The sequence below is a fragment of the Pseudomonas sp. F2 genome (assembly GCF_057174385.1).
In genome coordinates this window covers 1-922,746 of the sequence record NZ_CM169904.1, presented here as the reverse complement: position 1 = coordinate 922,746, position 922,746 = coordinate 1, and the positions used below count along the sequence as shown (strand labels likewise).

Below are 922,746 nucleotides of genomic sequence, written 5' to 3'. Positions count from 1 at the left end.
CAATGCGGTGGCAACGCTGACCGGGCAACGGGTGCGCAGCCTGCCCATGAGCCGCCACACCTTCACTTGATCAGCGCCGGAGCGTCCATGAACAACAGCCGATTCGCAAGAACCGCAGGCTGGCTGGCAGTGCCGTGCCTGGTCGCGGCAGGCCTGCTGGCCTGGTATATCACCCGCGAGCCTGTCTCGCGCCTTGAAAACAACCACATCGCCGTGGCCGATATCGACCCGGCGCTGGTGGCTCGTGGCGAATACGTCGCCCGGCTCAGCGATTGCGTGGCATGCCACAGCGTGCCGGGCGGTGCGCCGTTCGCTGGCGGCCTGGAAATGGCCACACCACTGGGCGCGATCCACGCGACCAACATCACCCCGGAGCCGGAAACCGGCATCGGCCGCTACAGCCTCGCGGACTTTGACCGTGCGGTGCGCCACGGCGTGGCACCCGACAGCCGCCGTCTGTACCCGGCGATGCCCTACCCGTCCTACGCCAAGCTCAGTGACGACGACGTGCGCGCGCTGTACGCGTTTTTCATGAAAGGCGTGGCACCGGTCAAGCAGGCGAATATCCCGAGTGCGATTCCTTTCCCGTTGAACCTGCGCTGGCCGATTGCGTTGTGGAACGGTGTGTTTGCCGAAACCGAGCCTTACGTGGCCAAACCGGCGCAGGATGCCGTGTGGAATCGCGGCGCTTATCTCGTGCAAGGCGCCGGGCACTGCGGCAGTTGCCATACGCCGCGCGGTCTGGCGTTCAACGAGAAGGCTCTGGATGAATCCGCCACGCCGTACCTCGCTGGCGCCTTGCTCGATGGCTGGTACGCGCCAAGTCTGCGTGATGATCACAACACCGGCCTGGGCCGTTGGAGCGAGCCGGAGATCGTGCAGTTCCTCAAGACCGGGCGCAACAAACACGCGGTGGTTTACGGCTCGATGACCGAGGCGTTCAACAACTCCACGCAGTTCATGAGCGATGACGATCTGACCGCGATCGCCCGCTATCTCAAGTCATTGCCGGGGGATCGTCAGCGCGACGGCCAGCCGTGGCAGTACCAAGCGGCTTCGGCGACGGAACGTCTGGACGCGCCCGGTGCTCATACTTACGTCACGCGCTGTGCTTCGTGCCACGGCCTCGACGGCAAGGGCCAGTCGGAATGGATGCCGCCGCTGGCCGGCGCCACCTCGGCACTGGCCAAGGAAAGTGCTTCGGCGATCAACATCACCCTCAACGGTTCGCAGCGGGTGGTGGCGGCCGGAGTGCCGGACGCCTATCGCATGCCGGCCTTCCGTGAGCAGTTGTCGGATCAAGAGATCGCCGAAGTGCTGACCTTCATGCGCAGCACCTGGGGCAATCAGGGCGGTGCCATTGAAGCGCAGGCCGTCAACAAGCTGCGTGAACGTACCGATCCGGCCAGCAGCAGCCCGATCATCCTGCAAATGCGTTAGAGGAACGTTTGATGGAAAGCATCGACTTGCTGGTCCTGCGCACCGCGCGGGACTGGCTCGCCGCCGGCGAGCAGGTGTTGCTCGCCACGGTGGCGCGCACATGGGGCTCTTCGCCGCGCCCGACAGGGTCGATGATGGCTTTGCGTAACGACGGGCGCGTGGTGGGCAGCGTGTCCGGTGGCTGCATTGAGGACGATCTGATCCAGCGTTACACCACCGCGCAGGGCGGCAGCGGACTCAAGGACAGTGCACCCGAGGTGGTGCGCTACGGCGTCAGCGCCGACGAGGCGCATCGTTTCGGTTTGCCCTGTGGCGGCACGCTTGAGCTGATTCTTGAGTTCAATCCCTCATGGCAGGTGCTGGACCAACTGCTGCTGCAACTGGATGCCGGGCAACTGGTACGCCGCTGCCTGGCACTGGATGGCGGTCAGGTCACGCTGCAAACCACGGCCACCCCAGAGCAATTCAGTTTCGACGGCCAACGGATGCTCAATACCCTCGGGCCGGGGTATCGCCTGCTGATGATCGGTGCCGGCGCACTGGCCGAGTATCTGGCGACCATGGCCCTGTTCAACGGCTTCAAGGTCGCGGTGTGCGACCCGCGTGCCGAATACATCGACACCTGGGCGGTGGACGGTGTGGAGCGGATCATTGGCATGCCGGACGACGTGGTACGCGACTTCGCGGTCGATCTGCGCACCTGCATCGTCGCCTTGAGTCATGATCCGCGACTCGACGACCTGGCATTGCTCGAAGCCCTGCACAGCCCGGCGTTTTACATCGGCGCCATCGGTTCGCGGCGCAACAGTCAGCTGCGCCGCGAACGGCTGATCGAGCATTTTGGTGAGACCCAGACATCACTCGAACGGCTGCACGGGCCAATCGGCATTTACATTGGCAGCAAGACACCGGCGGAAATCGCCGTCAGCGTGATGGCCGAGATCCTGGCCGCGAAGAATGGCGCCAGTCTGCCGAAGGCGTTTTCGATTGCCAGCGCCAAGGCGCAGGAAGCCTGACTGGCGGACACATACAGCGCCTGGGTGATGACACTGATACAACCGTCACCGTGAGGCGGCTGTTCGGGTGAACTGCTGTTCCGTCACCACTCTGCCCCACTGGCTGCCCTGCTCTTCCATGGTCAGTTCGAACCCGGCCGCTTCGTACAGTCGGCGCGCGGCGTCGAGGCCTTTGAAGGTCCACAGCTGAATCGCGTCAAAGCCGTGCTGATCGCAAAACTCCACCGCCGCCCTCAGCAGTTGCCGGCCGACGCCACTGCCGCGGCAGCCGTCGTCGAGGATGAACCAGCGCAAATGCGCCTGATTGTTACCCAGGTCCTGCCCGTCGATTGCGATCGAGCCGACAATGCGCTCATCAAGCATCGCCACCCAGATCTGGTTGCAGGGCTGATCGAGACGCCCGACAAACTCCGCCGTTTCACTGGCAACACGCCCTTCGAAAACCGCGCCGAAACCGGAATGCCGCGAATAATAATCCGCATGCATTTGCGCCACGCGGCCAATAAGGCCGGGGCGATAGCCGGCGCTGATGTGCAGGTTCGGCGTGAGTGGCCGGTCAGCGCCCAGACGGATGCTTTTGAGCGCATGGGCGTAGGTTGCAAGGCCCTGCGCCACGCTCTGTTGTTGCGACGGATTGAGCGTGTTCAGTGCGTTGCTGACCTGCGCCCGGCCGTAGGCATGAATATCGTTGACGGTATGCCGGCCCTGCGCAGTCAGCTGCAACAGCTTGACCCGGGCGTCCTCGGCGGCACGCTCCTCGATCTCCCCGGCCTTGATCAGTTTGCCGACCATGCGGCTGACACTGGATTTTTCCAGGCCAAGGCTTTGCGCCAGTTGTGCAGCGCTGACGCCGTCCCCGGCCTCAATTTCCAGCAATGCGTGCACGCCGGAGGCTGAATAGTCGGTCGCCGCCAGGGTGGCGCGCAGGAAACCGAACTCACGCACCATCGTGCGCGACGCTGTACGGATTTCTTCGATCAAGGCTGTAGGGATACTCATGACACATCACCACTGAAATTTAGTTGTACCATACAACCATATTCCCCTTTGCCGACGCAAGCAGCCGACCACGCCGGGCAAGCGTCAGCGTGCCGACATCAAAACCGCAGCAAACGTCAGGCAAAAAAAGCCCCGCAACCGAATGAGGTGCGGGGCAAAGTATTGGTTGGTTGCGGCCAACCAAAGGAGCTCGGTCAGAACGGTGAGCGCGGCCGGGTCAGATGCAATCCTGGGCAGCGCGTTCAAAACTGGAAGGCAGGAAATTGGAAGCCAGCAAATGGCGCTCGTAGATGAACACCTTGCCGCCGTTGCCGGCCTTGTAGGCTTCCAGCACGTTGTCTGCCGACACCTTGCTCGGCACCACGATCCGGTAGCTGCGCTGGGTCTGCGAGACGGTCGGGTTCAGCGCACTGCTCTGCAGCTTGGGCACCACGCAATCGGCGTATTGCGCCGGGGTCTTGCGGGTCTGCAAGGTCAGCGTCGGGTCGTTCGGTGCGGAGGCGCAGCCGGCGAGCAGCAAGGAGGCAACCGCCAGGGTCGGGGCAAAAAAAGTACGCATCGGTGTAATCCTGAAAATAAAAGTCCGGTTCATCCGGCAACGGTTCAGCGTCACGGCGGCGCCGCTGCCCTTTTGGTTTTGAGTGTTCAGCTGGAAGCCACCAGCGCCTTGAGCGAGGCATCGAACTGCTTCAAGGCATTGAGTTGCAGATCACGTTGTTGCTCGATCTGTGCGGCAATCTCCTGCACCGCTTTGTCGTGTACCCAGACCGACGGAATCTGTTTCTCCACCGAGCCCTCGGCCTTGCCGATGTATTGCAGGTCGGCATCGTAGAAACGCGCGATGAAATGCGCCTCGTACAGGCTGTTTTGCTGGGTCAGCAAGCGGTTGAAGGTGTCGAGTTTCACCACAATGTCCGGGTGTGCCTGAATCAGCGCATCAAGGCTGTCGTAAACCGTCACCGACGAAAAATGACGCTGCAGCGAGCTGAGCAACCAATCAATGGCCAGCTCCGGGTCGGAACTGCTGACAAAGGCTGCACGAATTCGCGAATCCAGCGCATCCTTGGCGCCGTGCAACGCCATGTCGTGGTAGCGCGACAGGTATTGCAGGTTCTCCCGGGTGTTTTCGCTGTACAGCACACCCACGGTCTGTGAATGTTGCAATGTCGCGCTGCTGCCGGCGATTGGCTGAAGATGACACGCACAGGCGTCGTCGGCGTAAGACGGTGCCGTGGCTACCATACCGCTCATCAGCAGAGCGGTCAGTGCCAGTCGGGTCAGTGTCTTCATCGCGCAATTTCCTTGAGCTGCGTTTTCAATGAAGGCAATTTTCCGCCTATTGCTTGCAAAGCTGAACTTGCGTTTCGTGATGGTCACTATTACTTCTAGCGATAGTTACCGACGATAAGTTTGATCCATGCTCATCTCTAATGACTAAAACAACAGTGAGGACGCCGCTTTGAGAACCTTTGACCTGATCCGCGACGCGGTTTTGCCCGACTTTCGCGAGCGGGTGGCGGAATACCTGGTGCAGTACGAAAACGTGTTGCTGGACAAGGACATCACCGATGTGCAGCTCAAACGCGATACGGCCAATCAGTTGCGTGGCTATCTGCGCGGGCTGAACACCACGCGGGTGCTGGGCATGGCTTATTGGGAAGAACTGGATCGGCGGGTCGTCGACACCTGGCTCGCGCCACAGTCATGACGGCGAACGCCCGGCCATGACATCAGCGTGCGGAGCCTGCCAAAACGGCCCCGAACGCTTACAATCGCCGGCCCTACCGACCTTCTGACAGGCTCCCCCGGAAATGCCGCTCGACCCACTGACGATGCTGACCATTTCGATCGCTCTCGCAGCCGCCGCCGCGCTGTATCTGGCGGTCGAGTGGCGCAGCATTCGTGAGCCTTCGCTGCTGTTCTGGAGCGCCGGTTTCGCCACCATCACCATCGGTTCCACCCTGGCCCTGCTGCGCAGTAATGGTTTTCTGCTGATCGGCATCTGGTTCGCCAACGGCTTGCTGGTGACCGCGCACTTTCTGTTTTTGCTGGGGGTGGCGCGCTTCACGCAGATCCGTCTGTCCCCGGCCTGGTACCTGATTTTCGTCAGCTGGCTGGTCATGCTGTTATTGCCGGACGGGCCGCTGTGGTCGAAAGTCATGCTGGCCGCCAACTCGCTGCTGGTGGCCGCCTCGACGCTCAAGGCCAGTCTGCTGCTGCGCCCGCATGGCAGCTCGCTGAGCGTCGGCGCGGTGCAACTGCGCTACGTGTTGCTCGGTCACGGGTTGTTCTATGTGGCCAAGGCCTTGACCGTGATGATCCCGGGCACGCTGATCGATCTGGCGGCGTTCCGCGGTGAAATCATTCAGATTTCGCTGGTCGAAGGCGCAATGGCGATCATGCTGATTGCGCTGTCGATGACCGGCACCGAACGCTACCGGCGCGAGGAACAGATCGCCCGACTGGCCGCCCGTGATCCGCTGACCGCTCTCTACAACCGCCGCGCTCTCGATGTGCGCGCGCCGCGCTTGCTGCAGGACGTCTCCCCGGCGCATCCGGGCGCCTTGCTGCTGATCGATATCGACAACTTCAAATCAGTCAACGATCAGTACGGTCACAGCGCCGGCGACCGTTTGCTGGTGGCCTTGAGTGAAATGATCCGCGCCGAGACTTCCGATGAGACGCTCGCCGCCCGTTTGGGCGGCGACGAGTTCGTGATTTTGCTAAGCAACGCGCCCAGTGATCACGTCGTCAGACTGGGCGACGCCCTGCGCGATCAGTTTCACCGCAGCGCCGCCCAGGCATTCCCGACACCAGAGCCGGTGACGTTGAGCATCGGCGCCACCCTGTTCAACCAGCCGCCGGCCAGTCTCGCGGCATTGATCGAACAAGGCGACGCCGCGCTTTATGAATCCAAGCGCGGTGGGCGCAACCGCCTGCGCCTGACCGGAATCACCCCTTCAGGATGACCAGCCCCATGACCCGTTCCGAAACTCCCCTGCAAGACCTCGCCGCCCCCGCTGGCATCTGCTATGGCTGCGGCGGTCGCAACCCGCATGGGCTGCACGTCAAAAGCTTCTGGCACGAGGACGGCGTGCATGTGATGGCCGAACACCTGCCGGACGACAAATACTGCGGCTGGCCGGATCTGGTGTACGGCGGGTTGCTGGCGATGCTGGTCGACTGCCATTCCAACTGGACCGCGATGGCTTACCACTACCGCGCCGAACAGCGTGCCCCGGGCAGCCTGCCGCGCATCGACTGCGTCACCGGCAACCTCGGCCTCAAGTTCATCAAACCCACACCGATGGGCGTCACCCTGACCTTGCGCGCCAGGGTCGAAGGCGATGTCGGGCGCAAAACCCGGGTGATCTGCGAGGTGTACGCCGGGGAAGTACTGACGGCGGTGGGTGATTCGGTGTTCGTGCGGGTCGATACCGGGCAACTGGCGGACGCGGCGCACGGGCGCTGACTTCCCCCGCTCCCCTGTAGGAGCTGCCGCAGGCTGCGATCTTTTGACTTTAAAGATCAACATCAAAAGATCGCAGCCTGCGGCAGCTCCTACAGGGCATGATGCTCGAATTAACCCGCGCGCTGACCCGAAAGACTGCATGACCGATTTGCGGCCCACAGCAGCGATGGCAGACAGACGTCTAATCGCCTCGGCAATCGTAAGACTCACCTACATGTTTTTCCGCTTGTGGAGCGCACTGCCAACCCCTTATAAGAGCGGCTCTCACTCGCGAATTGAAGGATGCACCCATGAGCAATGCCTGGAACGAAGGGTATTTCACCGACGAGGGCTACACCTACTCGTATAGCCGGGAAATCAATCCGGTGTTCCAGCGTTTTTGCCTGTTGTTGCGCGGCTTTGCCACGCTGGAGAGTGCCGCTGGCTACCACTGCGAACTGGGCTTCGGCCAGGGTGTGTCGATCAACATCCATGCCGCCGCCAACCCGGGAAACTACATCGGCACCGATTTCATGCCATCCCAGGCCGCGCATGCCATTGCATTGGCGAGCGACTGGAACAGCCAGGCGCGCCTGTATGACGACAGTTTCGAGCAACTGCTGGCCCGGGATGACCTGCCGGCCTTCGACAGTATCAGCCTGCATGGCATCTGGACCTGGGTCAGCCGCGACAATCAGCAACTGATCGTCGAATTCGCCCGCCGCCACCTCAAACCCGGCGGGATGTTGTATGTCAGCTACAACTGTTTCCCGGGTTGGTCGCCTTCGGCGCCCTTGCGCAATCTGTTCAGTCTGCACAACCGCTTTGCCAGCCACGCCTCCACCAGCCCGGCCAAACGTATCGATGCCGCGATGCAATTTTCCGAAGCGCTGCTGGCGGCCAATCCGAAGTACGCCAGAACAGCGCCGGCTCTAGGTGCCCAGTTGCAGAGCATCAAGGGCCAGAATCGTCAGTACGTGGCCCATGAGTACTTCAATCGCGACTGGAACTGTATGTATTTCACCGATGTGGTCGACGCCATGGCGGCGGCCAAACTGGATTACGCCGCGACCGCCGTGCCATTGGATACCGTTGCAGCGCTGAATCTGAGTGCAGAAGGCATGGACTTTTTGCAGGGGATCGAGCATCCGGTCATGCGCGAACAGGCGCGCGACTACTTCATCAATCAGAACTTCCGCCGGGATCTGTACGTGCGCGGTGCCAATCGGCTGTCTGCCGCCGAACAGCGGGATGCCCTGCTGAGAAGCCGGTTTGTCCTGTTGCAAGCCATTGAAAACATTCCCGACACCGTCACCGGTCCCGCCGGCGCGGCTTCGCTGCAAGCGGAGATTTACAGCCCGGTGCTCGTAGCGCTCGCAGCCAATGCCTATGCAGCGAAGACCCTGCAGCAGTTATCGATGGCTGTGGGCTCCGTGTCTTACGACGACCTGGTGCAGGCTGTCACCGTGCTGATCGGCATGGGCGTCGCCGCCCCGTGCCAGAGCGAAGCCGCTGAAAGACAGGTGCAGGAACGTTGCGACACCCTCAACCTGCAACTGTGCAAGCGGGCGCTGTTCAACAGCGATATTCAGGTGCTGGCCAGCCCGGTCACCGGCGGTGGCGTGGCAGTCAGCCGCGTCCAGCAGTTGTTCCTGATTTCGCTCAAACAAGGCATGGCTGACCCGCAAGACTGGGCGCAACTGGCGTGGGCCGTCATCGGTGATCAGGGCGAAGTGCTGCTCAGGGATGACCAGCCGCTGCTCACCGCCGAAGAAAACCTTGCCGAGATGACTGAGCAGGCCCGGGCATTTGCCCAGACACCGCTGGACATTCTCATGGCGTTGAAGATTGCCTGATCCCTCCCCATGCCGAACGACTGGCCGCGATCACCTGCGGCCGGTCGTCTGCGTTTGCGGCCATGAATGCCGCCTCCGGAATTAACCTCCAGTAGTTCCACCCCTGATTCCCCGGCAAAAAAGCAAAATTGCCATGTGTTTCCATCGTTCCTTCTGGCGTCGCACTGTTCACTGCCCGTCCCTGTCTGTCTGGAGTTTCTCGATGCCGTCGCCCAAATCCCTGCCCTCTGCCCTGCTGGGCCTGGCCCTCGCCTGCCCGGTCATGGCCGAGGAACCCAAAGGCATGGAGCTGGGCCAGGTGCTGATTTCCGCTGACGAGACAAGTGGCACCAATGCCTCCGTGGCCGAGGCCGAAGCGCGTCTGGCGCAAGTGCCCGGCGGCAGCAATGTGGTCGACATGCGTCAGCCGTTGCAGGGCCGGGTGGCGAGCAATCAGGACGTACTGGCGTATCAGCCGGGGGTCTACGCGCAGTCGGCGGGCAACGAAGGGGTGAAGATTTCGATCCGTGGTTCGGGGATCAACCGCGCACCGGGCGCGCATGCCTCGGGGTTGTACACGATGCTCGACGGCCTGCCGCTGACCGGCCCCGGCGGCACGCCCTACGAATTGCTTGAGCCGCTGTGGCTCGACCGTGTGGAGGTGCTGCGCGGCGCCAACGGCTTTGATCGCGGCGCACTGGCGCTGGGTGGCGCCATCGATTACGTCAGCCACACCGGCTATGACGCGCCGAAACTGCAAGTGCGCTATGCCACCGGCAGCCACGGCTATCAGCAGCGTCAGATCAGTTCCGGGCAAGTGCTGGGCGACTTCGATTACTACGTGTCGCTGACCGACGCGAACGCCAACGGCTATCAGGATCACACCGCCAGCGAGAGCCAGGGCGTGATCGCCAACTTCGGCTATCGCTTCAATCCGAACCTGGAGACCCGCTTCTATTTCCGTTACCGCGAGACCGACAACGACCTCGCCGGCCGTGTGACCAAGCATTCGATCGAGCACACGCCACGGGCGGCCAACCCGGCTTACGTGGCGCGCGACGACAGTCGCAAACAACCGGGCAGCACCTTCATCGGCAACAAGACCACCTACTACATCGACGACGATTCGAGCATTCAGACCGGCCTGGTCTATCACGACTACCCGATGGACCTGCGCGAAGGCCCGAACCGTCTGAAAGTGGCCTACACCGACGTCAGCGGCACGTTCGACTACAAGCGCCGCGACACCCTGTTCGGCATGGAAAGCCGCAGCACCATCGGCCTGCGCACCACCAAACATTTGCCCAACGACGGCGCCAGTGAATTCGTGCGCATCCCGTCCGGCAACACCGCCGCGTATGCGCCGGGCACGCGCATGCGCAACTTCACCTATCAGGGTTCGGACACCGTTCTGCACGTCGGCAACGACCTGGAAATCGCCGACGACCTGTGGCTGACCACCGGCCTCGCCGCCCTCTACACCCGCCGCGAAAGCGCTGTCACCTACCCGCAAAACGGCGGCAAAACCAGCATGAGCGACTGGGACTATGCGCCGCGTCTGGGCCTGCGCTATCAGGTCACGCCGGACCTGCAACTGTTCGGCAACCTCAGCCGTTCGGTCGAAGCACCGCACCCGTGGTCGCTGATCTACAGCTCGAACATTCGCTTCCCGGCCGGCAACGGCGCGGCGACCGGCACCCAGAGCGACCCGATCAAACTGCAGAACCAGACTGCGACGACCCTCGAACTCGGCGGTCGCGGCGACAGCACGCTCGGCCAGTGGAGCCTGGCGTGGTACTACGCGCAGGTGCGCCACGAATTGCTGTCGGTGCTGCCGGACGCCAACGCCGTCACCCCGTACGAACTCAACGCCAGCCCCACCGTGCACCAAGGCGTGGAAGCCAGTCTGCAAAGCACGCTGTGGTCAGCCGCCGACGGACGTAAATTGAGCCTGCGTCAGGCCTACACGTTCAGCGATTTCCACTACCGCGACGACCCGCGTTTCGGCGACAACCGCCTGCCCGGCCTGCCGATGCACTACTACCAGGGCGAACTGCGCCACGACTGGCCGCAAGGCTTCTTCGCGGCGGTCAACACGCAACTGGTGTCCAAGGTCGCGGTGGATTACGCCAACAGCTACTACGCCGATCCCTACGCACTGTTCGGCGCCAGCGTCGGCTACAACGCGCCGAACAACGACTGGCAAACCTGGCTCGACCTGCGCAACCTGACCAACAAGCACTACTCCGCCACCGTTACGCCGGGGTATGACGACAAAGGTCTGGATGCGGCGCGGTCTACGCCGGGTGAAGGGTTGGGGGTCTATGTCGGGGTGTCGTGGAGTTTGCTTTAAGGGTTTACCGATTCGGTCATCCGTTGAAAGCCAGCGCGATCAAACAGGAGGCATCAGGAAATGGGACCGAAGACGCAAAAGCTGCTCATCGTTCTTGATCAATTGATCGAGATACTTGAATACGATGGAGACATGCACTGGAGCCAGTGGATGCGCAACACAAGAGCGCGTCTTCTTGCCTCTGATTATTCCGGGATCACCTACTTGTTATCGGCCTACGGTGGTATGGGCTCGTTCAATGATGTGGTTTTAGGGCAAAGTCGCGTCGATGGGGTATTTGCCTGGAAACCCGGCTACATCGAGTTGAACGAACAATTCGACACGTTGCGTGCCGAGGCAGCACAACTGGCCAAGGCAATCAGGGACTCGCAAAACTGACATTCCCTCGCCCCTCTCACTCATAAAACTTGCCGGCCAGCAAAATGCTCGCGCAGCGCTGCCATACGTTGGCTGAAGCGACTTCCGCCGCCACCTGCCTGGAACTGTCAATCGCCCAGGCACCTGCGGCTTCGAGAAACGCATCCACAGATCCATTTTCCCAACCCAAGGCGCTCCGCCCATAGGGGGACAGCGGTTCGTTCATCGTCTGCTCACGGGCGAAATCGGCACCCAGTGCCTGAATAAACGCAATGAACGATTGCTCGTCGGTCACACGCTCCAGCAATTCATCAAGATCATCAGAGCCAGACATCGTGGCAAATTCCTGTTGGTGAATGGGTTTGCCCGGGATGCTGCTATGCATCGACCAAAGGGTCAATCAGTCCGTCAAAACGGCCCCTGCGTCATCACCCGCGTCTCGATGATGTTGCGCAGCGCGTCAACCCGCTTCTGATACAGCTCAGTCAAGCAACCGACCTTGGCGCCACAGGCCTTGCGGCTTTTCAGAAAAGCCTGCTGTTCGCCGATCAGCGCGTCGCGCCCGCCCATCGGCAGCAGGCGTTTATCGAGGCTGAAGAGCTCGCCCATGGTGACGTCCAGATCGTTCAGCGTGCGGTTGGCGCAGACGGCTTTTTCGTCTGACGCTTTGGCCTTGGCACAGTCGAAACTGGCGGCGTGTGCTGAGTTGGCAGCGATTAGCAGCGCACAGCCGAGGGCCGCGACAGTCACCCGTGAAATTTCTCGAACTCGTGTCATGTCGTCGTATCCAACGTTGTAAGCCAATGGAGGTATGAAAATGAAAAATACTGACGACCGCAAGCCCGCAACCCCTCATAACGCGCCTCCGCTCGACGCTGCCGGCAAACCGGTGGATGTGGTTCGCCGGGATCTGCAGGACAGCGACGACGATACCAAAGCTGTGGACGAGGTGCTGACGCCGACCTCGATCCGCACCAAGGAACAGGAAGCGGAGGAACTCAAGCGCAAGACCGATGCGATCGAACGCAAGGTCGCCGACGGCAATTGACTTCCCAGCCTCAGGGCAGCGCTGACGTGATATGTCGGGCGGAAGGATTGCTTATTGCCAATCAATCCATCCGGCCGTGCGCTGGCCTTGGCCCTTTCTGCCCTTGGAAATACCTTCGTCCGCTCAACGGTTTGCAGCCCTTGAGCGGATACGTCCCGCGAGCCGTCAATCTCCCGCCCACGACCGTTCGGCGCTTTCTCTGGCAAGGCCGCAAATTCGCATCTAGGGTTGCATCGCTGGCGATATGCCAGCCACCCAGCGAATGTCGAATCGGCACTCGCCCGTAGCGGCACTGGAAAAGCAATCAGGGATGGTTTTTGTGCTTGCGGTTCTCCTGCGCTCTTGCCGAGCGCGTCACTGATCCCTGCGTTTCGTTGTGTTCTATCAAGGACAGAAAGATGAACAACGTACCGGTCAATTCTCTGCATCTGCCACTCAGGCAGGCCACACGCGACGCTCCCGAAGTCCCGCCCGGCGGGTTCGGCTGAGAACGCCGGCGCCAGCCCGGACGCGCTGACGTCTGCGCTGCGCGCACTGAAACCCGCACTCGATCAGATCCCGACGGATCAGGTAACCCGCTCGTGGAGAACAGCGCCTGCCGCTGTTCTTGCAGGTCGCGGCTGCCTGTCTGTCAGGTAAGGCGCCCCTTCTCGTCAGGGGGCGGTTTTGCAGCACCAATGAGGAAACCCTCGCTATGTCCCGTTCAACGGCCAACATCCCGCCTTACGGCGTCGCCATTCAAAGTGCGATCAAGCAAGGCGATGTGCAACACATGAAGACGCTGTTGCAGCAACGCGACACCAGCAAGCCTGAAGCGCAAGACCTGAAAGACGCGTACGAAAAACTGGCCAGGGAAGTTTCCAGGCACGAAAAGTCCTGAAGCCATCAATCACATTGCAATGGAGGCAAACAACATGTCCGGTTCTACTGAAAATGTCGGCCTGTTCCCGGTGAGCTATCGCATCGGCACCGGCGCGCCCGGTGCGCAGTCGCTGGCCCTGCATCTGCTGGTCTCAACACCCGATACGAAAGTCAGCGGCACCGCCGCGATCACCCAGGCGACCAATCCGCCACTCGACGTGCATTCCGACGTCTGGGGCGAGTACACCTACCTCACCGTGATGTCCCCCGGCGTCAGCAAAATCCTCGTGACCGCCCAGGGCAATCACGGCGGCCCAGGCGCCAACTCCATCGTGAATTTCAAAGTAAGACTGGTGGTCGGTACCGACTGGCGTGAAGGCGTTGCCAATTACAGTTACTTCGATGGTCAACGCTGGCATGAGGTCAACAACGCCCCGGCGCATCTGGTGGAATCGATCCCCTCACCGTTCAATCCCGGCCCGGTGATCAACCCGCACCCACCAATCCTGCCGCTGTATGCCGCACCGATTCAGAGCGCCATCGCCAGCGGTGATCTGGCACAGATGAAGAACCTGGCCAGGCTCGCCGAACAGCAACTGGAGCAACTGCCGAAATTGCGCGACGCACTGGACACCGCGAAGAAAGAGGTCAGCCGGCTGCAGAGCCACTGAGTCAGGCCACTTGATCCGCCATTCACTTAGGGAGTAGCACCATGTCGATTGGACTTTTTCACACCCGTCTCAGCATCAGCAATGCATTGCACGGCGCACCGGCTCTGACCCTTGATCTGCTGGTCGATACCGTGAACAAGCGTGTCAGCGGGATTGCCAGCGTGTTTCAGGCCACCTGGCCGACGGTCAATTTCCGCACTCAGGTCTGGGGCAGTTTTTCCGAAACCAAACTGACTGCAAACGTCGAGAACCACATCATCCTCACCCTTGACGGCGGTCCGAGCGGCCCGCTCAGCCAGATCGCCCAGACCTTCCACCTCAGAGGCATTCTGGGCGGCGACTGGGCCAGCGGTTTTGTCGATTATCGCTATGAAGAAAAGGGCCAGTGGCACGAAGTGAAGCACGTCGCGGTGCATCAGGCGCCCAGCGAGCAACCACACCCCACGCCACATCCGCAGCCACTGTACGCCGTGGCCGTGCAGCAGGCGCAGGCCGGCGGAGATCTGGCGCAGCTCAAATCCGTGGTGCAACAGGCCGAGCAACAAGTGGCGCATGAGGGCGCCTTGCGCAGTGCGCTTGAGCATCTGAAAGCGGAAATCACGCGTCTGGAAAAACGCTAACCGACAGGCCCCGGGCGCGATTGCACAGGATCGCGCCCGGGGCTAGTTCAACGGCGGTCAATGCCTTCGTAGCGCGCACAGGATGGTGCGCAAGGATTTCCCATGTCAGACGTGCGCCCTGCCCGTTATCTCAGCGACACCGATCTCAAACGCTACGTGCCAGTGCACGTGGTCTGGGAGATCACCCTGGCCTGCGACTTGAAATGCCTGCATTGCGGCTCCCGCGCGGGGCATCGCCGGCCTGATGAACTCAACACCCGCGAATGCCTGGACGTCATCGATTCACTGGCCGCGCTTGGCACCCGCGAGATCACCCTGATCGGCGGCGAAGCTTATCTGCGCAAGGACTGGACACAACTGATCAAGGCCATTCACGACCACGGCATGTACTGCGCGATCCAGACCGGCGGGCGCAACCTGACCCCGGCGAAGATGCAGGCGGCGGTCGATGCCGGGCTCGACGGCGTGGGCATTTCCCTCGATGGACTTGCGCCGTTGCACGATGCGGTGCGCAACGTTCCCGGTTCGTTCGACAAGGCCGTAGACACCCTGCGCCGGGCCAAAGCCGCGGGGCTGGCGGTGAGCGTCAACACCCAGATCGGCGCCGCGACCCTGCCCGACTTGCCAGCGCTGATGGACACCATCATCGAACTCGGCGCCACCCACTGGCAGATCCAGATCACCGTCGCCATGGGCAACGCGGTGGATCATCCGGAGTTGCTGCTGCAACCCTATCAATTGCTCGAAGTGATGCCGCTGCTTGCGCGGCTGTATCGCGAAGGTGTCGACCGTGGCTTGCTGATGAATGTCGGCAACAACATCGGCTATTACGGCCCGTATGAACACCTGTGGCGCGGCTTCGGCGACGAGCGCGTGCACTGGAGCGGTTGCGCCGCCGGCCAGACCGTTCTGGCACTGGAGGCCGACGGCACGGTCAAGGGCTGCCCGTCACTGGCCACCGTGGGTTTCTCCGGCGGCAATGTGCGCAGCATGAGCCTGCACGACATCTGGCACTACAGCGAAGGCATGCATTTCGGGCGCTTGCGCTCGGTGGATGACATGTGGGGTTACTGCCGTGGCTGTTATTACAACGACGTCTGTCGCGGCGGTTGCACTTGGACTTCGCACTCGCTGCTCGGCAAACCCGGCAACAACCCTTACTGCCATTACCGCACCCTGGAGCTGCACAAGCGCGGGCTGCGCGAGCGCATCGTCAAGGTCGAGGACGCGGCGCAGAAATCATTTGCGGTCGGCCGCTTCGACCTGATCACCGAACGCATCGACACCGGCGAGAAAGTCAGCAGCGTCAGCGACAGCGGTCAGGTGATCAAACTGGCATGGATCAATCAGGGCCAGCAATCGCCGGAGCAAGGCCGGATCGCCCCGCAACTGAGCCTGTGCCGCAGCTGCTTGCAGTACATCTATCCGCACGAGGTGATCTGTCCGCATTGCGCCGCCGATGTCGCCGCCGCCGAAGCCGAGCACCAGGCCAATCGCGCGCGGCAGCAGGCAATCATGAATACGCTGACCGGGCTGCTGGGTATCTCGCCCAGTCACTTGAACTGAGCGCTTGCTGCCCCTGCAGTCGATATTTTCCAACTCTGTCCCGGGTTTTCCTGCCCGGGGCAACTCTCCTCCTACCCTGCAAGCCGCGGTTTTACTGGCTTAATCCCTTCTGCTTCAGCAATTTGTATTCACATCCCAGCTTAATAATATTTTACCGATACCCCCCTCCTGCCTAGTCTGACCGCAAGCAAAACGGACAAGCCTGAAGCGATCCGAATCCACTTGCCTTGCCAGGAAGGATGTACAAATGAGCACTGAAACAATAAAAACAGACACGCTTGTCGTGGGCGCCGGACAGGCGGGGGTGGCGATGAGCGAGCACCTGAGCAAACTCGGTGTACCGCACCTGGTGCTGGAGCGCAGCCGCATTGCCGAACGCTGGCGCAGCGGGCGCTGGGACTCGTTGGTGGCCAACGGTCCGGCGTGGCACGACCGCTTTCCGGGGCTGGAATTCGATGACGTCGATCCCGATGGTTTCGCCCCCAAGGAGCGCGTCGCGGACTATTTCGAAGCCTATGCGAAGAAATTCAACGCGCCGATCCGCACCGGCGTCGAGGTCAAAAGCGTGGTGCGCAATGTCGGACGTCCGGGCTTCACTGTCGAGACCTCCGAGGGCGTGATCGAGGCCAGCCGGGTGGTCGCGGCGACCGGTCCTTTCCAGCGTCCGGTGATCCCGCCAATCGCACCGCAAGACCCGCGTCTGTTGCAGATCCACTCCGCCGACTATCGCAACCCGCAGCAACTGCCCGACGGCGCAGTGCTGGTGGTCGGTGCCGGTTCGTCCGGCGTGCAGATCGCCGATGAACTGCAGCGTTCCGGCAAACAGGTTTACCTTTCGGTCGGCGCTCACGACCGTCCGCCGCGTGCCTATCGCAACCGTGATTTCTGCTGGTGGCTGGGGGTGCTCGGCGAGTGGGATCAGGCGGCGATGAAACCCGGTCGCGAACACGTGACCATCGCCGTCAGCGGCGCCCATGGTGGACGCACCATCGATTTCCGGGGCCTGGCCCATCGCGGCATGACTCTGGTTGGCGTGACCGAGTCGTTCAACAACGGCGTGGTGACTTTCAAGCAGGACCTGGTGGACAACCTCAAGCGTGGCGATGACAACTACCTCGCCTTGCTGGATGCCGCCGATGCCTACATCGAACGCAACGGCCTCGACCTGCCGCAAGAACCTGAAGCGCGAGAGACCTATCCAGATCCGGAGTGCGTGAAAAATCCGCTGCTCGATCTGAATCTGGCGGAAGCCGGGATCACCTCGATCATCTGGGCCACCGGCTTCGCCGTGGATTATTCCTGGCTGCAAGTCGCGGCATTTGATGACAAGGGCAAACCGCAGCACCAGCGCGGCGTGTCCAGCGAGCCGGGGGTGTATTTCCTCGGCTTGCCATGGCAGTCGCGACGCGGTTCGTCGTTTATCTGGGGCGTCTGGCATGACGCCAAACACGTGGCCGACCACATCGCCACCCAGCGCAAATACCTTGATTACAAAGATGCCGAGCAGCGTGAAGCCGCCCTGCATTCGACCGCTCACACGAAAGCCGCCGACACCGTCGACGCTTGATTGCCTACTTTCGCGGCGGTGCTTCTGCGCCGCTGAATACCCAGTCTGGAGCTGTACATGAGCAAGCCAACTCACACCCGCATCCGTATGTTCAACACCAAGGACACTTACCCAAACCAGACCCTGGACAACGACCTGTGCCAGGCCGTGCGTGCCGGCAACACCGTGTATGTCCGGGGTCAGGTCGGCACTGATTTCGACGGCAATCTGGTGGGCCTCGGTGATCCGCGCGCGCAGGCCGAACAGGCGATGCGCAACGTCAAACAGTTGCTGGAGGAAGCCGGCAGCGACATGAGCCACATCGTCAAGACCACGACTTACCTGATCGACCCGCGCTACCGCGAGCCGGTGTACCAGGAAGTCGGCAAGTGGCTCAAAGGCGTGTTCCCGATTTCCACCGGGCTGGTGGTGTCGGCACTCGGGCAGCCGCAGTGGCTGATGGAGATTGATGTGGTGGCGGTGATTCCCGAGTAAGTCGGCAGACCGAGTCGCGGCTATCGCTGGCAAGCCAGCTCCCACAGGTTTTGAGGTGCTTACAGATTTTGTGACCAACCCAATAACTGTGGGAGCTGGCTTGCCAGCGATGAGGCCCGCAAGGACAACAAATTCCTCGAAAGGAGTTAGACCATGACCTTTTCAATCGCAGCCCGTTGCCCCGAAACCGGCCAGTTCGGTGTCGCCATCAGTTCCTCCAGCATCGCCGTCGGCGCGCGTTGCCCGTGGCTGCTGCCGGGGGTGGGTGCAGTATCGAGCCAGAACATCACCCTGCCGTCCCTCGGCCCGGAAGTCCTCGCGCTGATGGAACAAGGTCACGCGCCCGATGCGGCGCTGGACCAGGTGCTGACCCGCAACGGCTATAGCCAGTACCGGCAGATCACCGCGATCAACCACCTCGGCCAGACCGCGCATTTCAGTGGGGCGCAAACCCTCGGCGTGCACAACGCCGTGTCCGGCGAACAATGCGTGGCCGCCGGCAACATGCTCGCCGGGCGCGCGGTGATCGAAGCAATGGTCAGCGCCTTTGAAGACGGCGAAGGCCAATTGGCCGACCGCTTGATCAAGGCCCTGCACGCCGCCCAGGCCCTCGGTGGCGAAGCCGGGCCAGTGCATTCGGCGGCCGTGATGGTGGTCGGCGAACAGACCTGGCCGATCGTCAATCTGCGGGTCGACTGGGCCGACGAGAATCCGATCGGCGAGTTGCAAAAACTCTGGGACGCCTATCAGCCGCAGCTGCAGGACTACATCGATCGCGCGCTCGACCCGGCCAAGGCACCGGGCTATGGCGTTGCCGGAGATGATCGATGAGCAACAGCGCCGCGTTGCTCAAGACGCTGGTGGGGTTCGACACCACCAGCCGCGAATCCAATCTGCAACTGATCGAGTTCGTGCGTGATTACCTCGCTGGCTTCGACGTACCGTGCGAGCTGATCTACAACGCCGAGCGCAGCAAGGCCAATCTGTTCGCGACGATGGGCCCGGCCGGGCAACCGGGCATCGTGCTCTCGGGGCACACCGATGTGGTACCGGTCGACGGCCAGCCGTGGACCGTAGCGCCGTTCGAACTCAGCGAGCACGACGGCAAGCTGTTCGGGCGCGGCACCGCAGACATGAAGGGTTACATTGCCTGCGTGCTGGCCTTGGTGCCGGCGCTGGTGCAAGCAACACTGCGCATGCCGGTGCACATTGCCCTGTCTTACGATGAAGAAGTCGGTTGCCTCGGCGTGCGCTCGTTGCTCGCCGAACTGGAACAACGTCCAGTCAAACCTTTGCTGTGCATCATTGGTGAACCCACCGAACTGAAACCAGTGCTCGGCCACAAAGGCAAACTGGCGATGCGCTGCGACGTACACGGGCATCCGTGCCATTCGGCCTACGCGCCGCTAGGGGTCAACGCCATCGAGTATGCCGCCGAGCTGATCGGCGAACTGGGGCGCATCGGCCAACAACTGAAGGCACCCGAGCAGCACGACAGCCGTTTCGATCCGCCCTACAGCACGGTGCAGACCGGCGTGATCAGCGGCGGCAAGGCCTTGAACATCGTCCCCGCCGATTGCCGCTTCGACTTCGAAATCCGCGCCCTGCCCTCGCAGGATCCGAGCCTGGTCGCGCAGCAGTTGCAGTCCTACGCCGAGCAGCACGTGCTGCCGCGCATGCGGGCGGTCAGCGAGCACAGCGCGATTCATTTCAGTGAGCTGTCGGCTTATCCCGGCCTGGCCACCGATGCGCAGAGTCAGGCGGCGGAGCTGATCGCGGCGTTCTGCGGTTCAGGGGAATTCGGCACCGTGGCGTTCGGCACCGAGGGCGGGCTGTTCGATGCGGCGGGTATCCCAACGGTGGTCTGTGGTCCCGGCAGCATGGATCAGGGGCACAAACCGGACGAGTTTGTCAGTCGCGCGCAACTCGATGCCTGTGATGCGATGCTGCAACGGATGCTGGCTTTTATCCGCGCTTGAAACACGGTTCGACGTACGCTCAGGCGTACAGTCGAGCCAATTCCTCCCGGCAATGATCGACGAACAACTGCACCGGTTTGGTCAGTTGCACCCGGCGCAGCCAGGCCGCCGACAAGCCAGAACCGGTCACCGTTTCCGCCAGCGGCACACACACCACTTTCTGTCCGTCGTAGGTGTACTCGCCGAACGGCCGGGTCACCAGAATCGAAAAGCCGAAACCGCGCCCGACCATGCCGCGCACCATCTCGATCGACGGTGAGCTGAAAACGATGTGCGGAGTCAGTCCGCGCTCTTCGAAGATGCTCACGAAGTAGGTACGGCTCGGCACCACGTCGAGCAGGATCATCGGCTCCAGTACCAGATCGTGCAGCGAGACTTTCCCCTGTTGCGCAAAGCGGTGGTCGGCCGGCAGCAAGGCGTAAGGCTGCTGCGGGGGCATCAGCGAGGAGGTGTCGATGGTGCTGTCGAGGTCGTGCTCGAACAGCATCGCGACATCGATGCTGCCGGCGGTCAGTGCCTGCACCAGTTCCTGCTGTTCGCCGTCGCGAATACGGATTTCCACCCCCGGCCAGCGCTGCTTGAACCCGGCGATCAGGCGCGGCAGGTACAACGGCGCGACGGTTTCGAAACAGCCGATATCGATCTGCCCGGAGACCACGTCGTTGTCCGCCAGCGCGTTCTGCTCGAACTCATGCGCCACCCGCAGCAACTCCAGCGCCTTGCGATAAAACCGCGAGCCACTGGGCGTCAGCGACACGCCTTGGGCGTGATGGCGGATGAACAGCTGCACACCGAAGCTTTCTTCCAGATGCTTGATCGCGGTCGATACCGACGGCTGGGCGATATAGAGCTTGCGCGAGGCTTCGGCAACGCTGCCGCAATCGGCGGTGGTGACGAAGTACTTGAGCTGGCGCAGGTTGTAGGCGGCCATATAAAACCTCTGCACGTGAGACAACGCTTTTGTGGTGAGGGGATTTATCTGTTGTCAGGACATTTATCTGTAGTCAGGGGGTTCTGTGGTGAGGGGATTTATCCCCGATGGGGCGCGAAGCGGCCCCTGTTTCTAAAGTCAAAAGAGGGGCCGCTTCGCAGCCCATCGGGGATAAATCCCCTCACCACAAAACTGTGTAAATCCAGAAAAGAGTGAAGCCTGAACATACCGGAGCTACGCATTACACGCGGCATATATTTTTTAAGGTCTGAAGCAACAAACTTACTAATTTATCTATCCCGGGCCTTTGCACATGATCGCTTCAACAAGAAATGCGCCGTTCGTGTCGGCGCTTATCGAAGTACGTCCACGTACTCATCCTTGCCTTGGAGTTCGTCATGTCCACCTCTGCAACAACGTCCGCCCCGCTCATTGAAAAACACACGATAGGATACGTGCCCCCCGAAGATCGCCACGGAAAGGTCAGGGATCTGTTCACGCTGTGGTTCGGCGGCAACATCGCGCCGTTGCCCATCGTCACCGGCGCGCTGGGCGTGCAGTTGTTCCACTTGAACCTGGTCTGGGGCATCGTCGCGATTCTGGTCGGTCACCTGGTCGGCGGCGTGCTGATGGCACTGCACTCGGCGCAAGGCCCGCAGATGGGCATTCCGCAGATGATCCAGAGCCGCGCGCAGTTCGGCTCGCTCGGCGCGCTGCTGGTGGTGCTGATTGCCGGGGTCATGTACATCGGCTTCTTCGCCTCCAACATCGTGCTGGCCGGCAAGTCGCTGCACGGCGTGGTCGATAGCGTGCCGGTGCCGGTCGGCATCGTCATCGGCGCCCTCGGTTCGGGAATCATCGGCATCATCGGTTACCGCTTCATCCACGTGCTCAACCGCATCGGTACCTGGGTGCTGGGGATCGGCATCGTCGTCGGTTTCGGCTACATCTTCACCCATATCCAGACCGATGACTTCCTCACCCGCGGCAGCTTCAACCTCTCCGGCTGGCTTGCCACCGTGTCGCTCGCCGCGCTGTGGCAGATCGCGTTTGCCCCGTACGTGTCCGACTACTCGCGTTACTTGCCGGCGGACGTGAAAGTCTCGTCGACATTCTGGACCACCTATCTGGGTTCGGCGCTCGGCTCGAGCCTGGCGTTCATCTTCGGTGCCGTTGCCGTGCTGGCAACGCCCGTGGGCATGGACACCATGGATGCGGTCAAACTTGCCACCGGCTCGATTGGTCCGCTGATGCTGGTGCTGTTCCTGCTCAGCGTGATCAGCCACAACGCCCTCAACCTGTACGGCGCCGTGCTGTCGCTGATTACCCTGGTGCAGACCTTCGCCTACCGCTGGATTCCGACCGCCAAGAGCCGTGCGGTGATCTCGATCATCGTGCTGCTGGCCTGCTGCTTCGCCGCCGTCGGCGCCTCGAAGGACTTCATCGGGCACTTCGTCGACATGGTGCTGGTGCTGCTGGTGGTCCTGGTGCCGTGGACCGCGATCAACCTGATCGACTTCTACGCCATCCACAAGGGCCAGTACGACATCCAGTCGATCTTTCAGGTCGACGGCGGTATCTACGGACGCTACAACCCGCAAGCGTTGCTGGCCTACGCGATCGGCATCGCGGTGCAGATCCCGTTCATGAACACCCCGCTGTACGTCGGCCCGGTGTCGGCGCATATCAACGGCGCGGATCTGTCGTGGCTGGTGGGGCTGCTGGTGACCTCGCCGCTGTACTTCTGGCTGGCCAATCGTGACAGCGCCTACCGGCGGCGGATGATGGGCGGCAAACTGGCAGGCAGTCTCTGAATTTGATTCGCGGCAAAAAGAAGGCCCGCTGCTGTGCGGGCCTTCTGCGTTGTGGTGTGGTATTTGTTGAGCGTCTCCAGGTAACCACGAGAAAGGGAAAACTCATGCTGCGAATTCTGGGCAAGGCGTCATCGATCAACGTGCGCAAAGTGCTGTGGACCTGTGCCGAACTGCAGATCCCGTTCGAACGTGAGGATTGGGGCTCGGGCTTCAAATCCACCGACACGCCGGAATTTCTCGCCCTCAACCCCTGCGCCATGGTGCCGGTGATTGAGGACGGCGATTTCACGTTGTGGGAATCGAACACCATCATTCGTTATCTGGCCAACACCTATGGCGGTGCAGGCCTCTACCCCACCGCGCCGCGAACTCGCGCGCGGGTCGATCAGTGGATCGACTGGCAGGCGTCGGAGCTGAACCGTTCGTGGTCGTATGCGTTCCTGTCGCTGGTGCGTAAGTCAGTGGATCACCAGGACCGCAGCGCGTTGGCCAACGGCGTCGAGCAGTGGTCGAAGACCATGGGCATCCTCGATCAGCAATTACAGAAGACTGGCGCCTATGTCAGTGGGGAACAGTTTTCCCTTGCCGATATCCCCATTGGGCTGTCGGTCAACCGCTGGTTCGAAACGCCGCTCGCACATCCGGACTATGCCGCCGTCAGGGCGTATTACGAGCGTCTGAGCCAACGCGAAGGCTTTCGCCTGTATGGCAGGAACGGTACGCCGTGACGATCAAATCAGCAGATCTTCATAAAACGCGCCGAACGGCCGCTGCGGGTGGGCGATCTGGATTTCCAGAATCCACACCCCGGGATTCGGTGCCTGCTCGAAATCACCGAGATTGCCGCCTTTGTAAATCGCGTGAGGGAAATCGCTGACGCGGTGGCCCTTGATATCGAGGTGAAGTACCCAACCCATGGCGTTGGCCTGATCGGTGGCGTAGCGGTACAACTCGACCCCGGACACGCCTTGGCGCCAGAACGCTTCGACCCGGTGGAACAGCTCCTTGGCCGCCGCCGCGCAAGCCATCATTTCCGGATCGGAACCGGTGGTGAACGTCGCCCCGGCATCGCCTTCGTGCCCCTGCCAGACCACGCCCATGTCGATGAAGAAAATATCGTTTTCACCCAGCACCGGATCGCCATCGGAGCGTTGCTTGAAGGTCTTCAGGGTGTTGGCGCCAAAGCGGATCAGCAGCGGATGCCAGATGCGGTCCATGCCCAGTCCGGCGAGGAGCTGCTTGCCCTGCTCCTGGGCTGCGGATTCGCGCATGCCAGGCTTGATCACCTGGGCGATGGCATCGACGGCCTGCCAGGTCAGATTCTGCGCGTGACGCATGGTTTCCAGCACAAACCGCTCACCGACTGCTTCTTTACCGCTCAGGGCTGCACTCATTTGCTCGTTCCTCATGGCTACGCTGTATAGTTTTTTATATTGCGAAACACCGATCAAGATACAGCCATGACACAACGTGTCAATTACTCTTCTGCACGCACCACGCCGCGCTCCTCCAGCAAACGTACAAACATGCTCAAACTGCGCGACACCGTACCCCGGCGCCACACCAGCCAAGTGGTCAAGTAGCGAAAATCCGCCGCCAGCGGCCAGACGCTGACCGTCGCGCTGCCGGGCATGCTCTGCAACATTTTGCGCGGCATCAGCGCCAACCCGGCACCGGCGCTGACGCAGGCGAGCATGCCGTGATACGACTCCATCTCGAAGATCTTGCCCGGCACAGCGGCGTCGGTGCTGAACCATTTTTCGAAGTGGTGCCGGTAGGAACAGTTGGAGCGGAACGCGTAAATGTTTTCGCCATTCACATCCGCCGCACGCTGCACCGGGGCGTGATTGAGCGGTGCGATGATGACCATTTCTTCTTCGAACGCCGGCACGCCTTCCAGCGCCGGGTGCAGCACCGGGCCATCGACGAACGCCGCCGCCAAGCGCCCGGCCAGCACGCCATCGATCATCGTTCCGGACGGGCCGGTGGACAGGTCCAGATCGACCTTGGGATGCAACTGGTTGTACGCCGCGAGCAGTTCAGGAATCCGCACTGCGGCGGTGCTTTCCAGCGAACCGAGGGGGAATGCACCCTGCGGCTCTTCACCGGCGACCGTGGCCCGTGCTTCCTGCACCAGATCGAGAATGCGCCGGGCGTATTCGAGGAAACTCCAGCCAGCCGGCGACAGGCGCAGACGGCTTTTCTCGCGAATGAACAGGTCGACACCCAGGTCTTGCTCCAGCTGTTTGATCCGCGTGGTCAGGTTCGACGGCACGCGATGTATCTGCGCCGCCGCAGCACTGATGCTGCCGTGCTCGGCAACGGCCTTGAAGATTTCCAGCTGCACCAGATCCACAGTCATTCTCCAATCGTGAAAGAATCGATCTTTATTATTCAGTTTCCAGAAAACAAACGCCACCCTACTCTAGGCCCATCCACTGAACTCGCAGGAGCCAGCCATGAGCCAGATTTCCAGCCAGACCCACGCCATCTCGATCAACCCCGCCACCGGCGAACAGATCGGTCACTACGCCTTTGAATCCGCTGAGGCCCTCGACGCTGCGCTGACCCGCGCCGCATTCGGTTTCTCGAAGTGGAAACGCAAGCCGCTGCAGGATCGCTCCCGCGCCCTGACTGCCCTGGCCGGCGCCCTGCGCGACAGCGCCGAAGCCATGGCAACCATGATTACCCAGGAAATGGGCAAGCCCATCGCCCAGGCCCGTGGCGAAATCGAAAAGTGCGCCAAGCTCTGCGAGTGGTACGCCGAAAACGGTCCGGCCATGCTCAGCGCCGAACCGACTCAGGTCGAGGGTGGCAAAGCGCGGATCGAGTACCGTCCGCTGGGCCCGATCCTCGCGGTGATGCCGTGGAACTTCCCGATCTGGCAAGTGCTGCGCGGCGCAGTACCGGCGCTGATCGCCGGCAATACTTACGTGCTCAAACATGCGCCGAACGTGATGGGCAGCGCCTACCTGCTGCGCGATGCCTTCAAGAGCGCCGGCTTTACGGACGGCGTGTTTGAAGTGATCAACGTCACTCCCGAAGGCGTTTCGACCGCCATCGCCGACCCGCGCATCGCCGCCGTGACCCTGACCGGCAGCGTGCGCGCCGGCATGGCCATCGGCGCTCAGGCCGGTGCCGCACTGAAAAAATGCGTGCTGGAACTGGGCGGTTCCGACCCGTTCATCGTGCTCAATGATGCTGATCTGGATGAGGCCGTGCAGGCTGCCGTCATCGGTCGCTACCAGAACTCCGGTCAGGTTTGCGCAGCGGCCAAGCGCCTGATCATCGAAGAAGGCGTGGTCGAAGAGTTCACCCGCAAATTCGTCGAGGCCACGCGTCAATTGAAAGTCGGCGATCCGCTGTCCGCTGACACCTATATCGGCCCGATGGCACGTTTCGATCTGCGTGACGAACTCGACCAGCAAGTGCGCGACACCCTCGAAGAAGGCGCGACCCTGCTGCTCGGCGGTGGCAAGGCCCAAGGCCCGGGCAACTACTACGAGCCGACCGTATTGGCCGATGTCACCGACCGCATGACCTCGTTCAAACAGGAGCTGTTCGGCCCGGTCGCTTCGATCATCACCGCCCGCGATTGCGCCCACGCCGTGGCCCTGGCCAACGACAGCGACTTCGGCCTGACCGCCACGATCTACACCGCCAACGTGCAACTGGCCCAGCAACTGACCAGCGAACTGGACACCGGCGGCGTGTTCATCAACGGTTACTCCGCCAGCGACCCGCGCGTGACCTTCGGCGGCGTGAAGAAAAGCGGTTTCGGTCGCGAGCTCTCGCACTTCGGCGTGCGTGAGTTCTGCAACGCGCAGACGGTGTGGCTGGATCGAAAATAAGCCATGAAAAAGCCCGCAAGCGTTTGTCGCGCTTGCGGGCTTTTTTGTGCGTGCTTAATTATTAAAGATACTTCAGCCAGGCGATATCACGGCGCCGCGATTTCAACGCGGAAAACCAATGCACCGCGGGGTACAGAGCCACCGCCAACAGCACCGACACCAGCCAGATTGCCGGCACCGAGTCGAATCCGAAATGGCTGCCCTGATTCAGTCCGAACAGCGCCAGCGCCATCAGGTAAAGCACCTTCAGCACGTACAGGTGCAGCAGATAGAAGAACATCGGCGCCGAACCGAAGACCGTCAGCCAGCGAATCCAGCGGCGCGTCTGCTGCCGTTCGAACACCCGCAATAACAGCAATCCGATGCTCACCGTCAGGGTGATGAACAGCAGCGATGGCGGGTACTTGGTGATGTTGAAAAACGCCATCAGCGTTTGCACGGTCGTGTCTTCAACCGTCCAAGGCTTTTCGCCATAAGCGTTGATCAGCCGCAGCCCGAAGAAGCCCAGCAGACCGGCGATACCGCCCAGTAACAGAGCCTGCTGACGGCTCCAGGCATCAGCCCCGCGGGCGAACCACGGGCCCAGCGCATAACCCAGACCGATCACGCCGATCCACGGCAACAGCGGATACGAAGTGCGCAAGCGCAGACTGTCCCCGACCTCGATCCAGCCCCGGTCATGCAGGATCGCCCATGGCACATGCAGTGCCGACTCCCGCGCGAAATGCACACCGTCGAGCAGGTTATGCCCGGCAATGATCGCCAGGCTCAGCGTCAGCAACAGCCAGCGCGGCAACCAGACCAGCAGCGACAGCGCGATCATGCTCAGGCCAATCGCCCAGATCACCTGCAGATAGATCACGCTCGGCGGTAACTGAAACGTCCACGCGAAGTTCACCAAGGTGAATTCCAGCAGCACCAGAAACAGCCCCCGCTTGAACAGGAAGGCACTGACATCGGCCTTGCCCGCGTACTTTTCACCGAACAGCCACGCAGACAACCCGGTCAGCAACACGAACACCGGTGCGCACAGATGCGCCAGGGTGCGACTGAAAAACAACGCCGGCTCAGTGCTGGCGATATCCATCGGATCGGACACCTGGCGATGCAACAGGAACGTCTCACGCACGTGATCCAGCAACATGAACAGGATCACCAGACCTCTCAAGGCATCAATGGACAGCAAGCGACCGGTCGGCGGCGGGTTGGAGCGAGCACAGGTAATCGTCATGGACATTTCGCCATCGAGTCAGTAAATCGAAGCGCGTTACTCTATAACACAAAAAGTCGATTCCCAAGCCAATCGACATTTGCCCAATCACGTCAGGCTTCTATAGTGATCAGGCGCCCCCTGCCCTTTGCGCCAGCTGTCGAGCGTTGCCCATGACTTCAACCGAACACCTGATCATCTGCGAGCATTGCGATTGCGTGTATGAAAAAGTCGTGCTCGGCAAACACCAGAAAACCCTCTGCGTGCGTTGTGGCGGCGTGCTGCAGCGTTATAACGGCTTGACCGTCGAACAGCGGCTGGCCTTGACGTTCACCGCCGCCATGCTGTGGCTGTTCGCCAATTTCTACCCGGTGATGAGCATCAGCATGAAGGGCCTGAAGAACAGCGCGACGCTGTGGGATTCGGTGCTGGCGTTGAGTCAGGGGCCGATCACGTTCATGGCGATGGTCGCGGCAATTGCGATCATCATCGCCCCGGCCTTTCAACTGGTGCTGTTGATCTGGGTGCTGAGTTACGCACTGTCTTCACGGCGAGCACCGGGATTCAAGCTGTGCATGCGCTGGCTGGAAACCTTGCGCCCGTGGAGCATGCTCGAAGTGTGTCTGCTGGGGGCGATGGTGGCGGTGTTCAAACTCGCCGGACTGCTGGATGTGTTGCCGGGCATCGGCCTGTTCGCCCTGGCGGTGCTGAGTCTGATGATGATCCGCATTGCCGGCCGCGACATTCGTGATCTGTGGGACATTTTATGAAGCGACCGGCGACCGCCAGCGAATTGAATCTGTGCCTGTGCCACAGCTGCGGGCTGGCCTGCGACATGACCGATGAACCGCACGAATGCCCGCGCTGCGATGCACCGCTGCATCGGCGCAAGACCAATTCCCTGACGCGCACCTGGGCCTATCTGTTTGCCGCGCTGGCGTTTTACGTGCCGGCCAACCTGCTGCCGGTGATGAACACGGTGATGCTCGGCAACGGTGCCGACAGCACGATCATGAGCGGCGTGCTGGAGTTCTGGGAGGGTGGCGCGTGGGACATCGCGCTGATCATTTTCATCGCCAGCATCGCGGTGCCGGGGATCAAGTTTGTTGCCCTGTCGCTGCTGCTGATCACCGTGCAGCGCAACAGCGACTGGGCGCGCCGCGAACGCTCCAAGCTGTACCGATTCGTCGAGCTGATCGGCTACTGGTCAATGCTCGACGTGCTGGTGGTCGCACTGGTCGCGGCGCTGGTGAAGTTCCAGGCGCTGGGCGATATCGAACCCCGCCCGGGCATCCTGTTTTTCGGCATGGTGGTGGTGTTCACCATGTTTTCGGCGATGAGCTTCGACCCGCGGCTGATCTGGGACAACGCCCCGGACGACGAACCACTCAGCGACGTACCACCTCAAGCAACACCTGCAACGGATGGCGCAGCGCCCGATCCGACTGGCGCTTGACCTGACTGCGGCAGGAATAACCAGTGGCCAGTGCCTCGCCCTGCTCCGCCGGAGCCTCGACCTGCCGCGCCCAGGATTGCTCGTAGATCACTGCCGAGGTTTCACGGTTGCGTGCTTCATGGCCATAGGTGCCGGACATGCCGCAGCAACCGGTGGCCTGCGTCGCCAGTTTCAACCCGGCCCGTTCGAAGACCTGTTCCCACTGGCGAGTGGCGGCCGGCGCGTTGGTTTTCTCGGTGCAGTGCGCCAGCAGCCGGAATGACTGCGGCACGTCGCCACCAGCCTGCTCCGGCATCACTTTGAGCAACCACTCCTGCACCAGTGCAACTTCCGGGCACTCCAGCATGCCGGGCACTTTCTGGTATTCCTGGCGATAGACCAGCGTCATGGCCGGATCCAGCCCCAACAACGGCACGCCGATATCGGCCAGCTCACGCAGTTGTCGGGCATTGCGCAATGCTGCACGGTTGAACGCTGACAGGAAGCCTTGCACATGCAGCGGCTTGCCGTTGGCACTGAACGGCGCCAGATACACCTGATAGCCCAGCCGCGAAATCAGTTCCAGCAGATCCGCCAGCAGCGGCGCCTCGAAGTAACGAGTGAAGGCATCCTGCACCAACACCACGCTGCGCTCGCGCTGGGCCGGGGTCAGCGCCGACAGTGTCGATACCGTCGCTGGCTGCACCTTCCAGCGACGCAGCGCAGCGTGAAAATCAAAGCGGCTGAGCAACGGCACATCGACCATGCCACCAAGACGCTCCAACTGTTGGCGCACGAACGCAGCGCCCATCACACCGTTGTACAGCGCCGGAATCCGCGCCATGTATGGAATGCTGTACTCCAGCGAAGCAATAAGATAGTCCCGCGCCGGGCGCAGATAACGGCTGTGATACAGCTCCAGAAACCGCGAACGAAACTCCGGCACATTGACCTTGACCGGGCACTGCCCCGCGCAGGATTTGCACGCCAGGCAGCCGGCCATGGCGTCATACACTTCATGGGAAAAGTCTGCACTCTGCCCACGACTGTTGCGCCAACGGGTCCACAGGTTGCGGAAAAACGCCGGACGACGAATCGCATCGGACAGCACATCCACCCCCGCCTCGCCCTGCAAGCGCAGCCATTCGCGGATCAACGATGCGCGGCCCTTGGGCGATTGCGCACGCTCGCGGGTAGCCTTCCACGACGGGCACATGGCGTCGTCGGGATCGAAGTTGTAGCAGGCGCCGTTGCCGTTGCAATGCATGGCTGCGCCGTAGCTTTGCCAGACCTTTTCGTCGATCTGCCGGTCGAGTTCGCCGCGCAGGGTCACTTCGTCGATCTTCAACAGCTGCGCGTGGGTGTTGGCCGGCGTGGCGATCTTGCCCGGGTTGAACTGGTTGAATGGGTCGAACGCGGCTTTGAGTGCCTGCAACGCCGGGTACAGCTCACCGAAAAATGCCGGCGCGTATTCCGAGCGCAGGCCTTTGCCGTGTTCACCCCACAACAGGCCGCCGTAGCGCTGGGTCAGTGCCGCGACACCGTCGGACACCGGACGCACCAACGCCGCTTGCTGCGGATCCTTCATGTCGAGAATCGGCCGCACATGCAGCACGCCGGCATCGACATGGCCGAACATACCGTACTGCAAACCGTGGCTGTCGAGCAGTTCGCGCAGTTCAGCGATGTATTCGGCCAGATGCTGCGGTGGCACTGCGGTGTCCTCGACAAACGGCTGCGGCCGCGCTTCGCCGGCAACGTTGCCGAGCAGGCCGACGGCGCGCTTGCGCATGCCATAGACCTTGTTCACCGCCGCCTGGCCGACCGCCAGGGTATGGCCGAGGCGTTCGACGGTGGTGTCGCTGCTCAAGTGTTCGAGGAAGGCTTCGACCCGGCGTTGCAGATCTTCAGGATCGTCACCGCAGAACTCCACCAGGTTGATCCCCAGTGTCGGCCGCTCGGCGCTTTCCGGGAAATATTCGGCGACGCCGTGCCAGACGATGTCCTGCATCGCCAGCAGCAACACCTTGGAATCCACGGTTTCAATCGACAGCGGCTTGAGCGCCATCAGCGCCCGGGCATCGCGCAACGCATCCATGAAGCCGGCGTAGCGAATGTTCACCAGCATCGTGTGTTTGGGGATCGGCAGAACGTTGAGCTTCGCCTCGACCACAAACCCCAGCGAGCCTTCGGCGCCGCACAGCACGCTGTTGAGGTTGAAACGATTGTCGGCCTCGCGCAGGTGCGCCAGGTCGTAGCCGGTCAGGCAGCGGTTGAGATCAGGGAAGCGTTGCTTGATCAACTCGCCTTGCTCATCAATGATCTGCCGCGCACAGCGATAGACTTCACCGACCCGGTCTTGACGGGCACACAACGCTGTCAGGTCGCCTTCCGCCAGCGCTGCACCGTGCAGGCGTTCACCGCCGCGCAGAATCATGTCGAGTTCCAGTACGTGGTCGCGGGTCTTGCCGTAGGTGCAACTGCCCTGGCCGCTGGCGTCGGTGTTGATCATGCCACCAACAGTGGCGCGGTTGGAGGTCGACAGCTCCGGGGCGAAAAACAGCCCGGCGGATTTCAGTGCGGCGTTGAGCTGATCCTTGACCACCCCGGCCTGCACCCGCACCCAGCGCTGCTCGACGTTGATTTCCAAGATGCGGTTCATGTGCCGCGACAGGTCGACGACGATGCCATCGGTCAGCGACTGACCGTTGGTGCCAGTGCCACCGCCGCGCGGGGTGATCACCACTTGCTGATAGACCGGCTCGGCGATCAGCCGAGCGACCCGTGCCACATCCTCGGCATCCATCGGAAACACCGCCGCTTGCGGCAGGCGCTGATAGATCGAATTGTCAGTGGCGAGCACTACGCGGCTGGCGTAATCGGCACTGATCTCACCACGAAAGCCACTGGCTTTCAGGGCTTTGAGAAACTGTTGGTAATCAGTGGTCAATGCGGTGGCGGGCGCCAGCTGGGCAATCATCGGTCGGGAAATCTCGGTCAAAATCGGGCCGTGTGGCGGTGAACAGTTGTGCGCAATGAATGATTACGTCACGCTCCCGCCATCTCATGGTGCTTATGTTCATTGCTTGGTGCCTTCGGGACAAACGTAAAATCGACCCGTAATCCATGACTAAAACGAATGAATCCGCGAACCCTCACCCCTTCCATGTCGTTATTGCTGGCCTTCGAGGCCGCTGCACGCCATGAAAGCTACACCCGCGCCGCCCACGAACTGTCGCTGACGCAAAGCGCGGTCAGCCGTCAGGTGCAGATTCTGGAAAAGATGCTCGGCATGCGCCTGTTCAGCCGCGAAGGCCGACAAGTGGTTTTGACCGATGTCGGGCGCATGTATCAGCGCGAACTGGCCGAAGCCCTCGGGCAGATCCGCAGCGCGACATTGCAGGCCATGGCGTTCGGTTCGGGCATTCACAGTTTGCGTCTGGCGACGCTGCCGACCTTCGGCTCGAAATGGCTGCTGCCGCGACTCAAGGACTTCTACACCACGCACCCGGGCATGACCGTGCACTTGCATTCGCGCATTGAAGCAATCGACTTCGACACCAGCGAAATCGACGCCGCGATCTGTGTCGGCGGCGGTGAATGGCCGGGGCTCAGCGCCCTGCCACTGCACACTGAGGAACTGGTGGTGATCGCCAGCGCGCAGTTGTCGCCGGCCGAACGCGACGACGCTGAACAGCACATCGCCGGGCAGTTGCTGCTCAATGTCAGCAGCAATGCCCAGGCGTGGGCGGAATGGTTCACCCATCATGGTTTGCCACACCGCAGCATGCGCATCGGCCCGAGCTTTGAAATGACCTCGCACTTGATTCAGGCGGTACGGGCGAATATCGGCGTGGGGCTGGTGCCACGGATTCTGGTGGAGGATGAATTGCTCAACGGCGAGCTGCTGCAACTGGGGGAGCCGATCACCAGCCGGCGCAGCTATTACCTGGTGTATCCACCGCGCAATGAGGCGTTACCGTCACTGAAAGCGTTCAGGGACTGGTTGGTGGATACGCTCTGACCGGAAATTAATGCCAAACATAACGAAACGCCGCTCAATGAGCGGCGCTTGGTCAATCCCGGTACTGGCGTTTTAGCGGTGGCGGCGCACTCGGCCCTTTGACGAGGGGCTTGGCCAGCAGCTTGCCGTCCGGGCCATAAAAGAGGCGCCTGACGCCAGGCGGCATGGGAGTAGGCTCTTTTGCGCTCATGATGAAACCTCTTCGACAGCACTGAATTCGACCCACTGAACTTTCGAGGAATCTATCACTAATAATTCGGCGCCAAAAGGCAACGCCACGCCATCCTCACCCAGCCAGCCTGGATTCAGCATGATGAACTGCCCCTCCAATGGGCCGGAAGGCCACTCGACGGGCCAGCCGAACAATCGCCTTTCATCGGTCAAATGCAGCGTTACCAGCCTATTGTGACGCGCAAAGGTGCTGTACCACTCGCTCGGGTAAGAGTTTTTATTCGTTACATTTTTACTTCGTAACCATTTGTGCAATTTGTCATTCGAAGCCAAAGCACACGACAACAAGCCGAGCCCCATTGAAACCATAAACGCCCACAAAGCTTGGGCTTTGCCATCCCATTTCCCTACAGAAAAGCCTTTCGAGCCTACCCATAGCCCAATAGCGCCGATCCCCAACACCACTCCATGAATCACAAACGTAAAAATCAACGCCTGCACAATCTGCCCAAACGTATCAGGCCGCTTGAATGAAGTGAGCGTGTAGAAAATCCAGGTCGAGACAAATCCGGGAATCAGATACTGCAACAACGGAATAACTTCTTTGACCAGATCATCCATGATCCGTGGCTCCTTGAAAGGCATGCCCCACTGGTTACCGGGCGGCACTCAAAAGCCTAGCGCACACCGGCAAATGCCTCGTGCCGATCTGTCACAACGCGTTTCGCAAATTCACAAAGCAAAAAAGCAGAAACCGTTGCTCCGGTTTCTGCTTTTCTGGCGGCGTTTTTTGCAGCTGAGGCCGTGTTTTACAGGCAGTCACGCACCGATTTGCGCAACGACCCGGACTTGGCCCAGGGCGGTCCCTGATACAGGGAAACCCGGCTGCCGTCCTTGTACTTGATGATGTCAAGAATCTCGTCGGCGGTGACGATGCTCGGTGCCGTGATCCGGTAACCATTGGAAATCGCGGTCTGTGTGGTTTTCGGAATGTCCTGCTGCCACAACGGCAACAAGCACGCGGCATAGTCTTTAGGCGCCTTGGTGGTGGTCTTGCTGAGATTCGGCTCGCCCGGAACCAGCGATGCTGGCAATGAGCAACCCGCCAGCAATGCCAACGCCAGACTCCCGATCCATATCCGCATGGTGTTTCCCTGTTTTGAAAAAAAAGCGAATGTAACGTGTAACCGGATGTACATCCAGCGCGGCGCCTCGCCCACAAGGGAGATTGGACAAATATTTACATGCATCCAGCCCGGTGGCAGACGAGCTGCGCATCATCGCTGAAAAATGCGGCTACTCTGTTTTACCGAGAATGTTCCGGAGGTGATCATGCGGCTCAATGAATACGAACACGAACTTCAACGCGACCTGCAAGCCGTTGCATCGGATCTGAGATGGTCGGCAGTCGACCTCAAGCGTATCGCCGAACAGCTGCGCAAGAGCGGCAACGAAGCGGATGCCCAAGCGGTGCTGAGGTCTTGTGAGGTGCTGCAAAGTGATGAAGAACGCTTGCAGTCCTATGCCAAGGAAGTGAAAACGCGCTCCATCAGCCGGATCAAGGTTCACTGATCCCCCTGCCCTCGACAAAAGCCCCGGTCATCACCGGGGCTGTTTCGTTACATCTGCTTCAATTTGCAGTGTGACTTCGCGCTCGCGCCGAGCGTTGTCTGTAACCCGGCAACGCAGCGGCATAGGCCAGCGCTTCCTCTCTGCTACCAAACGATGCCAGCCGGTCGCCTTGGGTACAAACCCGCCATGGACCGTTGTTCACGCTGAGTACGTCGTAGCCGTTCATGTGCATTTTGTTCAGAACAGGAATGCTCATGGGTACCTCCTTTTTGCTGACGGTGGTTTCAGCTCTGCGTTTTTACCTTACACCCTGTTGCCACAGATGTGCCGACCGGGTGTCGCGACAGTCATGTGCCAAGGCTCTGGCACTTTCCGCCTCGCCACACGCTCAAAACCTTGACGGAACCTTTGAATCCCGGCCCGGCTCGAATATTGCAGTTTTATTTCATTTATGTGACACGCAACAAACAGGTAACAGATGAAAGTACGCGCAACCGTCATTTGCGAGCAGGATCGACACGTTCTCCTGGTCCGCAAACCCCGCTGTCGCTGGACATTGCCCGGCGGCAAAGTCGAGCCTGGGGAAACCAGAGCCGGGGCGGCGACGCGCGAGCTGCAGGAAGAAACGGCACTGGATGCCGAGCAGATGTTGTATCTGATGGAACTGCACAGCGGCAGCACCCAGCATCATGTCTACGAGGCTTCGGTGCTCGACCTTGAACAGTTGCGCCCGCAAAACGAGATCGTCGAATGCATCTGGCATCCGCTGGACGCCGTGCAGAATCTGCCCACCAGCGACGCGACCTTGCGCATCGTGCAGGCAGTTCAACGACGCTTGTGAGGTTTCAACCGGCAAACGCCCGGCGCCCGGCGCTGATTTCCGTGCGCAATTCGCCGATGAAGTTGGAAAGATCGCGGATTGTCACCAGATGCTCCGGCGAAACCCCATTGAGCAACAACTCGACTCGCCCGGAGTCAGGCTCATAAACCTTGATCCGCAGCAGTCCCTGCTCCACTTGTGTGCATTCGCATTCAAGCGACGGAAAGCCGGACTCGACAATCCGGCAGATGTCGGCAATGGCTAACATGGGTACACGCCTCGCAGGCGTTGAGTCGGTCGACCCGTTGAGCATAGATGAGCCATCAGCAACCTGCCGCCCCGGCAATTGCCAACCCGCTCACATATTTGACCCCGCCTCAATGCGCGTCGTGATCCCAGATCCAGTTCCAGAGGCCCGGCAACTGCACCGGCTGCGAACTCTGCTGAACGGTGCGCGCCAGCGCCGCTTTCTGCAGCGCCGCGTGATCGTCGTAGAACGCTTTGTCCGCCAGCCTTACGCCCGTGGCAGCGGCGCTGTCGAGGAGGATCTGCAGGTATTCGCGAGTATGTCGCGCGGTGTAACGGTTGAGGTCATGAAAGGTCACCACCACCGGAATGACGCCGTCCACGGTTGGTAATTCGCCGCGGGCAATGCGCTCGCGGACTTCCGATAGCTGGCGCAGCATATTCGCCCGACGTCGGGGGCTGGCGTTGAAGCCCCAGATCTTGCCGTCGTTGGCGCTCAAATCGGTCAGCAACACATGCAGTCCGTGTTGCTGATAGGCAGCGAAGGTGCGCTTGTCATAATTCCAGAAGGGCGGACGCAGCAGGATCGGCGCAGCGCCGGTGATCGCGGCGATATCCGCGGTGCCGTTGCTCAACGACTGCTCCAGCTCTTGCGGATCAAGCGAGCGATGGTTGGTGTGCCAATGGGTGGCGGTGTGGAATCCGAGGATGTGCCCTTCGGCGTATTCGCGTCGCATGATGCCGCGGCCAATCTCACTGTTGCCGGCGCGGGGCGCGCGGGTCTGGACGAAGAACACCGCTTTGATGTCCGGTTGCACCGGGTTGTCCTTGAGGCTGTCGAGCACCGTCGCCGACGGGTTCCACAAGCTTGAAGCGCTGGGGCCGTCATCGAACGTCAGCAGAAACCGTACCGGCGCCTGGGCCTTGAGCCGGGTTTCGGTCTGCGCGGTCATCTCGATCGGCGCGGCAATGCAGCCGGCCAGCCCGAACGCGATGGCCGCTGCACAGAGGAGATTGAACGCGTATTTCATGTTTTGCCTTGCGCCTGACCGTTGCGGTCCTGTTGTCGTCCGGCAAAACTCCCTCGCCCTGATCCATCCCTGTGCCCGGCTATTCGAGCCAGCGTTGGATAGGGTACACAGGCTTTGGTTCCGGCGCTCGCTCAGTCCGCCAATGCCTGTTCAAACGAGGTGTCGATGATCCCGGCAGTAGCCAGCGGCGCCGGCAAGGCCTTGACCTTGAACAGAAAGTCGGCAGTGCTTTGCAGGTCGGCGGCGGCCTGTCGATCCACCGGCCCGACGCTCATGTGCGCCTGGCGCAACCAGTGCCGCGACACCTGCTGATCGAGATTGGCCTTCTTCGCCCACAGATCCGCATATTCATCGGTGTGGCTGTCGACCCAGGCCCGCGCCCGTTTCAAACGCCCGAGAAAATCAGCAATCGCGGCACGTTTGCTATCGATCGACGGCGCCGACGCGGCAATCGCGCTGAGGCCCGGCATCAGGTTTTTCGCGGTGAGTATCGGCCGCGCACCGGAGAACACGATTTGCTGGGAGATGTACGGTTCCCACACCGGGAACGCGTCGATGCTGCCCTGTGGCAATGCCGCTGCCGCATCAATCGGCATCAACTTGACGAAGTCGACGTAATTTTCCGGCAGACCGCCCTGCTCCAGGGCGCGCAAGGTCAGCTGCTGGCTCCACGCGCCGGGCCAGTAGGCGACTTTTTTACCCTTCAGATCAGCAATGGTTTTCACCGGCGAATCTTTCGGCACCAGCAAGGCGATGGTGTCCGGGTTCTGCCGCGATACCCCGATCAGCTTCACCGGCGCCTGTTTGGCAGCGAGAAACAGAAAACCCGAATCACCGAGAAAGCCCAGATCCAGTGAGCCGGTCTGCAACGCCTCGGCCAGTGGTGCAGCGGCCTGGAAATGTTTCCAGTCGACGCTGTACGGCGCGTCTTTCAACACGCCGGAGGCCTCGATGGAGGCGCGGATGTTGTAGTAGTTCTGATCACCGACGTGCAGGACCAACGACTCGGCGGCGTAGGAAAGCGGTGCGCTGAACAGTCCAGCAATCAGTGTGATACGCAAGAATTTGGAGAGCTTCATGGCGGGTCCTGCAATGGGATTTTGCATAGACGATAACGCTCTTGATCGGCGCTTCTTAAATTCGATTAATGCATAAGCTCAGCACACCGAATGCTCACTGTTCGCTGCGCAACAGTGCGATACCAGCGTGTTGTCCCAGCAACAGTTGAAAGCCGTCAAACCCGGCGAAAACCCCGTAAACATGGGCTGATACGCACATGGCACAGAGCCTGCAATATTCCATTCATGCAGGAAGCAGCCACTAAAAATATATTTTTGGACATAAAAACAGTGCCTTTGCCGGAGCGCCGCCATGACATCCTTCTTCCCGTTTTTCCGCCTCAAAACGCTGCTGGTTGCCAGCGCCATGGCGCTAAGCCTGCAGCCGCTGGCTCACGCCACCGAAACGGCGCCCGCCGAAGTTCATCTGGACTACGCCTACTACTCACCGGTCAGCCTGGTGCTCAAACATTTCGGCTTCCTCGAAAAAGCCCTGCCGCAGACCAAAGTCAGTTGGGTGCTCAGCCAGGGCAGTAACCGTTCGCTGGAGTATCTGAATAGCGGCGGCGTCGATTTCGCCTCCAGCGCCAGCCTTGCTGCAGTGCTGAGCCGCGCCAACGGCAGCCCGATCAAATCGGTGTACGTCTACAGCCGCGCCGAATGGACTGCGCTGGTGGTGCGCAAGGATTCGCCGTACCAGAGCGTCGCCGACCTCAAAGGCAAGAAAATCGCCGCCACCAAGGGCACCGATCCTTACCTGTTCACCCTGCGCAGCCTGCAACAGGCCGGGCTGAAAAAAGACGACGTGGAACTGGTGCACCTGCAACATCCGGATGGTCGCACCGCGCTGGAAAAAGGCGATGTGGACGCCTGGGCCGGACTCGATCCGCACATGGCCGCCAGTCAGGTGCAGGCCGGTTCGCGTCTGCTGTACCGCAACCCGGCGTTCAACAGTTATGGCGTGGTCAGCGTCACCGAGCAGTACGCCAAGGAGCATCCGCATACCATCGACACGGTGATCAAAGCCTACGAGCAGGCGCGCGAATGGGCGCTGAAAAATCCCGAGGAGTTTGCCGCGTTGCTGGCCAAAGAGTCCGGCCTGCCGCTGGACGTGGCCAAACTGCAGTTGTCGCGCACCGACTTGAGCAGCCCGCAACTGACCGCCAACGACGTGCAGGCGTCCAAGGCGGCGGCACCGATTCTGGTGTCCGAGGAACTGGTGCGGCGCGGGGTGAATGTCGATCAAGTCATCGATCAGTTGCTCGACAGTGGTGTGCAGCAAGCCGTCGCCCGCCAGTAACCGACCAGACTCACAGCCCATCCGCGTCCGCTGCGGATTCGCTGTGAGCGGAGCCCACGTATGACCACTCGCAGTAACGAACTGCCCGCTCCTCCTCGGCGCTTGTCGAGGCCGCGAGCGTCATCCCTCAACCCGACATGGCGACGGCGCCTGAAAGGTCTGGCCCTGCCGCTGCTGATCGTAGTCGTCCTGGAGTTCATCGTGCGTCTCGGCTGGCTGCCGTCCTACCAAATGCCGGCCCCCAGCGAGATCGCCCTGACCCTCACCGACCTCGCCGAAGGCGCGCTGTGGAAACACATCGGCGCCAGCCTGATCCGCGTGTTGCTCGGGTTTGCAATTGGCGCCAGCCTGGCACTGGTGTTCGCCGCCTGGGTCGGCCTCAGTCGTGAGGCCGAGGCGTATCTGGAACCGACGTTCGCCGCGCTGCGTTCGATTCCGAGTCTGGCCTGGGTGCCGCTGTTGCTGCTGTGGCTGGGCATCGATGAAACCTCGAAGATCGTGCTGATCGCCATCGGCGCGTTCTTTCCGGTGTACGTCAACGTGGTCGCGGCGATTCGCAACATCGATCGCAAACTGGTCGAGGTCGGGCGCATCTATGGCTTCAGCCGCCTGCAACTGGTACGGCGGATTCTGTTGCCGGCCGCCCTGCCCGGCCTGTTCACCGGGCTGCGCAGCGGCATGAGTCTGGCGTGGATGTTTCTGGTGGCCGCCGAGCTGATCGCCGCGACCAAAGGCCTCGGTTATCTGCTCAGCGACGGCCGCGAGACCTCGCGACCGGACATCGTGCTGGCAGCGATCATCGTGCTCGCCGTGCTTGGCAAACTCAGCGATGGTGTGCTCGCGCTGCTGGAGCGTCGCTGGCTGGTCTGGCGCGACACGTTCACCGGTCAGGCGGCGCAGGATTGATTGGCCAGAGCCAACTAAGCTGAAAGCGTGCAACCGGAGATTCAGCGCATGTGCGGAAGACTCTCGCAGTACCGTGGCATTCACGACTTTGTCGCGGTGCTGAGCATTCCCGATGCGCTGATCAATCACGTCGGCGACGCCGCGCTGGAACACTACAACGCGGCGCCGACCACGTCTCTTGCCATTCTTCATCAATATGATCAACGCCTGTATGCCGACAACCTGCGCTGGGGCTGGCGTCCGCACTGGGCCAGGGACCGCGCGGCGCCGATCAACGCCCGCGTAGAAAAAGTCGCCCATGGCCCCTTCTTCCGGGCGATCTGGCGTCATCGGTTGATCGTGCCGGTCGACAACTGGTTCGAATGGGTCGACGGCCCGGATAATACCCGACAGCCGTGGCTGATCCGGCGTGCCGATCACGGGCCGGTGTTCTGTGCGGCCATCGGCCAGTTTCCGACACCCGGCAACGACGCCCGGGACGACGATGGTTTCGTGATCATCACCGCCGACAGTGTCGGCGGCCTGCTCGATATCCATGATCGCCGACCAGTGGTGTTCCGCCCGGAGCTGGCTGCCGAGTGGCTCGACCCGGCAACACCGGCGGAACGTGCCGAACAGATGCTGCTGTTCGAAGGTGAAGCCAGCGAGGCCTTTGCCTGGCACAAAGTCGGCAAAGCGGTCGGCAATTCGCGCAATCAGGGCGCCGGGCTGATTGAAGAAGTGGCTTAAAGATCCGTGATCTCACGCGTTTACCCTGTAGGGGCTGCCGCAGGTGATTACAGGTGACACTCGATCTTTACAGCTGGTGTTTCATTGCTGAAACAGCCTCAAAAAAACAGTCGTTTGAGCGATTTAACCGCTTGTCTGACATTTCAACCGTCATACATACATTTAGATGCACTACGGATAGCATGCGCGCCGCATTTCCAATTGGCATACCAGTTGACCAAAGAGTCAACAAACCAGGAATCCCCTACAACTTTTACCAAGCCTTGCAGAGAACTAAGTTGCGCGACGATTTTGCAATCAAACAGGCCAACGGCCTGGAGTGTATTTATCTGTCCATGACAGAACGCTTTCAACTCGACTGTTTTATCGGCCACTACATCAAGACCCGAAACCTGCGTTCAGTGCCGGACATCGAACGTATTCTGCGCACCACGCTCGAAGGCTATCCCGGCCACCCACCGGTGATGGTCAATGAGCTCAATGCGTGGATCGACAAGACGCTGGGCTATCGGGCTTCACATCCGGACTTCCCGCACCTGGAAGACCTGTGAAACAACAGAAAGCCCCGCTGCTGCGGGGCTTTTTGCATGGGGCTGTCAGAATTTCACGTCGGGCCCGGTGAGTTCCTTGTCATCGTCGTGCTTCCACGTCTGTTCCTTGCGTTTCTCGCGCTCGATTTCCTCTTCGCTCGGTTCGTCCACTTCGTCGTCTACTGCCTGGTTTTCATCCGGACGCTTCTGCTCGGTCGTCATGTGAACTTCGCCTCGTCGACAATAATCATCCAATAAGCGTAGAACAGTTTTTCCCCGTCAACTTACAACCACCAGCGCAACAAAAAGAAAAACGCCATGCTTAAAAGCATGCTGAGCAACGTATTGCGGGTGTACAGCACCAAGCCGATCGCAACCAGCGAACTCAGCAAATACGGATTATCCCACTGCACATTCAACTGTTTGTCCGGCATGAACACGATTGGTCCGCAGATCGCCGTCAACATTCCCGGTACGGCAAACCCGAGAAACTGCCGCGCGTTGCTGCTCAAACGCAATGGCAGGCGCGGCTCGAGAAACACGTAGCGGTTGAGGAACACCAGAATCCCCATGCCGACTATCACTGCCCAGACCATCATGTGCGCCCCCGATACAACTTGTTGCAGACAAATCCTGCGGTCATCCCGGCCAGCCCCGACAGCACCAGTGCCGAGCCCCATTGCCAATAGCTGAACAGCACCGAGCAGAACAGCGACACCGCCACGCAAACCACGGTCGGCACGTTACGCACCACCGGGGTGATCAATGCGATGAAAGTGGCGGCAATCGAGAAGTCCAGGCCCAGATGCTCAAGTCCCGGAATACTGCTGCCCAGGACGATGCCGGCCAGGGTGAACAGGTTCCATGCAATGTAGAACGTCAGGCCGACGCCCAAGGCATACCAGCGATTGAATTGCTGGCGGTCATGCTGGCTGGTCAGGGCAAACAGTTCATCGGTGAGCAAAAAGCCCAGACCGATGCGCCAGCGCCCGGGCAGCGGCGAGATCACCGAGCGCATGCTCATTCCGTACAACAGGTGCTGCGAGGTCAGCAGCAGTGTGGTCAGCAGAATCGAGAAAATCCCGGCACCGCCCTTGAGCATGCCGATCGCCACCAGTTGCGCGGCGCCCGCGAACACAATGCTCGACAGGCCCTGCCCCTGCAGCGGTGTGAGATTGGCTTCGATCGCCATGGAGCCGGCGAGCAGCCCCCATGGCGCCGTCGCCAACGATAACGGCATGATCGCCGCAGCGCCGCGAAGAAACGCACCGCCCGGCATAAGTGAGTCAGACATAACACTCTTCAACCGAGGAAACGGTCGCAGACTCTGCCAGCAAATGCCCTTTCGTGGCTTGAACAATCTTGCGCACTTGCGCTGAATCGCCACGCCCGGGCGCCGCTGTCGGCGTACCATGGAGGCCTTCACAACCGTGTCAGGGAGACGACATGCTGTACCGAATCGCAGCCGACGGGCTGGTGCTGTTCCATCTGTCATTCATTCTGTTCGTGCTGTTCGGCGGGCTGCTGGTGCTCAAATGGCCACGCCTGATGTGGCTGCATCTGCCGGCGGCGGCGTGGGGCGTGGCAGTCGAGGTGTTGCACCTGACCTGTCCGCTGACCTACTGGGAAAACCTGATGCGCCACGCCGCCGGGCAGACCGAATACGCCGGCGGCTTCATCGAGCACTACGTGTGGCCGATCATCTACCCCGCAGGTCTGACGCCACAGATCCAGTTGGCACTGGGCAGCGTGGTGCTGGTGATCAACCTGCTGGTCTACGGGCGTCTGGCCCGTGTGTGGAAACTGCGCCGCGCCAGCCGCATCCCGTTTTAACGCGTGGCGGGTTTCAAGGCTTGCAGCCAGGCCGGATCCAGGCGCTTCTGGTCGATCTCCAGACCCAGCGCCTGCATCCGCTCCTGGTGCGCTGCGACCTCCCGCTGCAACTGCGCGTGATCGCTGGAGTTACCGTCCAGTTCGTGCATCTGGGTCAAACCCAGATGATAGAAACGCAGCACCTTCATCGCCGTCGGATCGTTTTGTTCAACGGCCGCTGTCACCTGATGCATCACGTTGGTCACACTCATCAGGCTGCGCTTGAGCCGCCAGCTATAGACCGCCGGGGCCATCCACGGCTGCTGCCAGAACTGCCCGCGCATCAGCGCCGCCGTCAACAGAAACGCGACGAACACTCCGCCGACATTGAAACGCAGATTATCGCCGCCGGGTTCACCGAACAGCGCCACCGCCGCCGTCGAAAGCGCCATCGCCAACACCAGGAACAGCACGGCAATGATCAGCGTGCTGCGACGGGTCTGCTGGCGAAACGTTGCTGGGTCCATCGGCTGGATCTCGAACATCAGGCATGACTTCCTTGAACGATAAAAAGGGCAACGGAAAAAACTCGTTGCGCATTATCGCCTCTGTGCACGATTTAGCTATGCTGGGGGCCCTTTTCATCTTTTCAGCGTCCAACGGGGACATGGCGGTACAGCGCAGATCGTGCCATCTTCATTCATGGATACACACTATTCGGATGCCATTTGCCTGCCATTGGAATGACATCGTTTTAAGGATCATTGCATGACCCAACGACACGTAATCAACGCCTCGGTCAGCCCGAAAGGCAGCCTGGAAACCCTTTCTCAACGTGAAGTGCAGCAACTGAGCGAAGCCGGATCCGGCAGCACCTACACCCTCTTCCGCCAGTGCGCCCTGGCCATCCTCAACACCGGCGCGCATGTTGACAACGCCAAGACCATCCTCGAAGCCTACAAGGACTTCGAAATTCGCATTCACCAGCAGGATCGCGGCGTGCGCCTCGAACTGCTGAACGCCCCGGCCGACGCGTTCGTCGACGGAGAAATGATTGCCAGCACCCGCGAGATGCTGTTCAGCGCCCTGCGTGACATCGTCTACACCGAAAACGAACTCGACAGCCAACGCATCGACCTCAGCACCTCACAAGGCATCAGCGACTACGTGTTCCACCTGCTGCGCAACGCGCGCACCTTGCGCCCGGGTGTCGAGCCGAAAATCGTCGTGTGCTGGGGCGGTCACTCGATCAACACCGAGGAATACAAATACACCAAGAAAGTCGGCCACGAACTGGGCCTGCGCAGCCTCGACATCTGCACCGGTTGCGGCCCCGGTGTAATGAAAGGCCCGATGAAGGGCGCGACCATCGCCCACGCCAAGCAGCGCATCCACGGTGGGCGCTACCTTGGCCTGACCGAGCCGGGGATCATCGCCGCTGAAGCGCCGAACCCGATCGTCAATGAGCTGGTGATCCTGCCGGACATCGAAAAACGTCTGGAAGCGTTCGTGCGTGTCGGCCACGGCATCATCATCTTCCCGGGCGGCGCCGGCACCGCCGAAGAGTTCCTGTACCTGCTGGGTATCCTGATGCATCCGGACAATCAGGGCCTGCCGTTCCCGGTAATCCTGACCGGGCCGAAACATGCCGCGCCGTACCTCGAACAACTCGATGCCTTCGTCACCGCCACCCTGGGCGATGCGGCCAAGCAGCACTATGAGATCATCATCGACGACCCGGCCGAAGTCGCCCGGCAGATGACGGCCGGCCTCAAAGCGGTGAAACAGTTCCGCCGCGAGCGCAACGACGCCTTCCACTTCAACTGGCTGCTGAAGATCGACGAAAGCTTCCAGCGTCCATTCGATCCGACCCACGAGAACATGGCCAACCTCAAGCTGCACCGCGACCAGCCGCCCCACGAACTGGCCGCCAACCTGCGCCGCGCGTTCTCCGGGATCGTCGCCGGCAACGTCAAGGACAAGGGCATCCGCTTGATCGAAGAACACGGGCCGTACCAGATCCGTGGTGACGCAGCGATCATGCAACCGCTCGACGCGCTGCTCAAAGCCTTCGTCGCCCAGCACCGGATGAAACTGCCGGGCGGCGCGGCGTATGTACCGTGCTATCGCGTGGTGGCGTAACTCTTCCGGCCACCCAATGTGTGAGCGGGCTTGCCCGCGAAAGCGGTGTGTCAGGCAACATGGATGTTGACTGGCACGGCCTCTTCGCGAGCAAGCTCGCTCCCACAGGATCTGTTGTGTGGCGCACAGGTCTTTCCAGGCAGAGTCCCCCATGGGAGCGAGCTTGCTCGCGAAAGACCAGCATCACCTTATCCCGCCAATCGCGCCGCCAATGCCTTGGCCTGCAACGCCACATCCGTCACTGCCGTGCTTTCCCACCACATTCCGCGTAGCGGTGGGCCCATGGCGAACAAACGGCTGGCGACTTGCCCCTCGGCGTTCAGCACCGCGCCGTCCACCGCTGCCGTAATCCCCAACGCCAACGGCCCCGGACGCACCAGCCCACGCGCCAGCAACTGCTGCGGCAACGGTCGCGCCACGCGCCGCCAGTCATACTCGATGCCACTGGAATTGATCAGCGCTGCGCCGTGTACCACGCGAGTCTCAGACTCACCGCGTGGCCGAATGCGAATGCTGACACCCTGCTGCGTACTCGGCTCAAGCCCCTTGAACGACGCTGCCTGAATCCGCAACCGTCCCTCGTTGTGCAAGCGTTCAACCAACGCCGCACTCAGCGGTGGCGAACGATGATGATGACTCTCCCACCATGGCCGCACATGGCGTACGAATTGTCTTCGCTGCACGTCAGTCGCCTGACTCCACAGCCGGCCGATATTAGCTCGCACGGTGTCCAGCGGCGCCTGCCAGTCGATGCCTTGGGCAATGGCTGCACGGCAATGCCTGCGCAGTTCGTGCAGCAACTGTCGCGGCGTGCGAATGCCCGGATCTTGCGCAAGGAAATCCACCCACGCCGGCGGTTGCCGACGTACATGGGGCAACAGTCCATGGCGGGAAAACACGTCGATCGGCCCGCGATGCCCGGCCTGCTCCAGAGAGACGACCGCATCGACCATGGTCAGCCCGGAGCCGATGATCAGCACGGGTGACTGCGGATCGAGCTGGCGCATGGCCGCGACGTCCCATGGATCAAGCGCAGCGGCATTCAGGCCGCTGGAATCCTTCTGCGGCGTGCGCGCGGCGGGGAACATGCCCGTGGCGAGCACAGCAAAGGCGCCGTTCAGGTGCTGCCCATCGTTCAGGGTCAGTTGCACCGAATCAGCATCGGTTTGCAGATCGACGACTTCGGCGCGAACGTGCTCGACGGTCGAACCGTGCCGCGCACCAACGACTCGCGCCTCGGCCAGGCGCTGCTGCACATACACGCCAAACAGCCCGCGCGGCGGGAACAGTTCACTGACCGGCACGTTCTGCTCGGCGGACTCCGGCCAGCCGCCGGCGGCAATGTGCGCAGTCAGCCATTGGGTCAAGTCATCAGGGTTGTCCGGGTCGACACTCATGCGCGCCGCATTGCCGTTGAGCGTGTGGCCCAGTTCGACGGCGCTGTAGGCTTCGCCACGGCCGAGTTCGGCGCGCGGTTCGATGATCAGGATCCGCCGCTGGCCGGGCAGTCGCAGCAATTGTACGGCCAGCATCGTGCCGCTGAGGCCACCGCCGATGATCAGGATGTCTGCACGCTGATTCATTCAAATCACCACATTGCGCACAAAGCGCACCGCCACCGGCCCGTCATTGCGATAGCCGTGCGGCTGGTTGCTGGCAAACATGAAAAACTCGCCAGTCGCAATGGTATTGGTCACTTCACCCACCGTTAACGTCAGGCAACCTTCGAACACATAGATCTGCTCACTCCAGCCATCGGCGTCCGGTTGCGACGGGTAGACCTCGCCCGGTTGCAGACACCATTCCCATTGTTCGACTTCACGGGTGGCGGTGGCCTTGGACAGCAGCACCGCTTTGCTCCCGGGAATCACCCCGGCCCACGCCACTTCGTTGATGCGACTGGTATCGCGTGCGTCTGGGGCCTGGATCAGGTCGCTGAAGGCTACATCGAGCGCTTCGGCGACGCGGTCGAGGGTGGTCAGGCTGACATTCTTTTCCCCGGCCTCGATCGCCACCAGCATGCGCCGACTGACGCCGGACTTTTCGGCCAGCGCGGTCTGGCTCATGTCAGCAGCGTGGCGCAGGCGCCGAACATTGTGGCTGACGTGTTGCAGGACGGACGCCCGTTGGCTGGAATCTTTGTGCACTATATTGCTCACTCGGTGGGGTTGGGCAGTATACTGCGCAACGTTGGGCGCATTGTGCGTCCTGCCTTTTATAGTGCGCAAGGTCATGACGTCAGTGAACAGCTCCCCCACCCCTCTTCGCTTCTCCCGCTTCAGCAAGGCCGAGTGCGTGCTGGTGCTGATCACCATGGTCTGGGGCGGTACATTTCTGCTGGTGCAACACGCCATGACCGTCAGTGGCCCGATGTTCTTCGTCGGCCTGCGCTTTGCCGCTGCGGCCGCCATTGTCGCGCTGTTTTCCTGGCGCCACTTGCGCAACCTGACCCTGTTCGAACTCAAGGCCGGGACCTTCATCGGCGTGGCGATCATGCTCGGTTACGGCCTGCAAACCGTTGGCCTGCAAACGATCCCGAGCAGCCAGTCGGCATTCATCACCGCGTTGTACGTGCCCTTCGTGCCATTGCTGCAATGGCTGGTGCTGGGCCGTCGGCCGGGGCTGATGCCGAGCATTGGCATCATGCTGGCGTTTACCGGGTTGATGCTGTTGTCCGGGCCGTCCGGGGCTGCGCTGAATTTCAGCCCCGGCGAAATCGCCACGCTGATCAGCGCCATCGCGATTGCCGCCGAGATCATTCTGATCAGCACCTATGCCGGCCAAGTCGATGTACGCCGGGTGACCGTGGTGCAACTGGCAGCGACCTCGGTGCTGTCATTCCTGCTGGTGGTGCCGACCGGTGAGGCACTTCCGGATTTTTCCTGGACGCTGCTGGTGACCGCACTGGGACTCGGCGCGGCGAGTGCGGCAATTCAGGTGGCGATGAACTGGGCGCAGAAAAGCGTTTCGCCGACCCGGGCAACGTTGATCTATGCCGGTGAGCCCGTGTGGGCCGGGATCGTCGGGCGGATCGCCGGGGAGCGCTTGCCGGCGATTGCCTTGGTGGGTGCAGGGTTGATTGTCGCGGCGGTGATTGTCAGTGAGTTGAAGACCAAGGGTAAGGTTGACGTCGAAGTTGATGGTGCCTTGGAGAATGACAGCGGCAATTGAGCGCGAAGATCAAAAGATCGCAGCCTGCGGCAGCTCCTACAGGGACATGCATTCCAATGTAGGAGCTGCCGCAGGCTGCGATCTTTTCGCCCCTGAAACAAAGCCAAACCAATTTTTTCAGACTACTTTGTAGGATTCTGAGACATCCTGGCGTTTGGTAATCAGGGAGCTGGCACGTATGATGCTTCACAAACTTCCGCAGATTAGAAGCCTATGTCCCTGATAGTTCTACTGCTTCTGCCATTCATTGGCAGCTGTCTGGCAGCGGTGCTGCCACACAATGCGCGTAATACCGAATCCCTGTTGGCAGGTCTGGTCGCTCTGATCGGCACCGTGCAGGTCGCGCTGTTGTACCCGCAAATCGCCCACGGCGGCGTGATCCGTGAAGAATTCATGTGGCTGCCCAGCCTCGGTTTGAACTTCGTCCTGCGTATGGATGGTTTCGCCTGGCTGTTCTCGCTGCTGGTGCTGGGCATCGGCGCCCTCGTCTCTTTATATGCGCGTTATTACATGTCGCCGGACGACCCGGTGCCACGCTTCTTCGCCTTCTTCCTGGCGTTCATGGGCGCCATGCTCGGCCTGGTGATCTCCGGCAACCTGATCCAGATCGTGTTCTTCTGGGAGCTGACCAGCCTCTTCTCGTTCCTGCTGATCGGCTACTGGCACCACCGCTCCGATGCCCGGCGTGGCGCCTATATGGCGCTGATGGTCACCGGCGCCGGGGGACTATGCCTGCTGGCGGGGGTCATGATCCTCGGCCATGTCGTCGGCAGCTATGACCTGGACAAGGTCCTGGCCGCCGGCGATCAGATTCGCGCACATGCCCTCTACCCCATCCTGCTTCCCCTCATCCTTATCGGCGCCCTCAGCAAAAGCGCTCAGTTCCCTTTCCACTTCTGGCTGCCGCACGCCATGGCGGCGCCCACTCCGGTTTCGGCTTATCTGCACTCGGCGACCATGGTCAAGGCCGGGGTATTTCTGCTCGCACGCCTGTGGCCGTCGCTGTCCGGCAGTGAAGAATGGTTCTACATCGTCAGCGGCGCCGGCGCGTGTACGCTGTTGCTCGGCGCCTACTGCGCGATGTTCCAGAACGACCTCAAGGGTCTGCTGGCCTACTCGACCATCAGTCATCTGGGCCTGATCACCTTGCTGCTGGGCCTCAACAGCCCGCTGGCGGCGGTCGCCGCGGTGTTCCACATTCTCAACCACGCGACCTTCAAGGCCTCGCTGTTCATGGCCGCCGGGATCATCGACCACGAAAGCGGCACCCGAGACATTCGCAAGCTCAGCGGCCTGATCAAACTGATTCCGTTCACCGCGACCCTGGCGATGGTTGCCAGCGCGTCGATGGCCGGCGTACCGCTGCTCAACGGCTTCCTGTCGAAAGAAATGTTCTTCGCCGAAACCGTGTTCATCAATGCCACCGCGTGGGTCGAAGCGGCCCTGCCGATCGTCGCAACCATCGCCGGCACCTTCAGCGTCGCCTACTCGCTGCGCTTTACCGTCGACGTGTTCTTCGGCCCGACGGCCACCGACCTGCCGCACACCCCGCACGAACCGCCGCGCTGGATGCGAGCGCCGGTCGAGCTGCTGGTGTTCACCTGCCTGATCGTCGGGATTTTCCCGGCGCAAGTGGTCGGTCCGCTGCTCGCGGCCGCCGCACTGCCGGTAGTGGGTGGAACGCTGCCCGAGTACAGCCTGGCCATCTGGCACGGTCTGAATGCGCCGATGATCATGAGCCTGATCGCCATGTCCGGCGGCATCGTGGTCTATCTGCTGCTGCGCAATCAGCTCAAGCGTGGCCGCTTCAAATACCCGCCGCTGGTAGGTCGCTTCAACGGCAAGCGGCTGTTCGAGCGCAGTCTGGTGCTGATGATGCGCATGGCCCGCCGGGTAGAACGTCGACTCGGCACCCGCCGCCTGCAGATGCAACTGTTCCTGATGGTATTGGCGGCAGTGCTCGCCGGCCTGATCCCGATGCTGCACAGCCAGCTGAGCTGGGGCGACCGGCCGAAGATTCCGGGCTCCATCGTGTTCGTGACCCTGTGGCTGCTGGCGATTGCCTGCGCCCTCGGCGCCGCATGGCAGGCCAAGTATCACCGTCTCGCCGCCCTGACCATGGTCAGCGTCTGCGGGCTGATGACCTGCGTGACCTTCGTCTGGTTCTCGGCGCCGGATCTGGCCCTGACGCAACTGGCGGTGGAAGTGGTGACCACGGTGCTGATCCTGCTCGGCCTGCGCTGGTTGCCGCGACGCATCGAAGAAGTCTCGCCACTGCCGTCGAGCCTGCGCAAGGCCCGGGTGCGGCGCCTGCGCGACTTGCTGTTGTCGATTGCGGTCGGCGCCGGCATGGCGCTGCTGTCCTACGCGATGCTGACGCGGCAGACGCCCAACGATATTTCCTCGTTCTACCTCAGCCGGGCCATGCCCGAGGGCGGTGGCAGCAACGTGGTCAACGTGATGCTGGTGGACTTCCGTGGCTTCGATACCCTGGGTGAAATCACCGTGCTGGTGGCCGTGGCGTTGACCGTGTTCGCCCTGCTCCGGCGTTTCCGCCCGCCGAAAGAAAGCCTGCAACTACCGGCCCAGCAACGCCTGCTCGCGCCGGACGTGGTCACCGATCTGGTCAACCCGCGCAGCGCCAGCGATACCGCGCTCGGCTTCATGATGGTGCCGGCGGTGCTGGTGCGCCTGTTGCTGCCGATTGCGCTGGTGGTGTCGTGCTATCTGTTCATGCGCGGCCACAACCAGCCGGGCGGCGGTTTCGTTGCCGGGCTGGTGATGTCGGTGGCGTTCATCCTGCAATACATGGTCGCCGGGACGCAGTGGGTCGAGGCGCAAATGAGCCTGCGACCGCTGCGCTGGATGGGCACCGGGCTGCTGTTCGCCACCGCCACCGGTCTCGGCGCGATGGCGGTCGGTTATCCGTTCCTGACCACCCACACCTGGCATTTCGCCTTGCCGCTGCTGGGCGACATCCATATTGCCAGCGCGCTGTTCTTTGACATCGGCGTGTACGCCGTGGTCGTGGGCTCGACGCTGCTGATCCTCACCGCTCTCGCCCACCAATCGGTGCGTGGTCACAAGACCGCGTCGCTGCCCAAGTCCGTCGCCAGCAAAGGAGCCGTCTGATGGAAGAAGTCATCGCAATCGCCATCGGCGTCCTCGCCGCGTCCGGCGTGTGGCTGGTGCTACGACCACGGACGTTCCAGGTGGTCATGGGCCTGTGCCTGTTGTCCTACGCGGTCAACCTGTTCATCTTCAGCATGGGCAGCCTGTTCATCGGTAAAGAACCGGTGATCAAGGACGGCGTGACCCAGGACCTGCTGCACTACACCGATCCGCTGCCACAGGCACTGGTGCTGACTGCAATCGTCATCAGCTTTGCCATGACCGCGCTGTTCCTGGTGGTGTTGCTGGCATCGCGGGGCCTGACCGGCACTGACCACGTCGACGGCCGGGAGCCCAAGGAATGATGGCGATGACTCACCTGATCGCCGCACCGATCCTGCTGCCGCTGCTGACCGCCGCCGTGATGCTGATGCTGGGCGAAAAACACCGGCCGCTGAAGGCGAAAATCAACCTGTTCTCCAGCCTCGTCGGCCTGTTCATTTCGGTGATGCTGCTGCAATGGACGCAAACCACCGGCGTGCCCGGCTCCATCGGCGTGTACCTGCCGGGCAACTGGCAGGCGCCGTTCGGCATCGTGCTGGTGGTCGATCGCCTGTCGGCATTGATGCTGGTGCTGACCGGGATCATCGGCGTCAGCGCCCTGCTGTTCGCCATGGCGCGCTGGGACGGCGCGGGCTCGAGCTTCCACGCGTTGTTCCAGATTCAACTGATGGGCCTGTACGGCGCGTTCCTCACCGCCGACCTGTTCAACCTGTTCGTGTTCTTCGAAGTGCTGCTCGCGGCCTCTTATGGCCTGTTGCTGCATGGCTCGGGTCGGGCGCGGGTATCGTCGGGCCTGCATTACATCTCGATCAACCTGCTGGCCTCGTCGCTGTTCCTGATTGGCGCGGCGCTGATCTACGGCGTCACCGGCACCCTGAACATGGCCGATCTGGCGCTGAAGATCCCGCTGGTGCCGGAAGCCGACCGTGGCTTGCTGCATGCTGGCGCGGGAATTCTTGCAGTTGCATTCCTGGCCAAGGCCGGCATGTGGCCACTGAACTTCTGGCTGGTGCCGGCCTACTCCTCGGCCAGCGCACCGGTCGCGGCGATGTTCGCGATCATGACCAAGGTCGGCGTCTACACCCTGCTGCGCCTGTGGACGCTGCTGTTCTCCGGCCAGGCCGGGGCATCGGCGTTCTTCGGTGGCGACTGGCTGATCTACGGCGGCATGGCGACCATCGCCTGCGCCGCGCTGGCGATTCTGGCTGCGCAACGCCTGGAGCGCATGGCCAGCCTGAGCATTCTGGTGTCGGCGGGGATTCTGCTGTCGGCGGTGGGTTTCGCCCAGCCGAACCTGATCGGCGCGGCGCTGTTCTATCTGGTCAGCTCGACCCTGGCCCTGAGTGCGCTGTTCCTGCTGGCGGAGTTGATCGAGCGTTCGCGTTCGGCCAACGAAATCCCGCTGGAGGATGAAAGCGAGTTGCTGCCGCGTCCGCAGGAATCCCTGCAACCGCCCAAGGGCATCAACCTCGACGACGAGCAGAAAGCCGTGGTCGGCCAGGTCATTCCGTGGACCATGGCGTTTCTCGGCCTGAGCTTCATTGCCTGCGCCCTGCTGATCATCGGCATGCCGCCGCTGTCCGGGTTCATCGGTAAGCTCAGTCTGATCGGTGCGCTGCTCAATCCACTGGGGCTGGGCGATGAAGCGCCGATTTCCAACGCGTCCTGGGCGTTGCTGGCGCTGCTGATCCTCTCCGGGCTGGCCTCTCTCATGGCGTTCGCGCGCATGGGTGTCCAGCGCTTCTGGACGCCGGAAGAGCGCCCTTCACCGCTGCTGCGCAAACTTGAATGTGCGCCGGTTTTCCTGTTGCTGGGGCTGAGCATCGCCCTGACCTTCAAAGCCGAACCGCTGCTGCGCTATACCCAGGCCACCGCCGAAGCGCTGAACAACCCGCAGCAATACGTGATGGCCGTGCTCGGCACCCGCGCCGTACCAAGTCCGGAAGCCAAAGCCGCGATGCTGGAGGTGCAGCCATGAAGCGCGTGTTCCCGGCTCCGCTGCTGTCACTGGCTTTATGGGTTTTGTGGCTGACACTCAATCTCTCCGTCAGCCCGGGCAACCTGCTGCTCGGCGCGATACTCGGGTTCGCCGCACCGTTGATGATGCGCAAGCTGCGCCCGAAACAGGTGCGTATTCGCCGCCCGCTGACAATTCTGCGCCTGTTCGTGATGGTCGGCCGTGACGTGATCCTCTCCAACCTGATCGTCGCCTGGGGCGTGCTCAACGCCGGTCGCCGACCGCCACGCTCACGCTTCGTCAAAGTGCCGCTGGACCTGCGCGACGCCAACGGTCTGGCCGCGCTGGCGATGATCTGCACCGTGGTGCCGGGCACCGTTTGGTCGGAGCTGGCGCTGGATCGCAGCATTCTGCTGCTACACGTCTGGGATCTGGATGACGAGGCGCACTTCATCCACCACTTCAAGACTGCCTACGAGCAGCCGTTGATGGAGATTTTCGAATGAGCCCGTTGCTGTCGAACGCGATTCTGCTGACGCTGTTCCTGTTCTCGCTGGCGATGGTCCTGACCCTGATCCGCCTGTTCAAGGGGCCGTCGGCGCAGGATCGAGTCCTGGCACTGGATTATCTGTACATCGTCGCCATGCTGATGATGCTGACGCTGGGCATTCGTTATTCCAGTGACACTTACTTCGAGGCAGCGCTGCTGATCGCGCTGTTCGGCTTCGTCGGTTCATTTGCCCTGGCGAAATTCCTGCTGCGTGGCGAGGTGATCGAATGACTGCGCAATTGTCGTTGTGGGTCGAGATTCCGGTGGCGATTCTACTGGTGCTCAGCGGGGTGTTTGCGCTGCTTGGCGCAGCCGGCTTGCTGCGCATGAAGGATTACTTCCAGCGCATGCATCCACCGGCGCTGGCCTCGACGTTGGGCGCGTGGTGCGTGGCGCTGGCGTCGATCATCTGCTTCTCGGCACTCAAGTCCGGGCCGGTGATGCATGCCTGGCTGATTCCGATCCTGCTGGCGATTACGGTGCCGGTGACCACGTTGCTGCTGGCGCGGGCGGCGTTGTTCCGCAAGCGCATGGCCGGGGATGATGTGCCGGCTGAGGTGAGTAGCCGCAGGACCGAGAGTGGTAAATAATTCGGCGGTGTCTGGGGCAAGCCTCTTCGCGGGCAAGCCCGCTCCCACAGTGATTGTGGGTGTTCACAAGTAATGGATTCCATCCAAAACCCTGTGGGAGCGGGCTTGCCCGCGAAGAGGCCGGTACTGCCAACACATGAACCGGGTCAGACCCAAGCCACCGCCAACAACCCCGCCCCCAGCAACAGACACAGCGGTGAATACACCCAGGTATCCAGCCGCGCAAATCGCGACCCCTTCACTTCCTTGAAAAAACCCACCAGATGCGAATCGCCGATCGCCCGGGCAAACATCAGTAACGCAATCGCACTGATCACCCACTGCAGCGCCTTGTGATGCACCGGCGGCATGCCCCAGCCGACCCGCATGCACACTAGCGCGGCGATCACCAATAAGGCTGCCGCCACCAACAGGGTGATCCAGCCAGACGGTTTGAATGCCGGTCGCACCGTCGCCACCAGTCCTTGCACCGGGACTTGCGGTACCGCCGCCACCGCCGCCCATTGCCCACCCAGCGCCCAGTACACGTGTACCAGGGCGATTGCCGCAAATATCGTCACCAGCCATTGAGCCAACACAAAGGTCATGGTCGAGAATCCTTTCTGGGGATTTGAACAAAACATCCTAGTCGGCATTTTTTGAAGTGCACGACCGATCGGCGGTACGGTAAAGTGCCGCCCCATGAAATTCACCCGTTCCGATCGCTCACTGCTGGCCTGGATGCTTTATTGCTGCGTCCTGTTCAACGTGTTCGCCTGCAGCATCGGTCACGGGCAAATGGTCGGGATGCAGCTCAACGGCATCGGCGGGCAATTCTGTACGGTCGACCCGGCCACCCAAGCGCCGCTGAGCAGCAATCCCAGCGAAGAACCATTGCCGACCCTGTCCAAGGCGTTCGGCTGTCCGCTGTGCTCGGTCGGCGGCGGCATGGGCCCGGCATTCAACTCCAGCCTGACCCTCGCGATGCTGCCCGAGCTCCACAGCCCGCCGCTGGCGCCCATCGTCAGCGCCGACCTCCCTGCCCGCTTCACCTGGCCCTCGGCCAACCCTCGCGCCCCGCCGCTCGCCTGAGTGTCTTTGCCTTTTTGATTTTTCAGCTCACTGCGCCAACGCGCGGCGTTCGCCTGTGCGCTGACTCCTAGACAAGCATTCAGGATTCAACGATGAAACATATTCCTCTGCTGGCGAGCCTGTGCGGCTGCCTGTCCCTTAACGCCTGGGCGCAATCCTCCGTGGATCTGGCGCCGATCACCATCGACGGCGAATCCACCAGCGAACCGGGCCTGAGCCTAGAGCAATCCAGCGGCATGGCTTCGCGCCTCGGCCTCAGCGTGCGCGACACACCGGCTTCGGTGGCCATCGCCAATCGCAACGACATCGAACGCCACGGCGCGCAGAACTTCCAGGACGCCGCCAACACCCTGCCGGGGGTAAATGCCAGCGCACCACCAGGCTTTGGCGGATTCGTCTCCTATCGCGGCTTCACCAGCAGCCAGATCACCCAGATGTTCAACGGCATCAACGTCTCCGGCGGCCTCGCCCGGCCGGTGGATGCGTGGATCTATGATCGGGTCGAACTGGTGGGCGGCCCGTCGTCGCTGATCAACGGCGCAGGCTCGGTCGGCGGCTCGCTGAACTACGTGACCAAACTGGCAACCCGCGAAGAACAAGCCGCTGAAGGGCGCGTCAGCTACGGCAGCTATGACACCACCGAAACCGCGTTCGGCCTCAACCATGCGCTGACCGACCCGAGCGCCGACGTGCAGCACTATGCGCGCCTCGATGTCAGCCACAACACCAGCAACGGCTACATTGACCGCCAGGAACGCGATGCCTGGAGCGTGGCGTTCTCGTTGCTCAGCGACCTTACGCCGGACCTGTCGCACACGCTGGCCCTGGAATATCAGGACGAACACGAAGACAGCCCGTACTGGGGCACGCCGGTGCTCAACCCCAAGGCTGGCGAGTTGAAGATCGACAACCACAACCGCTTCAACAACTACAACGTCGAGGACGGGCGCTACGAACAGCGCACGATCTGGGTGCGCTCGATCATCGATTACCGGATCAACGACAGCACCACCCTGCGCAACACGCTGTATCACCTTGACAGCCAGCGCGACTATCGCAACCTCGAAACCTATCAGTACAACGCCGACAACACCGCGGTGAACCGCTCCACCGCGTATCAAGTGCGGCATCAGGGTGAGCAGAACGGCAACCAATTCGAACTGCGCCACGACAACACGCTTTTCGGTCTCGACACGACGTGGTCCGGTGGTTTCGAGTACAAGGTCAACCAGACCACCAACTCGCCGCTGAATATCAAAGGCGCGAGCACGGTCGACCCGAACAACTACCGCCCGGGGCATTTCTACGATATTCCCGGCACCAACCCGGCGCTGATCAGCGACAAGACCAACGAAGTCACGACCAAAGCGCTATTCGCGGAAAACCGTCTGGCCCTGACCGACAAACTGGCGCTGCTCACCGGCCTGCGCTACGACGACATCGACCTCGACGTGACCAACCATCGCACGGTGACGGCCGCCAATCCCAAGCACCTCAAACGCAGCTGGGAGCCGGTCACCGGGCGCGTTGGCCTGACCTATCAGTTCATCCCGTCGGCCAACGTCTACGTGCAATACAGCACCGCCGCCGAACAACCGAACGGCACGCAGGACTTCGATGTTTCAACCGGTAAACAGTGGGAAATCGGCAGCAAGTTCGACTACCTCAATGGCCGTGGCGCGGCGACGGTTGCCGCGTACACCATCGAACGCAAAGACTTCGCTGTAACTGATCCGCTGGACCCAACCAGCAGCATCCCGGTCGGTCAGCAAACCTCGAAGGGCATCGAGATCGCCAGCTCCCTGCGGATCACCGACAAGCTGTTGGCCGAAGGCAACTTCGCCTGGGTCGATGCGCAATACGACGACTTCACCGAAAAGAACGCCGCCGGCGTGGTGGTTTCACGCAAGGGCAACACACCGACCAACGTCCCGGATCGGGTCGGCAATCTATGGCTGACTTATGATTTTTCGCCGCAATGGCAAGGAGGGGTCGATGCGCGGTATGTGGCGTCGGTGTATGCGGACACGGCGAACACCATGACCGTGCCGTCGTACACACTGTTCGGCAGCTTCCTCAGCTACAAGGTCGATTCGCACACCACCGTTACCGGCCGGGTGCGCAACCTGACCAACGAGGTGTACGCCGAGTTTGCGCATGTATCACCGGCTTACTACCTGGGTACGCCGCGCACCTTTGAATTGGCGGTGCAAACCAGGTTCTGAACTTAACCGGATCCCTTGTAGGAGCTGCCGAAGGCTGCGATCTTTTGACTTTGATTTTTTAAGATCAAGATCAAAAGATCGCAGCCTGCGGCAGCTCCTACAGAGAGCGATTACAAACTGGCGGAGACCTTCTCCGCCACATCCTTCGGCACCCACGCCTGCCACACCTCCGGATGCGCCTTCATGAACGCTTCTGCCGCCTGGCGCGGCGCAGTGTGCTTCTCGCTCATCTCGGCCAACGCCTTGTTCAATGGTTCGATCGGGAAATCCACCTTACTGAAGAATGCCGCGATCTGCGGATACTGCTTCTGGAACGGCGTAGACACGCCAATCGACAACTTCGACGCCAGCGAACGGGTCGGTTTCGGATTGGGGTTATCGGCATCGGTCAGGGTCTTCCACGCTTCGGCATCAAACGGTGGTTCTTCCAGCTGCACCAGTTTGAATTTCCCCAGCAACGGTGTCGGCGACCAGTAATAGAACAGCACCGGTTTGCCCCGGCGGATCGAAGAGCTGATTTCGGCATCAAGCGCCGCACCCGACCCACTGCGGAAGTTGGTGTAGTCATCCTGCAGGCCATAAGCGCTCAGCTTCTGCTTGTTCACCACTTCCGAGGTCCAGCCGATCGGGCTGTTGAGAAAACGGCCCTTGCTCGGGTTTTCCGGGTCCTTGAACACGTCCTTGTATTGCTTCAGGTCACTGACGCTGCGCAGATTTGGCGCCAGCGGCTTGATACCCTTGGCCGGGTCACCCTTGATCACGTACTCCGGCACCCACCAGCCTTCGGTAGCACCCTTGACCGTATCACCGAGACTGGCGACCTTGCCCTCCGCCTCGGCCTTGACCCACACCGGACTGCGCCCGGCCCACTCCTCGCCAATGACCTGAATGTCATTGTTGGCCAGCGCCGTTTCCAGGGTGATGGTGGTGCCCGGCAACGTATCCGTCGGCAAGCCATAACCTTTCTCGACGATGATCCGCAGAACATCGGTGATCAGGCTGCCGCTTTCCCAGTTCAGGTCGGCAAAATGGATGGGCGTTTGCGCCGCCGTCACCGGTTGCGCCGATGTCAGCACACCAAACGTGACCATGCTGGCGGCCAGTAGCCGTCGAAATCCTTTCATGCTTTTGCACCTCGTGCTGTTCACAGCAGTAGCAGGATGGCCTGGCAGAAGACCGCAAGCCTCTGAATACTCAGTCAACTGACTGTAGCCGAGGTTCCTGCTTTTTCCGGGACCCTATCCCGACGAGGTTACGTTTCAGACTTTTCCTGCAAGCTTTGCAGCTCGCGTCTGACCATGCTGGCGTATTCCGCAGGCCGCAACGTGTAGATCTGTGCAGCCACCCAGTTCAACCACGCGCCTTGCATCCCGGCTTTGGCGTTGAACAACCGCAAAGCCTCTTCACGTGCTCGCTCGAGGTGCCGGGAATGGAAGTCAGCGCGACTCAAATCGCCAGTCACTCGCTGGCCTTGAACGTGACCAACTCGCCCTTGCGCCACTTCGCGGCTTTGCCGGTGACCGCTTTCAGGGTTTTGGTCAGGCCTTCCTGCAATTGCTGATGCGCGGCAAACACCGTCACCACGCTGTGGCCTTCCTTGAACAGGATCGCGTGACCCTCCGCTGTATCGACAAAAGCGTAATCGCCCAGGCCGTACACCGTCAGTTTGATTTCACGAAAGCGGATGTCCATCTTGCCGCCTTCACGGCTGGGCAGCACGGCCGCGCTGAAATGATCGCCGACCTTGAGCTTGAGCCCCGGTTTGTCATCGACCACCAATGCACTTTCGGTGTCGATCTCGGCCACGTAAATACCTTCGGCGTTCTGTTCGGTGATGTAAACAAAACGCGATTGAAACAGCTTGACCAGCTTTGCACGCAAATCACCCAACACGAACAAAGCATGCATATCGAGATTACTGACTGCCAAGGAAACATCCCCACATCTGAAAAGTACCTGCGCAAAACGCGCACGGCAAAAAAACGGCCAGGCCGATGCTGTTACCGATTGACTTCAGTACACCTGAAACAAGCGGAGCGCCCATACATCACAAGTTCGCAAGACTACTGGAAAGTCAGGCGAGAAACTTGCCTCGACGTTCGCCAGGCTTTGAAGGAAAAATCTTCATTGAAGCGCAACGAAGACGGACTACAAACCTTAGGGAAAAAGCTGACGAAAAAAAGCCCTTTTCCGACATATCGCCGGTAAAAAATTGCTTTAGATAGGCACCTGTCGCCAACAGACACTGGCGATTCTAGAGCAGCGATGCTCCTTCCGACTACCCGAACCGACCTGTAACCGTCGGCTATCTCATGAAAAGGACTTCATATGTGCACTCTGACTCACTTTGCCCAGCCTTCCAACCCGGGTATCGATACGCCATTCGTACTGCAAGGCACCGATTTGGCTGAACTGGCGGAACACGGACCAGGCAATCACAGACCTCGATTTCAGGTAGTTCCGGCGGGCAACGCGTTCTTTCATATCAAAGAATCATCCACCGGTCGTGTAAGAGGTTTCCGCGAAGATCATAACGAAGCGTGCGCTCTTGCCCGCTCGCTTGAATCACGAATCGAACTCTTGTCCAACGGCCGCCTCATATAAAGAGCGAGCGACAGCGCCATTCCGGCCTACGCAAAAGGAGTAAACGATGGAACTGCCAGCCTATGATCTGAAAACCTTGTTCGACCAACTGGGCCTGCCTTCGGAAAACGAGGCAATCGACGATTTCATCGAAGCGCATCCGCTGGACGCCAACACCAAGTTGATTGATGCCGAGTTCTGGACGCCGCAACAGGCGCAACTTCTGAAAGAGTGGTTGCGCGCCGACGGCGAAGAAGCGGTGCTGGTCGATGAGTTGAACGTACGCCTGCACGACGGACGTTAATAAATGTCAGTGCAGGCTGTCGCCAGGCTCGGCCATCAGTTGCGCGAGCCAGGCAGCCTTGCACTCCTCCGCCTCGTCGCGACTGGCGAACGCAGTGCCGCGCCGCTCACCGTTGAGCAGCACCACCCAGCAGACACTCTGGCCCATCGCGCGCAATCCGGCGGGCACACCACTGCCAATCATCACCGCGACATCGACTCTGCACATACTGACCTCTCGACTTCATTAGCTACCTAACTAACGGCCATGTTAATGACTTCGTCGCGGAGGAAACAGCAATGCCCGTGCACAGATTCATTGCGCGAGCGGTAACAATCGATCAGCGCGGACTCTCCGGTTTATAACCCAGGCGCAGACCGCCCCAATGCCGGCCCTTGACCATGATCGGTACCGACAGGTCATGCATCAGCTCGCCGGTATCGCGGGTGTACGTCTGCAGTAGCACCGCTTGCTGATGACTGCCGCAGCGAATCCCGGTGCGGTCAGCGAACTTGCGCTTGGTGCGGTTGCCCACCGCGTCGACCTGCTCGTCACCGGTCAACGGCTGACTGAATGCCAGGTTGTGCGTCGGCACATAGCCCTGTTGCGTGCAGGCGATGGCGAACACCAACCCCTCATGACGCGGCAGCAACGGCTCCTGAATCGCCGGCAGCACCTGATCGGTGTAACGGTCGAAACGGGTCTGAAACTTCGGCGGTTGCGTCCCGGGAATCGGCTGATATTGACGGTCGAACAAATCCTCAAGGCTGATCCGCCCCTGCTCGACATCCGCTTCGAACCGCGCAGCAATCTGACTCGCGCCCTCACGCGCCAGGTCATAGACGCGCTGGTGATAGTCATCCAGACCAACTTCGGCCAGGCGCTCGCTGATGGTTTCCGCCTGGCCTTCCATCTGCACGGCGGCCTCGGCCAGGCGCCGGGTCTGTTGATCGCTGATCGCCAGATCGCTGCGCATCTGTTCGATGGCCTTGAACAGGCTGTCGAGCTGCTCGCGATTGGTTTCCGCACCCCGGGCGATTTCGCCGACCTGACCTTCCACGCCGGCGGCCAACCGGGCGATGTTGTCCAGATGCTGGCCGGTGTTCTCGACCTGCTCGACGCCGGTCTGCAGATCGCTGGACAGCTCGCGAATCTGCTCCACCACTTGCGCCGTGCGCTGCTGGATGTCGGCGACCATCTCCCCGACTTCGCCCGTCGCCGACGCCGTGCGCGCCGCCAGACCGCGCACCTCATCCGCCACCACCGCAAAACCCCGGCCATGCTCGCCGGCCCGCGCCGCTTCAATCGCCGCGTTCAAGGCCAGCAGATTGGTCTGGCTGGCGATGGACTGAATCACCAGCGTCACCCGTTGAATGTCATCGCTGCGCAGGCTCAGGGCTTCGATCAACTCTCGGCTGGCGTTGGCGCGTTGACTGAGTTGATGCATGCGCGCAATCGAATCCACCAGTTCGGTGCGCCCCGCCGCGCTGCTGTGATGCGCTTCGCTGGCGGCGTCCAGCGCTTCACGGCTGAGCTGCGAGGTGGCGTGTTCGGTGGCGATCATCACTTCGGCGTTGCTGACAATCTGCGCCGCCGCGTCGAGTTGCGATTCCAGTTTGCTCGCCAGTTGCTTGACGGAAAACGCCACACCGGCGGCTGACAGCGCGTTATGACTGGTGGTGTAGGAAAGGTCACGAGTGAGTTCGGAAATCGCGTTACCGGCATCGACAGGCGCAACATCGGGGATGGCCCGCGAGCGCAGGCGCGGCAGCCAGACAATCAGCACCGCCAGCGGCAGGCCGATGTACAGCGAGCCTCCACCCAGCGTCATGCCGGCAAGCAACAGCATCAGGGCGATGCTTTGCAGGGTCGGAGCGATCCAGCGGTTTTTCGGCAACAGCACTGGTGCGGGCAAAGCCCCAACCAGAGATCCATCTCTCGTCATTTCAACACCCCACGCATGTTCTCATTGTTGTGACTGCATTAAACGCCACTAGAACGCCATTATCCATGGTCCGTTAGTCGTGGAGCCTGCAGCAGGTCAATGGAACGGTGCGCAAGATATCGCAGACGAGTAAAAGCAAAGATCGCAGCCCCGTCAGCTCGTGTAGGAGCTGCCGAAGGCTGCGATCTTTTGCAGGCGCCCCCGATTCAGGGGGCAACCATGGAATCAGGCCTGACGCTGGTGCTTGTCGATCTGCTCGTGACGCTCTTGAGCTTCGATGCAGTATTTGGTGGTCGGGCTGATCAGCAGGCGTTTCAGGCCGATGGCCTCGCCGCTGTCGTCGCACCAGCCAAAACTGTCTTCCTTGATGCGCTCAAGGGCTTGTTCCAGTTGCGGCAGCATGCGCTGGTCGCGATCGATCGCGTTCACCAGCCAGGTGCGCTCTTCTTCAACCGAAGCCGCGTCCGCCGGGTCGGCCGGAGTGTCCAGGCTTTCGATGGCGATACGGTTTTGCTCAATGCGCTCATGGGTTTCGACTTTCATGTTCTGCAACAGCTCAGTGAAGAAAGCGTGTTGCTCGGCATTCATGTAGTCATCTGCCGGCATGGCCAGCAACTTGTCCTTTGTCATTGATATCTCTATAAAAAAACGTGCATTAAGGCGAAATAGGGAGCGTTCCGGCGAACCGTGTCCGGTCGACGAAAAGGCATCGTTTATTGCAAACGCCACCCGGCACTCAATTTACGAAGGGGCGGCAGTCTAAGGCCCGTTTGAGGCCTCAGCAACTGTAAATACCGGGAATTTGTCCGACAAGCCCTGTAAACAGCTCTGACACAGGCGTCATGGCGGTCATCGGAGTGCGTTTATAGCAAGAAATTCAGTCCAACGGCTGTATATAGAAGACAAACGGCTAACCGAGCGGCAGTTGGTCGCATTTTTTCAGCCATGCCGCCCGCGCAGTGCATCGTTTCAGCTGCGCAGACGCCGGAAATCTCCCCTGCCAACTCCCCGCACCCCGCCTATCATCAGGCACACCGTAAATAACTGTGGCGAGGGAGCTTGCTCCCGCTGGGTCGCGAAGCGGCCCCCAACTTTGGGCCTGCTGCGCAGTCCAGCGGGAGCGAGCTCCCTCGCCACAGTGTGATTTGATCAGCCTGAAGGAAGACTTATGCCCCGCCCCGATCTGCCGGCCAACGACGAGCCTGCCCTCGCCAGCCCCCCGATCAATGCCGAGCGTCTGCTGCAACTGATCACCGACGAATACGACACCCTGCCGCGCCAACTCAAACGCATCGCCAGCTACATGAGTCAGCAAAGCGAGCGGATCATGGTCGATCGCATCAGCGACATCGCCCGCGAATGCGAGGTGCATCCGTCCGCCATCGTGCGTTTCTCGCAGCGCTTCGGCTTCAGTGGCTTCAGCGAAATGCAGGCGCTGTTCCGCGCCGCCTACACCCACAAAGCCTCGCCGGTGCACAACTACCAGCAACGCATCCGCAGCATGATCGCCAACCAGTCGCAACAAGCCAGCGACGGCGACCTCGCCCGCGAATGCATCGACGCCACCCGCTCCGGCATCGAACGCCTGGGCCGCGAACTCGACGACGTCGCATTCGAGAAAGCCGTCGACCTGATCGTCAACGCCGACAACATCTATGTGGTCGGCGTGCGTCGCTCCTTCGCCGTCGCCGACTACCTCGTTTACAACTTGCAACACACTCACAAGCGCATTCACCTGGTTTCCGGGCTGGGCGGCAGTTATCGCGAGCAGATGCGCAGCGTGCGTAGCGGTGATTTGGTGATCGCCATCAGCTTCACCCCGTACGCCAAGGAAACCCAACACTGCCTGCGCTACGCCCGCCAGCAACAGGCCAACACCCTGATCCTCACCGACAGCCACCTCTCGCCCTTGGCTAAAAACGCCAACAGCCTGCTGCTGGTGAATGAGGGCAGCGCATTGGCCTTTCGTTCCCTGAGTGCGACGTTGTGTTTGTGTCAGGCGTTGTTCGTGGCGGTGGCGTATCGGCTGGAATTGAATGTGGATGAGATTCACGAGCAGGCCGGTTTTGACGACTGACATTTGCCTCAGGCTCGGCTAGGTTATGCCTTCCCACCGGTTCGACTTGAAGGAACGCGTCATGAAACTGATCGGCATGCTGGACTCCCCCTACGTGCGCCGCGTGGCGATCTCCGCCAAACGCCTCGGCATCGACCTCGAACATGAATCGGTCTCGGTGTTCCGCCACTTCGAGCAATTCCAGCAGATCAATCCGGTGGTCAAGGCACCCACGCTGATCCTCGATGACGGCGTGGTCCTGATGGACTCCACCCTCATCCTCGACTACCTCGAAGCCGCCAGCGGCAAAAGCCTGCTGCCGAGCGACCTCAAACAACGCGCCCACGCCCTGCGCCTGATCGGCCTCAGCCTCGCCGCCTGCGAAAAAGCCGTGCAGCTCTATTACGAACGCAACCTGCGCCCGGCCGACATTCAATACCAACCGTGGGTCGAACGCGTCGAAGGCCAACTTGCCGCCGCCTTCACCGTCCTCGAACAGGAACTGGAAAAAACCGGCCTGCCCACCGACGGCACCCTGACCCAGGCCGGCATCAGCCTCGCCGTCGCCTGGAGCTTCACCGGCCTCGTCGTCCCCGACCAGATCGACGCTCGCCGCTACCCGCACATCGCCCAATACACCGCGTACGCCGAAACCCTCGAAGCGTTCGTCAGCACCCCGATGACCTGACCATGAGCGCCACCGACACCGCCGCCCCGGCGTTAAAGGAAATCTTCAACGCCGAACGCCTGCAACACATCGCCTGCGAAATGAGCGCCGTGTACCCGGCGTTCAAGGCCAAGGCGTTTCTCAAGCACGCCAACCAAGGGCTGGCGGAATTGTCGGTGATGCAACGCATGGCCCGCGTCAGCGAAAGCCTGCACGCCGTGCTGCCGCTGGACTACGAAGATTCCCTCGAAGTCCTGCGCGAACTCGCCCCCCGCCTCAACAGCGGATTCGTCAGCATGTGCCTGCCGCACTACGTCGCCAGCTACGGCAGCCACGCCTTCGATACCTCCATGCAGGCACTGAAATACTTCACCACCTTCGGCTCCTCGGAATTCGCCATCCGCCACTTCCTGCGTAGCGACCTCGAACGCTCGCTGGAACTCATGCACGACTGGACCCAAGACCAAAACCACCACGTCCGCCGCCTCGCCAGCGAAGGCACCCGCCCCCGCCTGCCCTGGTCATTCCGCCTGGAAGCCGTGCAAGCCAATCCGCAACTGACCGCCGGCATCCTCGATCGGTTAAAGGCCGACGAGAGTCTGTACGTACGCAAGTCCGTGGCGAACCATCTGAATGACGTGACCAAAGAGCATCCGGAATGGGTGCTGGACACGATTGAAGGCTGGCCACTGGAAAACAAACACACGGCGTGGATTGCCAAGCATGCGTTGCGCAGTTTGATCAAACAGGGAGATTTGCGCGCGCTGACGGTGATTGGTGCGGGGGCCAAGGCTGAGGTTGAGTTGCTGGATGTGCGGGTTGAGCCGGCGGTGGTGAGGTTGGGTGAGGCGATTACGTTGTCGTTTACGGTGAAGTCGACGGTGGCGCATGAACAGCGGTTGGTGATTGATTATGCGATTGACTATGTGAAGGCGAATGGCGGGGTTTCGGGGAAGGTTTTCAAGTTGAAGACGGTGGAGTTGGCGGGGTTTGGGGAAGTGGTTGTGGCGAGGCGGCAGGTGATTCGGGATTTTACGACGCGGAGGCATTTTGTGGGGCGGCATGGGGTTAGGGTTTTGGTGAATGGGGAGGTTTTGGGGAGTGCTGCGTTTGAGATCGTTGCTGATTGATACCGGTAATAGATTCCGTTGATCTGGCAGTTATCGGACTCATAGGGAATTAGGGATGGAGCTGCTTTCGGCCAGAAGCAGTCATTCGAGCATTCTCTGGAACTACCTCTATTCACAGCCAACGGATTAATCATAGTGACCGGCGTCAGAAAGCACACCGGTCACTTCCATGCTCCTATTTTCTGATGGACACAATGGTGGCTCTGCCACCCTCTACCCGAAACGAAAACGAAACGCGGTCGCCGGCTTTCAGGCCCTTGAGTTGGTCCTCGGTAACGGAAAAAGCCATGGTCATCGGCGGCCATTGCACGGCTGGAACAGCCCCATGAGCGATGGTCACCGTATGCTTCGCAGTATCCATCGCCTTGATCGCTCCCTCGGCACTGGCAACTGGAGTCTGCTTTGTTTCCTGTTCCATCTGCATGCCCTCCATTCCGTTCATTTTCATGCCAGACATGTCTTCCGCGCGGGCAGAAAGTGAAAGCGTAAAGGCGATGCTTGCAACTGCAATCAGGGTCAGTTTCATACGATTGTTCCTTCTGGTTTGATGGGGTTAACGATGAGGTGCCGGCGACGCATCAGGCGATAGGCCGCCGGAATGACAAACAGGGAAAGCAAGGGAGCCGTGACCATGCCGCCGACCATGGGCGCAGCAATGCGGCTCATCACCTCGCTACCGGTGCCACTGCCCAACAGGATCGGCAACAAACCGGCAATGATGACGGCCACGGTCATGGCCTTGGGTCGAACGCGCTGCACGGCGCCTTCACGAATTGCCGCCACCAGCCCGCGCTCAGTGCTGTCGCCGAGGTCTTCCCGTTCTGCCCAGGCATTCTTCAGGTAGAGCAGCATTATCACGCCAAACTCGGCGGACACACCGGCCAGGGCGATAAAGCCGACACCTGTCGCAACCGACAGGTTGAAGCCCAACAAATAGAGGAACCATGCTCCGCCCGTGAGAGCGAATGGCAGCGTGGCCATGATCAGCAAAGCCTCATCGAAGCGGGCAAATGTCAGATAGAGCAGCACGAAGATGATCAACAGCGTGGCAGGCACTACCAGCTTTAGTCGTGCGTTGGCCCTTTCGAGAAATTCAAACTGTCCTGAATAGCTCAGGCTCATACCAGGCTGCAACTTGACCTGTTCACTGACGACTCGGCGCAGATCGGCTACCACTGAGGCAATGTCCCGACCACGCACATCGATGTACACCCAGCCCGAAGGTCGTGCGTTCTCGCTCTTAAGCATGGGCGGGCCATCCGTGACCTTGACCTTCGCCACTGTACCGAGGGTGATCTGGTTCCCTAGCGGGGTATAAATCGGCAATTGCTCCAGGGCGCCGACCGAATCACGCCACTCCCGTGGGTAGCGCACGTTAATCGGAAAACGGGCGAGCCCTTCAATGGTTTCCCCAACGTTTTCACCGCCGATAGCACCGGCCACGATGGATTGCACATCGGCGATATTCAGTCCGTAACGGGCGGCGACTTTGCGGTCGATGTCTACATCGATATAGCGACCACCGGTCAGTCGCTCGGCCAAAGCCGAACTGACACCGGGTACGCCCTTGGCCGCACGCTCGATAGCCTGAGTTGCGGCATCGATCTCCGTCAGGTTAGTCCCGGCAACTTTCACACCGATGGGACTTTTGATACCTGTTGCCAGCATGTCGATACGGTTGCGAATCGGCGGTATCCAGATATTGGTAAGCCCCGGGACTCGTACCACTCGATCCAGTTCCTCCACCAGTTTTTCCTGGGTCATACCGGCACGCCATTGCTCATGTGGCTTAAACTGGATGGTGGTTTCGAACATTTCCAGTGGCGCCGGGTCGGTGGCGGTTTCAGCACGACCGGCTTTACCGAAGACGTGTTCGACCTCCGGAACTGTCTTGATCAAGCGGTCGGTCTGTTGCAGCAATTGCGCTGCTTTCTGTGCCGACAAGCCCGGCAAAGCCGAAGGCATGTAGAGCAGATCACCCTCGTCCAGCGGCGGAAGAAACTCACCACCCAAACGAGACATTGGCCACAACGCACTGACAAAAACCAGCAACGCTACAAGCAGCGTGGTTTTGGGTCGACGCAAGACGGCGTCCAGGGCAGGCTGATAGATCCGGATCAACCACCGGTTCAACGGATTCTGTTGTTCACTAGGTATTCGCCCCCGAATCCAGTAGCCCATCAACACTGGCACCAAGGTCACCGACAATCCCGCCGCTGCGGCCATGGCGTAGGTCTTGGTGAAAGCCAACGGGCCGAACAACCGTCCTTCCTGAGCTTCCAGCGTGAATACCGGAATGAACGACAAAGTGATGATCAACAAACAGAAGAACAGTGCCGGACCTACCTCTGCCGCCGCTTCGGTCATTACATGCCAATGACGCTCACCCTTCAGTTCTTCCCCCGGATTGGCCGCGTGCCAAGCCTCTATCTTCTTGTGGGCATTCTCGATCATCACCACGGCAGCATCGACCATGGCGCCAATGGCGATGGCTATTCCCCCCAAGGACATGATGTTGGCGTTGATGCCCTGGTAACGCATGACGATAAAGGCAATCAACACACCAACCGGCAAGGAGATAATCGCCACCAGGGATGAGCGCAGGTGCCATAGGAAGATCCCACACACCAACGCGACGACGATGAACTCTTCGATTAGCTTGTGGCTGAGATTTTCCACAGCGCGGTCGATCAGCTTGCTGCGGTCATAGGTGGTGACGATATCCACACCAGCCGGCAGACTGCTTTTCAGTTCGTCGAGCTTGGTCTTGACCGCTGCAATGGTCTCGCGAGCATTCTTGCCGCTGCGCAAAATCACCACGCCGCCGACGGTCTCGCCTTCGCCGTCGAGTTCGGTGATGCCACGCCGCATTTCCGGTCCCAACTGAATGGTGGCGACATCGCCAAGGGTTACCGGCACTCCTCCCGAAGCCAGCTTGAGAGGGATCGCTCGAAAGTCATTGAGCGTCTTCAGGTAGCCGGAAGCCCGCACGATGAACTCGGTCTCTGCCATCTCCAGCACGGCACCACCAGTTTCCTGGTTGGCCTTGCCGATAGCCTCGGTTACCTCAGCCTGAGTGATACCTAGGCTGGCCAGTTTGAGCGGATCAAGCTGCACCTGATATTGTTTGACCATGCCCCCCACCGTGGCCACCTCCGCCACGTTGGGCAGGGTTTTGAGTTCGAACTTGAGGAACCAGTCCTGAAGAGCGCGTAGCTGCGCCAGATCATGCCCGCCACTGCGATCTACCAGTGCGTACTGATAGATCCAGCCCACGCCCGTCGCATCTGGCCCTAGCGCCGGCTTGGCACTGGCCGGCAAGCGACTTTGTATTTGGCTCAGGTACTCCAAAACCCTCGAGCGAGCCCAGTACAAGTCAGTGCCGTCTTCGAACAGCACGTAAACGAAGCTGTCACCGAAGAAGGAATAGCCACGCACCGTCTTGGCGCCCGGTACTGAGAGCATGGTGGTGGCCAAAGGATAGGTCACCTGGTTCTCGACAATCTGCGGCGCTTGTCCTGGATAAGGGGTACGGATGATCACCTGAACATCAGAGAGATCTGGTAACGCATCGATAGGCGTGCTCTGCACCGACCAGATGCCCCAAGCCGTGACGAACAGCGTCGTCAGTAGCACCAGGAATCGGTTGGCTACTGACCAACGAATCAGGGCAGCAATCATGGCTGGCTCCCCGATTTATCCAGGCGCTCAACACGCAGGCCATCGTCAGTCTGGCTCACCGCGACCCGGACCTTGTCACCCGCTTTAAGGCCCTGCATCAGCGCCGGTTTGGCGAGTGGGAATGTCATCGTCATGCCAGGCATGCCGAGTGTCTTGAAGGGACCATGAGCCAGCGTGACTTCTTTGTCGGTGATCTCAACGATCCGTCCATCCGCTTCATGAAAGCTGGAGGCTGCCGTGCTGGATGGTGACTCCTCCTCTGAGCTTGCAATGATGCCCTTGAGGCTGGCCTCTGAGTCGAGCAGGAACTGGCCAGACGTAACGACCTTCTGGCCTTCCTCCAGACCTTTCAATATCGCCGTTTTTCCATCGCTTTCCTGCCCGAGTTGCACCTCCACGGGACGATAGCGACCGGCGTTTTCTGTGAGCATCACCAAGGCACGTCGACCTGTGCGAATGATGGCTTCGCTGGGTACCCACAACACACTCTGCTCGGTCGAACGATTCAGGCGTACCTGTGCCGTCAAACCCGGCCTGAGGCGACCGTCCGGATTGGACAACTCAACACGTACGCGAAGAGTGCGGCTGTCCGGATTGGTCTCGGGCAAAATTGCGCTGACCTTGCCGTTGAGTATTGTTCCTGGGTAGGCGGGCAAACGCGCTTCGACTGCCTGTCCCACGGTGACCGATCCGGCATCCGACTCTGGAACGGCCACAGCTAGCCAGACACTGCTCAAGCCATTAACGCGCGCCAAAGTGTCACCCGACGCCACCGTCATACCCGCGCGTACGTTCAACTCTTGCAGCACGCCACCAATAGGGCTGGTGAGCGTCAGGTAGGGTTGGACTTTGCCACTTCGCTCTACCTGAGTAATCAGTGTTGCCGGCATCCCCGTGAGCAGCAGTCGTTGTTGGGCCGCAGCCAACAATTCAGCATCTCCATTGCGCTTCAGCGCAAGAAACTCTGTCTGGGCAGCAGCCCATTCCGGCACCAGAATATCCGCTAATGCCGCATTGGCTTTGAGCACATCGCCGGGTGCATGGGCATAGACCCGTTCCACAAAGCCCGAGGTGCGTGCCTGAATAACCGCGACATCCCGCTCGTTGAACCCCAAAGCACCTGACACATCGAGGCTGGAATCAAAGATTCCACGGGTGACGGTCGCAAAACGCAGCCCGATATTCTGGGTTAGACTCGGGTCGATGTTGACGCTCGTACGGCCCCCTGGGCCGCTGGCGTATTGAGGAACCAGTTGCATGTCCATGAAGGGGGATTTACCCGGCTTATCGAATTTTTGCTGTGGGTACATGGGGTCGTACCAATACAGTGCCTTGCGTCCGTCCGATGAATTGAGGCTCTGCTCCTGTGTGGTACTGGGTACTCCGCTCATACGCTGATGTGCCAACCAGTAACCACCGGCAACACCCAATCCCAGCGAGATGCCTACCAGCAATGCCCCATTCCATTTTTTAAGGATCATTGGCTCGACTCCCCATAAGCAAAATACAGCCGCGCGCTGGTCAGTGCTCGCTGCTCTTCCACGTCGATCTGTTTGAGGCGGGCCTCCATGAGTTCACGTCGAGCCGCAACAACGGCGTTTAAATCGCCTTTGCCGGCACGGTAGCTGGCCATGCTGAGATCGACCTTTTCCTTGGCCAGCGGTAACAGGCTTTCCTGGTTTCGGCGTACGGCACGATTCAGGCGCTCATAGTCAGCCAGTTCGTTCTCCAGTTGCTGTGTGTGCTCGCGTGACAGGGCTTCCCGCTCGGCCTCAAGCTGGCTGAGTTCAGCCTGTTTGGCTGCGATTCTGGGATTTTGGCGAGAGTCAGGAAACAACGGTAAATCCCAGGAAAACTGCACGCTGACCATGTCGCCAAACTCGCGGCCGCGATGCTGGTAATCCACTTCCCAGCTCCAGTCCGACTGTTTCTCCGACACGGCTTCATTAACTTTGGCTTGCGCTTCGCGGGCCATCGGCGCAAACGCTGCCAGTTCTGGATGGTGTTGCAGTTTATGGGCGTAACTGGAGGTATCGACAGGCCATTCAGGCAGGCTGCCTACAGGCTTGTCATTGGCGGCGGGACCAATCCAGCGCTTGAGGGCTGCTCGGGCCTGTGCTCTCTGGAGAACCAGATCGTCCTGCTGCTCCGCCAGTTGAGCCGCTTCCTGCTTGGGCGTCACCGCATCGGCGGGTTGAGCGCGACCACCAGCAATCTGGGCTCGGACCGTATCCGTCAGAAGGCGGTTTTCTTTGTAGAAATCCTGGAACAGCGCATCTTTGCGTTCAACCGAGTAGCTGCTGATCCAGGCCAGCGCCGTGGACTGGCGCACCTTCAGACGTTCGACTCGACGCTCCGCTGCGGCACGATCAACGGCTGCGTCGGCGACCTCAATGCGCGCTTTGCGCTTGTCGCTGTTGGGCATCTCTTGCCTGACCCCAACCATTTGCATGGTCATGAAGTCCTGGTCGATGCTCCAGCGATCCGGACCTCCAACGGGGTAATTCTGCACACCCAATAGCAGTTTGGGGTCAGGTAGTTCACCGGCTGGAATAGCTGCGCTGCTGGCAGCGTGAATTTTGGCGTCTTGTGCGGTCAGCGACGGTGCATTGTTTTCGGCCAGCCGCAACGCTTCATCGAGTGTCAAAGCAGCAGCGGAGCTCGGCAATGCCAGTACGCTTGCCGCCAGACCGGCCACAAGGGGCCAGCCTGTGCAATAGCACTTGGAGTTCATGTTTACGATTCCTGTGATCATCCACTGCACGCGTCAAAAGACATGCGCACAGCTAGTCCATCCCGCTAACGCGGAATGAGGCTCAATGTGGGACAGAAATCAAACGCGGGGTGGTCGCCATACCCCGGACGGGGTCTGAACAGGCAGGGAATCGCTGATGAGGGAAAGCACTACGGGGCTGAACACTGTGACAGGCGGCTTGAAGATCGAGACTTGCAACATGCCGCCCGACTTGCACTCCTGGCCAGGCTTGCATGGTTTGCCATGCTCGACTGGGCTTTTCATGTCGTTGCAGCAGTCCATCCCCATGTCGTCCATCATCACCATGCCCATCGTCTTCATTGGGCACGGTTCTGTCGGTGCCTGAACGCCCGCCATCCCGCTGAGGGGAAGCGCCAGGCTGATCATGAAGATGAGGCAAAACCGCAGATAGCGTTTCATGGGCTGGAGTGTAGTCGCTGAAAGTTGCACATACAATTGGGGACGAATGGAATAAATGACCTGCCTGGGAACCTTACCCAGGCGATAACAACGTAGCTAAATTAAGCCAGCATTACAGGCGTTAAATCGAAGCCTACCTCTGCTTTGAAACTGCGTTGTGAATTTCAGCAATAGCCGACTGAGCGTCTGCTTTGGGCCGAAAGGAGCCACTTTCAAACGTCTGCTTTTGGCCGAAAGCTATCCTTCGTTGAGTTCAGCATTGACGCGGTAGCTGTCAAAAAGGTGACTCACTCAAGACAACGCCACTGAAAGACAGGCAAGAGAAGTGTCGCCTACCAACTCCCATATGGAATGCCGTACTTTTCAACATACCGCTTAGCCTTCTCACTTACCGGATAGGCATAACGACCACCGTTCTTCCATTGTTCCGGCCCCAGAGGCTCTATCTCCCCTTGACCGCGAGAAATCTCAACCGGATTTCGACATGAATCTCTAACCCATGTTTTGAGCACGCCGCCCGGAGCGAGCCCCACGTAAAGTGACGCCATAAAGCGAGCAGTTTTCTCCGGTGTTTCCGGGCAACGCTGGTGTGTTGACTTCACCATCAGTTGCCTGCCCTCTTCCGGAATTTCAATGAAGCCTTTGTAGGTTTTTTGCTCTGTTATGGATTGCCAGCGGACAAAGATCAATTTTGGAAGATCGGCGCCCGTCACAGGTCTCCCGCTCCCCGACACGGTTCCCCAACCACGAGCAGATTCCGTGCTGATATCGGGCTCTCCGCTGGCTGCAGTGCTCTTGCCAGCTCTAAGAAGACTCTGTTATTGATGTCTTGGACGGAGCTGTCCTCTACCCATACCTTCATGTAATTCGGCTGAACGAACACTAATTCCCACCATGGATATTTAGGGTCATTTTCGCCTGTTTCTGGGCCACTGCTTTGGCAGCCGGACAACAATAAAGCGCCCAGCAGTGCAATCGTTGCTTTCATTACAAATGATCCATTCAAGTAGTTGTCACGACTACCAACTTCCATATGGAATGCCGTACTTGTCGATATACCGCTTAGCCTTTTCACTCACAGGATAGGCGTACCGCCCTTCGTTCTTACCTTGACTCGGCCCCAGTGGCTCAATTTCCGCCTGTGCTCGCGCTACCTTGACTGGGTGATGACATGAGTCTCTTACCCAAACCTGCACGACACCACCGGGAGCCAAGCCGAGATAAACCGATGCCATGAATCTTGCTTGTCGATCGGGAGTTCGCGGGCAGCGCTGATTGACGGACGTCACCATCAACTGCCTGGCCTCTTCCGGAATATCTACCCATGCTTGCCAGGTTTTCTGTTCGACGATTGATTGCCAACGGACCCAGATTCGAACGGGCAGGTCTGCTCCTATCACCCTCCTCCCGCTGCCGCCCACTCCGCCTGCCCACCCCCGGGCTGACTCTGTGCCATCTTCAGGTTCTCCCCCAGCAGCGGTGCCGCCGCCGGTTTTGTAGAAAATCCTGCCGTTAATGTCTTGAACAGAGCTGTTTTCAACCCAGACCTTCATATAGTCCGGCTCAGTAAACGCCAGCTCCCACCATTCGGACTTCGGGTCATTTTTGGCTGAGAGTGGATCAGTTTCTTGGCACCCTGAGATCAGCAAAACGCAAAGTATCGTTATGAGTTGTTTCATTGGCTTAAGGATTACCAACTCCCGTACGGAATGCCGAATTTCTCGATATACCGCTTAGACTTTTCGCTGACGGGATACGCATAGCGCCCTTGATTTTTACCTTGACTAGGCCCCAACGGTTCGACCTCTGCTTGTGCTCTGGCGACTTTGACAGGATGGTGGCATGAGTCTCGAACCCAGACTTGCACGACACCACCGGGCGCCAGACCCAAGTAGAGAGACGCGTTATAGCGCCCCTCTTGTTCGGGTGTTTTGGCGCAGCGCTGATTGACGGACTCGAGCATGAGTTGTCTGGCTTCCTCTGGGATATCTACCCAGGCCTTGTACGTTTGGGGTTCAACAATTGATTGCCAACGGACATAGATCCGTTTGGGAAGATCCGCACCAACAACACTTTTTCCGGTGCTTCCCACGCCGTGCCAACCACGAGCAGAGTCGGTGCCGTCTTCCGGTTGGCCGCCTGATGCGGATCCTCCGCCAGTGTGCAAGAACGTCTCGCCCTTGATGTCTTCTACGGCGGTGTCCTCTACCCAAACCTTCATGTAATGAGGCTCGGTGAACGCAAGCTCCCACCATGGAGACTTCGGATCATTTTTTGTTGAAAGCGTATCGGCATGACAACCGGTCATGAGGACTGCACAGAGCAGGCTTGTTAGAAGTCTCATCAAAAAAGCGTCCAGTCGGGTACGTGGGGATGTTGTACGCGTATGCCGTCAGGGGTGGGGGCGTTGATGTACACCGCTCTCACACCGCTTCCATCTCTTCGGCCTAGTGGATGGTTCCAGTTTGCGGACGTGTGAATGTACTTGAGTTTGAGCATTCGCTCTTCTTCTGGCGTAGTTCTGTAGTCACCAGAGACAAATCGATCACACATAGCTTGAAGTTCTGACGGTAGCGCCAGATCAGGCGTATCTGAAATGTCGTTGAACCGAACGCCTTTGTCCTTCGCCATTTTATGCATCACGCGCAGATAGACTCGAGATAGCAAGCCACTGACCGGACGCTTGAGCTGTACGGCGGCATATACGTGTTTGACACGTGGGCTCATACGGTCTTGCGGACTGTTCGGCATCAGCAGCGCAGGTGGCGTGACGATTTTCAGCATCTCGGACGGCCAGCCGTCCGCGATCCACTGATTTTTTATTGTCACCGCATCGCGGTAAATCGAAGTGGTGAGAACATCGGTTTGGAGAGGGACTTCTAGTACCTGCATAGGGCTGACAAGCACACATTCCTGCGCTTCGTCGAGGTAACTACCTCCGATATCGGAGTGAACACCGGGCAAAGTGATCTCCGGATGAGCAGGCTTTACACGGCTGAGGGCAAAGTTGCCTCGGCATTCATCACGCGCAACCAAATGGACGACGTCGGTGAAAAAACGACGATCCAGGTAAAGCTTGATGCCTGTTGCAATGGGGCTTTTCACGTTGCCGAAATTGGACCAGCCAGCTATAGACGGAACTGTATCGAACAGCCCGATAAAGCCCATTCTGATATCGGCATTGTATTGATCAATAAAGGTCTTGCTGAACGCTTCAGGATTGCTACGTAGCACTTCACCTAAGGGACCTTGCTTGCCACGCACGACTTCATTGCAAAAGTGCCGGGCAGCAGCTGCACCACGGCTGAATCCAAATGTGTCGAAGGTCAGCGAAGTCACTTCGCTACCCGGGTTATCGTTCAAGAGTTCTTTGATACGTAATTTGATCGATGTAAACGAAGACTGAACCCTACTTGCAACTCCGGTCTCACCTCGCCCGGTGCCACCCCCAAAGGTACTATCTTGCTTACCCGCTTGGGTACCAATGCCCTCTACATAAATCATGCGGAAAGCTTGCTTTCGGAGCCCCTCACCTTCGGCTCCCTCTGGGGCGTCGTAAAGCTCACTCAGTTTTTTAATATTGGTAGGGCCAGCACCATAGCTGCTGTCCGGATCCCCCATATAGGGCTGACAGCTAGCAGGAATATCCTGCGGCGCAATCGGATGCTGCGCACCACACAGCAACCCTGCTGCTGTGTTGTTCGCATTGTTACCAGTACCATCAAAGAAAACCCCAATCCTCAACGCGATGCCGACTTTCTCAGGCTCGCGCGCAGGTTCTTTCCCATGCTTCTCATACTCCGCCCAACGCTGGGCATGAATATCGACGGGTTTGGCTTCTTCGTAGCGGTAGTTTTTCGGGGGGTTGGGAACGTAGCCACTCAATCCTTGATTCCTTGTTCTGATCCTTGAAGAACGGGCCGAAGGGTGACAGCCGAGGCTTGGGGGCGCAAGGCGTGGCTCTGTGCCAGCTCGCTTGAAATTGCTGGGTGCGACAAGGGTTTGGCTCGTCGCACCGGGGTGGTCAGTGGGCTATTTCGACGTTGTCGAGGGCCTGGTTTACGGCGAGTTCGCCGAGCATGACGACCTGGGCGATGCCCAGTGCGGTTTTGCGGTGGGAGGTGTCGAGTGTGGCGGCGAAGTTGTTGAGCATTTCGCTGGCGGAGCCGAGGGTTTCGCTGGCGTTGGCGAGCAGGGATTCGGTGTTGCACTTCGGGTTGGCGAGGTACATGGGTTCGGGGCTTTGGTGGCTGGCCATGATTTGGCTGGCCGGAGTGAGGTAGTGGTCGAGGGCGCGTTCGGCGGCTTCGTGGAGTTTTTTGGAATCGAGGGATTCGTAGGGGGATGCGAGGTCGGTTTCTGGTGGGTTGGGTGTTGGTTTGATCATGGTGAAACTCCTGATTGTTCATTAGGAGCTACCAGCATCACTTGCAGATGATGGGTGGCAGCTGTGCGCGGGTCTGCAAGACCGGGAAACCAGGAACCCGGCAGACCCGAAGGTCTCCCGCACAAAGCTGCCATTTTATGGACGCGAACGTGCGTCCATTTGGCATGGCTATGCGACTGGTTTTCCGGCGGGCTTGCAGACCCGATCACTGATGAGCAGTGACAGGAATCAAGTTACGGAGAGCGTGCCAGACGCACAAGCCGGCGGATTCTGGCGTACTCGTAGGCGATGGCGCAAGGCGTTGTAGGGCTTCGGTGGTAACGGCAGGCTTCACATAAACATCCCGATTGTTTCCTGTTTATCCGCCGATTAAACGGGCTACCGATCCAGCATCAACCCCGCAATGATCGGAATGCACTGTTCCGTCCAAAAAAGTCATTTCCGCACCTACCTCGCCATCGCCCGACTCGCTAGAGTGCAGCGCTCTTTTCAACGGGCTGACGTACTGATGAATCTGTGGTTTCGATTGCTCTGCATGCTTTTTCGCCGACCGTGGCGCAAGCCGGTCAATGCGCTGGACTCCACCGTGATCCGCATGCGCGTGTGGCCACTGGATCTCGATTTGAATCGGCATGTCACCAATGGTCGCTACTTCACCATGGCTGACGTCGGGCGCATGGATTTTGTGTTGCGCAGCGGCGCGTTTCGGGTGGCGTTGCGCGCTAAAGCGTTGCCGATTGTTGGCGATACCTGGGGCAAATTTCGGCGTGAGCTGAAGCTGTTTGAAGCGTTTGAAATTCACAGCCGGATGCTTGGCTGGGACGATAAATGGAGCTTCATGGAGCATCGTTTTGTGAGCAAGGGCCGGGTGATCGGCGTGGTGGTCATGCGTGGGCTGTTTCGTTCGGCGAAAGGCACGATGGCGCCGGGTGAGTTTGTCAGGGCGTTGGGGTTGCCTGAACAGTCGCCGGAGATGCCGGCGTGGCTGACGTCGTGGTCGGCGAGTTGTGATCTGATGAGCCGTCAGCTCAGGGGTGAGGAGGTTTGAGTCATCGGTTGCCTGGATGATCGTGTTTATGGATGCAGCACGGTGTCGTTTGGGCTGGCGTCTTCGCGAGCAAGCTCGCTCCCACAGGTTCGCGGTCAGGCTGGGGAACTCGTTTTGACTGGGCTGGCGTCTTCGCGAGCAGGCTCGCTCCCACAGGTTTCGGATCAGACTTGCGAAGGCGTTTGGCCGGGCTGGCGCCATCGCGGGCGAGCCCGGCTCCCACAGGGATTGGGGGATGGCTATTGTCGGTGGCGGGTCATGTTGATCAGGGCTGCGCGTCTGCCGCCAGGTGCCGGGCGCTCTTCGATGGAGAACGGCACGAAGCCGAGTTTCGGGTAGAGCAGCAACCCTGCGGTGTTTTCGTTGAAGCAGGACAGCTGCACTTCTCTGGCCTGATACTTTTCAAAGCCGACTGCAGTCATGGTTTCGACGATGTAGCGCGCGACGCCCTGGCCACGGGCGTAAGGCGCGACGATGACGTTGCCGATGCAGCAGACGCCGCCGTGTTCGGCACGGTAGAAATTGGCGAAACCGACGAACTCACCGTTGGCCAGAAACGCTGTGGAGTCGAAGCGTTGGCTGATCGCGGTGTGCATTTGTTCTTCCGTCAGCGGGTACTGCGCTTTCGGGAACATGAAGTACAACTCTTGAACGCCCTGCGGAAAGCCGCACAGGGTTTTGACGTCGTCGGCCGTCACTGGCCGGTGGGTAAAGTTCATGGCTGCCCTGCCCCTTATTGTCGGTGTTGCCAAGGTGATGCGCGCCCGGCGCGTTGGCATGCCATAGCGTGGACGCGAAGTACGATTGCGGCAACTTTCCCGTCCTGCCAGACGCCACAAAAACCTGTGGGAGCGAGCTTGCTCGCGAAGGCAGTGTGTCAGTCAGCGATGATGCCGGCTGACACGGCGCCTTCGCGAGCAAGCTCGCTCCCACAGGGATTGGGGGTTGAAGGAGGTCTGGGTTATTCGGTGCGACCCGGCAACATCCGCACCAGCGTGTTATCCCGCACCCAGTAGTGGTGAAACAGCCCCGCCGCCGCGTGCAAGCCGATCAGCCAGTAGCCGGCGCTGCCCAGCGTTTCATGCCAGTACTTGAGTTGTTTGGCGAAGTCCGGGTCGATGGCGACCGGTGCCGGGACATGGAAGCCGAAGTACGGGAACGGTTTGTCGGCGGCGGCGAGCATCAGCCAGGCGAGGATCGGTGTGGCGATCATCAGCACGTACAGCGCCAGGTGCATCAGGTGCGAGAGGCCGGTCTGCCACGCTGGCGGCTTAGGAGTGATCGGCGGGCGTGGCGTCAGGCGGCCGAGCAGGCGCACCCAGACGAGGATGAAGATGCTCGTGCCGAACAGGCCGTGGAAGCCCATCAGCAGGCCGCGCGCTTCGCTGCCCTTGGGCATGAAGCCCTTGATTTCGACACAGGCATAGACGCCGACGAACAGCGCCAGCATCAGCCAGTGCAACGTAATTGACAGTTTTCCATAACGGGTGACGGCGGTGTCGCGGGTCATAAGAAGCGCCTCGTGATTGTCGTGAGCGACGGTCGATTCGTTCGACAGTCTCGATCCGGTTGCAGGGCGAACCGACGGTGCCACCCTGCCCTTGCAGTCTTAAGACAATCTGAAGATTGCCCGTTGATTAACCTTTTTTCACCTTCAGACTTCGTTAAGAAATGCCTCCGATACTGCGCTCAAACCATTGAGGGAGGCGCTTTGCCCATGCCCGATTACCACTGGAACATTCCCCTGCCCCTGCGCTTCGGTCAAGCCGAAACGCCGCAGATGACGTTGACCGGCGCCTTGCCCGACGACGCGCTGCGAGAGACTTTCGAAGCCTTCATCCAGCAGCGTTTTCGCAAAGCCCACGGTGCCGACATTCGGCACTTTATGCCCGAGCTGTTCGGCATGCACAACGGCGACGGTGCGCTGTGTGCGGTGGCCGGGGTGCGCCGAGCGCATGTGGAACCGCTGTTCCTTGAGCGCTATCTGGATGAACCGATCGAACCCTTGATCAGTGCGGCGGCGGATCGTCCGGTTGAGCGTAGCGCCATCGTCGAAGTCGGCAACCTCGCTGCCAGCGACACCGGCAGCGCACGCTTGAGCATCATCGCCATCACCTATCTGTTGGCCATGGGCGGCCTGGAATGGGTGACCTTCACCGGCAACATCGGGCTGGTCAACAGCTTCCATCGGCTCGGTCTGAAGCCAGTGACATTATGCGCCGCCGACCCGGAACGCCTGGGTGACGAGCGTCAACACTGGGGCAGTTATTACGAAAGCAAGCCGTGGGTGCACGTCGGCAACATCCGCGCCGGCTTCATCCATTTGCGTAATAGCGGCCTGTTCACCCGATTGGGCCTGCCGACTTCGATTGAAGGAGCTTGCCATGTCGCTTGAACTGCAACGCTTCCAGGAAACCCTGCGCGAACATGCGCGGCGCAATGACAACAGCACCGCAATGTGGGGCGATACGCTGAAACTTGATTACGCCACGGTGTATGCCGAGGTGCTGTATCGCCAGGAGCGCCTGCGCGATGAACCGGCGCAAGTCGTCGCCCTGGCGCTGGATAACGGCGTCGACGCGATGCTGTGGGATCTGGCCGTGCTGTTCGAGGGCTTGACCTGCGTGACGCTGCCGCCGTTTTTCAGTCCTGCGCAACGGGCGCATTGTCTGGAACAGAGCCAGGCCGAACGGGTGATTGCCGAACCGGAGCTGGCGGCCGAGCTGCTCGCCGCCGGCTATGAACAGCGCGGCGAGTTCTGGTGCCGCACCTTCAGCGGCCCGAGCCGGATGCCGGCCGGCACCGCCAAACTGACCTTCACCTCCGGCACCACCGGCACACCGAAAGGCGTGTGCCTGAGCGCCGACAGCTTGCTGCGGGTGGCGCGGGAGCTGGATCACGCGAGCAAACCCACCGATCCACAGCATCATCTGGCGTTGCTGCCACTGGCGATTCTGCTGGAAAACCTCGGCTGCTACGCCGCGCTGTATGCCGGTGCGACGCTGAGCCTGCCAAGCCAGAAAACCCTGGGCATTCAGGGCGCCAGCGGCGTCGATGTACCGCACCTGTTGGGCTACCTGGCCGGTCGTGCGCCGGAGAGTCTGATTCTGGTGCCGCAACTGTTGCTGATGCTGGTCAGTGCTGCCGAACAGAAAGCCTTCGATCCGCAAAAACTGCGCTTCGCCGCCGTCGGCGGTGCCCGGGTCTCGGAGGATCTGCTGCACCGCGCGCAGCGTGTCGGCCTGCCGGTGTTCGAGGGCTACGGCTTGTCCGAATGCGCCTCGGTGGTGTGCCTCAATCGCCCCGGCGCACGGCGTCCGGGCAGCGTCGGTCAGCCGCTGCCGCACGTTCAAGTGCGCCTGGCCGAGGACGGCGAAGTGCTGATCAAGGGCTCGACCCTGCTCGGTTATCTGGGCGATGCGCCGTACGTCGATGAGTGGTGGCCCAGTGGCGATCTGGGTGAGTTCGACCCCGAAGGTTTCCTCTACCTCAAGGGTCGCAAGAAGCACCAGTTCGTCACCAGTTTCGGGCGCAACGTCAACCCGGAATGGGTCGAGTCGGAACTGACCCAGCGCCGCCATATTGCCCAGGCCTTCGTCTATGGCGAGGCCTTGCCGCGCAACCACGCCCTGCTCTGGCCGCACCGTGCCGATTGCAGCAACGCGGAGCTGGCCGCCGCAGTCGCCGAAGCCAACCAAGCCTTGCCCGATTACGCCCAGGTGCACCGCTGGACGCGCCTGGCGCAACCGTTCACCGCCGCCAATGGCTTGCTCACCGCCAACGGTCGGCCACGCCGCGAGGCGATTGCCGCGCTGTACCACGCCCAATTGACTGAATCCGCTGTTTCCGAGGAGTCCGCATCATGAGTTTTTTCGACACCCTGCAAGAAGCCACGCATCAGGAACGCCACGAGCTGTTCAATCTGCCGATCATTCTTGACGCCCTGCAAGGCAAGGTCAGCCTGGAAAGCTATCGGGCGTTTCTCGCGCAGGCGTACTACCACGTGCGTCACACCGTGCCGTTGATGATGGCTTGCGGTGCGCGCCTGCCGACACGCCTGGAATGGCTGCGCAAAGCGGTGGCCGAGTACATCGAAGACGAATACGGCCATGAACACTGGGTCCTCAACGACATCGCCGCGTGTGGCGGTGACCGCGATGCGGTCCGCGACGGCCAGCCCTCGCTGCCGATTGAGCTGATGGTGAGTTTTCTCTACGACCTGATCGCCCGGGGCAATCCGGTGGGTCTGTTCGGCATGGTCAATGTGCTCGAAGGCACCAGCATTGCGCTGGCCACGCATGCGGCGGGGAGCATTCGCGAGCGTCTGGCACTGCCGGACACCGCGTTCAGCTACCTCAGCTCGCACGGTTCGCTGGACATCGAGCACATGCAGACTTATCGCCGCTTGATGAATCAACTGGAAGATCCCGAAGACCAAGCGGCCGTGATTCACGCCTCGAAAGTCGTCTATCGCCTGTACACCGACATGTTCCGTGGCCTGCCGCGTGACGCGGAGACTCAACATGCAGCTGCGTGACGCGCGGGTGGTGTTGACCGGTGCCAGTGGCGGCATCGGCGTGGCGATTACAGAGGCCTTGTGCGCCGCCGGTGCCCAGGTACTGGCGGTGGCGCGGCATGAGCAGGCGTTGGCGCCGTTGCTTGAGCGCTATCCAAATTCGCTGTGCTGGGTCGCCGCCGACCTGACCTTCCTCAGTGACCGGCGCAAGGTGCTGGCCGCTGCCGAAGCGATCGGCGGCATCAACCTGCTGATCAACGCGGCCGGGGTCAATCACTTCGCCATGCTCGAACAGCTCGACGACAGCGACATCAACGCGATGCTCGCGGTAAACATCAGCGCGCCGATGTGCCTGACCAAATTGCTGCTGCCGCTGCTCAAACAGGCCGACAGCGCGATGGTGGTCAACGTCGGTTCCACTTACGGCTCGATCGGCTACCCGGGCTACGCCAGTTATTGCGCGACCAAGTTCGCCCTGCGCGGATTTTCCGAAGCGCTGCGCCGCGAACTGGCCGACACTCGGGTCAACGTGCTGTATGTCGCGCCCCGGGCCACGCGCACGTCGATGAACAGTGCGGCGGCGCAAGCCTTGAACGATGCCCTCAAGTCCAGCGTCGATGACCCGCAAACCGTCGCCTCGGCGGTGATCCACGCGATTGCCGGCGACCGCCGCGACTTGTACCTGGGCTGGCCGGAGCGCTTCTTCGTACGCCTCAACAACCTGCTGCCGCACCTGGTGGATCGAGGCTTGCGCAAGCAACTGCCGCTGATCCGCCGCCTCAGTGAAAAAACCGACAACGAGTCCCTGAAGCCATGAAAAAACTTAGCGCATGCCTGTTGTTCGCCGTCCTCAGCCAAAGCGTCTGGGCACTGGAACCGGCCGATCAGCAGCGTCTGAACGGCATCCAGCAGAGTTGGGCGCACATCCAGTATGAAGTGGCGGAAAAGCAACGCGCCGCCGCGTTCGAGCAGTTGTCGTCCGAAGCCACTGCCTTCACTGCACAGCGCCCGGCGGTGGCCGAAGCGTGGATCTGGAAAGGCATCGTCACCAGCAGTTGGGCCGGCGCTCAGGGCGGGCTCGGTGCCTTGGGCAAGGCCAAAGACGCCAAGGCCGATCTGGAAAAAGCCCTGACGCTCGACCCCAAGGCCCTGCAAGGTTCGGCCTATACCAGCCTGGCGGCGCTGTATGATCGCGTCCCGGGCTGGCCGATCGGTTTCGGCGACAGCGACAAGGCCGAGCAACTGCTCAAGCAAGCGCTGCAACTGAATCCGGATGGCATCGACAGTCTGTACTTCTGGGGCGATCACCTCTACCGTCAGAAGCGCTACGCTGAAGCCAAAGCTGCGCTGCTCAGAGCTCAGCAGGCTGCACCGCGCCCGGGCCGGGAAACCGCTGACGCCGGGCGTCGCAAAGAGATCGCTGCGCTGCTGGTGGACGTGAACAAGAAACTCGACTGACAGGAGTCCGCGTGCGTTTATTACTGATTGAGGATGACGTGGCCCTCGGTGAAGGCATTCATCAGGCCTTGGGCCGTGAGGGCTACACCGTCGACTGGTTGAAGGATGGCAGCAGCGCGTTGCATGCGCTGCTCAGTGAAACCTTTGACGTGGCGGTGCTCGATCTGGGCCTGCCGCGCATGGACGGCCTCGAAGTGCTGCGCCGCCTGCGCGACAGCGGTTCGAACCTGCCGGTGCTGATACTCACCGCCCGCGATGCCACCGAAGACCGCATCGCCGGGCTGGACGCCGGCGCTGACGACTATCTGGTCAAACCGTTCGACCTCGCCGAACTCAAGGCACGCCTGCGCGCTCTGTTGCGGCGCAGTGCGGGCCGCGCTCAAGCGCTGATCGAGCACGCCGGGATCAGCCTCAACCCCGGCACCCAGCAGGTCAGCTATCAGGGCCAACCCGTGGCGCTGACGCCCAAGGAATATCAGTTGCTGCATGAATTGCTCTCGCCGCCGGGCCGGGTGATGACCCGCGATCAACTGATCCAGCTGCTTTACGGCTGGAACGAGGAAGCGGAAAGCAACACCCTGGAAGTGCACATCCATCACCTGCGCAAAAAATTCTCCACCGACCTGATCCGCACCATTCGCGGTGTGGGGTATCTGGTGGAGGAGCGTCGATGACCTCGATTCGTCGCCGCACGCTGACGCTGATCATCGGGCTGTTGCTCGCGGGTCTTGCGGTGCTCAGCGTGTTCAACCTGCACGACAGCAACCATGAAATCGCCGAAGTCTACGACGCACAACTGGCGCAAAACGCTCGGCTGCTGCAGGGCGTGATGCGCATGCCGCTGGCGAGCCAGGAACACTCGCAGTTGTATCAGGCGTTCAATCAGGCGCTCGGCGAAGCCAAGCCGCGGGTCGACGGTCACCCTTACGAAAGCAAGATCGCCTTCCAGGTCTGGAACCCGAAAAACGAAGTCCTGGTGCACACCGCCAGTGCGCCGTCGTTCACCGCGCCGCCGACGCGACCGGGTTTCAGTGATGTGGTGGACTTGAACGGTCGCCACTGGCGCGCCTTCATGCTCGAAGACCCGCAAAACGGGCTGCGCATCTGGGTTGGCGAACGCGACGATGTGCGGGCCGATCTGGTCGACCGCATCGTACGCCATACGCTGTGGCCGAACGTGCTGGGCAGTCTGATCCTCGCGGCGATGGTCTGGCTGGCCATCGGCTGGGGCCTCAAGCCGCTGGCGAACATGGCCGCGACCCTGCGCGCCCGTCACAGCGGCTCTTTGGAACCGTTGCAACTGACGCCCCTGCCCAGCGAGCTGGAACCGATGCAGGCGGCGCTCAACCGCATGCTTGCGCAGATCCAGGAAGTGCTTGGCCGCGAACGGCGCTTCATCGCCGACGCCGCTCACGAGATGCGTACGCCGCTGGCGGTGCTGCGGGTGCATGCGCAAAACCTGCTGGAGGCCGGTACCGAACAGGAGCGCCGCGAGTCGTTGCAGTTCCTGATTTCCGGGGTTGATCGCGCCAGTCGCCTGGTCAATCAATTACTGACCATGGCGCGCCTGGAACCGAAATCCAACCCGCCGCCGCTGCAACGCATCGACGTCAGCGAAACCGTGCGCAACAGCCTGGTACAACTCACGCCGTGGCTGCTCAGCAAGCATCTCGAACTGGCCTTCGAAGACAGCGCACAAGCGTTGCACGTCATGGCCAGCACCGCCGCCATCGACATCGCCCTGAGCAACCTGATCACCAACGCCGCCAACTTCTCCCCGGAGAACGGGGTGATCACCGTCAAGCTGAGCGAGGCCGATGGCTGGTGCCTTTTGAGCGTCGAAGATCAGGGCCCGGGCATCGACGAAGCCGATCGGGCACGGTTGTTCGAACGCTTTTACAGTCGCGGCAACGCCAACGGTGCAGGCCTGGGGCTGACCATCGTCAACACCATCGCATTGCGCCTGGGCGGACGGATTACCCTGGTCAACCGGGCCGAGGGCGGCTTGTGCGCAACGTTGTCAGTGCCGATCAGCTCAGGCGTGTAGCAACGCAGCGGCGGATGAGACGACCAGCAGCACCGCCAGAATCCGGTTCAGCCACTGCAACTGCGCCGGATTACTCAGCCAACGCGCTGCACCGCGACCGAGCAACGCCCACAGCGCCAGACACGGCAACGACACCAGAAAGAACGCCAGGCACAACGCGTTCAAGCCCTGCCCTTGTGCGGTAAACACGCTGATCACGGCAATCGCCATCATCCACGACTTGGGGTTGACCCATTGCAACAGCGCGGCGCCGACCAGCCCCAGTTCGGGTTTCTCTTCGCCGGCGGCGGGGTCGATGGCGGTGGCCGGCGCGCTGAAGATCTGCCACGCCAGCCAGAGCATCCAGCCCATTCCCAGCGCACTGATCACCGGGCGCACGCCGGGCAGCATCAAAGTGCTGGCACCCGCACCCGCACCGGCCACCCACACCAGCGACGCAGCACCCGCTCCCGCGCCGAGGATGATCGGCAGGCACGGCCGCCAGCCACGTCGGGCACTGGTGCTGAGCACGATCAGATTGGTCGGCCCCGGAGTAACCGAGGCCACGAAGGCAAAGAGAATGAACGCAAGCATGGCACGGCCCTGTAGAAAGTCAGGGCCTACTCTGACGGCTGCGCAGGGCTACGGTCTTGAACGTTTGTTCAGCGCCGAGAGGTGCCGATGGCGCGTTGCTGATAGGCGCCCGGCGTGATGCCGTAAGCGCGTACGAACCAGCGGCCCAGATGGCTTTGGTCGGCGAACCCGAGGCGACTGGCGACGTCCACAGGCTGTATGCCGGCGGCGAGCATCTGCCGGCCGCGGCTGAGGCGCAACTGGATCAGCCACGCGTGCGGCGCGAGCCCATAGGCTGCCTTGAAGGCGCGGGTCAGGCGAAAGCGGTCGGTGCCGCAGACCTCGGCCAGGGTTTGCAGGCTGATGTCCTGTTCGTGAAAGGCCACCAGATAATCGCGTGCCTGACGGGCGATCAAGGGCGCGCGGTTGGCAGCGGTCGGTTGCGGTCGGCGATACAGATGAATCGCCAATCGTTCGAGCAAGGCGTCCAGCGCCACCTCGCGCACCATGCGCACGTCCTGTTGATGCAACGCATTGAACGCAAACAAGGTGGCGCGGGCCAGCTCGGGATCATCGTTGAGCACACTGCCGATGCCCGGCAAGCCGCTGCCATAACTGCCCAGATGCAAACCGTCCAGCGCCTGTTCCAGCCATGCCGGTTGCAGGTACAGCATGCGATAAGTGAAGCCGTCCGGGCTCGGCGCATCGCCGTCATGAATGTCCCCGGGTTCGAGCATGAAGACTTTGCCCGGGGTACTGTCGTGCCGCGCCCGACGACTGTTGAAGCGCTGCACGCCTTGCTCGGTGAAACCGATCAGGTAGGTCTCATGCCAGTGCGGATCGTAGGCGTGCGCATGCCCGGCGAAATGCGCGTGCAGGGTTTCGATGCCGGTTTCCCGGTCGTGGGCAAGGTCGATCCAGTTACTCATGGCTTGAATACGCTAATGGGCTGGCGCCAGTAATCCACAAATGCCCCGGAACGGCTAGAACGTTTGTGCACTGCCCGACCGATGAAGGCGTGTCGCGGCGCTTCAGATCGAGCGCTGATTGACCCGGGCCATCAGTTGCTCGGCGCTTTCCTTGCGTTCGGAATAGCGATCCACCAGAAAATCCTGGCGCTCGCGCAGCAGCACGGTGAACTTCACCAGTTCCTCCATCACATCGACCACGCGATCATAGAACGGCGAAGGTTTCATCCGCCCCGCCTCGTCGAATTCGGTAAAAGCCTTGGGCACCGAAGACTGATTGGGGATGGTGAACATACGCATCCAGCGCCCCAGCACACGCAGCTGATTGACCACGTTGAACGACTGCGAACCGCCGCAGACCTGCATCACCGCGAGGGTTTTGCCCTGGGTCGGACGCACCGCGCCAAGCTCCAGCGGGATCCAGTCGATCTGCGCCTTGAACACCGCCGACATCGCGCCGTGGCGTTCCGGCGAACACCACACCTGGCCTTCCGACCAGAGCACCAGTTCGCGCAGTTCCTGCACTTTGGGATGATCGACCGGAGCATCGTCCGGCAACGGCAAACCGGACGGATTGAAGATGCGCGTTTCAGCACCGAAGTGCTCCAGCAAGCGTGCGGCCTCCTCCACCAGCAGACGGCTGAAGGAGCGTTCGCGGGTCGAGCCGTAGAGCAGCAGGATGCGCGGTTTGTGTTCGTGCGAAGGTGGCGTGTTGCGGCCTTCGAACAGCGTGTGATCAAGATTGGGCAGGTGCTTTGACATATGTCCTCCGGCTCAAAGGGAACCGATGCGATCCAGTTCACGCTGAAGCTCAACGCGGCTGAGTGTTTGGAAAGGAAGACCGAGGAAGGTTTTGCAGCGGCGCTCGATGATCGCCAGCGTGGCACGAAACGCCGCATCCACGGCCGCCTCATCACCGGTCACCTCGGAGGGATCCTCCAGCCCCCAATGGCATTTGATTGCCGGGCCGAAGAACACCGGGCAGGTTTCGCCGGCCGCCTTGTCGCAAACGGTGATGACGATGTCCGGCGGGTTGTCGGCAAACGCGTCGTTGCCCTTGCTGTACAAACCATCGATAGCGATACCGGCCTGTTGCAGCGTCGTCAGGCTGCGCGGCAGCACCTGGCCCTTGGGAAAACTGCCGGCACTCACCGCCTCGAAGCCCTCCCGCGCCAGATGATTGAACATGGCTTCGGAAAGGATGCTGCGGCAACTGTTGGCCGTGCACATGAACAGGACACGCATGGGTAGCTCCCGGGGATAGTTGAAGTTCAGCAGCACGCAGTTTCGCGGGCAGGACGGCCATCCATGTTGTGCAGGCGACAGGCGTTGTCCTTGAGCCAATCGGTGTTGGCCTTGGCCGTGACGTTGAGGACCTGCCGGACCCAGTCCGGCAGGTCCGGGTTGAGCCGGTAATAGACCCATTGGCCCTGACGCCGATCAAGCAACAACCCATTGCTGCGCAATTGCGCGAGATGGCGGCTGATTTTCGGCTGGCTGTCGTCGAGGGCGCACATCAGCTCGCAGACACACAGCTCACCCTGCTCGGCAATCAGCAAGGTGGCGCGCACGCGGGTTTCGTCGGCCAGGCTTTTGAACAGTTCGGTGGGGGTGAGCATGGGGCGGACTCGAACATATGGAAAACCGAATATACGGATATCCATATATTATTCAACCGCGAATTTCAGCAACAACGATGAGCCCTGCGAGAGAGTGCGTGGACGCAGAAAGCAAAAAGCCGCTTTCACCGTGAAGTGAAAGCGGCTGAGGCAAAGGCCTCAATAGAGCAACAGGATCAGTGCACGAACAGAGCGATCAGGATAATGATCGGGATTGGCACACCGAGGAAAAACAGTAATAGAGAGCGCATGGTGATTCTCCTTGTTAACGGACTGGCGGCAGCGTGGTGGTGGCGGTGTAAGTCTCGACTTCAACGTACTCGACTGCATCCCGACGACGGCCGCCGAAGGTGGCTGCCAGGCTGGCGAAGAACGCACCGGCCAACAGCGCAATGAACATCCACAGCGACGTCCAGGCAGCAACCTTGGCAGCGGTGTCAGCCGCCTGTTGGGCTTTGACCTTGGCATCGGCTATGGCTTTTTGAGTGCGCGCATAAACCTCGTCGACCCGCTTCTCGGCGTCGGCCTGACTCAGGTTGGTCCGCTGTGCGACCAGTTGCGCGAGGTAGGTGCGGTCTTCAGGGCTGAGTTGGCCGTTAGCCAAGCTCTGGGCGAAGATCCGGGTCACCGCACCATGCGCGGCGTCATCGCTGACGGACGCAGGACGGTCATCGCGAAACAGGCTGTCGACAAAGTAACCGTATTGATCGCTGCTGGTGTTTGCTGCAGCGGTACCGGCCGCCTGAGTCGCGGCAGCAGCTGCGCCACCGGCGACACTGGCACCGGCCTGCACGCCGCCGCTGATGACACTGCTCACCGAGCCGACGACCAGCACAGCGGTGACCAGCGTCGCCACACACCAGGCGAGGAAGCCATGGGCGGTATCACGGAAATACACTTCATCTCCGTGCATGTTGGCCCACTTAACCCGCAGGCGGCCGGCGATATAGCCACCCAGGCCGGAGGCAATAATCTGCGTCGCCGCCAGCCAGACAATCGTGGAAATCCCCAGGCTCTTGGCGCTGACGCCCTCCCCGGCCCAAGGTGAAACGGCAGAGAATCCCAGACCGAAGCCAAGCAGCACCAGAATCATCGACAGTGCTGCAGCCGCCGCCGCGCCCGCGAAGATCGCGCCCCAGGACACGCCTGACACGTTGCTCGACTCTCCTTCGAAGGCCGGATAAAACCCATCAGAGGATCTATTCATTGTTGTAGTGCTCCAGGCATGAAAAATGGTGTTACAACTCGTCAGCAGATGAATTGCAGCGACCGTGCCAGTCGACAACTTTAAATAAACCTTTATTTTTCAACGACTTAAAAAGACTGAACTTCTCTGTTCATTGCAATTTGCAACAATGCACGCAAAGCGGCGGGTTTTCTGCATTGACGGCAAAACAGCCGGGCACCCGAATCTGCGTTTGTGACAGGCTATACATGAAAGTTAATTTAAAGCGCGACGGAAAATACTTGGCAAAATGCTGCCATCCCGTTTGAACCGATCAAGGCCTGCTCTATGACTCGTATTTTGACCATCGAAGACGACGCCGTGACTGCCCGTGAAATCGTTGCCGAACTCAGCAGCCACGGCCTGGAAGTGGATTGGGTCGACAATGGCCGCGAAGGTCTGGACCGTGCGGTCAGTGGTAACTACGACCTGATTACCCTCGACCGCATGCTGCCGGAACTCGATGGCCTGGCCATCGTCACCACCCTGCGTACCATGGGCGTGGCCACGCCGATTCTGATGATCAGCGCGCTCTCCGATGTCGACGAGCGTGTGCGCGGCTTGCGGGCTGGCGGCGATGATTACCTGACCAAGCCGTTCGCCACCGACGAAATGGCCGCGCGCGTGGAAGTGCTGCTGCGCCGCCAGAACAGTGTCGCCACCCAGGCCACCACATTGCAGGTGGCCGACCTCGAACTGGATCTGATCAGCCACGAAGCACGCCGCGCCGATCAGGTGCTGACGCTGCTGCCGACCGAATACAAGTTGCTGGAATTCCTCATGCGCAACAGCGGCCAGATCCTGTCGCGGATGATGATTTTCGAAGAAGTCTGGGGTTATCACTTCGACCCGGGCACCAACCTGATCGACGTGCACATCGGTCGTCTGCGCAAGAAGATCGACGCGGCGGGCAATGTTCCGCTGATTCGCACGGTACGGGGCTCGGGTTATGTCATTGCCGAACCCGTCTGACGGCTGGCGCTCCTCCAGCAGCCGTCTGCTGGCGCTGTACAGTTCGCTGTTCGTGGCCTGGAGCGCGATCCTTATGGGGGTCATGTACTTCGAAGTCTCCAGCTACCTCGATAACCTTGCCAAGCATTCGCTGATGCAACGTCAGCATCTGTTTTCGCACTTTCGCGGTGAACAACTGGAAGAAGCGCTCGCCGCCAGCATGACCTTCGACATCCGCGGCATCGACGCCTACGGCCTGTTCGACGCCCAGGGCGTGTACCTCGGAGGTGCCTTGCAGCAACTGCCCGAAGGCCTGCCGCTGGACGGCAAGATTCATACGCTGGATGACTGCGCCGATTCCGATGACCCGACCCTGCCCGCCGACAGCTGCGACGCGGTGGCGACCCAGACCCGCGATGGCCGCTGGCTGGTGTTGCTGCGCGATAACGGTTCGTTGTTCGCCGTGACACGGATCATTCTGCATGCCTTGTTCTGGGGTGTGTCACTGACGATCCTGCCGGGGATTGCCGGCTGGCATTTGTTGCGCCGTCGGCCGCTGCGGCGCATCCGCGCGATTCAGGACAGCGCCCAGGCCATTGTCGCCGGCGACCTGACTCACCGTTTGCCGCTGTCCAACCGCCGCGACGAATTGGACATGCTCGCCGCCATCGTCAACGCCATGCTCGATCGCATCGAACGGCTGATGCACGAAGTCAAAGGCGTGTGCGACAACATCGCCCATGACTTGCGCACGCCACTGACGCGCCTGCGCGCGCAGTTGTATCGCATGCAGCAACAGGCCGGCGAAGGTTCGCCCGCAGCGGCGCAACTGGATCTGGTGCTGGCTGAGGCCGATACGTTGATGGCGCGGTTTCGCGGCTTGCTGCGGATTTCCGAACTGGAAGATCGTCAACGGCGCTCAGGATTTGTCGAGCTCGATCCAGTGCAGTTGCTGGAAGAACTGCATGAGTTTTACCTGCCACTGGCCGAAGAAGGCGAACTGCTGTTCGTGCTGAACATGCCGGAAACCCTGCCGCCCCTCAATGGCGACCGCGCGTTGTTGTTCGAGGCGCTGGCCAATCTGTTGAGCAACTCGATCAAGTTCACCCCGGCGGGCGGCACGGTGATGTTGCGTGGCGTGAATGACGGCGGGCATACGCGGATCGAAGTCCACGATTCCGGACCGGGGATTCCCGAAGCCGAGCGTGAGGCGGTGTTCCAGCGTTTCTATCGGGCCGAAGGCGGGCAACCGCAGAGCGGCTTTGGCCTGGGCCTGTCGATTGTCGCGGCGATTGTCAGCCTGCATGGCTTCAATCTTGAGGTGGGCAGCAGTGAACTGGGGGGCGCGAAGCTGGTGCTGGATTGCCGGCAGAGTTTGATCGCCAACTCCTGATGTCACAGGGTTCCCCTGTGGGAGCGAGCTTGCTCGCGAATGCGGTGTAACCGTCAATGAAGATGTTGACTGATCCGACGCCTTCGCGAGCAAGCTCGCTCCCACAGTTTTTGCGTTTTGTCTGTCAAGCCGGGTAATTGGCCCGCAGCGCCTCAAGGCCACCCTGATAGAGGCCGTTGAACTCAGATCGCCATACTGTCGACTACACCGCCATCCACGCGCAATGCCGCGCCCGTGGTGGCGGAGGAAAACGGCGAGGCAATGTACGTGACCAGATGCGCCACCTCGGCAACGTCAGCCACCCGCTGGATGATCGAGGTCGGCCGCGCCCGGCGGACGAAAGCGTCGGCTTCATCGCGCAGGTTGCGACCGGACTCGGCCGCAGCGTCCTTGAGCATGTGCTCCACGCCGCCGGTAAAGGTCGGCCCCGGCAGGATCGCATTGACCGTCACGCCTGTGCCGGCCAGACGCTTGGCCAAGCCATGGGACACCGCGAGGTTGGCGCTTTTGGTTACGCCATAATTGAGCATGTCGGCCGGGGTGGCCACACCGGATTCCGAAGACAGGAAAATGATCCGCCCCCAACCCTGCTCGACCATCGCCGGCGCGTAATGGCGCGCCAGGCGCACGCCGGAAATCACGTTGACCTCATAGAAGCGCGTCCACTCGCTGTCCGGGGTGTCGAAGAAATCCACGGCGTCGAAGATCCCCAGGTTGTTCACCAGAATGTCTGTACGCGGTTCAGCGGCGAAGAGTTTTTCCGCGCCTTCGGCGGTGCCCAGATCCGCCGTCAGACCCCGCAATTGCGCACCCGGCACCTGCTGCCGAATGCTCGCCAGCGCTTGCTCGACCTTGGCCGCTTCACGCCCGATGACCACCACCGTGGCGCCGGCTTCGGCCAGCGACTGACTGATGCCCAGACCAATGCCACCCGTGCTGCCGCTGACGATGGCCAGTTTTCCACTCAAGTCGATTTTCATGGGTTCACCTCTTCGATAGGCAATACACGGACGAATAGAAGGAATGGATCAGCGTAGACGCGATGTCGGCCGTATGAAGACGTGGCCGACCAAAGACCGGTCGCGAACGATCCGACGCTTTCGCGGGTTGAGCGGCGTTCTACACTGAAAGGGTCAGCTGCTTTTTAGAGAACACCATGAAAATGTCTGCGCAAATGACCGTGGTCGCGGTGCTGGCCACCCTTGCCTATCTCGGGCTAGCGGTGTGGGGCATCGGCGGGCCGGCGGTGTTCTTCTCGCAGGGGGCGCTGGTGCTGGTGGCGCTGGCCACGGTATTGATGGTGCTGGCGTCGCTGTTCACCGATGTGAACATGAGCTCGGGCGAGCGCGAGGACCGGGCCAACCGCTGGGTGATTCCGGCGTTCGGCGTCATCGGTCTGCTCAGCGGTTTTCTGCCGGCGTACTGCGATCGCATCGACTTCTGGACCTTCGGCGCTGAAGGCGTGCGCTGGCTCGGCGCGTTGCTGTTTATCGTCGGTGGCGCGCTGCGACTGTGGCCGGTGTTTGTGCTGGGCCGACGGTTCAGCGGTCTGGTGGCGATTCAGCCGGGGCATCGGTTGGTCACCGACGGCATTTACACGCGCCTGCGCAACCCGAGCTACCTGGGGTTGGTGATCAATGCCGTGGGCTGGGCGCTGGCGTTTCGTTCCAGTGTCGGGTTGATTCTGGCGGCGCTGACATTGATTCCGTTGATCGCGCGTATCCACTCGGAAGAAGCCTTGCTGCGCGGGCAGTTTGGTGCGGAGTACGAGGCTTATTGCGCACGTAGCTGGCGGTTGTTACCGGGCGTCTACTGACCCTGTAGGAGCTGCCGCAGGCTGCGATCTTTTGACCTTGCTTTTGAAAATCAAAGGCAAAAGATCGCAGCCTGCGGCAGCTCCTACAGAGATTGTGTTGTGTCAGGTCTTCTGCAGGTGCAGTTGGCCTTGGCTGTTGGCGGTGACGCTCAGCGACTCATAACTGTCGATCGTCGCGTGGCGGGTGTCGAGCGGATGCTGGTGCGTTGTGGTGATGATCATCAGCGCCGCTCCGGCCGCTTCAGCAGCCTGGATGCCGACGGTGGCGTCTTCGAAAATCAGGCAATCGGCGGGATCAAGCCCCAGACGCTGCGCGGCCAGGCGATAACCGGCCGGATCGGGCTTGCCAGCCGTCACATCCTCAGCGGTAATCATTACCGCAGGCTCGGCAATCCCCGCCGCCGCCATGCGGCGCAACGCCAGATCCCGAGGCGCCGAGGTCACCATGGCCCAACGCTGCGCAGGCAGGCTGTCGAGAAACGCCGCGGCCCCGGGAATCTGCACAATCCCTTCGACATCATCGATTTCCGCCTGCGCGATGAACGCCGCTTGCGCCTCGGCATCAACCCCCGGCAGGTTCAGCCGGCGGATGGTGTCGATGGCGCGGGCGCCATGGATGGTCGGCAGGAAACTCTCGACATCAACCCCGTGGCGCTCGGCCCACGCCGCCCAGACGCGCTCGGCAGCGGCAATGGAATTGAGGACGGTGCCGTCCATGTCGAACAGGAACGCGCCGAACGCGCGATCGAAGACGTTATCGTGAGCAGACAAAAGGTCGCATCCTTTGACAGAACCGGGCGGATTGGCCGGGCAATGTAGCATTTTTGCCCGGCAGTTCGACCCGAAGACTCAGTGCAGACGCGCGGCCTTGGACTTGAACGCGCTGTCGACACAATCGAGCAACTGGCCGATGGCCCAGGGCTTTTTGATGAACGCCACCGGGTGCTTGACCCCGGAGGTCTCCGGCGTTTCATAACCGGACATGACCATCACCGGTTTGTCCGGCCAGCGTTCGCCGACCAGATTGGCCAGCCCCGCGCCGTTGATTTCACCGGGCATGGTGATGTCGGTCAGCAGTAGCGCGACTTCCGGCGCGTGCGCTTCCAGATACAGCTTGGCGGCATCCGCACTGGTTTGCGGCTCGACCTTGAAACCTTCCTCCTGAAGAATTTCGCAGAGAAATTCCAGAATCAACGGGTCGTCCTCAACCACCAGAATCAACCCGCCAGGAAGGTGCGCGCTCGGCGTCGGTGTTGGACTCATGAACTGGCACTCCCTGAATTGCATTAACGACTTAGCGGCTCAAATCCGCTGCTTATCAGGTATGAGCAGCGCGCCCTGCATAAATTCATTTTTGATACAGGTCTTTTCTTAACAGTGGTCAATGGCCTTGGCTGTCGGGCGTTCGTCAGGCGGCTTTTGTGGTTAAAATGCCGGCCCTTTTGCTTGCCGACCGTGACTGATGAACCCTGAAGCCCTCGCCACCCTCCGCGCCCACTTGTTGCCTGCACTGGCGGCCGCACCGAGCGAAACCCGTCGCCTGTTCCATGGTCGTGGACGTTGCTGGCCGGGGCTGGAGCAACTGACAGTGGACTGGCTGCAAGGCGTGGTGCTGGTCTCGCTGTTCAAGGAACCGGCACCGGAACAGCTCGAAGCGCTCAAGCACGTGCTGCTCGACCTCAGCACCTCGGCCGAGTGGCTGCAGTCCGGCGCCCACACCCTGCTGCTGCAACATCGCTATTTGCCGCAAAGCACCGCCGAATGGTTGCTGGGGGATGCCATCGACGAGATGAGCATCGTCGAGGGCGGCTTGCAATACCGCGTCGATCTGGGCCGCAAGCAGAACGCCGGGCTGTTTCTCGACATGCGTTACGGGCGCAACTGGGTGCGTGAACAAGCGGCGGGCAAACGCGTGCTGAACCTGTTCGCCTACACCTGCGGGTTTTCCGTGGCGGCCATCGAAGGTGGCGCCCGCCATGTGGTCAACCTCGACATGTCCCGCGCCGCGCTGAGCCGTGGTCGCGACAATCACCGCTTGAACGGGCATGACCTGAGCAAGGTGAGCTTCCTCGGCCACGACCTGTTCAAGTCCTGGGGCAAGGTGATCAACAGCGGCCCGTACGACCTGGTGATCATCGACCCGCCATCATTCCAGAAAGGCAGTTTCCTGCTGACCAAGGATTACCAGCGGGTGCTGCGTCGTTTGCCGGAATTGCTCACGGCAGACGGCACGGTGCTGGCGTGCATGAATGATCCGTCGTTGGGTTCGGGCTTTTTGATTGATGGCGTGACTCAGGAGGCGCCGAGTCTGCGCTTTGAGCAGCGGCTGGAGAATCCGCCGGAGTTTCCGGATGTCGATCCCGAGAGCGGCCTGAAGGCGCTGGTGTTCAAACGTTTCGATTGACCTGACACCCCGCCAACACCGCTGATCCCTGTGGGAGCTGGCTTGCCAGCGATGGCGGTGTTTCTGGTAACGAGGATGTCAGCTGTGCCGCCCTCATCGCTGGCAAGCCAGCTCCCCAGGGGTTTGGTGGGTCAGGAAGTGGGTGGACGCAACACCAGCGCAAACAGTTCACCATGCCCGTTCACGTTGAGCTTGTGATAGAGATTGCGCCGATGAACCTTCACCGTCTCCGGCGAAATCCCCATCTGCTGGGCGATGGCCTTGCTGGAGAACCCTTGCAGAATCAGCCGCGCGGTGTCGACTTCGCGCAGGGTCAGACGCGCGTCGAAGCGATCAAGCAGCGTCGCCAGATCCCCCGCCACCGGCTCGGTGCCGGTCCCTTGCGGCGGCAATAGCTGCACGTGACGGCGCATCGCCGCCAGCACCCAGTCGCGCACGCACAACAGACGGCCCTGCTCGACCAGATCGAAAGCCGTCGAGCGCCCCAGCGACAGGCCCAGTACACCGCCCTCGACGTTGATCATGAACTGCAACTCGTCCTCACCGACCACCGAGCGAAAGTAGCTCTGGTAATACTCGCTGTGCAGAAACTGATCCGGCGCCACCGAAGCCAGACTGTGCAGGCCATCGGCGATGCCGGTCGAGGCGGTTTGGTAGAACGGATCAAGCAGGTACATCCCGGCGCTGTAGCTGGCCAGCTCTTCCTGCTCGTCGGCGCGGCCCTTGCTGTCGAAGTCGATCAGCAACTGCGGCGCCTGCCCCGCCTTCATCAGCGCCACTAGCGCGTTGTCCAGCGGCACCAGCAGCCGCAGCGTGTCCACCAGCGCACGCCAGAAAGCGTCCTGGCCGACGGCGGCAAACACCCGCGCCAGACTTTGATGCACCGGCAACTCCTGCAACAACCCGTCCACGCACTACCCCTTTTGTGTAACCCATGATGGGAATGGGTCAGGCGCGCCTGCCCCGATAGGCTGAGCACTCCTGTCAATCACCGGCCTGCCGCAGGCCAGGAGTGCCGCATCATGCGTTGTCGTCGTGGCTATATCAACCGGGGCATCAACCTTGGCCTGCTCGCCTGTCTGGGCGTCACATTCGCTGCCAGTGCCGCCGACGCACCGAGCGTGCACGTCTACAACTGGTACGACTACATCGGCCCCACGACCCTGGCTGATTTCAAGCGCGACAGCGGTATTCAGCCGGTTTACGACACCTTCGACAGTGCCGAAGTGCTCGAAGGCAAACTGTTGACCAGCCGCAGCGGTTACGACGTGGTGGTGGCGAGCAACTTCAGCCTGCCGACGCTAATCAAGGCCGGCGCCCTCGCCCCGCTGCCGCGCGATCAACTGCCGGGCTGGAAGAATCTGGACAGCGATCTGCTGAGCAAACTGGCCAACAACGACCCCGGCAATCAATACGCCGTACCTTATCTGTGGGGCACCAACGGCATCGGCTACAACGTCGACAAGGTGCGCGCCGCGCTCGGCGACAAGGCGCCACTGGATTCCTGGGATCTGGTATTCAAGGAAGAGAACCTCGCCAAGCTTGGACAGTGCGGGGTGGCGATGCTCGATTCGCCGTCGGAAATGCTCCCGGTGGCCCTGCACTACCTCGGGTTGCCGCCCAACAGCACCAACCCCGAGGATTATCAGAAAGCCGAAGCGCTGCTGCTCAAGTTGCGCCCGCACATTGCCTACTTCAACTCGTCGAAATTCATCAGTGACCTGTCCAACGGCAACATCTGCGTGGCGGTGGGCTGGTCCGGGGCAATGCTCGAAGCCAAGACCAACGCCGAGCAGGCCAACAACGGTGTGAAGATCGCCTACAGCCTGCCCAAGGAAGGCGCGCCGGTGTGGTTCGACACGCTGGTGCTGCTCAAGGATGCGCCGAACCGCACTCAGGGCCTGGCGTTCATCGACTACCTGTTGCGCCCGGAAGTGATCGCGCCGGTCAGTGATCACCTGTCGTACCCCAACGGCAACCGCGCCGCGACTCCGCTGGTGGCCGCAGCCACGCGGGATAACCCGGCGGTGTATCCGTCAGCGGCGGCGATGGCAACGTTGTACACCCTGGAACCGCTGCCCAAAGCCACCGAACGCGTGCGCACGCGGGTGTGGAGCAAGGTCAAGAACGGCCAGTAACCCCACCCATTTCCCCTGTGGGAGCGAGCTTGCTCGCGAATGCGTCGGGTCAGTCAACATCTCCTTTGAATGACACACCGCCTTCGCGGGCAAGCCACGCTCCCACAGGGTTTTGTGTTCAGCCCCACTCATTCATTTCTGCCTTGTTATAGAGAGACAACCCATGAAACCCCGTGCCCGTGACCTCAACATCCGCATCGGCCAACTGCAACCCGGCCCGCTCAACGCCATCACCGATGTCCCCGGCGTGCGCGTCGGCCACAGTAACGTGCGTGGCCGCAGCGACAGCGGACGCGACATCTGCACCGGCGTCACCGTGATCGAACCGCGCCGTGGCTCAAGCAACCAGCAACCGTGTTTTGCCGGAGTGCATGTGCTCAACGGCAACGGCGATGCCACCGGCCTTGAGTGGATTCGCGAGGCCGGGCTGTTGACCAGTCCCATCGCCTTCACCAACACCCATAGCCTCGGCGTGGTACGCGATGCACTGATTGCGCTGGACCGCCAACAGCAACCGGACGACGGGCGCCTTTACTGGAACATGCCGGTGGTGCTGGAAACCTTCGATGGCTTGCTCAACGACATCAACGGTTTTCACGTCAAACCCGAACATGTCGCCGAGGCGCTGAATTGCGCGCATGCCGGTGCCGTTGAGGAAGGCGCTGTCGGTGGCGGCAGCGGCATGATCTGCCATGAATTCAAGGGTGGGATCGGCAGCGCCTCACGGCGTTTGAGCAGCGAACAGGGCGGCTGGACGGTGGGGGCGATCGTGCAGGCCAACCACGGCATTCGCAGCGAGTTGCGGGTCGACGGTTATCCGGTGGGCCGTTATATGGAACAGGTGGACTCGCCGTTCCTGCGTGCCTCGCTGCCGCATCCGGGCATGGGTTCGATCGTGGTCTGCCTGGCCACTGACGCACCGCTGCTGCCGCATCAATGCACGCGTCTGGCACAGCGCGCCAGCCTTGGTCTGGCGCGCAGCGGCGGTGGCAACGAGGACCACAGCGGCGACATCTTCATCGCCTTCGCCACCGGCAACGAACAGGTGCCGCCCGCTGCCTACGAGGGCAAAGGCGCGCCGACCTGCGACGGCTTGCGCATGGTCAACAACGACCACATCAGCGAGCTGTTCCTCGCCGCCACCGAAGCGGTCGAAGAAGCGATCATCAACGCCCTGCTCGCCAGCGAGAGCACCGAGGGCAACGGGCATGCGGTGCCGGGGCTGGACAAGGAAACACTGCTCGCCGCACTGGCCAAGGCCGGCTGGCCCGGATCACGCTAACGCTACAAAAACCTGTAGGAGCTGCGGCACGCTGCGATCTTTTGATTTTTTGAAAGCAAGGTCAAAAGATCGCAGCGTGCCGCAGCTCCTGCAGAGGGAGTCAGCGGTGCTCAACGACCACGTCATCATCCGCTCCGCGCTATATCAGGATTTCGACACGCGGTACTTGAGTCAGCCTCTGCGCGTTCCCATGATGAAGGTACACAGGCGCTTCACTCCTGAGCGCCTGTGTAGGGATCGGGTGTTCTGAACCCCAAATCAAGCCTGTTCCCTGTTTCATGCGCAGCTTGAGCCTCATGGGCTCTACTTCTCCCCATCAAAGAGCCTTGAGGCTCTTTTTTTGTCCGTTTTTTGCCGCTGACTCAGTGCAACGTCAGCCGCTGGCGCACGAATTCTTCAGTGTGCCGGGTGACCTGATCGAGATGCCGGTCGCGCTGCTTCTCGGCATCGAGCATCGCGCGCTTGCCGTTCTTCTGCAGCAGGTAGGTGTGGATCTGCTGCACCTCCAGCGAGCGGTAGATCGGTGTGGTGTCGATAAAACCGCGCAGGCCGTTGCTGCGGTAATGCCGGGTGCTCATCAGCACCTGGGTTTCGCGAGCGCCGATCACCTCGAACCCCAGCGCTTCGAAATACGGCACCTTGCCGACACTGCAGGTCAGTTCGGCATGCGGGTAACGGCTGACCATCTCGCCGATCATCGCCCGCGCCACGCCTTGGCGCCGATAGCCTTCACGCACGGCCATGTAGGCAACGCTGCACGCTTCCCAGTCGCCCTGCACCGGCAAGTACAAAAGGAAACCGGTGACCTGCTCCGGATCATCCTCAGCCGTCGCCACCAGCAACTCCACCTCGGTGCCCTTCTCGCCATTCAGCGCCTCCAGATACAGATGCACCTCATAACCGACCGCGTACTGATAGACGTTGTACAGCAGGTTGCTCGGGCCAAGACCGACCGCGCTGATGTCGGTGAGGTAATCGACCACCAGTTGCAGAATCTGGCTGTTGACGCTTTCGGGGCATGGGGTTTTGTAGTGGGTGATGCGTGGCATGACGGGTGAACTCCGGCGAAAAACCGCGCCATCATACCCTGTCCCGACGCCTGCTCTGTGTAGGAGCTGCCAAGGGCTGCGATCTTTTGGCTTTATAGAAGCAAGATCAAAAGATCGCAGCCTGCGGCAGCTCCTACAGGAAAGTGGTGGTTGAGCTGAAGAAAATTTCATCTGCCGCACAGCGGATCTTTTGCCGATTTGGCGTCCAATTCTTCAACTGCGTTCTCTTTTTACGCAGGCCTTGAGGAGTTGTCATGAGCGTGTTGCGTTCACTGTTCAAATGGCGAAAGACCCTGCTGCTGGTGCCGATGACGCTGGCGGCGCTGGCCAGTGCGCCAGCGTTTGCCCAGCAGGTGGTGATCGTCCAGCAAGCCCCACCGCCGATGCGCATGGAAGTGATGCCCGGCGCGCGTCCCGGGTATGTCTGGGATCAGGGCCACTGGCGCTGGGAAGGACGTGGTTACGTGTGGATGCCCGGCCATTGGCAACCGGTGCGTCATGGTGCGCACTGGCGACCGGGGCACTGGCAGGCACGCGGGCCGAACTGGTTCTGGGTTGAAGGGCGCTGGGTGCGCTGATTGGCCGTCGACCTGCACACTTCTTCTATAAGGAACAGCCCATGTCCAGAAGCATTAAAGCCTTGCTCGCCACCGCACTGGTGGCGATCACCCTGTCCGGTTGCGTCGTCGAACCGGTACGTCCGCACCGGCCACCGCCGCCAGTGGAAGTGGTGCCGGTGATGCCTGCGCCGGGCTATCACTGGGTCGCCGGTCATTACCGCTGGGGTGGCCATGAATGGCGCTGGGTGCCGGGACACTGGCGCGCCTATTAACCGCAACGGCTGGCGTCACTGCTGTGGCGCCACCACCTTGAAGGAAATGGCAATGTCATTGGACACGACGGTATCCGCCCACTCCCCCGCTCCGAGCCCGAATTCGCTGCGTTTGAGCACCAGCTCGCCGTCGAAAATGCCGATCGTGCTGTCCGGCTTCAGCTCGACCGGCACTTGCACCTCGCGGGTAATGCCTTTGACGGTAAGCAGACCGGCGACCAGATAGCGGTTGTTCGCCACGCGGGTAAAACGGCTGGATACGAACACCGCCTCAGGAAAGCGCTGGGTGTCGAACCACGCCGGTTTCACCAGCTCGTTATTGGCGTCGTCGCTGCCGGCATTGATACTGGCCAGGTCGATGTGCAGCGTAGTGTGGGCGTTGGCGAGGTTGTCGCTGTCGAACTGCAGCGTCGCGTCGAACTTGCCGAAGGTGCCATAGACCTGGTCGCCGAATTGCTTGTAAATGAAGCTGATCTTGCTGGCGGTAGTGTTGACGCGATTGTATTCAGCGGCCTGCGCGCAGGTCATGACGCACAGGCCGGTAAACAGTGCCACAGCGGTGAATCGGGCACGCATGGGATTCTCCGGACAGGGCAAACTTTCGAGGCCTCGATTGACTTAAGCAAACAACCGGCAGTTGTGCCATGTCATCTGTCCGCCGGTGTGGCTCAGGCTCAGACCAGCCGCTCGATCTTCTGATGCTGCCAGACCAGTTTGTAATACAGGGTCTGCAACACCAGCATGCCCAGATACGCCACCGGAAACGCCATCCACACCCCTTGCAAACCGTACTGCCCGTCCAGCCAGTAAGCCGCCGGCAGCTGCACGCCGACCACGCAGACAATGGCGATTGCCACCGGCACCAGCACCGTGCCGCTGGCACGCATGATGCCGCCGATGATCGCCTGGAAACCGAACACCAGCAGGCTCCACAACATGATATGCAGCAAGTGCTCGGCCATGGCCCGGGTCGAGTCTTCGGTCAGGAACAACCCCAGCAGCCAGTGCGACAACAGGTAGCCGAGCACAATCAGGCCACCGGTCAGGCACACGTTGATCAGCAGCCCGGTGCGCAGGATCGCGGCCAGGCGCTGCAGGTGCCCGGCGCCGATGGCCTGGGCGCCAAGGATCGAGGCGGTGATGGCAATCGACAGCGCCGGGAACTGCACGTAGTTGACGATCTGCGTCACCGCGCCATAGGCCGCCGTCGCCTGCGAGCCGTGCTGGTTGACCAGCGTCAGAATCACCAGCTCCGACAACGACAGCACGATCATCTGCACCCCGGTCGGCAGGCCGATGCGCAGCACTTTGCCCAGAATCGCCCCGTCCAGCCGCAGTGCGCCGAAGAACTCGCGGTCCGGTGCCAGCGGGTGTCCCTTGCGAATCAGACTCCAGGCCAGCCACACCATCGCCGTCAGCGTACCGGCCAGACCGGCGAACGCCGCACTCTGAATCCCCAGTTGCGGCAGACCCAACCACCCGCGAATGAACGCCGGAGTCAGTGCCAGACCGACGACGGTTGACAGCAACAGCGCCAGCATCGGCGACAACGTGTCGCTCACCCCGCGCAACAACTGAGTGAACAGCACGTACACCAGCACAAAAGGCAAGGTCCACATCATCACTCGGGCATACGCCACCGCGTCGTCCAGCACATCCGCCGGGGTCCCCAGCCCCTGCAAGGCCTGACGTGCGAACACACTGCCCAGCACCGCCGCCAGCAAACCGATCAACACGCCCAGCAACAAGGTTGCCCCGGCGATCGCCTTGACCATGTGCGCCTCACGCGCGCCCCACGCCTGCCCGATCAACACCCCGGCACCGGCACCCAACCCGATCACCAGTGCGATGAAGAAAAAGACGATCGGAAACATCCCCGAGACCGCCGCCAGCGCCTGCGTACCGAGCATCTGCCCGATGTAGATGCTGTTGACCGTGCCCGACATCGATTGCAAAAAGTTGGACAACACCATCGGTGCGAGGAACAGCAGGTAGGTTTGCCAGAGGGGTTTGCTGGTGGCGGGGGTTTGCATTGAGGGTCCGTCTCGGGGTGGGAGATGCGGTGGATATTACGCTAGATGCGCGGGTTAAAGTCGGTCGACATCGGGTCGGCTCAAGGCTTAAATGGCGGCACACTCATTCTGGATCACGCCCTGCCATGCCCCTCCTGCGAAATGCTCTGACCTGCTCATTGCTGGCCCTTGTCAGCCACTCCGTCGCTGCCGCCCAGGCCCCTGCTCCGCTGGATTCGTTGCGCCCGTTGCTGACAACCCTGAACGAACGCCTGAACATCGGCGACCTCGTGGCCCTGACAAAATGGGACAGCGGCAAGCCGATTCAGGACAGCCCGCGCGAAGCCCAGGTCATTGCCAGTGCCCGCACGCTGGCCAGCGAACACAAGCTCGATCCCGAGGACGTGGCCCAGTTGATCGCCGCACAAATGGAAGCCAACAAACTGGTGCAATACGGTTTGCTGGCGCAATGGCAAGCGACAGGCCGCGCACCGGACACGCCACGACCGGATCTGGCAAAACAGATTCGCCCGCAACTGGACGAACTGCAAACCCGCCTGCTGCGCCAGTACGCCAACTTCGCGCCGCACCGCCGCGAGCCGAATTGCCAGGCGTTGCTGGCCAAGGCTCGGCAGGATCTAACCCACGACGCACTGCATGAACTGGCCCTGACCCGTGCCACCGGAGAGCTGTGCATTCGGGCGCCGAAGCTTTAAATCAGGGGTTCCGGCATACATCGCTGGCGTCGATAGTCACCATCACGTCAATGAAGTTCTCATAAAAAATCCGCGGCGTAACATCAGCTCCATACCAACCCAATACACCCCGGAGCACACGATCATGAAACGCCAAACCATCCTCGGCATCGCTTTCTCGGTTCTTGCAGTGAACGCTTTTGCAGCAACACCCGCTCACACCCTGGTCGCTGAAGGCGGCTCGGACAAGTTGATTGAAAGCCGTCTGGCTGAAGGTGGCTCTGATCGTTTGCTGGAACGTCGTGTCGCTGAAGGTGGCGCGGATCGCCTGATCGAGCGTCGCGTTGCAGAAGGTGGTTCGGATCGTTTGCTGGAACGTCGCGTTGCCGAAGGTGGCGCGGATCGCCTGATCGAGCGTCGCGTTGCAGAAGGTGGTTCGGATCGCTTGCTGGAACGTCGCGTTGCCGAAGGTGGCGCGGATCGCTTGCTGGAACGTCGTGTTGCCGAAGGTGGCGCGGATCGCCTGATCGAGCGTCGCGTTGCTTGAGTTGATGTCTCTTCGCACAAGCCATGAAAAAGCCCGGCCTGATCAGCCGGGCTTTTGCGTTCAACCGCTGCTTATTGAGCAGTTTTCAGCTTGACCACATCACCGGAAATTCTGGTGGTGTAACCGGTCAGCACCCACGCCCAGAACCAGTTTTCCTGAACCTGGGTGTTGATCATGGCGTCACCGACCTTGGCCTTGATCGCCGCTGTCTGCGCACGAACGAAGCGGCTGTTCTGTTGAATCGGGATCACGCCGAACAGCAGCAGGCCGGTGGCCGTGGCTTTGCTGTGACCAATCACGGTGTATTGGCTGCTGTCGTATTGTTTGATGTTCATCGGGGTGCCCGTGCAACCCGCCAGAACCCGACATGACCCTGGCGGCAGAGTCGATCGAGCGCGGGCTGCTGATCGTTCCATTCGGCGAGCCAGAGGGCTGCCGCAGGCTGAGATCTTTTGCTTTGGGAAATCCAGGCCTGCCATTCGTCGCAAACCCGCCCTCACCTGTCAGATCTGACAGTAGGCAGCCAGCCCCCGCCAGCGCTTTAATCCCTCGGGCCACTCCCTCAGCACCCAGCCATATTGAACAGGTGACGCGCCCATGACCAGCCAATTGACGAGCAATGCTTCCAGTCAGCAGATCACTGTCTTTCCACCGGATCGCGGTATCGGCGTTCTGGCCGTGTACCCGCCGTATCCGGTGGGTTTCAAGCCGCAGAAGGACGGGGCGCTGGGGATCAACATCCACATGGTGCAGGGCGACCGCGACGGTCTGCTGGTGTATATCCTGGCCTATATCGAGATGGCCGTAGGCGACGATATCAGAGTGTTTATCGAAAACACGCGATCACCGGTCGCGCAATTTTCGGTTACCGCTGCGCACTTCGATGACCAGGGCAACGCCAAGAACATCCCGTTCCACATTTCGGCTGCCGACATGCAGTCCCGCTTTCTGCCGCTGCAAATCCAGAGCAAGGACTTGTGGTTCGAAGTCAAGCGCTTCAGCAAAAATACCGAAGAGTCCCCGCACATACCGCTGCTCTACAAATACCCCGCGCCAGGCGAGGCCGATACCGATGGTGGCAAACCCTTCAACCAGGGCCTGAAATTGCCCGTGGCTTCCGAGGGTTTCGTCGATCAGACGGTGATCGATGACGGAATGTTCGTAACCGTCATGCAGTATTTCAACCAGCACATCGGTGATGTAGTGGTCCTGGCCTTCGGCTCGCTGCTGCTGGAAACCACGGTTACCGCGTTGGGCGATCTGATGTTCGAACTGACCCCGGATCAACTGGCCACCCTCGCTCCCACCAACACTCTGATGGTGCGCTGGGAAGTGTTCGATGTGGTGGAAAATGCCAGCGGCTGGTCGGACTCGCTGGTGCTGCCGTTCAAACCGGGCATTGTGCTGTTGGCCGCACCAATCTTCGAACAGGCGGACATCGACAACATCCTGCATCACGATCAACTGGACGGTGGCACTGCCGGTATCCTCGTCACCGGCGTATTTGCCGCCAATGACCGCATCGAACTGACCCTGCAAGGCGTCACTCAGGGCGGCGAAACCGTAAACCACACCTACAACCGGACCCTGAGCGCCGCCACGCGCACCGTCGATTTTCCGGTCGAGAATGAAAAAATCCGCAACCTGATCGGCGGGGCCCTGCACGCGTCCTATCAGTTGATTCGGGCCGGCAAGAGCCAATTTTCCAAACCGGCGGACGTCACCGTCAGCGGCGTGACCCAACCGCTTGGCCTGCCGCTCGTCGCACCGCTGGTGGACGGCAAACTGCCGGTGGACACCGCCGAAGCCACCGTACAGCTCGCCGAATATTGGCCGCTGCAGACCGGGGCCACCGTCGAAGCCCATTGGCAGACCACCGACAAGGACGGCGTCGCAGCGCTGTACGTTTTCCGCCTGATCGTCAGCGACCCGTCCCAACCGGTCATCTTCAAGGTGCCGGCCAAATACATCGCCCCCTTCCCGGACACCCCGCTGGTGGTGCAATGCACCGTGGCCAATCCCGGGCAGACGCGGGTGTTTTCCGAGTTGCTGCAATTGCGCATCAGCGAACAGGCCGTGGTGCCGCTGGACCCGCCGACACTGGTCAAACCGGCGCTCACGCCGATTGATGTGCTGGCTTATCCGGACGGGGTGACAGTACGTATCGAATACGTCGGTGCAATCAAGGATGACCGGGCGCGATTGGTAGAGGTCAAGCCGCCTGCAGGATCACCCGCCTTTCCTCTGACGGAGTTCAACAGCAACAAGCGGGTAAATACGGTGTTGACCCAGGCTTTTCTCGCGGTGCGCCAGGGCAGAACATTCGAGATGCGCTGGAACCTCAACCGTAATGGAGGACAAGCGGGCAAGTCGTTGCCGCTGGCATTGAAAATTCAAGCGATCCCCCCGCAAGACTCACGGCTGCCGACACCACAAATTCGCCAGGGTGCGGAGCTCGACATCAATAAGTTACAGACCAGTGATCGCCTGACCGTCACTACCTGGCCCGGCGAGGCAAATGGACAGCGCCTGTGGCTTCGCTATGACGGAGTAACCAGGACGGGTCCCGCCGAACCCTACAATGATCTGGTGAATGAGCCTCATACTGGTACTTCCGGCCTGAACCGAGCACTCCCGCTGGAGTGGCTCAAATCCCTGAAGCACGACAGTGAACTGAAAATCAGCTTTTGGGTGAATCTGGCCGGCGACGCAGACTTTGCCACAGCAATATTGTTCCCGGTGCGAACATACCTGATCAAATCACTCTCTCTGACCGCACCAAAATTGCTCGACTTACCCGGTGCAACCCTCAATTTCGATGATATTGCCGATAGCGGTGCACGTATCGAAGTTCCGATCTATACCGGAATGTCCCCCGGGCAGTCCGTCAAGGTCGAGTTGGCCGGTGCGGGAGGTCATTACACGACTGCATCCACGAATGTCGATACCATCAAGCCTCTGATTTTTCTGGTTCCCCGATCAACATTCATTGCCAATGCCGCCCGGACAGTGGCAATCACCTATCTGGTCTCGTCCTCCAGTGAGCAGAATCAGCCACTGCGGTCGCCAAGCCTTGATCTGAATATTCTTGCCGACACCTGGCGCGACTCCATCACCGATTTCAATGGTAATGCCGGGAACTGGGCATTAGGACCGGCCTCAAGAACTGCAAGAATTCTCAGTGATCACTACGAAAACCTGACCTATGACGCTGGGGGAAACTCAGGAGTCATGCTAAGCCAGACATTTCAATTCAAGGCCGCGAGAACCTACCAGTTCAGCTACTACGTAGCCAATGTCAGTCCGCAACCTGACAACGTTCCACCGGTGATCAGCGTCAGCACCTCCAGCGGAATGCCGATTCTTGGCGCATTCACGGTACCGAGAACGGGCACCTTTTTTCAGCAGGTGGCCAATTTTCGAGTACCCGTCAGTGGTGCCTACACGATTTACATGCTTAATCACGAGGATCGCGGAGGCTACGGCGGAGCCCGAGGCGGCAATGACTTTATCCTGGATGCCATCCACGTACGACGGCTGTGAACAGTTCGCCAGAGTCATAAGGGGACGGGCTTATTATTTTGGCGCCTGGTTCGGACACTAAAAGATCGCCGCCTGCGGCAGCTCCTGCAGGGGGATACCGATACCTCTGCAGGAGATGCCGCAGGCGGCGATTTTTTGCTTTTGGGGATTCATCGTTTATATGTGTTTAACGTTCATTCCTGCAGCCCGTAACACCTTGCACTGGTGGAACTGGCGCTGGGCAGGCTTGAACTGCTCGGCGCCACAACTTCCTGACCTGAACCCGCACCCATGAAGCTCATCGGCCGTGCGCCCGGGGCAGGCCGACGGGCTCTATTGTTTTTCTGCTGAAAAGCTTTGCAGGTACGCCAGCAGATTATCGATCTTCTCTTCGTCGCTCAGGCCCCAGAAAATCATCCGCGTCCCGGGCACCACGCCTTTTGGATCTTTCAGATACGCGGTCAGCGTGTCGCGATCCCAGGTCTTGCCGGAGTTTTTCATCGCCTCGGAATACACGTAATTGGCCGACGTCCCTGCCGGTCGGCCAATGATGCCGTTGAGTTGCGGGCCGAAGCCGGGGCGCGCGTCCGGGCCAACCTGATGGCAGCCGCCGCACAGGCGCGGGAAGATCTTTTCGCCGGCGGCGGGATCGCCTGCGGCGTGGGTGGTCGAGCTGAACAAAACGGCGGTCGTGGTCAATACAACAAGCAATGCAGCGATGTTTTTCATCGGGTGATCCAGAACGGTCTGATGCAATTGAGGCAAGGCTATCACTTTGTGCCGAGGAAGCTTTTTACAGATAAGCGCCGATGACCTTTCTGACGGTGATCAATGCCTGGCGCAAGACGTCCATCGGCACCGACCCCAACGCCAGCCGAATCGCATGCGGCACATGCGCCGACACGGCGAAGGGTTCGGCCGTGGTGACCGAAATCTGCTGGTGCACCAACTCCACCACAATCTGATCGGCACGCACGTCTTCCGGCAACGGCAACCACAAAAAGTAAGAGGACGGATGACCGATGCACGTCAGCCCTTGCAACAACTCGGCGGCCAGCGCTTGCCGGGCCTTGGCATCGTCGCGTTTTTGTTGCTCCAGCAGGGTGACGGTGCCGTCGTCGAGCCAGCCGCAAGCCATCGCGGTCATCACGCCGGGGGTGTTCCAGGTGGTGGCGCGGATGATGCGTTCCAGCGCCGGCACGTTGCGCAGGGGGGCGGCAATAAAACCGACGCGCAGGCCGGTGGCGATATTCTTGGAAAGTCCCGAGACGTACACCGTGCGCTCCGGCGCCAGATCAATCAGGGTACGCGGTGGGTTATCCACCAGAAAGGCGTAGGCCGCGTCTTCGATGAGAATCAGATCATGCCGCCGGGCAAGTGCGACCAATTGCTCGCGCTGCTCGATCGGCGTCACCCAACCCAACGGATTGTGCAGCGTCGGCATGCTGTACACGGCGCGTACCGAACGGCTGCGACACAGCTTGTCGAGCGCCGTCAGGTCCGGTCCGTGGTCACCGGCCGGGATGGCCACCACTTCCAGATGCAACGCTTCGGCCAGCACCTTGAAGCCGGAATAGGTCAGCGCATCCGCCGCAATCACATCACCGGGTTTGAGCAAGGCCATCAGTGTCACTGCCAACCCTTGCTGGGCGCCGTTGACGATCAGCACTTGCCCGGCATCGGCCTGCACCCCGCGATCCTGCAGATGCCGCGCCACCGAGGCACGCTCATGCTGTCGTCCGGCGTGGGGTTGATAGCGCAGCAAGGCTTCCAGATCGCCCGACAGCGCCAATTGACGTAACGCCGTGCGCAACAGATCGGCCTGACCGGGCAGAGACGGGTAATTGAAGTTGAGATCGATCATGCCGACTGCCACGTCCTTCTGATCGATCCCCTGCCCCGGCGACAAGGAGGTTTCACGGACAAACGTCCCGCGCCCGGTCTCGCCGCTGACCAGCCCCATGGCCTCAAGTTCGGCGTACACCCGCGATGCGGTGACCAGTGCCAGGCCTTCACGGGCTGCCAGTTCGCGGTGGGTCGGCAGGCGCGTTCCCGGTGCCAGATGCCCGCAGCGAATATCCGCTGCGTAAGCGTCAACGAGGGTCTTGTAGCGTGAGCGCGGCATAGCGGATGTATCCATGACAATTATTTGATTGTGCTGATTCTTGGCTTCAGGATCACTCGAAAGCAACCCTACCTTTGAGCGTGACCCTGTATGGAACGGACTTCGAACCCGGTTAACCCGGCCCTGGAAAAAACCAGCGGCTGGATCAACGGTTTTATCGGCGTGGTGATCTTCAGCGGATCGTTACCGGCCACGCGCCTGGCGGTACTGGAATTTGATCCGGTGTTTCTTACCGTGGCCCGCGCGGCCATTGCCGGCGTGTTGGCAGCAGCGCTGTTGTGGCTGTTTCGCGAACGGCGTCCGGCACGGGATCAGTGGTGGCCGTTGTTGATTGTGGCGTTGGGCGTGGTGCTGGGTTTCCCCTTGCTGACGGCATTGGCGCTGCAACACGTGACGTCGGCGCATTCGATTGTGTTTGTGGGATTGCTGCCCCTGGCGACGGCGATTTTTGGCGTGCTGCGTGGCGGCGAGCATCCACGACCGGTGTTCTGGGTGTTCTCGATTCTCGGCAGCGGGTTGGTCGTGGGCTTCGCCCTGTCACAGGGGCTGACCGCCTCGCCCACCGGTGATCTGCTGATGCTCGCGGCGATTCTGGCCTGTGGTCTGGGTTACGCCGAAGGCGCCAAACTGTCGCGCGTGCTCGGCGGCTGGCAGGTGATCTGCTGGGCGTTGGTGTTGTCGCTACCGGTGATGGCGTTGCTCAGCCTGTGGCTGGCCCCCGCCTCGTTCAGTCACATCAGCCTGTCGGCCTGGCTGTGCCTGGCGTATGTGGCGCTGTTCAGCATGCTGATCGGGTTCGTGTTCTGGTATCGCGGCCTGGCCCAGGGCGGGATTGCGGCAGTGGGACAACTGCAATTGCTGCAGCCGTTTTTCGGTCTGGCGCTGGCGGCGACGTTGCTGCATGAACAGGTCAGCCTGGGGATGCTGGCGGTGACGCTGGGAGTGATTCTGTGTGTGGCCGGGGCAAAGAAATTCGCCCGATAATATTCAGACGCCAGCCTTCCACTCCCGCGGGCTGAGCCCGGTCTTGCGGCGAAACGCTCGAGCCAGTGCCGAAGGACTTTCATAACCGACCTCTTGCGCGATCAGCGCAATCGGCCGTCCCTCGCGCAGACGCTTCTGCGCCAGACTGATCCGCCAGCTCAGCAGATAGTCAGCTGGCGACTGCCCGACAACGCGGTGGAACTGCTCGGCGAATCCGGCTCTGGACAGATGGGCGGCAGTCGCCAGGTCCGCCACACGCCAGGGTCTGGCCGGTTGCTCATGCATCAGGGTCAAGGCGCGAGACAAGCGCGGATCGGCGAGCCCGGCCATCAGGCCGGGTGGCTGGACACGGCTGCTGATGAGGTGGCGCAACAGCAGGATCACCAGCAATTCAAACAAACGATCCATCACCGCCACGCGCCCGCAATGACCTTCAAAGGCTTCTCTGAACAGCCATTCCAGGGTGTTGCCCAACTCCGGGATTTCGCTGAGTTTGAGCAGCAGATAATCCGGCAGTGCCGCCGCCAGCGCATTGCCGGAACCTCCGTCAAACGTCAGCGTGGCGCAGACCAGCTGTGCGCCCATGGCCTCATCGGCGGACATCCGATGAGTGCAGGGTCGCGGGAAGAAAATCAGTGAAGGTTCGACAATACGAACCTCACGTTGATTGCCCGCTTTCAGCAACAACTCGCCGGCCTGTAATAGATGCACATGCCCGGCCGGTTCGCCCTCATGCAGGCCGACGCCGCAAAACGTGCCACTGTGAAAGGTGCCGGCACTCACACCGAAATGGCTGAGCAGCGTTGAAAGACGATCCATGTGCGACTCCCGATGCATATCTGGACGATCTGTTGCATATCCTCGACGATCTGCGGCCAAAGCGCCAGCCGTGCGCCATAACATGACCTCCATCCCCGGCGCACTTCGCACCGGACTTCTGGAGAATCACCATGAGCCGCATCCCTGCAATCAGCCTTGAAAACGCCACCGACGCCAGCCGCCCGACCCTGGAAGGCGTGAAGAAAAAAATCGGCTTCCTGCCCAATGTCTTTACCACGCTGGCCAAAGCCCCGGTGGCCCTGGAAGCCTACGTGCAAGCTTCGGCGATCCTCGGCAAGACTTCGTTGAGCGCCAAGGAAAAAGAAGCGGTGTATCTCGCCACATCACAGGTCAACGGCTGCGATTATTGCCTGGCCGCGCACAGCCTGTTTGCCAGCAAAGCCGGGCTTTCGGCGCAGGACATCGGTGCCGCGCGTCACGGTGAATTGAATGCCTATGCCGCTCTCGCCCAACAGTTGACGCAAAGCCGCGGCCACTTGAGCGACGAGCAGATCGCCGCCGCCCGCGCTGCCGGCATTGACGACAGCAAGATTATCGAAGTGATTGCCTTGGTGGCTGTGCAGTCGCTGACCAACTACCTGAACAACGCGGCCTTGACCGATATCGACTTCCCGGCCATTGATTGAACGCGAAAAAAATGAGAGCGGGCTTGCTCGCGAAAGCGCTGAATCAATCAACCAGTGTGTTGAATGACACTGCGCCTTCGCGAGCAAGCCCGCTCTCACAATTGATCAATGATGTTCGACGCCCGCGCGTTTGAGCAGTTTCTTGCAGCGCTCGGACAGATGAAACACCTGCAATTCCTTGCCGGCCTTGGCGTAACGCTCGCGCAAGGTCTTCAGCGCGGCAATCGCCGAATAGTCAACGAAGCTCAAATGCCGGCAATCCAGCGTCACCCGGGCCGGGTCATTGGCCGGGTCGAACTGGTTGAGAAACGGCGTGGTCGAGGCGAAAAACAGTGTGCCGTGCAGGCGATAAAGTTTGCTGCCGTCGGCTTCCAGGTGTTCATCGGCGTACAACTCGCGGGCCTGCTGCCAGGCGAAATTCAGCGCGGCGATGATGATCCCGCAGAGCACGGCAGTGGCCAGATCGGTGAACACGGTGATGCTGGTCACGGCGATGATCACCAGCACATCGTTGAGCGGCACTTTGTTCAACACCCGCAACGAGGCCCAGGCGAAAGTCTGCTGTGACACCACGAACATCACGCCCACCAGCGCCGCCAGCGGAATACGCTCGATCAGCGGCGACAGAAACAGGATGAACAGCAGAATCAACACACCCGCGACCACCCCGGACAAACGCCCACGGCCGCCGGAGCTGAGGTTGATCACGGTCTGGCCGATCATCGCGCAACCGCCCATGCCACCGAACGCGCCCGAGACCATATTCGCCGCGCCCAGCGCGACACATTCGCGATCCGGGTAGCCTCGGCTTTCGGTGATTTCGTCAGTGAGGTTGAGGGTCAGCAGGGTTTCCAGCAGACCGACCAGTGCCATCAGAATCGCGTACGGAGCGATGATGCGCAGGGTCTCCAGGCTCCATGGGATGTCCGGCAAGGCGAAAGTCGGCAGACTGCCGGCGATGTGCGCCATGTCGCCGAGGGTGCGCGTCGGCAGGCCGAACAGGTAGACCAGCAGGCCCACGCCGAGGATCGCCACCAATGCCGGCGGCACCGCGCGGGTCAGGCGCGGCAGTATGTAGACGATGGCCATGGTCAGCAGCACCAGCCCGGTCATCAGGTACAGCGGCGTGCCGCTGAGCCAGTGTTCACCGCTCTTGAAGTGCTCCAGTTGCGCCAGGGCAATGATGATCGCCAGGCCATTGACGAAACCGAGCATCACCGGATGCGGCACCATGCGCACCAGTTTGCCCAGGCGCAACAAGCCGAACGCCATCATGATCAGGCCACCGAGCAACACGGTCGCCAACAGGTATTGCACGCCGTGCTGCACCACCAGCGCGACGATCACCACCGCCATCGAACCCGCCGCACCGGAGACCATTCCCGGCCGCCCGCCGAACAACGCGGTCAGCGTACAAATGATGAAGGCGCCGTACAGGCCCATCAGCGGGTTGAGATGAGCCACCAGTGCGAACGCAATGCATTCGGGCAACAGGGCAAACGAGGTGGTGAGTCCGGCCAGGACATCGGCGCGCAGACGTTTTGGTTTCATGGCTTACCTGACTGAGCGGCCAGCGAGCGTGGCCGCGGATGTTCGCGAAAAGGAGGGTTGCGGATGTTACGGAAATGTCCGGGCTCGGGCCAGTGATCGCTGACACCCGACGAAGCGACCTTTATGCTGGCGCGTCCTGCATCCACCGAGTACGACCATGACTGCATTGCTGACCGCCCGCGACGTTTGCCAGCGCTTGCGCGAGGCTGCGCTGGGACGTCTATCGCTGACTCATATCGACGGGCCACTCACTGCCAATCACATATGGCTGGATCTTGAAGGCTGGAAGCTACAGGTCGAATTTGATGGTCAGCGTCTGCATCATTGCAAACAGTGCCGCTGTCCGGATGGCAAAGAATGGGTGTTCGGCAGCTCGCAGTTTTTCGGTACCGACCCGATCAGCCTGTTAAGTACTTGGGAGCTGGCTCAAATCGAAGTTCGTTTGGCGACCAGTGCCCAATAAACAATACGCTGACGTTCTACTCTTTTCGATGGCCGTCGCCGCTGCATTTTTTCCTGGCAATGACACTGGCATAATGCCAACTCGCCATCATTCATGAATCTGAAAATGTCTACTCAGGAACAATGGTATCCACCTAAAGCAAATTGGCTGGGCAACGCTTTTGGCTGCCCACCGTTCGACGTTGTCAATCAGATGCTTTACCAAGCGGTTAAGGACAATCCAGACAATGACGAGCCGGCGCAAATCATCGGAAAACTGATGCTGATCGGTCGAACTTATTCGGCGTCGGTCGAGCGCCGGAAAACCAATGGCACTGCAAAAGACGAACGCCAGGCGCTGGATGTGATTATCGAGGCGGCCCATGCCATCGCTCAGTCCGATGTTCATGACCTGCTGGCGAAAATTCCTCGACCGGCTGTGCTTTCCTTGCGCAACATCGACCAGGCGACAGCGATCCATGCCCAATTGTGCAAAGCATTGAGCGCTGCCAATAAACGGGAAAACAGCAGCCTGGCGTCCAAATACTTGCACTTCCACCGCCCGAATTTTTTTCCGATAGTCGATTCACTCGCCCGATTGAGCTGGTCATGGGTCATGGACGCTCGGGGGGAAAGCTATCGGGGTTATACGACGTTCGGCAAAGTTGCGCGTTATGGCGAGTGGTGCAAGAAAGTGCTCAATCTACAGAATGATATGAAAGCGCAATTCGCGCATGACGTGTCTCTGCGCCAAGTCGACAACTACCTGCTTTCCATCATGTCGCTGGACGGAAAAGGAGGCTGGGGATTACCGGTTTTGATCAATCAGGTACGGGCTGATTGACGCCGGGCAGCGCCTGTCGTTATCCGACCGTGACTCTCCAGGTATCAACCTGTCGCGCTTTTTCTTTTAGAGGTGATCAATTGCCAACCATCATGACCTGTGGCCATGCGTCCAGACGAACCGAATTCAGCTACAGAGGCAATGCCCGCACAGGTATTACCCTGGAGTTTGAATCAGGCGAGGTAACTATCAGCAGTGCAGTCATCAATGCCATAACACTGAACTTTCACGGTCAGCGAGTTCGCGGTGGTTTCGACATGACCAATGCTCCTCCCCACAGTGTGGGATCGTTTCTGGAGAGTAACTGGCCGGCCCTTACACCGCGTCATGCGTCATTTCTTTGCGCTGTGCTGGATCACGAAGGGGTGGCGCGTTGCCATCTGGTGGGCAACGCAGTATGGGTGGATTTCATCTAGCAGATGAACGCAAACGGCGGCCCTTTTGATGTTGATCAATGATGGCACTCTGCCCATAATCCGCCCCCCTTATTCCTCACGCAAGGAAACGCCGTGAAAAAATCTCTGTTGTTGATCCCGATGCTGGCCGTGCTGCTGCAAGGTTGTGGCATGACCATGACCCGCTATGAGCCGAACTTCGAAAACGTTCAAAAGCTCAAGCAGACCCCGCCGCTGCAGGCGATCAGCAATCCTCAGGTAACTGCCGAGTCCGGTGAAGGTTCGCTTACAGTGCGGGCCAATCCGGTGCGCTCGCCGTCCGGCAGCATCCCGGCGCATATCCAGGACGCGATCACCGAAGAACTGCGCAAGGCCGGCCTGCTTGATCCACAGGCTCAGCGTCAGTTGAAAGTGCTGGTGGTGAAGAACAACCTGTCGGCCGGCATGGGCACAGGCGAAGGTCAAATCGCGGCACGCTTCACTCTGCTCAATGGCCAGAATGTGGTCTACGACGCAACCAAGAATGTCAGCAGCCAGTGGAGCAGCAGCTTCTTCGGTTTCATTGCGATTCCGAATGCGGTCAACGCCTATAACCCGATGCTGCGTGATCTGTTGAAGGAACTGTACAGCGATCCTCAGTTCATCCAGGCCCTGAAGTAAGGGCAAAAAAAAGAGCCGCAATTGCGGCTCTTTTTTTGGCATCAGGCCCGCGGAGTGCGGGTCTCGAGTGCCGAGTATTTCAGGTTGTTATTGTCGATCATCTGCTTGAGCAGCGCGTTGACCTGACGGGCGAACGTGTCGTTGACCGCGGCCTTCGGGGTGTTGCCCATCAGCGGAATGAACCAGATACCGATCCAGGTACCGACCGCATCATGGTTGCTCGCGGTGGTCAGGGCCTGGCCTGTTCCGTCCACGGCTTCGAGGCTCATGGTGTACTGATCGGTGCCGTACGCGGGGATTACCCCGAGGCTGAAACCACTGATGAAGCCCAACACCATCGAACCGGCATTCGGCGGATGGTTGTACATTTTCAGACGCAGGCTGTAGTCACCCGGTTGCTTCTGGAACTCGTCCAGGGTGACGCGGCCGAACAGGCCCGAATCGCTCAGAATTTTTTGCAGCTCAGGTTTGAGCTGATCTCGCGCTTGCGGCACTTCTACGGCCGAAGTGCTTTTCGGCTCGCCCTGATAGAAGTCGAAGTCCACATACACGTTCGGTTTATTCGCGTAGCTGGCCATCGATGGCAGCTTGACCGGCGCGACTTCGTCTTTGGTGAAACTGGCACAACCACCGAGCGCAAGCACCAGGCCCAGCGCCAGGATTTTCCCGAATTGCATGTTGTCTTCCCTATGTGAACCGAGCCAAATGATAGCAATGAGCCTCCATTGCGGAGGCGGGGCGGATTCTAGAGAGAGTGCTCGCTTGAGGAAAGGCCGCTTCGGGAAATTTACACATAAATATTCGCTCAGCTCTGCCGCAAATCGAGCAGTCAGCTGGCCTCATCGCTATATAGTTTTGTATATTGCGAAGCCGAATTTTTCAGTACCTGCCCATGCCAGCCATTTACATCGTGTTCCCATGAGTGCCATCCGCGTACGCAACGAACAATTGATCCTCGCCGCCGCCAGCGAAGAGTTCGCCGCCAACGGCTTCGACGCCACCCAGACCCGTGATATCGCCGCCCGCGCCGGCGTGCCCAAGGCCAACCTGTATTACTACTTTCAGACCAAGGAAAACCTCTATTCCAAGGTTTTGCTGGGGTTCGTCGAACCGCTGCTGGAAGCCTCGGCGGCACTGCGCGAAAGCGACGACCCCATGATTGGCCTGCGCGCCTACGTCGCCGCGCGTATCCGAATCGCCCGCGAACACCCGGCCATCGCCAAGGTCTTCAGCGGCGAGCTGCTGCTCGGTGGCCGTCAGCTACCGGACGAATGCCGCGACCTGCTGCACGCCGAAGCCCGGCGCAATGTCGACTGCCTGCGCAGCTGGATCGAACGCGGCCTGCTGGCGCCGGTAGACCCGGAACATCTGATGCTGTTCATCTGGTCGGCGACCCGCACCTACACCAACCTGGGTTGGCAAATGGGCTGCATCACCGGGCGCCCGGTGCCGCAGGATGAGGATTATCAGACGGCGGCGGAGACGATTACGCGGATGGTGCTGGAGGGCGTCGTGGCACCGCGGGCTGGGGAGATTCGTGGGGCTTTGTTTGCGACGTGAGGTGAGGGCTGCTACGCAGCCCGGCGCGAGCAAGCTCGCTCGCCACAGGGGATTTGGGCTGAGTATGGGAATCTGTTCACACCACCGGCCATTGTGGGAGCCAGCCTGCTGGCGATTGGGTTGGCACAGCTGGCATCTTCATTGACCGATCCACCGCCATCGCTGGCAAGCCACCTCCCACAATGATCTGTGTTGTTCAAAGACCTTGTGATCCATGCCAAACCCTGTGGGAGCTGGCTTGCCAGCGATAAGGCCAGTAAGAACAACAGAAGTATTTGCGGGCTTCAGAAAATGATCGCGGCGGCAGGTTTGACGTCGACCCGGGCCATGGCCCCCGTCAGGTGCGCCAGGTCCTTGTTGTGTTCGGCGATGATGTCTTCGGCGCTCATGTTGCCGTTGTCGAGGGTGGAATGAGCGTCTGCCACGAGGACGACGTCGTACCCCAGCTGATGGGCCTGGCGCACGGTGGCGTTGACGCAATAGTCGGTTTGCAGGCCGCAGATGATCAGGCGCTCGAAGTCTTCGCCGGGCAGCAGTTTGCCCAGCTCGGTCTGGTAGAACGAATCCGGGGTGGTTTTGTGTACGCGCAGGTCTTCGACGGCAGTCAGCAGGCCATCGGCGAGTTGCCAGCCTTCGCCACCATGCGCCAGCGGGCTGTCCTTTTCTTCATGCTGAATCAGCACCACCGGCACGCTGGCCTTGCGCGCGCGAGTGCTGAGCTGGTTGATGGTGTCGATGACGCGGCGAATGTCGAAGCACTGATATTGGCCCGAGCAGAGAGCCTGTTGGACGTCGATGATCAGCAATGCGCTAGACATGATGGGCCTTCCTTGAGCGAACGTTGAAACCGGGGCGGAGCAGCGCCCGCCCCCTTTTTACCCCTGTCAGTAGCCTAGTGACAATCCAGTATTGCGTCGTGGATCGTTGGCCCCGTAGAAGCGGTTTTTGCCCACTGGCTTACCGCCCAGCGACGGTGCGCCGACCAGGATCGCGGCGATGTGGTTGGCGTCCTGCGGCCCGGCGAACTTGTGGCCCCAGCTCTCGAGGAGCTTCTTCGTATCGGGGCTGGCCGCGAAGTCTTCGAGGTTGGTTTCCTCAGGCATCCATTGCTGGTGGAAACGCGGCGCGTCCACCGCTTCCTGCAGGCCCATGCCATAGTCGATGACGTTGAGCATGGTCAGCAAGGTCGCAGTGATGATGCGGCTGCCACCCGGCGTACCGACCACCATCACCACTTTGCCGTCCTTGGTGACGATGGTCGGGCTCATCGACGACAGCGGAGTTTTGCCCGGAGCGATGGCATTGGCCTCGCCTTGCACCAGACCGTACATGTTCGGCACGCCGACCTTGGAGGTGAAGTCGTCCATTTCGTCGTTGAGGATCACCCCGGTCTTGCTCGCCATCACCCCGGCGCCGAACCAGTCGTTGAGGGTGTAGGTGACCGACACCGCGTTGCCCCACTTGTCGACGATCGAATAGTGCGTGGTGTTGTTGCCTTCATGGGGCGCGACGCCGGGTTTCAGTTCGGCGGAGATTCCGGCCTTCTGCGGCTGGATCGCGTTGCGCAGCTTGGTCGCGTAGTTCTTGTCCAGCAGATGCTCGATCGGATTCTTCACAAAATCCGGGTCGCCCAGATAGCTGTTGCGGTCCACGTAAGCGTGGCGCATCGCTTCGATCTGGTAGTGCATGCCCTGGGCCGAATGGAAGCCCAGGTCCTTCATCGGATAGCCTTCGAGAATGTTCATGATCTCGCAGATCACCACCCCGCCGGAGCTTGGCGGTGGCGCCGAAACCACGTGGTAGCCGCGGTAATCGCACTCCACCGGGGCCAGTTCGCGGGTCTTGTATTTGTCGAGGTCGGCCTGGGTGATGATGCCCTTGTTGGCCTGACTGGAAGTGACAATGGCGTCGGCCACCCAGCCCTTATAGAAACCGTCAGCGCCTTTTTCCGAAATGGTGCGCAGGGTTTTCGCCAGATCCTTCTGCACCAGTTTCTGCCCGACCTGCATCGGTTCGCCGTTGTGCAGGAAGATCGAGCCGGAATCACGCAGGTCCTTCTTGAATACATCGGTGGCGTAGTCCAGCAAATCGACGTCGCCCTGCTCCAGTTCGAAACCGTCTTCCGCCAGTTTGATCGCCGGGGCGATCATGTCCTTGCGCGGCTTGGTCCCGTACTTGCTCAGCGCCAGCTCCATGCCCGACACGGTGCCGGGCACCGCCACGGCGAGGTGACCGCGGGTGCTCAGGTCCGGGACGACGTTGCCGTCCTTGTCCAGGTACATGTTGGCGGTCGCCGCCAGCGGGGCTTTTTCGCGGAAGTCGAGGAAGGTCTTGCGCCCGTCCGCCAGTTGAATGGTCATGAAACCGCCACCGCCGAGGTTGCCTGCCGCGGGATACACCACCGCCAGCGCATAGCCCACAGCGACTGCCGCATCCACCGCGTTACCGCCACTTTTCAACACATCGACGCCGACATGGGAGGCCAGGTGTTGGGCAGTGACCACCATGCCGTTCTCGGCGGCAACCGGGGCCACGGAAGCGGCGTGAGCCATCAGGCAGCTCAGTGCCAGTGAAGTCGCGATCAGCGTTTTGGCCAAAGGTTCGTACTTCATGAGTCGATCTCTTTTTTGTTTTTGGGTTCTGTGCAGAGCAGAAGGGAACGCTGCAAAAGCACCAAGCAGTATGGTCGCTATTGCGATTTGCGCCTCCCCGATCAGCCAGTATGCTGGACGCCTTCGCCACGCAGATCCGGAGTTCTGCCCATGCCCTACACGTTCATCACCCTGCCCTCACCGGTCGGCGAACTGAAGCTGGTTGCGAACGGCGCACGACTGGCGGCCATCCTCTGGGAAAACGACAAACCGGGCCGGGTGCGCCTTGGTCCGATGAGCGCAGCACCGGATAATCCGCTGTTGCAACGAACCGCACAGCAGCTTGAAGAATACTTTGCCGGCAAGCGTGATCGCTTCGACCTGGAGCTGGACTTTGTCGGCACCGATTTTCAGAAAAAGGTCTGGGCAGCGTTGCTGACCATTCCGTTTGGCGAAACCCGTACCTACAGCCAGATCGCCGAGCAGATCGGTCACCCGACAGCCGTGCGTGCGGTGGGAGCGGCGAATGGGCGCAATCCCATTTCGATTGTGGCGCCGTGCCATCGGGTGATTGGCGCATCGGGGAAGTTGACCGGATTTGCGGGTGGGCTTGAGGCCAAAGAGCGGTTGCTCGTGCTGGAGGGTGGTAACTGGTCGGCGGTGGGCAGGACTGGGGATTTGTTTTAGCAGATCAAAAGATCGCAGCCTGCGGCAGCTCCTACACAGGTGGAGCAATGTCGGAGCTGCAGCAGGCTGCGATCTTTGCTTTCTCAGGCAAATAGGTTATTCATCGCCGCGTACTGCAACAGCATGATGGTCTTGGCATCGCAGATCTCACCACGGTGGAACGCCGCCAAGGCCTCATCGAAGCGCCATTCCAGCACGTCCAGTTCTTCGGTTTCTTCTTCCAGGCCGCCGCCCTCACTGACCTTCGATTTCGCGTCGTACTCGGCGATGAAGAAGTGCAGTTTCTCGGTCACCGAACCGGGGCTCATGTAAGCCTCGAACACCTTCTTCACGTCGTGAACACGGTAACCGGTCTCCTCTTCGGCTTCGTCACGGATTCGCTGCTCGGGTGACGCACCTTCCAGCAGACCTGCCGCCACTTCGATCAACAAGCCGTCGTGGCCGTTGACGAATACCGGCAAACGGAATTGGCGTGTCAGCACCACGGTGCGCTGTTCGCGGTTGAACAACAGGATCGCCGCACCATTGCCCCGGTCGTAGACCTCGCGCGTCTGCCGCTGCCAGTCGCCGTTGTTGCGCAGGTAGTCAAAGGTGATCTTCTGCAACAGGTACCAGTCGTGGGACAACACCTGAGTGTCGACGATGTTGACCCGCTCGGCTGTCTTGATCATGACGCCTGATCCTTTGTCATCGGAAAACGCCCATAGTCGATTAATCGCGCCCACAAAAAAAGCCCGGCAGCGCTACCGGGCTTCTTTACCTGCGATTAACGGGCGATGCGCGACAACGCATCATCCGTTTCCTGCGCCGCTGTTCGAGCGCTGTGAATCAGCGGTCCATAACGCCGGCTGAACTCCCAGTTGTACGGCAGGCGATCCTTGCTGACGCCGTTGTCCCAGTTCACCGACCAGGTCATCAGGCCCTTGATCGGCAGCCCCTTGATCGCCAGACGCTTGAGCGCATTGCCCACGGCGGTGCTGTCGATCACATAACCGGTGGCAGCGGCATCGACGTTGGCCGGCAGGCCGATGACGAACTTGTCCGCCGGGATTCTGGTGAAGCCCCGGGTACCGGTCACCAAACTTTCGGTCAGGTAATAGAGGAAATCCTCTTTCAGCGCGTCGTTGTTCTGCGCGATCCACGCGCCATTGCCATTATTGGCTTCCGGTACCCAGACCCCGTCGCCGCCCTGGTTGTAGAACTGCGGCGCGATGAAGTCGTAATAGCCTTCCAGCGCCTGCAGGTAACCGACGTATTTGCCGTTGGTGGTCAGGTACGGAAACTCCGGGGCCATGCTGATGATGAAATGCTTGCCCTGGCCTGCGTAGTGATCCTTGACCAGCTTCAGCGCGGCCGGCAACACGGTCTTGTTGGCAGCGAAATCAATCGCGCTCTGTTCAAGATCGATGTCCAGCCCGTCAAAGCCATAGGTTTCCACCAGACGGATGATTTCATTGGCCAACGGCTGTTCCTGGCCGCTGCGCAATTCGATGTGTGCATCGGCGCCGCCCAGGGAGATCAGTACCGCCCGCCCCTGGCTGTTGAGTACGCCGACCTGGCGCCGGAACTCGGCATCGGAGACGTTGTACGGTTTGAAGGTCGGAATCCCGCTGCCCTTCATGAACGCCACCGCGACCACGTTGTACTCCTTGGGCACCGCCTCCAGAGCGATCTCGGCAAAGCGGCCCTGGCGGTAGCCGTCACTCGGGCCGGCCGGCCAGTTGTGCCAGAAACCCATGAGAATTTTCCTGCCGGCGATGCTCGGCATCAGTGAAGCCGCGTCGGCGGCCTGACTGTGCATTAACGAAAAGTCGATATTTGACATGTTCTAATCCTTCAGAACCTGTGGGTTGAGCGTTTCGCCGTTATTTGAAGTCGACGTCGAACGCCTGATAGAACGCGTTACCGGTGTTGGCGACAATCCACATCAACACGATGACGTGACGACCCTTTTTGCTGGCCGGCAACTTCACCGAATGATTGACCTTGGCCTTCAATTCCCCCGGATAGCTGTAATACGGCACTTGAGTGTAGAAGTCTTCGGCGAAAGGCTGCGCCTCGAGTTGTGCACGGGAAATACGCTGTTTCGGATCCCAGCCATCCTTGGTGATCATCCAGCGATAGCCACGGGTAGTGTGTGGCGCGGTGTATTCCCACTTCACTTCCAGGGTCTGGCCCGGGGTGACGCTGAGCAGCGGCCAGTTGAACGGACGGTTGAGCTTTTTGCTCATTTCCTCGTCGGTGAAGTTCACACAGTCACGGGCATCGGTCTTGCCACCGCTGAGAATGTAACCGTCGGCGGGTGGTGTGACGCTGTCGCTGTCACTGCCATAGGGCGCAGGAAAAGGTCCTGCGGTCAGCGCCGGGAAGTTCTTGCCACCTTCCATTTCGTTGACCTGCCAGGCACCGAGCAATCCTTGCTCGATGGCGACCGCACCGCGGCTGGCTGGAGAGGTAACGCGACCGTGTCGCAGCTGGGTTTGAGCTTGTGGTTGATTCATGTTTTTCACTCCGTTGATTTAAGAACTCTCCTGTCCGAGGAGAGGCCTTCAAGCTAACGGAGGTGGTTTTTTTGTCCATCGGCGGTTTTGTCGCAGGCAATCGGCGTCTCCAGTGGAAAACGCCGCAAATACTGGATGAATATACAGTCAATTGCGACAACGCCCACCTGACGCATGGCTAAAGACCTACACGCCGACACAGCAAAAACCCGCATTCATCACTCACTCCAGTTGTGCCTGGTATTCCTTTTCGTATTGCCCGGCGAGCTGTTCCTTTTGCTTGTCGTCGAGCAACTTGCCGGCCATCTGGAAGAATTTCTGCTCCTCCTCCTTGAGATGGTGATGAACCTTGTCGGAAAGTTTTTTTGCAGTGGCCAGCCACGCCGGGCTGGACATCTCGGTCTCATCCAGTTCTTCCATCATCTCGTCCATTTCATGGTGTTCCGAGATCGCGTGACGACTGAGATCGACGCCGTTGTCGAACTCCATCAGCGGAATGTAGAAGTGGCGTTCTTCGGCGGTCTCATGCGCCTGCAGTTCGGCCTTGAGCTGTTTGTAGGCTTCAACACGCTCCGGAGTATCACCGCTGGTTTCGACCAGAGCTTTGGCGTAATTGCGCTGACGGTCGTGGCTTTCGCGAAGGGCTTCGAAAATATTCATGGGGGGTCCTCATCAACCGCGTTCGAAATGACGCTGTAGAAGCTAGACCCCGACGCAACAGCGGCGGTTCCAAAGGGATGAGCAAGGACTTGGAAAGCGCCCGCCGGGCAGGATAGGCTGCGCGTTCACCTCACAAGGAAGTTGCGCATGACGTTGCGAATCGAGCTGTCGCAGAACCCTACGGAAGAACAGCGCAAGGCTATCCTCGAGCCGTTGATTGCGTACAACGACGCCCGGACCGGGGGCTCCACGTCGGAACCGTTCGCCCTGCTGGTGCGCGATGAACAGGACGCGATACTCGGCGGTTTGTATGGCCGGGTGATTTTCCAGTGGATGTACATCGAGTTGCTTTGCGTCCCGGAACAGGGTCGCGGACAGCGCATCGGCTCGGAACTGATGGCCATGGCGGAAAATCTGGCCAAGGAAAAGAACTGCCTGGGCATCTGGCTGGACACCTTCGATTTTCAGGCGCCGGCGTTCTACAAGAAGCTGGGATTCAGCCAGTTTGGCGAGATCGTTGATTACCCGCCGGGGCATAGCCGGCATTATTTCCAGAAGCGCTTGAAGGATTGAACCTCAAGGGCCCTTCGCGAGCAGGCTCGCTTCCACAATGGAATCAGTGGGAGCGAGCCTGCTCGCGAAGACGGCAGTCGCGTCAACACACGATCAAAGACAGGTCGCCAACCCCGCCAAACGCCGCTTGGCGACAAAATCATCCTTCTGCACGTAGTAATTGAGCACCGTCCCCGACGCATCGCTGGTCACGTCGACAAACGATTCCGCCGAACGGGTATACACCGTCGAGCCGCCCTTCTTGCCCGGTTGCAGATACGCGCCGGCGTCCACGCCAAACACCGCCTCGTCCTGCCAGGCGAATTGCACGCACTGGGCCACGACTTTCTCGGGCTTGTCCGAGGTCAGAACCTTGTAAGGGGCTTTGGTGCGAGAATCGTCCATCACCGAGCCCGCGCAGCCCGCCAGCACGGTCGCAGCCAGCGCTACCATCAGAATTCGCATTGCATTCGCTCATTCAGAAAAAAGCGGACTGTATCATCGCAACCGGCAAAATCGTTCTGCTTTACTGCATTTATAGCGCGACACACGCCGGCCGCTCCGGCACCCTAGGGTCATCAGCCTGACAAGGAATACACATGGCGCCCACCGACCAGCGACATGAACAAGCCCTGAAACTGTTTCTCGACGCGCGCCCCGAATTGCGCGAAACCCTCGATCACCTCAACCCGCTGCAGGCCCAGGCCAAGGGTGAAACCTTGGCGCAGTATCGTGAAGAACGCCTGCACGAAGCCTTCGAGGCTGAGGCGGAGAATCAAGGCCTGTTCGCTTGGGAGCTGACCTTGCAGCTCACGGCGCAAACGCCCGGGGAGTACCAGGCTCAGCGCATGGAGGTGCATCGCGAAGTGGCGGAAATGGCTCACATGAGCTGGGCCGATTACTGCGATCTGTACGGGTTGGAACCTTAACCGCCACTCAAGGATATCGTCACCGATGCTACCCTCCACTTCGACTCACCGCGCCACGTCCGGGCATTTGCATCGGCAGAAATGGCGTGGGCGTATCGGTCTGGCACTGGTGGCCAGTCTGTCCGTGCTGGCAGGCATGACCGATGCTATCGGCTTCATGGCCAGCGGCGATTTCGTTTCCTTCATGAGCGGCAACACCACGCGGCTGGCGGTGGCGATCAGTGACGGCGACCTCGGCCTGACGCTGCGCCTGGTCATTCTCGTCGTCACGTTCGTGATCGGTAACGCCTTGGGCATCGTGATCGGTCGCCTCAGTGGTCGGCGCACACTGCCCTTGCTGCTGTGCATCGCCACCCTGCTGTGCTTCGCGGCCGCGTGGCCGTATGACGCGCAACTGCCGGCGCTGCTGGCGGCGATCATCGCGATGGGCATGCTTAACGCGGCGGTCGAGGAAGTGAATGGTCTGCCGGTCGGCCTGACCTATGTGACCGGCGCGCTATCGCGGTTCGGCCGTGGACTCGGCCGCTGGATGCTCGGCGAACGCCGTAACGGCTGGCGGGTGCAACTGGTGCCATGGAGCGGGATGTTCATCGGCGCGATTCTCGGCGCAGTGCTGGAACATCATTTCGGGCTTCGGGCGCTGTTCGCCAGCGGCTTGCTGGCGGCGGCGCTCGGTGTGCTGTCGCTGAGCATTCCGCGGCGCTGGCAACTGGGCTATATGCCGCGCTGATCGAGGCCTCACTCCCCCCTGTAGGAGCTGTCGAGTGAAACGAGGCTGCGATCTCTTGATCTTGCTTGTAAAGATCAAGAGATCGCAGCGTGCCGCAGCTCCTACATGGATTCGCACTATGACCGATAGCAGCAGGCGGACAGTTATTCCCGCGCAATCGGTGTGTGCAACTTGGGTTTCGCGGCTGCCTTCATAAAGCTTTATCATGGCCGCAGTTTTGCTGATCGAGTCCGTCATGAAGTTCGCCATTGCGCTGTTTTCCGCCGCCCATGCGCCCTCCTCGCGCCGTGCCCTGCTGTTTGCTCAAGCGGCGCTGGCTGGTGGGCATGAGATTGTCCGGTTGTTTTTCTATCAGGACGGCGTCTACAACGCCTCCGACGCAGTGGTCACCCCGCAGGACGAACTGGACCTGCCCAAACAGTGGCGTGCGTTCATCACCGAGCAACAACTGGACGGCGTGGTATGCATTGCCGCCGCCCTGCGTCGTGGCGTACTGAATGACGAAGAGGCCAGGCGTTATCAGCGTGATGCCGTTGCGGTCAGTGCGCCGTGGGAGTTGTCCGGCCTCGGCCAGTTGCACGATGCGGTGCAGGACGTCGATCGACTGATCTGTTTCGGAGGTGCGTGAGATGGCCAAATCCCTGTTGATCATCAGCCGCCAGTCGCCATGGTCCGGCCCCGGCGCCCGCGAGGCGCTGGACATCGTGCTGGCCGGCGGCGCGTTCGATCTGCCGATCGGCCTGCTGTTTCTCGATGACGGCGTACTGCAACTGGCCGCCGGACAGAACGCCAAGGCCCTGCAACAGAAAGACCTGAGCGCCAACCTGCAGGCGCTGCCGATGTTCGGTGTCGAAGAACTGTTCTACTGCACTGACAGCGCCAGCGCCCGTGGCCTGAGCACGCTGTCGCTGGACGAAGCGCAGCCGCTCGGCGCCAGCGAAATCACCGCCCTTATTGACCGTTACGACCAGGTGATCACCCTCTGATGTCGACTTTGCATGTGTTGTCTCATTCCCCGTTCGGCGACGAACGCCTGAACAGTTGCCTGCGCGTGATCGGCGCTGCCGACGCCTTGCTGTTGTCCGGTGACGCGGTGTATGCCCTGCAACCCGGCACCGCGCCATTCGCCACGCTGAACGAGCGCCGGGTCAAGCTGTTCGCCCTCGCCGAAGACCTGCAGGCCCGCGCCATCGTTGCTCCCGACTGGGCCGAGGCCATCGACTATCCAGCGTTCGTCGAACTGTCGATCCGCCACGACAAGGTCAACAGCTGGCTATGAACTCGATGAATGTCGGCGCCCGCGCCATCGATCTGGACAAGGACGGCTTTCTGGTCGACCTCGACGACTGGTCCCATGACGTCGCCAGCGCCCTTGCCGCTGCCGAGGACATCGAACTGACTGCCGAACACTGGGAAATCCTCGAACTGCTGCGCAACTTCTACGCGGAATTTCAGCTATCGCCAGCCACCCGTCCATTGATCAAATACACCGCACTCAAACTCGGCCCGGACAAAGGCAACAGCCTGCACCTGAACCGATTGTTCAAAGGCACCCCTGCCAAACTCGCCGCGAAACTGGCGGGCCTGCCCAAACCGACGAATTGCCTATGACCGACTTTCCAGCGCTGACCCTCGAAACGCCCGCCGAGCACCCGTTCGCGCAGTTCGTGCGAATCCTTGGCAAGGGCAAACGCGGCGCACGCGACCTGACCCGTGAAGAGGCCCGGGAAGCCATGGGCATGGTGCTCGACGACAAGGTCGAAGACACCCAGCTCGGAGCCTTTCTGATGCTGCTGCGGCACAAGGAAGAAAGCGCCGAGGAAATGGCCGGTTTCACCGAGGCCCTGCGCGAGCGCCTGGCAGCGCCAACGCTGAATGTCGATCTGGACTGGCCGACCTATGCCGGCAAGAAGCGCCACCTGCCGTGGTACCTGCTGGCGGCCAAGTGCCTGGCGCAGAACGGCGTGCGCATCTTCATGCACGGCGGCGGCGCGCATACCGCCGGGCGTCTGTATACCGAACAACTGCTTGGCGTGCTGGACATCCCGCTGTGCCGCACGTGGCAGCAGGTCGGCAACGCGCTGGACAACGGCGGCCTGGCGTTCATGCCGCTGATGGACTGGGCGCCGCAGTTGCAGAAGATGATCGACCTGCGCAACACCATGGGCCTGCGCTCGCCGATCCATTCGCTGGCACGGATCCTCAATCCACTACGCGCCCGTTGTGGCCTGCAAAGTATTTTTCATCCGGGCTATCAAGCGGTGCATCGCGAGGCCAGCGGTCTGCTTGGCGACACGGCAATCGTGGTCAAGGGCGATGGCGGCGAGATCGAGATCAACCCAGATGCCGACAGCCATCTGTACGGCACCAAGGGCGGCGAGAGCTGGGACGAAGAATGGCCGCAACTGTCGAGCCAGCGCCACGTCAAACCGGCCTCGCTGGACGTTGAACATCTCAAAGCGGTGTGGCGTGGCGACGTGGTCGACAGCTATCCACACATGGCCCTGATCTCGACCATGGCCCTGGCCCTGCGTGGTCTCGGTCAAAGCCGCGAGCAAGCCTTTGAAACCGCCGAGCAATACTGGGCCGCGCGCAACAAATCGATTTAACCGATCATAGACGCCCGATCTTTGCGCTTTTTGTTCGAACTCATCGGAATAGACTCGGCTCCAACACTTATTGGATTCAGGAGTCTTGATCATGGGTTTACTCGTCGATGGCCACTGGCAGGACAAGTGGTATGAAAGCAGCAAGGACGGCGCCTTCCAGCGCGAACAGGCGCAACGTCGCCACTGGGTCACCGCTGACGGCCAGCCCGGGCCGAGCGGTGAAGGCGGTTTCGCCGCCGAAGCCGGGCGCTATCACCTCTATGTATCGCTCGCCTGCCCGTGGGCGCACCGCACGTTGATCCTGCGCAAGCTCAAAGGTCTGGAAAGCCTGATCGACGTGTCCGTGGTCAGCTGGCTGATGCTGGAAAACGGCTGGACCTTCGACAAGACGCTTGGCTCGACCGGCGACAAGCTCGATCATTTTGACTTCATGCACCAGCGCTACACCGCCGACACCCCGGATTACACCGGGCGCGTCACCGTGCCGGTGTTGTGGGACAAGAAACTCAAGCGCATTGTCAGCAACGAGTCGGCGGAAATCATCCGCATGTTCAACAGCGCCTTCGATGGCCTGACCGGTAACGAGCTGGACTTCTACCCGGCACCGTTACGTGGCGAGATCGATGCACTGAACGAGCGGATTTATCCGGCGGTGAACAACGGCGTGTATCGCGCCGGGTTCGCCACCTCGCAACACGCCTACGAAGAGGCGTTCGATGAAGTGTTTGCCGAACTGGATCATCTGGAGCGAGTGCTGGGCGCCAATCGTTACCTGACTGGCGAATACCTGACTGAAGCAGACGTGCGTCTTTTCACCACGATGATTCGCTTCGATGCGGTGTACCACGGGCACTTCAAGTGCAATCTGCGGCGGATTGCCGATTACCCGAACCTGTCGAACTGGCTGCGTGAGCTGTATCAGTGGCCGGGGATTGGCGAGACCGTGGATTTTCAGCACATCAAGAACCACTACTACGGCAGCCACAAGACCATCAATCCCACGGGGATTGTGCCGAAGGGGCCAGAGCAGGACTTCAGCGTGGCGCATGATCGGGAGCGTTTGGCTGGCAAAGGGGTCTGGCGCAGGGGCTGAGATTTTTATTGCTTTTGAGAGCCCCATCGCTGGCAAGCCAGCTCCCACAGGGATTTTGGTGATGCTGAAGATTGCAGTTTCAACTCAAAAACCTGTGGGAGCTGGCTTGCCAGCGATGGGGTCAATTCGATTTTAGACCTGCGCCTGAGCCCCTTCGAACCACGCCAGCTTCTCGCGCAGCTGCACCACTTCACCGACGATCACCAGCGTCGGCGCATGCACTTCATGCTCCGCCACCAGGCGCGGCAGGTCCGCCAGCGTCCCGGTAAAGACCCGCTGATTGACCGTGGTGCCCTGCTGGATCAACGCTGCAGGGGTGTCCGCGCGGCGACCGTGTTTGATCAACTGCTCGCAGATCACCGGCAAGCCCACCAGGCCCATGTAGAACACCAGCGTCTGCGCCGGGGCGACGAGGTCGGCCCATGGCAGGTCGGTGGAGCCGTCTTTCAGGTGACCGGTGACGAAGCGCACTGACTGCGCGTAATCGCGATGGGTCAACGGAATCCCGGCATAGGCCGCGCAACCGCTGGCTGCCGTGATCCCCGGCACCACCTGGAACGGAATGCCGTGGGCCGCCAGCTCTTCGATCTCTTCACCGCCGCGACCGAAGATGAACGGGTCACCGCCCTTCAAGCGCACCACCCGCTTACCGGCCTTGGCCAGGTCCACCAGTTGCTGGTTGATCTGGTCCTGCGGAACCGCATGGTCGGAGCGACGCTTGCCGACGTAGACACGCTCGGCATCGCGACGGCACAGCTCAAGAATCGCCGGTGCGACCAAGCGGTCGTACAGCACCACGTCGGCTTGCTGCATCAAGCGCAAGGCACGGAAGGTCAGCAGGTCCGGATCGCCCGGTCCGGCGCCCACCAGATACACCTCACCGGTGGTGATGTCCGCCTCGCCATCAATCTTGGCCTGCAACAGACGCTCGGCCTCGGCGCCCTGCCCGGCCAGTTGCCGGTCGGCAATCGGGCCCTGGAACACGTCTTCCCAGAACCCGCGACGCTGCTGCACATCCGGCAACAGGTTTTTCACCTGATTGCGGAAACGTGCGGCAAGGCCGGCCAACTGGCCGTAAGTCGAAGGAATCCAGGTTTCGATCTTGGCGCGAATCAGCCGCGCCAGCACTGGCGCATCGCCGCCGCTGGACACCGCGATGATCAGCGGCGAGCGATCGACGATCGCCGGGAAGATCACGCTGCACAACTGCGGCGCGTCAACCACATTGACCGGCACGCAACGTCGATGGGCATCGCTGGAGACCTGGGCGTTGAGCGTTTCATCGTCGGTGGCGGCGATGATCAGGCCGCAGCCGTCCAGATCCGCTTCCACATAACCACGCAACAGGCATTCACCACCGCTGGCAGTGACCAGTTCGCGCAGTTGCGCTTCGATTTCAGGTGCGACCACCCGCAGCAGCGCACCGGCATCGGCCAGCAGGCGGGATTTGCGCAAGGCAATTTCCCCCCCACCGACCACCAACACACGACTGCCGCGCAGGTTGTGAAACAGCGGCAGATATTTCATTTAGCCGATGACCTCAAGGCCACCCATGTACGGTTTCAGTACGTCCGGCACGCGGATCGAACCGTCGGCCTGCTGGTAGTTTTCCAGCACGGCAACCAGTGTACGACCGACCGCCAGGCCGGAACCGTTCAGGGTGTGTACCAGTTCAGGCTTGCCGGTTTCCGGGTTACGGAAACGCGCTTGCATACGGCGGGCCTGGAAGTCGCCGCAGTTGGAACACGAGGAAATTTCGCGGTACTTGTCCTGGCTCGGAATCCACACTTCCAGGTCGTAGGTCTTCACGGCGCTGAAGCCCATGTCGCCGGTGCACAGCGCCAGGGTGCGATAAGGCAGACCCAGCAGCTGCAGGACTTTTTCGGCGTTGGCGGTCAGGCCTTCCAGCGCTTCCATCGAGGTCGACGGCTCGACGATCTGGACCATCTCGACTTTGTCGAACTGGTGCTGACGGATCATCCCGCGAGTGTCACGACCCGATGCGCCGGCTTCGCTGCGGAAGCACGGAGTGTGGGCGACGAACTTGATCGGCAGCAGTTTCGAATCGACGATTTCACCGGCCACGATGTTGGTCAGCGACACTTCAGCAGTCGGGATCAGGTACAGATCGGCTTCGCCTTCGCGAGCGATCTTGAACAGGTCTTCTTCGAACTTCGGCAACTGACCGGTGCCTTGCAGCGCCGGAGCCTGAACCAGATAAGGCGTGTAGGCCTCTTCGTAGCCATGCTCGTTGACATGCAGGTTGATCATGAACTGCGCCAGGGCGCGATGCAGGCGAGCAATCGGACCACGCAGCAAGGCGAAACGGGCGCCGGAGAGCTTGGCGGCGGTCTCGAAGTCCAGCCAGCCGAACTTCTCGCCCAGCGCAACGTGGTCTTTCACTTCGAAATCGAACTGCGTCGGCGTGCCCCAGCGGCGCACTTCGACGTTGTCGTCTTCGTCTTTGCCGACCGGTACCGATTCGTGCGGCAGGTTGGGGATACCCAGCAGGATCGAGTCCAGTTCGGTCTGGATCGCGTCCAGCTCGACTTTACCGGCACTCAGCTCGCCCGCCATGCGCTCGACGTCCGCCATCAGCGGCGCGATGTCTTCGCCGCGCTGCTTGGCCTGTCCGATGGATTTGGAACGCGCGTTACGCTCAGCCTGCAGTGCTTCGGTGCGGGTCTGGACGGTCTTGCGCTGTTCTTCCAGCGCTTCGATGCGCGCGGTATCCAGGGCAAAGCCACGGGAAGCCAGGCGGTCCGCTACGTCCTGAAGGTTGCTACGTAACAGTTTGGAATCGAGCATGTCGGTTTCTCGTTATCAAAGTTTGGTCAAGGACAGGCCGGCCCATGTCGCGAGCAGCCCGCCGAATACGCTGATCGCCGCATAGCCCAGGGCCAGCGGCACTTGCCCGCTTTCCAGCAGGCGCACCGTATCCAGTGAAAAGGATGAAAAAGTCGTCAGCCCCCCGAGGAAGCCGACCATCAACCCGGCGCGCACCTCGATCGGCACCTCCGGGCGTATCAAAAACAGGCCGTACAACACGCCAATCAGCAGACAGCCCACGATATTAACGGCCAGCGTCGCGGTATAGAAGTGCCGCGGCCAATTGGCGTTGACCCAATTAGCGGTGGCGAAGCGCAACAGCGTGCCGGCGATTCCGCCGACGGAGACCGCAACAATCAATGGAAGCACTATTTTCTCCGCTGTCTTGGGCTTAAACGGTCGAGTTGGGCGAGGTGGTTGAGCTTCTCGCCGATCTTCAATTCCAGGCCACGGGGCACCGGTTGATAGAACGGGATCGGCTCAAGCTCTTCCGGGAAATAGTCTTCACCGGCAGCGTAGGCATCGGGCTCGTCGTGGGCGTAGCGGTATTCGTCGCCATAGCCCAATTGCTTCATCAGTTTGGTCGGCGCATTGCGCAAATGCAGCGGCACTTCCAGCGAACCGTACTCGGCAGCCGCGCGCAGCGCGGTCTTGAAGCCCATGTACACCGCGTTGCTTTTCGGCGCACAGGCGAGATAGGTGATGGCCTGGGCCACCGCCAGTTCGCCTTCCGGGCTACCAAGACGCTCCTGCACTTCCCACGCCGCCAGGCACAGGCTCAGCGCGCGCGGATCGGCGTTGCCGATGTCTTCGCTGGCCATGCGCACCACGCGTCGCGCCAGGTACAACGGATCGCAACCGCCATCGATCATCCGCGCGAACCAGTACAGCGCGCCATCAGGGTTGGAACCGCGTACCGATTTGTGCAGCGCGGAGATCTGGTCGTAGAACGCTTCGCCGCCCTTGTCGAAGCGCCGTCGGGTGTCGCCGAGCAGGCTTTGCAGCAACTCGGTGCCCATTTCGCTGTTGTCTTCGGCCAGGTCCGAAGCGTTCTCCAGCAGATTGAGCAGGCGCCGGCCATCGCCATCGGCGGCCGACAGCAGCATCTGGAAGCCCTCATCGCTGAGGGTCAGGTTGCGCTTGCCCAGGCCACGCTCTTCGGTGAGTGCGCGGTGCACCAGTTTGCGCAGTGCTGTCTCGTCGAGGCTTTTCAGCACATAGACGCGAGCCCGCGACAACAGCGCGTTGTTTAATTCAAACGAAGGGTTTTCAGTGGTGGCGCCGATGAAAATCAGCGTGCCGTCTTCAACGTAGGGCAGGAAGGCATCCTGCTGCGATTTGTTGAAGCGGTGCACTTCATCGACGAACAGAATCGTGCGCTTGCCGTACTGGCCGGCCTGCTGCTTGGCGATTTCCACCGCCTGACGGATTTCCTTGACCCCGGCGAGCACTGCCGAGACCGTTTCGAAATGCGCGTCCGAGACTTCCGCGAGCAAGCGCGCCAGGGTGGTCTTGCCCACACCCGGCGGCCCCCAGAAGATCATCGAATGCAGGGCACCCTGCTCCAGCGCCTCACGCAGAGGCTTGCCGCGAGCGAGCACGTGCTCCTGACCGACGTACTCATCCAGATTGGTCGCGCGCAAACGCGCGGCCAGCGGCTGGGCAATCGGTGCACTGCGAAACAGATCCATCACGTAGCGTTGAAACCTCTGATTGTCTGAAACCGGTTGGAATACCTGTGGACACCTGTTGGTGACCCTGTGTTGAGGGGGTTTATCCCCGATGGACTACGCAGCAGTCACCTTTTTTGGGGCTGCTTTGCAGCCCATCGGGGATAAATCCCCTCGCCACAAAGGCTCCAAGCCACAAGAACCCGACCCGGGGTCCGGGGTTTATTCCTGGATAACGTCAGCACCCTTCGGGATGTCGAACTTGAACTTCGACGCCGGCACCGCTTCGTTGGCCTTGACCCCGGTGAACAGAATGTTGGTGCGCTGGCCGACGCTGTCGATCAGTTGCATGTCATTCACCAGGCCGTTGCGGAACGACAGACGCAGACTGTCGAACAGAGTGTCCTTGGTCTTCGGCTTGAGGGTGAAGTCGATCACGCCGCCCGCCTCTTTGGCACTGATCTCAAAGCTCTGGCTGATCTTCGACACGTCACCGGAGAGCAGCAGCGCCGGGGTCTGAGTCAGACGCTCGTCGAGTTTCTTGATGGTCGCCTGCTCCAGATCCGGGTCCCACAGGGTGACCTTCTTGCCGTCGGAAACCATGGTCTGCTCGTTTGGCGCTTCGGTGTGCCAGTAGAACAGGCCCGGACGCTGCAGGACCATATCACCGCGAGTTTCCTGCAACTGGGTGCCGCTGCCGTCGAGGGTCAGCTGGGAGAAGTTCGCGGTCAGGGTTTTCGATGTTTCCAGCAATTGAGTCAGACGCGCCACGTCCTTGTCATCGGCGTGGGCCGTGAGCGTGGTCAGCGCCAGTACTGGCAACAGCATGCGGATAAGACGCATGGGAGTCCTCTTGAATACTCGTTGGGAGAGCGGCGGCACATCATTGTCCCGCCTCTTGCTTGGCAATCAGTCGCGCACCGGGCCGGGGGCCAGAACTTCACGCGAACCGTTGGTGTTCATTGAGGTGACGACCCCGGCCATTTCCATGGCTTCGATCATGCGCGCGGCGCGGTTGTAACCGATCTTCAGCTTGCGCTGTACCGCAGAAATCGACGCCCGGCGGCTTTCCAGCACGAACTGCACGGCTTCGTCGTAGAGCGCGTCGGTCTCGGCATCATCACCGTCGCCACCACCGCTGCTGCCTTCAAAGCCGCTGCCCGCCTCTTCGACACCGTTGAGGATGTCATCGTTGTATTCCGGTGCGCCACGCAGTTTCCACGCTTCCACCACGCGGTGTACTTCATCGTCGGAAACGAACGCGCCGTGTACCCGGATCGGCAGGCTGGTGCCCGGCGGCATGTAGAGCATGTCGCCGTGACCGAGCAGTTGCTCGGCACCGCCCTGATCGATGATGGTCCGCGAGTCGATCTTGCTCGACACCTGGAACGCCATACGGGTCGGAATGTTGGCTTTGATCAGACCGGTGATCACGTCCACAGAAGGACGCTGGGTCGCGAGGATCAAGTGGATACCGGCGGCACGTGCCTTCTGCGCGATACGGGCGATCAGTTCTTCGACCTTCTTGCCGACGATCATCATCATGTCGGCGAATTCGTCGACCACCACAACGATGGTCGGCAGCTTCTGCAGCAATGGCGCTTCGTCGTGAATGCTTTCGCGCTTGTACAGCGGGTCGCTCAACGGCTCGCCGGCGTCCTGGGCTTCCTTGACCTTGGCATTGAAGCCCGAAAGGTTACGCACGCCCATCTTCGCCATCAGCTTGTATCGGCGCTCCATCTCGGCAACGCTCCAGCGCAGGGCGTTGGCGGCGTCCTTCATGTCGGTCACTACCGGGCACAGCAGGTGCGGAATGCCTTCGTAGATCGACAGCTCGAGCATTTTCGGGTCGATCATGATCAGTTTGGCGTCGTCCGGGCCGGACTTGAACAGGATCGACAGGATCATCGCGTTCACGCCCACCGACTTACCGGAACCGGTGGTACCGGCCACCAGCAGGTGCGGCATCTTGGCCAGGTCGGTGATGACCGGTTTGCCGCCAATGTCGTGGCCCAGGGCCAGAGTGACCGGCGACTTGAAGTTGTCGTACTCGGGGGTCGACAGCACTTCGGAGAAACGCACGATCTGCCGGTCCTCGTTGGGAATCTCGATACCGACCGTGGTCTTGCCCGGAATCACCTCGACCACGCGCACGCTGGTCACCGCCAGCGAACGTGCGAGGTCTTTGGCCAGGTTGGCGATGCGGCTGACCTTGACGCCAGCGGCAGGCTGAATTTCGTAACGGGTAATCACCGGTCCAGGATGGATCGAATCCACGGTGACTTCGACGCCGAACTCCTTGAGCTTGATCTCCAGCAAGTGGCCGACGGCAGCCAGGGATTCCGGCGAATAATTGAGTTGTTTCTTTTCCGCCGGATCGAGAATCGAGATCGGCGGCAAAGTACCTTCCACGGCGCTGTCGACGAACAACGGCACCTGCTTCTCTTTCTGCACGCGCTTGCTTGGCTCCGGTGCTTTGACCGGCGCCGGGGCGATGACCGGGGGCACCTGCTTCTCGCGATCCGACATGTGCTTGCTCAAGGCCTGCTCGCGCTCGATCAGGCGCTCCTTGACCTTGGCCTGTTCACGTTTGTCGGTGACGGTCGGCGCCACGACGTCGTGGACGCGGTCATCAACCTCACGCAACTGCGCGACCAGTTGCTTGCGCTCGGTACGGGCCGACCACCAGCGGTTGATCGCGCCCTGAAACAGTTCGAACAGGTCGAGGGTGATCTTGCCGGTGACGTCCATCACCTTGAACCACGACAGGTCGGTGAACACCGTCAGGCCAAACAGGAACAACGCGATGAACAGCAGCGTGCTGCCCTGGATATTCAGCGCGTTGCGCGCCAGATCACCGAGACTTTCGCCCAGCGCCCCGCCCGCACCCGCCGGCAGACCGGTGGCAGCATGGAAATGGATATGCGCCAGCGCAGCGCCGGACAGTACCAGGAACACCAGACCGATCAGGCGCCAGGAGAACAGCCAGCCGCTCCACTGCCACGGCTCGTGACGCTGACGGAAGATCTGGTAGGCCTTGACCGCGAGCAGCAGCGGGAAAATATATGCGAAATAACCCAGCACCATGAACAGGATATCGGCGCTGTAGGAGCCGGCCGGGCCGCCGAAGTTCTGCACGTCGTCGATCTTGCTGTTGTGGCTCCAGCCCGGATCGTCCTTGCCGTAGGTCAGCAGGGCCATCATCAGGAACAGGCACAAGGCACCGATGGCGATCAATGCACCTTCCTTGAGCCGGTAGTGCAATTGCTGGCGCCAGAGCGGAACGACTGTTTTTGGTGCTGCGGTGGATTTCTTCAAAACGCTTCTTTTCCTGCGCCCAAGGCGCGTCCATCTATTGAATGACGATAAAAAACTGCCCAATCCAGGCAGGTAAAAAAGTGAACCGGCGCATCTGAGACTACTTTTAACACTGTGCCGCAGCTTTTATAAACACAGCTATAAACACAGCGCTCTACAAATATTCTGTAACAGCCCGGCATTGTACGGGTTTGCGCGGCTGATGCCATGCTTCAAACCCCTTAGCTGAGCATAGCCAACCGCACAAATCCTGCGGTTCAATTTGAGCATGCATTGTCTTTTGTGACAAAGGCTTATGAGGTGTATTTGATGAACGCAGCGAAGCATTCACGCCTGATCATTCCTGGCTCCGGCCCTGCCGGCTACAGCGCCGCCGTATACGCCGCCCGCGCCAACCTCAAACCGGTGGTCATTACCGGCTTGCAGGCGGGTGGTCAGCTCACCACCGTCGAAGGCGACAATTGGCCCGGCGACGTCGAAGGCCTCACCGGCCCGGTACTGATGGAGCGCATGCAGAGACACGCCGAACGCTTTGCCACCGAGATCGTTTACGACCACATCCACACCGCCAAGTTGCAGCAGCGCCCGTTCGAACTCATCGGCGACAGCGGCACTTATACCTGCGACGCCCTGATCATCGCCACCGGCGCTTCGGCGCAGTATCCGGGACTGCCCTCGGAAGAAACCGTCGCGAGCAAAGGGGGTCGGCTCGTGCGACCTGTGACGGCTTTTTCTACCGCAATCAGGTGGCCGCCGTAGCGGACGGCGGCAACACTGCCGTCGAGGAAGCCGTGTACCTGTCGAACATTGCGAAGTATCTGGACGACATTCCTGTCATTTAACGGCACACTTTATCGCGGGCCTCGGGCCCGCACCGCCCTCCCCTTCTGCAAGCCTGGACGCCATGCTGACTTGGTTACAACGCAACTCCCTGACTTTCCCGCCTTTGGAAAAGGCCATGCGCGATCCCAATGGATTGCTGGCCGCCGGTGGCGACCTGTCCGCCGACCGCCTGGTGCAGGCTTACCGACACGGCTGTTTTCCATGGTTTTCCGAGGGCCAGCCAATCCTCTGGTGGTCGCCGGATCCGCGCACCGTTCTGTTTCCCGACGAACTGCATGTCTCGCGCAGCCTCGGCAAGCTGCTGCGCAAGCAACGCTACCAGGTGACCTTCGATCGGGATTTCGCAGCCGTGATTCGCGCCTGCGCCGCGCCCCGGGACTACGCCGACGGCACCTGGATCACCGAAGCCATGCAAGACGCCTACCTCGAACTGCACCGCCGCGGCTTCGCCCACTCGGTCGAGGTCTGGGATGAGGGACAACTGGTCGGTGGCCTGTATGGCCTGGCGATGGGTCAGCTGTTTTTTGGTGAATCGATGTTCAGCCGCGCCGACAACGCCTCCAAATATGGCTTTGCCACGCTGGTGCAGCATCTGAAAGAGGCGGGATTCGTTCTGATTGATTGCCAGATGCCGACCGATCATCTGCACAGCCTCGGCGCCCGGGCGATCCCCCGCCACGAATTCGCCAACTACCTGGCCCGCCACCTGGATCAATCCAGTCGCGCCACCTGGGTTTGCTGAGCGACTTTTGCGCGCGTGGCTTACACTTAATTCACCAGCTTATCCCGAGGGTTGATCATGACCGAGTTGGCGCGCTTGAAGTTCTATGCCACTCAGCCTCATTCCTGCAGTTATCTGCCCGAGGAGCAGGCGACGACGCTGTTTCTCGACCCGAGTCAGCCCATGGATGTGCACGTCTACGCAGACCTGTCGGAAATGGGCTTTCGCCGCAGCGGCGATCATCTGTATCGACCCCATTGCCAGAACTGCAATGCGTGCGTGCCTGCACGCATCCCGGTATCGCAGTTCAACCCCAACCGCCAGCAGAAACGCATTTTCAAACGCAATGCCGATCTGCAGGTGCGCCCGGTGAAACCGCATTTCAGCGAAGAATATTTCGACCTGTACCAGCGCTATATCGAACAGCGACACGCCGACGGCGACATGTACCCGCCAAGCCGCGACCAGTTCTCGACCTTTCTGGTGCGCGACCTGCCTTTCTCGCGCTTCTATGAATTTCGACTCGACGGACGGTTACTCGCCGTTGCTGTGACCGATCTGCTGCCCAACGGCTTGTCGGCGGTCTACACCTTTTACGAACCTGACGTGGAGCGCCGCAGCCTGGGGCGCTTCGCGATCCTGTGGCAAATCGCCGAAAGCCAGCGCCTGGGGCTGGAAGCGGTGTATCTCGGATACTGGATCAAGAACTGCAAAAAGATGAACTACAAGACCCAATATCGCCCCATCGAATTGCTGATCAATCAGCGCTGGGTAATCCTGAACTAATCGCAAGCCCTAAACCCCTTGGCTTGAACCCCCTTTTTCGGGCACAATGCACGCCGCTTTTGCCTGGCGCAGTTGCACCGGGCCATTCATTGGACACCGAGGGCTTTACTGCATGTCGAAAGAAGACAGCTTCGAAATGGAAGGCACTGTCGTCGACACCCTGCCCAACACCATGTTTCGTGTGGAGTTGGAAAATGGGCACGTCGTAACCGCGCATATCTCCGGCAAGATGCGCAAGAACTACATTCGTATTCTTACCGGTGACAAAGTGCGCGTCGAGCTGACGCCCTATGACTTGAGCAAAGGGCGCATCACTTACCGCGCTCGCTAATCAAGTCAATACAAGACGCCCGGTTTATGCCGGGCGTTTTTGTTTGTCTGGGATTTGGTTTTTTGTTTTGCGGGCATATCCGTTGCTGCGGTGATGGCTTCTGGCGGTTTCGCTCTTACAGCGAGTCACCTTTTCCAAACGCCGAAAAGGTAACCCAAAAGGCTTTGCCCCGGCGTACGGCACTTCGCTGAGGCTCAGTGTTCCCTCGCTACGGTGCCCATCCGGGGGCATCGCCTACGGTTTGCTTCGCTGCACCTCCTCTCGATGTATGCGGCTTCGCCGCATGGCGCTGCGCGCCTACCCCCCGGATGGACACCTACGCTCGGCCTGCCGAAGGGGCTGAAGATCAAAAGCCAGGTCAAGAGCCAAAGCCAAAGCCAAAGCCAAAGCCAGAGCCAGAGCCAGAGCCAGAGCCAGATCAAAAGATCGCAGCCTTCGGCAGCTCCTACAGGGGATTGGGTGTATTCAGTTAGAAATTTGGTCGGCTGTCAGGCCGCCATCGCTGGCAAGCCAGCTCCCACAGTGGGATCGGGTGTCATCAGTTAGAAATTGGTCGGCTGTCAGGCCGCCTTCGCTGGCAAGCCAGCTCCCACAGTGGGATCGGGTGTCATCAGTTAGAAATTGGTCGGCTGTCAGGCCGCCATCGCTGGCAAGCCAGCTCCCACAAAAGTCACAGCAGACCGCACCCGCTTTTCACCACTCAACACGATGAGCGTTAGCTCGAGTACCGCTCTTGATCTGAGGGCCCGTCGGCAGGCTGAGTGGAGGGGTTTATCCGGGGGTGGGAGCGCAGCGACCGTTTGGCGCAGCCAAACACAGCGAGAGGAGGTGCAGCGAAGCAAACCGTAGGCGCTGCCCCCCCGGATGAATCCCGGAGCGAAGGAACCCGAGCCTAAGCGAGGGCCGAACGTCAGGGTAAAGCCTTTTTGGTTACTTTTGAGGCGTTTGTCAAAAGTGACCCGCCGTCAGGGCGGAACCCTAAGCAGCCGCTACCGCAGCAACGGATATACACCCAAAAACATCAGACAACAAAAAGGCGCCCGAAGGCGCCTTTCGCTTTACAACAGACCAACAACCGTCAGGCCATCTCAGCCGTGGTTTCGAAGTCAAACGTCAACTCACCATCCTTGATGTCGATGTGCACCACACCGCCATGCTCGGCCAGCTCGCCAAACAGAATCTCCTCCGCCAGCGGACGCTTGATCTTGTCCTGGATCAGACGCGCCATCGGACGTGCGCCCATCGCCGAGTCATAACCACCCGCCGCCAGCCAGCTACGCGCGGCATCAGTGACCTCAAGCAGCACACGCTTGTCTTCCAGCTGCGCCTGCAGTTCGGTAAGGAACTTGTCCACCACACTTTTGATGACCTCATGGCTGAGGCGACCAAACTGGATAATGGTGTCCAGACGGTTACGGAATTCCGGCGTGAAGCTCTTCTTGATCACTTCCATCGCATCAGACGAATGATCCTGATGAGTGAAACCGATCGAAGCACGCGCCGCAGTTTCGGCACCGGCGTTGGTGGTCATGATCACGATCACATTGCGGAAATCCGCCTTGCGCCCGTTGTTGTCGGTGAGCGTGCCGTGGTCCATCACCTGCAGCAGCAGGTTGAAGACTTCCGGATGCGCCTTCTCGATTTCATCGAGCAGCAATACGCAGTGCGGTTGCTTGGTGATCGCTTCGGTCAACAGACCGCCCTGATCAAAGCCGACATAGCCCGGAGGCGCACCGATCAGACGCGATACGGTGTGACGCTCCATGTACTCGGACATGTCGAAGCGCACCAGTTCGATGCCCAGCGCCTTGGCCAGTTGCCGCGCGGCCTCGGTTTTACCGACACCGGTGGGCCCTGCGAACAGGAACGAACCGACAGGCTTGTCAGGCGACTTGAGCCCGGCACGAGACAGCTTGATCGCGGTCGACAGCGAATCGATCGCCGCGTCCTGACCAAATACCGTCAGTTTCAGGTCACGCTCCAGATTGCGCAGCAATTCCTTGTCGGAGCTGGTGACATGCTTCGGCGGAATCCGCGCGATTTTCGCCACGATGTCTTCAACCTGTGGCACGTCAATGCGCTTCACGCGCTTGTCGGCCGGCTGCAGACGCTGGTAGGCACCCGCTTCGTCGATCACGTCGATGGCCTTGTCCGGCATGTGCCGGTCATTGATATAACGCGATGCCAGTTCAGCAGCCGCGCGCAACGACTCATCGCTGTATTCGATGTTGTGGTGCTGCTCGAAACGCCCCTTCAGGCCGCGCAGGATACCGATGGTGTCCTCCACCGACGGCTCGACGACATCGACTTTCTGGAAGCGTCGTGCCAACGCACGATCCTTCTCGAAGATGCCGCGAAATTCCTGGAACGTGGTCGAGCCGATGCAGCGGATGTCGCCAGACGATAGCAGCGGCTTGAGCAGGTTCGAGGCATCCATCACGCCACCGGACGCGGCACCCGCACCGATGATGGTGTGGATCTCGTCGATGAACAGGATCGCCTGCGGACGTTTTTTCAGTTCATTGAGCAGCGCCTTGAAGCGCTTCTCGAAATCACCGCGATACTTGGTGCCTGCAAGCAGAGCGCCGAGGTCGAGCGAATAGACGACGCTGTTGGCCAGCAGATCCGGCACCTGGTTGTCGACAATGCGCTTGGCCAGGCCTTCGGCAATCGCGGTTTTACCCACGCCCGCCTCGCCCACCAGCAGCGGATTGTTCTTGCGTCGACGCGCAAGGATCTGCGCGACACGCTCGACTTCCGTCTCACGACCGACCAGCGGATCGATCCGACCCTGGCGCGCAAGTTCGTTGAGATTGCTGGCATAAGCGTCCAGCGGATTGCCTGAAGAAGAAGACTCACCGCCCTCGTCGTCCTGCATATCTTGTTCACCTTCAGAGTGATCGCCATGCCCCGGCACCTTGGAGATGCCATGGGCGATATAGTTGACGACATCAATGCGCGCAACGCTCTGCTGTTTCAGCAGGAACACGGCCTGACTCTCTTGCTCACTGAAGATTGCAACCAGCACGTTGGCGCCAGTCACTTCGCGTTTGCCCGAGCTCTGTACATGAAAAACAGCACGTTGCAGTACACGCTGGAAGCCCAGGGTTGGCTGGGTTTCGCGATCTTCGTCGTGGACGGGGATCAATGGCGTGGTTGAGTCGATGAACTCCTGCAGGTCGTGCTTGAGTTTGTCGAGGTTTGCGCCGCAGGCACGCAATACGGTGGCGGCAGCCTCATTGTCCAATAGGGCCAGCAGCAGGTGTTCGACGGTCATGAATTCATGACGCTTCGAACGAGCCTCCTTGAAGGCAAGATTGAGGGTGACTTCGAGCTCGCGGTTTAACATAGCTTCACCTCATACCCAAGTGGTCGGCGATTAACCGTCCTTCTCGATTTCACAGAGTAGCGGATGCTGGCTTTCCCTGGCGTACTGGTTGACCTGCATGGCCTTTGTCTCGGCGATGTCGCGGGTAAACACTCCACATACTGCCCGTCCTTCTGTGTGAACGGCCAGCATGACCTTGGTCGCCAGCTCGCGATTCAGGTTAAAAAACACCTCGAGCACTTCGACGACGAAATCCATCGGTGTGTAGTCATCGTTGAACAAAACCACCTTGTACATCGGCGGCGCCTGTAACGCAGGCTTTGCTTCCTGAACAGCAACGCCTGCCGAATCGTCGTCGTGCTCCTGTGGAAGATCCTTCTGGAGAAGCGGGCGATCCTGATTGAATGTTAGTCGAATCTGGCTGATTGCATGCATGGAAAGAAAGGTTCGTCAGTTGTGCAAATACAGTGGTGGGGGCGGCTGTACACCTTTTCAACTCCGACTGCCCGGTCACCTTGACTATCGGGAAAACGGTGTTACAACCAATAGAGCCCACAGTGGGTAAAAAAGATCCGCGGAGTCAATCTTTTTAACGGATTCGATTGCGGATGAATTGGATGATACTCCAGCGATGGAGACTGTTGCAGAGGGATTTGAGCATGGCTGTCGGCAAGGTGAAATGGTTCAACAATGCCAAGGGGTTCGGTTTCATTAACACCGACTCCCGCGAGGGGAAGGACGAGGATGGCAAGGACATCGATTTCTTTGCCCATTACTCCGCCATTGAAATGGACGGGTACAAAACCCTTAAAGCCGGGCAAGAAGTCAAATTCGAGATCGTGCAAGGGCCCAAAGGCCTGCACGCCACAAAAATTCAGAATGTCGAGGCCGCAAAAGATAGTGCCTCGACAGCCGCTCATCACCAATCCGTGACCAGCTGAAGCCAACCGGACACCTGCCAGAAAACAAACCGCCCGGCTCGATCACTCGAGCCGGGCTGTTTTGTTGCAACTGCCTTTCTTACATGTGCTTGACGATCGCTTCACCGAAGCCCGAAGAAGACACCAGCGTGGCGCCTTCCATCAGACGTTCGAAGTCGTAAGTCACGGTCTTGGCCTTGATGGCGCCATTGGTGCCCTTGATGATCAGGTCAGCCGCTTCGGTCCAGCCCAGATGACGCAACATCATCTCGGCCGACAGAATCACCGAGCCCGGGTTGACCTGGTCCTTGCCGGCGTACTTCGGCGCGGTACCGTGGGTCGCCTCGAACATGGCCACGGTGTCGGACAGGTTGGCGCCCGGCGCAATACCGATACCGCCCACTTCAGCCGCCAGGGCATCGGAGAGGTAGTCACCGTTGAGGTTCAGCGTGGCGATCACATCGTATTCGGCCGGACGCAGCAGGATCTGCTGGAGCATGGCGTCGGCGATGGCATCCTTGACGATGACCTCACGGCCGGTTTTCGGGTTCTTGAATTTCATCCATGGGCCGCCATCGAGCAGTTCGGCGCCGAATTCTTCCTTCGCCACCTCGTAACCCCAGTCCTTGAAGGCACCTTCGGTGAATTTCATGATGTTGCCCTTGTGCACGATGGTCAGCGACTTGCGGTCGTTGTCCACCACGTATTGCAGGGCCTTGCGCACCAGTCGTTTGGTGCCTTCCTTGGAAACAGGCTTGATGCCGATACCGCAATCCTGGTCAAAACGGATCTTGGTGACGCCCATTTCTTCTTTCAGAAACTTGATGACCTTGGTGGCCTCAGGGGAGCCGGCCTTCCACTCGATGCCGGCATAGATGTCTTCGGAGTTCTCGCGAAAGATCACCATGTCGACGTCGCCAGGCTTTTTCACCGGGCTCGGCACGCCTTCGAACCACACCACAGGGCGCAGGCAGACATAGAGGTCGAGCTGCTGGCGCAGGGCCACGTTGAGGGAGCGGATGCCGCCACCGACCGGGGTGGTCAGCGGGCCCTTGATGGAGACCACGTAATCCTTGACGGCGTCCAGGGTTTCCTGGGGCAGCCAGGTATCCTGGTCATAGACCTGAGTCGCTTTTTCGCCAGCATAAACCTCCATCCAGGAAATCTTGCGCTTGCCCCCGTAGGCCTTGGCCACGGCAGCATCAACCACTTTGATCATCACCGGGCTGACGTCGACGCCAATGCCGTCACCTTCAATGAAGGGGATGATCGGGTTATCAGGAACATTGAGAGAATGGTCTGCATTGACGGTGATTTTGTCGCCGACGGCTGGAACCTGAATCTTCTTGTAACCCATGCTGAACTCCATTGTTTGGATTGAACATCTGGCTTGGTTCGAGCGTAACCCAGTTAAATCAACACGCAAACCCTCTGTTCACGACGCGGGCACATCTGGTTTCGTACAAGCCTGAAAGCAAAGGGAAAAGCGCCAAACTCAAGCATTCCCGGCGACTCTACGCCCCACCCCGCCCTGCGACCTTTAGACCAATGGACGAGACCGGTTGCATATGAACCATCGGCAGATTGCCAGCTACCTATGTATAATGCCGCCCGCTGACCAAAGGGTCACGACGGCTGGCCTCTCTAGCACGAGACTTTCCGCCTGATTGGTCGGGTTGTTACCGCAGCCTGACTGCTTGACGCTCAACGATGCACCCAACATCACCGCGAAGATTCTCGACATTCGGTTCATGGATGACTTTGAACGAACGCGCTTACCCGGCGCCCCTCGAGTTTCTGCGCACGCTTTAGCAAAGAAGAGAGAGTTAATCCGAATATGCCCACCCGCTCGAAGATCATCTATACCTTCACCGACGAAGCTCCAGCCCTCGCCACCTATTCCCTGCTGCCGATCATCGAGGCTTACACCGCCTCGGCCGATATCGCCGTGGAAACCCGCGATATCTCTCTTGCAGCACGCATCCTGGCCAGCTTCCCCGAGCAACTGGGCGACAAAGCCGTAGCCGACCACCTCGCCGAACTGGGCGCCCTGGCCGTTACGCCTGAAGCCAACATCATCAAGCTGCCGAACATCAGTGCTTCGGTACCTCAGCTGCAAGCGGCAATCAAAGAGCTGCAAGCCCAGGGTTACAACCTGCCGGACTACCCGGAAACCGTGACCAACGACGCCGAAAAAGAAGCCAAGGCGCGTTACGACAAGGTCAAGGGCAGCGCCGTGAACCCGGTTCTGCGTGAAGGTAACTCCGACCGCCGCGCTCCGCTGTCGGTCAAGAACTATGCGCGCAAGCACCCGCACAAGATGGGCGCCTGGGCCAAAGACTCCAAGTCCCACGTCGCTCACATGAGCACCGGCGATTTCTACGGCAGCGAAAAAGCTGCCCTGATCGACGCCGCTGACGCTGTGAAGATCGAGCTGATCGCCAAAGACGGCACCGCCACCGTCCTGAAAGAAAAAACCAGCGTTCAGGCCGGCGAGATCCTCGACTGCGCCGTGATGAGCAAAAACGCCCTGCGCGCGTTCATCGCCGCTGAAATCGACAGCGCCAAGGCGCAAGGCGTACTGCTCTCAGTGCACCTGAAAGCGACCATGATGAAGGTTTCCGACCCGATCATGTTCGGCCAGATCGTTGCCGAGTTCTATAAAGACGCCCTGACCAAGCACGCTGACGTGCTGGCCCAGATCGGCTTCAACCTGAACAACGGCATTGGCGATCTGTACGCGCGCATCAAGGCCCTGCCGGCCGAGCAGCAAGCGCAGATCGAAGCCGATATCGCCGCGGTCTACGCCGCGCGTCCGTCGCTGGCGATGGTCAACTCCGACAAGGGCATCACCAACCTGCACGTGCCGAGCGACGTCATCGTCGACGCCTCGATGCCGGCGATGATCCGTGACTCCGGCAAGATGTGGGGCACCGACGGTCAGCTGCACGACACCAAGGCAGTGATCCCGGATCGTTGCTACGCCACCATCTACCAGGCCGTGATCGAAGATTGCAAAGCCAATGGCGCGTTCGATCCGACCACCATGGGCAGCGTGCCAAACGTTGGCCTGATGGCGAAGAAAGCCGAAGAGTACGGCTCGCACGACAAGACGTTCCAGATCAAGGCTGACGGCGTGGTTCGCGTCACCGACAGCAAGGGCAACCTGCTGATGGAACAGGCTGTTGAAGCCGGCGACATCTTCCGCATGTGCCAGACCAAAGACGCGCCGATTCAGGACTGGGTCAAACTGGCCGTCAACCGCGCTCGCGCCAGCAGCACCCCGGCGATCTTCTGGCTGGACCCGATGCGCGCCCACGACGGCGTGGTCATCGAGAAGGTTCAGGCGTACCTGAAGGATCACGACACCAGCGGCCTGGACATCCAGATCATGACGCCGGTCGATGCCATGAAGTACACCCTGCAGCGCACCCGCGAAGGCAAGGACACCATTTCGGTGACCGGCAACGTCCTGCGCGACTACCTGACCGACCTGTTCCCGATCATGGAACTGGGCACCAGCGCCAAGATGCTGTCGATCGTGCCGCTGATGAACGGCGGTGGCCTGTTCGAAACCGGCGCTGGCGGTTCGGCACCGAAGCACGTGCAGCAACTGGTCGAAGAAAACTTCCTGCGCTGGGATTCGCTGGGCGAATTCCTCGCGCTGGCAGCGTCCCTCGAGCATTTGGGTGTGAATTACAACAACCCGAAAGCACTGGTTCTGTCCAAGACCCTGGATCAGGCCACTGGCCAGTTCCTCGACAACAACAAGTCGCCATCGCGCAAAGTCGGCAACATCGACAACCGCGGCAGCCACTTCTACCTGGCGCTGTACTGGGCTCAGGCCCTGGCCGCCCAGACCGAAGACGCGGCACTGCAAGCGCAGTTCGCGACGCTGGCCAAAACCCTGACCGAGAACGAGGCGACCATCGTTGCCGAACTCAACGCCGTGCAGGGCAAGCCAGTGGACATCGGTGGTTACTACCACGCCGACGCCGAGCTGATCAGCAAGGCCATGCGCCCAAGCGCAACCTTCAACGCGGCGATTGCTGCGCTGGTTTAAGGTTGTAAGGGAACATCACAAACCCCGGCCCTGTGCCGGGGTTTGTGTTTCCAAACACAACACGAAACCCTGTGGGAGCTGGCTTGCCAGCGATAGCGGTGGATCAGGCACCTTCAATGGTGAATGATAAGCCGCCATCGCTGGCAAGCCAGCTCCCACAGTGAATCGGTTAAACCTGGATATTGAGGAAGGTTTTATGGAATGGCTCCCCCACATCACCGTCGCCACCATCGTCGAAGACAATGGCCGCTTCCTGATGGTCGAAGAGCACAAGGCCGGGCGTAACGTGCTGAACCAGCCCGCCGGCCATCTCGACCCGGACGAAACCCTGATTGACGCCGCCATCCGCGAAACCCTTGAGGAAACCGGCTGGGACGTCGAACCCACCGGCGTGATCGGGATTTACCTGTACACCGCGCCGAGCAACGGCGTGACGTATCAACGCGTGTGCTTCAGCGCCAAAGCGGTGAAACACCACCCGGACTATCAACTCGACGACGGCATCGTCGGCGCCAAGTGGTTGACCCGCAGCGAATTAATCGCCCAGCGCGACAATTGGCGCAGCGAGCTGATCATCCGCTGCATCGACGACTATCTGGCCGGCCATCACTTCAGTCTGGAACTGATCCGCCCTTCTCTTTAGCCTTGAGGCCGTGAGCCTGCTAGAATCGCGTCCTTTTTCAAGACACTCATTGAATCCCTATGCGTGATCCAGCCCCTTCTGACACATCCAAGAAGCGCGTCATTGTCGGCATGTCCGGCGGCGTGGACTCTTCCGTTTCCGCTCTCCTGCTGATCGAGCAGGGTTACGAGGTGGAAGGCCTGTTCATGAAGAACTGGGAAGAAGACGACGGAACGGAATACTGCACCGCCATGGATGACCTGGCGGATGCCCAGGCCGTGTGCGACAAGATCGGCATCAAGCTGCACACCGCCAACTTTGCCGCCGAGTACTGGGACAACGTGTTCGAGCACTTCCTCGCCGAATACAAGGCCGGTCGCACGCCGAACCCGGACATCCTGTGCAACCGCGAGATCAAGTTCAAGGCGTTCCTCGACTACGCCATGATGCTTGGTGCCGACCTGATTGCCACCGGCCACTACGTGCGCCGTCGTGACATCGATGGCCGCACCGAACTGCTCAAGGGCCTCGATCCGAACAAGGACCAGAGCTATTTCCTGCACGCCGTCGGCGGCGAACAGATCGCCAAGACCCTGTTCCCGGTCGGTGAACTGGAAAAGCCCGAAGTGCGCGCCATTGCCGAGAAATACGAGCTGGCGACCGCCAAGAAGAAGGATTCCACCGGAATCTGCTTCATCGGTGAACGACGCTTCAGTGATTTCCTCAAGCAATACCTGCCGGCGCAACCGGGCGAGATCAAGACCACCGAAGGCGAAGTCATCGGCCGTCACCACGGCTTGATGTACCACACCATCGGTCAGCGTCAGGGCCTGGGTATCGGCGGTCTGAAAGATGCTGGCGACGAGCCGTGGTACGTGTTGCGCAAGGATCTGGACACCAACGAGCTGATCGTCGGTCAGGGCAACAACCATCCGTGGCTGTTCTCCAGCGCCCTGCTCGCCTCGGAAATCTATTGGGTCAACCCGATCGACCTGAGCCAGCCACTGCGCCTCACCGCCAAAGTGCGTTATCGCCAGAGCGACCAGGCTTGCACCCTGGAAAAAACCGCCAGCGGCTATCGCGCGGTGTTCGACGAGCCGCAGCGCGCTGTCACCCCGGGCCAGTCCGTGGTGTTCTACGACGGTGAAATCTGCCTCGGCGGCGGCGTGATCGAAGTTGCCGAGCCGTGGAGCGGCCAGGCATGAGCCCGACTCAGGAGCAACTGACGGCGCTGGGCGGCGTGTTTCTCGCCGCCGTGCTGGTCGACCGGATCGCCAAGACCGGGCAGACCAGCGAGGCCGGCCTGAGCTGCATGCTTGGCAGCCTGCTGGTACGCGACCCGAAGGACACACTGGATGTGTACGGCGGCGACGACCTCAATCTGCGCGAAGGCTACCGTGCATTGATCGGCGCTCTTGAGCGCGACCCCAGCACCCTGCAGCGCGAGCCGCTGCGCTACGCCCTGTCGATGCTCGGCCTTGAGCGGCAATTGGCCAAACGAGACGACATGCTCGACACCATCGGCAAGCGCTTGCCGCAGATCCAGTCACAGGTCGAACATTTCGGCCCGGCCCACGAAAACGTGATCGCCGCTTGCGGTGCGCTGTATCAGGACACCTTGAGCACACTGCGCCAGCGGATTCAGGTGCATGGCGACATGCGCAACCTGCAACAACCGAGCAATGCCTCGAAAATCCGCGCTCTGCTGCTGGCCGGCATCCGTTCGGCGCGCCTGTGGCGACAGCTCGGCGGCCACCGCTGGCAGTTGGTGATCAGCCGGCGCAAGCTGCTCAAAGAGCTGTATCCGTTGATGCGCAGCGAGTAAATCGTCGCGCGATAAAAGTTTTGTAGTCTGTAGCGCGTAATACGCCGGTCAGTTGGCAACGGACCGGCGGATTTTTTCATGTATGATACGCGCCCCATTTCGTTGCCCGACTGTCCGAGAACACCCCATGCAGCTCTCTTCGCTCACTGCGGTTTCCCCTGTTGACGGCCGCTACGCCGGCAAAACCCAGGCCCTGCGCCCGATTTTCAGCGAGTACGGCCTGATCCGTGCCCGCGTCCTGGTTGAAGTGCGCTGGCTCCAGCGCCTGGCCGCCCACGCCGGTATCCCGGAAGTGCCCGCCTTCTCCGCCGAGGCCAACGCCGTTCTGAATGAACTGGCTGAAAACTTCTCGCTGGAGCACGCCGAGCGCGTCAAAGAGATCGAGCGCACCACCAACCACGACGTCAAGGCGATCGAATACCTGCTCAAGGAGCAGGCGGCCAAACTGCCGGAGCTGGCCAAGGTCAGCGAGTTCATTCACTTTGCCTGCACCAGTGAAGACATCAACAACCTGTCCCACGCCCTGATGCTGCGCGAAGGCCGTGACGACGTGATGCTGCCGCTGATGCGCCAGACTGCCAACGCCATCCGCGAACTGGCGATCCGTTTCGCCGACGTGCCGATGCTGTCGCGCACTCACGGCCAGCCGGCCTCCCCGACCACGCTGGGCAAAGAGCTGGCGAACGTGGTTTACCGCCTCGAGCGTCAGATCGCTCAAGTCGCTGCCGTGCCGCTGCTGGGCAAGATCAACGGTGCCGTGGGCAACTACAATGCGCACCTGTCGGCCTACCCGCAGATCGACTGGGAAGCCAACGCCCGCGCGTTCATCGAAGACGAGCTGGGCCTGGGCTTCAACCCGTACACCACACAGATCGAACCGCACGACTACATCGCCGAGCTGTTTGACGCCATTGCGCGCTTCAACACCATCCTGATCGACTTTGACCGTGACATCTGGGGCTACATCTCCTTGGGTTACTTCAAGCAGCGCACCATCGCTGGCGAAATCGGTTCGTCGACCATGCCGCACAAGGTCAACCCGATCGACTTCGAAAACTCCGAAGGCAACCTGGGCATCGCCAACGCACTGTTCCAGCACCTGGCGAGCAAGCTGCCGATCTCCCGCTGGCAGCGCGACCTGACCGACTCCACCGTACTGCGCAACCTCGGCGTGGGCTTCGCTCACAGCGTGATCGCCTACGAAGCCAGCCTCAAAGGCATCAGCAAACTCGAGCTCAACGCCGACAAGATTGCTGCCGATCTGGACGCTTGCTGGGAAGTATTGGCCGAGCCGATTCAGACCGTAATGCGCCGCTACAACATCGAAAACCCGTACGAGAAGCTGAAAGAACTGACCCGCGGCAAGGGCATCAGCCCTGAAGCGCTGCAGACTTTCATCGACGGCCTGGACATGCCAGCCGAAGCGAAAGCCGAGCTGAAACAGCTGACCCCGGCCAACTACATCGGTAACGCTGTAGCGCAAGCCAGACGCATCTGATTCACCGCTTGACCCGTTTGAGACGCCCGGCCGCGCCGGGCGTTTTTATTCCCGTCTGAAAAATGCTTTTTTTCAATAGGTTACACATGAATCCTGATACTCCTCTTCAACTTCTGGGCGGTCTTACGGCGCGCGAATTCATGCGCGATTACTGGCAGAAAAAGCCGCTGCTGATCCGTCAGGCCATTCCTGACTTCGAAAGCCCGATCGACGCCGACGAACTGGCCGGCCTGGCCCTGGAAGAAGAGGTCGAGTCGCGCCTGGTGATCGAGCACGGCGAGCGCCCGTGGGAGCTGCGTCGCGGCCCGTTCGCCGAAGACGAATTCAGCAAACTGCCGGAAAAAGAGTGGACTTTGCTCGTTCAGGCCGTTGATCAATTCGTCCCGGAAGTCAGCGAACTGCTGGAAAACTTCCGCTTCCTGCCGAGCTGGCGCGTCGATGACGTGATGATCAGCTTCGCCGCTCCGGGTGGCAGCGTCGGTCCGCACTTCGACAACTACGACGTATTCCTGCTGCAAGGCCACGGCAAGCGCAACTGGAAGATCGGCCAGATGTGCGACTCCGAGAGCCCGCTGCTGCAACACGCGGATCTGCGCATCCTCGCCGAATTCCACGAAACCGAAGAGTGGGTGCTGGAACCGGGCGACATGCTCTACCTGCCACCGCGCCTGGCCCACTGCGGTGTCGCGGTCGACAACTGCATGACCTACTCGGTCGGTTTCCGCGCGCCGAGCGCCTCTGAAGTGTTGACCCATTTCACTGACTTCCTCAGCCAGTTCCTGACTGACGAAGAACGCTACACCGACGCCGATGCGAAACCGGTCAGCGATGATCCGCATCAGATCCAGCACGACGCACTCGGCCGCCTGAAAAGCCTGCTCGCCGAACACATGAGCGACGAACGCCTGCTGCTGACCTGGTTCGGCCAGTACATGACCGAGCCGCGCTACCCGGAACTGGTGGTCGGCCCGGAAGACGTTGAAGAAGATGACTTCCTCAATGCCCTGCAGGACGGTGCGGTGCTGATCCGCAACCCGAGCGCGCGCCTGGCCTGGTCGGAAGTCGATGACGATCTGCTGCTGTTCGCCAGCGGTCAGAGCCGTTACCTGCCGGGCAAGCTGCGCGAGTTGTTGAAGATGATCTGCGCCGCCGATGCGCTGCACGTCGACAACCTCGGCGAGTGGCTGAACGACGAAGACGGTCGGGGCCTGCTGTGTGAGCTGGTCAAACAGGGCAGCCTGGGATTTGCCGATGAATAAGATTCGCGTACGTGTCGCAGACTGGCAAAAGGACAACGCCGAGATCCGGCGCATTCGTGAAACGGTGTTCATCGCCGAACAATCAGTGCCACCCGAGCTTGAATGGGACGCCGATGACGCGACCGCCGTGCATTTTCTGGCGTTCGAAGGCGACTTTCCGATCGGCACCGCCCGCCTGCTGCCCGACGGGCACATTGGCCGGGTGTCGGTACTGAAGGACTGGCGCGGGATGAAGGTGGGCGATGCGCTGATGCAAGCGGTCATCGCCGAAGCCGAAGCCCGCGGCCTGCAGCAGCAGATGCTCAGCGCGCAGGTACAGGCCACAGCGTTCTATGAGCGCCTGGGCTTCAGCCTGGTCAGTGAGGAATTCCTTGAAGCCGGGATTCCGCATGTCGATATGGTTCGGCATTCGGCTTGATCAGTAGAGCTCCTGAGACCTCCATTGATTTTGTGATCTCTGGAGATCCTGTGGTGAGGGGATTTATCCCCGATGGGTCGCGGAGCGGCCCCAAAATTTCAGGTCTGCTTCGCAGCCATCGGGGATAAATCCCCTCACCACAAAGGCCCTTGAGCGCCCACTCAAAACGCCCCGCCATTTTCGGATGCCGGGGCGTTTTGCTGTCTACGATTCAACTTGCCCCACCCCGGGCCGACAAACTGGCAATATCAAGCCTTTCGAAAGCGGAGATAACGGACATGTCCCTACGCACCCTGCTCACCACCCTGCTGCTCGGCTGCAGTTTTTCGGTGATGGCAGCCACAGAAATCGTGCCCCTCAATTACCGCACCAGTGCCGATATGCTGCCGATGGCGCAGGACTTCATCGGCAAGGACGGTCAGGTCAGCGCCTATGGCAATCAACTGATCATCAAGGCCGAGCCGGACAAGATCCAGGAACTCAAGGCGCTGATCAGTCAACTCGACACTGCGCCCAAACGCCTGCTGATCACGGTCGATACCAATGAAAACAACGACCGTGGCGATGAAGGCTACTCGGTCAACGGCGCCCAGCCGAACCAGACCCGCATCATCAGCCGCAGCACCGCCAGCCGTGATGGCGGCGTGCAGCAGGTGCAAGCCACCGACGGCATGCCGGCGCTGATTCAAGTCGGTCAAAGTGTGCCGATCACCAGCAGCCAGACCAACTCCTACGGCGATTACAGCAGCCAGACGCAATACCGCAACGTCACCCAGGGTTTCTACGTGACCGCGAGCGTTACCGGCGACATCGTTCACCTGGCAATCAGTACCAACCGTGACCGCATGAGCCAGGAACGTCCCGATGTAGTGAACGTGCAAAGTACCGACACAACAGTCAGCGGACGCCTGGGCGAATGGATCACTCTCGCCGGGGTGAATCGCCAGACTCAGGCCGACAAACAGGGGCTGACCCGCAGCTACTCGACTCAAGGCCGGGATGACATGACCTTGCGGGTCAAAGTCGACTCTCTGGACTAAAGCACCGAAAACTGACTGATTAGTCGTATTAGACGAAAGATGTAGTGCTTGAAAAAAAGCACTACAAAACGTTTGACGAGCCAAAAAAGCGAAGGCATGATGGCCTCGCTCCCGCTAATCAGAGGCCCTGGCAAGGGCCTTCGAAGTGACGTCCGCACCTACCCCGCGAACCGCTTCGTGTCTGTACCGCCCACAAGGTGTGTTTGACGAGGTTGCCGACTGGAACGAAGTTGTCCCGAGGGACGGAAGCGTAATTAGGTAACCCGGCTTCACGCTGTAGAACGTATAAAGGCCCACGACGCCCGAATGCGCACGCAGTCCGCCACTACCTGCTCACTTCCCCTCGAGCCCATCGTTCATCCCGTCGCCTACCCCGCCGAACCCGACCTGACCGCCTAAGCTTCTGGTCAGCGAGCGCAGGAATTTTCCACCGCAGAACAACTTTTCATAAAGACGCGACGAGGTTTATCTCCATGGCACTGACACGCGAACAGCAAATTGCAGCCCTTGAAAAAGACTGGGCTGAAAACCCGCGCTGGAAAGGCGTGACTCGCACTTACTCCGCTGCTGACGTCGTCCGTCTGCGTGGCTCGGTTCAACCTGAGCACACCTTTGCAAAAATGGGCGCCGAGAAGCTGTGGAACCTGGTGACCCAGGGTGCCAAGCCGTCCTTCCGCCCAGAGAAAGATTTCGTCAACTGCATGGGCGCCCTCACCGGCGGCCAGGCTGTTCAGCAGGTCAAGGCCGGCATCCAGGCGATCTACCTGTCGGGCTGGCAGGTGGCTGCGGACAACAACTCCGCAGAATCGATGTACCCGGACCAGTCGCTGTACCCGGTGGACTCGGTGCCAACCGTGGTCAAGCGCATCAACAACTCGTTCCGTCGTGCCGACCAGATCCAATGGAAAGCCGGCAAGAACCCGGGTGACGAAGGCTACATCGACTACTTCGCGCCAATCGTGGCTGACGCCGAAGCCGGTTTCGGCGGCGTACTGAACGCCTACGAACTGATGAAGAGCATGATCGAAGCAGGCGCCGCCGGCGTGCACTTCGAAGACCAGCTGGCTTCCGTGAAGAAGTGCGGCCACATGGGCGGCAAGGTGCTGGTTCCGACCCAGGAAGCCGTACAGAAGCTGACCGCTGCTCGTCTGGCTGCCGACGTTGCTGGTGTACCGACCATCATCCTGGCCCGTACCGACGCCAACGCTGCCGACCTGCTGACTTCCGACTGCGACCCGTACGACCAGCCGTTCGTGACTGGCACCCGTACCCAGGAAGGTTTCTACAAGGTTCGCGCCGGTCTGGACCAGGCCATCGCCCGTGGCCTGGCCTACGCACCGTACGCCGACCTGATCTGGTGCGAAACCGCCAAGCCGGACCTGGAAGAAGCCCGTCGCTTCGCCGAAGCGATCAAAAAGGAATACCCGGACCAGATCCTGTCGTACAACTGCTCGCCTTCCTTCAACTGGAAGAAAAACCTGGACGACGCAACCATCGCCAAGTTCCAGCGCGAACTGTCCGCGATGGGCTACAAGCACCAGTTCATCACCCTGGCCGGCATTCACAACATGTGGCACAGCATGTTCAACCTGGCGCACGACTACGCCCGCAACGACATGACTGCCTACGTGAAGCTGCAGGAGCAGGAATTCGCTGACGCCGCCAAGGGTTACACCTTCGTGGCTCACCAGCAGGAAGTGGGCACCGGCTACTTCGACGACATGACCACCGTAATCCAGGGCGGCACGTCCTCGGTCACCGCGCTGACCGGTTCGACCGAAGAAGAACAGTTCCACTGATTCGGCTTCGCTGAGCAAACGGCCTTTGCGGATCGTATAAAAAGCTAACCGCAAAGCCGCAAGACTGACGCCCCGACTGGTTCGGGGCGTTTTTTTGCCCGCAGAATTCCACCGCCCTGCAGGAACTGCCGCAGGCTGCGATCTTTTGATCTTGTCTTTAAAAAGCAAAGCCAAAAGATCGCAGCCTTCGGCAGCTCCTACAAAGGGTAGATCCTGCAACGACCCTTGTGGGAGCGAGCCTGCTCGCGAAAGCGTAGTGTCGCCTGCACATGCGGCGACTGACCCACCGCATTCGCGAGCAGGCTCACTCCCACAGGTTTCGTCTTCAGCCCCCGAGACAAAACATTGACCCAGAGCGGTATAGACGACACAAAAATCAGCTAAAACGCTCGCCACCGCTACTTGCAGTAACAGGCATATAAGACAACTTTCTGTTTACTGCACCGCTAAACAGTTACAAAACCAGTGCAAACGATATCAATTATCATTTAGCAGCAACTATGTTCGTTACATTTCCCACAAAACATAATTCGCCAAAACCTGGCTAATGCCCGCACTGCAAGGGCTACAGGGCACCGGAGGTACGCTATGTCCTTATTCCAATAAATAATTTCGCTATAGGAATTTTACTTGCCGGGTGTTTAGCCATAAAATCAGCGCGATTGATTGCTGCGACATATCGTCACTGCCTATTTCTTTATCAAGCTCAGAGACCTTTGCTCTCTGTTAAGGATTACCAGCATGCCCGAAGCGACAGGACTCATGGCCCACAACTGGGGCTTTGCCATTTTCCTTCTGGGTGTCGTCGGCCTGTGCGCCTTCATGCTTGGCGTCTCCAGCCTCCTCGGGTCAAAAGCCTGGGGCCGCAGCAAAAACGAACCGTTCGAGTCCGGCATGCTACCTACAGGTGGCGCCCGCTTGCGGCTCTCAGCCAAATTCTATCTGGTCGCGATGCTGTTCGTGATCTTCGATATCGAAGCCCTCTTTCTCTTTGCATGGTCTGTGTCCGTCCGCGAAAGCGGCTGGACCGGATTCGTCGAAGCTCTCGTTTTCATAGCAATTCTGTTGGCAGGTCTTGTCTACCTGTTCCGAGTGGGCGCCCTTGACTGGGCTCCGGAAGCTCGTCGCAAGCGGCAGGCGAAGCTGAAACAATGAGGCTTTGGCAATGCAATACAATCTCACCAGAATCGACCCCGATGCTCCTAACGAGCAGTATCCGATCGGCGAACGGGAAACCGTTTCCGATCCGTTAGAGGATCAAGTCCACAAAAACATTTTCATGGGCAAGCTCGAAGACGTGCTGAGTGGCGCGGTCAACTGGGGGCGTAAAAACTCCCTGTGGCCGTACAACTTCGGCCTTTCGTGCTGCTACGTGGAAATGACCACCGCCTTCACGGCGCCCCACGACATCGCGCGCTTTGGCGCCGAAGTTATCCGGGCATCACCGCGTCAGGCCGACTTCATGGTTATCGCCGGTACCTGCTTCATCAAGATGGCGCCGATCATTCAGCGTCTCTACGAGCAGATGCTCGAACCGAAGTGGGTGATCTCCATGGGTTCGTGCGCCAACTCCGGTGGCATGTACGACATCTACTCCGTGGTTCAAGGGGTGGACAAGTTCCTGCCCGTGGACGTCTACGTACCTGGCTGCCCGCCTCGTCCGGAAGCATTCCTTCAAGGCTTGATGCTGTTGCAGGAATCGATCGGACAGGAGCGTCGTCCGCTTTCCTGGGTCGTTGGCGACCAAGGCGTCTATCGCGCCGACATGCCTTCGCAGAAGGAACAGCGCCGCGAACAGCGAATCGCAGTCACCAACCTGCGCAGCCCTGACGAAGTCTGATCCAGTCTGTTTCAAAGAAACGAGAAGCTGGCTTCATTCTTTACGTTGACCGAAAGCGAAAAAATAACCATGACTACAGGCAGCGCTCTGTACATCCCGCCTTATAAGGCAGACGACCAGGATGTGGTCGTCGAATTGAACAACCGTTTTGGCGCCGAAGCGTTCACCGCTCAGTCGACCCGCACCGGCATGCCGGTGCTGTGGGTGGCGCGCGCCAGACTCGTCGAAGTCCTGACCTTCCTGCGCAACCTGCCCAAGCCGTACGTCATGCTCTATGACCTGCACGGCGTGGACGAGCGTCTGCGCACCAAGCGTCAGGGGCTGCCATCGGGCGCCGACTTCACCGTGTTCTATCACCTCATGTCGCTTGAGCGTAATAGTGACGTGATGATCAAAGTCGCCTTGTCCGAAAGCGACCTGAGCTTGCCGACCGTCACCAGCATCTGGCCGAACGCCAACTGGTACGAGCGTGAAGTCTGGGACATGTACGGCATCGACTTCAAAGGCCACCCGCACCTGTCGCGCATCATGATGCCGCCGACCTGGGAAGGTCACCCGCTGCGCAAGGACTTCCCGGCGCGCGCCACCGAATTCGATCCGTTCAGCCTCAACCTCGCCAAGCAGCAGCTTGAGGAAGAAGCCGCGCGCTTCCGTCCTGAAGACTGGGGCATGAAGCGTTCCGGGGCCAACGAGGACTACATGTTCCTCAACCTGGGTCCGAACCACCCTTCGGCGCACGGTGCGTTCCGCATCATTCTGCAGCTGGACGGTGAAGAGATCGTCGACTGCGTGCCGGACATCGGTTACCACCACCGTGGCGCCGAGAAGATGGCCGAGCGTCAGTCCTGGCACAGCTTCATTCCGTACACCGACCGTATCGACTACCTCGGCGGCGTGATGAACAACCTGCCGTACGTGCTCTCGGTCGAGAAGCTGGCCGGCATCAAGGTGCCAGAGAAGGTCGACGTCATCCGCATCATGATGGCCGAGTTCTTCCGGATCACCAGCCACCTGCTGTTCCTCGGTACCTACATCCAGGACGTCGGCGCCATGACTCCGGTGTTCTTCACCTTCACCGACCGCCAGAAGGCGTACACGGTGATCGAAGCCATCACCGGTTTCCGTCTGCACCCGGCCTGGTACCGCATCGGCGGCGTCGCCCACGACCTGCCACGCGGCTGGGAAAAACTGGTGAAAGACTTCGTTGAATGGCTGCCGAAGCGCCTCGACGAATACACCAAGGCCGCCCTGCAGAACAGCATTCTCAAGGGTCGTACCATCGGCGTTGCCCAGTACAACACCAAAGAGGCGCTGGAATGGGGCGTCACCGGTGCCGGCCTGCGTTCCACCGGTTGCGACTTCGACCTGCGTAAAGCACGTCCATACTCCGGCTACGAGAACTTCGAGTTCGAAGTGCCGCTGGCTGCCAACGGCGATGCCTACGACCGCTGCATGGTGCGCGTCGAAGAGATGCGCCAGAGCGTCAAGATCATCGATCAGTGCCTGCGCAACATGCCGGAAGGCCCGTACAAGGCGGATCACCCGCTGACCACGCCGCCGCCGAAAGAGCGCACGCTGCAGCACATCGAAACCCTGATCACGCACTTCCTGCAGGTTTCGTGGGGCCCGGTCATGCCGGCCAACGAATCCTTCCAGATGATCGAAGCGACCAAGGGCATCAACAGTTATTACCTGACGAGCGACGGCGGCACCATGAGCTACCGTACCCGGATCCGTACTCCGAGCTTCGCGCATCTGCAACAGATCCCTTCGGTGATCAAAGGCAGCATGGTCGCGGACTTGATTGCGTACCTGGGTAGTATCGACTTCGTTATGGCCGACGTGGACCGCTAAGCATGAACAGCACGCTTATCCAGACAGACCGTTTCACCTTGAGTGAAACCGAGCGCTCGGCCATCGAGCACGAGCTGCATCACTACGAAGACCCGCGCGCGGCGTCGATCGAAGCCCTGAAGATCGTTCAGAAGGAACGCGGCTGGGTGCCGGATGGCGCCCTGTACGCGATCGGCGAGATCCTCGGCATCCCGGCCAGCGACGTTGAAGGCGTGGCGACGTTCTACAGCCAGATCTTCCGTCAGCCGGTCGGCCGCCACATCATTCGCGTCTGCGACAGCATGGTCTGCTACATCGGCGGCCACGAGTCGGTGGTCAGCGAGATCCAGAACAATCTGGGCATCGGCCTGGGTCAGACCACCGCCGACGGTCGTTTCACCCTGCTGCCGGTCTGCTGCCTCGGCAACTGCGACAAGGCACCGGCGCTGATGATCGACGACGACACCTTTGGCGACGTGCAGCCTGCCGGCGTGGCCAAACTGCTCGAGGGCTACGTATGACCCTGACATCTTTCGGTCCTGCCAACCGCATCAAGCGTTCGGCCGAGACTCACCCGCTGACCTGGCGCCTGCGTGACGACGGCGAAGCCGTATGGCTCGACGAATACCAGGCCAAGAACGGCTACGCCGCCGCGCGCAAAGCCTTCGCCGACATGGCCCAGGACGACATCGTCCAGACCGTGAAAGACGCCGGCCTCAAAGGTCGCGGCGGTGCGGGCTTCCCCACTGGCGTGAAGTGGGGCCTGATGCCCAAGGACGAATCCATCAACATCCGCTACCTGCTGTGCAACGCGGACGAGATGGAGCCGAACACCTGGAAAGACCGCATGCTGATGGAGCAACTGCCCCATCTGCTGATCGAAGGCATGCTGATCAGTGCCCGCGCACTGAAAACCTACCGTGGCTACATCTTCCTGCGTGGCGAGTACACCACCGCCGCCAAGCACCTCAACCGTGCCGTGGAAGAAGCCAAGGCTGCAGGCCTGCTGGGCAAGAACATTCTGGGCAGCGGCTTCGATTTCGAACTGTTCGTCCACACCGGCGCCGGGCGTTACATCTGCGGTGAAGAAACCGCACTGATCAACTCCCTCGAAGGCCGCCGCGCCAACCCGCGCTCCAAGCCGCCCTTCCCTGCCGCTGTCGGCGTGTGGGGCAAGCCGACCTGCGTGAACAACGTCGAAACCCTGTGCAACGTGCCGGCAATCATTGCCGACGGCGTTGACTGGTACAAATCGTTGGCCCGCGAAGGCAGCGAAGACATGGGCACCAAGCTCATGGGTTTCTCCGGCAAGGTGAAGAATCCGGGCCTGTGGGAACTGCCGTTCGGCGTTACCGGCCGCGAACTGTTCGAAGACTACGCCGGGGGCATGCGCGACGGTTACAAGCTCAAGGCCTGGCAGCCAGGTGGCGCCGGTACCGGTTTCCTGTTGCCAGAACACCTCGACGCACAAATGTACGCCGGCGGCATCGCCAAAGTGGGCACCCGGATGGGTACCGGCCTGGCGATGGCGGTGGACGACAGCGTCAACATGGTCTCCCTGCTGCGCAACATGGAGCAGTTCTTCGCTCGCGAATCCTGCGGTTTCTGCACCCCGTGCCGTGATGGCTTGCCATGGAGCGTCAAGCTCTTGATGGCCATCGAAGAAGGTCGCGGTCAGCCAGGCGACATCGAGACCCTGCTGGGTCTGGTCGGCTTCCTCGGCCCAGGCAAGACCTTCTGTGCTCACGCACCGGGTGCCGTGGAGCCGTTGGGCAGTGCCATCAAATACTTCCGTCCAGAGTTCGAAGCCGGTATTGCGCCTGCAAGCGCCGCCGTCCCGCCTCTGGCAAGGCCGATCGTAGTCGGCGCGTAAACGCTTAAAAAGGCGAAGGGTTCGTGCCCTTCGCCTTTCGTCCGATGACGCCTTTCGGGGCTGACTGGATTCGGACGGATAACAAGATTCCATTAGCCACGCCCGCTGACACCGGGCCAACGAAGACCTTTGAACCATGGCCACTATCCACGTAGACGGCAAAGCGCTCGAAGTCGACGGGGCAGACAACCTGTTACAGGCATGTCTGTCGCTGGGCCTCGACATCCCTTATTTCTGCTGGCACCCCGCGCTTGGTAGCGTCGGGGCCTGCCGCCAGTGCGCAGTCAAGCAGTACACCGACGAGAACGACACCCGTGGTCGCATCGTTATGTCCTGCATGACCCCTGCCACCGACAACACCTGGATCTCCATCGACGATGAAGAATCCAAGGCGTTCCGCGCCAGTGTTGTCGAATGGCTGATGACCAACCACCCGCACGACTGCCCAGTGTGCGAGGAAGGCGGTCACTGCCACCTGCAAGACATGACGGTGATGACCGGCCACAACGAGCGCCGTTACCGCTTCACCAAACGCACCCACCAGAACCAGCAACTGGGCCCGTTCATTTCCCACGAAATGAACCGCTGCATCGCTTGCTACCGCTGCGTGCGTTTCTACAAGGATTACGCCGGCGGCACCGACCTCGGTGTATTCGGCGCCCACGACAACGTGTACTTCGGTCGCGTTGAAGACGGCACCCTCGAAAGCGAGTTCTCCGGCAACCTCACCGAGGTCTGCCCGACCGGTGTGTTCACCGACAAGACGCACTCCGAGCGCTACAACCGTAAATGGGACATGCAGTTCTCGCCGAGCATCTGCCATGGCTGCTCCAGCGGGTGCAACATCTCCCCGGGCGAGCGTTACGGCGAACTGCGTCGCATCGAAAACCGTTTCAACGGTTCGGTGAACCAGTATTTCCTGTGCGACCGTGGCCGTTTCGGTTATGGCTACGTCAACCGCACTGATCGTCCACGTCAGCCGCTGCTGGCCGACGGCACCAAGCTGAGCGTCGACGCTGCGCTGGATAAAGCCGCTGACCTGCTGCGCGGGCGCAACATCGTCGGTATCGGTTCGCCGCGTGCCAGCCTCGAAAGCAACTACGCGCTGCGTGAGCTGGTCGGTGCCGAGCACTTCTACTCCGGTATCGAAGCCTCCGAACTGGAACGCATCCGCCTGGTCCTGCAAGTGCTCAAAGACAGCCCGTTGCCCGTGCCGAACATGCGTGACATCGAAGACCACGACGCCGTGTTCGTCCTTGGTGAAGACCTGACCCAGACCGCCGCCCGTATGGCGCTGGCCCTGCGTCAGTCGGTCAAAGGCAAGGCCGAAGACATGGCCGAAGCCATGCGCGTGCAGCCATGGCTCGACGCTGCGGTGAAGAACATCGGTCAGCACGAACTGAACCCGCTGTTCATCGCCAGCCTGGCCGAAACCAAGCTCGACGACATCGCCGAAGAATGCGTTCACGCCGCTCCGGATGACCTGGCACGCCTCGGTTTCGCCGTGGCTCACGTGCTGGACGCCAGCGCCCCGGCCGTTGAAGGTCTGGACGCCGAAGCCCTTGAACTGGCCAAGCGCATCGCCGACGCCCTGCTCGCCGCCAAGCGTCCGCTGATCATCGCCGGTACTTCGCTGGGTTCCAAAGCCTTGATCGAAGCCGCGGCGAACATCGCCAAAGCCCTGAAGCTGCGCGAGAAGAATGGTTCGATCAGCCTGATCGTGCCGGAAGCCAACAGCCTCGGCCTGGCCATGCTCGGTGGCGAATCGGTCGACGCGGCGCTGCAAGCCGTGATCGATGGCAAGGCCGACGCCATCGTCGTGCTGGAAAACGATCTGTACACCCGCACCTCGAAAGCCAAGGTCGATGCCGCGCTGAACGCTGCGAAAGTAGTGATCGTTGCCGACCACCAGAAAACCGCCACCACCGATCGCGCGCAACTGGTCCTGCCAGCCGCTAGCTTCGCTGAAGGCGACGGTACGCTGGTCAGCCAGGAAGGCCGCGCCCAGCGCTTCTTCCAGGTTTTCGATCCGCAATACATGGATGCGAGCATCCTGGTTCACGAAGGCTGGCGCTGGCTGCACGCCCTGCGCTCGACCCTGCTGAACCAGCCGATCGACTGGACGCAACTCGACCACGTCACCGCTGCCGTGGCGTCGAGCACCGAGCAACTGGCGCGTATCGTCGATGCCGCGCCGTCTGCCGCGTTCCGCATCAAGGGTCTGAAACTGGCGCGTGAGCCGCTGCGTTATTCCGGTCGCACCGCGATGCGCGCCGACATCAGCGTTCACGAACCGCGCACCCCGCAAGACAAAGACACCGCGTTCGCCTTCTCCATGGAAGGCTACTCGGGCTCGGCCGAACCGCGTCAGCAGGTGCCATTCGCCTGGTCGCCGGGCTGGAACTCGCCGCAAGCCTGGAACAAGTTCCAGGACGAAGTCGGTGGTCACCTGCGTGCTGGCGACCCGGGCACCCGCCTGATCGAAAGCACCGGTGATTCGCTGAACTGGTTCGCTGCTGCTCCGCGCGCATTCAACCCGGCGCCGGGCACCTGGCAGGCCGTGCCGTTCTACCACCTGTTCGGCAGCGACGAAAACTCGTCGAAAGCCGCACCGGTACAGGAACGCATCCCGGCTCCATACGTGGCGCTGGCCAAATCCGAAGCGGACCGCCTGGGCGTCAACGACGGTGCCCTGCTGAGCCTGAACGTGGCCGGCCAGACCCTGCGTCTGCCGCTGCGCATCAATGAAGAACTGGGCGCTGGTCTGGTGGCCTTGCCTGCGGGCATCGCCGGCATTCCACCGGCATTCGCCGGCCTGTCCGTCGACGGTCTGCAGGAGGCAGCGCAATGACCTGGTTCACCCCTGAAGTGATCGATGTGATCCTGACGGTCGTCAAAGCCATCGTGATTCTGCTGGCCGTTGTGGTCGCCGGCGCGTTGCTCAGCTTTGTCGAACGTCGCCTGCTGGGCTGGTGGCAGGACCGTTACGGTCCGAACCGCGTTGGCCCGTTCGGCATGTTCCAGATCGCCGCCGACATGCTGAAGATGTTCTTCAAGGAAGACTGGACCCCGCCGTTTGCCGACAAGGTGATCTTTACCCTGGCACCGGTGGTGGCCATGTCCGCCCTGCTGATCGCCTTCGCGATCATCCCGATCACCCCGACCTGGGGCGTCGCGGATCTGAACATCGGCCTGCTGTTCTTCTTCGCCATGGCCGGTCTGTCGGTCTACGCGGTGCTGTTCGCCGGCTGGTCGAGCAACAACAAGTTCGCCCTGCTCGGCAGCTTGCGTGCCTCGGCGCAGACCGTGTCCTACGAAGTGTTCATGGGCCTGGCCCTGATGGGCATCGTGGTGCAGGTCGGCTCGTTCAACATGCGCGACATCGTCGAGTACCAGGCGCAGAACCTGTGGTTCATCATTCCGCAGTTCTTCGGCTTCTGTACTTTCTTCATCGCTGGCGTCGCCGTGACTCACCGTCACCCGTTCGACCAGCCGGAAGCGGAACAGGAACTGGCCGACGGTTACCACATTGAATACGCCGGTATGAAATGGGGCATGTTCTTCGTCGGTGAATACATCGGCATCATCCTGATCTCGGCGCTGCTGGTCACCCTGTTCTTCGGTGGCTGGCACGGTCCGTTCGGCATCCTGCCGCAACTGTCCTTCGTCTGGTTCGCACTGAAGACCGCGTTCTTCATCATGCTGTTCATCCTGCTGCGCGCATCCATCCCGCGTCCGCGTTATGACCAGGTGATGGATTTCAGCTGGAAATTCTGCCTGCCACTGACCCTGATCAATTTGCTGATAACCGCTGCGGTTGTGTTGTGGAACACACCTGCGGTTGCGGTTCAGTGAGGATTTGACCCATGTTCAAATATATTGGCGACATCGTTAAGGGTACCGGTACCCAGTTGCGCAGCCTGGTCATGGTCTTCGGCCATGGCTTTCGCAAGCGCGACACCCTGCAATACCCGGAAGAGCCGGTCTACCTGCCACCACGCTACCGTGGTCGCATCGTCCTGACCCGCGACCCCGATGGCGAAGAACGTTGCGTAGCCTGCAACCTGTGCGCCGTGGCTTGCCCGGTTGGTTGCATCTCGCTGCAGAAAGCTGAAACCGAAGACGGTCGCTGGTACCCGGACTTCTTCCGTATCAACTTCTCGCGCTGCATTTTCTGCGGTCTCTGCGAGGAAGCCTGTCCGACCACCGCGATCCAGCTGACCCCGGATTTCGAGATGGCCGAGTTCAAACGTCAGGACCTGGTGTACGAGAAAGAAGATCTTTTGATCTCCGGCCCCGGCAAAAACCCTGATTACAACTTCTATCGTGTTGCAGGTATGGCAATCGCTGGCAAGCCGAAAGGCTCCGCGCAGAACGAAGCTGAACCGATCAACGTGAAGAGCTTGCTGCCTTAAGGAAGAACGATGGAATTCGCTTTCTATTTCGCATCGGGTATCGCGGTTGTGTCCACGCTACGTGTGGTCACCAACACCAACCCTGTGCACGCCCTGCTCTACCTGATCATCTCGTTGATCGCCGTGGCCATGACCTTCTTTGCACTCGGCGCACCGTTCGCCGGCGTGCTGGAAGTGATCGCCTACGCCGGCGCCATCATGGTGCTGTTCGTGTTCGTGGTGATGATGCTGAACCTGGGCCCCGCCTCGGTTCAGCAGGAACGTAGCTGGCTCAAGCCCGGCATCTGGGCAGGACCGGTGATTCTCGCCGCCCTGCTGCTGGCCGAACTGCTGTATGTGCTGTTCGCTCACCAGAGCGGTCAGGCCATCGGCCACACCACCGTCGATGCAAAAGCCGTGGGCGTCAGCCTGTTCGGCCCGTATCTGCTGGTGGTCGAACTCGCCTCGATGCTGCTGCTCGCCGCAGCCGTCACGGCGTTCCATTTGGGCCGTAACGAGGCGAAGGAGTAAGACATGCCTGCTATCCCTCTCGAGCATGGATTGGCCGTTGCCGGCATCCTGTTCTGCCTTGGTCTGGTCGGCCTGATGGTCCGCCGCAACATTTTGTTCGTGTTGATGAGTCTGGAAGTGATGATGAACGCCTCTGCCCTGGCCTTCATCGTCGCTGGCGCCCGCTGGGCGCAACCGGATGGACAGATCATGTTCATCCTGGTGATCAGCCTGGCAGCCGCCGAAGCCAGTATTGGCCTGGCGATCCTGCTGCAACTGTATCGCCGCTTCCACACGCTCGATATCGACGCTGCCAGTGAGATGCGCGGATGAACCTAATCTTTCTGACTTTTGTATTCCCTCTGATCGGTTTCCTGCTGCTGTCGTTCTCCCGTGGACGCTGGTCGGAAAACCTCTCGGCGCTGATCGGCGTGGGCTCCATTGGCTTGTCGGCGATTGTTGCCGCCTACGTCATCTGGCAATTCAACGTCGCGCCACCCGAGGGCGGTCACTACACGCTGGTGCTGTGGAAGTGGATGGCGGTCGAAGGTTTCAAGCCTGACTTCGCCCTCTACATCGACGGCCTGTCGATCACCATGCTCGGCGTGGTGGTGGGCGTGGGTTTCCTGATCCACCTGTTCGCGTCCTGGTACATGCGCGGTGAAGCGGGTTACTCGCGCTTCTTCTCGTACACCAACCTGTTTATCGCCAGCATGCTGTTCCTGGTGCTCGGCGATAACCTGTTGTTCCTGTACTTCGGCTGGGAAGGCGTGGGCCTGTGCTCGTACCTGTTGATCGGTTTCTACTACAGCAACCGCAACAACGGTAACGCCGCACTCAAGGCCTTCATCGTGACCCGGATCGGCGACGTGTTCATGGCCATCGGCCTGTTCATCCTGTTCCAGCAAGTGGGCACGTTGAACATTCAGGAACTGCTGGTGCTGGCACCGCAGAAATTCCAGGCCGGCGACTTCTGGATCACCCTGGCGACCCTGATGCTGCTGGGTGGTGCGGTCGGTAAATCGGCGCAACTGCCGCTGCAAACCTGGCTCGCGGACGCGATGGCCGGCCCGACCCCGGTGTCGGCACTGATCCACGCCGCGACCATGGTGACAGCGGGTGTCTACCTGATCGCCCGTACCCACGGCCTGTTCACCCTGGCGCCGGAAATCCTGCACCTGGTCGGCATCGTCGGTGGTGTGACCCTGGTTCTCGCAGGTTTCGCCGCACTGGTACAAACCGACATCAAACGTATCCTCGCCTACTCGACCATGAGCCAGATCGGCTACATGTTCCTGGCGCTGGGCGTGGGTGCCTGGGATGGCGCGATTTTCCACCTGATGACCCACGCCTTCTTCAAGGCCCTGCTGTTCCTTGCTTCCGGTGCGGTGATCGTTGCCTGCCACCACGAGCAGAACATCTTCAAGATGGGCGGTCTGTGGAAAAAACTGCCACTGGCCTACGCCAGCTTCATCGTCGGTGGTGCTGCACTGGCCGCCCTGCCACTGGTCACCGCCGGCTTCTACTCCAAGGACGAAATCCTTTGGGAAGCGTTCGCCAGCGGTAACCACGGTCTGCTCTACGCCGGTCTGGTCGGCGCGTTCATGACGTCGCTGTACACCTTCCGCCTGATCTTCATCACGTTCCACGGTGAAGCCAAGACCGAGGCCCACGCCGGTCACGGCATCGCTCACTGGCTGCCGCTGTCGGTACTGATCGTGCTGTCGACTTTCGTCGGCGCGATGATCGTACCGCCGCTGCACGGCGTACTGCCGGAAAGCGTCGGCCATGCCGGTGGCGAAGCCAAGCACAGTCTGGAAATCGCCTCGGGCGCCATCGCTCTGGCCGGTATCCTGCTGGCGGCCCTGCTGTTCCTCGGCAAGCGTCGCTTCGTGACGGCGATCGCCAACAGCGGCATCGGCCGTTTCCTTTCGGCCTGGTGGTTCGCTGCCTGGGGCTTCGACTGGATCTACGACAAACTGTTCGTCAAGCCGTACCTTGCGATCAGCCATGTACTGCGCAGAGACCCGCTCGACCAGACCATCGGTCTGATCCCGCGTATGGCCAAAGGCGGTCACACCGCCCTGAGCCGCACCGAGACCGGTCAACTGCGTTGGTATGCCGCCTCGATGGCTGCTGGTGCCGTGCTGGTGATCGGCGCCATCGTGCTGGTAGCGGTCTGATATGAACCTTGCGAATTTGCGAAAGGAAACGAGCCCGTCATGATTCTGCCTTGGCTAATCCTGATCCCCTTCATCGGCGGCCTGCTGTGCTGGATGGGTGAGCGCTTCGGCGCTACCCTCCCCCGCTGGATTGCGCTGTTGACCATGACCCTGGAACTCGCCCTCGGCCTCTGGCTGTGGGCCCACGGTGACTATTCATTTGCGCCGGCGCCTGGCGCCGATCCGACCTGGGCACTTGAGTTCAAGCACGTCTGGATCCAGCGCTTTGGCATCAACGTGCACCTGGCCCTCGACGGCCTGTCGCTGTTGATGATCCTGCTGACCGGTCTGCTGGGTATCCTCTCGGTACTCTGCTCGTGGAAAGAGATTCAACGTCACGTTGGCTTCTTCCACCTGAACCTGATGTGGATCCTGGGCGGCGTTGTCGGCGTGTTCCTCGCCCTCGACCTGTTCATGTTCTTCTTCTTCTGGGAAATGATGCTGGTGCCGATGTACTTCCTCATCGCGCTCTGGGGTCACAGTTCTTCGGACGGCAAGAAAACCCGGATCTACGCGGCGACCAAGTTCTTCATCTTCACTCAGGCTTCCGGCCTGATCATGCTGGTGGCGATCCTCGGTCTGGTACTGGTCAACTTCAACAACACCGGCGTGATTACCTTCAACTACGCCGACCTGTTGAAGACCAAGATGTCGATGACCACCGAGTACATCCTGATGCTCGGCTTCTTCATCGCCTTCGCGGTCAAGCTGCCAGTCGTACCGTTCCACTCGTGGCTGCCTGATGCCCACGCCCAGGCGCCGACTGCCGGTTCCGTCGACCTCGCCGGTATCCTGCTGAAAACCGCGGCCTACGGCCTGCTGCGTTTTGCCCTGCCGCTGTTCCCGAATGCCTCGGCCGAGTTCGCGCCGATCGCCATGACCCTCGGTCTGATCGGGATCTTCTACGGTGCGTTCCTCGCGTTCGCGCAAACCGACATCAAGCGTCTGATCGCCTTCTCTTCCGTTTCCCACATGGGCTTCGTGTTGATCGGCATCTACTCCGGCAGCCAACTGGCGCTGCAAGGTGCAGTGATCCAGATGCTGGCGCACGGTCTGTCGGCGGCAGCACTGTTTATCCTCAGCGGTCAACTGTACGAGCGTCTGCACACTCGGGACATGCGTGAGATGGGCGGTCTGTGGTCGCGTATCGCTTATCTGCCGGCGATCAGCCTGTTCTTTGCAGCCGCCTCTCTGGGTCTGCCGGGTACCGGTAACTTCGTCGGCGAGTTCCTGATCCTGATCGGTACGTTCGCCAGTGCGCCATGGATCACCGCGATTGCCACCTCCGGTCTGGTGTTCGGTTCGGTCTACTCGCTGATCATGATCCACCGTGCCTACTTCGGTCCGTCGAAATCGGATTCGATCCTGCACGGCATGGACGGTCGCGAACTGACCATGGTGCTGGGCCTTGCGGCGCTGCTGATTTACCTCGGCGTCTACCCGCAACCGTTCCTCGACACTTCCGCCGCCACGATGCATGGCGTGCAGCAGTGGCTCGGCACCGCCTTCACTCAACTCGCTTCGGCCCGGTAAGAGCGCTATGGAATTCACGATTCAACACTTTATTGCGCTTGCGCCACTGTTGATCACCAGCCTCACCATTATCGTGGTGATGCTGGCAATCGCCTGGCGCCGCAACCACTCGCAGACCTTCCTGATCTCGGTCGCCGGTCTGAACCTGGCCCTGCTGTCGATCCTGCCAGCCCTGAAAGTCGCGCCTCTGGCCGTGACGCCATTGCTGCAAGTCGACACCTTCGCCTGTCTGTACATGGCGCTGATCCTGGTCGCCACCCTCGCCTGTGTAACCCTCGCCCACGCCTACCTCGGCGATGGCGGCTCGGGTTACCCGGGCAACCGTGAAGAACTGTACCTGCTGATCCTGATGGCCGCCGCCGGTGGTCTGGTTCTGGTCAGCGCGCAGCATCTGGCCGGGTTGTTCATCGGTCTGGAACTGCTGTCGGTACCGGTCTACGGTCTGGTGGCTTACGCCTTCTTCAACAAGCGTTCGCTGGAAGCCGGCATCAAGTACATGGTGCTGTCGGCTGCGGGTTCCGCGTTCCTGCTGTTCGGTATGGCCCTGCTCTACGCTGACGCCGGCACCCTGAGCTTCAACGGTATCGGTCAGGCCCTGGCTACCACCAACCTGCCGAGTTCGCTGGCTCAACTGGGTCTGGGCATGATGCTGATCGGTCTGGCGTTCAAGCTGTCGCTGGTACCGTTCCACCTGTGGACGCCGGACGTGTACGAAGGTGCTCCGGCGCCGGTGGCCGCGTTCCTCGCCACGGCGTCGAAGGTTGCCGTATTCGCGGTGATGGTGCGTCTGTTCCAGATCTCCCCTGCCGCGAGCAGTGGCGTGCTGAGCGATGTACTGACCGTCATCGCTATCGCCTCGATCCTGTTCGGTAACCTGCTGGCCCTGACCCAAAGCAACCTCAAGCGTCTGCTCGGTTACTCGTCCATCGCACACTTCGGCTACCTGCTGATCGCGCTGGTGGCGAGCAAGGGTCTGGCGGTGGAAGCCATCGGCGTGTATCTGGTGACTTATGTGATCACCAGCCTCGGCGCGTTCGGCGTGATCACCCTGATGTCCTCGCCGTACAACGGCCGTGACGCCGACGCGCTGTACGAATACCGCGGCCTGTTCTGGCGCCGTCCGTACCTGACCGCCGTCCTGACCGTGATGATGCTGTCCCTGGCCGGTATCCCGCTGACCGCTGGCTTCATCGGCAAGTTCTACATCATCGCCACCGGTGTCGAATCGCACCAATGGTGGCTGGTCGGTTCCCTGGTACTGGGCAGCGCCATCGGCGTGTTCTACTACCTGCGCGTGATGGTCACCCTGTACCTGATCGAACCGAACCTGCGCCGCCACGACGCCCAGCTGCACTGGGAACAGAAGGCAGGCGGCGTGATGCTGCTGGCCATCGCCGTGGTTGCGTTCTTCCTCGGTGTGTACCCGCAGCCATTGCTGACGCTGGTTCAGCAGGCGGGTCTGGCGGGCTGATTGCTCGGCTGGCTGGAAACGGAAACGGCACCTTCGGGTGCCGTTTTTGTTTTTGCGGGAATCAACATCAAAAGATCGCAGCCTTCGGCAGCTCCTACATTGGGATGGTATGCGGTCTGTAGGAGCTGCCGAAGGCTGCGATCTTTTGACTTATAACGCTCTCCCCTTTCTAGGAATTTGCCTGCAAAGCGGTGAGCAATGGCTGACATTCTGCAGAAGGTAATTGCGGTTAAATTTGAGGATCACCTATCAAGTGGAGATCTACGAACCATGAAGCGGGATATTTTTTCAGAGTTGATGGATGGCCTTGATGCGATAGCCGAAGAACGCCAAGGCAAAATTACCTTGAAGAAGACGCGTGTAAAACGGATCGGCGACACGAAGGGCAAACTCATACTTCCCGCCGAAACTGATGCCTCTCTATCACACGGTTTGCTGGATACCTTCGAACGATACAAAGCTACATCTGCTCTCATGTGATCTATCAGACTCACTCAACCCACTGTGGGAGCGAGCCTGATCCGGGCGGCGTTCCGACGAAGGCGTCGGCACATCCCCATCTTCAGTGCCTGACACTCCGCTTTCGCGAGCAGGCTCGCTCCCACAGGTTTATGTGGCGTTCACTCAATCCATATAACCACATGACGAAATTGTAATCCCCCCATCACCTTGGTGTTATCCGCAGCCTGCAACGATGTGACCCGGCGACCAATGCCGGCGGGCCCTGCCCCGCTGAACAATAAAACCACGCCGACGCACGTTCCCGTTCTGCCGAACCCAAGGAGTGTTTGATGGTTAACCCTACAAAAATATCGATGGCCGCTTTAGCGGTGGTGGTCGGCTCAGGGCCGTCCATGGTGTTTGCAGAAGACAAGCCCGAGGGTTTTGTCGAAGGCAGCAGCCTGACCGTGCTCAACCGCAACTTCTACTTCAATCGTGATCATCGCAATGGCCAGTCCAGCCCCACCGGCAACGGTTATTCCGAGGCTTGGGCGCATGCGGTGATCAGCAAGTTCGAATCCGGTTTTACCCAAGGCACCGTCGGGGTCGGGGTCGATGCGTTTGCCATGATCGGCTTGAAACTCGACACCGGTGATGGGCGCAACGGCGGGCGCAGTTCGTTCGATGTGCTGCCAGTCAACCGTGACGGCCAGGCGCGGGATGAATACACCAAGTTCGGTGGCGCCGCGAAAGTACGGGCGTTCGACACGGTGATCAAGGTCGGGGATGTGTTTCCGGCCAACCCGGTGGTGGCGGCCGGTGACTCACGCTTGCTGCCGGAAAGCTTTCGCGGCGTGACGGCGACCAACACCAGCATCGACGGTCTGTCGATTCAGGGTGGTCGTCTGCATGCGATGAGCCAACCGGTGTCCAGCGACATGCGCGAAAATTTCGCCACGTTTTACGCCGGTCCGGTCAACTCGCCGTGGATCGCTTATGGCGGTGGTGATTATGTGCTGAACAAGAACCTCAGTTTCAGCCTGTACTCCAGCCGCCTCAAGGACGCCTGGAACCAGTATTACGCCGGCACCGCCTGGACCTATCCGCTGGCGGACGACCTGTCGCTGTTCGGGGGTCTGAACTATTACAAGGCAGTCGACGAAGGCAAACAACTGCTCGGCCAGTTCGACAACAACATCTGGAGCGGCCGCATCGGCGTCAAACTCGGCGCCCATTCCGTCGCCCTCTCCCACCAGCGCAACAACGGCAACGACGACTTCGACTACCTGCGCCAGTCCGACTCGATCTTCCTCGACAACTCGATCCAGTACAGCGACTTCAACTCGCCGAAGGAACGTTCATGGATGGTGCGCTACGACCTCGACATGACCGCTTACGGCGTACCCGGTCTGTCGTTCATGACCCGTTACGCCCGCGGCACCGACGCCGATTATTCCAACGCCAACGCCGTGTACATGCGCCGCGATGCCGACGGCAATCCGCTGACCGACCAGAAACGCTGGGAGCGTGACGTGGAAGTCAAATACGTGGTGCAGAGCGGTTCAATGAAAGACCTGTCGCTGCGTCTGCGCCAGGCCACCACTCGCGCCACGGCATTCGAGTCGGACCTGGATGAAGTGCGCGTGATCGTCGAATACCCGCTGGCGATTCTCTGAGTTTCCCGAGCAACATCATTCACCTTTAGAAGCTCCTTGCTCCTTTGGTCAGAGGTGAATTTTTTGGCGTCCTACGGGGCGCCTTTTTTTCGTCTTCAAACACAATCCTGTAGGAGCTGCCGAAGGCTGCGATCTTTGGACTTTGATTTTAAAGATCAAGAGATCGCAGACTTCGGCAGCTCCTACAGAAGCTATTTTTTATGCAGTGGGTTCGACGTTATCCAGTGCCTTGTTCACCGCCAGTTCACCAAGCATGACCACCTGCGCAATCCCCAGCAGAGTCTTGCGATGCGTGCCCTCCAGCAGCGCGGCGAAGTCACCGAGCATCACCGTGGCCGAGGCCAGGGATTCGCAAGCGTTGGCCAGCAGGGATTCGGTGTCGGCGTTGGGGTTGACCAGGAACAGCGCGTTGGCGGTGTAAGGTGTGGCCATGATGGGCGGTGCGGGCTTGAGGTAGTAGTCGAGGGCGCGGTCGGCGGCTTCGTGGAGTTTGTGGGTGTCGATGGCGGCGTAGGGGGATGTTGGATCGGGGTCTGCAGGCGTGTCTGTTTCGGGCGGATTCGGTGTTGGCTTTTTCATAATGTTTTACTCAGCTTGACGGTGGAGCTGACCCTTTCGGTTCCACGCGAAAGGGTGGCAGCTGTACGCAGGTTGGAACCCGGGCAACTGAGCAAAACCCGACAGACTCGAAGTCTCCCGCGCACAGCCGCCATAACGGAGTGCACACATGAAAGTGCGCAAGCATACGTCATGAACGGTGCGATTTGCTTCAGTTAAGCCGAGGGGTTCCAATCCCGATCGCTGATTTGGCAGCGACCCACACAGGCTAGAGAGCGGACGTCCGAGGGACAACCTGAAAACATTGTGGGAAGGTTCTGCTTTTCCCACACAACCTTTAAACATTCCGAATCTAAATACAGATCGTGATACTGAAAATGTGCCCCGTGCAGGAGCTGCCGAAGGCTGCGATCTTTTGACTTTGAAGACCAAGATCAACAGATCGCAGCCTTCGGCAGCTCCTACAGGGATAGGGATTAATTAGCCACCGCTGTTGCGGCACACGCCGGCCACGCTGTACTTGAGGGTGTTGAGCTGTCCTTGCGAGTCCTCGTAGGTCATGGCCGTCGGCACCACCGAGCAAGCCGGCTGCGGCTTCACCACGCTGACGATTTTCACCACGTCGAGCTTCATCCCGTATTCGTATTCCTTGACCACCGGCGGCGCTTTGCCCTGCTCGGCGGCGTATTGCTCCATGGCTTTGGCGTTGGCGCTGAAGGCACGCTCGAAAGTGCGGTCACCGCCGCCTTCGGCCATGACCAGAGAAGACATCGCCATGACGCTGGCGAACGCGATCAACTTGCGTATTTTCATATCCATTTCCTTCCCATCCAGGCATAAAAAAGCCCAGCATCGATGCGCGATGACGGGCTTGATCAAGTGCTGTCGCTTACAGGCTCTTGCGGTTGTCGACGGCTTTTTCATTGACCACCACCGGGTTGCCGGCGGCTTTTTCCTTGGCCACGAACAGCTCCATGGAACGGTCGTTATTGGTCATCATCCGGTCGAACGTGCGGTCGCCGCCACCTTCAGCCATGACCAGGGAAGACATCGCCAACGCCACCACAAAAGCACCCATTTGTACCATTTTCATTTTTGATTCCTCGTTTAAGTAACTGACGGGATCAAGGTAACAAGGCGTACCTTTCGTGACGGTGGCGGGGGAATTACAGATTCGTAATGTGGCAAGTACGGCAGCCACACAGAAAATCTCAGGCCTGAGAAATACCTTGTGGCGAGGGGATTTATCCCCGATGGGCCGCGCAGCGGCCCCGCTCTTTATCCAAAAAAGCGGGCTTGCTGCGCAGCCCCATCGGGGATAAATCCCCTCGCCACAAAGGTAGTGCTGTTCTACCGAATGGGCACTACGTCCTCATCCCGGCGATGGGCGATCTGGTACAGCGCCGGCAAGATCAGCAGCGTGAGAATGGTCGAGGACAGAATCCCGCCGATCACCACCGTCGCCAGCGGCCGCTGCACTTCAGCGCCGGTGCCGGTTGCCAGCGCCATCGGAATGAAACCCAGCGACGCCACCAGCGCCGTCATCAACACCGGCCGTAACCGCGTCAGCGCACCGACATTGATCGCCTCGGCCAGCGACCGTCCTTCCTCACGCAAATTGCGAATGAACGCGATCATCACCAGCCCGTTGAGCACCGCCACCCCGGACAACGCGATAAACCCCACGCCTGCCGAAATCGACAACGGAATATCCCGCAGCCACAACGCCATGACCCCACCGGTCAACGCAAACGGAATCCCGGTAAACACCAGCAAGCCGTCCTTCAGATTGTTGAACATCATGAACAACAGCCCGAATACCAGCAGCAGCGCCACCGGCACCACAATCTGCAAGCGCTTGGCCGCCGATTGCAGTTGCTCGAACTGCCCGCCCCAACGGGTCCAGTAACCGACCGGGACCTGCACCTCGCGCTCGATCACCGCACTCGCTTCGCTGACGAACGAGCCGATATCGCGCCCGCGCACGTTGGCGCTGACGATCACCAGGCGCTTGCCGTTTTCGCGGCTGACCTGGTTCGGCCCGAGCACCAGATCGAGGCTGGCGACGTCCTTCAGCGCGATAAACCCGATCTGGTTCGGCGCACCGCTCAGCGCCGGCACCGGAATCAGCAGCGCCGACAAGCCGTCGATGTCCTTGCGCATGGCATCGGACAAGCGCACCACCATGTCGAAACGCCGATCGCCCTCGTACAAGGTGCCAGCCTGCCGTCCGCCGACGGCCACGGCGATGGTGTCCTGCACATCGCCAACGTTGAGCCCGTAACGTGCCGCCTTGTCGCGGTCGATGTTGATGGTCAGCACTGGCAACCCGGTGGTCTGCTCGACCTTCACTTCAGACGCGCCGTTAACCTTCTGCATTGCCGCCGCGATCTTCGCTGCCGTGTCGTTGAGCACGTCCATGTCATCGCCGAACACCTTGACCGCAACATCGCTGCGCACGCCGGAAATCAGTTCGTTGAAGCGCAACTGGATCGGCTGCGACAGTTCATAGTTACTGCCCGGCAGTGTCGCGGCTGCAGCTTGCAGTTCGGCCATCAGGGTTTCGCGGGACTTGTTCGGGTCTGGCCATTGCTCCTTGGGTTTGAGCATCACGTAGCTGTCGGAGATGTTCGGCGGCATCGGGTCGGAAGCGATTTCCGCCGTGCCGGTGCGGGCAAACACCCGTTCAACCTCCGGCACTTTGGCCAGGATCAGGGTTTCCAGGCGCTGCTGCATGTCCACCGATTGCGTCAGGCTGGTGCCCGGCACGCGCAGTGCTTGCAGAGCAAAATCCCCTTCACTGAGGCTCGGCACAAACTCGCTGCCCATGCGGCTGGTGAGCACGCCGCTGAGCACGATCACGCCCAACGCCGCGCCCACCGCAACCGTGCGATGGGCCATGACCCAGGCCAGCGCCGGCGCATACACCCGACGTGCGCCGCGCATGACCGCGCCCTCTTCTTCCTTGACCTTGCCGGTGACAAACAGCGCAATCGCCGCCGGGACGAAGGTCACCGACAGCAGCATCGCACCGAGCAGCGCGATGACCACGGTGAGCGCCATCGGGTGGAACATTTTCCCTTCGACGCCACTCAGGGCGAAGATCGGCAGGTACACCACCATGATGATCAACTGACCGAAAATCAGTGGGCGCCGCGCCTCTTTCGCGGCGGCGAACACTTCCTTGAAACGCTCGGCACGGCTTAACAAACGCCCGTGATGTTGCTGCGCATGTGCCAACCGGCGCAGGGTGTTTTCGACGATCACCACCGTGCCGTCGACGATAATGCCGAAGTCCAGCGCGCCGAGGCTCATCAGGTTGGCGCTGACCTTGTTGCTGAACATGCCGATGAAGGTGAACAGCATCGACAGCGGAATCACCATCGCGGTAATCAGCGCAGCGCGAATGTTGCCGAGGAACAGGAACAGAATCGCGATCACCAGAATCGCGCCTTCGATCAGGTTCTTTTTCACCGTGGCGATGGCTTTGTCGACCAGGTGCGTGCGGTCGTACACCGGCACGGCGATCACGCCTTGCGGCAGGGATTTATTGATCTGTTCGAGCTTGCTGGCCACCGCTTGCGAGACGGTGCGGCTGTTCTCGCCGATCAACATGAACACGGTGCCGAGCACCACTTCTCGACCGTTTTCCGTGGCTGCGCCGCTGCGCAATTCGCGGCCGATTTCTACGGTGGCGACATTCTTGACCCGGATCGGCGTGCCATCGACATTGGCCATGACGATGTTGGCGATGTCTTCGGTGCTCGCCACTTGCCCTGGTGCGCGGATCAGCAACTGCTCGCCGCTGCGCTCGATGTAACCGGCGCCAACGTTGGCGTTGTTGCGCTCAAGCGCAGTGATCAGATCGGTGAGGGTGAGCTTGTACGCAGCAAGGCGTTTCGGATCCGGCGCGATCTGATATTCCTTGGCAAACCCACCGATGGTGTTGATCTCCGCCACCCCCGGTACGTTGCGCAATTGCGGTTTGATGATCCAGTCCTGAATCACCCGCAGATCGGTCGGCGTGTAGGCTGTGCCGTCGTCCTTCAACGCGCCTTCCTGCGCCTCCACCGTCCACAGAAAAATCTCGCCGAGACCCGTGGAAATCGGCCCCATCAGCGCTTCCGCGCCTTCGGGCAATTGCTCCCTGGCGATCTGCAGGCGCTCGTTGACCAGTTGGCGAGCGAAGAACAGGTCGGTGCCGTCCTTGAAGATCACCGTGACCTGCGACAGCCCGGAGCGCGACAGCGAGCGGGTCTGCTCCAGCGCCGGTAGACCGGCCATCGCGGTTTCAATCGGGAAAGTGATGCGCTGCTCGGTTTCCAGCGGCGAGAATCCGGCGGCGCCGGTGTTGATCTGCACCTGGACATTGGTGATGTCGGGCACGGCATCAATCGGCAGTTTCTGATAACTGGCGATGCCGAGGCCGGCCATGAGCAGAACGGCGAGCAGCACGATGATGCGCTGCTCGATGGCAAACTGGATCAGGCGTTCGAACATGGGAACCTTCCAGAATTAATGATTGTGCTCGGCCGAGGCTTTGCCCAGCTCCGACTTGAGAACGAAGCTGCCGGCACTGGCGACTTGCACGCCCGGTTCCAGCCCTTGGGTGACTTCCACGTGGCCGGCGGCGCGGCTGCCCAGTTCCACCGCCTGCGCCTTGAAGCCGTCGTCGGTACGCACGAACACCGTGGGTTTGTCCTCGACGGTCTGGATCGCGGTTTCCGGCACGGCCACTTTCGCTTCGCGGCTGTCAGTGGCGACCCGTGCGCTGACGAACAGCCCCGGTCGCCACGAGCCTTGCGGGTTTTCCAGGGTCACGCGCACGGTCGCGGTGCGGGTCTGTTCGCCGAGCAGACTGCCGACATAAGCCACACTGCCAGTCACTTCAGCTTTCAATTCCGGCGCACTGACGGTCACCGCTTTGCCGACCTGCACCTGGGTCAGGTCCTTGGGCGAAACGCCGAAGGTCACCCACACGCGGGACAAGTCCGAAAGGGTGAACGCGGCGGTGGTTTCATCGACCACCTCGCCCGGCGTCAGGTGTTTTTCCACCACCACGCCGTCGAACGGCGCGCGCAGTTCGTAGCGATTGCCGCCGGTGGCGACCACACTGCCGCTGAGCACGCTGATTTTTTGCCGGGCGTTGTTCATGGCGATTTCCGCCTCTTCCAACGCTTGCCTGGCCTGGAGGAAATCCTGCTCGGCGGAGATCTTGTCCTGCCAAAGCTTTTTCTCGCGCTCGTAGGTGGTACGCGCCAACGCCAGGCGACGTTGCGCGGCAGCCTGCTCGCTGCGCTGATCGGAGATCTGTTGACTGGCGATCACCGCCAGCAACTGGCCCTTCTTCACCGCTTGCCCGAGGTTGACCGCCACCGACTCGACCACCCCCGGCACGCGCGGCACGACGTGCGCCGTGCGGTCCTCGTCGAAGCGCACTTCGCCGGGGAACGACAGGCCGAGACTGATGCGCTGCGCCCGCGCCTCGACCAGTTGAATGCCTGCGGCAGCGATCTGCTCGGCGCTCAATTCGATGTGGCCTTCTTCGGCCTGTTCGCCTTCGGCGGCAGCGCCCTCCTCGGCGTGGTCAGCATGTTCGGAAGCCTCATCGGCATGCGCGTCGATGTTGCTCGTGGCCGGCCACATCGAACCGATGCCAATGCCCAGCGCCAGGGTCGCCACCGCGACCACCATCAGTTTTTTATCCATGGAAACTCCTCTGCGCCATGCCATCGCGCAGTTGTCTGAACAGTGAAATTCAAGGGCTGACGCTGAGGTCGCCGAAGATCCGTTCGAGGCGCACGCGGGCGTCGGTCGCCTCGCTGACGGCCTGGATGTACTGGCTGCGCGCGGCAATCAGGGTGCGCTGGGCGTCGAGCACGTCGAGGAAACCGAACTTGCCCATTTCGAAACCACGGGTGGCGCTGTCCACTGCACTTTGTGCGGCGGGCAGGATGGTCTGATTGAACGCGTTGACTTCGCCGTTGGCGGTCTGCCATTGCTCAAGGCTGGTCTGGACTTCAGTGCGCAAACGCAGCTCGGTGGCGTTGCGCAGATCCCGCGCCTGATCGCTACGGCGGGCGGCGGCGAGCACGTTGCCCTGATTGCGGTTGAACAGCGGGATCGGCATCGACAGCCCGACCACGTTGACCCGTTCGCGCTCGGTTTCGCTGTACTGGCTGCCGATGCTCACGGTCAGGTCGGGAATGCGCTGGGACTTTTCCAGGCCCAATGAGGCTTCGCGCTGATCGATCTGCAGTTTCGCCAGACGCAGCTCGGCAGTCTGGTTCAGACGCTCAAGCAAGCGGCCGGGCGGCGGCAGCGTGGCGAGGTTTTGCGTAGCAGCTTGCACATTGGTCGAAGTCGGCAACGGTGCGCCCATGACCTGCGCCAACTGTTGATAGGCGTTGGCCTGATCGCGCTCGGCGCGGCTCAGTTCCAGGCGCACTTCCGAGAGTTGCACCTGTGCCCGCGTGCCTTCGACCGGCGACGATTTACCCGCCTCGATCCGGCCCTGCGCCACGCGCAAGCCGTGCTCGGCCAGTTGCAGCGACTGGCGCGCCAACTGCAAGCGTTGCTGCGCGGTTTGCGCACTGTTGAACGCCTGAATCACATCGGCGCGCAAGGCATTGCGCTTGCGCTCCAGCTCGATGCCGGCGGCGTCCTGCGCGCGGCTGGCAACATCGATCCGCGCTGCGCGTTTGCCGCCCAGCTCAATCGGCTGACTGAGCATCAGCGTGGTGGTGCGCGAGTCGCGCCGCGTGTCTTCGGCCTCCCACGACACTTCGGGATTGGGGATCAGCCCGGCCTGCTGGCGATCGCCCTCGGCGATGCCGATTTCCCACTGCGCGGCGGCGAGGTCGGGGTTGCCGGCGAAGGCACTTTGCAGCGCCTGATCCAGAGTCAGGGTCGAGGCGCTGGCAAGGCTGTTGCACGCCAACCACAAGAGGCCGCTGGCGGTTATGTTCAGGCGTGTTCGCGCCGTCAGTTTGATTAAACCGGGCAATTGGAAGACTTCCTTTATTCAAGAATCTTTGATGCCGCCACGGTAGGGTTTTGAACTTATCGTCAAGGTGACTGGAACATTACAAATCCGTCATCAACGGTTAGCGAAAGTTGTTTTGCTCTAGGATGCGAAGTGCAAACGGCGTTGTCGTAATACATCGAAACACATACGCACGGATTATCTGCCAAACAGCACTTGCCGAAATCGAAGTCTCGGAAATTAGTCGTACAAGCTGCGACAGGGTGTCGCGCAACGCCGGTTTAAAGGCTCCGCTCGTTGACCCTGTAGCCACTTCAGCCTTTACCGTGCCTGGCATCAAGTTATTGAAACGTGCGCAAGGCCCTACAAAAACAACAACTTTCCTGACCGCCTTAATTAAACATCCATTAAATGAAAGTGGTGAAAGATCATGCGAATCCTTGTCGTCGAGGACGAGCTTAAAGCTGCCGAATACTTGCATCAGGGTTTGACCGAAAGTGGTTATATCGTTGACCACGCCGCCACCGGTGCCGATGGCTTGCATCTCGCGCAACAGCAGACGTACGACCTGATCATTCTCGACGTGAACTTGCCGGAACTGGACGGCTGGGGCGTCCTGGAACAACTGCGCCGCACCCACTCCACGCGGGTGATGATGCTTACCGCGCGCGGGCGGCTGGCGGACAAGATTCGCGGTCTGGACCTGGGCGCCGACGACTATCTGGTCAAGCCGTTCGAGTTTCCCGAATTGCTCGCGCGGGTCCGCACCCTGATGCGCCGCAGTGAAAACATCCCAGTGCCACAGGTGTTGAAAGTCGCCGATCTGGAACTCGATCCAGGCCGCCATCGGGCATTTCGTGGCGCGCAGCGCATCGACCTGACCACCAAGGAGTTCGCCCTGCTGCACTTGCTGATGCGCCAATCCGGCGAAGTGCTGACCCGTACGCAGATCATCTCGCTGGTGTGGGACATGAATTTCGACTGCGACACCAACGTGGTCGAAGTGTCGATCCGCCGCTTGCGGGCGAAAATCGACGACCCGTTCGACAACAAGCTGATCCACACCCTGCGCGGTGTCGGCTACGTGCTGGAGGCGCGGGAATGAAGCCGGCCAGCCTGTCGATGCGCCTCGGTCTGACGGTAAGTATTCTCGGCGCGCTGTTGGTGGTGTTCCTGGCGATCCTCGCCTATTTCGCCTTGACCCATGAGCTCAATGCCCTGTCCCGCGACAGCCTGCAAAAGAAGATGGCGCAGGTGGAGCACAGCCTGTCGCTGTACGTCGACGCCAATGAAGTCAGCGGCAAACCGCACATTCTGCTCGATCAGGTCATGGGCCATGACAACCTGACGCTGACGATTTATGACCATTCGAACCTGCGTTCGCCGCTGCTCAAATCCGGCTCGGGACTCACCGACCCACGGGTGGAACTCAGAGCGGTTCGCGGAACCACCGATCAACTGACCTACAGCGACAGCAGCGATGCCGAAGGCGCGCGGTTCCTCACCGCATCGAAGCTGATTCGCCTCAAGGACGGCAGCAGCGTGCCGGTACTGCTGTCGATGGACAACGCGCATGATCAAGCGCTGCTCAGTGCCTATCTGCGCTCGACGCTGATCGCGTTGCCGTTGCTGCTGATGTTCATCGGCCTCACAGCCTGGGGCGCGGTGCAGCGCGGACTGGCGCCACTGCGCGAGTTTCGCAAAGTGGCGGCGATGGTTTCGACTCAGGATCTGGATCATCGGCTGTCGGTGGTCAACATGCCGCAGGAGCTGAGCGAGCTGGCGCAGGGCATCAACTTCATGCTGCACCGCCTCGATGCCGGAGTGCAGCAGTTGTCGCAGTTCTCCGATGACCTGGCGCATGAGCTGCGTACGCCGATCAACAACCTGATGGGCAAGGCCCAGGTGACGCTGTCCCGCGAGCGTACGACCGAAGAGTACAAGGATGTGCTGGTGTCCAGCATCGAGGAACTGGAGCGCGTGGCGCGGATTGTCTCGGACATGCTGTTTCTGGCGCAGGTCAGTCATCCGTCGGCGCTGGCGCCGTTTGAATCGGTGGCGCTGGAGGTTGAGGCGGCGAAGGTCGCGGAGATGTTTTCGCTGTCGGCGCAGGACAAGCAGATTCACTTGAATGTTGTCGGCAGCGCCTCGGTGTTGGGCGATCGGCTGATGATTCAGCGGGCGATTTCCAACCTGCTGTCCAATGCGCTGCGTCATTGCCCGCACGGTAAAACCATCACCTTGCTGATCGAGCAAGGCGCGACGCAGACGTCACTGCTGGTCAGCAATCCCGGCGTCGGCATTGAGGCGCGACACCTGCCGCACTTGTTCGACCGCTTCTACCGCGTCGACAGCGCCCGCTCGCGCTCGCAGGGCAGCACCGGGCTGGGCCTGGCAATCGTGCGCTCGATCATGAGCCTGCATCAGGGGGTGGCGGAGGTGAAGAGCTTGCCCGGCGTCATGACCGTGTTCCGCCTCGGTTTTCCTGCGGCGGCACCCATGGCCCCATCGCTTGCAGGCAAGCTCCCACAGTGATCTGCGGTGTACCCGGGCCTGACGCCATGCTTGATACCAAGCATGAAGCTGGCATTGACCGATGTCCTGCGGCAGCTCCTACAGGGATCGGGGTGTTTTTGAGTTTTTTGGACGACACGCAAACTTGTGGGAGCTGGCTTGCCAGCGATGACGGCGGGTCGGTCACATCCTTATTTTTTTGACACACCGCTATCGCTGGCAAGCCAGCTCCCACAGTGAATCGCGGTGTACCCGGGCCTGACGCTATGCTTGATACCTTTGAAGAAACTCAAGCATGAAGCTGGCATTGACCGATGTCCTGTAGGAGCTGCCGCAGGCTGCGATCTTTTGCCTTGGCCTTTGAAGATCAGGATCAAAAGATCGCAGCCTGCGGCAGCTCCTACAGGGATCGGGGTGTTTTTGAGTTTTGTGGACGACACGCAGACTTGTGGGAGCTGGCTTGCCAGCGATGACGGCGGGTCAGTCACATCCTTATTTTTTTGACACACCGCTATCGCTGGCAAGCCAGCTCCCACAGTGAATCGCGGTGTACTCGGGCCTGACGCCACGCTTGATACCTTTGAAGAAATTCAAGCATGAAGCTGGCATTGACCGATGTCCTGTAGGAGCTGCCGCAGGCTGCGATCTTTTGCCTTGGCCTTTGAAGATCAGAATCAAAAGATCGCAGCCTGCGGCAGCTCCTACAGGGATCCGGGTGTTTTTGAGTTTTTTGGACGACACGCAAACTTGTGGGAGCTGGCTTGCCAGCGATGACGGCGGGTCAGTCACATCCTTATTTTTTTGACACACCGCTATCGCTGGCAAGCCAGCTCCCACAGTGAATCGCGGTGTACCCGGGCCTGACGCTATGCTTGATACCTTTGAAGAAACTCAAGCATGAAGCTGGCATTGACCGATGTCCTGTAGGAGCTGCCGCAGGCTGCGATCTTTTGCCTTGGCCTTTGAAGATCAGAATCAAAAGATCGCAGCCTGCGGCAGCTCCTACAGGGATCGGGGTGTTTTTGAGTTTTTTGGACGACACGCAAACTTGTGGGAGCTGGCTTGCCAGCGATGACGGCGGGTCAGTCACATCCTTGTTGTTTGACACACCGCTATCGCTGGCAAGCCAGCTCCCACAGTGAATCGCGGTGTACCCGGGCCTGACGCCATGCTTGATACCTTTGAAGAAATTCAAGCATGAAGCTGGCATTGACCGATGTCCTGTAGGAGCTGCCGCAGGCTGCGATCTTTTGCCTTGGCCTTTGAAGATCAGGAGCAAAAGATCGCAGCCTGCGGCAGCTCCTACAGGGATCGGGGTGTTTTTGAGTTTTGTGGACACCACGAAAACCTGTGAGAGCTTGCCTGCAAGCGATGGCGGCGGGTCAGTCACTTCCTTGTTGTTTGACACACCGCTATCGCTGGCAAGCCAGCTCCCACAAGAGTTTGTGGTGTGCCCAGATTGTGTAAGCAACACAGAAACCTGTGGGAGCGTGGCTTGCCCGCGATGGCGGTAGATCAGGCAACAAAAAAAACGGCACCTTTCGGTGCCGTTCGCTTTTCACATTTCAGCCGTTACTTACGCGCATCCGCCCACGATTTCAGCAGTTCGTTGTAGCTCACGGTCTCGCCCTTCGGCTTCTCGTTGGCCAGTTTCGGTTTTGGTGCGCCCGGCTGGTCGAACCAGTATTGCGCGTCGCGTTCCGGGTTCATTTTAGGTGCGCACGTGGCTTGCGCCTTGGAGCGTTCGAGGCGGGTCATGATTGCGTCCTGATCCTTGGCCAGGCCATCCAGCGCCTGCTGCGGAGTCTTCTCGCCGCTGGCCGCTTCGGCGATGTGGCTCCACCACAATTGCGCCAGACGCGGATAGTCAGGCACGTTGGTCCCGGTCGGGGTCCATTGCACGCGGGCCGGGCTGCGGTAGAACTCGACCAGGCCACCGAGTTTTGGCGCCAGATCGGTCATCGCCTGCGAGTTGATGTCCGACTCGCGAATCGGCGTCAGGCCGACGATGGTTTTCTTCAGCGATACGGTTTTCGAGGTGACGAACTGCGCGTACAACCACGCCGCCAGCTTCTGTTTCTCAGGCGTGGATTTCATGAACGTCCACGAACCCACGTCCTGATAGCCGAGCTTCATGCCCTCTTCCCAATACGGCCCGCGCGGCGACGGCGCCATGCGCCATTTCGGCGTGCCGTCGGCGTTGACCACCGGCAGGCCCGGTTTGGTCATGTCGGCGGTGAACGCGGTGTACCAGAAGATCTGCTGGGCGATATTGCCTTGTGACGGCACCGGGCCGGACTCGGAGAACGTCATGCCCGCCGCTTCCGGTGGCGCGTAGGCCTTGAGCCAGTCGACGTATTTCTGCGTGGCGAACACTGCCGCCGGGCCGTTGGTGTCGCCGCCGCGGGTCACGCTGGAACCGACCGGATGGCAGTCCTCGACGCGAATTCCCCATTCGTCCACCGGCAGACCGTTGGGCAAGCCTTTGTCGCCGCCACCGGCCATGGAGAACCAGGCATCGGTAAAGCGCCAGCCCAGCGACGGGTCTTTCTTGCCGTAATCCATGTGGCCGTAGACACGCTTGCCGTCGATTTCCTTGACGTCTTCGCTGAAGAATTTGGCGATGTCTTCATAGGCCGACCAGTTCACCGGCACGCCCAATTCGTAACCGTACTTTTCCTTGAACTTGGCTTTCAGGTCGGCGCGTTCGAACCAGTCGGCGCGGAACCAGTACAGGTTGGCGAACTGCTGGTCGGGCAGTTGATAGATCTTGCCGTCCGGCGCGGTGGTGAACGAGATACCGATGAAGTCCTTGATGTCGAGGGTCGGTGAGGTGAAGTTCTTGCCTTCGTTGGCCATCAGGTCAGTGATCGACTCGGTCTTGCCGTAGCGAAAGTGCGTGCCGATCAAGTCCGAGTCGTTGACCCAGCCGTCGTAGATATTCTTGTCCGACTGCATCACCGTCTGCATTTTTTCCACCACGTCGCCTTCTTGCAGCAGGTCGTGGGTGAGCTTGATCCCGGTGATTTCGCTGAACGCCTTGGCCAGCACCTTGGACTCGTATTCGTGGGTGGTCAGGGTCTCGGAAACCACTTTGATTTCCATGCCGCGGAACGGCTCGGCGGCCTTGATGAACCACTTCAATTCTTCGAGCTGCTGATCCGCCGTCAGGGTCGACGGTTTGAATTCGCTGCCGATCCACTTTTTCGCAGCGTCTTCGTAGGCATCGGCCCAGGCCGAAGCGCTCAAACCGCTGAGTGCGAGCATGGCTGCCAATGAAATGCTATGTCGCAGCTTATTGTTTTTATCGAACATAGAGACCTCCAGTTAGAGTTTCGGAGCACGATTGCCGAGCGACTCGACTAGCCCCAGCGCATCACAACCAACAGCCACACCAGAGACAGCGCGGACGCCACCCAGATGCTCCAGTCGGTGACGCCGATTACCAGCAGGTGCAGGTAGGCGCTGCCGAGAAGACCGATGAACAAGCGATCGCCACGGGTGGTGGCAATCGGCAGAAAACCGCGGCGCAGGATGCTCGGCGAGCGCAGTTCCCAGGTGGTCATGCCCACCAGCAACAGGCCGATGGCAATAAAGAACCCCGCCGTGGGGGTGGTCCAGCTCATCCATTCCATCATGCGTTCCTCAGACCCGACCCAGGGCAAAGCCCTTGGCCACGTGGTTGCGAACAAACCAGATCACCAGCATGCCCGGCAGGATGGTCAACACCCCCGCCGCTGCCAGCACGCCCCAGTCGATGCCCGAGGCCGACACGGTGCGGGTCATCACCGCCGCGATCGGCTTGGCGTTTACCGACGTCAGCGTGCGCGCCAGCAGCAGTTCGACCCAAGAGAACATGAAGCAGAAAAACGCCGTGACACCGATCCCGGAGCCGATCAGCGGGATGAAAATCTTCACGAAGAACTTGGGGAAGCTGTAGCCGTCGATGTACGCGGTTTCATCGATTTCCTTGGGCACCCCGGACATGAACCCCTCAAGAATCCACACCGCCAGCGGCACGTTGAACAGACAGTGCGCGAGTGCCACGGCAATGTGCGTATCGAACAGCCCGATCGACGAATAGAGCTGGAAGAACGGCAACAGAAACACCGCCGGCGGCGCCATGCGGTTGGTCAGCAGCCAGAAGAACAGGTGCTTGTCACCGAGGAAGCGATAGCGCGAAAACGCGTACGCCGCCGGCAACGCCACACTCAGCGAGATCACCGTGTTGAGGCTGACGTAATACAGCGAATTGAGATAACCGGTGTACCAGCTCGGATCGGTGAAAATCACCTTGTAGTTGTGCCAGGTGAAATCCTGCGGAAACAGGGTCAACCCGCCGAGGATTTCGGTGTTGCTCTTGAACGACATGTTCAGCAGCCAGTAGATCGGCACCAGCAGGAACAGGATGTACACCAGCAACGGAATCAGCTTTCTTTTGTGCATGGCCGGGCCCTCAGCGATTGGCGTCGGAATGGGTCATGGCGGTGTAGAACAGCCACGAGACCAGCAGGATGATCAGGAAATACACCAGCGAAAATGCCGCTGCCGGGCCCAGATCGAATTGGCCGACCGCCATCTGCGTCAAGGTCTGACTGAGGAAGGTCGTGGCATTACCCGGCCCGCCACCGGTGAGCACGAACGGCTCGGTGTAGATCATGAAACTGTCCATGAAGCGCAGCATTACTGCGATCAGCAGCACGCTTTTCAGCTTGGGCAACTGGATGTGCCTGAACACCGCCCAGGCCGAGGCGCGGTCGATGCGCGCCGCCTGGTAATACACGTCAGGAATCGCCCGCAACCCGGAAAAACACAGCAGCGCTACCAGCGAAGTCCAGTGCCAGACGTCCATCACCAACACCGTGACCCAGGCGTCCATGGTGTTGGCCGCGTAGTTGTAGCTGATGCCCAGCGCATTCAGGCTCGAGCCGAGCAGACCGATGTCGGCGCGACCGAAGATCTGCCAGATGGTGCCAACCACGTTCCACGGGATCAGCAGCGGAATCGCCAGGATGATCAGCACCACTGACGACCAGCGACCCTTGGTCGGCATGGTCAGGGCGACGGCAATACCCAGCGGGATTTCGATCAACAGCACGCAGGCCGAGTAAATGAACTGGCGCAGCAGCGAGTCATGCAGACGCGGATCGAGCAGCACCTGCTTGTACCAGTCGGCGCCGACGAAGTAGCGGCTGGACTGGTCGAAGATGTCCTGCACCGAGTAGTTGACCACGGTCATCATCGGGATCACCGCACTGAACGCCACCAGCAGGAACACCGGCAACACCAGCCACCAGGCCCTGTTGTTCTGCACCTTGTTCATGGCTGCACCTCGGTAGAGTCGGTGTCATCAAGAAGAAACTCGTCGGCGTAGACCATCAGCCACTGCGCCGGAAAACTGATGTACGCGGTGCCTTGCGGCACCGGTTTGTCTTCGGCCAGACGCACCTTCAACGGCGCGCCGTCGAGGTCGAGGGTGAGGATCTTGTAGGTGCCCAGGTCTTCGACGTGGACCACCCGCGCCTGCATCGCCTCGTCAAACGGTTCATCCCAGACATGGATGAACTCGGGGCGGATGCCGACCTTCAGATTTTTCCACTGGCCGTGTTCGATATGCCGCTGCAAGGCGTCGGACAACGGCAGGTGCGTGGAGGCGAAACCGACCCCGCCCGGCTGCGGCTGCACATCGATCAGGTTCATCCCCGGGCTGCCGATGAAGTAGCCGACAAAGGTGTGGCTCGGCCGCTCGAACAATTCCCGCGGGGTGCCGAACTGCACGATCTGCCCGCCGTACATCACCGCGATCTTGTCAGCGAAGGTCGAGGCCTCCAGTTGATCGTGGGTGACGTAGACCATGGTGATGTTGAACTGCTCGTGGATCTGCTTGAGCTTGCGTCGCAGCTTCCACTTCAGGTGCGGGTCGATCACCGTCAGCGGCTCGTCGAAGAGGATCGCCGAGACGTCGTCGCGCACCAGGCCGCGGCCCATGGAGACTTTCTGTTTTTCGTCGGCGGTGAGGTTGCGGGCCTTCTTGCTCAGCAGGTTTTGCAGGTCGAGGACTTCGGCGATTTCCTGCACTTTGCTGTGCACTTTCGCCTCGGCCATGCCCTGATTTCTCAGGGGAAAGGCCAGGTTGTCGAACACGGTCATGGTGTCGTAGACCACCGGGAACTGGAACACCTGGGCGATGTTGCGCTTCTCCGGGGTCAGGTCATTGACCGCTTTGCCATCGAACAACACATGCCCTTGCGAGGGGCTGAGCAGGCCGGAAATGATGTTGAGCAAGGTCGACTTGCCGCAACCCGAAGGGCCGAGCAAGGCATAGGCGCCGCCCTGCTCCCAAATATGGTCCATTTCGCGGATTGCGTAATCGTCAGGCCCGCTCGGCTGCTTGCTGTAGCTGTGGGCCAGGTGCTGCAAACGGATTTCGGCCATCAGGCAACCCTCGCGACACGCCGGCCCGGTGCCTGCACCAGACGGCCCTGCGCATCGAACACGAACAGTTTGTGGGTCGGGATGTAAATGCGGATCGGCGCATCGACGTCGTATTCGTGCACCCCGGGCAGGTGCAGTACCAGCAGGAAATGTTCGTTGCGCACGTGTAGGAAGGTTTCCGAACCGCTGATCTCCGCCACCTCGACGGTAACCGCCAGTTCCAGATCGTCATCGTTGCTCGGCACCAGCGAAATATGGCTGGGGCGCACGCCGAAGCGGAATTCGCCCTCGCCCACCGGGCGCAGATCGACGTTCAGCGGGAAGTGCACGAAGTTGGCAAAGCTGACTTCGTTGCCGGCAATGCGCCCGGGCATCAGGTTGATCGGCGGTTCGGAGAACAACTCCGCTGCCAGCACGGTTTGCGGCTGGTGATACACCGAAGTCGACGGGCCGCTCTGGATCACCCGGCCTTCGTGAAGAATGGTCGTGGTGCCGCCCAAGGCCAACGCTTCGTTGGGCTCGGTGGTGGCGTAAATCGCGATGGTGTGGCGGGCCTTGAACAGCTCGCGCATCTCTTGGCGCAGTTCTTCGCGCAGCTTGTAGTCGAGATTGACCAGCGGCTCGTCGAACAGGATCAGTTCAGCATCCTTGACCAGCGCCCGGGCCATCGCCGTGCGCTGCTGCTGACCGCCGGACAGCTCCAGCGGATAGCGCTGCAGGAACTTCTCGATGCGCAGCATCCGTGCGGTTTCCTGCACCTTGCTGTGGATGATGTCCTTGGCGACACCGGCCTGACGCAGCGGCGAGGCGATGTTCTCGAACACGGTCATGGTCGGGTAATTGATGAACTGCTGATAGACCATCGACACGTTGCGCAGGCGCACCGGGCGCTGGGTGACGTCGACGCCGTTCATCAGGACGCGGCCGCTGTCGGGCTTGTCCAGACCGGCCATCAAACGCATCAGGCTGGTCTTGCCGGACAGCGTGCGGCCGAGCAGAACGTTGAAGGATCCGGGTTCGAAGGTCAGGCAGGCATCGTCGATCCAGGTCTGGCCCTCGACGGTACGGCTGACATGCTCCAGGGTGAGTGACATGGCTCGGCCTTTTTTATTATTGGAGTCAAGCGACCTGTGCAGCAGAGCGACATTCGTGCCAGAAATGGCAAGTGGTTGATTTGTCGTGAAAAGTGTCGAAAACGTGGGGAACGGGGGTTCATTGCTGAACACATTTGAACAGTTGGGCGATTGACAATGAACAATTGTGAACAACACTCTATGAACTGTTCACACACCCCTGTAGGAGCTGCCGAAGGGCTGCGATCTTTTGACTTTTGTTTTCAAGAATAAGATCAAAAGATCGCAGCCTGCGGCAGCTCCTACAGGGGAATTGTGTGGGTCATAACAATAATAAAAACGCTGCATCAGAGGCCCACCGCCATGGCCGCACCTGCCCCGCCGCTGTCCCACGACGCGATCGTCCAGACCTCCTGGCAGCGTTGCCGCGCCTTCGGCCTCGACCATCAAAGTGCCCCGGCCTTCGACCAACTGCCTGCCGCCGGCATTGCGCAATTGCTCGACCGTCACCACTCACTGGTGCAAACCACGCATCAGGAAGTCCTGCCGTACTACGAGAACATCCTGAGCAACTCCAACTGCCTGATCATGCTCGCTGACCACCACGGCCAGGTGCTGACATCTTGGGGCACTCAGCGCTTTATCGAGCCGAACCTGGCCCGGGGTTTTCGCGCCGGAGCGAGCTGGATGGAACGCTGCAGCGGCACCAATGCCATCGGCACCGCGCTGGCCTGCGAGCAAGCGGTGCACATCGAGCACGATGAACACTTTCTGAAAGCCAACCGCTTCATGACCGGTTCTGCCGCGCCGATATTCGATGCCGAGCGCAAGATCATCGCCGTGCTCGACGTGTCCAGCGACAGTTACCTGCCCCCCTCGCACACGCTGGGCATGGTCAAGATGATGAGCCAGACCGTGGAGAACCGGTTGATCCTCAACCTGTTCCATGGCCAGCACTTTCAGCTGACCTTCAACACCGGGTTGAACAACCTCGACAGTCAATGGGCCGGTTTGCTGATTTTCGATGAGAGCGGTCAAGTGCTGTCGGCCAATCGCCGCGCGGACAATCTGCTTGGCGTGCGCCTGTCGCGGGTCAGCGTCGAAAGCCTGTTCAACGTGTCGCTGCTGGAGCTGCTGAATCAGCCCGACGGCTTGCCGTTTGCCTTGCAGACCTCGGGGCGCAACCGTTTCCAGTGCCTGTTGAAGCGACCGCAACAGGCGCCTGTTCAGCCTCGGGTATTTGCCGAACCGAAAACCGCGCCGATCAAAGCGCCGGGCGTGATCAGCCTCAACTCTCTGCATTTTGGCGACAGCCGCGTGGAAAAAGCCGTGCGTCAGGCCGAACGCCTGCTGGAAAAAGACATCCCGCTGCTGATCCACGGTGAAACCGGGGTCGGCAAGGAAGTCTTCGTCAAAGCGCTGCACCAAGCCAGCTCCCGCAGCAAACAGGCATTCATCGCCGTCAACTGCGCGGCGATCCCCGCCGAACTGGTGGAGTCGGAACTGTTCGGCTACGAAAAAGGCGCGTTCACCGGCGCCAACCAGAAAGGCAGCATCGGCCTGATCCGCAAAGCTGATAAGGGCACGCTGTTCCTCGACGAGATCGGTGACATGCCGCTGCCGACTCAGGCGCGGTTGCTGCGGGTGTTGCAGGAGCGCTGTGTGCAACCGGTGGGCAGCAGCGAGTTGTTCCCGGTGGATCTGCGGATCATCTCGGCGACCAACCGCTCTTTGCGCGAACAAGTGCAACTGGGGCGGTTTCGTGAGGACTTGTACTACCGAATTGGCGGTTTGACACTGGAACTGCCGCCGCTCAGAGAGCGCGGTGATAAAGAGGCGCTGTTCAAACGCCTGTGGGAGCAGCATCGCGAACCGACACAATGGGCCGGGCTCAGCCGCGAAGTGCTGGAGTTGTTCAGCCGACATCCATGGCCGGGCAATCTGCGTCAGGTCAGCAGCGTGATGCAGGTGGCGCTGGCGATGGCCGAGGAGCAACCGGTACGGCCGGAGCATTTGCCGGATGATTTTTTTGTCGATCTGGAGATGGAGCCGGTGGAGGTGGCCGAGCCGTTGGGCATCGACCTGAGCGATGCCGAGGCGTTGAACCGGGAGTTGAAAGCCTCCGGGGGCAATATTTCGCATCTGGCGCGCAGGCTTGGGGTGAGCCGAAATACCCTCTACAAGCGTTTGCGGCAGGCTGAATGACTGGTTGCCTGGGCGGACCCCATCGCTGGCAAGCCAGCTCCCACAGGGTTTCGGGTTATACGCAACACTCGTGAACAACAAAAAACTTGTGGGAGCTGGCTTGCCAGCGATGGCGTCAGCCCGGTAACCACAAGACCCAAAGCCCAAAAAACAAAAACCCGCACAAGGCGGGTTTTGTTTTAACGCGGATCAGGCAATCAGTCAGCCAGACGCCAGGTCGTGCCGCCCTTGCCGTCTTCCAGCACCACGCCCATGGCGGTGAGCTGGTCGCGGATGCGGTCGGATTCGGCCCAGTCCTTGCCGGCGCGTGCCGCCAGACGTGCAGCAATCAGCGCGTCGACTTCAGCGGCATCGACACGCCCTTCGGCACCCGCCTGCAGGAAGTCATCGGCTTCCAGCTGCAACACCCCCAGCACGCTCGCCAGTTCTTTCAGACGTGCCGCCAGTCCGGCCGCCGCGTCGAGATCGCTCTCGCGCAGACGGTTGATCTCGCGCACCATCTCGAACAGCACCGCGCAGGCTTCCGGCGTGCCGAAGTCGTCGTTCATCACCGTGGTGAAACGCTCGACGAAGGCTTCGCCGCCGGCCGGAGCAACGCTCGGCAGGCCTTTCAACGCGTGGTAGAAACGCTCGAGTGCGCCCTTGGCGTCCTTGAGGTTGTCTTCCGAGTAGTTGATCGCGCTGCGGTAGTGGCTCGACACCAGCAGGTAACGCACGACTTCCGGGTGGTACTTGTCGAGCACGTCGCGAATGGTGAAGAAGTTGTTCAAGGACTTGGACATCTTCTCGCCATTGATGCGGATCATGCCGCAGTGCATCCACGCGTTGGCGTAGGTCTTGCCGGTGGCTGCTTCGCTCTGGGCGATTTCGTTTTCATGGTGCGGGAACTCCAGGTCGCTGCCGCCGCCATGAATGTCGAAGGTCTCACCGAGGCAGCAGGTGGACATTACCGAGCACTCGATGTGCCAGCCCGGACGCCCGGCGCCCCACGGCGATTCCCAGCTCGGCTCGCCCGGCTTGGCGGCCTTCCACAGCACGAAGTCCAGCGGGTCTTCTTTCGACTCGTCGACTTCGATCCGTGCACCGATGCGCAGGTCTTCGATCTTCTTGCGCGACAGCTTGCCGTAGCCCATGAATTTGGCGACACGGTAATACACGTCGCCATTGCCCGGGGCGTAAGCGAAGCCTTTGTCGATCAGAGTCTGGATCATCGCGTGCATGCCCGGAATGTGATCCGTGGCGCGCGGCTCCATGTCCGGTTTCTTGATGTTCAGGCGTGCTTCGTCTTCGTGCATCGCGGCGATCATGCGTTCGGTCAGCGCTTCGAACGACTCACCGTTCTCGCGGGCACGATTGATGATCTTGTCGTCGATGTCGGTGATGTTGCGCACGTAGGTCAGGTCGTAACCGCTGAACCGCAGCCAGCGGGTCACCAGGTCGAACGCGACCATGCTGCGGCCGTGGCCGAGGTGGCAGTAGTCGTACACGGTCATGCCGCACACGTACATGCGCACCTTGTTGCCATCCAGCGGCTTGAACACTTCTTTGCTCTTGGTGAGCGTGTTGTAGATCGTCAGCACTTTATATTTCCTTGACGCGAATCACTGGCCCCACGAATCACGCAGGGTCACGGTACGGTTGAATACCGGCTGACCTGGTTTCGAGTCCTTGATGTCGGCAACGAAGTAGCCTTCGCGCTCGAACTGGAAACGGTCCTCCGGCTGTGCGTTGCCAAGCGATGGCTCAGCACGACAACCGGTCAGCACTTGCAGTGAGTCAGGGTTGATGTTGTCGAGGAAACTCGCGCTGTCTTCGGCCTTCTCCGGGTTCGGAGAACGGAACAGGCGATCGTACAGGCGCACTTCGCACTCGATGCTGGCAGCCGCCGGCACCCAGTGGATCACGCCCTTGACCTTGCGGCCTTCAGGGTTCTTGCCGAGGGTGTCCGGGTCGTACGAGCAACGCAGTTCGACGATGTTGCCGTCGGCGTCCTTGATCGCTTCGTCGGCACGAATCACGTAGCTGCCGCGCAGACGCACTTCGCCGTTCGGCTCTAGGCGCTTGTAGCCCTTTGGCGGTTCTTCCATGAAGTCATCGCGGTCGATGTAGATTTCACGGGCGAACGGCAGCTGGCGCACGCCGAGTTCTTCTTTCTGCGGATGACGCGGCAGTTCGAGGTTTTCGACCTGACCTTCCGGGTAGTTGGTGATCACGACTTTCAGCGGGCGCAGCACGCACATGGCGCGCGGGGCGTTCGCGTCCAGGTCCTGACGGATGCTGAACTCGAGCATGCCGAAGTCGACCACGCCGTCGGAACGGTTGGTGCCGATCATGTCGCAGAAGTTGCGGATCGACGCGGGCGTGTAGCCACGGCGACGGAAGCCCGACAAGGTCGACATGCGCGGGTCGTCCCAGCCATTGACGTGTTTCTCATCGACCAGTTGCTTGAGCTTGCGCTTGCTGGTGATGGTGTAGTTCAGGTTCAGGCGGCTGAACTCGTACTGGCGCGGGTTGGCCGGCACCGGCAGGTTCTCCAGGAACCACTCGTACAGCGGACGATGGCTTTCGAATTCCAGGGTGCAGATCGAGTGGGTGATGCCTTCGATGGCGTCCGACTGACCGTGGGTGAAGTCATAGTTCGGGTAGATGCACCACTTGTCACCGGTCTGATGGTGATGGGCGTGACGAATGCGGTACATGATCGGGTCGCGCAGGTTCATGTTCGGCGAGGCCATGTCGATCTTCGCGCGCAACACGCGGGCGCCGTCCGGGAACTCACCGGCGCGCATGCGGGCGAACCAGTCGAGGTTCTCTTCCACCGATCGGTCGCGGAACGGGCTGTTCTTGCCCGGCTCGGTCAGGCTGCCGCGGTATTCCTTGGCCTGCTCCGGCGTCAGGTCGTCGACGTAGGCCTTGCCGGCCTTGATCAGCTCCACCGCCCAGTCGTGCAACTGGTCGAAATACTGCGAGGCGTAGCGCACTTCGCCGGACCACTCGAAGCCCAGCCACTTGACATCGGATTCGATCGCGTCGATGTATTCCTGGTCTTCCTTGGCCGGGTTGGTGTCGTCGAAACGCAGGTGCGTGACGCCGCCGAACTCCTGGGCCAGGCCGAAGTTCACGCAGATCGACTTGGCGTGGCCGATGTGCAGGTAGCCGTTGGGCTCAGGCGGAAAACGGGTGACGATCTGGGTGTGCTTGCCCGAGTCCAGGTCTGCCTGGATGATCGGCCGCAGGAAATTGACCGGCACGGCAGGGCCGGACTTGGCATTCGAGGTAGGGTCGACAGTGGGCTTGCTCATAGGATCCTTGACTTACATGTGCGCGGCCACAAAGGGGGCCAGACAAAACAAAGCCGCTATCATAGCCGATGCTGTCAAGGGGCTGACAGAGCGCGGCCTATAAAGGCGTGCATTTAATCGACGGGTTTTGGAAAAACAGCCTCGAAATTCGCGCCTGTCACGCTAAACTGCGCACCTTGGCCCATGGGCTGAACCGGTAACGGGCCGAAATGTCCCATTACCCACGAATTCCTTATAAAGAGTAGCGATCATGACTCAAGTCAAACTGACCACCAACTACGGCGACATCGTCATCGAACTGGACGCGGAAAAAGCGCCGATCACCGCTGCCAACTTCATCGAATACGTTAAGAAAGGTCACTACGAGAACGTGGTGTTCCACCGCGTGATCAAGGGCTTCATGATCCAGGGCGGCGGTTTCGAGCCTGGCATGCAGGAAAAGAAAGACAAGAGCCCAAGCATTCAGAACGAAGCTGACAACGGTCTGAAGAACGAGAAGTACACCGTTGCCATGGCCCGCACCATGGACCCGCATTCGGCCTCGGCGCAGTTCTTCATCAACGCCACCAACAACAGCTTCCTCAACCACACCGCCAAGACCGCTCAGGGCTGGGGTTATGCCGTATTCGGTAAAGTGGTTGCCGGTACCGACGTCGTCGACAAGATCGAAGGCGTTGCCACCACTTCCAAGGCCGGTCACCAGGACGTGCCGAAAGACGACGTGATCATCGAGAAAGCCGAGATCATCGAAGCGTGATATTGCTGATTTCAGATTTGCATCTGGAAGAGGAGCGCCCGGACATCACCCGGGCGTTTCTGGATTTGCTCGCCGGACGCGCCCGCTCGGCGAGTGCGTTGTACATTCTCGGCGACTTCTTCGAAGCGTGGATTGGCGACGACGCCATGACGCCCTTCCAGCGTTCCATCTGCCAGGCCCTGCGCCAATTGAGCGACAGCGGCACGGCGATCTTTCTGATGCACGGCAATCGCGACTTCCTGCTCGGCAAGGCCTTCTGCAAAGCAGCCGGCTGCACGCTGTTGAAGGATCCGAGTGTCGTGCAGTTCTACGGCGAGCCGGTGTTGCTGATGCACGGTGACAGCCTGTGCACCCGCGACGAAGCCTACATGAAGCTGCGGCGCTACCTGCGTAACCCGATCACCCTGTTCATCCTGCGCCACCTGCCACTGAGCACCCGCCACAAACTGGCGCGCAAGCTGCGCAGCGAAAGCCGTGCGCAGACGCGGATGAAGGCCAACGACATTGTCGATGTCACGCCGGACGAAGTTCCGCGGATCATGCAGGAATATGGAGTGAAAACCCTGATTCACGGCCATACCCATCGCCCGGCAATCCACAAGCTGCAGCTCGGCGAGCAGGCGGCGAAGCGGATTGTACTGGGGGATTGGGATCGTCAGGGTTGGGCGTTGCAGGTGGATGAGAGCGGGTTTGCCCTGGCGCCGTTCGACTTTGCCCCGCCGCCTGCCCTGCCTGCTCCCGCAATCTAACAGCCAAGATCAAAAGATCGCAGCCTGCGGCAGCTCCTACATTGGAATGCGTTTCCCTGTAGGAGCTGCCGCAGGCTGCGATCTTTTAGCAATCACCGCACAATCAATGTCCGGACGCGGCCGGGCCTGCTTTTGCGGCAAACGGCGGCTTCGCCAGCCACACAATCAGAATCAGCCCCATGAACCCCCAGCCCAGCAACGTGAAGTAATCCACGGTGGAGAGCATGTACGCCTGGCTGGTGAGGATCTGATCCATCTGCGCGTACGCCGATTGGCTCGCGCCACCTAAATGATTCAACGTCTCGCGGGTCGCCGGTTCGAAGGTACTGATGCTTTCGCTCATGTACGCATGATGCTGATCGGCACGGCGGATCCAGATCCACGTGGTCAACGATGCCGCAAAGCTGCCGCCCAAGGTGCGCAGGAACGTCGCCAGACCGGCGCCGTCGGCGATCTGGCTCGGCGGCAGGTCGGACATCAGGATGCTCAGGGTCGGCATGAAGAACAGCGCCACGCCAATCCCCATGAACAGCTGCACCAGGGCGATGTGCTGGAAGTCCACCTCATTGGTGAACTCGGCGCGCATGAAGCAGCTCAAGCCAATCGCGAGGAACGCCAGACCGGCCAGCAGGCGCAGGTCGAACTTGTTCGCGTACTTGCCGACAAACGGCGACAACAGCACCGGCAGAATGCCGATCGGCGCCACGGCCAGACCGGCCCAGGTCGCGGTGTAACCCATCTGGGTTTGCAGCCACTGTGGCAGGATCAGGTTGATGCCGAAGAACCCGGCGTAACCCAGCACCAGCACCAGCGTACCGATGCGGAAGTTGCGATGGGCGAACAGGCGCAGGTTGACCACCGGGTGCTGGTCGGTCATTTCCCAGATGACGAACACCGCCAGGGCGATCAGCGAAATCGCCGCACCGATGATGATGAAGTTCGATTCGAACCAGTCCAGGTCATTGCCCTTGTCGAGGATGACCTGCAACGCGCCGACGCCGATGATCAGCGTGATCAGACCGACGTAGTCCATCGGCTGCCGACTGGTTTCCACCGGACGCTTGGCCAGCTGCGAACGCACCACCATCACCGCAAAGATGCCGATCGGTACGTTGATGAAGAAGATCCACGGCCAGCTGTAGCTGTCCGTGATCCAGCCACCGAGAATAGGCCCGGCAATCGGCGCGACCACCGTGACCATCGCCAGCAATGCCAGGGCCATGCCGCGCCTCGCGGGCGGATACACGGCAATCAACAGCGTCTGCGTCATCGGGTACAGCGGGCCGGCCACCAGGCCTTGCAGCACGCGAAAGCCGATCAGTTCCGGCATCGAGGTTGAGATACCGCAGAGAAACGAGGCCAGCACGAACAGAATGGTGGCCCACAAAAACAGCTTCACCTCGCCAAAACGCCGACTGAGCCAGCCGGTCAGCGGCAGCGCGATGGCGTTGCTTACGGCAAACGAGGTGATCACCCAGGTGCCCTGCTCCGAACTCACCCCTAGGTTGCCGGAGATCGTCGGCAGCGCCACGTTGGCGATGGTGGTGTCGAGCACTTGCATGAACGTCGCCAGCGACAGGCCGATGGTGCTGAGCAACAGGCTGGGCGGCGTGAAAGAGGCGTTATTGCTCATTGTGAATCCTATGAGACCGGGTTGACGCTGCGTCTGTTAAAGAAGCAGTTGCCCATAAGGAACAGGCTCTTGTGATGAAGAAGTTCCTCTGTGGTGAGGGGATTTATCCCCGATGGGTCGCCAAGCGGCCCGTCCTTAGATTCAGAAAAGCCGGGCCTGCTGCGCAGTCCATCGGGGATAAATCCCCTCACCACAGTAAATCTCATCACCTTGAGAACCTGTTCCCACAGGGGAAAGATTCAGCGTTGCGCGGTTTTGCTGACCGCAGCACTGTTGTCGTGGATCAGCTGCGCAATCATCGCGTCGGCCTCAGCCAGTTGGCGGTCGTAGACGTTGGTGCTGAACGAGGCCTTCTGCGGCGGTTGCTGGGCCAGCACCGGGCCGCTCTGGTCGTGCAGGTTCACTTCAACGTTGGTCGACAGACCGACGCGCAATGGATGCCTGGCCAGTTCTTCGGCGTTGATATGAATCCGCACCGGCACACGCTGCACGATCTTGATCCAGTTACCAGTGGCGTTCTGCGCCGGCAACAGAGCGAACGCGCTGCCGGTACCGGCGCCGAGGCTGTCGACGGTGCCGCTGTACTTCACGCTGCTGCCGTAGATGTCGGACTCGATGTCCACCGGTTGGCCGATGCGCATGTCACGCAGTTGGGTTTCCTTGAAGTTGGCGTCGATCCACAGTTGATCCAGCGGAATCACCGCCATCAGCGCGGTGCCTGGCTGTACGCGCTGACCGAGCTGCACAGTGCGCTTGGCGACGTAACCGGTAACCGGCGCGATCAGGGTGCTGCGGGCGTTGGTCAGGTACGCCTGACGCAGTTCAGCAGCGGCCTGCATCACGTCCGGATGCGACGAGACCACGGTGTCATCGACCAGCGCGCTGGTGGTTTTCAATTGCTGTCTGGCGTTGGCCAGGGCGTTTTGCGCCGAGGTCAGATCGTCGCGGGCGTGGGACAGTTCTTCCTGGGAAATCGCCCCGCCGGCGGCGAGGTTTTTCCGGCGGTTGTAGTTGTCCTGAGCTTTCTGTACTTCGGCCTGTTGCGCGTTGACCTGGGCTTTCATGCCGTCAACGTTGCTGTACAGGCCGCGCACCTGACGCACGGTGCGCGCGAGTTTTGCCTGGGCACTTTGCAGGCCGACTTCGGCGTCGTTCGGGTCGAAGTTGACCAGCACCTGACCTTCGTGAACCAGATCACCGTCGTCGGCGCCGATGCTGACCACGGTGCCGGTGACCAGCGGCGTGATCTCGACGACGTTGCCGTTGACGTAGGCGTCGTCGGTGCTTTCGTTGAAGCGCCCGATGAATTCGTGATACGCCCAGACGCCGGCCCCGGCGAGCAGGACCACGACGGCCAGCACCAGCAGCATGAATTTGCGCTTGCGTGGATTGCCAGTGTCGGGCGTGTTGGCTTGAGTTTGGGTGTTTTCGGCAGTGGCCATGACAAATACCTGAATTAGTTGTGCGACGTGGCTGGGGTGGCGTTGGCTGCGGTCAGGGTCTCACCCTGAAAGCCGCCGCCCAGCGCTTGCATCAGTTGAATCGACAGGTCGATCTGCTCGGCATTGAGGTCGGCCAGCTGACGCTGGGCCTGCAGCAATTGCTGCTCGATGCTGAGCACGTCCAGGTAGTTGCCGATGCCGGAACCGTAACGCTGGACGACGGTGTTGTAAGAATCCTGAGCAATCTCGGTAGCGTGTTGTTGCGCGCCGATCTGCCGGCCGATGTCACGCAACTGGTTGATCGTGTCGCTGACATCACCCAGGGCTTTCACCAGGCTTTTGTTGTACTGCGCCACCGCCAGATCGTAATCGGCGTCACGCGCATCGAGGTTGGCGCGCAGGCGCCCGCCGTCGAAGATCGGCACCGAAATGGTCGGGGCGATGCTGAAGAAACGACTGGCCGACCCGAACATCGCGTCACCCAACAAAGATTCGGCACCGGCCGAGGCCGTGAGGTTCAAGTTGGGATAGAAGCGGGTTTTCGCCGAGTCGATGTCCTTGCTCGCCGCTTCTACGCGCCAGCGCGCAGCGACCAGATCCGGACGCCGACCCAGCAGCTCCGCCGGCAGCACCGACGGCACCGCCACGGCGCTGGCTTGCAGGACTTTCGGCCGAGCAATCTCATTGCCGCGATCCGGGCCTTTGCCGAGCAACACGGCCAGGGCGATTTTCGCGCTGTTCAGACGCTTTTCGGCGTCGATCAGGCTGGCTTCGGAGCTGGCCTCAAGGCTTTGGGTTTGCTGGAACTGGTACTGGCTGTCGATACCGGCACTCAAGCGACGCTGACTCAAATCGAGCATTTGTTTGGTGCGCTTGAGATCGTCGATGGCCAGGTCGTAGACAATGTGCGCCTGACCCAGATCGCTGTAAGCCCGGGCCACGTCGGCGGCGAGGGTCAACTGCGCTGCCTGACGATCGACTTCGGCGGCGCGGGCCTGACCGAGTGCGGCTTCCCAGGCATCACGCTGGCCGCCCCACAGGTCGAAGTTGTAGTTGAAGCCGGCGCTGACGTTACGCACCGTCGCGTAGGCATCGCCCTGCCCTCGCGGGTCCTGATCCTTGGCCAGGCGCGAACGGCTGATGCCGGCACTGGCGTCGAGGGTCGGATAGCGTTCGGCATCGGCGGCATACGCGGCGGCGCTGGCCTGATGGGCGCGGGCTTCGGCGATCTGCATGTCCGGGCTGTCGTGCAGGGCTTCGCGGATCAGACCGTCGAGTTGCGGGTCGCCAAGGCTGGTCCACCAGTCGCTTTTCGGCCACGCGGCCGGCGACAGGGTCACGCCGTTGAGCGACTGGCCGACTTTCAGGCTTTTCGCGTCGAGATTTTTGCCCTGAGTGTCGAGGCCGCTGTAGTTGGCGCAACCGGCGAGGATCATCGCCGACAGCAGCAGGGTCAGGCTGCTGCGCAAGGTTTTACCGCTCATTATGTTCACCTAAGCGCTGGATAGTGATCGGGTCACCGGCTGCCAGCAGGATTTTCTTGAGGATGTATTCCAGGGTTTTCAGCTCTTCGCGAGAGATGGCGCCGGCCAGTTCATTCATCGCATCGGCGCCGATATAGGGCAGGCGATCGGCCAGTTGCTGGCCCTGCTCGGTGAGCTTGAGCTGCACCTGACGGCGATCACCTTCGCTGCGTTGGCGAACCAGGAAGCCTTTCTGCTCCAGACGATCGAGCATGCGCGTCATCGAACCGCTGTCCAGCGACAGGTGCCGGCACAGCTCGGCCGGGGTGTCGACGCCGTACTGGGCCATGATGATCAACACCTTGAACTGCGCGGCGGTGATGCCGTGGGGTTCCATGTGGGTGTCGATGATCCGGTCCTTGAGCAACGCGGCGCGGCCCAGCAACAGGCCGAGATGGCAATGTTTGAATTCGTCCGGGGTGAAATGCTTCATGTGCTCACCTAATAACTGCCTAGGCAGTGAATGTATGTCGAGATGTTACTGCCTAGGCAGCGAATGTCAACGCAATAGTTAGGTTGCTTTGTAATTAGTTGACCAACGGACTGGGTTTTTGTGTTGCACAGGCGCACGCCTTCGCGAGCAGGCTCGCTCCCACAGGATCTCCGCGCGACGCAAATTTTGCGTCTGATGGAAATCCCCTGTGGGAGCGAGCCTGCTCGCGAAGGCCGCGCCTCGGTTCAAATAAACAGGTGCGCTCTAGAAATCGCGCTTGTAGAAAATATCCAGCGAACTCGCCACGCCACTGGCCGCTTCGACATAGACCTTCTTGCTCAGCTTGTAGCGCAGCGCAATGGTGTTGGCCGGCTCGAACACGCCAACGCCATAACGCAGACTGAGTTTCTCGGAGATATTGCCGCTGGCGACCACACTGGTGGTGTTGCCGCTGCCCTGGGTATCGAGCTGGAAGTCCTGAATCCCCAGGTCCTTGGCCAGACTGCTGGTGACCCCGGAACTGCCCATCAAGCCCAGACCCAACGCCGCTTGCGCGAGCATGTTGTTGTCTTCGCCGTTGGTGCTCAACGGCCGCCCGAGCACCAGATACGACAACGCCTGTTCCTGGCTCATCGCCGGTTCGGAGAAGATCTGCGTGGTCGGTTGCTCGGCACTGCCGCTCAGGCGAATACCGGCGATCACGTCGTCGGTCTGGCGGATCGCTTCGATGTCCAGATACGGCTGATCGATCGGGCCGGCGAACAGCAGCCGCGCACGACGCACGTTCAGGCGCTGGCCGTAGGCGCGGTAACGGCCGTCGTTGAGCCACAGCTCGCCACGGGTGTCCATGTTGTCGCCGATGTGCACGTGACCTTGCAGGTTGGCGGTCAGGCCGAACCCGGCGAAGCTCAGTTTGTCTTCGCCGACCACCACGTCGATGTCCATCTTCATGGCCAGCGGCGGTTTGCCCTCTTCGGTCTGTGCCCCGACGATGATCGTGTCATCGGAGACTTTCACCGTCGATGGCGGCAGTTCGCGCACAGTGATTTCGCCTCTGGGCACCTGCACCTTGCCGGCAATTTTCAGCTCGTCGCCGGCCATGGAAATCTTCAGGTCTGGCGCCACTTCCAGTTTGGCGTAAGGCTCGACGGTCACCGGCAGTTGCGTGCCCTTGAGCGCGACATCGACCATCAGCGCCTGCCCCCAGGCGACGTTACCGTTCAGGTTGCCCTGCCCGCTTTTGCCGCTTTTCCAGCCACCATCGAGGCGCACCGATTCGCCGGCAATCACCGCTTGCAGCTGCAGGTCCTTGAGTTCCATCGGCAGCTCGGCACCGGACACTTCGCCGTCGCTGAGTTTGACGGTGCCGTTGACCAGCGGCGCCAGCAGCCCGCCGGAAATCGTGCCGCTGCCGTTGAGGCGTCCGGTGAGTTTTTCGACCATCGGCACAAACGGCCGCGCCACCGACAGGTCCAGTCCGCTCAGGCGGAAAGAGCCGCTCAACGGTTTGTTTTTCGGCAGCGGATTGAGCTGCGCCTGCACCATCAACTCGCCGAGTTTGCCGCCGACGAAGTTGAGTTCGGTGTCCACGCGCTTGGGTGTGAGTTTGCTGGTGAGCTTCAGGGTCTGGTACGGGAAGTCCAGCCACTGATCCTTTTCTTTCATGCGCAAAGTGCCGCCGCTGGCGTCGATGCTGACCACGCCATTGGGGCCGCTGGCCGGCAGATCCAGTTGCAGATCGGCGTTGAGCCTGCCTTGCCAGGCAAAGTCTTTCGGCAACCACTGCGCGAGGCTTTCGATCGGGAACTGCTTGAGGTGGTAACGCAGTTTCGGCTCCGGCAGCAGGCGCTGATCTTCGCCGCACAGGCTGGCATTGCCGGACATCCAGCAATGCGCGCCGAAGTTGATCCTGCCGTCAGCGAAGCGTTCGAGTCTGGCCGGGTTCTGCAGTTTCCAATCCTGACCGCCGGCCTGAATGTCGCCGCTGGCCAGACGTCCGCGCCAATTGCCCTGGTCCAGATTGCCATCCAGACCGAGGGCCAGTTTCAGCTTCGGCCCGAGCAGATCGAGGTTGAGTTTCTGCTGCTTGATGTCGCCTTGGGCGCTGGCGGTCAACACACCGAGGTTGGTGTCACCGGCTTGAATACCGCTGCCTTTCAGATCGATCTTCGCCCGCTGCGCACTGTCGAGCGTGGCATCGAGATTGAGGCTTTGCAGACGATTGTCCTGAAACGCCAGTTGCGAACCCTGCAAGCCGAGCTTGCCTTGCGGTGCTTTCAGCGTACCGGCGACGTTGACCTGCCCCGTGACCTGCCCGCGCAACTGCGGCCAGAGCTGGGCCAGGCGCGTCAGCTTGATGTCGATCTGCCCGGTGAGTTTCTGTTGCAGGCTGCCCTTGCCGCTGATGCTGTTATCGCCGAGGCGGATTTGCAGGGCGTTGAGGTTCCACTGCTCGCCGGCGCCGTCCGCCTTGGCCTGGAGGATCGCCGGTTGCCCGCGCAATTTGCCTTTGAGGTCGAGGTCGGCGGAGAGGCTAAGGCGTTCGTTCTTCATCTCGCCTTGGCTTTTCAGCGGCCCGGCCAAGGTGCCAGGCAGTTCCGCGACCCAGTACGCCGGGTTCAGCGCCGAAAGATCCAGCGCAGTGTCCCAGGCGATGCCGTCGGCGAACCGCACGTTCACATGCCCTTCAGCCTTGCCCTGCCCGGCTTCCATCTTCAGTTGCGGCAAGGCGATCTGTTTCAGGCTGCCGCTGAACGGACTGCTCAGGCTGAACGCCCCCGCCGGGCCATCGAGGTCGGCGGCGAAGTTACCGAGGTACTGACCGTCGGTGTAGGAAACTTCGCCAGTGAAGGTGCGCAAGGCGACTTGGGGTTCATCGATTTCGTTATAGAGCCGATGCCACGGAAAGTCCTGCCAGTTGATGTTGGCTTGGGCGCTGAGACCTTTGCTCCAGTCAACACTGCCGGTGAGTTTGAGGCTTTGTTTGTCGTTAGCCGTCAGGTCGAGGCCGGCGATCTGCGCGCCACGGGCGTCAACCTTGCCTTTAAGCAGCAGCGCCACCGGGCCCTTATCGGCGGGCAGCGTGGCGTTGCCATTGAGCTGGTAACCGTTTTTCAGATCACCTTCGCCGGTCAAGAGCAGTTGATTCAATTGCAGGGTGTCCGGCAGGTCAGCGCTGGGTTTGAACGCATCGCTGGTGATCCGCACCTTGGCCGGCAGGTTTTCCGCCAATGGCTGCAGCTCGCCGCTCAACTGGCCGTCGAGGTAGCCATGACTGTCGGCGTGCAGGTTGAGGGTTTTCAGCAGATCGCCGTCCACCTTCAGCGCCAGCGTCCAGGGGCTGGTGCCCACCGACGGCAGGGTCAGGTCACCGGCAATGTTCAGCGGCCAGTTGCCGGTCGGTTGCAGCAGGCCGGAAAGGTTCAGGCTGAGGTCGTCGCGCTGCAATTTCACGCTGTCGATCTGCAGGCCCTGGGCAGTCCAGTGCGCCGCCAGTTGCAGGCCCTTGAGTTGCTCGCTGCCGTTGAACAGCAGGCTGCCGACCTGTACGTCACCGAGTTCGATGGCCACCGGCAATTGCAGATCCGGCAGTTGGATCGGGCCGCTGTCGGTGGTTTCCTCACTCGGCGGGAATTGCAGAATCACCTGATCAGCCTTGAGCTGTTCGATGCACAGGGTCATGCGCGTCAGGCACAGCGGCGACCAGGCGAAAATCGGCTTGCTCAGTTCGACCCGGCTGCTGCCCTGTTGCCACAACAGATGATCGGCGCTCCATTGCCCGCCGAGGCGACCCTGGAAATTCTCCACGCTCAAACCCGGCACCAGACTCAGCGCCCAACGGCTGCCTGCTTGCGTTCCGAGTAGAGTGGCGATGCTCAATACAACCAACAGCACCAGCGCCAACAATGCCAGTGCCGCTATTTTCAAACCACGCTTCACAGCTCAGGCCCCATGGAAAAGTGCAGCCGGATGCCGCCGTCGTCGTCCAGCGCGTGGGCGAGGTCGAGGCGGATTGGCCCCACCGGCGAGACCCAGCGCACACCGATACCTACCCCGGTCTTGAGGTTCGGCAGTTCGAGTTTGTTAAAGGAGTTGCCCTGGTCGACGAAGGTCGCGACCCGCCATTTCTCGGCAATCGAATATTGATACTCGACGCTGCCAGCGACCATGTAACGCCCGCCGATGCGGTCGCCCTTGGCGTTTTCCGGGGACAGACTCTGGTAGTCGTAACCGCGCACGCTCTGATCGCCACCGGCGAAGAAACGTAGTGATGGCGGTACAGAGTTGTAACCGTTGGTGGCGCTGCCACCGACCTGCACCCGACCGAGAAAGCGGTGGTTGTCGAACACCGTGGTCAGGCCTTTGATCAACGCCGTGCCATATAAAAGGTTGTTGTCCGAACCGAGGCCTTCCTTCGCCACTTTGCTTTCGAAGGTCAGGCGATAGCCGTTATGCGGGTCGATGCGGTTGTCGCTTTTCAGGTACGAGTAGCTGATGCCGGGCATCAACAGGGTGCTGAGGCCGGAGTCGTCGCCGAGTTCATATTCTTCGCGCTGCCATTTCAGCGAAATCACTCGCTGCCAGCCGCTGGGCAACTTGCTGTGCCATTCCGGGCCGAAGGTCAGCAGCTTGCTCAGGGTGTCGGAGCCGTCGATGTTTTCATATTGATAACCACCGGCCCAGCGCAGTTTGTCGGTCAGCGGCGGGTCGAGCGGGATGTCGTAGAACAGACCAACGTTTTGCCGTGGCGCCGACAGTTCGGCTTCCCAGCCGTAGCTGTCGCCCTGCGGGTTGACCCAGTGGCGGGTCCAGTTGGCTTTGATCCGTGGGCCGACGTCAGTCGAGTATCCGAGGCCCAGGCCCATGGTGCGTGGCTTGCGCGTGTCGAGTTTGACGTCCACTGGAATCACGTCGTTCTTCGCCGCGGTCGGCGCCGCATCGACGCGCACGCCTTCGAAATAGCCGCTCGATTGCAGGTCGCGGTTGAGTTCAGCGATCAACTCGGAGTCATACGGGTCGCCGGCCTTGAACGGCACCATGCGTTGCAGCAGGTCTTCGTCGAACGGCGTGTCGCCCTCGAAACTGACGCTGCCCAGCGCATAACGCGGGCCGCTGTCGTAGATCAATTCAACGTCGGCCACCCCGGCACGCGGGTCGACCAGGAGTTTCTGGCTGGTGAAATGGCCGCTGAAGAAACCGAAGCGCGAGGCCTGGTTCTGGATCAGACGTTTGGCGTCTTCATAACGCCCATGGTTGAGCACGGCGCCGGACTTGAGCGTGTCACTGCTCGGCACACGAAAGGATTTGAGCAAGGCCGCGGGCCCGTCGACGCGGATAGTCACGTTGCGCAGACGAATCGGCTCGCCAGGATCGATGTTCAGCACCAGGCGCGGTTTATCACCGCCCTTCACATCGCTGTCGATCTGCGGCTGGTAATAGCCCAAGGCTTGCGCGGCTTTGCGCGCCTGCTCCTCGGCCCCGCGACTGAAGCGCAGCAAGGCTTGTTCGTCACGATCGCCGAGGCTGCCGATATAGCCTTCTATATTGGCCTTGAGTTCGTCGTTGGACGGTTTGATCCGCACGTCCAATTCACTTTGCGCCAGCGCCGCGCAGCTGGTTAACAGCAGGAGCACGCCACTGGTAAATCTTCCTGGAAACTTCATAGGCGCGGATGCTATCACGGGCTTGGGAGCGTGATAGAACAGGAAATTTCCGAAGAAGTTCGATTGCTATGCTGTTGCAGTTTGTAACACCTGCGGATTGGCGTGGAAAAACACGTGTTCACGCACCGGGCCGACGGCCACTTCGCCAATCTCCTCATAACCCTGACGTTTGTAGAATTCCAGGTAACGCGGGTTCCCGGTATCGAGTACGACGCCTTGCGAGGTTTCGTCCACCGCGCACCAGTTGTGCACGGCCGTCAACAGCTGCTCGCCAAAGTGTTTGCCTTGAAACTGCGGGTGGATTCCCAGCAGCGGCAACATGTGCACCGAATCGCTGGGCACGCACGCCGCCACCGCATCGTGATAGGCCAGATAACGCCGGGTGCAACGGAAGCCGGTGCTGAGCACCATGCGCAGGCGCCACGCCCAGCTCTCGGTGATCCCCAGACGCCGTTGCGGCGGCGCAATCAGGGCAATGCCGATCAGGCGGTCGTTGACCAGCAGGCCGATGGCTGGCAGGTCCTGCAGGAAATGCTGCTTGACCAGCTCTCGCACCGTGGCCCGTACGCGCTGCTCGTAGCCCGGCCGCTCGGCCTCGAACAAGTAACCGAAGGTCGGTTCGTGGCGGTAGGCCTGATACAGCAGCGATCGGGCTTCGCGCGAGTAACCGCGGTCGAGCATGTGGATGTCGGCGATGGCAATCTGGGTTTCAGGCATGACGGTGATTCTCCCCCGGGGCGCAGCGCAAATGACTGCGCTCTTGTTGGTACGAACCTGTTGCAGGTGGCGCAGTTCCCCACAGGTATAGACCAACTCGGGATCTTCATCGACCGGGCGGTCCTCTTCGCTGGCAAGCCAGCTCCCACAGTGCCTGCGTCGCACACAAAATATGTGAACACCATTGAACCTGTGGGAGCTGGCTTGCCAGCGATGGGGCCCCTACAGACAGCACACATCTGACAGAACACAGGGAATCTGCTTACCCCACACTGGCCCCCATCCCACATGTCAGCTAGCATCGCCCTTTTGCCAGGACTGCCGACCATGAAGATTGTTTCCTTCAACATCAACGGACTGCGCGCCCGTCCGCATCAGCTGGCAGCGCTGATCGAAAAGCATCAGCCGGACGTGATCGGCCTGCAGGAAACCAAGGTCCACGACGACCAGTTCCCGCTGGAAGAAGTGCGTGCGCTGGGTTATCACGTTTATTTCCACGGCCAGAAAGGCCATTACGGCGTTGCCCTGCTTTCGCGCAGTGAGCCGATCGCGATTCACAAAGGCTTCGCCAGCGATGAAGAAGACGCCCAGCGGCGCTTTATCTGGGGCACTTTCGCCGACGCCAATGGCGTGCCGGTGACCATCATGAACGGCTACTTCCCGCAGGGCGAAAGCCGCGACCACCCGACCAAATTCCCGGCCAAGCAACGCTTCTACAGTGACCTGCAAACCCTGCTGGAAAGCCAGTTCCACAACGAACAGCCGCTGGTGGTGATGGGCGATGTGAACATTTCCCCGGAAGATAGCGACATCGGCATCGGCCCGGACAACATGAAGCGCTGGCTGAAAACCGGCAAATGCAGCTTCCTGCCGGAAGAACGTGAATGGATGGCCCGCCTGAAAAACTGGGGCCTGACTGACAGCTTCCGCCACCTCAACCCGGACGTGACCGACATGTTCAGCTGGTTCGACTACCGCAGCCGCGGGTTTGAAGATGAACCGAAACGTGGCCTGCGCATCGACGTGATCCTCGCCTCCCATGGCTTGCTGCCACGGGTCAAGGATGCGGGCGTGGACTACGAACTGCGCGGCATGGAGAAGCCGTCGGACCATGCGCCGATCTGGCTGGAACTGGCCTGACCTTCGAATCGCCTGGAATCCCCTGTGGGAGCGAGCTTGCTCGCGAATGCGGAGTGTCAGTCACCCGATGTGTTTCTGATGAACCGCATTCGCGAGCAAGCTCGCTCCCACAGTTTCATCGGTGTCATGTTTTGGTCATGCGCCTGACTTAATCTCCCCGGCAATCCCCTTGGCCTGATTCGGTGCCGGCATGACCCTGCGTGTTCTGTTCGCTTTTCTGTCGAGTGCATGGCTGACGGTCAGTGCCGCCACCCTGCCCGTCCCCGAAAACGGCCCGGCATTGCGCATTCAGGGTTCCAACACCATCGGCGCCGATCTCGGCCCGGCGCTGGTCGAAGGTTTTCTGCAAGAGCAGGGTCTACTGAAGATTCACCGCGAAAACCCCGACAACGCCAACGAACAACACATCGTCGCTCAGACTGCGCAAGGCCAACGGGTGGTGATTGAAGTCGCCGCCCACGGTTCCAGCACCGGGTTCACCGCACTGAAAACCGCCAGCGCCGACCTCGCCGCCTCCTCACGCCCGATCAAGGACAGCGAACTGCTCAACCTGGAAGCGCTCGGCGACCTGAAAAGCGCTGAGGCCGAGCAAGTGATTGCCATCGATGGTCTGGCGATCATCCTTCACCCCGGCAACCCCCTGCAGCAACTGGACACCGAGCAACTGGCGCGGATCTTCAGCGGTGAGGTGAAAACCTGGGAAGACCTCGGCGGGCACGGCGGATCGATTCATTTATATGCGCGGGATGATCAGTCCGGCACTTACGACACGTTCAAGGAACTGGTGCTGGCTCGTCGCGGGAAACACCTGAGCTCCAGTGCGAAACGCTTCGAATCCAGCGAGCAATTGTCCGATGCGGTGAGCAACGATCCGCAAGGCATCGGTTTCATCGGCCTGCCGTATGTACGCCAGGCCAAAGCCGTGGCCATCGCTGACGGCGCATCGCAATCGATGTTGCCACTTAACAGCCTGATTGCCACCGAGGACTATCCGCTGTCGCGGCGCCTGTTCTTTTATTTGCCACCCAGCAACCAGAATCCGTGGGCATCGGCATTGGTAGCGTTTGCGCAAAGCCCACAGGGCCAGAAGATTGTCGCGGCCACCGGTTTCATCAGCCAGACCGTGCACGCGATGACCGTCACCCCGAATGCGCTGATGCCCGAGGGCTATCAATCCCTCAGCCGTCACGCCCAGCGTCTGACGGTGAACTTCCGCTTCGAGGAAGGCAGCGCCAGCCTCGACAACAAGGCGCGGCAGGATCTGGCGCGGGTGCTCGACTATATAAAGCGCCACGCCAAGACCGAGCGCGCGGTGACGCTGGTGGGGTTTGGCGACGAGAAAGATGACCCGGCACGGGCCGACCTGCTGTCGAAACTGCGGGCAATGGCGGTGCGTCGCGAACTGGTGAAGAACGGCGTGGTGATGCGCGAAGTTCGTGGGTTTGGCGCGCTGATGCCGGTGGCGGCGAACAGTGCGGATGAAGGCAGGATCAAGAATCGGCGGGTTGAGGTTTGGGTGTACTGAATCTGATATTGATGTGTTGAACCTGCTTACGTCATCGCTGGCAAGCCAGCTCCCACAGAGATTTCCAGTGAACACAAAGTTTGTGAACACCAAACAAACCTGTGGGAGCTGGCTTGCCAGCGATGAACGATGACGCGGTACTGGATCAGCGCTCGCTACGCAACATTTCCTTCGGCACGTACTTGCCGATCTCGAACTTGCCAATCGCCGCGCGGTGCACTTCGTCCGGGCCGTCGGCCAGGCGCAGGGTGCGTTGCATGGCGTACATGTAGGCCAGCGGGAAATCGTTCGAGACCCCCGCCCCGCCATGGATCTGGATCGCCCGGTCGATCACCCGCAGCGCGACGTTTGGCGCGACAACCTTGATCTGCGCGATCTCGCTTCTGGCAACCTTGTTACCCACGGTGTCCATCATGTACGCCGCTTTCAGGGTCAGCAGGCGCGCCATGTCGATTTCCATCCGCGAATCGGCGATCTTGTCGACGTTACCGCCCAGACGCGCCAGCGGTTTGCCGAATGCAGTGCGGCTCACCGAACGTTTGCACATCAATTCCAGTGCGCGCTCGGCCATGCCGATCGAACGCATGCAGTGGTGAATGCGGCCCGGGCCAAGGCGACCCTGAGCGATTTCGAAGCCTCTTCCCTCACCGAGCAGGACGTTTTCGTACGGCACGCGCACGTTGTCGAACAGCACCTCGGCGTGGCCGTGCGGTGCATCGTCGTAACCGAACACCGGCAGCGGACGGACGATTTTCACCCCGGGGGTGTCGACCGGTACGAGAATCATCGAGTGCTGGGCATGGCGCGGTGCGTCGGGGTTACTCAGGCCCATGAAGATCAGGATCTTGCAACGTGGATCGCAAGCGCCGGAGGTCCACCACTTCTTGCCGTTGATCACCCACTCGTCACCATCACGCACAGCGCGGGCGGCCATGTTGGTGGCGTCGGACGAGGCCACGTCCGGTTCGGTCATGGCGAACGCCGAGCGGATTTCGCCGCGCAGCAGCGGTTCGAGCCAGCGCTGTTTCTGTTCTTCGTTGGCGTAGCGCACCAGTACTTCCATGTTGCCGGTGTCCGGTGCCGAGCAGTTGAACGGCTCTGGCCCGAGCAGCGAACGGCCCATGATTTCGGCCAGCGGTGCGTATTCCAGGTTGGTCAGCCCGGCGCCGAATTCCGACTCCGGCAGAAACAGGTTCCACAGACCTTCGGCTTTAGCCTTGGCTTTGAGTTCTTCCATGATCGCGGTCGGCTGCCAGCGATCGCCCTCGGCAACCTGGCGTTCGAACACGGCTTCGGCCGGGTAAACGTAAGTGTCCATGAACGCGGTCACGCGCTCACGCAGTTCTTGCACCTTGGGCGAATAAGCGAAATCCATGAGCAATTACCTTCTATGGGCAGAGGTTGTTCAGATCATGCAATCGATGCTAGAACAGCGTTGATAATTTACCTAGCCTATTCTCGGCGTGTATAAACATTCATCACCGATATATGATCCGCTGATCGTCAGCCCCTAGAACAAGAGAAGCCGCGTTATGAATCTGAGTAAGGTCGACCTCAACCTTTTCATCGTCTTCGACGCGATCTACACCGAAGCCAATCTGACCCGCGCCGGGCAGATTGTCGGCATCACCCAGCCGGCGGTGTCCAACGCACTGGCGCGGTTGCGCGAAACCTTCAATGACCCGCTGTTCGTGCGCACCGCGCAGGGCATGGTGCCGACGCCGATGGCGCAGAACATCATCGGCCCGGTGCGCAACGCGCTGTCGCTGCTGCGGGTGTCGGTGCAGGAGAGCCGGATTTTCAACCCGGCGCAGGCGGTGAAGACTTACCGCATCAGCATGACCGACCTCACTGAGGCGGTGATTCTGCCGCCGCTGTTCCAGCGTTTGCGGCGTCTGGCGCCGACGGTGATCATCGAGAGCTTCCTGTCCAAACGCCGTGAGACCACCAAGGAACTGGCGGCCGGACGCCTGGATTTTGCCGTCGATGCGCCACTCAATACCGATCCGCAAGTGCGCCACGTCAAGCTGATGGAAGACCGTTACGTCTGTGCGATGCGCAAGGGCCATCCGCTGGCGGGCAAGGAAAAACTCAGCCTCGACGACTACCTGTCGCTGACGCATATCCACATCTCCAGCCGCCGCAGCGGTCTGGGCTATGTCGATCTGTCCCTGGGGAAAATGGGCATTCAGCGCAAGATCGCCCTGCGCTCGCAGCATTATTTGATGGCATCGCAGGTCATGCAGCAGACCGATATGGTCATGACCGTGCCCGAGCGTTTTGCCCGGCGCAACGATTTGCATGCGTTCAACCTTCCAGTCAACGACGTGCCGCCGGTGGAGACTCACCTTTACTGGCATGAGAGCACCGACCAGGATCCGGCCAACCGTTGGATGCGCGAGCAGATCATCGAGTTGTGCCAGCAGGTGGCGGCGCAGGAGAAGAAGCTCGATAAGGTGTAAGGCTGACTACCGCGTTTTCGTTCTTCGCGAGCAGGCTCGCTCCCACAGTTGATCGCGTTCCATCTGAAGAAACACGACCGAATGTGGGAGCGAGCCTGCTCGCGAAGAGGCCAGCACTGGCGCCACACATTTTGAACCTTGACGTAAACGTCAACTCGCCATTAGCTTAGCGCCAAGACCTTCTTTCGAGCGCTTTCATGAGCAGCCAGACCTACAGCATTTCCGACCTCGCCCGCGAGCTGGACATCACCACCCGGGCGATCCGCTTTTATGAAGAGCAAGGCCTGCTCAGCCCTGAGCGCCGTGGCCAGGAACGCATCTATTCACCGCGCGACAAGGTCAGTCTGAAGCTGATCCTGCGCGGCAAGCGCATTGGTTTCTCGCTCGCCGAATGCCGCGAATTGATCGAGCTCTACGACCCGTCCAGCGGTAACACCAAACAGCTCAACAGCATGCTGGCGAAAATCAGCGAGCGCCGGGCACAGCTCGAGCAGCAGCTGCTCGACATCGAACAGATGAAGCTGGAACTCGACACCGCGGAAGAACGCTGCGTGCAGGCGTTGGAGCAGACGCTCAAGGGCCAGCAATCAGTTCAGTAATCCAAATAAATCCCTTGTGGGAGCGAGCCTGCTCGCGAATGCACCAGGTCAATCACCAAAGATGTTGAATGACAGATCGCTCGCGAGCAGGCTCGCTCCCACAGGGGCATCTTCGAAGACTTCAGACAATTACAACAGGTCAATCCCATGTCCCTCCCCTCCCAAGTACGCCTGATCGAAGTCGGCCCGCGCGATGGTCTGCAGAACGAAGCCCAACCGATCAGCGTGGCTGACAAGGTACAACTGGTCGACGCCCTGAGCGCCGCCGGCCTCGGCTATATAGAAGTCGGCAGTTTTGTCTCGCCGAAATGGGTGCCGCAAATGGCCGGTTCGGCCGAGGTGTTCGCGCAGATCCAGCGCAAGCCCGGCGTCATCTACGGTGCACTGGCGCCCAATCTGCGCGGTTTTGAAGATGCGCTGGCGGCGGGTGTGAAAGAGGTTGCGGTATTCGCCGCCGCATCCGAGGCGTTCTCGCAGCGCAACATCAATTGCTCGATCAGCGAAAGCCTGGCGCGCTTTGCACCGATCATGGAAGCCGCGAAACAGCATGGCGTTACCGTGCGCGGTTACGTGTCCTGCGTGCTGGGTTGCCCTTATGAAGGCGAGGTCGCGCCGGAACAAGTGGCGATGGTTGCGCGTGAACTGTACGCGATGGGCTGCTACGAAGTGTCCCTCGGCGACACCATTGGCACCGGCACTGCCGGTGCAACCCGTCGTTTATTCGAAGTGGTCTCGGCACAAGTCCCACGGGAAAAACTGGCTGGGCACTTCCACGACACCTATGGCCAGGCGATGGCCAACATCTATGCCAGCCTGCTGGAAGGCATTGCCGTGTTCGACAGCTCTATTGCCGGTCTCGGCGGCTGCCCGTACGCCAAAGGCGCGAGCGGTAACGTCGCCACCGAAGACGTGGTGTACATGCTCAACGGCCTGGGTATCAAGACCGGTATCGACCTCGACGCCCTGATTGCAGCGGGTCAGCAGATCAGCGCGGTGCTCGGTCGCCCGAGCGGTTCGCGTGTGGCCAAGGCCCGTAACGCCCAGTGAGGGCGAAGGTGTTACCGCGGTGTCTGAAACGTGGGCATAGTCGAGTAACACGGAAACAAATTGTCTGGTTTTGCCTGAAGGAAAAATCCTTCAAAAATCTCAAGCCATTGATTTAAAAGGGTTTTAAAAAGTTGGCACGGCTTCTGCTATCTCTATGGCATAACAAGAATAAAAAGCAGCAAACCAATAAAAATAAGACGTACCGACTCTGACATAACAAAAACAACACGGCAGAGACGCAGCTAACAGATTTTTTTGGAGAAGGTGTGCTTTTCAGGGTGTTCCTCGGAATGACCCGCAACCGGGCAGAGAACAATAAAACTACCTTCAGGTAGCGCCCGAATCGGTTGGATCGTTTAACGAGAAAGCAGATCAGCGCTCAAAAAAATACGTTTGCTCTTGACCCCGGATGGGGGTCGCCAAAAACAGCGGTAAAGGGCCACGGTTGCCAAAAACAACAACAGACCGCCCCTCAATAATAAAAAAGAGCACGCGACGACAAAATTAAAGGGGAGCTTCGGCTCCCCTTTGTGCTTTCTGCAATTCCCGAATTCCCGAACATCCCTGTGGGAGCTGGCTTGCCAGCGATAGCGTCAGGTCAGCCAGCATCAATGTTGAATGATCTACCGCAATCGCTGGCAAGCCAGCTCCCACAGGGGTGGTGGTTACCGTTCGATTGTTTTTAACTCCTCGATACTGATCTCACGCATCCGGAATTTCTGGATCTTGCCCGTCACCGTCATCGGAAACTCCTCCACAAACTTGAAATGACGCGGCGTCTTGAAGTGCGCGATGCGCTCCTTGCACCAGGTTTGCAGTTCCAGTTCGGAGGCATGGTGGCCGGGGTGGAATTTGATCCAGGCAACGATCTCCTCACCGTAACGCGAGCACGGGATGCCGATCACCTGTACGTCTGCCACCGCCGGGTGAGTGAAGAAAAACTCTTCCAGCTCACGCGGGTAAATGTTCTCGCCCCCGCGAATAATCATGTCTTTGTTACGCCCCGCGATATTCACGTAACCCTCATCGTTCATGCTCGCCAGGTCGCCGGTGTGCATCCAGCCCGCCTCATCGATGGCTTCGGCGGTGGCTTGCGGGTTGCTCCAGTAACCGAGCATCACGCTGTAACCACGGGTGCAGAGTTCGCCGATGGTGCCGCGCGGAACCAGGTTACCGGCCTCGTCGATGATTTTGCTTTCGAGTTGCGGCTGGGTGCGGCCGACGGTGGTCACGCGCAGTTCCAGTTCGTCCGATGGACCGGTCTGCAGGGAGACAGGGCTGGTTTCGGTCATGCCATAGGCGATCTGCACCTCGCTCATGTGCATTTCACTGATGACCCGGCGCATCACCTCGATCGGGCAAGTGGCGCCGGCCATGATCCCGGTGCGCAGGGTCGACAGATCGAACTCGGCGCGCTGCGGCTGATCAAGCATGGCGATGAACATGGTCGGCACGCCGTACAGCCCGGTGGCCTTTTCTTCGGCGACGGTTTGCAGGGTCAGTAGCGGATCGAACGCGTCATTGGGGTAAATCATCGTACTGGCGTGAGTGATGCAGCCGAGGTTGCCCATGACCATGCCGAAGCAGTGATACAGCGGCACCGGGATCACCAAGCGATCGGCGGCGGTCAGACCGATGCTCTCGCCGACCATGTAACCGTTGTTGAGGATGTTGTAGTGACTGAGGGTCGCGCCCTTGGGGAAACCGGTGGTGCCGGATGTGTACTGGATGTTGACGGGTTGGTCGAAGTGCAGGCTGTCGCTGCGTTCACGCAATTGTTCGGCAGAGACACTGGCGGCCAGATCTGCCAGTTGCGACCACGGGAGAAAACCCGAAGGCGGCTGTGCATCAAGGCTGATCAACCCGCGCAATTCCGGCAGGCGCTCGCTGCGCAGTTCGCCGATGGATTGCTCGGCCAGTTCCGGCAGCAAGCCTTGCAACATGCCGTGATAGTTGGAGCTCTTGAACGCTCCCGCACAGACCAGCCACTGACAACCGGATTGCTTGAGTACGTATTCGAGTTCGGAACTGCGATAAGCCGGATTGATGTTGACCAGGATCACGCCGATCTTCGCGGTGGCGAACTGAGTGATGCACCACTGCGCGCCATTCGGCGCCCAGATGCCGAGCCGGTCACCGGCCTGCAAACCCAACGCCAGCAGCGCTCTGGCATGCACGTTCACCGCGTCGGCCAGTTGCCGCCAGGTGTAACGCAGCTGCTGGTGGCGCACCACCAGCGCCTCGCCGTCCGGGTACTGCGCGACGGTTTCGTCGAACTTCTGCCCGATGGTCATCGCCAGCAAGGCTTTGCTCTGGGAACCACGGGTGTAGCTGCGCTGCGGGTTTGCACTGGGTTGATCCATGACGACCCCTATTGTCTTTATTAGTGGGTTTACTGGAGCTCACTTTTTTGCGGGTGGCCTTTGTGGCGAGGGGATTTATCACCGACGGTGTGCGAAACGCACCCTCAGCTTTTCCTGTCGAACCGCATTCACAGGTTTTGGGTCGGCTTCGCCAACCATCGGGGATAAATCCCCTCGCCACACAAGCTCTCGCCCATAAAAAAGCAGTCCGCTTTCAATCCTGAGGTGCCCCTACTCTCGCTCAAGTTGACGTTAACGTAAAGGGTGATTGACAGCCAACCAGCGCAGGCTTACGTTAACGTAAAGGTGAGAGCCGTTCGACTGCCCTCCCCACCCTACAAAAAAGCCAAAAGGTGACCTATGAGCTACCCATCCCTGAACTTCGCCCTCGGTGAAACCATCGACATGCTGCGCGATCAGGTTCAGTCCTTCGTCGCCGATCAGATCGCCCCACGTGCCGCGCAGATCGACCACGACAACCTGTTCCCGGCCGACCTGTGGCGCAAGTTCGGCGACATGGGCCTGCTGGGTATCACCGTGCCGGAAGAGTACGGCGGCGCAGGTTTGGGTTACCTGGCGCACGTGGTGGCGATGGAAGAAATCAGCCGCGGTTCGGCCTCGGTGGCGCTGTCCTACGGCGCGCATTCCAACCTTTGCGTCAACCAGATCAACCGCAACGGCAACCACGAACAGAAAAGCAAATACCTGCCCAAGCTGATCAGCGGCGAACATGTCGGCGCCCTCGCCATGAGCGAGCCGAACGCCGGTTCCGACGTGGTTTCAATGAAATTGCGCGCCGACAAGCGCGGCGACCGCTTCGTGCTCAACGGCAGCAAGACCTGGATCACCAACGGCCCTGACGCCAACACCTACGTGATCTACGCCAAGACCGACCTGGAAAAAGGCCCGCACGGCATCACTGCGTTCATCGTCGAACGCGACTGGAAAGGCTTCAGCCGCAGCAACAAGTTCGACAAGCTCGGCATGCGCGGCTCCAACACTTGCGAGCTGTTTTTCGATGACGTCGAAGTGCCGGAAGAAAACATCCTCGGCGTGCTCAACGGCGGCGTGAAAGTGCTGATGAGTGGCCTCGATTACGAGCGCGTCGTGCTGTCCGGCGGCCCGACCGGGATCATGCAGTCGTGCATGGACCTGATCGTGCCGTACATCCACGACCGCAAGCAGTTCGGTCAGAGCATCGGCGAATTCCAGCTGATCCAGGGCAAAGTCGCCGACATGTACACCCAGCTCAACGCCAGCCGCGCCTACCTCTACGCCGTGGCCCAGGCCTGCGAGCGCAACGAAACCACGCGCAAGGACGCCGCCGGGGTGATCCTCTACACCGCCGAACGCGCGACGCAAATGGCCCTCGACGCGATCCAGATTCTCGGCGGCAACGGCTACATCAACGAATTCCCGGCCGGGCGCCTGCTGCGTGACGCCAAACTCTACGAAATCGGCGCTGGCACCAGTGAGATTCGGCGCATGCTGATCGGCCGCGAACTGTTCAACGAAACCCGCTAAACGGAGCTGTCCATGGCTATCCTGCATACCCAGCTCAACCCCCGTTCAGCGGAGTTCGCCGCCAACAGCGCAGCAATGCTCGAACAGGTCGACGCCCTGCGCACCCTGCTCGCCCACGTGGCGCAGGGTGGCGGCGCGAAAGCCCAGGAACGCCACACCTCGCGCGGTAAATTGCTGCCGCGTGAGCGGATCAATCGCCTGCTGGACCCGGGCTCGCCGTTTCTGGAAATCAGCCAGCTCGCCGCGCACGCGGTGTATGGCGAAGACGTTCCCGCCGCCGGCGTGATTGCCGGGATCGGCCGGGTCGAAGGCGTCGAGTGCATGATCGTCGCCAACGACGCGACGGTGAAAGGTGGCTCGTACTACCCGCTGACCGTGAAAAAACACCTGCGCGCGCAGACCATCGCCCAACAGAACCGCTTGCCGTGCATCTATCTGGTGGACTCGGGCGGCGCCAACCTGCCGCGTCAGGACGAGGTGTTCCCGGATCGCGAACACTTCGGCCGGATCTTCTTCAACCAGGCCAACATGAGCGCGATGGGCATTCCGCAGATCGCCGTGGTCATGGGCTCGTGCACCGCTGGCGGCGCTTATGTGCCGGCGATGGCGGATGAAGCGATCATGGTGCGCAATCAGGCAACGATCTTCCTCGCCGGCCCGCCGCTGGTGAAAGCCGCGACCGGTGAAGTGGTCAGCGCTGAAGACCTCGGCGGTGCCGATGTGCACTGCAAGATTTCCGGGGTTGCCGACCATTACGCCGAGAGCGACGAACACGCCCTCGCCCTCGCTCGCCGCAGCGTCGCCAACCTCAACTGGCGCAAGCTCGGTGAAGTGCAGCAGCGCACGCCGATTGCGCCGCTGTACCCCAGCGATGAGTTGTACGGTGTGGTTTCCGCCGACGCCAAACAGCCGTTCGACGTGCGCGAAGTGATTGCGCGGCTGGTCGACGGCTCGGTGTTCGATGAATTCAAAGCCTTGTTCGGTACCACGCTGGTGTGCGGCTTCGCTCACCTGCACGGCTACCCGATCGCGATCCTCGCCAACAACGGCATTCTCTTTGCCGAAGCCGCGCAGAAAGGCGCGCACTTTATCGAACTGGCCTGCCAGCGCGGCATTCCGCTGCTGTTCCTGCAGAACATTACCGGCTTCATGGTCGGGCAGAAATACGAGGCCGGCGGCATCGCCAAGCACGGCGCGAAGCTGGTGACGGCGGTGGCCTGCGCCAACGTGCCGAAATTCACCGTGATCATCGGCGGCAGTTTCGGTGCCGGTAACTACGGCATGTGCGGGCGCGCTTACGATCCGCGTTTCCTGTGGATGTGGCCGAATGCGCGCATCGGCGTGATGGGTGCCGAGCAGGCCGCGGGCGTGCTGGTGCAGGTCAAACGCGAGCAGGCCGAACGCAGCGGCCAGGCCTTCAGTACGGAACAGGAAGCCGAGATCAAGCAACCGATTCTCGACCAGTACGAAGAGCAGGGTCACCCCTACTATTCCAGCGCACGGCTGTGGGACGACGGCGTCATCGACCCGGCGCAGACTCGTGACGTGCTGGCTCTGGCCTTGTCTGCGTCGCTGAACGCGCCTATCGAACCGAGCCGCTTCGGCGTGTTCCGGATGTGATGCTTTTTTTGTGGGAGCGAGCCTGCTCGCGAAGACGGTCTGTCAGCTCCGGATACTTCGACTGATACACCGCTTTCGCGAGCAGGCTCGCTCCCACAAGAACCGTGGAGACGGAAGAATATGAGCGACTTCAACACCCTCGAATTGCAGAGCGATCCACGGGGTTTCGCGACCCTGTGGCTGAGCCGCGAAGAAAAGAACAACGCGTTCAACGCAGAGATGATCCGCGAACTGATTCTGGCGCTGGACAAGGTCGCCAGCGATGCCAGCCTGCGTTTCCTGCTAGTGCGCGGGCGTGGCAGGCACTTCAGCGCCGGCGCCGATCTGGCGTGGATGCAGCAATCAGCCGAACTCGATTACCACACCAATCTGGACGACGCCCGCGAGCTGGCGGAACTGATGTACAACCTCGCCAAGCTGAAAATCCCGACCCTGGCCGTGGTGCAAGGGGCGGCGTTCGGCGGCGCCCTGGGTCTGATCAGTTGCTGCGACATGGCGATTGGCAGCGATGACGCGCAGTTCTGTCTGTCGGAAGTGCGCATCGGCCTGGCCCCGGCGGTGATCAGTCCGTTCGTGGTGCAGGCCATCGGCGAACGGGCTGCGCGTCGCTACGCCCTGACCGCTGAACGTTTCGGCGGACAGCGTGCGCGGGAAATCGGTTTGTTGTCCGAGAGCTACCCGGCCGCCGAGCTTGATCAAGCGGTCGAACAATGGATCGACAACCTGCTGCTCAACAGTCCCGCCGCGATGCGCGCCAGCAAGGATCTGCTGCGCGAAGTCGGTAACGGTGCGCTGACCCCGGCGTTGCGCCGTTACACCGAAAACGCCATCGCACGTATCCGCGTCAGCCCTGAAGGCCAGGAAGGCTTGCGCGCCTTTCTGCAAAAACGTCCGCCAAGCTGGCAGGCTGCAACCAACCCCAAGGAGCCGCGTTGATGAGCGCACCTGTTCTCACCACCCTGTTGGTGGCCAACCGTGGCGAAATCGCTTGCCGGGTCATGCGTACCGCCAAGGCGCTGGGCCTGACCACCGTCGCCGTGCATAGCGCCACCGACCGCGAAGCGCGGCACACCCGGGAAGCAGATATCCGCGTTGATCTCGGCGGCAGCAAAGCCGCTGACAGCTATCTGCAAATCGACAAACTGATCGCAGCAGCCAAAGCCAGCGGCGCGCAGGCGATTCATCCGGGTTATGGCTTTCTGTCGGAGAACGCTGGTTTCGCCCGTGCCATTGAACAGGCCGGGCTGATCTTCCTTGGCCCACCCGCCTCAGCCATCGACGCGATGGGCAGCAAATCGGCGGCCAAGGCGTTGATGGAAACCGCCGGTGTGCCGCTGGTGCCGGGCTATCACGGCGAGGCGCAGGATCTCGATACCTTCCGCGATGCCTGCGCACGTATTGGCTATCCGGTGCTGCTCAAGGCCACGGCCGGTGGCGGTGGCAAAGGCATGAAAGTGGTCGAGGACGTCAGCCAATTGGCCGAAGCCCTGGCCTCGGCGCAGCGTGAGGCGCAGTCGTCATTCGGCGATTCGCGAATGCTGGTGGAGAAATACCTGCTCAAACCACGCCATGTGGAAATTCAGGTGTTCGCCGATCAGCATGGCAACTGCCTGTACCTCAACGAGCGTGATTGCTCGATTCAGCGCCGGCACCAGAAAGTCGTCGAAGAAGCCCCGGCTCCGGGCCTGACCCCGGAGCTGCGCCGCGCCATGGGCGAAGCGGCGGTGCGTTCGGCGCAGGCGATTGGTTACGTCGGCGCGGGGACCGTGGAGTTCCTGCTGGATGCGCGCGGCGAATTCTTCTTCATGGAGATGAACACGCGTTTGCAGGTCGAGCACCCGGTCACCGAAGCGATCACCGGACTCGATCTGGTGGCGTGGCAGATTCGTGTGGCGCGCGGCGAAGCGTTGCCGATCACCCAGGATCAGGTGCCGCTCAATGGCCATGCGATTGAAGTGCGCCTGTATGCCGAAGACCCGTCGAATGATTTCCTGCCCGCCACCGGTCGCCTGGATTTGTATCGTGAATCGGCTGCGGGACCAGGGCGTCGGGTCGATAGCGGTGTTGAGCAAGGCGATGAAATTTCGCCGTTCTACGACCCGATGCTCGGCAAGCTGATCGCCTGGGGCGAAGATCGCGAGCAGGCGCGGTTGCGGCTGTTGAGCATGCTCGACGAGTTCGCGATCGGCGGTTTGAAGACCAACATCAACTTCCTGCGGCGGATCATCGCGCATCCGGCATTTGCTGCTGCGGAGCTGGATACCGGGTTTATTCCGCGGTATCAGGAAACGCTGCTGCCTGCTGCGGGTGAACTGAGCGATGAATTCTGGCAGACCGCAGCACAGGCTTTTGCACAGGGTTTACCGAGCGCTGTTCGGGCCGATGATCCGGGGTCGCCGTGGGCCTTGAACCGAGGTTTGCGTGCGGGTCTGCCGGCGGAAATCACTCTGCACTTGAGCTGCGAGGGTCAGGATCGGGCACTGACGCTGAATAGCGCCAGCAACGCTACGCTGTCCGATGAAGCGCTGGTGGTCGAGCGCGACGGCGTGCGCCGCACCTTGCGTGCCATTCGCCAGGGCAATTCGCTGTACCTGCAATGGGACGGCGAGTTACGGCGTATTCAGACGTATGACCCGATCAGCGCCGTCGACGCCAGCCACAGCCATCAGGGCGGTCTGACTGCGCCCATGAACGGCAGCATCGTGCGGGTGTTGGTGGAGGCCGGGCAATCGGTCGAGGCCGGCGCGCAACTGGTGGTGCTGGAGGCGATGAAGATGGAGCACAGCATTCGCGCGCCCCATGCTGGCGTGATCAAAGCGCTGTATTGCCAGGAAGGCGAAATGGTCAGTGAAGGCAGCGCTTTGGTTGAACTGGAAGCCGTGTAGCCAGAGGATCGATCCTGCGCCGAGCGAGGATCGATCTGGCTAGAAACGCGCTGTGGCCTGAACCACTACGCCAATGATTCGACACTCATCGGTGAACAAGGCTTTGGGCCAGGTCGGATTGAGCGGTACCAGATAACGCTGGCCGCCCTCTTCGTCCAGCTTGCGAAAGATCGCTTCAGCGCAGCCTTGCCACTGGGCGATCACCAGTTTGCCTGGCAGCGCTTCCACCTCCGGATCAACCAGAATCAGCATGCCCTCGGCAATGCTCTGGCCGGTCGGTGCGGTCATGGAATCCCCCGCCACCGTCAGCCAGAACGCCGCACCACGGGCGTGATAATCCGTCAGTTCGAAGCGCTGCTTGTCCTGCGTCGGAGCATAGGTTGTGGCTGCACTCTCGCGGATTTCGCACGAGGTGGACCAGTCACTGACCGGGTAGCGGAAGTACGGGTTGTACTTCTGTGCCAATGGCATTTCGTCATCCGCCGCTTCCTGCGGTTCACGGATCACCAGCACGACTTCGAGGAAGTCCATGCCCAGCGCCTGCAACACGCGGTTCATTTGGGTGATGCCCGGTTCGCGGCGTTTGTTCAGCCAATGGCCGATGCCGCCCTGGGACATGCCGACGCGCTCTCCGAGCTCTGTTTGAGTGATTTTGAGTTCACTCATCTTGGCCTTGACCAACTCAATCCATTTATCCATGTGCGGCACCTTACTTGCCCCGCCTTCGGCCGGCAAAACACATATTGTAGTATTTAAATTCTGGTCACAACTACGCATCGTACTATCCTGAAAGCACGGACTTTCAATCGAACAAGGAGTGACCCTTCACCATGAATATCAGCAGCAAAGACTTGCCCGATCTGCAAATGGACACCACGTTCACCTCCCCTCAAGGCAACGCGGCAGCGCAGCGAGCGCTGGACTATTACTTGAAACCAGCTGTGTCAGAACCCGAGGTCGATGAGCGTTTTTTTGACGTGAAACGCCATCTCAGCGGTGAAGAAGCCTTGGTGCATGCGTCGGATCTGCTGCGTTGCGCAGCGGCCACCGCCTTCAAGGCAGCCGAAAACCTGCAGGGCGCGAGCCGTGACCTGGCCTTTTCGGTGGTGCATATGGTGGATATGGCGCGAGCGATGGTCGACCATTCGATTGATGGCGAGCAGCTCTGACGAACACGGGAAGTGAGCGGACAGGAAAGAATTTTCCAATCGCGCAGATAAAAACGTTTGACTTGCAAATGATAATGATTATTATTGCAAGCAGCTGATCGCGAGATCAGTCGATGGACCAGAGACCTTAGGTCGGTCTTCTGGACTATCTCCTCATCAGGCTAATCACGGTTTTTGACCCGGCTTTTTGCCGGGTCTTTTTTTGCCCGTTTTTCGGGCTTATGGCTTCAGGCTAATGAAGTCTGTGGGTGCTGCAAATTCGATGGCGCGGATAATATCAAAAGAATATCGCTTGGCAAGCTTGGCCCGGCCAGATTGGCGCAAACCAATGACAATTAGCACTTGAGAATCAATCGCACAGTCTCTAAGCTGCTTGCGCGTCACGGAAGACGCCCCCCTACCGCAAGCCGCAATTTCCCTCGGTCTCAGCTCAGTCTTGCGTGTAAAGTAGCCGCCATAAAAATCATATTCAGGAATCGATTATGACCGTGGCCAAATCTTCGTTCGACATCAGCGCCAACTTCGACAGCGGCAACATCCAAGTCATCGACATCTCCAATCCGCTCAACCCGGTTCTGGCCATCCGCCCGGATACCCGCAGCGCGCATTTTCAGTGGTTCCACTTCAAGGCCAGCGGCCTGCATGTTCATCAAGAGCACTGGTTTCGCCTGGTCAACGCCAGCCAATCCTCCTACAACAAGGCCTGGACCGGCTATCAGGCTGTCGCTTCCTACGACCACGTCAACTGGTTCCGCATTCCCACCAGCTTCGAAGGTGACAGCCTGCGTTTTTGCCTTGAAGCCGAACAAACCCACGCCTGGTTCGCCTACTTCGAACCCTACAGCCGCGGTCGTCATGACTGGTTGATCGAGCAGGCGCTGACCAAGGCCGGCACCGAACTGCTGGCCACCGGCAAGAGCGTCGAAGGGCGTGACATTCAGTTACTGCGCAAGGGCAGCGGTGCCGAGAGCCAGCGCAAAATCTGGATCATCGCGCAACAGCACCCGGGCGAGCACATGGCCGAATGGTTCATGGAAGGCGTGATCGAGCGCCTGGAACGCCACGACGATCCGGTGCTGAACAGATTGCTGGCCAGCGCCGATTTGTATCTGGTGCCGAACATGAACCCGGACGGAGCCTTCCACGGTCACCTGCGCACCAACGCCATGGGCCAGGATTTAAATCGCGCCTGGCAGAGCGCCAGTCAGGACGTCAGCCCTGAGGTACTTTTCGTACAACAGCAGATGGAAAAGTATGGCGTCGATCTGTTCCTGGACGTACACGGTGACGAGGAAATCCCCCACGTGTTCACTGCCGGTTGTGAAGGCAACCCGGGTTACACACCGCGCATCGAGAAGCTCGAAGAGCATTTCCGCACGCACCTCAAGCACACCACCAAGGACTTCCAGACCCAGTACGGCTACACCCGCGACGAACCGGGCCAGGCCAACATGACGCTGGCCTGCAACGCGGTCGGTCAGAAATACGACTGCCTGTCGCTGACCCTGGAAATGCCGTTCAAGGATCACGACGATCATCCGAACAAAGAAACGGGCTGGTCGGGCAAGCGCTCGAAACAATTGGGCAAAGACGTGCTGACCACCATCGCCGATATGGTCGACACCCTGCGCTGATCCCTCCCCGCTCCACCCAAAGATCGCAGCATTGTCTGCGATCTTTTTTTTGCGCGATCAAATGCCATGGCCGGCAAGGTTGCAAATTAAAACAAGAATGCTTACTTTGATTCTGGTTTTAATTTGAAACCCAAAAAGGAATCAGGGCATGCAACCTCAACCGCTCAAATGCAGCGTGGTGCTGCTGTTTGCCAGTGCCTGTGGTCTGGCCGTGGGCAACGTGTATTACGCGCAACCGCTACTGGACGCCATGGCCGAGGCCTTCGCCATGTCACCGGCAAGCATCGGCATCGTCATTACCCTGACGCAGATCGGTTACGGCATCGGTCTGGTATTGCTGGTTCCCCTCGGCGATCTGCTCAACCGTCGGCGGCTGATCGTCACCCAGACCCTGCTCTCGGCAGTCGCCCTGCTGATGATTGCGCTGGCACCCAACAGTCTGTGGTTGCTGCTCGGCATGACGTTGACCGGTTTGCTCGCCGTGGTGACGCAAGTGCTGGTGGCCTACGCCGCGACATTGGCCATCCCGGCGCAACGCGGTCGCGTGGTCGGCGTGGTCACCAGCGGCATCGTCGTCGGTATTCTGCTCGCCCGTACCGTGGCCGGTGCCATGGCCGATCTGGCCGGTTGGCGGGCGATTTATCTGTTGTCGGCGGGGCTGACGCTGCTGATGGCCATTCTACTGTTACGCGTCCTGCCCAGGCATGAGTCCGCGCGACCGTCCAGCGCTTACGGGGCGCTGATCGTCTCGGTGTTCCGCCTGTTCAAACAAGAGCCGGTGCTGCGACAACGGGCAATCCTCGCCCTGCTGACCTTCGCCAGCGCCATGGTCCTGTGGACGCCGATGGTACTGCCGCTGGCCGCCCCGCCGCTGTCGTTGTCCCACAGCGAAATCGGCCTGTTCGGACTGGCCGGCGCCGCCGGGGCACTGGCTGCAGCACGCGCCGGACATCTCGCCGATCGCGGTCTGGGCCAATGGGTCAGTGGTGTGTCGCTGCTGCTGATGCTCGCCTCGTGGCTGCCAATCGCCCTCACCCAGTCCTCGTTATGGGCGCTGTTGCTGGGGGTGATCACTCTGGATCTGGGCTTGCAGGCCGTACACGTCACCAGCCAGAGCATGATCTACAGCGTGCGCCCCGAAGCGCAAAGCCGCCTCACTGCCGGCTACATGCTGTTCTACTCGATTGGCAGCGCCGTGGGTTCAATCCTTTCCACGGCGACATACGCGTGGGCCGGCTGGAGCGGCGTGTGCCTGCTCGGCGCCGCCATCAATGCGCTGGCGCTGGGTTACTGGTGGCTGACCCTGAAAAGTGGCGCGCCGCAGCGGTGCGCCACACAGGCCGGTTAATCGCGCTCGCGACCACGCAACATGCTGTCGAGCACCTCGTCGCGGCGCACCCAACCGTGGAACAGCGCCGCCGCCAGGTGTAACAGCACGGTCAGGAACAACAGGTACGCCAGATAACCATGCGCCTTGCGCAACATGGCAAACACCTGCGCATCGGCCGGCAGAATCGACGGCAATTGCAAGGTATTGCTGAGCATCACCGGCTCCCCCGACGCACTGATCATCGCCCAACCGAGCACCGGTAGCGCCAGCATCAAAGCGTACAACAACACATGCGACGCCTTGGCCGCCATCACTTGCCAACCGGGCAGATCCGCTGGCAGCGGGGGCTGTCGGGTGGAAAAACGCACCAACAGGCGCACCACTACCAGCAGCAGAATCGCAATCCCCAGCGGTTTATGCAGGTGAATCAGCCATTCATGCCGCTGTGAGACCGAAGTGACCATGCCGGCGCCAATGAACAACATGGCAATGATCATGACCGCCATCAGCCAGTGCAGGAGCCGCGCCAACAGCGCGAAATGAGTCGGTTGCGTGCTCATGGGCGAGCCTCCTGTTTGGCGGCGGGCAGTTGGCCGACTTCACTGGTACGCCGCAGGTAGGAATCGGCGTAACCGGCGGAACGCGCAGCGAGCAATGGGTCGTCGGAGCCTTCGATACCGGCGGGCAGCACCAGCGGATCGTAATTGATGTCACGGCATTCACCGCTGAGCTGCGGCTGGGTCTTCTCCAGTACCAGCGTGCCGGCGTTGACGACTTTGCGGCCGTCGGGCCAGGTTTTGCTTGCATCGTTCACTGGGTCACCGGGGTTGGCCAAGGTGATGTTCAACTGCCAGCGCAACGGCCCTTCGGCCAGTCGCTGCACCAAATCCTTTTCCAGAAAATCCGCGCCCTCCGGCGCTGTTGCTCCGGCGGCATCGCGCGCCAGTGGCGTGACGCTCCAGCGCACCGCCTGCTTCTGCCCACTGGCGCTGACCAGATAGAACGCATTCACGCTGTTGTAGGTTTCGGTGGCATAGCTGGCCGAGGGTTTGGCGGTCTTCACCCACGTCAGGAACGGCACGGCTTCCGGGTGCGCGGCGAAGAATGCCGGCACCTTCGACGGGTCCGGTTTGCCCGTGACCGGATCCGGCGACTGCGCCTGCTGCAATTGATAAAACGCCTCAGGCGTGCCGACCGGGAACACCGGCATGCTGTTCATCCCGGTACGCCATTGCTGGCCGTTGGCCTGGCTGAAACGCAGCGCCAGACTGCGGATCGGCACGCTGCTGTCCGGGGCGTAGGGATTGCCCGCCGGCAATGCGAAGCGCCCGACCACCGGAGTCCGCGCCTCGTTGAACACCTGCGCGGCAGAAAACGCCCGCGCCTCGCCGCTGCTCTCGAAATGCCCGATCACGCACACGCCTTTGGCGTGGTTGCGACGGAACCCGGGATGCACGCCGTTGTTTTTCTCCAGCACATCGACCAGCGCCTTGGGCGTCAGACGTTGTGGGTCAAGGTTACCGTGGACGTAGGCAAACGCCCCGGCGACAGCCGCGACAACTATCGCGATGCCGCCAAGACGCAGTACCAGGCTTGCGCCACTCAAGGGCGGACGCTGCGGCCCGCCCGGGGGTGAGGTGCGATCAACCATGAAAGACTCCAGGGCCATCGGCCATAGGGAAAGGTGCTATGAGACGTTCGTCTCGCAGGGTTATTCCCTTTGAACTGTAGTTTCTTTCATCTGATCGCGAGCGACGTATTCAAACCACTAGCGGTCCAGCTCAAATCGAGGCGCACGCTTCTCCAGAAATGCCCGCATGCCTTCCCGTTGCCCCGGCGTCGCGAACAAGCCATGGAAGGAACGGCGCTCGAACACAATGCCCTCGCGCAAGCCCGATTCATCAACGCGGTCTACGGCCTCCCGTGCCGCACGCACCGCCGTGCGCGGAAAACCACTGATCTGTTGCGCGACGGCCAATGCTTGCGTCAACACCTCGGCGGAATCGGTCACCCGCGATACCAGACCGGCCTGCTCAGCTTGCGCGGCGCCAAGCGAGCGTCCGGTCAGAATCATGTCCATGGCTTTGGCACGACCAATCAAGCGGGTCAAACGCTGGGTGCCGCCCATTCCAGGCATGACCCCGAGCCTGATTTCCGGCAACCCGAACTGCGCGGTGTCCGCCGCAATGATCACATCACACATCATGGCAAGCTCGCAGCCACCGCCGAATGCGTAACCGCTAACCGCTGCGACTTTCGGTGTGCGTAGCCGCGAAAAGGCCTCCCAATCGGCGAAATAGTCTTCGCGGATCATGTCAGCACAACTCTTGTCGTACATTTCACGAATATCCGCGCCCGCAGCGAAGTAGTCCTTCGTCCCAGTGATGACGAAACAGCCGACCTGCGGATCGCTGTCCAGCGACTGCAACGTCGACAGCAACTCCTGCATCAGTGACGTGCTCAGCGCATTTCGGGTTTGGGGGCGGTTCAGTCGAATCAGGGCAACTCGCCCATGTCGTTCAATCAACAGGTTCATGACAATCTCTTCAAACAAGGGAAAATTTCAGTACGTCACAGGCGCGGTTGTCAGGAGTCCCAGAGGGCGCCGTAGGCCGCAATGCCTCGCGCCTCCATTTCCTCGACAACACGTTCAGTCAGCGTCTGATTGGAAATGCAGATCACCGCCTCGGCACCGGTTGCCTGGACGGCCGCGTAGGCCAACGCCACCAGATCCGGCTTACCCGATAGGTCGGTATCCCAGATATGCGCACCGGGTTGCGCCCGAAGAATTTCGTCCACCAGTTCATCGCCATAGGTCTTGCGCGGGCTGCGGGTTGACCAGATCAGGTGGATCGGCACTTGTTGTGCCAGCAGGTGCGGCAACACCGGACCGATGCCACTGCCGGTCGCGACATACACCACCGACTTGAACAGCGTTTCAATGTGGGCAACACCTGCGGTAGCGATGCCCTTGACCCAGACATGAGTCGATGGCTGATCAATCAAACGCCCCGTCCAGTCGCCCGCGCGGGAAATGATCAAGCGAAAACCAGGCTGGCCCGGCGCAGGAATATTGGCAAATGAATGCCATTCCCACAGCGGATTGAGGCTGATGGCCGTGGACGATCCGGCGAACGGCGTCAGATGCTCGAACCCTGCAATCAGCACATGCGACGACGGCTTTACCTGTGTCACCGGCACCCTGCGCAGGCGCAGCCACGGCAGGACGATGCTGAACGTCAGTAATAGCAGCATCCAGAACGAGGTCGAGTCGCCAAGCATCTGCAGCAGGCTCGCCTTCGGGTTCTGATCACGGGCGGCGATCAGTGTCATCACCCAGAACAGCCCGAGTGCCGTCCAGCCGCCAAAACGATGGGTTCGTTCAAAAGCGTTATGGAACGTCGAGCGAATGCGCGGCAGTGCCATGATCGCCATCAACAACAGCACGCCGAGCAGGCTGCCACTGACAGCCAACAGCGTCATCGAGACGGTACCCGGCCCCGCGAATCGATCCTGGAGCATCACCGCCAACAACAGCGCAAACCAGACGATCGCGGCAACCGCACCACCGCTGTGCAGACCACCAAAATGATAAACCTTGGCCAGCGAGCGCCGAATTGCCAGCGGCCAGCTAGTGGGGACGCGGGTTGCGAGCCAGAACAGCAGATTGATCAGGTACTGCTGGCGAACCAGAATCGCCAATGACAGATTCGCCGTGACCCAGCCAGACAGCGTCGGCAATGCGAGACTGTCGCCTGTCCACCATTGCCCAGCGGTCAGGCCATGGCCCAACGCTGCGACATTGACGATCAGCACCAGCGCAAACAAACGGTTGTAGTGGGAAAACACCGGCAGCGAGCCCAACCGCCGCCAAAGTGCCCGCCGGGGGGGCAAGACCAGGCCCGCATCCAGCCGACTCATTGCCCCGCCTCCTGAGCGTTGCTCTGCTGCAGTTGATGCGCCATGGCCCATTCGAGTAACAGACGCTTGTCGACTTTGCCTCGGGAAGTGAGCGGAATGTTGTCCACCGCCAGAATGAGAGTCGGCACGCAGTAATAGGCCAAACGCTGTTCGCAGCAATGGCGGGCAGCGACGACGTCCGTGGTGCGCGGATAGACAAACGCCACCAGGTTGCGATTGTCGAGTTTCAACGTAACCGCCCGCTCGCAGCTCGGGGATGCCTCAAGCGCAGTGGAAACCGAGTCAAGTTCCACACGGAAACCGCGAATCTTGACCTGGTCATCGATCCGTCCCAGGTGCTCCAACTCACCGTCCTGCGTCCAGCGGCCCAGGTCTCGGGTGCGGAACATCATGCGGCCTTCACCGAGAAAGGGGTCAGCGCGATAGCGTTCAGCGGTCAATTGCGGATTGCCCAGATAACCTGCCGTCACACAATCCCCGCCCGCCCACATTTCGCCCGGCTCACCGGGCGCGCATAACTGCCCTGCCTCATCCAGCACATACACGGTGTTGTTCGGCGTCGGCTTGCCAATGGTCAAGGTGCCTGGTTGCCGGTAGCGCTGCATGGTGTTGACGATGGTGGTTTCGGTCGGCCCGCAGGCGTTATAGAACTGGCAAAAAGATGCCCAGCGATCTGCCAGGGGTTGCGGACAAGGCTCACCCGCCAGCGCCACCACCCTCACGCGGGTGCAACGTTCCGGCTCCAGCGTGGCAAGAATCGACGGCGTGGCGATCAGCACATCACACTGCTCGGCTGTCGCGGCGATGTTCTTGCCGCGAATCAGCAACGTTGCGCCATGGGCCAGACACCCGAAAATCTCCCAAGCCGCCATGTCGAAGGCAATGTTGAGGATTTGTCCGACCTTGCATCCCGGCTCTATACCGAGGTTGCCCGGGGCGGTCAGCAGAATATTGCAGACATTACGTTGCGTGACACGTACGCCATTAGGTACGCCGGTCGTGCCCGAGGTGAACAGCACGAAGCACAGCGAATCGGCCGAAATCTGTTGACCGGCGGGGTTGTGCTCATCAGCTTGCGATGACGGCGTCTTGATAAAGGTATCGAGGGGTATGCAGTGCTGCAGTGCCGTCAGCGGGATTGCGCACGCCAGCTCCGAGAGCGTCAGTACGATGCGCGTGCGGGCGACCTTCATGATGTGCTGCAACTGGTGCGTCGGTGTGATCCCCACATGCTGAGGAATGTAGGCAGCGCCGATTTTCAGTGTTGCCAGCATCCCCACCAGCATAGGAATCGAGCGCTCGACAAACAGCGCGACATGATCGCCAGCGGCCACCCCTTGCTCAAGCAGATGCCTGGCGAGGCGATTGGCCTGCCGGTTCAATTCGCCATAGGTGATTGTCTCGCCCCGACAGTGAGCCGCGATGCCCTCGGGCATGCGCACCGCTTGCGCCTCAATGGCGTGGTGAATCAGAGCAAATGCCGGTGTGGCTTTCGGGCCACACCCAAAACGTCGCCATGAACTATCAATTCCCGCACGGGATTGCGGCTGGTTGGAAATTGCGAAAGCTTGCATAAAAAAGGTCCCCCTTGATCTCATCGGGCGACAAAGCGCATTCGGCGAGGTTGCCTGCCTGCGCATGTCGAACCCGTTGAGCCGGGACATGCAACATTATTACGCTGACTACAAAACGCGACGAACTTTCCTACTCAATTAAGAAAAAAAACTTTCACGCAGATTCATGGAATAACCTGCAGCAAGCGGCGTCTTGCTAATCAATACCGCCGTTTCTACCCCAGGCATGCCGCTTTCCATGAACACACTCGACGAACACCTGCGTGAGTTGATTCCCCGTCTGAGGCGCTTCGCCCTGTCTCTGACGCACAATGGCGCCAGCGCCGACGATCTGGTGCAGGCCAGCCTTGAACGGGCCTTGTCCGGCTGGAGCAGCAAACGCGCCGAGGGTGACGTGCGTGCATGGCTGTTCGCAATCCTCTATCGGCAGTTTCTCGACGCCCATCGGCGCTCCCGTCGTTATGCGCGGATGCTCGAATTCTTCACCGGTCGCGATGACGCCGAGCCCTCGACCGAGCGCACGGTGATCGCCCAATCGACCCTGCAAGCCTTCGATCGCCTGCCTGCTGAACAGCGAGCCCTGCTGTTGATGGTTTCGGTGGAAGGCTTGAGCTACAAGGAAGTCGCGCAAATCCTTAACGTCCCCAGCGGCACAGTGATGTCGCGTCTGTCCCGCGCTCGTCAGGCCTTGCGCCAGCTCAGCGAAGGCGAAATCAGCAGCCCTTCCTTGCGGATACTCAAATGATCAGCATGCCCCCCAGCGAACGCGACCTGCACGCGTACGTCGACCATCAACTCAGCGAGGCCGATCGGCGCATCCTCGACACCTGGCTGGCCAATCATCCGGACACCGCCGCACAGGTTCGCGCCTGGCAGCAGGATGCCCAACAATTGCGCGCTGCGCTGGGCGGTGCGTTGCAGCAACCGACGAATCCGCAGTTGGATCCGGCGCAGATTCGCCAGCGTCTCAAGCGTCAATCACGGCGTCATCTGGCCAGCGCGGCAGTGTTGCTGATCGCGGTCGGCCTCGGTGGTTTCAGTGGCTGGCAGGCGCGGGAAATGACCCTCGCGCGCGCCTCTGTGCTGCCAATGACCGATGCCTTGCAGGCCTATCGACTGATTGCACAGCAGGGAATATTGCCGGCGGACTATAAAGTCGACAGTGACGGCGACATGCAGCATTGGCTCGATCGGTATTTCACTCAGGCCAGTCGCTTGCCGGATCTGAAATCCGCCGGCTTCGAACCGGTCAGCGGCCGTCTGCTCAGCACCGACGAAGGTCCGGCGGCGATGGTGATGTATGAGGATCGCAGCGGTCACAAGGTCAGTTTCTACGTGCGGCCACCGGGGCCGAAAAACACCTTCCTGCCACGCGGCAGCCGCAGTGACGGCGATCTGCAGGCCGATTACTGGTCCGGCGGCGGGTACAACTATGCGATGGTCAGCCCGACAGACTCGCCGGCGGCGCAGCAATTGAGACAATCACTGCAATTCTGAGAGCCCACAAATCCCCTGTGGGAGCGAGCTTGCTCGCGAATACGATGTGCCATTCAACAATCATGGTGGCTGATCTACCGCTTTCGCGAGCAAGCTCGCTCCCACAGGGGGTCATCGCATGGGTCAGAAACCCACGTCCAGCACCACATTGTCCAGATACGTCCCCGCCGGCGGCGTGGTCTGGTCGGTGTAGATTTTCGCGTTGTAATTGAAGATCTGGCTCCCGGTGCCCAGACCATTTCCTGGATTGACCTCGGCGTCAGTGCTCGACCGGCGCGCACTGCCGACACTGCCCCAACGAGTAGTCCCGGCGCTTTTGAAGATGTCGTAGGCCAGATAATTGCTCCCGGAAATCATCCGCCGTCGACCGCCGACACTGACCGGGTTCTGCCCGTCGCTCAAACCGACGGTGTAGGCGCTGCCCTTGGTGCAGGCCAGATTGATCGTCTGCCCGGTCACCGGAGTAAAGGCGCTGATCACCGGCGCGCTGCCAAAGGCAATGTTTGGCGCGGTAATCGTGCAGTCGTTGGACACGGTCAGGTTCACCGTCAACGTCGCCGTACCGCTGTTGATGTCGCGCCCCAGGCAAATACTGCCGGCACCGATCCCGGAGCAGTAATTCCAGTTCCAGAAAATACTCAGGGTTTCCGTGTAGACCCCGGCGGCAACGTTGCTGCCAATGGTCGTGCTCAGGTACAGCGGCACGGTTTTCGGGGTGGTGCCGTTGAGCAGCCCCAAGGCGTCGATGATGCCGTTGCGGGCGAAGTCGAAGGCGGTGCCACGGGTCACCGGGTAGCTGGTGCTGTTATTGGCGTAGATCGTGTAGCCGATGACGTCGCCGGTCGGCCCGAGCAAGCCGCTCTGGGTCGAGGTAATGGTGGCGTAAAAGTGATCATTGCTGGTCAGCAGGGTCAGCAGCGAACCCGTACAACTCAACCCGGCGTTGAGCGTGGAACTGGGCTGCGTCGTGGTGCGCACGGCAATCGAACTGATCGAACCAAACGCCGCCGCAGTGGTACTGACCACCGAACACAAGGCCTGTGCCGCCCCAGGCAGCAACAGCGCCAGACACAGGCAAATCCGCGCCGCGCTCATTGACACACCAACGGGCCGATCAGCGGCACCTGGCTTTGCTGCATATCCACGTCGAATCGCGTCTTGCAGGTCTTGCCGTCCGCCAGCGTCACCAACAACGAGTTCTGTGCCTGCAGGTTTTCCAGGTAGACCAGGCCATCCCAGCCAACCACCGTGCGCGCCCCGCTTTGCTCGTGCAACACGCCCGCGCCCAATGGCAGTTCACGTTGCTGCGCGTCCACCAGCACGATACTCGCAGCGATCACCCGACTCAGTGGAAACTCCAGCAAATAACCGCTGCCCCGGCGCACGGCGATGCGCTGCTCGACGTTGGGGCTGCGCACGTTGGCCGGTAGGTTCAGCGGATCGATTTCATATTTGCCGCGGTAATAGGCGCTGCTCCAAGGCACCAGCAGATGGCCGTTCTTGTCGGTTTGACCGACCTGCTGGTTTTCGTAGCGCACTGGAATGTCGGCAAAGCCGTCGGTACTGACCACCACAAACGCATCGTCGATACGATTGGCCGCGAACACCTGGCGATCCATCCACACCAGCGAGCCACTGGCATCGGCCCAACGGGTTTCGGCGTCTGAAGTGCCATAGACCCCGGCCTGCAATTGCACCGATTGCAGGCGCCAGGTCAGGTCGGCCTGACGATAATCGGGGCCATCACCCTCGGCGTAGCCCAGATTGAAACCGACCCCGCCCTCGGTCGGCACCGAACGACTGTAATTGACCCGCTGCTGACTCTGCCCGGTCTTGCTGCGCTCGCTGCTGATTGCCAGGCTGCCGCGCAGATCGAACGGAATCACCAGTTGCGCCTGCACCGCCCAGTGGCTGTCGCCGATCTCGCGGTTGGCCGAAAGGTAGAAACTGCTGTTGCGCCACAACGGCTTGCTCCAGCTCAGGTTGAGCAGGCGCGTGCGCGAATCGTCCGCCGCGCGCACGTCGAAATAGCCGGCACCGAGGCTGCCCCAACGGTCGAGGTTGACACTCAGGGTCGCCTGCTCGCTGCGCCGGCTGAGGCTGATGTAGGGCGTGTCGATCACGCTCAGGTCGGCGTATTGGTCGCGGCGTTGCAAGCGTTGCCAGGAAAAACTGTAGCGCTGGCTGCTGTACTGATAACCGAGGCTGAACTGGTTGCCCCCCTCACCTTCGAAACGGCTCTGACTGATGGCGCTGTTGAGCACGCCGAAATTGCCCAGGCGCAGGTTGCCGCCGATGCCGCCGAGGGTCAGCGAATCCGCCGCTTCGGCATGGCTTTCCAGGGTAAAGCTGTCACTGACGCCGTAGCGCAGGCTGCCGGAGGTGACACCGGTGCCGTAGCTGAAGTCCTTCAAACCATAATCGCGGCGCAACGTACCGGCAGCCACGGAAAAATCGCTCAGGCCTTTTTGCAGCAAACTGCTGGTGACATAGAACGGCACCGTCGTCGAGACCTGCCGCCCCAGCGCATCGGTGGTCACCACCACCGCCTCGCCGGCGCCGTTGATGAACGGAATGTTGGTCAGGGTATACGGCCCCGGTTGCAGGTCGTTGCTGCTGGACTTGTAGCCGTTGATAAACAGATCTACCGAGGACGGCACCGCCGCTTCCCCAGCGAACTGCGGCAACGGATAGGTGACCAGATCCGGACGCACGGCAAAGTCCCGCGAGAACTGCACACCGCCCAGACGCACGGAGTTGCTCCAGGGCAAGGCGCCGCTGATCACGTCGCCGCCTTCGTAGGTGAGCATTCGCTCGTCATCCGAGTATCGCCAGGTGGTGTCGTAGCGCAGGTAGCCGTTGTCCAGCGTACTGAGCGAATCGCCGGACAAGGTGCGCCGGTACTGCCCGGTGTTGGACAGGGTGCCCCAGCCGTCGAACAGCCGCAGCTCGTTCCAGGCCGCCAGATAGGTGCCGGCGTCGTCGGTGTCATTGAGGTACAGGTCATAATTGAACAGCGCACCGAAGCTGCTCAGCGCCGGAGTGCGCGGATAGTTCTCGCGATTGCCGATGAACTGGTCCGGCAGCCACTGCGGCGGAACATCCAGCAGCAGGCGCTGACCGACACTGTCGTACTCGCTGTGCAGTCCCGGCAAGCCGTCAAGATCGACTTCGTCAGCACTACCGTCAGGCAGTTTCATCCCGGCTTCGCGTAATGCGCTGGCCGGCAGAAACAGATGCCCGTCACGCTGCTGTACCGCCACCACCCGCCCGGTGTTCATCTGATTGACCACCAACTCCAGAAACAACTGTGCATCACTGACGGCCTCCATGCCGCTGGGAGGCGGCGGCAATTCGCCGGCCCCGGAGGGTTGCACGACCATCAGGCACCACGCGCCAGTCATCAGCCACAACGGACGCTGAATACGACGAGCCCATCCTGAGCTCATACACGCTTTACGTCCGTCAATGGACTGAATCCTCCTGATGCCACTATTGCCAAAGCCAGTTATCTTTTTCTGGAATTTTGACGACACGATGTAATCATTGTGGCGAGGGAGCTTGCTCCCGCTCGACGGCGCAGCCGTCGTCAGAACTGTTTGAGCGGACTACCTGACACGGCTTGGGGCTGCTTCGCAACAGCGGGAGCAAGCTCCCTCGCCACAAAAGTCCACTCGGCATGGCTCCTTTTTCAGCGCTCCGGCGCAATGCTCTGCACCTGCGCCCCGCCATTGACCCGCACCTGCAGCGCCGACTCGCTCGCCAAGGGGCCCGGTGCCGGCCAGCGCATCACCGCCCCCGGCAGCACGTATCCCAACAGGCCCTCGGCCAACGGCTTGCTTTGCCCGCCCTGTTTGATCGCCACGTCAGTCAGCCGCGCATGCACCGCGCCCTGATTGCGCACTTCGACATACGGCCGGCCGTCGACCGCTACCGTGCGCCAGCTCAATTGCGGCAGCCCCACGCCTTTGGGATCGCGCGGGCGCGTGCTGTCCTCCTTGCTCCACAGCCCCGCGCCGTAGGCAAACAACGGCACCGAATAACGCATCTGGAAGCGAATCGCCGCCGCCGTTTTGCCGCCCTCGGCAGCCGGTGGCTGAGCGCCAGGTATTTCGTCGATGATGATCCGGTAAGCCAGTTCCTGTCCCGGCGGCACATCCTTGGTTCGGGTCAGGCGCACCAGCTGTTTCTGGCCCGGTTCGATCTTCGCCACCGGCGGGCTGCCGATCACGTCGCGCTGGTTCTGGTATTGCTCTTCAAAGCCGCTCTGGCTCCAGCCGAATACACGGATCTGCAGGTTGGCGGTTTCCGTGCCGCGGTTCTCCAGCCACAACGCACTGGCCTGTTGATCGGCCTCCAGCACCGGGTCGATCGGCCAGATCAGCACCGAACTGGCGGCCTGCGCATTGCCAGCCCCAAGCATCACCAGCGCCAGCATCACGCACTGCGCAATCGAATGCCGTGAAGTCACTGCCCCCATGAACCTGCTCCTTGTCGGCCATTCAAACGTCGCCTCACCACGACAGTTGCACCTGCAACACGTCGCTGTACGTCCCCCCAGGCTGATTGCCCGGCAACTGCACCTGCCCGTAAATCGGCAGGCTGATGTTGTTCGCGTCGCTGTAAGCCACCGCCACGCTCTGACTGATGCCCAGGCTCTGGCTGTAAGCCGCATCGCGAAACAGCGTGTAAGCCACCCGCGCACTGCCGCTGTTGAGCTGCATATGCCGACCGCTGCTGTTGTACTGGCCGCCATCGACGCTCATGTTCAGCGTCACGCCCGGTGTGCATTGCAACTGCACGCCACCGGTCAGCGCCACTTGCACCGTGCCGGTACCCAGAGCCGAACTGGTACCGAAATTCAGCCCACCGTAATTCGAGACACCGCCCACCACCAGGCACCCCGGGGTGATGGTGGCGCTGACCTGAAAGCTCTGGCTGGTGGCGGCCCCCAGCGGCAGCGGCACACTGCCCGCACAGAGCAGGAGCAGCGCAGCACAGCCCTGACGGCGCATGGCATCAGAACGTCAGTTCGACAGCGACGGTGTCGGTGTACGTCCCCGCCGGCAACCCGGCCTTGCCCACCGCCTGACCATAAATATTCACCGTCTGCGCCACGCCGGTGCTGGTCGCCAGGTTGATCGTGCCGTCAATCGGCAGCAGCTGCGAATGCCCGGCATCGGTATAGAAATCGTACGGCACGTAGTTGGCGACACCGTCGTACAACGCACGTGCACCGCCCGGCGATTGACCATCGTGGGCACCGGCGCGCACCTTGACCACCGGCGTGGTGCCGCTCGAGCAAAGAATCGACAGCGCCCCGCCACCACCGCCCAACACCTGCCCGCTGGCGGTGGTAAACAGGCTGTTGGCAGTGCCGAAGTTCAGCGCACCGAAGTTCAGCCCGGTGGAGCCGCCGGCGCCATTGACCTGACAACTGCTGATCAGGGTCAGGCTGGCGGTGATCTGGCCGGTGACCGTGGTGGCGGCGTGGGCACTGGGAACCAGCGTCAGGCCGAGCAACGACAAACCTATCCTTGATGCAAACGTGCGCATGGTGTCCGTCCTCTACGGGTTACCAGTCGAGCGTCACCGTCAGCGTGTCGGTATAGACACCTGCCGGTACCGCGCGGGTATTCGCCACCACCGTGCCAAAGACCGGAATCGGTATCTGCGCACCGCTGGTGACAGCGAAATTGTGTTGTTGGCCGATGCTGTAGCGTTGGCTGCCGGAGGCATCCAGGAACAGTTGATAAGGCAGGGTCTGGCGTCCGTTGCTCAGGCGGCGGGTGGTGCCGTCGCCGTGGGTACCGCCATCGATGGTGACCGTGAAACCGGTGACCGAGGGATTGCAGGCCACATTCAGCTTGCCGCTGCTGTCGCCGTCGAGACTGGCCTTGATGGGCGAAGTCCAGGTCGGCCCCTGCTGACCGAAATCAAGGGTGCCCAGATTGCTCACCGGGATCGCCGGCGTGGCGCTGTTGGTGACTTCGCACCCGGCGATCAGGATCAGTCGCGCGTTGATCTGCCCACTGATCGCCGCCTGTGCGTCGTCAGCGAGCAACAGCAGCGTACCCGTGGCGATGACCATCCAATGCTTGCCTGTCATTGCGTCCGTCCCTACTCCTTCAGGATGCTTGCGTCTCCCGCGTTCAGCATTGAACGCCCCTTCCCTGCGCAGCCCGCCTCCAGCGGATTGCCTGAAATCCTGCACTCACCAGGTCACGGTGACCTTCACCAGATCCGAATAACGCCCGACCTGTGGTACTTGGGCCAGACGCTCGATCCGCGCATACAGCGGCAGCTCCACGGTGCCGCTGTCCGGCACCCGACCGCTGACCGGTACGTCCACCACCAACGGCACACGGCGCGCCGCGTCCTGATACAGGTGGTACGGAATAGGCTTGCTCCCGGCCGCTCCCGCCATGTAGCGAACCTCACCGACGCCGCCGTGCAGGCCACCGTCGACACGCAGCTGATAGGGTGTGTCGGGGTTGCACTCCAGGCGTGGCAACCGGTGGTTGGTCAGCGCCGCACCCAAGGGCCCGGCCGGATCATCAAGGCGCGCGGTGCTGCCGAAATCCAGCACGCCCAGTTGTTCCATACCCGCCTCGCGCTGCTGCCCGATCAATTGGCAACCACGCATCACGTCAACGCGGACTTCAACCTGCAGATCCGCCGCATATACCGCGCTCCCAAGCACCCCGAGCAGGCCCACCACCACACGTGCAATCACGGTCCCATTCCTTGGCAGGGAACATTCGGATGACGTTACTGTGTTTCAGGTTAGCAACAGTCGACGAATCCGCCAGTCGATTGGATCCATGGATCTTCCGGGATATGTTTCGAAAGGTTGGCAATACGACGAATTACATCGCTGCAAATAGCTGTACGTTCCACACAATGTTGTTCAGTAATCGCCCATTGTCGACAAGCCGCCATGGAGCCTGACGCCGCCTCTGGTTACACTACGGCGCCGCGCTCCCGGGCGCCGGCCTGATGACTACGGAGTGACTGCACTGTGCCCTCTCGAGCGCCCAAACGATCGCCACTGACCCAACGCTGGTCGGCGCTGCGCCGCTGGTTCGCCAAGGGCCGGCCAGCCAGTGCCGGGCATGACGCCACTGCCCGCTCGATCCACGAATACTTCCGGCTCAAGGCTCACAGCCAGGGTTACACCCTCAGCCACAGCCAGCAGCGGGTGATCGATTGCATGGCACAACAGGCCAGCCTGTTGTTCGGTGCCAGGCCGCAAACGCCGCCGAGTCTGTACCTGCATGGTGCGGTCGGACGCGGCAAGAGCTGGCTGCTCGAAGGCTTTTTTCAGGCCCTGCCCACCGCGCAGAAACAGCGCGTGCATTTCCATGAATTCTTCGCCCGATTGCATCAGGGCATGTTCGAGCATCGCGAACAGGACGATGCCCTCGGCGTCACCCTCGATGAACTGTTACACGACTGCCGGGTGCTGTGTTTCGACGAATTTCATGTGCATGACATCGGCGATGCCATGCTCATCACCCGGCTGTTCAAGGCCTTGTTTCAGCGCGGCATTGTGTTGCTGGTGACCTCCAATTATCCGCCGGAGGGCTTGCTGCCTAACCCGCTCTATCACGCGCGTTTCAAACCAGTGATCGACTTGATCAACGCACGCATGCACGTGATGGAGGTCGGCGGCCCCCACGATTACCGCAGTCAGGCGAGCAATCATGCGCACCAGATCTTCACTCAAGGCCATTATGTGTGGCCGGCCACAGCGACCCAGCGCCTGGCGCTGAATCTGCCGCCCGAAGATGCGCCAGCCATGGCTCTGCCGGTGGGCAGCCGCCACATTCAGGCGCGCCTGTGCGAGGCTCGCCGGGTGGCTTTCAGTTTCAACGATTTGTGCGAGCAACCGACGGCGGTGATGGATTACCTGGAACTGTGTCGGCGTTTCGACCAGTAGATCATCGACGACCTGCCGGAACTGGACGAACGCTCGATCGCCGCGCAACAGCGCTTCATCAACCTGATCGACGTGCTCTACGACCAGGACAAACACCTGACCCTGCTCAGCCGCCTGCCGCTGCGCGAGACCCTGAGCGGCGACGCCATCGATCTGGCCCGCACCCGCAGCCGTCTGGGGCAGTTGCAGGAAATCCACTGATCCCATTAATCACCACCGATTACCACTGTGGGAGCGAGCTTGCTCGCGAAAGCGGAGTGTCAGTGACGAATCACTGACTGACAGGACGCCTTCGCGAGCAAGCTCGCTCCCACAGTGGATCAGAGTGTTCTTCAGTGCAAATCCCGGCTTTGCCGTTATCATGTCGCCCATTCCGAGCGCCCGGCGCTTCTTCATTTGATAGTGAACCTCCCCATGCACACCCTTGCTCAATTGCGCGCCGGCGAGTTGTCGGGCATTACCCGGCTGGACCTGTCCTGCGGCCTGACCGAGTTCCCCCGGGAAATTTTCGAGCTGGCCGATACGCTGGAGGTGCTCAACCTCAGCGGCAATGCCTTGAGCAGCCTGCCGGACGACCTGCATCGGCTGACCCGCATGCGCATTCTGTTCTGCTCGGACAACCACTTTACCGAGGTGCCGGAGTGCGTCGGCCAGTGTGCAGCGCTGACGATGATCGGCTTCAAGGCCAATCGCATCCGCCACGTGTCGGGCGCTGCATTGCCGCCGCTGCTGCGCTGGTTGATCCTGACCGACAACTGCATCGACACCCTGCCCAGCGAACTGGGCGAGCGCCCGTACCTGCAAAAATTGCTGCTGGCCGGCAATCGCCTGCAAGCGCTGCCGACGTCGATGAGCCAGTGCCACCGTCTGGAGCTGATCCGCATCGCGGCCAACCAGTTGCGTGAACTGCCGCAGTGGCTGCTGACCCTGCCGAGCCTGACCTGGCTGGCGTATGCCGGCAATCCGCTGGAAACCGAAGCCGACGCCGCCGCGCTGGAGGCCACGCCGCTGATCGACTGGTCGACGCTGCGTCTGCAACAGCGTTTGGGCGAAGGCGCTTCCGGGGTTATTTCCCGGGCACAGTGGCAACGTAGCGCAGACTCGTCGGTGCCGGTCGCGGTGAAGCTATACAAAGGCGAGATGACCAGCGACGGTTCGCCGCTGCACGAGATGAACGCCTGCATCACCGCCGGCCTGCACCCGAACCTGATCCGCGTGGAAGGCCGTATTCACGGTCATCCTGACGGGCAACACGGGTTGGTGATGCAACTGATCGACCCGAGCTTTTGCAATCTGGCGGCATTGCCGAGCCTGGTGAGCTGCTCGCGGGATGTGTATGCCGACGATTGCCGCTTCAGTGCCGAAGTGGCGCTGAACATTGCCAAGGGCATCGCTTCGGCAGCCGAACACTTGCATCAACAGGGCATCACCCACGGCGACCTCTACGGCCACAACATTCTGTTGAACGATCAGGGCGATTGCTTGCTGGGGGATTTTGGCGCGGCATCGTTCCATGCCACCACGGACAATCTGGAAACCCGGGCGCTGCAACGCATCGAAGTGCGGGCGTTCGGGGTTTTGCTGGGGGAATTGCTGGCGCGCATCGACTCAGGGCTGAGTGCCGAGCGGCGCGAGGTGCTGCAAGCGCTGGAACAGCGTTGCTGTCAGCCGGATGTGCTGACGCGGCCGGGGTTTGGCGAAGTGATCGAGGTGCTGGAAAAGCTGTGACTGACACAAATCCTGTGGCGAGGGAGCTTGCTCCCGCTGGACGGCAAAGCCGTCCCAAAAACAACGACTGCTGCGCAGCCGAGCGGGAGCAAGCTCCCTCGCCACAGCTTATCTTTGTAACAAATCAGCCCGCCAGACCGACAAACATGTCCTGCACGTCATCGTGGTTGTCGAGACCTTCCAGGAACGCTTCAACTTCGGCCATCTGCTCGGCGCTCAGGCCGCTGACCGGGTTCTTCGGCTGGTAGCCGAGTTTCGCCGACAACACCGTGAAACCTTGCTCAGGCAGGGCTTTCTGGACGGCATCGAGGTCAGTCGGATCGGTCAGGAACAGGGTCGCGCCCTCTTCACCCGGCTCGAAGTCCTGGGCACCGGCCTCGATCGCGGCCATTTCCGGGTCGGCGTCCGGGGTGTCCGGCGAAGCTTCGATCATGCCGACGTGGTTGAAGTCCCAGGCCACCGAACCGGATGCGCCCAGTTGGCCCTTGCGGAACGCCACGCGGATTTCCGCGACGGTGCGGTTGATGTTGTCGGTCACGCACTCGACGATCAACGGAACCTGATGCGGTGCGAAACCTTCGTACGTCACACGGTGGTATTGCACGGTTTCGCCCAGCAAGCCAGCGCCTTTCTTGATGGCGCGGTCCAGGGTTTCCTTGGGCATCGAGGCTTTCTTGGCCTGTTCGACCACCAGACGCAGGTGTGCGTTGGTGGCGGTGTCGGCACCGTTGCGGGCAGCAATGGTGATTTCTTTCACCAGTTTGCCGAAGATCTTGCCCTTGGCGTTGGCTGCCGCTTCTTTGTGTTTAACCTTCCACTGTGCGCCCATTACTCACTCTCTTGATCTGTGGCGCCGAGACATCTATTGGCCGACGCGTGGCGCCAAGTTTATACGGCCTAAAGTCGGCAATCGACCAAAAAAATTCATTGTTGAATCGACATCTTCACCACGACTTGTAGGGCGATTCTGAAAAGCCCACCAGCCACGACCATTAATGCTCGCGTTTTCGTACCCTCTGCCGTCCGTATTGCCCGACAGAGCCCGTATGAATGCTCAATGACCAGCAAAGCCCGTTCACCCTGACCCTGACCGACGGCCCACTGTGCCTGCCGGTCCTGCGTTTCAGTGGCAAGGAAGCACTCAATCAGCCGTTTCGTTTCGAGATTGAAGTGATCGCCCTGGCCCCGGCCTTGGCGCCGGGCAGCCTGCTGCAGCAACCGGCGTTCCTGCGCCTGGGCGACGCTCACGGCATTCACGGCCTGATCCACAGTGTCAGTTGTGAGCATCGCGCCAGCCACCGCATTGGCTACCGATTGACGCTGGTGCCGCACCTGCAACGGCTGGCGCTGTCGCTACAGCGTCGGGTCTTCGTGCAAGCGAGCGTGCCGGCGATCCTTGCGCAACTGCTCGAAGAGCATGAACTGCCAGCCGACAGTTACCGGATCGAAATGAGCGTCGGCCACTACCCACCACGGGAATTTTGCCTGCAATACGAGGAGAGCGACCTGGCCTTCCTTCACCGTCTGTGTGAGCAGGAAGGCATTCACTATCACTTCGAACATCGCCCGGACGGGCATGTGGTGGTATTTGCCGATGACAACCTGAGCCTGCCGCAAGAACCGCTGGCAGTGCCGTTTGCCGTGACCGACGACACGCCATCACCGCGCATCAGCACGCTGTTACAGCGCCATGACGCAACACCGGTCATGGCCGCGCCCGGCATTCGAAACCGGGGCCAGGCAGTCATCAGCGCCGACGCGGCCAACCACCCCGTACCTGCGCTCACACCGCTGAACCTGTCGAGCGAGCAGCGTCACACCGAACAACGCAGCCGGCGCCATCTGCAGCGTCAGCGCTGCCAGTCGCGCACGATTCGCGGGCGCAGCGATTGCAGCGCACTGCGCAGCGGACATTTGCTGCAGATCAGCGAGCATCCGATCAACGCGTTCAACGAGCAATGGCTGATCACCGAATTGCAGCATCAAGGCCAGCACCCCTCGATCCTCGATCCGACAACGGACGCGCATCGCTATCACAACGATTTCACCGCCCTGCCCTGGTCGACCGATTTTCGCCCGCCCTTGGCGCAGCCGCGCCTGAACATCGGCGGCTATCACCTGGCACGAGTGCTGGGTTCGCCTGGCCAGCCAGCGCCACTGGATGATCGCGGGCGCATCGGCGTCAGCCTGTGGCCGACGCAGACAGCCGAGTCTGCATGCCTGTGGCTGCCGATCGCGCTGACCGGCGCCGGCCGCCTCGCCCCCCACCAACTGCCCCGCGGCGGCAGTGAGGTGTGGGTGAGCTTCCTCGACAGCGACCCGGATCGACCGATCCTCTGCCTCGCCCATCCACGCCCGGCGCCACCGAACGAAACGCCACCACCGCGCGACGACAGCCTGTTGCTCGACTGGCTGCTCCACGGGGCCGATCCGTAAGCACCGCAGACATTGGAATTGAGTACAGCTACCGGAAAGTGGTTGGCCGGGAGGTTGCTATCACGAGCAGGCTAACTCCTGCAGTTGGATTGGGTGTGAGCAGTGGGAGGTTGGTCGGCTGTCAGGCCGCCATCGCTGGCAAGCCAGCTCCCACAGGTGGATTGGGTGTGTTCAGTTGGAGATTTGGTCGCTGTCAGGCCGTCTTCGCGAGCAGGCTCGCTCCCACAGTGGGAATGGGGTGTTGGTAGCTGGAGACTGGTTGGCTGTCGGGCCGCCATCGCTGGCAAGCCAGCTCCCACATTGGGAATGGGTGTTGGCAGCTGGAGACTGGTTGGCTGTCGGGCCGCCATCGCTGGCAAGCCAGCTCCCACATTGGGAATGGGTGTTGGCAGCTGGAGACTGGTCGGCTGTCAGGCCGCCATCGCTGGCAAGCCAGCTCCCACAGGTGGATTGGGTGTGTCCAGTTGGAGATTTGGTCGGCTGTCAGGCCGCCATCGCTGGCAAGCCAGCTCCCACAGGTGGATTGGGTGCGGTCTGTTGGAAATTGGTCGGCCCATAGGCCGCCTTCGCTGACAGGCTCGTTTCCACAGAAAAGCAAAGCAGTCCAGGCTGACCGCATGCTTTTCACCACTCAACAGGATAAGCGTTAGCTCGGCTGCAGCGCTTGATCTTGCCGTGCCGGCCCCATCGGCAGGCTGAGTGGAGGGGTTTATCCGGGGGTGGGAGCGCAGCGACCGTTTGGCGTAGCCAAACGCATCGAGAGGAGGTGCAGCGAAGCAAACCGGAGGCGATGCCCCCGGATGAACCCCGTAACGAAGGAACCCGAGCCTAAGCGAGGGCCGCACGCCGGGGCCAAGCCTTTTGCTTACTTTTCGGCGTCTGGAAAAATGAGTCGCTGTAAGAGCGAAACCATAAGAAGCCGTTACCGCAGAAACGGATATGTACTCGGTAACCCAAAAGAACGCAGCGCTCGCCAGCCCCCAATCACCCCTTGTCAGCCTTCCCCGCCGCCGCCGCAAACTTCGCCAACCGCACATCCAGATGCCGCGGCCGCCGCCCATGGTCCTCAGCCCGCTCCTTGCGCCGAATCGCATTACGCACCATCAACGACCCCAGATACCGAATCGGCTCCGGCGGAAAATACCCCAACGGCCCGTTCACCAAGGGCGAACGGGTCCACGGGTTATCGAGCCCCTGCACCAACGAGGCAAGAATCTGCCCGCCCATGTGACACGGCCCGACGCCACTGCCGGAATAACCAAAGCCATAGAACACATTGCCACTAGCGCTCATCTGCCCAAAAAACGGCAACCCGGTCACCGAACGATCCGATGGCCCGTTCCAGGTCGCTTCCACCTTGACCTCGGCAAACGTCGGAAAAAACGCCCCAAGGCTGCGCCTGAGCAAATCCGCATAGGGCGATGGCTGATCGAACACCGGCAGCATCCGCCCGCCAAACGCAAACGTGTTGCCACCCTTGCCAAGCATGATCCGGCCATCCGGGGTGTTGTGGTAGTAGTGCACGAAAATCCGCGAGTCGAGCACAGTGACGCCACTGGTCAAACCGATTTCCTGCAACAGATCCGGGCGCGGTTCGGTGATCAGCATGTCGCTGGAAACGATCGCCACGCTGCGTTCGAATTGTGGGAACGCGCGGGCCATCCATGCGTTCATCGCCAGCACCACGCGGTCGGTAATCACGCGCCCATGGGCGGTGTGGATTCGCGCCGGGCGGCCCTCTTCCAGACCGGTCATCGCGGTGTTTTCATGGATCTTCACGCCCAGTTGCAACGCCACCCGGCGCAAGCCGCGCACCAGTTTGCCCGGTTGCACACTGGCAGCTGCCGGCGAGAACCAGCCTTCCAGATGTTGGCTGGAACCGGCCATGCGCTGTACGTCGGCCACGGGACGCTGGGTGAACGAGTTGATGCCGTTACGCTCCAGCGCCGCGATCACGGCGTCGGTCGAACCGACCTGCGCCTTGTTGGTGGCGGTGTACAACGTGCCGTCGAGGCGGTAATCGGCATCGACGCCGTACTGTTCGCAGAATTCGCCGATGGCGTGGATGCTGCGCTCGGATTCCTTGACCAGGCGCACCGCCTCCTCGACACCGAACAGGCGCTCGAGGGTGAAATACTTGGCCGACCACGACAACGCGCAACCACCGTTGCGCCCACTGGCACCGGCGCCGCAGATGTCGGCTTCGATCATCAACACGTCGAGCTCAGGGTTCTGCTGCTTGAGCATGATCGCCGTCCACAACCCGGTGTAGCCACCGCCAACGATGCACACGTCAGTGCGCACTTCGCCTTGCAGCGGCGGGCACGTCGGGGATGGGTCGGCCTGCAAGGCTTGCTCGAGCCAAAAAGGTCGCATGGGATTCTCCAGTCAGATGGCCACGACACAGCCTGCCGCGAGCACCGCAGCAGGCCGCGAGGCAAGGGTTTTCAGTTACGCAGGGGTTTGATGGTCAGCGGGCAATTGGGCACAGCCGCGCGCGGTTCCATCACTCCGACCGGGCGGCTGTTCCAGTGCGGGATCAGCACCAGCGCCGAAAACAAGGCGCAGCCGGCGAAGACGATGAACACCGTCACCGAATCGAAGTAACCCGGCAGCAATCCGCCGAGCACCGCGCCAACCGAGCCACAACCGTTGACGAAACCGGCCGCCGTGGCGCCGGCCTTGGCCTTGCCGAAGTCAATCGCCGCCGCGCCGCTGATCATCGAGTCCGGTCCGTACAGGGTAAGTCCCATGACAAACAGCAGCGCCACCACCAGCATCACGCTGCCGGTGTGCAACGCGCCCATGAACAGCGCCAGGGTCACGGTCAGCGCCAGCAGGCTGAGGACACAGGCCGGCATGCGCCGGGCGCCGAACAGCTTGTCCGAGGCCAGGCCGATCATGATCGGCCCGAGCAGACCGGCCAGTTCAAACGAGGTGGGAATGATCGCCGCGCCGACCTTGCCGACACTCGGCATCTGCTCGAAGACAATCACTGGCCCCCACAACAGAATCGCGTAACGCGCCGGTTTCAACATGAAGTACGCCAGACCCAGCACCAGCACCGTGCGGTTGCGCAGGATTTCCTTCAACGGCTCCCAGACGCTGAGCTTGCTGTTGGCCTCGGTTTCTTCAGCGCTCAGTTCCGGCTCCGGCTCCACGGCCGGCAGGCCGACGTCTTCCGGTTTGTTGCGCTGAAAAATGAAGAACAGCAGCGCCACCGCCGCGACTACCGCGGCGCTGGATATGAACGCCGCGTGCCAGGTGCCGATCAGCGTATACGCCCACCAGCCGGCAAACGGCGAGGCCACCAGACCGCCAAACGCATAGCAGGAGCTCCACAATCCGAGCACCCGCCCGCGCTGCTGCGCCGGGAAGAAACTGCCGAGGTTCTTGCACAATCCCGACCAGCCGGTGGACTGCGCCAGGCCCTGAATCAGCATGCAAGTGGCGAAGATCGGTAGCGTGGCAAAACTGCCCATCACTAACGCCGCCGCAGCGGAAATCAACAGCCCGCCGAGCACCACGACCCTTGGGCCGAAGCGGTCGGCGAGCATGCCCCAGGTGAATTGGCCGATGGCGTAGGCCGCCAGATAGATCGCATCAAGGTTGGCCATGGCCATCTTGTCGAGCATGAAGGTCGGGTCTTCCGCGATGCCCAGTTTGGCCACGGAAAACGCTTTGCGGGTGAAGTAGAAAGCGGCGTACGCGAGCCAGGTGATAGCGAAAATCTGCATGCGCCAACGCGCAAGGGTGCCGATGTGCTTGTTCATTGTGGTTCTGACCTCAGGGTGTGAGTGTGCCGGCAGAATCGTTAAGTAAACGCCTGTGTTTTTTATTGTTGAGCACTGCGCCAGCGCCCCGTCCCTATGGCGATAGCGGTCAGATGAGTCCTGTTATTGCACGCACAGGCTCATCGCCAGCGTTGCTGCCCGAGCGGGCAGTCAGCGCTGGCGTGAGCGGATCAAAGCAATTACTGTTTAATAAATAAAATCGATTTATCGTATTTCACACATAAGCTCAGCTTGTTGATGGAGGCTATATGTCGGTGTCCCACGCCCAGCTCAAAGCCTTTCACGCCGTGGCTATACACGGAAGCTTCACTAAAGCGGCCGAACGGCTTTTTCTGACGCAACCGGCGATTTCCGACCAAGTGCGCAAACTGGAAGAGCGCTTCGGTGTGTTGCTGTTTCATCGCAACAAGCGTTCGGTGCGCCTGACCGATCTGGGCGAGCGCCTGCTGGCGATCACCCAGCGGCTGTTCGTGATTGAGGCTGAAGCCCAGGAATTGCTACAGGAATCCCAGGCGTTGCAGACCGGCAGCTTGATTCTGGCGGTGGATGCCCCGGTACACGTGCTGCCGCTGATTGCGCGGTTCTGCGAGCGCTACCCGGGGATCAGCGTGAAGATCGAGACCGGCAACACCGATGAATCGCTGTTTCGCCTGTTCAATTATCAGGCCGATCTGGCGCTGCTTGGGCGTGATGTCAGCGATGAACGTCTGCTGTGCGTGCCGCTGCGCAATGATCCAATGGTGGCGTTCGTTTCGCGCCATCATCCGTGGGCCGAGCGTGAGTCGATCTGCCTGGCGGATCTGGATGACACGCCGCTGGTGCTGCGCGAGCACGGCTCGGTGACCCGGCAGACCCTGGAAGAAGAAATGGCCGGCGCCGGGTTTCGCATCCGTCCGGCGATTCAGGTCGAAGGCCGGGAAGCGGCGCGCGAGGCGGTGGTGGTGGGAATTGGTGTGGGGGTTGTTTCGGCGGCGGAGTTCGGCGCGGATTCGCGGGTGTGTGCGTTGCCGATTACCGACTGCACCCGGCGATTGACCGAGACCCTGGTGTGCTTGCGCGAGCAGAGTTCGCGGCGGGTGGTGGCAACGTTTCTTGATATGGTGCGCGAGAGCCTGACCTGACCCACCTCCTGTAGGAGCTGCCGCAGGCTGCGATCTTTTGATTTTGCTTTTAAAAACAAGATCAAAAGATCGCAGCCTGCGGCAGCTCCTACAGGGAGTTATGGGCATGGCGCAATACCTGCTCGCGAAGGGCCATAACGCGGTGTATCAGGCCGGCGCCAGAGCGAAGAACGCCTGAATCAGGCGCAACTCCCGCCGCCGCTCCATGCAGCCGATCATGTGCCGGTTCACCAGACCGTCCCCGACAATCGGCAGCGCTACCACCCGCGGGTCATGACTGACCTCCACCGACGACACCACGCCCACCCCCAGTTCCGCCGCCACCGCTTCAGTTACCGCCTCACGGCTGTCGAGTTCCAGCAGCACCCTTGGATTGACCGCCGCCTGCGCACACGCCTGATCGAAGGTGCGCCGGGTGATCGAACTCGGCTCGCGCAACACCATGATCACCTGATCCAGCTCCTTGAGCCGCACCTCGCCGCTACGCTGCGCCCACGCATGCCCGGCGGGCACCAGCGCGCAGATCCGCGATTCGCTCAAGGCTTGCAGATGCAGGCCCTTGCGCGGTTCGACCTCGGTCAGCACCGCCACGTCCGCGTGTTCCGATAACAGCGCGGCGAGGGTTTCCTGGGCATTGCCCAGACGCAGATTCACCGTGATCCCCGGATACCGCGCGCGCAGGCTGGCAAGCATCGGCATGACCATGTGCGGACCGTCCGCCGCCACTTCCAGACGCCCGGTGAGCAACTGACGGTTGGCCTCGAGCAGGGTCTGCGCTTCTTCGGCCAGGCCGAACATGGCGCGGGTGATCGCCGCCAGTTTGGTGCCCTCCTCGGTCAGCTCGACCCGGCGCGCGGTACGGCGCAACAAGGTGATCTGGTAATGCTCCTCCAGCGCCTTGATGTGCCCGGTCACCGCTGGCTGGCTGATGAACAGGCGCACGGCGGCGCGGGTGAAGCTGCCTTCCCGGGCCACAGCGTCGAAAGCGCGCAGCTGGAACAGATTCATGAATAACCCTCACTGATGGCTGGCATAACAACAAACAATTTGATTGATGACTCGGCGAATTGCAACGTATGCCCCGTACCTTCATCCCACAGCGCTATCGCGAGGACACACGAATGAGTACTGCCGCACCCATCCTGCTCACTCCCGGCCCGTTGACCACCTCGGCCCGCACCCGCCAGGCAATGCTGGTCGACTGGGGGTCATGGGATGACCGCTTCAATCAACTGACCGCCAGCCTCTGCGAGCAATTGCTGGCGATCCTCAACGGCGCCGCCACTCACCATTGCGTGCCATTGCAGGGCAGCGGCACCTTTGCCGTCGAAGCCGCCATCGGCACCCTGGTGCCACGTGACGGCAAGGTACTGGTGCTGATCAACGGCGCCTACGGCAAGCGTCTGGCGAAAATCTGCGAAGTGCTCGGCCGCTCGTTCAGCACCTTCGAAACCGCCGAAGACGAACCGACCACCGCAGCCGACGTCGACCGCCTGCTGCGTGCCGATGGCGACATCACCCATGTCGCGCTGATCCACTGCGAAACCAGCACCGGCATCCTCAACCCGCTGCCGGAAATCGCTGACGTCGTGCAGCAGCACGGCAAGCGCCTGATCATCGATGCCATGAGCTCGTTCGGTGCGCTGCCGGTGGACGCGCAAAACGTCCCGTTCGATGCGTTGATCGCCGCTTCTGGCAAGTGCCTGGAAGGCGTGCCGGGGATGGGTTTTGTCTTCGCTCGCAAGGAATCGCTGGCCGCAGCCGCTGGCAACTCGCACTCGCTGGCGATGGACCTGTATGACCAGCACACCTATATGCAGAAGACTGGTCAGTGGCGTTTCACCCCGCCGACCCACGTGGTCGCGGCGCTGCACGAAGCGTTGCTGCAATACAACGAAGAAGGTGGCCTGCCCGCTCGCCATGCGCGCTACGCCGCCAACTGTCAGGCACTGATGGACGAGATGGGCAAACTCGGCCTGCGCAGCTTCCTGCCGGCGGCGATCCAGGCCCCGATCATCGCCACCTTCCATGCCCCGCAAGACCCGCGCTACCAGTTCAAGGACTTCTACGAACGGGTCAAGGCCAAGGGCTACATCCTCTACCCCGGCAAACTGACCCAAGTGGAAACCTTCCGCGTCGGCTGCATCGGCCACGTCAGCCCGGATGAAATGCGCCAGGCCGTGGCGGCGGTGGGTGAAGTGCTGCGCGAAATGGAAGTGCTGGAGATCTGAATCACCACGATACCTGTGGGAGCGGGCTTGCCCGCGATAGGTCTGACCATCAGCATAGATGTCGACTGAAAGGGCCCCATCGCGGGCAAGCCCGCTCCCACAGGATCGCCGAACCTTTTGAATTGCATTGCCAACACAGGATTCTTATTGCCATGAACTACGTAAACCCAAGCAAGCTGCAAGCCGCGATCCTCGACTGGGCCGGCACCGTGGTCGATTTCGGCTCGTTCGCGCCAACGCAGATCTTCGTCGAAGCCTTCGCCGAGTTCGACGTTCAGGTGTCCATCGACGAAGCCCGTGGCCCGATGGGCATGGGCAAATGGGACCACATCCGCACCCTGTGCGATCAGCCGCAGGTCGCCGAGCGCTATCGCAAAGCATTCGGCCGCACCCCGACCGACGATGACGTGACCGCCATCTACAACCGCTTCATGCCGCTGCAGATCGAAAAGATCGCCGAACACTCGGCGCTGATTCCCGGCGCACTGGAAACTATCGCCCACCTGCGTCAGCAAGGGATCAAGATCGGTTCCTGCTCCGGTTACCCGAAACAGGTGATGGACAAGGTCGTGGCGCTGGCCGCCACCAACGGCTACGTTGCCGACCATGTGGTCGCCACCGACGAAGTGCCAAATGGCCGTCCATGGCCGGCTCAGGCGCTGGCCAACGTGATTGCGCTGGGTATCGATGACGTCGCGGCCTGCGTGAAGATCGACGACACCGTGCCGGGCATTCTCGAAGGTCGTCGCGCCGGGATGTGGACTGTCGCGCTGATCTGTTCGGGCAACGCGCTGGGCCTGGACTACGCCGGCTACCGTGCGCTGGGCAGCGACGAACTGGCCAGCGAACGCAAACGCATACACGCATTGTTCGCCGGTTCCCGTCCGCACTACATGATCGACACTATCAGCGACCTGCCGGAAGTGATTGCCGACATCAACAAGCGCCTGGCCAACGGCGAGATGCCGCAATCGAGCTGATTACGTCTTTTGTCAAAACAACAAAAAACGCCAGGGTCTTCGCGACACTGGCGTTTTTTTTTATGGCTGCAGCCTTGAGTCAGCGCTTTGAAACTCCGATCAGCCTCAGGCAAATCCGCCAAAGCGGATTACAGTTAAAGCATGCCGTCGCACAAGAACGGCACGTGGCGACCCTGATCTGTGAGGAAACACCGTATGCCGTGGACAAGTTCCGAATCGCGCTACAGCACCGTGTCCGTGCTGCTGCACTGGCTGATGCTGATCCTGTTGATCCTGGTCTATGCCAGCATGGAATTGCGCGGGATCTTTCCCAAAGGCAGTGGCGGCCGCGCGCTGATTCGCGAAGTGCATTACATGCTTGGCCTGACCGTGTTCGTGCTGGTGTGGTTTCGCCTGGTCGCCCGCAGCATCGGCCCGGCACCGAAAATCTTCCCGGCCTCGCCGCAGTGGCAAACCCTGCTGGCGCGGGTGATGCACTGGCTGTTGTACCTGTTCATGATCAGCATGCCGATCCTCGGCTGGCTGATCACCAGCGCCGAGGGGCACCAGGTGATGTTCTACGGCTTCGATCTGCCGCTGCTGGTCCACGAAGACAAGGCATTGGCCAAACAGGTGGAGCACTGGCACGTACTGATCGGCAACATCGGCTATTGGCTGATCGGCCTGCACGCGCTGGCGGGGCTGTATCACCATTATGTGGTGGGTGATAACACCTTGTTGCGGATGATGCCCAAGCGCGCGCCACGCTGAGGCCCGATTTTGACCATTGTAGTGAGGGGATTCATCCCCGATGGGCTGCGAAGCGGCCCCAGAACCTGTGCACGCGGTGGATCAGACTCAATGCGTGCTCAATGAGGGGCCGCTGCGCAGCCCATCGGGGATAAATCCCCTCACCACAGGGTTACTCATTCATCCTGTGGTGAATCCTCGCCGCCCTTGCAACCCACCCGTGTGCACGAAGATCAACCGTGTACCTGACGCGAATCCGCCCGCCTCGATCCGCTCCTTGAGAGCCAGCAACGCCTTGCCGGTGTACAGCGGCTCCAGCGCAACGCCGCTACAGCGTTCAATGCTCTCGATGAATGCAAGTAGCTGCGCGTCAACCTTGGCGAAGCCACCGCGACTGGCGTCGAGCAGCTCGTAGTCGGCAGCAGCGACACCTGCCTCCTGCATAATCGCCGCCACCTGCGGCGCCACGCCATGATCCTCGGGCACCGCCAGTGCGCCATACACAGGATGCGCACCGGCCTCGGCGAGCACCAGCCCTGCCAGCGTCGTCCCGGTGCCGCAGGCCAGCCACCAGCCGTGATAATTGCTCCAGCCCAGGTTGCCCAGTTGCGCGATCACCTGCTCCTTCAACACCTTGCAGCCCAATGCGCCCGCCAATCCGCCACCGCCCTCCGGCACCGCCTGAAAATCTGAATACTGCCCCCGCCACGGCTCCCAGAACCCCGGCTCATGCCGCGCCCGATAACCGCCGTAACCAAGCCAGTGCAGTTGCATGCCGAACGCTTGCAGATCGCTGACCGTCGGCGTTTGCTGTGGATGGCCGCGCAACAGGCCAACCGTTTCGAAGCCAAGACGCTTGCCCGCCGCCGCGAGCGCATGCAGATGATTGGAATGCGCACCACCGAGGCTGATGACGCCCTGCGCGCCGGCGCGGTCGGCGGCCTTGAGATGCTCGACGAGTTTGAACCATTTGTTGCCGCTGATCAGCGGGTCGATCTGGTCCAGACGCAGGATCGCGACCTCGATTCCGGCGCGGGTGAGCCAGTCGAGTTCAAGCAATTCGAGGGAGGCTTGGGGCAGCCAGTGGGCGGGAGGAAGAAGCATGGGCGACTGATCGTTCTGGGCTGAGGCCCGCATTCTAGTCGCTCATAAGCAGCCATCGCGAGCAGGCTCACGCCTGCATGGGTTCGATGGTGCTCACCGAATCAGTGAACAACACAAACACTGTGGGAGCGAGCTTGCTCGCGAAAGCGGAGTGTCAGCCAATATATATGTCGACTGACACCACGCCTTCGCGAGCAAGCTCGCTCCCACAGGTTAAGCGGCGTAGCTTAGAGCTCAGCGGCCAGACGCGACCCCTGATTGATCGCGCGCTTGGCATCCAGCTCCACTGCCACATCGGCACCACCGATCAAGTGCACGTTCTGCCCCGCCGCGACCAGACCTTCCTGCAGATCGCGCAGTGGATCCTGGCCGGCGCAGATCACGATGTTGTCCACCGCCAGCACTTGCGGCTCGCCGGTTTCGCCGATGCGGATGTGCAGGCCTTCGTCGTCGATCTTCAGGTATTCGACGCTGTTGAGCATCTGCACCTGCTTGTTCTTCAGACCGGTGCGGTGGATCCAGCCGGTGGTTTTACCCAGACCATCACCGACCTTGGATTTCTTACGCTGCAACAGGAACACTTCACGAGCCGGAGCGTGCGGCGCGGCCTTGATCCCGGCCACGCCACCGCGCGCTTGCAGGTTCGTGTCGATGCCCCACTCTTTCCAGAACGCGGTGCGATCCAGACTGGTGGCCACGCCCTGGTGCACAAGGAATTCCGAGACATCGAAACCGATGCCGCCCGCGCCGATCACCGCCACGCGCTTGCCCACCGGTTTGCGCTCAAGAATCACGTCCAGGTAACTCAGCACCTTGGCGTTGTCGACGCCAGGAATTGCCGGCACTCGCGGCGCGATGCCGGTGGCGAGGATGATTTCGTCGTAACCGCCTTCAACCAGTTTCGCCACGTCGACGCGGGTGTTCAGGCACACCTCGACATTCGTCGTCTGCAACTTGCGCTTGAAGTAACGCAGGGTTTCGAAGAACTCTTCCTTGCCCGGCACCCGTTTGGCGATGTTGAACTGGCCGCCAATTTCGCTGGCCGAATCGAACAACGTCACCTGATGTCCGCGCTCGGCGGCCACGGTTGCAGCGGACAGACCGGCAGGGCCGGCACCGACCACAGCGATCTTCTTGATCTGCTGTACCGGCAGATAGTTGAGCTCGGTTTCATGGCAGGCACGCGGGTTGACCAGGCAACTGGTGAGCTTGCCGCCGAAGGTGTGGTCGAGGCACGCCTGGTTGCAACCGATGCAGGTGTTGATTTCGTCGGCGCGGCCTTCTGCAGCCTTGTTGACGAAGTCAGGATCGGCGAGGAACGGCCGCGCCATCGAGACCATGTCGGCATCGCCTTCAGCGAGGATCTGCTCGGCGATTTCCGGGGTGTTGATGCGGTTGGTGGTGATCAGCGGAATGTTCACCGACCCGCGCAGTTTGGCGGTGACCTTGCTGAACGCCGCGCGCGGCACCTTGGTGGCGATGGTCGGGATCCGCGCTTCGTGCCAGCCGATGCCGGTGTTGATGAGGGTTGCGCCAGCCTGCTCGATGGCTTTGGCCAGGGTCACGATCTCATCCCAGGTGCTGCCGCCCTCGACCAGATCGAGCATCGACAAACGGAAGATGATGATGAAGTTCGGGCCGACCGCTTCACGCACCCGACGGACGATTTCCACCGGCAGGCGCATACGGTTTTCGTAGCTGCCGCCCCAGCGGTCGGTGCGGTGGTTGGTGTGCGCGGCGAGGAACTGGTTAATGAAGTAACCTTCCGAGCCCATGATTTCCACGCCGTCGTACTCGGCGGTTTGCGCCAGTACCGAGCAGGTGACGAAATCGCTGATCTGTTTCTCGATGCCGTCCTCGTCCAGCTCTTTGGGCTTGAACGGGTTGATCGGCGCCTGAATCGCGCTTGGTGCAACCTGTTTCGGACTGTAGGCATAGCGCCCGGCGTGGAGGATCTGCATGCAGATCTTGCCGCCAGCCTCGTGCACCGCGCGTGTGACGATGCGGTGCTTGAGCGCTTCTTCCTCGGTGGTCAGCTTGGCTGCGCCGGAGTACACGCCACCCTCGTCGTTCGGGCCGATACCGCCGGTGACCATCAGGCCGACGCCGCCACGAGCACGTTCGGCGAAGTACGCCGCCATGCGTTCGAAGCCACCCGGTTTCTCTTCAAGGCCAGTGTGCATCGAGCCCATCAGGGTGCGGTTGCGCAGCGTGGTGAATCCCAGGTCCAACGGGGCCAACAGGTGCGGGTAATGAGCGGCGGTCATCGGTAACTCCACAACGAGCGATCACGGAAATTGCGGGAGCTCTGCGTCCCCCGTCAGTCATGTTCGACAGACTAAGAGTCGCACTGCTGTCACTCAATGACCGAAACTGACAACTTATTGATCCAAATGCGCAGCGCCCCTTGGCAAGCGCAGGCATGCGCCCTACCCTAGTCGCCACACCCTGTATCCGGTTGTTGTTGGTTTTCATGCGCAAACTTCTGTACCTGTTTTTCTCCATGGCCATCGTTGCCGCCCTGACCACCTACGCCATGTGGGCGGCGGACCGGCCGGCGGGACATTACCTGTCGGACCTGCGCATCAAACTGGCGGTCGATGAGGGCACGCCCGGCGACCGTGGCAACTTGCTGGGTATCCAGCCGGAACTGTTCCCCACCGACTATCAAAGCCCGGAGCGCCTGCACCGCAAACTCGCGGCCTATCTGCAGCAAGCGCAGGATCAGGGCCTGCTGAATGAAAAAACCGTGGTGGTGCTGCCTGAGCATGTCGGTACCTGGCTGATGATCAGCGGCGAGAAAGACGAGCTGTACCAGGCGCCGACCCTGGTCGAAGCGATGAACTGGCTGGCGGCGAGCAATCCGTTGCTGTTCGCCCGCGCCTGGCTTACTGCCAAGGGCGACAATCGCCTCGACGACGCGCACTTGCGGATGAAGTCCAAAGTCATGGCCAAGGATTACCAGGCACTGTTTGGTGGGCTGGCCAAGGAATTCCACGTGACGCTGGTGGCCGGCTCCATCGTCCTGCCCGAACCCAGCATTCGTGATGGCCAGCTCAAGCCCGGTAGCGGCGCGCTGTTCAACAGCAGTGTGGTGTTTGGCCGTGATGGTGTACCGCTGGGCCAGCCCCAGCGGCAAATGCACCCGATCTTCGAACAGCGCGATGTGATCGAGGGCGAAGACGCCCACGCGATCAACGTGGTCGACACGCCGGCCGGACGCCTGGGCGTGCTGATCGGCAGCGACAGCTGGTACCCGGACAACTATCGCCAACTCGACGAGCAAGGCGCGCAACTGGTAGCGGTGCCGGCCTTCGTCGTGGGTCACGGTGCGTGGAATCAGCCGTGGGCCGGTTATAAGGGCTCAAGTACACCGGGTTCGGTCAGCCTCAAGCCCGGGGAAATCAGTGAAGGTCAGGCCTGGCATCGCCTGACGCTCACCGCACAGCCGCCGAGCAGCCGTGCGATCGCCGGCATGAGCGTGTTCCTGCGTGGGCAGTTCTGGGACAAGCCCGGCTCGGGGCAAAGTTTCCTCAGCAGCAACGGCCAGCAATTCGCCGATGGCGAAGCCCGCGGCGCACGTCTGCTGAACATCTGGTTGTAAGCCATGAAACCGCTGCCGATGCGCCTTGGGGATCTGTCGGTGGGTTTCGTGCACAGCCTGGCCGATGCCGTGCGCAGCCATGGCGTCGATCCGCAACCGCTGCTCGAACAATACGGCCTGGACGCGGCGCGACTGGCCGAAGCCGGTGCGCGGCTGTCGATCCCGCGCTACATGCGGCTGGGGAACAGCGCGATTCAGTTGACTGGCGATCCGGCGTTGGGTCTGCGCATGGGCCAGCTCAGCCGCTTGAGTCAGGCCGGGCTCGCCGGGGTCACCGCCGCACAGGCACCGACCGTGCGCGAAGCGGCCCGTTGCCTGATCCGCTTCGAGCCGCTGTACGGTTCCAACTATCGCGGACAGTCGAGCTTTCACGAGGATGCCCATGGCGCGTGGCTGCGCTTCTACTCGATCAGCCCGTACAACGCCTATAACCGCTTTGTGGTGGATTCGATCATCGCCGGCTGGCTGCATCAGCTGTCCAGCGTCAGCCGCGAGCCGTTGCGCGCCGAGCGCATCGACATCGAATTTGACGAGCCGGACTATCGCGACGCCTATAGCGTGCTGGGCGATTGCCCGATCCAGTTTGGCGCCGAACGCAATCAACTGCGCTTGAGCCTCGCCAGCCTCGCTCTGCGCAACCCGGAACACTGCCCAAGCACCTGGAAACACTTGCTTGCGTTGTGTGAACGGGAACTGGAGCAATTGACCCGCACCCGCAGCCTGCGCGAACGCATCACTCAGCTGTTGGGGCCATTGCTCAATGGTGGCCGGGAACCCGACCTGGAAGAAGTGGCGGCGCGTCTGAAGCTGCCGACCTGGACCTTGCGGCGCAAACTGGCCGAGGAAGGCACACAGTTTCGCGCCATACTCAACGACACCCGCCGCGACCTGGCAATGACCTACATCCGCGACACCGAACTGGCGTTCGGCGAGATCGCCTATCTGCTGGGCTTTGCTTCAGCCGAGGCGTTTCAACGCGCCTTCAAACGCTGGAGCGGCCAGACCCCGGGCGAGTTTCGCCGCAGTCACCGCAAAACCGCCTGACGCCTTACAACTCGGTGGCGTCTTCGGCCGGTTCTGGCTGATCGAGTTCATACGCCTGATATTCGAGCAGTTCTTCTTGATAATCGTCCATCGTCTCATCCCCCTACTGCCCGCTAAAAAAACAGCCCGGTCAAGTGACCAGTGCCTCGAGCGTATCGTGCCCGTATGAAGGGAACGTGACATCCCGCCTTCATGAATAGAACGTAGCAGGTGGTCAGGAATTTATCGCTGGAATTTTGTCCGGGGAATGTAACGGGATTTGAGTGCGCCACAAAACAAATGTGGGAGCGAGCCCCCCGCTCCCACAGCAGAGCCCCGCGCGGCTCACTGCATCGCCGGAATCGGCTCCGATGGCGGCGGGATATTGGTCGGATTGGCCGGCGGCGTGATCGTTTCGGCAGCCGGTGCAGGATCTGCACTCGGTGCCGGGGTGATCGGCGCGGATTCCGCAGGCGGCACCACGGGTTCGGAACCCGCTGGCGTCGGTGCAACCGTGGCCGGCGCAGGCGTCACCGCCGGAGTGGCCGGCGTCATGGTCTGGGCTGGCTCGACAATGCCGGGTGGCGGTGGCGCTGGCGCTGTCTCGACTGCCGGGGCAGGTGTTGTCGGCGCTACAGCCGCAGGCTTCGGCTCCGGAACACCCAGATCAGTCTTGGGTTTTTCTTCGATGTGCGCGGCTTTCTTCGCATCGGCTGGCAGGAACAGCTCAACCAGGGTGAAGAAACGCTCGTAGAACTTCTGCGACGTCACAGTCTCACTGGCCACCTTGACCATCGAATCATCGGACGAGCCGATCGGCATCGACACCGAACCCAACACGCCGACCCCGAGGCTGGCGGAGTTGTTGGTCTTCTTCAACGCGTAGCGATCCTGCAAGGCATTGGCGAACACCGTGGCATGGTGTTTGGAACTGCCGTCTTCGGTACACACCACGTTGAAGCTGATCTCCATGTGGGTTTCACCGGTTTGCTGGAAGCTTTTGTGGCCACTGATCAGTTTCGGGTCACTGCTGGTGATGATATAGCCCTGGCTGAGCAACGCACGACGGGCCGCCTCGCAGCTCGCGGTGTCAGCCACCGGATAATTGCGCGAGAACGTGCCGGAATCATCGAAGTTCTCATGCTCATAGATCGGCTTGTCCTTCGAACAGCCAGCAACAGCGGTCAACAACAGCGCCAACCCAACGACACGCATGGGAGTTGAAATCAACATTGAACATCCTGAGGGAAAACAGTCCGGGGCGTATTGTGCAACAGAACTTGGCCCTGCGGCGCATGGATTGTGTCTTAAAGCCGTTACAACCTTATTGACCATGGTTTGCCGGAAAAAGTCGCAGCCACTCGCCGCAAGGGCAAAACGGCCAGCCGCCACACCCGAAGCAACGGAACCAGCCAAATCCCAAGCATAAAAAAGCCCCGACCATCAGATCGGGGCTTTCCTGTTACCACTCAGTCAAACATCAATAGCGCTTGATATCCGCCTGACTTTCCAACTGCTTGCGGAACGCCGCGAAATCCTGCTGACCTTCACGCGAAGCAAGGAAGCGACGATACTGCGCCTTCTCTTCATCAGTCGGCGCCACTGCTTCATTCACACCGTCCAGGCGCACGATCATCAGGCTACCGTCCTGCAAGGTCACGCTGCTGAACGTCGGCTTGCCCTTGGCCGCCGGTTTCGGCATACGGAACAACGCCTGCAGCACAGTCGGATCAACCCCTTCCTGAGCGCGAGTGGCCGCCGTGACAACCTTCCAGTTCTGACCCTCGACAGCCTTGTCCAGCGGAGTCTTGCCATCGCGCAGACTGGCGATCAGCTGGTCGGCCTTGGTCTTGGCCGCAGCACTGGCATGCTCTTTGGTCAACTGCGCGCGGATCGCCGTGTTGACGGCTTCCAGAGGCAACTGCTCAGGCTTCAGGTGTTCCTTGGCACGCAGCACGACCACGGTTTCCGGGTCCAGCTCGATGCCGGTGCTGTTGGCGTTTTCTTCCAGCACTTCCTGGCTGAATGCAGCGCTCACCACAGCACGGTTGGCCGCAATGCCTTCGCCACCTTCACGGCCGAACGGCTTGGAAGTGTGCACAGTCAGTTTCAGATCTGCCGCTGGCTGGGCCAGGTCAGACGCTTCGAACGCCGAGTCTTCCAGTTGCTTGGTCGCCTCGACAAAACGCTGCTCGACCTGTTGAGTCTTCAGCTCGCGGGTCAGCTTGTCTTTCAGGCTGGCCAGGGTCGGAACTTCTGGCGCTTCAACACCCAGCAGCTTGATCAGGTGGTAACCGAAGTCGGTACGCACCGGCTCGGACACCTGGTCCTTGTTCAACGCGTACAGGGCTTTTTCGAAGGCTGGGTCATAGACGCCAGGACCGGCGAAACCGAGATCACCGCCATTGTTGGCCGAGCCCGGATCCTGCGAGAACTCCTTGGCCAGTGCTTCGAATTTCTCGCCCTTGGCCAGACGCGCCTGGACTTCTTCGATCTTGGCCTTGGCCTGAGCGTCGGTGGTCTTGTCGTTGACTTCGATCAGGATATGCGCGGCGCGGCGCTGTTCCGACAGGTTGGCGATCTCTTTCTGATACGCCGCCTGCAGGTCTTCGTCCTTGACCGCAACCTGGTCGAAGAACGAAGACTTCTTCAGCTCGACGTAATCGACAACCACCTGCTCAGGGGTCATGAACTCCTTGGCGTGCTCGTCGTAGTAAGCCTTGACCTCATCGTCGGTCAGTTTGACCGCGGCCGGATCGGCCTTGACGTTCAGCGAAGCGAAATCGCGGGTCTGCTTTTCCAGACGGGCGAATGCCAGCACTTCAGCGTCGGTGACGAAACCGCTGCCGGCAACACCGGCACGCAACTGACCGATCAGCATTTCCTGAGCCAGCATCTGGCGGAATTGCATGCGGGTATAGCCCAGTTGACGGATCACCTGATCAAAGCGCTCGGAGCTGAACTTGCCGTCCACCTGGAATTCAGGGGTCTGCAGGATCACCTGATCCAGTGCACCTTCGGAGAAAGCGAATTTCGATTGTTCTGCGCCTTGCAACAGCAGCTTGCGATCGATCAGCCCTTTGAGGGCCGACTCGCGGAGCATTTTTTCGTCAAGCAAGGAAGCATCGAAATCCTTGCCCAGCTGTTGCATCAGCTGACGGCGTTGCATGTCAACGGCCTGGCTCAGCTCGTTCTGGCTGATTTCTTCACCATTGACCTTGGCCGCATCGTTGGTGTGCGTCGTGGCCTTGAAAATAGCGTCGAAACCGGTCAGAGCCATCAGTGCAACGATGACCCCGATAATGGTCTTGGCAATCCAGCCTTGTGAATTGTCCCTGATATTCTGCAGCATGCGTCCCCCAGAAACGGTTGAACTTCAAAAATTTGGCAACCGTGGAGCGTGGGTAGAATCCGGATAGAAGAAAGGCGCATCCGAGGATGCGCCTTCTCGTAACTGGCGGAGCGGACAGGGCTCGAACCCTCGATCCCGGCGTTACAGGCAGCTGTTCCAGCGACCTGCTCTACCGCTCCGCTGCCAAGTCAGGCATGACCCCGACCCGGATGGGTAAAAACCTGAAACAAACTAACTTAGTTAACAGCTTCTTTCAGTGCTTTACCGGCTTTGAAACCTGGCTTTTTAGCAGCCGCGATTTGCAGCGTCTTGCCGGTCTGTGGGTTACGACCAACGCGAGCTGGACGATCAGTCACGGAGAAAGTGCCGAAACCAACCAGAACAACGGAGTCGCCGGCCTTCAGAGCGCCAGTGACGGATTCGATAACAGCGTCCAGCGCACGGCCAGCAGCAGCTTTCGGGATATCAGCGGATGCAGCGATAGCATCAATCAGTTCCGACTTGTTCACTCTAAGTCCCCTTATATCTATTTTGAGATGATTCTAAGTTTTTTGGTGAAAGCAAAAACGAGTGCTGAATGGCCTACAGACACTTAAGAGCCGCTTTATAACAAGGGCTCTAAAAAGCTGTCAAGGAAGCCCCCCAGGCAAAAACGTATTAATGCGTGCTAATTCTTTCCTTTGAATCAGACTCACGTTTTTCGTCCTTGGAAACTATCTCCGGAGCCACATCCGGCAAGGGCTCCGGCGCGTATTGCAGCGCAATTTGCAGGACCTCGTCAATCCATTTAACCGGTTTAATCTGCAGATCCTGCTTGATATTGTCAGGAATCTCCTTCAGATCGCGCACGTTCTCTTCCGGAATAATCACGATCTTGATTCCACCGCGGTGAGCGGCAAGCAGTTTTTCCTTCAGACCACCGATTGCCAGCACTTGACCACGCAGGGTGATTTCGCCAGTCATGGCGACATCGGCGCGCACCGGAATCCCGGTCAATGCCGATACCAATGCCGTGCACATGCCTACACCCGCGCTTGGACCGTCTTTCGGCGTCGCGCCTTCCGGCATGTGAATGTGGGTATCGCGCTTCTCGTGGAAGTCCAGCGGAATGCCCAGGCTCTTGGCACGGCTGCGCACAACGGTCAGGGCTGCAGTGATCGATTCGACCATTACATCACCCAACGAACCGGTCTTGATCAGTTGACCTTTGCCCGGAACCACAGCCGCTTCGATGGTCAGCAATTCGCCGCCCACCTGCGTCCACGCCAGGCCAGTTACCTGTCCGATCTGATCCTGCTGCTCGGCCAGACCGTAGCGGAATTTACGCACACCCAGGAAATGCTCCAGCAGATCAGCTGTCACTTTTACCGAGAAGCGTTTTTCCAGCGCATGCTCTTTCACAGCCTTGCGGCAGACCTTGGCGATCTGACGTTCGAGGCCACGCACACCGGCTTCCCGGGTGTAGTAACGGATGATGTCGCGGATCGCTTCCGCGTCGAATTCCAGCTCACCCTTCTTCAGACCGTTGGCGGCGATCTGCTTCGGTGACAGGTACTTGACGGCGATGTTGATCTTTTCGTCTTCGGTGTAACCCGGCAGACGAATGACTTCCATTCGATCCAGCAGTGCTGGCGGGATGTTCATCGAGTTCGAGGTGCACAGGAACATCACATCCGACAGGTCGTAATCGACTTCCAGGTAGTGATCGTTGAAGTTGTGGTTCTGCTCCGGATCGAGCACTTCCAGCAATGCCGACGCCGGGTCGCCGCGCATGTCGCTGCCCATCTTGTCGATTTCATCGAGCAGGAACAGCGGGTTGCGCACGCCCACTTTTGTCATCTTTTGAATCAATCTTCCTGGCATCGAACCGATGTAGGTTCGACGGTGACCACGAATTTCCGCCTCGTCACGCACGCCACCCAAGGCCATGCGCACGAATTTGCGGTTGGTGGCGTGAGCAATCGACTCTGCCAGCGAGGTTTTACCCACGCCAGGCGGACCGACCAGGCACAACACCGGGCCACGGATCTTCTTCACACGTTTTTGCACGGCGAGGTATTCAAGGATGCGTTCCTTGACCTCTTCAAGGCCGTAATGATCGGCATCGAGAATGTCTTCCGCACGCGCCAGGTCGAGGCGTACCTTGCTCTGCGCCTTCCACGGCACCTGCACCAGCCAGTCGATGTAGGAGCGCACCACGGTAGCTTCAGCGGACATCGGCGACATCTGCTTGAGCTTGTTCAGCTCGGCAGTGGCCTTGGCCAGGGCATCCTTCGGCAGGCCGGCCGCATCGATGCGCTTTTTCAGCTCTTCGATTTCGTTGTGACCTTCGTCACCGTCACCCAGCTCTTTCTGAATGGCCTTCATCTGCTCATTCAGGTAGTACTCGCGCTGGCTGCGCTCCATTTGTTTTTTGACGCGGCCGCGAATGCGTTTTTCGACTTGCAGCAGATCGATTTCGGCATCCAGCAAGGCGAGCACGTGCTCGACACGGGCCGACAGATCGATGATTTCGAGGATTTCCTGCTTCTGCTCGATTTTCAGCGCCATGTGCGCGGCCATGGTGTCAACCAGGCGGCCAGGCTCATCAATGCTGTTGAGCGACGACAGGACTTCAGCCGGGACTTTCTTGCCCAACTGCACATATTGCTCGAACTGCGACAGCAGGCTGCGCACGAACACTTCGGATTCGCGCTCGGCGGCGTCGACTTCGTCGATCAGCGAAACTTCGGCGCGGCAATGCCCGTCGACTTCGCTGAAGCGCTCTACAGCGCCGCGCTGCTCACCTTCGACCAGAACCTTGACGGTGCCGTCTGGCAGCTTCAGCAGCTGCAGCACCGTTGCAATCGTACCTACGCGATAGAGAGCGTCTTCACCGGGATCATCGTCAGCCGGGTTTCTCTGGGCCAGCAGCAGGATCTGCTTGTCGCCCGTCATCGCGGCCTCGAGGGCTTCGATGGATTTCTCGCGCCCCACGAACAGCGGGATAACCATGTGCGGATAAACCACGACATCACGCAATGGCAGGAGAGGCAATTCGATGGTTGTCTTCATGATTTCGCCTCTACGGCGGCCATATGGCCGTAATCAGATGGAATTAAGCTTGAAACCAAGATGGGGGCTGCCTTGAAAAAAAACAAGCGCAAAGCGGATGTAAAAAACGCCATAAAAAAAAAGAGGCCCGAAGGCCCCTTCTTTGTTCCGGCAGTGTGGACGCTTACGCGTCCGGCGCTGCCTTGGCCGTCGGCTCACTGTTTTCGTAGATATACAGTGGCTTGGACTTGCCTTCAATCACGCTTTCATCGATGACGACTTTGCTCACTTCGGACTGCGAAGGGATTTCGTACATCGTGTCGAGCAGCACACCCTCAAGAATCGACCGCAGGCCACGGGCACCGGTTTTACGCTCCAGAGCTCGCTTGGCAACCGATTTCAGTGCGTCGGTCCGGAACTCCAGATCCACGCCCTCCATCTCGAACAGCTTGGCATACTGCTTGGTCAGAGCATTTTTCGGCTCGGTGAGGATCTGCATCAGCGCAGCCTCGTCGAGCTCGTCCAGCGTCGCAAGAACCGGCAGACGACCGACGAATTCCGGGATCAGACCGAACTTGACCAGATCGTCAGGCTCGACTTCACGCAGGGATTCACCGACTTTCTTGCCTTCTTCCTTGCTGCGCACTTCTGCGTTGAACCCGATGCCGCCCTTGGTGGAACGGTTTTGAATAACCTTTTCCAGACCGGAGAACGCACCACCGCAGATGAACAGGATGTTACGGGTGTCGACCTGCAGGAATTCCTGCTGCGGATGCTTGCGGCCACCTTGCGGCGGGACGGAAGCGACCGTGCCTTCGATCAACTTGAGCAAGGCCTGTTGTACGCCTTCACCGGAAACATCGCGGGTGATCGACGGATTGTCGGACTTGCGGGAAATCTTGTCGATTTCGTCGATGTAGACAATGCCCATCTGGGCCTTTTCCACGTCGTAATCGCACTTTTGCAGCAGTTTCTGAATGATGTTCTCGACATCTTCACCTACGTAGCCAGCCTCGGTGAGGGTGGTGGCGTCGGCGATGGTGAATGGAACGTTCAGCAAGCGGGCCAGTGTTTCGGCCAGCAGGGTTTTACCGGAGCCTGTCGGGCCGATCAGCAGGATGTTGCTCTTGCCGAGTTCGACGTCGTCAGCCTTCTTGTCACGCTGGTTCAGACGCTTGTAGTGGTTGTACACCGCTACGGCCAGAACCTTTTTCGCACGCTCCTGACCGATTACATACTGGTCAAGGATGCCGCTGATTTCTTTAGGCGAAGGCAATTTATGCGCGCTGCTTTCGGCCTGTGCTTCCTGCACCTCCTCGCGGATGATGTCATTGCACAAGTCGACGCACTCGTCGCAGATAAAGACCGAGGGGCCGGCAATCAATTTGCGTACTTCATGCTGGCTTTTGCCACAGAAGGAGCAATAGAGCAGCTTGCCGTTGTCCTCGCCGTTGCGGGTGTCAGTCATTCGTTCGATCCAAATCCGATAGGCTTGCAACACAAGATGAAGGCTATTGCGGGCTTTTTCAAGCCCGCTGGTGGTCGGACCTGCCGACCCACCTTATTTTGAGCTGCTTATTTTACGCAGGACGCTGGTTGATGACTTCGTCGATCAGACCGTATTCCTTCGCAGCTTCTGCACTCATGAAGTTGTCGCGGTTGGTATCGCGCTCGATTTCTTCAAGCGTACGACCGCTGTGCTTGGCCATCAGCGTGTTCAAACGCTCGCGGATGAAGAGGATTTCCTTGGCATGGATTTCGATATCCGAGGCCTGACCCTGGAAACCGCCCAGCGGCTGGTGAATCATCACACGCGAGTTCGGCAGGCAGAAACGCTTGCCTGGAGCACCGGCCGTCAGCAGGAATGCACCCATGCTGCACGCCTGACCAATGCACGTCGTCGATACGTTTGGCTTGATGAACTGCATGGTGTCGTAGATCGACATGCCCGCTGTCACCGAACCGCCCGGGGAGTTGATATAGAGATGGATGTCCTTGTCCGGGTTTTCCGCTTCAAGGAACAGCAATTGCGCACAGATCAGGTTGGCCATGTAGTCCTCTACAGGACCCACCAGAAAGATTACGCGCTCCTTCAGAAGGCGCGAGTAGATGTCATAGGCGCGCTCGCCACGAGCAGATTGCTCGACAACCATCGGGACCAGGCCGCCGGCGGCCTGGATATCAGAGTTCTGCTGAATATACGAATTACGGAACATGCTCTGCAGTCACTCCCAAATAGTTATGTCTTGAATACGCATAAGCCAGCTCGAAGGCTGGCTTATGTGTGTACTTCCTAACGCAAAAACAATCAGTCGGCTTTTGGAGCTTCTACCGGCTTGACCGCTTCTTCGTAAGAGACCGATTTGTCGGTCACGCTAGCTTTCTGCAGAACAGTATCCACAACTTGTTCTTCCAGCACAACCGAACGGACTTCGTTCAGTTGCTGCTCGTTCTTGTAGTACCAGGACACGACCTGCTCAGGTTCCTGGTAAGCCGAAGCCATTTCCTGAATCATTTCACGAACGCGGGCTTCGTCAGGCTTCAGGTCGAACTGCTTGACCACTTCAGCCACGATCAGACCCAGCACTACACGGCGCTTGGCTTGCTCTTCGAACAGCTCGGCCGGCAGTTGATCAGGCTTGATGTTGCCGCCGAACTGCTGAACAGCCTGCACGCGCAGACGGTCAACTTCGTTGGACAGCAGAGCCTTTGGCACTTCGATCGGGTTGGTGGCCAGCAGACCGTCCATTACCTGATTTTTCACCTTGGACTTGATGGCCTGACGCAGCTCACGCTCCATGTTCTTGCGAACTTCGGTGCGGAAGCCTTCCAGACCGGTTTCCTTGATGCCGAATTGAGCGAAGAATTCTTCGTTCAGCTCTGGCAGTTTCGGCTCGGAAACGGTGTTGACAGTCACGGTGAACTCGGCGGTTTTGCCAGCCAGGTCCAGGTTCTGATAGTCCTCAGGGAAGGTCAGGTTCAGAACGCGCTCTTCGCCTGCCTTGGCGCCAACCAGGCCTTCTTCGAAGCCCGGAATCATGCGACCGGAACCCAGCACCAGCTGAGTACCTTTGGCGGAGCCGCCGGCGAATGCTTCGCCGTCAACCTTGCCAACGAAATCGATGTTCAGCTGGTCTTCGTTCTGGGCAGCGCGGTCGGCCACTTCAAAACGGGTGTTCTGCTTGCGCAGGATGTCCAGCATCTTGTCCAGATCGGCGTCAGCCACGTCAGCGCTCAGGCGCTCGACAGTGATGCCGTCGAAACCGGCAACAGTGAACTCAGGGAACACTTCGAATACGGCAACGTATTCCAGGTCCTTGCCAGCTTCCAGCGACTTCGGCTCGATCGAAGGCGAACCGGCAGGGTTCAGCTTCTGCTCAACCACGGCTTCATAGAAGGAGGACTGGATGACATCACCAACAGCTTCCTGACGAGCGTCAGCACCGAAACGGCGCTTGATTTCGCTCATTGGCACTTTGCCTGGACGGAAGCCAGCAATCTTGGCCTTTTGGGCAGTCTGCTGCAGACGCTTGTTGACCTGGCTCTCAATGCGCTCAGCCGGCACGGTGACGCTCATGCGGCGCTCAAGAGCAGTAGTATTTTCAACAGAAACTTGCATGGATATTCCTCGTTGCACAGACGTTAGCCGGCCGTTTCCGACCCCAGAATCAAGGGCATGCATTCTAGTGGGTCAAACTCAAGAAGTCACCCTACTGAAAACGGGTAAAAAAACAGCAGGCCATTTATAGGTGTGAATGCAGCAATGCATTCCACCTCGAAGACGAATAAAGACCATCACGCCAGGGCTCTGCTTCAACCGCTTCTATATATAGAAGAGACTGCGAGCCATCTCCCTGGCGGCCGATCCGGCGAACATGGCCGGTGGTCGACACGCAGGCTGCAAGCCCGTAAACACGACGAAACGCCCTGCCCGTCGACCCGAAACCCGGCGCAATAAACCACAAACCGTAAAACAAAAAAGGCGCCAGACTGTTAAATCTGGCGCCTTTTCGAAATATGGGGTGGACGATGGGGATCGAACCCACGACAACGGGAGTCACAATCCCGTGCTCTACCAACTGAGCTACGCCCACCATATTGCGTCACAAAAAAGCCATTCAACTTCTTTGCTGAACTTCATCAGGCCTGCGGCAAGAATGAAGCTTTAATTGGTGCGGATGAAGAGACTCGAACTCTTACGCCTCGCGGCGCTGGAACCTAAATCCAGTGTGTCTACCAATTCCACCACATCCGCAGATGAAGCTTTTAAAGCAAAGGCGCCAGACTGTTACATCTGGCGCCTTTCGAAATATGGGGTGGACGATGGGGATCGAACCCACGACAACGGGAGTCACAATCCCGTGCTCTACCAACTGAGCTACGCCCACCATATCGCGCTACTTGTGCCAAAGCTGCCTAATGGCGCACCCGGCAGGACTCGAACCTGCGACCATCCGCTTAGAAGGCGGATGCTCTATCCAGCTGAGCTACGGGCGCCTTATTAATCTGTAACCTTGGAGGACTACAAACTAAATGCTTTCCAGCTTCGCAGAACGCTAATTCCGCTCAACCTTCTTAACCAGTGCTAGGCTGTGCCCGACAAGTGCGACGAATAGTATAGAGCGCTCCCAAGGTCGTCAAATCCTTTTTGAAAAAAATTCATTTAATTAAAGGAGTTAGGGGAATTTGCTGACCAAGCGCCTTTGCCCTCACCGTCTGACATGCGAGAATGCGTTCTCTTTTTTTCCCCTCTCGATGGTTAATCACGCGCAATGACTGCACAACTAATCGACGGCAAATCGATCGCCGCCAGCCTGCGCCAGCAGATCGCCCAACGAGTTGCCGAGCGTCGCCAGCAAGGTCTGCGCACTCCCGGCCTCGCGGTGATCCTGGTCGGCAGCGATCCTGCCTCTCAGGTTTATGTCTCGCACAAGCGTAAAGACTGTGAAGAGGTAGGCTTCCTCTCTCAAGCCTACGACCTGCCCTCCGACACCACTCAAGAAGCGCTGACCGATCTGATCGATCGCCTCAACGACGACCCGGCCATTGACGGCGTGCTGCTGCAACTGCCCCTGCCCGAGCATCTGGACGCGTCCAAATTGCTGGAGCGCATCCGCCCGGACAAAGACGTCGATGGCTTTCATCCTTATAACGTCGGTCGCCTGGCACAGCGCATCCCGCTGCTGCGTCCATGCACGCCAAAAGGCATCATGACCTTGCTGGAAAGCACGGGTGTGGACCTTTATGGCCTGGACGCGGTAGTGGTGGGTGCATCCAACATCGTCGGTCGCCCGATGGCGATGGAACTGCTGCTGGCCGGTTGCACCGTGACCGTCACCCACCGCTTTACCAAGGATCTGGCCGGCCACGTCGGTCGCGCCGATCTGGTGGTGGTGGCCGCCGGCAAGCCGGGCCTGGTCAAGGGCGAGTGGATCAAGGAAGGCGCGATCGTGATCGACGTCGGCATCAACCGTCAGGACGATGGCAAGCTGGTCGGTGACGTGGTGTACGAAACCGCTCTGCCCCGCGCTGGCTGGATCACTCCGGTGCCGGGCGGTGTTGGCCCGATGACCCGCGCCTGCCTGCTGGAAAACACCCTCTACGCGGCAGAAACCCTGCACGCCTGAGAGGTTTTTCCGCAATAAAAGAACCCCGCTTTGTGCGGGGTTTTTTGTATCTGAGAAAAAACACTAACCGTTCGCCGGAAACCCCTCTTTTTACAGGCCTTTTCACGAGATTTTCAGGTCATTCAAACAACCATCGACAGATCTTCAGCCATACTCCTAGAATGCGACGCTTTGAAGAAATAACCCGTTACAAACTAACGGAATATCCAACCTTTATGAGTTCGCCCGCGTGAAAATTCGTCTTTCGATCCTGAGCCTGGTTTTTGCTTTTTCAGGCACATTCGTCACGCCAACCGTCAACGCCGCTGAAACCACTGCTGCGCCACGCGATGCTTCGCAACTGAAGATCGCCTCCGGCAGCGCGCTGCTCATGGATTTGCAGACCAATAAAGTCATCTACTCGAGCAACCCGGACGTAATCGTACCCATCGCGTCGGTCAGCAAGCTGATGACCGGGCTGGTGGTCGTTGAAGCGCACCAGAACATGGACGAATGGATTGACGTCGACATCAGCCACACGCCAGAAATGAAAGGCGTGTTTTCCAGAGTCAAACTGAAGAGCGAACTGCCGCGCCGGGAAATGTTGCTGATTGCCCTGATGTCCTCGGAAAACCGTGCAGCCGCCAGCCTTGCGCATCACTACCCGGGCGGTTATGCAGCATTCATCGCGGCGATGAATGCCAAGGCCAAGGCACTGGGCATGACCAACACCCACTATGTCGAACCGACCGGCTTGTCGGAACGTAACGTTTCCACCGCCCGCGATCTGAGCAAACTGTTGGTGGCCGCGAGCAAGCACCCGATCCTCACTGAACTGACGACCACCAAGGAAAAAACGGTGTCGTTCCGTAAACCCAACTACACCTTGGGCTTCCGCAACACCGATCACTTGGTGAACAAGGCCGACTGGGACATCAAAATCACTAAAACCGGCTTCACCAACCCGGCGGGGCATTGCCTGGTGCTGGTGACACGAATGAGCAACCGCCCGGTTGCCCTGGTAATTCTCGATGCGTTCGGCAAGTACACACACTTCGCCGATGCCAGCCGTATCCGCAGCTGGATGGAAACCGGTCGCAGCACCAACGTTCCGGCAGTGGCCCAACAATACAAGGCCGAGAAAAACCTCAAGGCGCGCCAGAGCGGCGTGGTCGAAGCGTCCAAGTAACCGGAAAGACCAACTGTGGCGAGGGAGCTTGCTCCCGCTGGGGCGCGTAGCGGACCTTCTTTTTTAATAAGAAAAGGCCTGCTGCGCAGTCCAGCGGGAGCAAGCTCCCTCGCCACAGAGTTATTCAGCCAGTGGTTAAATACCCGTTATTCAATCATTGGGTAACGGCATTTTGTCGTCGTCCGGAATGCCATCGCCAGCGCTCGGATCTGGCGTCAGCACATTAGGCCGGGCCAATGGATCACGCAGCGGGCTGTCCGGATCCAGCACGGGATCCACGTCATCCTCAGGCGTGGTCGGCACGCTGTCCGGTTTTTTATCGTCAAAGCTGGAATCGGTACTCATACGCACCTCACTTAGGGTTTCAGGTCAGCCAACGGATCGTAAGGCTTGGCCGGACGCTTGCTGTCTTCGCCGGTTTCCACGTCCTTCGGCGCCTTGGCAGGGCCGACCGGATCAACCTGCGGGTCGTCGAGATCCGGGGAATCCGGATCGAAACCCAGATCATGACCGGACGAATGCTCGCTTGAGTGTGGGCCTTTCGGGGATGGGGAATCTGCCATGCTCGCCTCCTGATTCACCCGCACATTCGGGCTCTATCGTTAAGAGGCGTGCCGGGCGTGAGGGTGCCCGGCAAATGACGAACGGAGGCTTAATGTGCAGCCAGTGCCTTTTTGGCTTGCTCCGCTTCACGTTCCTGCCCGGCCTGCGCCAACTCATCGGCGGCCTTCAGCCAGCGCTGACGATCAACCTCGGCAGGAATCTGCGACGGCTTCTGGATCAGCACGGCCCAACCACCCGACTTTTCGAACGCCGACTCGAAGGAACTGAAACTCATGAGTTCGCGGCGATTCATTCCGACGCGCAACAGTACTTTCTGTTTCAAGCGGTCGTAACCGGAAAGAATGGCGTAACGCGGTTCAGCCCAGAACGCCGAGCCTTCACTGAAACGCACCATTACCGGATAACCGGCCGCCACCTGGGTCAACAAGGCTGGCAGGTTCTTGTCCAGCGGATAGACCACCATGCCGTAATCGCGGGCCAGGTTCTGCAGATTCTGCTGCAACTGATCCTGTGCCCCCGGCAGCTGCAACGGTTTTTCCAGCAGCCCCGGCGTGATCATGATGCCCTGCTGCGACAACAGACTGGCCAGCACTTGCGGACCACTCTGATTGGCTTCACCGCGATAGAATGTACCGCTGAGTTCGACCCGCTCCGGCAGGCGCTTGACCTGCGGCGCGACAGTGCCCGCACACCCCGCCAATACAGCCGCGCAACCGGCCACCAGCAACGCCCCTCGCAATCGAGTCAATACCTGCACCATTGTCACTCTCTGATCAGACGCCGGTCATCGTGTTCCGGCAACGCCTGTGATCATAGGGCGACGCACGGCTGCGGTATAGCCTTAACCCGCAGACCGATCGATTGCATAGAGCGAACTGATTGGTCATCACCGACCTTTGGTCAATAGTCTGAAACACCCCATTGTCTAGACTGTCACTGAAACAGAGCGAATTGAAAAAGTGTGTGCCCGATGCAGGGCAAAGAGGAGGCACTGATGAGCCTGACCATGACCATCGTAATGTTGATAGCCGGCTGGCTGGCCGTTGCCAGCGCCATGTTGTGGGGCGTGCTGCGCATTGCGCGGCGGCATCACCACCCGGTCGAATCCGCCTCGGCTCACAAGCCTGAAAAGCACCGTACCCGCCACGCGACCGCGCACTGACCGGTCAGTTGATGTAAGACCTCTGTAGGAGCTGCCGAAGGCTGCGATCTTTTGACTTTGAAGATCAAAAGATCGCAGCCTTCGGCAGCTCCTACATAAGGCACAAGCCGTACGGCATGAGGCATAAGCAAAAAGGCCGGCTGAACTCGACGAGTCCAGCCGGCCTTTTGGTTTGCTGCAGGTTAAGCCTGCTGAGCCAGCTTCTTCTGCTTCGCCCGGCGCGACAGCATGTTCAGCACTTCAATCGCTGCCGAGAAGGCCATGGCCGCGTATACATAACCTTTCGGTACATGGGCACCGAACCCTTCGGCGATCAGCGTCATGCCGATCATGATCAGGAAGCCCAGGGCCAGCATCACCACCGTCGGGTTGTCGTTGATGAACTTGGCCAGCGGCTCAGCTGCGAACAGCATCACCATCACCGAGACCACCACCGCGATCACCATGATCGGCAAGTGTTCAGTCATGCCCACCGCAGTAATGATGCTGTCGATGGAGAACACCATGTCCAGCATCAGGATCTGACCGATTGCGGCAGCGAAGCCCAGGGTCACGGTCGAAGTCGCAGTTTTCGGGTCTTCCGGGGCCGGGTCCATGCTGTGATGGATCTCGGTCGTGGCTTTCCACACCAGGAACAGACCACCGGCAATCAGGATCATGTCTTTCCAGGAGAACGCCTGGCCCATGATTTCGATTACAGGTTCGGTCAACTGCACGATGAAGGCGATAGTGCTCAACAGGGCCAGACGCAGGATCAGCGCCATGCCGATACCGATGCGGCGCGCCTTCTGCCGATGCTGCACAGGCAACTTGTTGGTCAGGATCGAAATAAAGATCAGGTTATCGATGCCGAGCACGATTTCCATCACCACCAGTGTGGCCAAAGCAACCCAGGCGGCGGGGCTGGCGGCGAGTTCTAACAGATATTCCATGGGTCAGTCCTGACTCTTGTATGACGGTTTAGAGGGTCTTGGAGGAAGATTCGGATTGTTCCGCATCTTTTTCCGGCGCTTCTTTTTTCTCGATCAAGCCGCCGGTGGCGTCGCTGAGCGCTTGTTCAGCAGCTTTGTGCGTATCGTCGATCGCCTGTTTGGCGCTTTCGGCCGCCTTGCCCATCAACTGCTGGGCACTTTTCTCGGCCTGATCGCAACCGGCCATGAGCAGTAAAGACGTAAACATCAATGCAGGGATTGTGTATTTCATGAGACTTCCTTCGAATGAACAAACAGGGTCACAGACCACCCGTCGATGGCTGGGCATTCTAGGGAGACAAACACTTCAGGAAAATTCGTATTTTTAGCGGCTATACTTCGGCTTTAACGAACTATGACAATCAGTACAGGAGCTGCCGAAGGCTGCGATCTTTTGATTTTTTAAAGCAAGATCAAAAAATCGCAGCCTGCGGCAGCGACTATAGGAGGGGGGACCTTAGAGTGCTCAATTACCGACAACTGCATTACTTCTGGGTGGTCGCCAAGACCGGCAGCATCGTGCGTGCCTGCGAGCAACTCAACCTCACTCCGCAAACCATCAGCGGGCAGATTTCGCTGCTCGAACAAACCTACGGTATCGAACTGTTTCAACGGGTCGGCCGCCAACTGGAACTGACCGAGGCCGGACGCCAGGCCCTGCCCTACGCTGAGCAGATGTTCCAGTTGGGCGGCGAACTGGAGTTGATGCTGCGTGCCCAGCCCAACGAACAGCAGATCCTGTTTCGCGTCGGCGTGGCCGACGTGGTGCCCAAGTCCATCGTCTATCGGCTGATCGCGCCGACCATGGAGTTGCACGAGCCGCTGCGCATCACCTGCCGCGAAGACAAACTCGAACGCCTGTTGGCGGACCTGGCGATCCAGCGTCTGGACCTGGTGATTTCCGACAGCCCGATGCCGTCGCACCTCGACATCAAGGGCTACAGCCAGAAACTCGGCGAATGCGGGATCAGTTTTTTCGCCACCGCACATTTGGCGGCGCAATACGGGCAAGACTTTCCGCGCAGCCTCAACGGCGCACCGCTGCTGATTCCCGGCGCGGAAACCGTGGTGCGCAACCGTCTGCAGCGCTGGTTTGCCGAGCAGCAGATCCAGCCACAAATCGTTGGGGAATTCGATGACAGCGCCCTGATGCAAGCCTTCGGCCAATCGGGCAGCGGGATTTTCATCGGTCCGAGCGTGATTGCCGATGAAGTCAAACGCCAGTACGGCGTTGAGGTGATTGGCCAGACCGACGCGGTGACCGAGTCGTTCTATGCCATTTCCGTGGAACGCAAGGTCAAGCACCCCGGCATCGTGGCGATTACCGAAGGTGCCCGACGCGAGCTGTTTACCGCGTTATGACGCCTGGGCGCACTCTTCGCGCGGCTTGAGCGTCATCAAGACCATGGCGAGGAATACCGACAACAGAATGAACCCGGCAGCGGCGAAGCCGAGAAAGCTCAGGCCAGCACTGTCGATCACCCGCCCGCCGATCATCGCGCCCAGGCCGATACCGAGGTTGGCGCCGGCGATGTTCAGCGACGCGGCAAACGCGGGCGCTTGCGGCGCGGCTTTCATCAGGCGCACATGGCTGACCAGAAACAGCGCCGCCTGGGTGATTCCCCAGATGCCCATGGCCACCGCCAGGCCCAGCGTCGAGTGGATATTCGGCACCAGCGAGACCATGCCGGCAATCATGAACGCGCAGAACAGCACGGACGCCCCCAACGGATGACGATCCACTGCACGCCCGCCCAGCGAATTGCCGATCAGCCCGACCGCACCGAAGCCCATCAGGCACCAGCCAACCACGGTGCCGTTAAAACCCGCCAGACGCTCGAGAATGTCGGCCAGATAGGTGTAGGCGGTGAACATGCCGCTGAACACCAGGATCGACAACAGCACATGGCCGAGCATCAGCGGGCTGCGCAGGATCTTGAACTGCGAGCTGAAGCTGACCTGGTGCTGATGCAGGCTGGTTTTCGGCAGATAAACAAACAGCAGCAAAGCCTTGGCAAAAGCGATCACCGCCAGAATCGCGAATGCACTGCGCCAGCCGAACGCATCGGAAATCAACGTGCCCACCGGGATGCCGAATACCGTGGCGCAGACGATGCCGAAGCCGATCTTGGCAATCGCACGGCCGGCGTGATCCGGGCCGACGATGTCCACCGCTGTCTCGCTGGCCAAGGCCCAGAACACCGGCAGGCCGAGGGCCGGGATCAAGCGCGCTATGGCCATGACCCAGATGTTCGGCGCCAGCGCGGCAACGGTGTTGGCCAGGCCGAACATGATCAAAATGGTGATGAATAACTTGCGTCGCTCGAAGCGGGCGAAATAGGCGGTCAAAAACGGGCCGAACATCGCCACCGTGAAAGCGAACAGCGTCACCAGCAGACCCGCCTGCGGAATGGTTACCGCCAGGTCTCGGGCAATGGCCGGCAACAGGCCGACGATGACGAATTCCGTGGTCAGCACCGTGAATCCGGCAGCAGACAACAGAAGAATGGGCAACAGCATGAGCAACTCCAGCAAAACGACGACACCAGCGATGACCGGAAGGCCCGCTGGCAACGATTAAAATGAGGATGGCGAATCTTAACAGAGTGTTTCAGCAGTGACTTGCATAAACCTGCCGACTTGGCGATCAATCCGGTGGCAGATCGTCACAGGCCTGAAGGATAACGCCTACGCTGTGATAAAGTCCGCGCCCTGAAAAACGTACACCCTGTTCAGCGCCCGTTTAACAGCGTTGATCGCGCGTCAGCCCTTTCGGTTCGTGCCGGTGACCTGCCCCCTTGATGTATCACCGGTTTCACGCAACCTTGCACCCTATAAAAAATCAGAGATGCCGTTATGACCGCTTCATCCCCTCCTCTATTGCAACGCCTGAAAAACCTCAGTCTGGTCACGCAGATCCTGATCGGCCTGATCGCCGGTATCGCTCTGGCGTTGTTCGCCCCGGAAGCGGCAAAAGGCTCGGCGTTCATCGGCAAAGTATTTGTCTCGGCGCTGAAAGCCGTGGCACCGATTCTGGTGTTCGTGCTGGTAATGGCGTCGATTGCCAACCACAAGCACGGTCAGGAAACCCACATCAGGCCCATCCTGTTCCTGTACCTGCTCGGTACTTTCGCCGCAGCCGTGGTCGCGGTGATTGCCAGCATGGCGTTTCCCTCGCATCTGGTGCTGTCCACCGACAACGTGTCGGTCACCGCGCCGGGCGGCATTGCCGAAGTGCTGCAAAGCCTGTTGTTGAGCGTGGTCGACAACCCGGTCAGCGCGCTGATGAATGCCAACTTCATCGGTATTCTGGCCTGGGCGATCGGCATGGGCGTCGCGATTCGCCATGCCGGCGACACCACACGCGAGGTGCTGGGCGACCTGTCCAATGGCGTGACCGTGATCGTGCGTGTAGTGATTCGTTTCGCCCCGCTGGGCATTTTTGGTCTGGTGGCGTCTACCCTCGCCACCTCGGGCTTCGGCGCGTTGATCGGTTATGCGCACCTGCTGGCCGTGCTGCTGGGCTGCATGCTGTTTGTGGCGCTGGTAATGAACCCGCTGATTGTGTTCTGGAAGCTGCGCCGCAACCCGTACCCGCTGACCCTCAAGTGCCTGCGCGAAAGCGGCATCACTGCCTTCTTCACCCGCAGCTCGGCAGCGAACATTCCGGTCAACCTGGAACTGAGCAAGCGCCTGGGCCTGCATGAAGACACCTACTCGGTATCGATCCCGCTGGGCGCCACCATCAACATGGCCGGCGCAGCGATCACCATCACCGTGCTGAGCCTGGCTGCCGTGCACACGCTGGGGATTGCCGTGGACATTCCGACCGCGATCCTGCTCAGCGTCGTCGCGGCGATCTGTGCCTGTGGCGCCTCGGGCGTGGCCGGTGGCTCGCTGCTGCTGATTCCGCTGGCGTGCAGCCTGTTCGGCATTCCCAGCGAGATTGCCATGCAGGTGGTAGCGGTGGGTTTCATCATTGGTGTGCTGCAGGACTCGGCGGAAACAGCGCTGAATTCGTCCACCGATGTGCTGTTCACCGCGGCGGCTTGCCTCGGTGAAGAGGCGAAAATTCAGCGTTCAGTCTGAAGATCAAAAGATCGCAGCCTGCGGCAGCTCCTACATTAGGAATGCATTTCCCTGTAGGAGCTGCCGCAGGCTGCGATCTTTTGCGTTATCCAATAAAAAGCCCGCCAAGGCGTGAACCTTGGCGGGCTTTTTTGTTACGGGGTGTTTTAGTACGCGCCCATGTAATCGCGCTTACCCACTTCAACACCGTTGTGGCGCAGCAGCGCATAGGCAGTGGTGACGTGGAAGAAGAACTGCGGCAGACCGTAGCTCAGCAGGTAAGCCTGACCGCTGAAGCGCTTCTCTTTCGGCGTGCCCGGACGGGTCACGATCTCGATGCCTTCCTTGCCGTTGATCTGCTCCGGCTTGATCTCGCCGATGTAGGCCAGCACCTTGGCGATCAGCGCTTGCAGTTCGGCGAACGTGGTTTCAGTGTCGTCATACTTCGGAATTTCGACTTCGGCCAGACGCGAGGAAACGCCCTTGGCGAAGTCGACGGCGATCTGCACCTGACGCACCAGCGGGAACATGTCCGGGTACAGGCGCGCTTGCAGGAAGGCGTTCGGGTCGATGTTTTTCTCGGTGGCGTGGGCTTCAGCCTTTTTCAGGACATCGCTCAGAGCGTTGAGCATTTGTTGAAAAACCGGGACGGATGCGGCGTACAGGGAAATGGTCATGGCAGTCTCGTGTGGTGGCTGGGTGGAACGTGGAGGCGATTATAGCCATGCTTGATGACCACACGGCTTGCCTTTTGTTAGCCAAGGATTAGGCTAGGCGCCTTCGACTGCTGAGGGAACGCGCGATGACCACCGAACTTGCAACCACCACCGACGAACCACGGCTCAACGCCACGGAAATCCGCATTCTGGGTTCGTTGATCGAAAAACAGGCCACCAGCCCGGAAACCTATCCGTTGACCCTCAATGCATTGGTGCTGGCCTGCAATCAGAAGACCAGTCGCGAGCCGGTGATGAACCTGACTCAAGGCCAGGTCGGCCAGAGCCTGCGGGCGCTGGAAAGCCACGGTTACACCAAACTGGTCATGGGCAGTCGCGCTGATCGTTGGGAGCATAAGCTGGACAAGGCGCTGGAACTGGTGCCGGCCCAGGTGATTCTCACCGGTCTGATGTTCTTGCGTGGCCCGCAGACAGTGAATGAGTTGCTGACCCGCAGCGGCCGCATGCACGATTTCGAAGATGCCGAGCAAGTGGTGCATCAGCTTGAGCGCCTGATCGCCCGTGGGCTGGCGGTGTTGATACCGCGTCAGGCCGGACAACGCGAAGACCGCTACACCCATGCGCTGGGCGATCCGGCGGACATCGAGGCGATCCTGGCGGCGCGGCAGAATCCTGGGGAGCGCGCGACCAGCGGAGTTTCGGTCGAGCGCATCGAAGAGCTGGAAGCACGGATTGCCGCGCTGGAAGAGCGCCTGGCGCGCCTCGAATAACCCCGGAAATCCTACTGTGGGAGCGAGCTTGCTCGCGAATGCAGTGTGTCATTTAACAATGATGTGAATGACACATTGCATTCGCGAGCAAGCTCGCTCCCACTGGGGCTGCACCACGCCGAGGGTCTCTATTTACTCACCATCCCAGTAATCCACCCCGTCCGCCTGCCGCGCCACGGCGACAAAACCTGACGCATTGCCCTCGGCATCAACCTTGAAGTTGTCCATCACCGCGTATTTGTTGGAGTCCGGGTATTCGCAGATATCCGGTTGCTGCTGGGTGCTGACCGCCAGGTAACGCAGTTCCGCGTCGCTGGTATTGATGATCTGATGCGCCGTTTCCGGGCCGCCCGGCGGGCAGGCGATCACGTCGCCCGCGCGGATCGGAAAGCGTTCGGCACCCAAGCGCACTTCGCCCTCCCCGGCCACCACATAGAACATCTCTTCATTGACCCGGTGGCTGTGAAACGGACTGCCGCGCATGCCCGGCGGCAAGGCGTACAACCGATAGCCAAGTTTCTGCGCACCGAGTTGCTGGCCTACCCGCGCCATGCGCTGCTGATAACGCCCGGCGGTTTCGCCTTCCGGGGCCAGGGCTTCGGGCAAGGGTTCGAGTTCGACCTGGTGCAGGTTGAGGATGGGCGGATGCATGGGGTGCCTCGATCAGGTTTTTATGAGGGACAAGTCTTGGCTTGCTGAGGCCGCAGTATAGGCAACCCGATAAACCGAGTTGAATTCATCGCTGGCAAGCCAGCTTCCACAGGATTTGTGGTTGCTCACCTGGTTGTGTTGCAACCTGACACCTGTGGGAGCTGGCTTGCCAGCGATGGGGCCAACTCATCCGACACATAATCCAGAACATCAGCTGCGGGCGAAATTTACCGCCGCCGCAAACTGCTCTTCACTCGGCCGCACGCCCGTGTACAGCACAAACTGCTCCAGCGCCTGGATCGCTATCACCTCCAGTCCGGTAATCACTTTTTTGCCCTCGGCCCGGCCGCGCTCGATCAGCGGTGTTTCCGACGGAATCGCTACCACATCGAATACGATCCCGGCTGCCTGGATCACTTCAGGCTCGAACGCCAGTTGCCCCGCCTCCGGCCCGCCGTCCATGCCCACCGGGGTGACGTTGATCAGCATCTGCGGACGTTCTTCACCCAACTCGGCCCGCCAGCGGTAACCCAGCGAGTCCGCCAGTGCCTGCCCGGCGCGCTCGTTACGCGCAACGATCAAGCCATTTTTGTAGCCACCATCGCGCAAGGCGCTGGCCACCGCTTTGGCCATGCCGCCGCTGCCGCGCAGGGCGAACGTCGAATCTTTCGGCACTGCGTGGGTTTCCAGCAATTGCGCGATGGCGATGTAGTCGGTGTTGTAGGCCTTGAGGTGGCCGTGGGTATTGACGATGGTGTTGATCGACTGGATCGCCGCCGCCGACGCATCCAGCTCATCGACCAGTGCAATGCACGCTTCCTTGAACGGCATCGACACGCCGCAACCGCGAATCCCCAGCGCACGAATCCCGCCGACAGCCCCCGGCAGATCCTGACTGCTGAACGCCTTGTAATAGAAGTTCAGGCCCAACTGCTCGTACAAATGGTTATGAAAACGCAGACCGAAATTCCCCGGGCGCCCGGACAGGGACATGCACAGCTGGGTGTCTTTGTTGGGATTCATCTGCATGAAACTTCTCCTTCAAACGGACTTTCGGATGGACGGAGTTAGCCATTCCATCGGGTTCTGAACGATCATAAGCGCCTGTCTGCAACGGGCCGCGTGCCCCTTTGACCCACCGGTAAAGAAGCCGGTACAGACCTTACACAAAATTTACCCAGCGGCTGTGCTGATTTTCAGAATTTCGCTGTCATAGAAGTATCCCCGCGACAACGTTGGGCCTGGTGCAGGCCCGGACGCCGGGTCGAAGAACCGAGGAATTATCATGATTCGTAAACTCCCCATCGTGGCCTTGTTGATTGGTGCATTCGCGATCACAGGTCAGGCAGAAGCCCACGGCGGTGGCTGGCAGGGTCCGGCCGTGTTTGGTGCGATCGTCGGCTCGGCCATCATCGGCTCGGCGCTGATCAACCAGGACCGGCCAGTCTACGTACAACAGCCTGTTTACGCTCAACCGGCACCGGTTTATGTGCAACAACCGCCGCCACCGGTCTATTACCAGCCGGCCCCGGTTTACGTGCAACAACCGGTCTACGTGCCTGGCCCGGTCTACTACGGCCCACCACGCGGCTATTACGGCCGGCCACACGGCTACTACGGTGGCCCGCGCTGGTAATCGCCAACAATCAGCCCTGCTTTATAGCGGGGCTTTTTTATGACCGTCGGTCGGGCAACGTCTGAAAAAATCTTGCCAAGGTCGCTGTGAGGACAGTTCCAGCGGCTAAAGTCGGCATGATGGACTTGACCGTTGGGGGCAAAACACAGAACGGTCATCGATTTGTCATGACGGAACCGCAATCTGAATCCGTCCGTAAACAACAGGTTGATAACAACAAGGACGACCCATGCCTACTCAGAATCCGCACCGCATCGTCGGCCTGTGCACTTCAAGCAAGGTGTACAGCGCGCTGACCGAACTCAAACACCTGGAGGGCCACCGCTGCGCCAAGTTCCTTTCGCTGCTGGCGGAGAACCTGGTGCACAAGGGCTTGCTCAACGAGCGCGAAGTGGTGCACATGCTCGACCAGGTTGTCGACTGAACCCGTCCTCACTGTTATCAATGACCACTATCGAGAGCGTTGATTGTCCCTGAGCACAGCGAATCCCTAAGGTAGCTCCACAGATTGATGGAGGTACTGGTCATGGCTCAAGTTCAAATCATGTCGGTCATCGGCAGCGCTGTTCCCGCATCGCTCAGAGCGTCGGGATTGCTCGCCTGCTGGTATCTGGTGCGCGACGGTGAGCCCATCAGCGGCCCGCTGACTTCGCTCCCGGCAGCGCAGGCACTGTCGCAGAAAATCGTCAGCGCGCCGTTCCACGCTTAAGGCAACTGGACTTTCGGTTTGGTCTCGATAAACAGCGCCCAGCTCGACATGAACAGCGCCGCGATCAGCGGCCCGATCACGAAACCGTTGAGGCCGAACACTGCGAGGCCGCCGAGGGTCGAGATCAGGATCATGTAGTCGGGCATGCGCGTGTCTTTGCCGACCAGAATCGGGCGCAGCACGTTGTCCACCAGACCGATCACAAATACCCCGAACAGCGCCAACACCACGCCCTGCCAGATCATCCCGCTGAGCAGGAAGTACACCGCCACCGGCGCCCAGACGATTCCCGCGCCTACCGCCGGCAACAGCGACAGAAAGCCCATCAGCACCGCCCAGAGCAACGCGCTGGGGATGTCGAGAAACCAGAAAATCGCCCCGCCCAATGCGCCCTGAGTGACCGCCACCACCAGGTTGCCCTTCACCGTCGCCCGCACCACCCGGTTGAACTTCAACTGCAGACGACGTTTGTGGGTCTCTTCCAGCGGCACTGCGGTGCGTACCTTGCGTACCAGTTCGGCGCCATCGCGCAGAAAGAAAAACAGCAGGTACAGCATGATGCCGAAGCTGACCACAAACTCGAATGTGCCCTGGCCGAAACTGAAGGCCTGACTGGCCAGCACCTGACTGCCCTGCATCGACGCCTTGACGATTTTCTCGCGCAGACCGTTGAGTTCGCCCATGCCGAAGCGATCGAGCAAATGCTGAAAGTAAGGGGGCAAGCTGTGTTTGAACTGTGCCAGGTAGGCACCGATGTCCAGTTGACCGCTTTCGATGTTGTTGTACACCGTCGCGCCTTCCTGCACCAACAGGATGCTGAGAATGATCACCGGGAGAATCGCGATCACCAGGCAAATGCCCAGCGTGCAAAGCGCTGTCAGGTTGCGCTGCCAGCCGAATTTGAGCTGTAACTTGCGCTGCATCGGCGCAAACAGAATGCCGAGAATCACCGCCCAGAACACCGCACCGTAGAACGGCAGCAGAATCCAGATGAAGGCGACCGTCACCAACAGCAACAGCACGGTGAGGGATTTGAATTGCAGCGTTTTTTCGTTCATGTCCGATCCATGTCAGTCAGGCGTCACGCACGCCTCGAACCTTAGTCCACCGGGGCACGCACGAGTGCCATCTTTGTTCATGGAGCATAGATCGCCTGGTAGAAGCAGCTCGCTGCACCTGATGCAGCGGGACCTTTTCATGGTGCCGGCGCGGCACAGATCAGTGGCACCCGCGCAAAGATAGATCCAGATCAATAAACCGCAGTTGCCGCTGCACTACCCTGCCGCGCTTTTGCGACCGATGCCGCCATGATCCCTGACCTCCCCCTCGCCGCCCCGGAGCTGCTGGCCCCCGCCGGCACCTTGAAGAACATGCGTTATGCCTTCGCCTACGGCGCCGATGCGGTCTACGCCGGCCAGCCGCGTTACAGCCTGCGGGTGCGCAACAACGAGTTCGACCACGCCAACCTCGCCCTCGGTATTCGCGAAGCACAGGCCCAGGGCAAGCGCTTCTACGTGGTGGTCAACATCGCCCCGCACAATGCCAAGCTGAAGACCTTCCTCAAGGACCTGGCGCCGGTGATCGAGATGGCGCCGGATGCCCTGATCATGTCTGACCCGGGCCTGATCATGCTGGTGCGCCGGCATTTTGCGCAGATGCCGATCCACCTTTCGGTGCAGGCCAACACGGTGAACTGGGCGAGCGTCGAGTTCTGGCAGCAACAAGGCCTGAGCCGGATCATCCTGTCGCGGGAATTGTCACTGGAGGAAATCGCTGAAATCCGCGAACAGGTGCCGGGCATGGAACTGGAAGTGTTCGTCCACGGCGCGCTGTGCATGGCTTACTCCGGGCGCTGCCTGTTGTCGGGCTATATGAACAAGCGCGACGCCAACCAAGGCACCTGCACCAACGCCTGCCGCTGGAAATATTCGGCACAGGAGGCCACGGAAAACCAGCTCGGCGAGATCGTGCAGAGCTTCCAGCCCGAGCCGACCCTGGGCATCGGCACGCCGACCGATCAGGTGTTCCTGCTGCAGGAAGCCAATCGTCCCGATGAGTTGATGCCGGCGTTTGAAGACGAGCACGGCACCTACATCATGAACGCCAAGGATCTGCGCGCGGTGCAGCACGTCGAACGGCTGACGCGCATGGGCGTGCATTCGCTGAAGATCGAGGGTCGCACCAAGTCGCACTTCTATTGCGCACGTACTACCCAGGTTTATCGCCGGGCAATCGACGATGCCGTAGCCGGACGCGAGTTCGATCGCAGCCTGATGACCGACCTCGAATCACTGGCCCAGCGCGGCTACACCGAAGGTTTCCTGCGCCGGCATGTGCATGACGAATACCAGAATTATCAGAACGGCAGCTCGGTGTCGGAACGTCAGCAATTCGTCGGCGAACTCACCGGTGAGCGCCGTGACCGGTTGGCCGAGGTCAAGGTGAAAAACCGGTTTGCACTGGGCGACCACCTGGAACTGATGACGCCCAAGGGTAATTTCCACTTTGATCTTCACCAGTTGCAGAGTGCCAAGGGTGAAGCGATCGAGGTGGCGCCTGGGGATGGGCACACGGTGTACCTGCCGATTCCGGATGCGGTGGATTTGCGCTTTGGGTTGCTGATGCGTGATCTAGCTGCCAATCCGGTATGAGGACACGCAACACCTTGCAGGCGTCACTGATCTTCAGCGACATTGCGGCCGCCATCGCTGGCAAGCCAGCTCCCACAGGGGTTGTGTTGAACACAAAATCCCATGCCACCAACAATCACTGTGGGAGCAGGCTTGCCCGCGAAGAGGCCGGCATGAGCAAAACACCCCGCCACTGACCGACCCAAAAAAACCCGGCACCAGAGCCGGGTTTTTCACTACCTGCGATCATCCGACAACGGCGTCGGCTCATCTGCCGGCGGCACATCATCGTCCGCCGCCGGGTCTTTCCAGTCTTCCGGCCGATCGGCATCACTCAACGGATCGTGCCCGGGACTCATGCCCGGTGGCGCATCGTGATCGGCCAGTGTCGGCTCATCCGTGCCGGGCACCGGACGGGTCGGATCGGTCGGCAGCACACCACCTTGAAACAGCAAATCATTAGCCATGACACACCTCACCAAGGAGGTCCGGAAAACCCGGGCCATACCGCTTGGAAGCAGGCCTGCGCAGGCCGTGCCATCGAGCAGACTAACGGCAATCAGCCCTGCGCACCGAAGCGGTCGCGGCTGTTGGTCAGGTGCAACCACATTGCCGCGCGCGCTGCGTCCGGGTCCTGGCGCTTGATCGCATTCAGGATCGCTTCGTGCTCCAGATGCGCCAACTGCCCCAGCTTGCTCAGATCCGCCGCCCCACGCTCGGCCGCGTTGAGCCGCTGACGCGGAATCATCGCGCTGCCCAGATGCTGCATGATTTCGCTGAAGCAGACGTTGCCGGTGGCTTCGGCGATCAGCAGATGAAAACGCCGATCCGCCTCGACGCAACTGTCGTTGCTGTCCAGCAGACGCTGATAGTCATCCAGCGCCTGGCGCATCTGCAGCAATTGTTGTTCGCTGCGCCGTTGTGCGGCCAATGCGGCGGCCTGAGTTTCCAGGCCCATGCGCAATTCAAGAATGCTGCGCACGCCGAGCGCGGTGTCGACATTCAGGCGCAAACCCTGCTCGGCAGCGCGTTCGATGACAAAAGTGCCAATGCCGTGCCGCGTCTCCACCAACCCTGATGCCTGCAACTTGGAAATCGCCTCGCGCACCACCGTGCGACTGACGCCGTGCTCCTGAACGATGGCGTTCTCCGACGGCAGCTTGTCGCCGGGCGACATCTGACCAAGCAGGATGCTCTGGGTGAGTTTCTCCACCAGATCATGGGCGAGGTTATGCGCACGTTTGGGCGCGGGAGCGTCAAGATTTTCTTGCATGATCGATTCCGGTCAACGGGGCTTGCGGATCGTAGCACTGCGCGGTGGCTGACGAGATTGATTTTAGTCCTGAAAAAGGCGCCAGCTTGTATGACAACACTCAAGAAAACAGGAAATACGGGATTCGCGACAGACCCAGGAACAAAGGCGAATAGCAGTTTCCTTAACACCGACAACCAGCTAAACCTCCATAAAATCCCAATAAAAAGGGATGAATTGACAAAAAAGCAATAAAAAACCAGCCCGCCAGAAAAAATTAATCACCGCACCCCACTTGTAGGACAAAAAATCTAAGTTGTATGATGTCTATCAACAACGCAGCACCAGCCCTACCCCCGCATAAAAATAATCAGTGGGAGAAAACCAAGTGAAAACCTCCGTCTCCGGGATCAACGAGGGCGTCGATTCGACACTCGCGTCCGCCATCTCGAAAGTGAAACGCCACGTCCTGCCGCTCTTCGTGATCATGTTCATCGTCAATTACATTGACCGGGTGAACATCGGTTTCGTCCGCACTCACATGGAACATGACCTGGGCATCGGGGCGGCCGCCTACGGCTTCGGCGCCGGTCTGTTCTTCATCGGGTACGCGCTATTCGAAGTGCCGTCCAACATGCTCCTGCAGAAAGTCGGCGCGCGCATTTGGCTGACCCGCATCATGCTCACCTGGGGCCTGGTCGCCGCCGGCATGGCATTCATCCAGAACGAAACGCACTTTTACATCCTGCGCTTTCTGCTTGGCGTGGCCGAGGCCGGATTCTTTCCCGGGGTGATCTACTACTTCACTCGCTGGCTACCCGGCGCCGAACGCGGCAAGGCCATCGCGATTTTCCTCAGTGGTTCGGCGGTGGCCTCGCTGATCTCCGGCCCATTGTCCGGCCTGCTGTTGCAGATCAACGGCCTGGGCATGCACGGCTGGCAATGGATGTACTTCATCGAGGGGATGTTCTCGGTCGGGCTGTGCGTGTTCGTCTGGTTCTGGCTCGACGCCAAACCTCACGACGCGAAATGGCTGACCCGCGCCGAACAGGACGCACTGGTCAGCGCCATCGATGACGAACAGAAGGCCCGCGAAGCCGCGACGCCGATCCGACCTTCAATGGCCAAATTGCTCAAGGACCGGCAGATCATCCTGTTCTGCCTGATCTACTTTTTTATCCAGCTGACCATCTACGCCGCGACGTTCTGGTTGCCAAGCATCATCAAGAAAATGGGCGAGATGAGCGATTTCCAGGTCGGGCTGTTCAACTCGATTCCGTGGCTGCTGTCGATCATCGGCATGTACGCCTTCGCTGCCTTCTCGGCCAAGTGGAAGCATCAGCAAGCCTGGGTCGCCACCGCGTTGTTGATCGCCGCGGCGGGGATGTTCATGTCCACCACTGGCGGGCCGATTTTTGCCTTTGTCGCGATCTGTTTTGCCGCGCTCGGCTTCAAGTCCGCCTCCTCGTTGTTCTGGCCGATTCCGCAGGCGTATCTGGATGCGCGAATCGCCGCAGCGGTGATTGCGCTGATCAACTCGGTGGGCAACCTCGGCGGCTTCGTCGCGCCCACCACCTTCGGCCTGCTGGAACAACACACCGGCTCGATTCAGGGCGGCCTCTACGGTCTGGCCGCGACCTCGATCATCGCCGCGATCATCGTCTTCGCGGCCCGCACCACACCGAAACCGGCTGCTGACCTTGCCGTGGCCGAAGCCGCGCCGAAGCACGCCTGAACTCTGTCTGATTAGGATCAAAACCATGACTGCACACGACACCGCCAAAGCGCCGATCATCACCGCCATGCAAGTGATTCCAGTGGCCGGCCACGATGGCATGTTGCTCAACTTGAGTGGCGCCCACGGGCCGTTTTTTACCCGCAACATCGTTATTCTCAAGGACAACGCCGGGCACACCGGCGTCGGTGAAGTGCCCGGTGGCGAGCGCATCCGCCAGACGCTGGAGGATGCTCGCAGCCTGGTGCTCGGCAACCCGATCGGCAACTATCAGAAAATCCTCAATCAGGTGCGCCAGACCTTCGCCGAGCGTGATGCCGGCGGCCGTGGCCTGCAGACGTTCGACCTGCGTATCACCATACATGCGGTGACCGGACTCGAAGCCGCCCTGCTCGACTTGCTCGGCCAACACCTCGACGTACCGGTCGCGGCGCTGCTCGGCGAAGGCCAGCAGCGCGACCAAGTGAAGATGCTCGGCTATCTGTTTTACGTCGGTGACCAGCGCGAAACCAGCCTCGCCTACCGCAGCGAACCGGACGCCGATAACGACTGGTTCCGCGTCCGTCACGAGAAGGCCATGAGCGCCGAAGCGGTGGTGCGTCTGGCCGAAGCGGCCCACGCAAAATACGGTTTCAAGGATTTCAAACTCAAGGGCGGCGTGCTCAGCGGTGATGCGGAAATCGAAGCCGTGACGGCACTGGCCGAACGCTTTCCCGAGGCGCGTATCACGCTTGATCCGAACGGTGCGTGGTCACTGAAGGAAGCGATCCGCCTGTGCCGCGATCAGCATCACGTGCTGGCTTATGCCGAAGACCCTTGCGGTGCGGAAAACGGTTACTCCGGGCGTGAAGTCATGGCCGAATTTCGCCGCGCCACCGGATTAAAGACGGCGACCAACATGATCGCCACCGACTGGCGTGAAATGGGCCACGCCATTCAGTTGCAGTCGGTGGACATCCCGCTGGCCGACCCGCACTTCTGGACCATGCAAGGCTCGGTGCGTGTCGCGCAACTGTGCCACGAGTGGGGCCTGACCTGGGGCTCGCACTCCAACAACCACTTCGATATCTCTTTGGCGATGTTCACCCATGTCGCGGCCGCAGCACCGGGTGACATCACCGCCATCGACACGCACTGGATCTGGCAGGACGGCCAGCGCCTGACCCAGGCGCCGCTGCAAATTGTCGACGGTTGCGTGCAAGTGCCGCAGAAACCGGGGCTGGGCGTGGAGCTGGACATGGACCAAGTGGCCAAGGCTCATGAGCTGTATAAAGGCATGGGCCTCGGTGCGCGGGATGACAGCGTGGCGATGCAGTTTTTGCTTCCGGGGTGGACGTTCGATAACAAGCGGCCGTGCCTGGTGCGCTGATGCCTTCCCCCTTGTAGGAGCTGCCGCAGGCTGCGATCTTTTGGTCTTGATCTTCAAAAATCAAAGTCAAACGATCGCAGCCTGCGGCAGCTCCTGCAAAGGATTTGTGTCAGGCAGAGATTTGCAGCAACCAGTTTTTGAACGCACTCATCGCCACCGTCTCCGGCCGCGACTGCAAACGCGTCAGCCAATAACTGCCGGTGGTGATTTCAATCGCAAACGGCTGACGAATCACATCCGCTGCCAATTGCCGGGCGAACATCAGCGGCGGTGCCAGCGCTACGCCGCTACCCTGCAGCGCGGCCTCCATCATCGCCAGCGACGAGTCGAACACGATGCTCTGCGGCGGCGCGGCGTGGGTCGCCAGACCGGCGGCGTGAAACCACTGCGGCCATTCATCGGTGCGATACGAGCGCAGCAAACGCTGCTGCAACAGGTCACCCGGGGATTGCAACTGCCGGGCAATTTCCGGCACGCACAACACCGACAGTGGCGCATCGAGCAAGCGCGTGGCCTCGATGCCATGCCACGCCCCGGCACCGAAACGAATCGCGTAATCCAGTCCTTCGGCGGCGACATCGACCCGGTTGTTGTGAGTCGACAGTCGCAAATCTATGAGCGGATGTTTCGCCTGGAAGTCTGCCAGCCGTGGCAGCAGCCAACCGACCGCAAAGGTTCCCACGGCACCCACGGTCAACATTTCCCGATACTGACCGCCCGCCAGCCGCTCAAGCATCTGCGCGATGTGATCGAACGACGTGGTCAGCACGGGCAACAGGGTCTCGCCTTCACTGGTCAGCATCAGCCCACGGGGCAGGCGTTTGAACAGGGTGACGTTGAGTTGCGCTTCGAGGCTTTTGACCTGATGGCTCACCGCCGCCTGGGTCACGCATAACTCCACCGCGGCGCGGGTGAAGCTCAAATGACGCGCAGAAGCTTCGAAAGCGCGCAGTGCATTGAGCGGCAATTGAGGTCGAATCATGCCAATTCCCAAATTTTTCTAATGGCTCATGCGAGATTTCATCGTTTGTCGATCGCCGCCGGACTGCCTAAATTGACGGCGCTGATCAGTCGCCCAACAAGAAGATCGCCCGCAGTGTAGCGGGATATCACCCTCAACACTCATGGAGAGTGGGTCACACATGTCCTTCATCAACCCGAGAAAAGTCAATATCTGCAGCGCATTTGGCGTGATTTTCGCTGCTACCACGTGCATGGCCGCCCCCCCCAGCGACGAGCAATTGCAAGCCTTGGTAAATAAAGCCGTCACCCCGGTGATGCAGCAACAACAGGTTCCGGGCCTGGCCGTGGCTGTCACCGTCCACGGCCAACCGCATTACTTTAATTACGGCGTCGCCGCCAAGGATACCGGACAGAAAGTCAGCGAAAACACCCTGTTCGAAATCGGCTCGGTGAGTAAAACCTTTGCCGCGACCCTGGCGGGCTACGCGCAGGCCACCGGCAAACTGGACCTGTCGACCAAAGCCAGCCAGCTCTGGCCGGAACTGAAAGGCAGCGCTTTCGACAACATCAGCGTACTGCAACTGGGCACCTACAGCGCTGGTGGCCTGCCGCTGCAATTCCCTGACCCGTGGGATTCGGCAGACAAGATGCTCGGCTATTACCAACAGTGGAAACCGAGCTTCCCGGCCGGTAGCCAGCGTCTGTACTCTAACCCGAGCCTGGGCCTGTTCGGCTATCTGGCCGCCAAGACCCTTGGCCAGCCCTATGATCAGGCGATGAGTGAAACCCTGCTGCCGAAACTCGGCCTGCAACACACTTACCTACAAGTGCCGAAAGCGCAAACGAGCCTGTACGCGCAGGGCTACGACAAGAACAACCAACCGGTGCGCGTCACCCCGGGCGCGATGGATGCGCAAGCCTATGGCGTGAAAACCAGCGCCGCCGACCTGCTGCGTTACGTTCAGGCCAACCTGAAACCGACAAGCCTGGAAGCCCCACTGCAACAAGCCATCGCCAACACCCACACCGGTTACTACACCGTCGGCGACATGACCCAAGGCCTGGGTTGGGAAATGTACCGTTACCCGATCAGCCTCGACCGCTTGCTGGCCGGTAACAGTACAGAAATGGCCATGCAGCCGCACAAGGTGAAGTGGCTCAACCCGCCGCAACCGCAGGCGGATAATGTGCTGCTGAACAAAACCGGGTCTACGGGTGGCTTTGGCAGTTACGTGGCGTTTGTGCCGTCGAAGGATGTCGGCGTGGTGATTCTGGCGAACAAGAACTTTCCGATTCCGGAGCGGGTGAAGATTGCTCACACGATCCTCAGCGCTTTGACCGACTGAAAATCAAATGATCGCCGCCTGCGATCTTTTTGGCGGGCAATAAAAATGGGCGACCTGTAGAGGTCGCCCATTTTTTGATTCAGGCCATGCCGTCAATCATCCGGCATTTCCGGTGGCTTGCTCGGTTTCGCCGGTTTGCCCGCCTTGGCGCCCTTCTCGCCTTTCTTGGCTGCCGGTTCGGCGGCGGTGGCCTTGGTTTCAGCGACCGTCGGTGCGCTGATTTCCTTTTCGCTGGCCGGCAGCGCATCAACGGTGTCGAAGATTTTTTTCAGGTCCACCGACTTCGCTTCATCGCCCGAGGCCGAGAGTTTGGTCTCGCCGTCCTTGCCCAGCAGGAACACTTTCGGGTACGCCCCGGCGCCCAGCTTCAGCGAGCGCAACAGGGCCATGGTGTCCTGCTGGCCGAGATCCTTGCCGTCGAGCTGACCGGCCATATTGAGGATGGTGTAGACCTTGATGTTGCGGTCAGTCACACCTTTCTTGTTCGCCGGATCTTCCAGCGACTTTTTCAACCCCACCCACACGGGGTCGACGGTGCTTTGTGCGATCACGATCAACGGTCGGGCCCGTCCCATATCCCCGGCTATGGGCGAATCGTTGTCAGCGGCGAACAAGGGGCCGGCAATCGCCAGCAAGAGTGTCAGGGTCAGTGACCTGATGAGCATGCGCATCTCCTTTTGATATCCACGCTCTAATGATTGCGCATCGCGGCGATTGTTCCGAACCTGTGCCCGGCAAATATGTTTCGCCTTGTCAGAAGCTTAGGTCAGCCGCGTCATTGCGCAACCGCATCGGCGTAATCGTGACGCGGATTTGATTACGTTTTGTGAGCGCATTAGGCTGGCTGTTCCGCCCATGAAAAGGAGTTCAGCCCATGCACATCGACTACCTGTGCGATCACCCGCATTTGATTGAGGAACTGGCCGAACTCAATTTCAAGGAATGGGGCGAATTCCGCGACGGCGATACCCTTGAGGCTCGTACCGAACGGATGCGCGCCGCCTGCGGCAAGGGTGCGGTTCCCAGCGTGGTGGTGGCCATTGAAGACGGCCGATTGCTCGGTGGCGCGCTGCTGATCGACAGCGACATGAAGATCCGCCCGCAACTGACGCCGTGGCTGGCGGGGGTTTATGTGAAGGCCGAGGAGCGTGGACGCGGGATTGCTTCGCAACTGGTCAACAGGATCGTCGCCGAGGCGGCGACGCTGGGAGTGACTGAGTTGTATCTGTACACCGACGCTGCGCAATCGCTGTATGCGGGGTTGGGTTGGGAGGTGGTCGAGGATCTGGTCTACGAGGATTTGCCGGTGACCGTCATGAAATTCAACATCCTTCATACCCCAGTGTAGGAGCTGCCGCAGGCTGCGATCTTTTGATCTTGATCGTAAAAACGAAGATCAAAAGATCGCAGCCTGCGGCAGCTCCTACATCAGAACGCCAGTTTATAGCCGATCAACAGCAACATGGTCGCCAGACACGGGCGCAGCAATTCATCGGAAATGCGCCCGGTCAGGTGGCTGCCCAGCCAGATGCCCGGCAGCGAACCCATCAGCAGGAAACCCAGCACGCCCCAATCCATGTTGCCCATGCTCGCGTGGCCAAGACCCGCAACCAGGGTCAGCGGTACGGCATGGGCAATTTCGGTGCCGACCAGACGGCGGGTTGGCAGCAGCGGATAAAGAATGAACAACGCGACCGTGCCGAGGGCGCCGGCGCCGATCGAGGTCAGGGCGACCATGGTGCCGAGGATCAGACCGGTGACCACGGTCATTACGTTCAGGCGCGCGCCGCTCGGGTTGTAGTTGCCGCCCGCGCGGTTATGGGCGAATTCGAGCAGGCGCTTCTTGAACAGAATCGCCAGCGCGGTGGCGAACAACACCCAGCCCAAGGCTTGCTTGATGATCGCGTTCATCGCCTCGGGCGCGGTGTGCAGACTGCTGAGAAACCACAAGGTCAGGGCGACTGCCGGCACGCTGCCAAGGGTCAGCCAACCGGTGATCGCCCAATCGATGTTGTTGTTCTTCTTGTGAACTAGTACGCCACTGGATTTGGTGATGGCCGCGTACAACAGGTCAGTGCCCACCGCGGTTGCCGGGTTGATACCGAACCACAGCAGGATCGGCGTCATCAACGAACCGCCGCCGACACCGGTCATGCCGACAATAAAACCCACCACCAGCCCGGCAATGACCAGGCCGAAATTTGCCAATTCCATTAAGACGTCCAGAAAAACGACAGGAAAAATCTGGCCCGCAGCATAGCGATTTTTCATATAACCACATATATCAATGCGGTCTATCGTTATGCCCGATTCCTACATCTAACACTGTAGGAGCTGCCGGAGTCTGCGATCTTTTGATCTTGATTAAAAGACAAAATCAAAAGATCGCAGACTCCGGCAGCTCCTACAGTGGAGGTGTGGTTCAGTGCACGCGGCGGCCCGGCTTGAAACTGTGATGCCGGTTGATCCACACCGTCGCCAGTGCAATCAGCGACAGGATCAACAGCGCCCACGGAAACGACATCGCCCCCGCCTGATCCAGCAGCAACCCGCCAAACAGGCCGCCGCCGGCAATCGCCACGTTCCAAGAGGTGGTGAGCATCGCCTGCACCACGTCCACATGCTCGCCAGCCGAATCCGCCGCAGCCGTCAGCAGCAACGTCGCCGAGCCGCCGAATGACAGGCCCCACACCGCCATACAGGTGTAGATCAGCCACGGCGACGCAGACATCAACGCCAGCACCAGTGCAGTCACGGCAAATACCGCGAGGCTGATCAGGGTCAGCCAGCGCAGCCAGCGATCCACCAGCACGCCGATGATCCAGATTCCGACCAGCGAACACAGACCAAACACCAGCAGCACCAGATCGACGCGCTCGGCCAATCCGGCTTGCATCAGGAAAGGCGCAATGTAGGTGTAGAGAATGTTGTGCCCGAGCATCCAGGTCAGCACCACGAACAGCACCGGCCGCACGCCCGGCAGGCGCAATGACTGCAGCAACGGCAGGCGCTCGGCGCTGGCCTGGCCCGGACGATCAGGCACCGCCAGCACAATCCACGCCGCCAGCACCAATGCCAGCGCCGACATGATCCCGAACGACGCGCGCCAGCCGATCAGATTACCCAGCCACGTCCCCGCCGGGGTACCCAGCGACAGCGCCACCGGGGTGCCCAGCATCGCGATTGCCAACGCCCGTCCTTGCTGATGCACCGGCACGATCCCGCGGGCGTACCCGGCCATGATGCCCCACGACAGTCCTGCGGCCATCCCGGCGAGAAAGCGCGACGCGAGGGTCAGGCCGTAATGGCTGGAGAACGTGGTCACGGTGTTGAACAGCAGGAAACCGCCGACCGTCATCAGCAGCACCCGGCGCCGTGGCCAGCCCCGGGTGGCCACGGTCAACGGAATCGCCGCGACAATCGAACCCAGGGCATACAGCGTCACCAGTTGCCCGGCGAGCACTTCACTGACGCCGAGCCCGGCGCCGATCTGCGGCAGCAGCCCGGCCGGCAACGTCTCGGTGAGGATGGCAATGAAGCCGGTCATGGCGAACGCCAGCAACGCGGCGTACGGCAGTTTTTCTGTACGGGCGGCGCGGTCGATGCGGTTGAAGTCGGTGCTTGCGGAGTCGGTCATGACAGGTGCAGCTCCCTTTTGAGCTAATTTTTATTTGAAACTGTATACAACTTACACCACCAACCCCTGTAGGAGCTGCCACAGGCTGCGATCTTTTGACTTTGTTTTTTAAGATCCAGGTCAAAAGATCGCAGCCTGCGGCAGCTCCTACAGGGTTCACTGCACCGGGAGGAAATTCAGGAACAGCAGGCTCTGCGCGTAATTCAGGCCAATACGCCGGTAACGCTCATCGAGCATCTGCGTCAGCAAGTCGAGCCGCGCGACGATCTTGCCGAATTCGGTGGCGAAGCTCAGGTTGCTGCCCTCCTCCGAGATTTCATTGGAGAACAGCAGCGGCTGGCCTTCCTTGTTCTGGCGCTGGGCCAGGATCCACGTGGCTTTCTCGATGTTGCGCGCGGCGTTGTGGACGAAGGTCGGGTTGATTGCGTCGGTCATGTAGAACTCGACGCGGTTGCCATGAGCGGTGACCAGCATGCTGCCGATGGCATAGATGAAGGCGCCGACCCGATCCCCGAGAAACTCCGGACTCATCGCATAGCTGAGCGCCGCCAGATCCTTGCGCCCGCCCAAAACCGGCAACGGTTGCTGCTGCTCGACCGCCAGGCGCACCTGTTTCACCGCCGTGTTGATGTCGAGGAACCCCGACTTGCGCAGTTCTTCCGGGTTGCGCAAATACAGCTTGCCCATCAATCGATAAAGACTGTTGAGGTTGTCGCGCATCGCCAATGTGGCCATGCGGTCGACGCTGGTCTGCAGGAATTCCTGCGGTTGACCGTCACGCATCTGAGCGATGAAGCCGTTGCCGGTCTGGTGCGTGCAACCGCTGACAAACAGCGATGACAAACAAGCCAGCAGCAGACACGGGCGGCGAACAAATCGGATGATCGGGTGAAAAGCTCTCGGCATGAATTCTCGAACGGGCACATTCCTGCGCGGCGGGCGTCGCCGCATCCTGGCCATGGATAGAGCCGGCAATTGCAAAAAAGTGCAGTGGCGGATCTGCCCGGTTGATCGGCGGCGAATGAGCGCCAAGCCAATTAGTCAGTCTTTATTGTTGAAATACACGATCAATCAGCTATAAATCTTCTTCAACAACCAAAATAGATTGACTAGTTACCTGTAGGAGCTGCCGAAGGCTGCGATCTTTTAACCTTCGTTTTTAGAATCAAGATCAAAAGATCGTCCGAACGCGGCCCGAGCCTGCGGCAGCTCCTACAGGGGAATTGTGGTGTTTTCAAAACAACAACAAAAAGGAAGGTCAACCATGCTTCAATCCCGTCACCTGCTTTCCGGCCTCGGACTGTCCCTGATGATCGCCACCCTCTCCGCCAACGCAGCCGGCCTGAGCGCCGAACACAAAGCCTTTGGCAAAACCAATGACGGCACGCCCGTCGAGCAATACATCCTGCGCAACAGCCACGGCATGCAGGCGACCGTCATCACCTACGGCGCCACCTTGCAATCGCTGCTAGTACCGGACAAACACGGCAAAGCCGCTGACGTGGTGCTCGGTTTCGACGATGTTCAGGGTTACCAGAAAGGCACGGCGTATTTCGGCGCGACCATCGGCCGTTTCGGCAATCGCCTGGCCGAGGGTGCATTTGAACTCGACGGCAAGCGCTATCAAGTGCCGCAGAACGACAAGTCCAACGCCTTGCATGGCGGCACCCAGGGTTTCGACAAGAAAGTCTGGAAAGCGCAGGAAACCAAGGACAAGGATTCCGTCGGCGTGACCCTCACCTATCTGTCGGCGGACGGTGAAATGGGCTTCCCCGGCAATCTCACCACCGAAGTGACCTACCGCCTGACCGACAACAACGAGTTGCGCATCGACTACAAGGCCAGCACCGATAAACCGACGGTGCTCAACCTGACCAACCACAGCTACTTCAACCTCGCCGGTGCCGGCAATGGCGACATCCTCAAGCAGGTGGCCACCTTGCACGCCAGCCATTACACCCCGGTCACCGGCAAACTGATCCCGACCGGCGAACTGGCGCCCGTGGCCGGCACGCCGATGGACTTCACCCAGCCCACTGCCATCGGCACCCACATCAAGGCTGAACACCCGCAGCTGAAATTCGCCGAACCGAAACAGGGCGGCTTTGATTTCAACTGGGTGCTGGATACCAAAGGTGATGTGAGCAAAGTCGCCGCCGAGGTCAGCGATCCGCAATCCGGACGGCATCTGCAGCTGTTCACCAGCGAGCCGGGCGTGCAGTTCTACACCAGCAACTTCCTCGACGGCACGGTCAAAGGCAAGGGCGGCAAGGTCTATCCGCACTGGGGCGCGTTTACCCTGGAAACGCAGCACTATCCGGATGCGCCGAATCAGCCGGACTTCCCGAGCACGCGGCTGGATCCGGGGCAGACTTACAGCCATAGCGTGGTGTTGAAGTTCTCCGCGAAATAGCACCGGCCTTGTGGTGAGGGGATTTATCCCCGATGGGTTGCGCAGCAACCCTGCTTCTTGGGGGCGCTACGCGCCCATCGGGGATAAATCCCCTCGCCACAGGTTCATCGCCCTCCATTGGAACCCCTGCGCTATCCTGCTGCCCACTAAGGTATGACCATCAGCACAGGAGGTTTGAATGCGTACCCTTGAACTGGCAGGCGTGCAGGTTCCAGTGATCGGCCAAGGCACTTGGCGCATGGGCGAAGACCGCTCGGCGCACTCGCGTGAAGTGTCCGCGCTGCGCCAAGGCATCGAACTGGGCATGACCCTCATCGATACCGCAGAAATGTACGCCGAAGGCGGTGCCGAAACTGTCGTCGGCGAAGCCATCGCGGGCCTGCGCGATCAGGTGTTTCTGGTGAGCAAGGTCTATCCGCACAACGCCAGCCGCAAAGGTATCCCGCAAGCCTGCGAACGCAGTCTGCGCCGGCTCGGCACCGATTACATCGACCTCTATCTGCTGCATTGGCGCGGCCAGTATCCGCTGGAGGAAACCGTCGAAGCCTTCGAACGCCTGCGCGAGGACGGCAAGATTGGCCGTTGGGGCGTGTCGAATTTTGATGTCGATGATCTCGAAGAATTGTCTTCCCCGGCCTGTGCGACCAATCAGGTGCTGTACAACCTGGAAGAGCGCGGCGTCGAATTCGATCTGCTGCCATGGTGCCAGCAGCAACGCATGCCATTGATGGCGTACTGCCCGATCGGTCAGGGCGGTGCGATGCTGGCTGAACCGGTGCTGAACACGATTGCCACTCGTCACAAGGTAACCCCGGCACAGGTTTCACTGGCGTGGATTCTGCGTCAGGATGGTGTGATTGCGATTCCCAAGGCTGTGCGACCGGAACACGTGCAACTCAATGCACAAGCGGCGCAGTTGCAACTGGATGCCGGGGATCTGGCGGCGCTGGATCAGGTATTCAAAGCGCCACAACGCAAGCAACGGCTGGCGATGGTCTGAGTCGCTGGCCGTTGGCGAGGGCTTCGTCATGAGAAGCACTGATCAGTACGATCCGTTCAATCTGCAGCGTTTCGTCCAGGCGCAGGACCCGGTGTTCGAACGGGTTCAGCGCGAACTCGATGAGGGGCGCAAACGCAGTCACTGGATGTGGTTTGTGTTCCCGCAGTTCGCCGGGCTGGGCGGCAGCGAAATGTCCCGGCGTTACGCCATTCAATCCGCCGAAGAGGCGCAGGCCTATCTGGCCCACGATCTGCTTGGCGCACGGCTGCGCACCTGCACGCAACTGGTGCTGAACATCCGTCAGCGCTCGATAGCCGAAATTTTCGGCCACCCCGACGACCTGAAATTCCACTCCTCGATGACCCTGTTTGCGCAGTTCAGCGCCGACGACTGCCCGTTCGCTCAGGCGCTGGAGCGCTACTTCCATGGCATCCTTGACGAATGGACGTTGCAGCTACTGGACTCAAAACAGGCCCAGTTGCCCCCCGATCAGGGTTGAAAAATCGTCATCGACGAACGGCAGAATCGCATCCGCCACCGGTTGCAGCTGGCGAGTGATGTAGTGGTCGTAGTCGATGGCGGCGCGGCGCACTTCCAGCGGTTCCGGCCCGGCGAGGGTGATGACGTAACTGATCCAGCCGCCATTCTGGTACTGCCGTGGGCGACCCTGTTGCGCGTTGTAATCATCGGCCAGCCGCGCCGCCCGCACATGCGGCGGCACGTTGCGTTCGTAGTCGTCGAGGGTGCGGCGCAGGCGCTTGCGGTAGACCAGTCGTTCATCGAACTCGCCAGCCAGAGTCTTGCGCACGTAATCACGCACGTAATCCTGATACGGCCTGCGCTGGAAGATCCGTTCGTAGAGCTCCTGCTGAAATTGCCGGGCCAGCAGCGACCAGTCGGTGCGCACGGTTTCCAGGCCTTTGTAGACCATTTCTTCACTGCCGTCGGCGCGGGTCACCAGTCCGGCGTAGCGCTTCTTGCTGCCCTCCTCGGCGCCGCGAATGGTCGGCATCAGAAAGCGTTTGTAGTGAGTTTCGTACTGCAATTCGAGGGCGCTTTGCAGACCGTATGCTTCCCGCACGTGCTCGCGCCACCAGTCGTTGACGTGCTTGACCAGCGCTTGGCCGATCTGCGCCGCCTCCTCCTGACCGTGCGGCCGGCGCAGCCAGACGAAGGTCGAATCGGTGTCGCCGTAGATCACCGCATGGCCCTGCGCTTCGATGAGCTGGCGCGTGCGCAGCATGATCTCGTGGCCGCGCAGAGTAATCGACGACGCCAGACGCGTATCGAAAAACCGGCAGCCGCTGGAACCGAGCACGCCGTAGAACGCGTTCATGATGATCTTCAGCGCCTGTGACAGTGGCGCGTTGTGCTCGCGTTTGGCGGTCTCGCGACCTTCGGCGACCCGCGCGACAATCGACGGCAGGCAATGCCGGGTGCGCGAGAAACGCGCGCCGCGAAAACCCGGAACCGAATCGGCATCATCCGGGTGCTGCAAACCTTCGATCAGCCCCACCGGGTCGATCAGAAAGGTGCGGATGATCGACGGATACAGGCTCTTGTAATCGAGCACCAGCACCGACTCGTACAGCCCCGGCTGTGAATCCATGACGAAGCCGCCCGGGCTGGCCTGTGGCGGATTGGTGCCCAGGTTCGGCGCTACGAAACCCTGACGGTGCATCAGCGGCATGTACAAATGGGTAAACGCCGCCACCGAGCCGCCGCTGCGGTCCGCCGGCAGGCCAGTGACGCTGGCGCGTTCGAGCAAAAACGTCAGCAGTTCGGTTTTGGCGAAGATCCGCGTGACCAGTTCGCAGTCCTTGAGGTTGTACCTGGCCAGCGCCGGTTTGTCCTCGGCGAACATGCGGTTGATTTCGTCCATGCGCTGGTACGGGTTGTCGATCGCCTTGCCCTCGCCAAGCAAGGTCTGGGCGACGTTTTCCAGGCTGAACGAAGGGAAACTCCAGGTCGCCGAACGCAGCGATTCGATGCCGTCGATGATCAGCCGCCCCGCCGCCGAAGCAAAGAAATGCGTGCGACTGCCGTGTTCGCGCCATTGCATCTCTTCACCGCCACGGCCGATTTTCAGCGGCACGCCGAGGCGCCGCGCGTGTTCGTGGAGGACGCGCAGGTCGAACTGCACGACGTTCCAGCCGATGATCGCGTCGGGGTCGTGGAGGGCGAACCAGTCGTTGAGCTTTTTGAGAAGGACGGTGCGCGAATCGCAGTATTCGAGATCGAAGTCGACAATGCTCGCATCACCGTTCGGTGCGCCGAGCATGTACACCTGACGCTGGCCGCAGCCTTCCAGGGCAATGGAATACAGCTCGCCGGTTTCGGTAGTTTCGATGTCCAGCGATACCAGACGCAGTTGCGGTCGGTAGTTGGGGTCGGGTTTCAGTTGGGCATTGAGCAAGACGCCGCCGTCATCGGCACTGCCACTGAACAGCACCGGCGCGGTGATGAAGCGCTCCATCAGGTAGCGTTCCGGCGGGCGCACGTCGGCTTCAAAGACGTCGACCCCGGCGCGGTTGAGCGCGGTTTCCAGGCGCATCAATTGACCGTGTTGCAGGCAATACAGGCCCAGCACCGGACGATGCTCGAAATCCTGCAGGGCCAGCGGGCGCAGCTCGACATTCTTTTCATCGTGCAGCAGACGTTCGGCTGCTTCGCGTTGTGCAGCGGGGATAAACGCCACTGACGTCTGCGGCGCCAGACGCACACGGCGCGGTCCGGCGTCAGTCGCCAGCCAGAACTCGACTTCGGTGCCGGCCGGGGTGTCGCGCCAATGCCGGGTCAGGACGAAGCCCTGCTGTAAATCCACCACTGCAACCTCAGGAATTGAATCAGAGGGGCATTCTACGCTGCCATTCAGGGGATAACCCCATACCCTGTGGCGAGGGGATTCATCCCCGATGGCCTGCGTAGCGGGCCCAAAACCATCCAGTGATATGTGTCAGAAAAATCCGGCTTCATGAGTTTGGGGCTACTTCGCAGCCCATCGGGGATAAATCCCCTCACCACAAGGTTTCCCTTCGCGCAGGCTCAGGGGTAGGTATTTTCGGCAAATGACGTTTTTTGCGTGCTATCTGCCGCTTTGCCACCTTGCCCTGCGCGCCAGCGTCTACGATGCTTGGAGAACAACGACAACACCTGAGTAACCACCATGAAGACCGTCGCCCAACTGCTCAAGCTCAAAGATCAGAAAAATCAGGAAGTGCACCATATCGATCCCGGTCACATGGTGCTCGAAGCGCTGATGAAAATGGCCGAGAAAAACGTCGGGGCCTTGGTGGTGATGGAAGATGACAAAGTGGTCGGCATCATCAGTGAGCGTGATTACGCGCGCAAACTGGTGCTGCACGGGCGCTCGTCAGTGGGCACACCGGTGCGCGACATCATGGTCAAGGACGTCATCACCGTGGACACCCACCAGACCGTCGACACCTGCCTGGGCATCATGTCCGACAAACGCCTGCGCCACTTGCCGGTGGTGGAGAACGGCAAGCTGATCGGCCTGCTGTCGATCGGCGACCTGGTGAAAGAGGCGATTGCCGAACAGGCCGAGCTGATCAAGCAGCTGGAGCAGTACATTCGCGGGGAATAATCCCTCCCTCCTTTAGGAGTGAGCCCTGTGGTGAGGGGATTTATCCCCGATGGACTGCGTAGCGGTCCCAGCTTTTTTGGGGGTGCTTCGTGCCACATCGGGGATAAATCCCCTCACTACAGGATCTTGTGGTGGTCAAACCGGCCAATGCCGGGCGAAGACAGGCGCCAGCACCGGGTGCCGGTCAATGCGCTGCAACCATGCGTAGAATCCGGGGCGGGTCTGGCGCAGGTGCTCGCGACTCCCCGACCAGCGCGTCACCACCGCTGCCAGCACGTCCAGGGCGCCGGGCGTCTCATCGTCCAGGTACAACTCGGCGGAAAACTGGTCGGCAAATACTTCCCAACTCCAGTGCAAGCGCTCGCGGGCACCGGCCATCAGATTCTGTCGTGAGGCTTCGTCCGGCATCACCAGCCAGCGTTCGGGGTAATCGATGACGCCGATGGCCGCGTAGCAATTGCTCGCGATGTAGACCATGCCGCGAATCGCCTGATCGCGATCAGTGGCCTCGGCCGGCAACAGGCCGAATCCGGGAAAGCGCAGGCCCAGGTGAATCAGAATCGCCACACTCTCGGTGATCGCACTGCCATCGGGCAACTGCAGGGTCGGCACCTGTTTCAGTGGATTGAGGCGCGCCAGGGCTTCGGCCGCCTCGCTCGAAGCTTCGATATCGATGAAGCGATAGGCGATCTGGCATAACTCCAGCGCTGCTTCGATGGCTGCAGCACCCGAATTGCGATGTCCGTACAGTTGATACATGCCCCCTCCTCGATCTCGACGGATCTGTGTAGCCCTATTTATAGCGGGTGTATCGGCTTTGGCACGTTTTTCCCATGCATTCGCGACTTGCGAATTCAAACCCCGCAAAACTGCGCTGGCGGTGCCCATCCCGCACCAAGAGCAATCATCGAACGCTATCCGCGTTCTTGTAAGGTGCGATACCGGACCAAAAGTTCGCGTATCCGAACTGGCAACAAGGAGGTCACTGCGTGAATCTTCAATCGTTCTGCCGTTTCACGGCCTGTTTATACCCATCCGCGCAATGTCGAGTTCACCTGAACAGCACCGGCCACCCGCGCATTTACGTCATTACCTGAACCTGATAACCGACCACTCTGCTGGCGCTGAATAATGCGCCGACGGCAGCGTGGTATTTGTTTTTTAAATAAGACCCATGAAGTTGTTGAGCCAGCACTGAGTTAATCAGCGACTGCCAAATTGTCGAACAATAACTTCAATTGATTTTTTAATTGCACCAAAAGCGTTCCTGCACACGCAACTAACGCAGATCCGGAATACTGATTTCATTTAAACAAAAACAAGGAACATGCGCCGTGACCCGCTAAAACATTGACCCGCACCAAATCAGTCCGTCGCGCACCATCAAGCGCCCTGGAGGACCCGAGCTCAGCGGCTCTATCTGGCTAATCCGGCCGATACGGCGCCCGGTCTGACTCGCCTGCAAAAAAGCCCCGGCGTTCGGGGCCGCGGACAGTCATGCACTAAATAAAATGGGGACTGTCTGTAAAATTTATATAAATGCGACATGGGTAACAGCCATGAAATAACCGCGCTACATTTCAGCAATATTTGGCACAGCGGTTGCAAAATGAATCACGACCATTGAAACAATCCATACCGATACAGAACAACACCAGGGAATGGCGAATGAACAAACGAAGTCATTGGCGTTAAGCCAGTAAGCCTGCACAAGCCTATTCAATAGATAGTTCAACTATCGGCTTGCGTACACCCAAAAGAAAGTTACACCCACCCACTCGAACATCAACGAAATGTTCGGACGGCACCTTATTGCCCTTCATCAACCCGAGGGAGCTTTAATGAACGATGCGGTAAAGCACAGAACCCTGCCGGGGCCGTTACGGGACGCGCCAGTCCCGCCACCACCGGGCAGACCGGCCTTCACGGCCAACACTTCGCAGCCCGGCGGGTTGAACAAGCAGCAGATGCTGTTGCTGGTCGCGGTATCGGCACTGATACACGGCGGTGCCTGGTGGTTTTTCCAGCAGACCCGGCCCGAGCCCCTGCCGACGCCGCCGCAGATTCCGGAAATGACCGTCGAACTGACCAGCCCGACGCCACCGGCACCGCCCACACCGGAACCACCACCGCCACCGCCGCCCCCTCCACCTCCGGAGCCGGAACAACCGGTGGAGGACGAAGACGCGGTCAAGCCACCGCCCAAACCGGTGGAGAAACCCAAGCCGATCGAAAAACCGAAACCGCTCGAGAAGCCCAAACCGGTGAAGAAGGTCGAGCCGCCAAAAGCCCCGCCCACCCCGGCACAACCCGCCGCCCCGGCAGCGCCAACCACGCCGAGCGCGCCACCGGCCCCGGCCGCCGCGCCGGGCCCGGTCAAGGAATCGGCCGCGATTTCCGGCCTTGCCAGCCTTGGCAACCCGCCGCCGGAGTACCCGTCACTGGCGCTGCGGCGCAACTGGGAAGGCAGCGTGGTGCTGCGCATTCAGGTGTTGGCCAACGGACGTGCTGGTTCGGTGACAGTGACCAAGTCCAGCGGCAAACCGCAACTGGATGACGCCGCCGTCGCGGCGGTAAAGAACTGGAAGTTCATTCCGGCCAAACGCGGTGACACGCCGATTGACGGCTTTGCCACCCAGACCATCGATTTCAAATTGCCGCAATAACGGCAAACCCAACTCACAACCGACTTAATGCAAGCGAGGTGTAGCGATGAACAATTCACTGTCTTCGATGATTGTCCCCGGTGTGCTCTGGGGCCTGGTGCTGTTTTCCGTGGTCAGCTGGGCGATCCTGCTGGTCAAGTCGGCGCAATACCTGCGCCAGAAAGCCCAGAACAAACAGTTCAGCAAAGCCTTCTGGGGCGCGCCGGATCTGCTCACCGCGGCCGAGCACGCCAGCCAGTATCCGGGCTCGCTGGCGCGCATCGCCAGCAGCGGTTTCGAAGCCTTGCTGGTGGAAGAATCGCCGCGTACCACGCAACAACTGGCGCACACCATCAACCGTTCCGATCGCCTGGAGCGCAACCTGCGCCAGCAGATTCAGAAGGAACGCCGCTCGCTGGAAAACGGCCAGGCAATCCTCGCCAGTATCGGCAGCACCGCGCCGTTCATTGGCCTGTTCGGTACCGTGTGGGGGATCATGGAAGCCCTGCAAAGCATCGGCGAAACCGGTTCGGCGAGCCTTGAAGCGGTCGCCGGCCCGATCGGTCACGCGCTGATCGCCACCGGCGTCGGGATCGCCGTCGCGGTCCCGGCGGTGCTGATTTACAACTTCTTCCTGCGCCGCCTGAAACTGGCCTCTGCAGACATGGATGACTTCGCCCACGACTTCGATGCCCTCGCCTCGCGCAGCGCGTTCTCCATCAGCCGCCAGGCCATCGCCAGCAAAACCACTGCCGCCGTGCGGGAGGCCAGCTGATGTCCTTTTCCACCCAAGACAGCGATGAAGTGCTCAGCGAAATGAACGTCACGCCGCTGGTGGACGTGATGCTCGTGCTGCTGGTGGTGTTCATCGTCACCGCACCGCTGATGACCAACGCGATCAAGGTCAACCTGCCGAAAACCGACGCCGTCGCCCCCGCCGAGAAGAAAGACCCGGTGGTGGTCAGCGTCGATCAGGACGGCAAGTTCTACCTGGCGAAAACCGAACTGGCACCGGAATCGCTGGAGGCCAGCCTCAAGGAGGTCAAGGCCAAGGACGCCGAAGTGCGGGTGCAGCTGCAGGCCGACGCCAACGTCAATTACGGCCAGGTGGCCAAGGCCATGGCGTCCATCGAACGCTCGGGCATCAGCAAGATTTCGGTGATGACCACCCACTGAGTGCGGTGTCGGGCGTGCGTTGAGAAACGCGCCCGACACCGCGAACCGCTTCCCGTCGCAATCAGCCGACCGAAAAACGCCAGACGTCTTCGGAGGGGATCGGCTTGCTTGAAGAAAGTGGCTTTCCGCATGCGGTATCACCGAAAGCGGAGCAATGAGGGGCTCACAAGGCCAATTCGATAACGTCTGATCAAGTCGGAAACAACCATGCTGATGAACACTCCACGCTTCACGCTCAAACCTTTGGTGGCAACGATTTCTCGTCACCGTTTTGTTCCGTTGTACCTGGTGGCCATGGGGATGGGCGCCGGGACCGTGCAAGCCGCCGAGGACGACAACGTCGCCGTTCCCGCTGCAGCCGCAGTGGTGGCACCGACCACACAATTGCAACGGGTGGAAGTGACCGGCTCGGCGATTCGCCGGGTCGATGCGGAAACGGCCGTGCCGATCACCATTCTGAAAGCCGATGAGCTGCGCAAACAGGGCGTGACTACCACCGCCGAACTGGTGCAGCGGATCACCGGCAGCCAGTCGATCAACAACAGCGCAGGCTCGGTCGGCGCCGCCACCGGTGGCGCTTCGTTTGCCGACATGCGCGGCATCGGCGCAAACAAGACGCTGGTGCTGCTCAACGGTCGGCGCCTGGCCAACAACGCCTTGTCCGGCACCAACTCGGCCGGCGGCGCGGTGGATCTGAACATGATCCCGTTTGCCGCCATCGAGCGCGTGGAGGTTCTGCGCGACGGCGCATCAGCCCTGTACGGCACCGACGCCATCGGCGGCGTGATCAACTTCATCACCAAAAAATCCCTGACCGACGGCCAGCTCACCCTCGGTGGCGAAACCCCGACCCACAGCGGCGGCGGTGCCACCAAAGACATGAGCGCCAGTTGGGGCTATGGCGATCTGGAAGAAGACCGCTTCAACGTGCTCGGCGTGTTCAACTACAACAAGCAACAGAACCTCGACGCCAACGACCGCTCCTTCGCCCGCGACTACGACCCTGGTCGTGGCCTGGACCAGACCTCCGGCACCGCGTTCCCCGGCAACTACAGCCAGAACGGCAACGCCACCAACCCGTTGGCCAACAGCAATTGCAATGGTCCGAACCTGGTCGCGCGCGATGGGCTGTGCCGCTTCAGCACCCGCGAATACATCGACCTGATTCCGCAAACCGAGAAGACCTCGTTCTTCGGCAAGACCACCGGCAAACTCGGCGACGATCACAACGTCAACCTCGAATACTTCTGGTCACGCAACAACAACGCCACCGCGGTCGGCCCGGCCCCGCTCACCGGCCTGAGCCTGGATTCCTCGTCGCCGTACTACCCCGGCAATGGCATCACCCCCGCCCCGACCGGTTTCGCTCTCGACCCGACGCAACCGGTCGATGTGAACTGGCGCGAAACCGCCGCCGGCCCACGGGAATCGAAAGACCAAAACACCAGCCAGCGCTTTCTGTTGAGCTTCGACGGTCTGGTCGGCGGCTGGGATTACAACGTCGGCGCCTCGTACAACCAGAACAAAATCGTCTCCAGCGTCACCAGCGGCTATGTCAGCGATCAGGCGATGATCAACGGTCTGGCCAGTGGTCTGCTCAACCCGTTCGGCCCGCAATCCGCCGCCGGTCAGCAGTACATCGACGCCGCGATGTACCACGGCGCCTACTCCACCGCCGTTGGCCGCGTGGCCGGTTTTGACGGACGGGTCAGTCGCGAGATCGGTGACTGGTTCGGTGCCGGGCCGGCCGGTCTGGCGCTGGGTGGCGAGTACCGCAAAGAGAAATTCCATCAGGATTTCGAGCAGTTTGCCGGCGACATCCAGAGCCTCGGTATCGACCCGGCCGGCAGCGTCGAGGGCGACCGCAGCGTGAAAGCCGCGTACGCCGAAATCAATGTGCCGGTGCTCGACAGCCTCGAACTGTCCGCCGCTGTGCGTCACGACAAATACAGCGACTTCGGCAGCACCACCAACCCGAAATACTCGTTCCGTTATCAGCCGCTCAAAGAGCTGGTGGTGCGTGGCGCGTACAGCGAAGGCTTCCGGGCGCCGTCGCTCTACGAGCTGTATTCGCCACGCAGCATCACCTACACCCAGGGCTACTACAACGATCCGGTGCTGTGTACCGGCGGCGTGGTGCAACCGGGCGGCAACGGCGGGCGCGATTGCGGTCAGCAGTTCCTCAATCAGATCGGCGGCAATGAAGATCTGGCTCCGGAGAAGGCGCGCAACGTGACGCTGGGCTTCGTCTATCAACCGGTCAGCAACCTTTCCGTGGGCCTGGATTTCTGGTGGATTCATATTTCCAACCAGATCCAGCCGTTCCCCGAGTCCACCGTGTTCGATCAGGCCGGCAGCTACCCGGATCGCTTCGTGCGCAACGCCGACGGCACGCTTAACTACATCGTCACCGGCAATGCCAACCTCGGCATCGTCGAGACCAACGGCGTCGATGTGTCGCTGGACTATCGTTTCCCCAACACCCCGTACGGTCAGTTCGGTCTGGGCCTGCAAGGCACCTATGTTGACGAGTACGACTTCCAGAGCACCATCAAAGGCCCGTTCACCGACAAGGTCGGCGACTTCGAAGGGGACGGCGTGATCGCGCGCTGGAAACACAACCTCACCGGCAGCTGGACCTTCGGCGCCGCAAGGGCGTCGCTGACCAACCGCTTCACCACCGGTTACAACGACTACGACCGCGATACCCACGCACGCGTGGCGTCGTATTCGGTGTGGGACCTGTCGGCCGGCTACACCTTCAACAAGGTGCTGGATGTCGATGCCGGGATGAAGAACATGTTCGACCGCAACCCACCGTTCTCCAACCAGGCCTACAACTTCCAGAGCGGCTATGACCCGCGCTACACCGACCCGCTGGGCCGCACGCTGTTTGCGCGCATGACGTATCACTTCTAAAGAACGAGCGCCAAAAAACCCTGTGGGAGCTGGCTTGCCAGCGATAGCGTCGTATCAGTCGACATGTACTTCACTGACATACCGCTATCGCTGGCAAGCCAGCTCCCACATGGGAACCGGGTTTCTTCAGGGATTTTCAGGGTGACCTCATGAGTTTTTTGCGCAACATGGCTGGCCTGCTGCTCGGCAGTGCGCTGCTGTGCACTGGCACTTCGGCGCTGGCCGGCGGCGGTTATGCGTTGACGGTGTACGGCGAGGCGCCGAAGTATCCGGCGGGCTTCCAGCATTTCGATTTCGTCGATCCCGACGCGCCCAAGGGCGGCTCGCTCAGCCGGGCGTCGATGGAAATCGGCCAGTACAACTACATCACCCCGTATGCCGATCAGGGCATTTCCGTGGTGCAGGTCAACGACTGGGTGTATGCGCCGCTGGCGTTCCGTTCGCTGGACGAGCCCTACACCGTTTACGCACTGGTCGCGCAACAAATGGAACGCGATCCCGAGGGGCTCTGGGTGCGCTTCACCCTGAACCCCAAGGCCCGCTTCGCCGACGGTACGCCGATCACCGCCGAAGACGTGCGCTACACCTTCAACCTGCTGATGACCAAGGGCAGCCTCAGTTATCGCCAGCAGTACGCCGATGTGCAGGACGTGCTGATCGAAGGTCCACGGCAGGTGCGTTTCACCTTCAAGAACAACCTCAACCGCACCCTGGCGCTGGACCTGGCGACGCTGCGCGTGGTGCCCGAACACTGGTGGAAGACGCGCGATTTCGCCAACGGCGGCGGCTTCGAACCGCCGCTGGGCAGCGGCCCGTATCGCGTGAGCAAGGTCGACGCCGGGCGCAGCATCAGTTTCCAGCGCGACCCGGACTGGTGGGGCAAGGACCTGCCGGTCAGTCGCGGGATGTACAACTTCGACACGCTCACGGTGAATTTCTACGGCGACACCGACGTCGCTCGCCAACTGCTGCAGGCCGGTGCGTTCGATTACAACCGCGAGTTTTCTTCGTCCGGTTACGTGGTCGGCTACGACAGCCCGGCATTGCGTGACGGGCGTTTGCAACAGGCGATTCTCGCCCCGGAAAAACCCACGGCGGCGCAAGGCTTCGTGTTCAACCTGCAAAACCCGATTTTTCAGGATCGCCGCGTGCGTCAGGCGATCAGTCTGCTGTGGGATTTCGAGTGGACCAACAAGCAGATGATGCGCGGCTTCTACGTGCGTCAGAACAGCTTCTGGCCGAAGAGTGAAATGGCCGCCACCGCCCTGCCCGACGCCGAGGAATTGAAGATCCTCGAACCGTTGCGCGGGCAGATCCCGGACGAGGTGTTCACCGAGGTCTATCAGGCGCCGAAAACCGACGGCAGCGGCTACATACGCGACAAGCAGTTGCAGGCGCTGAAGCTGCTCGCCGAGGCGGGCTGGACGCCGCAACACAGCCGATTGGTCAACGCCGCTGGCGAGCCGCTGGCGTTCACCTTCCTCGACGGTCAGGGCGGCTTCGACCGCATGCTGTTGCCATTCAAACGCACCCTCGCGCAGATCGGCATCACCCTGAATCTACGGCGGATCGATTCGGCGCAATACGTCAATCGGCTCAACGCCCGCGACTACGACATGATCGTCACCAGTTTCCCGCGCAGTGGCGATCCGATCGTCTCCCCCGGCCGCGAACTGTACAGCCTGTACGCCTCGCAAAGTGCCACGCAGGTCGGCAGTTCCAACTCAATGGTGCTGGCCAACCCGGCGGTCGATCAACTGATCGACGGGCTGGTCAAGGCCGACACCCGCGACGCCATGGTGCATTACGCCCGCGCCCTCGACCGGGTGCTGCAATGGGGTTACTACATGATTCCCAACTACTACTCCAAAGGCACGCCGACGGTGTATCAGAACCGCTTCGGCATGCCGCCGGTGCAACCGGCTTACGACGAAGGCCTCAACACCTGGTGGGAGGTCTCGGCCAAGCCGTTGACCACGCAACAGATGCACGCCCAGCTTGCGGGGGGCCAGTGACATGCTGCGTTATCTGAGTCGACGTTTACTGCTGATCATCCCTACGCTGCTGTGCATTCTGGTGGTCAATTTCCTCATCGTGCAGGCCGCGCCGGGCGGCCCGGTGGAACAAGCCATCGCGCGTCTGCAAGGTTTCGGCGGGCACAGCATGGGCGGTGGTGGCGAAGTCGCTGCGACGGGCGGTGCCGGGCGCAGCAGCCGTGGCCTCGACCCGGCGCTGATCGAGGAAATCAAACACCACTACGGTTTCGACAAGCCGATGCACGAACGCCTGTGGCTGATGCTGAAAAATTACGCGCAGCTGGATCTGGGCAGCAGTTTCTTTCGCGGTGCCAAGGTCACCGATCTGATCCTGCAGAAACTGCCGGTGTCGTTGTCGCTCGGCGTGTGGGCGACGCTGATCACCTACCTGATTTCGATCCCGCTGGGCATTCGCAAAGCGATCAGGAACGGCAGCGCATTCGATGTCTGGAGCAGCACCGCGATCATCATCGGCTACGCGATGCCGGCGTTTCTGTTTGCGATTCTGCTGATCGTGGTGTTCGCCGGCGGCAGCTACGTCAACTGGTTCCCGGTGCAAGGGCTGGTGTCGGATAACTTCGACAGCCTCAGCACCTTGGGCAAGGTCGGCGACTACCTCTGGCACCTGGTGTTGCCGGTCACGGCGCTGGTCATCGGTGGCTTCGCCACCCTGACCATCCTCACCAAAAACAGCTTCCTCAACGAGATCAGCCGCCAGTACGTGATTACCGCACGGGCCAAGGGGCTGACCGAACGCCGCGTGCTTTACGGCCACGTGTTTCGCAACGCCATGCTGCTGGTGGTGGCGGGTGTGCCGTCGGCGCTGATCGAAGTGTTTTTCGCTGGCTCCTTGCTGATCGAAACCCTTTTCAACCTCGATGGCCTCGGGCGCATGAGTTACGAAGCGGCGGTGTCGCGGGACTATCCGGTGGTGTTCGGCGCGCTGTTCCTGTTCACCTTGTTCGGCCTGTTGATCAAGCTGATCGGCGACCTCAGCTACACCCTGCTCGACCCGCGCATCGACTTCTCGGCGAGGACTGCCTGATGTTCACACTCTCTCCTCTGGGTCAGCGCCGGGTCGCGCAGTTCAAGGCCAACCGTCGTGGACGCTGGTCGCTGTGGCTGTTCATTGGCCTGTGCCTGATCTGCCTTGGCGGCGAACTGATTGCCAACGACAAACCGTTGGTGATCCGCTACCACGGCGCTTTGTACTTCCCGATCCTCAGCGATTACCTGGAAACCGATTTCGGCGGCGAGCTGCCGTTCCAGCCGGATTACGCCAGCGCTTACGTGCACTCGCTGATCGAGGATCAGGGCGGCTGGATGCTGTTTCCGCCGATTCCGTTCAGCTACGACACCGTCAACTACGACCTCACCGAACCGGCGCCAAGCCCGCCCTCGGCGAGCAACTGGCTGGGCACCGACGATCAGGCGCGGGACGTGTTGGCGCGAGTGATTTTCGGCACACGAATTTCGATCCTGTTTGCGCTGATCCTCACCGGCATCAGTGCGTTGGTCGGTATCGTTGCCGGCGCGTTGCAGGGTTATTACGGCGGTTGGGTGGATTTGCTCGGGCAACGGCTGCTGGAGATCTGGTCGGGACTGCCGGTGCTGTACCTGCTGATTATTCTGTCCGGGTTTGTCTCGCCGAGTTTCTGGTGGCTGCTGGGGATCATGGCGCTGTTTTCCTGGCTGGCGCTGGTGGATGTGGTGCGCGCCGAGTTCCTCCGTGGACGCAATCTGGAATACGTCAAAGCCGCGCGGGCGCTGGGGCTGACCGACAGTGAGCTGATGTGGCGGCACATCCTGCCCAACGCAATGACCTCTACCCTGACCTATTTGCCATTCATTCTGACCGGCGCCATCGCCACCCTCACCGCGCTGGATTTTCTTGGCTTCGGCATGCCGGCGGGCACCGCCTCACTGGGCGAACTGATTGGCCAGGCCAAACGCAATCTGCAGGCGCCGTGGCTGGGCCTGACGGCATTTTTTGCCTTGGCGCTGATTCTGTCGTTGTTGGTGTTCATCGGTGAGGCTTGCCGAGACGCGTTTGATCCGAGGAGCTGACATGCAAAACCATTTGATCGAGATTCGCGACCTGCGTGTAGCCTTTGGCGAGCAGGCCGTGGTGCACGGTTTGAACCTCGACATTCGCCGTGGTGAATGTCTGGCGCTGGTCGGTGAGTCCGGCTCGGGCAAGTCGGTCACGGCGCATTCGATCCTGCGTTTATTGCCAGGTAAAAGCGTCAGCAGCAGCGGTTCGATAACTTACAGCGGAGTGAACTTGCTGCAGGCCAGTGAGCAACACCTGCGCGGTTTACGCGGCAACCGGATTGCGATGATTTTCCAGGAGCCGATGACCTCGCTGAACCCGTTGCACACGGTGGAAAAGCAAGTCAGTGAAGTGCTGGAGATTCATAAAGGCCTGAAGGGTCGCGCGGCACGTGAGCGGACGCTGGAGCTGCTGGAACTGGTCGGTATTCGCCAGCCTTTGCAGCGCTTGAAAGCCTATCCGCATCAGCTGTCGGGCGGACAACGGCAACGGGTGATGATCGCCATGGCGCTGGCCAACGAGCCGGAACTGCTGATCGCCGATGAACCGACCACCGCGCTGGACGTGACCGTGCAGCAGAAGATTCTTGAGCTGTTGATCGAACTGCAACAACGCCTGGGCATGTCACTGTTGCTGATCAGTCACGATCTGAATCTGGTGCGACGCATCGCGCAACGGGTGTGCGTGATGCGCCACGGCGAAATCGTCGAACAGGCCGACTGCGAGACACTGTTTCGCACCCCGCAACATCCTTACAGTCGCTTGTTGATCGAAGCCGAACCCAGCGGTGCTCCGGTGCCAAGTGCGTATCAACACAATCTGCTGGAAGTCGATGATCTGAAGGTCTGGTTTCCACTGCCCAAGGCACTGTTCAGTCGTTCGCAGGCGTACATCAAAGCGGTGGACGGCGTCAGCTTCCGCCTGCAACGCGGCAAAACGTTGGGGATTGTCGGCGAATCCGGTTCGGGCAAATCCACGCTGGGCCAGGCGATCCTGCGGCTGGTGGAATCCGAGGGCGAGATCCGCTTCGGCAACAAGCAACTGAGCCTGCTCAATCAGCGTTTGATGCGCCCGTTGCGGCGGCAGATTCAAGTGGTGTTCCAGGACCCGTTCGGCAGCCTGAGCCCGCGCATGTCGGTGCAGCAGATCATTGCCGAAGGTCTGCTGACTCACGGCATCGGCACCGAGGCCGAGCGCGAGGCGGCGGTGATTCGCGTACTGGAGGAAGTCGGCCTCGACCCGAAGAGTCGCCATCGCTACCCCCACGAATTTTCCGGCGGCCAGCGCCAGCGCATCTCCATCGCCCGCGCACTGGTGCTGGAGCCGGCGCTAATCCTGCTCGACGAACCGACCTCGGCGCTGGATCGCACGGTGCAGAAACAAGTGGTGGAGCTGTTGCGACAATTGCAGATCAAGCATGGGCTGACCTATCTGTTCATCAGCCATGACCTGGCGATGGTGCAGGCACTGGCTCATGACTTGCTGGTGATCAAGGACGGCCAGGTGGTCGAGCAAGGGGCGTCGCGGGAGATATTTGCTGCGCCGCAGCATCCCTACACCCAGGAACTGCTGAAAGCCTCCGGCCTGAGCGTCCCGCGTAAAACTGCCGAGCTTGTGTAGGAGCTGACGCAGGCTGCGATCTTTTGATGTTGTTTTTTCAAGAGCGAAAGATCGCAGCCTGCGGCAGCTCCTACAGGGGATTGGTGGGGCCTGGAGAATATTTTTCGGGCACTGCATCCAAACGCCTCCGTCACGGGTAGTTCCAGTAGCAGCCCTCTTCGGCTGTCAGCGGTTTACCCCTTTCGGAGATAACACAGATGAACATCACTCAACTGATTGGCCTCACCGGTTTGCTCGCCCTGTCCTCGACAACCTTCGCCCAGAGCAGCTATCCCGACGCGATCAAAGTCCCGGAAGGCCACAAGATCGCCATGGAAACCACCGGCGTCGGCGAGATCACCTATGAATGCCGCGACAAGCCCAACGCGGTCGGACAAACCGAGTGGACCTTCGTCGGCCCGAAAGCGGTGCTCAATGATCGCAGCGGCCAGCAAGTCGGCACCTACTTCGGCCCGCCCGCCACCTGGCAGGCCAAGGACGGTTCGAAAGTCACCGGTACGCAATTGGCCGTCGCCCCGTCGAGCCCGGGCAACCTGCCCTATCAACTGGTCAAGGCCAACCCCGCCGAAGGCAAAGGCGCGATGAGTGGCGTGAGTTACATCCAGCGTGTCGCGCTCAAGGGCGGCGTGGCCCCGGGCAGCGAATGCACGGTGGCGAACAAGGGCAAACAGGAAGTGGTGAAATATCAGGCCGACTACATTTTCTGGGCGGCGAACTAGCTCCTTGATGCTTCTATGGGAGCGAACTGGTGGCGAGGGGATTCATCCCCGATGGGGCGCGAAGCGCCCCAAAATCCGGCAACTGCGGAAGCAGGAATTCATCGCAACCAACGGTTACGGCTGCTGTGCAGCCGGTCGGGGATGAATCCCCTCACCACAAAGGCTCGCTCCCACAGTAGAAGACTGTTGGCTGGATGTTTGAAGAATGTGAGCTAGATTGCACCCCATGTCTTTGCCTGAACCGCTGTTCGATTACGAAGCCCGTCTCACGGCCTGCGCCCGCGGCGAGCACTCGGCCCTGCGCGATTTATATGTGCAGGAAGGCCCGCGCCTGCTCGGCGTGGCCAAGCGGCTGCTACGTGACACGGCGCTGGCCGAAGACATCGTGCATGAAGCATTCATCAAGATCTGGAACGGTGCGGCGCAGTTCGATCCGGCGCGCGGCTCGGCGCGGGGCTGGATGTTCAGCGTGACCCGGCATCTGGCGCTGAATCTGCTGCGCAATCAGGCTCGGGAGACGCCGTTCAGCGAAGATCATGAAATGCCTGCCGAAGAAGATGACGGCTTCTATGCCCAGGCGCATTCGGGGCGCATCCATCGCTGCCTGGAACAACTCGACCCACAACGCCGAAGCTGCATCCTCCACGCCTATGTCGATGGCTACAGCCACGCGCAGATTTCCCAACGATTGGGCACGCCGCTGGGCACGGTCAAAGCCTGGATCAAACGCAGCCTCAACGCTTTGCGGGAGTGCATGGGATGACCACTGAAGCGGCGCAGGAACGCGATGAACTGGCCAGTGAATACGTGCTCGGCACCCTGTCGGCGCCGGAGCGTGAAGCGGTGCAACGACGCTTGCCCCACGAGCCCGAACTGCAAGCGGCGGTGGACGCGTGGGAGCGGCGCTTGCTCGACCTGACCGATCTCGCCGGGACGCAGCAGCCATCGCCGCACTTGTGGCCGCGTATCGAGCGCAGTGTCGAGCAACGCTCACGAAAAACACCGGCTCCGGCGCCCACCTCATGGTGGAATCTGCTGCCGCTGTGGCGTGGGCTGAGTGCGTTCGGACTGGCTGCGACGCTGATCCTGGGCTCGATTCTGCTGACCCAGACCACGCCGAAACCCAGTTATCTGGTGGTGCTGGTCGCGCCGCAGGACAAGGCGCCGGGCTGGGTGATTCAGGCCAGCAACGCCCGGGAAATTCAGCTGATCCCGCTGGGCGTGGTCGAAGTGCCGGCGGACAAGGCGCTGGAGTTCTGGACCAAGGCTGACGGCTGGCAAGGGCCGGTGTCGCTGGGGCTGGTCAAGCCGGGCCAGGCGCTGTCGGTGCCGCTGGACAAGCTGCCGCCGCTGCAACCGAATCAGCTGTTCGAGCTGACGCTGGAAGGCGCCAATGGCTCGCCGATCGGTAAACCGACCGGGCCGATTCAGGCGATCGGCCGCGCCGTCAAAGTGCTTTGAACCCGCGTTAACCGGCCTTGGCCATGCAGCGCTTGTAGCGCTCATCCACGCGTTTGGCGAACCACGCCGTGGTCAGTTTGCGGGTGATTTTCGGGCTCTGCAGGACGATCCCTGGCAATACCGCGCGCGGCAAGGACTTGCCTTCCGCCTTCTCGGCCAGTTCAAACACGCGCTGGTAGAGTTGAGTCTCGTCGAACTCCAGGGTCTTGCCTTTCTCCAGTTGATCGCGAATCGTCGGGTTACGCAGGCCCAGCGCTTTGCCGAGGGTGCGCACCGCCAGTTCGGTGCTGCCGGGCATGATCGAGTCGTAGCGGATCAAGTCGCCATCCAGCGCCAGCGGGATGCCCGAGGCTCGGCTGACGGCGTTCTGGAACGCGGCATTGCGGCTGGCGTACCAGCCGGCGTTGAAGTCGGCGAAGCGATACAGCGGCTCGCGGTAACTCACCGGGTAGCCAAGCAAATGCGCGATGCCGAAGTACATTCCGCCTCGGCGGGTGAACACTTCGTGGCGGATCGTGCCGTCTACCGGGTATGGATAGTCCTTGGCGTGCTGCTCAGCGAATTCGATACTGACCTGCATCGGTCCGGCGGTGTGTACCGGGTTGAAGCCACCGAACAAGGTGCGGCCCATCGGCACCCTGCCGATGAAGTCATCAAAAATGGCGCTGAGTTCTTTTTCACTGCGCGCCGCGTTCAAGCGTTCGCTGTAGGTCTTGCCGTTGGTGGAGCGCACTTGCAGTGCGCCGCTGACCAACAGGCCGGGGATATGCACTTTGGCGGCACGACGGTCGATTTCGTCGCGAGCGATCTTGCCCAGCCCCGGCACCGTCGGGTCGACCTGATAGGTCGATTCCTGCTCGGCCACGGCCAGCACTGAACAGAGATTCTGTGTGGTCGGGCTGATGTGCTGAGCGGCGAACGCGGCGTAGATGTCGGTGGCCCAGCCCTCGCGGTCGGGCACTTTGGCCGGCATCAGCCGCACTATTTCGGCCTTCACTTCGGCGGGCGCACGCGGCGCCGGCTCCTGACTGCGCTGGCCGGCACAACCGGCGAGCGCCAGCAGCGCAGCGAGGGTAATGAGTAATCGCATGTTGCTCCATCCAGTCCAATAAGCCAGAAACACCATACACAATCCGTGTAGGAGCTGCCGCAGGCTGCGATCTTTTGCCTTGGTTTCTAAAAGACAAGATCAAAAGATCGCAGCCTGCGGCAGCTCCTACAGGTGAATGTGTTTTCCGGATTGATGACAAACTGATTGCAAAACGTTACTGCGAACTCCTATCATTTGCGCCTGGAGTCGTATTTGCGCAAGGAGTTCCCCGCGCAGTTCTAATTTTCTCACCGGCCGTACGCCTCCAGGTATCGACATGCCCGCTTCAACTCGACTCGCTGTCCCGTTCCGCCCGACGCTTCTCGCCCTGCTGTGCTCCCTGACCGTCACCGCCCACGCTGCCGATGAAAACGGCAAGGCGCTGGTGCTCGACAATGTCAACGTCAACGCCCAGGCACCGACGCCCAACGCCCTGCCCCCGGTCTACTCCGGCGGTCAGGTCGCCCGTGGTGGTCAACTCGGCGTGCTCGGCAATCAGGACATGATGGACGTGCCGTTCAGCGCCGCGTCGTACACCGAACAGCTGATTCAGGACCAACAGGCGGAAAACGTCGCCGACGTCCTGCTTAACGATGCCTCCGTGCGTCAGGCTTCGGGCTTCTCCAACCAGGCGCAGGTGTTCATGATTCGCGGCCTGCCGCTGAACGGTGACGACATTTCCTATAACGGTCTCTACGGCGTGCTGCCCCGGCAGATCATTTCCAGCGACGCCCTGGAGCGCGTGGAAGTGTTCAAAGGCCCGAACGCCTTCATCAATGGCGTGACCCCGACCGGCTCCGGCATCGGCGGTGGCGTCAACCTGCAGCCCAAGCGTGCCGGCGACGAGCCGCTGCGCCGCTACACCACCGACATCAACAGTGAAGGCCGGATCGGTCAGCACCTCGATATCGGCCAGCGTTTCGGCGAAGACAACCGCTTTGGCGCGCGGGTCAACCTGTCCCAGCGCGAAGGCGACACCGGCATCGATCACGAAAACCAGCGCTCGAAACTGTTCGCCATCGGCCTCGATTATCGCGGTGACGCGCTGCGTATTTCCGGTGACTTCGCCTACCAGAAAGAACGCGTCAACGGTGGCCGCAACTCGGTCAACCTCGGCACCGCCACGCACATTCCGGACGCGCCGTCGGCCGACACCAACTACGCGCCAAAGTGGGGCTACACCGACATCGAAGACACTTTCGGCATGCTCCGCGCCGAATACGACCTGAACGACAACTGGACCGCGTACGTTGCCGGCGGCGCCAAGCACACCCGCGAAGTCGGCCGCTACAACTCAACCACGCTGGTGGGCAACAACGGCGCCTCGTACACCACCGGCTCGTTCATCCCCCACGACGAGGACAACACCAGCCTGATGGCCGGCCTCAACGGCAAATTCAACACCGGCGCGGTCAGCCACAAGCTCAATTTCGGTTTGAGCGGCCTGTGGGCCGAACAGCGCAGCGCCTATGATTTCGACCTGACCCAGTACGCCAACAATATCTACCACCCGGTGGAAACGCCGTCGCCGGTCGGTAATTTTTCCGGCGGCGACCTCAGCGATCCGGGCATCGTCGGCAAGACCTTCAACCGCAGCCTCGCGCTCTCCGACACCCTCGGTTTCTTCGATGACCGCCTGCTGATCACCGCCGGCCTGCGTCGTCAGCAACTGGTGGTGCAAGGCTACAACTACGCCAGTTACGGCAGCGGCAGCCGCAAGTCGAGCTACGACGAATCGATCACCACGCCGGTCTACGGCATTGTCTTCAAACCGTGGGAGCACGTGTCGTTCTACGCCAACCACATCGAAGGTCTGGCGCAAGGCCCGACTTCGCCGACCAGCACCGGCGGTTTGCGCGTGACCAACGGCAACGAAGTCTACGCACCGGCGCGCTCCAAGCAGACCGAGGCCGGGGTCAAGGTCGACATGGGCACTTACGGCGCGAGCCTTGGCGTGTATCGCATCGAACAGCCGAGCGACGGTTACTGCGAAATCAACAGCGCCACCACCTGCACCTACGTGCGTGAAGGCGAGCAGATCAACAAAGGCGTAGAGATGAACGTGTTCGGCGAGCCGATCAACGGCCTGCGCCTGATCAGCGGCCTGACGCTGATGGACACCGAACTGCGCAACACCCAGAACGGTGCCAACGACGGCAACCGCGCCATCGGCGTGCCGAGCTTCCAGTTCAACGCCGGCGCCGACTGGGATGTACCGGGCCTGCAAGGCGTGGCGCTGAATGCACGGATGCTGCGCACCGGCGGCCAATATGCCGATGCGGCCAACAACCTCAGCCTGCCAACCTGGAACCGCTTCGATGCCGGTGCGCGTTACGCCTTCAAGGTCGCGCAGAAAGACGTGACCCTGCGTCTGGGCGTCGAAAACCTGGCCAACAAGAAGTACTGGGAATCGGCGCAGGGCGGCTATCTGACCCAGGGTGAGCCACGGGTGGCGAAATTGTCGGGCACCATCGACTTCTAAGCGTCATCCCGTCGTAACAAAGGCCCCGCAGCTTGACCGTTGCGGGGCCTTTTTTTGTTTTTGTGGCGGGAGGCAAGCCCCCTTCGCGAGCAAGCTCGCTCCCACATTGGAATGCGTTCGACTGTGGGAGCGAGCCTGCTCGCGAAGAGGCCCGCACTGGCTAGCCTTTCCATCTGATCCATACTTGCTCCACAGCCAACGGAGGACAGGCTCATGCACCGCAGCGACGTTCTGATCATCGGCGCCGGCCCGACCGGTCTGGTGCTGGCTCTGTGGCTGAGCAAACTGGGCGTGCGCGTGCGCATCATCGACAAGACCTCCGCGCCCGGCACCACCTCGCGGGCGCTGGCGGTGCAGGCGCGCACGCTGGAGTTGTATCGTCAGCTGGATCTGGCCGACACCGTGGTGCGCAACGGGCACAAGGTCGCGGCGGCGCACTTCTGGGTCAAGGGCAAACCGGTTGCGCAGTTGCCGCTGCAGCGCATCGGCGAAGGCCTGACGCCCTACTCGTTCATCGAAATCTTTCCCCAGGACCAGCACGAACGGCTGCTGCTCGAACGCCTCGAAGACTATGACGTGGTGGTTGAGCGCAACACCGAACTCGAAAGTTTTGAAGAACTCAGCGACGGCCTCACCGCGCATCTGCGCTTGCCCGACGGGCAGCAGGAAATCTGTCAGGCATGCTTTCTCGCGGGCTGCGATGGCGCGCGTTCGGTGGTGCGCAAAACCCTCGACACCGGTTTCCCGGGCGGCACCTATCAGCAGATTTTTTACGTCGCGGATGTGCAGGCCAGCGGCCCGGCGCTTAACGGTGATTTGCACCTGGATCTGGACGAAGCGGATTTTCTCGCCGTCTTCCCGTTGGCCGGCGAAGGCCGTGCGCGATTGATCGGCACGGTGCGCGATGAGCGTGCCGACCGCGCCGAAACCCTGCAATTCGCCGACGTCAGCCGCCGCGCCATCGAACACCTGAACGTACACATCGACGAGGTCAACTGGTTCTCCACCTACCGTGTGCATCACCGCGTGGCCGAGCATTTTCGCAGCGGTCGGGCGTTTCTGCTCGGTGACGCGGCGCACGTGCACAGCCCCGCCGGCGGCCAGGGCATGAACACCGGGATTGGCGATGCAATCAACCTGGCGTGGAAACTCGCCGCCGTGCTCAACGGCAGCGCCACGGCGCAACTGCTCGACACTTACGAAACCGAGCGCATCGCGTTCGCCCGCCGATTGGTGTCGACCACCGACAAAGTATTCACGTTCGTCACCGCCGAGGGGCGCATCGCCGATCTGCTGCGCACGCGCCTGGCACCGTTTCTGATCCCGAAAATGGCCACGTTCGACGCCAGCCGCGAATTCCTCTTTCGCACCGTCTCGCAAGTCACCCTCAACTACCGCGGCATGCCGCTGAGCCAGGGCAGCGCCGGCCACGTCCACGGCGGCGACCGCTTGCCGTGGGCGCATGATGGTGAGGGCGATAATTACGAGCCGCTACGCCAGCCCTGCTGGCAGGTGCATGTGTACGGCGACACCAGCGACGAGATGATCGCCTGGTGCCACGAACATCATTTGCCGCTGCACGTGTTCGATTGGCGTCCGGCGTTTGACACGGCGGGGTTGGGGCGTAACGGGTTTTATTTGCTGCGCCCGGATACCTATGTGGCGATTGCCGATAACAGCGCGGATCCGAAGGTGATCGAGCGGTATTTCCGGGATCACGGCATCCGCCCCTACTTCAACGGCCCCTGACCCAAGAACACCCTGAATACCTGTGGGAGCTGGCTTGCCAGCGATAGCGATGGATCAGCCAACATTGATTTTGACTGTGCCGACGCAATCGCTGGCAAGCCAGCTCCCACAAGGGTTCTGCGGTATTCTTCAGATCCCGGCCAGCGCCAGATCCATCGCAAAGTAAGTGAAGATCAGGTCCGCACCCGCGCGCTTGATTGCGCCCAGGCTCTCGCGCACCACGCGATCCTCGTCAATTGCACCGGCCTGTGCGCCGAACTTGATCATCGCGTACTCACCGCTGACCTGATACGCCGACAGTGGCAGGTTCGAGGCTTCACGGATGTCGCGGATGATGTCGAGGTACGCTCCGGCCGGTTTGACCATCAGCGCATCGGCGCCTTCCTGCTCGTCGAGCAGCGATTCGCGCAGGGCTTCACGGCGGTTCATCGGGTTCATCTGATAGCTTTTGCGGTCACCCTTCAGCGCGCTGCCGCCGGCTTCGCGGAACGGGCCATACAGTGCCGAGGCGAATTTGGTCGAGTAGGCCATGATCGGAATCTGGGTGAACCCGGCGGCGTCCAGCGCCTGGCGGATCGCCCGCACCTGACCGTCCATCGCTGCCGACGGCGCGATCACGTCAGCACCGGCATGCGCCGCCGCCACGGCTTGCTTGCCAAGGTTGATCAGGGTCTGGTCGTTGTCGACTTCGTGGTTGTGCATCACGCCGCAGTGGCCGTGATCGGTGTATTCACAGAAGCAGGTGTCGGACATCACGATCATTTCCGGCACCGCGTCCTTGGCAATTCGCGACATGCGCGAGACCAGGCCGTCTTCACGCCAGGTGTCGCTGCCATTGGCATCCAGATGATGGGACACGCCAAACGTCATCACCGACTTGATCCCGGCACGGGCATAACGCTCGATTTCGCCGGCCAGCTTGCGTTCGGGAATGCGCATCACCCCGGGCATGCTCTTGATCGGCACAAAGTCATCGATTTCTTCTTCGACGAAAATCGGCAGCACCAGATCATTCAGGCTGAACTCGGTTTCCTGGAACAGGCTGCGCAGGCTCGCATTGCGGCGCAGACGGCGGGGACGTGCTTCGGGGAACTGGCTGGACATGAGGCTTTCCTGAAATCGGAAGATGAGACGAAAGTCGTAGGGGGCGAAGCTTATGCCTTCGCTGTGCGCAGGTACAAACCTGGATCAATCAAGACAGCATTACCGGCGGTGCAATAATCCTCGGAACAATCCGATTACCTGTGGGAGCTGGCTTGCCAGCGATAGCGGTGGGTCAGGCAACATAGATATTGACTGTGCCGGCTTCATCGCTGGCAAGCCAGCTCCCACAGGGTCGGGTTGAAGGTCAGGAAGGTATGGTCAGCCCGCGAACAACCGCCGGCCGCGCCAGAAACCGCTCCAGCACCCGGGTCACATTCGGGAAATTGCTGATTCCGACCAGATCGCCCGCCTCATAGAAGCCGATCAGGTTGCGCACCCACGGGAACGTGGCGATGTCGGCGATGGTGTAGCGCTCGCCCATGATCCAGTCGCGACCTTGCAGACGTTTGTCGAGCACGTTGAGCAGGCGTCTGCTCTCCTCGACATAACGGTCACGCGGACGCTTGTCCTCGTAGTCCTTGCCGGCGAATTTGTTGAAGAAACCGAGCTGGCCGAACATCGGGCCGATACCGCCCATCTGGAACATCAGCCACTGAATCGTCTCGTAACGCAGCGCGCCCTCCTGGGCCAGCAACTGGCCGCTCTTGTCGGCGAGGTAGATCAGGATCGCCCCGGACTCGAACAGCGCCAGCGGTTGGTCCTCGGGGCCGTGCGGATCGAGGATCGCCGGGATCTTGTTGTTGGGGTTCAGCGAGAGGAATTCCGGTGACATCTGATCCTGCGTGTCGAAGCCCACACGGTGCGGCTCGTACGGCAGGCCGATCTCTTCGAGCATGATCGAGACCTTGACGCCGTTGGGGGTCGGCAGGGAATAGAGCTGAATCCAGTCGGGGTACTGCGCCGGCCATTTCTGGGTGATCGGGAACGCGGACAGATCGGTCATGGGAAACATCCAGTCACATGGAAAGCACTGATCATAATGTAGGAGCTACTCGAACCGTAACATCCTGCGGGTAATGTGCATGAACCAAACCGGTCTCAGAGGACTCTGAGCTATGCCCTTCGTAACGGAAGCGCGACACACGACATGGACAACACCCGGTGCAAGGAGCCCGTGGTGCAAGGGTTGGTCAGCCCCAACCGAATTTGCTGAAGAATCCTGTACTCAATGACGAACCTCATGAGTTTCGCCAAACGCTTCAAACATCGCGCCTGCGTGGCCCTGCCCTCACTGCTGGCGGTCAGTGCGCTGACCTTGTCGCTCGAATCGAGCCAGATTCGCGCCCAGCCGGTGGACGGTACGCAGACCTTGATTTTCCTGCGCCACGCGGAAAAACCCGAGGGCGGTCTCGGCCAGCTCAACTGTCAGGGTCTGAACCGGGCGATCGAGCTGTCGACCCTGCTGCCGGAAAAATTCGGCAAGGCCGATTACGTGTTCGCTGCCGACCCGACACGCAATGTCGAGGAAGGCGAGCTGGACAACTCCTACAGCTACATTCGCCCGCTGATGACCATCAGCCCCGCCGCGATCAAGCTCGGCCTGCCGGTGAACATCGAATTCTCTGCCAACGATACCAGCGACCTGGCGCGGGAACTGACCGAAGACAAGTACCACAACGCGACGATCTACACCGCGTGGTCCCACGGTTATCTGCCGGAGCTGATCAACAAGGTCGCGGGCAACGCGGTCGGCGAAAAGCAGACGATCACCGATGACTGGGCCTCAGGCGATTTCGATTCGCTGTATGTGCTGACCCTGACCTGGCACAACGGCAAGGCCAGCCTGCAGAGTCACAGCTACAAGCAGGGGCTGGATAACGGCAAGGCGACCTGTCCGACTTGAGGGATTGGCTGTCTGTCGGTTCCTCATCGCTGGCAAGCCAGCTCCCACAGGGTTTGGGTGATGCTTACATTTACAGCATCCCTAAAACACTGTGGGAGCTGGCTTGCCAGCGATTGGGCCAGCCAAGCGACCCTCACACCCGCTGGTTCACTCGCTCGCGCAAATACTCCAGCACCGCCCCGCGCTCCCCGGCAAACTCGATCCGCCCGCCCTTCTTCTCCCGCTGGAACGCATACATCGGGTCGTAGTATTCGCGCAACAATCCTTCAATCCAGCTACGGTGCAAATCCACCGACCCGCTGCGTGCCTGTTCGGCCAGTGCGTCTTCCATCAGCAGCAACATCCGCCGATGACGCTCACCACCCAGCCGCTTCTGAACTTTGTTCAGGCTCTCCAGCAAGCGCTCGGAGAACAAAGCAAAACCTTCCTCGCCATGCACTGCGCAAAACTCGGCCGACAGATCCACCACGTAGTCGCGCAGGATCCGCTCGACCCGATCTTCGAAACTGTCTTCCAGCCAGACCATCGGGTACTGCTGCATGCCCTGATACAGCGGTAGCGGCAACGCACAACTGCCAACTACCCGACTCTCGTCTTCCAGAACAAACTGTTCGATACCGGCATCGCGCTTCTTGAGGATATCGATGGCCAGACGGTTCTCGAAATCAATGTTCGACGGTTGACCGGTAGCACGCTTGCCAAAGCTCGAGCCACGGTGATTGGCGTGCCCCTCCAGATCCACACCGTTGCGCAACTGCACCAGGACCTCGGTCTTGCCGGTTCCGGTCATGCCACCCAGCAACACGAAATCACACTGGCTGATCGCCTGCTCAAGTGTATCGAGCAGAAAGCTGCGCATAGCCTTATAGCCGCCGCCAACGCGCGGATAGTCGATACCGGCCTCGTCACGCAGCCACTGCTGCGTGATCTGCGAACGCAGGCCACCACGAAAACAATAGAGATAACCATCAGGATGGGCCCGGGCGAAATCAGCCCAGGCCTGAATGCGTTCGGCCTTGATCGCGCCGGACACCAGCTGATGACCCAGTTCGATGGCGGCTTGCTGACCGTGCTGTTTGTAACAGGTACCGATCTTCTGCCGTTCGATGTCGTTCATCAGCGGCAGGTTGACCACACCGGGAAACGCACCTTTGTGAAACTCGACCGGCGCGCGGGCGTCCATCAGCGGCCGGTCGTTGAGGAAAATGTCGCGGTAATCGGTGCAGTCGCGGTACATCAGATCACCTCGACTGCGTGGGTCTGTCGCTCAACCAGTTCGCCAATCGGCGCCAGGTCCAGGCCCAGTTCGGCGGCCACGGCGAGGAACTCGTCGTTGCCTTCAGGGGTGACCGCAATCAGCAGACCACCGCTGGTCTGCGGGTCGCACAGCACGCGCTTGTGCAGTTCCTGCAGACGGCCAAGCTTGCTCGAATAGCTGTCAAAGTTACGCAGGGTGCCACCAGGCACGCAGCCTTGTTCGAGGTAGTACTCGACGCTGTCCAGACGCGGCACGTGGTTGTAGCCGATACGTGCGGTCAGGTGGCTGCCATCGGCCATTTCCACCAGATGCCCGAGCAGGCCGAAACCGGTGACGTCGGTCATTGCGGTGACGCCGGCCAGTTTGCCGAAGCGGCTGCCCGGCTTGTTCAGGGTGCACATCCAGTCACGGGCCACACCAATGTCGCCGGGGCGCAATTTGCCCTTTTTCTCGGCGGTGGTAAGGATGCCGATACCCAGCGGCTTGGTCAGGTACAGCAGGCAACCGGCGGTGGCGGTGTCGTTGCGTTTCATGTGGCGCTTTTCTACCAGACCGGTCACCGCCAGGCCGAAGATCGGCTCGGGCGCATCGATCGAATGCCCGCCGGCCAGCGGAATGCCGGCGGCGTCGCACACCGCACGCCCGCCGCGAATCACTTCCCGCGCCACTTCCGGCGCCAGCACATTGACCGGCCAGCCGAGGATCGCAATCGCCATCAGCGGATCGCCGCCCATCGCATAGATGTCGCTGATCGCATTGGTCGCAGCGATCCGGCCGAAGTCGAACGGATCGTCGACAATCGGCATGAAGAAGTCGGTAGTCGACACCACACCACGCTCGGCATCGATCTCGTACACCGCCGCGTCATCACGCGAGGCATTGCCGACCCACAGTTTCGGGTCAAGGTTCTGCGCACCGCTGCCGGCCAGAATCACTTCCAGCACCTGCGGGGAAATCTTGCAGCCACAACCGGCACCGTGGCTGTATTGGGTCAGGCGAATCGGCTCGCTCATGGGAGAGTCTCTGGCAGTTGATGGGGCGGATTCTAGCAGAGCGCGGGCCGGCAGATTTTTGCGCTGAATGTCCGGCCCCCTTCGCGAGCAAGCTCGCTCCCACAGGGGATCGCTGTCATCCACAAATCCTGTGTTCACTGAAGATCCGTGTGGGAGCGAGCTTGCTCGCGAAAGCTATCGACGGGTCTCCACGGTTTCACGGCCGGGCACAAAGGGTGCCCTGATGAAAAACCATCTGCCATTGCTCCCCCTGCCGCCGCCACACCGAACTGCGCAGACTGTCCGCCGGCACCCGCTGGCCGCCAGCGACGGTATGGCAGTGATATGTCACCAGCGCCGAATCTTCCGACAATTGCTTGAGCGTGAACTGACTGACGTTACGTTGTGCGAAAGCTTGCTGCGGCAGCGCTTCCAGCACATCAGATTTGTTCCAGATGCCGCCGCTGGCGCCGAATTCGACAAAGTCGTCCGCGATCAATCTCTCCAGTTCTGCGGCATCCTCGCGCACGGCGCGCGACAGCAGGCGGTTTTCCAGATGTAACAAATGCTTCGACAGATCCATCTCGTTCCTACCTCAATGCAGAAATCACTCGCCACAAAGACTTTCGATTGTGCAAAAAAAACCGCCCTTTCGGGCGGCTAAAGTACTTCGACCATGATTCAGAAGCTTTGACTGAAGCTGATGTTGAACGCGCTGTCGTTGTTGTCGCTCGACACCTGGCCTGAATAGCCGATGCCCAGTTTGCCGGTCGGGGTGACCTGGAAGTCGATGCCGGCTTCGAGCAGTGCGCTGTCCTTGGCGATCGGTACGCCCTGGGTGCTGAACGAGGCGCCGCCGTCGATGAAGGTCAGGTCGGCGTCAGGTTTGGTGTCGCCGTAGGCGTGCCGCCAGCCGACGGCCGCGCGTGGCGTCAGTTGACTGCCGTTGGCCAGGGTCACCAACTTGCCGATGCGCACGCCGAGGGTTGAGTAAGTGATGTCCTGATCGGCGTCGGCCTTCAGGCGCCCCACTCCCCCTTTTTCCTTGCCGGTGTCGCTGTCGTAGTTAACGTAGGCCAGCCCGGCAAACGGTTCGATGGCGACGCCTGCCGCGTTGATCGCGTAACCCACTTCACCGAACACCTGCGCACTGCGTGCGTCGTAATCGGCCTTCAGGCGATCGTTGTAGCTGCCGACGCTGACGTCGCGTTTGGTCTCGATGCTGTGCCAGCTGTAGGCCGCGCCGAGGCGCACCGCCAGTGCATCGAATTGCGAGTTCAGATAACCGGCCAAGTGGTAGCTGTCGACCTTGGCGTCCGAGTTGCGATCATGCGCGTTGAGGTTGCTGCGGGTGTAGCCGGCCGCCATCCCGGCACGCCAGGTGTCATCCAGCGCCTTGTCGGTGCCAAGCATGAAACCGCCGAGGTTGCGATCGACTTTGGCTGTGTTGCTGTCGCCGCCCATGTCGCCCCAGGCACCAATGGCCCGGATCCAGCCGACCATTTCCCCGTGGCAACCGTTGCTGCTCAGTTGCGTGTCGCTCGGTGCCAGGGTACGACGCGGATCATCCGCAGCGCTGCACGATGGCTGGCGCATGCGGTCGTTGACCGCCTCGCGAATGAAGCGCGAGTCTTCAAGCATGGCGCTGGCGGTGCTGGCGTGGATTTCCCCTGAGAGGCTGTCGAACGCATTGCGCGCACCGGCCACGCTGAGGTTGACGATCTGGTTCTGCAACGCCGCGCCAGCCGCACCGTTGTTGGACAGTGCCGTGGCGGTGCCGCGCTGGTTGCCCGTGACGGCGACGTCGGCGAACGAGTTGCCGTTGCGGCTGACGGCCAGGGTGACTGAATCGGCGCCGTAGACCAGCGAGCTGTCGAGGAACGCGTACTGCGGCAGATCGGCTGCACTGAAAGTGCCAGTCACGCCGCCACCGGCGGTGATCAGCGAGTAAGTGGTATTGCCGGTGAATGGCGCGAGGCTGTTGACCACCAGACCGCCGCCCAATGCCGCCGTACCGCCCACCGCCAACGGTGTCGCGGTTGGCGAGCTGACCGTCAGCGCCAGCACACCATCACTGCTGTTGGTCAGGTTGCCGGCCACGCTCAAGGTGCCGTCAGCACCACCGGAAGCGACCACACCGTGGTTGACCACCGAACCGACGCTGCCGTTACCGCTCAGGCCTGCGCCATTGGCGACCGTGACTTGGGCGCCCAACGAAGCCCGGGCCGCACGGCTGCCGACTTGCAGCACGCCCTGATCAACCGAGACGGTGCCACTGAACGGCTGATTGCCGGTCAGCAGCAGCGTGCCGGCGCCGCGTTTGGCCATCGCCCCGAGTCCGCTGAGGACGCCGTTGAACTGGCCATTGGCATTCTGCTGGAACACCAGTGTGGCGTTGTCGGTGATGTTGCCTTGCAGGCTGGTGGTGTTACCCATCAGCGTACCGCCACTGACGGTGGTGCCGCCGCTATAGGTGTTGGCGCCACTGAGCACCAGCGTGCCGGAGTCAAGTTTCTCGATCCCCCCCGTCCCCACCAGCGGTACGGAAATTTCCGCACTCGCCCCGGCATTGACCCGCACCGGCGCCAGACTGCCGTCGGCACCGTTGATCGGCGTCAGCGTGCCGCCACCCCCTGGAACCAGGCTGTAACCCCCGGTGAGGAACTGCAGACCGGTGAAGTTCTGATTGCCCTGCACAGTGACAGTACCGGCCTGGCCACCAAACACCGCGAACTGACCATTGGCCGCCAGCGCCTGCGTGCCGCTCGGATCGGTCCAGTTGGTGCCCGGGCCCCACACGCCACTGCCGCCACCGATGCTGCCGTCAGGGTTGGTGGTGCCGCCGTTCCAGAACTGTACTTCACCCGGCGTGCCCTGCACCAGCAGGTTGACCTGATTGGCGATCGCGGTTTGCAGAGTCAGGTTGGCCGCCGACACCGGCAGGCTGCCGTAGACCAGACCATTGTCGGTCAGGCTGCCGCCGTAGCGGAACAGTTGATAGACGCCGGTGCCGAAGCCGCCGGCGTTGCTGATATTCAGCGTACCGTCGAGGGTCAGGTTGCCGGCAACGTTGACCACCGTGGTTGAACTGGCGGCCGAGCCGAGGCTGAAGTCCAGGTTGGTCCCCGAGGACAGCGCCAGCGCACCGACCGACAACGGCGTGGCCGAGCCGCCACCGCTCAGCGTTGCACCGCTGGCCAGTTGCACGTTGCCACCCAGTTGCCCGCTGCCGCCGATTTGCGCACCGCTGGCGATGTTGACGTTGGCGCTGTTGAGCACGCCGTTGACGATCAGATTGCCGGCCTGCACCGAGGTGTTGCCGGTAAAGGTATTGTTGCCGGTCAGGAGCAACTGGCCGGTGCCGGTTTTGTTCAGCGTACCGCTGCCGGTGAGGTTGCCGGTGTAGCTGCCGTCGGCGTTTTGCGCGAAGGTCAGCGCCGCGTTGTTGACGATCGCGCCTTGCAGGCTGCTGGTGTCGCCAGTGGTCGTGCCAGCGTTCAGCGTGGTGCCGCCGCTGTAGGTGTTGGCGCCGCTGAGCAGCAGATCGCCGTTGCCGTTTTTCACCAGACTGCCGGTGCCGGTGATGGCGCCGAGCAGCGTAGTGTTCTGGTTGCCGGCCAGGGTCAGTTGCGACCCCAGATTGATCGCGTTGGCCAGTTGCAGCGCCGAGCTGCTGTCGAGAGTGCCGTTGCCGGTCACGCTCAGTGCACCGCTACTGATCGCGCTGTTGTTGCCCAGCACCAGTGTGCCGCCAGCGAGCTGAGTGCCGCCGCTGTAGGTGTTGCTGCCATTGAGGGTCAGGCTCGAAGCGCCGGACTTGATCAGGTTGCCCGCCCCACTGACTACACCGTCGAGGGTCAAGGCGTTGCTGCCAGCGACAGTCAGGCCACCGTTCACCACCACATCGTTGCCCAGCGTGACGGCCGCGTTGCTGTCCAGTGCGGTGCCGTCAGCGGCAGTCAAGACGCCAGTGCCCAGCGCCGTGTTATTACCGACGACAATCTTGCCGCCGTTGAGCGCGGTGCCACCGGTGTAGCCGTTGGCGGCATTGAGCACCAGCGTACCGCTGTCATATTTGCCGAGGGTGCCGCTGCCGTTGAGCGCGACGCCAAGGGTCGCGGTGGCGTTCGGATCGACTCGCACGGTGGCGTTACCCAGCGAACCGTTGACCAGGTTCAGCGCACCGGCCGTGCCGTTCTGCAGGTTGTAGCCATCAGTGACGAACTGCAGGCCGGTGATGGTTTGTGCGCCGTTGACGGTGACCGTGCCGGCTGTGCCCTGGAACACCGCGAAGCTGTTGGTCCAGGCCTGATTGGTGGTGCCGTTGACGTCGGTCCAGTTGGTGGTGCCGGTGCCCCAAGTGCCGCTGCCGCCATCGACCGAACCGTTGGCGACGAGTTGGTTGCCGTCCCAGAACTGCACGGTGACGCCCGGTGCGGTGACCAGCAGATTGATCTGGTTGGCCAGCGCGGTTTGCAGGGTCAGATCCCCCGGGGTGACGCTGCCCGGCACTGTACCGATCAGCATGCCGTTGTCGGTCAGGCCGCCGGTGTAGTTGATCAACCGGTACACGCCGCTGCCAAAACCGCCGATGTCGCTGACGTTGAGGGTGCCGTCGAGGGTCAGGTTGCCACCGACGTTGACCAGCGCATTGCCGCCACCGGAAACCGGCACTCCGAGGCCGACATCGAAGTTGGAATTGGCGTTGAACACCAGCGAGTTTACCGACAGGGTGCTGCCGGTGGCGCCGGCCAGATGACCGCCGTCGGCCACGGTCACGGCACCGCCCAGTGAGCCGCCGCCAGTCAGGGTGCCGCCGCTGTTGACCAGCACACTGGCGCTGTCCAGCGAGCCGCTGACGTTCAAGGTGCCGGCGTTGACCGTGGTGTTGCCGGTCAGGCTGTTGAGGCCGGCCAGGGTCAGCGTGCCGGTTCCGAGTTTGCTCAATTCGCCAGTGCCGGTGAGTACACCGGCGAAAAGGCTGCTGGCGTTGCTGCCGCCGATGCTCAAGGTGTTGCCGCCGCCGATCAGTGCGGTGCCGCTGCCGGTCAGGCTGGCGAGGCTACCGGAGCCGCCGAGATTCAGCGTCGCCGCAGCGCCGAGATTGACCCCGGCGTTGCTGCCCAGTGCCGAGTTGCCCAGCGTGGTCAGGCTGCCGGACTGCACATCAAAGGTGCCGCTGAAGGTGTTGTTGCCGGTCAGCGTCAGGTCGGCCAGGCCATTCTTGGTCAGGGTGCCCGCCCCGGCAATCACACCACCGAGGGTCAGGTTGTTGTTGCCGGCCACGCTCAGGTTGGCATTGACGTTGACGTTGTTCGCCAGCACCAGCGGCGCGGTGGTGTCGAGGGTCGACGCACCCGCCACGGTGACCGCGCCGGAGCCCAGGCCCGCCGAGGTGCCCAGGGTCACGGTGCCGGCGTTCAGCGTGGTGCCGCCGCTGTAAGTGTTAATGCCGTTGAGGGTCAGGTTGGACGCGCCGTTCTTGATCAGACCGCCGGTACCGCTGACCACGCCGCTGAGGGCCACGTCGCTGTTGCCGGTGTTGGTCAGATTGGCGTTGAGCACCACGTTGTTGCCCAGCGACACCGAGGTGTTGCTGTCCAGCGCCGAGGCACCGGCCACGGTCAGGTTGCCCAGACCGAGAGCGCCGTTGCTGCCGGTGGTCAGGGTGCCGGCGTTGAGGGTGACGCCACCGAGGAAGTTGTTGGCCCCGCTCAGGATCAGGTTGGCCGCGCCGTTCTTGGTCAGGCTGCCGGCGCCGTTGATCGCGCCGCTCAGCGTCAGATCGTTGCTGCCGACGATGCCGAGGTTGCCCGCCAGGTTGATCGCGTTACCTGCCGTGAAGGCGCCGCTGGCATCCAGGGTGGTGCCGTTCGCCGCGTTCAGGGTCGCCGAGCCCAGCGCGCTGTTCGACGCCAGAATCAGACCGCCCGCATTCAGCGCCACCGGCCCGAGGAAAGCGTTGTTGCCACCGAGGGTCAGGCTGGCCGAACCGTTCTTGATCAAGCCGCCGGTGCCGGAAATGACACCGTTGAGGGTCAGGGCATTACTGCCCAGCAGGGTGAGATTGCCATTGAGCGTGGCGGCGTTGGCCAGGGTTACGGCGGTGTTGCTGTCGAGTTGCGTGCCGGCATTGGCAATTAACGCGCCGCTGCCCAGGGCGGTGTTGCTGCCGACCACCAGAGTGCCGCCGTCCAGTTGCGTGCCGCCGGTGTAGCTGTTGGCGCCGTTGAGTACCAGGGTGCCGGCATCGAGTTTGTTGAGGATGCCGCTGCCGTTGATGTTCACGCCGACCGTGGCGGTCACGCCCGGGTCGACCCGCACCGCCGTGGTGCCACCGCTGCCATTGACGGCGGTCAACAGGCCCGACGCGCCGTTGATCACGTTGTAGCCATCGGTGAGGAATTGCATCCCGGTGAACAGTTGCGTGCCGTTGACCGACACTGTACCGGCCGTGCCCTGGAACACCGCAAAGTCGCCGGCCCAGGTCTGGTTCAGCGTACCGTTGGAATTGGTCCAGTTGGTGCCGCCGGCAGTCCATGTGCCGGTGCCGCCGTCCACATTACCGTTCGGGATGGTCTGGCTGCCGTCCCAGAAGCGCAGGTTGGTGTTAGGCGCCGACACCACCAGATTCACCTGATTGCCAAGGGTCTGCACAAGGATGTCGCCGAGGCCGTAACCCACCGGTACACCGGCCACGGTCAGGCCGTTGTCGGTCAGTGCGCCGACGTAGTTGAACAGGCGATAGACACCGACGCCGAAGCCGCCGGCATCGGTGACGTTGAGGTTACCGTCGAGGGTCAGGTTGCCGCCGACGTTCATCAGCGAAGTGGTCGATGGCGTGGCGAGGTTCGCATCGATATTGCTGTTGGCGGCCAGCACCAGTGACGCGGCAGACAGGGTGGTACCCGAGGACAACGCCAGGTGGCCGCCGTTGTTGATGTTGAGAGTGCCGAGCAGCGAACCGCTGCCGGTTACGCTCGCGCCGGAATTGACATTGACCTGGGTACTGGCCAGCGACCCGCTGAGGTTCAGGGTGCCGCCGTCGACGGCGGTGTTACCAACAATGCCGTTGATCCCGGTCAGGTTCAGGGTGCCGGTGCCGACCTTGGTCAGGCCGCCGTTGCCACTGAGGTCGCCGTCGAAGGTGCTGGTGCTGCTGACGCCGCCCACAGTCAATGTGTTGCCGCCGGCGATCTGCACGCTACCGCTGCCGCTCAAGCCGTCGAGGCTGGCGTCGCTGCCGAGGTTGAGGCTGGCGCCGGCGCTGATAGTCGCGCCGGAGGTGTTGCCCAGGGCTCCGCTACTCAGGGTGGTGACGCTGCCGGCGGCAATGTTCAGCGCGCCGGTGAAGGTGTTGGTGCCGCTGAGAGCCAGGTCATCCAGGCCGGTTTTGGTCAGGCTGCCCGCACCGTCGATCACACCGCTGAGGGTCAGCCCGTTGTTGCCGGCCAGGGTCAGCCCGGCATCGAGGGTGATGTTGTTGCCGAGGGTGAAAGCGCTGCTGTTGTCCAGCGTCGCGGCGCCACCAACGGTCAGGGTGCCACTGCCCAAGGCGCCGGGCGCACCGACGGTGAGGGTGCCGGCGTTGAGGGTGCTGCCGCCGCTGTAGGTGTTGGTGCCGTTGAGGGTCAGGTTGGCCGCGCCGTTCTTGATCAACTGGCCGGTGCCGCTGACCACCCCGCCCAAGGTCAGGTCCTGGGTGCCGCCGACGCTCAGGGCCGCATTGAGCACGACCGCGTTGGCCAGGCTGACCAGCGGCGAACTGCTGTCGAGGGTTGTCGCACCACCGACCGTCAACACACCGGTACCGAGCGCCGAACTGTTACCGACGGTCAGGGTGCCGGCATTCAGGGTGGTACCGCCGGCGTAGGTGTTGGTGCCGTTGAGGCTCAGGTTGGCCGCGCCGTCTTTCACCAGGCTACCGGCGCCAGCGACGGTTCCGGTAAGGCTCAGATCCGCACTGCCGCCCACATTGAGCGCCCCGGCCAGGTTGACCTGATTGCCCAGCGTAACGGCAGTGTTGGTATCCAGCGTGGTGCCCGCCGCGGCGTTCAATGCGCCGCTGCCCAGCGCGGTGTTGCTGCCGACAATCAGCTTGCCGACGTTGAGTGCGGTGTTGCCGAAGTAGGTGTTGGCGCCGTTGAGAATCAGGTCGGCAGGGCCGCTTTTGGTCAACCCACCGACGCCGGAAACCACGCCCGCGAGGGTCAACGCATTGCTGCCGCCGAGGGTCACGTTGCCACCGAGGTTGACGTTGTTCGCCAGGCTCGCCGCGGTGCTGGCGTCCAGCGTGGTGTTGTTGCCAGCGTTGAGCACGCCGGTGCCGAGGGCAGTGTTAGAGCCGACGACCAGTGTCCCGGCGTTCAGCGACGTAGAGCCGGTGTAGGTGTTGTTGCCGGTGAGGGTCAGGGTCGAAGAGCCAGTCTTGATCAGATTGCTGCCGCCGCTGATCACGCCACCGAGGGTCAGCGGGTTGGCGCCGCCGGCAGTCAGGTTGGCGTTTAGGGCAATCGCGTTGTTCAGCGTCACGTTGGCGCTGCTGTTGAGCGTTGCGCCCGCACCGCCCACGGTAAGCGTGCCGGTGCCGAGTGCCGCGCCGTTGCCGACGGTCAGACTGCCGGCGTTGAGCGCGGTGCCACCGGTGAAGGTGTTGGCGCCGTTGAGGGTCAGGTTGGCGGTGCCGTTCTTGATCAACTGGCTGGCGCCACTGATCACGCCACCGAGGGTCAGCGCGTTGCTGCCGCCGATCCCCAGATTGTTGTTGAGAATGACGTTGTTGTTCAGCGTCACCGCTGTATTGCTGTCGAGAGTCGCAGCGCCGCCGACGGTGATATCGCCGCTGCCGAGCGCAGCATTGGCACCCGCGGTGATGGTGCCTGCGTTCAACGCAACAGCACCGAGGAAAGTATTGGCGCCGTTGAGAATCAGGTTGGCCGCGCCGTTCTTGGTCAGCCCGCCGCTGCCGCTGACCACACCACCGAGGGTCAGGTTGGCGTTGCCGGCGATGTTCAGGTTGCCGCCGAGGGCGACGGCGTTGCTTAGCGCCACGGTGGTGCTGGCGTCGAGGGTAGTGCCCGCCGCCGTGGTCAGTGCGCCGGTGCCGAGCGCGGTGTTGCTGCCGACGATCAGCGTACCGGCATTGAGCGCCGTGCCGCCGGAGAAGGTGTTGTTGCCGCTGAGGGTCAGGTTCGCGGTGCCATTCTTGATCAGGTTGCCGGCACCGCTGATGACGCCGCTCAGGCCCAGCGCCTGGGTGCCGCCGAGGGTCAGATCCGCCGCCAGCGCGACAGCGTTGGCCAGGGTCACCGCGGTGGTCGCATCCAGCGTGGTGCCGGCCGCCGCGTTCAAGGCGCCCGTGCCGAGGGCGGTGTTGCTGCCGACGAACAAGGTGCCGCCGTTGAGCGCGGTGGTGCCGCTGTTGGTGTTGTTGCCGGTCAAAGTCAGGCTGGCAGTGCCGCTCTTGGTAATCGCACCAGTGCCGGAGACGATGCCGCCCAGGGCCAGCGCATTGCTGCCGAGCACGTTCAGCGCACCGGTGATGCCGACGTTGTTGCCCAGGGTCACGTTGCCGGTGCTGTCGAGGCTGGTGCCGTTGCTGGTGTTGAGCACCCCGGTACCCAGTGCGTTGTTGTTGCCGACGCGCAAGGTCCCGGCACTGAGACTGGTGATCCCGGTGTAGGTGTTGCTGCCGTTGAGGGTCAGGCTGCCGCTGCCGGTTTTGGTCAGGTTGGCGGCGCCGCTGATCACCCCGCCCAGGGTCAGCGCACCGGTGCCGGTTGCGGTCAGGGTGCTGTTGAGCGTGATCGCGTTCGCCAGCGAAATGGGCGTCGTTGCCGAGATACTCGAAGAGCCGCCAACCGTGATGCCACCGGTACTGAACGACTGGTTGTTGCCCACCAGCACCACACCGCCATTGAGCACGGTGTTGCCGGTGTAAGTGTTGATGCCGTTGAGATTGAGCTGGCCGCTGCCGATCTTGGTCAGGCCGCCCGTGCCGGAAATCACACCGTTGAGGGTCGTGCCGTTGATGCCCTGCAGGGTCAGGCCGCCGGCGCCCAGGTTGATCTGGTTGGCCAGCGTCAAACCGGCATTGCTGGCCTGCAGGATCCCGCCGTTGGACGTCAGCACGCCACTGCCGAACGCCGCGTTGTCGTTGAACTGCGCGACACCGCCATTAAGCGTGGTCGCGCCGCTGACCAACGGCCCTTGCAAGGTCCAGGTGCCGCTGTTGAGGGTCAGGTTGTTGAAGTTGACGTAGGTCGCGCTGGACGCCGTGCCGGTCCCGGTGGTGCCGCCGCCGAGGCCGATGGGGTTTTGCAGGATCAGCGTGTTGGTGCCGGCCGCGCCGCCATCGATCGTCCCGGTCGGGGCAAACGTCAGGTTGATGCCGATCAGGCCCCCGAGGCCGACGGAGACTTGTACACCGTCGCCGACGTTCACGCTGGAACCGGTGATCGCGTAGAAGGTGTTAGTGCTGCCCGCCCCCATCGACACACCGCCGGTGATGTTGCCGGCGTTGGTGAAGGTGTTGCCCGCAACCGACGTCTCGAACGCAATCCGACCGTTGATCGTGCCGCTGGCGCTGTTGGTCATGTTGACTTGCGAACCGCCATACACCCCGACCACCGGGGTATCGGCCAGGGTGATGCCGCCGACCGACAGCCCGGTGGAAGTGATGGTGCCGTCGTTGGTGATGGTCGTGGTGCCCGACACCGAGTTGTTCACGCCAATCCCCAGCCCGTCGATGCTGGTCAGGTTGAGCCCGAGCAGCATGCCGGTACCGCGAATGATCCCGGTGGCGTTGTTGACGATGCTCACCGTGCTGGTCGCGCCGGTACCGATGAACGCACCGCCACTGAGGATCGACACCAGGCCCAGCAAGGCCGGGTCGAGGGTGCCGGAGTTGTTCAGGTTGATGTTGGCCCCGGTCAGGTTGATGACCTTGCCACCCAGGGTCGCGTTCATCTGCGCACCGGAGTTGACGTTGACCGTCAAGCCGCTGGTGGCGCTGCTGTAGTCATTGAGAAACAGCGGCAGCGTCGGGACGCCCGAACAGGTAATCGTCGAACCTGCCGCCGAGCAAGTCGCGAGCGCCTGCTCGCTGACCCCACCGAACAAAAGTCCGGCAACGCTCAGGTGCACGGCAAGGGAAAGAGGGGAAAAACGCGAAACGAGGGCGACACCAAACCTTGCTTCCACGGGCTACTCCTTGTCGTGGCCAAATTCTTCCTTGAAGGCGTGCACGTCGGGCTTATTCCACACGCGAATCAAGACTGCGACGGTCATCACAAAACCGCGTCATGGCTGACAAGCTAGTAGACGCCCCGCAATGGGGCACTGATTAAATGGTGTTAATACTTTAATACTACGACTGTCTAGAACGCGGGTTTCGGCCCGTAAACACTGGCCTGTGCCTAAACGACATCCGTCTGTAGGAGCTGCGGCACGCTGCGATCTTTTGATCTTGATCCAAAAAAAAAATCAAAAGATTGCAGCGTACCGCAGCTCCTACAAGGGCAATCGGAGCGACTTGGTACGTGTTGTGCAAACGTTTGCGACCTGCCTATATCGGCTTTTTCGTAACAAAACCGTACAGACCCGCAGAACCCGGGCCTTGATCCGCAAAAAAAGGACTTTGAATGCACGCTGCTTCCCTTCTTCGCGCCCCGTTTGCGCGCACGTTTGCTGTTTCCCTGCTACTGACCGGCGTTACCGGAGTTCTCAGCCACAGCGCATTGGCGCAACCGGCGCTGCCCGACGAATCGGCCCAGGGCGAAGCCCTCAGCCCGGAAGCTGCCCCGGCGAAAAAAGGCGCGTATCTGTCGGACTGGTACAACCAGGACCTGACGTTGATCGGCAGCAAGGACATCAGCTTCGGCCCGCAACCGGCCGATGACATCTATCTGGAATACGAGTACTTCGGGCGCAAGGGGCCGTTCGAGCTGTACGGCTACATCGACATTCCGAAGATCTTCAACATCGGCAACAGCCACGACAAAGGCGTGTGGGACCATGGCTCACCGGTGTTCATGGAGCACGAGCCGCGCATCTCCATCGACTACCTGGCCGGCCGCAGCCTGGCCATCGGCCCGTTCAAGGAATGGTACGTGGCGTTCGACTGGATCTACGATCACGGCAGCCGTAAAGAGAACCGCGCCAACACCCTGTACAGCGGCTTCGGCACCGACATCGACACCCATTCGCGGGTCAACCTGTCGGCCAACCTGTACGGTCGCTACCAGTGGGAAAACTACGGCGCGAGCAATGAATATTCGTGGGACGGCTACCGCGCGCAGCTCAAGTACATCGTGCCCATCGACAAATTCAGCAATGGCGCGTCGCTGACCTACATCGGCTTCACCAACTTCGACTTCGGCTCCGACATCCACAAGGACAACCCGGCGCGCACCGCCAACGCCACGGTGGCGACCAACGTGCTGTTGTACTCGTTCACCCACTTGCGTTTCACCCTGGTCGGCCGTTATTTCCACAACGGCGGCAACTGGGAGGACGGCAGCGAGCTGAACTTCGGCGACGGCAATTTCCGCGCACGTTCCAACGGTTGGGGTTACTACGCCGGCATCGGCTACCAGTTCTGAATTCAGGAGATTTTCATGCAAGCAATGACGCGTCTGACTTTGGCCGCTGCGGCCCTGCTCTCTTCCACGGCGTGGGCGGCGCAAGCGCCGATCCAGCCGAAAGTGGTGCTGATCACCATGTTCGCCCCCGAGGCGCAGCACTGGATCGAGCGCCTCGATCTGCAACAGGAAATCCGCGTGCCGGGCCTGTCCGCCGAGTACCCGACCGTGCGCTGCAACGCACAACAGGTGTGCCTGCTGACCACCGGCATGGGTCAGACCAACGCCGCTGCTTCAACCCTGGCACTGGCCCTGTCGCCGAAATTCGACCTGCGCAAAAGCTACTTTCTGATCGCCGGGATCGCCGGCATCAGCCCGAAACACGGGACCATCGGCACCGCCGCGTGGGCGCATTACCTGGTGGAGTTCGGTACGCAATGGGAGCTGGATTCGCGCGATGCGCCGGCGAGCTGGCCGACCGGCTACCTGGGCATCAACACCAAGGGACCGAACGAAAAACCGCCGCTGGACTACAAGACCGAAGTCTTCGAACTCAACCCGAAACTGCAAGCCAAAGCCTTCGCCCTGAGCCACAAGGTCGAGCTGAGTGAAAGCAAAGAGTCGGCGGCCTGGCGCCTGAAATACCCGTCGTCCCCGGCCAACCAGCCGCCAGTGGTTACGCGCTGCGACACGCTGGCAGGCAACACCTGGTTTTCCGGTACGCGCCTGAGCGAACGCGCGGAGGTCTGGACCCAATTGCTGACCGACAACAAGGGTGAGTACTGCACCACGCAACAGGAAGACAACTCCACTTACGAAGCCCTGTTGCGTGCCAGTCGCGAAGGCCTGGTGGATGTGCAGCGTCTGGCCGTGGTGCGCGCCGGTTCCGACTTCGACCGCCCGGCGCCGGGCGGCAGTGAAGTGGACAACCTGCTGAAGTACGCCGATCAGGGCGGGTTCGTGCCGGCGCTGGAAAACCTCTATCGCGCGGGTAATCCGCTGGTGCAGGACATTCTGAAAAACTGGTCGGCGTGGGAAAACGGCGTTCCACAATCCTGAGCACAAAACGAGCCCTGTGGGAGCTGGCTTGCCAGCGATGGCGCCAGTTCAGTCAATATCTTGATCGACTGTTCTACCGCTATCGCTGGCAAGCCAGCTCCCACAGGCTATGCGGTGTCTGGAAGATCAGGGAATCAGGATGACCTTGTCCCCACTCCCATGATTCACCTCTGCATAGCTCTGCACTCCCTGCGCCAAAGGCACTTCCACCCACACCTGCGGCAACGGCAACAGCCCCTCATCGAAGAACCGCCCAAACTGCTCCAGCATCACCGCACAGGCTTGCACGCCGTATAGCAGCGAGTTGATCCCGACCACCGAACCGCCCTTGCGATACAACGCCAACGCCGGCAACTGCACATGGCCGTCGACCGGTGCGGCGATGATCGCGATGCGGCCGAACGCTGCCAGTGCCGCCACCGAGGCGGGCAGCCAGAAGCCGGTGGTGTCGAAGATCACGTCAGCGCCGCCGCCGTACACCGCGTTGACCTGCGCGCCGAGGTCTTCGGGCTTATCCAGCTGAATCGTCGCATAGCCCTGTGCCTGCAACGCCTTGACCTGCTCCGGTCGCCGCGCTGCCGCGAGGATCTGCGCACCGCGCACCTTGGCCAATGCCAACGCCGCGGTCGCCACCGCACCACCGCCGATCACCAGCAAACGGGTTTCAGCGCTCACCAGGCTGCGCTCCAGTGCATCCCAAGCGGTGGTGTAAGGCACGCCGAGGCTGGCTGCCTGAGCGAAGCTCAAGTGCGACGGTTTGTGCGCCACGCCGTTGGCCGGCAATTTGACGAATTGCGCGTGCGAACCATCGGCAAAAAAGCCCAGTTCGCGCCCGGTGCCCCAGACTTCCTGACCGAGCAACGCCTGCGGGCCTTCGACCACGACACCGGCAAAATCGCGCCCGGGAATCCTCGGCAACGTGGTGTAGGGAAAACGCCCGAGCACGTTCTTCACATCGCTGGGGTTCAGGCCGGCGGCCTTGATCTCGACCAGCACGTCATCAGCGCCGGGCATTGGGGTCGGTACGTCGACGAAACGCAGGGAGGACAGATCGCCGGTTTTATCGAATTGCAGTGCTTTCATGAGGACATCCACCAAAGGGAAAAAAAAGACATTCAGGACAACCAACCGGCGACCAGTTGCCGGCCCAGCGGCCACAGCTGCTCACCCGCGAGCATGCCCAGCAGCCCCACCAGCGCGATGGCCGGTGGCGCCGGGGAACGGAAATCCAGCGCGCCATAGAGCAGGCCGACACCCAGACCGATGGCCAGCGAAATCAGGTAGTTCATGGAAAACTCCGCCGCGTGAAAGGAATGGGCAGAGTCTAGGGAAGGATCGGCAGAGGTGTCGGCCAAGGACTTCTGAATTTCGGCCAAAAGACCGACATCCCCCTGTAGGAGCTGCCGCAGGCTGCGATCTTTTGACTTTGATTTTGAAAACAAGAACAAAAGATCGCAGCCTGCGGCAGCTCCTACAGGGATCGGGTTCAGGCCGTGGAGAATTGCGAAGGCGCCACACCCAACTCACGCCGGAACATGTCACTGAAACTGCTCGGCGAATACCCCAGTTCCCGAGCAATCGCGCTCACCGGCACGCCCTGAATCAACTCGGCCACCGCCGTCGCCAGTTGCACCTGCCGCCGCCATTCGGCGAAGCCCATGCCAAGGCTGTCCTTGAACAACCGCGCCAGCGTGCGCACGCTGGCCCCGGCGTTTTCCGCGTGCTGCTCGAACGGAATGTCCAGCGACGGCGCCGCCATCACCGCCTGACACAGGTTCATCAGGCGCCGGTCGGAATCGTCGGGCAGCGGGATCTTCAATGCCGAGCGCCGGGCACGCTTGAGCTCCAGCAGCGCCAGCCCGACCAAGGCGTCGTAATAAGCCGGCTCGCCGCTGTCACCCTGCGCCACCAAACCGACGATCAACTCGCGCAACAAACCACCGACCTCGATCACCTGCACGGTCGCATCCAGCGTCGCCGCCAGCGCCGGGCGCAGGTAGATGTTGCGCATCTGCAAGTCCGAGACCACGCGAATTCCGTGCGGCACTCCGGGCGGCAACCACACCGCGCGCTGCGGCGGCACCACCAGCGCCTCATGCGGGGTCTCGACCCACATCACCCCGCTCATCGCATACAGCAACTGCCCCCAGACATGCTCATGCGGCTCAATAAACAAACCACGCGGATAGGTACGCGCCAGCGGTTGCACCGGCACATCGGTATCCGTCAGATCGGGGGGTGCGGCGAGGGCCATGGCGAGTATTCATTGGGGTTGGCGAAAGGCGCATGGTAACCAGTCGGTCACAGCGTCGCCAACGATAGATACCGTCGGACAATCCGAGTGAATTTTCCCGACGCGCCGCGATCCTTCTAATACCACAGGGAGGAATACGGGCTTTATGAACAACGCAAAACTGTTTGTCATCGATTACACCCTTCACGGCACGCCCAAATCGTTCATTATCCGCTCGGACAAAATGGACAACGCCGAGGCGTGGCACTGGGCAAGCTGTGATGCCGGCGTGGGTCGCATCCCGCGTTTCGGCCGGGAAAAAGTGCAAAAGACCAGCAAACCGATGGCGGAGAAATTCGGCGTGGAAAACGTCACATGGCGACCGGCGAGCTAGACTCTCGCCAGGCAATGGGGACTCTTCGGGGGCGTACACAATGACCAGCATCTTCAGCCCGGCGCATCTGGATTATGGCCTGGACACCCTTTTTGGACGTATCACCAGAAGCGTGGACTGTCAGGTGGGTCTTGAGGCTGTCGAAGACGACCCCTATCGCTTCGCCCTGCGCGTACCGGCGCCGTTACCGGAGGACCTCGACCAGGCGAAAACCGTGGTGGTCAGGGTCGAAGGCCGGCGTCTGCAAGGCACGGTTCGCCAAACCGAACGGCTGAATGATGAAAGCCTGAAACTGCAAGTGGAGCCTGATTAGGCTCCACTTTTTTTGCGCGCGGTTATTTGGGGTGGGCGCAATGACAGCCTTTGCTTGAACACTCTTCACCGCCCTTGTGGTGGTGCGCGCAAGCCTCGCAGCAATAGTGTTTGCCGTGCACGGCGTAGGCGTGTTCGCCTTCCTTGATGGTGCATTTGCAGTTGGGGCAGTCGCATTTTCTATCGGGCATGGGGGCAGACTCCTTTTTGGATGGTTGTCTGGGCTTGTGGGATAAGCCGTAAATAGCAGTGTAGGAGCTGCCGAAGGCTGCGATCTTTTGATCTGGTGTTTTTTGCGGGATTGGGGTGTATATCCGTTTCTTCGGGTGCTGGCGATATCGGGTGAATATCCGTTTCTTCGGGTGCTGGCGATATTGGGTGAATATCCGTTTCTTCGGGTGCTGGCGATATTGGGTGAATATCCGTTTCTTCGGGTGCTGGCGATATTGGGTGAATATCCGTTTCTTCGGGTGCTGGCGATATTGGGTGAATATCCGTTTCTTCGGGTGCTGGCGATATTGGGTGAATATCCGTTTCTTCGGGTGCTGGCGATATTGGGTGAATATCCGTTTCTTCGGGTGCTGCCGCTGGCGGTTTCGCTCTTACAGCGAGTCACCTTTTCCAAACGCCGAAAAGGTAACCCAAAAGGCTTTGCCCCGGCGTACGGCACTTCGCCGAGGCTCAGTGTTCCCTCGCTACGGTGCCCATCCGGGGGCATCGCCTACGGTTTGCTTCGCTGCACCTCCTCTCGATGTATGCGGCTTCGCCGCACGGCGCTGCGCGCCTACCCCCGGATGAACACCTTCGCTCGGCCTGCCGAAGGGGCTGAAGATCAAAAGCCAGATCAAGAGCCAAAGCCAAAGCCAAAGCCAAAGCCAAAGCCAAAGCAGATCAAAAGATCGCAGCCTTCGGCAGCTCCTACATGGGATCGGGTGTTTTCAGTTAGAGATTGGTCGGCTGTCAGGCCGCCATCGCTGGCAAGCCAGCTCCCACAATTTTATTCGTGCACACCCCATGCGGCGAAGCCGCCCCACTCAACACGATGAGCGTTAGCTCGAGTACCGCTCTTGATCTGAGGGCCCGTCGGCAGGCTGAGTGGAGGGATTTATCCGGGGGTGGGAGCGCAGCGACCGTTTGGCGCAGCCAAACACAGCGAGAGGAGGTGCAGCGAAGCAAACCGTAGGCGCTGCCCCCCGGATGAATCCCGCAGCGAAGGAACCCGAGCCTGAGCGAGGGCCGAACGTCAGGGTAAAGCCCTTTGGTTACTTTGGGGCGTTTGCCAAAGTGACCCGCCGTCAGGGCGGAACCCTAGGTGGCCGTTACCGCAGCAACGGATATTCACCCAAATCTCAATCAGAACGACGAACACTGCTGCGATACATAAAAACCAAAGCCAACCCCAGACAAACCATCGCCAACACCCGTGAAGACGAAAGCTCGATCGCCGGGTTCCCCAGCCAGCCAAAATTATCGATCAACATCCCCATCCCCAATTGCCCGACGATCACCGCAACAGTCGCCACCGCCGTACCCACGACAGGCACAGCACCGACCATGACCATCATGTAAACCACACCAAACAGCGCCCCGCAGACCTGCCACTTCGGTACATCGAGCAAACTCACCGCATGCGCCGGTTCAAAAAACACAATCAACAACCCGGTGATCACCGCCCCGACAAAAAACGTCAGCAAACTACTGCGCAACACCCCGACGCTTTCACCGAGGCGTCCATTGATCGCCGCCTGCACACTCAACACCGCGCCAGCCAACACCACCACTGCCAACAAAATAACCAGACTCATCTCTTCAACCCCGCGCAATCAGAACCAATGCCACCACAATCAACGCCAACGCCAGCCAGCGCTCGGCGTTGACCTTCTTGCGCGTCGCGCCGAACCAGCCGAAATGGTCGATCAGTACACTCTTGCCGACCTGCCCCGAGAGAATCGCGATCATCGTCATCGCAATCCCGATATGCGGCGTCGCCAGGGTCAGCACCACCACGTACATCGGCCCCAGAAATCCTCCGATCAACTGCCAGCGCGGCAGCTCGGTCAGCGCTGGGCCTTTCTGGGGGCCGGCGAACAACAGCAGCAAAAACAGAATCGCCGAGCCCACACCGAAGATGCTCAAGGTCGCCCACAGATGCCCGACTTGCTCACCCAATGGCCCAAGCAATCCGGCCTCCACCGACAGGCCCATGCCGGCCAGAATCACCAGCGGCAGCAACAACAGGCGCAACCACGACCGGGTAGCCGGTGCCGCCCCACTTACTTCATCCAGCGTTTGCATATTCAAATTCCCCTGCAAGTAAACGATGGCGCGGATTATCGGCTGGCGCCGCTGTGCGATAAATGGGAGCATCCAGACAACACTTTTGCGCAACTCGCACAACAGGACAGATTCATGCACGGGCTGAACGAACTGGGGTTCAAGACGTTGAGGCTGTTTGTGGCGGTGCTCGACCACGGCAGTTTCTCTGAGGTCGCCCGTCGCGAGGGCGTGGCGCCCTCTTCAATCTCGCGGCAGATCCAGTTGATGGAGCAGGCGCTGAACCAGCAACTGCTCTACCGCCATACCCGTGCCGTGACGCCGACCGAGGCCGGGCGCATGCTCGGCCACCATGCGCGGCTGGTGCTGGTGCAACTGGAAGAAGCCGAACAGGCGCTGCAGGAGCAGCAAAGCGAACCCACCGGGCTGGTGCGCATCAATGCGCCGGTGGTGTTCGGCCAGCGTCACCTGACGCCGTGGCTGGGGAAATTGTGCGCGCGCTATCCGAAGCTGCAACTGGACATCCAGCAGACCGACCATTACGTCGACCCGCTGCAGGAAGGTGCCGACCTGCTGTTTCGCATCGGCCCGCTGCACGATTCAAGCATGCAGGCGCGGATTCTGGCACCGCACAGTTTTCAGGTCGCCGCCAGTCCGGCCTATCTGCAGCGCCACGGCACCCCGCAACACCCGGAAGATCTGGCGCAGCACCAGTGTCTTGCCTACAAAGGCGCAACCGGTCAGCAGCGCTGGTTCTTTCGTCAAGGTCAGGGCGACTGGACGCCGTACTCGGTCAAAGGCCCGATCACCGGCAACCACGCCGACACTCTCACCCAGGCCGCCGAACAAGGCCTGGGCCTGGTGATGTTTCCGTCATGGCTGATTGGTGAGGCGGTGCGTGAAGGCACGCTGGTGCCGGTGTTGCGCGAATATCAGGTGTCCAACAGTCTGGAGCCGCAGCAGATTGCGGTGCTGTGGCCGGGTAGCCGAAGGTTGTCGGTGAAGGTGCGGACGGTGATTGATTTCTTTGTCGAGTGCTTTGGTGAAGTGCCGTACTGGGACAGACCTTGATAGATCAATTGTCACAGTCTCTGTGGGAGCTGGCTTTCCAGCGATGAGGCCGGCACATCCGACATTGATGTCGACTGACAGGACGCCATCGCTGGCAAGCCAGCTCCCACAGGATTTTGAGTCGAACTCTCGATTGCGTCAGATGCGGAACTGGCCCACCAGCTTGCCCAACCGCTGCCCCAGCTCCGCCAGACTGCGCGAAGTCTGCGCGCCCAACTGGGTCTCATCCGCCACGCTGTCCACCGCCACGGCGATCTGATGCACGCTGCGGTTGATCTCTTCGGCCACCGCCGTCTGCTCTTCCGCCGCACTGGCGATCTGCGCGTTCATCGAATTGATGGTCGCAATCAGCTCGGCCATCGCATCCAGCGACGCGCCAGCCTGATTGGCTTGCGCCGAGGTGCCATCGCCCGCCTCGCTGGAGCGGCGCATCGCCTCGACCGCCGACTGCGTGCCCGCCTGCAAACGATCGATCATGCCCTGAATTTCCTGGGTGCTGATCTGCGTGCGGCTGGCCAGTGCCCGCACTTCGTCCGCCACCACCGCAAAGCCACGCCCGGCCTCCCCGGCCCGCGCCGCCTCAATTGCCGCGTTAAGTGCCAGCAGGTTGGTCTGTTCGGCAATCGAGCGGATCACTCCGAGCACGCCGACAATCGACGACACGTCTTGCTGCAGGCTGTCGAGCGATACGCCGCTGCTGCGAATGTCATCCACCAGCGCATGAATCTGTTTGATGCTGCCGGCCACCACGCGCTTGGCGCTCTGGCCCTCCTCGTCGGTCTGCTGCGCGGCCACCGCGGCGTTCTGCGCGCTTTTGGCGACTTCCTGGGCGGCGGCGGACATTTCGTTGATCGCCGTGGCAACCTGATCGGTCTCGTGACGCTGACGCTCCATCGCCTGATCGGAACGCTGGGCCTGATCCGACACTTGGGTCACCAGGCCGGTCAGTTGCGTGGTCATCTCGGTGATCTGTCGCACCAGGCCGTGGATCTTGTCGACGAAGCGGTTGAACGAGCCGGCCAGTTCGCCGAGTTCATCCTGGCTGGTGATGTTCAGCCGGCGGGTCAGATCGCCCTCGCCTGCGGCGATGTCGTCGAGGTTGGCTTTCATCAGGTTCAGCGGCCGCAAAATGGTGTTGGCCAACAGCATGCCCGCTGCGGCGATCACCAGCAGCACCAGCACAGCCACGCCGACGATGCTGAGGATCACGCCTTGCATACGCTCCTGCACTTGCGCCTCGACCACCGCCACTTGCGCCTCGATGCCGTCGAGGTTGACCGACGTGCCCACCGCCATGTCCCACTTTGCCAGGTATTCGGTGTAGCCGAGTTTCGGCACCAGCACGTTGGCATTGCCCGGCAGTGGCGAGCTGTATTGCAGATAGTGGGTGCCGTCCTTGGCTACGCTCACCAGGCCGCGATTGACGTAAACCCCGTTGGGGTCGCGGTTGTCCTTGAAGCTTTTGCCCACACCTTCCGGGTCGTTGGCCTTGAACAGGCGCACGGTCTCGGAGTCGTAGCCGAAGAAGTAGCCGTCCTTGCCGTAGCGGATGCCCGACAGCAATTTGATCGCCTGCGCCCGCGCCGCGTTATCACCGGGGGCGGCCGCGTCGTACAGCGGTTTGATCGTGGTCATCGCCACGGCGACGTAACTTTGCAGCGTGGCCTTGGCGTCGGCGAGCAGGCGTTCGCGGGTCTGCTCGACCTCGGTGTGCGCCTGCTGCTGGAGGATGAACAGCGTGGTCAGACTGATGACCAGCGCAAAGAGCAGCACCGGCAGGACAGCAAGGGACAGGACTTTGGCCTTGAGACTCAAGCGCATTGGGGGGCTCACTCTTTTGGTTTTATTGGCGTGGTTAAAGGCGTTAACGGCACGCAATAGCAAAAGTTGAGTCTGCAGACACTGTATCTCCCTGTGGGAGCGGGCTTGCCCGCGATGGCGGTGTGTCAGCCACATAAATATTGAATGTGCCGACGCCATCGCTGGCAAGCCAGCTCCCACAGTTTTCAGGGTGTCAGAGGACCATCGCCGCCACCCAGCCGAACGCCAGCAACGGCAGGTTGTAGTGCAGGAAGGTCGGGACCACGGTGTCCCAGATGTGGTGATGCTGGCCGTCGATGTTCAGGCCGGAGGTCGGACCGAGTGTCGAGTCCGAGGCGGGCGAACCGGCGTCGCCCAAGGCCCCGGCGGTGCCGACGATGCAGACAATCGCCAGCGGGCTGAAACCCAGTTGCACGCACAGCGGCACGAAAATCGCCGCCAGAATCGGCACGGTGGAGAACGACGAACCGATGCCCATGGTCACCAGCAGCCCCACCAGCAACATCAACAGCGCGCCGATGCCCTTGCTGTGATTGATCCACGACGCCGACGATTCGACCAGGGTCTGCACTTGCCCGGTGGCCTTCATCACTTCGGCGAACCCGGACGCGGCAATCATGATGAAACCGATCATCGCCATCATCTTCATGCCTTCGGTGAACAGGTCATCGGTCTCACGCCACTTGACGATGCCGGACACCGAGAAAATCAGGAAACCGACCAGCGCCCCGATAATCATCGAGTCCAACAGCAGTTGCACAATGAACGCCGCCGCAATCGCCACACCGGCGATCATCAGGCTCAGCGGGTTGTACTGCACGGCCACTTGCTCGACCTGCTCGATTTTCTGCAGATCATAGACGCGTTTCTTGCGGTAGCTGATGAACGCCATGGCCAGGCCGAACAGCATGCCCAGCGCCGGAATGCCCATGGCGTGGGTGACGTTGATGCCACTGATGTCGACGCCGCTGCGCGCGACGTTGGCCAGCAGGATTTCATTGAGGAAGATGTTGCCGAAGCCCACCGGCAGGAACATGTACGGAGTGATCAGGCCAAACGTCATGACGCAGGCGATCAACCGGCGATCGAGTTGCAGCTTGGTCAACACATATAACAGTGGCGGCACCAGCAGCGGAATGAACGCAATGTGGATCGGCAGAATGTTCTGCGAGGCAATCGCCACCACCCAGAGCAGGCCGATCAGCAGCCATTTGACGCTGCCGCCCCCGGTCGCGTGTTGCCGATCGACCATCGCCAGCGCCTTGTCGGCCAGCGCATGGGCCAGGCCGGACTTGGCAATCGCCACGGCGAACGCACCCAGCAATGCGTAGGACAAGGCCACGGTTGCGCCGCCACCCAGACCGCTGTTGAACGCCTTGAGCGTGGCATCGATGCCCAAACCACCGGTCAGGCCACCGACCAGCGCACCGACGATCAGGGCGATCACCACGTGCACACGGGACAGGCTGAGGATCAGCATGATGCCGACCGCAGCAATCACTGCATTCATTTCATTACCTCAAAAACACGGCGATGACATCACCACCGCCAGACAGGATGAGTCCGCCAACGGTTAACCGGCGGATTGGCAAAGAGGGTCTTATTAGAAGGGCGCGCACTGTGCCGCAGAGTGGCGATGGTGTCAAAGCAACCGAATGCAACAACCGATGAACCACCCTGTAGGAGCTGCCGAAGGCTGCGATCTTTTGATCTTGTTTTTAAAAATCAAAATCAAAAGATCGCAGCCTTCGGCAGCTCCTACAGGGGATTGGTTGCATGCGGCAATCGGTCATATTGCGCTTGAACAATAAAGAAAGCCGAAACGCGGCCGTTACAGTGCAAAGTCTCAGATATTTATCGAATAAGGACGTCTCCATGTCGCTCAGACAACTTTCCATTCAATGGAAAATCACCCTGCTCGCCGGCCTGTGCCTGGCGGGCATCGTGACCCTGCTGGTGGGTCTTTCGCTGTATCGCATGGAGCACAGCTCCGAGCTGGTGAAGGCTTCGAGCATGGAGATGCTGACCGAGTCGGCCCAGGCGCGCATTGAATCGCAAGGCGAAGTGCAGGCTGCCGGGATTCGCCAGCAGTTCATGGACGCCTATCAGTACGGTCACGGTTTTTCGCGTCAGGTGCTGTTCCTGCGCGAGCAGGCCGAGAAGCGCTTTCTCGACGCCTTCGACCTGCGCGAAGACATGACCCGTCAGGTCAAGTCCGCGCTGCAGGCCAACCCGGAGCTGCTCGGTCTGTCGCTGGTGTTCGAAGCCAACGCCTTGGATGGCAAGGATGAACTGTTCGCCGGTCAGGCTGAACTCGGCAGCAACGACAAGGGCCGCTTCGCCTTGTACTGGTCGCAGCCGACTCCCGGCAAAGTCACCTCGATGGCCCTGCCGGAAAGCGACATGACCGACACCAGCACCGGGCCCAGCGGTCAGGCGGCCAATGCCTGGTTCACCTGCCCGCGCACCACGCTCAAACCGTGCGTGATCGAACCGTACTTTTATGTGATCGACGGCCAGAACGTGCTGATGACCAGCATCGTCTTTCCGCTGATGGTCAACGGCAAAGTCATCGCCTCGCTGTCGGTGGACATCAATCTCAACAGCCTGCAGGCGATCAGTCAGGGCGCGAGCAAAAAACTCTACGACGGCCAGACCGCCGTGAGCATCATCAGCCCCACCGGCCTGCTCGCCGGTTACAGCCCGGACGCCAGCAAGCTGAGCAAACGTCTGGATGCCGTGGACACCGTCAGTGGCGCCGAACTGCTGCGTCAACTCGGCGCCAGCAGCAGCGTCAGCAGCCTGCACAGCAACGGCCAGTTGAAAGTGCTGTCGCCGTTCCAGCCGATCCCCGGCGGCCCGTCGTGGGGCGTGTTGCTCGACGTGCCGGAAAAGGTGCTGGTCAGCCGCGCCGAAGCACTCAAGCAGCAACTGGATGCGAGCAACCACTCCGGCACCCTGATCGAACTGAGCCTCGGCGTGCTTGCGGCGCTGATCGGCCTGTTGCTGGTGTGGCTGATGGCACGCAGTGTGACCAGACCGATCCTCGGCGTGGCCAACATGCTTGAAGACATTGCCAGTGGCGAAGGCGATCTGACCCGCCGCCTGGCCTACGACAAAAAAGATGAACTCGGCCAATTGGCCGGCTGGTTCAACAAATTCCTCGACAAGTTGCAACCGATCATCGCCGAAGTGAAACGCTCGGTGCAGGACGCGCGCAACACCGCCGACCAGTCCTCGGCCATCGCGACTCAGACCAGCGCCGGCATGGAGCAGCAATACCGTCAGGTCGATCAGGTCGCCACCGCATCCCACGAAATGAGCGCCACCGCGCAGGATGTTGCGCGCAGTGCTGCGCAAGCCGCCGAAGCGGCCAAAGACGCCGACCGCGCCACCCGTCAGGGTCTGACCGTGATCGACCGCACCACCGCGAGCATCGACACCCTCGCCGCCGACATGAGCGCAGCGATGGTGCAGGTCGAAGGCCTGGCCGCCAACAGCGAGAAGATCGGTACCGTGCTGGAGACCATCCGCGCCATCGCCGAACAGACCAACCTGCTGGCGCTCAACGCGGCAATCGAAGCGGCGCGTGCCGGTGAAGCCGGGCGCGGTTTTGCCGTGGTCGCCGACGAAGTGCGCAACCTCGCCCGCCGCACGCAAGAGTCGGTGGAAGAAACCCGTCAGGTGATTGAACAACTGCAGACCGGCACCCAGGATGTGGTCGGTTCGATGGGCAACAGCCATCGTCAGGCGCAGGGCAGTGTCGAGCAGGTCGGTCAAGCGGTGACCGCACTGCGCCAGATCGGTGATGCGGTGACGGTGATCAGCGACATGAATCTGCAGATCGCCAGCGCGGCGGAAGAACAGAGCGCGGTGGCCGAGGAGATCAACAACAACGTGGCGACCATTCGCGACGTCACCGAGTCGCTGTCCGGACAGGCCAACGAGTCGGCGCGGGTCAGCCAGTCGCTGAACAGCCTGGCGAATCAGCAGCAGAGTCTGATGGATCAGTTCCGGGTCTGACTGCATCACCCTCGCCTGTAGGAGCTGCCGCAGGCTGCGATCTTTTGACTTTGATTTTTTAAAAACCAAGATCAAAAGATCGCAGCCTTCGGCAGCTCCTACAGGGGGTTTGTGGGGAACCGGGGTTAGCGTTTGGGCAACTCGATCACCACCTTCAACCCGCCCCACTCGCTCTCGCCCAGCACCAGCAACCCGCCCCACGTCTCGACAATATCCCGGACAATCCCCAGCCCCAGACCATGCCCGTCAGTCTGCTCGTCGAGCCGCGTGCCACGGCTGAACACCTGAGTGCGCTGTTCTTCGGGAATCCCCGGGCCATCGTCTTCCACGCTCAGGGCGAAGCCGTCCGTTCGTTCGATCACGCTCAGCCGCACCTCGGCATCCGCCCATTTGCAGGCGTTGTCCAACAGGTTGCCGAGCAGCTCCAGCAAGTCCTCGCGATCCCACGGCAATTGCAGCCCCGGCGGCGCGACGTAGCTCAACGCCAGATGCTCGCCGTGGATCATGTTCAGCGTCGCCAGCAGCCCCGGCAGTTCCGCATCACAATCAAACAGCGCGCCGGGCAGTGCATCACCGGATAAACGCGCCCGATTGAGTTCACGATTGAGCCGCTGCTGAACTTGCTCCAGTTGCTCCTTGAGGATCTTGCGCAGCTCCGGATGGGCGTCGAGTTTTTCGTTCGAGGCCAGACTCAGCAGCACCGCCAGCGGGGTCTTCAGCGCATGTCCCAGATTGCCCAATGCATTGCGCGAGCGCTTGAGACTGTCTTCGGTGTGCGCCAGCAAATGGTTGATCTGCGCCACCAGCGGCTCGAGCTCGACCGGCACCTGATCGTCCAGTTGCGAGCGCTGGCCCTGTTGCAACTGGGCGATCTGCTCGCGCGCGCGTTCCAGCGGCTTGAGCGCGCGACGCACCGTCAACCGTTGCAGCAGCAGAATCAGCAGCAAGCCGGCCAGGCCCAGCCCGAGGCCGATCTGGCGCATGCGCTGGAAACTCTCGCGCACCGGGGTGTAGTCCTGGGCGACGCTGATGGAGATTGACTGCCCCAAACGCCGATAATCCGAACGCAACACCAGCAACTGCTGACCGTCCGGCCCCAGTTGCAAATTGCTGTGCAAACCCGGGTGCTCCAGCAGTGGCAGATCCTGATCCCACAGCGAACGCGAGCGCCAGTGGCTGTCGGCAAAATCGATGCGGAAGTAATGCCCGGAAAACGGTCGCTGATAGGCCGGCGACAGGTGCCGCTCATCCAGTTGCAAACCTTGCGGGCCACGCACCAGCGCCACCAGCAGGCTTTCGCTGTCGTTGCGCAGGCCGGCTTCGAGATAACGCTGCAAACCGACTTCGAACAACCACAGGCTGGTTTGCGCCAGTACCAGGCCGACGATCACCATCACGCTGATCAAACCCAGGCTCAAACGGCGCTGGATCGACCTCACGAAGCCTGCCCGCCGAACAGGTAACCCTGGCCGCGACGGGTTTCGATCACCGATTTGCCGAGCTTGCGCCGCAGGTGGTTGACGTGGACTTCGAGGACGTTGGAGTCACGCTCGGTCTCGCCGTCGTAGAGGTGCTCGGCGAGGTGGGTTTTCGACAGGATCTGTTCCGGGTGCAGCATGAAATAACGCAGCAGGCGGAATTCGGCGGCGGTCAGCTGAATCTCGCTGCCGTCACGAATCACGCACTGGCGACCTTCGTCCAGATGCAGGCCGGCGGCCTTGAGCGTCGGCTGGTTGGCCTGGCCCTTGGAACGGCGCAGCAACGACTGCACGCGCAGGTGCAGCTCTTCAGGGTGAAACGGTTTGGTCAGGTAATCATCGGCGCCGGCCTTCAGGCCTTCGATGCGCTCGGCCCAGGAATCGCGGGCGGTAAGGATCAACACCGGGGTCGACAGGCCACCGGCGCGCCATTGCGCCAGCACCTCCAGCCCGGGAACGCCAGGCAGACCAAGGTCGAGAATGATCAGGTCATACGGCTCGCTGCTGCCCTGATACACCGCATCGCGTCCGTCCGCCAGCCAGTCCACCGCGTAGCCTTGGCGCTGCAGGCCGGCGATCAATTCGTCAGCCAGCGGCACGTGGTCTTCCACCAGAAGCAAACGCATCGGTCAATCTTCCTTGTCTTTAACTAATTCGCCAGTATCGGCCTTCAGGTGCAGCTCGCGCGCCACGCCCTCGACGGTCAGCAGCTCGACTTCATACACGTAGACGTCGTGCTTTTCCTCCAGCTCGACTTCCAGCAGTTTCGCGCCGGGGTAGCGATCCAGCGCCTGTTGCAGCACCTGCTCCAGCGGCAGGATCACCCCCTGCTGCCGCAGCCGCAGCGCCTCGTCCTGATCGAGATCGCGGGCCATCGCCGCCGAGCAAACAATCACAAGCGCCAACGCCGTGCGGCTGGTGGCGCGAACATTAACCTTCATTACGTATCCTGATGATCCTTGAGAACCTGCCCAGTCACCGCGTCTAATTCCAGATCCCACTCCAGCCCTTGTGGATCACGCATTTCGACCTGGTAGACGTACTTGCCGTACTGCTCTTCCAGCTCGGTATCGGTGATGGTCGACCCCGGATGTCTGGTCAGCGCCGTGGCGTTGAGCTTCTCGAAGGAGACGATAGTACCAGCGTCGCGAAGGCGCAGGGCTTCGTCGGGGCCAAGATCGCGGGCATGGGCGAGGTTGGCGGTCAGGCCGATGATCGCGGCAATGGACAGGGCAGTCAGGGTTTTCATGGATGTCTCCGTATTTTTATGTGCAGCTACGGTGGGCACCTTAGCGGGATCAACTTAACTGAAACTGAATTGCCATCATTGCCCTGCAGGAGCTGCCGCAGGCTGCGATCTTTTGATCTTGCCTTTAAAAATCAAAAGATCGCAGCCTGCGGCAGCTCCTACAGAGATCGGTAACATGTGCTTATAATTGTTCGCTTGCTAACGATCGAGACCGGTATGACTGCCATTCACATCAAGTTCCCCGCCCTCACCCTCAAGGCCGGCCCTCGGGCCATGGCGCGCATTCGTGCCGAAGGCCTGAACGCCGCCGACGTCGGCACCCTGCCCGGTGCGGCCGGAGGGCCGAAGGCGCTGGGGATTCAGGGGCTGGACCTGGCGTTGTTCGGCGAATGGCTGCCGAGCGCGCCGCGTGAGCGCTCGCTGATCGGTGCCTCGGTCGGTTCCTGGCGCTTCGCCAGCGCCTGCCTGCCGGACGCCGCTGAAGGCATCCGCCGCCTCGGCCAGTTGTACGCCGAGCAGAATTTCAACAAAGGCGTGACCATGGCCGAGATCAGCGCGAGCTCGCAGCGCATGCTCAATGACCTGCTCGACGGCCGCGACGCCAGCATCCTCAACAACGCCGACTACCGCCTGAACATCATGGTCGTGAAAAGCCACGGACGCCTGGCCGACGATCATCGCGGTCGCCTCGGCCTGGCGCTGGGCTCGGTGATCGCCGATAACCTGCGCGGTCGCGCACGGCTGTCGCGGCACTTCGAACGCCTGATCGTTCACGATCCGCGCCTCGCCCCACCGGTGAATGCGTTGAATGACTTTCCGTCACGCTTTGTCGCCCTCAATGCGGGCAACCTGCGCCAGGCGCTGCTGGCGTCCGGTTCGATCCCGATGGTCATGGAAGGCGTGCGCGACCTGCCGGGTGCCGGTGCCGGCACCTTCCGCGATGGCGGTCTGCTCGATTATCACCTCGACCTGCCCTACAGCGGCGATGGCATCGTGCTCTATCCACACTTCACCGACCGGGTGATCCCGGGTTGGTTTGACAAGACCCTGCCTTGGCGCCGCGCCTCGGTCGAGCGCTTGCAGGACGTGCTGTTACTGGCGCCTTCGAAGGACTATCTGGCGCGCCTGCCCTACGGCAAACTGCCGGATCGTAACGACTTCAAGCGCTTCATGGGCGATGCGCCGAGCCGGCAGAAATACTGGCACGCGGCGATGGACGAAAGCCGCCGCCTGGGCGACGAGTTTCTCGAATTGACCGCCAGCGGTCGCCTCGCCGAGCGCTTGCTGACCCTTTAGTCAGTGTTTTCCCGCATCGCCAAACACAAGCTGGTAAACTCGCCGCCTGCCCGAATCGCTGCGGCGAACGCCACCTGAACAGAGCCGAAATCACTGTGGAAATCTTCAAAGAGTTTACTTTCGAATCCGCCCACCGCCTGCCGCACGTCCCGGACGGCCACAAGTGCGGACGCCTGCACGGCCACTCGTTCAAGGTGGCGATTCACCTGAGCGGCGACCTCGATCCGCACACCGGCTGGATCCGCGATTTCTCCGAGATCAAGGCGATCTTCAAGCCGCTGTACGAACGTCTGGATCACAACTACCTGAACGACATTCCTGGCCTGGAAAACCCGACCAGCGAAGTGCTGGCCAAATTCATCTGGAATGAAATGAAGCCTCTGCTGCCGGAACTCAGCGCGATCCGCATTCACGAGACCTGCACCAGCGGTTGCATCTATCGCGGTGAATGATTGAACACAAATCCCCCTGTAGGAGCTGCCGCAGGCTGCGATCTTTTGATCTTGATCTTTAAAAACAAGATCAAAAGATCGCAGCCTGCGGCAGCTCCTACAGGGAAGAGTGTGTTGTCAGGGAAATAGAAAACAGCCTTCGCGGCTGTTTTTTTATGCCTATGCTTTTTGGCTCAAACCCGCCAAGAGGACAGGCCGATGACGGATTGGCAACTGGATCAGGTCTTCGATTTCAATGGGCATCCGGTGCGCCACGCCGTGCGCGGTGAAGGCCCGCCGCTGGTGTTCGTGCATGGCACGCCGTTTTCATCGTACGTGTGGCATCGCATCGCGCCGCATTTCTTTGCCAGTCACCGGGTGCATTATTTCGACCTGCTGGGTTACGGACGCTCCGCACAACCGGACGCCGACGTTTCCCTCGGCGTACAGAATCAACTTCTCGCGCAGTTGCTCGATCACTGGAACATCCAGCGCCCGGACGTAGTCGCCCATGACTTCGGCGGCGCCACCGCGTTGCGCACGCATTTGCTCAATGGCAAGGACTACCGCAGCCTGACGCTGATCGATCCGGTGGCGCTGACGCCATGGGGATCGCCGTTCGTGCAGCATGTGCGCAAGCATGAAGCGGCGTTCAGCGGCCTGCCGGATTACATTCAGCGCGCGATCGTCCCGACTTACATTCGCGGGGCGATTCACCGCGACATCCCGGACGCTGAACTGACGCCCTACGTGCAACCGTGGCTCGGCGATCCCGGGCAAGCGGCGTTCTATCGGCAGATTGCGCAGATGGACGAACGCTACACCTGCGAGGCCGAACCGCTGTACCCGAGCATCCGCTGCCCGGTGCAGATTCTCTGGGGTGAAGTCGATCAGTGGATTCCCATCGAACGGGGTCGGGCGTTATACCAGATGATCCCGGGATCACAATTTCACCCGATCCCCAACGCCGGCCACCTCGTTCAGGAGGACGCCCCGGAAGCGATCGTCGCTGCATTGCTCAGATTCCTCTGACCCAACACCCAGCCCTTGTGGGAGCGAGCCTGCTCGCGAAAGCGGAATATCAGCCATTGCAGATGTCGCCTGACTCGCCGCCTTCGCGAGCAGGCTCGCTCCCACTTTGGGCTCGGGTGCATTCGGTTGCACCGCTTTCGCGCCAATCCACGTGTCTCGTCTATACATAATCCGCGCCAACCGGATTTGGCACGACCACTGCAACCTGCTTCGCGTCCCCCCCTCTTCAGCAAGGAACGCCCCATGACGCAGAACGATCCCGGCAACGACTACCCCCTCAGCGAAGTCCCGATGCATGCGCGAAAAGGCCTGGCCTCGACCGCCATGGTGTTACTGGGATTCACATTTTTCACCGCAACCATGTTTGCCGGCGGCAAGCTCGGCGTGGCCTTCAATTTTGGCGAGATGATGGCGGTGATCATCGTCGGTAACCTGCTGCTCGGGCTGTACGCGGCAGGTCTGGGTTACATCGCCTTCAGAAGCGGCCTTAATTCGGTGCTGATGGGGCGTTTCTGTTTTGGTGAGGTCGGCAGCAAACTCAGTGACCTGATCCTGGGATTTACCCAGATCGGCTGGTACGCCTGGGGCACTGCAACCGCCGCGGTGGTGATTGGCAAATACTTCGCGCTGGAGCAAGGCACGGTGCTGGGCCTGATGGTGCTGTTCGGCCTGGGGTTCTGCGCCACGGCGTATGTCGGTTATCGCGGCCTGGAGATCCTCTCGTACATCGCGGTGCCGGCAATGATGTTGCTGCTGATGCTGTCGATGTGGGTGGCGACCGTGAAAGTCGGTGGCCTCGATGGGTTGCTGGCGGTGGTGCCGAGCGGTTCGCTGGACTGGTCGACCGCGATCACGCTGGTGTTCGGCACCTTCGTCAGCGGCGCGACGCAGGCCACCAACTGGACACGTTTCTCGCGCTCGGCACGGGTTGCCGTGCTGGCGAGCCTGATCGGTTTTTTCATCGGCAATGGCCTGATGGTGCTGATCGGTGCCTACGGCGCAATCGTCTATCAGCAGCCCGACGTGGTTGAAGTGTTGTTGCTGCAAGGCTTCGCCATGGCCGCGATGGCCATGCTGTTGCTGAATATCTGGAGCACCCAGGACAACACCATCTATAACTTCGCCGTCGCCGGTTGCAACCTGCTGCGCACCGGGCGGCGCAAGACCGTGACCCTGGCCGGCGCGGTGATCGGCACCCTGCTCGCGCTGCTGGGCATGTATGACATGCTGGTGCCGTACCTGATCCTGCTGGGCACGGTGATTCCACCGATTGGCGGGGTGATCATGGCCGACTTTTTCTTCCGCTGGCGCGGGCGCTATCCGCGTCTGGCCGACACACGGCTGCCGGCGTTCAACTGGCCGGGGCTGGGGGCTTACGCGGTCGGTACGCTCGCCGCGTTCCACTCGCCGTGGGTCGCGCCGCTGGTAGGGATTGCCGCCGCCGCGCTAACGTATGTCATCGTCACCGGCCTGCTCGGCGCCCGTCGCGCCAGTGCGCCACTACCAGACTTATAAGAAGGATTTGCCTGATGCACATCATCAACGCCCGACTGCGCAACCAGGAAGGTTTGCACGAATTGCACCTGGAAGACGGCCTGATCCGCAGCATCGGCCGCCAGACCGAAGCTCCGAGCCTCAACCCCGGCGACCTCGACGCCGGCGGCAATCTGGTGGTGCCGCCCTTTGTCGAGCCACACATCCACCTCGACGCCACGCTGACTGCTGGCGAACCGCGCTGGAACATGAGCGGCACGCTGTTCGAGGGCATCGAGTGCTGGGGCGAACGCAAGGTCACCATCACCGAAGAAGACACCAAAACCCGCGCCAGGAAGACCATTCAAGCCTTGGCCGCTCACGGCATTCAGCACGTGCGCACCCACGTCGACGTCACCGACCCGCAGCTCACCGCGCTGAAGGCGATGCTTGAAGTCCGTGAAGAAACCCGGCATCTGATCGACCTGCAAATCGTCGCGTTCCCACAGGAAGGCATCGAGTCGTACCGCAACGGTCGCGAGCTGATGGAAGAAGCGATTCGCATGGGCGCCGATGTGGTTGGCGGCATTCCGCATTTCGAGTACACCCGCGATCAGGGCGTCAGTTCGGTGAAGTTTCTGATGGACCTGGCCGAACGCACCGGTTGCCTGGTCGATGTGCATTGCGACGAAACCGATGACCCCCATTCGCGCTTTCTTGAGGTACTCGCCGAAGAGGCCCGCAGCCGCGACATGGGCGCGCGGGTCACGGCCAGCCACACCACGGCGATGGGCTCTTACGACAACGCTTACTGCGCGAAATTGTTCCGTTTGCTCGGTCATTCCGGGATCAGTTTCGTCTCGTGCCCGACCGAAAGCATTCACTTGCAGGGGCGTTTCGACAACTTCCCGAAACGCCGGGGCGTGACCCGGGTCAACGAGCTGCTGGAGGCCGGGATGAACGTGTGTTTTGGCCAGGATTCAATCGTCGATCCGTGGTACCCGCTGGGCAATGGCAACATCCTGCGCGTACTCGAAGCCGGGTTGCACATCTGCCATATGCTCGGCTACCGGAATCTGCAGAATGCGCTGGACCTGGTCACCGACAACAGCGCCAAAGCCATGCATCTGGGCGAACGTTATGGACTGGAACAGGGGCGCCCGGCCAACCTGCTGATTCTGTCGGCGGACAGCGATTACGAAGTGATCCGCAGCCAGGGGCTGCCGCTGTATTCGATTCGTGACGGAAAAGTGCTGATGCAGCGGAAAATGCCGGTGGTGGAGTTCAGCAGCCCTCTTGATTGACCGCCATTTCCTGTAGGAGCTGCCGCAGGCTGCGATCTTTATTTTTGATTCTAAAAACAAGATCAAAAGATCGCAGCCTGCGGCAGCTCCTACAGAATGCTCGCGATCCTGCATGGCTATGCATTGCCCTGTGGGAGCTGGCTTGCCAGCGAAGGCAATCACCGCTTCAACCGATCAAGCGAGCCGTGCCAAACAACCTGACCCGCATCAATTCGCCCCGCTCTTCTTCAAGCAACACCGGCGCCGTCCCGCCCGGCATGACGACGTGCACCTCCCCGCTCGCCACCCAACCCACTGCCCATGCGGCACAGGCCACTGCACTGGCGCTGGTACCGGAAGACGCCGTCGGTCCTTCACCACGCTCGAACACTCGGGCGACGATGCGCTGCGCTGACTCAAGCGCGGCCCATTGCAGATTGACGCCCGCCGGGCATGGCTGGCCGGCGCCCGTCGGCATCGCGTAGGCGATTCGGGTCAGGCCTTCGGCCCATGGCGATTGGCGCATTTGAGAGTTGCTCGGCAATTCGGCGATGTCGGTCAACAACGTTACGCAATGCGGATTGCCGATGCGCACGAACTGACTGTGCTGCCACGCGGAATCGAGTTGTGCCAATGGTGCTACGTGGCTCACCTCATGACCATTGAACACGCACTTTTCAACCTGCTGCGCACCCACCGCTGAAGGCCCGAAGCCCGGTTGACCAAGGTCCAGCCAGAAACCGTTCACGCCTTCGACTACGGCCGGTTTCACCGAGGTTTCCACGGCAACACCCTTGTCGTGATGCACTCGCAGCGACGACCCTTCCGGCGGCATCAGCCCTTGCTCCAGCAACGACTGGGAAAAAATTGTCAGGCCATTGCCACTGCGCTCGGCCAAGGTGCCGTCAGTGTTGACGATCAGCACGTCGAACGGCGGCGCTGACTGGAACGGGCCGATCAACAGACCGTCGCTGCGGTGCGCCTTGCTCCCCGCCGGACGCTGGCCCTCGGGCCAGTCGCAACACAGGGCAATGGCCGCCTGACTCCAGGACGGTCTCGACACCGCACACTGCGCGGCTCCCATCGGCAAATCGATCCCCGACTCACGAAGTGCCTGCGGCGAAATCACCCCGTATATATTGCCCCGCGCATCGTAGAACTGCGTCATCACCGCCCCTGTTCGTCTTGTGGAAGCACTCACTTTAAACCGCGATCCCCTGTCGGCGTGAGCCTGCTCGCGATAACGGGCTGTCAGGCGCCCTGTTCATTGCCTGATCCACCGCTATCGCGAACAGTCTCATGCCTACAGGTTAGGATGTCGGCTGCCCCGCCCCGAGACCTGCGATCGAACCTCGCCGCGCGATGACTGTCATTCGGGGGACGCGACGTTTTTTGCCAAGGATCGATATGACCAGCCTCAACCCCAAAGACACTTTCGTCCCCGGACGCCTGCAGCAGATGTCGACGCGCATCGCTTTCTTCATCGCCGGCCTGGGCATTGCCGCGTGGGCGCCATTGGTGCCGTACGCCAAGGCCCGCGCCGGGCTCGACGAAGGTACGTTGGGCCTGCTGCTGTTATGCCTCGGCGTCGGCTCGATTCTCGCAATGCCGCTGGCGGGGATTCTCGCCACGCGCTTCGGCTGCCGCAAAGTCGCCACCGGCGGCACCCTGCTGATCTGCGCGGCGCTGCCGTTGCTGGCGACGGTATCGTCGGTTCCGGCGCTGATCGCCACGCTGTTCATGTTCGGTGCCGGTCTGGGCACGGTGGATTCGACCGTCAACCTGCAAGCGGTGATCGTCGAAAGGGCCAGCGGCAAGCACATGATGTCGGGCTTTCATGGCCTGTTCAGCCTTGGCGGGATTGTCGGCGCAGCGGGGGTCAGTGCCCTGCTCGGCCTCGGTCTGACGCCGCTGGCAGCGATGCTGGTAGTGGTAGCGGTGTTGGCCGGCGCGCTGTTCAAGTGTGTACCGCACATGTTGCCGTACGGCAGTGAAAGCTCGGGACCCGCCTTCGCCATTCCCCACGGCATTGTGCTGTTCATCGGCGGCATGTGCTTCATCGTGTTCCTCACCGAAGGCGCGGCGCTGGACTGGAGTGCGGTGTTTCTTGCGCAGGAGCGCGGGATCGACACGGCGTACGCGGGATTGGGTTATGCGGCGTTTGCATTGACCATGACGGCCGGACGTTTGATGGGTGACCGGATCGTGCGGACTGTCGGTGCAACGCGGATCATTCTGTTTGGTGGCCTGTTGGCAGCTGCAGGTCTGTTTCTGGCGACATTCGCGCCGAACTGGGAAGCGGCATTGGTCGGTTACGCACTGGTGGGTGCGGGTTGTTCGAACATCGTGCCCGTGCTGTACACGGCGGTGGGCAAGCAGACGGTGATGCCGGAGAGCATCGCGGTGCCAGCCATTACCACCCTGGGCTACGCAGGGATTCTGGCGGGACCGGCGGTGATCGGCTTTGTCGCGCATGCCAGCAGTCTGAGTTTTGCCTTCGGGTTGATGGCGCTGCTGTTGGTGGCCGTCGCCATCGGCGGCAAAGTCCTCAAGGTCTGAACCCCATCATTGTGGCGAGGGAGCTTGCTCCCGCCGGGTTGCGGAGCGCCCCCAAAAAATCGGGCCTGCTGCGCAGTCCAGCGGCAGCAAGCTCCCTCGCCAGAGGGTCAGGCGTTATCAGAAACCGACACTGGCCTGTACAAAGAATGTCCGTGGCGCACCGACATACATCCCCGAGTTGTTGTCGCTGGAACGGGTGAAATACTGCTTGTCGAAGACGTTTTTCACCCCGGCGCCGAGCTTCAGGTTCGACACCTGCGGCCCGAAGTCATACCCGCCGCGCACGTTCCACGTCATGTAGCCGGGAATATCGCCGTACTGCCCGTCTGCCGAGCCTTCGGTGATGTAATTGCCGTTGAAGCTGCCGTCGGCGTTCATGCCGGTGCCAGGGGCGCGCTGTTTGGACTGGGCGAAACCGTCGATGTTGTAGGTCCAGCGGTTGATGTCGTAACGCAGCCCCACGGTCGCCACCTGCCGCGAATAGAAAGGCAGATCACGGCCCTTGAAGCCCGGAATCTCACCCTCGTAGGTCGCGCGGGTGTAAGTGAAACCGGCGTTGGCGGTCAGCCCGTCAAGGCGTGGATCGAGCGCGGCCATGTCGTAATGCACCGACGCTTCGATGCCCTGATGCTTGGTCGCGCCGAGGTTGGTCCAGCCGACATCGTTGCTGATGTATTGCAGTTCGTCATCGAAGTCGATGTAGAACAGCGTCACTTCCCCGCCCCACACGTCATCGTTGTAGCGTGTGCCGATCTCGTAGGTCTTGGCCTTTTCCGGCTCCAGGCCGTTGGCGGTCTGGTCACCCGAGCCGCCCTGGCCGAGCTGGAAATACTGCAGGCTGCCAAACGAGGTTTCGTAGTTGGCGAACAGTTTCCATGCATCCGACAGGTGATACATCACGCTCAGTGCCGGCAACGGTTCGTTGCTTTCGATGCTGCGGTTTTTCTCCGGCACGCGCTTGCCTGCGGTGTCGAGCACGGCGCGGTCATGCCAGTCGGTGCTGATATGTTCGAAGCGAATGCCCGGGGTGATGGTCCAGTTGCCGACGTCGATCTTGTTGTCGACGTACACCGAGTTGGCTTCGGTGCCACCGGTGCGGTCCTGGAACACATGGCCATCGGAGGTCGGGGTGACCACCGGCTGATTGTTGACCAGCGCCAGACGGCTCGACTGCTCGTGCATCGCCTCTTTCAGGTAGCGATAACCGACGCTGACTTCCTGAGTGGTCGGGCCGACATCAAACACCCGCGACACACGCGGTTCGACACCGAGGGTGTAGTAGGAACGCGGGTACGAGCTGAGGGTTCTCTGGTCGCGGGCGGCGATGGTGCTGCCGCGAAAGCTGTCGGTGTAATAGGTCAGGATTTCTGCCTGGGTACGCTCGTCGATCTGGCGAATCCACTTGAACGATACGTCCTTGCGCCGACCGCTGAAGTTGTCGTAATCGCGCACCGAGTCGTACGGCTTGTCGTCGTACTGTTTCTGCGTCAGACCGCCGGGCATGTCGGCGCTGGCGTCGTAGTAATGGAAGTTGAGGCTGAAATCGTCCTGATCGGTCGGCGCCCAGTGCGTCTTGAGCAGCACATCGTCGATGTCGTTACCGTTGTTGCGCTCGCGGTAACCGTTGCCGTTGACCCCGGAATACAACAACGCCACACCCATGCCATTGTCGGCGGTGCCGCCGAGGAACGCCGTGTCGATGTGTTTCCAGCCGCCGTAACGGGAGGTTTCCAGGGTGGTGCCGATTTCCCCGGTGGCTTTTTCCGGGATGGCGCGGGTGACGAAGTTGATCACGCCGCCGACGTTCTGCGGCCCATAACGCACGGAACCGGCGCCACGCACCACATCGATGCTGTCGAGATTGCCGGAAGAGATCGGTGCCATCGACAGTTGCGGCTGGCCATACGGTGCGAACGCGGCCGGCACGCCGTCGATCAACACCGTGGAGCGTGGCGACAGTCTTGAAGTCAGACCACGCACGCCAACGTTCAGCGCGATGTCGCTGCCGCCGGTGCCGTTGGAGTCCTGCACCTGCACCCCGGGCACGCGCTTGAGCACATCACTGACGTTCATCGCGCCCTGCTCGACCATGGCTTCGCGGCGGATCACCGTACGCGCACCCGGGTGGTTCTGCACCACCGCAGCGTCGGCGTCACCGAGCCAGTCGCCGACCACTTTGATGTCGGTCACGCCCAGTTCCAGCGGGCCATTGCTGGCAGCGGTCGCGGCCGGTGCAAGGGTCACCGAGCCCTCATTGATCTGATACTCCAGGCCGCTGCCCTGCAACAACTGACGCAGCGCCTGCTCGGGAGAAAGGTTGCCGTCGACCGCTGGTGCCTGTTTGCCAGCAACCAGCTCCGGGCTGAAGAAAACCTGCAGCGAAGTTTGCTGGCCGAGTTCGCTCAGGGCCTGGCCCAGCGGCTGGGCGCGGATGTGAATGGCTTCAGCGGCGAAGGCCAGCGGTACGGCGGCATTGACCGCCAGCGCGAGAGCCAGCGGCAGCCAAGGGGATTTTTTGTTGTGGGCTGAGGTGTTTTTCACGTCGAACGTAGTCCTGTGGATCGCAAGAGTGTGCGTCTGTTAATGCAAACCAGTTGCAGTTGAACAGGAAGACGATGAACTCGAAAAAAACCTGAATGTTATTTGGAAATTATTTCCTGACTGCCATCGGCCAGGGTGCGTACGGCCACCGGCAGGATGTTTGGCAAGGCCTTGAGCAAGGCGTCGGTATTGTCGGATTTGAACACGCTGGTCAGGCGCAGGTTGGCCACCGTCGTGTTGGCGACCTTCAGCGGTTTGTCGCGATAACGCGAAACCTCCGCCACCACTTCGCTGAGGCTGGCGTTGTTGAACACCAGTCTGCCGCTGCGCCATGCCGTCAGTTCGACGGGGTTGACCGCATAGGCCGCAGCGACTTTGCCCTCGGCGTCGACATGGGTGCCGAAGCCTGCGGTCAGGTTGATGAAAGCATTGTCCGGTGCATTGCGCCCCTGCACCTTGACCGTGCCCTGCTCCACCGCAACCCGGGTTTGCGTGGCATCGCGGCGCACATCGAAACGGGTCCCGGTGACCGTGACCTTGCCACTACCGGTCTCGACCACGAACGGTCGCGCGGTGTCGTGCTGAACGCTGAACATCGCTTCACCTTCACTCAATTCGATGAGGCGCCGATCCTGCTCAAAACGCACCTGCAGACGGCTGCGGCTGTTCAGATCAATCACTGAACCGTCCGGCAACGCCACATGCTTGCGTTCGCCCAGCGCCGTGGCGAACTCGGCGTGATAGCCGCCCGGATGATTCAAACCACTGAACAGACCGAGCCCGAGCGCCACCGCCAACACGCTGGCGGCCACGGCATAACGCAGTAAAGGACGTCGTTCGCGGCGGGTTGACGGTGTTTCAACAAGCGCTTTGAGGCGTGGCGCCGGTAACAGATCGGCGGCGGTCCACAGGCCTTGCAGCAACTGGAATTCATCACGGTGCTGCGGATGCTGGTTCAGCCAGGCGTCGAAGCGCTGCTGCTCGTCGGCACTGATCAGCGGTTCCTGCAAACGCACAAACCAGCGTGCCGCCTCATCGCGCACCGTTGTTTGCCCGCACGCGCAATCACGGGTATCCATCATGGAATGTCCTGTCGGGCTGGGGATGAAAAGCGGCGGCCGCTCATGACTGCATGCCATCGAGACGGTCGCGCAGGTGCCGCAGGGTGCGAATCATATATTTTTCGACCATGTTCCTGGACAGTCCCAGGCGTTCGGCGATTTCGGCCTGAGTCAGCCCTTCGATCTTCTGCCAGACGAAAATCCTCCGGCAATTGAGCGGCAGTTCCTGCAGCGCCCGTTCGATGGAGTCGGCCAACTGGATCGCCTGCATGTAATGCTCCGGGTCGCCGGTTGACGACACACTGTGATCGATCGCCTGCGACTCCATGGCTTCCCGCCGATCCTCACGCCGATAACCGTCGACCGCGATATTGCGTGCGGTCTGGTGCAGATACGCCCGTGGCTGCTGCACCGCTGCCGAATCGGATTCGAGCACCCGCACAAAGGTGTCGTGCGCCAGATCCTCGGCCTGCGCGCGATTGCGCAGGCGCCGGGTCCAGGTGCCGATCAACTCTTCGTAATGCTCGAAAAAGCCGGGTCTGCGGGGCAGCATGGGGTTCATGACAGCGTGCTGGGGGAAAGAGGCGTGAATAGTAATGCTTCCTATTAAGCCCGGCAATTCATTCCTTGGAGACGCTCGATTCAAGGGTAATCGTCAGTAAAAACGCGCCTTCCCCCACCTATTGTGTAAAATGCCGCCCGGGTGCCACCGCAACAACGCGGCAGGGCAGGTTTAATTCAGCGCAGGTCGGGCCGCCGCGCGGAGTTCCCGTGCCTATGAGCCACGATCCGTCACGCCTGCAGGCTGCCCCTGCCCGTCAGCAGTCGCCGTCTGCTTTGGCCTTTCTTTCCCGATTTTTCGCCGCCGAGTCCGCCGGTGGCCTGATCCTGATGGCCGCCGCCCTCGCCGCGCTGCTGGTCGCCAATTCGCCTTGGGCGGCCACCTACTTCTCGACCCTGCACATCAAAGTCGCTGGTCTGTCGATCGAGCATTGGGTGAATGATGGCCTGATGGCGATCTTCTTCATGCTGGTGGGCCTGGAGATCAAGCGCGAAATGCTCGCCGGTCAGTTGTCGACCTGGGGGCAGCGCGCGCTGCCGGGCTTTGCCGCGCTGGGCGGGATGCTGGTGCCCGCCCTGATCTACGTCGCGATCAACTGGGGCAATCCGCAGACCCTCAGCGGTTGGGCGATCCCCGCAGCCACCGACATTGCTTTCGCTCTGGGCGTACTGTCGCTGCTGGGCAAACGGGTGCCAGTGTCGCTGAAAATTTTCCTCTCCGCGCTGGCCATTCTTGATGATCTGGGTGCAGTGGTGATCATCGCGATTTTCTACACCAGCGGCCTGTCGATAAGCATGCTGTTGGCCTCGTTGGCGGTGATCGCATTGCTGGTGATCCTCAACCGCTGCGGCGTCAGAAAGCTGTGGCCGTACCTGATCGCTGGCGCCCTGCTGTGGTTCTTCATGCTGCAATCGGGGATCCACGCGACTCTCGCCGGGGTGATTCTGGCCCTGTGCATTCCGCTGGGTAACCCGGAAGACGAGCACAACTCGCCGCTGCTCTACCTCGAAGAAAAAATGCATCCGTGGGTGGCGTTCGCCGTGGTGCCGATCTTCGGCTTCGCCAACGCGGGCGTGTCATTGAGCGGCATTTCCCCGAGCAACCTGCTTGAGCCGGTGCCGCTGGGCGTCGCGTTGGGCCTGTTGTTCGGCAAGCAGATCGGCATCCTCGGCCTCGGCGCCCTGGCGATTCGCAGTGGTCTGGCGCAACTGCCGCAAGGCGCGAGCTGGCTGCAACTGTACGGCGTCGCCCTGCTCTGCGGGATCGGCTTCACCATGAGCCTGTTCATTGGCGCACTGGCCTTTCCGGGCGCGCCGCATCTGGTTGATTCGGTGAAGGTCGGTGTGTTGCTGGGTTCGATCCTGTCGGCGCTGCTGGCGGTGGTCGTGCTGATGAATGCGGGTAAGGCGAAGGCGTCGAACTGACCTCAAGGTCTCATCGAAATAAATAACAATGTGGGAGCGAGCCTGCTCGCGAAGGCGCTGGTTCAGTCAACAGTTTCGCTGACTGAACTGACGCTATCGCGAGCAGGCTCACTCCCACAGTTTTTATAGCAGTGCTGCTCAGCCTTTTTCGTCAATCCCGGCCTGCAGGGTCTGGCTGTCCAGATTGCCACTCAGGGTCACCGGACCGACTTTCAGGTGGCCGTTATCGAACGACACCTTCGGTGCGTTCTCCTCGGCTTTCTGCGGCAGGTCCAGTCCGGCTTTCACGCCGTATTCACGGTTGACCAAGTCACGGCTACCGACCTTTGAACCGCCCAGATCGACCTTGCCTTCAGCCGATGAAATCCGCGCGCCGGTCAGCTGTGTCGCGCCGTCCACCGCAAGGTTCACACCCTGATTGCCACTGATGCCGGACGCCTGCGCCACGCTGTCCTTGTGCGCGTATTCGCCCTGCGCCTTCAGCGTTGGTTTGTAGTCGGTGCCGGCGAGTTTTTCTTTGTCACTCGGCGGATTCTTCTTCGCGGTCAGGCCCAGATCGACATCGACCCTGGCTTGCGTCTTCGAGTCCTGACGGCTGTCGACGGTCAGGTCACCGGCAACCTTGCCACTGACAGTGTTCGCGTCGATCCGCGCGCCCGACAGTTGTGCATCGCCTGCGCTGTTGAGGACCACGCTGTCAGCCTTGATCTGGCTGTTCTGCTGAGTGGTGCCTTGCAGGTAATCGACGCCGACCTTGGCCCCGGCGTTGAAGCCGTGGTCGCTGCTGGCCTTCTCATCGGCAGCGGTCGGAGTCTTGCTGCTCAGGTTGCCACCGGCATTCAGCGCGACGTTCCAGTTGTTGCGCGTCTCGGTGGATTGCGCCGACTCCTGAACCAAACCGCCCTTCTGCGCATTGATGCTGACGTTCGGCGCGCTGACTTGCGTGCCTTGCAAGTGCACCGCATCACCGCTCAACACGACGTTACTCTGGCTGTTGAGCTGACCACCGGTCAGGGTTTGCGAGTGTTCGTTGACCCGACCGATGTTGAAGTTGCCGCTCAGATTAGCGCCCTGATCGCGACTCTTCTCGCTGCTGGATTTGCTGCCGCCGCCCTTCAAACCGCCGCCGAGATTGCTGCCGGTCGCGGTGTGCGTATCGGTGGCCGCTTGCAGATCAAGCTTGCCGTCAGCGTGCAGATCGATGCCGCCGGCACTGTCGATCTTCGTGCCTTGCTGAACCTGATTGCCGCCGCTGCTCAGTTGCACCGGGCCAATGCCGCTGATGCTCGCGACGTGAGCCTGAGTGTCAGTGGTCTGCTTGCCGGTATGGTCTAGCTGGAAGCCAGCGCCGAGATCGACGTTGGTGGCGTCGGTGCCCGGCAAGGTGCCGACCGTCAGCGAGCCGTTGCCGCGCAGGCTGGAGTCGCTGCTGCTCTGGCGGTCACTGGCCTGATTCAGCGCCAGATCGCCGCCGGTCTTGATGCTCACACCGCCCTGCCCGCCGTCGAAACGGCTGCCAGCGAACTGCGCATCTGCGCCAACGTTGATGTTCACGCCCTGATTGCCGGCATACCCGCCGACCACCGCCGTACTGCTGTCCTTGCTGCTGTAGCTGTTGCCGCCCGCACCGCTGCCGGCGACGTTCACGTCTTCGCCGGTCTTGGTGTAAACGCGCACGTCGACCTTGGCATCGACTGAGTTATCGGTGCTGCCGTGAGTGTTGCTCGCGGCATCGGCAACCAGTTTGTCGACGCTGATGTTGACCTTGCCGTTGCTCGCGCTGTACTGAGTGCCCTGGTCGTGCAGGGTGCCGGCGGTTTTCACCTCGACGCTGCTTCCGTCGAAACGACTGACCACGGCGTTGCTGCTCTGCTCGGTCTTGTCAGCGCTGCCGTGACCGATCGCCACGTCGAGGCCGACGTTTGGCTGGCCGAGATTGCTCAGGGCTTCCTTGTCCGGCACCTTGCCGTTGAGCACATCCTTGACCGCACCGGCAATCGGGCGGGCGATGTCCTTGTACTCGACATTGGCGCCGATGTCCGCCGACCAGTTGCTCTGGTTATGGCTGCTGCTTTCGGTGTTGCTGGCGGCGCGGTTGTCGATTTCGTTGGCCGCGACGTTCAGACCGTTGCCAGCCTTGACCTGCGCGCCTTCGGTCACCAGCCTGTCGGCGTTGAGGGTCAAGCCGCCGCTGCTCTGCACGCTGGTGGTTTGCGCGGTGGTTTTGCTGCTGCTGTCTTGCGTGGTGCTGTGGGCAAAATCGACACCACTGCCGGCGCGGTCGAGACCACCGGTGTAGTAGAAACCACCGCCGGTGCTGGAGGTATCGGTCGAAGTTTTGTGGCTGTCCTGTTCGGCCAGCAACGACACATTATTGCCGCTCAGTGTGGTGTCGCCGGCCGTGGATTTGACTTCACCGCCCTTGATGGTCAGATCGCCGCCGGCCTTTACCTGCACGCTGGCGCCGCTGAGGCTGGAGCCTTGCTGGTTGACGTCGTTGCGGGTGACGGTCTGCTGCTTGTCTTCGTAGTGCACCCCGGCGCGGTATTGCTCCGGCGTTTGCTCTTTGGCGTAGGCATCGAAGCCACGGGTCTCGGTGGTAGAGCTGCTGTCGTGGCTGTTCTGCGTGGAATGCACGTTCACATCACCCGCTGCGTCCGCCGTCAGCGCGCCGCCAGCCTTGACCGTGGAGCCGGCCACTTCGATGTCCTTGGCGCTTTTGAGCTTGAGGTTGCTGTCGGAAACCAGCTCGCTGCGCACCGTGGTGTTGTCCCTGGCGTTCTGCCGCGATTCGTCCTTGGTGATGCCGAAGAACTTGCTGTCCTTGTCGTGGTTGTTGCTGTGCGAGGTGTCCTGCACGCCGTCGATCACCAGCGAACCCTGATCACTGATCACGCTGGCCTCGGTGCCGCCACGGACCTGGCTGCCGCTGATGCGCACATCATCAGCCTTGACGATCAGTTTGCCGGCCGCATCGATTTTGCTGCCCTGATGTCGGGTCTGGCCCTTGTCGGCGTCTCCGGTCTTGCCGAAGAATCCGCCACCAACCAGGTCGCCTGAGTAGCTGTTGTTATTACTGCGACTGCTGCGCGTGGCGGTGGTGACGTCCACTTGCTTGCCCGCCAGTTTCACATCGCCGGCGCTGTTCAGTTCGGCGCCTTCGGAACGCAACAACGCGGCGGTTTGCAGCGCGATATTGCCACCCTTCAACTGGCTGCCAAGGCTGCGCTGTTCTTCGCTGCTGTTGTTCCAGTCGGCCTTCCACAGATGCTTGCGATGGTTGCCCTGATCGGTCTGAGTGTGGCGTTCGGTGGCCGCAGTCAGGCGCAGATCACCGCCGCTGTGCACATCGAGATTTTTCGCCGCTTCAACCTTGGCGGCTTTGAGTTCGGTGTCTTTGCCGGAAGACAATTTCGCATCGCGGCTGGCGACGATCTGGCTGCCGTGCTGGCGAGTTTCACTGTCGGTCTGGGTGCGGTCGTAGGTTTCCCAGGTGATGCCGATGGTGCTGTTGCTCCAGTTTTCGCGCTTTTCCTGAAGCTTGTGGCTTTCGACGGTACTCAAGGTCAGGTTGCGCTTGGCATTGACGCTGACATCGCGACCACTGACGTCGGTGGCGGCCAATGTCAGATCGTTGCCGCTGTGCAGGCCGACATCGCCCTGACTGCTGCGAATGCCGGCACGGGTCACGTCGAGGCTGTTGGGGATCGCTTCACCGCTGACGCTGAGGTCGCCAGCCGAACGGATCTGCACGCCGTCACGCCCGGCCACTTGTACCGCGCCCACACGCACGCCCGCGCCTTCGGCGGTGCTGACGATATTGATGCGCCCGGCCTGCATCGCACCGAACAGGCTGGCGTCGATGCGTTGATCGGTGGTGTTGCCCACCGGGTCCACGGTTTTTACCTGACCGCTGGCGTAATCCACCTGATTGCGTCCGACCGTGAGGTTCAGTTGATCGCGGGCGTCGATGCGGCCCTGGCTGTCGATACGCGGGGCAATCAGGTTGACCGAACCCTCGGCATTACGCAGGCCGCCACTCTGAATCTGCAACTGACCGCTGGCGTTGCGGGTGTTCAGCGCTTGCAGTTTGCCGTCGTTTAATTCAGGACGACCGACCAGCAGACTGGCGTTCGGCGTGTTGATGAAACTGCCGCCGTTCACCGAGATGCCGTTGGGGTTGGCCAGCACGTAATCGGCGGCGCGGCCGAAGATTTCCTGGGCGCCATTGATCGCCGAAGGGTTACGGCTGATCACCTCGTTGAGGATCACGCTCGCCGCCTGCCCCTGCAGTTGCGGGTTGGCCGCCAGTTGCCCGGCGAGCTGCGATTGCCCGGCCTGCAAGGCGTTATTCAGCACCAGACCCTGACGGTCGACGTTGTAGTCGAGGAACTGGTTATGCGACAGACCCGAGCCGTTGGGCGCGACGATATTGACGATGGGCACGCCGCCCTGGGTCTGCAATTGCGCGGTGCCGCCGGGGCCGGGTGCGACCACCACACCGCCGGCGATAGCGGTCGGCAGGTGCACGGCGAAGAACAGGCTGGCGATCGCCCAGCGCAGTTTGCCCCGAGGAGAAAGATGAAATGCAAAGGTGTGTGCTGGCATAAAAACGTCTCCATGTAAGTACGGCATCACGGCGCGCGATTGAGTGTTGGCCGTGGCTGTCGCGCTCAGATCCGACGGCTGTTTGTTCACTGCTTGATGAGTCTCGGTGGTGCTCATATCTGCAACCCCACGCGCATCAGCCAGGTCTCTGGCTCGTGCTGCAATCCGTTGGGGGTGTTGAGGGCGCGCTGGTAGTCGACGTCCACTTGCAGATTCTTCCAGCCCAGATTCAGCCCGACGCTGGCGCCGCTCAGGCGTTGGCCCTGGGCACCGTGATCGGCCTTGAGCCAGCCGTTGTCCAGCGCCACGCGCGGGGTGATCTGCAGCGGCCAGTCGTTGCGCAGGGGCAGACGCAAGGTGTTGCGCCAGATCGCGCCGCTGGCAGCGGATGCGCTGTTGACCCGATAGCCGCGCACTGCCGAATCGTCGGTGCCGAGCAACTGTTCGATGGCCGGCAACGGGTCGGGGCTGTATTGCAGATTGAGCTGACTCTGCCACTGCCACGCTTGCGCGCCGAACTGGCCGTTGCGCCATTGGCTGAGGCCAGCGCGGTACTTGCGAAATTGCGCTTTGGGCAGGTTGTTGACCGCGTGATGGGCGTCGTCATCGGCGCCCAGCCAGCGCAGGCCTTGCGAGTAGGTGAAGTCGAGGTTCCACACCGCACGGTCGAGCCAGAACAGATTGAGTCCGGCTTCGGCCACGGTCAGAGTCGGGCTTTGAATGCCCAGACGGACATTTTCCAGATAGCTGTCGACGTCCTTGTGCGCCAGTTGCAGGTTGGCGCTGAGCTGGCGGCTCTGGTCGCGCCACAACACGCGGTCGGCGCGCAGGCTCAGTTGATCGTTGATGCCGGTGCTGTACAAGGTCGCGCTGGGCAGTTTGAACGGCGCACGATACTCGGCGTGGCTGGCGAACGCGCTGTAGGTCCAGTAGCCGTAGGGAATCGCGTAATACAGGCTGGCGTTGCGACTGTAGCGGTCGCCCTGATTCAACGTGTCGCTGGCGCTGAGGCTCAGCAGGTCGTTGAGTTGCAACGGACTGTCGAAGCTCAGGCTGACGCTGTTGCGATCCCGCCCGGTGCTGGCGCTGCCGAGGTTGTCCATGCCCAGCCCCAACGCCCAGCGCGACTGTCCGGAAGTGCGCGAGCGCAGGATGATTCGCGACGCGCCAGGCTGGCTGCCGGGGGCGATGTCGGCGGTCAGGTCAAGCGAGCGCAAGCGGTTCAACTGATCGAGGCCTTGCTCCAGATCGCGCAGGTTCAGCGGCTGGCCGAGCATGTGCGGGAACGCGCCGCCCAGCGAAACGGGCAGGCTCTGATCGGCCAGTTCGATCGACTCGATGTAGCCTTCGTCCACCATGATGTCCAGCGACTGCCCCGCCGCCGGCGCACTCAGCAGGTACGGGCGACTGGCGATGTAGCCCTGCTCGACATAGATCGCGGTGATGGTCGCCAGCAAATGATTGATCTGGCCGACGCCCATGCACGGCGCCAGCAGCGGTTTGATCCGGGCGTTGAGCTTGTCGCCGTCGAGCAGCGTAACGCCGCCGATGCGCGTGCCGCTTAGTGGCCAGCAGCGTTCATCGGGGGTGACGGTTTGCGGGATGGCCGGCGTGGCCGGTGCCGGACCGAACGCACCGCGCTCCAGTTGGCGCTTGCGTTGTTCCATCTGCAGTTGTTGCAGATCGCGCTGTTGCTGTTGCTGCTGGCGCAGCGCTTCCTGGCCCGGCGCAACAGGGTCAGCCGCTTGAATCGAGGAGGCACACACACTCAACACAAAGGCCGACAACAGCGGGCAAAGCGTGAAGCGACGACGAGAAACAGCGCAAAGCAAATACGGCACGCAACATCCTTGCAAGCATGAAATGGCGTAATGCCACTTCATCAATGCGAGTGATAGTCAGAGCCTTCCTACACAAATGCAAGACGCTTCCTACAGCGCTTACATTTCTTAAACATTTGATTTTGCTGCGTTCAACGCTAGGCCATCAGGGTTTCCCCGAGGGCTCTCATCGAGTTCTCAAAGACCTGCCCCGCATTACCGGGACTGACATTTCTCGAAACCGCTCCAAACCCCGAGGCCGGGTAAGCAACTGACGATCGGCACAAAAACATAATTGCCACAAAATATTACTTGCGTCATATTACGACTGTAATAACCAATCGTTCCCGCAGGTATTACGCTATGACCGCCATGTCCACCCTCGAGCCCGACCTGTCATCCCCGGTCACCCCCGCCAAACCGCCTTTGCGCAAGCGCCTGCTGCTGACCGGCTCTGGCCTGATCGCGCTGGTCATGGTCGGCGTGTACGCCAGTCATTGGTGGAGCACCGGGCGTTTTCTCGAGGAGACTGACGATGCCTACATCGGTGGCGACGTCACGGTGATCGGGCCGAAGGTTGCCGGCTACATCGAAGAAGTGCTGGTCAGCGACAACCAGTCGGTCAAGACCGGCGATGTGTTGATCCGACTTGATGCGCGCGACTATCGCGCCAACCTCGCCAAAGCCGAAGGCGCAGTAGCCGCCGAAGAGGCGCTGCTGGCCAACCTCGATGCCACTGAACAACTGCAGCACGCCGTGATCGGCCAAGCCCGCGCCGGCATCGATGCCGCTGGTGCCGAAACCGCCCGTTCGCGGGACGACAACGCGCGCTACAAACGCCTGGTCAGCAGCAATGCCGTGTCGGTGGAAAGCGCCCAACGCGCCGACGCCAGCTTCAAGACCGCCCAGGCCCTGAGTGCCCGCGCCCAGGCCGAACTGCTCGCCGCCCAGCGCCAACTGGCGGTGATCGACACCCAAAAACAACAGGCCCGTGCCGCCCTGCAACAAGCCCGGGCCGAGCGTGATCTGGCGCAGTTGAACCTCGGCTACACCGAACTGCGCGCGCCGGTTGACGGCGTGATCGGCAATCGCCGCGCACGGGTCGGCGCCTATGCCCAGGCCGGCTCGCAACAGCTGTCGGTGGTGCCGGCCAGCGGTCTGTGGGTGGATGCCAATTTCAAGGAGGACCAACTGGCGCGGATGAAACCCGGGCAACGGGTGAGCATCCGCGCCGACGTGCTTTCCGGCCAGGAGTTCCACGGCCGCCTCGACAGCCTCGCCCCCGCCACCGGCTCGCAATTCAGCGTGCTGCCGCCAGAGAACGCCACCGGCAACTTCACCAAAATCGTCCAGCGGGTGCCGGTGCGAATTCTGCTCGATCCGGCGGACGGCGTGCTCGGGCATCTGCGGCCAGGCTTGTCGGTCACCGCTGAAGTCGACACCCGCGCGCCCGCTGAATCCAGCGCCGTGGCCGTCGCACCATGAGCACCACCCTCACCGCCCCGGCGCAACCGTTCAACGCCGCCGACATGGCTACCGCGACCAAAGTATTCGCCTTCGCCACGATGTGCATCGGCATGTTCATTGCGCTGCTGGACATCCAGATCGTCTCGGCCTCGCTGCGCGACATCGGCGGCGGACTCTCGGCCGGCACCGACGAAACCGCGTGGGTGCAGACCAGTTACCTGATCGCCGAAATCATCGTGATCCCGCTGTCGGGCTGGCTGTCGCGGGTGTTCTCCACCCGCTGGCTGTTCTGTGCTTCGGCGGTCGGCTTCACCCTGGCCAGTTTGCTTTGCGGTGTGGCGTGGAACATCCAGAGCATGATCGCCTTTCGGGCGCTGCAGGGCTTTCTCGGCGGCTCGATGATCCCGCTGGTATTCACCACCGCGTTCTTTTTCTTCACCGGCAAACAACGGGTGATTGCCGCCGCAACCATCGGCGCCGTGGCGTCACTGGCGCCGACCCTGGGTCCGGTAATCGGTGGCTGGATTACCGACATTTCCTCATGGCACTGGCTGTTCTACATCAACCTGGTGCCGGGAATTTTCGTCGCCGTGGCCGTGCCGATGCTGGTAAAGATCGACCAGCCGGAACTGGCGCTGCTCAAGGGCGCGGACTACTTGAGCATGGTATTTCTCGCGCTGTTTCTCGGCTGCCTGGAATACACCCTCGAAGAAGGCCCGCGCTGGAACTGGTTCAGCGATCAAACGATTCTGACCACGGCATGGATCAGCGGTCTGGCGGGTCTGGCCTTTATCGGGCGCACCTTGCACGTGGCCAATCCGATCGTTGATTTGCGCGCCCTCAAGGATCGCAATTTCACCCTCGGCTGCTTCTTTTCCTTCGTCACCGGGATTGGTCTGTTCGCGACGATTTACTTGACGCCGCTGTTTCTCGGCCGGGTGCGTGGCTACAGCGCACTGGATATTGGTCTGGCGGTTTTTCCACCGGGGTGTTCCAGATCATGGCGATTCCGTTGTACGCCTTTCTCGCCAATCGCATGGATTTGCGTTGGATCATGATGCTTGGGTTGGGCTTGTTTGCCGTATCGATGTGGGAGTTCAGTCCAATCACCCACGACTGGGGCGCCGGCCAATTGATGTTGCCGCAAGCGCTGCGCGGGATCGCCCAGCAACTGGCGGTGCCGCCGGCAGTGACATTGACTTTGGGAGGCTTGGCACCGGCACGCTTGAAGCACGCTTCGGGGCTGTTCAACCTGATGCGCAATCTGGGCGGAGCCATCGGCATTGCCGCGTGCGCGACCATTCTCAATGACCGCACCAACCTGCACTTCACCCGCTTGGCCGAGCATTTGAACAGCAGCAACGAGGCGCTGAATCAGTGGCTGGCGCAGGTCGGTGGCAACCTGGCGACACTGGGTCAGAGTGGTGACGTCGGGACCACCGCCGGCCTGCGTCAACTGTGGTTGCTGACTTACCGCGAGGCGCAGACCCAGACCTACGGCGATACCTTTTTGATGATCATGCTGTGCTTCATCATCGCCACGGCGATGGTGCCCTTGATGCGCAAGGTGCAACCACCGGCTGCGCCGAGTGCAGATGCGCATTAATGCCTCGCCCGTGTAGGAGCTGCCGCAGGCTGCGATCTTTTGATCTTGTCTTTAAAAGATCGCAGCCTCGTTTCACTCGACAGCTCCTACAGGGTTATGGGTTGCGGCTTAGAGCTGCGGAGTTTTGCGGAAACCCACGGCCAGGCGGTTCCAGCTGTTGATGGTGTTGATCGCCACGCTCAGGTCGACCATTTCCTTGGGCGTGAATTGCGCGGCGACGATGTCGTAGTCTTCGTCCGGGGCGTGGGTCAGGCTCAGTTGGGTCAACGACTCGGTCCACAGCAGTGCAGCACGTTCGCGCTCGGTGAAGAATGGTGCTTCACGCCAGGCGGTCACCGCGAACAGCCGGCGCGGGGTTTCGCCGCCCTTGATCGCGTCAGCGGTGTGCATGTCGATGCAGAATGCGCAGCCGTTGATCTGCGATGCACGCAGCTTGACCAGCTCGATCAGGGTCTTTTCCAGCGGCAGTTTCGAGACCGCAGTTTCCAGGGCCATCATCGCTTTCAGGGCGTCTGGGGAAGCAGTGTAGAAATCGGTACGAGCTTTCATGGTGGAGTTTCCGGGGGCCAGTGAATGTGTGACTAAGGTAGTCCCGCCACTGCCCCGGACAAATAGCCAATCTCCCGGAAGACGAGTAGACCACCGCGTCACACGCGCTGGCGCAACCAGTGCAGGAACCCGGTTTTCGCCACCACGGTCGGCACGTCCTGGGTCAGGGTCTGAGCCTTGTGCAGGCGATAATCGAGCAAGGCTTTCATCGCCTCGTTGATGTCGTGGCGGGCATCCAGGCACGGCTTCAGGTAGGTCTTCTCGATGCGATACAGCGCGCAGAAGGTTTTCGCCGCGAAGGTCGCCGGTACTGAAGAATCGGACAGAATACCGGCCTCGCCAATCACTTCGCCCGGCCCCATGCGCCCGGATTCGAACGGGCTACCATGGCGGGTCAGGGTCACGCTGACCACGCCGGATTCGATGATGAACAAATGATCGCTGACCTCCCCGGCTTCGAGGATCGTCTCGCCGGCACGGAAGGTTTGCAGGGTCATGTTCTGGCTGAAGGTGTCTTTTTCTTCCTGGCGCAGGGTGGAGAAAATCGGTGAGCTGTCGAGCAGCGCCCGCGGCCGCGAAAGGTTACCGGCAACGATTGGCTCGACACTCGACAACAGATTGACCCCGGACGCCTGCAGATGCCGGTAAGCCAGATCGAACAGCTGATTGCGCACCGGACGTTTCTGGTCCATCGACGACACAAAGCCGCTGATTTCATATTCGACACCGGTGCTGCTGGCGCTTTTCAGTGCGACGCTCGGCGCGGGATTGTCCAGCAGCGGACGGCAGCCCTGCATCGCCCGCTCCAGCGCATCGATCACCGTATTGGGCCGGGCATGCGGGCTGACCTGGACACTGACGGCCAGGCCGAACATGTTGCTCGGCCGGCTAAAGTTGATGATCTTGGCCTTGGCCGCCAGCGAGTTGGGAATCACCGCCATGCTGCCCTGGCTGGTCTGCAGACGCGTAGCGCGCCAATCGATGTCGATGACCCGGCCTTCGGTGCCGTCGATGGAGATCCAGTCATCGATCTGATACGGCTTGGTAGTGTTGAGCACGATCCCGGAAAACACATCACTGAGGGTGCTCTGCAACGCCAGACCGACAATGATCGCCAAGGCCCCGGACGTCGCCAGCACACCTTTGACCGGCAGATCGAGCACGTAGGCCAGAGCGGCGATAATGGCGATCAGGAAAATCACCGCCCCGAGCAGATCCTGCAACAGCCGCCCGGTGTGCCCGACCCGCTGCATCATCACCGCGCCGATCAACACGGTCAGGGTGCGCGCGCCGAACAGCCACCAGCCGATCTGCAACCCGGTCGCCGCCAGATGCAACGGCACATTGTCCGCCCACGGCGCCGGCTCCATCGGGTTGAGGCCTTCGTTGAACAGCACCGCGCTGAACAGGCTGAAAATCAGCACCCGCACCAGCAGCTTCCACTCGCTGCCACGGGCACTGATCAGGCGCCACAGGCCCAGATCGAGCAGGATCAGAATCAACGCGCAAAACAACGGATGTTCGGTCAAAAAAGACAACATCAAAGCACTCCGACAGGGCCCAGTCGCGAGAAGATCGCACAGATTGGGCAAGTGTAGGAGTAATTGATTTCAGAGGCAGAACACCCGCGCAAAAACACCAAAAACCAATGGGGAGCGGGCTTGCTCGCGAAGGCGGTGGATCAGTCAGACACGCATCGACTGTAAGTCCGCTTTCGCGGGCAAGCCCGCTCCCACAGGGATGAAATTTACCCGTGCATTTGGCCAAAACGCCCGGACTGGAAGTCGGCGAATGCCTGATGAATTTCCTGCTCGGTGTTCATCACGAACGGGCCATGGCCGACAATCGGTTCGTCGATCGGCTCGCCGCTGAGCAGCAGCACCACCGCGTCTTCACCGGCCTCAAGGGTCAACTGACGCCCCTCACGTTCAAACAGCACCAATTGCCCGACACCCGCCGTTTGCGCACCGTTGATCTGCACCGACCCTTTCAACAGCACCAGCGCAGTGTTGCGCCCTTCGTGCAGATCCAGGCTCAGCAACTTGCCGGCATTGAGCCGCAGGTCCCAGACGTCGATCGGCGTGAACGTGCGCGATGGGCCTGTATGCCCCTCGAACTCACCAGCGATCAGCCGCAGGCTGCCGGCGTCGTCCTTCAGCGCGATATTCGGAATATCGCCGTCGAGTATGGTCTGGTAGCCGGGCGCGGCCATTTTGTCCTTGGCCGGCAGGTTGACCCACAGCTGCACCATTTCCAGATTGCCGCCGGTTCTGGCGAAATCATCCGAGTGAAACTCTTCATGCAGGATCCCGGACGCAGCCGTCATCCACTGCACGTCGCCCGGGCCGATGGTGCCGCCGCTGCCGGAGGAGTCACGGTGCTGCACCTCGCCGTCGTAGACGATGGTCACGGTTTCAAAACCACGATGCGGATGCTGGCCAACACCGCGGCGCTCGGTGGTCGGGGTGAATTGCGCGGGTCCTGCGTGATCGAGCAGCAGGAACGGGCTGATGTGCTTGCCCAGGTTGTCGTAGGAAAACAGGGTGCGCACCGGGAAACCATCGCCGACCCAATGGCCGCGAGGGCTGGTGTAGATACCGATGATGTTTTTCATGGTTGCCTCCAGAAAAGTGGGTGACGCAATGGATTAAGCTTAAATCCATGACGGTCGGAGGACTAGACGGCAAAAATCAGCTTAAGTGTTCCATCTGCAGGACAGTAGTGCACCTTTCGCGAGCCATTCACAACCCCCTGTAGGAGCTGCGGCACGCTGCGATCTTTTGATCTTGTTGTTTAAAATCAAAAGATCGCAGCGTGCCGCAGCGCCTGCAAGATTCGTGACTTCTGCTCAACAGTGCTTTGCCCCACCAGCGGTTTTTCTCAAGGACGCAGACGCGGATACTCCCGCCCATTCTCACTGCAACCCTGGAGTCATCAATGTCTGTTCCCGCTTTTGGTCTGGGTACGTTTCGCCTGCAAGGCCAGGTGGTCATCGATTCGGTGCGCAATGCGCTGGATCTCGGTTACCGCGTCATCGACACCGCGCAGATCTACGAGAACGAAGCCGAGGTCGGTCAGGCCATCGCCGCCAGCGGCATTGCTCGCCAGGATCTGTTCATCACCAGCAAGATCTGGATCGCCAACTTCGCCAGGGATCGCTTGATCGACAGCCTCAAGGAAAGCCTGCGCAAGCTGCAGACCGACTACCTCGACCTGACGCTGATCCACTGGCCATCGCCGGAAGATCAAGTGCCGGTCGCCGAGTTCATGGGCGCACTGCTCGAAGCCAAACGTCTGGGCCTGACCCGGCAGATCGGCGTTTCCAACTTCACCATCGAGCTGATGCAACAGGCGATTGCAGCGGTCGGCGCAGACAACATCGCCACCAACCAGATCGAACTGCACCCGTACCTGCAAAACCGCAAAGTGGTCGAGTTCGCGCAAAGCCAAGGCATCCAGATCACCTCGTACATGACCCTGGCCTATGGCGAAGTGCTCAAGGACCCGCTGATCCAGCAGATCGCCACACGCCTGCAAGCGACCCCAGCGCAAGTCACTCTGGCCTGGGCGATGCAACAGGGCTACGCGGTGATTCCATCGTCGACCCGACGCGCCAATCTGCAAAGTAACCTCGGTGCTACGACGCTGACCCTGAGCGACGCCGACATGGCGTTGATCTCCACGCTGGAGCGTGGCCAGCGCCTGACCAACCCGAAAGGCATTGCCCCGCAGTGGGACTGATCGTTCAAGTCTGAAGGCGCTGCGCGAGACTGAGCATGGCCTCGCGCAGCATCTCGACCGAGCGCTCGACCACCTGAGTTTCGGCGTCTCGGCAGGCCTGCTCGAGATCCGCACAGGCTGCCGCCACTCGCGCGGCACCGACCATCTGCGCACCGCCCTTGATGTGATGAGCAAGCGTACGCAATTCGCTCAGATTGAGGGGCCGGCATGCGACGTCCAGCCGTTGCAGGTCGTCCAGCAGACTGCACAAGACTTGCTCTCGCAATCGTTGCATCAGCGCATGATCGTTACCGGCCATTTGCTCCAGCGCGCTCAGGTCGAGCTCGGTCAAGGGCAGTGGCGGCTTTGGCTCGCCTGCATTTTCGCTGTGTCCGGCGCCCTGCAATGCCAGCGCCAGATCAGCCAGGCGGATCGGTTTGAACAGGCAGTCATCCATACCGGCCTCAAGACACTGCGCCTTTTCCTCGATCTGCGCATTGGCGGTAAAGCCGATAATCAGACACCGTGCCCGGCCGCTCGCCGCCTCTTCGCCACGGATGGCCCGCGCGAGTTCGTAGCCGTTGCGCCGGGGCATGTTGCAGTCGGTGATCAGCACGTCAAACGCTTGTGCCCGCCAGCGTTGCAGCCCCTGTTCACCGTCTTCGATATCGACGGTGCGGTGGCCGAGTTCACTCAACTGCCAACAGAGCAGCAGCCGGTTGACCGGATGATCATCAACCACCAGCACGCTCAGCGAGCGCGCCGGCGTGTCCGCCACCGCGGTGCTTGCAGCCTCGGCGGCAAGCGCGGCCAACGATTGCAATTGCAGACTGATCTCGACCTGTGTTCCATGCCCCGGCTCGCTGGCAAGGCGCAGCGTACCGCCCATCATTTCGCAGAGCTCACGGCTGATCACCAAGCCCAGCCCCGAACCACTGCGCGCGGACTGCCCGGGGTTGCCGGCCTGCACAAACGGGCTGAACAGGCGCTGGCGGTCATGCTCGCTGATGCCGATGCCACTGTCTTCGATCACCACCGTCACGCCCACGCTTGCGAGCGGCATCGCGTGCACTGACAGCCGCACGCTGACCTCGCCTTGCTCGGTGAACTTGATCGCATTGCTCAACAGGTTCGACAGCACTTGCTTGAAGCGCACCGGATCAATCAACACGTCAACGTCGCTGCCCGCCCCCAGCTCGATGTGCCATAAGAGGCACTTTTGTCGCGCCAGCCCTTCGAATACCCGGCACACCGAAGCCACCAGTTCGCGCAGGTTGGCCCGCTGCGGCGCGAGGGACAACTGCCCGGATTCGATGCGCGCGATATCGAGAATGTCGCCGATCAGCGCGAGCAGTTGCTGACCGGCGCCCGACGCAACCTGAATCGCCAACCGGTCAGTGACACCCTCCTCGGCACGTTTGAGCGCCAATTCGAGCATGCCGATCAACGCGTTCATCGGCGTGCGGATTTCATGGCTCATGGTCGCCAGGAAAGTCGTCTTGGCGCGGTTGGCATCGTCAGCCGCCTCCTTGGCTTGCTGCAACTGATGCAACCATTGCTGACGCTGACGTAACTGCCGGCGCTGAAAACCGATCCAGGCCAATGCCAGCACCAGCAACCCCGCCGCGGTGACAAACCCCAGAACAATCTCGCGGCGGTGGCGCACCCAATAGCTCTCCTCCACCACCACATCATGGCTCCAGCGCTCGACCAACTCGTCCATCTGCTGAGGTGCGATGCTCAGCAGTGCCTTGTTCAGCAATGTGTGCAGCGCCGTGGCCTGCGGTGCGGTCGCCAACGCGATGCGTGCCGGTTGATCGCCAACGGTGTTGGTGATGCGCAAACGCTCGCGGTACTGGCGGGCAAGCAGAAAGCGCGCCACCAGCAGGGAACTGACCGTTGCATCGGCCTGGCCCTTGACGATCAGTTCCATGCCCTCAGCGGGACTGCGCACCTCCACCAGAGTTAATCGTGGCACGCGCCGCACCAGGTACTCGCGCAACGGATGCCCGCGATAAATGGCCAGTCGTTTACCCTGTAAATCGTCGCGGCTGCGCGGGCTGCCGGCCGTTGTCGCACTGATCAGCACAAACGGGTTGTTCAGATACGCGCGGGTGAACTGCAGCTCGGCTTCACGCTCGCTGCTCGGCGTCACCACCGGCAACACGTCGAGTTCACCGGCCCGGAGCTGTTCGATCTGGCGGTCCAGCGAACGTCCCCGAACCACGTCGAATTGCAAACCGGTGCGCTGGCTGATCAGGTTGAGCAGCTGTGCCGACAGACCACTGAAACGGCCCTCGGCATCAAAAAACTCAGCGGCGCAAAGTCCTCGATCACCCCCAAGCGCACCACCGGGTGCTGCGCCAACCAATCCTGCTCACTGGCACTCAGACGTACCCGCGACTGCGCGGCCATCTGCGCGCGCCCTGCGCTCCAGCGTTGCTCGATAAGCTGACGACGTTCCATGGGAATCGCCGCCAGTGCCTTGTCGATGATGCGTTTGAGGCGTACTTCACTGCGCCGCAGGGCGAAACCGAAGGCGTTGGCATCCAGCCCCGACGGCCCGGCCAATTGCAGGTCATTGCGATAATTGGTGTTGATCAGGTAATTGGTGCTGATCAGATCGCCTAGGTAGCCATCATCGACACCGAAAGCCACTGCCCCCAGTGCGTCCATCGCCGAGGGATAGCGCAGCACCTGCGCCTTGGGATAGAACGCCTGCACACTGGCCAGCGGCAGATAGTCCTCGACCATGGCGATGCGTTTGCCGGCCAGATCCGCCGGCAACGTTTCGTCTAACCGGGTCACCAGCATCGGCTGATCGTCGGCGTAAGTTCGCGACAGCACAAAGTCGGGGTCGGCGAGTTCAAAGCTGTTGGAGGTGCCCAGCAGGTCGAGTTCGCCCTGTTTGAGCGCAGCCATGACTTGCTCGCGATTGGCGAAACGCTGCACATCGATGCGCACCCCGAGCAGTTGCGCCAGCAGGTCGGCGTAATCGGCGGTGAGCCCTTCCAGCTCGTGTTGATTGCGGGTGATTTCGAACGGCGGATAGTCCGCACCGGAAATGCCCATGCGCAAGACCGGATGCTGGCGTAACCACTGACGGTCACGCTCATCGAGCGCGACAGGGATATTGTCCAGTTCGGCCTGGGCCAACAGTTCCAGGTGCTGCGCCGGCTCACTGGCCCAAGAGGTGGCCGTGATGCTCAACCACAGGACACAGCACCAGCCTTGCAGATTCATCAGGTCACTCAGAGCAGATGATTGCGTTTGGCGAGTTCACGCAAGTGCACCGTCGAGGTGATCCCGAGTTTTTTCATCAAACGGGTTTTGTAGGTGCTGACGGTTTTATGGCTCAGGTGCGTGTCTGCGGCGATCATTTTGTTGGCTTTGCCATGCGCCAATTGCACAAGGATATTCAACTCACGATTGGACAGGCCGTCGATCATCTGTTTTTCGCTGCGGTGCAAAGGGGTCGACGTATAGTCCTTGTCAGACGACGCCGCAAAATAGGCATAACCTGACATCAACGCCTGAATTGCCTTGTGCAATTGCAGCAACTGGTTGGTTTTGGCCACGAAGCCCAAGGCACCGGCACGCAAGCAGCGGTCCTGATAATACTGCGGGTCTTGAGAGGTGAAGATCAGCACCTTGCATTTGGGGTCGATGGCCTTCAGCCGTTCCAGCAGCTCCAGGCCACCGATCCCCGGCAACTTGAGGTCGAGCACCACCAGGTTGGGTTTGTGCTCACGATTCAGGGCCAGGGCCTCGCTGGCGCTCGCGGCCTCGTGAATCTCCTTGAATCGCTCGGTCTGGAGTACGAGTCTCACGGCTGCGCGCACCACCGGATGATCGTCGACGATCAGCGCTGACTTCATGACGGCTCCCCGTGCAACTACCTGACAAAGGCGCCACAGCGTCGGATGCTGCGGACGCCGTTGCTGTGCAAAGACTGTTACACGGGAATCACGCGGGATCTACCTGTCAGATCTGACAGTTGCAGCAAACGCCAAACCGTGCTCAACCCCGGCGCTGCAGGGCCGATGCCGGGTTCCAGGCATTCGCTGCGCACCCCGGCGAACCATCGGCCCGACCCATCAGGTGCTTGATCGCCGCCAGGTCGGGCAGTGCGACATGGCTGATCTGCATGTTCTCCTGAGCAAAACCTGCCGGCGTCTGCACCGGGGCCGAAGGTTCGTTGTAGATCAGCACATGACGGACATGCGGGTTGTTCAGGAAAAAGCCCGACAGATCCAGCGACCCGGCCGCCAGTTCGGCATTGATGACTACGGCATCGAAGGGGTCGCAGCCGTACTCCACCAGCGTCAGCAACTCCAGCAGACTCTGCACCGGAGCGACGCGGAAGTATTCGAGATGGTTGAACAGCCGCTCGATTTTCATTCGGTGAAAATGCTGCGGATCGGCAATCAGGATGCGCAGGGTTTTATTGATCATGCTCGATGTCCCGAAGCTCGGAGGTGGCGCGCCAAGACTACGCATCTCGCCGGAACAGCTCTGTAGGACCTTTCCTAAAAATCCGCTCATTCGTCTGTTCCTTTGCCGTGGTTGCGCCGTTGCAGCCAGTTCAACAGATCGACCCCGGCCATCGGCCGTGCGTACCAGTAGCCCTGCCCTTGCGTGCAGCCCGGCGCCAGCAGTTCGCGACGTTGCGCGGCGGTTCCGATGCCTTCGATGACCACGCTCATGCCCAGGGCTTCGCCCAACGCCAGGGTGCTGCTGATGGCCGCGCGAAAACGGGGTTCATGCGCAAGGTTGTGAATGAAATCGGCGTCGAGCTTGATCTCGTTGAAGGGCAACTGACACAGGCGCTGCAACGAAGAGAATCCGGCGCCGAAGTCATCGAACGACAAGCGACAGCCCATCATCCGCAACCGCACCAGCGTCTCCAGGCTGGTGGCCGGTGCTTCGGGCAGGCCGCTTTCGGTCAGCTCGAAGGTCAGGCCCGAACCGCTGCTTGCCTGTTCGGCCAGCAGGCTGTTCAACGTCGACGTCAGTTGCGCATTGGCCAGTTGCACGGTTTGCAGGTTGAACGCCACGTTCAGGACACAACCGTGCGCCCGGGCGCTGCGCTGCATCTGCAAGTCGCACAGGGCGGTGTCCACCGAGTTCATGACAGCGGCGGCGATTGTAATCGCCGAGAGCCACGCCGAATGGCAGCCCGATATTGTTGCCTTATTCGGTGGTACTCGGACTCCAGAACGCCTGCACCACCAGCGCTGAAGTCGAGATTCGCGCCACCAGTGCGTCCAGCTCGTCACCGTCCACCGAGGTGGTCGCCAGCGTCGCTTCGATCTCGATTTCGTCGGCACCGAAGGCATGTACATCGACGTCGCTGGCCGGGTAATTGCTGCGTTCCAGCTCGGCTTCGAGCAGGGCGAACACGGCTTTCTGCTGCGAGCGCCGGGCGATCACGTAAACGATGTTGGTGACTTCGGCCGAGACCACGTCCAGTGGCTGGCGGTTGATGTTGTTGACGATCGGCCGCAGCAAGGTGTTGGCGGCGAGGATGAACAGCGTGCCGAGCACCGCTTCGGCCAACAGATCAGCCCCGGCGCAGGCGCCGACGGCGGCGGAAGTCCACAAGGTTGCGGCGGTGTTGAGGCCACGGACGTTACCTTCCTCGCGCATGATCACGCCTGCGCCGAGAAAGCCGATGCCGGAAACCACGTACGCGACCACCCGCACCGCGCCTTCTGCGCCGCCGAGACGGTTGGCCATGTCGACGAAAATCGCCGCACCGACCGCCACCAGCACGTTGGTGCGCAGGCCGGCGGTGCGTTGCCGGTACTGGCGCTCGAAACCGATCAGGCCACCGAGGATGAACGCCGCGCTGAGGCTGACGAGGGTGTCGAGCAGCGAGGTGAGGTTGAGGTTGTTGATGGCTTGCATGATGACGCTCCTTGAATAGTCCACAGTCCCTTTGTCGGGCTTGCTGCCAATTCACTTGAAATACCCGTTCCCTGTAGGAGCTGCCGCAGGCTGCGATCTGTTGATTTTGTTTTTAAAAGACAAGATCAACAGATCGCAGCCTGCGGCAGCTCCTACAGGGGCAGCATTACTGCCAGCCGAACCGGCGGATGTAGAAACCTTTCACCGCCTGGGTCAGCGCCATGTACGCCAGCAGGATCATCGGCAGGAACACGAAGTACATCGACGGCAGTGCCTGCAATTTGAAGTAGTTGGCCAGCGGCCCCATCGGCAGGAAGATCCCGACCGCCATGATGATCCCGGTCATCACAAGCAGCGGCATAGCTGCACGGCTTTGCAGGAACGGAATCTTCGGCGTGCGGATCATGTGCACGATCAGCGTCTGGGTCAGCAGCCCCACCACGAACCAGCCGGACTGGAACAGCGTCTGGTGATCCGGGGTGTTGGCATCGAACACGTACCACATCAAGGCGAACGTGGTGATGTCAAAGATCGAACTGATCGGCCCGAAGAACAGCATGAAGCGCCCGACATCCGCCGGCTGCCAGCGCTGTGGCTTTTTCAGCATCTCGTCATCGACGTTGTCGAACGGAATGGCGATCTGCGAAATGTCGTAGAGCAGGTTCTGTACCAGCAGGTGCATCGGCAACATCGGCAGGAACGGAATGAACGCACTCGCCACCAGCACCGAGAACACGTTGCCGAAGTTGGAGCTGGCCGTCATCTTGATGTACTTGAGCATGTTGGCGAAGGTGCGGCGCCCTTCGAGCACGCCCTCCTCCAACACCATCAGGCTCTTTTCCAGGAGGATGATGTCAGCGGCTTCCTTGGCGATGTCCACCGCGCTGTCCACCGAAATACCGATGTCGGCGGTACGCAGCGCCGGCGCATCGTTGATGCCGTCGCCCATGAAACCGACCACATGGCCGTTGCCTTTGAGGATGCGCACGATGCGCTCCTTGTGCGACGGCGTGAGCTTGGCGAAGACGTTGGTTTTCTCTACCGCCACGGCCAGTTCGGCATCGCTCATGCGCTCGATGTCGTTGCCCATCAGCAAGCCCTGTTGCGCGAGGCCGACTTCGCGGCAAATCTTCGCGGTCACCAGTTCGTTGTCACCGGTCAGCACTTTGACCGCGACGCCGTGCTCGGCCAGCGCCTTGAGCGCCGGCGCAGTGCTTTCCTTGGGTGGATCGAGGAACGCCACGTAACCGATCAGCGTCAGTTCCTGCTCATCCTCCAGGCTGTAAGTGTCGCGACCTTCCGGCATCGAACGGGCAGCCACCGCCACCACGCGCAAGCCTTCAGCGTTGAATGCTGCGGTGACCTGACGAATCCGGGTCAGCAATTCATCGCTCAAGGCTTCTTCGATTTCGCCGTGCTGCACCCGGGTGCACACCGCCAACACTTCTTCCACTGCGCCTTTGCAGATCAGCAGATGCGGTTCACCACGCCCTTCGACCACCACCGACATGCGCCGGCGATTGAAGTCGAACGGGATCTCATCAACCTTGCGAAACGCCGTGCCAACCTTCAGTTCGCGATGGATTTCCACGTGTTCCAGCACCGCCACGTCGAGCAGGTTTTTCAGCCCGGTCTGGTAGTAGCTGTTGAGGTAGGCCTTTTCCAGCACATCGTCGGAGTCTTCACCCCAGACGTCGACATTGCGCGCGAGGAAGATCTTGTCCTGGGTCAGGGTGCCGGTCTTGTCGGTGCACAGCACATCCATGGCGCCGAAGTTCTGGATCGCGTCCAGACGTTTGACGATGACCTTTTTGCGCGACAGGAACACCGCACCTTTGGCCAGCGTCGAGGTGACGATCATCGGCAGCATTTCCGGGGTCAGGCCCACGGCAATCGACAGCGCGAACAGCAGCGCTTCGGTCCAGTCGCCCTTGGTGAAACCGTTGATGAACAGCACCAGCGGCGCCATGACGAACATGAAGCGGATCAGCAGCCAGCTGACTTTGTTCACGCCCAGCTGGAACGAGGTCACGGCGCGGTCAGTTACGCCCACACGCTGTGCCAACGCGCCGAAATAGGTGCTGTTGCCCGTGGTGAGAATCACCGCCACCGCCGTGCCGGACACCACGTTGGTGCCCATGAACAGAATGTTCTCCAGCTCCAGCGGATTGCGCGTGTCGCGGTCGGCCTGACGGGCAAACTTTTCCACCGGCATCGATTCGCCGGTCATCGCCGCCTGGCTGACGAACAGATCCTTGGCGCTGAGCACCCGACAGTCAGCGGGAATCATGTCGCCGGCGGACAGCACAATCAGGTCGCCCGGCACCAGCTGCTTGATCGGCAGTTCGATGCGCGGCTCGTCGCGGCGCATCACCGTGGCGGTGTTGCTGACCATCGCCTTGAGCGCGTCGGCGGCCTGGTTGGATTTGCTTTCCTGCCAGAAGCGCAGCAGCGTCGACAGCACCACCATGGAGAAAATCACCGTGGCGGCTTTCAGGTCTTCGGTCAGCCAGGAGATCACCGCCAACAGGGTCAGCAGCAGGTTAAACGGGTTTTTGTAGCAGTGCCACAGGTGAGTCCACCATGGCAGCGGCTGCTCGTGTTCGACTTCGTTGAGGCCGTACTGCGCGCGCAGTGCGTCGACTTCAAAATCGGTCAGGCCGTCGGTGTGAGTACCCAGCGACGAGAGCAGTTCGCCGCTGTCGCGATGGGCCGCATCGACCAGGGTGTTGGCCAGCGTGGGCGGGACTTCACGGCTGACCGTGGTGTCGTTGATCGATTCCAGCAGCGCCAGACGGCGGAAGTGCCGGGCGATGTGGCGTGTGCGCAGGAAGCCTGCGAAAAATTCCTTGAGCGTAAGTTTCATGGCTGTTGCCCCTATGGTCAGCCGGGAAACCGTCGAGCAGGTACGACCATGCCTCGTTCACCGGAAAATCCGGCACGGCAAGGCTTGGCGCGCCGGTCAGAAAAGACAGGCGTGTCGATAGGTTTGCGATCGCGACCACACGGTCGAAATCACATACTTTCAGTGTCGATGAGAAGGACGTCGGGACATGGTCTCAACTGACCATGATCGGGATGCCGCTGCTCGCTTTACGGCGAGACAACGGCAGAGAAAGGCTGCGCGTTATCTTGCCGAGAATCTGCCGGTTACCGAGACCGGCCGACAACTGTCACTCGAACAAGTACCCACTGTGGGTCTCCGCTATTGATGAAAACGCGCGAAGCTTACGCCTCGATGATTGGAGAGTAAACCCGCAAAAGGAAGTGTGTCGGGGAATGTGGCGGGTGTTCAGGAAGGGTTCAGGATTGAGATTTTTCGCTGGCCTCCAGGGCCCTGTCGCGGGCAAGCCCGCTCCCACAAGAATCTCCAGTGAATACAAGTTTTGCATCCGAAACAGATCCTGTGGGAGCTGGCTTGCCAGCGATTGCGGTGTATCAGGCAAAGCAGATTCAGCTGGCCGTCGCCAACAACAGATCCGCCATCGAACGATGCCCACGGTTCTTGCCATGCTCATACAGCGAACCGGCAATCTCGTCGGCACGCACCGGCAACACCGACAGCAAGGTGTCGCTCAGACCATGGCTGGCCTGGCAGAAGCCCTGCATGTAGATGCCGGCCTTGCAGCGTTCGTCGGTAATCAGTTTGTAGTTGCGATCGACCTCGAAGTCACCGAGGTATTGCTCCAGCGGTGCCAACAGTTTGCGGTGCATCTGCCGCTCGTAACCGGTGGCCAGGACCACGGCGTCATAGATACGCACGGTGACTTCGCCGGTAGCGTTGTTGCGCACCGCCAGTTCGATGCCGCGCTCGGTGGCGCTGGCGCTTTCCACAGTGGTCAGGGTGCGGAACGCATGGCGGGCGATGCCCGAGACTTTCTGCCGATAGAAGATGCCGTAGATGCGTTCGATCAGGTCGATGTCCACCACCGAATAGTTGGTGTTGTGGTACTCGTTGACCAGGCGCTCACGCTCGGCGCTGTTTTGCTGGAACACCAGATCGGTGAACTCCGGCGAGAACACTTCGTTGACGAACGGGCTGTCGTCCGCAGGCTTGAGCGCCGAGCCGCGCAGGATCATGTCCACTTGCACCGACGGAAACGAATCGTTCAGATCGATGAAGGCTTCCGCCGCGCTCTGCCCGCCGCCGATGATCGCAATGCTCATCGGTTGATTGTTGATGCAAGGCTGCTTGGCCATCTGCGACAGATACTGCGAGTGGTGGAATACGCGGCTGTCACCCTTCAGCGCCTTGAACGCCTCCGGAATACGCGGCGTGCCGCCGGCACTGACCACCACCGAACGCGCGGTGCGCACGAACTGCTGGCCTTCGCTGTCGCGGGAGATCACGCGCAACGCTTCAACCTGATGGTTGTGCAGCACCGGTTCAATGGTCAGCACTTCTTCGCCATAGCGGCTCTGCTCGGTGAACTGCCCGGCGACCCAGCGCAGGTAATCGTTGTACTCCATGCGGCACGGATAGAAGGTGCCGAGGTTGATGAAATCCACCAGGCGGCCGTGAGCCTTCAGGTAATTGACGAACGAGTACGGACTGGTCGGATTGCGCAGGGTCACCAGATCCTTGAGGAAGGAAATCTGCAATTCGCTTTGGGTCGACAGGGTGTTGCCGTGCCAGCTGTAGTCGGCCTGCTTGTCGAGGAACAGCACATCCAGCTCGCCGTGGGTCGGGCCACGCTCTTGCAGAGCGATGGCCAGCGCCAGGTTCGAAGGGCCGAAACCGACGCCGATCAGGTCGTGAACGATGGGCGATGCAATTGCCTGAGTCATTTCCAGTGTCCTCTGGATGAACCCCTCAACAAGGGGAAAGGAGAGCCTAAGTGACCCGACTGGCCTTGAGCAGGACAGCAGGTCGTCTGTTGAGTAGGAACGAGGACAGGGAAATAAAATTTAGCGACGGCGGCTCAATGGGCATCCCATTGCTTGATGCGCAGGCGGCAATGCTTCATCGCATTGACGATGTGTTTTTCCACCAGTGCCTTGGAAATCCCCAGCTGTTCGGCGATCTGCGGGTGCGACAGGCCTTCGATCTTGCGCAGCAGAAAACTGTCGCGGCACAGCGGCGGCAATTCTGCCAGGGCGCGCTGGAGCATCTCCAGACGCTGGCCGTGATCGAGGGTGCCGTGGGGCGACGGGGTGAAATAACGCTCTTCGCTGTCGAGCACTTCCAGCGGCTCGACCTGACGCAAGGCGTTGCGCCGATGATCGTCGATCACCAGATTCAGCGCAGTGCGATAGAGAAACGCCCGGGGCTGCTCGATGGGCGTGTCGCTGGAGCGTTCCAGTACGCGCACATAAGCGTCATGCACCACATCTTCGGCGACCTGACGGTTGCCGAGCTTGGCGTTCAGGAAACACACCAGCTCGCGATAGTAGTTTTCCAACATGACTCCCGGCCGCTTCGATGCGGATTCGATCCTTGAGCACACTGATCGACGGCCCCGCAAACACGGGTAGCAAGATAGTGGCAACTTGAGGTGCGTAATTTATAGTAATTCTCATATAGATTTAAAGTGGCGTTTGTCGTTGCCCGCCAAATAGTGCCGTTCTATACCTGTAACATCCTGTGTCTTCGCTTAAATTCCCCTGCGCATTCATCGTTTACAGGACAGCTCCCCGTGTCTGTCGTGCCCTGCGACAGCGTTCAGCGGCTGCGCGCTGTGGCGTGCAGCCGAACGACGGGCCGAATTCCACTGGCCGGAACCCTGCATGAAACGTCCCCGCCCCGCCCGACGCGCCCTGCTCGCAGCCCTGTGTCTGATTCCCGTTGTTGCCTACGCCGCGTGGCAAATCATGCCGCCGGGCCGCGAGCGCTTCGCCACCGTGCAAGTCAGCCGTGGCGACATCGAAAGCAGCGTCACCGCGCTGGGCACCCTGCAACCGCGCCGCTATGTCGATGTCGGTGCGCAGGCCTCCGGGCAGATCCAGAAAATCCACGTCGAAGTCGGTGACGTGGTCAAGGAAGGTCAACTGCTGGTGGAAATCGATCCATCCACGCAGAAGGCCAAACTCGACGCCGGACGCTTCTCCATCGAAAACCTTAAGGCGCAATTGCAGGAGCAACGCGCCCAGCATGAACTGGCGCGGCAGAAGTATCAGCGGCAGCAGCATCTCGCGGCCGGCGGCGCCACCCGTGAAGAAGACGTGCAGACCGCCCGCGCCGAACTGAAAGCCACTCAGGCCCGCGTCGACATGTTCCAGGCACAGATCCGCCAGGCTGAAGCCAGCCTGCGCAGCGATCAGGCTGAGCTCGGCTACACGCGGATCTACGCGCCGATGGCCGGCACCGTGGTCGCCCTCGACGCCCGCGAAGGCCAGACCCTCAACGCGCAACAGCAGACGCCGCTGATCCTGCGCATCGCCAAACTGTCACCGATGACCGTGTGGGCCGAGGTTTCCGAGGCCGACATTGGTCACGTCAAACCGGGCATGACCGCCTACTTCACCACCCTCAGCGGTGGTCAGCGGCGCTGGAGCAGCACCGTGCGGCAGATCCTGCCGGTGCCGCCCAAGCCGCTGGACCAGACCAGCCAGGGCGGTGGCAGCCCGGCCAGCAGCAGTAAAAGCGGCAGCGCCCGCGTTGTGCTGTACACGGTTTTGCTCGACGTCGATAACGCCGACAACGCCTTGATGGCCGAGATGACCACCCAAGTGTTTTTCGTCGCCAATCAGGCCAAAGGCGTGCTTACCGCACCGGTCGCCGCGTTGCAGGGCAGCACCAGCGCCAACCTGCAGACCGCGCAGGTGGTCGCGGCCAACGGCGACATCCAGCAACGCGAGGTGCGCACCGGCATCAGCGACCGGCTCAAGGTGCAGATTGTCGACGGCCTCAACGAAGGCGATCACTTGTTGATTGGCCCGGTCGACGGCAACGGAGGCTGAATGCAAACGCCTCTGATCGACCTGCAGGACATTCGCAAATCCTACGGCGGCGGTGACGCACCGGAGGTTCACGTGCTGCGCGGCATCGACCTGTCGATCCACGCCGGTGAATTTGTGGCGATTGTCGGCGCTTCCGGCTCCGGCAAATCGACCCTGATGAATATCCTCGGCTGCCTCGACCGCCCGACCTCCGGCGAGTACCGCTTCGCCGGGGAAAACGTCGCCGGCCTCGACAGCGACGAGCTGGCCTGGCTGCGCCGCGAAGCCTTTGGATTTGTATTCCAGGGCTATCACCTGATTCCGTCCGGCTCGGCCCAGGAAAACGTCGAGATGCCGGCGATCTATGCCGGCACCCCGGCTGCCGAGCGTCACGCCCGCGCCGCCGCCCTGCTCGACCGCCTCGGTCTGGCCTCGCGCACCGGCAATCGCCCGCATCAGTTGTCCGGCGGCCAACAGCAACGGGTGTCGATTGCCCGGGCGTTGATGAACGGTGGCCACATCATCCTCGCCGACGAACCCACCGGCGCCCTCGACAGCCACAGCGGCAAAGAGGTGATGGCGCTGCTCGATGAACTGGCGAGCCAGGGCCACGTGGTGATCCTCATCACCCACGACCGCGAAGTCGCGGCCCGGGCCAAACGCATCATCGAAATCCGCGACGGCCTGATCATCAGCGACAGCGCCCGCGACAACCCAGAAGCCCAGACCAGCGCCAACCCCGGCGCCCTGCAAGCGGTGGATCTGCGCCAGCGTCTGGCCGACGGCGCCGAAGCCACCGGCGCCTGGAAAGGCGAACTGGTCGATGCCCTGCACGCCGCGTGGCGAGTGATGTGGATCAACCGCTTTCGCACAGCGCTGACCCTGCTCGGGATCATCATCGGCGTGGCGTCGGTGGTGGTGATGCTGGCGGTCGGCGAAGGCAGCAAACGCCAGGTGATGGCGCAGATGGGCGCCTTCGGTTCGAACATCATTTACCTGAGCGGCTCGGCGCCCAACCCGCGCACGCCGCCGGGGATCATCACCCTCGACGATGTGCACGCCCTGGCCAGCCTGCCGCAAGTGCAGAGGATCATGCCGGTCAACGGCGCCGAGGCCGGCGTACGTTACGGTAATGCCGACCATCTGAGTTACGTCGGCGGCAACGACACCCACTTCCCGGCGATCTTCAACTGGCCGGTGGTGCAAGGCAGTTACTTCACCGAGGCCGATGAGCAGAACGCTGCAGCCGTCGCGGTGATCGGCCACAAAGTCCGCAGCAAACTGCTCAAGGATGTGCCGAACCCGATCGGCCAATTCATCCTGATCGAGAATGTGCCGTTCCAGGTGGTCGGCGTGCTCGCGGAAAAAGGCGCCAGCTCCGGCGACTCCGACAGTGATAATCGCATCGCCATCCCTTATTCGGCGGCCAGCGTTCGGCTGTTCGGCACGCGCAATCCGGAATACGTGGCCATCGCCGCCGCCGACGCGCGCAAGGTCAAGGACACCGAGCAGGCCATCGAGCAACTGATGCTGCGCCTGCACAACGGCAAGAAGGACTTCGAACTGACCAACAACGCCGCGATGATTCAGGCCGAGGCGCGCACCCAGAACACCCTGTCACTGATGCTCGGCTCGATTGCCGCGATCTCGCTGCTGGTCGGCGGGATCGGGGTGATGAACATCATGCTGATGACCGTGCGTGAGCGGACTCGCGAGATCGGCATTCGCATGGCCACCGGCGCCCGCCAGCGCGACATCCTCCGGCAGTTCCTCACCGAAGCGGTGATGCTCTCGGTGGTCGGCGGCCTTGCCGGGATCGCCCTGGCGCTGCTCGTCGGCGGCGTGCTGATCCTCAGCGAAGTGGCCGTGGCTTTTTCGTTGATGGCGGTGCTCGGCGCCTTCGGTTGCGCCCTGGTCACCGGTGTTGTCTTCGGCTTCATGCCTGCCCGCAAAGCTGCCCGGCTCGACCCGGTCACGGCCCTTACCAGTGAATGATCGATCTATGAAACCGCGTCTCAGCCTGTTGACCGTGTGCCTGTTGCTCAGCGCCTGCGGCAGTCCCGTCCAGCGTCCCGACAGCGGCGTGCAGCCGCCCGCCGCCTGGCAATCGGCGCCGGCGGCCAGCCTTGCGCGCAACAACCCGCAATGGTGGACGCAATTTGGCAGCCCGGAACTGGATCGCCTGATCGAACAGGCGCGCGTCGGCAGTTTCGACCTCGCGGCCGCCGTTGCTCGCGTGCGTCAGGCGCAGGCGGGTACCGTCATCGCTGGCGGCTCACAGCTGCCGGAGGTCAAGGCCGGCCTGAATGCCAATCGGCAGAAACTGCTGCGCGGCAATGGCTACAGCCAACTCGATGCCAACAGCAGCAACAAGGCGGTGGACTATTTCGATACCAACCTGAGCGCCACCTACGAAATCGATTTCTGGGGCGGCAAACGCGCGTCGCGCGACAGTGCGCAGTTCGCCCTGCAGGCCAGCGAATTCGACCGGGCGACGGTCGAGCTGACAGTGCTCAGCAGCGTTGCCAGTACGTATGCGCAAACCTTGTCGCTGCGCGAGCAGAGTCGCATCGCCGAACTCAATCTGGCCAACGCACAAAGCGTACTGAAACTGGTGCAGACGCGGTTTGATTCAGGCTCCGCCACCGCACTGGAACTGGCCCAGCAGAAAAGCCTGGTCGCCGCCCAGCAATGGCAATTGCCGCGCGTGCAACAGCAAGCCCAGGACGCGTTGATCAGCCTCGCCGCCCTGCTTGGCCGACCGGTGCAGCAACTGTCGGCGACAGAGTCCTTCGATCACCTGCAATGGCCAGATATCGCCGCCGGCGTCCCCAGCGAGTTGCTCACCCAGCGTCCGGACATCGCACGCGCCGAAGCACAACTGGCCGCCGCCGAAGCCGACGTCAAAGTCGCTCGCGCGGCCATGTTGCCGGCACTGACCCTGACCGCCCAACTCGGCTCAGGCGCCAATCAGTTCGACGATTTGATTCGCAGCCCTTTCTACAACCTGACCGCCGGACTGGTCGCACCGATTTTCAATAACGGTCGCCTCGGCGCTGAGCGCGACAAGGCCACGGCGCGCCAGCAAGAGCTGCTGGAAACCTACCGTGGGGCGATCATCAACGGGTTCGCCGATGTGGAAAAAGCGCTCAATAGCATTCGTCGCCTGGATGAGCAGCGGCTGTGGCAGAACGATGAACTGAATCAGGCGCAGACCGCGTTCGACATCGCCCAGAGCCGCTACCAGGCCGGCGCCGAAGACTTGCTGACCGTGTTGGAAACCCAGCGCACGCTGTACGCGGCCCAGGATCAGCATGCACAACTACGGCTGTCACGAGTGCAGGCGAGCATTGCGCTGTACAAGGCACTTGGCGGGGGGTGGCAGACGCTGTAATCGAATCAACACAACAACCCTGTGGGAGCTGGCTTGCCAGCGATGAGGCCAGCACTCCCGACATCAACGTTGCCTGACCCGATGCTATCGCTGGCAAGCCAGCTCCCACATCGATTGGCGGTGTTGCCGCGCTCTCGGGCTGACCCATAACCCTGTGGGAGCTGGCTTGCCAGCGATGAGGCCAGCACTCCCGACATCAACGTGCCTGACCCGATGCTATCGCTGGCAAGCCAGCTCCCACATCGATTGGCGGTGTTGCCGCTCTCTCGGGCTGACACATAACCCTGTGGGAGCTGGCTTGCCAGCGATGAGGCCAGCACTGCCGACATCAACGTTGCCTGACCCGATGCTATCGCTGGCAAGCCAGCTCCCACATTGAGTGGCGGTGTTGCCGCTCTCTCGGGCTGACACCTGAACCTGTGGGAGCGAGCCTGCTCGCGCATGATCGATGACGCAGCCCTCAAGCCGGGCTGGTTTTAGCCTTCAGATTGCGCGCATACCATGGGCGTTGCGGCACGCGGCGGAACAGGCCGGCGAGTTTTTCCTCGTCGCTGATAAAGGTGATGCGCAGCGCCAGCTTCATGGTTTCCGGATCCATCTCCATCGACTTGCCCACCTGCAATCCCGGCGTGGTACTGCAACCATGGGTGATCGGCCCGAGCCACGGGTCGTCGACTTCCACCCAGCGCCCCGGGGCAAACCATGGCACGCCATTGACCTGCAGCCGCGTGACTTCGCCCGGGTGGAAACGCTCGTGGGCGCGGAACCAGTCCTCGATGCGATCATCGATCCAGCCATGGAAATGCCAGAACGTCGGGTTGACGTGGGAAGAAAACGGATCGCCAAGGAAGTCGTTTTCGGCGTTGTACCAGCGGGCCGCGAAGTCCGCCGGATCGCGGGCAAACGGCACCGGCTGACCGTTGGACGGATCGCGCGGCACGGAGGCCCAGCGCATGTGCAGCCAGTCGTGCAGGCCCAGTTCGACTTCGGAGCCAAACTGGCCGAGGGTGAGCCGGGCCAGATACGCCGGATCGCGGTACTGCGACTCCCAGACCTGGAAGTTGCTTTCGTAGGTTTCGGCGGTCTTGATGTCGCTGACCCATTGGCTGAATTCGTCATCGCCCGCCGCCGTCCAGGTGGGTGGCAAGGCTGAGCCGTCGTGGTTGTCGAAATAGCGGGCGAAGCCGACGCGATCGCGGATCAGCTCCGGCTGCGGCAGCGGGAAGAATTCCCACGACGGCAGATCCTGCATCGACCGCGCCGTCCCGAGCATGTGCCGGTGCATGAAGAAAAAGTCCACGCCCGAACCATTGCGATCCTTGCGCGGGCCACGGGCATCGCGCTCCTTGTCGCGCGGGCCGGGCTGCCAGCCGATACCGCGCAAGGCTTCGCGTTTGTCCTCGGGCAGCTTGTGCCACTTGTCCCGGGTCGCATGCCACAACTGGTGAAACAGGCGATGCTCGGGCGAGATCAACCACGCCAGCAACGTCGGGTTGAGCGGCGTGCGCTCGCGCGCTTCGGGAAACAGCCGCTTGACGGCGACAAAGCGGTTGTCCTGCGCCGGCAAAGCCAGCGACCGGTCCAGGCGCAAGGCCTTGCCGCTGAGGGTGCCACTGCCGGCATTGCCGAAGTCGGCCCAGACCTCATCGAGGATCATCTCCAGCTCATAGCTGATCTGGCCATCGACGCCAATCAGGCGCCAGCTCAGCTTCGCCGCATCGGCTTTCGCGAGGTCGCCCAGAATTCGATAACGCGGTGTTTCAGCGGAACGCAGGCGCTCGGACGTGTCGAGAAAACCGCACACCCCGCGCCCCTTCTGGCCGATGTCGAGAAACACTTGCAGACCCTTGAGCGGCAAGCCCTCGAGGCCGGCATCGGCACCTTCGAAACGGATATCCCACACCCCGCGCAACGCATTTGCCAAGCGCTGCCCGGCCCTGTCCGCGACGTCGAAAGACGCTTCGCCCGGGGTGATCGTCGGGTCCGGCTTCGTCCATTCACGATGCCCGAAATACGCCGCAGGCACGGCAGCGCCGGTCAGCGCCAGACCCGCCATGAACCATCGTCGAGAAATCTTCATTGCCCTACCTGTGTCAGCCATGAAGCAGGCTTTATCCAAGCTAGAACGTTTGTTGCCCCGGCAAATTTAACGCGCCCGGCGATGATGACCCGTGGCGAGGGGATTCATCCCCGATGAGTTGCGAAGCAACTCCCATCCGACGCTGCCGGCGACACTAGAAGGGACAGCGCTGGCAGGCTTTGCGAGCGCTTCGCCCTCGATCGGGGATAAATCCCCTCGCCACAGCACCAGGCTTAAATTTTGCCGCCATCCACTCGTTCTTCCCAGATAGCGAAGGCCCCCGCGCCTGCACCTCGATGGCGAACCTGACTGAGATGGCAATGACAAAACCACGTTCGAAAAAGGCTCTATTCATCGGCCTGCCGTTGGCCCTGGCGATCGGCGCCGGTGCAGGCTTTGCCGTGTGGCACCACTGGTTCAAGGACGACCTCGGCTACCCGGCCAAAGTCATGAAGCAGGCCGATGAGCTGCACGAACGCATGCTGTCTTTCGACAGCCATGTCAGCCTGACGCAAAATTTCGGCACCGACGGCCACGAGGCCGACAAGGACGGCGACGGCCAGTTCGATCTGGCCAAGGCCAGCCGTGGACGCCTGTCCGGCGCCGCGCTGACCATCTTCGGCTGGCCGGAAATGTGGAACGGCCCGAACGCCCCGCACAAGCCGACCCCCGGCTTCGTTGACGAGGCACGCAACCAGCAGGAGATCCGCTTCAAGATCATCTCCGGCATGGTTCGCGATTACCCCAATCAGGTCGCCATCGCCTACACCCCCGACGACTTCCGGCGCTTGCACGGCGAAGGCAAATTCGCGATTTTCATCAGCATGCTCAACGCCTATCCGCTGGGCCACGACCTCAACCTGCTGGACCTGTGGACGGCGCGCGGCATGCGCATGTTCGGCTTCAGCTACATCGGCAACAACGACTGGGCGGATTCGTCGCGACCGCTGCCATTTCTCAATGATTCGCCGGACGCCCTCGACGGCCTCTCGGATCTGGGCAAGCAAGCGGTCAAGCGCCTCAACGATCTGGGCGTGATCATCGACGTCTCGCAAATGTCGACCAAGGCCCTCGAACAAGTTGCGCAACTGAGCCGCACGCCGCTGGTGGCCTCGCATTCGGCGCCGCGCGCGATGGTCGACATTCCGCGCAACCTCAGCGACAAGGAAATGCAACTGATCAAAAACAGCGGCGGCGTGGTGCAGATCGTTGCGTTTTCGCAGTACCTGCGTCCGCTCACCCAGCAAACCCAGGACAAGCTCAACGCGATGCGCAAGGACTTCGACCTGCCGCCGCTGCCGAACCTGGCGATGGCGTTGATGCCGGGCGACCCGATCATTGCCGCGTGGTCGGAGCAGAAGTTCGGCCAGTACGCCAGTCGCCTGTACGCGATCCTCGAAGAGGAACCGAAAGCCAGCCTCAAGGATCTGGGCGATGCCATCGATTACGCGGTGCGCAAGATCGGCATCGACCATGTCGGCATCAGCTCCGACTTCAACGAAGGTGGCGGCGTCAAAGGCTTCGAGAACGTCGGCGAAATTCGCAACGTCACCGCCGAGCTGATCTCGCGCGGTTACTCCGAAGCGGACATCGCCAAGCTCTGGGGCGGCAACTTCCTGCGGGTTTGGGATCAGGTCGAGAAAGCCGCGAAACCGGCCCTGGCCGCTGCGCCGGGAACTGCCAAGCCATGAGCAATCGTCGTGAGTTCTTGAAGCAGGCGGGGATTCTCGCGGCGGCGCTGCCACTGGGCGCGAGCCTGCCGAATGTCGCCGGTGCCGCGAGCGCTGCGCCCGTGACTGGCAACAAGTGGGCGCAGTTGCAGCAGCTGTTCGATCAGGATCCGGCGTATCTGCACTTCTCCAACTTTCTGATCACCTCACACCCGAAACCGGTGCGCGAGGCGATTGAGCGGCACCGCGCCGCCCTCGACAACAATCCCGGCCTGGCCATGGATTGGGACCACGGCGTGATCGAACAGCGCGAAGAGAACGTGCGGGTCTGGGCCGGTCGCTATCTGCAAGCCGACGCCAGACAGATCGCCCTGACCGGCAGCACCACCGAAGGTCTGGCGACGATCTACGGCGGCGTGCACGTGCGCCCCGATCAGGAAATCCTCACCACCGAACACGAGCACTACGCGACCCACACCATCCTCGCCCTGCGCACCGAACGCGACGGCACCCGGGTGCGCAAGATTCGCCTGTTCAAGGATCCGTACAACGCGAGCAAAGCAGAAATCCTTGCTGCCATCGACAGCGCCATCCGTCCCGAGACCCGGGTGCTGGGCATGTGCTGGGTGCATTCGGGCAGCGGCATGAAACTGCCCATCGGTGAAATCGGCGCCATCGTCGACCGGCACAACCGTGGGCGCAGCGACGCCGAGCGCATCGTTTACGTGGTCGACGGGGTGCATGGCTTCGGCGTAGACAACCTGAACTTCGCGCAAATGAACTGCGACTTCTTCATCGCCGGCACCCACAAGTGGATGTTCGGCCCACGCGGCACCGGCATCGTCTGCAGCCGCTTCGCCGAAGTCAGGTACGTGACCCCGATCATTCCGACGTTCTCCGAAGCCACGGCGTTTTCCACCACCATGACGCCCGGCGGCTACCACTCGTTCGAACACCGCTGGGCGCTGGACGAAGCGTTCAAATTGCATCTTGAGCTGGGCAAGGCCGAGGTCGAGGCGCGCATTCACGCGCTCAACAGCTACCTGAAACAACGCCTGCAGCAACGTCCGCAGATCGAACTGGTCACGCCGCTGAGCCCTGAGCTGTCCGCCGGTTTCACCTTCTTCCGGGTCAAGGGCAAGGACAGCGACAAGATCGCCGCGCACCTGATGGCCAACCGGGTGGTGGCCGATGCCGTGCACCGCGACGTCGGCCCGGTGATCCGCACCGCACCGGGGCTGCTCAACGACGAAGAGCAAATCGACCGTTTGCTGGCCGTGCTCGATCAGGCCCTTTGACCCGGACGCTCCCTTTTTCCTTTTAGCGAGACTCGCAATGAACAGTGAACTGCGTCGATTTTCCTTGAAAGCGCTGCCGGCGCTGATGCTCACCGCCCTCGCCGCCGGCCTGCTGCCGGGTGCCGCGCAGGCCGCCACCCCGCCTGCGCCGGGCAAGGTGTTCAAGGACTGCAAGGACTGCCCGGAAATGGTCGTGCTGCCCACCGGCACGTTTACCATGGGCACCCCGGAGGATGAGGTTGGCCGCGAGCCGGATGAAGGGCCGATGCACCCGGTGACGTTTGCCAAACCGCTGGCGATCAGCCGTTTCCAGATTCTGCGCGGCGAGTGGGACGCCTACCTCAAGGACAGCGGCTACAAGATGCCCGACGGCGACACGCGCCCCGGTCGCGCGTGCAAGGCCGGGATCCCGGATTATCAGGGCAGCGACCCGCGCAAGCAGTACACCGACAAGCACCCGGCGGTGTGCATGGATTTCCCGGAGGCCGAAGCTTACGTGGCCTGGCTGTCGAAGAAGACCGGCCAGCCCTATCGACTGGTCAGCGAATCGCTGCGTGAATACGCCGCCCGCGCCGGCAGCACGGGGCCCTTCCCCTTCCCGTTCGATGAAGGCAAGGAATACAGCATCGCCAAACACGCCAACACCTACGGCGCCGCTGATGGCTACAACTTCACCGCGCCGGCCGGCAGCTTCCCGGCCAACGCCTTCGGCGTCTACGACATGCACGGCAATATTTATGAGTGGACCGCCGATTGCTACAACGACAACTACGTCGGCGCGCCAAGCGATGGCAGTGCCTGGCTCAGCGGCAAGTGCGAAGTGCGGCGCATCCGGGGCAACGACTGGGGCGAGGCCCCGGTGTTTTCGCGCTCGGGCAACCGCAACGCCACCTACACCGACACCCGTGGCGACTGGATCGGCTTCCGGGTCGCCCGCGATCTGTAAGGCCATCGCCCGGCTAAATTAGCCATCCCGCCAGTCGTTCTACAGGTGGGCGCGATCCTCCATGGCGCGCCCGCCGCTCTCTACGTCATCCAGGCGAACCCCACGCGCAGTGCCGGTGTTCGCCGCTCCTTCAAGCAGGGAACCTCCATGAGCAAACCAACACGCGGGGTGATCAATGAATTGTTCGCCCTGCTCAAACCCTTTCGACTGATCGTCAGCGTGTCGATCCTGCTCGGCATGGTCGGTGGCCTGAGCGTCACCGCGTTGCTGGCGACCATCAACAATGTGCTGCACGCCGAGGGCGCACTGACCAGCACCATGGTCGCGGTGTTCGCCGGCCTGTGCCTGCTGGCGCTGACCAGCTCGATCTTTTCCGACATCGGCACCAATTTCGTCGGCCAGCACATCATCGCCACATTGCGCAAAGAGCTCGGCGAGAAAGTCCTCTCGGCGCCGATCGAGCAGATCGAGCGCTACCGCAGCCATCGGCTGATTCCGGTGCTGACCCACGACGTCGACACCATCAGCGACTTCGCTTTCGCCTTTGCGCCGCTGGCGATTTCCCTGACCGTGACCCTCGGTTGCATGGGCTACCTGGCGATGTTGTCGTGGCCGATGTTCCTGATGATGGCGGTGGCGATCCTGATCGGCACGGTCATTCAGTACATCGCGCGCGGGCGCGGCATGCAGGGTTTCCTCAAGGCCCGCGACTACGAAGACGAGCTGCAGAAGCACTACCACGCGGTCGCCGAGGGCGCCAAGGAACTGCGCATCCACCGCCCGCGCCGGCATCGCATGTTTGTCTCGGGCATCGAAGGCACGGCAGACAAGATCTGCGCGACGCAGGTGCGTTCGGTAAACATTTTCGTGGTCGCCAAGACTTTGGGTTCGATGCTGTTCTTCGTGGTGATCGGCCTGGCGCTGGGCCTGCAATCGCTGTGGCCGAGCGCCGACAAAGCGGTGATGAGCGGCTTCGTGCTGGTGCTGCTGTACATGAAAGGGCCGCTGGAACACATCATCGGCACCTTGCCGATCGTCAGTCGCGCGCAGATCGCGTTCCGCCGCATTGCCGATCTGTCCGAGCAGTTTTCCTCGCCCGAACCGCACCTGTTGCTCAGCGATCAGGGCCATCAAAAGACCCCGGTGCACAGTTTGGAACTGACTGATGTCTCTTACAGTTTCCCGACGGTAGAAGGCGCCAAGCCGTTCCGGCTGGGGCCGGTAAACCTGAAAATCGAACAGGGCGACATCATTTTCATCGTCGGCGAAAACGGCTGCGGCAAGACCACGCTGATCAAATTGCTGCTGGGTCTGTACGCGCCACAGCAAGGCGAAATCCGCCTCAACCAGCAGCTCGTCGACGCCAGCAACCGCGACGATTACCGCCAGTTGTTCACCACGATTTTCGCCGACTATTACCTGTTCGACGACGTGGTTCAGGGCGACACCCATATCCCGGAAGACGCCAACAAATACCTGGAGCGCCTGGAAATTGCGCACAAGGTCAGTGTGCGTGACGGCTCGTTCACCACCACCGACCTGTCCACCGGCCAGCGCAAGCGTCTGGCCCTGATCAACGCCTGGCTGGAGGAGCGTCCGGTGCTGGTGTTCGACGAGTGGGCCGCCGATCAGGACCCGACCTTCCGGCGGATTTTCTACACCGAGCTGCTGCCGGACCTGAAGCGTCTGGGCAAGACCATCATCGTCATTTCCCACGACGATCGTTACTTCGATGTCGCCGACCAACTGGTGCGCATGAGCGCCGGCAAAGTGGTCACTGAGCTGCAACCCGCCTGACTGTGAAAAATTTGTAAAAAAAATGGCAGTGAGCTTTCCGGTTTTCGGAAGGCTCAACGTCTTACTAACAGTTAATAGAAATAGTTCTCAGTCAACACTTTGAAGAGTAGAAGAACAATGCCCGCACCGCACGGACTCCACCCGCTCGCCAAGGCCCTGCTGATCCGCCGCTCCTTCCGTTGCACCCTGCCAGCGTTCTGCGCCATGGCCCTGACCGTACCGATGGCCGGCCAGGCCCAGGCCGCTGCCGTGGCGATCAATATTCCTGCACAGTCGCTGGGGAGCGCGCTGCAGGAATTCGGTCGCCAGACCAACCTCCAAGTGCTGTACAGCCCGGATGAGGTCAGCGGTCTGCGCAGCAGCACGGTCAGTGGCAACCTGGAACCGACCGCCGCCATCGCGCAACTGCTGCAAGGCACGAACATCGCCTACAGCGTCGAGGGCAACAACGTCGCCTTGCGTTCGCGCAGCAGCGGTGGCGCCAGCCTCGATCTGGCCCCGACCAGCATTTCCGCCACGGCAGAATCGGCTTGGGGCCCGGTAGACGGGATCGTCGCCAAACGCAGCGCCACCGGTTCGAAGACCGATTCGTCGCTCAAGGAAATCCCGCAGACCATCAACGTCGTCACTCAAGACGAAATCAAGATGCGCGGCTCGAAGACCGTCACCGAAGCTCTGCAATACACGCCGGGCATGACCGGCGGCGGTTTCTCGGACCGGGTGAAGATCTTCGACGAACCGACATCCCGTGGCTTCTCCCCTACTCCGCTGTACCTCGACGGCCTGCACATGCCTTACGGCGGCGGCAGCACCGGCGGTTCGCTGCAGATCGACCCGTACACCCTGGAGCGCGTCGAAGTGCTCAAGGGCCCGGCCTCGGTGCTGTACGGCCAGAACCAGCCTGGCGGTATCGTCAACATGGTCAGCAAGCGTCCGACCGCGACCCCGCTGCACGAAGTGAAGCTCGGTGGCGGCAGCTATGACCGCAAGTACGGTGCCTTCGACCTCGGCGGCCCGATCGATGATCAGGGCGAATTCCTCTATCGCCTGACCGGCGTGGTCAACGACAGCGGCTCGGCCATCGACTACGCCAGCCAGAACCGCATGCTGCTGGCGCCAAGCCTGACCTGGCTGCCTAACGATCAGACCACCATCACCGTGTTCGGTCAGTACCAGAAAGACCACGACGTACCGGAAGCCCAAGGCCTGCCGGCCAACGGCACCGTGCATCGCAGCCAGGCCGGGCGCATCAGCCGCAGCCTGTTCCTCGGCGAGCCGGACGTGAACAAGTACCACCGCGAGCAGTTCGTGGTCGGTTACGAGATTGCCCACGAACTCAACGACGTCTGGACCCTGAAGCAGAACGCGCGTTACGCCGACATCAACGACCAGTACGTGGCGCCGCTGCACGGTTATGCGTTCCCGACCAACCCGGTCACCGGCCTCAACGACGGCAGCTACCAGAGCCGTTATGCGGTGGACTGGTCGCAGCACAACAAGGTCTACGGCATCGATAACATCGCCCAGGCCAAGTTCAACACCGCCGATGTCGAGCACACCGTGCTGCTGGGCGTGGACTACTACCACTACAATTCGAAATTCCTCGGCCTGTACGACCGCACCGCTCCAGGTCTGGACCTGTACAACCCGGTGTATGGCAGCCAGATCAATTTCCGCCAGCCGTACAAGTGGGACAACACCATCACCCAGACCGGCCTGTACGCTCAGGATCAACTGCGCTGGAACCAGTGGTTCCTGACCCTCGGCGGTCGGTATGACTTCGCCGAAACCGACAACAAGCAACCGCTGAGCGGCGGCCACAGCAACCAGAAGGACGAAAAGTTCACCGGGCGTGCCGGCCTCGGCTACGAGTTCGACAACGGCATCACACCGTACGTCAGCTACGCCGAATCGTTCCTGCCGCAAACCGGTACCGACATGAGCGGCAGCGCCTTCGAACCGACCACCGGCAAGCAGTACGAAGTCGGCGTCAAGTACGAGCCGAAGTCGATCGACGGCTTCATTCAGCTGTCGGCGTACCAGATCGACCAGGACAACATGCTCACCACCGACCTCAACAACCCGGGCTTCAGCACCCAGAGCGGCTCCGTGCGTTCGCGCGGTATCGAGCTGGAAGGCAAGGTCAACGTCACCCGCAACCTGCGCGTGCTGGCGGCGGTGTCGCGTAACCAGACCAAGTGGGAGAAAGACAACGACGGTCGCGAAGGTCGCACCCTGGCCATGCGTCCACCACTGACTGCCTCCGCGTGGGTCAACTACGACTTCGACATCTCCACCGCCCTCGCCGGTTTCGGCATGGGCCTGGGCGCCCGCTACGTGCGCAGCAGCTACGGTTCCGATTACGAGTCGGACTCGTTCCAGATTCCGTCCTACACCGTGTATGACGCCATGGTCTCCTACGACCTGGAAAAATCGCCGCTGCATGTCAAAGGCGTGAAGCTGCAAGCCAACCTGCAAAACCTCACCGACGAGAAATATGTGGCAGCGTGCAACGGTACCCTCGATTGCTACTACGGCGAAGGCCGGACCATGACTGCTGACGTGACCTACAACTGGTAATACGTTTAGCGCTCACTGAAACGCCGGCATTTGCTGGCGTTTTTTTTGGGGGACTGATTGGGGCTTGGCGGCCTTTGGGCCGACCAGGCTCTTGGGGTTTTGGGTGTATATCCGTTTCTGCGGGTGCTGCCGCTGGCGGTTTCGCTCTTACAGCGAGTCACCTTTTCCAGACGCCGAAAAGGTAACCCAAAAGGCTTTGCCCCGGCGTACGGCACTTCGCTGAGGCTCAGTGTTCCCTCGCTACGGTGCCCATCCGGGGGCATCGCCTACGGTTTGCTTCGCTGCACCTCCTCTCGATGCATGCGGCTTCGCCGCACGGCGCTGCGCGCCTATCCCCCGGATAAACACCTACGCTCGGCCTGCCGAAGGGGCTGAAGATCAAAAGCCAGATCAAGAGCCAAAGCCAAAGCCAAAGCCAAAGCCAAAGCCAAAGCCAAAGCCAAAGCAGATCAAAAGATCGCAGCCTTCGGCAGCTCCTACAGGGGATTGGGTGTATTCAGATAGAAATTGATCGGCTGTCAGGCCGCCATCGCTGGCAAGCCAGCTCCCACAGTGGGATCGGGTGTTTTCAGTCAGAAATTGGTCGGCTGTCAGGCCGCCTTCGCTGGCAAGCCAGCTCCCACAGTGGGATCGGGTGTTTTCAGTCAGAAATTGGTCGGCTGTCAGGCCGCCTTCGCTGGCAAGCCAGCTCCCACAACTTTATTCGTGCACACCCCATGCGGCGAAGCCGCCCCACTCAACACGATGAGCGTTAGCTCGAGTACCGCTCTTGATCTGAGGGCCCGTCGGCAGGCTGAGTGGAGGGATTTATCCGGGGGTGGGAGCGCAGCGACCGTTTGGCGCAGCCAAACACAGCGAGAGGAGGTGCAGCGAAGCAAACCGTAGGCGCTGCCCCCCGGATGAATCCCGCAGCGAAGGAACCCGAGCCTAAGCGAGGGCCGAACGTCAGGGTAAAGCCCTTTGGTTACTTTGGGGCTTTTGCCAAAGTGACCCGCCGTCAGGGCGGAACCCTAGGTGGCCGTCACCGCAGCAACGGATATTCCCCCCCACCCCGGTCAAGCCAAATCAAACACCTCCACCAAGCGCCCAGCAATCAACCCCAGCGCCTCCTCAGCCTCATCAACAATCGCCCCCATACGCATGAAGTCGTGGGTCATCCCCTTATAAACCTTCAGCTCCACAGCAACCCCCGCCGCCTGCAAATGCCGGGCATAAGCCACCCCCTCATCGTGCAACGGATCACACTCGGCCAACACCATCAACACCGGCGCGACATCGGCCGGAACATCGCCGAGCAACGGCGAAAAACGTGGATCAAAACGATCGCTGGCATCACGCTGATAGTGCGCGTAGAACCACTGCAGCGAAGCCTTCTCCAGCAGATAGCCTTCGGCGAAACGCTCGATCGACGGCGTGCTGCGACTGGCATCGGTGACCGGATAAATCAGCACCTGCAAGCGCGGCTGCTCAGCGGCAGCCGTCAGTTGCGCAGCCAGCACCGTGGCCAGACTGCCACCGACGCTGTCACCGGCAATCGCCAGTCGCGCCGTGTCGATGCCCAGATCTGCAGCACTCGCCACCAGCCAGTCCCAGGCATCGCGGGCGTCATCGGCCGCTGTCGGAAAACGATGTTCCGGCGCCAGTCGGTACGCCACCGACAGCACCACGCAATCGGCCAGCGAGGCCAGCGCGCGGCACAGCGAATCATGCGAGTCGAGGCTGCCGACCACATAGCCGCCACCATGGAAATACAACAGCGCCGGACGACCGGCGCCCGCCTGCAACGCATGGTTACTGTAGATCCGTGCGTTCAACAGTGAACCGTCACGCGCTGGCAATTGCAGCTCATCCACCACGACCAGTTCTTCACCGCCGGCGTCCATCAGCAACGATGACTGATCGAATTGTTCGCGGGCTTCGGTCGGGCTCAACTCATGCATGCCGACGCGTTTGCCACTGGCCCGGCCGTTGCCGACCAGTTGCAGAAATGCGGCGATATCAGGATTCAATGACATTCAAATCTCCAAAGCGATCGGGCGCCAGCAGCGCCCGATCGCTTTTACTTGGCTTTCACAGCAGGTTTCAGGACATGACTACTGATTCAACGATCTGGCCGAGCATTTCTTCAGCCTCGGACAGGAAAGTTTCATCACGCGGGATCTGGAAGTGCCCGCAATCCAGCCATTCGCCGCCCATGCCCGGCTGACCCAGTTGCGCCGCCAGCTCCAGAGCCTCGACTTCACGTCCCAGGGTCCACCAGCACACCGGGTTGACGGTCAGCGGCGCACAGCGCTCAAGCTTGAGCGACAACTGCTTGAGCCGGCGCGCCACGCTGAACACATGCGCCAGTTCATCGGCACCCAGTGCCACGTAAGTCGACGCCCCGCGCTCGGCACTCATGGCACGCTGGAACAGCGCGCGCAGGTTGTGCGGCGTTTCTTCACCGTCGATGGACAAGCCCGGTGCGGCGTCCGGCAACGTCACCTGCAGGAAGTCGCGCAGGTCGGCTTGCCAGTCATCGACCGCCCCGGCGTCGACCGCTGCCGACGGCACGAAGCTATCGACCAGCCCGACAAACTTGACCTGTTGCCCGGCCTGCTCCAGTTGCGCGGCGATCAACATCGCCAGCGTACCGCCCAGCGACCAGCCCAGCAGGTGATACGGCCCCTGCGGCTGTTTCTGGCGAATCTGCGCCAGATACTCACTGGCCATTTCCTGCAGCGAGGTGTCGTTGAACGCCGGATCCAGCAGCATCCGCGACTGAATCGCCAATACCTGACGCCGACCGCTCAAACGGCGCGCCAGCGGCTCGTAGTCGAACACCGTGCCGAATCCGGCATGCAGGCAGAACAGCGGCGCCACGCCCTTGACCTCGGCATTCATCGCCAGCAACCCGGAGGCTTTTTCCGCCGTGCCCTGAACGCTGGCCACTAGTTCGCCGATGCTCGGTTTCTGCATCAGATCGCGCAGTTTCAGGCTCAGGCCCTGAGCCTTGAGCGCGCGGCTGCGGGCCACCACTTGCAGGCTGAGGATCGAATCGCCACCCAGCTCGAAGAAATTGTCGGTGAGCCCGACCCGTTCGATTTTCAGCACTTCCTGCCAGATCTTCGCCAGGGCTTTTTCCAGCTCGGTGCGCGGTTCGACATAGGCCAGACGCTGTTCGGCGTCCGGATTCGGCAAGGCCTTGCGGTCGAGCTTGCCGTTCGGCGTCAGCGGCATGCATTCAAGTACCATCAAGTGTGCCGGCACCATGTAATCCGGCAAGCTGGCCTTTAGTTGCTCGCGCAGACGCTCGCCCAAACCGTCGGCCGGCGTGTCGGTAGCGGCCAGTACATAGCCGAGCAGTTGCTTGCCGCTGACACCCTCGCGGGCCACCACGGCGGCGTCACGCACGCCCGGCTGCTGCTTGAGGCGCGCTTCGATTTCACCCAGCTCGATGCGGAAACCACGGATCTTCACCTGATGGTCGATCCGCCCGAGATAGTCGACGGTGCCGTCGGCACGCTGGCGCACCAGGTCGCCGGTGCGGTACAGGCGACTGCCGTCGGCGCTGAACGGGTTGGCAACGAAACGTTCGGCGGTGCCACCGGCGCGTCCCAGATAACCGCGCGCCAACGCACCACCCAGGTACAACTCACCGGCAATGCCGGCCGGCAGCGGATTGAGGTCGCTGTCGAGCACATAACCCGTGCGCTCGCCGACCACGCTGCCGATTGGCGCATAGGCCGCGCCGCATTGATCGTCGACCGCGGCCTTCCAGATCAGCGGCGTGACCACCGTTTCGGTCGGGCCATAGCCGTTGATGATGTACTGCGGTTGCAGTGCGCGTTTGGCCAGTTCGAAACTTGCCACCGGCACCGCATCCCCGCCGAAGCAGTAGATCCGTACCGGCGGCGGATTGCCGTGTTGTTCGGCGTGTTCGGCCAGTTGCTGCAGGTACACCGGCGGGAACGCGGCCACGCTCACGCCATGCTGATGCAGGGCGTCAAAGGTTTGTTCGGCCGTCCACAGCTTATCGTCGCGAATCAGCAAACGAGCGCCGTGTGTGAGGGTGGTCAGCCAGCGCTCATGCGCGCCGTCGAAGGCGAACGACATGAAGTGCAACTCGCAATCGGCCGCGCTCATTTCGTAACGCTGACCGATCGCCTGGCAGTGCATCGCCAGCGGCCCGTGCGCCACGCCGACACCTTTCGGCTGACCGGTTGAGCCGGAGGTGTAGATCACGTAGGCCAGGTTGCCCGGCTGCACCGCCACCTGCGGCGCCGAATCCGGCTGAGCACGCAGATCCAGCTGATCGAGTTCCAGCACCTGCAGGTTGGCCTGGGTCGGCAGCACCTGACGCAGACTCGAATCGCTGAGCAGCAAGGCGATGCCCGAATCGTGCATCAGATAGCTCAAGCGCTCGCGGGGATAGGTCGCGTCCAGCGGCACATAGGCACCCCCGGCCTTGAGCACCGCCAACAGCGCGACGATCATGTTTTCGCTGCGTGGCAGGGCCACACCGACCCGCACTTCCGGACCGACACCTTCGGCGATCAGCGCATGCGCCAGACGATTGGCCCGCGCGTCGATCTGACCGTAGCTGAAGGCTTGCTCATTGAAGATCACGGCGGTTTGTTCGGCCCGCTGCGCAGCCCACCCGGCAATGCGCTGGTGCACCGGTGTGGTCTGCGTTTGCGCGACAACCTCCGGCGCAGGCGCGACATGCCCGGTTGGCAGACCGATGCGTCCAAGCGCCTGCCCGGCGTCCTGAACCAGTGCGGTGAGCAGGCCTTCCATGTTGCTGCGGATGCCTTCCACGGTCGCCAGATCAAAATGTTCGCGCAGGAACATGTACTCGATCACCAACCCGTCTTCGAGGGTGACCATCAGGTCCATCGGGAAGTTGGTCAGGCCCGAGTTGTTGATCTCGCCAAACTTCAGCGAATCATCGCGCCACTCGCGCAGCGCCTGATCGATCGGGTGGTTTTCGAACACAATGATGCTGTCGAACAGCGACTGCCCGGCACGCCCGCCCCAACGCTGGACGTCGGTCAGCGGGGTGTACTCGCGCTCGCGCATCTCCAGGTTGAAATCCTGCAACTCGCGCAACCAGGCGCCCACGGTCTGCTCGGCCGGCACGTCCTTGATCACTGGCAAGGTGTTGATGAACAGGCCCAGGATCGATTCCGAAGCCGGCAGGCTCGCCGGACGCCCCGCCACCGTGGCGCCGAACGCCACGCAACGCTGGCCGCTGTAACGGCTGAGCAGCACCAGCCACGCGCCCTGCACCAAGGTATTGAGGGTGACCTGCTGCGCCTGGGCAAAGGCTTTCAACTGTTCGGTGCGGGCCTCGCCCAGACGGCTGTACAGCGCCTGGTGACCGCGACCGCTGCCGGTACGCGTCACCGCGTCCGCCAGATAGGTCGGTTCGTCGAGCCGACTCAGGTGCTGACGCCAGAAACCTTCGCTGGCGTTCGCGTCCTGCTGTTGCAGCCAGTTGATGTAACCGCGATACGGCACCGCGTCGGCCAGTGGTCGTCCGGAATACTGGCTCAGCACCTCACCGATCAACTGCGAACTGCTCCAGCCGTCGATCAGAATGTGATGGTAGGTCCAGATCAACTGATAGCTGTGCTCGCCGACTTGCACCAGCGTCAGGCGTTGCAGCGGTGGCTGGTCAAGGTCGAAGCCCTTGGCCCGCTCGGCATCCGCCAGACCTTGCAAGGCTTCGGCCGAATGATCCCGCTCACGCCAGTCGAGCAGACTGAACGGCAACTGCGGATCGGCGAGCACAAATTGCAGCGGCTCGGCCATGTCCTGCCAAAGGAAACCGGTGCGCAAAATATCGTGGCGACGGCTGACGGTTTCCCACGCGGCTTGCAGACGCAGCGGCTCAAGGCCCTCCACCGGAACGCTCAACTGGTTGACGTACAGATCCGATTCCGGCGAATTCAGGCCGAGGAACAGCATGCCCTGCTGCATCGGCGACAAGCGATAGAGCCCGTCCAGTTGCCCGGCCGGCAGTGGCAGTTGCGCCACTTGCGCCTCGCTCAAGCCGTGCAGCGGCAGGTCGATCAGCGCCGGCTCCGGCGCCACACGCCCTTCGGCAGCCTGCACGCACAGGGCCAGCTGCTGAATGGTCGGTTGCTGGAACAGGTCTTTCGGGCTCAACTCCAGCCCTTGCTGACGGGCGCGACTGACCACCTGAATCGAGATGATCGAATCGCCGCCCAAGGCAAAGAAACTGTCGTGGGTGCTGACCTGCTCAAGGCCCAATACCTCTTTCCAGATCTGCACCAGCGCCTGCTCAATGGCATTCGCCGGTTCGACATGCAGCTGCGCGGCGCTGAGCTCCAGTGCTGGCAGGCGCTTGCGGTCGATCTTGCCGTTGGGGGTCAGCGGCAGCTGCGCCAGCCACAGGCGGTGGCTCGGCACCATGTAATCCGGCAGGGTCGCGCCCAGCCAGTTGCCGAGGGTTTGCTGCAGTGCAGCCTGTTGCTCGACGCTGGCCTCGATGATCGCCGGATCGCTCGGCACCAGATAGGCAATCAGTTGCTGACTGCCCGACACTTCGCTGGCCACGACCACCGCCTCACGCACGGATGCATGCGCCAGCAGGCGTGCTTCGATTTCGCCCAGCTCGATACGCAAGCCGCGAATCTTCACCTGATGGTCGATCCGGCCCATGTACTCCAGCTCGCCCTCCTCGCGCTGACGAATCAGGTCGCCGGTGCGGTACAGGCGCTCGCCGTTGCCGCCGAAAGGATTCGGCACGAAGCGCTCGGCGGTCATTGCCGCACGCCCCAGATAACCGCGCGTGATGCCGGCGCCGGACAGGTACAGCTCGGCCGAAACGCCCTGCGGCACCGCGTGCAGATCGGCATCCAGCAGATGACTGGCGCTGTAATCGAGCGCGCGCCCAATCCGCGCCTGACCGCCAGCACGCCGGAGGGTCCAGGTCGAATAAGTGGTGTCTTCCGACGGGCCATACAGGTCGTAAACGTGTTCGACCGTCGACTGCTGATACAACGCCTCCACCAGCGCTTGTTTCAGCGGTTCACCCGCCAGATTGATGATGCGCACGCTTGGCGGAATCTGCCCGGCACGCTGCAGCGCGGCGATCGCCGACGGCACAGTGTTGATCAAACGAACTTGATCGCGGGCCGGCAAGTGCGGCAGCTCCAAGGCATTACGGGCGATGATCAGCGAGCCACCGTTAGCCAGAGTGACGAACAGCTCCCACACCGACAGGTCGAAGCACACCGACGTCGAGGCCAGTACGCCTTGAATGTCCTCGCGGCGGTAGACCTTGGCCGACCAGTCGATCAGCGCCATGACGTTGCGATGGGCAATCGCCACGCCTTTGGGTTTGCCGGTGGAGCCGGAGGTGTAGATCACGTAGGCGAGGTTGTCCGGAGCGACCGATGTTTGCGGCGCGCTGCTCGGATAATCGCTCAACGAAAGCTGATCCAGCAGCAGCACTTGGGTATCGCCCGGCACGCTCAGGGTCGCGGCAACCGCCTGCTCGGTGAGCAACACCCGCGCCCGACTGTCTTCGAGCATGTAAGCCACGCGATCCGCCGGGTAGTCCGGGTCCAGCGGCACGTAAGCGCCACCAGCCTTGAGCACCGCGAGCAAGGCGACCAGCAACTGCTCGGAACGCGGCATTGCCACGCCCACGCGCACTTCCGGGCCGACACCCAACTCAAGCAGTTTGTGCGCCAGGCGATTGGCCTGGGCGTCCAGTGCGGCGAAGCTCAGTTGCTTATGGGCAAAGGTTACCGCCAAGGCATCCGGGTTAGCTGCCACTTGGCGGGCGATGGCTTGATGGATGCACAGATCAGTGGAGAAGTCGGTATTCACCTGCCGGCTGTGCTCGATAAGGTTCAGCTCGCTGAGCGAACGCTCCCCCGACTCGCTCATCTGCCCGAGCAAGCGCTGCAGATACCCGGCCAGTTGCATCACGCTGTGCGCGGCAAAGCTTTCGCACTGGTAGCTGAAATGCATCGACAGCTCATCGCTCAGGTGCACCAGCAGCGTCAGCGGATAGTTGGTCTGCTCATGATTGTGGATTTCACCGAAGCGCAGTTCTTGTGGTGCGCCCTGCGCCAGCGCCTCGGACACCGGGTAGTTCTCGAACACCAGAATGTTGTCGAACAGCGCCTCACCATTGCGCTCGGCCCAGCGCTGAATATCGAACAGCGGGGTGTGCTCATGCTCACGCAAGGCGAGGTTCTGCGCCTGCACGCTCTGCAACCATTCGCCAACGCTCGATGAGGACTGCGGGCTGGCGATGACCGGCAAGGTGTTGATGAACAGACCGATCTGCTGCTCGACCCCTTTGAGTTCAGCCGGACGCCCCGCCACCGTGGCACCGAACGCCACACACGGCTGGCCGGTCAGGCGCTGCAACAGCAGCAGCCAGGCCGCCTGAATCAGCGTGTTGAGGGTGACTTTCTGCTGGCGCGCGAACTCGCCCAGACGCCGCGTCTGCTCAGCGTCGAGCACGCAGAAATGCTCACCGTGGCCGTCGCGCGGTGCATCGCCGCGCTGCGCCTGCAACGCTTGCGCGAGCAAGGTCGGCGCTTGCAGGTCAGCCAGCTGCACGGTCCAGTAACGCTCGCTGGCCTGCACGTCCTGACGCTGCAGCCATTCGATGTAATCGCGATAACGTCCGGCCAGTGGCGGCTGGGCAACCCCGCTGTAGCGTTGCAGGACTTCGCCGAGCAACTGCGAGTTGCTCCAGCCGTCCATCAGGATGTGGTGGTTGGTGTAGATCAAGTGGCAGCGCTGCTCGTCCAGCCGCACCACGACCATGCGCAACAGCGGCCCCTGGCTCAAGTCGAAACCTTGCGCCTGTTCGGCTGCGGCCAGCGCATTCAGATCGCTCTGACAAGCGTCGCGATCACGCCAGTCGAGGACGCGGAACGGCATGTCCAGTTCCTTGTGCACCACCTGCACTGGACGCGCCAGTTCACCCTGCCAGACAAAGCTGCTGCGCAGGATGTCGTGGTTGTCCACTGCTGCTTGCCAGGCTTGCTGGAAGCGTTGCGGATCGAGGCCTTCGACATCGAGCCGGACCTGGTTGATGTAATCGCCGGTGGCCTGCTCGTAGAGGCTGTGGAACAACATGCCCTGCTGCATCGCCGACAGCGGATACACATCGGCGACCTGGCGTGGCGCCAGCGGGAACTGGTCGAGCTGCGCCTGCGTCAGGCCGGCCAGCGGGAAGTCCGACGGGGTCAGGCCTTCGACGCCCGGGGTCAGGCAATGGCCGATCAACGCTGCGAGTTCTGCGGCGTAATCTGCGGCCAGTGCTTCGATCACCGCGCTGTCAAAACGCTCGCGGCTGAACGTCCAGCCCACCCGCAGCTCGCCGCCATACACTTGACCGTTGAGGGTCAACCAGTTGCCCAGCGGCGCCTCCGGGCTCTGATCAAGGCCGGCGTTGTCCGGCGACGGCACGAACAGCGCAGCGTCATCGCCGGCGAAACTGCCGTCGAACTGCCCGAGGTAGTTGAAGGTGATGCGCGGGCTCGGCAAGGCCTGCAGGCGCTGCTGCGCTCCGGCATCACCGAGGTAACGCAAGGCACCGAAACCGATGCCCTTGTTGGGGATCGAGCGCAGTTGTTCCTTGATCTGCTTGATCGACTCGTCAAGCGTGTCTGCCGGCGTCAGGCGCACCGGGAACAGGCTGGTGAACCAGCCCACCGTGCGGGTCAGATCGACGCCGTCGAACAGTGCTTCGCGACCATGGCCTTCGAGCTGGATCAGCGTCGACGCCTGCCCGCTCCAGCGGCCGATGACCCGCGCCAATGCCGTCAGCAACAGATCGTTGACCTGGGTGCGGTACGCCGCCGGGGCCTCTTGCAGCAGTTGCCGGGTCAGCTCGGTGTCGAGGCGGGTTTGTACGGTCTGGGCCAGACGATTGTCCTGGCTGGCGTCAACGCGCTTGCACGGCAGATCGGTGCTCACATCGCTCAGGCAGGCCTGCCAATAATCCAGTTCGGCCTGCAACGCCGGGCTGTTGGCGTAGCGCTGCAAGTGCTCGCCCCAGTCCTTGAAGGCACTGGTCCGGGACGGCAGGCTCAACGGCTGATCGTTGAGCAACTGCTGATAAGCGTTTTGCAGGTCCTCCAGCAGAATCCGCCACGACACGCCGTCCACCGCCAGGTGATGAATCACCAACTGCAACCGCTGCGTGCCATCGGCCAGAGTCGCCAGCACCGCACGCAGCAACGGCCCGTGTTGCAGATCGAGGCTGCGCTGGGCGCGATTACCCAAGGCTTCAAGGGCGGCGGCATCAGCAACGTGTTCCTGCCAAAGCAGGTTCTGTGGCAGCGCTTCGACCGCGCGGTGCTCGGCCTGCCACACGCCATCGTGCTGGGTGAAGCTCAGGCGCAAGGCATCGTGATGGGCCACCAGGGCGCGCAACACTTGCTCGATTTTCTCAGCGTCCAGCGTCTGCCGCGGTTGCAGCAGCACCGACTGGTTCCAGTGATGACGCTGCGGAATGTCGTCGGCGAAAAATTGCTGCTGGATCGGCAGCAGCAACGCTGCACCGCTTGCGGCTTGCTGATCAATGCTCGATTCGTCGCCACCCCACTGCGCGACCAGCGCCAGACGCTGCACGGTCTGGTGCTGGAACAGGTCTTTGGGATTGAGGCGAATGCCGGCCTGACGGGCGCGACTGACCACCTGAATCGAGATAATCGAGTCGCCGCCCAATTCGAAGAAATTGTCGTGGATCCCGACTTGCGACAGCTTCAGTACGTCCTGCCAGATTGCGGCCAGCCCCTGCTCCATCGCGCTTTGCGGCGCCTGATAGGCCTGCTGCGCCTGGCTGGCGTCCGGTGACGGCAAGGCGTTGCGGTTGAGTTTGCCGTTGGCGGTCAACGGCAATTGCGCCAGCAGCAACAGGTGCGCCGGGACCATGTGGTCCGGCAGATTGGCCTTGAGTTCGGCGCGCACGCTGTCACGCCACAGCGCCTGTTCGGCCGGGCTTGCGTCGAGCAGCGCGGCGTCGCCTGGCACCAGATACGCCACCAGTTGCTGGCCGCTGAGCCCCGGTTGCGCCAGCACCACGGCCTGGCGCACCGCAGCCTGTTCCAGCAGTTGCGCTTCGATCTCGCCAAGTTCGATACGGAAACCGCGAATCTTCACCTGATGGTCGATCCGGCCGATGTACTCGATCACGCCGTCGGCGCGGTAGCGCGCCAGGTCACCGGTACGGTACAGACGCCCGCCATCGGCGGCGAACGGGTCGGGAATAAAGCGCAGGCTGGTCAGGTCCGCGCGGTTCAGGTAACCGCGAGCCAGGCCGGCACGACCGACGTACAGCTCACCGATGCAACCTTTGGCGACCGGGTTCAGATCTCCGTCGAGCAAGTACCAGGACAGGTCGGGAATCGGCTCGCCGATCGGGCTGCTGGCGTCACGCTGCAAGTCGGCCAGCGTAATCGGCCGGTAGGTCACGTGCACGGTGGTTTCGGTGATGCCGTACATGTTGATCAGTTGCGGTGCCTGATCGCCGAAACGCTCGAACCACGGACGCAGGCTCTTGACCTCCAGCGCCTCGCCGCCGAACACCACGTAACGCAGCGCCAGTGCTTGCGCCGCGTGCTCCGGGGCGCAGGCCACTTGCATCAATTGCTTGAACGCCGACGGCGTCTGGTTGAGCACGGTGATGCCTTCGCGGCAAAGCAAGGCGAAGAAATCTTCCGGTGAGCGGCTGACCTCGTAAGGCACCACCAGCAGTTTGCCGCCGTACAGCAGCGCCCCGAAAATCTCCCACACCGAGAAATCGAAAGCGTAGGAATGGAACAGGCTCCAGACATCCGTGGCGCCGAAACCGAACCACGCATCAGTGGCCTCGAACAGGCGCAGCACGTTGCGATGGGCCAGCAACGTGCCCTTCGGTTGACCGGTAGAACCGGAGGTGTAGATCACGTAAGCCAGGTTATCCGGGCTCATGCGTACTTGCGGATTGCTGTCGCTGTAGCCTTCCAGACCGTCGCGTTCCTGATCGAGCATCAGGCTGCGCAGCGAATCGGGTACTGGCAGACGTCCCAGCAGATGACTCTGGGTCAGCAGCAAGGCGATGCCGCTGTCGCCGATCATGTAGCTCAGGCGTTCTTCCGGGTAGGTCGGATCCAGCGGCACATAGGCGCCGCCGGCCTTGAGAATCGCCAGCAGGCCGACCAGCATGTCGAGGCTGCGCCCCACCGCCAGACCGACGCGCACGTCCGGGCCGACACCGCTGGCAATCAGCTTGTGGGCCAACTGGTTGGCGCGGCTGTTCAGCTCGCCGTAGCTCAGGGACTGCCCGGCACAGCTCACGGCAATCGCTTGCGGGGCGCGGGCGGCGTGTTGTTCGATGCGTTGATGCAGGCACTGCTCGCTCGGGAAATCGCGGATGGCCGGGTTCCACTGCTGCAAGGTCGCCGCGTGTTCGGCGGCGTCATGCAGCGGCAGTTCGGCAATGCGCTGAGCGCAGTCGGCGACGATGCCTTGCAGCAGACGGGTCCAGTGTTGCGCCAGGCGTTCGATGGTCTCGACGTCGAACAGGTCGGTGGCATAGGTCAGCTCGGCCCAGACGTTGTCGCTCGATTCAAAGGTGTTCAGGGTCAGGTCGAACTGCGCGGTACTGGACGCCCAGGACAAGCCTTCAATCGCCAGCTTTGGCAGACGTGTGGCGCCCTGCGCCTGACGCACCTGGCTCTGGTGGTTGTGCATCACCTGGAACAGCGGGCTGTGGCTAAGGCTGCGCTCCGGTTGCAGCGCATCGACCAGTTGTTCAAACGGCAGATCCTGATGCGCTTGCGCACCCAGCACCGTATTTTTCACTTGCTGCAGCAGGCTGCGGAACGTCTGCTGACTGTCGAACTCGGCCTTCAGTACCTGGGTGTTGACGAAGAAGCCGATCAGGCCTTCGGTCTCGACCCGGTTGCGGTTGGCCACCGGCACCCCGACGCGGATATCGGCCTGACCGCTGTAGCGATGCAGCAAGGTCTGGAATGACGCCAACAACAGCGCAAACAGCGTAACGTTCTCGCGCTGCGCCAGTTGCTTGAGCGCGGTGGCCAGTTCGCGGCTCAGCGGGATATCGCGACGGGCGCCACGATAGCTCTGCTCGGCTGGACGCGGACGGTCGATCGGCAACTCCAGCAGCGGTTGATCGCCAGCGCCGAGTTGTGCGGTCCAGTAGCTCAATTGACGCTCGCGTTCACCGGCGTCCATCCACTGTTTCTGCCACACGGCGTAGTCGGCGTATTGCACCGGCAGCGCCGGCAATTGCACGCGCTGGCCCTGGCTGTGGGCGGCATACAACGCCACCAGCTCATCGACCATGACATTCATCGACCAGCCATCGGCAACGATGTGATGCAGGGTGATGACCAGCGAGTGGTCATCGGCGGCCAGGCGCAGCAGTTTGACCCGCAACAACGGGCCTTGCTGCAGATTGAACAGGTGCAGGGTTTCGGCGGCGACCAGCGCTTGCAGCGCCGCCTCGTCGAGATCCGCCGCCACGTCCTGCACCTGCATATCGAGCGTGCCGTGAGCCTGGATCACTTGCAGGGTCTGGCCCTGCTGTTCGACAAAGCAGGTGCGCAGCGATTCGTGGCGTTCAATCAGAGCGTCGAAGCTGCGCTGCAACGCCGGCAGATCCAGCTCACCGCGCAGACGCAACGCCGCCGGCACGTGATAAGCGGTGCTGGTCGGTTGCAGTTGCCAGAGGAACCATTGACGTTCCTGGGCATAGGACAGCGCCAGCGGTTGCTGGCGGGGCAAGGCAACAATCGGCGGCTCCCGATGCGCCTGATCGACACCCAGCGCGGCGACAAAATCTTCCAGCGTGCTGTGTTCGAACAACGTGCGCAGCGGTACCTGCACGTTCAGCGCCTGACGGACGCGCGAGACCACTTGCGTGACCAGCAACGAGTGCCCGCCCAGTTCGAAGAAGTTGTCGCTCAAGCCCACGCGATCAAGCTTGAGTACCGCTTGCCAGATCTCGGCGACGCTGTGTTGAGTGGCGGTTTGCGGGGCGATGTAAGTCGATTGCAGTTGGCTGGCGTCAGGTGCTGGCAAGGCTTTGCGGTCGACTTTGCCGTTCGGCGTCAGTGGCAGTTGCGCGAGGAACAACAGGTGCGCCGGCACCATGTATTCCGGCAGTTCGGCCTTGAGGCTGGCTTTCAATGCAGCACGCAGTTCGCCTTCATCAATATTGTCGGCGGTCGGCACCACATAGCCGACCAGTTGCGGGCCGGTCGGGCCGTCCTGAGCGACTACGACGGTTTCGCGCACGCTACCGAGGGCGAGCAAACGCGCTTCGATCTCACCGAGTTCAATCCGGAAACCACGGATTTTCACCTGATGGTCAATCCGCCCGATGTACTCGATCACGCCTTCGGCGCGGTAACGGGTCAGGTCGCCGGTGCGGTACAGACGCGCGCCGGTTTTCGAAAAGGGATCCGGGACAAAGCGTTCGGCGGTCAGGCTCGGGCGCTGGAAGTAACCACGAGCGAGGCCGTCGCCGCCGATCAGCAGTTCCCCCGGGGCGCCGAGCGGATTGAGCTCAAGGTCGCTGCCGAGGATGTACAACGCGGTGTTGTCGATCGGTGTGCCGAGGAATGGACGGCTGTTGTCCGCACTCAAGGCATGCTGCGCCGACCAGATAGTGGTTTCGGTCGGGCCGTAGAGGTTCCACACCCTCGGCGTCAGTGCGAGCATGCGTTGCGCCAGTTCCTGCGGCAGCGCTTCACCGCCACAGAGGAACGTGCGGCCCGAAAGGATGGGCGCCTGTTGGTTGTCCAGCAGCATGCGCCAGGTCGAGGGCGTGGCTTGCAGCGTCGTCACGGCATGACGCCCGATCAGTTCGAGCACCGCTTGCGGGTCTTGATGCACGTCCTTGCCGGTCAGCACCACACAGGCGCCGGCCAGCAATGGAGCGTAGATTTCCAGGCCGAAAATATCGAACGAGAAGGTGGTCAGCGACAGCATGCGATCCGTGGCCACGATGCCCGGCTGCTCGATCATGCTCGCGACAAAGTTGCTCAGCGCCGCGTGGCGCACCATCACGCCTTTCGGTTTGCCGGTGGAACCGGAGGTGTAGATCGTGTAGGCCAAGTGCTCGCCATTGACTGCAACGTCCGGCGCGCTCTGTGGATAAGCCGCCAGCCACTCGCGCGGTTGATCCAGCAGCAGCGTTTGCACGCCCGGCGGGATCGGCAACTGCGCCTGCAAATGGCTTTGGGTCAGCAGCAATGGCAGGCCGCTGTCCTCGATCATGTAGGCCAGGCGATCCTGTGGATACGCAGGGTCCAGCGGCACATAAGCGCCGCCGGCCTTGAGGATCGCCAGCAGGCCGACGAGCATTTCCACGCTGCGCTCGACGGCGATACCGACCAATTGATCCGGGCCGACACCGGCCTCGATCAGCTTGTGCGCCAGTTGACTGGAGCGGGCATCCAGCTCGGCGTAGCTCAGCACGTGTTCGCCGATGATCAGTGCAGTGGCTTGCGGCGTTTGCTGCGCACGTCGGGAGAAATCCTGCTGCACGCATTCGGCTTGCGTGCTGCGGTCAGCGATGCGCAGCCAATCCTGCAACAGCACGCCGTGTTCGGCGCTTTCCAGCAACGGCAATTCGCCGACCCGCTGGCTCGGTGCGGCGACGATGCCGCGCAGCAAGTTCTGCCAGTGACGCGCCAGGCGCTCGACGGTTTCAGCTTTGAACAGATCAGTGGCGTAGATCAGCTCGGCGGCAAAGCCGTCGCTGGACTCGTAGGTATTCAGCGTCAGATCGAACTGCGCGGTGCGCCCTTCCCACTGCACATCCTCGACACTCAGTTGCGGCAACTGCGCCGCGCTGCGGCCTTGGTCTCGGCTGGTCTGGTGGTTGAACATCACCTGGAACACCGGGCTGTGGCTCAGGCTGCGCTCCGGTTGCAAGGCTTCGATCAGTTGCTCGAACGGCAGATCCTGATGCGCCTGCGCAGCCATCGCCGCCTGCTTGACCTGAGCCAGCAACTGGTTGAACGGCAACTGCCCGCTGACCTCGGCATTCAGCACTTGCGTGTTGACGAAGAAGCCGATCAGGCCTTCGGTCTCGACCCGGTTACGGTTGGCGGTCGGCACCCCGACGCGAATCTGCGCCTGACCGCTGTAGCGATGCAGCAGCGCCTGAAACGACGCCAGCAGCAGCATGAACAGGCTCGCACCTTCGCGCTGCGCCAGCTGTTTGAGGGCATTACCGAGGTCTGCCGGCAGGTTCAGTTCCAGCCGCGCACCGTGCAGGCTTTGCACGGCCGGACGCGGGAAATCGATCGGCAGTTCCAGCACCGGCTGCTCGCCGCCCAGGGTCTTGACCCAGTAGGCCAACTGGCGCTCACGCTCGCCCGCTTCCAGCCAGTGGCGCTGCCAGATCGCGTAGTCGGCGTACTGTATTTCCAGTTCCGGCAGGCTCAGCGGCTGCCCGGCGGTGTCGGCGGCGTAATGCTGGATCAGCTCGTTGACCAGGACTTTGATCGACCAGCCATCGGCGATGATGTGGTGCTGGATCAGCACCAGCACATGGTCGTCTTCCGCCACTTTCAGCAGCGCCACCCGCAGCAGCGGGTCCTGCTGCAAATTGAACGGGCGTGCGGTTTCGCTCTCGACGAAGGCCTTGATCGCGGCATCTTCACCGGCGGCGTCGAGGCCCTCCGGCAATGGCGTCAGGCTGATGCTCAGCGGCAGCGGCGGATGAATCACCTGGCAAAAGCTTTCACCCTGTTCGGCAAAAGTGGTGCGCAGGCTTTCATGGCGCGCCGCCACTGCGTTGAAGCTGCGCTCCAGCGCTGCCACATCCAGCCGGCCCTTGAGGCGCAGGGCGCTGGGGATGTGATACGCGGTGCTGTGCGGGTCCATTTGCCAGAGGAACAGTTGACGTTCCTGAGCATACGACAGAGGAATCGCCGCAAACCCGGAACGTGTTTCCGGGATCGGCAGGTTGGCCGGAGAGACACCCTCTTCGAGCATCTTTTCCAGGTACAGCTTACGTTTGTCCAGCGGCAGAGTGATAAAGCGCTTGGCTACCCTCAAAGCAACACTCTTGTCCATCAGACTTCCTCCATATCGTCAAGCAGGGCTTCCAGCTTGCTCAGTTTCTGTTCGTTGATTGCCCCGCCTCCTGTATCGAGTCGAGCGACAAAATCGCTCAGGACGGGGTGCTGGAATAACAGTTGCGGGGTCAGCGTCAGGCCCAGTTCCAGGGCCATGCGCGACACCACGTTGACCGCCAGCAGCGAGTGCCCGCCGAGTTCGAAGAAGTGATCGTTCAGACCGATGCGTTGCACTTCGAGCACTTGCTGCCAGATCGCCGCGACCTGTTGCTCAAGCTCACTGTGCGGCGCGACATAGGCGGCCTGCATCTGGCTGGCATCGACCGCCGGCAGGGCCTTGCGGTCGAGTTTGCCGTTGGGGGTCAGTGGCAACTGCTCAAGGAACAGCAGGTGCGCGGGAATCATGTAGTCAGGTAACGAAGACTTGAGGCCAGTCTTTAGTCCCTCGCGCAGTTGCCGCTGCGCGTCGCCGTCGTGCATGTTCAATTGCGGGGCAACCACATACGCCACCAGTTGCGCACCGCTGTCGCTGTCGACGGCCAGCACCGCCGCTTCGCTGACCGTCGGCTGGGCGAGCAATCGCGCCTCGATTTCCCCCAGTTCGATGCGGAATCCACGAATTTTCACCTGATGGTCGATCCGGCCCATGTACTCCAGCTCGCCCTCCTCGCGCTGACGAATCAGGTCGCCGGTGCGGTACAGGCGCTCGCCGTTGCCGCCGAAAGGATTCGGCACGAAGCGCTCGGCGGTCATCGCCGCACGCCCCAGATAACCGCGCGTGATGCCGGCGCCGGACAGGAACAGCTCCGCCGAAACGCCCTGCGGCACCGCGTGCAGATCGGCATCCAGCAGATGGCTGGCGCTGTGATCAAGGGCACGCCCAATCCGCGCCTGACCGCCAGCGCTGCGGCGGGTCCAGGTCGAATAGGTGGTGTCTTCCGACGGGCCGTACAGGTCGTAGACGTGCTCGACGGTTGACTGCTGATACAGCGCCTCCACCAGCGCTTGTTTCAGCGGTTCACCCGCCAGATTGATGATGCGCACACTTGGCGGAATCTGCCCCGCGCGGTGCAGTGCGGCAATCGCCGACGGCACAGTGTTGATCAGGCGCACCTGATCGCGGGCCGGCAGGTGCGGCAGCTCCAAGGCATTACGGGCGATGATCAGCGAACCGCCGTTGGCGAGAGTGACAAACAGCTCCCAGACCGACAGGTCGAAGCACACCGACGTCGAGGCCAGTACGCCTTGAATGTCCTCGCGGCGGTAGACCTTGGCCGACCAGTCGATCAACGCCATGACGTTACGGTGGGCAATTGCTACGCCTTTCGGTTTGCCGGTGGAGCCGGAGGTGTAGATTACGTAGGCGAGGTTGTCCGGTTGCACCGCAGTCTGTGGCGCAACAGTCGAATAACCGCTCAACGAAACCTGATCCATCAGCAGCACTTGCGTATCGCCCGGCACGCTCAGGGTCGAGGCAACCGCCTGTTCGGTCAGCAACACCCGCGCCCGGCTGTCCTCCAGCATGTAGGCAACGCGATCCGCCGGGTAATCCGGGTCCAGCGGCACATACGCACCGCCAGACTTGAGCACCGCGAGCAAGGCGACCAGCAACTGCTCGGAACGCGGCATCGCCACGCCCACGCGCACTTCCGGGCCGACGCCCAACTCAAGCAGTTTGTGCGCCAGACGATTGGCCTGCGCGTCCAGCTCGGCATAGGTTAGTTGCGTATGGGCGAAGGTCACCGCCAAGGCATCCGGGGTCGCCGCCACTTGATGGGCGATGGCTTGATGGATGCACCGCTCGGTAACGAAATCGCCGTTCACCGGCGGGCGGTGTTCGATCAGGTTCAGTTCGCTGAGCGAACGCTCACCGGCATCCGCCATCTGGCTCAGCAGACGCTGCAAATGCGCGCCCAACTGCGCCACGCTGGCTGCCGCGAAGCTGTCGTGCTGATAACTGAAATGCACCGACAGTTGCGCGCCCATGTTCACCAGCAGGGTCAGCGGATAGTTGGTCTGTTCCTGATTGGCCACCGCGCCGAAGCGCAGACCTTGCGGCGCACCGCGTTCCAGCGCCTCGCCAATCGGGTAGTTCTCGAACACCATCAGGCTGTCGAACAGCGCGTCGCCGCCCTGCCCGGCCCAGCGCTGAATGTCCGCCAGCGGCGTGTGTTCGAACTCGCGTGAGGCGAGGTTCTGCGCCTGCACCGCTTGCAGCCAGGCGATCACGCTCTGCTGCGCGGACGGCGCAGCGATCACCGGCAGCGTGTTGATGAACAGGCCGATCTGCGCTTCGGCACCCGGCAGGTCCGCCGGGCGCCCGGCGACGGTGGCGCCGAACGCCACGCAATCCTTGCCGGTGTAGCGCTGCAACAGCAGCAGCCACGCCGCTTGCACCACGGTGTTGACGGTGACTTTCGCGGCCCGGGCAAACTCGCCCAGGCGCTGGCTCAGCTCAGCGTCGAGCACCTGGTAATGATCGCCGTAACCCACGCTCGGCAAACCGGCCTGCGGCCGTGCGATGGCATTGGCCAGGCGCGTCGGTTCCTGCAGATTGCCCAGCGTCGCCCGCCAGTAAGCTTCAGCCGCCGCGCCATCCTGACGTTGCAGCCAGGCGATGTAATCGCGGTAGCGACCCGCGCCACGGGCGACCGCTTCGCCGCTGTAGTGCTGCAACACTTCGCCGAGCAACTGCGCGCTGCTCCAGCCGTCCATCAGGATGTGATGGTTGGTGTAGATCAGGTGATAACGCTCGGCTGCAGTGCGCACCAGCACCAGACGCATCAGCGGTGCGCAGCTCAGGTCCAGACCCAGTGCGCGCTCCTCATCGGCGAGGGTTTGCAGCGCTGCCTCCAGATCAGTCCTGCCGTGCCAGTCGAGTACGCTGAACGGCACCTCGACCTGACGCTGCACCACTTGCACCGGTTGCGGCAGATCGCCTTGCCAGAAGAAGCCGCTGCGCAGGATGTCGTGGGCATCTACCGCCGCCTGCCACGCTGCGCGGAAGCGTTGCGGATCGACACCGTCGACGTCCAGGCGCATCTGGTTGATGTAGTCGCCATTGCCGTGTTCGAGCAAGGTGTGGAACAGCATGCCCTGCTGCATCGGCGACAGCGGATAGATGTCGTCGATGCCTTGCGGCTCCAGTACCAGCGCGTCAAGTTGCGCTTGCGACAGTTGCGCCAACGGGAAGTCCGACGGCGTCACACCACGGTTGGCAGTGTCGCAGCAGTGGCTGATCAGCGCGGTCAGTTCCTGCACATAGTCGTCGGCCAGACGCTGAATGGTGGCGGTGTCGAACATCGCGCCGCTGTAGGTCCAGCTCAGGTCCAGCTCACCGCCGAACACCTTGCTGTTGAGCGCCAGCGGATTGCCCAGCGGCCCTTGCAGGTTGACCTCGGCGCCGCCGGACTCGCTGGTCGGCACGAACAGAGCGTCGCTGGCGGCATCGAAGCTACCGTCGAACTGGCCAAGATAGTTGAAGGTCAGGCGCGGCGCCGGCAAGGCTTGCAGGGCGGTACGTGTCGGCTCATCACCGAGGTGCGCGAGTGCGCCGAAGCCGATGCCCTTGTGGGGGATCGCCCGCAGCTGTTCCTTGATCTGCTTGAGCGACGCGCCGAGTTCGGCGGCCGGTGCCAGGCGTGCCGGGAATACGCTGGTGAACCAGCCCACGGTGCGGGTCAGATCGATGTGTTCGAACAGGTCTTCGCGACCATGGCCCTCAAGCAATACCAGTGCATTGTCGTCCCCGGTCCAGCGCACCAGCACCCGCGCCAGCGCGGTCAGCAACAGGTCGTTGACCTGGGTGCGATAGGCTGCCGGAGCTTCCTGCAACAGCTGACGGGTCAGGGTCTGATCGAGTTTGCGGCGCAGGGTCAGCGCCTGATCGTGTTGCTGACCACCCTGCGGACGGTCGTAAGGCAACGCCGCCGAAGCGCCCTGCAACTGCTGCTGCCAGAAGCCCAGTTCGGCCTGCAATGCAGGCGTTGTGGCGTAGTCCTGCAACGCCGCCGCCCAGGCTTTGAGCCCACTGGTCTTGGCCGGCAACTGCACAGCGTGACCGGCGAGAATCTGCCGGTAAGCATGTTGCAAATCTTCGAACAGAATCCGCCACGACACGCCATCGACCACCAGGTGATGGACAATCAGCAGCAGGCGCTGACTGCCATCAGCCAGGTTCGCCAGCACCGCGCGGATCAGTGAGCCGCCGCTCAGTTGCAGGCTGCGCTGGGCCTTGTTGCCCAGTGCCTCAAGGGCGGCGAGATCAGCGACCTCGACTTGCCAGAGAATGGTTTCCTCCGCTTGCGTGGCAACGTCGCGGTAATGCGCCGACCAACCCGCGGCCTGCTCGACAAACTCCAGACGCAAGCTGTCGTGCTGCACCACCAACGCATCCAGCGCCTGCTCCAGTACCTGAGCATCCAGTGCCTGCGTCGGCTTGAGCATCACCGACTGGTTCCAGTGGTGACGGTCGGGAATCGCTTCGGCGAAGAATGCCTGATGAATCGGCAGCAGCGCGGTTTCGCCGGTTTGCGCATGCTGATCGATGGGCTGCACCGCTTCGCCGGTCTGCGCGACTGTGGCCAGGGCCTGAATGGTCTGGTGCTGGAACAGGTCTTTGGGGCTGAAGCGAATCCCGGCCTGCCGCGCCCGGCTGACCACTTGAATCGAGATGATCGAGTCGCCACCCAGTTCGAAGAAGTTGTCGCTGACGCCGACCTGCTCAAGCTTGAGCACGTCCTGCCAGATCGCCGCCAGTTGCTGCTCCAGCGCGCTCTGTGGGGCGACATAGGTTGGTTGCAGTTGGCTGACATCCGGTTTCGGCAGGTTCTTGCGATCGAGCTTGCCGTTCGGCGTCAGCGGCATGCGCTCAAGACGCAGGACATACGCCGGCACCATGTGCGCCGGCAGGCTGGCCTTGAGCTGCGCGCGCAGGTGGTCGGTGAAGTCGGCACGGGCCGAATCACCGACCACGTAGGCCACCAGACGCTTGCCACTGCCGGCGCTGCCTTCCTGCGCCACGACCACCGCTTCACGCACGCCGTCGAGGGCTTGCAGCGCCGCTTCGGCTTCGCCCAGTTCGATACGGAACCCGCGAATCTTCACCTGATTGTCGATGCGATCCAGATAGTCAAAGGTGCCGTCGACACGCTGGCGCACCAGGTCGCCGGTGCGATAGAGCAAGCCGCCATTTGCGCTGAACGGATCGGCGACAAAACGCTCGGCGGTCAGCCCCGGACGATTCAGATACCCCCGCGCCAACCCAGTACCACCGAGGTACAACTCACCGGCCATGCCTTGTGGCAGCAGGTTCAGATCGGCGTCGAGCACGTAGGCGCTACGGTCGCCGATCCGGCTGCCGATCGGTGCGTAAGCGGCGCCGCATGGCTCTTCACGGCCAGCCTTCCAGATCAATGGCGTGACCACGGTTTCGGTCGGGCCGTAGCCGTTGATGATGTAGTCCGGATCGAGCGCGCGTTTGACCCGTTCGAAACTGGCGTTTGGCACCGCATCGCCGCCGAAGCAATAGATCCGCACCTTCGGCGGGTTGCCGACACGCTCGGCGTGTTCGGCCAGTTGTTGCAGGTACACCGGCGGGAACGCGACCACGCTCACGCCGTGTTCGATCATCGCGTTGTAGGTCTGCTCCGGTGTCCACAGCGTGTCGTCGCGAATCAGCAGCGAAGCCCCGTGGGTCAGGCTGGTCAGCCAGCGTTCGTGGGCACCGTCGAAGGCGAACGACATGAAGTGGAATTCGCAGTCACTGTCGCGCATTTCGTAGCGCTGACCAATGGCCTGGCAATGCATCGCCAATGGGCCGTGAGCAACGCTGACGCCTTTCGGATTGCCGGTGGAACCGGAGGTGTAGATCACGTACGCGAGGTTATGCGGATCGACTGCGACCTGTGGCGCCGTGCTCGGCAACTCGCGCAGGTCGAGACGATCCAGCTCCAGCAACGGCACCGATTCGCCGACCGGCAATTGCGCCGACACCGACGAGTCGCTGATCAGCAGCGCCAGCCCTGAATCCTCGATCAGATAGGCCAGGCGTTCACGCGGGTAACTGGTGTCCAGCGGCACATACGCACCGCCGGCCTTGAGCACCGCCAGCAGCGCGACGATCACCGCCTCGCTGCGCGGCAGGGCCACGCCGACCCGGGTCTCGGCGCCAACACCACGGGCGATCAGCGCGTGAGCCAGTTGATTGGCACGCTGCTCGATCTCGCCATAACTGAAGTGCTGACCGTTGAAGATCACTGCGGTGCGCTGCGGGCGCTCGACCGCCAGCGCGGCAATGCGCTGATGCACAGCGGTGTCCAGCGGGTACGGCTGCGGCTGGTTTTCGGCTTGCTGGCGGGCATGCTCTTGCGCGCTGGCCAGAGCGATTTCACCAAGGTTGCGCTCGGCCGACAGCGCAAATTGCTCAAGCAACTGCAGCAGGTGGGCACTGATGCCTTCGATCACCTCACCGGCAAACTGGCTGCGGTCGAAGCTGTAGTGCAGCGCCAGTTGTTGACCGAGGGTGACCGCCACGCTCAGGGCGTAATGGGTTTGCTCCAGGTTGCCGACCTCACCGAATGTCAGGCCTTGCCCGGCCTGACTCAGCGCCTGGACGACCGGGTAGTTTTCGAACACCAGAATGTTGTCGAACAGCGCTTCCCCGCCCTGCCCGGCCCAGCGCTGGATATCCGCCAGCGGCGTATGTTCGAAGTCGCGCAGGCTGAGGTTTTGTGCCTGCACCGCTTGCAGCCATTGGCCAACGCTGTGGTCCGGACGCGGCGCGCCGATCACCGGCAGGGTGTTGATGAACAGGCCGACCTGCTGCTCAATGCCCGGCAAATCCGCCGGACGCCCGGCCACGGTCGCTCCAAATGCCACCGCTTCGTGACCGGTGTAGCGTTGCAGCAACAGCAGCCACGCAGCTTGCACCAGGGTGTTGACGGTGACTTTCTGCTGCCGGGCAAACGCTTCCAGCGCCTGGGTGCGCGTCACGTCCAGCGTCAGATAATGGTCGCCGTGGCCGCTGGCGCGCTCGCCGCCGGTAGCGGCGCGGGCCAGTCGGGTCGGCTCTTGCAGCGCAGCCAACTGGGCGCTCCAGAAGTCCTGACTGAGCTTGCCGTCCTGACGTTGCAGCCAAGCGATGTAATCGCGATAACGTCCGCCGCCATGGGCCGGGGTGCGACCGCTGTAGCGCTGCAACACTTCGCCGAGTAACTGCGAGTTGCTCCAGCCGTCCATCAGGATGTGGTGATGGGTGTAGATCAGGTGCCATTGCTCGGCAGCGGTCTGCACCAGCACCAGACGCAGCAACGGAGCATGGCTCAAATCAAACCCTTGCTGACGCTCGGCATCGGCCAGCGCCGCAAGGTCTGCCGGCTGATCGTCGCGCTCGCGCCAGTCAAGAATGCTGAATGGCAACTGCACCTGTTTGTGCACGATCTGCAGCGGTTGCGTCAGTTCGCCCTGCCAGACGAAACCGCTGCGCAGAATGTCCTGCGCAGCGACAGTGGCCTGCCATGCAGCGCGGAAGCGCTCAGGGTCAAGACCTTGCACATCCACGCGCAACTGGTTGATGTACTCCCCCGCCGCTTGCTCGTAGAGGGTGTGGAACAGCAACCCCTGCTGCATCGGCGACAGCGGATAGACATCATCGAGCTGGCCGGCCGGCACCGGCAGCGCATCCAGTTGCGCCTGGGTCACCCGAGCCAGCGGGAAGTCCGACGGCGTCGCTTGCGCAATGGGTAGCGTGCAGCAGTGTTCGATCAGCGCCTGCAATTCGCTGGCGTATTGATCGACCAAGTGCTGCACCGTGGCGCTGTCGAACATCTCGCGGCTGAAGCCCCAGCTCATCGACAATTCGCCGCCATACACCTGACCTTCCACGGTCAGCCAGTTGCCCAGAGGCGCCGACGGATCCTGCGCCACGCCGCTGGTTTCAACAGCCGGCACGAACAGCGCCGCCTCGTCGAACTGACGGTCGAACTGGCCCAGATAATTGAAGGTGATACGCGGTTGCGGCAACCCGGCCAATTCAGCACGCACCGACGGCGCGGCCAGATGCCGTAGCACGCCGTAACCTAGCCCCTTGTCCGGCACCGCGCGCAGTTGCTCCTTGATCGCCTTGATCGAACCGTCGAGATCCTCGCTCGCAGTCAGGTTGACCGCGAACAGGCTGGTGAACCAGCCCACGGTGCGGGTCAGGTCGACGTCATCGAACAGGTCTTCGCGGCCATGCCCTTCCAGTTCGACCAGCGCGCCCGGCTGCTGGCTCCAGCGACTGATGGTGCGCGCCAGTGCAGTAAGCAACAGATCGTTGACCTGGGTGCGATACGCGGCCGGCGCCTGTTGCAGCAACTGGCGGGTGCGCTCGGCGTCGAGGCGCCATTCGATTTTCTCGCCATGCAAATTTTGCAGGCTGCCATCCGGGCGGTCGCACGGCAGATCCTTGGCGCCCTGATGCTGGGCTTTCCAATAACCCAATTGTTCATCGAAGCGCGACGCGTCCTGCGCCAGACGCGCGGTCCAACTCTGGAAGGCGCTGGTCTTGGCCGGCAACTGAATGCCGCCACCCGCCGCCAGTTGCTCGTAAGCCTGCTGCAAATCTTCCAGCAGCACCCGCCAGGAAACGCCATCGACCGCGAGGTGATGAATGATCAGTGCCAGTCGTTGCGAGCCGTCGGCCATCGTCACCAACAACGCGCGCAACAGCGGGCCGTTTTGCAGGTCGAGGCTGCGCTGAGCTTGGTTGCACAGTGCCTGCAACTGTTCGGCAGATTCGGCATCGCGTTGCCACAGCTCGGCTCCGGTCAGCAGCGGGCCGTGGCTTTGTTGCCAGCCTTCGCTGCTTTCGACAAAACGCAGGCGCAAGGCATCGTGGTGATTGATCAGCTGCGTCAGCGCAACATCGAGCCATTGCGCGTTCAATGCCTCACGCGGGGTCAGCAGCAACGACTGGTTCCAATGCTCGCGCACCGGCATCGCGCGGTTGAAGAAATCCTGCTGGATCGGCCCGAGTACGGCATCGCCGCTCACCGGTCCCTGATCCACCGAGGACAGATGATCGTGGCTCGCGACCAGCGCCAGACTGCGCACGGTCTGGTACTGGAACAGGTCACGCGGGCTGATACGGATCCCGGCCTGCCGCGCGCGGCTGACCACTTGAATCGAGATGATCGAATCGCCGCCCAGCTCGAAGAAATTGTCTTCGAGGCCAACACGTTCAAGGCCGAGCACAGCTTCCCAGATCGCCGCGAGGGCTTTTTGCATTGCATCCTGCGGTGCCACGAACACCTGTTGCGGTGCGGCATCCGGTTGCGGCAAGGCCTTGCGGTCGAGTTTGCCGTTGGCGGTGACCGGCAATTTGTCGAGGGTGATCAGGTAGGTCGGCACCATGAATTCCGGCAGGCTGCCGAGCAGCCACGCCTTGACCTCTTGCTGCCACTGTTCGTCCGCTTGCGCCTGTTCCAGCACAAGGTAAGCCACCAGATGCTTGCCGCCCTGCACCAGCACCACCGCCTCACGCACCCGCGAGTGCTGCATCAGGCGGGTCTCGATTTCACCCAGCTCGATGCGCAGGCCGCGCAACTTCACCTGATGGTCGAGACGACCGAGGTATTCGATCACCCCGTCGGCGCGCTGCCGCACACGGTCGCCGGTGCGGTACAGGCGCGCGCCGTCATGGAACGGGCACGGCACAAAACGTTCGGCCGTCAGCGCCGGACGCTGGTGATAACTGCGCGCCAGCCCGGCGCCACCCAGATACAGTTCACCGGCGACACCGCTCGGCACCGGCAGCAATTCGGCATCGAGGACATGGGTGCGCAGGTTGGCGATCGGCCGGCCGATCGGGACGCTGTCGGCGCCTTCATCGACACAGGTCCAGTGGGTGACGTCGATGGCCGCTTCGGTCGGGCCATACAAGTTGTAGAGGTTGGCGTTCGGCAGCTTGGCGAAGACTTGCAGCTGCGCATCCAGCGGCAACGCTTCACCGCTGCAGACAATCCGCTTGAGACTGCTGCAGCTTTCCACGCCCGGTTCGTGGATGAACGCCTGCAACATCGACGGCACGAAGTGCAGCGTGCTGATGCCGTGGCGGTTGATGCTATCGATCAGTTGCAGCGGATCACGGTGCGCGCCCGGCGCGGCCACCACAAGGCGCGCGCCGGTCAGCAGCGGCCAGAAGAACTCCCACACCGACACGTCGAAGCTGAACGGGGTTTTCTGCAGCACCGAATCACGGGCGTCCAGCGCATAGGCTTGCTGCATCCAGCACAAACGGTTGACCAGCGCCGCGTGGCTGTTGCCGGCGCCCTTCGGCTTGCCGGTGGAACCCGAGGTGTAAATCACATACGCCAGATTCAGCGGATCGACACTGATGTCGGGACGGCTGGCACTGTAGCGGTCGAGCAGCCCCGGCTGATCCACGGTGATGACGTTCACGCCGTCAGTCGGCAGCGTTGCCAGCAGCGCTTCTTGCGTCAGCAGCAACGTAATGCCGCTGTCCTCGATCATGTAGGCCAGACGCTCCTGCGGGTACTCCGGATCGAGCGGCACGTAAGCGCCGCCAGCCTTGAGAATCGCCAGCAGCGCGACGACCATTTCCACCGAACGCAGGGCGCACACGCCAACCAGACTGTCCGCCTGCACACTTTGTTCGCGCAGCAGATGCGCCAGGCGATTGGCCCGGGCATCCAGTTCGGCGTAACTCAGGGTCTGTTCGCCGAACAGCAGTGCCGGTGCCTGCGGCGTACGCGCGACCTGCGCTTCGATCAACTGGTGAATCGGCGTGTCGCTCGGGTACTGCGCGTGGACGTTGTTCCAGTCGTGCACCAGCGTGCGCTGCTCGTCAGCCTCCAACAGCGGCAATTCACCGATGCGCTGCGACGGATCAGCGACCATCGCCGTCAGCAGGCGCAACCAGTGCCGCGCCATGCGCTCGATGGTCGGTGCAGCGAACAGGTCGCTGGCGTAGGTCAGCGCGGCGTGCAGCTTGCCGCCCTGCTCCCAGGTGTCCAGCGTCAGGTCGAACTGGGTGGTGCGGCTCTGCCAGTCGAGGCTGTCGAGTTGCAGGCCGGATGCGGTGCGGAGGGTGGCGATATCGGCGACGTGCGGCTGGTGGTTGTACATCACCTGGAACAGCGGCGTGTGGCTGAGGCTGCGTTCCAGCTTCAGCGCTTCGACCAGTTGCTCGAACGGCAGATCCTGATGCGCCTGCGCACCCAGCGCAGTTTCCTTGACCGCTCGCAGCAATTCGTCGACCCGAGTCTGGCCGTCGACTTGCGTGCGCAGCACCTGGGTGTTGACGAAGAAGCCGATCAGACCCTCGATCTCGCCGCGATTGCGGTTGGCGATCGGCACGCCGACACGCAGGTCGGTCTGCCCGGTGTAACGGTGCAGCAGCGCATTGAAGGCGCCGAGCAGGAACATGAACACGGTAACCTGATGCTGTTGCGCCGTGCTGCGCAGTTGCTCGGCCAGTTGCCCGTCGACCGCGAATTCGTAACGGGTGCCGCGATAGCTCGGCATCGCCGGGCGCGAATGATCCAGTGGCAATTCCAGCACCGGGTGTTCGTCACCCAGTTGCGCCTGCCAATAGTCGAGCTGGCACGCCTGCTCACCGGCCTCCAGCCAGCGGCGTTGCCACAGCGCATAGTCGCTGTACTGGATCGGCAGTGGCGGCAATTGCGGCGCCTGACCGGCGTCGAACGCGTCGTAGCAACGGATGAACTCGTCGATCAACACGTTCATCGACCAGCCATCGGACACGATGTGGTGCAGGGTCAGCAGCAGCACGTGTTCCTGCTCGGCCAGCTTGAGCAAGGTCACTCGCAGCAACGGGCCGACCGCCAGATCGAATGGCAGCAGCGACTGCTGTTCGGCGGCATCGATCACCGCCTGTTCGCGCTCACTGGCCGACAGAGCGCTGAAGTCTTCCCGGTTAATCAGTAGCGGCGCCGAGGCCGGCACTTGCAGCAGGCTGTCATCGGCCTGACGCTGGAACACTGTGCGCAGGGTTTCGTGACGCTCCACGAGGCTGGCGAAGGCTTGCTCCAGCGCTGTCAGGTTCAGCCGCCCGTTGAGCCGCACCGCACCGGGCAAGTTGTAGGCGCCGCTCTGCGGATCGAGTTGCCACAGGAACCACATACGGCGCTGCGCGTAGGACAGCGCCTGACGATCCTCGGCTTCTATGCCGGCGGGTATCGGGAACCGCGAGAAATCCACGCCCTCCTTGTGCAGGGCCGCGAGGAACATCTGGCGCTTTTCCAGGGGCAACCCGATAAACCGGCGAGCAAGTTTCAAGGAGTCTTCAGCATTCATTTCTCAGCATCCGGATCAGTAGGCAGGAAGCACAAAGGCACGTCGTCCCTATAAAACGAATGCAGACCGGAAAAATTAGCGAATGAGAACAAGTGTCAGGCGGGAGGTAGTGCGGGGAATTTCAGATCTGCGAAATACCCTGTGGGAGCGAGCTTGCTCGCGAAAGCGGCATGTCTGCCAATACAGATGTTGACTGATATTGCGTCTTCGCGAGCAAGCTCGCTCCCACAGGTTCTACGGCGTTCAGGCGATTGCGGCCATGATATGCCGGCGATGATGTCCTTCCAGTTGATCCTTGATCACCTTCAGCACTTTGGCTTCATGCTCATGAATGAAAAAGTGCCCGCCGGCGAGCATGTCCACCGAAAAGCTGCCGCGGGTTTCCTTGCTCCAGCCGATCAGTTGCTCGGTGGTCGCGCGATCCGCCTTGCCGCCCAGCACATGCACCGGGCAGTTGAGCAACGGCCGTTGCAACGGTTCAAATTTGCCGCAGAGCAGGAAGTCGGCGCGCAGGATCGGCAGGGTCAGGCTCATCAGCTCGGCATTGGCCAATACCTCTTCACTGGTGCCGTTGAGTGTGCGCAATTGATCGATCAGTTCGGCGTCGGTTTTCGGCTCGGCAAAACCGCGATCGTAATCGGCGCGCATCGTCGGCGCCGCCGTGCCCGAGGCAAACAGCGCCACTGGTTCCGGACAGCCCAATGCGCGCAGCGCGTGAGCGATTTCGCAGGCCAGCAGCGCGCCCAGGCTATGGCCGAACAACGCATACGGCACCTTGAGATTGGGCCGCAATTCCTTGGCCAACTGCATCGCCAGCGCCCGCATATCCGTGTGCAGCGGCTCGTCGAAACGCGCACCGCGCCCCGGCAGCTCCACCGGTTGCAATTGCAGCCATTGCGGCAGTTTTGGCCGCCAGCGGCTGTAGACCATGGCGCTGGCGCCGGAGTACGGCAGGCACAGCAGGGTCAGCTTGTTCACCCGGCTTTTCCTCGAAAAATGTGTCTGTAGAGAGAAACGGATTACGCCCCCGGCAAATTAGTCGCGCGCCGGTAAATTGCGCCAACAGGCGCTCGTTAACTGTTCAGGCCAAAACCAATAATGAGGATTCACCGTGGACCTGCAGAGCATCCTGGGCAAGTTGTTCGCCAACGCCGGAGCCGTCGGCATCGAAGGCGTTTTCCAATTCGTGTTTGGCCCGCAGCAGGCCTATTGGTCGGAGGTCAAGGCCAGCAGTCGCACCGCACCCGGACGCCATCCCAGCCCCGACGTGACCATTGAAGTCGCCGAGAGCGATTTTCTCGGGATCATGGGCGGCCGGGTCAATGTCGAAGAACTGTTCGCCAGCGGCCGTCTGAAAATCGGCGGCAACATGGGCCTGGCGACGCTGCTGCCGCAGATCATCGAGCATGCGAGGCACGGTGGCGCAGTGGTGGAAAAAGTCGACATGAACAAGCGCTACCCGACCCCGCCGCGCTTCAGTGAACAACTCACCGCCGGGCTGCCGGTCCAGACCCGCGTCGAGCGTGTTGCCCGCAGTGAGTTGTCGGTCAGCGAATTCAAAAGCCAATACTTGCCCAACGGCATCCCGGTGGTGATCAGCAATGCCCTGCAGGACTGGCCGCTGTTCAAGCTCAGTCGTGAAGAGTCGCTGGTGCATTTCGCCGAATTGCAGGGCATCACCCGCCACGGCGATTACGTGAAGAAGACCTTTTCCACCGAGCGTGATTTCCGCTCGACGTCGATGGCCGAGTTCATTGCCTCGCTGGACCAACCGGCAGTCAAACGGGCTGACGGCGAACCACCGGCCTACATGGGCAACAACATCCTGCCGGCGCAATTGCTGCAGCAGATCAAGTACCCGCCCTATTTCGATGCCTCGCTGTTCATCCCGCCTCGGATCTGGATCGGCCCCAAAGGCACGCTGACGCCGCTGCACCGCGACGACACCGATAATTTGTTCGCGCAGGTCTGGGGCCAGAAGCAGTTCACCCTCGCCGCCCCGCATCACCGCGAAGCACTGGGCACCTGGTCGACCGCGCCAAAGGGTGGCCTGGACGGCTGCGACTTCAACCCCGACGCACCGGACTATGAGCGCTTTCCCGCAGCACGCGATGTGACGTTCCTGCGCGTGACGCTGGAGGCCGGGGATCTGCTGTTTCTGCCGGAGGGCTGGTTCCATCAGGTGGAGTCGGTGTCGACGTCACTGTCGGTGAATTTCTGGGTGAATTCGGGCCGGGGTAGGTGACCGACACCACCAAACGCCTGAAGGTATCGATAACTGTGGCGAGGGAGCTTGCTCCCGCTGGACTGCGAAGCGGTCCCAAGCTCTGAGTCTCAATGATTTCTGAAATCTGGCCGACTGGCTTGCGATTGCTGCGCAATCGAGCGGGAGCAAGCTCCCTCACCACAACAGCTCATCAATGCCGGGTTATTTCAGGTGCCGATAGCTCTGAAACGCCGACGCCAACACCACCGCCCCCGCCACAATCGCCAGCCAGAAACCGCTACGCGCGCCAAACGCGTCCACCAACGCGCCGGAGCCAGCGGCGCCAATCGCCACGCCGATACTCAATCCGGTCACCAGCCAGGTCAGCCCTTCAGTCAGTTTGGCTGGCGGCACGATACGCTCGATCAACGCCATCGCCACAATCAGCGTCGGCGAAAAGAACAATCCCGCGACAAACACTGCCAGCGACAAGCTGACAATATTGCTCGCCAGCAACAACGGCAGCGTGGTCACCGCCGTCGCCACGCCGCCGTACAGAAACAGCCTCGGCAACGGCAGTGTCGAACGCATCGCGCCGAAAGCGATACCCGCCAGACACGAACCGATGGCGTACACCGACAACACGATGCTCGCCGCCGCCGGCTGGCCCTGCTGCTGGGCGAAGGCGACGCTGACCACATCGACCACGCCAACGATGATGCCCATGGCGAGCATCAGCGCCAGCAGCCATTGCACGTCGGTCGAGCGAATGATCGAACCTTGCTGCTGTGATTCCTGCGGGTGCACCGCCGGCTCGGTGCTGCGCTGGGCGACAAACGCGGTCACCCCGATTGCCAGCGCCAGCAGCGCGGCCAACGGCCCGGCCTCGGGAAACGCCACCACGCACAAGCCCACTGACAGTGGCGGGCCAACGATGAAACAAACCTCATCGAGTACCGATTCCAGCGCATAGGCGGTCTGCAATTGCGGCTGGCCACGATAGATCTCGGTCCAGCGCGCACGCACCATCGCCGACATGCTCGGCATGCACCCGGCCAGCGCGGCGAAGATGAACAGCGTCCAGGTCGGCGCCTGCAAACGCGTGCACAACAGCAACATCAACAGCGCCCCGCCACCGATCAACGCCGACAACGGCAGCACGTTGCCCTGGCCGTAACGATCCACCAGCCGCGACACCTGCGGCGCACAAAACGCCGTGGCCAGGGCAAACGTCGCCGCCACTGCACCGGCCAGTGCGTACCCGCCCTTGAGTTGCGAAAGCATGGTGATCACGCCGATGCCGGTCATGGAAATCGGCATGCGCGCGATCATCCCGGCCAGAACAAAGGCACGGGCGCCGGGGGCGGTGAATAATTCGCGGTAGGGGTTTGCCATGGGTACAGCCTCATCAGGGGCCGCCAAGTTGCCATAAAGGTTGATGAGCGTGGAAGCGGGGAATTGTTGGTGGAATGTGAAGGCGCGAAACTCGACACCTTGCGATTCCAGGCACTCTCCGAGGATCTCTCCCCAAGACCAATGGCATTGCCGCCGACGTCTGGAATTACATAACCAATAATCGAAAATCGCGCACACCTGTCAGGTTTTACAGGTGCCTTTGCATGCGATTGCAGTTCTCATGAGGCCTTGACTCAATGGCGTACCGCTCCTGAATGAACGGGCAACTGCTCTTGAGCCTATCCCGTAGCGCACGCGCCAAGGAGCCTTGCCATGGAAGAACAGCTTATTCTGGTATCGCCCAAGGATCGCCAGACCGGTGTAGCCTCAAAGATGGAAGTGCATCACCAGGGACTGCGCCATCGCGCATTTTCGATTCTGCTCTTCGACTCACAAGGTCGGATGCTGATGCAGCAACGCGCGTTGGGCAAATATCATTCTGGCGGATTATGGACCAACACGTGCTGCGGGCATCCTCGCCCTGGCGAACGCACGGCCGCCGCAGCCCTGCGTCGACTGCAGGAGGAAATGGGCACGACGTGCAAACTGCAGAAAGTCGCCTCGATGCTCTATTACGAGCAAATGTCCAATCAACTGATCGAGCATGAATTTGACCACGTGTTTGCCGGCCTCAGCCAGCTCGATCCGGTAGCCAATCCGGAGGAAGTCGAAAGTTGGGAGTGGCTGTCGCTGGAGGAGATCACCGAACGGATCGAACAGACACCCGAGCAGTTCACGATCTGGTTTCGCCGGATGTTCGAGCAGTTCGGGACAGGGGGTGTAAGGCAATGGTTCGAGGCCGCCCGCGATGCGTCAGCGGCACGATCAATGCCTGATGCTTTTGGGAAAAACGCAAGATCACCCTGGGCCGTCCCGCCGTTGTATTGTCCGGCGCCGTTCCGGATTGATACGGCGCTGGCCGAGGCTGTCGAAGATCGGCTTATGCCATGGATCAAGGAGGTCGGCATATTTGCGGGACAACTCGAAAAGGTCCGCGCCATGGGGTTCGGTCGCTTCGCCATGCTTTGCCATACCGACACTCACGATCCCGATCGCCTGCTGCTTTCGGCACAGTGCATCGCCGCCCTGTTTGCCGTGGATGATTACTACTGCGATGACGAGCGAACCGGCTCCGAACCGCGCCTGGTAGGGCCCCGACTTTCGCTGGCGCTGGCCGCACTGGAGCCGGCGCACCTGCCCTCTCGCTTTCGTTGCGGTCTTGATCAGGCACTGAACAGTGACCCGGTACTGGTTGCGCTTCGCGCCTATATGGACCGCGTTCAGGCATTCGCATCTTCCGTACAAGTGGCCAGGGTACGCCACGAAATCATCGCCATGTTTGTCACCATGGCTGCCGAAGCGGCCTGGCGTCTGGAAGGATTGACCCCACCCATCTGGGAATACCTCGCGCAACGCCAGACCAACAGTTTTCTACCCTGCATGTCATTGATCGACGTGATCGGCGGATACGAACTGCCAGCACACATTTATAGCGCCCCTGCCGTGCGGCGCGTGACCACGCTGGCCGCCAGCGCCACGATCGTCGCCAACGATCTGTATTCCGCACACAAGGAAAATCAGACCGCAATCGGCGATTTCAATCTGCCGCTGTTACTGGCTCGCGAACACAATTGCACGCCCCGACAAGCGATGATCAAGTGTGCGCACGTTCATGACGAAATCGTGCACCTGTATGAAGCGGCGGAACAAGCCGTGCTGCCGGATGCATCGCCGCTGCTGCAGCGTTTTCTGACCGGCATAAAAAGCTGGGTCTCCGGCAGTCTTGAATGGCACCGGCACAGTGGCCGCTATCACGGCTGAACGTGTCGATCTTTTCATGCATGCGGATGAACTCTCGCAGCTCGCCATGGGTCAGCTGACTGAGCCCTTAACCCAGGCATTTCGAGCATGCAGATTTCCCTCGCCCGCCAAGTAGCACTGGTCACCGGCGCCAGTTCCGGCATCGGCCATGCCGCCGCCAAAGCGCTGGCCGCTGCCGGCGCCGCCGTCGTGATCAATTACCACCGTCAGGCCGAACCTGCTCAAGCGCTGGCGCAGCAAATCATCGCCGACGGCGGTCAGGCACTGGCCATCGGCGCCGATATTTCCAAGGAAGATGAAGTCGAACGGCTGTTCGCCGAGACCCTCGAAGCCTTTGGTGCGCTGGACATTCTGGTGGCCAATTCCGGTCTGCAAAAGGATGCCGCGGCGGTGGACATGACTCTGGAAGACTGGAACACGGTGATCGGCGTCAACCTCACCGGGCAGTTTCTCTGCGCCCGTGCCGCGCTGCGGATTTTCAACCGTCAGGGCGTGCGTGAAGGCGTGTCCCGCGCCGCCGGCAAGGTCATTCACATGAGTTCGGTGCATCAGCGCATTCCGTGGGCCGGGCATGTCAACTATGCGGCGTCCAAGGGCGGCGTCGATCAGTTGATGCAGACCCTCGCCCAGGAAGTCAGCCAGCAGCGCATCCGTATCAACGGCATCGCGCCGGGGGCGATTCGCACGGCAATAAATCAGGACGCCACTGAAGGCGCGGCCGGTGAGAAGCTGCTGGAGCTGATCCCTTACGGACGCATCGGCGATGTCGAGGACATCGCCAACGCGCTGGTGTTTCTCGCTTCCGACGCCGCTGACTACATCGTCGGCACCACCCTGTTCATCGACGGCGGCATGAGTCTTTATCCGGAGTTTCGTGGCAATGGCTGAGCATCATCCTGAACGACAAAGCCCGATTGACGCCCACGGCATCATCGGCGACCTGCGCAGTGCCGCGCTGGTCAACGACAAGGGCAGCGTGGATTTTTTCTGCTGGCCGGAATTCGACAGCCCGTCGATCTTCTGTTCGCTGCTCGATACCCCAGAAGCGGGGATTTTCCAGCTCGCCCCGGACTTGCCCGATGCGCGGCGCGAGCAAATCTATCTGCCGGACACCAACGTGCTGCAGACCCGCTGGCTCAGCGAACAGGCCGTTGTGGAAATCACCGACCTGCTGCCGATCGGCGACAGCGTCGATGATCTGCCGCTGCTGATGCGCCGGGTGCGCGTGGTCAGCGGTGAAGCGACGTTTCACATGCGCTGCGCGGTGCGCCATGACTACGCGCGCGCCAACACCCGGGCGCAGATGGATGAACAATCGGTGATTTTCAGCGCCGAGGGTCAGCCGTCGTTGCGGCTGGTGGCGGATCAGGCGTTGCGCATTGATGGCGAATCGGCCATTGCTTCCTTCAGTTTGCAACAGAATCAACACGCCGAGTTCGTCCTCGGTGGCGCCGACGATCCGCGCTTCAAGGATGACGGCGCGAAAATGTGCCTGGAGCGCACGCTGAAGTTCTGGCGCGACTGGATCGGCCAGTCCAACTACCGTGGGCGCTGGCGGGAGATGGTCAATCGTTCGGCCCTGGCGCTCAAGCTGCTGACCTCACGCAAGCACGGCGCGATTCTCGCCGCCGCCACGTTCGGCCTGCCGGAAACCCCCGGCGGCGAGCGCAACTGGGACTACCGCTACACCTGGATCCGCGACGCCTCGTTTACTGTCTACGCGTTCATGCGCCTGGGCTTTGTCGATGAGGCCAACGCCTACATGGGCTGGCTGCGCGGACGGGTCAGCGATTGCCATGGTCATTCAACCAAACTCAATATCCTGTATGCCATCGACGGTCGCCAGCAACTGCCGGAAACCGAACTCTCGCACCTCTGCGGCCATGGCGGCGCGCAACCGGTGCGCATCGGCAATGGCGCGTACGATCAGATTCAGCTCGATATCTTCGGCGAGCTGATGGACGCGGTGTACCTGGTCAACAAATACGGCGACGCGATTTCCCACCAAGGCTGGAAACACGTGCGCGAAGTGGTCGATCAAGTGTGTGAGACCTGGCAGACCACGGATGTAGGCATTTGGGAAATGCGCGGTGAGCAGCATCACTTCTTGCACTCGCGACTGATGTGCTGGGTGGCCCTGGACCGGGCGATACGGCTCGCTTCGAAGCGTTCGCTGCCGGCGCCGTTCGCCCAGTGGGATCAGACCCGCCAGGCGATCTACGCCGACATCTGGGACAACTTCTGGAACGAGGAGCGCGGGCATTTCGTCCAGTACAAGGGCGGCACCGCGCTCGACGGTTCGATGCTGCTGATGCCGCTGGTGCGCTTCGTCAGCGCCAAGGACCCGCGCTGGCTGTCGACCCTTGAAGCGATCGAAAAGACGCTGGTGCGCGACGGCATGGTTTACCGCTATCGCAACGATGACGCCAACATCGACGGCTTGACCGGCACCGAAGGCGCCTTTGCCGCCTGCTCGTTCTGGTACGTCGAATGCCTGGCCCGGGCCGGTCAGGTGGAAAAGGCCCATCTGGAATTCGAGCAATTGCTGCGTTATGCGAACCCGCTGGGGTTATACGCCGAAGAGTTCGACAGCCATGGCCGGCATCTGGGCAACACCCCGCAGGCGCTGACGCATCTGGCATTGATCAGTGCGGCGAGTTTTCTTGATCGGCGTTTGAGTGGGGAAAAGGGTGAGTGGCAGCCGTAATTTCGCCAGTATCTGTAGGAAATATGCCGCATCAGCACGCTTCGCTGGGCTAACCCCTACACAGAAATAAACAGATCAGATCTCCTGTGGTGAGGGGATTTATCCCCGATGGGCTGCGCAGCGGCCCCGCTCTTTGCCTGCTTATTTGTTCAGCAGTACCGCATTGCATGGCTTTGCGACTGCTGCGCAGTCGATCGGGGATAAATCCCCTCGCCACAGTTTGGGTAATTTGTTCCTGCTTCTTGTAAACAACACCCAGGCAAATCCCTCCCCCGCAACCTGCACTTACACCCTGAAATACCCTGTTGCCAGCTGTTACATCCACCCCTACCATCCACCGCAACGGGCACAGCGGAGCTGTCCAATAAAACCCGAATTCAAGGAACCAGAATGACCCAGCACGTCCACCGCCCCATCGCCACGCCCCTGCGCACCGGCCTGACCCGCACCCAACTCTGGGAAGCCGCCGACAAAGGCCTGATCAAGTGCTGGGAAATCGGCCGCCAGCGCGCCACCCGCTTCCCCGACCTCGCGCAACAATGCCTCGCCGGCGAACTGCCGGTACTCGGCTGGAAAGGTGGCGTCAGCCGCAGCCTGAAGAAAAACGAAAAATACGGCTCGCTGAAATACCTGGCGCAGTGGCAAGGATTGCGTGGCGAAGACCTGGATATTGATCTGAGTGAAGAACGCTCGATGACCTGTTCGCGGACGAAGATGCGGGTGACGTTTACGCCGGATCGGACGAAGTATTTCAATCAGGTGGCGGAAGCCGAGGTTTAGGAAACAACGCCGACAAGTGACGCTTCCCCTGTGGCGAGGGAGCTTGCTCCCGCAGGCCTGCGCAGCAGTGCATTTAAGTATGGGGTCGCTTCGCAACCCGGCGGGAGCAAGCTCCCTCGCCACAACGGAATGGTCTAGTGTTGCCTGACGCCCATTGCTGTGGAGTCTGCCGTGTCTGACATTCAATGCGTATTGACACCGAACCTGACCGTTGCCTTTGAACAGCACGGCCCGTCCAACGGCGACGCGGTCGTATTGCTGCATGGCTTCCCCTACTCGCCTCGGGCGTACGACGAAATCGCCCCGGTCCTCGCCGCCGAGGGTTATCGGGTGATCGTCCCTTATCTGCGCGGTTACGGGCCGACCCGCTTCAACCACCCCGAAACACTGCGCTCCGGCCAGCAAGCAGCCCTCGCCCAGGATTTGCTGGAGTTGATGAACGCACTGGGTATCGAACACGCCACGCTTTGCGGTTACGACTGGGGCGGTCGGGCAGCGTGCATCGTTGCGGCGTTGTTTCCCGAGCGGGTGCGCGGGTTGGTGACGGGGGATGGCTATAACGTGCAGGACATCGCCAATTCGACCCGGCCTCTGGATCCCGAGACCGAGCACCGTTATTGGTACCAGTACTATTTCCACACGCCTCGAGGCCTCGCGGGCCTGACGCAAAACCGGCGGGCGCTCTGTGAACTGCTCTGGAGGTTGTGGTCACCGACCTGGACACGCAACGCCGAACGTTATCCGCTGAGCGCACCGGCCTTCGACAACCCGGACTTCGTGGACGTGGTGATTCATTCCTACCGTCATCGCTTCATGTACGCCGCAGGCGATCCGGCACTGCAATGGATGGAAGACGCGTTGATCAGACAACCGCCGATCAGCGTGCCGACTGTCTCCCTGTGCGGTGCCGACGACGGGGTCGGTCCGGCGCCGGAAGTCGATGAAGACATTGCGCACTTCACCGGGCTGTACGAAAGGCGCGTGCTGCCCGGTGTCGGCCACAACATTCCCGAAGAAGCACCGCAGCAAACGCTCAAGGCACTACTGGATCTGCTCCAGCACTGACCGAAAACCGCTCCCGATACGCCTGCGGCGTCACCCCGATCGCGCGCAGAAAACTGCGGCGCAAGGTTTCTTCACTGCCAAAGCCGCAATTGGCCGCAATGCGTTTCACCGGCAGCCCGGTGTCGCTGAGCAGACGCCGCGCCGTCTCGACACGGATCAGTTCGATGGCGCGGGCCGGAGTCTGGCCGGTGTCGGCGCGGTAGTGGCGGATGAAACTGCGCTCGCTCATGCCGGCCTGTTCGGCCAGGGTCGGGACGCCGAGGTCGCAGGTGAGGTGTTCGGCGATCCAGGCGTGCAAATCATCGAAACGGTTGCCTTGTTTTTGCAGTGATAACGTCACGCTGAATTGCGACTGCCCGCCCGGGCGCTTGAGGAACACCACCAATTGTCGGGCGACGTCCAGGGCCATGTCGCGACCGAGGTCGTCTTCGACCATGGCCAGCGCGAGGTCGATGCCGGCGGTGACGCCCGCCGAGGTCCAGACCGGGCCGTCGTTGATGAAGATCGGATTGGGCTCGACTTGCAATTGCGGGTGCTGCCGGGCCAGTTGTTCGCAGCGTGTCCAGTGGGTGACGACCCGGCGACCGTCGAGCCAGCCGCTGGCCGCCAGCAGAAACGCGCCGGTGCAGACCGAGGCAACCCGCCGGCATCCACCGGCATGTTCACGCACCCAGCTCACCAATTCAGCGTCTTCGGCAGCCGCGTAAACACCCCAGCCACCGGCGATGATCAGGGTATCGCTGGGCTGCTTCGGCAGCGGCTCGGCCAGCATCGCCAACCCGGCGGAAGCGTTCACCGCGCCGCCGCCGCTGGCGATGACTGTTGGCGCGTACGGCGCAGGCAAACCCTGCTGGCGGGCGATATCGTTGGCCGAGGCGAATACTTGCAACGGGCCCGTAACATCGAGCAATTGCACATTGGCGAACGCGAGAACGTGGATGGTTTTCGACATTTGGCGTAATTCGTGGGCTGATTGGCGTATGCGCCAAAACCTACGCGCCTACAGTGAAGCCGTCTACCCCTTTTCACGGAGAAGAATCATGGCGTTGCAGATCGGTTTTCTGTTGTTTCCACAGGTGCAGCAACTCGACCTGACGGGCCCCTATGACGTGCTGGCCTCGCTGCCGGACGCGCAGGTGCATCTGGTCTGGAAGGATCTGGTGCCGGTCACCGCCAGCACCGGGCTGGTGCTGAAACCGACCACCACGTTCGATGACTGCCCGGATCTGGATGTGATCTGCGTGCCCGGCGGCGCCGGGGTCGGGCCGCTGATGGAAGATGAGCAGACGCTGGGGTTCATCAAGCGTCAGGCGGCGCAGGCCAAATATGTAACGTCGGTGTGCACCGGTTCGCTGGTGCTGGGCGCGGCGGGCCTGCTAAAAGGCAAACGCGCGACCACCCACTGGGCCTATCACGAGCTGTTGCCAAAACTCGGCGCAATTGCTGTGCAGGATCGGGTGGTGCGCGACGGCAATCTGTTTACCGGTGGCGGGATTACCGCAGGCATCGACTTTGCGCTGGTGCTGGCGGCTGAACTGGTGGGGGCCGAGGCGGCGCAGTTGATTCAGCTGCAACTGGAATATGCACCGGCACCGCCGTTCAATTCGGGCAGCCCTGATACCGCACCGAGCGCGATCATCGATGAGGCTCGCCTGCGGGCAACGCCGTCGTTAAAACTGCGTACGGAAATCACCGAGCGGGCGGCGGCGAAACTCAACTTGCGCTGATCCTCAGCCACACTCAGAACCCTGTAGGAGCTGCCGCAGGCTGCGATCTTTTGACTTTGGCTTTTCAAGATCAAAAGATCGCAGCCTGCGGCAGCTCCTACAGGGCGGATTGCGGCGTGTCACCGTTTCCCGCCACACCTTTACTTGTCCCCACGCCCTCACCCGTGTAGAAAGCCCTTCCACAAAATTCTGCACAAGGACTTTCGATGAAGGCGTTGCCATGGCTCTATCTGGCACTTCTCAGCCTCGGTTATGGATTGGCGCTGAGCTTTGGCCAACTCGGCTGGCTGGCGCTGATCTCCTTCGGACTGTTGCTGGTGGCCGGTTTCGCCGTGCGCCAACAACAGGTGCCGGTGGCGCGCCTATTGGGGCATGCCGTGTTCATCTTCCTCGCGCTGTCGCTGGCGCTGCACTGGTTGCCAGGATTCGCCAACGGCCGGGCCATCGCCCCGCTGCGTTTCACCGACAACGCCGTGCCGTTTTCGATGTACCTGAATCTGGACAAACCCCTGATCGGCTTCTGGCTGTTGCTCGCCTGCCCGTGGATTGTCGCGGCACGCTCGCTGCGTCTGACAGTGTTCGCCAGCGCCCTAGGGCTGACGTTGAGCGCCGTAATGGCGCTGGGTGGAGCGCTTCTGTTCGGCATGATTGCCTGGGCGCCGAAGTGGCCCGATCAGGCGTGGCTGTGGCTGCTGAACAATCTGCTGTTGGTGACGCTGGTCGAGGAAGCGCTGTTTCGCGGCTATATACAGGGCGGTTTGAGCCGCCTGTTCAAGCACCTGCCTTACGGCGAAAACCTCGCCCTGCTGCTGGCCTCGCTGATCTTTGCCTTGGCGCATGTGGGCGCAGGCTGGCACTGGGTGCTGCTGGCAGGTCTGGCGGGGGTCGGCTATGGTCTGGCCTACCGTTTTGGTGGGCTGGCGGCGGCGATCGCCACGCATTTCGGGCTGAACCTGCTGCATTTTGCGCTGTTCACCTATCCGATGCTGGCCGGTTGAAGCAAGGGCGGTTTTGCGACGCCGTACTTATATCTGAAAAAAAACTTCAATAATTTCCTGTCAGCGCCGACAACCTTTCAAAGCCTTGCGGATTGAAAAACCATGCGTAACAACCAGCCCATTACACAACGCGAACGGACTTTCCCGGCTCAGCAGCGGTTGATTTCCACAACCGACGCCAAGGGCGTGATCACCTACTGCAACGACGCTTTCGTCGAAATCAGCGGGTTTTCGCGTGAAGAACTGATCCGTGCGCCGCACAACCTGGTCCGTCATCCTGACGTGCCGGCCGCGGTGTTTTCGCACATGTGGGGCACACTGAAACAAGGCTTGCCATGGATGGGCATTGTCAAGAATCGCTGCAAATCCGGTGACCATTACTGGGTGAACGCCTACGTGACACCGGTGTTCGACGGTAATCAGGTGGTCGGTTACGAGTCGGTGCGGATCAAACCCACCGCCGAACAGATCCGCCGTGCCGAAGCGCTCTACCAACGCATCAACCAGGGCAAGTCGGCGATCCCTTCCAGCGACAAATGGCTGCCGGTGCTGCAGGACTGGCTGCCGTTCATTCTGGTCAGCCAGCTGAGCTTCGTGATCGGCGCGACGCTGAACTCGCACTGGGGCTTTGCCCTCGCGGCCGGTTTGTCGGTACCACTGGGCCTGATGGGCCTGCAATGGCAGCAACGCGGGCTCAAGCGCCTGCTGCGCCTGGCCGAGCAGACCACCTCCGACCCGCTGATCGCGCAGATGTACACCGACAGCCGTGGCGCGCAGGCGCGTCTGGAAATGTCGATCCTCAGCCAGGAAGCGCGCCTGAAAACCTGCCTGACCCGTCTGCAGGACACCGCCGAGCACCTGACCGATCAGGCCAAACAGTCCGACGCCCTGGCGCACAACAGCTCCAGCGGTCTGGAGCGCCAGCGCGTGGAAACCGAACAGGTCGCCACCGCCGTCAACCAGATGGCCGCCACCACCCAGGAAGTGGCCAGCCACGTACAGCGCACTGCTGACGCGACGCAAGAAGCCAACCGCCTGACCGGTCGCGGTCGCGACATCGCCGGGGAAACCCGCGAAGCCATCCAGCGCCTGTCGGTTGTCGTCGGGGAAACCGGCCTGACCGTGACCCAATTGGCCAAGGACAGCGACGAAATCGGCGGCGTGGTCGACGTGATCAAAGGCATCGCCGACCAGACCAACCTGCTCGCCCTCAACGCCGCCATCGAAGCGGCACGTGCCGGCGAGATGGGCCGTGGGTTTGCCGTGGTCGCCGATGAAGTCCGCCAACTGGCGCAACGCACCAGCGAATCCACCGGCCAGATCCACGCCCTGATCGCCAAGCTGCAACAGACCGCCTCCAGCGCCGTACAAACCATGGAAGCCGGCCATCGCCAGGCGGAAGAAGGTGTGGCACGGGTTCTGGAAGCAGACCAGGCACTGGTCGGCATCAGCGAAGCGGTAGCCAACATCACCGACATGACCACCCAGATCGCCGCCGCGACCGAAGAGCAAAGTGCCGTGGCTGAAGAGATCAGCCGCAACATCAGCAACATTTCGGAACTGGCGGACCAGACCTCGGAACAGGCGCATAACTCGGCGCTGCTGAGTGAAGAGCTGACCAAGACGGCCAACACGCAGTATTCGTTGGTGGAGCGGTTTAACCGCTGAAAGCAAGATCGCCGCTTCATCTGAAAACCCGGACAGCGAAAGCTTCCGGGTTTTTTATTGCGGTGCTACCTGTCAGATCTGACAGTAGACGCCCACCTGTTCGAGCGGGTATCAAGAGAAACCGTAAATGCAGTCGGTTGTAACACCTCCTCTTACTCGAAAAGGCAGGTTTAACAATGACCACTCACGCTATTTTTCTTCCAAAAAGGCCACTGGTGCGCGTTGACCAATTTGAATGGAGATTGGGCGGCAAACGGAAAACAGCAGAATTCAGCTCCTTCTATCAAGAGGAGTTTTTGGGCAAGTTGTATTGGGCCATAAGTGGTGGAACAGGGAATTTCGACGATGAAAACTATTTTGCTTTCTCGATGACTCTGCCCTACCGATCTGATGAGACTCTCACAGGTGTTTATGACCTCAAAAAAGGGCTGACATGTGTACATAGCCATTGGATCCCTGCGCCACCGGGGTTCATCGGAATGGCTACGGTAGACGCCGACTCGGCGACCCTTAGCATCAAATATGACCCTGAAACAGACATCGCGACGGGATCATTCGAGGCCTTGTTCAAAAGTCATCGCTATCGTCTGATGCCCAAGGGGACTTTCACCATGACCCGGGTGAGACCGACTGAAGCTGGCTCACTGCAACTCCGGGCAAGCCCACCTCAACGTCCGTTGAAAGAATGAATTCGTGCAGGCGCTGCCGCAGGCTGCGATCCTTTGACTTTTAAAGCCCGGACGGCGAAAGCGTCCGGGCTTTTTATTGCCAGCCTGAAACTCATGGTGCCTGGCAGACCGCTTTCGCGAGCAAGCATGCTCCCACAGTGGGATCAGGTCTCATCAGTCAGAGATTGGTCGGCTGTCAGGCCGCCATCGCTGGCAAGCCAGCTCCCACAGTGGGATCAGGTCTCATCAGTTAGAGATTGGTCGGCTGTCAGGCCGCCATCGCTGGCAAGCCAGCTCCCACAGTGGGATCAGGTCTCATCAGTTAGAGATTGGTCGGCTGTCAGGCCGCCATCGCTGGCAAGCCAGCTCCCACAGTGGGATCAGGTCTCATCAGTTAGAGATTGGTCGGCTGTCAGGCCGCCATCGCTGGCAAGCCAGCTCCCACAGTGGGATCAGGTCTCATCAGTTAGAGATTGGTCGGCTGTCAGGCCGCCATCACCAGCAGGCTGGCTCCCACACAAGAGCAAGAACAGAACCCGCACCGCTCTTGCTCCTCACCACTCAACACGATGAGCGTTAGCTCGAGTACCGCTTTTGATCTTGATCCGCGGGCGACGTCGGAAGGCGGAGTGGAGGGATTGATCCGGGGGTGGGAGCGCAGCGACCGTTTGGCGCAGCCAAACACAGCGAGAGGAGGTGCAGCGAAGCAAACCGTAGGCGCTGCGCCCCGGATCGATCCCGCAGCGAAGGAACCCCGAGCCTCAGCGAGCGGGCCGGACGTAGGAGCAAGACCTTTTGGTTACTTTTGGGGCGTTTGCCAAAAGTGACCCGCCGTAAGGGCGGAACCCTAAGCAGCCATAACCGCAGCAACGGATATACACCCCAAAACCAAACCTCAACGAAGAAACCCGGCAACCTTCTCCACCGCCGAAGCCAAATGATCCGAATGCGTAAACCCGGAAACCTTCAACGGCTTCAAATCATGATCTCCAGAGGCCAGCCAAAACACCTCAATACCCGGCGATAGATCGTAAGCCTCGACAGCCTCCCGATTGCCAAGCGCATCCCGCGCCCCCTGAACAATCAACGTCCGAGTCCGCAAAGCAGCCAAATGCTCAACCCGAGGTTTCTCCGGTTTCCCCACCGCATAAAACGGATATCCAAGACAGACAAGCGCATCAGCCCCCAACTCATCGGCCAAGAGACTGGCCATCCGCCCGCCCATGGACTTACCACCGATGGCCAAAGTCCCAGCGACATGACGTCGCACCTCAGCGAATACTTCGCGCCAGCACTCAAGCAGTTTCGGCGCCGGATTCGGTGGACGTTTACTGCCATCAACCCGCCGCTGCGCCATATAAGGAAACTCAAACCGCAACACGTTCACGCCCAATCCAGCAAGGCGCCCAGCCATATTCGTCATCCAGTCACTGTCCATCGGCGCACCCGCCCCATGGGCCAGGATCAATGTCGCCGAAGCCTCGCCCGACGCTGCATCCCAAAGCCACCCGTGATCCCGCACGCACTGCGCCCATTGATCCCCGTCAATACTGGCCTTGTGCTGTTTGTCCATGCTTGCCTCGCTTTTAGTCTGCCTATAACTCCAGACGAAGGATTCGCGGCGTTCTCGCGCGCGCTCACTTCGGCTGAACCGTGGATGGGGAACCATGAACACTTCTATCAGTACCGCCTACAACTACAAGGTGGTCCGCCAATTCGCCATTATGACGGTGGTGTGGGGCATCGTCGGCATGGGCCTCGGGGTTTTTCTCGCGGCCCAATTGGTCTGGCCTGAACTCAACTTCAATTTGCCCTGGACCAGTTTCGGCCGTCTGCGCCCGCTGCACACCAACGCGGTGATCTTCGCCTTCGGTGGCTGTGCGCTGTTCGCCAGTTCGTTCTATTCGGTGCAGCGCACCTGCCAGACGCAATTGTTCGCGCCGAAAATCGCCGCGTTCTGCTTCTGGGGCTGGCAACTGGTGATCCTGCTGGCAGCCATCAGCCTGCCACTGGGTTACACCAGTTCCAAGGAATACGCCGAGCTGGAATGGCCGATCGACATCCTGATCACCATCGTCTGGGTCGCCTACGCCATCGTGTTCTTCGGCACGATCATGCAGCGCAAAACCAAGCACATCTACGTCGGCAACTGGTTCTTCGGCGCGTTCATCATCACCGTGGCGATTCTGCACATCGTCAACAACCTTGAGTTGCCGGTGAGCCTGACCAAGTCCTACTCGGTGTACGCCGGTGCGACCGACGCGATGGTGCAATGGTGGTACGGCCACAACGCCGTAGGCTTTTTCCTCACCGCCGGTTTCCTCGGGATGATGTACTACTTCGTGCCGAAACAGGCCGAACGTCCGGTGTATTCGTATCGCCTGTCGATCGTGCACTTCTGGGCGCTGATCACCCTGTACATCTGGGCCGGCCCGCACCACCTGCACTACACCGCGCTGCCAGACTGGGCGCAGTCGCTGGGCATGGTGATGTCGCTGATTCTGCTGGCACCGAGCTGGGGCGGCATGATCAACGGCATGATGACCCTCTCGGGCGCCTGGCATAAGTTGCGCAGCGACCCGATCCTGCGCTTCCTCGTGGTGTCGCTGGCGTTCTACGGCATGTCGACCTTCGAAGGTCCGATGATGGCGATCAAGACCGTCAACGCCCTCTCCCACTACACCGACTGGACCATCGGCCACGTACACGCCGGCGCGCTCGGCTGGGTGGCGATGATTTCCATCGGCGCGCTGTACCACATGATCCCGAAAGTCTTCGGCAAAGAGCAGATGCACAGCATCGGCCTGATCAACGCGCATTTCTGGCTCGCGACCATCGGCACCGTGCTCTACATCGCCTCGATGTGGGTCAACGGCATCGCCCAGGGCCTGATGTGGCGCGCAGTCAACGAGGACGGCACGCTGACCTACTCCTTCGTCGAAACCCTGGTGGCCAGCCACCCAGGCTTCATCGTGCGTCTGGTGGGTGGGGCGATCTTCCTCAGCGGCATGTTCCTGATGGCTTACAACACCTGGCGCACCGTGCGGGCCTCGCAGCCTGCTGACGTCGTTGCTGCCGCGCAGATGGCCTGAGGAGTCCGCCATGAAACACGAAACGATTGAAAAGAACGTCGGCCTGCTGATGCTGCTGATGGTGTTTGCCGTGAGCATCGGCGGCCTGACCCAGATCGTCCCGCTGTTCTTCCAGGACGTCACCAACAAACCGGTGGAGGGCATGAAGCCCTACACCGCGCTGCAACTGGAAGGCCGCGACATCTATATCCGCGAAGGCTGCGTCGGTTGCCATTCGCAGATGATTCGCCCGTTCCGCGCCGAAACCGAACGCTACGGGCACTACTCGGTGGCCGGTGAGAGCGTGTGGGATCACCCGTTCCTGTGGGGCTCCAAGCGTACCGGTCCGGACCTGGCCCGGGTCGGCGCGCGTTACTCGGATGACTGGCACCGTGCGCACTTGTACAACCCGCGCAACGTGGTACCCGAGTCGAAAATGCCGGCCTACCCGTGGCTGGTGACGCAAGCGGTCGACAGCAGCCACACTGAAACCAAGCTCAAGACCATGCGCACCCTCGGCGTGCCGTACACCGACGATGACATCAGCGGCGCGGTTGCCAGCCTCAAGGGCAAGACCGAGATGGACGCCCTCGTCTCCTACCTGCAAGTGCTTGGCACTGCGATCAAGAGCAAGAGGTGAGCCATGGTCATTGAAATGAGCACAGGCCTCATACGTGGCCTTGGCACGGTCGTGGTGTTCGTCGCCTTCGTTGGTCTGACCTTGTGGGTATTCAATCGCAAGCGCACCCCGGAGTTTGCCGAAGCACGTCTGCTGCCGTTCGCCGACGAGCCGCAACCCGACACTACCCCCGCATCTGAAACAAGGAGTACCCGGCCATGACCACCTTCTGGAGTACGTGGATCTGCGTACTGACCATCGGCAGCCTGATCGGCCTGACCTGGCTGCTGATCGGCACCCGCCGGGGCGAGACCAAGGGCAGCGTCGACCAGACCATGGGCCACAGCTTCGACGGCATCGAGGAGTACGACAACCCGCTGCCGCAATGGTGGTTCATGCTGTTCGCCGGCACGCTGGTGTTTTCCGTGGGCTATCTGATCCTCTATCCGGGTCTGGGCAACTGGAAAGGCATCCTGCCCGGCTACGAGGACGGCTGGACCGGTGTCCACGAGTGGGAAAAGGAAATGAGCAAGGCCGACGCCAAATTCGGGCCGATCTTCGCCAAGTTCGCCGCCATGCCGGTGGAAGAAGTGGCGAAGGATCCGCAGGCGCTGAAAATGGGTGGCCGACTGTTCGCCTCCAACTGCTCGGTGTGCCACGGTTCCGATGCCAAGGGCGCGTTCGGTTTCCCCAACCTGGCGGACAAGGACTGGCGCTGGGGCGGCAGTGCCGAGACCATCAAGACCACCATCATGGGTGGGCGGATGGCGGCGATGCCGGCCTGGGGCGAAGTGCTCGGCGAGACCGGGGTGAAGAACGTCGCGGCGTATGTGCGTCACGAACTGGCCGGCCTGCCGCTGCCGGCCGACAGCAAGGCTGACCTGCAGGCCGGACAGCAAGCGTTCAGCACCACCTGCGTAGCCTGTCATGGGGCAACCGGCCAAGGCACTGAAGCCATGGGTGCGCCGAACCTGACGCACCCGGCCGGATTTATCTACGGCACCAGTCTGACGCAGCTTGAGCAGACCATTCGCCATGGTCGCCAAGGCCACATGCCGGCGCAGAACGAACTGCTGGGCAACGATAAAGTGCAATTGCTGGCCGCTTATGTGTACAGCCTGTCGCACGGATTGAATACAGAAAAACTTATTACTGAAGACAACAAGCAATAAGCATTGCGTACACCTCTGCCGCATCGTTCTCGATGCGGCAGCATCCCGCCCCTTTGCGACGCATTGTCGCACCCCGTCACACCCTCTCCTTTCGAATCCTCCGATTCGGGTCTACGCTTGCTCGATGCGGACTGGCCCGTGCCGGTTCCAGGTCGACCTTGAGCGATGTGTTCGACAAATCGCCTGACTGACAGGGCGCAAAGCCCGGTAGATACCGGCTGTCGCGTCGATGACCGTCCGTCACCCGATCACTGCGTTCGAACACACCTCGTTACAACCGACCTGAACCCCTCGCTTTTTTCGTCCGCTGCGACATTTTGTCCGAGGCCGATTTTGTCCTTACGCGGCGTATGGAAAGGCCGCAGAATCAGCGTTGGAAAGCATTGACCCAGGTCATGGCGCGTTGCAATGACCCCCTGCTCTCTGCATACTTGCGGCCGATTTTAATCCTAATAAAACACCCAAACCGTGGAACCTTAGAATGAGCACAGCAATCAGTCCGACTGCTTATAACTATAAGGTAGTCCGCCAGTTCGCCATCATGACGGTGGTCTGGGGGATCCTTGGCATGGGGCTCGGTGTCTTCATCGCCTCGCAACTGGTCTGGCCGGAATTGAACTTCGGTCTGCCGTGGACGAGCTTTGGACGCCTGCGCCCGTTGCACACAAACCTGGTGATTTTCGCCTTTGGTGGTTGTGCACTGTTTGCCACTTCCTACTATGTCGTGCAGCGAACCTGCCAGACGCGACTGATCTCCGACAGCCTCGCCGCCTTCACCTTCTGGGGCTGGCAGGCAGTTATCGTCGGCGCAATCATTACCTTGCCGCTGGGCTACACCACCACCAAGGAATACGCCGAACTGGAATGGCCGCTCGCCATTCTGCTGGCCATTGTCTGGGTCTCCTACGGGCTGGTGTTCTTCGGCACCATCACCAAGCGCAAGACCAAGCATATCTATGTCGGTAACTGGTTCTACGGCGCGTTCATCGTCGTGACCGCAATGCTGCACATCGTCAACCACGCCTCCTTGCCGGTGAGTTTCTTCAAGTCCTACTCCGCCTACTCGGGCGCGACCGACGCGATGATCCAGTGGTGGTACGGCCACAACGCCGTGGGCTTCTTCCTGACCACCGGCTTCCTCGGGATGATGTACTACTTCGTGCCGAAACAGGCCGAACGTCCGATCTACTCCTATCGCCTGTCGATCGTGCACTTCTGGGCGCTGATCACCCTGTATATCTGGGCCGGCCCGCACCACCTGCACTACACCGCATTGCCGGATTGGGCACAGTCGCTGGGCATGGCGATGTCGATCATCCTGCTGGCGCCAAGCTGGGGCGGCATGATCAACGGCATGATGACCCTGTCGGGCGCCTGGCATAAGCTGCGCACCGACCCGATCCTGCGTTTCCTCGTGGTATCGCTGGCGTTCTACGGCATGTCGACCTTCGAAGGTCCGATGATGGCGATCAAGACCGTCAACTCGCTCTCGCACTACACCGACTGGACCATCGGCCACGTACACGCCGGCGCGCTCGGCTGGGTAGCGATGATCTCGATCGGCGCGATCTACCACATGATCCCGAAACTGTTCGGCCGTGCACAAATGCACAGCGTCGGCCTGATCAACGCGCACTTCTGGCTCGCGACCATCGGTACCGTGCTGTACATCGCCTCGATGTGGGTCAACGGCATCACTCAGGGCCTGATGTGGCGTGCAATCAACGATGACGGCACCCTCACCTACTCGTTCGTCGAAGCGCTGCAGGCCAGCCACCCGGGCTACATCGTCCGTGCCCTGGGCGGTGCATTCTTCGCCAGCGGCATGTTCCTGATGGCTTACAACGTCTGGCGCACCGTGCGCGCCTCGAACCCGGTTGAAGCCGAAGCCGCCGCCCAGATCGCTGTCGTTGGAGCTCACTGATGAAGCATGAAGCTGTCGAGAAGAATATTGGCCTGCTGGCCTTCTTCATGGTTATCGCCGTCAGCATTGGCGGCCTGACCCAAATCGTTCCGCTGTTCTTCCAGGACGTCACCAACAAGCCGGTCGAAGGCATGAAGCCGCGCTCGGCACTGGAACTGGAAGGCCGCGACGTCTACATCGCCAACGGTTGTGTCGGCTGCCACTCGCAGATGATCCGTCCGTTCCGCGCCGAAACCGAACGCTACGGCCACTACTCGGTCGCCGGTGAAAGCGTCTGGGATCACCCGTTCCTGTGGGGTTCCAAACGTACCGGTCCGGATCTGGCTCGCGTGGGCGGTCGTTACTCCGATGACTGGCAGCGTGCGCACCTGTACAACCCGCGCAACGTGGTGCCTGAGTCGAAAATGCCGGCTTACCCGTTCCTCGTGGAAAACAAGCTCGACGGCAAAGACACGGCCAGGAAAATGGAAGTGTTGCGCACGCTCGGCGTCCCTTACACCGACGAAGACATCGCCGGTGCAAAAGAGGCCGTGAAGGGCAAAACCGAAATGGACGCGCTGGTGGCCTACCTTCAGGGCCTGGGCACCATCATCAAAAGCAAACGGTGATTCTTTATGGATATCGGGATGATTCGCGGCCTGGGCACCGTTGTCGTGATGGTGGCCTTCATCGGTCTGGCGTTGTGGGTATTCAGCCCCAAGCGCAAGTCGGAGTTTGAAGACGCAACCTTGCTGCCTTTTGCGGATGATCCCGAAGCCATCAAGCACGTCGAGCAAGCTTCTAGGAGTAACAAAGAATGACTACATTCTGGAGTCTGTACGTCACAGTCCTCAGTCTCGGTACGATCTTTTCCCTGACCTGGCTGCTGCTGTCGACCCGCAAGGGCCAGCGCAGTGAGCAGACGGAAGAGACCGTGGGCCACTCCTTCGACGGGATCGAGGAGTACGACAACCCACTGCCGAAATGGTGGTTCATGCTGTTCGTGGGCACCATCGTCTTCGCCCTCGGTTATCTGGTGCTGTACCCGGGTCTGGGCAACTGGAAAGGCCTGTTGCCGGGCTACAACTACCTTGATAACGACAAGCAGACCGCGTTCGCCAACGGCCAGACCGGCTGGACCGGCGTGCACGAGTGGGAAAAGGAAATGGCCCGCTCGGACGCCAAGTTCGGTCCGATCTTCGCCAAGTTCGCGGCGATGCCGATCGAGGAAGTCGCCAAGGATCCACAAGCACTGAAGATGGGTGGCCGTCTGTTCGCTTCCAACTGCTCGGTGTGCCACGGCTCCGACGCCAAAGGCGCCTATGGCTTCCCGAACCTGACCGACGCCGACTGGCGCTGGGGCGGCGAGCCGGAAACCATCAAGACCACCATCATGGGCGGTCGTCACGCGGTGATGCCGGCCTGGGCCGACGTCATTGGCGAGCAAGGCGTCGCCGACGTCGCAGCCTTCGTGGTCACTCAACTTGATGGCCGCAAACTGCCGGAAGGCACCAAGGCTGACCCGGCCAACGGCCAGAAACTGTTCGCCGCCAACTGCGTGGCCTGCCACGGACCGGAAGGCAAAGGCACCCCGGCGATGGGCGCACCGAACCTGACCCACCCGGCCGCGTTCATCTACGGTTCAAGCTTCGCCCAACTGCAACAGACCATCCGTTACGGCCGTCAGGGCCAGATGCCTGCGCAGGAACAACTGCAAGGCAACGATAAGGTGCACTTGCTGGCGGCGTATGTTTACAGCCTGTCCCACGGTGAAAAACCCGCTGAAGCCGAGGCCCAATAAGGCCAACGCCTGACGCAAAATAAAGCCCCCGCCAGTGCTCTGGCGGGGGCTTTTTCATGGGCGACTGGCCCAGATCGATTTCACCGGCACTGTGGCCACCGGCTGACGATTGCGCCACTGATTACCCTCGACCAGACTCACCTCCAGTTGTTTGCGGTCTTTGGAAAAGCTCGCCGTCAGGTACGTCTGTTGAGAAGCGGCACCGCTGAGAAACATCGGCACACTGCCCATGTAGGTCTGGCTGCCACCCTCGCCGTGATAATGGCCAGCAAACATCGCCGTCACCTGATACTTTTCAATCATGTCGCGAAAGCGCTTCTGTTGCTCCCAACTGCCTGCCCAGTCATAGGGTTTGTGCATGTTGATAATGATCGCGTAGCCTTGCGCTCGCGCTATTCGCAAATCATTTTCCAGCCAGTCCAGCGACTCTTTGATGTCGAACGAAGTTGGATTCAGCGCATGGGAAATCTTCACCTGGTAAGTCGGTTCATTGTTCAATTGCACCAGGTGGACTTCACCGATATTCTTTGAATACGCCAGACTGCCGAGATAGTGCTTATTCAAAAAGCTGCCGCTCACTTCAAGATCAAACTCATCGACTTTATCCACGTGATGATCGCGATAATCGACAATGCTGCCCGCCGCACAACTCTCACTAAAACAATCATTCACGTTGTTCTGGTAATCATGATTGCCCAACCCATAGAGAAAGTGATCGCCAAAGTATTTGCTCAGCATCGTCCTCATGAAGGAGCGCTGCCAGCCATGGCCGAACGCAGTGATGTCGCCGTTGATCATCAACGGTACGGTGGCCTGGCCGCCCATCTCGTTGCGAAACTGCGCAATACTCGCGAACTGATTCTCCACCAGCCATTTCGAGCGTTTTTCAAAATCCGCGCTCGGCTCATCTTCACCACTGTCCGATTTTTCCGTCCACGGGTATTGCGGGTCCGAGGCAAATACCATGTGCTGCGGAACACCCTCATTGGCACTGGCGAGAGAGGTCAGCGATAACAGGTACAGACAAGCGAACAGCTTTTTAACTTCCTTGATTTTCATAACATTCCATTATTGCGTTAACTTTCAAAACACGAACATGCAACTCGCACGCTGCAGAACAGCCACCAAGCTATTCGAAAATAATAAAAAATTAAAAGCCCTCAATTAACTAATTATATTTCTACGTTATTGGCATAGCCGTTGAAATTAATACTTTGAGACACATGTGCGGTGGACGCGTTTCAGCATGCTCTGTAGGGTCTGCCACAGCCCGGTGACCCGCACCGGAGCCACTTCAAGGATGAAGCCGCTATGTTGAATAACGACAAACATTGTCTTCCGGTTGATCAGCCGCTGACTGAATCTGATCAACCAATTGAATCATTGGAAACAACTGTAGAAACCATTACCGTGACATTCGACAATCCGTCACAACCCGATTCCAAGAGCACCACAAAACGCCATCGAAATACCGGCAGTCTCGACAGCCTGGGCGGCGGCAGGCTGCCCTGAGTCTTGAAGCCACGTGTGAATCAACCTGAGCCGGCCTGCGCCTTGTGCGGGGCTGGCTCGACTAATGCCAGCCATGGACCGACCAACGGACGGCTGAGTCCTGTCTTCCTCGATTGCCGCCCTAAAGGCGGAGTAGCGAGAGGTCAACCATGATGGCAATCACCACCATCTCCAGCCGTGAATTCAATCAGGACACCAGCAGCGCCAAAAAGGCTGCGCGTCTGGGTCCAGTGATCATCACAGACCGTGGTAAGGCTTCTCATGTTCTTTTGAGCATTGAGGAATATCAGAAACTGAGCGGCGCAAACACAAGCATTGTCGATTGGTTGGTCATGCCGGAGGCTGCCGACATCGATTTCGAAACCGAGCGCGCAGTCATCATTCATCGTCCCGTGGACCTGTCCTGATGTATTTACTCGACACCCATGTGATTTCCGAACTTCGCAAGCCGCAAGCCGATGCCAATGTGGTCAGTTGGGCCAAAGGCGTCATCGCCCCGTGTGTGTACATTTCCGCCATTACTCTGAAAGAACTGGAAACCGGAGTCCTGCGAACGGAACGGCGTGATCCTGCTCAAGGAAAGCTGTTGCGCAGTTGGCTGACGCGTCACGTCATGCCGGCATTCGAAGCTCGAATCCTGCCGGTTGATGCTGCAGTAGCGCTACGTTGTGCCAGCCTGCATGTGCCCGACCAGACCAATGAAAGCGATGCATTGATCGCTGCCACGGCCCTGGTGCATGGACTCACGGTGGTCACGCGTAATGTCGATGATTTCCGCTCGAGCGGCGTCGCCGTGATCAATCCGTGGGAACAATGAATTAGCTGCCACTGCAAAACCGTCCATACTCAACAAGTCAATTGATCTGCATCAGGCTTTTCTGCATTCGCTACACCAATAATGCTTTTTTCCCAACGCGACCAAAGGTCGCACCCTTGAGTTAGAGCGACAGGCGTATCATTGCGCCACTGCAACACCCCTTTCTGACCGCGGTCGGCACGTATCGACCGAGGCATTTGTCCACTGCCGTGGGATGCAATGATGAGCAACCAGATTCCGGTACACGACGTCACACCACCGAGCAAAAACGCGAACAACAGCGTCGACCTTTACGCCTCTCGAGAAAAAATCTACACCCGTGCTTTCACTGGCCTGTTCCGCAATCTGCGGATGATGGGCGGCGCTGCGCTGTTCCTGTTGTATTTCGGTACGGTGTGGCTGAACTGGGGCGGGCATCAGGCGGTGTGGTGGAACTTGCCGGAGCGCAAGTTCTTCATCTTCGGCGCCACGTTCTGGCCGCAGGACTTCATCCTGCTGTCCGGCCTGCTGATCATTGCCGCGTTCGGCCTGTTCTTCATCACCGTTTACGCCGGCCGCGTCTGGTGTGGCTACACCTGTCCGCAAAGCGTGTGGACGTGGATTTTCATGTGGTGCGAGAAGGTCACCGAAGGCGATCGCAACCAGCGTATCAAGCTCGATAAAGCGCCAATGAGCGGCAACAAGTTTCTGCGCAAGCTCGCCAAACATTCGCTGTGGCTACTGATCGGTTTCGTCACAGGCATGACCTTCGTCGGCTACTTCTCGCCGATCCGCGAACTGGTATTCGATTTCTTCACTGGCCAGGCCGATGGCTGGTCGTATTTCTGGGTCGGCTTCTTCACCCTCGCCACCTACGGCAACGCTGGCTGGCTGCGCGAACAGGTGTGCATCTACATGTGTCCGTATGCACGCTTCCAGAGCGTGATGTTCGACAAGGACACCCTGATCGTGTCCTACGACCCGCGTCGCGGCGAAAGCCGTGGCCCGCGCAAGAAAGGTGTCGATTACAAAGCCATGGGCCTGGGCGATTGCATTGACTGCACCATGTGCGTCCAGGTGTGCCCGACCGGTATCGACATCCGCGACGGACTGCAGATCGAGTGCATCGGTTGCGCCGCGTGCATCGATGCTTGCGACGCGATCATGGACAAGATGGACTACCCGCGCGGCCTCATCAGCTACACCACCGAACACAACCTCTCGGGCCAGAAAACCCATAAACTGCGGCCGCGCCTGATCGGCTATGCGGTGGTGCTGCTGGCGATGATCAGCCTGCTGGTGACCGCATTCTTCATGCGCTCGCTGGTCGGCTTCGACGTCAGCAAGGACCGCGTGCTGTACCGCGAGAACGCCGAAGGCCGGATCGAAAACGTCTACAGCCTGAAGATCATGAACAAGGATCAGCGCGACCACACCTACGTGCTGGAGGCCGCCGGCCTGCCGGATCTGCGCCTGCAAGGCAAACGCGAGATCACGGTCCCGGCCGGCGAAATCTTCAGCATGCCGGTGGAGTTGTCGAGCGCACCGGAACAATTGCCGTCGAGCACCAACGAGGTGAAATTCATCCTCAAGGACGCCGACGACGACAGCGTCCACGTTGAAGCCAAGAGCCGATTCATCGGCCCACAAACCCGTTGAGAGAACTGAACATGCCCGCCGCAAACGCCGCAAGCCCTTGGTACAAGCACCTCTGGCCATGGATCATCATCGGGATCCTGGCCTGCTCGGTGACGTTGACCCTGTCAATGGTGACCATTGCGGTGAACAACCCGGACAATCTGGTCAACGACAACTACTACGAGGCCGGCAAAGGCATCAACCGCTCGCTGGATCGCGAACTGTTGGCGCAGGAGTTGAAGATGCGCGCCAACGTCCATCTGGATGAACTCACCGGCGAAGTCGACCTGCGCCTGAGCGGTGCCAGCCAGCCGAAAACCCTGGAACTGAACCTGATCTCGCCGACCCAGCCGGAGAAGGATCGCAAGATTGTCCTGACCCGCAGTGAAACCGAAGCCGGCCGTTACATCGGCCAGTTGGGCGACAAGGTCCAAGGTCGGCGTTTTGTCGAATTGCTGGGTACTCAGGACGACCACGTGTGGCGCATGTTCGAAGAAGAACAGGTCAGCCATGACAAGGATCTGCTGCTCGGTGACGAACCGTTGCAGGGCGCTGAAGACCAGAAGAAGTAAACCGAACCCTGTAGGAGCTGCCGCAGGCTGCGATCTTTTGATCTTGCTTTGAAAAACAAAATCAAAAGATCGCAGCCTGCGGCAGCTCCTACAAGGATGGTGTTGATTCAGCAGTATTAGCGAATATTCGATGACCACCCCACTCCCCTGCTACCACTGCGCCCTGCCCGTTCCGTCGGGCAGTCGCTTCACCGCCGTCGTGCTCGGGGAGTCCCGCGAGTTCTGCTGTCCCGGCTGTCAGGCCGTGGCCGAAGCCATCGTCGCCGGCGGTCTGGAAAGTTACTACCAGCATCGCAGCGAAGCCTCGGCCAACCCCGAAGCCTTGCCGGTGCAATTGACCGATGAACTGGCGCTGTACGACCGCGCCGACGTGCAAAAACCCTTCGTCCGTCACGCAGGCGAACTCGCCGAAACCACGCTATTGATGGAAGGCATCAGTTGCGCCGCCTGCGGCTGGCTGATCGAGAAACACCTGCGCACCTTGCCGGCAGTGGCTGAGGCACGACTGAATCTGTCCAACCATCGCCTGCATGTGCAATGGGCCGACGCGCAATTGCCGCTGAGCCAGATCCTCACCGAGCTGCGCCACATCGGTTACGTCGCCCACCCGTATCAGGCCGACCGCGCCAGCGAACAACTGGCCAGCGAAAATCGCCTGGCCCTGCGCCAGCTTGGCGTCGCCGGATTGCTGTGGTTTCAGGCAATGATGGCGACCATGGCCACCTGGCCGGAATTCAACATCGATCTCAGCCCCGAATTGCACACGATCCTGCGCTGGGTCGCGCTATTTCTCACAACACCGATCGTGTTCTATAGCTGCGCGCCGTTCTTCAAGGGCGCGATGCGCGATCTGCGCACCCGCCACCTGACCATGGACGTCTCGGTGTCGCTGGCCATCGGCAGCGCCTACATCGCCGGGATCTGGACCTCGATCACCGGGGTCGGCGAACTGTATTTCGATGCGGTCGGGATGTTTGCGCTGTTCCTGCTCGCCGGGCGATATCTGGAACGCCGTGCCCGCGAGCGCACCGCCGCTGCCACCGCGCAGCTTGTAAACCTGCTGCCGGCCTCGTGCCTGCGTCTCGACACCGACGGCCAGAGCGAACGCATCCTGCTCAGCGAACTGCGCCTGGGTGACCGGGTGCTGGTGCAACCAGGTTCGATCCTGCCGGCGGATGGCAGGATTCTCGATGGCCAGTCAAGCATCGACGAATCGCTGCTGACCGGCGAATACCTGCCGCAACCGCGCACGCTGGGCGATGCGGTCACCGCGGGCACGCTGAATGTCGAAGGCGCGCTCACCGTCGAGGTATTGGCGCTGGGTCAGGACACGCGCCTGTCGGCCATCGTCCGCCTGCTTGATCGCGCCCAGGCCGAGAAACCGCGCCTGGCGGAAATCGCCGACCGCGCGGCGCAGTGGTTCCTGCTGTTGTCGCTGATTGCGGCGGCGGCCATCGGCCTGTTGTGGTGGGAACTGGATGCGTCGCGGGCGTTCTGGATCGTCCTGGCGATGCTGGTCGCGACCTGCCCTTGCGCGCTGTCGCTGGCAACCCCGACGGCGTTGACCGCCGCCACCGGCACCCTGCACAAACTCGGCCTGTTGCTGACGCGCGGGCATGTGCTGGAAGGCCTGAACCAGATCGACACGGTGATCTTCGACAAGACCGGCACACTCACCGAAGGCCGCCTGGTCCTGCGCTCGATTCGCCCGCTGGGCACACTCAGCAGCGACCAGTGCCTGAGCCTTGCCGCCGCCCTGGAAAACCGTTCGGAACACCCGATTGCCCGCGCCTTCGGTCGTGCGCCACTGGCCGCTGAAGATGTGCACAGCACGCCGGGACTCGGTCTCGAAGGACGGGTAGGTACACAGCGCTTGCGCATTGGTCAGGCGGAGTTTGTCTGCGCCCTCAGCGGTTCGCCACTGCCGGCGATGCCGGATGAGCCGGGTCAGTGGCTGCTGCTCGGTGATGACTCGGCAGCGCTGGCGTGGTTCGTCCTCGACGATCGCCTGCGCGACGATGCGCCCGCCCTGCTCGCCGCCTGCAAGGCGCGTGGCTGGCGCACATTGCTGCTGTCCGGCGACAGCTCGCCGATGGTCGCCAGCGTCGCCGCCGAACTGGGTATCGACGACGCCCGTGGCGGTCTGCGTCCGGATGACAAACTGCGCGTGCTGCAACAACTTCATCAGGAAGGACGCAAGGTGTTGATGCTCGGTGACGGGGTCAACGACGTGCCGGTGCTGGCCGCTGCCGACATCAGCGTGGCCATGGGTTCGGCCACCGATCTGGCGAAAACCAGTGCCGACGCGGTGCTGCTGTCCAACCGCCTCGACGCGCTGGTGCACGCCTTCACGTTAGCGCGCAGAACCCGTCGGGTAATCATCGAGAACCTGCTGTGGGCGGCGCTGTACAATGGCCTCATGTTGCCGTTCGCCGCCCTCGGCTGGATCACCCCGGTGTGGGCCGCCGTCGGCATGTCGATCAGTTCGTTGACCGTGGTGCTCAACGCCCTGCGCCTGACTCGCCTGCCGAGCGCGCCGGTTGTCGGCACCCGTTCAGAAACCCGCCCGCTGCCGGCTTGAGCCGTGCGGGCCTGGAGTACCGATGCCAGCTCTTTACGTGATGATCCCCGCCGCCCTGCTGATCGTGGCCATCGCTGTGTACATCTTCTTCTGGGCGGTGGACAGCGGCCAGTACGACGACCTTGATGGCCCGGCCCACAGCATCCTGTTCGATGATCAGGACCCGAACCACACCGCCGCCGTCGACGAAGCCAAATCCGACAAACCGCAGGACAAGGCGCCACCCCATGCTTGAGCTTGCGCCTCTCCTGGTGTCTGCGCTGATCCTCGGCCTGCTCGGTGGCGGGCATTGCCTGGGCATGTGCGGCGGCCTGATGGGCGCGCTGACCCTGGCGATTCCCAAGGAACAGCGCAGCCGACGCTTTCGTCTGCTGCTGGCGTACAACCTCGGACGGATCCTCAGTTACGCGACGGCCGGGCTGCTGATCGGGCTGGCTGGCTGGGCGGTGGCGAACAGTCCGGCGGCGATGTTCATGCGTATTCTCGCCGGGTTGCTGTTGATTGCCATGGGCCTGTATCTGGCCGGCTGGTGGAGCGGCCTGACCCGTATCGAAAGCCTTGGCCGTGGCTTGTGGCGTTACATTCAGCCGGTGGCCAACCGCTTGCTGCCGGTGTCGAGTTTGCCCCGCGCCCTGCTGCTCGGCGCACTGTGGGGCTGGCTACCGTGTGGACTGGTTTACAGCACGCTGCTGTGGTCGGCGAGCCAGGGCAATGCGCTGGACAGTGCGTTGTTGATGCTGGCGTTCGGGCTGGGCACGTGGCCGGTGCTGCTCGCGACAGGGCTGGCTGCCGAGCGGGTGACGGCGTTGCTGCGCAAACGCAGCGTGCGCGTGGCCGGGGGCTTGCTGGTGATTGTGTTCGGGATCTGGACCCTTCCTGGCCCCCACCAACATTGGCTGATGGGTCACTGATCCGATCAAAGCCCTGAGAAGATCCATTGTGGTGAGGGGATTTATCCCCGATGGGGTGCGAGGCGCCCCTGCATTCTTCCATTCATACATTGCAAACAGGTTTACGACTGCTTCGCAGTCGATCGGGGATAAATCCCCTCACCACAAAGCAGTCACTACCAATCCGCCGTTGATGCAAATCAACAGCCCCGTCGCCGCACCCCGATAGACTCGCCACACTGCCAGCCTATCCGGGGGAATGCCCGCATGCTCGACGCCATTCGTTGGGACACTGATCTGATCCGCCGCTACGACCTGGCGGGGCCGCGTTACACCTCGTACCCGACGGCCGTGCAATTCAACAGTCAGGTCGGCACCTTCGACCTGTTTCACGCCCTGCGCGAAAGTCGCAAGGCGCTGCGCCCCTTGTCGCTGTACGTGCACGTGCCGTTCTGCGCAAATATTTGCTACTACTGCGCCTGCAACAAAGTCATCACCAAGGATCGCGGGCGGGCACAGCCGTATCTGCAACGCCTGGAACAGGAAATCCAGTTGATTGCCTGTCACCTGGAACCGGCGCAGAAAGTCGAGCAGTTGCACTTCGGCGGCGGCACCCCGACCTTCCTCAGCCATGACGAGCTGCGGCAGTTGATGGCGCACCTGCGCAAACACTTCAATCTGCTGGATGATGACTCCGGCGACTACGGCATCGAGATCGATCCGCGCGAGGCCGACTGGTCGACCATGGGCCTGTTGCGCGAACTCGGCTTCAACCGGGTCAGCATCGGCCTGCAAGATCTCGACCCGGCGGTGCAACGGGCGGTCAATCGCCTGCAGAGCCTGGAAGAAACACGCGCAGTGATCGACGCGGCGCGCACCCTGCAGTTTCGCTCGATCAACATCGACCTGATCTACGGCCTGCCGAAGCAGACTCCGGAAAATTTCGCGCGAACCGTCGAGGAAGTCATCAGCCTGCAACCGGACCGGCTCTCGGTATTCAACTATGCGCACCTGCCGGAGCGCTTCATGCCACAGCGGCGGATCAACAGCCAGGAGCTGCCAAGCCCTGCGCAAAAACTGCAAATGCTCCAGCGCACCATCGAACAACTGACCGCCGCCGGTTATCGCTACATCGGCATGGATCACTTTGCCCTGCCCGACGATGAGTTGGCGATTGCCCAGGAAGAACAGACCCTGCAGCGCAATTTCCAGGGCTACACCACTCACGGCCATTGCGACCTGATTGGTCTGGGGGTGTCGGCGATCAGTCAGATCGGCGATCTTTACTGCCAGAACAACAGCGATCTGAACCAGTACCAGAACACCCTCGCCGCCGCGCAACTGGCGACCAGCCGGGGCCTGGTGTGCAATGCCGACGATCGCCTGCGCCGCGCGGTGATCCAGCAACTGATCTGCAATTTCAGCCTGGAATTCGCCGAAATCGAGCAAGCGTTCAACATCGACTTTCAGGGCTATTTTGGCGCACTGTGGCCGCAACTGCAGGGCATGGCCAACGACGGGCTGATCAAGCTGGAGCGCGAGCGCATCGAAGTGTTGCCGGCCGGACGCCTGCTGGTGCGCTCGGTGTGCATGGTGTTCGACGCGTACCTGGAACAACAGAACCGTCAGCGTTTCTCGCGGGTGATCTGAAACGCCCTGCTCATGAAACCGATGTATCGCGAATGCCCCGTGTCTTTGTTTGCCCTGCGGCCTTATGCCCGCAGGGCAATCTCGCCCCAGACTGGCCTGAATGTCCTCCCGTAGGTTACCCTTACGGCTTATGTGTGTTTTCCCACAAGGATTTAAGAAATGTCCGAGCCAGTCAAACTGCGCGCTCACAACCAGGCCCATTGCAAGGATTGCAGCCTGGCCCCTCTCTGCCTGCCACTTTCTCTGAATCTGGAAGACATGGATGCGCTGGACGAAATCGTTAAACGTGGTCGCCCGCTGAAAAAGGGTGAGTTCCTGTTCCGCCAGGGTGACACCTTCGATTGCGTTTATGCAGTACGCTCCGGCGCCCTGAAGACCTTCAGCCTGAGCGACACCGGCGAAGAACAGCTCACCGGTTTCCACCTGCCGAGCGAACTGGTCGGCCTGTCCGGCATGGACACCGAGAAACATCCAGTGTCGGCCCAAGCGCTGGAAACTACCTCGGTCTGTGAAATCCCTTTCGAACGCCTCGACGAACTGGCCCTGCAACTGCCGCAGCTGCGCCGGCAACTGATGCGGGTGATGAGCCGCGAGATCCGTGACGATCAGCAAATGATGCTGTTGCTGTCGAAGAAAACCGCCGACGAGCGCATCGCCACGTTCCTGGTCAACCTGTCGGCCCGCTTCCGCGCTCGCGGGTTCTCGGCCAACCAGTTCCGCCTGAGCATGTCGCGCAACGAAATCGGCAATTACCTGGGCCTGGCGGTGGAAACCGTGTCGCGGGTGTTCACGCGCTTCCAGCAGAACGAACTGATCGCCGCCGAGGGCAAGGAGATCCACATCCTCGACCCGATCCAGCTCTGCGCCCTGGCCGGCGGCTCGCTGGAAGGCTGATCTCGATCCGCGGTTGAGCGAAGCGTTTCAGCCGCGGGTATACTGCGCCGTTTGCAGCCCTGCCAGGACACCTCGACGATGGTCTTCGACTCCTTCGACATCAAATCCCTGATCCGCCCCGTGATCGACTTCCCGAAACCGGGCGTGATCTTTCGCGACATCACCCCGCTGTTCCAGTCGCCCAAGGCCCTGCGCCTGGTGATGGACAGCTTCGCCCACCGCTATGTGGAAGCCGACTTCACCCACATCGGCGCGATGGATGCGCGCGGCTTCCTGATCGGTTCGGTGCTGGCCTACCAGTTGAACAAGCCGCTGGTGCTGTTCCGCAAGCAGGGCAAACTGCCGGCGGACGTGTTGGCCGAAGGTTACGCGACCGAATACGGCGAAGCGTTCCTCGAAGTCCACGCCGACAGCCTGTGCGAAGGTGATTCGGTGGTGATGTTCGATGACCTGATTGCCACCGGTGGCACGCTGATCGCAGCGGCCAACCTGATCCGCCGCATGGGCGCGCGGGTGCATGAGGCGGCGGCGATTATCGATCTGCCCGAGCTTGGCGGTTCGCAGCGTCTGGAAGACATGGGCATCCCTACTTTCTGTCTGACGCAGTTTGCCCTGACCGATAAGTAAGCGTCGCATTCACTGGCGCCATCGCTGGCAAGCCAGCTCTCACAGTGATTTCGGTCGTTCACAAATATTGTGTACCCCCCAAAAAACCTGTGGGAGCTGGCTTGCCAGCGATGACGTCAGTTGCATCACCAATGAATCAAAGCCCCATCTGCTTGCTGATGATTTCGTTCATCACTTCCCGCGTCCCGCCGCCGATCGACAGAATGCGGTTATCCCGATACAGCCGCTCCACCAGGCTCTCGCGCATGTAACCCAGGCCACCGAGGATCTGCACCGCTTCGCGGGTGATCCGGTCCGAGGTGTCCGTGGCGACGTTCTTGGCCATGGAAATTTCCTTGATCACGCTCTGCCCCGCCGCCATTTTCGCCGCTTGCCGATAAGTGAACTCGCGCGATACTTCCAGCGCCGTGGCCATTTCGGCCAACCGATGTTTGATCACCTGAAACTTGCCGATCGGCTTGCCGAATGCTTCACGCTCGCGCGCCCATTTCAGCGCTTCTTCGAGGGCGAGCTGCGAGGTCATGTTGGCCATCAACGCCAGCGCCAGCCGTTCGCTCTGGAAATTGCCCATGATGCAGGCAAAACCCATGTTCTCGGCGCCGATCAGATTGCCCACAGGCACCCGGCAATCGTCGAAAAACAGCTCAGCGGTGTCCGAGGCCCACCAGCCCATTTTTTTCAACTGGCGGCCGACGGAGAAGCCGGGGGTGCCCTTCTCGATCAACAGCAGGCTGACGCCGCCAAAACCCGGCGCTCCGGTGCGCACGGCGACGGTGTAGAAATCGGCGCGTACGCCACTGGTAATGAAGGTCTTGCTGCCGCTGACCCGGTAGACGTCGCCGTCACGCACGGCGCGGGTTTGCAGGTTGGCGACGTCGGAACCCCCGCCGGGTTCGGTAATCGCCAACGCACTGATTTTCTCGCCGCTGAGCACCTGCGGCACGACACGCTCGCGCACCTCGGGCCGGGCCCATTTGACGATCGGTGGCAGGCCGATATCCAGCGAACCGAGACCGGCGACCAGACCACCGGAACCGCAGCGCATCAGTTCTTCGCTGGCGGCAACCTTGGCGAACAGATCACCTTCGTGGCTGCCACCCAGCGCTTCGGGATAACCGATGCCAAGAATCCCCGCCGCCCCGGCCTTCAGGTACAGCTCACGGGGAAAGCCTTCGGCTTCTTCCCACGCGTCGATGTCCGGCAGGATCTCGCGCTCGACGAAACGTCTGACGCTGTCGCGAACCATTTGGTGGCTGGGGTCGAAGTATTCCTGGACGGCAGGCATCGGCGAACTCCATCGAAGGTTTGGCCGACGTTAACCGAGCGCTTGCTTGGTTTTCAACACAATTGTGTGAATCAGCCAAATCGAGGTGCGCCCATCGCTGGCAAGCCAGCTCCCACAGATTTCTTTAGTGTGCACAACATTTGTGAACGACCGAAATCACTGTGGGAGCTGGCTTGCCAGCGATGGGGCCAGATCAGGCGATACACCTGTCAGAGGGAAATCGGTTTACGCCCGGCAAACGAATGCGCCAGCGTCCCACCATCCACCAGCTCCAGCTCACCACCCAGCGGCACACCGTGGGCAATCCGCGAGGCGATCAGGCCTTTGTTGCTGAGCAGTTGAGCGATGTAATGCGCGGTCGCCTCCCCCTCCACCGTCGGGTTGGTGGCGAGGATGACTTCGGTAAAGGTGCCAGCCTCTTCGATGCGCGTCATCAACTGCGGAATACCGATGGCTTCCGGCCCCAGACCGTCGAGCGGCGACAGGTGGCCCTTGAGCACGAAGTAGCGTCCACGGAAACCGGTCTGCTCCACCGCATACACGTCCATCGGCCCTTCCACCACGCACAGCAGCGTGTCGTCGCGGCGCGTGTCGGCGCATTGCGGGCACAGATCGTCTTCGGTCAGCGTGCGGCACTGACGGCAGTGACCCACCCCTTCCATGGCCTGGCTCAAAGCCTGGGCCAGGCGCGTGCCGCCGCTGCGGTCACGTTCGAGCAACTGCAACGCCATGCGCTGGGCGGTTTTCTGACCCACGCCGGGCAAGGTGCGCAGGGCGTCGATCAGTTGGCGAATCAAAGGGCTGAAGCTCATGGGTAAAAAGTCCGACAAAACAACGAGACGCGGTTTATACCCGCGCCTCCGGCCAGCGTCAAATGCTCAGTCCTGGGCGACCTTCACCACCAGTTTGCCGAAGTTGCGCCCCTCCAGCAGACCGATAAACGCCTCGGGCGCCTGCTCCAGACCTTCCACCACGTCTTCGCGGAATTTCACCTTGCCGTCGCGCACCCACGGCACCATGTGGCTGATGAACTCCGGCTGACGGTCGCCGTAGTCATCAAACACGATGAAGCCCTGAATCCGCACACGCTTGGTCAGCAACGTACGCTGCAGCATCGGCAGGCGATCCGGACCTTGCGGCGCTTCAGTGGCGTTGTAACCGGCAATCAGCCCGCACAGCGGAATGCGCGCCTTGGGATTGAGCAGCGGCACCACCGCATCGAACACATGCCCGCCCACGTTTTCATAATAGATATCGATGCCGTTCGGGCAGGCTTTGGCCAGTTGCTCGGCAAAGTCCGGCGCCTTGTGATCGATGCAGGCATCGAAACCCAGCTCCTCGACCACGTATTGGCATTTGTCGGCACCACCGGCCACACCCACGGCGCGCAGGCCTTTGATCTTTGCCACTTGACCCACCACCGAGCCGACGGCGCCGGACGCAGCTGCGACGACAAGCGTTTCACCTTCTTTCGGCTGACCGATGTCGATCAGCCCCATGTACGCAGTCATACCCGGCATGCCCAACACGCCAAGCGCCATCGACGGACTCGGCAGGCCGGACGGGATCGGCATGATGTTGCGGCCATCGCTGATGCTGTGGCTCTGCCAGCCGGTGAGGCCGACCACCAGATCGCCTTGGTGGAATTTCGGATGACGCGAATCCTCGACTCGGCTGACAGCACCACCGGTCATCACTTCGCCGATTTGTACCGGCGCGGCGTAGGACGGTGCGTCACTCATGCGTCCGCGCATGTAAGGGTCCAGCGACAGGTACAGGGTCTTGAGCAGCACCTGGCCATCTTCGAGATCCGGCAACGCTTCGCGCTCCAGACGGAAGTTTTCCGGAGTCGGCGCGCCGACCGGGCGCGAGGCGAGGACGAAGCGTTGATTGAGGGTCAGAGGGTCGGACATGTCAGCGTCTCCTGTGAATGATGAATTCGGGGGTATAGGGAGCAGACCTTGGTGGCATCACAGCGTTCGATGTTTCTACTAGACGCCTGTGGCGAGGGAGCTTGCTCCCGCTGGAGTGCGAAGCGCTCCCCCTGCTTCCTTTCAGGTATACCGGGTTTTCAGGGTTTACGACGACTTCGTCGCCGAGCGGGAGCACGCTCCCTCGCCACAAACGAACACCGAACGCCCCAGAGACGGAAAAAAAAATGCCAGGCGCGATGCCTGGCATTTTGTGTAGCTCATCCAACCCGCGTTGGCGAATCAGAATGGCAGTTTCATCCCCGCTGGCAGGTTCATGCCGGCGGTCATGCTGCCCATTTTTTCCTGGCTGTTGGCTTCGATCTTGCGCACGGCGTCGTTGACGGCGGCGGCGACCACGGCTTCGAGCATTTCCTTGTCGTCTTCGCTCAGGCCTTCAACCAGGCTTGGGTCGATGCTGACGCTTTTCACGTCGTGACGACCGGTCATGACCACGGTGACCATATCGCCACCGGCCTTGCCAGTGACTTCGGCGTTGGCCAGTTCTTCCTGCATCTTGGCCATTTTTTCCTGCATCTGCTGCGCCTGCTTCATCAGGCCGGCCATGCCACCTTTCATCATGGGAATCACCTCAAAAGTACTTGGATCAAAACAGCGCCCGGCGCTTAACGCCGAACGCCCTCAGTTATTAGCCTTGGGCGACCAAGGCATCGACAGGTTCAATAGTATCGTGTCGCACCACCGCACCGAACTGTTGGACCATCTGCTGGATGAACGGATCGCCGTGGATCGATTCCTCCGCCTCGCGCTGACGGTTGGCCCGACGCCGCGAAGCAGCTTGCGCCGGGGTTTCCTGCTCGGGCTTGATCAGCTCGATGGTCAGGCTCAGCGTGCGACCGTGGAACTGGTTCAACGCGTCGTTCAGACGCCGCTGTTGCGTGGCGTTGAACAGTGCGCTGTGCGCCGGGTCCAGGTGCATCAGCCAATGGTCGCCATCGACCGCGATCAGCGTGCAGTTGGCGGCGATGCTGCCGGTCATGCCGGAGATCGGCAGTTGCGGGAACAGCTCCAGCCATTGCAACGCCAGACCGGTGGCCGGCGCGGCGGCAGGCTCCGGCTCGGGTTCCGGGGCTGGCTCGGCGGTGTGCTCGCTGGCGAGGTCGTCGAGGTAGCTGTAGGCCGAATCCATGTCCGGTTCGATGTAGTCTTCGTCCAGCGGCGGCTCATCGTCGAGGTCCATGCCCGGCGTGGCGGCATCAACGTCGGCGACCGACGGTTCGGGAATCGGCGCAGCGGCCCACTCGGGCGCGTCCGGCACCACGCTGTCCGGGGTCGGCAGCGGCATCGGCGGCAATTCGGGCTGCTCGCTGGCGGTTTCCAGCACCGGCTCGACGGCCGGCTGCTGCACAGGCGCGGGTTCCGGCTCAGGTTCGACCGGATCGTTCCACGGCAGGTCGACCACTGCTTCGGCGACTGGCTCTGGCTCTGCTTCCGGCGCAGGTGCCGGCGCGGCGGTCACCACAGGCGCTGCCTCCGGAGCCGGCGCAGCAACCGCCGCTGGCGTTGGCGCAACAACCGCAGCGACCACCGGCGCAGGCTTGGGCGCGGCAGCCACGGAGTTTGCGGAATCAACTGTGGCCTGGCTGATCCCCACTGGCTTTAGCGGTTGCCTCGGGGCGTCCGCGGTGTCTGCGGGCCGGAAGGCCAGCATCCGCAGCAGCACCATCTCGAAACCGCCACGCGGGTCCGGCGCCAGCGGCAAGTCGCGGCGGCCGATCAGGCCCATCTGGTAATAGAACTGCACGTCTTCGGCCGGCAGCGCCTGCGCCAAAGCCAATACGCGGTCACGGTCGCCATGGCCGTTGTCGACACCTTCAGGCAAGGCCTGGGCAATGGCGACACGGTGCAGCACGTTGAGCATTTCCGAGAGCACACCATTCCAGTCCGGGCCCTGCTCGGCCAGGTGGCGCACGGCTTCGAGCGACGCCTTGGCGTCGCCTTCGATCAGTGCATGCAGCACGTCGAAGACCTGGCCGTGATCCAGCGTGCCGAGCATGGCCCGCACATCGGCGGCCAATACCTTGCCTTCACCGAAGGCGATGGCCTGGTCGGTCAGGCTCATCGCGTCACGCATCGAACCATCGGCGGCGCGGCCCAGCAGCCACAGCGCGTCGTCTTCGAACGGCACGTTTTCGGCGCCGAGCACGTGGGTCAGATGCTCGACCACGCGCTCGGGCGTCATGTTCTTCAAGGAGAACTGCAGGCAGCGCGACAAAATCGTTGCCGGAAGTTTCTGCGGGTCGGTGGTCGCGAGGATGAACTTGACGTACGGCGGCGGCTCTTCGAGGGTTTTCAGCAGCGCATTGAAGGAATGGCTGGAGAGCATGTGCACTTCGTCGATCAGGTAGACCTTGAAGCGCCCGCGGCTCGGCGCGTACTGCACGTTGTCGAGCAGCTCGCGGGTGTCCTCGACCTTGGTCCGGCTCGCGGCGTCGATCTCGATCAGGTCGACGAAGCGCCCTTCATCGATCTCGCGGCACACCGAACACTCGCCGCAGGGGCTGGAAGTGATACCTGTCTCACAGTTCAGGCATTTGGCAATGATCCGCGCAATGGTGGTCTTGCCGACCCCGCGGGTACCGGTGAACAGGTACGCGTGGTGCAGCCGCTGGCTGTCCAAGGCATTGATCAGAGCCTTGAGCACATGGGTCTGGCCGACCATTTCGCGGAACGAGCGCGGACGCCATTTACGTGCAAGAACCTGATAACTCATCGAAAACCGTCGCAACGAAGGAAGCTGAAGCGGCTAATGCTAGCGGAGCAAGGGCAAAATTGCATCCGGTGTGCTCGTCTAATCTGGCTAAGCTGCTGTTGGCGAGGAAATTTCGCTCGTGGTCGGGACTCATCGGAGCATTTATGCGTTGGGCCTTGGGAGCTTTGTTGGGGATCAGTCTGAGCGTGAACGCCGCCGAACCGCCGCTGCGCTTCGTCGTGGCCGACAGCTGGGCGATGCCCATGGTGCAAATCGAGCACGGCCGCCCCACCCAGGGCATTCTCCACGACATCATGCTCAGCCTGGCAACGCAGGTCGGCGTGCCGGCCGAATTCCATGTGCTGCCGCGCGCCCGGGTGCAGAACGCCATGGAACACGGTGAAGTCGACGTGCGCTGCTATGCCGCACAATCATGGTTGCCGAATCAGTCCGGAGACTACATCTGGAGCCTTCCGCTGCTGTTCCAGCGCGATCTGCTGATCAGTCGCGACGATCAGCCGCTCCACGTCGAGCCCGCCCGCCTGCCCCGGCAATCGATCGGCACCGTGCTCGGCTACACCTACCCGACTCTGCAACCGCTGTTCGACGCCGACCACCTGCAACGCGACGACGCGCGCAATCAGGAACAAGTGCTGGAAAAACTCCTGGCAGGGCGTTATCGCTATGCGGTGAGCAATCAATGGACACTGGACTGGTTCAATCAGCGCCTGCTGCCCGAACAGCAACTGCGAGGGGTGGCGGTGCTGCAGGAGCAGCATGTCGGCTGCTATGTGAGGAATGATCCGCAGGTGCCGGTGCAGCGAATTCTGCGCACGTTGCTGCGGATGAAAATGTCGGGGGAGATTGATGACATCATCCGGTTGTATACCGGATCCTCGGAAACCACCCCATAACCCCTTTTTTGGGGCGAGACATTTCCCACAGAGGATTATTCAGTAACCGTGCGACTCACGGAATTTCTGGTAGTCGTGAAACTCGATCCACTCGACCACATCGTACGGCAGGTAAAGCTGCTGGCGGGCGCGGGAGATGGCGATGTACACCGCGCAGATCCGCTGATCGAACGCGTAGGCGTCCTTGAACTGCACGTTGGTCAGCAGCTCGGGCGTCAGCAGAACGCGGTCGAACTCCATGCCGCCCGCCTCCTGCGCCGGCATCAGCAGGCAGCTTTTGCCGGGGCTGCCGATCATCCGGTTGAGCCGGGTCAGATCAGCGACCTTGAAGCCCTTCTCCAGCTCGGCCTCGACCCACAGAAACGCCTCGTCGTACTGGTTGGCCTCGCGCACCTGCTGCCACTTCGGCACGTCGCTGAAATAGCGATGCGCGCCCTTCTCGCTGTGCGTGGAACTGTAGTAATCGACCCTGAACAACTCGACGGCACTGGTCATGAAGTGTTCGAAGTCGCGCTGCGCTTTCATGTCGGCAAAGCTGAACGGGCAATTGGCATCGTGCAGCTGCATCGCCCACTTCATGGTGTCCCACGGTGACGCCGTCAGCACCACACAACCTTGCGGCGGGACAAAGCCCTGTGGATAAAACTCGATGCCGACGTCCGCCTCACGCGCGCCTTCGAAGGGTATCTTGCTCTTTTCCGAGTGCCGGGAAATCAGCGGATTGACCAGACGCTCGACGTTGCGCCCCGAACGCACCGAATAGGTGATATCGCTCTGGCGCACTTCACGTTTTCTTTTCACCAGATCGCGCTCGGCGTGCTGGTACTCATCGCCCAGCGTGATCAGCACCTGCCGGCCGCGCTCGATAATCTGCAGCAGCGACGCAGGAATGTCCTGGCTCTCGTCGATCAGCACGTGGGTATACCGCGACGGCACCACGCAGCCCGCGAGGCTTGCCCGCTTGATCAGCAACAAGGCTTCGAAGCCGCTCTGCCGGCCCCATGCCGGGTTGGCCTCGAGGTAAGTCCAGACGCGGCTCGAATACTCCAGCAACACCTTGGACTCAAGGCTGGACAAGGACAGTTTGAAATGCGGCAGATGATGCGCCGACAGGCTGTAGTCCCGGGAGTGGCAATAGCGCTCGAGGGTTTCCAGACAAACGCTCAGGGTGCGTTGCGCGTCGTGCTCGCGAAAGCCCAGGATATTCAGCGCCTGCGCCAGACTCTGTTTGCTCGCGACCCGGCCGGCGGCGCCTGCGGGTGGCAGCTTGCGCCCATAAATCAGCCCGCGTGCGAACGCTTCAAAGGTGATGCCGGGTTTGCGGTCACCGGTAACGCCCATGCGTTGGCGGAGCGTCGCGAGTTTTTCCGGCGTGCGTGCCAGCAGCAGGGTTTTCGCGGGATCCAGACACTCGGTCAAGGCGCCGATCAGATGACTCTTGCCGATCCCGGCGTAGCCTTGGACGTGCAGGTCTTCATCGAGGTTGGCGCGGAAGGTTCTGACCAGTTTGTCTTGCGCAGCGCTGAGCCAGCGCTCGCGGTGTGCCGGGCTGATCATCTGCTGGCTGAACGGATTGTTGGCCGCGTGGTGGCGCGTTTTGAACTCATCATCCCACTTGCCATCCGGCAGCAGGTAATCCTGCGCCGACACCTCGTCAGCCAACAGCAAACGCAGATTCAATCCCCTGATGGCGTTCAGGCCGAAATACAGCTGACGCGGATCGAACAGTCGTTGCGCCTCGGACAGCAACCCTGTCCGGCCATCGACCGCCCACGCAATCAGCCGCGCCAGCACCTTCTCCGCCGCAGCGGCAGTGAGATCCTTCTCGGCGGCCTGAGACAGATTCTGGATGACCAGCACGGCGGCGAGCTGCGCATCGGTCAGCGCGTCGAGGACTTTCGCGCCATCGGGCTGCAACAGGCTCGCGCAGGTCTCGTCCGTCACGGGCAAGTAAACGGCGGTGGATAAATCGTGATGTTCCGGGTGCATACAACCTCGTAGCCAGGGCGCGAACTTGTCAACGACGCGCGCAGCAAGACGGTGGAGTATGCCACTGTTCAACCTTGGTGGCTGAACAGGCATCGGGGTGGCTGCCTTCAAGAGCAGGCTTGCTCCCACAGGGGCTGGCGTGAAAGCCCAAATCGCAGGCATAAAAAAACCGCAGTGGGCGAAACCCATGCAGTTCTGTTGAAGCGTTCTTTGTTCGTTAAGGTGGTAACCCCACCAGCCACACCCCGGCACACAATGTTCCCGCTGTGGCTGCTTCCTTCCGGATCTGACCAGGTTCACGGGTAATCGTTGCGGGGGGACCGATGGGGTCACCATAACGACACTCACCTGTCGGCGAGCCGCGCCATTGTACCTGTCTGAGATGAAGTTACAACCGTTGGTTGCAGATAAAAATATGAACGGGTTCAAGGACATGCGCTGAGCCCGAAAAGATCGCAGCCTGCGGCAGCGCCTACAGGGTCAGCACCTCGTCCGCTTTGCCGCCCGCCTGCTGGATCACCAGATGAATGAAGTGCAGCTTGGCAATCGCCGCCGCCGGCAGCACGAACGGGTAGAAATCCGGCTGCCCCATGCTGCGCGACAGTTCGTTGAGCATGCCCGCCAGTTCGATCCACGCATTGACGAACGACAGGAACGCCGCGCCGCCGGGATGCTCTGGGTCATACAGTGTGCTGGGTGGAAACGGCTGATAGTCGAAGTCCATCTCCCGTGCACTCATGCCGAAACCCAGTGCGGTGTCCACCGCGTCCATCATGTGCAGGTAATGCGCCCAGGTTTCCGCCCAGTCTTCCCACGGGTGCATGGTCGCGTAGGCGCTGACGTAGTGTTGCGGCCAGTCCAGCGGCGCGCCTTGTTGATAGTGACGGTCGAGCGCTTCGGCGTAACTGGCGCGCTCGTCGCCGAACAGGTTGCGGAAGGCTTCGAGCCACGGGCCGTTGGCGATCAGACGATCCCAGTAATAATGCCCGACCTCATGCCGGAAATGCCCGAGCAGCGTGCGATAAGGTTCATGCATCGCCGCCCGCACCTGCTCGCGATGGGCGTCGTCGGCTTCTTTGATGTCGAGGGTGATCAGGCCGTTGGCGTGGCCGGTCATTGGCGCGTTGCCTTCGAGGTCGACGCCGATGAAATCAAAGGCCAGGCCGCGCTCTTCATCCACGGTTTTCGGGATGACCGGCAGCCCGAGGGTGATCAGTTGCGCCACCAGCCGGCGTTTGGCGATTTCCACTTTGCGCCAGCGCTCAGGGTTTTCCGGCACCGACAGGTCGGGGATGGTGCGATTGAGGCTGCAGGCGACGCACAGGCTATCGCGGCCTTTATCCGGCAGCAGCCAATTGCAGGCGGCGGGAGTGTCGAGATTGGCGCAGCGGCGGAACAATCCGGCATCGGGATCGGCATCGAGTGTCCAGCTACCGTCCTGCGGCCCGGGCTTCAGCGAGGTCAGGCGACTTGCTTCAGGCTGATAGCCAAGCATGGCGCTGCAAGCCAGGCACTGGCTGTTGCGAAAGAACAGCGACTGGCCGCAGCGGCACGGCCAGATTTTGCTGTTGCGTGAAGACTCGCCCATGAACGGCGCGACGATGCGAGAACTGAGCTGCTCGAAAAAGCGGTACATGGCGATCTCTCCCTGGGGCTTGCCAAGACTAGATCATCCTCGTGCGCTGATCGTTCCCACGCTTTGTGTGGGGAAAAGCAAAAGATCGCAGCCTGCGGCAGCTCCTACAGAATTAGTGTCTTGCCACATTGATCCCCTGTAGGAGCTGCCGAAGGCTGCGATCTTTTGTTCTTAAACGGACAGACCGTGTCCCTTCAGGAAAGCGATAAACGCCTCTTCGTCCATCACCTTCACCCCCAGCTCATTGGCCTTGGTCAATTTCGAACCGGCTCCGGGCCCCGCCACTACGCAGTGGGTCTTGGCCGATACCGAACCGGCGACCTTGGCGCCAAGGCTTTCCAGATGTTCCTTGGCCACATCACGGCTCATCAGCTCGACCTTGCCGGTCAGCACCCAGGTTTCGCCGGACAACGGCAGGCCTTCGACGACTTTCTTCTCGCTGAGCCAGTGCATGCCGAAATCACGCAGCTGTTTCTCCGCCGCTTCGGCAATCTGCCGGTGCTCGGCCACAGCAAAAAACTCACGCACCGAATTGGCCTGCTTCTCCGGCAGCGCCTGGCGCATGTCCAGCCAGTCGGCATTCATCACCGCGTCCAGCGAACCGAACTTGTCTGCCAGTTTCTGCGCGCCGCCCGGGCCGACAAAGGGAATGTGCAGCTTGTCGAGCAGACCGCCAAGGGTGGTGCTGGCGGCGAACTCGGCGCCCAGTTCGCCCTGATCCTGAATCTGCAGGCCATGCCCCAACAACTCGCTGATCACCTGCTGGTTATGCGCATCTTCAAAGAAGCTGTGAATCTCGTGCGCCACTTCCAGGCCGATATCCGGCAGGTAGGTCAGCACTTGCGGCAACGCCTGCTGCACGCGCTCCAGCGAACCGAGCGAGCGCGCCAACACTTTGGCCGTCTCCTCGCCGACGTCGGGAATGCCCAGCGCATAAATGAACCGCGCCAGCCCCGGCTGCTTGCTGTCTTCAATCGCCGCCAGCAGCTTGTTGCTGGAGACTTCAGCGAAGCCTTCCAGATCGACAATGTCGTCGAACTTCAGCGCATACAGATCGGCCGGCGAACTGACCAGACCTTCGTCGACCAGTTGCTCGACGCTCTTGTCGCCAAGGCCTTCAATGTCCATCGCCCGACGCGAGACGAAGTGAATGATCGCCTGCTTCAGTTGCGCACCGCAGGCCAGACGGCCTACGCAGCGGTACACTGCGCCTTCGCTGATGGTTTCCTTGCCCTTGCTGCGTTTGACCAGTTGCGTGCGCTCGACATGGGAGCCGCAGACCGGGCAGTTCTCTGGAATCGCTACAGGACGCGCATTCTCGGGGCGACGTTCGGTGACCACTTGCACCACCTGCGGGATCACGTCTCCGGCGCGGCGGATGATCACGGTGTCGCCGATCATCAGGCCCAGGCGCGCCACTTCGTCCATGTTGTGCAGGGTGGCGTTGGCCACGGTGACGCCCGCGACCTTGACCGGTTTCAGCCGCGCCACCGGCGTGACCGCGCCGGTACGGCCGACCTGAAATTCCACGTCGAGCAGCTCGGTGAGCTCTTCCATGGCCGGGAATTTGTGCGCAATCGCCCAGCGCGGCTCGCGGGCACGGAAACCCAGCTCGCGCTGATCGGCGATGCTGTTGACCTTGAACACCACACCGTCGATTTCGTAGGCCAGCGCGTTACGCCGTTCGCCGATGTCGCGGTAGTAATCCAGGCACTCGCCGATGCCTTTGGCCAGTTTCAACTCGTGACTGATCGGCAGGCCCCACTTCTGCAACTGCTTGAGGTTGCCGATGTGGGTATCGGAGATATCGTGGGAGACCTGGCCGATGCCGTAACAGCAGAATTCCAGCGGGCGGTTGGCGGTGATCTTTGAATCCAGCTGACGCAGGCTGCCGGCCGCGGCATTGCGCGGGTTGGCGAAGGTCTTGCCGCCGACTTCCAGTTGCGAAGCGTTAAGGCGCTCGAAACCGGCCTTGGACATAAATACTTCACCACGCACTTCCAGAGTCGCCGGCCAGCCTTCGCCATGCAGCTTCAATGGAATGTTGCGCACCGTGCGCACGTTGACGCTGATGTCTTCACCGGTGGTGCCATCGCCACGGGTAGCGCCGCGTACCAGCACACCGTCCTGATACAGCAGGCTGACCGCCAGGCCATCGAGTTTCGGCTCACAGCTGTATTCCACCGCCGCACCGCCACCGAACAGATCACCGGCCGGCAGATCCAGACCTTCGGTCACCCGGCGGTCGAACTCGCGCATGTCGGTTTCTTCGAAGGCGTTGCCGAGGCTGAGCATCGGCACTTCGTGACGCACCTGGGTGAATGCAGTCAACGCCACGCTGCCGACACGCTGGGTCGGCGAGTCGCTGGTGATCAGTTCGGGATTGGCCGCCTCCAGCGCCTTGAGCTCGTGGAACAACCGGTCGTACTCGGCGTCCGGAATGCTCGGCTCGTCGAGGACGTGGTACCGGTAGTTGTGCTGATCGAGTTCAGCACGCAGCTCTAGAATGCGGTTTTTGGCGGCGGTCATGGGTGTTCTCTCATAAAGCAAAAGAGCAGCCGAGGCTGCTCAATCTCTAAATCACAGTGGCTCAGGGCTATGGACATTGTGGCGAGGGAGCTTGCTCCCGCCGGGCTGCGCAGCAGCCCCAAAATCACGGCGGCTTCGCCACCGAGCGGGAGCAAGCTCCCTCGCCACAACTGCGCTCTGGCCTTAGCGCTTCTGGGTCAGGGCGCGGCGCTCGAATTCGACGATGCGCTGACGGTAGTGCTCGATAGTCTGCGCGGTCAGCACGCTGCGCTGGTCGTCTTTCAGCTCGCCGTTCAGCTCCTGGGACAGCTTGCGCGCTGCCGCCACCATCACGTCGAAGGCCTGCTTCGGATGACGCGGGCCTGGCAGACCGAGGAAGAAACTCACCGCCGGCGTGCTGAAATGGTCGATGTCGTCCAGATCGAAAATACCCGGCTTGACCGCGTTGGCCATGGAGAACAGCACTTCACCGTTGCCGGCCATGCTTTCGTGGCGGTGGAAAATATCCATCTCGCCAAAACGCAGACCGCTTTCGAGAATGTTCTGCAGCAAGGCCGGGCCTTTGAAGCCGGCGGCGTCACGGCAGATCACGCTGATCACCAGGACTTCTTCGGCTTGCGGCTGATCCTTGTCGGCCAAGGCCGGCGCCGGCTTGCTGTCTTCGACGAAGTCGTCATCACGGCTGCTGAAGCTCGGGCCGCCGCCCAGGTCCAGATCGAGGTTCAAGTCGCCCTGGGCCGGACCATTGCTGCCGCGCTTGCCACGCTTGGAGCCGGATTCGCGAGGCTCGCGTGCTTCGCGGGCCGGCATGCTCACCGATGGCAGATCGTGTTCGTCCAGTTGTGGCTCTTTGTGCGTATCCAGCACGCGGGCCGGGCCCAACAGCTCAGCGCTGGTGTCCTCGTCCGGCAGGTTGGACAGACTTCGGTCAAGACGGAATTTCAGTTTTCCCTTGCCGCCGCGCATACGGCGCCAGCCATCGAAAAGAATACCGGCTATCACAATGATGCCGATGACGATCAGCCACTCGCGCAGACCGATTTCCATGTAATCCCGTGCCTCTATAAAAAATGCTGAAAAATAAGGGGTTTACATTGTGCAAACCGCTTTAAAACGTGGCGCCAACTCTATGTTCTGACAGGCGTTTTGCCCACGTATACGAAAAATTGACATTAAACTAGCACGACCAAAGACAACTTTACACCGTCTGTCACGTTGGCTTGCGCGAATATGTCGATTGGCCAGCAAGTCGAAGTCGGTAAAAAAGTCCTACAGACTATTCATACCCTTCCGACACCACGCTGACTCAGGCGTCCACCATCGCCATCGCCTCCTCGACATCCACTGCAACCAGTCGCGAACAACCCGGCTCGTGCATCGTCACGCCCATCAGTTGATCGGCCATTTCCATGGCGATCTTGTTGTGGGTGATATAGATGAACTGCACGGTCTGCGACATCTCTTTAACCAATCGTGCGTAGCGTCCAACGTTAGCGTCATCCAGTGGCGCGTCAACTTCATCGAGCATGCAGAACGGCGCCGGATTCAATTTGAAGATCGCAAAAACCAGTGCCAGCGCGGTCAGGGCTTTTTCCCCGCCGGAGAGCAAATGGATGGTGCTGTTCTTCTTTCCTGGCGGCCGCGCCATGATCGTCACCCCTGTATCGAGTAGATCTTCGCCCGTCAGTTCCAAATACGCGCTGCCGCCACCGAAAACTTTCGGGAAAAGCGCCTGTAAACCGCCATTGATCTGATCAAAGGTATCTTTGAAGCGGTTACGGGTTTCCTTGTCGATCTTGCGAATGACGTTTTCCAGGGTCTCCAATGCTTCGACCAGATCGGCGTCCTGCGCATCCAGATAACGTTTACGCTCGGATTGTTGCGTGTATTCGTCGATGGCCGCGAGGTTGATCGCGCCCAGGCGCTGAATCCGCGCATTGATCCGTTCGAGTTCTTCTTCGGCGGCGCGTTCACTGGCCTCAGGCGTCAAGGTCGCGAGCACGCCATTGAGATCGTAGCCGTCTTCGAGCAATTGATCCTGCAACGCCTTGCGCCGCACGGTCAGCGCCTGCCATTCCATGCGCTGCTGTTCGAGCTGACCACGGATCAGTTGCGATTGCTGCTCGGCCTGGGTCCGGCGCTTTTCCGCCTCGCGCAATTCGCGGTCGGCATCTTCCAGGGCGATCTGCGCGGTCTTCAGTTCTTCGTCGACGGTCATGCGCTTGTCGAGCAGTTCTTCGAGTTTCAGGCGCAGCTCTTCCAGCGGCGCCTCGCCCTCCTCCAGATTCAGACTCAACTGTTCGCGTTTTTCGCTCAGGCGCTCGGCCTGCATTTCCAGACGCTCCAACGCCTGGCGCGTGGAATCGTGCTGCGCGCGCAACGAACCGAGACGCACCGCCAGTTGATGGGCGTGATCCTTGTGCTGGCGAGCTTCCTGGCGCACGCGATCAAGGCGTTCGCGCAAGCTGTCACGCTGGGCCAGCAGCAATTCGCGCTGCTCGGTGTCCAGCGCCATGGCATCGAGCGCTTCCTGCAATTGCATGCGCGCTTCGCCGACTTGTTCGTGCTCAAGCTCGCGCTGCTCGGCGAGCTCGATCAGCTCTTCGTCAAGCCGCGTGCGGCGCAGCGTCAGTTGTTCGGCCTTGGCTTTACCGGCGGACAGTTGGGCTTTCAATTCACCTTGTGAGCGGGCCTCATCCTGCAGCAGGCGACGCAAATGTTCGCGGCCGTTTTCCTGCTGACGCTGTTGCGCACGCAAGGTCTGCAAGCGGGTTTCCATGGCTTCGACCGTGGCTTCGCGCTCTTCGCGCTCGGCCTGCAGCGTCTCGATTTCCTGGCCCCGGGCGAGCATGCCGCTCTCGGCTTCACTGGCGCGACGTACGCGCAGGAAGTGTCGACCAACCCAGTAACCGTCGCGACTGATCAGGCTCTGCCCGGCACTCAACTGCCCGCGCAGGGCCAGCGCCTGTTCGAGGCTGTCGACCGGTTTGACCTGGCCGAGCCATGGCGACAGATCGATCTGCGCCTCGACTTTATCCAGCAAACTGCCCGCGACGCGCACGCCATCACTGGCGGGGCTGAGCAGGCGCAAATCCCCTTGGGTGAAACCGGACAGATCGAAGCCGCTGAAGTCATCCACCAGCACCGCTTGCAGATCGGCGCCGAGCACGGTTTCCACCGCCAGCTCCCAACCAGCCTCGACCTTCAGGCCTTCGGCCAGACGCGGCCGTTCGGCGAGGTTGTGTTCTTTCAGCCATTCGGCGGTGCCGGTGCCCGGATCGAGCGCAGCTTGCTGCAAGGCTTCCAGCGACGCCAGTCGCCCGTTGAGCCGTTGCAGATCGCCCTGCGCCTGTTGTTGCGCGGTCAGTGCCTGCTGCAATTCCTGACGCAGTTGTTCAAGTTTTTCGACCTGCGCTTCTTCGCTGGTCTGCAAATCTTCGAGGGTCGCTTCGGATTCGGCGAGCTGCTCGTTGAGCGCCATGATCGCCGCGTCTTCCGGGTCGGCGGAGAGCAAGTCGCGCTCCTCGGCGAGACGCTTTTGCCGATCGGCCAGCCGTTCCATGCTGGTTTCCAGTTGCTGGATCCGCGACTGCTGCACTTCGGCCTGGCGCCGGGGTTCGGCGGCGGTCAGGTTGAAGGTGTCCCACTGCTCCTGCCAGCCGTGCATGACGCTTTCGGAATCTTCCAGTGCGGCGGCGGCTTCTTCGGCGGCGGCGCTGGTGACTTCCTGCTCGGGGATGAGCATGTCCAGCTCTTCGCCGAGGGTCAGCAGCAACGTACGGTCATGGCCCAGGTGCGATTCGGTTTCCAGACGCGCGCGCTCGGCTTCTTTCAGATCGTCCTGCAACTGACGCAAGCGCTGCTGGCCATGCTGAATGCTCTGCTCGACCCGGGCGATGTCGCCGCCGACCGAATAGAAGCGTCCCTGCACCAGATTGAAGCGTTCGGACAGTTCATGGTGCCCGTCGCGCAGGCGCTCGATGGCGGCATCGGCATTGCGCTGCTCGGCGACCAGCGCTTCGAAACTGACTTCCTGGTTGCCGATGATCGATTCGCGCTGGCCGACCTGATCGTTCAGGTCCTGCCAGCGCAGGGCCGACAGTTGCGCCTTGAGCTGGCGCTCTTCGGCTTTGTATTCCTGATACTTCTTGGCGGACTCGGCCTGCCGGTGCAGGCGTTCGAGCTGGCGCTCCAGCTCTTCGCGCAGGTCGGTCAGACGCGCAAGGTTTTCGTGGGTGCGGCGGATGCGGTTTTCGGTTTCGCGCCGACGCTCCTTGTACTTGGAGATGCCCGCCGCTTCTTCGATAAAGTTGCGCAGGTCTTCCGGCTTGGCTTCGATCAGCTTGGAGATCATCCCCTGCTCGATGATCGAGTAGCTGCGCGGGCCGAGGCCGGTGCCGAGGAAGATGTCGGTGATGTCGCGACGGCGGCACTTGGCGCCGTTGAGGAAATAGCTGTTCTGGCTGTCGCGGGTGACTTTGCGGCGAATGGAAATCTCGGCGTACGCCGCGTATTCGCCGACCAGCGTGCCGTCGGAGTTGTCGAACACCAGTTCGATGCTCGCCTGACTCACCGGCTTACGACTGGTCGAGCCGTTGAAGATGACGTCGGTCATCGACTCGCCACGCAGGTTCTTCGCCGAACTCTCGCCCATCACCCAGCGAACGGCGTCGATGATGTTCGACTTGCCGCAACCGTTCGGCCCGACGACTGCCGCCATGTTACTGGGGAAGTTCACCGTGGTCGGGTCGACGAAGGACTTGAACCCCGCCAGTTTGATGCACTTTAGCCGCACGCTCAGGCACCCGTCAGGGCGGAGACCACCAGATCGCAGCTGCGCTGGGCATAAGCCGTCAGCACGATGCGGATCTGCGGCAAATCACGGGCGAGGACAGCGGCCAGCAGGCGTTCGAACAGTTCGAGGAACTCGCTCATTTCCGCCTTGCGCTGTTCGAGGGCGAGGAAATACGCACGGCTCATGGCCGGCTGCAGGTTCTCGACGGTCTCTTGCAGGTACGGGTTGTTGGCAAACGGGTACGCCGCGCGCATCACGGCGAAGCTGTCATCGACGAAGGTGCGGATGTCCTGACGCTCATAGCTGGCGGTGAGGCGCTGCTGGATCTGCACGAACGGCGCCATGTCGGCCTGGGTCTGCCAGCCATTGGCGACCGCATTGCCGAGCAGGATGTACAGCTCGCTCATCAGCGTGCACAGGCTCTGCACCTTGTGTGCGGTAAGTTCGGTGACATGGGCGCCACGTCGCGGCAGGATCGCGATCAGGTGACGGCGTTCGAGGATCAGCAGGGCTTCGCGGACCGATCCGCGGCTGACATTGAGGGCCAGCGTGACCTTCTGTTCCTGAATGCGCTCTCCCGGCTTCATTTCGCCGCGAATGATGCGTTCGGCGAGGTGGTGAGCGATTTGCTCGGCGAGGCTGTCCGGCGCCTTGAACGTCATGGTTGTCCTTCAAACTCTTCGATCTGCACAAGCGGCGCAGTGTAGCGCAAATGCACGTGCATGGCGGAGTGCCCGCACGGCGCTTTTTGGCACGATTCAAGCAAAAAAGCAGGGGTTCCGCTCAGGGTCAATACTCAATAGAGCACGCGTTAATCGACAATACCGATTTTCCTGACCTTTAAGTCAGAAAACCATTGACCGAAAAGTCAGACCTGCTAAATTCGGCTCACGTCGGTTAACAACAATAATGAGTCTGCGAGGCCTTCCGTGATCCAGTTTTTACTTAACCAGGAACTCCGTAGCGAGCACGCCCTGGACCCGAATCTGACCGTGCTCAATTACCTGCGTGAGCATGTAGGCAAATCCGGCACCAAAGAAGGCTGCGCCAGCGGCGACTGTGGCGCCTGCACCGTAGTAGTCGGCGAGTTGCAAACCGATGACGCCGGCCGCGAACACATTCGCTATCGCAGCCTCAACTCGTGCCTGACCTTTGTGTCGTCGCTGCACGGCAAACAACTGATCAGCGTCGAAGACCTCAAGCACAAGGGCGAATTGCACAGCGTGCAGCAAGCCATGGTCGAGTGCCACGGCTCGCAGTGCGGCTTCTGCACCCCCGGTTTCGTCATGTCGCTGTTCGCCCTGCAAAAGAACAGCGATGCACCGGATCAGGCCAAGGCGCACGAAGCGCTGGCCGGCAATCTCTGCCGCTGCACCGGCTACCGGCCGATTCTCGCCGCCGCCGAGCAATCCTGCTGCGGCAAACAGCCGGACCAGTTCGATGCCCGCGAAGCCGAGACCATCGCCCGCCTCAAAGCCATCGCCCCGACCGATATCGGTGAACTCAACAGTGGCGACAAGCGCTGCCTGGTGCCGCTGACCGTGGCCGATCTGGCTGATCTGTATGACGCTTACCCACAAGCGCGGCTGCTGGCCGGCGGTACCGATCTGGCGCTGGAAGTCACCCAGTTTCACCGCACCTTGCCGGTGATGATCTACGTCGGCAACGTCGCCGAAATGAAGCGCATCGAAAGCTTCGATGACCGCCTCGAAATCGGCGCCGCCACCGCCCTCTCCGACTGCTACGAAGCGCTGACTGCCGAATACCCGGACTTCGGCGAACTGCTGCACCGCTTTGCCTCGCTGCAGATCCGCAACCAGGGCACCCTCGGCGGCAACATCGGCAACGCCTCGCCGATCGGTGATTCGCCACCGCTGCTGATCGCCCTCGGCGCGCAGGTGGTGCTGTGCAAGGGTGAAACCCGGCGCACCCTGAACCTGGAAGATTACTTCATCGACTACAAGGTCACCGCCCGTCAGGAAAGCGAGTTCATCGAGAAGATCATCGTCCCGCGTGCCACGGCCGAGCAGCGTTTCCGCGCCTACAAGGTCTCCAAGCGCCTGGACGATGACATTTCCGCCGTCTGCGCCGCCTTCAATCTGCGCGTCGAGAACGGCGTGATCACTGAAGCACGCGTGGCGTTCGGCGGCATGGCCGCGATCCCCAAACGCGCCGCGCATTGCGAAGCCGTGCTGCTCGGCCAGCCATTCAGCAACGCCGTTATCGAACGCGCCTGCGCCGCACTGGGCGAAGACTTCACGCCGCTCTCGGACTTCCGCGCCAGCAAGGAATATCGCCTGCTCAGCGCGCAGAATCTGCTGCGCAAATACTTCATCGAACTGCAAACACCGCACATCGAGACTCGGGTGACCGCTTATGTCTAACCATCACGGCGTAGAAAAAACGCAAGCTGAACTGGCTGAATTGTTCGCCAAGGACCTGACCACCGGCGTCGGCCGCAGCGTCAAGCACGACAGCGCCGCCAAGCATGTGTCCGGTGAAGCGCAGTACATCGATGATCGCCTGGAATTCCCCAATCAACTGCATGTTTACGCACGGCTGTCGGACCGCGCCCACGCGAAAATCATCCGCATTGACACCAAGCCCTGCTACGCCTTCGAAGGCGTGCGCATTGCGATCACCCACGAAGACGTGCCGGGCCTGAAAGACATCGGCCCGCTGCTGCCGGGCGATCCGCTGCTGGCGATCGATGACGTGCAGTTCGTCGGTCAACCGGTGCTGGCCGTGGCCGCGAAAGATCTGGAAACCGCGCGTAAAGCCGCGATGGCCGCGATCATCGAATACGAAGATCTGGAGCCGGTGCTGGACGTGGTCGAGGCCCTGCGCAAACGCCACTTCGTGCTCGACAGCCACACCCATCAGCGTGGCGATTCGGCTTCGGCATTGGCCACCGCTGAACACCGCATTCAAGGCACGCTGCACATCGGCGGCCAGGAACACTTTTATCTGGAGACGCAGATCTCCTCGGTAATGCCCACCGAAGACGGCGGCATGATCGTTTACTGCTCGACGCAGAACCCCACCGAAGTGCAGAAACTGGTGGCCGAAGTGCTCGACGTGTCGATGAACAAGATCGTCGTCGACATGCGCCGCATGGGCGGTGGTTTCGGCGGCAAGGAAACCCAGGCCGCCAGCCCGGCGTGCCTGTGCGCGGTGATCGCGCACCTCACCGGCCAGCCGACCAAGATGCGCCTGCCACGGGTCGAAGACATGCTGATGACCGGCAAGCGCCACCCGTTCTATGTCGAGTACGACGTCGGCTTCGACAGCACCGGGCGCCTGCACGGCATCGCCATGGACCTGGCCGGCAACTGCGGCTGTTCGCCGGACCTTTCCGCTTCGATTGTCGACCGGGCGATGTTCCACTCGGACAACTCTTATTACCTCGGTGACGCGACCATCAACGGCCACCGCTGCAAGACCAACACCGCGTCGAACACTGCTTACCGTGGTTTCGGCGGCCCGCAAGGGATGGTCGCCATCGAAGAAGTGATGGACGCGATTGCCCGCCACCTCAACCTCGATCCACTGGCCGTGCGCAAGGCCAACTACTACGGCAAGACCGAGCGCAACGTCACCCACTACTACCAGACCGTCGAGCACAACATGCTCGAAGAGATGACCGCCGAGCTGGAAGAAAGCAGCCAGTACGCCGAGCGCCGCGAGGCGATCCGCCGCTACAACGCCAACAGCCCGATCCTGAAAAAAGGCCTGGCGCTGACCCCGGTGAAATTCGGCATTTCCTTCACCGCCAGTTTCCTCAATCAGGCCGGCGCGCTGATCCACGTCTACACCGACGGCAGCATCCACCTGAACCACGGCGGCACGGAAATGGGCCAGGGTCTCAACACCAAAGTCGCGCAGGTGGTGGCCGAAGTGTTCCAGGTGGAAATGGATCGGGTGCAGATCACCGCGACCAACACCGACAAAGTGCCGAACACCTCGCCGACTGCGGCCTCCAGCGGCGCTGACCTCAACGGCAAGGCCGCGCAGAACGCCGCCGAGATCATCAAGCAGCGTCTGGTGGAATTCGCCGCGCGGCACTACAAGGTCAGCGAAGAAGACGTGGAATTCCACAACGGCCATGTGCGCGTGCGTGACCACATCATGACCTTCGAGGCGCTGATCCAACTGGCGTATTTCAATCAGGTCTCGCTGTCGAGCACCGGTTTCTACAAGACCCCGAAAATCTACTACGACCGCAGCCAGGCCCGGGGCCGGCCGTTCTACTACTTCGCCTTCGGCGCAGCGTGCTGCGAGGTGATCGTCGACACCCTGACCGGCGAGTACAAGATGCTGCGTACCGACATCCTCCACGACGTCGGCGCCTCGCTGAACCCGGCCATCGACATCGGTCAGGTCGAGGGCGGTTTTATCCAGGGCATGGGCTGGCTGACCATGGAAGAGCTGGTCTGGAACAACAAGGGCAAGCTGATGACCAACGGCCCGGCCAGCTACAAGATCCCTGCCGTGGCGGACATGCCGCTGGACCTGCGGGTGAAACTGGTTGAAAACCGCAAGAACCCGGAAGACACGGTGTTCCATTCCAAGGCCGTGGGTGAGCCGCCGTTCATGCTCGGGATTGCCGCGTGGTGCGCGATCAAGGACGCGGTAGCGAGCCTTGGTGACTACAAGCATCAACCGCAGATCGATGCGCCGGCGACCCCGGAGCGGGTGTTGTGGGGGTGTGAGCAGATGCGCCAGCTCAAGACGGTGAAAGCGGTCGAAGCTGAAACCGAGTTGGCTCCGCTCTAGACCGAGGCGCGGCCCATCGCTGGCAAGCCAGCTCCCACAGTGATCCGTGGTGATTTCAGGATTTGCGGTACACCACAAAACCTGTGGGAGCTGGCTTGCCAGCGATGCGGCCCGAACAGACAACGACAGATGTCGAGGTGAACATGTACAACTGGATCGACGCCCTCGCCGACCTGCAGAACCAGGGCGAACCCTGTGTTCTGGTGACAATCATCGAAGAACTCGGCTCGACCCCGCGCAACGCCGGTTCGAAGATGGTCGTCAGCGCGAAACAGACCTTCGACACCATCGGTGGCGGGCATCTGGAATACAAAGCCATGCAGATCGCCCGCGAGATGCTCGCCAGCGGCAAGCAGGACACCCATCTGGAGCGCTTCAGCCTCGGCGCCAGCCTCGGCCAGTGCTGCGGTGGCGCCACCGTGTTGCTGTTCGAACCGATGGGCCAGGTGCAGGCGCAAATTGCCGTGTTCGGCGCCGGACATGTCGGCCGCGCGTTGGTGCCGCTGCTCGCCAGCCTGCCGTGCCGGGTACGCTGGATCGATTCGCGGGAAGAGGAATTCCCCGCCCAGATTCCCCACGGCGTGCGTAAAATCGTCGCCGAAGAGCCTGTGGATGAAATTGATGACCTGCCCGCCGGCAGCTACTGCATCGTCATGACCCACAACCATCAGCTCGACCTGGAACTGACGGCCGCGCTCCTCAAGCGCAACGACTTCGCTTACTTCGGCCTGATCGGTTCGAAGACCAAACGCGTCAAATTCGAACATCGCCTGCGTGATCGCGGTTTCGACAGCAGCGTCGTGCAACGCATGCGCTGCCCGATGGGCATCGGCGAAGTCAAAGGCAAACTGCCCGTGGAAATCGCCATCTCCATCGCCGGCGAAATCATCGCCACCTATAACGCCAATTTCGGCCAGCACAGCGCCAGCGCCGAACCGATTGCCAAACTGCTGCCGGTTTCCCGGCGCAGTCAGGCCGCCACACTCAAAGCCTCAAACTGATTAGAGAACCCTCATGCCTCTGACTCGCAAAGCCTACCGCGCCGCCATCCTGCACAGCATCGCCGACCCCGCCGAGGTCGGTATCGAAGCCTCCTACGAATATTTCGAGGACGGCCTGCTGGTGGTCGATGGCGGCAAGATCAGCGCCCTCGGCCACGCCAGCGAACTGCTGCCGACCCTGCCGGCGGACATCGAGATCACCCACTATCAGGATGCGCTGATCACCCCGGGCTTCATCGACACCCACATCCACCTGCCGCAAACCGGCATGGTCGGGGCCTACGGCGAACAACTGCTGGACTGGCTCAACACTTACACCTTCCCGTGCGAAAGCCAGTTCGGTGACAAAGCCCACGCCGACGACGTGGCCGATATCTTCATCAAGGAACTGCTGCGCAACGGCACCACCACCGCACTGGTGTTCGGCAGCGTGCACCCGCAGTCGGTGAACTCGTTCTTCGAAGCGGCCGAGAAGCTCGACCTGCGGATGATCGCCGGCAAGGTGATGATGGACCGCAATGCGCCGGACTACCTGACCGACACCGCCGAATCGAGCTACGTCGAGAGCAAGGCGCTGATCGAACGCTGGCATGGCAAGGGCCGTCTGCATTACGCGGTCACCCCGCGTTTCGCCCCGACCAGCACCCCGGAGCAACTGACCCTCGCCGGCCAGTTGCTGACCGAATACCCGGATCTGTACATGCAGACCCACATCAGCGAGAACCTCAAGGAAATCGAGTGGGTCAAGGAATTGTTCCCGGAGCGCAAGGGCTATCTGGACGTCTATGATCACTACCAACTGCTCGGCGAGCGCTCGGTATTCGCCCACGGCGTGCACCTGTGCGACGACGAATGCGCGCGGCTGGCGGAAACCGGCTCGGCGATCTCGTTCTGCCCGACCTCGAACTTCTTCCTCGGCAGCGGCCTGTTCAACCTGCCGATGGCCGAGAAGCACAAGCTGAGTGTCGGTCTGGGCACCGACGTCGGTGGCGGCACCAGTTTCTCGCTGCTGCAAACCCTGAACGAAGCCTACAAAGTCATGCAGTTGCAGGGGGCGCGCCTGAGTCCGTTCAAGTCGCTGTACCTGGCGACCCTCGGCGGTGCGCGGGCACTGCGCCTGGAAGACAAGATCGGCAACCTGCAACCGGGTTCCGACGCCGACTTCCTGGTTCTGGATTACAATGCCACACCGCTGCTCAGCTATCGCCTGAAACAGGCCAACAACATTGCCGAAACGTTGTTTGTGCTGATGACGCTCGGGGATGACCGCACCGTGCAGCAGACGTATGCGGCGGGTGCACTGGTGCATCAGCGCTGAGTTTCCCAAGGCATAAAAAATCCCCCAGCGCTTTTCAGCCTGGGGGATTTTTGTTGCCTGTCAGATTGCTATCGCTGGCAAGCCAGCTCCCACAGGTTTTCCGGTGTATCGCAGATTCGGTGAACCCCACAAATCCCTGTGGGAGCTGGCTTGCCAGCGATTGGGGCGACTCGGTGTCAGCTCAAAGCTTGGCCGCAGGGCGCCCAGGCTTCTTGGTCTGCAACAAATGCGAGAACACTGCATGCAGATCATCCGACGCACTTTCCTCATCGAGGTTGAGCTTGCTGTCGATGTGGTCCATGTGGTGCATCATCAGGTCCACCGCCAGCTCACCGTTGCGCGCTTCGATGGCGTCGATCAACTGGGTGTGCTCGTCGTAGGAGCAATGCGAGCGGTTGCCGCTTTCGTACTGGGCGATGATCAGCGAGGTCTGCGAGACCAGGCTGCGCTGAAAGCTGATCAGTGGCGCATTTTTCGCCGCTTCGGCGAGTTTCAGGTGAAATTCGCCGGACAGACGGATACCGGCGCCGCGATCGCCACGGGAGAAGCTGTCGCGCTCGTCGTTGACCATCTGGCGCAGTTCGGCGATCTGCTCGGCGGTGGCGTGCTGCACGGCCAGCTCGGTGATTGCACGCTCCACCAGACGACGGGCCATGAACACCTGCCGCGCTTCTTCTACGCTCGGGCTGGCGACGACAGCGCCACGATTCGGCCGCAACAGCACCACGCCTTCATGGGCCAGACGCGACAGCGCGCGGCGAATGATGGTGCGGCTGACCCCGAAGATTTCCCCCAGCGCTTCTTCGCTCAATTTTGTACCGGGCGCCAGACGCTGTTCGAGGATCGCCTCGAAAATGTGCGCGTAGACAATATCGTCCTGGGTTCCGCTGCGGCCGGCTTTGCCTGCTCGCGGTTGTTTCTTGAGGGGTTGCAACTGTTCGTTCATGGGCACTCGAGTCGGGAGAACTGCGGCGAATAGACCGTGACTGTAATACGGCACAGTAGGTCGCTGGCAAGTATCGCGTAAAAAACAGCGCGATTGTACACAATGGATGGTGGCAACACGACTGTATGGCTGTTTGTGACCACGGCTGTATTGCAACGATCCGTTACGATTGAGTTTAGGCTTGATCGCAGAATCCGCTTTTGCGCACACCTGCTCCTACACAGGGTTCAGCGTAATTGCGGACATCTCCATCTGTATAAGGAACACCGCCGTCATGAACGACGCCACCTACACCCGCCTGCGCCCCCTCGCCGACACTTCGCCCTCGGCGATCGTCGCCGGTTTCATCGCGATGATGACCGGCTACACCAGTTCGCTGGTGCTGATGTTCCAGGCCGGGCAAGCGGCGGGCCTTAGCAGCGGGCAGATTTCCTCGTGGATCTGGGCGATCTCGATCGGCATGGCGGTGTGCTCGATTGGCTTGTCGCTGCGCTATCGCACACCGATCACCATTGCCTGGTCGACCCCCGGTGCAGCCCTGCTGATCACCAGTCTGGGCGGTGTCAGCTACGGTGAGGCCATCGGCGCCTACATCACTTGCGCAGTACTGGTGACCATTTGTGGGCTGACCGGCAGCTTCGAACGCTTGGTGAAAAAAATCCCGGCATCGCTGGCGGCGGCGTTGCTGGCGGGGATTCTGTTCAAGATCGGCAGCGAAATCTTCGTCGCCGCACAGCACCGTACCGGGCTGGTGCTGGGGATGTTTTTCACCTATCTGCTGGTCAAGCGCCTGTCGCCGCGTTACGCGGTGCTCGCTGCATTGCTGATCGGCACCGCGCTGTCGGGCTTCATGGGGCTGCTGGACTTCAGCGGCTTTCACCTGGAAGTGGCGACGCCAGTCTGGACCACGCCGCACTTCTCACTGGCCGCGACCATCAGCATCGGCATTCCGCTGTTCGTGGTGGCGATGACCTCGCAGAACATGCCCGGCATCGCCGTGCTGCGCGCCGATGGCTACAACGTCCCGGCCTCGCCACTGATCACTACCACCGGCATCGCCTCGCTGTTGCTGGCGCCGTTCGGTTCTCACGGCATCAACCTCGCGGCGATCAGCGCAGCCATCTGTACCGGGCCGCACGCCCATGAAGACCGCAACAAACGCTACACCGCCGCGGTCTGGTGCGGGATTTTCTACGGGATTGCCGGGGTGTTCGGCGCGACATTGGCGGCGCTGTTTGCCGCGCTGCCGAAAGAACTGGTGCTGTCGATTGCCGCATTGGCGCTGTTCGGTTCGATCATCAACGGTTTGAGCATTGCCATGACCGAGGTGAAAGAACGCGAGGCGGCGCTGATCACGTTCATGGTCACGGCGTCGGGGTTGACGCTGTTTTCCATCGGTTCGGCGTTCTGGGGGATTGTCGCGGGGGTGCTGACCTTGCTGATACTCAACTGGCGTAAAGCTTAAAGCAAAAGATCGCAGCCTGCGGCAGCTCCTACAGCGATTGGTGCAGGAGCTGCCGCAGGCTGCGATCTTTTGATCTTCCCAAAAAAAACGGCGACCCGAAGGTCGCCGTTTTTTTCAGTATCACTTGGCCGCGTTGATCGGCTTTTCCGGATACCAGACGTCCAGCAGCGGGCTGACGGTCATGCCGGTCAGTTCGCTACGGTTTTTCAGCCAGGCTTCAACGGCAGCGCGCTGCTCTTCGTTGACCGAGCCACGCTTCTGCAGGCATACCAGACCGAAGTCATCGCCGCCAACATAACCCAGACCGTTGGCTTCCATGGCTTCTTTGATGAATGCTTCGAGGAAAGCGTCAATGGCTTCTTCGGACAAGTCTTCTTTGAAGTCCAGGTTCAGTTCGAAACCCAGCTCTTGAAATTCATCAACGCACAGTTTTTTGCGCAGACGCTGGGAACGGTTAGTCGCCATTGGAACAATCCTCTTAAGTAATAACGGCCGGCACTTTACCAGTTTAAGCCGTCAATTGCCCGACTCTCTGGGTGCTATGGCCGACCGCCTGTAAAAAAAATAACGAAATGGCCGCTCCGGGCAAGGCACAAGCTGTTACACCTTGGGGCATAATGCCGACACTTTCATGACCACTGAGGGCTTTTTCATCCATGCCCTCGTTATTTTTCCCCTCTTCTGCAGGGTTTTATTTCATATGATCAAATCGTTGCGTCCTCTCTTTCTTGCCGGCCTTATTCTGCCCCTGCCCCTGGCCCTGCCGGTTGCCGCTGCCACCATCAACACCGCCCTCACCCCCAACGTCGAAAAAGCCCTCAAGGCCAGCAAGCTGCAGCCGACCGCGCTGTCGCTGGTGATGATCCCGCTCGACGGCCCGGGCAATCCGACCGTGTACAACGCCGATGTCTCGGTCAACCCGGCCTCGACCATGAAACTGGTCACCACCTACGCCTCGCTGGAAATGCTCGGCCCCAACCATCAGTGGAAAACCGAGTTCTACACCGACGGCGACCTGAGCGGCGGCATCCTCAACGGCAACCTCTACCTCAAGGGTGGCGGCGATCCGAAGCTGAACATGGAAAAACTCTGGCTGCTGATGCGCGACCTGCGCGCCAACGGCGTGACCCAGGTCACCGGCGACCTGATCCTCGACCGCAGCTTCTTCATCCAGCCGCAACTGCCGGAATTCAACGACGACGGCAACGACGAGAACAAGCCGTTTCTGGTCAAACCGGATTCCCTGCTGGTCAACCTCAAGGCCCTGCGCTTCGTCGCGCGCAATGACGGTGGCCGGGTGTTGATCTCGGTGGAACCGCCGATTGCCAGCGTGCGCATCGAAAACACGGTCAAGGCCCTCAACTCCAAGCAGTGCACCGGTGGCGTGCGCTACAACCCGGTGACCCAGCCTGATGGCAGCGTGACCGTGACCGTCGCTGGTCAGTTGGGCGAAGGCTGCAGCTCGCAGACTTATCTGTCGCTGCTCGACCACGCGACCTACACCGCCGGTGCCGTGCGCGCGATCTGGAAAGAACTGGGCGGCAGCATCCAGGGCAAGGATCGCCTCGCCGCGACCCCGAGCAGCGCCAAACTGCTGGCCCGCGCCTACTCGCCGGATCTGGCGGAAATCATCCGCGATATCAACAAATACAGTAACAACACCATGGCCCAGCAGCTGTTCCTGAGCCTCGGTCAGAAGTACCGCAACGAAGCCGACGGTGACGACGCCAAGGCCGCACAACGCGTAGTCCGCCAGTGGCTGGCGAAGAAAGGCATCACCGCGCCGCACCTGGTGATGGAAAACGGCTCCGGGCTGTCGCGCGCCGAACGCGTCAGCGCCCGCGAGATGGCCAACATGCTGCAAGCCGCCTGGCACAGCCCATACGCTGCCGAGTACATCAGCTCGCTGCCGATTGCCGGTACCGACGGCACCATGCGCAAACGCCTGAAAACCACCGCGATGCGTGGCGAAGCCCACGTCAAGACCGGCACCCTGAACACCGTGCGCGCCATCGCCGGCTTCAGCCGGGACGTCAACGGCAATACCTGGGCGGTGGTGGCGATCCTCAACGACAAGGCCCCGTTCGGCGCGTCGTCTGTGCTGGATCAGGTGCTGCTGGATCTGTACAAGCAGCCGCGTTTGCCACAGACCGCTTCGGCGCTGTAATACGATCCTGCGAACACCACCAAACCCTGTGGGAGCTGGCTTGCCAGCGATAGCGGAATGTCAGCCACCAAAGATGCTGACCGAAACGCCCCTATCGCTGGCAAGCCAGCTCCCACAGGATTGTGGTGTATTGAATCTCAGCTCATCTGCTCCACCCGATCCCTACCACCCTGCTTCGCCGCATACACCCCCGAATCCGCCCGCAGCAACAGCGCATCCGCGCCTTCCCCCGGACGCCAGCTGGCGATGCCGAAACTGGCCGTCACCACCCCGACCACGTCCACCGGCGCGCTGCGCAGGCCTTGCCACAACTCCACCGCCAGCATGTACGCATGTTCGCCGTCGATGTCCGGGCACAGCACCATGAATTCCTCGCCACCGAGACGACAGAACACGTCGGTCCGCCGCAAGCGATGGCCGATGCGCTCGCACACCGCCTGCAGCACCCGATCGCCGACGGCATGGCCGTACTGGTCGTTGATGCGTTTGAAGTGATCGATGTCGAGCATGATCACCGACAGCTCACCGCCGCCGCGCTCGACCCGGGCCATTTCGGTGGTCAAGCGTTCCTGGAAGTAGCGGCGGTTGTGGATGCCGGTCAGCGAGTCGGTGACCGACAGCGCCCGCAGTTCCTCCTCCACCCGTTTCAAGTCGGAAATGTCCGAGATGTAGCCGTGCCACAGCACGCCGCCGCCCGGCAGTTCCTCCGGCGTCGCCTCGCCGCGTACCCAGCGCAGGCCGCGCTCGGGCAACTGCACACGGTATTCCTCGCGCCATGGGCTGAGGCTGTCCGCCGAAGTACGGATCGAGCTGCGCACCCGCGAGACGTCTTGTGGATGGATGCGGGTAAAAATCGCCTCGGCATTGAGCAGCAGCACGTCGGGCTCCAGCTCGTAGATCTCGCGGATGCCGTCGCTGGCATAAATCACGCTGAAGCGCCCGTCGAATTCCATCTTGAACTGGTAGATGCCGCCGGGCACGTGGGCGCTGAGCTTTTTCAGCAATACATCCCGCGCCGCCAGCGCCTCGTGCACGCGCTTGCGCTCGGTGATGTCGATGCAGATCGCCAGATGCCCGACCCACAACCCCTGCTCATCCAGTACCGGGGTGGCGAGCATGTTCACCGGCAGATGACTGCCGTCGCGGCGTACCAGCGTCCATTCGCGCGCCTCATGACCGCCGACCTCGCCGCCCTCGACCAGCATCGCGTGGCAGGTCGGAATGCTCTTGCCGTAACGCGCACTCAACTCCGCCGAACGCGCGGCCAGTTCTCGCGGCAGATGCAGGTTTTCCAGGGTCATGTGGCCGACCACATCGGCGCTGCTATAGCCGAGCATTTGTTCCGCGCCGGGGTTGAAGGTGTTGATCACCCCGCGCAGATCCGTGGCAATGATCGCCACCTGGGTCGCGGCATTCAGCACGCCTCGCAACTGACCGTGGGTGCCGCGCAATTCCTGCTCGCGGGCGTGCAGTTCCTGGGTACGCAGTTCGACCATGCGCAAGGCGCGCTGGCGTTGACTGACCAGCACGTAGAGCAGTGCGCTGAGCAACAGACTCAGCAGCGCCCCCAGCACCACCAGGCTGCTGATTGACGAATGGTTGGCCTGCAGAAACGCTTCGCTGGGCTGAATGTCCACTTGATAATCATGGTCGGCCATGCGAACCAAACGTGTGGCCGACAGGTCGCTGGCCCCGGCCTTGTTGGCGGACTCGTAGAGCACTTCATGCTGATCGTCGGTGGACAGGTCGAGAATACGCACCGTGAGGAAATCCTGGGTTTCCTCCGGCAGTCCGTCGGCCAGCAACTGCTGCATGCTGATCACCGCCATCACGTACCCTTGCGCAGAACCTTTCGCCGCGCCCTCCTCGGTGACCGGCGCCAGCAGCAAGACGCCCCGGGCATAGGCCGGATCAATTCCCACCAGATGCAACGGCTGCGACACCGCCATGTGCCCGCTGCGATCGGCGCGTTCCAGCGTCGCCCGGCGCAACGGTTGTGCCAGCAGGTCATAGCCCAGCGGGGTGGGCAAGCGGCTCTGGCTCTGGGTGTAGATCACCGGAACGTATTCGGGACGATCACCGGCGGTCTGCAACTGGCCGTCAGCATTCAGCTCGCGAAAGGTGAAGGTGCTGAACCCTTCGCTACGCACCGCTTGTTCGATCGCCGGACGCTCGGCACGGCTGACCCGCGGCGCATAAGAATAGGCCTGGGTGCGTAACAGAAGCGGTTTGGCATAGCCGTCGAATTCGCTGCGCGAAACCGAATCGGAATTGGCGAAAAAACGGCGCAGACCATCGAGACGCTGTTCCTGATCCTGGAAACGTTCTTCGATGCGGCTGTAACGCTCATTGGCCAGCAGCTGAAAGCGTTGGCGCAGTTGATGGTGAAACTGATTGAGGGTGGCCCAGGCGAGCAGCCCCGTGAGAATCCCGCCGGCGAGCAATACCAGTATCGCGACCAGCCAGGCCGAGACGTCTTCACTGATAAAACCCAGAATCTTTGGGCGCACGGGGTGCAACGACATAGGGGCAACTCACGACGCCATTGTTTCGGGGGAAAACCCATTGGCCATGCGTTGAGTTATAGCTATTAGCCATTAATTTGGCTAGCACTGATCGGATCCAAGAGCCTTTAAAAATCAAGGCTCTGTGGATCCAACCACGGCAAGTGTCAACGCGCCGTGATTTTCCAGGCGCGGTGAATCCTGGTATTGCGGGCGAAATCCGGATCAATGGTCTGCGCGCTGATTTCCTCGACTGCGTAACGCTCGGCAAGGTTCTCCTCCAGCTGGAACTTGCGGAAGTTGTTGGAGAAGTACAGCACACCGCCCGGGGCCAGGCGCGCCATGGCCAGGTCGATCAACTGCACCTGGTCACGCTGCACGTCAAAGATGCCTTCCATGCGCTTGGAGTTGGAGAAGGTCGGCGGGTCGATGAAGATCAGGTCGTACTCATCGCGGCTGCTTTCCAGCCATGCCATCACGTCGCCCTGCTCCAGACGGTTCTTGTCGGAGAAGCCGTTCAGCGACAGGTTGCGCCGCGCCCAGTCGAGGTAAGTCTTCGACAGGTCGACGCTGGTGGTGCTGCGCGCACCGCCCTTGGCCGCGTGCACACTGGCGGTCGCGGTGTAGCAGAACAGATTGAGGAAGCGCTTGCCGGCGGCCTCTTTCTGAATGCGCATGCGCATGGGCCGGTGATCGAGGAACAGCCCGGTGTCGAGGTAGTCGGTGAGGTTCACCAGCAGCTTGACGCCGCCTTCATTGACCTCATTGAACTTGCCCTGCGCGGCCTGACGCTCGTACTGCTTGGTGCCGCTCTGGCGCTCGCGGCGTTTGACCACCACGCGATTCTTGTCGACGTTCAGCGCCTGCGGGATCGCGGCCAGGGCGTCGAACATGCGTGCCGAGGCCTTTTCCGGATCGATCGACTTCGGCGCGGCGTACTCCTGCACGTGCACCCAGTCGTGATACAGGTCGATGGCCATGGCATATTCCGGCATGTCGGCATCGTAGACGCGGTAGCAGTCGATGCCTTCGCGCTTGACCCACTTGCTCATTGCCTTGAGGTTTTTCTGCAGGCGGTTGGCAAACATCTGCCCGCCTTCGCTCAGGCGCGGCTGCTCGATCACCGGGGCCGGGGCTGGCGTCGGTTTGATCGGGTTGCCGTTCTTGTTGAACTTGCGCTCTTGCGGCTCGTTCGGGGTTTGATCGTAAGCGGCTTGCTCACGCTCGGCCTGACGCTGTTCCGGGGTCCGCCGCTCGCCGGTGACGAACTGATCCGGCAGCACTTTGATCAACAGCAGTTTGCACGGCAACGCGCCGTTCCAGAACGAATACTGTTTGTGGCTGCGAATGCCCATGCGCTTGCCCAGATCCGGCGCGCCGGTGAACACCGCCGCTTCCCAGTTCAGGCAGGCCTGACGCAGGCGCTCGCCAAGGTTCTGATAGAGGTAAAGCAGGCTGGCTTCGTCGCCCAGACGCTCGCCGTACGGCGGGTTGCAGATCACCAGACCTTTCTGGTTCTGGTCCGGACGCGGCTCGAAGGTCGCGACTTCGCCCTGATAGATCTTGATCCACTCGCTCAGACCGGCGCGCTCGACGTTGTTGCGACCCGGTTGAATCAGGCGCGGGTCGGCTTCGTAACCGCGAATCCACAACGGCGGCTTGGCCAGACCGGCAGCGGCACGCTCGACGGCTTCTTCATGGAGTTTTTTCCACAGCGCCGGGACGTGCCCCAGCCAGGCGGTGAAGCCCCACTGCTCACGGCGCAGGTTCGGCGCCATGTCGGCGGCGATCATCCCCGCTTCGACGAGAAACGTACCGACACCGCACATCGGGTCAGCCAGCGCGCCGCCTTCGGCCGCAATGCGCGGCCAGCCGGAACGGATCAGGATCGCTGCGGCGAGGTTTTCCTTCAGCGGTGCCGCGCCCTGCTGCAGGCGGTAACCGCGCTGGTGCAGGCTGTGACCGGACAGGTCGAGGGACAAAATAGCTTCGCCGCGATCCAGGCGCAGGTGAATGCGCAGATCCGGGTTGAGCTTGTCGATTGACGGACGGTCGCCTTGCGGGGTACGCAGTTTGTCGACGATGGCGTCTTTGACTTTCAGCGCGCCGAAGTGGGTGTTGTCGATGCCCGAGCCGTGGCCGCTGAATTCGACGGCCAGAGTGCCGTCGGCGAGCATGTGATCCTGCCACTCGACGTCAAGCACGCCGTGGTACAGCTCTTCAGCGTCTTTCATCGGGAAGCGCTTGAGCACCAGCAGCACCCGGTTGGCCAGACGCGACCACAGGCACAGGCGATAAGCGGTTTCCATGGTCGCCATGCCACGCACGGCGGAGGTGTGCTCGCGGGCCTCTTCAAGGCCAAGCCCGACGGCTTCCTCGATGAGCAGGCCTTCAAGGCCTTTGGGGCAAGTGAGGAAGAGTTCGAAACGATCGGACATGGTATTTCCAGAGCCTTTGGCTAGTGAACCGGCAACGCATTGCCGATCCGGTTTTCAATCAGGCGCTTTTCCAAAAGAACGCCCGCGTGGCACGAAGGTGTGCCGTTCCATCCCCGCTGCTCGGGTTAAAAGAGCTTAGATGCCGGGACAGATAAAAAAGTTGATGAAACAAAAAGTCTTAAAGCGACCCTTCGTCGCATATTACCCCAGCGTAAACGTGGGTCATTCTCACTAAAGGATTAACCCCATCATCCAGCGCGGGGCTGATCATACCGGGGTTTGCTGCAGAAACCTTCATGAAACCCGTAGTTACTTATGGCTGTAGCACTACTTTCGTTACGTCCTTATGACAAAACGATCATTCCCTCGCTGTGACTCATTGGTTAGAACTGACCACAGGTTGACGTCGCAACGGCGTCAACACCTTGGCTCGCCACGCCGGCAGCGAGCCGCCCAACGGCAGAGTTTTTTCTGCCAGACCTCGATTGAGGTCAACGCGACGAAAACAGTCAACAAGTGAGGGAAACACCCTATGAGAAGACTTAAGCGTGATCCGTTGGAAAGAGCATTTTTGCGCGGATATCAATATGGCGTTGGTGGCAAATCCCGCGAGCTTTGCCCATTTACTCTACCGTCGGTACGTCAAGCCTGGATCAACGGCTGGCGAGAAGGACGCGGCGACAACTGGGACGGTATGACCGGCACTGCGGGGATCCACAGACTCAACGAACTTCACGCCGTCGGCTGACACAGGGCACTTATTGCAACACGACAATCTGAATTTCTAGCGACTTACCATGCACGTCCTTCCCGGACGGCGGGCTACGGCCCAGGGGCTCCTTCGAGGAGCCCTTTTTTATGCTTGCCCCGGACGATACAGATCCCTGTGGCGAGGGGATTCATCCCCGATGGGCTGCGAAGCGGCCCCGAATCCATCCACCCAAGTGCGCCAGGCGAACGGCGGACGCAAATTTTACGACTGCTGCGCAGCCGATCGGGGATAAATCCCCTCGCCACAGAACCCTCAGAAAACCTCAGCGCAGCGCGGCGATCGCGTCTACCGCTTCACGAATCAAGGCCGGACCCTTATAGATGAAGCCCGAGTAAATCTGCACCAGGCTCGCACCCGCCACGATCTTCTCGGCCGCATGCTTGCCCTCGGTGATGCCGCCAGCGGCAATGATCGGCAAGCGCCCCCCCAGCTCAGCCGCCAACACCTTCACGGTATGGGTGCTCTTGTCGCGCACCGGGGCGCCGGACAGACCGCCCGCTTCGTCACCGTGCTCCATGCCTTCGACGCCGACGCGACTCAGGGTGGTGTTGGTGGCGATCACCGCGTCCATCCCGGTTTCGATCAATGCCTGAGCCACTTGCGCGGTCTCTTCGTCGGTCATGTCCGGGGCGATCTTGATCGCCAGCGGTACATGTTTGCCGTGGCGCAGGGCCAGTTCGGCGCGGCGCGTGGCCAGGTCCGCCAGCAACTGCTTGAGCGAATCACCGAACTGCAGACTGCGCAGGCCCGGGGTGTTCGGCGAGCTGACGTTGACCGTGACATAGCTGGCGTGGGCATACACCTTGTCCAGGCAAATCAGGTAGTCATCCACGGCGCGCTCGACCGGGGTGTCGAAGTTCTTGCCGATGTTGATCCCCAGCACGCCCTTGTATTTGGCTGCAGCGACCCGCGCCAGCAGGTTATCCACACCGAGGTTGTTGAAGCCCATGCGATTGATGATCGCCTCGGCCTCCGGCAGGCGGAAGATCCGTGGTTTCGGGTTGCCCGGCTGCGGACGCGGGGTCACGGTGCCGATTTCGACAAAGCCGAAACCCAGTTGCGAGAAACCGTCGATGGCCGCGCCATTCTTGTCCAGACCGGCCGCCAGACCCACCGGATTCGGGAAGTCCAGGCCCATGACCGTCACCGGCAGGTTCGCCGGCTTCTTGCACAGCAAGCCGTTGAGGCCCAAACGCCCACCCGCGCCGATCAGATCCAGCGACAGATCGTGGGAGGTTTCCGCGGAAAGTTTGAACAACAGCTGACGGGCCAGGGTGTACATGGGCGGCGATGACTCGGGCGGCGAAAAGAGGCGGCGATTATAGCCGGGCATCGCCCCCCGGCGCGAGGCGCACAGGCAAATCAGCCTGGCTGGCATATGCCTTGCACTTTTAGGGTATCAGCCCACAGGCCAATGGCGGCGTGCGGGCACGGACAATGGCGTCGTTCGGAGGTTTTGCCTTAGCAAAGCCTGGGACGGCGTTTTTTTTGAGGGTGGCTTTATATGAGTGATTCATCCGTCGGGCCACTGGCCTGGGTCAATGGCAGTGATGCCCCGGAAAAAAGCGTGGTCAATCTCGGCTTCATGGCCTTGAGCGACTGCGCCTCGGTGATCGTGGCCGCCACACAAGGCTTCGCCCAGCCTTACGGCCTGACGATCAACCTCAAGCGTCAGGCGTCCTGGGCGACCTTGCGCGACAAACTGGTCAGCGGTGAACTGGATGTCGCCCACAGCCTGTACGGGCTGATTTACGCGGTGCATCTGGGTATCGGTGGCGTGGCGCCGAGCGACATGGCGGTGCTGATGGGGCTGAACCAGAACGGCCAGAGCCTCAACCTGTCCCACGGTTTACAGCAACTGGGCGTGACCAGTCCTGAAGCGCTGGATCGGCACGCGCACCAAACCCGCGCAAAACTGACCTTCGCCCAGACTTTCCCCACCGGTACCCACGCGATGTGGCTGTATTACTGGCTGGCGAGTCAGGGCATTCATCCGTTGCAGGACGTCGACAGCGTGGTGGTGCCGCCGCCGCAAATGGTCGCGCACCTGCAAGCCGGGCGCATCGATGGTTTCTGCGTCGGTGAGCCGTGGGCGGCGGCCGCCGTGCAACAGGATCTGGGGTTCACCCTGGCGACCAGCCAGAGCATCTGGCCCGATCATCCGGAGAAAGTCCTCGGCTGCACCCGCGCGTTCGTCGAGCAATACCCCAACAGCGCCCGGGCGCTGGTAATGGCGATTCTCGAGGCCAGCCGTTTCATTGAACAAAGCGCGGAAAACCGCCGCAGCACCGCGCAGTTGCTGAGCGCCCCGGAATATCTCGACGCCCCGCTGTCCTGCATCGAACCGCGTTTTCTCGGGGATTACGCCGACGGCCTCGGCAATCGCTGGCAGGACCCGCACGCCTTGCGTTTTCACGGCAACGGCGAGGTGAATTTGCCGTATCTGTCCGACGGCATGTGGTTCATGACCCAATTCCGTCGCTGGGGCCTGTTGCGCGAGGACCCTGATTACCTCGCGGTGGCCCGCCAGGTTCAGCAACTGGACATCTACCGCGAAGCCGCCACCGCCGTTGGTGTCGCCGCGTGGGGCAAGGAGATGCGCAGCAGCCAGTTGCTCGATGGCAAAGTCTGGGATGGCAGCGATCCGGCCGCTTACGCCCGCAGTTTCAAGCTGCACGCCCTGAGCGACGCCGCTCCTCTGCTCGCCCGCCGCTGACAGGAGACCGCCAATATGCTGCGCATTCTGCTGATCAACGACACCGCGAAAAAAGTCGGGCGCCTGAAAGCCGCGCTGACCGAGGCGGGTTTCGAGGTCATCGATGAGTCCGGCCTGACCATCGACCTGCCGGCCCGCGTCGAAACGGTGCGCCCGGACGTGATCCTGATCGATACCGAGTCACCGGGCCGCGATGTGATGGAGCAAGTGGTGCTGGTCAGCCGCGACCAGCCCCGGCCGATCGTGATGTTCACCGACGAACACGACCCGGGGGTGATGCGTCAGGCGATCAAGTCCGGGGTCAGCGCCTACATCGTCGAAGGCATCCACGCCCAGCGCCTGCAGCCGATTCTCGATGTGGCCATGGCCCGCTTCGAAAGCGATCAGGCCTTGCGCGCGCAACTGCTGGCCCGCGACCAGCAACTGGCCGAGCGCAAACGCATCGAGCTGGCCAAAGGGCTGCTGATGAAAATGAAGGACTGCAACGAAGAAGAGGCCTACACCCTGATGCGCCGCCAGGCCATGAGCCGTCAGCAGAAACTGATTCAGGTGGCGGAGCAGATCATTGCCATGAGTGAGTTGCTCGGCTGATTGAAGAGCAAAAGATCGCAGCCTTCGGCAGCTCCTACAAAGGCACGCAATTTCCTGTAGGAGCTGCCGAAGGCTGCGATCTTTTGATCCTTGGCACAAATCTGGCTAAGCATTCAGCACAGGTAACCAACGGCGGTTGCCCCACCCACGACAAAGACGTCGCTCACCCCGCTCGCCCCATCGGCGAACCAGGTAGCGGCGTTTTTGCGTTTTGGCCCCACAGCCCGGGGCCGGTGGTGCGGCCGTGGCGGCGCTCCACCTGCTGTGACTCCTTTCGAGACTCTTTTCAGCTGAGGTGCGCGATGAATTCAAGCTTCTGGAAATCCGGCCACACCCCGACCCTGTTCGCAGCGTTCCTGTATTTCGACCTGAGCTTCATGGTCTGGTACCTGCTCGGCCCATTGGCGGTGCAGATCGCCGCCGACCTGCACCTGAGCACCCAACAACGCGGGCTGGTGGTGGCGACGCCGATACTCGCCGGTGCGGTGCTGCGCTTTGTGATGGGCATGCTGGCCGATCGTCTGTCGCCGAAGACCGCCGGGCTGATCGGCCAGGTGATCGTGATCTGCGCGCTGTTCGGCGCGTGGAAACTCGGTATCCACAGTTACGAACAGGCGCTGCTGCTGGGGCTGTTCCTCGGCATGGCCGGCGCCTCGTTTGCTGTGGCCCTGCCGCTGGCCTCGCAATGGTATCCGCCACAACATCAAGGCAAGGCGATGGGCATCGCTGGCGCCGGTAACTCCGGCACCGTGTTCGCCGCGCTGATCGCCCCGGTGCTGGCCGCGTCGTTCGGCTGGAGCAACGTGTTCGGTTTCGCCCTGATTCCGTTGATCCTGACGCTGGTGCTGTTCGCCTGGCTGGCGAAAAACGCCCCGCAGCGGCCCAAGGCCAAAGCCATGGCCGACTACTTCAAGGCCCTCGGCGACCGTGACAGTTGGTGGTTCATGTTTTTCTACAGCGTCACCTTCGGCGGCTTCATCGGCCTGGCCAGCGCCCTGCCCGGCTACTTTAACGATCAGTACGGCCTGAGCCCGGTAACCGCCGGTTACTACACCGCTGCCTGTGTGTTCGGTGGCAGCCTGATGCGCCCGCTGGGTGGTGCGCTGGCGGATCGTTTCGGCGGCATCCGCACCTTGCTGGCGATGTACACCGTGGCGGCGATCTGCATCGCCGCCGTCGGTTTCAACCTGCCCAGTTCCTACGCCGCCCTGGCGCTGTTCGTCTGCACCATGCTCGGGCTCGGCGCCGGCAATGGCGCGGTGTTCCAGTTGGTGCCGCAACGCTTCCGTCTGGAGATCGGCGTGATGACCGGACTGATCGGCATGGCCGGTGGCATTGGCGGCTTTGCCCTGGCGGCCGGCATGGGCGCGATCAAGCAAAGCACCGGCAGCTATCAACTGGCGCTGTGGTTGTTCGCCAGCCTCGGCGTGTTGGCGTGGTTCGGCCTGCACGGGGTCAAGCGGCGTTGGAGAACCACTTGGGGTTCGGCGGCGGCCACTGCTGCGCGCGTGTGAGGCGGCAATGCCCCTGCAACTGAGCTTTGCCCAGGCCAGCGCCACCGGACCGCGCGCGGAAAACCAGGACGCCCTGCGCCTGGTGACACCCGCCCCGGCGCTGGCCGCGAGCAAAGGCTATCTGGTCGCCATCGCCGACGGTGTCAGCCAGTGCGCCGACGGCGGCCTGGCCGCACGCTCGACCCTGCAAGCACTGGCGCTGGACTACTACGCCACGCCGCAAACCTGGAGCGTGGCCCAGGCACTGGATCGCCTGCTGCTCGCACAAAACCGCTGGTTACAGGCCAACGGCGGCGGACAGCCACTGCTCACCACCGTCAGCGCGCTCATCCTGCGCGGCCAGCGTTTCACCCTGGCCCACGTCGGCGATTGCCGGGTCTATCGCTGGCACGCCGACGCTTTGCAGCGGATTTCGCAGGACCATGTCTGGGAGCAGCCGGGCATGCAGCACGTGCTCAAGCGTGCGCTGGGGCTGGATCAGCATCTGGTGCTGGACTTTCTCGACGGCGAGTTGCGCGAGGGTGAATGTTTCGTGCTGCTCAGCGACGGCGTGTGGTCGACCTTGGGCGATACCGCGATTGCAGCGATCCTGCGCGATCAACCGAATCTCGACAGCGCCGCACACACGCTGGTCAACGCCGCGCATCTGGCCGGCAGCCAGGACAACGCCAGTGCTCTGCTGGTGCGGGTCGATGCGCTGGGTGAAGCGAGTATTGGCGACGCGCTGATCCATTTGCAGCAATGGCCACTGCCGCCAGCGTTGAAAACCGCGCAGCTGTTCGAAGGCTGGCAGGTGCAGGGCGTTGTCGCCCAGAGCCAGCAATCGCTGCTGTATCGCGTGCTGGACGGGCAAGGTCGGAGCTGGTTGTTGAAAACCCTGCCGCCACGGCTGGCCGATGATCCACAGGCCGGGCAAGCCTTGTTGTCGGAAGAATGGTTCCTCAGGCGTGTCGCCGGGCGGCATTTTCCTGAAGTCCACAGCGGCACCCAGCGTCAGCATTTGTACTACGTGATGCGCGAATATTCCGGGATGACCCTGGCGCGGCTGTTTCAACACAGCAGCCCGTTACCGTTGGCACAGTGGCAGGACATTGCCGAGCGTCTGTTGCGGGCGGTGGGCCTGCTGCATCGACGGCAGATTCTGCACCGCGACATCAAACCGGAGAATCTGCACCTGGGCGACGATGGCGAGTTGCGCCTGCTGGATTTCGGTCTGGCGTATTGCCCCGGTCTGTCCGAAGACGCACCGTCAACGCTGCCGGGAACCCCGAGTTATATCGCCCCGGAAGCGTTTCGCGGCGAGCCACCGAGTGCGCAACAGGATCTGTACGCGGTGGGCGTGACCTTGTATTTCCTGCTCACGGGGCATTTTCCCTATGGCGAAATCGAAGCCTTTCAACGGCCGCGCTTCGGTGTGCCGGTGAGTGCCGGTCGCTACCGCCCGGACGTGCCGGAATGGCTTGCGCAGAGTCTGGAGCGAGGCGTGGCTGCCGATCCGCAACAGCGCTTTGAAACGGCTGAAGAATGGTTGCTGGTGCTGGAGCAAGGCGAACGACGCAGTTTGAGTGTGCGGTCCAGGCCTTTATTGGAGCGCGAGCCGTTGAAGGTCTGGCGGACGGTGGCGTTGTTGGCCCTGCTGGGGAATCTGGTGCTGCTGGTTGTGTTGTTTCACGGCTGAGACCGCGTCGCGTCATTCGCGAGCAGGCTCGCTCCCACAGGGGTTTTGTGAACGACACCGATCCACTGTGGGAGCGAGCCTGTTCGCGAAGAGGCCAGCCCAATCACAGCAATTCTGTCTGCCTGAATGCCCCGCGAACGAGCAACCCGCGTCGATTCGGTGCAAAAAATCCCCGTCTATAACCGCTTTCGCCTAATAAACACGCCATTCTCCCACTTGGCACAACCACTGCATTACCCGTTTCACCATACATAAAGCCCAACCTTCAACGACGAAGGTTGCGCTTCCCGAGAGAACGGGACCAGGACAAAGGCGTCCTCGCTAGGCAACTAGCGGGACGCCTTTTTTTGTTTGCGCAACTTTTGTCGAGCACGGCCTGACTGCCCACAAGAGGCCAGCCACCGCTCCCCGGAGAACCTGATGAAAAAACTCAAACTGGTGATGATCGGCAATGGCATGGCCGGGGTTCGCACCCTGGAAGAACTGCTCAAGCTGAGCAACGAGCTGTACGACATCACGGTCTTCGGTGCCGAACCGCACACCAACTACAACCGCATCCTGCTGTCGCCGGTGCTGGCCGGTGAGCAGACCTTCGAAGAGATCGTGCTCAACGACCTCGACTGGTACCTGGAAAACCACATCAAGTTGCTGCTCAACCGCAAGGTGGTGCAGATCGACCGGGTCAAACGCCGGGTGATCGCCGAAGACGGCACTGAAGCCGAATATGATCGCCTGCTGATTGCCACTGGTTCGACACCGTTCATCCTGCCGATTCCGGGCAATGACTTGCAGGGTGTGATCGGTTACCGCGACATCGCCGACACCCAGGCCATGATCGACACCGCCAGAACCCACAAGCACGCGGTGGTCATCGGCGGCGGCCTGCTTGGCCTCGAAGCCGCCAACGGCCTGATGCTGCGCGGCATGCACGTCACGGTGGTGCACATCGGCGAATGGCTGCTGGAGCGGCAACTGGACAAGACCAGCGGGCAACTGCTGCAAAGCGCCCTCGAAGCCCGTGGCCTGCACTTTCGTCTGTGCGAGCAGACCCAGGCCCTGCACGACGCGGGCAATGGCCGGGTCGGCTCGGTGCAGTTCAAGAACGGCGAGATCATCCCTGCCGATCTTGTAGTGATGGCGGCCGGCATCCGCCCCAACACCGAACTGGCGGAACGCGCCGGCATCCCGTGCAATCGCGGGATTCTGGTCAACGACACCCTGCAAACCTACGATCCGCGCATCTATGCCATTGGCGAGTGCGCCAGCCATCGCGGCATCGCGTATGGCCTGGTGGCGCCGCTGTTCGAACAGGCCAAGGTGTGCGCCAACCATCTCGCGCAACTGGGTTTCGCCCGGTATCAGGGTTCGGTCACCTCGACCAAATTGAAAGTCACCGGCATCGACCTGTTTTCCGCCGGCGATTTCATGGGCGGCGAAGGCACCGAAACCATCACCCTCTCCGACCCGATCGGCGGCGTGTACAAAAAACTGGTGATCAAGGATGACGTGCTGGTCGGCGCCTGTCTGTACGGCGATACGGCAGATGGCGGTTGGTATTTCCGACAGATTCGTGAGAATCACGCCATCGGCGAGATCCGCGATCACCTGATGTTTGGTGAAAATTCTATCGGCGACGTAGGACATCAGGGCCAGGACAAAGCCATGGCCATGGCCGACACCGCCGAAGTCTGCGGCTGCAATGGCGTGTGCAAGGGCACCATCGTCAAGGCGATTCAGGAACACGGTCTGTTCAGCGTCGATGAAGTGAAGAAGCACACCAAAGCTGCAAGCTCGTGCGGCTCCTGCGCCGGGCTGGTCGAGCAGATCCTGATCAACACCGTCGGCGGCGCGGCGGACGTCAAACCGAAAAGCGAAAAAGCCATCTGCGGTTGCAGCGACCTCAACCACGGACAGATCCGCCAGGCGATCCGCGAACAGCATCTGCTGACCATCGCCGGCACCATGAGCTACCTCAACTGGCGCACCCCGAATGGCTGCGCCACCTGCCGTCCGGCGCTGAACTACTACCTGATTTCCACCTGGCCCGGCGAAGCCAAGGACGATCCGCAATCGCGCCTGATCAACGAACGCGCCCACGCCAACATTCAGAAGGACGGCACCTATTCGGTGGTGCCACGGATGTGGGGCGGCGTGACCAACCCTTCGGAACTGCGCCGGATTGCCGACGTGGCGGACAAATACAACGTACCCATGGTCAAGGTCACCGGCGGTCAGCGCATCGACCTGCTGGGGATCAAGAAACAGGACTTGCCCGGCGTCTGGAAGGACCTCGACATGCCCTCCGGCCACGCCTACGGCAAATCCATCCGCACCGTGAAAACCTGCGTCGGCAGCGAGTTCTGCCGTTTCGGCACGCAGAATTCGACGCAGCTGGGCATCGAGCTGGAACACGACCTCTTCAACATGTGGTCACCGCACAAAGTGAAACTCGCTGTCTCCGGATGCCCACGCAACTGCTCGGAAGCGGGGATCAAGGACGTAGGAATCATCGGCGTCGACTCCGGTTGGGAGATGTACATCGGCGGCAACGGCGGGATCAAGACCGAAGTCGCCGAGTTCTTCGTCAAGCTGAAAACCGCCGAGGAAGTCCGCGAATACAACGGCGCGTTTCTGCAGCTGTACCGCGAAGAAGCCTTCTACCTCGAACGTACCGTGCACTACCTGCAACGGGTCGGCATGGAGCACATCAAGAAAGCCGTGCTGGAAGACCCCGAGCGTCGCAAAGCCCTGAATGAGCGCCTGCAGTTCTCCCTGTCGTTCGAACAAGACCCGTGGAAAGAGCGCCTCGCGCAGCCGCAACTGAAGAAAGAATTCGACGTGATCCCCGTGAAAAACCTGGAGGTGTCGGCATGAACTGGCTCGATATCTGTGCCCTTGAAGAGATCAATGCCCTTGGTTCGCGAATCATTGCCGGACCGAAAGGCGACATCGCGATTTTTCGGACGAGTGATGATGAAGTTTTCGCCCTCGACGACCGCTGCCCGCACAAGGGCGGTCCGCTGTCACAAGGTTTGATCTACGGCAAACGCGTGGCCTGCCCGCTGCACAACTGGCAAATCGACCTGCAAACCGGCGAGGCCCAGGCTCCGGACATCGGCTGCGCGCACCATCATCCGGCCCGGGTCGAAAACGGCCGCGTGCAATTGGCCCTGCGGGAAGCGGTCTGATGAACCGCCAGACGACCGCCTCGACCTGCTGCTACTGCGGCGTCGGCTGCGGCGTGCTGATCGAGCATGACGGCGAGCGCATTCTCGGCGTCAGCGGCGATCCGGCGCATCCGGCCAACTTCGGCAAACTGTGCAGCAAAGGCTCGACCCTGCACTTGACCGGCGATCTGGCTGCCCGGGCGCTGTACCCGGAGCTGCGCTTGGGCAAAGGCCTGGCGCGCAGCCGTTGCGACTGGGACACGGCGCTGGATCACGCGACCCAGGTTTTTGCCGAGACCATCGCCGAACACGGCCCGGACAGCGTGGCGTTTTACATTTCCGGGCAGTTGCTGACCGAGGACTATTACGCCTTCAACAAATTGGCACGAGCACTGGTCGGCACCAACAACATCGACAGCAATTCCCGGCTGTGCATGTCGTCGGCAGTGGTCGGTTACAAGCGCAGCCTCGGCGCCGATGCGCCGCCGTGCAGCTACGAAGACCTGGAACTGAGCGATTGCGTGATGATCGCCGGCAGTAACATGGCCTACGCCCATCCAGTCCTATTCCGACGCCTGGAAGAGGCAAAATCGCGCCGGCCGCAGATGAAGGTCATCGTCATCGATCCCCGGCGTACCGACACCTGTGAGCTGGCGGACCTGCATCTGGCGATTCTGCCCGGCACCGATGTCGCGCTGTTCCATGGGATTTTGCATTTGCTGCTGTGGGAAGACCGGATCGACCGCGACTTCATCCAGGCGCACACCGACGGCTTGCCTGAGCTGAAAAATCTGGTGCGCGACTACACCCCGCAAATGGTTGCGCAACTCTGCGGGATCAGTGTCGAGCAATTGCAGCAGTGCGCCGAATGGGTGGGCACCGCGCCAAGCTTCCTGTCGCTGTGGTGCATGGGCCTGAATCAGTCCACCGCTGGCAGCGCAAAAAACAGCGCGCTGATCAATCTGCACCTGGCCACCGGGCAAATCGGCCGCCCGGGTGCAGGACCTTTCTCTTTGACCGGTCAGCCAAATGCCATGGGCGGGCGGGAAACCGGCAGCCTGTCCAATTTGCTGCCCGGTCATCGTGAAGCGGCCAATCCCGAGCATCGCGACGAAGTGGCAGCCTGTTGGGGTGTCGATCAACTGCCTCAAACCAGTGGCCTCAGCGCTATCGAGCTGTTCCAGCGGATGCGCAGCGGCCAGATCAAGGCGCTGTGGATTGCCTGCACCAATCCCGCACAGTCCATGCCTGATCAGCAGGCGGTGCGCGAGGCGCTGCAGACCTGCCCGTTCGTGGTGTTGCAGGAAGCCTTCCGCACCACCGAAACCGCCGCCTTCGCCGACCTGTTGTTACCCGCTGCCAGTTGGGGCGAGAAAGAAGGTTCGGTGACCAACTCCGAACGGCGCATTTCCCACGTACGACAGGCCATTCTCCCACCGGGCGAAGCACGGCCGGACTGGGCGATCACCGTGGATTTCGCACAGCGGCTGGAGAAACGTCTGCGCCCACTTCAGCCGAGCCTGTTTGCTTTCGAACAGCCGGCGCAGTTGTTCGACGAATATAAACAACTGACCCGTGGACGGGATCTGGACTTGTCGGGCCTCAGCCATCAATTGATCGATGAACTGGGACCGCAGCAATGGCCCTTCCCCGCCGGCGCCCGGCAAGGCACGGCACGCTTGTATGGCGACGGGATTTTTCCCACGGCTAACGGTCGTGCGCAGTTCGTCGCCGATCCCTATCGCGCCGCCAAAGAACAACGCGATGCACGGTTCCCACTGACGCTGATCACCGGCCGGCTGCGCGATCAATGGCACGGCATGAGCCGCACCGGCACGGCGGCGCAATTGTTCGGGCATGTCAGCGAAGCCGTGTTAAGCCTGCACCCGGACGAGCTACGCCGGCAACGCTTGCAGCCGGGGGATCTGGTCAACCTGAAGAGTCGGCGCGGTGCCGTTATCGTCGCGGTCGCCAGCGATGACAGCGTGCGCCCCGGCCAGGCGTTTCTGCCGATGCATTGGGGCGACCGGTTTCTCAAGGGCGGGGTCAACAGTCTGACCTTGCCGGCCTTCGATCCTCTGTCGAAGCAGCCCGAACTCAAACACAGCGCCGTGCGTCTGGAAGCGGTAAATCTGCCATGGCACTTGTTCGCCCTGATCGAGGGCGATGTTCAACGGCATTTCGAGACGCTACGCCCCCTCTGCGAGGCGTTTTCCTACGTGAGCCTCAGCCTTGTCGGACGTGAGCGGCCCGCGCTGCTGATACGCGCTGCCAGCGTCACGCCGCCAGAGCCGCAACGGCTGCGCGATATCGACCAGTGTCTGGCGCTGCTTGACGGTCCAGTACTGGCCTACGACGACCCGCGTCGCGCCATTGGTAAACGGGTACGCATCGAAAACGGCCGAATCACCGCAATCCGCCTCGCGGGCGAAACCCTGGCTCAGCACTGGCTGCAAGGCTTGTGGCTGGAGGGTCGCGCCGATGAACAACTGCGCCGCTGGCTTCTGGCGCCGATGAGTGCACCACCCGGCAATGCCGGCGTTCAGGCCAATTCGGGCAAAACCCTGTGCAACTGCAAAAACGTCAGCCACAGCGCGGTGTGTGCCGGAATTCGCCAGGGCCTGGATCTGCAAGGTCTCAAACAACAACTGGGGTGCGGCACGCAATGCGGCTCGTGTGTCCCCGAAATCAAGCGTTTGCTGGCCGCTGATTTGCAGCCGGTATCGGTCATCTGAAGGAAAACACCATGAATGCAAAAGTCTGGCTGGTGGGCGCAGGCCCCGGTGATCCCGAGTTACTGACGCTCAAAGCGGTACGCGCGTTGCGCGAAGCAGAGGTGGTGTTGATTGACGATCTGGTCAACGACGCCGTGCTGGAGCATTGCCCTACGGCGCGAATCATTGCCGTGGGCAAGCGCGGTGGCTGCCGCTCGACGCCGCAGGCCTTCATCCACCGGCTGATGCTGCGTTATGCCCGCCAGGGCCAATGCGTGGTGCGGCTCAAGGGCGGTGACCCGTGCATTTTCGGCCGTGGTGGTGAGGAGGCGCAGTGGTTGCGCGAACGCGGGGTTGAGGTCGAGCTGGTCAACGGCATTACCGCCGGACTTGCTGGCGCGACACAGTGCGATATTCCGCTGACGTTGCGTGGCGTGGCGCGCGGGGTGACGCTGGTCACCGCGCATACTCAGGACGATAGCCAATTGAACTGGCAGGCGCTCGCGCAAGGCGGGACGACACTGGTGATCTACATGGGGGTGGCCAAACTGGACGAGATCCGCGATCAACTGCTGGCCGGCGGGATGGCGGCGGATATGCCAGTGGCGATGATCGAGAATGCCTCTCTGCCAGTACAGCGCGAGTGCCGCAGTGATCTGATGAGCATGGGTAACGACGCCTGCAGGTTTGGACTGAAGAGCCCGGCCATTCTGGTCATTGGCGCGGTGGCCGCAGTTGTTGAAAATCAAAGGAGCGCAGCCTTCGGCAGCGCCTACAGGAGCAGACCCCGTGCAGGAGCTACCGCAGGTTGCGATCTGTAGCGCTTCAACGCCAAATCGCAGGCAAAGAAAAGCCCGGCCTGAGCCGGGCTTTTCTCGTAGCGGCAGCTAATTACTTAGCTTGAGCTTCAACCTGCGCTTCTACGCGACGGTTAACAGCACGGCCAGCTTCAGTTTTGTTGTCAGCAACTGGGCGGGATTCGCCGTAGCCGATCGACTGAACGCGGGACGACTCAACACCGTACTGCTGGGTCAGAACTTGCTTAACGGCGTTTGCACGACGCTCGGACAGTTTCTGGTTGTAAGCGTCAGGACCGACGGAGTCAGTGTGACCTTCAACAGTGGTGTGAGTGGCTGGGTACTGCTTCATGAAGTCAGCCAGGTTCTTGATGTCAGCGTAGCTGTTTGGCTTGACGACCGACTTGTCGAAGTCGAATTTCACGTCCAGCTCTACACGAACAACTTCAGCAACTGCTGGGCAGCCATCAGCGTCAACAGTTACGTTGGCTGGGGTGTCCGGGCACTTGTCAACGTTGTCGCAAACGCCGTCGTTGTCGCTGTCGGAGCAGACTTCAGCCGGAGCTGGAACTGGAGCAGCAGCTGGCTTGCCGCCGCCACCGAAGTTCACACCCAGACCAACCGATGGAGCGTAGTCCCAACGGCCGTTGTCCAGTTTGTAGTCAGCTTCTACGCCAGCACGGGCGAAGAAGTTTTCGGCGAAGTAGTACTTAACGCCAGCGCCAGCAGTCAGGAAAGTCGACTGGTCGCGACCGGTGTGGCCGTCAGCAGCTACGTTGGTCAGGTTGCCGTGCTTAACGCCACCTTCAACGTATGGACGCAGAGCGTCGCCAGCGTTGTTGAAGTGGTATTGAGCGGTCAGACCGAAGTTGTCACCACGCAGTTTCTGGCTGCCGGTACCGTCGTTCGAACGGGTGTGGTTGTTACGATCCCAGCCGAAGTTGATCGAGACGTCATCGGTCAGGAAGTAACCGATTTTGGCGCCTGGGTTGAAGCCGTCTTCGACATGATCAATGCTGTCGTTGTACTGCTTCTTGTAGTTGATCTCGCCTTCAACTGCGCCTTGGCCTTGTGCCAGTGCGCCGAACGAAGTAGCGGCAATAAGAGAACCAATGGCCAAGCCCAAGGTGTTTTTCAGTTTCATCCGTTAAATCCCCATCTGGTGATTGTGAAGCAGTCCCGCAAACCGGGGGACAACTCGGCGGCAAGTCTATCAGAACTTGCCTACACGTAAGAGATATTTGCGCTGAACTAAGTTTCAGCAATGCCTGCAAATTTCTCACGCAATTTGTCTAGAGCACGTTTATACCGCATTTTTGTCGCACTCAAACCCATGTGCATGATGTCTGCGATCTCCTGAAACTCCAGCTCTGCGACAAATCGTAGCACCAGAATTTCACGGTCAATCGGGTTCACATACACCAGCCAGCGATCGAGTCCGCCCTTCTCCTCGGGTTTCGGCGCCTTTTCTTCCGACGCTTCTTCCAGCGGGTCCAGACTCAAGGCGTCCATCAAGCGACGCTTTCGCCGTTCCTTCCGATACTGCGTGATGCATTCGTTATACGTGATGCTGTAGAGCCAGGTTTTGAACTTCGATTTCCCCTCGAAGTTCTTCAGGCCATACAACACCTTAAGCATCACTTCCTGACAGACATCGTCTGCGTCGCGATCGTTCCCAAGATATCTCGCACAAACGTTAAATAATGTTCTCTGGTAACGCCGCATCAGCTCTTCATAGGCGCGCGTCACGTGAAACAGCTCGGTATGCGAGCGCGCGACCAGCTCCTCATCAGAGAGCTCACGGGGGTCGTAGCGCGTGGATAGCGTTTGGGCTTTATTCAAAACAAGTCGTGCCGACAGTCAGGTCAATGTCCGCCGCACCCCTCTCAGGGCATTTTGCGGCGGCATACATTAGCAGGGTTTGCCGGGTTAGCGGCTACTCACATGCTGTTCCAGCAGGATCCGATTGGAAAGTGAGACTAGCTCACCCTCATCGGTCAGCAATGTGGTTTTAACCGTGCCGATCTCTTCGATCTGGCCTTCGACCTCACCAACACGCACTTGTTGCCCAACCTGGTACAACTCACGCACATAGATTCCCGCAAGAATCTGACCGGCAATTTCCCGGCTTCCCAACCCCATGGCCAGCGCTACGGCCAGACCAACGGTAATCAATACGATGACGATCACATGGTTCAGCAGGTCGGTCTTGACCTCAAGTTGACTGATCGCGACCGAGATGCTGATGATGATCACCAGTCCCTGGGCAATGCGGCCCAAACCCGAAGCGTAGTCCAGCCCTACGCCTTCTGCCGCCCCGCGCACGAGGCCATTGGCCAATTGCGCGAGCAAAACACCCACCAGCAACACCAGCGCGGCGCCGAAAACTTTCGGCAAATACAACGCCAGCATGTCCAGCGTAGCTGAAACTCGCTCAAGTCCAAGGGACTCTGCTGCAGAAACCAGAAAAATCAGCAGAACGAACCAATAAACGATCTTGCCGATCAAGGTCGAGATCGGCACTTGCAGGCCGGCTCGCGACATCAATTTGGTCAGACCGGTGCCGCCCATCAGGCGATCAAGGCCCAGCTTGGCCAGCAGCTTGGACAGCAAGGTATCGAGCAACTTGGCCACCACGAAGCCCAACAGCAGCACGACCAGTGCGCCGAACAGGTTCGGGATGAAATTGGCGACTTTGGTCCACAACGCAGTCATTGCAGTGACGAGGCTCTGAGTCCAGAGATCAAGTTCCATATTCAATCAGCCTTATCAGCAGTGCGTGCAGTAGTTTTACGAAGACGGGAAACCGGCGAAACGTGGGCCGATCCGTTATTCAGGGCGATCATCAGCGCGGGCAACCAGCGGCCCAGCAGGCTGAACAGATCACCGGCGCCTACCTGGCGGTTGGCGGTTTTGAGTACGCGACCCAGGCAGGCATCGTCGTCGCGGCTGGACGGCGAAGCGTTGAGCATGTCGCGCAAAGACTGTTCAAACGGATCGTGCATACGCACCTCTCGTGATGTCTGTGAAAGACGCGGGCAAATTTGGTCGGGTCACATGTTGCATATTCACACCCAGCGCAAACGGCGGAATAACCACCATTGACCGAAGGCCATCGCCAGCACTGTCAGACAGGCAATCAGGAAACCATAAGGGCTGCTCGAGAACGGAATGCCGCCCACGTTGATACCCAAAAGACCGGTGAGAAAACTCATCGGCAAAAAGATGCAGGTGATGATGCCGAAGCGGTACATCGTGCGATTCATGCGCACGTTCAAACGCCGGTCCTCGGCCTCCAGCACAAGCCCCATGCGCTCTCGGGTCAGTTCCAGCTCTTCGAGATAGCGGGTCAGGCTGTTGTTCAATTCGTTCCAGTAGTCGGCATCATCATCGACAAACCATGGCAGTTTTATCCGCGTCAGTTGTCCGAAAATATCCCGCTGCGGCGCCAGAAAACGTTTCAATCCGGCCGCCCGGCGACGGATGTGCAAAATCGAGCCATGTTCGGGGGTATACCGTTCGTCGGCATCCAGCTTTTCTTCCTCTTCATCGACCAGCTCCGACAGGCAGGTGACCAGATCCTGCACCTTGTGGGTGAGGAATTGCGCCAGATACAGGATCAGTTCAGAAGAGGTTTTCGGGCCTTTGCCTTCGCTCAACAGCGCCAGCAGTTCATCGGTGGCACGCAACGGGCGCAGACGCAGCGAGATGACGCGCTGGGCGGAGGCGAAAATCCGCACCGAGACCATGTCTTCCGGCTCGGCCCCCGGGTTGAGGTTGACCCCGCGCAGAAACAGCAGCAACTCGGCATCCGGCAACGGCAGGAGGCGCGGCCGAGTGTTCTCTTCCAGCAGCAGGTCGCAGGCGAATTCATTCAGGCCGCTGGATTTGCGCAGCCAGGTCTGGGTTTGCGGATGACTGCGATCCCAATGCAGCCACAGGCTCTCATGGGCCTGCAGTTGCAGATCGTCGAGCTCAGTCCGGGCAATCGAACGCGCACCGCCTTTACCGTCCAGCACCAGGGCATGCACCAGCCCCCACTGCGCGTTTTCTTCCTCGAACATCCGCATCCCTTTGTCGAAAACTTTATTCAGGCATCTGCAGCGGGCTCGGCGAAACGATCACGCCGTTGTTGTCCGCATAGATGTAATGGCCCGGATGGAACGTCACGCCGGCGAAAGTCACTGCTACGTTGAGATCGCCGATGCCACGTTTTTCGGTCTTCATCGGATGGCTGGCCAACGCCTGAACGCCGAGATCGGTCTGGGCAATAACGTCGACGTCACGGATGCAACCGTAGATGACCATCCCTTCCCAGCCGTTTTTCGCGGCTTTCTCGGCGATCATGTCGCCCAGCAGCGCGCGACGCAGCGAACCGCCGCCATCGACCACCAGCACCTTGCCGTTACCCTTGAGTTCGGCTTGCTCCTTGACCAGCGAGTTGTCTTCGAAACATTTGATGGTCACGATTTCGCCGCCGAAGGAATCACGGCCGCCGAAATTGCTGAACATCGGTTCCAGCACCTGTACCAGCTCCGGATAGGCGTCGCACAGGTCAGGCGTGAGGTAATGGTTCATCGAAAAACTCCTGTAAAAAGGAAGACGATCAAGGATGTCGCACTCTGTTGAAACGAGTCCCGGCGGTCGCTGTTTACCTTAGTTCATGCCATGGTCGCTGAACGAACCTGAACAAACGCTGAAACGTAATAGCTAAACACCCACCAAATATGACCAGAATCGCACAATGCGTCATATCTTAGCCGCAAGCCGACCTGAACGAAATGCCCTTTTCAGAGCCCCGGACTCAGACCGCAGCGGCAAGATCCGGCTTGTCGCCGAGCAACGGCGTCTGCTGATCGCTCAACCAGCGCGCCACCAGTGGCCAGACCTCGGCCTGCGCCGCTTTGCTCACCAGCATCTCGACATGCCCGAAGTTGTCGCTGAAGCCCTGCTCGCGCCCCAGATTGACGAACTGTTTGTGCTCGGAGCCGATCTGCTCGAACAGTTTGCGACAGGCCCACGCCGGATCCTGGTGATCCCCCGCTGCCGTCACGGCCAGCACCGGCACCTGCACCTCGGCAAGTCCCGCCCACCAATCCTTGTCCTTGTCGCCAAACCGCCCGAACAGGCCGTACCAGCGCATGCTTTCCAGCGCCAGACCGATGGGTTCGTCTTCCGGTCCGCGCTTGAGGCGTGAGCCCGACAACTGCGCGAAGCGCTTGAGAATGAAGCGCCCGCTCCACTCCACTGGCGGGATCTTCAACGGCCAGTAAGTGCGGCTGACCTGCGTGCCGAAAAACGCCGCCGAGGCCACCGCCGGCTCGCCGAGGTATTCGCCACCGAGCGCCGCCGCCAGGGTAATGCCACCCAGCGAATGGCCGATCCAGTGCGGGACCTGCCCGCTCTGCTCACGGACGAACGCGGCAATCGCCGGCAGATCGTAACGGGCGTAGTCGGCCACACGGTTGCGCCGGTAATCCTCGTTGCGCTGCGACAGGCCGTGACCGCGCATTTCCGGGATCCACACGTCGAAGCCCAGACGCGTCAGGTAAGCGCCCAGGCCCAGGCCTTTGGGGGAAAACCAGAAGCGCCGGTTGGAAAAACTGCCATGCAGCAAAATCACCGGCACGCCGCGCGGCGCCGTGTCATCCGCCATGCCCAAGCGGGTCACGGCGATTTCCACGGACCAGTCGGGACTGTTGCCGGGTTTGAGTCGATACACATCTTCGCTCAGATCACCGCGACGTTCGGCGCTGATCAGGGCGACAGGAAACAGGTTGCTGCTGCTTTGCATAATGCTCTTGCACAAAAAAGGGCGGCATCTACAGGAGCCCGCCCTACTCAAATCTCAAACCCGCCTCCTGTGGGAGCGAGCCTGCTCACGAAAGCGGAGTGTCAGCCAACATCACTGATGAATGTTGCTCCGTCTTCGCGAGCAGGCGCGCTCCCACAAGGGAACGGGCCGTTCACATCTGCTTACGCCTGCGCTTGGCCTTCAGCGAGGAAGAACCAGGTTTCCAGTACGGAGTCCGGGTTCAGCGACACGCTTTCGATGCCCTGCTCCATCAGCCATTTGGCCAGGTCCGGGTGATCCGAAGGGCCCTGACCGCAAATGCCGATGTACTTGCCGGCCTTGTTGCACGCGGCAATCGCGTTGGCCAGCAGCTTCTTCACCGCTGGATTACGCTCGTCGAACAGGTGCGCGATGATCCCGGAGTCACGGTCCAGGCCCAGGGTCAGCTGGGTCAGGTCGTTGGAACCGATGGAGAAACCGTCAAAGAATTCGAGGAATTCTTCAGCGAGAATCGCGTTGGATGGCAGTTCGCACATCATGATCACGCGCAGGCCGTTGTCGCCACGGGCCAGGCCGTTTTCGGCGAGCAGATCGACCACCTGGCTGGCTTCGCCCAGGGTACGGACGAACGGCACCATGATTTCGACGTTGGTCAGGCCCATCTCGTTGCGCACGCGTTTCAGCGCGCGGCATTCGAGTTCGAAGCAGTCACGGAACGATTCGCTGATGTAACGCGAAGCGCCACGGAAGCCGAGCATCGGGTTTTCTTCTTCCGGCTCGTACAGCTTGCCGCCGATCAGGTTGGCGTACTCATTGGACTTGAAGTCCGACAGACGCACGATGACCTTCTTCGGCCAGAACGCGGCCGCGAGGGTGCTGATGCCTTCCACCAGTTTTTCGACGTAGAAACCGACCGGATCGTGGTAACCGGCGATGCGCTTGTCGACGCTGTCCTTGATTTCCTGCGGCAGGCCGTCGTAGTTCAACAGCGCTTTCGGGTGTACGCCGATCATGCGGTTGATGATGAACTCCAGACGCGCCAGACCGACACCGGCGTTCGGCAACTGCGCGAAGTCGAAGGCGCGGTCCGGGTTGCCGACGTTCATCATGATTTTGAACGGCAGCTCCGGCATGGCGTCCACGGAGTTTTTCTTGACGTCGAAGCCCAGTTCGCCTTCGAAGATGTAACCGGTGTCGCCTTCGGCGCAGGACACGGTCACGCCCTGGCCATCCTTCAGCAGCTGGGTGGCGTTGCCGCAACCCACCACCGCCGGAATCCCCAGTTCACGGGCGATGATCGCCGCGTGACAGGTACGGCCGCCACGGTTGGTGACGATGGCGCTGGCGCGCTTCATCACCGGTTCCCAGTCCGGGTCGGTCATGTCGGAGACCAGCACGTCACCGGCCTGGACTTTGTCCATTTCCGAGACGTCCTTGATGATCCGCACCTTACCGGCGCCGATGCGCTGGCCAATGGCACGACCTTCCACCAGCACAGTGCCGGTTTCTTTCAGCAGGTAACGTTCCATGACGTTGGCCTGGGTGCGGCTTTTCACGGTTTCCGGGCGGGCCTGCACGATGTACAGCTTGCCGTCGTCACCGTCCTTGGCCCACTCGATGTCCATCGGGCAGCCGTAGTGCTTCTCGATGATCATCGCCTGCTTGGCCAGCTCGCTGACTTCAGCGTCGGTCAGGCAGAAACGTGCGCGCTCAGCCTTGTCGACATCGACGGTCTTCACCGAACGACCGGCCTTGGCCTCGTCGCCGTAGATCATTTTGATGGCTTTGCTGCCCAGGTTGCGACGCAGGATCGCCGGGCGACCGGCCTCCAGCGTGCCTTTGTGCACGTAGAACTCATCCGGGTTGACCGCGCCTTGGACGACGGTTTCGCCCAGACCGTAGGCGCCGGTGATGAACACCACGTCACGGAAACCGGATTCGGTATCGAGGGTGAACATCACGCCGGCGGTGCCGGTTTCCGAACGCACCATGCGCTGCACGCCAGCCGACAGGGCGACCAGTTTGTGGTCGAAGCCCTGGTGCACGCGGTAGGAGATGGCGCGGTCGTTGAACAGCGAAGCGAACACCTCTTTGGCGGCGCGGATAACGTTTTCCACGCCACGGATGTTCAGGAAGGTTTCCTGCTGACCGGCGAACGAGGCGTCCGGCAAGTCTTCGGCGGTGGCGGAAGAGCGCACGGCCACGGCCACGTCAGGGTTACCGGCCGACAGCGCGGCGAACGCGGTGCGGATCTCGGTATTCAGTTTTTCGGGGAATTCGGCTTCCATGATCCATTGACGGATCTGTGCACCGGTCTTGGCCAGCGCGTTGACATCATCGACGTCCAGGGCGTCGAGAGCCTTGTGGATCTGGTCGTTGAGGCCGCTCAGTTCGAGAAAGTCGCGATAGGCCTGCGCGGTGGTGGCAAAGCCGCCGGGGACCGACACACCGGCACCTGCCAGGTTGCTGATCATCTCGCCCAGGGATGCGTTCTTGCCCCCCACATGCTCAACATCGTGTTTGCCGAGCTTATCGAGGGAAACTACGTACTCTACCAAGGTGATCTCTCCACTAACTGTGTTGGAAAAGCTCAGAAACCGGCAGCTCGGGGGAGCGTTGGCCGGCTGTATGGCCTGGACCTGGAAAATAAGTGAGAATGCGGGCCAATGGCGGCCGGCAAATCGCGCCTATCATATCCAAGAATGCTCATTAGCTTAAGGCCCAAGGTGCAAATGAAACGATCTGCTTTCTTTATCTCCGATGGCACCGGCATTACCGCCGAAACCCTGGGTCAAAGCCTTCTGGCGCAGTTCGAAAACATTACCTTCACCAAGCTCACGCGGCCGTATATCGACAACGCGGACAAAGCGCGGGCCATGGTACAACAAATCAACAAAGCCGCTGAAACCGACGGCTTTCGCCCGATCATCTTCGACACCATCGTCAATCAGGACATCCGTGAGATTCTCGCAACGTCCAATGGTTTCATGATCGACATTTTCTCGACCTTCCTCGCCCCGCTCGAACAGGAGCTGACCGAACATTCCTCCTACACCGTCGGCAAGTCGCATTCGATCGGCCACAACTCCAATTACATGGAGCGCATCGAAGCGGTGAACTTCGCTCTCGACAACGATGACGGCGCACGCACCCACTATTACGACAAGGCCGACCTGATACTAGTGGGCGTGTCGCGATGTGGTAAGACGCCGACGTGCCTGTACATGGCGATGCAATTCGGCATCCGAGCGGCCAACTACCCGTTGACCGAAGACGACATGGAGCGCCTGACCCTGCCAACCGCCCTGCGCGCCCATCAGCACAAGCTGTTCGGCTTGACCATCGACCCCGATCGCCTCACCGCGATCCGTAACGAGCGCAAGCCCAACAGTCGTTATTCGAGCTACGCCCAGTGCGAATTCGAAGTGCGCGAAGTGGAAAACCTGTTCCGCCGCGAAAACATCCCGCACATCAACTCCACGCATTTTTCGGTGGAAGAGATTTCGGCGAAGATTCTGGTGGAGAAAGGTGTGGAGCGGCGTTTCAAATAGATTTGCGGCGTCTGCTTTGGCGCCTTCGCGGGCAAGCCCGCTCCCACAGGGTTTCAGAGTGTTCATGCATGTTGTGCCAGGCACAAAACCTTGTGGGAGCGGGCTTGCCCGCGAAGGCGGCGGCACATCCAGCATTGATGTTGCCTGACACACCGCTAGCGTGAGCAGGCTCACGCCCGCAATTGGTCTTCAATGCTCGCGTTGTCAGATGACAAACAGGTCGATGAAACGATTCACGGGGGTCGCTTCAAGCTGCGCCTGATTCTTGCACAATGCGAAGATCTCGCCGCTGCGCTGCGCAGTGAATCGGGTCAGCAGATTCGCCTTGAACTTGTCCTCCAGCAATGGAATACCTTCGACCCGGCGCCGACGGTGGCCGATCGGGTATTCGACCACCACGTTCTCGGTGCTCGATCCATCCTTGAAAAACACCTGCACCGCGTTGGCGATCGAGCGCTTGTAAGCCTCCAGGTATTCGCGGGTGAAACGCGGGTCTTCGACGATGACCATTTTCTCGCGCAGCACATCGATGATCGGGTGCGCGGCGTGGAAGTCGTCCTCGTACTGCTCGGCCAGCAGATTGCCGAACGCCAGCGGCACGGCGGTCATGTACTGCAGGCAGTGATCGCGGTCGGCGGCGTTGGCCAGCGGTCCGACCTTGGAGATGATGCGAATCGCTGACTCATGGGTGGTGATGACGATGCGGTCGATCTCATGCAAGCGGTTGCGCACCAACGGATGCAAGGTCACCGCCGCTTCGCAGGCCGTTTGCGCGTGGAATTCGGCGGGGAAGCTGATCTTGAACAGCACGTTTTCCATCACGTAACTGCCGTAGGGCCGCGAAAAACTGAAGGTGCGTTTGCCCTCCGGCTTGAGCGCCAGATCGTTGTTGGTGTGGCTGAACGACACGTCATAGAAGCCCCACTGTTTGGCCGTCAACACCCCGGGAACGCCCATCTCGCCACGCAGGGCGATGTCGGCCAGACGCACGCCGCGGCTGGTCGCATCCCCCGCCGCCCAGGACTTGCGCGACCCGGCGTTCGGCGCATGACGATAAGTGCGCAAGGCCTGACCATCGGCGAAGGCATGGGACAACGCCGACAGCAGTTGTTCGCGATTGGCGCCCATCAGTTTGGCGGTGACGGCGGTCGAAGCGACTTTCACCAGTAGAACGTGGTCAAGGCCGACGCGGTTGAACGAATTTTCCAGAGCGATCACGCCTTGAATCTCGTGGGCCATGATCATCGCTTCGAGCACGTCGCGCACGGTCAGTGGCGCTTCGCCGTTGGCGACACGCTTCTGCGACAGATGATCAGCCACCGCGAGAATCCCGCCGAGGTTGTCCGACGGATGCCCCCATTCGGCCGCGAGCCAAGTGTCGTTGTAATCAAGCCAGCGCACGATGCAGCCGATGTCCCACGCGGCTTTCACCGGGTCCAGGCGATAGGGAGTGCCAGGCACGCGCGCCCCGAATGGCACGACGGTGCCCTCGACAACGGGGCCGAGGTGTTTGGTGCAATCGGGGAACCGCAGCGCCAGCAGGCCACAGCCCAACGTGTCCATCAGGCAGTTGCGGGCGGTGTCGAGGGCTTCGGCAGATTCGATGTTGAAGGTGAGGACGTAATCGGCGATGTCCTGCAGGACACGGTCGTAGTCGGGGCGGTTGTTCAGGTCGACGTTGGCACTCATGTTCGATTCACTCTGGCAGTGGTTCGTTGATGGGACCTCGGTTCAGGCGATGGATTTTTCTTTTTGAAATGCAATCTCTGTAGGAGCTGCCGCAGGCTGCGATCTTTTGATTTTGCTTTTCAAGATCAAGATCAAAAGATCGCAGCCTGCGGCAGCTCCTACAGTTCTGTTCGGTGTTGGATTCAGAAGGAGTCGCCAGGGATGCGCACGTAGCCTTCCATGAGGACCCGCGCACTGCGACTCATGATGGCTTTTTTCACCACCCACTCACCGTTTTCCAGGCTGGCCTCGGCACCCACGCGCAGGGTTCCGGAAGGATGGCCGAAGCGCACTGCGTTGCGTTCGATACCGCCCGCCGCAAGATTCACCAGCGTCCCGGAAATCGCCGCCGCCGTGCCGATCGCCACCGCTGCCGTGCCCATCATCGCGTGGTGCAGTTTGCCCATCGACAATGCACGCACCAGCAGATCGACATCAGCGGCAGCAATCGATTTGCCGCTGGACGCGACGTAATCCGCAGGTTTGGCGACGAACGCGACTTTCGGCGTGTGCTGCCGCTTCGCTGCTTCATCCAGAGTCGAAATCAGGCCCATGCGCAACGCACCGTAGGCGCGGATGGTTTCGAACATCTGCAGCGCTTTCGGGTCGCTGTTGATCGCGCCTTGCAGCTCGGTGCCGGTGTAGCCGATGTCTGCGGCGTTGACGAAAATCGTCGGGATCCCGGCGTTGATCATGGTCGCCTGGAACGTCCCGACACCCGGCACCTCCAGCTGATCGATCAGGTTGCCGGTGGGGAACATCGAACCGCCGCCGCCCTCTTCTTCCGCCGCCGGGTCCATGAATTCGACCTGCACTTCGGCGGCCGGAAAGGTCACGCCGTCGAGTTCGAAATCACCGGTCTCCTGCACTTCGCCGTTGGTGATCGGCACATGGGCGATGATGGTCTTGCCGATGTTGGCCTGCCACACGCGCACCACCGCGACACCGTTGTGCGGAATGCGGCTGGCCTCCACCAGACCGTTGCTGATGGCGAACGAACCGACCGCTGCCGAGAGGTTGCCGCAGTTGCCGCTCCAGTCCACGAACGGTTTGTCGATGGAGACCTGACCGAACAGGTAATCGACGTCGTGATCAGCCTTGATGCTTTTGGACAGGATCACGGTTTTGCTGGTGCTCGAGGTGGCGCCGCCCATGCCGTCGATCTGCTTGTCGTACGGGTCGGGACTGCCGATCACCCGCAGCAGCAAGGCATCGCGGGCCGGGCCGGGAATCTGCGCGGCTTCGGGAAGATCCTTGAGGCTGAAAAACACGCCTTTGCTGGTGCCGCCGCGCATGTAGGTGGCGGGTATTTTGATCTGCGGTGCGAACTTAGCTGCGTGAGCCATGGTGCTCCTTATCCGCAAACGCGGGTCAACCGACCCGCGCTCGCACTACGTGATTTAAACGGCAACCGCCGACTCTTCGAGGAAGTCCTGGGCGAAGCGTTGCAACACGCCGCCGGCCTCGTAGATCGACACTTCTTCGGCGGTGTCGAGGCGGCAGGTCACCGGCACTTCAACGCGCTCGCCATTCTTGCGGTGGATTACCAGCGTCAGGTCGGCACGCGGGGTGCGGGCGCCGATCACGTCGTAGGTTTCGCTGCCGTCGATGGCCAGCGTGTGACGGTCGGTACCCGGTTTGAACTCCAGCGGCAACACGCCCATGCCCACCAGGTTGGTGCGGTGGATACGCTCGAAGCCTTCGGCGACGATCGCTTCCACGCCTGCCAGGCGCACACCTTTCGCCGCCCAGTCGCGGGACGAGCCCTGGCCGTAGTCGGCGCCGGCAATGATGATCAACGGCTGCTTGCGCTCCATGTAGGTTTCGATGGCTTCCCACATGCGCATCACCTTGCCTTCCGGCTCGACCCGCGCCAGCGAACCCTGCTTGACCTTGCCGTTTTCCTGGACCATTTCGTTGAACAGTTTCGGGTTGGCGAAGGTTGCACGCTGCGCGGTCAGGTGGTCGCCGCGGTGCGTGGCGTAGGAGTTGAAGTCCTCTTCCGGCAGGCCCATTTTCGCCAGGTATTCGCCGGCGGCGCTGTCGAGCATGATCGCGTTGGAGGGCGACAGGTGGTCGGTGGTGATGTTGTCCGGCAGCACCGCCAGCGGGCGCATGCCCTTCAGCGGACGCGCCCCGGCCAGTGCGCCTTCCCAGTACGGCGGCCGGCGGATGTAGGTGCTCATTTCGCGCCAGTCATACAGCGGCGCGACTTTCGGGCCGGTGTCTTCGTGGACGGCGAACATCGGGATGTAAACCTGCCGGAACTGCTCAGGCTTGACCGAAGATTTCACCACCGCGTCGATTTCTTCATCGCTCGGCCAGATGTCTTTCAGGCGGATTTCCTTGCCGTCGACCACGCCCAGCACATCTTTCTCGATGTCGAAACGGATGGTCCCGGCGATGGCGTAAGCGACCACCAGCGGCGGCGACGCGAGGAACGCCTGTTTGGCGTACGGGTGAATGCGGCCGTCGAAGTTGCGGTTGCCGGAGAGCACAGCAGTCGCATACAGATCGCGGTCGATGATCTCTTGCTGGATCACCGGATCGAGTGCGCCGGACATGCCGTTGCAGGTGGTACAGGCAAACGCGACGACGCCGAAACCGAGTTGTTCCAGCTCCGTGGTCAGCCCCGCTTCGTCGAGGTACAGCGCTACGGTTTTCGAACCCGGCGCCAGCGAGGATTTGACCCACGGCTTGCGCGTCAGCCCCAGCTTGTTGGCGTTACGCGCCAAGAGGCCGGCGGCGATCACGTTGCGCGGGTTGCTGGTATTGGTGCAGCTGGTGATCGCGGCGATGATCACCGCGCCGTCAGGCATTTGCCCCGGCACGTCGTCCCACTGCCCGGAGATGCCTTTGGCCGCCAGATCCGCTACCGCCACACGGGCGTGCGGGTTGCTCGGGCCGGCCATGTTGCGCACCACCGAAGACAGATCGAAACTCAGGCCACGCTCATATTGCGCGCCTTTCAGGCTGTCGGCCCACAAGCCGTTGAGTCTGGCGTACTGCTCGACCAACTGCACTTGCTGGTCTTCACGGCCAGTGAGTTTCAGGTAGTCGATGGTCTGCTGGTCGATGTAGAACATCGCCGCCGTGGCGCCATATTCCGGGGCCATGTTGGAGATGGTCGCACGGTCGCCAAGGGTCAGCGCGGAGGCACCTTCGCCGAAGAACTCCAGCCAGGCGCCAACGACTTTCTGTTTGCGCAGGTACTCGGTCAGGGCCAGCACCATGTCGGTGGCGGTGATGCCCGGTTGCAGCTTGCCAGTCAGTTCAACGCCGACGCTTTCCGGCAGGCGCATCCACGAGGCGCGACCGAGCATCACGCTCTCGGCTTCGAGACCACCGACGCCGATGGCGATCACGCCCAGTGCATCGACGTGCGGGGTGTGGCTGTCGGTGCCGACGCAGGTGTCGGGGAACGCCACGCCGTCGCGCACCTGGATCACCGGAGACATTTTCTCCAGGTTGATCTGGTGCATGATGCCGTTGCCCGGCGGGATCACGTCGACGTTCTTGAAGGCCTTTTTGGTCCAGTTGATGAAGTGGAAACGGTCTTCGTTGCGCCGGTCTTCGATGGCGCGGTTCTTCTCGAACGCCTGCTTGTCGAAACCGCCCGCTTCCACCGCCAGCGAGTGGTCGACGATCAGTTGCGTCGGCACCACCGGGTTGACTTGCGCCGGGTCGCCACCCTGCTGGGCAATCGCATCACGCAGGCCAGCGAGGTCCACGAGCGCGGTCTGGCCGAGAATGTCGTGGCAGACCACGCGCGCCGGGAACCACGGGAAGTCGAGGTCGCGCTTGCGTTCGATCAGTTGCTTGAGGGAGTCGGTGAGCGTGGCCGGGTCGCAGCGACGCACCAGGTTCTCCGCCAGCACGCGGGAGGTGTACGGCAGAGTGTCGTAGCTGCCGGGCTGAATCGCCTCGACGGCCGCACGGACGTCGAAATAATCCAGGGAACTGCCGGGCAGGTTTTTGCGGAATGCTGTGTTCATCGGGTCAGGACTCGGGTCACGGTGGTTTCAAAGGGTGAGCTGGACACTGATCTTGAAGTTCACACCAAACCCTGTGGGAGCTGGCTTGCCAGCGATAGCGGTGGGTCAGTCGACATCAAGGTTGGATGTGACTCAGTCATCGCTGGCAAGCCAGCTCCCACAGGGTCCTTGGTGAACCTCTGGATCAGTGTTCAGTCCTCACCATTCAGCGACGTTCGATTGGCACGAACTTGCGCTGTTCAACGCCGACGTACTCGGCGCTTGGACGGATGATGCGGTTGTTGGCACGCTGTTCGAACACGTGCGCGGCCCAGCCGGTCAGGCGCGAGCAGACGAAAATCGGCGTGAACAGCTTGGTCGGGATGCCCATGAAGTGGTACGCCGAGGCATGGTAGAAGTCGGCATTGGGGAACAGTTTCTTCTGCTCCCACATGGTCTTGTCGATGGCTTCGGAAACCGCGAACAACACCTTGTCACCGACTTCGTCAGCGAGTTTTTTCGACCAGCCCTTGATCACCTCGTTGCGCGGATCGCTGTCCTTATAGATCGCGTGGCCGAAGCCCATGATCTTGTCCTTGCGCTCCAGCATGCCGAGGGTGCCCTTGATCGCCTCTTCCGGCGACGAGAAGCGCTCGATCATTTCCATCGCCGCTTCGTTGGCGCCGCCGTGCAGCGGGCCGCGCAACGAACCGATCGCTGCAGTGACGCAGGAATACAGGTCGGACAGGGTCGATGCGCAAACACGAGCGGTAAACGTCGAGGCGTTGAATTCGTGTTCGGCGTAGAGGATCAGCGACACGTTCATCACTTTGACGTGCAGTTCGCTCGGTTTCTTGTCGTGCAACAGGTGCAGGAAGTGGCCGCCAATCGATGGCTCATCACTGACGCAGTTGATGCGTTTGCCGTCGTGACTGAAGCGATACCAGTAGCACATGATCGCCGGGAAAGCGGCGAGCAGACGATCGGTCTTGTCGCGCTGCTCGGAGAAATCTTTCTCCGGTTCGAGGTTGCCGAGGAACGAACAACCGGTGCGCATGACGTCCATCGGGTGAGCGTCGGCAGGGATGCGTTCGAGCACTTCTTTCAGTGCTGGCGGCAGATCGCGCAGCTTGCTCAGCTTTTGCTGGTAGGCGTCGAGTTGCGCCTGGGTCGGCAGTTCGCCGTACAGCAGCAGGTACGCCACTTCTTCGAACTGCGCGTCGGCTGCCAGTTCACGCACGTCGTAGCCGCGATAAGTCAGCCCGGCACCGGCCTGGCCCACGGTGGACAGTGCGGTTTGCCCGGCAACCTGGCCCCGGAGCCCGGCGCCACTGAGTACTTTTGCTTCGGCCATTGCTGTCTCCAATCTTGAATTTGTTAGGGAATCTGCAATTACGGTGTTGTTGGCAAAAGATCGCAGCCTTCGGCAGCTCCTGCATCGACCGCGTTCCTGTAGGAGCTGTCGAGTGAAACGAGGCTGCGATCTTTTGATCTTCGCCTTTATTTTTTAGCGGCAAACAACGCATCGAGCTTCTGCTCGAAGGTGTGGTAGTCGATGCGATCGTAAAGCTCCATGCGTGTCTGCATGGTGTCGATGACATTCTGCTGGGTGCCGTCGCGGCGGATCGCGGTGTAGACGTTTTCCGCGGCCTTGTTCATCGCGCGGAACGCCGACAGCGGGTACAGCACCAGCGACACATCGGCGCCAGCCAGTTGCTCGGTGGTGTACAGCGGTGTCGAACCGAACTCGGTGATGTTGGCGAGGATCGGTGCCTTCACCCGGTTGGCGAACAGCTTGTACATCTCAAGTTCGGTGATGGCTTCCGGGAAGATCATGTCGGCGCCGGCCTCGATGCACGCGGCGGCGCGATCCAGTGCCGACTCCAGACCTTCAACCGCCAGCGCGTCAGTGCGCGCCATGATCACAAAGCTGTCATCGGTACGGGCATCGACCGCTGCCTTGATGCGGTCGACCATTTCCTGCTGGGTGACGATTTCCTTGTTCGGACGGTGACCGCAGCGTTTGGCGCCGACCTGGTCTTCGATGTGAATCGCCGCCGCGCCGAACTTGATCATCGACTTCACGGTGCGCGCCACGTTGAACGCCGAGGCGCCGAAACCGGTGTCGACGTCCACCAGCAGCGGCAAGTCGCAGACGTCGGTAATGCGCCGCACGTCAGTCAGCACGTCATCCAGGCCGGTGATGCCCAGGTCCGGCACGCCGAGCGAGCCTGCGGCCACCCCGCCACCGGACAGGTAGATCGCCTTGAAGCCGGCACGCTTGGCCAGCAGCGCATGGTTGGCGTTGATCGCGCCGACCACCTGCAATGGATGCTCGCTGGCGACCGCATCGCGGAAACGCTGGCCTGGAGTGTTCTGCTTGGAACTCATGACTCACCTCGTTCAGTGGCTGTCTTATTGTCGGCGCCGTCCTGGTAATGACGGGCGATGTTGCGTTTCGAGGCGCCGATGTGGCGGCGCATCAACAATTCCGCGAGCTCGCCGTCACGGTCGGCGATGGCATCGAGAATCCGGTGGTGTTCGGCAAACGCCTGACGTGGCCGATTGGGCGTGGTGGAAAACTGGATGCGGTACATGCGCACCAGTTGATACAACTCGCCGCAGAGCATCTGGGTCAGGGTGCGATTGCCGCTGCCCTGAATGATTCGATAGTGAAAGTCGAAATCGCCTTCCTGCTGGTAATAGCCGACGCCGGCCTGAAACGCCGCGTCGCGCTCGTGGGTTTCCAGCACCCGGCGCAGTTCGTCGATGTCTTCGACGCTCATGCGCTCGGCCGCCAGCCGACAGGCCATGCCTTCAAGGGATTCGCGGATTTCGTAGAGTTCGAGCAATTCGGCATGGCTGAGCGACACCACTCGTGCGCCGACATGCGGTACGCGCACCAGCAGGCGTTGACCTTCGAGCCGATGAATGGCCTCGCGCAGCGGCCCGCGGCTGATGCCGTAGGTGCGCGCCAGCTCCGGCTCGGAGATCTTGCTGCCGGGGGCGATCTCACCTTTGACGATGGCCGCCTGGATGCGCCGGAAGACGTTTTCCGAGAGCGTCTCGGAATCGTCGCCGCTGATGACCGGGGGATCGAGTTGATCCAGCATGATTGTCGACACCTTCAAATCCAATGCGGCAAAAACTAGCCAATTAGCCCGCACCAGTCAAAGGATAAATCCACATTGTCGACAATCGTCTAATAACCCTCTCCAACAACCCCAAGGGTTATAGACCGGCGCGAGCGCTGGCGCCATAAAACCACCGTGCTAGAATGCCGCCCGCATTTGCTGGCCATTTGTACGGCTTGTCATAAAAAGCTGATAGGCACACGCAGGCGCTTGCGCAAGTTTTGCCAGGAACCTGAACCGAAAACGGAACGCTGCGCACCAGGATTTATGAGACTCAAGCCCTTCCCCACATTTTTTGCGCTGTTTTGCCTGCCCGGCCTCGCCGCGGCGGGGGAAAAAACCGTGTACGGCCTCAACGAATATGCATCGCTTGACGGCATCAATCTGCAAGTCGCGGCCAAACTCGACACCGGCGCCAAAACCGCCTCACTGAGTGCCCGCGACATCAAACGCTTCAAACGCAATGGCGAGTCGTGGGTGCGTTTCTACCTGGCGATCGACGCTGCGCATTCGCACCCGATCGAACGGCCGCTGGCCCGGGTCAGCAAGATCAAGCGCCGCGCCGGCGACTACGACCCGGAAGAAGGCAAGAAGTACACCGCGCGTCCGGTGATCGAGCTGGACATCTGCATGGGCACGGCGTTGCGCAGCATCGAAGTGAACCTGACCGACCGTAGTGCGTTCCAATACCCGCTTTTGATCGGCTCCGAAGCGCTGAAACGCTTCGACGCGCTGGTCGACCCCAGTCTTAAATACGCTGCCGGCAAACCCGCCTGCACCATCGCCGCTCATACCGCCGAGTAATTTCCATGCGTTCTCTAACCTTCCACCTGAAAATCCTGATCACCATTCTGGTGCTCCTGGGCGTTTCGGTTACGGCCTATCAGATTTTCGTGCTCGGCATCCCGGTGACCGAAGACGCTACCGACGACCTGTGGAACATCGACGCCAAAGTCGAGTTCGTCGCCAGCACCAAGGATCCGGTGAAAGTCCAGATGTTCGTGCCGCCGCTGAGCCGCGATTACGTCAGCCTCAACGAAAGCTTTATCTCCAATAATTACGGCGTGGCGGTCAATCGCGTTGACGGCAACCGCAAGGTCACCTGGTCCGCGCGCCGGGCCAAGGGCAACCAGACCCTTTATTACCGTCTGGTGCTGACCAAACGCTATACCGCAGAAAAATCCAAGATCAAAGGCCCGACCTTCCGCGACAGCATCGCCATCGAAGGCCCGGAAAAAATCGCCGCCGAAGCCCTGCTCGCACCAATCCGCCAGCACTCGGCCGACGTCGAGACCTTCATCGGCGAAGCGATCAAACGCGTCAACAACGTCAACGACGACAACGTCAAACTGCTGCTGGCCGGCGACCCGTCAACGCCGCACAAGGCGAAGATCGTCGAACTGCTGTTGTCGATCGCCCACGTACCGGTAGAAAAAGTCCACACCATCCGCCTCGTTGCCGATCAACCGCAAACCCCGGAGCTGTGGCTGCGCAGCTTCAATGGCAACGACTGGCTGTACTTCAATCCGGAAACCGGTGAGCAAGGCCTGCCGACCGACCGTCTGCTGTGGTGGACCGGTGATGAAAACCTGATCACCGTCGACGGCGCGAAGAAAGCCAACGTGACCTTCAGCCTGAACAACAGCGAGATGAACGCGATTCGTCTGGCCAAGCTGACCGACGAAAACACCGACGCCAACTTCCTCGAATACTCGTTGTACGGCCTGCCGCTGCAGACCCAGCAGACGTTCATGATCATGGTGATGATCCCGATCGGCGTGCTGGTGATCCTGATCCTGCGCAACCTGATCGGCCTGCAGACCCTCGGCACCTTTACCCCGGTGCTGATCGCCCTGGCCTTCCGCGAAACGCAACTGGGCTTTGGCATCCTGCTGTTTACCGTGATCACCGCGCTGGGCCTGTCCTTACGGTCGTACCTGGAGCACCTGAAGCTGCAGATGCTGCCGCGCCTGTCGGTGGTGTTGACCTTCGTGGTGGTGCTGATTGCCGCCATCAGCCTGTTCAGCCACAAGCTGGGGCTGGAGCGCGGTTTGTCGGTGGCGCTGTTCCCGATGGTGATTCTGACCATGACCATCGAACGCCTGTCGATCACCTGGGAAGAACGCGGCGCCAGCCATGCCATGAAAGTGGCGATCGGCACCCTGTTCGCCGCCTCGCTGGCCCACCTGATCATGACCGTGCCGGAGCTGGTGTACTTCGTGTTTACCTTCCCGGCGATCCTGCTGATTCTGGTCGGTTTCATGCTGGCGATGGGTCGCTATCGCGGTTACCGCCTGACCGAACTGGTGCGCTTCAAGGCTTTCCTGAAGAAGGCTGACGCCTGATGTTCGGTTTCTGGAAGACCTGGAAGGCTCTGGAGGCGCGGGGCATCATGGGCATCAATCGGCGTAACGCCGACTACGTGCTCAAGTACAACAAGCGCAGCCTGTACCCGATCGTCGATGACAAGATCATCACCAAGGAGCGCGCGATCGAGGCCGGCATTCATGTGCCGGAGCTGTATGGCGTGATCTCCACGGAGAAGGAAATCGACAAGCTCGACGCGATCATCGGCGGGCGCAACGATTTCGTGATCAAGCCGGCTCAAGGTGCGGGCGGTGACGGCATCATCGTCATCGCCGACCGCTTTGAGGGCCGCTACCGAACGGTGTCGGGCAAGATCCTTGCCCACGAAGAACTCGAGCACCACATCTCGAGCATTCTCACCGGCCTGTATTCGCTGGGCGGCCACCGCGACCGCGCGCTGATCGAATACCGGGTGACCCCGGATCAGATCTTCAAGAGCATCAGCTACGAAGGCGTGCCGGACATCCGCATCATCGTGTTGATGGGCTATCCGGTGATGGCCATGCTACGCCTGCCAACCCGTCAGTCCGGCGGCAAGGCCAACCTGCACCAGGGCGCCATCGGCGTCGGTGTCGACCTCGCCACAGGCCTGACCCTGCGCGGCACCTGGCTGAACAACATCATCAACAAACACCCCGACACCACCAACGCGGTGGACGGCGTGCAACTGCCCTACTGGGACGGTTTCATGAAACTCGCCGCCGGCTGTTATGAACTGTGCGGCCTGGGCTACATCGGTGTGGACATGGTGCTGGACCAGGAAAAAGGCCCGCTGATTCTCGAACTGAATGCGCGGCCGGGGCTGAATATCCAGATAGCCAACGACTGCGGGCTGACTCAGCGTACGCATGCAGTCGAAGCGCATCTGGAGAAGCTGAAGGCGCGTGGCGTGACCGAGTCGGTCGAGGAACGGGTGGCGTTTACTCAGGAGATGTTTGGGCATATTCCGGCGGTCGAGGGCTGATCCCTGTGGCGAGGGAGCTTGCTCCCGCTCGGCTGCGCAGCAGTCGTAAGATTTTTGGGGAGCGCTTCGCACTCCAACGGGAGCAAGCTCCCTCGCCACAGGTTGCTCGTCGGCCGCTGCGGATCTGCCAATCCCCGACATCCCCTCTAGGAGCAATTCCCGCAGAGGACTACAATCCCCACCCCGCCTCGATGGCCGATCTGCCCCGCCCATGTTGACCTGTTCCGTACACCCGCTGCCCTACCGTGCCAACCCCGCCGACTACTTCGCGGCCATCCGCCATGCGCCCGGCGCCGTGCTGCTCGACAGCGGCCGGCCAAGTGCCGACCGTGGCCGTTATGACCTGCTCAGCGCCTGGCCGCTGGCACAACTGGCGGTGTTGCCCGATGAAAGCGGCGACGTATTCCTGCAACGCCTGCGGGATAATCTGACTCGCCTGGGCGAAGCGCAACTGCCTGCCGAATATGACCTGCCTTTCGCCGGCGGCCTGATCGGCTATCTGAGCTACGACTTCGGCCGACATCTCGAGAATCTGCCGAGCCTGGCCCGGGACGATCTGCAACTGCCCGACGCGCGGTTCGGCCTGTACGACTGGGCGCTGATCAGCGATCACCAGACCGCCACCAGTCAATTGGTGTTTCACCCGTCACTGGCCGACAGCGAGCAGCAACGACTGATTGCGCTGTTCAGCCAACCGACCTCAGCGCCGCTGATGCCGTTCAAGTTGCACACGCCGATGACTGCCGATCTTTCGCCGGACGACTATCGCCAGGCGCTGGAACGCATTCATCAATACATCCAGGCCGGCGACTGCTATCAGGTCAACTTCGCCCAGCGTTTCCGCGCAACCTGCCAAGGCGATCCATGGCTGGCCTACTGCGCGTTGCGCGAGGCTTGCCCGACACCGTTTTCCGGTTTCCAGAGCCTGCCGGACGGCGACGCGGTGTTGAGCCTGTCGCCAGAGCGCTTCGTCAAAGTCAGCCAGCGCCAGGTGGAAACCCGCCCGATCAAAGGCACTCGCCCGCGCGGTCTGACGCCTGCCGAAGACGCGGCCAACGCCGCCGAACTGCTGGCCAGCCCCAAGGATCGCGCGGAAAACCTGATGATTGTCGACCTGCTGCGCAACGACCTCGGCCGCACCTGCCGCATCGGCTCGGTGCGGGTACCGGAGCTGTTCAGCCTGGAAAGCTATCCGAACGTGCATCACCTGGTCAGCAGCGTGACCGGGGAACTGGCGGATGACCGCGACGCACTCGACCTGATCGCCGGCAGCTTCCCCGGCGGCTCGATCACCGGCGCCCCGAAGATCCGCGCGATGCAGATCATCGACGAACTGGAGCCGACGCGACGCGGGTTGTATTGCGGCTCGCTGCTGTACCTGGACGTACGCGGCGAGATGGACAGCTCCATCGCGATTCGCAGTCTGTTGGTCAAGGATGGGCAGGTGTGTTGCTGGGGGGGTGGCGGGATCGTGGCTGATTCGGATTGGCAGGCGGAGTATCAGGAGTCGATTACCAAGGTCCGAATCCTCCTCGAAACCCTGCAAAACCTCTGAATGACGCAAACCCTGCAGGAGCTGCCGAAGGCTGCGATCTTTTGATCTTGATCTTGATTGTTTAAAAACAGGATCAAAAGATCGCAGCCTTCGGCAGCTCCTACAGGGGGATTGAGGATTACAAGGACAGGTCGCGGTTCGAAGCCTTGAGGAACTCCTGCTTCAACTCGACAAACGTATGCACCGCCGGGAACTGCGGGAACTCGCGAATCACGTTGTCCGGCGCATGGAACAGAATTCCCGCGTCCGCCTCGCCGAGCATGCTCGTGTCGTTATACGAATCACCCGCCGCAATCACTCGGTAGTACAGGCTCTTGAATGCCAGCACCGACTGACGCTTTGGATCTTTCTGACGCAGTTGATAGCTGGTCACCCGCCCACTGTCGTCAGTGATCAGGCGGTGGCAGAGCAAGGTCGGGAAGCCCAGTTGGCGCATCAGCGGCTGGGAGAATTCGTAGAAGGTGTCCGAGAGAATCACCACCTGGAAGCGCTCGCGCAGCCAGTCAACGAACTCCACCGCGCCATCCAGCGGCTTGAGGGTGGCGATCACTTCCTGAATGTCCGAGAGCTTCAGGCCGTGCTCGTCGAGGATGCGCAGACGCTGCTTCATCAGCACGTCGTAATCGGGAATGTCCCGGGTCGTGGCCTTGAGGGATTCGATTCCGGTTTTTTCGGCGAAGGCGATCCAGATTTCCGGTACCAGTACCCCTTCAAGATCCAGGCAAGCAATTTCCACAAGACACTCCCGTTTGTAGTGATTATCGAGTCGAGCGAGCCCGAACTCTAGCGACTCCCCCGCGACCGCGCAACGCAGCGGGCGCCCCTTACTCCGCCGCTTTTTGTTACCATCGGCGCCATATAGAGCGCCCAGCGCCACCGACCTGTAGGAAGCCGCCCTGATGAGCCCAACGTTCGATGTCGTGGAACTCGCCACGACCTATGCCAACAAATCCGCCCAGGACATCCTGAAACTCGCGTTCGCCGAGTTCGGTGATGAACTGTGGATCTCTTTCAGTGGCGCCGAGGATGTGGTGCTGGTGGACATGGCCTGGAAGCTGAACAAGAACGTCAAGGTGTTCAGCCTCGACACCGGCCGCCTGCATCCGGAAACCTATCGCTTCATCGATCAGGTGCGCGAGCACTACAAGATCGATATCGAACTGGTGTCGCCGGACTACACGAAACTCGAACCGTTCGTGAAGGAAAAAGGCCTGTTCAGCTTCTACAGGGACGGTCATGGCGAATGCTGCGGCATCCGCAAGATCGAGCCGCTGCGCCGCAAACTGTCTGGCGTCAAAGCCTGGGCCACTGGCCAGCGTCGCGACCAGAGCCCGGGGACCCGCAGCGCCGTGGCGGTGCTGGAAATCGACACCGCGTTCTCCACCCCGGAACGCACCCTGTACAAATTCAACCCGCTGGCGCAAATGACCAGCGAAGAGATCTGGGGCTACATCCGCATGCTCGAGCTGCCCTACAACAGCCTGCATGAGCGCGGCTTCATCAGCATCGGCTGCGAACCCTGCACCCGCCCGGTCCTGCCGAACCAGCACGAACGCGAAGGCCGCTGGTGGTGGGAAGAAGCCACGCAGAAAGAGTGCGGGCTGCATGCGGGGAATATCATCAGCAAGGCCTGATCTCTAAATCCATTGACATCCCCTGTGGGAGCGAGCCTGCTCGCGAATGCGGAATCTCAGTCGACATCTTCGCTGACTAATCCAACGCATTCGCGAGCAGGCTCGCTCCCACTTTTTTGCACCTGTGCGACCTTAAAAATGTGTACACACGAATGTCACCATCGGTGCCATTTATGTGTGCACTTTTTGTTTTAGCGCCCTGAAAAGTTACATCCCTTGGCAAAATGCCTCTGTCTTGCCACCTGCGCAAAATCCCCCGCAAAAAATAAATAACTGTTCAATCGGTCAATTTATAACCAAATATTTTCAACCACTTAGCGTTCATTGATAACTTTTCGAAATGAGCGCAGCGCTCCATAGATCGCTAACTGGCACAGATCTGGCTTTGGTGCATACATGTTTTGTATACAAAACTGCAAAACATCTATCCACACTTTCGATCCGCAAGCCTGAAGCGCCCTATCCCGTACAGGCTGCAGATGCCCCGTAACCAGTGATGTTTGCTGGCCGCGACGAAGATTTGTCGAGCCCTGAGCTCATGCACAGTCATCGCGGCCCCGCCCATCAGGAGCCTGCCGGAATGCGTACAAGTCTCTCCAACAACATCGCGTTGAATCTGCCCGCCTCTGCCCTCGACCAACCATCGCCCGACGTGGGTCTGGCCGCCCCGCTACAACTGAGCCCACGCCTGCACAACAGCGACCTCGCACCGACCCGGGCCGAAGGTCGGCGCTGGGGCAAATACAGCATCTTCGCGCTGTGGACCAACGATGTGCACAACATCGCCAACTACTCGTTCGCCATCGGCCTGTATGCGTTGGGCCTGGGCGGCTGGCAGATTCTGCTGTCGCTGGGGATCGGTGCGGCGCTGGTGTACTTCTTCATGAACCTGTCCGGCTACATGGGGCAGAAAACCGGGGTGCCGTTTCCGGTGATCAGCCGGATCAGTTTCGGCATTCACGGCGCGCAGATTCCGGCATTGATTCGCGCGGTAATCGCCATCGCCTGGTTCGGCATTCAGACGTATCTGGCGTCGGTGGTATTTCGCGTGTTGCTGACAGCGATTCACCCCGGGTTCGCCGATTACGACCACAACTCGATTCTCGGCCTGTCAACGCTGGGCTGGGTGTGCTTCGTGGTGATCTGGTTCGTGCAACTGGCGATCCTCGCCTATGGCATGGAAATGGTCCGCCGTTACGAAGCCTTTGCCGGGCCGGTGATTCTGCTGACCGTCGCCGCGCTCGCCGCGTGGATGTACACCCAGGCCAATGCGACCATCGCCTGGTCGATCCGCGACCCGCTGACCGGTGGCGAGATGTGGCGCAACATCTTTGCCGGCGGCGCGCTGTGGCTGGCGATCTACGGCACGCTGATCCTGAATTTCTGCGACTTCGCCCGCTCCTCGCCATGCCGCAAGACCATCAAGGTCGGCAATTTCTGGGGCCTGCCGGTCAATATTCTGGTGTTCGCTGCCATCACCGTCCTGCTCTGCGGCGCGCAATTTCAGATCAACGGGCGGGTCATCGAAAGCCCGACCGAAATCATCGCTTCGATTCCCAACACATTCTTTCTGGTGCTCGGTTGCCTGGCGTTCCTGATCGTCACCGTGGCGGTGAACATCATGGCCAACTTCGTCGCCCCGGCCTTCGTGCTCAGCAACCTGGCGCCGAAATACCTGACCTTCCGCCGCGCCGGGCTGATCAGCGCGACCATCGCCGTGCTGATCCTGCCGTGGAACCTCTACAACAGCCCACTGGTAATCGTGTATTTCCTCTCAGGCCTCGGCGCCCTGCTCGGCCCGTTGTACGGCGTGATCATGGTCGACTACTGGCTGATCCGCAAAGGCCGGATCCACGTCCCGCAGTTGTACAGCGAAGATCCCGACGGTGCCTATTACTACAGCCGCGGGGTGAATTTCCGCGCGGTGGCGGCGTTCATTCCGGCAGCGCTGATTGCCATCGTCCTGGCGCTGGTCCCGGGGTTCCACAGCATTTCGCCGTTCTCCTGGCTGGTGGGTGCCGGCATCGCCGCCCTGCTCTACCTGATCATCGCCAAGCGTCAGCCGCACTACGCCGACGTCAGCGGCGAATCCATCGCCGTCGATAACGTCAGCCATTAATTTCCTCGCGGCCCGGACTTCGGGCCGCCGAACTGCCCGCAATAAGGACTTCTCATGCGTATTCTTGTGGTCAACGTCAACACCACCGAATCCATCACCCAGGCCATCGCCCGCTCGGCGCAAGCGGTCGCTGCCCCCGGTACGGAAATCGTCGGTCTGACGCCGTTCTTCGGCGCCGACTCGGTGGAAGGCAATTTCGAAAGTTATCTGGCGGCCATCGCCGTGATGGATCGGGTGATGTCCTACGACCAACCGTTCGACGCGGTGATTCAGGCGGGTTACGGCGAACACGGTCGCGAAGGTTTGCAGGAACTGCTGAACGTGCCTGTGGTGGACATCACCGACGCCGCCGCCAGCACTGCGATGTTTCTCGGCCACGCCTATTCGGTGGTCACGACGCTGGATCGCACCGTGCCGCTGATCGAGGATCGACTGAAACTGTCCGGCTTGTGGGATCGCTGTGCATCGGTGCGGGCCAGCGGTCTGGCGGTGCTGGAACTGGAGCACGAGCCACAACGGGCGCTGGAAGCCATCGTGCAACAAGCGGAACTGGCGGTGACCCAGGACAAGGCCGAAGTGATCTGCCTGGGTTGCGGCGGCATGGCCGGGCTGGATGAACAGATTCGCCGCCGTACCGGGGTGCCGGTGGTGGACGGCGTGACGGCGGCGGTGACCATTGCTGAATCGCTGGTGCGGCTGGGGTTGTCGACGTCCAAAGTGCGGACCTATGCGACGCCCCGGCCGAAGCAGATCATAGGCTGGGCGGAGCGGTTTGCCCGGTAGACCGCGTTATCGTTCTTCGCGGGCAAGCCTCGCTCCCACAGGTTTCGCGTTGTATCACCATCATGTGAGCGACGAAGAACCTGTGGGAGCGTGGCTTGCCCGCGATGGCCACACCTCGGTCCCAAAGTCCTGCTCAAACAGCACTGAACCGCCGAGCCAACCCCCGCTCTGCAAACTGCTCAATCACAAAATCGACAAACGCCCGAGTCTTGCCTGGCAACAATTTATGCTCGGCGTAGTAGATCGAAATGTTGCCGTCATCGATGTACCAGTCCGGCAGTACGCGCTGCAATGTGCCAGCCTCCAGATACCCCACGGCAAACGGCATGCTGACCAGCGCGATCCCCAGCCCCTGCGCTGCCGTGGCGCAGGCGGCTTCGGAGTCGCTCATGGTCATTCGCGTCTTCAGGGTCAAGGGCTGACAGAGCTGACTGCCGCTGCTGATCAACTGCCAGGAGCGCACCCGACCGGTTTGCGGCGAACGAATCAGGATACCATCGTGACGTTGCAGGTCGTCCGGTTCGGCAATCGCCTCGTGCTTTTGCAGGTAGTCAGCAGACGCCACCAACACACGATGCGCGGGTGCCAACTTGCGTGCGACCACGCCTTGGGGCAATTCAAAGCCCCCGCCAATCGCCGCATCGAAACCCTGCCCAATCAAGTCGACCTGACGGTTATCAAAATGCCAGTCCGGGTTGATCGCCGGAAACCGACGTAAAAACTCTTGCAGCAACGGCACGATGTACAAACGCCCGAAAACCGTGCCCATGCTGACTTTCAACGTCCCCGCCGGCAGTCCTTCCACACTCGACAGATTGGCCACCGCATTCTGAATCGTCGTCAGACTGCCACTGACCTGACTCAAAAACAGCTTGCCGGCCTCGGTCAGGGTCAGGCTGCGTGTACTACGCTGGAACAGCCGTACACCGAGCCGCACCTCGAGCTTCGCCACACTCTTGCCGACGGCGGCCGGGGTCAGGCTCAAGCGCCGGGCGGCCTCGGCAAAGCTGCCGACTTCGGCGCTGCGCACGAAGCATTCGATACTGCTGAAAGTTTCCATGATCGCCACTATAAACTTCTGGTTTACACAGACTATAGCAATCATGGTCTACACGGTTGTCGATGCGAGGCCGATACTCGGCTCCAACAACAAGGCACCCCGCCTTGAATTTTCTGGAGATCGAACATGACCACTCAACACCTCAGCGGCAAAGTCGCTCTGATTCAAGGCGGTTCCCGTGGTATCGGCGCCGCCATCGTCAAACGTCTGGCCGCCGAAGGCGCCGCGGTCGCCTTCACCTACGTCAGCTCCACCGCCAAGGCCGAAGAATTGCAAAACAGCATCACCGCCAACGGCGGCAAAGCGTTGGCGATCAAGGCCGACAGCGCCGACGAAGGCGCTATCCGCAACGCCGTCAGCGCCACCGTCGACGCCTTTGGCCGCCTGGATATTCTGGTGAACAACGCCGGCGTCCTGGCCATCGCGCCGCTGGAAGACTTCAAACTGGAAGACTTCGACCAGACGCTGGCGATCAACGTACGCAGCGTGTTCATCGCGTCTCAGGAAGCCGCCAAGCACATGGGCGAAGGTTCGCGCATCGTCAACATCGGCAGTACCAACGCCGACCGCATGCCCTTCGGCGGTGGCGGTGTGTACGCGATGAGCAAATCAGCACTGGTCGGTCTGACCAAAGGCCTGGCCCGCGACCTCGGCCCGCGCGGCATCACCATCAACAACGTGCAACCCGGCCCGGTCGACACCGACATGAACCCCGCGCACGGTGATTTCGCTGAAAGCCTGATCCCGCTGATGGCGGTGGGCCGTTACGGCACTGCCGATGAAATCGCCGGTTTCGTCGCCTATCTGGTGGGCCCGGAAGCCGGTTACATCACCGGTGCCAGCCTGACCATCGACGGTGGTTTCGGCGCCTGATTGCGCTGAATCCCGGGTACAAAAAACGCCGCACCTCTTTACAGAGAGCGGCGTTTTTTATGGGCGCGTTACTGGGGGCTCAAGTCCACTCCAGCGCTGGCAAACCGCAGGCACTCGGGGTGAATGCCTTGAGCGTGCGCAGAATCCCGTCGGCGTGAGTGTATTTTTCATCAGCCATGGCCGCGTCGGGAATCGCGATGGCAGTCATCCCCGCCGCTTTCGCCGCGGTAACGCCAAACGGCGAATCCTCGAACACCAGGCAATCCTCAGGCGCGACACCCAGACGCCGGGCCGCAGTGAGGAAGATGTCCGGCGCCGGCTTGGCTGCGCCGACTTCCGGGTCGTCCGCCGTGACAATGAAGTCGAACAGCGCAAACCAGTCGCGGTGCAAGGTGGTTTTCTGGCCGAACGACTGTCGCGACGAACTGGTGCCTACGGCGATCGGGATGTTGTGTGCCTTGAGGTGGCGAATCAGCTCCTCCGCGCCCGGCATCGCCTGAGCATTGGGAAAGCGTTCACGCATCAGCGGCTCGCGGATCACCAGAAACTCTTCAGCGCTGATCGGCAGATCAAGCGCCTGCACCACGTAGTTCGCCAGATCATTGGCGCCGCGCCCGATGATGTTCTGTTTAACGCTCCAGTCGAAAGTCCGCCCGTAACGCTCGGCAATAAGCGAGGTGACCTCGGTGTAGATGCCCTCGGTGTCCAGCAGCAAACCGTCCATGTCGAAAATCACGGCCTTGATCGGGCCAAACGTCTTCATCGGTGCATTCATCATCGGATCCGTTATCAAAAACATCCCGGGCGGCGCGGCCGGCGCCGCTGCTTGGATCTGATTAATGGGTTCAGCAGCATAGCGAGGCCAGCAGACATTGAGCAACGGGCAATGTTTACCGGCCGTGGAATGACTCGCTGATGTTTAGCGAAATGCCCTACAGATAACGCCTGATTTCCCGACTTTTTTACCTAGGTGCTGGCGAGACCTTCAGAATCACACCAGAGGCGCTACTCCTCCTCATCCTCCAACGGCAACTCATCCCGCCCTAAAGGATCCGTAGGAGAAGGCAGCGGATACTCCGGCGTTTGATCGACATCGTCATCTTTCTGCTCACCACCCATCTCCCACCTCCCAAGGGCCTGACAGAACCCCAGGCCCTAAAGACTCGCATCACCACCGATCAGGATCAAAAGAACAAGCAATTACTGCTCATCCTCATCCTCTTCATACTCCATGTCTGCTTCATCCGCATCATTCAACGGCACGGTCGCATCATCCATCAGCGACCCGGGATCTTCGTTGCCCGGATCATTGATAAATGGCAGACCGCTCGGGCCTTTTTCTTCCTTGCCTTCGGTTTCGGGCGTCATGGCAAACCTCTATGTCGGGTGGGTTGTATAACGTTCGAAAAGCCCTACAGCCAATCGTTCCAGTGCCAGACCGCCAGACACGAAAAACCCGGCACCAGGCCGGGTTTGTTTTCGAATATTCGATCAATGATGGCGGTTTTTATGTTTGTACTTGTTGTGCTTGTGGCCACCACCGGAATGAGCTTTGCCGCCGTCATCTCCCAGGTTGTTGCCAACCGCACCACCGGCCGCGCCGCCCAAACCCGCACCAATGGCTGAACCGGTGGAGCCGCCCAGGCTGTTACCGACCACCGATCCTCCAGCAGCACCCAAGCCACCGCCAATGGCGGCTTCGGTGCGATTGTGTTTATTCGCCCCGACCGCGCTACCCGCCGCGCCACCAACCCCCGCGCCAACCGCGGCACCAGTGCTGCCGCCGAGCTGGCCACCGACCACGTTACCGAGCACACCGCCCAGTCCGCCACCGACGGCGGCGCTACCATCGCCGGCGGCCATCGCACCTTGGGCGACCAGTAATCCGAAAAACAGTGCAGATAATGACAAACGCATTTGAACCTCACAGTTCCCGAATCGGGACGGAATGCCCACAGGGCCTATGTCAGATTGGAGACATTTTTCGGAAAAACGTTCAGCCATGAAAAAGCCCGGTCGAGCCGGGCTTTTTCTGACAACGTTCGCAATCAGTGACGCTTGTGACCTTTGGACAGGTTGGCGCCGACGGCACCACCGGCAGCGCCACCCAGGCCGGCGCCAATGGTCGCGCCATTTCGGCCGCCCAGGCTGTTGCCGATTACCGAACCACCGGCCGCGCCAACACCACCGCCGATAGCCGCCTTGGTGCGGCTGCCTTTGCCGGCGGCCATCGCACTGCCGGCCGCGCCTGCAACACCGGCACCAATCGCCGCGCCGGTGCTGCCGCCCATTTTCTGGCCGACCACATTACCCAGCGCACCACCCAGACCGCCGCCGAGTGCCGCAGTGCCTTCACCAGCCACCGCACCTTGAGCAACCAGAAGCCCTAGAACCAGAGCGGGCAATGTTAGACGCATGACAAAAACCTCAAAAATAGGGAGATCAAAAGGGGCCGGGATTGAAAGCTGCCGACGCGCTGAAGTCCAGAAAAATCAGCTGCCGCCGAGCACTTGGCGCCGATTGGACAGCGATTTGGCAAAAGGTTTTATCGCAGGCAAAAAAAAGCCCGCTGGGGAGACGGGCTGGAGACTTGCTTTCTAACGGATGGCTTCACCCTACGTCCGTGGACGTGAAAAGTTTGTGAAAAAAAAACCGAATCTGCCCTATCACTTGTAGGAGATTTCCTTTCATAAACATCAGGCATAAAAAACCCCGTTCATAGACGGGGTTGTTTGGTCTCACCTTACTTTCTTGACCGGGCCGAAACCTTCGGAAGGAATTTGGCTTTCGGCCCCTTGGGCGCGGTGGACTTGATCTTGCCGGTCTGCACCGGGTCCTCGCCAAAGCCCGATTGATACTCCGTCTGGCCGCAACGGACACAGTTATTGAATGAAAACTCGGCTCCATCGTCTTCGATATACGGATCAGTCATAGCCTCTCCCCTTTGCAATAGATCGACACCGGCAAAGCCCTTTTGCCCGAAAAAATATCGACCTCCAAGGCTTTTGAGACTAGCCGGTCATTACTGGACTTGCGGTTCAGTTCGACCGATGCCCGACGAATGGCCTACACCTCTTCAACATCCCATTACCCGAAGACGCCCTGAAGCTTATGGGATCCAAGCCATGGCGCTGACCTGCACAACCTCAACGCAACTTGACCGCTGTGCCGGTCGCGAACACCACGACCATGCCGCCCTTGCCCGCCGGCATGCTGATCTCGAAATCCAGCCCGACCACCGCATCCGCCTGCAACGCTCGAGCCCGCTCCTTGATCTCGTCCGTCGCCTGAACCCGCGCCTCTTTCAACGCCCGCTCCAGCGTCTGCGAGCGCCCACCGAAAAAGTCGCGCATGCCGGCAAACACATCACGAATCACATTGACGCCCTGCACCGACTCCGCGCTGACAATGTCCAGGTACGCGGTGATCTGTCGGCCTTCGATGGCATGGGTGGTGGAGATGATCATGGGAACAGTCCTTTTTTCTACTGATAAAGCGGCGATTGTAATGCGCTATGGAAAATCAGGCCGACCACTTGCGCGCATGACTTGCGCAGCGGATTTGAATCCAGACGCCAGAAACGACAAGCTGCACTTTGTGTTCCTGAACACCAAAAACGGCCTGCCGCACGCCAATGATTTCGCGGTGCGCGATCGCTTCATCAAGGCGCACTTGCTCGCTGCCGCCGTTCGCTACCGGGGACCCGGGCAGTGCCGGCACACCTACGCCAGTCAGTTGCTGACCACCGGGGGGCGTCGATCAACTGGATCGCCGAACAGATGGGCCACACTAACGGGAACATGATCCGTCAACACTACGGGACGTGGATAAATGAAGACGGATCTGATGTGGTGGAGATGTTGCAAATGGCCTTGAAGCTGTCACCGGTTTCAGCTCTGCGCTGAATCCGCTGAGACCAGCACTTTCGGAGAAGCCAGAAGGTCATGGAGTGATAAGCCAGCCAGGGAGGGACTGGTTTCCACGATGCCAGAAAAAGGCCCCCACACCATGACCTGGTGTGGGGGCCGATTGAACATAGGGCGGAATTCAATGATCCGGTCTCAACCGGCATGAGCCACTCCCGAACAGGTATTCGCCTTCGACGCTTCCGGCACAACACTCTTTTCTATCGATATAAGCGAATGGCCAGAAGCAGTCCCTCGGAAAATTTAAGGGCCTAGAGGCCGTTACGCACGTAACTCAGCACGCGAGAGAGAATCAACCAGTAGCCTCACAGGAACATTCAGGCTCTTTTTCACCGCAATCGCGACATGTATTACATTCGCACTCAGTTTCTTTTTGGTCGCAATGATCACAAGTCGGGCAAGCACAGTGGTCTACATTTACTCCACAGTCGCTGCAACGTTCACAAATGCAGTCGCCTACTTTCTCGTCACAATCTTCGCAAGTACCACAAGTACAGGCGCTTCCCGGCAACGCACAACCGTCACAAATTTTGTCGTCACTATCCATAGCTATTTCACTTCTAAATTAGAGATGATCGGGTGCAACACGACACAAAAGTCAATGCCGCAAAATTTTCTTGAGCGAACCTCGCTCACCAGGCCACGCGATTGCTTGCGCAATTTCCGAGTGCATCTTAAACATTCTTCCGTGCTTGTATAGCTAAGGTGCACCGGTGAAAGCTAGGCATCTGTGATGCTCGAGTGCTACGACGATGGCTTGGCAGGTTGCCATCGTTATCGTGCGTTGGCTTTCAATGTTCCACAACATCAGGGACGAATACGATGCAAGATCACGTGCTCAAGCGAATCGATGAACTGATCTCACGGGGCAATGCCGCCGCCCGGTCACATTCATCCCAAGACTACTGGATGCAAGACGTCGTGGAGGCGCAGAGTTGGTTCTCGTCCGCGGCTAACGTAATACATCAGGTCGTCCCGCCTAGCAGTTTCTATAGGTCCGAGCTGCAGAGGATCGTCGAGCTCGAGGATCTCAAAGGTGGGTTTCCTGTTTCATCCGTCCAAAAACTCCTGGGTCTGCTTCAGTCGGTGCAGCTTGAAGCGAAAGCTGGGTTGCTGGTGAAACTCGAGGACCAAGTAGTCGCCTCAGCGTTCGATGACTTCCTTGATCACGCGACGCAATATCACAAGGCCGGCAAAGTCAACGAGGCTGCCATACTGGCTTCTGCGGTACTAGAAGACACTATCAAGCGCATAGCGCGGAAGGTTGAGATCGCAGTGGGGGGTATGTCTCTCGAACCTCTCATTGATGAACTGACCAAGCACGGCGTCTTTACGCAGGTGAAGGCGAAGCGTTTGAAATCATACGCTGCAGTCCGCAACCATGCTCTTCACGCGGAGTGGGAGAAATTGGACATCAGAGACGTTGGCGCGCAACTCTCTGGACTTCGTGAACTTTTAGATGAACATCTTTGACGCTGACGCTACCCCGTCGCTCCAATCGGCTTCTTACGGAGGCGGCTGACTGAATCGGCCATAGTTTTTAGACAAATCTGAGTGACAGTGGAAGGTCGATAGCTGTTGGCTTGAGCGACCAAGACTGGCGTAGTCGCAGAATCGCCTCTGTAATCGCTTCAGCATTTTTGTCTATGGTTTCTATGGCCCCGACTGCGCTGTCTGCAATACTCCCTACGCCATTATCCGAAAGCCGTTTCGTGACTTCTTCGATTGCTATGTTGGTTGTGCAGCAGCAATGTCAGAGCATCTGCCGTGGCGACGTTGGATTCAGAACTGTTTGGCATGGGATCGCCCTTGAGCGAGGTTTTTGGAGAGCGTAGTTCAGGGCAGACGAATCATCAGCACCGCAGCGTTCGTTGCACACAATCTCTCGCACCAAAACAGCGCTCCAGTCCCAACTCAGTCCCATATGACCTTTTTTCAGACGCCAAAAACCACAAACCCCCGATTTTCTCTAGAAAAATCAGGGGTTTGCGGTTTCAGAATGTGGCGGTGAAGGAGAGATTCGAACTCTCGATACAGTTTCCTGTATACACACTTTCCAGGCGTGCTCCTTAAGCCACTCGGACACTTCACCGTATCTCTTCAAACATGTTCTGTCTGTCGAGGCGCGCTAATGTAGTCGAAAGCTTTTCTGATGGCAAACTTTTTTTCAGAATTTTCATGCGCTTAAGGCATAAAGGCGTTTCGCCCCACCTTGGGCGATGGCAAACCGGACAATCTCTGGTGACGGCCACCCTTTTATATAGAAGCAGAACGGCGTGCTACGCCGGGCGCGGCCGGAAACGGTGACTGGCGGGTCAGTCACGGCGCTTTACCTGGCCTGCGGCGGTGGGTAACGTCTGCCCATCTTTCTTACAAGGAATAGCGTCATGAGTGAGTTGATTGCCTACCACCTCGAAGACGGTATCGCGACCCTGACCTTGAACAACGGCAAGGTCAATGCCATTTCCCCGGACGTGATTGCGGCGTTCAACGCGGCGCTGGATCAGGCGAAGACTGATCGTGCCATCGTGATCATTACCGGTCAGCCGGGAATTCTATCGGGCGGCTATGACTTGAAGGTGATGACCGCCGGGCCTAAAGAAGCCGTGGCGCTGGTCACTGCTGGCTCGACCCTCGCCCGCCGCCTGCTCTCTCATCCGTTCCCGGTGATTGTCGCCTGCCCTGGTCACGCGGTGGCCAAAGGCGCGTTCCTGCTGTTGTCTGCCGATTACCGCATCGGCGTCGAGGGCCCGTTCAGCATCGGCCTGAACGAAGTGCAGATCGGCATGACCATGCACCACGCCGGCATCGAGCTGGCCCGTGATCGCTTGCGTCGTTCGGCGTTTCACCGTTCGGTGATCAACGGCGAGATGTTTGATCCGAAAAGCGCGGTGGATGCCGGTTTCCTCGACAAGGTGGTGACTGCCGAAGAGCTGCAAGGCGCAGCCCTGGCAGCAGCGCGTCAGTTGAAGAAGATCAACATGAACGCGCACAAGAACACCAAGCTCAAAGTGCGCAAGGCACTGCTCGAAGCCCTCGACAACGCGATCATTCAGGATCAGGAGCATCTGGGTTAAACCCACGCTTCCCGAGCCGAAGAAAAGCCCGACCGTCGTGTCGGGCTTTTTCTTGCGCGTTCGGTTGATGAAGCATCAACGGCTCTAGGACGGGTCTGACGGTCGACTCGGAAACATGCGCTTAAACATCGCCTATCTCCGCACTCTATAGCAGCAATTGCCGAAAACAGTGCACATCCGTACACTGCGCCACCTTTTGTCCCGGTGGGGCCTGAAAATGCTGTTTGTGTTTCGTATGTTATTGATGGGCCTGCACTTTATTCTGGCCGGCGTGCTGGGCGTGATCCTCGGGCTGTGCCGTCCGTTCAACCCGGACAACAGCCGACTGTGCGCCCGCCTCTACGCGCTACCGGCCATGTGTATTTTGCGTTTGCGTGTGAAGGCTGATGTCGGCCCGTTGATGAACAAGCCCGACAGCTGCGTGATCGTGGCCAACCATCAGTCCAACTACGACCTGTTCGTGTTCGGCAACGTGGTACCCCGCCGGACCGTGTGCATCGGCAAGAAAAGCCTGAAATGGGTGCCGCTGTTCGGGCAACTGTTCTGGCTGGCAGGCAACGTGTTGATCGATCGTGGGAACGCGCACAAGGCGCGCAAGTCGATGCTCACCACCACCCACACCTTGCAACACGAAGACACGTCGATCTGGGTGTTCCCGGAAGGCACGCGCAACCTCGGTGAAGAACTGCTGCCATTCAAGAAAGGCGCGTTCCAGATGGCGATCGCCGCCGGTGTGCCGATTGTGCCGGTATGCGTCAGCAGCTACATCAAGCACATGCGCCTGAACCGCTGGCGCAGCGGGAAAATTCTCATACGCTCGCTGCCGGCGATTCCTACAGCCGGGCTGACCATGGATGACATGCCCATGCTCATGTCCCAGTGCCGTGAACAGATGCGGGAATGCATCGCCGCGATGGATCAGCAGCTGCAAGCTGCGTGAAAAACCAACCCGCCTCGTGCGGGTTTTCTTTTGCCGGGTGAACTGTGCAGATTTCACTGACTCTCAAGCAGCGACACGGCTAAGCTGAAGCCTTGTATTCCCTGCCATCTGCCAAGAAGAAGTGAATCACCACCATGGGTCGAGTTGTTGCTGCTGCGGTTTACAGCGCCGGTAAGAAAGTCACCAATATCACGCTTGACGAAGGCGCCGCCTGGGCCGCAAAAACCGGGCATTTTGTCTGGATCGGTATGGAAGAGCCGGACGCTCAGGAGCTGGCCAATCTGCAACGCCAGTTCAACCTGCACGAACTGGCCATCGAAGACGCCCTGGAAAAACACAGCCGGCCAAAGCTGGAAACCTTTGGTGACGCCTTGTTTATCGTCACCTACTCGCCGATCCGCGAGCATGGGATTTTGCAGTTCATCGAAACGCATATCTTCGCCGGCAAGGGCTACATCATCACCGCCCGCAACGGCCACTCGGCGTCCTATGCGCATGTCCGCCAGCGCTGTGAGGCGCGGCCGCTGTTGCTCGAGCACGGCGAAGATTTCGTCCTCTATGCACTGCTGGATTTCGTGATCGAAAACTACCAGCCAGTCGGCGAAGCGATTCATGCCGAGATTGATGAACTGGAGCGCAACGTGCTGTGCAGTGCGTTGAACGAGCATGACATCCAGAAACTTCACGGCCTGCGCCGCGATGTGTTGCGCCTGCGCCGTTATGCAGCGCCGATGGTGGAGATTGGCGAGGAGCTGCAGAAACTGAGTTTCCCGTTCATCGACAAGAACATGCGCCCGTACTTCCGCGATGTGCAGATTCACGTCACGCGGCAGATGGAAGACCTGACGACGCTGGCGGACATTGCCAGTCAGACCATCGAGATCGGCGTGTTGCTGGAGGCGTCACGGCAAAGTGTGGTGCAACGCAAGTTTGCCGCGTGGGCGGCGATTCTGGCGTTCCCGACGGCGGTCGCGGGGATTTACGGGATGAACTTCCAGAACATGCCGGAGCTGAGCTGGCATTACGGCTATTTCGCCGTGCTGGGGTTTATCACGGTGGGGTGTGTGAGTTTGTGGGCGAGTTTCAAGAGGTCGGGGTGGTTGTAGGGAAGCAAATGCAAAAGATCGCAGCCTGCGGCAGCTCCTACATTGGGATGGTGTACACCCTGTTGGAGCTGCCGCAGGCTGCGATCTTTTGATCTGCTATCAAGCAGCTTCTGGCTTGTGCGCCACAAACCGCATCATCCATTCCGCCACGGTGGTGCCATGGTGCTCCTGCTCCAGGCTGGCCACGCCTTGGGAATAGATCTGTGACCCCAGCGCGTCTTGGCGCAGATCCAGCAGTGCCCGCGAATAGTCGTGGATGAATTCCGGGTGGCCCTGGAAGCACAGCACCTGATCGTTGATGTGGTACGCGGCAAACGGGCAGAAATCGCTGGAGGCAATGACCGTGGCGTTTTCCGGCAACGCCGTGACCTGATCCTGGTGGCTGATCAGCAACGTCAACTCTTCCCGCACCGGGCTCATCCACGGTGCCTTGGCCGCCAGTTTGTAGTTGTGGGTGCCGACGCCCCAGCCCTGAGTGGCACGCTCGCTCTTGCCGCCCAGCAACAGCGCCAGCAGTTGATGGCCAAAGCACACGCCGAGCAGCTTGTCGCCACGCTCGTAGCGAGTCAGCAGGTATTGCTTGAGAGTCTGGATCCACGGGTCGGTGCCGAACGAATCGGCCTTGCTGCCGGTGATCAGGTACGCGTCAAAGGTCAGGTCGTCGCTCGGGTATTCGCCCTGCATCACGTTGTACACGGTGAACTCGGCGGCAATCGGTTGCTGCGAGAACAGGCGCTGGAACATCTGCCCGTAACCCTGATATTGATCGACCAGTTCCGGACGCAGGATGTCGGTTTCCAGAATGCAGATGCGTAGCGACATAAAAAATACCTGACACGTGATGGGAATAATGAACACCCAGAGCCTGCCTTGAAACACCCCGGCAAGGCAAGCCCCGCAGCGTTCAGCCGATCACTTAAAACAGCTCGCCTTTCGCGGCTTTCTCCAGCAGCAGCGCCGGTGGCGCAAAGCGCTCGCCGTACTGCTCGGCCAGATACTGCGCGCGTGCGACAAAGTCCTGCACCCCGTATTGATTGATGAACTGCAACGCGCCGCCGGTCCACGGCGCAAATCCGATGCCGAAGATCGAGCCGACGTTGGCATCCGCCGTCGAAGTCAGAACGCCCTCCTCCACACAGCGCACGGTTTCCAGGGCCTGCACGAACAGCAGACGATCACGCACATCCTTCGGCGAAATCTGCCCGTCAGCCTTCTCGAAACGCGTCTTCAGCTCCGGCCACAGATGCTTCTGACCACCCGCCGGGTAATCGTAGAAGCCCCCGCCGGCAGCTTTGCCCGGGCGCTTGTATTCGTTGAGCAGCAAGTCAATCACAGCGAACGCCGGATGCTCTGTCAGCGGTTTCCCTTCCGCTTGCAGGTCCTTGGCCGTTTGCTGACGGATATGGCTCATCAGGCTGAGGGAAACTTCGTCGGAGATCGCCAGCGGCCCGACCGGCATCCCGGCCTTGCGCGCTTCGGTCTCGATCATCGGCGCACTCACACCCTCGCCGAGCATGGCGATGCCTTCGTTGGTGAAGGTGCCGAACACCCGCGAGGTAAAGAAACCACGACTGTCGTTGACCACGATCGGGGTTTTCTTGATCTGCAGGACGAAGTCGAAACCGCGCGCCAGGGTTTCAGCACTGGTCTGCGCACCCTTGATGATTTCCACCAGCGGCATTTTGTCCACCGGGCTGAAGAAATGCAGACCGATGAACTTGCTCTGATCAGGTACTGCCGTCGCCAGTCCGGTAATCGGCAACGTTGACGTGTTGGAGGCAATCACCGCGTCAGGACCGACAATTTTTTGCGCGACCGCAGAGACGTTGGCCTTCAGTTCACGGTCTTCGAACACCGCCTCGATGATCAGATCGCAACCCGCCAGATCGGCATCGCTCTCGCTGGCCTGGATCCGCGCCAGCACCGCCTCGCGTTTTTCAGCCGTCATCTGCCCTCGGGCGACTTTCTTGTCCAGCAATGCCGCCGAGTGGGCCTTGCCCTTCTCGGCCGCCGCCAGGTTGATGTCCTTGAGCACCACGTCGATACCGGCCGAAGCACTGACGAAGGCGATACCGGCGCCCATCATGCCTGCGCCGAGCACACCGACCTTGCGCGTGACATAGGGCTCAAAGCCCTGCGGCCGCGAACCGCCAGCATTGATTTCGTTGAGCTGAAACCAGAAGGTGCCGATCAGGTTTTTCGAGATCTGCCCGGTGGTCAGTTCGGTGAAGTAACGCGTTTCGATCAGGTGCGCAGTGTCAAAGTCGACCTGCGCGCCCTCCACCGCCGCGCAGAGGATTTTCTCCGGCGCGGGCAGCGTGCCCTGAGTCTTGCTGCGCAGGATTGACGGCGCAATCGCCAGCATCTGTGCGACCTTCGGATTCGACGGCGTGCCGCCGGGAATCTGGTAGCCCTTCACGTCCCAGCGCTGCACCGCACTCGGGTTGGCGACAATCCAGGCGCGCGCCTTGGCCAGCAACTCGTCACGATCCGCCGCCAGCTCATCGATCAGACCGGCCTGCAACGCCTGCTGTGGGCGGATCTTCTTGCCTTCGAGCAGATACGGCAGCGCCTTTTCGATCCCCAGCATACGCACCATACGCACCACCCCGCCGCCGCCCGGCAACAGCCCGAGGGTCACTTCCGGCAGACCGAGTTGCACCGCCGCATCGTCCAGCGCCACCCGGTGATGGCACGCCAGGCAGATTTCCCAGCCTCCGCCGAGCGCCGCACCGTTGATCGCTGCGACCACCGGTTTGCCGAGGGTTTCCAGGGTGCGCAATTGCCCCTTGAGGCTCAGCACCATGTCATAGAAGGCTTTGGCCTCGGGTTTACCGACCTTGATCAGCTCATTGAGGTCGCCGCCGGCAAAGAAGGTTTTCTTCGCCGAGGTGATGATGACCCCGGCAATACTGTCTTTTTCCGCCACCAGCCGCGCGACGCAGGCGCCCATGGCCTGGCGGTATACGGCGTTCATGGTGTTGGCGCTCTGGCCCGGCATGTCGATGGTCAGCACGACGATGGCGTCCTGACCTTTTTCGTAACGAATGGCTTCGCTCATAACAAGATTCCTTGAATTCGGGGCTCAAAGGCGTTCGATGATGGTGGCAATGCCCATGCCGCCGCCGACGCACAGCGTCGCCAGGCCGTAACGCAGCCCCCGGGTTTCCAGCTCATCGAGCAAGGTGCCGAGGATCGCGCAACCGGTGGCGCCCAGCGGATGGCCCATGGCGATCGAGCCGCCGTTGACGTTGACCTTGTCCGGGTCGACCGCCATGTCCTTGATGAACTTGAGCACCACCGAGGCAAACGCCTCGTTGACCTCGAACAGGTCGATGTCTTCCACGCGCAAACCGGCCTTGGCCAGTGCCTTGCGGGTGGCCGGCGCCGGGCCGGTGAGCATGATCGTCGGGTCAGTACTGGTCACCGCCGTGGCGACGATACGCGCCCGAGGCTGCAAACCCAGCGCACGGCCCTTGGCTTCGGAGCCGATCAACATCAGCGCCGCACCGTCGACGATCCCGGAGCTGTTGCCCGGCGTGTGTACGTGGTTGATTCGCTCGACATGGCTGTAAACCCGCAGCGCGGTGGCATCGAAGCCCATCTGGCCGATCATTTCGAAACTCGGCTTGAGTTTGCCCAGGCCTTCCATCGTCGATTCGGCGCGAATGAATTCGTCGTGGTCGAGCAGGATAATGCCGTTCTGGTCCTGCACCGGCACCAACGACTTGTTGAACGAACCGTCGGCCCGTGCCCGCGCAGCTTTCTGCTGCGAGTGCAACGCATAGGTATCGACATCCTCACGGCTGAAGCCCTCAAGGGTAGCGATCAGATCCGCGCCAACGCCCTGCGGGGTGAAGTGGCTGTGCAGGTTGGTCTGCGGGTCCAGCGCCCAGGCGCCGCCGTCGCTGCCCATCGGCACCCGCGACATCGACTCGACGCCACCGACCACCACCAGATCCTCGAAACCGGAGCGGACTTTCATGGCGCCGAGATTCACCGCTTCCAGACCGGAAGCGCAGAAGCGGTTGATCTGTACACCGGCAACGCTGACGTCCCAGTCCGCCACCTGCACCGAGGTTTTGGCGATATCGGAACCCTGATCGCCAATCGGCGTGACGCAACCGAGTACCACGTCATCGACTTGGCTGGTGTCCAGCGCGGTACGGCTCTGCAGTGCGGTCAACAGCCCCGCGACCAGATTCACCGGTTTGACGCTGTGCAGCGCGCCATCGGCCTTGCCTTTGCCGCGGGGCGTACGCAGCGCATCGAAAATCAAAGCTTGGGTCATGACGTCCTCGAACCTGTGCGGTAAGTGAATTTCGTGGTTTCACTGTTATCCCGCGCCGTCGAGGATTCAATGACCACAGCGCTCAATGATGTTGACGCGCACGCTCAGACGGACGGTCATCCACCTTCAGGTGAACCGGTTCAGGTCAGCGAGTTGTCTAGCAAGCGGTCGGCGCAGAAGCTGGCAATACGCCTCATGTCTTTTTTATTGCCAGCAGCAGTAAATACATACGAAATGGATCTAAGCCGCGCGTGACGCGGGCTCTAAGGTAGTACATGTACGTCAGGGTCGTCGGGTTTTGCCGGGGCCGACGTTCTTCTACAGGAAGTGCAGCGTTTGCCGTCATGGATATGCAGGCAAACATCAGGAAATAACAATAAAGGCGGTCAAGCCATGTTCAAACAACCGAAAGTTCGTCAAGCCGGGCTCATTCTTTTCGCCACCACGCTGTTGCTGATTTTGCCGAACCTGACCAAGGTCATCGGCTGACTCGCCGGCCGGGTGCATTTCATTGCCATCAACAATGTGACTGGCCCGCTTCCCGGGCCAGCGTGGCTGTGCCAACCTTTGCGCACTCCTACGACATGGACGGCGATCATTTGAAAACGCTCATTGTGTTCTGGGCCTTGCTGCTGAGCATGCCCTTGTCTGCCGCACAGCTGGATCTGCAGCTCGGCGCAACCCATCACACCTGGCAGACCGAGGAATTGCTCAAGCACCCTCAGGTACAAACCCTGACCATCAAAAATGATGTGTCTTACAAGAAGGACATGACTTATCGCGCCGTCCCGGTCGCGGCGCTGCTCACGGGCATCAAACCGGGCGATCATCTGCAAGCGGTGGCGCTGGACGGCTTTGCCGCCGAGCTCAGCGCTGCACCGTTGCTCAATACCAAAGGCGCACGGGCCTGGCTGGCGATCGAAGACCCGGCGCAGCCGTGGCCGCCGCTGTCCGAAGGCAAGCACAGCGCAGGGCCGTTCTATCTGGTATGGACCGACCCGCAGGCCGGTAATATCAGCCCGGAACAATGGCCGTTCCAGGTGGCAAGCATCAAGCGCATGGCACCAGTGGCCGAGCGCTTCCCTGCCCTGTTGCCGGATCCCGCGCTGAAAGCGAATGACCCGGTGCATCAGGGTTTTGCGCTGTTCCAGAAGAACTGCCTGGCCTGCCACCGCTTGAACGGTGCGGGCGATGCGCAGTTCGGACCGGACCTGAACATCCCGTACAACCCAACCGAGTATTTCGGCGCGGACTTCCTCAAGCGCTACATTCGTGATCCACAGAGTTTGCGCCAGTGGCCACAGGCGAAGATGCCGGGGTTTTCGGCGGAGGTGTTGCCGGAGGCGGATTTGCAGTTGCTGGTCGGCTATTTGCAGCACATGGCTGGGCGCAAGATCAAGCCATAAGCGTTGCGGTGATATCACCAGCCTCTTCGCTGGCAAGCCAGCTCCCACGGGATTACCGCGGATTCAGAGTCAGCGCATAACCTGTGGGAGCTGGCTTGCCAGCGATAGCGGTATCCCGGATCTACTGTTGCTGCACGGAAATGACTGGCGTCGGCGACACCAACACCTTCGCATGCATCTGCTCGCTCCCCCCACCCCGGCGCATGCCGCGCACCGGGCAGGCATCCAGATAATCCAGGCCCACCGCCAGTTTCAGGTGCCGCTCCGGTCGGGCCAGTTGGTTGGTCACATCAAAGCTGTACCAGGCGTCATCCAGCCATGCTTCGGCCCAGGCATGGCTGGCCAGATGCTCGGCGTCCTCGCTGTACAGATAGCCGGAAACGTAGCGTGACGGGATCCCCAGGCTACGTGCACAGGCGAGAAAGGCATGAGTGTGATCCTGGCAAACCCCGGCGCGCCCGGCGAAGGCTTCGGCGGCACTGGTGTCGACTTCGGTGGAGCCCGGCGTGTAGGTCATGTGCTGATTCAAGCCGTGCATCAGATCGATCAGGGCGGTGCGGTCACGTCGCTGCTTGCAGGATTTTTCGGCAAACGTACGTAACGCTTCGTCCGCCTCGGTCAGGCGAGTGAAACGCAGGAACGGCAGCGCCGACTGACTCTCATGCTCGGCCTCACGCAACTCGTCGATATCCACTTGGCCGCGGGCGCCGATAATGATTGCTTCGTGCGGTTCGTCCATGGTCAGCACATGCAAGATGTTGCCGAACGGATCGAGCTGCGCGCGCACCGGTCGCGGCAGGTCAAGCTGCCAGCTCAATACGTGCTGACGCTCGCTGTCGTGCGGGGTCAGACGCAGATACTGGATGCTCGCCCGCACCTGATCTTCATAGTGATAGGTGGTCTCGTGGCTAATGGAAAGTCTCATGCAGCCTCCAGGTATGAACTGTGAATCGCATTGCCCAACTGGCGCACCAGCGGGATGAATTCGGTGAGCCAGGCGTGCAGGCCTTCGGCAAGGATTTCGTTGATGCCGGTGTAGCGCAGACGCGCGTCCATCTCAGCGGCAAGACGTTGCGCCGGACGGCCGTTGGCCCCTGGCAACTGGGCGAGGATCTGGTCGATTTCCTCGGTGCAGGCGCGCAGCGAGCGCGGCACATCGGCACGCAACAGCAGCAGCTCGGCGACATGCCGGGCGCCGGGTGCGTCGCGGTAGATCTCGGTGTAGGCCTCGAATGACGACAGCGCCCGCAGCAGCGCACTCCATTGATAGTAAGCGTGGGCGGTGCCGTCACTGACGGCCTCGGCCTGATCGCCAGCCATTTCGTAGCGCGCATCGAGCAGGCGCAGCGTGTTGTCTGCACGCTCGATGAAGGTGCCCAGGCGAATGAAGCGGAATGCATCGTTACGCATGATCGTGCCGTAGGACGCGCCCCGGAACAGGTGCGAGCGCTCCTTGATCCACTCGCAGAAACGGCTCATGCCGTAACGGCTGAGCCCCTGCTCGGCAATGCCGCGAATCTCCAGCCAGGTGGCGTTGATGTTCTCCCACATGTCTGCGGTGATTCGTCCACGCACCGCGTGCGCACTGGCCCGCGCCGCGCCGAGACAGCTGTAGATGCTCGCCGGGTTGGCCGCATCGAGGGCGAAAAAGTGCAGCAGGCGTTCGGCATGCAGTTCGCCGTGACGCTCCAGGTAATCGTCGAGGGTGCCGGTAATCAGCAGCGGCATGGCCAGCTCGTGCAGACCGTCGCCGCGACCGTCCTGCGGCATCAGCGACAGCGAATAACTGACATCGAGCATCCGCGCGAGGTTTTCCGCCCGCTCCAGGTAACGCGACATCCAGTACAGATCCGAGGCAGTTCTACTTAACATGGCAAGCTTCCTTCAATCCTCGACCACCCAGGTGTCCTTGGTTCCGCCACCCTGGGAGGAATTCACCACCAGGGAGCCTTCACGCAGGGCGACACGGGTCAAACCGCCGGGCACGACCCGGGTTTCGCGGCCAGACAGTACAAACGGACGCAGGTCGATATGGCGTGGTGCAATGCCGTTTTCGACAAAGGTCGGACAGGTCGACAGTGACAACGTCGGCTGCGCGATGTACGCGTGGGGTTTGGCTTTGATCCGCTCGCGGAATGCATCGATTTCCGCCGCCGTCGCCGCCGGCCCCACCAGCATTCCGTAACCGCCGGAGCCTTGGGTTTCCTTGACCACCAGATCCGGCAGATTGGCCAGGACGTGGGAAAGTTCCGAGGGGTTGCGGCACTGCCAGGTCGGCACATTCTTCAGGATCGGCTCTTCGTCGAGGTAAAAGCGGATCATGTCGGTGACAAACGGGTACACCGACTTGTCGTCCGCCACGCCGGTGCCAATGGCGTTGGCCAGCACCACGTTGCCCGAGCGATAGGAAGACAACAGTCCCGGCACGCCGAGCATTGAGTCCGGGCGGAACGCCAGCGGGTCGAGGAAAGCGTCGTCGAGACGCCGGTAGATCACGTCCACCGCTTTCGGCCCGTCGGTGGTGCGCATGAAGACCTTGTCGTCACGCACAAACAGATCCGCGCCCTCCACCAGCTCGACGCCCATTTCCCGTGCCAGAAAGGCGTGTTCGAAGAACGCACTGTTGAAGCGCCCCGGCGTCAGTACCACCACGCTCGGGTCGTCGATCGGGCTGGAGCTTTTCAGGGTGTCGAGCAACAGGTTCGGGTAGTGATCGATAGGCGCGATGCGCTGGGCGGCGAACAGCTCCGGAAACAGGCGCATCATCATCTTGCGGTCTTCAAGCATGTAGCTGACGCCGCTCGGGGTACGCAGGTTGTCTTCGAGCACGTAGTAGGTGCCGTCGCCGTCGCGCACCAGATCAACGCCGGAGATATGCGAATAGATATCGCGGTGCAGGTCCAGGCCCTGCATCGCCAACTGGTACTGCTCGTTGGCCAGCACCTGTTCGGCGGGGATGATCCCGGCCTTGATGATGCGCTGTTCGTGATAGAGGTCGGCGAGGAACATGTTCAGCGCCTTGACCCGCTGGATGCAGCCGCGCTCGACGATCCGCCACTCGCTGGCGGGGATGCTGCGCGGAATGGTGTCGAACGGAATCAGGCGCTCGGTGCCCTGCTCGTCGCCATAGAGCGTGAAGGTGATCCCGGCCCGGTGGAACAGCAGGTCGGCCTCGCGCCGCCGTTGCGCCAGCAACTCGTCAGGCGTGTCGGCAAGCCAGCGGGCGAACTCCCGGTAATGCGGGCGGACCTGGCCGCCGGCATCGTACATTTCATCAAAATAGGTGCGGATCATGCCGTACTCCTTGTCACCCGGACCTACAGGCCTTCGCAAGGCCCGTGCCATCGGCATAAACGCTTTGATTTCAATCGGTTGGATAATCAAGCCGCAAACACCGCACCATTCCTGTGCGGCAAATGCTCCAACAGGATTGCCCCCGCTTCATTGCGACGCACTGCATCGCCTATCACCAGCATAGTCAGAGTTGATTTCACTGCTTGCGTCGGGCTGCGGATAATCGGCGCATCCGCTGAAAACTTCCCCACTGAAGGCTTCAGCTCCACTGATCCGGACTGCCCACGCAGTCCCCGCAGGCCGTAACCCTGACCGGTTTCCTCTCCTTATCGGTCTTCCCTTTTAGCCACCCTCTCCGGTGGCTTTTTTTTGGCTTTCTGAAATGTTTTGAAAGTAAAAAGCAAAAGATCGCAGCCTCCGGCAGCTCCTGCAGGTGATTGGTGCAGGGGCTGCCGGAGGTTGCGATCTTTTGATCTTTGAAAACGACAACGGCCAACCCGAAGGTCAGCCGTTGCTCAATACCTGAAACCAGAGATCAGTTCAGACGATGGCGGTTGCGCACCTCCTGCTTGACGCCCCAGCCCTCGATGATGCCGCCCAGCGGCTCGACCACGGCAGAAAAGCCCTGCTCGAAATCGCCAATGTCGTCATAGGTCGCGTGCATCACTTTGCTCAGTTCCAGTGACCAGGCGCCATCTTCGCGCGCACTGACCTGGGCATTGATGGATTCACCACGAAATTTGCCCGCCGCCCTGCGCGCCCGCTCCTCGTCCGGGAAAATGGCGTAGAACTCGATGGGATGGAACCGGGAAAAGTCGAAACCGCCTTCTTTCATGCGGCGCAGTACGTTGCTGCTGATGTCTTCTTGATAGGCTGTGCTCATGAAACGTCCCCCTCGGATAGATGGATAGACTTTCCGTATTCCCGCCCCGGGCCTTACAGGCCAGAAGTACATCGGCAAACCGGTTGCCGGCGGGAAACAAGCATGTAGCTGACAAGACCAGACCTTAGCGATTCGTTCGCTGATCTCGCTTGCAGAGTAGCCCCAAGATAGAGCTGCTGCCAAGGCCTGGTTGTTTCGGATGAAAGGAAGATTTTCAGATTGGAGTGATGCTGCGGATCTTGATGCTGTTCTGGGTTTCGAGGCTTTTGACGCCCGCATCAGGGGTTCGCCCTTCCAGATCGTTCAGATCCAGTTTGGCGGCCACCGGCAGGAGCCGTTCCTTGATCAGGCGTGCAGCCTCGTCATCACTGGGGCATTCCGCGCGCTCGAACACCTCATCGACAATTTCACCATGATCGTCCACGAAAGTGACTTTCCACTTTTGCATCGGTGCCTCCTCGATCAAACCCGCAAATGGGCTTACTAGTATCTCGACTTTTGGCGAGATTGATCGTTCAAAAGGATTGCGGCGCACGAACATGAAAAAAAATTAACCGATGGGGAAACAGGCTTGTGTGGCGAGGGGATTCATCCCCGATGGGCGCGAAGCGTCCCTGAATTCAGCGAACGCATAGTGTCAGTTCCAACGCGTCTGCCGATTTTACGACTGCTGCGCAGCCGGTCGGGGATAAATCCCCTCACCACAGGGGATCTATCACCGATCCGGGAATAGTGCGTCAGTCGTTGCTTGGCTTGTTGATCGCCTGCAGCACGTACTGTGGCAGCGCGAACGCGCCGATGTGGATTTCCGGGTTGTAGTAGCGGGTGACGATGCCGCTGCCGATGAAGCGTTGCTGCAGGGTTTCACGGCTCAGCTTGCGGTAGGCCGGGTTGGTCGAGCCCCAGGCGAAGGTCATCGAACCGCCAATGTAGGTCGGCACGGCCGCTTGATAGAAGTGCCAGTCCGGGAACAGGCTGCGCAGGCGACCGGCGGTGGTTTTGACTTCGTCGATCTGCATGAACGGCGTGCCGTTCTGGGTCACGAGGATCCCGCCTTCGTTCAGGCAACGGTGACAGGCCTGGTAGAAGTTCTCCGAGAACAGCACTTCGCCCGGACCGATCGGGTCGGTGGAGTCGGAGATGATCACGTCGAATTTTTCTGTGGTGGTGGCAACGAAACGCATGCCGTCGTCGATCACCAGGTTCAGGCGTGGATCGTCATAGGCGCCCTTGGAGTGGTTCGGCAGGAATTCCTTGCACATGTCGACCACGGTGCCGTCGATCTCGACCATGGTGATGTGCTCGACGCTGGCGTGTTTGGTCACTTCGCGCAGCATGCCACCGTCACCGCCGCCGATGATCAGCACGCGCTTGGCGGTGCCGTGGGCGAGGATCGGCACGTGGGTGAGCATTTCGTGGTAGATGAATTCGTCGGCTTCGGTGGTCTGGATCACGCCGTCCAGCGCCATCACCCGCCCCATGCGCGGGTTCTGGAAGATCACCAGGTGTTGGTGTTCGGTGCGCACTTCGTGCAGCAGTTTTTCCATGCGAAAACGCTGGCCGTAGCCTTCGTAAAGGGTTTCCAGGTACTCGCTGGTCTTGGTGACGGTCATGGTCAAGTGCTCCGATGAATGCGCGGGCGTCGATCGTGGGGACGATTGCCCGGGAAAGGCGCGCATTCTACGTTGCCGAAGATGACAGGTCGAACCTCTGTTCATCGACAATCCACAATCCCTGTAGGAGCTGCCGAAGGCTGCGATCTTTTGATCTCTGTTTTAAAAAAAACAAAGTCAAAAGATCGCAGCCTTCGGCAGCTCCTACAGGGGTATTACAGTGTTCTTCAGACCCGCACATTGCCCCGCGGTCCGGCAATCGCCCAGATGATCAGGCCCAGCACCGGCAGGAGGATGATCAGCAGGACCCAGAGGATTTTCATCCCGGTCTCGGCACCGCTTTTCAGTACGTTGATAATGGCCCAGATGTCGAGGGCAAGAATGATCAGGCCAATCAGCCCGTTGAACGTGGAACCCATGGTGTCACTCCAGATTAGTGGCATGCACTTTTAGGATAGACGGTCGCGCGCAGGGTTCCCTTTTATTGCGTTCAGACGTGAACGGCGACTTTCAGCGCTTCCAGCGACGGCGCCGCCGCGATGCCGACTTCGGCACACAGCTCCAGCACTCGTGGCACGTCGTTGCCGTAGACCAGCACCACTTGCAGCTCGTCATCGAGCAGCTGACTGAAGTTCATCAGCGTGTAACCGCCGTTTTCCTTGTTCAGGCTGCTCATCTGCACCTGAATGCGGTTGAGTGCGGTCAGTGCCTCGGTCTTGGCCAGTTGCTTGGGCTTGAGGTTGAATTCGACGCCCGGGCCAAACGAGGCGACGATCTGTGCGAACAGATCAACGTAGGTGTCGGCCTGGAACAGCACGGTGTCCGGCAGGCTGCCGACCACCACCCACTCACCCAGCGGAATCGGGAAGGTGTCGTCGTAGTTGATGTCCGGGTTGGCCGCGAGGAACGCATCGGCATCGGCGTAGGCCTGCGCCGCTTCGTCGGCCACGTTCAGGATCTCGTCCTCGCCCATGCAGCCGGAGCTGATTTTGCTGATGAGTTCGACGAGTGCGGCTTTCATGAGGGCGGATCCTGTGGAAGGTTGAATTTGAGGGCGCGGAGAATAACGCATTGCGACCTCCGGCTGCACACAGAACAATGTGGCGAGGGAGCTTGCTCCCGCTGGGGCGCGAAGCGGCCCCCAAACAGTGAATTCACCATTTTTACCAGCGCTGCGCACTGGAGCGGGAGCAAGCTCCCTCGCCACAACATCTCGACAGCCTCAGGCCAGCAGCTTTTCCAGCTGCGCCGTGGTATCGACTGCGCCCATGGTGCGGGCCGCGTCCAGCGCGGTGATGCCGTTGGCATCCTTGGCTTGCGGGTTGGCGCCCTTGCTGATCAGGTATTCAACGATTTCAACGCGGTTGAACATCGCCGCCATCATCAACTCCGTGCGCCCGTCGAAGGACGAACCTTCGATCTCGGCGCCCGCTTCCACCAGCGCCTTGACCACCGCCAGATCGCCCTTGAACGCGGCGCCGGCAATCGGGCTCTGGCCGTTGCCGTTACGCATTTCCGGGTCGGCCTTGTGCTTGAGCAGCACCTGCACCGCGTCGACGTGGCCGTAGTAACTGGCGAGCATCAAGAGCGTATCGCCCTTGCTGTTTTTCAGGTTCACCGGCAAACCGGCGCTGATCAGCCGATCAAGCATCAGCGCATCACCTTCGCGCGCCTTGTTGAACACCTGCTCGGTGAATTCGGCAGCTTCTTCAGGGGTCATCTGGCGGCTTTGGTCAGACATGGGCAACTCCACTTTCGGTTATTCGCAAAGCCGACAGTTTCCCGAGCGCGACCATAGCTGTCACCCCCTTTTTCTCAAGTCCTGCCATAGCCAATCTCAATAGCGGTACTTGCCCTGATGAATATCGGCCAGCACCTGATCCGTCACCTGCACGTAAGTCTGGGTGCCGGGCAACCAGGCATAGATTGGGTCATCCCCCGTCTGGGCGGGGTCGAAGCCTTCGTTTTTCAAACGGGTCTTCTGGTATTTGAACGTCCCGGTGGTCTCCATTTTCACCTTCACCCGCAGGAACAGCGGTACCGCATAGGCCGGCATGCGCTGACGGGCGAATGCGAGCAATTCAGAGAAATCCAGGGTCGCCAGTGACTCGGCGGGCGTGATGGCGGCCATCCCGGCGCGACCGTTGGTGTTGCGCACTTCCACACCGTAGGCCACCGCCTCGGAAATGTGCGGATGCTGCAACAACAGGTTTTCCACTTCCGTGGTCGAGACGTTTTCGCCCTTCCAGCGGTAGGTATCGCCGAGGCGATCGACAAACTGCGCATGGCCGAAACCGATATTGCGCAGCAAGTCGCCGGTATTGAAGAAGCGGTCGCCCTTGCTGAACACATCGTGCAGCACCACTTTGGCGGTTTTCTCTGGGTCGGTGTAGCCGTCCAGCGGGGCCTTTTCGTCGATCCGTGCCAGCAGCAAGCCCTGCTCGCCCTTGCTGACCTTGCGCATGAAGCCGTTGGCGCTGCGCAGCGGCTGCCCGCTGTCGTGGTCGTAAGCCACCAGTTCCCAGGCCATCAGCGAGAAACCAATGGTGTTGTCGAAGTTGAGAATGTTGCTGAAGCCGATATTGCCATCACTCGCCGCGTACAGTTCGCAGATGTGCTCGACGGCAAACCGGGTCTTGAACTCGGCCCAGGCGCCGGGACGCAAGCCGTTGCCGATCATCTTGCGCACGGCGTGACGGCTGTCATCGGCACTGGGCGGCTGATCGACCAGATAGCGGCACAATTCGCCGACATACCCGAGGGTGGTCGCGTTATAGCGACGCACGTCCGGCCAGAACTGGCTGGCGCTGAACTTGCGGCGGATGGCGAACCCGGAAGCGCCATTGATCGCCGAGCCCCAGCACACGCAGAGGCCGGTGGCGTGGTACAGCGGCAAGGTGCAATAGACGACGTCGTCGGGCGTCATGTTCAGAGCGATCATGCCGAAGCTGGCCGAGCTGCGCATCCAGCGGCCGTGCTTGAACACCCCGGCCTTGGGCAGGCCGGTGGTGCCGGAGGTGTAGATGTAAAAACACGGGTCGTTGAAGAACACTTCGCCGCTGCTGGGCGGGTTGTCACCGCGCGCATCGGCGCTGGCACTGATCAGGTTGATGTAGCCCTCGGGCGCAATGCCCGGGTGGCTGTAGGTGTCGCGGTCAGCGATAAACCAGGTGCGCTGCGCCGGGATCGACACCTGCTCGCGGATCGCGGCAAACGCCGGTTGCAGTTCTTCACCGAGCACGATCGCCACCGGCGCTACCAGATTGATGCTGTGAATCAGCGTGTCGCGGGTCTGCGAAGTATTGAGCAGCGCACTGACCGCGCCGAGTTTGGCCAGGGCCAGAATGGTCACCAGCAGTTCCGGGCGGTTTTCGATGAACACCGCGACCACATCGCCCTTGCCGATGCCCTGCGTACTCAAATAGTGGGCGATGCGATTGGCCCACTGGTTGACCTGCGCGTAGGTCAGCAAGACGTTGTCCTGCAGGATCGCCAGGCCTTCAGGGTTACGCAGGGTTGCCTGCTCGAAGGTCCAGCCGAGGCCACACGTTTGGGTCGGATCCGTGACGTTGGCGACTTTCATGCCCTTGACCACCCGCGGGATGGCTTTGGCGATTGTCGGCAGTTTGCGGAGCATCATGCTCCAGGTAATCGTGTCGCTCGGCGCGTGACGCATGGCAGTTCCCCGTTCGACCTGGCTGGCCGGTTTCTTATTGTTCGGGCCGTGGCATGACCTGCGTTGCGGGCAAGGTCGGGATCGAAAATACGACAGCGCTTCTCGGCCTGTACACGCGGTTTTTGCAATGTTTTGTATCCGCCCGCTCATGCTTGGCAGCGGAGATTGCGCCTTTGCCATTTGGTTCCGTTCAACTGAAGAGAATCCCGCAAAATGCAGGATGCACGATGGCCATTCATGCAGTTTGCACGACCCGTGCAAATTTCATGATTTTTAAGCAATTGATTTTAAAGGATTTTTTATTTTTCAAATGCTGGCACAATCGCTGCAACCTCCTGTGCATGCTTGCCCTTCAAGTGCATACGGAGCTGAAAGACATGAGCCTGATTCAAGAAAAATTTACCTCCCTGTTCTCCAACTTCAACGTCACCACTGCACCGCGTCCTGATGGCGGGATTTTGCTGACCTTGCGCAGCAGCGAAGGCAAAGTGTTCAAGCGCGCCTTGACCTACCAGCAAATGCACAACGCCGACCAACTGTCGTGGGCAATCAGCGCCATCCGTCGTGACTTGGCAGAAGAAGCCAGTGAACTGCCGCAGATTGCAATGCTGCAAAGCCAGCAGCGTTTTGCCCTGCCGACGTATCATTCGCTGTAAAAATGTAAACGCATTAAACAAAAAAAGGCCGTGGAGCATCTGCTCCACGGCCTTTTGTTTGTACGCAATTCTTATGTAGGAGCTGCCGAAGGCTGCGATCTTTTGATCTTGATCTTTTAAATCAAAGTCAAAAGATCGCAGCCTTCCGCAGCTCCTACAGGGACTTGTGTGGTTAGAAGGCTTCGGGTTCGATGCCGGTGAAGCTGTCGACGGTGATATGGCTTCCCAGTTCTCCACCCTCGCGGGCCAGGCCACAGGTCTGCAAACCGGCAGCCTGCGCGGCATCCAGTTCCTCGACGATATCCGACAGAAACAGAATCTCCCCCGGCTCGACGCCAATTGCCTGTTGGATGTTGCGATAGGACTGTTCTTCGCGTTTAGGCCCCGACGTGGTGTCGAAATACCCGCTGAACAGCGGCGTCAGATCCCCCGCTTCGGAACAACCAAAGATCAGTTTCTGCGCCTGGATCGAACCGGACGAATACACAAACAGTTGATAACCGGCCTGATGCCAGCGCTTGAGCGCTTCAACGGCGTCCGGGTAAACGTGGCCTTTCAACTGCCCGGCCTGATAGCCCTGCGCCCAGACCATGCCTTGCAGCGCTTTGAGCGGCGTGGCCTTGCGGTCTTCGGCGATCCAGCTCAGGAGGATTTCCACCACCCGTTCAACATCGGCCTGCGGCTCGTTGCTGTCGCGGCGCACGGCGGCGATCTGCTCGGCGACATCGGCGCGCTCGGCATTCTGCCGCACGAAGTCCGGCAGGTGTCTGGCGGCATACGGGAACAGCACGTCGAAGACGAAACTCACCGCGCTGGTGGTGCCTTCAATGTCGGTGAGGATGACTTTGATCGACATCGGCTCAGTCCTCCAGACGCGGGAAGCGCCCGGCGATATCTTCGCCAGTGAAGTTGGCAACCCAACCTTCGGGGTTGTTGAACAGGCGAATCGCCACGAAGTGCGGGTGCTCGCCCATGTCGAACCAGTGTTTGGTGCCGGCCGGCACCGAGATCAGGTCGTTCTTCTCGCACAGCACCGCGTAGACGTAATCGTCGATGTGCAAAGTAAACAGGCCACGACCGGCGACGAAAAAGCGCACTTCGTCCTCGCCATGGCGGTGCTCTTCAAGGAACTTGGCACGCAGCTCGGCTTTTTGCGGGTGATCGCTGTTGAGGCTGATCACATCGACGGTGATGTAACCGCGCTCGGTCATCAGTTTGTCGATCTGCTCCTGATAGGCGCTGATCACCTCTTCCTGGCTGGCACCGGGCTGGATCTTCGTCGCGGCTTGCCAGCGGTCGAAGCGTACGCCCTGCTCGGCGAGCGTCGAGGCGATGTCTTCGAAATGGGTCAGCACCTTGTTCGGAATCTCGGGGCTGGATACGTGATAAACGGACAGGCTGCTCATGGGCAATTCCTCGGTAACGGCCTTGCCGTCCGGTTCTTGCAGACCGGTCGGGCAGTGCATTTGATCAGGCAAACGGGCGGCTTCTGGTGAAGTCAGCCTTGGCGGTTCATGACGCTGCGGGTTTTCAACTCGCATTCAAACAGAAATTCAAAAGCCTCAATCTGCCGCAGCGCATCGCTCATCTGCGCACCCCAGGTGTAGAGGCCGTGGCCGCGAATCAGGTAACCGACGCAATCGGGATGGGCGTCGAGCCAAGGCTGCACCTTGGCGGCGAGGCGCGCAATGTCCTGATCGTTGTCGAAGATCGGCACGCGCACCCGGGATTCGTGGGTGGAGATGCCGCTGAAGGCTTTTTGCAGTTCGTAGTCTTCGAACTCGATAAAGTCTTGCGGTGTCAGCCGCGACAGGACCGTGGCGTTCACCGAATGGGTGTGCAGCACCGCACCGATTTCCGTGCGCCAGCTATAGAGCTGGGTGTGCAGCAGGGTTTCGGCGGACGGTTTTTTGCCCGGTTCCAGGCTGTTGCCGGACAGATCCGTGGCGAGCACATCGTCCAGCCCCAACTGGCCCTTGTGTTTACCGGACACGGTCAGCAGCGCTTGGCTCGGCGACAGGCGCGTCGAGTAATTGCTGCTGGTGGCCGGCGACCAGCCGCGACCATAAAGAAAACGCCCGGCGTCGACGATTTGCTGGGCGAGCTGTTCACGCGTAAGGCTCATGGCCTGTCCTCTTGCATACGTGTGGCAATGATAACGGCAGCAGCGAGCGCCGCGAGACTGGCAATACTAAAGGTCAATGTCGCGCCGAGGGCATTCCAGCTGTAACCGGAATACAACGCACCGAGCGCGCCACCGGTGCCGGCCAGCGCGGCGTAAAGCGCCTGGCCCTGACCTTGCTGGCGCGCACCGAAGCTACGTTGCACGAAAGCGATGGCAGCCGCATGAAAGCTGCCGAAAGTCGCCGCGTGCAGCACCTGCGCAAACAACAGCAGCCACAGGAATTCGGCGAACGAACCTAGCAGCAACCAGCGCAGCGCCGCCAGCAGAAAACTCACCATCAGCACCCGACGCAAGGAAAACCGCGCGAGAATCCAGCTCATGGCCATGAACATCAGCACTTCCGCCACTACGCCGACGGCCCACAACATGCCGATCACGCCACGGCTGTAACCGAGGCGTTCAAGGTGCAAGGTCAGAAAGGTGTAATACGGGCCGTGGCTCATCTGCATCAGCGCGACGCTGACGTAAAACGCCAGCACACCGGGGCTGCGCAGTTGCTTGAGGAAGCCTTCGCCGTTTGGCCGGTTACCTTGCGGCGGTTGCGCATTCGGCACCCACAGGCTGCTGAGGACGATACCGGCCATGATCAGCACCAGCGCCGCCGGGTAGATATCGAGACTGAGCCATTCGAACAAGCGCCCCAGCGCGACCACGGTGATGATGAAACCGATCGAACCCCACAAGCGAATCTGGCTGTAGCGCGAGGTTTGTCCCTGCAAATGCGCGAGGGTGATGACTTCGAATTGCGGCAATACCGCGTGCCAGAAGAACGCATGCAGCGCCATGACCATCGCCAGCCAGGCGTAGGTCTTGCTGACGAAAATCAGCGAGAACGTCAGCAGCGTGCACACTGCGCCGAAGCGCACGATGGCCAGGCGTTTGCCGGTGTAGTCGCCGAGCCAGCCCCAGATGTTCGGCGCCACACAGCGCATCAGCATCGGGATCGCCACCAGTTCGCCGATGCGCGCGGGGCTGAAGCCGAGGTGATTGAAATACAGCGCCAGAAACGGCGCTGTCGAACCGAGCAAGGCGAAATAGAACAGATAGAAACTGGACAGCCGCCAGTATGGGAGCGCCGCCACGGTCAGACCGCGACGGCTTGGCGATCAACCATCAAAGCTGACCCAGCACCGGCGTGCTGACGCGCACGTCGGCGTTCTGCCCACGGTGACGCAGCAGGTGGTCCATCAGCACGATGGCCATCATTGCTTCGGCAATCGGCGTGGCGCGGATGCCGACGCACGGGTCATGGCGGCCCTTGGTGATCACGTCCACCGGGTTGCCATGAATGTCGATCGAACGACCCGGGGTGGTGATGCTCGACGTTGGCTTCAACGCCAGGTGCGCAACAATCGGCTGACCGGACGAGATCCCGCCAAGAATGCCACCAGCGTTGTTGCTGAGGAAACCTTCCGGGGTCAGTTCATCGCGATGCTCGGTGCCACGCTGGGCGACGCAGGCGAAACCGGCGCCGATTTCCACGCCTTTCACCGCGTTGATGCTCATCAGCGCGTGCGCCAGTTCAGCGTCGAGGCGATCGAAAATCGGCTCGCCCAGGCCCGGCATCACGCCCTCCGCAACCACGGTGATCTTCGCCCCGACCGAGTCCTGATCGCGGCGCAACTGGTCCATGTAGGCTTCCAGCTCCGGCACCTTGTCCGGGTCCGGGCTGAAGAAGGCGTTCTGTTCCACCGAATCCCAGGTCTTGAACGGAATTTCGATCGGGCCGAGCTGGCTCATGTAGCCACGAATGACAATGCCTTGGGTGGCGAGGAATTTCTTCGCAATCGCCCCGGCCGCCACGCGCATGGCCGTTTCGCGCGCCGAGCTGCGTCCACCGCCGCGATAATCGCGCTCACCGTATTTGTGGTGGTAGGTGTAGTCGGCGTGCGCCGGACGGAACAGATCCTTGATCGCCGAATAGTCCTTGGACTTCTGGTCGGTGTTGCGGATCAACAGGCCGATCGAGCAACCGGTGGTGCGCCCTTCGAACACGCCGGAGAGGATTTCGACTTCGTCGGCTTCCTGACGCTGGGTGGTGTGGCGGCTGGTGCCCGGCTTGCGCCGATCGAGGTCGCGCTGCAGGTCGTCGAGGGAGATCTCCAGGCCCGGCGGGCAGCCGTCGACAATGGCGACCAACGCCGGACCATGGCTCTCGCCAGCGGTGGTGACAGTGAACAACTTGCCGTAGGTATTGCCGGACATGCAGGACGCTCCGTGAAATCAAACCCGAATTCGTGATGCGCGCCAGTATACGCAGGCTAACCGAGTAGTTCATCCTCGAACCTTAGTGGTGTTGGTGAGTCCAACCGGCACCTTGGCGAATGATGGCGTGATGATGCTGCGAGTTCTGATCTTGAGTCTTACCCTGTTGACCGGTTTTGCCCATGCGACTGTCCTGCAGCGCCCGATCTCTCTGGACACCGGCAACGGTGAGCTTTTCGGCTCGCTGTTGCTGCCAAAATCCGACACCCCGGTACCGGTTGTCCTGATCCTTGCCGGTTCCGGTCCTACGGATCGTGACGGCAACAACCCCGATGGCGGGCGTAATGACAGCCTGAAACGGCTGGCTTGGGTGCTGGCCAAACACAACATTGCCAGCGTGCGCTACGACAAGCGCGGTGTCGCTGCGAGCTTCGCGGCCACGCCCGACGAGCGCAATCTGTCGGTGGAGGCCTACGTCAACGATGCTGTGGCCTGGAGCCAGAAGCTGAAAAGTGATCCGCGCTTCGGCCCGCTGATCCTGCTCGGTCACAGCGAAGGCGCCCTCATCGCCACCCTCGCCGCCCCGCGCACGGAGGCTGCTGCGCTGATTTCCCTGTCCGGCAGCGCAAGGCCAGTGGATCAAGTGATTCGCGAACAACTGGCGCGCAGCCTGCCACCACCGTTGATGCTGCGCAGCAATCAGTTGCTCGACAGCCTCAAGGCTGGCCATACCGACGCCAACGTGCCGGCGCCACTGCAACCGATTTTTCGCCCGAGCGTGCAGCCGTACCTGATTTCGCTGTTCCGTCAGGATCCGGCCAAGGCGTTTGCACAGTTGAAGATGCCGGCGCTGATCGTTCAGGGCAGCAACGACATGCAGGTCGGCGTCGGCGATGCACAGGCGCTCAAAGCGGCCAATCCCAATGCCGAACTGGTGGTGATCGACGGCATGAACCACGTCATGCGCATCGTCGCCGCCGATGTGAAGCGGCAATTGGCCTCCTACAAGGACCCGAATTTGCCACTGGCGGCGGAGTTGGGCGGCAAACTCATCGAATTTATTGACGGACTTCGCAGCCGTTAAACGGTGTTTACCCTCCAGTCCTGAAAAAAACGGCCGATAAGCCTTTGTCGCCAGCGAACCGGCTGGCGACAAGCAGGGCTTGGACAGGATCTCGCCGTTATGACTGATACCCAGACTTCACCCGACACCACCGCTGAAAAAGACGCACCGCCAGCGGTCGAGCTGCCATGGGCGGACGTCAGCGTCGAGCACCACAAGATGCTCCGCCTGGCTCCGCTGCAGACTGACCGTCACACCGGTGGCCGGCCGTTGCGTTTTGTCGAATTCGGCTATGCCGAGCGCAACAGCAAAGAGCACAGCCTGATGCGCATGGCAATCAAACTGCCCGGCCAGCGCGTGCGCAAAGAACAGAACCATCTCGATGTGTGGGTCAATCACACCAGTAAGCGTGTACATTTCGGCCCCGACAGCGGCTTGCAGATCGAACCGCTGAACCGTGGCATCGGTCGCTTCCTGGCCGCGCAAGGCATCAATTGGGCGAAAAAACGCTGGCCCGCCTACACCGTCGACGGCATGGACCTGAACAACAAAGACGCGCTGAATGAAGACACCCGCCTGCGTCGCGATCACTTCTTGCGCGTGCATGGGTTTGACGTGGTCTACGCCGACGCCCAGCATTTGAAGGGCAGCGTCAAAGAGGTGCAGGTCGGTGACTTGCTGGGCGACTGGAACAGCGAGAAGCTGCAGATCGTCGAGATTCTCGAAGCGGCGCAGATGCTGCAGCAGGCCGAGCAGAACCTGGCCGAGCAGGAAGTAAAGCTGAAGAAGCAGGAAGAGAAGGTCAGCAAGTTCAAGCGTGAAGACGCTGGCTTGCGCTTCACCATTACCTGTCTGGTGGCGTTTGCGGTGTTTCAGGCGGGGTTGTTGATCTGGATTGCCACACACCGCTGAAATCAGCGATGACCTGTGGCGAGGGAGCTTGCTCCCGCTCGGCTGCGAAGCAGTCGTAAAACATGCACATGCAGTATGTCTGGTGCACCGTCATTGCATATTTTGGGTCTGCTTCGCAGACCAGCGGGAGCTAGCTCCCTCGCCACAGAAGTCAGTCAGGTCAAACGCGGGAAGCGAACAGCGCCTGATGAGCGCGGCACTGTTCCGCCGTCAGCATGAACACGCCATGCCCGCCGCGCTCGAAATCGAGCCAGGCGAAATCGACTTCCGGGTACAACGCTTCGACGTGCACCTGGCTGTTGCCCACCTCAACGATCAGCAAACCCTTCTCGGTCAGGTGATCCGCCGCCTCGGCGAGCATCCGTCGTACCAGGTTCAAGCCGTCATCACCACAGGCCAGACCCAGCTCCGGTTCGTGCTGGTATTCGTCCGGCATGTCGGCGAAATCTTCTGCGTCAACGTACGGCGGGTTCGACACGATCAGATCGAAACGCTGGCCTGGCAACCCATCGAAACCATCGCCCTGCACGGTGTACACGCGCTCATCGACGCCGTGGCGCTCGATGTTCTGATTGGCCACTTCCAGCGCTTCGAACGACAGATCGGCCAGCACCACTTCAGCGTTCTGGAACTCGTAGGCGCAGGCGATGCCGATGCAACCGGAGCCGGTGCACAGGTCGAGAATCCGCGCAGGTTCGTCACCGATCCATGGGGCAAAACGGTTTTCGATCAGCTCGCCAATCGGTGAACGCGGGATCAGCACGCGCTCATCGACGATGAACGACATGCCGCAGAACCACGCCTCGCCCAGCAGGTAGGCAGTCGGGATGCGCTCTTCGATGCGACGCTTGAGCAGGCGTTGCAGGTTGACCAGTTCGTCGTCTTCCAGCGCACAGTCGAGGTAGCTGTCGGCGATCTCCCACGGCAGGTGCAAGGCACCGAGCACCAGCTGCCGGGCTTCATCCCAGGCGTTGTCGGTGCCATGGCCGAAAAACAGATCCTCCCCATGGAAGCGGCTGACGGCCCAACGGATGTGGTCGCGCAGGGTACGAAGTCGGGAAGTGATCACGGGGCAGAACTCCAGAAAAAACGACTGGCGATTCTACCAGCCAAATCGCGCGCCGACGACGCAGGAAAATCCGCGGAGCGACAGTAGGACCTTTCTGTTTTTTGCATCAGCTATTGAACAGAACGTGTAACTTGACAAGGCTGCAGGCCAGTAACGACGGCGTCTACGATGGTAGCGGTTCACAGAAGCGCTCAGCCAGAGGACAATGCCGCAAAAGCCCCACCCCAAGGAGCCCCAGAATGTCCGTTCCAAAAACGATGTTTCAACTCAGCGGCCGCGGTTATGCAGCGGCCACACTGAGCCATGCCACCGTGGTCATCATCGATGCCCAGAAAGAGTACCTCAGTGGCCCGCTGGCCCTGAGCGGCATGGACGCGGCCGTCGCGAACATCAAACAACTGGTCGCTGCGGCCCGTGCAGCCGGTCGGCCGATCGTGCACGTGCGTCACCTCGGCACCGTCGGTGGCCTGTTCGACCCGCAGGGCGAACGCGGCGAATTCATCCCCGGCCTTGAGCCACAAGGTGACGAAACCATCATCGGCAAACTGCTGCCGAGCGCGTTCCACGGCACCGAACTGCTCGACCGTTTGCAGAATCTTGGCTCGCTGGACCTGATCGTCTGCGGTTTCATGAGCCACTCCAGCGTCAGCACCACCGTACGCGCGGCGAAGAACCTGGGCTTCCGTTGCACGCTGGTCGAAGACGCCTGCGCCACCCGTGACCTGCCGTTCAAGGGCCGCGTGCTCAGCGCCGCCGTGGTGCAGGAAGCGGAAATGGCGATCATGGCCGACAACTTCGCCACCCTTGCCCTGACTCAAGATCTGATCTGATCTCTACGAATGAGCGGCTCACCGCGCCGCTCATCCGCAAAAGCCTCGCATTTGCTTCAATTGCCTTAGCCTCAGGAACAACCCGGTCAACTCCCGGTCGAAGGGCCGATACCCATTGAGGAAGGTCGGAATGAAGTTATCCGATGGATTTGACGCACGCCGCTTGCGGCCCAAAGGCCAAAGCAACTGGCGTTTTCGATTCGGCGCAGCGATCGCCGCCATGCTGGCGACGTTCGGTGTGCTGCTGGCGATGGCCGGTGCCGCCAGCCTGCTGGGACGCCCGCCGGCGCTCGGCGACTTGAATGCCACGCCGATGGGTTCGGCGATCATTCTCGCGGTCGGCTTGTTGTTCCTGTACTTCGGCGTGGCCCTGTGGCGTCGATGCCGGCGTCGCGCCCGGCAATCGCGGGAACTGAACATGTCCCCGCACCTGATGAAAAAACACGACTGACTGCACGGCCTGGCTTTTTGCCGGGCCGTTTTGTTTCGACTTGGGTAAACTGGCCGCCCTTCGCGGAGGCTGACATGCAAGACGACGATTTTTCCCTGTTCAAAAGTGCGATCCAAGGCGTCAAGCCGATCAAGCACGACCGCGCCGACACCGGCAAACCCAAGGCTGACCGCGCGCAAATTGCCAAGCTGCGCCAGTCCGCCACTGTGCGCACCGACAACACCACCGTGGATGGCCTGTCCGATCAGTTCGTGATCGACGTCGGCCCCGAAGACGAGTTGATGTGGGCCCGCGACGGGGTGCAGGAAAGCCAGATGCGCAAGCTCAAGATCGGCCAGATCCCGTTCGAAGGCAGCCTCGACCTGCACGGCATGAACGTGGAAAAGGCCCGCGAGACGCTTTGGGCGTTTCTCGCCGAGGCGACCAAATTCGAAATCCGCTGCGTGCGCGTCACCCACGGCAAGGCCGTGCGCCTGGACGGCAAGCGGCCGATGATCAAAAGCCACGTCAACACCTGGCTGCGCCAGCACCCGCAAGTGCTCGGTTTCTGCTCGTGTCAGGCAAAACACGGCGGTGCCGGTGCGGTGTACGTGATGCTCAAACGCACCATGATGGAAGGCCGCGACGAATAATCGCGTTACACCGAACTTGCAGGGTTGTGTCCGCCACCGTACCCTTGCCCTTTGCGAAAATCCCCACAGGTAGTTTCATGTCCCTGGAACAGAATTACACCGCGATTCTCGGCCAACTGGGCGAGGACGTCTCCCGCGAGGGCCTGCTCGACACGCCTAAGCGTGCCGCCAAAGCCATGCAGTACCTCTGCCGCGGTTATGAACAGACGCTCGAAGAGGTCACCAACGGTGCCCTGTTCAGCTCCGACAACAGCGAAATGGTGCTGGTCAAGGACATCGAGCTGTACTCGTTGTGCGAACATCACCTGCTGCCGTTCATCGGCAAGGCGCACGTCGCCTACATCCCGAGCGGCAAGGTGCTGGGCCTGTCGAAGGTCGCGCGGATCGTCGACATGTACGCCCGCCGCCTGCAGATCCAGGAAAACCTCAGCCGCCAGATCGCCGATGCAGTGATGCAAGTCACCGGTGCGCTGGGCGTGGCCGTAGTGATCGAGGCCAAGCACATGTGCATGATGATGCGCGGTGTCGAGAAACAGAATTCGTCGATGATCACTTCGGTGATGCTCGGTGAGTTCCGCGAAAACGCGGCGACTCGCAGCGAGTTCCTCAGCCTGATCAAGTAATCGGCTGCAGAAAAAACCGGCGTTGATCGCCGGTTTTTTTTCGTCCGTGAAAAATCGGGTAAGCTGCGCGCCCTTCTATCTTTGCACCGTGAGGCTTTCAACGTGTTCGTAAAAGCGCTTCGTGTCGGCCTTGGCCAACTGATCATCTTCATCGACTTCATCACCCGCCCGGGCAAGAAACAGCGCCCCGCCGAGGCACAGGCGCAAGTCAACGCCGCCGCCAAAGGCCTGACCCTGTATCAGTTCCACGCCTGCCCGTTCTGCGTGAAAACCCGCCGCACCCTGCGTCGCCTGAATGTGCCGGTCGCACTGAAGGACGCGAAGAACAACGAACAGGATCGCCAGACCCTGCTGGACCAGGGCGGCAAGATCAAGGTGCCGTGCCTGCGCATTGAAGAGAATGGGCAGACGACGTGGATGTATGAGTCCAAGGTGATCATTGATTATCTGGATAAGCGGTTTGCGGCGGTCTGATATTGATGTTGTGTTGTTGATGCCCCCATCGCTGGCAAGCCAGCTCCCACAGTGATCTGTGGCGTTCACAAACCTGTGGGAGCTGGCTTGCCAGCGATGCGGCCCGCAAGAGCAACACATTACTCAGACAAAAATAAACCGGCCCTCGAGCCGGTTTATTTGTTTTTCACGCCGCTTTATTTATCTGCGCCTGACGCACCACCGCCGCCAGTCGCTTGAGCCCTTCATCCAGTCGCGACGGGTCGATGTGGCTGAAGTTCAAACGCAGGTGCCCAAGGTTTTTATCCGGTTCGGGAAAAAACGGCTCGCCCGGCATGAACGCCACGTCATTGGCCAATGCCTCGTTGAGCAGCGTTCGCGTATCCAGCGGTTGCTTGAGCGTCAGCCAGAAAAACAGCCCGCCCTGCGGCATGTTCCAGTCCGCCAGATCAGAGAAATGCGTTTCCAGCGCCGCTTGAAACGCATCGCGGCGCTGCCGGTAGAAGCCGCGCAACTCACCCAAGTGCTGCTGATATTCTTCACTGCCAATCCATTGCAGCGCCTGCCACTGGCCGATGCGGTTGGTGTGCAGATCCGCCGATTGCTTGAGCTTGAGCAGGTGCGGAAACAGGTCCGGGCTGGCGATCAGGTAGCCGACGCGCAAACCCGGGAGCAAGGTTTTCGACACGGTGCCGGTGTAGATCCAGCTGGCTTTGTGCAGGCGCCCGGCAATCGGTTTGGCGCTGCCGCCATCGAACGTCAGTTCGCGGTACGGCTCGTCTTCGATCAGGGTCACGCCGAATTCATCCAGCAATGCGGCGACCGCAGCGCGCTTGGCTTCGCTGTAGCGCACGGCGGATGGATTCTGAAATGTCGGGATCAGATAGATGAATGCCGGGCGGTGTTGCTCAAGACGACTGCGCAGTTGAGCCAGGTTCGGGCCGTCGGACTCTTGCGGCACGGTCAGGCAATCGGCGCCGAACAGCTGGAAGATCTGCAACGCGGCCAGGTAGGTCGGGGCTTCCAGAAGAATTTCGGTGCCCCTGTCGATGTACAACTTGGCGGCCAGATCGAGGGTCTGCTGGGAGCCGCTGACCACCAGCACCTGACTCGCCGTGCACGCCAGACCCAACGCTTGCGCCTGCGCCGCCAGCGCTTCACGCAGCGCCGGCTCGCCTTCGCTCATGCCGTATTGGCCGAGGGACAGCGGCATGTCGGCCCATTCGACTTTCGGCAGCATGGCTTCAGCAGGCAAGCCACCGGCAAACGACATCACCTCCGGGCGCTGGGCGGCGGCGAGGATTTCACGGATCAGAGAACTTTTAAGGCGCGAAACACGTTCGGAAAAAGCCATGGGAGTCACCGGTAGCGAGGGCTGGAGAAAATGAGTCAAACTGGTTGACTGAAACTACGACAGCTTGAGCGAGTACGTCAACATGCTTGACCTTAAAAACCCCGCCAGCCAGCAGCAGGCGATGGAAGCGTTTTTCTTCGGCTATCAGGCGTTCACCGCCAAGGCCGACGAAATGCTCGAACGTCGCGGCCTGTCCCGGGTGCATCAGCGGATTGTGTTTTTCATCGCGCGTTATCCGAATTTGAGCGTGAAGGAGTTGCTGGGATTGCTCGGCGTGAGCAAGCAGGCGCTGAACATGCCGTTGCGCCAGCTGCAGGAAATGCACTTGGTGGACAGCGTGGCGTCGGAGGCGGACAAGCGTAAGCGCCTGCTGGAGCTGACCGTAGAGGGTGCGAAGTTCGAGCAGGCGTTGCGCCGTGAGCAGGTGAAGTTGCTCGAACGGGTGTTTGCCGAGGCTGGGGAAGCGGCGGTGAATGGGTGGTTGGCGGTGAACATGGCGCTTGGGAGCACTCAACCACATGTTGATTGACTGATCCGGCCTGATCGCTGGCAAGCCAGCTCCCACAATGATCGGCAGCGTACACAAAACCTGTGGGAGCTGGCTTGCCAGCGATGGGGCCTCTGAGGGCGATATATCCCTATCGCCTGACCTTTCGTAAACAAAACCAAAAACAATATTTGCTTTATTTGTACACAAAAGCATAATCCACTGCGTGCGAGTTCCTGACCGCATGGTCAACAAATTCGCGTATGCCTCAAAGGGCTGCTGCCACCCCTCATGGGTCCGGCCCTGGAAATAACAATAAAACTCTTGAGGAGTACTCGCTGTGGAAAGCCGCAAATCCGAAGCATCGACGCTGGAACTCTCGCCGCCCTTACGCACAGGCGTGCTGGAGCGCATCTTCAAACTCAGCTTGCATGGCACCACGGTGAAGACCGAGCTGATTGCCGGTCTGACAACCTTCATCACCATGGCTTACATCATCTTCGTCAACCCGAACATCATGGCCGATGCCGGGATCGATCACGGTGCAGCCTTCGTCGCCACCTGCATCGCCGCCGCACTCGGCTGCCTGCTGATGGGCCTGTACGCCAACTGGCCGGTGGGCCTGGCACCGGGCATGGGCCTCAACGCCTTCTTCACTTACACCGTGGTCGGCACCATGGGCTACAACTGGGAAACCGCGCTGGGTGCAGTGTTCGTTTCCGGCGTGCTGTTCATGATCCTGACCTTCTCGCGGATTCGCGAATGGCTGCTCAACAGCATCCCGGTCAGCCTGCGCTTTGCGATGGGCGCCGGTGTCGGTCTGTTCCTCGGGCTGATCGGTCTGAAAACCGCCGGTATCGTCGTCGACAGCCCGGCGACTCTGATCAAGCTCGGCTCCCTGCGTGAACCCGGCCCGCTGCTGGCGGCGATCTGCTTCCTGATGATTGCGATCCTCAGCTACCACAAAGTATTCGGCGCGATCCTCATCAGCATTATCACCGTGACCCTCGCCGGTTGGGGCCTGGGCATCGTGCACTACGAAGGAATCATGTCGACCCCGCCAAGCCTGGCGCCGACCTTCATGGCAATGAACGTCGCGGGCGTGTTCAACGTCAGCATGATCAGCGTGGTCCTGGCTTTCCTCTTCGTACACATGTTCGACACCGCCGGCACGCTGATGGGCGTCGCCCAACGCGCCAATCTGGTCAACGCTGACGGGCGTATCGAAAACCTCTCCCGCGCGATGAAAGCCGACAGTGCCTCCAGTGTTTTCGGCGCGGTGGTCGGTGTTCCTCCTGTTACCAGCTATGTGGAAAGTGCCGCTGGCGTAGCCGCTGGTGGTCGGACTGGTCTTACCGCAGTCACCGTGGGTGTGTTATTTATAGCCGCGATGTTTTTCGCACCACTGGCTGGGATGATTCCGGCTTACGCCACCGCCGGTGCACTGATTTACGTCGCGATGCTGATGATGGGCGGCATGGCGCACATTGAGTGGGACGAAGCCACCGATGCGATTCCGGCGATCGTCACCGCAATCATGATGCCGCTGACCTTCTCGGTCGCCGACGGCATTGCGCTGGGCTTCATCACCTACGTGGCGTTGAAGGCCAGTACCGGCAAGTACAAGGAAATTTCCGTCAGCCTGTGGGTGCTCTGCGCGATCTTCATCGCCAAGTTCATCTTCTTGTAAGCGTCACGCGGTTCAAGCGTCAAACCAGCCTCACCCTCACGGGTGGGGCTTTTGCACATTCTTGAGTACAACAAAAAAAGGAGCAAAGTGATGAGTCTGGAAACCTGGCTGCTGTTCAGCGGCGCTGCATTGGTGGTGATCCTGATTCCGGGACCGCTGTCTTTGCTGATGATCAGCAACAGTCTGAACTACGGCTTGCGTCGCTCTTACCCGGCGTTTCTCGGCGGCGTGATCGCCTCGATCTGCCTGCTCAGCGCGTCGGCGCTGGGGCTTGGCGCTCTGCTGCTGGCGTCAGAACAGTTGTTCAGCGCCCTGAAAATCGTCGGCGCGCTGTACCTGTTCTACCTCGCCTGGCAGAGCTGGCAGCAATCGCGTCAGCCAGCGGTGGGCGCCGAAGTGCCGCAGGCCGCACCGGTGCCACGTTTCCGCACCCTGTTTGGCCGGGCCTTCGTCTTGGGCGCGAGCAATCCGAAGGACATTCTGTTTTTCGCCGCGTTTCTGCCGCAGTTCCTCAGCGCGCAACAACCGTTCTTGCCGCAGTTACTGATCATGATCGCGACCTGGGTGGTGCTCGACCTGTGCTGCAAACTGGCTTACGGGCTGGGTGCGCATGGTGCGGCGCGCTATCTGCGTAGCGGCAAGGGGCAGAGCTGGTTCAACCGGGTGAGTGCCGGGTTGTTCAGTGGTGCGGGCGCTGCGTCGCTGTTGAGCCGTTAAAGCATCGCTGGCAAGCCAGCTCCCACAGGTTCGGGGGTGTTCACATTTTTCGTGTACGACCCCGGACACTGTGGGAGCTGGCTTGCCAGCGATGGCGTCAGGCCAGACACCACTTTTCCAAGGCCGAAAAAAAGCCCGCAGTGTGAGCGGGCGAAAGACCAAAGAAGCTATATGCGCAGTCGCTTCCCGGTGGGGGCAGCTGCTTGGGGGTCAGCTGCCCCGGTAGGTGGAATAGCTGTAAGGCGAGATCAGCAGTGGCACGTGGTAGTGATCCTGCTCGGCGGAGATGCCGAAACGCAGCACCACCACGTCGAGGAACGCCGGTTCCGGCAGTTGCACGCCACGGGCGCGGTAGTAATCGCCGGCGTGGAACTGCACCTGATAGACCCCGGTGCGGTAGTCATCGCCTTGCAGCAGCGGCGCATCGACCCGGCCATCGCTGTTGGTAACGGCACTGGCGACCAATTCCAGATGCGAACCTTCAACGCGGTACAGCTCGACCTTGATCGAGCTGCCCGGGCAACCGTGTGCAGCGTCCAAAACGTGTGTTGTCAAACGTCCCATTGATTCTGCGCGCCTGGCCGCAAAGAGCAGTCAGACTTCGCGCCTCCCGAAGTCAGGTAAAAGGAGACCGCACCGATTCGGAGCACGAAAAGCTGCGGCGAGCGACTGATTAAGACACTTTTCAAAAAAATTGTACACAATAAAAACGACATTTTTCGCACCACCCCCGCCATTCGGGTGTTTCACCTTGATCTGCCCATCAAGCGCCAGAGTATTGAACCTCACAGCCATTAGCTGACTGATCAGGCAGGTTTCTTGCAGGCTCACGCCATTAGCAGCAAAAGATGACAGTCGGTGAAAAATGCAAAAATTCAGGCTTACAAATTGCGAATAAAGTTGTATACAATCAGCCCATCGCTGTGACGCCAGCCTGCGCAGGCCGTTACACAAACCTGTCAACGAATAAGAAGGAAGACTGCAGTGAGCGCTGACTACCCACGCGACCTGATCGGTTACGGCAGTAACCCTCCTCACCCACACTGGCCGGGCAACGCGCGCATCGCGCTGTCCTTCGTGCTCAATTACGAAGAAGGCGGCGAGCGCAACATCTTGCACGGCGACAAAGAATCCGAAGCCTTCCTCTCCGAAATGGTTGCTGCCCAGCCGCTGCAAGGCGCGCGCAACATGAGCATGGAATCGCTTTACGAGTATGGCAGCCGCGCCGGCGTCTGGCGGATCCTGAAACTGTTCAAGGAATTCGACATTCCGCTGACCATTTTCGCCGTGGCCATGGCCGCCCAGCGCCACCCGGATGTGATCCGCGCGATGGTCGAAGCCGGCCACGAGATCTGCAGCCACGGCTACCGCTGGATCGACTACCAGTACATGGATGAGGCGCAGGAACGCGAGCACATGCTCGAAGCGATCCGCATCCTCACCGAACTCACCGGCGAACGCCCACTGGGCTGGTACACCGGCCGCACTGGCCCGAACACCCGGCGCCTGGTGATGGAAGAAGGCGGTTTCCTTTACGACTGCGACACCTACGACGACGACCTGCCCTACTGGGAACCGAACAACCCGACCGGCAAGCCGCACCTGGTGATCCCGTACACCCTCGACACCAACGACATGCGCTTCACCCAGGTGCAGGGTTTCAACAAGGGCGACGATTTCTTCGAATACCTCAAAGACGCGTTCGACGTGCTCTACGCCGAGGGCGCCGAAGCGCCGAAGATGCTTTCGATCGGTCTGCACTGCCGCCTGATCGGTCGTCCGGCGCGTCTGGCGTCGCTCAAGCGCTTCATCGAATACGCCAAAAGTCATGAACAGGTGTGGTTCAGCCGTCGCGTCGATATTGCGCGCCACTGGCACGAAACCCATCCGTATCAAGGGGCCACAAAATGAGCCGCTTTCAAACCCTGCAACCGTCGACCCTGAGCCGCGACGCTTTCGTCAACGCTTTCGCCGACATCTACGAACATTCGCCATGGGTGGCCGAGAAGGCCTACGACCTGGGCGCGGACGCTTCGATCGACGAGATCGAAACCCTGCACCAGCGCATGAGCGACATCCTGTTGAGCGCCGATCACGCCAGCCAGCTTGCGCTGATCAACGCTCACCCGGACCTGGCCGGCAAAGCCGCCGTCCAGGGCCAACTGACCGAAGCCAGCACCAATGAACAGGCTGGCGCCGGTATTCACCAATGCACGGCCGAAGAGTTCCAGCGCTTCACCGAGCTGAACGACGCCTACAAGGCCAAGTTCAAGTTTCCCTTCATCATGGCGGTAAAAGGCAGCAACCGGCATCAGATCCTCGCGGCGTTCGAAACGCGCATTCACAACTCGGTCGACACCGAATTCAAATGCGCGCTGGCGGAGATCAACAAGATCGCCCTGTTCCGTTTACTGACTCTCTAGCGAAGCCTGGCCCGAGTGCGTCAAACGCGGAGAGCACCCAGGGCCTTGCAAGCATCCCCAGCCAACTTATTAAAGGCAGACAAGAAGAATGAAAGCTTACGCCGTACCTTTCGAGAAGTTCGTCAACCTGGCCGATGCCCGTCTGGGCACCAAAATCATCTCGGTCACCGATGACTGGTTCGCAGACGCCAATCGTCTGTTTCAGCCGACCCCGGCCGTGTGGAAGGAGGGTGTGTTCGACGACAACGGCAAGTGGATGGATGGCTGGGAATCGCGCCGCAAGCGCTTCGAAGGCTACGACAGCGCGGTAATCCGCCTGGGCGTACCAGGTTCGATCAAAGGCGTGGACATCGACACTTCATTCTTCACCGGCAACTTCCCGCCATCGGCCTCGCTGGAAGCGTGCTTCCTGGCCTCCGGCGAGCCGGACGAAAACACCCAGTGGACTGAAGTGCTGTCGGCCGTCGAGCTGCAGGGCAACAGCCACCACTACCATGAAATCAGCAACGAAAAAGCGTTCAGCCACCTGCGCTTCAACATCTACCCGGACGGCGGTGTCGCCCGTCTGCGCGTGTACGGCATTCCGTTCCGCGACTGGTCCGCAGTTGGCGACAACGAGCAAGTCGACCTGGCAGCAGCCCTCAACGGTGGCCGCGCCCTCGCCTGCTCCGACGAACACTTCGGCCGCATGAGCAACATCCTCAACCCGGGCCGTGGCATCAACATGGGCGACGGCTGGGAAACCGCACGTCGTCGCACCCCGGGCAATGACTGGGTGATCGTCGCGCTGGGCCACCCGGGCGAGATCGAAAAAATCATCGTCGACACCCTGCACTTCAAGGGCAACTACCCGGACACCTGCTCGATCCAGGGCGCGTTCGTCAAGGGCGGCACCGACAGCCAGATCGAAACCCAGTCGCTGTTCTGGCGCGAACTGCTGCCGAGCCAGAAACTGGAAATGCACGCCGAACACACCTTCGTCGAGCAGATCAAGGCACTGGGCCCGATCACCCACATCCGCCTCAATGTGTTCCCGGATGGTGGTGTGAGCCGCCTGCGCGTTTTGGGCAAGGTCGCTAAATAAGGATGAACCCAATCGCTGGCAAGCCAGCTCCCACAGGTTTTGTGAACGCCACAAGTCCACTGTGGGAGCGGGCTTGCCCGCGATGGCGATAGTTCTAACAACACAGAATTTTGGATAAGAAGAACAGCATGCGCACACTACAGATTGAACCGCTGACCAAAGAAGCCTTCGCCCCCTTCGGTGACGTGATCGAAACCGACGGCAGCGACCACTTCATGATCAACAACGGTTCGACCATGCGCTTCCACAAACTGGCGACGGTCGAAACCGCTACGCCTGAGGACAACGCGATCATCAGCATCTTCCGCGCCGACGCGCAGGACATGCCGTTGACCGTGAGCATGCTGGAACGCCATCCGCTGGGCAGCCAGGCTTTTATTCCGCTGCTCGGCAACCCCTTTCTGATCGTGGTCGCGCCACTTGGCGATGTACCTGTATCAGGCTTGGTCCGCGCCTTCGTCACCAACGGCAGGCAGGGCATCAATTACCATCGCGGCGTCTGGCACCACCCGGTGCTGACGATCGAAAAGCGGGATGACTTCCTGGTGGTTGATCGCAGTGGCACAGGCAATAACTGCGATGAGCATTTTTTCAAAGAGGATGAGCGGTTGATCCTCGCCCCCCACCAATAAGAGAAGGTCTGATCACTCGACAACAAGAGTGACAGGCGAGAGGTAAAGACTGTGGAAGCACATCTGTTGGAATGGCTGAACCTGAGCGTGCGCTGGGTTCACATGATCACTGGCGTGGCCTGGATCGGCGCGTCGTTCTACTTCGTCTGGCTGGAGAACAACCTCAACCGCGTCAACCCGAAAACCGGTCTGGCCGGCGATCTGTGGGCGATCCACGGCGGCGGTATCTATCACCTGGAAAAATACAAACTGGCCCCACCGTCGATGCCGGAGAACCTGCACTGGTTCAAATGGGAAGCCTACTTCACCTGGATGTCGGGGATCGCGCTGCTGTGCGTGGTGTTCTACTCCAACCCCGTGCTCTACCTCGTGGCACCCGGCAGCGGCCTGACCGGCCCTGAAGGCGTGGCCATCGGCATCGGTTCGCTGATCGCCGGCTGGTTCATCTACGACTTCCTTTGCGATTCGGCCCTTGGCAAGAAACCGGCCCTGCTCGGCTTCATCCTGTTCGTGCTGATCATCGGCGCGGCGTATGGCTTCAGCAAAGTGTTCAGCGGTCGTGGAGCGTACCTGCACGTCGGCGCGATCATCGGCACCATCATGGTCGGCAACGTGTTCCGCATCATCATGCCGGCGCAGCGTGCACTGGTGGCGGCGATTGCCGAGAACCGCACGCCGGACCCGGCGCTGCCCGCCAAAGGCCTGCTGCGTTCGCGTCACAACAACTACTTCACCCTGCCGGTGCTGTTCATCATGATCAGCAACCACTTCCCGAGCACTTATGGCAGCCAGTACAACTGGTTGATCCTGGCCGGAATCGCGGTGTTGGCGGTGTTGGTACGTCACTATTTCAACACCCGTCACGACAGCCACAAGTTTGCCTGGACCCTGCCCGTGGCAGCGGTGGGCATGATCACCCTGGCGTACGTCACCGGCCCGGCGCCGATGCCGACCGCACCGGACGTGGCCAAGGCACCCGCGAAAATCGAGTACCAACCGCTGCCGGAAACGGCACTGGGCGGTGGCGCGAAACCGGCTGAAGCGGCGGCACCTGCGGCGCCAGCAGCAGCCCCGGCTGCGGCACCGGCGCAAGCGTCCAACGCCGGTCCGGCCTTCGACAAGGTGCACAACGTGATCCAGGAACGCTGCGCGGTTTGCCACTCGGCCAAACCGACCAGCCCGTTGTTCAGCGCGGCACCGGCCGGTGTGATGTTCGACACCCCCGAGCAGATCCGTCAGAACGCGGCGCGGATCCAGGCGCAAGCCATCACCACGCAGATCATGCCACTGGGCAACATCACACAGATGACCCAGCAGGAACGTGACCTGATCGGTGCATGGATCGCCCAGGGAGCCCAGACCAACTAAGCAGTAAAAGCATCGCTGGCAAGCCAGCTCCCACAGGGTTTTGCACTGCCTGTGTGGGAGCTGGCTTGCCAGCGATTAGCCGCAACGCGGTTTACCTGATGCAAAGAAACAGCTGTGAGCAACCCGACAGCTGTTAATCACAAGAATAAAAAAGATCCGAGGTGTTGCATGTCCGAGCTGTCCAAAGCGCGCATCCCCGACGCACCCGCCATTCAGCGTTTGCCCCTTTTGCAACTGATCCTGGTCGGTTTGCAACATGTTTTGCTGATGTACGGCGGTGCCATCGCGGTGCCGTTGATCATCGGACAGGCCGCTGGCCTGAGTCGTGAAGAAATCGCCTTCCTGATCAACGCCGACCTGCTGGTCGCCGGTATCGCCACCATCGTCCAGTCGCTCGGCATCGGCCCGATGGGCATCCGCATGCCGGTGATGATGGGCGCCAGTTTCGCGGCGGTCGGCAGCATGGTCGCCATGGCCGGCATGCCCGGTATCGGTCTGCAAGGGATCTTCGGTGCGACCATTGCCGCCGGTTTCTTCGGCATGCTGATCGCTCCGTTCATGTCCAAAGTCGTGCGTTTCTTCCCGCCGCTGGTGACTGGCACGGTCATCACTTCGATCGGTCTGTCGCTGTTCCCCGTGGCCGTGAATTGGGCCGGTGGCGGAGCCGCCGCGGCGCAATTCGGTTCACCGATTTATCTGGCCATCGCCGCGCTGGTGCTGGCGACCATTTTGCTGATCCACCGCTTCATGCGCGGCTTCTGGGTCAATATTTCCGTGCTGATCGGCATGTGCCTGGGCTACGTGCTCTGCGGCGCCATCGGCATGGTCGACCTGAGCGGCATGGCCAACGCACCATGGGTTCAGTTCGTCACTCCGCTGCACTTCGGCATGCCGAAATTCGAATTGGCGCCGATCCTGTCGATGTGTCTGGTGGTGGTGATCATCTTCGTCGAGTCCACCGGGATGTTCCTCGCGCTGGGCAAGATCACCGGTCAGGAAGTCTGCCCACGCATGCTGCGTCGCGGCCTGCTGTGCGATGCCGGCGCCTCGTTCGTCGCCGGTTTCTTCAACACCTTTACCCACTCCTCGTTCGCACAGAACATTGGCCTGGTGCAGATGACTGGCGTGCGCTGCCGCTCGGTGACCATCGTCGCCGGTGGCCTGCTGATCGTGCTGAGCCTGCTGCCGAAAGCGGCGTTCCTCGTCGCGTCTATTCCACCGGCAGTGCTGGGTGGCGCGGCGATTGCGATGTTCGGCATGGTCGCTGCCACCGGGATCAAGATTCTTCAGGAAGCCGACATCGGTGACCGTCGCAACCAGTTGCTGGTGGCAGTGAGCATCGGCATGGGCCTGATCCCGGTGGTGCGTCCGGAGTTCTTCGCGCATCTGCCGCTGTGGATGAGCCCGATCACTCACAGCGGTATCGCCATGGCCACGCTCAGCGCACTGACCCTGAACCTGCTGTTCAACATCCTCGGCGGCGCCGAACGCGCCGCGATCAACGACTGCCACGCACATCAGCATTAACCAAGTCACCACAAAACCTTGTGGGAGCGAGCCTGCTCGCGAAAGCGTTGTGTCATTCAACAGTGATGGCGACTGACACGCCCTCTTCGCGAGCAGGCTCGCACCCACAGGGGACGTGCAACACCCTGCCTCAACAATAAAAACAAGAGGGAGCAACCGATGATTCGCACGCAAACCAACGTTCTGTTGAGTGGCGGCCTGCTGGCCGCGAGTCAGGCCATGGCCGGCGATTTACTGCTGTGGCAGACCAACAGCCTGAGCTACCTGTACGGCAAGAACTTCGCGATCAACCCGTCGATCCAGCAGACGGTGACGTTCGAGCACGCCGACAAGTGGAAGTACGGCGACAACTTCCTGTTTGTCGACAAGATCTTCTACAACGGCCAGGAAGACCGCAACAAAGGCCCGCACACCTTCTACGGCGAATTCACCCCACGCTTCTCGTTCGGCAAGATCTTCGACCGGAAAATCGAATTCGGCCCGATCAAGGACGTGCTGCTGGCGATGACCTACGAGTACGGCGAAGGCGACAGCGAAGCCTACCTGATCGGCCCCGGCTTCGACCTGAAAGTGCCCGGCTTCAACTACGTGACCCTGAACATTTTCCGCCGCCAGACCGAAGGCCCGCGCCCCGGCGACGGCGTCTGGCAGATCACCCCGGGCTGGTCGTACAGCGTGCCGCTGGGCAACTCCGACCTGCTGATCGACGGCTATCTGGACTGGGTGGTCGACAACGATCAGAACTCGCGCGGCACTTACCACGCCAACCTGCACATCAATCCGCAGATCAAATACGACCTCGGCAAAGCCTTGGGCTGGAGCCAGAAGCAGCTGTACGTCGGCACCGAATACAGCTACTGGAAGAACAAATATGGCGTCGAAAGCAGTCACAACCTCGACACCAACCAGAACACCGCCAGCCTGCTGGTGAAGGTGCACTTCTGAGATGGCCCGCAACCGTGCCCCATACCTGTCGTCGGTGCTCTGTTGCGGGGCACTTGAGAGCTGGCCGAGGAGTCAGTATTCTCCGCGGCCTCTTGAATTCGGTCTAAAAAAAAGCCCGGATTTAATTCCTGACCGACGGGCCAACTTATCCCGGCCCCGGCCAGTACCGAGGCATCCCGAAAACACGCGCAATCGACTGTTTTTCAGCAGCCGAACGGGCGTTTTTTTGCTTTTCGAAAGCGTTGGCCCAGCTCTTGCTATCACCAGCGAAGCTGACCGATCGGATGACTTTTGCAGCAATGAAAAAAGGCGCCACACCAGAGCGCCGATCTTAAAAAAATAAACGTGGAACACCTACTTTGGGAGCAACCGAATGAAACGTATGTGCACCAGCCTGATGCTCGCGGGATCGATGCTGGCCGGCGGCCAGGCCATGGCCGATGGCCTGCTGCAATGGCAGAACAACAGCCTGACCTACCTCTACGGCAAAGACTTCAAGGTCAACCCGGCGATCCAGCAGACCGTCACCTTCGAGCACGCCGATGCCTGGAAGTACGGGGATAACTTCCTGTTCATCGACAAGATCTTCTACAACGGCAAACCAGACGGCGGCGTCGGCAACAACACCTATTACGGTGAGTTCCAGCCGCGCATCTCGCTGGGCAAAGTCCTCGACCAGAAGCTCGAGTTCGGTCCGATCAAAGACGTGCTGCTGGCGATGACTTACGAGTTCGGTGAAGGCGACGTCGAGTCGTACCTGATCGGTCCTGGCTTCGACTTGGCGATCCCGGGTTTCGACTACTTCCAGCTGAACTTCTACCAGCGCCACACCGACGGCTCGCGTCCGGGTGACAACGTCTGGCAAATCACCCCGGTCTGGTCCTACACCATCCCGGTCGGCAGCTCGAACGTGCTGATCGACGGTTACATGGACTGGGTGGTCGACAACGACGTCAACAGCAAAGGCGAATACCACGCCAACCTGCACTTCAACCCGCAGGTCAAATACGACCTGGGCAAGGCGCTGCATTTCGGCGAGAAGCAGCTGTACGTCGGTGTTGAATACGACTACTGGAAAGACAAGTACGGGATCGACGACACCCGTGGCTTCACCACCAATCAGAACGTGACCAGCTTCCTGGTGAAGTTCCACTTCTGATCCTGGTATCGCTGGCGTCTGCAAGGACGCCATCGCTGGCAAGCCAGCTCCCACAAGGTTATGTGTCGTTCACTTTTTTGTGCCCATCCAAAAACCTGTGGGAGCTGGCTTGCCAGCGATTCGCCGTACCGCAAATCTCAGGCCGGAACCACCGACTCGGTGATCCCCAGAAACCGGCACAATTCCTCGCGCTTGGCCAACGCATCGCGCCGTCCCAGGTCGATCAGCTCGCTGCAATACCCCGCCTCGAACAGCAGATAACTCAGCACCCCTGCCCCACTCGTTTTCGTCGCCCCCGGGCCGCGCAGGAACAGGCGCAACGCCGCCGGTAACTCCTGGCGATGCCGCGCGGCGATCTCGTCGATCGGCTGACTCGGCGCAATCACCAGCACGTCCACTGGCGCTACCCCCAGTTCGCGAGTCGGCACGCCATCGGGCATCAGTCGACTGAACTGGTTCAGACGCTGGAGCAACTCGATGTCGCTTTCCAGACTGTCAATAAACGTGCTGTTGAGCATGTGCCCGCCGATCTGCGCCAGGGTGGGTTGCTGACCGGTGTAGGCACGCTCCAGCGGCTGCTGCGGATCAAAACCGCGCGGGTTGCCGCTCACCCCCACCACCAGCACCCGACTCGCGCCCAGGTGCAGCGCCGGACTGATCGGTGCCGATTGGCGCACTGCGCCGTCGCCGAAATATTCCTCACCGATTTTCACCGGGGCAAACAGCAACGGGATCGCCGAACTGGCCAGCAAATGATCCACCGACAATTGCGCCGGCACGCCGATCCGTCGATGGCGCAACCACGCATCGATCTTGCCGCCGCCCTGATAAAAGGTCACCGCCTGCCCCGACTCGTAGCCGAACGCGGTCACCGCCACCGCATGCAATTGCTTGCGGGCGATGGATTCGGCGATGCCGGGCATGTGCAGTTTTTCATTGAGCAGGTCGCGCAGCGGCGAACTGTTGAGCAGCGCCACCGGCAGTTGCCGACCGATGCCGAGCAGGCTGTGACTGACAAAGCGGCTGGCCTGACGAATCACCCCGGGCCAGTCACTGCGCAACACCCGATGGCTGCGAAAGCCCTGCCAGAACAGCGTAAGGCGTTCGATGGCCGCGCGAAAATCGGTGGCGCCGCTGGCCAGGCTGACCGCATTGATCGCCCCGGCCGAAGTGCCGACGATCACCGGAAACGGATTGTCCGCGCCCAGCGGCAGCAATTCGGCAATCGCCGCCAGCACCCCCACCTGATACGCCGCCCGAGCCCCGCCGCCGGAAAGAATCAAGCCTGTGACCGGTTCAGCTGGGCTCATCGCAACGCTCCGTGGTGCTTGAAAGGGTGAGTGAATCAGCCGCGCCGTTTCGGGTAAAGCTTCGGCTCGCCCGGTGGACGGCTCTTGAAGCGGCGATGCGCCCACAAGTATTGCTCAGGGCAGGCGCGCAAGGCGCTTTCCACCCACTGGTTGATGCGGATGCAGTCGGCCTCTTCGGTTTCCCCCGGAAAGTCTTCCAGCGGCGGATGAATCACCAGCTTGTAACCGCTGCCGTCGGCCAGACGCTCCTGAGTGAACGGCACCACCAGCGCTTTACCCAACCGGGCGAATTTGGTGGTCGCGGTCACGGTCGCTGCCTGAATGCCGAACAGCGGCACAAAGATACTCTGCTTGGCGCCATAGTCCTGATCCGGCGCGTACCAGATCGCCCGGCCCGAACGCAGCAGCTTGAGCATGCCGCGCACGTCGTCACGCTCCACCGCCAGCGAATCGAGGTTGTGCCGCTCGCGGCCGCGACGCTGGACGAAGTCGAACAACGGGTTCTTGTGCTCGCGGTACATGCCGTCGATGGTGTGCTGCTGGCCGAGCAGCGCCGCGCCGATTTCCAGGGTGGTGAAGTGCGCGGCCATGAGGATCACGCCTTTGCCTTCGCGCTGGGCCTTTTGCAAATGCTCCAGGCCTTCGACGTGAGCCAGTTTGGCCAGACGCTCACGGGACCACCACCAGCTCATCGCCATTTCAAAAAACGCGATGCCGGTGGAGGCGAAGTTTTCCTTGAGCAGACGCTTGCGCTCGGCGGCGGATTTTTCCGGGAAGCACAGCTCCAGATTGCGTTTGGCGATGCGCCGCCGGTCGCCGGCCACGCGATACATCAATGCGCCCAGCACACGACCGATCGTCAGTAACAGCGCATAGGGCAACTGCACGACCAGCCACAACAGCCCCAGACCGCACCAGAGCGGCCAGAAGCGGGGAGAAAGATAGGCTCTTCGAAAACGCGGGCGATCCATTAAAGCTTCCGTAAATTCAGTGGCCGCGCATTCTACATCGTTCGACCCGGCTTGCGGCTCGCGGGCGTTCTCGTTATAAGTCTCGGCACTTTTAGTGACAAGCCGTTGTATGCCGATATGAGCCAAAACGAATCGCCAGACCGAGATCCCGTGTTCCAGTTGAAGGGCAGCATGCTGGCCATTACGGTGCTGGAACTGTCCCGCAACGACCTCGACAGCCTTGATCGGCAACTGGCCGCCAAAGTCGCCCAGGCGCCGAATTTCTTCAGCAATGCGCCGCTGGTCCTGGCGCTGGACAAACTGCCGCCCGGCGAAGGCGCGGTCGATCTGCCCGGGCTGATGCGCGTGTGCCGCCAGCATGGTCTGCGCACCTTGGCGATCCGCGCCAGCCGTATCGAAGACATCGCCGCCGCCATCGCCATCGACATCCCGGTGCTGCCGCCGTCCGGTGCCCGTGAGCGGCCGCTGGAAGCCCCGGAACCGGAAGTCAAAAAGAAGCCGGAAAAGCCGCCGGAGCCGACGGTCAAACCGACCCGCGTCATCACCACGCCAGTACGTGGTGGCCAACAGATATACGCCCAGGGTGGCGATCTGGTCGTGGTGTCGTCGGTCAGTCCGGGGGCGGAACTTCTGGCCGATGGCAACATCCATGTATACGGCCCGATGCGCGGTCGCGCCCTGGCCGGCGTCAAAGGCGACACCAAGGCGCGGATTTTCTGTCAGCAATTGAGCGCTGAACTGATCTCCATCGCCGGGCATTACAAGGTTTCCGAAGATTTGCGCCGCGATCCACTGTGGGGCTCCGGTGTACAGGTCAGCCTGTCGGCCGACGTGTTGAACATCATTCGGCTTTAACGGATACTGCCGCATTTTCCAAGCATCTCTAAAACGTAGCGAAAACGGCTCAAACGAAGTAGGAAAAAGGATCAAGGAGCGTTTGCCCCCGGCAAGTGCGACTTGCGCCGAATTCCAGCCAAGGCTGTCCGACTGCAGTAGTTTTCAAGAGATGTTTTTCAGGGGCTAAACAGTCCTTCTTCCTTAGGGGTGAAACACCTTGGCCAAGATTCTCGTGGTTACATCCGGCAAGGGTGGTGTGGGTAAGACCACCACCAGCGCCGCTATCGGTACCGGCCTCGCTCTGCGCGGCCACAAAACAGTGATCGTCGACTTCGACGTGGGCCTGCGTAACCTCGACCTGATCATGGGTTGCGAGCGTCGCGTGGTGTACGACTTCGTCAACGTGGTCAACGGCGAAGCCAACCTGCAGCAGGCCCTGATCAAAGACAAGCGCCTGGAAAATCTCTACGTACTGGCCGCCAGCCAGACCCGCGACAAAGACGCGCTGACCCAGGAAGGCGTGGAAAAAGTCCTGATGCAGTTGAAGGAAGACTTCGACTTCGTGGTCTGCGACTCCCCGGCGGGCATCGAGAAAGGCGCGCACCTGGCGATGTACTTCGCCGACGAAGCGATCATCGTGACCAACCCGGAAGTATCCTCGGTACGTGACTCGGACCGCATGCTTGGCCTGCTGGCCAGCAAATCGCGTCGTGCCGAACTCGGCGAAGAGCCGATCAAGGAACACCTCCTGCTGACCCGTTACAACCCGCAGCGCGTCAGCGATGGCGAAATGCTGGGCGTCGAAGACGTGAAGGAAATCCTGGCCGTGACCCTGCTGGGCGTCATCCCTGAGTCGCAGGCAGTCCTGAAGGCTTCCAACTCGGGTGTCCCGGTGATTCTCGACGACCAGAGCGATGCCGGTCAGGCCTACAGCGATGCCGTTGATCGTCTGCTGGGCAAAGAAAAAGAACATCGTTTCCTCGATGTTACGAAGAAGGGATTCTTCGAGCGCCTGTTTGGAGGTAGGTAATGAACCTTTTTGACTTCTTTCGTGCCAACAAAAAGCCAAGTACCGCCTCGGTAGCGAAAGAGCGTCTACAGATCATCGTGGCGCATGAGCGCGGCCAGCGCAGCACACCGGATTACCTGCCAGCCTTGCAGAAGGAACTGGTCGACGTGATCCGCAAGTACGTCAACATCGGCAACGACGACGTACATGTTGCACTGGAAAGCCAGGGCAGTTGCTCGATTCTGGAACTCAACATCACCCTGCCTGATCGCTGAGTCGATCCGGCAGTCGCTACGGCGGCTCGGGCTGTTGATGCTCGTGTAGGCGCTGCCGAAGGCTGCGATCTTTTGATCTTCAACATCAAAAGATCGCAGCCTTTGGCAGCGCCTACAGGGTTATCAACAGTCTGAGCCGCCGTTGGCATTTGTTACGAGGCTGTTTTAATGCCGTTGTCCAACATCCGCATCATCCATCAGGACGCCGCTGTACTGGTGGTCGACAAGCCGACCTTGCTGCTCTCGGTGCCCGGTCGCGCCGACGACAACAAGGACTGCCTGATCACCCGCCTGCAGGAAAACGGCTACCCGGAGGCGCGTATCGTCCATCGCCTGGACTGGGAAACCTCCGGCATCATTCTGCTGGCCCGTGACGCCGACACCCACCGCGAACTGTCGCGACAGTTTCACGACCGCGAAACCGAAAAGGCCTACACCGCCCTGGCCTGGGGTCAGCCGGAACTGGACAGCGGCAGCATCGATCTGCCGCTGCGCTACGACCCACCGACCAAACCGCGCCACGTGGTCGACCACGAATTCGGCAAACACGCACTGACCTTCTGGCGCGTACTGGAACGTTGCGGCGACTGGTGCCGCGTCGAACTGACGCCAATCACCGGGCGCTCGCACCAGTTGCGCGTGCACATGCTGTCCATCGGGCACCCGTTGCTGGGCGACGGGCTCTACGCCCACGAACAGGCCCTCGCCGCCTGGCCGCGCCTGTGCCTGCACGCCAGCATGCTCAGCTTCACCCACCCGCAAACCGGCGAACGTCTGCGCTTCGAATGCCCGGCACCGTTCTGACAAGCACCACCGAGCCCATGTGGGAGCGAGCCTGCTCGCGAAAGCAATTGATCAGTCAGCATCAATGTTGAATGTCATAGCGCTTTCGCGAACAGGCTCGCTCCCACAGGGGATCCTGTCCGGATTCAATTCCCCGGCCGATGCGTTAAACTCGCGCCCATTGCTGTCTGGAGCTTCTTATGCGCGAAGAGTTGAACCAAGGCCTGATCGACTTCCTCAAGGCCTCCCCTACCCCGTTCCACGCCACCGCCAGCCTTGTTCAGCGTCTGGAGGCCGCCGGTTACGTGCGCCTCGACGAGCGCGAGCCATGGACCACCGAGGCCAACGGCCGCTATTACGTCACCCGTAACGACTCCTCGATCGTCGCGATCAAAATGGGCCGCAACTCGCCGCTGCACGACGGTATCCGTCTGATCGGCGCCCACACCGACAGCCCGTGCCTGCGGGTCAAGCCGCAACCGGAACTGCAACGTCAGGGCTTCTGGCAACTGGGCGTTGAAGTGTACGGCGGCGCACTGCTGGCGCCGTGGTTCGACCGCGACCTGTCGCTGGCCGGCCGCGTCACCTTCCGTCGCGACGGCAAGGTCGAAAGCCAGTTGATCGACTTCAAGGCACCGATCGCGATCATTCCCAACCTGGCGATTCACCTCAACCGTGAAGCCAACCAAGGCTGGGCGATCAACGCACAGACCGAGCTGCCGCCGATACTCGCGCAGTTCGCCGGTGACGAGCGCGTCGACTTCCGTGCGGTACTGACCGATCAACTGGCTCGCGAACACGGCCTGAACGCCGACGTGGTGCTGGATTATGAGCTGAGTTTCTACGACACCCAGAGCGCGGCGATCATCGGCCTGCATGGCGACTTCATCGCCGGCGCGCGCCTGGACAACTTGCTGTCCTGCTACGCCGGCCTGCAAGCCCTGCTCAGCGCCGACACCGAAGAAACCTGCGTGCTGGTGTGCAACGATCACGAAGAAGTCGGCTCCTGCTCGGCGTGCGGCGCCGATGGCCCGATGCTCGAACAGACCCTGCGCCGCCTGCTGCCGGAAGGCGACGAGTTCGTGCGCACCATTCAGAAATCGCTGCTGGTCTCGGCCGACAACGCCCACGGCGTACACCCCAACTACGCCGAGAAGCACGACGCCAACCACGGCCCGAAACTCAACGCCGGCCCGGTGATCAAGGTCAACAGCAACCAGCGCTACGCCACCAACAGCGAAACCGCCGGATTTTTCCGCCACCTGTGCATGGCCGAAGAAGTGCCGGTGCAGAGCTTCGTGGTACGCAGCGACATGGGTTGCGGTTCGACTATCGGCCCGATCACCGCCAGCCACCTGGGCGTGCGCACCGTCGATATCGGCCTGCCGACCTTCGCCATGCACTCGATCCGCGAACTGTGCGGCAGCCATGACCTGGCACACTTGGTCAAAGTGCTGAGCGCGTTCTACGCCTCCCGTGAATTGCCGTAATCGCTAAACGATCATCTCTCGGGATGATCACAAATCCCTGCAGGGGCTGCCGCAGGCTGCGATCTTTTGATCTTGTTTTTTGCAGTTCAAAAGCAAGATCAAAAGATCGCAGCCTGCGGCAGCTCCTACACAGATCAATACAGCTTCAATGAAACCGACCTAGACTTACATCATCCCCTTCGACAAGGCAGTCTCCATGATCTCGATGTCTTCGTTCCACGCCATGCTCGTCCCGATCCTGAGCGGGATGATCCTGCTGGCGATCGGCTTCAACTTCCGCGACAAGAACGCCGGTGTGTTTGCCATGTGGATCGGCATGCTGATGATCCTGGCGACCGTGGTCTACAAGATCCTCGCCAAACTCAACGAATAAATCCGCGCCCGGCTCGCATTGATTCTGACTGCCTCGTACACTCGCTCAATTCGCCCCTTTGCGAGGTTGACCGCCTAGTGTTCGCTCGTCTGTTTGCTCTGCCATGCCTGTTCCTTGTCTGCCTGATGACGCTGCTGCCGCTGGCCCCCGCTCACGCGGTGGGCTTGCCGGGACTGCTCAACTCCACCAAGGCGCAGCCCGAGGCGCAGGAACCGTTGGGCCAGTCGCTGGATGAAGTCATCAAGTCGCTGGAAAACGACAAGCAACGTGCACAGTTGCTGAGCGATCTGAAAAAGCTGCGCGACGCCACAAAGAAAGCCCAGGTTTCACCGGAAGAAGGCGTGCTGGGCCTGATTGGCGGCACGCTGGCCAGTTTCGAGAAGCAGTTCTCCGGCGACGACAGTCCGCTGACCCGCTGGTCCGACGAGTTCGACCTGGCCAAGGACGAACTCGATAACCTGATGTTGCCAGCCAGCGAGTGGCTGCCGATCATCTTCGGCTTCGCGGTGATCCTGATGGTCTGGAGCCTGCTCGCCGCCGCGCTGATCTGGCTCGGTCACCGGGTGCGCATGCGCTTCGGCCTGACCGAAGAACTGCCGCAGCACCCCAAGGCCCTCGACATGTTGCGCTTCGCCCTGCGCAAGCTCGGGCCATGGCTGATCGCGTTGGTCATCACCGTTTACATGAGCTACGCGCTGCCGTCGTCATTGGGCAAGAGCCTGGCGATGGTGCTGGCGTATGCGCTGGTGGTCGGCACCTGTTTCTCGGCGATCTGCGTGATCGCCTTCTCGCTGCTCGACGGCCCGCACCGGCACCGGGCGCTGTACATCCTGCGGCATCAGGCGTTCCGTCCGCTTTGGCTGATCGGCAGCTTCGCCGCGTTCGGTGAAGCGCTCAACGACCCGCGCCTGGTGGAAAGCCTCGGCGTGCATCTGGCGCACACCACCGCGACCGTCACCAATGTCCTCGCGGCGCTGTTCACCGGGCTGTTCATCCTGCGTTTCCGCCGGCCAATCGCCCATCTGATCCGCAACCAGCCATTGTCCCGTCGCCTGACCCGCCGCGCCCTCAGCGACACCATCGATATCCTCGGCACCTTCTGGTACGTGCCGGCGCTGGTGCTGGTCGGGATTTCGCTGTTCGCCACCTTCGTCTCCGCCGGCGACACCAGCACCGCCCTGCGCCAGTCACTGATCTGCACGGTGCTGCTGGTGATGTGCATGGTGATCAACGGTCTGGTGCGCCGGCACTCACTCAAACCGCAACGCGGGCCGAAGCGCCATGCCTTGTACTCGGAACGCCTGAAAAGCTTCTTCTACACCCTCGCCCACCTGCTGGTGTGGCTGATCTTCATCGAACTCGGCCTGCGCGTATGGGGCAAATCGCTGATCGGCTTTGCCGAGGGCGAAGGCCACGACGTCAGCGTCAAACTGTTCAGCCTGATTGGCACGCTGATTTTCTCCTGGCTGATCTGGATCCTCGCCGACACCGCCGTGCATCACGCCCTCACCCGCTCGCGCAAAGGCCTGGCGAATGCCCGCGCGCAGACGATGATGCCGCTGATCCGCAACGTGCTGTTCGTGGCGATTTTCATCATTGCGCTGATCGTCGCCCTGGCGAACATGGGCATGAACGTCACGCCACTGCTGGCCGGTGCCGGTGTGATCGGTCTGGCCATCGGTTTCGGTGCGCAATCGCTGGTGGCGGATTTGATCACCGGCCTGTTCATCATCATCGAAGACTCGCTGGCCATTGATGACTACGTCGATGTCGGCGGGCATCTGGGCACTGTCGAAGGCCTGACCATCCGCACCGTGCGCCTGCGCGACATCGACGGCATCGTTCACACCATCCCGTTCAGCGAAATCAAAAGCATCAAGAACTACTCACGGGAATTCGGCTACGCGATCTTCCGCGTGGCGGTGCCGTACAACATGGAAATCGACGATGCGATCAAACTGATGCGCGAAGTCGGCCAGAAAATGCGCACCGACCCGCTGCAACGGCGCAACATCTGGTCGCCACTGGAGATCCAGGGCGTGGAGAGTTTCGAGTCCGGCAGCGCCATTTTGCGTGCGCGCTTCAAGACCGCGCCAATCAAGCAATGGGAAGTTTCCCGGGCCTTTAACCTGTCGCTCAAACGCCATCTGGACGAGGCCGGGCTCGATCTGGCGACGCCACGCATGAGCGTGCAGGTCATCACTGCCGGTGGTGGCCAGCCGAAGGAATAGCACTTCGCGCAGACACTCGGGTCACAGGCAGGGAAGCCAGAAAAACAATAACCATGGAGAAACCCGATGCAGCTGACACGTATCGCCCAGACCGTTCTGTTCACCCTGCTGGCCGGCACCGCCAGCGCCGCCACCCTGGACAGCACCCGCGAACAGATCGCCGCGCAAGCCAAGGCACTTGAGCCGCAACTGCTGGAAACCCGCCGCGACATCCACGCCCATCCGGAACTGGGCAACACCGAAACACGCACCTCTGAACTGGTCGCCAAACAGCTCAAGGCCATGGGCCTGGAGGTCAAAACCAACGTCGCCCGCACCGGCGTGGTCGCCATCCTCAAAGGCGCCCTGCCCGGCCCGACCGTGGCCCTGCGCGCCGACATGGACGCACTGCCGGTCAAGGAAGTCGCCGACCTGCCCTTCGCCTCGAAAGCCAAAGGCACCTACCTCGGCAAAGAAGTCGACGTGATGCACGCCTGCGGCCACGACGCCCACATTGCGATCCTGTTGAGCACGGCGAAAATCCTCACCGGTCTGCGCGACACCCTGCCCGGCACCGTGGTGTTCTACTTCCAGCCCGCCGAAGAAGGCCCGAGCGACTTCATCCCCGACGGCAAGAACACCTGGGGCGCAAAAATGATGGTGCAGGAAGGCGTGATGAAATCACCCAAACCCGACGCCGTATTCGGTCTGCACGTCTGGGCCGGAGTTCCCGCCGGCCAGATCGCCTACCGCCCCGGCGCCACCCTGGCCAGCTCCGACGACCTGCGCATCAAAATCCTCGGCAAACAAACCCACGCCGGCCGCCCGTGGGACGGCATCGACCCGATCACCGTCGGCGCGCAAACCATCGTCGGTCTGCAAACCGTGGTCAGCCGCCGCACCGACATTTCGTCTTACCCGTCGGTGGTCAGCATCGGCACCATCAATGGCGGCACCCGCTACAACATCATTCCCGAGTCCGTGGACATGAGCGGCACCATCCGCTCCTACGACTACGGCATCCGCCAGAAACTCCACGCCGACGTACGCCAGACCATCGAAAACATCGCCGAAAGCGGCGGCGCGAAAGCCGACGTGACCATCATCGAAAAATACGACCCCACGATCAACAACCCGACACTGACGGAAAAAATGCTGCCGACGTTGAAGTGGGCAGCCAAGGATGACGTGGTCAATGCGCCGCTGGTGGGCGGCGCGGAAGACTTCTCGTTCTTCGCCAAGGAAGTACCGGGGTTGTTCGTATTCCTCGGCGTCACACCACGGGATCAGGACATGAGCAAGGCCGCGCCGAATCACAATCCGGGGTTCTTTGTGGATGAGTCGGCGCTGGTGGTTGGAGTGAGGACCATGGCGTCGCTGGCGACGGATTATTTGTATGGGAATGCTGAGGCGGCCAGATAGAGATGAAGTGATTGTGGGGGCGACTTCGCGAGCAGGCTCGCTCCCACAGTGGGAATGAGTGTATTCAGTTGGAAATTGGTCGGCTCTCAGGCCGCCTTCGCTGGCAAGCCAGCTCCCACGATGGGAATGGGTGCGGTCTGTTGGAGATTGGTCGGCTCTCAGGCCGCCTTCGCTGGCAAGCCAGCTCCCACAGTGGGAATGGGTGCGGTCTGTTGGAGATTGGTCGGCTGTCAGGCCGCCTTCGCTGGCAAGCCAGCTCCCACAGGTGGATTGGGTGTGTTCAGTTGGAAATTGGTCGGCTGTCAGGCCGCCATCGCTGGCAAGCCAGCTCCCACAATGGGAATGGGTGCGGTCTGTTGGAGATTGGTCGGCTGTCAGGCCGCCTTCGCTGGCAAGCCAGCTCCCACAGTGGGAATGAGTGTATTCAGTTGGAAATTGGTCGGCTGTCAGGCCGCCTTCGCGAGCAGGCTCGCTCCCACAGGTGGATTGGGTGTGGGCAGTGGGAAATTGGTCGGCTGTCAGGCCGCCATCGCTGGCAAGCCAGCTCCCACAATGGGAATGGGTGCGGTCTGTTGGAGATTGGTCGGCTGTCAGGCCGCCATCGCTGGCAAGCCAGCTCCCACAGGTGGATCGGGTGCGGTCTGTTGAAAATTGGTCGGCCCGCAGGCCGCCTTCGCCAGCAGGCTCGCTCCCACAGAAAACCAAAGCAGTCCAGTCAGACCGCATGCTTTTCACCATTCAACAGGATGAGCGTTAGCTCGGCTGCAGCTCTTGATCTTGATCCACGGGCGACGTCGGAAGGCTGAGTGGAGGGATTGATCCGGGCTGGGAGCGCAGCGACCGTTTGGCGCAGCCAAACACAGCGAGAGGAGGTGCAGCGAAGCAAACCGTAGGCGCTGCCCCCGGAACAATCCCGGAGCGAAGGAACCCCGAGCCCCAGCGAGCGGGCCGAACGCAGGAGCAAGCGTTTTTGGTTACTTTTGAGGCGTTTGTCAAAAGTGACCCGCCGTAAGGGCGGAACCCTAAGCCGCCGTTACCGCAGCAACGGATATTCACCCAAAACCATCAAACCACATCAACCCCAACGTGAATCGCATCATGCCGCCAAAACTCCAGATCACAATCAATCAACCGCTCATGCTGATCATAATTGACCCGAGCAATCCGTAACCCCGGACTCCCCACAGAAACCCGCAAAGCCGCCGCCGCATCCACCGCCAACGACGTCGGCACAATCTCGAACCGCACCCGCCCATAGTGCAAATCGTAATGCCGCGCATACAACTCGGTCATCGACTGATTCAAATCGAACCCCAGAATCCCCGGAAAATACTGCGGATTCAGATAATGCTCCACATACAGCACCAGCCGCCCGTCAATCCGCCGCGACCGGCAAATCTGGATCACGCTGGACAACGCCGGCAACTGCAACCACGCACACACCGCCGCCGAAGCCGGCTGCAGACGCGCGGAAATCACCTCGGTCGACGGCACCCGGCCCTGCGCACTGACCATCGCGTGAAAGTGACTGCGCTGCATCAGGTTGTACGCCAGACGCGGCGGCGAAACGAACCAGCCTCGGCGCTCCTCGCGATAGATCTGCCCCTGTGCCTCCAGTTGCAACAACGCCTCACGCACCGTGATGCGCGTGGTGCCGAACAACTCACTGAGCTTGCGCTCGGCCGGCAACTTGCTCCCGGGCGCGAGCAGGCCGTGATCAAGTTGCTCCTGCAGCACCTGACCAATCGCTGTCACCGCTTTTGTTGCCTCATCGCGCATCAACGTTACCTATCTGGACTAGACCAGCACTGTTTCGGGGCAAAAACCGTACGGCCTGCAAGCCGTTTCCATGTCTTGCAAGCCTAGGCAGTGCAGATGACCGAGAGATGACAAACCCGCCCGACGGTCGCCTTCATGACTTGCAATACCTCGGCCAAGTGCCTTGTCTGCCGGGGCTTTGACCTTGGTCTACGCTTAGCGGGCAAGCGCCGAAACCGGGCCAATAAAAGGCCTGCCGGGCGACCGCCGACATCAAAGTGTCATCCAGCCCCCTTAAATTGGCTCAGGTATTGCTGACCTAGACCAACACAAACCGCAATCGCAGCGTTGAACACGACCAAGGAGCTTCGGAATGAAACAGCTTTTCCTGGCAACACTGTTAGGCTCGACCATTGCAATGTGCACCGCCGCCATGGCGGCCGACACCGATCTGAAAACCCTCGAAGCCGCTGCGAAAGCGGAAGGCGCCGTCAACAGCGTCGGCATGCCCGATGACTGGGCAAACTGGAAAGGCACCTGGGAAGACCTGGCCAAGACCTACGGCCTGAAACACATTGATACCGACATGAGCTCGGCCCAGGAAATCGCCAAGTTCGCCGCTGAAAAAGACAACGCCACCGCCGACATCGGCGACGTCGGCGCCGCCTTCGGCCCGATCGCGGTCAAGCAGGGCGTGGTGCAACCGTACAAACCGAGCACCTGGGATCAGGTGCCGGCCTGGGCCAAGGACAAGGACGGCAACTGGGCATTGGCCTACACCGGCACCATCGCCTTCATCGTCAACAAGAAGCTGCTGCACGGTTCCGAAGTACCGACCAAATGGGCTGACCTCAAGGGTGGCAAATACAAGGTTTCCATCGGTGACGTGAGCACCGCCGCGCAAGCCGCCAACGGCGTACTCGCCGCGGCCCTGGCCAACGGTGGCGACGAGAAGAACCTCCAGCCGGCCCTGCTGCTGTTTGCAGACATCGCCAGGCAAGGTCGCCTGTCGATGGCCAACCCGACCATCGCCACCATGGAAAAAGGCGAGATCGAAGTCGGCGTGGTCTGGGACTTCAATGGTCTGAGCTACAAGGCCAAGATGGCCAACCCGGATGACTACGTGGTGCTGATCCCGTCCGACGGCTCGGTGATTTCCGGCTACACCACCATCATCAACAAGTACGCAAAAAACCCGAACGCCGCCAAGCTGACCCGCGAATACATCTTCAGCGACGCCGGCCAGACCAACCTGGCGCGCGGCAACGCCCGTCCGATCCGTGCCGAACATCTGCAACTGCCGGAAGACGTGAAAGCCAAGCTGCTGCCAAACGAGCAGTACAAGAAGGTCACGCCAATCAAGGACGCCGACGCGTGGGAAAAAACCTCCAAGGCCCTGCCGCAGAAGTGGAACGAAGAAGTCATCGTCGAGATGAAGTAATCCTTCATCTGTAGGAGCTGCCGCAGGCTGCGATCTTTTGATCTTGCTTTTAAAAGGCAGAGTCAAAAGATCGCAGCCTGCGGCAGCTCCTACATTGAACGATCCAAGTTTTGTTTTCGGAGTTTTTGCCCCTATGAAGCACAACGTCATCCTTGTCGTGCTCGACGGTCTCAACTACGAGGTCGCGCGGCACGCCATGGGGCATCTGCAGGCTTACGTTGGCGCAGGACGCGCCGCGCTCTATCAGTTGGAGTGCGAGTTGCCGGCCCTGTCCCGACCGCTTTACGAATGCATCCTTACTGGCGTGCCGCCGATCGACAGTGGCATCGTCCACAACAACGTCGCGCGTCTGTCCAACCAGCGCAGCATCTATCACTACGCCCGCGACGCCGGTCTGAAAACCGCCGCAGCGGCCTATCACTGGGTCAGCGAGCTGTATAACCGCTCGCCGTTCGTCGTGGCCCGCGACCGGCACACCGAAAACCTGTCATTGCCGATTCAGCACGGCCACTTCTACTGGAGCGATCACTACCCGGATTCGCACCTGTTTGCCGATGCGGAAAACCTGCGTCTGCGCCATGCGCCGAACTTTCTGCTGATTCACCCGATGAACATCGACGACGCCGGCCACAAGCACGGCCTCGACTCCACGCAATACCGCAACAGCGCACGCTCGGCGGACATCATCCTCGCCGACTACCTGCAAGGCTGGCTCGATGCGGGCTATCAGGTGCTGGTCACCGCCGACCACGGCATGAACAACGACCGCTCGCACAACGGCCTGTTGCCGGAAGAACGCCAGGTTCCGCTGTTCGTTTTCGGTGACGCCTTCAGCTTCAATATTGATGCCGCGCCGAAACAAACCGAGATCTGCGGCACCGTCTGTGAACTGCTCGGCGCCCCCCACGACAAACCTGTATGCCGGGAGCTGCTCAAGTGAATGCCATGACTCGCGGCAAATGGCTGGCAGCCCTGTGCCTGGTGCCGTTCGCCCTGTTCTTTATCGTGTTCGAAATCGCCCCGCTGGTCTGGGTGATGATCAACAGCCTGCAATCGGAAGAATTCGGCTGGGGCCTCGCCAACTTCAGCAAGATCTTCAGTTCCAAGTTCTATCTGCAGGCAATCCAGTACAGCCTGGAGATCAGTTTCTGGTCGAGTGTGTTCGGCATCATCATCGCCGTGCTCGGCGCGTACTCATTGCGCCGGGTCGACTCGAAACTGCGCAACTTCGTGAATGCCTTCGCCAACATGACCAGCAACTTCGCCGGCGTGCCCCTGGCCTTCGCGTTCATCATCCTGCTCGGTTTCAACGGCAGCATCACGATCATGCTCAAGCAGGCCGGGATCATTCAGGACTTCAACCTGTACTCGAAAACCGGCCTGATCATTCTCTATACCTACTTCCAGATTCCCCTCGGCGTGCTGCTGCTCTACCCGGCCTTCGACGCCTTGCGTGAAGACTGGCGCGAATCCGCTGCGCTGCTCGGCGCCAACGGCTGGCAGTTCTGGCGGCATATTGGTCTGCCGGTGCTGACCCCGGCACTGCTCGGTACGTTTGTGATCCTGCTGGCCAACGCTCTCGGCGCCTACGCCACGGTGTACGCCTTGACCACCGGTAACTTCAACGTGCTGCCGATCCGCATCGCGGCAATGGTTTCCGGGGACATTTCCCTCGACCCGAATCTCGCCAGTGCCCTGGCCGTGGTGCTGGTGGCGTTGATGACTATCGTCACCGTCGTGCATCAATTGCTGCTGAAGAGGAGCTACCATGTCTCGCGCTGAATCCGGCCCGGCCGGCGTCTACCACCGCGTCGTGGTTTATTTGCTGTTCGCGATCCTGCTGCTGCCGCTGGTGGGTACGCTGATCTATTCGATCGCCAGCAGCTGGTCGGCGACCATCCTGCCCAGCGGCTTCACTTTCAAGTGGTACCTCCAGCTGTGGAGCGATCCACGCTTTCTGCATGCTTTCGGCCAGTCGCTGCTGGTGTGCGTGGGCGCGCTGGTGCTGTCGGTGGTGCTGATCCTGCCGTTGCTGTTCGTGGTGCATTACCACTTCCCGAAGCTCGATGCGCTGATGAACATCCTGATCCTGCTGCCCTTCGCGGTGCCGCCAGTGGTGTCGTCGGTAGGCCTGTTGCAACTGTACGGTTCGGGGCCGCTGGCGATGGTCGGTACGCCGTGGATCCTGATCGGTTGCTACTTCACCGTGGCGCTGCCGTTCATGTACCGGGCGATCACCAACAACCTGCAGGCGATCAACCTGCGCGACCTGATGGACGCCGCGCAACTGCTCGGCGCCAGCACCTTTCAGGCCGCGTTTCTGGTGGTACTGCCGAACCTGCGCAAAGGTCTGATGGTCGCGCTGCTGCTATCGTTCTCGTTCCTGTTCGGGGAATTCGTGTTCGCCAACATCCTCGTCGGCACGCGCTACGAAACCCTGCAGGTGTATTTGAACAACATGCGCAACAGCAGCGGCCACTTCACCAGTGCGCTGGTGATCTCGTACTTCTTTTTCGTGCTGGTCCTGACCTGGATCGCCAACATCTTGAACAAGGACAAAAGCGAATGAGCTACGTCAGCGTCCAACACCTGCAGAAAAACTACGCGGGCACCACGGTGTTCAGCGACATCAACTGCGAAATCAACAAAGGCGAGTTCGTCACCCTGCTCGGCCCGTCCGGTTGCGGCAAGTCCACCCTGCTGCGTTGTATCGCCGGGCTGACGCCGGTGGATGGCGGCAAGATCCTGCTTGATGGCGTCGACATCGTGCCGCTGAGCCCGCAGAAACGCGGGATCGGCATGGTGTTCCAGAGCTACGCGCTGTTCCCCAACATGACCGTCGAGCAGAACGTCGCCTTCGGCCTGCGCATGCAAAAAGTCAACGCGGACGACAGCCACAAGCGTGTCGCCGAGGTGCTGAAACTGGTTGAACTGCACGACTTCGCCAGCCGTTATCCGCATCAGCTTTCCGGCGGTCAGTGCCAGCGTGTCGCCCTCGCCCGCTCGCTGGTCACCCGCCCACGCCTGTTGTTGCTGGATGAACCGCTGTCGGCGCTGGATGCGCGAATCCGTAAACACCTGCGCGAACAGATCCGCCAGATCCAGCGCGAACTCGGCCTGACCACCATCTTCGTCACCCACGACCAGGAAGAAGCGCTGACCATGTCCGACCGGATTTTCCTGATGAACCAGGGAAAGATCGTGCAAAGCGGAGACGCCGAAACCCTCTACACCGCACCGGTCGATGTGTTCGCCGCCGGCTTCATCGGCAACTACAACCTGCTCGACGCCGACAGTGCCTCAAAGTTGTTGCAACGGCCGATCAACCACCGCATCGCCATACGCCCGGAAGCCATCGAACTGAGCCTCAATGGTGAACTCGATGCGCAGATCCGCAGCCACAGCCTGCTCGGCAACGTGATCCGCTATCGGGTCGAAGCGCGCGGTGTGGAACTGGTGGTGGACGTGCTCAACCGCTCGGCGGCGGATCTGCATCCCGACGGTCAGCGTCTGGCGCTTTCCATCGATCCGACGGCCCTGTGTGAGGTAGCCTGATGACTTTGCTGACGTTGAAGAGAGAACTGCACTGATGGCCCTGGCAATTTTTGATCTGGACGAAACCCTGATCCACGGCGACTGCGCCACCCTCTGGAGCGAGCAGATGGGGCGCCTGGGCTGGGTCGATCCCGAGTCGTTCATGCGCAAGAACAACGAGCTGATGGACGCCTACAGCCATGGCAAATTGCGCATGGAAGAATTCATGGCGTTCAGCCTCGAACCGCTGATCGGGCGTACCCCGGAAGAGCTCGAGCACCTGGTCGGCCCATGGGTCGAAGACTTTATCGAACCGATCATCTTCAGCGACGCGACCAAAACCATCGCCGCCCATCGCAAGGCCGGCGACCGGATCCTGGTGATCTCGGCCTCGGGCACGCACCTGGTCAAACCGATCGCCGACCGCCTGGGCATCGACGAAATTCTCGGCATCGAACTGGATGTCGCACACGGTGTTTACAGCGGCCAGACCGTCGGCACCCTGACCTACCGCGAAGGCAAGATCATCCGCCTGCTGGAATGGCTGGACGCCGAGGAAGAGAACCTTGAGGGCGCGAGTTTCTATTCAGATTCACGCAATGATCTGCCGTTGCTGCTGAAGGTGGATTTCCCGCATGTGGTGAATCCGGATCCGGTGCTGCTGGAGCATGCCGAAAAAGCAGGCTGGCCGATCCATCTCTGGAAGTAAAAACAAAGATCGCAGCCTGCGGCAGCTCCTACAGGGTGTACACCCTCCCACTGTAGGAGCTGCCGCAGGCTGCGATCTTTTGATCTTGCCCTTCCAATCAGCTCAGACTGTCGTCAATCACCAGCACCACTTTCCCCGAAACCGTATTGCTCGCCAGCTCGGCAAACGCCGCCTCGGCGTCTTTCACCGGAAAGGTTTTCGCCAGTTGCGGACTCAACCGTCCTTCGGCAAACAGCGGCCATACATGCTGGCTCAAGTCGCTGAACAGGTCGGCCTTGAACTGATCATCGCGACTGCGCAACGTCGAACCGAGCAACTGCACACGTTTGGCCAGTACCTGTGCCAGGTCCAGTTTCGCCTCACGCCCGCCCATCAGACCAATCAGCACCCAGCGTCCATCCAGCGCCGTCAGCTTGAGGTTCAGCGCCGCGTAATTGCCGCCGACCGGATCGAGGATCACGTCAAACGGACCGAAGTCGCGCAGACTCTCCAGGTCATCGCTGCGCACCACCCCGCCCTGGGCGCCCAGCGCTTCACAGTAGGCCAGACGCTCGGGCGAGCCAACGCTGACCCAACAGGGATTGCCAAACGCCTTGCACAGCTGAATGGCGGCTGAACCAATTCCACTCGCGCCAGCATGCAGCAGAACCTTCTCGCCCGGTTTCAACGCCGCCAGTTGAAACACGTTGAGCCAGACCGTTGCATAAACCTCGGGTAATGCCGCGGCCTCGATCAACGAAACACCTTCGGGCACCGGCAGCACGTGCCGTCCGTCGACGACCACCTCTTCAGCCATTCCGCCCCCGGCCAGCAACGCGCAGACCCGGTCGCCGACCTGCCAGGACGAGCCGGCGCCGACTTCGCTGATCACCCCGGAGCACTCAAGACCGAGCACCTGACTGGCACCGGGCGGCGGTGGATAAAGCCCGGCTTTCTGTAATAAATCGGCGCGATTGAGGCCGGCTGCCGCCACACGAATGCGCACTTGTCCTACATCACATGCCGGACTCGGCTCTTCAACCCATGCCACTTGACCTTCAACGCCTTGCAATGCCTTCACAGTGCCTCCATAGTGAGTCTGGACTGAGCCCGAAGCTGTAGCGCCGGGCTTTTTGCATTATGCGACCGGCTCTCGTAGAACCGGCGACTTCAAAGACGGCCTAATATGCGTTATCAATTGTCCCCGCGTCGAATCAGCATGAAGCATTTGCTCCCCAGCACCGCCCTCGCTCTTTTCATCGGTATCGGCTTGTTGCCGATGTCGGGCAAAACCTTCGCAGCCAACAGCTGGGACAACTTGCAGCCTGATCGCGACGAAGTGATCGCCAGTCTCAACGTCGTCGAGTTGCTCAAGCGTCACCACTACAGCAAGCCGCCGCTCGACGATGCGCGCTCGGTGATCATCTACGACAGCTACATCAAGCTGCTGGACCCGTCGCGCAGCTATTTCATGGCCAGCGACATCGCCGAATTCGACAAGTGGAAGACCCAGTTCGACGACTTCCTCAAAAGCGGCGACCTCAACGCCGGGTTCACCATCTACAAGCGCTATCTGGACCGCGTCAAGGCGCGTCTGGACTTCGCCATTGCGGAGCTGAACAAGGGCGTCGACAAGATGGACTTCACCACCAAGGAGACCTTGCTGATCGATCGCAAGGACGCCCCTTGGCTCAAATCCACCGCTGAACTCGACGACCTGTGGCGCAAACGCGTCAAGGACGAAGTGCTGCGGCAGAAGATTGCCGGCAAGGATTCCAAGCAGATCCAGGAAACTTTGACCAAGCGCTACAAGAACCAGTTGGCGCGTCTGGACCAGACCCGCGCGGAAGACATCTTCCAGGCGTACATCAACACCTTCGCCATGTCCTACGACCCGCACACCAATTATCTGTCGCCGGATAACGCGGAGAACTTCGACATCAACATGAGCCTGTCCCTGGAGGGCATCGGCGCCGTGTTGCAGAGCGACAACGATCAAGTGAAAGTCGTGCGTCTGGTGCCGGCAGGCCCGGCCGACAAGACCAAGCAGGTCGCACCGGCCGACAAGATCATCGGCGTTGCCCAGGGCAACAAAGAGATGGTCGACGTGGTGGGCTGGCGTCTGGACGAAGTGGTCAAGCTGATCCGCGGCCCGAAAGGCACCGTGGTGCGCCTGGAAGTGATTCCGGCGAGCAATGCGCCGAACGATCAGACCAGCAAGATCGTGCCGATCACTCGCGAAGCGGTGAAGCTTGAAGACCAGGCGGTGAAAAAGTCCGTGCTGAACCTGAAACAGGACGGCAAGGACTACAAGCTCGGCGTCATTGAGATCCCGGCCTTCTACCTCGACTTCAAGGCGTTCCGTGCCGGTGATCCGGATTACAAGAGCACCACCCGTGACGTCAAGAAACTGCTGACCGAACTGCAGAAAGAGAAAGTCGACGGCGTGGTCATCGACCTGCGCAACAATGGCGGCGGCTCCCTGCAGGAGGCCACCGAGCTGACCAGCCTGTTCATCGACAAGGGTCCGACCGTCCTCGTGCGTAATGCCGATGGCCGCGTCGATGTCCTCGAAGATGAAAACCCGGGCGCGTTCTACAAAGGCCCGATGGCACTGCTGGTCAACCGCCTGTCCGCTTCGGCTTCGGAGATTTTTGCCGGCGCCATGCAGGACTACCATCGCGCACTGATCATCGGTGGCCAGACCTTCGGCAAAGGCACCGTACAGACCATTCAGCCGCTGAACCATGGCGAACTGAAACTGACGCTGGCCAAGTTCTACCGGGTGTCCGGGCAGAGTACCCAGCATCAGGGCGTGCTGCCGGACATCGACTACCCGTCGATCATCGACACCAAGGAAATCGGCGAAAGTGCCCTGCCGGAAGCCATGCCGTGGGACACCATCAAGGCGGCGATCAGGCCGGCCTCCGATCCGTTCAAACCGTTCCTCGCGCAGCTCAAGTCCGAGCACGACGCACGCAGCGCCAAAGACGCCGAGTTCGTGTTCATCCGCGACAAGCTGGCCCTGGCGCAGAAGCTGATGGAAGAAAAAACCGTCAGCCTCAACGAAGCTGATCGTCGTGCCCAGCACGCGGACATCGATGCCAAGCAATTGGCGATGGAAAACATCCGTCGCAAAGCCAAAGGCGAAGAGCCGCTCAAAGAGCTGAAGAAAGAAGATGAAGACGCGCTGGCCGCAGCCGAGCCGGACAAGGTCAAACCAGAAGACGACGCCTACCTGAGCGAAACCGGGCGCGTGCTGCTGGATTACCTGAAGCTGAGCAATCAGGTGGCCAAGAAGTAAGATGATGGCAATTTAGTGGTGACGCTCCCCGGAGCGTCATCAAACAGTCATCATTCTGTCGTGAAATAAAGGACTGGGAGCGCCTCTTCAAACAAGAGCGCTCCCAGTCCTTTTTTTATCGCCAGAGATTGCCATGACCACGACCGAACAGCTGAGTGCCTTGAGCTCGATCCTGACTCAAAGCGGTTTGCACAGCCTGTTCCAGCCGATCATCTGTCTCTCCGAGCGTCGCATTCTCGGCTACGAAGCCCTTACCCGAGGCCCGTCCAACAGCCCGCTACACTCGCCTATCGCGCTGTTCGCCGTGGCGCGTCAGGCTGGCCGCTTGAGCGAACTGGAGATCGCCTGCCGCCAGTCGGCCTGCCGTCGTTTCAACGAGCAGCAACTGCCGGGCAAGCTGTTCCTCAACGTCTCGCCGGAGTCCCTGCTCGAAGCCGCGCACCAACCGGGACGAACCCTGCAACTGCTGCAGGACTTCGGCATTCCGCCGAGCCAAGTGGTCATCGAACTCACCGAACAGACGCCGATCGACGATTTCCAGTTGCTGCAAACCGCGCTGCATCACTATCGGGCGATGGGCTTTTCGATTGCACTGGATGACTTGGGTGCCGGCTATTCGAGCCTGCGTCTGTGGTCGGAGCTGCGCCCGGACTACGTGAAGATCGACCGGCACTTTATCGACGGCATTCATCAGGACGCGTTGAAACGAGAGTTCGTCGGCTCGATCCTGCAAATCGCCAAGGCCTCGCGCGCACAGGTGATCGCCGAGGGGATCGAGTTGCCGGAAGAATTGGCGGTGCTGACCGAAATGGGTGTCGATCTGGTGCAGGGCTACCTGCTCGGTCGCCCACAGGAACATCCATCTCGCGATGCCCGGGCCTTGATGCCGAAACACGACAGCAGCGCCGTGGCGTTGAATGACGAAGGCAGCGACCTCAGCGCCCTGCTCAACGACCAACCGGCGGTGCATCGCGACACGCCGACTGCCACGGTGCTGGAGGCCTTCCGCCGCCAAGCCAATCTGAATTCACTGGCAGTGCTCGACGAACAGGGCCAGCCATGCGGCATCGTCCATCGCCATTCGCTGTCCGACGCACTGCTGAAACCGTTCGCCACCGACCTGTTCGCGCGCAAACCGATCAGCCGCCTGATGAACGACGACTTCCTCGCCGTGGAAATGAGCCAGTCGCTGCAACAGGTCAGCCGCCTGATCACCAGCCGCGCCCGGCAGCGCATCGAAGAAGATTTCATCATCACCCTCAACGGCGGCTATCTCGGCCTCGGTCGGGTGATCGACGTGCTCAAACTGATCACCGAACTGAAAATCCAGCAGGCGCGCTACGCCAACCCGTTGACCCTGCTGCCCGGTAACGTGCCGATCCAGCAATGCCTGACCCGCCTGCTGCAACAGGGCCGCGAGTCGATCATCTGCTACGTCGACATCGACAGCTTCAAACCCTTCAACGACATCTACGGCTACGGCCGTGGCGACGAAGTCCTGCTGTGCCTGGCGCAATGCCTGAACGAACGCGTCGACCCGTCCCGCGACTTCGTCGGCCACATCGGCGGCGACGACTTCCTGCTGGTGCTCGGCCCGGAAGACTGGCGCAAACGCCTCAATCAACTGCTCGACGACTTCCAGAGCCAATGCCGCCGTTTCTATCGCCCGGAGCACCTTGAAGCTGGCTGCTTCATCGCGCCGAATCGCCAGGGTGTGCGGCAGGAGTTTTCGCTGCTCTCGTTATCGATCGGCGTCGTCCACCTGCAACCCGAGGCCTGCGCAGAACTGGATGCCAGCCAACTCGCGGAAATGGCTTCGCAGGCGAAGCATCATGCGAAGAATGTTCCGGGGTATAGCGTGCATGTGATTGATAGTCTCAGTGCTGCCGACCTTCAACTGCCGCAACTGATTGGTCAACGATGATTCCACAGACGACATAACCACTTTTCCAAATCTAAAAAAAATTATTTATATCAACTCCAGAACTTAAAAAAGCAACTCACTCTAATTTTTTCCACTTTGCAGCATAGCCAGCACGTGGCTTAACCATTCTTGACCGGAAGTCCACTTATTCCAATAGCAGTAGTAGCAACTGAGATCTCTCAACAAGTAATCTCTTATCGTCACCTCATCTTTATCTTGACTCAGCAAAGACTGCAACTCTTCACAAACCAAAAGTATTATTTCCGGATCTGAGGTTTGTAAGAAGTCAGCAATAACTTTATCGGGGGTGTCGTACTCTATTAGCCAATCTTGATGAAAGTAGGCCCCAAAAAAGTCGTGAAGCTCGGGAAATTCTTGATTCATAGTTCTGGAAATCCGGTCAGCAAAAAATATCCCAAAGGGAGTGTAGGGTCTTTTTTCAGAACTAGCAGGAGTTTTAGTGCCGACCGAGGATGTGTGGCGCCATTCAGCAAGCTCACTCCCACCGGCTGGTTGAGATCGTGGGTGATAGTTGTCTTTCCCTTTGTGCTATTTAAAAAATCTTGCACCTTTTGCGCATTCACCCTCAAAGCTTCTGAAACAGCGGCCTCAGCTCCGGCGCGGTTGGAAAATGTAGAAGCTGCTGGAATATGTGGCTCCGCCATTAATCTTTGGGCTAACTGCGCATCTGTTCTACCAATATGTTTGATTATTAGATGTCCGCCCTGAGCCTCATGCGCAGCCAAGCCCCCACCTGGAACTATCTCGCTGTAAGGCCCTTCAGCTTGTATTGCCCCCGGACACGGATTGCAAGCCAACCCCAACGGATCCACCCACCCCGTCGGATTCGGCACATACCGGTACTGATTCAACCCACCTGCCAACTTGATGGGATCCGGCGTCAGATACCGTCCCAACCTCGGGTCGTAATACCGATGCCGGTTGTAATGCAGCCCACTCTCCGCATCGAAATACTGCCCCTGAAAGCGCAGTGGCTGGTCGAGGTAGTCCTCGCCGGCGAGGGTGATGGCTGCGACTTTGCCGTAGGCGTCGTATTGCGCGGACCAGACGATCTCGCCGCTGTAATCGGTCAGTTCCTGCGGGGTGCCGAGGTGGTCGAGCTGGTAGTAGAACGGGCAGGCGCGTTTCGGGCCTTTACCGTCGAGCAGCGCCAGCGGGCGGAAGGTGCCGGGTTCGTAGATGTAGCTGCGGTATTGGACCTTGCTGCTTTCGGCGACGAGAAGGTCGCCTTGCCAGAAGAACTCGGTGCTGAGGCCGTCGACGGTCTTGCGGATGCGTCGACCAAAAGCGTCATATTGGTAGGTCGCGGTTTGGCCGTCGGGGCGGGTCAGGCTGATCAGGCGGTGCTGGCAGTCGTAGCGGTATTCGGTGATCAGCAGTTGATCGCGGCCGCGACGCTCGCGGATCAGGTTGCCGAAGGCGTCATAATCGTAATGCCGGTCGCCCTGCATCAGCAGGCGGTTGCCTTTGATCCGCGTGGGGCCGGGACGGTCCTGCATCAGCAGGTTGCCGGCCGGGTCGTGGGCGAAGGCTTCCGGCAGTTCGTCGCGCGAATGACGTACGCGGATCAAGCGGTCGAGGGCGTCGTAGCCGTAGGTGCGCTGACCGTGACGGCTGTCGGCAATGTGTTCCAGATTGCCGTTGGCGCTGTAGGCATAATCGCGGCGATACAGCGAAGCGTGCTGATGACCTACAGCGTGGGCCAGCAAACGGCCCTGGTCGTCGTAGGCGTATTCGCTGAGCAGCAGGCCTTGCTGGCGTTGTTGTTCACGACCCGATTGATAGACGTGGCTGGTCAGCCGCGTGCCATTAAGGTCAATGGCGGTCAGCGCGCCGCCCTTGGCGTAGTGATAGTCGAGCGTGCTGTTGTCCGGCAGACGCTGGCGCTTGAGCTGGCCGCAGGCGTCATAGGCATAACGCAAGGTGCCCCAGCCCTGATGCTCGGTGATCAGCCGGTCCTGCAGGTCGTATTCAAAGGCCAGTGGATGTTGCTGGCCGTCATCGACGCCGATCAACCGGCCCAGGCGGTCATAGCGATACTCGACCTGAACTCCGTCGGGCAGGGTTTTCAGCAGCAGACGCCCGGCCGCATCACGCGCGTAGGCAGTGACCAGCGTCGAGCCGTCGTCGCCGAACTCGGTCTTCTCCAGCAGGTGCCCGTTACGGTCGTAGGCGTATGCGGTGCGCCGGCCGTCGAAGCCGGTTTCCTGTCGGATCAATCCGGTGGGCGTGTAGTCCAGTCGGTACTTTTCGCCGGATTCGTTCTCGATTTCAGTCAGCAGCAGTTGCGCATGGTCGTAGCGATACTGCACCCGCGTGCCGTCGGGATTGATCCTGCGCGAGACCAGATGCAGGTCGTCGTCATACTCGTAACGGGTGATGCGCCCGAGTTCGTCGCGCTCGGCCGTGACCTGGCCGTACGCGCCGTAGCTGTAGGCGCGGGTGGCGCCTGTAGGCAACGTCGTCTGAACCAGTCGGCCAATGGCATCCCACTGCTGGCGAGTGACGGCACCGTGTTCGTCGCAAGTGGTCGTCCGTCGCCCCAGCGCATCGTAGGAAAAACGCCGTACACCGCCGTCAGGCAGGGTTTCCTCGATCAGTTGGCCGAGGTCATTCCACGACAACTTGTGCCGGCTGCTGTCCGGATAGCGGATCGACAGCAACTGTCCGCGCGTGTCGTAGTAGTAATGGGTGACCTGGCCGTCAGGATCGACCGCCTCGGTGACATCCCCTTCGGCGTTGCGCCGATACGTCCAGACCGCGTCACCACGAGAACGGCTGTGCAGGAAACCGTTGCGATACTCGTAGGACGTTGGCTCATTGTCCGGCGGAAGCAGCGCGATCAGCCGTCCGACGTCGTCGTAGCGGTATTCGGTGACCGCACCCAGCGGATCCTGCTCGGCGATCAACCGGCCCGCAGCGTCATACGCCTTGAGATGCTCACCGCCATCGGCCTCGACCTTGCGCACCAGCCGTGCGCTGTCATCGTGGACGTAGGTTTCCTCGGTGCCATCAACGTAATGCACCGTGACGCGGTCGCTGTCGTCCCAGACATACCGCGTATTCATCTGCGCGAACGAGGCCCAATGGCGCACGCAACGCGCGGCTTTGCCGGAACGCTCCCACTCCCAGAAAAAGCTCGCGCCGCCGCTCAGTTGCCGCTGCAGGATGACGTGCTGATCGTCGTAGTCGTAACGCTCGCTGTCCCCGACGGCATTGGTCGCGGCCAACAATCGCTGACGGGCGTCGTAGCAATAACTGACCAGCGTTTGCTCGGTGCGCCAGCCACCCGCCTCAAACACCTGGTAATCAACTGCCACCAGATGCGCCCGGTCGTAGCGCAACAGCAGCGAGCGCCCGGCCCCGCTATCCAGACGCTGCACACGCTCGGAATGATCGCGATGCACCGTCAGACGATTGCCATATGCATCACTGACCGCCGTCAACCGCCCGGCACGAAAGTGATAAAACCGCGCCGCATCCCCCGCCAGCGCGAGGATCAGTTCCTCCGGCTCATCGCCGAGAAAAATCGCCGCCCGCGACAGGCTGTTGTGGATCTGCGGCCGTTCAACACTGGGCAATGGGAACCGCGTGCGCCGGTTCTCGTGATCGACCCAGACCACCGCCTCGCCAGCGAACTCCAGCCGATGCGCCAGCGAATGGCTCCAGCCAAACCCCAGCCCGACATCGATCTCCACCGCGCTGGTGCGGTACAACCGGGTGAACTCGAACGGCAGCAAGCCATCGAGCGTGCCATCGGTCAGGGTCAGCAGTTCTTCGCCGGTGACCATCGACACCGGGCAACCGTTGGTGCAGGTCAGCGGCACGCAATCGGCGCTGTCGCCGTTGGGGTTTTTCGCTTGTTCCGGCGAGTCGTCGTGATGCTCGTTTTTCTTCAGGGCGGCATTGCGCTTCGCACCCCAGCGCAACTGCATGCGGCCCTTTTTAACGCCGGCGGCAATGCCCCGCGCGGCGACGGTTTTGTACTGGTCGACGTAATGGATGAACGTGTTGACGATGCCGAACATCGCCTTGACCAGACGTTTCACAACCGTGAGCAGCTGGGCGGCGCGATCCGCCAGACGTAGCGTCAGATAAGCGATCCCCGCACCAGCCCCGACGAATGTCAACACAACGCCGATCAGCACATCGAGCAGCACCTGCACGATCATCATCGACGCCGTTTCAGCGGTTTTGCCGGCGATCTGGCTGGGCGGCAGCATCTCCAGCCAGAGACTCGCACTGCGCAGCAGCAAACACAGCGCCGCCTCGTCGCTGACCAGCAACTGCAGTTTTTGCATGACATCCGGAGCTGATTCTGCGAGGCGGACCAGATCGGCCGCACCGCTTCCAAGGCGTTCGGCAAACGCCCCTGGATCCTGCAGAATCTCCGACAGCATGCCGAGGCTGTCCCACACCCCCTCGATCGCCGCCCAGCTCCCGGCGAGCATGCCGTTGCCTGCCGCTGTCGCCACCGACTGCGACCACTGCGGCTTGAACCCCTGCCACTCGCTGCGCAGCCAGCCCTCCAGATTGCCGGTCAAACCGTCGTAGGACTTGAACAGCGCCTCGATCTGCTCCGAGGTAACGTCGCTGTGCACCTGCACGCGATAGAACTTGCCGGGCGTCCCGGTGAATGTTCCCCGGCCTTGCGCATCAAGTCCGACGGGGAAGATTTGGCCATCATCCACCGCCACCACATCGACCACGATGTCGCCCAGCGGAATGTCGTACACCGACTCGAATTTGCTCTCGATCGTCAGCACCCCGCTTTTCGGGCACTGCACGACGCCGGAGGCAAACTCACTGTCTCCTGTGCTGACAGCGGTGATGCGATCACCGAAACGGATGATCCGCTCCATGCCCATCAGCGACGGCAGATCCGCCGCGTGGCTGACCTGATCCGCTGCTCTGCTGAACCAGTGTTCAAGCTGCTGGCAATAGAGGCTGAGGGTGTCGGGAAAGCTGTCGAGTTCCTGCTCGATACGGCTGACGGCTTCCATCAGCGCACGCAACGATGCGGGGTGGAATGAAAAACCGGGTCAAACATGAGCGTTCCCTCGCGCAAAAATTAGGCGCGGGGACTTTGCGGGGGATCAATCAGGAAAGAAGTCAGGCGAGTAGGCTTTTGCTGTAGGACAAATCTGCAAAGGACTGATTACTACAAAACGTATGGCGATAAACGCAAACGTGGCGTGAGGTTTCCCTCACGCCACGTTTATCGGACGATACAAAATGATTTACTGGGTTTAATCCCGAGCGCTCAACTCTTGGAGTTTGAGCTCGGCCAACGGGTGGCCGGCCTTGGCGGCCAGCGTCCACCAGCGCGCCGCTTCTGTCGGATCCGGCGCTTTGCTCGGAGTACCGGCCAGGCTGATCACGCCGACCTGATAAGCCGCTTTGCCATCGCCGGCGAGCGCCGCCAGACGCAACAGCCGCACACCTTCTTCGCGGGCGCCCAGGCCAACACCGCGAAACGTCAGAATGTGCCCATAAAAGCTTTGCGCGCCGACATCGCCAAGATTGGCTATGCGCGCAAACTGCCCTTCGAGCCAGCGCCAGCCTCTGGGCTGGCGGACGAACCACGACCAGTGAAACAGCCTGCGGGCCAACCAGTAACTGGCCGACGCCTTGAGTCGAAAGAACACTCAGGCCTCCGCCGATTCCGGGTACTCGTATTCGAAGACCCTGACCACTTCCGACGCATGCCAAGAGGCAGCCGCAACGCCATCGGATGGCCCGGAGAAACGTCCCAGACGTTCAACGCATTCAAAAAAACCGGTTCGGGGCAAACGGCTGGCCCCTTGGCTGATCACCAGCGAACTGCGCAATGGCTGCTCGGCCTTGGCGTCGACTGCGGCCAGATGCTCAAGTGCCGCGGTCAGCGTCTGCATCGCCGGCGTCGGCAGTTGCAAACGTTCGAGCAAGGCTCGATAGGTCAACAGATGGCGCTGCCTGCGCGCCTGATCCAGCTCCCCCAGCAATCCGTCCCAATGTTGACGACTGATGCGTACGCTCACGATTCATCCCTCCAACCCGGCACCGTCAGTTCCCAGGCCAGGCTGCGGCGAATCGCGGCGTCAGGTTGACGCTCGCCGCTTTCGATCATGGCCAGATAAGACGGGCTGATGCCTACCGTGCGGGCCAGCGCCTCGATGGCGATGCCCTTCCCTTCGCGCAAACTGCGTAGTTGATCCAGACCTGGAAGAATCGGGTCTGGCGCTGCGGCGGCCGGCGCTGGCGCCTGCTGCTGCGGTATGTCGTTGATGCCTGCTGCTTTCAGTAGAGCCTGATACTGGCCCCATGGCAGAACCGCGTATTCGGGCTCGCCATCGCGTGCAATTATCTGAATATCCATGACTACCCCGTAGGACAACAACACTTAGCGAGTCGGCACTTTTCCCTAGAAGTGTAATCCTAACAGCGGCCAAGGTCGCGGGGGGTATCAATCTGCCTGCAGGCGAGGTGAATCAGGTTTTTTTCGGGCCCTGCAGTTGAAGTTGCTCGGGGGTATCGGGCAAACGTTCGACCACTGCGAGTTTTTCCGGCTGTTGTCGATTGCGCCAGAGCCGGAAGGCAGCGAGTTCGTCGTCGAGGGTTTTCATCAGCCAGGCGAGAACAGCAATGTCATCGAGCATGCCGAAGACGGGGATGAAATCCGGGATCGCGTCCACCGGGCTGAGGAAATACATCAACCCTGCCACCACCGAAACGATGGCTTTCGGACTGATCGCCCGGTACTCGCCGCGCCAGTAAGCCAGACACAAGGCCTGGAGCAAGCGCAGATCATCCTTGAGCTTGCCCAGGCGATTACCTTGCGCAGCGCCCTTGCTCGCCACGGCGAACAGCAGAGTCGGCAGGCGGCCACGGGCCAGCAGGCGTCCCGCCAGAGGCAGAAACCGGGCGAAATTCCATGGCGCTTTCATCTATTTCTCCCGTTGAAATGTTATCCACACAAATTGTGGATAACCTTGTGAACAGAGCTGCATTTCAGCGCTGAGAGCCCCGTTTCATAAGGGCTTCGCTCAGATCGGGCGTTTTTTACTCACATAAAAAAACCCAATATTTCATTGACTTGGCGGCTCAGGACGTCTAGCCACGGCGGCCTCAATCTCTAGGACTGCTGTCAGCGGCATCCGTTCGCTCTGTTTACCTGCGCCATCCTTCAGATGCAACAACGCCCCGCATAAGCGAGGCGTTGTTGGCGAAGCCGTTACCGATGCCTGTTACTTGGCAGCGGCGTCTTCTTTGGCTGGATCCTTGATGGCCAGCAGTTCCAGGTCAAAGACCAGAACCGAGTTGGCCGGGATTGCCGGGCTTGGCGATTGCGCGCCGTAAGCCAGATCGCTAGGGATGTACAGTTTGTACTTCTCGCCAACGTGCATCAGTTGCAGACCTTCAACCCAACCCGGGATCACGCCGCTGACCGGCAGATCGATCGGGCTGCCACGTTCCACGGAGCTGTCGAACACGGTGCCGTTGGTCAGCTTGCCGGTGTAATGAACAGTCACTACGTCGGTCGGCTTGGGCTGCGGGCCGTCGGCTTTCTTGACCACTTCGTACTGCAGACCGGAAGCGGTGGTGGTAACGCCAGGCTTTTTGCCGTTTTCTTCGAGGAATTTCTTGCCGGCGGCTGCCGACTCTTCGCTCATCTTGGCCATACGCTCTTCGGCACGCTTTTGCAGCGCGGCGAAAGCTTCGACCAGTTCTTCGTCTTTCAGCTTCTGTTCTTTCTTGCCGACGGCATCTTCGATGCCCTGGGCTACCGCTTTGGAGTCCAGATCATCCATGCCTTCCTGAGCAAGGCTCTTGCCCATGTTCAGGCCGATACCGTAGGAAGCTTTTTGCGCCGGGGTTTTCAGCTCTACGCTGGTCTGCGAATCACAACCCGCGAGGACCAGGCTAACCAGGGCTACCGCCGCCGCCAACCGATGCTGTTTCATGCTATTTCCTTGTTCATGCGCCGAAAGGGCAATCGAGTAAAGCCGCGAGCTTATCAGGCCGCCACGACCAATGGCTACCGGCATGAGAGCAGGAAACGTCCGATAAGTTCAGGGATTAAAACGCATTCGAGCAAAGCGACGATGAAGCTTCTGTCATCTGGGCCTGACAAGGGCTGACGAGACTTCCTACGACAGTTGGCGTAATGGCCACTTGCCGCACCTGCAACAGCTGAGGCATAACAGCGCAACAACTCGACAAGGATGTTTATCTTGCGCCTCTTATTCCGTGTGCTGACTCTGATCGTGGTACTGCTGGGCCTGGTCCTGACCGTCATTCTGTACTACGTCGCCAACCCGAAACTGCCCTTCTATACCCCCGCCCAACAGGTGCATTACCTGCAACAGTGGAGTGAGGAGGAGCGCCAGACTTACTATTTCACCCCGCAAGGGACGCAGGTCAAAGGCCTGCGCTATGAATGGTTCCAGTCGCTGGAGCTGCCCTTCTCGCAGCAGCGTTTCGCGTCCCCGGAATACCTCGCACGCTTCGGTTTTCTGGTTGATCCGCAGCAGAAAGCCACGCCGAACAATCCGGGCAATCTGCCGGTCGGTTTCGCGCGCCATCAGAACCCCGGCGGTACCGAGCAATACCTCGATATCACCTGCGCTGCCTGCCACACCGGCGAACTGCGCTTCAACGGCCAGGCCGTGCGGATCGACGGCGGGTCGGCGCAGCATGTTTTGCCTTCCAGCGTTCCTACGTTGCGCGGTGGCAGTTTCGGACAGGCATTGGTCGCCAGTCTGACCTCGACTTACTACAACCCGTGGAAATTCGAACGCTTCGCCAGAAATGTTCTGGGCGATGACCACGAGCCGCGCCGCGAGCAACTGCGCAAAGACGTCAAGCAATCGCTGAACACCTTCCTGAAAGTCGCCTGGAACGATACCCATCGCGGCCTCTACCCGACCGAGGAAGGCCCTGGACGCACCGATGCGTTCGGCCGCATTGCCAACGCCACCTTCGGCGACGCAATTTCCCCCGCCAACTACCGTGTGGCGAACGCCCCGGTCGACTACCCGCAACTGTGGGACATGTGGACCTTCGACTGGGTGCAGTGGAACGGCTCGGCGCAGCAACCGATGGCGCGCAACATCGGTGAAGCGTTGGGCGTCGGCGCCACGCTGAATTTCTTCGACAGCAACAGCCAGCCGCTGCAAGGCGATGCGCGTTATGCCTCGAGTGTGCGCGTACGCGATCTGCACACAATCGAGGAAACCCTGCAACGCTTGCAACCGCCAGCCTGGCCTGAAGATGTCTTGGGCAGCATCGACAAACCGCTGGCCGCCAAGGGCCGCACGCTGTTTGCCGAGAACTGCGCCGGTTGCCATGTGCCGCGCAAGACTCAGGAAGGCGAGCGCTGGGTGCAGCACTTGCACATGTTGCCGGTGGAGGTGATCGGCACCGACCCGAATGCCGCGACCAATATTGCCACCCACCGTTTCGACCTGACCCCGCTGCAATGGGACCCGAAAGAACTCGAACAAATGGATGTGAAGTTGCATTCGACGCCCACCGAACCACTGGACCTGAGCCAGCTGTCGGTGGCCAAGGGCCTGGCCTACGTCACCGCGTTCGTCGAGAACCGTGCCTATCGCGAGGCCGGCGTCACCGCTGAGGAAAAGCCACAACTCGACGGCTTCGGCCTGCCGATCGGTGTGCGTGAAAAGGTTGCCTACAAGGCCAGGCCACTGGCCGGCGTCTGGGCCACCGCGCCGTTCCTGCACAACGGTTCGGTGCCAAGCCTTTATCAGTTGCTGTCGCCGCAGGATGAGCGCGCGACGACTTTCTATAAGGGTTCGTTCGAGTATGACCCGCGCCATCTGGGTTATCGCACCGAAGCCTTCACCAACGGCTTTTTGTTCGATACGCGAATCACCGGCAACCACAACAGCGGCCACGAGTTCCGCGCTGGCGAGCGCGGCAATGGGGTTATCGGCCGCCTGCTGCAACCGGAAGAACGCTGGGCCTTGCTGGAGTACCTGAAAGTATTGGGCGGGCCATTGGAGGCGCAACTGCCATGATGATCAACTCGTACAAAAAACCCTCCCTTCTCGCCCGCTTCTGGCTGTGGCTGGGGCGACTGCTGGGCAAAACCCTGCTGGCCCTGCTGACTGTCGGCCTGCTGGGCTGGGCGATCGCGAGCGCGTGGTTCATCTGGCAACACAGAGGTCCGGTGTCGGCGCAGGAACAGATTCCCGCCGGTGAAGCGGCCATGACCCAGGACGTGATCCAGACCGCCGTGCGTATCGTCGATCAACACCGCGAAGGCACACGCTACTTGCGCGATGCGCATGCCAAGGCACACGGTTGCGTAAAAGCCGAGGTCACGGTGTTGCCAGAACTGACACCAGCGCTGCGCCAGGGTGTTTTCGGCGAACCGGGCAAAACCTGGCAGGCGCTGATTCGCTTGTCCAATGGCAACGCCTACCCGCAATTCGACAGCATCCGCGACGCCCGGGGAATGGCAATCAAGCTGCTCGATGTCCCCGGCAAGCAGCTGCTCGACGACCGTCCGGTGCGCCGTGAACAAGACTTCGTGATGTTCAGCCATCCGAACTTCTTCGTCAGCGATGTCGCCGAGTACCGTCAAAATGTGGCTGCTCAGGCTGACGGCAAAAAAATCATGGCGTTTTTCCCCGGTTGGGATCCGCGCACCTGGCAGATCCGTCACCTGCTCATCGCCATGGCGACCCTGTCACCGCCGCCGGACAGCCCGACCGCGACCACCTACTTTTCGGTATCGCCTTACAAATTTGGCGAGGCCAATGCCAAGTTTCGCGTTGCGCCGGATCCGGACAACTGCCCGACCTACACCCTGCCCGCACAAAATCACGACCTGCCGAATTTCCTGCGCAGCGCCTTGAACCAACAACTGTCGACAGATCGGGTACCGGCGTGTTTCGTGCTGCAGATTCAGCGCCAGGATGCGAACAAGTACATGCCGATCGAGGACACCAGCATCGAGTGGCGCGAGCAGGATTCAGCGTTCGAAACAGTGGCACGGATCACCCTGCCGGCGCAGGACTTCGACACGCCAGCGCTGAATCTGGCATGCGACAACCTGTCGTTCAATCCGTGGTTTGGTATCGAGGCGCATCGGCCGATTGGCGGGATCAATCGCTTGCGTAAAGCGGTGTATGAGGCGGTGAGCGATTATCGGCACAGTCGCAATGCCGAATAGTGACGAGGAGATGATTTGTGGTGAGGGGATTTATCCCCGATGGGATGCGAAGCAGCCCCAGCTTCAAGACTATGGGCCTGCTGCGCAAGCCATCGGGGATAAATCCCCTCGCCACACAGGCATTGCAGAAATTCTCAAATCGCAGACAGCAAAAAGCCCGCACTCGGCGGGCTTTCTGTGGTGACCTGGCGTTCAGTGGGTCCAGGTGACCGAATATGGCGCAGCGGACGGGACTCGAACCCGCGACCCCCGGCGTGACAGGCCGGTATTCTAACCGACTGAACTACCGCTGCGCGAAACGCTTGAAACGAATGGTGGGTGATGACGGGATCGAACCGCCGACATTCTGCTTGTAAGGCAGACGCTCTCCCAGCTGAGCTAATCACCCTTCGCTTCGTTACGGGGCGCATTATGCCACAAATTTTCGTAAAGTGTTGATTTAATTGAAGTTTTTTTTCAAATAAATCCGAAAACCGGTGAAACGACACAAACCCGATGGAACAAGGTACAAACGTGAGACAGAAAAAAACCCGCTTCAGCGGGTTTTTCCGTGGTGACCTGGCGTTCAGTGGTCCAGGTTACCGAATATGGCGCAGCGGACGGGACTCGAACCCGCGACCCCCGGCGTGACAGGCCGGTATTCTAACCGACTGAACTACCGCTGCGCTAAACACTTGAAACGAATGGTGGGTGATGACGGGATCGAACCGCCGACATTCTGCTTGTAAGGCAGACGCTCTCCCAGCTGAGCTAATCACCCTTCGCTTCGGTGTGGCGCGCATTCTACGGAGCGACCCAACCTCTGGCAAGCACTTTTTTAATTAATTTTCTCAGGCCTTCCAAAGGCTTAGAGAAGGGTTGGCCTATGCCACGGCGAAGACAATAATGCCCCCCTTTGTATAAAGGAGAGACTCACCCCATGTGGTTCAAAAACCTGCTGATCTATCGCCTGACCCAAGACCTGCCTGTCGATGCCGAGGCGCTGGAAACTGCACTGGCCACCAAACTGGCGCGTCCATGTGCAAGCCAGGAGTTGACCACCTACGGTTTCGTCGCGCCGTTCGGCAAGGGCGAAGATGCGCCACTGGTGCACGTCAGCGGCGACTTCCTGCTGATCGCTGCACGTAAGGAAGAACGTATTCTGCCGGGCAGCGTCGTGCGCGACGCGGTCAAGGAAAAGGTCGAAGAGATCGAAGCCGAGCAAATGCGCAAGGTCTATAAGAAAGAACGCGATCAGATCAAGGATGAAATCATCCAGGCGTTCCTGCCGCGTGCCTTTATCCGTCGTTCGTCGACCTTCGCTGCCATCGCACCGAAACAGGGCCTGATCCTGGTGAACTCGGCCAGCCCGAAACGCGCCGAAGACCTGCTCTCCACAATGCGTGAAGTGCTCGGCACCCTGCCCGTGCGTCCGCTGACCGTGAAAACCGCGCCGACCGCGGTGATGACCGAGTGGGTCACCACCCAGCAAGCAGCACCGGACTTCTTCGTGCTGGACGAATGCGAGCTGCGCGACACCCACGAAGACGGTGGCATCGTGCGTTGTAAGCGTCAGGACCTGACCAGCGAAGAAATTCAGTTGCACTTGAGCACCGGCAAAGTCGTCACTCAGCTGTCGCTGGCCTGGCAAGACAAGCTGTCGTTCATGCTCGATGACAAGATGACCGTCAAACGCCTGAAGTTCGAAGACCTGCTGCAGGATCAGGCAGAACAGGACGGTGGCGACGAGGCCCTGGGCCAACTGGACGCCAGCTTCACCCTGATGATGCTGACTTTTGGCGACTTCCTGCCGGCGCTGGTGGAAGCGTTGGGCGGGGAAGAGACTCCGCAGGGGATCTAAACCTCTCTCCGGCGCCCTCCTTTATTGAGGGCGCCTGAAAAAGCAAAGATCGCAGCCTTCGGCAGCTCCTACATTTGGAATGTGTTTTCCTGTATGAGCTGCCGAAGGCTGCGATCTTTTTGCTGGCACCGTATGCTTAGCTTCCTAACGCTTTCACATAATAAGGAACACGCCATGCGAGCACTGGCTGCACTCAGCCGCTTTGTCGGCAACACTTTCGCTTACTGGGTTCTGATTTTCGCCGTGATCGCATTCCTGCAACCGGCGTGGTTCCTCGGTCTCAAGGGTGCAATCGTGCCGTTGCTGGGGCTGGTGATGTTCGGCATGGGGCTGACCCTCAAACTCGACGACTTTGCCGCCGTCGCCCGCCATCCGTGGCGTGTGGCTCTGGGCGTGGTCGCACATTTCGTGATCATGCCCGGTGTGGCGTGGTTGCTCTGCCAGATCTTCCATCTGCCACCGGAAATCGCCGTCGGGGTGATTCTGGTGGGCTGCTGCCCAAGCGGCACCTCCTCCAACGTCATGACCTGGCTGGCCCGCGGCGATCTGGCGCTGTCGGTGGCGATTGCTGCCGTCACCACCCTGCTCGCCCCGCTGCTGACCCCGGCGCTGATCTGGCTGCTGGCGTCGGCGTGGTTGCCGGTGTCGTTCATGGAGTTGTTCTGGTCAATCCTGCAAGTAGTGTTGCTGCCGATCGTGCTCGGCGTGGTCGCGCAACGCGTGCTCGGCGACAAGGTGCGCCACGCGGTGGACGTGTTGCCACTGGTGTCGGTGGTCAGCATCGTGATCATCGTCACCGCCGTGGTGGCCGCCAGCCAGGCGAAGATCGCCGAGTCCGGGCTGCTGATCATGGCCGTGGTGATGCTGCACAACAGCTTCGGCTACCTGCTGGGTTACTTCACCGGACGCCTGTTCAAGCTGCCACTGGCGCAGCGCAAGTCGCTGGCACTGGAAGTCGGCATGCAGAACTCGGGGTTGGGCGCGGCGTTGGCCAGTGCGCACTTCTCGCCGCTGGCGGCGGTGCCGAGCGCGCTGTTCAGCGTCTGGCACAACATTTCCGGGGCACTGCTCTCGACCTGGTTCCGGCGCATGAGCGAGAAGCAAGACCGTGAGGCGCTGGCGCAACAGCCGGCCGACTGACCGGGAAACTTGATCCCCGGATTAATGCTCGGCAGACTGTTGCGCTACGCGGGGACGACCCTGCGGCTCGATCGAGTTATCAATCTGGGGACGGCCCCGTCAATCGATGGAGGTCTCTCATGTCCTGGATCATTCTGTTTTTCGCCGGCCTGTTCGAAGTCGGCTGGGCCGTCGGCCTGAAGTACACCGACGGCTTCACCCGCCCGCTCCCCACCGTCCTGACCGTGGCGGCCATGGCCATCAGCCTCGGCCTGCTGGGCCTGGCGATGAAGGAATTGCCGCTGGGTACGGCTTATGCGATCTGGACCGGAGTCGGCGCTGTCGGCACGGTGATTGCCGGGATCATGCTGTTTGGCGAGTCGATGGCGTTGATTCGGCTGGCCAGTGTGGCGTTGATCATTATCGGGTTGATTGGTCTTAAAGTAAGCGCTTAAGCCAATGGCCCCATCGCTGGCAAGCCAGCTCCCACAGGGATCTCCGGTGAACACAAATCTTGTGTAAATCCAGAAAACCTGTGGGAGCTGGCAAGCCAGCGATGGGGCCAGCACTATCACCGATTACCTGACGGCCCCGCGCAACGCCCCCACCAACCCCTGCAATTTCGCCGGCTCCGCCGCATCCACCGCCACCGCCGAACCAGCCACCAACGTCACCCGCGACCACAACCGCTTGAACAGCCCCTTGTTCGGATCGCGACTGAAGAAACTGCCCCACAACCCCTGCAACGCCAGCGGAATCACCGGCACCGGGGTTTCTTCGAGAATCCGCGTCAGCCCGCCCTTGAACTCGTTGATCTCGCCGTCAGTGGTCAACTTGCCTTCCGGGAAGATGCACACCAGCTCACCGTCCTTCAGATACTGGGCGATCCGGGTGAAGGCCTTTTCGTAGATCTGGATGTCTTCGTTGCGTCCGGCGATCGGAATCGTCCCCGCCGTGCGGAAGATAAAGTTCAGTACCGGCAGGTTGTAGATCTTGTAGTACATGACAAAGCGAATCGGCCGACGCACCGCGCCGCCAATCAGCAAGGCATCGACGAACGACACGTGGTTGCACACCAGCAATGCCGCGCCCTCGTCCGGGATCGCCTCGAGGTTGCGGTGCTCGACACGGTACATGGAATGGCTGAGCAGCCAGATCATGAAACGCATGCTGAACTCGGGGACGATCTTGAAGATGTAGGCGTTGACGCCGATGTTCAGCAGCGACACCACCAGGAACAATTGCGGAATCGACAGTTTGACCACACTCAGCAACACGATCGAAACGATCGCTGACACCACCATAAACAGGGCGTTGAGAATGTTGTTGGCGGCAATCACCCGCGCCCGCTCGTTCTCGGCGGTGCGCGACTGGATCAAGGCGTACAGCGGCACGATATAGAAGCCGCCAAAAATCCCGAGTCCGAGAATATCGACCAGCACCGCCCAGGTATGCGCAAAGCCCAGCACTTCGATCCAGCTGTGGCCGGTGACGCTTTCCGGGATTCCACCGGAATGCCACCACAGCAACAGGCCAAACACGGTCAGGCCGAACGAACCGAACGGCACCAGACCGATCTCGACCTTGCGCCCGGAGAGCTTCTCGCACAGCATCGAACCCAACGCAATGCCTACCGAGAACACCGTGAGAATCAGCGTCACCACGGTTTCGTCGCCGTGCATCCATTCCTTGGCGTAGGCCGGGATCTGCGTCAGGTAAATCGCCCCGACAAACCAGAACCACGAGTTGCCGACAATCGAACGCGACACTGCAGGGGTCTGGCCCAGACCGAGTTTGAGGGTGGCCCAGGACTGGCTGAAGATGTTCCAGTTCAGGCGCATTTCCGGCGATGCTGCGGCAGCGCGTGGAATGCCGCGACTGGCGAGATAACCCAGCACGGCAATGCCGACAATCGCCGTCGACACCAGTGGCGCGTAATGGGTCGAGGACATGATGATGCCGGCGCCGATGGTCCCGGCGAGAATCGCCAGAAACGTGCCCATCTCCACCAGCCCGTTGCCGCCAACCAGTTCATCCTCACGCAATGCCTGCGGCAGGATCGAATACTTCACCGGCCCGAACAGCGCCGAATGCGTGCCCATGGCGAACAGCGCGACCAGCATCAGCGACAGGTGATCGAAGAGGAAACCGACCGATCCTACGGCCATGATCGCGATTTCCGCGAGTTTGATCAGACGGATCAGCGCGTCCTTGGCGAATTTTTCCCCGAACTGCCCGGCCAGCGCCGAAAACAGAAAGAACGGCAGGATAAACAGCAGCGCGCACAGGTTGACCCAGATCGAACGGTCACCTTCGATGGTCAGCCGATACAGAATGGCGAGAATCAGCGACTGCTTGAACACGTTGTCATTGAACGCGCCCAGCGACTGCGTGATGAAAAACGGCAGGAAGCGCCGCGTGCGAAGCAGGTTGAACTGTGAGGGGTGACTCATCTTCCGTGTTTCCCTGAGGTCGGTAGAGAATGGCCTGGATCTGCTTATTGGAATCTCGATCGGCGCTCCAGGCCACACCTTACCTAAACTTTTCAGGTTATTTCTTCAAACCTGCAATACACGGCGAGACAAACAACTCACCGCGCCACGCGCCTTGCACGGTGCGTTTACCGACGATCAGCCACATCACTGCCAGCAACGCTACCAGCACGCAGCCCACCACACTGAAAAAACCGAGGTTCAGTGTGCTGGCAAGCTTGAGGGTCGCCAGCGAATACACGCCCAGCGGGAAGGTAAAACCCCACCAGCCGAGGTTGAACGGGATGCCGTCACGCAGATAACGCGCGGTGATCAGTAGCGCCATCAACATCCACCACAAGCCGAAGCCCCACAACGTGATGCCGGCGACCAGCCCCAGGCCCGCAGCGATTTCACCGATGCCCGACAGGCCGTTGGCGGCGAAGATCGCCGGCGCATCGCTGCCCAGCAGCAACATGCCCAATGCACCGGTACCGATCGGGCCGAGGGCCAGCCAGCTCGAGGCGGCCATGTTTTCATGCGGCAGTTTATGCAAGGCCATGCGCAGCAAGAGAATGGTCAGAATGCTGAACGCCACCGGCAGAGAGAATGCCCAAAGCACGTAGCTGGTGATCAGCACCACCAGTTGCGCGTGAGCATCGGCCAGATGCGGCGCAAGCAAACCGCCGCTGGCCGCCGCCACTTCCGCCGCCACCACCGGCAACAGCCAGACGGCGGTCATCTGATCGATGCTGTGTTCCTGACGGGTAAACATCATGTACGGAATCAACACACCGCAGGCCAGCGACATCGCCACATCGAGCCACCACAGCACTTCGGCAAGATGAATCACCCCATCGCCCCAGCGGGGCAGGCCGAACAGCAGAAAGCCGTTGATGATGGTCGCCAGGCCCATGGGTATGGTGCCGAAGAACATCGATACCGTGGAGTGACCGAAGATTCGCCGCGCCTCATCGAAAAACAGCACCCAGCGGGCGGCATAGGCGAAGGTAAACAAGGTGAACAACAGAATGTTGAACAGCCACAACCCTTCGGCCACCGCGTGCAACCCGGGGATCGCCACCGGCAGTTGCGCCAGCGCCAGGGCCAGCACGCCGGTGCCCATGGTTGCGGCGAACCAGTTCGGGGTGAATTGTCGGATCGCTTCACGCGGATGCTGAAGCTGGCTGAACGGCTTGATACCGGGTTTGGCAGTGTTGGGGCAAATCATCATGAACTCCTGTCCTCAGGTGAGGTTGAGTCCATGGTAGAACCGAATCGAATATCTATATAACGGGTAATTTCTCTATCTGTTATCTACTTTGCAGATAAGCGTCTAGACACTGCCTTCGCTTTCGATCACTAGAATCCGCGCCGCGCCCTGCGGATGTGCCACGTGCTCGGTGCCGACCGAGGCGTAGAAAATGTCGCCGACCTCCAGTAGCACCTGCTTTTCCTCGCCCTGTTGGCGATAGTGCATCTGCACCCGCCCATCGAGCACCACGAACACTTCCTCACCGTCGTTGATGTGCCATTTGTACGGCTGATCGGTCCAGTGCAGGCGCGTGGTGATGCCGTTCATGCTGGCGATGTCCAGCGCGCCCCAGGCACGCTCGGCGGTGAACGACTTGCTGCGGATAATCTTCATCTGTCGATCCGTGAAAAGAAGGCCGGACAAAGGTAACTGAAACCACCGCGTTTATGGAGTGCTGCAAGCCTTCACTGCTTGCGGGCGCAGGCTGAGCAACAGCGCGGTGACGGCCAGGACGATCAATCCGGCGCCGTAGCCGTCGGTGGTCGCCAGCAATCCATAGGCGCGGGTCAAATGCCCGGCCAACAAGGCCGGCAGGCAGAACGCCAGATAACTCAGCGCGTAGTACGCCGACATCAAACCGGCTCTTTCATGCGGCGAGGCCAACGGCACCAGGCTGCGCACCGCGCCGAGGAAACCCGAGCCAAAGCCGCAACCGGCAACCAGTGTGCCGAGGAAAAACAGCGCCAGACTGGCGCTGTGCACGCCAAGCAGAATCAGCAGCACACCAACGGGCAGCAGACTGGCGCCGATTTGCAGGGCTTTGCCGGCGGGACGATTGCGCAAAGTGAAAATCATCACGGCACCGGTCACGGTCAGCGCCGAGACGGTCGCACCGCCGATCAGGTTCGACGTCGAGCCCGTGGCGGTGCGCACCAGCGACGGCGCCAGCGAGGCAAAAAAGCCGCCGAGGGCCCAGGTTGCGGTGTTCAGCGGTAGCACACGCCATAAGGTCGAACGCGCCTGAACCGGCACATGCAGGGTTGGCCGCAACGAAGCCCAGGCCCCGGCTTGCGGGGTGACGCTTTCCGGCAGACGCCAGAGAAACACCGCCTGCAACACAAACAGCGCCAGCAACAACCCGTAAGTCAGTTGCAACGGCGCCGGGGCGAATTCGGCGAGCAGGCCACAGCCCATACTGCCCAGCGCCATGCCGAGCAACGGTGCGACGCTGTTGATCAACGGCCCTTGCTGGCGGTCGGTGTCGAGCAGTGTGGCGCTCAAAACAGCGGTGGCCATGCCGGTGGCAAAACCCTGCAGCACGCGGGCGCTGATCAGCCAGGCAACACTGTCGGCGCTGATGAACAGCAGCATCGCCAGCGCGTTGAGCAGCACGGCAGTGAAAATCACCGGCTTGCGCCCCAGGTGATCGGACAGCGATCCGACCGTCAACAACGCCGCCAGCAGACTCAGCGCATACACGCCGAAAATCAGGGTCAGCACAGCTGCCGAGAAGTGGAGTTGATCCTGATACAGGTGATACAACGGCGTCGGCGCTGTGGAAGCGGCGAGGAAACTGAGTAAGGTGATCGCCAGGAAAATCAGGCTGCCACGGTTGGAAGAAAGGCTGGTCATGCGCACACTCCGCAAAAGCTAATTTTTTGCTTTTGCGGAGTGTGCGCTCGACTCTGCCTTAAAGCAAATTCTTTGTGTTAAGGTCTGGCGCATGGCTATTAAAGAAGGTTTACGCCCCGGTGGCCGCAGTGCCCGGGTGCAAGAGTCGATTCATTCGGCAGTCCGCGCACTTCTGCAAGAACAGGAGCGCAGCACCGTGACCGTCCCGCAAATCGCGGCGCGCGCCGGGGTCACGCCGTCGACGATCTATCGGCGCTGGGGTGATCTGGCAGCATTGCTCGCCGATGTCGCCCTCGCCCGCATGCGCCCGGACAGTGAACCGGCGGTGACCGGTGACCTGCGCGGTGATATCCGCGCCTGGGCCGAGCAATATCTGGACGAAATGAGTTCGGAGCCTGGGCGCAACATGATGCGCGACGTGCAGGCCAGCGCCACGCCGGGGTATTGCGTGACGATCATTGGCGCGCAGTTGCAGACCATCATCGAGCGTCACCCTGACGAGCCGGCGCCGAGCGTTGATCATCTGATCAATCTGGTGGTGGCCCCGGTGGTGTTCCGGATTCTGTTTTCGGCGGCGGCGCTGGAGGTGGATGAGCTGCATCGGCTGATCGATATCGCACTGCGACAGGACTGACGCTTTCGCTGGCAAGCCAGCTCCCACAGGGTCTGTGATGTTCACAAAATATGTGCCCACTGGAGTTCCTTGTGGGAGCTGGCTTGCCAGCGATGGGGCCTGACCGGTCACCCGAGAAACCACCCGGTTTCAAACCTGCGACACCCCGCCACGCCACGACCTTGGTCGACACTGACTAACCGCCGCACTCATGCGAGACTGTCCGCCCGGGCAGGATTGCCGGGGAGTCTTTTGTCGGGAGTGTTGCATGTCGCTGTCCACCGGGCTGATCGCCGCCGTCGCCCTGGCCTATATGGCCATCATGTTCGCCATCGCCTTCTACGGCGACCGTCGCAGCACGCCGTTGCCGCCGCGGATGCGCGCGTGGGTGTACAGCCTGTCGCTGGCGGTTTATTGCACCAGTTGGACGTTCTTCGGCGCGGTCGGTCAGGCGGCGGAACAGCTGTGGTCATTCCTGCCGATCTACCTCGGACCGATCCTGTTGCTGCTGGGCGCGCCGTGGGTCCTGCAGAAAATGGTGATGATCAGCAAACAGGAGAACATCACCTCGATTGCCGACTTCATCGCCGCGCGCTACGGCAAATCGCAATCGCTGGCAGTGGTGGTCGCGCTGATCTGCCTGGTCGGCGTCCTCCCTTATATCGCCCTGCAACTCAAAGGCATCGTGCTCGGCGTGAACCTGTTGATCGGCGCCGGTGCCGACGCCATGGGCACCCGCGCCCAGGACACCGCGCTGATCGTGTCGCTGGTGCTGGCGCTGTTCACCATCGTCTTCGGTACGCGCAACCTCGACGCCACCGAGCACCACCGCGGCATGGTGCTGGCGATTGCCTTTGAATCACTGGTCAAGCTGTTCGCCTTTCTCGCCGTTGGCGCCTTCGTCACCTTTGGCCTGTATGACGGTTTCGACGACCTGTTCAATCAGGCCATGCTCGCGCCACGACTGGAGCAATACTGGAAAGAAACCATCAACTGGCCGTCGATGGTGGTGCAGACCGGTGTGGCGATGATGGCGATCATCTGCCTGCCACGACAGTTTCACGTCACGGTGGTGGAGAATATCGACCCGCAGGACCTGCGTCTGGCCAAGTGGGTGTTCCCGGCCTATCTGGCGCTGGCCGCGCTGTTCGTGGTGCCGATCGCCCTCGCCGGGCAGATGATGCTGCCGAGCCACGTACTGCCCGACTCCTTCGTGATCAGCCTGCCACTGGCCCAGGCCCATCCGGCCCTGGCGTTGCTGGCGTTCATCGGCGGTGCGTCAGCGGCCACCGGCATGGTGATTGTGGCCAGTGTGGCGCTGTCTACCATGGTTTCCAACGACATGCTCTTGCCGTGGTTGCTGCGCCGTAACAACGCCGAGCGCCCGTTCGAAGTGTTCCGCCAGTGGATGCTTTCGGTGCGCCGCGTGAGCATTGTGCTGATTCTGTTGCTGGCCTACGTCAGCTACCGTTTGCTCGGCTCCACCGCGAGCCTGGCGACCATCGGCCAGATCGCCTTCGCCGCCGTCACCCAACTGGCACCGGCGATGCTGGGCGCGCTGTACTGGAAACAGGCCAACCGCCGTGGGGTATTCGCCGGTCTGGCCGCCGGTACATTCCTCTGGTTTTACACGCTGATCCTGCCGATTGCCGCCCACAGCCTCGGCTGGTCGCTGAGCACGTTCCCCGGCCTTTCGTGGCTGCACAGTAACCCGCTGAACCTGCCGATCACCCCGTTGACCCAAGGTGTGGTGTTGTCGCTGGCGGGCAACTTCACGCTGTTTGCATGGGTCTCGGTGTTGTCGCGCACGCGGGTCTCGGAGCACTGGCAGGCCGGGCGCTTCATCGGCCAGGAAATCAGTGCTCGGCCGAGTGCGCGCTCGATGCTCGCGGTGCAGATTGATGATTTGCTGCAACTGGCGGCACGCTTTGTCGGTGAAGAACGCGCGCGACAGAGCTTCATTCGTTTCGCTTACCGCCAGGGCAAGGGCTTCAACCCGAACCAGAATGCTGACGGCGAATGGATCGCCCACACCGAACGCTTGTTGGCCGGCGTGCTCGGCGCTTCTTCGACACGGGCGGTCGTAAAAGCCGCGATTGAAGGTCGGGAAATGCAGTTGGAGGACGTCGTCCGCATCGCTGACGAAGCTTCGGAAGTCCTGCAATTCAACCGCGCCTTGCTGCAAGGCGCGATCGAAAACATCACTCAAGGCATCAGCGTGGTCGACCAGTCGCTGAAACTGGTGGCGTGGAACCGGCGCTATCTGGAGCTGTTCAACTACCCGGACGGTTTGATCAGCGTCGGCCGGCCGATTGCCGACATCATTCGCTACAACGCCGAACGCGGCTTGTGCGGCCCCGGCGAGGCGGAAGTCCACGTTGCCCGGCGCCTGCACTGGATGCGTCAGGGCCGTGCGCATACCTCCGAACGCTTGTTCCCCAACGGCCGGGTGATCGAGCTGATCGGCAACCCGATGCCCGGCGGCGGCTTCGTCATGAGTTTCACCGACATCACTGCGTTCCGCGAGGCCGAGCAGGCGTTGACCGAGGCCAACGAAGGTTTGGAGCAACGGGTCAGCGAGCGCACCCAAGAGCTGTCGCAGCTCAACGTTGCACTGACTGAAGCCAAAGGCCATGCCGAGGCCGCGAATCAGTCGAAAACCCGTTTCCTCGCCGCCGTCAGCCATGACCTGATGCAGCCGCTAAACGCCGCGCGCCTGTTCTCTGCCGCCCTCTCCCACCAGGACGACGGCTTGAGCAGCGAGGCGCAGAAACTGGTGCAACACCTCGACAGTTCGCTGCGTTCGGCAGAAGACCTGATCAGCGACCTGCTGGATATTTCCCGCCTGGAGAACGGCAAGATCAACCCCGATCGCAAGCCGTTCGCGGTCAACGAGCTGTTCGACACCCTCGGCGCCGAATTCAAGGCGCTGGCACAGGAACAAGGGCTGACGTTCCGGGTGCGCGGCAGCCAGTTGCGTATCGACAGCGACATCAAGCTGCTGCGGCGGATCTTGCAGAACTTCCTGACCAACGCGTTCCGCTACGCCAAAGGGCCGGTGTTGCTGGGCGTGCGTCGACGCGGCAGTGAACTGTGTCTGGAAGTGTGGGATCGCGGACCGGGGATTCCGGAAGACAAGCAACAGGTGATTTTCGAGGAGTTCAAACGCCTCGACAGCCATCAGACCCGCGCCGAAAAAGGCCTCGGCCTGGGCCTGGCGATTGCCGACGGTTTGTGTCGCGTGCTCGGCCATACCTTGCGCGTACGTTCGTGGCCGGGACGCGGTAGCGTGTTCAGTGTCAGCGTGCCATTGGCCCGGGCGCAAGCGCTGCCGCAAAGCGCCGCGGTGGAGTTGAATGGCAAGTTGCTCAGCGGCGCGCAAGTGCTGTGCATCGACAACGAAGACAGCATTTTGATTGGCATGAACAGCCTGCTCACCCGCTGGGGCTGTCAGGTGTGGACGGCGCGCAATCGCGAAGAATGCGCGGCGTTGCTCAACGAGGGTGTGCGGCCGCAACTGGCATTGGTCGACTATCACCTCGACCACGGCGATACCGGAACCGAGCTGATGGCGTGGCTGCGCACCACGTTAGGCGAGCCAGTGCCGGGGGTGGTGATCAGCGCCGATGGCCGCCCGGAGACGGTGGCGCAGGTGCATGCGGCAGGGCTGGATTATCTGGCCAAACCGGTGAAACCGGCGGCATTGCGGGCGTTGTTGAGTCGGTATGTGCCGCTGTAAAAGCAAAAGATCGCAGCCTTCGGCAGCTCCTACATGGGATTTGCATTCATCCTGTAGGAGCTGCCGCAGGCTGCGATCTTTTGCTCTTTACTCTGGCAGTTCGACCAGCCCGTCGACATCGGTCATCGCCCGTTCCAGCAAGTCCGCCGGCAGACTCTTGCTGGCCCGCGCACCGAGCAGTTTGAGCTGCTCACTGCGGCTGACCAGGTTGCCGCGCCCTTCCGTGAGTTTGTTGCGCGCCGAGCTGTAAGCCTTGTCCAGCTGTTGCAGGCGATTGCCGACCTCGTCCAGATCCTGAATGAACAGCACGAATTTGTCGTACAGCCAGCCGGCACGCTCGGCGATTTCCCGGGCGTTCTGGCTCTGCCGCTCCTGCTTCCACAGGCTGTCGATCACCCGTAACGTCGCCAGCAACGTGGTCGGGCTGACGATCACGATGTTGCGGTCGAATGCCTCCTGGAACAACGTCGGCTCGGCTTGCAAAGCGGCGGAAAATGCCGCTTCGATCGGCACGAACAGCAACACGAAATCGAGGCTATGCAGGCCTTCCAGACGCTTGTAATCCTTTCCGGCCAGGCCTTTGACGTGACTGCGCAGCGACAGCACGTGCTGCTTGATCGCGACCTGGCCGAGGGTGTCGTCTTCAGCGGCGACATACTGCTGATACGCCGTGAGGCTGACCTTGGAGTCGACCACCACCTGTTTGTCGCCCGGCAGGTAAATGATCACGTCCGGCTGGAAGCGCTCGCCGTCCGGCCCCTTGAGGTTGACCTGGGTCTGGTACTCGCGCCCCTTCTCCAGACCGGCGTGCTCCAGCACCCGTTCAAGAATCAACTCACCCCAATTGCCTTGGGTTTTCTGGCCTTTGAGGGCGCGGGTCAGGTTGGTCGCTTCGTCACTCAGACGCAGGTTCAATTGCTGCAGACGCTCCAGCTCTTTGGCCAGCGAGAAGCGCTCGCGGGCTTCGGCCTGATAGCTCTCTTCCACGCGTTTTTCGAAGGACTGGATGCGCTCTTTCAGTGGATCGAGCAACTGGCCGAGACGCTGTTGACTGGTCTCGGCAAAGCGCTGTTCACGCTCATCGAAGATCTTTCCCGCCAGCTCGGCGAACTGCGCGCGCAACTCATCGCGCGAGCCTTGCAGGTCGTTGAGGCGTTGTTGATGGCTTTCCTGTTGCTCGCGCAGTTCGGCGTTCAGCGAAGCGGCCTGGGCGTCGAGGCGGCGCAATTCGGCCTCTTTGTTGGCGCGCTCGATGTTCCAGGCGTGGGACGCGTCACGGGCGTCATCGCGTTCGATCTGCAGCAACTCGACTTCGCGGCGCAGGGCCGCCAACTCCGCCTGCCTGGCGGCATTGGCCTGGCCGAGGTCGACGATTTCATCGCGACTGGCTTCCAACTGCGCGTTAAGCCCGTCCTGCGCCAGTTGCGCCATGGCCAGGCGCTCTTCGAGCAAGGCGGCCTCGGCTTGCCGGTCGCTGGCCCGCCGCTGCAGTTGCCAGGCCAGCGCCAGCAGCGGCAATCCCGCGCCCGCCAGACCGAGCAACACGCTGGTCAAGTCCATAGCCATAGCCACTCCTGCCGATCCGATAAAGCCTGAAGGTTAACCAAGGCGTGGGGTGTTGGACAGCTCAGTCTTCGAGCAGACCGAGTTCCCGTTGTGCACGACGGTCGCCGGCGCGAGCGGCCTGGCGCAGCAGATCCTGGCCGATGCGCCGATCCCGGGCATTGCCACACTCGCGGCACATCAATTGGCCGAGGCGACTTTGCGCCGCGACTACGCCTTCGCGTGCCGGTTGCTTGAGCAGGCGCCCCGCCAGATGCTTGGCATTACGGCTATCGCCCAGCCGCGGGCTGTCGAGCAGCCATTCGGCCACACGCACGGAAAATCGCTTGGGAGAGGTAACACGAGGGTGTTCGGAGGTAACAGAGTCTGATACTGAGCGAAACTTCATAAAACACTGTGGGACAGATCGGAAGGCGCGCCACTCTACTCTCTTTTTCGTACAGGTAAAGTCGAAAAAAACCCGGCACGCCCGTGCTAGAGCAAGCGCTAGGGACAATCCACAGAAGCTGTGGATAACTCAGTGGACAACCGCTTCCGAACTCGCGCAAAGCCTTGTGGAATGGGGCTCGCAGTCAAACTGACGATTTTTTCACCAACAAAAAAAGACGATATTTTTCATTGACTTAAACTTTTGATGCAGGCAGCCATCGGGGTCAGGATTGATATGACAGTGAGGTTACCGTCTGCGCAACTAATGTGCACAAGTACCTGTTACCCGGTTATATCGATGCGCTTTTTCGGGTCGTTTTGCACCCTGAGCAGTGGATAAGCGGGTTGGCGATGGGCAGGACTGCACGCTTTTGTGGCGACGGACGGCTTCTTCGCGAGCAGGCTCGCTCCCACATTCGGATCCCTGTTCTCCTGCGGGAGCGAGCCTGCTCGCGAAGGGCAGCCCTGTCACCCATGATTCGCGCCACCGGCCGAAATCTTTTTTTGCCGCAGGGTTTGCATTGCCCAGGACGTTCCGTTACTATCCGCGGCGTTAGTACCAAGCTGAAAGTCAATTCCGGTCGAACACATCCCCACGGTCAACCTTCTTCCCAGAAGCCCTTCACCGAAAAAAGCGGGAACGACCCCTCGATGGTTTCCAGGTAAATCTTGCGCCAGCACAGCCTTTGAATGAATGCAAAGGGTGCTGCGAAGACCACTTACTCTGACCGAACCAACCTGCAAATTGATCAGGATCTTCACCCCGGGCCCAGAACCTCTGCCCTCGATGTGTTGCCTGTCCTCCTAAGTACCTACCTGCCAGCCAAGCGCGCCAACTTAATAGCGCTTCAAACTGGCTGCTTTGTTCCAGTCGGGTTCTTTGTTCGACCAATGGTGGTCGACATTACTGGAACGTTTTAACGTTGCACGGTTCTTATCCGTGTCATTTGTAGGAACACCTAATAACTATGTCTACTCAAATCCAGACTCAGGATGCCATTCGCACCCTAACCAACGCTTTTGCCCCGATGAACTGCCTGATCATGGCCGCTCGCAAAGGCTGCTTCAGCTTCACCGTGGTCAATGAACACGGAATCGCCCGCCACAGCGAGCGTCTGTACCCCGATCAATACTCCAGCGCCGAGCCGCTGCAGGCCATTATTGATCGTACGCGTCAGGCGTTGATTGCCTGAGAGCCGAAAAGGCTGCAAAAGCAAAAACCCCGCACACAATGCGGGGTTTTTTATTGCCCGATGTTTCGCTTTTAGCCGCTGGTGCCTAAGCACCATCGGATATAACGCTTTTCGCTCGCTGCTGGAAATATTTTAAAAACAGGCCTTTACGTCGTGAATATGACACTACACTTCAACTCAAGCGGCTTGATCCGCTTCCGGCGAGCCTGAGTCGATCCACCGCTGCCAAAGCCCCTTCAGGTTTCGCCGCCCCATTACAAGAATCGAGGGCATTATGGGTATCGCTGCCAGCGAACTGTGTCGCTACGTGATCCGTCCCACATTGATTTATCTGGGACGTCATTGCGCAACCGCCGAATCCCTGCTGCTGGGAATTGCCGCCAGCCAGTCCGCCCTCGGCTCCGCCCTGCATGACCGCCGTGGCCACGGCCTCTACCGGATAGCCGAACATCGCCACCAAGCCCTTTGGGATCACTACCTGGCTCTGGATCCAGAGCGCGCGAGCCTTGTTCGCGGTCTCGCCAGCCAGCATGCTTTTCTTAGCGGCCCGCACCTGGAATTGACCGTCAATCTGCGTTACGCCACCGCCATCGCCTGGCTGCTGGTAGAAGAACAACACCCCACCCTCCCCGCCCCGGGCGATCTGCTAGGCATGGCGCGAATCTGGCGTCAGACCTTCCAGCCGCAAGGCCGTCTGCGCGACTTCACCTACGCCTGGCAAACGTGTGTTTCACCGGTGAATCAGGTCGCTTGTTGACTGGCGAGTTTTGAAAGATCGCTCAACAGGTCGCGAATCTGGTCGGATTGTCCTACAAAACCGCTCTAACTCAAGGCATAGGGACTATAGCGCTGGAACGAAAATGTTGGTAATTTTCGCCCCGGTGATCACCAGGAGTTCTAATAATGAAAAAAGTCATGCTCAAAACCACCCTTAGCCTCGCCGTTACCATGGCATCCACCCAGATCTTCGCAGCTGGCTTTGCCATCAACGAACACAGCATCAGCGGGATGGGTACTGGTTACGCTGGGCGATCCTCTTCTGCCGACGACGCAAGCACTGTTTATGGCAACCCTGCCGGCATGTCGCGCCTCACGCGTGAACAAGTCACCGGCGGTGTTGCATTCCTCGATGCCAAGACCGATATCAGCGACGCCAGCTCCAGCCCTAACGGCGGCAGCAACAAAGGCGACATGGTGCCCTTCACCTCCGTACCTATGGGCTTCTACGTCAAACCGATCGACGAGCATTGGGCATTCGGCCTCGGCGTTTATGTGCCGTTCGGCCTGATTACCGACTATGAAAAAGGCTTTGGCGGCCGTTACTTCGGCAGCAAGTCCGAAGTGCAAGTCATCACTTTCCAGCCAACTGTCAGCTACAAGTTCAACGATGTGGTGTCGATCGGTTTCGGTCCGACCATCAACCGTATCGACGGTACGCTGGAATCCAACCTGTCGATCACCCAGGCCGCGCCGGACGGCAAGGTCAAGATCAAGGGTGACGACACCGCGCTGGGCTACAACATCGGCGTGCTGGTACAAGCCACCGACACCACGCGTCTGGGTCTGACCTACCACTCGAAAGTCGATTACAAGCTCGAAGGCAACACCAAGGTCAATTACAGCGTGTTGGGCGCAGTCGGTCTGGGCGCCCAGCAGAAGTACGACGCTTCGCTGAAGATCACCACACCTGAATCGGTGGACTTCTCGGTGACTCAGGCGATCAATGATCGCTGGAACGTCTACGCCGGTTCGACCTGGACCCGCTGGAGCCAGCTGAAGAAGATCACCGTTGAAAACTCCGGCGTCCAGCCGCTGCTGGCCGGTCAGTTCGGCGAGATCACTGAAGAGCAGAACTGGCACGACTCCTGGGCTTACGCCGTGGGTACTTCGTACCAGCTGAACAAGGAATGGGTACTGCGTACCGGTCTGACCTTCGACCAGTCGCCGACCAACAACGTCGACCGCTCGCCACGCATCCCTACTGGCGACCGCACAATCTTCAGCATCGGTGCCGGCTGGAGCCCGACCGAAGACTTGACCATCGACGTGGCTTACTCGTACCTGAAAGAAGAGTCGGTCAAGGTCCACAACCAGAACGATCGTGGCCAGACCTACGACGCCAAGTATGAAAACTCGGCAAACGGTTTCGGCGTCGGCGCTACTTACCGCTTCTGATGCTGCGCGGCGAGGCTAACCCCTCGCCCACAGAAAAGCCCCGCTCTCTTTGCAGAAAGCGGGGCTTTTTTGTGCCTGAGATTTACAACCTGTAGGAGCTGTCGAGTGAAACGAGGCTGCGATCTTTTGATCTTGTTTTTTAAGATCAAAAGATCGCAGCGTTCCGCAGCTCCTACAGGGTCAGGGTTGCAGTGGTTTTGAGGCAATGGCCTTTTCAACTGCCGCGATAAACTCCGGATCATCCGGCTTGGTCAGGCTGGAGAAATTCGCGATCACCTTGCCCTGACGATCAATCACGTACTTATAGAAATTCCACTTCGGCGCACTGCTCTGTTCGGCCAGCACCTTGAACAGATGAGTCGCATCGTCGCCTCGGACCTTCTGCGGCTCGGTCATGGTGAACGTCACGCCGTAGTTGGCGTAGCAGACCTTGGCGGTTTCGGCGCTGTCCTTGGACTCCTGCTTGAAGTCATTGGACGGCACACCGAGCATTTCCAGGCCTTGCGCCTTGTAATGCTGATTGAGCGCTTCGAGGCCCTCGAACTGGGGGGCGAAGCCACAGAAACTGGCGGTATTGATCACCACCAGCGGTTTGCCGGCGTAGCGCTGGCACAAATCGACGGATTCCTTGGCGCGCAACTTGGGCAACGAACCTTGCAGCGCCTCCGGGCAATCGGCCGCTTGGGCCAATCCGGTCAACGCCATCAGCAACGCAGGTACAGCACACCAGCGCATGAGCATGTCGGGCATCCTTTGAGCAGTCATCAGACTCCCGACGTTACTCGCCATCCAAGCCTACAAGCAAGCGCCCAGGCCCAACTGCATCAGCGCCAGGCCGCCCTGATGCCAGCCCCACCACACCAGCGCCAGCAACAGCGCGCCGAGTGCGGTAAAGGCGATGCGCGGCCAGGAACGCTTCATACGGCGCCGACCGCCGGCTGCAGACGCGCCACCGGACGCTCGCGTACCGGCCAGTTCAGCGCGGCCGCCAGCAGACTCAACAGAATCGCCACTTGCCAGATCAAGTCATAACTCCCGGTACGGTCATACACCACGCCACCCAGCCAGCCGCCGAGGAACGAGCCAAGTTGATGAAAGAGGAACACGATACCGCCGAGCATGGACAGGTTACGCACGCCAAACAAGGTCGCCACCGTGCCGTTGGTCAACGGCACCGTCGACAGCCACAGAAAGCCCATGGCCATGCCGAACAGGTACGCCGACGTCGTCGTCACCGGCAGCCACAGGAACAGCACGATCACCACCGCGCGCAGCAGGTACAACGCCGTCAGCAGACGCGGTTTGGACATGCGCCCGCCGAGCCAGCCAGCAGTGTAAGTGCCGAAGATATTGAACAGCCCGATCAGCGCCAGCACCGTGGTCCCGACCGTGGCCGGCAGATGCTGATCAACCAGATAGGCCGGCAGATGCACACCGATGAACACCACCTGGAAGCCGCAGACGAAAAAGCCGAATGCCAACAGCCAGAAGCCCGAGTGCGAACAGGCTTCGCGCAGTGCTTCAGACAAGGACTGCTCATGGCCCAGCACCGGCAGCGGCTTGTCCTTGAGCATGCTCACCAGCGGCACGATCAGCGCCACCAGCAGGCCCAGCACCAGCAACGCCGCCGACCAGCCGAGCCAGCCGATCAAACCCAGTGTGCCCGGCAACATCGCAAATTGACCGAAGGAGCCGGCGGCACTGGCAATGCCCATGCCCATGCTGCGTTTTTCCGGTGGCACCGCACGCCCGACCACGCCGAGGATCACCGAAAACGAGGTGCCGGACAGGCCGATACCGATCAATAGACCCGCACTCAGCGACAAGGTCAGCGCCGAATCGGACAGGCCCATGCACACCAAGCCCAGGGCGTAGAGTACGCCGCCGACCAGCACCACTTTGGCCGCACCGAATCGGTCAGCCAGCGCGCCAGTGAACGGCTGCGCCAGACCCCAGATCAGGTTTTGCAAAGCGATGGCGAAGGCAAACACTTCGCGCCCCCAGCCGAACTGTGCACTCATCGGCGACAGGAACAGGCCGAAGCCGTGCCGCACGCCCAATGACAACGCCAGAATCAGCGCACTTCCCAGCAACACCCAACCGCACGTACGCCACATCGATGTCATTGTTATTCTCCGTTCGCGGGTATATACCCGCTTAAATCCGGAAAAACCGGCCTTCAGGCCAGTTCGTCCAACAGTCGCAGCAAGGTTTCACGCTTCTCGGCGCCCAGGCGATCGATCAATCGCTGTTGCGCCGCTTCCCAGGCCGGCAGCGCTGCCGCAAGGCGCTGTGCACCGGTTTCGGTGAGCCGGACGATGCGGTTGCGCATGTCCTCGCCCTCGGCCAGCGCCACCAGGCCCTCGCCTTCGAGTACCCGCAGGTTGCGCCCCAAAGTGCTGCGATCCAGGCCCATGGCTTCGGCCAGTTCCGAGATGCTCGGTTGATCCAGACGCTGCAGGTTGCACAGCAAAGAATACTGGGCAACGTTGATCCCGAAGCCGTCGAGAGCGCCGTCGTAATGCCTGCTGACGCCACGAGCGGCGCGACGCAGGTTGGTGCACAAACACTGAGAAGGAAGCATGATGCGTGTATATACCCGCGACTGTGTTAAATCAAGTTACACATGAGTTTATCAATAAGGATTGTGGCGTCTGACACATCCCCATTGCTGGCAAGCCAGCTCCCACAGTTTTTTGCAAGTGTTCAAAAAATCTGCAAACGCCTCAATACCTGTGGGAGCTGGCTTGCCAGCGATGAGGTCCGAACAGGCAACAGGCACCTGTCAGACCAACACCACCCCAACCAGCACCGCCACCTCCAGCAATTCCAGCAACGCCCCCGCCGTATCGCCCGTGGTCCCGCCCAAGCGCCGCATCATCACCTGCCGCAGCCAGACAAACCCGACGAACGCGACAACCAGCGCAACAATCGCTTTCACCCCGGCAATCAGCAAGCAGGCCAGCGCACTTGCCCCCAGCACCCACCAACCGGCCCGGCGCGGCAGATGATCAGCCAACGCCTGCCCCAACCCACCCGCGCGAACATACGGTGTGGTCAGAAACAGCCCCAGCAACGCCGCGCGCCCCAGCAGCGGCACGATGATCAACATCACCGCGTGCCCTTGCTCGACCAGCGCCAACAACGCGCAAAACTTCAGCAGCAACACCAACACCAGCGTCACCACGGCAATCGGCCCGCTGCGCGGGTCCTTCATGATCGTCAGCGTGCGCTCGCGATCACCGAAACCACCAAGCCAGGCGTCGGCGCTGTCAGCCAGACCATCCAGATGCAGCGCGCCGCTGAGCAGCACCCACACCGTCAGCAACAGCGCCGCATGCAACAACAACGGCGCGCCGGCCAATACCAGGTTGAATACCCAGAGGATCACCCCGAACAGCAACCCCACCAGCGGATAAAACAACAGCGAACGCCCGAGCTGTTGCGGCTCCGGCATCCCCGGCAGACGAATCGGCAGGCTGCTGAGAAATTGCAGGGCGATCCACAGTGGCAGCATCTCAGTGACCTTCCTTGAGCACGCCATCGGCCTCGACGCTGAGTGCGAACAGCGAAGCATGCGCGACTTCGACATTGAGCAACTGCTCACGCGGCAAACCTCGCGCCTGTGCCAGCAACAGACGCATCACGCCGCCATGACTGATCAGCAGAACGCGTTCACCGGCATAGGCCTGATGCAACCGTGCAACCGCGCCCAGCACGCGCGCCGCAAAATCACTGACCGGCTCACCCTGTGGCGGCGTGAACGCATACGGATCGGCCCAGAACAACCCTAGCGACTCGGCATCGGTCTCCATCAGTGCCGCTGCGCTCTGCCCTTCCCAGGCACCGAAATGCAGTTCTTGCAGATCTTTATCCAAATGAACCGGCAGCCCCAACTGCTCGCCCAGGTCGGCGGCAAACCGCGCACAACGCTGCAACGGCGAGCTGATCAAGCGATCCCACGGCCCTCCGGCGATCACGGCGGCACGCATCTGCGCCCAACCTTTTTCGGTGAGCGCATCATCGAGACTGCCGCGCAAACCGCCGCCCAGCTCAGTCTCACCGTGGCGCAGCAGGTCCAGACGCAACGTCATGCCGGACGATCCGCCACCGCCGCTTCGGCGAACGTCGCCATCTGCCCGTGCAGGTCGCAGGCCAGACGCAACAGCGGCACAGCCAACGCCGCCCCGCTGCCCTCGCCCAGACGCAAACCGAGTTCCAGCAGCGGTTCGGCATTGAGGGTTTCCAGCACGTGACGATGGCCCGGCTCGGCGCCACGATGGCCGAACAGCAGCCACTCGCGGCAAGCCGGATTCAGCCGCACCGCGACCAACGCGGCGACCGTGCAGATAAAGCCGTCGACCAGCACCGCGACGCCTTCCTGCGCACACGCCAGGTACGCGCCGACCAGTGCGGCAATTTCAAAACCGCCGAGGTTGAACAGGGTTTGCAGCGCATCGCCACGTTGCGCCGCGTGCAGCGCCAGTGCGCGCTCGATCACTTGTGCTTTATGGCTGACGCCTTCGGCGTTCAACCCGGTGCCGGGACCGGTCAGGTGCGCCACCGGGCAATCGAGCAAGGCACACGCCAGCGCACTGGCGGCAGTGGTGTTGCCGATGCCCATTTCGCCGCCGATGAACAACTGTGCGCCGGCCGCTTTGGCTCGCAGCACGCTGTCACGACCGGCCTGCAAGGCGAGTTCGCCCTGCGCCTGGGTCATCGCCGCGCCTTTGGCGAAGTTCGCCGTGCCCGGGCCGATGTTCAGATGACGCACGCCCGGCAGATTCAACGTCGGTGTCACGGTGCCCAGATCGACTACTTCCAGCTGCGCATCGAGCTGGCGCGCCAGCACGCTGATCGCCGCACCGCCGCTGACGAAGTTGAGCAGCATCTGCCCGGTGACTTCCTGCGGAAAGGCGGAAACACCTTCCGCGACCACACCGTGATCACCGGCAAAAATCGCGATCCAGACCTGCTCCAGCGTCGGTTTGATCTGCCCCTGCAACCCGGCCAATTGCACCGCCACGCTTTCGAGGCGACCAAGGGAGCCGGCCGGTTTGGTCAGTTGCTGCTGGCGCGCCGCCGCGTGTTCAACGATCTCGGTATTTACGGATTGGCACGGGTTCAACCACCACGCTTGAGTCATAACGCAGGTCCTTTCAGGGTCAGGGGCAGGCCGGCGACTGTCAGGACGACTCGCTGACAACGCTCGGCCAGAGCTTGATGCAGCCAACCGGCTTCATCGACGTAGCGGCGAGTCAATTCGCCCAGCGGCACGACACCCATTCCGGTCTCGTTGCTGACAAAAATGATTTCCCCCGGCAATGACGCCAGGCCGTCCAGCAGAGCTTCACGTTCGGCGGCGAGCCGCGCGACGTCATCGAGCATCAGCAGATTGGTCAGCCACAGGGTCAGGCAGTCCACCAACAGACAACGCTCGGCGCCGGCGTTTTCACGCAGGACGCGGGCCAGCTCTACGGGTTCTTCGATCAGTGCCCATTCGGCCGGACGCCGGGCGCGGTGATGGGCGACGCGGGCGTTCATTTCACCGTCCAGCGGCTGGCTGGTGGCGATGTAAGTGACCGCCAGCTGGCTGTCGCTGGCGAGTTTTTCCGCCAGGCGACTTTTGCCGGAGCGAGCGCCTCCGAGGATCAGTTGGAGCATGGGGACATCCTGAAAATTATGTGTTGAGGCCACCGGCCCCTTCGCGAGCAAGCCCGCTCCCACAGTGATCGCAGTGGCTGAAACACCTCACTCCCCTGTGGGAGCTGGCTTGCCAGCGATGGGGCCTGGGCAGGCCACTCAAATCCCGCAGAGCTCACGCAACAAATCGGTATCCAGATGCTGCTCCACCAGATCCGCCAACCGCTCGATATCGCGCTCGCGCAAGCCGTGGTAATCCACCGTCTGCACATCACTCAACCCGGCCCAGCGCAGCAACGCGGCACTGGCTTGCGGTGATTCGAACAAGCCATGCAGGTAGGTGCCGAACACCTGCCCGTCCAGACTCTGCGCGCCATCGCAACGACCGTCATCCAGATGCACCGCCGCGTTCTCCAGCGCCGGGCCTACCGTTACCCCGGCATGAATTTCATAGCCACTGACCTCGGCGTTTTCCAGCGCCAGATGCCCACGGACATTGCGCAATTGCTTCTCGGCTTCCAGCGTGGTTTCGAACGCCAGCAAACCGAGGCCGGCACTGAATCCCGGCGCGCCTTCCAGGCCCAGCGGATCGTGCACCTGCTCACCGAGCATTTGCAGACCGCCGCAGATCCCCAGCAACTTGCCGCCATAGCGCAAGTGCCGATTGATCGCCGCGTCCCAGCCATTGGCACGCAGATACGCGAGGTCGCTGCGCACGCTTTTCGAGCCGGGCAGGATGATCAGGTCGGCGGCAGGGATCGCCTGCCCCGGGCCGATGAATTGCAGATCAACCTGCGGATGCAAACGCAGCGGATCGAAGTCGGTGTGATTGCTGATACGCGGCAGCACCGGCACCACCACTTTCAGCACTTGCTCGGCCTTGTCGGTCTGGCGCTGGTCGATGCCGTCCTCTGCCTCCAGATGCAGGTCCATCACGTACGGCAGCACACCGACCATCGGTTTGCCGGTGCGTTGTTCCAGCCAGTCGAGGCCCGGTTGCAGCAAGGCGATGTCACCGCGAAAGCGGTTGATGATGAAGCCCTTGACCCGCGCCTGCTCGCTCGGCGACAGCAACTCCAGCGTGCCGACCAGGTGCGCAAACACCCCGCCGCGATTGATGTCGGCGATCAGCAGCACCGGGCAATCCACCGCTTCGGCAAAGCCCATGTTGGCGATGTCCCCGGCACGCAGATTGATCTCGGCCGGCGAACCAGCGCCTTCAACCATCACCAGCGGATACGCCGCGCTGAGCCGCTCGTGCGACGCGAGCACCGCTTGCATGGCGATGGCTTTGTAGTCGTGATACGCCACCGCGTTCATGCTGGTGACCGCGCGGCCATGGATGATTACCTGCGCGCCGGTGTCGCTGTTGGGCTTGAGCAACACCGGGTTCATGTCGGTGTGCGGTTCGAGATGCGCGGCTTGCGCCTGCACCGCTTGCGCCCGGCCAATCTCGCCGCCGTCGGCGGTCACCGCACTGTTGAGCGCCATGTTCTGCGGTTTGAACGGCACCACCGCCACGCCCTGACGGGTGGCCCAGCGGCACAGCGCCGTCACCAGTGTGCTTTTACCGGCGTCGGAGGTGGTGCCTTGCACCATCAGGGTGGTCATTTCGATTCCTTGGCAAAGGCTTGCAGCGCTTGTTCGAGGCGCGCTTCTTCAGCGGCGTTGGCGGGCAGGCCAAAACGCAAACTGCTGTTGTGGGTGAAGATGCGCAGAAGGATCCCGCGTCGCGCCATGAATTCGTGTAGCGCTTGCGCGTGCTCGGTGATCAGCCACTGAAACAACGCACAACCCCCATGGGGTTTGAAGCCATAACGCTCCAGCAGCAGCGCCAGACGTTCACTGGCCTCATCGCTGCGAATACGTTGCCGAGTGTGCGCTTCGGTGTCCTGCAAACAGGCCTGACCGAGCACCCGTGTCGGCCCGCTCACCGCCCACGGCCCGACCTGTTCCGCGAGCAACCTGAGCAACTTGCGCTCGGCCAGCACAAACCCCAGACGCACCCCGGCCAGACCGAAAAACTTGCCGAACGAGCGCAACACGATCAGGCCAACTTGATGGGTGTGCGAGGCCAGGCTCAGCTGCGGCGTGTTATCCATGAACGCTTCATCGACCACCAGCCAGCCGCCGCGCTGGGCCAGCCGCGCATGCCAGTCGAGCAGCCGCGCCGGGGTCAGGCTCAGGCCAGTGGGATTGTTCGGATTGACCACCACCAGCACGTCGAGGCTGTCGAGAAAGAATTCCACTTCCTGCTCCAGCACTTCGCGCACGATGTAACCACTGCGACGCCAGGCTTCGGCGTGCTCGGCATAACACGGCGACAACACACCGACCTTGCCGGCACGGCGCAAACGCGGCAGCAGCTGGATCGCCATTTGCGAACCGGCCACCGGCAGCACCTGCGAAGCACCGTAGTAATCACACGCGGCCTGCTCCAGGCCGTCGTCGGCTTCCGGCAAGCGTGCCCAGGCGCGCAACGGAATCTGCGGCACCGCAAACGGCCACGGCGCAAGCCCGCTGGACAGGTCGAGCCAGTCGGCCTCGGCAATCCCGTAATCGAGTGCAGCCTTGCGCAGCCGGCCACCGTGCTCAAGCATAGAATTCAGCCCCCACGCAGAGAATCAGCAGCCATAACCATACCCCGCGCTGGACCAATTGCCAGCCGCGATCAATCGAATCGGCATCCGCCGGCGCACCTTCGCCCAGTTGCGGACGCTCATGCAGTTCACCGTGATAGATCGCCGGGCCGCCCAGTTCGACGCCTAACGCACCGGCGCCAGCCGCCATCACCGGACCGGCGTTGGGGCTGTCCCATTGCGGGCCCTGGCTGCGCCAGCATTTCCAGGCGAGCCGGGTGTTGCCCAGCAGCGCGTAGGTCAGTGCCACCAGTCGGGCCGGAATGTAGTTGAGCACGTCGTCGATTTTTGCCGCGCACCAGCCGAAGCGCTCGAAGCGTTCGTTGCGATAGCCCCACATTGCGTCGAGCGTATTGCTCAGGCGATAGAGCACCACGCCCGGCGCACCGGCCACGACAAACCAGAACAGCGCGGCGAACACCGCGTCACTGCCGTTTTCCAGCACCGATTCAGTGGCGGCGCGGGCGACGGCGGTGCTGTCCAGTTCGCTGGTCTGACGGCTGACCAGATAACCGACGCGTTTGCGTGCTTCTTCCAGATCATCGCTGCGCAGGGCTTTGGCCACGGGCTCGACGTGTTCACCAAGACTGCGCATGCCGAGGGCACAATACAGCGCCAGAATCTCGACGATCCAGCCCACGTACGGTGCCCAGGAAAACGCGGTGGCGAGCAAGGTCAGCGGCAGCACCGCGATCACCCACGCGGTGACCCCGTGACTGCGCCAGCCACGTCCGCCCGCATTGAAACGGCGCTCGATGCGCCCGGCAAAATTGCCGAACGCCACCAGCGGATGCCAGCGTTTCGGTTCACCCAGCAGCGCATCCAGCGCGACTGCGGCGACACTCAACAACGCCACACTCATTGACTCACTCCCCAATAATTTTCGTACAGCAACTCATTGAGCGGCCGCGCCTGCGCCCACCCTTCGAGTACCAGCATCGGCGCCGGATAGAATGCCTTGACCGGCCCCAGGCACAACACTGCCAATGGCTTGGCCCCGGCCGGCAACTGCAGCAGATCGGCCAGCGCCTGCGGTTCGAACAGCGACACCCAGCCCATGCCCAGCCCCTCGGCACGGGACGCCAGCCACAGATTCTGAATCGCGCAGGACAGCGAGGCCATGTCCATTTCCGGCAGCGTACGACGGCCGAAAATGTGTTTTTCACGATCGTCCATCAGCGCCGCGACCAGCACTTCGGCGCAGTCGTTGATGCCTTCGACCTTGAGCTTCATGAACTCGTCACTGCGCTCGCCGAGGGCTTCGGCGGTACGCACGCGTTCTTCTTCGACGAGGTTCTGGATCTGCCCACGCAAGGCGCGATCGCTGATGCGGATAAAGCGCCACGGCTGCATCAGACCGACGCTGGGCGCCTGATGCGCGGCTTCCAGCAGACGGCGCAGCAGCTCCGGCTCGACCGTGCCGCCGGTGAAGTGGCGCATGTCGCGGCGCTCGGCGATGGCTCGGTAGACGGCTGCGCGTTCGGCCTCGGAATAGGCGTTGTCGATCATGGCCCCATCGCTGGCAAGCCAGCTCCCACAGGGGATCGCGTTTCTTCAGGCATGACACCGGCCACTGTGGGAGCTGGCTTGCCAGCGATGGCGGCCTTGAGATCTGGCGCAAACAATGCGGCAATCGCCGCCGGATTCGACGGAAAGTAAAAATGCACGTACGACGCCGTCATCCGCCCCTCCCGATAAACCGCCTCCGCCCCGCGCCCGCCATTCGGGCTGACTCCCCGGGCAATCGGCGTCAGTTCGGTGCTGGTCAGGGAATGGTGATAGGTGTGGCCGCGCAACGAACCTTCTGGCAAATCCACCGCTTGCAGTGCCAGTGCCGCCAGACGTTTTTGCATCACCGCCTCACCGCGCAGCAGCCCGACCAGTTCGGCGCGGGTGCCTTCGACATCGGTCAACGCGTCGAGCAGATAGAGCATGCCGCCGCACTCGGCAAGCAGCGGTTTGCCGGCAGCGTGGTGCGCGCGAATCGCATCCAGCATCGCGGTGTTTTGCCCCAGCGCCACATGGTGCAATTCCGGGTAACCACCGGGCAGATACAGACTGTCGGCCTCGGGCAATTGCGTATCGCGGATCGGCGAGAAGAAGCTCAACTCAGCGCCCATCGCCCGCAGCAGATCGAGGCTGGCACCGTAGGTGAAGGCAAAGGCTTCGTCACGAGCGACGGCAATTCGCACGCCTTCGAGCAGCGGCTCAGCAGGGATCACTTCAGGCGCGGCGAATTCCACGGCGGGTGGCAGCGCTACCTCGCAAGTGCCGGCCAAGGCTTCGGCGGCGGCGTCGAGGCGCACATCGAGATCATTGAGTTCGCTGGCCTGCACCAGGCCGAGATGGCGGCTTGGCAGTTCGATCCCGGTTTCCCGGGACAATGCGCCGTACCAGCGCAGGCCTTCGGTGAGGCTGCCTTCCAGCAACTGCGCATGGCGCACCGTGCCGACGCGGTTGGCCAGCACGCCGGCAAACGGCAAGTCCGGCTGATAGCGCGCCAGGCCCAGGGCCAATGCGCCGAACGTCTGGGCCATGGCCGTGCCGTCGATGACGCCGAGCACCGGCACGCCGAAATGCCGTGCCAGATCGGCGCTCGATGGCGTACCGTCAAACAGGCCCATCACGCCTTCAATCAGGATCAGATCGGCTTCGGCGGCGGCTTCCCACAACAGGCGGCGGCTTTCCTGCTCGCCAACCATCCACATGTCCAGTTGATACACCGGCGCACCGCTGGCGCGTTCGAGAATCATCGGGTCGAGGAAGTCCGGGCCGCACTTGAACACGCGCACCTTGCGCCCCTGATTGCGATGCAAGCGAGCGAGCGCGGCGGTGACGGTGGTCTTGCCCTGACCGGAGGCCGGCGCGGCGATCAGTACCGCCGGGCAGTGACGTGGTTGATTCAAAGTTCGACGCCTTTCTGCGCTTTGATGCCGGCCTGGAAGGCGTGCTTGAGCATGCCCATTTCGGTGACGGTATCGCCCATTTCGATCATTTCCGGCTTGGCCGCGCGACCGGTGACGATCACGTGCTGCATCGGCGGACGCGCCTGCAGGTCGCTGAGCACTCGATCCAGATCGAGGTAGCCGTGTTTCAGGGCGATGTTCAGTTCATCCAGCACCACCAGGCCGATCGACGGATCACGCAGCAGCTCGCGAGACACTGCCCACGCAGCTTCAGCGGCGGCGATGTCACGCTGGCGATCCTGGGTTTCCCAGGTGAAACCCTCGCCCATCACGTGAAAACGCACTTGCTCGGGGAAGCGGCGGAAGAACAACTCTTCACCGGTGCTGTTGCGGCCCTTGATGAATTGCACCACGCCACACTGCATGCCGTGGCCCATGGCACGGGCAAGCATGCCGAACGCCGAGCTGCTTTTGCCTTTGCCATTGCCGGTCAACACCAGCACCAGGCCGCACTCGTCAGGGGAATTGGCGATGCGTTCGTCGATCACGGCTTTTTTGCGCTGCATACGCGCCAGATGGCGTTCGTCGCGCTCGGGGGAATCGGTCATGGGGGAGCTCTCCGTTGAGGCTGGATAACGGCGGGCAGGCACAAGAACAGACGGCAAAAAGCCTGGCATCGCCCACCGTGATGCCGCTGGATGGATCAGGCCGGTCTCCGGGCTCATGAGCGGCGAATCGCCTGACTGCGCGCCTTCCCGCGTCGGTCGACACAGTGGCTCAATGCGCAGTTTTCACTCATTTACCGTTGCGGGGGCAGCGCCGGGATCGTGATCGTGCTTCACCTGAAGACAACCCTCACCGGCTTCCCTGTTTCACTCTGTCGACACGCGTCACAGAGCACCTGAAACAAGCCGCGAAGGTTAGAGGGTTGGGGGTGGAGCGTCAATTAAAGAGGGGGCCGTCGGGCGAATAACTGTCGCCGATCAATTATCTGACGCCAATCTTGTGCCACACTGAGACAAGTGATATCAAAGAGCCATGCTTTTGATTGAAAAAGCACACCACAACAATAAGGATGATGACGATGCAAGGCATGATCATCAGCAACCCGCGCCTGGAATTCCTGCGCCCGGTGCTTGAACGCTGGTTTGACTGTATTGACCGTTACAACGCGGTACGCGGTGACAACGACACGCCCTATTGGCATGACGAGAAAGCCAATCTCGGCTTGCTTTCCGCTGCGGCCTGGATGGCCGAGCTGGTGACCCTCTGCGATACCACCACCCGCAAACAGAACGAGGACGGCGAGCGCAATGCCCGCGCCGACCTGTTCATCGCCGGGGCCGAAGACCGCGCCTACCTCCAGGCTACCCAGCGCTGGCCGCGGGTCAACAACCTCAATCTGACCCAGGCCCTGCTGGACATCACCAGCGATGCCAAACGCATCAGCTTCGCCAGCGACCTCAAGCTCGGCTGCCTGTTCGTCGCCCCGCAGAAGGCCCAGCACAGCGCCAGCCCCGAAGAACTGCAGGACATGGTCGACGACCTGCAAAAGGAGCATTGCTGCGCCGTGGCCTGGTATTTCCCCTACGCCTACCGCAAGTTGCGCAGCGAAGCGGGCAATTATCACCCGGGCATCGCCGTGCTGTTCAAAGAGGCTCGCGGATAGCGGTTGAACCATCGGGTGCGCAGGGTTCTCTATGATTAAGCATGCATTCATAGGGAAGATCAGCAATGCGCAAAACCCGACTCGCTCTCGTCATCGCTCTCGCCGGAGGGCTCGCCGCCTGCGGTGAATCCTCCAGCCTGCAAGTTTCCGACGGCACTGGACCGTCACCGAAACTGCCTGAACCGAACAAAACCCTGATCCCGACGGTGAACATCGCCCCAGCGGTCGGCTGGCCTGCAGGTGGCAAACCGACCGCCGCAGCCGGTACGCAAGTGGCTGCATTTGCCGAAGGCCTCGATCACCCACGCTGGCTCTACGTGCTGCCCAACGGTGACGTATTGGTGGCGGAAACCAACGCGCCACCCAAACCGGATGACAGCAGCGGTATTCGCGGCTGGGTGATGAAGAAAGTCATGGGCAAAGCCGGTGCCGGCGTGCCAAGCCCGAACCGCATCACCCTGCTGCGCGACGCCGATCACGACGGCGTGGCCGAGACCCGCACGGTGTTTCTGCAGAACCTCAACTCGCCGTTCGGCATGACCCTGGTCGGCAACGATTTGTACGTCGCTGACACTGATCGCCTGCTGCGCTTCCACTACGAACCCGGTGCGACGGAGATCAACACACAGCCGATCAAGGTTACCGACCTGCCGGGCGGTACGCTGAACCATCACTGGACCAAGAACGTCATCGCCAGCAAGGACGGTAGCAAGCTGTATGTCACCGTCGGCTCGAACAGCAATGTCGGCGAGAATGGTCTGGATAAAGAGGAAGGTCGCGCCGCGATCTGGGAAGTGGATCGCGCCACGGGCAATCACCGGATCTTCGCCTCGGGCATTCGTAACCCCAACGGCCTGGCGTGGGAGCCCACCACAGGCGCGCTGTGGACAGCGGTCAACGAACGTGACGAAATCGGCAGCGACCTGGTGCCGGACTACATCACCTCGGTCAAGGACGGTGGCTTCTATGGCTGGCCTTTCAGCTATTACGGTCAGCACGTGGATGTGCGGGTGAAGCCGCAGAATCTGGATCTGGTGGCCAAGGCCATCGCTCCGGATTATGCCGTCGGCCCGCACACCGCCTCGCTGGGCCTGACCTTCGCCGAGGGCAACAACTTGCCCGCGCAGTTCAAGGAAGGCGCGTTTATCGGCCAGCACGGGTCGTGGAACCGCAAACCGCACAGTGGCTATAAGGTGATTTTTGTACCATTCACCGCCGGCAAGCCGAACGGAGCACCGGTGGATGTGCTGACCGGCTTCCTCGACAAGGACGAGAACGCATTGGGCCGCCCGGTTGGCGTGGTGATTGACCAGCAAGGTGGTTTGCTGGTGGCCGATGATGTGGGGAACAAGGTGTGGCGAGTGTCGTCCGCCAAGTAACGTGGGCCCGCCACAAAACAACTGTGGGAGCGAGCCTGCTCGCGAATGCGGAGTGTCAGCCTACATTGAGTTGACTGATACACCGCTTTCGCGAGCAGGCTCGCTCCCACATTAGGATTGCTGCGATTTTTTACTAGGGGTTATGCGCCAGATGCTCCGGCTGCAACACCCGCTTGGCACTCAAATACGCCTTCTGCCAATACGCCTTCGACAGGCTGTCCAGCTTCACTGTGCCGCCGGTGGCTGGCGCATGCACGAAGCGACCTTCCCCCACGTAGATCCCCGCATGGCTGACCTGAGAGCCGCCGTTGGTGGCGAAGAAGATCAGGTCGCCGGTCTGCAACCCTTCCTTGCCCACATTCGGCGCCTGCATCACGATCATCTCGCGGGTGGAGCGCGGCAGGGAGATGCCGGCGGCATCGCGGTAGACGAAACCGATCAGACCGCTGCAATCAAACCCGGAGTCTGGCGTGTTGCCGCCCCAGCGATAGGGCGTGCCAACCAGGCCCAGCGCGCGAAACAGCACGTCCTCAGCAGCGGGCGAAAAAGCTTGGGAGGGCCCGAACACCACCGGAGCGCGTACCACGGGCGCAGGCGGCGGGGTGCGGCTGGCGCAGGCGCTGAGCAGCGCTGCGAAGAAAATCAATGTGAGGCGGGCCGACATCGTCATAAGCAGAACATCCTGATCTGGCTGCGGCTTTCTCTGCCGAATGGACAGAAACAAAACCGCCTGCGGAGCACGCAGGCGGTTTGCCATCAATATAGATACAGGATTCTAGCGGCTACACGGCAAACTTCAAGTAAGACTTTAACTTCACCTTGTAAAGTCTAGGTCTACTCCCTTGCCGGGATCCGTTTTTGTCGCCACGGACGTGGCGACAACGGGGAATTACTTGCGAGCGGTGACCACGGTCGGTGCCATCGCGAGGGCGCGCTTGGCTTCGATGAAGGTCTTGCTCCAGTAGCTGTCACCCAGGCTGTCGATGCGGACACCGCCGCTGCGACGGCTGCTGGAGTGAATGAACTGATTGTCACCCAGGTAGATCCCGGCGTGGCTTACACGACCGCGACGACCATTGGTGGCGAAGAACAGCAGATCGCCCGGCTCAAGATTACCGCGCGAGACCAGAGGCGCATCCACGTTGATCATTTCGCGGGTGGAGCGCGGCAGATTCATGCCGGCTTCTTCGCGGAACAGATAACCGATGAAACCGCTGCAGTCAAAACCGGCTTCAGAGGTACCGCCGAAACGGTAACGGGTACCGATCAGGGACATGCCGCGTTCGAGGATGCTGTCGGCCAGAACCGGAAGCTCGTAGGGCTTCTTGCCGTTGAAATCGGCGAGTTCTTTTTCGGTGGCCAGCTCTTCCTGATAAATAACGGAAGACTGGGCAGTGGCAGAATTTCTAACCTGTTGAGGCTGCTCTTGAACTGGAGAATGAGCAGCGCAACCGAACAACAGGGTGACGAGTGCGAGAGGCACGAGGGGTGCGAAGCGATTTAGCATGGGCACGACCGTGGCTGAAGTTGTAAAGAAGCCGAGACTATGCCCGCTATCGGCCTCATTTGCAAATTCAATCGATCTTTTTGTGACTTCCCGGTTTCTCGTTTACATCTAAGCGCTTAAGCCCATTTGACTCGATACGCAGTCTGCACCCCGTGCGGAAAAGCGGATTTTCTGGCGCCTGAAATATGTCGAAACCGCCTGAAACCTGCGGATTTCAAGGGCTGCACTACCAGCCGAGGGTTTCCTTCAGGAACGGAATGGTCAGCTTGCGTTGCGCCTGCAACGAAGCCTGATCCAGCTGTTCGAGCAGGTCGAACAATGCACTCATGCTGCGGGTGCCACGGGTCAGAATAAAGTGTCCGACTTCATCGGTCAGGTGCAGGCCGCGTCGCGAAGCACGCAATTGCAGGGCACGCAATTTGTCTTCATCGGAAAGCGGGCGCATCTGGAAAATCAGCGCCAGCGTCAGACGCGATTTGAGGTCTGCCAGTTTCACCGGCAGCTCGCGAGGCGAGGTTGAAGCGGCAATCAGCAAGCGTCGACCACTGTCGCGCAGACGGTTAAACAGATGAAACATCGCCTCTTCCCAGTCCGGCTTGCCGGCAATCACCTGCAAGTCATCGAGACAGACCAGTTCATACTGTTCAAGGTTGTCGAGAATTTCGATGCCGCGATCCATCAATTCGGCCAGCGGCAGGTACACCGCCGGCTCACCCATCTGCTCAAAACGCAGGCAAGCCGCCTGCAACAGATGCGTACGCCCTACCCCATGCTTGCCCCACAGGTAGATCAGGCTTTCGGTCCAGCCGGCGTCGGCTTCGCATAGGCGCTCGACATAGCCGAGTGCAGCGGCATTGGCGCCTGGGTAGTAGTTGATGAAGGTGGCGTCGTCACGCAGACGCACACCTAGGGGCAGCTGAATCGGTTTCATGCTGACTGAACAGTTCTCAAGGAACCGTTAGTGGCCTCTGTGTAAAGTTTGCGAAGTTTATACCCGTGAAGCTGAGCGCACAATGCGACAGACCTCAAGCAAAATCAAAGGTTTGCGTTAACACGCTGGTTTTATGACAGTTTCTCTGACGCGCTAGCGAACCAATCCTCCGCAAAACACGGGCCAACCCGGCACAATGCCGGGCCACCCGTGATCGGATTACAACTCGGGTTCATCTGCCCCGCTGTAGATATCCGAGTCCTTGTACAAATCGTGCACGTGACGCACCAGCACCATGATCACCGCCGCCACCGGTAGTGCCAGCAGCACACCGGTAAAGCCGAACAGCTCGCCGCCGGCCAGAATCGCGAAAATCACCGCCACCGGATGCAGACCGATCCGGTCCCCCACCAGCAAAGGCGTCAGCACCATGCCTTCCAGCGCTTGTCCGACCATGAACACCGCCACAATCCCGATCATCGGATACAGATCACCACCGAACTGGAACAAGCCGGCAATCAGCGCCGCGCCAATCCCGATCACGAAGCCCATGTACGGCACGATGGCCGCCAGACCGGCGATCAGGCCGATCAACAGCCCCAGTTCCAGCCCAACGATCATCAGACCTGCTGCGTAGATTACGCCCAGCGCCAGCATCACCAGCAACTGCCCGCGCACGAACGCGCCGAGCACCTCGTGGCACTCCCCCGCAAGCGAGACGATGGTTTCTTCACGATCACGCGGCAACAGGCTGCGGATCTTGGCCATCATCACGTCCCAGTCGCGCAGCAGATAAAAACTTACCACCGGGATCAGCACCAGATTCGCCAGCCAGCCGATCAGCGCCAGGCTCGAGGCCGTGGCCTGACTCAGCACCACACCGACGATGTCGGTGGTCTGCCCCATGTGCTCGCTGATCGCGGCCTTGACCTTGTCGAACTTCCAGAAGCCGTCCGACAGCCCCAGTTTCGACTGCGCCCAGGGCAGCGCCGTGTGCTGCAGCCAATCGAGCATCTGCGGCGCCAGTTCGTACAAGCGCAGCAACTGCTTGGCGAGCATCGGTACCAACACCAGCAACAACGTGGTGACAATCAGGGTGAACAAGGCAAACACCGCGATCACGCCCCAGGTTCGCGACAGGCCCAGCCGTTCCAGACGATCCACCAGCGGATCGAACAGGTACGCCAGCAGCAACGCCACCAGAAACGGCGTGAGGATCGGGTGCAGCAACCAGACAAACGCGCAAAGCAGGACTACCCCACCGAGCCAGAACCAACGCCGCGTATCGGCCATGTATCACTCCTGCTTCTATATAAGGAAAGACTTACCAGCGAAACCGCAACGAAGGCGCTATCGGTGCAGGCGCCGGAGCCGCAACAGGCGCCGCACCTGCGACGGCTGGCTGCGGCACTGGCACTGGCACTGGCACTGGCGTCGGAGCTTCGGCCGGCAACTCCTGCAACTTCGCCAGCGACAATTGCGCGCGCAACTGATCGGCACTGCCGTTGACCCGATACACGATGCGATCACCATCGACACTTTGCAGACGCACACCGAACGGTTCGAGTAACCGCAGCAGCGTGGCGTAATGCTCAAGATTCATACCCTGCACTTCCAGAGTCTGTTGACCCGAAGCGCCAGGCCTGGCGACAAAGCGCGGCGCCAGACGCTCCGCTACCGCCAGCATCACCGCATCGGCCACGGTAGCCTGATCGGCGCCCTGCACACTGCCGGCCTCTTTCTGATCGCCCAGCCACAGATGCCACTTGGCCTGCCACTGCCCGCCCTCTTCGTGCGCATGCACCGCCAGCAAGGCATCTGCGCCGTAACGCTCCGAAGCGCCGCGCAACGGCGCGGGATCGGTGCCGTCGAGCACCGGCGCGGTGGCCACCAGTTGCTCACTCAGATCCGCCAGCGGCAAACGCAAGGGCAAACCACGATGCTGAGCCGCCGTACGCAGTGGTGCCGCCGCTGCCTGACCGTCGCCGACCAGGCTCGAACCTTCAGTCGAATCGTTCAGCCACCAACTCAGGATCGACGGCCGGCTCGCGCCCCACAGCGACAATCCCGCACGACGCAGCGCCTGCTCAGTGGTGGCCGGGTCGAAATCGACTTTCAGCACTTCCGGTGGCCCGGCATCAAAACCGAACTGACTGATGATCTGCTGCGGGTCTTTGCGAATCGTCGCCAACCCTGGATTTTGCACAGCCTTCGGGTCGCCGGTCAGACGCAATACCAACGTATCCAGCGCCGCCTGCGTGGCGCGATCACGCTCTTCCGGCGCCTGGCTGCTGACCGGCTGACGCACTTGATAGAGACCTTTGAGGTTTTCGGCATGACTCGCCAGGCTGACCACGGACAAACAACCCACAACCAACAATTTACAAAAACGCATGGAAAATTCCCGTCGACAGGAGCGGCTGGAACAGGCCGCGTGAACCGGTTAAGCAAGGCTGTGACAATCTGCCATCGCAAAACATTCACACGGCGGCGGTAAGTTTTTGCACAGGGATAACGATAGACGGTTAATCGGTACACCTTATACAGGCAGCCACCCGGCACAATTGCAAAAAATTTCCGCTGATTATGCCCCTGCCCGTCGGCGCGAGGATGGCCGCTGCCCCTCAAGCCTGATAAAATCGCGCGCCTTCGCAGACCGGCAACAGCCGGGCACCCCGAAATTCGCGTGAGGCCATCGCCCTCTCGATTTCGATGTTCCCCCTGAACTCGGTCGTTACCCCTGAATCCCCTCCCCTAAAGGCCTGGATCATGAGCAAGCAACCCTCCCTGAGCTACAAGGACGCCGGTGTAGACATCGACGCCGGTGAAGCATTGGTCGAACGCATCAAGAGCGTCGCCAAGCGCACTGCGCGCCCGGAAGTCATGGGCGGCCTGGGCGGTTTCGGCGCCCTCTGCGAAATCCCGGCCGGCTACAAGCAGCCTGTGCTGGTTTCCGGCACCGATGGCGTTGGCACCAAGCTGCGCCTGGCGCTGAACCTGAACAAGCACGACAGCATCGGCCAGGACCTGGTCGCCATGTGCGTCAACGATCTGGTGGTGTGCGGCGCTGAACCGCTGTTCTTTCTCGACTACTACGCCACCGGCAAGCTGAACGTAGACGTGGCCGCCACCGTCGTCACCGGTATCGGTGCAGGCTGCGAACTGGCTGGTTGCTCTCTGGTTGGCGGCGAAACCGCTGAAATGCCTGGCATGTATGAAGGCGAAGACTACGACCTGGCCGGCTTCTGCGTCGGCGTCGTGGAAAAAGCCGACATCATCGACGGCTCGAAAGTCGCCACCGGCGACGCGCTGATCGCCCTGCCATCGTCCGGCCCGCACTCCAACGGCTACTCGCTGATCCGCAAGATCATCGAAGTGTCCGGCGCCGACATCGAAACCGTTCAGCTCGACGGCAAGCCGCTGACCGACCTGCTGATGGCCCCAACCCGCATCTACGTGAAGCCGCTGCTCAAGCTGATCAAGGACACCGGCGCAGTCAAGGCCATGGCCCACATCACCGGTGGCGGCCTGCTGGACAACATCCCGCGTGTTCTGCCAAAAGGCGCTCAGGCCGTGGTTGACGTGGCCAGCTGGACTCGCCCGGCGGTCTTCGACTGGCTGCAGGAGAAAGGCAACGTTGACGAAACCGAGATGCACCGCGTATTGAACTGCGGTGTTGGCATGGTCATCTGCGTGGCTCAGGAACACGTTGAAGTCGCCCTCAACACCTTGCGTGACGCTGGTGAGCAGCCTTGGGTCATCGGCCAGATCGCTGCCGCTGCCGAAGGCGCTGCTCAAGTCGAGCTGAAAAACCTCAAGGCTCACTGATGTCCCAGACCTGTGATGTCGTGGTGCTGTTGTCCGGCACCGGCAGTAACTTGCAGGCTCTGATCGACAGCACGCGGACCGGCGACAGCCCGGTCCGCATCGCCGCGGTGATTTCCAACCGCGCCGACGCCTACGGCCTGCAACGCGCCAGTGACGCGGGTATCGCCACCCGCTCGCTGGATCACAAGGCCTTCGAAGGTCGCGAGGCCTTCGATGCGGCCCTGATCGAACTGATCGACGAATTCAACCCGAAACTCGTGGTGCTGGCCGGCTTCATGCGCATTCTCAGCGCTGATTTCGTGCGTCACTACCAGGGTCGCCTGCTCAATATCCACCCGTCGCTGCTGCCCAAATACAAAGGGTTACACACTCATCAGCGGGCGCTCGAGGCCGGCGACGCGGAACACGGCTGCTCCGTGCACTTCGTCACCGAGGAACTCGATGGTGGACCACTGGTCGTACAGGCAGTAATACCGGTAGAGTTGCACGACACGCCGCAGACACTTGCGCAGCGAGTGCATGTCCAGGAACACCTGATCTACCCGATGGCTGTACGCTGGTTTGCCGAAGGCCGACTGGCACTCGGTGAGCAAGGTGCTTTACTGGATGGCCAGTTACTCGCGGCCAGCGGCCACTTGATTCGACACTAGGAGATTTTATGCGTCGCGCCCTGCTCTTCGCTTGTGCTCTGCTCGCCCTGCCCTTCGCGCAGGCGGCAGACCTTCAACCGTTCTCCGCGAGCTACACCGCCGACTGGAAACAGTTGCCCATGAGTGGCACCGCTGAACGCAGCCTGACCAAGGAAGCCAACGGCGTCTGGAAACTCAGCTTCAAGGCGTCGATGATGATCGCCAGCCTGACTGAAGAAAGCACCCTGACCCTGGACAAGGACACCCTGCTGCCGCAGTCCTACCACTTCGAACGTGGCGGTCTGGGCAAAGCGAAAAAGGCTGATCTGGACTTCGACTGGAACAGCAAGATGGTCACCGGCACCGACCGTGGCGACGCAGTGAAGATCCCGCTGAACCGTGGCATGGTCGACAAGTCGACCTATCAACTGGCGCTGCAGCACGACGTCGCCTCCGGCAAGAAGACCATGAGCTACCAGGTGGTCGATGACGGTGAAGTCGATACGTATGACTTCCGTGTACTGGGTGCCGAGAAAGTCGACACCAAGGCCGGCAAGATCGATGCAATCAAGGTCGAGCGCGTGCGCGATCCGACACAAAGCAAGCGCACCACCGTGCTGTGGTTCGCCAAGGATTGGGATTACCTGCTGGTCCGCCTGCAACAGGTTGAAACCGACGGCAAGGAGTACAACATCATGCTCCAGGACGGCACGGTCAACGGCAAAACCGTTAAGGGCAGCTGATCCGCCGCTACAACAAAAAGCCCCGCAGATGCGGGGCTTTTTTGTGCCTGCAGTTTTCGCGACGACACATATCCCCCTGTGGGAGCGAGCCTGCTCGCGAAGGCGTCAGTTCAGCCGACATGTTTGTGGTTGATACACCGCTTTCGCGAGCAGGCTCGCTCCCACAGGGTTCAGCTCGATCTTCAGCGGTCAGATCAGACCGAAAATCTGGCCACCATATTGTTCAAATCCACTGCCAGCCGCGACAACTCCTGGCTCGCCGCACTGGTCTGATTAGCCCCGGCAGAAGTCTGCGTCGCCAGATCGCGAATATTCATCAGATTGCGGTCCACCTCCCGCGCCACCGCTGCCTGCTCTTCCGAGGCACTGGCAATCACCAGGTTGCGCTCGTTGATCAAGGTGAACGCCGAGGCGATTTCCTCCAGTGCCTCACCCGCCGCCTTCGCCAGTTCCAGCGTTGAATTGGCGCGAAGGCTGCTCTGCTGCATCGAATTGACTGCCGAATCGGTACCCTGCTGGATACCGCCGATCATCTGCTCGATTTCCTGGGTCGATTGTTGGGTGCGGTGCGCCAACGCCCGCACTTCATCGGCCACCACCGCGAAGCCGCGACCGGCATCGCCGGCCCGCGCTGCCTCGATCGCAGCGTTTAGCGCGAGCAGGTTGGTCTGCTCGGCAATCGAGCGGATCACATCCAGCACCTTGCTGATGCCGTGAACCTTCTGCGCCAGATCCTCCACCTGCGTGGCATTCGACGTGACATCATCTGCCAGGGATTCGATTGACGTCACGGTCTGCCGCACCTGCTCGCGACCACGCTGGGCGATGCGATCAGACTCGCGTGACGCCTCGGACGTCGCCACCGCATTGCTCGCCACTTCCTCAACGGCAGCCGTCATCTGATTGACCGCCGTGGCGGCCTGTTCAATCTCCAGGCTCTGCTGGTGCAGCCCACGTGTGGCGTCTTCGGTGACGCAACTCAGCTCCTCCGAAGCCGAAGCCAACTGACTGGACGACTCGGAAATCTGCCGGATGGTGTCGCGCAGGTTGTGCTGCATGCTTTTCAGCGCCTGCAGCAGCCGCGCCGGTTCGTCCTTGCCGGAGATATTGATATCGCCCGTCAGATCGCCACCGGCCACCACTTCCGCCACGCCCAGCGACTGCGTCAGAGGCAGCACGATGCTGCGGGTCAGCAACAGCGCCAGACCGATGGTGATCAGTGCAGTGATGCCGATCATCACCCCGACCCAGACCCGCGAATTGATGAAGACCAGGCGCGCCGCTTCGGTGGCAAGGTTGGCGTTGTGCTTGTTCAGCTCGACCAACTCTTTCAGAGTGACCGCCATGTCGTCGGCCAACGGGCTCATCTCACCGTTGAGAATCGCCGCCGCCTCCTCCACCCGATTCTGCGCGGACAACTGCATGACTTGCGCCTGAAACTCCAGATACTGGTGCTCGGCGACCTTGAAGCGGTCGAACAACTTGCGCTCTTCGGGCAGCACGATCAACACGTCATAGCGTTGCTGGGCTTCGCTCAACACGCCGCGCAGGTCATTGAGCTTGGCGACATTCTGCGCCAGCGCCTGCGGATCCCGATTGAGCAACAGACGCATGGTCAGCGCACGCAGGCGCAGCATGTCCTGACTCATCTCGCCAACCGCCATCACACTCGGCAGCCAGTTGTTGTCGACCTCATCCGACTGGGCGCGCATGTTCGCCATTTGCAGCAAGGCGAACGCCCCCAAGGCAAACACCATCAAGGCCAACACACCAAAACCCAGGCCGGCACGCGGCGCGATATTGAGACTACGGATGCTCATTACTCTGGTTCCTTCCAAAAGCGCTGCATCAACCCTGCAGCTGGTTGCTCTAGAAGGTATCGGCCCCGCGCAAATTTGCGTAAGACCAAAAGGTGATATCAAAAGGCCTTGATACTTCGAACCCTCGGCATTAACGATTCAGCGCGGTTTACCGGACTTTGCTGCTGTTCGCGGCAATATCGCCAGGAAGTTATCCCGGGCGACTTTACGCGCCACGTCTTCGGGCAAGGCATCAAGGAACGGCGTGAAACTGCGCATTTCCCCACCGAGCTTGTTGAATCGGCCTACAACATCCGAACCCAGCATGAAGCGCTCAGGGTATTTCTCCACCAATGCCAGCCATTGCGCACGCGGCTTGCCCTGCTCATCCAGCAGATACGGCGTGAGCATGCTCCACGACAGATCGATGAACAGATTCGGGTAAGCCTCCAACATCCGGCTGACGGTGGGCAGAAGGAATTCCAGCTGCGTCTGGTGCCGATGGATCTCCGCACTGGTGCCGGCGTGCGCCCAGATGAACCGGGTGTGCGGGTGATTTCGCAGCGGTTCTTCGACTTCCTTCAGGTACAGCGGATTTTTCTCACGCTTGGAGGTGATGTTGGAATGCAGCATCACCGGCAGATCGTTTTCGGCGGCCAGGTGATATATCCGCTTCATCGCTTCATTATTGGCCCGAGGGGTATCGCCAGCGGTCAGTGCCGTCAGGTCATCATGGCGGGTGAACACTTCGCCGATGCCCTGCCACAGCCCCGGATACAGATCGAGCAGGCGCTGGATATGTGCGGCGGAGTTCTTGTCGTTAGGGTTGAAGCCCGAGAGGAATGGGTGAAAGTGCAGACGCTGCTCCGGCGTCAGTTTCTGCACGGCATCGGCAACGATCATGTCGGTGGCGCTGTACCAGTAGGCGTCGGCGTCATCACCGGCGTAATAGCGCGGACGTTTGGGTTCGTCTTCATGCCATTTCTTCGCCACGGGAATGCCGGAAATCATCACATGGTCGATGGAATTGTCCTGCATGGCCGTGAGCAATTTCGCCATGCCGGCGGTTTCCTGGAAAAAATCCACGTAGTGCAGGTGCGCATCGCTGTAAGTGTAATCACGGGCGCTGGCGCTACCGGCACATGCCAGCAGGCAGGCAAGACTCAAACGAAACAAGGACACAAGTAATCTCCGACAGGTAGGCATAGCCTAGACCCTGAGCCGAGAACAAGGGTTCATCCTGCAGGAAAGTGGAACGCGCCTCCGTAGGAATGCTCTATAACTGCAAGGTCTTTTTTGATCGCACGACTTTTTCCTACTGCCAGTGAGGTTGCCATGACTGTTACCGTCAATACCGTCTCCGCCGAAGGTTTTCGTCACACCGTACAGATCGATGACCACGAATTGTTTGCCGACGTGCCGAAGTCTGCCGGCGGCGAAGGCTCGGCACCCGAGCCACACGACTACTTCGACGCCGCGCTCGGTGCCTGCAAAGCCCTGACCCTGAAAATGTACGCGAAGAAGAAAGACATCCCGCTGACCGGCGTCGGCGTTGAGGTCAAGCGCGACAACAGCGAAGAGCAGAAAGGCAAATATGCCCTGCATGTGACGCTTACCCTCAAGGGCGTCCTTACCGATGCCCAGCGTGAAGAACTGCTGCGCGTCGCCGATCGCTGCCCGATCCACAAACTGATGACCACCACCGACGTCAGCATCGAAACCCACGCTCCACAGGGCTTCGACAGCCAGTAATCACCCTCTTGCCAGCGGCGGGTTATGCTTCTGGCATCACCCGCTCAGCCTGGAATGCACCATGGATACGCAACCACTGATCATCCGCCCGCGCGCCGAAGACGTCGAAGGCCAGCCGATCCTGCGCCCGCTGCCGTCAGCCAAATGCCGCAGCGTCGGGCCATTTGTATTTTTCGACCACATGCTCGAGACGGTTTATCCGACGGGCAAAGGCATGAACATCCGACAGCATCCGCACATTGGTCTGTCGACCCTGACCTACCTCTTCGAAGGGCAGATCCAGCACAAGGACAGCCTTGGCTCCGATCAAGTGGTCAGCGCCGGCGATGTCAGCTGGATGACCGCCGGCAGTGCGATTGCCCATGTCGAGCGCACGCCCGAGTCGTTGTGGGCGCAAAGCTTCACGATGCACGGCTTGCAGATCTGGCTGGCTTCGCCCAAGGATCATGAGCAAGGCCCTGGGCATTACAGCCATCACCCGGCCGCAACCCTGCCGGTCAGCGACAACCTTGGCGTGCAGATTCGGATGATTGCCGGGTCAGGCTTTTGCCTGGAATCACCGGTACCGGTGCTTTCTCCTACGCTGTATGCCGAAATAAAAATGCAGACCGCGACTACACTGCTGATCCCGACCGAGCACGAAGAACGCGCGGTGTATGTGCTGAGTGGCGATGCGCAGTTGAATGGCGAGCCCCTCGAACCCCACGCACTGGCGGTGTTGCCGGGCGGGGAAGCGATGAGTCTGTTTGCCGAGAGTGATGTGCACGCAGTGGTGTTTGGCGGCGCCGCACTGGACGGGCCACGGCGGATCAACTGGAATTTTGTCGCGAGCGATCCGGCGGCGATCGATGAGGCGCGACGAAAGTGGGCGGCCGGGGATTGGCCGACGGTACCGGGGGAAGTTGAGCGGATTGAATTGCCTTAGCTCTGTGCCGCCTGTTAGTCAGCCATCGCTGGCAAGCCAGCTCCCACAGGTTTAGCGCCGGACACATATCCAGCAAACGAATCGAACAATGTGGGAGCTGGCTTGCCAGCGATGAGGCCAGATCAGGCACCGACCGAGTCAATGCCTGACTGCACAATCAGCCTTTGAACACTTCTTCCAGCAAATCATGCATCGACTTGAACGCACGCTTGGCGGTCTTCGCGTCGTACATCATCTTGCCTGGCACATTGGCGTGCGGATCGGTGAATGAGTGCACCGCACCGCCGTAACTCAGCAACTGCCAATCGACCTTCGCCGCGTTCATTTCATCTTCGAACGCCGGCAATTGCTCTTTCGGCACCAACGGGTCGGAAGCACCGTGCAGCACCAGCACCGAGCCCTTGATGTTCTTGGCATCCGCCGGATTCGGCGAATCCAGCGTGCCATGGAACGACACCGCCGCCTTCACCGGTGCACCGGTCCGCGCCAGATCCAGCGCGCAGCAACCACCGAAGCAGAACCCGAACACCGCCAGTTTTGAGGTATCAACCGCCGCCTCACCCTGCTTCTGCAACTGCTCGAACGCCGCCTGCATGCGCTTGCGCAGCAGTGCGCGGTCGTTCTTCAGCGGCATCATCGCCGCGCCGGCCTCGTCAGCATTCTGCGGACGTACTGTTTGCCCGTACACGTCAGCAATCAATACCACGTAACCCTTGGCCGCGACCGACTTGGCGATCTCCTCGGCACCGGCGCTGACGCCCATCCAGTTCGGCGCCATCAACAGACCCGGGCGCGCGCCCTTGTGCTCGGCGTCGAACGCCAGACGACCTTCATAGGGCTGACCATCCAGCTGATAGACCACGGAACGAACAGTAACTTGGCTCATTTCTGACTCCTGCTTAGTTAAACACCAGAATGAAAAAACCCGCCGAAGCGGGTTTTTCTACATCGTGATTAGGCTGACAGCTCAACCAGCAGCTTGTTCAGACGGGTCACATAAGCGGCCGGGTCTTTCAAGCTTTCGCCAGCCGCCAGAGCGGCCTGATCGAAGAGGATGTGCGACAGGTCGCCAAAACGCGCTTCGTTCTGCTCGCCATCGAGTTTCTCGATCAGCGGGTGGCTCGGGTTGAATTCGAAGATCGGCTTCGACTCCGGCACTTTTTGCCCGCTGGCTTCGAGGATCTGGCGCATTTGCAGGCCCAGGTCCTGTTCGCCGATGGCCAGAATGGCTGGCGAGTCGGTCAGGCGGTGAGAGACGCGAACCTCGGCAACGGAATCGCCCAGCGCGGTTTTCAGGCGCTCGACCAGACCTTCTTTGGACTTGGCGACTTCTTCTGCAGCTTTCTTGTCCTCTTCCGAGTCCAGGTTGCCCAGATCGAGGTCACCGCGTGCTACGTCGACAAAGGTCTTGCCGTCGAACTCGCTGAGGTAGCTCATCAGCCACTCGTCGATACGATCGGTCAGCAGCAGCACTTCGATGCCTTTCTTGCGGAAGACTTCCAGGTGCGGGCTGTTCTTGACCTGCGCATAGGTTTCACCGGTGAGGTAGTAGATCTTGTCCTGACCTTCCTTGGCGCGCGCCAGGTAGTCCGCCAGACCGACGATCTGCTCGCCGTCACCTTCGGTGGTCGATGCGAAGCGCAGCAGACCGGCAATTTTTTCCTTGTTGGCGAAATCTTCTGCCGGGCCTTCTTTCATGACCTGACCGAAGTTTTTCCAGAAGCCCTTGTATTGCTCAGGCTCGTTCTTCGCCAGTTTTTCCAGCATGTCCAGCACGCGCTTGGTCAGCGCCGACTTCATCGAATCGATGATCGGGTCTTTCTGCAGGATTTCCCGCGACACGTTCAGCGACAGGTCGTTGGAATCGACCACGCCTTTGATGAAGCGCAGGTACAGGGGCAGGAACGACTCGGCCTGATCCATCACGAACACGCGCTGCACGTAGAGCTTCAGGCCTTTCGGCGCTTCACGCTGGTACAGGTCGAACGGCGCGCGGGCCGGCACGTACAGCAACGAGCTGTACTCGAGCTTGCCTTCGACTTTGTTGTGGCTCCAGGCCAGCGGGTTTTCAAAGTCGTGGGCGATGTGTTTGTAGAACTCCTGGTATTCCTCGTCCTTCACTTCAGTGCGCGGACGGGTCCACAGGGCGCTGGCGCGGTTGACGGTTTCCCATTCAACGGCTGGTTTCTCTTCGCCCTCGGCAGCAGCCACTTCTTTCGGCAGCTCGATCGGCAGCGCGATGTGGTCGGAGTATTTCTTGATGATGTTGCGCAGACGCCAGCCATCGGCGAACTCGTCTTCACCAGACTTCAGGTGCAGGACGATGCGGGTACCGCGCTCTGGTTTGTCGATGGTGGCGACTTCGAACTCGCCCTCGCCTTTCGACGACCAGTGCACGCCTTCGCTGGCAGGAGTGCCGGCGCGACGGCTGTACACATCGACTTTGTCCGCCACGATGAAGGCGGAGTAGAAGCCGACACCAAACTGGCCGATCAGGTGCGAATCTTTCTTCTGATCGCCCGAGAGATTCTTCATGAAATCGGCGGTACCGGATTTGGCGATGGTCCCCAGGTGGGTGATCACATCGTCACGGTTCATGCCGATACCGTTGTCTTCGAGGGTGACGGTCTTGGCGTCCTTGTCGAAGCTCACACGGATTTTCAGTTCAGCGCCACCTTCGAGCAATTCCGGCTTGGCCAGAGCTTCGAAGCGCAGCTTGTCGACAGCGTCAGAGGCGTTCGAGATCAATTCGCGAAGGAAGATTTCCTTGTTGGAATACAGCGAATGGATCATGAGGTGCAGCAGTTGCTTTACCTCGGTCTGGAAGCCCAGGGTTTCCTTTTGAGTTTCCACACTCATGGTCATCAAACTCCAATCAGATGGCAGTGGCCGCGACCCGGAGGGTCGGCGGCGGGTTGTTCACTGAGTTGGGGGCAGCGTTCAGGATTTCAAGGGCTCATCGATTTTGAAGTGTGCACGGGCGGTGGCGATCGGTTCGCTCTCGGTACTTTGCCAGGCCGTGATGGCGACGTTGGCCACACGCCGGCCCTGGCGGCAGACCTGGCTTTTGGCCCAGGTGTCGCGAAACTGCCCGGCGCGCAGGTAATCCAGGGAAAAATCGATGATCTTCGGCACCCCGGGCGCTCCGGTGAAGATCAGCAAATGCAACGCGGCTGCCAGCTCCATGAATCCGGCGATCACCCCGCCATGGATCGCAGGCAATAAAGGGTTACCAATGTTGTCCTTGTTCGCCGGCAGCTTGAACAGCAGGTCATCACCGACTCGCGAGCATTCGACGCCGATCAGCCCGGCGTAGGGAATCATCTGCAGCAAAGGCGCGTAATCGCCCTGAGCGTGAGCCAGCAGCAGTTGTTGCTTCCAGTCATCGCTCATCGAAGTTCTCCTTTGATCCTGCCGCCAAATCCCTGGGTGCCTTTCAGCCCCTTGCCCATGCGCATGAACGTGCCAACCACATGGGCTATGGGTTGCTGCGGGTCGTCCTGATAGGCAAAACCGCGAGCGAAGATCACATCGGTGGTGACCCGATAACACTCGGCGAAACCGTAGACGTCCTTGTTCGGCTCTGCGGCGTGCATGTAGTCGATGCGCAGGTCCAAGGTCGGGCAGACTTCGAATTCCGGCAGCACGCACAATGTGGACATGCCGCATGCGGTGTCCATCAGCGAAGTAATCGCACCGCCGTGGATGACCCCGGTTTGCGGATTGCCAACGATTTTCGCGCTATACGGCAGCTTCACTGTCAGCCCTTCGCTGCTGGCGCTGTGCACCGTCAAACCGAGCACCTGACAATGGCGCAGGGCGGAGAGAAAGCGTGTCGCGCGCTCAAAAACGGGGTTTTCAGCCATTTGATAATTACTCTCGTTAGAGCCTTTTGCCAGTAGTAAGCAATACGGCAAAAGTTCCACTGAAAAACAAACTTATATATCTGAACAAAATGAGGAACTTAACCTTTGGCGCTGCGCTCTTAAGGCCAGTAGTTATTTTCCATAAGGAGAAACACCCCATGCGTAAGACTTTAGCTATTGCCTTGATGTTGACCGCTTCCCTCGGTCTCGCTGCCTGCGATAAAAAATCCGAGGACAAAGCTCAAGATGCCAACCAACATGCTGAGCAAGCTCAGCAAGACATGAACAAAGCTCAGGATAAAGTGAACGACGCAGCAAAAGAAAACGCCGAAGCTGCCAAAGCTCAGGCTGAATCGAATCAAGCTGCTCAGGAAGAAGCTGCCAAGAAGCAATAATTGCGACTTGATGCAGAAAAAGAAAACCCGCCAAGTGCGGGTTTTCTTTTGCCTGTGATTTTTGGTCAGTTTTGGCTTAGAGGCTGTTTTAGAGCAATACGGTTCTAAAAGTCGGACTAATCATCAGCAACAAACTGCAGAGCAGGCCGACCAGCCACACCAGGCTGCGCAGGGATGGTTTATCCGCCAGATACAACCACACGTAAAGAACCCGCGCGATCACAAAAATGATTGCCAGAGCATCAATCAACCAGCCTTGGGTTTGCGTGGTGTGCGCCATCAGCACACCCACGGCGAACAGGATGAACGCTTCGATGCAGTTCTGATGCGCCGCCAGCGCCCGCGCGCCGTAACCAGTGAGTTGCGCCTGTTGTTGGCGCGGCAGGTGGTTGTTGTAACCGCCCTGCTCTTTCATGGCTTTAGCCACCGGCATACGCGCGATGTAGATCAACAATGCACTGATAAACACACACCAGAACGGAATACTCATCAAGCGGCCTCTTTATTGGTTTCGGGCAATGGCGCCTCTGTAGGGGTATAGACCATCACATCGAGCACGTCGGAATGAAACTCGCGACGGTACAACACTAGAACCACACCGGCACTCATCAACATGAACAACCATGGGCTGACAAACCACGCCAGCATGCTCATGCCGAAGTAGTAGGAACGCAGACCGAAGTTGAACTGGTTGGCCGCCATCGAAATCACCCGTGCCGCCCGCAGTGCGAACGCCTTGCGCTCCTGCTCGGACACCTGGCGCTCGCCGATCATTGGCGCTGAGCCGACCAGTACCGCGGCAAAGTTGTACTGACGCATGCACCAGCTGAACGTGAAGAACGCATAGACGAACACCAGCGCCAGGCACAGCAACTTGATCTCCGACATGCCCTGCGATGCCTGTTGCACCATCGGGATATCCGCCAGCAACGACACGGCGCGTTCGGATGCACCGAGCACGGTCAGAATACCGGCAAGAATAATCAGGGTGCTGGAGGCGAAGAACGAGGCGTTGCGTTCCAGATTGCCAATCACGCTGGCGTCGGCGATGCGGTTGTCACGCAGGAGCATGCGGCGCATCCAGTCTTCGCGATACAGGTGCAACACACTGGCCAGACACGCAGTGTCGCGGGCCTTCCACGACGCATAACGGGTGTAGCCGCCCCAGCAGATGACAAACCAGAGCGCGGCCAGCAGGTGGATCAGGTTGGCTTGGATGAACGACATGCAATTCCCTGTGGAGTATGGATGCTACCTGTGGGAGCGAGCCTCTCGCTCCCACATTAAGACTTCGGCAACCTTTCGACGTTAGCTCGCGAAAAAAGACACTGCCAGACGCCCATAAAAAATGCCCCGTATCGATTGATACGGGGCATTTCCGTTTAAGCGCTGAAGACCCGCTTGTGGCGGGTCAGACAACGTCAGGCAACGGCTTCGCTGCGCTTGCCCAGCAGGCGATCGCAGACCACGGCGACCACCAGGGTCATCACGCATGGCACCAGCCAGGCCAAACCCTGCTCGCTCAGCGGCAGGTGCGCCAGCTGCGACGGCATCCAGTCAGCCAGACCAGCGCCCTTGAGCGCGTCGATGGTGCCGAACAGGAACGACACCAGCATGACCGGGCCGAGGATCCGCCCGTGTTCATGCCAGAAGCCCTTGCAGAAACTCAGAGCCACCAGAACGATGCACGGCGGGTAGATTGCGGTCAGTACCGGGATCGAGAACGCGATCAGCTTGGTCAGGCCCAGGTTGGACACCAGCAGCGAGAACGCGGCGAGGATGATCACCAGGGTCTTGTAGGACAGCGGCAGCACGCGGCTGAAGTATTCAGCGCAGGCGCAGGTCAGACCGACCGCGGTCACCAGGCACGCCAGCGAGATCAGCACCGCAAGGAAACCGCTGCCCGGCGAACCGAAGGTGTGCTGCACGTAAGCATGCAGCACCGCCGCGCCGTTGGTGGCACCGACCGCGACTTCATGGCTGCCGGAACCGAGACGGAACAGGCTGATGTACACGAGCGCCAGACCGACACCGGCGATGAGGCCGGCAATGATCGCGTAACGGGTGATCAGCGCAGGCGACTCGACGCCACGGGAGCGGATTGCGTTGACGATGACGATGCCGAACACCAGCGCGCCGAGGGTATCCATGGTCAGGTAACCATTGATGAAGCCCTGGGAGAACGGTGCCGCGACGTATTCAGGCGTGGCCTGGCCAATATCACCGGCCGGCAAAGCGAACGCGGCGATGCCGAGTACCGCCAGGGCGATGATTTTCAGCGGCGCGAGGAATCGCCCCACGGTATCGAGCAGACGGCCCGGATACAGCGAGATGAAGAACACCAGCAAGAAGTACACCGAGCTGTAGAGGAACAGCGCCAGCGGGCTTTCGCCGGTCAGTGGCGCCAGACCCACTTCGAACGACACGGTCGCAGTCCGCGGGGTGGCGAACAACGGGCCGACCGCCAGGTAGCACGCCGCGGCGAGCACACCACCGGCGATCTTGCCGATCGGGCTGCTCAGCGCATCCATCGCACCACCGACCTTGGCCAGAGCGACAACGGTGACCACCGGCAGACCGACTGCCGTGATCAAAAAGCCCAGCGCCGCCATCCAGACGTTAGGTCCGGACTGCAGGCCGACGATAGGCGGGAAAATGATGTTGCCGGCCCCGACGAACAGGGCAAATGTCATAAAGCCCAGTGCCAGGATGTCCTGACCTTTCAAAACTTTCATTAAGGAAATACCACACTACTGAATCGGAATTTAGAGGGGGATTTCCCTGTGGGGTTAGGGAAATGCTGTCAGTCCGTATGGGGCTGACCCGTTTAGCGCGTTGCATGCCTTGTGGGCGGCAGACGCAAAAATGGCTGCTAGCCTAACGAATTTGTCTGACAAACGCACTGTTTGAGGGCGAACTATCCGATACACGACGTGTCGGTGTCGCGTTTACGCATCTAAATTTCATAAAGAACGCAAAGATCAAAAGATCGCAGCCTGCGGCAGCTCCTACAGATAATCCTGTGTAGGAGCTGCCGCAGGCTGCGATCTTTTGATTTTCAGAAACAACAAAGGCCACCCGAAGGTGGCCTTTGTCTGGTGAAGCGTCAGTCAAGCACGAGGCTTACTTGACGGCCCAACCGGTCAGCTCGGCCAGTGCCTTGCCGATGTCTGCCAGCGAACGCACGGTTTTTACGCCTGCGTCTTGCAGCGCAGCGAATTTCTCGTCTGCAGTGCCTTTGCCGCCAGAGATGATTGCGCCCGCATGGCCCATGCGCTTGCCCGGAGGAGCAGTCACACCCGCGATGTAGGAAACAACCGGCTTGGTCACGTGTGCCTTGATGTAGGCAGCCGCTTCTTCTTCAGCCGAACCGCCGATCTCGCCGATCATCACGATCGCTTCGGTCTTCGGGTCTTCCTGGAACAGCTTCAGGATGTCGATGAAGTTCGAACCCGGGATCGGGTCACCACCGATGCCGACGCAAGTCGACTGACCGAAACCGGCGTCAGTGGTCTGCTTCACAGCTTCGTAGGTCAGGGTGCCGGAACGCGAAACGATACCGACCTTGCCTGGCAAGTGAATGTGACCTGGCATGATGCCGATCTTGCATTCGCCTGGAGTGATCACGCCTGGGCAGTTAGGGCCGATCAGGGTAACACCCAGCTCGTCGCACTTAACTTTAGCGTCCAGCATGTCCAGGGTAGGAATGCCTTCGGTGATGCAGACGATCAGCTTGATGCCGCCGAACGCTGCTTCCAGGATCGAGTCCTTGCAGAAAGGAGCCGGAACGTAGATCACGCTGGCGGTAGCGCCAGTGGCTGCGACTGCGTCTTTAACGGTGTTGAACACTGGCAGACCCAGGTGCTCGGTGCCGCCTTTGCCCGGAGTTACGCCGCCAACCATCTTGGTGCCGTATTCGATGGCTTGCTGGGTGTGGAAACTACCTTGCGAACCGGTAATACCCTGGCAGATAACTTTGGTGTCTTTATTGATCAGGACGCTCATTATTTGCCCTCCGCAGCTTTGACAACTTGTTGAGCAGCGTCGGTCAGGCTGGTAGCAGCGATGATGTTCAAACCGCTTTCTGCCAGTACTTTAGCGCCCAGCTCAGCGTTGTTGCCTTCAAGGCGAACAACAACCGGGATTTTCACGCCGACTTCTTTCACGGCGCCGATGATGCCTTCGGCAATCATGTCGCAGCGAACGATGCCGCCGAAGATGTTGACCAGTACTGCAGCGACGTTGGTGTCGGACAGGATGATCTTGAAGGCTTCGGTCACGCGCTCTTTGGTAGCACCACCACCTACGTCGAGGAAGTTGGCTGGCTTGCCGCCGTGCAGGTTGACGATGTCCATGGTACCCATGGCCAGGCCGGCACCGTTGACCATGCAGCCGATGTTGCCTTCCAGGGCTACGTAGTTCAGTTCGAACTTGGCAGCGTGCGCTTCGCGCGGATCGTCTTGCGACGGATCGTGGAAAGTCTTCAGCTTAGGCTGACGGTACATGGCGTTGGCGTCGATGTTGATCTTGGCGTCCAGGCAGTGCAGATCGCCGTCAGCCTTGATCACCAGCGGGTTCACTTCCAGCAGGGCCAGATCGTGATCCTGGAACAGTTTGGCCAGACCGACGAAGATCTTGGCGAACTGGGCAACTTGCTTGCCTTCCAGACCCAGTTGGAACGCCAGCTCGCGACCCTGGAATGGCTGAGCGCCAACCAGTGGATCGATAGTGGCTTTCAGAATTTTTTCTGGCGTGTCGTGAGCGATTTTCTCGATGTCCACGCCACCTTCGGTGGAGGCCATGAACACGATGCGACGGCTCGAACGGTCGACGACAGCGCCCAGGTACAGCTCTTTAGCGATATCAGTGCACGATTCAACCAGGATCTTGGTGACTGGCTGACCATTGGCGTCAGTCTGGTAAGTCACCAGACGCTTGCCCAGCCACTGCTGTGCGAAGGCCTTGGCGTCTTCTTTGTTGCGAACCAGCTTGACGCCGCCCGCTTTACCGCGACCACCGGCGTGGACCTGGGCTTTGACAACCCACTCGCTGCCGCCGATTTTGTCGCAAGCTTCTGCTGCTGCTTCCGGGGTGTCTACTGCGTAACCAGTGGAAACTGGCAGGCCGTATTCAGCGAACAGCTGCTTACCCTGATACTCGTGAAGATTCATGCTTTTTACCGTCTTCGTTAGGTACTGCGCATTCGGCGCTGCGCTCTTGATGAGTGCCGCGCCACCTGTGACTGCTGCTTGCGTAGCCTTCCGGTTACCCGGTTCAGCTACGCAAGACTGCGTCCAGCGGACATTCCGCGGTGAGACTTGCTCGCAAGGCTCACGACGGGCCGTTACCGCCGTGGTTTCTTATTGTGTGTCTTAACGCTTCTTGCGGTTGGCAATGTGGATGGCGCCGCCATTCACCGCCAGAGCAGCTTCGTGCAAGGCTTCAGACAGGGTCGGATGGGAGAAAACCATCATGCCCAGGTCTTCAGCGCTGGTGCCGAATTCCATACCGATCGCGCCCTGCTGAACCAGTTCTGCAGCGCTCGGGCCAATCACGTGCACGCCCAATACGCGGTCGGTCTTGGCATCAGCGATGACCTTGACGAAACCACCGGTATCGTTGGCGGCCATGGCACGGCCGGAAGCGGCGAACGGGAAGGTGCCGACGTTAACTTCAACGCCTTCGGCTTTCAAGGCCTGCTCGGTTTTGCCAACCCACGCGATTTCCGGGTGAGTATAAATAACCGAAGGGATCAGGTCATAGTTCATCTGGGCCTTGTGGCCCTTGATGCGCTCGACAACCATGATGCCCTCTTCCGAGGCCTTGTGCGCCAGCATCATGCCGCGCACCACGTCACCGATAGCGTAAACGCCCGGTACGGTGGTGGCGCAGTGATCGTCAACGTGCACGAAACCGCGCTCGTCCAGGGTCACGCCGCTATCGGCAGCCAGCAGATCAGTGGTCACCGGACGGCGACCAACGGCTACGATCAGCTTGTCGAAAGTGATGGTCTGTTCGCCGTTGGCATCGGTGTAGTTAACAACGACTTCGTCGCCGTTCACTTTCGAACCGGTCACGCGAGCGCCCAGCTTGATATCCAGGCCCTGTTTGGTCAGGGTTTTCAGCGCTTCCTTGGAAACAGCGGTGTCGGCTGCCATCAGGAAAGTGTCCAGGGCTTCCAGGACAGTCACTTCTGCACCCAGACGCGACCACACCGAACCCAGTTCCAGACCGATCACGCCAGCGCCGATCACGCCCAGACGTTTAGGGACGGCCTGGAATTCCAGAGCACCCGTCGAATCGACGATGACTTTCTGATCGACCGGAGCCGGTGGAATGTCGATCGGACGCGAACCTGGGGCCAGGATGACGTTTTCGGCTTCGATGACTTCAACCGAACCGTCCGGCTTGGTGACTTCGACTTTCTTGCCAGCCAGCAGCTTGCCGTGGCCCTGGATCGAAGTAACGCCGTTGGCCTTGAACAGGGTGGCAACGCCGCCAGTCAGGTTCTTGACGATGCCAGCCTTGCGGCCAACCATCGCAGCGACGTCCATTTTGACTTCGCCGGTCGAGATACCGTGAACGTTGAAGCTCTCTTTGGCTTCCTTGTACTTCCAGGAGCTGTCCAGCAGCGCCTTGGACGGAATGCAGCCGACGTTCAGGCAAGTACCGCCGAGGGCCTGTTTGCCTTCAGCGTCGGTGTACTTCTCGATGCAGGCAGTGGTGAGACCCAGCTGCGCGGCCTTGATGGCAGCTACATAGCCGCCAGGGCCGGCACCGATCACTACTACGTCAAATTTCTGCGACATTCAAAAAATCCTCTTTAGCGAAAAGCTTCAAGCCGCGCGCTGCGGGCCGTACCGCCGTTGCCGACGGTACGCCACCCGCAGCGCATGGCTGCTTCTATCAGATATCCAGCAACAGACGAGCCGGATCTTCCAGCAGGTTCTTGATGGTCACCAGGAAGGTTACAGCTTCTTTGCCATCGATCAGACGGTGATCGTAGGACAGCGCCAGGTACATCATCGGACGGATCACGACCTGACCGTTGATGGCCATAGGACGCTGGATGATGTTGTGCATGCCCAGAATCGCTGCCTGCGGCGGGTTGACAATCGGGGTCGACATCATCGAACCGAAGGTACCACCGTTGGTGATGGTGAAGGTACCACCGGTCATCTCTTCCATCGACAGTTTGCCGTCACGGGCTTTTTTGCCGAACGTGGCGATGCCGCCTTCGATTTCAGCCAGGCTCATCAGCTCGGCGTTACGCAGAACCGGAACAACCAGACCACGGTCGCTGGAAACGGCAACACCAATGTCGGCGTAGCCGTGGTAAACGATGTCTGCGCCGTCGATCGAAGCGTTGACCGCCGGGAAGCGTTTCAGCGCTTCGGTGGCCGCCTTGACGAAGAACGACATGAAGCCCAGGCGTACGCCGTTGTGGGACTTCTCGAACAGGTCCTTGTACTTCGAACGCAGGGCCATGACTTCGGTCATGTCGACTTCGTTGAAAGTAGTCAGCATGGCCATGTTCGACTGGGCTTCAACCAGACGCTCGGCAACCTTGGCACGCAGACGGGTCATCGGCACGCGTTTTTCAACGCGGTCACCGGCAGCGAATACCGGGGCAGCAGCGGCCGGAGCAGCAGCTTTCGCAGGCGCGGCAGCCGGAGCGGCTTTCTTCGCGGCAACAGCAGCCACCACGTCTTCCTTGGTCACACGACCGCCTTTGCCGGTGCCGGCAACGGAGGCGATGTTGATGCCGTTTTCTTCAGCCAGCTTGCGCGCAGCCGGAGCAGCAACAGGATCGTCTTCGCCTTCGGCAGCAGCCGGGGCAGCGGCAGCGGCAGCAGCGGCCGGAGCAGCAGCGGCGGCTGGAGCAGCGGCAGCAGCGCCGCCTTCAACGATGGAGCCCAGGACTTCGTCGGACAGAACGGTGTCGCCTTCGTTCTTGACGATTGCGCCCAGCACGCCGTCGGCGGTAGCCAGCACTTCCAGTACGACTTTGTCGGTTTCGATGTCGACGATCAGTTCGTCACGCTTGACGGCGTCGCCCGGTTGTTTGTGCCAGGTGGCAACGGTGCCATCGGCAACCGATTCCGGGAAAGTGGGGGCTTTGATCTCGATAGCCATTATCTGTGGTTCCTTAAATTCGGTTTCAGGTGCGCGAAGGCGTTAAACGGTAAACGCGTCTTGCAGCAGTTTTTCCTGCTGCTCGGCGTGCATCGATGCGTAACCACATGCAGGTGCAGCAGAAGCCTCACGGCCCGCGTACTCGAGTACGAGAGATTTGTTGAGGTTACCGATGCTGCGACGCAGGTGGTGCTGGCTGCAGTACCAGGCGCCCTGGTTCATTGGCTCTTCCTGACACCAGACGGCCGCTTTGGCGTTGGTGTAAGGCGCCAGGACTTCTTTCAAGTCGTCCTCAGGGAATGGATACAGCTGCTCGATACGCACGATGGCGATATCGTCACGGCCTTCGGCACGGCGTTTTTCCAGCAGGTCGTAGTAGACCTTGCCGCTACACAGAACAACGCGCTCGACCTTTTTCGGGTCCAGTGCATCGATTTCCGGGATCACGGTCTGGAACGAACCTTCGGCCAGATCTTCCAGAGTCGAGACGGCCAGCTTGTGGCGCAGCAGCGACTTCGGCGTCAGCACTACCAGAGGTTTGCGCAGCGGGCGAATCACCTGACGGCGCAGCAAGTGGTAGATCTGCGCCGGAGTGGTCGGCATGCACACCTGAATGTTGTGCTCGGCGCACAGTTGCAGGTAACGCTCAAGACGCGCCGAGCTGTGCTCAGGGCCCTGACCTTCGTAGCCGTGCGGCAACAGCATGGTCAGACCGCAGAGACGGCCCCACTTGTGCTCGCCGCTGGTGATGAACTGGTCGATAACAACCTGTGCACCGTTGGCGAAGTCGCCGAACTGGGCTTCCCAGATCACCAGCGCGTTTGGCGTGGTGGTCGAGTAGCCGTATTCGAAGGCCAGTACCGCTTCTTCCGACAGGAACGAGTCGTACAGGTCAAAGCGTGGCTGACCTTCGTACAGGTGCTTCAGCGGAATGTAGGTGCCGGCATCTTTCTGGTTGTGCAGCACAGCGTGACGGTGCGAGAACGTACCGCGGCCGATGTCCTGACCGGTCATGCGGATCGGGTGACCTTCGAACGCCAGGGTCGCGTACGCCATGGTTTCGGCGTAACCCCAGTTGATCGGCAGGCCGCCGGCTTGCATCTTCTGACGGTCTTCGTAGATCTTCGCAACCTGACGCTGAACCACGAAGCCTTCCGGAATTTCCAGCAGCTTGGCGGACAGTTCCTGCAGGGTCTTCAGGTCGAAACGCGTGTCGTGACGCGCAGTCCAGGCGTGGCCCAGATACGGACGCCAATCCACGAACAGCTCTTTGTTCGGCTCTTTGACCAGCGATTTCACCACGTGCAGACCGTTGTCCAGCGCGTTGCGGTACTCGTCGACTTTCGCCTGTACACGCTCTGCGTCGAGCACACCGGCCTGAGTCAGACGATCAGCGTACAGCTCACGGGTGGTGCGCTGCTTGGTGATCTGCTGATACATCAGCGGCTGGGTGCCGCTTGGCTCGTCGGCCTCGTTGTGGCCGCGACGACGGTAGCAGACCAGGTCGATCACCACGTCACGCTTGAACTGCATGCGATAGTCGATGGCCAGCTGGGTCACGAACAGCACAGCTTCCGGATCATCACCATTCACATGGAGGATCGGTGCCTGGATCATCTTCGCAACGTCGGTGGCGTACTCGGTGGAACGCGAGTCCAGCGGGTTGCTGATGGTGAAACCGACCTGGTTGTTGATCACGATGTGCACGGTACCGCCGGTCTTGAAACCGCGGGTCTGCGACATCTGGAAGGTTTCCATGACCACGCCCTGACCTGCGAATGCAGCGTCACCGTGGATGGAGATCGGCAAAACCTTCTCACCGGTCGGGTCGTTACGACGATCCTGACGGGCGCGAACCGAACCTTCTACCACCGGGGAAACGATTTCCAGGTGGGACGGGTTGAACGCCATGGCCAGGTGAACTTCACCGCCGGCGGTCATCACGTTGGACGAGAAGCCCTGGTGGTATTTAACGTCACCGGAACCCAGTTCGACCTTCTTCTTGCCTTCGAACTCGTCGAACAGCTCGCGCGGGTTCTTGCCGAAGGTATTGACCAGCACGTTCAGACGGCCACGGTGGGCCATGCCGATGACGACTTCCTTGGTGCCGTAGGAACCGGAACGCTGGATCAGTTCGTCGAGCATCGGAATCAGGCTTTCGCCGCCTTCCAGACCGAAACGCTTGGTGCCCGGGTATTTGGTGCCCAGGTATTTTTCCAGGCCTTCACCGGCAGTCACGCGCTCAAGCAGGTGGCTCTTGATATCGGCGGAGTACGTCGGACGACCGCGCACGCTTTCCAGACGCTGCTGGAACCACTGGCGCTGCTCGGAATCGGTGATGTGCGTAAATTCAGCGCCGATGGTGCGGCAATATGTCTGCTGCAACGCTTCGTGAATTTCGCGTAGGCTCGCTTCCTCTTTGCCGATGAACAGGTCGCCGGCACGGAAGGTCGTATCAAGATCGGCATTGGTCAAGCCGTAATGATTGATCGACAGGTCTGCAGGTGCAGGACGCTGCCACAGCCCCAGCGGGTCAAGCTGGGCTGCCTGGTGGCCACGCATACGGTAGGCCTGGATCAATCGCAGCACTTCAACTTGCTTCTTCTCGTGCTCACTGCTCACGCTCCCGGCGGAAACCGGTTGAGCGCGGCGCTGGTTCTTTGCCAGCAGCACGAAATGATCGCGAATTGTGGAGTGCGAAACATCAGTGGCAGAGCTGCCGTCGGCAGGCAGCTTCTGAAAGTAGGTGCGCCACTCTTCTGGCACAGCGTTAGGGTCGTGCAGGTAGAGCTCATAAAGCTCTTCCACATAGGCAGCGTTTCCACCTGAAAGGTAGGCGCTGTTCCACATGCGCTGCATCACGCTTTCTTGCATGCTTGGTCACCCTCGGTTAGGGGAACACCATCGGCGTCAATACCGAGCAAACTTGCAGAAGTCCGAATGCAGCGACCAAAACAAGCCACTTAGGATCACGCTGATAGTCCGGGTACCAGCCCGGATGCCCCTGCTTGTCTCATTTCTTCAAAATAAGAGCTGCAGCTTGTGGCTACTGCTCTGGTTATAGCCATGACGCGGGTTGAAGCCCGCGCCACAGCCTCTTCGTTACAGCGGTTCTACGGTTACAGCAGCTGAATCACACGCCGCTCGAAAGCAGCATGTTACGGATGTGACCGATGGCCTTAGTCGGGTTCAGGCCTTTCGGACATACGTTGACGCAGTTCATGATGCCCCGGCAGCGGAAGACGCTGAACGGGTCATCGAGCGAAGCCAGACGCTCGGACGTCTTGGTGTCACGGCTGTCTGCCAGGAAGCGGTACGCTTGCAGCAGGGCAGCTGGACCCAGGAATTTGTCCGGGTTCCACCAGAAGGACGGGCACGAGGTCGAGCAGCAGGCGCACAGGATGCACTCGTACAGACCGTCGAGCTTTTCACGCTCTTCAGGGGACTGCAGACGCTCGATGGCCGGAGCCGGCGTGTCGTTCTGCAGGTAAGGCTTAACCTTCTCGTATTGCTTGTAGAAGATGCTCATATCGACAACCAGGTCACGGATAACCGGCAAACCTGGCAGCGGACGAACGATCAACTTGTTGCCTTTTACGACAGCGGACAGCGGCGTGATGCACGCCAGACCGTTCTTGCCGTTGATGTTCATGCCGTCGGAGCCGCAGACGCCTTCACGGCAAGAGCGACGATAGGAGAAACCCTCGTCCTGCTCTTTGATCAGGGCCAGCACGTCCAGCACCATCAGGTCTTTACCACCGGTATCGACCTGGAATTCCTGCATGAACGGCGCAGCGTCCTGATCAGGGTTGTAGCGATAAACACTGACTTGCAACATGGCGATCACCCTTAATAAGTCCGGACTTTAGGTTCGAAAGTCGGAACAGTCTTCGGCGAGAAGTTTACGGCACGCTTGGCGACGCGTTTCTCACCCGGGAAGTACAGGGTGTGGCACAGCCAGTTTTCGTCGTCACGGTCTTCGAAGTCTTCACGGGCGTGAGCGCCGCGGGACTCTTTACGTACTTCGGCCGCGATGGCGGTAGCTTCAGCCACTTCCAGCAGGTTTTGCAGTTCCAGAGCTTCGATACGCGCAGTGTTGAACGCTTGCGACTTATCGTTGATCTTCACGTTGGCGATACGCTTGCGCAGATCGGCCAGCTGAGCGATGCCCTTCTGCATGTATTCGCCAGTACGGAATACACCGAAGTAGTTCTGCATGCAGCTTTGCAGCTCGCGACGCAGGGTTGCAACGTCTTCGCCATCGGTACGGCCGTTCAGCGCGTTCAGACGCGACAGGGCTGCTTCGATGTCGGCTTCGGTAGCGTCGTCGTATTCGATGCCGTCGGTCAGCGCCTTTTCCAGGTGCAGGCCGGCAGCGCGGCCGAATACCACCAGGTCGAGCAGCGAGTTGCCGCCCAGACGGTTGGCACCGTGTACCGATACGCAAGCCACTTCACCTACCGCGAACAGACCAGGAATGATCTGATCCACGCCTTCGGCGTTCTGGGTGATTGCCTGACCATGAATGTTGGTGGCAACGCCGCCCATCATATAGTGGCAGGTCGGAACCACCGGAACCGGAGCAACCACGGGGTCAACGTGGGCGAAAGTCTTCGACAGTTCGCAGATACCTGGCAGACGGCTGTGCAGCACTTCCTCGCCCAAGTGGTCGAGTTTGAGCATTACGTGGTCGCCATTCGGACCGCAACCGTTACCGGCGATGATTTCTTTAACCATCGAACGGGCAACCACGTCACGACCAGCCAGGTCTTTCGCGTTCGGAGCATAACGCTCCATGAAACGCTCGCCATGCTTGTTGATCAGGTAACCACCTTCACCACGGCAGCCTTCTGTAACCAGTACACCGGCGCCGGCGATGCCGGTCGGGTGGAACTGCCACATTTCGATGTCTTGTACCGGTACGCCAGCACGCAGCGCCATGCCAACGCCGTCACCGGTGTTGATCAGGGCGTTGGTGGTGGAGGCGTAGATACGACCGGCACCGCCAGTGGCCAATACGGTGGCCTTGGCGCGGATGTACGAAGTTTCGCCGGTTTCGATGCAGATCGCGATCACACCGACGAACTCGCCTTCCTGGTTTTTCACCAGGTCGACAGCGTAGTACTCGTTCAGGAACGTGGTACCGGCTTTCAGGTTGCCCTGATAAAGGGTGTGCAGCAGCGCGTGACCGGTACGGTCGGATGCTGCGCAGGTGCGAGCAGCCTGGCCGCCTTTACCGTAGTCCTTGGACTGACCACCGAATGGACGCTGGTAGATACGGCCTTGCTCGGTACGCGAGAACGGCAGACCCATGTGGTCCAGTTCGAAAACGGCAGCCGGGCCTTCCTGACACATGTATTCGATAGCGTCCTGGTCACCGATGTAGTCGGAACCCTTGACGGTATCGTACATGTGCCAGCGCCAGTCATCGTTCGGGTCAGCGGACGCGATCGCGCAAGTGATGCCGCCCTGGGCGGATACAGTGTGCGAACGGGTCGGGAAAACCTTGGTGATCACCGCAGTCTTGTGACCGCCTTGTGCCAGTTGCAGCGCAGCGCGCATGCCGGCACCGCCACCACCAATAATGATGGCGTCGAAAGAAATCGTTGGAATGTTAGCCATGACTCAGATACCCCAGAGAATCTGCACACCCCAGACGAAGTAAGCGAACATCGCAACGCCGCATACTGCCTGGAAAAGGAAACGTACTGCGGTCGCGGACTTGCCCAGCGCCATTGGCGTCAGGTAGTCGGTCGCGATGGTCCACATGCCGACCCAGGCGTGAGCGCCAAGGGCAACGAGGGCCAGCAGACTGAAGATACGCATCCCGTTGTGAGCGAACAGGCCGTGCCACTGGTCGTAGCCAATGCCCGGATTCACTGCAAGGTATCCGATCAGAAAGATGAAATAAGCCGCGAGAACAACCGCAGACACACGTTGCGCCATCCAGTCATAGAGGCCCGAACGCGAAAGGTTCGTAACGCTGGTTACCATATCCAAACTCCTGCCAGAACGATCAGCACCACGGAAACCGCGATGATAATTTTCGAGCCCAGGCGGCCGCCTTCCAGCGTCTCACCGATGCCCATATCCATGATCAAGTGGCGCACACCGGCTACCAAGTGATACAGCAGAGCGGACAGGAGGCCCCATGCTACGAACTTGGCCAGCGGGCTGGTCAAGCATGCCTTCACGTCGGCAAAACCTTCCTCGGAACCCAGAGACTTGCCCAATGCATAAAGCATGAAGCCGATACCCAGGAAGAGGATGATGCCGGAAACACGGTGAAGAAACGACGTAACGCCGGTGATGGGGAGTTTGATGGTCCTTAGGTCTAGGTTTACAGGTCGTTGGCTTTTCACGGCTTTTTTTTCACACTGAAGAGCCCCTAACAATCAGGGCAAAGTTGTTGGGGAGTGCACTGGTCAGGTAACCACCACCCAGGGATGCGACCCCCAATAAAGCAGGCCCAAAAGCCCTTGGCGGTCGGTGGCCGAGTATAGACAGTTAGGCTACTAATGACAACGCAATCACCTACCCCAAATAGCTGATTGCACAAGTCGTATAAAAGGCGTAAATGGCAGTCAATTTCGAGGAAAAAGTGCGCTTAAAGCCTTCTGGAGCAAGACTTTAGGCAAATTGACATTCGAATTTATCTCACTATAGTGGTGCGGGCCCTGCGTGGGGGGTCTGTCTGATGGTTCAAGCATAAATAGGAGGCCACATGGCTGACAAAAAAGCGCAGTTGATCATCGAGGGCGCAGCCCCCGTCGAGCTGCCCATTTTAACCGGCACCGTTGGTCCCGATGTAATCGATGTTCGGGGCCTGACGGCCACGGGCCGCTTCACTTTCGACCCGGGTTTCATGTCGACCGCCTCGTGCGAATCGAAAATCACCTATATCGACGGCGACAACGGCATTCTGTTGCACCGCGGCTACCCGATCGAACAGCTGGCTGAAAAGTCGGACTACCTGGAAACCTGCTACCTGCTGCTCAACGGCGAATTGCCGACTGCAGAACAGAAGGCCCAGTTCGTCAGCACCGTGAAAAACCACACCATGGTTCACGAGCAGCTGAAAACCTTCTTCAACGGCTTCCGTCGCGACGCCCACCCGATGGCCGTCATGTGCGGCGTAGTCGGCGCCCTCTCGGCCTTCTACCACGACTCCCTGGACATCAATAACCCGCAGCATCGCGAAATCTCCGCGATCCGTCTGGTTGCCAAGATGCCAACCCTGGCAGCGATGGTTTACAAGTACTCCATGGGCCAACCCATGATGTACCCGCGCAACGACCTGACGTACGCGGAAAACTTCCTGCACATGATGTTCAACACCCCGTGCGAGATCAAACCGATCAGCCCGGTACTCGCCAAGGCCATGGACCGGATCTTCATCCTCCACGCCGACCACGAGCAGAACGCATCGACCTCCACCGTGCGCCTGGCAGGATCTTCGGGTGCCAACCCGTTCGCCTGTATCGCCGCCGGCATCGCCGCACTGTGGGGCCCTGCCCACGGCGGTGCGAACGAAGCCGTTCTGACCATGCTTGACGAGATTGGCGATGTGTCCAACATCGACAAGTTCATCGCCAAGGCCAAGGACAAGAACGACCCGTTCAAGCTGATGGGCTTCGGTCACCGCGTTTACAAGAACCGCGATCCTCGCGCGACGGTCATGAAGCAGACCTGCGACGAAGTATTGAAGGAGCTGGGTATCAACAACGATCCGCAACTCGAACTGGCCATGCGCCTGGAAGAGATCGCGCTGACCGACCCGTACTTCATCGAACGCTCGCTGTACCCGAACGTCGACTTCTACTCGGGGATCATCCTCAAGGCGATCGGCATTCCAACCAGCATGTTCACCGTGATCTTCGCCCTGGCACGTACTGTCGGCTGGATTTCGCACTGGAAAGAAATGCTCTCCAGCCCGTACAAGATTGGCCGTCCGCGCCAGTTGTACACTGGCTATGAGTCGCGTGATATCACCAAGCTGGAAGACCGCAAATAAGGCTTGTCTTGCGATAATGTCTTGAAGTTGTATCGGGAACGGCCTCTTATATAGAGGCCGTTTTTTTGTCTGGTCGCAGCGGCCTGTGGGCCGACTGGGTTTTGGGGTTTTGGGTGTATATCCGTTGCTTCGGGTGTTGCTGATTACGGTTCCGCCCTTACGGCGGGTCACTTTTTCCAAACGCCGAAAAAGTAACCAAAAAGGCTTCCCCCCGGCGTACGGCACTTCGCTGAGGCTCAGTGTTCCCTCGCTACGGTGTCCATCCGGGGGCATCGCCTACGGTTTGCTTCGCTGCACCTCCTCTCGATGTATGCGGCTTCGCCGCATGGCGCTGCGCGCCTTCCCCCTGATGGACACCTTCGCTCGGCCTGCCGAAGGGGCAAAAATCAAAAGCCAGATCAAGAGCCAAAGCCAACGCCAACGCCAAAGCCAAAGCCAAAGCCAAAGCCAAAGCAGATCAAAAGATCGCAGCCTTCGGCAGCTCCTACATGGGATCGGTGTTTTCAGTTAGAAATTGGTCGGCTGTCAGGCCGCCATCGCTGGCAAGCCAGCTCCCACAACTTTATTCGTGCACGCCCCATGCGGCGAAGCCGCCCCACTCAACACGATGAGCGTTAGCTCGAGTACCGCTCTTGATCTGAGGGCCCGTCGGCAGGCTGAGTGGAGGGGTTTATTCGGGGGTGGGAGCGCAGCGACCGTTTGGCGCAGCCAAACACAGCGAGAGGAGGTGCAGCGAAGCAAACCGTAGGCGCTGCCCCCCCGGATGAATCCCGCAGCGAAGGAACCCGAGCCTAAGCGAGGGCCGAACGTCAGGGTAAAGCCCTTTGGTTACTTTGGGGCTTTTGCCAAAGTGACCCGCCGTCAGGGCGGAACCCTAAGCCGCCGCTACCGCAGCAACGGATATGTACTCATAACCACCAACTACGAAGGCCCAAGTCCGATAACCGCCCACAAAAAAATGCCCCGATCTCTCAACCAGGGCATTTCTCTCAACCATGCAACCAACGCTTAGTGCGAAACCGCCCCACTCGCCCCCAACCCCGTCTGCGAACGCACAAACTGCGGGAAGAACAGCGCCCGCTCGTTCTCGGCCGCCGCCGACTTGTCGGTGATCGAGAAGAACCAGATACCGATGAACGCAATGATCATCGAAAACAACGCCGGGTACTCGTAAGGGAAGATCGCCTTCTCGTGATGCAGAATCTGCACCCAGATGGTCGGGCCGAGGATCATCAGACCCACCGCACTCACCAGCCCCAACCAGCCACCGACCATCGCGCCGCGGGTCGTCAGCTTCTTCCAGTACATCGAAAGCAACAGCACCGGGAAGTTGCAGCTCGCCGCAATCGAGAACGCCAGGCCGACCATGAACGCGATGTTCTGGCTTTCGAACAGGATGCCCAGACCAATCGCCAGCACACCCAGGGCGATGGTGGTGATCTTCGACACGCGAATCTCATCTTTGTCGTTGGCCTTGCCCTTCTTGATCACACTGGCATACAGGTCGTGAGACACCGCCGAAGCACCGGCCAGGGTCAGACCGGCCACCACCGCCAGAATGGTCGCGAACGCCACCGCCGAGATGAAGCCGAGGAAAATACTGCCACCCACTGCGTCAGCCAGGTGCACCGCCGCCATGTTGTTGCCGCCGAGCAGAGCGCCCGCTGCATCTTTGAAGGCCGGGTTGGTGCTGACCAGCAGGATGGCGCCGAAGCCGATGATGAAGGTCAGGATGTAGAAGTAGCCAATGAAGCCGGTGGCATACAGCACGCTCTTGCGCGCTTCTTTCGCGTCACTCACGGTGAAGAAGCGCATCAGGATGTGTGGCAGGCCAGCAGTACCGAACATCAGTGCCAGGCCCAGGGAGAACGCCGAAATCGGGTCTTTCACCAGACCGCCCGGGCTCATGATCGCCTCACCTTTGGGGTGAACCTTGATCGCCTCGGAGAACAGCATGTTGAAGTCGAAGTTGACGTGCTTCATCACCATCAGCGCCATGAACGAAGCACCGGACAGCAACAACACCGCCTTGATGATCTGCACCCAAGTGGTCGCCAGCATGCCGCCGAACAGCACGTACATGCACATCAGGATACCGACCAGAATCACCGCCACGTAGTAGTCGAGGCCGAACAGCAGCTGGATCAGCTTGCCGGCACCGACCATTTGCGCGATCAGGTAGAACGCCACCACCACCAGCGAACCGCAGGCAGACAGCGTGCGGATCTGGGTTTGCCCGAGGCGGTAGGACGCCACGTCGGCAAAGGTGTATTTACCCAGGTTACGCAGACGCTCGGCGATCAGGAACAGAATGATCGGCCAGCCCACCAGGAAGCCGATCGAGTAGATCAGGCCATCGTAGCCAGAGGTGAACACCAGCGCGGAAATCCCCAGGAAGGACGCCGCCGACATGTAGTCGCCGGCAATCGCCAGACCATTCTGAAAGCCGGTGATCTTGCCGCCCGCAGCGTAGTAGTCGGCAGCCGACTTGTTGCGCTTGGACGCCCAGTAGGTGATGCACAGGGTCGCACCGACGAACACCACGAACATGGCGATCGCGGAAACGTTGAGCGGTTGTTTGTGGACTTCGCCGGTCAAGGCGTCAGCAGCCCAGACAGCCGGAGCGAATGCTGCGATGCTCAAAAGAGCCAGTAGACGCCGGATCATTGCTGAGCCTCCTTGAGAATCGCATTGTTCAGGTCGTCAAACTCGCCATTGGCGCGTCGCACGTAGATACCGGTCAGGACGAAGGCCGAGACAATCAGCCCGACACCGATCGGAATGCCCCAGGTAATCGAAGACCCGGGGCTGAGTTTCGCGCCGAGCACTTGCGGCCCGTAAGCAATCAACAGGATGAATCCGGAATACAGCCCGAGCATGATCGCCGAGAGTATCCAGGCGAATTTTTCTCTTTTTCTCACCAGCTCCTTGAAGCGCGGGCTGTTTTGAATCGAGAGGTAAATGCTGTCGTTCATTGTTTTTATCCTCGCAGCACAGATTATTGTTGGAACGTATCCACTGTATGCGGCTGCGGAACGGCTTCCAGACGACCTTAGTATTAGAACGACATGACGTTTTCGCCAATTTTCAGCACACAAAAAAAACTGTGGGAGCTGGCTTGCCAGCGATGGCGTCGTATCAGCCAACTAATCAGTTGACTGGTAGACCGCTATCGCGGGCAAGCCCGCTCCCACAGGATGTGCGGTGAACCGAAGCAATCTGGGGTTATTTGGTCCAGTCAGCCACGCGGTCCGGGTGCTTGGCGACCCAATCCTTGGCCGCCGCGTCAGGCTTGGCGCCATCCTGGATGGCCAGCATGACTTCGCCGATCTCGTCTTTCGACGCCCACTGGAAGTTTTTCAGGAACTTGGCCACTTCCGGTGCCTTGGTAGCCAATTCTTTGCTACCGATGCTGTTTACGGTTTCAGCCGCGCCATACACGCCTTTCGGGTCGTCAAGGAAGCGCAGTTTCCACTTGGCGAACATCCAGTGCGGCACCCAACCGGTGACGGCAATCGATTCGTTCTTCTTCTCGGCACGGGTCAGCTCGGCAATCATGCCGGCGCCGGAACTGGCCTTGAGGGTGTATTTGTCCAGACCGTAATCCTTGATCGCCTGATCGGTCTTGAGCATCACGCCCGAGCCGGCGTCGATGCCGACGATGCGGTTCTTGAAGCTGTCATCGGTCTTGAGGTCTTCGATCGATTTCGCCTTGACGTACTCCGGCACGATCAGGCCGATTTTCGCATCCTTGAAGTTCGGGCCGTAATCGACGACCAGATCCTTGTTCTTCGCCCAGTATTCGCCATGGGTCACCGGCAACCAGGCCGAGAGCATCGCATCGAGTTTGCCGGTGGCCACGCCCTGCCACATGATCCCGGTGGCGACGGCTTGCAGCTTCACGTCGTAACCGAGTTTCTGCTTGATCACTTCGGCCGCCACGTGGGTGGTCGCGACGCTGTCGGACCAGCCGTCAACGTAACCGATGTTCAGGGTCTGTTTTTCAGCGCTGGCGAATGTGGAACTCATCGCAAGCACCAGAGCGGCACCTGCGCCTAAAAGTCGTCGCATCTTCATCGTTTACTTCCCCGAAATGCTGCGCCCGACGGATGCCGGGCATCGTCAACGTATTGTTATGGTGCACAGCGCCCCCATCACGCCTGACCGTAAACTCGTCCGAACATCAGTCGTCTTTTCTATAAGGGTACTGACGCTTTCGATCATCGGCCTGACGCCAAACGCGACCTGCTCTGTCAGCGACCTCAATACACCGAGAAACGACATCAGAAGGCCATTAATCACCTCTGAATAATTGGCGCCAGACAATCCGCCCGAACTTTGCATGTGCAAATCATGCAGGCCACCAACCCGCGGATAAATGCAGGTAACATGCGTCGCTTTGCAGCCACTCGGCCTGACCATGTCCGCGACCTCCCGCTTCCCGCTTGTTCCTTATCTCTTTGCCTGCCTGCTCGGCCTGCTGGCCCTCGGTGGCTTCTGGTACGGCCTCGGCAAACCGGTGATCCTGCCGGACGCCGCGACCCCGACGCACAAGTTGCAATGCGCCTCCTACACGCCGTTCGACAAGGATCAGTCGCCGTTCGACGTGCCGTTCAAACTGCGCCCGGAGCGCATGGATGCCGACCTCGCCCTGCTGGCGACGCGTTTCGAATGCATCCGCACCTACTCGATGACCGGCCTCGAAGCCCTGCCGGAACTGGCGCGCAAGCACGGTTTGAAGCTGATGATCGGCGCCTGGGTCAACAGCAACCCGGTGGACACTGAAAAGGAAGTCGACCTGCTGATCGCCTCGGCCAACGCCAACCCGGACGTGGTCAGTGCGGTGATCGTCGGCAACGAAGCCTTGCTGCGCAAGGAAGTCACCGGCGCGCAACTGGCGAAGCTGATCAACAAGGTCAAAAGCCAGGTCAAGCAACCGGTCACCTATGCCGATGTCTGGGAATTCTGGCTCAAGCACCCGGAAGTCGCGCCGGCGGTGGACTTCCTGACCATTCACTTGCTGCCGTACTGGGAAGACGATCCGTCGAACATCGACGTCGCCCTGCAACATGTGGCGGATGTACGTCAGGTGTTCGGCAACAAATTCGCGCCCAAAGACGTGATGATCGGCGAGACCGGCTGGCCCAGCGAAGGTCGCCAGCGCGAAACCGCCCTGCCGAGCCGGGTCAATGAGGCCAAGTTCATTCGTGGTTTTGTCGCGATGGCCGAGAAGGAAAGCTGGCATTACAACTTGATCGAAGCGTTCGACCAGCCATGGAAGCGTGGCAGCGAAGGTGCAGTCGGCGGTTACTGGGGCCTGTTCGATGCCGATCGCCAGGACAAGGGCGTGCTCGCCGGGCCGGTGAGCAATGTGCCGTACTGGAAAGCATGGCTGGGCGTCGGCGGACTGATTTTCGTCGGCACCCTGCTGCTCGGCGGCCGAGTGCGCACCACCCGATCGGCATTGATCCTGCCGCTGCTCGGTGCGCTGGCCGCTTGTTCGATCGGCGCCTGGGGCGATCTGGCGCGAGTGACCACGCGGTTTGCCAGCGAATGGCTGTGGGTCGGCTTGCTGACCGTATTGAATCTGTTGGTGCTGGCACATGCCGCGCTGAGCCTGAGCGCCCGCCAGGGTTGGCGTGAACGCGCGTTCAGTCTGCTGGAACGCCGCGCCGGATGGCTGGTTGCCGTGGCCGGTTTTGCGGCAGCGGTGATGATGCTGGAGATGGTTTTTGACGCACGCTATCGCAGCTTTGCCAGCATGGCGTTCATTCTGCCGGCGCTGGTGTATGTGTGCCGCCCGGTCAGCGTGCCGCGCCGGGAAATCGCCCTGCTGACCTTTATCATCGGCGCCGGCATTGCGCCGCAGCTGTATGAAGAAGGCTTGTTGAATCAGCAGGCGTGGGGCTGGGCGCTGGTCAGCGGGTTGATGGTCGCTGCGTTGTGGCGCTGTCTGCGGGTTCGCGGTCGCTGATTAGACAGCAAGATCAAAAGATCGCAGCCTTCGGCAGCTCCTACAGGGTTCACTGCCCCTTGCAGGAGCTGCCGAAGGCTGCGATCTTTTTCTGTCAGGCGCTGCGGGATGCCCGGACCAGCCGCAATCCGGCAATCACCACCGCAAACACCGCCAGCGTCGTGTTGTACAACGCCAGCGCCGGCAACCCGAACACCAGCGCCAGCACCGCCAGCCACCACCCTGCCCGCCCCGGCAGCACAAAACCCAGCAGCGCCGCACCCAGCGCGGTCCAGCCCAATACCTTGAAGTGAATCATCAGTCCCAGGTTCGAGCGCACCGCGCATTCCCAGCGGCTCGCCTCATCGACGCAGATGCCGACCCACTGCCCATCCTCCATGAAGCCATAACGCGCGCCATAACTGGCGGCCAGCCACAGCGGCAACAGCACGAGCAACAGAATCACGGGCAAGCGGCGGGACATGAATCTCTCCAATCAACGAAATCGGCGGCCAGCTTAATCTGCCCGCACGCATTGGCAAGCACTAACAACTGTTAACTGGTCATCCGCGCCTTGCAGAGTGTATCGTCCAGCTACTATTACTCCGAATTCTGCCTGTTTGGTGCCGAGGCATGGCACTTTGGCGCAAGCCCGGTGGTCATAGCCTGCGAACTTCATTCGGCACCTTCCTTTAAGGGATCCAGTCATGCTCCGTTCCTTGCGCTTCGCCGCGCTGTTCAGCGGCCTTATTCTGAGTGCGTCCGCACTGGCGGTGGATATCGATGCCGCCAGTTATGGCTATCCCCTGACCAACCCGTTCGAGGCGACCATCGCCACGACGCCGCCGGACCTGCGTCCGGAATTGCCGTCGAACGACGAGATCAATCAGTCCGACCACAGCATCACCCTGCGCCCGGAACGGGCCTTCATCCTCCCGGACAACTTCTGGCCGGTGAAAAAACTCACCTACCGTATCGCCGAGCAGGACAAACCGGCGCCGCTGATCTTCCTGATCGCCGGCACCGGTGCGCGTTATGACAGTTCGCTCAATGAGTACCTGAAGAAGCTTTATTACAAGGCCGGCTACAACGTCGTGCAGTTGTCGTCGCCAACCAGCTTCGACTTCATCAGCGCCGCTTCACGCTTCGCCACCCCGGGCATCACCAAGGAAGACGCCGAAGACATGTACCGGGTGATGCAGGCCGTGCGCGCGCAACATCCGAAACTACCGGTCACCGAGTACTACCTCAGCGGCTACAGCCTTGGCGCGCTGGATGCCGCGTTCGTCGCGCACCTGGACGAGACCCGACGCAGTTTCAACTTCAAGAAAGTCTTGCTGCTCAACCCGCCGGTCAACCTCTACACGTCCATCAGCAACCTCGACAAGCTGGTACAGACCGAGGTGAAGGGCATCAACAACAGCACCACTTTCTATGAACTGGTGCTGAACAAGCTGACCCGCTACTTCCAGCAGAAAGGCTACATCGACCTCAACGACGCCCTGCTCTACGACTTCCAGCAGTCCAAACAGCACCTGACCAACGAGCAGATGGCGATGCTGATCGGCACCTCGTTCCGCTTCTCGGCCGCCGACATTGCCTTCACCTCCGATCTGATCAACCGTCGGGGCCTGATCACTCCGCCGAAATTCCCGATCACCGAAGGCACCAGCCTCACGCCGTTTCTCAAGCGTGCGCTGCAATGCGACTTCGACTGCTACCTGACCGAACAGGTGATCCCGATGTGGCGCGCCCGTACCGACGGCGGCAGCCTGCTGCAACTGATCGACCAGGTCAGCCTGTACGCACTCAAGGATTACCTGCATGACAGCCCGAAAATCGCCGTCATGCACAACGCTGACGACGTGATCCTCGGCCCTGGCGACCTGGGTTTCCTGCGCAAGACCTTCGGCGATCGCCTGACTGTTTACCCACTGGGCGGCCATTGCGGCAACCTTAACTACCGCGTCAACAGCGACGCCATGCTGGAGTTCTTCCGTGGCTAAATATCTCCTGCTGATTGCAGCGCTCCTCAGTGCAGGCGTGGCCCAGGCCGACAACAGCAAAGCCAACGCGCCAGTGGTGGTCGACAGCGACGGCTTCAAGGAGCCGCTGTCCAAACTCAAGTTCAACCCGGGGCTGGACCAACGCGAGTTCGAACGTTCGACACTCAACGCGCTCAACGTCTATGACCCGCTGGAGTCGTGGAACCGCCGCGTCTATCACTTCAATTACCGCTTCGACCAATGGGTGTTCCTGCCGGTGGTCGACGGTTATCGCTATGTGACGCCGAGCTTCCTGCGCACCGGGGTGAGCAACTTCTTCAACAACCTCGGCGATGTGCCAAACCTGGTCAACAGCCTGCTGCAGTTCAAGGGCAAGCGTTCGATGGAAACCACCGCGCGCCTGTTGCTCAACACCACCATCGGCATTGCCGGCCTGTGGGACCCGGCGACGGCCATGGGCCTGCCGCGCCAGAGCGAAGACTTCGGTCAGACCTTGGGGTTCTACGGCGTACCGGGCGGCGCCTACTTCGTCTTGCCGATTCTCGGCCCGTCGAACATCCGCGACACCGCCGGCCTGGCCGTGGACTACACCGCCGAATCGGCGATCAACTACCTGAACGTGTCGGAAGTCAGCTCCAACCACCCGGAAATCTGGGCCTTGCGCGCCGTCGACAAGCGCTACCAGACCAACTTCCGCTACGGCCAGATGAACTCGCCGTTCGAGTACGAGAAAGTGCGCTACGTCTACACCGAGTCGCGCAAGCTGCAGATTGCCGAGTAACTTCAGCGGCAACAAAAAAAGGGCCATTCGATGCGAGTCGAATGGCCCTTTTTCATGGATCACTGAGATCCATTTTGGGAGCGAGCCTGCTCGCGAATGCGGTGTCTCAGACCCGAAGGGGGTGGCTGACTCGACGCCTTCGCGAGCAGGCTCGCTCCCACAGGGTTATTGTGTTCAGCCTTTGATTGCGCGCCAGATTTTACCGACCACCGAAACCACCGCCAGCACTGCCGCGCCCGCGATAATCCCCGCTACGCCATTGAGCAACACAGGCACGGCAAACCCGGCACTGCCAGCCGCTGCGCCGACACTTTCAATCCAGTGATGAACCACCGGGATGCCGTGGGTCAGGATGCCGCCACCGACGAGGAACATCGCCGCTGTACCGATCACCGACAGGCCTTTCATCATGTACGGCGCGGCGCGCAGGATCGCATTGCCGATGCTTTTTGCTGCCGAGCCGGATTTCTGCGTCAGCCACAGACCGAGGTCGTCGAGTTTGACGATGCCGGCCACCAGACCATAAACGCCCACGGTCATGACGATGGCGATGCCCGACATCACGATCACTTGCTGGGTCAGCGAAGCGTCGGCCACGGTGCCGAGGGTAATGGCGATGATTTCTGCGGAGAGGATAAAGTCGGTGCGGATTGCGCCTTTGATCTTGTCCTTCTCGTAGGCCACCAGATCGGTGCTCGGCTCGGCCACTGCCGCGCTCAGTTGCGCATGCTCGGCGTCATCTTCGGCCTTGCTGTGCAGGAATTTGTGCGCGAGTTTCTCGAAGCCTTCGAAACACAGGTACGCGCCGCCGACCATCAGCAGCGGCGTCACCAGCCACGGCACAAATGCGCTGATCGCCAGCGCCGACGGCACCAGAATCAGTTTGTTGACGAACGAGCCCTTGGCCACCGCCCAGACCACGGGAATTTCCCGCTCGGCGCGAACCCCGGAGACTTGCTGGGCATTGAGCGCCAGATCATCGCCGAGTACCCCGGCGGTCTTCTTCGCGGCCATTTTGCTCATCAACGCCACGTCATCCAGAACGGTGGCAATATCGTCGATCAGCACCAGCAAACTGCTTCCTGCCATGAATCGTGTTTCCTTATGTGAATAATGCCGCGCAGCATACCGCGACTGCGGGCCACACGGGGCATTCTTGAGCCATGCGCGAGGCCGGTGCTACCATGCGCAACCGCCAGAACAGGCAAGGAACCACCGGGTTTATGAGCACAATCCGCGAGCGCAACAAAGAACTGATCCTGCGTGCCGCCAGTGAGGAATTCGCCGACAAGGGCTTCGCTGCGACCAAAACCAGCGACATCGCCGCCAAGGCAGGATTGCCCAAGCCCAACGTCTACTACTACTTCAAGTCCAAGGAAAACCTCTACCGCGAGGTGCTGGAAAGCATCATCGTGCCGATCCTGCAGGCCTCGACCCCGTTCAACCCGGACGGCGTGCCGAGCGAAGTGCTCAGCGGCTACATCCGCTCGAAGATCCGCATCTCCCGCGACCTGCCCTTCGCCTCCAAAGTGTTCGCCAGCGAAATCATGCACGGCGCCCCGCACCTGAGCGCCGACCTGGTCGAGCAGCTCAACAGCCAGGCCAAGCACAACATCGACTGCATCCAGAGCTGGATCGACCGCGGCCAGATCGCCCCGCTCGACCCCAACCACCTGATGTTCAGCATCTGGGCCGCGACCCAGACCTACGCCGACTTCGACTGGCAGATTTCTGCGGTGACGGGAAAGGACAAGCTGGACGAGGCGGATTACGAAGCGGCGGCGCAGACAATTATCCGGTTGGTGCTCAAGGGCTGCGAGCCGGATAAGTAAGACCGCCGTGCCCTTATCGCTGGCAAGCCAGCTCCCACAGGTGTTTGTGTTGAACACAATTTTTGCGAACGACGCAAATCCCTGTGGGAGCTGGCTTGCCAGCGATAGGGGCAACTCGATTCAGAAGTGCTAAAGCCAAACGGCATCCCACAGCGGATAGTCGCCAAGCTTATGCACCAGTCCAGCCCGTAACGGGTTGGCCACCACATACCGGGCCATTTTTACCAAATCATCTTCCATTCGAAGCGCCCGGTCGTGATAGCCCTGTTGCCATAGCGGGCCGCTCCTGCCGGTGCAATGGTTCACCTCTCGAGTAGCCAGGGACTTGGTCTCGCGCATCAGTCTGCGCAAAGAACAGCTTTCCAGCTCAATCAACCAGTGAAAATGATCCGGCATCACCACCCACGCCAGTGAATTCGCCAATCCAAGCTCTTGTGCCCGTCGAAATTGACGAACAACCAATCTGCCCAAAGCGAAGTCGGCAAAGATCGGCTCGCGATCAAGTGTGTTGGTTGTCAGTATATAAATTCGATTGGGCTCGGCATAACGGCCGGTTCGCAGACGATGTGAAGCGGGAAGATCAGGCAATCCATTGCCCCTTCATGATGAGTTCATCAGAAGGCTAGACCTCAATGATCTGTTTGATTGGTTTGGTCTTTTTTCTTGATGTGTCAGACAGGCCGCCATCGCTGGCAAGCCAGCTCCCACAGAGCTTTGTGTCGTTCACAAATCGTTGCCCAATGCAAAACCTTGTGGGAGCTGGCTTGCCAGCGATGACTTTCGATCAGCCGCTAAAGATCAAGCCGCCACCCCCGCATCCGCCCTCAACTCCAACGCCTCCACAGCCCTGATCGCGACCTGCTCATCAATATCCGACAGATCGCCGCTGATCCCGATCGCGCCCAGCACATTTCCCGCCTGATCACGAATCAACACCCCACCCGGCGCAGGCACGACGCTGCCCTGGCCCATGCTGTTGAGTGCGGCGATGAACGCCGGGCGTTGTTGCGCATCCAGTGCCAGCAGGCGTGAGCCCTTGCCCAGGGCGATGGCGCCCCAGGCTTTGCCGATGGCGATGTTCGGGCGCAGCAGGCTGGCGCCGTCTTCGCGTTGCAGGGTGATCAGGTGGCCGCCGGTGTCGAGTACCGCGATGGTCAGCGGCGCGGCGTTGATCCCGCGCCCGGTAGTGATGGCCTGTTCGACCAGGTTGACTGCGACTTTCAAGGTTAAAGCGCTCATGGTGCCGTCCTCATTTTGTTATTGGGAAAGTCGTGGAACTGCGCGTTTGTGCCGCAGCCCGATGCCACAAATAGAACACAATGAATTATTTTTTTGTATACAATAATTCTCGAAAAGCGCCACATGCGACGAAAAGCCACAGTAAAAATGGCTTCCGACGAATGAAACAGACGCTTGAGAAAATGGATTGACCTGCGCCGTCCGCCGTGAATACACTCTGCGCAAAGCCACTTGTATACAATTACAAAACGTAAAGAGGCACAAAACCATGAGCAAAATGAGAGCAATCGAAGCCGCCGTTCTGGTGATGCGCCGTGAAGGGGTTGATACCGCTTTTGGCATTCCGGGTGCAGCGATCAACCCGCTGTACTCCGCACTGAAAAAAGTCGGTGGCATCGATCACGTCCTCGCTCGCCACGTCGAAGGCGCGTCGCACATGGCCGAGGGGTACACCCGCACCAAGGCCGGCAACATCGGCGTGTGCATCGGTACGTCCGGCCCGGCCGGTACCGATATGGTCACCGGGCTCTACAGCGCCTCGGCCGACTCGATTCCGATCCTCTGCATTACCGGCCAGGCACCCCGCGCCCGTATGCACAAGGAAGACTTCCAGGCGGTCGACATCACCAGCATCGTCAAGCCCGTCACCAAGTGGGCGACCACCGTTCTGGAGCCGGGCCAGGTACCTTACGCGTTCCAGAAAGCCTTCTACGAAATGCGCTCCGGCCGTCCAGGCCCGGTGCTGATCGACCTGCCGTTCGACGTGCAGATGGCTGAAATCGAATTCGACATTGACGCTTACCAGCCACTGCCGCTGGCCAAACCGACCGCGAGCCGCGTTCAGGTCGAAAAGGCGCTGGCGCTGCTGGATCAGGCCGAGCGTCCATTGCTGGTAGCCGGTGGCGGCATCATCAACGCCGATGCCAGCGATCTGCTGGTGGAGTTCGCCGAGCTGACCGGTATTCCGGTGATCCCGACCCTGATGGGCTGGGGCACCATTCCTGACGATCACCCGCTGATGGTCGGCATGGTCGGTCTGCAGACGTCGCACCGTTACGGCAATGCGACGATGCTCAAATCCGATGTGGTGCTGGGCATCGGTAACCGTTGGGCCAACCGTCACACCGGTTCGGTCGACGTCTACACCGAAGGTCGCAAGTTCATTCACGTCGACATCGAAGGCACGCAGATCGGCCGTGTGTTCACCCCGGACCTGGGTATCGTCTCCGACGCTGCTGCCGCGCTGACCGTGTTCATCGAAGTCGCCCGCGAATGGCAAGCCGCCGGCAAGCTGAAAAACCGCAGTGCCTGGCTGCAGGATTGCCAGCAGCGCAAGGCCAGCCTGCAGCGCAAGACCCACTTCGACAACGTGCCGGTCAAGCCACAGCGCGTTTACGAAGAAATGAACCAGGTGTTCGGCAAAGACACCTGCTACGTCAGCACCATTGGTCTGTCGCAGATTGCCGGCGCGCAGTTCCTGCACGTCTACAAGCCGCGTCACTGGATCAACTGCGGTCAGGCCGGCCCCTTGGGCTGGACCATTCCGGCAGCGCTGGGCGTGGTCAAGGCCGATCCGAACCGTAAAGTCGTGGCCCTGTCGGGGGACTATGACTTCCAGTTCATGATCGAGGAGCTGGCGGTCGGCGCTCAGTTCAAACTGCCTTACATCCACGTCGTGGTGAACAACTCGTACCTGGGCCTGATCCGTCAGGCGCAGCGCGGGTTCGAAATGGACTACTGCGTGCAGCTGTCCTTCGATAACCTGAACGCGCCGGAACTCAACGGTTACGGTGTCGACCACGTCGCCGTCGCCGAAGGCCTGGGCTGTAAAGCGCTGCGTGTGTTCGAACCGGCGGACATCGCCCCTGCCCTGCGCAAGGCCGAAGAGCTGATCGAAGAGTTCAAGGTGCCGGTGATCGTCGAAATCATCCTGGAGCGTGTGACCAACATCTCCATGGGGACCGAGATCAACGCCGTCAACGAATTCGAAGACCTGGCGCTGGTCGGCAACGACGCGCCAACGGCGATTTCGCTGCTCGACTGATCTGCCGGGATTTGATGGCCGCGGTTACTCCCCTGTAGGAGCTGCCGCAGGCTGCGATCTTTTGATCTTGTTTTTCAGGATCAAGATCAAAAGATCGCAGCCTGCGGCAGCTCCTACACAAAGCCATCATCATTAATTCGCAACAGGAGACCACCATGCCGCGTTTCGCAGCCAACCTGTCCATGCTGTTCACCGAACAGGATTTCCTTGCCCGTTTCGACGCCGCCGCCAAGGCCGGTTTCAGTGGTGTGGAATACCTGTTCCCGTACGACTTCAGCTCTGCCGAAATCAAGGCAAAGCTCGATGCCAACGGGCTGACCCAAGTGCTGTTCAATCTGCCGGCCGGTGACTGGGCCAAGGGTGAGCGCGGTATCGCCTGCCTGCCGGATCGCGTTGAAGAGTTCCGCGCCGGGGTCGATCTGGCGATTGCCTACGCGCAGGTGCTGGGCAACACCCAGGTCAACTGCCTGGCCGGTATCCGCCCGCAAGGCGTCGACGATGCCACCGTGGAAAAGACCTTCGTCGCCAACCTCAAGTACGCGGCCGACAAGCTGCAGGCGGCGGGCATCAAACTGGTGATGGAAGCGATCAACACCCGCGACATCCCGGGTTTCTACCTGAACAACACGGCGCAAGCCCTGTCGATTCGCGAGCAGGTCGGCAGCGCCAACCTGTTCCTGCAATACGACATCTACCACATGCAAATCATGGAAGGCGATCTGGCCCGCACCCTGCAATCGCACCTGGCCGAGATCAACCATGTGCAGCTCGCGGACAACCCGGGGCGCAATGAGCCGGGCACTGGCGAGATCAACTACCGCTTCCTGTTCGAACACCTGGATCGGATTGGTTATCAGGGTTGGGTCGGCTGTGAATACAAGCCGCTGACCACCACTGAAGCCGGTCTGGGCTGGCTCAAAACGCATAACGCAATCTGATCGAACACGGTCATTCCTGTAGGAGCTGCCGAAGGCTGCGATCTTTTGACTTTGCTTTTCAAGATCAAGATCAAAAGATCGCAGGCTTCGCCAGCTCCTACAGAGAGCCACACAAAAACAAGAGGATTTTCTCATGGCTAAAATCGGATTTATCGGCACCGGCATCATGGGCCACCCAATGGCTTCGAACCTGCAGAAAGCCGGTCACAGCCTGTTCCTGTCGGCGCACCACGACGCCGCTCCGGCCGACCTGGTAGCTGCTGGCGCCGTCGCCCTGGCCAACCCGCGCGAAGTGGCGCAGGAAGCCGAATTCATCATCGTCATGGTCCCGGACACCCCGCAGGTCGATGACGTGCTGTTCCGCGCCGATGGCGTCGCGGCTGGCATCGGCAAAGGCAAAGTAGTGATCGACATGAGCTCGATCTCGCCGACCGCCACCAAGGCCTTCGCCGCGAAGATCAACGAAAAAGGCGCGCAGTACCTCGACGCCCCGGTATCCGGCGGTGAAGTCGGCGCCAAGGCCGCGACCCTGAGCATCATGGTCGGTGGCGACGCGGATGCCTTTGAACGCGCCCTGCCGCTGTTCCAGGCCATGGGCAAGAACATCACCCTGGTCGGTGGCAATGGCGACGGTCAGACCGCCAAAGTGGCGAACCAGATCATCGTCGCGCTGAACATTCAGGCCGTGGCCGAAGCCCTGCTGTTCGCTTCGAAAAACGGTGCCGATCCAGCCAAGGTGCGTGAAGCGCTGATGGGCGGTTTCGCTTCGTCGAAGATCCTCGAAGTGCACGGCGAGCGCATGATCAAAGGCACCTTCGATCCGGGCTTCCGCATCAGCCTGCACCAGAAGGACCTGAACCTGGCCCTGCAAGGCGCCAAGGAACTCAACATCAACCTGCCGAACACCGCCAACGCCCAGCAAGTGTTCAGCACCTGCGCGGCGATCGGTGGCAGCAACTGGGACCACTCGGCGCTGATCAAGGGCCTGGAACACATGGCCAACTTCTCGATTCGCGACAAGAAGTAATCTGCGCTTCTGGCTCGCTCCCTGTGGGAGCGGGCTTGCCCGCGATGGCATCGACTCGGTCCGCCTGAATGACCGCGGCGCCTGAATCGCTGGCAAGCCAGCTCCCACAAGGATCGCGTCGCTGCACCGTTGTCGTTCCATCCCAATAACAAGAATTCCGGGAGCCCGCCATGTCGGTCGATCCGCAACAACTGCTGCGTGAGCTGTTTGCCACAGCCATCGACGCGGCCCATCCGAACCAGGTCCTCGAAGCCCATCTGCCTGCCGATCGCACGGGTCGGGTGATCGTCATCGGCGCCGGCAAAGCCGCCGCTGCCATGGCACAAGTGGTCGAGCGCAGCTGGCAGGGCGAAGTCTCGGGCCTGGTAGTGACCCGTTACGGTCACGGCGCCCCGTGCGAAAAAATCGAAGTGGTCGAAGCCGCGCACCCGGTACCGGACGCTGCCGGCCTGGCCGTGGCCAAACGCGTGCTGGAACTGGTCAGCAATCTGACTGAAGACGACCGCGTGATCTTCCTGCTCTCTGGTGGCGGCTCTGCCCTGCTCGCCCTGCCGGCCGAAGGCATCACCCTGGCCGACAAGCAGTCGATCAACAAAGCCCTGCTCAAATCCGGCGCGACCATCGGCGAAATGAACTGCGTGCGCAAGCACCTCTCGGCGATCAAGGGCGGCCGCCTCGGCAAGGCTTGCTGGCCTGCCACCGTCTACACCTACGCAATTTCCGATGTGCCGGGCGACCTCGCCACGGTCATCGCCTCCGGTCCGACCGTGGCCGACCCGAGCACTTCCGCCGAAGCGCTGGCGATCCTTAAGCGCTACGGCATCGAAGTCCCGGCGTCCGTGCGTACTTGGCTGCAAAGCCCGGAATCGGAAACCGTCAAACCCGGCGACCCGAGCCTGGCCCGCAGTCACTTCCAGTTGATCGCCCGCCCGCAGCAATCGTTGGATGCCGCGGCGGTGAAATGCCGTCAGGCCGGTTTCAGCACGCTGATCCTTGGCGACCTGGAAGGTGAATCCCGCGAAGTGGCGAAAGTCCACGCCGGCATCGCCCGGCAGATCATCAATCACGGGCAGCCACTGGCAGCGCCGTGCGTGATTCTCTCCGGCGGCGAAACCACCGTGACCGTACGCGGCAATGGCCGTGGCGGGCGCAACGCCGAATTCCTCCTCAGCCTCACCGACAGCCTCAAAGGCCAGCCCGGCGTCTACGCGCTGGCCGGTGACACCGACGGCATCGACGGTTCGGAAGACAACGCCGGCGCGATCATGACCCCGGACAGCTACGCCCGCGCCGCCGCCCTCGGTTTGAGCGCCAGCGACGAGCTGGATAACAACAACGGTTACGGCTACTTCGAGGCGCTCGACGCGCTGATCGTCACCGAACCGACCCGCACCAACGTCAACGACTTCCGCGCCATCCTGATCCTTGAGAACTGCAAATCATGACGCCTGATAAAAAGGTCAAAATCCTCGCCACCCTCGGGCCTGCCGTCGACGGCATCGAAGACATCCGTGAACTGGTCGAGGCCGGGGTCAACATCTTCCGCCTGAACTTCAGCCACGGCGATCACGCCGACCACGCCAAGCGCTATCAGTGGATCCGCGAAGTCGAGCGCCAGCTCAACTATCCGCTGGGCATTCTGATGGATTTGCAGGGGCCGAAACTGCGCGTCGGCAAGTTCGCCGACGGCAAGGTGCAGCTGCATCGCGGTCAGGCCTTCCGCCTCGATCTGGACGCGACCCCGGGCGATGAACGCCGGGTGAACCTGCCGCACCCGGAGATCATCGCCGCGCTCGAAGCCGGCATGGATCTGCTGCTGGATGACGGCAAACTGCGCCTGCGCGTGGTCACCAAATACTCCGACGCGATCGACACTACCGTGCTCGCCGGCGGCGAACTGTCGGACCGCAAAGGCGTGAACGTGCCGCAAGCGGTGCTCGACCTCAGCCCGCTGACCGCCAAGGATCGCCGCGACCTGAGCTTCGGTCTGGAGCTGGGTGTGGACTGGGTGGCGCTGTCGTTCGTGCAACGCCCGCAGGACATTCTCGAAGCCCGCGAGCTGATCGGCGACAAGGCCTTCCTGATGGCGAAAATCGAGAAGCCGTCGGCGGTTGAGCAACTGCGCGAAATCGCCCAACTGAGCGACGCGATCATGGTCGCTCGCGGCGACCTCGGCGTGGAAGTGCCGGCAGAAAGCGTGCCGCAGATCCAGAAAAACATCATCAGCACCTGCCGCGAACTGGGCAAACCGGTGGTGGTGGCGACGCAGATGCTCGAATCGATGCGTTTCTCCCCGGCCCCGACCCGCGCGGAAGTCACCGACGTGGCCAACGCCGTGGCTGAAGGCGCAGATGCGGTGATGCTGTCGGCCGAAACCGCGTCCGGCGAATACCCGCTGGAAGCGGTGCAGATGATGAGCAAGATCATTCGCCAGGTGGAAAACGGTCCGGACTACCAGACCCAACTCGACGTCAGCCGACCGAAAGCCGAGGCAACGGTGTCCGATGCGATCAGTTGCGCGATCCGCCGCATCAGCAACGTGCTGCCGGTGGCGGTGCTGGTCAACTACAGCGAATCGGGCGCTTCGACGTTGCGCGCAGCACGGGAACGACCGAAAGCGCCGATCCTCAACCTGACGCCGAACCTGCAGACCGCGCGGCGCTTGAGCGTGGCGTGGGGCATTCATTCGGTGGTCAACGATCGCCTGCGTCAGGTCGATGAAGTGTGTTCGACGGCGCTGGAAATCGCCCAGGCGCAAGGCATGGCCGAGCGTGGCGATACCTTGCTGATCACCGCCGGTGTGCCGTTCGGGCAGCCGGGATCGACCAACTCACTGCGGATCGAAACGCTGATCTGACCCATATTTTTGATGTGAATACAAAACCTGTGGTGAGGGGATTCATCCCCGATTGACTGCGCAGCAGTCACCGCTTCAAGAGAGTGACGGTTTTCACAGAAAAACCGCATTCACCGATTTGGGGCTGCTTCGCAGCCATCGGGGATAAATCCCCTCACCACAGGTAAGCAAGACCTTTTGATTGTCCAACTGCCCAGATTTTTTCAACATGCCTGCCAATCATTTCAACACCCACTGCCCCGACTGGGCCGAGGCTTTGCTCAACGGTTTCAGTCAGATTTTCCTCCAGCGCCATCCGCTGTGCGGCCTGTTGTGCCTGCTGGCGATCCTGCTCACTGCGCCGGTGCTGTTTGCCGGCGCGCTGCTCGGCGCAGTCGCCGGCCTGCTCACTGCGCAACGGCGCAACTACGCCAAAGCGGATCGTCAGGCCGGGTTGTTCAGTTACAACGGCGTGCTGCTTGGCTTGGTGCTAAGCCTGTATTTCCCGTGGTCGCCGATGCTGCCGCCGCTGATTCTGGCGGCCGGTGGCCTCAGTGCGATGGTCACTCAGCAATGGCTCAAATACGTGTACCGCAGCCGATCGATACCGGCCTACACCTCACCGTTTGTAGCAATGAGCTGGGTGTTACTGTTGTTCGCCGAACCGTCTGCGCCGATGACTCACATCGAGATGACCACGCTGAACCTGCTCGCCGCTGAACTGCGTGGACTGGGTCAGGTGATGTTCCTCGGTCATCCGCTGGCCGGCGCGTTGATCGGCATCGGTCTTTTGATCGCCGATCGCCGCGCGTTCTGCTGGGCGCTGCTGGCTTCCGGCATCGGCCTGGCATCCAGCCTGCTGCACCACGAAACCGCTGCAGCGTTGCTGGGACTGGGCAGTTACAACGCGGTGCTCGCCGCCCTCGCCTTCAGTTCACAGCGTCAACAACCGTGGCTGCCGCTGCTGGGCATCGTCCTGGCGCTGCTGGTCACGCCGCTGTTCGCCGCCCTTGGTCTGGCGACGCTGACCGCGCCGTTCATCCTCGCCGGCTGGCTGATCCGCGCCGGGATCCAGATGCTCGGCAAAGCGGCCGTCGACGCCACGCCTTGCGCACAGGGGGACAATCAACCTAGGCTGCGCTGATCTTCAATTCAGGCGTTATCCATGGACAGCAGCAACAGTTGGCGTGAACGGCTTTACGTGATGATTTTCCAGAGCGACACCCTCGCCGGGCGGCGCTTCGACGGCACCTTGCTGTTGATCATTCTTGCCAGCCTGGTGGTGGTGATGCTTGACAGCATCGACAGCATTCACCAGAACTACGCCGATGTGCTGGCCTACATCGAATGGGGCTTCACCGTCATTTTTCTCGGCGAGTACATCCTGCGGTTGTACTGCTCACCGAAGCCGTTGCGCTACGCCTTCAGTTTCTACGGACTGGTGGATCTGCTGGCGATCGTGCCGGGGATCCTCGCGCTGTATTACAGCGATGCGCAGTACCTGCTGATCATCCGGATCATCCGGATGCTGCGGATCTTCCGCGTACTCAAGCTCAGCCCATACCTCAAGCAAGCCAACTATTTGATGTCGGCGCTGCGCGGCAGCAAGCAGAAGATCGTGGTGTTCCTGGTCAGCGTCTGCACCCTGGTGACGGTGTTCGGCACCCTGATGTACGTGATCGAAGGCCCGGAACACGGCTTCACCAGCATCCCCAAAGGCATCTATTGGGCTATCGTGACCCTGACCACCGTCGGCTTCGGCGACATCGTGCCGAAAACCCCGCTGGGCCAGGTAATTTCCTCGCTGGTGATGATCACCGGTTACTCGATCATCGCCGTGCCCACCGGGATCTTCACCGCAGAACTGGCCAACGCCATGCGCGGCGAACAGCTGCAACACGACTGCCCGGTGTGCAAGAAAAACAGCCATGAACAGAACGCAGCGTTTTGCTCGCGGTGTGGCAGTCAGCTGTTCAAGAAAGTGGAATAAGCACAGAGCTTTTTAATCTTTAAATGACTATGCGTGCCCCGTTATAGTCACTAGCAAATTGGCATCACCCACAATCCCTGTAGGAGCTGCCGAAGGCTGCGATCTTTTGATCTTGTTTTTAAAATCAAAGTCGAAAGATCGCAGCCTTCGGCAGCTCCTACACATAAACAACAAGGAATGCGCAGTGAAAAAACTCTTTGGCGCCTCACTTCTCGCCGCCGGTCTTGCCTTTGGCAGCGTGGCTCAAGCCGCACCGACCCTGCTCAACGTCTCCTATGACGTGATGCGCGATTTCTACAAGGACTACAACACTGCGTTCCAGAAACACTGGCAGGCCGAGCACAACGAAAACATCACCGTGCAGATGTCCTTCGGCGGTTCGAGCAAGCAGGCGCGCTCGGTGATCGATGGCCTGCCGGCTGACGTCATCACCATGAACATGGCGACCGACATCAACGCCCTCGCCGACAACGGCAAACTGGTGCCGGACAACTGGGTCACCCGCCTGCCGGACAACAGCGCGCCGTTCACCTCGGCCACCGTGTTCATCGTGCGTAAAGGCAACCCGAAAGCCCTGAAAGACTGGCCGGACCTGCTCAAGGACGGCGTGCAGGTGATCGTGCCGAACCCGAAAACCTCGGGCAACGGCCGCTACACCTACCTCTCGGCCTGGGGCTACGTGCTGAAAAATGGCGGTGACGAAAACAAGGCCAAGGACTTCGTCGGCAAACTGTTCAAGCAAGCGCCAGTACTCGACACCGGTGGCCGCGCCGCGACCACCACGTTCATGACCAACCAGATCGGCGACGTGCTGGTGACCTTCGAGAACGAAGCCGAGATGATCGCTCGCGAATTCGGTCGCGATCAGTTTGAAGTGATCTACCCAAGCGTCTCCGCCGAAGCCGAGCCACCGGTGTCGGTGGTCGACAAAGTGGTCGACAAGAAAGGCACCCGCGCTGCCGCCGATGAATACCTGAAGTACCTGTGGTCGCCGCAAGGCCAGGAAATCGCCGCCGCCAACTACCTGCGTCCACGGGACCCGGCAGTGCTGGCGAAGTACACCGATCGTTTCCCGAAAGTCGACTTCCTCTCGGTTGAGAAGACCTTTGGCGACTGGCGTTCGGTGCAGAAGACCCACTTCAATGATGGCGGGATCTTTGATCAGATTTATACCGGTCAGTAAGGCGTGAACTGAAATGAAAAAGGCGACCTCAACAGGTCGCCTTTTTTGTGGCGAACCCCCTGTAGGAGCTGCCGCAGGCTGCGATCTTTTGACTTTGATTTTAAAAACCAAGATCAAAAGATCGCAGCCTGCGGCAGCTCCTACAGTTACATCGGCGGCGTGACGCCATCCTTGCCGGCGGAAATCGATTGGGCGGTCAGCGTGCCGTCCGCGCCTTGCGTGACGAACGTCACGATCTTCACCCCAACCTTGAGCAAACTCCGATCCCCTGGCATCAGGTTGACGATCGGCACGTCCTCCGGCACCAGAATCTTCTGCTGCCCGCCCTTGTAGTTGACGGTCAGCACCCGGCCATTGCTCACCACCAGATCACCGACGCTGCCATTGGTCATGCTGCTGCCCTTGGCCAGGTCGAACGGTCGATGGCCGTCGCCGCTGCCGGCCAGTTCTGGTGGGAATACATGCACTTCCAGCGCCTTGAGCGTACCGTCCTCTTGCGGCATGGCCGCCGAGCCGATGTAACTGCCGGGTTTGATGTCCTCGATATTGGCCAGGGTGACGGCGCGCACTTTGGTGTCAGCGGTCAATTGAATCACCACGTTCTCGCCGCTGTTGACGTGGACTTTCAACGAGTCAGCGCTGACTCCGGTGATCTCGCCGCGTACGCCGATCCGCATCCCCGGGGCATCCGCAGCCTGTACCGCGCTGGCGCCAAGCAGACCGATCAGGACAATCGTGGTGGTGTGACGCAGCAGCCGACGCAACATGGCAATCCTCCGTTGGTAAACAGTTGAACAGCAGCGGTAAACATAAGCACGCTATCGAAGAAGATGTAAGTAAATGTATCATCGACGCTCTCCGGCCGGACGCAAGGTTCGCCGATGGACGACACCGCGCTTGAAGCCAATCATTCCGCAACGGAATAACTGCTATCGATACAAGGCTTCTACCGCCACGTCGGTGCGTCCCTTAGCCTCACCGCATTCCCTTTCGCTGGATCGAGAAACCTTATGAACGCTACAACTCACGCAATGACCCGAGGCATGGTGCTGCTGTTCGCCTTTTGCTGCGGTGCCATCGTCGCCAACATCTACTACGCGCAACCGATCATTGGTCTGATCGCACCGGACATCGGCCTCTCCGACACCATGGCCAGCTTCATCGTCTCGCTGACACAGATCGGTTATGCGCTGGGTCTGTTTTTCCTGGTGCCGCTGGGCGACCTGCTGGAAAACCGCCGACTGATGATCATCACCACCGTGGTGGCCATTGCCAGCCTGCTCGGCGCGGCGTTCACCAGTCAGCCGAACGTGTTCCTGCTGATCTCTTTGCTGGTGGGCTTCAGTTCGGTGTCGGTGCAGATCCTGATTCCGCTGGCCGCGCATCTGGCGCCGGAAGAATCCCGTGGCCGGGTGGTCGGCGGGATCATGGGTGGCTTGCTGTTGGGCATCCTGCTGGCAAGACCGGTATCGAGCGTCGTCGCTGACCATTTCGGCTGGCGCGCGATGTTCATGATTGCTGCGGCGTTGATGGCAGCGATCAGCGTGGTGCTGGCGCTGACCGTGCCCAAGCGTCAACCGGATCACAGCGCCACATACGGCCAACTGATCGGCTCATTGTGGACATTGCTGCGCCAGCAACCGGTGCTGCGTCAGCGCGCGTTTTATCAGGGTTGCATGTTCGCCACCTTCAGCCTGTTCTGGACCGCCGTGCCGTTGGAGCTGGCGCGTAACCATGGCCTGTCGCAGAGCGAGATCGCGATCTTCGCCCTGGTCGGCGCCATCGGTGCCATCGCCGCGCCGATCAGCGGACGCCTGGCGGACGCCGGCCACACCCGAATCGCCTCGCTGCTGGCCATGCTGTTCGCCAGCCTGAGCTTCCTGCCCGCCTTCATCCACCCGGCCTACAGCGTCATCGGCCTGGCCGTGACCGGCGTAGTACTGGATTTCTGCGTGCAGATGAACATGGTTCTCGGCCAGCGCGCGGTCTACTCGCTGGACGCCAAAAGCCGTGGTCGCCTGAATGCGCTGTACATGACCAGCATCTTCATCGGCGGCGCCTTCGGCTCGTCGGTCGCCAGTGCGGTATATGAGCACGGCGGCTGGTTGTGGATCGTGATTGTCGGCAGCGCGTTCCCGCTGCTGGCGCTGGTGCGGTTTTTGAGTGCTTCGCAACGTGGTTCATTGGCAACCGCTTAAGACGTCAAAAGCATCGCAAGCAGGTTCGCTCCCACAGGTTGTTCACCGGGCCCATGGGAGCGATGACGCTCAATACCGAACCAGTTTCTCCATCGCCGCATCCGCCAGAAACGAAGAACGGCTTTTGACATTGTGTTCACGCACATAGCGATCGATGCGCTGGATCACATAGCCTGGCAACGTCACGTTGACCTTCTCGGTCTTGCCCATGTACGGCGAGATATCCAGCTCGAGCATCCCCCAGCCCATGTCGGCAAACTCCGGATTATTGCGATGCGCCGCTGCCGACGTCGGCAGCGGAATCGATTCCCCGTCCGCCGCCATCTCCTGCAGCATGAGATGGGCGACTTCAACGGCTGCGTTATAGGCGTCCTCGAAAGTGTCCCCGGCCGTGACGGCGCCGGGAATGTCAGGTATCTGAATACCGATGGCGGTGTTGTCGTCACCCCATTCGATGCAGATCGGATATTGCATTATGGATCTCCCTTGCAGCTGGCTGGCGGGTGGTACAACCCGGCACGCCTCCTGATGCTTTTGACCGTCCCCAGCGGCAAATCCTTCTTCGGGTGGGGAACGGGAATGGTGTACGGGTTGTAACGATGCCTGAAGATGTGATGACTGCCGGTGACTCGATCCAGCGTCCAGCCTGCCTCCTCCAGCTCCTTGATCAATAGCCTGCTTTGCACCTACCGCCTCCTTGCTCCGGCCGAATAAAAGTAACTCTAGAGTTATCTTTACTCAAGCACATGAATCTGCAGAACGACGTTCGGTTGTTTTACCGCATGTGATCGATGGCACAGTCTTGTCCACGGATTAAACTCAGCGACTCGCAAAGCTACATCCTGGCCAACACCCTGTTCCCCTGTGGGAGCGAGCCTGCTCGCGAAAGCGGTCTGATATTCAACAAATGTACTGGCTGATCCGACGCCTTCGCCAGCAAGCTCGCTCCCACAGGGCTCCTCTGAATGCTTGAAGATTGCACAAGGACCTGAGATGGACCGCCTCGCCGCCATGGAAACCTTCGTCTGCGTTGTCGAAACCGGCTCGTTTTCCGCCGCCGCGCGACGCTTGAATATCGGCCAGCCCGCCGTGTCGAAAACCATCGCTCAGTTGGAAAAGCGCTTGGCGGTCAGCCTGTTGCTGCGCTCGACCCGTGGCCTGACGCCAACCGAAGCCGGCCTGGCGTTTTTCGAGCGAGCCAGACGCGCCATCGATGAAGCCAACGAAGCCGATAACGCCGCCCGTGGCAGCGCCGGCGGTTTGCGCGGCAACCTGCGGATCAGCGCGGCGGTGACGTTCGGTCGCCTGCACGTCGTGCCGCAACTGGGGGCGTTTCTCGCTCAGCATCCGCACCTGAACATCGACCTGATGCTCGATGACCGCAACATCAATCTGGTCGAAGAAGGCATCGACGTCGCCCTGCGCATGGGCCCGCTCAGTGACTCCAGCCTCACCGCGCGCAAAATCGCCGACTGCCGCCGCGTGGTGCTCGGCAGCCCGGCCTACTTCGCCCGCCACGGTGAGCCGTGCTGCCCGACCGATCTGGATCAGCATCAAGGCATTGTCTACAACCTCAGCGGCGGCGCCACCTGGACCTTCACCAAAGGCAGCGAACAGCAGACACAAACCTTGACCGGCCGCCTGCGCGTCAGCGCCGCCGAAGGTTTGCGCGCAGCCGTGCTGGCCGATCAGGGCCTGGCGATTGCCTCGCAATGGATGTTCGCCCCGGAGCTGGCAAGCGGCGCGGTCAGGGCGGTGATGGATGATTGGCGGTTGCCGGATCAGGATTTGTGGGCGGTGTTCCCCACGGGGCGGATGGTCAGTGCGAAGGCGCGGGCGTTTGTGGAGTACATGGAAAACTTGCTGACACACCTGAACTGAACCAGCGCACGTTTCGTTTATTGCGTTTTTCGTTTAATTCGAATAACGTTCCAGCATCTTATTCAGAATGCTGGAATTCATTATGTCGATTGTCCTCCACCCCTCTCTCAACCTCCCGGTGGAGCGCGAAGTCCAAGCCGCCATCGAAGGCAAACGCGCGCTCGCCGCCTATCTGGCGACCCAATTCGAAACACAGCACATCCAGATTTTCGACGAACAGAACCAGGCGCATCAGGTCGAGCTTCCGACGTCGGCACTGCGGCTACTGATGGATATTCTGGCGGAGCTGGCTGAAGGAAACGCCGTCAAAGTCGTACCGGTGCATGCCGAACTGACCACTCAGGAGGCCGCCGACCTGCTCAATGTCTCACGCCCGCACCTGATAAAACTGCTGGAAAGCGGCGAGTTGTCCTACCACAAAACCGGCAAGCACCGACGTGTGCGTTTCGCCGATTTGATGGACTATAAAACCCGGCGCGATACCGCCAGCGAGCAGGCAATGGCGCTTCTCGCGGAGCAGGCACAGGCTTTAAGGACAGGATACGAGTGAGGCATTCCCCTTTCACCGCTGTATACGATGCATGTGTTTTGTACCCCGCCCCGCTTAGAGACTTGCTGATGTGGCTCGCGCTTTCGGGGCGATTTCGAGCCCGATGGACCCAGGAGATTCACGGCGAATGGAAACGCAATTTATTGAAGAACCGAACCGATCTGACGATGGAGCAACTGGATCGCACGTCCGAGCTTATGGATCGTGCGATACCCGATGCCTGTGTCTGTGACTATGAAGCGCTGATCACCGGACTTTCCCTGCCCGATCCCAACGACCGCCATGTATTGGCTGCAGCCATACGCTGCGGCGCTGGGGTGATCGTGACATTCAACCTGAAAGATTTTCCCGATACCTGCCTCGCCCCCTATGGCGTCGAGGCCCAACACCCAGATGAGTTTGTCGAGAACCTGTTTCACCTTGATCCGGCAGCTGTTATCGCTGCGGCGCAACGACAGCGCCAACAACTGAAATTTCCGCCAATGGAGATCGAGCCGTTCCTTGACCTTTTGCGGCGCCAGGGATTGGTCGAGTCAGTTCGGGCGCTAAGCGCCTACCGTGCGATGCTCTGAATACTCGTTTTGGAACACCAGACAAACAAACGGCGATCCAAAGATCGCCGCGTGCTCATCACTGCCCGAACTGTTTGCCCAACCCCGGCGGCACGCCGTGGATGTCGGTGTCTTCCCACGGGCCGTTGGGGCTGATCGAGCGGGTCCAGCCGTTGTTCCAGCGGAAGTAGGTGCGCTGGCGGTAGAAGGTGTTGGGCTGGTCGTCGAGGACGTAGACGCCGAGCTTCTGGTCCCAGTGGCTGTTGCCGCCCGGTGGCGGGGCGAAGCTGGCCGAGGTGCGTGGGACTGGCTTGGACGGTTTGGCCGGGATGCTTTTGCCGGGTGTCGGCGAGGTCGACGGGGTCGGGCTCGGTTGTGACGGCGGGATGGGTGGCAGGTTGGTGGTCGGTTCCGGTCGGTGCACCGCACATGCGCTCATGCTCAAGGCCAATGTAATGACGGTGATGCGGGCGAGGCTGTGCATGGCGGTGCTTTCCTGTGGGTTCCGGGGTTATTGGTCCGGGCTGTCGATGGTCAGTGTTTGCGGCGCGGTGGTACTGCTGGCCAGCGGGCCGCTGCGACCTACCCACTCCCCGGCGGTCGGTTGACCGGCGCGGGAGATGCGCGCAACCAGTTGGACTTCAGGAAAGTTCGACAGTTTCAACTGCGGCATCATCGCGTCGGCATCGCCCAGTTCGACGGTCACCGGCAGGTCCGCCACGGTCAGACGCTTGGCCGCCAACGGTGCCGGTGGGCCTGAAACGGCGCGGGCGAAGATGAACACGCTGTCGCCCGGTTGCACCTTGCCTTTGAGTTCGCTGGCCAGATCGACGCGCACCTTGAGCAGCGCGGCAACCTTGGCAGCCGGTGCGGCGGCGACCTTGCCGCCGCTGGCTTCAAGCCGTTCGGTGGCGCGGTTGATGCCGCCCTGCAGGGCTTCGCGGGACTTGTCGTCCTCTGGCAATTGCGCCAGCAGGCGATTCCAATAGTCGATGGCTTGCTGATAACGCTCGCCTTCGAACGCGGCGATGCCGAGCAGGCCGAGGCTGGTGACTTCTTTCGGGTCGGCTTTCAGCGCTTCGTCGGTCAGGGCCTGGAGCTTGTCCGACCATTTTTTACCGTCGGCAAAATACTGCGCCTGTGCCCACTGACCGAGCAGCTCCGGCTGGCGACCGGCAAGGTTGGCGGCGCGTTCGAACATCTTCGCCGCGTCCGCCGGACGATCCTGGGCCATGTAGGTGCGACCGAGGAAGTACAGACCTTCCGCCGAATCCGGTTGCGCGGCGACGGCTCGTTCCAGACGCCGGGTCATCTCTTCCATCGACTGCGGCGCCTGGGCGAACTCGCGGGTCAGCTCGACCTTGTCCGCAGCACCGAAATGCAGGTACAGCCCCAGGCCCAACACCGGCACCAGCACCGCTGCCAACAACGGCAAAGGCTTGCCCAGTTTCGACACACGCGGTGCGGCAACGCCCTCGGTATCGGCGAGCAGTTCACGCGCCGCTTCCGCACGACCGCTGTCCATTTGCGCCGCATCGAGCACGCCTTCGGCCTGCTGCGCTTGCAGCTCGGCGACGCGTTCCTGATACAGCGCGACGTTCAGAGCAGTCCGATCCTCTTCACGCTGGGCGCGACGGCCACGCAAAACCGGGATCAGCAGAAAACTCAGGGCGACCAGAAGCAACAGCCCTGCGGCAAGCCAGAAATCAATCATTCTTGGTTTTTATCCAACAGTTGGTCGAGGCGCTGACGTTCTTCGGTGGACAGCGATGACGGGGTTTCGGCGCGCTGACCGCGACGACGGCGCACGATCAGGACAATCACCACCAGACCGCCAAGCAACAGCCCGGCCGGGCCGAACCACAGCAGTGCAGTCTTGGCGTTGAGCGCCGGTTTGTAGCGGACGAAATCACCGTAGCGATCAACCATGAAATCGATGATCTGCTGATTGTCCTTGCCCTCGCCGAGCATGCGGAAAATCTCTTTGCGCAGGTCAGCGGCAATCGGTGCGTTGGAGTCGGCGATGTCCTGGTTCTGGCACTTGGGACAGCGCAGTTCCTTGGTCAACTCGCGGAAACGCTCGCGATCGCCTTCCTTGGCGAACTCGTAGGTGTCAATCGCGGCGTGGGCCACACCAGCCAGACTCAAACCCAAGACCACGGCAGCCATAAAACGCTTCATGGCTTGGCCTCATCGACCAGTGCCTGGTATTTGGCTGCGAGTTTTTCGCGCCAGACCTGTTCGTCGATCACCCCGACGTACTTGTCGCGGATGATGCCCTTGGCGTCGATGAAGAAGGTTTCCGGCGCGCCGTACACGCCGAGGTTCAGACCCAGCGAACCTTCGTCGTCACGGATGTCCAGCAGGTACGGGTTGTGGAATTCGGCCAGCCACTTCAACGCATCGGCGTTGGTGTCCTTGTAGTTGATGCCGTAGATCACCACGCCGCGCTCGGCCAGTTTGTTCAGTACCGGGTGCTCGACCCGGCAGGAAATGCACCAGGTGCCCCAGACGTTGACCAGTGCCGGTTTGCCGAGGATGTCGGCCTTGGTCAGGGTCTTGTCGCCCTGCACATTCGGCAGGCTGAATTCCGGGAAGGGCTTGTTGATCATCGCCGACGGCAGTTCCGCCGGATCGAGGTACAGACCGCGATAAAGAAACACCGCCACCAGCAGGAAAATCGCCAGGGGTACCAGCATCAACCAACGTCTCATGCAGCCGCTCCTTGCAGGCCGAGGGCTTCACGCACCCGGGCTTTGACCTTGACTCGATAACGCCGATCCAGCGCCGCCAGCAATCCGCCCAGACCGGTCAGCAGACCGCCGAACCAGATCCAGCGCACGAACGGTTTGACGTGAACCCGCACCGCCCACGCGCCGTTTTCCAGCGGCTCGCCCAGGGCGACATAGAGATCGCGAGTGAAACCGGCGTCGATTCCGGCCTCGGTCATCATCGAACTCTGCACGGTGTACAGGCGTTTTTCCGGGTGCAACACGCTGACTTCCTTGCCGTCGCGGATCACCCGGATGGTGCCCTTGTCGGAGGTGAAGTTCGGCCCCTCGAAGTGCTTGGCGCCTTCGAAGATAAAGTGATAACCGGCCAGGTCCATCGACTCGCCCGGCGCCAGACGCAGGTCGCGTTCGGCACTGTTCTGGCTCGACAGCACCACACCGAGGGCGCACACGGCGATGCCCAGGTGCGCGATCTGCATGCCCCAATAGCTGCGAGTCAGGCTTGGCAGGCCTTTGATCAGGCCCTTGTGGCGAGTCTTGTCGAAGATGTCGCGCACACCGGCGAGCAGCACCCACGCAGCAAGCAGGAACGTCGCGATCACCGCCCAGTTGAAATCGCCGTAGGCGACACCGGCCACCACGGCCAGTGCAACGCTGCCCAGCAGCACCGGGGTCAGCATGTTCGCCAGCCACTTCACCGGGGTGTCTTTCCAGCGCACGATCACGCCGACCGCCATCACCAGCATCAACAACGCCATCAGCGGGATGAACAGCGCATTGAAGTACGGCGGGCCGACCGAGAGCTTGGCGCCACTCAAGGCATCGAGAATCAGCGGATACAGGGTGCCGAGCAGGATCATCGACGCCGCCACCACCAGCACCAGATTGTTGCCCAGCAGCAGGGTTTCCCGTGACCACAGGTTGAAGCCGACCTGGCTCTTGACCACTGGCGCGCGCAACGCAAACAGCGTCAGCGAACCACCGACCACGAACAGCAGGAAGATCAGGATGAACACGCCGCGCTCAGGATCCGAAGCAAACGCGTGCACCGAGGTCAGCACGCCGGAACGCACGAGGAAGGTACCGAGCAGGCTCAACGAAAATGCGGCAATCGCCAGCAACACCGTCCAGCTCTTGAACACCCCACGTTTTTCCGTCACGGCCAGCGAGTGGATCAACGCGGTGCCGACCAGCCAGGGCATGAACGAGGCGTTTTCCACCGGGTCCCAGAACCACCAGCCGCCCCAGCCGAGTTCGTAGTAGGCCCACCACGAACCGAGGGTGATGCCGATGCCGAGGAAAGCCCAGGCGACAATCGTCCACGGCCGCGACCAGCGTGCCCACGCGGCGTCGAGACGACCACCGAGCAGTGCGGCGATGGCGAAGGCAAACGCTACCGAGAAACCCACATACCCCATATAAAGCATCGGCGGATGCACGATCAGGCCGATGTCTTGCAGCAGCGGATTGAGGTCACGACCGTCGGCCGGAATCTGCGGCAGGATCCGCGAAAACGGGTTGGAGGTGAGGATCAGAAACATGAGGAAACCGGTGCTGATCATGCCCATTACCGCCAGCACGCGAGCGAGCATGACTTGCGGCAACTGCCGGGAAAACACCGATACGGCGAAGGTCCAGCCACCGAGGATCAACGCCCACAGCAGCAGCGACCCTTCGTGGGCGCCCCACACCGCGCTGAACTTGTAGTACCACGGCAAGGCGCTGTTGGAGTTCATGGCCACGTAGCCGACCGAAAAATCGTCGGTCATGAATGCGTAGGTCAGGCAACCGAAGGCAAACAGCAGGAACGCGAACTGCCCCCACGCCGCCGGCTGGGCCAGGCCCATCCACAGACGGTCGCCGCGCCACGCACCGAGCAGCGGCACCACGGCCTGCACCAGCGCGAAACACAGCGCCAGAATCATCGCCAGATGGCCGAGTTCGGGAATAAACAGTGCAGACGTCATCAATCAACCCTCCTTCGCTGGGGTCGGTGCCGATTGACCACTGTCTTTCAGCGCTTTGGTCACTTCCGGCGGCATGTACTTCTCGTCGTGCTTGGCCAGCACTTCATCGGCCACCACCACGCCGTCGGCGTTGAGTTTGCCCAGGGCGACGATGCCCTGCCCTTCGCGGAACAGATCCGGGAGGATCCCGCGGTAGGTGATGGTCACGGCTTTGTTGAAGTCGGTGACGACGAATTTGACGTCCAGCGAGTCCGGCGAACGTTGCAGCGAGCCCTTCTCGACCATGCCGCCGGCGCGGATGCGCGTGTCGTGCGGCGCTTCGCCGTTGGCAATCTGGGTCGGCGTGTAAAACAGGTTGATGTTTTCCTGCAGGGCACTGAGGGCCAGGCCGACGGCAGCGCCGACCCCGACCAGAATCGCCAGAATGAGGGTCAGACGTTTTTTGCGCAGCGGATTCACTTGCCGTTCTCCCGGCGCAGACGACGCGCCTCTTGTTGCAGATAGCGCTTGCGGGCCGCAATCGGTGCGACCACGTTGAGGATCAGTACTGCCAGACAGATGCCGTAGGCCGACCAGACATACAGGCCGTGGTGGCCCATGGCGAGGAAGTCGCCAAATGAAGCGAAACTCATCGCACGGCCTCCAGGCTGTTCTGCACTTCTTCTTTGACCCAACTGGCGCGCGCTTCGCGCTTGAGCACTTCAAGGCGCATGCGCAGCAACAGCACGGCACCGAAGAAGCAGTAGAACCCCAGCACCGTCAGCAACAGCGGCAGCCACATTTCCGCGGGCATCGCCGGTTTTTCCGTAAGGGTGAAGGTCGCGCCCTGGTGCAGGGTGTTCCACCACTCCACCGAGTACTTGATGATCGGAATGTTGATCACTCCGACAATCGCCAGCACCGCGCAGGCCTTGGCGGCGCTGTCGCGATTGCTGATGGCGTTGCCCAGCGCAATCACCCCGAAATACAGGAACAGCAGAATCAGCATCGACGTCAGCCGCGCATCCCAGACCCACCACGAGCCCCAGGTCGGCTTGCCCCAGATCGCCCCGGTGACCAGCGCCACGGCGGTCATCCACGCGCCGATCGGCGCGGCGCATTGCAGGGCGACGTCGGCCAGTTTCATCTTCCACACCAGGCCGACCACGCCGCACACCGCCAGCATCACGTAAATCGACTGCGCGAGCATCGCCGCCGGTACGTGAATATAGATGATGCGGAAGCTGTTGCCCTGCTGATAATCCGGCGGCGCGAAGGCCAGGCCCCAGACCACGCCAATGCTGATCAGCAGCAACGCTGCGATGCTCAACCACGGCAGGAACTTGCTGCTGATGCCGTAGAACCACTTGGGCGAGCCGAGCTTGTGAAACCAGGTCCAGTTCATACTGTTTCCATCACGGTGCCGCTCATCGGTGTGAGCGGTCTCAGGGTCTTTGCTGGTTAAATTTTAACCAGACCTCATTATTCGCCGACGCTGATCTTCAGGCCAGCCGCTATTGCAAAAGGTGTCAGGGTGATCGCCAGGGCAGTCAGGCTACCCAGCCACAGCAGATACCCGGTCGCCGGCATGCCTTGCAAGGCGGCCTGCAAGGCGCCACTGCCAAGGATCAACACCGGGATGTACAACGGCAGAATCAGCAACGCCAGCAACAGGCCGCCGCGTTTCAGACCGACCGTCAGCGCCGCACCCACCGCGCCAAGCAAGCTCAGCACCGGGGTACCCAGCAGTAACGACAACAGCAACACCGGCAGGCAGGCGACCGGCAAACCGAGCATCAACGCCAGCAACGGCGAGAGCAGAACCAGTGCCAGTCCCGAGAACAGCCAGTGTGCCAGCACCTTGGCCAGCACCAGTAGGGGCAGCGGGTGCGGCGAAAGGACCCACTGTTCCAGGGAGCCATCTTCGAAATCACTGCGAAACAATCCGTCCAGCGACAGCAGGACCGACAACAGCGCGGCCACCCAGACTAACCCCGGGGACAGGTTTTGCAAGACTTGAGTTTCCGGGCCGACGGCCAGCGGGAACAATGCGATGACGATGGCGAAGAAAATCAGCGGATTGGCCAGTTCTGCCGGGCGGCGAAACAGCAGGCGGGACTCACGGGCAACCAGTAGGCCGAACACACTCATACTGCCCAATTCCCCAGATCGATATCGCGATAACCGGCCGGCATCCGGCTCAGCGTGTGGTGCGTAGTCAGCACCACCAGACCGCCGCGTTCACAGTGCCCGGCCAGGTGCTCTTCAAGTTGCGCCACGCCCTGTTTGTCGAGCGCGGTAAACGGCTCGTCAAGAATCCACAGCGGCGGGCTGTCCAGATACAGCCGCGCCAGTGCCACGCGGCGTTGCTGACCGGCGGACAGGGTGTGACAGGGAACATCTTCGAAACCGCGCAATCCTACGGCAGCCAATGCTTGCCAGATCGCCTCGCGCGCGGCGGGCCGATGCAGGGCGCAGAGCCAGGACAGGTTCTCTTCCGGGGTCAGCAGGTCCTTGATCCCGGCGGCGTGACCGATCCATAACAGGTTGCGCGCCAGTTCGCTCGGTTGTGCGGTCAAAGGCTGACCGTTGAGCAGCACCTGACCGCTGGTCGGCTGCATCAGCCCGGACAACAGGCGCAGCAGGCTGGTCTTGCCGCTGCCGTTGGGGCCGCTGATCTGCACCATATCGCCACTGGCCAGTCTTAATTCGAGATTTTCGAAGAGCAGCCGCAGGTCTCGCTCGCAGGCAAGGGCAACGGTTTGCAGGACAGGACTGGTCAAGGGATCACGGGCCTTATACGGTTCAAGTCGGCTCTGGCGCGGCCGTTAAAGAGATGCAGGATAAATGCAATGACGGTGCGAACCAGAGAGCTGGATCAAACAATTGCTATGTTTTCTGAACGAAGCGCAAGACGCGCGGCATTATACATGGCGTGCCTTACTCCCAAGAGCGCAATTTCCTCAGGTTGTGTCCGCGTATGACAGGCGAAATGAACATCCTCCCGCTTCCGCCCACCACCCCGGCGAACACGCGCCCGCTGGTGATGAGCGGTGAGTTGCTCAAGCTGCTGACCCCGGTCGAAGGCTTGATCGGTGCCGGGCAAAGCGCTCAGGCCGAGGTGTTGTCACTCAAGCAGGCGGATCAGACTTTCCAACTGCTGCTCAAGGTGACCGTCGACGGCGGCCGCCAGACCACCGTGCAAGCCAGCAGCAACCTGCCGTTGCCGACCGGCACCAACCTGGCGGTTACTCAGCCATCGGCGGGCAATCTGGCGATCACCGTGCAACAGGCGATTGCCAGCAGCGTCGCCGCCCTCACCCGCATCGATACCGCGCAGTTGCCGGTCGGCACACTGCTGCAAGGCAAGGTGCTGACCTCGCAGACACTGCCGCAAGTGCCGGGGCAGCCGACGGTGTACCGCTCGCTGGTCAGTCTGCTCAACACCGCGCAACGTGGCGCCACGCTGGACATCGACAGCCCGACGCCGCTGCGCATCGGCACCCTGCTCTCGGCACTGGTCGAGGATTCGCAAACCCTCAAGTTCGTGCCGCTGAGCAGCCGCCAGGAGCAATTGGCGGTGAGCCAGCAACTGCTCGGCCAGCAGAGTCGCCAAGGCTCGCTGGACGGTTTGCTCAACGCCTTGCAGAACTTGCCGGCCGACGACGATCAGACCTCGCAGGATCTGCGCGCTGCCGTCGTGCGCCTGCTTGCCAATCTGCCCGATGTACAGCAGATGAGCAGCGCCAAAGGCGTGGCCCTGGCCCTGGCCAACAGCGGTGCCTTCCTCGAAGCCAAATTGCTCAGCGGACAGAATCCGGCGCTGGCCCCGGACATGAAGGCCGACCTGCTCAAGCTGATCGCGCAGCTGTCGCCGGGTGTGCCGGGCAATGCCAGTTTCAACGCGATCATCGCCGCCAACACCCTGGCGCAAGCGCTGCCGAGTTTCGTGCGCAACGCCCTCGGCACCCTCGGCCAGGTCAGCGCCAAACCCGTGCCGAGCAGTTTCCCGCTGCCCGACCGCCTGCTGCAAAGCCTGGACGGCGAAGGCGATCTGGAACATCTGCTGCGCCTCGCCGCCGCCGCCGTGTCGCGCCTGCAAAGCCACCAGTTGTCGAGTCTGGAACAGACCGGGGTCACCGATGACGGCCGCCTGCTCAGCACCTGGCAGCTGGAAATCCCCATGCGCAACCTGCAGGACATCGTGCCGTTGCAGGTCAAGTTCCAGCGCGAACAAGCGCCGGAAAGAGAACCGCAACCCAACGAACGCCGCGACGAGCGCGAACCCAGACAACAACTGTGGCGCGTCGATCTGGCGTTCGACATGGAGCCGTTGGGGCCGATGCAGATTCAGGCGCAGCTGATTGCCGGCAGCCTGTCGAGTCAGCTCTGGGCCGAACGCCCATACACCGCCGACCTGATCGAAACCAACCTGTTCGCGCTGCGCCAGCGCCTGCTTGATCGCGGGCTGAACGTCGGTGATCTCGACTGCCACCTCGGCACCCCGCCGCAAGGCAATCAAACCCGCCTCGAACACCGCTGGGTCGACGAAACCGCATGAACGATTCCACTGCTCCACGCCAGGCCATCGCCCTCAAATACGACGGCAACCACGCCCCGACCCTCACCGCCAAGGGCGACGAAGAACTGGCCGAAGAAATCCTGCGCATTGCCCGCGACTGTGAAGTGCCGATCTATGAAAACGCCGAGCTGGTGCGGCTGTTGGCGCGAATGGAGCTGGGCGACAGCATCCCCGAAGAGCTCTACCGCACGATTGCCGAGATCATCGCGTTTGCGTGGAATCTGAAGGGGAAATTCCCCGAGGGGCACGACCCGGATGCGCCGATGGTCGAGAAGGACATCACCGCACGCGGGGATGATTATTGAGCCTTGAAAGCAAAAGATCGCAGCCTTCGGCAGCTCCTACAGGGAAACGCGTTCCAATGCAGGAGCTGCCGCAGGCTGCGATCTTTTGATCTTCAGCTTCAGCTTCTGTGCAGCTTGCGCATCAACTCCGCCTCAGCCTGGGTCAAGCCACAGGACTGAGTCAGCTCATCGACACTCGCGCCCATGCCCACCAGTTTCGCCGCCTGGGCGAACGACAGGCTCGACGGGTCGCGCTGTTCCAGCGCCACAATCTTGTCCGGCAACGGACCGACTACCGAGCGCAGCTCGTGCAGGGCTTCGCCCATGCGCACGTTGCCGTTCTGATAGTCGTCGACGCGCTTGGCCAGGTCCTTGATGCGCTGGTCACGCAGCGCATCGCCCTGGGCCTGTTGCGCCGCGATCACCCGCTGGGCCTTGATGTACGCCAGAAACATTGCCAGCGTGCCTGCCCAGAACAGAAACAGGACAATGACCGCAACTTCGAGAATCAATCAGATGCTCTCCAGTTCCGACCATTCTTCTTCGCTCATCATCTTGTCCAGCTCGACCAGGATCAGCAACTCGTTGTTCTTGTTGCACACGCCCTGGATGAACTTGGCCGACTCTTCGTTGCCGACGTTCGGCGCGGTCTCGATTTCCGACTGACGCAGGTAAACCACTTCGGCCACGCTGTCGACCATGATCCCGACCACTTGCTTGTCGGCTTCGATGATGACGATACGGGTGTTGTCGCTGATCTCGCCACTGTTCAGGCCGAAGCGCTGACGGGTGTCGATCACGGTGACCACGTTACCGCGCAGGTTGATGATGCCCAGCACGTAGCTTGGCGCACCCGGTACCGGAGCGATTTCGGTGTACCGCAGGACTTCCTGCACGCGCATCACGTTGATGCCGTAGGTTTCGTTGTCCAGCTTGAAGGTCACCCATTGCAGGATCGGATCTTCAGAACCTTTTGCATTCGTCGCCTGACTACTCATACCCTGACCCCTCGAAAAAACCGCACTGGGCGGTGTGTGTTCTGTGTGGAGGCATTGAACAATGCCATCGCCTGACTGTTATGTCGGCTGCTATGTCGATTTATGTAGCGGCTTGTGGCCGCCCATGTGCTTTGCCCCGCCGCTGGCGATCAACTCGGCCAGCGCGGCTACATCAAGTAATGCACACATGTGCTCTATCACCGTGCCGGCGAGCCATGGCCGCTGACCCCGGTGACTTCTCCATTTGATTTCATTCGGATCCAGACGCAACGAACGGCTGACCTGGTGCACCGCCAGGCCCCATTCGTAACCTTGTACCGAAATCACGTACTGCAGGCCCTGACGGAAGTCATCGCGATAGCGATCCGGCATGACCCAACGCGCGGTGTCCAAGACTTTCAGATTGCCGGCCTGGCTCGGCAGAATCCCGAGGAACCATTCCGGCTGCCCGAACAGCGGCGTCAACTCGTGGCCGGCCAGCGAATAGATCGAGCCCAGGCACACCAGCGGCACCGCCAGCGTCAGCCCGGCGACATCGAACAACAGGCACTCGAACGCTTCGGCAGCCCAGGCCGGACGGCCATCGGTGTCCACCGGGGGCGGCGTGTTGCTCGGTGGCAGGTGAACTTCCACCACCGGCGGCACCCGCGTCTGTTCGACGGGTGCCGGCGCAACCGGCGCAGGTTCGGTCACAACCGGCTCCGGCGCGGTTTTCAGCAATTGGGTTTGCAGCAGCGGGGCGAGCGTCGAAACCGGCGCGCGCGGCGGCTCGGCTTGTTCGATCAGCGCCACCGGCGCCTTGGCGATCGGTCCGGCGGCAGGCGCGACAACCGGGGCGGCAGGTTTGGCGGCTTTCTGCGCATCACGCGCCTGCTCTTCCAGTACCGCGGCCTGGAACTCGTCCAGCGCCTCAGAGCTTTCGATCACCTCGACCGGCGCCTCGAGTGGCGGCAACTCGTCAGGAATCTCCTGCAGCAAGCTGTCCAGATAGGACTGCAGCGCCAGTTGCGGCTTCGACGTCAACTTCAGCGGCCGATTCATACGCCCCCCCCTGTAGGAGCTGCGGAACGCTGCGATCTTTTGATCTTTTCAGAAGCACCACAAAGCAAGATCAAAAGATCGCAGCCTGCGGCAGCTCCTACACGAAGAGAGATCATGCTCAGGCCACCTGCGGAACAAGTTGTTGCGCCAGCAGGTGCTTGAGCAGCGCGCGGTACGCCAGCACGCCACGACTCTTGCCGTCGAACTGCGAAGGCGTGACCCCGGCCCGGCTGGCGTCGCGCAGACGGGTATCGACCGGGATGTAACCCTGCCAGATTTCTTCGGGGAATTTGTCGCGCAGCACGCGCAAAGTGCCCAGCGACGCCTGGGTGCGGCGGTCGAACAGGGTTGGCACGATGCTGAACGGCAGCGCCTGTTTGCGCGAGCGGTTGATCATCGCCAGGGTGTTGACCATACGCTCCAGGCCTTTGACGGCCAGGTGCTCGGTCTGCACCGGGATCACCAGTTGCTGGCTCGCGGCCAGGGCGTTGACCATCAGCACGCCGAGCAACGGCGGGCTGTCGATGATCGCGTAATCGAAGTCCTGCCACAGCTGCGCCAGACTCTTGGCGATGACCAGGCCCAGACCACTTTGCCCCGGCGACTGGCGCTCGAGGGTGGCCAGTGCGGTACTCGACGGCAACAGAGAAATGCGTTCGTCGCTGGTCGACAGCAGCAACTGCCCGGGCAAACCCTGCGGCACGCTGCCCTTGTGCAGAAACAGGTCGTAGTTGCTGTGTTCCAGGCTGTCGGGGTCATAGCCGAAATAGCTGGTCATCGAGCCGTGCGGGTCGAGATCGACCACAACCACGCGCTTGCCCGCCTCCGCCAGCAACCCGGCTAAAGCGATGGAAGATGTGGTTTTACCGACACCACCCTTTTGATTGGCGACTGCCCAGACTCTCATTCGGTTCGTTCCTCCCGGCCGAGATCCTCGACCGAGACATGGCTCAGCGTATTAATGCGGGCGACGGAGAATTGACGGCACTCTCGCGTCCCGGCGTCTTGACCGGGGTCGGTGCAGTTTGTGTGCCAGCACGCTTCAATGCCGCGTCCGGTTGCGCATTGGCGGTTCCGGTCCCCGTCAGACTGCGGCGCACATCGAGGTTGCGCGACACCACCAGCACCACGCGACGGTTTTTCGCCCGGCCTTCGGCGGTGGCGTTATTGGCTACCGGCTGAAACTCACCGTAACCCACCGAGGCCAGACGCCCGGGGTTCACGCCCTGCATCGCCAGCATGCGCACGATGCTCGCCGAACGCGCCGAGGACAGTTCCCAGTTGGTCGGGTATTGCGCGGTGCGGATCGGCTGATCGTCGGTGAAACCTTCGACGTGGATCGGGTTGTCGAACGGTTTGAGGATCGCCGCGACCTTGTCGATGATGTTGAAGGCGATGTCGCTCGGCATCGCGTCGCCACTGCCGAACAACAGGCTGGAGTTGAGTTCGATCTCGACCCACAACTCATTGCCGCGCACGGTCATCTGGTTGGAAGCAATCAGGTCGCCGAACGCGGCACTGATGTCATCGGCAATGCTTTTCAGCGGATCGCTGGCCCCGGCGATACCGGCATCGACCTGCTCGCTGTCCTTGACCAGCGGCTTGGCCGGGGTCACGGTTTTCGGTCGTTCCTCACCAATCGGAATCGGCTTGAGCGAACGATCGGAGTCGGTGAAAACCCCGATCAGCGCTTCGGAAATGACTTTGTATTTGCCTTCGTTGATCGACGAGATGGAATACATCACCACAAAGAACGCGAACAACAGCGTGATGAAATCCGCGTAGGACACAAGCCAGCGCTCGTGATTAACGTGTTCTTCCTGATGCCTGCGGCGAGCCATAGTCCATTACCCCCATCAATCCATGAAGCCCTGAAGCTTCAGCTCGATAGAGCGAGGGTTTTCACCTTCGGCGATCGACAAAATACCTTCCAACAACATTTCGCGATAACGCGACTGCCGCAACGCGATTGACTTGAGCTTGGCGGCCACCGGCAGCAACACCAGGTTGGCACTGGCCACGCCGTAGATGGTCGCGACGAATGCCACGGCAATGCCGCTGCCCAACTGCGTCGGATCAGCGAGGTTGCCCATCACATGGATCAGGCCCATCACCGCACCGATGATGCCGATGGTCGGCGCGTAGCCGCCCATGCTTTCGAAAACTTTGGCCGCTTCGATGTCGCGGGCTTCCTGGGTGTAGAAGTCCACTTCGAGGATGCTGCGGATCGCTTCCGGCTCGGCGCCATCGACCAGCAGTTGCAGGCCCTTGCGCGAGTAGTTGTCCGGTTCGGCATCGGCGACGCCTTCCAGGCCGAGCAGGCCTTCCTTGCGCGCGGTGAGGCTCCAGTTGACCACGCGGTCGATGCCGCCAGCCAGATCCACCCGTGGCGGAAACAGGATCCAGGCGAGAATCTGCATGGCGCGCTTGAAGGCGCTCATCGGCGATTGCAGCAGCGCTGCACCGATGGTGCCCCCGAGAACGATCAGCGCCGCCGGGCCGTTGGCCAGCGCGCCGAGGTGACCGCCTTCAAGGAAGTTGCCGCCGATGATGGCGACGAACGCCAGGATAATCCCGATAAGGCTTAAAACATCCATCAGATACACGCCTCGACGATGTGCTTGCCGATGTCGTCCAGGCCGTAAACCGCGTCAGCCAGATCGGCTTTGACGATAGCCATCGGCATGCCGTAGATCACGCAGCTTGCTTCGTCTTGTGCCCATACCGAGCTGCCGCCCTGCTTGAGCAGACGCGCGCCTTCACGGCCGTCGGCGCCCATGCCGGTGAGGACCACCGCCAGAACTTTGTCGCCGTAGGACTTGGCCGCCGAACCGAAGGTGATGTCCACGCATGGCTTGTAATTCAGACGCTCGTCGCCTGGCAGGATTTTCACCGCGCCACGGCCGTCAATCATCATCTGCTTGCCACCCGGGGCCAGCAGCGCCAGGCCCGGACGCAGGATGTCGCCATCCTCGGCTTCCTTGACGCTGATGCGGCACAGCTTGTCCAGACGCTCGGCAAAGGCTTTGGTGAACGCCGCCGGCATGTGCTGGATCAGCACGATCGGTGCCGGGAAGTTTGCCGGCAACTGAGTCAGCACCCGTTGCAGCGCAACCGGACCGCCCGTGGAGGTACCGATGGCAACCAGTTTGTAGGCTTTGCGTTTCGGAGCCGGCGACGACGCGCTGGCGGCTGGCGCGCGAGCAGGTGCTGGAGCCGGCGCCGGACGCGTCGGAGCAGCAGTGCTGTGGCTGCTGAAACTCGAAGCCGCCGGGGCTGGCGCAGGCGTCGGTGCAGCGGCCGGAGCCGGCGCACTGTAGGCACTGAAACGACGATTGCTGCGCGAGATGCTATGGACCTTCTCACACAGCAGCTGCTTGACCTTCTCCGGGTTACGGGAAATGTCTTCGAAATTCTTCGGCAGGAAATCCACCGCGCCAGCGTCCAGCGCATCCAGGGTCACCCGGGCACCTTCGTGGGTCAGCGAGGAAAACATCAACACCGGGGTCGGGCAGCGCTGCATGATGTGCCGCACGGCCGTGATGCCATCCATCATCGGCATCTCGTAGTCCATGGTGATCACGTCCGGCTTGAGGGCCAGGGCCTGATCGATCGCCTCTTTACCGTTGGTGGCCGTGCCGACCACCTGGATGCTCGGATCCGCTGAAAGAATTTCCGAGACGCGGCGGCGGAAAAAACCCGAATCGTCCACCACCAGGACTTTGACTGCCATAAACACTCCATTAGGTGCAGCGGGACGTTGTCGCCCCGCCGCCCCGGATTCAAATACGCTTCGTCGCGTAACGCTTGAGCATGCTTGGAACATCGAGGATCAGCGCGATGCGGCCGTCACCGGTGATGGTGGCGCCGGACATGCCCGGAGTGCCCTGCAGCATTTTGCCCAATGGCTTGATGACCACTTCTTCCTGGCCGACCAGTTGATCGACGACGAAGCCGATCCGCTGGGTGCCCACCGACAGGATCACCACATGGCCTTCACGCTGCTCTTCGTGAGCGGCGGAGCTGACCAGCCAGCGCTTGAGGTAGAACAATGGCAGCGCCTTGTCCCGCACGATCACCACTTCCTGGCCATCCACCACGTTGGTGGTCGACAGGTCGAGGTGGAAGATTTCGTTGACGTTGACCAGCGGGAACGCAAACGCCTGATTGCCGAGCATCACCATCAGGGTCGGCATGATTGCCAGTGTCAGCGGCACCTTGATGACGATCTTCGAGCCCTGGCCCTTGGTCGAGTAGATGTTGATCGAACCGTTGAGCTGGGAAATCTTGGTCTTCACCACGTCCATGCCGACACCACGGCCGGACACGTCGGAGATCTCGGTCTTGGTCGAGAAACCCGGGGCGAAGATCAGGTTGTAGCACTCGGTATCGCTCAGGCGATCGGCCGCGTCCTTGTCCATCACACCGCGCTTTACCGCGATCGAACGCAGGACGTTCGGGTCCATGCCCTTGCCGTCGTCGGAGATCGACAACAGGATGTGGTCGCCTTCCTGCTCGGCCGCCAGTACCACGCGACCGCCACGGGCCTTGCCAGAAGCTTCGCGTTCTTCCGGCGACTCGATGCCGTGGTCGACCGCGTTGCGCACCAAGTGGACCAGCGGGTCGGCCAGGGCCTCGACAAGGTTTTTGTCGAGGTCGGTTTCTTCACCCACCAGTTCCAGGTTGATCTCTTTCTTCAACTGACGCGCCAGGTCACGAACCAGACGCGGGAAGCGCCCGAAGACCTTCTTGATCGGCTGCATCCGGGTCTTCATCACCGCGGTCTGCAAGTCCGCCGTGACCACGTCGAGGTTCGACACGGCCTTGGACATCGCTTCGTCGCCGCTGTTGAGACCCAGGCGCACCAGACGGTTACGCACCAGCACCAGTTCGCCGACCATGTTCATGATTTCGTCGAGACGCGCGGTGTCAACCCGCACGGTGGTCTCGGCTTCGCTCGCCGGTTTTTCCGGTGGCGGCGCAGCAGGAGCACGGGCCGGCGCTGGCGCAGCAGCGGCAGCCGGTTTCGGCGTTTCGGCTTTCGGTTCAGGCTTGGGCGCCGCTTTCGGCGCAGCAGCCGGAGCGGCAGCCTTGGCGGCAGGCGCAGCCACGGTCGACGCGGTGCCCGCAGCAGCGGCGCCAACGTCGGTGAACTTGCCTTTGCCGTGCAATTCGTCGAGCAGCGATTCGAACTCGTGATCGCTGATCAGATCGCTGCCGGCAGCGGCGGCCGCCGGTGCGGCAGGCGCCGCCGGTGCCGAAGCAATAGCCGATTCCAGTGCTTCGACGGCGAAGTTGCCCTTGCCGTGCAACTGATCGAGCAGTGCTTCAAATTCGTCGTCGGTGATGTCCGAGCTGTCACCCGCCGCCGGTGCCGCTGGAGCAGCCGCAGTCGGTGCGACGGCGTCTGGCGCGAACTGGCCTTTGCCGTGCAGTTGATCGAGCAACGACTCGAATTCGGCGTCGGTGATTTCATCGCTGGCGGCCGCATCGGCAGCCGGCGCAGGCGCAGCAGCGGCCGGGGCTTCGGCTTCGGCCTTGACGGCGTTCAGCGAATCCAGCAGCTGTTCAAATTCGTTATCGGTGATGTCGCCCGAATCGTTCGAATCGCCTTCGACGACCAGCTCTTCGATCATCTCGGCCACCGGCGAAGCCGGGGCTTCGTCGGCCGATTGCGGTTCGGCCAGACGCGCCAGCGCGGCCAGCAGTTCCGGAGTGGCGGCCGTGATCGGTGCACGTTCACGGACTTCGCTGAACATGCTGTTCACCGCGTCCAGTGCTTCAAGCACCACGTCCATCAGTTCTGCATCAACGCGACGTTCACCCTTGCGCAGGATGTCGAACACGTTTTCGGCGATGTGACAGCACTCCACCAGCTCGTTGAGCTGAAGGAAGCCGGCGCCCCCTTTTACAGTGTGGAAACCGCGAAAAATTGCGTTGAGCAGATCTGCGTCATCCGGGCGGCTTTCCAGCTCGACCAGTTGCTCGGACAGTTGCTCAAGAATCTCGCCGGCCTCAACCAGGAAATCCTGAAGGATCTCTTCATCGGCGCCGAAGCTCATTAATGGGGTGCTCCTACAGGTCTAAAAACCCAAAAAACCTAAAATTCCAAAACTCTAGAATCCGAGGCTGGATAACAAATCGTCCACATCGTCCTGACCGGACACAACGTCTTCTCGTTTATCGGCATGAATCTGCGGACCTTCACCCTGCGAGAGATGTTTTTGTGGATCTTTTTCTGCAAGCATCGCGGCACGGTCGTGTTCGATGCCCGCAAAGCGGTCAACCTGACTGGCCATGAGGACGAGTTTGAGCAAATTGCTTTCGACTTCGGTGACCAGCTGGGTCACACGCTTGATCACTTGACCGGTGAGGTCCTGGTAATCCTGAGCCAGCAGGATGTCGTTCAGGTTGCTCGACACCGCACGGTTGTCCGTGCTGCTGCGTGACAGAAAACCGTCGACCCGGCGCGCCAGTTCGCGGAACTCTTCAGCCCCGACTTCACGACGCATGAAGCGGCCCCAATCGGTGCTCAGCGCCTGGGCTTCTTCAGCCAGGCCATTGACCACCGGGGTCGCGCTTTCCACCAGATCCATGGTGCGGTTGGCCGCGGCTTCGGTCAGCTTGACCACATAGCCCAGGCGTTCGGTGGCGTCGGTGATTTGCGACACTTCCTCGGCCTGCGGCATGTGCGGATCGATCTGGAAGTTGACGATCGCACTGTGCAGTTCGCGTGTGAGCTTGCCCACTTCCTGATACAGGCCACGGTCACGGGTCTGATTGAGCTCATGGATCAGTTGCACAGCGTCGCCGAACCTGCCTTTTTCAAGGCTCTCGACCAGTTCGACCGCGTGTTTTTTCAGGGTCGATTCGAAATCGCCCTGTGAAGATTCGTTATGCTCCATAGCTCCCCCGCGCGTTCATCAGCCGATGCGTTCGAAAATCTTCTCGATTTTTTCTTTCAGCGCCTGAGCCGTGAAAGGTTTGACCACGTAGCCGTTGACGCCGGCCTGGGCCGCTTCGATGATCTGCTCGCGCTTGGCTTCGGCAGTCACCATCAGCACGGGCAGGTGCTTGAGTTTTTCATCGGCACGCACGTGGCGCAGCAGGTCGATACCGGTCATGCCCGGCATGTTCCAGTCCGTTACCAGAAAGTCGATGCTTCCGCTGTTGAGCACCGGAATGGCAGTGGTGCCATCGTCGGCCTCGACGGTGTTGGTGAACCCCAGATCACGCAGCAGGTTCTTGATGATCCGCCGCATCGTTGAGAAGTCATCAACGATGAGGATTTTCATGTTCTTGTCCAATTCGACCTCCAAGCAGTCTTAAACGCGCCCAGCACCTGGACGCGCCATTTCAATCAATCCGGCAAAGCACTCGATGACTGTCTGGAGCACAACAGAGCAAGACCGGTGCTGTTCATCACCGCACCAGCCTCGTTCGCAGTGTCCCCACACTGCCTTCAGCGCGCTCGCCACTCCCCCAAACGCCCCCGCAAGCGGGCCGCGCACTGGCTGTGTAACTGGCTGACCCGCGATTCACTGACGCCAAGGACTTCACCGATTTCCTTGAGGTTCAGTTCTTCGTCGTAGTACAGCGCCAACACCAGTCGCTCACGCTCCGGCAAATTGGCAATCGCGTCCGCCAGCGCAGCCTGGAAGCGTTCATCTTCCAGATCGCGTGACGGCTCAAGATGAGCACTGGCGCCATCCTCGTGCAGCCCTTCGTGTTCGCCGTCCTGCAGCAGGTCGTCGAAACTGAACAGCCGGCTGCCCAGCGTGTCATTCAAAATCCCGTAGTAATCGTCGAGACTCAATTGGAGTTCGGCCGCAACCTCGTGATCTTTAGCGTCACGGCCGGTTTTAGCTTCAATTGAGCGAATGGCATCGCTGACCATACGGGTATTGCGGTGAACCGAGCGCGGTGCCCAATCCCCTTTGCGCACTTCATCGAGCATCGCGCCGCGGATCCGGATGCCCGCGTACGTTTCGAAACTGGCGCCTTTGCTGGCGTCATATTTGGTCGAGACTTCGAGCAGGCCGATCATCCCGGCCTGAATCAGGTCTTCGACCTGCACACTCGCCGGCAAGCGCGCCAGCAAGTGATAGGCAATGCGCTTGACCAGTGGCGCGTAACGCTCGATCAACTCGTACTGCGCGTCACGTGCCGATTTCTTGTAGTAGTTCATACCGCTGGCGGTCATAACACAGGCCCTGCCGTTTGCTGCACGAGGCGCTCGACGAAAAACTCAAGGTGCCCACGCGGGTTGGCAGGCAGCGGCCAGGTATCGACCTTCTGCGCGATCGCCTTGAACGCCAGCGCGCACTTGGAACGCGGAAAGGCTTCATAGACTGCTCGCTGCTTCTGCACGGCCTTGCGCACGCTTTCGTCGTACGGCACCGCGCCGACGTATTGTAAGGCGACGTCGAGAAAGCGATCCGTGACCTTGGTCAACTTGGCGAACAGGTTGCGCCCTTCCTGCGGGCTCTGCGCCATGTTGGCGAGGACGCGGAAGCGGTTCATGCCGTAGTCGCGATTGAGCAGTTTGATCAGCGCGTAGGCGTCGGTGATCGAGGTCGGCTCGTCGCAGACCACCAGCAACACTTCCTGCGCCGCGCGCACGAAACTGACTACCGAGTCACCAATGCCCGCAGCGGTGTCGATCACCAGTACATCGAGATTGTCGCCGATGTCGCTGAACGCCTGAATCAGACCGGCATGTTGCGCCGGGCTCAGGTGCACCATGCTTTGGGTGCCGGAAGCGGCCGGCACGATGCGGATCCCGCCGGGGCCCTGCAACAGCACGTCGCGCAGTTCGCAGCGGCCTTCGATGACATCGGCCAGCGTGCGTTTGGGGGTCAGCCCCAGCAGAACGTCGACGTTCGCCAGCCCCAGGTCGGCGTCCAGCAGCATGACCCGACGGCCAAGCTCTGCCAGCGCCAGAGACAAGTTCACTGACACGTTAGTCTTGCCGACGCCACCTTTGCCGCCGGTCACCGCGATCACCTGTACGGGATGCATGCTGCCCATGTTATTTCTTTACCTTGTCTTGCATAGACGGAGGCCACATTACTGGCTGCGCGTTCACAACCGGAACAATGCATGGCAGACCATCGATGTAGGTACAAAAACTGTTCATTACCTCAGCCAACCTGCTTGGTCGGGCTGTGGTAGATATCAGCGAACATGTCAGCCATGGCTTCTTCGCTGGGTTCTTCCTGCATTTGCACGCTGACGGCGCGGCTGACCAGCTGATGACGGCGCGGCAGATGCAGATCATCCGGAATCCGTGGGCCATCGGTCAGGTACGCGACCGGCAGTTCATGACTGATCGCCAGGCTCAACACTTCGCCAAGGCTGGCCGTCTCATCCAGTTTAGTCAGGATGCAGCCGGCAAGCCCGCAACGCTTGTAACTGTGATAAGCGGCGGTTAGAACCTGTTTCTGGCTGGTGGTTGCCAGCACCAGGTAATTTTTTGAACGGATGCCACGCCCGGCCAGACTTTCCAGCTGCATGCGCAGCGCCGGATCGCTGGCCTGCAGGCCGGCGGTATCGATCAGCACCACGCGCTTGCGCAGCAATGGATCCAGCGCCTGCACCAGCGACTGGCCCGGGTCGACGTGGGTCACCGGCACGTTGAGAATCCGCCCCAGGGTCTTGAGTTGTTCCTGCGCACCGATGCGGAAGCTGTCCATGCTGACCAGCGCGACATTCTGCGCGCCGTACTTGAGCACGTAGCGCGCAGCCAGTTTGGCCAGGGTGGTGGTCTTGCCCATGCCGGCCGGGCCGACCATGGCAATCACCCCGCCCTCTTCCAGCGGCTCGACTTCCGGTACGGCAATCATCCGCGCCAGGTGCGCGAGCAACATGCGCCAGGCCTGACGCGGCTCTTCGATGTCAGTGATCATCGCCAGCAGGTCGCGCGACAACGGCCCGGACAGACCGATGCGCTGCAGGCGGCGATACAGATTGGCCTGTGCCGGACGGCTGCCTTGCAGCTGGTTCCAGGCCAGGGTGCCGAGCTGTACTTCCATCAGCTCACGCAGACTGTTCAATTCGAAACGCATCGAATCCAGCGCACGCGGATCGACACCCGCCGATGCCGGTGCAGGTGCCGGCGCCGGACGCGCCGGGGCGGCGTAGGTCGGTTCGCTCAACGGCTCGGCAGCGGTCAGTGGCAGGCCGGCCGTCAACGGCAGCCCGGCAAAGATCTGGCGATTGCTATTGCCATCGGCTTCGCCACGCAGGCTCAGTTCGGCCTGAGCGGTGACGATGCGCGACTGGGTCTTGCGCAGTTCGTCCTCGAGTTCCATGTTCGGAACCCGCGGCGCCAGCGCCGACAACTTGTAATCCAGCGCCGCCGTCAGCTCGACACCGCCGGCAATGCGGCGGTTGCCAATGATGGCGGCATCAGCGCCCAGCTCATCACGAACCAGCTTCATGGCCTGACGCATATCGGCGGCGAAAAAACGCTTAACTTGCATAAACCACTACCTCAGCCGTTGGGCCCTACTGTCGCAACGATGGTCACTTGCTTGTTGTCCGGAATTTCCTGGTAGGCCAGCACGTGCAGCCCCGGGACGGCGAGGCGACCGAAACGCGAGAGCATCGCGCGGATCGGGCCTGCTACCAACAGGATCACCGGTTGACCTTGCATTTCCTGGCGCTGCGCCGCTTCGATGAGCGAACGCTGCAGCTTCTCGGCCATGCTTGGCTCCAGCAGAACGCCCTCTTCCGAGCCTTGTCCTGCCTTCTGCAGACTATTGAGCAATATTTGTTCCAACCTTGGTTCCAAGGTGATCACAGGCAGCTCGGAGTCAGTGCCTACAATGCTTTGGACGATGGCGCGGGATACGCCGACGCGTACGGCGGCCACCAAAGCGGCGGTATCTTGACTCTTGGCGGCGTTGTTGGCGATGGCTTCGGCAATGCTGCGGATGTCGCGTACCGGCACGTGTTCGGCCAGCAATGCCTGCAGCACTTTGAGCAATTGCGACAGCGACACCACACCCGGCACCAGCTCTTCAGCCAGTTTCGGCGAGCTTTTGGCCAGCAATTGCATGAGTTGCTGCACTTCTTCGTGGCCGATCAGCTCACTGGAATGTTTGTACAGAATCTGGTTCAAGTGCGTCGCGACCACGGTACTGGCGTCGACCACGGTGTAACCGAGCGATTGCGCCTGCGCGCGCTGGCTGACTTCGATCCACACCGCCTCCAGGCCGAAAGCCGGATCTTTGGCGGTAATGCCGTTGAGCGTGCCGTAGACCTGCCCCGGGTTGATCGCCAGTTCTCGATCCGGGTAGATCTCGGCTTCGGCCAGGATCACGCCCATCAGGGTCAGGCGATAGGCACTCGGCGCCAGATCGAGGTTGTCACGGATGTGCACGGTCGGCATCAGGAAGCCCAGGTCCTGCGAGAGCTTCTTGCGCACGCCCTTGATCCGCGCCAGCAACTGCCCGCCCTGATTGCGATCCACCAGCGGGATCAGGCGATAGCCGACTTCCAGGCCGATCATGTCGATCGGCGTCACGTCATCCCAGCCCAGCTCCTTGGTCTCCATGGCGCGGGCCGGCGACGGCAGCAGTTCCTGCTGACGCTGAACTTCCTGCAGCGCCTGCACTTTGGCGACGTTCTGCTTTTTCCAGAACAGGTACGCGCCACCGGCGGCCAGTGCGGCCATGCTCAGAAACGAGAAATGCGGCATGCCCGGAACAAGGCCCATGACCGCCATCAGACCTGCCGCCACCGCCAGGGCTTTGGGCGAGGCGAACATCTGCCGGTTGATCTGCTTGCCCATGTCTTCCGAACCGGAAGCACGGGTCACCATGATCGCTGCCGCTGTCGATAACAACAGTGATGGCAATTGCGCCACCAAACCGTCACCGATGGTCAGCAAGGCGTACACCTTGCCGGCGTCAGCGAAGTTCATGTTGTGCTGGAAGATACCGACCGCCATGCCACCGATGAGGTTGATGAACAGGATCAGCAAGCCGGCAATGGCGTCACCCCGCACGAACTTGCTGGCACCGTCCATCGAACCGTAGAACTCCGCCTCTTGCGCGACTTCCTGACGGCGCGCCTTGGCCTGGTTCTGATCGATCAAACCGGCGTTGAGGTCGGCGTCGATCGCCATTTGCTTGCCGGGCATCGCATCGAGGGTGAAACGCGCGCTCACCTCGGAAATCCGCCCGGCACCCTTGGTCACCACGACGAAGTTGATGATCATCAGGATCGCGAACACCACGATACCGACCACGTAGTTACCACCGATCACCACTTCACCGAAGGCCTGGATCACCTTACCGGCGGCGGCGTGGCCGTCCTGCCCGTGGAGCATCACCACCCGCGTCGAGGCCACGTTCAACGCCAGCCGCAACAGCGTCGCCACCAGCAGAATCGTCGGGAACACCGCGAAATCCAGCGGCCGCAGCGCGTACACACAGACCAGCAGCACCACGATCGACAAGGCGATGTTGAAGGTGAAGAACACGTCCAGCAGGAACGGCGGCACCGGCAGCATCATCATGGCCAGCATGACCAGCAGCAACAACGGCACGCCCAGATTGCCTCGACTGAGGTCGGCAACATTCGAGCGAGCAGTGTTGAATAACTGAGAGCGATCCACCGGTTTTCCCCGTTCCTTTAAAGCAAACTTTTGACGCCCGAAGCAGGCGCACGGCGGCTATTGCAAGAAGCCTTCCAACTTTTGCCGGGGATTGAAATTGAAGTTTGTTTCGGGGAATTGTCTTGCCTGAAGCCGGGCGCCCTGGAGCCGACCGCAAAACAGACGCAGGACGGCTATCACCATTAGCGCAGGTGAACAAAAATCAGAAAAACCGCGCACTGACGAATTTATCAGGCAATCAAAATTTGCTCTGGCTTAATTTCACCAAGAAGCAAGTCGCGGCCCACCAGATAGCCCGTCCCCTTACGGACGGCCTACCTCCTTCCTCGACATACTCTTGCTCAGGACAGCCAAATGTCACGATTTCCTCAGGCTCATGAAAATGACACATGCCTGACTGACTACGTCGGGAAATACCCCATTACCCGAGAGCGAGTCGCCCCATCGGATAAAAGCACGTTGCGACTGCCCATTCTCCCGTCGCTCTCGAGCAACGAATGTTCGATCGCATACAAGTGCGGGTATGAAAGATTGACCGACACAAATCGCCCGTAATACAAGCCCCGCCCACCATAAATAGGCGTCACGTCAACAAAGTTGGTTTGCAAAATCCCCCATCCCATGGGTTGTCCACTGTTGTCCATGCTGACGGCACCGAATTGCATGAACCAGGCGCCGGCCTGGGCTGCGGTCATGAAGGTATCGTTCAATATCAGCCGGTGGACATTCATCACCCGCACCGGATAGGCCACCTGGTTTCCATCGGCATCCGTCACCGTGATGGTGGTTGATTGATTACTCAGCCCCGACACTTTGCCGTTGGCATCGACCGATGCTATGCCGGCATTGGCTGAACGATAGGTGTAAGGCGGCCGTCCACCCGTTGGCACGCGCACTTGCACGTTGTTGACGACCTCCAGCTCGCGTAATCCATACGCTGCGCCGCCCAACAGTTTCCAGCCATTCAAAAGCATCGGCTGAGTATCAATCGCCAATTTCTGTGTGACTTTGACGGTATACCGCGCCACCGGAAGCACCAGTGCCGTGCCCTCACCATCAGAGCTGCCCAGCGCTATTTTGCAGGTCACCTCACAGCCAGAGAGATCCTTCAGTTCAAAGAACCAGCTTCGCGCCGCCGTGACGCTGATGCCTTGAGTCACTTCTTCGGCAGTCAACGCGGTACCGGGGCGCAATACCAACGGCTCAACGCCCTCGCCGCTGACCATGATCCAGACGCGCTGCCCGACCTCGGCAATCGGCAGCGGCGGCTTGACCACGCATGTGAGGTCAGTCTGGATGATTCTCAGATCGATCAGCGGTACAGCACCGGCTTCGACGATATGCGGCCGAGTCAGGACGGGATCACCGTCACTGATTGTCTTGACCGTCAAATTCAACGGCCTGGACTGGACCGTCTTGCCATTTCTGAGCAGCTCGTAAAGAACTTCAACCCGTTTTCCCAGATTTTCCGCAATGAATGAAGGCCGCAGCACAAAGAATGCAACGTTGTCAGTATTCAACTGCTGAGGAGCAAACGTCGGTGAGCCATCTCCCGGCGCTCCTTTGACCAGCAAGCGCACTTGATCACCCGGGCGCGGGCTGGCCACATGGACACGCGCGCGGGCACCACCATTATTTTCCAGCGGGTCAAGTACGCCATCAGGCGCGCGCCGAACAGTTGGTGGCTGCAACGACTGCGCCGGGTCGCCGATATACAACTCGAGCAACGCGGATGATTGCGGCAGTTCGTCTGGCCGCTCGATCCACCAAAGCAGATTGAAGAACTGCTCCCGATAGAATTCGATAGCCTCGCCGTCCAGCCAGAACTCAAGGTCCTTGCCTGCCTGGGTTTGATCAATCGGCAACTTGTCCCGAAAAACCACCCCGCCCGCATCCCCACGACCTTCCACGTGCACCACATCGCCCAAGCGGGTATAGGCAGCCGCCGCAACTTGAATATCCGTGCCGTACGGCACCTGCGCAGGATTGAGCACACCGTCCACGGCCCCCCCAACCTGCGGCGCTGGCAAGACGGGTTTGAGTTCACCGATGCGCGCATTCGTCGCTTCGGAAACCAGCGCAGGATTCAACGTGGCGTGACTGACTTCAAAAGAGACAACGACCGACCCTCGATTCAATGGGGCGATGTCCTTGCCGGCTACGTTAAAGGCAATAGCCTGGCCGACCAATCGATCACTGACGTCGCGATACGTCTGATACAGGTGCGGACGCCCGGAAGCACTGGTTCCCAGCCACGTCAATGTGACTCTGAAGCCCTTTTTTATCCGGTCATCGGGACCGCACAACACCACAGCCCGGCTTAGCGCAGGATCCAGAGTGCCGCCCACCAGATCGGTTATCAGCGGCGCCGGCAGGCGCAAGGTCTTTCCTTGCAACGTAAAGACATAGATCTCTGAACGATTTTGCTCACCGTCAGCTTTGGTCCGCAGGTAATCCACTTGCACCTGGCCGGAAGCGCTGGCAAGCACAACGGAATTGGGAACTTTAAAAGACTGAATGCCGAGACGACTAATCGATTGCTCTTCACTGTGCTCGACCACTTCACCGCTTTGCGTTGTAGCCGCCCATCGAAGCAGTAGTTTCTCTTTCAGCGCAAAGCCGGGGCGCGTAATGATCTGAACCTCCAGGTCGTCGAATCCAACCTCATCAAGACTGACCCGATCTTCATAGGCGAGAGGAACGAATACCGGATCGAGCCAGTTGTTGTCTGGATCGCTGACGACGGTCGTACGCTCCGAAAAGTCGCTGACGTTCTCTACCTGATCTTCGATCTGATAGACCACCACCGCCGGATTCGCGGGGCCCGCATCCCGGATATTCTCTGGCGAAATGAAAACACTGATCTCTTTTCCGACCTCGCCCTCCAGCACCGTGTAGGGCGTGACAGCAATACCGTGGAAACGGAGTTTCAACTGGTCCCCTTTGGTCATGAAGGGCCAGGGAGGAATGATCGCCGTGACCCCCTCGGCAGCCACTTCCTCGTCAATGACCTGCCCGGGCTTCAACTGAAGTCGAGCCGGTTTGAGTCGTTGATGGCCGGGCAAGTCCGGCTCGGGATCGTTGCCGCCCGGCGGATCGATCTTGAACCAGACCTCGATCTGCGCCCCCTCGGGGGGCTGACCGCTTTTGCGCAGAATCTCGTAGCGCAAGGTATGCACGCCGGCCGGAACCTGATTCGCAGCGATGTGCATCACCACGTCGAGATTACCGTGGCCAGCAGGCAACACCGACGTGGCAACCAGATTCTTATCGACGTACAGTCGAATGGTGTCCTCTTGCGCCATATTCAGATAAGCCTGAACCAGTACCCGAAGTCCCTTGGCACTCGTATAAAGCAAGGGGCGGTTGACCCCCACTTGCGCCGGGGGAAAATCGATACCTGTGAACTGCCCGGGGATATTGGGCGGGAACAGCGAAAAGAGCCCCAGACCTCCGCTGGAGTCAAAAGGGACAATGTCATGTTGTGTATCGTCAATTTCATCCGAAATCGGCATCACCATCAAACCAATCATTGCCCTGCTCCTGAAAAAATCTGTGGCGGCTTGCCAAGGATCTGGAGAGGCCATTGAAAACTTCACGACAACGTTCGACCACTGTCAGAACTAACAGGTACGTGCAGATTTCAGACAAACGGCACTGACACCGCGCCCACCTCATACCGGCGTCGCAGCGCAGGACGCAACCGGGGATCGCGCAATTGATAATGCTTGGGGAGCTGGCGGTGAATCGGGCGCTGGATAATCTGCAGTTGCCGCAGTAGAACGCTTCTCTGACCTCTGTAAGAACTGCCGAAGGCTCGGGCCGCGACCGGACGATCTTTCGCTTTTCAAAAGCCAGATCAAAAGATCGCAGCCTTCGGCAGCTCCTACACCGATCTTTGTAGGAGCTGCCGAAGGCTGCGATCTTTTGATTTTGTAGCCGAGCGGTGATTCATCGGGGAAATTGCGGCGCCTGGACTGACGCTTTCGCGAGCAGGCTCGCTCCCACAGTGGAAATGCATTCCAAATCCGGGAGTGAAATACATTCCGAATGTGGGAGCGAGCCTGCTCGCGAAGGGGTCAGTGCAGTCAGCGCAAATTGCTCTTTTAAACTCTGGTGTTTAAGACACTTGAAGACACGCCTTTTGGGCTACACATCCTTGCGCCATTGCCTACAGCTAAGCCAGAATCTGCCGGCTTGTGCGCCTTGAGGTCGGGTTCTATTGTGGGTCGGTCGCTGATTGTTCAGTGATCGGGTTTAGCAGCCCGGATTTTTCTCTAGACGCACAAAGTCCGTTGCCGTTATGGCGGCTTTGCGTGGGGCACTTCGGTGCGCCGGGTTCTAGAGTCCTGGTCTGCTAACCCGCGTACAGCCGCCACCTCCTTCGTTAGCAGCGAACGGTGTCGGCCTCACCACTCTAGAGGCTTCATCATGATCAAACCAACACCCAACCCACCCGAAACCGACGCCACCTCCCCCTACGAATCCCTCGACTCAAAAAAACTCCACGAAGCCGCCGACCGCGCCCTCGACCACTACCTCTGCCCGCCCGGCGGCGCCCCCATTCAACGCAAAACCCGCTCGATGTAAGCCGTGACCGCAGACTTCAAAAACGAGGAGCTGCTGGCCGATGCCTGCGAAACACTCGCGTCAGCCAGAACCATCGCCCACGACTTCGCCCACCTCATACCCGCCTCGCAGCGACGAACGCTGCTGGGCATCGCGCAATTGATCATGCTTGGGGAGCTGGCGGTGAATCGGGCGTTGAATAATCTGGAGTTGGCGGGCTAAGAAGGCAGACAAGAACCTGTGGCGAGGGGATTCATCCCCGATCGGCTGCGCAGCAGCCGCAAATCCTGAATCCTTGATATTTCGGGGATCGTGGCGGTAGGTTTTGGGGCTGCTGCGCAGCCCGTCGGGGATGAATCCCCTCACCACAATGACGGCGACAGGAACCAAAATATCATTGGGTCAGGCATAAAAAAACCGCCGCCTCGCCAAATCGGGGCGGCGGTTTTTTCATCACAGTGACGTCAGGAATCGCGCCGCAGATCCGGCGGAATCGGCAAATCGTCCTTGAGCGGATCCGGGCGTTTGCCCTTGCCGGCGCGGTATTGGCGGATCTGGTAGACGTAGGCCAGCACCTGGGCAACGGCCAGATACAGGCCGCCGGGGATTTCCTGTTCCAGCTCGGTGGAGTAGTAAATCGAGCGTGCCAGCCCGGGCGATTCGAGGAGCATGACGTTGTTGGCCACGGCGATTTCGCGGATCTTCAGCGCGAGGAAATCGCTGCCCTTGGCCAGCAGGACCGGCGCGCCGCCCTTCTCCGAGTCGTACTTGAGCGCCACGGCGTAGTGGGTCGGGTTGGTGATGACCACGTCGGCGTCGGGAATCGCCGCCATCATCCGCCGCTGCGACATCTCGCGCTGGGTCTGGCGGATGCGCTGTTTGACCTCCGGCCGGCCTTCCTGATCCTTGTGCTCGTCGCGCACTTCCTGCTTGGTCATCAGCAGTTTCTTGTGGCTTTCCCACAGCTGCACAGGCACGTCCACCGCAGCGATGATGATCAGCCCGCAGGCCAGCCACAGCGAACTCCAGCCCACCAGCGTCACGCTGTGAATGATTGCCTGCTCAAGCGGTTCATGGGCGATCCGCAGGAAGTCATCGATGTCGGCCGACAACACCATCAGTGCCACGAACAGCGTGATGATGAACTTGGCCAGCGCCTTGACCAGTTCGATCACGGCCTTCATCGAGAACATGCGTTTAAGGCCCGCACCGGGGTTCATCCGGCTGAATTTCGGCGCCATGGAGCCGGCGGCGAACAGCCAGCCACCGAGGGAGATCGGCCCGATCAATGCGGCCAGCAACAGTGTAATCATGACCGGCTGGATCGCTAACAGGGCAATCTTGCCCGAAACCAGCAGGAAGGTGCCCATGGATTTCTCGTCCATGATCACTTCCCGCGAAAGGTTGAAATTGAGGCGCATCAGGTCCATCAACTCCTGCGCCAGCATGCCGCCAAAGATCAGCAGGCCACCAGCGCCAGCAAGCATCACCGCCAGGGTGTTGAGCTCTTTTGAGCGGGCAATCTCACCCTTCTCACGGGAGTCCTTTTTGCGTTTCTCCGTGGGGTCTTCTGTTTTGTCCTGACCGCTTTCGCTCTCAGCCATGCCTCAGCGCGCCCGTGCCAGTTCGCGTAACAACTGCAAGGCCTCGGAGGCCAGCGGTTGATACTGATTGAGGATGTCCGCCAGACCGACCCAGACGATGAACAGGCCCAGTACCAGGGTCAGCGGAAAACCGATGGAAAAAATATTCAGTTGCGGCGCGGCGCGGGTCATCACGCCGAACGCGATGTTGACCACCAGCAGCGCCGTGACCGCCGGCAACACCAGCAACAACGCCGCCCCGAGCACCCAGCCTAGCTTGCCGGCCAGCTCCCAGTACTGCGCCGTCATCAACCCGCCGCCCACCGGCAGCGTGGTGAAGCTTTCGGTGAGCACTTCGAAGACCACCAGATGGCCGTTCATCGACAGGAACAACAACGTCACCAGCATGGTGAAGAACTGGCCGATGACCGCCACCGAGACGCCGTTGGCCGGGTCGACCATCGAGGCGAAGCCCATACCCATCTGGATCGCGACAATCTGCCCGGCCACGGCAAACGCCTGGAAAAACAGTTGCAGGGAAAACCCCAGCACCGCGCCGACCAGAATCTGCTCGCCAATCAGCAACCAGCCACTGAGCGCCAGCGGACTGACCTCCGGCATCGGCGGCAGCCCCGGGGCAATGCACACGGTAATGGCCACGGCGAAATACAAACGCACGCGGCGCGACACCAGGGTGGTGCCGAACACCGGCATGACCATCAGCATCGAGGCGACACGAAACAGTGGCAACATGAACGACGCCACCCAGGTACTGATCTGGGTGTCGGTCAGCTGAAGCAGCGATTGCATGGCTTAGCCGATGACCATCGGAATGTTTTTGTAGAGCTGGATGATGTATTCCATGAACGTCTGCACGATCCATGGACCGCCCACAATCAGCGTCACCAGCATCACCAACAGACGCGGCAGGAAGCTCAGGGTCTGTTCGTTGATCTGCGTCGCGGCCTGAAACATCGCCACCAACAAGCCGACCAACAGACTCGGCACCACCAGAATCGCGACCATCAAGGTGGTCAGCCACAGCGCTTCACGAAAGATATCGACCGCCACTTCCGGTGTCATGGCGAAACACCTCCGAAGCTACTGGCCAGGGTGCCGATGATCAGCGCCCAGCCATCCACCAGTACAAACAGCATGATCTTGAACGGTAGCGAAATGATCAGCGGCGAGAGCATCATCATACCCATCGCCATCAGCACGCTCGCCACCACCAGGTCGATGATCAGGAACGGGATGAAGATCATGAAACCGATCTGGAACGCGGTTTTCAGTTCGGAGGTAACGAACGCCGGCACCAGAATGGTCAGCGGCGCCTGATCCGGGGTGGCAATGTCAGTGCGCTTGGACAGACGCATGAACAGCTCCAGATCGCTGGTGCGAGTCTGGGCGAGCATGAAGTCCTTGATCGGTACCTGGGCCTTTTCCACCGCTTGCTGCGCGGTGAGTTTTTCCGCCAGGTACGGCTGCAGCGCATCGTTGTTCACCCGGTCGAACACCGGAGCCATGATGAACATGGTGAGGAACAGCGCCATGCCGGTGAGGATCTGGTTCGACGGCGTCTGCTGCAAGCCGAGGGCCTGACGCAGGATCGAGAAGACGATGATGATCCGGGTGAAACTGGTCATCAGAATCACGGCCGCCGGAATGAAGCTCAGGGCAGTCATGATCAGCAGGATCTGCAGGCTGACCGAATACTCCTGCGCGCCGTTGGCGTTGGTGCCCAGCGTGATCGCCGGAATCGACAACGGATCGGCGGCGAACGCCAACGGCGCGGCCAGCATCAGGGCCAGCGTCAAGACGATGCGTAGCGCAGCCATTACTTCTTATCCTTCTGATCCTTGCCGAGAATCTTCAGCAGATGCTGGGCAAATTCCGGGGTCGCTTTTTCGCTGCTGCTCGGCACTTGCACCGGCTCCTTGAGCACATGCAGCGCGGTGATGGTGCCAGGGCTGAGGCCTAACAGAATCTGCTCGTTGCCGACCTGCACCAGCATCAAGCGGTCACGCGGACCGAGCGCGCGGGAGCCGATCAGTTCGATCACCTGGCCCTTGCCCGCCGGCCCGGCCTGCTGCACCCGGCGCAGCAGCCAGGCGAGGAAGAAGATCAACCCCAGCACCAGCAACAGCCCGAAGGCCAGTTGCGTCAGTTGCCCGGCCACGCCGCTGCTGACCATCGGCGCGGTGGCAGCAGGCACGGTAGTCGCCGTCGACGGCTCGGCGGCCAGCACGCTCAATGGCAATGCCAGCAATGCCCAGAGAAACCGTTTCACTCAGCGCAGCTTCTTGATGCGTTCGCTTGGGCTGATCACGTCGGTCAGGCGGATGCCGAACTTCTCGTTGACCACCACCACTTCGCCGTGCGCGATCAGGGTGCCGTTGACCAGCACGTCCAGCGGCTCGCCGGCCAGACGATCGAGCTCGATCACCGAACCCTGGTTCAGTTGCAGCAGGTTGCGGATGTTGATATCGGTGCTGCCCACTTCCATTGAGATCGACACCGGGATGTCGAGGATCACGTCGAGGTTCGGGCCATCCAGCGTCACTGGATCGTTGTTCTTCGGCACGCTGCCGAACTCTTCCATCGGCAGACGGTTTGAGCTTGCCGCGCCAGCGTCGGCGGCCAGCAGCGCGTCGATGTCAGCCTGGCTGCCATCACCGGTCTCTTCCAGGGCAGCAGCCCATTCGTCGGCCAGTGCCTGATCGTCCTGGGCGTTCATTTCGTCGTTCATCATTTGTCCTCGGCGGGCAACAATTCAGTTAAATGCGTGGGGGTGAGAGCGGCGCTTCAGCGCCGCTCGATCGGCTCGATCACCTGCAACGCGAGGTTGCCTTTGTGCGAGCCCATCTTGACCTTGAAGGCCGGTACGCCGTTGGCGCGCATGATCATGTCTTCCGGCATCTCCACCGGGATCACATCCCCCGGCTGCATATGCAGGATGTCGCGCAGTTTCAACTGGCGGCGGGCCACAGTGGCGCCGATCGGCACGTCGACATCGAGCACGTCCTGACGCAGGGCGTTGACCCAGCGCTCGTCCTGATCGTCGAGGTCCGACTGGAAACCGGCATCGAGCATTTCGCGCACCGGCTCGATCATCGAGTACGGCATGGTCACGTGCAGATCGCCGCCACCGCCATCGAGTTCGATGTGGAAGGTGGAGACCACGATCGCTTCGCTCGGGCCGACGATGTTGGCCATGGCCGGGTTCACTTCCGAGTTGATGTACTCGAAATTGACTTCCATGATCGCCTGCCAGGCTTCTTTCAAATCAACGAACGCCTGCTCCAGCACCATGCGCACCACACGCAGTTCGGTCGGGGTGAATTCACGCCCTTCGATCTTGGCGTGACGACCGTCGCCGCCGAAGAAGTTGTCCACCAGCTTGAACACCAGTTTGGCGTCGAGGATGAACAGCGCGGTACCGCGCAACGGTTTGATCTTGACCAGGTTGAGGCTGGTCGGCACGTACAGCGAGTGCACGTATTCGCCGAACTTCATCACCTGCACGCCACCGACGGCAACGTCCGCCGAGCGGCGCAGCATGTTGAACATGCTGATGCGGGTGTAACGGGCAAAACGCTCGTTGATCATTTCCAGGGTCGGCATGCGTCCACGGACGATGCGATCCTGGCTGGTCAGGTCGTAGCTTTTGACACTGCCGGGTTCGGCAGCGTTATCGGTCTGTACCAGACCATCGTCGACGCCATGCAACAGCGCGTCGATTTCATCCTGGGACAGCAGATCCTGCACGGCCATGTCGTGTTCCTACTGCAGTACGAAATTAGTGAAAAGCAACTGTTCGATCACCACTTTGCCCAGCTCTTTCTGCGCCACTTCCTGGACGCTGGCTGTGGCCTTCTGGCGCAACATCTCCTGGCCGACCGGGGTCGCCAGTGTGGCGAAATCCTGACCGGAGAAGAGCATCACCAGGTTGTTGCGGATCACTGGCATGTGCACTTTGAGCGCGTCCAGATCGGCCTGGTTACGCGCCAGCATGGTGATGCTCACCTGCATGTAGCGCTGACGGCCGTTCTGGTTGTAGTTGGCGACAAACGCCGGCGCCATCGGCTCGAAAATCGCCGGCTGCTTGCCGACCGGCGCGGTCTCGGCCGCGGCGGCAGGCTTGCTCTGAGCACTGTGCATGAAGTACCAGGTCGCGCCCACGGACACACCGATCGCCAGCAGCAGAGCCACCACGATCAGGATGATCATCTTGAGTTTGCCTTTGGTCGCGGGGTCTTTTACAGCTGCTGCTTCGCTCTTCGCCATGCCAATAATCCGTCACTAATCGGGTTTTCACAGTCGCACGGCAAGGCAAGAGCAAGTGTTATGCCAGAAGTGTCGGAGCGTTGGAGGAGCGGGATGCATGAATCGATACAAGCCCTGTGGGAGCTGGCTTGCCAGCGATAGTGATTGGTCTGACACATTGGTTCTGAATGTGCCGCCGCCATCGCTGGCAAGCCAGCTCCCACAGGTTTTTGTGAACACCTTGAATCAGGCGTAATAGTCGACGGCGCTGCTGCCGATCACGCTGGTGGTTTGTGCAGCGGCTTCGGCCACGCTCACAGGCGCCAATTCTTCTTCCGCCGAATCCAGACGCCCACCTGCAGCGCTGGTACGGCCGCTCTGACCGTGCTGCGCCTGTTCCTGACCCTGCTGACCCTGCCAGCCACGACTCTGGTCAGAGACGTTGACGTCAACCTGGCCCATGCCCTGCTGGGTAAACATGTCACGCAGGCGATGCATCTGGCCGTCCAGCGCTTCACGCACACTTGGATGTGCGCTCATGAAGGTCACTTGAGTCTGTTGGTCGGGCACCATGTTCACGCGGATGTCCAGGCGTCCCAACTCTGCCGGCTGCAATTGAATATCCGCCGCCTTCAGATTGGCGCTGGACAGGTACATGACGCGGTTGACGATTTCTTCGGTCCAGCCGCTCTGGTGCATGGCGATCGGTTGATTCACCGGCACCGCGTTCGCGGTTTTCGGCGTAGCCGCCTGAGTCAGCGCCGCCAGACGGTTGGCGAAATCATCGACACGGGTGTCGCTGGTGGCAGCCTTCAGATCTTTCAGGCCATCGTCGATCAGACCGCTGAAGGCTTTCTCGCCGTTCTGACTGGTGCTGTCCTTGTCGGCCTGCACATCGAGCATGCTGGCCATGCCAGCGGCGAAATTCTGCGCTGAAGTCAATTCACCGTCGGCCTGGGTCTGTGCCGGCGTAGCTTTGGGTTGTGCCTGGCTGCTGGCGGAAATGTGGCCGCCCTGCTCCATCGCCATGCGCACCGCCGGCAGCGAATCGAGTGGATCGGCCGCCGGGTCGAAAGCGCTATCGGTTGCCGCCGGGTCTTTGACCACGGCTGGCGCAACGGTTGCAGCCACGACCGGCGTCTCGGCCTTGACCGGCTCCGGTGTTGCAGCGACTGGCGCGGGCACCGCCGGTGCAGTCACCAGCGGTTGCACGGTTTGCGCCAGCGCCGGATCCAGCGCCGGATCTACCGGGGTGGTGTCTGCCACTGGCGTCTGCGCGCTATCAGCGGCCGCATCGGTGGCAGCCTTGTCAGCGGCCGCCTGATCATCGGATGCAGTCGAAGCGGTCTTGTCGGCAGGCAAGGCATTGCCGCTATCGGCAACGGCCGGTTGTGTGGCGGCAGACTTGTCCTTGCCGAAATCTTTCTTGTCGCTGTTGTCGGCAACCTTGTCGCGCGAAGGTTTCAGCGAACTGTCAGCGCTCGCCAGCGATTTTTTCGGGCCTTGATCGGCGAACACCTGAGCGAAGCTTGAGGCCTTGTCCCCGGTGTCTGCGGCCATGACCGGCGCTTTGGCAGCAGCGGCTTGCGCCTTGGCCTGGGCGGCAGATTGAAGAAGAACATTGGGGGTCGCAGGCATGACACGGTCTCCGCTGCACTGGGATCGTAGGTACAGTTGACGGGGATTACTGCAAGTGTCGGGCCAGTTTTGTCCGGCGCTGGCGAAAAGCGCCGGACGGCAGGATTCAATGCGTGATGGCGTGCTGGCGTTCGTCTTCGTAGACAGGTCGCACATCGGCAAATTCGCTGCTGATGTTCGCCACCAGATCGACGATTTCGGCGGGACTTTTGTTTCTGGCGTCCGCCTCGAGCGCCTGACAGAGCGTCGCCAGTCGCACGGCACCCATGTTGCTGGCGCTGCCCTTGAAACTATGGGCGACCTCGGCCAACACCTTGGCGTCGGCGGTCTTTTGTAATTGATGCAAGCGACTTTCAGAATCGGTCAGGAAGGTATCCAGCAAATCCGGATAGCTGTCTTCCATCACTTCGCGCAACGCATCGAGTACTTCGCGATCCACATGTTGGTCAGTCACTTGTTCACTCCTTGATCAAGAATCGGCGAATTATGCCCTAACCTCCCAGAAAAACTCTACGCAAGCACTGCGACCTTCGTCCGACCAACTGGCGTTATGCCCCAATTGCCGGATCAAGCTGACGCCGCGCCCCGACAGACGGACGCCGTCCAGCGGTCGCTCCATCACGCGCGCCACGTCAAACCCCTTGCCGCTGTCCTCGACGCGGATGACCAGGCAACCACCGGCACCTTGCGGCCTGACTTGCAAATGCACGCGCACATAACCGTCCTGCAACGCCTCGAGTCGTGCATTGCGCTGCTCGTAGTAGCGAGCGAATCCGGCCGCATCACGCTTGAGGCTGGAATCGAGTCCCAGCACGCCATGCTCCAGTGCGTTGGAATACAGCTCGGCAAGCACGCTGTAGATTGCGCCACCCTGGGTGCGCAAGCCATGTACTTCCAGTAACAATTGCAGCAAATATGGCAACGGATTGAAGCGTTTGAGCGTCGCACCGCGAAACTCGAAGCTTACCGACCAGTCCAGCGGACAGGATTGGCCACTGTCGGAATACACCGGCGCCGACGGCACCACCTGCGCCGCCTCCAGCAGACTGATCTCGACCATGCTCACATCGTCGCGGGGCTCGCCACGAAATGCGTGCAAGGCCTGCTCGATCTCGGCGAACAGATTGTCCGGTTCACGATTGGCGGCAAACAGTTGCTGCAAACGCTCGACACCAAACAACCGGTCATCGGCGTCAGTGGTATCGATCACGCCGTCTGACAACAGGAACACTCGGTCCCCTGCCGCCATGGCCTGCACTTCGGTGCGATCGTCGAACGCCTGCGGGCTGAGCACCCCCAGCGGTAGATGCCGCGCCGGCAGCGGCAGCCGTTCGCCCGTGGCGATCCGGTGCAGATAGCCATCGGGCATGCCGCCGTTCCACACCTCCACAGTACGGCGCTGAAAGCTCAGGCAAAGCATGGTCGCGCAGCAGAACATGTCCACCGGCAGGATGCGCTTGAGCTTGGCGTTCATCTCGCGCAGGGTTTCGGCCAGGCCGTAACCTTTGGCCGTCATGCCGTAAAACACTTCGGCCAACGGCATCGCCCCCACCGCCGCCGGCAGACCGTGGCCGGTGAAATCACCGAGCAGTACATGCATGTCGCCGGCCGGCGTGTAGGCCGCCAGCAGCAGGTCGCCGTTGAACAATGCATAGGGCGATTGCAGGTAGCGAATATTCGGCGCGCTCAGGCAACCCGAATGCGCGACCTTGTCGAACACCGCTTTGGCCACGCGCTGTTCGTTGAGCAGGTAATCGTGATGTTTGGCAATCAGGTCGCGCTGCTGCAGCACCGTGGCCTGCAAACGACGCAAGCGATCCATCGCCTTGATTTTGGCGGCAAGGATTACCTGGTTGTACGGCTTCGCCAGAAAGTCGTCGCCGCCCGCCTCCAGACAGCGCGCCAGCGCTTCGCTTTCGGTCAGCGAGGTCAGGAAGATGATCGGCACCAGGGTTTCCCCCGCCAGCGCCTTGATCTGTCGCGCCGCTTCGAAGCCATCCATCACCGGCATCATTGCGTCCATCAGCACCAGGTGCGGCGGCTGGCGCCGAAACAATTCCAGCGCTTCGGCGCCATTGGCGGCGGTCAGCACTTCATGCCCCTGACGCCGGACGATGGTCGACAACAGTAACCGGTCGGCGGCGCTGTCTTCGGCGATCAGGATCGTCAGCGGCTCTTGTGCCTGCATGACCGTCAACTGATGTCGAACAGTTTGTCGAAGTTGGAGATGGCGAGAATCTTGCGCACGTCGGAGTTGCTGTTGACCACCCGCACGTCCGAGTCGTCGCCGCCGGCGTGATCGCGCAGCAGGAGCAGCATGCCCAGCGCGGAGCTGTCTAGGTAGGTGGCATCCTTCAGATCGACCACGATGGAGTCAGGCTTGTGGTTAAGCCGCTCATAGGCCTCGCGAAATTCCTGATGGCGCCCGAAATCGAACCGCCCCCTGACCGAAATCGTCAGTTTTTGGCCATCCGGAGAGACTTCTGTAACGACTGACATTGACTGGCTTCCTTGTCATTGACGAACGTGTACAAGGTTTAGCACTTGGACAGGGTTGGGGCAAGGCTGGAAGCCAGATCAAAAGATCGCAGCCTTCGGCAGCTCCTACATCAATCACCTGCAGGAGCTGCCGAAGGCTGTGAACTTTTGACATTATTCAAGAGGATCGTGCCGCGGCAAACGCTGCGACAACTCGTCCAGTAATCTCTGCTCGCGCTTGTCTTCGAGGCGTTGCGCCTCTTCGCGGTAGCGCTGCACCAGTTTGCGCAGGCCTTCGACCTTGGCAAACGCCTGCTGCCAGGCGTCTCGCGCCTTGATCAGGTTGTTCTGGTGCCAGACCAGGCTTTGCCGCTGCTGGTCGATCGCAGTGTCCAGTTGCGCGAGAAAGCCGTGATACCCCAGCAGCCATTGTCCGGAAACCCCGTCGCTGCCACGCACGATCCACTGCTCCTGATAATCCAGACGAAAGGCGTCGAGGTCGGCGAGTTTGCTTTCAGCCACCTTGACCTGGCCCTGAAAGTATCCCAGACGCTGGACGGCAGTTTTTTCGGCCTGTTCGGCCATTTCCACCACCGGTGCCAGACGTGCGGCGCGACTCACGGCCATGGCCGGTTACCCGCCCGCCGCAGGCGCGAACAGGGTTTCCAGATAGGCTTGGCTCTCGCCCATGTTGATCTTGTCGTTCAGCCCCTGCCGCTGGTAGCGGGTCAGTTGCGGCTGCAGATTGATCGCCAGATCGGTCTCGCGATCGCCACCGGCGACGTAAGCGCCGACGCTGATCAGATCGCGGCTCTGCTGATAGCGCGACCACAGCTGCTTGAAGTACTGCGCACGCTGCATGTGTTCCGCCGAGACCACCGCCGGCATCACCCGGCTGATCGAGGCTTCGATGTCGATGGCCGGATAATGACCTTCCTCGGCCAGACGCCGGGACAACACGATGTGGCCGTCGAGCACGCCCCGCGCCGAGTCGGCAATCGGGTCCTGCTGGTCATCGCCTTCGGACAACACGGTGTAGAACGCGGTGATCGATCCCCCGCCCTTTTCCGCGTTACCGGCGCGCTCCACCAGTTTCGGCAGTTTGGCGAACACCGAGGGCGGATAACCCTTGGTCGCTGGCGGCTCGCCGATGGCCAGGGCGATTTCCCGCTGGGCCTGGGCGAAACGGGTCAGCGAATCCATCAGCAACAGGACGTTCTTGCCCTTGTCGCGGAAATACTCGGCGATGCGCGTGCAGTACATGGCCGCGCGCAGACGCATCAGTGGCGCATCGTCCGCCGGCGAGGCGACGACCACCGAACGCTTGAGGCCTTCTTCACCGAGGATGTGCTCGATGAACTCTTTCACTTCGCGACCCCGTTCACCGATCAGGCCGACGACGATAATGTCGGCCTCGGTGAAGCGGGTCATCATGCCCAGCAGCACCGATTTACCGACACCGGTACCGGCGAACAGACCCAGACGCTGACCACGCCCGACCGTCAGCAATCCGTTGATGCAACGGATGCCGACGTCCAGCGGTTCGTGGATCGGGTCGCGGTTGAGCGGGTTGATTGTCGGGCCGTCCATCGGCACCCAGTCTTCAGCCTTCATCCCGCCCTTGCCGTCCAGCGCGCGTCCGGCGCCGTCGAGTACGCGACCGAGCATGCTCATGCCCATCGGCAGACGACCGGTTTCCGCCAGCGGTACCACACGGGCGCCCGGGGCAATGCCGGCGACGCTGCCGACCGGCATCAGGAAGACTTTGCTGCCGGAAAACCCCATGACTTCCGCTTCCACCTGGGACGGGTGATAGCTGTCGTCATTGATCACCAGGCAACGTGTGCCCATGGCGGCGCGCAGGCCTTCGGCTTCGAGGGTGAGGCCGACCATGCGCAGCAGACGGCCTTCAAGAATCGGCGCGCCAGCGATGTCAGTGGCGTCGGCATAGGTGCTGAGGCGCTTGGCGAAACTGGTGCGTTCAAGGCGCATCGGGGGTGTCCGCGAGCGGCGCTTGCGGCGCAGCCGCCGATGGGATTTCTTCAGGAATGTCCAGACTCAGATCCGGCGCAGCCGGGTGCAGAGACTGTTCGTGCAACTGGTCAAACAGCTTGCCCATGACCTGGGTGATGCGGGTTTCAATGCTCGCGTCGATGCGGCTGTGCGCGGTTTCAACCCGGCAACCACCGGGCATCAGCGACTCGTCCTCGACGATGCGCCAAGTTTCTTCATGGCGTTCGCGCAAGGCCTTGGCCTGCTCGAAGTCCTGTGGATTGACGTACAGACGCACGTTGTCCACGCCCAACGGCAGCAGCTTGAGCGCGTCGCGCATGACGTGTTCGATCTGGCTGGAATCGATCGCCAGTTCGCGCTTGATCACCTGTCTGGTGATGTGTTGCACGAGGTCAACCAGCGACTTTTCGATCTGGGTGTCTTGCTCGGCAATCGGCTCGAACAGGTGGGTCATCAACTGCTCGAGGCTGGCCAGTTTTGCCGCCAGCGCCACTTCGGCTTCCTGACGCACCTTGAGCGTGGCGCTGTGAAAACCTTCCTTCTCACCGATGCCAAAGCCCTCGTTGTAAGCCTCCTGACGGATGCTTTCGAGTTCTTCCAGAGTCAGTGGCTGGACTTCTTCCAGCGGCACTTCTTCCATTTCCGGCGGTTCGGGCTCCGGCTCCGGCTCGGGTTCCGGTTTCGGCGGATCGAAGCTGGGCAGCGCCCAGGATTCGAAACCACGGACATCGCGGGCGCGGATCAGATCCGTCACTGACTCGTCATGCTTGTCCATGGGCTTAGATCATTTCCTCGCCGCCCTTGCCACCGAGCACGATCTCGCCGGCTTCGGCCATACGACGGGCAATGGTGAGGATTTCTTTCTGCGCGGTTTCCACGTCGCTGACGCGCACCGGGCCTTTGGCTTCGAGGTCGTCGCGCAACAGTTCGGCCGCACGTTTGGACATGTTCTTGAAGATCTTCTCTTTGACGCCTTCGTCCGAGCCCTTGAGGGCCAGTACCAGCACGTCCGAGGACACTTCGCGCAACAGCGCCTGGATGCCGCGGTCGTCGACGTCGGCCAGGTTGTTGAACACGAACATGAGGTCTTCGATCTGACCGGACAGGTCTTCGTCGACTTCGCGGATCGAGTCCATGAGCTGGCCTTCGATCGAGCTGTCGAGGAAGTTCATGATGTCCGCCGCACGCTTGATGCCACCCAGGGTGGTGCGCGAGGCGTTCGAGTTGCCGGAGAACTGCTTCTCGAGAATCTGGTTCAGCTCTTTCAGCGCAGCCGGTTGCACGGTGTTCAGCGATGAAACGCGCAGGATGATGTCCAGGCGCACCTTGTGGTCGAAGTTGCCGAGCACTTCACCGGCCTGATCCGGGTCGAGGTAGGCGACGACGATGGCCTGGATCTGCGGGTGTTCGTAACGGATCACATCGGCAACGGCGCGCGGCTCCATCCATTTCAGGCTGTCGAGGCCGCTGGTGTTGCCACCGAGCAGGATGCGGTCGATCAGGCCGTTGGCCTTGTCTTCGCCCAGCGCCTGGGTGAGCATTTTGCGCACGTAGTCGTCGGAGCCGACGCCGAGGCTGGTCTGATCACCGACGATGTCGACGAATTCGCTCATGACCTGCTCGACCTGCTCGCGATGGACGTTGCCCATCTGAGCCATGGCCACACCCACCCGCTGAACCTCTTTCGGGCCCATGTGGCGCAGCACTTGCGCGGCATCGGTCGAACCCAGGGACAGCAGCAGAATCGCGGCTTTGTCGACCTTGTTCAGTTTGACGGTTGCGGCTCGGTTATCACTCATCTGCGTTAATCCACTCTTTCACGACCTGAGCCACGCGACCCGGATCCTCGGCCACCAAGCTCTTGATTGCATTCAGTTGTGCGTCATAACCCTCACTCGGGCTCGGCAACAGAATGCTCTGCGGACCACCGAGGCTCACGCGGTCGTTGGCCAGGTCGCCGTCCAGGCCGCCCATGCCACCGAGTTCCACGTCGCTGCCCAGACCGGCCAGCTCCTTGCCTTTGCCGCCACCGGTGATGTTGTTCAACACCGGACGCAGCACACCAAACACCAGCACCAGGATGAACAACACACCCAGCACTTGTTTGACGATGTCCCAGAACCATGGCTGGGAGTAGAACGGAATATCGGCAATCACTTCACCGCGTTCGGCGGAGAACGGCATGTTGATCACGCTGACGCTGTCACCACGACTGGCATCGAAGCCAACGGCGTCCTGCACCAGACGGGTGAAGCGCGCCAGTTCATCGGCGCTCCATGGCGCGCGGGTGGTTTCCCCGTTGGCCGCATTGACCTTGACCTGATCATCGACCACCACCGACACCGACAGACGATTCAGGCGACCCTGCTGCTGCTTGGTGTGGCTGATGGAACGGTCCAGTTCGAAGTTCTTGGTGGATTGTTGACGCTTGTCCGCCGGGTACGGTGCGAGCATTGGCTGGCCGGTGGCCGGGTCCATGATCTGCTGACCGTTGGCATCCACCAGTGGCTGACCGGGTTGAACCATGCCGGTAGAGCCTTGCGCGCCACCGGTGGTTTGCGGTGCCGAGGCCGGCGCCGGCGGCTGGTTGCTCAGCGCCCCCGGGACACCTTGCGGACCATTGCTGGCGGTGCGTTGCTCATTGACCGACTGCTCGCTGCGCAACGCCGGTTGGTCCGGGTTGAACTGCTCGGCGGTGGATTCGACGGCACTGAAATCGATGTCGGCCGAGACTTCAGCCTTGTAGCGATCGTTACCCAGCACCGGCTGCAGAATGTTGTGCACGCGCTGAGTGAGCATGCTTTCCATGCGGCGGCTGTAATCGAACTGCTTGCCGGCCATGGTCATTTCGGAGTTCTCCGCCTGATCGGAGAGCAGATTGCCCTTCTGATCGACGACGGTGATCTGCGATTTGCTCAGTTCAGGCACGGAAGTCGCCACCAGGTTGATGATCGCCACCACCTGACCCGGCTCCAGCGAACGTCCGGAGTACAACTCGACCAGAACCGAAGCGCTTGGCTTGCGCTCATCACGCACGAACACCGAACTCTTCGGAATCGCCAGGTGCACGCGGGCGCCCTTGACGTTGTTCAGGCTGGAGATGGTGCGTGCCAGTTCGCCTTCGAGGCCACGACGGTAACGGGTCGCTTCCATGAACTGGCTGGTGCCCAGCCCCTGTTCCTTGTCGAGGATTTCGAAACCGATGTTGCCGTCGCTGGGAGTGACACCAGCGGCCGCGAGTTTCATCCGCGCACGGGACAGGTCGTCAGCCTTGACCAGCAAGGCGCCGGAGTTCGGCTCGACGGTGTAAGGGATGTCGGCGGAGGCCAGGGTGTCCATGACCTGCTTGGCGTCCATGCCGGCAAGGCTGCCGTACAACGGACGGTAATCCGGCTGCTGCGACCACAGCACCACGGCAAAGCCAATCGCCACGCTCGCAGCCAGGCCGACCAACAGGCCCACCTGACGCAGCATGGTCATCTCGGAGAGGTTTTCCAGGAAGGACAGGCCGAACAGCGGCGGTTTGCCGTCTATCGGGGTGGCCTTGGCCGGAACGTTATCGGCGACTGCTTCTGCCATGACTCAATCTCGTCCTTAAACCGGCATCTGCATGATGTCTTGATAAGCCTGAACCAGTTTGTTGCGCACCTGGGTCAGAGCCTGGAACGACACGCTGGCTTTCTGCGAGGCGATCATCACGTCGGTCAGATCGACGCCGCTCTTGCCGATTTCAAATGCGTTGGCCAACTGAGTCGATGCTTGCTGGGTATCGCTGACTTTGTTGATGGCCTGACCGAGCATGTCGGAAAAGCTGCTCCCTGCCAGTTCAGGGACGGCGGCAGTCGATTTCGGCGTGGCCATGGCGTCCATTTTCATGGCCTTCATGTCCATCATCAACCGATTAAATTCAATACCTTGGCTCATGGTCTACTCTCTTGGGCGGCCCGCAATTTTTTGACACTCACTCGGCGGGTACACAGGTATTAGCAACAAGGGTGCCAGCTATCGGGCAGCCTTTCAGAAAAGCACTTTCAAACATTCGCTCCACCGCTCACGTGGCGAACAGATAGCCTTCGACGTCCATCCCGGCATCGCGCATTTGCGCCAACTTGTAGCGCAGGGTTCGCGGGCTGATACCGAGTTTTTCCGCTGCTTCCTTGCGCCGGCCGCGTTCGGTGCGCAGGGTATCGATGATCATCTGAAACTCCCGGCGCCGCAGGTCATCGCCCAGCGCACCGGCGGATTCAGCCTCGACTTCGATCTCGCGCACCAGCGGCTGCACCGGCACGACGGACGGCGCAGTACCAAACGTCACCGCGCCCGTCAGGCAGAAATCCTGGGGCTGGATCAAACCGCCCTGCTGCAGAATCAGCGCCCGTTGAATGGCGTTATCCAGCTCACGCACATTGCCCGGCCACGGATAACCAGTGAGGCAAACCTGGGCTTCTGGCGACAGCTTCGCCGGCGCGTGCTTCATTTTATTGACGTGTTTGTTCAGCAACCGCTCGGCCAGCGGCAAGATATCGGCAGTGCGCTCGCGAAGTGGACGCCACGCCAGAGGAAAAACCGACAGACGGTAAAAGAGGTCTTCACGGAAGCGCCCCGCCGCCACTTCGCCAGCCAGATCGCGGTTGGTGGTCGCGACCACGCGAATATCCAGCGCGATCGGCTTGCGCGCACCGACACGCTCGACTTCACGCTCCTGCAGCACACGCAGCAACTTGGCTTGGAGGCCCAAGGGCATTTCGGAAATCTCGTCGAGCAGAAGGGTGCCGCCATCGGCTTGTTCAAACTTGCCGGGTTGCGCCGCGATGGCGCCGGTGAATGAGCCTTTCTCGTGACCGAACAGCGTGGCTTCAAGCATGTTGTCAGGAATCGCCGCGCAGTTGATCGCGATGAACGGCTGGCTCGCACGGTGAGATTGCTGGTGGATGTAACGCGCCAGTACTTCCTTGCCGGTACCGGACTCGCCGGAGATCAACACTGTGGAATCGCTGCGCGCCACCCGCGCCGCCAGGTCGAGCAACTGCGCACTGGCCGGCTCGACCGCCACCGGCCCGTCGCTATCAGCCACACTGACACAGCCCAGCGCATGCCGCGAAACCAGGTCCAGCAGAGCCTTGGGCTCGAACGGCTTGACCAGATAATCCGCCGCTCCCTGGCGCATCGCATCGACCGCTCGCTCCACCGCGCCATGTGCGGTCATCAGCAGTACCGGTAGTTGCGGCTGCCGGGCGCGCAACAGTCCAAGCAGTTGATGGCCGTCCATGCCGGGCATGTTGACGTCACTGACCACCAGACTGAACGCTTCGCGCTCAACCGCTTGCAACGCCTCTTCGGCGCTGCCGACCGCGTGGTAGTCGTGGCCTGCCAGCAACAGCGTGTCGGCCAGCGCTTCGCGCAACGAGCGGTCATCCTCGACCAGCAAAACCTTGATGCCCATGACGTTTACTCAGCTCCCTGTACAGCGGAAAACAGCGGCAGGATCACCTGCGCGCACGTGCCGCGCCCGACGCGCGAACGCAGCCGCAATTCTCCCTGATGTGCCCGGGCCACAGCCTTGACCACGGTCAGACCAAGCCCGGTGCCGGTGACTTTGGTGGTAAAAAATGGCTCGCCGAGACGTTCGAGCACCACCGGATCTATACCGCTGCCGCTGTCGCTGACGCACAGGCGCAGGCTGTTGTCGCGGGTGTAGCAATGCACTTTCAGGCGTACGTTGCCGTCACTGGCCTGAATCGCGTTTTCGATCAGATTGAGAAGGGCCCCGACCAGCGTGTCGCGGTTGCACAGCAATTCGCCGGCATGACTGTCGCACTGCCAGCGAATAGGCAAGTCCTGCACATGGGTCAACGCTGCCGCCTGCAATGTCTGCATCAACGCATTGGGGGTGATGCGGTCAGTCAACGGCAACTCGCCACGGGCGAACACCAGCATGTCACGCACCTGATGCTCCAGCTCATGCAGGCGCTCTTTGAGGCGTCCGGCGAAGCGCTGCTGAGTGGCGACCGGCAATTCCTGCTCAGTCAAATGACTGGCGTAGAGCAAAGCGGCAGACAACGGTGTGCGGATCTGATGAGCCAGCGAGGCGACCATGCGCCCCAGCGATGACAGACGCTCATGACGCGCCAGTTGATCTTGCAGGTGGCGGGTTTCTGTCAGATCGTTGAGCAGCACCAACTGCCCCGGCTCGGCATCCAGCGAGCGGGTGGCAATCGACAGTCGCCGACCGTTTTTCAGAGAGATTTCATGACCATCATCCTCGCGTGGGGCGAAGCATCGGGCGATCACGTGGCGCCACAACTCGCCTTCCAGCGGCAGCCCCAACAACTCAATGGCCGCCGGATTGGCCTCGCGAACCATGCCATGGCCGTCAATGACGATGACGCCACCGGGCAACAGATCAAGGAGGTTTTGCAGGCGGTTGGCCAAACGTTCTTTTTCGGCCAGCTCCTGCATGCGCTGGGCACTGACCACCGCCAACTCGCCTTTGAGCTCGGTGACCCGGGCTTCAAGCATGCTGTAGGAGTCGGTCAACTGACTGGACATCTGATTGAACAGCGCGAACGCCTGCTCAAGACCCTGACGGCTCGCCTGCTCTACGGACGACGATTGCCCCTCGGCATTGGAGGCAGATGACATCTGGGCGTGGGGCATTGTGTTCTCTCGCTTGGCTGACCGTCAGTTAAACGGAACGTTGCGAGGGACTTAGCAATACCCGTGCCTAAAAAAAACTGCTTACAAATGAAGACGTTAAAAAACAGGCGTCAATCATCCGCCTGTTCATCACCTTCACGCCGACTCATGCCGTACTTGCGCATCTTCTCCACCAGCGTGGTTCGACGAATGCGCAGGCGTTCGGCGGCACGCGCCACAATGCCATTGGCATCGTCCAGTGCCTGCTGGATCAGACCCTGCTCCAGACCACCGAGGTAGTCTTTGAGGTCCAGACCTTCCGGCGGCAGCAGAGCATTGGCGGTGAAGTCCGGGGTATGACCGTTGATCGCCACGCGCTCTTCGAGATCGCTGCGCAGACTGTCGACCATCTGCTCGTCTTCATCATCGACGTAGCGGAACTTCTTCGGCAACTCGACCACACCGATGACCCCGTACGGGTGCATGATCGCCATGCGCTCCACCAGGTTGGCCAGCTCGCGGACGTTGCCCGGCCAGCCGTGACGGCACAGCGACATGATCGCTGCCGAGTTGAAACGGATCGAACCGCGCTTTTCGTGCTCCATGCGCGAGATCAGTTCGTTCATCAGCAGCGGGATGTCTTCAACGCGCTCACGCAACGGCGCCATCTCGATCGGGAACACATTCAAGCGATAGTAGAGGTCTTCGCGGAAGGTGCCGACCTCGATCATGCTTTCGAGGTTCTTGTGGGTCGCGGCAATGATCCGTACATCGACGCTCTGGGTCTTGTTGCTGCCCACACGCTCGAAGGTACGCTCCTGCAGCACGCGCAACAGTTTGACCTGCATCGGCAGCGGCATGTCGCCGATTTCATCGAGGAACAGCGTACCGCCGTTGGCCAGTTCGAAACGTCCGGCACGGCTGGTGATCGCGCCGGTGAAGGCGCCTTTCTCGTGGCCGAACAGTTCGCTTTCCAGCAGCTCGGCCGGGATCGCCCCGCAGTTGACTGGCACGAATGGCGCGTCGCGACGCTTGGAGTGGTAATGCAGGTTGCGCGCAACCACTTCCTTGCCGGTGCCGGACTCGCCGAGGATCAGCACACTGGCGTCGGTATCGGCCACTTGCTGCATCATCTGACGGACATGCTGGATCGCCCGGCTGGTGCCGACGAGGCTGCGGAACAGATTGGGTTCGCGATGACGGCCGCGCTCGCGGGCCTGGTCGTACATCTCGCGATAGACCTGGGCACGGTGCAGGGAGTCGAGCAGCTTGCTGTAGCTGGGTGGCATTTCCAGCGTTGAAAGCACCCGGCGGCGCTGGTCTTCCGGCAGGTCGACGGAAGAATTATCGCCCATCAGCAAAACCGGAAGGAACTCATCCCATGTCGAGAGTGTCTTTAACAAGCCCAACAGTGCACCCGGAGCATTTACCGTCCCGATCAGTACACAGATGACTTCACGACTTGATGACAAAGAGCCGACAGCCTGCTGCCAGTCATGGCTGCCGCAGGGTAAATTTTCTTCGCCGAGAAAATTTAAAATCACCGCCAGGTCGCGGCGGCGGACGCTATCGTCATCGATCAGCAGAATTTTGGTTTCACGCCACATGCAATAGCAACTTCCCTAGTCAACTCAATGCCCGAAAAATGGGGCAAGCGAGACGCTTGCAGGACACCTTGTGCCTGTAGACGCCTGAAATCTGAAAACAGCCACTAGTTAAGTCAAAAAACCGTGCACAGTCAAATTTATGGCGCACATGTCTGGATTAACTGGGGGTTAATTAACCAAACAGATGGTAAACCTTTGCCGCCTTTTGCGCTTGGGTGATCTGCGACATCTCGTTGGCTATCGCCTGCCGCTCACCCATCGCCGCCTCCAGAAGCTCCTTGTAGACGTGGAGCAGCTCCTCAAGGTTATTGCGCAGGGCCTCCTCATCCAGCGAGGCCTCGGCCATGACGTCTTCCATGCAGGATCGGCAAGCCAGATCCAGCTCGCCAATGGCTTCCCAGTTGCGTTCGGCCAGCGCACTGACCAGCGCTTCACGGGTGTCGGCGATTCGCTGCAATACAAGACTCATGGTGCTCTCCTTCAAAACTGCGGAGCAGGCTCGGGGGCAATGGCATCCCAGCCTTCTTTGACCGTGCTCAGCAAGCCGGCAACCTCATCGAGAATGCGCGGATCGCTGTTGATGTTGGCCTCGGCGAGGCGCTTCATCATGTAGATGTACAGCCCGTCCAGATCGGCCAGTTCATCGGCACATTTTTCCAGGTCCAGACCTTCGCGCAGACCGCTGACAATGCCAATGGCCTTGCTGATCGAGGTGCACTTGCCAGGAATGTCCTTGCGCTCGATGGCACCCTTGGCCTGAGCGATGCGGGCCAGCCCGCCTTCCATCAACATTTGTACCAGACGGTGCGGGCTCGCCTCGGAGGTCTGGGCGTGCGCGCCGACTTTCTGATATTGCCGAAGGGCTAACATTGGGTTCATGTTCTACCTCATTGCCACAATGACTCGTATAACCAGTGTATCGCCAACGAATCACAGAACTTTAGATCAAAAGACAAAAACCCGGCGCACGCCGATAAAGCGTAGCCGGGTTTTTGTCGTTCTTGCAGGTTACTTCGCGGATTGCTGAGCGTTCAGCGAGCTGAAGAACGACGTGATGTTACTGGCCGTCGCTTTCATCTGCCCTACCAGCAAGTCCATGGCGTTGTACTTGGCCGTCAACGTCTTGGTCAGGTTGGCCACACGCAAATCCAGCGCCAATTGCTGACTGGTCAGGCTCTTGGTGTTGTTGTTCAGGATGGACATGCGCTGATCAAGCAGGCCTACGGCAGTAGGTGCGCTACCGGCAGGTGCCTTCAGATACGGGTCCACCGCCTTGTTCATGCGCGCCAGCAGACCGTTGGTATCGTTAGTCCCGGTGAACATCTGCTGCACCTGGCCAGCCTTCCCGGGCTGAGCCATGGTTTTGGTGAACGCAGCAGTATCAAACGTCAGGTTGCCGGTGTTGCGATCGGTCATCACACCGATCTCCGACAGGTAGGACAAAGCACCCTCTGCACCAGCACCAGGAGCAGTCAACTGGCCACGGATGTCGGAGATCAGCGAGCGCGGCAACGAGTCACCGGTAAAAGCGGCCTGCACCGTTAGCTTGCCATCGGCGTCCGGTGTCGCCTTGGACAGGGTGTCGATGGTGGTCTTCAGGGTGTTGTAGGCGTCAACAAACGCCTGAACCGAAGCCTGCAGCCCTTTGGTGTTGGTATCGACGCTGACAACGGTCGGCGTGGCAACGCCACCAACGACAGGGCTGACAGTGGTCAGATTCAGGGTCAGGCCGCTGATTGCACCACTGACCGTGTTACTTTTGCTGGAAACCTGCAGGCCGTCGATGGTCACCTTGGCATCTTGTGCAAGGCCATTGACGTTGCCCGAGGCGCCTGCCGCTGGATTAGTACCCATCGACTGAGTACCGTCGATCTCCAGACCGGCGATCCCGCTGACAGAGAGATCGGTACCCGCGCCAGTCTTGTTGGAGCTGATCACCAGGCGCGAAGCACCACTGCTGTCAGTCACGATGTTGGCAGAAATGCCATTGGCGCCCTGAGCCGTGTTGATCGCATCACGCGTGCTCTGCAAGGTCGCATTGGCCGGGATCGTGACATTGTAATCAGTGCCATTCTGACTGATTTTCAGGGTACCACTCGGAATGGCACTGGCAGCACCGCCGGCGAAAGAAGCGCTGGCAACTTTCGAGCCAGTGGCCAATTGGTTGACAACAACGTTGTAAGTCCCCGACACCGCAGTGTTATCGGAGGTGGCGCCGAGAATCGCTGTGTTGCTCGAGGTCGCCGTGAAGCCGGCAAATGCCGGATTGGTCTTGCTGCCCAGGTTGGTCATCGCCGTCTGGTACGCGGTCAGCGCACTCTTCAACGTGCCGACACCGGAAATCTTCAGGGTATTGGTCTTGGTCGCGGAATCGATCTGCGTCTGTTTCGGCGACTTGTCGGCGTTGACCAGCGCGGTCACGATCGCGCCGATGTCCAGGCCGGAACCCAGTCCGGAACCCGGTAGAATTGGACTTGCCATGTGCATCTCCCTTCAGATTGTTGCCAGACTTTTGACCCATCCAGGCGTCATTCAAGAAAGACAAACACTATTCATGCCAGCTATCAGACTTTGGCGTCGAACAACACATGGCTTGCGTTGGCGAGGCTGTCTGCGAGCTTGAGTGCTTCTGCGGAGGGGATCTGGCGTACGACCTCACCCGTCTCGCTTGCGATCACCTTGACGATGACCTTGCCAGAGTGCTCGTCAATCGAGAACTCCAGGTTACGCTTGATCGATTGAACGAACTTCTCGATCTCTTGCACGGCCAGTTTCAACTTGGCGTCATCCGTTTGCTGACTTTTCCTGTCAGCGACCGGAGCGTCGGCCGATGCAACTTTTGGCGTCTCCGACGGCTTGTCAGCAACAGGCGTCGCTGGCTTGGGAGCCGGATAAGACACGTTAAGCTTTACGCTCATGTCCATGCTCATCACCTCCTAACGTAAAAAAGCGAGAGAGCGCGACCAGCGCACCCTCCCGCCCAAACTCATTCCGAATTACTGAAGCAGCTTCAGTACAGCGGAAGGCAGTTGGTTGGCTTGAGCCAGAACAGAGGTCGAAGCCTGTTGCAGGGTTTGCTGCTTGGTCAGGTTAGCAGTCTCTGCGGCGAAGTCGGTATCTTGTACGCGACCTTGTGCAGCAGTGGTGTTCTCGGTGATGTTCTGCAAGTTCTGGATGGTGCTGGTCAGACGGTTTTGCGAAGCACCCAGGCTGGCACGAGTTGCACCGATTGCAGCGATAGCGGCGTCGATTGCAGTGATCGCGTTGTCGATGTTCTGCGAAGCAGAACCAGCGCCAGTACCGGTGGTACCGGTCAGAACTACAGTACCGCTACCTACGGACAGGCTGACGGCGTCGAACTTGGAGCTCAGTACCAGGTCGATGTGGTTAGCCGAACCGGTGTTTGCGCCGACTTGCAGGGTCACAGTACCAGCCGAACCGTCCAGCAGGTTTTTGCCGTTCAGGTTGGTAGCAGCCGAGATACGGGTGATTTCGTCAGACATCTGAGCGAATTCAGCGTTGGTTGCGGTCTGGTCAGCAGTGCCGTTGGTGCCGTTACGTGCTTTAACAGCCAGTTCACGCATACGCTGCAGGATGTCGGTCGAAGCTTGCAGAGCGCCTTCAGCGGTCTGAGCAACGGAGATACCGTCGTTGGCGTTCTGGATGGCTTGGGTGTTACCACGGATCTGCGAAGACATACGGTTCGAGATCTGCAGGCCAGCAGCGTCGTCTTTAGCGCTGTTGATTTTCAGGCCGGAAGACAGGCGCTGCATCGAAGTCGACAGAGCGTCGGAAGCGCGGTTCAGGTTCTTTTGAACGTTCAGCGACGTGGTGTTGGTGTTTACTGTTAAAGCCATGACGAATTCCTCGTTGGTTGGGTACTGCGGCTTCCGGCCCTGGCAACCGCCTGGAATGGCCTAGAGAACCTTCGTAATAGTTATCGTCGGGTTGGCAGGTTGCTTGAGGGCTTTTTGAAAAAAATTTGCCATCACCCTGCCACCCCCGAGAAAACAAGGGCTTAGCGCCCCCGCCTGCGAAAAAATGACGCCATAAAACCGACCCGCGCGCAAAGCCGCGGGCCAGCGCGGTCGGTCAGTTTGCCGATCGTGCTTTTTGCAACACTTCGATCAACTCGAACTCCATCCAGTCAGCCAGGCCCAACCAGTCCTGACGCTCCTGACAGTCGAGCATTTGCGTGAGTATCAAGGCCCAGTCCTGCTGTACCGTCGCCGGTGCGGACATCAGCAACTGCTGCGCACCCTCGAACACCTCGACCATATCCAGCGCCGCCTCAACGTCACGCCCCAGACGAAACAGCCCGGCGCACTGACGGCACTCGTCGACGCACTGCTCAATCGTCGTCATTGCACAAACTCCTGATTGAACTGTGTCCCGGCGATCAGTGCACCTGCCCGACTGCTGTTGAAGAACTGCACCTGCGGATGCGCGGCGATATAACGCTCGAGTACGCACAGATAGCCGCGAAAGTTCAGCTGCGTGCTGACCCGCCGGCCATGGCCGTCCTGCACCCAATGCCGCGCCTGATCGACCCCCGGCCCCAGATCACCGTCATTCCAGCCGGCATGGGTCTTGTTCATCGGGAAGGCGAAGTCGGCGCCGAACAGGGTAATGCGCGATGCACCCATCTTTACTGCCAGATCCACCGCCGGATGAATCACGCTGCCACCGACATGCAGTTGTCCGCGCGGGTATTGCTCGCGCAACGCGGCGTAAACCGGGCTGGCCGAGTAACCGCCGTAGCGTTTGCCCTTCCACGCGGTCAACACCGCAGGATCGCTCATGGGCAGATACACCAGCGGAATGCCAGCGGAGTCCTCGAACGGCAGATGCCGGAAGCTGATGCGCTGATCAATGGTGACCACCAGATCCGGGACGATCCCGTGCTCACGCAATGGCCGGTAAGCGGTATCCACACACATCAACAACGGACGTTCAGCCTGCGCGCGCACCGCCGCCAGACGCTGGAAATGTCCTTCGAGCGTCGGCCCGGTGCCAATCACATAGATTTCCCGGCCACTGGCCGTGCCGAACAACTGCGCCACATCATCATCGCCCAGCAACACCGGCAAACAGTCCTGCAGACGCTGCTGAATGAACGGCAAATGTGGATCGAATTCACGATTGTTGAAGCTCAAGTGCACTTCGCTGACCAGCCGATCGCGGATCTTCGCGTTGAAGTCATCGGCCAGCAGCACCTCCGCCGGCAACGCGAAAAACGGTGTGCAGATGTCTGACAGATCACCGGCATAGAACAGCTGCACGCGCGGATCGTCCAGCCATTGGCGCTGATCGAGCAGTTGCAGCACCAGGGCGAACAACGCGCCATTGAGGATATGAACGTACAACCGCTCAAGACCGGCGCGCTCCAGCAGCACCGTTGGCAGATCACCGAGACCAGTGCCATACACATGCAGCTGCGGTTTTTCCGCCAGGCTGGCCGCCTGGATGCGGGCTTCGTGGACGCGGTCGTGGCGACTGGTCAGTTGAATGCCATTGACGCTGAGTGTCGAGCCCAAGCCCTGCACCAGCTCGGCTTGAACGACTGAGGTGTCTTCAGCCTGCAAGCGCTCAAACAACGCCGGCCAGCGTTGCTGGATGACCTGGGCATTGGGTTGGAAAAACTCGCTCATGCCGCCTAGCGCTCCATTCAGGCAAAAAAATAGCGTTCAAGGGTAACCTTGAACGCTATTTTTGTATTCGCCGTTTTTGACCGGATCAAGGACGATAGATGATCGCCGAGCCCCACGACAGACCGACACCGAAACCGCTCAGGGCAATGCGCTGCCAGTCGGAGTCTAGCACGTGTTTTTCCAGCAGCAGCGGAATGCTCGACGACACGGTGTTACCGGTTTCGACCATGTCCTTGATGAACTTCTCCGGCTCACCTTCGAAACGCCGCGCCACCGCATCGACAATCGCCGCACTGCCCTGGTGAATGCAGAAGGCGTCGATGTCGTCAGCCTTGAGGCCAGAGTCGTCGAGCAATTCGTGCAAGTGCGCCGGGACTTTGAGCAGCGCGAAGTTGAACACCTGACGCCCATTCATGAAGAACACGCCATCGGTGACTTTCAGGTGTGGTGCGCCGGAACCGTCGGTGCCGAACTTGGCCTTGCCCAGCGCCCAGGCCGGGGCTTCGCCCATCCAGGTCGCCGTGGCGGCATCGCCGAAGAGCATGGTGGTGTTGCGGTCTTCCGGGTCGACGATTTTCGAATACGGGTCAGCGGTGATCAGCAGGCCGTTCTTCAAGCCGGCGGCTTCCATGAAGCCCTTGATCGCGTAGATGCCGTAGACGTATCCGGAGCAGCCCAGGGAAATATCGAACGCCGCGACATTAGTCGGCAGACCGAGCTTGTCCTGGACGATCGCAGCGGTGTGCGGCAGACCTTCTTCGTCACCGTTCTGGGTAACGACGATCAGCGCGTCGATCGACTCACGCTTCAGTTCAGGGTTGCTGGCAAACAGCGCATTGGCCGCTTCCACGCACAGATCGGAGGTTTCCTGCTCAGCGTCTTTGCGCGGCAGGAAGGCCGAACCGATTTTACCGAGGATGAATTCTTCATCCTTCTCGAATTTTGCACCTTGTGCGTAATTGTCCACGCCGGCTACAGGAACGTAGCTCGCAATGCTTTTTATGCCAATCATTACGGCTTCCCAATAAAAAACAGCCCAAAACCACCGCTCGCAAGGATTCGAGGGGCGCCGACAAACAGAAAACGGCCACCACAAAGGGCAGCCACGGGGAGCGCAAAGGGCTATCACTGGAACCGATTACACGGCCAGGCGCCATCTCCCCGGTCAATACAATACAGTGAAGATGCGCGTTATGACTCGCAGGTCACGCTATTTTGCCGAATCGGTGGCAGATCGGGTTATTCGACCAACGACCAGTCCAGCGGCGTGCCGCGTTTGATCGCCTGACGAGCGCGGCGACCGAGGACGGCATCGGTGTGCTTGGGCGGCAGACCGAGACCAGGGCGAATGGCGCGCAGATTGTCCCCGGAAAAGGCTTCACCGGCGGCCATGTCGGCAGTGACGTACAGCGAGCGGCGATAGACCAGCGACTTGCGCTCGGCCTCGGTGACGCCGTAATGCACCTGGCCCATGGCTTGCCAGGCGCGTTCGGTTTCGACCACCAGACTGGCCAGCTCCGCAGGTTCCAGCGAGAAACTGGCGTCGACGCCACCTGCCGAACGGTCGAGGGTGAAGTGCTTTTCCACCACCGTTGCCCCGAGTGCCACGGCGGCCACGGACACACCCACGCCCATGGAGTGATCGGACAGCCCGACTTCACAACCGAACAGTTCGCGCAGATGCGGGATCGTGCGCACGTTGCTGTTGAGCGGTGTTGCCGGGTAAGTGCTGGTGCATTTGAGTAGGACCAGATCCTTGCACCCCGCCTCGCGGGCGGCGCGCACGGTTTCGTCGAGTTCGGCGATGCTGGCCATGCCGGTGGAGATGATCAGCGGTTTGCCGGTCGCCGCCACACGGCGGATCAACGGCAGGTCGGTGTTTTCGAAACTGGCGATCTTGTACGCCGGCACGTCGAGGCTTTCGAGAAAGTCCACCGCCGTGTCATCGAACGGCGTCGAGAACGCGAGCATGCCCAGTTCTTTGGCCCGAGCGAAAATCGGCGCGTGCCACTCCCACGGGGTGTGGGCTTTCTCATACAGGTCGTACAGCGAAGTACCCGCCCACAGGCTATTCGGGTCCTTGATGAAAAACTCGCCCTCGGCCAGATCCAGGGTCATGGTCTGCGCGGTGTAAGTCTGCAACTTCAAGGCGTGCGCCCCAGCTTTGGCGGCAGCTTCGACAATCTGCAGCGCCAGCTCCAGCGACTGATTATGGTTGCCGCTCATCTCGGCAATGATGAACGGCGGCGCATCGGCACCGATCAGACGCTCGCCAATCTTGAAACTACTCATCGCGGTGATCCTTCAAAACCTTGGTGAACGCGCAGGCACTCTGGGTGAATCCGGCGTCACGAAACACATTCAAAGACGGACGATTGCCCGGCAGCACCTGAGCGGTGATAACGGTCATCTGCGGCCAGTGCTCGCGAACGAACGCCTCGCCTCGCGCCAGCAGCGCCCTGCCCCAACCCAGACCAAAACGCCCGTGCAGCAGATACAGCGACACTTCAGCCTCGAATCCACGCAAGTCATAACGCAGGACGCCGACCGCACCGTCATCGGCCTCGGCAATCAACAGCAGACGCTGCGGGTTGCGCAGGCTCGCATTCAGCCAGTTCAGGTGCTGCGGCCATTCGATTGCAGCCGTGTCCAGTGACCAACGGCGTACAGCCTCGGCATTGCGCCCGTCGAACAGCAATTGCGCATCATCGAGGGTCGCCGGGCGCAGCCTGAGCACGGCACCGGCCAGCGCTGCCGCCACGCGCAACGCACCGCGCCCATCGACCAGTTGCCGTGAACGCTCGGCCAGACTCTGGCGCAGATAGGCATTGTCGACGACAAAACCGATGGCATCGCGCAGTTGTTCGACGCTGACCTGCTCGCGAGCCCCCATGAACACATGCGCCCCCGCCGCCGCCATGACTTCGCCGTTGGCTTGCTGGTTGTTCGATACCGCGATGCAGATTGTCGGCAGGCCGAGGGCTGCACGCTCCCAACTGGTGCCGCCGCCAGCGCCGATAAACAAATCGGCCGCGGTCATGCGTTGCTGGAAATCGCTGACGAAACTGTGCAGGCGCCAGTGCGGCCGTGTGGCGGCCAGTGCCTGCATTTGTGCCCACGCGGGATTGTCTGCACCGGCGACGAAATCCACTTCCAGCTCTGCGAAATCCTTCAGTGCCAACATCGCGTGATGGGTCTGCATCGCCGCATCGAACCCACCGAAATTCACCAGCACCCGCCGCGCCTTGGGTTGGATCGCGATGGCCGGGCAGACGAACTCTTCACGCAGCATGGCGTAGCGCGGGCCGAGCAAGGTACGGCAGCCTTCGGGCAGCAGCGGCGCATAGTTTGCGCTGAGACCGGACAGGTTCTGATTGAGCAGCAGATCGACGCTGTACTGGCGAGTGGCGAGATCGTCTACTGCCGCGATCCGAGGTGCCCAACGGCGCGCTGCGGTTTGCCAGTGATGATCGAGGCCGTAGTGATCGGCGATGATCCAGTCGAATGCGGCGTGACCTGCCAGCAAGGCGTCCAGCGCATCGATGTCCGCCTGCCACGGCAGCATCGATTCGATGGCCTGTTGCGGGTCTTCGCCGGGGTAAATGTCCGGCAAGGCAAAGATCTCGAAACCTTCGGCAGCCAGGGCATCGAGCCGATGCCCGGGCAACCGCCGACAGGCAAACGCGACATGACTGCCCTGTTTGCGCAGCACCCGCGCCAGCGTCAGACAACGGGCAATGTGGCCACTGCCAATGGTCGGCGAAGCATCAGCGCGGATCAGCACTTTCATTGCAGTTCTCCGCCGGCCTTGAGCGCGGCGTAGAGGTATTCGGCGCGTTTCCAGTCTTGCAGGGTGTCGATGTCCTGCACCAGATGCCGCGGCAGAATGACCGGCAGACTCGCGGACGAATACAACACGTCACCGCGCAACCATGCCTCACTGCGGCCCCAGTAGAACTGGCCGGCGTCCTGAAAGGCTTCGGGCAGATCCTGCGAGCGGGTTTGGCGAAATTCCGGGTACAACGCGGTCAATGCGCCCTGCCCGTCCAGCGTCAGTGCCCGCTGTACGGGGAAACCAAAGCTGCACACCGAAAAAGCAAACGACCTCTGCGGATGCTGCTGCAACAACTCGAATCCCTCGCGCAGAAATCGCGCCTGCAACAACGGCGCCGTGGCGTACACGCAGCAGGCGTAATCGAACGCGGGCAGTTGCTGCAAGGCATGCACGATCACCGCAGCAGTGCCGGTAAAATCATCCGCCAGTTCAGCCGGGCGCAGGAACGGCACTTGCGCACCGTGAGCCAGCGCCAGCTCGGCAATTTCGGCGTCATCGGTACTGACCACGACCTGTTCGAACAGGCCACTGTCGAGCGCCGTTCGGATCGAGCGGACAATCATCGGCACGCCGTCGAACGGCAACAGATTCTTGCGCGGGATGCGCTTGCTGCCGCCACGGGCCGGGATGATTGCGACGCTGTTCAAGGACGTTTTTCCAGCAGAAACCAGGTGATGTCATCCACCGGGAATTGTGGGTCACGGTGATAACCAAAGCCGTAATCGAGCAATTGCAGGTCGGCATAACGATCAAGCATTTCCCCGGCGAAATCGCGCTTGAACAGCTTGCCGCTGTTGCCGCGATAGGACACTTCCACCGGCACCGGGTTGTAGTACTCGGCGATCAGGATGTAGCGCTGGCTCAACGCATACAATTGCGCATAGGCGGTCGGCAGCAGCTCCGGCGCCAGATGGATCAGCACGCCTTTGCTCAGGGTCAGGTCGTAGCTGCGCTCGCGCGGAAAGTCGAACAGCGAGCCGTGCCAGATCTGCGCGATGCCCAGTGCCCGCGCTTGAGCACAGGCGCTTTCATTGATCTCGACGCCGAACAGTTCACTGTGCGGCAGCAGTTGACGCAGCGCCTGCAGGTTGTTGCCGGCATTGGTGCCCAGCTCAACCACACTGTCGATGCGCCCGGCGCGGCTCAGGGCCTTGGCGAACAACGCCAGGTTGGCCGCGACCAGCGGCTGACCGACGTTGCGATCGACGTACTGGTTGCCGAAATCGCCCTGCCAGAATTTTTCCTGCTCACTCAGATCACGCATTGCACAGTCTCATTCGCCGCCGCAGCGGGGTTTATTCGGTCAGCCGGCGCAATTGCTCGACCACATGATCCTGCTGCTCGTCAGTGAGCAACGGATACAGCGGCAGGCTGATCGCCTCGGCGTAATAACGCTCGGCTTCGGGGAAGTCGCCTTCGGCAAACCCCAGGTCGCGATAGTACGGCTGCAAATGCACAGGAATATAGTGCAGGTTCACGCCGATGCCGGCGGCACGCAAGCCTTCGAACACCTGACGGTGGGTCAGGCCGATGCGTTCGGTCTGCAGGCGCACCACGTACAGGTGCCACGCCGATTCCGCCTCCGGCTGCGCGCTGGGCAAAGTCAGTGGCAGGTAGGCCAACAAACGGTCGTAACGCGCCGCCAGTTCACGGCGACGGGCGATGAAGCCGTCCAGTTTGGCCAGTTGCGACAGACCCAGCGCCGCCTGCAAATCGGTGATCCGGTAATTGAAGCCCAACTCGATCTGCTGGTAATACCACGGACCGTGGCTGGGTTCGCTCATCTGCTGCGGATCGCGGGTCATGCCGTGGCTGCGCAGGCGTTGCAGACGCTCCGCCAGTTGCGGGCGATTGGTCAGGACCATGCCACCTTCGGCGCTGGTGATGATCTTCACCGGGTGGAAACTGAACACAGTCATCGCCGCAAATTCCCCGCATCCCACCGGGCGCCCGGCGTAGCTGGCGCCCACCGCGTGCGAGGCGTCTTCGATCACGGTGAAGTTGTAGCGCTCGGCCAGTTCGGCAATCTTGCGCAGATCGCAACTCTGCCCGGAGAACGCCACCGCCACCAACACTTTCGGCAGTGTGCCGTCCTGCTCGGCCTGATCGAGTTTAGCGGCGAGGGCGAAGGCATCGAGGTTCCAGGTCAGCGGATCGATGTCAACGAAATCCACCTCGGCGCCGCAGTAGCGCCCGCAGTTGGCCGAAGCCAGAAAGGTGTTCGGCGTGGTCCACAAGCGATCACCCGGGCCAAGGCCGGCAGCGAGGCAAGCGATGTGCAGCGCCGCCGTGGCGTTGCACACCGCCACGGCGAAGTCGGCCTGGCAACGTTCGGCCATCGCCTGCTCGAAACGCTCGATGGTCGGGCCTTGAGTCAGCCAGTCCGATTGCAGCACCTCGACCACGGCATCGATGTCCGCCTGATCAACGCTCTGCCGACCGTAGGGAATCATGCCGACAACTTCGCGTGCAGCTCGGCGATCTGCCCGACCGAGAGGTAGTGCGGATTGGTGTCGGAGCGGTATTCGAAATCCTCACTCACCGGCCGGCCATGTTCGCCGAGCTTGTCGATGGAGAAATCGACATCGACGCTGGTAAAGCGGATGGAAGGCTGGATGGTGTAGTGGTCTGCGAATTCCAGGGTCATCCGCGCATCGTCCAGCGGCACCATCAGTTCATGCAGTTTTTCCCCGGGACGAATGCCGACGTTCTTGTGCGGCAGATGTTCGGCCATGCCCCGCGCCAGATCGACGATGCGAATCGACGGGATCTTCGGCACGAACACTTCACCGCCGTGCATCCGCGCAAAGCTGTCGAGGACAAACTGCACGCCATGATCCAGAGTGATCCAGAATCGGGTCATGCGCTCGTCGGTGATCGGCAGCTCCTGCGCACCGTCGGCAATCAGCTTGCTGAAGAACGGCACCACCGAACCCCGCGAGCCCGCCACGTTGCCGTAGCGCACCACGGCAAAACGCGTTTGTTGCTCACCGGCAATGTTGTTGGCGGCGACGAACAGCTTGTCCGACAGCAGCTTGGTCGCGCCGTACAGGTTGATCGGGCTGGCCGCCTTGTCGGTGGACAGCGCCACAACCTTTTTCACGCCGTTATCGATGGCGGCGGCGATGATGTTCTCCGCGCCATTGACGTTGGTGCGGATGCACTCGGTGGGGTTGTACTCCGCCGCCGGCACCTGCTTGAGCGCCGCCGCATGCACCACGTAGTCGATGCCGCGCATGGCCTGCCGCAGACGGTCGGCGTCGCGCACATCACCAAGGAAGTAACGCATGCACGGCGCGTTGAACGTCTGCTGCATTTCGTACTGCTTGAGCTCATCGCGAGAGAACACCACCACGCGCTTGGGCTGGTATTGCTCAAGCAGACGGGCGATGAACTTGCGCCCGAACGAGCCGGTGCCGCCGGAGATGAAGATCGATTTACCGTTGAACATATTTTGTATTCCGTTCCTTGGGCGCGGCTCAGGCGAGTAACTGCGACCAGTCCAGCGACGTACTGTCGTTCAGACCATACCCTTTGCCGCTTAAGCTCAGGTTGGCGTTGTACGCCTGATCCTGAGCGAACGCGGCGGCCCATTTTTCCTGTAGCGCGGCCAGTGCCCGGGGTGCCTGGGCAATCGCGCCTTGATGCAGGACCTGCACCGATGGCGTCCATACCGTGAGGTAACCGGCCTGACCTGCTTTCAGACACAGATCGACATCGTTGAAAGCGTCGCCGAATGTGCTGTCGTCCAGACCACCCAGCGCTTCAAACAGTTCTTTGCGCACCATCAGGCACACGTTCGATACCGCTGAGCAGTTCTGCTCCACCGACAACCGGTACAGATAGCCGTCGGCATCATGTTTTTCACCGACGAACGCCGACCCCACCCCGCCATGCATACCGAGGATCAGCCCGGCCTGGCTGACTTTGCCATCGCGATCAACCAGCTTCGGCCCGACCACGCCGATTTCCGGACGCAGGGCATGGTTGAGCAGCGAGTCCAGCCAGTTCGGGTTGACCACTTCCGCGTCGGCCGCGAGCAATACCAGATACTCGCCCTGCGCCTGGCGGCTGGCAGCGTTGAGCAATGCCGGTACGCTCAGCGATTGCTCGGCACGCAGCACCTGGACTTTCGGATGCTGGTAAGTACCCAGCCAGTCATTGACCTGGGCCGACTGCGTGGCCGTGGTGGCGATCAGGATCTCGTAATGCTGATAACGGGTGCGCAGCTGCACCCCTTCGAGACAGCGTTGCAAGGCTGGCAGGTCATCGCCGGCCGGAATCACGATCGATACCAGCGGACGATCACTGTGGTGGTAATCGATCTGATAAATGCCCGGCACCGCCGAGGTGACCTTGGCCTTGTAGCCGCGATTGCCCAGGTGGCGCAACAGCGCCAGACGCTCATGCGCGTTTTCTTCCAGCGACGCGGCTTCGGTGATCAGCAGCGGTTCGTCGAGGTGGGCCAGGCTGTTCAAACCGTGCTCTTCGATGATGCGCAGCAGCACGTCAAATTCCAGTGCCTTGTTGAAATCGGCGCGGTAGCCACCCACCTCGACCAACGTGTCACGGCGCACCAGCCAGTGCCGTGCCATCAGCCCCGGCAGGCTCAAGAGCAGATCGAGGTTGAAGCCGGGACGGAACACATCCACCAGCGCGCCCTTCTCCCCGCGCTGGATCTCGTCGGTGGAAACGGCACGGCAATCGCCCGCGGACATCAACTCCAGACTGGCGCGCAACAAACCACTGGCGGTGAACTCATCGCCCGCCTCAGCCAGCAGCACCCAGTCGCACGGCGACTGACTGGCACTCTGATTGAGTTTGTCGACCAGGTTGGCCGGCGTAACCCGGACAAAGTGCAAAGTGTTCTGCGCCGTGGTAGCCGCCGGTGCTTCGCCGGTGGTGAACACGACAATTCTGAAAGCCTTGCATTGACCTTCAAGCAAGCTGTCGAGGCTGACCTGCAACTTGTCGATGTCGTTGTCCAGATCCAGCAGGAAAATGCCGAACTGCGGGCCACCGCCGTTGACCGACAGGTGCTCGGCAATCGATGCCAACTGAGCGCCATCGGCCTGACGCGAATCCAGCCACTTGAGCAGTCGACCCGACTGCGTCTGGTCGAATACCTGATGATGGTCTTCCACCGTCAACGCATCGAGACGAGCATTCCAGTCGCGCATGTTCTGCGCTTCTTCGTCCTCGCCGGCCAGTTCCAGCTGTTGCGCCAGACGCTTGACCACGGTGCGGTTGAACGCATTCAGGTCGTGCGCCTGCCACAAACGATCCAGAACACTTTCCGGGGTATCGTTGTTGCGCGCCTGCAGCAAGTGCGCCTGACGGGTCCACACACCCTCCAGGTCCCGCAGTTGAATGCGCCCGGCGGGCATGGCGTGCAGCATGAATTCGAACTGTTCGAGACGATCAAAAAATGGCTGGTTGTAGAACGGCATCTCGACGTACTGCAAAGGCCCGAACCGCCGATCAGGCCTCTTGAGCGACTGATTCCAGGTGGACTGGATAATCAGCTCCGCCGTGAGTGCCCTGCCGCTTTGCAGACTGTCGACCATCGCCTCGAAGCTCTGCAGGGCAAACGCCTTGCCCTGTTGCGCATCAAGATCCTTGATGCCGGTGGGCAGTGAGGCAAGGAACTCGGCAAAGGCTTCACGCTCGGCGACCGATTTGGCATCAACATAGGTCAGCGAGTGATACACCTCGGTGCTGTGCTCGGAATTGCCATAGTTGATCTCGCGCACCACATAGGGCATCGGCAGAATCCGCGCCTTGGCACTCGCCAGCAGGAAGTACACGTGGCCGATTTCCTGCCACTGGAAATTGGTCCCCGCCGGCAATGCCGAGTGCCAGGTTTTCATCAGATCAGTACGGGTCACCGCATAGAACGGCGGGATGTACTGACTCATGTAGTCGATAACCCGATCCTGAGCCCGCTCGGACGCATAGTCTTCCTGGACTTTCTTGTCGCGGCGGTAATAGCTCACTCCACCCGACAGCGTCAGGTACATCAGGCAATAGCCGTGGCACATGCCATAGTCCGGATTTGCCTGAAGGAAACCGACGGACTCGGCCAGCGAATCATGCAGGATGAAATCGTCGTCAGCCGCCAGCACCATGTACGGCGTGGTCAGTCGCTCTACACCGTACGCCAGTTTGGCCTGCATGCCCCAGTAGGCGAACTGCGGCACGTGATGGTAATCGACGGCGGAAAAGTCCCCTTCCGGCCGCTCGGGTGTGGAGTCGAGCACCATGATCCGGCAGGGCAAGCTGCTGTAATACTTCACCGCCCGACGCAGGAACGCCGGCCGATTGTGAGTAATCAGCACCACGGTCAACAGCTCGTTGAGCGGTAGCGCCAGTTCAGAACTGTACTTGCCTTGCATAACTTCTCTCCACAACCGGCGACTCGCCGAGATAACGCTTTGGTGATGTTGCGAATTAACGAACGCGACGCAGATAGCCGTCCGGCGCCACGGTGATCAGCAGCTTGTTTTGCAGTTGCTGGTCGATTTCGAAGTCCTGGTTTTCTTCCAGGTATTTCCACACCGCGGTTTTCGGGTTGTCGCCCGGGCCCCATGGGCGATCCGGGAAGAAATCGGCCGGCATGTCTTCAACCACGGTGTCCATCACCACGCAGTAGCTGTCGACCGAGACCAGCGGCGCATACAGGCGCAGCTCTTCGAGCACGTGGTCGTGGGTGTGGTTGGAGTCGAGCACCAGAATGACCTTCTTGCCCTTGGCCGCAGCCTGCACCTGAGCAGCGATGGCCGGGTCGATGCTCGAGCCTTCGATCATCTTGATGCGCTTGGCCATCGGGTGGCTTTCGATCGCTTCACGGTTGTGCGGGCGGATGTCGAGGTCGATGCCCAGCACTTCGCCGTGACCTTGCAGCTCCAGCAGAGAGGCGTAATAGATGATCGAACCGCCGTGGGCGATGCCGCACTCGATGACCAGATCCGGCTTGACCTGCCAGATGATCTCCTGCATTGCCATCATGTCCTGCGGCAGCTGGATGATCGGGCGGCCCATCCACGAGAAGTGATAGCTGTACTTGTGTTTGGCCGATTCGTTGAAGAAATCACGGGCCAGGCCAGTCAGTTTCTGGTCGTCACCCTGCTGGGCGATCTGTTCCCGGCACTCGGCTTCGAAGGCTTTGTTGATACTGTTGTCGGTCATTTTCAAAATCTCAAGGGTCACTGGAACGAAGCGCTGTCAACGGCGTGATAGACGTAACGTCCACCGGTCATCCGCTTGATTTCTTCGAGGTAATTGGAGTTCATCACAAACAGGTTGGCGCCTTCGGGCAAGGCATCCATGGCCTCTTGCGGCGAGGACACCCGCGCGCCGCTCAGTGGCAGATAACGTCCCTGCTTGGCGGGGTTGATATCCACCACGCGATCCACCGCGACACCCGCGCGCTGCAGGAACAGCGAATAGATCACGCCTTTGGACGACGCGCCCCAGATCGCCGAACCCTGTTCAGGTGCGGACTGGATGATCTGCACTGCACGCTCAAGGCTCGCCGTGAAACCGTCCGGCAGCGTCAGGCGTGGCACCGGTTGTTCCGGGGTCAGGCGCAACGTCGAAAGGTCGGCGACGATGTACAGGTACTGGCCGCCAAACAGGTGGCCGGCCTCGTGCACGGTGCCGAACATCCGGCGCAGGTCATCGAGGCGGAAATAATTGACGTGCTCGTAGAACAGGTCGAACCACGCTTTGTGCTCGAGGATCCAGTCGAAGCACGGCACTTCGATGTAGATCTGCCCGCCTTGGTTGGCTTCGGCGATCACCGACAGGAAGCTGACCGGGTCTTCGATGTGTTCCAGCACATGACGCAGCACGATGGCGTCCGCGGCCAGGCCGAGACCTCGGGTGAACGGCGCCTTGATTACGTCGGCGTTTTCGCCTTCGTAGGCCGGATCAATCCCGGTGATCGAATAACCGAGGCCCTTGAGCAGCTCAAGAAAGTAGCCCTTGCCGCAGCCGACTTCGATCAGCTCCCGGCCCTTGAAGTGTTTGGCGATGATGCCTTCGACGTCGCTCAGGTGCTTCTGGAACTGGCCCGAATGGGCCTGTTCGTTCTGATAGTCGGCGTCATAGCTGAGCTTGTCGGCATCGAACGCGGCGTTGAAGATCAGGCCGCTGCGCTCATCCTGCACCAGCAACATGTCGGCGCTGGCCGAAGCCTTTGCCGATTCAGGGTCGGCAAAGGTGCGGTTCTGCAACACCGGCAGGTCGGTGACCCGATACAACTCGTGCCTCATTGCGGCTCTCCCAGTAGCTGTTGCAAACGCTCGGTCACGGCCCAGAACGCCATCGGTTCATGGCTCGGATAGGGGTAATGGCCGAGGTTCAGATTCAGTGCCGCACCGCGCTCGCGCAGACGTTGTTCAACCAGTGCGCGCACCGATACCGGCTGGCCGCTGGCGCAATTGATCACGCCATTGAAATCACGTTGGTGCAGGATCGCGGCGAGGTAATCAGCAGCGCTGGCGATCGGCAAAAAGTCCCGCAGCTGCTCGCCGCCGGACATGTTGAACGACGCCTCCCCGGCATCGATCGCCCGGTCCAGCGCTGCCAGCAGACTGTTGGGGTTCTGCCCTTCGCCATGCAAATAGAACAGGCGCGCCCACTGCAAAGTGAACGGATGTTCTTGCGCAAGGTTCTGCAAAAACAGGTGCAAGGTGTGCTTGGCCAACCCGTAAGGATTGCTCGGCTGCGGCTCGACGCTTTCGCTGAGCGGGCCGCTTTGCATGCCGTACTCGAAGCAGGTGCCGGTCACCAGCACTTGCTTCACACCCGCTTCGACCGCGTCTTTGATAAAGCGGTAGTCGGCCATCAGGTTGTGCTCGAAATGAAACAGCGCCCGATAGTTCGGCAACCCCGGCCAGGCCAGGTGCGCGAGGACGTCGATGCCGTCGGTGAACGCCGCCATGTCCAGATCTGCCGCGTGAATATCCGCCGCAACGAATTCGACGTCGTTGATCCACGGCATGCTCGCCGCGGTCTCGACATTACGCGCCACCGCCCGTACCGCGCAGCCGCGCGCCAGCAACGCCGCGACCAGATGCCGACCGACGAAGCCCGTGGCCCCGGTGACCAGGACTTTCACAGGACTTTCATCTCAGGCACGGCGATCACGAAGCGCCCGTCCCACTGGCGCACCTGTGCCAGTTGCTGACTGACTTCGTGCAGCAGGTTCCACGGCAGCACCAACACGTAGTCCGGTTTTTCGCTGTCGATTTGTGCCGGCGCGACAATCGGAATACGACTGCCCGGCAAAAACTTGCCCTGCTTGTGCGGGTTGGCATCGGCCACCCACGCCAGCAGATCCGGTTTGACCCCGGCGTAGTTGAGCAAGGTGTTGCCCTTGGCTGCCGCGCCATAACCGACCACACGCTTGCCCTCGGCCTTGGCCTGCAACAGGAAGCGCAGCAGTTCATGTTTGATGCGTTCGGCAGCCGGCGCGAGGGTCGCGTAGTACTCAGGGGTTTTCACCCCGGCATCCAGTTCGGCCTGCAACTGTTGCTGCACCGCTGGCTGCACCGCACGACGCTCACCGTCCTGGCGCTGCACGAACACCCGCAGCGAACCACCGTGGGTGCTCAACTGACTGACATCGAACACTTCCAGACCATTGCGTTCACACAAAGTCTGCACGGCGGTCAGCGACAGATAGGAATAGTGTTCGTGGTACAGCGTGTCGAACTGCGCGCCGGCCATCAGCGTCAGCAGTTGCGGAAATTCGAAGGTAGCGACGCCGGTCGGCTTGAGCAGCGTGGCAAAACCACCGAGGAAATCATTGATGTCCGGCACATGCGCGAGCACGTTGTTGGCGGCCATCAGGTCGGCGCCCCAGCCTTCGCTGTGCAGTTGCGCAGCGCTGTCTCGACCGAAGAACACTTCACGAATCTGCAGACCCTTTTCCCGCGCCGCTTGCGCGGTGCTGCGGGTCGGCTCGACACCCAGACACGGAATGCCGCGAGCAGCGACGTATTGCAGCAGATATCCGTCATTGGCGGCGATTTCGACCACACGGCTGTCAGCGTTCAGAGCAAAGCGCTCGACCATCTCGGCGACATAACGCTCGGCGTGGGCCAGCCAGGTGCTGGAGAACGAACTGAAGTAGGCGTACTCGGCGTCGAAGAGGCTGTCGGCGCGGGTGTAATCCTCGGTCTGCACCAGCCAGCATTGCTGGCACACGGCGACCTTCAGCGGCACCCATTGCTCGGCCTGTTCCAGGCGCTCGGCGTGCACGTAGGCGTTGGACGGTGGCGAGGTGCCGAGGTCGATCAGCGGCAGGCTCAGCGGTGCGGCGCACCCACGGCAGTTCATAGACGCACTCCGGCAAAGTGTTGATCAAGCGCGGGATGGCTGGAATCCCGCGCTGACAAATTATTGACAGGCAACGGCCAGGCAATCGCCAGCCGTGGATCGTTCACCGACAAGCCGCCCTCATGCTCCGGCGCGTAATCGGCGCTGTGCAGGTAAAGCAGTTCGGCGTCATCGGTCAGGGTCTGGAAACCGTGGGCGAAGCCCGCCGGAATCAACAGGCTGCGACCGTCGCCTGCCTTGAGATGCTCGGCGTGCCAGTGCAAAAAGGTCTCGGAATCCGGACGCAGATCCACCGCCACATCCCACACTTCACCACGCAGGCAGGTGATCAGCTTGGCTTCCGGGGCATTGGCATTCTGGTAATGCAGACCGCGCACGCTGCCCTTTTCACGGGTGCAGGAATGGTTGATCTGGCGGATGTGAAATTCGCGGCCGAACGCACTCAGGCTACCCTCGCAAAACAGTCGGGCGAAATGCCCGCGCTGATCTTCGAAACGTTTGTGCTGGACGCTGAACAGCCCGGCCAGCGGCAACGCCTTCAGGGAGAATTCGTTCACAGCGCGCCTCGGTACAGGTTCAGTTGGCCGAGGGTCACGGCGCGCATGTCATCGCCGTTCTGCCACGCCAGGTGCCAGTCGAGGGTCTGGGTCAGGCATTGCTGCAAGGTCCAGCGTGGCTGCCAGCCCAGCACCTGACGGGCGCGACTGCTGTCCAGACGCAACAGGCCAGCCTCGTGCAGTTCGCTTTTTTCGATGCGCAGACCGCGCGCCTGTGGCCAGCGACTGGCGAGCAGTTCGACCACTTCGCCGACGCTGCACATGTCGGCCTCGCCCGGGCCGAAGTTCCACGCCCCGGCGTATTCCGGGCCTTGCTCGTAGAGGCCGGCAGCCAGTTGCAGGTAACCGGCCAGCGGTTCCAGCGCGTGCTGCCACGGGCGTACGGCTTGCGGGTAACGCAGGGTCACCGGCTCGTCTGCAGTCCAGGCCTTGAGCACGTCGGGAATCAGTCGCTCAGGGGCGAAATCACCGCCACCCAGGACGTTGCCAGCGCGCGCGGTGGCCAAGGCGAGACCGTGTTCAACGTACTTGTCAGTCGGGAAGAACGACGCCGCATAAGACTGCGCCAACAGTTCGCAGCAAGCCTTGCTGCTGCTGTAAGGATCGTGCCCGCCGAGGGCTTCGTCTTCACGGTACGGCCACAACCATTCCTTGTTGGCGTAAACCTTGTCGGTGGTCACCAGCACGCAGGCGCGCACGCAACCGACCTGACGAATCGCTTCGAGCAGGTTCAGCGTACCCATGACGTTGCTGGAGTAAGTGCCCAGCGGATCGCGATAACCTTCACGCACCAGCGGCTGCGCGGCCAGGTGCAGGACGATCTCCGGCTCGGTGTCGGCGATGATCTCCAGCAACGCGCCGAGATCGCGCAGATCACCGCGCTGATCGTTGATCCCTTCGTGAACCCGCGCCAGCTCATACAGGCTCGGTTCGGTCGACGGATCCAGCGAAAAACCGCTGACTTGCGCGCCGAGGCTTTGCAGCCACAGGGTCAGCCAACTGCCTTTGAAACCGGTGTGGCCGGTAATCAGTACGCGCTTGCCGCGCCAGAAATCCGCGCTCAGGCCCATTGCTTCCATGGGGCCTCCCCGCTCTGCCACAGCGCTTCGAGGTGGTTCTTGTCGCGCAGGGTATCCATCGGATGCCAGAAGCCTTCGTGCTCGAAGGCGTTCAGCTGTTCATCCTCTGCCAGACGCGCCAGCGGCTCGGCTTCCCAAGTGGTTTCATCGCCAGCGATATAGGACAGGACTTTGGGCGACAGCACGAAAAAGCCGCCGTTGATCCAGCCGCCGTCGCCGCGCGGTTTTTCGGTGAAACCCAGGACCTGATCACCTTGCCGCTCAAGGGCACCGTAACGTCCCGGCGGCTGCACCGCGGTGACGGTGGCCAGGCGACCGTGGGCTTTGTGGTAATCGACGAGTTGAGCAATGTTGATGTCGGAAACGCCGTCGCCGTAGGTGAAGCAGAACGCTTCTTCATCCTTGAGGTAACGCCCGGCACGCAGCAGACGGCCACCGGTCATGGTTTCCTCGCCGGTGTCGATCAGGGTGACGCTCCACGGCTCGCTGTAGTTCTGGTGCACGTCCATGCGGTTCTCGCGCATGTTGAACGTGACGTCGGAGGTGTGCAGGAAGTAATTGGCGAAGAAGTCCTTGATCGCATAGCCCTTGTAGCCCAGGCAGATCACGAAGTCATGGATTCCGTGGGCGGAATACTGCTTCATGATGTGCCAGAGAATTGGCTTGCCGCCGATCTCGATCATGGGCTTGGGCTTGAGGTGCGACTCTTCACTGATGCGCGTGCCGAGGCCACCCGCCAAAATTACTGCCTTCATCGTCTCCCCTCTTGTTCTTCACCGGGCTGCGCATGGCTTTGTTGAGCGATGCGGGCCGTCTGGCTAACCCTTTTGCCGCTTGCGGCGCCGCTGCGATGACCGCAAGCGCTCGTTTTATGGCGATTTGAGGGGGACTTGCAGGAAACGCGCCAGCTCCGCGAACGCTACGTCGCGTGCGCCGTGAGGCATGAAAAAAGGGATGAATCCAGCAGCGGATTCATCCCTTTCCTTGCGTTGCATCAACAGATCAGTGATCAGCCGAACATGGCGAACCCATCAACCGTCGCCGGCAGGTCGTAGACCTGGCCGTCGGCAGTCTGCAGGTGCTCGATGTTGTTGAACCCGGCGTACCATCCCGCCAGTTTCACGCCGTTGTCCGGCACACCGGCGCTGCCGTCGTTGGCACCATGCAGATAGGCGTCGTCACCGATGCGGGTGACGTTCAACTGGCTGATATTGGCGATGGTGTTCAGGATCAGGGTGTCGTTGAGATCCCAGCCCTCGTCCTGAATCGATACCAGCCCGGTGCTGTTCACAATGTAGGTATCGTCACCCATACCGCCCAGTGCGGTGCCGCCAGTACCGGACTGCCCCTGAAGATTGAGGTTCAGCACGTCGTTGCCACTGCCACCTGACAACAGATAACTGTTGCCGGTGCCGGTGAGCACGTCAAAACCGTCATCACCAAAGGCACTGCCGTTGTGGACCGTGATGGTGTCACTGCCTTGTCCACCGTCCGCCACAGTGCCCAGGTCATTCGCAGCACTAACGATGACGTCATCGCCGTTGCCGCCGAACAATTTGTCAGCCTGCGCCGCGTCGCCGTCGAGACCGGACTTCAGCCCGCCATAGAGATGATCGTTGCCATCGTTGCCGTTCAGGGTATCGTCACCACTGCTGCCTTCCAGAATCGTATCTTCCCTGTTGGCACCCAGCTCATCGTTAAAATGACTGCCACGCAAGCCTTCGACATCGTAATGCGTGTCACCGTCAGCCGTGCCGTTCTGGCCGATTCTCCACAGCGTGGCCACCACACCCGTGTCGCTGTCCTCATAGCTGACGATGTCCGTTCCCGCGCCGCCCACGAAGACATCCCGTCCAGCGCCACCGTAGAACAGGTCATCGCCGCTGCCGCCGAAGATGTAGTTGTCGGAATCATTGCCATAACCGGTGAAATCGGCTGTACCGGTGTAGGTCATTTTCTCGATGAACGGGTCCATCTTCATGACCGACAGGCTGGTGTACAGCTCGTCAAACCCCATGCCTGATTCTGTCTCGACGATGGTCACACCCTCGCTGTTGATCGTGTAGACGTCGCTGCCCCAGCCACCTTCGAAGGTCACGCCGCCCGAGTTGGCAGTGAAGTGATCGTCCAGGTTAGTCCCGACAACCTTTTCCACATTGATCAAGGTGTCGCCCTCGGCGTAACCGCCGGAACCGAAGCCCTTGCCATCACGAAACTCGATGCTGACCGCATCGTTGGAACGGCTGTAATCGACGGCGTCAAAGCCATCGGCACCGTCCATGACCATTGCGCTTGCGCCGGCAAAGATCAAATCGTTGAAATTCGAACCCTGCACGGCCTCGATGCTCGAGTAGGTATCGCCGAATGCAATACCAGTGGCGCCCCAAATGCTCGAGAGCTCGATACTGACGCCTTCAAGGCTGTCGGTGTAGCTGACGGTGTCGAAGCCCTCGCCGCCAATGAACTGATCGCCGCCGTCGCCACCCCACAGCCAGTCATTACCGGCGCCGGCAATGATCACGTTGTGCTCGGCATTGCCGTAGCCCTTGAAGTCGCCGGTTCCGGTGAAGGTCATTTTGTCGAGGAACGGGTCCATCTTCTGGATGTTAACGCTGGTGCGCAACTCGTCGTAGCCGCCGCGCTCGTCTTCGATGATCGTCACACCCTCACTGCCGATGATGTAAACGTCATCCCCGCCACTGCCTTCCAGCGTGACGCCGGTAACCGAACTGGCAAGGGTGTCATCGAGGAAGCTGCCGACCACTTTTTCGATGGCAACCAGCGTGTCAATGGAACCATCTGCCTTCGTGACGCTGGCAAGCCCTTGGCGGATATCGACGCTGACGCCCGAAGACATGATTCGATAATCCACAGAATCAAAACCCTCGCCACCATCCAACAGATCGGCTCCGGCAGTCCCCCATATCTGATCATCCGATTCCAGTCCGAAGAGCTCGTCGTTGCCTTCACTGCCGCTCATGACATCGGCTTCACTCGTCCCATAAATCACTGCCATTTGCTTCTTCCTTGCATTGTTGTTGAATCCGGAAACCTGCCTCCCGGTAACAAGCCGATCACGCCAGCAGCAACCGTCCGAGGTCAGCGAATAGAGAAGTATCGACAGGAAAAGCGCTATGCTTGAGGCTCTGCGGTAAAAAAGTGTCGATACTGATACAAACAGGATATTGAAGACGCAAAAAAGGCGACTCGAAAGTCGCCTTTTTCAGCAGTGCCGGTCAATCCGCCAGCCAGCCGTTTTCCCAATAGCGCAGGTTGTCGCCCCGCAGTACGTAGTCGCGCAATACGATTTCTCGCAGTTCATCGCCCATGCGATAGCTCGCATCGGGATCGGCCAGGTGCATGCGGATCGCCTGCAGCCATTCATCGGTGCTGTTGGTCTTGACCCGGGTGCACGGCAGGTAGCCGCGATAGGCCTCGGTATCGGTGCAGATCACCGGGTAACCGCAGGCGCCGTACTCCAGCAGACGCAGGTTGCTCTTGCAGTCGTTGAAGATGTGGAATTCCAGTGGTGCCAGCGCCAGATCGAGATTCAGGCTTGCCAGTTTGGCCGGGTACACTTCCAACGGGATTACCCCGTGGAATTCATGCATGTACGGACGCAGATCATCCGGGCACATGCCGAAGAACACCCAGTCGACTTCGCTGGCCAGCTCACGCACGACATCGGCAATCACCGCCAGGTCGCCGTGGTGACTGGTGCCACCGCCCCAGCCGACCCGTGGTTTTTTCGACGTGCGGCGCTGGCTGCGCAAGTCAGTCCACAAGTTGCGCGCGAGCATATTGGGGACGACGCGAATATCGTGGTGCATGTCCGACAACGCATTGGCCAGTGGCTGGGTCGATACCACCACGCGATCACACAGGTTGATCGCACTGCGCACCATCCGCGCCATTTCCTGTTTATTGGGCATGTTGCGAATATGTGCATTGCGATGGGGAACGTCGATCACATAATCATCGAGTTCAAAAATGCGCCGGGCGTGGCAGAACTTCTTCAGCGGCGGAATTTCATCGATGGCACTTTGCGAATAACGCCCTTGCAGAACAATCACGTCCGGGGACTGACGCTCGATGTCAATGATCGACGGCAGGCCATAGCAAATCCGCCCTTCAGCGCGGTTGGCCGCTTCCAGTTCAATCAGCGGCTGGCTCATGCGGTAGTGACCGATGGCCGAGGCGTTGATCGGCACGGCAAGCACGTTCGGCAACTGCGCCCGGGAAAATGCACTCCAGCCCGTACGCAGGCCCGGCTCCAGACTGAAGCTCGTCGCACCGACACCCTGCAACGACAAATTGACGTTGAAGGCCGGATCACGGGCAATGCGCGGCAACCAGCGCTGATAGAAGGTTTCCTGCTCCTGAAGCTGCAGTTGCTCCTCTTCTGCCGTCGCCTGGACACTGGGGCGTGCGCCCAGCGCCAGCAAGGCATAAGGAGTCCACACCACCAGATATCCTTCCTGACCAATCCGCAGGCACAGATCCACGACATTCAGCGCCTGTTTAAGCGCTTGCTCATCAAGACCGGCGACAGACTCGTAAACCGCCTTGCGCACCATCAGGCAATCGCCACCGACGGCACTCAGGTCATGGACCGCTTGCAGCCGGAACATGTAACCATCCGAATGCAACGACTGACCATAGAACGGCAAACCCACTGCACCTTGCAGACCAAGTATCAGACCCGCGTGCAGCACGCACCCATCAGGATTGAACAGCTTGGCGCCGACCACGCCGACTTCCGGGCGCTGCGCATGATTGAGCAGTTCGTCGAGCCAGTCGGCCTGGGTAATTACCGCAAACGAATTGAGCAGCAGCACGTATTCACCACGCGCCTGCCCTACCGCAAAATTATGCAGCGCCGCCGCGTTGCCCTGCTGCGGGTAGTTCAGGACACGAATCCGCTCGCCGCCCAGCTGCGCCATGCCGTCCAGCCAGGCCCGCGCCTCGTGGCTTTCACTGCCGTTGTCGACCAGCAACAACTCGTACTCGGAGTAAGCGGTCTTCTCCAACAGCGTCTCGACGCAGCGCTGCAAGGCAGCCGTCTGATCCTTGGTCACAATAATGATCGACACCAGCGGACGCCGGACATGGTGATAGTCGACACGATTGAGCAGCTCGGAACTGCCACGGCGGATCTCATGGGCAATCCCCAAGCGCTGCAGATGGGCCTCGAGTACACGCGGATTTTGCTCGATGACCGCCGGAGCGGCGAGCCAGGCGGACAGATCGAATGGCGATTGCAGCAGAACTTCGGCGACATGTCCGACCACCTGCGTACCGTCACTTTCGACCATGCGCCACAGCACGTCGTGGGGGGCCAACTCGGCAAACGTCGCCGCGAACCCGCCCAGCGCCAGAAAGCGTTCGCGCTTGAACGCCAGCGCGCGACCGACGTACGGGTAACTGCGCAGCAGGTCGAGGTTGAAATCCGGCTTGAACGCAGGCTCCGCCGATTCGCCGTTGCGCAGGCTGCCTTCATCGCTGTACAGACACGTCAGCGCCGCAGAATGGGCGATGCGCTCGGCCATGATCAACAACGCCGGCACCACCGGACGATCGCCGGCCTGCAACAGGTAGAACCAGTCGGCCCCTTCCAGTTGCGGCAACAACGCGTTGATCTGCTCCAGTCCGTCGTCCTGCAACGGCATGCGGAACACTCGACCATCGAGCTCGGCCTCGGAACAGGCAGTGGACAGCACCAGAATCAGTTCCGGCAGATAATCCTGTGCGGCAAGCGCCTCCAGCGTGCGCTCGACGCCGTCGCGACTGCCGTCGCGATCGATGACGATCGGGACGATGCGCGGCTGATGCGACCAGCCAGCCAGGGTCTCCGGCAGCAACTTGCGCTGCCCCTCGGTGAGCACCCGGCACTCCAGCCATTGCGCGTAAAGCTCGGCAAAACTCCAGCTGTCGATGCCGACACACCACTCCTGCCGACTCTGCTTGGTACCCAGGGTGCGGCTCAGGGGCAACTCCTCCCAGACCCGTGGCGCCTCATCAACCTTGGTCAGTGGGATGTAGCGAACCCAGCCCGGGGCAGGCGCAGATTCGCCGCTGCGCGCCTTGAGCATTTGCAGAATCCACTCGCGCTCGACTTCAACCGCATCTTTCATCGACTGCTGGGCGCTCAGGCGCTCCGGGTACAGACGCTCGGCACTGAGCACATTGTTGGACACCGCCACATTGCCGCGCCGCATCAGACAGACGAACAGCGCGAAATCCAGGGTTGCCACAAAACAGTGGCCTTCCTGAGTCAACGCCGGCAGCAACTCGACAAGATCTTCCCGGCGGAACAGCGCATTGGTGAACCCACCCAGCACATTGACCGGAAATTTTTCAAAGATACCCAGCAGGTCGTCACCCTTGAACAAGCCACTGAGCGGAGACAGCGAAGTGTTTTCCAGACGCGCCGGAAGAATGATGTCGTCAGCGTCCCAGAACAGACGCTGAGCCAGTACCAGTCGGACTTCCTCACGCACCATTTCCTGCGCTTGCTGTTCAACACAGGCGGCGTAGAGATGGTCGTCGTCGCACAGAAATTTGACCAATTGGCCCTGCGCCTGTTCCAGGCAGGCCTTGAGATTGCCGACCATGCCCAGGGTGCGCGGATTGCGCACGTAACGCACGGCGACGCCGGACTGCTCGACTACCGCCGCAACGATGGCTTCAATCTCGCGGCCGCGGCTGTCGTCGCAAACGATGATTTCGAGTTGGCCATAAGTCTGGCTCACCGCACTGTTCAACGTCCGCTCGAAGAAGCGCGGATTGAAGGCGGGAATGACCAGACTGACGAGAGGAAGTGAATTCACGGCGGGCTCACAGGCGGTACGAGCCCGCTCGGTAAAGCGAGCCCATGAAACCGCAAAAAAACATTAACTGAGGGACGAGACAAACGGGCACCGAGGCGCCCGTCCAACATCAGATCTTGTTGAACAGACCCAACTGACTGATCTTGCTGAACGCCAGTTGCGAGGCTTGCAGCATGGTCTGTTGCAACGTCAGGCGGGTCATCACCTCGGCCGGATCCGAATCACGGATCGAACCCTGAGTCGTGGTGTTGGCCTGGATCAGGCTCTGGTTGGTGGTGTCCTGGTCATCCAGCGACTGACCGCGCGCACCGATCGAGGTCACGGCAGCGCCAATCTGGTTGGAGGCGCTGTCGATGTTGCTCAACGCCGACTCCATGGCCCCCTGGAATTGCTGTTTGACCACCGGATCACCGTCGACCGGCAGGTTCAGCGCCGTGACCATCTGGCCCAGGGTGTCGAGCACGTTCTGGGTCTGGTGGTTGTTGGACTGGATCGAGAACTGATCGCCCGCGCCCGACGTACCGCCAATGGCGAAGGTCACACCGGCGGCCGTGGCGTTACCGCCGACCATGGTGCCCGACGACACCGGCTTGCTGTCGGCGGTAACAGGTGCCGCGTACAGATCGAAATCGGTGGCGCTGGTGAACTTCAGCACTGCCCCGCCGCCCGACGGGAAGGCTGCGCTGTAGGCTGCCTGGTTGGTGACGCTGGAGCCGGTGATGACGGCAGTCGACGGGTTGCCCGGGCTGCGCGCGGTGGTGAACGAGTCAGGCGTGGCCGACAGTTGGAAGCTGTGACCGGCGATTACCGCGTCCGGGTTGGTGTCACCGGCCTTGAGGTTGATGTTCAACTTCATGTCGACGCCACGGAAGCTGACCGTCTGGTTGGCACCATTGCTGTTGCTGATCAGGCCGTTCTGGCTGGCCTCGGACGTCACGTCGTTGCCCAGGGCATCGGTGATTTTCAACTGCGTGCTGCTGATGAAATCCACGGTGTATGGCTGGCCCGCCGTGAACTTGGCGTTGTAGGTCGCCGCGGTGCCAACCGTACCGTTGGACAGCACCACACGACCGTCATCCACCGCCGGAGCGGTCATGTTGGTCTGCGTACGGCTGGTGTTGATGGTCTGCTGGAACGCATCCCAACCGGTGGTGTTGGTCGCGACCGACATGCCGTCGCCAATGCCCAGGTTGATCTGGGTCTGGTCACCGTTGTAGGTGTAGGTGCCGTCGACGTTTTGCGAGTACGGCGCGGTATCGGTCTTGGAACCGGAGAACAGATAGTTGCCGTTGGCATCCTTGGAGTTCATCAGGCCCAGCACTTGTTGCTGGATCTGGCTCAGTTCTGCCGCATAGGCCTTGCGGTTATCGTCGGTGGCGATACCGTTGTTGGCCGCCAGGCCGATTTCCTTGGCGCGCTGCAAAGCTGTAGTGATGGAGTTCAGAGTGGACTCCTGCACGGTCAGCGCACTCTTGGTGGTGTCGATGTTGCCCTGATACTGGTCGAGCATCGCACTTTGCTGACCCAGCTTGAGCAGACGACCGGCGCCGATCGGATCGTCGGCAGCGGTGTTGATGCGCTGCAGGCTGCTCGCTTCGTTGGCGGTCGCGACCGTCTTGCTGTAGTTGCGCTGATATTGAGCAGCTTGCGTCGCGTAATACTGGGCGGTGGAAATGCGCATGAATTACGACTCCTTAAAGACTGTTGATCAGCGTGGCGAAAGTTTCCTGCGCAGCTTTGATGATCTGCGAAGACGCTGTGTAGTACTGCTGATACTTGACCAGGTTACCGGTCTCTTCATCGAGGTTGACCTGAGACAGCGAATCACGCGCGCCCTTGGCCTGATCGAGGATCACCGAGGTGGCGTCGTTGTCGGACTTGCTCTGCGCAGCCTTGGTACCGACGTTGGTCACCAGTTTGTTGTAGGCGTCGGTCAGGCTGATGCCCTTGCTGCCGCTGCCGGTGTCCACGGTCTGTTTGGTCTGCAAGCCAACCAGTGCCTGGGCGTTGCGGTTGTCCGAAGAGGCCGCGCCGGTCAGGTTGATGGTGAAGGTTTCGCCGGATTTTGGCGTCGCCCCCACGGTGGTCTGCACAGTGAAAGTCTTCTGCACGTTCGGCGTGACCGTGGTGTCCATCACCGGAGCACCGGTGGAGTCGACCATGCCGACCTTGAGGTTCAAGGTGTTGGCCTGCCCCGGCACGATGGTGCCCGAACCGATGGTGTTGCCCTTGGCGTCGACCATGTTGTACGACTGGCTGCCACTGGCGACCGCACCGAACACCAGCTTGACCGGCGTTGAATATTTGAGCGCATTTTGCAACTCGGTCTGCGACGCCGGGTTGTAGATGTCGACCGTGTCGGTCAGCGTCGGCTGGGTGTAGGTACCGGAATTGTTGGCACTGGCCACGCCGGTCAACGGCGCTGCCGCCGCGATTTTCTTCGGATCGGTCAATACGGTCTGAATCGAGCTCGCCGCGTTACGGGTCGGGGTCACCTTGAAGGTGTCGCCCGCGCTCAGGGCGCCGCCGTTGAGGGCCAGGGTGAAACCGTCAATCACAGGTGGCGGCGTGGTCGTGGTGCTGAACGAGCCCATGTCAGTACCATCGGAGCGCTTGACCGAATAATTGGTGGCGCTGGTGAAGGTCACCTGATAATCGCTGGTGGTCAGCTTGCCGGTGTCCTTGATGGTGACATCGAGGTTGCCCGAGCCGGCGCTATTGCCCGCCTGCGCAATGCTGCGCTGGCTGATCAGCGCGGCACTGTTGATGTTATTGAAGATCGCTGCACCGAAGTCACCGTTCTTGTCGATGCCCTGGGCTTGCTGGCTGTTGACCTGATCGGCCACCACCAGCGCGACACGGCCCAACTCGTTGAGCGACGGATCGAGCACTTCTTTGCGGTAGGTCAGCAGACCACCGATTTCGCCACCGCTCATGGCCGAGGTGATGTCGATGACGCTTGAGCCACGGTCCATTTGAATGGCCATGCGCGTCGGATCGTCCTTGCTCGGCACGGTGCTCAGGGTGTTGGTGGTGTTGCCGATCACCAGCGGTTGGCCGGTGCCGATGTACACATCAAAACTGGTACCCCGTTCAACGACCTGCGCACCGGTCAGCTCGGAGAGCTGGCGCACGGCTTCGTTACGGCTGTCGAGCAAATCGTTCGGCTGACCGCCGCTGGTGGAAATCTCGCCGATCTTCTGGTTGAGATTGGCAATCGAGGTGGCCAGTTTGTTCACTTGCGATGTCATGTCCGCAAGGTTGCCGTTGATCGTGGTGTTCTGATCGTTCAGCTGTTTGGCCAGGGCATTGAAACGGCTGGTCAGCGCCTGCGCACCGGTCAGCACCGACTGACGGGAGGTGTCGTCCGTGGCCGAGGTCGCCACGCCCTGCATCGAGGTGAAGAATTTCTGCAGCACACCGGTCAGGCCGGTGTTGGTGTCGGACATCGAGGCATCCAGCGCAGTGGCCTGGGCACCGTACGCAGCCGCTTCGCTATTGAGCGAGGTGGCGGTATGCAGCTGGTTTTCGAGGTAAGAGTTGTAGACCCGGCGCACGTCGGCCAGGGTCGTCCCCGTCCCGATGAAGACGTTGCCGAACTGCTGCGAGGACTTGGTGCTCTGCACGGTTTGCTGGCGTGAGTAACCGGCGGTGTCGACGTTGGCAATGTTGTTACCTGTGGTCGCGAGAGAGGAAGAACTCGCGGACAACCCCGACATCCCGATATTGAGCAAACTCATGATTCAAACCTTACCGTGTGTTTATAGAGGCGTCGTTGAAACGCCGGCCGCAGCGTAGTTTTCGAAACTGTTCATCTGCTTGGCTATCTGCGAAATCTTCGTCGCGTAGTTCGGGTCGGTCGCGTAACCGGCCTTTTGCAACTCGCGTACAAACTGTTCTGGGTTATCGGCCGACTTCACCACATCTTGATAGCGATTGTTGGTCTGCAGCAAAGTCACCAGATCGTGGAAACTGTCCTTGTACGAGGCATAGGAACGGAACTGCGCCGTCTCCTTGACCATCTGCCCGTTGCGGAACTCGCTGGTGATCGCCCGGGCCGAATCGCCAGTCCAGTTGCTGCTGGCCTTGATGCCGAACAGGTTGTGGCTGCTGCTGCCATCCTGGGCACGCATGACCGATTTGCCCCAGCCGGTTTCCAGTGCGGCTTGTGCCACCAGATAACGCGGATCGACGCCAATACGCGCGGCGGCTTCCTTGGCCATCGGCAGCATGGTATTGACGAATTCATCGGCGGAGCTGAACGCGCGCTTGGCCGGCGCCAGCGGAATCTGCGCCATCGCCCGGCCGTAAATCTGCATCTGCCCGCCGGACGCCTTGGCGTCTTCGGCACGGGTCAGCCAGTCGCCGTTGTACAGCGGACCGGCGCCGGTGGTGGCCGTCGTTGCGGCACGTTGCGGCAAGGCATTGGCGGCGGTCGGCGTAGCGGAAGGCACCAGACCGGCGAGCAAACGATCGGCCAGTTTCGGCGGCAAGGCCAGACGACGCTTGTTGATCATGGCCATGTCATTGCTGTGCGAGGCTTCGGTCGTGGCGACACGCCCGGAACGCGACGCCCACAACGGACGCTCGCCATTGAGGCGCGATAACGGCCCGTTGGTGGCGGTCGTGCCGGCGGCAATCGGCGTCTGCACCGCAGCCGCTTTCGCCGCCTCTTGCTTGGCGGCGGACGCGGCCGCCGCCTCGCCTGGCGCCAGCGGTTTGTTCCTCGACATCTGCTTCATCAGCACGTCGGCCAGACCGATACCCCCGCCCTCACGGGACAGCGAGACCGCCAGTTGCTGGTCGTACATTTCCTGATATTGCTTGGCCGCCGGGGTGTTCATCGGGTTGTCTTTACCCAACGCCTCGGTGGCCGAACGCATCGACTTGAGCATTTCGCCAAGGAACAGCGATTCGAATTCCTGCGCCACCTTGCGCATGTTCGCATCGCTGTTCTTGTCGCCAACCTTGAGCTGGTTCAGACGATTGAGGTCGGAGTAAGAACCCGAATCGCCCGTGCCCACCAGACTGCCCTTGCGCATATCCATGGTCGCCGTCCTCAGATCACGATCAGGTCGGCTTGCAACGCGCCGGCCTGCTTCAGAGCTTCGAGAATGGCCATCAGGTCACCCGGTGCCGCGCCCACCTGGTTCACTGCCCGCACGATCTCGTCGAGGGTGGTGCCCGGGCCGAACTTGAACATCGGCTTGGCTTCCTGCTGGGCGTTGACCCGCGAGCGTGGCACCACGGCCGTCTGCCCATTGGACAACGGACCCGGCTGACTGACGATCGGGTCTTCGGTAATGGTCACGGTCAGGCTGCCGTGGGTCACGGCGGCCGGCGAAACTTTCACGTTCTGACCGATGACGATGGTGCCGGTGCGCGAGTTGATGATGACTTTCGCCACCGCCTGACCCGGGTCGACTTCGAGGTTTTCCAGGATCGACAGATAGTCGACACGCTGGCTCGGGTCGAGCGGCGCCGTTACACGAATCGAGCCACCGTCGATGGCTTGCGCCACGCCGGGGCCGAGCATGTCGTTGATCTTGTCGACGATGCGCTTGGCGGTGGTGAAGTCGGAGCGGTTGAGGTTCAGCGTCAGGCTGTTGCCCTGGTTGAAACCGCTCGGTACCGAACGTTCTACCGAAGCACCGCCCGGAATACGACCGGCCGACGGAACGTTGACGGTGATCTTCGAACCGTCACGCCCTTCGGCATCGAAACCGCCGACCACCAGGTTGCCCTGAGCAATGGCGTAGACGTTGCCGTCGATACCTTTGAGCGGGGTCAGCAACAGGGTGCCGCCGCGCAGGCTCTTGGAGTTACCGATCGAAGACACGGTGATGTCGACCTGCTGACCCGGTTTGGCGAACGCCGGCAGATCGGCACTCACCGACACCGCCGCGACGTTTTTCAACTGCACGTTACCCGACCCTGGCGGCACCTTGATGCCGAACTGCGAGAGCATGTTGTTGAAGGTCTGCAGGGTGAACGGGGTTTGCGTCGTCTGGTCGCCAGTGCCGTTAAGCCCGACCACCAGGCCATAACCGATCAACTGGTTGGAACGCACGCCGGAGATGCTGGCGATATCTTTCAGCCGCTCGGCGTGGGCACCAAAGGCTGCGGACAACAGGGCCGCCGCCAGCATGAGGCTCTTGAAATTCAAAGTCGCCACCTAGAAAGGGAACAGCGGGCTGAGGAAGAAACGGTCGAACCAGCCTGGCTGACTCGCATCGGCAAACGAACCGGTGCCCGAGTAGGTGATGCGCGCATCGGCGACACGGGTCGACGACACGGTGTTGTCGGTGGCGATGTCATCGGCACGCACCAGACCTGCGATCCGCACCAGCTCGTCGCCGGTGTTGAGGGTCATCCACTTCTCGCCGCGCACGGCGATGATGCCGTTGGGCAGCACATCGGCCACGGTCACGGTGATCGAGCCGGTCAGGGTGTTGCCCTGCGCGGCCTTGCTGTCGCCCTTGGTCGCACGGTCGCCGCTGTAGCCAACGTCGAGGCTCAGGTCATTGCCACCCAACGGGTTGTTGGTGGTGCCACTGCCGCCAAACAGCGAGGTCAGGCCGATGCCGGTCTTGCTGTTCTTGGCCACCTGGGAGTTGGCGTTCTTGCTCGCCTGCGTCTTCTCGTTCAGGGTGATGGTGATGATGTCACCAACGCGGAAGGCCTTGCGGTCGCTGTACAGGTTTTGCTCGAAGCCGGCCTGATAGATCGAGCCGTTGTTGGCCGCCGCCGGCAGTGGCGTGCGCGGCAACACCGGAGCGTAGTAAGGGTCATTGGGCTTGGGCGTCGGTGCGACGCAGCCCGCGAGCGAGACGACCCCACCCAATGCCAGAACAGATACGAAGCGTTTCATGACCCTACCTCACGGTGTTGCTGGCGGCCTCAGGCCGCCCCATAGACTTGATTACAGATTCTGCGTTACGAACGAGAGCATCTGGTCGGCGGTGGAGATCACCTTGGAGTTCATCTCGTAGGCGCGCTGAGTGGTGATCATGTTGACCATCTCTTCAACGGTGCTGACGTTGGAACCTTCCAGGGTGTTCTGCAGGGTGGTACCGAAACCGTTCAGGCCCGGGGTGCCGATTTGCGGCGCGCCGGAAGCAGCGGTTTCCAGGAACAGGTTGTTACCCACCGCCTGCAGACCGGCCGGGTTGATGAAGTCGGCGGTTTGCAGGTTGCCGATCACCTGAGCGGCCGGGTTGCCTGGAACCGTGATTGACACGGTGCCGTCGGTGCCGACAGTGAAGCTCTGGGCGTTGTTCGGGATGACGATGGCCGGCTCCAGGGCGAAACCACTGGCGTTGACGATCTGGCCGTTGGAGTCGAGGTGGAAAGTACCGTCACGGGTGTAGGACGTGGTGCCGTCCGGCTGCAGGATCTGGAAGAAACCGCGACCGTCGATGGCCATGTCCAGCGGCTGCTCGGTGGTTTGCAGGCTGCCGGCGGTGAAGTTTTTCTGGGTGCCGACGATGCGCACACCGGTACCCAGTTGCAGACCCGACGGCAGTTCACTGTCCTGGGTCGACTGGGCGCCTGGCTGACGCTTGATCTGATACAGCAGGTCCTGGAACTCGGCACGGTCACGCTTGAAACCCGTGGTCGAGACGTTCGCCAGGTTGTTGGAAATGGTGGTCAGGTTGGTGTCCTGCGCGGACAGACCGGTTTTGGCAACCCATAGAGCCGGAAGCATTCGATTCTCCTCGTGCGCCTGTTTTACGGCGCGACGTTCTGATAATTAGCTGATCTGCAAGACCCGAGCCATGGCCTGGTCGTCGTCTTTGGCGGTGTTCATCATCTTGACGTGCAACTCGAACTGCTTGGCCAGAGCCAGCACCGAGGTCATTTCTTCCACGGCGTTGACGTTGCTCGACTCAAGGAAACCCGACACCAGCTTGACGTTGGCATCGGCCGGCGCCGGCTGGCCGTCCTTGGTGTAGATCGAGCCGTCGAGGCCTTTGTTGAGGTTCTTGATGTCCGGGTTGACCAGTTTGATCCGGTCGACTTCCGCCATGACGCGCGGGCCTTCGCCCATCGCACGAATACTGATGGTGCCGTCTTCACCGACTTCGACCTGCTGCTCCGGCGGCACGGCGATCGGACCGCCGTTGCCGAGTACCGGCATGCCATTGCCGGCGCGCAATACGCCGAGGGCGTCGATGTTGAGGCTGCCGGTGCGCACGTAGCTTTCGCCGCCGTTGGGGTTCTGCACGGCGATAAAACCGTTGCCGGTCACGGCGACGTCGAGGTCGCGGCCGGTCTGCACCAGCGAACCGGCGGTGAAATCAGTGGCGGGCCGTTCGCTCATGGCAAACGCACGCGCCGGAAAGCTGTCACCGAACACCGGCATCGAACGCGCCTGCTCCAGGTCGCGCTGAAAACCATTGGTGGAGATGTTCGCCAGGTTGTTGGCATGGGCCTTTTGCGCCAGTGCGTTCTGACTGGCGCCGGTCATTGCCACATAAAGGTACTTGTCCACACTCTTTCCTCTGCATGCCGGACGTTTGCCGCCCACCGCTGTACTGCTGAGCCATAAGCAATTTGCAGACCAACTTTTTTCTGGCGGCTTGCAGCCCGGTAAACAAAGGACTTGAGGGGGTTTGCGGGGAAATTTGAAATGTATCGAAGTCGAAAAACCGGCGGTGTTATGCCGCTTGGCGGCAATCCCGATTTTTGCAGATGGAAAAAGAACCTGTGGCGAGGGGATTTATCCCCGATGGGTGGCGAAGCCGCCCCGATACCGATTCACGCGATTCGCCTGATAGATCGCATTGGATGGTTTTGGGGCTGCTGCGCAGCCCATCGGGGATAAATCCCCTCACCACAAAAGCTCTTTTCACCACAGTGTTGCTGTTAACTCTCGGGGTCTTTACCGACCTCATACTCGCGCAGCTTATTAGCGATGGTGGTATGCGAAACCCCCAACCGCTTACCCAGTTGCCGACTGCTCGGGTGCTCGGAATACAGGCGCTCCAGCACCGCTTTTTCAAAACGCCCGACGATTTCGTCCAGCCCGCCTTCCAGCGAGAAATCGCCAAGCGGCTGACGCACGCCGTAGTCCGGCAAGCGAATATGCTCGGCCTTGACCGTGCCGCCGTCACACAGCGAAACCGCCTGAAACAGCACGTTCTCCAGCTGCCGCACGTTGCCCGGCCAGTGATAGTGACTGAGGCGCTCCATCGCCGCCGGCGCCAGTTTCGGCAGCGAGCAACCAATCTGCCGACTGGCCTGATCAAGGAAGTGTTCCACCAGCGGGGTCAAACCGTCGAGACACTCGCGCAGCGGCGGGATGTGCAGCGACAGCACGTTCAAGCGGTGATACAGATCCTGACGAAACTCGCCGCGCGCGCACAGCTCGGACAAGTCGACCTGAGTGGCGCAGATCACCCGCACATCCAGATACACCTCTTCATCACTGCCGACCCGGCGGAAACAGCCGTCCTGCAGAAAGCGCAGCAACTTCACCTGCAAGCGAGGGCTCATTTCACCGACGCCATCGAGAAACAGCGTACCGCCCGCCGTCAGCTCCAGCAGGCCGAGTTTGCCTTCGGCGCGCGCGCCTTCGAACGCGCCGGGGCCGTAGCCGAACAGTTCGGTCTCGGCCATCGACTCCGGCAGCCCCGCGCAGTTGAGCGCCATCAATGGCGACTGCCCACGCGGACTGGCGAGGTGACAGGCCCGCGCCAGCAATTCTTTGCCGGTGCCGGTTTCGCCTTCGATCAACAGCGGCGCATCCAGTGGCGCCATGCGCCGGGCCTCACGCACCACCGCCGCCATCACCTTCGAACTCTGGAAGATACTGTCGAAGCCACGCAGCTCCTGTTTGCGCACGTTATAGATGCGCTCGCCGACGCGGTCGGCGCGGTGCAGGGTCAGCACCGCACCGGCCATGGCTTCGCTGTCGTCGTGCTCCGATTGCAGCGGCGCGATGTCGGCGAGAAAGATGTCGCCCTTGACCTTGACGCGCATGCCGTTGATTCGAGACTTGTTGGCGCGCACCAGTTCCGGCAGGTCGAAATCCTCGGCATAGCGCGACAGCGGAATCCCCGGCACCTCGTCCACGCGCACCCCGAGCAACTGCGCGGCCGCGCGGTTGGCGGCAACGATCGAGCCGCCCATGTCGATCGACAGCACCGGAAATTCCAGCGCGCCAAGCAACGCGTTCAACTCCATGTGCCGACGCTCACTGGGCATCAACCCGACGCGCTTGACCCCAAATACCCCGGCAATCGCTTCGAACTTCGGCCGCAGCGCCTGGAACTGAATGTTGATCAGGTTCGGGCAGTGCAGGTAGATCGCATTGCCGTGCTCGCCGCCGACCTCACCGCGCGCCACGTTGATCCCGTACTCCACCAACAGGTTGAGGATGTCGCGCAGGATGCCGATGCGGTTCTGGCAGTGGACTTTGATACGCATATGAATGACTCGACAAACCAGCAATAAGGTTGAACACAGACCTGTGGGAGCGAGCCTGCTCGCGAGGGCGGCTGCACACTCAGCATAGATGTGTCAGACAGACCGCATTCGCGAGCAAGCTCGCTCCCACAGGGGATAACGCCTGACTTTTCTGTCGAGGCGCGCAGATAGTTGTCAAGATTATGTGACAGCCACACGCCTTTTCAAACCTGCAGATCAGCGCAAACGCGAGATATCCGCCAATGCGTAACGATTTATTTACAAAATACAGTGATTTTTCCTACAACGACCGCGTTCAACCTGCTGCATCCCGCCCCACTCTCGGGTAATCCTGACCCCATCGCTGGACATAACAAGAACGAATTCCCCTAGCAGGAGAGCAGTATGAAGCAGACGCAATACGTGGCCCGCGAGCCCGATGCGCAAGGTTTTATCGACTACCCCGCCGAAGAACATGCGGTGTGGAACACGCTGATCACCCGCCAGCTGAAAGTGATCGAGGGTCGGGCGTGCCAGGAATACCTGGACGGTATCGAAAAACTCGGCCTGCCCCATGACCGCATTCCGCAACTGGGCGAGATCAACAAGGTGCTCGGTGAGACCACCGGTTGGCAGGTTGCCCGCGTCCCGGCACTGATCCCCTTCCAGACCTTCTTCGAATTGCTCGCCAGCAAACAGTTTCCGGTGGCCACGTTCATTCGTACCCGCGAAGAACTGGACTACCTGCAAGAGCCGGACATTTTCCACGAGATTTTCGGCCACTGCCCGCTGCTGACCAACCCGTGGTTCGCCGAATTCACCCACACCTACGGCAAGCTCGGCCTGCAGGCCACCAAGGAAGAGCGCGTGTACCTGGCGCGCCTGTACTGGATGACCATCGAGTTCGGCCTGGTCGACACCCCGCAAGGCCAACGCATCTATGGCGGCGGCATCCTGTCCTCGCCGAAGGAAACCGTTTATTCGCTGTCGGACGAGCCCGAACATCAGGCCTTCGACCCGCTGGAAGCCATGCGCACGCCGTATCGCATCGACATCCTGCAGCCGCTTTATTTTGTCCTGCCCAACCTCAAGCGCCTGTTCGACCTGGCCCACGAAGACATCATGGGCATGGTCAAGCAAGGCATGCAGTTGGGGTTGCACGCACCGAAGTTTCCGCCAAAACCGAAAGCCGCGTGATCCGCGACTTTTGCTGACAATTGAGTCTGTCAGTCGCCGGCACTTTGGTTTAGCGTGACGGCATTGACGGGCCGATAGTTTCTATAAAAAAAACACACTCGATTTCAGGAATCACACCATGTCCACTTTGAACCAAGCCCACTGCGAAGCCTGCCGTGCCGATGCGCCACAAGTCAGCGACGAAGAACTGCCGATCCTGATCAAGCAGATCCCTGACTGGAACATCGAAGTGCGCGACAGCATCATGCAGCTGGAGAAAGTCTTCCTGTTCAAAAACTTCAAGCACGCACTGGCCTTCACCAACGCCGTCGGCGAGATCTCCGAGGCCGAAGGTCACCACCCGGGTCTGCTGACCGAGTGGGGCAAAGTCACCGTGACCTGGTGGAGCCACTCGATCAAAGGCCTGCACCGCAACGACTTCATCATGGCCGCGCGCACTGACGAAGTGGCCAAAACCGCAGAAGGACGCAAGTAATGCACTTTGACGCCATCGGCCGGGTGCCCGGCGACCCGATCCTCGGTTTGATGGAGGCCTATGCGCAGGACAGTAACCCGCGCAAGTTCGACCTCGGCGTTGGCGTCTACAAGGATGCCCAGGGCCTGACGCCGATCCCCGAAGCGGTGAAAATCGCCGAAGCGCGACTGGTCGAACGCCAGGACACCAAGACCTACATCGGCGGGCACGGCAACCCATTGTTCGGCAAGGTCATCAATGAGCTGGTGCTTGGCGCCGACTCGAAGCTCATCGCCGAACAGCGCGCTGGCGCCACCCAGACCCCGGGCGGCACTGGCGCCCTGCGTCTGGCCGCCGATTTCATCGCCCAGTGCCTGCCGGGCAAGGGCGTGTGGCTGAGCAACCCGACCTGGCCGATCCACGAGACGATTTTCGCCGCCGCCGGAATCAAGGTCAGTCATTACCCGTATGTGGGCAGCGACAACCGCCTCGACGTCGATGCGATGCTCGCCGTACTCAACGAAGTGCCGCAAGGCGACGTGGTACTGCTGCATGCCTGCTGCCACAACCCGACCGGTTTCGACCTGAACCATGACGACTGGCAGCGCGTGCTCGATGTCGTGCGCCGGCGTGACCTGCTGCCGCTGATCGACTTTGCCTACCAGGGCTTTGGCGATGGGTTGGAGCAGGATGCATGGTCGACCCGACTGTTCGCCGCCGAAGTGCCCGAGTTGCTGATCACCAGCTCCTGCTCGAAAAACTTCGGCCTGTACCGCGACCGCACCGGGGCGCTGATTGTTTGCGCGAAAACCGCCGACAAGCTGATCGACCTCCGCAGCCAACTGGCCCACATCGCCCGCAACCTGTGGTCGACACCACCGGATCACGGTGCGGCCGTGGTCGCGACCATCCTCGCCGATCCGGAGCTGAAAGCACGCTGGGCCGACGAAGTGGAAGCCATGCGCCTACGCATCGCGCAGTTGCGCAGCGGTCTGGTCGAAGCACTGGAACCGCACGGTCTGCGCGAGCGCTTTGCGCACATTGGCGTGCAACGCGGCATGTTCTCCTACACCGGCCTGTCGCCGGAGCAGGTCAAACAACTGCGTGAGCAGCACAGCGTGTACATGGTCAGCTCGGGACGGGCGAACGTCGCCGGCATAGATGCCACGCGTCTGGCACTGCTGGCCGACGCCATCGCCAACGTCTGCAAATAACCCCGCAATCCCCCCTCTTAGGAGTGAGCCCTGTGGTGAGGGGATTTATCCCCGATGGGCAGCGAAGCGGCCCCAACACTGCAATCGCGAAATGTCTGACATGGCGCGTGCAATTGTTTTACGACTGCTTCGCAGCCGATCGGGGATAAATCCCCTCGCCACAGGTTTATTCACACCCACACTTGGAATACGCCCTCCCCTGCGGCCATCTGTCGCATTAATTTGAATTAAAAGTCTGATTGTCATTTTTCCTGCTGTATCCTGCGCAGGCTTTCAAGAAGCGCGGATCTACCAGATCTATCAACAGACTTAGCGAGGAGCGCAACCATGCACGAGATTCCTAATCTCCCCTTCCCAAGCCTGCACGTACCTGAGCAGACGACCACGCAACAAGCCGGTGCCCAACAGCCCGAGCCGAAAGAAGCCGCTGAACGCCGCCAGGCTGACAACGAAGAGTAAAACCCCGCCGTACAGACCGTGTGGAAAGCGCTAAGATGCGCTTTCCACACTGCCTGAAACCGAGCCCGCCATGACCGACGAATTCTCCGAAAGCCAAGCCGCCGTCCTGATCGGCGCTACCGAGAAAATGATCGAGATCTGGCAGCGCCTTTCTCCGGAAAAACAGGCTGCCTTGCTCGCCCGTTTCGGCAGCGAAGAAAACGCCCTCGCCGCCCTCGTCACCACGCAACTGGTCGCCCCGGCCAAACCCTGATACCCCCTATCCGGCAAATAGTTTTACTTTTCCCCGCCCCAGATGCGTTCGCGCCGGTATCATAAGCAGCCTATCTAATCCTGCTTTGCCGTGGATCGTTCCCCATGTCGTCCTCTATGCCACAACCCCAGCGCCCCCTGGCGGTCACGCTGCAAGTCGTTTCCATCGTCCTCTTCACTTTCATCGGCTACCTGAACATCGGCATTCCGCTCGCGGTGTTGCCCGGGTACGTCCACAGTGATCTGGGCTTTGGCGCGGTGATCGCCGGGCTGGTGATCAGCGTGCAATACCTCGCCACCCTGCTCAGCCGTCCGTACGCCGGCAAGATCATCGACAACCAGGGCAGCAAGCGCGCGGTGATGATTGGTCTGGCCGGTTGCGGCTTGAGTGGCGTGTTCATGCTGATTTCGGCCTGGACACCGAACCTGCCGATGCTCAGCCTGATCAGCCTGTTGATCGGCCGCCTAGTGCTGGGCAGCGCGGAAAGTCTGGTCGGCTCCGGCTCAATCGGCTGGGGCATCGGCCGCGTTGGTGCGGCGAACACCGCCAAAGTCATCTCGTGGAACGGCATCGCCAGTTACGGCGCGCTGGCGGTGGGTGCGCCGTTCGGCGTGTGGCTGGTCGGCCAGTTGGGGCTGTGGAGCATGGGCGTCAGCATCATTCTGCTGGCGGCGCTGGGTCTGCTGCTGGCGTGGCCGAAAACCGCCGCGCCAATTGTCGCCGGCGAGCGTCTGCCGTTCATGCATGTGCTCGGTCGCGTGTTCCCGCACGGCTGCGGACTGGCACTGGGCTCGATTGGTTTCGGCACCATCGCCACCTTCATCACCCTGTATTACGCCACTCGGCACTGGGATAACGCGGTGTTGTGCCTGAGCCTGTTCGGCGCCAGCTTCATCGGCGCACGGCTGCTGTTCGGCAACCTGATCAACCGCCTCGGCGGCTTTCGCGTGGCGATTGCCTGTCTGTCGGTGGAAACCCTCGGCCTGTTACTGCTGTGGCTAGCGCCAGACGCACATTGGGCACTGGCCGGTGCGGCGCTGAGCGGTTTCGGCTTCTCGCTGGTGTTCCCGGCGCTGGGCGTGGAAGCGGTGAACCTGGTGCCGGCCTCCAGCCGAGGCGCGGCCGTTGGCGCTTATTCGCTGTTCATCGACTTGTCTTTGGGGATTACCGGGCCGTTGGCCGGGGCCATTGCGTCGGGTTTCGGTTTCGCTTCGATCTTCCTGTTCGCCGCCCTCGCTGCGCTGAGCGGCCTGGCGTTGAGCGTGTACCTTTACAAGCACACGGCGAAGTACCTCGAAGATTAGAAATCCACCTTGCCCCGCCCGGCCTTGATGCTGCCACGCTTGGTCTTGGATTCGAGCCGGCGCTTCTTCGAGCCGAGGGTCGGTTTGGTCGGGCGGCGTTTCTTTTCGACCTTGGTGGCGCTGAGAATCAGCTCGACCAGACGCTGCAGCGCATCGGCGCGGTTGGCTTCCTGCGTGCGGTATTGCTGAGCCTTGATAATCAGCACGCCATCGCTGGTGATGCGGCTGTCACGCAGTGCCAGCAGCCGCTCCTTGTAGAACTCGGGCAAGGACGAGGCCGGAATGTCGAAGCGCAGGTGCACAGCGCTGGAGACCTTGTTGACATTCTGCCCACCGGCGCCTTGCGCGCGAATGGCCGTCAGTTCGATCTCGGCATCCGGCAGATGCACGTTGTTGGAAATCACCAGCATGGAAAAGCGTCCGTATTCAGAAGCAGCAGGATACGCCATCAACCCTGTAGGAGCTGCCGAAGGGGCAATAAAAAACCCGGCGCATTGGCCGGGTTTGTCGTTTTTGCCTCAGCGCTTACTTGGAAGCACTGGCCGCGTGCAGCGCCTGCTGCGCACCGCGTTTGTTCTTGATCACGTAGCAGACCCACATGAACACGACCCACACCGGAATCGCGTACACCGAGATCTGGATGCCCGGGATCAGCAACATCACGCCGAGGATGAACGCGACGAACGCCAGGCAGACGTAGTTACCGTACGGGTACCACAGCGCCTTGAACAGCGGCGTCTGCTGTGTCTTGTTCATGTGCTGACGGAACTTGAAGTGCGAGAAGCTGATCATCGCCCAGTTGATCACCAGGGTGGCCACCACCAGCGACATCAACAGTTCCAGCGCCTGTTGCGGCATCAGGTAGTTAAGCAACACCGCCACCAGCGTGACCGCCGCGGACGCGAGGATCGAACGCACCGGCACGCCGCGTTTGTCGATTTTCGCCAGACCTTTCGGCGCATCACCCTGCTCGGCCATACCCAGCAGCATGCGGCTGTTGCAGTAAGTACCGCTGTTGTACACCGACAGCGCCGCGGTCAGTACCACAAAGTTGAGGATGTGCGCGGCGGTGTTGCTGCCGAGCATCGAGAACACCTGCACGAACGGGCTGCCGCTGTACGAATCGCCGGACGCATTGAGCGTTTCCAGCAGACTGTCCCACGGGGTCAGCGACAGCAGGATCACCAGCGCGCCGATGTAGAAAATCAGGATCCGGTAGATCACCTGGTTGATCGCTTTCGGGATCACGGTTTTCGGCTTGTCGGCTTCAGCGGCGGTGAAACCGAGCATTTCCAGACCGCCGAAGGAGAACATGATGATCGCCATCGCCATCACCAGACCGCTGACGCCGTTGGGGAAGAACCCGCCGTGCGACCACAGGTTACTGACCGAGGCCTGCGGACCGCCATGGCCGCTGACCAGCAGGTAGCTGCCCAGCGCGATCATGCCGACGATCGCCACGACCTTGATGATCGCGAACCAGAATTCAGCTTCACCGAAGACTTTGACGTTGGCCAGGTTGATCGCGTTGATCAGCACGAAGAATGCAGCGGCGGTGACCCAGGTCGGGATGTCCGGCGCCCAGTAGTGGATGTACTTGCCGACCGCTGTCAGCTCCGACATGCCCACCAGAATGTACAGAATCCAGCAGTTCCAGCCCGAAAGGAAACCGGCAAAACCGCCCCAGTACTTGTGCGCGAAATGGCTGAAGGAACCGGCCACCGGCTCTTCGACGATCATCTCGCCGAGCTGGCGCATGATCATGAAGGCGATGAAGCCGCAGATGGCGTAGCCGAGGATCATCGACGGGCCCGCGGATTTCAGGACCCCGGCCGAGCCGAGGAACAATCCGGTACCAATCGCACCACCGAGGGCGATCAGTTGAATATGGCGATTTTTCAGGCCGCGTTTCAGCTCGCCTGATTGCGAGTTTTGTCCACTCATGAAAAAGGTCCCACGCAAGGTTTGATGATGTTCAGTAGACGTTGCTGCAAGGTTGCGATTTCAGACAACCCCGATCAAACCCCAGCGCAAGCACCAGGAATTCAGCGTTTTTACAACGGTCATGCGTCACCTGTTTGTTTTTATCTGTGACGAAATCGAACCCGACACGCTTGTGACGTGGCGGAGTGAACAAGGCGGATAGCCTTGAGGTTTGCGCGATTACGCAGAGGGTCACAGTTAAAACGCGGCGCATTGTACACCGCTAACCCCCTGCTGCCAGACCCCGCTGGATCAGCGTGGCGCCTGCCGGGATTGCGTGGGTCCGCCTCGAGACACTCGGGCGACTGCAAAAAATGAGTCAGGCCTTTGCAGGCCATCGACGGGGACGAGCGAAAAACCGCCCCACGGAGAGAAGTGAAGATCAATCTCGGCGTTCATTGCGCCTCCTTCTTGTTATGCACCTGCACGACAGGCATGAGGCGCATCTCACCCTGCAAACGAGGCTGAAACAAGCACGCCAGAGCCCTGCGCAAGGCCTTTGCAGGCGGGCGTCGGCAGGTTTTCCTTACAGCGTCGGCAACGGGGTGAATCCACTGGACTTCATCGGCGTTTTCGTAAATTTTTCTTTACAAGGCGTAACGCAGATTTTCCATTTCGGAAAATTCTGTAGGACGTCTGCAAATTGACGGTAGCAAGCTTGCTAATGAAAGTGGCGGCTTAGTTTTTTGTTTTCAAATAAGAAAATCGCCGCCTAAAAACAGAATAAAAAGTTTATTTAAATTTTAAATAAATAATTTTTTGCATTACAAAACACCCTGAACTAGGTTCTTCACGTCTTGCCGGCCACCTCGACCGGCCAGTCATAACCGTGAATGTCATCTAGGAGATCGACCATGCAAGCACTGGAAAAAGACCTGGACACCGAACTGCAACTGGACGAATGGTTTGAAGCGCCAACCCATGAGGCCGCCGTGGAAATGATGCAAGCCGACGCGGTGGTTCCGTTCGGCACGGCGATGTGGCCTCTGTAAGACATCCCCGGGCAGGCACGATCCGGCCGGTCGTGCCTGCCGCTTTCTCACGGTCAGTCAGGGAGGACTCATGGATAAGCCCCGCGCGATCTCGCATTTCCTTTACTACCTCGAACATCACCCTGCCCTTGCCGGTCTCGACTCGGCGAAGGTACTGCTCGGCCACACCGCCGATTACGAAGCCCTGACCGGCGCCATCGCCGAACAGGCCGGCGATCATCCCCGCTTCACCTTCAGCGCCAGACGCCTGGACCTGGAAAGCACCGCAACGCTGACCGCGGCGATTGCCGACAGCGATCTGTACATTTTCTTCTACGACTCTTCCACGCTGCCCAACCCGCGCCCCGACGGCCCGGAGTTCGTGCGCGCCCTGCAAGGCGTGATGGCGGAAAACTGGAAGAAGTCGCTGTTGTTCAAGGATTACGGCGACTATTTTTACGACACCTTCAGCGTGACGCCGCAGCGTATCGCCGGGCTCAACAGTCACTTGATCCAGCGCATGTCCCAAGCGACCACGCTGAGTTTCAAGGACGACCACGGCTCATGGTTTGAAACGCCACTGAGCAGTATCAAGAAGTGGACCGACATCAACGGCGTCGGCAACTTCGACCTGGCCCCCGGCGAGATCGCCACCCACAGCGAAGCCATCAACGGCCATGTGAAATTCAAGGGCACGTTCCTCAGCACTATCCCGTTTGCGCGCAAGTACGGCGTGCTGGAGTCGCCACTGGAGTTGTGGATCGAAAACTCGACCATCAGCCGCATCGCCACTGATGTGCCGGGGCTGGAGCATGATTTCAACAAGTACCTGGACGCCAATCCGTCAAACCGGCGCATTGAGGAATTGGGGATTGGTACCAACGAAGGCGTGAAGGATCTGTATGCGCGCAACGCCGGTTTCGAGGAGCGCCATTGCGGCCTGCACCTGGGCCTCGGCGGCGGGGCCAAGGGCAGTCATCATTTGGACCTGATTTTCTCCGGCGGGGTGTTGGCGCTGGATGACAAGCCGGTGTTTGACGGACGCTTTGTCTTCTAAGCAGACATTTCCATTCTGAAGCCACTGCCCCCCTGTAGGAGCTGTCGAGTGAAACGAGGCTGCGATCTTTTGATCTTGTTTTTGCAGATCAAGATCAAAAGATCGCAGCGTGCCGCAGCTCCTACAGGAACAGCGCGCAACCCAGCCAATAATCCAGACGGATGCATTGTGTTTCAGGCGACTGACGCCTTCGCGAGCAGGCTCGCTCCCACAGGGGATTTGTGTGTGTCGCATCTCCAATGTGGGAGCGAGCCTGCTCGCGAAGAGGCCGAATCAGTCGCTGCATAACTTCTGCCAGACAAAAAAAACGCCAACCCTGCGGTTGGCGTTTTTGCTTTAGCTCGAAGCTTGCCGCTCAAAGCTCACAGCTGCCTTATTCCGGCTTCTTGCGACCGAAGCCTGGACGCTGACCGGAACCGGCCGGTGCGCCACGGCGCTTGCCTGATGGCTTGTCGCCGTCGACCAGTTTGATCCCCGGACGCTTCGGTGCTGGCTTGGCCGGACGCTTGTTGGTGGTGTCCGCAGGACGATCCGCCACTGGCGTACCACGACCGGCCGGCGCACGACCTTCGCCACGCTCGGTGCGACCGTTGGCCGGACGCGGTGCGCGCTCGCCGTCACGGGCCACTGGCTTGCGACCCGGACGCTCGCCTTCGATCTGCGGCTCACGGCTCGGACGCGGACCGGTCGGCGCGCCAGCGGCGGGACGCAGAGTTCGCACGCGCTCGGTCTTGGCCATCGGCCGCGACGATTTACGCTGCATACGCTCCAGCTTGTCCTTGCTCTTGGCGTTGAGTTGCGGCATCGCCACCGGCGTCAGGCCGACTTCGGCGCTGAGCACGTCGACTTCGTACTGGCTCATTTCGCGCCAGCGGCCCATCGGCAGGTCGGAGTTGAGGAATACCGGACCGAAACGCACGCGCTTCAGACGGCTGACCACCAGTCCTTGGGATTCCCACAGGCGACGAACCTCACGGTTACGGCCTTCCATCACCACGCAGTGATACCAGTGGTTGAAGCCTTCGCCGCCCGGCGCCTGTTGAATGTCGGTGAAACGCGCCGGGCCGTCTTCCAGCACCACGCCGGCCTTCAGGCGCTCGATCATCTCGTCGTCGACTTCACCGCGGACACGCACGGCGTACTCACGGTCCATCTCGTAGGACGGGTGCATCAGACGGTTGGCCAACTCACCGTCGGTGGTGAACATCAGCAGACCGGTGGTGTTGATGTCGAGACGACCGATGTTGATCCAGCGGCCTTCTTTCGGGCGCGGCAGCTTGTCGAACACGGTCGGACGGCCTTCCGGGTCGTCACGGGTGCAGATTTCGCCATCGGGCTTGTTGTACATGATCACGCGGCGCACCGACTCGGCCGCCTCTTCGCGCTTGATCACCTTGCCATCAATGGTGATGGCATCGTGCATGTCGACGCGCAGGCCGAGGGTGGCGTCTTTGCCATTGACCTTGATCCGGCCCTGGCTGATCCAGGCTTCGACGTCACGGCGTGAGCCGACGCCGATACGGGCGAGGACTTTCTGCAGTTTTTCGCCTGCCGGGCCGATTTCCTGGTCGTCTTTCTGATTGATGTCACTCATCTGGGCACCTCCCGGTGTGGTCTGTTCAGGCGGCGCCTGAAGCATTGAAATCTGGTTTTCGGGCGAAGGGATCGCCGAAGGGTCGCGAATCATACGCGGATGTGCGCCATCGCGCATCAGAGACTAGCTGATCGATCGACAGTTATTTCTTTTTCCGCCGACCGGCGCCACCGAGTTTGATCAGGCGCAGCGCGGCTTCCGCCAGCACTGTGCGCTTGTCGTCCTTGTCGAGTTTCTTCCAGGCGCGGATTTCGCGCTTGCTGCGGCCACAGCCGAGGCAGATGTCATCGCTGAACTTGCAGAGGCTGATGCACGGGTTTTTGGTCGAGCTCATGGGGTCTCCCTTGAAGATCAAAAGATCGCAGCCTGCGGCAGCTCCTACATTGGAATACGGTCCCTGTAGGAGCTGCCGCAGGCTGCGATCTTTTCGGCGCGCCTCAGTCCTCGAACTCGCGGCGTTCGGCTTCGATGGCTTCGGCCAGGGCGCGCGCCTCGGCTTCTTCTTCACTCAGTTCGGGCTCCGCTGCAGGTGGTTCGAGGGCAGCGACGGCAGCGAGAAGTTTTTCCCGGGCCTCGGCAACGCCAAGAATGTCCTCTTCCGGTTCGGCTTCAGGCTCGGCCTCAAGTTCAACTTCAATCGGCGGCTCGACGGTCTCGGCTTCCGGCTCAGTCGTCGACGTCTCCCCGTCCGCCGCATCGCGCAACAAATCATCGAAGTCGGTCTTGATCCCCTCCTCCATGCTGTCCAGCTCCAGCAGCAAGCTGTGGAAGCTGGTTTCTTCCTTCGGCTCTTCCGGCTCGGCGCTGGCGTCGGCCTGTTCCTGCAGGCCTTGCGGCACCGGTGCGTCGTCGAAATCGAGGACGGGCTCGGCTTCCATCTCACGCAGTTCGGCCAGCGGCGGCAGGTCTTCAAGGTTCTTCAGATTGAAGTGATCGAGAAACGCCTTGGTGGTGGCGAACATCGCCGGCTTGCCCGGCACGTCGCGGTACCCGACGATGCGAATCCACTCGCGCTCGATCAGCGTTTTGACGATGTTGGTGTTGACCGCCACACCCCGCACGTCTTCGATCTCGCCCCGGGTAATCGGCTGGCGATAGGCGATCAGCGCCATGGTTTCCAGCAGCGCACGGGAATAGCGCTGCGGCCGCTCTTCCCACAAACGCCCGACCCACGGCGAAAACTTCTCGCGGATCTGCAAGCGGTAGCCGGAGGCGACTTCCTTGAGCTCGAACGCGCGGCCCTCGCAGGACTTGGCCAGCAGGCTCAGGGCTTTCTTGAAGACCGGCGGTTCCGGGCGCTCGCCTTCTTCGAACAGTTCGTAGAGGCGTTCAAGCGATTGCGGTTTTCCCGAGGCCAACAGAAAGGCTTCAAGCAGGGGCGCCAGCTCGCGGGGTTCAGTCAGGTTCATGTTTCGACTCGTTATTCGGCTCGGGCTCGCACGTGGATCGCGGCGAACGGCTCATTCTGCACCAGCTCGACCAAGGATTCCTTGACCAGTTCAAGGATCGCCATAAAGGTCACGACCACACCGAGGCGACCTTCCTCGGCGGTGAACAGCTCGACAAACGGCACAAAACCGCCGCCCTTGAGCCGCTCCAGCACATCGCTCATGCGCTCGCGGGTCGACAATGCCTCGCGGCTGACCTGATGGCTCTCGAACATGTCGCCCCGGCGCAGCACTTCGGCCATGGACATCAGAATCTCTTCCAGCGCGACATCAGGCAACAGCTTGCGCGCCCGGGCTTCCGGGGCGTCGAGCTTGGGCACCACAACATCGCGTCCGACCCGGCTCAGGCCGTCGATGCCTTCGGCGGCGGCCTTGAAGCGCTCGTATTCCTGCAGGCGGCGGATCAGTTCGGCGCGCGGGTCGTCCTCTTCGTCTTCGACGGTTTCGGCCCGCGGCAGGAGCATCCGCGATTTGATTTCGGCCAGCATCGCGGCCATCACCAGGTACTCGGCGGCCAGTTCCAGGCGCACCGACTGCATCAACTCGACATAGCCCATGTACTGACGGGTGATTTCCGCCACCGGGATGTCGAGAATGTTGATGTTCTGTTTGCGGATCAGGTACAGCAGCAGGTCGAGCGGGCCTTCGAAGGCTTCGAGAAACACTTCCAGCGCATCCGGCGGGATGTACAGGTCCAGCGGCATTTCCGTGACCGCCTGGCCATAGACCATGGCAAACGGCAGTTCCTGCTGGGCGCCGGCTTGGGGATCGACAACGGTTTCCACTGCGGACATTCAGGCCTCGACCATGAACGGCGCGGGGTCGCCGCAACCGACGCGGATCACTTCCGGGTCGTCGCCGGTCAGGTCGATCACGGTGGACGCCTTGATCCCGCCGAAACCGCCGTCGATGATCAGATCCACCTGGTGTTCCAGCAATTGACGCATTTCGTACGGATCGCTCAGCGGATCTTCATCGCCGGGCATGATCAGGGTCACACTCATCAGCGGCTCGCCGAGTTCGGCCAGCAACGCCAAGGCAATCGGATGGCTCGGCACCCGCAGGCCGATGGTGCGTTTCTTCGGATGCAGCAGCAAACGCGGCACTTCGCGGGTGGCATTGAGGATAAAGGTGTAAGGCCCCGGCAGATGCGCCTTGAGAATGCGGAAGGTGCCGGTGTCGATCTTGGCATAGTTGCCCAGTTGCGACAGATCGCTGCAGATCAGCGCAAAGTTGTGCTTTTCGTCGAGCTGACGCAGACGGCGCACGCGCTCGATTGCGGTCTTGTCGCCGATCTGGCAACCGATGGCGTAGGAAGAGTCCGTGGGATAAATCACCACCCCGCCCTTGCGGATGATCTCGACCGCCTGCTTGATCAGGCGCGCTTGCGGGTTTTCCGGATGGATCTGGAAAAATTGACTCACATTCTCTACCTGTTCAGACGGCGGCGATAACTGTGTCATGTTTGAACCGACCCCACAGGGGTGGAAGGTCCTCGGGAACCGGCCGGTACTGGCCAATCTCGGACCAGCCACCAGGGCCATGGAAATCACTGCCGGCGCTGACCAGCAGACCGAACTCACGGGCAAGGATCGCCAGGCTGCCGACCTGTTCTGCGGGCTGATGGCCATTGACCACTTCGATTGCATGCCCGCCCGCTTGAATATAGTCGGCAATCAGCTTTCGGCGCTTGCTGCGGGTGAAATCGTAGTGCCACGGATGCGCCAGACTGACCCACGCCCCGGCGGCGCGCAGGGTGCCGACGGTGTCTTCCAGCGTCGGCCAGTGCTGCTTGACGTCACCGAGCTTGCCGGCGCCGAGCCATTTGCGGAATGCCTCGGCGCGATCCTTTACGAAACCTTCACGCACCATCCAGTCGGCAAAATGCGGGCGGGCCGGCGCGTTGCCGCTGTCGCCCAGTTCCTGCTGGATCTGCCGGGCGCCTTCGAGGGCACCGGGCATACCTTTGAGGCCAAGCTTGCGGCTTATTTCTTCCGACCGCAGCCAGCGGCCATCGTGCAATCTGGCGATGGCCTCGACCAAGGGCGCGGCGTTGACGTCGAAACCGTAGCCCAGCACGTGGATGGTCGCGCCGCCCCAGGTGCAGGACAGTTCGACGCCATTGACCAGTTGCATGCCCAGTTCTTCGGCGGCGCTGCGCGCTTCGGCGAGGCCTTCGAGGGTGTCATGATCGGTCAACGCCAGGACTCGCACGCCGTTTTCAAACGCACGCGCAACCAGAACCGCCGGCGCCAGGGCGCCATCGGAGGCCGTGCTGTGGCAGTGCAAATCAACATTCACGGGGAGTTGTAACCTCAAATCAGCTGGCGCTATCGCGCGCCCATATGTTTGTTATTATGCCGCCACATCCAGCTTCTGGCTCTCACTGTGAAACAATTCATCGATTTCATCCCGCTTCTGCTGTTTTTCATCGTTTACAAACTGGATCCACGGGTCGTCGACATCGCCGGCCATGAGGTGACTGTAGGCGGTATTTACAGCGCCACGGCGATGCTGATCATCAGCTCCCTCGTAGTCTACGGCGCGCTGTTCATCAAGCAGCGCAAGCTGGAAAAAAGCCAATGGCTGACCCTGATCGCCTGCCTGGTGTTCGGCAGCCTGACCCTGGCCTTCCACAGCGAGACCTTCCTCAAATGGAAAGCCCCGGTGGTCAACTGGCTGTTCGCCCTGGCCTTCATCGGAAGCCACTTCATCGGTGACCGCCTGCTGATCAAACGCATCATGGGCCACGCGCTGACCCTGCCGGATCCGGTCTGGACCCGCCTGAACATCGCCTGGATCGCCTTCTTCCTGTTCTGCGGCGCTGCCAACCTGTTCGTGGCATTCACCTTCCAGAGCATCTGGGTCGACTTCAAGGTGTTCGGCAGTCTGGGCATGACCGTGCTGTTCCTGGTCGGTCAGGGCATCTACCTGTCCCGCCATCTGCACGACGCCGATACCACAACGCCAAAAACCGAGGACTGACATGCTCTACGCAATCATTGCCACCGACGTCGCCAACTCGCTCGAAGCCCGCCTCGCCGCGCGCCCGGCCCACCTCGAACGCCTGCAAGTGCTCAAGGGCGAAGGCCGCATCGTGCTGGCCGGCCCGCACCCGGCGATCGACAGCAATGATCCGGGCGCGGCGGGTTTCACCGGCAGCCTGATCGTCGCCGAATTCGACTCCCTGAGCGCCGCCCAGGCCTGGGCCGACGCCGATCCGTACATCGCTGCCGGCGTGTACGCCAATGTGATCGTCAAACCGTTCAAGCAAGTCCTGCCGTAACCAAGGAATGTGGAGGGGCTCTGTGGCGAGGGGATTCATCCCCGATGGGTTGCGCAGCAACCCCAAAGCCATCCAATGCGGTGTGCCTGACACACCGCATGCTCCCATTTCAGGTCTGCTTCGCAGCCCATCGGGGATAAATCCCCTCACCACAAAAATCATCAACCGCAATATCTCCTCTACCCGGCACTGAACCTTCCCGCTTCTCACCGCTCTCAATCGCTCATTATTCTCGTTTGCCTGCCGACAACCTGCCCAATATCCATTTGCTAGCAGGAATCGCAATGCGCAAAGGTCCGTTGTGTCTGATGTGGGTCACGTTGACGATCATGGCGCCCGCCCATGGTGAAGAAACCACCGAAAGCGGCAGCTCCACGCCATTGTCATTAAGTGCCGGCAGCCAGATTACCGAGTTGCAGCAGCGCCTGAAGGCCAGCGAGCAGCAGCGGGAAGAATTGAGCAAACAACTGCAAAATGCCGACAACACTCGCGAAAGCGCCGTGCTCGCCAGGTTGCGCCAAGAGAATCAGCGCCTGAAGCTGCAACTCAAGGAAGCCCAGGCCAGTCCCTTGCCGCGTTTGCTGACCGAACAGCAGCAATGGTTCGTTACGGGCGCCGGGGTAGCGCTATTGGCGCTGCTGTGCGGTATCTTTGCCAGTGGAGCAAGCCGAAAACGTCGGCAATGGCTAAATTGAGTGAGTCATGAGCGAGCTGTTACTGATTGATGATGACCAGGAGTTGTGTGAACTCCTGAGTAGCTGGCTGAGCCAGGAAGGCTTTCTGGTGCGTGCCTGCCACGATGGCCAGAGCGCGCGCAAGGCGTTGGCCGAATCGGCTCCGGCGGCGGTGGTGCTGGACGTGATGCTGCCCGATGGCAGCGGTCTGGAACTGCTCAAGCAATTGCGCAGCGAGCACGCAGAGCTGCCGGTGCTGATGCTCTCGGCCCGGGGCGAACCGCTGGACCGTATTCTCGGTCTGGAGCTGGGGGCCGACGATTACCTGGCCAAGCCCTGCGATCCGCGTGAACTCACCGCGCGCCTGCGCGCCGTGCTGCGCCGCAGCCACCCGGCCGCCGTATCCACCCAACTCGAACTCGGCGACCTGAGCTTCAGCCCGGTGCGCGGCGTGGTCAGCATCGACGAAAAAGAACTGACACTTACCGTTTCCGAAAGCCGCCTGCTCGAAGCCCTGCTCAAGCAGCCCGGCGAACCGCTGGACAAACAGGAACTGGCGCAACTGGCCCTCGGTCGCAAGCTGACCCTGTACGACCGCAGCCTCGACATGCACGTGAGCAACCTGCGCAAGAAGATCGGCCCGCACCCCGACGGCCGCCCACGGATCGTCGCCCTGCGCAGCCGCGGTTATTACTACAGCCTCTGATCCACGTCCGACACAACGACATCCCCCTGTAGGAGCTGCCGAAGGCTGCGATCTTTGCTTTTGAAGATCAAAAGATCGCAGCGTGCCGCAGCTCCTACAGGGGATATGTGTAAAGCTGGGAACAAAGCGTCTTTACCCAAGCTTTACGCAGCGCTGACCGCCGCTGACCTTGATCTCCGTAATCTGAACTCATCCGGAACGTACCGGGAACGAGACAAGGAGATACACCATGCGCAAGACTCTTATCGCTCTGATGTTCGCTGCCGCTCTGCCAACCGTCGCCATGGCCATGCCACAGGATGGTGGCCCGATGGGTGGCCCACTCGACGGCCCACGCCACGGCGGTCAGATGCACGGCGAACACGGCAAAGGCCCGTACAGCCAACTCGACCTGACCCGCGAACAGCGCGATCAGATCCGCAAGATCATGGGCGAGCAGATGCACGAACGTCGCCAGGTGGTCGAGAAGTACCTGGAAAAACTCTCGCCGGCTGACCAGAAAGCCATGAAAGACGAGATGGCGGCCAACCACAAGAAAGCCGAAGCTGACGTACGCAACCTGCTGAATCCGGATCAACAGAAGAAATTCGACGAGATCCAGAAGAAACAGGCTGAACGCCGCGCCGAATGGGCCGAGTTCAAAGCGTGGAAAGCGCAACAGCCGCAAAAGGCGCAATAATGTTCTGATCACAGGCCCGACGGCTGATACCGTCGGGCCTGTTTACATTCGAAACGGTAGGAGCTGCCGAAGGCTGCGATCTTTTGATCTTGATCTTGAAAAACAAAATCAAAAGATCGCAGCCTTCGGCAGCTCCTACAGGGCTTACGCGTTTGTTTGAGGATTTTCTGTGCGTTCACTGTTCTGGCGTATTCTCGCGAGCTTCTGGCTGGCCATCGCCCTGGTGGCAGGGCTGTCGATCCTGCTCGGGCACATGCTCAATCAGGACGCGTGGATCCTCAGCCGCCATCCGGGCCTCAACACGCTGGCCGCCGAATGGACGCAAACCTACGAAGCCCAGGGCGAAGACGCCGCGCAGGACATCCTTCAACAGCGCAAACGCCAGTACCACATTGACGTCCAGGTGCTGAACGAAAGCGGCGACCCGGTGGTGCGTGGCACCTTCCCGCGTCGCGCCGCCGCCTTCGAAGCCAGACAGAACAACGATGACCGACGTCTGCCCTGGCGCCGCCTGACCGACGAATTCACCAGCGAAAAAACCGGCGACACTTACCTGTTCATCTTCCGCATCCCGCACCCGGAACTCGATGCGTGGCACCGTGAAAGCCTGCTCTGGCCGCTGAGTGCGCTGGGTATCGCACTGGTGGTACTGACCCTGTTCAGCCTGCTGGTGACCTTCTCCATCACCCGCCCGCTCAGCCGTTTGCGCGGTGCGGTGCATGATCTGGGGCAGACCACCTACCAACAGAACAGCCTGGCGAAACTGGCCAACCGTCGCGACGAATTCGGTGTGCTGGCCAACGACTTCAACCGCATGGGTGCGCGCCTGCAAAGCCTGATCGGCAGTCAGCGCCAGTTGCTGCGCGACGTGTCCCACGAACTGCGTTCACCTCTGGCGCGACTGCGCATCGCGCTGGCGCTGGCGGAACGGGCCAATCCTGAAGAACGGGAAAAACTCTGGCCACGCCTGACCCGCGAGTGCGATCGGCTGGAAGCGTTGATCAGCGAAATTCTGGTGCTGGCACGGGTCGATGCCGACAACGCCAGTGCCGAAGCGGTGGACCTGAACGCCCTGCTCGGCACCTTGCAGAAAGATGCCCAGCTCGGCTCACCCGAGCAGAGCGTGCGCCTGAACGCCGAGCCACAGCTGAGTCTGACCGGATGGCCGACCATGATCGAGCGCGCCGTCGACAACCTGTTGCGCAACGCCCAGCGTTTCAACCCGGTGGGCCAGGCGATCGAGATGCAGGCTACGCGTCAGGGCGAGCGGATTGTCGTGAGCGTGCGCGACCACGGGCCGGGCGTACAGGCCGAACACCTGAGCCAGTTGGGCGAACCGTTTTACCGGGCGCCGGGGCAAACGGCGGCGGGACATGGCCTGGGCCTGGCAATTGCCAGGCGGGCGGCGGAGCGGCATGGCGGGAGTCTGACCCTGGCCAATCATCCCGAGGGCGGGTTTATTGCCAGCCTGGAATTGCCGCTGGTGCCAGGGGCTGTCGTCCAACCTTAGACTTTCGATGAAAAAAAAGATCGTCCGATCGCGGCCCGAGCCTGCGGCAGCTCCTACAGAGCCGAAACACCTGTAGGAGCTGCCGCAGGCTGCGATCTTTTGACTTTAAACCTTGCCCGGCCAGGCGCTGACGAATTCGGCCATATCAACTTTCTCGGCAACGCGCGGCTCTTTCTGCGGCGTGCCGAGGTACAGGAAGGCAATCACCTGCTCGCCTTCAGCCAGGCCCAGCCCCTTGGCCACATGCGCCGAATAGGCCAGATCACCGGTACGCCACACCGCACCAATCCCCTGCGCATAGGCCGCCAGCAGAATTCCGTGCGCCGCACACCCCGCCGCCAGCAACTGCTCGGCCTTCGGATACTTGACGTGCTCCTGCAGTTTCGCGATCACCACGACCACCAGCGGCGCCCGCAGCGGGCCGTTGCGCGCCTTGTCGATCATCGCTTCAGTGACTTCACCTTCCTGCATCTGCGCCGCTTCGGCCAGCAACTCGCCCATTTGCTCGCGCGCCGCACCTTCGACGGTGAGGAAACGATACGGCTGCAGATGGCCGTGATCCGGCGCACGCAGGGCCGCACCGAACAGCGCTTCGCGCTGCTGCGCGGTGGGGGCCGGTTCGACCAGGCGTGGAACGGAAACACGGTTGAGCAACGCGTCGAGAGCCTGCATCGGCCACCTCCTGAGAAAAATGTGCGGCTATTCTAGCTTCATCTGCCAACGGGATGCCGGTTTACATGCCCTGCCTCACGGGTAGAATGGCGCCCTTCCCACTTCAGCCCGAGCGGACTTCATGGCGTTGCCGACCTTACGGATCATTGGTTTCATCATCGGCATCTTCCTGATCACCCTGGCCGTCGCCATGGTCGTGCCCATGGCCACCCTGGTGATTTTCGAGCGCACCAGTGACCTGCCGTCGTTCCTCTGGGCGAGCATGATCACCTTCCTCGCCGGCCTTGCGCTGGTGATTCCCGGACGCCCGGAACACATCCATCTGCGCCCGCGTGACATGTACCTGTTGACGGTCAGCAGCTGGCTGGTGGTGTGCATTTTCGCCGCGCTGCCATTCCTGCTGACTCAGCACATCAGCTACACCGACTCGTTCTTTGAAAGCATGTCCGGCATCACCGCCACCGGCTCAACCGTGCTCAGCGGGCTGGACAGCATGTCGCCGGGAATCCTGATGTGGCGCTCGCTGCTGCACTGGCTCGGCGGTATCGGCTTCATCGGCATGGCGGTGGCGATTCTGCCGCTGCTGCGCATCGGTGGCATGCGCCTGTTCCAGACCGAATCGTCCGACCGTTCAGAAAAGGTCATGCCGCGCTCGCACATGGTGGCGCGCCTGATCGTGGCCGCCTACGTCGGCATCACCATCCTCGGCAGCCTGGCATTCTGGTGGGCCGGAATGAGCCCGTTCGATGCGATCAACCACGCGATGTCGGCGATCTCCACCGGCGGCTTCTCGACCTCCGACCAGTCATTGGCGAAGTGGACACAACCGGCGGTGCACTGGGTCGCGGTGGTGATCATGATTCTCGGCAGCCTGCCGTTCACCCTGTACGTGGCGACCATGCGCGGCAATCGCAAGGCATTGATCAAGGATCAGCAGGTGCAGGGCCTGCTCGGCATGTTGCTGGTGACCTGGCTGGTGCTCGGCACCTGGTATTGGTGGACCACTAAACTGCATTGGCTGGAGGCGCTGCGGCACGTGGCGCTGAACGTGACCTCGGTGGTCACCACCACCGGTTTCGCCCTCGGCGACTACAGCCTGTGGGGCAACTTCTCGCTGATGCTGTTTTTCTATCTGGGCTTTGTCGGCGGCTGCTCCGGTTCGACCGCGGGCGGGATCAAGATCTTCCGTTTCCAGGTCGCCTACATCCTGCTCAAGGCCAACCTTAACCAGTTGATTCACCCGCGCGCGGTGATCAAGCAGAAGTACAACGGTCACCGTCTCGACGAAGAAATCGTGCGCTCGATTCTGACCTTTTCGTTCTTCTTCGCCATCACCATTTGCGTGATCGCCCTGCTGCTGTCGCTGCTCGGCGTGGACTGGATGACTGCGCTGACAGGCGCTGCCAGCACCGTGTCCGGCGTCGGCCCGGGCCTGGGTGAGACCATCGGCCCGGCGGGCAATTTCGCCACCCTGCCGGATGCCGCGAAGTGGATCCTGTCGTTCGGCATGCTGCTCGGCCGACTGGAGATCATTACGGTGTTTGTGCTGTGTATTCCGGCCTTTTGGCGTCACTGACCGGCGCCTGCAACAGCCGCGCCCGGTAATCGCCGGGCGTGGTGTCAAACCAGCGACGGAAGGCGCGGAAGAAGTTGCTCGGATCGGCAAACCCCAGCAGATACGCAATCTCCAGCAGGGTCATGCTCGGCTGGGCCAGGTATTGCTCGGCGAGTTCGCGGCGGGTGTCGTCGAGCAACTGCTGAAAACTCGTGCCCTCCTCCTGCAACCGCCGCTGCAAGGTGCGCTGCGACAGATGCAGGGTCTGCGCCACCGTATCGCGCTTGGGTTCGCCCTGCGGCAACAAGCGACATAGCACCTGCCGAGCCTTGTGGGTCACGCGGCTTTCAGAGAATCGCGCCAGGTACTCCCCGGCAAACCGGTCGTGCAACAGCGCCATGGCTTCGTTGGCGGTGGGCAGTGGCGCCTCCATGTCAGCCCGTTCGAAAATCAACGCATCGTACGGCGCGTTGAACATCAGCGGCGCATGGAAGGCTTGCCTGTAAGGTTGCAGGTCGGCGGGCTCGTCGCCCTGGAACAGCACTTTGACCGGATGCAGCGTGCGCCCGGTCAACCAGCTGCACAGGCCCAACGCACAGGCCAGCGAGGCTTCGGCGCTCTGTCGGGTCGGTGGCAGGTGATCGCCATGCACCGTCAGAATCAGCGCATAGCCTTCTTCGAGCAGGCGAAAACTCAGGTCGGCACTTTCGGCGATGATCCGCTGATAACGCACCAACCGTTGGAAGCCTTCGGCCAAGGTGTTGCTCGACATCAAGGCATAGCCGGCGACATGGAACGAGGCCGGACGCACCACTTTGCCCATGTTCAAGCCGATCGCCGGGTTGCCGGACAGCTCGACCGCCCGTTGCCAGAGCCGGGTCATGGAATCTTGCGGGAAACGCGCATCCGGATCATCCAGGGCGGCGTAATCGAGCCCCAGTTGCTTGAACAGCACCCGGCAATCCAGGCCGTCCATCTCCAATGCTTTGACAATCCCCATCGCCCAGCTTGCAGAAGTCGTTCGTTCGCTCATGGCGTCATTCTTTTACATGATGGATCACATGTTGCGACCCGATTTGCGAAGGATACTAAAGTGGCGCCCATTGTCACTGGCTGATACCAGTGTTCACTCTAGACTCAAATAGGCTACCCGCCGAACAACTTGCCGTCAGAACAATAACCACAGAGATCGCAGTCGTGGAAAACATCAAGCCATTCAATAGCTTCGCCGAGTTCTATCCGTATTACCTCAGCGAACACGCCAACAGTACCTGCCGCCGATTGCATTTTATCGGCACCACGCTGGTGATTTTCATTCTGGCCATGACCCTCGCCAAGGGCGCCTGGCTACTGTTACTGGCCCTGCCGCTGGCCGGTTACAGCTTTGCCTGGGTCGGGCACTTCTTCTTTGAGAAGAACCGTCCGGCGACTTTCCAGCATCCGCTGTACAGCCTGCTCGGCGATTTCGTCATGTACCGCGACATGATCCTCGGCCGCGTGGCGTTCTGAAACCCGACACACCTGGAGGCTTGCCGATGAACGCCAATGCCCGCTTCACCCACATGCAGGATGGTACGCCGGAAGACTGGGCGATCATCGCCGCAGACTTCAGCGCCTACGCCCGGCAATTGCCGTCGCGGATCGTCGCGCACCTGAAGTTGCTGGAAGGTGATTTCGGCGGCTTCCCGGTGGATCGCCTGACCCACTCGCTGCAAACCGCGACCCGCGCCTATCGCGATGGCCGTGACGAGGAGTACGTGGTCTGTGCGCTGCTGCATGACATCGGCGACACCCTCGGCTCCTACAATCACCCGGACATCGCGGCGGCGATTCTCAAACCGTTCGTCAGCGCCGAAAATCTGTGGATGGTCGAGAAGCACGGAATCTTTCAGGGTTACTACTTCTTCCATCACCTGGGCATGGATCGGCACCTGCGCGAGCAATTCGCCGCGCATCCGCAGTACCAGGCGACGGCGGAATTCTGCGCCAGATACGATGCGGCGGCGTTCGACCCGGCGTATGAAACCATGCCGCTGAGCTTCTTCGAGCCGATGCTGGAGCGGCTGTTTGCGCAGCCGAAGCACTCGATCTACAAGGCGGCGATGGAAGAACACGCCCCGGCCTGATGTTGTCTGTACCGGCCTTATCGCTGGCAAGCCAGCTCCCACAGGTATTGCGAGCGCCCCCGATCACTGTGGGAGCTGGCTTGCCAGCGATGAGGTCCTTTTGCATAGCCGAGAAATCAGACGAGTTCGGCGACCTTGGCCGCCTTGAGCTGCGCCTCCCGTGCCTGGGCATCTGCCAGGCGATACAACTCGATCGTGCCATCCCAATGCTCGATCAACGCCGTGCACGACTCCACCCAGTCGCCGCAATTGAGGTAGTCCACCTCGCCGACCTTGCGAATCTCGGCGTGGTGAATATGCCCGCAGACCACGCCGTGCAATTCGCGTTTCACACATTCGTGGGCGATGGCTTCTTCGAAGTCGCTGATGAAGCTCACCGCCGTCTTCACCTTGTGTTTCAGGTACGCCGACAACGACCAGTAGCCGTAGCCATAACGGGCACGCCAGTGATTGAGCCAGCGGTTGAGGGTCAGGGTAAATTCGTAGGCCGAGTCGCCGAGAAAGGCCAGCCAGCGGTGATAGCGGGTGATCACGTCAAACTGATCGCCGTGAATCACCAGCAAGTGCCGGCCATCCGCCGTGACATGCACGGCCTCATCGACCAACTGGATGTTGCCGAGGATCAGCTTCGAATAACGGCGCAGGAATTCATCATGGTTGCCGGTGACGTAGATCACCTCGGTGCCGCGCTTGCTCATGGTCAGCAGGCGGCGGATCACGTTGGTGTGCGCCTGTGGCCAGTACATGCCACCGCGCAGCTTCCAGCCGTCGATGATGTCTCCGACCAGGTAGATCTTGTCGGCGTGGTAGCCCTTGAGAAATTGCGACAAGTGCTCGGCCTGGCAGTCCCGTGTGCCCAGATGCACATCGGAAATCCACAAGGTGCGCACCCGTTGTTTACGGCTGGGTCTGGCGAGCTCGGCGCTGGTCATGGGCAACCCTCTGCGATGTTTTCGCCACTGTGCACGCGCCTAGTGAATCGACCATGACAGACAGGCGTCAGTCGTGTGACAGCGCGCAAGCCCGTTGCCCCGGTGTAGACTGGCGCTCACTTCGGAGACCTCTGCCATGCGCCCGATCCTGACTCTGCGCCAATACACCCACGATCTGATCGTCCACAGCCACGACCACGCGCAACTGGTGTTCGGTCTGTCCGGCGCGCTGGATTTCGAAGTCGAGGGTCAGGGCAGCCAGGTGCGTCAGCAGAGTTTCGTGGTCGTCCCCGGCGGCGCGCATCATGCCTGCGGCAGTCCCGATGGCAGCCGTTGTCTGGTACTGGACGTACCCGACGGGCCATGGCTGAACGATTCGCTGGGCGAGCACGCCGACGCCAGTCAGCGCTTGCTCGACCAGCCTGCGCGGTTGTCCCTTGATGCCGGGCAAAGCCAATTGGTCAATTGGCTGGCGAACAGCCCGGTCACGGATCCGCTGATCGCCCAGCAAGGCGCGGTGTTGCTGCTCGCCAGCCTGAATCACGGCAGACCTGCCGAACACTCGGCGCGGCGCCTGCCCTACGCGGCGCTGGATGCGCACATCGAACAATACGCCGCCTACCCGCTGCAAGTGGCCGATCTGGCGCAGATCGCCGGATTGTCCAGCGCCCGGCTGCACGCACGGTTCATGGCGGAATGCGGGCAGACGCCGATGGACTACATTCGCAGCCGGCGGCTGCACAAGGCGGTTTGCCTGCTGCGCGACACGGCGCTGCCCATCGGCGAAATCGCCTGCCGGGTCGGCTACAGTTCGCAAAGTGCGTTCGCGGCGGCGGTATTGCGGGAGTTTGGCGCGTCGCCAGGCCATTTACGCCGCGATTCCTGCGACAAAAAACGCTAGTTCGCCGACAGACTTCTGCGCCGCAACACGTTTCAATGTTTGCCCATGCTCCCTGTAGGAGCTGCCGAAGGCTGCGATCTTTTGACTTTGGCTTTTCAAGATCAAAAGCAAGATCAAAAGATCGCAGACTGCGGCAGCTCCTGCATTTGAAACCGTGTTCGGATTAAGGATTGCAATGACTCCGCGTACCGCCCTCGGCGCCCTGCATATCGGCGCTCTGATGTTCGGCCTGACCGGTGTGTTCGGCAAACTCGCGGCCGCCTCACCGGCGGTTATCGTCTTCGGACGTGCGGCGTTTGCCGTGCTCGCCCTGGCCTTTTTCGCCCGCTTCGCCAGCCAGCACGGCTGGCAGAAACTGCAGGCGGTCGACTGGCGCCGCCTGGCACTCAGCGGCGTGTTGCTGGCCGGGCACTGGGTGAGTTTTTTCATCGCAGTGAAAGTCGCCGGGGTGGCGATTGCGACCTTGGGCTTCGCGAGTTTCCCGGCGTTCACGGTGATTCTTGAAGGGCTGATTTTCCGCGAACGCATCCGCGCCAATGAAATTGTGCTGGTGGTGCTGGTCAGCGTGGGTCTTGTGCTTGTAACTCCGGCGTTCGATCTGGCCAGCGGCGCCACCACCGGATTGCTCTGGGCGGTGCTGTCGGGCTTGCTGTTCGCCCTGCTGTCGCTGACCAACCGCGCCAGCTCCGGACGTATCCCGGCGGTGCAGGCGGCGCTGTGTCAAAACGTGGTGGTGGCGCTGTGTCTGCTGCCGGTCGCGGCCCCGCAACTGAGCGAAGTACGCGCGATGGACTGGCTGTGGATCGGCCTGCTCGGGGTGTTCTGCACCGGCGTTGCGCACAGCCTGTTTGTCGCCAGCCTCGCGGTGATCAAGGCGCGCACCGCCGCCGTGGTGTTCGCCATGGAGCCGGTCTACGGCATCACCGTCGCCTGGCTGCTGTTCGATGAAAACCCGAGCGTGCGCATGCTGATCGGCGGCGCGCTGATCATCGTCGCCATCGTGGTCTCGGCGCGGATGTCAGGCAGCGCCGACAAGAAAACCGTCGCCGCCGAAGCTGCGTCTCACTGAGTGCGGTCGCTGTGGCCGAGGTCGCGCTCAGGGTCGATCTGATCGCGGACCCGCTGCTTGAGCACCTTGGCCTCGGGAAAGCCGCCGTCGGCCTTGCGCTCCCAGATCTGCACATCGTCGCAGCTGATGTGAAATACCCCGCCGGTGCCGGGCACCAGAGACACCTTGCCGAGGTCGTCGCCGAAAGTGCTGAGCAGTTCCTGCGCCAGCCACGCGGCGCGCAGCAGCCACTGGCATTGGGTGCAATACGTGATGACGATTTCCGGTTTTGCAGCAGACATGTTCGCTGAAACTCCTGAGACAGAGGGCGCCGCTATAATAGCCGGCTTTATCGCTTGCCCCGAGACTCACCATGCGCCGTTTGCTGTTCTGCCTGTTGCTTGGCTTTCTGCCGTTCTTTATTGATGTCAGCGTGCATGCCACCGAAGCCCCCCGCCCGAAAGTCGGCCTGGTGCTGTCCGGTGGTGCTGCCCGTGGTCTGGCGCACATTGGCGTGCTCAAGGCCCTTGAGGAGCAAGGCATCAAGATCGATGCAATTGCCGGCACCAGCATGGGCGCGGTGGTCGGTGGCCTGTATGCCTCGGGCTACAAGATCGATGAGCTGGAAAAACTCGCGTTGAACATCGACTGGCAACAGGCGCTATCCGACGCCCCGCCCCGGGAAGACGTGCCGTTTCGCCGCAAACAGGACGACCGCGACTTTCTGGTGAAACAGCAACTGAGTTTCCGCGACGACGGCAGCCTCGGCCTGCCGCTGGGGGTGATTCAGGGCCAGAACCTGGCGCTGATGCTGGAAAGCCTGCTGGCGCATACCAGCGACACCCGCGACTTCGACAAGCTGCCAATCCCGTTCCGCGCGGTCGCCACCGACATCGCCAACGGCGAAAAAGTAGTGTTCCGCAAAGGTCACTTGCCGCAGGTGATCCGCGCCAGCATGTCGATCCCGGCGGTGTTCGCCCCGGTCGAACTGGACGGCCGGCTGCTGGTGGACGGCGGCATGACCGATAACATCCCGCTCGACGTCGCGCGGGAGATGGGCGTCGACGTGGCAATCGTGGTCGACATCGGCACGCCACTGCGCAACCGCAAGCAACTCGCCACCGTGGTTGATGTGCTGAACCAGTCGATCACCCTGATGACCCGGCGCAACTCCGAAGAACAGCTGGCCGCCCTCAAACCCGGCGACGTGCTGATCCAGCCAGCGCTGGCGGCGTTTGGCGTCACCGACTTCGGCAAGGCCCAGGAGATGATCGATGCCGGTTACCGCGCCACGCGGATTCTCGACGCCCGCCTCGCTCAGCTCAAACCTCACGAATCTCAAGACGCCGAACTCAATGCGGCTCGCGCCCCGGGCCAGCGCACGCCGATCATTACCGCGATCAAGGTCGAGAACAATTCGAAAGTCGGTGACGACGTGATCCGCTACTACATTCGCCAGCCCATCGGTGAACCATTGGATCTCGGTCGACTGCATTCGGACATGGGCACGCTGTACGGCCTCGATTACTTCGAACAGGTGCAGTACCGCGTGGTGCACAAGGGCGCTGATCACACGCTGGTGATCAGCGCCCGAGGCAAACGCAGCGGTACCGATTACCTGCGGGTCGGCCTGAACCTGTCGGACGACATGCGCGGCGCCAGCGCTTTCAACCTCGGCGCCAGCTATCGGATCAACGGCATCAACCGTCTCGGCGCGGAATGGCTGACCCGGGCGCAGATCGGCGACAAACAGGAGCTGTACACCGAGTTCTATCAACCGCTGGATGTCGGCTCGCGCTACTTCATCGCGCCCTCTCTGGTGTTCCAGGCGCAGAACGTCGACGCCGTGCTCGACAACGATCCGATCGCCCAATACCGGGTCGAACGCTACGGTATGGCCCTGAATGTCGGACGGCAGATCGGCAACAACGGCGAAGTGCGTTTCGGCGTCGGCGAAGCCTGGGGCAAGGCCGACGTGCGCATTGGAGATCAGGACCTGCCGAGCGAACACTTCAACGAGGGCTTCTACTCGCTGAAGTATTCGTTCGACTCGCTGGACAACGTTTACTACCCCCACGACGGCAAAGACATCAGCCTGACCTTGCTGCAATTCGAACCAAGCCTGGGTTCGGACACCCGTTACCGCCAGTGGGAGTTCAAGCTGGACAAGGCCATGAGTCGCGGTCCGGATACGCTGATTCTCGGTGGACGCTATGGACGTACGCTGGATGACACCAACGTGGTGACCTCAAGCTTCCTGCTCGGCGGCGCACGGCAGTTGTCGGGTTTTCGCGAGGACTCGATCTCCGGGCAAAACGTCAGCCTGATGCGCGCGGTGTATTACCGCCGGTTGACCCCGCGTTCGTACCTGCCACTGGACTTCCCGTTGTATGCCGGCGCCTCGCTGGAACGCGGCCGGGCGTGGAACAACGACAACGAATTCGACAGTGGCTACATCAATGCCGCCAGTGTGTTCATCGGTTTCGATACGCCGTTGGGACCGTTGAATTTCACCTATGGCTTGAATGATGCGAATGAACAGGCGGTTTATCTGAATCTGGGGCAGACGTTCTGATCATTAGGTGGATTGATGTTGTCGGCCCTGAGGCCTTCGCGAGCAAGCTCGCTCCCACAATGGAGCGCATTCCAACTGTGGGAGCGAGCTTGCTCGTGAAGGTGAAAGTCCAGTCACGGCACAATTGCGGTGACTCAACATCAGCGAATACCCGCGAGTAACGTCCGCGCCGTTTGCTTGAGAGGCTCGTCCCCTTCCTTGAGCAACTCATTGAGCAGCGCAATGGCGCTGTCGATATCCCCGTCATCAATACAGGTTTGCGCCTGTTCAAGCTTCACCGAAGCGATAGCAGGTTCCGGCTCCTGCGGTGTCAGTGGCTCCAGCGCCAGTGATGGCGGCGGGTCACCAAATTCATTGAGAAAGTCATCATCCAGTGGCTGCGCGTCGGGTTCGGGAATCCACTCCAGCTCCGCCTCGTCACTCGCGGCGACCTCGGGCAACTCGAAGTCCACCGGCAGCACTTCAAGGCTTGAGTCCGACGCGGGGGCGCCCGCGGATGGCTGATCTGCAGCCGTCCGACTGTCTTCAAGATCCCAACTTGAAGCCATCGACAGCTCCCCCAGGTTCAATTCGAAATCGTCCTCAGGCGCCGGTGGTGCTGGCGCAATCGGTGCTGCAGCGATGACAGGCAACACCGGTGTGATCGCTGCAACACGGGTGAGCTTTGGATGACGCGCCCGGATCGCCTCCAGTTGCAGAGGATCGACTCCTGCCCCGCGCAATTGGTTTTCCTGTTGCTCAAAAGCGGCACTGTCGCCCTGACGCCCCAACACCTCAAGCAATTGCACGCCCAGGTCGGTGCGTTCCGGCTCTTTGTCCAAGGCATCGCGCAACAGCCCGACGGCCTCGTTCAGGCGTCCGTAGGCCAGGTAAATTCCCACCGCCTCCAGCACATCTCCCGCCGCCGGCTCTTCACGATGCTCGGGTGTTGCACCGAGGCCTATCGAGGGCGCAGTGGATCTGTCGTCCAGATCCGGCTCGTGACCGGTCGGGGCAAGCGCCAGCGGCGCTGCATTTTCGGCCAGTTGCCGGCGACGGCGCACGAACAGCCCCCCCACCAGCAGGCCCAACAACAGCAGCAAGCCGCCGAACAGCGGCCAGTTGAGATCATTGTCCTCGACTGGCAGCGCGGCGGGTGCTGGCGCTGGGGTTGGCGGCGTAATCACCGGTGCCGGAGGCTTTTGCAATTCGGTCAAACGCGTTTGCAGATCACTGACCTGTTTTTTACCGTCGGCAATCTGCACATCCTGCGCCTGCAGTTTGACGTTGAGTTCGTCCACCGTCTTTTGCAGTTGCTGATTGAGCAATACGCTGGTCGCCAATTGCTCCGCGAGGGCATCGCTGGCGGGCGAAGCCGCCGCTGGAGAGGTCGGCGCCGAGGACGGTGCATCGCGTTTGCCCTGGGCTGCCTGAGGCGCCGCGGCGGCAGGCTCGACGGCGGGAAATTCAGAGGATTGCGGATGGGGATCGGGTTCATCCGTGGCCGGTACGATACTGGGCGATCCAGGCGGATCGATCAGCACCGTGTACTCGCGCAGCAGGCGGCCATTGGGCTGATCGAGCTGCAGCAGAAAATTCAGAAAGGGTTCCTTGACCGGCTTGCGCGAGGTCACCCGGATCATCTGACGATTGCCATGCAGGATCGGGGTGAACTTGAGGTCATTGAGGAAGAACACCCGTTCCACCCCGGCCCGGCCGAATTCATCTGCCGAGGCCAGGCTGGCCGAGAGATCGCTGGCACTCAAGCCAGCGGCATCCACCAGCGCAATGTCGGCCTTGAATGGCTGATTGAGACCCGAGTGAACCGTGATGTCTCCCAGGCCCAGTGCCATCGACCAGGTCGAATAGCTGAAAACGCCAGCGACCAGCAGCCATTTGGCGCCACTGCGCAGTACCACGTGCCGACTTGCGTGCATGAGCATCCCTTAGATAAGCAAAACCGGTTTCTATGCGTTCGCACATCCGGTACGAACACGATATTGCCCAGTAGTTCTTATAGTCTGCTCAGCGCGATCTCTCAAAAAACCGGCACGCAGTTATGCCTCAAGATTTTTCCAGGTTGCCCAGAATGTGCCCGTGAACCCGCATGCACACCTTCAAATCCGCCTCGTCGACGCCTTCGAACAATTCATGGCGCAGTTGCGTGGCAATGGTTTCGATTTGTTCGATCAGCGGTAGCGCAGGTGCGCAGAGCACGATTTTTTTCGCCCGGCGGTCTTCCATCACCGACTGGCGTTGCACCAGGCCCTGGCTTTCCAGACTGTCGAGCAAACGCGCGAGGGTCGGCCCCTCGACGCCGACACTTTGCGCCAGCTCGCGTTGGGTCGGCGCCTCTTCGAAACGCGCCAGATGCAGCAGCACCAGCCAGCGCGCCTGGGACAATCCCAGCCCCGCCAGTCGGCGATCCAGTTCGGCGCGCCAGCCACGGGACATCTGGGCCAATTGCATGCCAAAGCGGTGTTGATCGGTTAACGGCATAAAACACTCATGAGTAGACTGACAAATAGAGAAAAACTAATTATTAGTCAGCTAAGCATGACATTTGGCTATAGGCAAGAGCCGACCTGTACTGAATCGTTACAACTGCCTGACGGTTGGCGCAAACGCCCTCTTACATTTCAAACTCAGATTGCAACGCAGCCCTGACGCAGTAAAGAACGCCTTCCGGAACCCGACCGGCGAACAGCTCGGCCACTTCGGCGACCGACGGCAACTCGCCTTCGCCGTCGAGGAACGCATCCTGCACCTCGCCCATCAGTTCTTCAGGCAGGTCGAGCGCCTGCTCCAGCGACAATTGCTGCTTGCCAATGGCCTCGGCGAGCATGGTGTAGACGTTCTTTTCCGAGCACTGCAACTGCCCGGCGATCTGCATCGGGGTCATGCCGGCGCGGGCCAGGGTGATCAGTTCGTGGCGCACGTCGGCCACCGCTTTCGGCGCTTCGGCTTCGCCGCCAAGCACTTCGAGGAAGGCCTCGCCGTAACGCTCCAGCTTGCGCGCACCCACGCCGCTGACCCGCGCCATGTCGGCCAGCGAGGTTGGCTGGCTGCGGAGCATTTCCAGCAGCGTCGAGTCGGGGAAGATGACGTACGGTGGCACACCATGCTCTTCGGCGAGTTTGCGCCGCAGCGCACGCAGGGCTTCCCACTGTTCGCGCTCTTCGCCGCGCACCAGTTGGCTGGCCGGGCTCTTGCTGGCGGTCTTGGCGGTGACCTGCGGCTTGAGGTCGCGGCGCAGTTCCAGCGTCACCTCGCCCTTGAGCAATGGCCGACAGGTGTCGCTCAGGCGCAAACCGCCATAGCCCTCGTGATCGACGTCGGCCAGACCACGCGCCACCAACTGACGAAACAGCGAGCGCCATTCGCTTTCGCTCAGCGCCTTGCCGACGCCATACACCGACAGATGCTGATGACCGAAGCTGCGGACCTTTTCGTTATCCTTGCCCAGCAACACGTCCACCAGATGGCCGACGCCATAGCGCTGGCCGGTGCGATAGATCGCCGACAGCGCCTGACGCGCCGGCTCGGTGGCGTCCCAGGTCTGCACGCCGTCGACGCAGTTGTCGCAGTGGCCGCACGGCTCGGGCATGTCTTCGTCGAAATAGGCCAGCAGCGTCTGCCGGCGGCAGCGGGTTTCTTCGCAGAGCGAAAGCATGGCGTCGAGCTTGTGCTGCTCCAGGCGCTTGTGGCGCTCGTCGCCTTCGGAGTTCTGCAGCATCTGCTTGAGCATCACCACGTCTTGCAGACCGTAGGCCATCCACGCATCCGCCGGCAGGCCATCACGACCGCCGCGCCCGGTTTCCTGATAGTAGGCCTCAAGGGATTTGGGCAGGTCGAGGTGCGCGACGAAGCGCACGTTGGGCTTGTCGATGCCCATGCCGAACGCCACGGTGGCGACCATGATCAGGCCCTCCTCGTTGAGGAAGCGTTTCTGGTGGTAGGCGCGCAAATCGTTGGGCAGACCGGCGTGATACGGCAGCGCCGGGAAGCCCTGCTCGGTGAGGAACGCGGCGACTTCCTCGACCTTTTTGCGCGACAGGCAGTAGACGATGCCGGCATCGCTGCGGCGCTCGGCAAGGAACGCCAGCAACTGCTTGCGCGGCTGCTCCTTGGGCACGATGCGGTAGAAGATGTTCGGCCGGTCGAAACTCGACAGAAAGCGCTCGGCGTTCTGCAGGTGCAGGCGGGTGACGATTTCTTCGCGGGTGCGCTTGTCGGCCGTGGCGGTCAGGGCGATGCGCGGCACATCGGGGAACATTTCCGCCAACTGGCCCAGTTGCAGGTATTCCGGGCGGAAGTCATGACCCCACTGCGATACGCAATGCGCCTCGTCGATGGCAAACAGCGCAATGTTCAGCCCTTGCAGGAACGACAGCATGCGCGGCTGTACCAGACGTTCCGGCGCCAGATAGAGCATCTTCACTTCGCCACGCTTGATTCGCGCCGCCAGATCGCGCTGCTGTTCGGCGCTCAGCGTGGAGTTCAGTGCAGCAGCGGCCACGCCCAGCTCTTCGAGGGTGGCGACCTGATCGTCCATCAGGGCGATCAACGGCGACACCACCACCGCCAGGCCTTCGCGCAGTAGCGCCGGTACCTGGAAGCACAGGGATTTGCCGCCACCGGTAGGCATCAGCACCAGCGCATCACCGCCGCTGGCCACGCGCTCAATGATCGCACCCTGGCGGCCACGGAAACTGTCGTAGCCGAAGATGTCCTTGAGGACGCGTTGAGCCTGTTCGAGCATAAAAACTCCAAAAATCTACCGAAACATCCCTGCACAGGCTGGTTCAGGACAGCCAGGGCTGCTTAAACAAAACGTAAGAGCGCATTGCAATGACAGCCGCGCGACAAGCAGGGAGCGCAAAACGCGGCAGTATACCCGAGCCCTTCCCGACGAGGGGTGCCGCTGAGTAGAGTCATTCCTGCACCCCTCTGCAGGAGCTGCCGAAGGCTGCGATCTTTTGATCTTGATCTTGAAAAACAAAATCAAAGGATCGCAGCCTTCGGCAGCTCCTACAGGGATCCTCGGTGGATCTGCGGGCCGTGGCGGGCAAATCTGCCATGCGGCTGGCTTGAGCGCGCAAGAAGGCCTAGAATTCCCGCATTGTTTATTCCCCAAGGTAGCCCCGTAATGTCCTTCGCTGAGCAACTGACCCGCCTGCAAGTCTTCCTCGACGCCGACGAGCTGCACGAAGAGGCGCTGGATTACGTGGCCGCCCACGGTTACCTGACCGCCCTGTCGATCTGTGCAGAAGATGTACCGGAGCGTGAGTGGATCGACGCCCTGTTCGCCGAAGAGCCGCATTACAGCAGCGACGCACAGCGCGAAGAGATCGAAGCCACGCTGATCGGCCTCAAGGCACACATCGCCCGCCAACTGGCGTCCGACGAAGAATTCGAGCTGCCGTGCGATCTGGATCTGGGCGACGAGCCGGACGACTCCGAACTGCGCGGCTGGTGCATCGGTTTCATGGAAGGTGTGTTCCTGCGCGAAGCGGCCTGGTTCGAAACCGCTGAAGAAGAAGTCAGCGAAATGCTCCTGCCGATCATGGTCGGTTCGGGTCTGTTCGACGAGCAGCCAGAGTTCGAAGACATCGCCAAGGACGCCAACCTGATGGACGACATGATCGTGCAGATCCCGGAAGCCCTGACCGCGCTGTATTTGCTGTGCCAGGCCCCGGACGAAAAACCGGCGATCCTCAAGCCACGCCATCACTAAGATCCGGCCTATGGACAACCCCATAGGCAACCGCCCCCTGATGTTGCGCTACTTGCTGCTGGCCATCGGCTGGATCAGCGTGGCATTGGGGGTGATCGGGATTTTCCTGCCCGTGCTGCCCACCACTCCCTTCCTTCTGCTCGCAGCGGCCTGCTTCGCGCGCAGCTCTCCACGTTTCTATCAATGGCTGGTCGAGCATCCAAAGCTTGGGCCATGGATCCGCGACTACCTCGATGGCAATGGCATTCCGCTCAAGGGCAAGGTCTACGCGATCGGCCTGATGTGGGCGAGCATTCTGTTCTCGTGCTATCTGGTGCCACTGCCATGGGCGCGGGGGTTCATGCTGACCAGTGCGGTGCTGGTGACGGTCTATATCCTGCGGCAGAAAACCCTGCACAAACCTTGATTCCCACTGTAGGAGCTGCCGAAGGCTGCGATCTTTTGATCTTGTTGTTTAAAAATCAAAGATCGCAGCCTTCGGCAGCTTCTACAGGGGGACGGCGTTCGCGCAGGATTTTGTTGTTTAGCCCGAAGCTCTGTGACCGCTCGTCTTAAACCTGCCCGCACCTGTCAGATCTGACAGTAGGCAGCCGCCTCCACCTGATGTGAGATGAGTCAGGTCCGTCTGGACAGACTTCTTTCACTCAAGGTACGCGCCATGGATATCCAGTCATCAACTCTGAATCAGTTATTCGTGTTGTACCCGTTGATCATCCAAGGCTCGATAACACCGGTCAAACCCGATGGCATCGCTGACGTGGGAGTGTCCAGAGCGCTTGTAACCGCCGATCCAAGGGGGCTTGAAGTATTGATTGACCCTTGGGTCGAACTGCAAATGCTTGCCTCGACCAAGGCCGCCCATGATCGAGTCGACGTCTACGTTGACGGCGAAAAAACCCCCGCGGGCAAGACCATTGCTCCAGGTGAAGAAAATCAACGCCTCTCGCTGTACATACCATCCGATTTTTTCAACCAAGGGGTCAATACGGTTAACTACGTCGTCACGCGCGTGGGTGGGAATGTTGAAGAATCAAGAAAATTAACCGTGCTGTACAACCTGCGTCCTTCGACGAGTCTGGTATTGACGATTCCACCCGACGTCGTCACCCATGGCGTGAGTGCCGATCGGGCTGCGCAGGGCGTTGTGTTCACGTTCACTTACACTAACCGCCGGTCATTTGATCGTATCGAGTTTAAGTTGGGCGATACCATTTTCAGATTCAACGTCCCGGATGCCCCGGCTCCGATCACCCTGACGCTGTTCACGGCAGACTTCGAAAAGGCAGGCGACGGCCCCGATGCGGTCGCCGAGTTCTACGTCATCGATCAGTTGGGCAATCGCGCACGATCTTCTGAACAAATCATAGACATACACCTCAGCCGCCTTGATCTGCGCGCCCCGACCGTCATCGGTCAGTCCGGCAACAACTTCAGCCCGACCCAGCCGCAAATCCGCGTGATGATCCCCACAGGCTTGTTGCCCAGCGACTTGGTTTTCGTGAATTGGACCGGTTCGACAGCCGCCGCAGACGGCTCCTACACCAGCCCGCAACGACTGGTCAGTGCCGGCCTGGAAATCGCGGTGCCGCGCTCAGTGCTGGCCTTCTCCCTGAACAGCCCCATCACCGTGGACTACACCGTTATCCGCAACGGCGTATCCACCACATCACCGCCGTTGAAACTGAACATTCTTCCGCTACCCGCATCGGCCCTGATCCCTCCAAAAATCATCGACGCCGACGCAAACAACGTACTCGACGTCAACGCACTCGGCACTAAAGACGCGACCATCCACGGCTTGCTCTGGACGCTGATCGAAGCCGGGCAGCAAGTGTGGCTGTGGCTGGAAGGCAAGAAAGCCGATGGCAGCGCGCACAACCTGACGGTCTGGAATGGCGGCGGCAATTACGTCAACGCGACGTGGCTGAACCAAGGGTTCTGGCCACGGACATTCGCCAACAGCTTCCTCAAGCAACTTGGCCACAATACCCCCCTGACCCTCCACTTCCTGGTAGCGCTGGATAAGAGCAACATCAAAGACAACGCGGTGGTGTTTCCACTTCGCACCTACACCATCCGATCGGTCGCCCTGGTGGCACCGACGATCACTTCGGTGAAGGACTTGAGCGGCTGGGAAATTCCCGACAACGGCTACACCGTGCATAAGGAAGCGACCGTCAGCGGCACGGCGCCCGCCGGTCAGGAGGTGGAGGTTTTCGTCGGCAGCCTTGCCAAAGGCAAGGCCAAGGCCGCAACGAACGGCGCATGGAGCCTCCCGCTCACCGGCCTCACGCAGGACGTGCCACTCAGCATCAAAGCCGTCGGCCAATATGCAACCAATCCGTCATCGAACGTGAGAAAACTCACCGTCGTGTACGGCCAAAGACCGGCCATTACCGCCGCGCATGACGCCAGCGGCGTTGTGATTGCCAATGGCGGCACGACCTCCGATACCAGCGTCACACTGTCGGGCACGGCCAATGCATTTCTTGAAGTCGAAATCTTCGATGGCACCACGTCCAAAGGCAAGGTCAAGGCAGACGGCAGTGGTAAATGGAGATTCACACTCACGGGTCTGACCCGAGCCAGTCACGGATTCACGGCAAAAGCGCTGTACGGGTCGAGTACTGTTTCGCCAGTGTGGACGGTGATCGTAGGGCAGGAGGTGGCGCCGACGATTACCTCTGTCAAAGGCTTGCCCAGCGGTGTCGAAATTCCGAATGGCGGCACTACCGTCGAGACCGCCGTTACGCTGACCGGTGTGGCGGCCAAGGGTATGCAGGTTGAAGTATTCAACAGTACGGTCTCCAAAGGCAAAGCCACCGCCGATGCCTTGACCGGGATCTGGACATTATCGATTACCGGGCTGACAGTGGCGACACACAACCTGCACGCCAAAGCACTGTATGGCTCAGGGCAAACCACAGCAAAAAGGCAGTTCTACATCATCGCTGAGCTGCAGCGGGATTTCACCGACTTTGCTAACAGTAACCGGAATGGCTGGGCTGACGGGGCGGGTGCTGGCCCAAGGGATCTGACAATGGTGACCGTCGCCAACAACGTGAGACTTCAAAACTACACGTACAACAATGCCTCCAGTGGCGTGATCATTCACAAAGCCTTTAACAATCTACGCCCCAAAGCTTCGTATCGATTCACCATCAAGGTCGTTCGGTTCGATGGCCGGTTCGCGGTCCCACGCTTATCGCTCAGAGCCGCCGGCGCCACAGTTGCGGGCCCTTTGAACATTACGTCAATGTCTAGCTGGACGGTTCTGTCGGGCACATTTACCGCCACCCAATATCAAGCTGTGCTGGATGTTTATAGCCATATTGCGACAGGAGAAGGTAACGACTATCAGATTGACGATATTGAGGTCGTCCGTGTGTAGTTGACGGAAGCAGGGTTGGTCCTGCGGGGGACCAACACCGAATCGCTGCTGATCAATGCCTGCAAGTCCATGGCGTCGACCAGTGTGATGCACAGCGAGCTCGCAAGGACGCTGAATACCCCGTATCGCAACAAAAAACGGGGGCGGATCAAATGATCAGCCCCCTTTGTATTTCCGCATTATCTGCCGTGTTCAAAGCCTGCTCGCGATGAGGCCGCCACGGCTGGCGCCTAATCCTTGGGCACGACGTTATCCAGCGCCTGATTCACCGCCAACTCGCCCAGCATCACCACTTGCGCAATGCCCAGCGCCGTATTGCGACTCGGCCCTTCCAGCGTTCCGGCGAAATCACCGAGCATCACCGTGACCGAGGCCAGGGATTCGCAGGCGTTGGCCAGCAGGGATTCGGTGTCGGTTTGCGGGTTGACCAGGAACATGCTGCTGGGGGTGTACGGCGTCGCCATGATGTGCGCGGGCGCGAGGTAGTGGTCGAGGGCGCGTTCGGCGGCTTCGTGGAGTTTTCTGGAGTTGTGGGATTCGTAGGGTGATACCGGGTCTGTAGCGGGTGGATTGGGGGTGGTTTCGGGCATCATCAGTTGGAACTCCGATCGAGGCACTTTGAAAGAATGAGTCTCTGTAGGAGCTGCCGCAGGCTGCGATCTTTCGATGTTGCTTTTGAAAAAACAAGATCAAAAGATCGCAGCCTGCGGCAGCTCCTACAGGGGACCGGTCAGTTAGTTCGGCACGCGGCGGCCGTCCAGTACCCGGTTGACCATCAGTTCACTGAGCATGATCACCTGATGCAGCATCAGCACGGCGCGGCGGTGTGAGTCGTCGAGCGCGCTGCCGATATCGCGAGCCATGTCGTTAGCGGCGGCTAGCGATTCGCAGGCTTCGACGAGCAAGGTTTCTTCGTCCACGGTCGGGTCGATGAGGAAGATTCTGTTCGATTTGCGTGACGGGGTTGAAGGGATCGAGATCTTCAGTGCGCCGGGGTTGAGGTAGAACTTGATGGCGCGATCGGTCGCTTCTTTTATCTTCTGCGGGTCGAGGGCCGGGTCGTATGGGATCGGGTTGGCGTGTGGGGGGTTGGGTGTGGCTTTGAACATAGGTGAAGCTCCTGCTTAGCAAAAGTTAGGAGCCATCACTCTCGCTACCAAACGAGGGTGGCGGCCATACGCAGGTTGGTAGACCGGTCTAAGCAGGAAAACCCGGCGCTCTCGAAAGAGCCCCACGCATGGCCACCATATAAAATTGAGCCCCGCTGAAAAGGGACTGCATAGGAGGTCGCCATCACACTTAGAAACGGGCTACCAAACCCGATCACTGTTTTCAGTGACAGGGGAACGATATAGCCCGGCCCATAGCCGTGTAAGCCGGCGGATTCTGGCGTAGGCGTAGGTAACGGCGCAAGGCGTTGTAGCCGTTATGGCGTAACGGTTCGTGTATTTTAAACAGGTTCGCGCGAGTTACGTTTAAGTGCAGACAGTGGCCGAGTATTTCCCCGTGCTGTTGATGTTGTTGGCCAGGCCGTCATCGCTGGCAAGCCAGCTCCCACAATTTGACCGAGTGCATTCAGTCAGGGATTGGTCGACTGGGAGCCTGCTCGCGAAGGCTGACTCACTGGCAACGCCATTCTCCAGACAGAAAAAACCGCCGTCCCGATCAACCGGAACGGCGGGTTTTGTCGTCTCAGACCTCAGTCAAACTGTGTCCACCTTCAACGAATGATCATGGAGCATGCCGCTGATGATCGTCGCCGTGTCGTGCCCACCCGCAACCACCCCGCCCGCCCCCGGGGTCACGCCGTAGTGGCTGGCGAGGTTGACGCCGGCCAGGTCGATGAAGTGCAGGTAGTCGTCGAGCGACGCGGTGGTGCCGTTTTCACCTTGCAGCAGTTGCGACAGGTCGAGCTTATCGGTGCCGGGGGGGTGAAGTCGGTGATGGTGTCGTGGCCGCTGTTGCCCTTGAGGTACTGGAAGGTGTCCGCACCGCAAAAGGGGACGCATTTATTTTTCACCCCAACCCAAAGCCCGCGCTTTCCTTAATACCGGGAGTGCGGGTTTTGTCATTTCAACGCCTTCGAAATTAGCTAAACGTGTTCAAGGACATATCCGCAAAACCACACAACCTTGCGCCTTTAACTGCGCATTCGCCCGAATCCGCCGACTTGTGTTCCTTGGGGACGGGTTTTAGTCCTGTCAATGTGCCAGACGGGCCGTCATTGTCGGGCCGCCGCCCCGGAAGAAGCCGCTCTCACCAGCCAACCACTCGTCCTGAAACCCGTTCACCTGTCAGATCTGACAGGTGACGACCCTCTCCGCTCACGGTGTAATGAAGTCCTCCCGTAGAGGGTTCTCAACGCACGTCAGGAGAGCAGCATGAGCATAAATGTCAACTCGGCAGAGACTAACGCCTTGCTTAAATTGTTCCCCATGGCCATTCCGGGAGCAGAGCAAAAGGTATTTCCGCCAGGGGTCTACCATCTCGGTATTCCCCTGAGCCTTCATTCACCGACCACCGCGCTGTTCATGGTGATCGACCCAGTCACGACACTGGCCACCACGCTGCAAGCAAATGACTCCGTTAGGTTGTGGGTCAACGGCCTGGCGACCTCTGTGATCAAGATCATCAAACCGGGCGAGGAGAACGACCCCATCGACATGGAACTGCCGTGGGGCGGGCTGGTGGATGGCGGCAACACCCTGTTTTATCGGGTAACCCGACCCAGCGGCAACTTCGACGATTCCACCCCGGTACTCAACGTGCTGTTCAACAACCCGGCCTCCGGCATCACGGCCAGCCATCCGGCCAGTGTAGCCCCGGGGCAGCCTGCCACGTTCACGTTAACTCGCAACTACCCACGCGAATATGACGTGGTGACGCTGACCGTGGGGAGGTGGAGCAAAACCATTCCCTACGCCCACCCTGCCAACCCGATCAGCTACACCCTGAGCAGTGCCGATCTGCAGCAGATCGGTGACGGCACCCATCCGGTAAGCGCTACGGTGGTCGATCAGTTGAGCAACAGCAATGTGTCACCGACGACGTCCATTGTGATCAACGCCAATCAGCGCGTCCTGAACCCGCCGATCATCGTGGAAGCCGAACCGGGCAAGACGCTTGACGTGGTGGCGCTGAAGGGCAGAGACGCCACGATTCACGGCCAGTCATGGACGGCCATCGCGTCGGGGCAGCAGGTGTGGCTCAAACTGACAGGCCGCAATCGTGCCGGGGTAGCCGTCACCTTGCAGATCTGGAATGGCGGTGCCAGCCGGGTGAATGCGACCTGGGTCAGCCAGGGTTTCTGGCCCAAGCCCTTGCCAGCCAGCTTTCTGTCCCAATTGGCGGACGGCTCCGGTTTGCTGATGGAGTTCTGGGTGTCGGAGGACAAGAGCGGAAACTTCGCGACGGCGACGAAGTTCCCGGACCAGGTTTACACCGTCCGGGCGATTGCGCCGGTGGCACCCACCATTACCTCGGTGAAAGCCGATTCCGCCACCGGCCCGGAAGTGCCCGATGGTGCTTCCACCACTGCCACGACGTTCGTGCTAACGGGCAAGGGAACGGCCAGTCAGACGATCGTACTGCGCGACAATGGTGCCGTGACAGCCAGCATCAACGTAGGCGCCACGGGTGACTGGAGCCATACGCTCTCCGGGCAGGAACTTGGCGACCATGCTTTTACAGTCGAGCCGGCTGATGCTTCGTTCCCGGCCTCCCAGGCGAGAACACTTTCACGGGTGCACGCGACCGACTTTCAGGACGACTCTTACAATGGCTGGGTCCCTTTCACAGGTGCCCGCTCCGGATTCATCCGCGTACATTCGGGCGTCAAGGCGTTCTTCAACTTCACGGACATAAACCCTGCTACAGGCTACGCGGGAGCCGTGTTCTACCAGGACTTCATACTGTCCCCCGGCACTTACATACTGAGCATGAAGGCGACTCACGTTCCCGATTCTCCTGCGCCCAATCTGGTCAATCCACTCCTGTCGATCTCCACCAGTTTGCCCAATGGCCCGCAAGTCGCCTATGAGTTACCGAAGAACGGGGTCTGGTATGACTTCTCGATGCCATTCACCGTCCCCGTTCGCCAGCTCATCAGGCTTTATATCGTCAATCATCAGGACTACGGCATCGGCAACGATTTCGGCATACGCGGCATCGGCCTGAAGAAACAGGGGGCAAGCTTGAGCGGGGTGATGGAATCGCTCAACACACTGCCGCCCTACACAGGTCTGTTGCCGAAAGTTGTATTGCCCTGAGCGAGGCGCGGCAAACGGAGGCTTAATTCGACAAGTGCAAAAACCCGCCGCTCCCCAACCGGAACGGCGGGTTTTGCCGTTTCAGACCTCAGTCAAACTGTATCCACCTTCAACGAATGATCATTGAGCATGCCGCTGATGATCGTCGCCGTGTCGTGCCCACCCGCAACCACGCCGCCCGCCCCCGGGGTCACGCCGTAGTGGCTGGCGAGGTTGACGCCGGCCAGGTCGATGGTCTGGTTCGGCGTGGCGCCGGCCAGGGCGCTGACGTCGATGCTGGTGAGCACCGAGGCGCCGCTGCCGGTGACGGTGAAGTGCAGGTAGTCGTCGAGCGACGCCGTGGTGCCGTTTTCACCTTGCAGCAGTTGCGACAGATCGAGCTTGTCGGTGCCCGGGGTGAAGTCGGTGATGGTGTCGTGGCCAGTGTTGCCCTTGAGGTACTGGAAGGTGTCCGCTCCCGCTCCACCGGTCAGGGTGTTGTTGCCCATGCCGCCGATCAGCAGGTCATCGCCACCACCACCGTTGAGGATGTCGTTGCCCAGGCCGCCGTTGATCACGTTGTTATTGTTGTCGCCGGTCAGGGTGTCGTTGAAGTTCGAGCCGACGAGGTTTTCGATGTTGCTGATCGTGTCAGTGCCGGCGCCGATGGTGTTTTGCGCACCGAGCAGGCCGAGGTTGACCGTAACCCCGGCGGTGGCGTGGGCATAGCTGACCGTGTCGATGCCGGTGCCGCCGTCGAGAATGTCGTTGCCCGGGCCGCTGTAGAGCAGGTCGTTGCCCGCACCGCCGTGCATCTCGTTGTTGCCGGACCCGGCGGTCAGTACGTCGTTGCCGTCACCGCCATTGAGGAGGTTGTTGCCGCTGCCCGCCACCAGAATGTCATCCCCGGCAGTGCCGGTGAGGGTGTGGCCATCCTGATAAGTGATGCTGACGCTGGCCGTGTCGCTGCCGCCATGGTTGTCGTTGGCGGTGTAGGTGCCGTTGAAGTCCGGCGTCACGTCGTGGGCGCCGGCGTAATTGACTGTCATGGTCAGTTGATAGTTTTCCGCTGCATTGGGGTTGCCGCCGCTGGTGTTGCTGATGTTGGTCACGTGGATCTGGTAGGTACCATCGGCGTTGGCGGTGATGGTGTCGCCGTCGGCGATGCTGACGAACGCGCCGCCGTTGACCGAGTACTCCATGGTGACGTGGCCAGCCGCGAGGTTGTGATCCAGGTTGAGGGTTTCGCCCTGCTTCAGTTTGACGGTGATCAAGTCTTCATCGTTGGCATTTGCGTTGGTCACCGCACCGAGATAACCACTGACCACCAGCACCGCGGTCATCGCGGCGGTGTTCGCCGCGAACGCGTTACGCACGTCGGCCAGGTTCTGGTTGGCCGCCGTGTTGCTGGTGCCGTTGAACGTGATCGCGCCGGTACCGGTGAAGTCCGCGCCCTTGGCCACCCAACCGGTGTTGAAGGTGGTTGGCGAGGCGTTGAGCGTGTCGCCATCCGGGTCGGTGTCGTTGGCCAGCAACAGTTCGCCCGGCACCGTGACGCTGCTCGACAGCACGTTGGTGATGACGTGGTCGTCCACCGCCACCGGTGGCGAATTGGGGATCACTTTCACGGTCAGCGTCGAGCTGGCGAGGTCGCCGTCATTGTCGCTGAGGGTGAAACCGATGTTCTCGGTGATCACCGTGGTCGTGGTTTTCTGCGAGGTGTAGCTGTAGTCGCCGGTATCGAGGTTGATCACCAGCGTGCCGCTGTTGTTGGTAGCAATGCTGATCGTGTTGTTCACGGTGTTGAACGTGCCGTGGTTGGTGCCGCCGCTTGCGGTCAGCGAACCCTGACCGCTGTTGGCGCGCGGGTCATAGGTGTAGGTGGTGCCGTCGACCACGATGGATTTGATGAAGCCGCCATCGGCGCCGAAGGTACCGCCCTCGCCCAGTAGCGAACCGGTGACTGGCGCACCTTCCACAGTGCCCGACAGCACCGAGTTGAGCTGATTGAGGTCGGTGACCACCACCGCGTTGGTGTTGGTGTGGCTGATGCCGTCATAGGCCAGCGGATCGAGGTTGGCGTTGCTCACGCCGCTGCCCAGGCCGATCGCATAGTTCTTGATGTTGTTGGCATCGAGGAAGTTTTTCAGCGCGGTCTCGTCGGCGGTGCCGATTTCCTGGCCGGTGGTCGGTTTGCCGTCGGAGAAGAAGTAACCGACGTTCTGCGCCCCGGTGAGTTTGCCGGAGGTATTGAAAGCGGTTTGCATCATCGCCACCGCCGCATCGTAGTTGGTGCCGCCGCCCGCCGTGAGGCCGGCGAGAATCGATTTGGCGGTCGCTACGTCAACCCACACCGAGGTCCTGTCGGTGGCGCTGCTGCTGAAGGTGACGAGCTGCACCTTGACGTCGCCGAGGTCGTCATATTTGTCGAGCAAGGCACTGATCGCCTGTTTCGCCAGATCCAGCCGCGACAGGCCCGGCACGCCGGACGGGTCGACCATGCTGCCGGAAATATCGAGGACGATCAGCAGATTGGAATCGATCTCCACCGCCGCCACCGACCGGTCCGACGCCACGGCTTTGGGCACGTCATCGACGATGTTGACCACGAGGGTGCTGGTGGTGCTGTTGCCCAGCGCATCGGTGGCTTTGTAGGTGAAACTTTCGCTCAGGGTGTTGGCGCCGTCGTTGGCGTTCGGCGTGGTTTTCGGTGCCGAGGTCAGGGTGTAGGTGTAAGTGCCGTCGGCGTTGAGCTGGATTTGCCCATAGGTGCCGGTGGCGCTGCCGACCAGGGTATAGGTGATCGCCCCACTGCCGCCGGTGACCGCGCCGACCAGCGTGCCGGTGGCGGTTTCGCCGGTATTGCTCGGGTCGCTGCCGGTGACCGTGCCGGGGGCCAGGTCCTGGCCGTCCTTGGTCAGGTCGAGGGCTTTTTCGTAGACCGTCACGTCTTGATCCACCGACGCTATGAGTTTGCTGTCGGCGACGTTGATGGTGATGGTGGTGGTGCTTTCGTCGCCGTCACCGTCGCGGATGGTGTAGGTGAACGTATCGGTGGCGCCCGGTGGGCTGACCGAGTTCGGGTTGCTGTGGTAAATGGCGTTGCCCGCCGCGTCCAGCGTCAGGTAGCCGTAAGTGCCGATGATGTTGCTGTTGAGGCCGCCGATCGCCGAGCTTGAAGTGTCGCCGCCGGCGCGCACGCCGACCACAGCACCACCCGCCGCTGCGCCGTCCGCACCGGTGACATCATTGCCCAACACGCTGACATTCACCGTACCGCCCTCCACCACCGAGCCGGTGTCGGCCTTGGCGGTCGGCAGGTCATCGATGATGTTGACGTTGATCTGGCCGCTGGCGGTGCTGCCGTCGGTGTCAGTCGCGACCACGTTGAAGTTTTCGGTGAGGCTGTTGGCGCCGTTGCCGGTCGGGTGATTTTCGTTATCCACCAGGGTGTAGCTGTAACTGACCACGCCGGTCGCCGGGTTGTAACCGGTGACGGTGAACGTACTGCCCAGCGGCGACACCACCGATTGCGGGAAGCCTGCGGCGACCCCGTTGGTCACGACGGCAATGCCACCGACAGTGAGGGTTTGCAGGCCATCCAGGGCCGTGACGGTGAACGTACCGCTCTGTGTCAGCGCCGGGGTGTCAGGGCTGGTGCCGTCACTGAGGTTTTTCTCGTAGACGGTGAGTTCGCCGCCATTGACGTCGAGGCCGTTGAGCACCACCGGATCGTCGTTGTTGTGGATGTTCAGCACCAGGTTGGCGGTGCTGGTATCGCCGTCGGCATCGGTGAGCGTGTAGGTGAATGTCTCGGTGCCGTTTCCACCGCCGTGCAGCGCCTTGAAAGCGGCGTCAGCCGGGTTAAGCGTGTAGGTGTAAGTGCCGTTGGCATTGAGCACCAGCGTGCCGTAAGTCCCGGTGAACGTACCGGCAGTGATCGGCCCGGCATTCGGTCCGATGGCGACCACGTCCGCGCCTTGCACGTCGTTAGTCAGCACGTTGCCGGTCAGGGTCAGCTGGGTTTCCGAGGCACTGGTGGCGTTGCTGTCGTTGAGGGCTTTGGGCACGTCATCGACGATGCTGACGACGATGGTGCTGGTGACCACATTGCCCAGCGAATCGGTGGCCTGATAGGTGAAGGTTTCAGTCAGGGTATTGGCCCCGTCGTCGGCATGCGGTGTGGTGGTCGCGGGCGAGGTCAGGGTGTAGGTGTAAGTGCCGTTGGGGTTGAGCACGATCTGCCCGTAGTTGCCGGTGGCACTGCCGACCAGCGCATAGCTGATGGCGCCGACCGCACCGGTGACCGAACCGACCAGTGTGCCGGAGGCGGTTTCGCCCGTATTGGTCGGGTCGCTGCCGGTGACCGTACCCGGGGCCAGATCGGCGCCGTCCTTGGTCAGGTCGAGGGCTTTTTCGTAGACGGTGACGTCGGTGTCGCTGGTCGCATACAGCTTGCTGTTGGCGACATCAATGGTGATGGTGGTGGTGCTTTCATCGCCATCGGAATCGCGCACGGTGTAGGTGAACACATCCACCGCACCGGGGCCGTTCACGGCATTGGGGTTGCTGTGATAGACCGCGTTGCCGTTGGCGTCCAGCGTCAGGTAACCGTAGGTGCCATTGATGTTGCTGTTGAGGCCGCCAATGGCCGAGGTCGAGGTGTCGGAGCCGGCGCGCACACCGACCACCGCGCCGGTCACCGCCGGGCCGTCGGCGCCGCCGATGTCATTGTCGAGCACGTTGCCGCTGACGGTGCCGCCCTCCGCCACCGAGGCGGAATCGGCGTGCGCGCTCGGCAGATCATCAATGATGTTGACGTTGATCTGGCCGCTGGCGGTGCTGCCGTCAGTGTCAGTCGCCACCACGTTGAAGTTCTCGGTGATGCTGTTGGCGCCATTGCCGTTCGGATGGGTTTCGTTATCGACCAGGGTGTAGCTGTAGCTGACCACGCCGGTCGCCGGGTTGTAGCCGGTGATGGTCAGCGTGCTGCCCAACGGCGTGACGGTTGATTGCGGGAAACCTGCGGCCACACCACCGGTGACGACGTTGATGCCGCCCACGGTCAGGGTTTGCAGACCGTCGAGCGCGGTCACGGTGAAGGTACCGCTCTGAGTCAGCGCCGATGCATCGGGACTGGTGCCGTCGCTGAGGTTTTTCTCATAGACCGTGAGTTCGCCACCATTCCCGTCGAGACCGTTGAGGATCACCGGATCGTCGTTGTTGTGGATCTGCAGGACGAGGTTGGCGGTGCTGGTATCGCCGTCGGAATCAGTGAGTGTGTAGGTGAAATTTTCGGTGCCGTTGCCGCCACCGTGCAGGTTTTTGAAGTCGGCGTCGTTGGTGTTCAGTGTGTAGGTGTAAGTGCCGTCAGTGTGCAGTTCCAGCGTGCCGTAGGTACCGGTAAAATTCCCGGCAGTCACTGGGCCGGTCGGCACGCGGTCGGCGCCCTGGACGTCGTTGGTCAGGACATTGCCGGTCAGGATCAACTGGCTTTCCGAGGCGGTGCCGGTGTTGCTGTCATCCACGGCTTTAGGCAGATCGTCGACCACATTGACGTCAAGGGTCGCGTTGGCGGTGGTGCCGTTGTCATCCACCACCGTTACGGCAAATTGCTCAGGCAAGGTATTGGCACCGTTGCCGGTTGGATGCGCATCGTTGTGATCGAGGGTGTAGCTGTAGCTGACGACACCGGTTGCTGCGTTGAAACCGGTGATGGTCAACGTGCTGCCCAACGGTGTAGTCACCGATTGCGGGAAGCCAGCAGCCACACCATTAGTCACCACAGCAATGCCGCCGACGGTCAGCGTGGTGACGCCATCCAGAGCGGTGATGGTGAACGTGCCGCTTTGGGTCAGTGCCGAGGAATCCGGCGCGCTGCCGGTGCTGAGGTTTTTCTCGTAGACCGTGAGTTCGCCGCCGTTCACGTCCAGGCCGCTGATGACCACTGGATCGTCGTTGTTGTGGATCTGCAGCACCAGATTCGCGGTGCTGGTGTCGCCGTCCGAGTCGGTGATGGTGTAGGTGAAGGTTTCGGTTCCATTACCGCCGCCGTGCAGGTTTTTGAAGTCGGCATCGGTCGGGTTGAGCGTGTAGGTGTAAGTGCCGTCGGTGTGCAGTTCGAGGGTGCCGTAGGTGCCAGTGAAGGTACCGGCGGTGACTGGGCCGGTCGGTACGCGGTCGGCGCCTTGTACGTCGTTGGTGAGGACGTTGCCGGTGAGGGTCAGATTGGTTTCTGACGCAGTGCTGGCGTTGGAATCGTTCACCGCTTTGGGCAGGTCGTCGATCACGTTCACATCGAGGGTCGCATTGGCCGTCGTGCCGTTGTCGTCCACCACGGTGACGGCGAATTGCTCGGGCAGGTTGTTGGCGCCGTTGGCCGTCGGGTGCGACTCGTTATCGACCAGGGTGTAGCTGTAGCTGACCACACCGGTAGCTGCGTTGAAACCAGTGACGGTCAGCGTGCTGCCCAACGGAGTAGTGACCGATTGCGGGAAGCCTGCGGCCACACCATTGGTGACGACGGCGATGCCGCCGACGGTCAGCGTGGTGACGCCGTCCAGAGCGGTAATCGTGAAGGTGCCGCTTTGAGTCAGTGCATTGGCGTCCGGCGCGCTGCCGGTGCTGAGGTTTTTCTCGTAGACCGTCAGTTCGCCGCCCTCGGCGTTCAAGCCATTGATCAGCACTGGATCGTCGTTGTTGTGGATCTGCAGCACCAGATTCGCCGTGCTGGTATCGCCGTCAGAATCGGTGATGGTGTAGGTGAACGTCTCGGTGCCGTTGCCGCCGCCGTGCAGGTTTTTGAAGTCGGTATCGGTCGGGTTGAGCGTGTAGGTGTAGGTACCGTCGGTGTGCAGTTCCAGGGTGCCGTAGGTGCCGGTGAAGGTACCGGCGGTGACCGGGCCGGTGGGTACGCGGTCGGCGCCTTGCACGTCGTTGGTAAGCACGTTGCCGGTCAGGGTCAGCAGGGTTTCCGAAGCGGTATTGGCGTTGCTGTCATTCACCGCTTTTGGCAGGTCGTCGATGATGTTGACGTCGAGGGTTGCGTTAGCAGTGGTGCCGTTGTCATCCACCACGGTGACGGCGAATTGCTCAGGCAGGTTGTTGGCGCCGTTGGCGATTGGGTGGGCGTCGTTGTGGTCGAGGGTGTAGCTGTAACTCACCACCCCCGTAGTCGCGTTGAAACCGGTGATGGTCAGCGTGCTACCGAGCGGCGTGGTGACCGATTGCGGGAAGCCTGCGGCCACACCGTTGGTGACCACGGCGATACCGCCGACAGTCAGCGTGGTGACGCCGTCCAAAGCGGTAATGGTGAAGGTGCCGCTTTGGGTCAGTGCATTAGCGTCCGGCGCGCTGCCGGTGCTGAGGTTTTTCTCGTAAACCGTCAGCTCGCCGCCCTCGGCGTTCAAACCATTGATCAGCACCGGATCGTCGTTGTTGTGGATCTGCAGCACCAGATTCGCGGTGCTGGTGTCGCCGTCCGAGTCGGTGATGGTGTAGGTGAAGGTTTCGGTTCCATTACCGCCGCCGTGCAGGTTTTTGAAGTCGGTATCGGTCGGGTTGAGCGTGTAGGTGTAGGTACCGTCGGTGTGCAGTTCCAAAGTGCCGTAGGTGCCGGTGAAGGTACCGGCGGTGACGGGGCCGGTGGGTACGCGGTCAGCGCCTTGAACGTCGTTGGTGAGGACGTTGCCGGTCAGCGTGAGCGTGGTTTCCGACGCCGTGCCCGTGTTGCTGTCATCAAGCGCTTTGGGCAGGTCATCGATCACGTTCACATCGAGGGTTGCATTGGCAGTCGTACCGTTGTCGTCCACCACGGTGACGGCGAATTGCTCAGGCAGGTTGTTGGCGCCGTTGGCGGTTGGGTGGGCTTCGTTATCGACCAGGGTGTAGCTGTAGCTGACAACTCCGGTCGTTGCGTTGAACCCGGTGATGGTCAACGTGCTGCCGAGCGGCGTGGTGACCGATTGCGGGAAGCCGGCTGCCACGCCGTTGGTGACCACGGCGATACCACCGACAGTCAGGGTGGTGACGCCGTCCAAAGCGCTAATCGTGAACGTGCCGCTCTGAGTCAGTGCATTAGCGTCCGGCGCGCTGCCGGTGCTGAGGTTTTTCTCGTAAACCGTCAGCTCGCCGCCCTCGGCGTTCAAACCATTGATCAGCACCGGATCGTCGTTGTTGTGAATCTGCAGCACCAGATTCGCCGTACTGGTATCGCCGTCCGAGTCGGTGATGGTGTAGGTAAACGTCTCTGTGCCGTTGCCGCCACCGTGCAGCGCTTTGAAATCTGCGTCGCCGGTGTTCAGGGTGTAGGTGTACGTGCCATTGGCATTCAACACCAGCGTACCGAAAGTGCCGGTGAAGGTGCCGGCAGTCACCGGCCCGGTAGGCACGCGGTCGGCGCCTTGCACGTCGTTGCTCAGCACGTTGCCGGTCAGGGTCAGCAGGGTTTCCGAGGCGGTATTGGCGTTGCTGTCGCTCACCGCTCTGGGCGCGTCGTCGATGATGTTGACGTCGAGCGAGCCGGTGGCGCTGTCGCCATTGCTGTCACCGGCAGTCACGGTGAAATGTTCGCTGAGGCTGTTGGCGCCGTCACCGGCCGGATGGGCGTCATTGCCGTTGAGGGTGTAGCTGTAACTGACGACCCCGGTCGCAGCGTTGTAACCGGTGATGGTCAGGGTGTTGCCCAGTTGCGTGGTGATCGACTGCGGGAAACCCGCCGCCACGCCGCCACTGATCACGCTGATGCCGCCAATGTTCAGACTGCTCAAGCCGTCCGGCGCCGACACCGTGAAGCTGCCGCTCTGAGTCAGCGCGCCGGGGTTGGCCGAGGAGCCGTCGGGCAGGTTGGCTTCATTGAGAGTCAGCTCGCCCCCCGGCACCGCGAGGCCGCTGAGCGTCACCGGATTGTTGACCGGCGGCGGCACGATCGGCGTGTTGTCGCCACGGTCGATGACTGCGTTATGCCGCTCTTCGGGAAACTCGGGAATGCCATTGAAACCGGCGGTCGGGAAGCCGATGACCGGATCCACTCGTCCACCGACTTCAGTCAGCAACACAAAGCTGTGACCACCGCCCGCCTCGCCCGGCACGCCAGTCGGCGCGTTCGGGCCCGCAGCGGTGGCTTCAGCGGCTTTGGTTGGGTCTTCGCCGGCAGCGATGGCTTTCTGAATCTGCTCGACATCGGTCAGTTGCGCTTCGCTCGGCGTCAGCGCTTCAGGGGAATCAATGTGCACCGCCTGATTGGCCAGCAGTTGCCCGGACAGGGTCATGCTGCTGTCGCGACCCAGAGTCAGTTCGTGGCCATTTTGCAAATGAATGGCGACAGCGCCTTCTGCGCCGGTGATCACTTGATCGCCGGCAAACAAGCGGTCGCCCTCGACCAAAGCGCGGCGAGTGCCGTCGGTGCCTTGAGCAAACACCTGACCAATGACTTTAGTGACGATCCCGATGAGCGTTGCCATGTGAAACTCCTCCGCTGCCGAACACCGTCGGCACTGGTTCGCGAAGCACGCCCATGGCTCAAGCGGGTTGCCGGGGTGACGCTCGCACCTCGACAGTTCGTTTCGCAGGTAGCGCAAACAAGGAAAGGTCGGTGCTTTCAAGCACTGCGCAATCCTGATCGATGCCGCAAACCCACTAGCGCTACGTAACGGTGGTGAATCACCAGAGTGACAAAAAACCGTCACCCATCTGCCGCTACGCGTCCCTCCCCTTCAGCATTACTTCGCCGTATGTCGCAAAGTGAATGGAACTTTCCTCAAGCCTCTCCGTGCTCCATGAAGCGCATAAACAAAGGCTTTCGTCCTGAACAATGTGCCGATTTTGGCCAAGCGCATAAGTTTTTTTCGGCATAAGCCTTATGAAAATTTTTTCTTAGCTACGCTTCAGGATGTTCTTAGCTCTGTTGTTACAAGAGTGAAACGCTTACACCTTAAATTATCGTCAAATATTTGGCGACAGTAACACACCATCAGGACCAGGGAGATGCACCCCATGCGCGTTTTAACCCCCCTTTGCAGCGCGGTTTTGCTGGCCATGGCTTGCACTTCTCAAGCCCAGGCCATGAACCTGACCGAGGCAATCCAGAGCACCATTGCCACCCACCCGGATCTCGCCTCGCGTGTGGACGCCAAACTGTCGGCCGATGAGCAAGTGAAAGTGGCCAAGGGCGGCTTCTACCCGTCCGTCGACTTGAATGCCGCCTACGGGCGTGGTTACAGCGACAACACCAACACCCGGGCCTTCGGTAATCACCACACCGAAATTCTCAATTACACCCAGTCGGAACTGCGCCTGCGGCAAATGATCTTCGACGGATTCAACACGGCCAACGAGGTCGAGCGCACCAAGGGCGTGTCCAACTCGCGCGCCTACTACGCGCAAGGCACCGCCCAGGATCTGGCGCTGCGTACCATCGAGGTCTACCTCGAAGTGCTCAAGCGGCGTGAATTGGTGACCCTGGCCAAGAACAACCTGCAAGCGCACCTGCGCGTGAATGATCAGATCGGCCTGCGCACCCAACGCGGCATCGGCAGTACCGCCGACTCCGATCAATCGGTCGCCCGTAAGGCGCTGGCGCAAAACAACCTCGACACCGCCGAAGTCGATCTGGCCGACGCCGAATCGAACTTCTACGCCGTGGTCGGACGCATGCCCGATGAACTCGAAGCGCCACCGTCGACCCGCGGCGAGGTTCCTGCCAGCCTGCCGGAAGCCCAGCAGAGCATGGTCGAGAACAACCCGTACCTGAAATCCGCGCAGGCGGACGTGCAGTCAGCCGAGAGCCAGTACGAAGTTGCCAAGTCGCCGTTCTATCCTCGATTCGATGCCGAAGCGGCGGTGGGTGCGAACAACAACGTGCAAGGCGATGAGGGCCACGACAACGAATGGCGCGTGGGCGTGATCATGAACTACAACCTGTTCCGTGGCGGCAGCGACAAGGCCCGTCTGGCGTCCGATGCGCACCAGATCAACCAGGCGATGGACATCCGCAACAACGCCCTGCGCCAGTTGAACGAGAACATTCACCTGGCGTGGAACGCCATGGTCAACGCGAACAAACAGACCCCGACCGCCCGTGAATACGCCGAGACCACCAAACGCGTGCGCGCGGCGTATCAGGATCAGTTCGGCCTCGGCCAACGCACCCTGCTCGACTTGCTCGACAGTGAAAACGAGCTCTACAACGCCAACCGCCGCTACACCGAAATCCGCTACACCGAGGAATATTCGATGTATCGCGTGCTGGCGAACATGGGCCAGTTACTGAGCAAGCAACGGGTGGTGCTGCCGGCGGATGCGATTGCGGCGACCGAAGTCAAAAACGAAGCGCGCCTGCCTGAGCTGAAATGAAGTAACCCCTGTAGGAGCTGCCGAAGGCTGCGATCTTTTGATGTTGTTTTTGCAGATCAAGATCAACAGATCGCAGCCTGCGGCAGCTCCTACAGGGGAGATGTGTCGATAGCCGAGTCCGTTCAACAGGGGCGATCAATATGACCAGCATGGCCGAAGGCGGACACACCGGAATCGATCCGCGGCTGAGCTTCGATGACCCGTTACTCGACGGTCTGTTGATCCTCTGCAAGCTCCACGGCGCGACGGTCAGTCGCGCCAGCCTGAGTGCCGGGCTGCCCCTGAACAAGCAACGCCTGAGCCTGGACCTGCTGCCCCGTGCAGCCGCCCGGGCCGGTTTGCAGGCGCGCCTGTTGCGGCGTGAACTGAAGGATATTTCTGCACTGAATCTGCCGATCCTGTTGCTGCTCAAGGATGGGCGCACCGCCGTCCTGCGGCGTTTTGGCGATGACGGCAAGGCGCTGATCCTGCCCAGCGAAGCCGATGGCGGCGAGCAATGGGTCGAGCGCGAAGAACTCGCCGAACACTACAGCGGCCAGGCCTTGTTCGCCCGTCCGCGCCACGAACTCGAAGACTTGCGTTCACCGCTGGTGCCACGGGTGCATGCCTGGTTTCGCGACACGCTGAAGCTGTCGAAATGGCTGTACAGCGATGCAATCCTCGCCAGTTTCCTGATCAATTTGCTGGGCCTGATGGTGCCGCTGTTCGTCATGCAGACCTACGACCGCGTGGTGCCGAATCAGGCCACCTCGACCTTGTGGGTGTTGGCGATCGGCCTGCTGATCGGCACCGCTTTCGAACTGGTGCTGCGGGTGGTGCGCGCGCATCTGCTCGATACCGCCGGCAAGAAAACCGATGTGATCCTTTCCGCGACGTTATTCGAGCGCATCACCGGCATGTCGATGAAAGCGCGGCCGGCGACCATCGGCGGTTTCGCCCAGAGCATTCATGACTTTCAGGGCCTGCGCGAATTCCTCACCGCCGTGACCCTGACCAGCCTGATTGATCTGCCCTTTGTGGTATTGATGCTGGTGGTGATCGGCTTGCTCGGCGGCTGGCTGGTGGTGATTCCGCTGCTGGCGTTTCCGATCACGATCATTTTTGCCCTGGCGATTCAGGTGCGCCTACGCGACACCGTGCAAAAAAGCCTGAGTCTCGGCGCCGAACGGCAGGCGCTGCTGATCGAAACCCTCGGCGGCCTGGAAACCCTCAAGGCCTGCAGCGCCGAAAGCGAGCGCCAGCACAAATGGGAAAGCACCCACGGCGCCCTCACCCGCCTCGACAGCCATGCGCGCAACCTCTCGGCGCTGGCGACCAACGGCACACTGTTCATCCAACAGTTCTCGGGGATGGCGACGATTGTTGCCGGGGTCTACAGCATCATCGCCGGCAACCTCAGCGTCGGTGCGCTGGTGGCCAGCTACATGCTCGGCAGCCGTGTGCTCGCGCCACTGGGACAGATCGCCGGGCTGATCACCCGCTATCAGCAAGCGCAACTGACCATGAAAAGCACCGACGCGCTGATGGGCCTGCCGCAGGAGCGTGACGGCAAGCAGCGGCCACTGGAACGCACACAGCTACAAGGTGCGCTGGACGTCAGTGGCGTGACCTTTCATTACAACGGTCAGAATGCACCGGCGCTGGGCAACGTCAGCTTCAGCATGAAACCCGGCGAGCGGATCGGCATCATCGGTCGCAGCGGCTCGGGCAAAAGCACATTGGCGCGGCTGTTGATGGGCTTCTATGAACCCGAGGAAGGCCAGTTGCTGCTCGACGGCCTCGACCTGCGGCAACTGGATGTCGCCGACCTGCGCCAGCAGATCGGTTACGTCGCCCATGACCTGCCGCTGCTGGCCGGCAGCCTGCGCGACAACCTGACCCTCGGCGCCCGCTACATCAGCGACTCGCGCATGCTCGAAGTCGCTGAGCTGACCGGCGTTACCGACCTGGCGCGGCAGCATCCGCAAGGTTTCGACCGGCCGGTGGGCGAGCGCGGCCAACTGCTCTCCGGCGGCCAGCGCCAGGCAGTGTTGCTGGCCCGGGCATTGTTGCTCGACCCGCCAATCATGCTGCTCGACGAACCCACCAGCGCCATGGACAACAGCAGCGAAGACCTGCTGCGCCAGAAGCTGCACGGCTGGGTGCAAGGCAAGACCCTGCTGCTGGTCACCCACCGCACCTCGATGCTGAGCCTGGTGGACCGGCTGCTGGTCCTGGACAACGGCCGGGTCGTCGCCGACGGCCCGAAAGAGGCGGTCATCGATGCACTGCGCAAGGGCCGCGTCGGTTCGGCGGCGGTCTAGATGCGCGCACATAATTTTATGGCTCTCACAAAACCTGTGGCGAGGGGATTTATCCCCGATGGGCTGCGCAGCGGCCCCAAAGGCTCTGAGGGCGCTGCGCACCCTATCGGGGATGAATCCCCTCACCACAAGTAAGTGTTACGGGCGACGCATGGGTAGTGCGGTTTGATGTTTTATTAACTGAGGGGTATCGCCCCATGTCTGCATCTTCAGGTAGCAAATCACGCGGCTACTTCGACAGTTTCGGCAAAAGCGCCGAAGCCGAGTACATGCCGGAAACCGCTGGTGCTTCATTACAGGATTCGCCGCGCTGGTCGCGGATCACCGTATGGCTGGCGGCAGCGCTGTTGATCAGCGCGCTGGTCTGGGCCAAGTTCGCGGTGCTTGAAGAAGTGACCATGGGCGAAGGCAAGGCGATTCCGTCGAGCAAGGTCCAGGTGATCCAGAACCTTGAGGGCGGGATCGTCACCGAGATTTTCGTACGTGAAGGGCAAATGGTGAACAAGGGCGACAAGTTGCTGCGCCTGGATGACACGCGGTTTCTGTCGAACAAGGGCGAGAGCGAGGCCGACCGTTATGCGTTGATGGCGCAGGTCGAACGTTTGTCGGCTGAAGCCGAAGGGCGGCCGATGAAACTCTCGGACGAAGTCGTCAGCAAGGCGCCACAAGTGGCAGAAGACGAACGCGCGTTGTACGACCAGCGCCAGCGTCGACTGGCCAGCGAACAACGCACCCTCACTGAACAGCTGCGACAGAAAACCCAGGAACTGGCGGAGTTTCGTTCCAAGCAAGGTCAGTACAGCTCCAGCCTTGCGCTGTTGCAACAAGAGATGAACATGTCGTCGCCCCTGGTTGGCACCGGCGCCGTATCGCCAGTGGAAATCCTGCGACTCAAACGCAGCGCGGTGGAGATTCGCGGCTCGTTGAACGCGACAACGTTGGCGATCCCACGGGCGGAATCGGCAATCAACGAGATCAAGAGCAAGATCGACGAATCGGAACAGACCTTCCGCTCCGACGCGGCCAAAGACCTCAATCAGAAACGCACCGACCTGTCGAAAATCACCGCCTCGAGCATCGCCATCGACGACCGCGTCAGCCGCACCACCGTGACCTCGCCGGTGCACGGGGTCATCAAGCAGCTCAAGGTCAACACCATCGGTGGCGTGGTGCAGCCAGGCAGCGACATGGTCGAAATCGTGCCGCTGGAGGACAACCTGCTGATTGAAGCCAAGGTGCGTCCGCAAGACGTCGCGTTCCTCCATCCGGGCCAGAAAGCCATGGTCAAGTTCAGTGCCTATGACTACACGATCTACGGCGGGCTGAGCGCAAAACTGGAGCTGATCGGCGCCGACACGATTACCGATGACAAGGGCAACAGCTTCTACCTGATTCAGGTGCGCACCGATAAAAACCACTTGGGCGGCGATGTGAAACCGCTGCTGATCATCCCGGGGATGGTGGCGACGGTGGACATTATTACCGGGGAGAAAAGTGTGCTGGATTACCTGCTCAAACCGGTGCTGAAAGCGCGGACAGAGGCGATGCGCGAGCGGTAGAAGTTTCTGGATCTGGTGGTGAATTGACTGGCCTCATCGCTGGCAAGCCAGCTCCCACAGTGTCCGTGTCGAACACAAAATCTGCGAACACCTCAGAACCTGTGGGAGCTGGCTTGCCAGCGATGAGGCCAGTACTGCCAACACTTATCTGTCGCCATGATTGCGCTGAAAAACCTCCTCCCCCATCGCCGCAATCTGCCCCTCGATCAATGCCTCGAACGGCTTGAGCAACGGCGCAAACGTCGTCGGCGCTTCGAGGGTTTCCAGCGCCTGCACGATCGCCTCAATCGTCGACAACGCCCCCGGCCCCGGCGCTTTGCGCAACCGGTAGCGCGATACCCCGCCCGCCGCCAGCGTCACCCGCGGCAACGCCGCCAGCAACGGATTGAGATGAAGCATCTTGCGCGCCTTGCGCCAGGTGCCGTCCGGCACCACCAGCAACAACGGTTCTTCGGACTCACGGTAAGCCTGCAGCGGCTGTGCATCATCGGCGGGAAACAGCAACCGGGCCTGATACCCCGGCCGATTGAGCAGCGCCGGCAGATCCTCGAACACCTCGCCGACAATCAGTTCGGCGTTGGTCAACCCCAGCGCCGCCAGCCGCGCAGTATTCAACGCATGGTTAACCTCGCTCGGATGCTGCAACAGCAGAATGCGGGTGCGGCTGTCGAGGCGCGGGATCAACGAGCACAGGCAGTGAGTTTGTGGGCGCAGGCAGCGCGGGCATTGGGGTCTGGACATGTTCTTCAGGCCTGATTGAGCTGTGCTTTGAGCAAATCACGAAAGGTCTGGATCAGCGGTTCGCGGCTGCGGCCCCGGCGCATGATCATCGAAAACGGCGCCTGATAACCGAAGGTCGCCGGCAGCAACACGCGCAAGTCGCCCTTGTCGGCCCAGGCCTGGGCGTAGTGTTCCGGCAGGTAGCCGATGTAGGCGCCGGACAGCACCAGAATCAGCTGTGCCTCCATACTTTCCACGGTCGCCGCGCTGTGTTTGAAACCGTGGCGCGCCAGTTCGGCCTGACTCCAATAACCACGGCCGACCATGCGTTGCTGAGTGATGACCTGCTCGGGAATCCGCCGTTCGTTGAACAGCGGATGGCGGCTGCTGCAATACAGCCAGTGCTGCTCGCGGTACAGCGGCATGTACACCAGGCCGCTCATGCGCGTGGAGAACGCGCCGATGGCCAGATCGAGGCGGTTGTCCTGCACACCGAGTTGCAGTTCGTAGGGGCTCATCACCGACAAGTGCAAATGCACCGCCGGGTGCTCCTGGCTATAAGCGCCGATGGCTTCGGCGAACGGCAAGGCCTTATCGCTGACGGTGGAGTCGATCACCCCGAGATTGAGCGTACCGCGCAGTTCGCCCTTGAGCGCAGCAGCGTATTGCTCGAAACCTTCAAGTTCGGCCAGCAGGCGCAGGGTTTCCTGATGGAACAGCTCGCCCTTGCTGGTCAGGCTGAACCCGCCCCGCCCGCGATGACACAACACCAGACCAAGCGCGGCTTCGAGCTGGCTCATGTAGGTGCTGATCGCCGAGGTCGACAGGTTGAGTTCCTGCTGCGCGTTGGCAAAACCTTGATGCCGGACCACGCTGACGAAGATGCGCAATAGTTTCAGGTCGGGTAAAGCGTTGGCCATGCGGCTCTCCAAACATCTGTCGAACGCTGATGACTTTGTGGTGAGGGGATTTATCCCCGATGGGTGGCGAAGCCGCCCCAAGCCTGCAAACCGATCTATCCGGGAAGTCGCGCGCAACGAATTTACGACTGCTGCGCAGCCGATCGGGGATAAATCCCCTCGCCACAGGGGAATCGGTACGGGTTCGGGAAGTCTATCCCGGGCCTGACCATTAGTTTAGAAAAATCTGAACTAAGTTTTTGCCCGTAGCGATTCTTCCGCCGCACTACATTTCGCAGAATCGGCCCCACAGCGGCGTCCGAACCTGTGCTCGACGGTGCGCCGACATAAATAAAACAAAGACGATGAGGCCCTACCCGTGGACAAGATTCTTCACCAACCACTGGGCGGCAACGAAATGCCGCGCTTCGGCGGCATCGCCACCATGCTCCGACTCCCCCATGTACCGACCGCTGCCGGCCTGGACGCTGCCTTCGTTGGCGTGCCACTGGACATCGGTACTTCGCTGCGCCCCGGCACCCGCTTCGGGCCGCGCGACATCCGCACCGAATCGGTGATGATCCGCCCGTACAACATGGCCACCGGCGCCGCGCCGTTCGACTCGCTGTCGGTCGCCGACATCGGTGACGTGGCGATCAACACCTTCAACCTGCTCGACGCCGTGCGCATCATCGAAGAAGCCTACGACAACATCCTCGAGCACAACGTGATCCCGATGACCCTGGGTGGCGACCACACCATCACCCTGCCGATCCTGCGTGCGATCCATAAAAAGCACGGCAAGGTCGGTCTGGTGCACATCGATGCCCACGCTGACGTCAACGATCACATGTTCGGCGAGAAGATCGCCCACGGCACGACCTTCCGTCGCGCCGTCGAAGAAGGTCTGCTGGACTGCGACCGCGTGGTGCAGATTGGTTTGCGCGCACAGGGTTACACCGCTGACGACTTCAACTGGAGCCGCGATCAGGGTTTCCGCGTGGTGCAGGCCGAAGAGTGCTGGCACAAGTCGCTGGCACCGCTGATGGCCGAAGTGCGCGAGAAAGTCGGTGGCGGTCCGGTGTACCTGAGCTTCGACATCGACGGTATCGACCCGGCCTGGGCACCGGGCACCGGCACCCCGGAAATCGGTGGTCTGACGACCATTCAGGCAATTGAAATCGTGCGCGGCTGTCAGGGCCTCGACCTGATCGGCTGCGATCTGGTAGAAGTCTCGCCGGCTTACGACACCACCGGCAACACCTCGCTGCTGGCCGCCAACCTGCTGTACGAAATGCTCTGCGTACTGCCGGGCGTGGTCCACCGCTGAGGGTTCGGCCATGCACGAACGTGATCAGGTGTTGAAAGCGGCGGCCGATCTGGTGTCCGCCTTCGCGCGTAACGATCGCGAAGCTTACTTCGGCGCGTTCAGCGCCGATGCAAGTTTCGTGTTTTACACCCTCGAACAGCCGCTGCTGTCGCGCGATGCCTATCAGGCGTTGTGGGACAGCTGGCGCGCCGAGGATGGCTTTGAAGTGCTGTCGTGCACTTCAAGCAACGCTTTCGTCAGCCTGCAAGGTGACGTGGCGGTGTTTATCCATGACGTGGCCACCGAGCTGCGCATGCAAGGGGAGCAACACTTCAGCCAGGAGCGCGAGACGATTGTTTTCAGGAAACAAGCGTCGAGCCTAGAACAACAAGGCCATTGGCTGGCCTGCCACGAACATTTGTCCGCAATGCCGGAAGGGCTGCCATCCCCTTAGCCAAGACAGGTGACGCTCACGCACGATGAGCGCGCCTTTATGATCGGAGCAGATCATGAATAACAACAACAACGACCAAAGCCTTACGCAAATTGAAACCCACGGGGTCGAACAGATCCCGGACCACGAACGCACCGCAGGCCCGACGGACTTGTTCCGGATGATCTTCGGTGGTTCAAACACCTTTGCCACCGCCGTGCTCGGCAGTTTCCCGGTGCTGTTCGGCCTGTCGTTTCAGGCCGGCGTCTGGGCAATCGTGCTGGGCGTGCTGCTCGGCTCGCTGATCCTCGCACCGATGGGCCTGTTCGGCCCGCTCAACGGCACCAACAATGCCGTGTCCTCCGGCGCGCACTTCGGCGTGCACGGGCGGATCGTCGGCTCGTTCCTGTCGCTGTTGACCGCCATCGCGTTTTTCTCGCTCTCGGTGTGGAGTTCGGGCGATGCATTGATCGGCGGGGCGAAACGCCTGATCGGTCTGCCGGAAACCGATCTGACCCTGGGCCTGGCCTACGGTCTGTTCGCGATTCTGGTGCTGACCGTGTGCATCTACGGCTTCCGCTTTCTGCTGTGGGTGAACAAGATCGCGGTGTGGAGCGCGAGCCTGTTGTTCCTGCTGGGCATCTTCGCCTTCGCCGGTCCTTTCGACGTCAACTACGCCGGCACGGTGAACCTCGGTCAACCGGGCTTCTGGGCGGCGTTCATCGGCGCGGCGCTGGTGGCGATGAGTAACCCGATCTCGTTCGGTGCGTTCCTCGGCGACTGGTCGCGCTACATTCCGCGTGACACCTCCAAGCAGCGAATCATGGCCGCCGTGGTGCTGTCGCAGATCGCCACGTTCATCCCGTTCCTGTTCGGCCTGAGCACCGCGACCATCGTCGCGATCAAGGCGCCGGACTACATCGCGGCGAACAATTATGTGGGTGGTCTGCTGGCGGTATCGCCAAGCTGGTTCTTCCTGCCGGTGTGCCTGATTGCGGTGATCGGTGGCATGTCCACCGGCACCACCTCGCTGTATGGCACCGGGCTGGACATGTCCAGCGTATTTCCACGGGTGCTGTCGCGGGTCAAGGCGACGCTGCTGATCGGCGTGCTGTCGATTGCTTTCATCTTCATCGGGCGCTTTGCGGCGAACCTGGTGCAGAGCGTGTCGACCTTCGCCGTGCTGATCATCACCTGCACCACCCCGTGGATGGTGATCATGATTATCGGCTTGCTGGTGCGTCGCGGCTTCTACTGCCCGGATGACCTGCAAGTGTTCACTCGCGGCGAGCAAGGCGGACGGTACTGGTTCAACCACGGCTGGAACTGGCGTGGTCTGGGTGCATGGATCCCGAGCGCGGCGGTCGGCCTGTGCTTCGTCAATCTGCCGGGGCAGTTCGTCGGCCCGCTGGGCGAGCTGGCCGGCGGCATCGACATCAGCCTGCCGGTAACGCTGGGTCTGGCGTCGGTGGTGTACCTGACACTGCTGAGCCTGTTCCCGGAACCGCGCGAGGTATTTGGACCGCAGGATGCGCGCAGCCAAGGCGCGGCGGCGCAAGCAAAATCGGCACTGCGCCAGGCGGCCTGATTCACACAGAAAATTTGAAGGATTGGAGTTCTTGTGGCGAGGGAGCTTGCTCCCGCTCGACTGCGCAGCAGTCGCAATGAAGCTGTTGGGGCCGCTTCGCAGCCCAGCGGGAGCAAGCTCCCTCGCCACAGAGAGGCATTCGATTCAGCGTTCCACATAAAAAAGACAATCGGAGACACGCCATCATGGCTTTGGATTTATTCGTCGTCCTCATCTACGCCGCCGGCATGCTGTTGCTCGGCTACTACGGTATGCGCAAGGCCAAGACCAACGAGGACTTTCTGGTTGCCGGGCGTAACCTGGGCCCGAGCCTGTACATGGGCACCATGGCCGCGACCGTGCTCGGTGGTGCGTCCACCGTCGGCACCGTGCGTCTGGGCTATGTGCATGGCATTTCCGGCTTCTGGCTGTGCGCCGCGCTGGGTTGCGGCATCGTTGCGCTGAACCTGTTCCTCGCCAAACCGTTGCTGAAACTGAAGATCTACACCGTTACCCAGGTCCTGGAAAAACGCTACAACCCGATGGCCCGCTCGGCGAGCGCGGCGATCATGCTGGCCTACGCACTGATGATCGGCGTGACCTCGATCCTGGCGATCGGCACCGTGCTGCAAGTGCTGTTCGGTCTGCCGTTCTGGATCTCGGTATTGCTCGGCGGTGGCGTGGTGGTGATCTACTCGGCCATCGGCGGCATGTGGTCGCTGACCCTCACCGACATCGTCCAGTTCATCATCAAGACCGTGGGCCTGATGTTCATCCTGTTGCCGATCTGCCTGTACCGCGTCGGCGGCTGGGACGAACTGGTGCTGAAGCTGCCGGCAGCGGCGTTCAACTTCACCACCATCGGCTGGGACACGATCATCACCTACTTCATGATCTACTTCTTCGGCATCCTGATCGGTCAGGACATCTGGCAACGGGTGTTCACCGTCAAGACCGCCAAAGTCGCGCAGTACGCCGGCAGTCTCGCTGGAATCTACTGCATCCTCTACGGGCTGGCCTGCGCGCTGATCGGCATGGCTGCGCACGTGCTGATCCCGGATCTGGACAACGTCAACAACGCCTTCGCCGCCATCGTCAAACTGTCGCTGCCGGACGGCATCCGTGGTCTGGTGATCGCTGCTGCTCTGGCGGCGATGATGTCCACCGCCAGCGCCGGCCTGCTCGCCGCGGCCACCACCCTGACTGAAGACCTGCTGCCGAAACTGCGCGGCGGCAAACAGTCGAGCTTAGGCGTCAACCGCCTGTTCACGTTGCTGACCGGTGTCGTGGTACTGGGTATTGCGCTGGTGGTGAATGACGTGATCAGCGCCCTGACCCTGGCCTATAACCTGCTGGTCGGCGGCATGCTGATTCCGCTGATCGGCGCGATCTTCTGGAAACGCGCGACCACCGCCGGCGCCATCGCCAGCATGGGCCTGGGTTTCGCCACCGCGCTGCTGTTCATGTTCAAGGACGGTCTGGATGCGAACACGCCGATCTACTACAGCCTTGCGGTAGGTCTGGTGAGTTTTGTGGTGGTCAGCCTGGTCTCCCCTCGCCCGGCGACGGTGGCGAGCGCGATCTAAGCTTTACGTAACGACTTGATGCTTTCTTCGACGGGTGTGGCGTCGGTTGCCACACCCGTTTTTTTCGTCTGGAGAAAAGAGAATATGAAGATCGTTTCGCGCGATCAGTGGTTCGAAGTTCAGCACTTGAGCGATGGCATTCGGCTGATCCATGAGCCGTATATCCGCCCGTTCTACCGCTGCAATTTGTGGCACGTGCAGGGGCGCGACAAAGACTTGTTGCTCGACAGTGGCTCGGGGCTGGTCAGCCTGCGCGAGCAGTTGCCGTGGATTACCGAGCGACCGCTGGTGGCCGTCGCCAGCCACTGCCACTTCGACCACATCGCCGGGCATCACGAATTCGCCGAGCGCCTGGTGCATCCTGCCGAGGCCGACATCCTCGCCGCGCCGGACGGCGAGAACGATTTGAGCCGGGCCTTTGTCGGCGACGACATGTTCGAGGCGCACCCGGACTGCCCGCTGTGCTACGCCGAATACCGGGTCAAGGCTGCGCCGGCCACCGGGTTTGTCGAGGATGGCGATGTGCTGGATCTGGGCAATCGCACCTTGCAGGTGCTGCACACGCCGGGGCATTCACCGGGCGGCATCAGCCTGTATGAGGCGGCCACCGAAACGTTATTCAGCGGCGACATCATCTACGACGGGCCGTTGATCGAAGACGCCTACCACTCCAATCTGGAGGATTACGCCGCCAGCCTGCGGCGCTTGCAGGCGCTGTCGATTCGCACCGTGCACGGCGGGCATTTCCGCAGTTTTTCCGGCGGGCATTTACGTTCGATGATTGACGCATGGCTGCGCGGGCACGCTTGAGTTCCACCACAAAAGCAAAAGATCGCAGCCTTCGGCAGCACCTACAGGAAATACATTCCCGTGTAGGAGCTGCCGAAGGCTGCGATCTTTTGATCTTTTATTTGAGCACTACCGCCGGCGAGGCTGACGCCGGCGCTGTTCGTCATCGGTGCGGATCGGTACGGGTTGCAGAGGCGGTTCGATCAAGCCGAGGGCAACACCCAAATCGTGCAGCCAGTTCTGAATTTTCTCTTTCATCGTCATGCCCCCTTCAGGGTAGTGCTGAGCAGCCGGAATTCTGAGGCCGCTTCGCACTGATAATAGTCCGAAGTCCTACGCAATGCTCGGCCAAATCCGCAATGATCTGTTACTGAATTGAACAGAATTACGATGGGTTGGTTCATGCCGTCTGCCGGGTTTCACTCGATGCCACGGGATAGAGCGCTTGCTGCTGTTCAATCCAGGCATTGAGGTTGGCCCCGACCATACCCTTGCGCCACATGAGCCATGTTGTCGCACTGGCAAACGGCTCGACCAACGGGTGCACCGCGACGCTTTCACGCCCCGGCAGACTGGCGAGCATCGACTCCGACATCAGCGCCACACCGCTGCCGGCAATCACACAAGCAAGCATGCCCTGATAGGACTCGATCTCCATCGCCCGGCCCATCGCCGCCTGATAGTGAACAAACCACGCCTCCAGCCGCGCGCGATAGGCGCAGCCATGACGGAAGGTGAATACCGCCCTGCCCTCGACGTCCTTGGCGCTATGGATCGGCGGATGATCGGCTTCGCTGATCAGCACCAGACGCTCGTCGCACAGCGGCACGCCGTCGATCCCGGCCAATTGCGGCGGACCGTCCACCAACGCCGCATCGAGCCGCCCGGAGACCAAGCCCTCGAGCAACTCGCCGCTGGGCCCGGACTGCACTTGCAGATTCACCGCCGGGTATTGCTTGTGATAGCGCGCCAGCAACGCCGGCAAATGGATCGCCGCGGTGCTGTACAGCGTGCCGAGAACGAAATCCCCGGCCGGCTGCCCGCCCATCACCGCTGCACTGGCCTGATCGCGCAGGGCGAACAGCTTGCCGGCGTAGTCCAGCAGGACTTTTCCCGCAGGCGACAACTGCAAACGCTGACGCTCACGGACGAACAGTTCGACACCCAATTGCTCTTCCAGCTGTTTGAGCCGGGTCGACAGATTGGACGGCACTCGGTGCAGACGCTCGGCGGCGCGGGTGATCGAACCCTCCTCGGCCACCGCCTGAAAGATCCGCAATTGGCTGAACTCCACACGCATTCTCCATAACAGAACAAGTTACTCACTATTATTCAATTTTAAAGAAAGTCAATTGGTTCTAGCCTGACGGTCATTGCTCCTCTGAAGGAATCCCGACCATGTCGCCACTGATTCGCTTATCCGCCTGTTTCGTCGCCCTGATGATGGCCATGGGCATCGGGCGTTTCGCCCTCACCCCGCAACTGCCGCACCTGCTCAGCGAAGGTCAGGTCGACCTGACGGCCGCCGGTCTGATTGCTGCGGCCAACTACCTCGGTTACCTGCTGGGCGCGGTGGACGCGATGTTCGCCCACCGTTCGCAGCAAGTGCAGCGCCGGTTACATGGCGGTTTGTGGCTGTGTGTGCTGCTGACCCTGGCATCGTTCTGGGCCAACGGCTTCTGGGCGCATTTGCTGCTGCGCTTCGGCACCGGGGTGGCGAGTGCCTGGGTGCTGGTGATGATTACGGCGCTGAGTCAGCCCTTGGCAGCGGCGGCAGGCCGGCCACGGCTGGGGGCACTGGTATTTGCCGGTCCCGGACTGGGAATTTTTCTGACCGGGTTGCTGGCACTGTTCTCACATCTGCTGAACCAGACATCTGCCACCTTGTGGCTGATCTATGCCGCCGTGGCGCTGGTGATGTTGCTGGGGATCGTGCGGATCCTGCCGCAACCGGGCGTGCACACGCCGGTCGCCACCCTCAACGTCAACCATTCGAATCGCGGTATCCCGCGACTGGCGGCGGTGTATGCGTTATATGGCGTGGGTTACATCATCCCGGCCACATTCCTTTCGCAAATGGCCAACGCGCAGTTTCACGGGCAATGGCAGGCCGATCTGTTCTGGCCGTGCTTCGGCCTTGGCGCGGCGATTGGCGTGTTGCTGGTGAGCCTGCGTCGCCATGATCCGAACACCACACGGCACTGGCTGACCGCCACCCTGTGGTTGCAGGCGCTCGGGGTCTTCGCCTGTCTGTTGGGCAGTGGTTATGGCCTGGCGCTGGGGGTGGTGTTGTGTGGCATGCCGTTCCTCGCTTGCATGCAACTGGTGATGCAACGCTCGCGAGAACTGGCGCCGCACACAACTCAGCGCAACGCCGGACTGCTGACCGCATGCTTCGCCGTTGGCCAGCTCAGCGGCCCGCTGCTGGCGGCGCTCAGCAGCCATTTCAGCGGCGGCCTGCAACCGGCGCTGGTGATCGCCGGCAGCGGTCTGCTGATTGCCGGCGGGCTGGCCTTGCAGTCAGTCAGCGTTGGCCGAGGGCTTGGCGCAAACGCCGACGCACCCACTGCTCAGCGCTGACAAAAGTGATGCCCAGCAACACCAGCACCGCGCCGATGACGAAGTTCACGCTCAACTCTTCACCGAGCAGCAGCACGCCGAAGGTGACGCCGAACAGCGGCGTCATGAACGAAAACACCGCCAGATTGGCCGCCAGATAGCGCCGCAGCAGCCAGAACCAGGTCAGGTAACTGAAGAACGACACCACCAGGCCCTGGAACAGCACGCTGGCCACCGCCACGCTGGTCAGACTGACGTGGCTGATCTGGCCGCTGAACAGTGCGATCAACAGCAGGCCAGCGAAGCCGACGATCAACTGATAGAACAGGGTCAACGTCACTGGCGCCTCTGACAGACGCGAGGCGCGCACCACCACGGTGGTCGCGCCCCAGCAGGCGCCGGCAATGACCCCGAACGCATCGCCCAGCAGCATGCGCCGGTCGAGGTTGTCCCACGACACGCCGCCGGCGAAGGCGATGGCGATACCGACGAACGCGAGCAGAATTCCCAGCCATTGCAGCGGCCGCAGGCGCTCGCTCGCCAGCAGGAAATGCACGCCCAGCGCGGTGAAAATCGGCGCGGTGTAAAGGAACACCGACATGTGCGCGGCGGTGGTCAGTTGCAGGCCTTCGGCGATGAAGAAGAACTCCAGACCGAACAGCGCACCGGCCAGCAGTCCGCCGCGCCAGGTGTTGCTCACCTGATCCCAACCGCCCTTCCAGCACAGCAACAGGCCTACCAGCAGCGCAGAAATCCCCGAGCGCCCGGCCGCCTGCATCACCGGCGCGATGTCGGGCGCGGCCCACTTGATCATCACTTGCTGCACGCCCCAGATCAGGCAGAGGCCGATCATCACCTGCAAGGCAAACCCGTCGGCATTGCGCCGCTCGACACTCACCGCAACACCTCAAACACACACAACATGGCAGCCGTCCACTGGTCGAAAATCTGTGCCGGGGATTATCAATCACTCGGGCAGAAAAAGCCGTCTGAAAAAGACTTTGTCTGAGTCAGTAACGTCAGCGGTGAATGGCTGTCGGCTGCGCCGCCATTCGCTGGCAAGCCAGCTCCCACAATGACCGGGTTGCTCACTGATTCTTTGTTCGCCACAAAACGCTGTGGGAGTCTGGCTTGCCAGCGATGACGTCAGTTTGATCAACGCAGATCAGGGAGCTGAACTCAGTAGTCGTTTCGTCACCAAAAATCCAACCGAGCAGGCAACAGCCGTGGCAAACGCCCCCCAAGCCCAATCCATCAAACTCACCTGCACCGACCACCCGCGCAATGTCGCCCAGTTAGTCAGGTCATACGTGCCGTACGCCACCAGCCCCAGCAGCGCGCCCATCTTTGCCGCCCGTTGCCAGCTCAGCGCCGGCAACACCACAAATTGCACGCAACCAACAACGTACAGGCAATAAAAAACCGCTGCCGGAACCAGCAGCGGTTTTTCGAGCATCAGCGAACCGAGCAGCTCGCGGTAGGTTGGCGCCATCAGCACGCCGAGCCAGATACCGTCGAGCAATAGAAACGCCACCAGTGTGGCGAGGTAAGCAATCAGCGCTTTCTTCATCTGCAAACCCTCATGTAGGAGCTGCCGCAGGCTGCGATCTTTTGCCTTTGAAGATCAAAAGATCGCAGCCTGCGGCAGCTCCTACATGGGGCCGGCGGTTACTCAGGTTAGTTCAATGCGATCGGCATGAATGACGATCTTGCCTTCCTTGTACAGCGAACCGATGGCCTTCTTGAAGTTGCCCTTGCTGACACCAAACAGACTGCTGATCAACGCCGGATCGCTCTTGTCGCTGACGGCCAGCGTGCCATTGTTTTCGCGCAACTTGGCGAGGATCTTCGAACTCAGGCTGCTGGCCGCTTCCTGACCTACCGGTTGCAGGCTCAGGCTGATCTTGCCGTCGGCGCGCACTTCCTTGATGAAACCTTTCTCGCGCATGCCGGAGCGCATGAACTTGAAGATTTCATTCTTGTGGATCAAGCCCCAATGCTTGTTGTTGATGATCGCCTTGAAGCCCATGTCGGTCGCTTCAGCCACCAGCAGATCAACTTCCTGACCGGCGCTGTAGTTGGCCGGGGTCTTGTCGAGGTAGCGATCCAGACGCGCGGTCGCGGTGATGCGGCGCGTGTGTTTATCGAGATAGACGTGCACCACGCAGTACTCGCCAGCGGTCATCTGCCGCTTTTCTTCGGAATACGGCAGCAACAGATCCTTCGGCAAGCCCCAATCGAGGAAGACACCGATGCTGTTGACCTCAACTACTTTCAGGCTGGCAAATTCACCGACCTGAACTTTTGGTTTTTCAGTGGTAGCGAGAAGTTTGTCTTCGCTGTCCAGATAAATAAATACGTTGAGCCAGTCTTCATCTTCGCTGGGAATATCTTTAGGAATATAACGGTTGGGCAAAAGAATTTCGCCGTCGGCACCGCCGTCCAGATATAAACCGAAGTTAGTGTGTTTAACCACTTGCAAACTGTTGTAACGCCCGACTAAAGCCATTTTCCAAAACCCTCATTGCGTGGCGGCATTCTACCCGGTTTTGCCGGTCTCGTTCGCCGAGCGACCAGCCGGGAGAAGAAAATTCGCGGGGCGCCTTGATTTTCCCGGGTTTGGCGCAAGCGACTCGCCATTCGTCAGGCCAGTGCGGCACCTGACGCAGCGTTTCACGGCTTACCTTTTGCGTAATGAGCAATAAATGTTGTTATTTAAAACAGTGGCTTAGGCGGATATTTCGAATAATTAAGCGAGAATAATCCACCCGCACACTCAGTTATTCCAGGGGATATTTATCAAGCAATTGTCAAGTTATTCCTGTACGATGCCTGGCCGAGTTACTTTTCTACAGGTTAATGGCCGCCATGCGTGTAAAAGCATCCACCAGCAAAGCAAAGCCAGCTCCAGCCGTTGAAACCAGCGAATCGATCAACGATCAGATCGCGGCGTTTCTCAAGTCCGGCGGTGAAATCCAGCAAATTGCCAAAGGCGTCAGCGGCCAGACGTTCGGCCCGTCCAAGCAGATCAGCCTGGGCAAGAAGTAACACCCGGTAATACACCCGTCCTGAGACGCTTTGAGCTTCGAAGCGTCTGGACAGGCACCCGCTCAACACCCTCACTTCTGTTTAATCAATCTTTTGAAAATCGACGAACGGCCATCATTGCCGAGCATTCGCCGGTATCCTTGCACGCGTCTGGATCAAGCGTTTCAGCAGGCTCAGCCCTGCCCTCGCTGTTCATGGAGTGACGCATGCTCAAATCAAATTCCTGTTTATTGCTTGTGGGCCTACTGGCCTGCTCGTCGGTGCACGCGCAGATTTTCCAGCGCGAGCTTGGCGACTTCGACCTCAAACTCGGCACCACGCCCAGTCGCAGCATGGCCCAAGGCCTGGTCAAGCCGGCGGCAGTCGGCTCGTTCCACGGCGGCCTCGATCTCAGCCACGACAGCGGCCTGTATGTCGGCCAGTACGCACCGAGCATGGGCCTGACCCCGGGCAAGAACCTCGAAATCGACTCCTACATCGGCTTTAAACAACCTTTCGATCAGACCCTCGGCTACGAAGTCGGGATGATCCACTACAGCTATCCCAAGGTCGAGACCCTCGACAGCCAGGAGCTGTTCGGCGGCCTGACCCTGCTCGGCAGCCGTTTCGGTATAGCCGTCAGCAACGACCCGGACAAACAGAACAACACGCTGTTCGCCGATCTGGGTGGCAATCAGCCGTTCGGCATCGGGATCAGCATGAAATACACCACCCATCAATTGAACACGCCGGTGTCAGTGGACGGTGGTTATGTCAGCAGTTTTACCGATTGGTCAGTGAAATTTTCCCGGCCATTCATGGGCGTCAATCTCGACCTGATCTACAGCAATTCCAACCTCAGTGGCAGCGATTGCTCGGCGTATTCCGGGCACAACAGTCAGTGCGACGGGCTGGTGACGCTCAAGGCAGAGCGCGCATTCTATTGATCGGCTGAACTGCCGGGAGCATCCTGCGTTCACATGAGAATCAGACGTCAGGCCTCGCAAGGATTCGCCCATGTCTCGCTGGTTCAAACACCTCGCCACCCTGCTGATCTTCACCCTCGCCCTCGGCGCCTGCAGCCGCGTCGGCCTGGCCTACCGCAATCTCGACGTGATCATTCCATGGACGCTTGGCGACTACCTGGACATGAACGGCGAGCAGAAGGACTGGTTCAACGAACGGCTCAAGGAACACCTGAACTGGCACTGCACCACGCAATTGCCGGGCTACCTCGATTGGCTGGACCGTTTGCAGAACATGGTTGAAACCAATCAGGTGACCGACGCGGCACTGCAGGCGCGAACCGAGGAAGCAAAAAAAGCCATTGCCGAAACCGCACGCCAGATCACACCGTCGGCCATCGAATTGCTGCAAGGGCTGGACGACAAGCAAGTCGCCGAGATGAACGATGCGTTTGCCAAGGATCTGCGCAAACGTGAGAAGGAATACGTCAAACCGCCGCTGGCGCAACAGATTGCCGAACGCGGCGCACGCATGGACAAACGCCTGACTGATTGGCTGGGTCCATTGAGCGTCACTCAGGAACAACGGGTAATGGCCTGGTCGACTGCCCTGGGCGATCAGAACACTCAATGGATCGCCAACCGCGCCCACTGGCAGCAACAGTTCAGTAACGCCGTTGCCCAACGCGAAAGTCCGGAATTCCCACAGCGAATCGAGACACTTCTGGTCAACCGCGAGCGTTTATGGACAGCGGATTACCAAAAAGCCTACGCCAACACCGAAGCGCAGGCGCGTTCGCTGGCGGTGGATCTGATGGCCGAGAGTACGCCGCAGCAGCGTCAGCGGTTGCTCAAGAAAATCGAGGGTGTGCGTAAGGACTTCAATGATTTGAAGTGTCTGAAGGCAGTAAAGCAGGAATAGAAGATCAAAAGATCGCAGCCTTCGACAGCTCCTACAGGGTTATGTGTAGGAGCTGCCGGAGGCTGCGATCTTTTGCTTTCAGGCAATCTGCGCCTTTGAAGCCACTTCATCGAATGTCGCTTCATCCAGCGCATCCTCCTGCTCATCCAGTACTTGCCGAGGATGATCATTGCCGGGAATGCTGCTGTCGATCAGGCTCAGCAGGCTTGATCCGCGTGGCGTCAGAATGAAATTGTTGCCGGTACTGCCTGCGTGATCCGGACGCGGTTCAATAAATCCACGATCAAGCAACAAGCCTTCGTAATCGCAGGCCACCGTTTTCAGGTGATCCAGATTCTCTATCGGCTCGCCTGCACTGGCTTTCTGCGCCGCATAATCCTCTGCGTATTTTCGTGGAGCGAAACTTTCGCCTGCACTGTTCTGCACTTCATGCAGCAAGCGTTCAATCAAATCCCAGTTATAAGTCGTCATCCTGATTCAACCTCCGGTGCGCGTGATTGGGGGCGCTGTCATAGGTTGTGACCCGGACGCATCGTAGCCGTTCACCCGCATTTTCCGCAGCGACCGACATGCTGTTTGCGACAACTCTGAACTTTTCGTCGCATCCAGGCCTCCACCCAATAACCCGCCTTAACCGGAACGGAGGCCTGCCCCCATGAAAACTCTGCTCAAGCTCACCCTCGCCGTCACCCTCGCCTGCGCCCTGCCGGTCTGGGCCTGCACACCAGAAGAGGCCACCGCCAAACGCGAACAACTGGCCAAGGAAGTGACCAAGCTCACCGAACAGAATCCGGCCAAGGCCAAGGAAATCAATGCCGAGTTGCAAAAGATGGACTTGGGCACGGCTAGTGCAGATTTGCCGGACAAGTGCCAGTTGATTGATCAGCGCTTGAAGGAACTGGACTCGGCTGAGAAAAAAGCCGACAGCTAAAAGCAAGATCAAAAGATCGCAGCCTTCGGCAGCTCCTACACCGAACCCTGTAGGAGCTGCCGAAGGCTGCGATCTTTTGACCCTGAAAATGCATTAATGCATTTTTATACTTGCACAAATGCATAGGCAGGCTAAGGTTACCTCGAGCAAGGAGATCGGCACCGTTCATCGCAGATGAAAACCGTTAACCACCGATCGCTCGGCAATACCGCAACACCACCACAAGCTGGACGCTTGTTTTCATTCATGGAGGACTGAAAAAATGTTAACCACTCAAGCCACATCATTCACCGGCGAGAGCCTGCCAAGGTGCCTTGTCGGCCGCCTGCTCGACCCGCAACTGGTCGAGGTTCAAGCCACTGCGCAAACCGCTGCACTGGCCGCTGCCAGCCTCAACTTCAGCATGCAGAAACAGACTCAGACCAACTGGTGCTGGGCCGCTGTTTCCGCTTCGGTCGGCAACTATTACGGCACTGGAAACTGGACCCAATGCGGCGTCGCCAGTACCCAACTGGATCGCAATTGCTGCAGCCAGCCAGGACCGTGCAACGTCTATGGCTATCTGGATTCAGCCCTGCAAACCACCCGCAGCTATAACGGGATGAATCAGGGTTCGCTGCAGATGTCGGCCATTCAGAACCAGATCAACATGGGCCGCCCGGTCGGCCTGCGCTGTGCCTGGTACGGTGGCGGTGCGCACTTCCTGGCGATCTACGGCACCAACGGCAACTACGTGCTGGTCGCCGACTCGATCTACGGTTATTCGACCCGCGCGCTGAACTCATTCCCGGGTTCGTACAACGGCGGCGGCAACTGGACTCACACTTACTTCACCGCGAAAAACTAGGAGGGCGACATCATGCAACTGACTTATCCAAAGGCGCCTTCCAACGGCGTACAGACTTTGCGTCCGGTGCTGCAAGCCGCGCTGCAAACACAGGGTTTCGGCATTAATCGCCAGTTCGCCGCCGCGACACCGGCCAAAGTCAGCCTCAGCGAAGCCTATCGCGGCTACTCGCTGACACTCGACGACTTGAGCCAAGGCAAGGGTCTGAAAGACGCACGTATCGGCGACTGGCATTACCTGGTGTTTGCCGACGGCGTCAGCATTGCCGATGCGCAACTGGCCGAGGTGCGTGGCCATGTCGAGTTCGCTTCGCTGAACCACGGCACCCGGGCCGCCGACACCGTGGGCGCGTTGAAACTGGCGGAACAGGCGCCGCAATTGCAGGGCAAAACCGTTGAACTGCGCGTGCTGTTTGTCTCGGCGCTGCACGTCGTGGCGATCTGGCTGCATGCGGACGGTGAGGATGTGCTGATCCCGATTGAGCCGACGCCAAAAGAGCTGGGCGACTCGCGGCTGTACAGCGAAGCCGCGCTGCTCGCGCTGCTCAAACCGGCGGCAGATCGCGCCAAACAGCGCTTTGACGCGGACAGCAGCGGACAGTTGGGGAACTGACAAACCCCGCGCATAAAAAAACCCGGACACTGTCCGGGTTTTTTATTGGCCATTTGTGGCGACTTATTCAGCCGCAGGCTCGGCCGGCTTGCGGCGCTTGAGCGGGGCCATGCCATCGCTGCTCACCAGCGAATCCGGCTTCGGCCGATTGGCGCTCTTGCGCTTGGTCGGGGTCTTGGCGGCGGTTTTCTTCTTGTCGCCCTTGGCGTCGGTCTTTTTCTTCTTCACGCCGACAGCTTTGCCCGAGGCCTTGACCTTTTTCGGCCCGCCGTAGGTGCCTTTGACTTCCTTGATGGTGCGGCGCTCGAAGCTCTGCTTCAGGTAGCGCTCGATGCTCGACATCAGGTTCCAGTCGCCATGGCAGATCAGCGAGATCGCCAGACCGTCGTTGCCGGCACGGCCGGTACGACCGATGCGGTGCACGTATTCGTCGCCGCTGCGTGGCATGTCGAAGTTGATCACCAGATCCAGGCCATCCACGTCCAGACCACGGGCCGCGACGTCGGTGGCAACCAGAATCTTCACGCCACCTTGCTTCAGACGATCGATCGCCAGTTTGCGATCCTTCTGGTCTTTCTCGCCGTGCAGCACGAACGCCTTGTATTCCTGAGCCACGAGGCGGCCGTAAATACGGTCGGCCATGGCGCGGGTGTTGGTGAAGACGATGGCCTTCTGGTAAGTCTCATTGGCCAGTAGCCAGTTGACGATCTGCTCTTTGTGCTGGTTGTGGTCGGCAGTGATGATCTGCTGACGGGTCGTCGAGTTCAGCTGGCTGACCGCGTTGAGCTGCAGGTGCTCAGGGTTGTTCAGCACCTTGGCGATCATCTCGCGCAGGCCGGAACCACCGGTGGTAGCGGAGAACAGCATGGTCTGCTGACGGTTCGGGCATTCGTCGACCAGACGCTGCACATCTTCGGCAAAACCCATGTCGAGCATGCGGTCGGCTTCGTCGAGCACCAGCACTTCGACTTCTTTCAAATCCAGGTTGCCGGCGTTGAGTTGCTCGATCATCCGGCCCGGCGTACCGATCAGGATGTCCGGCACCTTGCGCAGCATCGCCGCCTGCACCTTGAAGTCTTCGCCGCCGGTGATCAGGCCGGACTTGATGAAAGTGAACTGCGAGAAGCGTTCAACTTCTTTCAGAGTCTGCTGGGCCAGCTCGCGGGTCGGCAGCAGGATCAGGGTCTTGATGCTGACGCGAATCTTCGCCGGGCCGATCAGGCGGTTGAGGATCGGCAGGACAAAAGCGGCGGTCTTGCCACTACCGGTTTGCGCCGTCACCCGCAGGTCACGCCCCTGGAGCGCCAGCGGAATGGCCGCTGCTTGCACAGGCGTTGGCTCGACAAATTTCAGCTCGGCCACGGCTTTGAGCAGGCGTTCGTGCAGGGCGAATTGGGAAAACACGGGTGCTACCTCGAAGATATGCAAAAAAACAGCTGCATAGGTTACCGGTTTCGAGCGCTCAGGCCGAGTTTCTTTATACAAACGGGCGTAATCAGTGGCTTTTTTGTTGCTCGATTTGTCTCCAACGGTAATACACAGCGTCTTAAATGCTCTAATCGCCCATCGCGCCTTACAGAAGAATCGTTGCTCACATGGATTTCAAACAGCTCTGGCTCAACGCCCAAGACCTCTGGGGTGCCCTCGAAAAGCACCCGTTCCTGCAATCCGGCCTGGCGCTGATGCTGCTATTGGTGATCGCGCTGATCCTCGGACGAGTGGCGCGCTATCTGATCCTGCATGCCAGCCGCATGCTCGGGCGCCAGCCGGCGCTACACTGGATCAACGACTTTCGCCACAACAAGGTGTTTCAGCGTCTGGCGCAGATGACGCCATCGCTGGTAATCCAGTTCGGTCTGCACCTGGTGCCGGAACTGAGCAAAACCGCGATGACCTTCCTCGGCAACGTGGCGCTGTCCTTCACCATCCTGTTCCTGCTGCTGTCGGTCAGCGCCCTGCTCAATGCGTTGCTGGACATCTACGCGCGCACTGAACACGCGCGCACCCGCTCGATCAAGGGCTATGTGCAACTGGCGAAAATGGTCTTGTACGTGTTTGGCGCGATCATCATCGTCGCCACCCTGATCGACCGTTCGCCATTGTTGCTGCTGTCCGGTCTGGGTGCGATGTCGGCGGTGATTCTGTTGGTCTACAAGGACACCCTGCTGTCGTTCGTCGCCAGCGTGCAGCTGACCAGCAACGACATGCTGCGGGTCGGCGACTGGATCGAGATGCCGCAAGTCGGCGCCGATGGCGACGTGGTCGATATCACCCTGCACACGGTCAAGGTGCAGAATTTCGACAAGACCATCGTCTCGATCCCGACCTGGCGCCTGATGTCCGAATCGTTCCGCAACTGGCGCGGCATGCAACAGTCCGGTGGACGACGGATCAAGCGCAGCCTGTTCATCGACGCCAGCGGCGTGCGCTTCATCCGCGACGATGAAGAAGAAAAGCTCTCTCAGGTGCACCTGCTGACCGCCTACATGGGCCGCAAGAAAGCCGAACTCAAAGCGTGGAACGAGGCGCAGGGTAATGTAGCGGCGATGGCGGCCAACCGTCGGCGCATGACCAACATCGGCACCTTCCGCGCTTATGCGCTGGCCTACCTGAAAAGCCATCCCGAGATCCAGCCGAACATGACCTGCATGGTGCGCCAGATGCAGACCACGGCGCAGGGCATTCCGCTGGAAATCTATTGCTTCACGACTACCACGGTGTGGGCCGATTACGAGCGGATTCAGGGGGATATTTTCGATTATCTGCTGGCGGTGCTGCCGGAGTTTGGCTTGAGTCTGTATCAGCAGCCGAGTGGCGGGGATTTGCGTTCGGGGTTGTTGCCGGCGGTGCTGGGTTCGGCGCACATTGCGGAACCACAAAAACACCTCATGTAACCCACAATTCATGTAGGAGCTGCCGCAGGCTGCGATCTTTTGATTTTAAAGATTAAAAGATCGCAGCCTTCGGTAGCTCCTACACCGGGTCATACGGTGCGGCGGATACCCAACCGGCTGATCCATACGGCCGCCAGAATGACACTCCCGCCAAGCAAAAGCCTTCCCAGTTCCTCATGCTGATTCCAGATCAGCAGATTCAGCAGCAGCCCCACCGGCACATGCAGGTTGTTCATCACCGCCAGCGTGCCACCGTTGACCATGCACGCGCCCTTGTTCCACCAGTACATGCCCAGTGCGGTGGAGACCAGGCCGAGAAACAGCAACACGCCCCACTGCAGCGGCGCTTCGGGCAGGAAGTTGGCTTTGCCGAACAGCAGGAATGCCGGCAGCACCACCGCCAGCGCGCCGAGGTAGAAGAAGCCGAAACGCCGGTAATGCGGCAGGTCACTCGGGTGTTTCGCCACCAGATGCTTGTACAGCACCTGGCCGGCGGCGTAGGTGAAGTTGGCCAGTTGCAGCAACAGGAAACCCATGAAGAAATCCGGGTTGATCCGATCAAAACGAATCACTGCCGCACCGCCCACCGCTACCAATGCAGCGACCAGCGCCCATGGATTGAAGCGTCGGTTCAACGCATCTTCGATCAACGTCACATGCAACGGTGTGAGGATGGTGAACAGCAGCACCTCCGGCACCGTCAGCACGCGGAAGCTCAGGTACAGGCAGACATAGGTGATGCCGAACTGCAACGCGCCGATCAGCAGCATGCCGCGCATGAACGCCGGTTCCACCGAACGCCAGCGGGTCAACGGAATGAACACCAGCCCGGCCAGCACCACGCGCACCAGCACCGCGAAGTAGCTGTCGACATGCCCGGCGAGGTACTCGCCGATCAGACTGAAGGAAAACGCCTGGATCAGCGTGACAAAAAGTAGATAGCCCATGGTCGCCTCTGTTTCGAATGGCGGCGACGATAGCCGGTTTTACATTCCGCAACCAACACAAAATCCCCTGTAGGAGCTGCCGCAGGCTGCGATCTTTTGATTGTAAAAAACAACATCAAAAGATCGCAGCCTGCGGCAGCTCCTACAGGGAGAGCAGTGAATCAGAGAAATCCCAGACAAAAAAAAGCCCGATCTCGCTAAAGCGTTCAATCGGGCTACAGCACTCAGGAGCAACAAGTGCAAAGGGAGGTTCGATGCGCGTAGAGCCTTGAAGGGGTTGCGCCAGGTCACTTAAACAAGCGGCGATTATCTGGCGATTAACCCATCAAGCGACTTGGGACAGTTTGGCGTTGGCCTGATTCAAGCCCTTCTCCTGGAAGTCGCCGCCCAGATTCATGCCTTCGGCGTGAATGAAGGTCACGTCGTGGATGCCGATGAAGCCCATGACTTGGCGCAGGTACGGTTCCTGATGGTCGGCCGGGCCGCCGGCGTAGATCCCGCCGCGAGCGGTAAGTACGTAGGCACGTTTGCCGCTGAGCAGGCCTTGCGGGCCGGTTTCGGTGTACTTGAAGGTCACACCGGCACGCAGCACGTGGTCGAGCCAGGCTTTCAGAGTGCTCGGGATCGCGAAGTTGTACATCGGCGCTGCCATCACCAATACGTCGGCGGCCAGCAACTCTTCGGTCAATTCGTTGGAGCGGTCCAGCGACGATTGTTCGTCGGCGTTGCGCTGTTCGGCAGACTTCATCCAGCCACCCAGCAGGTTGGCGTCCAGGTGGGGTACCGGGTTCACGGCGAGGTCACGCACGGTGATCTGATCGTTGGGGTGCGCGGACTTCCACTGGCTGATGAAGGTCTGGGTCAGTTGACGGGAAACCGAGTCTTGCTGGCGGGCGCTGCTTTCGATGATCAGAACGCGGGACATGGTGTGTAGTCTCCATCCGAGAATGTTGTAGGTCGATGGAGTGAAGGTTAAACAGGGTTGTATCGATGAAAAAGCGCAAATAATTGCTGCAAAGCATCGAATAATTCGTTTAGATGCACTTAGCCCCTGTGGGAGCGAGCTTGCTCGCGAAAGCGGTGTGTCATTCAACAATGATGTCGACTGAAACGGCCAATTCGCGAGCAAGCTCGCTCCCACAAGGGATTGACGGTGTTATTTCGGGCTGCAACTCAGTTCAATGCGCAGCCTGATGATCTCGCGAGAGAACTTGGCCGTGGCGTTCGTATGCTTGCGGGCCGGGACTTCGATGTTGCGCGTACGTGGCGCTTCCGGGCCATTGTTGAAAACGGCTTTGCAGACGGCATCGACATCACCGAAGTTGACCACTTTTATGGAGCCGATGTCCTTGTCGGTGTCATAGGTTTCGTAGTCGATCTTCAAGCCATTGAGATTTTTCTGCACATCGATCGGGTAAGCAAACGCTGTCAGCGGCAGCAGCGCCAACAACACACAACAGAATTTTTTCATTCGCCAGTCTCCATGAGGGATGGCCAGCTTAGGACAAGAGGAGCTATTGATGAAAGCGCCCCGCGTGACCCTTGATCAATGGCGAACATTGCAGGCCGTGGTCGATCACGGCGGCTTCGCCCAAGCCGCCGAGGCACTGCACCGTTCGCAATCGTCGGTGAGTTACACCGTCGCCCGCATGCAGGATCAGCTCGGCGTGCCCTTGCTGCGCATTGACGGGCGTAAGGCGGTACTCACCGAAGCCGGTGGCGTATTGTTGCGCCGCTCGCGGCAACTGGTGAAACAGGCCAGCCAACTGGAAGACCTCGCCCACCACATGGAGCAAGGTTGGGAGGCCGAGGTGCGGCTGGTGGTCGATGCGGCCTACCCGAGCGCACGCATCGTCCGGGCGCTGACCGCGTTCATGCCGCAAAGTCGTGGCTGCCGCGTGCGGCTGCGCGAGGAGGTGTTGTCGGGGGTCGAAGAAGTGCTGCTGGAAGGCGTGGCCGATCTGGCGATCACCGGTCTGAGCATTCCCGGCTATCTCGGTGCGGAATTGAGCGATGTCGAGTTTGTTGCCGTCGCCCACCCGGACCACGCCTTGCATCGGCTCAATCGCGAACTGAGCTTCCAGGATCTGGAAACCCAGATGCAGGTGGTGATTCGCGACTCCGGGCGCCAGCAGCCACGCGACGTCGGCTGGCTGGGTGCCGAACAGCGCTGGACGGTCGGCAGCCTTGCCACTGCCGCAACGTTCGTCAGCAGCGGCCTGGGTTTCGCCTGGTTGCCCCGACACATGATCGAACGCGAATTGAAGGAAGGCACGCTCAAGCTGCTACCGTTGGTTCAGGGCGGCAGCCGCAACCCGAGTTTCTATCTCTACTCGAACAAGGACAAACCGCTGGGCCCGGCGACACAAATCCTCATCGAACTGCTGCGCACCTTCGACACCTTGCCGCTGGACGCACCGTTCGCCGCCCCCGAACAAGCCTGACACGGAGTTCACCGATGGCGTATTTCGAGCACGAAGGTTGCAACCTGCACTACGAGGAATATGGCCACGGTACGCCGTTGCTGCTGGTTCACGGGCTCGGCTCGAGCACCCTGGACTGGGAAATGCAGATTCCGGCACTGTCGGCGCATTACCGGGTGATCGTCCCGGACATACGCGGTCACGGTCGCTCGGACAAACCCCGCGAGCGCTACAGCATCGCCGGTTTCAGCGCTGACCTGCTGGCGTTGATCGAGCACCTGAACCTCGGTCCGGTGCATTACGTCGGGCTGTCGATGGGCGGGATGATCGGTTTCCAGTTCGGTGTCGATCACCCTCACCTGCTCAAAAGCCTGACCATCGTCAACAGCGCCCCCGAAGTCAAACTCCGCAGCCGCGACGATTACTGGCAGTGGTTCAAACGCTGGAGCCTGATGCGTGTGCTGAGCCTGGCAACCATCGGCAAGTCGCTGGGCGGCAAACTTTTTCCAAAACCGGAACAGGCTGATTTGCGGCAGAAAATGGCCGAGCGCTGGGCAAAAAACGACAAACGTGCTTATCTCGCCAGCTTCGATGCGATTGTTGGCTGGGGCGTTCAGGAACGACTTTCCCGGGTGACCTGTCCAACCCTCATCGTCACTGCCGACCGTGACTACACACCGGTGGCGCTGAAAGAAACCTATGTAAAACTGCTGCCCGATGCGCGGCTGGTGATCATCGCCGATTCGTGCCACGCCACCCCGCTCGATCAACCCGAACGTTTCAATCAAACGCTGCTGGAGTTTCTCGCCGCAGCCGACATTCAATCTCAGGATCACTGACCCATGCTGAAAAAACTCGCCCTCGCCGCCGGCACTGTGCTGTTCGCTGCCAACCTGATGGCTGCCACGCCGGCAAAAGCGCCGCACGTGCTGCTGGACACCACCAACGGCCAGATCGAAATCGAACTGGACCCGGTCAAGGCGCCGATCAGTACCAAAAACTTTCTGGATTACGTCAACAGCGGCTTTTACACCAACACCATTTTCCACCGCGTGATCCCGGGCTTCATGGCCCAGGGCGGCGGTTTCACGCCACAGATGCAGCAGAAAGAAACCAAGGCGCCGATCAAGAACGAAGCCAGCAACGGTCTGCATAACGTTCGCGGCACGCTGTCGATGGCACGCACCTCCAACCCTGATTCGGCCACCAGCCAGTTCTTCATCAACGTGGCCGACAACGCCTTCCTCGATCCGGGCCGTGACGCCGGTTACGCGGTATTCGCCAAAGTGGTCAAAGGCATGGACGTGGTCGACATCATCGTCAACTCGCCAACCACCACCAAACAGGGCATGCAGAACGTGCCTTCCGACCCTGTGATCATCAAGTCGGCCAAAGTCATCGACTAAGCTGTACAGGGCGTTTCGAGCGGCGCAGGCCTGACGCCACGCCGCTCACACCGATAAAAGGAGAGCCCGGCCTCCGGGCGGTTATCTGATGCTCTATCGCCGTTTCGAACAACTGATCGACATATTCCGCGATGCTCCGACGGCGGCTCCGCCCAATCGCGTGCTGCCCTTCTATACCTATTACCTGAAACAGGTCTGGCCGAGCTTTGCCGCTCTGTTGGTGGTCGGCCTGTTTGCTGCGTTGATCGAAGTGGCGCTGTTCAGTTACCTGAGCCGCATCATCGACCTGGCCCAAGGCACGCCCAACCCGAATTTCTTCAGCGACCACGCCCTCGAACTGACGTGGATGGTGGTGGTTGCGCTGGTACTGCGACCGATCTTTTTCGGCCTGCACGACCTGCTGGTGCACCAGACCCTGAGCCCGGGGATGACCAGCATGATCCGCTGGCAGAATCACAGCTATGTGCTCAAACAGAGCCTGAATTTCTTCCAGAACGACTTCGCCGGGCGCATCGCCCAACGCATCATGCAGACCGGCAACTCGCTGCGTGACTCCGCCGTGCAAGCGGTCGACGCGCTGTGGCATGTGGTGATCTACGCGATCAGTTCGCTGGTGCTGTTCGCCGAAGCCGACTGGCGCCTGATGATTCCGCTGCTGACCTGGATCGCCGCCTACATCGGCGCCCTGTATTACTTCGTGCCACGGGTCAAGGATCGCTCGGTGGAGGCCTCCGATGCGCGCTCGAAACTGATGGGGCGGATCGTCGACGGCTACACCAACATCGCCACGCTGAAGCTGTTTGCCCACACCAACTTTGAACAGCATTACGCCAGGGAAGCCATCGAGGAACAGACGGTCAAGGCGCAGATGGCCGGCCGCGTGGTGACCAGCATGGACGTGGCAATCACCGCCATGAACGGTCTGCTGATCGTCGGCACCACCGCGCTGGCGCTGTGGCTGTGGACGCAGTCGTTGATCACGGTCGGCGCTATCGCGCTGGCTACGGGTCTGGTGATTCGCATCGTCAACATGTCCGGCTGGATCATGTGGGTGGTCACCGGCATCTTCGAAAACATCGGCATGGTGCAGGACGGTCTGCAGACCATCTCACAACCGGTCAGCGTGACTGATCGCGAACAGGCCAAACCACTGGCGGTGGCCCGTGGCGAAGTGCGTTTCGAGCATGTGGATTTTCACTACGGAAAGAAGAAAGGCATCATCGGCGACCTCAACCTGACCATCAAACCCGGCGAGAAAATCGGTTTGATCGGGCCGTCCGGCGCCGGCAAATCGACGTTGGTCAACCTGCTGCTGCGCCTGTACGACGTCGAGGGTGGACGGATCCTGATCGATGGGCAGAACATCGCCGAAGTCGGCCAGGAAAGCCTGCGCGCACGGATCGGCATGATCACGCAGGACACCTCCCTGCTGCACCGCTCGATCCGCGACAACTTGCTGTACGGCAAGCCTGACGCCACCGACGCCGAACTCTGGGATGCGGTGCACAAGGCTCGCGCCGACGAGTTCATTCCGTTGCTGTCGGACGCCGAGGGCCGCACCGGTTTCGATGCGCACGTCGGCGAGCGCGGGGTGAAGCTGTCCGGCGGCCAGCGCCAGCGCATCGCGATTGCCCGGGTGCTGCTCAAGGACGCGCCGATCCTGATCATGGACGAAGCAACCTCGGCACTGGATTCGGAAGTCGAAGCAGCAATCCAGGAAAGCCTCGAAACCCTGATGCAAGGCAAAACCGTGATCGCCATCGCTCACCGCCTCTCGACCATCGCTCGCATGGATCGGCTGGTGGTGCTGGAAAACGGCAAGATCGCCGAGAGCGGCACCCACGCCGAATTGCTCGCCCATCGCGGGTTGTATGCGCGGTTGTGGGCGCACCAGACCGGAGGATTTGTCGGCATCGATTGATCACAAAAAATCTGACTTTGTGAACTTTTTTGGCGAGGGAGCTTGCTCCCGCTCGACTGCGCAGCAGGCGCAAAGCCCGCCAACTGTGCGAGTCTGACACTACCGGTGCAGATAGTTTTGGGACAGCTTCGCTGTCCAGCGGGAGCAAGCTCCCTCGCCACGCAATGTTTGTCCGCCAAAAAACCGCCCCAGCCCGCCAACCATGGGCTCTGGCGGTTTTTTCATGTCTGCTGGCAATCCATCCAAAGCCTGCTGTACTCAGCCAAGGTTCCAGCACGGAACCTGTCGTAAATCTGCAAGGAAGCACAACTCGATACAGTCTCGATAGCACGCCTATCAAGGACTCTCTCATGTCTCTGTTCAAACGTTCAGTTACTGAGTTGTTGGGTACGTTCTGGCTGGTTCTGGGTGGATGCGGCAGCGCAGTGCTCGCTGCGTCTTCGCCCTTGGGCATTGGAGTGCTGGGGGTGGCCCTGGCGTTTGGTCTGACGGTGCTGACCATGGCGTTCGCCATTGGCCACATCAGCGGATGTCATCTCAACCCGGCCGTCTCGGTCGGTCTGTTCGTTGGCGGCCGGTTTCCGGCCAAAGAGTTGCCCGCCTATATCATCGCGCAGGTGCTCGGCGCGATTCTCGCCGCGGCGCTGATTGCGCACATTGCCAGCGGCAAGGAGGGTTTCGATATTGCCGCAGGTCTGGCCTCCAACGGGTATGGCGAACACTCACCGGGCAAATACTCGATGGCCGCAGGCTTTGTCACCGAGTTGGTGATGACCGCCATGTTCGTGATCATCATCCTCGGCGCTACCGACAAACGCGCTCCGGCGGGCCTTGCACCGATCGCCATCGGCCTGGGTCTGACGTTGATTCACCTGATCTCGATCCCGGTCACCAACACCTCGGTCAACCCGGCGCGCAGCACCGGGCCGGCGCTGATGGTCGGCGGCTGGGCGATCGCACAGTTGTGGATGTTCTGGGTCGCGCCGCTGCTGGGCGCGGTGGTGGGCGGCGGAATCTATCGCTGGCTGGGTAAAGAAGAAACCTGAAGGATGCCTGAGCTCCCTTTGTAGGAGCTGCCGAAGGCTGCGATCTTTTGACTTTTAAAGAGCAAAAGATCGCAGCCTCCGGCAGCTCCTACAGGGATCTAGGTTTGACGGTAGGGCAAGGCAGTTTTTGCTTCTTCGGCATAGGCGAGGATGCCGGCACGTTCCTGTTTCAGAAAATCCTTCACCGCCGCTTTCAACCCGGGATGGCGCAAGTAGTGCCACGAATGCGTGATCACCGGTTCAAAGCCGCGAATCAGTTTATGTTCACCCTGGGCACCCGCATCAAAGCGCTGGTAGCCGTGGGCGATCGCGTAATCCATGCCCTGATAGAAACACGTCTCGAAATGCAGCCGGTCAAACTCGGCCAGACATCCCCAATAGCGTCCATAGAAGCTGTCGCCCCCGACCAGACTGAAGGCCATCGCCACCGGCCGTGAACCCTGTCTGGCGAAGACCACCCGAATCGCCTCCGGCATCCGCGCAGCCAATAGACTGAAGAACTCGCGCGTCAGGTACGGCGCCTGTCGGCGCACGGCATAGGTGTTGGCATAGCAGGCGTAGACAAAATCCCATTGCGACTCGTCCAGCTCACGCCCTTCCAGCCATTCGAACTCGAAGCCCTGCCCCGCCACTTGCTCGCGTTCCTTGCGCATCTGCTTGCGCTTGCGCGAGCTGAGCACGTCGAGAAAGTCCTGAAAGTCCCGGTAACCGCGATTCTGCCAGTGGTACTGACAGCCGATGCGTTGCAACCAGCCCGGCTGCTCGGCCATGGCGGCATCGGTGAACGGGTCGGTGAAATTGATGTGGGCGCTGGAAAGTTCTTCGATCTCCAGATAGCCCGGCAGGCTCTTGAGCAGTTCGAAGCCGTCCTCGACATTCGCCGCCAGCAAGCGCGGGCCACTGACCGGACTGAACGGCACCGCTGTCAGCAGCTTGGGGTAGTAATCGATCCCGGCGCGAGCGCAGGCATCAGCCCAACCGTGATCAAAGACGTACTCACCGTAGGAATGCCATTTGCGATAACCGGGCAGCGCGGCGATCAACCGATCGCCTTCAACATGCAGCAGATGCTCGGGTTGCCAGCCGGTGTGCGGGCCGACGCTGCCACTGTCTTCCAGTGCGCCGAGGAACGCATGGCGCAGAAACGGCTGGTTCTCGGGCACCAGCGCATCCCAGGTCGCGGGGGCGATTTCTGACAGGTTTTGCAGACGTTGCAACGGCATCAACTGGCTCTCCACATCTTGGCGTCAAAGCCTCGCGAGTATCGCTGATCAGCTTCCATTGCACACGCTCATTCGGGCGACAGTGCTCTGGCTCGATAGTTCACGAGGACTTTGCATCGTCATCGACATGACATCACTTAGCCACTGCTCTGTCATAAACCATCGCGATACTCGCTCCTGTTTTTAGAGCGCCGGGGTCTACCCGGACACTGTTTTCCGACGTGCGCGTCGGTGTGCCCAGGATGGTTCAGCCATCCCTCTCATCTTCGGAGATTGCTATGCGTCTTGCTTCCACGAAAACTGCGGCGGCCCTGTGCGGTGGCCTGTTGCTGGCCATGAGCGTTCCGGCCAGTGCTGCAGTCGACGCCAAACTGCTCGACATGCTCAAGGCTAACGGTTCCATTTCCCAGGCGCAGTACATTGAACTGCAAACTGAACTGGCCAAGGATCAGAAGGCTCAGCAAATCGCGCAGCAGGCGCAGCAAGAGACCAACGAGCAAATCGCGGCAACCGCGAAGAAAACCAATGAGCTGAGCTCCTTCGACCAAAAGCTTGCCTGGGCCGCCAAGACCCAGTTCAAGGGTGATGTGCGTATCCGTCAGGAGACCGTCAAGATCGACGGTGAATCCAACAACGGTGGTCGCGACAAGGATCGCCAGCGTATCCGTGCCCGCCTCGGCGCCTACACCGAGATCAACCCGCAAGTCGACACCGGTATCCGTATTGCCACCGGCGGCGGTGACGATGCCCGTTCGACCAACCAGGACATGGACAACTACTTCGACAAGAAGCAGATCTGGCTCGACCTGGGTTACATCGACTACCACCCCGACGCCATCAAGAACCTGCACGTGATCGGCGGCAAGATGCTGCAACCCTGGGTCAGCATGGGCGATGTGATCTGGGACAGCGACATCAACCCGGAAGGTCTGGCCGTGACCTACAAATACCCGCTGGGCAGCAGCGCCGAACTGTTCGGCAGCCTGGGTAACTACACTCTCAAGGACAACGTCGACGGCGAAGGCGTGCAATTTCGCCACGATCTGCGCCTGACCGCTGGTCAGTTGGGCAGCCGCTTCGCGATCACCGACAACCTGAAACTGACCCTGGGCGGCAGCGTCTACGCTTACCAGAACGACGAGGACAGCCGTTGCACCGGGACGTCCACACCGTGCGCACTGTCGGTCAACGGCAACTCGGCCAACAACGAATTCCGTCTGTACGAGGGCTTCAGCCAGATCGATATCGGTGGTTTGCCAATGCCGCTGTCGTTCTACGGCCAGTACGTGAAGAACAACGATGCCGTGACCGATGCCGACACTGCGTGGCTGGTCGGCGCCAAGTCGAAAGTCTTCGGACTGAACCTGGACTACAACTATCGTGACGTACAGCGTGACGCCGTGGTCGGCGCATTCACCGACTCCGACTTCGCCAACGGCACCACCGGTTCCCGTGGCCACAAGTTCAAGGTCGGTTACGACATCGACAAGAACTTCGCCATCGGCGCCACCTACTTCCTGACCAAGGCCGACTTCTCCAGCCGTACCCAGCGTGACGCAGACACCAACACCCTGCAGCTGGACGCGGAAGCGAAGTTCTAAAAAGCGTCACCTGTAGCCTGACGCGGGCGGGACGATCCCCATCATCCGTTCGTTTCATCCGCGTCGGGCTATTTTTTGCAGGATGCAAAAAACATGTAGGAGCTGCCGAAGGCTGCGATCTTTTGATCCTTGAAAACAAGATCAAAAGATCGCAGCCTCCGGCAGCTCCTACAGGGGGCTCTATTTTTCTTTGCGGCGTTGCTCGGCCAGGCGTTCGGCCAAAGCGTCAATACCCGCCTCGGTTTTCTCCGGCATCGCCTTCAATGTGGCCTGCATCAAACGCATCTGGCGAATGAAACGCCGACAGTTGGGGCAGAACATCAGGTGGTGGCGCACCAACAGTCTCTCGCGAAAGCTCAACTGGCCATCGAGATAATCGCTGGAGCGCGCTACTTGTTCCTTGCAGGTCAGCATTCGCCGGTCTCCTCAAAATGCTCCACCGTGGCGAAGACTTTCAGCCGCGCACGATGCAGCAGCACACGGACATTGGAGAGCGAGATCTCCAGAAGATTACAGATCTCTTCCAGCTCCAGGCCCTGACGCTCGCGCAGCAGCAAAACACTGCTTTGCAGTTCCGACAGGCTGAGCAAGGTGTGCTCCAGGCAGTCGCGCAATTCGCTTTCAGTCAGCAAGGCTTCCGGCGTGTCCTGATGCCAGGCGAACGGCGCCACCAGCCAATGACCGTCACCGGAAGAAAAGCGATCATCGTCGATGGTGCCGTGGGGTGACGGCAGGTCATCCATCAAGACTTCGCGACGATTTTGTTTGTAACGACTCTTGGCCGAGTTGGCAGTGATGGTCAGCAGCCAGGTCTTGAGACTGGAACGGCCCTCGAAGCTACCGATGTGGCGCACCACCGAAAGCCAGGCGTCCTGCACCACTTCCTCGACATGGCGCTGGCCGACAATCGCGTAAGCCACAGCACGCATGGCGCTCTGGTAGGTGCTGACCAGTTCCTTGAAAGCTTTTTGCTCACCGGCCAACAGGCGTTCGAGCAGTTGGGTGTCGTCCGTTGCGGCCATGCGCGCCTCGTTTGCAATACCGATTAACGTTAACCACTCAAACCTGTGGCGAGCGAGCTTGCTCGCGCTCGGCTGCGCAGCAGTCGCAAAACCGGCGATTGCGGTTCTTCAACAAGATCGCAATCGCCGGTTTTGGGAGCGCTACGCACTCCAGCGGGAGCAAGCTCCCTCGCCACAAGGGCGGGTAACTCAGCGCTTGCGCAGAATCACGCTGCCGATCGAGTAACCGGCGCCGAACGAGCTCAGCACGGCCAGCGAACCGGCGGCCAGATCGTCCTGATATTTATGGAAGGCAATCACCGAGCCCGCCGAACTGGTGTTGGCGTAGGTGTCGAGAATCACCGGGGCTTCTTCTTCAGTGGCTTCACGGCCCAGCAGCTTGCGCACGATCAGGTGGTTCATGCTCAGGTTGGCCTGGTGCAGCCAGAAGCGCTTGACGTCGCCGACGTTGAGTTTGTTCTCTTCCAGATGCTCACCGATCAGCTCGGCGACCATCGGGCAGACGTCCTTGAACACCTTGCGGCCTTCCTGCACGAACAGTTTGTCGCGGGCCCCGATGCCCTCCTCCGCCGCACGGTTGAGGAAGCCGAAGTTGTTGCGAATGTTGTTGGAGAACTTGGTCAGCAGTTTGGTGCTGACCACATCGAACTGGTACTTGGAGGTCGCCAGGTCGGCGCGCTCAATGATGACTGCCGTCGCCGCGTCGCCGAAGATGAAGTGGCTGTCGCGGTCGCGGAAGTTCAGGTGACCGGTGCAGACTTCAGGGTTGACCATCAGGATCGCCCGGGCCTGACCCAGTTGCACGCTGTTGGCCGCCGCCTGAATGCCGAAGGTCGCCGAGGAGCAGGCGACGTTCATGTCGAAACCGAAGCCCTGAATGCCCAGTGCTTCCTGGACTTCGATGGCGATGGCCGGGTAGGCGCGCTGCAGGTTGGAGCAGGCGACGATCACGCCGTCGATGTCGGCAGCGGTCTTGCCGGCACGTTGCAGCGCCTGTTCGGCGGCGCCGATGGCCATCTGGCAGAGGACCGACCATTCGTCGTTGGAACGCTCCGGCAGACGCGGGGCCATGCGTTGCGGATCGAGAATACCGTCCTTGTCCATGACAAAGCGGCTCTTGATGCCGGAGGCCTTTTCGATGAACGCGGCGCTGGATTCGGTCAGCGCCTGGACTTCACCACGGGCGATGGCATCGGCGTTGTCGGCGTTGAATTGCGCGACATAGGTATTGAAAGACTGCACCAGCTCTTCGTTGGAAATGCTGTTGGCCGGGGTGTACAGGCCGGTGCCGCTGATGACGACGTTATGCATGGTCGTTTCTCTAATCTGTTCAGGCAGAAAGCGCTGGCACCGACGTACCAACACACAAAGGGTCTGTTCCTGTCCGCAGGACGCTGACCTGGCATCGCTTTATTCCGCCACGTGACCCGGCCGAAGGCTCTGGGTCACGAAACCGGCGTTTATGGTCGCGAAGTTTGCCATAAACCTTGGCTTTTGGCGCCTTTCTCATGCCAAACCCAATCACTGTAGGAGCTGCCGAAGGCTGCGATCTTTTGATCTTGTTCCTGTAAAAAGCAAAATCAAGAGATCGCAGCCTGCGGCAGCTCCTACAGGGGCGATGCAGGGTTGGGGATCAAGCCTCGACCTGACTCCATTGCTTGCTCAGCCGCTTGTCCGAGATCGGCACTTTCGTTCCCAACTGCTGGGCGAACAGCGACACCCGGTATTCCTCCAGCCACCAGCGGTACAACTCCAGCTGCGGATCGCGTTTGCCTTCCTGGGCATGTTTCGCCGCGCGGACCTGGTATTGCGCCCAGAGGCCGGCCAGTTCACCGCTCCAGACGCGATCCTTCTGTACTTGCGCACCGAGTTTCTCGAAACGCTGCTCGACCGCCTTCAGATAGCGCGGCAACTCCTTGAGCCATTGCATCGGTGTTTCCCGGACGAAACCCGGATACACCAGATGGCTGATTTGCTGCTTGATGTCATTCAGCGCCACCGCCTGCGCCAGATCGATCTTGCCCTTGAAGCGTTTTTGCAGGCCGTGCCACAGCTTGAGAATCTCCAGGGTCAGCCGCGCCACGCGCTCGGCGTGTTCGGTCCAGCTGCCGCGTTTGCGTTCGGCCAATGCCGCCAGCCCGGCACCGTCACGCGGCAACGGGTCTTCGCCTTCCAGAATGCAGCTGTCGAGACTGGCGAGCAGAATGTCTTCCACCAGCGCGTCCACTCGGCCCAACTCACGATACAGCAGGCCCAGCTCAGTGATGCCCGGGAGTTTGCTGCGCAGGAACTTCGCCGGTTCCGTCAGTTGCTGCATCAGCAGCCGCTGCAAGGCGCGGCGATGCTGGAATTCGGCTTCGGCCGGGGTCGAAAACCGCCCTTCCTTGACCGTGCCGCCCTCTTCCACCAGTGCCGGATAGACCGTCATCGACAGGCCGGCAATCTTCTGCTGAGTCTTTTCCGCCACCGGAGCGAAGACCTTGGCCTCCACCGGTTGCTGACTTTTCGCACTTTGCGGCACGGCCAAAGCCGCTTGACTGGCTTCGGCGAAGCGCGCGGTGAGCTCGGCCAGATCGCGTCCCTCACCGAGAAACTTGCCTTGGCCGTCGACGATTTCCAGGTTCATCCGCAGATGGCTTTCGACCTGCTGCGCGGCTTCCGCCCATGCTTCATCGCTGACGCGCGCACCGGTCATGCGCAGCAACTCGCGACCCAGCGATTGCGGCAACGAGCCCTCAGCGAAGGTCATGCGCTGCAACGCCGCCTTGATGAAATCCGGCACCGGCACGAAGTTTTTGCGCAGGGCTTTCGGCAGATTGCGCACCAGCGCAATGCACTTGGCCTCGATCAGCCCCGGCACCAGCCATTCCAGACGCTCCGGCGGCAGCATCGGCAGCAGCGGTGCCGGCACACGCAGGGTCACGCCGTCGCGCGGGTGATTGGGTTCGAAGTGGTAGCTGAGCGCCAGCTCCAGATCGCCGATGTGCAACGTGTCCGGGTAGTCGCGCGCGGTGACTTCGCTGGCCTCGCGGGCCAGCACGTCCTCTTCGCGCATGATCAACAGCTGCGGGTTCTTCTGGCTGTTGACCCGATACCAACTGTCGAAGGTCGCGGTCTGGTGAATCTCCGCCGGCAACCGCGCATCGTAGAACGCATACAGGGTTTCTTCGTCAGCGAGGATGTCGCGGCGCCGGGCCTTGGCTTCCAGTTCGTCGAGCTGTTCGAGCAATTGTTTGTTGGCGCTCAGGCACTTGGCTTTCGACTGAATCTCGCCGCGCACCAGACCCTCGCGGATAAACAGCTCACGCGACACCACCGGATCCACCGGGCCGTAATGCACCGGGCGGCGACCGACCACGATCAGCCCGAACAGGGTAATCTGCTCGTAGGCCACGACCTGGCCGCGCTTCTTCTCCCAGTGCGGTTCGAAGTGGTTTTTCTTGATCAGGTGCCCGGCCAGCGGTTCGATCCAGTCGGCGTCGATCTTGGCGACCATGCGCGCGTAAAGCTTGGTGGTTTCCACCAGTTCGGCGGTCATCAGCCACTGCGGGCGTTTCTTGCCGATGCCCGACGACGGATGAATCCAGAAGCGCCGCTGACGGGCGCCGAGGTAATCGCCGTCTTCGGTTTTCTGACCGATCTGGCTGAGCAATCCGACCAGCACCGCTTTGTGCAGTTTCGGGTAATCCGCCGGTTCCTTGTTGAGGCTCAACTGCATGTCGCGGCAGATCAGACTCAGCTGGCGATGGGAATCACGCCACTCGCGCAGACGCAGGTAATTGAGGAAATTCTTCCGGCACCAGTTACGCAGTGGGCTGGCGGTCAGCGCTTGGCGCTGTTCTTCAAAACCACGCCACAGATTGACCAGACCGGCGAAGTCCGAATCGCTGTCCTTCCACTGCGCGTGGGCCTGATCCGCCGCTTGTTGACGCTCCGGCGGACGCTCGCGCGGGTCTTGAATCGACATCGCACTGGCGACGATCAGCACTTCCTGCAAGCTGCCGAGCCTGGCCGCTTCGAGCAGCATGCGGCCCATGCGCGGGTCCACCGGCAGGCGCGCCAACTGGCGCCCGAGCGGGGTCAGCTGACTGTTGCGATCCACCGCCGAGAGTTCTTGCAGCAGGTTGAAACCGTCACTGATCGCCTTGCCGTCCGGCGGCTCGATGAACGGGAACGCGGTGATCTCACCAAGGCGCAGGTGCAGCATCTGCAAGATCACGGCGGCGAGGTTGGTGCGCAGAATTTCCGGGTCAGTGAATTCCGGGCGACCGAGGAAATCTTCCTCGCTGTACAGCCGCACGCAAATCCCCGGTTCGACCCGGCCGCAACGACCTTTACGCTGATTGGCACTGGCCTGGGAAATCGCTTCGATCGGCAGGCGTTGGACCTTGGCGCGATAGCTGTAGCGACTGATGCGCGCGGTGCCGCTGTCGATCACGTACCGGATGCCCGGCACGGTCAACGAGGTCTCGGCGACGTTGGTCGCCAGCACCACGCGGCGTCCCGGATGCGACTGGAAAATCCGCTGCTGTTCAGCCGGCGACAGGCGCGCGTACAGCGGCAGGATTTCGGTGTGTTTGAGCTGAGCCTTGCGCAGCATGTCGGCGGCGTCGCGAATCTCGCGCTCGCCGGGCAGGAACACCAGCACATCGCCGGGACTGCGGCGTTCACTACGCTCGTAGGCGGCGATCTCGTCGAGGGTGGCGAGGATCGCCTGATCGACGGTCAGGTCGTCTTCGACGCGGTTGCCCTCTTCGTCCTGCTCAAGCGTCAGCGGGCGATACCAGGTTTCAACCGGGAAGGTGCGGCCGGACACTTCGACAATCGGCGCGTCATCGAAATGCTTGGAGAAGCGCTCCAGATCGATGGTCGCCGAGGTGATGATGACTTTCAGGTCCGGACGACGCGGCAGCAGGGTTTTCAGGTAACCGAGCAGGAAGTCGATGTTCAGGCTGCGTTCGTGAGCTTCGTCGACGATGATCGTGTCGTAGCGTTCCAGATAACGGTCATTCTGGGTTTCCGCCAGCAGGATGCCGTCGGTCATCAGTTTGATCAGGGTGTTGGCATCGCTCTGATCTTCGAAACGCACCTGATAACCGACCAGCGCGCCCAGTGGCGTACCGAGTTCTTCGGCGACCCGACTGGCCACACTGCGCGCCGCGATTCGGCGCGGCTGGGTGTGGCCGATCAAGCCATGCTGACCGCGACCGATTTCCAGGCAGATTTTCGGCAACTGCGTGGTTTTACCCGAACCGGTTTCGCCGGCGATGATCAGGACCTGATGCTTCTCCAGCGCAGCCTTGATCTCATCGCGCTTGGCGGCAATCGGCAGGCTGTCGTCGTAACGAATCACCGGCAGGCTGGCGCGGCGCGCCAGCACTTGATCACAGGACGCCTGCAGGCGCGTCACCCACTGGGCCAGCTTGGCCTCGTCGGGTTTCTTGCGCAGCTCGAGCAACTGCCGCCGCAGCCGATGACGGTCGGCGAGCATGGCGTGATCAAGGTTTTTCAGCAGTTTGTCGATGGAGGGCGATTCGTCGGTCATCGGGTACGCAATTCGGTCGTCTATATGTGCAGGGGGCGGATTGTCGCAGATTTGCGTCACTGAACACGACTGCGAGGTGCTTTTGTGGCGAGGGGATTTATCCCCGATCGGCTGCGCAGCAGTCGCCGACTGGATATGAAAGTCGGACTGAAGCGTCTGAGTTGAAGGTTTTTGGGGGTGCTACGCACCCCATCGGGGATAAATCCCCTCGCCACAATGTGTTTACCCGGGAGTTATTCGTTATCCAGTCCTTTGCGGCGGTAAGGGAATACGTCGATGACTTTGCCGGCGCGAATCGCCTCCTGCAGCCCCTTCCAGTAATCGGCGTTGTACAACTCGCCGTGCAGTTGATCGAACAGTTTGCGCTGCCCGGCATCGGCGAACAGGAACGGCGGAAACTCCTCGGGAAACACGTCCAGCGGCCCGATCGAGTACCAGGGCTCGGAAGCCATTTCGTCCTCGGGGGTGCGTGGCGCGGGGATGTGGCGGAAGTTGGCTTCGGTCAGGAAGCAGATTTCGTCATAGTCGTAGAACACCACCCGCCCGTGCCGGGTAACGCCGAAGTTCTTCAGCAGCATGTCACCGGGAAAGATATTGGCCGCCGCCAGTTGCTTGATCGCCAGGCCGTAATCCTCCAGTGCCTCGCGCACCTGCGCTTCGTTGGCGTTGTCCAGATAGAGGTTGAGCGGGGTCATGCGGCGCTCGGTCCAGCAGTGGCGGATCAACACCGTGTCGCCTTCGACCGAGACCGTCGACGGCGCGACGTCAAGCAGCTCTTCCAGGCACGCCGGATCAAACTTGCTCAGTGGAAAACGGAAGTCGGCGAATTCCTGGGTATCGGCCATGCGCCCGACGCGGTCGACACTTTTCACCAATCGGTATTTTTCAATCACCGTCGCCCGGTCGACGTTTTTCGACGGCGAGAAACGGTCCTTGATGATCTTGAACACGGTGTTGAAGCCCGGCAGGGTGAACACGCTCATGACCATGCCGCGCACGCCCGGCGCCATGATGAATTGATCGTCGGTGTTGGCCAGGTGATTGATCAGCGCGCGGTAGAACTCGGACTTGCCGTGTTTGTAGAAGCCGATCGAGGTGTACAGCTCAGCGATGTGCTTGCCCGGCAGAATGCGCCGCAGGAAACCGATGAACTCCGCCGGCACCGGCACATCGACCATGAAATACGAACGGGTGAAAGAGAAGATGATCGACACATCGGCTTCGTCGGTGATCAGCGCGTCGATTTGAATCCCGCGGCCTTCGCGGTGCAGCAGCGGAATCACCAGCGGCCACTGCTCGTTGGGGGTGTAGATGCGCCCGACCAGATACGCGCCTTTGTTGCGGTACAGCACCGAGGAAAACAGCTCGACGCTCAGCTCCGGATCCTTGCACACCCAGTCCGGCAAATTCTCGCGCAGTTGCGCTTCGAGGCGCTGCAGATCGCCGGGCAGATCGGCGTAATCCTCGCTGAAACGGTAGTCGGCAAAGATGCTCGCAAGCATCGACGACAGCTGACCTTGCGGCTTGTAGGTGCGGGTTTGCGCAGCCCGGGCGCGGCGCAGGCTCGGGCGCGTGGTATGGATGAACATGCAGCCGTCGCTGATCAGGTCGTGGCTGAACAGCCCGCAGAAGATCGAGTTGTACCAGGTCTCGGACAGCTCATCGTCGAAGCGCAGGTCGATCACGCTGATGTAGGCACTTTTCACCAACGGCCAGCTGCCGACATTCATCAACGTCTCGTCGTCGAAATGCTCGCGCAGGCGGGCGATGGTTTCGCCGACCTTTTCCTCGTAGAGATTGATCCGCGCCGCCGAGGCGGTCTGCGTTTCCTGCCAGCGCGCCTGCTCGAAGCGCTCGCGCGCGCCATCGGTAATCCGCCGGAAGTGCTCGCGGTAATCGTCAAAGCCATCGAGGATCATGCGGGCGATGTCGGTGGCTGGCCATTGCTGCGGCATAGATGAGACCTCGGCGTGCAAGTGGAAATCTGTGCCTGAGCTTAGCCACGGAACCGGGTGCAGGTGAAGTGCAATTTCTGCCAAAACCGGAACGCCAGCGCACATCGCTGGCATTTTTCACCAGGCAACCCGCTGCAGCGAATTAAATGCCCGATTAGCGGTTGCCATCGCCGGGGCGCTCGGCAACACTCTCGTCCCGATCAAGGAAGGAGTGCCATCGTGAGCGCTGTCGATATTTTCCGCATGCTGTCGCTGGCAGCCATCTGGGGCGCGAGTTTCCTGTTCATGCGCATTATTGCGCCGGTGATCGGCACCATTCCGACCGCGTTCTTTCGGGTGTCGATAGCGGCCGTCGGGCTGCTGGTGATTCTCGGGTTGATGCGCATCAGCTGGGACTTCAAAGGCAAACTGAAAACGGTGATGTTGCTGGGGGTGATCAACTCGGGGATTCCGGCGACGCTGTATTCGGTGGCGGCGCAAGTGTTGCCGGCCGGTTACTCGGCAATCTTCAACGCCACCACGCCGTTGATGGGCGTGTTGATTGGCGGGCTGTTTTTCAGTGAAAAACTCACTGTCGCGAAACTGACCGGGGTGTTTCTCGGCTTGTTCGGTGTCGGTGTGCTGACGCGTGCAGGGCCGGTGGCTTTCGATCTGAAATTGCTCATGGGCGCCCTCGCCTGCCTGCTTGCCACCACCTGCTACGGTTTCGCCGGATTTCTCACGCGACGCTGGCTGGATCACAGCGGTGGGCTCGACAGTCGTCTCTCAGCCGTGGGCAGCATGCTCGGCGCTTCGCTGTTTCTGTTGCCGCTGTTCGGCTACAGCGTGATCACCGCACCACCGGCAAGCTGGGGCGGCTGGAGTGTATGGCTATCGCTGCTGGGCCTGGGTCTGGGTTGCACCGCGTTCGCCTACATCATCTATTTCCGCTTGCTCAGTTCCATCGGCCCGGTCAAATCGATGACCGTCACGTTCATGATCCCGGCGTTCGGCGTGTTGTGGGGTGCGTTACTGCTGGATGAGCCGCTGTCGATGGCTCACTTGTACGGCGGGGTGTTGATTGCGCTGGCGTTGTGGTTGGTGTTGAAGCCGGCGGTAGCAACCGCCCGCTGATTGGCGGCGTCGATAAGTCAGTCTTCGCGAGCAAGCCCACATTTGGAATGCATTCCCCTGTGGGAGCGAGCCTGCTCGCGAAGGCGGCCGAACAGCCGCGATCAGTTTACGGATCAGCCGGTTTTACGGAACACAAACGCCAGACCGACAATGATCAACAGCATCCCCAGCACACTCAGCGCCGCCAGACGATTGCCGAAAATCAGATAGTCCATCAGCGCCGTCACCGCTGGCACCAGATAGAACAGACTGGTGACGTTCACCAGATTGCCCCGAGCGATCAGGCGGTACAGCAAAAGCGTCGCCAGCACCGACACCACCAGTCCCATCCACAACACCGGCACGATGAAACCGGCGCTGTGCTCAAAGTGGAACGGTTGAAACGGCACAAATATCCCGCACAACAACAGTCCGGCCAGGTATTGCACTGGCAGCGTGCCGAGGGGATTGTCGGTGATGCGTTTCTGCATGATCGAACCCAGAGTCATGCTCGCCAGTGCAAGCAGGCCGAACAGCATCCCGGCCCAGGACATCCCCGCCAGACCGATCCCCTGGTAAACCACCATGATCAGCCCGGCCAGGCCCAGCGCCAGACCGAACATCCGGCTCGCCGAGCGCTGCCGCTCCATCAACACCACAGTGAGGATCGGCTGTACGCCCATGATGGTCGCCATCACCCCCGGCGTGACTTTGGTGTTGAGCGCCAACAGATAAAAAATCTGATACGCGCCCAACAACACCAGGCCCGTTGCAATCGCGAACAGCATCGGTTTGCCACCCTTGGGCAGCTTCAACTTGAGCAGCGGCGTCAACAGCAGCAGCCCGCACAGGGCGATCACAAAGCGAATCAGCAGAAAGGCAAAGGGCGAGGCATGGGCCAGGCCCCATTTGGAGAAGATCGCACCACTGCTCCACAGCAGAACGAACAGGCTCGTGGACATCGCCGCAAACGCGGATTGTTTCGAAAGGACAAACATGAATACCACCTGTAGTCAGGCAAATAGCCAACTCAGCCGAGGCTGAAATTCAGTAGGTGTTTCTGGGGGGCGCAGGGGTCAGCAAAGAATGCCGATCAGCCCGAAACGCCAACGCCCGGCGGTGATACGACGGCGCACACCGGCGTGCTACTGACAGGTGGAGGGTAATGACTGATCTGCCCAGACTGCTGATTCCCGCACGGCACGACGCCAGCGTTGACCGCTGAATCGACTACCGCGTTGATGAGGGATGCAGGCATTGGGACTGATCTTTTTTGAAGGATTTGAAATGTGAATCAGCTGATTCACGAGCGCCGACTATAACCAGCGCGGGACATGGATTGCAATGATTTGGCCAAAGGGCCAGCAGGGACAGTTGGCGGCGAGGTGAATAGGCTGATGAGCAAGGGATAGGCCCATTGATGGGGAGACAGGGAATGCTCGGAATCACATGCCAAGGGAACGGACATATTTGCGGTATCAGGTCTATCGGTCAGAGGCGCGGAAGCAGGCTGCTATCGTTACCCTTCAACTACAGCTTCAGTTGGAACGCCATG

General features: G+C 60.8%; 795 protein-coding genes, 9 tRNA genes, 1 other RNA gene, 13 pseudogenes and 1 riboswitch (1 of these 819 only partly in view). Of the genes and pseudogenes, 378 read left to right on the top strand and 440 right to left on the bottom strand.

What is annotated here, in order from left to right:
- The 3 genes in view from AC193Q_RS04090 to AC193Q_RS04080 are tightly spaced (at most 17 nt apart) and all read left to right on the top strand, a layout consistent with a single transcriptional unit that may run on beyond the window.
- Nucleotides 1-70: the 3' portion of a xanthine dehydrogenase family protein molybdopterin-binding subunit gene (locus tag AC193Q_RS04090; protein ID WP_121184968.1), read on the top strand. It extends 2,183 nt beyond the left edge of the window; only the last 70 of its 2,253 coding nucleotides appear in the window; its start codon lies beyond the left edge, outside the window; the stop codon is at nt 68-70.
- A 17-nt stretch (nt 71-87) separates the two neighbouring features.
- On the top strand, nt 88-1,440 hold the full coding sequence (locus AC193Q_RS04085; protein WP_121184966.1) for a cytochrome c: 1,353 nt from the start codon (nt 88-90) through the stop codon (nt 1,438-1,440).
- A gap of 11 nt (nt 1,441-1,451) precedes the next feature.
- The gene (locus tag AC193Q_RS04080; RefSeq protein WP_121184964.1) at nt 1,452-2,456 is read left to right on the top strand and encodes an XdhC family protein; all 1,005 of its coding nucleotides are present in this window, start codon (nt 1,452-1,454) and stop codon (nt 2,454-2,456) included.
- Between the two features lie 45 nt (nt 2,457-2,501).
- On the opposite strand, the gene AC193Q_RS04075 is transcribed toward AC193Q_RS04080, so the two are convergent.
- The 3 genes from AC193Q_RS04075 to AC193Q_RS04065 form a co-directional block, all read right to left on the bottom strand.
- The gene (locus AC193Q_RS04075) at nt 2,502-3,455 is read right to left on the bottom strand and encodes a bifunctional helix-turn-helix transcriptional regulator/GNAT family N-acetyltransferase (protein WP_483879172.1); all 954 of its coding nucleotides are present in this window, start codon (nt 3,453-3,455) and stop codon (nt 2,502-2,504) included.
- Between the two features lie 217 nt (nt 3,456-3,672).
- Complete coding sequence (locus AC193Q_RS04070) at nt 3,673-4,014, bottom strand: hypothetical protein (protein WP_041062700.1); 342 nt, start codon at nt 4,012-4,014, stop codon at nt 3,673-3,675.
- A gap of 86 nt (nt 4,015-4,100) precedes the next feature.
- A complete protein-coding gene (locus AC193Q_RS04065; protein ID WP_121184960.1) occupies nt 4,101-4,745 on the bottom strand; it encodes an ATPase in 645 nt (214 codons plus the stop codon).
- 169 nt (nt 4,746-4,914) lie between these two features.
- Here AC193Q_RS04065 and AC193Q_RS04060 point away from each other — a divergent pair, with 169 nt between their 5' ends.
- The 6 genes from AC193Q_RS04060 (at nt 4,915) to AC193Q_RS04035 (ending at nt 11,472) form a co-directional block, all read left to right on the top strand.
- Nucleotides 4,915-5,163: a hypothetical protein gene (locus AC193Q_RS04060; RefSeq protein WP_047294879.1), complete on the top strand. Its 249-nt coding sequence runs from the start codon at nt 4,915-4,917 to the stop codon at nt 5,161-5,163.
- Between the two features lie 103 nt (nt 5,164-5,266).
- Nucleotides 5,267-6,424: a GGDEF domain-containing protein gene (locus AC193Q_RS04055; RefSeq protein WP_047294881.1), complete on the top strand. Its 1,158-nt coding sequence runs from the start codon at nt 5,267-5,269 to the stop codon at nt 6,422-6,424.
- 8 nt (nt 6,425-6,432) lie between these two features.
- A complete protein-coding gene (locus AC193Q_RS04050) occupies nt 6,433-6,927 on the top strand; it encodes a PaaI family thioesterase (protein ID WP_047294883.1) in 495 nt (164 codons plus the stop codon).
- 290 nt (nt 6,928-7,217) lie between these two features.
- Complete coding sequence (locus AC193Q_RS04045) at nt 7,218-8,762, top strand: class I SAM-dependent methyltransferase (RefSeq protein ID WP_121184958.1); 1,545 nt, start codon at nt 7,218-7,220, stop codon at nt 8,760-8,762.
- 202 nt (nt 8,763-8,964) lie between these two features.
- Nucleotides 8,965-11,094, top strand: coding sequence for a TonB-dependent receptor domain-containing protein (locus tag AC193Q_RS04040; RefSeq protein ID WP_121184956.1), 2,130 nt, complete (start codon nt 8,965-8,967; stop codon nt 11,092-11,094).
- Nucleotides 11,095-11,154: 60 nt separating this feature from the next.
- A complete protein-coding gene (locus AC193Q_RS04035) occupies nt 11,155-11,472 on the top strand; it encodes a DUF6966 domain-containing protein (protein WP_483879171.1) in 318 nt (105 codons plus the stop codon).
- Nucleotides 11,473-11,488: 16 nt separating this feature from the next.
- Here the strand turns inward: AC193Q_RS04035 and AC193Q_RS04030 are convergent, their stop codons facing one another.
- Nucleotides 11,489-11,836: a DUF7660 family protein gene (locus AC193Q_RS04030; RefSeq protein WP_483879170.1), complete on the bottom strand. Its 348-nt coding sequence runs from the start codon at nt 11,834-11,836 to the stop codon at nt 11,489-11,491.
- 23 nt (nt 11,837-11,859) lie between these two features.
- Nucleotides 11,860-12,255, bottom strand: coding sequence for a lysozyme inhibitor LprI family protein (locus AC193Q_RS04025; protein ID WP_483879169.1), 396 nt, complete (start codon nt 12,253-12,255; stop codon nt 11,860-11,862).
- 13 nt (nt 12,256-12,268) lie between these two features.
- Between AC193Q_RS04025 and AC193Q_RS04020 the strand changes: the two genes are divergently transcribed.
- From AC193Q_RS04020 to argE, 9 genes are all read left to right on the top strand, one after another.
- Nucleotides 12,269-12,499, top strand: coding sequence for a hypothetical protein (locus tag AC193Q_RS04020; RefSeq protein WP_027613005.1), 231 nt, complete (start codon nt 12,269-12,271; stop codon nt 12,497-12,499).
- 694 nt (nt 12,500-13,193) lie between these two features.
- Nucleotides 13,194-13,379 carry a DUF1843 domain-containing protein gene (locus tag AC193Q_RS04015; RefSeq protein ID WP_041062751.1) on the top strand — a complete coding sequence of 62 codons (186 nt, stop codon included), beginning with the start codon at nt 13,194-13,196 and terminating at the stop codon, nt 13,377-13,379.
- Nucleotides 13,380-13,413: 34 nt separating this feature from the next.
- Nucleotides 13,414-14,031 carry a DUF1842 domain-containing protein gene (locus AC193Q_RS04010; RefSeq protein WP_047294895.1) on the top strand — a complete coding sequence of 206 codons (618 nt, stop codon included), beginning with the start codon at nt 13,414-13,416 and terminating at the stop codon, nt 14,029-14,031.
- A gap of 41 nt (nt 14,032-14,072) precedes the next feature.
- Nucleotides 14,073-14,651 (top strand): DUF1842 domain-containing protein, encoded by a 579-nt coding sequence (locus tag AC193Q_RS04005; RefSeq protein ID WP_121184948.1) that lies wholly within the window; start codon nt 14,073-14,075, stop codon nt 14,649-14,651.
- 102 nt (nt 14,652-14,753) lie between these two features.
- The gene (locus AC193Q_RS04000) at nt 14,754-16,217 is read left to right on the top strand and encodes a GDL motif peptide-associated radical SAM/SPASM maturase (protein ID WP_483879168.1); all 1,464 of its coding nucleotides are present in this window, start codon (nt 14,754-14,756) and stop codon (nt 16,215-16,217) included.
- Nucleotides 16,218-16,464: 247 nt separating this feature from the next.
- Nucleotides 16,465-17,784 (top strand): flavin-containing monooxygenase, encoded by a 1,320-nt coding sequence (locus AC193Q_RS03995; RefSeq protein WP_095666853.1) that lies wholly within the window; start codon nt 16,465-16,467, stop codon nt 17,782-17,784.
- A 57-nt stretch (nt 17,785-17,841) separates the two neighbouring features.
- Nucleotides 17,842-18,258 (top strand): RidA family protein, encoded by a 417-nt coding sequence (locus AC193Q_RS03990; protein ID WP_003225869.1) that lies wholly within the window; start codon nt 17,842-17,844, stop codon nt 18,256-18,258.
- Nucleotides 18,259-18,411: 153 nt separating this feature from the next.
- Nucleotides 18,412-19,089, top strand: coding sequence for a DUF1028 domain-containing protein (locus AC193Q_RS03985; protein ID WP_483879167.1), 678 nt, complete (start codon nt 18,412-18,414; stop codon nt 19,087-19,089).
- The gene (gene argE / locus AC193Q_RS03980) at nt 19,086-20,237 is read left to right on the top strand and encodes an acetylornithine deacetylase (RefSeq protein ID WP_483879166.1); all 1,152 of its coding nucleotides are present in this window, start codon (nt 19,086-19,088) and stop codon (nt 20,235-20,237) included. The genes AC193Q_RS03985 and argE overlap by 4 nt, the downstream gene beginning before the upstream one ends.
- A gap of 19 nt (nt 20,238-20,256) precedes the next feature.
- Here argE and AC193Q_RS03975 read toward each other — a convergent pair whose 3' ends face one another.
- Nucleotides 20,257-21,168, bottom strand: coding sequence for a LysR family transcriptional regulator (locus AC193Q_RS03975; protein ID WP_483879165.1), 912 nt, complete (start codon nt 21,166-21,168; stop codon nt 20,257-20,259).
- Between the two features lie 398 nt (nt 21,169-21,566).
- Here AC193Q_RS03975 and AC193Q_RS03970 point away from each other — a divergent pair, with 398 nt between their 5' ends.
- The gene (locus AC193Q_RS03970; RefSeq protein ID WP_115984986.1) at nt 21,567-22,982 is read left to right on the top strand and encodes a purine-cytosine permease family protein; all 1,416 of its coding nucleotides are present in this window, start codon (nt 21,567-21,569) and stop codon (nt 22,980-22,982) included.
- A gap of 104 nt (nt 22,983-23,086) precedes the next feature.
- Nucleotides 23,087-23,710, top strand: coding sequence for a glutathione S-transferase family protein (locus AC193Q_RS03965; RefSeq protein ID WP_483879164.1), 624 nt, complete (start codon nt 23,087-23,089; stop codon nt 23,708-23,710).
- A 3-nt stretch (nt 23,711-23,713) separates the two neighbouring features.
- Here the strand turns inward: AC193Q_RS03965 and AC193Q_RS03960 are convergent, their stop codons facing one another.
- A complete protein-coding gene (locus AC193Q_RS03960) occupies nt 23,714-24,376 on the bottom strand; it encodes a M24 family metallopeptidase (RefSeq protein ID WP_483879163.1) in 663 nt (220 codons plus the stop codon).
- 83 nt (nt 24,377-24,459) lie between these two features.
- Nucleotides 24,460-25,338: a putrescine utilization regulator PtrR gene (gene ptrR, locus AC193Q_RS03955; RefSeq protein ID WP_041063049.1), complete on the bottom strand. Its 879-nt coding sequence runs from the start codon at nt 25,336-25,338 to the stop codon at nt 24,460-24,462.
- Nucleotides 25,339-25,441: 103 nt separating this feature from the next.
- Between ptrR (AC193Q_RS03955) and AC193Q_RS03950 the strand changes: the two genes are divergently transcribed.
- On the top strand, nt 25,442-26,833 hold the full coding sequence (locus tag AC193Q_RS03950) for an aldehyde dehydrogenase family protein (protein ID WP_095666858.1): 1,392 nt from the start codon (nt 25,442-25,444) through the stop codon (nt 26,831-26,833).
- A 61-nt stretch (nt 26,834-26,894) separates the two neighbouring features.
- Here the strand turns inward: AC193Q_RS03950 and AC193Q_RS03945 are convergent, their stop codons facing one another.
- The gene (locus tag AC193Q_RS03945; RefSeq protein ID WP_483879162.1) at nt 26,895-28,064 is read right to left on the bottom strand and encodes an acetyltransferase domain-containing protein; all 1,170 of its coding nucleotides are present in this window, start codon (nt 28,062-28,064) and stop codon (nt 26,895-26,897) included.
- Nucleotides 28,065-28,216: 152 nt separating this feature from the next.
- Here AC193Q_RS03945 and AC193Q_RS03940 point away from each other — a divergent pair, with 152 nt between their 5' ends.
- Together AC193Q_RS03940 and AC193Q_RS03935 are read left to right on the top strand one after the other, a co-directional pair.
- A complete protein-coding gene (locus AC193Q_RS03940; RefSeq protein WP_047294923.1) occupies nt 28,217-28,813 on the top strand; it encodes a paraquat-inducible protein A in 597 nt (198 codons plus the stop codon).
- Nucleotides 28,810-29,499, top strand: coding sequence for a paraquat-inducible protein A (locus tag AC193Q_RS03935; protein WP_047294924.1), 690 nt, complete (start codon nt 28,810-28,812; stop codon nt 29,497-29,499). Before AC193Q_RS03940 ends, AC193Q_RS03935 begins: the two co-directional genes overlap by 4 nt.
- Here the strand turns inward: AC193Q_RS03935 and ydiJ are convergent.
- On the bottom strand, nt 29,432-32,458 hold the full coding sequence (gene ydiJ, locus AC193Q_RS03930; protein ID WP_483879161.1) for a D-2-hydroxyglutarate dehydrogenase YdiJ: 3,027 nt from the start codon (nt 32,456-32,458) through the stop codon (nt 29,432-29,434). The genes AC193Q_RS03935 and ydiJ overlap by 68 nt on opposite strands.
- A 159-nt stretch (nt 32,459-32,617) precedes the next feature.
- Between ydiJ and AC193Q_RS03925 the strand changes: the two genes are divergently transcribed.
- Nucleotides 32,618-33,502: a LysR substrate-binding domain-containing protein gene (locus tag AC193Q_RS03925; RefSeq protein WP_483879160.1), complete on the top strand. Its 885-nt coding sequence runs from the start codon at nt 32,618-32,620 to the stop codon at nt 33,500-33,502.
- 186 nt (nt 33,503-33,688) lie between these two features.
- On the opposite strand, the gene AC193Q_RS03920 is transcribed toward AC193Q_RS03925, so the two are convergent.
- Entirely contained in the window at nt 33,689-34,294 is a 606-nt protein-coding gene (locus AC193Q_RS03920; protein ID WP_131670206.1) for a DUF6338 family protein, read from the bottom strand.
- A gap of 188 nt (nt 34,295-34,482) precedes the next feature.
- Nucleotides 34,483-34,818 (bottom strand): hypothetical protein, encoded by a 336-nt coding sequence (locus AC193Q_RS03915; RefSeq protein WP_041062809.1) that lies wholly within the window; start codon nt 34,816-34,818, stop codon nt 34,483-34,485.
- 187 nt (nt 34,819-35,005) lie between these two features.
- On the opposite strand from AC193Q_RS03915, the gene AC193Q_RS03910 reads away from it, so the two are divergent.
- The gene (locus tag AC193Q_RS03910; protein ID WP_041062819.1) at nt 35,006-35,245 is read left to right on the top strand and encodes a hypothetical protein; all 240 of its coding nucleotides are present in this window, start codon (nt 35,006-35,008) and stop codon (nt 35,243-35,245) included.
- Nucleotides 35,246-35,303: 58 nt separating this feature from the next.
- On the opposite strand, the gene AC193Q_RS03905 is transcribed toward AC193Q_RS03910, so the two are convergent.
- Nucleotides 35,304-35,501, bottom strand: a complete 198-nt coding sequence (locus AC193Q_RS03905; RefSeq protein WP_041062822.1) for a hypothetical protein — start codon at nt 35,499-35,501, stop codon at nt 35,304-35,306.
- A 222-nt stretch (nt 35,502-35,723) separates the two neighbouring features.
- Between AC193Q_RS03905 and AC193Q_RS03900 the strand changes: the two genes are divergently transcribed.
- On the top strand, nt 35,724-36,086 hold the full coding sequence (locus AC193Q_RS03900; protein WP_483879159.1) for an NUDIX hydrolase: 363 nt from the start codon (nt 35,724-35,726) through the stop codon (nt 36,084-36,086).
- A 4-nt stretch (nt 36,087-36,090) separates the two neighbouring features.
- On the opposite strand, the gene AC193Q_RS03895 is transcribed toward AC193Q_RS03900, so the two are convergent.
- From AC193Q_RS03895 to AC193Q_RS03885, 3 genes are all read right to left on the bottom strand, one after another.
- Nucleotides 36,091-36,333 (bottom strand): DUF1652 domain-containing protein, encoded by a 243-nt coding sequence (locus AC193Q_RS03895; RefSeq protein WP_041062828.1) that lies wholly within the window; start codon nt 36,331-36,333, stop codon nt 36,091-36,093.
- A 109-nt stretch (nt 36,334-36,442) separates the two neighbouring features.
- On the bottom strand, nt 36,443-37,342 hold the full coding sequence (locus tag AC193Q_RS03890) for a polysaccharide deacetylase family protein (RefSeq protein ID WP_121184924.1): 900 nt from the start codon (nt 37,340-37,342) through the stop codon (nt 36,443-36,445).
- 131 nt (nt 37,343-37,473) lie between these two features.
- A complete protein-coding gene (locus AC193Q_RS03885; protein ID WP_121184922.1) occupies nt 37,474-38,421 on the bottom strand; it encodes an ABC transporter substrate-binding protein in 948 nt (315 codons plus the stop codon).
- A 292-nt stretch (nt 38,422-38,713) separates the two neighbouring features.
- On the opposite strand from AC193Q_RS03885, the gene AC193Q_RS03880 reads away from it, so the two are divergent.
- From AC193Q_RS03880 to AC193Q_RS03865, 4 genes are all read left to right on the top strand, one after another.
- On the top strand, nt 38,714-39,700 hold the full coding sequence (locus AC193Q_RS03880; protein WP_121184920.1) for an aliphatic sulfonate ABC transporter substrate-binding protein: 987 nt from the start codon (nt 38,714-38,716) through the stop codon (nt 39,698-39,700).
- A gap of 60 nt (nt 39,701-39,760) precedes the next feature.
- Complete coding sequence (locus AC193Q_RS03875; protein WP_121184918.1) at nt 39,761-40,606, top strand: ABC transporter permease; 846 nt, start codon at nt 39,761-39,763, stop codon at nt 40,604-40,606.
- 48 nt (nt 40,607-40,654) lie between these two features.
- Nucleotides 40,655-41,335, top strand: coding sequence for an SOS response-associated peptidase (locus AC193Q_RS03870; protein WP_095666868.1), 681 nt, complete (start codon nt 40,655-40,657; stop codon nt 41,333-41,335).
- 278 nt (nt 41,336-41,613) lie between these two features.
- Nucleotides 41,614-41,886: a hypothetical protein gene (locus AC193Q_RS03865; protein WP_047294946.1), complete on the top strand. Its 273-nt coding sequence runs from the start codon at nt 41,614-41,616 to the stop codon at nt 41,884-41,886.
- A gap of 45 nt (nt 41,887-41,931) precedes the next feature.
- Here the strand turns inward: AC193Q_RS03865 and AC193Q_RS03860 are convergent, their stop codons facing one another.
- The 3 genes from AC193Q_RS03860 to AC193Q_RS03850 all read right to left on the bottom strand — a co-directional run bounded on the left by AC193Q_RS03860 (nt 41,932) and on the right by AC193Q_RS03850 (nt 43,159).
- Nucleotides 41,932-42,087, bottom strand: coding sequence for a hypothetical protein (locus tag AC193Q_RS03860; RefSeq protein ID WP_174376867.1), 156 nt, complete (start codon nt 42,085-42,087; stop codon nt 41,932-41,934).
- A gap of 62 nt (nt 42,088-42,149) precedes the next feature.
- Entirely contained in the window at nt 42,150-42,461 is a 312-nt protein-coding gene (locus tag AC193Q_RS03855; protein ID WP_177327894.1) for an AzlD domain-containing protein, read from the bottom strand.
- Complete coding sequence (locus AC193Q_RS03850; protein ID WP_483879158.1) at nt 42,461-43,159, bottom strand: AzlC family ABC transporter permease; 699 nt, start codon at nt 43,157-43,159, stop codon at nt 42,461-42,463. The genes AC193Q_RS03855 and AC193Q_RS03850 overlap by 1 nt, the downstream gene beginning before the upstream one ends.
- A gap of 152 nt (nt 43,160-43,311) precedes the next feature.
- Here AC193Q_RS03850 and AC193Q_RS03845 point away from each other — a divergent pair, with 152 nt between their 5' ends.
- Nucleotides 43,312-43,698, top strand: a complete 387-nt coding sequence (locus AC193Q_RS03845) for a DUF2784 domain-containing protein (protein WP_483879157.1) — start codon at nt 43,312-43,314, stop codon at nt 43,696-43,698.
- On the opposite strand, the gene AC193Q_RS03840 is transcribed toward AC193Q_RS03845, so the two are convergent.
- Complete coding sequence (locus AC193Q_RS03840; protein ID WP_483879156.1) at nt 43,695-44,222, bottom strand: DUF3087 domain-containing protein; 528 nt, start codon at nt 44,220-44,222, stop codon at nt 43,695-43,697. The genes AC193Q_RS03845 and AC193Q_RS03840 overlap by 4 nt on opposite strands.
- 223 nt (nt 44,223-44,445) lie before the next feature.
- Between AC193Q_RS03840 and ppnN the strand changes: the two genes are divergently transcribed.
- Entirely contained in the window at nt 44,446-45,819 is a 1,374-nt protein-coding gene (gene ppnN / locus AC193Q_RS03835; protein ID WP_041062856.1) for a nucleotide 5'-monophosphate nucleosidase PpnN, read from the top strand.
- 188 nt (nt 45,820-46,007) lie between these two features.
- On the opposite strand, the gene AC193Q_RS03830 is transcribed toward ppnN, so the two are convergent.
- Nucleotides 46,008-47,402: an FAD/NAD(P)-binding protein gene (locus tag AC193Q_RS03830; protein WP_483879155.1), complete on the bottom strand. Its 1,395-nt coding sequence runs from the start codon at nt 47,400-47,402 to the stop codon at nt 46,008-46,010.
- A complete protein-coding gene (locus tag AC193Q_RS03825; RefSeq protein WP_047598262.1) occupies nt 47,403-47,966 on the bottom strand; it encodes a helix-turn-helix domain-containing protein in 564 nt (187 codons plus the stop codon).
- A gap of 85 nt (nt 47,967-48,051) precedes the next feature.
- Here AC193Q_RS03825 and AC193Q_RS03820 point away from each other — a divergent pair, with 85 nt between their 5' ends.
- The 7 genes from AC193Q_RS03820 to AC193Q_RS03790 all read left to right on the top strand — a co-directional run bounded on the left by AC193Q_RS03820 (nt 48,052) and on the right by AC193Q_RS03790 (nt 55,261).
- Nucleotides 48,052-48,990, top strand: a complete 939-nt coding sequence (locus AC193Q_RS03820) for a DMT family transporter (RefSeq protein ID WP_095666872.1) — start codon at nt 48,052-48,054, stop codon at nt 48,988-48,990.
- A gap of 213 nt (nt 48,991-49,203) precedes the next feature.
- Nucleotides 49,204-52,122, top strand: coding sequence for a monovalent cation/H+ antiporter subunit A (locus AC193Q_RS03815; protein ID WP_047294961.1), 2,919 nt, complete (start codon nt 49,204-49,206; stop codon nt 52,120-52,122).
- A complete protein-coding gene (locus AC193Q_RS03810; protein WP_003225953.1) occupies nt 52,122-52,466 on the top strand; it encodes a Na+/H+ antiporter subunit C in 345 nt (114 codons plus the stop codon). The genes AC193Q_RS03815 and AC193Q_RS03810 overlap by 1 nt, the downstream gene beginning before the upstream one ends.
- The gene (locus AC193Q_RS03805) at nt 52,463-54,142 is read left to right on the top strand and encodes a monovalent cation/H+ antiporter subunit D (RefSeq protein WP_483879154.1); all 1,680 of its coding nucleotides are present in this window, start codon (nt 52,463-52,465) and stop codon (nt 54,140-54,142) included. Before AC193Q_RS03810 ends, AC193Q_RS03805 begins: the two co-directional genes overlap by 4 nt.
- Entirely contained in the window at nt 54,139-54,627 is a 489-nt protein-coding gene (locus AC193Q_RS03800; RefSeq protein WP_047294965.1) for a Na+/H+ antiporter subunit E, read from the top strand. Before AC193Q_RS03805 ends, AC193Q_RS03800 begins: the two co-directional genes overlap by 4 nt.
- Nucleotides 54,624-54,902, top strand: a complete 279-nt coding sequence (locus AC193Q_RS03795; RefSeq protein WP_003225959.1) for a K+/H+ antiporter subunit F — start codon at nt 54,624-54,626, stop codon at nt 54,900-54,902. Before AC193Q_RS03800 ends, AC193Q_RS03795 begins: the two co-directional genes overlap by 4 nt.
- Complete coding sequence (locus AC193Q_RS03790) at nt 54,899-55,261, top strand: Na+/H+ antiporter subunit G (RefSeq protein ID WP_121184908.1); 363 nt, start codon at nt 54,899-54,901, stop codon at nt 55,259-55,261. The genes AC193Q_RS03795 and AC193Q_RS03790 overlap by 4 nt, the downstream gene beginning before the upstream one ends.
- 146 nt (nt 55,262-55,407) lie before the next feature.
- Here the strand turns inward: AC193Q_RS03790 and AC193Q_RS03785 are convergent, their stop codons facing one another.
- Nucleotides 55,408-55,848 carry a DUF3995 domain-containing protein gene (locus AC193Q_RS03785; RefSeq protein WP_047294968.1) on the bottom strand — a complete coding sequence of 147 codons (441 nt, stop codon included), beginning with the start codon at nt 55,846-55,848 and terminating at the stop codon, nt 55,408-55,410.
- A gap of 94 nt (nt 55,849-55,942) precedes the next feature.
- Between AC193Q_RS03785 and AC193Q_RS03780 the strand changes: the two genes are divergently transcribed.
- A complete protein-coding gene (locus AC193Q_RS03780) occupies nt 55,943-56,332 on the top strand; it encodes a DUF2946 domain-containing protein (RefSeq protein WP_483879153.1) in 390 nt (129 codons plus the stop codon).
- Nucleotides 56,333-56,424: 92 nt separating this feature from the next.
- The gene (locus AC193Q_RS03775; RefSeq protein WP_483879152.1) at nt 56,425-58,557 is read left to right on the top strand and encodes a TonB-dependent receptor; all 2,133 of its coding nucleotides are present in this window, start codon (nt 56,425-56,427) and stop codon (nt 58,555-58,557) included.
- Nucleotides 58,558-58,667: 110 nt separating this feature from the next.
- On the opposite strand, the gene AC193Q_RS03770 is transcribed toward AC193Q_RS03775, so the two are convergent.
- From AC193Q_RS03770 to AC193Q_RS03760, 3 genes are all read right to left on the bottom strand, one after another.
- Nucleotides 58,668-59,681 (bottom strand): ABC transporter substrate-binding protein, encoded by a 1,014-nt coding sequence (locus AC193Q_RS03770; RefSeq protein WP_095666877.1) that lies wholly within the window; start codon nt 59,679-59,681, stop codon nt 58,668-58,670.
- A gap of 128 nt (nt 59,682-59,809) precedes the next feature.
- Nucleotides 59,810-60,007, bottom strand: a complete 198-nt coding sequence (locus AC193Q_RS03765; protein WP_047295117.1) for a hypothetical protein — start codon at nt 60,005-60,007, stop codon at nt 59,810-59,812.
- An 8-nt stretch (nt 60,008-60,015) separates the two neighbouring features.
- Entirely contained in the window at nt 60,016-60,486 is a 471-nt protein-coding gene (locus tag AC193Q_RS03760; RefSeq protein WP_047294976.1) for a hypothetical protein, read from the bottom strand.
- 399 nt (nt 60,487-60,885) lie between these two features.
- Here AC193Q_RS03760 and AC193Q_RS03755 point away from each other — a divergent pair, with 399 nt between their 5' ends.
- Nucleotides 60,886-61,161 (top strand): hypothetical protein, encoded by a 276-nt coding sequence (locus AC193Q_RS03755; RefSeq protein WP_483879151.1) that lies wholly within the window; start codon nt 60,886-60,888, stop codon nt 61,159-61,161.
- A 46-nt stretch (nt 61,162-61,207) separates the two neighbouring features.
- The gene (locus tag AC193Q_RS03750; RefSeq protein WP_047294978.1) at nt 61,208-61,444 is read left to right on the top strand and encodes a DUF2789 family protein; all 237 of its coding nucleotides are present in this window, start codon (nt 61,208-61,210) and stop codon (nt 61,442-61,444) included.
- Nucleotides 61,445-61,450: 6 nt separating this feature from the next.
- Here the strand turns inward: AC193Q_RS03750 and AC193Q_RS03745 are convergent, their stop codons facing one another.
- The 3 genes from AC193Q_RS03745 to AC193Q_RS03735 all read right to left on the bottom strand — a co-directional run bounded on the left by AC193Q_RS03745 (nt 61,451) and on the right by AC193Q_RS03735 (nt 63,998).
- On the bottom strand, nt 61,451-61,651 hold the full coding sequence (locus AC193Q_RS03745) for a hypothetical protein (RefSeq protein WP_007966907.1): 201 nt from the start codon (nt 61,649-61,651) through the stop codon (nt 61,451-61,453).
- Nucleotides 61,652-61,763: 112 nt separating this feature from the next.
- Complete coding sequence (locus AC193Q_RS03740) at nt 61,764-62,987, bottom strand: methyl-accepting chemotaxis protein (RefSeq protein ID WP_483879619.1); 1,224 nt, start codon at nt 62,985-62,987, stop codon at nt 61,764-61,766.
- Nucleotides 62,988-63,593: 606 nt separating this feature from the next.
- On the bottom strand, nt 63,594-63,998 hold the full coding sequence (locus AC193Q_RS03735) for a TraR/DksA family transcriptional regulator (protein WP_003225981.1): 405 nt from the start codon (nt 63,996-63,998) through the stop codon (nt 63,594-63,596).
- A gap of 538 nt (nt 63,999-64,536) precedes the next feature.
- Between AC193Q_RS03735 and AC193Q_RS03730 the strand changes: the two genes are divergently transcribed.
- The 3 genes from AC193Q_RS03730 to AC193Q_RS03720 all read left to right on the top strand — a co-directional run bounded on the left by AC193Q_RS03730 (nt 64,537) and on the right by AC193Q_RS03720 (nt 67,221).
- A complete protein-coding gene (locus tag AC193Q_RS03730) occupies nt 64,537-65,445 on the top strand; it encodes a MurR/RpiR family transcriptional regulator (RefSeq protein ID WP_047294982.1) in 909 nt (302 codons plus the stop codon).
- A gap of 61 nt (nt 65,446-65,506) precedes the next feature.
- Nucleotides 65,507-66,112 carry a glutathione S-transferase gene (locus AC193Q_RS03725; RefSeq protein WP_483879150.1) on the top strand — a complete coding sequence of 202 codons (606 nt, stop codon included), beginning with the start codon at nt 65,507-65,509 and terminating at the stop codon, nt 66,110-66,112.
- Nucleotides 66,113-66,114: 2 nt separating this feature from the next.
- Complete coding sequence (locus tag AC193Q_RS03720) at nt 66,115-67,221, top strand: DNA alkylation repair protein (protein WP_483879149.1); 1,107 nt, start codon at nt 66,115-66,117, stop codon at nt 67,219-67,221.
- A 175-nt stretch (nt 67,222-67,396) separates the two neighbouring features.
- Here the strand turns inward: AC193Q_RS03720 and AC193Q_RS03715 are convergent, their stop codons facing one another.
- The 10 genes and pseudogenes from AC193Q_RS03715 to AC193Q_RS03670 all read right to left on the bottom strand — a co-directional run bounded on the left by AC193Q_RS03715 (nt 67,397) and on the right by AC193Q_RS03670 (nt 78,464).
- Nucleotides 67,397-67,747 carry a copper-binding protein gene (locus AC193Q_RS03715; protein ID WP_483879148.1) on the bottom strand — a complete coding sequence of 117 codons (351 nt, stop codon included), beginning with the start codon at nt 67,745-67,747 and terminating at the stop codon, nt 67,397-67,399.
- Nucleotides 67,744-70,902: an efflux RND transporter permease subunit gene (locus AC193Q_RS03710; RefSeq protein WP_483879147.1), complete on the bottom strand. Its 3,159-nt coding sequence runs from the start codon at nt 70,900-70,902 to the stop codon at nt 67,744-67,746. The genes AC193Q_RS03715 and AC193Q_RS03710 overlap by 4 nt, the downstream gene beginning before the upstream one ends.
- Nucleotides 70,899-72,383, bottom strand: a complete 1,485-nt coding sequence (locus AC193Q_RS03705; protein WP_483879146.1) for an efflux RND transporter periplasmic adaptor subunit — start codon at nt 72,381-72,383, stop codon at nt 70,899-70,901. Before AC193Q_RS03705 ends, AC193Q_RS03710 begins: the two co-directional genes overlap by 4 nt.
- Nucleotides 72,380-73,636: a TolC family protein gene (locus AC193Q_RS03700; RefSeq protein ID WP_483879145.1), complete on the bottom strand. Its 1,257-nt coding sequence runs from the start codon at nt 73,634-73,636 to the stop codon at nt 72,380-72,382. Before AC193Q_RS03700 ends, AC193Q_RS03705 begins: the two co-directional genes overlap by 4 nt.
- Before the next feature lie 99 nt (nt 73,637-73,735).
- Nucleotides 73,736-74,077, bottom strand: coding sequence for a hypothetical protein (locus tag AC193Q_RS03695; RefSeq protein ID WP_483879144.1), 342 nt, complete (start codon nt 74,075-74,077; stop codon nt 73,736-73,738).
- Nucleotides 74,078-74,409: 332 nt separating this feature from the next.
- Nucleotides 74,410-75,065 (bottom strand): annotated as a pseudogene (locus AC193Q_RS03690) (DUF2931 family protein).
- A 31-nt stretch (nt 75,066-75,096) separates the two neighbouring features.
- On the bottom strand, nt 75,097-75,756 hold the full coding sequence (locus AC193Q_RS03685; protein ID WP_121184884.1) for a DUF2931 family protein: 660 nt from the start codon (nt 75,754-75,756) through the stop codon (nt 75,097-75,099).
- A gap of 11 nt (nt 75,757-75,767) precedes the next feature.
- The gene (locus AC193Q_RS03680; protein ID WP_483879143.1) at nt 75,768-76,421 is read right to left on the bottom strand and encodes a DUF2931 family protein; all 654 of its coding nucleotides are present in this window, start codon (nt 76,419-76,421) and stop codon (nt 75,768-75,770) included.
- Nucleotides 76,421-77,962, bottom strand: a complete 1,542-nt coding sequence (locus AC193Q_RS03675) for a T6SS phospholipase effector Tle1-like catalytic domain-containing protein (protein ID WP_483879142.1) — start codon at nt 77,960-77,962, stop codon at nt 76,421-76,423. Before AC193Q_RS03675 ends, AC193Q_RS03680 begins: the two co-directional genes overlap by 1 nt.
- A 139-nt stretch (nt 77,963-78,101) precedes the next feature.
- Complete coding sequence (locus AC193Q_RS03670) at nt 78,102-78,464, bottom strand: DUF6124 family protein (RefSeq protein WP_315438622.1); 363 nt, start codon at nt 78,462-78,464, stop codon at nt 78,102-78,104.
- A gap of 508 nt (nt 78,465-78,972) precedes the next feature.
- On the opposite strand from AC193Q_RS03670, the gene AC193Q_RS03665 reads away from it, so the two are divergent.
- Nucleotides 78,973-79,512 (top strand): thioesterase family protein, encoded by a 540-nt coding sequence (locus AC193Q_RS03665; protein ID WP_483879141.1) that lies wholly within the window; start codon nt 78,973-78,975, stop codon nt 79,510-79,512.
- Nucleotides 79,513-79,751: 239 nt separating this feature from the next.
- Here the strand turns inward: AC193Q_RS03665 and AC193Q_RS03660 are convergent, their stop codons facing one another.
- Nucleotides 79,752-80,231, bottom strand: coding sequence for a GNAT family N-acetyltransferase (locus tag AC193Q_RS03660; RefSeq protein ID WP_483879140.1), 480 nt, complete (start codon nt 80,229-80,231; stop codon nt 79,752-79,754).
- A gap of 242 nt (nt 80,232-80,473) precedes the next feature.
- Nucleotides 80,474-81,022: a cytochrome b gene (locus AC193Q_RS03655; RefSeq protein WP_047295007.1), complete on the bottom strand. Its 549-nt coding sequence runs from the start codon at nt 81,020-81,022 to the stop codon at nt 80,474-80,476.
- Nucleotides 81,023-81,229: 207 nt separating this feature from the next.
- Between AC193Q_RS03655 and AC193Q_RS03650 the strand changes: the two genes are divergently transcribed.
- From AC193Q_RS03650 to AC193Q_RS03620, 7 genes are read left to right on the top strand one after another with little or no spacing between them, the layout of a single operon-like run.
- Nucleotides 81,230-81,907, top strand: a complete 678-nt coding sequence (locus tag AC193Q_RS03650; RefSeq protein ID WP_483879139.1) for a thermostable hemolysin — start codon at nt 81,230-81,232, stop codon at nt 81,905-81,907.
- Complete coding sequence (locus tag AC193Q_RS03645) at nt 81,897-83,378, top strand: AMP-binding protein (protein ID WP_483879138.1); 1,482 nt, start codon at nt 81,897-81,899, stop codon at nt 83,376-83,378. Before AC193Q_RS03650 ends, AC193Q_RS03645 begins: the two co-directional genes overlap by 11 nt.
- Complete coding sequence (locus AC193Q_RS03640) at nt 83,375-84,049, top strand: iron-containing redox enzyme family protein (protein ID WP_047295011.1); 675 nt, start codon at nt 83,375-83,377, stop codon at nt 84,047-84,049. Before AC193Q_RS03645 ends, AC193Q_RS03640 begins: the two co-directional genes overlap by 4 nt.
- Nucleotides 84,036-84,845, top strand: a complete 810-nt coding sequence (locus AC193Q_RS03635) for an SDR family oxidoreductase (protein ID WP_095666900.1) — start codon at nt 84,036-84,038, stop codon at nt 84,843-84,845. The genes AC193Q_RS03640 and AC193Q_RS03635 overlap by 14 nt, the downstream gene beginning before the upstream one ends.
- Nucleotides 84,842-85,486 carry a tetratricopeptide repeat protein gene (locus tag AC193Q_RS03630; RefSeq protein ID WP_483879137.1) on the top strand — a complete coding sequence of 215 codons (645 nt, stop codon included), beginning with the start codon at nt 84,842-84,844 and terminating at the stop codon, nt 85,484-85,486. Before AC193Q_RS03635 ends, AC193Q_RS03630 begins: the two co-directional genes overlap by 4 nt.
- 11 nt (nt 85,487-85,497) lie before the next feature.
- Nucleotides 85,498-86,160, top strand: coding sequence for a response regulator (locus AC193Q_RS03625; RefSeq protein WP_047295015.1), 663 nt, complete (start codon nt 85,498-85,500; stop codon nt 86,158-86,160).
- Nucleotides 86,157-87,533: an ATP-binding protein gene (locus AC193Q_RS03620; protein WP_483879136.1), complete on the top strand. Its 1,377-nt coding sequence runs from the start codon at nt 86,157-86,159 to the stop codon at nt 87,531-87,533. The genes AC193Q_RS03625 and AC193Q_RS03620 overlap by 4 nt, the downstream gene beginning before the upstream one ends.
- On the opposite strand, the gene AC193Q_RS03615 is transcribed toward AC193Q_RS03620, so the two are convergent.
- From AC193Q_RS03615 to AC193Q_RS03590, 6 genes are all read right to left on the bottom strand, one after another.
- Nucleotides 87,522-88,106: a LysE family translocator gene (locus tag AC193Q_RS03615; protein ID WP_095666903.1), complete on the bottom strand. Its 585-nt coding sequence runs from the start codon at nt 88,104-88,106 to the stop codon at nt 87,522-87,524. The two genes, AC193Q_RS03620 and AC193Q_RS03615, sit on opposite strands and share 12 nt — an antisense overlap.
- A gap of 68 nt (nt 88,107-88,174) precedes the next feature.
- Nucleotides 88,175-89,014 carry a helix-turn-helix domain-containing protein gene (locus tag AC193Q_RS03610; RefSeq protein ID WP_095666904.1) on the bottom strand — a complete coding sequence of 280 codons (840 nt, stop codon included), beginning with the start codon at nt 89,012-89,014 and terminating at the stop codon, nt 88,175-88,177.
- Between the two features lie 102 nt (nt 89,015-89,116).
- Nucleotides 89,117-89,815 carry an arsenical resistance protein ArsH gene (gene arsH, locus AC193Q_RS03605; protein ID WP_047295022.1) on the bottom strand — a complete coding sequence of 233 codons (699 nt, stop codon included), beginning with the start codon at nt 89,813-89,815 and terminating at the stop codon, nt 89,117-89,119.
- A 12-nt stretch (nt 89,816-89,827) separates the two neighbouring features.
- Nucleotides 89,828-90,298, bottom strand: coding sequence for an arsenate reductase ArsC (locus tag AC193Q_RS03600; protein ID WP_121184858.1), 471 nt, complete (start codon nt 90,296-90,298; stop codon nt 89,828-89,830).
- Between the two features lie 26 nt (nt 90,299-90,324).
- A complete protein-coding gene (locus tag AC193Q_RS03595; RefSeq protein ID WP_041062977.1) occupies nt 90,325-90,672 on the bottom strand; it encodes a metalloregulator ArsR/SmtB family transcription factor in 348 nt (115 codons plus the stop codon).
- Nucleotides 90,673-90,937: 265 nt separating this feature from the next.
- Nucleotides 90,938-91,879: a hypothetical protein gene (locus AC193Q_RS03590; protein WP_108182368.1), complete on the bottom strand. Its 942-nt coding sequence runs from the start codon at nt 91,877-91,879 to the stop codon at nt 90,938-90,940.
- A gap of 306 nt (nt 91,880-92,185) precedes the next feature.
- On the opposite strand from AC193Q_RS03590, the gene AC193Q_RS03585 reads away from it, so the two are divergent.
- Nucleotides 92,186-92,869 carry a response regulator transcription factor gene (locus AC193Q_RS03585; protein WP_121184856.1) on the top strand — a complete coding sequence of 228 codons (684 nt, stop codon included), beginning with the start codon at nt 92,186-92,188 and terminating at the stop codon, nt 92,867-92,869.
- Nucleotides 92,847-94,241, top strand: coding sequence for a sensor histidine kinase (locus AC193Q_RS03580; RefSeq protein WP_121184854.1), 1,395 nt, complete (start codon nt 92,847-92,849; stop codon nt 94,239-94,241). Before AC193Q_RS03585 ends, AC193Q_RS03580 begins: the two co-directional genes overlap by 23 nt.
- Before the next feature lie 182 nt (nt 94,242-94,423).
- On the opposite strand, the gene AC193Q_RS03575 is transcribed toward AC193Q_RS03580, so the two are convergent.
- Entirely contained in the window at nt 94,424-95,221 is a 798-nt protein-coding gene (locus AC193Q_RS03575; protein ID WP_047295032.1) for an SDR family NAD(P)-dependent oxidoreductase, read from the bottom strand.
- A 176-nt stretch (nt 95,222-95,397) separates the two neighbouring features.
- Between AC193Q_RS03575 and AC193Q_RS03570 the strand changes: the two genes are divergently transcribed.
- Entirely contained in the window at nt 95,398-96,057 is a 660-nt protein-coding gene (locus AC193Q_RS03570; RefSeq protein ID WP_121184852.1) for a methyltransferase family protein, read from the top strand.
- 102 nt (nt 96,058-96,159) lie between these two features.
- Here AC193Q_RS03570 and AC193Q_RS03565 read toward each other — a convergent pair whose 3' ends face one another.
- Together AC193Q_RS03565 and AC193Q_RS03560 are read right to left on the bottom strand one after the other, a co-directional pair.
- On the bottom strand, nt 96,160-96,828 hold the full coding sequence (locus tag AC193Q_RS03565; protein ID WP_108182366.1) for an HAD-IA family hydrolase: 669 nt from the start codon (nt 96,826-96,828) through the stop codon (nt 96,160-96,162).
- A 78-nt stretch (nt 96,829-96,906) separates the two neighbouring features.
- On the bottom strand, nt 96,907-97,320 hold the full coding sequence (locus AC193Q_RS03560; RefSeq protein ID WP_041062997.1) for a response regulator: 414 nt from the start codon (nt 97,318-97,320) through the stop codon (nt 96,907-96,909).
- 199 nt (nt 97,321-97,519) lie between these two features.
- On the opposite strand from AC193Q_RS03560, the gene AC193Q_RS03555 reads away from it, so the two are divergent.
- Entirely contained in the window at nt 97,520-98,461 is a 942-nt protein-coding gene (locus tag AC193Q_RS03555) for a class I SAM-dependent methyltransferase (RefSeq protein WP_121184850.1), read from the top strand.
- Nucleotides 98,462-98,592: 131 nt separating this feature from the next.
- Here the strand turns inward: AC193Q_RS03555 and AC193Q_RS03550 are convergent, their stop codons facing one another.
- Nucleotides 98,593-99,372: a helix-turn-helix transcriptional regulator gene (locus tag AC193Q_RS03550; RefSeq protein ID WP_121184848.1), complete on the bottom strand. Its 780-nt coding sequence runs from the start codon at nt 99,370-99,372 to the stop codon at nt 98,593-98,595.
- A gap of 111 nt (nt 99,373-99,483) precedes the next feature.
- Between AC193Q_RS03550 and AC193Q_RS03545 the strand changes: the two genes are divergently transcribed.
- Nucleotides 99,484-100,599 carry a polyamine ABC transporter substrate-binding protein gene (locus tag AC193Q_RS03545; RefSeq protein ID WP_121184846.1) on the top strand — a complete coding sequence of 372 codons (1,116 nt, stop codon included), beginning with the start codon at nt 99,484-99,486 and terminating at the stop codon, nt 100,597-100,599.
- A gap of 163 nt (nt 100,600-100,762) precedes the next feature.
- A complete protein-coding gene (locus AC193Q_RS03540; protein WP_121184842.1) occupies nt 100,763-101,881 on the top strand; it encodes a DmpA family aminopeptidase in 1,119 nt (372 codons plus the stop codon).
- Nucleotides 101,882-102,243: 362 nt separating this feature from the next.
- On the opposite strand, the gene AC193Q_RS03535 is transcribed toward AC193Q_RS03540, so the two are convergent.
- Entirely contained in the window at nt 102,244-102,930 is a 687-nt protein-coding gene (locus AC193Q_RS03535) for a GNAT family N-acetyltransferase (protein WP_121184840.1), read from the bottom strand.
- Nucleotides 102,931-103,184: 254 nt separating this feature from the next.
- Between AC193Q_RS03535 and AC193Q_RS03530 the strand changes: the two genes are divergently transcribed.
- Both AC193Q_RS03530 and AC193Q_RS03525 read left to right on the top strand, forming a co-directional pair.
- A complete protein-coding gene (locus AC193Q_RS03530; RefSeq protein ID WP_041074788.1) occupies nt 103,185-103,508 on the top strand; it encodes a YXWGXW repeat-containing protein in 324 nt (107 codons plus the stop codon).
- Between the two features lie 41 nt (nt 103,509-103,549).
- A complete protein-coding gene (locus AC193Q_RS03525; RefSeq protein ID WP_047295049.1) occupies nt 103,550-103,762 on the top strand; it encodes a YXWGXW repeat-containing protein in 213 nt (70 codons plus the stop codon).
- Nucleotides 103,763-103,777: 15 nt separating this feature from the next.
- Here the strand turns inward: AC193Q_RS03525 and AC193Q_RS03520 are convergent, their stop codons facing one another.
- Nucleotides 103,778-104,338 (bottom strand): YceI family protein, encoded by a 561-nt coding sequence (locus AC193Q_RS03520; RefSeq protein ID WP_483879135.1) that lies wholly within the window; start codon nt 104,336-104,338, stop codon nt 103,778-103,780.
- A 98-nt stretch (nt 104,339-104,436) separates the two neighbouring features.
- Nucleotides 104,437-105,795: an MATE family efflux transporter gene (locus AC193Q_RS03515; protein ID WP_483879134.1), complete on the bottom strand. Its 1,359-nt coding sequence runs from the start codon at nt 105,793-105,795 to the stop codon at nt 104,437-104,439.
- Nucleotides 105,796-105,920: 125 nt separating this feature from the next.
- Between AC193Q_RS03515 and AC193Q_RS03510 the strand changes: the two genes are divergently transcribed.
- Together AC193Q_RS03510 and AC193Q_RS03505 are read left to right on the top strand one after the other, a co-directional pair.
- Nucleotides 105,921-106,490, top strand: a complete 570-nt coding sequence (locus tag AC193Q_RS03510; RefSeq protein WP_483879133.1) for a chorismate mutase — start codon at nt 105,921-105,923, stop codon at nt 106,488-106,490.
- Between the two features lie 124 nt (nt 106,491-106,614).
- Complete coding sequence (locus tag AC193Q_RS03505; RefSeq protein ID WP_095666919.1) at nt 106,615-107,016, top strand: hypothetical protein; 402 nt, start codon at nt 106,615-106,617, stop codon at nt 107,014-107,016.
- Nucleotides 107,017-107,087: 71 nt separating this feature from the next.
- Here the strand turns inward: AC193Q_RS03505 and AC193Q_RS03500 are convergent, their stop codons facing one another.
- Nucleotides 107,088-107,432, bottom strand: coding sequence for a hypothetical protein (locus AC193Q_RS03500; RefSeq protein ID WP_121184836.1), 345 nt, complete (start codon nt 107,430-107,432; stop codon nt 107,088-107,090).
- Nucleotides 107,433-107,613: 181 nt separating this feature from the next.
- On the opposite strand from AC193Q_RS03500, the gene AC193Q_RS03495 reads away from it, so the two are divergent.
- Complete coding sequence (locus tag AC193Q_RS03495; RefSeq protein ID WP_121184834.1) at nt 107,614-110,559, top strand: hypothetical protein; 2,946 nt, start codon at nt 107,614-107,616, stop codon at nt 110,557-110,559.
- A 312-nt stretch (nt 110,560-110,871) separates the two neighbouring features.
- Here the strand turns inward: AC193Q_RS03495 and AC193Q_RS03490 are convergent, their stop codons facing one another.
- Nucleotides 110,872-111,267, bottom strand: coding sequence for a c-type cytochrome (locus tag AC193Q_RS03490; RefSeq protein WP_121184832.1), 396 nt, complete (start codon nt 111,265-111,267; stop codon nt 110,872-110,874).
- A 64-nt stretch (nt 111,268-111,331) separates the two neighbouring features.
- A complete protein-coding gene (locus AC193Q_RS03485; protein WP_121184830.1) occupies nt 111,332-112,663 on the bottom strand; it encodes an aminotransferase-like domain-containing protein in 1,332 nt (443 codons plus the stop codon).
- Nucleotides 112,664-112,753: 90 nt separating this feature from the next.
- Here AC193Q_RS03485 and AC193Q_RS03480 point away from each other — a divergent pair, with 90 nt between their 5' ends.
- Nucleotides 112,754-113,647, top strand: coding sequence for a DMT family transporter (locus AC193Q_RS03480; protein ID WP_121184827.1), 894 nt, complete (start codon nt 112,754-112,756; stop codon nt 113,645-113,647).
- Nucleotides 113,648-113,650: 3 nt separating this feature from the next.
- On the opposite strand, the gene AC193Q_RS03475 is transcribed toward AC193Q_RS03480, so the two are convergent.
- Nucleotides 113,651-114,466: an AraC family transcriptional regulator gene (locus tag AC193Q_RS03475; protein ID WP_121184825.1), complete on the bottom strand. Its 816-nt coding sequence runs from the start codon at nt 114,464-114,466 to the stop codon at nt 113,651-113,653.
- 131 nt (nt 114,467-114,597) lie between these two features.
- On the opposite strand from AC193Q_RS03475, the gene AC193Q_RS03470 reads away from it, so the two are divergent.
- Entirely contained in the window at nt 114,598-115,113 is a 516-nt protein-coding gene (locus AC193Q_RS03470) for a carboxymuconolactone decarboxylase family protein (protein ID WP_095666926.1), read from the top strand.
- Nucleotides 115,114-115,218: 105 nt separating this feature from the next.
- Here AC193Q_RS03470 and AC193Q_RS03465 read toward each other — a convergent pair whose 3' ends face one another.
- On the bottom strand, nt 115,219-116,664 hold the full coding sequence (locus tag AC193Q_RS03465; protein WP_121184823.1) for a SulP family inorganic anion transporter: 1,446 nt from the start codon (nt 116,662-116,664) through the stop codon (nt 115,219-115,221).
- Between the two features lie 157 nt (nt 116,665-116,821).
- Here AC193Q_RS03465 and AC193Q_RS03460 point away from each other — a divergent pair, with 157 nt between their 5' ends.
- The 4 genes from AC193Q_RS03460 to AC193Q_RS03445 all read left to right on the top strand — a co-directional run bounded on the left by AC193Q_RS03460 (nt 116,822) and on the right by AC193Q_RS03445 (nt 119,004).
- Entirely contained in the window at nt 116,822-117,127 is a 306-nt protein-coding gene (locus AC193Q_RS03460) for a DUF7693 family protein (RefSeq protein ID WP_121184821.1), read from the top strand.
- 105 nt (nt 117,128-117,232) lie between these two features.
- Entirely contained in the window at nt 117,233-117,949 is a 717-nt protein-coding gene (locus AC193Q_RS03455; RefSeq protein ID WP_047295070.1) for a hypothetical protein, read from the top strand.
- A gap of 80 nt (nt 117,950-118,029) precedes the next feature.
- The gene (locus AC193Q_RS03450; protein WP_147438961.1) at nt 118,030-118,365 is read left to right on the top strand and encodes a hypothetical protein; all 336 of its coding nucleotides are present in this window, start codon (nt 118,030-118,032) and stop codon (nt 118,363-118,365) included.
- 93 nt (nt 118,366-118,458) lie between these two features.
- A complete protein-coding gene (locus tag AC193Q_RS03445; RefSeq protein WP_121184819.1) occupies nt 118,459-119,004 on the top strand; it encodes a hypothetical protein in 546 nt (181 codons plus the stop codon).
- Nucleotides 119,005-119,045: 41 nt separating this feature from the next.
- Here the strand turns inward: AC193Q_RS03445 and AC193Q_RS03440 are convergent, their stop codons facing one another.
- On the bottom strand, nt 119,046-119,681 hold the full coding sequence (locus AC193Q_RS03440) for a hypothetical protein (RefSeq protein ID WP_047295074.1): 636 nt from the start codon (nt 119,679-119,681) through the stop codon (nt 119,046-119,048).
- A 241-nt stretch (nt 119,682-119,922) separates the two neighbouring features.
- Here AC193Q_RS03440 and AC193Q_RS03435 point away from each other — a divergent pair, with 241 nt between their 5' ends.
- Complete coding sequence (locus AC193Q_RS03435) at nt 119,923-120,564, top strand: TetR/AcrR family transcriptional regulator (protein ID WP_121184817.1); 642 nt, start codon at nt 119,923-119,925, stop codon at nt 120,562-120,564.
- Between the two features lie 284 nt (nt 120,565-120,848).
- Here AC193Q_RS03435 and AC193Q_RS03430 read toward each other — a convergent pair whose 3' ends face one another.
- Nucleotides 120,849-121,382: a cysteine hydrolase family protein gene (locus AC193Q_RS03430; RefSeq protein WP_121184815.1), complete on the bottom strand. Its 534-nt coding sequence runs from the start codon at nt 121,380-121,382 to the stop codon at nt 120,849-120,851.
- Nucleotides 121,383-121,448: 66 nt separating this feature from the next.
- Complete coding sequence (ggt, locus tag AC193Q_RS03425) at nt 121,449-123,176, bottom strand: gamma-glutamyltransferase (RefSeq protein ID WP_121184813.1); 1,728 nt, start codon at nt 123,174-123,176, stop codon at nt 121,449-121,451.
- Between the two features lie 150 nt (nt 123,177-123,326).
- On the opposite strand from ggt, the gene AC193Q_RS03420 reads away from it, so the two are divergent.
- Entirely contained in the window at nt 123,327-123,842 is a 516-nt protein-coding gene (locus tag AC193Q_RS03420; protein ID WP_121184811.1) for a methylated-DNA--[protein]-cysteine S-methyltransferase, read from the top strand.
- Nucleotides 123,843-123,925: 83 nt separating this feature from the next.
- On the opposite strand, the gene AC193Q_RS03415 is transcribed toward AC193Q_RS03420, so the two are convergent.
- From AC193Q_RS03415 to AC193Q_RS03400, 4 genes and pseudogenes are all read right to left on the bottom strand, one after another.
- The gene (locus AC193Q_RS03415) at nt 123,926-124,513 is read right to left on the bottom strand and encodes an NUDIX domain-containing protein (protein ID WP_121184809.1); all 588 of its coding nucleotides are present in this window, start codon (nt 124,511-124,513) and stop codon (nt 123,926-123,928) included.
- A gap of 131 nt (nt 124,514-124,644) precedes the next feature.
- Nucleotides 124,645-125,667, bottom strand: a pseudogene (locus AC193Q_RS03410) (chitinase); the annotation flags it as partial.
- Between the two features lie 40 nt (nt 125,668-125,707).
- On the bottom strand, nt 125,708-126,343 hold the full coding sequence (locus tag AC193Q_RS03405) for a lytic polysaccharide monooxygenase auxiliary activity family 9 protein (protein ID WP_047295087.1): 636 nt from the start codon (nt 126,341-126,343) through the stop codon (nt 125,708-125,710).
- Between the two features lie 222 nt (nt 126,344-126,565).
- Nucleotides 126,566-127,003 (bottom strand): hemerythrin domain-containing protein, encoded by a 438-nt coding sequence (locus AC193Q_RS03400; RefSeq protein ID WP_041074240.1) that lies wholly within the window; start codon nt 127,001-127,003, stop codon nt 126,566-126,568.
- A gap of 147 nt (nt 127,004-127,150) precedes the next feature.
- On the opposite strand from AC193Q_RS03400, the gene AC193Q_RS03395 reads away from it, so the two are divergent.
- A complete protein-coding gene (locus AC193Q_RS03395) occupies nt 127,151-127,576 on the top strand; it encodes a GNAT family N-acetyltransferase (RefSeq protein WP_095666935.1) in 426 nt (141 codons plus the stop codon).
- 93 nt (nt 127,577-127,669) lie between these two features.
- On the opposite strand, the gene AC193Q_RS03390 is transcribed toward AC193Q_RS03395, so the two are convergent.
- On the bottom strand, nt 127,670-128,020 hold the full coding sequence (locus AC193Q_RS03390) for a hypothetical protein (RefSeq protein ID WP_041074236.1): 351 nt from the start codon (nt 128,018-128,020) through the stop codon (nt 127,670-127,672).
- Nucleotides 128,021-128,154: 134 nt separating this feature from the next.
- On the opposite strand from AC193Q_RS03390, the gene AC193Q_RS03385 reads away from it, so the two are divergent.
- The 8 genes from AC193Q_RS03385 (at nt 128,155) to AC193Q_RS03350 (ending at nt 132,916) form a co-directional block, all read left to right on the top strand.
- Nucleotides 128,155-128,484: a DUF6388 family protein gene (locus AC193Q_RS03385; protein ID WP_121184805.1), complete on the top strand. Its 330-nt coding sequence runs from the start codon at nt 128,155-128,157 to the stop codon at nt 128,482-128,484.
- A gap of 25 nt (nt 128,485-128,509) precedes the next feature.
- A complete protein-coding gene (locus AC193Q_RS03380) occupies nt 128,510-129,214 on the top strand; it encodes a YoaK family protein (protein ID WP_047295093.1) in 705 nt (234 codons plus the stop codon).
- Nucleotides 129,215-129,449: 235 nt separating this feature from the next.
- Entirely contained in the window at nt 129,450-129,842 is a 393-nt protein-coding gene (gene tusD / locus AC193Q_RS03375) for a sulfurtransferase complex subunit TusD (RefSeq protein ID WP_121187732.1), read from the top strand.
- Nucleotide 129,843: 1 nt separating this feature from the next.
- Nucleotides 129,844-130,200, top strand: coding sequence for a sulfurtransferase complex subunit TusC (gene tusC / locus AC193Q_RS03370; RefSeq protein ID WP_047295096.1), 357 nt, complete (start codon nt 129,844-129,846; stop codon nt 130,198-130,200).
- Nucleotides 130,200-130,493: a sulfurtransferase complex subunit TusB gene (gene tusB / locus AC193Q_RS03365; protein ID WP_121184803.1), complete on the top strand. Its 294-nt coding sequence runs from the start codon at nt 130,200-130,202 to the stop codon at nt 130,491-130,493. The genes tusC and tusB overlap by 1 nt, the downstream gene beginning before the upstream one ends.
- On the top strand, nt 130,490-130,825 hold the full coding sequence (locus AC193Q_RS03360; protein ID WP_121184801.1) for a TusE/DsrC/DsvC family sulfur relay protein: 336 nt from the start codon (nt 130,490-130,492) through the stop codon (nt 130,823-130,825). The genes tusB and AC193Q_RS03360 overlap by 4 nt, the downstream gene beginning before the upstream one ends.
- Nucleotides 130,822-131,823, top strand: a complete 1,002-nt coding sequence (locus AC193Q_RS03355) for a glycosyl transferase family protein (RefSeq protein WP_121184799.1) — start codon at nt 130,822-130,824, stop codon at nt 131,821-131,823. The genes AC193Q_RS03360 and AC193Q_RS03355 overlap by 4 nt, the downstream gene beginning before the upstream one ends.
- Before the next feature lie 91 nt (nt 131,824-131,914).
- Nucleotides 131,915-132,916, top strand: a complete 1,002-nt coding sequence (locus tag AC193Q_RS03350; protein WP_121184797.1) for a glutathione S-transferase family protein — start codon at nt 131,915-131,917, stop codon at nt 132,914-132,916.
- A 132-nt stretch (nt 132,917-133,048) separates the two neighbouring features.
- Here AC193Q_RS03350 and cysG read toward each other — a convergent pair whose 3' ends face one another.
- The 6 genes from cysG to AC193Q_RS03320 form a co-directional block, all read right to left on the bottom strand.
- On the bottom strand, nt 133,049-134,443 hold the full coding sequence (gene cysG, locus AC193Q_RS03345) for a siroheme synthase CysG (RefSeq protein ID WP_121184795.1): 1,395 nt from the start codon (nt 134,441-134,443) through the stop codon (nt 133,049-133,051).
- Nucleotides 134,444-135,724: a serine--tRNA ligase gene (gene serS / locus AC193Q_RS03340; RefSeq protein WP_003223852.1), complete on the bottom strand. Its 1,281-nt coding sequence runs from the start codon at nt 135,722-135,724 to the stop codon at nt 134,444-134,446.
- 15 nt (nt 135,725-135,739) lie between these two features.
- Nucleotides 135,740-136,114 carry a fluoride efflux transporter CrcB gene (gene crcB / locus AC193Q_RS03335; RefSeq protein ID WP_041074221.1) on the bottom strand — a complete coding sequence of 125 codons (375 nt, stop codon included), beginning with the start codon at nt 136,112-136,114 and terminating at the stop codon, nt 135,740-135,742.
- Nucleotides 136,114-137,436, bottom strand: coding sequence for a replication-associated recombination protein A (locus AC193Q_RS03330; protein ID WP_003223849.1), 1,323 nt, complete (start codon nt 137,434-137,436; stop codon nt 136,114-136,116). The genes crcB and AC193Q_RS03330 overlap by 1 nt, the downstream gene beginning before the upstream one ends.
- A gap of 201 nt (nt 137,437-137,637) precedes the next feature.
- Entirely contained in the window at nt 137,638-138,258 is a 621-nt protein-coding gene (gene lolA, locus AC193Q_RS03325; RefSeq protein WP_041074219.1) for an outer membrane lipoprotein periplasmic chaperone LolA, read from the bottom strand.
- A 66-nt stretch (nt 138,259-138,324) separates the two neighbouring features.
- The gene (locus AC193Q_RS03320; RefSeq protein ID WP_095666941.1) at nt 138,325-140,733 is read right to left on the bottom strand and encodes a DNA translocase FtsK; all 2,409 of its coding nucleotides are present in this window, start codon (nt 140,731-140,733) and stop codon (nt 138,325-138,327) included.
- A gap of 309 nt (nt 140,734-141,042) precedes the next feature.
- Here AC193Q_RS03320 and AC193Q_RS03315 point away from each other — a divergent pair.
- The 4 genes and pseudogenes from AC193Q_RS03315 to infA all read left to right on the top strand — a co-directional run.
- Nucleotides 141,043-141,548: pseudogene (locus AC193Q_RS03315) on the top strand (FAD-dependent oxidoreductase); the annotation flags it as partial.
- An 89-nt stretch (nt 141,549-141,637) separates the two neighbouring features.
- On the top strand, nt 141,638-142,318 hold the full coding sequence (gene aat / locus AC193Q_RS03310; protein ID WP_047295111.1) for a leucyl/phenylalanyl-tRNA--protein transferase: 681 nt from the start codon (nt 141,638-141,640) through the stop codon (nt 142,316-142,318).
- A gap of 57 nt (nt 142,319-142,375) precedes the next feature.
- A complete protein-coding gene (locus AC193Q_RS03305; protein WP_121184793.1) occupies nt 142,376-143,083 on the top strand; it encodes an arginyltransferase in 708 nt (235 codons plus the stop codon).
- A gap of 112 nt (nt 143,084-143,195) precedes the next feature.
- The gene (infA, locus tag AC193Q_RS03300) at nt 143,196-143,414 is read left to right on the top strand and encodes a translation initiation factor IF-1 (RefSeq protein WP_002553999.1); all 219 of its coding nucleotides are present in this window, start codon (nt 143,196-143,198) and stop codon (nt 143,412-143,414) included.
- Nucleotides 143,415-144,492: 1,078 nt separating this feature from the next.
- Here the strand turns inward: infA and clpA are convergent.
- Nucleotides 144,493-146,763 carry an ATP-dependent Clp protease ATP-binding subunit ClpA gene (gene clpA / locus AC193Q_RS03295; RefSeq protein ID WP_095666943.1) on the bottom strand — a complete coding sequence of 757 codons (2,271 nt, stop codon included), beginning with the start codon at nt 146,761-146,763 and terminating at the stop codon, nt 144,493-144,495.
- Nucleotides 146,764-146,793: 30 nt separating this feature from the next.
- Nucleotides 146,794-147,177 (bottom strand): ATP-dependent Clp protease adapter ClpS, encoded by a 384-nt coding sequence (clpS, locus tag AC193Q_RS03290; protein ID WP_011334948.1) that lies wholly within the window; start codon nt 147,175-147,177, stop codon nt 146,794-146,796.
- Between the two features lie 224 nt (nt 147,178-147,401).
- Here clpS and AC193Q_RS03285 point away from each other — a divergent pair, with 224 nt between their 5' ends.
- Complete coding sequence (locus AC193Q_RS03285) at nt 147,402-147,683, top strand: cold shock domain-containing protein (protein WP_483879132.1); 282 nt, start codon at nt 147,402-147,404, stop codon at nt 147,681-147,683.
- A 79-nt stretch (nt 147,684-147,762) separates the two neighbouring features.
- Here the strand turns inward: AC193Q_RS03285 and icd are convergent, their stop codons facing one another.
- Nucleotides 147,763-149,019 carry an NADP-dependent isocitrate dehydrogenase gene (icd, locus tag AC193Q_RS03280; RefSeq protein WP_041073239.1) on the bottom strand — a complete coding sequence of 419 codons (1,257 nt, stop codon included), beginning with the start codon at nt 149,017-149,019 and terminating at the stop codon, nt 147,763-147,765.
- A gap of 480 nt (nt 149,020-149,499) precedes the next feature.
- On the opposite strand from icd, the gene AC193Q_RS03275 reads away from it, so the two are divergent.
- The 24 genes and pseudogenes from AC193Q_RS03275 (at nt 149,500) to AC193Q_RS03160 (ending at nt 177,979) form a co-directional block, all read left to right on the top strand.
- Entirely contained in the window at nt 149,500-151,725 is a 2,226-nt protein-coding gene (locus AC193Q_RS03275) for an NADP-dependent isocitrate dehydrogenase (RefSeq protein ID WP_476284247.1), read from the top strand.
- A gap of 196 nt (nt 151,726-151,921) precedes the next feature.
- Nucleotides 151,922-152,368 carry an NUDIX hydrolase gene (locus AC193Q_RS03270; RefSeq protein ID WP_041073236.1) on the top strand — a complete coding sequence of 149 codons (447 nt, stop codon included), beginning with the start codon at nt 151,922-151,924 and terminating at the stop codon, nt 152,366-152,368.
- Between the two features lie 59 nt (nt 152,369-152,427).
- On the top strand, nt 152,428-153,552 hold the full coding sequence (gene mnmA / locus AC193Q_RS03265) for a tRNA 2-thiouridine(34) synthase MnmA (protein ID WP_003223826.1): 1,125 nt from the start codon (nt 152,428-152,430) through the stop codon (nt 153,550-153,552).
- Nucleotides 153,549-154,172, top strand: coding sequence for a high frequency lysogenization protein HflD (gene hflD, locus AC193Q_RS03260; protein WP_003223824.1), 624 nt, complete (start codon nt 153,549-153,551; stop codon nt 154,170-154,172). The genes mnmA and hflD overlap by 4 nt, the downstream gene beginning before the upstream one ends.
- Before the next feature lie 127 nt (nt 154,173-154,299).
- Complete coding sequence (gene purB, locus AC193Q_RS03255) at nt 154,300-155,670, top strand: adenylosuccinate lyase (RefSeq protein WP_047291732.1); 1,371 nt, start codon at nt 154,300-154,302, stop codon at nt 155,668-155,670.
- 86 nt (nt 155,671-155,756) lie between these two features.
- Entirely contained in the window at nt 155,757-156,929 is a 1,173-nt protein-coding gene (locus AC193Q_RS03250; RefSeq protein ID WP_041073232.1) for a ribosomal protein uL16 3-hydroxylase, read from the top strand.
- Entirely contained in the window at nt 156,922-157,347 is a 426-nt protein-coding gene (locus tag AC193Q_RS03245) for a GNAT family N-acetyltransferase (RefSeq protein WP_003223818.1), read from the top strand. Before AC193Q_RS03250 ends, AC193Q_RS03245 begins: the two co-directional genes overlap by 8 nt.
- 278 nt (nt 157,348-157,625) lie before the next feature.
- The gene (locus AC193Q_RS03240; RefSeq protein WP_047291730.1) at nt 157,626-158,387 is read left to right on the top strand and encodes a secretin N-terminal domain-containing protein; all 762 of its coding nucleotides are present in this window, start codon (nt 157,626-157,628) and stop codon (nt 158,385-158,387) included.
- Between the two features lie 473 nt (nt 158,388-158,860).
- A complete protein-coding gene (gene aceA / locus AC193Q_RS03235) occupies nt 158,861-160,186 on the top strand; it encodes an isocitrate lyase (protein WP_041073228.1) in 1,326 nt (441 codons plus the stop codon).
- 741 nt (nt 160,187-160,927) lie between these two features.
- Nucleotides 160,928-161,341 (top strand): NADH-quinone oxidoreductase subunit A, encoded by a 414-nt coding sequence (locus tag AC193Q_RS03230; protein WP_003223812.1) that lies wholly within the window; start codon nt 160,928-160,930, stop codon nt 161,339-161,341.
- Between the two features lie 10 nt (nt 161,342-161,351).
- Complete coding sequence (locus tag AC193Q_RS03225; protein ID WP_003223809.1) at nt 161,352-162,026, top strand: NuoB/complex I 20 kDa subunit family protein; 675 nt, start codon at nt 161,352-161,354, stop codon at nt 162,024-162,026.
- A gap of 69 nt (nt 162,027-162,095) precedes the next feature.
- A complete protein-coding gene (nuoC, locus tag AC193Q_RS03220; protein WP_041073225.1) occupies nt 162,096-163,880 on the top strand; it encodes an NADH-quinone oxidoreductase subunit C/D in 1,785 nt (594 codons plus the stop codon).
- A gap of 2 nt (nt 163,881-163,882) precedes the next feature.
- Nucleotides 163,883-164,380, top strand: coding sequence for an NADH-quinone oxidoreductase subunit NuoE (gene nuoE, locus AC193Q_RS03215; RefSeq protein ID WP_003223804.1), 498 nt, complete (start codon nt 163,883-163,885; stop codon nt 164,378-164,380).
- The gene (gene nuoF, locus AC193Q_RS03210) at nt 164,377-165,732 is read left to right on the top strand and encodes an NADH-quinone oxidoreductase subunit NuoF (protein ID WP_027614663.1); all 1,356 of its coding nucleotides are present in this window, start codon (nt 164,377-164,379) and stop codon (nt 165,730-165,732) included. Before nuoE ends, nuoF begins: the two co-directional genes overlap by 4 nt.
- 136 nt (nt 165,733-165,868) lie before the next feature.
- Entirely contained in the window at nt 165,869-168,583 is a 2,715-nt protein-coding gene (gene nuoG / locus AC193Q_RS03205) for an NADH-quinone oxidoreductase subunit NuoG (RefSeq protein ID WP_121184787.1), read from the top strand.
- Nucleotides 168,580-169,587: an NADH-quinone oxidoreductase subunit NuoH gene (gene nuoH / locus AC193Q_RS03200; RefSeq protein ID WP_047291723.1), complete on the top strand. Its 1,008-nt coding sequence runs from the start codon at nt 168,580-168,582 to the stop codon at nt 169,585-169,587. Before nuoG ends, nuoH begins: the two co-directional genes overlap by 4 nt.
- Before the next feature lie 11 nt (nt 169,588-169,598).
- Complete coding sequence (gene nuoI / locus AC193Q_RS03195; RefSeq protein WP_003223795.1) at nt 169,599-170,147, top strand: NADH-quinone oxidoreductase subunit NuoI; 549 nt, start codon at nt 169,599-169,601, stop codon at nt 170,145-170,147.
- A 9-nt stretch (nt 170,148-170,156) separates the two neighbouring features.
- On the top strand, nt 170,157-170,657 hold the full coding sequence (gene nuoJ / locus AC193Q_RS03190) for an NADH-quinone oxidoreductase subunit J (protein ID WP_041073216.1): 501 nt from the start codon (nt 170,157-170,159) through the stop codon (nt 170,655-170,657).
- Between the two features lie 3 nt (nt 170,658-170,660).
- Nucleotides 170,661-170,969 (top strand): NADH-quinone oxidoreductase subunit NuoK, encoded by a 309-nt coding sequence (nuoK, locus tag AC193Q_RS03185; protein ID WP_003180046.1) that lies wholly within the window; start codon nt 170,661-170,663, stop codon nt 170,967-170,969.
- Nucleotides 170,966-172,819 carry an NADH-quinone oxidoreductase subunit L gene (gene nuoL / locus AC193Q_RS03180; RefSeq protein ID WP_095666946.1) on the top strand — a complete coding sequence of 618 codons (1,854 nt, stop codon included), beginning with the start codon at nt 170,966-170,968 and terminating at the stop codon, nt 172,817-172,819. Before nuoK ends, nuoL begins: the two co-directional genes overlap by 4 nt.
- A 39-nt stretch (nt 172,820-172,858) precedes the next feature.
- Nucleotides 172,859-174,391 (top strand): NADH-quinone oxidoreductase subunit M, encoded by a 1,533-nt coding sequence (gene nuoM / locus AC193Q_RS03175; RefSeq protein WP_027614661.1) that lies wholly within the window; start codon nt 172,859-172,861, stop codon nt 174,389-174,391.
- Between the two features lie 7 nt (nt 174,392-174,398).
- Nucleotides 174,399-175,862 carry an NADH-quinone oxidoreductase subunit NuoN gene (gene nuoN, locus AC193Q_RS03170; protein WP_095666947.1) on the top strand — a complete coding sequence of 488 codons (1,464 nt, stop codon included), beginning with the start codon at nt 174,399-174,401 and terminating at the stop codon, nt 175,860-175,862.
- Between the two features lie 270 nt (nt 175,863-176,132).
- Nucleotides 176,133-176,228 (top strand): annotated as a pseudogene (locus tag AC193Q_RS03165) (transcriptional regulator); the annotation flags it as partial.
- A 425-nt stretch (nt 176,229-176,653) separates the two neighbouring features.
- Nucleotides 176,654-177,979, top strand: coding sequence for an OprD family porin (locus tag AC193Q_RS03160; RefSeq protein WP_121184785.1), 1,326 nt, complete (start codon nt 176,654-176,656; stop codon nt 177,977-177,979).
- A gap of 198 nt (nt 177,980-178,177) precedes the next feature.
- Here AC193Q_RS03160 and AC193Q_RS03155 read toward each other — a convergent pair whose 3' ends face one another.
- The 6 genes from AC193Q_RS03155 to AC193Q_RS03130 all read right to left on the bottom strand — a co-directional run bounded on the left by AC193Q_RS03155 (nt 178,178) and on the right by AC193Q_RS03130 (nt 185,543).
- Nucleotides 178,178-178,558 (bottom strand): DUF6124 family protein, encoded by a 381-nt coding sequence (locus AC193Q_RS03155; protein ID WP_239779123.1) that lies wholly within the window; start codon nt 178,556-178,558, stop codon nt 178,178-178,180.
- Nucleotides 178,559-179,017: 459 nt separating this feature from the next.
- A complete protein-coding gene (locus AC193Q_RS03150; protein WP_041073199.1) occupies nt 179,018-179,350 on the bottom strand; it encodes a DUF2790 domain-containing protein in 333 nt (110 codons plus the stop codon).
- Between the two features lie 76 nt (nt 179,351-179,426).
- Entirely contained in the window at nt 179,427-179,630 is a 204-nt protein-coding gene (locus AC193Q_RS03145) for a co-regulatory protein PtrA N-terminal domain-containing protein (protein WP_121184783.1), read from the bottom strand.
- Nucleotides 179,631-179,887: 257 nt separating this feature from the next.
- A complete protein-coding gene (locus AC193Q_RS03140) occupies nt 179,888-183,037 on the bottom strand; it encodes a CusA/CzcA family heavy metal efflux RND transporter (protein WP_121184781.1) in 3,150 nt (1,049 codons plus the stop codon).
- 15 nt (nt 183,038-183,052) lie between these two features.
- The gene (locus AC193Q_RS03135) at nt 183,053-184,246 is read right to left on the bottom strand and encodes an efflux RND transporter periplasmic adaptor subunit (RefSeq protein WP_121184779.1); all 1,194 of its coding nucleotides are present in this window, start codon (nt 184,244-184,246) and stop codon (nt 183,053-183,055) included.
- A gap of 49 nt (nt 184,247-184,295) precedes the next feature.
- A complete protein-coding gene (locus AC193Q_RS03130) occupies nt 184,296-185,543 on the bottom strand; it encodes a TolC family protein (protein ID WP_121184777.1) in 1,248 nt (415 codons plus the stop codon).
- A 409-nt stretch (nt 185,544-185,952) separates the two neighbouring features.
- On the opposite strand from AC193Q_RS03130, the gene AC193Q_RS03125 reads away from it, so the two are divergent.
- Both AC193Q_RS03125 and AC193Q_RS03120 read left to right on the top strand, forming a co-directional pair.
- A complete protein-coding gene (locus AC193Q_RS03125) occupies nt 185,953-186,627 on the top strand; it encodes a heavy metal response regulator transcription factor (RefSeq protein ID WP_047291700.1) in 675 nt (224 codons plus the stop codon).
- Entirely contained in the window at nt 186,624-188,057 is a 1,434-nt protein-coding gene (locus AC193Q_RS03120) for a heavy metal sensor histidine kinase (protein ID WP_047291698.1), read from the top strand. Before AC193Q_RS03125 ends, AC193Q_RS03120 begins: the two co-directional genes overlap by 4 nt.
- A gap of 772 nt (nt 188,058-188,829) precedes the next feature.
- On the opposite strand, the gene AC193Q_RS03115 is transcribed toward AC193Q_RS03120, so the two are convergent.
- The 7 genes from AC193Q_RS03115 to AC193Q_RS03085 all read right to left on the bottom strand — a co-directional run bounded on the left by AC193Q_RS03115 (nt 188,830) and on the right by AC193Q_RS03085 (nt 195,565).
- On the bottom strand, nt 188,830-189,444 hold the full coding sequence (locus tag AC193Q_RS03115) for a hypothetical protein (protein ID WP_483879131.1): 615 nt from the start codon (nt 189,442-189,444) through the stop codon (nt 188,830-188,832).
- 164 nt (nt 189,445-189,608) lie between these two features.
- Nucleotides 189,609-191,351 (bottom strand): ABC transporter substrate-binding protein, encoded by a 1,743-nt coding sequence (locus AC193Q_RS03110; RefSeq protein ID WP_047291695.1) that lies wholly within the window; start codon nt 191,349-191,351, stop codon nt 189,609-189,611.
- Between the two features lie 47 nt (nt 191,352-191,398).
- Nucleotides 191,399-191,671: a DUF2160 domain-containing protein gene (locus tag AC193Q_RS03105; protein ID WP_027614647.1), complete on the bottom strand. Its 273-nt coding sequence runs from the start codon at nt 191,669-191,671 to the stop codon at nt 191,399-191,401.
- A gap of 10 nt (nt 191,672-191,681) precedes the next feature.
- Nucleotides 191,682-192,482, bottom strand: coding sequence for a carbohydrate ABC transporter permease (locus AC193Q_RS03100; protein WP_041073277.1), 801 nt, complete (start codon nt 192,480-192,482; stop codon nt 191,682-191,684).
- 10 nt (nt 192,483-192,492) lie between these two features.
- The gene (locus AC193Q_RS03095; RefSeq protein ID WP_047291693.1) at nt 192,493-193,359 is read right to left on the bottom strand and encodes a carbohydrate ABC transporter permease; all 867 of its coding nucleotides are present in this window, start codon (nt 193,357-193,359) and stop codon (nt 192,493-192,495) included.
- Nucleotides 193,356-194,471, bottom strand: a complete 1,116-nt coding sequence (locus AC193Q_RS03090) for an ABC transporter ATP-binding protein (RefSeq protein ID WP_121184773.1) — start codon at nt 194,469-194,471, stop codon at nt 193,356-193,358. The genes AC193Q_RS03095 and AC193Q_RS03090 overlap by 4 nt, the downstream gene beginning before the upstream one ends.
- Complete coding sequence (locus AC193Q_RS03085; RefSeq protein WP_047291688.1) at nt 194,471-195,565, bottom strand: ABC transporter ATP-binding protein; 1,095 nt, start codon at nt 195,563-195,565, stop codon at nt 194,471-194,473. Before AC193Q_RS03085 ends, AC193Q_RS03090 begins: the two co-directional genes overlap by 1 nt.
- Before the next feature lie 342 nt (nt 195,566-195,907).
- On the opposite strand from AC193Q_RS03085, the gene AC193Q_RS03080 reads away from it, so the two are divergent.
- Nucleotides 195,908-197,749 carry a sigma-54-dependent Fis family transcriptional regulator gene (locus tag AC193Q_RS03080; protein WP_047291686.1) on the top strand — a complete coding sequence of 614 codons (1,842 nt, stop codon included), beginning with the start codon at nt 195,908-195,910 and terminating at the stop codon, nt 197,747-197,749.
- A gap of 197 nt (nt 197,750-197,946) precedes the next feature.
- Here the strand turns inward: AC193Q_RS03080 and cysS are convergent, their stop codons facing one another.
- Both cysS and AC193Q_RS03070 read right to left on the bottom strand, forming a co-directional pair.
- Entirely contained in the window at nt 197,947-199,329 is a 1,383-nt protein-coding gene (gene cysS, locus AC193Q_RS03075) for a cysteine--tRNA ligase (RefSeq protein WP_047291685.1), read from the bottom strand.
- 21 nt (nt 199,330-199,350) lie between these two features.
- On the bottom strand, nt 199,351-201,051 hold the full coding sequence (locus tag AC193Q_RS03070) for a glutamine--tRNA ligase/YqeY domain fusion protein (RefSeq protein ID WP_047291683.1): 1,701 nt from the start codon (nt 201,049-201,051) through the stop codon (nt 199,351-199,353).
- 250 nt (nt 201,052-201,301) lie between these two features.
- On the opposite strand from AC193Q_RS03070, the gene AC193Q_RS03065 reads away from it, so the two are divergent.
- Both AC193Q_RS03065 and lpxH read left to right on the top strand, forming a co-directional pair.
- A complete protein-coding gene (locus tag AC193Q_RS03065; RefSeq protein WP_027614639.1) occupies nt 201,302-201,808 on the top strand; it encodes a peptidylprolyl isomerase in 507 nt (168 codons plus the stop codon).
- Nucleotides 201,805-202,557: a UDP-2,3-diacylglucosamine diphosphatase gene (gene lpxH / locus AC193Q_RS03060; protein WP_095666959.1), complete on the top strand. Its 753-nt coding sequence runs from the start codon at nt 201,805-201,807 to the stop codon at nt 202,555-202,557. Before AC193Q_RS03065 ends, lpxH begins: the two co-directional genes overlap by 4 nt.
- 103 nt (nt 202,558-202,660) lie before the next feature.
- On the opposite strand, the gene AC193Q_RS03055 is transcribed toward lpxH, so the two are convergent.
- The 7 genes from AC193Q_RS03055 to AC193Q_RS03025 all read right to left on the bottom strand — a co-directional run bounded on the left by AC193Q_RS03055 (nt 202,661) and on the right by AC193Q_RS03025 (nt 213,968).
- Nucleotides 202,661-204,190, bottom strand: a complete 1,530-nt coding sequence (locus AC193Q_RS03055; RefSeq protein ID WP_131670137.1) for a DHA2 family efflux MFS transporter permease subunit — start codon at nt 204,188-204,190, stop codon at nt 202,661-202,663.
- Between the two features lie 239 nt (nt 204,191-204,429).
- Entirely contained in the window at nt 204,430-205,632 is a 1,203-nt protein-coding gene (locus AC193Q_RS03050) for an efflux RND transporter periplasmic adaptor subunit (protein ID WP_121184765.1), read from the bottom strand.
- 14 nt (nt 205,633-205,646) lie between these two features.
- A complete protein-coding gene (locus tag AC193Q_RS03045) occupies nt 205,647-207,116 on the bottom strand; it encodes an efflux transporter outer membrane subunit (protein WP_121184763.1) in 1,470 nt (489 codons plus the stop codon).
- Nucleotides 207,106-207,588, bottom strand: a complete 483-nt coding sequence (locus AC193Q_RS03040; RefSeq protein ID WP_041073261.1) for a MarR family winged helix-turn-helix transcriptional regulator — start codon at nt 207,586-207,588, stop codon at nt 207,106-207,108. The genes AC193Q_RS03045 and AC193Q_RS03040 overlap by 11 nt, the downstream gene beginning before the upstream one ends.
- Nucleotides 207,589-207,852: 264 nt before the next feature.
- Entirely contained in the window at nt 207,853-211,527 is a 3,675-nt protein-coding gene (locus AC193Q_RS03035) for a translocation/assembly module TamB domain-containing protein (protein ID WP_121184761.1), read from the bottom strand.
- On the bottom strand, nt 211,524-213,251 hold the full coding sequence (locus AC193Q_RS03030; protein ID WP_121184759.1) for an autotransporter assembly complex protein TamA: 1,728 nt from the start codon (nt 213,249-213,251) through the stop codon (nt 211,524-211,526). Before AC193Q_RS03030 ends, AC193Q_RS03035 begins: the two co-directional genes overlap by 4 nt.
- Before the next feature lie 66 nt (nt 213,252-213,317).
- Nucleotides 213,318-213,968 (bottom strand): GNAT family N-acetyltransferase, encoded by a 651-nt coding sequence (locus AC193Q_RS03025; RefSeq protein ID WP_121184757.1) that lies wholly within the window; start codon nt 213,966-213,968, stop codon nt 213,318-213,320.
- 327 nt (nt 213,969-214,295) lie between these two features.
- Here AC193Q_RS03025 and xthA point away from each other — a divergent pair, with 327 nt between their 5' ends.
- Nucleotides 214,296-215,108: an exodeoxyribonuclease III gene (gene xthA, locus AC193Q_RS03020; RefSeq protein ID WP_047291671.1), complete on the top strand. Its 813-nt coding sequence runs from the start codon at nt 214,296-214,298 to the stop codon at nt 215,106-215,108.
- A 190-nt stretch (nt 215,109-215,298) separates the two neighbouring features.
- The gene (locus AC193Q_RS03015; protein WP_095666962.1) at nt 215,299-216,633 is read left to right on the top strand and encodes a substrate-binding domain-containing protein; all 1,335 of its coding nucleotides are present in this window, start codon (nt 215,299-215,301) and stop codon (nt 216,631-216,633) included.
- Nucleotides 216,634-216,778: 145 nt separating this feature from the next.
- Here AC193Q_RS03015 and AC193Q_RS03010 read toward each other — a convergent pair whose 3' ends face one another.
- The gene (locus AC193Q_RS03010) at nt 216,779-218,008 is read right to left on the bottom strand and encodes an acyl-CoA dehydrogenase (RefSeq protein WP_182404262.1); all 1,230 of its coding nucleotides are present in this window, start codon (nt 218,006-218,008) and stop codon (nt 216,779-216,781) included.
- 157 nt (nt 218,009-218,165) lie between these two features.
- Between AC193Q_RS03010 and AC193Q_RS03005 the strand changes: the two genes are divergently transcribed.
- The 3 genes from AC193Q_RS03005 (at nt 218,166) to AC193Q_RS02995 (ending at nt 220,741) form a co-directional block, all read left to right on the top strand.
- A complete protein-coding gene (locus AC193Q_RS03005) occupies nt 218,166-219,095 on the top strand; it encodes a LysR family transcriptional regulator (RefSeq protein ID WP_041075049.1) in 930 nt (309 codons plus the stop codon).
- Between the two features lie 197 nt (nt 219,096-219,292).
- Entirely contained in the window at nt 219,293-219,694 is a 402-nt protein-coding gene (locus AC193Q_RS03000; protein WP_047291666.1) for a MerR family transcriptional regulator, read from the top strand.
- 147 nt (nt 219,695-219,841) lie between these two features.
- Nucleotides 219,842-220,741: a hydroxymethylglutaryl-CoA lyase gene (locus tag AC193Q_RS02995; RefSeq protein ID WP_095666964.1), complete on the top strand. Its 900-nt coding sequence runs from the start codon at nt 219,842-219,844 to the stop codon at nt 220,739-220,741.
- A gap of 665 nt (nt 220,742-221,406) precedes the next feature.
- On the opposite strand, the gene AC193Q_RS02990 is transcribed toward AC193Q_RS02995, so the two are convergent.
- Nucleotides 221,407-223,104, bottom strand: coding sequence for an AMP-binding protein (locus tag AC193Q_RS02990; protein WP_131670130.1), 1,698 nt, complete (start codon nt 223,102-223,104; stop codon nt 221,407-221,409).
- Nucleotides 223,105-223,464: 360 nt separating this feature from the next.
- On the opposite strand from AC193Q_RS02990, the gene AC193Q_RS02985 reads away from it, so the two are divergent.
- The 4 genes from AC193Q_RS02985 to AC193Q_RS02970 all read left to right on the top strand — a co-directional run bounded on the left by AC193Q_RS02985 (nt 223,465) and on the right by AC193Q_RS02970 (nt 229,133).
- Nucleotides 223,465-224,628 (top strand): isovaleryl-CoA dehydrogenase, encoded by a 1,164-nt coding sequence (locus AC193Q_RS02985; protein WP_047291661.1) that lies wholly within the window; start codon nt 223,465-223,467, stop codon nt 224,626-224,628.
- A gap of 12 nt (nt 224,629-224,640) precedes the next feature.
- Nucleotides 224,641-226,248 carry a carboxyl transferase domain-containing protein gene (locus AC193Q_RS02980; protein ID WP_483879130.1) on the top strand — a complete coding sequence of 536 codons (1,608 nt, stop codon included), beginning with the start codon at nt 224,641-224,643 and terminating at the stop codon, nt 226,246-226,248.
- A 120-nt stretch (nt 226,249-226,368) separates the two neighbouring features.
- Nucleotides 226,369-227,184, top strand: a complete 816-nt coding sequence (locus AC193Q_RS02975) for a gamma-carboxygeranoyl-CoA hydratase (RefSeq protein ID WP_483879129.1) — start codon at nt 226,369-226,371, stop codon at nt 227,182-227,184.
- A complete protein-coding gene (locus AC193Q_RS02970) occupies nt 227,184-229,133 on the top strand; it encodes an acetyl/propionyl/methylcrotonyl-CoA carboxylase subunit alpha (protein WP_483879128.1) in 1,950 nt (649 codons plus the stop codon). The genes AC193Q_RS02975 and AC193Q_RS02970 overlap by 1 nt, the downstream gene beginning before the upstream one ends.
- Nucleotides 229,134-229,172: 39 nt before the next feature.
- Here AC193Q_RS02970 and AC193Q_RS02965 read toward each other — a convergent pair whose 3' ends face one another.
- Nucleotides 229,173-229,832, bottom strand: a complete 660-nt coding sequence (locus AC193Q_RS02965; RefSeq protein WP_047291652.1) for a LexA family protein — start codon at nt 229,830-229,832, stop codon at nt 229,173-229,175.
- Between the two features lie 131 nt (nt 229,833-229,963).
- On the opposite strand from AC193Q_RS02965, the gene AC193Q_RS02960 reads away from it, so the two are divergent.
- The 3 genes from AC193Q_RS02960 to AC193Q_RS02950 all read left to right on the top strand — a co-directional run bounded on the left by AC193Q_RS02960 (nt 229,964) and on the right by AC193Q_RS02950 (nt 233,284).
- The gene (locus AC193Q_RS02960) at nt 229,964-230,302 is read left to right on the top strand and encodes a DUF6124 family protein (protein WP_003223691.1); all 339 of its coding nucleotides are present in this window, start codon (nt 229,964-229,966) and stop codon (nt 230,300-230,302) included.
- Nucleotides 230,303-230,784: 482 nt separating this feature from the next.
- Nucleotides 230,785-231,936 carry a M14 family metallopeptidase gene (locus AC193Q_RS02955; protein WP_047291650.1) on the top strand — a complete coding sequence of 384 codons (1,152 nt, stop codon included), beginning with the start codon at nt 230,785-230,787 and terminating at the stop codon, nt 231,934-231,936.
- 148 nt (nt 231,937-232,084) lie between these two features.
- Entirely contained in the window at nt 232,085-233,284 is a 1,200-nt protein-coding gene (locus AC193Q_RS02950) for an MFS transporter (protein ID WP_483879127.1), read from the top strand.
- On the opposite strand, the gene AC193Q_RS02945 is transcribed toward AC193Q_RS02950, so the two are convergent.
- The 5 genes from AC193Q_RS02945 to AC193Q_RS02925 form a co-directional block, all read right to left on the bottom strand.
- Nucleotides 233,281-233,826 carry a cytochrome b gene (locus AC193Q_RS02945; RefSeq protein WP_121184739.1) on the bottom strand — a complete coding sequence of 182 codons (546 nt, stop codon included), beginning with the start codon at nt 233,824-233,826 and terminating at the stop codon, nt 233,281-233,283. The two genes, AC193Q_RS02950 and AC193Q_RS02945, sit on opposite strands and share 4 nt — an antisense overlap.
- On the bottom strand, nt 233,823-234,917 hold the full coding sequence (locus AC193Q_RS02940) for a catalase (RefSeq protein WP_476283482.1): 1,095 nt from the start codon (nt 234,915-234,917) through the stop codon (nt 233,823-233,825). Before AC193Q_RS02940 ends, AC193Q_RS02945 begins: the two co-directional genes overlap by 4 nt.
- Before the next feature lie 117 nt (nt 234,918-235,034).
- Nucleotides 235,035-235,802, bottom strand: coding sequence for an enoyl-CoA hydratase-related protein (locus AC193Q_RS02935; RefSeq protein ID WP_483879126.1), 768 nt, complete (start codon nt 235,800-235,802; stop codon nt 235,035-235,037).
- A gap of 50 nt (nt 235,803-235,852) precedes the next feature.
- Nucleotides 235,853-237,187 carry a hypothetical protein gene (locus AC193Q_RS02930; RefSeq protein WP_483879125.1) on the bottom strand — a complete coding sequence of 445 codons (1,335 nt, stop codon included), beginning with the start codon at nt 237,185-237,187 and terminating at the stop codon, nt 235,853-235,855.
- Nucleotides 237,184-238,761, bottom strand: a complete 1,578-nt coding sequence (locus tag AC193Q_RS02925) for an amino acid adenylation domain-containing protein (protein WP_121184733.1) — start codon at nt 238,759-238,761, stop codon at nt 237,184-237,186. The genes AC193Q_RS02930 and AC193Q_RS02925 overlap by 4 nt, the downstream gene beginning before the upstream one ends.
- Before the next feature lie 238 nt (nt 238,762-238,999).
- Here AC193Q_RS02925 and AC193Q_RS02920 point away from each other — a divergent pair, with 238 nt between their 5' ends.
- Both AC193Q_RS02920 and AC193Q_RS02915 read left to right on the top strand, forming a co-directional pair.
- Nucleotides 239,000-239,506 (top strand): RNA polymerase sigma factor, encoded by a 507-nt coding sequence (locus tag AC193Q_RS02920; protein ID WP_047291635.1) that lies wholly within the window; start codon nt 239,000-239,002, stop codon nt 239,504-239,506.
- Nucleotides 239,503-240,258 carry an anti-sigma factor family protein gene (locus AC193Q_RS02915; RefSeq protein ID WP_047291633.1) on the top strand — a complete coding sequence of 252 codons (756 nt, stop codon included), beginning with the start codon at nt 239,503-239,505 and terminating at the stop codon, nt 240,256-240,258. The genes AC193Q_RS02920 and AC193Q_RS02915 overlap by 4 nt, the downstream gene beginning before the upstream one ends.
- Before the next feature lie 123 nt (nt 240,259-240,381).
- Here the strand turns inward: AC193Q_RS02915 and AC193Q_RS02910 are convergent, their stop codons facing one another.
- The 7 genes from AC193Q_RS02910 to AC193Q_RS02880 all read right to left on the bottom strand — a co-directional run bounded on the left by AC193Q_RS02910 (nt 240,382) and on the right by AC193Q_RS02880 (nt 246,994).
- Complete coding sequence (locus AC193Q_RS02910; protein ID WP_108182290.1) at nt 240,382-241,353, bottom strand: Csu type fimbrial protein; 972 nt, start codon at nt 241,351-241,353, stop codon at nt 240,382-240,384.
- Nucleotides 241,350-243,707, bottom strand: coding sequence for a fimbria/pilus outer membrane usher protein (locus tag AC193Q_RS02905; RefSeq protein ID WP_047291630.1), 2,358 nt, complete (start codon nt 243,705-243,707; stop codon nt 241,350-241,352). Before AC193Q_RS02905 ends, AC193Q_RS02910 begins: the two co-directional genes overlap by 4 nt.
- A 242-nt stretch (nt 243,708-243,949) precedes the next feature.
- Nucleotides 243,950-244,738: a fimbrial biogenesis chaperone gene (locus AC193Q_RS02900; protein WP_121184731.1), complete on the bottom strand. Its 789-nt coding sequence runs from the start codon at nt 244,736-244,738 to the stop codon at nt 243,950-243,952.
- A 34-nt stretch (nt 244,739-244,772) separates the two neighbouring features.
- Nucleotides 244,773-245,273, bottom strand: a complete 501-nt coding sequence (locus AC193Q_RS02895; RefSeq protein ID WP_239779098.1) for a Csu type fimbrial protein — start codon at nt 245,271-245,273, stop codon at nt 244,773-244,775.
- Nucleotides 245,274-245,277: 4 nt separating this feature from the next.
- Nucleotides 245,278-245,814 (bottom strand): Csu type fimbrial protein, encoded by a 537-nt coding sequence (locus tag AC193Q_RS02890; protein WP_483879124.1) that lies wholly within the window; start codon nt 245,812-245,814, stop codon nt 245,278-245,280.
- 19 nt (nt 245,815-245,833) lie between these two features.
- Nucleotides 245,834-246,367, bottom strand: coding sequence for a Csu type fimbrial protein (locus tag AC193Q_RS02885; protein WP_041068745.1), 534 nt, complete (start codon nt 246,365-246,367; stop codon nt 245,834-245,836).
- 105 nt (nt 246,368-246,472) lie between these two features.
- The gene (locus AC193Q_RS02880; RefSeq protein ID WP_047291622.1) at nt 246,473-246,994 is read right to left on the bottom strand and encodes a Csu type fimbrial protein; all 522 of its coding nucleotides are present in this window, start codon (nt 246,992-246,994) and stop codon (nt 246,473-246,475) included.
- A gap of 285 nt (nt 246,995-247,279) precedes the next feature.
- Between AC193Q_RS02880 and zapE the strand changes: the two are divergent.
- A pseudogene (gene zapE / locus AC193Q_RS02875) lies at nt 247,280-248,401 on the top strand (cell division protein ZapE).
- Nucleotides 248,402-248,614: 213 nt separating this feature from the next.
- Nucleotides 248,615-249,928 carry a leucine-rich repeat-containing protein kinase family protein gene (locus AC193Q_RS02870; protein ID WP_047291618.1) on the top strand — a complete coding sequence of 438 codons (1,314 nt, stop codon included), beginning with the start codon at nt 248,615-248,617 and terminating at the stop codon, nt 249,926-249,928.
- A gap of 124 nt (nt 249,929-250,052) precedes the next feature.
- Here the strand turns inward: AC193Q_RS02870 and AC193Q_RS02865 are convergent, their stop codons facing one another.
- On the bottom strand, nt 250,053-250,757 hold the full coding sequence (locus AC193Q_RS02865) for a YebC/PmpR family DNA-binding transcriptional regulator (protein WP_027614601.1): 705 nt from the start codon (nt 250,755-250,757) through the stop codon (nt 250,053-250,055).
- A gap of 221 nt (nt 250,758-250,978) precedes the next feature.
- Here AC193Q_RS02865 and AC193Q_RS02860 point away from each other — a divergent pair, with 221 nt between their 5' ends.
- Nucleotides 250,979-252,364, top strand: a complete 1,386-nt coding sequence (locus AC193Q_RS02860) for a type VI secretion system tip protein TssI/VgrG (RefSeq protein ID WP_121184725.1) — start codon at nt 250,979-250,981, stop codon at nt 252,362-252,364.
- Nucleotides 252,365-253,348: 984 nt separating this feature from the next.
- Here AC193Q_RS02860 and AC193Q_RS02855 read toward each other — a convergent pair.
- Together AC193Q_RS02855 and AC193Q_RS02850 are read right to left on the bottom strand one after the other, a co-directional pair.
- On the bottom strand, nt 253,349-254,740 hold the full coding sequence (locus AC193Q_RS02855; RefSeq protein ID WP_483879123.1) for an FAD-dependent oxidoreductase: 1,392 nt from the start codon (nt 254,738-254,740) through the stop codon (nt 253,349-253,351).
- A 71-nt stretch (nt 254,741-254,811) separates the two neighbouring features.
- Complete coding sequence (locus tag AC193Q_RS02850; protein WP_483879122.1) at nt 254,812-256,137, bottom strand: MFS transporter; 1,326 nt, start codon at nt 256,135-256,137, stop codon at nt 254,812-254,814.
- 269 nt (nt 256,138-256,406) lie between these two features.
- Here AC193Q_RS02850 and AC193Q_RS02845 point away from each other — a divergent pair, with 269 nt between their 5' ends.
- On the top strand, nt 256,407-257,279 hold the full coding sequence (locus tag AC193Q_RS02845) for a LysR family transcriptional regulator (RefSeq protein ID WP_483879121.1): 873 nt from the start codon (nt 256,407-256,409) through the stop codon (nt 257,277-257,279).
- Between the two features lie 147 nt (nt 257,280-257,426).
- On the opposite strand, the gene AC193Q_RS02840 is transcribed toward AC193Q_RS02845, so the two are convergent.
- Nucleotides 257,427-258,287: a LysR substrate-binding domain-containing protein gene (locus tag AC193Q_RS02840; protein WP_483879120.1), complete on the bottom strand. Its 861-nt coding sequence runs from the start codon at nt 258,285-258,287 to the stop codon at nt 257,427-257,429.
- Between the two features lie 113 nt (nt 258,288-258,400).
- Here AC193Q_RS02840 and AC193Q_RS02835 point away from each other — a divergent pair, with 113 nt between their 5' ends.
- From AC193Q_RS02835 to AC193Q_RS02825, 3 genes are all read left to right on the top strand, one after another.
- On the top strand, nt 258,401-259,510 hold the full coding sequence (locus AC193Q_RS02835; protein ID WP_483879119.1) for a 2-aminoethylphosphonate--pyruvate transaminase: 1,110 nt from the start codon (nt 258,401-258,403) through the stop codon (nt 259,508-259,510).
- 152 nt (nt 259,511-259,662) lie between these two features.
- Complete coding sequence (gene phnX / locus AC193Q_RS02830) at nt 259,663-260,490, top strand: phosphonoacetaldehyde hydrolase (protein ID WP_047291602.1); 828 nt, start codon at nt 259,663-259,665, stop codon at nt 260,488-260,490.
- A 195-nt stretch (nt 260,491-260,685) separates the two neighbouring features.
- Entirely contained in the window at nt 260,686-261,240 is a 555-nt protein-coding gene (locus tag AC193Q_RS02825) for a cytochrome b (RefSeq protein WP_047291600.1), read from the top strand.
- Nucleotides 261,241-261,399: 159 nt separating this feature from the next.
- Here AC193Q_RS02825 and AC193Q_RS02820 read toward each other — a convergent pair whose 3' ends face one another.
- Together AC193Q_RS02820 and AC193Q_RS02815 are read right to left on the bottom strand one after the other, a co-directional pair.
- Nucleotides 261,400-262,323 carry a 1-aminocyclopropane-1-carboxylate deaminase/D-cysteine desulfhydrase gene (locus AC193Q_RS02820; RefSeq protein ID WP_483879118.1) on the bottom strand — a complete coding sequence of 308 codons (924 nt, stop codon included), beginning with the start codon at nt 262,321-262,323 and terminating at the stop codon, nt 261,400-261,402.
- A gap of 227 nt (nt 262,324-262,550) precedes the next feature.
- Nucleotides 262,551-264,590 carry an oxidoreductase gene (locus AC193Q_RS02815; protein ID WP_483879117.1) on the bottom strand — a complete coding sequence of 680 codons (2,040 nt, stop codon included), beginning with the start codon at nt 264,588-264,590 and terminating at the stop codon, nt 262,551-262,553.
- Nucleotides 264,591-264,796: 206 nt separating this feature from the next.
- On the opposite strand from AC193Q_RS02815, the gene AC193Q_RS02810 reads away from it, so the two are divergent.
- Entirely contained in the window at nt 264,797-265,927 is a 1,131-nt protein-coding gene (locus tag AC193Q_RS02810; RefSeq protein ID WP_483879116.1) for a nitrilase-related carbon-nitrogen hydrolase, read from the top strand.
- Between the two features lie 3 nt (nt 265,928-265,930).
- Nucleotides 265,931-266,971, top strand: a complete 1,041-nt coding sequence (locus tag AC193Q_RS02805) for an AraC family transcriptional regulator ligand-binding domain-containing protein (RefSeq protein WP_476283516.1) — start codon at nt 265,931-265,933, stop codon at nt 266,969-266,971.
- A 324-nt stretch (nt 266,972-267,295) separates the two neighbouring features.
- Here the strand turns inward: AC193Q_RS02805 and AC193Q_RS02800 are convergent, their stop codons facing one another.
- The 11 genes from AC193Q_RS02800 to AC193Q_RS02750 form a co-directional block, all read right to left on the bottom strand.
- Nucleotides 267,296-268,183: a DUF2242 domain-containing protein gene (locus AC193Q_RS02800; RefSeq protein ID WP_047291590.1), complete on the bottom strand. Its 888-nt coding sequence runs from the start codon at nt 268,181-268,183 to the stop codon at nt 267,296-267,298.
- A gap of 247 nt (nt 268,184-268,430) precedes the next feature.
- Complete coding sequence (locus tag AC193Q_RS02795; RefSeq protein ID WP_047291588.1) at nt 268,431-270,302, bottom strand: SurA N-terminal domain-containing protein; 1,872 nt, start codon at nt 270,300-270,302, stop codon at nt 268,431-268,433.
- Nucleotides 270,303-270,538: 236 nt separating this feature from the next.
- The gene (locus tag AC193Q_RS02790) at nt 270,539-270,811 is read right to left on the bottom strand and encodes an HU family DNA-binding protein (protein WP_008077714.1); all 273 of its coding nucleotides are present in this window, start codon (nt 270,809-270,811) and stop codon (nt 270,539-270,541) included.
- A 148-nt stretch (nt 270,812-270,959) separates the two neighbouring features.
- Nucleotides 270,960-273,356, bottom strand: a complete 2,397-nt coding sequence (gene lon / locus AC193Q_RS02785) for an endopeptidase La (protein WP_102355837.1) — start codon at nt 273,354-273,356, stop codon at nt 270,960-270,962.
- Nucleotides 273,357-273,519: 163 nt separating this feature from the next.
- Nucleotides 273,520-274,803, bottom strand: a complete 1,284-nt coding sequence (gene clpX, locus AC193Q_RS02780) for an ATP-dependent Clp protease ATP-binding subunit ClpX (RefSeq protein ID WP_003223632.1) — start codon at nt 274,801-274,803, stop codon at nt 273,520-273,522.
- 112 nt (nt 274,804-274,915) lie between these two features.
- On the bottom strand, nt 274,916-275,551 hold the full coding sequence (gene clpP / locus AC193Q_RS02775) for an ATP-dependent Clp endopeptidase proteolytic subunit ClpP (protein ID WP_007951559.1): 636 nt from the start codon (nt 275,549-275,551) through the stop codon (nt 274,916-274,918).
- 92 nt (nt 275,552-275,643) lie between these two features.
- A complete protein-coding gene (gene tig / locus AC193Q_RS02770; RefSeq protein ID WP_041073914.1) occupies nt 275,644-276,954 on the bottom strand; it encodes a trigger factor in 1,311 nt (436 codons plus the stop codon).
- A 399-nt stretch (nt 276,955-277,353) separates the two neighbouring features.
- Nucleotides 277,354-277,429: transfer RNA gene (locus AC193Q_RS02765), tRNA-His, on the bottom strand.
- A gap of 76 nt (nt 277,430-277,505) precedes the next feature.
- A tRNA-Leu gene (locus tag AC193Q_RS02760) sits at nt 277,506-277,590 on the bottom strand.
- Nucleotides 277,591-277,647: 57 nt separating this feature from the next.
- Nucleotides 277,648-277,723 (bottom strand) — tRNA-His (locus AC193Q_RS02755).
- 32 nt (nt 277,724-277,755) lie between these two features.
- A tRNA-Arg gene (locus tag AC193Q_RS02750) sits at nt 277,756-277,832 on the bottom strand.
- Nucleotides 277,833-278,107: 275 nt separating this feature from the next.
- On the opposite strand from AC193Q_RS02750, the gene folD reads away from it, so the two are divergent.
- Together folD and pbpG are read left to right on the top strand one after the other, a co-directional pair.
- A complete protein-coding gene (gene folD / locus AC193Q_RS02745) occupies nt 278,108-278,962 on the top strand; it encodes a bifunctional methylenetetrahydrofolate dehydrogenase/methenyltetrahydrofolate cyclohydrolase FolD (protein WP_041074114.1) in 855 nt (284 codons plus the stop codon).
- A 229-nt stretch (nt 278,963-279,191) separates the two neighbouring features.
- Nucleotides 279,192-280,130 carry a D-alanyl-D-alanine endopeptidase gene (gene pbpG / locus AC193Q_RS02740; protein WP_041074112.1) on the top strand — a complete coding sequence of 313 codons (939 nt, stop codon included), beginning with the start codon at nt 279,192-279,194 and terminating at the stop codon, nt 280,128-280,130.
- A gap of 150 nt (nt 280,131-280,280) precedes the next feature.
- Here the strand turns inward: pbpG and AC193Q_RS02735 are convergent, their stop codons facing one another.
- The 3 genes from AC193Q_RS02735 to AC193Q_RS02725 form a co-directional block, all read right to left on the bottom strand.
- Nucleotides 280,281-280,475 carry a hypothetical protein gene (locus AC193Q_RS02735; protein WP_047291581.1) on the bottom strand — a complete coding sequence of 65 codons (195 nt, stop codon included), beginning with the start codon at nt 280,473-280,475 and terminating at the stop codon, nt 280,281-280,283.
- Nucleotides 280,476-280,486: 11 nt separating this feature from the next.
- A complete protein-coding gene (locus AC193Q_RS02730; RefSeq protein WP_041074110.1) occupies nt 280,487-280,693 on the bottom strand; it encodes a DUF6021 family protein in 207 nt (68 codons plus the stop codon).
- 89 nt (nt 280,694-280,782) lie between these two features.
- On the bottom strand, nt 280,783-281,454 hold the full coding sequence (locus AC193Q_RS02725; protein ID WP_121184706.1) for a peptidase C39 family protein: 672 nt from the start codon (nt 281,452-281,454) through the stop codon (nt 280,783-280,785).
- A gap of 234 nt (nt 281,455-281,688) precedes the next feature.
- Between AC193Q_RS02725 and AC193Q_RS02720 the strand changes: the two genes are divergently transcribed.
- Nucleotides 281,689-281,856 (top strand): hypothetical protein, encoded by a 168-nt coding sequence (locus AC193Q_RS02720; protein WP_177440021.1) that lies wholly within the window; start codon nt 281,689-281,691, stop codon nt 281,854-281,856.
- A 182-nt stretch (nt 281,857-282,038) separates the two neighbouring features.
- On the opposite strand, the gene AC193Q_RS02715 is transcribed toward AC193Q_RS02720, so the two are convergent.
- Both AC193Q_RS02715 and AC193Q_RS02710 read right to left on the bottom strand, forming a co-directional pair.
- Nucleotides 282,039-282,788, bottom strand: a complete 750-nt coding sequence (locus AC193Q_RS02715; RefSeq protein ID WP_121184704.1) for a TerC family protein — start codon at nt 282,786-282,788, stop codon at nt 282,039-282,041.
- Nucleotides 282,789-282,816: 28 nt separating this feature from the next.
- Nucleotides 282,817-283,059, bottom strand: coding sequence for a hypothetical protein (locus AC193Q_RS02710; RefSeq protein ID WP_121184702.1), 243 nt, complete (start codon nt 283,057-283,059; stop codon nt 282,817-282,819).
- A 230-nt stretch (nt 283,060-283,289) separates the two neighbouring features.
- Here AC193Q_RS02710 and nhaR point away from each other — a divergent pair, with 230 nt between their 5' ends.
- On the top strand, nt 283,290-284,189 hold the full coding sequence (nhaR, locus tag AC193Q_RS02705; protein WP_483879115.1) for a transcriptional activator NhaR: 900 nt from the start codon (nt 283,290-283,292) through the stop codon (nt 284,187-284,189).
- On the opposite strand, the gene AC193Q_RS02700 is transcribed toward nhaR, so the two are convergent.
- On the bottom strand, nt 284,184-285,347 hold the full coding sequence (locus tag AC193Q_RS02700) for an MFS transporter (protein ID WP_182404249.1): 1,164 nt from the start codon (nt 285,345-285,347) through the stop codon (nt 284,184-284,186). The genes nhaR and AC193Q_RS02700 overlap by 6 nt on opposite strands.
- A gap of 336 nt (nt 285,348-285,683) precedes the next feature.
- On the opposite strand from AC193Q_RS02700, the gene sstT reads away from it, so the two are divergent.
- The gene (gene sstT, locus AC193Q_RS02695; RefSeq protein WP_095666988.1) at nt 285,684-286,916 is read left to right on the top strand and encodes a serine/threonine transporter SstT; all 1,233 of its coding nucleotides are present in this window, start codon (nt 285,684-285,686) and stop codon (nt 286,914-286,916) included.
- A gap of 146 nt (nt 286,917-287,062) precedes the next feature.
- Here sstT and AC193Q_RS02690 read toward each other — a convergent pair whose 3' ends face one another.
- Nucleotides 287,063-287,572, bottom strand: a complete 510-nt coding sequence (locus AC193Q_RS02690) for a DUF1993 domain-containing protein (RefSeq protein WP_047291564.1) — start codon at nt 287,570-287,572, stop codon at nt 287,063-287,065.
- A gap of 125 nt (nt 287,573-287,697) precedes the next feature.
- Between AC193Q_RS02690 and AC193Q_RS02685 the strand changes: the two genes are divergently transcribed.
- Nucleotides 287,698-288,342, top strand: a complete 645-nt coding sequence (locus AC193Q_RS02685; RefSeq protein ID WP_047291562.1) for a YceH family protein — start codon at nt 287,698-287,700, stop codon at nt 288,340-288,342.
- Between the two features lie 132 nt (nt 288,343-288,474).
- Here the strand turns inward: AC193Q_RS02685 and AC193Q_RS02680 are convergent, their stop codons facing one another.
- Both AC193Q_RS02680 and AC193Q_RS02675 read right to left on the bottom strand, forming a co-directional pair.
- On the bottom strand, nt 288,475-288,993 hold the full coding sequence (locus tag AC193Q_RS02680; RefSeq protein WP_095666989.1) for a cupin domain-containing protein: 519 nt from the start codon (nt 288,991-288,993) through the stop codon (nt 288,475-288,477).
- Between the two features lie 210 nt (nt 288,994-289,203).
- Nucleotides 289,204-290,022 (bottom strand): shikimate 5-dehydrogenase, encoded by an 819-nt coding sequence (locus AC193Q_RS02675; protein WP_121184696.1) that lies wholly within the window; start codon nt 290,020-290,022, stop codon nt 289,204-289,206.
- Nucleotides 290,023-290,278: 256 nt separating this feature from the next.
- Here AC193Q_RS02675 and AC193Q_RS02670 point away from each other — a divergent pair, with 256 nt between their 5' ends.
- The 3 genes from AC193Q_RS02670 (at nt 290,279) to AC193Q_RS02660 (ending at nt 291,338) form a co-directional block, all read left to right on the top strand.
- The gene (locus AC193Q_RS02670) at nt 290,279-290,629 is read left to right on the top strand and encodes a hypothetical protein (RefSeq protein WP_007965394.1); all 351 of its coding nucleotides are present in this window, start codon (nt 290,279-290,281) and stop codon (nt 290,627-290,629) included.
- 229 nt (nt 290,630-290,858) lie between these two features.
- On the top strand, nt 290,859-291,053 hold the full coding sequence (locus tag AC193Q_RS02665) for a hypothetical protein (protein ID WP_025108897.1): 195 nt from the start codon (nt 290,859-290,861) through the stop codon (nt 291,051-291,053).
- 102 nt (nt 291,054-291,155) lie between these two features.
- Entirely contained in the window at nt 291,156-291,338 is a 183-nt protein-coding gene (locus AC193Q_RS02660; RefSeq protein WP_041074091.1) for a hypothetical protein, read from the top strand.
- Here AC193Q_RS02660 and AC193Q_RS02655 read toward each other — a convergent pair.
- Nucleotides 291,335-292,396, bottom strand: a complete 1,062-nt coding sequence (locus AC193Q_RS02655; protein WP_121184694.1) for an AI-2E family transporter — start codon at nt 292,394-292,396, stop codon at nt 291,335-291,337. The genes AC193Q_RS02660 and AC193Q_RS02655 overlap by 4 nt on opposite strands.
- 249 nt (nt 292,397-292,645) lie before the next feature.
- Between AC193Q_RS02655 and trhP the strand changes: the two genes are divergently transcribed.
- Nucleotides 292,646-293,989: a prephenate-dependent tRNA uridine(34) hydroxylase TrhP gene (trhP, locus tag AC193Q_RS02650; protein ID WP_121184692.1), complete on the top strand. Its 1,344-nt coding sequence runs from the start codon at nt 292,646-292,648 to the stop codon at nt 293,987-293,989.
- 215 nt (nt 293,990-294,204) lie between these two features.
- On the opposite strand, the gene AC193Q_RS02645 is transcribed toward trhP, so the two are convergent.
- Entirely contained in the window at nt 294,205-294,435 is a 231-nt protein-coding gene (locus AC193Q_RS02645; protein WP_121184690.1) for a hypothetical protein, read from the bottom strand.
- Nucleotides 294,436-294,527: 92 nt separating this feature from the next.
- The gene (locus AC193Q_RS02640; protein WP_047291547.1) at nt 294,528-295,241 is read right to left on the bottom strand and encodes a FadR/GntR family transcriptional regulator; all 714 of its coding nucleotides are present in this window, start codon (nt 295,239-295,241) and stop codon (nt 294,528-294,530) included.
- A 367-nt stretch (nt 295,242-295,608) separates the two neighbouring features.
- Between AC193Q_RS02640 and AC193Q_RS02635 the strand changes: the two genes are divergently transcribed.
- A complete protein-coding gene (locus AC193Q_RS02635) occupies nt 295,609-296,955 on the top strand; it encodes an MFS transporter (protein ID WP_121184685.1) in 1,347 nt (448 codons plus the stop codon).
- 25 nt (nt 296,956-296,980) lie between these two features.
- A complete protein-coding gene (gene gudD / locus AC193Q_RS02630) occupies nt 296,981-298,324 on the top strand; it encodes a glucarate dehydratase (protein ID WP_483879114.1) in 1,344 nt (447 codons plus the stop codon).
- A 109-nt stretch (nt 298,325-298,433) separates the two neighbouring features.
- Here gudD and AC193Q_RS02625 read toward each other — a convergent pair whose 3' ends face one another.
- Nucleotides 298,434-299,306, bottom strand: coding sequence for a LysR family transcriptional regulator (locus tag AC193Q_RS02625; protein WP_047291542.1), 873 nt, complete (start codon nt 299,304-299,306; stop codon nt 298,434-298,436).
- Between the two features lie 160 nt (nt 299,307-299,466).
- On the opposite strand from AC193Q_RS02625, the gene ampC reads away from it, so the two are divergent.
- Entirely contained in the window at nt 299,467-300,633 is a 1,167-nt protein-coding gene (ampC, locus tag AC193Q_RS02620) for a class C beta-lactamase (RefSeq protein WP_483879113.1), read from the top strand.
- 92 nt (nt 300,634-300,725) lie between these two features.
- Here ampC and AC193Q_RS02615 read toward each other — a convergent pair whose 3' ends face one another.
- On the bottom strand, nt 300,726-301,298 hold the full coding sequence (locus AC193Q_RS02615; protein WP_121184679.1) for a DUF4174 domain-containing protein: 573 nt from the start codon (nt 301,296-301,298) through the stop codon (nt 300,726-300,728).
- A gap of 209 nt (nt 301,299-301,507) precedes the next feature.
- On the opposite strand from AC193Q_RS02615, the gene AC193Q_RS02610 reads away from it, so the two are divergent.
- Entirely contained in the window at nt 301,508-301,981 is a 474-nt protein-coding gene (locus AC193Q_RS02610) for a GNAT family N-acetyltransferase (protein ID WP_121184677.1), read from the top strand.
- A gap of 80 nt (nt 301,982-302,061) precedes the next feature.
- Here the strand turns inward: AC193Q_RS02610 and AC193Q_RS02605 are convergent, their stop codons facing one another.
- The 3 genes from AC193Q_RS02605 to AC193Q_RS02595 all read right to left on the bottom strand — a co-directional run bounded on the left by AC193Q_RS02605 (nt 302,062) and on the right by AC193Q_RS02595 (nt 305,176).
- Nucleotides 302,062-302,847, bottom strand: coding sequence for a sulfite exporter TauE/SafE family protein (locus AC193Q_RS02605; RefSeq protein WP_047291532.1), 786 nt, complete (start codon nt 302,845-302,847; stop codon nt 302,062-302,064).
- A gap of 208 nt (nt 302,848-303,055) precedes the next feature.
- Nucleotides 303,056-304,270, bottom strand: a complete 1,215-nt coding sequence (locus tag AC193Q_RS02600) for an MFS transporter (RefSeq protein ID WP_483879112.1) — start codon at nt 304,268-304,270, stop codon at nt 303,056-303,058.
- A gap of 156 nt (nt 304,271-304,426) precedes the next feature.
- Nucleotides 304,427-305,176, bottom strand: a complete 750-nt coding sequence (locus tag AC193Q_RS02595; protein ID WP_047291528.1) for a hypothetical protein — start codon at nt 305,174-305,176, stop codon at nt 304,427-304,429.
- Nucleotides 305,177-305,534: 358 nt separating this feature from the next.
- Between AC193Q_RS02595 and AC193Q_RS02590 the strand changes: the two genes are divergently transcribed.
- The 3 genes from AC193Q_RS02590 (at nt 305,535) to AC193Q_RS02580 (ending at nt 308,182) form a co-directional block, all read left to right on the top strand.
- Nucleotides 305,535-306,683: an aldose epimerase family protein gene (locus AC193Q_RS02590; protein ID WP_047291526.1), complete on the top strand. Its 1,149-nt coding sequence runs from the start codon at nt 305,535-305,537 to the stop codon at nt 306,681-306,683.
- Between the two features lie 178 nt (nt 306,684-306,861).
- Entirely contained in the window at nt 306,862-307,683 is an 822-nt protein-coding gene (locus tag AC193Q_RS02585; RefSeq protein ID WP_121184673.1) for an aldo/keto reductase, read from the top strand.
- A gap of 28 nt (nt 307,684-307,711) precedes the next feature.
- On the top strand, nt 307,712-308,182 hold the full coding sequence (locus AC193Q_RS02580; RefSeq protein WP_095667002.1) for a DUF1810 domain-containing protein: 471 nt from the start codon (nt 307,712-307,714) through the stop codon (nt 308,180-308,182).
- Here the strand turns inward: AC193Q_RS02580 and AC193Q_RS02575 are convergent.
- A complete protein-coding gene (locus tag AC193Q_RS02575) occupies nt 308,147-310,507 on the bottom strand; it encodes a DNA polymerase II (RefSeq protein ID WP_183082841.1) in 2,361 nt (786 codons plus the stop codon). The two genes, AC193Q_RS02580 and AC193Q_RS02575, sit on opposite strands and share 36 nt — an antisense overlap.
- 342 nt (nt 310,508-310,849) lie before the next feature.
- Between AC193Q_RS02575 and AC193Q_RS02570 the strand changes: the two genes are divergently transcribed.
- Nucleotides 310,850-311,290, top strand: a complete 441-nt coding sequence (locus tag AC193Q_RS02570) for a CBS domain-containing protein (RefSeq protein WP_027613875.1) — start codon at nt 310,850-310,852, stop codon at nt 311,288-311,290.
- Between the two features lie 135 nt (nt 311,291-311,425).
- Here AC193Q_RS02570 and AC193Q_RS02565 read toward each other — a convergent pair whose 3' ends face one another.
- Complete coding sequence (locus tag AC193Q_RS02565; protein WP_041074054.1) at nt 311,426-312,049, bottom strand: glutathione S-transferase N-terminal domain-containing protein; 624 nt, start codon at nt 312,047-312,049, stop codon at nt 311,426-311,428.
- A 1,082-nt stretch (nt 312,050-313,131) separates the two neighbouring features.
- Here AC193Q_RS02565 and AC193Q_RS02560 point away from each other — a divergent pair.
- The 11 genes from AC193Q_RS02560 (at nt 313,132) to AC193Q_RS02510 (ending at nt 325,919) form a co-directional block, all read left to right on the top strand.
- Nucleotides 313,132-313,956, top strand: a complete 825-nt coding sequence (locus AC193Q_RS02560; RefSeq protein ID WP_483879111.1) for an energy transducer TonB — start codon at nt 313,132-313,134, stop codon at nt 313,954-313,956.
- Between the two features lie 46 nt (nt 313,957-314,002).
- The gene (locus AC193Q_RS02555; RefSeq protein WP_007966644.1) at nt 314,003-314,710 is read left to right on the top strand and encodes a MotA/TolQ/ExbB proton channel family protein; all 708 of its coding nucleotides are present in this window, start codon (nt 314,003-314,005) and stop codon (nt 314,708-314,710) included.
- Nucleotides 314,710-315,111, top strand: a complete 402-nt coding sequence (locus AC193Q_RS02550) for an ExbD/TolR family protein (RefSeq protein WP_003223575.1) — start codon at nt 314,710-314,712, stop codon at nt 315,109-315,111. Before AC193Q_RS02555 ends, AC193Q_RS02550 begins: the two co-directional genes overlap by 1 nt.
- Nucleotides 315,112-315,318: 207 nt before the next feature.
- A complete protein-coding gene (locus AC193Q_RS02545) occupies nt 315,319-318,030 on the top strand; it encodes a TonB-dependent receptor (RefSeq protein WP_483879110.1) in 2,712 nt (903 codons plus the stop codon).
- Between the two features lie 149 nt (nt 318,031-318,179).
- Nucleotides 318,180-320,045 (top strand): extracellular solute-binding protein, encoded by a 1,866-nt coding sequence (locus tag AC193Q_RS02540; protein WP_483879109.1) that lies wholly within the window; start codon nt 318,180-318,182, stop codon nt 320,043-320,045.
- A 1-nt stretch (nt 320,046) separates the two neighbouring features.
- Nucleotides 320,047-321,111 (top strand): microcin C ABC transporter permease YejB, encoded by a 1,065-nt coding sequence (locus AC193Q_RS02535; RefSeq protein ID WP_047291509.1) that lies wholly within the window; start codon nt 320,047-320,049, stop codon nt 321,109-321,111.
- Nucleotides 321,111-322,133 (top strand): ABC transporter permease, encoded by a 1,023-nt coding sequence (locus AC193Q_RS02530; RefSeq protein ID WP_047291506.1) that lies wholly within the window; start codon nt 321,111-321,113, stop codon nt 322,131-322,133. The genes AC193Q_RS02535 and AC193Q_RS02530 overlap by 1 nt, the downstream gene beginning before the upstream one ends.
- A 1-nt stretch (nt 322,134) precedes the next feature.
- Nucleotides 322,135-323,739: an ABC transporter ATP-binding protein gene (locus AC193Q_RS02525; protein ID WP_483879108.1), complete on the top strand. Its 1,605-nt coding sequence runs from the start codon at nt 322,135-322,137 to the stop codon at nt 323,737-323,739.
- A 197-nt stretch (nt 323,740-323,936) separates the two neighbouring features.
- Nucleotides 323,937-324,458, top strand: coding sequence for a DUF3455 domain-containing protein (locus tag AC193Q_RS02520; RefSeq protein WP_047291502.1), 522 nt, complete (start codon nt 323,937-323,939; stop codon nt 324,456-324,458).
- Between the two features lie 226 nt (nt 324,459-324,684).
- A complete protein-coding gene (locus AC193Q_RS02515; RefSeq protein WP_047291500.1) occupies nt 324,685-325,221 on the top strand; it encodes a sigma-70 family RNA polymerase sigma factor in 537 nt (178 codons plus the stop codon).
- A complete protein-coding gene (locus AC193Q_RS02510) occupies nt 325,218-325,919 on the top strand; it encodes an anti-sigma factor (protein ID WP_047291498.1) in 702 nt (233 codons plus the stop codon). Before AC193Q_RS02515 ends, AC193Q_RS02510 begins: the two co-directional genes overlap by 4 nt.
- 7 nt (nt 325,920-325,926) lie before the next feature.
- Here AC193Q_RS02510 and AC193Q_RS02505 read toward each other — a convergent pair whose 3' ends face one another.
- Nucleotides 325,927-327,009 (bottom strand): DUF1615 domain-containing protein, encoded by a 1,083-nt coding sequence (locus AC193Q_RS02505; RefSeq protein ID WP_121187728.1) that lies wholly within the window; start codon nt 327,007-327,009, stop codon nt 325,927-325,929.
- 277 nt (nt 327,010-327,286) lie between these two features.
- Here AC193Q_RS02505 and AC193Q_RS02500 point away from each other — a divergent pair, with 277 nt between their 5' ends.
- Nucleotides 327,287-329,491 carry a TonB-dependent receptor gene (locus tag AC193Q_RS02500; protein WP_047291496.1) on the top strand — a complete coding sequence of 735 codons (2,205 nt, stop codon included), beginning with the start codon at nt 327,287-327,289 and terminating at the stop codon, nt 329,489-329,491.
- Nucleotides 329,492-329,704: 213 nt separating this feature from the next.
- Entirely contained in the window at nt 329,705-331,240 is a 1,536-nt protein-coding gene (locus tag AC193Q_RS02495) for an FAD-dependent oxidoreductase (protein WP_121184655.1), read from the top strand.
- A gap of 129 nt (nt 331,241-331,369) precedes the next feature.
- Here the strand turns inward: AC193Q_RS02495 and hemB are convergent, their stop codons facing one another.
- Both hemB and AC193Q_RS02485 read right to left on the bottom strand, forming a co-directional pair.
- A complete protein-coding gene (hemB, locus tag AC193Q_RS02490) occupies nt 331,370-332,344 on the bottom strand; it encodes a porphobilinogen synthase (RefSeq protein ID WP_121184653.1) in 975 nt (324 codons plus the stop codon).
- A 244-nt stretch (nt 332,345-332,588) separates the two neighbouring features.
- A complete protein-coding gene (locus tag AC193Q_RS02485; RefSeq protein ID WP_047291489.1) occupies nt 332,589-333,287 on the bottom strand; it encodes a glutathione S-transferase family protein in 699 nt (232 codons plus the stop codon).
- Between the two features lie 225 nt (nt 333,288-333,512).
- On the opposite strand from AC193Q_RS02485, the gene AC193Q_RS02480 reads away from it, so the two are divergent.
- Nucleotides 333,513-334,187 (top strand): hypothetical protein, encoded by a 675-nt coding sequence (locus AC193Q_RS02480; protein ID WP_047291488.1) that lies wholly within the window; start codon nt 333,513-333,515, stop codon nt 334,185-334,187.
- Between the two features lie 133 nt (nt 334,188-334,320).
- Here the strand turns inward: AC193Q_RS02480 and mnmH are convergent, their stop codons facing one another.
- The 4 genes from mnmH to AC193Q_RS02460 all read right to left on the bottom strand — a co-directional run bounded on the left by mnmH (nt 334,321) and on the right by AC193Q_RS02460 (nt 347,639).
- Nucleotides 334,321-335,424, bottom strand: a complete 1,104-nt coding sequence (gene mnmH / locus AC193Q_RS02475; protein WP_121184649.1) for a tRNA 2-selenouridine(34) synthase MnmH — start codon at nt 335,422-335,424, stop codon at nt 334,321-334,323.
- Nucleotides 335,424-336,458, bottom strand: coding sequence for a selenide, water dikinase SelD (selD, locus tag AC193Q_RS02470; RefSeq protein WP_041074189.1), 1,035 nt, complete (start codon nt 336,456-336,458; stop codon nt 335,424-335,426). Before selD ends, mnmH begins: the two co-directional genes overlap by 1 nt.
- A gap of 196 nt (nt 336,459-336,654) precedes the next feature.
- Complete coding sequence (locus AC193Q_RS02465) at nt 336,655-337,020, bottom strand: nuclear transport factor 2 family protein (protein ID WP_483879107.1); 366 nt, start codon at nt 337,018-337,020, stop codon at nt 336,655-336,657.
- A 98-nt stretch (nt 337,021-337,118) separates the two neighbouring features.
- Nucleotides 337,119-347,639, bottom strand: a complete 10,521-nt coding sequence (locus AC193Q_RS02460) for an autotransporter-associated beta strand repeat-containing protein (RefSeq protein ID WP_121184645.1) — start codon at nt 347,637-347,639, stop codon at nt 337,119-337,121.
- A gap of 440 nt (nt 347,640-348,079) precedes the next feature.
- Here AC193Q_RS02460 and AC193Q_RS02455 point away from each other — a divergent pair, with 440 nt between their 5' ends.
- Nucleotides 348,080-349,039 carry a nucleoside-specific channel-forming protein Tsx gene (locus tag AC193Q_RS02455; RefSeq protein ID WP_121184643.1) on the top strand — a complete coding sequence of 320 codons (960 nt, stop codon included), beginning with the start codon at nt 348,080-348,082 and terminating at the stop codon, nt 349,037-349,039.
- A gap of 15 nt (nt 349,040-349,054) precedes the next feature.
- Nucleotides 349,055-350,077, top strand: a complete 1,023-nt coding sequence (locus AC193Q_RS02450) for a purine-nucleoside phosphorylase (protein WP_121184641.1) — start codon at nt 349,055-349,057, stop codon at nt 350,075-350,077.
- Between the two features lie 126 nt (nt 350,078-350,203).
- Here the strand turns inward: AC193Q_RS02450 and AC193Q_RS02445 are convergent, their stop codons facing one another.
- The 3 genes from AC193Q_RS02445 to AC193Q_RS02435 all read right to left on the bottom strand — a co-directional run bounded on the left by AC193Q_RS02445 (nt 350,204) and on the right by AC193Q_RS02435 (nt 352,331).
- Entirely contained in the window at nt 350,204-351,160 is a 957-nt protein-coding gene (locus AC193Q_RS02445; RefSeq protein WP_121184639.1) for a quinone oxidoreductase family protein, read from the bottom strand.
- 32 nt (nt 351,161-351,192) lie between these two features.
- A complete protein-coding gene (locus tag AC193Q_RS02440; protein ID WP_073471384.1) occupies nt 351,193-351,366 on the bottom strand; it encodes a DUF1427 family protein in 174 nt (57 codons plus the stop codon).
- A 197-nt stretch (nt 351,367-351,563) separates the two neighbouring features.
- A complete protein-coding gene (locus AC193Q_RS02435) occupies nt 351,564-352,331 on the bottom strand; it encodes an AraC family transcriptional regulator (RefSeq protein ID WP_179294929.1) in 768 nt (255 codons plus the stop codon).
- Between the two features lie 145 nt (nt 352,332-352,476).
- Between AC193Q_RS02435 and AC193Q_RS02430 the strand changes: the two genes are divergently transcribed.
- Both AC193Q_RS02430 and AC193Q_RS02425 read left to right on the top strand, forming a co-directional pair.
- The gene (locus AC193Q_RS02430; protein ID WP_003223528.1) at nt 352,477-352,704 is read left to right on the top strand and encodes a DUF6555 family protein; all 228 of its coding nucleotides are present in this window, start codon (nt 352,477-352,479) and stop codon (nt 352,702-352,704) included.
- 40 nt (nt 352,705-352,744) lie between these two features.
- Nucleotides 352,745-353,017: a hypothetical protein gene (locus AC193Q_RS02425; RefSeq protein ID WP_121184637.1), complete on the top strand. Its 273-nt coding sequence runs from the start codon at nt 352,745-352,747 to the stop codon at nt 353,015-353,017.
- Nucleotides 353,018-353,039: 22 nt separating this feature from the next.
- Here AC193Q_RS02425 and AC193Q_RS02420 read toward each other — a convergent pair whose 3' ends face one another.
- Complete coding sequence (locus tag AC193Q_RS02420; RefSeq protein WP_080963240.1) at nt 353,040-353,207, bottom strand: metallothionein; 168 nt, start codon at nt 353,205-353,207, stop codon at nt 353,040-353,042.
- 87 nt (nt 353,208-353,294) lie between these two features.
- On the opposite strand from AC193Q_RS02420, the gene AC193Q_RS02415 reads away from it, so the two are divergent.
- Complete coding sequence (locus AC193Q_RS02415) at nt 353,295-354,062, top strand: hypothetical protein (protein WP_483879106.1); 768 nt, start codon at nt 353,295-353,297, stop codon at nt 354,060-354,062.
- A 303-nt stretch (nt 354,063-354,365) separates the two neighbouring features.
- Here the strand turns inward: AC193Q_RS02415 and AC193Q_RS02410 are convergent, their stop codons facing one another.
- Together AC193Q_RS02410 and AC193Q_RS02405 are read right to left on the bottom strand one after the other, a co-directional pair.
- Nucleotides 354,366-354,821 (bottom strand): DMT family transporter, encoded by a 456-nt coding sequence (locus AC193Q_RS02410; protein WP_121184635.1) that lies wholly within the window; start codon nt 354,819-354,821, stop codon nt 354,366-354,368.
- 4 nt (nt 354,822-354,825) lie between these two features.
- Complete coding sequence (locus AC193Q_RS02405; RefSeq protein WP_121184632.1) at nt 354,826-355,311, bottom strand: DMT family transporter; 486 nt, start codon at nt 355,309-355,311, stop codon at nt 354,826-354,828.
- A 114-nt stretch (nt 355,312-355,425) separates the two neighbouring features.
- On the opposite strand from AC193Q_RS02405, the gene AC193Q_RS02400 reads away from it, so the two are divergent.
- Entirely contained in the window at nt 355,426-356,361 is a 936-nt protein-coding gene (locus AC193Q_RS02400) for a LysR family transcriptional regulator (RefSeq protein WP_095667019.1), read from the top strand.
- Between the two features lie 138 nt (nt 356,362-356,499).
- Here the strand turns inward: AC193Q_RS02400 and AC193Q_RS02395 are convergent, their stop codons facing one another.
- Nucleotides 356,500-358,182: a methyl-accepting chemotaxis protein gene (locus tag AC193Q_RS02395; protein ID WP_121184630.1), complete on the bottom strand. Its 1,683-nt coding sequence runs from the start codon at nt 358,180-358,182 to the stop codon at nt 356,500-356,502.
- A 193-nt stretch (nt 358,183-358,375) separates the two neighbouring features.
- Nucleotides 358,376-359,692 carry a Na+/H+ antiporter family protein gene (locus AC193Q_RS02390; RefSeq protein WP_041070854.1) on the bottom strand — a complete coding sequence of 439 codons (1,317 nt, stop codon included), beginning with the start codon at nt 359,690-359,692 and terminating at the stop codon, nt 358,376-358,378.
- 266 nt (nt 359,693-359,958) lie between these two features.
- Between AC193Q_RS02390 and AC193Q_RS02385 the strand changes: the two are divergent.
- Nucleotides 359,959-361,347, top strand: a pseudogene (locus AC193Q_RS02385) (PDC sensor domain-containing protein); the annotation flags it as partial.
- A 102-nt stretch (nt 361,348-361,449) separates the two neighbouring features.
- Nucleotides 361,450-362,205 (top strand): methyl-accepting chemotaxis protein, encoded by a 756-nt coding sequence (locus tag AC193Q_RS02380; protein WP_371262551.1) that lies wholly within the window; start codon nt 361,450-361,452, stop codon nt 362,203-362,205.
- A gap of 125 nt (nt 362,206-362,330) precedes the next feature.
- On the opposite strand, the gene AC193Q_RS02375 is transcribed toward AC193Q_RS02380, so the two are convergent.
- The 4 genes from AC193Q_RS02375 to AC193Q_RS02360 are packed head-to-tail and all read right to left on the bottom strand — an operon-like array spanning nt 362,331 to nt 364,932.
- Complete coding sequence (locus AC193Q_RS02375; RefSeq protein WP_483879105.1) at nt 362,331-363,644, bottom strand: sensor histidine kinase; 1,314 nt, start codon at nt 363,642-363,644, stop codon at nt 362,331-362,333.
- Nucleotides 363,641-364,309 (bottom strand): response regulator transcription factor, encoded by a 669-nt coding sequence (locus tag AC193Q_RS02370; RefSeq protein WP_041070845.1) that lies wholly within the window; start codon nt 364,307-364,309, stop codon nt 363,641-363,643. The genes AC193Q_RS02375 and AC193Q_RS02370 overlap by 4 nt, the downstream gene beginning before the upstream one ends.
- Before the next feature lie 3 nt (nt 364,310-364,312).
- Nucleotides 364,313-364,624, bottom strand: coding sequence for a PepSY domain-containing protein (locus AC193Q_RS02365; RefSeq protein WP_041070842.1), 312 nt, complete (start codon nt 364,622-364,624; stop codon nt 364,313-364,315).
- On the bottom strand, nt 364,624-364,932 hold the full coding sequence (locus AC193Q_RS02360; RefSeq protein ID WP_108182228.1) for a PepSY domain-containing protein: 309 nt from the start codon (nt 364,930-364,932) through the stop codon (nt 364,624-364,626). Before AC193Q_RS02360 ends, AC193Q_RS02365 begins: the two co-directional genes overlap by 1 nt.
- A gap of 216 nt (nt 364,933-365,148) precedes the next feature.
- Here AC193Q_RS02360 and AC193Q_RS02355 point away from each other — a divergent pair, with 216 nt between their 5' ends.
- The 5 genes from AC193Q_RS02355 to codA all read left to right on the top strand — a co-directional run bounded on the left by AC193Q_RS02355 (nt 365,149) and on the right by codA (nt 370,468).
- A complete protein-coding gene (locus AC193Q_RS02355; protein WP_047295142.1) occupies nt 365,149-366,228 on the top strand; it encodes a patatin-like phospholipase family protein in 1,080 nt (359 codons plus the stop codon).
- Between the two features lie 95 nt (nt 366,229-366,323).
- Nucleotides 366,324-366,680, top strand: a complete 357-nt coding sequence (gene queD / locus AC193Q_RS02350; RefSeq protein ID WP_003223505.1) for a 6-carboxytetrahydropterin synthase QueD — start codon at nt 366,324-366,326, stop codon at nt 366,678-366,680.
- Nucleotides 366,681-366,878: 198 nt separating this feature from the next.
- Nucleotides 366,879-367,691, top strand: a complete 813-nt coding sequence (locus tag AC193Q_RS02345; protein WP_483879104.1) for an alpha/beta fold hydrolase — start codon at nt 366,879-366,881, stop codon at nt 367,689-367,691.
- Between the two features lie 243 nt (nt 367,692-367,934).
- Nucleotides 367,935-369,206: a cytosine permease gene (gene codB, locus AC193Q_RS02340; RefSeq protein ID WP_483879103.1), complete on the top strand. Its 1,272-nt coding sequence runs from the start codon at nt 367,935-367,937 to the stop codon at nt 369,204-369,206.
- A 14-nt stretch (nt 369,207-369,220) separates the two neighbouring features.
- Nucleotides 369,221-370,468 (top strand): cytosine deaminase, encoded by a 1,248-nt coding sequence (gene codA, locus AC193Q_RS02335; protein WP_047295146.1) that lies wholly within the window; start codon nt 369,221-369,223, stop codon nt 370,466-370,468.
- A gap of 166 nt (nt 370,469-370,634) precedes the next feature.
- Here the strand turns inward: codA and AC193Q_RS02330 are convergent, their stop codons facing one another.
- A complete protein-coding gene (locus tag AC193Q_RS02330; RefSeq protein ID WP_121184620.1) occupies nt 370,635-371,615 on the bottom strand; it encodes a diaminopimelate epimerase in 981 nt (326 codons plus the stop codon).
- 239 nt (nt 371,616-371,854) lie between these two features.
- On the opposite strand from AC193Q_RS02330, the gene AC193Q_RS02325 reads away from it, so the two are divergent.
- The gene (locus tag AC193Q_RS02325; protein ID WP_121184618.1) at nt 371,855-373,006 is read left to right on the top strand and encodes an MFS transporter; all 1,152 of its coding nucleotides are present in this window, start codon (nt 371,855-371,857) and stop codon (nt 373,004-373,006) included.
- A gap of 117 nt (nt 373,007-373,123) precedes the next feature.
- On the opposite strand, the gene AC193Q_RS02320 is transcribed toward AC193Q_RS02325, so the two are convergent.
- From AC193Q_RS02320 to AC193Q_RS02310, 3 genes are all read right to left on the bottom strand, one after another.
- The gene (locus AC193Q_RS02320; protein ID WP_121184614.1) at nt 373,124-375,547 is read right to left on the bottom strand and encodes a TonB-dependent receptor; all 2,424 of its coding nucleotides are present in this window, start codon (nt 375,545-375,547) and stop codon (nt 373,124-373,126) included.
- A gap of 98 nt (nt 375,548-375,645) precedes the next feature.
- Complete coding sequence (locus AC193Q_RS02315) at nt 375,646-376,629, bottom strand: FecR family protein (RefSeq protein ID WP_095667028.1); 984 nt, start codon at nt 376,627-376,629, stop codon at nt 375,646-375,648.
- Nucleotides 376,630-376,669: 40 nt separating this feature from the next.
- Nucleotides 376,670-377,170, bottom strand: coding sequence for a sigma-70 family RNA polymerase sigma factor (locus AC193Q_RS02310; RefSeq protein WP_047295156.1), 501 nt, complete (start codon nt 377,168-377,170; stop codon nt 376,670-376,672).
- A gap of 215 nt (nt 377,171-377,385) precedes the next feature.
- Here AC193Q_RS02310 and nhaA point away from each other — a divergent pair, with 215 nt between their 5' ends.
- Complete coding sequence (nhaA, locus tag AC193Q_RS02305) at nt 377,386-378,594, top strand: Na+/H+ antiporter NhaA (RefSeq protein WP_095667029.1); 1,209 nt, start codon at nt 377,386-377,388, stop codon at nt 378,592-378,594.
- Between the two features lie 138 nt (nt 378,595-378,732).
- Here nhaA and AC193Q_RS02300 read toward each other — a convergent pair whose 3' ends face one another.
- A complete protein-coding gene (locus tag AC193Q_RS02300; RefSeq protein ID WP_121184612.1) occupies nt 378,733-383,202 on the bottom strand; it encodes a hemagglutinin repeat-containing protein in 4,470 nt (1,489 codons plus the stop codon).
- A 113-nt stretch (nt 383,203-383,315) separates the two neighbouring features.
- Nucleotides 383,316-385,043, bottom strand: coding sequence for a ShlB/FhaC/HecB family hemolysin secretion/activation protein (locus AC193Q_RS02295; RefSeq protein WP_121184609.1), 1,728 nt, complete (start codon nt 385,041-385,043; stop codon nt 383,316-383,318).
- Nucleotides 385,044-385,385: 342 nt separating this feature from the next.
- On the opposite strand from AC193Q_RS02295, the gene AC193Q_RS02290 reads away from it, so the two are divergent.
- A complete protein-coding gene (locus AC193Q_RS02290; RefSeq protein ID WP_047295164.1) occupies nt 385,386-386,507 on the top strand; it encodes an HlyD family secretion protein in 1,122 nt (373 codons plus the stop codon).
- Nucleotides 386,504-388,095, top strand: a pseudogene (locus AC193Q_RS02285) (DHA2 family efflux MFS transporter permease subunit). The gene AC193Q_RS02290 and the pseudogene AC193Q_RS02285 overlap by 4 nt, the downstream one beginning before the upstream one ends.
- 108 nt (nt 388,096-388,203) lie before the next feature.
- Here AC193Q_RS02285 and AC193Q_RS02280 read toward each other — a convergent pair.
- The 3 genes from AC193Q_RS02280 to AC193Q_RS02270 all read right to left on the bottom strand — a co-directional run bounded on the left by AC193Q_RS02280 (nt 388,204) and on the right by AC193Q_RS02270 (nt 391,258).
- Complete coding sequence (locus AC193Q_RS02280) at nt 388,204-388,644, bottom strand: carboxymuconolactone decarboxylase family protein (RefSeq protein WP_047295168.1); 441 nt, start codon at nt 388,642-388,644, stop codon at nt 388,204-388,206.
- A gap of 98 nt (nt 388,645-388,742) precedes the next feature.
- Nucleotides 388,743-390,185, bottom strand: coding sequence for a mechanosensitive ion channel domain-containing protein (locus AC193Q_RS02275; RefSeq protein ID WP_121184605.1), 1,443 nt, complete (start codon nt 390,183-390,185; stop codon nt 388,743-388,745).
- A 206-nt stretch (nt 390,186-390,391) separates the two neighbouring features.
- On the bottom strand, nt 390,392-391,258 hold the full coding sequence (locus tag AC193Q_RS02270; RefSeq protein WP_121184603.1) for a pirin family protein: 867 nt from the start codon (nt 391,256-391,258) through the stop codon (nt 390,392-390,394).
- A 323-nt stretch (nt 391,259-391,581) separates the two neighbouring features.
- Here AC193Q_RS02270 and dkgB point away from each other — a divergent pair, with 323 nt between their 5' ends.
- The gene (dkgB, locus tag AC193Q_RS02265; RefSeq protein ID WP_121184601.1) at nt 391,582-392,385 is read left to right on the top strand and encodes a 2,5-didehydrogluconate reductase DkgB; all 804 of its coding nucleotides are present in this window, start codon (nt 391,582-391,584) and stop codon (nt 392,383-392,385) included.
- 4 nt (nt 392,386-392,389) lie between these two features.
- Here dkgB and AC193Q_RS02260 read toward each other — a convergent pair.
- The 8 genes and pseudogenes from AC193Q_RS02260 to AC193Q_RS02225 all read right to left on the bottom strand — a co-directional run bounded on the left by AC193Q_RS02260 (nt 392,390) and on the right by AC193Q_RS02225 (nt 403,679).
- Nucleotides 392,390-395,607, bottom strand: a pseudogene (locus AC193Q_RS02260) (transporter substrate-binding domain-containing protein).
- Nucleotides 395,608-395,615: 8 nt separating this feature from the next.
- Nucleotides 395,616-396,242, bottom strand: coding sequence for a response regulator transcription factor (locus AC193Q_RS02255; RefSeq protein WP_121184597.1), 627 nt, complete (start codon nt 396,240-396,242; stop codon nt 395,616-395,618).
- Nucleotides 396,243-396,384: 142 nt separating this feature from the next.
- Complete coding sequence (locus tag AC193Q_RS02250; protein WP_121184595.1) at nt 396,385-396,819, bottom strand: chemotaxis protein CheY; 435 nt, start codon at nt 396,817-396,819, stop codon at nt 396,385-396,387.
- 86 nt (nt 396,820-396,905) lie between these two features.
- On the bottom strand, nt 396,906-397,496 hold the full coding sequence (locus AC193Q_RS02245; protein WP_483879102.1) for an EAL domain-containing protein: 591 nt from the start codon (nt 397,494-397,496) through the stop codon (nt 396,906-396,908).
- 61 nt (nt 397,497-397,557) lie between these two features.
- Nucleotides 397,558-398,274, bottom strand: a complete 717-nt coding sequence (locus AC193Q_RS02240) for an MgtC/SapB family protein (protein ID WP_007968289.1) — start codon at nt 398,272-398,274, stop codon at nt 397,558-397,560.
- 166 nt (nt 398,275-398,440) lie between these two features.
- Complete coding sequence (mgtA, locus tag AC193Q_RS02235; RefSeq protein WP_483879101.1) at nt 398,441-401,140, bottom strand: magnesium-translocating P-type ATPase; 2,700 nt, start codon at nt 401,138-401,140, stop codon at nt 398,441-398,443.
- Nucleotides 401,141-401,727: 587 nt separating this feature from the next.
- Nucleotides 401,728-403,062, bottom strand: coding sequence for a lysine N(6)-hydroxylase/L-ornithine N(5)-oxygenase family protein (locus tag AC193Q_RS02230; RefSeq protein WP_483879100.1), 1,335 nt, complete (start codon nt 403,060-403,062; stop codon nt 401,728-401,730).
- Between the two features lie 134 nt (nt 403,063-403,196).
- Nucleotides 403,197-403,679 carry a sigma-70 family RNA polymerase sigma factor gene (locus AC193Q_RS02225; RefSeq protein ID WP_047295188.1) on the bottom strand — a complete coding sequence of 161 codons (483 nt, stop codon included), beginning with the start codon at nt 403,677-403,679 and terminating at the stop codon, nt 403,197-403,199.
- Between the two features lie 322 nt (nt 403,680-404,001).
- Here AC193Q_RS02225 and AC193Q_RS02220 point away from each other — a divergent pair, with 322 nt between their 5' ends.
- Genes AC193Q_RS02220 through AC193Q_RS02210 form a run of 3 tightly spaced genes read left to right on the top strand, consistent with a single transcriptional unit; the run spans nt 404,002 to nt 408,547 of the window.
- A complete protein-coding gene (locus AC193Q_RS02220; protein WP_483879099.1) occupies nt 404,002-405,174 on the top strand; it encodes an efflux RND transporter periplasmic adaptor subunit in 1,173 nt (390 codons plus the stop codon).
- Complete coding sequence (locus AC193Q_RS02215; protein WP_483879098.1) at nt 405,175-407,148, top strand: MacB family efflux pump subunit; 1,974 nt, start codon at nt 405,175-405,177, stop codon at nt 407,146-407,148. It begins immediately after the preceding gene.
- A 7-nt stretch (nt 407,149-407,155) separates the two neighbouring features.
- Nucleotides 407,156-408,547, top strand: coding sequence for an efflux transporter outer membrane subunit (locus AC193Q_RS02210; RefSeq protein ID WP_121184587.1), 1,392 nt, complete (start codon nt 407,156-407,158; stop codon nt 408,545-408,547).
- Nucleotides 408,548-409,007: 460 nt separating this feature from the next.
- Here AC193Q_RS02210 and pvdP read toward each other — a convergent pair whose 3' ends face one another.
- Nucleotides 409,008-410,627 (bottom strand): pyoverdine maturation tyrosinase PvdP, encoded by a 1,620-nt coding sequence (gene pvdP / locus AC193Q_RS02205; RefSeq protein WP_483879097.1) that lies wholly within the window; start codon nt 410,625-410,627, stop codon nt 409,008-409,010.
- Between the two features lie 320 nt (nt 410,628-410,947).
- Here pvdP and pvdM point away from each other — a divergent pair, with 320 nt between their 5' ends.
- The 5 genes from pvdM (at nt 410,948) to AC193Q_RS02180 (ending at nt 418,918) form a co-directional block, all read left to right on the top strand.
- Entirely contained in the window at nt 410,948-412,318 is a 1,371-nt protein-coding gene (gene pvdM / locus AC193Q_RS02200; protein ID WP_483879096.1) for a pyoverdine-tailoring dipeptidase-like protein PvdM, read from the top strand.
- The gene (gene pvdN, locus AC193Q_RS02195; RefSeq protein WP_476283611.1) at nt 412,315-413,595 is read left to right on the top strand and encodes a pyoverdine-tailoring periplasmic protein PvdN; all 1,281 of its coding nucleotides are present in this window, start codon (nt 412,315-412,317) and stop codon (nt 413,593-413,595) included. The genes pvdM and pvdN overlap by 4 nt, the downstream gene beginning before the upstream one ends.
- Nucleotides 413,596-413,632: 37 nt before the next feature.
- Nucleotides 413,633-414,541, top strand: a complete 909-nt coding sequence (gene pvdO / locus AC193Q_RS02190) for a dihydropyoverdine dehydrogenase (RefSeq protein ID WP_239779043.1) — start codon at nt 413,633-413,635, stop codon at nt 414,539-414,541.
- A 147-nt stretch (nt 414,542-414,688) separates the two neighbouring features.
- Nucleotides 414,689-416,338, top strand: a complete 1,650-nt coding sequence (locus AC193Q_RS02185) for a cyclic peptide export ABC transporter (protein WP_483879095.1) — start codon at nt 414,689-414,691, stop codon at nt 416,336-416,338.
- Nucleotides 416,339-416,455: 117 nt separating this feature from the next.
- Nucleotides 416,456-418,918, top strand: a complete 2,463-nt coding sequence (locus AC193Q_RS02180; protein WP_095667048.1) for a TonB-dependent siderophore receptor — start codon at nt 416,456-416,458, stop codon at nt 418,916-418,918.
- Between the two features lie 1,055 nt (nt 418,919-419,973).
- Here the strand turns inward: AC193Q_RS02180 and AC193Q_RS02175 are convergent.
- The 4 genes from AC193Q_RS02175 to AC193Q_RS02160 form a co-directional block, all read right to left on the bottom strand.
- The gene (locus AC193Q_RS02175) at nt 419,974-420,933 is read right to left on the bottom strand and encodes an alpha/beta hydrolase (protein ID WP_483879094.1); all 960 of its coding nucleotides are present in this window, start codon (nt 420,931-420,933) and stop codon (nt 419,974-419,976) included.
- Nucleotides 420,934-421,000: 67 nt separating this feature from the next.
- Nucleotides 421,001-435,997: a non-ribosomal peptide synthase/polyketide synthase gene (locus AC193Q_RS02170; protein WP_483879093.1), complete on the bottom strand. Its 14,997-nt coding sequence runs from the start codon at nt 435,995-435,997 to the stop codon at nt 421,001-421,003.
- Nucleotides 435,997-448,317 (bottom strand): non-ribosomal peptide synthetase, encoded by a 12,321-nt coding sequence (locus tag AC193Q_RS02165; RefSeq protein ID WP_483879092.1) that lies wholly within the window; start codon nt 448,315-448,317, stop codon nt 435,997-435,999. The genes AC193Q_RS02170 and AC193Q_RS02165 overlap by 1 nt, the downstream gene beginning before the upstream one ends.
- Before the next feature lie 243 nt (nt 448,318-448,560).
- Nucleotides 448,561-449,247 carry an alpha/beta fold hydrolase gene (locus AC193Q_RS02160; RefSeq protein ID WP_236170460.1) on the bottom strand — a complete coding sequence of 229 codons (687 nt, stop codon included), beginning with the start codon at nt 449,245-449,247 and terminating at the stop codon, nt 448,561-448,563.
- A 181-nt stretch (nt 449,248-449,428) separates the two neighbouring features.
- On the opposite strand from AC193Q_RS02160, the gene AC193Q_RS02155 reads away from it, so the two are divergent.
- Nucleotides 449,429-450,562 carry a cupin-like domain-containing protein gene (locus AC193Q_RS02155; protein WP_483879091.1) on the top strand — a complete coding sequence of 378 codons (1,134 nt, stop codon included), beginning with the start codon at nt 449,429-449,431 and terminating at the stop codon, nt 450,560-450,562.
- A gap of 183 nt (nt 450,563-450,745) precedes the next feature.
- Here the strand turns inward: AC193Q_RS02155 and AC193Q_RS02150 are convergent, their stop codons facing one another.
- Nucleotides 450,746-451,918, bottom strand: coding sequence for an MFS transporter (locus AC193Q_RS02150; RefSeq protein ID WP_047291351.1), 1,173 nt, complete (start codon nt 451,916-451,918; stop codon nt 450,746-450,748).
- A 333-nt stretch (nt 451,919-452,251) separates the two neighbouring features.
- On the opposite strand from AC193Q_RS02150, the gene AC193Q_RS02145 reads away from it, so the two are divergent.
- From AC193Q_RS02145 to AC193Q_RS02125, 5 genes are all read left to right on the top strand, one after another.
- A complete protein-coding gene (locus AC193Q_RS02145; protein ID WP_483879090.1) occupies nt 452,252-453,799 on the top strand; it encodes a family 2 encapsulin nanocompartment cargo protein terpene cyclase in 1,548 nt (515 codons plus the stop codon).
- 87 nt (nt 453,800-453,886) lie between these two features.
- Complete coding sequence (locus AC193Q_RS02140) at nt 453,887-454,687, top strand: SDR family oxidoreductase (RefSeq protein WP_483879089.1); 801 nt, start codon at nt 453,887-453,889, stop codon at nt 454,685-454,687.
- Nucleotides 454,680-456,506, top strand: coding sequence for a glycoside hydrolase family 15 protein (locus AC193Q_RS02135; RefSeq protein ID WP_483879088.1), 1,827 nt, complete (start codon nt 454,680-454,682; stop codon nt 456,504-456,506). The genes AC193Q_RS02140 and AC193Q_RS02135 overlap by 8 nt, the downstream gene beginning before the upstream one ends.
- A 390-nt stretch (nt 456,507-456,896) precedes the next feature.
- Nucleotides 456,897-457,286 carry a hypothetical protein gene (locus AC193Q_RS02130; protein WP_121184563.1) on the top strand — a complete coding sequence of 130 codons (390 nt, stop codon included), beginning with the start codon at nt 456,897-456,899 and terminating at the stop codon, nt 457,284-457,286.
- Nucleotides 457,287-457,457: 171 nt separating this feature from the next.
- Nucleotides 457,458-458,351: an alpha/beta fold hydrolase gene (locus AC193Q_RS02125; RefSeq protein WP_483879087.1), complete on the top strand. Its 894-nt coding sequence runs from the start codon at nt 457,458-457,460 to the stop codon at nt 458,349-458,351.
- Here the strand turns inward: AC193Q_RS02125 and AC193Q_RS02120 are convergent.
- On the bottom strand, nt 458,320-459,303 hold the full coding sequence (locus AC193Q_RS02120) for a GlxA family transcriptional regulator (RefSeq protein WP_095667061.1): 984 nt from the start codon (nt 459,301-459,303) through the stop codon (nt 458,320-458,322). The genes AC193Q_RS02125 and AC193Q_RS02120 overlap by 32 nt on opposite strands.
- An 88-nt stretch (nt 459,304-459,391) precedes the next feature.
- Here AC193Q_RS02120 and inhA point away from each other — a divergent pair, with 88 nt between their 5' ends.
- The 4 genes from inhA (at nt 459,392) to AC193Q_RS02100 (ending at nt 463,433) form a co-directional block, all read left to right on the top strand.
- Nucleotides 459,392-460,078 carry an isonitrile hydratase gene (gene inhA / locus AC193Q_RS02115; RefSeq protein WP_483879086.1) on the top strand — a complete coding sequence of 229 codons (687 nt, stop codon included), beginning with the start codon at nt 459,392-459,394 and terminating at the stop codon, nt 460,076-460,078.
- Between the two features lie 206 nt (nt 460,079-460,284).
- Nucleotides 460,285-461,076: a lysostaphin resistance A-like protein gene (locus AC193Q_RS02110; protein WP_483879085.1), complete on the top strand. Its 792-nt coding sequence runs from the start codon at nt 460,285-460,287 to the stop codon at nt 461,074-461,076.
- Between the two features lie 102 nt (nt 461,077-461,178).
- On the top strand, nt 461,179-462,744 hold the full coding sequence (locus AC193Q_RS02105; protein ID WP_003223402.1) for a methyl-accepting chemotaxis protein: 1,566 nt from the start codon (nt 461,179-461,181) through the stop codon (nt 462,742-462,744).
- A gap of 176 nt (nt 462,745-462,920) precedes the next feature.
- On the top strand, nt 462,921-463,433 hold the full coding sequence (locus tag AC193Q_RS02100; protein ID WP_483879084.1) for a hypothetical protein: 513 nt from the start codon (nt 462,921-462,923) through the stop codon (nt 463,431-463,433).
- An 874-nt stretch (nt 463,434-464,307) separates the two neighbouring features.
- On the opposite strand, the gene AC193Q_RS02095 is transcribed toward AC193Q_RS02100, so the two are convergent.
- On the bottom strand, nt 464,308-464,985 hold the full coding sequence (locus AC193Q_RS02095) for an alpha/beta family hydrolase (protein ID WP_483879083.1): 678 nt from the start codon (nt 464,983-464,985) through the stop codon (nt 464,308-464,310).
- 94 nt (nt 464,986-465,079) lie between these two features.
- Between AC193Q_RS02095 and ccoN (AC193Q_RS02090) the strand changes: the two genes are divergently transcribed.
- The 8 genes from ccoN (AC193Q_RS02090) (at nt 465,080) to ccoP (AC193Q_RS02055) (ending at nt 471,978) form a co-directional block, all read left to right on the top strand.
- On the top strand, nt 465,080-466,504 hold the full coding sequence (ccoN, locus tag AC193Q_RS02090; protein ID WP_047293096.1) for a cytochrome-c oxidase, cbb3-type subunit I: 1,425 nt from the start codon (nt 465,080-465,082) through the stop codon (nt 466,502-466,504).
- A gap of 10 nt (nt 466,505-466,514) precedes the next feature.
- Nucleotides 466,515-467,123, top strand: coding sequence for a cytochrome-c oxidase, cbb3-type subunit II (ccoO, locus tag AC193Q_RS02085; RefSeq protein WP_003223389.1), 609 nt, complete (start codon nt 466,515-466,517; stop codon nt 467,121-467,123).
- 3 nt (nt 467,124-467,126) lie between these two features.
- The gene (locus tag AC193Q_RS02080) at nt 467,127-467,324 is read left to right on the top strand and encodes a cbb3-type cytochrome oxidase subunit 3 (RefSeq protein WP_041067875.1); all 198 of its coding nucleotides are present in this window, start codon (nt 467,127-467,129) and stop codon (nt 467,322-467,324) included.
- On the top strand, nt 467,321-468,274 hold the full coding sequence (gene ccoP / locus AC193Q_RS02075; RefSeq protein ID WP_041067872.1) for a cytochrome-c oxidase, cbb3-type subunit III: 954 nt from the start codon (nt 467,321-467,323) through the stop codon (nt 468,272-468,274). The genes AC193Q_RS02080 and ccoP (AC193Q_RS02075) overlap by 4 nt, the downstream gene beginning before the upstream one ends.
- A 481-nt stretch (nt 468,275-468,755) precedes the next feature.
- Nucleotides 468,756-470,198, top strand: a complete 1,443-nt coding sequence (gene ccoN, locus AC193Q_RS02070) for a cytochrome-c oxidase, cbb3-type subunit I (protein WP_047293093.1) — start codon at nt 468,756-468,758, stop codon at nt 470,196-470,198.
- Nucleotides 470,198-470,806 (top strand): cytochrome-c oxidase, cbb3-type subunit II, encoded by a 609-nt coding sequence (gene ccoO, locus AC193Q_RS02065; RefSeq protein WP_041067866.1) that lies wholly within the window; start codon nt 470,198-470,200, stop codon nt 470,804-470,806. Before ccoN (AC193Q_RS02070) ends, ccoO (AC193Q_RS02065) begins: the two co-directional genes overlap by 1 nt.
- Nucleotides 470,807-470,812: 6 nt before the next feature.
- Entirely contained in the window at nt 470,813-470,998 is a 186-nt protein-coding gene (locus AC193Q_RS02060; protein WP_003175465.1) for a CcoQ/FixQ family Cbb3-type cytochrome c oxidase assembly chaperone, read from the top strand.
- Entirely contained in the window at nt 470,995-471,978 is a 984-nt protein-coding gene (ccoP, locus tag AC193Q_RS02055) for a cytochrome-c oxidase, cbb3-type subunit III (RefSeq protein ID WP_047293090.1), read from the top strand. The genes AC193Q_RS02060 and ccoP (AC193Q_RS02055) overlap by 4 nt, the downstream gene beginning before the upstream one ends.
- Nucleotides 471,979-472,032: 54 nt before the next feature.
- Here the strand turns inward: ccoP (AC193Q_RS02055) and AC193Q_RS02050 are convergent, their stop codons facing one another.
- Nucleotides 472,033-473,037 (bottom strand): metallophosphoesterase family protein, encoded by a 1,005-nt coding sequence (locus tag AC193Q_RS02050; protein ID WP_315438231.1) that lies wholly within the window; start codon nt 473,035-473,037, stop codon nt 472,033-472,035.
- A gap of 252 nt (nt 473,038-473,289) precedes the next feature.
- Here AC193Q_RS02050 and AC193Q_RS02045 point away from each other — a divergent pair, with 252 nt between their 5' ends.
- The 11 genes from AC193Q_RS02045 (at nt 473,290) to AC193Q_RS01995 (ending at nt 483,138) form a co-directional block, all read left to right on the top strand.
- On the top strand, nt 473,290-473,490 hold the full coding sequence (locus AC193Q_RS02045; protein WP_080963258.1) for a hypothetical protein: 201 nt from the start codon (nt 473,290-473,292) through the stop codon (nt 473,488-473,490).
- Between the two features lie 152 nt (nt 473,491-473,642).
- The gene (locus tag AC193Q_RS02040) at nt 473,643-473,897 is read left to right on the top strand and encodes a type II toxin-antitoxin system Phd/YefM family antitoxin (RefSeq protein WP_041067899.1); all 255 of its coding nucleotides are present in this window, start codon (nt 473,643-473,645) and stop codon (nt 473,895-473,897) included.
- Entirely contained in the window at nt 473,897-474,307 is a 411-nt protein-coding gene (locus AC193Q_RS02035) for a type II toxin-antitoxin system VapC family toxin (protein WP_047293087.1), read from the top strand. Before AC193Q_RS02040 ends, AC193Q_RS02035 begins: the two co-directional genes overlap by 1 nt.
- Before the next feature lie 222 nt (nt 474,308-474,529).
- A complete protein-coding gene (gene ccoG, locus AC193Q_RS02030) occupies nt 474,530-475,945 on the top strand; it encodes a cytochrome c oxidase accessory protein CcoG (protein WP_047293085.1) in 1,416 nt (471 codons plus the stop codon).
- 11 nt (nt 475,946-475,956) lie between these two features.
- The gene (locus AC193Q_RS02025) at nt 475,957-476,496 is read left to right on the top strand and encodes a FixH family protein (protein ID WP_047293083.1); all 540 of its coding nucleotides are present in this window, start codon (nt 475,957-475,959) and stop codon (nt 476,494-476,496) included.
- Between the two features lie 130 nt (nt 476,497-476,626).
- The gene (locus tag AC193Q_RS02020) at nt 476,627-479,077 is read left to right on the top strand and encodes a heavy metal translocating P-type ATPase (RefSeq protein ID WP_121184542.1); all 2,451 of its coding nucleotides are present in this window, start codon (nt 476,627-476,629) and stop codon (nt 479,075-479,077) included.
- Nucleotides 479,078-479,099: 22 nt separating this feature from the next.
- Entirely contained in the window at nt 479,100-479,312 is a 213-nt protein-coding gene (gene ccoS / locus AC193Q_RS02015) for a cbb3-type cytochrome oxidase assembly protein CcoS (RefSeq protein ID WP_025110359.1), read from the top strand.
- Entirely contained in the window at nt 479,305-479,988 is a 684-nt protein-coding gene (locus AC193Q_RS02010; RefSeq protein ID WP_121184540.1) for a sulfite exporter TauE/SafE family protein, read from the top strand. Before ccoS ends, AC193Q_RS02010 begins: the two co-directional genes overlap by 8 nt.
- 246 nt (nt 479,989-480,234) lie before the next feature.
- Complete coding sequence (gene hemN, locus AC193Q_RS02005) at nt 480,235-481,617, top strand: oxygen-independent coproporphyrinogen III oxidase (protein ID WP_047293078.1); 1,383 nt, start codon at nt 480,235-480,237, stop codon at nt 481,615-481,617.
- 159 nt (nt 481,618-481,776) lie between these two features.
- The gene (fnr, locus tag AC193Q_RS02000) at nt 481,777-482,511 is read left to right on the top strand and encodes a fumarate/nitrate reduction transcriptional regulator Fnr (RefSeq protein WP_483879082.1); all 735 of its coding nucleotides are present in this window, start codon (nt 481,777-481,779) and stop codon (nt 482,509-482,511) included.
- A gap of 78 nt (nt 482,512-482,589) precedes the next feature.
- Nucleotides 482,590-483,138: an adenine phosphoribosyltransferase gene (locus tag AC193Q_RS01995; protein ID WP_003223345.1), complete on the top strand. Its 549-nt coding sequence runs from the start codon at nt 482,590-482,592 to the stop codon at nt 483,136-483,138.
- Between the two features lie 136 nt (nt 483,139-483,274).
- On the opposite strand, the gene AC193Q_RS01990 is transcribed toward AC193Q_RS01995, so the two are convergent.
- From AC193Q_RS01990 to dnaX, 5 genes are all read right to left on the bottom strand, one after another.
- Nucleotides 483,275-484,423 carry an acyl-CoA dehydrogenase family protein gene (locus AC193Q_RS01990; protein WP_121184538.1) on the bottom strand — a complete coding sequence of 383 codons (1,149 nt, stop codon included), beginning with the start codon at nt 484,421-484,423 and terminating at the stop codon, nt 483,275-483,277.
- 209 nt (nt 484,424-484,632) lie between these two features.
- Nucleotides 484,633-485,235, bottom strand: coding sequence for a recombination mediator RecR (gene recR, locus AC193Q_RS01985; RefSeq protein ID WP_121184536.1), 603 nt, complete (start codon nt 485,233-485,235; stop codon nt 484,633-484,635).
- A 66-nt stretch (nt 485,236-485,301) separates the two neighbouring features.
- A complete protein-coding gene (locus AC193Q_RS01980) occupies nt 485,302-486,336 on the bottom strand; it encodes an NADP-dependent oxidoreductase (RefSeq protein WP_121184534.1) in 1,035 nt (344 codons plus the stop codon).
- A gap of 300 nt (nt 486,337-486,636) precedes the next feature.
- Nucleotides 486,637-486,975, bottom strand: coding sequence for a YbaB/EbfC family nucleoid-associated protein (locus AC193Q_RS01975; RefSeq protein WP_003223337.1), 339 nt, complete (start codon nt 486,973-486,975; stop codon nt 486,637-486,639).
- 67 nt (nt 486,976-487,042) lie between these two features.
- Entirely contained in the window at nt 487,043-489,127 is a 2,085-nt protein-coding gene (gene dnaX / locus AC193Q_RS01970; RefSeq protein WP_483879081.1) for a DNA polymerase III subunit gamma/tau, read from the bottom strand.
- A 143-nt stretch (nt 489,128-489,270) separates the two neighbouring features.
- On the opposite strand from dnaX, the gene AC193Q_RS01965 reads away from it, so the two are divergent.
- Nucleotides 489,271-490,020 carry a substrate-binding periplasmic protein gene (locus AC193Q_RS01965; protein ID WP_483879080.1) on the top strand — a complete coding sequence of 250 codons (750 nt, stop codon included), beginning with the start codon at nt 489,271-489,273 and terminating at the stop codon, nt 490,018-490,020.
- Between the two features lie 39 nt (nt 490,021-490,059).
- Here the strand turns inward: AC193Q_RS01965 and AC193Q_RS01960 are convergent, their stop codons facing one another.
- From AC193Q_RS01960 to AC193Q_RS01930, 7 genes are all read right to left on the bottom strand, one after another.
- Entirely contained in the window at nt 490,060-492,009 is a 1,950-nt protein-coding gene (locus AC193Q_RS01960) for a hypothetical protein (protein WP_483879079.1), read from the bottom strand.
- A 229-nt stretch (nt 492,010-492,238) separates the two neighbouring features.
- Nucleotides 492,239-492,335: signal recognition particle sRNA small type (gene ffs, locus AC193Q_RS01955), an RNA gene on the bottom strand.
- A 146-nt stretch (nt 492,336-492,481) separates the two neighbouring features.
- Nucleotides 492,482-493,645: a putative zinc-binding metallopeptidase gene (locus AC193Q_RS01950; protein WP_476286586.1), complete on the bottom strand. Its 1,164-nt coding sequence runs from the start codon at nt 493,643-493,645 to the stop codon at nt 492,482-492,484.
- A 171-nt stretch (nt 493,646-493,816) separates the two neighbouring features.
- Entirely contained in the window at nt 493,817-496,174 is a 2,358-nt protein-coding gene (gene ligA / locus AC193Q_RS01945; RefSeq protein ID WP_121184524.1) for an NAD-dependent DNA ligase LigA, read from the bottom strand.
- A 183-nt stretch (nt 496,175-496,357) separates the two neighbouring features.
- Nucleotides 496,358-497,221, bottom strand: a complete 864-nt coding sequence (gene zipA / locus AC193Q_RS01940) for a cell division protein ZipA (RefSeq protein WP_121184522.1) — start codon at nt 497,219-497,221, stop codon at nt 496,358-496,360.
- A 259-nt stretch (nt 497,222-497,480) separates the two neighbouring features.
- On the bottom strand, nt 497,481-500,969 hold the full coding sequence (gene smc, locus AC193Q_RS01935; RefSeq protein WP_095667079.1) for a chromosome segregation protein SMC: 3,489 nt from the start codon (nt 500,967-500,969) through the stop codon (nt 497,481-497,483).
- Between the two features lie 2 nt (nt 500,970-500,971).
- Nucleotides 500,972-501,631: a GntR family transcriptional regulator gene (locus AC193Q_RS01930; RefSeq protein ID WP_047293032.1), complete on the bottom strand. Its 660-nt coding sequence runs from the start codon at nt 501,629-501,631 to the stop codon at nt 500,972-500,974.
- A 267-nt stretch (nt 501,632-501,898) separates the two neighbouring features.
- On the opposite strand from AC193Q_RS01930, the gene xdhA reads away from it, so the two are divergent.
- The 4 genes from xdhA to guaD all read left to right on the top strand — a co-directional run bounded on the left by xdhA (nt 501,899) and on the right by guaD (nt 508,064).
- A complete protein-coding gene (gene xdhA / locus AC193Q_RS01925; RefSeq protein WP_121184520.1) occupies nt 501,899-503,353 on the top strand; it encodes a xanthine dehydrogenase small subunit in 1,455 nt (484 codons plus the stop codon).
- Nucleotides 503,346-505,745 carry a xanthine dehydrogenase molybdopterin binding subunit gene (xdhB, locus tag AC193Q_RS01920; RefSeq protein WP_121184518.1) on the top strand — a complete coding sequence of 800 codons (2,400 nt, stop codon included), beginning with the start codon at nt 503,346-503,348 and terminating at the stop codon, nt 505,743-505,745. The genes xdhA and xdhB overlap by 8 nt, the downstream gene beginning before the upstream one ends.
- A gap of 143 nt (nt 505,746-505,888) precedes the next feature.
- Complete coding sequence (gene xdhC / locus AC193Q_RS01915; protein ID WP_121184516.1) at nt 505,889-506,746, top strand: xanthine dehydrogenase accessory protein XdhC; 858 nt, start codon at nt 505,889-505,891, stop codon at nt 506,744-506,746.
- A gap of 13 nt (nt 506,747-506,759) precedes the next feature.
- Nucleotides 506,760-508,064 (top strand): guanine deaminase, encoded by a 1,305-nt coding sequence (gene guaD, locus AC193Q_RS01910; RefSeq protein WP_121184514.1) that lies wholly within the window; start codon nt 506,760-506,762, stop codon nt 508,062-508,064.
- 181 nt (nt 508,065-508,245) lie between these two features.
- Here the strand turns inward: guaD and AC193Q_RS01905 are convergent, their stop codons facing one another.
- Nucleotides 508,246-509,010, bottom strand: a complete 765-nt coding sequence (locus AC193Q_RS01905; RefSeq protein WP_007961054.1) for a GntR family transcriptional regulator — start codon at nt 509,008-509,010, stop codon at nt 508,246-508,248.
- 274 nt (nt 509,011-509,284) lie between these two features.
- On the opposite strand from AC193Q_RS01905, the gene AC193Q_RS01900 reads away from it, so the two are divergent.
- A complete protein-coding gene (locus AC193Q_RS01900; RefSeq protein ID WP_041067769.1) occupies nt 509,285-510,475 on the top strand; it encodes a benzoate/H(+) symporter BenE family transporter in 1,191 nt (396 codons plus the stop codon).
- Nucleotides 510,476-510,595: 120 nt separating this feature from the next.
- On the opposite strand, the gene AC193Q_RS01895 is transcribed toward AC193Q_RS01900, so the two are convergent.
- Nucleotides 510,596-510,940 (bottom strand): YggL family protein, encoded by a 345-nt coding sequence (locus AC193Q_RS01895; RefSeq protein ID WP_003223308.1) that lies wholly within the window; start codon nt 510,938-510,940, stop codon nt 510,596-510,598.
- Between the two features lie 235 nt (nt 510,941-511,175).
- Here AC193Q_RS01895 and dacB point away from each other — a divergent pair, with 235 nt between their 5' ends.
- Nucleotides 511,176-512,642 carry a D-alanyl-D-alanine carboxypeptidase/D-alanyl-D-alanine endopeptidase gene (dacB, locus tag AC193Q_RS01890; RefSeq protein ID WP_121184510.1) on the top strand — a complete coding sequence of 489 codons (1,467 nt, stop codon included), beginning with the start codon at nt 511,176-511,178 and terminating at the stop codon, nt 512,640-512,642.
- 137 nt (nt 512,643-512,779) lie between these two features.
- On the opposite strand, the gene AC193Q_RS01885 is transcribed toward dacB, so the two are convergent.
- Both AC193Q_RS01885 and rlmKL read right to left on the bottom strand, forming a co-directional pair.
- Nucleotides 512,780-515,167: a sensor domain-containing diguanylate cyclase gene (locus AC193Q_RS01885; RefSeq protein ID WP_121184508.1), complete on the bottom strand. Its 2,388-nt coding sequence runs from the start codon at nt 515,165-515,167 to the stop codon at nt 512,780-512,782.
- 146 nt (nt 515,168-515,313) lie between these two features.
- Nucleotides 515,314-517,584 carry a bifunctional 23S rRNA (guanine(2069)-N(7))-methyltransferase RlmK/23S rRNA (guanine(2445)-N(2))-methyltransferase RlmL gene (gene rlmKL, locus AC193Q_RS01880; protein ID WP_121184506.1) on the bottom strand — a complete coding sequence of 757 codons (2,271 nt, stop codon included), beginning with the start codon at nt 517,582-517,584 and terminating at the stop codon, nt 515,314-515,316.
- A 532-nt stretch (nt 517,585-518,116) separates the two neighbouring features.
- Here rlmKL and rmf point away from each other — a divergent pair.
- Nucleotides 518,117-518,332, top strand: coding sequence for a ribosome modulation factor (gene rmf, locus AC193Q_RS01875; RefSeq protein ID WP_003223300.1), 216 nt, complete (start codon nt 518,117-518,119; stop codon nt 518,330-518,332).
- Nucleotides 518,333-518,618: 286 nt separating this feature from the next.
- Here rmf and AC193Q_RS01870 read toward each other — a convergent pair whose 3' ends face one another.
- On the bottom strand, nt 518,619-519,638 hold the full coding sequence (locus AC193Q_RS01870) for a quinone-dependent dihydroorotate dehydrogenase (protein ID WP_121184504.1): 1,020 nt from the start codon (nt 519,636-519,638) through the stop codon (nt 518,619-518,621).
- A 222-nt stretch (nt 519,639-519,860) separates the two neighbouring features.
- Here AC193Q_RS01870 and AC193Q_RS01865 point away from each other — a divergent pair, with 222 nt between their 5' ends.
- From AC193Q_RS01865 to cobA, 8 genes are all read left to right on the top strand, one after another.
- Nucleotides 519,861-521,072, top strand: coding sequence for a CmpA/NrtA family ABC transporter substrate-binding protein (locus AC193Q_RS01865; RefSeq protein WP_121184502.1), 1,212 nt, complete (start codon nt 519,861-519,863; stop codon nt 521,070-521,072).
- A gap of 15 nt (nt 521,073-521,087) precedes the next feature.
- On the top strand, nt 521,088-521,663 hold the full coding sequence (locus AC193Q_RS01860; protein WP_047293011.1) for an ANTAR domain-containing response regulator: 576 nt from the start codon (nt 521,088-521,090) through the stop codon (nt 521,661-521,663).
- A gap of 302 nt (nt 521,664-521,965) precedes the next feature.
- Nucleotides 521,966-523,177, top strand: a complete 1,212-nt coding sequence (locus AC193Q_RS01855; RefSeq protein WP_121184500.1) for a nitrate/nitrite transporter — start codon at nt 521,966-521,968, stop codon at nt 523,175-523,177.
- A 7-nt stretch (nt 523,178-523,184) separates the two neighbouring features.
- A complete protein-coding gene (locus tag AC193Q_RS01850) occupies nt 523,185-524,855 on the top strand; it encodes a bifunctional protein-serine/threonine kinase/phosphatase (protein ID WP_121184498.1) in 1,671 nt (556 codons plus the stop codon).
- 420 nt (nt 524,856-525,275) lie between these two features.
- Nucleotides 525,276-527,729 carry a nitrite reductase large subunit NirB gene (nirB, locus tag AC193Q_RS01845; protein WP_095667088.1) on the top strand — a complete coding sequence of 818 codons (2,454 nt, stop codon included), beginning with the start codon at nt 525,276-525,278 and terminating at the stop codon, nt 527,727-527,729.
- The gene (gene nirD / locus AC193Q_RS01840; protein ID WP_041067740.1) at nt 527,726-528,043 is read left to right on the top strand and encodes a nitrite reductase small subunit NirD; all 318 of its coding nucleotides are present in this window, start codon (nt 527,726-527,728) and stop codon (nt 528,041-528,043) included. Before nirB ends, nirD begins: the two co-directional genes overlap by 4 nt.
- Nucleotides 528,043-530,757, top strand: a complete 2,715-nt coding sequence (locus AC193Q_RS01835) for a nitrate reductase (RefSeq protein WP_121184496.1) — start codon at nt 528,043-528,045, stop codon at nt 530,755-530,757. Before nirD ends, AC193Q_RS01835 begins: the two co-directional genes overlap by 1 nt.
- An 11-nt stretch (nt 530,758-530,768) precedes the next feature.
- A complete protein-coding gene (gene cobA, locus AC193Q_RS01830; RefSeq protein ID WP_121184494.1) occupies nt 530,769-531,557 on the top strand; it encodes a uroporphyrinogen-III C-methyltransferase in 789 nt (262 codons plus the stop codon).
- Nucleotides 531,558-531,627: 70 nt separating this feature from the next.
- Here cobA and AC193Q_RS01825 read toward each other — a convergent pair whose 3' ends face one another.
- From AC193Q_RS01825 to ppsA, 8 genes are all read right to left on the bottom strand, one after another.
- Nucleotides 531,628-532,677 carry an OmpA family protein gene (locus AC193Q_RS01825; RefSeq protein WP_027613290.1) on the bottom strand — a complete coding sequence of 350 codons (1,050 nt, stop codon included), beginning with the start codon at nt 532,675-532,677 and terminating at the stop codon, nt 531,628-531,630.
- 107 nt (nt 532,678-532,784) lie between these two features.
- On the bottom strand, nt 532,785-533,375 hold the full coding sequence (gene sigX / locus AC193Q_RS01820) for an RNA polymerase sigma factor SigX (RefSeq protein ID WP_011333251.1): 591 nt from the start codon (nt 533,373-533,375) through the stop codon (nt 532,785-532,787).
- Nucleotides 533,376-533,462: 87 nt separating this feature from the next.
- On the bottom strand, nt 533,463-534,287 hold the full coding sequence (locus AC193Q_RS01815; protein ID WP_007916401.1) for a mechanosensitive ion channel family protein: 825 nt from the start codon (nt 534,285-534,287) through the stop codon (nt 533,463-533,465).
- A gap of 2 nt (nt 534,288-534,289) precedes the next feature.
- On the bottom strand, nt 534,290-534,538 hold the full coding sequence (locus AC193Q_RS01810; RefSeq protein ID WP_003223293.1) for a hypothetical protein: 249 nt from the start codon (nt 534,536-534,538) through the stop codon (nt 534,290-534,292).
- A gap of 63 nt (nt 534,539-534,601) precedes the next feature.
- Complete coding sequence (locus AC193Q_RS01805) at nt 534,602-535,597, bottom strand: zinc transporter ZntB (protein ID WP_121184492.1); 996 nt, start codon at nt 535,595-535,597, stop codon at nt 534,602-534,604.
- Between the two features lie 22 nt (nt 535,598-535,619).
- Nucleotides 535,620-536,111 (bottom strand): ribonuclease E activity regulator RraA, encoded by a 492-nt coding sequence (rraA, locus tag AC193Q_RS01800; protein ID WP_041067666.1) that lies wholly within the window; start codon nt 536,109-536,111, stop codon nt 535,620-535,622.
- A gap of 226 nt (nt 536,112-536,337) precedes the next feature.
- The gene (locus AC193Q_RS01795) at nt 536,338-537,327 is read right to left on the bottom strand and encodes an alpha/beta fold hydrolase (RefSeq protein WP_041067663.1); all 990 of its coding nucleotides are present in this window, start codon (nt 537,325-537,327) and stop codon (nt 536,338-536,340) included.
- Between the two features lie 182 nt (nt 537,328-537,509).
- Nucleotides 537,510-539,885 (bottom strand): phosphoenolpyruvate synthase, encoded by a 2,376-nt coding sequence (gene ppsA / locus AC193Q_RS01790; protein ID WP_041067660.1) that lies wholly within the window; start codon nt 539,883-539,885, stop codon nt 537,510-537,512.
- A 174-nt stretch (nt 539,886-540,059) separates the two neighbouring features.
- Between ppsA and ppsR the strand changes: the two genes are divergently transcribed.
- Nucleotides 540,060-540,878 carry a posphoenolpyruvate synthetase regulatory kinase/phosphorylase PpsR gene (gene ppsR / locus AC193Q_RS01785; RefSeq protein ID WP_007960912.1) on the top strand — a complete coding sequence of 273 codons (819 nt, stop codon included), beginning with the start codon at nt 540,060-540,062 and terminating at the stop codon, nt 540,876-540,878.
- A 204-nt stretch (nt 540,879-541,082) separates the two neighbouring features.
- On the opposite strand, the gene prpD is transcribed toward ppsR, so the two are convergent.
- The 6 genes from prpD to AC193Q_RS01755 all read right to left on the bottom strand — a co-directional run bounded on the left by prpD (nt 541,083) and on the right by AC193Q_RS01755 (nt 549,690).
- On the bottom strand, nt 541,083-542,567 hold the full coding sequence (prpD, locus tag AC193Q_RS01780; protein WP_121184490.1) for a 2-methylcitrate dehydratase: 1,485 nt from the start codon (nt 542,565-542,567) through the stop codon (nt 541,083-541,085).
- Between the two features lie 182 nt (nt 542,568-542,749).
- Nucleotides 542,750-543,952, bottom strand: a complete 1,203-nt coding sequence (gene prpF, locus AC193Q_RS01775; RefSeq protein WP_476286609.1) for a 2-methylaconitate cis-trans isomerase PrpF — start codon at nt 543,950-543,952, stop codon at nt 542,750-542,752.
- Between the two features lie 54 nt (nt 543,953-544,006).
- Nucleotides 544,007-546,601 (bottom strand): Fe/S-dependent 2-methylisocitrate dehydratase AcnD, encoded by a 2,595-nt coding sequence (gene acnD / locus AC193Q_RS01770; RefSeq protein ID WP_121184486.1) that lies wholly within the window; start codon nt 546,599-546,601, stop codon nt 544,007-544,009.
- 205 nt (nt 546,602-546,806) lie between these two features.
- Entirely contained in the window at nt 546,807-547,934 is a 1,128-nt protein-coding gene (prpC, locus tag AC193Q_RS01765; RefSeq protein WP_047292992.1) for a bifunctional 2-methylcitrate synthase/citrate synthase, read from the bottom strand.
- Between the two features lie 146 nt (nt 547,935-548,080).
- Complete coding sequence (gene prpB, locus AC193Q_RS01760) at nt 548,081-548,971, bottom strand: methylisocitrate lyase (RefSeq protein WP_041067638.1); 891 nt, start codon at nt 548,969-548,971, stop codon at nt 548,081-548,083.
- Complete coding sequence (locus AC193Q_RS01755) at nt 548,968-549,690, bottom strand: GntR family transcriptional regulator (RefSeq protein ID WP_174377155.1); 723 nt, start codon at nt 549,688-549,690, stop codon at nt 548,968-548,970. The genes prpB and AC193Q_RS01755 overlap by 4 nt, the downstream gene beginning before the upstream one ends.
- A gap of 291 nt (nt 549,691-549,981) precedes the next feature.
- On the opposite strand from AC193Q_RS01755, the gene rloA reads away from it, so the two are divergent.
- From rloA to pabB, 4 genes are all read left to right on the top strand, one after another.
- Complete coding sequence (gene rloA / locus AC193Q_RS01750) at nt 549,982-550,518, top strand: retropepsin-like aspartic peptidase RloA (protein ID WP_025110318.1); 537 nt, start codon at nt 549,982-549,984, stop codon at nt 550,516-550,518.
- Between the two features lie 5 nt (nt 550,519-550,523).
- Nucleotides 550,524-552,059 (top strand): osmotic stress tolerance membrane protein RloB, encoded by a 1,536-nt coding sequence (rloB, locus tag AC193Q_RS01745; protein ID WP_041067624.1) that lies wholly within the window; start codon nt 550,524-550,526, stop codon nt 552,057-552,059.
- A complete protein-coding gene (locus tag AC193Q_RS01740) occupies nt 552,059-553,045 on the top strand; it encodes an alpha-L-glutamate ligase-like protein (protein WP_483879078.1) in 987 nt (328 codons plus the stop codon). The genes rloB and AC193Q_RS01740 overlap by 1 nt, the downstream gene beginning before the upstream one ends.
- A gap of 211 nt (nt 553,046-553,256) precedes the next feature.
- A complete protein-coding gene (gene pabB / locus AC193Q_RS01735; RefSeq protein WP_476286612.1) occupies nt 553,257-554,600 on the top strand; it encodes an aminodeoxychorismate synthase component I in 1,344 nt (447 codons plus the stop codon).
- Nucleotides 554,601-554,718: 118 nt separating this feature from the next.
- Here the strand turns inward: pabB and thrH are convergent, their stop codons facing one another.
- A complete protein-coding gene (gene thrH / locus AC193Q_RS01730) occupies nt 554,719-555,336 on the bottom strand; it encodes a bifunctional phosphoserine phosphatase/homoserine phosphotransferase ThrH (RefSeq protein WP_095667096.1) in 618 nt (205 codons plus the stop codon).
- Between the two features lie 163 nt (nt 555,337-555,499).
- On the opposite strand from thrH, the gene AC193Q_RS01725 reads away from it, so the two are divergent.
- The 3 genes from AC193Q_RS01725 (at nt 555,500) to AC193Q_RS01715 (ending at nt 559,136) form a co-directional block, all read left to right on the top strand.
- The gene (locus AC193Q_RS01725; protein ID WP_047292986.1) at nt 555,500-556,234 is read left to right on the top strand and encodes a phosphoadenylyl-sulfate reductase; all 735 of its coding nucleotides are present in this window, start codon (nt 555,500-555,502) and stop codon (nt 556,232-556,234) included.
- A gap of 580 nt (nt 556,235-556,814) precedes the next feature.
- On the top strand, nt 556,815-558,353 hold the full coding sequence (locus tag AC193Q_RS01720; RefSeq protein WP_121184479.1) for an NCS1 family nucleobase:cation symporter-1: 1,539 nt from the start codon (nt 556,815-556,817) through the stop codon (nt 558,351-558,353).
- 54 nt (nt 558,354-558,407) lie between these two features.
- Nucleotides 558,408-559,136, top strand: coding sequence for an aspartate/glutamate racemase family protein (locus AC193Q_RS01715; protein ID WP_047292982.1), 729 nt, complete (start codon nt 558,408-558,410; stop codon nt 559,134-559,136).
- A gap of 133 nt (nt 559,137-559,269) precedes the next feature.
- Here the strand turns inward: AC193Q_RS01715 and AC193Q_RS01710 are convergent, their stop codons facing one another.
- The gene (locus AC193Q_RS01710; protein ID WP_047293057.1) at nt 559,270-560,196 is read right to left on the bottom strand and encodes a LysR family transcriptional regulator; all 927 of its coding nucleotides are present in this window, start codon (nt 560,194-560,196) and stop codon (nt 559,270-559,272) included.
- A gap of 126 nt (nt 560,197-560,322) precedes the next feature.
- Here AC193Q_RS01710 and AC193Q_RS01705 point away from each other — a divergent pair, with 126 nt between their 5' ends.
- Complete coding sequence (locus AC193Q_RS01705) at nt 560,323-561,069, top strand: 3-oxoacyl-ACP reductase family protein (RefSeq protein WP_047292979.1); 747 nt, start codon at nt 560,323-560,325, stop codon at nt 561,067-561,069.
- Nucleotides 561,070-561,148: 79 nt separating this feature from the next.
- On the opposite strand, the gene AC193Q_RS01700 is transcribed toward AC193Q_RS01705, so the two are convergent.
- The 6 genes from AC193Q_RS01700 to AC193Q_RS01675 form a co-directional block, all read right to left on the bottom strand.
- The gene (locus tag AC193Q_RS01700; RefSeq protein WP_047292977.1) at nt 561,149-561,844 is read right to left on the bottom strand and encodes an HAD-IA family hydrolase; all 696 of its coding nucleotides are present in this window, start codon (nt 561,842-561,844) and stop codon (nt 561,149-561,151) included.
- Between the two features lie 425 nt (nt 561,845-562,269).
- A complete protein-coding gene (locus AC193Q_RS01695) occupies nt 562,270-562,437 on the bottom strand; it encodes a hypothetical protein (RefSeq protein WP_003223252.1) in 168 nt (55 codons plus the stop codon).
- Nucleotides 562,438-562,560: 123 nt separating this feature from the next.
- Nucleotides 562,561-562,986: a YMGG-like glycine zipper-containing protein gene (locus AC193Q_RS01690; RefSeq protein WP_121184477.1), complete on the bottom strand. Its 426-nt coding sequence runs from the start codon at nt 562,984-562,986 to the stop codon at nt 562,561-562,563.
- Nucleotides 562,987-563,117: 131 nt separating this feature from the next.
- Nucleotides 563,118-563,486, bottom strand: coding sequence for a glycine zipper domain-containing protein (locus AC193Q_RS01685; RefSeq protein WP_007960728.1), 369 nt, complete (start codon nt 563,484-563,486; stop codon nt 563,118-563,120).
- 326 nt (nt 563,487-563,812) lie between these two features.
- Nucleotides 563,813-564,001 (bottom strand): hypothetical protein, encoded by a 189-nt coding sequence (locus AC193Q_RS01680; protein ID WP_007960727.1) that lies wholly within the window; start codon nt 563,999-564,001, stop codon nt 563,813-563,815.
- A gap of 214 nt (nt 564,002-564,215) precedes the next feature.
- A complete protein-coding gene (locus AC193Q_RS01675; protein WP_239779010.1) occupies nt 564,216-564,536 on the bottom strand; it encodes a YbjQ family protein in 321 nt (106 codons plus the stop codon).
- 109 nt (nt 564,537-564,645) lie between these two features.
- Between AC193Q_RS01675 and AC193Q_RS01670 the strand changes: the two are divergent.
- Together AC193Q_RS01670 and AC193Q_RS01665 are read left to right on the top strand one after the other, a co-directional pair.
- Nucleotides 564,646-564,974: pseudogene (locus AC193Q_RS01670) on the top strand (site-specific integrase); the annotation flags it as partial.
- A gap of 843 nt (nt 564,975-565,817) precedes the next feature.
- The gene (locus AC193Q_RS01665) at nt 565,818-566,468 is read left to right on the top strand and encodes a hypothetical protein (protein WP_483879077.1); all 651 of its coding nucleotides are present in this window, start codon (nt 565,818-565,820) and stop codon (nt 566,466-566,468) included.
- Nucleotides 566,469-566,535: 67 nt separating this feature from the next.
- On the opposite strand, the pseudogene AC193Q_RS01660 reads toward AC193Q_RS01665, so the two are convergent.
- Both AC193Q_RS01660 and AC193Q_RS01655 read right to left on the bottom strand, forming a co-directional pair.
- Nucleotides 566,536-566,794: pseudogene (locus AC193Q_RS01660) on the bottom strand (hypothetical protein).
- Between the two features lie 203 nt (nt 566,795-566,997).
- Nucleotides 566,998-567,087, bottom strand: a tRNA-Ser gene (locus AC193Q_RS01655).
- 295 nt (nt 567,088-567,382) lie between these two features.
- On the opposite strand from AC193Q_RS01655, the gene AC193Q_RS01650 reads away from it, so the two are divergent.
- The 3 genes from AC193Q_RS01650 (at nt 567,383) to AC193Q_RS01640 (ending at nt 570,118) form a co-directional block, all read left to right on the top strand.
- Nucleotides 567,383-568,072 (top strand): crotonase/enoyl-CoA hydratase family protein, encoded by a 690-nt coding sequence (locus tag AC193Q_RS01650; protein WP_041068922.1) that lies wholly within the window; start codon nt 567,383-567,385, stop codon nt 568,070-568,072.
- A 217-nt stretch (nt 568,073-568,289) separates the two neighbouring features.
- Nucleotides 568,290-569,012, top strand: coding sequence for a 1-acylglycerol-3-phosphate O-acyltransferase (locus AC193Q_RS01645; protein ID WP_047292972.1), 723 nt, complete (start codon nt 568,290-568,292; stop codon nt 569,010-569,012).
- Between the two features lie 134 nt (nt 569,013-569,146).
- Entirely contained in the window at nt 569,147-570,118 is a 972-nt protein-coding gene (locus AC193Q_RS01640; protein WP_483879076.1) for a magnesium and cobalt transport protein CorA, read from the top strand.
- Nucleotides 570,119-570,217: 99 nt separating this feature from the next.
- Here the strand turns inward: AC193Q_RS01640 and AC193Q_RS01635 are convergent, their stop codons facing one another.
- The 3 genes from AC193Q_RS01635 to AC193Q_RS01625 form a co-directional block, all read right to left on the bottom strand.
- Entirely contained in the window at nt 570,218-570,940 is a 723-nt protein-coding gene (locus tag AC193Q_RS01635) for an amidotransferase (RefSeq protein ID WP_047292969.1), read from the bottom strand.
- 94 nt (nt 570,941-571,034) lie between these two features.
- A complete protein-coding gene (locus AC193Q_RS01630) occupies nt 571,035-573,179 on the bottom strand; it encodes a 3-hydroxyacyl-CoA dehydrogenase NAD-binding domain-containing protein (protein WP_483879075.1) in 2,145 nt (714 codons plus the stop codon).
- Between the two features lie 24 nt (nt 573,180-573,203).
- Nucleotides 573,204-574,409: an acetyl-CoA C-acetyltransferase gene (locus AC193Q_RS01625; protein WP_047292966.1), complete on the bottom strand. Its 1,206-nt coding sequence runs from the start codon at nt 574,407-574,409 to the stop codon at nt 573,204-573,206.
- A gap of 584 nt (nt 574,410-574,993) precedes the next feature.
- Here AC193Q_RS01625 and AC193Q_RS01620 point away from each other — a divergent pair.
- Nucleotides 574,994-575,815 carry a c-type cytochrome gene (locus AC193Q_RS01620; protein ID WP_483879618.1) on the top strand — a complete coding sequence of 274 codons (822 nt, stop codon included), beginning with the start codon at nt 574,994-574,996 and terminating at the stop codon, nt 575,813-575,815.
- A 121-nt stretch (nt 575,816-575,936) separates the two neighbouring features.
- On the opposite strand, the gene AC193Q_RS01615 is transcribed toward AC193Q_RS01620, so the two are convergent.
- From AC193Q_RS01615 to AC193Q_RS01570, 10 genes are all read right to left on the bottom strand, one after another.
- A complete protein-coding gene (locus tag AC193Q_RS01615; protein WP_047292964.1) occupies nt 575,937-576,740 on the bottom strand; it encodes a transglutaminase family protein in 804 nt (267 codons plus the stop codon).
- Nucleotides 576,737-577,687 carry an alpha-E domain-containing protein gene (locus tag AC193Q_RS01610; RefSeq protein WP_007960702.1) on the bottom strand — a complete coding sequence of 317 codons (951 nt, stop codon included), beginning with the start codon at nt 577,685-577,687 and terminating at the stop codon, nt 576,737-576,739. The genes AC193Q_RS01615 and AC193Q_RS01610 overlap by 4 nt, the downstream gene beginning before the upstream one ends.
- A gap of 12 nt (nt 577,688-577,699) precedes the next feature.
- A complete protein-coding gene (locus tag AC193Q_RS01605) occupies nt 577,700-579,109 on the bottom strand; it encodes a circularly permuted type 2 ATP-grasp protein (RefSeq protein ID WP_041068899.1) in 1,410 nt (469 codons plus the stop codon).
- A 535-nt stretch (nt 579,110-579,644) separates the two neighbouring features.
- On the bottom strand, nt 579,645-579,992 hold the full coding sequence (locus tag AC193Q_RS01600) for a ribonuclease E inhibitor RraB (protein WP_041068892.1): 348 nt from the start codon (nt 579,990-579,992) through the stop codon (nt 579,645-579,647).
- A gap of 214 nt (nt 579,993-580,206) precedes the next feature.
- On the bottom strand, nt 580,207-580,440 hold the full coding sequence (locus tag AC193Q_RS01595; protein ID WP_041068889.1) for a hypothetical protein: 234 nt from the start codon (nt 580,438-580,440) through the stop codon (nt 580,207-580,209).
- A gap of 289 nt (nt 580,441-580,729) precedes the next feature.
- Nucleotides 580,730-581,605, bottom strand: a complete 876-nt coding sequence (gene speE, locus AC193Q_RS01590) for a polyamine aminopropyltransferase (protein WP_041068886.1) — start codon at nt 581,603-581,605, stop codon at nt 580,730-580,732.
- A 227-nt stretch (nt 581,606-581,832) separates the two neighbouring features.
- Nucleotides 581,833-582,024, bottom strand: coding sequence for a PLDc N-terminal domain-containing protein (locus AC193Q_RS01585; protein ID WP_007960694.1), 192 nt, complete (start codon nt 582,022-582,024; stop codon nt 581,833-581,835).
- Between the two features lie 71 nt (nt 582,025-582,095).
- Complete coding sequence (locus AC193Q_RS01580) at nt 582,096-582,626, bottom strand: hypothetical protein (RefSeq protein ID WP_047292960.1); 531 nt, start codon at nt 582,624-582,626, stop codon at nt 582,096-582,098.
- A gap of 201 nt (nt 582,627-582,827) precedes the next feature.
- Entirely contained in the window at nt 582,828-583,346 is a 519-nt protein-coding gene (locus tag AC193Q_RS01575; RefSeq protein ID WP_483879074.1) for an ankyrin repeat domain-containing protein, read from the bottom strand.
- A 96-nt stretch (nt 583,347-583,442) separates the two neighbouring features.
- Nucleotides 583,443-585,281 (bottom strand): long-chain-acyl-CoA synthetase, encoded by a 1,839-nt coding sequence (locus AC193Q_RS01570; protein WP_483879073.1) that lies wholly within the window; start codon nt 585,279-585,281, stop codon nt 583,443-583,445.
- Between the two features lie 377 nt (nt 585,282-585,658).
- Here AC193Q_RS01570 and AC193Q_RS01565 point away from each other — a divergent pair, with 377 nt between their 5' ends.
- On the top strand, nt 585,659-585,937 hold the full coding sequence (locus tag AC193Q_RS01565) for a DUF3509 domain-containing protein (RefSeq protein ID WP_027613327.1): 279 nt from the start codon (nt 585,659-585,661) through the stop codon (nt 585,935-585,937).
- Nucleotides 585,938-586,109: 172 nt separating this feature from the next.
- Here AC193Q_RS01565 and mtnC read toward each other — a convergent pair whose 3' ends face one another.
- From mtnC to aroC, 5 genes are all read right to left on the bottom strand, one after another.
- Complete coding sequence (mtnC, locus tag AC193Q_RS01560) at nt 586,110-586,793, bottom strand: acireductone synthase (RefSeq protein ID WP_095667107.1); 684 nt, start codon at nt 586,791-586,793, stop codon at nt 586,110-586,112.
- Nucleotides 586,794-586,797: 4 nt separating this feature from the next.
- A complete protein-coding gene (locus AC193Q_RS01555; RefSeq protein WP_047293056.1) occupies nt 586,798-587,343 on the bottom strand; it encodes a 1,2-dihydroxy-3-keto-5-methylthiopentene dioxygenase in 546 nt (181 codons plus the stop codon).
- 92 nt (nt 587,344-587,435) lie between these two features.
- Nucleotides 587,436-588,062: a methylthioribulose 1-phosphate dehydratase gene (locus AC193Q_RS01550; protein ID WP_047292955.1), complete on the bottom strand. Its 627-nt coding sequence runs from the start codon at nt 588,060-588,062 to the stop codon at nt 587,436-587,438.
- On the bottom strand, nt 588,059-589,204 hold the full coding sequence (locus AC193Q_RS01545) for an MFS transporter (protein ID WP_483879072.1): 1,146 nt from the start codon (nt 589,202-589,204) through the stop codon (nt 588,059-588,061). The genes AC193Q_RS01550 and AC193Q_RS01545 overlap by 4 nt, the downstream gene beginning before the upstream one ends.
- Before the next feature lie 31 nt (nt 589,205-589,235).
- Nucleotides 589,236-590,327, bottom strand: a complete 1,092-nt coding sequence (gene aroC / locus AC193Q_RS01540) for a chorismate synthase (protein WP_095667109.1) — start codon at nt 590,325-590,327, stop codon at nt 589,236-589,238.
- 130 nt (nt 590,328-590,457) lie between these two features.
- On the opposite strand from aroC, the gene AC193Q_RS01535 reads away from it, so the two are divergent.
- Together AC193Q_RS01535 and AC193Q_RS01530 are read left to right on the top strand one after the other, a co-directional pair.
- Nucleotides 590,458-591,411 (top strand): alpha/beta hydrolase, encoded by a 954-nt coding sequence (locus AC193Q_RS01535; RefSeq protein ID WP_047293054.1) that lies wholly within the window; start codon nt 590,458-590,460, stop codon nt 591,409-591,411.
- A 99-nt stretch (nt 591,412-591,510) separates the two neighbouring features.
- The gene (locus tag AC193Q_RS01530) at nt 591,511-592,302 is read left to right on the top strand and encodes a hypothetical protein (RefSeq protein WP_047292952.1); all 792 of its coding nucleotides are present in this window, start codon (nt 591,511-591,513) and stop codon (nt 592,300-592,302) included.
- Between the two features lie 160 nt (nt 592,303-592,462).
- On the opposite strand, the gene prmB is transcribed toward AC193Q_RS01530, so the two are convergent.
- Entirely contained in the window at nt 592,463-593,371 is a 909-nt protein-coding gene (gene prmB / locus AC193Q_RS01525) for a 50S ribosomal protein L3 N(5)-glutamine methyltransferase (protein ID WP_047292951.1), read from the bottom strand.
- A 239-nt stretch (nt 593,372-593,610) separates the two neighbouring features.
- Between prmB and AC193Q_RS01520 the strand changes: the two genes are divergently transcribed.
- The 5 genes from AC193Q_RS01520 (at nt 593,611) to AC193Q_RS01500 (ending at nt 596,381) form a co-directional block, all read left to right on the top strand.
- Nucleotides 593,611-594,201 carry a cysteine hydrolase family protein gene (locus tag AC193Q_RS01520; RefSeq protein ID WP_003223193.1) on the top strand — a complete coding sequence of 197 codons (591 nt, stop codon included), beginning with the start codon at nt 593,611-593,613 and terminating at the stop codon, nt 594,199-594,201.
- A 130-nt stretch (nt 594,202-594,331) separates the two neighbouring features.
- On the top strand, nt 594,332-594,652 hold the full coding sequence (locus AC193Q_RS01515; RefSeq protein ID WP_041068857.1) for a hypothetical protein: 321 nt from the start codon (nt 594,332-594,334) through the stop codon (nt 594,650-594,652).
- A 74-nt stretch (nt 594,653-594,726) separates the two neighbouring features.
- Nucleotides 594,727-595,284, top strand: a complete 558-nt coding sequence (locus tag AC193Q_RS01510; protein ID WP_095667111.1) for a Smr/MutS family protein — start codon at nt 594,727-594,729, stop codon at nt 595,282-595,284.
- Between the two features lie 77 nt (nt 595,285-595,361).
- Nucleotides 595,362-595,907 carry a GTP cyclohydrolase I FolE gene (folE, locus tag AC193Q_RS01505; protein ID WP_003442011.1) on the top strand — a complete coding sequence of 182 codons (546 nt, stop codon included), beginning with the start codon at nt 595,362-595,364 and terminating at the stop codon, nt 595,905-595,907.
- Nucleotides 595,908-596,009: 102 nt separating this feature from the next.
- A complete protein-coding gene (locus AC193Q_RS01500; protein ID WP_145593224.1) occupies nt 596,010-596,381 on the top strand; it encodes a glutathione S-transferase N-terminal domain-containing protein in 372 nt (123 codons plus the stop codon).
- 166 nt (nt 596,382-596,547) lie between these two features.
- On the opposite strand, the gene AC193Q_RS01495 is transcribed toward AC193Q_RS01500, so the two are convergent.
- A complete protein-coding gene (locus tag AC193Q_RS01495) occupies nt 596,548-597,714 on the bottom strand; it encodes an aminotransferase-like domain-containing protein (protein WP_483879071.1) in 1,167 nt (388 codons plus the stop codon).
- Nucleotides 597,715-597,796: 82 nt separating this feature from the next.
- On the opposite strand from AC193Q_RS01495, the gene AC193Q_RS01490 reads away from it, so the two are divergent.
- The 3 genes from AC193Q_RS01490 (at nt 597,797) to AC193Q_RS01480 (ending at nt 600,608) form a co-directional block, all read left to right on the top strand.
- Nucleotides 597,797-598,243, top strand: a complete 447-nt coding sequence (locus tag AC193Q_RS01490; RefSeq protein ID WP_095669234.1) for a MarR family winged helix-turn-helix transcriptional regulator — start codon at nt 597,797-597,799, stop codon at nt 598,241-598,243.
- A gap of 298 nt (nt 598,244-598,541) precedes the next feature.
- Nucleotides 598,542-599,891 carry an NCS2 family permease gene (locus AC193Q_RS01485; RefSeq protein ID WP_483879070.1) on the top strand — a complete coding sequence of 450 codons (1,350 nt, stop codon included), beginning with the start codon at nt 598,542-598,544 and terminating at the stop codon, nt 599,889-599,891.
- Between the two features lie 90 nt (nt 599,892-599,981).
- A complete protein-coding gene (locus AC193Q_RS01480; RefSeq protein ID WP_003223174.1) occupies nt 599,982-600,608 on the top strand; it encodes a LysE family translocator in 627 nt (208 codons plus the stop codon).
- A 210-nt stretch (nt 600,609-600,818) separates the two neighbouring features.
- Here the strand turns inward: AC193Q_RS01480 and uraH are convergent, their stop codons facing one another.
- Nucleotides 600,819-601,172 (bottom strand): hydroxyisourate hydrolase, encoded by a 354-nt coding sequence (gene uraH, locus AC193Q_RS01475; protein ID WP_007913983.1) that lies wholly within the window; start codon nt 601,170-601,172, stop codon nt 600,819-600,821.
- 420 nt (nt 601,173-601,592) lie between these two features.
- On the opposite strand from uraH, the gene puuE reads away from it, so the two are divergent.
- The 8 genes from puuE (at nt 601,593) to AC193Q_RS01435 (ending at nt 609,746) form a co-directional block, all read left to right on the top strand.
- Nucleotides 601,593-602,519, top strand: coding sequence for an allantoinase PuuE (gene puuE, locus AC193Q_RS01470; protein WP_047292947.1), 927 nt, complete (start codon nt 601,593-601,595; stop codon nt 602,517-602,519).
- Nucleotides 602,516-603,031 carry a 2-oxo-4-hydroxy-4-carboxy-5-ureidoimidazoline decarboxylase gene (uraD, locus tag AC193Q_RS01465; protein ID WP_047292945.1) on the top strand — a complete coding sequence of 172 codons (516 nt, stop codon included), beginning with the start codon at nt 602,516-602,518 and terminating at the stop codon, nt 603,029-603,031. Before puuE ends, uraD begins: the two co-directional genes overlap by 4 nt.
- An 88-nt stretch (nt 603,032-603,119) precedes the next feature.
- A complete protein-coding gene (gene alc / locus AC193Q_RS01460; RefSeq protein ID WP_121184460.1) occupies nt 603,120-604,115 on the top strand; it encodes an allantoicase in 996 nt (331 codons plus the stop codon).
- 128 nt (nt 604,116-604,243) lie between these two features.
- Nucleotides 604,244-604,747, top strand: coding sequence for an ureidoglycolate lyase (locus tag AC193Q_RS01455; RefSeq protein WP_041068829.1), 504 nt, complete (start codon nt 604,244-604,246; stop codon nt 604,745-604,747).
- Nucleotides 604,748-604,798: 51 nt separating this feature from the next.
- On the top strand, nt 604,799-606,115 hold the full coding sequence (locus AC193Q_RS01450; protein ID WP_041068826.1) for a urate hydroxylase PuuD: 1,317 nt from the start codon (nt 604,799-604,801) through the stop codon (nt 606,113-606,115).
- Between the two features lie 168 nt (nt 606,116-606,283).
- Nucleotides 606,284-607,642: a nucleobase:cation symporter-2 family protein gene (locus tag AC193Q_RS01445; RefSeq protein ID WP_047292943.1), complete on the top strand. Its 1,359-nt coding sequence runs from the start codon at nt 606,284-606,286 to the stop codon at nt 607,640-607,642.
- A gap of 159 nt (nt 607,643-607,801) precedes the next feature.
- Nucleotides 607,802-608,587: an outer membrane protein OmpK gene (locus AC193Q_RS01440; RefSeq protein WP_086794739.1), complete on the top strand. Its 786-nt coding sequence runs from the start codon at nt 607,802-607,804 to the stop codon at nt 608,585-608,587.
- Nucleotides 608,588-608,960: 373 nt separating this feature from the next.
- Nucleotides 608,961-609,746 (top strand): outer membrane protein OmpK, encoded by a 786-nt coding sequence (locus AC193Q_RS01435; protein WP_041068818.1) that lies wholly within the window; start codon nt 608,961-608,963, stop codon nt 609,744-609,746.
- A gap of 137 nt (nt 609,747-609,883) precedes the next feature.
- Here the strand turns inward: AC193Q_RS01435 and AC193Q_RS01430 are convergent, their stop codons facing one another.
- Entirely contained in the window at nt 609,884-611,056 is a 1,173-nt protein-coding gene (locus AC193Q_RS01430) for a patatin-like phospholipase family protein (RefSeq protein ID WP_430291163.1), read from the bottom strand.
- 35 nt (nt 611,057-611,091) lie between these two features.
- The gene (locus AC193Q_RS01425) at nt 611,092-612,027 is read right to left on the bottom strand and encodes a lipid A biosynthesis lauroyl acyltransferase (protein WP_483879069.1); all 936 of its coding nucleotides are present in this window, start codon (nt 612,025-612,027) and stop codon (nt 611,092-611,094) included.
- A 117-nt stretch (nt 612,028-612,144) separates the two neighbouring features.
- Between AC193Q_RS01425 and minC the strand changes: the two genes are divergently transcribed.
- The 8 genes from minC to AC193Q_RS01385 all read left to right on the top strand — a co-directional run bounded on the left by minC (nt 612,145) and on the right by AC193Q_RS01385 (nt 620,426).
- Entirely contained in the window at nt 612,145-612,882 is a 738-nt protein-coding gene (gene minC, locus AC193Q_RS01420; RefSeq protein ID WP_027613349.1) for a septum site-determining protein MinC, read from the top strand.
- A gap of 199 nt (nt 612,883-613,081) precedes the next feature.
- Nucleotides 613,082-613,894, top strand: a complete 813-nt coding sequence (gene minD, locus AC193Q_RS01415) for a septum site-determining protein MinD (protein ID WP_007960626.1) — start codon at nt 613,082-613,084, stop codon at nt 613,892-613,894.
- Nucleotides 613,894-614,148, top strand: a complete 255-nt coding sequence (minE, locus tag AC193Q_RS01410; RefSeq protein WP_003223146.1) for a cell division topological specificity factor MinE — start codon at nt 613,894-613,896, stop codon at nt 614,146-614,148. The genes minD and minE overlap by 1 nt, the downstream gene beginning before the upstream one ends.
- A gap of 168 nt (nt 614,149-614,316) precedes the next feature.
- Entirely contained in the window at nt 614,317-614,952 is a 636-nt protein-coding gene (locus AC193Q_RS01405; RefSeq protein WP_007960625.1) for an RluA family pseudouridine synthase, read from the top strand.
- Nucleotides 614,953-615,131: 179 nt separating this feature from the next.
- Nucleotides 615,132-616,421: a M18 family aminopeptidase gene (locus AC193Q_RS01400; RefSeq protein ID WP_483879068.1), complete on the top strand. Its 1,290-nt coding sequence runs from the start codon at nt 615,132-615,134 to the stop codon at nt 616,419-616,421.
- A gap of 196 nt (nt 616,422-616,617) precedes the next feature.
- Nucleotides 616,618-616,794 (top strand): hypothetical protein, encoded by a 177-nt coding sequence (locus AC193Q_RS01395; RefSeq protein ID WP_177327380.1) that lies wholly within the window; start codon nt 616,618-616,620, stop codon nt 616,792-616,794.
- Between the two features lie 77 nt (nt 616,795-616,871).
- The gene (locus AC193Q_RS01390) at nt 616,872-619,025 is read left to right on the top strand and encodes a mechanosensitive ion channel family protein (protein WP_047292938.1); all 2,154 of its coding nucleotides are present in this window, start codon (nt 616,872-616,874) and stop codon (nt 619,023-619,025) included.
- A 66-nt stretch (nt 619,026-619,091) separates the two neighbouring features.
- Complete coding sequence (locus tag AC193Q_RS01385) at nt 619,092-620,426, top strand: amidohydrolase (RefSeq protein ID WP_483879067.1); 1,335 nt, start codon at nt 619,092-619,094, stop codon at nt 620,424-620,426.
- 1,065 nt (nt 620,427-621,491) lie between these two features.
- On the opposite strand, the gene AC193Q_RS01380 is transcribed toward AC193Q_RS01385, so the two are convergent.
- Nucleotides 621,492-622,205 carry a UTRA domain-containing protein gene (locus AC193Q_RS01380; protein WP_047292936.1) on the bottom strand — a complete coding sequence of 238 codons (714 nt, stop codon included), beginning with the start codon at nt 622,203-622,205 and terminating at the stop codon, nt 621,492-621,494.
- Between the two features lie 352 nt (nt 622,206-622,557).
- Between AC193Q_RS01380 and AC193Q_RS01375 the strand changes: the two genes are divergently transcribed.
- From AC193Q_RS01375 to AC193Q_RS01350, 6 genes are all read left to right on the top strand, one after another.
- A complete protein-coding gene (locus tag AC193Q_RS01375; protein WP_047292934.1) occupies nt 622,558-623,625 on the top strand; it encodes an ABC transporter substrate-binding protein in 1,068 nt (355 codons plus the stop codon).
- 133 nt (nt 623,626-623,758) lie between these two features.
- The gene (locus AC193Q_RS01370) at nt 623,759-624,565 is read left to right on the top strand and encodes an alkaline phosphatase family protein (protein WP_047292932.1); all 807 of its coding nucleotides are present in this window, start codon (nt 623,759-623,761) and stop codon (nt 624,563-624,565) included.
- 5 nt (nt 624,566-624,570) lie between these two features.
- On the top strand, nt 624,571-625,407 hold the full coding sequence (locus tag AC193Q_RS01365) for an ABC transporter permease (RefSeq protein WP_169841260.1): 837 nt from the start codon (nt 624,571-624,573) through the stop codon (nt 625,405-625,407).
- Nucleotides 625,394-626,194 carry an ABC transporter permease gene (locus AC193Q_RS01360; RefSeq protein WP_007965346.1) on the top strand — a complete coding sequence of 267 codons (801 nt, stop codon included), beginning with the start codon at nt 625,394-625,396 and terminating at the stop codon, nt 626,192-626,194. The genes AC193Q_RS01365 and AC193Q_RS01360 overlap by 14 nt, the downstream gene beginning before the upstream one ends.
- Nucleotides 626,191-627,180 (top strand): ABC transporter ATP-binding protein, encoded by a 990-nt coding sequence (locus AC193Q_RS01355; RefSeq protein ID WP_121184450.1) that lies wholly within the window; start codon nt 626,191-626,193, stop codon nt 627,178-627,180. The genes AC193Q_RS01360 and AC193Q_RS01355 overlap by 4 nt, the downstream gene beginning before the upstream one ends.
- A gap of 34 nt (nt 627,181-627,214) precedes the next feature.
- Complete coding sequence (locus AC193Q_RS01350) at nt 627,215-627,868, top strand: HAD family hydrolase (RefSeq protein ID WP_121184448.1); 654 nt, start codon at nt 627,215-627,217, stop codon at nt 627,866-627,868.
- A 97-nt stretch (nt 627,869-627,965) separates the two neighbouring features.
- On the opposite strand, the gene AC193Q_RS01345 is transcribed toward AC193Q_RS01350, so the two are convergent.
- Entirely contained in the window at nt 627,966-628,928 is a 963-nt protein-coding gene (locus AC193Q_RS01345) for a zinc-binding dehydrogenase (RefSeq protein ID WP_121184446.1), read from the bottom strand.
- 138 nt (nt 628,929-629,066) lie between these two features.
- Between AC193Q_RS01345 and AC193Q_RS01340 the strand changes: the two genes are divergently transcribed.
- Both AC193Q_RS01340 and AC193Q_RS01335 read left to right on the top strand, forming a co-directional pair.
- Nucleotides 629,067-631,151 carry a carboxy terminal-processing peptidase gene (locus tag AC193Q_RS01340; protein ID WP_182404143.1) on the top strand — a complete coding sequence of 695 codons (2,085 nt, stop codon included), beginning with the start codon at nt 629,067-629,069 and terminating at the stop codon, nt 631,149-631,151.
- A 133-nt stretch (nt 631,152-631,284) separates the two neighbouring features.
- Nucleotides 631,285-633,075, top strand: coding sequence for a bifunctional diguanylate cyclase/phosphodiesterase (locus tag AC193Q_RS01335; protein ID WP_121184444.1), 1,791 nt, complete (start codon nt 631,285-631,287; stop codon nt 633,073-633,075).
- Nucleotides 633,076-633,156: 81 nt separating this feature from the next.
- On the opposite strand, the gene AC193Q_RS01330 is transcribed toward AC193Q_RS01335, so the two are convergent.
- From AC193Q_RS01330 to bamJ, 7 genes are all read right to left on the bottom strand, one after another.
- The gene (locus tag AC193Q_RS01330; RefSeq protein WP_121184442.1) at nt 633,157-633,459 is read right to left on the bottom strand and encodes a contact-dependent growth inhibition system immunity protein; all 303 of its coding nucleotides are present in this window, start codon (nt 633,457-633,459) and stop codon (nt 633,157-633,159) included.
- Nucleotides 633,456-638,099, bottom strand: a complete 4,644-nt coding sequence (locus AC193Q_RS01325) for an RHS repeat-associated core domain-containing protein (RefSeq protein ID WP_121184440.1) — start codon at nt 638,097-638,099, stop codon at nt 633,456-633,458. The genes AC193Q_RS01330 and AC193Q_RS01325 overlap by 4 nt, the downstream gene beginning before the upstream one ends.
- A 246-nt stretch (nt 638,100-638,345) precedes the next feature.
- Complete coding sequence (locus AC193Q_RS01320; RefSeq protein WP_121184438.1) at nt 638,346-638,744, bottom strand: tetratricopeptide repeat protein; 399 nt, start codon at nt 638,742-638,744, stop codon at nt 638,346-638,348.
- Nucleotides 638,745-639,116, bottom strand: a complete 372-nt coding sequence (locus AC193Q_RS01315) for a hypothetical protein (protein WP_483879066.1) — start codon at nt 639,114-639,116, stop codon at nt 638,745-638,747.
- Nucleotides 639,113-639,454, bottom strand: a complete 342-nt coding sequence (locus AC193Q_RS01310; protein ID WP_041071888.1) for a helix-turn-helix domain-containing protein — start codon at nt 639,452-639,454, stop codon at nt 639,113-639,115. Before AC193Q_RS01310 ends, AC193Q_RS01315 begins: the two co-directional genes overlap by 4 nt.
- 112 nt (nt 639,455-639,566) lie before the next feature.
- Nucleotides 639,567-640,022 (bottom strand): YkvA family protein, encoded by a 456-nt coding sequence (locus AC193Q_RS01305; RefSeq protein WP_041071886.1) that lies wholly within the window; start codon nt 640,020-640,022, stop codon nt 639,567-639,569.
- A 300-nt stretch (nt 640,023-640,322) separates the two neighbouring features.
- On the bottom strand, nt 640,323-641,039 hold the full coding sequence (bamJ, locus tag AC193Q_RS01300; protein ID WP_007966725.1) for a BamJ family beta-barrel-assembly machinery protein: 717 nt from the start codon (nt 641,037-641,039) through the stop codon (nt 640,323-640,325).
- A 270-nt stretch (nt 641,040-641,309) separates the two neighbouring features.
- On the opposite strand from bamJ, the gene AC193Q_RS01295 reads away from it, so the two are divergent.
- Together AC193Q_RS01295 and AC193Q_RS01290 are read left to right on the top strand one after the other, a co-directional pair.
- Complete coding sequence (locus AC193Q_RS01295) at nt 641,310-643,118, top strand: di-heme-cytochrome C peroxidase (protein WP_121184436.1); 1,809 nt, start codon at nt 641,310-641,312, stop codon at nt 643,116-643,118.
- Nucleotides 643,115-644,278, top strand: a complete 1,164-nt coding sequence (locus tag AC193Q_RS01290) for a catalase family protein (RefSeq protein WP_121184434.1) — start codon at nt 643,115-643,117, stop codon at nt 644,276-644,278. Before AC193Q_RS01295 ends, AC193Q_RS01290 begins: the two co-directional genes overlap by 4 nt.
- 216 nt (nt 644,279-644,494) lie before the next feature.
- Here AC193Q_RS01290 and AC193Q_RS01285 read toward each other — a convergent pair.
- The 4 genes from AC193Q_RS01285 to AC193Q_RS01270 form a co-directional block, all read right to left on the bottom strand.
- A tRNA-Asp gene (locus tag AC193Q_RS01285) sits at nt 644,495-644,571 on the bottom strand.
- A 19-nt stretch (nt 644,572-644,590) separates the two neighbouring features.
- Nucleotides 644,591-644,666: transfer RNA gene (locus AC193Q_RS01280), tRNA-Val, on the bottom strand.
- Between the two features lie 200 nt (nt 644,667-644,866).
- A tRNA-Asp gene (locus tag AC193Q_RS01275) sits at nt 644,867-644,943 on the bottom strand.
- A 19-nt stretch (nt 644,944-644,962) separates the two neighbouring features.
- Nucleotides 644,963-645,038 (bottom strand) — tRNA-Val (locus AC193Q_RS01270).
- 159 nt (nt 645,039-645,197) lie between these two features.
- On the opposite strand from AC193Q_RS01270, the gene rdgC reads away from it, so the two are divergent.
- The 3 genes from rdgC (at nt 645,198) to sugE (ending at nt 647,692) form a co-directional block, all read left to right on the top strand.
- On the top strand, nt 645,198-646,118 hold the full coding sequence (rdgC, locus tag AC193Q_RS01265) for a recombination-associated protein RdgC (RefSeq protein ID WP_003223096.1): 921 nt from the start codon (nt 645,198-645,200) through the stop codon (nt 646,116-646,118).
- A 174-nt stretch (nt 646,119-646,292) separates the two neighbouring features.
- Complete coding sequence (locus AC193Q_RS01260) at nt 646,293-647,258, top strand: bile acid:sodium symporter family protein (RefSeq protein ID WP_047292912.1); 966 nt, start codon at nt 646,293-646,295, stop codon at nt 647,256-647,258.
- A gap of 119 nt (nt 647,259-647,377) precedes the next feature.
- Complete coding sequence (gene sugE / locus AC193Q_RS01255; protein ID WP_121184432.1) at nt 647,378-647,692, top strand: quaternary ammonium compound efflux SMR transporter SugE; 315 nt, start codon at nt 647,378-647,380, stop codon at nt 647,690-647,692.
- A gap of 123 nt (nt 647,693-647,815) precedes the next feature.
- On the opposite strand, the gene AC193Q_RS01250 is transcribed toward sugE, so the two are convergent.
- The 4 genes from AC193Q_RS01250 to AC193Q_RS01235 form a co-directional block, all read right to left on the bottom strand.
- A complete protein-coding gene (locus AC193Q_RS01250; protein ID WP_047292908.1) occupies nt 647,816-649,690 on the bottom strand; it encodes an MFS transporter in 1,875 nt (624 codons plus the stop codon).
- Between the two features lie 97 nt (nt 649,691-649,787).
- Nucleotides 649,788-650,939: a TDT family transporter gene (locus AC193Q_RS01245; RefSeq protein WP_121184430.1), complete on the bottom strand. Its 1,152-nt coding sequence runs from the start codon at nt 650,937-650,939 to the stop codon at nt 649,788-649,790.
- A 105-nt stretch (nt 650,940-651,044) separates the two neighbouring features.
- On the bottom strand, nt 651,045-651,356 hold the full coding sequence (locus AC193Q_RS01240; RefSeq protein WP_047292904.1) for a cupin domain-containing protein: 312 nt from the start codon (nt 651,354-651,356) through the stop codon (nt 651,045-651,047).
- A 51-nt stretch (nt 651,357-651,407) separates the two neighbouring features.
- Nucleotides 651,408-652,595 carry an MFS transporter gene (locus tag AC193Q_RS01235; protein ID WP_131670025.1) on the bottom strand — a complete coding sequence of 396 codons (1,188 nt, stop codon included), beginning with the start codon at nt 652,593-652,595 and terminating at the stop codon, nt 651,408-651,410.
- A 91-nt stretch (nt 652,596-652,686) separates the two neighbouring features.
- Here AC193Q_RS01235 and AC193Q_RS01230 point away from each other — a divergent pair, with 91 nt between their 5' ends.
- Nucleotides 652,687-653,229: a TetR/AcrR family transcriptional regulator gene (locus AC193Q_RS01230; protein WP_047292900.1), complete on the top strand. Its 543-nt coding sequence runs from the start codon at nt 652,687-652,689 to the stop codon at nt 653,227-653,229.
- A 247-nt stretch (nt 653,230-653,476) separates the two neighbouring features.
- Nucleotides 653,477-656,947: a hybrid sensor histidine kinase/response regulator gene (locus tag AC193Q_RS01225; protein ID WP_095667130.1), complete on the top strand. Its 3,471-nt coding sequence runs from the start codon at nt 653,477-653,479 to the stop codon at nt 656,945-656,947.
- A gap of 87 nt (nt 656,948-657,034) precedes the next feature.
- On the opposite strand, the gene AC193Q_RS01220 is transcribed toward AC193Q_RS01225, so the two are convergent.
- Both AC193Q_RS01220 and AC193Q_RS01215 read right to left on the bottom strand, forming a co-directional pair.
- Nucleotides 657,035-658,399 (bottom strand): DNA recombination protein RmuC, encoded by a 1,365-nt coding sequence (locus AC193Q_RS01220; RefSeq protein WP_179294988.1) that lies wholly within the window; start codon nt 658,397-658,399, stop codon nt 657,035-657,037.
- Nucleotides 658,400-658,574: 175 nt separating this feature from the next.
- A complete protein-coding gene (locus AC193Q_RS01215; protein WP_084234297.1) occupies nt 658,575-658,898 on the bottom strand; it encodes an SEL1-like repeat protein in 324 nt (107 codons plus the stop codon).
- A 1,009-nt stretch (nt 658,899-659,907) separates the two neighbouring features.
- Here AC193Q_RS01215 and AC193Q_RS01210 point away from each other — a divergent pair.
- From AC193Q_RS01210 to AC193Q_RS01200, 3 genes are all read left to right on the top strand, one after another.
- Nucleotides 659,908-660,132, top strand: a complete 225-nt coding sequence (locus tag AC193Q_RS01210) for a hypothetical protein (RefSeq protein ID WP_007962908.1) — start codon at nt 659,908-659,910, stop codon at nt 660,130-660,132.
- A 274-nt stretch (nt 660,133-660,406) separates the two neighbouring features.
- Nucleotides 660,407-660,889, top strand: coding sequence for a hypothetical protein (locus tag AC193Q_RS01205; RefSeq protein WP_041074321.1), 483 nt, complete (start codon nt 660,407-660,409; stop codon nt 660,887-660,889).
- 146 nt (nt 660,890-661,035) lie between these two features.
- On the top strand, nt 661,036-662,307 hold the full coding sequence (locus AC193Q_RS01200; protein WP_121184426.1) for an outer membrane protein transport protein: 1,272 nt from the start codon (nt 661,036-661,038) through the stop codon (nt 662,305-662,307).
- Between the two features lie 180 nt (nt 662,308-662,487).
- Here the strand turns inward: AC193Q_RS01200 and AC193Q_RS01195 are convergent, their stop codons facing one another.
- The 14 genes from AC193Q_RS01195 to cobO all read right to left on the bottom strand — a co-directional run bounded on the left by AC193Q_RS01195 (nt 662,488) and on the right by cobO (nt 674,103).
- On the bottom strand, nt 662,488-663,048 hold the full coding sequence (locus AC193Q_RS01195) for a glutathione peroxidase (RefSeq protein WP_047292891.1): 561 nt from the start codon (nt 663,046-663,048) through the stop codon (nt 662,488-662,490).
- Between the two features lie 54 nt (nt 663,049-663,102).
- Nucleotides 663,103-663,228, bottom strand: a complete 126-nt coding sequence (locus AC193Q_RS01190) for a hypothetical protein (protein WP_256588587.1) — start codon at nt 663,226-663,228, stop codon at nt 663,103-663,105.
- Nucleotides 663,225-664,433, bottom strand: coding sequence for an MFS transporter (locus tag AC193Q_RS01185; protein WP_121184424.1), 1,209 nt, complete (start codon nt 664,431-664,433; stop codon nt 663,225-663,227). Before AC193Q_RS01185 ends, AC193Q_RS01190 begins: the two co-directional genes overlap by 4 nt.
- Nucleotides 664,434-664,486: 53 nt before the next feature.
- Nucleotides 664,487-664,891 carry a MarR family winged helix-turn-helix transcriptional regulator gene (locus AC193Q_RS01180; protein WP_007950413.1) on the bottom strand — a complete coding sequence of 135 codons (405 nt, stop codon included), beginning with the start codon at nt 664,889-664,891 and terminating at the stop codon, nt 664,487-664,489.
- A gap of 201 nt (nt 664,892-665,092) precedes the next feature.
- Complete coding sequence (locus AC193Q_RS01175) at nt 665,093-665,824, bottom strand: adenosylcobinamide-GDP ribazoletransferase (protein WP_047292889.1); 732 nt, start codon at nt 665,822-665,824, stop codon at nt 665,093-665,095.
- 1 nt (nt 665,825) lies between these two features.
- Nucleotides 665,826-666,401: an alpha-ribazole phosphatase family protein gene (gene cobC / locus AC193Q_RS01170; protein WP_121184420.1), complete on the bottom strand. Its 576-nt coding sequence runs from the start codon at nt 666,399-666,401 to the stop codon at nt 665,826-665,828.
- On the bottom strand, nt 666,398-667,453 hold the full coding sequence (gene cobT / locus AC193Q_RS01165) for a nicotinate-nucleotide--dimethylbenzimidazole phosphoribosyltransferase (protein WP_483879065.1): 1,056 nt from the start codon (nt 667,451-667,453) through the stop codon (nt 666,398-666,400). The genes cobC and cobT overlap by 4 nt, the downstream gene beginning before the upstream one ends.
- Nucleotides 667,450-667,971 (bottom strand): bifunctional adenosylcobinamide kinase/adenosylcobinamide-phosphate guanylyltransferase, encoded by a 522-nt coding sequence (cobU, locus tag AC193Q_RS01160; RefSeq protein WP_121184418.1) that lies wholly within the window; start codon nt 667,969-667,971, stop codon nt 667,450-667,452. Before cobU ends, cobT begins: the two co-directional genes overlap by 4 nt.
- Nucleotides 667,972-668,109: 138 nt before the next feature.
- Entirely contained in the window at nt 668,110-669,561 is a 1,452-nt protein-coding gene (locus AC193Q_RS01155) for a cobyric acid synthase (protein ID WP_121184416.1), read from the bottom strand.
- On the bottom strand, nt 669,558-670,550 hold the full coding sequence (gene cobD, locus AC193Q_RS01150; RefSeq protein ID WP_095667134.1) for a threonine-phosphate decarboxylase CobD: 993 nt from the start codon (nt 670,548-670,550) through the stop codon (nt 669,558-669,560). The genes AC193Q_RS01155 and cobD overlap by 4 nt, the downstream gene beginning before the upstream one ends.
- Complete coding sequence (gene cbiB, locus AC193Q_RS01145) at nt 670,543-671,451, bottom strand: adenosylcobinamide-phosphate synthase CbiB (RefSeq protein ID WP_095667135.1); 909 nt, start codon at nt 671,449-671,451, stop codon at nt 670,543-670,545. Before cbiB ends, cobD begins: the two co-directional genes overlap by 8 nt.
- On the bottom strand, nt 671,448-672,098 hold the full coding sequence (gene bluB, locus AC193Q_RS01140) for a 5,6-dimethylbenzimidazole synthase (protein WP_047292875.1): 651 nt from the start codon (nt 672,096-672,098) through the stop codon (nt 671,448-671,450). The genes cbiB and bluB overlap by 4 nt, the downstream gene beginning before the upstream one ends.
- Nucleotides 672,095-673,495, bottom strand: coding sequence for a cobyrinic acid a,c-diamide synthase CobB (locus AC193Q_RS01135; RefSeq protein WP_121184414.1), 1,401 nt, complete (start codon nt 673,493-673,495; stop codon nt 672,095-672,097). Before AC193Q_RS01135 ends, bluB begins: the two co-directional genes overlap by 4 nt.
- The gene (gene cobO, locus AC193Q_RS01130; protein WP_041074346.1) at nt 673,492-674,103 is read right to left on the bottom strand and encodes a cob(I)yrinic acid a,c-diamide adenosyltransferase; all 612 of its coding nucleotides are present in this window, start codon (nt 674,101-674,103) and stop codon (nt 673,492-673,494) included. The genes AC193Q_RS01135 and cobO overlap by 4 nt, the downstream gene beginning before the upstream one ends.
- Nucleotides 674,104-674,184: 81 nt before the next feature.
- Nucleotides 674,185-674,415: riboswitch (cobalamin riboswitch) on the bottom strand.
- 164 nt (nt 674,416-674,579) lie between these two features.
- Between cobO and AC193Q_RS01125 the strand changes: the two genes are divergently transcribed.
- Together AC193Q_RS01125 and AC193Q_RS01120 are read left to right on the top strand one after the other, a co-directional pair.
- A complete protein-coding gene (locus tag AC193Q_RS01125; RefSeq protein WP_041074348.1) occupies nt 674,580-675,164 on the top strand; it encodes a hypothetical protein in 585 nt (194 codons plus the stop codon).
- 65 nt (nt 675,165-675,229) lie between these two features.
- Complete coding sequence (locus AC193Q_RS01120; RefSeq protein WP_047292871.1) at nt 675,230-676,543, top strand: PQQ-dependent sugar dehydrogenase; 1,314 nt, start codon at nt 675,230-675,232, stop codon at nt 676,541-676,543.
- A 133-nt stretch (nt 676,544-676,676) separates the two neighbouring features.
- Here the strand turns inward: AC193Q_RS01120 and AC193Q_RS01115 are convergent, their stop codons facing one another.
- The 5 genes from AC193Q_RS01115 to AC193Q_RS01095 form a co-directional block, all read right to left on the bottom strand.
- Entirely contained in the window at nt 676,677-677,213 is a 537-nt protein-coding gene (locus AC193Q_RS01115; RefSeq protein ID WP_034156233.1) for a C40 family peptidase, read from the bottom strand.
- A gap of 219 nt (nt 677,214-677,432) precedes the next feature.
- A complete protein-coding gene (locus tag AC193Q_RS01110; RefSeq protein ID WP_121184412.1) occupies nt 677,433-678,050 on the bottom strand; it encodes an NlpC/P60 family protein in 618 nt (205 codons plus the stop codon).
- Between the two features lie 226 nt (nt 678,051-678,276).
- Entirely contained in the window at nt 678,277-678,981 is a 705-nt protein-coding gene (gene hda / locus AC193Q_RS01105) for a DnaA regulatory inactivator Hda (RefSeq protein ID WP_025111852.1), read from the bottom strand.
- Between the two features lie 219 nt (nt 678,982-679,200).
- Nucleotides 679,201-680,274 carry an AI-2E family transporter gene (locus tag AC193Q_RS01100; protein ID WP_121184409.1) on the bottom strand — a complete coding sequence of 358 codons (1,074 nt, stop codon included), beginning with the start codon at nt 680,272-680,274 and terminating at the stop codon, nt 679,201-679,203.
- A gap of 31 nt (nt 680,275-680,305) precedes the next feature.
- Entirely contained in the window at nt 680,306-681,376 is a 1,071-nt protein-coding gene (locus AC193Q_RS01095) for a DUF2066 domain-containing protein (RefSeq protein ID WP_121184407.1), read from the bottom strand.
- A 374-nt stretch (nt 681,377-681,750) separates the two neighbouring features.
- Between AC193Q_RS01095 and purM the strand changes: the two genes are divergently transcribed.
- Genes purM through AC193Q_RS01080 form a run of 3 tightly spaced genes read left to right on the top strand, consistent with a single transcriptional unit; the run spans nt 681,751 to nt 684,181 of the window.
- Nucleotides 681,751-682,809 (top strand): phosphoribosylformylglycinamidine cyclo-ligase, encoded by a 1,059-nt coding sequence (gene purM, locus AC193Q_RS01090; protein WP_047292867.1) that lies wholly within the window; start codon nt 681,751-681,753, stop codon nt 682,807-682,809.
- Complete coding sequence (gene purN / locus AC193Q_RS01085; protein ID WP_108182081.1) at nt 682,809-683,459, top strand: phosphoribosylglycinamide formyltransferase; 651 nt, start codon at nt 682,809-682,811, stop codon at nt 683,457-683,459. The genes purM and purN overlap by 1 nt, the downstream gene beginning before the upstream one ends.
- Nucleotides 683,460-683,467: 8 nt before the next feature.
- Entirely contained in the window at nt 683,468-684,181 is a 714-nt protein-coding gene (locus AC193Q_RS01080; RefSeq protein ID WP_041074363.1) for a DUF3108 domain-containing protein, read from the top strand.
- A 194-nt stretch (nt 684,182-684,375) separates the two neighbouring features.
- Here AC193Q_RS01080 and AC193Q_RS01075 read toward each other — a convergent pair whose 3' ends face one another.
- Entirely contained in the window at nt 684,376-686,001 is a 1,626-nt protein-coding gene (locus AC193Q_RS01075; RefSeq protein ID WP_047292863.1) for a methyl-accepting chemotaxis protein, read from the bottom strand.
- 138 nt (nt 686,002-686,139) lie between these two features.
- The gene (locus AC193Q_RS01070) at nt 686,140-687,186 is read right to left on the bottom strand and encodes an amidohydrolase family protein (RefSeq protein ID WP_483879064.1); all 1,047 of its coding nucleotides are present in this window, start codon (nt 687,184-687,186) and stop codon (nt 686,140-686,142) included.
- A 129-nt stretch (nt 687,187-687,315) separates the two neighbouring features.
- Between AC193Q_RS01070 and AC193Q_RS01065 the strand changes: the two genes are divergently transcribed.
- Nucleotides 687,316-687,732 (top strand): OsmC family protein, encoded by a 417-nt coding sequence (locus AC193Q_RS01065; RefSeq protein ID WP_027614046.1) that lies wholly within the window; start codon nt 687,316-687,318, stop codon nt 687,730-687,732.
- A 61-nt stretch (nt 687,733-687,793) separates the two neighbouring features.
- Entirely contained in the window at nt 687,794-688,657 is an 864-nt protein-coding gene (locus AC193Q_RS01060; protein WP_121184403.1) for a pirin family protein, read from the top strand.
- Nucleotides 688,658-688,814: 157 nt separating this feature from the next.
- Here AC193Q_RS01060 and AC193Q_RS01055 read toward each other — a convergent pair whose 3' ends face one another.
- The 4 genes from AC193Q_RS01055 to AC193Q_RS01040 all read right to left on the bottom strand — a co-directional run bounded on the left by AC193Q_RS01055 (nt 688,815) and on the right by AC193Q_RS01040 (nt 692,523).
- Nucleotides 688,815-689,543 carry a dienelactone hydrolase family protein gene (locus AC193Q_RS01055; protein WP_095667144.1) on the bottom strand — a complete coding sequence of 243 codons (729 nt, stop codon included), beginning with the start codon at nt 689,541-689,543 and terminating at the stop codon, nt 688,815-688,817.
- Between the two features lie 68 nt (nt 689,544-689,611).
- Nucleotides 689,612-691,516, bottom strand: a complete 1,905-nt coding sequence (gene htpG, locus AC193Q_RS01050) for a molecular chaperone HtpG (RefSeq protein WP_047293050.1) — start codon at nt 691,514-691,516, stop codon at nt 689,612-689,614.
- An 81-nt stretch (nt 691,517-691,597) separates the two neighbouring features.
- Complete coding sequence (locus AC193Q_RS01045; RefSeq protein WP_121184401.1) at nt 691,598-692,050, bottom strand: PaaI family thioesterase; 453 nt, start codon at nt 692,048-692,050, stop codon at nt 691,598-691,600.
- Nucleotides 692,047-692,523: a PaaI family thioesterase gene (locus AC193Q_RS01040; protein ID WP_121184399.1), complete on the bottom strand. Its 477-nt coding sequence runs from the start codon at nt 692,521-692,523 to the stop codon at nt 692,047-692,049. The genes AC193Q_RS01045 and AC193Q_RS01040 overlap by 4 nt, the downstream gene beginning before the upstream one ends.
- 158 nt (nt 692,524-692,681) lie before the next feature.
- On the opposite strand from AC193Q_RS01040, the gene AC193Q_RS01035 reads away from it, so the two are divergent.
- Entirely contained in the window at nt 692,682-692,918 is a 237-nt protein-coding gene (locus AC193Q_RS01035; RefSeq protein WP_007962865.1) for a hypothetical protein, read from the top strand.
- A gap of 88 nt (nt 692,919-693,006) precedes the next feature.
- On the opposite strand, the gene AC193Q_RS01030 is transcribed toward AC193Q_RS01035, so the two are convergent.
- From AC193Q_RS01030 to sdhC, 12 genes are all read right to left on the bottom strand, one after another.
- Nucleotides 693,007-693,408: an MAPEG family protein gene (locus AC193Q_RS01030; RefSeq protein WP_047292849.1), complete on the bottom strand. Its 402-nt coding sequence runs from the start codon at nt 693,406-693,408 to the stop codon at nt 693,007-693,009.
- Complete coding sequence (locus AC193Q_RS01025) at nt 693,408-694,145, bottom strand: DUF599 domain-containing protein (RefSeq protein WP_003223022.1); 738 nt, start codon at nt 694,143-694,145, stop codon at nt 693,408-693,410. The genes AC193Q_RS01030 and AC193Q_RS01025 overlap by 1 nt, the downstream gene beginning before the upstream one ends.
- Before the next feature lie 194 nt (nt 694,146-694,339).
- On the bottom strand, nt 694,340-695,653 hold the full coding sequence (gene brnQ, locus AC193Q_RS01020) for a branched-chain amino acid transport system II carrier protein (RefSeq protein WP_121184397.1): 1,314 nt from the start codon (nt 695,651-695,653) through the stop codon (nt 694,340-694,342).
- Between the two features lie 388 nt (nt 695,654-696,041).
- The gene (gene sucD, locus AC193Q_RS01015) at nt 696,042-696,923 is read right to left on the bottom strand and encodes a succinate--CoA ligase subunit alpha (protein WP_003223019.1); all 882 of its coding nucleotides are present in this window, start codon (nt 696,921-696,923) and stop codon (nt 696,042-696,044) included.
- Nucleotides 696,923-698,089, bottom strand: a complete 1,167-nt coding sequence (gene sucC, locus AC193Q_RS01010) for an ADP-forming succinate--CoA ligase subunit beta (RefSeq protein WP_003223015.1) — start codon at nt 698,087-698,089, stop codon at nt 696,923-696,925. Before sucC ends, sucD begins: the two co-directional genes overlap by 1 nt.
- A gap of 201 nt (nt 698,090-698,290) precedes the next feature.
- Nucleotides 698,291-699,727 (bottom strand): dihydrolipoyl dehydrogenase, encoded by a 1,437-nt coding sequence (gene lpdA / locus AC193Q_RS01005; RefSeq protein WP_041074385.1) that lies wholly within the window; start codon nt 699,725-699,727, stop codon nt 698,291-698,293.
- A 97-nt stretch (nt 699,728-699,824) separates the two neighbouring features.
- Nucleotides 699,825-701,054 carry a 2-oxoglutarate dehydrogenase complex dihydrolipoyllysine-residue succinyltransferase gene (odhB, locus tag AC193Q_RS01000; protein WP_095667149.1) on the bottom strand — a complete coding sequence of 410 codons (1,230 nt, stop codon included), beginning with the start codon at nt 701,052-701,054 and terminating at the stop codon, nt 699,825-699,827.
- 42 nt (nt 701,055-701,096) lie between these two features.
- The gene (locus tag AC193Q_RS00995; protein WP_047292838.1) at nt 701,097-703,928 is read right to left on the bottom strand and encodes a 2-oxoglutarate dehydrogenase E1 component; all 2,832 of its coding nucleotides are present in this window, start codon (nt 703,926-703,928) and stop codon (nt 701,097-701,099) included.
- Between the two features lie 259 nt (nt 703,929-704,187).
- Complete coding sequence (locus tag AC193Q_RS00990; protein ID WP_003223007.1) at nt 704,188-704,892, bottom strand: succinate dehydrogenase iron-sulfur subunit; 705 nt, start codon at nt 704,890-704,892, stop codon at nt 704,188-704,190.
- An 11-nt stretch (nt 704,893-704,903) separates the two neighbouring features.
- Nucleotides 704,904-706,676 (bottom strand): succinate dehydrogenase flavoprotein subunit, encoded by a 1,773-nt coding sequence (sdhA, locus tag AC193Q_RS00985; protein ID WP_007962857.1) that lies wholly within the window; start codon nt 706,674-706,676, stop codon nt 704,904-704,906.
- 3 nt (nt 706,677-706,679) lie between these two features.
- Nucleotides 706,680-707,048 (bottom strand): succinate dehydrogenase, hydrophobic membrane anchor protein, encoded by a 369-nt coding sequence (sdhD, locus tag AC193Q_RS00980; protein WP_047292833.1) that lies wholly within the window; start codon nt 707,046-707,048, stop codon nt 706,680-706,682.
- The gene (sdhC, locus tag AC193Q_RS00975) at nt 707,042-707,416 is read right to left on the bottom strand and encodes a succinate dehydrogenase, cytochrome b556 subunit (RefSeq protein WP_047292829.1); all 375 of its coding nucleotides are present in this window, start codon (nt 707,414-707,416) and stop codon (nt 707,042-707,044) included. The genes sdhD and sdhC overlap by 7 nt, the downstream gene beginning before the upstream one ends.
- 362 nt (nt 707,417-707,778) lie before the next feature.
- Between sdhC and gltA the strand changes: the two genes are divergently transcribed.
- The gene (gltA, locus tag AC193Q_RS00970; protein WP_003222994.1) at nt 707,779-709,068 is read left to right on the top strand and encodes a citrate synthase; all 1,290 of its coding nucleotides are present in this window, start codon (nt 707,779-707,781) and stop codon (nt 709,066-709,068) included.
- Nucleotides 709,069-710,076: 1,008 nt separating this feature from the next.
- Here the strand turns inward: gltA and AC193Q_RS00965 are convergent.
- From AC193Q_RS00965 to AC193Q_RS00955, 3 genes are all read right to left on the bottom strand, one after another.
- Nucleotides 710,077-711,735 carry a cation acetate symporter gene (locus AC193Q_RS00965; protein WP_097090116.1) on the bottom strand — a complete coding sequence of 553 codons (1,659 nt, stop codon included), beginning with the start codon at nt 711,733-711,735 and terminating at the stop codon, nt 710,077-710,079.
- Nucleotides 711,732-712,043: a DUF485 domain-containing protein gene (locus tag AC193Q_RS00960; RefSeq protein WP_041072887.1), complete on the bottom strand. Its 312-nt coding sequence runs from the start codon at nt 712,041-712,043 to the stop codon at nt 711,732-711,734. Before AC193Q_RS00960 ends, AC193Q_RS00965 begins: the two co-directional genes overlap by 4 nt.
- A 250-nt stretch (nt 712,044-712,293) precedes the next feature.
- Nucleotides 712,294-713,145, bottom strand: a complete 852-nt coding sequence (locus AC193Q_RS00955) for a glycine betaine ABC transporter substrate-binding protein (protein ID WP_047292628.1) — start codon at nt 713,143-713,145, stop codon at nt 712,294-712,296.
- A gap of 301 nt (nt 713,146-713,446) precedes the next feature.
- Here AC193Q_RS00955 and AC193Q_RS00950 point away from each other — a divergent pair, with 301 nt between their 5' ends.
- Nucleotides 713,447-715,042 (top strand): glycoside hydrolase family 17 protein, encoded by a 1,596-nt coding sequence (locus AC193Q_RS00950; protein ID WP_483879063.1) that lies wholly within the window; start codon nt 713,447-713,449, stop codon nt 715,040-715,042.
- Between the two features lie 94 nt (nt 715,043-715,136).
- On the opposite strand, the gene AC193Q_RS00945 is transcribed toward AC193Q_RS00950, so the two are convergent.
- On the bottom strand, nt 715,137-715,505 hold the full coding sequence (locus AC193Q_RS00945; RefSeq protein WP_047292624.1) for a hypothetical protein: 369 nt from the start codon (nt 715,503-715,505) through the stop codon (nt 715,137-715,139).
- A gap of 223 nt (nt 715,506-715,728) precedes the next feature.
- Between AC193Q_RS00945 and AC193Q_RS00940 the strand changes: the two genes are divergently transcribed.
- Nucleotides 715,729-717,027: a serine/threonine protein kinase gene (locus AC193Q_RS00940; protein WP_041072894.1), complete on the top strand. Its 1,299-nt coding sequence runs from the start codon at nt 715,729-715,731 to the stop codon at nt 717,025-717,027.
- A complete protein-coding gene (locus tag AC193Q_RS00935; protein ID WP_007969640.1) occupies nt 717,020-717,808 on the top strand; it encodes an MlaA family lipoprotein in 789 nt (262 codons plus the stop codon). Before AC193Q_RS00940 ends, AC193Q_RS00935 begins: the two co-directional genes overlap by 8 nt.
- A 174-nt stretch (nt 717,809-717,982) precedes the next feature.
- Here AC193Q_RS00935 and AC193Q_RS00930 read toward each other — a convergent pair whose 3' ends face one another.
- Nucleotides 717,983-718,897: a DUF808 domain-containing protein gene (locus AC193Q_RS00930; RefSeq protein WP_047292621.1), complete on the bottom strand. Its 915-nt coding sequence runs from the start codon at nt 718,895-718,897 to the stop codon at nt 717,983-717,985.
- A gap of 134 nt (nt 718,898-719,031) precedes the next feature.
- On the opposite strand from AC193Q_RS00930, the gene AC193Q_RS00925 reads away from it, so the two are divergent.
- A complete protein-coding gene (locus AC193Q_RS00925; RefSeq protein ID WP_095667155.1) occupies nt 719,032-719,640 on the top strand; it encodes a TetR/AcrR family transcriptional regulator in 609 nt (202 codons plus the stop codon).
- Between the two features lie 129 nt (nt 719,641-719,769).
- Here AC193Q_RS00925 and AC193Q_RS00920 read toward each other — a convergent pair whose 3' ends face one another.
- Nucleotides 719,770-720,228, bottom strand: coding sequence for an REP-associated tyrosine transposase (locus AC193Q_RS00920; protein ID WP_121184389.1), 459 nt, complete (start codon nt 720,226-720,228; stop codon nt 719,770-719,772).
- A 210-nt stretch (nt 720,229-720,438) separates the two neighbouring features.
- Nucleotides 720,439-720,879 carry a GlcG/HbpS family heme-binding protein gene (locus tag AC193Q_RS00915; RefSeq protein WP_047292613.1) on the bottom strand — a complete coding sequence of 147 codons (441 nt, stop codon included), beginning with the start codon at nt 720,877-720,879 and terminating at the stop codon, nt 720,439-720,441.
- A gap of 268 nt (nt 720,880-721,147) precedes the next feature.
- Between AC193Q_RS00915 and gcl the strand changes: the two genes are divergently transcribed.
- The 8 genes from gcl (at nt 721,148) to AC193Q_RS00875 (ending at nt 730,897) form a co-directional block, all read left to right on the top strand.
- Nucleotides 721,148-722,923 (top strand): glyoxylate carboligase, encoded by a 1,776-nt coding sequence (gcl, locus tag AC193Q_RS00910; protein WP_041072901.1) that lies wholly within the window; start codon nt 721,148-721,150, stop codon nt 722,921-722,923.
- Between the two features lie 155 nt (nt 722,924-723,078).
- Entirely contained in the window at nt 723,079-723,861 is a 783-nt protein-coding gene (gene hyi / locus AC193Q_RS00905) for a hydroxypyruvate isomerase (RefSeq protein WP_007961652.1), read from the top strand.
- 133 nt (nt 723,862-723,994) lie between these two features.
- Entirely contained in the window at nt 723,995-724,888 is an 894-nt protein-coding gene (locus tag AC193Q_RS00900) for a 2-hydroxy-3-oxopropionate reductase (RefSeq protein ID WP_047292610.1), read from the top strand.
- 170 nt (nt 724,889-725,058) lie between these two features.
- A complete protein-coding gene (locus tag AC193Q_RS00895; protein WP_131670003.1) occupies nt 725,059-726,333 on the top strand; it encodes a glycerate kinase type-2 family protein in 1,275 nt (424 codons plus the stop codon).
- A complete protein-coding gene (pyk, locus tag AC193Q_RS00890) occupies nt 726,330-727,745 on the top strand; it encodes a pyruvate kinase (protein WP_483879062.1) in 1,416 nt (471 codons plus the stop codon). The genes AC193Q_RS00895 and pyk overlap by 4 nt, the downstream gene beginning before the upstream one ends.
- Before the next feature lie 208 nt (nt 727,746-727,953).
- Nucleotides 727,954-728,868 (top strand): urea transporter, encoded by a 915-nt coding sequence (locus tag AC193Q_RS00885; RefSeq protein ID WP_483879061.1) that lies wholly within the window; start codon nt 727,954-727,956, stop codon nt 728,866-728,868.
- Nucleotides 728,869-728,889: 21 nt separating this feature from the next.
- A complete protein-coding gene (locus AC193Q_RS00880; protein WP_095667160.1) occupies nt 728,890-729,714 on the top strand; it encodes an ion transporter in 825 nt (274 codons plus the stop codon).
- A gap of 184 nt (nt 729,715-729,898) precedes the next feature.
- Nucleotides 729,899-730,897: a sulfate ABC transporter substrate-binding protein gene (locus tag AC193Q_RS00875; RefSeq protein ID WP_483879060.1), complete on the top strand. Its 999-nt coding sequence runs from the start codon at nt 729,899-729,901 to the stop codon at nt 730,895-730,897.
- Between the two features lie 146 nt (nt 730,898-731,043).
- Here the strand turns inward: AC193Q_RS00875 and AC193Q_RS00870 are convergent, their stop codons facing one another.
- A complete protein-coding gene (locus AC193Q_RS00870) occupies nt 731,044-731,664 on the bottom strand; it encodes a DUF5666 domain-containing protein (protein ID WP_041072915.1) in 621 nt (206 codons plus the stop codon).
- 243 nt (nt 731,665-731,907) lie between these two features.
- Here AC193Q_RS00870 and AC193Q_RS00865 point away from each other — a divergent pair, with 243 nt between their 5' ends.
- On the top strand, nt 731,908-733,095 hold the full coding sequence (locus tag AC193Q_RS00865; RefSeq protein ID WP_047292599.1) for an MFS transporter: 1,188 nt from the start codon (nt 731,908-731,910) through the stop codon (nt 733,093-733,095).
- Between the two features lie 69 nt (nt 733,096-733,164).
- Here AC193Q_RS00865 and AC193Q_RS00860 read toward each other — a convergent pair whose 3' ends face one another.
- Together AC193Q_RS00860 and AC193Q_RS00855 are read right to left on the bottom strand one after the other, a co-directional pair.
- A complete protein-coding gene (locus AC193Q_RS00860) occupies nt 733,165-733,569 on the bottom strand; it encodes a type II toxin-antitoxin system HicB family antitoxin (protein ID WP_483879059.1) in 405 nt (134 codons plus the stop codon).
- Nucleotides 733,569-733,781, bottom strand: coding sequence for a type II toxin-antitoxin system HicA family toxin (locus AC193Q_RS00855; RefSeq protein WP_041072921.1), 213 nt, complete (start codon nt 733,779-733,781; stop codon nt 733,569-733,571). The genes AC193Q_RS00860 and AC193Q_RS00855 overlap by 1 nt, the downstream gene beginning before the upstream one ends.
- Nucleotides 733,782-734,088: 307 nt before the next feature.
- Between AC193Q_RS00855 and AC193Q_RS00850 the strand changes: the two genes are divergently transcribed.
- From AC193Q_RS00850 to AC193Q_RS00840, 3 genes are all read left to right on the top strand, one after another.
- Complete coding sequence (locus AC193Q_RS00850) at nt 734,089-734,976, top strand: LysR family transcriptional regulator (protein WP_095667165.1); 888 nt, start codon at nt 734,089-734,091, stop codon at nt 734,974-734,976.
- Between the two features lie 82 nt (nt 734,977-735,058).
- Nucleotides 735,059-735,526, top strand: a complete 468-nt coding sequence (locus AC193Q_RS00845) for a helix-turn-helix domain-containing protein (protein ID WP_095667166.1) — start codon at nt 735,059-735,061, stop codon at nt 735,524-735,526.
- Nucleotides 735,523-736,098 carry a PIN domain-containing protein gene (locus AC193Q_RS00840; protein WP_047292593.1) on the top strand — a complete coding sequence of 192 codons (576 nt, stop codon included), beginning with the start codon at nt 735,523-735,525 and terminating at the stop codon, nt 736,096-736,098. The genes AC193Q_RS00845 and AC193Q_RS00840 overlap by 4 nt, the downstream gene beginning before the upstream one ends.
- 58 nt (nt 736,099-736,156) lie before the next feature.
- Here AC193Q_RS00840 and AC193Q_RS00835 read toward each other — a convergent pair whose 3' ends face one another.
- The 10 genes from AC193Q_RS00835 to ccmA all read right to left on the bottom strand — a co-directional run bounded on the left by AC193Q_RS00835 (nt 736,157) and on the right by ccmA (nt 743,538).
- Nucleotides 736,157-736,561 (bottom strand): hypothetical protein, encoded by a 405-nt coding sequence (locus AC193Q_RS00835; RefSeq protein ID WP_041072925.1) that lies wholly within the window; start codon nt 736,559-736,561, stop codon nt 736,157-736,159.
- 27 nt (nt 736,562-736,588) lie between these two features.
- Nucleotides 736,589-737,791, bottom strand: a complete 1,203-nt coding sequence (gene ccmI / locus AC193Q_RS00830) for a c-type cytochrome biogenesis protein CcmI (protein WP_047292588.1) — start codon at nt 737,789-737,791, stop codon at nt 736,589-736,591.
- Complete coding sequence (locus AC193Q_RS00825) at nt 737,788-738,258, bottom strand: cytochrome c-type biogenesis protein (protein ID WP_041072928.1); 471 nt, start codon at nt 738,256-738,258, stop codon at nt 737,788-737,790. The genes ccmI and AC193Q_RS00825 overlap by 4 nt, the downstream gene beginning before the upstream one ends.
- On the bottom strand, nt 738,255-738,791 hold the full coding sequence (locus AC193Q_RS00820) for a DsbE family thiol:disulfide interchange protein (RefSeq protein ID WP_041072930.1): 537 nt from the start codon (nt 738,789-738,791) through the stop codon (nt 738,255-738,257). The genes AC193Q_RS00825 and AC193Q_RS00820 overlap by 4 nt, the downstream gene beginning before the upstream one ends.
- Nucleotides 738,788-740,776 (bottom strand): heme lyase CcmF/NrfE family subunit, encoded by a 1,989-nt coding sequence (locus AC193Q_RS00815; protein WP_483879058.1) that lies wholly within the window; start codon nt 740,774-740,776, stop codon nt 738,788-738,790. The genes AC193Q_RS00820 and AC193Q_RS00815 overlap by 4 nt, the downstream gene beginning before the upstream one ends.
- Before the next feature lie 3 nt (nt 740,777-740,779).
- Complete coding sequence (gene ccmE, locus AC193Q_RS00810) at nt 740,780-741,235, bottom strand: cytochrome c maturation protein CcmE (RefSeq protein ID WP_041072935.1); 456 nt, start codon at nt 741,233-741,235, stop codon at nt 740,780-740,782.
- Nucleotides 741,232-741,408 (bottom strand): heme exporter protein CcmD, encoded by a 177-nt coding sequence (ccmD, locus tag AC193Q_RS00805; RefSeq protein ID WP_003222944.1) that lies wholly within the window; start codon nt 741,406-741,408, stop codon nt 741,232-741,234. Before ccmD ends, ccmE begins: the two co-directional genes overlap by 4 nt.
- Entirely contained in the window at nt 741,405-742,160 is a 756-nt protein-coding gene (locus AC193Q_RS00800; RefSeq protein WP_095667169.1) for a heme ABC transporter permease, read from the bottom strand. Before AC193Q_RS00800 ends, ccmD begins: the two co-directional genes overlap by 4 nt.
- A gap of 77 nt (nt 742,161-742,237) precedes the next feature.
- A complete protein-coding gene (gene ccmB / locus AC193Q_RS00795) occupies nt 742,238-742,906 on the bottom strand; it encodes a heme exporter protein CcmB (protein ID WP_003222942.1) in 669 nt (222 codons plus the stop codon).
- Nucleotides 742,903-743,538: a cytochrome c biogenesis heme-transporting ATPase CcmA gene (gene ccmA / locus AC193Q_RS00790; RefSeq protein WP_047292581.1), complete on the bottom strand. Its 636-nt coding sequence runs from the start codon at nt 743,536-743,538 to the stop codon at nt 742,903-742,905. Before ccmA ends, ccmB begins: the two co-directional genes overlap by 4 nt.
- Nucleotides 743,539-743,735: 197 nt before the next feature.
- On the opposite strand from ccmA, the gene fliK reads away from it, so the two are divergent.
- Entirely contained in the window at nt 743,736-745,316 is a 1,581-nt protein-coding gene (gene fliK, locus AC193Q_RS00785; protein ID WP_483879057.1) for a flagellar hook-length control protein FliK, read from the top strand.
- Entirely contained in the window at nt 745,313-745,642 is a 330-nt protein-coding gene (locus AC193Q_RS00780) for an EscU/YscU/HrcU family type III secretion system export apparatus switch protein (protein ID WP_047292576.1), read from the top strand. The genes fliK and AC193Q_RS00780 overlap by 4 nt, the downstream gene beginning before the upstream one ends.
- 98 nt (nt 745,643-745,740) lie before the next feature.
- Here the strand turns inward: AC193Q_RS00780 and AC193Q_RS00775 are convergent, their stop codons facing one another.
- The 15 genes from AC193Q_RS00775 to AC193Q_RS00705 all read right to left on the bottom strand — a co-directional run bounded on the left by AC193Q_RS00775 (nt 745,741) and on the right by AC193Q_RS00705 (nt 763,818).
- Nucleotides 745,741-746,133 carry a DUF2802 domain-containing protein gene (locus AC193Q_RS00775; protein ID WP_007961680.1) on the bottom strand — a complete coding sequence of 131 codons (393 nt, stop codon included), beginning with the start codon at nt 746,131-746,133 and terminating at the stop codon, nt 745,741-745,743.
- Entirely contained in the window at nt 746,134-746,619 is a 486-nt protein-coding gene (locus AC193Q_RS00770; RefSeq protein ID WP_003222936.1) for a chemotaxis protein CheW, read from the bottom strand.
- Between the two features lie 90 nt (nt 746,620-746,709).
- Entirely contained in the window at nt 746,710-747,660 is a 951-nt protein-coding gene (locus AC193Q_RS00765) for a chemotaxis protein CheW (protein WP_121184363.1), read from the bottom strand.
- Between the two features lie 118 nt (nt 747,661-747,778).
- Complete coding sequence (locus AC193Q_RS00760; protein ID WP_003222933.1) at nt 747,779-748,567, bottom strand: ParA family protein; 789 nt, start codon at nt 748,565-748,567, stop codon at nt 747,779-747,781.
- Between the two features lie 43 nt (nt 748,568-748,610).
- Entirely contained in the window at nt 748,611-749,501 is an 891-nt protein-coding gene (gene motD / locus AC193Q_RS00755) for a flagellar motor protein MotD (protein WP_003222931.1), read from the bottom strand.
- Nucleotides 749,502-749,516: 15 nt separating this feature from the next.
- A complete protein-coding gene (locus AC193Q_RS00750; protein ID WP_007967839.1) occupies nt 749,517-750,257 on the bottom strand; it encodes a flagellar motor protein in 741 nt (246 codons plus the stop codon).
- The gene (locus tag AC193Q_RS00745; protein ID WP_041072948.1) at nt 750,257-751,393 is read right to left on the bottom strand and encodes a protein-glutamate methylesterase/protein-glutamine glutaminase; all 1,137 of its coding nucleotides are present in this window, start codon (nt 751,391-751,393) and stop codon (nt 750,257-750,259) included. Before AC193Q_RS00745 ends, AC193Q_RS00750 begins: the two co-directional genes overlap by 1 nt.
- Nucleotides 751,394-751,442: 49 nt before the next feature.
- Entirely contained in the window at nt 751,443-753,722 is a 2,280-nt protein-coding gene (locus tag AC193Q_RS00740) for a chemotaxis protein CheA (protein WP_121184361.1), read from the bottom strand.
- Nucleotides 753,723-753,776: 54 nt separating this feature from the next.
- Nucleotides 753,777-754,565: a protein phosphatase CheZ gene (locus AC193Q_RS00735; protein ID WP_027613919.1), complete on the bottom strand. Its 789-nt coding sequence runs from the start codon at nt 754,563-754,565 to the stop codon at nt 753,777-753,779.
- 18 nt (nt 754,566-754,583) lie between these two features.
- Nucleotides 754,584-754,955, bottom strand: coding sequence for a chemotaxis response regulator CheY (locus AC193Q_RS00730; RefSeq protein WP_003183998.1), 372 nt, complete (start codon nt 754,953-754,955; stop codon nt 754,584-754,586).
- Between the two features lie 167 nt (nt 754,956-755,122).
- Nucleotides 755,123-755,863: an RNA polymerase sigma factor FliA gene (fliA, locus tag AC193Q_RS00725; RefSeq protein WP_007920004.1), complete on the bottom strand. Its 741-nt coding sequence runs from the start codon at nt 755,861-755,863 to the stop codon at nt 755,123-755,125.
- Nucleotides 755,860-756,690: a flagellar synthesis regulator FleN gene (gene fleN, locus AC193Q_RS00720; RefSeq protein ID WP_003222917.1), complete on the bottom strand. Its 831-nt coding sequence runs from the start codon at nt 756,688-756,690 to the stop codon at nt 755,860-755,862. Before fleN ends, fliA begins: the two co-directional genes overlap by 4 nt.
- Before the next feature lie 113 nt (nt 756,691-756,803).
- Nucleotides 756,804-758,144 (bottom strand): flagellar biosynthesis GTPase FlhF, encoded by a 1,341-nt coding sequence (gene flhF, locus AC193Q_RS00715; protein ID WP_047292565.1) that lies wholly within the window; start codon nt 758,142-758,144, stop codon nt 756,804-756,806.
- Nucleotides 758,145-758,155: 11 nt separating this feature from the next.
- On the bottom strand, nt 758,156-760,285 hold the full coding sequence (gene flhA, locus AC193Q_RS00710; protein ID WP_041072957.1) for a flagellar biosynthesis protein FlhA: 2,130 nt from the start codon (nt 760,283-760,285) through the stop codon (nt 758,156-758,158).
- Between the two features lie 401 nt (nt 760,286-760,686).
- Nucleotides 760,687-763,818, bottom strand: a complete 3,132-nt coding sequence (locus AC193Q_RS00705; protein WP_483879056.1) for an Ig-like domain-containing protein — start codon at nt 763,816-763,818, stop codon at nt 760,687-760,689.
- A 134-nt stretch (nt 763,819-763,952) separates the two neighbouring features.
- On the opposite strand from AC193Q_RS00705, the pseudogene AC193Q_RS00700 reads away from it, so the two are divergent.
- Both AC193Q_RS00700 and AC193Q_RS00695 read left to right on the top strand, forming a co-directional pair.
- Nucleotides 763,953-764,066, top strand: a pseudogene (locus AC193Q_RS00700) (DUF6124 family protein); the annotation flags it as partial.
- Nucleotides 764,067-764,716: 650 nt separating this feature from the next.
- Nucleotides 764,717-765,076, top strand: a pseudogene (locus tag AC193Q_RS00695) (DUF6124 family protein).
- 242 nt (nt 765,077-765,318) lie between these two features.
- On the opposite strand, the gene flhB reads toward AC193Q_RS00695, so the two are convergent.
- The 53 genes from flhB to AC193Q_RS00430 form a co-directional block, all read right to left on the bottom strand.
- A complete protein-coding gene (flhB, locus tag AC193Q_RS00690) occupies nt 765,319-766,458 on the bottom strand; it encodes a flagellar biosynthesis protein FlhB (protein WP_145593039.1) in 1,140 nt (379 codons plus the stop codon).
- 3 nt (nt 766,459-766,461) lie between these two features.
- Complete coding sequence (gene fliR, locus AC193Q_RS00685; protein WP_095667177.1) at nt 766,462-767,247, bottom strand: flagellar biosynthetic protein FliR; 786 nt, start codon at nt 767,245-767,247, stop codon at nt 766,462-766,464.
- Between the two features lie 3 nt (nt 767,248-767,250).
- Nucleotides 767,251-767,520: a flagellar biosynthesis protein FliQ gene (gene fliQ, locus AC193Q_RS00680; RefSeq protein ID WP_041072975.1), complete on the bottom strand. Its 270-nt coding sequence runs from the start codon at nt 767,518-767,520 to the stop codon at nt 767,251-767,253.
- Nucleotides 767,517-768,275, bottom strand: coding sequence for a flagellar type III secretion system pore protein FliP (fliP, locus tag AC193Q_RS00675; protein ID WP_047292554.1), 759 nt, complete (start codon nt 768,273-768,275; stop codon nt 767,517-767,519). The genes fliQ and fliP overlap by 4 nt, the downstream gene beginning before the upstream one ends.
- Nucleotides 768,275-768,727 (bottom strand): flagellar biosynthetic protein FliO, encoded by a 453-nt coding sequence (fliO, locus tag AC193Q_RS00670; protein ID WP_121184355.1) that lies wholly within the window; start codon nt 768,725-768,727, stop codon nt 768,275-768,277. The genes fliP and fliO overlap by 1 nt, the downstream gene beginning before the upstream one ends.
- A complete protein-coding gene (gene fliN / locus AC193Q_RS00665) occupies nt 768,728-769,186 on the bottom strand; it encodes a flagellar motor switch protein FliN (protein ID WP_003222891.1) in 459 nt (152 codons plus the stop codon).
- A gap of 56 nt (nt 769,187-769,242) precedes the next feature.
- Nucleotides 769,243-770,211: a flagellar motor switch protein FliM gene (gene fliM / locus AC193Q_RS00660; RefSeq protein WP_003222890.1), complete on the bottom strand. Its 969-nt coding sequence runs from the start codon at nt 770,209-770,211 to the stop codon at nt 769,243-769,245.
- Nucleotides 770,212-770,220: 9 nt separating this feature from the next.
- Nucleotides 770,221-770,724, bottom strand: coding sequence for a flagellar basal body-associated protein FliL (gene fliL / locus AC193Q_RS00655; protein ID WP_041072981.1), 504 nt, complete (start codon nt 770,722-770,724; stop codon nt 770,221-770,223).
- 225 nt (nt 770,725-770,949) lie between these two features.
- Entirely contained in the window at nt 770,950-772,341 is a 1,392-nt protein-coding gene (locus AC193Q_RS00650; protein WP_121184351.1) for a flagellar hook-length control protein FliK, read from the bottom strand.
- A gap of 106 nt (nt 772,342-772,447) precedes the next feature.
- Nucleotides 772,448-772,795 carry an Hpt domain-containing protein gene (locus AC193Q_RS00645; RefSeq protein WP_121184349.1) on the bottom strand — a complete coding sequence of 116 codons (348 nt, stop codon included), beginning with the start codon at nt 772,793-772,795 and terminating at the stop codon, nt 772,448-772,450.
- 30 nt (nt 772,796-772,825) lie between these two features.
- Nucleotides 772,826-774,529, bottom strand: coding sequence for a fused response regulator/phosphatase (locus AC193Q_RS00640; RefSeq protein ID WP_121184347.1), 1,704 nt, complete (start codon nt 774,527-774,529; stop codon nt 772,826-772,828).
- A gap of 5 nt (nt 774,530-774,534) precedes the next feature.
- Entirely contained in the window at nt 774,535-774,840 is a 306-nt protein-coding gene (locus tag AC193Q_RS00635) for an STAS domain-containing protein (RefSeq protein ID WP_047292541.1), read from the bottom strand.
- A 153-nt stretch (nt 774,841-774,993) separates the two neighbouring features.
- A complete protein-coding gene (gene fliJ / locus AC193Q_RS00630) occupies nt 774,994-775,446 on the bottom strand; it encodes a flagellar export protein FliJ (RefSeq protein ID WP_047292539.1) in 453 nt (150 codons plus the stop codon).
- A 6-nt stretch (nt 775,447-775,452) separates the two neighbouring features.
- The gene (gene fliI, locus AC193Q_RS00625; protein WP_047292537.1) at nt 775,453-776,811 is read right to left on the bottom strand and encodes a flagellar protein export ATPase FliI; all 1,359 of its coding nucleotides are present in this window, start codon (nt 776,809-776,811) and stop codon (nt 775,453-775,455) included.
- Nucleotides 776,801-777,607 (bottom strand): flagellar assembly protein FliH, encoded by an 807-nt coding sequence (gene fliH / locus AC193Q_RS00620; RefSeq protein ID WP_121184345.1) that lies wholly within the window; start codon nt 777,605-777,607, stop codon nt 776,801-776,803. The genes fliI and fliH overlap by 11 nt, the downstream gene beginning before the upstream one ends.
- Nucleotides 777,608-777,611: 4 nt before the next feature.
- Complete coding sequence (gene fliG, locus AC193Q_RS00615) at nt 777,612-778,631, bottom strand: flagellar motor switch protein FliG (protein WP_007920042.1); 1,020 nt, start codon at nt 778,629-778,631, stop codon at nt 777,612-777,614.
- Nucleotides 778,624-780,411, bottom strand: a complete 1,788-nt coding sequence (fliF, locus tag AC193Q_RS00610; protein ID WP_121184343.1) for a flagellar basal-body MS-ring/collar protein FliF — start codon at nt 780,409-780,411, stop codon at nt 778,624-778,626. Before fliF ends, fliG begins: the two co-directional genes overlap by 8 nt.
- Nucleotides 780,412-780,426: 15 nt before the next feature.
- Nucleotides 780,427-780,756, bottom strand: coding sequence for a flagellar hook-basal body complex protein FliE (gene fliE, locus AC193Q_RS00605; RefSeq protein WP_003222869.1), 330 nt, complete (start codon nt 780,754-780,756; stop codon nt 780,427-780,429).
- Between the two features lie 127 nt (nt 780,757-780,883).
- Nucleotides 780,884-782,275, bottom strand: coding sequence for a sigma-54-dependent transcriptional regulator (locus AC193Q_RS00600; protein ID WP_121184341.1), 1,392 nt, complete (start codon nt 782,273-782,275; stop codon nt 780,884-780,886).
- Between the two features lie 5 nt (nt 782,276-782,280).
- Nucleotides 782,281-783,474 (bottom strand): ATP-binding protein, encoded by a 1,194-nt coding sequence (locus tag AC193Q_RS00595; protein ID WP_183082876.1) that lies wholly within the window; start codon nt 783,472-783,474, stop codon nt 782,281-782,283.
- A gap of 125 nt (nt 783,475-783,599) precedes the next feature.
- Nucleotides 783,600-785,075 (bottom strand): sigma-54 dependent transcriptional regulator, encoded by a 1,476-nt coding sequence (locus AC193Q_RS00590; RefSeq protein WP_041073001.1) that lies wholly within the window; start codon nt 785,073-785,075, stop codon nt 783,600-783,602.
- A gap of 172 nt (nt 785,076-785,247) precedes the next feature.
- Nucleotides 785,248-785,544, bottom strand: coding sequence for a flagellar protein FliT (fliT, locus tag AC193Q_RS00585; protein WP_003222861.1), 297 nt, complete (start codon nt 785,542-785,544; stop codon nt 785,248-785,250).
- Between the two features lie 11 nt (nt 785,545-785,555).
- A complete protein-coding gene (gene fliS, locus AC193Q_RS00580) occupies nt 785,556-785,954 on the bottom strand; it encodes a flagellar export chaperone FliS (protein ID WP_027614233.1) in 399 nt (132 codons plus the stop codon).
- Between the two features lie 129 nt (nt 785,955-786,083).
- Nucleotides 786,084-787,556, bottom strand: coding sequence for a flagellar filament capping protein FliD (gene fliD, locus AC193Q_RS00575; protein WP_095667182.1), 1,473 nt, complete (start codon nt 787,554-787,556; stop codon nt 786,084-786,086).
- An 83-nt stretch (nt 787,557-787,639) separates the two neighbouring features.
- The gene (locus tag AC193Q_RS00570) at nt 787,640-787,999 is read right to left on the bottom strand and encodes a flagellar protein FlaG (RefSeq protein WP_047292524.1); all 360 of its coding nucleotides are present in this window, start codon (nt 787,997-787,999) and stop codon (nt 787,640-787,642) included.
- 72 nt (nt 788,000-788,071) lie between these two features.
- A complete protein-coding gene (locus tag AC193Q_RS00565; RefSeq protein ID WP_007958307.1) occupies nt 788,072-788,932 on the bottom strand; it encodes a flagellin domain-containing protein in 861 nt (286 codons plus the stop codon).
- 235 nt (nt 788,933-789,167) lie between these two features.
- A complete protein-coding gene (locus tag AC193Q_RS00560) occupies nt 789,168-789,440 on the bottom strand; it encodes a hypothetical protein (RefSeq protein ID WP_095667183.1) in 273 nt (90 codons plus the stop codon).
- Nucleotides 789,437-790,726 (bottom strand): motility associated factor glycosyltransferase family protein, encoded by a 1,290-nt coding sequence (locus AC193Q_RS00555; RefSeq protein WP_095667184.1) that lies wholly within the window; start codon nt 790,724-790,726, stop codon nt 789,437-789,439. The genes AC193Q_RS00560 and AC193Q_RS00555 overlap by 4 nt, the downstream gene beginning before the upstream one ends.
- Before the next feature lie 85 nt (nt 790,727-790,811).
- Complete coding sequence (locus AC193Q_RS00550) at nt 790,812-791,738, bottom strand: ketoacyl-ACP synthase III (protein ID WP_095667185.1); 927 nt, start codon at nt 791,736-791,738, stop codon at nt 790,812-790,814.
- A 227-nt stretch (nt 791,739-791,965) separates the two neighbouring features.
- The gene (gene pseI, locus AC193Q_RS00545) at nt 791,966-793,018 is read right to left on the bottom strand and encodes a pseudaminic acid synthase (protein WP_047292515.1); all 1,053 of its coding nucleotides are present in this window, start codon (nt 793,016-793,018) and stop codon (nt 791,966-791,968) included.
- On the bottom strand, nt 793,011-794,516 hold the full coding sequence (pseG, locus tag AC193Q_RS00540; protein WP_483879055.1) for a UDP-2,4-diacetamido-2,4,6-trideoxy-beta-L-altropyranose hydrolase: 1,506 nt from the start codon (nt 794,514-794,516) through the stop codon (nt 793,011-793,013). The genes pseI and pseG overlap by 8 nt, the downstream gene beginning before the upstream one ends.
- Nucleotides 794,513-795,208, bottom strand: coding sequence for a pseudaminic acid cytidylyltransferase (gene pseF, locus AC193Q_RS00535; protein ID WP_047292511.1), 696 nt, complete (start codon nt 795,206-795,208; stop codon nt 794,513-794,515). The genes pseG and pseF overlap by 4 nt, the downstream gene beginning before the upstream one ends.
- Nucleotides 795,205-795,825 carry a pseudaminic acid biosynthesis-associated methylase gene (locus AC193Q_RS00530; RefSeq protein ID WP_047292509.1) on the bottom strand — a complete coding sequence of 207 codons (621 nt, stop codon included), beginning with the start codon at nt 795,823-795,825 and terminating at the stop codon, nt 795,205-795,207. The genes pseF and AC193Q_RS00530 overlap by 4 nt, the downstream gene beginning before the upstream one ends.
- 31 nt (nt 795,826-795,856) lie before the next feature.
- Nucleotides 795,857-797,014, bottom strand: a complete 1,158-nt coding sequence (gene pseC, locus AC193Q_RS00525; RefSeq protein ID WP_121184325.1) for a UDP-4-amino-4,6-dideoxy-N-acetyl-beta-L-altrosamine transaminase — start codon at nt 797,012-797,014, stop codon at nt 795,857-795,859.
- Nucleotides 797,011-798,012, bottom strand: coding sequence for a UDP-N-acetylglucosamine 4,6-dehydratase (inverting) (gene pseB, locus AC193Q_RS00520; protein ID WP_047292505.1), 1,002 nt, complete (start codon nt 798,010-798,012; stop codon nt 797,011-797,013). Before pseB ends, pseC begins: the two co-directional genes overlap by 4 nt.
- A 28-nt stretch (nt 798,013-798,040) precedes the next feature.
- Nucleotides 798,041-800,956 (bottom strand): TIGR00180 family glycosyltransferase, encoded by a 2,916-nt coding sequence (locus AC193Q_RS00515; protein ID WP_483879054.1) that lies wholly within the window; start codon nt 800,954-800,956, stop codon nt 798,041-798,043.
- 55 nt (nt 800,957-801,011) lie between these two features.
- On the bottom strand, nt 801,012-801,749 hold the full coding sequence (locus AC193Q_RS00510) for a cephalosporin hydroxylase family protein (protein WP_047292500.1): 738 nt from the start codon (nt 801,747-801,749) through the stop codon (nt 801,012-801,014).
- A 17-nt stretch (nt 801,750-801,766) separates the two neighbouring features.
- On the bottom strand, nt 801,767-802,837 hold the full coding sequence (locus AC193Q_RS00505) for a class I SAM-dependent methyltransferase (protein ID WP_047292498.1): 1,071 nt from the start codon (nt 802,835-802,837) through the stop codon (nt 801,767-801,769).
- Nucleotides 802,834-803,685 carry an NAD-dependent epimerase/dehydratase family protein gene (locus tag AC193Q_RS00500; protein ID WP_483879053.1) on the bottom strand — a complete coding sequence of 284 codons (852 nt, stop codon included), beginning with the start codon at nt 803,683-803,685 and terminating at the stop codon, nt 802,834-802,836. Before AC193Q_RS00500 ends, AC193Q_RS00505 begins: the two co-directional genes overlap by 4 nt.
- Complete coding sequence (locus tag AC193Q_RS00495) at nt 803,682-804,908, bottom strand: methyltransferase domain-containing protein (protein ID WP_483879052.1); 1,227 nt, start codon at nt 804,906-804,908, stop codon at nt 803,682-803,684. The genes AC193Q_RS00500 and AC193Q_RS00495 overlap by 4 nt, the downstream gene beginning before the upstream one ends.
- On the bottom strand, nt 804,905-805,465 hold the full coding sequence (locus AC193Q_RS00490) for a dTDP-4-dehydrorhamnose 3,5-epimerase family protein (protein WP_483879051.1): 561 nt from the start codon (nt 805,463-805,465) through the stop codon (nt 804,905-804,907). The genes AC193Q_RS00495 and AC193Q_RS00490 overlap by 4 nt, the downstream gene beginning before the upstream one ends.
- A complete protein-coding gene (rfbG, locus tag AC193Q_RS00485; RefSeq protein WP_483879050.1) occupies nt 805,462-806,544 on the bottom strand; it encodes a CDP-glucose 4,6-dehydratase in 1,083 nt (360 codons plus the stop codon). The genes AC193Q_RS00490 and rfbG overlap by 4 nt, the downstream gene beginning before the upstream one ends.
- Nucleotides 806,526-807,299: a glucose-1-phosphate cytidylyltransferase gene (gene rfbF / locus AC193Q_RS00480; RefSeq protein ID WP_483879049.1), complete on the bottom strand. Its 774-nt coding sequence runs from the start codon at nt 807,297-807,299 to the stop codon at nt 806,526-806,528. The genes rfbG and rfbF overlap by 19 nt, the downstream gene beginning before the upstream one ends.
- Nucleotides 807,300-807,553: 254 nt before the next feature.
- A complete protein-coding gene (locus tag AC193Q_RS00475) occupies nt 807,554-809,560 on the bottom strand; it encodes a calcium-binding protein (RefSeq protein WP_483879048.1) in 2,007 nt (668 codons plus the stop codon).
- 220 nt (nt 809,561-809,780) lie between these two features.
- A complete protein-coding gene (locus AC193Q_RS00470) occupies nt 809,781-813,374 on the bottom strand; it encodes a glycosyltransferase (RefSeq protein WP_483879047.1) in 3,594 nt (1,197 codons plus the stop codon).
- A 109-nt stretch (nt 813,375-813,483) separates the two neighbouring features.
- Nucleotides 813,484-815,055 carry a flagellar hook-associated protein 3 gene (locus AC193Q_RS00465; protein ID WP_483879046.1) on the bottom strand — a complete coding sequence of 524 codons (1,572 nt, stop codon included), beginning with the start codon at nt 815,053-815,055 and terminating at the stop codon, nt 813,484-813,486.
- A gap of 13 nt (nt 815,056-815,068) precedes the next feature.
- Nucleotides 815,069-817,114, bottom strand: coding sequence for a flagellar hook-associated protein FlgK (gene flgK, locus AC193Q_RS00460; protein WP_095667196.1), 2,046 nt, complete (start codon nt 817,112-817,114; stop codon nt 815,069-815,071).
- Nucleotides 817,115-817,135: 21 nt separating this feature from the next.
- Nucleotides 817,136-818,422 (bottom strand): flagellar assembly peptidoglycan hydrolase FlgJ, encoded by a 1,287-nt coding sequence (gene flgJ, locus AC193Q_RS00455; protein ID WP_095667197.1) that lies wholly within the window; start codon nt 818,420-818,422, stop codon nt 817,136-817,138.
- Nucleotides 818,423-818,433: 11 nt separating this feature from the next.
- A complete protein-coding gene (locus AC193Q_RS00450; protein WP_161794916.1) occupies nt 818,434-819,522 on the bottom strand; it encodes a flagellar basal body P-ring protein FlgI in 1,089 nt (362 codons plus the stop codon).
- 27 nt (nt 819,523-819,549) lie between these two features.
- On the bottom strand, nt 819,550-820,245 hold the full coding sequence (gene flgH / locus AC193Q_RS00445) for a flagellar basal body L-ring protein FlgH (RefSeq protein ID WP_007965503.1): 696 nt from the start codon (nt 820,243-820,245) through the stop codon (nt 819,550-819,552).
- A 51-nt stretch (nt 820,246-820,296) separates the two neighbouring features.
- The gene (flgG, locus tag AC193Q_RS00440; RefSeq protein WP_003222804.1) at nt 820,297-821,082 is read right to left on the bottom strand and encodes a flagellar basal-body rod protein FlgG; all 786 of its coding nucleotides are present in this window, start codon (nt 821,080-821,082) and stop codon (nt 820,297-820,299) included.
- 45 nt (nt 821,083-821,127) lie between these two features.
- Nucleotides 821,128-821,868, bottom strand: coding sequence for a flagellar basal body rod protein FlgF (locus AC193Q_RS00435; protein ID WP_007965507.1), 741 nt, complete (start codon nt 821,866-821,868; stop codon nt 821,128-821,130).
- Nucleotides 821,869-822,242: 374 nt separating this feature from the next.
- A complete protein-coding gene (locus tag AC193Q_RS00430; protein ID WP_047292474.1) occupies nt 822,243-823,805 on the bottom strand; it encodes a sigma-54-dependent phenylalanine hydroxylase transcriptional regulator PhhR in 1,563 nt (520 codons plus the stop codon).
- Nucleotides 823,806-824,189: 384 nt separating this feature from the next.
- Here AC193Q_RS00430 and phhA point away from each other — a divergent pair, with 384 nt between their 5' ends.
- The 6 genes from phhA to AC193Q_RS00400 all read left to right on the top strand — a co-directional run bounded on the left by phhA (nt 824,190) and on the right by AC193Q_RS00400 (nt 828,665).
- Complete coding sequence (gene phhA / locus AC193Q_RS00425) at nt 824,190-824,981, top strand: phenylalanine 4-monooxygenase (protein WP_047292472.1); 792 nt, start codon at nt 824,190-824,192, stop codon at nt 824,979-824,981.
- Nucleotides 824,982-825,099: 118 nt separating this feature from the next.
- Nucleotides 825,100-825,456 carry a 4a-hydroxytetrahydrobiopterin dehydratase gene (locus tag AC193Q_RS00420; protein ID WP_003222798.1) on the top strand — a complete coding sequence of 119 codons (357 nt, stop codon included), beginning with the start codon at nt 825,100-825,102 and terminating at the stop codon, nt 825,454-825,456.
- A complete protein-coding gene (locus AC193Q_RS00415) occupies nt 825,456-826,649 on the top strand; it encodes an amino acid aminotransferase (protein ID WP_483879045.1) in 1,194 nt (397 codons plus the stop codon). The genes AC193Q_RS00420 and AC193Q_RS00415 overlap by 1 nt, the downstream gene beginning before the upstream one ends.
- Before the next feature lie 327 nt (nt 826,650-826,976).
- Nucleotides 826,977-827,108: a hypothetical protein gene (locus AC193Q_RS00410; protein ID WP_257012244.1), complete on the top strand. Its 132-nt coding sequence runs from the start codon at nt 826,977-826,979 to the stop codon at nt 827,106-827,108.
- A gap of 70 nt (nt 827,109-827,178) precedes the next feature.
- On the top strand, nt 827,179-827,361 hold the full coding sequence (locus AC193Q_RS00405; RefSeq protein ID WP_007965516.1) for a hypothetical protein: 183 nt from the start codon (nt 827,179-827,181) through the stop codon (nt 827,359-827,361).
- A gap of 116 nt (nt 827,362-827,477) precedes the next feature.
- Complete coding sequence (locus AC193Q_RS00400) at nt 827,478-828,665, top strand: MFS transporter (protein ID WP_183082875.1); 1,188 nt, start codon at nt 827,478-827,480, stop codon at nt 828,663-828,665.
- Here AC193Q_RS00400 and arfB read toward each other — a convergent pair.
- Nucleotides 828,662-829,075, bottom strand: coding sequence for an alternative ribosome rescue aminoacyl-tRNA hydrolase ArfB (gene arfB, locus AC193Q_RS00395; RefSeq protein WP_095667202.1), 414 nt, complete (start codon nt 829,073-829,075; stop codon nt 828,662-828,664). The two genes, AC193Q_RS00400 and arfB, sit on opposite strands and share 4 nt — an antisense overlap.
- 115 nt (nt 829,076-829,190) lie before the next feature.
- Entirely contained in the window at nt 829,191-830,609 is a 1,419-nt protein-coding gene (locus tag AC193Q_RS00390) for an amino acid permease (RefSeq protein ID WP_047292463.1), read from the bottom strand.
- 893 nt (nt 830,610-831,502) lie between these two features.
- Here AC193Q_RS00390 and AC193Q_RS00385 point away from each other — a divergent pair.
- Both AC193Q_RS00385 and AC193Q_RS00380 read left to right on the top strand, forming a co-directional pair.
- Nucleotides 831,503-831,640, top strand: a complete 138-nt coding sequence (locus tag AC193Q_RS00385) for a hypothetical protein (RefSeq protein WP_003222780.1) — start codon at nt 831,503-831,505, stop codon at nt 831,638-831,640.
- Between the two features lie 70 nt (nt 831,641-831,710).
- Nucleotides 831,711-832,676 carry a M29 family metallopeptidase gene (locus AC193Q_RS00380; RefSeq protein WP_041073062.1) on the top strand — a complete coding sequence of 322 codons (966 nt, stop codon included), beginning with the start codon at nt 831,711-831,713 and terminating at the stop codon, nt 832,674-832,676.
- A gap of 373 nt (nt 832,677-833,049) precedes the next feature.
- Here AC193Q_RS00380 and rluB read toward each other — a convergent pair whose 3' ends face one another.
- The 6 genes from rluB to AC193Q_RS00350 all read right to left on the bottom strand — a co-directional run bounded on the left by rluB (nt 833,050) and on the right by AC193Q_RS00350 (nt 838,019).
- On the bottom strand, nt 833,050-834,270 hold the full coding sequence (gene rluB, locus AC193Q_RS00375; RefSeq protein ID WP_003222775.1) for a 23S rRNA pseudouridine(2605) synthase RluB: 1,221 nt from the start codon (nt 834,268-834,270) through the stop codon (nt 833,050-833,052).
- A 142-nt stretch (nt 834,271-834,412) separates the two neighbouring features.
- Entirely contained in the window at nt 834,413-834,604 is a 192-nt protein-coding gene (locus tag AC193Q_RS00370) for a DUF1289 domain-containing protein (protein WP_483879044.1), read from the bottom strand.
- 103 nt (nt 834,605-834,707) lie between these two features.
- Entirely contained in the window at nt 834,708-835,679 is a 972-nt protein-coding gene (gene scpB / locus AC193Q_RS00365) for an SMC-Scp complex subunit ScpB (protein WP_121184297.1), read from the bottom strand.
- An 11-nt stretch (nt 835,680-835,690) separates the two neighbouring features.
- Nucleotides 835,691-836,389 carry a segregation and condensation protein A gene (locus AC193Q_RS00360; RefSeq protein ID WP_171061841.1) on the bottom strand — a complete coding sequence of 233 codons (699 nt, stop codon included), beginning with the start codon at nt 836,387-836,389 and terminating at the stop codon, nt 835,691-835,693.
- 123 nt (nt 836,390-836,512) lie between these two features.
- On the bottom strand, nt 836,513-837,142 hold the full coding sequence (locus AC193Q_RS00355) for an L-threonylcarbamoyladenylate synthase (protein WP_007966016.1): 630 nt from the start codon (nt 837,140-837,142) through the stop codon (nt 836,513-836,515).
- 13 nt (nt 837,143-837,155) lie between these two features.
- Nucleotides 837,156-838,019, bottom strand: coding sequence for a PHP domain-containing protein (locus tag AC193Q_RS00350; protein WP_047292458.1), 864 nt, complete (start codon nt 838,017-838,019; stop codon nt 837,156-837,158).
- A gap of 87 nt (nt 838,020-838,106) precedes the next feature.
- Here AC193Q_RS00350 and AC193Q_RS00345 point away from each other — a divergent pair, with 87 nt between their 5' ends.
- The 6 genes from AC193Q_RS00345 to AC193Q_RS00320 all read left to right on the top strand — a co-directional run bounded on the left by AC193Q_RS00345 (nt 838,107) and on the right by AC193Q_RS00320 (nt 842,573).
- Entirely contained in the window at nt 838,107-838,703 is a 597-nt protein-coding gene (locus AC193Q_RS00345) for a septation protein A (protein ID WP_027613975.1), read from the top strand.
- Nucleotide 838,704: 1 nt separating this feature from the next.
- Nucleotides 838,705-839,004, top strand: coding sequence for a YciI family protein (locus tag AC193Q_RS00340; protein WP_047292455.1), 300 nt, complete (start codon nt 838,705-838,707; stop codon nt 839,002-839,004).
- 284 nt (nt 839,005-839,288) lie between these two features.
- Nucleotides 839,289-839,699, top strand: a complete 411-nt coding sequence (locus tag AC193Q_RS00335; RefSeq protein ID WP_047292453.1) for an SH3 domain-containing protein — start codon at nt 839,289-839,291, stop codon at nt 839,697-839,699.
- Between the two features lie 7 nt (nt 839,700-839,706).
- Entirely contained in the window at nt 839,707-840,384 is a 678-nt protein-coding gene (locus AC193Q_RS00330; RefSeq protein ID WP_041073070.1) for a response regulator transcription factor, read from the top strand.
- Nucleotides 840,385-840,613: 229 nt separating this feature from the next.
- Nucleotides 840,614-841,063, top strand: a complete 450-nt coding sequence (locus AC193Q_RS00325) for a Spy/CpxP family protein refolding chaperone (protein WP_483879043.1) — start codon at nt 840,614-840,616, stop codon at nt 841,061-841,063.
- Nucleotides 841,064-841,232: 169 nt separating this feature from the next.
- Nucleotides 841,233-842,573 (top strand): sensor histidine kinase, encoded by a 1,341-nt coding sequence (locus tag AC193Q_RS00320; RefSeq protein ID WP_047292450.1) that lies wholly within the window; start codon nt 841,233-841,235, stop codon nt 842,571-842,573.
- 105 nt (nt 842,574-842,678) lie between these two features.
- Here AC193Q_RS00320 and AC193Q_RS00315 read toward each other — a convergent pair whose 3' ends face one another.
- The gene (locus AC193Q_RS00315) at nt 842,679-843,245 is read right to left on the bottom strand and encodes a nitroreductase family protein (protein ID WP_483879042.1); all 567 of its coding nucleotides are present in this window, start codon (nt 843,243-843,245) and stop codon (nt 842,679-842,681) included.
- 121 nt (nt 843,246-843,366) lie between these two features.
- On the opposite strand from AC193Q_RS00315, the gene AC193Q_RS00310 reads away from it, so the two are divergent.
- Nucleotides 843,367-844,821, top strand: coding sequence for a TrkH family potassium uptake protein (locus tag AC193Q_RS00310; protein WP_047292446.1), 1,455 nt, complete (start codon nt 843,367-843,369; stop codon nt 844,819-844,821).
- On the opposite strand, the gene AC193Q_RS00305 is transcribed toward AC193Q_RS00310, so the two are convergent.
- The gene (locus AC193Q_RS00305) at nt 844,778-845,833 is read right to left on the bottom strand and encodes an AraC family transcriptional regulator (protein ID WP_217325479.1); all 1,056 of its coding nucleotides are present in this window, start codon (nt 845,831-845,833) and stop codon (nt 844,778-844,780) included. The two genes, AC193Q_RS00310 and AC193Q_RS00305, sit on opposite strands and share 44 nt — an antisense overlap.
- Nucleotides 845,834-845,997: 164 nt before the next feature.
- On the opposite strand from AC193Q_RS00305, the gene AC193Q_RS00300 reads away from it, so the two are divergent.
- Together AC193Q_RS00300 and AC193Q_RS00295 are read left to right on the top strand one after the other, a co-directional pair.
- Nucleotides 845,998-846,309, top strand: coding sequence for an Mpo1-like protein (locus AC193Q_RS00300; protein WP_047292440.1), 312 nt, complete (start codon nt 845,998-846,000; stop codon nt 846,307-846,309).
- Nucleotides 846,310-846,335: 26 nt separating this feature from the next.
- A complete protein-coding gene (locus AC193Q_RS00295) occupies nt 846,336-846,926 on the top strand; it encodes an HD domain-containing protein (protein ID WP_121184292.1) in 591 nt (196 codons plus the stop codon).
- A gap of 116 nt (nt 846,927-847,042) precedes the next feature.
- Here AC193Q_RS00295 and AC193Q_RS00290 read toward each other — a convergent pair whose 3' ends face one another.
- The gene (locus tag AC193Q_RS00290; RefSeq protein ID WP_121184290.1) at nt 847,043-847,858 is read right to left on the bottom strand and encodes a UDP-2,3-diacylglucosamine diphosphatase; all 816 of its coding nucleotides are present in this window, start codon (nt 847,856-847,858) and stop codon (nt 847,043-847,045) included.
- Nucleotides 847,859-847,994: 136 nt separating this feature from the next.
- Here AC193Q_RS00290 and AC193Q_RS00285 point away from each other — a divergent pair, with 136 nt between their 5' ends.
- Nucleotides 847,995-848,759, top strand: a complete 765-nt coding sequence (locus AC193Q_RS00285; RefSeq protein WP_483879041.1) for a helix-turn-helix transcriptional regulator — start codon at nt 847,995-847,997, stop codon at nt 848,757-848,759.
- A 175-nt stretch (nt 848,760-848,934) separates the two neighbouring features.
- Entirely contained in the window at nt 848,935-849,828 is an 894-nt protein-coding gene (locus AC193Q_RS00280) for a DMT family transporter (RefSeq protein WP_121184286.1), read from the top strand.
- Here the strand turns inward: AC193Q_RS00280 and AC193Q_RS00275 are convergent.
- The gene (locus AC193Q_RS00275) at nt 849,822-850,109 is read right to left on the bottom strand and encodes an Rdx family protein (RefSeq protein ID WP_095667206.1); all 288 of its coding nucleotides are present in this window, start codon (nt 850,107-850,109) and stop codon (nt 849,822-849,824) included. The genes AC193Q_RS00280 and AC193Q_RS00275 overlap by 7 nt on opposite strands.
- Before the next feature lie 71 nt (nt 850,110-850,180).
- On the opposite strand from AC193Q_RS00275, the gene AC193Q_RS00270 reads away from it, so the two are divergent.
- The gene (locus tag AC193Q_RS00270; protein WP_483879040.1) at nt 850,181-852,382 is read left to right on the top strand and encodes a patatin-like phospholipase family protein; all 2,202 of its coding nucleotides are present in this window, start codon (nt 850,181-850,183) and stop codon (nt 852,380-852,382) included.
- Between the two features lie 140 nt (nt 852,383-852,522).
- On the opposite strand, the gene AC193Q_RS00265 is transcribed toward AC193Q_RS00270, so the two are convergent.
- The 3 genes from AC193Q_RS00265 to recQ all read right to left on the bottom strand — a co-directional run bounded on the left by AC193Q_RS00265 (nt 852,523) and on the right by recQ (nt 857,123).
- Nucleotides 852,523-854,298 carry a motility hub landmark protein FimV gene (locus tag AC193Q_RS00265; protein WP_483879039.1) on the bottom strand — a complete coding sequence of 592 codons (1,776 nt, stop codon included), beginning with the start codon at nt 854,296-854,298 and terminating at the stop codon, nt 852,523-852,525.
- A 127-nt stretch (nt 854,299-854,425) separates the two neighbouring features.
- Nucleotides 854,426-854,860 (bottom strand): MarR family transcriptional regulator, encoded by a 435-nt coding sequence (locus tag AC193Q_RS00260; RefSeq protein WP_016984207.1) that lies wholly within the window; start codon nt 854,858-854,860, stop codon nt 854,426-854,428.
- A 133-nt stretch (nt 854,861-854,993) separates the two neighbouring features.
- On the bottom strand, nt 854,994-857,123 hold the full coding sequence (recQ, locus tag AC193Q_RS00255) for a DNA helicase RecQ (RefSeq protein WP_047292421.1): 2,130 nt from the start codon (nt 857,121-857,123) through the stop codon (nt 854,994-854,996).
- A 387-nt stretch (nt 857,124-857,510) separates the two neighbouring features.
- Between recQ and AC193Q_RS00250 the strand changes: the two genes are divergently transcribed.
- The 3 genes from AC193Q_RS00250 to AC193Q_RS00240 all read left to right on the top strand — a co-directional run bounded on the left by AC193Q_RS00250 (nt 857,511) and on the right by AC193Q_RS00240 (nt 861,489).
- Nucleotides 857,511-858,098, top strand: a complete 588-nt coding sequence (locus tag AC193Q_RS00250; RefSeq protein WP_025110580.1) for a UPF0149 family protein — start codon at nt 857,511-857,513, stop codon at nt 858,096-858,098.
- A gap of 10 nt (nt 858,099-858,108) precedes the next feature.
- A complete protein-coding gene (locus AC193Q_RS00245) occupies nt 858,109-858,504 on the top strand; it encodes a YbaN family protein (RefSeq protein ID WP_121184280.1) in 396 nt (131 codons plus the stop codon).
- Between the two features lie 252 nt (nt 858,505-858,756).
- Nucleotides 858,757-861,489: a hypothetical protein gene (locus tag AC193Q_RS00240; RefSeq protein ID WP_483879038.1), complete on the top strand. Its 2,733-nt coding sequence runs from the start codon at nt 858,757-858,759 to the stop codon at nt 861,487-861,489.
- 230 nt (nt 861,490-861,719) lie between these two features.
- On the opposite strand, the gene AC193Q_RS00235 is transcribed toward AC193Q_RS00240, so the two are convergent.
- From AC193Q_RS00235 to AC193Q_RS00225, 3 genes and pseudogenes are all read right to left on the bottom strand, one after another.
- The gene (locus AC193Q_RS00235) at nt 861,720-862,079 is read right to left on the bottom strand and encodes a DUF6124 family protein (protein ID WP_121187720.1); all 360 of its coding nucleotides are present in this window, start codon (nt 862,077-862,079) and stop codon (nt 861,720-861,722) included.
- Nucleotides 862,080-862,223: 144 nt separating this feature from the next.
- On the bottom strand, nt 862,224-862,598 hold the full coding sequence (locus tag AC193Q_RS00230) for a DUF6124 family protein (protein WP_121184274.1): 375 nt from the start codon (nt 862,596-862,598) through the stop codon (nt 862,224-862,226).
- Nucleotides 862,599-863,192: 594 nt separating this feature from the next.
- A pseudogene (locus AC193Q_RS00225) lies at nt 863,193-863,482 on the bottom strand (type I secretion C-terminal target domain-containing protein); the annotation flags it as partial.
- A 388-nt stretch (nt 863,483-863,870) separates the two neighbouring features.
- On the opposite strand from AC193Q_RS00225, the gene AC193Q_RS00220 reads away from it, so the two are divergent.
- Nucleotides 863,871-865,757: a hypothetical protein gene (locus AC193Q_RS00220; RefSeq protein ID WP_121184270.1), complete on the top strand. Its 1,887-nt coding sequence runs from the start codon at nt 863,871-863,873 to the stop codon at nt 865,755-865,757.
- A gap of 92 nt (nt 865,758-865,849) precedes the next feature.
- On the opposite strand, the gene AC193Q_RS00215 is transcribed toward AC193Q_RS00220, so the two are convergent.
- Complete coding sequence (locus AC193Q_RS00215; RefSeq protein ID WP_483879037.1) at nt 865,850-875,197, bottom strand: retention module-containing protein; 9,348 nt, start codon at nt 875,195-875,197, stop codon at nt 865,850-865,852.
- Nucleotides 875,198-875,729: 532 nt separating this feature from the next.
- Here AC193Q_RS00215 and AC193Q_RS00210 point away from each other — a divergent pair.
- From AC193Q_RS00210 to AC193Q_RS00200, 3 genes are all read left to right on the top strand, one after another.
- Nucleotides 875,730-877,088, top strand: a complete 1,359-nt coding sequence (locus tag AC193Q_RS00210) for a TolC family outer membrane protein (protein ID WP_145593291.1) — start codon at nt 875,730-875,732, stop codon at nt 877,086-877,088.
- A 140-nt stretch (nt 877,089-877,228) separates the two neighbouring features.
- The gene (locus AC193Q_RS00205; RefSeq protein ID WP_483879036.1) at nt 877,229-879,391 is read left to right on the top strand and encodes a type I secretion system permease/ATPase; all 2,163 of its coding nucleotides are present in this window, start codon (nt 877,229-877,231) and stop codon (nt 879,389-879,391) included.
- A 197-nt stretch (nt 879,392-879,588) separates the two neighbouring features.
- A complete protein-coding gene (locus tag AC193Q_RS00200) occupies nt 879,589-880,950 on the top strand; it encodes an HlyD family type I secretion periplasmic adaptor subunit (protein ID WP_121184264.1) in 1,362 nt (453 codons plus the stop codon).
- A 144-nt stretch (nt 880,951-881,094) separates the two neighbouring features.
- On the opposite strand, the gene AC193Q_RS00195 is transcribed toward AC193Q_RS00200, so the two are convergent.
- On the bottom strand, nt 881,095-881,691 hold the full coding sequence (locus tag AC193Q_RS00195; RefSeq protein ID WP_121184262.1) for a DTW domain-containing protein: 597 nt from the start codon (nt 881,689-881,691) through the stop codon (nt 881,095-881,097).
- 5 nt (nt 881,692-881,696) lie between these two features.
- On the bottom strand, nt 881,697-882,590 hold the full coding sequence (locus tag AC193Q_RS00190; RefSeq protein WP_007956593.1) for a LysR family transcriptional regulator: 894 nt from the start codon (nt 882,588-882,590) through the stop codon (nt 881,697-881,699).
- A 358-nt stretch (nt 882,591-882,948) separates the two neighbouring features.
- On the opposite strand from AC193Q_RS00190, the gene speB reads away from it, so the two are divergent.
- From speB to AC193Q_RS00165, 5 genes are all read left to right on the top strand, one after another.
- Nucleotides 882,949-883,899 carry an agmatinase gene (gene speB / locus AC193Q_RS00185; protein WP_003222717.1) on the top strand — a complete coding sequence of 317 codons (951 nt, stop codon included), beginning with the start codon at nt 882,949-882,951 and terminating at the stop codon, nt 883,897-883,899.
- A 10-nt stretch (nt 883,900-883,909) separates the two neighbouring features.
- Nucleotides 883,910-884,332 (top strand): nuclear transport factor 2 family protein, encoded by a 423-nt coding sequence (locus AC193Q_RS00180; RefSeq protein WP_121184260.1) that lies wholly within the window; start codon nt 883,910-883,912, stop codon nt 884,330-884,332.
- A 55-nt stretch (nt 884,333-884,387) separates the two neighbouring features.
- The gene (locus AC193Q_RS00175) at nt 884,388-885,899 is read left to right on the top strand and encodes a purine-cytosine permease family protein (protein ID WP_121184258.1); all 1,512 of its coding nucleotides are present in this window, start codon (nt 884,388-884,390) and stop codon (nt 885,897-885,899) included.
- A 185-nt stretch (nt 885,900-886,084) separates the two neighbouring features.
- Nucleotides 886,085-887,464, top strand: coding sequence for a sodium:solute symporter family protein (locus tag AC193Q_RS00170; RefSeq protein ID WP_121184256.1), 1,380 nt, complete (start codon nt 886,085-886,087; stop codon nt 887,462-887,464).
- Between the two features lie 84 nt (nt 887,465-887,548).
- Nucleotides 887,549-888,274 carry an MBL fold metallo-hydrolase gene (locus AC193Q_RS00165; RefSeq protein ID WP_121184254.1) on the top strand — a complete coding sequence of 242 codons (726 nt, stop codon included), beginning with the start codon at nt 887,549-887,551 and terminating at the stop codon, nt 888,272-888,274.
- A gap of 108 nt (nt 888,275-888,382) precedes the next feature.
- Here the strand turns inward: AC193Q_RS00165 and AC193Q_RS00160 are convergent, their stop codons facing one another.
- Together AC193Q_RS00160 and ptrR (AC193Q_RS00155) are read right to left on the bottom strand one after the other, a co-directional pair.
- Nucleotides 888,383-888,511 (bottom strand): PA1414 family protein, encoded by a 129-nt coding sequence (locus AC193Q_RS00160; RefSeq protein WP_003184145.1) that lies wholly within the window; start codon nt 888,509-888,511, stop codon nt 888,383-888,385.
- Nucleotides 888,512-888,653: 142 nt separating this feature from the next.
- Nucleotides 888,654-889,547, bottom strand: coding sequence for a putrescine utilization regulator PtrR (ptrR, locus tag AC193Q_RS00155; protein WP_121184252.1), 894 nt, complete (start codon nt 889,545-889,547; stop codon nt 888,654-888,656).
- 104 nt (nt 889,548-889,651) lie between these two features.
- On the opposite strand from ptrR (AC193Q_RS00155), the gene AC193Q_RS00150 reads away from it, so the two are divergent.
- Nucleotides 889,652-890,833, top strand: coding sequence for an MFS transporter (locus AC193Q_RS00150; protein WP_121184250.1), 1,182 nt, complete (start codon nt 889,652-889,654; stop codon nt 890,831-890,833).
- On the opposite strand, the gene AC193Q_RS00145 is transcribed toward AC193Q_RS00150, so the two are convergent.
- The 3 genes from AC193Q_RS00145 to AC193Q_RS00135 all read right to left on the bottom strand — a co-directional run bounded on the left by AC193Q_RS00145 (nt 890,778) and on the right by AC193Q_RS00135 (nt 893,321).
- Nucleotides 890,778-891,710: a DMT family transporter gene (locus AC193Q_RS00145; protein WP_121184248.1), complete on the bottom strand. Its 933-nt coding sequence runs from the start codon at nt 891,708-891,710 to the stop codon at nt 890,778-890,780. The two genes, AC193Q_RS00150 and AC193Q_RS00145, sit on opposite strands and share 56 nt — an antisense overlap.
- A 267-nt stretch (nt 891,711-891,977) precedes the next feature.
- A complete protein-coding gene (locus AC193Q_RS00140) occupies nt 891,978-892,382 on the bottom strand; it encodes a DUF2177 family protein (protein ID WP_047292394.1) in 405 nt (134 codons plus the stop codon).
- Nucleotides 892,383-892,484: 102 nt separating this feature from the next.
- Nucleotides 892,485-893,321: a CvfB family protein gene (locus AC193Q_RS00135; protein WP_041070234.1), complete on the bottom strand. Its 837-nt coding sequence runs from the start codon at nt 893,319-893,321 to the stop codon at nt 892,485-892,487.
- Nucleotides 893,322-893,671: 350 nt separating this feature from the next.
- Between AC193Q_RS00135 and AC193Q_RS00130 the strand changes: the two genes are divergently transcribed.
- The 3 genes from AC193Q_RS00130 (at nt 893,672) to AC193Q_RS00120 (ending at nt 895,726) form a co-directional block, all read left to right on the top strand.
- The gene (locus tag AC193Q_RS00130; RefSeq protein ID WP_016985943.1) at nt 893,672-893,860 is read left to right on the top strand and encodes a hypothetical protein; all 189 of its coding nucleotides are present in this window, start codon (nt 893,672-893,674) and stop codon (nt 893,858-893,860) included.
- 206 nt (nt 893,861-894,066) lie between these two features.
- A complete protein-coding gene (locus AC193Q_RS00125) occupies nt 894,067-894,786 on the top strand; it encodes a TorF family putative porin (RefSeq protein WP_121184246.1) in 720 nt (239 codons plus the stop codon).
- Between the two features lie 70 nt (nt 894,787-894,856).
- Nucleotides 894,857-895,726 (top strand): DUF6279 family lipoprotein, encoded by an 870-nt coding sequence (locus tag AC193Q_RS00120; RefSeq protein ID WP_121184244.1) that lies wholly within the window; start codon nt 894,857-894,859, stop codon nt 895,724-895,726.
- Nucleotides 895,727-895,804: 78 nt separating this feature from the next.
- On the opposite strand, the gene AC193Q_RS00115 is transcribed toward AC193Q_RS00120, so the two are convergent.
- Nucleotides 895,805-896,197 carry a hypothetical protein gene (locus AC193Q_RS00115; RefSeq protein ID WP_047292388.1) on the bottom strand — a complete coding sequence of 131 codons (393 nt, stop codon included), beginning with the start codon at nt 896,195-896,197 and terminating at the stop codon, nt 895,805-895,807.
- A gap of 184 nt (nt 896,198-896,381) precedes the next feature.
- Here AC193Q_RS00115 and AC193Q_RS00110 point away from each other — a divergent pair, with 184 nt between their 5' ends.
- From AC193Q_RS00110 to AC193Q_RS00100, 3 genes are all read left to right on the top strand, one after another.
- Nucleotides 896,382-896,657, top strand: coding sequence for a hypothetical protein (locus AC193Q_RS00110; protein WP_121184242.1), 276 nt, complete (start codon nt 896,382-896,384; stop codon nt 896,655-896,657).
- A 262-nt stretch (nt 896,658-896,919) separates the two neighbouring features.
- A complete protein-coding gene (locus AC193Q_RS00105) occupies nt 896,920-897,504 on the top strand; it encodes a C39 family peptidase (RefSeq protein ID WP_047292384.1) in 585 nt (194 codons plus the stop codon).
- A 12-nt stretch (nt 897,505-897,516) separates the two neighbouring features.
- Complete coding sequence (locus AC193Q_RS00100; RefSeq protein ID WP_095667224.1) at nt 897,517-898,116, top strand: hypothetical protein; 600 nt, start codon at nt 897,517-897,519, stop codon at nt 898,114-898,116.
- Between the two features lie 63 nt (nt 898,117-898,179).
- On the opposite strand, the gene AC193Q_RS00095 is transcribed toward AC193Q_RS00100, so the two are convergent.
- A complete protein-coding gene (locus AC193Q_RS00095) occupies nt 898,180-899,520 on the bottom strand; it encodes a DEAD/DEAH box helicase (RefSeq protein ID WP_041070247.1) in 1,341 nt (446 codons plus the stop codon).
- A 191-nt stretch (nt 899,521-899,711) separates the two neighbouring features.
- Between AC193Q_RS00095 and AC193Q_RS00090 the strand changes: the two genes are divergently transcribed.
- The gene (locus tag AC193Q_RS00090) at nt 899,712-901,010 is read left to right on the top strand and encodes a mechanosensitive ion channel family protein (RefSeq protein ID WP_095667225.1); all 1,299 of its coding nucleotides are present in this window, start codon (nt 899,712-899,714) and stop codon (nt 901,008-901,010) included.
- A gap of 89 nt (nt 901,011-901,099) precedes the next feature.
- Here the strand turns inward: AC193Q_RS00090 and AC193Q_RS00085 are convergent, their stop codons facing one another.
- From AC193Q_RS00085 to AC193Q_RS00075, 3 genes are all read right to left on the bottom strand, one after another.
- Nucleotides 901,100-901,957 carry a carboxylate/amino acid/amine transporter gene (locus AC193Q_RS00085; RefSeq protein WP_121184240.1) on the bottom strand — a complete coding sequence of 286 codons (858 nt, stop codon included), beginning with the start codon at nt 901,955-901,957 and terminating at the stop codon, nt 901,100-901,102.
- Between the two features lie 325 nt (nt 901,958-902,282).
- Entirely contained in the window at nt 902,283-902,882 is a 600-nt protein-coding gene (locus tag AC193Q_RS00080; protein ID WP_047292378.1) for an FMN-dependent NADH-azoreductase, read from the bottom strand.
- A 231-nt stretch (nt 902,883-903,113) separates the two neighbouring features.
- Nucleotides 903,114-903,428, bottom strand: coding sequence for a 3-phosphoglycerate kinase (locus AC193Q_RS00075; RefSeq protein WP_108181980.1), 315 nt, complete (start codon nt 903,426-903,428; stop codon nt 903,114-903,116).
- Nucleotides 903,429-903,477: 49 nt separating this feature from the next.
- Between AC193Q_RS00075 and AC193Q_RS00070 the strand changes: the two genes are divergently transcribed.
- The 5 genes from AC193Q_RS00070 (at nt 903,478) to aqpZ (ending at nt 908,753) form a co-directional block, all read left to right on the top strand.
- Nucleotides 903,478-904,401, top strand: a complete 924-nt coding sequence (locus AC193Q_RS00070) for a PA3225 family LysR-type transcriptional regulator (RefSeq protein WP_041070257.1) — start codon at nt 903,478-903,480, stop codon at nt 904,399-904,401.
- Between the two features lie 14 nt (nt 904,402-904,415).
- Nucleotides 904,416-905,219 carry an alpha/beta fold hydrolase gene (locus AC193Q_RS00065; RefSeq protein ID WP_121184236.1) on the top strand — a complete coding sequence of 268 codons (804 nt, stop codon included), beginning with the start codon at nt 904,416-904,418 and terminating at the stop codon, nt 905,217-905,219.
- A gap of 3 nt (nt 905,220-905,222) precedes the next feature.
- A complete protein-coding gene (locus AC193Q_RS00060) occupies nt 905,223-905,786 on the top strand; it encodes a peptidylprolyl isomerase (protein WP_121184234.1) in 564 nt (187 codons plus the stop codon).
- A gap of 88 nt (nt 905,787-905,874) precedes the next feature.
- Nucleotides 905,875-907,707, top strand: coding sequence for an ABC transporter ATP-binding protein (locus AC193Q_RS00055; RefSeq protein WP_047292369.1), 1,833 nt, complete (start codon nt 905,875-905,877; stop codon nt 907,705-907,707).
- Nucleotides 907,708-908,057: 350 nt separating this feature from the next.
- On the top strand, nt 908,058-908,753 hold the full coding sequence (aqpZ, locus tag AC193Q_RS00050) for an aquaporin Z (RefSeq protein ID WP_047292367.1): 696 nt from the start codon (nt 908,058-908,060) through the stop codon (nt 908,751-908,753).
- Between the two features lie 98 nt (nt 908,754-908,851).
- Here the strand turns inward: aqpZ and AC193Q_RS00045 are convergent, their stop codons facing one another.
- Nucleotides 908,852-909,976, bottom strand: coding sequence for a GNAT family N-acetyltransferase (locus tag AC193Q_RS00045; RefSeq protein ID WP_121184232.1), 1,125 nt, complete (start codon nt 909,974-909,976; stop codon nt 908,852-908,854).
- A gap of 278 nt (nt 909,977-910,254) precedes the next feature.
- On the opposite strand from AC193Q_RS00045, the gene AC193Q_RS00040 reads away from it, so the two are divergent.
- A complete protein-coding gene (locus tag AC193Q_RS00040; RefSeq protein WP_007966005.1) occupies nt 910,255-911,577 on the top strand; it encodes a putative porin in 1,323 nt (440 codons plus the stop codon).
- Between the two features lie 180 nt (nt 911,578-911,757).
- Here AC193Q_RS00040 and AC193Q_RS00035 read toward each other — a convergent pair whose 3' ends face one another.
- The 5 genes from AC193Q_RS00035 to aceK all read right to left on the bottom strand — a co-directional run bounded on the left by AC193Q_RS00035 (nt 911,758) and on the right by aceK (nt 920,099).
- The gene (locus AC193Q_RS00035; protein ID WP_047292363.1) at nt 911,758-911,991 is read right to left on the bottom strand and encodes an anti-sigma factor family protein; all 234 of its coding nucleotides are present in this window, start codon (nt 911,989-911,991) and stop codon (nt 911,758-911,760) included.
- Entirely contained in the window at nt 911,985-912,599 is a 615-nt protein-coding gene (locus AC193Q_RS00030) for an RNA polymerase sigma factor (protein WP_121184230.1), read from the bottom strand. Before AC193Q_RS00030 ends, AC193Q_RS00035 begins: the two co-directional genes overlap by 7 nt.
- Nucleotides 912,600-912,788: 189 nt before the next feature.
- Nucleotides 912,789-913,910 (bottom strand): beta-ketoacyl-ACP synthase III, encoded by a 1,122-nt coding sequence (locus tag AC193Q_RS00025; protein ID WP_047292361.1) that lies wholly within the window; start codon nt 913,908-913,910, stop codon nt 912,789-912,791.
- A gap of 322 nt (nt 913,911-914,232) precedes the next feature.
- Nucleotides 914,233-918,144, bottom strand: coding sequence for an ATP-dependent RNA helicase HrpA (gene hrpA / locus AC193Q_RS00020; protein WP_095667231.1), 3,912 nt, complete (start codon nt 918,142-918,144; stop codon nt 914,233-914,235).
- A 233-nt stretch (nt 918,145-918,377) separates the two neighbouring features.
- On the bottom strand, nt 918,378-920,099 hold the full coding sequence (gene aceK, locus AC193Q_RS00015; protein ID WP_047292357.1) for a bifunctional isocitrate dehydrogenase kinase/phosphatase: 1,722 nt from the start codon (nt 920,097-920,099) through the stop codon (nt 918,378-918,380).
- 219 nt (nt 920,100-920,318) lie between these two features.
- Here aceK and AC193Q_RS00010 point away from each other — a divergent pair, with 219 nt between their 5' ends.
- Nucleotides 920,319-921,212 (top strand): DMT family transporter, encoded by an 894-nt coding sequence (locus AC193Q_RS00010; protein ID WP_121184228.1) that lies wholly within the window; start codon nt 920,319-920,321, stop codon nt 921,210-921,212.
- Between the two features lie 113 nt (nt 921,213-921,325).
- On the opposite strand, the gene AC193Q_RS00005 is transcribed toward AC193Q_RS00010, so the two are convergent.
- Nucleotides 921,326-922,189: a DMT family transporter gene (locus AC193Q_RS00005; protein ID WP_047292353.1), complete on the bottom strand. Its 864-nt coding sequence runs from the start codon at nt 922,187-922,189 to the stop codon at nt 921,326-921,328.
- Nucleotides 922,190-922,746 lie beyond the last annotated feature (557 nt).

Excerpts from the sequence above, each read along its gene's own strand:
- AC193Q_RS04085 (WP_121184966.1), top strand. The coding sequence starts at position 88 with ATGAACAACAGCCGATTCGCAAGAACCGCAGGCTGGCTGGCAGTGCCG.
- AC193Q_RS04080 (WP_121184964.1), top strand. The coding sequence starts at position 1,452 with ATGGAAAGCATCGACTTGCTGGTCCTGCGCACCGCGCGGGACTGGCTC.
- AC193Q_RS04075 (WP_483879172.1), bottom strand. The coding sequence starts at position 3,455 with ATGAGTATCCCTACAGCCTTGATCGAAGAAATCCGTACAGCGTCGCGC.
- AC193Q_RS04070 (WP_041062700.1), bottom strand. The coding sequence starts at position 4,014 with ATGCGTACTTTTTTTGCCCCGACCCTGGCGGTTGCCTCCTTGCTGCTC.
- AC193Q_RS04065 (WP_121184960.1), bottom strand. The coding sequence starts at position 4,745 with ATGAAGACACTGACCCGACTGGCACTGACCGCTCTGCTGATGAGCGGT.
- AC193Q_RS04055 (WP_047294881.1), top strand. The coding sequence starts at position 5,267 with ATGCCGCTCGACCCACTGACGATGCTGACCATTTCGATCGCTCTCGCA.
- AC193Q_RS04050 (WP_047294883.1), top strand. The coding sequence starts at position 6,433 with ATGACCCGTTCCGAAACTCCCCTGCAAGACCTCGCCGCCCCCGCTGGC.
- AC193Q_RS04045 (WP_121184958.1), top strand. The coding sequence starts at position 7,218 with ATGAGCAATGCCTGGAACGAAGGGTATTTCACCGACGAGGGCTACACC.
- AC193Q_RS04040 (WP_121184956.1), top strand. The coding sequence starts at position 8,965 with ATGCCGTCGCCCAAATCCCTGCCCTCTGCCCTGCTGGGCCTGGCCCTC.
- AC193Q_RS04035 (WP_483879171.1), top strand. The coding sequence starts at position 11,155 with ATGGGACCGAAGACGCAAAAGCTGCTCATCGTTCTTGATCAATTGATC.
- AC193Q_RS04030 (WP_483879170.1), bottom strand. The coding sequence starts at position 11,836 with ATGCATAGCAGCATCCCGGGCAAACCCATTCACCAACAGGAATTTGCC.
- AC193Q_RS04020 (WP_027613005.1), top strand. The coding sequence starts at position 12,269 with ATGAAAAATACTGACGACCGCAAGCCCGCAACCCCTCATAACGCGCCT.
- AC193Q_RS04015 (WP_041062751.1), top strand. The coding sequence starts at position 13,194 with ATGTCCCGTTCAACGGCCAACATCCCGCCTTACGGCGTCGCCATTCAA.
- AC193Q_RS04010 (WP_047294895.1), top strand. The coding sequence starts at position 13,414 with ATGTCCGGTTCTACTGAAAATGTCGGCCTGTTCCCGGTGAGCTATCGC.
- AC193Q_RS04005 (WP_121184948.1), top strand. The coding sequence starts at position 14,073 with ATGTCGATTGGACTTTTTCACACCCGTCTCAGCATCAGCAATGCATTG.
- AC193Q_RS04000 (WP_483879168.1), top strand. The coding sequence starts at position 14,754 with ATGTCAGACGTGCGCCCTGCCCGTTATCTCAGCGACACCGATCTCAAA.
- AC193Q_RS03995 (WP_095666853.1), top strand. The coding sequence starts at position 16,465 with ATGAGCACTGAAACAATAAAAACAGACACGCTTGTCGTGGGCGCCGGA.
- AC193Q_RS03990 (WP_003225869.1), top strand. The coding sequence starts at position 17,842 with ATGAGCAAGCCAACTCACACCCGCATCCGTATGTTCAACACCAAGGAC.
- AC193Q_RS03985 (WP_483879167.1), top strand. The coding sequence starts at position 18,412 with ATGACCTTTTCAATCGCAGCCCGTTGCCCCGAAACCGGCCAGTTCGGT.
- argE (WP_483879166.1), top strand. The coding sequence starts at position 19,086 with ATGAGCAACAGCGCCGCGTTGCTCAAGACGCTGGTGGGGTTCGACACC.
- AC193Q_RS03975 (WP_483879165.1), bottom strand. The coding sequence starts at position 21,168 with ATGGCCGCCTACAACCTGCGCCAGCTCAAGTACTTCGTCACCACCGCC.
- AC193Q_RS03970 (WP_115984986.1), top strand. The coding sequence starts at position 21,567 with ATGTCCACCTCTGCAACAACGTCCGCCCCGCTCATTGAAAAACACACG.
- AC193Q_RS03965 (WP_483879164.1), top strand. The coding sequence starts at position 23,087 with ATGCTGCGAATTCTGGGCAAGGCGTCATCGATCAACGTGCGCAAAGTG.
- AC193Q_RS03960 (WP_483879163.1), bottom strand. The coding sequence starts at position 24,376 with ATGAGTGCAGCCCTGAGCGGTAAAGAAGCAGTCGGTGAGCGGTTTGTG.
- AC193Q_RS03950 (WP_095666858.1), top strand. The coding sequence starts at position 25,442 with ATGAGCCAGATTTCCAGCCAGACCCACGCCATCTCGATCAACCCCGCC.
- AC193Q_RS03945 (WP_483879162.1), bottom strand. The coding sequence starts at position 28,064 with ATGACGATTACCTGTGCTCGCTCCAACCCGCCGCCGACCGGTCGCTTG.
- AC193Q_RS03940 (WP_047294923.1), top strand. The coding sequence starts at position 28,217 with ATGACTTCAACCGAACACCTGATCATCTGCGAGCATTGCGATTGCGTG.
- AC193Q_RS03935 (WP_047294924.1), top strand. The coding sequence starts at position 28,810 with ATGAAGCGACCGGCGACCGCCAGCGAATTGAATCTGTGCCTGTGCCAC.
- ydiJ (WP_483879161.1), bottom strand. The coding sequence starts at position 32,458 with ATGATTGCCCAGCTGGCGCCCGCCACCGCATTGACCACTGATTACCAA.
- AC193Q_RS03925 (WP_483879160.1), top strand. The coding sequence starts at position 32,618 with ATGAATCCGCGAACCCTCACCCCTTCCATGTCGTTATTGCTGGCCTTC.
- AC193Q_RS03920 (WP_131670206.1), bottom strand. The coding sequence starts at position 34,294 with ATGGATGATCTGGTCAAAGAAGTTATTCCGTTGTTGCAGTATCTGATT.
- AC193Q_RS03915 (WP_041062809.1), bottom strand. The coding sequence starts at position 34,818 with ATGCGGATATGGATCGGGAGTCTGGCGTTGGCATTGCTGGCGGGTTGC.
- AC193Q_RS03910 (WP_041062819.1), top strand. The coding sequence starts at position 35,006 with ATGCGGCTCAATGAATACGAACACGAACTTCAACGCGACCTGCAAGCC.
- AC193Q_RS03905 (WP_041062822.1), bottom strand. The coding sequence starts at position 35,501 with ATGAGCATTCCTGTTCTGAACAAAATGCACATGAACGGCTACGACGTA.
- AC193Q_RS03900 (WP_483879159.1), top strand. The coding sequence starts at position 35,724 with ATGAAAGTACGCGCAACCGTCATTTGCGAGCAGGATCGACACGTTCTC.
- AC193Q_RS03895 (WP_041062828.1), bottom strand. The coding sequence starts at position 36,333 with ATGTTAGCCATTGCCGACATCTGCCGGATTGTCGAGTCCGGCTTTCCG.
- AC193Q_RS03890 (WP_121184924.1), bottom strand. The coding sequence starts at position 37,342 with ATGAAATACGCGTTCAATCTCCTCTGTGCAGCGGCCATCGCGTTCGGG.
- AC193Q_RS03885 (WP_121184922.1), bottom strand. The coding sequence starts at position 38,421 with ATGAAGCTCTCCAAATTCTTGCGTATCACACTGATTGCTGGACTGTTC.
- AC193Q_RS03880 (WP_121184920.1), top strand. The coding sequence starts at position 38,714 with ATGACATCCTTCTTCCCGTTTTTCCGCCTCAAAACGCTGCTGGTTGCC.
- AC193Q_RS03875 (WP_121184918.1), top strand. The coding sequence starts at position 39,761 with ATGACCACTCGCAGTAACGAACTGCCCGCTCCTCCTCGGCGCTTGTCG.
- AC193Q_RS03870 (WP_095666868.1), top strand. The coding sequence starts at position 40,655 with ATGTGCGGAAGACTCTCGCAGTACCGTGGCATTCACGACTTTGTCGCG.
- AC193Q_RS03860 (WP_174376867.1), bottom strand. The coding sequence starts at position 42,087 with ATGACGACCGAGCAGAAGCGTCCGGATGAAAACCAGGCAGTAGACGAC.
- AC193Q_RS03855 (WP_177327894.1), bottom strand. The coding sequence starts at position 42,461 with ATGGTCTGGGCAGTGATAGTCGGCATGGGGATTCTGGTGTTCCTCAAC.
- AC193Q_RS03850 (WP_483879158.1), bottom strand. The coding sequence starts at position 43,159 with ATGTCTGACTCACTTATGCCGGGCGGTGCGTTTCTTCGCGGCGCTGCG.
- AC193Q_RS03845 (WP_483879157.1), top strand. The coding sequence starts at position 43,312 with ATGCTGTACCGAATCGCAGCCGACGGGCTGGTGCTGTTCCATCTGTCA.
- AC193Q_RS03840 (WP_483879156.1), bottom strand. The coding sequence starts at position 44,222 with ATGTTCGAGATCCAGCCGATGGACCCAGCAACGTTTCGCCAGCAGACC.
- ppnN (WP_041062856.1), top strand. The coding sequence starts at position 44,446 with ATGACCCAACGACACGTAATCAACGCCTCGGTCAGCCCGAAAGGCAGC.
- AC193Q_RS03830 (WP_483879155.1), bottom strand. The coding sequence starts at position 47,402 with ATGAATCAGCGTGCAGACATCCTGATCATCGGCGGTGGCCTCAGCGGC.
- AC193Q_RS03820 (WP_095666872.1), top strand. The coding sequence starts at position 48,052 with ATGACGTCAGTGAACAGCTCCCCCACCCCTCTTCGCTTCTCCCGCTTC.
- AC193Q_RS03815 (WP_047294961.1), top strand. The coding sequence starts at position 49,204 with ATGTCCCTGATAGTTCTACTGCTTCTGCCATTCATTGGCAGCTGTCTG.
- AC193Q_RS03810 (WP_003225953.1), top strand. The coding sequence starts at position 52,122 with ATGGAAGAAGTCATCGCAATCGCCATCGGCGTCCTCGCCGCGTCCGGC.
- AC193Q_RS03805 (WP_483879154.1), top strand. The coding sequence starts at position 52,463 with ATGATGGCGATGACTCACCTGATCGCCGCACCGATCCTGCTGCCGCTG.
- AC193Q_RS03800 (WP_047294965.1), top strand. The coding sequence starts at position 54,139 with ATGAAGCGCGTGTTCCCGGCTCCGCTGCTGTCACTGGCTTTATGGGTT.
- AC193Q_RS03795 (WP_003225959.1), top strand. The coding sequence starts at position 54,624 with ATGAGCCCGTTGCTGTCGAACGCGATTCTGCTGACGCTGTTCCTGTTC.
- AC193Q_RS03790 (WP_121184908.1), top strand. The coding sequence starts at position 54,899 with ATGACTGCGCAATTGTCGTTGTGGGTCGAGATTCCGGTGGCGATTCTA.
- AC193Q_RS03785 (WP_047294968.1), bottom strand. The coding sequence starts at position 55,848 with ATGACCTTTGTGTTGGCTCAATGGCTGGTGACGATATTTGCGGCAATC.
- AC193Q_RS03780 (WP_483879153.1), top strand. The coding sequence starts at position 55,943 with ATGAAATTCACCCGTTCCGATCGCTCACTGCTGGCCTGGATGCTTTAT.
- AC193Q_RS03775 (WP_483879152.1), top strand. The coding sequence starts at position 56,425 with ATGAAACATATTCCTCTGCTGGCGAGCCTGTGCGGCTGCCTGTCCCTT.
- AC193Q_RS03770 (WP_095666877.1), bottom strand. The coding sequence starts at position 59,681 with ATGAAAGGATTTCGACGGCTACTGGCCGCCAGCATGGTCACGTTTGGT.
- AC193Q_RS03755 (WP_483879151.1), top strand. The coding sequence starts at position 60,886 with ATGTGCACTCTGACTCACTTTGCCCAGCCTTCCAACCCGGGTATCGAT.
- AC193Q_RS03750 (WP_047294978.1), top strand. The coding sequence starts at position 61,208 with ATGGAACTGCCAGCCTATGATCTGAAAACCTTGTTCGACCAACTGGGC.
- AC193Q_RS03745 (WP_007966907.1), bottom strand. The coding sequence starts at position 61,651 with ATGTGCAGAGTCGATGTCGCGGTGATGATTGGCAGTGGTGTGCCCGCC.
- AC193Q_RS03740 (WP_483879619.1), bottom strand. The coding sequence starts at position 62,987 with ATGATCGCCACCGAACACGCCACCTCGCAGCTCAGCCGTGAAGCGCTG.
- AC193Q_RS03735 (WP_003225981.1), bottom strand. The coding sequence starts at position 63,998 with ATGACAAAGGACAAGTTGCTGGCCATGCCGGCAGATGACTACATGAAT.
- AC193Q_RS03730 (WP_047294982.1), top strand. The coding sequence starts at position 64,537 with ATGCCCCGCCCCGATCTGCCGGCCAACGACGAGCCTGCCCTCGCCAGC.
- AC193Q_RS03725 (WP_483879150.1), top strand. The coding sequence starts at position 65,507 with ATGAAACTGATCGGCATGCTGGACTCCCCCTACGTGCGCCGCGTGGCG.
- AC193Q_RS03720 (WP_483879149.1), top strand. The coding sequence starts at position 66,115 with ATGAGCGCCACCGACACCGCCGCCCCGGCGTTAAAGGAAATCTTCAAC.
- AC193Q_RS03715 (WP_483879148.1), bottom strand. The coding sequence starts at position 67,747 with ATGAAACTGACCCTGATTGCAGTTGCAAGCATCGCCTTTACGCTTTCA.
- AC193Q_RS03710 (WP_483879147.1), bottom strand. The coding sequence starts at position 70,902 with ATGATTGCTGCCCTGATTCGTTGGTCAGTAGCCAACCGATTCCTGGTG.
- AC193Q_RS03705 (WP_483879146.1), bottom strand. The coding sequence starts at position 72,383 with ATGATCCTTAAAAAATGGAATGGGGCATTGCTGGTAGGCATCTCGCTG.
- AC193Q_RS03700 (WP_483879145.1), bottom strand. The coding sequence starts at position 73,636 with ATGAACTCCAAGTGCTATTGCACAGGCTGGCCCCTTGTGGCCGGTCTG.
- AC193Q_RS03695 (WP_483879144.1), bottom strand. The coding sequence starts at position 74,077 with ATGAAACGCTATCTGCGGTTTTGCCTCATCTTCATGATCAGCCTGGCG.
- AC193Q_RS03685 (WP_121184884.1), bottom strand. The coding sequence starts at position 75,756 with ATGAAACAACTCATAACGATACTTTGCGTTTTGCTGATCTCAGGGTGC.
- AC193Q_RS03680 (WP_483879143.1), bottom strand. The coding sequence starts at position 76,421 with ATGAGACTTCTAACAAGCCTGCTCTGTGCAGTCCTCATGACCGGTTGT.
- AC193Q_RS03670 (WP_315438622.1), bottom strand. The coding sequence starts at position 78,464 with ATGATCAAACCAACACCCAACCCACCAGAAACCGACCTCGCATCCCCC.
- AC193Q_RS03665 (WP_483879141.1), top strand. The coding sequence starts at position 78,973 with ATGAATCTGTGGTTTCGATTGCTCTGCATGCTTTTTCGCCGACCGTGG.
- AC193Q_RS03660 (WP_483879140.1), bottom strand. The coding sequence starts at position 80,231 with ATGAACTTTACCCACCGGCCAGTGACGGCCGACGACGTCAAAACCCTG.
- AC193Q_RS03655 (WP_047295007.1), bottom strand. The coding sequence starts at position 81,022 with ATGACCCGCGACACCGCCGTCACCCGTTATGGAAAACTGTCAATTACG.
- AC193Q_RS03650 (WP_483879139.1), top strand. The coding sequence starts at position 81,230 with ATGCCCGATTACCACTGGAACATTCCCCTGCCCCTGCGCTTCGGTCAA.
- AC193Q_RS03645 (WP_483879138.1), top strand. The coding sequence starts at position 81,897 with ATGTCGCTTGAACTGCAACGCTTCCAGGAAACCCTGCGCGAACATGCG.
- AC193Q_RS03640 (WP_047295011.1), top strand. The coding sequence starts at position 83,375 with ATGAGTTTTTTCGACACCCTGCAAGAAGCCACGCATCAGGAACGCCAC.
- AC193Q_RS03635 (WP_095666900.1), top strand. The coding sequence starts at position 84,036 with ATGCAGCTGCGTGACGCGCGGGTGGTGTTGACCGGTGCCAGTGGCGGC.
- AC193Q_RS03630 (WP_483879137.1), top strand. The coding sequence starts at position 84,842 with ATGAAAAAACTTAGCGCATGCCTGTTGTTCGCCGTCCTCAGCCAAAGC.
- AC193Q_RS03620 (WP_483879136.1), top strand. The coding sequence starts at position 86,157 with ATGACCTCGATTCGTCGCCGCACGCTGACGCTGATCATCGGGCTGTTG.
- AC193Q_RS03615 (WP_095666903.1), bottom strand. The coding sequence starts at position 88,106 with ATGCTTGCGTTCATTCTCTTTGCCTTCGTGGCCTCGGTTACTCCGGGG.
- AC193Q_RS03610 (WP_095666904.1), bottom strand. The coding sequence starts at position 89,014 with ATGAGTAACTGGATCGACCTTGCCCACGACCGGGAAACCGGCATCGAA.
- arsH (WP_047295022.1), bottom strand. The coding sequence starts at position 89,815 with ATGTCAAAGCACCTGCCCAATCTTGATCACACGCTGTTCGAAGGCCGC.
- AC193Q_RS03600 (WP_121184858.1), bottom strand. The coding sequence starts at position 90,298 with ATGCGTGTCCTGTTCATGTGCACGGCCAACAGTTGCCGCAGCATCCTT.
- AC193Q_RS03595 (WP_041062977.1), bottom strand. The coding sequence starts at position 90,672 with ATGCTCACCCCCACCGAACTGTTCAAAAGCCTGGCCGACGAAACCCGC.
- AC193Q_RS03590 (WP_108182368.1), bottom strand. The coding sequence starts at position 91,879 with ATGAATAGATCCTCTGATGGGTTTTATCCGGCCTTCGAAGGAGAGTCG.
- AC193Q_RS03585 (WP_121184856.1), top strand. The coding sequence starts at position 92,186 with ATGACTCGTATTTTGACCATCGAAGACGACGCCGTGACTGCCCGTGAA.
- AC193Q_RS03580 (WP_121184854.1), top strand. The coding sequence starts at position 92,847 with ATGTCATTGCCGAACCCGTCTGACGGCTGGCGCTCCTCCAGCAGCCGT.
- AC193Q_RS03575 (WP_047295032.1), bottom strand. The coding sequence starts at position 95,221 with ATGAAAATCGACTTGAGTGGAAAACTGGCCATCGTCAGCGGCAGCACG.
- AC193Q_RS03570 (WP_121184852.1), top strand. The coding sequence starts at position 95,398 with ATGAAAATGTCTGCGCAAATGACCGTGGTCGCGGTGCTGGCCACCCTT.
- AC193Q_RS03560 (WP_041062997.1), bottom strand. The coding sequence starts at position 97,320 with ATGAGTCCAACACCGACGCCGAGCGCGCACCTTCCTGGCGGGTTGATT.
- AC193Q_RS03555 (WP_121184850.1), top strand. The coding sequence starts at position 97,520 with ATGAACCCTGAAGCCCTCGCCACCCTCCGCGCCCACTTGTTGCCTGCA.
- AC193Q_RS03545 (WP_121184846.1), top strand. The coding sequence starts at position 99,484 with ATGCGTTGTCGTCGTGGCTATATCAACCGGGGCATCAACCTTGGCCTG.
- AC193Q_RS03540 (WP_121184842.1), top strand. The coding sequence starts at position 100,763 with ATGAAACCCCGTGCCCGTGACCTCAACATCCGCATCGGCCAACTGCAA.
- AC193Q_RS03535 (WP_121184840.1), bottom strand. The coding sequence starts at position 102,930 with ATGCCACGCATCACCCACTACAAAACCCCATGCCCCGAAAGCGTCAAC.
- AC193Q_RS03530 (WP_041074788.1), top strand. The coding sequence starts at position 103,185 with ATGAGCGTGTTGCGTTCACTGTTCAAATGGCGAAAGACCCTGCTGCTG.
- AC193Q_RS03525 (WP_047295049.1), top strand. The coding sequence starts at position 103,550 with ATGTCCAGAAGCATTAAAGCCTTGCTCGCCACCGCACTGGTGGCGATC.
- AC193Q_RS03520 (WP_483879135.1), bottom strand. The coding sequence starts at position 104,338 with ATGCGTGCCCGATTCACCGCTGTGGCACTGTTTACCGGCCTGTGCGTC.
- AC193Q_RS03515 (WP_483879134.1), bottom strand. The coding sequence starts at position 105,795 with ATGCAAACCCCCGCCACCAGCAAACCCCTCTGGCAAACCTACCTGCTG.
- AC193Q_RS03510 (WP_483879133.1), top strand. The coding sequence starts at position 105,921 with ATGCCCCTCCTGCGAAATGCTCTGACCTGCTCATTGCTGGCCCTTGTC.
- AC193Q_RS03505 (WP_095666919.1), top strand. The coding sequence starts at position 106,615 with ATGAAACGCCAAACCATCCTCGGCATCGCTTTCTCGGTTCTTGCAGTG.
- AC193Q_RS03500 (WP_121184836.1), bottom strand. The coding sequence starts at position 107,432 with ATGGAACGATCAGCAGCCCGCGCTCGATCGACTCTGCCGCCAGGGTCA.
- AC193Q_RS03495 (WP_121184834.1), top strand. The coding sequence starts at position 107,614 with ATGACCAGCCAATTGACGAGCAATGCTTCCAGTCAGCAGATCACTGTC.
- AC193Q_RS03490 (WP_121184832.1), bottom strand. The coding sequence starts at position 111,267 with ATGAAAAACATCGCTGCATTGCTTGTTGTATTGACCACGACCGCCGTT.
- AC193Q_RS03485 (WP_121184830.1), bottom strand. The coding sequence starts at position 112,663 with ATGCCGCGCTCACGCTACAAGACCCTCGTTGACGCTTACGCAGCGGAT.
- AC193Q_RS03480 (WP_121184827.1), top strand. The coding sequence starts at position 112,754 with ATGGAACGGACTTCGAACCCGGTTAACCCGGCCCTGGAAAAAACCAGC.
- AC193Q_RS03475 (WP_121184825.1), bottom strand. The coding sequence starts at position 114,466 with ATGGATCGTCTTTCAACGCTGCTCAGCCATTTCGGTGTGAGTGCCGGC.
- AC193Q_RS03470 (WP_095666926.1), top strand. The coding sequence starts at position 114,598 with ATGAGCCGCATCCCTGCAATCAGCCTTGAAAACGCCACCGACGCCAGC.
- AC193Q_RS03465 (WP_121184823.1), bottom strand. The coding sequence starts at position 116,664 with ATGAAACCAAAACGTCTGCGCGCCGATGTCCTGGCCGGACTCACCACC.
- AC193Q_RS03460 (WP_121184821.1), top strand. The coding sequence starts at position 116,822 with ATGACTGCATTGCTGACCGCCCGCGACGTTTGCCAGCGCTTGCGCGAG.
- AC193Q_RS03455 (WP_047295070.1), top strand. The coding sequence starts at position 117,233 with ATGTCTACTCAGGAACAATGGTATCCACCTAAAGCAAATTGGCTGGGC.
- AC193Q_RS03440 (WP_047295074.1), bottom strand. The coding sequence starts at position 119,681 with ATGCAATTCGGGAAAATCCTGGCGCTGGGCCTGGTGCTTGCGCTCGGT.
- AC193Q_RS03435 (WP_121184817.1), top strand. The coding sequence starts at position 119,923 with ATGAGTGCCATCCGCGTACGCAACGAACAATTGATCCTCGCCGCCGCC.
- AC193Q_RS03430 (WP_121184815.1), bottom strand. The coding sequence starts at position 121,382 with ATGTCTAGCGCATTGCTGATCATCGACGTCCAACAGGCTCTCTGCTCG.
- ggt (WP_121184813.1), bottom strand. The coding sequence starts at position 123,176 with ATGAAGTACGAACCTTTGGCCAAAACGCTGATCGCGACTTCACTGGCA.
- AC193Q_RS03420 (WP_121184811.1), top strand. The coding sequence starts at position 123,327 with ATGCCCTACACGTTCATCACCCTGCCCTCACCGGTCGGCGAACTGAAG.
- AC193Q_RS03415 (WP_121184809.1), bottom strand. The coding sequence starts at position 124,513 with ATGATCAAGACAGCCGAGCGGGTCAACATCGTCGACACTCAGGTGTTG.
- AC193Q_RS03405 (WP_047295087.1), bottom strand. The coding sequence starts at position 126,343 with ATGAATCAACCACAAGCTCAAACCCAGCTGCGACACGGTCGCGTTACC.
- AC193Q_RS03400 (WP_041074240.1), bottom strand. The coding sequence starts at position 127,003 with ATGAATATTTTCGAAGCCCTTCGCGAAAGCCACGACCGTCAGCGCAAT.
- AC193Q_RS03395 (WP_095666935.1), top strand. The coding sequence starts at position 127,151 with ATGACGTTGCGAATCGAGCTGTCGCAGAACCCTACGGAAGAACAGCGC.
- AC193Q_RS03390 (WP_041074236.1), bottom strand. The coding sequence starts at position 128,020 with ATGCGAATTCTGATGGTAGCGCTGGCTGCGACCGTGCTGGCGGGCTGC.
- AC193Q_RS03385 (WP_121184805.1), top strand. The coding sequence starts at position 128,155 with ATGGCGCCCACCGACCAGCGACATGAACAAGCCCTGAAACTGTTTCTC.
- AC193Q_RS03380 (WP_047295093.1), top strand. The coding sequence starts at position 128,510 with ATGCTACCCTCCACTTCGACTCACCGCGCCACGTCCGGGCATTTGCAT.
- tusD (WP_121187732.1), top strand. The coding sequence starts at position 129,450 with ATGAAGTTCGCCATTGCGCTGTTTTCCGCCGCCCATGCGCCCTCCTCG.
- tusC (WP_047295096.1), top strand. The coding sequence starts at position 129,844 with ATGGCCAAATCCCTGTTGATCATCAGCCGCCAGTCGCCATGGTCCGGC.
- tusB (WP_121184803.1), top strand. The coding sequence starts at position 130,200 with ATGTCGACTTTGCATGTGTTGTCTCATTCCCCGTTCGGCGACGAACGC.
- AC193Q_RS03360 (WP_121184801.1), top strand. The coding sequence starts at position 130,490 with ATGAACTCGATGAATGTCGGCGCCCGCGCCATCGATCTGGACAAGGAC.
- AC193Q_RS03355 (WP_121184799.1), top strand. The coding sequence starts at position 130,822 with ATGACCGACTTTCCAGCGCTGACCCTCGAAACGCCCGCCGAGCACCCG.
- AC193Q_RS03350 (WP_121184797.1), top strand. The coding sequence starts at position 131,915 with ATGGGTTTACTCGTCGATGGCCACTGGCAGGACAAGTGGTATGAAAGC.
- cysG (WP_121184795.1), bottom strand. The coding sequence starts at position 134,443 with ATGAAATATCTGCCGCTGTTTCACAACCTGCGCGGCAGTCGTGTGTTG.
- serS (WP_003223852.1), bottom strand. The coding sequence starts at position 135,724 with ATGCTCGATTCCAAACTGTTACGTAGCAACCTTCAGGACGTAGCGGAC.
- AC193Q_RS03330 (WP_003223849.1), bottom strand. The coding sequence starts at position 137,436 with ATGGATCTGTTTCGCAGTGCACCGATTGCCCAGCCGCTGGCCGCGCGT.
- lolA (WP_041074219.1), bottom strand. The coding sequence starts at position 138,258 with ATGCGTCTTATCCGCATGCTGTTGCCAGTACTGGCGCTGACCACGCTC.
- aat (WP_047295111.1), top strand. The coding sequence starts at position 141,638 with ATGCTGACTTGGTTACAACGCAACTCCCTGACTTTCCCGCCTTTGGAA.
- AC193Q_RS03305 (WP_121184793.1), top strand. The coding sequence starts at position 142,376 with ATGACCGAGTTGGCGCGCTTGAAGTTCTATGCCACTCAGCCTCATTCC.
- infA (WP_002553999.1), top strand. The coding sequence starts at position 143,196 with ATGTCGAAAGAAGACAGCTTCGAAATGGAAGGCACTGTCGTCGACACC.
- clpA (WP_095666943.1), bottom strand. The coding sequence starts at position 146,763 with ATGTTAAACCGCGAGCTCGAAGTCACCCTCAATCTTGCCTTCAAGGAG.
- clpS (WP_011334948.1), bottom strand. The coding sequence starts at position 147,177 with ATGCATGCAATCAGCCAGATTCGACTAACATTCAATCAGGATCGCCCG.
- AC193Q_RS03285 (WP_483879132.1), top strand. The coding sequence starts at position 147,402 with ATGGCTGTCGGCAAGGTGAAATGGTTCAACAATGCCAAGGGGTTCGGT.
- icd (WP_041073239.1), bottom strand. The coding sequence starts at position 149,019 with ATGGGTTACAAGAAGATTCAGGTTCCAGCCGTCGGCGACAAAATCACC.
- AC193Q_RS03275 (WP_476284247.1), top strand. The coding sequence starts at position 149,500 with ATGCCCACCCGCTCGAAGATCATCTATACCTTCACCGACGAAGCTCCA.
- AC193Q_RS03270 (WP_041073236.1), top strand. The coding sequence starts at position 151,922 with ATGGAATGGCTCCCCCACATCACCGTCGCCACCATCGTCGAAGACAAT.
- mnmA (WP_003223826.1), top strand. The coding sequence starts at position 152,428 with ATGCGTGATCCAGCCCCTTCTGACACATCCAAGAAGCGCGTCATTGTC.
- hflD (WP_003223824.1), top strand. The coding sequence starts at position 153,549 with ATGAGCCCGACTCAGGAGCAACTGACGGCGCTGGGCGGCGTGTTTCTC.
- purB (WP_047291732.1), top strand. The coding sequence starts at position 154,300 with ATGCAGCTCTCTTCGCTCACTGCGGTTTCCCCTGTTGACGGCCGCTAC.
- AC193Q_RS03250 (WP_041073232.1), top strand. The coding sequence starts at position 155,757 with ATGAATCCTGATACTCCTCTTCAACTTCTGGGCGGTCTTACGGCGCGC.
- AC193Q_RS03245 (WP_003223818.1), top strand. The coding sequence starts at position 156,922 with ATGAATAAGATTCGCGTACGTGTCGCAGACTGGCAAAAGGACAACGCC.
- AC193Q_RS03240 (WP_047291730.1), top strand. The coding sequence starts at position 157,626 with ATGTCCCTACGCACCCTGCTCACCACCCTGCTGCTCGGCTGCAGTTTT.
- aceA (WP_041073228.1), top strand. The coding sequence starts at position 158,861 with ATGGCACTGACACGCGAACAGCAAATTGCAGCCCTTGAAAAAGACTGG.
- AC193Q_RS03230 (WP_003223812.1), top strand. The coding sequence starts at position 160,928 with ATGCCCGAAGCGACAGGACTCATGGCCCACAACTGGGGCTTTGCCATT.
- AC193Q_RS03225 (WP_003223809.1), top strand. The coding sequence starts at position 161,352 with ATGCAATACAATCTCACCAGAATCGACCCCGATGCTCCTAACGAGCAG.
- nuoC (WP_041073225.1), top strand. The coding sequence starts at position 162,096 with ATGACTACAGGCAGCGCTCTGTACATCCCGCCTTATAAGGCAGACGAC.
- nuoE (WP_003223804.1), top strand. The coding sequence starts at position 163,883 with ATGAACAGCACGCTTATCCAGACAGACCGTTTCACCTTGAGTGAAACC.
- nuoF (WP_027614663.1), top strand. The coding sequence starts at position 164,377 with ATGACCCTGACATCTTTCGGTCCTGCCAACCGCATCAAGCGTTCGGCC.
- nuoG (WP_121184787.1), top strand. The coding sequence starts at position 165,869 with ATGGCCACTATCCACGTAGACGGCAAAGCGCTCGAAGTCGACGGGGCA.
- nuoH (WP_047291723.1), top strand. The coding sequence starts at position 168,580 with ATGACCTGGTTCACCCCTGAAGTGATCGATGTGATCCTGACGGTCGTC.
- nuoI (WP_003223795.1), top strand. The coding sequence starts at position 169,599 with ATGTTCAAATATATTGGCGACATCGTTAAGGGTACCGGTACCCAGTTG.
- nuoJ (WP_041073216.1), top strand. The coding sequence starts at position 170,157 with ATGGAATTCGCTTTCTATTTCGCATCGGGTATCGCGGTTGTGTCCACG.
- nuoK (WP_003180046.1), top strand. The coding sequence starts at position 170,661 with ATGCCTGCTATCCCTCTCGAGCATGGATTGGCCGTTGCCGGCATCCTG.
- nuoL (WP_095666946.1), top strand. The coding sequence starts at position 170,966 with ATGAACCTAATCTTTCTGACTTTTGTATTCCCTCTGATCGGTTTCCTG.
- nuoM (WP_027614661.1), top strand. The coding sequence starts at position 172,859 with ATGATTCTGCCTTGGCTAATCCTGATCCCCTTCATCGGCGGCCTGCTG.
- nuoN (WP_095666947.1), top strand. The coding sequence starts at position 174,399 with ATGGAATTCACGATTCAACACTTTATTGCGCTTGCGCCACTGTTGATC.
- AC193Q_RS03160 (WP_121184785.1), top strand. The coding sequence starts at position 176,654 with ATGGTTAACCCTACAAAAATATCGATGGCCGCTTTAGCGGTGGTGGTC.
- AC193Q_RS03155 (WP_239779123.1), bottom strand. The coding sequence starts at position 178,558 with ATGAAAAAGCCAACACCGAATCCGCCCGAAACAGACACGCCTGCAGAC.
- AC193Q_RS03150 (WP_041073199.1), bottom strand. The coding sequence starts at position 179,350 with ATGAAAATACGCAAGTTGATCGCGTTCGCCAGCGTCATGGCGATGTCT.
- AC193Q_RS03145 (WP_121184783.1), bottom strand. The coding sequence starts at position 179,630 with ATGAAAATGGTACAAATGGGTGCTTTTGTGGTGGCGTTGGCGATGTCT.
- AC193Q_RS03140 (WP_121184781.1), bottom strand. The coding sequence starts at position 183,037 with ATGTTCGAACGCCTGATCCAGTTTGCCATCGAGCAGCGCATCATCGTG.
- AC193Q_RS03135 (WP_121184779.1), bottom strand. The coding sequence starts at position 184,246 with ATGGATAAAAAACTGATGGTGGTCGCGGTGGCGACCCTGGCGCTGGGC.
- AC193Q_RS03125 (WP_047291700.1), top strand. The coding sequence starts at position 185,953 with ATGCGAATCCTTGTCGTCGAGGACGAGCTTAAAGCTGCCGAATACTTG.
- AC193Q_RS03120 (WP_047291698.1), top strand. The coding sequence starts at position 186,624 with ATGAAGCCGGCCAGCCTGTCGATGCGCCTCGGTCTGACGGTAAGTATT.
- AC193Q_RS03110 (WP_047291695.1), bottom strand. The coding sequence starts at position 191,351 with ATGTTCGATAAAAACAATAAGCTGCGACATAGCATTTCATTGGCAGCC.
- AC193Q_RS03105 (WP_027614647.1), bottom strand. The coding sequence starts at position 191,671 with ATGGAATGGATGAGCTGGACCACCCCCACGGCGGGGTTCTTTATTGCC.
- AC193Q_RS03100 (WP_041073277.1), bottom strand. The coding sequence starts at position 192,482 with ATGCACAAAAGAAAGCTGATTCCGTTGCTGGTGTACATCCTGTTCCTG.
- AC193Q_RS03095 (WP_047291693.1), bottom strand. The coding sequence starts at position 193,359 with ATGAACAAGGTGCAGAACAACAGGGCCTGGTGGCTGGTGTTGCCGGTG.
- AC193Q_RS03090 (WP_121184773.1), bottom strand. The coding sequence starts at position 194,471 with ATGGCCGAAATCCGTTTGCAGCACCTGGCCCACAGCTACAGCAAGCAG.
- AC193Q_RS03085 (WP_047291688.1), bottom strand. The coding sequence starts at position 195,565 with ATGTCACTCACCCTGGAGCATGTCAGCCGTACCGTCGAGGGCCAGACC.
- AC193Q_RS03080 (WP_047291686.1), top strand. The coding sequence starts at position 195,908 with ATGGCCGCACCTGCCCCGCCGCTGTCCCACGACGCGATCGTCCAGACC.
- AC193Q_RS03070 (WP_047291683.1), bottom strand. The coding sequence starts at position 201,051 with ATGAGCAAGCCCACTGTCGACCCTACCTCGAATGCCAAGTCCGGCCCT.
- AC193Q_RS03065 (WP_027614639.1), top strand. The coding sequence starts at position 201,302 with ATGACTCAAGTCAAACTGACCACCAACTACGGCGACATCGTCATCGAA.
- AC193Q_RS03055 (WP_131670137.1), bottom strand. The coding sequence starts at position 204,190 with ATGAGCAATAACGCCTCTTTCACGCCGCCCAGCCTGTTGCTCAGCACC.
- AC193Q_RS03050 (WP_121184765.1), bottom strand. The coding sequence starts at position 205,632 with ATGGCCACTGCCGAAAACACCCAAACTCAAGCCAACACGCCCGACACT.
- AC193Q_RS03045 (WP_121184763.1), bottom strand. The coding sequence starts at position 207,116 with ATGAGCGGTAAAACCTTGCGCAGCAGCCTGACCCTGCTGCTGTCGGCG.
- AC193Q_RS03040 (WP_041073261.1), bottom strand. The coding sequence starts at position 207,588 with ATGAAGCATTTCACCCCGGACGAATTCAAACATTGCCATCTCGGCCTG.
- AC193Q_RS03030 (WP_121184759.1), bottom strand. The coding sequence starts at position 213,251 with ATGAAGTTTCCAGGAAGATTTACCAGTGGCGTGCTCCTGCTGTTAACC.
- AC193Q_RS03025 (WP_121184757.1), bottom strand. The coding sequence starts at position 213,968 with ATGCCTGAAACCCAGATTGCCATCGCCGACATCCACATGCTCGACCGC.
- xthA (WP_047291671.1), top strand. The coding sequence starts at position 214,296 with ATGAAGATTGTTTCCTTCAACATCAACGGACTGCGCGCCCGTCCGCAT.
- AC193Q_RS03015 (WP_095666962.1), top strand. The coding sequence starts at position 215,299 with ATGACCCTGCGTGTTCTGTTCGCTTTTCTGTCGAGTGCATGGCTGACG.
- AC193Q_RS03010 (WP_182404262.1), bottom strand. The coding sequence starts at position 218,008 with ATGGATTTCGCTTATTCGCCCAAGGTGCAAGAACTGCGTGAGCGCGTG.
- AC193Q_RS03005 (WP_041075049.1), top strand. The coding sequence starts at position 218,166 with ATGAATCTGAGTAAGGTCGACCTCAACCTTTTCATCGTCTTCGACGCG.
- AC193Q_RS03000 (WP_047291666.1), top strand. The coding sequence starts at position 219,293 with ATGAGCAGCCAGACCTACAGCATTTCCGACCTCGCCCGCGAGCTGGAC.
- AC193Q_RS02995 (WP_095666964.1), top strand. The coding sequence starts at position 219,842 with ATGTCCCTCCCCTCCCAAGTACGCCTGATCGAAGTCGGCCCGCGCGAT.
- AC193Q_RS02990 (WP_131670130.1), bottom strand. The coding sequence starts at position 223,104 with ATGGATCAACCCAGTGCAAACCCGCAGCGCAGCTACACCCGTGGTTCC.
- AC193Q_RS02985 (WP_047291661.1), top strand. The coding sequence starts at position 223,465 with ATGAGCTACCCATCCCTGAACTTCGCCCTCGGTGAAACCATCGACATG.
- AC193Q_RS02980 (WP_483879130.1), top strand. The coding sequence starts at position 224,641 with ATGGCTATCCTGCATACCCAGCTCAACCCCCGTTCAGCGGAGTTCGCC.
- AC193Q_RS02975 (WP_483879129.1), top strand. The coding sequence starts at position 226,369 with ATGAGCGACTTCAACACCCTCGAATTGCAGAGCGATCCACGGGGTTTC.
- AC193Q_RS02970 (WP_483879128.1), top strand. The coding sequence starts at position 227,184 with ATGAGCGCACCTGTTCTCACCACCCTGTTGGTGGCCAACCGTGGCGAA.
- AC193Q_RS02965 (WP_047291652.1), bottom strand. The coding sequence starts at position 229,832 with ATGGATAAATGGATTGAGTTGGTCAAGGCCAAGATGAGTGAACTCAAA.
- AC193Q_RS02960 (WP_003223691.1), top strand. The coding sequence starts at position 229,964 with ATGAATATCAGCAGCAAAGACTTGCCCGATCTGCAAATGGACACCACG.
- AC193Q_RS02955 (WP_047291650.1), top strand. The coding sequence starts at position 230,785 with ATGACCGTGGCCAAATCTTCGTTCGACATCAGCGCCAACTTCGACAGC.
- AC193Q_RS02950 (WP_483879127.1), top strand. The coding sequence starts at position 232,085 with ATGCAACCTCAACCGCTCAAATGCAGCGTGGTGCTGCTGTTTGCCAGT.
- AC193Q_RS02945 (WP_121184739.1), bottom strand. The coding sequence starts at position 233,826 with ATGAGCACGCAACCGACTCATTTCGCGCTGTTGGCGCGGCTCCTGCAC.
- AC193Q_RS02940 (WP_476283482.1), bottom strand. The coding sequence starts at position 234,917 with ATGGTTGATCGCACCTCACCCCCGGGCGGGCCGCAGCGTCCGCCCTTG.
- AC193Q_RS02935 (WP_483879126.1), bottom strand. The coding sequence starts at position 235,802 with ATGAACCTGTTGATTGAACGACATGGGCGAGTTGCCCTGATTCGACTG.
- AC193Q_RS02930 (WP_483879125.1), bottom strand. The coding sequence starts at position 237,187 with ATGAGTCGGCTGGATGCGGGCCTGGTCTTGCCCCCCCGGCGGGCACTT.
- AC193Q_RS02925 (WP_121184733.1), bottom strand. The coding sequence starts at position 238,761 with ATGCAAGCTTTCGCAATTTCCAACCAGCCGCAATCCCGTGCGGGAATT.
- AC193Q_RS02920 (WP_047291635.1), top strand. The coding sequence starts at position 239,000 with ATGAACACACTCGACGAACACCTGCGTGAGTTGATTCCCCGTCTGAGG.
- AC193Q_RS02915 (WP_047291633.1), top strand. The coding sequence starts at position 239,503 with ATGATCAGCATGCCCCCCAGCGAACGCGACCTGCACGCGTACGTCGAC.
- AC193Q_RS02910 (WP_108182290.1), bottom strand. The coding sequence starts at position 241,353 with ATGAGCGCGGCGCGGATTTGCCTGTGTCTGGCGCTGTTGCTGCCTGGG.
- AC193Q_RS02905 (WP_047291630.1), bottom strand. The coding sequence starts at position 243,707 with ATGAGCTCAGGATGGGCTCGTCGTATTCAGCGTCCGTTGTGGCTGATG.
- AC193Q_RS02900 (WP_121184731.1), bottom strand. The coding sequence starts at position 244,738 with ATGGGGGCAGTGACTTCACGGCATTCGATTGCGCAGTGCGTGATGCTG.
- AC193Q_RS02895 (WP_239779098.1), bottom strand. The coding sequence starts at position 245,273 with ATGCGCCGTCAGGGCTGTGCTGCGCTGCTCCTGCTCTGTGCGGGCAGT.
- AC193Q_RS02890 (WP_483879124.1), bottom strand. The coding sequence starts at position 245,814 with ATGCGCACGTTTGCATCAAGGATAGGTTTGTCGTTGCTCGGCCTGACG.
- AC193Q_RS02885 (WP_041068745.1), bottom strand. The coding sequence starts at position 246,367 with ATGACAGGCAAGCATTGGATGGTCATCGCCACGGGTACGCTGCTGTTG.
- AC193Q_RS02870 (WP_047291618.1), top strand. The coding sequence starts at position 248,615 with ATGCACACCCTTGCTCAATTGCGCGCCGGCGAGTTGTCGGGCATTACC.
- AC193Q_RS02865 (WP_027614601.1), bottom strand. The coding sequence starts at position 250,757 with ATGGGCGCACAGTGGAAGGTTAAACACAAAGAAGCGGCAGCCAACGCC.
- AC193Q_RS02860 (WP_121184725.1), top strand. The coding sequence starts at position 250,979 with ATGCTCAATGACCAGCAAAGCCCGTTCACCCTGACCCTGACCGACGGC.
- AC193Q_RS02855 (WP_483879123.1), bottom strand. The coding sequence starts at position 254,740 with ATGCGACCTTTTTGGCTCGAGCAAGCCTTGCAGGCCGACCCATCCCCG.
- AC193Q_RS02850 (WP_483879122.1), bottom strand. The coding sequence starts at position 256,137 with ATGAACAAGCACATCGGCACCCTTGCGCGTTGGCGCATGCAGATTTTC.
- AC193Q_RS02845 (WP_483879121.1), top strand. The coding sequence starts at position 256,407 with ATGTCGGTGTCCCACGCCCAGCTCAAAGCCTTTCACGCCGTGGCTATA.
- AC193Q_RS02840 (WP_483879120.1), bottom strand. The coding sequence starts at position 258,287 with ATGAATCTGTTCCAGCTGCGCGCTTTCGACGCTGTGGCCCGGGAAGGC.
- AC193Q_RS02835 (WP_483879119.1), top strand. The coding sequence starts at position 258,401 with ATGAGTACTGCCGCACCCATCCTGCTCACTCCCGGCCCGTTGACCACC.
- phnX (WP_047291602.1), top strand. The coding sequence starts at position 259,663 with ATGAACTACGTAAACCCAAGCAAGCTGCAAGCCGCGATCCTCGACTGG.
- AC193Q_RS02825 (WP_047291600.1), top strand. The coding sequence starts at position 260,686 with ATGCCGTGGACAAGTTCCGAATCGCGCTACAGCACCGTGTCCGTGCTG.
- AC193Q_RS02820 (WP_483879118.1), bottom strand. The coding sequence starts at position 262,323 with ATGCTTCTTCCTCCCGCCCACTGGCTGCCCCAAGCCTCCCTCGAATTG.
- AC193Q_RS02815 (WP_483879117.1), bottom strand. The coding sequence starts at position 264,590 with ATGACCGCCGCTCATTACCCGCACCTGTTGGCCCCGTTGGACCTGGGA.
- AC193Q_RS02810 (WP_483879116.1), top strand. The coding sequence starts at position 264,797 with ATGCGCAAACTTCTGTACCTGTTTTTCTCCATGGCCATCGTTGCCGCC.
- AC193Q_RS02805 (WP_476283516.1), top strand. The coding sequence starts at position 265,931 with ATGAAACCGCTGCCGATGCGCCTTGGGGATCTGTCGGTGGGTTTCGTG.
- AC193Q_RS02800 (WP_047291590.1), bottom strand. The coding sequence starts at position 268,183 with ATGTTGATTTCAACTCCCATGCGTGTCGTTGGGTTGGCGCTGTTGTTG.
- AC193Q_RS02795 (WP_047291588.1), bottom strand. The coding sequence starts at position 270,302 with ATGCTGCAGAATATCAGGGACAATTCACAAGGCTGGATTGCCAAGACC.
- lon (WP_102355837.1), bottom strand. The coding sequence starts at position 273,356 with ATGAAGACAACCATCGAATTGCCTCTCCTGCCATTGCGTGATGTCGTG.
- clpX (WP_003223632.1), bottom strand. The coding sequence starts at position 274,803 with ATGACTGACACCCGCAACGGCGAGGACAACGGCAAGCTGCTCTATTGC.
- clpP (WP_007951559.1), bottom strand. The coding sequence starts at position 275,551 with ATGTTCCGTAATTCGTATATTCAGCAGAACTCTGATATCCAGGCCGCC.
- tig (WP_041073914.1), bottom strand. The coding sequence starts at position 276,954 with ATGCAAGTTTCTGTTGAAAATACTACTGCTCTTGAGCGCCGCATGAGC.
- folD (WP_041074114.1), top strand. The coding sequence starts at position 278,108 with ATGACTGCACAACTAATCGACGGCAAATCGATCGCCGCCAGCCTGCGC.
- AC193Q_RS02735 (WP_047291581.1), bottom strand. The coding sequence starts at position 280,475 with ATGAGTACCGATTCCAGCTTTGACGATAAAAAACCGGACAGCGTGCCG.
- AC193Q_RS02730 (WP_041074110.1), bottom strand. The coding sequence starts at position 280,693 with ATGGCAGATTCCCCATCCCCGAAAGGCCCACACTCAAGCGAGCATTCG.
- AC193Q_RS02725 (WP_121184706.1), bottom strand. The coding sequence starts at position 281,454 with ATGGTGCAGGTATTGACTCGATTGCGAGGGGCGTTGCTGGTGGCCGGT.
- AC193Q_RS02720 (WP_177440021.1), top strand. The coding sequence starts at position 281,689 with ATGAGCCTGACCATGACCATCGTAATGTTGATAGCCGGCTGGCTGGCC.
- AC193Q_RS02715 (WP_121184704.1), bottom strand. The coding sequence starts at position 282,788 with ATGGAATATCTGTTAGAACTCGCCGCCAGCCCCGCCGCCTGGGTTGCT.
- AC193Q_RS02710 (WP_121184702.1), bottom strand. The coding sequence starts at position 283,059 with ATGAAATACACAATCCCTGCATTGATGTTTACGTCTTTACTGCTCATG.
- AC193Q_RS02700 (WP_182404249.1), bottom strand. The coding sequence starts at position 285,347 with ATGCTGTTGCCCATTCTTCTGTTGTCTGCTGCCGGATTCACGGTGCTG.
- sstT (WP_095666988.1), top strand. The coding sequence starts at position 285,684 with ATGACCGCTTCATCCCCTCCTCTATTGCAACGCCTGAAAAACCTCAGT.
- AC193Q_RS02690 (WP_047291564.1), bottom strand. The coding sequence starts at position 287,572 with ATGACCATTTCCCTGTACGCCGCATCCGTCCCGGTTTTTCAACAAATG.
- AC193Q_RS02685 (WP_047291562.1), top strand. The coding sequence starts at position 287,698 with ATGACCACCGAACTTGCAACCACCACCGACGAACCACGGCTCAACGCC.
- AC193Q_RS02680 (WP_095666989.1), bottom strand. The coding sequence starts at position 288,993 with ATGCATCCGCCCATCCTCAACCTGCACCAGGTCGAACTCGAACCCTTG.
- AC193Q_RS02675 (WP_121184696.1), bottom strand. The coding sequence starts at position 290,022 with ATGCAGATGAATCCCAACAAAGACACCCAGCTGTGCATGTCCCTGTCC.
- AC193Q_RS02670 (WP_007965394.1), top strand. The coding sequence starts at position 290,279 with ATGATTCGTAAACTCCCCATCGTGGCCTTGTTGATTGGTGCATTCGCG.
- AC193Q_RS02665 (WP_025108897.1), top strand. The coding sequence starts at position 290,859 with ATGCCTACTCAGAATCCGCACCGCATCGTCGGCCTGTGCACTTCAAGC.
- AC193Q_RS02660 (WP_041074091.1), top strand. The coding sequence starts at position 291,156 with ATGGCTCAAGTTCAAATCATGTCGGTCATCGGCAGCGCTGTTCCCGCA.
- AC193Q_RS02655 (WP_121184694.1), bottom strand. The coding sequence starts at position 292,396 with ATGAACGAAAAAACGCTGCAATTCAAATCCCTCACCGTGCTGTTGCTG.
- trhP (WP_121184692.1), top strand. The coding sequence starts at position 292,646 with ATGATCCCTGACCTCCCCCTCGCCGCCCCGGAGCTGCTGGCCCCCGCC.
- AC193Q_RS02645 (WP_121184690.1), bottom strand. The coding sequence starts at position 294,435 with ATGGCTAATGATTTGCTGTTTCAAGGTGGTGTGCTGCCGACCGATCCG.
- AC193Q_RS02640 (WP_047291547.1), bottom strand. The coding sequence starts at position 295,241 with ATGCAAGAAAATCTTGACGCTCCCGCGCCCAAACGTGCGCATAACCTC.
- gudD (WP_483879114.1), top strand. The coding sequence starts at position 296,981 with ATGACTGCACACGACACCGCCAAAGCGCCGATCATCACCGCCATGCAA.
- AC193Q_RS02625 (WP_047291542.1), bottom strand. The coding sequence starts at position 299,306 with ATGATTCGACCTCAATTGCCGCTCAATGCACTGCGCGCTTTCGAAGCT.
- ampC (WP_483879113.1), top strand. The coding sequence starts at position 299,467 with ATGTCCTTCATCAACCCGAGAAAAGTCAATATCTGCAGCGCATTTGGC.
- AC193Q_RS02615 (WP_121184679.1), bottom strand. The coding sequence starts at position 301,298 with ATGCTCATCAGGTCACTGACCCTGACACTCTTGCTGGCGATTGCCGGC.
- AC193Q_RS02610 (WP_121184677.1), top strand. The coding sequence starts at position 301,508 with ATGCACATCGACTACCTGTGCGATCACCCGCATTTGATTGAGGAACTG.
- AC193Q_RS02605 (WP_047291532.1), bottom strand. The coding sequence starts at position 302,847 with ATGGAATTGGCAAATTTCGGCCTGGTCATTGCCGGGCTGGTGGTGGGT.
- AC193Q_RS02600 (WP_483879112.1), bottom strand. The coding sequence starts at position 304,270 with ATGACCGACTCCGCAAGCACCGACTTCAACCGCATCGACCGCGCCGCC.
- AC193Q_RS02595 (WP_047291528.1), bottom strand. The coding sequence starts at position 305,176 with ATGCCGAGAGCTTTTCACCCGATCATCCGATTTGTTCGCCGCCCGTGT.
- AC193Q_RS02590 (WP_047291526.1), top strand. The coding sequence starts at position 305,535 with ATGCTTCAATCCCGTCACCTGCTTTCCGGCCTCGGACTGTCCCTGATG.
- AC193Q_RS02585 (WP_121184673.1), top strand. The coding sequence starts at position 306,862 with ATGCGTACCCTTGAACTGGCAGGCGTGCAGGTTCCAGTGATCGGCCAA.
- AC193Q_RS02580 (WP_095667002.1), top strand. The coding sequence starts at position 307,712 with ATGAGAAGCACTGATCAGTACGATCCGTTCAATCTGCAGCGTTTCGTC.
- AC193Q_RS02570 (WP_027613875.1), top strand. The coding sequence starts at position 310,850 with ATGAAGACCGTCGCCCAACTGCTCAAGCTCAAAGATCAGAAAAATCAG.
- AC193Q_RS02565 (WP_041074054.1), bottom strand. The coding sequence starts at position 312,049 with ATGTATCAACTGTACGGACATCGCAATTCGGGTGCTGCAGCCATCGAA.
- AC193Q_RS02560 (WP_483879111.1), top strand. The coding sequence starts at position 313,132 with ATGAACGATGCGGTAAAGCACAGAACCCTGCCGGGGCCGTTACGGGAC.
- AC193Q_RS02555 (WP_007966644.1), top strand. The coding sequence starts at position 314,003 with ATGAACAATTCACTGTCTTCGATGATTGTCCCCGGTGTGCTCTGGGGC.
- AC193Q_RS02550 (WP_003223575.1), top strand. The coding sequence starts at position 314,710 with ATGTCCTTTTCCACCCAAGACAGCGATGAAGTGCTCAGCGAAATGAAC.
- AC193Q_RS02545 (WP_483879110.1), top strand. The coding sequence starts at position 315,319 with ATGCTGATGAACACTCCACGCTTCACGCTCAAACCTTTGGTGGCAACG.
- AC193Q_RS02540 (WP_483879109.1), top strand. The coding sequence starts at position 318,180 with ATGAGTTTTTTGCGCAACATGGCTGGCCTGCTGCTCGGCAGTGCGCTG.
- AC193Q_RS02535 (WP_047291509.1), top strand. The coding sequence starts at position 320,047 with ATGCTGCGTTATCTGAGTCGACGTTTACTGCTGATCATCCCTACGCTG.
- AC193Q_RS02530 (WP_047291506.1), top strand. The coding sequence starts at position 321,111 with ATGTTCACACTCTCTCCTCTGGGTCAGCGCCGGGTCGCGCAGTTCAAG.
- AC193Q_RS02525 (WP_483879108.1), top strand. The coding sequence starts at position 322,135 with ATGCAAAACCATTTGATCGAGATTCGCGACCTGCGTGTAGCCTTTGGC.
- AC193Q_RS02520 (WP_047291502.1), top strand. The coding sequence starts at position 323,937 with ATGAACATCACTCAACTGATTGGCCTCACCGGTTTGCTCGCCCTGTCC.
- AC193Q_RS02515 (WP_047291500.1), top strand. The coding sequence starts at position 324,685 with ATGTCTTTGCCTGAACCGCTGTTCGATTACGAAGCCCGTCTCACGGCC.
- AC193Q_RS02510 (WP_047291498.1), top strand. The coding sequence starts at position 325,218 with ATGACCACTGAAGCGGCGCAGGAACGCGATGAACTGGCCAGTGAATAC.
- AC193Q_RS02505 (WP_121187728.1), bottom strand. The coding sequence starts at position 327,009 with ATGCGATTACTCATTACCCTCGCTGCGCTGCTGGCGCTCGCCGGTTGT.
- AC193Q_RS02500 (WP_047291496.1), top strand. The coding sequence starts at position 327,287 with ATGCCCGCTTCAACTCGACTCGCTGTCCCGTTCCGCCCGACGCTTCTC.
- AC193Q_RS02495 (WP_121184655.1), top strand. The coding sequence starts at position 329,705 with ATGCACCGCAGCGACGTTCTGATCATCGGCGCCGGCCCGACCGGTCTG.
- hemB (WP_121184653.1), bottom strand. The coding sequence starts at position 332,344 with ATGTCCAGCCAGTTCCCCGAAGCACGTCCCCGCCGTCTGCGCCGCAAT.
- AC193Q_RS02485 (WP_047291489.1), bottom strand. The coding sequence starts at position 333,287 with ATGACCGATCTGTCCGCGTTCCCGATCACCCAGAAATGGCCGGCGCAG.
- AC193Q_RS02480 (WP_047291488.1), top strand. The coding sequence starts at position 333,513 with ATGACGAACCTCATGAGTTTCGCCAAACGCTTCAAACATCGCGCCTGC.
- mnmH (WP_121184649.1), bottom strand. The coding sequence starts at position 335,424 with ATGTACCGCGACTGCACCGATTACCGCGACATTTTCCTCAACGACCGG.
- selD (WP_041074189.1), bottom strand. The coding sequence starts at position 336,458 with ATGAGCGAGCCGATTCGCCTGACCCAATACAGCCACGGTGCCGGTTGT.
- AC193Q_RS02465 (WP_483879107.1), bottom strand. The coding sequence starts at position 337,020 with ATGGATCTGTCGAAGCATTTGTTACATCTGGAAAACCGCCTGCTGTCG.
- AC193Q_RS02455 (WP_121184643.1), top strand. The coding sequence starts at position 348,080 with ATGCACGCTGCTTCCCTTCTTCGCGCCCCGTTTGCGCGCACGTTTGCT.
- AC193Q_RS02450 (WP_121184641.1), top strand. The coding sequence starts at position 349,055 with ATGCAAGCAATGACGCGTCTGACTTTGGCCGCTGCGGCCCTGCTCTCT.
- AC193Q_RS02445 (WP_121184639.1), bottom strand. The coding sequence starts at position 351,160 with ATGAAAGCACTGCAATTCGATAAAACCGGCGATCTGTCCTCCCTGCGT.
- AC193Q_RS02440 (WP_073471384.1), bottom strand. The coding sequence starts at position 351,366 with ATGAACTACCTGATTTCGCTGGCCATCGGTCTGGGTGTCGGCCTGCTC.
- AC193Q_RS02435 (WP_179294929.1), bottom strand. The coding sequence starts at position 352,331 with ATGGCCCTCGCCGCACCCCCCGATCTGACGGATACCGATGTGCCGGTG.
- AC193Q_RS02430 (WP_003223528.1), top strand. The coding sequence starts at position 352,477 with ATGAACAACGCAAAACTGTTTGTCATCGATTACACCCTTCACGGCACG.
- AC193Q_RS02425 (WP_121184637.1), top strand. The coding sequence starts at position 352,745 with ATGACCAGCATCTTCAGCCCGGCGCATCTGGATTATGGCCTGGACACC.
- AC193Q_RS02420 (WP_080963240.1), bottom strand. The coding sequence starts at position 353,207 with ATGCCCGATAGAAAATGCGACTGCCCCAACTGCAAATGCACCATCAAG.
- AC193Q_RS02410 (WP_121184635.1), bottom strand. The coding sequence starts at position 354,821 with ATGAGTCTGGTTATTTTGTTGGCAGTGGTGGTGTTGGCTGGCGCGGTG.
- AC193Q_RS02405 (WP_121184632.1), bottom strand. The coding sequence starts at position 355,311 with ATGCAAACGCTGGATGAAGTAAGTGGGGCGGCACCGGCTACCCGGTCG.
- AC193Q_RS02400 (WP_095667019.1), top strand. The coding sequence starts at position 355,426 with ATGCACGGGCTGAACGAACTGGGGTTCAAGACGTTGAGGCTGTTTGTG.
- AC193Q_RS02395 (WP_121184630.1), bottom strand. The coding sequence starts at position 358,182 with ATGCGCTTGAGTCTCAAGGCCAAAGTCCTGTCCCTTGCTGTCCTGCCG.
- AC193Q_RS02390 (WP_041070854.1), bottom strand. The coding sequence starts at position 359,692 with ATGAATGCAGTGATTGCTGCGGTCGGCATCATGCTGATCCTCAGCCTG.
- AC193Q_RS02380 (WP_371262551.1), top strand. The coding sequence starts at position 361,450 with ATGGAGCAGCAATACCGTCAGGTCGATCAGGTCGCCACCGCATCCCAC.
- AC193Q_RS02370 (WP_041070845.1), bottom strand. The coding sequence starts at position 364,309 with ATGCGTTTGCTTCTGGTGGAAGACCACGTGCCGCTGGCTGACGAATTG.
- AC193Q_RS02365 (WP_041070842.1), bottom strand. The coding sequence starts at position 364,624 with ATGAAGGTTAATGTTCGCGCCACCAGCCGCACGGCGTTGGCGCTTGTG.
- AC193Q_RS02360 (WP_108182228.1), bottom strand. The coding sequence starts at position 364,932 with ATGAAAACCCTGACTGCCCTGTCCATTGCCGCGATCATCGGCCTGACC.
- AC193Q_RS02355 (WP_047295142.1), top strand. The coding sequence starts at position 365,149 with ATGACTGCCATTCACATCAAGTTCCCCGCCCTCACCCTCAAGGCCGGC.
- AC193Q_RS02345 (WP_483879104.1), top strand. The coding sequence starts at position 366,879 with ATGACGGATTGGCAACTGGATCAGGTCTTCGATTTCAATGGGCATCCG.
- codB (WP_483879103.1), top strand. The coding sequence starts at position 367,935 with ATGACGCAGAACGATCCCGGCAACGACTACCCCCTCAGCGAAGTCCCG.
- codA (WP_047295146.1), top strand. The coding sequence starts at position 369,221 with ATGCACATCATCAACGCCCGACTGCGCAACCAGGAAGGTTTGCACGAA.
- AC193Q_RS02330 (WP_121184620.1), bottom strand. The coding sequence starts at position 371,615 with ATGACGCAGTTCTACGATGCGCGGGGCAATATATACGGGGTGATTTCG.
- AC193Q_RS02325 (WP_121184618.1), top strand. The coding sequence starts at position 371,855 with ATGACCAGCCTCAACCCCAAAGACACTTTCGTCCCCGGACGCCTGCAG.
- AC193Q_RS02315 (WP_095667028.1), bottom strand. The coding sequence starts at position 376,629 with ATGATGGATACCCGTGATTGCGCGTGCGGGCAAACAACGGTGCGCGAT.
- AC193Q_RS02310 (WP_047295156.1), bottom strand. The coding sequence starts at position 377,170 with ATGAACCCCATGCTGCCCCGCAGACCCGGCTTTTTCGAGCATTACGAA.
- nhaA (WP_095667029.1), top strand. The coding sequence starts at position 377,386 with ATGAGCCACGATCCGTCACGCCTGCAGGCTGCCCCTGCCCGTCAGCAG.
- AC193Q_RS02300 (WP_121184612.1), bottom strand. The coding sequence starts at position 383,202 with ATGCCAGCACACACCTTTGCATTTCATCTTTCTCCTCGGGGCAAACTG.
- AC193Q_RS02290 (WP_047295164.1), top strand. The coding sequence starts at position 385,386 with ATGACCGCCATGTCCACCCTCGAGCCCGACCTGTCATCCCCGGTCACC.
- AC193Q_RS02280 (WP_047295168.1), bottom strand. The coding sequence starts at position 388,644 with ATGAAAGCTCGTACCGATTTCTACACTGCTTCCCCAGACGCCCTGAAA.
- AC193Q_RS02275 (WP_121184605.1), bottom strand. The coding sequence starts at position 390,185 with ATGTTGTCTTTTTTGACCGAACATCCGTTGTTTTGCGCGTTGATTCTG.
- AC193Q_RS02270 (WP_121184603.1), bottom strand. The coding sequence starts at position 391,258 with ATGAAAAACATCATCGGTATCTACACCAGCCCTCGCGGCCATTGGGTC.
- dkgB (WP_121184601.1), top strand. The coding sequence starts at position 391,582 with ATGTCTGTTCCCGCTTTTGGTCTGGGTACGTTTCGCCTGCAAGGCCAG.
- AC193Q_RS02255 (WP_121184597.1), bottom strand. The coding sequence starts at position 396,242 with ATGAAGTCAGCGCTGATCGTCGACGATCATCCGGTGGTGCGCGCAGCC.
- AC193Q_RS02250 (WP_121184595.1), bottom strand. The coding sequence starts at position 396,819 with ATGATCAATAAAACCCTGCGCATCCTGATTGCCGATCCGCAGCATTTT.
- AC193Q_RS02245 (WP_483879102.1), bottom strand. The coding sequence starts at position 397,496 with ATGAACTCGGTGGACACCGCCCTGTGCGACTTGCAGATGCAGCGCAGC.
- AC193Q_RS02240 (WP_007968289.1), bottom strand. The coding sequence starts at position 398,274 with ATGCAAGCCATCAACAACCTCAACCTCACCTCGCTGCTCGACACCCTC.
- mgtA (WP_483879101.1), bottom strand. The coding sequence starts at position 401,140 with ATGAAACTTACGCTCAAGGAATTTTTCGCAGGCTTCCTGCGCACACGC.
- AC193Q_RS02230 (WP_483879100.1), bottom strand. The coding sequence starts at position 403,062 with ATGACTCAGGCAATTGCATCGCCCATCGTTCACGACCTGATCGGCGTC.
- AC193Q_RS02225 (WP_047295188.1), bottom strand. The coding sequence starts at position 403,679 with ATGTTGGAAAACTACTATCGCGAGCTGGTGTGTTTCCTGAACGCCAAG.
- AC193Q_RS02220 (WP_483879099.1), top strand. The coding sequence starts at position 404,002 with ATGAAACGTCCCCGCCCCGCCCGACGCGCCCTGCTCGCAGCCCTGTGT.
- AC193Q_RS02215 (WP_483879098.1), top strand. The coding sequence starts at position 405,175 with ATGCAAACGCCTCTGATCGACCTGCAGGACATTCGCAAATCCTACGGC.
- AC193Q_RS02210 (WP_121184587.1), top strand. The coding sequence starts at position 407,156 with ATGAAACCGCGTCTCAGCCTGTTGACCGTGTGCCTGTTGCTCAGCGCC.
- pvdP (WP_483879097.1), bottom strand. The coding sequence starts at position 410,627 with ATGAAGATTTCTCGACGATGGTTCATGGCGGGTCTGGCGCTGACCGGC.
- pvdM (WP_483879096.1), top strand. The coding sequence starts at position 410,948 with ATGACAAAACCACGTTCGAAAAAGGCTCTATTCATCGGCCTGCCGTTG.
- pvdN (WP_476283611.1), top strand. The coding sequence starts at position 412,315 with ATGAGCAATCGTCGTGAGTTCTTGAAGCAGGCGGGGATTCTCGCGGCG.
- pvdO (WP_239779043.1), top strand. The coding sequence starts at position 413,633 with ATGAACAGTGAACTGCGTCGATTTTCCTTGAAAGCGCTGCCGGCGCTG.
- AC193Q_RS02185 (WP_483879095.1), top strand. The coding sequence starts at position 414,689 with ATGAGCAAACCAACACGCGGGGTGATCAATGAATTGTTCGCCCTGCTC.
- AC193Q_RS02180 (WP_095667048.1), top strand. The coding sequence starts at position 416,456 with ATGCCCGCACCGCACGGACTCCACCCGCTCGCCAAGGCCCTGCTGATC.
- AC193Q_RS02175 (WP_483879094.1), bottom strand. The coding sequence starts at position 420,933 with ATGTCATTGAATCCTGATATCGCCGCATTTCTGCAACTGGTCGGCAAC.
- AC193Q_RS02170 (WP_483879093.1), bottom strand. The coding sequence starts at position 435,997 with ATGGACAAGAGTGTTGCTTTGAGGGTAGCCAAGCGCTTTATCACTCTG.
- AC193Q_RS02165 (WP_483879092.1), bottom strand. The coding sequence starts at position 448,317 with ATGAATGCTGAAGACTCCTTGAAACTTGCTCGCCGGTTTATCGGGTTG.
- AC193Q_RS02160 (WP_236170460.1), bottom strand. The coding sequence starts at position 449,247 with ATGGTCTACAGCCGCTGGCGGCCAAAACTGCCGCAATGGCTGCAATTG.
- AC193Q_RS02150 (WP_047291351.1), bottom strand. The coding sequence starts at position 451,918 with ATGGCAAACCCCTACCGCGAATTATTCACCGCCCCCGGCGCCCGTGCC.
- AC193Q_RS02145 (WP_483879090.1), top strand. The coding sequence starts at position 452,252 with ATGGAAGAACAGCTTATTCTGGTATCGCCCAAGGATCGCCAGACCGGT.
- AC193Q_RS02140 (WP_483879089.1), top strand. The coding sequence starts at position 453,887 with ATGCAGATTTCCCTCGCCCGCCAAGTAGCACTGGTCACCGGCGCCAGT.
- AC193Q_RS02135 (WP_483879088.1), top strand. The coding sequence starts at position 454,680 with ATGGCTGAGCATCATCCTGAACGACAAAGCCCGATTGACGCCCACGGC.
- AC193Q_RS02130 (WP_121184563.1), top strand. The coding sequence starts at position 456,897 with ATGACCCAGCACGTCCACCGCCCCATCGCCACGCCCCTGCGCACCGGC.
- AC193Q_RS02120 (WP_095667061.1), bottom strand. The coding sequence starts at position 459,303 with ATGTCGAAAACCATCCACGTTCTCGCGTTCGCCAATGTGCAATTGCTC.
- inhA (WP_483879086.1), top strand. The coding sequence starts at position 459,392 with ATGGCGTTGCAGATCGGTTTTCTGTTGTTTCCACAGGTGCAGCAACTC.
- AC193Q_RS02110 (WP_483879085.1), top strand. The coding sequence starts at position 460,285 with ATGAAGGCGTTGCCATGGCTCTATCTGGCACTTCTCAGCCTCGGTTAT.
- AC193Q_RS02105 (WP_003223402.1), top strand. The coding sequence starts at position 461,179 with ATGCGTAACAACCAGCCCATTACACAACGCGAACGGACTTTCCCGGCT.
- AC193Q_RS02100 (WP_483879084.1), top strand. The coding sequence starts at position 462,921 with ATGACCACTCACGCTATTTTTCTTCCAAAAAGGCCACTGGTGCGCGTT.
- AC193Q_RS02095 (WP_483879083.1), bottom strand. The coding sequence starts at position 464,985 with ATGGACAAACAGCACAAGGCCAGTATTGACGGGGATCAATGGGCGCAG.
- ccoN (WP_047293096.1), top strand. The coding sequence starts at position 465,080 with ATGAACACTTCTATCAGTACCGCCTACAACTACAAGGTGGTCCGCCAA.
- ccoO (WP_003223389.1), top strand. The coding sequence starts at position 466,515 with ATGAAACACGAAACGATTGAAAAGAACGTCGGCCTGCTGATGCTGCTG.
- AC193Q_RS02080 (WP_041067875.1), top strand. The coding sequence starts at position 467,127 with ATGGTCATTGAAATGAGCACAGGCCTCATACGTGGCCTTGGCACGGTC.
- ccoP (WP_041067872.1), top strand. The coding sequence starts at position 467,321 with ATGACCACCTTCTGGAGTACGTGGATCTGCGTACTGACCATCGGCAGC.
- ccoN (WP_047293093.1), top strand. The coding sequence starts at position 468,756 with ATGAGCACAGCAATCAGTCCGACTGCTTATAACTATAAGGTAGTCCGC.
- ccoO (WP_041067866.1), top strand. The coding sequence starts at position 470,198 with ATGAAGCATGAAGCTGTCGAGAAGAATATTGGCCTGCTGGCCTTCTTC.
- AC193Q_RS02060 (WP_003175465.1), top strand. The coding sequence starts at position 470,813 with ATGGATATCGGGATGATTCGCGGCCTGGGCACCGTTGTCGTGATGGTG.
- ccoP (WP_047293090.1), top strand. The coding sequence starts at position 470,995 with ATGACTACATTCTGGAGTCTGTACGTCACAGTCCTCAGTCTCGGTACG.
- AC193Q_RS02050 (WP_315438231.1), bottom strand. The coding sequence starts at position 473,037 with ATGAAAATCAAGGAAGTTAAAAAGCTGTTCGCTTGTCTGTACCTGTTA.
- AC193Q_RS02045 (WP_080963258.1), top strand. The coding sequence starts at position 473,290 with ATGTTGAATAACGACAAACATTGTCTTCCGGTTGATCAGCCGCTGACT.
- AC193Q_RS02040 (WP_041067899.1), top strand. The coding sequence starts at position 473,643 with ATGGCAATCACCACCATCTCCAGCCGTGAATTCAATCAGGACACCAGC.
- AC193Q_RS02035 (WP_047293087.1), top strand. The coding sequence starts at position 473,897 with ATGTATTTACTCGACACCCATGTGATTTCCGAACTTCGCAAGCCGCAA.
- ccoG (WP_047293085.1), top strand. The coding sequence starts at position 474,530 with ATGAGCAACCAGATTCCGGTACACGACGTCACACCACCGAGCAAAAAC.
- AC193Q_RS02025 (WP_047293083.1), top strand. The coding sequence starts at position 475,957 with ATGCCCGCCGCAAACGCCGCAAGCCCTTGGTACAAGCACCTCTGGCCA.
- AC193Q_RS02020 (WP_121184542.1), top strand. The coding sequence starts at position 476,627 with ATGACCACCCCACTCCCCTGCTACCACTGCGCCCTGCCCGTTCCGTCG.
- ccoS (WP_025110359.1), top strand. The coding sequence starts at position 479,100 with ATGCCAGCTCTTTACGTGATGATCCCCGCCGCCCTGCTGATCGTGGCC.
- AC193Q_RS02010 (WP_121184540.1), top strand. The coding sequence starts at position 479,305 with ATGCTTGAGCTTGCGCCTCTCCTGGTGTCTGCGCTGATCCTCGGCCTG.
- hemN (WP_047293078.1), top strand. The coding sequence starts at position 480,235 with ATGCTCGACGCCATTCGTTGGGACACTGATCTGATCCGCCGCTACGAC.
- fnr (WP_483879082.1), top strand. The coding sequence starts at position 481,777 with ATGTCCGAGCCAGTCAAACTGCGCGCTCACAACCAGGCCCATTGCAAG.
- AC193Q_RS01995 (WP_003223345.1), top strand. The coding sequence starts at position 482,590 with ATGGTCTTCGACTCCTTCGACATCAAATCCCTGATCCGCCCCGTGATC.
- AC193Q_RS01990 (WP_121184538.1), bottom strand. The coding sequence starts at position 484,423 with ATGCCTGCCGTCCAGGAATACTTCGACCCCAGCCACCAAATGGTTCGC.
- recR (WP_121184536.1), bottom strand. The coding sequence starts at position 485,235 with ATGAGCTTCAGCCCTTTGATTCGCCAACTGATCGACGCCCTGCGCACC.
- AC193Q_RS01980 (WP_121184534.1), bottom strand. The coding sequence starts at position 486,336 with ATGTCCGACCCTCTGACCCTCAATCAACGCTTCGTCCTCGCCTCGCGC.
- AC193Q_RS01975 (WP_003223337.1), bottom strand. The coding sequence starts at position 486,975 with ATGATGAAAGGTGGCATGGCCGGCCTGATGAAGCAGGCGCAGCAGATG.
- dnaX (WP_483879081.1), bottom strand. The coding sequence starts at position 489,127 with ATGAGTTATCAGGTTCTTGCACGTAAATGGCGTCCGCGCTCGTTCCGC.
- AC193Q_RS01965 (WP_483879080.1), top strand. The coding sequence starts at position 489,271 with ATGCGTTGGGCCTTGGGAGCTTTGTTGGGGATCAGTCTGAGCGTGAAC.
- AC193Q_RS01960 (WP_483879079.1), bottom strand. The coding sequence starts at position 492,009 with ATGCACCCGGAACATCACGATTTATCCACCGCCGTTTACTTGCCCGTG.
- AC193Q_RS01950 (WP_476286586.1), bottom strand. The coding sequence starts at position 493,645 with ATGTACCGCTTTTTCGAGCAGCTCAGTTCTCGCATCGTCGCGCCGTTC.
- ligA (WP_121184524.1), bottom strand. The coding sequence starts at position 496,174 with ATGACCGCCGCCAAAAACCGCATTCTAGAGCTGCGTGCTGAACTCGAT.
- zipA (WP_121184522.1), bottom strand. The coding sequence starts at position 497,221 with ATGGAAATCGGTCTGCGCGAGTGGCTGATCGTCATCGGCATCATTGTG.
- AC193Q_RS01930 (WP_047293032.1), bottom strand. The coding sequence starts at position 501,631 with ATGACGTTCAAGGCGCCGGACAGCCTCGCCGAGCAAATCGCTCACCAC.
- xdhB (WP_121184518.1), top strand. The coding sequence starts at position 503,346 with ATGTCTAACCATCACGGCGTAGAAAAAACGCAAGCTGAACTGGCTGAA.
- xdhC (WP_121184516.1), top strand. The coding sequence starts at position 505,889 with ATGTACAACTGGATCGACGCCCTCGCCGACCTGCAGAACCAGGGCGAA.
- guaD (WP_121184514.1), top strand. The coding sequence starts at position 506,760 with ATGCCTCTGACTCGCAAAGCCTACCGCGCCGCCATCCTGCACAGCATC.
- AC193Q_RS01905 (WP_007961054.1), bottom strand. The coding sequence starts at position 509,010 with ATGAACGAACAGTTGCAACCCCTCAAGAAACAACCGCGAGCAGGCAAA.
- AC193Q_RS01900 (WP_041067769.1), top strand. The coding sequence starts at position 509,285 with ATGAACGACGCCACCTACACCCGCCTGCGCCCCCTCGCCGACACTTCG.
- AC193Q_RS01895 (WP_003223308.1), bottom strand. The coding sequence starts at position 510,940 with ATGGCGACTAACCGTTCCCAGCGTCTGCGCAAAAAACTGTGCGTTGAT.
- dacB (WP_121184510.1), top strand. The coding sequence starts at position 511,176 with ATGATCAAATCGTTGCGTCCTCTCTTTCTTGCCGGCCTTATTCTGCCC.
- AC193Q_RS01885 (WP_121184508.1), bottom strand. The coding sequence starts at position 515,167 with ATGTCGTTGCACCCCGTGCGCCCAAAGATTCTGGGTTTTATCAGTGAA.
- rlmKL (WP_121184506.1), bottom strand. The coding sequence starts at position 517,584 with ATGTCCGATCGTTTCGAACTCTTCCTCACTTGCCCCAAAGGCCTTGAA.
- rmf (WP_003223300.1), top strand. The coding sequence starts at position 518,117 with ATGAGAAGACTTAAGCGTGATCCGTTGGAAAGAGCATTTTTGCGCGGA.
- AC193Q_RS01870 (WP_121184504.1), bottom strand. The coding sequence starts at position 519,638 with ATGTACACCCTGGCCCGTCAGCTGTTGTTCAAACTTTCCGCGGAAACC.
- AC193Q_RS01865 (WP_121184502.1), top strand. The coding sequence starts at position 519,861 with ATGAGTGATTCATCCGTCGGGCCACTGGCCTGGGTCAATGGCAGTGAT.
- AC193Q_RS01860 (WP_047293011.1), top strand. The coding sequence starts at position 521,088 with ATGCTGCGCATTCTGCTGATCAACGACACCGCGAAAAAAGTCGGGCGC.
- AC193Q_RS01855 (WP_121184500.1), top strand. The coding sequence starts at position 521,966 with ATGAATTCAAGCTTCTGGAAATCCGGCCACACCCCGACCCTGTTCGCA.
- AC193Q_RS01850 (WP_121184498.1), top strand. The coding sequence starts at position 523,185 with ATGCCCCTGCAACTGAGCTTTGCCCAGGCCAGCGCCACCGGACCGCGC.
- nirB (WP_095667088.1), top strand. The coding sequence starts at position 525,276 with ATGAAAAAACTCAAACTGGTGATGATCGGCAATGGCATGGCCGGGGTT.
- nirD (WP_041067740.1), top strand. The coding sequence starts at position 527,726 with ATGAACTGGCTCGATATCTGTGCCCTTGAAGAGATCAATGCCCTTGGT.
- AC193Q_RS01835 (WP_121184496.1), top strand. The coding sequence starts at position 528,043 with ATGAACCGCCAGACGACCGCCTCGACCTGCTGCTACTGCGGCGTCGGC.
- cobA (WP_121184494.1), top strand. The coding sequence starts at position 530,769 with ATGAATGCAAAAGTCTGGCTGGTGGGCGCAGGCCCCGGTGATCCCGAG.
- AC193Q_RS01825 (WP_027613290.1), bottom strand. The coding sequence starts at position 532,677 with ATGAAACTGAAAAACACCTTGGGCTTGGCCATTGGTTCTCTTATTGCC.
- AC193Q_RS01815 (WP_007916401.1), bottom strand. The coding sequence starts at position 534,287 with ATGGAACTTGATCTCTGGACTCAGAGCCTCGTCACTGCAATGACTGCG.
- AC193Q_RS01810 (WP_003223293.1), bottom strand. The coding sequence starts at position 534,538 with ATGCACGATCCGTTTGAACAGTCTTTGCGCGACATGCTCAACGCTTCG.
- AC193Q_RS01805 (WP_121184492.1), bottom strand. The coding sequence starts at position 535,597 with ATGTTCGAGGAAGAAAACGCGCAGTGGGGGCTGGTGCATGCCCTGGTG.
- rraA (WP_041067666.1), bottom strand. The coding sequence starts at position 536,111 with ATGAACCATTACCTCACGCCTGACCTGTGCGACGCCTATCCGGAGCTG.
- AC193Q_RS01795 (WP_041067663.1), bottom strand. The coding sequence starts at position 537,327 with ATGCAAAGCAGCAGCAACCTGTTTCCTGTCGCCCTGATCAGCGCCGAA.
- ppsR (WP_007960912.1), top strand. The coding sequence starts at position 540,060 with ATGAAACGATCTGCTTTCTTTATCTCCGATGGCACCGGCATTACCGCC.
- prpD (WP_121184490.1), bottom strand. The coding sequence starts at position 542,567 with ATGAGTGCCAACGTCGACCTGAACAACCGCCCCGACTACGACCGTGTC.
- prpF (WP_476286609.1), bottom strand. The coding sequence starts at position 543,952 with ATGGCTCACGCAGCTAAGTTCGCACCGCAGATCAAAATACCCGCCACC.
- acnD (WP_121184486.1), bottom strand. The coding sequence starts at position 546,601 with ATGAACACAGCATTCCGCAAAAACCTGCCCGGCAGTTCCCTGGATTAT.
- prpC (WP_047292992.1), bottom strand. The coding sequence starts at position 547,934 with ATGGCCGAAGCAAAAGTACTCAGTGGCGCCGGGCTCCGGGGCCAGGTT.
- prpB (WP_041067638.1), bottom strand. The coding sequence starts at position 548,971 with ATGAGTTCCAAGCAGAACACTCCAGGCCAGCGTTTCCGCGATGCGGTC.
- rloA (WP_025110318.1), top strand. The coding sequence starts at position 549,982 with ATGAGACTCAAGCCCTTCCCCACATTTTTTGCGCTGTTTTGCCTGCCC.
- rloB (WP_041067624.1), top strand. The coding sequence starts at position 550,524 with ATGCGTTCTCTAACCTTCCACCTGAAAATCCTGATCACCATTCTGGTG.
- AC193Q_RS01740 (WP_483879078.1), top strand. The coding sequence starts at position 552,059 with ATGTTCGGTTTCTGGAAGACCTGGAAGGCTCTGGAGGCGCGGGGCATC.
- pabB (WP_476286612.1), top strand. The coding sequence starts at position 553,257 with ATGTTGACCTGTTCCGTACACCCGCTGCCCTACCGTGCCAACCCCGCC.
- AC193Q_RS01725 (WP_047292986.1), top strand. The coding sequence starts at position 555,500 with ATGAGCCCAACGTTCGATGTCGTGGAACTCGCCACGACCTATGCCAAC.
- AC193Q_RS01720 (WP_121184479.1), top strand. The coding sequence starts at position 556,815 with ATGCGTACAAGTCTCTCCAACAACATCGCGTTGAATCTGCCCGCCTCT.
- AC193Q_RS01715 (WP_047292982.1), top strand. The coding sequence starts at position 558,408 with ATGCGTATTCTTGTGGTCAACGTCAACACCACCGAATCCATCACCCAG.
- AC193Q_RS01710 (WP_047293057.1), bottom strand. The coding sequence starts at position 560,196 with ATGGAAACTTTCAGCAGTATCGAATGCTTCGTGCGCAGCGCCGAAGTC.
- AC193Q_RS01705 (WP_047292979.1), top strand. The coding sequence starts at position 560,323 with ATGACCACTCAACACCTCAGCGGCAAAGTCGCTCTGATTCAAGGCGGT.
- AC193Q_RS01700 (WP_047292977.1), bottom strand. The coding sequence starts at position 561,844 with ATGAATGCACCGATGAAGACGTTTGGCCCGATCAAGGCCGTGATTTTC.
- AC193Q_RS01695 (WP_003223252.1), bottom strand. The coding sequence starts at position 562,437 with ATGACGCCCGAAACCGAAGGCAAGGAAGAAAAAGGCCCGAGCGGTCTG.
- AC193Q_RS01690 (WP_121184477.1), bottom strand. The coding sequence starts at position 562,986 with ATGCGTTTGTCATTATCTGCACTGTTTTTCGGATTACTGGTCGCCCAA.
- AC193Q_RS01685 (WP_007960728.1), bottom strand. The coding sequence starts at position 563,486 with ATGCGTCTAACATTGCCCGCTCTGGTTCTAGGGCTTCTGGTTGCTCAA.
- AC193Q_RS01680 (WP_007960727.1), bottom strand. The coding sequence starts at position 564,001 with ATGACTGATCCGTATATCGAAGACGATGGAGCCGAGTTTTCATTCAAT.
- AC193Q_RS01675 (WP_239779010.1), bottom strand. The coding sequence starts at position 564,536 with ATGATCATCTCCACCACCCATGCCATCGAAGGCCGACAGATCACCGCG.
- AC193Q_RS01665 (WP_483879077.1), top strand. The coding sequence starts at position 565,818 with ATGCAAGATCACGTGCTCAAGCGAATCGATGAACTGATCTCACGGGGC.
- AC193Q_RS01650 (WP_041068922.1), top strand. The coding sequence starts at position 567,383 with ATGAGTGAGTTGATTGCCTACCACCTCGAAGACGGTATCGCGACCCTG.
- AC193Q_RS01645 (WP_047292972.1), top strand. The coding sequence starts at position 568,290 with ATGCTGTTTGTGTTTCGTATGTTATTGATGGGCCTGCACTTTATTCTG.
- AC193Q_RS01640 (WP_483879076.1), top strand. The coding sequence starts at position 569,147 with ATGGGTCGAGTTGTTGCTGCTGCGGTTTACAGCGCCGGTAAGAAAGTC.
- AC193Q_RS01635 (WP_047292969.1), bottom strand. The coding sequence starts at position 570,940 with ATGTCGCTACGCATCTGCATTCTGGAAACCGACATCCTGCGTCCGGAA.
- AC193Q_RS01630 (WP_483879075.1), bottom strand. The coding sequence starts at position 573,179 with ATGAGCGAAGCCATTCGTTACGAAAAAGGTCAGGACGCCATCGTCGTG.
- AC193Q_RS01625 (WP_047292966.1), bottom strand. The coding sequence starts at position 574,409 with ATGACCCAAGCTTTGATTTTCGATGCGCTGCGTACGCCCCGCGGCAAA.
- AC193Q_RS01620 (WP_483879618.1), top strand. The coding sequence starts at position 574,994 with ATGGACGGCGATCATTTGAAAACGCTCATTGTGTTCTGGGCCTTGCTG.
- AC193Q_RS01615 (WP_047292964.1), bottom strand. The coding sequence starts at position 576,740 with ATGAGACTTTCCATTAGCCACGAGACCACCTATCACTATGAAGATCAG.
- AC193Q_RS01610 (WP_007960702.1), bottom strand. The coding sequence starts at position 577,687 with ATGTTAAGTAGAACTGCCTCGGATCTGTACTGGATGTCGCGTTACCTG.
- AC193Q_RS01605 (WP_041068899.1), bottom strand. The coding sequence starts at position 579,109 with ATGATCCGCACCTATTTTGATGAAATGTACGATGCCGGCGGCCAGGTC.
- AC193Q_RS01600 (WP_041068892.1), bottom strand. The coding sequence starts at position 579,992 with ATGAGCACAGCCTATCAAGAAGACATCAGCAGCAACGTACTGCGCCGC.
- AC193Q_RS01595 (WP_041068889.1), bottom strand. The coding sequence starts at position 580,440 with ATGCAAAAGTGGAAAGTCACTTTCGTGGACGATCATGGTGAAATTGTC.
- speE (WP_041068886.1), bottom strand. The coding sequence starts at position 581,605 with ATGACCGTCACCAAGACCAGCGAGTACCTGGAAACCCTTTACGAAGGC.
- AC193Q_RS01585 (WP_007960694.1), bottom strand. The coding sequence starts at position 582,024 with ATGGGTTCCACGTTCAACGGGCTGATTGGCCTGATCATTCTTGCCCTC.
- AC193Q_RS01580 (WP_047292960.1), bottom strand. The coding sequence starts at position 582,626 with ATGAAAGCCGCACTCGTCGAACTCATCAGCAAAATCAGCTCCGGCTGC.
- AC193Q_RS01575 (WP_483879074.1), bottom strand. The coding sequence starts at position 583,346 with ATGTCTGACCAAAGCCGCCAGATGACCCCTGAAGAAGCTGCCGAATTC.
- AC193Q_RS01570 (WP_483879073.1), bottom strand. The coding sequence starts at position 585,281 with ATGCGTCACGCGCCGAGCGACACGATTACCTGGAGCATGATGCTCCGC.
- AC193Q_RS01565 (WP_027613327.1), top strand. The coding sequence starts at position 585,659 with ATGAGCCTGATTCAAGAAAAATTTACCTCCCTGTTCTCCAACTTCAAC.
- mtnC (WP_095667107.1), bottom strand. The coding sequence starts at position 586,793 with ATGTCGATCAAAGTCATCCTCACCGACATTGAAGGCACCACCAGCGCG.
- AC193Q_RS01555 (WP_047293056.1), bottom strand. The coding sequence starts at position 587,343 with ATGAGCAGCCTGTCCGTTTATCACGTATCCAGCCCCGAGATTCCGAAC.
- AC193Q_RS01550 (WP_047292955.1), bottom strand. The coding sequence starts at position 588,062 with ATGAGCCTTACGCGTGAACAGCTCGCCCAGCAAATCGTCGACGCCGGG.
- aroC (WP_095667109.1), bottom strand. The coding sequence starts at position 590,327 with ATGTCCGGCAATACCTACGGCAAGTTGTTCACTGTCACCACCGCTGGC.
- AC193Q_RS01535 (WP_047293054.1), top strand. The coding sequence starts at position 590,458 with ATGATGCTGCGAGTTCTGATCTTGAGTCTTACCCTGTTGACCGGTTTT.
- AC193Q_RS01530 (WP_047292952.1), top strand. The coding sequence starts at position 591,511 with ATGACTGATACCCAGACTTCACCCGACACCACCGCTGAAAAAGACGCA.
- AC193Q_RS01520 (WP_003223193.1), top strand. The coding sequence starts at position 593,611 with ATGTCCGTTCCAAAAACGATGTTTCAACTCAGCGGCCGCGGTTATGCA.
- AC193Q_RS01515 (WP_041068857.1), top strand. The coding sequence starts at position 594,332 with ATGAAGTTATCCGATGGATTTGACGCACGCCGCTTGCGGCCCAAAGGC.
- AC193Q_RS01510 (WP_095667111.1), top strand. The coding sequence starts at position 594,727 with ATGCAAGACGACGATTTTTCCCTGTTCAAAAGTGCGATCCAAGGCGTC.
- folE (WP_003442011.1), top strand. The coding sequence starts at position 595,362 with ATGTCCCTGGAACAGAATTACACCGCGATTCTCGGCCAACTGGGCGAG.
- AC193Q_RS01495 (WP_483879071.1), bottom strand. The coding sequence starts at position 597,714 with ATGGCTTTTTCCGAACGTGTTTCGCGCCTTAAAAGTTCTCTGATCCGT.
- AC193Q_RS01490 (WP_095669234.1), top strand. The coding sequence starts at position 597,797 with ATGCTTGACCTTAAAAACCCCGCCAGCCAGCAGCAGGCGATGGAAGCG.
- AC193Q_RS01480 (WP_003223174.1), top strand. The coding sequence starts at position 599,982 with ATGAGTCTGGAAACCTGGCTGCTGTTCAGCGGCGCTGCATTGGTGGTG.
- uraH (WP_007913983.1), bottom strand. The coding sequence starts at position 601,172 with ATGGGACGTTTGACAACACACGTTTTGGACGCTGCACACGGTTGCCCG.
- uraD (WP_047292945.1), top strand. The coding sequence starts at position 602,516 with ATGAGCCGCTTTCAAACCCTGCAACCGTCGACCCTGAGCCGCGACGCT.
- alc (WP_121184460.1), top strand. The coding sequence starts at position 603,120 with ATGAAAGCTTACGCCGTACCTTTCGAGAAGTTCGTCAACCTGGCCGAT.
- AC193Q_RS01455 (WP_041068829.1), top strand. The coding sequence starts at position 604,244 with ATGCGCACACTACAGATTGAACCGCTGACCAAAGAAGCCTTCGCCCCC.
- AC193Q_RS01445 (WP_047292943.1), top strand. The coding sequence starts at position 606,284 with ATGTCCGAGCTGTCCAAAGCGCGCATCCCCGACGCACCCGCCATTCAG.
- AC193Q_RS01440 (WP_086794739.1), top strand. The coding sequence starts at position 607,802 with ATGATTCGCACGCAAACCAACGTTCTGTTGAGTGGCGGCCTGCTGGCC.
- AC193Q_RS01435 (WP_041068818.1), top strand. The coding sequence starts at position 608,961 with ATGAAACGTATGTGCACCAGCCTGATGCTCGCGGGATCGATGCTGGCC.
- AC193Q_RS01430 (WP_430291163.1), bottom strand. The coding sequence starts at position 611,056 with ATGAGCCCAGCTGAACCGGTCACAGGCTTGATTCTTTCCGGCGGCGGG.
- AC193Q_RS01425 (WP_483879069.1), bottom strand. The coding sequence starts at position 612,027 with ATGGATCGCCCGCGTTTTCGAAGAGCCTATCTTTCTCCCCGCTTCTGG.
- minC (WP_027613349.1), top strand. The coding sequence starts at position 612,145 with ATGAGCCAAAACGAATCGCCAGACCGAGATCCCGTGTTCCAGTTGAAG.
- minE (WP_003223146.1), top strand. The coding sequence starts at position 613,894 with ATGAACCTTTTTGACTTCTTTCGTGCCAACAAAAAGCCAAGTACCGCC.
- AC193Q_RS01405 (WP_007960625.1), top strand. The coding sequence starts at position 614,317 with ATGCCGTTGTCCAACATCCGCATCATCCATCAGGACGCCGCTGTACTG.
- AC193Q_RS01400 (WP_483879068.1), top strand. The coding sequence starts at position 615,132 with ATGCGCGAAGAGTTGAACCAAGGCCTGATCGACTTCCTCAAGGCCTCC.
- AC193Q_RS01395 (WP_177327380.1), top strand. The coding sequence starts at position 616,618 with ATGATCTCGATGTCTTCGTTCCACGCCATGCTCGTCCCGATCCTGAGC.
- AC193Q_RS01385 (WP_483879067.1), top strand. The coding sequence starts at position 619,092 with ATGCAGCTGACACGTATCGCCCAGACCGTTCTGTTCACCCTGCTGGCC.
- AC193Q_RS01380 (WP_047292936.1), bottom strand. The coding sequence starts at position 622,205 with ATGCGCGATGAGGCAACAAAAGCGGTGACAGCGATTGGTCAGGTGCTG.
- AC193Q_RS01375 (WP_047292934.1), top strand. The coding sequence starts at position 622,558 with ATGAAACAGCTTTTCCTGGCAACACTGTTAGGCTCGACCATTGCAATG.
- AC193Q_RS01370 (WP_047292932.1), top strand. The coding sequence starts at position 623,759 with ATGAAGCACAACGTCATCCTTGTCGTGCTCGACGGTCTCAACTACGAG.
- AC193Q_RS01365 (WP_169841260.1), top strand. The coding sequence starts at position 624,571 with ATGACTCGCGGCAAATGGCTGGCAGCCCTGTGCCTGGTGCCGTTCGCC.
- AC193Q_RS01360 (WP_007965346.1), top strand. The coding sequence starts at position 625,394 with ATGTCTCGCGCTGAATCCGGCCCGGCCGGCGTCTACCACCGCGTCGTG.
- AC193Q_RS01355 (WP_121184450.1), top strand. The coding sequence starts at position 626,191 with ATGAGCTACGTCAGCGTCCAACACCTGCAGAAAAACTACGCGGGCACC.
- AC193Q_RS01350 (WP_121184448.1), top strand. The coding sequence starts at position 627,215 with ATGGCCCTGGCAATTTTTGATCTGGACGAAACCCTGATCCACGGCGAC.
- AC193Q_RS01340 (WP_182404143.1), top strand. The coding sequence starts at position 629,067 with ATGAAGCATTTGCTCCCCAGCACCGCCCTCGCTCTTTTCATCGGTATC.
- AC193Q_RS01335 (WP_121184444.1), top strand. The coding sequence starts at position 631,285 with ATGACCACGACCGAACAGCTGAGTGCCTTGAGCTCGATCCTGACTCAA.
- AC193Q_RS01330 (WP_121184442.1), bottom strand. The coding sequence starts at position 633,459 with ATGAATCAAGAATTTCCCGAGCTTCACGACTTTTTTGGGGCCTACTTT.
- AC193Q_RS01325 (WP_121184440.1), bottom strand. The coding sequence starts at position 638,099 with ATGGAAGCCGTCAGCCGTATCGAGCAGGAACTCGACAGCTTTCCCGAC.
- AC193Q_RS01310 (WP_041071888.1), bottom strand. The coding sequence starts at position 639,454 with ATGGATATTCAGATAATTGCACGCGATGGCGAGCCCGAATACGCGGTT.
- AC193Q_RS01305 (WP_041071886.1), bottom strand. The coding sequence starts at position 640,022 with ATGAAAGCGCCATGGAATTTCGCCCGGTTTCTGCCTCTGGCGGGACGC.
- bamJ (WP_007966725.1), bottom strand. The coding sequence starts at position 641,039 with ATGAAACAGCATCGGTTGGCGGCGGCGGTAGCCCTGGTTAGCCTGGTC.
- AC193Q_RS01290 (WP_121184434.1), top strand. The coding sequence starts at position 643,115 with ATGATGATCAACTCGTACAAAAAACCCTCCCTTCTCGCCCGCTTCTGG.
- rdgC (WP_003223096.1), top strand. The coding sequence starts at position 645,198 with ATGTGGTTCAAAAACCTGCTGATCTATCGCCTGACCCAAGACCTGCCT.
- AC193Q_RS01260 (WP_047292912.1), top strand. The coding sequence starts at position 646,293 with ATGCGAGCACTGGCTGCACTCAGCCGCTTTGTCGGCAACACTTTCGCT.
- sugE (WP_121184432.1), top strand. The coding sequence starts at position 647,378 with ATGTCCTGGATCATTCTGTTTTTCGCCGGCCTGTTCGAAGTCGGCTGG.
- AC193Q_RS01250 (WP_047292908.1), bottom strand. The coding sequence starts at position 649,690 with ATGAGTCACCCCTCACAGTTCAACCTGCTTCGCACGCGGCGCTTCCTG.
- AC193Q_RS01245 (WP_121184430.1), bottom strand. The coding sequence starts at position 650,939 with ATGATTTGCCCCAACACTGCCAAACCCGGTATCAAGCCGTTCAGCCAG.
- AC193Q_RS01240 (WP_047292904.1), bottom strand. The coding sequence starts at position 651,356 with ATGAAGATTATCCGCAGCAAGTCGTTCACCGCCGAGCGTGCCTGGGGC.
- AC193Q_RS01235 (WP_131670025.1), bottom strand. The coding sequence starts at position 652,595 with ATGACCAGCCTTTCTTCCAACCGTGGCAGCCTGATTTTCCTGGCGATC.
- AC193Q_RS01230 (WP_047292900.1), top strand. The coding sequence starts at position 652,687 with ATGGCTATTAAAGAAGGTTTACGCCCCGGTGGCCGCAGTGCCCGGGTG.
- AC193Q_RS01225 (WP_095667130.1), top strand. The coding sequence starts at position 653,477 with ATGTCGCTGTCCACCGGGCTGATCGCCGCCGTCGCCCTGGCCTATATG.
- AC193Q_RS01215 (WP_084234297.1), bottom strand. The coding sequence starts at position 658,898 with ATGAAGTTTCGCTCAGTATCAGACTCTGTTACCTCCGAACACCCTCGT.
- AC193Q_RS01210 (WP_007962908.1), top strand. The coding sequence starts at position 659,908 with ATGTCTACTCAAATCCAGACTCAGGATGCCATTCGCACCCTAACCAAC.
- AC193Q_RS01205 (WP_041074321.1), top strand. The coding sequence starts at position 660,407 with ATGGGTATCGCTGCCAGCGAACTGTGTCGCTACGTGATCCGTCCCACA.
- AC193Q_RS01200 (WP_121184426.1), top strand. The coding sequence starts at position 661,036 with ATGAAAAAAGTCATGCTCAAAACCACCCTTAGCCTCGCCGTTACCATG.
- AC193Q_RS01195 (WP_047292891.1), bottom strand. The coding sequence starts at position 663,048 with ATGCTCATGCGCTGGTGTGCTGTACCTGCGTTGCTGATGGCGTTGACC.
- AC193Q_RS01190 (WP_256588587.1), bottom strand. The coding sequence starts at position 663,228 with ATGAAGCGTTCCTGGCCGCGCATCGCCTTTACCGCACTCGGCGCGCTG.
- AC193Q_RS01185 (WP_121184424.1), bottom strand. The coding sequence starts at position 664,433 with ATGACATCGATGTGGCGTACGTGCGGTTGGGTGTTGCTGGGAAGTGCG.
- AC193Q_RS01180 (WP_007950413.1), bottom strand. The coding sequence starts at position 664,891 with ATGCTTCCTTCTCAGTGTTTGTGCACCAACCTGCGTCGCGCCGCTCGT.
- AC193Q_RS01175 (WP_047292889.1), bottom strand. The coding sequence starts at position 665,824 with ATGCTGCCACTGTGGATCGCCCTGCAATTTCTCAGCAGCCTGCCGATT.
- cobC (WP_121184420.1), bottom strand. The coding sequence starts at position 666,401 with ATGACGTTGCGTCTGGACCTGCTGCGCCACGGTGAGACTGAGCTGGGC.
- cobT (WP_483879065.1), bottom strand. The coding sequence starts at position 667,453 with ATGACTCAAGCGTGGTGGTTGAACCCGTGCCAATCCGTAAATACCGAG.
- cobU (WP_121184418.1), bottom strand. The coding sequence starts at position 667,971 with ATGCTCCAACTGATCCTCGGAGGCGCTCGCTCCGGCAAAAGTCGCCTG.
- AC193Q_RS01155 (WP_121184416.1), bottom strand. The coding sequence starts at position 669,561 with ATGACCACCCTGATGGTGCAAGGCACCACCTCCGACGCCGGTAAAAGC.
- cobD (WP_095667134.1), bottom strand. The coding sequence starts at position 670,550 with ATGCTTGAGCACGGTGGCCGGCTGCGCAAGGCTGCACTCGATTACGGG.
- cbiB (WP_095667135.1), bottom strand. The coding sequence starts at position 671,451 with ATGAGTGTGGCGTTGTTGAGTGTCGCCGCAGTCGCGCTGGATGCGCTG.
- bluB (WP_047292875.1), bottom strand. The coding sequence starts at position 672,098 with ATGATCGACAACGCCTATTCCGAGGCCGAACGCGCAGCCGTCTACCGA.
- cobO (WP_041074346.1), bottom strand. The coding sequence starts at position 674,103 with ATGACCGATTCCCCCGAGCGCGACGAACGCCATCTGGCGCGTATGCAG.
- AC193Q_RS01125 (WP_041074348.1), top strand. The coding sequence starts at position 674,580 with ATGCAAGGCATGATCATCAGCAACCCGCGCCTGGAATTCCTGCGCCCG.
- AC193Q_RS01120 (WP_047292871.1), top strand. The coding sequence starts at position 675,230 with ATGCGCAAAACCCGACTCGCTCTCGTCATCGCTCTCGCCGGAGGGCTC.
- AC193Q_RS01115 (WP_034156233.1), bottom strand. The coding sequence starts at position 677,213 with ATGACGATGTCGGCCCGCCTCACATTGATTTTCTTCGCAGCGCTGCTC.
- AC193Q_RS01110 (WP_121184412.1), bottom strand. The coding sequence starts at position 678,050 with ATGCTAAATCGCTTCGCACCCCTCGTGCCTCTCGCACTCGTCACCCTG.
- hda (WP_025111852.1), bottom strand. The coding sequence starts at position 678,981 with ATGAAACCGATTCAGCTGCCCCTAGGTGTGCGTCTGCGTGACGACGCC.
- AC193Q_RS01100 (WP_121184409.1), bottom strand. The coding sequence starts at position 680,274 with ATGGCCGATACGCGGCGTTGGTTCTGGCTCGGTGGGGTAGTCCTGCTT.
- AC193Q_RS01095 (WP_121184407.1), bottom strand. The coding sequence starts at position 681,376 with ATGCGTTTTTGTAAATTGTTGGTTGTGGGTTGTTTGTCCGTGGTCAGC.
- purM (WP_047292867.1), top strand. The coding sequence starts at position 681,751 with ATGAGCAAGCAACCCTCCCTGAGCTACAAGGACGCCGGTGTAGACATC.
- purN (WP_108182081.1), top strand. The coding sequence starts at position 682,809 with ATGTCCCAGACCTGTGATGTCGTGGTGCTGTTGTCCGGCACCGGCAGT.
- AC193Q_RS01080 (WP_041074363.1), top strand. The coding sequence starts at position 683,468 with ATGCGTCGCGCCCTGCTCTTCGCTTGTGCTCTGCTCGCCCTGCCCTTC.
- AC193Q_RS01075 (WP_047292863.1), bottom strand. The coding sequence starts at position 686,001 with ATGAGCATCCGTAGTCTCAATATCGCGCCGCGTGCCGGCCTGGGTTTT.
- AC193Q_RS01070 (WP_483879064.1), bottom strand. The coding sequence starts at position 687,186 with ATGCCTACCTGTCGGAGATTACTTGTGTCCTTGTTTCGTTTGAGTCTT.
- AC193Q_RS01065 (WP_027614046.1), top strand. The coding sequence starts at position 687,316 with ATGACTGTTACCGTCAATACCGTCTCCGCCGAAGGTTTTCGTCACACC.
- AC193Q_RS01060 (WP_121184403.1), top strand. The coding sequence starts at position 687,794 with ATGGATACGCAACCACTGATCATCCGCCCGCGCGCCGAAGACGTCGAA.
- AC193Q_RS01055 (WP_095667144.1), bottom strand. The coding sequence starts at position 689,543 with ATGAGCCAAGTTACTGTTCGTTCCGTGGTCTATCAGCTGGATGGTCAG.
- htpG (WP_047293050.1), bottom strand. The coding sequence starts at position 691,516 with ATGAGTGTGGAAACTCAAAAGGAAACCCTGGGCTTCCAGACCGAGGTA.
- AC193Q_RS01045 (WP_121184401.1), bottom strand. The coding sequence starts at position 692,050 with ATGAGCGATGACTGGAAGCAACAACTGCTGCTGGCTCACGCTCAGGGC.
- AC193Q_RS01040 (WP_121184399.1), bottom strand. The coding sequence starts at position 692,523 with ATGGCTGAAAACCCCGTTTTTGAGCGCGCGACACGCTTTCTCTCCGCC.
- AC193Q_RS01035 (WP_007962865.1), top strand. The coding sequence starts at position 692,682 with ATGCGTAAGACTTTAGCTATTGCCTTGATGTTGACCGCTTCCCTCGGT.
- AC193Q_RS01030 (WP_047292849.1), bottom strand. The coding sequence starts at position 693,408 with ATGAGTATTCCGTTCTGGTGTGTGTTTATCAGTGCATTGTTGATCTAC.
- AC193Q_RS01025 (WP_003223022.1), bottom strand. The coding sequence starts at position 694,145 with ATGTCGTTCATCCAAGCCAACCTGATCCACCTGCTGGCCGCGCTCTGG.
- brnQ (WP_121184397.1), bottom strand. The coding sequence starts at position 695,653 with ATGAAAGTTTTGAAAGGTCAGGACATCCTGGCACTGGGCTTTATGACA.
- sucD (WP_003223019.1), bottom strand. The coding sequence starts at position 696,923 with ATGAGCGTCCTGATCAATAAAGACACCAAAGTTATCTGCCAGGGTATT.
- sucC (WP_003223015.1), bottom strand. The coding sequence starts at position 698,089 with ATGAATCTTCACGAGTATCAGGGTAAGCAGCTGTTCGCTGAATACGGC.
- lpdA (WP_041074385.1), bottom strand. The coding sequence starts at position 699,727 with ATGTCGCAGAAATTTGACGTAGTAGTGATCGGTGCCGGCCCTGGCGGC.
- odhB (WP_095667149.1), bottom strand. The coding sequence starts at position 701,054 with ATGGCTATCGAGATCAAAGCCCCCACTTTCCCGGAATCGGTTGCCGAT.
- AC193Q_RS00995 (WP_047292838.1), bottom strand. The coding sequence starts at position 703,928 with ATGCAAGAAAGCGTGATGCAGCGCATGTGGAACAGCGCCTACCTTTCA.
- AC193Q_RS00990 (WP_003223007.1), bottom strand. The coding sequence starts at position 704,892 with ATGTTGCAAGTCAGTGTTTATCGCTACAACCCTGATCAGGACGCTGCG.
- sdhA (WP_007962857.1), bottom strand. The coding sequence starts at position 706,676 with ATGGCTAACATTCCAACGATTTCTTTCGACGCCATCATTATTGGTGGT.
- sdhD (WP_047292833.1), bottom strand. The coding sequence starts at position 707,048 with ATGGTAACCAGCGTTACGAACCTTTCGCGTTCGGGCCTCTATGACTGG.
- gltA (WP_003222994.1), top strand. The coding sequence starts at position 707,779 with ATGGCTGACAAAAAAGCGCAGTTGATCATCGAGGGCGCAGCCCCCGTC.
- AC193Q_RS00965 (WP_097090116.1), bottom strand. The coding sequence starts at position 711,735 with ATGATCCGGCGTCTACTGGCTCTTTTGAGCATCGCAGCATTCGCTCCG.
- AC193Q_RS00960 (WP_041072887.1), bottom strand. The coding sequence starts at position 712,043 with ATGAACGACAGCATTTACCTCTCGATTCAAAACAGCCCGCGCTTCAAG.
- AC193Q_RS00955 (WP_047292628.1), bottom strand. The coding sequence starts at position 713,145 with ATGAAGATGCGACGACTTTTAGGCGCAGGTGCCGCTCTGGTGCTTGCG.
- AC193Q_RS00950 (WP_483879063.1), top strand. The coding sequence starts at position 713,447 with ATGCAGGTAACATGCGTCGCTTTGCAGCCACTCGGCCTGACCATGTCC.
- AC193Q_RS00945 (WP_047292624.1), bottom strand. The coding sequence starts at position 715,505 with ATGTCCCGCCGCTTGCCCGTGATTCTGTTGCTCGTGCTGTTGCCGCTG.
- AC193Q_RS00940 (WP_041072894.1), top strand. The coding sequence starts at position 715,729 with ATGCTCCGTTCCTTGCGCTTCGCCGCGCTGTTCAGCGGCCTTATTCTG.
- AC193Q_RS00930 (WP_047292621.1), bottom strand. The coding sequence starts at position 718,897 with ATGGCAGGAAGCAGTTTGCTGGTGCTGATCGACGATATTGCCACCGTT.
- AC193Q_RS00925 (WP_095667155.1), top strand. The coding sequence starts at position 719,032 with ATGAGCACAATCCGCGAGCGCAACAAAGAACTGATCCTGCGTGCCGCC.
- AC193Q_RS00915 (WP_047292613.1), bottom strand. The coding sequence starts at position 720,879 with ATGAGCGCTTTAACCTTGAAAGTCGCAGTCAACCTGGTCGAACAGGCC.
- gcl (WP_041072901.1), top strand. The coding sequence starts at position 721,148 with ATGAGCAAAATGAGAGCAATCGAAGCCGCCGTTCTGGTGATGCGCCGT.
- hyi (WP_007961652.1), top strand. The coding sequence starts at position 723,079 with ATGCCGCGTTTCGCAGCCAACCTGTCCATGCTGTTCACCGAACAGGAT.
- AC193Q_RS00900 (WP_047292610.1), top strand. The coding sequence starts at position 723,995 with ATGGCTAAAATCGGATTTATCGGCACCGGCATCATGGGCCACCCAATG.
- AC193Q_RS00895 (WP_131670003.1), top strand. The coding sequence starts at position 725,059 with ATGTCGGTCGATCCGCAACAACTGCTGCGTGAGCTGTTTGCCACAGCC.
- pyk (WP_483879062.1), top strand. The coding sequence starts at position 726,330 with ATGACGCCTGATAAAAAGGTCAAAATCCTCGCCACCCTCGGGCCTGCC.
- AC193Q_RS00885 (WP_483879061.1), top strand. The coding sequence starts at position 727,954 with ATGCCTGCCAATCATTTCAACACCCACTGCCCCGACTGGGCCGAGGCT.
- AC193Q_RS00880 (WP_095667160.1), top strand. The coding sequence starts at position 728,890 with ATGGACAGCAGCAACAGTTGGCGTGAACGGCTTTACGTGATGATTTTC.
- AC193Q_RS00870 (WP_041072915.1), bottom strand. The coding sequence starts at position 731,664 with ATGTTGCGTCGGCTGCTGCGTCACACCACCACGATTGTCCTGATCGGT.
- AC193Q_RS00865 (WP_047292599.1), top strand. The coding sequence starts at position 731,908 with ATGAACGCTACAACTCACGCAATGACCCGAGGCATGGTGCTGCTGTTC.
- AC193Q_RS00860 (WP_483879059.1), bottom strand. The coding sequence starts at position 733,569 with ATGCAATATCCGATCTGCATCGAATGGGGTGACGACAACACCGCCATC.
- AC193Q_RS00850 (WP_095667165.1), top strand. The coding sequence starts at position 734,089 with ATGGACCGCCTCGCCGCCATGGAAACCTTCGTCTGCGTTGTCGAAACC.
- AC193Q_RS00845 (WP_095667166.1), top strand. The coding sequence starts at position 735,059 with ATGTCGATTGTCCTCCACCCCTCTCTCAACCTCCCGGTGGAGCGCGAA.
- AC193Q_RS00835 (WP_041072925.1), bottom strand. The coding sequence starts at position 736,561 with ATGCACAGCCTCGCCCGCATCACCGTCATTACATTGGCCTTGAGCATG.
- ccmI (WP_047292588.1), bottom strand. The coding sequence starts at position 737,791 with ATGATTGATTTCTGGCTTGCCGCAGGGCTGTTGCTTCTGGTCGCCCTG.
- AC193Q_RS00825 (WP_041072928.1), bottom strand. The coding sequence starts at position 738,258 with ATGAAGCGTTTTATGGCTGCCGTGGTCTTGGGTTTGAGTCTGGCTGGT.
- AC193Q_RS00820 (WP_041072930.1), bottom strand. The coding sequence starts at position 738,791 with ATGAGACGTTGGTTGATGCTGGTACCCCTGGCGATTTTCCTGCTGGTG.
- AC193Q_RS00815 (WP_483879058.1), bottom strand. The coding sequence starts at position 740,776 with ATGACGTCTGCACTGTTTATTCCCGAACTCGGCCATCTGGCGATGATT.
- ccmD (WP_003222944.1), bottom strand. The coding sequence starts at position 741,408 with ATGAGTTTCGCTTCATTTGGCGACTTCCTCGCCATGGGCCACCACGGC.
- AC193Q_RS00800 (WP_095667169.1), bottom strand. The coding sequence starts at position 742,160 with ATGAACTGGACCTGGTTTCACAAGCTCGGCTCGCCCAAGTGGTTCTAC.
- ccmB (WP_003222942.1), bottom strand. The coding sequence starts at position 742,906 with ATGAGTGTGTTCGGCCTACTGGTTGCCCGTGAGTCCCGCCTGCTGTTT.
- fliK (WP_483879057.1), top strand. The coding sequence starts at position 743,736 with ATGACAGGCGAAATGAACATCCTCCCGCTTCCGCCCACCACCCCGGCG.
- AC193Q_RS00780 (WP_047292576.1), top strand. The coding sequence starts at position 745,313 with ATGAACGATTCCACTGCTCCACGCCAGGCCATCGCCCTCAAATACGAC.
- AC193Q_RS00770 (WP_003222936.1), bottom strand. The coding sequence starts at position 746,619 with ATGAGTAGTCAGGCGACGAATGCAAAAGGTTCTGAAGATCCGATCCTG.
- AC193Q_RS00765 (WP_121184363.1), bottom strand. The coding sequence starts at position 747,660 with ATGAATCGGCCGCTGAAGTTGACGTCGAAGCCGCAACTGGCGCTGCAG.
- AC193Q_RS00760 (WP_003222933.1), bottom strand. The coding sequence starts at position 748,567 with ATGAGAGTCTGGGCAGTCGCCAATCAAAAGGGTGGTGTCGGTAAAACC.
- motD (WP_003222931.1), bottom strand. The coding sequence starts at position 749,501 with ATGGCTCGCCGCAGGCATCAGGAAGAACACGTTAATCACGAGCGCTGG.
- AC193Q_RS00750 (WP_007967839.1), bottom strand. The coding sequence starts at position 750,257 with ATGGATGTTTTAAGCCTTATCGGGATTATCCTGGCGTTCGTCGCCATC.
- AC193Q_RS00745 (WP_041072948.1), bottom strand. The coding sequence starts at position 751,393 with ATGGCAGTCAAAGTCCTGGTGGTGGACGATTCGGGTTTTTTCCGCCGC.
- AC193Q_RS00740 (WP_121184361.1), bottom strand. The coding sequence starts at position 753,722 with ATGAGCTTCGGCGCCGATGAAGAGATCCTTCAGGATTTCCTGGTTGAG.
- AC193Q_RS00735 (WP_027613919.1), bottom strand. The coding sequence starts at position 754,565 with ATGGAGCATAACGAATCTTCACAGGGCGATTTCGAATCGACCCTGAAA.
- AC193Q_RS00730 (WP_003183998.1), bottom strand. The coding sequence starts at position 754,955 with ATGAAAATCCTCATCGTTGATGACTTCTCAACGATGCGGCGGATCATC.
- fliA (WP_007920004.1), bottom strand. The coding sequence starts at position 755,863 with ATGACCGCCAGCGGTATGAACTACTACAAGAAATCGGCACGTGACGCG.
- fleN (WP_003222917.1), bottom strand. The coding sequence starts at position 756,690 with ATGGGCAGCATGCATCCCGTACAGGTGATCGCGGTGACCGGCGGCAAA.
- flhF (WP_047292565.1), bottom strand. The coding sequence starts at position 758,144 with ATGCAAGTTAAGCGTTTTTTCGCCGCCGATATGCGTCAGGCCATGAAG.
- AC193Q_RS00705 (WP_483879056.1), bottom strand. The coding sequence starts at position 763,818 with ATGATTGGTTTGATGGTGATGCCGATTTCGGATGAAATTGACGATACA.
- flhB (WP_145593039.1), bottom strand. The coding sequence starts at position 766,458 with ATGGCTGAGAGCGAAAGCGGTCAGGACAAAACAGAAGACCCCACGGAG.
- fliR (WP_095667177.1), bottom strand. The coding sequence starts at position 767,247 with ATGCAATCGCTGCTTCAGCTGACCGACACCCAGATCAGTACCTGGGTG.
- fliQ (WP_041072975.1), bottom strand. The coding sequence starts at position 767,520 with ATGACACCGGAAGTGGCGGTCGATATCTTTCGTGAAGCGCTGTGGCTG.
- fliP (WP_047292554.1), bottom strand. The coding sequence starts at position 768,275 with ATGGCTGCGCTACGCATCGTCTTGACGCTGGCCCTGATGCTGGCCGCG.
- fliN (WP_003222891.1), bottom strand. The coding sequence starts at position 769,186 with ATGAACGACGAAATGAACGCCCAGGACGATCAGGCACTGGCCGACGAA.
- fliM (WP_003222890.1), bottom strand. The coding sequence starts at position 770,211 with ATGGCCGTGCAGGATCTGCTGTCCCAGGATGAAATCGACGCGCTGTTG.
- fliL (WP_041072981.1), bottom strand. The coding sequence starts at position 770,724 with ATGGCGAAGAGCGAAGCAGCAGCTGTAAAAGACCCCGCGACCAAAGGC.
- AC193Q_RS00650 (WP_121184351.1), bottom strand. The coding sequence starts at position 772,341 with ATGCCTGCGACCCCCAATGTTCTTCTTCAATCTGCCGCCCAGGCCAAG.
- AC193Q_RS00640 (WP_121184347.1), bottom strand. The coding sequence starts at position 774,529 with ATGCAGGCACAAGAGCCGCTGACGATCCTGATCGCCGAAGACAGCGCC.
- AC193Q_RS00635 (WP_047292541.1), bottom strand. The coding sequence starts at position 774,840 with ATGTCAGTCGTTACAGAAGTCTCTCCGGATGGCCAAAAACTGACGATT.
- fliJ (WP_047292539.1), bottom strand. The coding sequence starts at position 775,446 with ATGGCCGTGAGTCGCGCCGCACGTCTGGCACCGGTGGTGGAAATGGCC.
- fliI (WP_047292537.1), bottom strand. The coding sequence starts at position 776,811 with ATGCGCCTTGAACGCACCAGTTTCGCCAAGCGCCTCAGCACCTATGCC.
- fliH (WP_121184345.1), bottom strand. The coding sequence starts at position 777,607 with ATGGACAAGCATGACGAGTCAGTGACGGATCTGATCCGCGCCCGCGAT.
- fliG (WP_007920042.1), bottom strand. The coding sequence starts at position 778,631 with ATGAGTGATAACCGAGCCGCAACCGTCAAACTGAACAAGGTCGACAAA.
- fliF (WP_121184343.1), bottom strand. The coding sequence starts at position 780,411 with ATGGCAGAAGCAGTCGCCGATAACGTTCCGGCCAAGGCCACCCCGATA.
- fliE (WP_003222869.1), bottom strand. The coding sequence starts at position 780,756 with ATGAGCCAAGGTATTGAATTTAATCGGTTGATGATGGACATGAAGGCC.
- AC193Q_RS00600 (WP_121184341.1), bottom strand. The coding sequence starts at position 782,275 with ATGGGCATCAAGGTTTTGCTGGTCGAGGATGACCGCTCGTTGCGCGAA.
- AC193Q_RS00595 (WP_183082876.1), bottom strand. The coding sequence starts at position 783,474 with ATGTCATCTGCCTCCAATGCCGAGGGGCAATCGTCGTCCGTAGAGCAG.
- AC193Q_RS00590 (WP_041073001.1), bottom strand. The coding sequence starts at position 785,075 with ATGTGGCGTGAAACCAAAATTCTGCTGATCGATGACGATAGCGTCCGC.
- fliT (WP_003222861.1), bottom strand. The coding sequence starts at position 785,544 with ATGAGTCTTGTATTGCAGCGAATCGCCGACACCCGTGAAGCGCTGGTC.
- fliS (WP_027614233.1), bottom strand. The coding sequence starts at position 785,954 with ATGAACCCAATGTTAGCCCTTCGGCAATATCAGAAAGTCGGCGCGCAC.
- fliD (WP_095667182.1), bottom strand. The coding sequence starts at position 787,556 with ATGGCAAGTCCAATTCTACCGGGTTCCGGACTGGGTTCCGGCCTGGAC.
- AC193Q_RS00570 (WP_047292524.1), bottom strand. The coding sequence starts at position 787,999 with ATGGACATGAGCGTAAAGCTTAACGTGTCTTATCCGGCTCCCAAGCCA.
- AC193Q_RS00565 (WP_007958307.1), bottom strand. The coding sequence starts at position 788,932 with ATGGCTTTAACAGTAAACACCAACACCACGTCGCTGAACGTTCAAAAG.
- AC193Q_RS00560 (WP_095667183.1), bottom strand. The coding sequence starts at position 789,440 with ATGACGACGATTGAGCAGTGCGTCGACGAGTGCCGTCAGTGCGCCGGG.
- AC193Q_RS00555 (WP_095667184.1), bottom strand. The coding sequence starts at position 790,726 with ATGAGCGAGTTTTTCCAACCCAATGCCCAGGTCATCCAGCAACGCTGG.
- AC193Q_RS00550 (WP_095667185.1), bottom strand. The coding sequence starts at position 791,738 with ATGATTGGCATAAAAAGCATTGCGAGCTACGTTCCTGTAGCCGGCGTG.
- pseI (WP_047292515.1), bottom strand. The coding sequence starts at position 793,018 with ATGAGTAGTTTCAAGATTGGCGAGCGTCTGATCGGTGCCGATGCGCCG.
- pseG (WP_483879055.1), bottom strand. The coding sequence starts at position 794,516 with ATGAAAGTGCTGATCCGCGCTGATGCTTCGCCGACCATTGGCAGTGGC.
- AC193Q_RS00530 (WP_047292509.1), bottom strand. The coding sequence starts at position 795,825 with ATGCGTGATCTGAGTGAGCAGGAAAAATTCTGGCAGGGCGATTTCGGC.
- pseC (WP_121184325.1), bottom strand. The coding sequence starts at position 797,014 with ATGATTCCCTACGGTCGGCAGAGCGTTGATCAGGCGGACATCGATGCC.
- pseB (WP_047292505.1), bottom strand. The coding sequence starts at position 798,012 with ATGTTCAACGGTAAATCGATCTTCATCTCCGGCGGCACCGGCTCGTTC.
- AC193Q_RS00515 (WP_483879054.1), bottom strand. The coding sequence starts at position 800,956 with ATGCAAGGCAAGTACAGTTCTGAACTGGCGCTACCGCTCAACGAGCTG.
- AC193Q_RS00510 (WP_047292500.1), bottom strand. The coding sequence starts at position 801,749 with ATGACCGACAACAGTATCAACAAAGCCTTCGAAGCCGAGTGCCGGGAA.
- AC193Q_RS00505 (WP_047292498.1), bottom strand. The coding sequence starts at position 802,837 with ATGAGGCACGAGTTGTATCGGGTCACCGACCTGCCGGTGTTGCAGAAC.
- AC193Q_RS00495 (WP_483879052.1), bottom strand. The coding sequence starts at position 804,908 with ATGAACTGCCGTGGGTGCGCCGCACCGCTGAGCCTGCCGCTGATCGAC.
- rfbG (WP_483879050.1), bottom strand. The coding sequence starts at position 806,544 with ATGGAAGCAATGGGCCTGAGCGCGGATTTCTGGCGCGGCAAGCGCGTA.
- rfbF (WP_483879049.1), bottom strand. The coding sequence starts at position 807,299 with ATGAAGGCAGTAATTTTGGCGGGTGGCCTCGGCACGCGCATCAGTGAA.
- AC193Q_RS00475 (WP_483879048.1), bottom strand. The coding sequence starts at position 809,560 with ATGGCAGTGATTTATGGGACGAGTGAAGCCGATGTCATGAGCGGCAGT.
- AC193Q_RS00465 (WP_483879046.1), bottom strand. The coding sequence starts at position 815,055 with ATGCGCATTTCCACCGCCCAGTATTACGCGACGCAAGCTGCTCAATAT.
- flgK (WP_095667196.1), bottom strand. The coding sequence starts at position 817,114 with ATGAGTTTGCTCAATATCGGGATGTCGGGGTTGTCCGCGAGTTCTTCC.
- flgJ (WP_095667197.1), bottom strand. The coding sequence starts at position 818,422 with ATGGATATGCGCAAGGGCAGTCTGGTGGGCACGGGCGATTCGGGTTCT.
- AC193Q_RS00450 (WP_161794916.1), bottom strand. The coding sequence starts at position 819,522 with ATGCTGGCGGCGGCCCTGTTGTCCGCAGCCTTTGGTGCCCACGCCGAG.
- flgH (WP_007965503.1), bottom strand. The coding sequence starts at position 820,245 with ATGAAACGCTTCGTATCTGTTCTGGCATTGGGTGGGGTCGTCTCGCTC.
- flgG (WP_003222804.1), bottom strand. The coding sequence starts at position 821,082 with ATGCTTCCGGCTCTATGGGTTGCCAAAACCGGTCTGTCCGCGCAGGAC.
- AC193Q_RS00430 (WP_047292474.1), bottom strand. The coding sequence starts at position 823,805 with ATGCGTATCAAAGTCCACTGCCAGAACCGCATCGGCATCCTGCGCGAC.
- phhA (WP_047292472.1), top strand. The coding sequence starts at position 824,190 with ATGAAGCAGACGCAATACGTGGCCCGCGAGCCCGATGCGCAAGGTTTT.
- AC193Q_RS00420 (WP_003222798.1), top strand. The coding sequence starts at position 825,100 with ATGTCCACTTTGAACCAAGCCCACTGCGAAGCCTGCCGTGCCGATGCG.
- AC193Q_RS00415 (WP_483879045.1), top strand. The coding sequence starts at position 825,456 with ATGCACTTTGACGCCATCGGCCGGGTGCCCGGCGACCCGATCCTCGGT.
- AC193Q_RS00410 (WP_257012244.1), top strand. The coding sequence starts at position 826,977 with ATGCACGAGATTCCTAATCTCCCCTTCCCAAGCCTGCACGTACCTGAG.
- AC193Q_RS00405 (WP_007965516.1), top strand. The coding sequence starts at position 827,179 with ATGACCGACGAATTCTCCGAAAGCCAAGCCGCCGTCCTGATCGGCGCT.
- AC193Q_RS00400 (WP_183082875.1), top strand. The coding sequence starts at position 827,478 with ATGCCACAACCCCAGCGCCCCCTGGCGGTCACGCTGCAAGTCGTTTCC.
- arfB (WP_095667202.1), bottom strand. The coding sequence starts at position 829,075 with ATGCTGGTGATTTCCAACAACGTGCATCTGCCGGATGCCGAGATCGAA.
- AC193Q_RS00390 (WP_047292463.1), bottom strand. The coding sequence starts at position 830,609 with ATGAGTGGACAAAACTCGCAATCAGGCGAGCTGAAACGCGGCCTGAAA.
- AC193Q_RS00385 (WP_003222780.1), top strand. The coding sequence starts at position 831,503 with ATGCAAGCACTGGAAAAAGACCTGGACACCGAACTGCAACTGGACGAA.
- AC193Q_RS00380 (WP_041073062.1), top strand. The coding sequence starts at position 831,711 with ATGGATAAGCCCCGCGCGATCTCGCATTTCCTTTACTACCTCGAACAT.
- rluB (WP_003222775.1), bottom strand. The coding sequence starts at position 834,270 with ATGAGTGACATCAATCAGAAAGACGACCAGGAAATCGGCCCGGCAGGC.
- AC193Q_RS00370 (WP_483879044.1), bottom strand. The coding sequence starts at position 834,604 with ATGAGCTCGACCAAAAACCCGTGCATCAGCCTCTGCAAGTTCAGCGAT.
- scpB (WP_121184297.1), bottom strand. The coding sequence starts at position 835,679 with ATGAACCTGACTGAACCCCGCGAGCTGGCGCCCCTGCTTGAAGCCTTT.
- AC193Q_RS00340 (WP_047292455.1), top strand. The coding sequence starts at position 838,705 with ATGCTCTACGCAATCATTGCCACCGACGTCGCCAACTCGCTCGAAGCC.
- AC193Q_RS00335 (WP_047292453.1), top strand. The coding sequence starts at position 839,289 with ATGCGCAAAGGTCCGTTGTGTCTGATGTGGGTCACGTTGACGATCATG.
- AC193Q_RS00330 (WP_041073070.1), top strand. The coding sequence starts at position 839,707 with ATGAGCGAGCTGTTACTGATTGATGATGACCAGGAGTTGTGTGAACTC.
- AC193Q_RS00325 (WP_483879043.1), top strand. The coding sequence starts at position 840,614 with ATGCGCAAGACTCTTATCGCTCTGATGTTCGCTGCCGCTCTGCCAACC.
- AC193Q_RS00315 (WP_483879042.1), bottom strand. The coding sequence starts at position 843,245 with ATGCAGGCTCTCGACGCGTTGCTCAACCGTGTTTCCGTTCCACGCCTG.
- AC193Q_RS00310 (WP_047292446.1), top strand. The coding sequence starts at position 843,367 with ATGGCGTTGCCGACCTTACGGATCATTGGTTTCATCATCGGCATCTTC.
- AC193Q_RS00305 (WP_217325479.1), bottom strand. The coding sequence starts at position 845,833 with ATGAGCGAACGAACGACTTCTGCAAGCTGGGCGATGGGGATTGTCAAA.
- AC193Q_RS00295 (WP_121184292.1), top strand. The coding sequence starts at position 846,336 with ATGAACGCCAATGCCCGCTTCACCCACATGCAGGATGGTACGCCGGAA.
- AC193Q_RS00290 (WP_121184290.1), bottom strand. The coding sequence starts at position 847,858 with ATGACCAGCGCCGAGCTCGCCAGACCCAGCCGTAAACAACGGGTGCGC.
- AC193Q_RS00285 (WP_483879041.1), top strand. The coding sequence starts at position 847,995 with ATGCGCCCGATCCTGACTCTGCGCCAATACACCCACGATCTGATCGTC.
- AC193Q_RS00280 (WP_121184286.1), top strand. The coding sequence starts at position 848,935 with ATGACTCCGCGTACCGCCCTCGGCGCCCTGCATATCGGCGCTCTGATG.
- AC193Q_RS00275 (WP_095667206.1), bottom strand. The coding sequence starts at position 850,109 with ATGTCTGCTGCAAAACCGGAAATCGTCATCACGTATTGCACCCAATGC.
- AC193Q_RS00270 (WP_483879040.1), top strand. The coding sequence starts at position 850,181 with ATGCGCCGTTTGCTGTTCTGCCTGTTGCTTGGCTTTCTGCCGTTCTTT.
- AC193Q_RS00265 (WP_483879039.1), bottom strand. The coding sequence starts at position 854,298 with ATGCACGCAAGTCGGCACGTGGTACTGCGCAGTGGCGCCAAATGGCTG.
- AC193Q_RS00260 (WP_016984207.1), bottom strand. The coding sequence starts at position 854,860 with ATGCCGTTAACCGATCAACACCGCTTTGGCATGCAATTGGCCCAGATG.
- recQ (WP_047292421.1), bottom strand. The coding sequence starts at position 857,123 with ATGCTCGAACAGGCTCAACGCGTCCTCAAGGACATCTTCGGCTACGAC.
- AC193Q_RS00250 (WP_025110580.1), top strand. The coding sequence starts at position 857,511 with ATGTCCTTCGCTGAGCAACTGACCCGCCTGCAAGTCTTCCTCGACGCC.
- AC193Q_RS00245 (WP_121184280.1), top strand. The coding sequence starts at position 858,109 with ATGGACAACCCCATAGGCAACCGCCCCCTGATGTTGCGCTACTTGCTG.
- AC193Q_RS00240 (WP_483879038.1), top strand. The coding sequence starts at position 858,757 with ATGGATATCCAGTCATCAACTCTGAATCAGTTATTCGTGTTGTACCCG.
- AC193Q_RS00235 (WP_121187720.1), bottom strand. The coding sequence starts at position 862,079 with ATGCCCGAAACCACCCCCAATCCACCCGCTACAGACCCGGTATCACCC.
- AC193Q_RS00230 (WP_121184274.1), bottom strand. The coding sequence starts at position 862,598 with ATGTTCAAAGCCACACCCAACCCCCCACACGCCAACCCGATCCCATAC.
- AC193Q_RS00220 (WP_121184270.1), top strand. The coding sequence starts at position 863,871 with ATGAGCATAAATGTCAACTCGGCAGAGACTAACGCCTTGCTTAAATTG.
- AC193Q_RS00215 (WP_483879037.1), bottom strand. The coding sequence starts at position 875,197 with ATGGCAACGCTCATCGGGATCGTCACTAAAGTCATTGGTCAGGTGTTT.
- AC193Q_RS00210 (WP_145593291.1), top strand. The coding sequence starts at position 875,730 with ATGCGCGTTTTAACCCCCCTTTGCAGCGCGGTTTTGCTGGCCATGGCT.
- AC193Q_RS00205 (WP_483879036.1), top strand. The coding sequence starts at position 877,229 with ATGACCAGCATGGCCGAAGGCGGACACACCGGAATCGATCCGCGGCTG.
- AC193Q_RS00200 (WP_121184264.1), top strand. The coding sequence starts at position 879,589 with ATGTCTGCATCTTCAGGTAGCAAATCACGCGGCTACTTCGACAGTTTC.
- AC193Q_RS00195 (WP_121184262.1), bottom strand. The coding sequence starts at position 881,691 with ATGTCCAGACCCCAATGCCCGCGCTGCCTGCGCCCACAAACTCACTGC.
- AC193Q_RS00190 (WP_007956593.1), bottom strand. The coding sequence starts at position 882,590 with ATGGCCAACGCTTTACCCGACCTGAAACTATTGCGCATCTTCGTCAGC.
- AC193Q_RS00180 (WP_121184260.1), top strand. The coding sequence starts at position 883,910 with ATGCACGAACGTGATCAGGTGTTGAAAGCGGCGGCCGATCTGGTGTCC.
- AC193Q_RS00175 (WP_121184258.1), top strand. The coding sequence starts at position 884,388 with ATGAATAACAACAACAACGACCAAAGCCTTACGCAAATTGAAACCCAC.
- AC193Q_RS00170 (WP_121184256.1), top strand. The coding sequence starts at position 886,085 with ATGGCTTTGGATTTATTCGTCGTCCTCATCTACGCCGCCGGCATGCTG.
- AC193Q_RS00165 (WP_121184254.1), top strand. The coding sequence starts at position 887,549 with ATGAAGATCGTTTCGCGCGATCAGTGGTTCGAAGTTCAGCACTTGAGC.
- AC193Q_RS00160 (WP_003184145.1), bottom strand. The coding sequence starts at position 888,511 with ATGAAAGAGAAAATTCAGAACTGGCTGCACGATTTGGGTGTTGCCCTC.
- AC193Q_RS00150 (WP_121184250.1), top strand. The coding sequence starts at position 889,652 with ATGTCGCCACTGATTCGCTTATCCGCCTGTTTCGTCGCCCTGATGATG.
- AC193Q_RS00140 (WP_047292394.1), bottom strand. The coding sequence starts at position 892,382 with ATGAAGAAAGCGCTGATTGCTTACCTCGCCACACTGGTGGCGTTTCTA.
- AC193Q_RS00135 (WP_041070234.1), bottom strand. The coding sequence starts at position 893,321 with ATGGCTTTAGTCGGGCGTTACAACAGTTTGCAAGTGGTTAAACACACT.
- AC193Q_RS00130 (WP_016985943.1), top strand. The coding sequence starts at position 893,672 with ATGGCCGCCATGCGTGTAAAAGCATCCACCAGCAAAGCAAAGCCAGCT.
- AC193Q_RS00125 (WP_121184246.1), top strand. The coding sequence starts at position 894,067 with ATGCTCAAATCAAATTCCTGTTTATTGCTTGTGGGCCTACTGGCCTGC.
- AC193Q_RS00120 (WP_121184244.1), top strand. The coding sequence starts at position 894,857 with ATGTCTCGCTGGTTCAAACACCTCGCCACCCTGCTGATCTTCACCCTC.
- AC193Q_RS00115 (WP_047292388.1), bottom strand. The coding sequence starts at position 896,197 with ATGACGACTTATAACTGGGATTTGATTGAACGCTTGCTGCATGAAGTG.
- AC193Q_RS00110 (WP_121184242.1), top strand. The coding sequence starts at position 896,382 with ATGAAAACTCTGCTCAAGCTCACCCTCGCCGTCACCCTCGCCTGCGCC.
- AC193Q_RS00105 (WP_047292384.1), top strand. The coding sequence starts at position 896,920 with ATGTTAACCACTCAAGCCACATCATTCACCGGCGAGAGCCTGCCAAGG.
- AC193Q_RS00100 (WP_095667224.1), top strand. The coding sequence starts at position 897,517 with ATGCAACTGACTTATCCAAAGGCGCCTTCCAACGGCGTACAGACTTTG.
- AC193Q_RS00090 (WP_095667225.1), top strand. The coding sequence starts at position 899,712 with ATGGATTTCAAACAGCTCTGGCTCAACGCCCAAGACCTCTGGGGTGCC.
- AC193Q_RS00085 (WP_121184240.1), bottom strand. The coding sequence starts at position 901,957 with ATGGGCTATCTACTTTTTGTCACGCTGATCCAGGCGTTTTCCTTCAGT.
- AC193Q_RS00080 (WP_047292378.1), bottom strand. The coding sequence starts at position 902,882 with ATGTCCCGCGTTCTGATCATCGAAAGCAGCGCCCGCCAGCAAGACTCG.
- AC193Q_RS00075 (WP_108181980.1), bottom strand. The coding sequence starts at position 903,428 with ATGAAAAAATTCTGTTGTGTGTTGTTGGCGCTGCTGCCGCTGACAGCG.
- AC193Q_RS00070 (WP_041070257.1), top strand. The coding sequence starts at position 903,478 with ATGAAAGCGCCCCGCGTGACCCTTGATCAATGGCGAACATTGCAGGCC.
- AC193Q_RS00065 (WP_121184236.1), top strand. The coding sequence starts at position 904,416 with ATGGCGTATTTCGAGCACGAAGGTTGCAACCTGCACTACGAGGAATAT.
- AC193Q_RS00060 (WP_121184234.1), top strand. The coding sequence starts at position 905,223 with ATGCTGAAAAAACTCGCCCTCGCCGCCGGCACTGTGCTGTTCGCTGCC.
- AC193Q_RS00055 (WP_047292369.1), top strand. The coding sequence starts at position 905,875 with ATGCTCTATCGCCGTTTCGAACAACTGATCGACATATTCCGCGATGCT.
- aqpZ (WP_047292367.1), top strand. The coding sequence starts at position 908,058 with ATGTCTCTGTTCAAACGTTCAGTTACTGAGTTGTTGGGTACGTTCTGG.
- AC193Q_RS00045 (WP_121184232.1), bottom strand. The coding sequence starts at position 909,976 with ATGCCGTTGCAACGTCTGCAAAACCTGTCAGAAATCGCCCCCGCGACC.
- AC193Q_RS00040 (WP_007966005.1), top strand. The coding sequence starts at position 910,255 with ATGCGTCTTGCTTCCACGAAAACTGCGGCGGCCCTGTGCGGTGGCCTG.
- AC193Q_RS00035 (WP_047292363.1), bottom strand. The coding sequence starts at position 911,991 with ATGCTGACCTGCAAGGAACAAGTAGCGCGCTCCAGCGATTATCTCGAT.
- AC193Q_RS00030 (WP_121184230.1), bottom strand. The coding sequence starts at position 912,599 with ATGGCCGCAACGGACGACACCCAACTGCTCGAACGCCTGTTGGCCGGT.
- AC193Q_RS00025 (WP_047292361.1), bottom strand. The coding sequence starts at position 913,910 with ATGCATAACGTCGTCATCAGCGGCACCGGCCTGTACACCCCGGCCAAC.
- hrpA (WP_095667231.1), bottom strand. The coding sequence starts at position 918,144 with ATGACCGACGAATCGCCCTCCATCGACAAACTGCTGAAAAACCTTGAT.
- aceK (WP_047292357.1), bottom strand. The coding sequence starts at position 920,099 with ATGCCGCAGCAATGGCCAGCCACCGACATCGCCCGCATGATCCTCGAT.
- AC193Q_RS00005 (WP_047292353.1), bottom strand. The coding sequence starts at position 922,189 with ATGTTTGTCCTTTCGAAACAATCCGCGTTTGCGGCGATGTCCACGAGC.